Origin of the sequence: Streptosporangium sp. CA-135522, assembly GCF_050949235.1 — a bacterium.
Classification (GTDB): Bacteria; Actinomycetota; Actinomycetes; order Streptosporangiales; family Streptosporangiaceae; genus Streptosporangium.
Genome location: NZ_CP192026.1, coordinates 4998758 through 5897027, shown reverse-complemented (window position 1 = coordinate 5897027; position 898270 = coordinate 4998758). Strand labels below are relative to the sequence as shown.

The following is an 898270-nucleotide window of genomic DNA, read 5'->3' as shown; positions in this document are numbered from 1 at the left end:
CCAGCACCAGGTCGTCCCAGTAGGGGTAGAGCGCCGCGTTGGGCGCCGTGGTGGAGGGCAGGGCCGCGTTGCCCGCCGTGGTGGTGCTCGCGGTGAAGCTCAGGAACCCGTTGCTGCTGATCCAGCCACCGGTGTAGCCGTTGCCGTAGAAGGGGAAGGTGAACGGCAGGGTGACCGGCTGGGCCGCGTCGTCGCCGGTGAGCGGGTGCTTGTCGGTGCCCGCGACGTAGGCCTCGGCCGCGGCGGCGCAGGTGTAGCCGAAGGCGTCGGTACGGCGTGGCAGGTCGATGTCCTTGGCCAGGTCGCCGTTGACCGTGACCGGCACGCTGAGGCCGCTCGCGCATCGGGAGAGCGGAGTGGTCCTCAGCTCGTGGTCGCCGTTCGGCAGCGTGAGCCGGTATCGTCCCGCGGCGTCGGTGATCACGCTGACCGGGGTGCCCACCGCGGTCACCGTGGCGCCCGCCTCGGGCGCGCCGCCGGCGGTGACCGTGCCCGACACGACGCCGGAGGGCTGCGGCGTCAGGGTCACGTCCTCGATGGCCGTCTGGTCGGCCACGACGGTGACGGTCGCGGTGGCGTCGGCGTAGCCGAACTTCCGGACGGTGAGCCGGTAGTCGCCCTCCAGCAGGCGGGGCAGCGTGTAGGTCCCGTCCTGAGCGGTGGTGACCGTACGGCCCAGCGGCCCGGTGACGGTGAGGGTCGCCGCGGCCACCGGCGAGCCGCCGGCGGTGACGGTGCCCTTCAGCGCGCCGAGCGCCCCTACGGGAGCGGCCTGGACCGCCGCGAACGCGTCGAGCCGGCCCTCGCCCCAGACGTTGTTGTCGGCGGCGGTGCCGCCGCAGCGCGTGTCGTCGACGTCGATCGCGGTCCGGTCGAGCAGCTGCCGGGTGGCGGCGATGTCGCCCTGCAGGGCGGGGGAGGCCGACCACATCAGCGCCACGGTGGCGGCCAGGTGCGGGGTGGCCATCGACGTGCCGGAGAAGGAGTCGTAGCCGCCGGGCACGGACGAGCGCACGTTGACGCCGGGTGCCGCGAGGTTGGGCTTGATCTCGCCGTTCTCGCCGGCGCCGCGGGTGGAGAAGCTCGCGATCGCGTTGTTGACGTCGAAGGCGCCGGCGCTGTAGCTGGAGACGTACTGGCCGGGCGAGCCGCTGGAGTTGCATCCCGCGCCCGTGACGTTGCCGTTGGCGAAGGCGGGGAAGATGCCCGCCGCCACCCAGGCCTCGACGGTCTCCTTGTACCAGGGGTCGAAGCCGCTGCCGCCCCAGGAGTTGTTGACTATGTCCGGCGCCAGGTCGGGGCGCGGGTTGCGGCCGTTCAGGTCGGTGGGCGCGAGCACCCACTGCCCGGCGGCGAGCAGGGAGGCGTCGGAGCAGCTGTTGGTCTCGCAGCCCTTGGCGGCGATCCATTTCGCACCGGGGGCGACCCCGATGGTGTTGGCGTCACCGTCCCCGCCCACCATGGTGCCCATGGTGTGGGTGCCGTGGTCGTTGTTGTCGCACGGCGCGGCGCTCGGGCACACCCCCGCCGGATCGAACCAGTTGTAGTTGTGGTCGACGCTGCCGTCGGCCTTCTTGCCGCGGTACTGGGCGGCCAGCGCGGGGTGGTCGAACTGCACGCCGCTGTCGATGTTGGCCACGACGACGCCCTCGCCGCGGGTGCCGAGCTCGCTCCAGACCCGGGGGGCGTTGACGCGGTCGATGTTCCACTCGATCGCGCTGACCTTCGCCACCGCCTTGCCCGGCAGCGGGTCGGGCAGCTTGGTGACACGGCCGGGCTCGATCCGCTCCACCTCGGGCAGCTTCGCGATCTCCGTGGCCAGCTTGGCGCCGCCGGTCACCTGCACGGCGTTGGTGATCCAGAACGGGGTGAAGTCGGCGTGTTCGGCGGTGAGGAGTTTGCGTAGGTTCGCCTGCGAGGAGGCGGCGAGCTCGGTCTTGGCGCGGAAGACCTGCTCGGCCTTTTCGGTCTTGGTCTTCGCCCGGTGTGCCGCACTGAGGTCGGCGTCGCTCTTCAGGCGCACCCAGAAGGTGGCTTTGTCGTCCGCGGACAGCTCCGCCAGGACGGTCTTGTCGATCTTTTCGGGCTCGGGCGCGGCCTGGGCCACACCGTGGGGGAGCGCGAACGCGAGGGCGGCGACGGTCCCGATCAGGACCGCCCGCCAATGTCGGGGGGCGTTGGACACACGATCTCCTTCACGCCGGGCGGGAACGACCCGCCGGGGAAAACGGCGCGGGCTGCATGATCTTTACAGCCTACGTGGAGAATCGTGAATCGATCTTGTCGACTTTTCAAGCGTTTTGATCGCTAAAAAAATGGCCTGTCAAAAAGTGACATCTCATGAAATGTGATGGGCAACGCTTCTTGGTCGGGAATCGGAAATTTTATTTGGCCGCTCTGCCTGTGACGGTGACGCGGTCACATGGTGCCGACGACGCGTTCATCCACGCCATGCACATCAGCGCGGTCTGGATCATGCTGATCGCACTCTCCGGAGCGGTCCTGCTGATGATCGCCTTGCGTCCTGCTCGAAAGCCCACGGAGCCGGTACCGGAGCCGGCTGACGTCCTGGAGTCAACCGCTCCCGTGACCATGACCGCCCCCCACTCGGCCCAGGACTCCGGAAAGCTCCGGCGAGGGGCAAGGTAGGGATCGCTGAGGTCAGCTCACCGCACGGCCGATCCCGGCGACCGCGGCTCCTTCACTTGTTCCGGCGGCGAGCGTCGGCCATGAACCCGTCCAGCGCGCCCCGTGTGGCCCGCAGCGCCGCGTCCGAGGTCTCGAACGTGCGCTGGGCGATACCGACGAAGATGCAGTCCACGATCAGGAGCTGACTGATCCTGCTGGCCAGCGCGCCGGGACGGAACGCGGTCTCCCTGCCGGCCGAGACCAGCACGTGGTCGGCGAGCTCGGCCAGTGAGGAGCGCGGGTTGTTGGTGATCGCCACCGTGGTCGCGCCCGCCTTGCGTGCCACGTGCATCGGCGCGAGCACGTCCGGGGTCTCACCGGTGCAGCTCACCCCCACCGTCACGTCGCCCTCGCGAACCAGCGCCGCGCTGGTCAGCGCGAGGTGGGCGTCGGTGAAGGCGTGGCTGGAGCGGTCGATCCGCATCAGCTTCTGCGCCATGTCGACCGCCACGAGGCCGGAGGCGCCGACCCCGTAGACGTCCACCCGGCGGGCGGTGGCCATGGCGTCGACAACCGCGCCCAGCCGGTCGGGGTTGAGCTGGGCCGCGGTGTCGGCCAGCGCCTCCGACTCGGCCCGGGTCACCTTCGCGATCACGTCGGTGAGCGGGTCGTCGGGCCCCAGGTCGCCGGGGACGAGCCTTTCGGGCTCCTCCCTGGCCACCGCGGCGGCCAGGGCGAAGCGCAGTTGCGAGTAACCGGCGAAGCCGAGGGCTCGGGCGGTGCGCACGATCGTGGCCTCGCTCGTCCCTGAGATCGCGCTGAACTCGGTGATGGTACTGCGGGCCACCATGCCCGGATCGTCGAGGATGAGCCGGGCGATGGCCTGAGCCGCGGGGGTGAGTGAGGGCAGAACCGCCCTCACGGTGGCCACCAGGTTCACCGGGGTGGGGCCTTCTTGGTCGTTCATGCGGGCACCTCTTCTGTCGGGATCAAGCCTATTGGCCCCCGGTCAGCCATAGGGCGGCGGCGCGGGCCGAAACCCGGGAAATACCGTGCGTGGCGATGTAGATCGCCCCGATGGGTTCGCCGGGCAGGCCGGTCTCGACGACGACCGCGTCGGGACGCAGCCGTACGGCCCGCGCCACCAGCTCCCGGACCCACGCGTGGCGGGAGGCGTCGTGCACCACCAGGATGAGGGGGCGCCCGTGATCGGAGAGGTCGGGCAGCTCGGCGGTCTCGGCGGTGAGGGTGTGCCCGAGGGTGCTCGGCAGCAGCTCGGACATGGCGCCGATGAGGCCGATGGGAGTGGAGGGGTCGACCGCGAGGTTCAGGCGCGAGGCGATGTCGACGACCAGCGGCGGGCGCGAGATGACCGGCCGGGCCGGTGAGCCGCCTGAGCCTTCTGAGCCGTTCGTGGTGCCGGCGGCGTCAGCGGCGGGGACGTCCGCGATCGGTGCGACGCCGGTGAAGTCCGCGGTGCCGGCGGCCAGCGGGCGCGCCGCGCGGGCGTCCGCGACGACCACGCGCATCGCCGCGCGGGCGGCCCGCAGGCCGAGCGCTTCGCCCTCCCCGAGCGCCTCGCCTTCCCCGCCTTCCTCGCGCCCCTCCCGCGCGTTCTTCGCCCGCGTCGCGGCGTTGCCCGCGTGCCAGTCTGCCAGGGCCAGCACCCGGGCCGCGGCCTCGGCCAGGCGATCCTCGGGCAGCCTGCCCTCTCGCACGGCCTCCACGATCGCCTCGCGCAACGCGTGAACGCTCTCCCCCGCAGGGGAGGATGTGCCGACGCAGATCGCGTCCGCCCCCGCGGCCAGCGCGCGGACCGCGATCTCGCCCGGGGAGTGCAGCGCGGCGACGGCGCCCATCTCGATCGCGTCGGTGACCAGCAGCCCGTCGAAGCCCAGCTCCTCGCGTAACAGCCCGGTCATGATCCGCCTGCTCAGCGTGGCCGGGTTGTCGGGGTCGAGCGAGGGCACCAGCAGATGACCGCACATCACGGCCCGGACGCCGGCCTTCACGGCCGCCTGGAAAGGGGGTAGGTCGCGTTCGCGCAGGAGTTCGAGGGAGGCGTGCACGGTCGGCAGCGCGTGGTGGGAGTCGGTGACGGTGTCGCCGTGGCCGGGGAAGTGCTTGGCGCAGGCGGCCACCCCGGCGCCCTGCAATCCCGCGATCCAGGCGGTGGCCTGCCGTGCCACGAGCTCGGGGTCCGGGCCGAAGGAGCGGATGCCGATCACCGGGTTGGCGGGGTTGGCGTTGACGTCCACCACGGGGGCGTAGTCCAGAGTGATGTCGGCGGCGGCGAGCAGACGGCCGATCTCGCGTGCGACCTGCTCGGTGCGTTCGACGTCGCCGGCCACGCCGAGCGCCCGGTTGCCCGGCCAGGAGCTGCCGGTCCTGGCCTCCAGCCGGGTGACCGCCCCGCCCTCCTCGTCCACCGCGACCACCACGGCCGGATTCTCCCGCCGCAGTTCGGCGACGAGTCCGGCGGTCTGCGCCGGGTCGGTGAGGTTGCGGGCGAACAGCACCGCGCCGCCGAGCCCCTCGGCGAGTGCCCGGCGCAGCCAGTCGGGCGGCGCGGTGCCGTCGAAGCCGGGCTGGAGCACGGTCATGGCCAGCCGGGCCAGCCCGGGGCTGTGGTGAGGCATGGGGCACCCTCTCGCTGCAGACGTCTTGATGCAGATTACACATCAATGACACTTTCTTTCATCGTCATTGCTTTGAAAGTAGATTTCTGCCATTCTCGCCGTCGAGACCCCCGTGATCCTCCCTGACCGGCTCCGTGTCCGTTCGACGGCAACCGGCTCTGTGGCCCCTCGGGCCCCGCGGTCGCACGGCCGGCGCGGTCGAAGGCGGTCAGGGGCGCAACGCCCCCCTTGGAGTCCGCATGAGCTCACCCACCCGACGCACCGTCTTACGCGGCCTCGCCCTCGCCGCCGCGGCGACCGCCGTGCCCCTGCCCGCCTTCGCCTCCGCCCCGGCCGAGTACGTGCCTGCACTGCGCCAGATGCGCGGCATGTGGATCGCCTCGGTCGTCAACATCAACTGGCCGTCGAAGGCCGGGCTGACCGCCGAGCAGCAAAAGGCCGAGTATCTCGCCTGGCTGAATCTGGCGCAGGCCCGCAAGCTGAACGCGGTGTTCGTGCAGATCCGGCCGACCGCCGACGCCTTCTGGCCCTCACCGTTCGAGCCCTGGTCGCAGTATCTGACCGGCACCCAGGGGCAGGACCCCGGCTACGACCCGCTGGCCTTCCTGGTCGAGGAGACGCACAAGCGGGGTCTGGCCTTCCACGCGTGGTTCAACCCCTACCGCGTGTCGATGCAGTCCGACCGCTCAAAGCTGCACCCGGACCACCCGGGCAGCAAGCACCCCGACTGGATCGTCCCCTACGGCGGCAAGCTCTACTACAACCCGGGCATGCCGGAGGTCCGCGCGTTCGTGCAGGACGCGATGATGGACGCGGTCAGCAGGTACGACATCGACGGCCTGCACTTCGACGACTACTTCTACCCGGTCAACACCACCGCCTTCGACGACAGCGCGGCCTTCGCGGAATACGGTCAGGGCTTCCCCGACCTCGCGGCCTGGCGGCGCAACAACGTGGACCTGCTCGTGCGGGAGATGCAGCAGCGGGTACGGCAGGCCAAACCGGAGATCGCCTGGGGCATCAGCCCCTCGGGCATCTGGCGCAACAGCACCACCGACCCCCTCGGCTCGGAGACGAGCGGCAGCCAGTCCTACGACAGCCTGCACGCCGACACCCGCGGCTGGGTCAAGAAGGGCTGGCTGGACTACATCGCGCCCCAGCTCTACTGGTACATCGGCCAGTCGAACGCCGACTACGCCAAGCTGGTCCCCTGGTGGTCGGGAGTGGCGGCGGGCACCGACACCCAGCTCTGGATCGGCCAGGCCGCCTACAAGGCCGGGACGGCAGGGCAGCCCGCCCAGTGGTTCCAGCCGGACGAGCTCACCAGGCATCTGACCCTCAACCGGAACCATCCCCAGGTCGGTGGCGACATCTGGTACAACTCAGGCGACGTGCGCGACGACCGGCTCGGCTCGGTGACCACCGTCGTGACCGACCACTACACCCGGCCCGCCCTCGGTCCGCTGCTGCCCAGGCTCGCCGGCGACCGGGCTCCGCGCCGCCCGGTGCTCGTCTGGGCCCGCAGGGTGGACGGCGGCGCCGAGCTGCGCATTCTCGCCACGGGCAAGGACGTCCCGTTCCAGTACGCGATCTTCCGGCTCGACCGGCACGCCAGGCCCGAGGACTTCACCGACGCCCGCAACCTGATCGCCGTCGTTCCCGCAGACCGGCACCTTCGCTGGGTCGACCCGGCGGGCGCCAAGGGCGCCCACTACTACGTGACCGCCGTGGACCGGGCCAACCGGCAGAGCGAGCCGAGCCAGGGCCGCAGTGTGCAGTGGTGACGGTGATCCGCTCCCGGCGTCCGCGGGCGTGGTGAACGCGAGACCGCCGGTGTGGTGAGTGCGAGACCGCGGGTGTGGTGAGCGCCCGGGAGGGCGGGAAGGGGTGACCCCGTCCTCCCGGGCGGGAACCGTCGTCGGCGATGACGGCCGGGAGCAGCAGGGGCGGCGCCACGATCAGCGTGGGTCTCGGAGCTCCGCCGTGATCAGCCCGCCGTGATCAGCCTGCGGTGGGCCTCGATCGACGAGCCGGGGCTGACGCCGTACAGTGCCAGAGCCGCGGCCCCGGCGGCGCTGTCGCGGGCGCCGGCCGCGACGCCGCCCAACTCGGCGCGTACCTTCGCCGCCAGCAGGGTGGGTTCGGTGAGCAGGGAGCCCGCCAGTACCAGCGGCCCCGAGCCGGGACCCAGGGAGCGGACGGTGCCGACGAGCCGTCGCGCCGCCTCCTCCAGGATCGCCAGGGCCGCCGCGTCGCCCGCCCTCGCGACCGACTCCACCTCCGGTGCCAGCCGTGCGAGCCAGGCGGGCCCGGACTCGGCGATCCCCCGGTGGACCATGCTCACGATCTGCTGAGCCGACGCGCCGCCGAGGATCCCGCCGCGCAGCGCGGTCGGTGCGGCCCGCCCGTCGAGCGAGGCCAGTGCGGCCTGTACGGCCCGGCGGCCGATCCACGTCCCCGACCCCTCGTCGCCGAGCAGCCAGCCGTACCCGTCTGCCCGCCGGACGACCCGCCGGTCGCCGATCCGGGCCGCCACCGCGCCGGTGCCGGCGATCAGGACCTTTCCCGAGGGCTCCTCTGTCGCTCCGGCGAAGGCCGCGAGCATGTCGGGCACCACCGCGGGCCGCCCGGCCAGACCGGCCGCCCGCCAGGCCTCGGTGGCGAGGGACTCGGCCCGCTCGGGCGCCGAGTCCGCGCCGGCCAGCCCGAACACGCCGCCCGCCACCCGCCGCGGGTCGAGGTTCCCCAGCGCGGCCCGGAGCGCCGCGCGCAGGCTGCCCCCGGGATCGGCGGCCGAGAGGGTGTTCGCCCCCTTCCCGTATCCGCGCCCCGCCACCTCGCCGGACTCGGTCGCTACCACGCACCGGGTGCTCGTCCCGCCTCCGTCAACGCCGATGACCAGTGTCGTCACTCGCACTCCATGTGTAGATAATCTCCCGATGACTATATTCATATGAAGAATTCCTGCAAGGAGAAGACGTGCGTGTGCTCGGACTGATCTCGGGGACGTCCCATGACGGGATCGACAGCGCGATCGTGAACTGGTCGATCGAGGACGGCGTGCTCCTGGGAGAAGTCGAGCACACCGGCGAGCGGCCGTACGACCGTGGACTCCGGGCGCGGATCGTCGCCGCGCTGCCGCCGAACCCGATCGACATGGCCGAGGTATGCCGTCTGGACACCCTGATCGGACAGGCGTTCGCCGAGGCGGCGGGGGCGTGCGCCCCCGTCGAGCTCGTCTGTTCGCACGGGCAGACGCTGTACCACTGGGTGGAGGGCGGCCAGGTGCGGGGCACCCTGCAGCTGGGCCAGCCCGCCTGGATCGCCGAGCGGACCGGCGTCCCGGTGGTCTCCGATCTCCGCGTGCGGGACGTGAGCGCGGGCGGGCAGGGCGCCCCGTTGGTCTCCTCCTTCGATCTGCTGCTCATGGCCGGTCTGCCGGGCCGTAGCGGCGCGCTCAACCTCGGCGGCATCGCCAACCTGACCGTGCGGGAGCGCGGCATCGCCTATGACACCGGCCCGGCCTCGGCGCTGATCGACGCTGCGGTGTCGGCCGCCACCGGCAGGCCGTACGACGAGGACGGCCGGCTCGCCGCGGCGGGGCGGGTCCACGAGGAGCTGCTTCGGGACCTGCTGGCCGAGCCGTACTACCGGGCCGCCCCGCCGAAGAGCACGGGCAAGGAGTTGTTCCACCCGGGCTACCTGGCCAGGGCGGCCGCGCCGTACGGGCCGGCCCTCGCCGATCTGGTGGCCACCCTGACCATGCTGACCGCCGAGACCGTGGCCGCGGAGATCCGGCGGCACCGGCTCGACACGGTGATCGTTTCCGGTGGCGGGGTGCGGAACCCGACCCTGATGGAGATGCTGCGCGAGCGGGCCGGTCAGGTGCGCGTCCTGCCGAGTGACGATCTCGGCGTCCCCGCCGACGCCAAGGAGGCGATCGCCTTCTCCTTCCTCGGCTGGATGACGGCGCACGGCCTGCCCGCGACGGTCCCCGGCTGCACGGGGGCCGCAGGGCCCCGGGTGCTCGGCACGATCACGCCCGGGCGGGGGCCGTTGACCCTGCCCGCCCCACTCGGGGAGGCGCCGGAGCGCGTCCGCCTCACCGTCGCGCCGGCCCGGTAGCGAGACCGTATCCGGGGGCATTGCCGCGTTATGCGCGATATACGGCGATATTTGGCAGTTAAAGAACTAAATCATGCGCGATAAGTGATCAGGATCACGTTCGTCGCGCTTTCCCCGGGGCAGGTCCTCGATGTGATGGAGCGTGGAGCCCGGCGGCGTCATCGTCGCGGCGGTGACCGGCGAGAACATGTCCGGCGTCCCGCGCTCCCACAGGGACATGATGACTTCGGCGATGCCGCGAACGGATCCTCGGCGGTGGGCCGCCGCAGCTCCGTCCGGCGGTCGTGCCGGTCGCAAGGGGGATCCGACGTCGCCGGCCGCGTTCGCGCGACCGGATCGACGGAGTTCCTCTCGCTCGTAGCGTCGCGAGATCGTGACAGGGATGGGGTCGGGGATGAAGATCATTGGAATCGCGGGCAGCCTCCGCCCGGCGGCGTACGTCCAGAAGCTGCTGGGGGCGGCGGTACGGGAGCTGCCGGCGCGGGTGGACTTCGAGGCCTGGGACGGCCTGGAGCAGGTGCCCTCCTTCCAGAGCGGGCCGCTCCCCCTTCAGGACGGGCCGCTTCCGCGCAGGGTGGACGAGATGTGCCACACGCTCTCCAGGGCGGACGGCCTGCTGATCACGGCGCCGGCGCACAGCGCGCTGCCGGTCCAGCTCACCCATGCGCTGGAGTGGGCGTCGTCCCAGCGCGGTGGGGCGGTCCTGGTGGGCAAGCCGGTCGCGGTGGTGACCGCCTGCCTGCGCGCCCACGAGGCGATGTGGACGCAGACCGAACTGCGTCGCGCGCTCGCCGCCGCGGGCGCGATCGTGTACGGCGTCGACCTGGTCGTCTCCCCGGCCGTGAGCCAGTTCGACTCCGACGGCAGGCTCGTCGACTCGGAGTTCCGTGACCGGCTCTGCAAGGTGCTGGAGGAGCTGTGCTCGACGCCCCTGGCGAAGTCCACGGTGTAATTCGGTCAGGCCCCGGCGCGACCACCGCGTGATCTTCGGCTCCAGCCCATCTGGACGATCACGGCGGTGGCCGCTTCGCGTTCCTGGACGATGCGCCCTCGCACGGGTCCGGCGCGCCGCCGCTCGGCCCCGGCCTCTCGCCGGCTTCGAGCCCATCCGGGGTGCGGGGCCGCGCCCGGCGAGACTCGTCGCCCTTCGTGATCCTCTCGCTCCGTAGAGTGGACACGACTGCTGGAGTGTGAGCGAATGTAGCTCGGACGCGCACAGTGTTCGACGAAATACGAACACTTGTGTAGTGTTCGACTTTGATCGAACAATTCGTGAGCTGATCGGAGGCGACGATGGGTATCGGCAGGATCGGCGTGTGGCACCCTCTGTTCGGGCGGGCTCCCGCCCCCGCCGTACGGCAGGCCGCGACGGAGATCGAGGAGCTCGGCTACGGCACGCTGTGGGCCGGCGAGGCGCCGGGGACCCGGGAGGCGTTCACCACCGCGGGCATCCTGCTCGCCGCCACCGGGCGCATCTCGGTCGGCACCGGCATCGCCAACATCTGGGTGCGGGACGCGACCGCCATGGCGGCCGGGGGTGTGGCGCTCGGGGAGGCCTACCCGGGACGGTTCGCCCTGGGAATGGGGGTCAGCCACGCACCCCTCGTCGACTCGCGCGGCCACGACTACGCGCGTCCCCTGGCCGCGATGAGCGCCTATCTCGACGCGATGGACAAGGCGGCGCGGGAGCTGCCGTTCGCCGACAACCCGCCCATGCCCCGGCTGCTGGCGGCGCTGCGGCCCCGGATGCTGGAGCTCGCCCGGGACAAGGCCGACGGCGCCCACTCCTACTTCGTGCCGCCGGAGCACACCGTCCTCGCCCGCGAGATCCTCGGTCCGGCGCCGATCCTCGCCCCCGAGCAGGCCGTGGTCGTGGAAAGCGACCCCGCCAGGGCCAGGGAGATCGCCCGAGGGCACATGGCCCTCTATCTGACGTTGCCGAACTACGTCAACAACCTGCGCCACCTCGGCTACGTGGAGGAGGACTTCGCCGGCGGCGGCAGCGACCGGCTGGTGGACGCGATCGTCGCGTGGGGAGATGCGGAGACCGTCGCCCGGCGAATCGACGCCCATCTCGACGCCGGCGCCGACCACGTCGCCATCCAGCCGCTCCCCGCCGACCTGAGCGCAGGCGTCGCTCAGCTCGCGGAGCTGGCGCCCGCCCTCGGCGTCCGGCCGGGGGAGTAGGGCACCACGTCCGGAGGCGGTCCACGGCCGATCACCATCGGCCCGCTCGGACACGCCCCGGCTCGTACGGACACCCCGGCCCGCTCGGACGTCGTACCGGCCCGTACGGGCGACGGGCCGGTGACCCCGGCGCAACCGCCGTGCCGTGCTGTACGAACATAAAGGGGAGGGGAGGCCGTCGTGGGTGACCTGAAGGACGAGCGGGCGCTGCGGGCCCTGAGCGCGGCGCTCGACGCGCACATCCCGGCCGTCCGCCACGGCCTCGGGGAGTTTCCCGAGGGCACTCCCTTCCTCTGGCTGAGCTTCCCGGGCTCGGGCAAGGCGGCCGTCTTCCTCGACGGCGGCCAGTGGATCTACCTGGGCGAGCCGGGCCGGGGAAGGGCGGCGACCCAGCTCGCCGCCGGCCGGGTCGACGACGATCCCGCGCTGGTCGCCGAGCGGATGGTGTCCGTCCTACTTCCCGCCCGCAGGCGTTCCACGGGGTTGCCTCGCCTGCTGAGAGCGTCCGGGGTCGGTCTCGCCGCTGGCGTGGGCATGGGCCTGCTGGGCATGGTGATCATGGCGGTGCTCGTCGGGGGCAACGGTTACCTCAACGACACGACGATCGCCGCGGTGCACCTCCTGGCCGTCGTGCTCGGCACCGTGGCCGGGCTCTGGGCGGGCATCCGCTGGTGGCGGCTGGGCTGATCCGGCGTGATCGCCGCTCTCGTGGGCAGGGGCCGAGAAGGCGATCAGATGGAGGGACGCAATGGCCGAGTTGCTGGCTGTCTACAACGAGGGGGCGGGCGGCGCGGACGGCGCGGCCAGGGCGGCGGCCCTGGAGACACTCCGCGGCGGCGCCGACGTGGTGGAGGCGCCCGTCGGCCAGAAGGACCTGGGCGAGATGCTCGACGCCCACCCGGACAGGGACGTGGTCGTGCTGGGCGGTGACGGGTCGCTGCACGTGGCGGTCGCCGCCCTGCACCGGCGCGGCGAGCTGGGCACCCGTACCGTGGGGCTCGTCCCGATGGGCACCGGCAACGACTTCGCCCGCGGCCTCGGTATTCCGCTGGACCCCGAGGTGGCGGCCCGCATCGTGCTGGCCGGGCGGCCCAAGCCGCTGGACCTGCTGACCGACGACGAGGGCGAGGTCGTTGTCAACGCGGTGCACCTCGGCGTCGGAGCGGAGGCCTCCGAACGGGCCAGGCCGCTCAAGCCCGGCCTCGGACGGCTCGCCTACGCGGCCGGCGCGCTGCTGGCGGGCGTGCGCAGCCCCGGCTGGCGGCTGCGCGTGACCGTGGACGGCCGGCCGCTGGCCGAGGGACGTCCGGTGCTCATGGCCGGGATCGGCAACGGCGTCACCATCGGCGGCGGCACCCCGCTGGCCCCGCGGGCCAGGCCCGACGACGGCATGGTGGACGTCGTCGTCGCACTGACGACGGGGCCGGTGGACCGGCTCGTCTACGCGTTGCGGCTGCGCCGGGGAACCCACCCGGAGCTGGAGGACGTCGTCACCTGCCGCGGTCGCGAGGTGACGGTGACGGGCGAGCCCGTGCCGGTGAACGCCGACGGCGAGCTGACCGGACCGGCGGCCCGGCGCCGCTGGACGGTCATGCCCGCCGCCTGGCGGATGTTCACCTGACCGAGTCGCCGTTCAGCGAGGCCCGCCGCTCACTTGAGCGACTCCGACACCAGGTTCCTGGCGGCCTCCTGCACCTTCGCGAGGTGCTCGGGGCCCTTGAAGGACTCGGCGTAGATCTTGTACACGTCTTCGGTGCCGGAGGGCCGGGCGGCGAACCAGGCGCTGTCCGTGGTGACCTTGACCCCGCCCAGGGCGGCGCCGTTGCCGGGCGCCGAGGTGAGCACCTGCCTGATCGGCTCACCGGCGAGCGTCTCGGCGGTGACCTGCTCGGCCGAGAGCTTGGCGAGCACCGCCTTCTCCTCACGGGTGGCGGGGGCGTCGACCCGGGCGTAGGCCGGATCGCCGAAGCGGGACGTCAGGTCGGCGTAGTGCTCGCTCGGTGAGCGGCCGGTGGTCGCGATGATCTCCGAGGCCAGCAGCGCCAGGATGACGCCGTCCTTGTCGGTGGTCCACACCGAGCCGTCGCGGCGCAGGAACGACGCTCCCGCGCTCTCCTCGCCGCCGAAGCCGAGGGAGCCGTCGAGCAGCCCGGGAACGAACCACTTGAACCCGACGGGCACCTCCATCAGCCGCCTGCCCAGGTCGGCGGCCACCCGGTCGATCATGCTGCTGCTCACCAGCGTCTTGCCGACCCCGGCGTCCGCAGGCCAGTCCGGCCGGTGGGAGTAGAGGTAGGAGATCGCCACGGCGAGATAGTGGTTGGGGTTCATCAGGCCCCCGTCGGGGGTGACGATGCCGTGCCGGTCGGCGTCGGCGTCGTTGCCGGTGGAGACGTCGAACGCGTCGCGGTTGGCGATGAGGGAGGCCATGGCGTAAGGAGACGAGCAGTCCATCCGGATCTTGCCGTCCCAGTCCAGGGTCATGAACCGCCACGTCGGATCGGTCAGCGGGTTCACCACCGTCAGGTCCAGGCGGTGCCGCTCGGCGATCTCTCCCCAGTAGGCCACGCTCGCCCCGCCCAGCGGGTCGGCGCCGATGCGCACCCCCGCCTCCCGGATGGCGTCGATGTCCAGCACCGACGGCAGATCGTCCACGTAGGAGCCGAGGAAGTCGTGGCGGCCGGTCGTGTCGGCGGCCAGGGCCCTGGCGTAGGGGATCCGCCGGACCTCCTTGAGCCCGCCGGCGATCAGCGCGTTGGCCCGGTCCTGGATCCACGAGGTGGCGTCGGTGTCGGCCGGACCGCCGTTGGGCGGGTTGTACTTGAAACCGCCGTCGCCGGGCGGGTTGTGCGAGGGGGTCACCACCACGCCGTCGGCCCGGCCCGCCGTACGCCCGCGGTTGTGGGCGAGGATCGCGTGGGAGACCGCCGGCGTCGGGGTGTAGCCGTCGCGGCTGTCGATCAGCACCCGCACCCCGTTGGCGGCGAACACCTCCAGTGCCGACACCCGCGCGGGCTCCGAGAGCGCGTGGCTGTCGGCACCCAGGAACAGCGGGCCGTCCACCCCTTGCGCCGCACGGTATTCCACGATGGCCTGGCTGGTCGCGAGGATGTGCTCCTCGTTGAAGGCGGTGTTCAGCGACGAGCCGCGATGCCCCGAGGTCCCGAAGGCCACCCGCTGACCGACCTCCCCGGGATCGGGGCGCAGGGCGTAGTAGGCGGTCACCAGGCGGGCCACGTCAACCAGGTCGGAGGGCTGGGCGACCTGCCCCGCGCGCTCGTGCGTCATTGCGATCTCCTTATGTCATCACGGCCAACGTTACCCACCCGCAAACAGGCGGAACTTTATGGAAAGCCGTTGTTTTCCCCTTGATCCTCCCGTTTCACCGGAACCCGGGAAAGGGGCCGTCGGGACGGCGCGCCGACTCCGTGCCGACTCCGTGCCGGTTTCGTGTCTGCTTCGTGCCGTGCCGGGTGCGGATGTGGTCTACGCCGGCGGGGGGCCGGTGCTGCCGCGGGTGGTCAGGCGCGCGGCCTGATCCTCGAAGGAGCTCACGGGCCCCCCGTCGATCAGGGCGAGGAGTCGCTGGGCGGCGTGCGCGCCGTAGGCGGAGACGTCGCGGCTCAGCGCGGTCAGCGCGGGGCGGACGACCTGGGAGAGGGGGGAGTCGTCCCAGGCGACGATCGACAGGTCACGCGGGACGTCGAGCCGCATCTCCTGAGCGACGGAGAGGCCGGCCACGGCGGTGATGTCGTTGTCGTAGACGATGGCGGTCGGCCGGTCGGGGGAGCTGAGCAGCCGCCGGGTGGCCCGGGCGCCCTCCTCGCCGGTGTAGTCGGTGTGCACGGTGACGTGGCCGCTCAGCCCGAGGCCGTCGCAGGAGGCGGCGAAGGCCTGGTCGCGCAGGGCGGTGTGCACGAGCTTGGGCAGCCCGGCGACGCGGGCGATGCGGCGGTGACCCAGCGCGGCGAGGTATTCGACCGTCTCACGCACGGCGGCACCGTCGTCGGACCACACCGAGGCCAGCGCGCCGGCCTCCGACGGGTGCCCGATCACCACGACGGGCATGTTCGAGGCCGCCAGATCCCGCACCCGGAGGTCGTCGAAGTGCAGGTCGAGCAGGAAGGCGCCGTCGACGCGGCCCTCGCCCCACCAGCGCTGGTAGAGGGCCGTCTCCTGGTCGTGGTCGGCGACGATCTGGAGCATCAGCGCGTAGGAGCGGACGGACAGCTCGCTTTCGATGCCGCTGATCAGCTCCATGAAGAACGCCTCCATCCCCAGGACACGCGCGGGGCGGCACAGCGCGAGGCCGATGGTGCGCGCCCGCGCGTCGTTCAGGGCCCGGGCGGCGCTGTTGGGGCGCCAGCCGATCTCGGCGGCGATGGCGAGGATGGTGGCCCGCGTCGCCTCGGAGACCCCGGCCTGCCCGTTCAGCGCGTAGGAGACAGCCACCTTGGAGACGCCCGCGTGGCGAGCGATGTCGGCAATCGTCGGTCGTTTCATTCCGTTCCTCGGCTGAACCGGTTAGCTGCGCTCCCGCTTCCGCGCACCCTACTACGCCGCGGTATGACGGGCGCCTCCTCCCCTTCCCTAAAAGATTTGCCGAATCTCCGGCCTAGAAAAAGGAGAATAATGTGATTAATGTGGTTTTGGCGCCTTTTGCGATAAGCATGGTTTCGCTTTAATTATCCGGTTAAGTGGCTGTCCCCGGAGCGCAGGAGAACCCCGTGAGCACCGGTTTTCCCACCCCCTGCCGTCATCTTCCCCGCCTTCCCACCGCGCCGGCCCTCACCGCGGCCACAGCAGACCCCGAACGTCGGAAAGGACTACCGGGATGAGCCCACTCGCCGTCCAGCTGTATTCCGTGCGCGAGCAGGCGGCAGCCGACCGCCGTGCGGTGCTCCGCCGTATCGCCGAGATCGGTTACGGCGCCGTCGAGCCGTACGACGCGCACGTCGATCCCGGCGGACTCGCCGCCGACCTGGAGGAGGTCGGGCTGCGGGTGTGCAGCGTGCACGCCCCGCTGCTCGGCGACCTCCGCGGGACGGCGCTCGCCGCGGCCACGCGGATCGGGGCGGACACGGTCATCGTGCCGGCCGCTCCCGCCGAGTGGTTCGCCACCCGCGACGGCCTGGAACGGGCGGCCCTGGCCCTCAACGAGGCGGCCCGGGAGGCGGCCGACCACGGCCTGCGGCTGGGATACCACAACCACTGGTGGGAGCTGGAGCAACGGGTGGAGGGCCGGCCGGCCCTGGAGGTGCTGGCCGACCTGCTGGAGCCCGAGGTGCTCCTGGAGGTGGACGTGTACTGGGCGGCGACCGGCGGGACCGACCCGGCGGGGCTGCTGGCCCGGCTGGGCGGGCGGGTGCGCCATCTGCACGTCAAGGACGGCCCGGCGACGAAGGAGGGACCGATGACCGCGGTGGGCTCGGGCGAGGTGCCGATCGTGGAGGCCCTGGCCGCCGCGCCGGAGGCGGTGCGGATCGTGGAGCTGGACCACTGCGCCGGTGACATGCTCGAGGCGCTGGCCGACAGCCACGCCTACCTGACCGGCCTCGCCGAGACCGGGCCGGTGAGCCGGTGACGCGCCCGGTCGGCGTGGCCGTCGTCGGCTGCGGCACCATCAGCCACCAGTACCTGCGCAACCTCACCGCCTTCCCCGACCTGCGGGTGGTGGCGTGCGCGGACCTCGACACCGACCGCGCCCGTGAGGTCGCCAAGCGGTACGGCGTGCCGGTGGCCGGCGCCACCGAGGAAGCGATCACTCACCCCGACGTCGAACTCGTCGTCAACCTCACGATCCCGTCCGCGCACGCGGCGGTGGCCGGTGCGGCGATCGAGGCCGGCCGCCACGTCTACAACGAAAAGCCGTTCGCGCTGGATCGGGAGTCCGGGACTAAGGTGATCGAGGCCGCCGCCGCGGCGGGGGTGCGCGTCGGCTGCGCCCCCGACACCTTCCTCGGCGCCGGACTGCAGACCGCGGCCCGGCTCGTCGCCAAAGGCGCCATCGGCACCCCGCTGACCGCCCTGACGCTGCTGCAGGGCCCCGGCCCCGAGTCATGGCATCCCAGCCCGGAGTTCCTGTTCCAGCGGGGCGCGGGTCCGCTGTTCGACATGGGTCCCTACTACCTGACCGCTCTGGTGGCGCTGTTCGGGCCGGCCGTGCGGGTGGCCGCGGTCGCCCGTAAGGCTCGCGAGGAACGCATCATCGGATTGGGACCCCGAGCGGGCGTCCGTTTTCCGGTGGAGGTCCCCACCCACACCACCACGCTCCTGGAGTTCGCCGCCGGGCAGGCCGCCACGATGGTGTTCAGCTTCGATTCGCCGATGCACCGCTCGGGTTTCATCGAGATCACCGGGACGGAGGCGACCATGGTGGTGCCCGACCCCAACACCTTCGACGGCGCGGTGCGCCTTCGCCGGACCCTGGCCGACGACTGGGTCACGATCCCGGCCCAGGGCACCACCGCCGGCCGCGGCCTGGGCGTGCTCGACATGGCCCAGGCCATCCGCGCGGACCGGCCGCACCGCGCCACCGGAGAATTGGGCCTGCACGTCCTGGACGTGATGCTGGCCGTCACCGCGTCCGCGGAGCGCGGAGAGTTCCTGCCGGTCGGCAGCACCTGCCCGATTCCCGGACCGCTGCCCGCCGGCTGGAATCCGGCGGACGGACAGCCGGGACGGACACCGCCGGAGCCGGAGAGCCCGATGCCCGGTGCGGCGGTGGGCTGACGGCCGGACCGGGCGGTCCGCCGTATCGGCCCCGGGCACCAGGTCTGGCCGGCGACGCATCCGGGGCGAGCGTCACGCTCGGCGGACCCGGCTCAGGAAGCCCGGCCGGTCGCCTCGCGGTCGTCCCGAGAGGCCTCCTCCAGGCGGGCACGGAGCCGGACCCTGATCTCGTCGGGGGTATAGGCCTGGCGGCGGCGCTCCGCCCGGGCGATCACCACTCCGGTCGCCGCCACGCCCGCGACGCCCGCCAGACCGAGTATCTTCCACCACCGCATGTGCTTAGGCTACAGAAATGTCCGGCAAGAGCATCAGCCTCGACGAGGCAGTCAACCTCACCCGCACCGGCGACGTGTGGCTGTTCCGCGGTCGCACCGTGCCCGACCGGGCCATCCAGACCGTGACCAACAGCCCCGTCAACCATGTCGGCATGTCCGTGGTCATCGACGACATGCCCCCGCTGATGTGGCACGCCGAACTCGGCCGGTCGCTGCCCGACCTGTGGTCCGGCACGCATCAGCGCGGGGTCCAGCTGCACGACCTGCGCGAGGCGGTCTGCGTGTGGGCCACCAAGTACGGCCAGCGCGGTTGGCTGCGCCAGCTCGAACCCCAGGTCACCAGGGAGATGGAGGACGCCGTCCTGCGCACCGTCGCCCGCCTGGACGGCACCCCGTTCCCGTCCACGGCCCGGCTCGCCGGGCGCTGGGCCCGCGGGCGCGTGCCGAAGGTCTTCCGGCGGGGCGCCGGGGAGAGCGCGCTGGAGAGCGCTTACTGCGCGGAGGTCGTCGCCGTCACCTACGAGGCGATGGGCCTGCTCCCCGGTGGCCGCCGGCCGAACTGGTACGACCCGGGCCGCTTCTGGAGCGGGGACGACCTCGAGCTGTCCGGCGGGTTCCAACTCGGCGGAGAGATCACCGTGAAGCTGACATAGGTCGTGCGCACTCCGCCGGGGTGCCGGTCCGGGCCGTCGAGGCGGCCGGGGAGGCCTGCGGCCGGCCGTCACGCCGTGCCATGATGACGATCGCGCGGTGCCGCTCGCGCAGGAACTCCAGCAGCCGATCACGGGAGACGACCTCGTTGGTCGCGATCTTCGGGCTCATGCCGTCCACCGTACGGCCTGGTTTACAGGCGGTTCAGTAACTCACCACACAGGGAGATATGTAGTCAAGAGTCACTCTCTGGGGCATTTATCATGAAATTGGAGGGCATTGATCTACGGAAAGATCGATGAGCGACTCAGGGCCCGGCTGAGGGATCCAGGGGGACTCATCCGTCCATCCAAGGAGATCATTGTGAAGAAGAAGTCTCTTCTCGCCTCGGCTCTGACCGTGCTGGCGCTGACCGCGGTCCCGGTCGCCGCCCAGGCGACCGCCACGAGCCCCGTCCTTCGGGTATCTCCCACGCCCATGCCCACGGACATGACCTCCGAGTCGCCCACGGACATGATGTCGGAGTCCCCGGGGGCGATGACCAAACCGTTCGGTCCCGGTTGCTCCTCCCTGCCGACCACCGGCGAGGGAAGCCCCGAGAACATGGCCAAGGAACCGGTCGCCACCGCGGCGACCTACAACCCGCAGCTGTCCGTTCTGGTCGAGGCCATCAAGAAGGCCGGGCTGGTCGACACACTGAACTCCGCCAAGGCGCTGACGGTGTTCGCCCCGACCAACGAGGCGTTCAGCAAGATCTCCAAGGACATGCTCGGCAAGGTCCTGGCCGACAAGAGCCAGCTCACCAAGCTCCTCACCTACCACGTCGTGGAGGGGAGGAAGACTCCCATGGAGCTCAGCGAGGGATCGCTGACCACGCTCTCGGGCGGCACTCTGACCGTCAAGGGCTCCGGTGAGGACTACATGGTCAACGGCGAGGCCAAGGTCCTGTGCGGCAACATCCAGACCGCCAACGCCACCGTCTACCTCATCGACTCGGTGCTCATGCCCCAGGAGGAAGGGGCGTCGCCGAGCGTCGAGCCGTCACCGAGCTGAACGGCGGGAGGGGCGCCGCCGCGGGCGCCCCTCACCCGCCCCTCCGGCGGATGACGACTACCGCGCCCGTCCACGGGTAACCGGTGCGGCAGGCGAAAGACAAAGGGGGGCGGCATGGGTGTGAAGGACGGCTTCGGGCTGCGGGCGCGACGGCTGCGGGCGGTGGCGCGCAAGGTCTTCGGGTGGCGAGACCTGCGACCGGGACAACTGGAGGCCATGCGTCACCTGCTGGCCGGCGGCGACGCGCTCGTGGTCATGCCGACCGGGGCCGGAAAGTCGGCCGTCTACCAGGTGCCGGCCCTGCTGCTCGACGGTCCGACGGTGGTCGTCTCGCCGCTGATCGCGCTCCAGCGTGACCAGGTCGCCGGGCTGCAGGAGACCGACGCCGGCGGGGCGGTCGCGGTCAACTCCGCGCAGCCGGGTGCCGAGGCGTCTTTGGAGGCGGTGCGGGCGGGCAGGACCGAGTTCGTCTTCCTGTCTCCCGAGCAGCTCGCCAAACCCGAGACGGTCGACCGGCTGCGCGCCGCGCGCCCGTCGCTGATCGCCATCGACGAAGCCCACTGCGTGTCCGCGTGGGGCCATGACTTCCGGCCGGACTACCTGCGCCTGGGACAGGTCATCGAGCGGCTCGGCCATCCCCCGGTGGTGGCGCTGACCGCCACGGCGACCCCGTCGGTCCGCGAGGAGATCGTCACCGCGCTGGGCCTGTCGGACGTCCGCCAGATCGTGCGAGGCTTCGACCGGCCCAACCTCGACCTGGAGGTTCGCCGCTTCATCGGCCAGGAGGACCTGCGGCGGGCGCTCGTGGAGGAGGTCGCCTCCCGCTCCGGGCTGGGGCTGGTCTACGTCGCCACCCGCCGCGCCGCCGAGGAGTACGCCGAGGCGCTGCGGGAGGCCGGCCGGCGGGTCGAGCCGTACCACGCGGGCATGAAGGCCGCCGACCGCCACCGCGTTCACGAGATGTTCCGTGATGACGAGCTCGACGTCGTCGTGGCGACCTCGGCGTTCGGGATGGGCATCGACAAGCCGGAGGTGCGGTTCGTGCTGCACGCCGCCCCGCCGGAGTCGCCGGACTCCTATTACCAGGAGATCGGCCGCGCCGGGCGGGACGGGAAGCCGGCTTCGGCGGTGCTGTTCTACCGTCCCGAGGACCTCGGGCTGCGCAGGTTCTTCGCCGGGGGGCGGGCCGACGAGGAGCTCCTGCTGCGGAGCGCCACGCTGATCCACGAGCACGGAGGCACGGTTCCGGCCGCCGAGCTGCGCGCCGTACTGGATGTCAGCGCCACCCGGCTGACCCGGGTGGTGAACCTGCTGGAGCGGGCCGGCGCGGTCGAGGTCACCGCGAGGGGAGATCTGCGCCGCGCCCCCGGCGGCCCTGCGCCGCAGGAGGCCGCGGCCCGCGCCGTCGAGCTCGACGACACCCGCCGCCGCATCGACGAGTCGCGTATCGACATGATGCGCGGCTACGCCGAGACCACCGGCTGCCGCCGCCGGTTCCTGCTGGAGTACTTCGGCGAGCCGTACGAGCGCACCTGCGGCGACTGCGACACCTGCCGGGCCGGGCTGTCGGCTACGCCGGAGGTGGAGGGCCCCTACTCGATGCACGCCAGGGTACGGCACAGCGCCTGGGGCGCCGGGATGGTGATGAGCAGGGAGGCCGATCGGATCACCGTCCTGTTCGACGACGTCGGCTACAAGACGCTCTCTTTGGAGGCCGTCGAGCGGGACGGCCTCCTGGCGGCCTGCTAGGGACCGCCGGAGATATGGGGAGCCTGACATGGTCGCGGATGACGGCGGAGCCAGAAGTGATCTTCTAGCTGTTCTTGGTCACGCTGCCGTCCTTGGCATCGACCTTGATCTCGTACCAGGTGCCGTCCGGGGCGAGGACATCGGCATCCCAGACGAGGAGGTTGTCGCTGTACCTGTCCAGGCTCAGGTGGGTGATCTTGCTCTGCGGCACCGCGGAGAATATCTTCTCCACCGCGTCCCTGAAGCCGAGTTTGGCGTCCTTGACCATGGCCGCGACCCTGGCCTTCTCCTCTTCGCGGGTATCTTTCACCCGGGGCTCTGAGACCACGTTTCCTGACGCGTCCACTTCCAGCAACTGCTCTGTGCCGCCGGGCCCGGCCAGCTGAACCTCCCAGAACTTGCCGTGGTTCTCCGACTGGAGTGAGAGGAGCGTGGAGCCCTTGACGGCCTTCGTGGCCGCGGTGACCGCCTTTTCGAGGCTTGCCATGCCGCCGGGTTCCTGGCCGGGGCCGCCCGGTGGCCCCGACGGTGACATGAGGCCGGCGACGGCGCCCCCCGCGGGCGCCACCTTGACGGCACCGGACTGAGTGTGGGTGCTCCCGCAGGCCGCGGCCGCGAGCAGGGTCGAGCCGGCGAAGATGGTGCCGATGATGGCCTTTGTCTGTTTTCCACCATTCATACTGATAACGCTGCCCGGAACTCTATAAAGGCACGCCCAGAGGGCGGGCAATACGGTCCAGACCCGTTCGATCACAACTGGTCGACCGTCCGCTTCGCTCAGGGTCTCCCGCCGGCGTGGGCGGGGCGGGGCTCCCCTCACGCACCGGTCCAGGACGAAGCCGGTACGCCGGCAGAGGAAACAGGACTGCGAAGGCCCCCTCCCGACCTGGTCCCTCCACACGTCAGCGGCGGTCGGTCGAGCGTGGCACTTGGTCGCGCAGGCCAATGTCCAGGCCATCTACTTTGCGTGTTCCGACAAACTCGGGCGCTTCACCCCCTGCGACCATGTCGGGCATGGATATCGCGGAGAGGTTGTCTGACCTGGTGCACTCGTCGGTGCGGCCAGGGGGTCCCGGGCTCGCGATCGGGGTCTACTCCGACGGAAGGCTGATCCACCACGCCGCTGCCGGAATGGCCAGCGTGGAGTTCGAGGTGCCGATCGACACCGGGACGCGGTTCGACATCGCGTCGATGAGCAAGCAGTTCACGGCCGCGGCAGCCCTACTGCTGTGCCGCGACGGGCGGCTCTCGCTGGACGACGACATTCGCAAGCACCTGCCGGAGCTCAAGCTGTCCGTGCCGGTGTCCGTCGCCCAGTGCCTGCGTCACACCGGTGGCCTGCGGGAGTGGCTGTCCCTGTCCATGCTGGCCGGCCGGTCGCTGACCCGGATAACGCAAGCCCAGGCGCTGGCCTTCGTCGCCGGGCTGGCCGAGGTCAACTTCGAGCCGGGCACCGACTTCTCCTACTCCAACACCGGCTACATCCTCGTGACGTCCGCCATCGAACGGATCACCGGGCAGTCGTTGCGCGCGTTCACGGCCGAACGCATGTTCGCCCCGCTGGGCATGACCGACACCCACTTCCGTGACGACAGCCAGGAGCCGCTGGCGAGGTACGCCTACGGCTACGGCGTCTCGGAGCAGGGGGTGCGCCGCGCGGACACCGAGGAGTGCGCCGTCGGCGACGGCATGATCGTGACCAGCGTCGCCGACCTGGGGCCGTGGTTCGGCTTCCTGCACGACGGCCGGGTCCTCGGCGCTGACGTACGCGACGCGCTGCTCGAGCGGGACGACACGGATGCTCCCTATGCCCTCGGCATCTACCACACGACGGTCAGCGGGCAGCCCGCGTTCGGCCACGCGGGCGGCGCGCCTGGCTACCGCTCTCAGCTGCTCTTCCTGCCCGAGCGGGGCATCGGCATCGCGGTGCTGACCAACAACACCTCGGTCGACCCCGGCCGGGTCGGCTACCAGGCGCTGCGCCTGGCCGCCGGGCTGCCCGACGAGGCCGAGCCCGCCCTCATCGCAGACCACGCGGCGGCCGAGGCGCTGAGCGGGTTCTGGTGCGACTCGGGCACCGGGACGACGTTCCAGATCGAGCAGGCGGACGACGGCAGGATCACGCTGACCGGCGGCGGCCATCTCTCGGGCACGTTCGCGCTCACGAGCGACGGGACCTGGCACGGTGAGGACAACCGGCTGCACGTGGTCGACGGCAGGATCATGGCGGGGTCGATCTACGCCCCGGGACGGGCCCGCGCATTCCTGCCCTGTGCGGCGCCGGTCGAAGGCGCCAGGCCGCCCGCGGCTGTCTACCTCAGCCCCGAGGTCGGCACCCTGGCCACGATCACCGACGAAGGTGTCCTGGAGCTCGGGCTGAGCCTGGTGGCGCCGATCGAGCCGGCCCCTGACGGCTGTTTCGCCGCCGGCCCTGTCACCCTTCGCCCGGACGGCGACGACCTCCTGATCAGTCTCCACGGCCTGCACCGGCTGCGGTTCGTCCGCCAGCCCGACGGCACCCGCCCGGTCGGCGTGCCGCCAGGGCTCAACCTCACGACCTGAGCACGGAAGAACTGACGCCACGGGGGCCGAAGTAGCACCACTCCAGATCCCAACCCATACGAGGCGGTATTCGATGTCTGCCAAGCTCGGCACCCTGATGGCCGGCGCGATGACCAGTGCTCTGCTCCTGTCCGGCTGCGCCACCAACGGCGGCGGTGGCGGGGGCAGGACGAACGCCGACACGCTCACCCTGGCCACCGCGGTCCCGCCGAACGTGCTCGACATCGCCCACGGCTTCAACAGCCCCTCCACCATGGTGCAGTTCGCCATCCTGGACACGGTGGTGACGCTCGGCGAGGACGGTTCGATCCAGCCGTCGCTGGCCGAGTCGTGGACCGAGCCGAAGCCGGGCACCTACGTCTTCAAACTCCGCCCCGGCGTGGTGTTCTCCGATGGCTCCCCGGTGACCGCCGACGACGTCGCCTACTCCCTGCGACGCCACACCGACCCCAAGATCGCCTCACAGGCGGCCAGCACGGTGACCATGGTGAAGAAGGTCGAGGCCACCGGTGAGAACGAGGTGACGGTCGAACTGAAGAGCCCGAGCCCGACCTTCCTCCCCAACGCGGCGCTCGTCTGGCAGGTGGTGCCCAGGAAGCTGGCCGAGGCCCACCCCGACGACCTCGGTACGCCGGAGGCGCCCACGCTGGGCACCGGCCCGTACAAGGTGGCCTCCTTCAGCGTCGACGGGGTCACCCTCGAACGCAACGACAAGTGGTGGCGCGGCCGAGCCCCCATGGCCAAGGTCAAGGTCGCCGCCATCAGCGAGCCGGAGGCTCTGCGGCTGGCGATCGCGTCGGGCTCGGTGGACGGCACCGTCGACGTCCCGCCGCAGGACGCACGCAAGTGGGAGGGCATGAAGCAGGTCAAGGTCCGCTACTACCCCGGCATGTCGATCGCCTTCCTGGCGCTCAACGTCAAGGACAAGTACCTGTCCGACGTCCACGTCAGGCGGGCCATCGCGCACGCGGTCGACCGCGAGGCCGTCCAGCGGACCGCCGTCGGCGACAAGGCGTCGGCGGCCTCGGTCATCCTGCCGCTGCCGCAGCTCCAGGCCCTGTACGGCGAGGCGCACGAGCAGGTGACCGCCTCGCTGCCTGCGTACCCGCACGATCTGGCTGCGGCCAAGGCCGAGATGGCGCAGTCGGCCTATCCGGACGGCTTCACGATCAAGGTCTCCTACGCCTCTGACGATCAGCGCGTCGACGCGCTCCAGTCGGTCGCGGCCGACCTCGCCAAGATCGGCATCCGGGTGGAGCTCAAGGCGATGCCGCGCGACGCCGAGCGGGCCAAGCGTTTCCGTCACGAGGACCTCACCCTGAGCCTGACGGAGCTCGGCTACGGCACCCCCGACCCCGGTGAGACGCTACCCGACCTGCTCGGCAGCACGGCGGCCAAGCCGCAGGGCTTCAACTTCGCCCAGTACTCCACCCCTGAGCTGGATGCCAGGCTGGATCGGATGCTCGGACTGAAGGGCGAGAAGCGCAAGGAGGCGGTGACGGAGATCCTCACCGAAGCCGCGAGGCAGATGCCCTACCTCCCGCTCTACTACGTCCATTACGGCATCGCGCTGAACGAGAAGTTCTCCGAGAAGATCGGTCCCTGGACGATCCAGCAGATCGCCTCCATCAAGCCCGTAGGCAAGTAGATGGACTTCGCCAGGGTGGCGGGCAAGCGGCTGGGCGCGGTGGTGGCGCTGCTGCTGGTGCTGTCCGTGCTCACCTACGCGCTGCTCTCCCTCGCGCCGGGCGGACCGGAGGTGGCGCTGCTGGGCGATCGGGCCTCCACGCCCGAGACGAGGGCGGCGATCCGCGCGCTGTACCACCTCGACGAGCCCTTCCCGGTGCGTTACTGGGAGTGGCTGACCGGGGCGCTGTCGGGAGACTTCGGCAGTTCCATCTACTTCCGGCAACCGGTGTTGTCGGTGATCGGCGAACGGCTGCCGGTCACCACGACGCTGGCCGGTTTCGCGATCCTGCTGACCCTGGCCGTCGGTATCCCGGCGGGGCTGGCTGCGGGACTGCGCCGAGGCGGCGTCATGGACCAGGGCATCACCTTCGGCACCCTGGTCGCGCTGGCCTTCCCGCCGTTCGGGATCGCGCTGGTCCTGCTGTACACCTTCGGGGTGACGCTGCAGTGGGTGCCGATCTACGGCTCCGACCAGATCAGCAACTACGTCCTGCCCGCGGCCGCGCTCGCCATGGGCCAGGCGGCCATCGTGATCCGGCAGACCAGGGCAGCGGCGCTGGACGTCGGCGGCCAGGACTACGTCACCTTCGCCAGGGCCAGAGGGCTGTCGCGGCTGCGGCTCTGGGGCAGCTACTCGCTGCGCAACGCCGCCCTGCCGGTGCTCACCGTCGCGGGGCTGCTCGCCGCGGGGAACCTGACCGGAGCGGTCTTCGTGGAGCAGGCCTTCAGCCTGCCCGGCCTCGGCAGCCTGCTGATCCAGGCCGTCAACCAGAAGGACATCCCCTTGGTACAGGCACTGGTCCTGCTCGGCGGCACCGTGGTGATCGCGGTGAACCTGCTGGTCGACCTCGCCTACATGGTGGTCGACCCGCGCGTCAGGCACGGAGTCTCCACGAGGGCGGACGCGTGAGCGCCGTCGCGGCGCCGGCCGCCGGCAACAGGTTCGCCGCCCGCCGGATGCTGGGCCTGATCTCCCTGGTCGTGCTGGTGGTCATCGCGCTGGCGACGCTGCTCGGCCCATGGCTGGCGCCCTACGACCCCGGCGCGCAGAACGCCGCCCTGGGTGCCGTGGGACCTGGTGCCGACCATCTGCTCGGCACCGACAACCTCGGCCGCGACGTGTTCTCGCGGCTGCTGGCCGGGGCACGCACCGCGCTGATCGGCCCGATCTTCATCGCCGCCGGGACAACGGCGCTGGGCACCACGCTGGGCCTGCTCGCCGGGTTCCGCCGGGGCCGGCTGGACGCGATCATGATGCGGCTGACCGACCTGATGTTCGCGCTGCCGGGGCTGCTCATCCTCATCGTGGTGGTCGGGGTCGCGGGCGGGTCGTACGTCACGGCGGTGGTCGCGCTCATCGTGCTCGGCGCCCCCGTCGACATCAGGGTGATCCGCAGCCTCGCGCTCAGCCAGCGGGAACTGGCCTACGTCGACGCCGCGCGCACGATGGGCCTGTCCGATCGGCGGATCATGTTCCGCCACGTGCTGCCCAACTTGGCGCCGACGGTGACCTCCAACCTGCTGCTCAGCTTCGTCTTCGCGCTGATCGCCCTGTCAGGCCTGTCCTTCCTGGGCATCGGGCTGCCGGCAGGCACCCCCGACTGGGGGCTGATGATCCAGGAGAATCGGACGATCCTCGACCTCAACCCATGGGCCGCGGTGGCGCCCACCCTGCTGATCACGATCACGGCGGTGGCGGCCACGATCCTGGGCGACAAGATCTTCGAGCGCCTCAGCGCCGGGAAGGAGCTCACCGCATGAGCGACGAGCTGCTCAGGGTCAGCGGGCTCACCGTCAGCCTCGCGGGCCGCCGGATCGTCGACGACGTCGACCTGGAGGTCGGCTCCGGGGAGACCGTGGGCCTGGTCGGCGAGTCAGGCAGCGGGAAGTCGCTGACCGCGCGGGCGGTCGCCGGTCTCCTGCCGCCGACGCTGGTCGCAGGCGGGTCGGTACGGATCTCCGGGACCGAGCTGATCGGCGCCTCGGAACGGGCGCTGCGCAGAATCCGCGGCCGGCGCATCGGGCTGCTCATGCAGGACCCGTTCGCGATGCTCAACCCGCTGCTGACCGCCGGTGCCCACATCGCGGAGTCGCTGCCACACGGAGCCAGGCGCGACAGGCAGGAGGTCGTCCGCCGCCTCGCCGAGGTCGGCATCACCGACCCCGACGTGGCGCGCCGCTACCCCTTCCAGCTTTCCGGCGGCATGCGGCAGCGGGTCGCCATCGCCGCCGCTCTCGCGGGCGACCCGGAGCTGCTCATCGCCGACGAGCCCACCACGGCGCTCGACGCGACCATCCAGCACGAGATCATGCAACTCATGGCCCGCATCCAGGAGTCCCGCGGCATGGCGGTCCTCCTGATCACCCACGACCTGCGGGTGGCCTTCCAGCTCTGCGACCGGGTGCAGGTCATGTACGCCGGCCGAGTCCTCGAATCAGGGGCGAGCAAGGCTCTGGCCACCGGTCCTGGACATCCCTACACCCTCGGCCTGATCAGCGCCCTGCCGGCCGTGGAACGCACCGCCGCCCGGCTGGAGGGCATCCCGGGCTCGGTCCCCAGAGCCGCGGACGTCGCCGGCCGGTGCGCCTTCGCCGACCGATGCCGGCAACGGCAGGACGGCTGCCTCACCGAGCGGCCGCCGCTGCGGCTGCTGGCCTCCGGCCGGCTGACGGCCTGCCGGTACGACGTGACCCCTGCCGGGTCCGTCTCCGCGCCCGTGGCCGTGCCGTCCGCGCGGAAGGCCTCCCCGGGCGGCCCGCTGCTGCTGGTCGAGGGCCTGCGCAAACGGTACGGCCAGGCCGTCGCGCTGGACGGCGTGGACCTGCGCATCGAACCGGGAGAGCGTCTCGGACTGGTCGGCGAGTCAGGCTCGGGCAAGACGACGCTGGCCCGCTGCCTGCTCGGCCTGGTCGACCCCAGCGGCGGCAGCATCCAGCTCGGCGGCATGGACACCACGCGGCTGCGGCGCCTGCCCGCCGCGCGGCAGCGAGAGGTGCGGCCCCTAGTGCAGTGCGTCTTCCAGGACCCGTCCACCTCGCTCAACCCGGCCATGACGGTCGGCGCGACCCTGGCCGAGGCCGCCGCCCTGGCCAAGGAGCAGGACCGGCGCCCGGTCGGCGAGCTGCTGGAGCTGGTCGGCCTGCCGAGCGGTTACGCCAAGCTGCGGCCGCATCGGCTGTCGGGCGGGGAGAAGCAGCGGGTGGCCATCGCCCGGGCTCTCGCGGTTCGCCCGGCGCTGCTGATCTGCGACGAGCCGACCGCCTCGCTGGACGTGTCGGTGCAGGCCCACATCCTCGAGCTGCTGCGTACCGTCAACTCGGAACTGGGGACGGCGCTGCTGTTCGTCACACACGACCTGGCCGTTGTCCGGCAGGTCACCGACCGCATCGTGGTGCTGCTGCACGGCAAAGTGGTCGAGACCGGGGTCACCGCGTCCGTTCTGGACTCGCCCGGTCACGACTACACCCGCCGGCTTGTCGCCTCGGTGCCGACATTCACGGGAAGTGACACATGCACGACCTGATCCTGACCGGCGGCCAGGTCCACGACGGATTCGCGAACCCGCCCATCACCGCCGACGTCGCCGTCTCGGCAGGCCGGGTGACCGCCATCGGCACCGGGCTCGGACCGGCCAGGCGAACGGTCGACGTGGACGGGCTCGTCGTGGCGCCCGGTTTCGTGGACCCGCACAGCCACTCGGACAGCGTGCCGTTCCTGCCGGACGCCCAGCCGTTCAAGCTGTTCCAGGGAGTGACCACGGAGATCGTCGGCAACTGCGGCTTCTCCATGGGGCCTGCCGATCCGGTCACCGCGGGGCTGGCCCCGGTCAGTCTCGGGGGGCAGACGTTCGCGACGTTCGCCGAGTACCTGGATGCCGCTGAGGCGGCCGGGCCGAGCAACCACCTGGCCGCGATGGTCGGGCACAACACGGTGCGGCTGATGGTCGCGGGCATGGATCGGGAGCTGCCACCCGGCGGGCTGGACGCGATGTGCGCCCATGTGGAAGAGGCGTTCAGGGCAGGAGCCTGCGGGTTCTCCAGCGGGCTGGAGTACGTGCCTGGCGCCTACGGCGACAGGGCGGAGCTGGTCGCCCTCGCGCTGGTCGCCCACCGGTACGGCGGGGTCTACGCCACCCACAGCCGAAGCGAGAGCGAGGGTCTGGCCGACGCGCTCGACGAGGCGATCGAGGTGGCCAGGTTCGCCGGCATCAGGTTGCAGGTATCGCACTGCAAGGCGTCCGGGCGTGCCGTACACGGGTCGGCAAAGATGATCCTGGACAAGCTGGCCCAGGCCAGGCGCCAGGGCGTGGACGTCCGCGGCGACCAGTACCCCTATCAGGCGTTCGCCACCGGCCTGGCCGCGATGCTGCCTCCCGAGGCCTGCGCGGGCGGGATCGACGCGATGCGGGCCAGGCTGGCCGACCCCGCCACCAGGGCCGCGCTGCTGGCCACGGCCGAGGGGCCGTCAGGGGCCGGTGTCGGGCTGTGGCGCGAGCTCCACCCCGAGGACCTGCAGATCCTGGAGCACACCGACCCGGCGGTGGCCGGCCGGACCCTGGCGCAGGTGCTGAACGGGCGCGAGCCCTGGGACGCGCTGTGCGACCTGCTGATCGCCGACCCGCACGCGGCCACCGTGTGCCACACCATGCACGAGGACGACGTGCTCGCGATCATGGCGGACCCGCTGGTGGCGATCGGGTCGGACAGCGGCCTGCCGTTCGGGCCGAACCACCCGCGCACCTTCGGCACCTTCCCCCGCTTCCTCGGCGACTACGTCCGCGACCAGAGCGTGGTGGGGTCGGCCGAGGCCGTTCGCAAGGTCACCTCCGCCACCGCCACCCAGTTCGGCCTGGCCGACCGGGGCTGGCTCGGGCCGGGGGCCGCAGCCGACCTGGTGGTCTTCGACGCGGCCGCGATCGGCCATGCCGGTACCTACGAGCAGCCGGCCGTCCGTCCGACCGGGATCGTGCACGTCCTCCTTGAGGGCGAGCCCGTGATCGTCGACGGCGAGTTCACCGGGGTACGGCGTGGCCGGATGCTCCGGTCAGGGCGCCGATGAGCATCCCGGCCGGCATCACGCTGGGTGTGCTCCTGGACAGTCTGGGAGCCGACCTGGTGCGCCCGCTGACGTTGCCGCGTGGCAGGGACGTGCCGATCGGCTCGCCCAGTATCCACGACCCGGATCAGACAGGGGCGGGGCTGGTCGACGGGGTGTTGCTGGTCCCCGGCAGGCCCACGGTCAAGCTGCTGGACTGGGCGGCCGAGCACCGGGTCGCGGCCGTGGTGCTGCGGGCGGGGGCGGCCGAGCCGAAGCCGCTGGTGGCGGCGGCTGTGCGCGCCGGCGTGGCCCTGCTGCGCTGTTCTGAAGAGGTCGGCTGGGGACAGCTGTACACCCTGATCAGCACCCTCCAGGCGATCACCGGCTCGGTGTCGGAGCCCGAGGCGCGGTGCCCGGCCGATCTGTTCGCGCTGGCCAACGACATCGCCGTGCGTGCCGGTGGAGCGGTGGCCATCGAGGACCTGTCGATGCGGGTGCTCGCCTACTCCACCATCCCCGGACAGGAGGTGGACGACATGCGGCGCGACGGGATTCTCGGACGCCGGGTGCCTGACCATCCCGCGCACGTGGAGGAGTACACCATCGTGCTCCGCTCAGAGACCGCGGTCTGGAGCTACGAGCCGCGTGAGTATCGGCCGAGGCTGGCCATCGCGGTGCGTGACCGAGGTGAGGCGCTCGGCAGCATCTGGGTGCTGCTGGGAGACCAGCCGCTCGCCCCGGACGCCGAGAAGGTGCTGGCCGAGGGCGCCCGCCTGGCCGCGCCGCATCTGGCACGCTTCAACCTGGCGACGGACAACGAGCGGCGGCTGCGGGCGGAACGGCTGAGCCGTCTGCTCAAGGGCGTGGGCTCCACCAAGGAACTGGCCGACTCCCTAGGCCTGGTGGCCGACGCCCCCGCGACCGTGGTGGTGGTCGGCAGGGCGGGCGACCCGCCCGCCGACCGGCCGCGCGGGGTGTCGGCCGAGTCGGCCGCCGCATACGTCGGCGACCTGCTGCGGGCAGGGCTGGCGGCCTACCGGCTACGGGCGGCAGCGGGTTCGCAGGACGCGCACGCGGTGGCTGTGGTCGGCGCCGCGGGGGACACCCCGGTACTGGAGTCGATCATCGCGACCGTCCTGGCCCGTGCCGGAGACCAGCTCGGTGGCGAGTGGCGTGCCGGGTTCAGCCGGCTCCTGTACGACCTGTCCGATGCGCCCGCCGGGCTGAACCAGGCGCGACAGGCCCTCGACGTGGTCTGCGGCCCCTTCGGGAAGGGGCTCATCGGCCGGCACGAGACGGTGGCCGCGCCCCTGTTCCTCCTCGACGTGTTCCGTGCCATGCGGTTCCTGCCGGCGCTGGAGGCGGAGCCGCTGTCGGCGGTGCTCGACCACGATGCCAAATACGGCACCGACTACGTCAGAACGCTGCGCTGCTGGATGGCCGCCAACTACGACGTCCCGCGCGCCGCCGAAGCGCTGGTGCTGCACTCCAACACCCTTCGCCACCGGCTGCGACGGCTGACCGAGGTGATCGACCTCGACGACCCCGACCTGCGGCTGGCGCTCGCCTTGCAACTGCGGCTTCAGGAGATCAGCACAAAGCCGGCCGAGTAACTTGGGGGGCACGGCCAACGGGGAACGGGCTGGCCGGCGCGAGACTTCTCGGCATGGTCGAGCGTTCGCCGGTAGAGATCCGGCTGTTGCGTACGGTACCCGAGCTGCAACGAGCGGATGCGTTGTTGCGCACGGTCTGGGGGAGCGAGCACGGCGATGCGCCGTTCTCGCTGGACATGATGCGCGCGCTGGCGCACACCGGCGGCTACGTGGCGGGTGCGTTCACCGGCGACACGATGGCGGGGGTCACGGCCGGGTTCCGCACGGTGGACGGTTCGCTGCACTCGCACGTGACCGGGGTGCTGCCGGGGCGGCAAGGTCGCGGCATCGGGCTGGCACTCAAGCTGCACCAGCGTCAGTGGGCCACCGAGCTCGGCCTGCCGTCGATCTCGTGGACGTACGACCCGCTGATCCGGCGCAACGCCTACTTCAACCTGAACCGGCTGGGCGCCATGGCCGAGGAGTATCTGCCGGACTTCTACGGCCCGATCAACGACGAGATCAACGGAGGGGACCTGACCGACCGGCTGTTCGTGAGCTGGGAGGTCCCCGCGCCCGCCGACCGGGAGCCTCCGCCGGACCTGGAATCCGCCGAGCCGCTCCTCGACATCGGCCCGCGGGAGCAACCGGTGCCGCGCGAGGCCTCCGGCTCCGTTCTGCGGTGTGCCACGCCCGCCGACATCGAGACGTTGCGACGGCAGGACCCCAAGGCCGCACGGCGCTGGCGGCTGGCGATGCGTGAGGCGCTCGGTGGCGCCCTCGCCCGCGGATACCGCATCGCGGGCTTCCACCGTTCCGGCTGGTATCTCCTGTGCGCGAAGGACGGATCCGTCTGAAATTCGAGCAGGTGAATCGGCACCCCTTCATGCCTCCGCCGTCCTCGGCGCGTCAAGTGATTGGCAATCGGTTGGTGAGCGGGCGGACGCATGGTGGGGTCTCCAGCCGGACGTGAAGCCGACAACGGCGAGCACGTGGACGGGCTGGAGGCAGGGAGACCGTCATGCGACACAAAGCCATCGTGCCCGCTGAGCCGATCACCATCGCGGCCGACAGGAGGAGGCCCTGATGACCGAGCAGCCACTGGCCACCACGCAGGGGCCCGGCGCCGACAAGCTGATCACCCCGTCGATGTTCCTCGAACTGCTGATCACCTGGACCGACGCGAACCTCAGCGAGATCGCATCACTGTGGTCCATGCCGGGAGAAGGCTGGGAAGATCCCTTCAGGACCGGCCTCACCAAGTACATCCTCAGCCAGTATGTCTGGGCGGACCTGGGGGCTCCGGACACGCGCAAGGTGTATGAATCAGACAAGAAGCAGGCCGACTTCGTGCTCAACGGCACCGTCGCCACCCGAAGCGCGGACAAGGTCGTCGTCGAGGTGAAGTGCCAGTCGCTCGGACGGCTCGCGGACTTCATGAACGACTTCGGCAAAGACATCACGAAGCTCGACGAGGTCGCGGACGCCTACGCCGACTGCCCTCGCCTGGCCTTCGGCGTCTTCTTCACCAGGGACTTCGCCAAGGGAGCCAAGGGGGCCGACGATCCCGCTGAAACGGCCATGGTGGCGTGCAACTTCACGAAGCGGCTCAACGACTACGATCACGTCTACTTCTCCGACACCTACCAGCCGATCAGGCGCAAGGCGGGGAAGGTGACCGCCGAAGCCGTGAAGAAGTCGGGCGCGATCCATCGTGCGGAGGGCGGCACGAACATCAATGTGAAGGGGATACCGCTCGAGGAATGGGACGTCCACGAGCTCGGCATCGTCTACAGCCTGCTCCCCTCGAAGAACGAGGTGGCCCGGCAGGCCGCGATCGAGCAGGAGAAGAGGGAGAGGCAGGCCGCACAGAAAAGATCCCTTGAGGTCTCCAACAACGACAGTGACGAAGACTTCCAGACCTCGCCGTCCAAGCGGTCCCGCGTCACGAAGAACAAGAAGCCCTAGAAGACCTCAAGCCGTCACGCGGCGCTACGCGCCCGTTCGCCGTAGCCGTACGAGAACAGAACCTGGTGCAGCGTTCCTCAAAGGGCTGTGGGAGAGCTGACGGCGTAGATGCCTGGAGACCGGTGGTGGCCGTTCCGGATCCATGGCCGGACTCGTTGGTCGAGCTGGGCGGTGGCGATGCGGGTGGTGTGGTCGATACGGCCGGGCCTGGGCCACGTCCGGGAGAAGATCGCCATGACCACCCGCACGGAGGCCACTACCGTCGCTCAACAGGCGGAGCTCACCGCTTCCTCCACAGGGTCGCGGTCTCGCTGGTCGACTTGACCGTGACGGGCTTGTTCCGCGGGGCGGGCCACACCTGGATCAGGTACCCCTCTACGGGGTCGCCGTCCTCGCGGGGGTCGCCATCGTCACGGTTGTGCCCGTGGACGCGCAGCCGGTAATCGCCGGGGTCGGGAAGCTCCACTCGCTTGGCCGGGTCCTCGCCGCTGTCCGTCGTCCCGAAGTCCATGAACGCAGATTGCCAGGCAACGGACACCTCGGCGACGTCCTGCCAGCCGTCGGCGGTCAGCGGTGGGGCGTCGTCCCACAGCTCGGCGGTGACGACGATGGCGCCGATCTCCTGTCCGCACAGGATGCGGGCGCCGTCGCCGTCGGGGTCGGCGTCGACCAGGCCCGTCGCGGTCCAGTCCGCCTCGAACTCCGTCACCAGGGATTCGCCGGTCAGATCGACCGTGGACGCATCCACCCTCACCTCGGCGGAAGTACGGCGTATCAAAGTCGGCATGGGACCAGATCCTTTCGTCATACGAGGGGGCCGCCCCCTGCGGCGGCAGCAGGAAGGCCACCAGGCCCTCCACCCGGGTCGGCTCCACCTGGGGCAAAGTAGCCGTGAGTGATCGGCTCCCTCATCTGGCAGAGAGCCTGGACCACATCGTGGCTGTTCATCGGCCCCGAGAAGACCGGCGTCCCGGACAGCTGCGGATCGCCATGGCTGCACATCCTGATCAAGGATGCTACCGGGGGCTTCGACCTGGTCTTCCTTGCTACTTCACCCCTGGTGACGCCGACCCGAGTGGCCGAGCACGACATCGACTACGACGATGCTCATCGGCACGCCCGGCGGGTGGCCCCTGATGGCGGCCGCGCGCAGCGCGTGGGAAAGCCGCGGCCTGGTGGTGGCCGGCGCCGCGACCGCCGCGGTGGCGGCCGCGAACCTGACAGTCGAGTCCGGCATCGCCTCCCGCACGATCGCCGCCTGGGTGGCCCGCACCAACGACCCCGGCCGGCACGGCCTGGACGGCATCGACGTCCTGGTCATCGACGAGGCCGCGACGGTCGACGACCGCGACCTGGCCGTGCTGCCGGCCGACTGGCAGCGGGCCCGCACGCCGTATCGCGCCGATGTGCATGACGAGCTCGCCGCCGTGCGTCAGACCCCAGACGGCGCCGATGAACCGCTCGGCGCTGATCATCGTCCCGGCGTGCAGCAGGAGGTAGGCCAGGACGGCGCGATGCCGTGGCGCGGTGGCCGGCACCTGGCGCCCGGACGCGGAAATCATCGTCGGCCCAAGCGTCGAGAACCGCGCGCTCATCATTCCTCCGCAGGTCAAGGCCGCTATGTGGTCATCCATAGCGATCGAATAGGGAACCTATCAGCGGCCCCCCACATGCTCTGACTCGCCACCGGTTTCAGCCGAGTGGAATAACTTCTAACGCTTAGATATTTATCTAACCATTAGATTTGAGGAGTTGAGCATGTCCAGGCTTCCCCTGATCCAGCCAGAGAACGCCACAGGCGCCGCCGCCGACCTGCTGGCCACCGTGCAGAAGGCACTCGGCGTCACCCCCAACATGGCCAAGGCCATGGCCAACAGCCCCGCCGTCCTGGCCGCTTACCTGGAGTTCAGCGGTGCGCTGGCCGGCGGCGAGCTGCCCGCCGCCGTGCGCGAGCGCATCGCCTTGCTGGTCGCCCAGGAAAACGAGTGTGACTACTGCCTGTCCGCGCACTCCTACATCGCCACCAACCTGGCCGGACTGACCGCGGCAGAAGCCCACAGCGCCCGCCACGGGCAAGCCGCCGACCCCCACGTCGAGGCCGCCCTCACCTTCGCCGCCACCGTCGTCCGCACCCGCGGCGACATCGACGACGCCGGCCTGGAGGCGGCCCGCGAGGCCGGGCTCTCCGACGGCGAGATCGCCGAGGTGGTCGGCCACGTCGCCCTCAACGTCTTCACCAACTACTTCAACAAGACCGCGGAAACCGACATCGACTGGCCCCTCGTCTCCCACAACCGCTAAGGACCGCACCAATGACCACCTTCAAGGTCCTCGCCATCTCCGGCAGCCTCCGCGCCGACTCGCACAACACCGCCCTGCTGCGCGCGGCGCAGAAGCACAACCCAGGCGGCCTGGACATCGAGATCTACCAGGGCCTGCGCGACATCCCGCCGTACGACATGGACCTGGACACCCCGCAGGACCGCCCGGAGATCGTCCAGGACCTGCGCCGTCGCGTCACCGAGGCCGACGGCCTGCTGATCGCGACCCCTGAGTTCAACTACTCCATCCCCGGCACGCTGAAGAACGCACTGGACTGGGTCAGCACCGACTGGACCAAGACCGAGGGCTTCCCCCTGCTGCACAAGCCGATCGCGATCATGGGTGCCGCGCCCACCAATTTCGGCTCGGTGCGTGCCCAGCTCGCCCTGCGCCAGGTGTTCGTGTGGACCCACTCCGACGTCGTGGTCAAGCCCGAGGTCATCGCCTTCCGCTCCGGCGAGCGCTTCGACGCCGCGGGCGACCTCACCGACGAGGCCACCATCGACCTGATCCGGCAGCTCCTGAGCGCGCTGAAGGAGAAGATCCGATGAACCGCACCGCGAACGCCGCACTGGCGGCGATGACGGTCTCCTTCGGCCTCAACTTCTCCATGGGTGTCTTCTTCGCACCGACCGCCTCCGCCTATGGCATCAACGCCGCCGTTCTGTCGGTGGCCGCGGCGCTCAGCACCGCGCTGACCGGCCTGGTCCAGGTGCGCATCGGAGGCTTACTGGACCGGATCGGCGCCAGGGCGGTGCTGGCCGTGGGACTGATCCTGAGCTCGGGCAGCTACCTGGTCCTGTCGGTCGTCCAGAGCACCTGGGAGTTCGTGGTCGCCTACATGGTGCTGGGCGGGCTGGGTTTCGCCGCCTCCTCCAGTCTGACGATCACCACGCTGATCTCCCGCTCCTACGGCAGCCAGACGGGTCCGGCCCTGGCCAGGGCGTCCATCGGCATCAACCTGGGCCAGGTGCTGGCCCCGTGGGCCGCGACCGCCATGTTCGAACCGGCCGGCGTCCGCGCCACCTACGCGATCCTGGGCGCGGCCGGTCTGGTGGTCACCGCGGTCCTGTGGTTCGTGCTCCCGTCCGACCGTGTCGAGGTCGCGACCCAGGCGCGCGGGGAGTCACTGGCCGGGCGGATGCGGGTGCTGGTGTCGTTCGGCCTGCACGCGGCGACCATGTACGTCGTCGTCCTCATGCTCCCCAAGCACGCCCTGGAGAGCGGCTGGTCGGTCATCGACGCGGGCCGGCTGGTCGCCGTCGTGGCCATCGCCGCCGGGATCACTTCCGCGCTGGTGGCCCGCCTGCTGCGCCGCCACCGTCCCGAGCTGCTGCTGCGGATCCTGTACGGCGTGCGCGCGGCGGCACTGCTGCTGGCCGTCGCGGTCCCTGGCCCGTGGGTGCTGGTGGCGGTCGCGGTGCTGTTCGGCGCCGCCTCCTTCCCGATGATCCCGCTGACCATGGCCGTGCTGTCGCGTGGACTCGACCCGAAACGGATCGGCCGCACGCTGGCCCCCGCCTGGGTCACCCACCAGCTCGCCGCGGCCGCCGGGCTCGGCCTGGCCGCCGCGATCCACGCGCTGACCGACAGCTACCGCGGCTACTTCCTGCTCGGCCTGGTCTTCAGCCTGGCCGCAGCCCTCTTGCTCACCCCCAGCAGAACAACCGTCCACGCCTGAAAGGCCAACCATCATGACCACAGTTGTGAAGCACGCCACCCTTGACGTTCAGGGCCAGCGGATCTTCTACCGGGAAGCCGGGGACCCGGCCAAGCCCACGATCGTCCTGCTGCACGGCTTCCCGTCCAGCTCGTCGATGTTCCGCAACCTGATCCCGGCGCTGGCCGACTCCTACCACGTGATCGCCCCCGACCACCTGGGTTTCGGGCAGTCTGGCATGCCGTCGGTCACGGAGTTCGACTACACCTTCGACGCCTTGACCGAGCTGACCGTGGCGCTGCTCGACAAGCTGGGCGTGGAGCGGTTCGCGCTCTACATCCAGGACTACGGCGCCCCGATCGGCCTGCGCATCGCCTCCCGCAACCCGGAGCGGGTGACCGCACTGATCACCCAGAGCGGGAACGCGTACATGGAAGGGTTCACCCCCTTCTGGGAGGTGCTCTTCGCCCACGCCACCGACCGGGTCACCCACGAGCCCGCCGTACGGGAGCTGCTCACCGCGCAGGCGACCCGCTGGCAGTACACGCACGGTGTCCCGGCTGACAAGCTGGAGCTGGTCAGCCCCGACGCATGGACGCTCGACCAGGCGTACCTGGACCGGCCGGGGAACAAGGAGATCCAGCTCCAGCTCTTCTACGACTACAAGAACAATCTGGACGGGTACCCGGCCTTCCAGGAGTACTTCCGCACCCACCAGCCGCCGACGCTGATCGCGTGGGGGGCCGGGGACGAGATCTTCGCCGCCGACGGGGCCCGCGCCTACCTGCGCGACCTGCCCGAGGCCGAACTCCACCTGCTGGACGCCGGTCACTTCGCCCTGGAGACCCACGGCGAGCAGATCGCGGCCCTGATCCGCGACTTCCTGGCCAGGAAGCTCACTTGATGCACATTCTGCTGATCTGCGGCAGCCTGCGGGCCGGCTCGGTCAACGAGGCCACACTCAAGACCGCGATGGACCTCGCCCCCGAGGGCGTGACCATGAGCTACTACACCGGTCTGGACGCGCTGCCGCACTTCAACCCCGACCACGACCACGACCCGCCGCACCCGGCCGTGGCCGACCTGCGTACGCGGATCGACGAGGCGGACGCGCTACTGATCTGTACCCCGGAGTACGCGGGCGACCTGCCGGGCTCGTTCAAGAACCTGCTCGACTGGACGGTCGGCGGGGTGGAGACCAGCGGCAAACCTGCCGCCTGGATCAACGTCTCCACCGCCTCCACCGGGGCCAGGCCCACCCACGACTCGCTGCGACGGGTGCTCGGCTACACCGACGCCCGCATCGTCGAGGAAGCCTGCGCCCACCTCCCGCTTCCACGCCACCTCATCGGCACCGACGGGCTGGTCGGCGACCCCGCCTTCCGCGCCGACCTGCTGGCCAGGGTCCGCGCACTGATCAACAGCGTTCAGGAATGACCATCATGCGCATCGACGTGCACGCCCACCTGTGGACAGACGCCTACCTCGACCTGCTCGACTCCTACGGCCGTACCGACACCGCCACCCAGCGGGGAACAGGAGCGGGCGACAGCGACCGGGAGCTGGAGGCCCGCTTCGAGGTCAACGACTCGGTCGGCATCGCCCACCAGATCCTGTCGGTCTCGCCGCAGGTTCCGCACTTCGCCCGGCTCCAGGACGCGGTGCACGCGGCCACGTTCGCCAACGACCTGTACGCCGACGTGGTCACCCGCTGGCCGCAGCGCTTCTCCGCCTTCGCCGCTCTCCCGCTGCCGCACATCGACGCCGCGCTGGCCGAACTGGCGCGCGCCCTGGACACGCTGGGCATGGCCGGCGTGGCGGTCACCACCGACGTGCTCGGCCGCAGCCTCGCCGACCCGATCTTCGCGCCGCTGTTCGAGGAACTGGACCGGCGCGGCGCCATCCTGTACGTCCACCCCTCTGGCCATGACGCGGAGACCCCGCTGATCGCCGAGCACCGGATGCGCTGGATGGTCGGCGCGCCGATGGAGGACACCATCGCCGCCATGCATCTGATCCTCGCGGGGATCCCGTCCCGCTACCCCAACGTGAAGATCATCAACTCGCACCTCGGCGGCGCGCTGCCAATGCTGCTGCGGCGGGCCGACAACCAGTACCGGTGGGAGTCACCCGGCACGCCGGAAAAGCCGAGCGTCGCGGCCCGCCGCATGTGGTACGACACGGTCAGCCACGGGCACATCCCCGCGATCAGGGCGGCGGCCGAATCGTTCGGCGCCGACCGGCTGGTGCTGGGCACCGACTTCCCCTACCAGAGCGGCGACCTGCTCAAGCGCGCCGTCACCTCGATCGAGGAGGCCCTGCCCGCCGCGGAGGCGACCGCGGTCCTGGACGGCAACACCGATTTCCTGCTGTCCGAGCTCGCCGACCACCTCTGAGACTCCGGTACGGCAGGCGCGCTCGCCTGCCGTACCGGCACCACCTCTTCGTAAGGAGCACCTCCATGTCCCGTCCGCCGCTTCCCCCCTTCACCGCCGAGACGGCCGCGCAGAAGGTCCAGCTGGCCGAGCACGCCTGGAACAGCCGCGACCCCGAGCGGGTCGCCCTGGCCTACACCCCCGACTCGGTCTGGCGCAACCGTGACGAGTTCCTCCCCGGCCGCGAGGAGATCAAGGCCTTCCTGACCCGTAAGTGGGCCGAGGAGAACGGCTACGCCCTGCGCAAGCAGCTGTGGGCCTTCACCGACAACCGCATCGCGGTCCGCTTCCAGTACGAGTGGCACGACGAGGCCGGCCAATGGTGGCGCTCGCATGGCAACGAGTTGTGGGAGTTCACCCCCGACGGGCTGATGGCCCGCCGTGAGGCCAGCATCAACGACGTCCCCATCGACGAGAAGGACCGCGTCATCTTCGGATCACGGTCATGAGCAGGTTCGCCCAGCTCGCCTTCACCGAGAGTGTCCAGGCCCACCAGAAGGCGCACGGCAGCGACCGCGCCTACCGCCGCATGCTCAACGGCTCCGTCGAGGCCGACCTGCGCGCCTGCCACGCGCCCGGCTGCGTGCTCTTCTTCGTCAAGGATCACCACCGCCGTGAATGGTGCTCGGCCGCCTGCGGCAACCGCGCCCGCGCCGCCCGCCACTACAGCCAGACGCACACCCGCTGACCGGCACCACGGATCTAGTCAGCGGGCCCGGGCACGCCGAGGGCCGTGTAGAGCTCGTGTGCCCGTGCCGCCTCGTTCGGATCGTTCGTGGCCTCGGCCAGGCCCGCGTGCGCGCGGGCCTGCTGCGGCACGTCGCCGATCTCCGTCGCGATCCGCAGGGCTTCGGTGTGATGGTGTACGGCTTGCGCCGGTTCGGCCATGGCTCGCGCGGCCCGGCCCAGGCTGTTGAGCACATCGGCCTGGCCCGCCGGGTGCGCCTCGTCGCGATAGATCGTCAAGGCCACCTCAAGGTGGTCGAGCGCCCGATCGAACTGCCCCTGCTCGATGGAGGCCAGGCCCAAGTTGTTGAGTGCCTCCGCTTCGCCGACACGGTAGCCTTCCTCCCGGAAGATCTCCAAGGCCCGCAGGTGGTAGCCGACGGCGTCGTCGAAGAGCCGTAGCCGGCCGCTGATGTCGCCGAGGTTGGTCAGGCTGGACGCCTCGCCGAGCCGTACGCCGATCTCCCTGCAGAGATGCAGTGCGGCCTCGAAGTGCAGGCGCGCGGTGGTGTAGTCCTGCCTGCGGGTGTCCAGCGCGCCCAGGAAGGTCCGAGCCCGCGCTTGGTGCCTCTTATGTCCGAGTTCGCGGCCCAGTTCCAAGGCCTCCCGGGCGTGCTCGCGCGCCTCGTCGTAGCGGCCGAGCGGGAACTGCGCCTCGGCCAGGTTGTTGAGCGCGTTGGCGGTCCGGTCACGGTCTCCCAGCCGCCGCCCGGCGGCCACGGCGTCGGAGTGTACGGCTGCCGCCTCGTGATAGCGGCCGTTCACATCGAGGTAGAGGTAGAGGATCGACGCCAGGTCCAGCGTGACCTCGTCCAGGCCTTCGGCGGCAACCGCCAGCAGGTTGGCGGCCTCGTCGGTCAGCCAGGCGCCGGCCGTACCTTTGTCGGCGAAGGAGGTGGCGGGCGTCGATGGCGCGAGGAGGACTGGCCGCCCAGGCGCGCCACCTTCGAACAGCACGTCGACCGCGGTGTTGGCGGTGTAGCGATAGTGGTCGGCCAGCCGGGTCAGGGCGTCCTGTCGCGTCTGGGCGTCTTCGTCCTCGGCGGCGATGCCGCGAGCGTACTCGCGCAGCAGGTCGTGGAAGGTGTAACGGCCCGGCTCTGTCTGGATGAGCATATGGGCGTCCAAGAGGTCCTCCAGCAATTCCTCGGCGTCCTCGGCGGGCAGGTCGGCCAGCGCCGCGGCGGCGTGGGGGTCGAGATCGACACCCGGGTGCAGGCCCAGCAGCCGGAACAGGCGCTGCTGGTCGGCCTCCAACTGCTCGTAGGACAAGGTGAAGGCGGCGGCCACGCCCCGGTCGGCCGTGGTCAGCTCTCTGAGCCTGCGCCGTTGGACGCGCAGCCGGTCGGCCAGGTAGGCCACGCTCCAGCGGGGCCGGTGGCGCAGCCGGGCGGCGGCGATGCGCACCGCCAGCGGCAGGAACCCGCACAGCTGCAGCACGTCCAGCACAGCGACCGGTTCCGCCTGCGCTCGCTCCCCAACGATCGAGGTGAACAGCGCGAGCGCGTCCTCGGCGGGCAGCACCTCCAGCGACACCAGGTCGGCGCCGTCCAGGTCGATCAGCCGCCGCCTGCTGGTGATCAGCATGAGGCTGTGGGTGGCGCCAGGCAGCAGCGGGCGCACGTGGTCGGTGTCGCTGGCGTTGTCGAGGATGATGAGGGTGCGCCGGTTGACCAGCTCGGAGCGCCACAGCGCGGCTCGCTCGGTGAGGGAGAGCGGGATGCGTTCTGCGGGCAGGCCGAGCTGGCGCAGCAGGGTCTCCAACGCGGCGCCCGGCTCAATGGAGGGCTGCCCCGGGGTGTGAGCGTGCAGGTCGACGAAGAGCTGCCCGTCGGGGAAGCGGTCGGCCAGCCGGTGCGCGGCGTGCACGGCCAGCGTGGTCTTGCCGACCCCTGCCATACCGTCGATCGCCGAGATCGTCACCACCGCGCCGCCCTTGGCCCAAGAATCGGCCAGCCGGTCGAGCTCACCGGCGCGCCCGGTGAAATCGGGAATGTCGAAAGGCAGGAACGACAGCGGCTGAGCCGGACCGGATTCGGGCTCGGGGGTACGGACATCGGCAGGCGGAGCCAGAGACGGGTCATCGCGCAGGATCGACTGTTCCAGTTGCTGGAAGTCGCGGCTGGGGTCCAGGCCTTGAGCATCAGCCAGCGTGGTGCGGAAGGTTCGGGCGATGGAGAGGGCGTCGGGCTGGCGGCCGGAGCGGTGCAAGGCCAGCATGAGGTGCCTGGCCAGTCGCTCGCGCAACGGGTGCGCGGCCAGGTGCGCGGTCAGCTCGTCGACCAGAGCCTTGTGTCCGCCCAGTTGCAGTTCGAGCTCTGCCATCTGCTCGAGCGCGCTCAGTCGGCGTTCCTCCAGCCTGCTCCGCGCCTGGGCGACGAAGTCGGCGCTCACATCGGCCAGCGCCTCGCCCTGCCACAACGCCAGCGCCCGCCGGATCTGCTGGGCCGCATGCGTCGGGTCGAGGTCGGCGACAGTGGTGAGCAGGCCGGTGAACTCCTGCAGGTCCAGTTGGTCCGGCCCAGGCTGGATCACGTACCCGGCGCTGCGGGTGGCCAGGACCTCGTCGGTGCCGACCGCGCGCAGGACCTTGCGGATCGCCGCGATCGAGGCCTGCAGTTGCGCGCGGGCCGTGTCCGGCGGGGTCATGCCCCATATCGCGCCGATCAGCCGTTCAGCGCTGATCACCGTCCCTGCGTGCAACAGCAGGTAGGCCAGGACAGCCCGCTGCCGGGGCGCCAGCGCCGCCGACTGCCCTCCTGCCTGCGACACCGCCACCGGGCCAAGCACCACAAACCGCACGTCGATCCCCCTATCGATCCATCCATGGCGGATGAATGGCGAATCTAGCAATCCCCGACCGCACGCTTCCTCTCAATTCCACCGAATGAGAAAGAGGCATGACATGTGCTGACTTACCTTGATCCAGTCCGACGCCGCCACCGGCAAGGCCGCCGACCTGCTCGCCGGCGTCCAGAAGGCCCTGGGCGTCACCCCGAACATGACCAAGGCGATGGCCAACGCCCGCTGTGCTCAAGGCCTACCTCGACTTCTCCGGCGCCCTGACCGGCGGCGCGCTGCCCGCCTCCACCCGCGAGAGCATCGCGCAGCCTGATCTCGGTCGATCAGCAGGTTGGGCCGGTTGATGTCGCCGTGCAGCAAGGTGTCGCCGCCGGCCACCTGGTTTCGAGATCGGCGAGGTCGTGAACGTGACGGCGGCTCCAGTCGTCCAGGTCGGACGGAAGGCCGGCGGTGAGTTCGCACCAGCCGTGCACCAAGCTGGCGAGCTCCGTCACCGCAGGCGGGGCGTCGAGGGCCGCCGGGCGGGGGGTGAGCACGTCTTCGAGTCATCGGCCCCGAGAAGACCGGCATCCCGGACAGCCGCGGATCGCCATGGCTGCACATCCTGATCAAGGATGCTACCGGGGGCTTCGACCTGGTCTTCCTTGCCACTTCACCCCTGGTGACGCCGACCCGAGTGGAGGGGCTGGTCGCCCGAGCCTTGCCGACACCCCGTGATCGAGCCTCGGCACCGAGACGCCGCCGGGCGTCAGCCCGGCGGCGCCCATCCAGCGGCGGACTACGTCAGATCAGCCCTGGCGAAGTCGGCGTGAACCGGCTCACGACACGGCCGCCCAGGGAACATCCGGTGCCCGGTAGTAGCCGATGCCCTGCACGTCCCACCGCTGGCCGTGGGTCACGACCCGGCGCTGGAACTCGTCGTACGAGCGCGCCTCGGCCGACGACCAGCCGACCTCCGCGATCGCCGGCAGGCGAGGGTAGGTCATGAAGTCGGTGTAGACCGACGGCGGCACGAACTGGTTCAGAGACGTGGGCAGCGAATTCGACCCACGGTACGCTCGGTCGGTCCACAGGGGAGCCTCGACGCCCGCGACCTGTTCCTCACTCACGATCCGGTGGGTGCCGTCGGTGCTCGATGTCGCGCTGACCGGGTCCCACTCGTAGGCTCGGCGCAGATTGACCAACCCGGCCCAGCTGAGACCGTAGGGGTTGGTGGAGTCGTATTTCATGTCGAGGTAAGCGCGGTCGGCCGGCGAAGCGATGACGCGCGCCCCTTGGGCGACGCCGGCGCGCAGGTCCCGTACTGCGCCGGTCTCCTGGCCGGTGCCGATCGAGGCCTGGTCACCACGGTCGCCCCACCACTGCAGCAGACTTCCCGGCGGCAGGGTGCCGGCACCGATTTGGTGCCATCCCATGACCCGCTTGTGCTGAGCGGTGACGACCTCGCCGGCGGTCCGTACGTACCAGTCCATCTGCTCGGTCGTGGTCGAGGGCACCTCGTCGCCGCCGATGTGCACGATGTCGGCCGAGCTCTGCTGCGCCGCCTCCCGGAGCACATCGGTCAGGTAGGCCTTGACCGCCGGGCGTGCTTCGGGGGAGAGGCAGACGGGCGGCAGCCCGACGTCGAAACCGAAGTAGGGCGGGGGAGCCTGGCCACCGCAGTTGACCTCGGGCAACGACGCCTTGGCGGCCGTGGCGTGCCCGGGACCGTCGATCTCGGGGATGACGTCGACGAACCTGGCGGCGGCGTACTCGACGATCTCGCGGTACTGCGCCTTCGTGTAGTACCACGGGCCGCCGGTGCCGGGCTTCCAGCCGCTTTGCGTCGAGGCTCCGACCTGTGTCAGCGCGGGTCGCCCGTCAACGGTGAGCCGCCACCCCTGGTCATCGGTCAGATGCATGTGCAGGGCGTTGAGCTTGTACATCGCCATGTAGTCGATGAAGCGCTTGACGTCGGCCACCTCGAAGAACCGCCGGGCGACGTCGAGCATCGCGCCGCGGTACTCGTAGCGGGGCGCATCGCTGATACGCACCGCCGGGATCGTCCATGGTCCCTCGGCCCGCTTCGCCGACTCGATCTGCCGCGGTAGGAGCTGACGCAGGGTGGTCACGCCCCGGAACAGTCCTTCCGCGGTGTGCGCCTTGATCAAGATGCGGTTCTTCTTGACGTTCAGGGTGTAGCCCTCCTCGCCGAGCGCATCGCCGCCTCGGGTGGACAACTCCACGATCGCGCCCTTGGCGCCGCCGCTCTCGAGGGATTCGTGATCATCGCCCTCGCTCGCGACGCCCACCGGTATCCGGTAGCCGGTGGCGGTGCGCAGGAACTCGGCGAACTGTGATCCGACCCTGCGGGCTTCGTCGTCGAGGGGGTGGGTCTTGATGATGGTGCGGGGGCCGAGCGTGGCGGCTTCGCCTGCACGGACCTGGAGATGGGCCGGTGCCGGGATGATCGCGACCGCGGTGCCGGCGACAGGGGTGACGGGGTCGGCGTCGGCTTTGAGCGGTGCCACGCCGATGACGGTGAAAGCGCAGATCGCTGCCGCGACAGCCGCTCGGAGAGGTCGAGGACGTTGCCCGAAGGCAGGAGACATTACGGCACTCCTTCGTCGAGGGGGTGGCCGCAACCTAGCAATTCATGATCAAAAGTGTCAATATTTGCGCTATTTCAATCAACAATAATCATCTATAGGCGCTATAACTGCTCATGGAACGTTCCAATGATCCTGCGGCGTCTCCGGGACCGACAACGGCGGGCGGTACGGACGGAAGCGATCCGGGTTCGGTGGAGGCTCCAGGGGCTGACCTCGGCCGCCGGTTCGGGCCGGTGCCGGGCGTAGGAGACGGCTTCATGTTCGACAGGCGAGATACCGCTCGGCCCGACCCCGGACGCACGCTTGAACTCGTCGATGAACGCCACGGGGGAGACGGGCCGGGTAAGCCGGGAGGCGGGACGCGCTACCGAGCATCACGTGGTGCGAAGCCGGCCCTATCCGTCGTATAGAGAAATCCTATACGGCTGGTACGGACCAGTATTGACCGCGTTGATCGCGGAGTGATCTCATGTGAGCGATTCACCCACTTTGCGAGTAGATCACTCATAGAAGGATGCGCATGCCCCCGAAACATCCAGGTCCAGCGGTCCTCGCGGCTGTGTTATCCGCCTCTTCCCTGTTCGTCGCCGCACCGGCCGACGCTGAGCCGGCCGCCTCCGTCAACCGGCTCTATCCCACTCCCCAGCAGATCACGCCCACTCACGGCGGCTTTCCCCTGAGCCCTGTCGTCGGACTGGTCCGTACCACTCGGAGCGACCCCCAGGCCGAAGCCGTCGTACGGAAGGCGTTGAAGGACGCGGGCGTCGAACGGATCGAGACCACCGACGGCGAGGATCCGAAGACACCCGTCACCGTCTGGTTGGGCGGCGAGGCCGAGATTTTGGGCGCGCAGGGGTCCGAAGGACTACCCGCCGAGGGCTACGTGCTCGCGGCGGGCAAGGACGGACGCGGTGGCAGGCACATCGCGCTCGACGGCGTCGACGCCGACGGCACCTACTACGCCGCACTCACCTTCGCCCAGCTCATCCAGAAGCGCGGCGGCGCCGACCGGGTGCCCGGCGTGGTCGTGCGCGACTGGCCGTCCATGGCCTATCGGGGCTCGATCGAGGGCTTCTACGGCACGCCATGGTCGCACCAGGACAGACTCGACCATCTCGACTACCTCGGCGCGCACCGGATGAACACCTACGAGTACGCGCCCAAGGACGATCCCTACCACCGCGACAAGTGGCGGGAGCCGTACCCGCAGGACAAGCTGGCGCAGCTGGGCGAGCTGATCACGCGCGCCCGCGCGAACCGGGTGGACTTCACGTTCGCGCTCTCGCCCGGCCTGTCGATCTGCTACACCTCGGCCGACGACGTGAACAAGCTGCTGGCCAAGTTCGAGGCCGTGTACGCGCTCGGCGGCAGGTCGTTCAACGTCGCGCTGGACGACATCGACGCCGGCAGGTGGAACTGCGACGGCGACCGCGAGAAGTACGGCACCAAGGGGTCGGGCTGGGCGCAGACCGACCTGCTCAACACCGTGCAGGGCTGGGTGCGGGGCAAGGGCGACGTGGCGCCGCTGCAGACCGTGCCGACCGAGTACGACAACACCACCGAGACCGCTTACAAGAAGTCGTTCAGGGACAACCTCGACCCCGACGTGATCGTTCACTGGACGGGCGTGGGCGTCATCCCGACCGCGATACTCAAGCGGGAGGCCGCCCAGGCGCGGGCGGTGTTCGGGCACAAGATCCTGGTCTGGGACAACTACCCGGTCAACGACTACAACGCGGGCCGGCTGTCGATCGCCGCCTACACGGGGCGCGAGAACGGCCTGTCGGAGAGCCTGGTCGGCATCATCTCCAACCCGATGAACCAGGCCGCCGTCAGCAAGATCCCGCTCTACTCCTTCGGCGACTTCGGCTGGAACGACACCGCCTACGACGCCGAGCGGTCATGGCAACGCGCGCTGGCCGAGGTGGCGGGCGGCGACCAGACCACCGTCCAGGCGCTGCGCGACTTCGCCGACCTCAACACCCTCGACGGCACGCTGCACAAGAAGCAGGCGCCCCTCCTGGCCGCCGCCATCGCCAGGGGCGAGGGACTGCGCGCGGTCGCCGAACGGTACGCCAAGGCTCCCGACCTCATCGCCAGGGGGGTGGCCGACCGCGCTTTCCTCGACGAGGCCAAGGCCTGGCTCGAAGCGACCAGGCTGTGGACGAAGGCCCTGGTCAAGGCCATCGATCTGACCGACGCCGTTCGGGCCGACGACGGGGGGAGGGCGCTGCAGCTGCGCGATGAGATCACCAAGCTGGTCGCCGACGCCAAGGCCATCAGGGACGTACGGCTGCCGCACGCCACCACCTTTCCCAAGATCGGCGACCGCGTCATCGACACGTTCATCGCCGACGCCTTCAAGGCCTATGACGCGTGGGTGGGCGCCGACCCCGACCGCCTGATCGCCACCAGCACACTCGGGACCTACTCCGAGTACGGCCCCGAGCTGATGGCCGACCGCGACCCCGCCACCTTCTACTGGAGCAACAGCGCACCGGGCGCGGGCGACGCGGTGACCGTGGACCTCGGCTCGGCTCGGACCATCGGCGACATCGCCGTGCTGATGGGCAAGAGCTCCAGCCCCGGCGACTACATTCACGCGGGCGTCCTGGAACACTCTCTTGACGGCGCGACCTGGACGGCGCTGACCAGCGGCACGACCGCCGAAGTCAGGCACAAGGCACCCGAGGGCACGCGGGCCCGCTACGTCCGCTACCGATCGACCGGCGGGCAGAGCAACTGGCTGGTCGTCCGCGAGTTCCAGGTGGACACCCTCGACGGCGGCAAGACCAAGCTCACCGCGAGCGGCACGCCCGCGGGTGACCTCGCGTCCGCCGTCGACGGCGACCTCGACACGATCTACACGGCCGCGTCCGCGCCCGGCGACGGCGACGCCCTGCAGGTGACGCTGTCCCAGGCGCGCCTGATCGACAAGGTGATCGTCGTCGGCACGGGGTCGGCCGAGGTGCAGGTCAAGGTGGACGGCCAGTGGCGGGCGATCGGCGCGTTGTCAGGGCCGTACACCGAGCTCGACGCTCCTGAGGTGAAGAGCGACGCCGTACGGCTGGCATGGGCGGCAGGCGGCGGCGCGCCGCGGATCGCCGAGATCGTGCCGCGCTACGCCGACGTGCCGCCCGCCGATCTCCAGATCGTTCCCGGCACTCTGGAGGCCACGGCGGAGGAGAAGTCGACCGCGACGGCGGTGCTGACGACGCGGCTCGCCAGGGCGGTCAAGGGAACGCTCACGGTGAGCGCGCCCCACGGATGGAACGTCGCTCCCCATCACAGGCAGCTCACCGTGCCGCGCGGCGGGCAGCTCACGGTCCCGCTGAAGATCACCCCTCCGGCGGGGGCGGCCGGCCGTACCGAGACGGTGACGGTGAGCTTCGGTGAGGTGAAGGCCGAGGTGAAGGTGACCGTTCGCCAGTCGTGACGCGGGTGTCCCGGGTGCGGTGGCCGTCGCGCCGGTTGGCGTGCTCGTCACCGCGGGTGCCGTACCCGGCGCCGCACCGGCCGCCGGCTTCAGCGTGGCCAGTTCGCCTGCTCTTCCAACAGCCTCAGGAAAGCGGATTCGGCGGGTGAGAGCAGCCGGTCGCGGCGGTGGGCGACGACGATCGGACGGGCCGGCGGCGCCGGTCGCACGTCGATGAGCGCGAGCGCGCCGAGGGCGACGTCGCGCGTCACGGCGTGCTCGGAGATCAGGGACAGGCCCATTCCGGCGCCGACGGCCTGCTTGAGCGTCTCGGTCCCCCAAATGTCACCCGTCGCGACTTCGCCGAGGCCCCACCGGGCGAGTTCCGCCTCCTGCAGCTGACGGGTGGCGGAGCCGGCCTCCCGCAGGAGGAAACGCTCCCCGGCCAGCTCGGCAGGGTCGACCGGGCGGCCGGCCAACGGGTGGTCCGGGGCTGCGATCAGCACCAGCAGGTCCTCGAACATCGCCGCGACCTCGAGCTGCGGTGCCGGAGGCCGACCGGCGAGCACGGCGAGCCCGACCTTGCCGTCGAGCAGCCAGCGCTGCACCTGCTCACCGTTGCCGACCTGCAGGCTGTGCTCGATGCCCGGATACTTGTGCACGAACCGGGCGAGCAGCGTCGGCAGCAGGTAGGTGCCGACGGTGCTCGTTCCGGCGACGGCGATCCGTCCTGTCGCCAGTCCCTGCACCCGCTCGATCGCGGTCACCGCCTCGTCGGCGAGCAGGAAGATGCGCCGCGCGTACTCGGCCAGCACCTCGCCCTCGGCGGTGGCCCGCACCCGCGCCCCGGACCGGTCGACCAACGTGGCGTGCAGCGACTTCTCCAGCTGTTGCACCTGCCCCGATACCGACGGCTGGCTCATGTAGAGCTTCTGAGCCGCCGCGGAGAAGCCACCGTACTCGAGCACCTGCAGAAAGATCCACAGGCGATGGAGGTTGAGCTGCATGATTCAACGCTAACGCCACGGCATTCTGTGGGTATCAGTAGGTGATGCAGGCCGACCGCCACTCGGTGTAGAAGTCCCAGACCTGCGGGGAGCACTCCGGCGGCCCGAACTGCGACGCCTTCGACCCGGAGTGCGGCAGGTGCGCGTACGCCCCCACACCCGGCCGGTTGACGTGCAGCATGCCGGCCTCGAACCGGCCGAGCGCCTCGAAGATCCGGGCCGGGTCCTGGGTGAACAGCGTGCCGGACATGCCGTAGCGCACGGAGTTGGAGATGCGCATGCCGTCGTCGAAACCATCGCACGGGATCACGGACAGGACCGGCCCGAAGACCTCCTCCTGGGCGATGGTGGCGTTCGGGGCGACGTCGCGCAGGATCGTCGGCTCCATGAAATAGCCGGGACCCGGTACCGCCCGTCCGCCGCACGCCAGCTTCGCGCCCTGCGCCTGCGCCCCCTCTACCGCGGCGACGCAAGCGGCCAGGCGTGCGGCGTCCACCACGGGGCACACGTCGGTGTCCGGTGCGGCGCCGGGCCCGACGCGCATCGCTGAGACCCGTTTGACGAGCCGTTCCAGGAGTGGCTGCTCGACCTCGCGGTCCACCACCACCCGGCTGGTCGCGCTGCAGCGCTGCCCTGCCTGCCCGAACGCGCCGTGCACGATCGCGTCGGTGGCGCGGTCCAGATCGGCGTCGGCGAGGACGATCACGGCGTTCTTCCCGCCGAGTTCGAGCTGGGTGCGCAGGAGCCGGTGTGCTCCGGCCTCCTGGATCGCCACTCCGACAGGCAGGGATCCGGTGAAGGAGACGCCGGCGACGTCCGGGTGCGCGACCAGTGCCTCGCCGGCCGGCTGGTCGCCCTGTACGAGGTTGAGCACTCCGCTGGGCAGGCCCGCGTCCTGGAACAGCTGGACGAGCAGCGCCGCGGTGTGCGGTGTGAGAGGGCTCGGCTTCAGTACGGCGGTGCAGCCGGAAAGCAGCGCGGGGGCGACCTTCCACATCGGGATCGCCAGCGGGAAATTCCACGGCGTGATCAGGCCGACGACCCCGATCGGCACGCGGAACGTGCACGCGAACGTGCGCGGTTCCTCCGCAGGTGTCGTGACGCCGTTGAGCCTGCGGGCCTCGCCGGCGGTGAAGTCCAGGACGGCCAGTGCCCGCTCCACCTCGCCGCGGGCCTCCGACGTGCGCTTGCCCTGCTCTCGGGTGATCGCGGCGGCGAAGTCCTCGCGATGTTCGGTGAGCAACTGCCACGCCCGGCGCAGGTAGGCGGCCCTGGCGATGGGCCCGAGGTCGCGCCACGCGGGCCCGGCCCGATGTGCCGCGGCGACCGCGGAATCGATGTCGACGCCGCCGGACTCGGCGAACTCCCCGATCACGTCGGCGGTGTCGGCGGGGTTGACGTTGCGCCGCCTGCGGCCGGTCTCGGGTACCACCCAGCGCCCGTCGACGTGGTTGCGCAGGTGATGGGCGGAAACAAGCGCGAAAGTGGGATTCGCCATGGGAATGCCTTTCAGGTGTGGGCTCACCGGTCGGCGAGCAGGTCCTCGGCGAGCCCGAACGACAGAGTCATGCCGGCACCCCCCAACCCGTTCACGACGGTGACGCCCGGCTCGGGGTACGCCACCAGGTCGACCCCGCCGTCGGGCAACGATGGGTAGACGCCGTGCCAGCGCTCGGCGATCTCGGGGCGGGGCAGCACGGCGAACGTCGCGAAGTAGTCGAGGATCGCCCGGTTCACGCTCTCGTGCTCGAACGGGTCGTGCGTCATGCGGTAGCTGTGGCTGTCGCCGATCGTGACCTGGCCGTCGGCCGTCTGCGAGACGAGGACGTGGACGCCCTGGGCGAGGTGCTCGGGCAGTTGGGCGGCGAACCTCTCGCGCAGCGGCGCCAGGCTCGCGCAGTGGGCGAACGACTTGTAGTGCAGCAGGGTCAGCCCGGCGCACAACGCGGGACCGAGCGCCCAACCGGCGGGTTGCCGCACCGTGCGCAGCATCTGCAGCTTGCAGCGCCGGATGCCGCTGGCGGCGTAGACCTCCGGGTAGAGGGTCTGGAACTCGTTGCCGCTGCAGACCACCACGCGCTCGGCCGACCAGTCCCCGGCGGTGGTCGACACGGTGGGCGGCGTGATGCCGCGGACCGCGGCCCCGTAGACCACCTCGACGCGGAACTCTCGGGCCAGCAGATCGGTGACGGCCGGGATCGCCTGCCGAGGGTCCACGTTGACCTCGGTCGGGCTCCACAACGCGCCGCGCAGCCCGTCGGTCCGCGCGGTGCCGCTGCGCTCGGCGACCTCGGCCGAGGTGATCATCCGGACGCCGTTCTCGACCGCGGCCGGGGTGGTGGCGAGGAACTCCTCGAGCACATCCTGCTCGTCGGCGTGCCGGGCCAGATGGAGCGAACCGCTCTCCGCGTACCAGGCATCGGTGCGCTTGAGCAGGTCCAGCCAGATCTCGCGGCCGCGCAGAGCCCGCGAATACACCTCGGCGGCCTGGCCGACCGGCCAGATCAGCCCGAAGTTACGGATCGAGGCGCCGACGGCGCGCTCGTCGCGTTCGAAGAGGGTGACGCGGTGGCCGCGGCGTGCCGCGGCGTAGGCGGAGGCGATCCCGACAATGCCGCCGCCGACCACCGCGACGTCCGTCCGTCGTGTCGTCATGCTTCGTTCCTTTCCGGGCGTGCGGGGTGGGACCAGTTCGGATCAGGCGGCGGCCGGGCGCGAGTTCCAGCGCGGCGCGAGGAGCACGGCGGCCACGAACGCGGCGCCGGCGAAGCCGTAGAACAGGGAGCCGGTGCCGAGGTAGCCCGGCAGCAGGCCGCCGAGGATCGCGCCGACCGAGCCGCAGCCGTTGACGAAGCCGGCCGAGGCCCCGGCGTGCTCGGACGTCCCGAAGTCGACGGCGCAGACGCAGGAGATCATCGCGTCGGCGGCGTACACGGTGAGCCCGATGAGTGCCAGCAGCACCACCATGAGCACGACATTGCCGGAGGCGGTCAGCGGCTCGAACAGCACGAGCACTGCGACCAGGCCGAGCAGGCTCAGCACCGCAGGCGGCACCCGGCGGGCGGAGAAGAGCTTGTCCGAGACCAGCCCGACGAGGATGGGAGCGGCCAGCCCCGCGGCCCCGAACGCGACCGGGATGACGACCGCCTCCAGCGGTCCTGCTTCGGGGATGTGCTCGACGACGATCACCGGCCCCCACAGCAGGATCGCGTAGCGGGCGGGCTTGAGCAGGAAGTACGCCACGCCGAGCGTGAGTACCATGCGGTCACGCGCGGCGGCCAGGAACGCCTCGCGGACCGATCGTGGAGCGTGCGGCCGCGCGTCGACGGCACCGGCGGTGGGCTCGCCGACGAACTCGTCGACGGGCGGCAGCCCGACGTCGGCGGGCCGGTTGCGCTGCAGCATCGCGACCAGCGCGAACACGACGACCACCACGGCGGCCCCGGCGAAGAACGCGGCCCGCCATGTCCCGAAGATCCCGTAGGCCACCCAGCCGACGAACGGTCCCGCGGCGAGAGCGCCGAAGGCGTAGTTGGTGCTCCACAGCCCCAGCACCCGGCCGCGCTCGCGCACGGCGAAGAACTGCGCCACGTTCTTGCAGAGCGAGGACCATCCCGTGGACTGGGCGAGACCCTGCACGATCATCAGCGGGGCGAAGAGCACCAGGGCGGTCACCACTCCGAGCAGCGCGGCGGCGACGGCCGACATGGCGAGTCCGCCGAGCACCACCACCCGCGGCCCGAAGCGATCGGCGAGCGTGCCCCACATGAACTGCCCGACGGCGTACGCCGCGAGATAGAGCGCGTCGAGGTTGCCGAGCATGGCCTTGGTCAGTGTCAGGTTGACCGCCGGGTCGTCGAGGATGCCGACCTTGGCCACCGAGAACGCCTGGCGGGTGAAGTAGAAACCCGCGTAGGCGATCCAGGTCACCACGAAGATCCGGACACGCCACCGCCGGTACAGCGGCGCGACGGCACTGTTCATGAGCCGCACCGACCTCTGAGCGTCCGCCCTGGTCATGGCGTCCCCCTCTCCGATCGACCGGCCAGGACCGGCGCCGGCGCGAGGTGGTTCAGCGCCACCCAGTAGGCGTCGAAATTCCGCAGCCGGTGCCCCTCGGGAAGTCCGTCGAGCGCGCGGTTGACCAGGAACGGCACCCGCTGCTCGGTGAGGCCGCCGTGTGAGCGCAGCGGCTCGTCGAGCTGGGAGACATCGTGGCGCGCGGGCTCGGTGCCCAGCGCCGTGTGGCGTTCGGCGATGAGGATCAGATCACCGACCCGGTCGGCGGGCAGTTCGAAGGCGGCGCAGGCGCTCTCGCGATCGAGGACCGTCTCGATCCCCTGCAACCGGGCGAACCGCGCCGCGACGGCGTCCCGATCGGCGCCCGCGGGCAGGTACACCGTGGCGAAGGAGCCAAGCGCGCCGTGGTGGGCGGTGTAGGGGTCGGTGATCGGCAGAATCACCCGGGCCGCATCGGCGCCGAGCCACCCGTCCAGGTGCGGCTGCAGGAAGACCACCCGCGGTTCGCCGTGCTCGTCGGACTTCGCGTTCATCCCATGGTCGGCCGTGATCACCAGGACGGCGCCCAGTGCGTCGATCTGCGCGAAGTAGCCGTCCATCATCGCGTAGAACGCGTTGGCGACCGGCGACCCCGGAGCGTGCTTGTGCTGGATGTAGTCGGTCAGCGACAGGTACATCAGGTCGGGCAGGTCACGCTCCAGGATGCGCACCCCGGCCGCGAGCACGAACTCGCTGAGCTCGGCGCTGTATACCGAGGGCTGGGATCGGCCGACGAGATCGAGCAGGCCGGTGATCCGGTTCTCGGCGAGCGTGGCGCTCTCGGCCAGCTCGGCGGAGAAGCAGATGCTCTGCCGCAACCCCGCCCCCAGCAGCCTGCGGAGTTTGTCCTTCGCGGTGATGACCGCGATCCAGTGGCCGGCCTCCTCGAACGCGGAGAAGATCGTCGGCGCCCGCAGGAACCGCGGGTCGTTCATCAACACTTCGGCATCGGTGGTGCTGTCGTAGAAGTAGTTGCCACAGATTCCGTGCACCGCGGGCGGTACCCCGGTGGCGATCGACATGTTGTTCGGATTGGTGAACGACGGCATCGCGCATTCCGCGTCGAGGCTGCCACCGCGCTCGATGAGCGAGGCCAGGTAGGGCATCCGACCTGCGGCGATGGCTTTCTCGTGATACTCGGGTTCGCTGCCGTCGATGCAGACCACGACGACCGGAGCAGCCGGTTGCCGGTACTGCCGTCCGTTGATCCGCAGGGCTTCCTGATCGTTGTGCACCGTTTTTTCATGACTGCTTGACATGCCTCCTGTCTAACCCTGAACGGCCCGTCCCGGAACGCCTCACCTCACGATGCCGGCCATAGCCGATCAGCAATAGATCCGTGGATCGGGTCCCGGACTCGTCGGCGGCACGGTGCGCCGGCTGGTCGGCAGGGCGAAGCGGCAGGAGCGCGGAACCCGCCGGCGGGCCAAGCGCGGACGGCTGTGGCGTGCGGTTCGACGCCGCCGACCCCGCCGGAATCTCCCTCCCGGCCGAACTGCTCACACGCCACGACGGCCGAACTCGCCGAGGCGGCAGGCACGATCAACGCCTACTCGCCACTGATCGGCTCCGTTCCCGGACGGCCGAGATGCTGCCGCTGAGCGCGGCCGCCGAAGCGCGCAAGCGGGTGGAGCGGGGGCAGCTGCACGGCGAGCGAGCGATCCTCGGTCCGCGGTGGCCTGTGGAGCACCGATGACAGCTGCCACGCACTCATTTCTTGATCGGCGCCTGCAGGCTCCAGACGCGTCCGTCAGGGTCGCGTACCTTCATCTCCTGCGTTCCGTAGTGGGTCTCCTCAAATGGCGTGACCACATCGATGGACGGGTCGGCACTGAACGCGTCGGCGTCCGTCACCCGCAGCACGACCTGGACCTCAGTCTTCTGGTCCTCGGGGATTTCGGCGAGCAGGAGGTAGGGGCCGTCGCCGTTGCGGAGCATCCCCGAGCCTTCCTCGGTCGCGAACTCGACGTTGTAGCCCAACGCCTGCAAGAACTTGGCCGCCTTTCCCCAGTTGTGGGTCTCGAGGTACACGCCTTCGATGCCCTCGGTGGTCATATCGGCCTTCCTTTCTGAGATTCCTGCTCGTGAACGGCGAGATACGTGCGCAACGCCTCGGCGACCAGGGCCGAGAGCGATGACTCGTTCTCGATGGCATGGTGCTTGACCTGCCGGATGAGGTCCACCGGCAAGTAGACGTTGAACTGCTTGACTTCTGCGCCCATGCATTCATGCTAGCATGCTAGCATTAATCGGATCAAGAGCGAAGCACCGAGAGCCGCGAGCCGAGGAAGGCGCCGGACGATGAAACGCCAATGGTGGACGCTGCTGGTGGTATGCGCCGCCACGTTCATGCTGCTGCTCGATGTCACGATCGTCGCGGTCGCGCTGCCGGACATCCAGCACTCGCTGGACGCGAGCTTCAGCGGCCTGCAATGGACGACGGACGCTTACGCGTTGAGCCTGGCGGCGCTCTTGCTCACTTCAGGCTCCCTGGCCGACCAGTACGGCAGGCGGCTTCTGTTCGTCATCGGACTGGCGATCTTCACGGTGGGATCGCTGCTGTGCGGCATCGCACAGGATCAGGTGATGCTGGTCGTGTCACGCGCGGCGCAGGGAGTCGGCGGCGCGATCCTGTTCGCCACCTCCCTGGCGCTGCTCGCCGGCACATTCCAAGGCAGACAGCGGGGCGTGGCCTTCGGCGTCTGGGGTTCCGTCGCGGGTGTCGCCACCGCGCTCGGCCCGGTGCTCGGCGGCGTGATCACCAGCGGGATCAGCTGGCGCGGTATCTTCCTGGTGAACCTGCCGATCGGCATCGCCGCGATCGCCATCACGCTTCGCCTGGTGGACGAGTCTCGTCCGCCGCGTGCCTCCCGGATCGACTGGCTGGGCGTCGTGCCGCTCACCGCTGGATTGTTCAGCCTGGTGTACGCCTTGATCAGGGCGAGCGAGACGGCATGGGGCGAGCAGGGTGTGCTGATCTGTTTCGGCCTGGCGGCGGTGTTCCTCGCGGCGTTCGTGGTGGTCGAGTCGCGGGTGTCCGAGCCGATGTTCGACCTGTCGCTGTTGCGGACCCCGACATTCCTCGGCGGCTCGATCGCGGCGTTCGCGATGAACGCCTCGTTATTCGCGATGTTCATCTACCTCGTGTTCTACCTACAGAACGATCTCGGTAACAGCGCGATGGGCACCGGTGTCCGACTTCTGGTCAGCTCCGGCTGCACGCTCATCGCCGCCATGGCGGCAGGCCGGTTGCTGAGCCGTGTCCCGACCCGGTGGCTGATCGGCCCGGGCCTGGTCGTGGTGGGCATCGGCCTCTTGCTCATGACGGGCGTGACCGCCGAGTCGGACTGGACCCATCTCATCCCAGGATTCATCGTCACGGGCATCGGCGCCGGAATGGTCAATCCGCCGCTGGCCTCGACCGCGGTCGGTGTCGTTCCGGTGCATCGCGCCGGAATGGCCTCCGGCGTGAACCAGACCTTCCGCCAGGTCGGCATCGCCGTGGGCATCGCCCTGTACGGCTCGATCTTCACCGCATCACTGCACGACGCACTGCGGGAGCGGCTCGCGAGCATCCCCGCGCTACGAGGACACACCGACCAGATCGCGGACGCCATCCGCATGGGTGTTCCCGGGCAAGCCATCGCCGCGGCCCCACCGGAGTTCCGCGGACAGGTGGACAGCGCGGTCCACGCCGGTTTCGCGACGGCACTGAACGACCTGCTGGTCGCCAGCGGCATCCTGGCGCTGGTAGGCGGCGTCTTGGCTTTCGTCCTCATCCGCAGCAAGGATTTCGTGGCACCCCAGGCCCCTGGCCGACCGGCCCGATCACAACCGCGGAACACCGAGGCATCACAATCGCGGTGACCGCGCGGCGGGCGCCCGGACTGCCCGTGCCGGGGAGGCGTCGCCTCCATCGAGGACGAGCGCTCGGTACCCCGGCTCGGCGGCCCGGCTCAGTGCTCCGGCCCGGGGCCCGGCCGCCGACCGCCGACCGCCGGCCGCCGGTCGGCGGCCGGCGGTGCCGGTCAGCGTTGAGCCGACCTCTTCCGGCGGCCTGTTCCGAGCCCGCCGTACGGCGACGGAAGGTCCACCGAGCCGGATGTTCCACCAGGGCGCCGGGTGCTTCACCAGGACACGGGCCCCGCGCCGAGCGTCAGTCCGGCGCCCAGTACTTCTCCATGAGCTTCTCCAACTGCCGCACCACCGGGTTCCAGCTGCCGGGCAGCGTGTAGCGGCTGACCCGGTGACCTCGATAGGCGATGGTGTACTTGAGGAAGTCGGCTCCCTGCGGCGGCGCCTCGGAGTGTCCCAGGCGCAGGTGCTTCAGGTTGCCGCGCAGCGCGCTCGTCTCCCTCTTGGTCAGGCACTTGTCCACGGTCGGGCCCGTCCGGCGGCTCAGCCGGACGCATCCGTTGGTGTAGGCGATCACGCGGTCGTCGAGCCCCGCGAAACCGCCCTGTTTGCGGAGCTCGACCAGGACCTTCTTCTTTACGGCTATCGCCTGCTTCTTCACGGCCACCGCCTGCGCCGGCTGTACCAAGGTCGCGCTCGGAACCAGCAGGAGCACTGACAGCAGGAGGATCCGCCAGATTCTCTTCATGTCCTCTTGACGTAACGGATCGGCGAACGGCTCACTTTCCCGCCGAATTCCCGGTGCGAGTGCTCAAGGGGCGGGGGGTCGAAACCCGATGGTCGGCGCGGTGCAGGATCTCTGCGGCGTCGTGGACCGGCGCGCAGAAAAAACGAAACCGTTTAGTTTATAGTGGCCTGACCCGCCCTCCTAGCGAAGAGCGCCCATGACCGACCCATCCGCCGGCGACCGTGACGAGTTCGGCATTCCGATCATCGTCACCCCGATGAGCGCCTCCGAGCGCAAGCACAAGGCGATCAGCGACGCCGCCATCGCCGAGTTCGTGACCGAGGGCTACGCCGGTGCGTCGGTGGACGCGATCGCCTCCCGGGCGGGAGTGTCCAAGCCCACGATCTATAGTCACTTCGGCAACAAGGAACGGCTCTTCCTGGCCGTGATCGGCCGATACCTGCGCAGCTCCCACACCGATCTCGGCCCGATCGCCGCACGCATCACCGAGGCGTCGGACCTCCGCGCCGCGCTGATCGACTACACCGGGACATGGGCGCGTATCGTGCTGCGCGACGACATCATGACGCTGCGTCGCCTGGTGATCGGCGAGGTCCACCGCTTTCCCCAGCTCGGAGAGGTGTGGGCGCAGACCGACGCCGTCAACGACGAGGCTCTCACGGCGGCGCTCGGCGAGCTGCACGCGCGGGGCGCGGTGCGGGTGCCCCAGCCGCGGCACGCGGTCCGGCAGCTGATCGCGATGACGATCGGTGCGGCGCAGCTCGTCAGGACCTTTCGGCCCGCCTACGAGTTCGCCGAAGGCGAGCTGGACGACATGATCTCTTCTGGTGTGGACGTCTTCCTCTCCCACTACGCCACACGGGCATAGGGTGCCGCCTCGCGGCGTAGCCGTGACGCGGCGATGGGGGAGGAATCGGATGCCTGGGATGGTCTCGTGACCGAGACGCCGGCCACCGGCTATGACGGCCTGTCCTCCCGCCTCGTCCCGGAGGCCGAGCTGCGGAGGTTCCTGCTGGACTGCTTCGGGATCGCCGGGCGCGAGCTGTTCCTCGGCCATGCCGACCGGGTCGCCGAGGATCTGCTGGACGTCCCGCAGGACACGGTGTTCGCCGCGTTCTGCACCTACCGGCAGGCCGGTGGCCACTTCGCGATGAGCTTCGAGGTCGGCGTCGAAGGACGTCTCGCCGCCCGGGTGGGCCGCCGGGAGTTCGCCGAGCGGTTCGCCGCGCGCTTCGACGCGTACGTGTTGTACGGCGAGGCCGGACCGCCGGGACTGTGGACGGTGATTCTGGCCGATGGCAGCCGTCTCCGTGCGGCGATGGAAGAGGAAGACGACCGGTCCGTGCTCTACGCGACCACGGCGCCGGTGCCGGGCCTGCCCGAGGTCCGTGTGGACGGGGGCCTCTGGCGGATCCGGTGAGTTCCGGGACATCGGAGGCCGTTTCGCCCGTCGGGCAGGTGGGGTCGTGGACGAGCCGCCGAGTGTCGTATGGGCGCCGGTGGGTCCTCGAAGGCGGGTGGCCACCCGGCGGTCGAAGGACGCCGGGTGGCCGCGTTCACCTGGTGGGCGAGGCCGGGTCAGGACTACCGGCCGGAGCCGTCGGCGCCCATGTGGCCGCCTCGCGGTCCGCCCCCGAGCAGTCCCGCACGCTGTGCCTTGAGAACGGCGTCGGCCTCGGCCTGGGTGAGGAGGCCGGCGGAGACGGCCGCCGTGAGCCGCTGGCTCACGGCGGTCTCGACTTCGGCGGCACGTTGTTGACGCAGCGTGTTCAGGGCCGCCGCCCGGCCCTGCGCCATCGGCAGCCGCATCGCCGTGCTCAGGGGTAGGTTTGGCGGTCGTGGACGGGATAATCGGAACAATCGCCACCGCGGCCGGGATGTTCGCCGGCACCAACATCGACGACATCATCGTGCTCACGGTGCTGTTCCTGTCGTCGCGGGCCAGTGGTGCTCCCAGGGCGTGGCAGATCTGGGCCGGCCAGTACGCCGGGATCGGAGTGCTGGTGGCGGCGTCGGTGGTCGCGGCGCTCGGCCTGAGGATCGTCCCCGATGACCGGGTCGGCCTGCTCGGTCTGGTCCCGTTCGCGCTCGGGGTCCGCGGTCTGGTCTCGGCGATCCGCGCTCGCGGCAGTGGCCAGGACGCCTCACCGGCCGTCGCCTCCGGTCCGATCGCCGTGGCCGGTGTGACGATCGCCAACGGGGCCGACAATATTTCGGTCTACACGCCGGTGTTGCGCACGATCGGTACCGGGGCCACCGCGGTGACGATCGCGGTGTTCGTCGCCGGGGTGGCCCTGTGGTGTCTGGCCGGCTCCTGGCTCGGCTCCCACAGGAGGATCATCGAGATCGTCGAGCGTTACGGACAGTGGATCGTCCCGGCGGTGTTCATGGCGATCGGCGGGCTCATCGTCATCGGGTCCGGTGTCCTCGTCAAGATCTTCTGACCTGGGGCGTCGCCGGGAGGAGACATGTCACCGGCCCCGAACGCCGGTGCTCATGCGCCGTTCGCCCGCCCATGCCTGACAGGCCCAGCGTCCTGTCCGCGTCCACGATGCCGTCTACTCTGTCCGCGTCCACGATGCCGGACGCTCCCGGACGGCCGCCGACCGACCGGCCCGCCCACCTGGCCGGCGACCGCGTCGAGCAGGGCGGCGAGCTTGACGGCGGGATGTCCCGGCCGCAGCGGCTAGCCCTCGGTCTTACGGGCTATCCCCGCCACGGTCCACATCTTCTCCGGGCGTTGCGCGGCGAACGCGTTGTCAGGACGCCACTGGCGGATGTAGACCAGGCCGGGGTCGACGAGTTCCATCCCGTCGAAGAAGCGCAGCACCTGGTTGCGCGTGCGCGAGGCGTCCTCGCTGCGGCCCAGGACCTCGCGGTAGATGTCGACGAGGGGTCCCGCCGCCTCGGGGCGCGTGTCGAAGACGGCGTGGGCGATGACGAGGTGGCTGCCGGCCGCCACCGAGTCGCGCAGCAGGGACACGCTCTTGAACGGGTCGTCCTCGTCGGGGATGAACTGCAGGGCAGAGGCGATCAGGATGGCCACCGGTCGCTCGAGGTCGATGAGCCGCCGCAGTCCGGGGTCGGCGAGCAGCTCGTCGGGGTGGAGCAGGTCGCCCCTGACGGCGCCTGTGCGGGGGTCGGTGGCGAGCAGGGCCAGGGCGTGGGAGAAGACGAGCGGATCGTCGGTGACGTAGACCACGCGAGCGGCGGGATCGAGGGACTGGGCGACCTGGTGGACGTTGTGCCGGCTGGGAAGTCCCGTGCCGATGGCGATGAACTGGGTGACGCCCCGCTCGATGAGATGGCGCACCGCCCGGCCGAGGAAGGCCTGCACCTCCCTCGCCATCGTCCTGATCTCCGGGGCGATGGCGAGCACCGCCTCGGCGGCCCTGCGGTCGGCCGCGAAGTTGTCCTTGCCGCCGAGGAAATAGTCGTTCATCCGGGCGACGTTCGGCACGCTCGTGTCCAGGCCTGCCGGTGGCCGCCGGGCCGCGTCGCTCATGCGTCATCTCCTTGGTTGCCTGTGACACTAAAGAACCGTGGCGACCATGGGTAGATGTCAAACCGCGGACAATGCGGGAAATGCGGCGATTCTTTCGTGTGCCGGACTACTCCTTGCGGCCGACTCCACCGACGACCCACACCGAATCGGGCCGGTGGAGCACGGCCCCGTCGGGTCGCCACTGGGGGACGTAGACGACTCCGGGCTCGACGAGTGTGAGCCCGTCGAAGAAACGCCCGACCTCGGCGCGGGTGCGCAGGTTCTCGCGGCGGGGACCGGTGACCGAGCCCCCGTCCTGGTAGAGGGCGGTGAGTTTCGCGGTCGTCTCCGGTCGCAGGTCGGAGACCGCATGGGAGACGGCCATGTAGCTGCCCGGAGCGATGGCCTTGTGGAGCTCGGTGGTGATCTGCGTGGCCAGGACGTCATCGGTGACGTCCTGCAGCATCGAGAAGAGAAGGATCGCCACGGGCTGGTCGAGGTCGATCATGCCGGTGCGGCGGAGGCGGGAGAGCAACCCTTCCGGGTCGCGCGCGTCCGCCTCGACGACCGTGGTCAGGCGGTCGTCCTGGAGTAGAGCCTGAGCGTGGACGACGACCATCGGATCGTTGTCGACGTACACCACCCGCGCGTCGGGCGCGACGGCGTGAGCGATCTCGTGCACGTTACCCTGGGTCGGCAGGCCGCAGCCGATGTCGACGAACTGCCGGATGCCGGCGTCGGCGAGGAATCGGACCGCCCGGCCCAGGAATCGGCGGCCCTCCCTGGACATCGCGGGCAGTTCCGGCGCGATGGCGATCGCCGCCTGAGCGGCCGCGCGGTCGGCCGCGAAGTTGTTCTTGCCGCCGAGGAAGTAGTCGGCTATCCGTCCCGCGTTGGGGACGGTGGGGTCGAACGTGAGACGTTCGGTCTTCGACGGCACCATGACGTCCTCCATCCGGCCGGTGCAGGCTTTAGCGGACAATATCCATCCTCTGTGGAGCATGAGACATATTCGCGCGAAACACCGATTTAGTGCCGGTTGAGGGATCCGTCAGAGGCATGCCTCCAGATGGCGCGCCGCCCTGGAGGGGCCGGGAGGAAGGATGAAGGCCGCCCACACGGCCTTGCCGTGGCTTTCCAGGGGCGCCCAGCCCCACATCTCGCTGATCCCTTGGACGAGGTGCAGCCCCCGGCCGCTCTCCGCCTCGTAGTCGGGCTCGCGCAGGCTCGGACCCTGGTCGCTGGGATCGGTGACCGCGCACAGCACCGAGCGGCCGGTGTGACAGAGGATGACCCTGACATCCTGCGCGGGCCGGACGTCGCCTCCACCCCGCATGCCATGGCGTACGGCGTTGGTCACCAGTTCGGAGACGACCAGGCCGGTGTCGTCGACCAGCGGGGCCAACTCCCAGGCGCATAGCGAGGCGGTGACGAAGCGGCGGGCGGTCCTTGCCGCGCAGGGGTCGTGGCGCAGGCTCCGCACCGCCATCTGGAGGTGGTCGACGTGGGTTTCGCCGTCCGCCCACGGTGGCAGCCCACTCGGCGGCAGCACGTGATCGAGCATTGACAACCATCGTTCCCACCCGCCGATCTCCGTTCGGAGGGGGGTGGCTCGGGCTTGATGTCCTTGATGACCAGTCATCGGTGACCTTGGGGAGGCGGGTGATCGTGTGGCGAGGGCGATCCGTCTAAATATCTTGCCCGTGGCGATGTGCATAAGCAAGTACAGATGCACGTGCATCTGCACAAAGCTCTATGCTGGGATGATGTTCCCTCCCTGATTCGGTGAGAGGCGAGGATGAATCAGCTGCATAACGGCATGTCGGCGGCACTGCTGGACGGGATCGTCTGGCGCAAGAGTCACTTCAGTAATCCCAGCGGCAACTGCGTCGAACTGGCCGCCCTGCCGGGCGGGGAGGTCGCGATCCGCAACTCGCGGGACCCGGAGGGGCCCGCTCTGATCTACACCCGCCGCGAGCTCGACGCCTTCGTCCGGGGCGTGAAGGGCGGCGACTTCGACGATTTGATCATTTAATGATCACGATTGATTGAAGAATAAAGTTCTATGTGGCCGGGAAGATATGACCGGAGTACCGTGAAGGCTCGCGACAGCCACAAAGGGTGGACGGGGGCTCGCGTTCCGCGCTCGAAGGAATGTAGATGATCACACCTCACGCCGAAGGTGAGCCGGTCCGCCCGATCCCCATGGCTCTGCCGCGCGGAAGTTCGACGGTGTTGAGGATCGTTCTGGGTGCCCAACTCCGCCGGCTTCGCGAGCAGCGCCACATCACCCTTGAGGAGGCGGGGCACGCCATCCGTGCCTCGCACTCGAAGATCAGCCGTATGGAGCTCGGCAGGGTCAGCTTCCGGGTCCGGGACGTGGCCGACCTGCTCACGTTGTACGGCGTGACGGACGAGGGCGACCGGCAGGCGACGCTGGCTCTCGTCGAGCGGGCCAATGTCACCGGGTGGTGGCACAACTACAACGACATCCTGCCCAGCTGGTTCGAGACGTATGTCGGCCTGGAGGAGTCGGCCACCGGCATCCGCAACTACGAGGTCCAGTTCGTGCCCGGCCTGCTGCAGAGTGAGGGCTACGCGCGAGCCGTCATCCGGCTGGGATTCCCGGCCGCCTCGGAGGAGGAGCTGGAGCGGCGCGTAAGGCTGCGCATGGCGCGCCAGCGGCTCCTGCACGGGCAGGAGCCGCCCCACCTGTGGGCGGTGCTGGACGAGGCGGTGCTGCGCCGCCCACTCGGCGGGGCCGAGGTGATGCGCGACCAGATCGACCACATCCTCCGGGCGCTCGAACTCCCCAACGTGACCGTCCAGATCGTGCCCTTCAGCGTCGGCGGTCACGCCGCGGCCGGCGGCCCCTTCAGCATCCTGCGTTTCTCCCAGCCGGACCTGCCCGACGTGGTCTACATGGAGCAGCTCACCAGCGCGGTGTATCTCGAGAAGCGCGACGACGTGGACCGCTACCTCGAGGTGATGGAACGCCTGTGCATCGAGGCCGAGCCCGCCTCGCGCACCCGGGAGATCCTCACGCGGATCCGCGAGGAGCTGCGAGACAGGCCGTGACACGGCCGGGAACACCTCCGGGGCCCCGGGAACCCCGGGAACCCCGGGAACCCCGGGAACACGGCCGGACCGGCAACCGTCCGGGCCTGCCGTACGAAGACAAGTGAATGAGATGTCTCGTAACCGGAGCGACGGGATACATCGGGGGGCGGCTCGTGCCCGAGTTGCTCGCCGCCGGACACGACGTGCGGTGCATGGCGCGTTCGGCGGGTCGTCTGCGCGACCAGCCGTGGGCGGCCGGTGTGGAGATCGCCGAGGCCGACGCGGCCGACGCCGTCCAGACGGAGAAGGCCCTCGACGGCGTCGAGGTGGCCTATTACCTCATTCACACGATGGGCGGGGGAGCCGACTTCGCCGAGGCCGATCGCCGTGCGGCCACCACGTTCGCCGCCGCGGCCGAGCGGGCGGGGGTGCGTCGCATCGTCTATCTCGGCGGCCTCGCGCCCGACGACGAGCTCTCGCCCCACATGCGCTCCCGCGTCGAGGTGGGGGAGATCTTCCTGGGGTCCCGGGTGCCGGCCGTGGCGCTGCGGGCGGCCGTCATCATCGGGTCGGGCTCGGTCTCCTTCGAGATGCTGCGCTACCTCACCGAGCGGTTGCCGGTGATGACGACGCCGCGCTGGGTGCGCACCAGGACGCAGCCCATCGCGATCCGCGACGTCCTGCGCTACCTCGTGGACTGGGCGGTCATCGAGGGGGAGGTCAACCGCTCCTTCGACATCGGCGGCCCGGACGTGCTGACCTACGCCGACATGATGGGCGTCTACGCCGAGGTCGCCGGGCTGCCCCGCCGCGTGATCATTCCGGTTCCGATGCTCAGCCCGGGCCTGTCGAGCCACTGGGTGGGGCTGGTCACCCCCGTTCCCGCCGGCATCGCCCGCCCGCTGGTGGAGTCGCTGCGCAACGAGGCCGTCTGCCGCGAGCATGACATAGCCGACCACGTGCCCGACCCGGCCGAGGGCCTGATCGGGTTCCGGGAGGCCGTCGCGCTGGCCCTGCAACGGATCAAGGAGGCGAAGGTCGTCACGCGCTGGTCCTCGGCCTCGACGCCGGGCGCGCCGAGCGACCCGCTGCCCACCGACCCCGACTGGGCCGGCGGCAGCCTCTACGTCGACAGGCGTACCTATCGCGTCGGGGCGTCCCCGCAGGCCCTCTGGGCGGTGATCGAGTCGATCGGCGGGGAGAGGGGCTGGTATTCCCTGCCGGTCGCCTGGCGCGCCCGGGGCTTCCTCGACCGTCTCGTCGGAGGTGTGGGGCTGCGGCGCGGCCGGCGCGACCCGCTGCGGCTGCGGGTGGGCGACTCGGTCGACTTCTGGCGGGTCGAGGAGGTCGAGCCGGGTCACCTGCTCCGGCTGCGGGCGGAGATGCGCCTACCCGGCCTGGCGTGGCTGGAGCTGACCGTGCGCCGCCACCGGGGGCGCACGATCTACGACCAGCGTGCCATCTTCCATCCTCGGGGGCTGGCCGGTCACCTCTACTGGTGGTCGATCTCGCCCTTCCACCGCCTGATCTTCGGACGGATGCCGCGCAACGTGGCGACGGCCGCCATACGCGCGGACGTGCCTCTTCCCTCTCCCTCCGGCATCTCCCCGGCACGCGAGGCCTTCGATGTCGTTGACCCGTCCGCCCCGCATGGGCACGATCCAAGGGACAGCGTTTCCACCTGATCACGGAGGTGTCGCACGATGACCAAGGTGCTGATCGTCACCGGTGACGCGGCCGAGGACCTTGAGGTCCTCTACCCCTACCAGCGCCTGCTGGAGGAGGGCTACGAGGCGCACATCGCCGCGCCGAGCGCCAAGAAGCTCCAGTTCGTCGTGCACGACTTCGTCGAGGGCTTCGACACCTACACCGAGAAGCCCGGCCACGCCTGGCCGGCCGACGTGGCCTTCGCCGAGGTGAACCCGCAGGAGTACGCGGCGCTGGTGGTCCCCGGCGGGCGGGCGCCCGAGTACATCCGCGCCGACGCCGACCTCAAGCGGATCGTCAGGCACTTCGCCGACGCGGGCAAGCCGATCGCCGCTCTCTGCCACGGCCCGCTCGTGCTGGCCGCCGCCGGAGTGCTGCGGGGCCGCTCCAGCAGCGCCTACCCCGCCTGCGCGCCCGACGTCGAGGCAGCCGGAGGCACCTGGGTGGACAGCCCGGCGCACATCGACCAGAACCTCGTGACCGGCCGGGCGTGGCCGGACCATCCGGCGTGGATGCGCGAGTTCCTGAAGATCCTCAAGGTGGAGGCCCCGCTCTGAGCACGGCCGAGGCCCGCCGCTGAGAGGGACGGCCCGAGCTCGCCCGCCCCGGTGCCCGGGACGCGCTCACCGGCCGGAGTCCACACGCTCCTCGTAGGCGTCGCGGGCGTCCAGGAGCTGGGACAGATGCCTGTCCCCCCAGGTCCGGCAGGCGTCGACCAGGTCGAGCAGGCTGCGGCCGAGGGGGGTCAGCTCATACTCGACGCGCGGCGGGATCTCCGGGTAGGCGGTACGGGTGATCATCCCGTCCCGCTCGAGGGCCCGGAGGGTCTCGGTGAGCACCTTCGGTGTGACGTGGCGCAGCGGCACGAGGAGCTCCGAGAAGCGCCGGGGGCCGTCTTCGAGACAGAGGACGACCAGGGCGGTCCACTTGTCGCCGATCCGGATGGGCGTGACGTTGGACGGGCATGCCGGGTCGAACATCTCGGGATCGAGTGGCTTCCTCATTGTCCGAACGGTAGTCAGGCACCGGTGGGCGGGCAAGTCTCCCGGGACGCCGGCTTCTCGGCGCCCGTCTCCTCGCGCGGAGATCCGGCCCTCACGACGGTACGAGGGCGTTGATGACGTCCTCGTGGCTGACCCCCTTGTGGGCCAGATGGCCGGCCGTGGCGAGCTCGGCGAGGCCGTGGGCGGTGGACAGCAGGGCCATCACCCCGGCCTTGGGCACGGCCTGGCCGGCGGTCTCCAGATCGAGTGCGGCCACCACCTCGTCGATCGCCTTCTCCAGCTCCGGATGGTGGCCGATGTGGAACTCCGAGGCGAACACGAGCCGGTATTCGTTGCGGTGCTCCATGGCGTAGCCGACATAGCTGGTGTAGAAGGCCCGCAGCCGCTCCCGGCGGCCGCTCTTCTCCAGGACCGCTCCGGCGACGTGCGCGCTGAGGTCGACGATGATCCGGACGGCGAGGGCGGCGAGCAATGCGGTCTTGTCGGCGAAATGGCGGTAGGGGGCCATCCGCGACAGGCCTGTCAGATCGCCGACCGCCCGCAGCGTCACGGCGTCGAGGCCCTCTTCGCGCAGCAGGCTCAGCGCGCTGTCGAGCAGCCGGGTCCTGGTGTCGTCCACCATGTCGCTCACCTTCTCACACCCCATGATGTTGACAACGTCAACAGGAAGCGCTGACACTGTCAACGTGATGTCGGCGACGTCAGCGGGAGGGTTATGAAGATCATGCTGAACGGCGTCCCCGTAGAGGTGGACGCCGATCGGGACGATGCGACCGTGGACGTCCTGCGTGACCGGCTCGGCCTCACCGGGGCCAAGGCGGCCTGCCGTACCGGGGCCTGCGGCGCGTGCACGGTCATGGTGGACCGGACGCCGCAGGTGAGCTGCCTGCTGCCGGCCGTGGCGGCGGAGGGGCGGGAGATCACCACCGCCGAAGGCCTGGACCATCCCGTCCAGCGGGCCTTCGCGGTCCACGACGGCCTGCAGTGCGGTTACTGCACGCCGGGATTCGTGGTGGAGGCCGCCGCGTTCGTGGACCTGTGGCGCGGCGAGCACGGCGACGTCACGCCGCCGCGCGAGCAGATCGCCGCGGCCATGGCCGGTCACCTGTGCCGCTGCGGGGCCTACGAAGGGATATACGCGGCGATCGAGGCCGCCTGCCGGGGAGAGCACGACGCCGGCGCAGGGACGCCCGCGCGGGTGGAGGCGATGGACAAGGTCACCGGCCGTGCCCGATACACCACCGACGTCCACCTGGACGGCCAGCTCGAAGGCGTGATCATCCGTTCCGCGAAAGCGCACGCCCGGGTCGTCGAGGTGAAGGTGGACGGCGCGCACGTGGTCGACCTCCTCCCGCCCGACCGGGTCGTCCGCTACGCCGGCCAGCCCGTCGCCGCCGTCGCCGCGCCCACCCGCCGTCAGGCGCTGGCCATCGCGGAAGGCGCGCGGATCGGCTACGACCCGTTGCCCGCCGCGCTCGACGACACGCCCGACGCCCCGCCCGTCTACGACGAGCGGAGCAGGAAGCACGCCCCCACCTCCAGCGAGGGAATGGACCTGCCCGGCGGCTGGAACGGCAACGTCAAAGGCCCCTTCACCATGGCCGGCTGGCGCAGCCGTACCGCGCTGAACCGCATCGAGGCCGCGCGGCGCCGCGCCGACCCCTACCTGGTGACCGGGACCTTCACCACCGCGGTGCAGGTCCACACGCCACTGGAGCCGCACGCGTGCGTGGCTCGCTGGGACGGCCCGGACGAACTCCACCTGCACCTGTCCACCCAGACGGTGGGCCTGGTCGCCGAGCAGGTCGCCAAGCGCTGGAACCTCGCCGTCGACCGGGTCCACGTGATCACCGAGCACGTCGGCGGCGGGTTCGGGGCCAAGGCCGGGGTCACCGTGGAGACGATCGCCGCGGTCGAGCTCGCGCGGGTCTGCGGCGCACCGGTTCGCGTGGTGCTGAGCCGCGCCGAGGAGCTCACCGCCGCGGGCAACCGGCCCGGGACCCGGATCGGGCTCGCGCTGCTCACCGACGGCGGGGGCGACCTCACCGCCCTCGCCGTGGACGCCCGGGGCCGCGGAGGGGTGGCCGTCGGATCGGCCGTCGCGGTGTTCGCCCGCCTCATGTACGGCACGGCGCCCCGGATGCTGCGGGACTTCGACGTCGTCACCAACGAGCCGCCCGGCACACCGTTCCGCGGGCCGGGAGCGCCCCCCATGCTCTGGGCCCTGGAACAGGCCGTGGACGAGGCGGCCCACCGCCTGGGCGAGGACCCGATCGCGCTGCGCCGCCGATGGGACGGCAACCGCAAGCGCCGCGCGCTCTACGACCGGGCGGCCGGCCTGCCGACATGGCTCGGCAGACCGTCGACCGGCTCGCAGACCGGCAGGTTCCGCCGGGGCGTCGGGGTGGCCGCCGCCAACTGGGCCTACATGCTCGACCCGGCCACCGAGGTGGAGCTCGAAGTCCAGGGGGACGTGGTCGTCGCCCGCACGACGGCTCAGGACATCGGGACCGGCACCCGCAGCGTCATCGCCGAGGTCCTGGGCGAGGAGCTGAACCTGCCCGCCGAGCGGATCCGCGTGGAGATCGGCAGGACCGGCACCGTGCACGGCCCGCCCTCCATCGGCAGCCGCACCACGACCTCGGTCGCGCCCGCCGCCCGGGACGCCGCACGGCGCCTGCGGGAGCGGGGGATCGCCGACGGCCGCAAAGTCGTCGGCAGGCGCCGCGGCGACCGGCGCGGCTATCTCACCCCCGTCGCGGTGGCCGGCATGGCGCTGGGCCGCGGGTTCAGCGGTGCCGTGCACGTCACCGAGGTCGAGGTCGACACCCGCTTGGGCGTGATCAGGCCGCTTCGGGTGTGGGCCGGGATCGCGGTCGGCCATATCTACACCGAGCGGCTGGCACGCAGCCAGTGCGAGGGAGGCATCGTCCAGGGCGTCGGCTACGCGCTGTACGAGGAACGCCACGTCGACCCGGTGACGGGGACGGTGCTGACCGCGAACCTGGAGGACTACCGGATTCCCGGGATCGGGGACACCCCGGAGATGACCGTCCACTTCCATCAGGACGGCTGGGACCACGTCAACGGCGGCGGCGTCGGACTGGGCGAGGTCTCCACGATCGGGGTGGCGGCCTCGCTGGGCAACGCCGTCCACAACGCCACCGGCTGGCGCCCCCGCGACCTGCCCATCCGGCCGGACCGGCTTCTCGAAGGGATGCGACGTTGACCGTTCTCACCGCCACCGGCGGGTGCCACCGCGATCCGGTCACCCGGCTTCTCGAAGGGACCGGACGTTGACCGCACTCACCGACATCGGCGAGGCCGTCCGGCGCGCGGGCGAACTCCGCGCCGGCGGCACCGACCTGATGACCCGCCGCGCGGCCGGGCCGTACGTGGACCTGCACGGGCTCCCCGGCATGTCCGGCCTCACCTGGCGGCCGGACGGCTCCGCCCGGATCGGCGCGCTGACCACGGTCGCGGAGCTGGCCGGCGACGCGCGGCTGCGCGCCGCCCACCCCTCCCTCGCACTGACGGCGGCGGCTCTGGCCACCCCCCAGATCCGGGCGGTGGCCACCGTCGGAGGAAACCTGCTCCAGCGCAACCGCTGCTGGTACTACCGGAACCCGTCCTTCTCCTGTCATCAGGACGGCGGCGACTCCTGTCCGGCCCGCGCGGGGCTCACCCTCTACTCAGCGGTGATCGAGACCGGTCCGTGCGTGGCCCCGCACCCGTCGTCGCTGGCGATGGCCCTGCTCGGCTGCCAGGCATCCGTCGAGGTGCACGGCCGGAGCCCGTTGCCGGTCGGTGAGCTGTACGGCGACGGCTCCGATCCGACCCGTGACCACCTGCTGGGGCCCGGCGAGATCCTCGTCGGGATCGACCTGCCGCCACCCGTGCCCGGTGAGCGGGCCGCCTACCACCGCGCCACCGGCAGGTCCGAGGCCGAATGGCCCCTGGTGGAGGCGGTGGCGCGGCTGGTCTCGGAGAACGGCGGCATCACCTTCGCCAGGGTGGCCGTGGGCGGCGTCGCCCGTACCCCGTTGCGCCTGCCCGAGGTCGAGGAGGCGCTCCTCGCCGGTGAGCCCCTCGACCGCGCGGCCGCTCTGGCCGCCGCCCGGTGCGCTCCGGCCGCCGGGAACGGCTACAAGGTCACGCTGCTCACCGGGACGGTCCTGGAAGTGCTGGAGCGCGCCGCGGAGGTCGCCGGGAGCGTGCCGGCAGGCTGAGACGATCACCGATGCGGACGGCGCGGGGTCGCCGAGACCAGGCCGGTCTCGTAGGCGGCGATGACGAGCTGGGCGCGGTCACGGGCGCCGAGCTTGCCGAGCAACCGGCCGACGTGCGTCTTCACCGTCGCGAGGCTGAGATGCAGGTGATCGGCGATCTCGGAGTTGGACAGCCCGCGGGCGATGAGGACGAGCACGTCACGCTCCCGGCCGGTGACACCGCCGAGGTCGCCCACGAGCGGCCGGACCGGTTCGGGGCGTCGGGCGAACTCGGTGATGAGGCGGCGCGTCACCGTGGGAGCGAGCAGTCCCTCACCGGCGGCGATGACGCGGATCGCCGCCAGCAGTTCGACCGGTGGGGTGTCCTTGAGCAGGAAACCGCCGGCTCCCGCGCGCAGCGCCGCGTACACGTACTCATCCAGGTCGAACGTGGTGAGCATGAGGACACGCACGTCCGCGATGCCGTCCGGGCCGCAGATGCGCCGCGTCGCCTCGATGCCGTCCATCTCCGGCATGCGCACGTCCATGAGCACCACGTCCGGGCGCTCGCTGCGGGCCAGGTCGACGGCCTCGACGCCGGTTCCGGCCTCGCCGACCGCCGTCAGGTCGGGCGCGGTGTCCACCAGGATGCGGAAGCTGCCGCGCAGCAGGGCCTGGTCGTCGGCGACCAGCACGCGGATCACGCCGGCCTCCCCGTTCCGCCGTACGGCAGCCGCGCCGACACCCCGAACCCGCCCTCCGGCCGCCGCCCGGCCGAGAAGGTCCCGCCGTACATGACGGCCCTCTCCCGCATACCGAGCAGACCGTGTCCCGGCTGTCCCGGCAGGACCCGGTGGCCCGGCCCGTCGTCGGTCACCTCGACCCGCACCTCCTCGCCGTCCGCCTCCACCACCACCCGGCACCGCGCCGGGGCGGCGTGCCTGACCACGTTGGTCAGCGCCTCCTGGACGATTCGGTAGACCGACAGCTCGACGCCCTCCGGCAGCGTGGCCGCGGTGATGTCCAGGTCGGTCCGGACTCCGGCCATCGCCGCCCGGTCGGCGAGGACGGGCAGATCGGCGAGTCCGGGCGCGGGGCGAAGTCCGCCGGTCGTGTCCGAGGCGGTGCCGGCGTCGGTGCCGGTGCCGGTGCGCATCACTCCCAGCAGGTGGCGCATCTCGGTGAGCGTCCCCCGGCTGGTGGCCTCGATGACGCGCAGTGCGTCCCTGGCCTCCTCCGGCCGGGCCTCGGCGACGTGATTGGCGATCCCCGCCTTGACCGCGATGAGGCTCATGCTGTGGGCGACGACGTCGTGGAGCTCGCGTGCGATGCGCAGACGCTCCTCGGTGACCGCCCGGCCGGCGAGCTGTTCCGCCGAGCGCGCCGCGTATGCGCGCCGCTCCCGCACGGCGCGGCCGACCGTCCAGGTGAGGCCCAGCAGGGCCGCGCCGCCCAGGAGGAGACCGAGAAGGCGGGTCCACCAGACAGGGGTGGGACCGCCCGCCATCGACAGCACCAGGAGGGCGGACGCGCTGCACACGCCGAGCGCGACCGTGGGCTCCCAGCGCCGCCTGGGCTGGGTGAGTGCCACGAGGTAGAGCACGAAGGCCGCGCCGACGAACCCGTCGTACACCAGGTCGAGGAGCACCGACAGCAGCGACGCCCCGAGGGCGACGGCGAAGGAGAGCAGCGGCCACAGGCGCCGTACGGCGAGCGCGACCCCGGTTGCGGCCGACAGCAGGAGCGCCGCCCACAGCGGCGCTCCCATTGCGGGCCGCGGGACCGACGCCAACAGGAGCACGACCGCGTACGCCACTCCTGCCAGGGCATCGAGCGCGATGAGCTGACCGCGGCTCCAGCGTCGCAGGAACAGCGAGACGCCCATGTTGAGATCATCCACCTTGAGACGGTATCCGTCGGCTTGCGATCCGGCCTCCACCGGGGGAACGTCATCCTGGAGGAGGACTTTCCGGCGTGGCGGGCGCCGCCGTCCGTCCGAAGGCCGACGGCGAAGTACCGGCCACGGTCCGACGCGTCGTCCGCCGGCCGTGCGAAATCCTCGACGGCATGATCGAAGTCAAGGAGCTGACCAAACGCTACGGCCCGACCGTCGCGGTGGACGGACTGTCGTTCAAGGTGAAGCCGGGGCTGGTGACGGGCTTCCTCGGACCCAACGGCGCGGGAAAATCCACGACCATGCGGGTCCTGCTCGGCCTGGACGCGCCGACCTCGGGTGCGGCGCTCGTCAACGGCCACCGCTACGCCACCATCCGGCATCCGATGCGCGAGGTCGGCGCGCTGCTCGACGCGAACGCCGTGCACGCCGGCCGTAGCGCCTTCGACCACCTGCGCTCCCTGGCGCGCAGCAACCACATCGGGACGCGGCGGGTGGCACAGGCGCTGGAGGAGGTGGGCCTTGCGGGGGTCGCCCGCAAGCGGGTGGGTGAGTTCTCCCTCGGCATGCGGCAACGCCTGGGGATCGCCGCGGCGCTGCTCGGCGACCCAGGCGTGCTGATGTTCGACGAGCCGGTCAACGGCCTGGACCCGGAAGGCGTGCGCTGGATCCGCCATCTGATGCGCTCACTGGCCGCCGAAGGCCGCGCGGTCCTGCTCTCCAGCCATCTGATGAGCGAGATGGCGCTCACCGCCGACCGGCTCGTCGTCATCGGGCGTGGCCGGCTGATCGCCGATACCTCGGTGGAGGACCTCGCCGGCCGCTTCGAGCGGGGCGTGCTGGTGCGCTCCCCGCGCGCGGCGGAGCTGACCGCCGTGCTCAGGGCGGCCGGGGCGACGGTTCTGGTGGAGCCGGACGGGGGATTGGCCGTGAAAGGCCTGGAGGTGACGAAGATCGGCGACCTGGCCGCCGGGAATGGGCTCGCGGTGCACGAGGTGACACCGCGCAGTACCCCCCTGGAGGAGGCGTACATGAAGCTCACCGGTGACAGCACCGAGTATCGGACGGTGGGCCGGTCCGATGACGACGGCGAGCGTCGGGCGGCGAGGCGATGACGGGCGTGCTGGCCTCGGAGTGGCTGAAACTCCGTTCCGTCCGCTCCACCTGGTACCTCCTCGGTGTCGCCGTGCTCTTCGTCGCGCTGCTGGCCGGGTTCGCCTTCTACGTGGTGAGCCTGTGGGAGAGCCTGCCGGGAGAGCGTCAGGCGGCGTTCCGCGCCGCGCCGCCGGAGCGGATCGTCCTGCTGCCGGTGCAGATCTGCGCGGCGGTGCTGGGCGTTCTCGCCATCACCTCCGAGTACGCCACGGGCACGATCCGCACCAGCTTCGCAGTGGTGCCGCGACGGGGTGCGGTGCTGGCGGGCAAGGCCGCGGTCGTCGTCGCCGCCGCGCTCGCCGCCGGGCAGGCAAGCGTGTTCGCGACGTTCTTCGCCGGCCGGGCGATCGTCGGCGACCGGCCGATGAGCCCCGGCCACCTCACGGCGGTGACGGAGGAGATCCCCATGCTGCTCGCCTCCGGACTGTCGACGGTCGTGGTCGCGCTCGTCGGTCTGGGGCTGGGCACGGCCACACGGTCGGCGGCCGGGGCGGTCGTCGCCCTCAGCGGGCTGCTGTTCGTGCTTCCCACCGTCGCGGGCGTGCTCCCCGCGCCCTGGTCCGGCCGGATCGGCTCGGTGCTGCTGCCCAACCTCGCCGGGCAACTGGCGGGCCACCCGTCCGCCGTGGGGAGCCTGTCGCCGGTCGGGGCGCTGGGGGTGATGACGGCCTACGCGGTGACCGCGCTCGGGGCGGGAGCCCTCGGGCTCACCCGCCGGGACGCGTGAGCCCGGATCCGGCCCGCTCCCGGCCATGAGCACACCGTTTCGTCCGCTTCGAAGGCCCCGCTCCAGGAGGTGAGCGGTGACGCGCCGGCGCAGGGCCTGGCTTTCCCCTTGAACTACGACTGACTTGAGCTACAACTGACGCAGCACCTGCATGGCGTCCTTCTCGATGCGCGAAAGATCGTGCAGGATGACGCCGGCCTGCTCGAGGCACCCCGCGTCGCCGCTCTCCCCAGCCTTCGCGATCAAGGTGGACACGTCCGTCCAGAGGACGGCTGCCTCGGCGTACAGCCTGTGACCGGTGCGAAGGTCGTCATCGTCGATCAGCCGGGTGCACTCTTCGAGGAAGTCGCGATAGAGGGCACGAAACAGGGCACCGCCGGTGCCGCCTTTCTCCATGAGGAGGGCGGCCTGCGGTAGGTCCTGCTGCGGGTCGCCGGTGCGCAGCAGCCATTTGGGCACCTGTTCGGCGGTTTTCTCGATGCCGCGGTGGCCCATGTTCGCGATGGGAGCGGCGAGGAAGGCGTCGGCGCAGTCCCTGATGGCGGGAATGATCTGGTCCTGCCAGCAAGGCGAGTGCTCCGGCAGGGTGATGGTGAAGGATCGGTTCCTGGCGGTCATCGGGCCGCGTTCGGCCCGCGCCATGGCGAGGCCGGCCCGGCTGGTGCGTACCGCTCCTCCCTGCTGGTCGGTGTCCACGAGGTAGACCTCATGCTCGTCGTAGCCGTACATGGCGACGACATGACCGCCGAAGTGCACCTTGGAGCGGAAGTAGTCCAGGTGGTAGCAGTCGAGCTGGAGGCCGACCGGCCGGCCGGCGTCGATGGGGGCGGCCACGTTCTCCCACGCCTTGCGCAGTGAGGTGGTCTCCTCGGCCGTTAATGTCAGCCCGAGCCTGGCGGCCAGGTTCCTGGTGAGGTCGAAAGGCTTGACGCGGCCTCCGAGAAAGGGGAACGCCATGCCCTTGCTGTCCCAATAGATGAAGGACAGGCCGGAGCCCAGCCCGAACAGCATGGGCTCGGACAGATCAAGTCCCTCATGCCGCAACAGCACCCCCAGCGCCGTCGTCTCGCAGTGGTGCATGCCACGGGCCTCGATGTCCTTCACGATGGTCATGCGTCACTCTCCTCATGCCGTCCCCCTCCCTGACACCTTCATGATCAACCATTGGGGACCGCTGGGAGTAGCTTGAGGCCTCCCATAGGGGGAGAGTCCAGCCGCACGACAGGGCAGCGGTGGCTTCGGGAGCTGATTCGAACGGAAAGAGTCGTCAATAAGGCGTTCCGTTCTCGGGGAGGGAAGCGAGCCGGACGGGGGCCTGGCGGAGACCTGACTCGCCCTCGACAGGGTCGGTGCGTCGGTGAACTGTGATGTCCTCCTCGCGATCACAGGGTGCGTTCAGAATCTGAATGCGCTAGTTTGTGGCTATGTCTCGCGCTTCTTTCGCAGAATTCCACTGCTCGCTTTCACGCGCCCTGGACGTCATGGGCGACTGGTGGTCGCCACTGGTCCTACGCGACGTCTATCTCGGTATCGACACCTTCGACGAGCTGGTACGCGACCTCGGTGTGTCGCGCCCGCTGCTGAAGGATCGGCTCGACAGGCTCGTGGACGGCGATGTGCTCGAACGGGTCGTGTACTCCACGCGGCCGCAGCGGTTCCGTTACGCGCTCACCGCATCGGGACGGGAACTCGTGTCAGTGCTCATCGCGCTCACCCAGTGGGGCGATCGCTGGCACGCCCCGGATGGACCGCCGATCGTGTTGCGGCACGATTGCGGCGAGATCCTGGAGGTGTCTGTCACGTGTCGCGCGTGCGGTGGAGCGGTCCGCCCGGATGAGACCTCGGCCCAGCCCGGCCCAGGCGGGCGCGCAGCGCCGGGCACCCTCGTCGTCGCCGAGCGCCTTGCGAGGATCTCATGACTGATCACGTCGCAGCATGGCGGACGGCCGGCGAGGCAGGGGACGCCGGCGCGGCCGTGGCCGCACTGTCCGAGGACGTCGAACTGGTCTCGCCGCTGACCGATCGGTTCACCTTCCGGGGGCACCATGAGCTCCAGGAGCTCTTGACGAGCGTATTCGAGGTGTTCACCGGAATCCGCTACGAGGCCGAGTTCCGGGAAGGACGGCACGTGGTGCTCCGCGCGGCGGGCCACGTCGGTGTCCTGAGGTTGGAGGAGACGCAGTATCTCGAACTCGATGATGAGGGCCGCATCCGGCGTCTCACGCTCATGATGCGCCCGCTCGCGGCCGTCACCCGCTTCGTGCGCGTGCTCGGGCCTCGGGTCGCGAGCCGGCAGGGACGACCGGGCACGGCCGGTGTGCTCACGCTCGCGGGCGCGTTCCTCGACTCGGTCGCGGCCGGCGGGGATCGGGTTTTTCTGCCGATGGCGAGCCCTGGCCGGTCACGTCGACCAGTCCGGCCCGATCTGCCACAGGGATGATCGGCCGGGGGCGTGATCTGCCGTCTGGATGGAGCGCCCCCTTTCGGCCGTCGGCGGCATGCTGGTGAGCGCGCACAATGGTGGAGTCCACCGAGATCAGCCAGTCAGAGCCGCGCCTCGGAGGTGTCACGCAGTTCCCGCTTGAGGATCTTCCCGGTGGCGTTGGTGGGCAGGGTGTCCAGGAACTCGACCAGACGAGGATACTTGTAGGTCGCCATGGTCTCCTTGCACCAGTCGATCAACTGGTCCTCGGTGAGGGCGGCACCGGGATTAAGGACGACGCAGGCCTTGACCTCCTCGCCGTGGCGCTCGTGCGGCACGCCGATGACCGCGGCCATGCTCACCGCGGGGTGGGTGAGCAGCACTTCCTCGATCTCGCGCGGGTAGACGTTGAAGCCGCCACGGATGATCATGTCCTTGGCGCGGTCGACGATATAGAGCCAGCCGTCCTTGTCGCGGCGGGCTAGATCACCCGTGCGGAACCAGCCGTCCCGCATGACCTCGGCGGTGGCCTCCGGCCGGTTGAGGTAACCCTTCATGACGTTGTGCCCCCGGATGGCGATCTCGCCGACCTCGTCGGGGCCCTCGACCCGGTTCCAGTCATTGGTGATCAGGTCCGCCTCCACGCCCCAGACCGGCAGGCCGATGGAGCCCGGGTGCACCGGCTGCCCGACCGGGGTGAGGGTGGCCAGCGGGCTGGTCTCGGAGAGTCCGTACCCTTCCCGGATGGTGACCCCGAAGCGCTCCTCGAAGCGCCGGTGGATTTCCACCGGCAGTGGGGCTCCGCCGGCCAGGGCCCTCCGCAGGTTCCCGGCGATCAGCGGCAGGTCGATCTCCGAGGCGCCCGAGGCCGCCTCGCCGAGGAGTGCCCAGTACATGGTGGGAACGCCGGCGAAGTAGGTGACCTGGTGGCGCTGCATGAGCGCCAGAGCCGACGCGGCGTCGAAGCGGGGCAGCAGGATCAGGGTGGACCGGCTGGCCAGCCCGGCGTTCATCTGCACGGTCTGGCCGAAGGAGTGGAACAGCGGCAGGGCGATGAGGTGGACGTCGTGCTCGACCTCGCCGAGCATCTTGTGGCAGGTGAGGGCGTTCAGCGCCATGTTGGCGTGGGTGAGCTCCGCGCCCTTGGGGCGGCCGGTGGTGCCGGAGGTGTAGAGGACGACCGCGGTATCGCCTGCCTCGGTGGGGGCGGTATCGGACCGCGTCCCGTGGCCGGCCAGCGCGGCGGCCAGGGTCTGCGTACCCGGGATCGGGGAGTCGGCGGCGGGATCGGCCGTCATCAGGAAGAAGTGCTCGCAGCCGTCGGTGTCGCCGAACCCGGCCCAGCCCTCCTGCCCGAGCGGGAGTTCGGCGGTGCCCTCGAAGCAGAAGTAGGCCTTCGCCCCGGAGTCGGCCAGGTGGTAGGCGATCTCGCGGCCCTTGAGCAGCACGTTGAGCGGCACGACGACCGCGCCCGCCTTGAGGATGCCGTAGTAGACGACGGGGAACCAGGGCAGGTTCGGGCAGGACAGCGCGACCTTGTCGCGGGGCTCGATACCGCGAGCGTGCAGCAGGTTCGCCACCTGGCAGGCGGCCGCGTCGAGCTCCGCGTAGGTCAGCTGCTGATCGCCGAGGACGACGGCGGTGCGGTCCGGCACGGCGCGTGCGCTGTCCTCGAGCAAGGCAACGAGGTTGAGCATCGGGTCTCCTGGAGAGGGGGCGGTGGGCGGGTCTACAGGGCGTCGCTCGGCGGCGTGTCGCGCCGGGCCTGTACACGCAGGTCCTGCTCGTAGGTCCGGGAGGCGCGCCAGAGGGCGGCGGCCGCGCCGACGCAAAACAGGGGCATGACGGTGAGGGCGGCGGGCAGGCCGTAGGCGTCCGAGAGCCATCCGGTGAGCAGCGGGCCCACGGCCAGGCCGAACAGGTTCTGGACCAGCACCATCATGCCGAGGGCGGTGGCTCGGACGGAGGGGCGCACGACATCCATCACCACGGCCGGGACCGGCCCGACGGCGGAGGCCACAGCGAAGGTCCCAGCGACGATCAGGCACAGCTGCAGCGGGCCGGGGGGCACCGACCCGAAGGCGGTGGTCAGCAGGGCCAGGGCGACCAGGGCGAGCGCGGCGGGGAGGACCAGCTTGTTCCGGGCGCGGACGGCGCCCGCGCGGTCCGCCAGGTTGCCGAGCGCGACGGTGCCGACGGCGCTGGCGAGGATCGCCACGGCGGACACCGCTCCGGCCCGGGTGTCGGTGTAGCCGTAGGCCCGGGTGAGGTAGCTGGGCAGCCAGGCGAAGAGGGTGGAGAGCACCACCAGTTGCAGCGCGCCGGCCAGGTAGGCCGGGACGGCGGTGCGGGCGCGGAAGAGTTCCGCCAGGATGGCGCGCAGGCTCGCAGGGGGTACCGGGACGTGCCGAGTGGCAGTGGCCGTGGCCGGGCCCGTGACGGCGGCGTGGTGCTCGCGCACCTTCAGGAACAGCAGCGCGAACAGCAGGCCGGGCACAGCGAACACGCCGAGCGTGACCCGCCATCCCAGCTGACCTACCATCAATCCACCCAGGAAGACGCCGAACACGGCGCCGATCGGCCCCGCGGACAGGAAGGCGCCCGCCACCGTCGAGCGCAGCCGCTGCGGGAACAGACCGGCGAGCAGGGCGCCGCCCGCCGGGCCGTAGCCCGCCTCACCGGCTCCGACGGCCGCTCGGGCGGCGACCATCTGGGCGTAGTTGCCGCTGATGGCGCAGCCGAATGCCGCAAGGCTCCAGACGGCCCCCATCAGAGCGATGGACTTCGTCCGGCTCCAGCGGTCCGCCAGGCGTGCCAGAGGCAGCGCGCCGAGGCCCACGGTCACCGAGACGACGGAGACCAGGGCACCCAGCTGGGTGTCCGAGAGCCCCCACTCGTCCTTCAGGAACGGGAAGGTGGAGACGATGATCTGACGGTCGATGAAGTCCGTGAGGGCCAGCGCGAACGCGAGGGCGAACACACCCCACGCATAGCGCCTGGGGGCAAGGGGCGCCGACGGACCGGATGAGCCCAGGTCCGGATGCCGCTCGCGGCCGAGCGATGGCGTGCTCATGGGGGCCTCCGTAGGGTGTTCCGTGGCCCAGGCGGGCCGAATGTGGCCAGGGGAAACCTCACTGAGGCCTGCCGCAGTCGCGGTTTCGCTGAAGTGGGTGGGGACGGACGGCCGAGGCGCGGCGGCCGCGCCCCGGCCTCCTCGGTTCAGCCGACCCGGCGGACACCGGGCATGCGCCAGGTGCCGTCGAGGAGCTCCGGCCGGGGCAGGTACAGGCGCATCATGAGGTTGAAGGAACCCTCCGGCGCGGGCAGCCAGTTGGGCCGGCGGCCCTCGCCCGGCGACTCGTGCTGGATCAGCAGGGTCAGAGAGCCGTCGGCGTTGTACTCCAGGGCGTCGCGGTCGCCGATGGCGTATCGGTTAAGCGGATTTTCCACGAAGAACTGCCGGTCGTTGTACATGGTCAGCGACCAGAACGCGTCGACCGGGGGCAGGATGTCGGCCCCGAAGTGCAGCGTGTAGGAGTTGCTGCCGTGGAACGCCTCACCGTCGACATCCGCCCGGCTCAGCGGGTAGACGGCGTCCTCGGGGAGGTTGGCGCCCAGACCGACCCAGGCGACCGACGCGCGGTGCAGGTAGTCGGTGCCGTACTCGCCGAGGTCATAGGCGGTCAGCCAGCCGTCGCGGAACTCGGCGCGCGGCCGGCGGCCGGTCGCCTCGGTCAGGGCCAGCCCGTCGGCCACGCCGCGGGTCATCTCCTTCTGCAGCTCGGGCGTCAGCGTGTCCCAGTCGAAGGGCTGGCCGGCGACCACGCCGAGCTGCGCGAGCCGTTCCACCATCGGGGCGTCGGCGGGCCGCGGCGGGTTGGCCGCCATCAGGTGGGCCGTCATGGCGAAGAAGGTGGCCGGGTCGAGCGCGGCGACCTGGTCGACCGGCGCGGTCACCGGGTCCATAGGACCGGGCCCGGGGGTCGCGGCGTGGGTGGCGCCGAGCGGAGTCAGCCGGTAGCCGGTCTGGACGGCGTGCACGGCAGGGTAGTCGGCCACACCGTTGGTGTAGGTTCGGCCGATGCACCAGACCGTGGCGGTCGGGGCGTCGATGCGCCGCACACCGTCCGGCAGTTCGCCCTGCCAGCGCGGGCCGACCAGGGCGAACTCCCCCGCACCGTTGCCGGTGGTCCGGGTACCCGGGCACGCGAATACATTGGTCCACGCGTCGAGCAGCTCCAGCATGTAGTAGCGGCCGTCCGTGTCGGGCACGGAGAGCATCACCGGGCCGGCGGACAGGTCCAGCCAGGAAACCGAGTACAGCGTGTCGACGTTGGGGCTGACCACCGACTCGAAGGACGCATCCGGGAACGCCGGGACGTGCGCGAAGGTGTTGATCGGTGCGCGCCCCGCCTCGGGTGCGCAAGACGATGTCATCTGCCGCTTGGTCAGCTCCATGAGGACCAGCGGGTAGGCGAAGACGAACGCCTCCGCGGCCAGAGCGGCGTGCTCGCCGGCGACCTCGTTCTTGATGTCGGTCATGGGGTTCCTCCGGTTGGTGAACAGGTGGGACGGGCGTTCAGACAGCACAGCCGTGCTGCGGCCGGTGGCTATCCCGCCCGGTGCTGCTGCCAGTAGCGCGTGTGCGGCAGGTCGTCGTCGAGCCAGTAGGCGCCGTCCTCGGTGACGACCAGCAACTCCTCCCACTTCACGCCGATCTCGCCCTTGCCGATGTGCGGCTCGACCGCCCACAGGCCGGGCTCGCAGGAGCGGGAGGAGGCCTCGTTCCACAGCGGCGTGTGGTTCAGGCGCGGCCGGATCGCGGAGGAGAGGAGGTGTCCGCTCAGGTAGGCGAGAGCCTGCGGGCTGAAACCGTTGATCCGGAAGGTGGGTAGGCGGGTACCGGGGACCTTGCCGACCTTGTGGGCGATGACCGAGCCGGGGTAGTAGCTGTGGATGTTCTCGTAGCCCTGGTCGGTGATCAGTTCGTCGACCTGCTTGTAGATCTCGGCTTGGACCGCCCCACGCTGGACGAGCTCCAGGATCAGGGCGCGGTAGGGCTCGAGTGCCATCCGGGCCTGGTGGAACTCCTCGCTGTCCTCGCCGCCGAGGCTGCACGAGTAGCCCATGTCGCAGGCGAATCCGCCGACCACGGGCCCGACGTCGAGGATGACGGCCTCACCCCGGCGCAGCCGGCGGTCACTGGGCAGGAACTGCTTGCCGAAGTGGGCGATCTTGGGGTTGAAGAAGGTGGCGAGTGCGCTGGACGGGGGCCGGTCGAAGTTCCGGAACCGGGTCCGGTCGCCGAACCAGGCGAAGCCGTAGTGGAAGAAGCGGTTCACGCCGTGGTCACGAAGCCAGTCCTCGATGGCGCGTGCCGCCTGCTTCTCGGTGATTCCCTCGTACAGTTGCGCCTCGACGGCGGCCACCGCGTCGTAGGCCAGTCGCTGGGCCGTCTTGATGTCGGCCAGTTCCTGCTCGCTGAAGGTTTCCTTGGACATGCGGCGACCTCTCGGGACATGCGTCGCGGGCGGAGTGGGGGTTGACGGAGGGGGCCGGCGCCGAGCTCACTCGGCCAGCGCGGCAAGGCGGGCGGACAGCCAGCGGCCCGCCGGGGGAACCATCCGGGACAGCCAGTAGCTGAGGTGGGCCTCGGCGGCGATCGGGGCGACCGGCTTGTTCCGGTCGACGGCGCGCAGGATGTTGCGGGCCACGCGGTCGGCGGTGTAGCCGCGCTTCTGGTACAGGGCGGCCACGTGCTCGCGGCGCTTGTCGGCGTCGGCGGCACCACGGATCGGCGTGGACCGGGTGATGTTGGTGTTGATCACGCCGGGGCAGACCGCGGTCACCCCGATGCCGTACGGCCGCATCTCGATGCGCAGCGTCTCCGACAGGCCGAACACGGCGAACTTCGTCGTGCTGTACGCCGACAGCCCTGGGTTCGCCAGCAGGCCCGCGGTGGAGGAGAGATTGACGACATGGCCGCCCCTGCCTCGTTCGATCATGACGGGCAGAAACTCCTGGCAGCCGTGGACGACCCCCATGAGGTTGATCGACACCAGCCAGTCCCAGTCCTTGCGGCTGGTGTCGAGGAACCCACCGAGCAGTCCCACGCCGGCGTTGTTGACCAGCAGGTCCACACCGCCGAAGCGGTCGAGGGTGCCCGTGGCGAAGCCGGCCATGTCCTCGGCCCCGGCCACGTCGACACGCCGGGTGAACACGTCGCAGCCCATGGCCCGGGCGGTCTCGGCGGTCTCGGCCAGCCCCTGCTCGTCGAGATCGCACAGCGCGAGGTTCGCCCCACGACGGGCGGAGAGCAGCGCCAGCTCCCGGCCGATGCCGCTGCCGGCTCCCGTAACGACCACTGTACGCTCGGTCAAGTCTGACGCCTTGATACGCGGTTTGGGCATGCACGGGACCGTAAGCCGCGCCGAGCCCGGCGGTCCTGTGCTGGGACACCAACGTTGCCGGACTGATTGGCGCCCGACCACAAGCGGCTCCTCGCCCGTGACCGGACCCGCAGTAGACTCGCCGCCGTGGAGATCGAGTGGGCGCCCGCGCGGAAACCCTCTGCTCAGAAGGCATGGCGAAACGCGCTGCACCCGATCGCCGTCGAGATGGCCGCGGAAGCCCGGGCACTGGCGGAACAGTCCACCGCAGCCCTGAAGGCCGAGGCTCCGCAGTGGTTCCCGGACGCCGAGTCGACGGTCGAGAGCATCAGGAGCACGGAGGCCAGCATCCGGCTGCTCGCCCAGGTGATCGCGCAGGGCGGAGACCCGCGTCTGGCCCCCCTGCCGGCCGCGACCGTGATGGCGGCCCGATCAGGGGTGCAGCGGCAGGTCGCACTCGCTGCGGTCCTACGGTCCTACCGGATCGGCCACGAGATGGTGTGGCGGTGGCTGTTCGACCGGATCACGGCGCGTGCCGCCGACGCGACGGAGCAGGCCGTGGCCCTCGATCTGGCGTCGGGCTGGCTCTTCGCCTACATCGACGCCGCGGTCACCCAGGCCGAGCGCTTCTATGAGGCCGAACGTGAGGCGTGGATGCGCAGCGCCGCCGCGGCCCGCGCGGATGCGATCGACGCGATCCTGGCCGAGCGCGAGCGCAACCAGCGCCGGGCCGCCACCCGACTGCGTTACGAACTGAACCGCCACCATCTCGGCTTCCGGATCGCGCTGGGCGACCCCGCGCAGGGTCTGGACGGCTTCCGCCGCACCCACATCGAGGCCACCCACGCCCGCCGAGTGGTCACCCTGGCAGAGCCGCACGCCGCACCGGTCACCCGTTACCAGGACGTGGCCGTCGCCGCTCTCAGCACCGTCGACGCCGAGCAGGCCCACGCCTTCGTCACCCGCGTACTCGGACGCCTCACCGCAGACGACGAGACCACCTTCCGGGTGGCGATGACGCTGGCGCGGTATCTCGCCGAGAACCGCAGCCGCACCCGGACGGCCGAACGGCTGATGATCCATCCCAACACCGTCGCCTACCGGGTCAACCAGGCCGAGCAGATCCTCGGCCGCAGCATCGACCGCGACACCCTGGACCTGCGGGTGGCCCTTGCACTGCTCCCCACCCTGCGCGGCCTGACTCAGGCGTAGTGCAGGCCCTTGCGCTCGGCCTGCTGCTTGTCGGGTTCGCCGGCCAGATCAGGCCGGACGGCATGCAGCGGCTGGTGCGCACCGTGGACTGGGATGCCGATGCGGTCCGTGACGACCTGCGCAACTATGTGATGGATCATCTCGCCGACCGCGACGGTGTTCTGATCATTGACGACACCGAGTTCTTGAAGAAGGGCGTGCGCTCGGCCAGTGTGCAACGGCAATACTCCGGTACGGCGGGCCGGACCGAGAACTGGCAGATCGGCGTGTTCCTGGCCTACGCCTCCGCGCACGGCCGGGTGTTGATCGACTGGGAGCCGTACCTGCCGACCTCTTGGACCGACGATCGGCCGCGCTGCCGGCAGGCCGCGGTACCCGATCATGTTCCATTCGCCACCAGGCACCACCTGGCCAAGATCATGCTCACCCGGGCTCTTGAGGCGCAGGTGCCCTTCACGTGGTTCACCGCCGATGAAGCCTACGGCCAGGCCAAGAGCCTTCGGTTCTGGACGGAGCCACGCCGGCGCCGACATCCCACCAGAGGATCATGACCTCATCCCGCTGACCGTTAACGAACCCCGTCGCCTGCTGGTCCACCTTCTCCTGCAGCCCATGCATACACCTGGCCATGTTCTCGGATGGTCACGCTGGCGGCGCCGACGACAAGCCTAAGCCCAACGCTCTCACTACCGAAGACGCGGTCACCTCATCACTTAAGCGCCGTTGCACTAGTAGTACTTCGTTAGGTTGGTTCGGGTGGGTGGTGTTCTGGCCGTATCCGGCGTCGGCGACAATCACCTGCGGGACAAGGCCCCAGTCGATCGCCTCGTCGATCAGGTCCAGGGCCAGCCGCCACTTCTCCCGGTGCTCCACCCTCTCGGGCACCCCCGCTTTGGCCCGGCGCCCGGCATCGCCGGCCCACTCCCGCGGCAGAAACAGCCGCCAGGAGATCGGCACGGACGCGGTGTCGGATGCGGCGTGCAGGCTGACCGCGACCTGGCAGTTGGCCTGTTTGCCCAGCGCCCCGCACCATTGGCGGGCCACTGCCACCGACATCTTCCCGTCCTTGGGAAACGACACGTCGTCGATCACCCACACCTGTGGACCGACGATCGGGACCGTCTTGCGGGCCACCGCGCGCAACACCGCGGCGTGCTCCCACGGCGACTGGTTGACGAACTGCTGCAAGGCCTGCATGTCGCCGTCCGGTAGCCGCTCGGCCATCGGCTGAATCGACTTGCGTCGGCCATCCAGCATCAGCCCCCGCAGATAGCAGTCGCCCTTGGCTCGCTGATCCCTGCGCGGCACCGACGCGAACACCTCGGCCACGAACGCGGCCAGTTCACCCCGGAGTCGCTCGATCTCTTCCACGTTCACGCGGGCAGCATGCCGAACCCACCACCGAAGATCAAATCAACCTAACGAAGTACTACTAGTAGCCGGCCACCCGGGGCCAGCGCAGCTCGACACCGTCTCGGGTGAGCCTTCGCTGGAAGTCCGCGAGCAGCTCCTCCTTCTCCCGTACGGCGTGCGGCGCGATCTCGTTGTCCAGGCAGAAGGCCGCCAGCGCGCCGGCGGCCTCGCCCACGTTCCACTCGACCGGATGCAGCCGGTAGGCGCCGTTGGTGATGTGGGTGGTGCCGATGTTCTTGGCGGCGGGCAGGAGGTTGGTCACGCGCCGCGGGATCAGCGCGCCGAGCGGGATCTCGAACGGCGAGCAGCCCACGTCGATGTAGTTGTCACCCCCGGTGGAGGGATGCAGGTCGATGCGGTACATCCCGATGCCGACCGAGTCGTCGTAGCCGACGGCGCCCCTGTCGCCGCGGACGGCCAGCGACAGGTCCTGCTCGGTCACGGTGTACAGGGCGCGGATGCGCCGTGACTCCCGGATGTAGGGGGCCTGGGCCAGGCCGTCGGCCGAGCCGGTCACGTCGCCGCGCAGCCGCAGGCCGGGGAACCCTGTGCCGCCGTCCGGGCGGGGCGCCTCGGTCTGCAGCCAGTACAGGGCCGAGCGGGACAGCTCGCGCGCCGCGGCCAGGTGCCGGTCGGCGTCCGGCACGTCGATGACCGGCCCCTCCATGTAGTCGATCATCGGCCAGTTGACCAGGGTGATGTCGCTGGCGTAGGCGCCGGCGGCGAAGTTGCGGCGCGCGGCGATCCGGCGGAAGGTCCACAGGTTGAGATCACCCTCGCCGTGCCGTTGGTCGGCGTCCATCAGCAGGGGATCGTCGTCGGGGTTGGGGGTGAAGGAACGTTCCACGATCTCCAGCGTCTGGGGCTTGGGGCACCGCCAGGACAGCAGCCGGTCCCCCCAGAAAGGGGGCTGGTAGTCCCGCCAGAAGTCGTAGGAGGCGGGCCTGTCGATCGTGTGGTCCCCGTCGACGTGGTCGATCGCGAAGCACACCGAGACGGCCTGCATGTTCAGCGGCTGCGCCACCGCCGGCGCGCTCGGCTCGCCGGTCTCGGCCCGCGACTCGAACCCCGTGACGTACTCGGTGCCGGTCAGCGGCAGCAGCTCGCCGGTCTCGGTGGCGTCCAGGACGTACGGCGCGCACACGGTGATCCGGCCGCCTCCGTGCCGGTGCTCCAGCTCCACGGCGGTCACCGTGTCGCCGTCGACCTGGGCGCCCGTGGGGCGGTAGGGCTGCAGGACGCGCAGCCGTCCCGACCCCCGGTGGGGCGCCAGCATCGCATCGATCACGGCGACCGCGACCCTGGGCTCGTGGCAGAGCCGGCTCACGTGTCCCGCGCCCGGATTGAGGTGCCGCCAGGCTCGGGACCGTTCGGTCAGGGGATAGTGCTCCCGGTAGTAGCGCCGGATGCCGTCGCGCAGCGCCCGGTAGCTCGCGGTGACGCCGAAGCGCTCCGCCCAGGGGTGCTCGTCCGGCGGCACGGCCTGGCTGGTCAGCTGGCCGCCCAGCCAGTCGTGTTCCTCGGTGAGGACCACCGTACGGCCGGCCCGCAGCAGGGCCAGCGCGGCCGCGACGCCGCCCAGCCCGCCGCCGACGACCACCGCGTCCGCAGATATCTCAACCACCTGGGGGATCTCTCCTGTCATCTCGTTCGGCATCCGGCCGGAGCCAGCGTGACCCCGTCGACCGGCTCGCAGGGCAGCAGTTCCTGTGGTGTCCCGCCGCTTTCCAGCACCTCGGTCAGCAACTCGACGGCTCTGCGGCCCATCTCGCGCCGGGGGATGCGAAATCCCGTGAAGCCGACGCGGACGGGACGTGTGGGGACACCGAGCGCGAGGATCGACAGGTCGCCGGGGACGGTGACGCCCCGCCTGCGGGCCGCCCGCACGATGGCGACGCCGTCGGCCCACGCTTCGACGAAGACCGCCGTCGTCCCGGCCCCGATCAGCTCGTCGAGAAGGTCGTCCGGGGTACGGCCGGCCGTCGGCGTCCGGATTCCGCCGGAGCCGGTGGCGGCCACCGCCTCGCGGAACCCGCGCAGGCGGTCGGCAGAGGACTCGGCGCCCGCTCCGGGGCCGAGATAGGCCAGCCGCCGGTGACCGAGGTCCACGGCGCGCTCGACGAGTGCCCGCACCGCCGGGAGATAGTCGGCGCCCACGTACGGCACCGGCGCGCCCGCGTCGTCACGACGGCCGACGGACACGAACGGGACGCCCTCGCGCAACAGCCGGGCCAGATCGTCACGGTCGACGGTGCGGCCCAGGAGCACGCACCCGTCGGCCAGCCGTACCCGGCTCTCGGCGCTGAAGATCCGCCGCGGGCCCGACACCCCGGCGCCGGTGAAGAGCAGCAGGTCGCAGCCCGCCTCCTCGGCACGTTCCTCGATGCCGAGCAGGAACGGGTGGTAGAAGTCGGCGCCGCCGGGCGGGAAGACCGCCTCGTAGGTGAACACGCCCAGGATGCGGTTGCGCCGGTCGGCGAGTCGTCGCGCGACGGGATCGGCGACGTATGCGGTCTCCCTGATCACCCGCAGTACGCGCTCGCGCGTCTCCGGGGGGATCCGCGTGCCGGCGTCCGCCCGGTTGTTGAGGACCAGCGACACCGTGGTCTGGCTCACCCCGGCCATCCTGGCGATGTCCTGTTGGGTGAGGCGACGGCTGGAGGCGGTCACGGTTCGAGCGTCCCATCGGGTGGTAATGCGTATTAGCAAATATGCCCTCCACCTTGGACGGAAGGCAAGCGCCTCGTCAAGTCCCCGCAAAGACCAGGCGCGGGAACTTCCCCGGGTCGAGCCGCGTCGCCGGCTCGCCCCGGCCCCGCCGGGAGCCGATCCGGACGGTCGCGAACATCGCGACCCTCGTCCGCTCCACCCCGATCCATCGGGTTGTGGCCGAATGTGAACACGTTTGTCGGTGGAGATCGCTAGCGTTCCGCGCATCACGGCGGCAGGGGTCGAAAACCCTTGCAGAATTGACAGATCTTGAACCGCGAGGGGTGGAACCGTTGGGTTGGCTGGCGGCGGGCGACGGGTACGAAGTCGCCCTCATAGAGGGCAGGGTCGCGGCGAGAGCGACCTCCGGCAGGGCGGCGGGGCGGCGGCTGAAGTCGCTGCCGAAGGCGGTGCGGGAGCATCCCGAGGTGGACCGGCTGCGCCGTTTCGCCGAGTGGCTCGACCGGCACGCCGCCGCGTGCGTGGCGCAGGTGGACATCTGGATGGTGTCGTCCCTGCCCGTCCCCACCGAGCTGCTGGCCCGTGTGTGGCCGGACGAGGTGTGGCAGTCGGCCCTGCGTGACCTGGCCGTGGTCGGTGACGACCCGGACGAGGTCGGCTTCCTGCGGGACGCCACCGACTCCGGGGAACTGCGGGTGGTCAACCTGGACGGCGAGACCGTCCGGCTGTCTCCGCGCACGGTGACCCTGCCGCACCCCGTGCTGCTGCCCGATCTGGACGACCTGCGGGAGTTCGCCGCGGAGCTCGGCGTGGTCCAGAAGGTCGAGCAGATCCATCGCGCCACCTGGCGCAAGCCCACCGACCCCGCGGAGCTCGCGGAGAAGGCGACCGACGTGACGGAGTTCGCGGGGGGCAAGTACGACTCCCGGTTCGGTCTGGCGGCCCGGGCCACCTCGCTCGGCTACCGGGTGTCCGGAGGCTACGCCACCTGCCGGGTCCGTGATGGCGGACGGATCGCCGAGGCGGCCGTGTGGATCGGCGAGCCGTACTGGGAGGACGAGGTGACGACGGGCGGCCTCACCTGGCACGACCAGGACGGCAGGTCGCTTCCGCTGCGCGAGGTCGGCCCGGTGGCCTGGTCGGAGGGTATGCGGATGGCCGCGGCGCTCCACGCCGGGCGGAAGATCGAAGAGGGGAAGGACGCGTGAGCGGGGACATGTCTGCGGCGGAGGCCACGGCCGGGGAACTCCTCAAGGCGGGAGCGGTGCTGCCGCCGGACACCGAGGGGAGCGGTGAGCGGGCGGTGCCGCTGACCGCCCGGCGCTACCGTCACCCCGGGCTGGACGACCGGGTGGTCGTACGCCTGGTCGCCGGGGAGCTCGGCGCGGCCGAGGACCTGGCGGCGGGCTTTCTGGGCCTGGAGCCGGACGGAGAGCCCGTCGTTGTCGGGCTGGGGGCGCGACGCTCCCTCGGCTTCCCGGAATGGGTGCTGGTCAACCACCCCGAAGACGGGCATCACGCGCTCGCCGTCGTACCCGAGCTGGAGCGCACGGCCCGGCAGGCGAAGTCCAAGCCGAAGGCCGCGCTGGACGCCTACCGGCAGCTGGCCGGCCGGCTGGCCGCGTCCGTCCCGCACTTCCTGCCCACGTTCTACGAGCAGGCCGGCCGGGTGTTCCTGAGCGTGGAGAACTCCACCTACGCCGCGCAGATGTTCGCCCACGCCCGCAAGGCCGAGGCGGAGCACGGGCTCGCGGTGGACGAGGACCGGCTCGACGTGGTCTTCCTGGAGTTCGCGCTCGCGGGGGCACTACCGGTCAAGGTGCTGTCCGGATACGCCAAGGAGCTGGCCGGCCGGCTGCCCGCGGACGAGGCGCTGCGCCGGTTCTCGCGCCTGTGCGTGCGGCGCACCGCGGGAGGACTGCCGCCGTCGGCGCAGATGGCCAGCGACCTGCGCCGGCTCGCCCAGGCCGCCGGGGCCGACGCGGACGAGGAGGAACAGTCCTACCTGGCCGAGCTGCTCGGCCTGCCCGCCACCCAGCGGGCCGCGACGGGCTGGTGGAAGGCTCACCTCCCGGCGATCGTGGCACTGGGCCGGCGGGAGCCCGAGGTCCGCGGGACGCTGCTGAACGTCATGCCGCAGGCCAGGGATCATGAGCTGGCGAGCCTGTGGCTGGAGATACTCGAGAGGTCCGGCGCCACCGCAGGCCTGGCCGACGGCGAGGTGCCGGAGCGGGAGCGTCCGAGTGACGGCACCTCGGGCTGGCTCGAAAGGTTCCTGCGGGCCCGCAACCACGCCTGGGGACTCCCGCCGCGGCTGCCCGGCCTGTACGCGCTGGTGGAGCGGGTGGCCGACCGGCTGCGGACCGAACTCGCCGAGCCGGGCCGCAAGGCGCCGACGATCGAGTACGACACCGACCTGCTGGACCTGCTGCTCGCCCTGAACGTCCCGGTGGCCGACCCCGGGGAGAACGGCACGCTGTGGCTGGAACACTGGGCGAAGGACGAAGGACAGCGTGATCTGCTCGCCCTGGCCGCCGACGCCCGTTTCGAGCCCGCCTTCCACTGCGCGGCCGACGGGTTCAACGACGACACCCACGGCCGGCGGGCCGTCCGCCTCCTGGCGGAATCCCCCGGGGGACGGCCGATGCTGGCCGAGTGGATGCGAAAGGTGGCCCTGCGCTCGTCGGCCGCGGGGCTGCCGGAGCTGCCCGCCGCCATGCGGCGGCTGGCCTGGCTGCCCGGCGAGGCGCTGGTCCTGGCCGAGGAGGAGGTGCGCCGGGCGGCCGGGGCGGACGTCGCGTCGGTGCTCGCCCGGGCCCTCCAGGCCGGGCTCCTCGACGAGCTGGGCTGGCCGGCCTGGGAGGAGGCGGCCGCGACCCTCGTGCCGAAGAAGGACGTCGACGACCTCGTCGTCGCCGACGCCTGGCCGCATCTGATCGTCGCGGGGTCCTCGCAGGCGCGGGTGCTCGACGCCGAGGGCGCCGTGCTCACCCACGACCTGCGCATCCCGAACGGGGACCTTTGGGGCGGCGATCCCGGCTTCCACCACGTGGACGGCGAACTGCTCGTCTACTGGCACTCCCGGCACCTGGACAACGGGCTGCGCGGCTACTGGCACACCTCCGCCGGACGGCTTCAGCAGCTGGGAGGCGACGGCGACGTCCGCGGGACCCGGATGGACTGGTACCGGGGCGACGACCCGGTCACCCTGCCGCTGCCCGGCGGCGGGCGGGCGACCGGCTTCGAGGCGCTGCACCGAGGGGACACGGCCGTACCCGGCGAGCGGTCGGTGATCACCGACGGCACCTCGTTCTGGGTGTGGACGTGGGACGAGTCGAACTACGCCGGCACCGACTGGTACGAGTACGACCCGGTCAGCGGGCAGCGGGGCAGGAAGGGCATGCCCGGCTTCCTCGCCGACGCGCTCCGCGCCGCCCCGGCGGGAAGCGTGTTCCACTCGGGCTGGCTGCTTCCCGCCTCCTCGGAAGAGGCCACCCCCGTCGGCACTCCGGTGGGCGGCCTGTTCGGCTGGCGGGTGGTGCGGCTGCCCGACGGGTCGACGCGCGGTGAGGACCTCTCCGGCCGCACCGTCACCGTGCCGCTCGGCAGCGCGCCGGTACGCGCCCTGACGTTTCCCGGGGACGACCGGCCCCTGGCCGTCGTGAAGAGAGGCAGCTACGCGGTCGCCCTGGTCGACCAGGACGGGGTCGTCACGGCCGAGGCCAAGACGGACGGCGCTCCCGGCTCCTTCGCCGCGGGCACCCTCATCCTGCCGCCGCTGCGCTTTTGGCACCACCTCCGGCCGAGGGACCCCGAGGGCTCGGCGGCCCTGCGCCGCATGGACCGGGACACCTCGGCGGCCCTGCTGGAAGCGGCCGGCGTCACCGGCGAAGCCGAGGAGGAAGGGCTGCGGGCCCGGATCCGGACGCTGCTGCCGCAGGTGAGCCACGAGGCGCTGGTGGCCGGCATCGCCGGGGTCACGCGCTTCGCCGCCGCCCAGCAGGCCGCGTTGCGCGCCGTCGCGACCAGGCTCTCCGAGGCACTCGCCGGAGGTCACCGGGAGGAGGCGCTCGCCGGCCCCACCGACCAGCTGCTCGGTCAGGCGCTCAGCGGCCTCGGAGGGCTCACCTCCTACTCCTACTCGCGCCACTGGCTGGAGACCGACGGCGTCTTCCGGCAGATACAGCAGATCGGCCAGGCGCTGGCCGAGGACTCCCCGGACCCCTTCCCGGGCCTCCACCTCGACCTGCCGCAGTCGCCGTACGCGGACCGATGGGATCCCCTGCTCGACCACCTCGCCGCCCTGGCGTTCCGGACCGCGGCGGTGACGATCGAGGAGGAACACCGCACCACACTGCACCGGCTGCTGAGCGAGCTGCGCGACCGGGGGCTGCCCACCGCGGCCGACCCCTCCCGGTGGCGCCGGCTGTCGCTGCATCTCGACCGTGGTCACCTGACCACGGCCGACGGGGGCATGCGCGACGGCACGTGGCTCGGGGTGCTGCCGCTGGGCGGCGGCGCGTTCGCCGCCTTCGTGAACCGGGTGTCCGTGGACGACTCCGGTTGCGAGCTGACGGCGCTGTTCCACGACCCGGCCGGCCGGTTCACCGTCCCGTCCCCCTACACCGTCCGCTCCTCCTGCCCGGTCGGTGACGTCCGGCAGGCGGGCTGGCTCGAGGCGTTCCTCGCGGAGCTGGCCGCGCGAGGCCCGGCGCCCTGGCGGCCCGAGGCCGCGGAGGAGTTCGCCCGGCTCACCGGCGTCTCTCCGACGTCCGCCCGGCTGATCGTGGCCGGCATGCCGAACGTGGACGTGTACGAGCGGGGTTTCATCACCAAGGACGTGCGGGCCGTGATCGGGGTGAAGGTCACCGAAGCCGCCGTCGCCAAGGACGAACTGCGCAAGGTGGACGCCGGCGTCCGGCGCGCGGTCGTCGCGGTGCTGCTGCCCGCCGATCCGGCCCGACTCTGGACGGACGGCCCGGACGTGGCCGCCGCGGCGGAGGTGTGGAACGGCAAGGTGGGACGGCGGACGGCGATTCCCGAATGGCTTCTCGGGGAGGCGGCCCGCACGGTGAAGACGGGATGGGACGCGAACCGGGCGCTGGGCGCCCTCGTCGACCCGGCCGCCACGCCGGAGCTGAGCCGGGACCTGGCCTGGCAGGTCCGCGGCGACCGGGTCCATCCCGTCGACGACGGAGCCGCCGGGTTCACCGCGAGCACGCTCGTCATGGCCGTCGCCACGGCCGGCTGGCTCGCCCACCGGCTCCCCGCCGGAGACCCGATCCGCGCCGCGCTGCCGAGGGCGCTGGCCGCGCTCCGCGACCGGCTGGCCGGCCCGGGGCTGATGCTCGACCTCGGCCGCTATGTCGACCTTCCCGAGTTCCGCAAGGCCGCGGGAGCACCGACCGAGACCGGCGAGGGGTACGAAAGATACGGCGCCCTCATCATGGCCACCCACGACGACCGCCCCGCCCCGGCCATCCGCACGGCCCTGCTGGACGCGGCCGGCGACGACCCCTACCTGCGCGCCCTGATCGGGTCCGAAGGGTCGTTCCCCGCCGAGGTCGCCCTGTGTACCGCCCACGACCCGCGGTTCGAGGCGCTCCTGGCCGATCCGGGCGATCCGGCGGCGGGGGAGCGGGCCGCGGACGGAACGTGGTGGCCGCAGGATCCCACCCGGTCGGTGCCCGAACTGGTCGTCGAAGCGGCGAAGGAGCACGGCCTCGGCGAGGACGCCGCGGCCGTGTACCTGATGCTGCTGGCCATGCCGGACCCGGCCGACCGCAATGTCGCCCGCTGGACGGGCTGGAAGCCCGCCCGGCTCAAGGCGGCCCGCGCCGAACTGGCCACCACCGGCCTCGTCGTCGAAGCCAGCCGGGCACGGGCCGGACGCTCGCTGTTCCTGCCCGGAGGCTGGACGGAGCTGAAGACGCCGCACCTTCCGCTGGAGCAGTGGAAGCTCCCCCTGTTCGACCTGAGCGCGGGCCGGAGCACGCCGCTCGTGCCGGGCGAACCCGCCGCCGACCTGTACCGCAGGGCCTGGCAGCGGGTCGGGGACGGCGACGCCCCCCGGTTCGAGGAGCTCACGGTCAAGCGCGGAAGGCGCCGCTGAGCCCGCACTCTTGCGCAGGCGCGGCCCCCGGTCCGTCCGGGGGCCGTGCCTGCGCCGCCGGATCGGACCGGCCCTCGCCGCCGTGCGAAGGGACACCCGGAACCGTCAGGCCGCCCGTCACGGGCGGCATCTCCCAGATCCACCATCTCAAGCACAAGGACTTCTCTTCATGACCCTGACCGACGACCAGGCGACGGTCCCTCCGGCCCGGCAGGTGCTCGCGGCCGAGGAAAGGTACGCCACCGAGCTCGCCTTCCTCGCCGCCCACGACGACGGACCCCGCCCGCCGGGCTGGGCGCTGACGCCACGCGCGGTGGTGACCTTCATCTGCGGCAGCGGCGACGAGACGCTGGAGCTGCCGAAGAACCGGCGCGTGAGGGCCGGTGACGGCATTCCGGCCCGGTTGAAGGTGGCCGCCAAGTTCGTCGGCGAACGCGCCCTGGTCGAACGGTGCGTGGTGACCCTCGCCGGGGAACGCGGCCTGCTGCTGGTCGGCGAGCCCGGAACCGCCAAGTCGATGCTGTCGGAGCTGCTGGCCGCCGCCGTGTGCGGCACCAGCGCCCTCACCGTGCAGGGCACCGCCGGGACGACCGAGGACGCCTTCCGCTACGGCTGGAACTACGCCCTGCTGCTCGCCCAGGGTCCGAGCCGGAACGCGCTGGTCGACTCCCCGGTGCTCACGGCCATGCGCGCGGGACGCGTCGCCCGGATCGAGGAGATCACCCGCTGCCTGCCGGAGGTGCAGGACGCCCTGGTGTCGATCCTGTCCGACCGGCGGCTCAGCGTGCCGGAACTCGCCGGCACCGCCGACGCCCAGGTGGCGGCCTCCCCCGGGTTCACCGTGATCGCCACGGCCAACCTGCGCGACCGCGGCGTCTCGGAGATGTCGGCCGCGCTGAAACGCCGTTTCAACTTCGAGACCGTCGACCCCATCTCGGACGCCGAGGCGGAGACCTCCCTGGTGCGCCACCAGGCCACTGCGGTCGTGCAGCGGGCGGGAGCCGCCTTCGGCGTGGACGACGCCGTACTCGACGCGCTGGTCACGGTCTTCCGCGACCTGCGCTCCGGCCGATCGGGCGAGGGCTGGGACGTGGAGCGGCCCGGAACGGTGATGTCCACCGCCGAAGCCGTGCAGGTCGCCGCCTCGCTGGGGGTCGCCGCGGCGTATCTGCCGAGCGGCGACGTCCTCGACCTGTTGCCGGGGCACCTGCTCGGCGTCGTCCGCAAGGACGACCCCGCCGACCACGGGCGGCTGCTCGGATACTGGGACGGTCCGGTGCGACGCCGTGCCGAGGACGGCTCCGCGATGTGGCGCCGGCTCTGGGACCTGCGGGAGAACCTCCGTTGACCGGCCACAGCGAGCCGGAGTCCGGCCGGGACGCTCCTCGATCCGGCCACGACGTCCGAGACGCCGACCCCAGGCGGGCGGTCGCCGCGCTGGCCTCCTGCGCCCGGCCGTACCTGCTGGGGGTGCGCCACCACAGTCCCGCGCTGGCCGTGGCCCTGCCCGCGCTGCTGGACGCCGCCGACGCCGAAGTGGTCTGCGTCGAGTTGCCGGTGGACTTCCAGCAGTGGCTGGCGCATCTGGCCGATCCGGGGACCGTCGCGCCGGTCGCCCTGGCCGGGGCCGACGGAGAGGGCCGGCTCGGCTTCTACCCGTTCGCGGACTTCTCACCGGAGTTGGTGGCGATCCGCTGGGCCCGGGAGCGCGGGGCGGAGGTGCTCTGCTGCGACCTCCCGCTGTCCGATCCGGGCTGGCAGGCGACCGGCACGGAACAGGCGGTCGGCGCGGCCCCGACCCCCGGCCCGGCGCGGCCGGCGGGAACGGACGCGGCTCCGGCGCCGGCGGGTGCGGCGCCCCCGCGGGCGGTGTCCTTCGCCGACGCGCTGGCCGCCGCGGGCACCGGCCGAGAGGGGGACGACATGTGGGATCGGGCCGTGGAGGTCCTCGCTCCCGGATGCGAGCCCGAGGCGGTGCGCCGCGCCGCCCTCGGCGTCGGCTGGGCGCTGCGCCGGGACGCCGAGGGCGCAGGCGGGGTATCGACCAGGGACCTGGCGCGCGAGGCGCACATGCGCCGTGTCCTTCAGGACGCCGTGGCCGGCGGGCGGCGCGTCGCGGCCGTGGTCGGAGCCTTCCACGCTTCCGCGTTGATCGTCGCCGACACCGTGGAGCCAGGACCGGCCGACGCCGCCGCGCCCCCTGATACGGCGGGCGGCCACGCGACACCAGGACCGCCGCCCACCGGCGACGCCATCGCCTCGCGCCCACCCGCCCCGCCCGCGCACGCCGGGCCGCCGCCCGCCACCTCGCTCGTTCCGTACGCTTTCGACCTGCTCGACTCGCGGTCCGGTTACCCGGCGGGCATTCGTGACCCTCGATGGCAGCAGGCGGTCTTCACCGCGGGCGGCGACCCGGACCGCGTCAGGGACGGCGCCGCCCGCGCGATCACCGGCCTGTGCCGGGAACTGCGCTCCGCCGGGCACACCGCGGGGACCGGAGAGGCCGTCGAGACGCTGCGGCTCGCCTGCGACCTGGCGCGGCTGCGCGGGCTGCCCTCCCCGGGACGGGGCGAGCTGCTGGAAGCGGTGACGACCGTGCTCGGCCAGGGGGAGCCCCTGGGCCGGGGACGGGCCCTCGCCCGGGCCCTCGACACGGTGTTCGTCGGCACCGACCGCGGCCGGATCGCGCCCGGCACGCCGCGTTCGGGACTCGGTCCCGCCGTCGAGGCCGAACTCGCCGGGCTTCGGCTCCCGTGCCCGCAGGACCCCGAACGGCGTGAGGTGCGCCTGGACCCGCTCCGTTCCGAGCTGGACGCGCGCCGGGAGGTCGCGCTGCAACGCCTGCTGGTCTGCGGCGTCGGCTACGGCGAGCCGATCGAGGTGACCGGAACCGGTGACTCCACCGCGCTCACCACCAGGTGGCGGCTCTCCTGGACCCCCGCGGTCCCGGCCCTGCTCGACCTGGCGGGCGTTCGCGGGGTGACCCTCGCTCAGGCCACGGCCGGCACGCTGCGGGAGACCTTCCGCCGCGCGTCCGCCGAAGGAGGGCCCACCTGCGACCTGGTCCTCGACGGCCTGCGCGCCGCGGCCCGCTGCGACCTGCCCGAGCTGGTCGCGGACCGTCTGGCCGCCGTCGCGCTTCCCGCCACCGCCACGCTCGCCGAACTGGTCGAGGCCCTCGACCTGCTCGAGGCGCTGCGCCGCCGGCATCTTCCGGGCACCACGCCGCAGGGCCGCCGGGACGCCGCCGAGCTGGCCGGCACCCTGATGGAGGCCGCGATCCGCGCCCTGCCGGGCCTGGCCGGCAGCGACCAGCCGCAGGACGCGGTCGCCCTGGTCGCCCTCGCCACCCGAGCCGGCGAGGACCGCCTCGGGCTGCGGATGGACGCCACCCTGGCCGAGCTCGCGCGCACCGCCTCCCCCCTCGTGCGGGGAGCGGCCCTGGCCGTCCGGGTCCTGCTCGACCTGGACGGTCCCGGCGCCCTCGGTGCCCGGGCCGCCGGATGGGTCGGCGCCGCCACCGGGCCGGACGGCCGCCACCGCCTGAGCCGCCTGCTGACCGGCGTGCTCACGGCCGCGGGACCGCTGCTCCAGTCGGCGCCCGCGGCCCTAGACCCGCTCATGGACCGCATCGACGACCTCGCCGACAAGGAGTTCCTCGACCGGCTGCCGGCGCTGCGCGGCGGGTTCGACACCCTCACCCCCGCCGGCCGTACCCGGCTGCTGGGGGCCGTGTCCGAGCGCCTCGGAGACCGGCTCGACCTGGCGCTGAGCGCCCCGCCCGCGCTGCTCGCCCTCTGGAGCCGCGCCGACTCCGCCGGGCTGGCCGCCCTGCACGCGCTCCGGCTTCCCGTCCCCCAGCTCATCCCCCCAGCCGTCCCCGCCCTGGCCGGCGCATCAACCGAGGCCCCCGCCCTGGCCGGCGCGTCTACCGAGGGGCCGCGACCACCCGCGCCGAACCGCCGGGCCGTACGGGACGGTGAGGAGACGAACGACCTGCAGGCGCCGTCGGCGCGATCGGAACCCGGCGCGGCGCCGGGCGCGGAACCCGTCGCCCGGCGAAGGCTCGCGCCGGCCGACCGCTGGCGGCTGCTGCTCGGCCGGGAGATCGAGCGGCTCCCGGCCGGCGCCCGCTCCTACGCGCGGGCGTTGGACGAGCTGTACGGAGCGGGACGGGGCGAAGGCGCCGACGACTTCGGGCAGGGCGCCGGGGGAGGGGGCGACTCCGGCGGCAGGGAAGATCCCTTCCCCACCGCCCGGGAGTGGGCCGAGGAACTGGAGGTCCTTTTCGGAGCCGAGGTGCGCGAGGAGGTGCTGGCCCGGGCCGCCGACGCCGGCCGGACCGATGTGCTCACCGAGCTCGATCCGGCCGCGGTGCGGCCGTCGATCGAGCTGCTGACCTCCGTGCTGTCGCTGGCGGGCGGTCTGCCCGAGCAGCAGCTCGCCAAGCTCCGGCCACTGGTCCGCCGCCTGGTCGCCGAGCTCACCCGGGAGCTCGCGACCCGGCTGCGGCCCGCTCTGACCGGGCTGGCGACGCCGCGTCCGACCCACCGTCCGGGCGGCCGGCTCGACATGCCGCGCACCCTGCGGGCCAACCTGCCGCACACGCGCCGCATGGACGACGGCCGGCTCGTGGTCGTCCCGGAGCGGCCGGTGTTCAGCACCCGGGCCCGCCGGGAGGCCGACTGGCGGTTGATCCTCGTGGTCGACGTGTCCGGCTCGATGGAGGCGTCGGTGGTCTGGTCCGCGCTGACCGCCGCGGTCCTGGCGGGTGTGCCCACGCTCTCCACCCACTTCCTGTCGTTCTCCACGGAGGTGATCGATCTGACCGGGCAGGTCGCCGACCCGCTCTCTCTGCTGCTGGAAGTGCGGGTCGGCGGTGGCACGCACATCGCCGCGGGGCTCGCCCATGCCCGCTCGCTGGTCACCGTGCCGAGCCGCACGCTCGTCGTGGTCGTCAGCGACTTCGAGGAGGGTTACCCGATCGGAGGCCTGCTCGGCGAGGTCCGCTCTCTGGCCGGTTCCGGCGTCCATCTGCTGGGCTGTGCCGCCCTGGACGACAGCGGCGTTCCCCGCTACTCCCTTCCCGTCGCCCAGCAGCTCGTCACGGCCGGCATGCCCGTCGCCGCCCTCAGCCCGCTCGCCCTCGCCCGATGGGTGGGCGACCGTCTCCGCGGAGAACCCCGGTGAATTCCCCCATTTCAGCCGTTTCCTCGGCCGGACAGCTTCCGCCGGCGGCACCGCACGTGGTCGCCGCCGCCGTCGAGAGCCTCACTTCCAGACTCCGCAAGAAGCTGGACGCGGCGATCGGGCAGTACGCCGCCGTGTTCGCCGCAACGTCCGCCGCCATGCCCGCCGTCGCCGACGGCGAGGACGTGCGGATCAGTTGCGGCGAAGACGCGGTGGTCACCCTCTCGCCGGGACCGTCGGGCGCGATCCTCGACGAGGACCAGGCGCGGTGCACCTGCCTCCTGGCGCCGCGCTGCCTGCATCGCGCGGCCGTGCTCAGCGCCTGCCCGGTGGCGGACGCAGACGCAGGCGTGGACGCGGCGCCCGAACCACCCGGCGAGGGGGATCCCGGAACGGAGGACCCCGTCGTACGCGACGATCCGCCCCCGGACGGGACGGCGGCCGACACGACCGCGGGACCCACCGCCGCGCAGGTGGCGGCCGCCTCGGGGCTGTGGGCCGCCGCTGCCGCCGTGCTGTCGTCCGGGGTGCCCGCGGCGGGCGCGGTGCCCCAGGCGGAACTGCTCCGCGCCGCGCACACCGCCCGCCTGGCCGGGCTGCCCAAGGCCGAGGCCGCCGCCCTGCGCGTCGTCCGCGGCCTGCGGGCGGCGCGCGACCGCCACGACGGCCACCGCCTGGCGGACCTGGCGTCCGCGCTTCGCGAACTCCTGCTCACCGCGGGCAGGCTGGCCGCGGCCGACCCCGACCCGGCGCTGATCGGCAGCGTCCGCCGAAGCTACCAGCAGGGTGGGAGCCTGCGTGTCTACGGCGTCTTCCGGGAGCCGGTGATCAGCAGCACCGGTTACGGCGGTGTGGTCACCCATCTCCTCACGGAGGACGGCCGCTGGTTCTCGGTGGCCGACGTCAAACCGGGTGGGCCGGCTCGCGCCCGTGGCGCCGCCACCGCGACCGTCGCCATCGGCGCGGCCACGCTGAACCACGCGCAACTGGCGCGGGCGGGACTGCTGATCGCCGGAGCGACGGTCTCGCCGGAGGGCCGTCTCGGGGCGGGCGCCGGCGTGCGCGCCACGCCGATCACCGGCATGCCGTGGACGGCGGGGCCGCTGGCCGCCCTGTTCGCCCGCCCGCTGGCCGAGGCGGCCGGCGCGCGGCTCTCCGGGCAGGCCTGGAGCGAGTCGGAAGCGGAGAAGGTTCGCGAACCGGTCGGATGCGATCTGGTGATCATCGGTGCCGCGGGTGACCACGTGCTCGCTCGCGAGCTGTCGCCGGCCGGAACGCCGCCGGAAGGACCTGATCCGGCCGACGACGGATCGGCAGGGCGGCCACCGGCGATCACGCGCCCTGACGGCCCGCTGATCCGGCTCGTTCCGGCCGGCTCCCATCCGGACCTGGCGCACGTCGCCAACCTGCGGCAGCTCGCGTCCCGGCCCGGCATGCTCGTACGGGTGGTCGGTAGGCTGGACCCCGACCGGGCGGCCACCCTGCGTCCGCTCGCGGTCGGAGCGGTACCCGGGGCCGAGGCGACGCTGCGCCTTCCCGCCGAATGGCAGGGCCGTGCGGACCTCGGGTACGACCGCCTGCAGGGCTCCCATCTCCCGCCGCGCGAGGTCTGCCCGCCGTGGCCGGCGGGTTCCGAGGCGGAGGCGGATCCGGTGGCCGGCGCCCCGCTGTGGCGCGTTCGCCGGCTGGTCGAGCTCGCTGTCGCCGGAGGCCGGCGGGCGGTCGCCGAAGCCGCGCGCAGCGGTGACTCCCACGCTCAGGGAGCCCCGCTGCGCCGGGCGGGGTTCGCGGCCGCCGCCGAGCTGGCCGCCGCGCTCACCGCCGAGGCCGATCGTCGCGGCCGCGACGTGTTCGGACGGCTGACGGATTCCGGCCCCGACGGGTACGCGTGGGCCTGGCTGGCGGCCGCGATTCATCTCGCCGCCACCGATCAGGCGTTGGTCCAGGCCTCCTGGCACGCCGACCAGGCCTGATCGGCCGCTTCACCGGATCCGGAAGGCGCTTCGCGGCGGCCGGGCCGCCTGCCACGGCTGTTCAGGATCGCTGTGAAACGTCCTTAGGGAGGTGATGCGGCCGGCCGGTGACCTCCCCCGTCGCCGGTCGGTCGGCGACGGGGCGGCCCGCCGTGCCCGCCGTGTGGTGTCCGCTCCGCCGGCCCGGGTCAGGTCATCCCGGTGACCCGCATGGTGATGTTCAGCCGCCCGCCGGTCAGCCCGAGGGCGGGGTCGGCGGTGCCCGGATACACCTTGGGCACGCCGTGATAGGCGAACCGGGAGGGGCCGCCGAAGACGAACAGGTCACCCGAGGCCAGCTCGATGTCGGTGTAGGGCCGGCCGCGGCCGGCGGTGTTGCCGAAGCGGAACAGGCAGCTGTCGCCGATGCTGATCGAGACGACCGGGGCGTCGGACCTCTCGTCCTTGTCCTGGTGCATGCCCATCCGAGCCGTGGCGTCGTAGAAGTTGATCAGTGCCGCGTCGGGGGTGTAGTCGTCCCCGGCGGCGGGGTCGGCGTAGGCGTCGGCCAGGGCCGCGCGGCCCATCCGCACCATCCATCCGGGGAGGTCGGCGACCCGGCCGCCGCCGGCGTCGTCGGCGGTGCGGCTGTAGCGGTAGGGCTGCCAGTGCCAGCCCAGGCATACCGTCCGCACGGACATCACCTGTCCGCCGGGCAACCGCGCCGCGCGCATCGCAACCGGACCGGCCGCCCAGGCCCGGCACGCCTGGACGAGCTCTCGCTGCCGATCCGGGGACAGCCAGCCGGGAACGTGGACCGCGCCGGGCGCGACCTGCAGCCGGGGGCGGGGGAACAGCGCGCTCATGGGAGGTCCTCGCCGGGGTCCGGGCTGCCGAGGGGCGGGTAGTAGATGATCAGGCCGCGGCCGACCCGCCAGGTGCCGCCGTCCGCCGCGACCCCGCTCATGTCCTCCATCGTGGCAGGCCCGGCCAGCTCCACCACCCGCACATCGCCCAGGCCCGCGAAGCCGTAGGTGCGCCGCGGGTCCCAGCCGGTGCTGTGCCGCAACCGGCGGCTCATCTGCGCCCACCCGAGCGGGCCGCCGGCGACCACCCACGCGTCGGGGTCGCCGGCGGCGAACCGCCGCGCCGGGCGCAGCCAGGACGCGGCCTCCTCGGGCCAGTCGACGACCGCCAGCACGGTCGCGCCCCTGTTCTCCCAGCTTCGGGCGAACGCCTGCGCCGCGGCCCGGGAGGCGGCGTCACGGCCATGGCCGACGGTGACGGTCTCGATCCTGGGCCGGGCCGCGGTCAGCAGGTCCACCAGCGCCGACACCTCGGCGGGGGTGTGCCGGACGGGCTGCTCCGAGGCGGCCGCCCTCGCGGTGTCACTCGGGCGGACCAGCGGTGAAGGTGATCGGATGACCCTTCGGGCGATCGTCATGTCATGTGCTTTCTGCCGGTCTTCCAGGGGATGTCCGCGTCGGGCGGGCGCACCGCGCACGGCCGGTGTCCGGTGGCGGTGGCCCCGTCCATGGTCCGCCCGCCGGCGGGCGGACCATGGACGGGGCCGTCCCGAAGGGGATGTCGTCTCACACGTGGTAAACGTCCGGGCCCGGTGAGATGTGAGCCGTGATTCCGAAAACCCTTTCCCGACGTCCTTCCGGGCCGGGAAGCCGCCCACGACGAGACCTCCGGTGCCCGTACGGCGCCGGCCGACCGGCGGTGGTCACCGGGCCGACCGGCGACGCCGCTGATGGAAGATGGTGATTTTTTACGAAACTTCCGAGCTTTGTTTTCTATCGAGCAGGCCGTCCAGTCGTACGGTCGAGAGACAGATGAGGCTCAACATGAGGAAGTGGTCCGCGATGGGCCAGACGGCCTTGGTCTCCGCTCAGGAAGTCTTCGCACGTCGTGTTGAGCCTGCTCGCGGCCTGGCGGGGGAGGCCGAGCAGGTGGCGCGGGCCTGTCACGCCATGGCGACGCGATTCCACGGCGGTGGCCGGCTCATCGTCTTCGGCAACGGAGAAGCCGCCACCGACGCCCAGCACATCGCGGTGGAGTTCGTCCACCCGGTGATCGTGGGCAAGCGCGCACTGCCCTCGTTCTCGCTGACCAACGACGTCGCGACGATCACCGGCATCACCGGAAGCTCCGGGTTCGACGAGATCTTCGCCCACCAGCTCCGCCTCTTGGCCGTCCGGGACGACATCGCGCTGGGCATCTCGCCGTACGGCGACTGCCCGAACGTGCTGCGCGCCCTGCAGACCGCCAAAGACCTCGGCCTGCTGACGCTGGCGCTCGTCGGCGGGGACGGCGGCGAGATCGCGCGGAGTGCCTCGGTCGACCACGTGCTGATCGCCCGTTCCGGCGACCCCCGCGTCGTCAAGGAAGTGCACGTCACCACCTATCACATCCTGTGGGAGCTGGTGCACGTGTTCTTCGAGCAGCCCGGAGTGCTCGACCCGCAGGTGATCGCATGAACGCCCGGGAGCCGCTCGGTGCGGGCGAGGTCCCGCCCGCCGATCAATGCCACGGCGACGCGTGTGTCACCTGCTCCGACGAAGCGATGCCGGTGACGGTGGTGCGGTTGCTGGAGGCCGGTCTCGCCGTGGTCGACACCGGACGGGGTGCGGAGGAGGTGAGTGTCGCCCTGGTGGACGCCCAGGTGGGTGACACCGTCCTGGTGCACGCCAAGGAGGCCATCGCGGTGGTCAAGGGGGTGAACAGATGAGCACACCGGACGCCTCGGTGGAGTCGCTGTATCCGTTCCTCTACGCCGGATCGACGGACCTGGAGGCCGTCCTGGCGGCGGTGCGCGAATCCACGGTCGAGAAGGCGGAGGAGATCGTCGCCCTGCGGCAGACCGTGCTCGATCGGGACGGTGACCGGATGGCGGCCTGTGCCGAGGCCATGGCGGAGGCCTTCGCCGGGGGAGCCCGGCTGTTCGCCTTCGGCAACGGCGGCAGCTCCACCGACGCGCAGGACGTGGCCACCCTGTTCCTGAATCCGGGAGACGAGGCCCGGCCGCTGCCGGCGTTCTCCCTCACCGCGGACATCGCGGTGGTGACGGCGCTGTCGAACGACATCGGGTTCGAGGTGGTGTTCGCCCGCCAGCTCGCCGCGTCCGGCCGCGCGGGGGACATCGCGTTCGGCCTGTCGACGAGCGGCAATTCGCGCAACCTCATCGCCGCCTTCGAGGAGGCGGACCGGCGAGGAATGATCACGGTCGGACTGGCCGGTTACGACGGCGGCCAGATGGCCGAACTGGGCACCATCGACCACCTGTTCGTGGTGCCGTCGTCGTCGGTGCACCGGATCCAGGAAGCCCAGACCAGCGTCTACCACGCGCTGTGGGAGCTCACCCAGCACGCGCTCGTACGGCGCGGCGCGACCCGGGAGCCCCCGTCGCGCCCCAACTGAACCACGCGCCCGGACGACCGGGTGGATCGAAGCCCGCGAAGGTGGTGAGACGGCATGACAGCACCGACCGACTCCAAAGAGACCACACCGCAAGCACAGGACGAGCCGGTGGTTCACATTCTGTGGATCAACGCGGGGTTGAGCTGTGACGGGGACTCGGTCGCGCTGACCGCGGCGACGCAGCCGAGCATCGAGGAGATCGTGCTGGGGGCGCTGCCGGGGTTGCCGAAGGTGGCGGTGCACTGGCCGCTGATCGATTTCGAGTCCGGGCCGATGCAGGGCGCGGATGTGTTCATCGAGTGGTTCTTCAAGGCCGAGCGGGGCGAGCTGGAGCCGTTCGTGCTGGTGGTGGAGGGGTCGATTCCGAATGAGTCGATCAAGCAGGAGGGGTACTGGTGCGGGTTCGGCAATGATCCGGCGACCGGGCAGCCGATGACGACCAGCGCGTGGCTGGACCGGCTGGCGCCCAAGGCGACGGCGGTGCTGGCGGCGGGCACATGCGCCACCTACGGCGGGATTCACGCGATGGCGGGCAATCCGACCGGGGCGATGGGGGTGGCCGACTACCTGGGCTGGGACTGGCGGTCGAAGGCGGGGCTGCCGATCGTGAACGTGCCGGGTTGTCCGATTCAGCCGGACAACCTGTCGGAGACGATTCTGTACCTGCTGTACCAGGTGGCAGGGCAGGCGCCGATGATCCCGCTGGACGAGGCGCTGCGGCCGACCTGGCTGTTCGGCCAGACGGTGCACGAGGGGTGCGACCGGGCGGGGTATTACGAGCAGGGACAGTTCGCGACCGAGTACGGCTCGCCCAAGTGCCTGGTGAAGATCGGCTGCTGGGGGCCGGTGGTCAAGTGCAACGTGCCCAAACGGGGATGGCTGAACGGGGTGGGGGGCTGCCCGAACGTGGGCGGGATCTGCATCGCGTGCACGATGCCGGGCTTCCCCGACAAGTTCATGCCGTTCATGGACGAGCCGCCGGGAGCGCGGATCTCCTCGACCGTCAGCGGCGCCTACGGCGGGATGGTGCGCACGCTACGCCACATCACGCTCAAGACGGTCGACAAGGAGCCGAAGTGGCGGGCCAAGGGCCGCGCGTTGCTCACCGGCTACAAGGCGCCCTGGTGATGACCCGGCAACCGGATCGGTGAGGCTGACATGACGACGACACCACGACAGAGCACCGGCGACGACCTGATGGAGATGTCCTGGGATCCGATCACGCGGATCGTGGGGAGCCTGGGCATCTACTGCAAGATCGACTTCGCCAACCGGCAGGTCGCGGAGTGCTACAGCACCTCGTCGATCTTCCGGGGCTACAGCATCTTCATGAAGGGCAAGGACCCGCGGGACGCGCATTTCATCACCAGCCGCATCTGCGGGATCTGCGGCGACAACCACGCGACCTGCTCGGTGTACGCGCAGAACATGGCCTACGGGGTGCGGCCGCCGGCGTTGGGGGAGTGGATCCTCAACCTGGGCGAGGCAGCCGAGTACATGTTCGATCACAACATCTACCAGGAGAACCTGGTCGGGGTGGACTACTGCGAGAAGATGGTGCGCGAGACCAACCCGGGGGTGCTGGCGCTGGCCGAGCGCACCGAGGCGCCGCACGCGGCCGAGCACGGCCGGGCCACGATCGCCGACATCATGCGCTCGCTCAACCCGCTGGAGGGCGACTTCTACCGCGAGGCTCTGCAGATGAGCCGGTTGACGCGGGAGATGTTCTGCCTGATGGAGGGCCGGCACGTGCATCCGTCCACGCTGTATCCGGGTGGGGTGGGCACGGTGGCGTCGGTGCAGCTGTTCACCGACTACCTGGCGCGGTTGATGCGGTACGTGGAGTTCATGAAGCGGGTCGTGCCGATGCATGACGACCTGTTCGACTTCTTCTACACCGCGCTGCCGGGCTATGAGGAGGTGGGCCGGCGCCGGGTGCTGCTGGGCTGCTGGGGCAGCTTCCAGGACCCGGCGCACTGCGACTTCACCTACGCCAACATGGGCGGCTGGGGCAAGCAGATGTTCGTCACCCCCGGCGTGATCGTCGACGGCCGGCTGCTGACCAACGACCTGGTCGACATCAACCTGGGCATCCGGATCCTGCTGGGCAGTTCCTACTACGACGACTGGGAGGGGCAGGAGCCGTTCGTCACGCATGATCCGCTGGGGAATCCGGTGGACATGCGGCATCCGTGGAACCAGCACACCATTCCGCATCCGCAAAAGCGGGACTTCACCGACAAGTACAGCTGGGTGATGTCGCCGCGCTGGTTCGACGGCGCCGACATGCTGGCGCTGGACACCGGGGGTGGGCCGATCGCCCGGCTGTGGTCGACGGCGCTGTCGGGGCTGGTCGACATCGGCTACGTCAGGTCGACCGGGCACAGCGTGCAGATTCATCTGCCCAAGAGCGCGACCAAGCCGGAGACCATGTTCGAGTGGACGATTCCGATGCATGACGGGCAGCCGTTGTCGAACGCGCTGGAGCGTAACCGGGCGCGCACGTATTTCCAGGCTTACGCCGCGGCGTGCGCGGTGTATTTCGTGGAGCAGGCGCTGGCGGAGGTGCGGGCGGGACACACCCAGACCTGGACGCCGTTCACGGTGCCGGAGGAGGCGATCAGCTGCGGGTTCACCGAGGCGGTGCGGGGGGTGCTGTCGCATCACATGGTGATCCGGGACGGGAAGATCGCCAATTACCATCCGTATCCGCCGACGCCGTGGAACGCCAGCGTGCGGGACTCGTACGGGACACCGGGTCCGTACGAGGACGCGGTGCAGAACACGCCGATCTTCGAGGAGAATCCGCCGGAGTCGTTCAAGGGGATCGACATCATGCGGGCGGTGCGGAGTTTCGATCCGTGCCTGCCGTGTGGGGTGCACATGTATCTGGGCGGTGGCGCGGAGTTGCGCAAACTGCACACCCCGCACGCGTTCGGCGTCTGACGGGAGCGGGGGCGTATGCCAGCGAGCACCGACGTCAGGGCGGCCGGCGACCGGGTGGAGGTGCTGCTCGCCGAGTTGGCCGCGCTCAGCGATCCGGCGACCCGGGCCAAGGCCGAGGAGCTGGTGCGGGTGCTGGTCGAGCTGTACGGCGCGGGCCTGGAGCGGGTCATGGAGATCGTCACCGAGGCGGAGGCGGCGTCGGTGCTGCGCGGCCTGGTCGCCGACGATCTCGTCTCGGGCCTGCTCGTCGTGCACGATCTGCACCCGCTGGGCACCGAGGAGCGCGTGCGCGAGGCACTCGACGGCGTCCGTCCCTACCTCGGCACCCACGCCGGAGACGTGGAACTGGTGGGAGTCGAGGACACCGGCGTGGTACGGCTGCGCCTGCGCGGCTCCTGCCATGGATGTCCCTCCTCACAGGTCACGGTGAAGCTGGCGATCGAGCGGGCGGTGCTTCGGGCGGCTCCCGAAGTCGCCCGCGTGGAGGTGGAGGGCATGGCCGACCCGGACACCCCGCTGCTGCAGATCGAGACGCGGCCCCCTCCCGGACCGTGCCCGGTTCCCGAGGGGACGGTGATCAGATGAGCACGGGCCTGCGGCGGTTCCGCGAGCCCCGGCCCGCTCCGCTCCAAGCCGTCGAGGAGCGTTGTGAGATGTGCGCCGAGCCGATCGGCGCCGAGCACGACCACGTGGTCAACGTCGAGACGCGCGCGCTGACCTGCGCCTGCCGCAACTGCTATCTGCTGTTCACGGTCGAGGGCGCGGCGATGGGCAGGTTCCTGGCGGTGCCGGACCGTTACTTGTACGCGCCTTCCCTCGCCCTGTCGCCGGCCGAGTGGGAGGAGCTGCAGATTCCGGTGCGGATGGCGTTCTTCTTCCGCAACTCCGCGCTCGGCCGTACGGTCGCCTTCTACCCGAGCCCGGGCGGGGCCACCGAGTCCGAGCTGCCGCTGGAGACCTGGGAGCGGGTCATGGCGGCCAATCCCGCGCTGGCCGACGTTCTGCCGGACGTCGAGGCGCTGCTCGTCGACCGCCGTGAGGACGGCTTCGTCTGCCATCTGGTGCCGATCGCCGCCTGCTACGAGCTCGTCGGCCTGGTCCGGCTGCGCTGGAAGGGCTTCGACGGCGGCCGGGAGGTCTGGCAGGCCATCGACGCCTTCTTCGCCGACCTGCGCGAACGCAGCCGCATCGTGGACGGCGACCATGGGTGAGCTCGATTTCGCCTGCCTCGGCGCCTGCGCCGATCCCTTCGCGGCCTCCCCGACGCTACAGTTCCGGCTGCGCCTCACCGAGCCGGGCGGCGGTGCCGTACAGGCCGTCGTGCTGCGCTGCCAGATCCGCATCGAGCCGCAGCGGCGCCGTTACACGCCGGAGGAGGCCGTCCTGCTCGGCGACCTGTTCGGCGAGTCCTCCCGCTGGGGGAACACTCTCAAACCCGTGCAGTTCGCCAATGTCTCGATCATGGTCCCCGGCTTCACCGGGGCGACGGAGCTCGACCTGCCGGTGCCGGTCACCTACGACCTGGAAGTGGCGGCGGGCAAGTATTTCGCGGCGCTCGACGAGGGCGAGATCCCGCTGCTCCTGCTCTTCAGCGGCACCGTCTTCACCAGGACGGCGGCCGGATTCACGGTCCAGCAGGTGCCGTGGGACCGCGAGGCGCGTCATCGGCTGCCGGTGGCCGTCTGGCGGGAGCTGATGGACCGTTACTTCCCCGGTGAGGGGTGGCTGCGGCTGAGCCGCGACACGCTGCGCGCCCTGCACCGCTTCAAGTCCGCCCGGGCCCTGGCGACGTGGGAGGACGCCGTGGAGGCGCTGCTGGCCCAGGCGGGGGAGGCGGCCCGGTGAACACCCCGATGGACGCCGCGCGCAAGGTGGCCGACGCCGTGCTGTACGAGGGCTACCTGCTCTACCCCTACCGCGCCTCGGCGGCCAAGAACCGGGTGCGCTGGCAGTTCGGGGTGCTCGTGCCGCCCGGCTACACGGCGACCGCGGAGCCGGCGGCCTGCCAGACCGAATGCCTGCTCGAAGCGGCGGGCGACACGACACTCCACATCCGGCTGCGGTTCCTGCAGATCGTGGCCAGATCCGTCGAACACGTCGCCGGCGGCGCCTACCGGCGGGTTCCCGCGCTGGAGGTCGACGGCGAGACCCACCTGACCTTCGACGAGGCCGTCGAAAGAGAGCGCGAGGCCGTGCTCCCGCTGGCGGCCCTGCTGGAGGGGGAGCGGTCCTTCGACGTCGGGTTCTCCGCGACGCGCACGGTCGAACCGCTGGAGGCGTCCTCGGGGGAGCCGGTCGGCCGCGTCGTCCGCGAGCACCGGCCGATCGAGGCGATGATGCGCGTCCGGGCCGACCGGCTCGCCGGGCCGTACGATCTGGTGAAGCTGCGCGTGCGGGTGGAGAACACCGCCGGATGGCTCCCGGGCCCCGGCGCATCACGCGACGACGCGCTGCGCCGGTCCCTGATCGCGGCCCACACGTTGCTCGCGACCACGCATGGGGCGTTCCTGTCCCTGCTCGACCCGCCCGAATGGGCGGACGCGGCGGTGAAGTCCTGCCGCAACCTGCACACCTGGCCGGTGCTCGTCGGCGAGGAAGGACAGCGCGACGTTCTGCTGTCGGCTCCGATCATCCTGTACGACCACCCCTCCATCGCGCCGGAGAGCCCGGGGGACCTCTTCGACGCCACCGAGATCGACGAGCTGCTCAGTCTCAGAACGCTCACCCTGACCGAGGAGGAGAAGCGGGAGGCCAGAGCGACCGATCCGCGCGCCGCCGAGATCATCGAACGGACCGGGGACATGCCACCCGAGCTGCTGGAACGGTTGCACGGCGCCGTCCGCTACCTGCGCTCTGCCGGTACGGCGCAGGCCGCAGACCAGGAAGCTGATCAGGAAGCAGGGCCGGAAGCAGGGCCGGAAACGGGGCCGGAAACGGGGCGGCGGGAGGACGTCACGCCCTGGTGGGATCCCGGCGCCGACGCCTCGGTCTCCCCGGCGTCCGACGGCGTCGCCGTCGCCGGGGTGACCGTCGCCAGGGGCAGCAGGGTGCGGCTGCTGCCCGGCCGCACCGCCCTTCCCGGCTCCCCTGGCCGATCCCCGGCGCACGGACGGCGCGCCGACGCCCACGACATGTTCCTGGCGGGGCGGATCGCCATCGTCGAGGCCGTGCTGCTCGACGTGGACGGCGTCCGGCATCTGGCCGTCACGCTGGAGGACGATCCCGGCGCCGATCTCCAGCGTGAGCAGGGTCGCTTCCTCTACTTCTCGCCCGACGAGGTCGAGCCGCTCGACGGGGGAGAGACGGCGGGCAAGGAGGGGGAGTCGCTTGATGGGAGAGAGGCGGCGGGCAGGGCGGGGGAGACGACCGGCGAACGAGGCGGGAGGGGAACGGTGAGCGACCGATGAAACCGGCGATCCTGGTCGCGGGCGTCGGCAACGTGTTCTTCGGCGACGACGGCTTCGGAGTGGAGGTCGCCCGGCGGCTGAGCGCCGCGGGCCTGCCCGAGGGGGCCGTGGTCGCCGACTTCGGTATCCGCGGCATCCACCTGGCCTACGAACTGCTGGCCGGTTACGACAGCCTCATCCTCGTCGACGCCGTCCCCGGTGACGACGAGCCCGGGACGTTGCGGGTCGTCGAACCGCGGCTCGACGAGGATCGCCGGGTGAGCGACCCCCTCGTGGGGAGCGCGCTCGCCGACGCCCACGGCATGACCCCGGACGCCGTCCTCGCCCTGATCGGCGCGCTGGGGGTCCGGACCGGCCGGATCCTGCTCGTCGGCTGCCAGCCCGCCGACACCTCGCCGGGCATGGAACTCAGCGAACCGGTCGCGTCCGCCGTCCCCCGGGCCGCCGAGCTGGTCCGCGAACTGGTCGAAGAACAGCTCGCGGCGTCTTCCGCCGCGGGCGCGGAGAGGAGTGAGCCGTGATGAGACGCCTGCTGATCGCGGCGGTCGTCGTCGGGACGGTGGCCGTGATCGTGCAGTCCCTGCCGGACATCATCCGTTACAAGAAGATCAGAGACATGTGATCGGCGGATCGATGACGACTTTCCAGATCTTCACGGAAGGCGGTGGTGCGCCGTGCACGAGTTCGGGATCGCCGAGGCGGTTCTCGACGCGGTCGAGCGTCGGGCGGAGGGACGGCGGGTGAAACGCGTCCGGGTGCGGGCCGGAGCGCTGTTGCGCATCACCGGTCCCGCGCTCGACCAGGCGTTCGCCCTGGTCTCGCCGGGAACGGTCGCCGACGGAGCCACGGTCGACCTGGTCGTCGTGCCCGCACAACTCATCTGCCGCTCCTGCGGAAGGCGCGAGGAGACCTCCGACGCGCTGGCCGTGTGCGGGGGTTGCGGGAGCACCGACATCGATCTGCAGGGCGGGGACGGGCTGGTCCTCGAATCCATCCGTATGGCGGAAGGAAGCCAAGGGGGAACTCATGTGCCTGGGAATTCCCGGCGAGATCGTGGAGATCCTGCCGGACCATCCTGACCTCGCGAAGGTCGATGTCAGTGGGGTGCGCCGCGCGATCAACGTCGGCCTGCTCGAGAACGAACGGCTCCAGCCCGGTGACTGGATTCTCATCCATGTCGGGTTCGCTCTGTCGAAGATCGACGAGGCGGAGGCCAGGGCCGCTCTGGACTTCCTGGAGGGGATCGGCCAGGCCTATGACGACGAGATCGCGGCGCTTCGCGAGTCCATGATCGACCGGGGGTGAGACGGAATGCGTTTCGTCGATGAGTACCGCGACGCGGACAAGGCGCGGGCGCTGGCCGCGAAGATCGCCGAGCTGTGCGAGCCGGGCCGCGCCTACAAGTTCATGGAGGTGTGCGGCGGCCATACGCACACCATCTACAAACACGGGCTGGAGGACTACCTGCCCGAGGCCATCACGCTGGTGCACGGTCCGGGCTGCCCGGTGTGCGTCATCCCGATGGGCCGTGTCGACGACGCCATCCACATCGCCGAACAGCCCGATGTGATCATGACGTCGTTCGGGGACATGATGCGGGTGCCCGGCGGGCGCGGCTCGTTTCTGGAGGCCAAGGCGCGAGGGGCCGACATCCGCATGGTCTACTCGCCGCTGGACGCGCTGAAGATCGCCCGCAGTAATCCGGACCGGCCGGTGGTGTTCATGGCGATCGGGTTCGAGACCACCGCGCCGTCGACCGCGATGACGTTGCGGCGCGCGGCGGCCGAGGGGATCGGCAACTTCTCGGTGTTCTGCAACCACGTGACGATCATCCCGGCGATCAAGGCGATCTTGGACTCGCCGGACCTGCGGCTGGACGGCTTCATCGGTCCGGGGCATGTCTCGACGGTGATCGGCTGCCGGCCCTATGGCTTCATCGCCGCCGAGTACGGCAAGCCGTTGGTGGTGGCCGGGTTCGAGCCGCTGGACATCCTGCAGTCGATCTACATGCTGTTGGTGCAGCTGGCCCAGGGGCGGGCGGAGGTGGAAAACCAGTATGCGCGGGTGGTGCCGTGGGCGGGGAACCCGACGGCGCTGGGGGTGATCAACGAGGTGATGGCGTTGCGGCCGTATTTCGAGTGGCGGGGGCTGGGCTTCATCTCGCATTCGGCGTTGCGGTTGCGGGAGGCCTACGCCGGCTTCGACGCCGAGCAGGCCTTCGCTGTTCCCGGGGGGCGGGTGGCCGATCCGAAGGCGTGTCAGTGCGGGGAGGTGCTCAAGGGAGTGCTCAAGCCGTGGGAGTGCAAGGTGTTCGGGACCGCCTGTACGCCGGAGACGCCGATCGGCACGTGCATGGTCTCTTCGGAGGGGGCGTGCGCGGCGTATTACAACTTCGGTCGTTTCTCTCGGGAGCGGGTCAGGCAGGCGACGCGGTGAGCGGGGTCGGAGGGGTCGAAGGGACCGGTATCGAGAGGGGCGAGGGGGCCGGTGTCGACAGGGCCGAGAGGACCGCCGGGTGGGCCGAGGCCGCTTTACGGGAACACGCCACCGAAACCGAGCACCCAACCCGCGAGGAGCAGGTGCTGGAGCGGATCGACCGGGCCCGCCGCCGCAAGGCCAGGGTGAAGGAAGAGCACATCACCATGGCCCACGGCGCCGGCGGCAAGGCGACGCAGGCCCTGGTCGAGGCCGTCTTCCTGGAGGCCTTCCGCAACCCGCTGCTCGAACCGCTGGAGGACGGCGCCGTGCTCGGCGTCGGCTCCAGCAGGCTCGTCTTCACCACCGACTCCTACGTGGTCTCCCCGCTGTTCTTCCCCGGCGGGGACATCGGGGACCTGGCGGTCAACGGGACCGTCAACGACCTGGCGGTGTGCGGCTCCCGGCCGCTCTACCTCTCGGCCGGCTTCATCCTCGAGGAGGGCTTCCCCGTCGAGGATCTCAGGCGCGTCACCGCGTCGATGACCGAGGCGGCGCGGGCGGCGGGCGTGCAGATCGTCACCGGCGACACCAAGGTGGTGCAGCGCGGCAGGGCCGACGGCTGCTACGTCAACACCGCCGGCGTCGGGCTGCTGGAGCGGCCGATCAGCCTCGGCGCGGCCGGCGCCCGGCCCGGCGACGCCGTCATCGTGTCCGGCCCGGTCGGCGAGCACGGCGTCACGATCATGCTCGCCCGGGGCGAGCTGGACATCGAAGCCGACCTGGTGTCGGACACCGCGCCGCTGAACGGGCTGGTCTGCGCGCTCCTCGACGCCTGCCCGGACACGGTGCGCTGCCTGCGCGACGCCACCCGCGGCGGGGTCGCGACGATCCTGAACGAGGTCGCGCGCGCCTCCGGCGTCGCCGTCGTGGTCGAGGAGGACGCGATCCCGGTACGGCCCGGCGTGCGGGGCGCGTGCGAGCTGCTCGGCATCGACCCGCTCTACGTCGCGTGCGAGGGGCGCATGATCGTGGTCGTGGACGGCTCGGCGGCGGGCACCGCGCTCGCCGCGCTGCACGCGCATCCCCTCGGCGAGGGGGCCGCGCTCATCGGCCACGTCAAGGACGACCCACCCGGGTTGGTCCTGCTGAAGACCGCCTTCGGCGGCACCCGCATCGTCGACATGCTGGTCGGCGACCCGCTGCCACGGATCTGCTGAGCTGCTGAGCCGGCCGGTGCCCATGGCCGGTCCGCCGACCCGTCGCCTTCCGGGTGCGATCCGTCGCCTTCCGGCGGCCGGGGCCGGTGGTCAGCCCCGCCGGTCCCGGGCGCCGGCCACGGCGGCCTGGCCCAGGCTGATCCCGCCGTCGTTCGGCGGCACGCGCCTGTGCAGCAGCACGTGGAAGCCGCGCTCCTCCAGCAGGGCGGTGGCCCGCTCCAGCAGCAGGACGTTCTGGAACACCCCGCCCGACAACGCCACCGTGGACAGGCCGCTCGTCTCCCGGAGGCGGGCGCAGCCCTCGGCGACGACGCGGGCGATCGCGTTGTGGAAGCGTGCGGAGACCGTCGCCGGCTCCGTGCCCGCCCGCAGATCGTCGGCCGCCGCCCGGACCAGGTCGGCGCCGGGCACGGTGAACGGCGCCTCGCCCGACAGGCGGCAGCCGTACGCGCCCGCCTCCCGCGGATCGGCGAGCTGCTCCCACTCGACCGCCGCCTGCCCCTCGTAGTTGATCTCGTCGCGGACGCCGGCGATCGTCGCCACCGCGTCGAACAGCCGGCCCATGCTCGAGGTGCGGGGCGCGTTCACACCGCGGCGGCCGAGCGCGGTGACGTTCTCCCAGGCCGCCGCGTTGCGCCGCACCACGTCCAGGTCGCCGGGGACGTCGCCGTCGTAGGCGAGGTCGAGATAGGCCGCTGCCATGCGCCACGGCTGCCTGATCGCCGCCGCGCCTCCCGGCATCGGCACCGTGGCCAGGTGACCGGCCCGCTCGAACCCGGCCAGATCGGCGAGCAGGAACTCGCCGCCCCACAGCGTCGCGTCCGGGCCGTACCCGAGCCCGTCGAAGGCCACCCCGATCACCGGCCCCGCCGCCCCGTTGTCGGCCAGGCACGAGGCGATGTGCGCGTGGTGGTGCTGTACCGCGACCAGATCGACCCCCTCCTGCGCGAGCGCGTACTTGGTGGACAGGTATTCCGGATGCAGATCGTGGGCGACGACCTCGGGAGTGATGTCGAACAGCCGCCGGAAGTGGCCGACACCCTCGGTGAAGGACCGGTACGTCTCGTAGTTCTCCAGGTCGCCGATGTGGTGGGACACGAACGCGTGCCGGCCCCTGGCGACGCAGAAGGTGTGCTTCAATTCGGCGCCGCAGGCGAGGACGGGGCGGGGGAAGTCCCAGGCGAGCGGGAGCGGATGCGGGACATGACCCCGGGATCGCCGGATCGGCAGATCGCCGCCGCGGAAGACGCGGACGACCGAGTCGTCGGTGCGCATGTGGATCGGCCGCTCATGGGTGAGGAAGGCGTCGGCGATGCCGCCCAGCCGCGTCACGGCGTCGTCGTCGAGGTAGGCGATCGGTTCGTCGGAGACGTTGCCACTGGTCAGCACGGCCGGCACGCCCAGCCGCCGCAGCAGCAGGTGATGCAGCGGGGTGTAGGCGAGCATCACACCGAGCCACCGGCTGCCCGGCGCCACCGACGGCGCCACCCGCGCCCGCGGGTGGCGCCGCAGCAGCACGATCGGGCGGGACCGGTCGGTGAGCAGCCGCTCGGCGGCCTCGTCGACCTCGCACAGCCGCCGCGCCCCGGCCAGATCGGACACCATGACCGCGAAGGGCTTGTCCTCGCGGTGCTTGCGGGAACGCAGCGCCGCCACCGCCGGCTCGCAGGCGGCGACCGCGGCCAGGTGGTACCCGCCGAGTCCCTTGACCGCCACCACCTTCCCCTCCCGCAGCAGCCGCGCGGTCTCCGCCAGGGGATCCCCGGCGACCTGCCCGCCGCCGCGGTCGAGCAGCCGCAGCCGCGGCCCGCAGGCCGGACAGCACACCGGCTGGGCGTGGAAGCGCCGGTCGGCCGGATCGTGGTATTCCCGCGCGCAGTCCTCACACATGGTGAAGACCGCCATCGTGGTGTTCGGTCTGTCGTAGGGCACCTCCTTGACGATCGTGAACCGGGGCCCGCAGTTGGTGCAGTTGATAAAGGCGTAGCCGTGGCGGCGATCGGCCGGGTCGTCCATCTCGCGCAGGCAGTCCGCGCAGGTGGCCATGTCCGGCGAGATGAGCGTCCGCCGCCGCCCGCCCGTGGCGCTGCGCGCGATGGCGAACCCCGTCTCGCCCGTGGCGGGAACCGGGCGCGAACTGATCCGCTCGACCACCGCCAGCGGCGGGGCGTCCGCGCCGAGCGTCGCGGTGAACTCCTCGACCAGCGCGGGCGCCCCCTCGATCTCGATGAACACGCCGCGCTCGTCGTTTCCGACCAGCCCGGCGAGGCCCAGCCTCGTGGCGAGGCCGTACACGAAGGGGCGGAACCCGACCCCCTGCACGACGCCCTCGACTCTGATCACGGAGCGCACACGTCTGCTCACCTGCGAATTGTCCATCGGAGGCGGGAGACGCCGCAACGAGGCCGCGCGGGCGGGCGCCGTGTCCCCGCCCGGGCCGGCCGGGCGCGGACACGGCGAGGAGGGCCTACCGGGCGTCCTTCCCGATCGAGGCGAACAGCTCGCCGGCGGCGGGCTGGGCCCATTCGAGCCGGTGGCGGTCGAGCCTGAACGGGCGGACGGGGACGGTGACGAACGTCACGGCGTCCGGCCCGGTGCCATCCAGGCTCAGCGCGATCGCCCGCATCGTGCGCAGGTCCAGCGTCGCGTCGGTCTTGATCCACTTGGCGGCCTCGCCGAGAAAGGCCGACAGCCGTACGGGATCGGCCGGCAGCGTCGCCGCCTTCTTCACCAGCACGCTCATCAACTGCTGCTGGCGCCTGATCCGTGCCAGGTCGGAGCCGTCGCCGAGCGAGTAGCGGACTCTCGCATAGGCCAGCGCCTGGGCGCCGCCGAGCAGATGTCTTCCCGCGGGAAGCCGCAGCTTCGCGTGGCGGTCGTCCACGGGCTTCGGCAGGGTGACCTCCACCCCGCCGAGCGCGTCGACCATGCCCTTGAAGCCGGAGAAGTCGATCTCCACCGCGTGGTCGACGCGAACCCTCGTCGTGGACTCGACCGCCTTCCAGGCGCAGGACAGGCCGCCCGACAGGAACGCCGAGTTGATCATCCCCGTCCGGGCGGGGACGGTCCCCCCCTTGGGGGATGTGCAGGGGGGGAGCTCGACCATCGAGTCCCGGGGGATGTTGACGACGGTGATCCTCCCGCGGTCGGCGGGCAGGTGCAGCAGGATCATGGTGTCGCTGCGCGCTCCGGGGAAGCGGTGGCGGGGCACGCCGGCCTCGCCGTCGGTCCCGACGACGAGCACGTTGAGCGCCTCGTTCTGCTTGTCCGGGCGCTCTCCCTGCGGGCTCGGCACGGGCTCGCGCCCGCTCAGGAGCGGCAGGGAGCCGCCCCCGCTCAGGAGCACGGTGGGAACGACCACGGTGACGGCGGTGACCCCGGCGGCCAGCCCGAGCATCGCCCAGCCGCGCGCCGCGCGGGGCGGTCGCCGCCAGGGGCGGGCGGAGGCGTCCAGCAGGCGTCCCCGCTGCCGCGCGAGCGTGACCGGTGGCTCGTGTTCCAGTTCGCGGCCGAGGTCGCGGAGCATCGTCAGATCGTCCATGGTCACTCCTCCTCGTGCATCGGGTTGGTGTCGCCGAGCGCCGCGCGGACCTTGCGACGGGCTCTGTTCAGCCGGGACCGCACGGTGCCGACCGGGATGTCGAGGGCTCGCGCGACCTCCTCGTACGACAGGTCGCCCCAGGCGATCAGTAGCAGGACGTCGCGGTCTTTGGCCGGCAGCCCGGCCAGCGCGCTGGTGAGCGCCGGGCGGGACGCCTGGGCGGTGACCCCGGCGGACACCTGGTCGGCCGGGCCTTCCACGGTGTCTTCCGCGGTGCTGCGCTGCAGCGCCCGGTAGCGGGCGCCCTCGGTGCGATGGTGCCGGGAGACGAGCTTGGTGGCGATGCCGAACAGCCAGGGGCGCGCGTCGGCGTAGGCCGGGTCGTAGCGCGACCGGCGGGCGAAGGCGATCAGGAACGTCTCGCCGACCAGGTCCTCGGCGGCTTCGGGGCCCAGCCGGCGGGAGAGATATCGGTAGAGCATTTCGGAATAGCGGTCGAACAGGGCGGCGAACGCCTCCGGATCGGTCAGGGACGCGCCGATGAGATCGCGGTCATCGGTGCGGACGGTGGGCGGTGCGGTCATCGTGTGCACCATGGCATGAAGGTCGGCCTTTCCGCGGGAGAAGTGGTCAGCGATGTCTCGCCACAACCCTCCGTTCCGGTTCACGCTCACGCCCGCCGGCCGCGACCGGCGCGGATCGGCCGGCGGCGCTCTTCCGCTTGGAGTCGCGGGCCGTCTCCGGCGCCGCGGCAGGCCCGACCGCTTTCGGAACGGGCGACCGGATGATAGAACGATGGGTGACCGATCATCAACAGTGAGTAATATTTCCTGTATGTGGCGAATGTCCATTCCGTGTCGGCCGGAAAGCTGACCGGAGCGTCGCAGGTCCGTTACTCTCCGTTGTATTCTTGTGACCTTCTGTATCGCCCCTTGTCGGGGCCGTGCAGTCGAGCTGTGTGCGCTGGTCAGCGGAGGCGAGGAGACACGATGACACCTGGTCCCGATCCCGGCTGGTCCGGGACGGATCCCCTCCGGCAGATCCACGCCGCGGCGGCCGAGCTCGCGTGGACGGCGGACGAGATCAGGGAGATCTGCGCGCGCACGACGGCCACGCTGACCGCCGCCGCCACGCGCTCCCCCGGCTTCCCGGCCGGGATCCACTGGAGCCTGCTGCGCGCGCTGACCAACCGCGCCGGGCTCGGCTACGCCTTCGAGGGCGGGCGGTTCGGCGGTTCGGCGGCGCGCCTGGGCGCGCTCGCCGGGCGCAGCAGCCTCGCCACGCTGGTCGCCGGCACCTCCGTGCGGCTGCGGATCGCCGCCGTGCTGCACCAGCATCCGGAACTGGCCGCCGACCCCGTCATACGCCGCCTGCTCGACGCGGTCGGCGCCGATCGCGACGTCGAGGCCATCCGGGCTGTCAGGGCCCTGTTCAGGGAGAAGGGCGCCACACGGGCGATCGGCGCCATCGCGCCGCTGCTCGGCGAGGTGCTCGCGATGCGGGCGCTGCTCGGTGAGAACTCCTTCGGTGACCGGACCACCCGGCCCGCGGCGACGGGCCTGGCCTCCCGCGCCGGGTCGCCGTCCGGCGTCCTCGGCAGGGCGGCCCGGAGACGGTACGGCGGCGGGGACGGGGGCGCCGCCGCGCCGGCCGAGCAGGGTCCCGGAACGGCCGCTTGGGGGAGACCTCTCCCGGGCGCGGTGCTCGCCGGGCTCGTGCTCGCCGGGCTCGTGGCCGTCGTCGTGTGGCGCCGGCGCGCCGGCCGGGCCTCACGCGGATGACGGGGACGTCAGGGACGTCAGGGACGCCGGGGACGCCGGCGACCCCCGGATACGGCGCGCTCGCCGAGCAACTGGCCGCCGACGCCGCGCGCCTGGCCGACCACGCGGTCAGGCTGAGCGACCTCGCCGCGCGCGTCCGCGGCAATCCGATCGTGCCCGCGTGGTTCGGCGATCTGATCGAGGGCCAGATCGCCCGCTGCGCCGCCGCCTCGGCGGACCTCACCCGAGCCGCCGAGGCCACCCGCGACCGCGCGGTCAGGGAATGCGACCGCGCCGGGGAGGGGTGAGGCGGCCGGTGCCGACGAAACCGTTTCCAAGGAGGTTCCATGTCCGCTGACCCGCACACCCCCCGCCTCGACCCGGCCTCCCCCGATCGCGGCCTCGACCACGCCTCCCTCGATCCCGGTCACGAGCGGGTTCCCCCGCACCTGGTCAGAACGGCGCGGGACGGCCTGCCGGCCCGGCAGGACACGCCGAAGCGGGTCCTGGTCATCGGGGCGGGGATGGCGGGCCTGGTCACGGCCTACGAGCTGATGCGCCAGGGGCACGACCCCGTCGTGCTGGAGGCGCAGCAGCGCGTGGGCGGCCGCGTCCACACCCTGCGTGATTTCGCGGAGGGACTGTACGCCGAGGCCGGAGCCATGCGCGTTCCCCGCGTCCACGAGCTGACCCTGGCTTACTGCCGTGAGTTCGGGCTGACCCTGCGGCCCTTCGTCATGGGCAATCCCAAGGCCCTCGCCTTCGTCCAGGGCAGGCGCATGACGATGGAGAGCCTCAACGCCGATCCGGGCCTGGTGGACTTCGAACTGGCCGAGCACGAACGCGGCAGGACCTACGAGGAGCTGTGGAACGCCGCCACCGCTGAGATCCGGGAGCGCTACGCCAGCGAGGGAGACGCCGCGCTCGACCGTCTCTGCGCCGACTACGACCATCACTCGATCCGCAGCTTCCTGCACGAGCGGGGCTTCTCCCAGGGCGCCGTCGAGCTCTACGGGATCATGAGCTTTCGCGAGTCGAATCTCAACGCCGCGGTGATCGAGCAGTTCCGGGAGATCATTGGCCGGGCGTTCGAAGACATGCAGGAGATCGTCGGGGGGACCGACCGGCTGCCCCTCGCCTTCTACAGGCGCCTCAAGGACCGCGTGCGCTTCGGCCACGAGGTGCACGCGATCGAGCAGGACGACCGTTCGGTCACCGTGCACGTCAGGACCGCCGCGGGCCGCACCGTGATGACGGGCGACTACGCCGTGTGCACCGTGCCCTTCTCCGTGCTGCGTGACATCGAGGTGCGACCCGCGTTCACCCGGCGCAAGCAGCGGGCGATCAGGGAGCTCAACTACAACGCCTCGACCAAGATCCTGTTTCAGGTGCGCGAGCGATTCTGGGAGCGCACCGACGGGATCGTCGGCGGGACCACCGTGACCGACCTGCCCGTCCGCAGGATCTGCTATCCCTCCCACTCCGACCCCGACGAGCGCAGGGGCGTCCTGCTGGCCAGCTACACCTGGGGCCAGGACGCGCTGCGGTGGGGGGCCATGAGCGCGGACAAACGGATCCAGCAGGCCGTGGAGGACGTCGCGAAGGTCCATCCGGAGATCATCGACACCTTCGAGTTCGGGATCAGTCACGCCTGGTACGAGGATCCCTTCGCGGCCGGCGCCTTCGCCCTCTTCGAGCCGCACCAGCAGACGACCCTGCACGAGGCGATCGTCCAGCCGGAAGGCCGCGTCCACTTCGCCGGCGAGCACTGCTCGCTCTGGCACGCCTGGATCGAGGGCGCCCTGGAATCGGGTCTCCGCGCCGCGGCGGTCGTCCACGACAGCCCGTCCTGAGCGCTTCGCCCGGGGGCGGTGGAATTGATCGGCCGGAGGTGCTGTTCGATTGATCCGTAGGCACACCGCTGATCGTGGAGGTCCTCATGGGAAAGCTGAACGACGACGCCAAAGAGCTGCTCAGCCAGCCGATCCACGCCTGGGTGACGACCGTCCGGCCTGACGGCTCGCTGCACGGCACCGTCGTGTGGGTGGACGTCGACGGAGACGACGTCGTCTTCAACACCGCCGTCGGCCGGGCCAAGGAGCGCCACCTGCGCAACGATCCCCGGGTCTCGGTGAGCGTCCTGGACCCCAAGGACGCCTTCCACCTGGTCAGCGTCTCGGGCACCGCGGAGCTGGAGCTCGAGGGCGCGGACACGGTCATCGACGGTCTGGCGAAGAAATACCTCGGGGTGGACAGCTACCCCTACCGGCAGCCGGGCGAGCAGCGCATCACGGTCCGGGTGAAGCCCGACCAGGTGATCTACAGCGCCGGGAGCTGAACGGCGTTCTCCAGGGCGGCCGGGGGCGCCGGTAGGCTGCTGCGACCGACACGCGACGACCTTGGAGGCGTTCCACATGGAGACAAGCGGCGAGGGCACGGCCAGGCCGATCACGTTCGTCGGCCGGCCGGTGCTGCACCGCCCGTGTGAGACCGTGACCCGCTTCGACGACGACCTCGCCACGCTGGTGGCGGACATGTTCGCCAGCATGTACGCCGCCGAGGGTGTGGGTCTCGCGGCCAACCAGATCGGGGTCGGTCTGCGCGTGTTCGTCTACGACTGCCCGGACGAGACCGAGACGTACCGCAAGGGAGTCGTGGTCAACCCCACCCTGGTCATGCCCGCGCCACACGAGCAGCACCTCGACGACTACGACGAGGGCTGCCTTTCGGTGCCGGGACAACGGGCGTCGCTGGCCAGGCCGGACCGTGCCGTGGTGCACGGGTTCGACGTGACCGGCGCCCCCGTTACGGTGGAGGGAACCGGGTTGCTGGCCCGTTGCCTGCAGCACGAGACCGACCACCTTGAGGGTCGCCTCTACATCGACCGGCTCCCCGCCGAGCGGCGCGAGCAGGTCCTGGCGGCCTACGAGCAGGAGCGCGACCGGGCGAGCCTGGCAGGCTGAGCGGTTCCGGATCCGGTGGAGGCGATCCTCCGCCGGATCCGTCGTCCGGCTACCATGTCGCCCGGTAACAGGACATCGGGGAAGGGCTGGGCGTTGAAGGATCTCGGAGACGGCTTCCGCGCCTTCTGGCGGGAGCGTCACCTGTGCACGCTGACCACGGTGCGGGCCGACGGCACGCCGCACGTCGTCCCGGTGGGAGCGACGCTGGACATCGACTCCGGGATCGCCCGGGTGATCACGTCGGGCGGCTCGCACAAGGTCCGTCACGTGCGCGCCGCCGGAGAAGAGGGTGCGGCGGTCGCGATCTGCCAGGTGGACGGGCGCCGCTGGTCCACCCTGGAGGGACGCGCGGTGATCCGCGACGACCCCGGGGCGGTCGCCGACGCCGAGCGCCGTTACGCCGAGCGCTACCGCGAACCCCGCGCGAACCCGGCCCGGGTCGTGATCGAGATCCGCGTCACCCGAGTGCTGGGCAATGTCTGACCTCGTCACGGTCGTCGGCATCGGAGCCGACGGATGGGCGGGCCTGTCCACGGCGGCGCGGCGCGAGCTGCACGCGGCGGAGGTCCTGATGGGCAGCGCCCGCCAGCTCGTGCTGATCCCCGAGCCGACCGCCGAACGCGTCGTCTGGCCCTCGCCGATGCTTCCGGCCCTGCCCGCGCTGATCGCCTCCCACCAGGGCCGCCGGGTGTGCGTGCTGGCCAGCGGCGACCCCATGTTCCACGGCGTCGGCACGACGCTGGTGCGGTTGCTCGGCGCGGACCGGGTCAGGGTGCTGCCGCATCCGTCGTCGGTCTCCCTGGCCTGCGCCAGGCTCGGCTGGGCCGCCGACCAGGTCGAGGTGGTCAGCGTCGTGTCGCGGCCGGTCGAGTCGGTGCACGCCGCCGTCCACGACGGCCGCCGGGTGCTGGTCCTCAGCGCCGACGGCCGCACCCCGGCTCAGGTCGCCGCGCTGCTCGCCACGCGCGGGTACGGCCAGAGCCCGATGACGGTGCTGGAGCGGCTCGGCGCCGCCGAGGAGCGGGTGATCTCCGCTACGGCGGGCGGCTGGTCCCTGCCGGTGGCCCACGACCTCAACGTCGTCGCCGTGGAGTGCCGGGCCGCCGCCGGGACCGTTCCCCTGCCCCGTGTGCCGGGCCTGCCGGATGAGGCGTTCGAGCACGACGGGCAGCTGACCAAGAGCGAGGTGCGCGCGGTGACCCTGTCCCGGCTCGCGCCCGTCCCCGGTGAGCTGCTGTGGGACGTCGGCGCCGGGGCGGGCAGCATCGCGATCGAGTGGATGCGCGGCCACCCGGCCAACCGCGCGGTGGCGGTGGAGAGCCACCCCGAGCGGGTCGCCCGCATCTCCCGCAACGCCGCGGGTCTGGGCGTACCCGGCCTGAACGTGGTGGCCGGGGCCGCCCCCGCGGCACTGGCCGGGCTGCAACCGCCCGACGCCGCCTTCATCGGCGGCGGGGTGACCGTTCCCGGGGTGGTGGAGAGCTGCTGGGCGGCGCTGCGACCCGGCGGCAGGCTGGTCGCCAACGCGGTGACCGTGGAGTCGGAGGCCGTACTCGCCTCCTGGCACGGCGAGCTCGGCGGCGACCTGGTCCGGCTGGCGGTCAGCAGGGCGGCCCCGGTCGGCGGTTTCACCGGCTGGCGGCCCATGATGCCGGTGACGATCTGGACGGTGACCAAACCGGTCGCCGCGGACGCCGGGCAGTGACGACGCGTGACGGGCGATCGCCCGTTCCGATGGAGGACGAACGATGACGGTGCGCTTCATCGGGGCGGGGCCCGGCGCCGCCGACCTGATCACCTTGCGGGGGCAGCGGGCGGTCGCGTCCTCCCCGGTGTGCCTGTACGCCGGGTCCCTGGTCCCGGCCGAAGTGCTGGAATGCTGCCCGCCGGGGGCACGGCTGGTGGACACGGCGAGGATGGCGCTGGAGGAGATCGTGGCGGAGATGCTCGCCGCCCACCAGGCAGGTCACGACGTGGCCCGGCTGCACTCCGGCGACCCGTCGGTGTTCAGCGCGATGGCCGAGCAGATGCGGCGGCTGGACGCGGCGGGGGTGCCCTACGAGGTGGTTCCCGGCGTGCCGGCGTTCGCGGCGGCGGCGGCGTCGCTGAAGCGGGAGCTCACCGTGCCCGGTGTGGGCCAGACGATCGTGCTGACCAGGACCTCGGTGCGCGCCACGCCCATGCCGGAGGGGGAGGATCTGGACACACTCGGCCGTAGCCGGGCCACGATGGTGCTCCACCTGGCCGTGCAGCGCATCGAGGCGGTCGCCGAGGAGCTGACGCCCAACTACGGCGCCGACTGCCCCGTGGCCGTGGTGGCCCGGGCCAGCCGGGACGACGAGGTGATCCTGCGGGGCACCCTGGCCGACATCGCCGACAAGGTCCGCGCCGCCGGGGTCGTCCGCACCGCGGTGATCGTGGTCGGCCGCGTGCTGACCGCCTCGGAGTTCCCCGACAGCCACCTGTACTCCGCGGCCCGCTGTCGTGACTGAACCCGGCGCCTGCCGCGCCGGGTCAGCCCGCGCGGCCGACGATCACGCCGGCGCGGTCGATGACCACCACGTCCACCGCCACGGGCGCCTCGCGCAGCACGCCGACCGCCGTCAGCCGGGCGCGTTCGGCGACCAGGTCGCCCAGCGGCAGGCCCGACTCCTGGCAGAGCCGCAGCGCGTGCAGGGCCGTGTTGGCGGCCCGCACCCGACCGGCCAGCTCCTCGTCCCCGCCCGCCGAACGGACGATCTCGGCGAGCATGTCCGGATTGACCTGCGAGCGACCCGAGTGAAGGTCCAGATGACCGTCGGCGAGCTTGGACAGCTTGCCGATGCCTCCGGCGACGGTCAGCCGCGGCACGGGATGCCTGCGCAGATACTTCAGCACGGCTCCCGCGAAGTCGCCCATGTCGAGCAGCGCGTCCTCCGGCAGCCCGTACAGCTCGGCCGCGACCTTCTCCGAGGTGCTTCCGGTGCATCCGGCGACGTGCCGGCGCCCCGCCGCCCTGGCCACGTCGATGCCGCGCCGGATGCTGTCGATCCAGGCCGAACAGGAGTAGGGCACCACGATCCCGGTCGTGCCCAGGATGGACAGCCCGCCCAGGATCCCCAGCCGGGGATTCCAGGTCCTCCTGGCCAGTTCCTCGCCGTGCTCCACCGAGATCTCCACGATCACGTCGCCGCTGCCGCCGTACCGGGCGGCCACGTCGGCGACGTGCTCGCGCATCATCCGCCGGGGGACCGGGTTGATGGCCGGCTCACCCACCTCCAGCGGGAGCCCCGGCTTGGTGACGGTGCCGACCCCGGGGCCGGCGGCGAACACCACGCCGGTGCCGGGGGCGCCGTGCCGTACCGTCGAGGAGATCAGCGCGCCGTGCGTCACGTCGGGGTCGTCGCCGGCGTCCTTGACCACCGCGGCCATGGCGACGCCGCCCAGCAGCTCCTCCCCGGCCAGCGCGAACGCCGGACGCTGCCCTTTGGGCAGCAGGATCTCCACCGGGTCGGGGAAGTCGCCGGTCAGCAACGCGGTGTAGGCGGCCGTGGTGGCCGCGGTCGCGCACGCGCCGGTGGTCCATCCGTGGCGTAGGGGTGTGCTCATGGTTCGAGCGTCGATCGGTGCGGCAGGGCGCTGCCCTGCGCCGGAGGAAAGGTGACGGTGTGCTGAACATCCTGGTGCTGGGCGGCACGGACGAGGCCAGGCGGCTGGCCGCCGCGCTCGCCGGTCGTGCCGGGACGCACGTGGTGTCCTCGCTGGCGGGGCGGGTGCGCGATCCCAAGCTGCCGGTGGGGGAGGTGCACGAGGGCGGTTTCGGCGGTCCGGGCGGGCTTGAGGCGTGGATCGGCGAGCGCCGGATCGACGTCGTCGTGGACGCCACACACCCCTTCGCCGCCCGGATGACCGCCTCGGCGGTCGAGGCGACCGGCCGGGCCGGGGTGCCGCTGCTGGTCCTGCGGCGGCCGGGCTGGCAGGAGGCCCCCGGTGACGACTGGCGCTGGGTGCCGTCGCTCGCGGCGGCCGCCGAACTCCTCCCGGCGCTGGGGGAACGGGTCTTCCTGACCACCGGGCGCCGGAGCCTGCCGGTCTTCGCCGGCCTCGACGACCTGTGGTTCCTCGCCCGCTCGGTGGATCCGCCGGAGCCGCCCGCGCCGCGCCGCCTGGAGGTGCTGCTCAGCCGCGGCCCCTTCACCGTGGCGGGGGAGCTGGCGCTCATGCGTCACTACCGCGTGGACATGCTGGTCACCAAGGACAGCGGAGGCGAGATGACCACGGCCAAGCTGCTCGCGGCCCGCGAACTCGGGCTTCCGGTCGTGATCGTACGGCGGCCGCCGCACCCCGACGGCGTCCCCGCCGCGGGGACGGTCGAGGAGGCCCTCGCCTGGCTGGAGGCGGCCATCGCCTAGGGGGCGGCGACGCGCCCGGCCGGGCACGCCGCGCGGGGCGGAGCCGTCCGGCCGGGGGCGCGCGAGACCGTTCACGCCGGGTAGCGGCGGGGAGTGAACACCACCTGGCCGCCGTCGCCCCGTTCGACCACCCGGGTGGTGGAGGATCCCACCAGCAGCAGGCAGCGCATGTCCACCGTCGCCGGATCGAGCTCGGCGAGGGTGGTGACGGTCATGCTCTCCCCGGCTCCGCCGACGTCGCGGCCGATGACCACGGGCGTCTGCGGCGCGCGGTGCTCCAGCAGCAGGTCCCGGGCGGCGGCCACCTGCCACGTGCGGCTCTTGGAGGCGGGGTTGTAGATCGCCAGGACCAGGTCGGCCTTCGCCGCGGCGGTGATCCTGCCGGCGACGACCTCCCACGGCTTGAGCAGGTCCGACAGCGACAGCACGCAGTAGTCGTGGCCGAGCGGCGCGCCGGCACGGCTGGCCACCGCGTGCGCGGCGGTCAGGCCCGGCAGCACCCGCACCGGGACGTCGGCGAAGCGGGGTTCGCAGGCCACCTCGAGCACCGCGCTGGCCATCGCGAACACCCCCGGATCGCCCGAGGAGACCACGGCCACCCGCGACCCGGCGACGGCCAGTTCCAGCGCGTGCGCGGCCCGCTCGGCCTCCACCCGGTTGTCCGTGGGGTGACGGCGCTGGCGCGGGTTCGGCGGGACCCGGTCGAGGTAGGGGCCGTACCCGACGAGCTCGTCGGCGCCCGCCAGGGCGTCCTGCGCCTCCGGGGTCAGCCATGGCCGTCCGGCGGGACCGAGGCCGACCACGACCACCTCGCCGGGGCCACCGGCAGAGGCCGCGGGTTCCGCCTCCCGCGCGGGTTCGGCCCGCGCGGCGTTGACCGGGCTCGGGATCAGCGCCAGCGAGAAGTACGGCACGCTGTCGGGATCCACCTCGGCGAGCGGAGCCAGGCGCTGGCTGCCGGTGGTGGCGCGCTCCACGTACCAGGCCTCGTCGAGGCGGCCGGCCTGGACCAGCGCGTCGCGCACCTTGGTGAACGTCCGGCCGAGTTTGAGGACCGCCGCCGAGTCGGTGGCGGCCAGGCGCTCGGCCAGGACCTCGGCAGGAAGCGTTCCCGGCAGCACGGTGAGCATCTCGTCCCGTTCGACCAGCGGCCGTCCGAGGACCGCCGCGGCGCCGCTCACGGAGGTCACGCCGGGCACCACCTCGGTGACGTAGCGGTGGGACAGGCGCTTGTGCATGTGCATGTACGAGCCGTAGAAGAGCGGGTCGCCCTCGCACAGCACCACCACGTCCCGGCCCGCGTCCAGATGGGCGGCCAGCCGTACCGCGCAGTCGGCGTAGAAGTCGTCGATGGCGCCCTGATAGCCGCCCGGGTGGTCGGTGGTCTCCGTGGTGAGCGGGTAGATCAGGGCTTCCTCGATCTGGCCGTCCCGCAGGTACGGCGCGGCCACCGAACGGGCGATGCTCCGGCCGTGGCGGGCGCTGTGGAAGGCGATCACGCCCGCCTCGCCGAGGAGGCGGGCGGTCTTGACGGTCACCAGCTCCGGATCGCCGGGCCCGAGTCCCACTCCCCACAGACGTCCAGTCACGATGTCCCTCACTCTTCCTCGCTCGCGATCGCGTTGACCGCGGCGGCGGTCATCGCGCTGCCGCCCCGGCGGCCGTGCACGACCAGGTACTCCAGGCCTGCCGGATGCTCGGCGAGGGCTTGTTTGGACTCGGCGGCGCCGATGAAGCCGACCGGGATCCCGAGCACGGCGGCCGGTCGGCCGGCACCCTCCTCGATCATCTCCAGCAGCCGGAACAGCGCGGTCGGGGCGTTGCCGACGGCGACCACGGAGCCCTCCAGCCGCTCGCGCCACAGCTCCAGCGCGGCGGCGCTGCGGGTGGTGCCCAGCCGCTCGGCGAGCTCGGGCACGCCCGGCTCTCCCAGCGTGCAGATCACCTCGTTACCGGCCGGCAGGCGGCGGCGGGTCACCCCGGAGGCGACCATCATCGCGTCGCACAGCACCGGGGCGCCCGCGCGCAGGGCCGCGCGCGCCGACGCCACGACGCCGGGCGACCACCCGACATCGGTGACGAGATCGACCATCCCGCAGGCGTGGATCATGCGGACCGTCACCTGGGCGACGTCCGCGGGCATGCCGCTCAGATCGGCTTCCGCGCGTATGGTGGCGAAGGAACGGCGGTAGATCTCCGCGCCGTCACGGACGTAGTCGATCACGTTTCCCCTCTGACGGCCGCCAGCGCGGCCGTGGTCTGCTCGATGTCGGCACAGGTCAGGCTCCGGCCGTCCAGGTCCAGGCGGTATCCGGCGCCGGTGGCGACCACGTCCGCGACCCGTCCTCTGGGACGGCCGCAGCGTCTGTCGCAGCCCGCCCAGTGCACGGGGAGCGTACCGGTGCGCGGTGAATCCGCCACACGGGGGGCGATCGTCCCCGGTGTCCCGGCTGTCGGTTCGGCGCCGGGCGCGGTGGCGCGGGCCGCGTCGGCCTGCACGTCGGCCAGGGACTTGGCGCAGCCCGGACGCCCGGTGCAGGCCGTCACGCCGATCCACGGCGATTCGGGGTCGGTGACCAGGCCGGCGTCCGCCAGCCGGGCGACCGCCCGGGGAAGTCCGGCGCGGTCCAGGCCGGGCAGGACCACCCCTCGCCACGGCGTCAGCCGTACCTCCCCGCCGGCGGCCAGTTCGGCCAGGAGCTCCGCCTGGGCGGAGGTCAGCCGCCCCAGCGGTACCGCGACGCCCAGGGCCACCCCGCCGCCGGGTCGCCCGACGGCTCCCACCGGGCCCCCCGCGGCCGGCGGCGGCTCGGCCCGCATCCGCTCCGCGGGCGGGACGAGCCGTGGCGGGCCGGCGGAGCCGGTCTCCAGAGCGATGCGCACCCGGGTCGCGACCGGCTCCACACCGCCGGGCAACTCGCCGATCCGCCAGGCGTGCACGTCCCGGACGGCCAGCTCCGCCAGGAACGCCTCGGCGGCGGCGAGCAGGGCGGCGACCGCCGAGGCGAGCGGCACGCGCAGACCGCTGTCGGCGCCCGCGAGGATCAGCGCGGTCTCCTGCGCGCCGGTCGGCAGGATCGCGGCGTCGGGGTCGAGCCAGGCCACGTCGCCCCGGCCGTCGTCGAGCGCGAACAGGAAACGTCCGGGCAGTTCGGCGAGGGCGGGCCGGGCGCACAGCCGCCGGTCCAGGTCGGCGACCAGCGGGCCGACGTCCAGCGTCCCCGCCGCGTCGCAGCCGGTGAGCGGGGAGGCCAGGATGTTGCGGATGCGCTCATGGGTGAGCGACGGCAGCAGCCCGGCCGCCGCCATGCGCGCGGCGAATCCGCTCTCCTCGCCGAGTCCGCGCACCTGCACGTTCGCCCGGGAGGTCAGCTCGATGACACCGGTCCCGCAGGCGGTGGCGGCGTCGGCGAGTTCGCGCAGCTGGGAGGCCGTCAGCCGGCCGCCGGGGACTCTGATCCGCGCCAGGCCGCCGTCGGCGGCGGCGTGCACCTGAAGCGCCCCGGGACATGCGTCGAGTCGCGATCGTCCAGAAAAGTCGCCAATGACCACGCTGAGGATGTTAACGCCAGTTTCTTGCAATGAACGGGACTGCCGTAGTCTCATCGATGGCGACGGCAAAGGGAGGAAGCCGGTGTGAATCCGGCGCGGTCCCGCCACTGTAACCGGGGAGCGAACCCCACCCAGGCCACTGTCCGGCGACGGACGGGAAGGCCGGGGGGAGCACCGATCCGGGAGCCAGGAGACTCCAGCCGTCGTAGCCGACGACGACCCGGGGCGAGGACCCCGAGGGAGGAAGCCCCGTGCGTTTTCCGCCGTTCCCGTGCCACCCCATGGCGCCGCCGAGCCCCGCCGCCCCGCTTCCGGCGGAGCGTGGCGCATGATCCTCCTGCTCTCGACCTCCGACACCGACCTGCTCAGCGCCCGCGCCGGCGGCGCCGACTACCGGCTGGGCAACCCCGCCCGGCTCACCGCCGAGGACCTGCCCCCCCTTCTGGAGGGTGCCGACCTGGTCGTGGTCCGGCTGCTCGGTGGGCGCCGCGCCTGGGAGGAGGGCCTGGACGCCCTGCTCGCCGGCCCCCGTCCCGTCGTCGTGCTCGGCGGGGAGCAGGCGCCCGACGCCGAGCTGATGGAGCTGTCCACCGTGCCGGGCGGGGTCTGCGCCGAGGCGCACGCCTATCTCGCCCACGGCGGCCCGGCCAACCTCGCCGAGCTGTACCGGTTCCTGTCCGACACCCTGCTGCTGACCGGGCACGGCTTCGCCGCCCCCGCGCCCACCCCCGGCTGGGGTGTCCTGGAGCGCCGGGCGCGTCGCGAGGACGGGCCGGCCGTCGGGGTGCTCTACTACCGGGCCCACCACGTCGCAGGCAACACCGCCTTCGTCGAGACCCTCTGCTCGGCGGTCGAGGACGCGGGCGGCCGGGCGCTGCCCGTCTACTGCGCCTCGCTGCGCACCGCGGAACCCGGCCTGCTGGAGGTCCTCCGTACGGTGGACGCCCTGGTGGTGACCGTGCTCGCGGCCGGCGGCACCCGCCCGGCCACCGCCTCGGCCGGCGGGGACGACGAAGCCTGGGACGTCGGCGCGCTCGCCGAGCTGGACGTGCCGATCCTGCAGGGCCTGTGCCTGACGAGCAGCCGGGCGTCCTGGGAGGACAACGACGACGGCCTGTCTCCGCTCGACGCGGCCACCCAGGTCGCGATCCCCGAGTTCGACGGCCGGATCATCACGGTGCCGTTCTCCTTCAAGGAGATCGACCAGGACGGGCTGACCGTCTACGTGGCCGATCCGGAGCGGGCCTCGCGGGTGGCCGGCATCGCGGTACGGCACGCCGTGCTCCGGCACGTCCCACCCGGCGAGCGGCGAATCGTGCTGATGCTGTCGGCCTACCCCACCAAGCACTCGCGGATCGGCAACGCCGTGGGCCTGGACACCCCCGCGAGCCTGGTGCGGCTGCTGGCCGCGATGCGCGAGCGCGGCTACGACATCGGTGCCGAGGGCGAGCTGCCGGGCGTGGCCGAGCAGGACGGCGACGCGCTGATCCACGCGCTGATCGCGGCCGGCGGGCAGGACCAGGAGTGGCTCACCGAGGAGCGGCTTGCCGGCAACCCGGTGCGCATCGCGGCGAGCCGGTACGCCCGGTGGTACGGCACGCTGCCGGCGGACCTGCGGGCCGGGATGGAGGAGCACTGGGGCCCCGCGCCGGGCGAGCTGTTCGTGGACAGGACGCACGACCCGGACGGCGAGATCGTGCTGGCCGCGCTGCGCGCCGGGAACGTCGTGGTCATGGTGCAGCCGCCGCGCGGCTTCGGGGAGAACCCCATCGCGATCTACCACGACCCCGACCTGCCGCCCAGCCACCACTACCTGGCGGCCTACCGCTGGCTGGCCGACGGCTTCGGCGCGCACGCCGTGGTGCACGTGGGCAAGCACGGCAATCTGGAGTGGCTGCCCGGCAAGTCCGCCGGGCTGTCGGCCTCCTGCGGTCCCGACGCCGCGCTCGGCGACCTGCCGTTGATCTACCCGTTCCTGGTCAACGACCCCGGCGAGGGCACCCAGGCCAAGCGCCGCGCCCACGCGACCCTGGTCGACCACCTCGTCCCGCCGATGGCCCGCGCCGACACCTACGGCGACATGGCGCGGCTGGAGCAGCTGCTCGACGAGCACGCGTCCATCGCCGCGATGGATCCGGCGAAGCTCCCGGCGATCCGCGCCCAGATCTGGACCCTGATCCAGGCGGCCAGGCTCGATCACGATCTGGGCATCGACGACCGTCCCCACGACGCCGAGTTCGACGACTTCCTGCTGCACGTCGACGGCTGGCTGTGCGAGGTCAAGGACGTCCAGATCCGCGACGGCCTCCACGTGCTGGGCGCCGCCCCCGAGGGCGGGACCCGCGTCGACCTGGTGCTCGCCATGCTGCGCGCCCGCCAGATGTGGGCGGGCGGCGAGGCCTTCCCCGGGCTCCGCGAGGCCCTGGGCCTGGCCGAGGACGGCACGGCGGGCCGGATCGGCACGGACGAGGCCGAATCCCTCGCCCGCGCGCTGGTCGAGGCCATGGAGGAGCGGGCCTGGGATCCGGCCGCCGCCGCCGAGGCGACCTCCACCGTCCTGGCCGCCACCTCGGCGGACCTCGGGCTGGTGGAGCGGATCCTGCGCTTCGCGGCCACCGAGGTCGTGCCCCGGCTGGCGCGGACCACGGACGAGATCGAGGCGATCCTGCACGCCCTCGACGGCGGCTACGTGCCGGCGGGGCCGAGCGGGTCGCCGCTGCGCGGGCTGATCAACGTGCTTCCCACCGGCCGTAACTTCTACTCGGTCGACCCCAAGGCGGTGCCGAGCAGGCTGGCCTGGGAGACCGGGCAGGCGATGGCCGACTCCCTGCTGGAGCGCTACCGGGCCGACACCGGCCACTGGCCTCGCTCGGTCGGGCTGTCGGTCTGGGGGACCAGCGCCATGCGCACCGCCGGGGACGACGTGGCCGAGGTGCTCGCGCTGCTCGGCGTGCGGCCGGTGTGGGACGAGGCGTCACGGCGGGTCACCGGGCTGGAGCCGATCTCCGCCGAGGAACTCGGGCGCCCGCGTGTGGACGTGACGGTCCGGATCAGCGGATTCTTCCGGGACGCGTTCCCGCACGTCGTGGCCATGCTGGACGACGCGGTACGGCTGGCCGCCGGGCTGGAGGAGCCGGCGGAGCTCAACTACGTCCGGGCGCACGTCCTGGCCGACAGGGAGATCCACGGCGACGAGCGCCGGGCCACCATGCGGATCTTCGGCTCCCGGCCGGGGGCCTACGGCGCCGGGCTGCTGCCGCTCATCGACAGCCGCAACTGGCGCGACGACGCCGACCTCGCCGAGGTCTACGCGGTGTGGGGCGGTTTCGCCTACGGCCGCGGGGTCGACGGGGTCCCGGCCAGGCAGGACATGGAGACGGCCTACCGGCGGATCGCGGTGGCGGCCAAGAACGTCGACACCCGCGAGCACGACATCGCCGACTCCGACGACTACTTCCAGTACCACGGCGGCATGATCGCCACCGTCCGCGCCCTCACCGGGAAGGCACCGGCCGCCTACATCGGCGACAGCACCCGCCCGGACGCGGTCCGCACCCGGACACTCTCGGAGGAGACCTCCAGGATCTTCCGTGCCCGGGTGGTCAACCCCCGCTGGCTGGCCGCCATGCGCAGGCACGGCTACAAGGGCGCCTTCGAGCTCGCCGCCACCGTCGACTACCTGTTCGGCTACGACGCCACCACCGGCGTGGTCGCCGACTGGATGTACGACAAGCTGGCCGCGACCTACGTCCTGGACCAGGAGAACCAGGACTTCCTGGCCCGCTCCAACCCGTGGGCGCTGCACGGCATCGCCGAGCGGCTGCTGGAGGCGGCGAACCGGGGCATGTGGGAGCACCCCGACCCCGACATCCTGCGCGATCTCCAGGAGGTCTACCTCAAGTCGGAGGGAGACCTGGAGGACGGCGCCTGACCTCGCCGGCCCGTCCGGGCCGGGCATCTCCGGCGCGCTCGCGCGTGATGCCCGGCCTGCCGGGCTTCCCCGCCGCGGCTGCCGCTCCGGCCATGTCCTTGACGTCTTTGGCGCCCTTGGCCGTGCCTTCGGCCGCGGCCCTGGCTCGGATGACAGCCGCCTGCTCCGTCACCTCGTCGTCGGGTCCGCCCGTCCCGGCGGGTGCGCACTTCCTGCCATGGGATCGCCTGCGATTCGCAACATCTCCGAGGTTTCGCGCGTCGAAGTCATCGTGAACTCACATACCGAGCGCATGAGCAGCCCGAGGGCCCGCCGATTCCGAGTCTGGGCGAGCACCGCCGCCCTCGCCACCTCACTGGCGACGATTCCGGGTGCAGGCGTCGCCGGCGCGGCCACCGTGGAGAGTGCGGCGGCACAGGCCACCGCCGCCACCGCGAGGAAGACCGGCCAGGCCGCCGACCGGCTGGACCGGATCGACTGGGCGGCCGTGGTGGAGCCGTCGCTGAACTGCCCTGAGCCGGGGCCGAATGCCACCTGGTACGTCGTGCGCGCCCGCGTCGCGGCCGTCGGCGACCTTACCCGTGACGGACGGCGCGAGACCGTCGTCGTGTCGTCGTGCCCGAGCCCGACGTCGAGCAATCCTCTGATCGCTTTCGTCTACGACGGCGCCTCCGGGAGCCAGACCCCCCACCTGCTCGGGAAACTCGGCAAGAACCGCTACTTCAAGTCCCTGAAGACCACGATTCGCCACGGGCGGGTGCACCTGCGAGGCAAGGCGGTCAGCCGCCAGGCCCCCAACTGCTGTCCGGATCTGATCGTCAGCCAGACCTACGCGTGGAACGGCACGAAGTTCCGCAGGACGACCGAGAAGGCGACCCGCATCTCCTGAGCCCCTGCCCCCACATCTCGCCGGCGCGAGGGCGGCGACGACCGATCGTCCACCGCGTCCTCACCGAGAACGACGCCACGGAGCCCACGGCCGGGGTCGCCGTCAGAGCCTGGTCAGCCGGTGGCGATCGCGTCGAAGCGGGGCGCGTCGGTGGAGTGTCCCCAGCGGCGGCACTCCCAGGCCAGGCGCCGGGCGCGGAGCCGTAGCGCGATGGGGGCGCGGTCGGCGGGAGACGAGTGGCTCACCGATCCGAGTCCTCTCCCGATCGGGGCGTCGGCGCGCAGGACCTCCTCGGCGGACGAGGGGTCGCCGGTCAGCACCCGCAGGAGGGCGCGGCGTACGTAGCCGAAGTCGTCGTCGGGACAGTGCGCGATGTGCTCCTCGGTCGCCGCGCACGCGTCGTCCAGTCGGCTCTGCGTCACAAGCAGCTCGACCCGCAGGCGGCGCAGCCACGCGCCCTCGAACGGCCGGCCGCACCGCGGGATCGTGTGTTCCACGATGGTCAGGGCGTCGGTGATCCCGCCTTCCTCGCGCAGGAGCACGGCCTCCGCGAGCGCGATGGGCACCTCGTAGTCCGCCGCGGCGCCGACCGCGCGGGCCTGGGCGAGGAGGTCGCGGGCGTCGCCGTGGCGGTGTTCGTAAAGGGCCAGGTAGACCCGCCTGAGCAGCCGTAGGACCTTTACCTCCGGCCGTTCGTCACCGCCGGCGAGCGGCGGCGGGAGAAGGAGGAGCAACCGGCGGTCAACGCTCCAGCCGGTCTCGTCGCGCACGGTGACCTCGATCCGTTCACCCAGCACCTCGCGCAGCGAACTCTCCAGCCAGCCGTGGTACCACGCGCCGAACGACTCGGCCTCGGGGGCCAGCACCTCGCCGACGCACGTCCAGTCGCCCCAGACCTGGCCCGCGGCGGGGCCGTTGACGACGAGGTGAGAGCGGTAGCCGCAGCCGTGCTCGGCGACCGCCAGCAGCCCCTCGAACGCGGCCTCCATGGCGTCGTCGTAGTCCTCGTCGTCCGAGTCGGGCGGCTCCCACTCCTTCGTGAACGGGAACGGGCGGAACCGCGCCCAGGCGCCGTCCGGCCGCAACCCGTGGACCCCGTAGTACGGGCCGGCGCCGCCGTTGCCGAGCCGAGTCAGGAACGCGCGGTAGTCGGCCGGAAAGCGCACCCCGATCCGCGCCTCGACGGCCTCCAACATGGCCTCGTCGAGCGGCGGCTCGAACCGGTAGCGGTGCTCGCGGGCGCCGAAGAGGCCGAAATCAGTGTCGTACTCACTGAGCGCGTCGATGCCGCGCCGGATGACGTCCAGATCCACAGCGGCACCTTAGGGCATCGACGCACGGGGACCGTACAGCCGTGCTCGTCTGCGTCAGACGTAGAGACCGAGCAGGTCTTCCTCGGTCTCCCGGCGCACGATCACCCTGGCCGCCCCGTCGCGGACGGCGACCACCGGGGGCCGCGTCACGTGGTTGTAGTTGCTCGCCATCGACCGCTGGTAGGCACCCGAGGCGGGGATCGCCAGCAGGTCGCCGGGCCGTACATCGGCCGGCAGCGGCAGGTCGCGGACGAGCACGTCGCCGCTCTCGCAGTGCCTGCCGACCACGGTGACCTCGCGTGGCGGGGCCTGTGAGGCGCGGGAGGCCAGGAGCGCGGTGTAGGCGGCGCCGTACATGGCGGGACGCGGGTTGTCGCTCATCCCCCCGTCGACGCTGACATAGGTGTTGACGCCGGGGATCTCCTTGACCGTGCCCACCTCGTAGAGGGCGACGGCGGTGGGCCCGGCGATCGAGCGGCCCGGCTCCACGGCGAGCCGCAGGTGGGCCGGCACGACCTCGCGCAGCGCCGCGACCACCTCGGCCGGGCGTGGCGGGACCGGGTCGCCGGGCCGGTAGACGATGCCCAGCCCGCCGCCGAGATCGAGCTTGGGGATCGTCACGCCGTGTTCGCGCTCGACGGCCCGCAGGAAACCGGCCATCCGGCGGGCGGCCAGGGTGAAGCCGCCCAGGTCGGTGATCTGCGAGCCGATGTGGGAGTGCAGCCCGGTCAGCTCCAGTGAGGAGGCGGCCAGAACCCGCCGGACCGCCTCGGCCGCCAGGCCGGCGCCGAGCGAGAATCCGAACTTCGAGTCGTCGCCGCCGGTGGCGATGAACTCGTGGGTGTGCGCCTCCACCCCGGGGGTGACCCGGATCATCACGCTCTGCCGTACTCCGGCCTCGGCGGCGATGACGGTCAGGCGCTCGATCTCGGCGAAGGAGTCCACGACCACGCAGCCGACGCCCCAGGCGACGGCGCGGCGCAGCTCGGCCACCGACTTGTTGTTGCCGTGGAAGACCGCCCGCGCGGGATCCATGCCCCCGGCCACGGCCACGGCCAGCTCGCCTCCGGTGCACACGTCGAGGCAGAGCCCGTCGGCGTCCAGCCAGCGCACCACCTCCGGACACAGGAAGGCCTTGCCGCCGTAGTGCACCTCCCCGTCGGGAAGCGCCTCGCGCCATTCGGCGCAGCGGCTCCGGAACTCCTCCTCGTCCAGGAGGTAGGCGGGTGTGCCGAACTCGGCGGCGAGTTCCCGCACGCCGACCCCGCCGATGCGCAGTTCCCCGCCGGTCCATGCCGCCGTGCGCGGCCAGCCGTTCTCGATCGCCAAGTTCATGGGGACGAAGGTAGAGGTTCAGGGCTTTTGTCCGGTCTAAGCATTGAATTTTTCGATGCTGAGGCTCGCAAGCATTCATCTGTGTTGGGGCTGTTATCTCCGATCGGGAGCATGAGCTCACCTATCCGCAAACCGGGAGCTTCTATGACAAAGCGCCTTTATTCGGTCATGGCTGTCGCACTGGCCGTCTCGGCATTCGCCGGCGGGTGCGGGCGCTCGTCGTCGGGGACCGACGCCGGCGCCGGCGCCGCCTCGGCGGCGGGCAAGGCCGCCAAAGACCTGGTGCCCGAGGCCGTGCGGAAGTCCGGTGAGCTTCGCATGGCGACCTCGGAGGGTTACCCGCCGATGGAGATGTACAAGCCGGGCACCCAGGACCTCACCGGCGTCGATCCGGACCTCGCCGCCGCGATCGCGGCCAAGCTCGGCCTGAAGGCCAAGGTGACCAACGCCGCCTTCGACGGCCTGATCCCGGGCCTGCAGGCGGGCCGCTGGGACGTGGTGATGTCCTCCATGAGCGACACCGAGGAACGCCGCGCGGCCGTCGACTTCGTCGACTACTTCAACGCCGGCGGGGCCATCATGGTCAAGAAGGGCAACCCCGAGGGCATCAAGACCCTCGAAGACCTGTGCGGCCGCGCCGTGGTGCTGGCCAAGGGCAGCTCGAACCTCGCGATCGGGCAGCGGCAGGACGACAAGTGCGCCGAGAAGATGAAGATCATGCAGAGCGAGGACGCGCCGACCGGCCTGCTGAGCATCGACTCCGGGCGGGCGGTCGCCACCATCGTCGACTCGCCCGTCGCGGCGATGTACGCCAAGGACACCGGCAAGTACGACGTGCTGCCCGAGCAGTACGACGCCGGCCCCTGGGGCATCGCGATCGACCGGCGCAACACCGCGCTGCGCGACGCCGTGGCCATGGCCATGCGGGAGCTGGCGGCCGACGGCGGCTACAAGACGGTCCTGGAGAAGTACGGCGTGGCGAGCAACGCCGTGCCCGAGGTCATGGTCAACACCAGGCCATGGAAGTGACCGCTTCCCCCGAGGCCGCCGAGGCCGCGCACCTGCCGATCGACGCGATCCGCCCGCCGAGGCCCGGCCGGTGGATCGCGGCGGCGGTCGCCGGACTCGCCCTCGTCTGGCTGGCCTACACGATCATCGTCAACGAGAACCTGCACTGGGACGTCATCGCCGCCTACCTGACCGACGGCAGGATCCTCGGCGGCCTGTGGGTCACCATCCAGCTCACCGTGCTGTCGATGGCGATCGGCCTGGCACTGGGCATTCTCGCCGCGGTGATGCAGCTGTCCGACAGTCCCGTGCTGCGGGGCGCCTCCGGGCTCTACACCTGGTTCTTCCGCGGCACCCCGCTGCTGGTCCAGCTCATCTTCTGGTTCAACATCGGGCTGGTCTTCCCCTCCTTCGGCATAGGTGTGCCGTTCGACGGTCCCAAGCTGGTCGAGTGGCAGGCCAACGAGCTGATCACGCCCTTCACCGCGGCCCTGCTCGGGCTGGCGATCAATGAGGGCGCCTACATGGCGGAGATCGTCCGGGCGGGTATCCGGTCGGTGGACCCCGGCCAGCGCGAGGCGGCCGAGGCACTGGGCATGTCGCATCGGCAGGTGCTCCGCCGGGTGGTGCTCCCCCAGGCGATGCGGGTGATCGTCCCGCCCACCGGCAACCAGTTCATCTCGATGCTCAAGACCACCTCGATGGTCTCGGTCATCGCCGGAGCCGAGCTGCTGACCGTGTCCCAGCGCATCTACCTCGGCAACTTCGAAGTGATCGCGATGCTCGTCGTCGCCTCCGTCTGGTACATCGTGCTCACCACCATCGCGAGCGTCGGCCAGCACTTCATCGAGAAGCGGTTCGAGCGCGGCCACCACGCGCTCCAGGTCAGGGTCCGCCGCAACCTGCGGCCGTTCGGCAAGGGGAACGCGTGATGACCGAACCCATGGTCAGGATCCGCTCGGTGCGCAAGTGCTTCGGCGCCGTCGAGGTGCTCAAGGGAATCAGCCTGGACGTGCCCGAGGGCGGTGTGGTCTGCGTCGTCGGACCGTCCGGGTCGGGCAAATCGACGCTGCTGCGCTGTGTCAACCGGTTGGAGACCATCGACTCCGGCCGCATCTGGGTGGACGGCGACCTGATCGGCTATGCCGAACACGGCGACCGGCTCCACCACCTGCGGCCCGCCCGGCTCTGCCGGCAACGGCAGGACATCGGCATGGTGTTCCAGCGCTTCCATCTGTTCCCGCACCGTACCGCGCTGGAGAACGTCATGGAGGGCCTGGTCGTCGTCAAAGGCGTCACCAAGGGCGACGCCCGCGTCAGGGCGCTGCACCTGCTGGAGCGGGTGGGCCTGGCCGGCCGGGCGGATCACTACCCCGCCCAGCTCTCCGGAGGCCAGCAGCAGCGCGTGGCGATCGCCCGCAGCCTGGCCATGGACCCCAAGCTCATGCTCTTCGACGAGCCGACCAGCGCGCTCGACCCCGAACTGGTCCAGGAGGTGCTGGCGGTCATGCGCGATCTGGCCGCCAGCGGCATGACGATGATGGTGGTGACCCACGAGATGGGCTTCGCGCGCGAAGTCGGCGACGACCTCGTCTTCATCGACGGTGGGGTGATCGTCGAGCGGGGACACCCTCGCGACGTGCTCGCCGACCCGAGCCACGAACGCTTCCGCGCCTTCCTGGGGCAGGTCCTTTGATCCACTTCGACCTGCTGCTGCGAGGCGGCCTGGTGATCGACGGCACAGCGGGGCGCGACGCCTCCCGGCGCGCCGACGTCGGCGTCCTCGACGGCCGTCTCACCCTACTGCCCCCGGGGGCCCCGGCCGGCGCGCGCGAGAGCGCGGACCTGACCGGCCTCGTCCTCGCCCCCGGCTTCATCGACGTGCACACCCACTCCGACGGCGTCACCCTGATCGACGGGGAGCTGGGCGGTGACATGGTCCGGGCCGCGGTCCTTCAGGGAGTGACCACGGAGATCTGCGGCAACTGCGGCTCCAGCCTCTTTCCCGCACTGCCGGAACGGTTGGCCGCGATGCGCGCGGAGACCCGGGTCTACTTCGGCGGCGACGTCGGGATGTACGAGGGGTTCGCCGAGTTCGCCGCCGCGCACGCGGCCGTGCCCCGGGCCAATCACCTCGCCTCCCTGGTCGGGCACGGCACGCTCCGCGCCGGAGTGATCGGCCCCGTCGACCGGGCCGCCACCCCGCGGGAGCTGCGGACCATGTGCGCCCTTCTCGACCGGGCGCTGTCGGCGGGCGCCGCCGGGCTCTCGACCGGCCTCATCTACACCCCCGGCACCTACGCGAGCACCGACGAGGTCGTCGCCCTGGCCGCCGTCGCGGCCGGGCACGGCAAGCCGTACGTCACCCACCTGCGCGATGAGATGTCGCGGGTGGAGGAGGCGCTGGAGGAGGCCGTCGAGATCGGGCGCAGGAGCGGCGCCCCGCTGCACGTCTCCCACCACAAGACGGCGGGCAAGTACGCCTGGGGGCGCACCGAGCGCACCCTGCCGAGGATCGCCGCCCTGCGCGCCGAGGGCATGGACGTGACCTGCGACGTCTACCCCTACACCGCGGGGAGCACCGCGCTGGGCGCGATGCTTCCGCCCTGGGCCTCGGACGGCGGCGTCGCCGCGCTGACGGCACGGCTGGCCGATCCCGCCCAGCGTGACCGGATGCGCCGTGCCATCGCCGAGGGCGTCCCCGGCTGGGAGAACACCGTCGGCAACGGCGGCTGGGACCGTATCTCGATCGCCTGCGCACCACGCCACCCCGAGACGGAGGGACGCACGATCGCCGAGCTGGCCGCCGCGCAGGGCCAGGATCCCGTGGACCTGGTCGCCGCACTGCTCCGCACCGAGCAGGGCGAGGTCACGATCATCAGCCATTCCATGGTCGAGGAAGACGTGCGGCGGGTGCTGGCCGCGCCGTACTCCATGATCGGCTCCGACGGCGTGCCCAAGCCCGGTGGCCGGCCCCACCCGCGCTGGGCGGGGACGTTCCCGCGCGTGCTCGGGCGCTACGTCCGCGAACTGGGGCTGCTGAGCCTGGAGACGGCGGTGCACAAGATGACGGGCATGGCCGCGGCCAGGTTCGGGCTGGCGGGACGCGGTGTGATCAGGGACGGCGCGCACGCCGACCTCGTCGCCTTCGACCCGGCCTCGATCATCGACGGCGCCACCTTCGCCGCCCCGCTGGTCGCGCCGGCGGGAATCCACTCGGTGATCGTCGCCGGCGAGACCGTGGTCCGGGACGGGGCCGAGACCGGCGCCCGGCCGGGGCAGGTGTTGCGCGCATGAACGGTGATCCCGTGACCGGCCGTGATCGCGGCCTCTGGAAGGATGAGGCGATGACAGAGCTCGACGCGCCGGGTGACAACGGCGCGCGTACGGTGGCCGTCTCGGTTCCGGGACTGATCTCCATCGACGAGGACACCGAGCTGGCCCTCGCGAGCACCGGCAAGCTGCTGCTGCTCGCCGTGGTGGCACGGGGCATCGCCGAAGGCGGCCTCGACCCCGGCGAGGTGGTGGAGCTTCGCGACGACGACCGCTGCGGCGGCTCCGGCCTTCTCGGTGTCCTGTCCGGCCGCCGCTGGACGATCGGCGACCTCGCCGTGCTCACCGCGTCGGTGAGCGACAACACCGCCACCAACGCGCTGCTGCGGCGGATCGGCCTGGACCGGGTGGCCGAGGGCGCCGCCGGACTGGGCTTCGCGCGCACCCGCGTCCTCGACCGGATCCGGGAGCCACGGCTGCCGTCGCACCCGCCGGCCTTCGCGGTGGGTACGGCGGGCGAGCTCGCCCGGTTCGCCGCCGGGCTCGACGGGCGACGGGAGTGGACCCGGCTCCTGCTCGGCTGGATGGCGCACAACACCGACCGGAGCCTGGTGCCGGCCCTGCTGCCGCACGAGCCGGAGGATCGGCAACCGCCCGTCTCCGTCCCGCCCGGGAGGGTCTGGGTGGCCAACAAGACCGGCACCGACGTCGGCGTGCGGGCCGACGTCGGCGTGATGGTCGGCTCCGGCCGCCGGATCGGCTACGCCGTGCTGGCCAACGGTCCCGCCGGAGACGAGCACGCCCTGGTGGAGAGCGTCCGCCGGGCCGGCCTGGACATCGGCCGCCTGGCCGGGCTCCGCGGGCTGCCCGAGGACCGCTGAGCCCGCGCCGTCCCGGGTCTCAGCGCAGGGCGTTGCGGATCTGGGCCGAGGCGTCGCGCAGGTAGTCGATGAAGGAACGCAGCGCCGGATTGGGGTTGGTCGGGCGGGTGGCGGCACCGATCCTGCGGTAGAGGCGGGGGCCGTCCAGCCTGCACACCTGGATGCCGGAGGCGCCCTGCGCGCCGAGGCTGGGCACCAGCGCCACTCCCAGCCCTGCTCGGACCAGCCCGAGCGTGACCTCATAGTGGTCACTGCGGCAGCGGATCATCGGGCTGAACCCCTCCAGCGCGCTGGCCCGCTCCAGTACCGAGACCGGGGTGTCGGTGCCGTACGTGGTGATCCACGGCTCGCCGGCCAGGTCGGCGAGCCGTACCCGCCGCCGCTGTCCCGCCGGATGTCCGGGCGGCACGACCAGGAGCTGCGGTTCGTCGAACAGGTGGGTGATCTCGACCCCCTCCGGCGGCTTCCAGGGGTCGAGCGCGTGCTCGAAGACCACCAGAACGTCGAGCGCGCCGCGTTCCAGGTCGGGCAGGAGCTCGTGCGGCTGGCCGAGTACCAGGTCGAGCTCCACGGCGGGGTGGCGGGCGGTGAAGGTCGATAGCGCCAGAGGCAGCAGCCGGTATCCCGCGGAGGCGAAGAACCCGATCCGCAACTGCCCGGCATCGGCCCTGGCCTGTGCCAGCAGGTCCTTCTCCGCGGCCTCGATGATGTCGAGCACCTCCTGCGCCCGGGTCGCCAGCCGCCGCCCGGCCGCGGTCAGCCGCAGGCTCTGCGCGCCCCGCTCGACCAAGCCCACGCCGGCCTCCTCCTCCAGCTTGGACAGCTGGTGGGACACGGCGGACGGCGAGAGCCGCAGGGTGCGCGCGGCTCCCGCGATGCTTCCCGTCCGGAAGACCTCGACAAGCACCCGCAGGCGGTGACTGCTCAGCATCGTTCCAGTATCGGGACGGCGCGAATGGTCGGACCGGCGGGGGTCGGCGAGCCGTCCCGGCCTGTACCGGGACGGCTCGGGTGGTCGGGCGGGCGGGGGTCAGCGAGCCGTCCCGGCCTGTCGCGGTGCCCGTGTCCGCCGCAGGCGGCGCAGCGCTTTCGCGGTGAAACCGGTGCGCGCCGGAGGAGAGGACGCCGGGGAAGGGCGACGGGAGACGTCGGGAGAGGCGGCAGAGATGGCGGCCGGGGCGGCGGCAGGGGCGGCGGGGCGGCGTACGGCCAGGTCGACGATGTCGCCGGTGGTGCTGGTGGCGGTGAGCGCGGCGGCGAACAGGATGAGCTGGTTGAGCATCTTGAGGAAGGCGAGCAACGCGACGGCACCGGCCACGACCTGGTAGGCGGGATTGGCCGCGGTGAGCCCCAGATAGAGCTGTCCGATGGTCTTCAGGATCTCCAGGCCGAGGCTGATGAACAGCGCGGGCCCGAGCACCCGGCGCAGCGGCAGCCGCAGCCGCGGCGGCGCGGTGAGCAGGGCGACCGCCAGGAGGGTGTTCACCCCGAGGCCGAGCACGAAGGCGACCGCGCCGAGCAACCACTGCGTCGGGGCGTCGTCGACGCCCACGGTGTGCACCAGCAGCCAGTTCAGCAGCGTCTCGGTGGCGAAGGCCACCGCGAGGCAGGCCGACAGCAGCACGCCGAGCCCGGCCAGCACGGCCAGGTCGATGAGCTGGCGGATGAGAAAGCGGCCCGGATACTCCTCGATCCGCCAGATCGCCCTGATCGCCGACCGCAGGGTGTCCATCCAGAACAGGCCGGTGACCGGCAGGCCGATGAGGGCGATCGCCCCGGCCGTGCTCCTGGCGTCGCGCAGCGCCTGCACGTCGAGGCGGGGGAAGTTGTCGGTGAGGTAGCGCTGAACCGTCCGGATCACCTGCGGATCGTCCAGGACGTGTCCGATGATCGCGAAGCTCAGCAGCCCCAGGGCGAACAGGGCGAAGAACGCGTAGTAGGTGAGCGCGGCCGACAACCGTCCGCCGTCCGTCTGGTCATAACGCGCGCCGGCGCGGATCAGATGATCCAACCAGCCGTGGCGGCGGGCACGCGTCCAGAACGTCGCGATCCGCCCGGTGAATCCCCTGACCGTCATGCACCATCACTACCCCACGCCCACCGGACTACCGCCCGCGGGCCGGCACGTGATCGTTCGCCGTGTTCTCCGGCCGCGACCTCTTTCAGCCGGTCTCCGACCGTCCCAGCCGCCAGTAGCCCATGAACGCCACCGATGAGCGGTCGATCCCGGCCTCCTGCACGAGGTGGCGGCGCAACAGCTTCACCATCCCGGCCTCACCGGCCAGCCAGGCGTAGAGGCCGCCGTCCGGGGCGTGCGGGACCTCCCACAGGATCTCCCCGTCGATGTCGACGTCCTCCAGGAGGGCTGTGGACTCCGGGGAAGCCGGGCAGCGGCCGCCCGCCGCGGTGATCTCGCCGAGGGCGTCGCGGACGGCCGGAATGAGCAGGTCGCCGTGGCGGCCCGCCTCGCGGGGCAGCCAGGTGACCCGCACGTCCGGCCGTACGTTCAGGGGGAGCGCGTCGGCGGCCCGCGGTACTTCCAACAGGACCGTGGCCCGTACGTCGCCGGGCAGGCTCTCGGCGATGCAGGAGATGGCCGGAACGGCGGTCTCGTCACCGGCGAGCAGCAGGTGCGCCGCCCTGGCGGGGGGCGCCCATTCCTGTCCGCCGGTGGGTCCGGGGCAGGCCGTGTTGGGCCCGACGACGATGATCCGGTGGCCGGGGGCGGCGTGGATCGCCCAGCGGGAGGCGGGGCCGGTGTCGCCGTGGAGCACGAAGTCGACGTCGAGCTCACCCTGCCCCGGCCGGACTGCGCGCACGGTGTAGGTGCGGATCGGGTTGCGCAGTTCCACCGGCAGCGCCCGCCATTGCTGATACCAGTCGGCCCCGTCGCCAAGCGGGGTGAAGCGGTCGCCGGGCAGCGGAAGGATCAGCTTGATGCGCTGGTCGAACCCGTTGTCGGCGAAGCCGGACAGTTCCTCGCCGCCGAAGGTGATCCGGACGAAGCTCGGGCTGAGCCGCGCCGTCCGCAGGACCCGCACGTGGAAGGCACGGTAGGCGGGGATCTCCGCGGCGCGCTCCGGCGCCTGCTCACTGACGACTGTCATCGTGCCGCCTTCGCTCGGGAACATGTCGCGAGCAACTTAGCTTTGCCTAACCTTATTAATCAAGTCGGTCGTGGCGCGCCTTCCCGTTCCGGCGCCCGTTCGGCCGGCGGGGAGGAGTACGGCCGGCGGCCCGCCCGGGCGCCCGCCGCACGTCGCGGAACGGCCTCGCTCGCCGGCACGCCGTCATCTGCTGGAGCGGGGGACCGCAGGAGCCGTGTCCGTGCTGCGGGGCCACCGAGGGCGGCCTGCGGTTCGGTGTCTCGGCGCGGCTGTTCGATGGTCGTCTGCCGGGATACATGCCGGGTCGCCTGCCTGGGCGCCTGTCTCCCGACGGGAACGCCCGTCCGATCGCCACCCGGTCCGGTGGCCGCCGCGGCCCACCTGCCCTGCCTGCGGTGCCGCCCGCCCGTGAGGACGCGAGCCCGTTCGCCCACCGGGTCGGCGACTCGGCCGTCGGCGAGGCCGTGAGATCGCCCCTCCGCCGGGCCGGGGGAGGGCGCCCCGACCCCGGCGCGTGACCGTCGCGCCACCGTGGCGCTCGGCCGGCGCCGGGCCAGGATGAGTGCGGCGCCCAGGACGAGGAGGAGCACTCCCGCGAGCGGCGCGGTCTCCGGAGGGAACGGAGGCGTCCCGGCACGGCCGACCGCGGGGGCCGCGGGGGAGGCGAGGGCGAGACCCGGGTGGGCCCCGGCCCGCCCCGCGGCCGGCAGGACGGTCGTGTCATTTCCGGAGGAGACACCCGCCAGCTTCTCCCTGACCTTGCGCGGCAGTCCGTAGCCGACGACCTTGTCCTCGTCGCGCGTTTTGCGTTTCAGCCAGACCCCGTCGACGTTGCCCTCGATGGTGTGGAGCGTTCCACCATCGACGCTCTCGACGATCCCGACGTGGTCGATGCCTTTGATGTCCTTGCCGCCGGACCAGTCGAAGAAGACCAGCGCCCCCGGCTCCGGCCGTGTGGACCACGCGCCCCGCGTCTCGAACCAGCGGGCGTGGGAGGGCGTCCAGGCGAACTGGCCGACGAAGTCCGCGATGCCCGCCTTCTCGGCGGCCCAGGCGATGACCATGTCGCACCAGGGCGCCGTCTTGTACTGGGGATCACGGGCGACACTGGTGGAGTACCACTCGCCGAACGTGGTGTGCTGGCCGGCCCGCTCCCGGTAGCCGAGCTCCGGCTCCATGACTTTGAGCAGATCGTCACCGATCGGGTCCATGGCCGCCCGCCACCCCGTCCACTCTCCCCCTTCCGCGAAGGGGTCACCGTCCGATAACGCTGGACTGTATTCAGCGGAAAGTTGAAAAGTCGGGCTTTTCGGTTAATTGGCCATTTTGAATGGTCGTCGCATACCGGATGCGACGACCGTGCCGCATCGAGGTGCTCGAACCTCTATCATTATCGGCCGCCTTCCCGCCGGGAGCCCCTGGGTGAGGCACCACGTGCCCGCGGCCCGTGGCCCGGGGCCGGACGCCGGCCGGGTGGTGGAGTCTCCACCCGCACCCGCACCCGCACCCGCACCCACGGACCGGGCAAGGGCGCAAACCAGGCATCGCCTGGTCGAATAGCATGTGCTCGCACGGTTACGGCATGCGCGAGGGGCGGGATGGGTTTTCCATGTTCGACGACAGGACACAGGAGACCCTCCGCCGCCTTCTTGACCTCGCGGAGCACCCCTCGACCCCGCAGACCGAGAGGGCCTTGGCCGTCACGCGGATCCGAGCGCTCATCATGGTGCCCGAGGGAGACGCGCGCCGTGCCCCCGTCACCCCGGCCATGGACGCCGACATCCTCAAGAAGGTCAGGCCGCTGACCCGGCGGGTCGACGAGGACCTGGTCAACGAGGTGCACGGTGACCTCTACGCCTTCAGCACCCGCTACCGGGTGATCGGCGAGGTCGCCGACGAGATGGCCCGTCTGCTCGAACGCTGGAGCGCCGTCGTTCCCGAGAAACGGCACCGCCACGAGGAACCGGTCCGCGTCGCGGCTTCGAAGCTGGCCTACCTCCTGGAGCGCCGTGACCTCTTCCGCAAGCCGAAGTGGAGCAATCGCCCGAGGCCGAAGTAGGAGCGTACGCCGGATCCGAGCCTCACGGGCTTCGTGAGGGGAGACGCCGAGTGCGTTCGCGCCGCGGCGGTCCTTCGGCGCGGGTGGTGCGGTCGGCGGCCGTGCGTTCGCCGACGGCCGTGCGCCGATCAGGACGAGGTGCCGCCGGTGGGAAGTTCGTCGGGGCCGACGGCCACGGTGTCGCAGGTGGCCAGTTCCCAGTGACTGACCTCCGGGGCGCTGAGGGCCGCGGTCACCTTCACGCGGATCTGCGCGGTGGTCGTGTCGTCGTCGGTGTGCACGCGGATGACGATGTCTCCGTTGGCCGCGGTGAGCTCTTTACGCCATTGCCCGGGCAGAAGGGAGAGTATCCGCACTCCGTCGATCGGCGAATTATGCGATGGCTCTGACGTGATTCGCCGTATTCTCAGCTCGACCAGCATTATTTGATTTCCTCACGTACTCCGGAGTCGTTCTCCGGAGTAATTTACAGCGTCGCGGCGGTGCCCGTGGCGGAGTCCCAGGTGGTGCCGTCGGTGCCGGCGGAGTCCCACGTGGTGCCGTCGGTGGAGTCCCAGGTGGTGCCGTCGGATCCCGCGGAGTCCCAGGTGGTCCCCGCCGCGAGCGGTGATGCGGAGTCCCAGGTGGTGCCGGTGGCCGTCGTGGCGAAGTGGCCGCCGATCCCGACGGTGAGGGCGACGGCACCGGTGACGATCGCGGCCGAAAGCTTGGCGACGAAATTGAATTCGACCGGGGAGACGGTGGAGTTCTTCATTTCTTAATCTCTTTTCTTGAGTGGTTGTTCTGTCCTCGCACAACCAACTCTGCGCCTTCCGCCGGCCCCGGACCAGGTGAAACGAAGGCAGCAAGTTCCCCGCCCGTGACAGCTTCCTGCCACCGGGCGCCGAAGGGCTCCACGGGTTCCGCCCGCCGGCCGGCGGCACGACATCCGGGCCGGGACCGGCCCCGCCGGGGATGACCAAAGGCACGTGGATCGGACACATGCGATCATGAGGCGGATGAGCGACTGTATTTTCTGCGAGATCGTCGCCGGACGGGCACCCGCCCATCGTGTCCTCGAAGACGAGAACACGATGGCCTTCCTCGACATCGCACCGGCCACCGCAGGTCACACACTGGTCGTGCCGCGCGGACACGCGCGAAACCTCTGGGAGATCTCCGAAGACTCCCACGCGCACGTCGCCCGGATGGTGCATCGAGTCGGCGCCCTGCTCAGGGCGGCGCTCGCCCCCGACGGCATGAGCGTCACGCACGCCACCGGCGAGGCCGCAGGGCAGGAGGTCTTCCACTTCCACGCCCATGTCGTTCCACGATGGAAGGGGGATGAGCTGCGCGTCATGTGGAACCCCCGGCGGGCTTCGCACCAGGAGCTCGAGAAGGTCGTGGAGCGGATCGCCGCAGTTCGGTGAGTTCGGAGAGCTCCCTGAGCTCAGGGAAACAGGTTTCCGCCGGATGCCGATCGATGGGCCGACGTCCCGGGAGTCTCGCCGCCGCCCGTGCGAAGCGGCCCTGGCCCGCCGGGTCAACGGACGGCGGACGCCACGGCGGCGACGATCGTCTGGGGGCTCGCCGGTACGGCCGTGCCGCCGACGAGGACGGTCGGCGTGCCGCTCACCCCTCGCCCGATGGCCCGATCCGTCACGTAGGCCGTCCAGTCGAGGTAGGTGCCGTTGCGCACGCACGCGCCGAAGTCCGGGTCGGTGAGCCCGACCAGCGCGCCGATCTCCACCAGATCGTCGCCGGAGAGCCCCGGCCCTCCCTCGGGGGGCTGGTTGGTGAAGAGCGCGGAGGCGTACGCGACGAATTTCCCGCCGTCGGAGGCGCATCCCGAGGACGCGGACGCGCGGGAGGAGTAGCGGTCGGTGGACAACCCGTCCAGGAAACCCATCGGGTGGTAGACGAGGCTGATCACGCCGTCCTCCACCAGCTTGTGCAACGTCGGCCTGGACGCCTGCTCGAACATCTTGCAGTAAGGGCACAGGAAGTCGATGTAGGCGTCCACGGTGACCGGGCCGGAGCCGACGACGATGCCGTCCTTGTCGGCGGAGGCCCCCGCCGGCACGTGGGGTGGCGCCGCTGTCCGGTGTGATGGCGTGCTCATGAACTCCTCCTCGCGACACGGGCGGAGGGGTGCGTGGCAATGCGCCCGAAAAATGCTTTTTCAGCCGGTGCTATCCGGGCCCTACCCAGGGTCGGAACGGCGCAGCGTAAAGACGGCCCAAAACCGGATCGCGAAGCGGTCCCGTCCTGCCCGATCCCCCTCCTGCCGGTCCTGTCCGGTCCCGCCCGGTCCTGCCCGATCCCCCTCCTGCCGGTCCTGTCCGGTCCCGCCCGGTCCTGCTCGGCGCCCTCTTGCCCGGCCTCGGCCGTCGCGGATGTACGGCCCAGGCCCGGGCCGGGGAGCGGCCACTCGGGCCGCTTCGCGGCGCCTCGGCGCCGAGCGATCAGGCGGAGGGATAGCGGGAGGTCAGATCGTAGGCGGCGACGAAGTCGTCGGCGACCCGCAGGATGGTGTCCCGGCCCTCGACGACCGACGTCCAGTCGGCGGGCAGAGCGGCTTCGCCGTGCCAGGCGCCGAGGATGTTGCCGCAGATGGCGCCGGTGGAGTCGGAGTCGCCGGAGTGGTTGACCGACAGAAGCAGCGCCCTGCGCGGATCGGGCTCGACGAGGGCGCAGTACAGGGCGATGGCCAGCGCCTCTTCGGCGACCCAGCCCTGGCCGAGGCTCTCCACCTTCTGCGCGGTGGGGCCGCCCTTCGCCGCGAGGTCCCGGGCCGCCTCGACGGCTTCGGCCGTCTCTCCGTGCGTGACGGTCTCCGCGACGGCCTCGAACAGCGACCTGCCTCGCACCAGCCCCTCGATGAGATCGGCCAGGGCGCCGGAGGCGACGGCGGCGGTCGGGTGGCCGTGGGTGATCCGGGCGGCCGCCCGGGCCGAACCGGCCTGACCGGGGACCAGGCCGAACGGGGCGGAGCGCATCACCGTGCCACAGCCCTTGGAATCGGGGTTGACGGGTCCGTGTCCCGGCGGGAACTCCGGAGGGGGCGGCAGGATGCCCGAGCGCAGCCCTGACAGGCAGGCGTTGCCCGGCGCGCGCCGGGCGTAGAGCCACGGCTGCCGCCGGAGCCAGCCCGTGCGGAGACGGTCGTCCGGGGCTGCGGGCGTGGCCCGGTTCTGGGTGTCGAGCCAGCGCAGATAGGCCTCGTGCAGGCTCTCCAGCACGCCGCCGCCGTGCAGGCGCGAGCGGATCAGCCCCTCCGCGGTGAACAGTGTCATCTGCGTGTCGTCGGTGACGACGGTCTCCACCATGGTGGTCAGCCCGGCGGGGCCGAACTCGGCACGGATCTGGGCCAGGGTCATGAACTCGACGGGATTGCCGAGAGCGTCGCCGACCGCGCCGCCCAGCAGGCAACCTCGCACGCGGGAGCCGTACGGGAGCATGACTGAACCCTAGTGCCGCGTTCCTCGAAGGGCATCTCCGAAGGGCGGCCAGGTCGTCCAGACTCCTGGAACTCGACGTGATCGCGGCCGTGGTGGCCGTGGTCATCGGCGGGCCCCTGCTCACCGGCGGCTCGGGGCCCTCGGCGGCACGATCGCGGGGGCGCTGCTCCCGGGCGTGATCCAGAATCCGATCAACCGGGTCGGCACCCTCAACGCCTCGTTCCAGCCGGTGGTGAGCGGGCTCTTCCTCGCTCTGGTGGTGGTCGTGCACCGCTTCCTGGGCGGGACCCGCCGGGTGGAGTGACCGGGTGGAGTGACCGGCGGACCGGAACGCCGACGGGACCCCGGACATCGTCCGGGGTCCCGTCATTTATCAGCATATAAAATAATGTCTCGATATTTTCCGGATCAGGGTATGCGGGTTTCACGGTCCGGGTCTGCGTTATTTTCCAGGCATGCCGAACAAAGACTGAAATAAGCGGTAGGGCATCTTATCGAATATTTACTTCCGGCCGAACATGGAAATCCGTGTTCGGTCGCCGCTTTTTCCGTGATCTATTTACCTGACCCTTTACGCGCCTTGGCTATTACTGTAAATTCCTGCTCAGTCACTCAACGCGTTCAAAGAATGGAGTTGAGCCACATGCCGGACAACGGCACCGAACGTCTGCCCGATCCACGGGTGGCGTTCGCGGACGCGATTCAGGCCAATACGGGCGAGCTGAACGCCCGGGTGGGGACGGCGGATCGGATCGCCGCCGCCGCGGGGGCCGACGACCACCTGCCGCCCCTGGCCGACCAGCCGATCGACGCCCGGCCGCTGACCCAGCGGTTCACGGAATCGGAGGAGTAGGCGATGGAGCTGCACTTCCGTAACCGCTACACCTCCAAGGTGTGGGTCGCGATCATGTTCTACAGCCCCGACGGCTGCCGGGACTACGGTCAGTGGGGCACCCGAGGATGGTGGGCCATCGACCCGGGTGGCGAGGCGCACGTCCTCAACACCAACAACCGCTATGCCGCTTTCTACGCCGAGGCCGCCAACGGAGCCATCTGGACCGGGCCCTACGGGCCGATCTACGTCTATCCGTACGCCTTCGACTCCTGCCTCAACATCGGCAGCACCGGCGGCAGGGTCGTCGGCACACGCCTGGTCGATCTGAACGGCTATTCCCGCTACTACGTCAATCTCGTCGCCTGACCGAAAGACCCTCGCGCGGTTCCCCCGCCGCCTGATGTGAGAATTCCCGGTGCGGTCCCCCTCTCCGCCCGACCGAATTCCCCCGCACGGTTCCCCTCGCCGCCCGGATCGAAATGTCCTCATGCGCGTTTCCCGCCGCCTGACACGAGCATTCCGCACGCGGTTCCCTCGCCGCCCGATCGGAACGTCCCTGCGCGCGTTTCCCTGAACGCAGCCCTCAAGGCTGCGTGGAGGGGCCTCCACCGGCCCCTCCACCCCTCACGTTTCCACCCAGGAGACGCGAAGGGGTACTCAGCCCCATTCGTGCAGTGCGAAGGGCCGGCCGTCCATGACGGCGCGCAGAGCCGCCGCCGGGTAGTCGACAATGTCCTCGGGGAGTGCTTCCTGGGGGTACCACGCTATCTCGCTGCACTTGTCGGGCTCGGCGTTGTACGGCTCGCTGCTCCAGCGTTCGGCGACGAAGAAGAGCCCGATCCGCTCCGGCGCCCGGTGCATGGCGTGGACGAAGGTGAGGTCGTCCGGCTCGATGACGACGCCCACCTCCTCGCGGGCCTCGCGGACCACGGCGCCGACCGCCGACTCGCCCTCCTCCAGATGACCGCTGGGCAGGTGCCACAGGCCGTCGGCGTATCCGGTGCCGGCCCGGCGGGCGAGGAGCACGGTACCGTCGCGGACCAGCAGGACGTGGACGTCGACGATGGCCCGAAAGCGCGCCTTCTTCACCCGGTGGGGAAGGGGATCCCGGCGCCGGTCGAGCGCCTGGGCCCACTTGACGGCGACGGCAGCCACCTGGACCAGCTCGGTCCGCAGGGCGTCCGAGCCCTCCTCGGCGAAGGCTTCGAGCACCTCCTCCTGCAGGATGTGCCGCCAGGTCAGCCGCCCCTCCTCGGCCGCCTCGGAGACCGCCCTCTTCGCCTCCTCCGCAGCCGCCGCACGGTCCTGGCCGGTGCCGTCGCGAAGATCCTGGATGCCCCACATGGCGTCCTGGGCCACCCGTTCGGCGGCGACGTCGGCGAGCACCTTCGCCAGCGAGCCGGGCACCCCGTAATCACCGTCGGACGTCATGGAAGAGCTCCCCTCGTCGGTCGCGCTGCTCCCGCGCGGCGGTCCGCGCAGTGACTCGCGCGGCGGTCCGCGCCGTAGCCGGCGCGGTAGTTCGGACGACGCCGTAGCCGGCACAGTAGCTCGGACGACCCGCGCGCGGCGGCCGTTCAGGGGCGCAGGACGACCTTGCCCGCCGTCCGCGAGCTGATCGGCGAGCTCCGAGCCCGCTGCGCCAAGCGGTTCGCCACCGTGGGCTGACGCCTCCAGAGTGCTCAGCGTCCAGGTGACGGCCAGGGGTTGGGGCGGCAGCCGTACAGGGACTTGGTCTGCTGGAGCATCACCGGGGCGCGCCTGCCGGGGCCCGGGCACGGCTCGTGACCATGGCCGAGGCCGTGACCGACCTCGTGGTTGATGACGTACTCGTGGTAGGAGGCGACGTCGCGGCCGTATCCGCGGGTGCCGATGTTCCACCGTGTCGCGTTGATGACCGCCCGTCCGCCGTTCCAGCACGACAGCGCGCCAAAAGTGATCATCGGCCGGCAGCGCCGGTCCGTCATCGCCGGGCTGGACAACGACACACGGATCTTCACCGGGCCGCGTGCCACCCGCTGGAACCGGAACCCCCAGCTGCGCCGGTCGTTGAGGATCCGGTGCACCTCGTCGGCGAACGCGCGCGCGTCGAACGGCAGACCGCGCTCCACCTCGACCAGATACCGGATCACCTTGCCCTTGCCGCCTGCCGGTGGCCGGGCCCCGCCGGGGACGACGGCGTAGCGGCCGCTCGCCGATCTCGGCACCGTCACCTTCAGCGGTTGCCGCCGCCCATTGGCCAGGAGGAACGTCTGCTCCGGCGTCGGCTTGCCCGTCGGCTCGGGCGGGGGAGTGGGTACCACGGTGACCTGGGGCAGAGCGGCCTGAGTCGGTGCGAGCCCGTCGGAGGCGGGCCCGGGCCCATCGGGAACCGGCGCGAAGTGACCGCTCAGCAAGGCGCTGACGCCGACCACGAGCGAAGCTGAAATACTCAAGGCAAGGACCCATATAACGGGTTTAAGGTCACGACGCTTTACGTTCCTGGACATAGGCCGTAAACCTTATTACCTCCATCGCTGTTGTCGATCAGGCCAGGGAGGCCTCGAACGGACGGGGGCGTGCCGGCGGACGGACCGCCGATCTCCGCGTCGCCGCTCCCGGGCAGCGGCGACGAAACGGAGACACGATGACGACGCAGACGACGCAGATGTCGCAGGCGACCGAAGAGTTCGCCGACCGCCTGCTGCGATCCGCGCTGGGCACCTTCGAGGTGCTCTCGGTGCATCTGGGAGACCGGCTCGGCTGGTATCGGGCGCTCGCCGGGCACGGCCCGGCCACCGCCGCCGAGCTCACCGCCCGCGCGGGGGGCCACGAGCGATACGCCCGGGAGTGGCTGGAGCAGCAGGCCGCCTGCGGCATTCTCACCGTCGGCCGGGACGGCCGCTTCGCCCTGCCGCAGGGCGCGGCGGAAGTGCTGACCGACGGGTCCAGCCTCGCCTACCTCGCGCCGCTGGCCCGGGCGCTCGCCGGTGCCGCCACGCAGATGCCCGCCCTGGTGGAGGCCTACCGCGACGGCGGCGGCGTCGGCTGGGCGGCCTTCGGCGCGGACATGCGAGAGGCTCAGGCCGACATGAACCGCCCCTGGTACGAGCATGTGCTCCCCGACGCCCTCGCCGGGGTCGCCGACCTCGACGCGGTGCTGCGCCGGCCCGGCGCCCGCATCGCCGACGTCGGCTGCGGCGGCGGCTGGTCCACCATCGCTCTGGCCAAGGCCTACCCGCGGGCGGTCGTCGAAGGGGTCGACGTCGACGCCCCGTCGGTGGAACTGGCCGTGCGCAACGCCCGGGAGGCCGGGGCCGAGGTCGCCTTCCACCACGGCGACGCCCGCGCGCTCGCCGAGAACGCCTACGACGCGGTCTTCGCCTTCGAGTGCATCCACGACATGCCACGACCGGTGGAGACGCTCGCCGAGGTGCGGCGGGCGCTGCGGCCCGACGGGACGGTCATCGTGATGGACGAGGCCACCGCCGGATCCTTCACCGCGCCGGCCGACGAGACGGAGCGGCTGCTGTACGGCTTCAGCCTGCTCATCTGTCTGCCCGACGGCATGTCCCACCAGCCTTCCGCAGGCACCGGGACCGTGATGCGTCCCGCCACCCTGCGCCGCTACGCCGTCGACGCGGGCTTCCGCGACATCGAGATCCTGCCGATCAGCGACTTCGGATTCTGGCGGTTCTACCGGCTGCTGCCATGAGCGGTCACGGCCGCCGCCGCGCTCACCGGGCGGGGCGGCGGCCGAAGAAGTTCCACGGACGGCGGCCCTGGAGGCTAGCCGTCGTCATCGCGGCCAAGATGTGGCCTAACGGCGGTCGCCGAATTGATCGTTCTCCGAGAATGGAGAGCTGTTCTGCGTCACCAGATCAACCCGCGCCCTCATCATGATCGTTCCGTGGTACCGATCGGGTTGGCAGATTCTTGTCGGATCATTCGGCAGGGCAGGTGGTACCCGGCTTGGGCAGCCTCAGGTCGGTCAGGTACGTGGTGGCGTGTTGGATGGGGCACTTCTTGCCCGACAGGTACATGGCATGGCCGGGCCCGTCGTAGCCGACCGTCACCGACCCCGGGATCATCCTGGTGAAGCTCTCGGTCCATGCGTAGTCGCCCCACGTGCTGCCTACTCCCAGGAACGGCGGCAGGCCGCGAGTCGGCAGTGGGCGGGACGGGTTGGAGACCGGTAGCGGCCAACCGGTGCATCCGAGCGCGTCGAACGACGCTCCCCCGAAGTTCGGCGAGATCTTCTGTGCCTGACGGCGGAGCTTCTGCAACTGGGCATAGCTACTGTAGCCACGGTCATCTGCGCAGGTCATCGCCAGCGCTCCGGGCGCGGCCCAGATCCGCGCGTTGCCGAGGGCGAAATCGGCGAAACCGGAGCCGTCCCCGCCTCGGGCCTTGTCGACCGCCTCGGCGAAGGCCAACCACCGCGAGTTCTTCGGTCCGGGGTCGTTGAAGAAGCCGAAACTCCTCAGATGCCATCCGGTCAGCTTGCCCTTGCCGAACTCGGACGACATGACCGGGATCGGCGTGCGGTCGGCGTCTCGAATGAGCTTGCGCCAGACCGCCCCGGCGTCCTCTCCGTGCAACGCGCAGGCCGGGGTGGCCGCACACCAGGTGGTGAACCTGGTGAATACCCGTTCAAGGACGGGCAGGGTCCGCAGCGTCTGGTCGCGCCAGCCGTCGACCTGGTTGAGCGCCCCGTCAAGGTACATGGCTCGGATGCGCTGCGGGAACAGCCGGGCATATGCGGCGGCGGGCACCCCTCCGTAAGAGTTGGCCATGAAGCTGAGCCGTTCCTCTCCCAGAGCTTCGCGAACCGCGTCCATGTCTCTGGCCACCGACAGGGAGTCCATGCGGGCGAACAGGCCGGTTTTCTCCGCTTTCTGGCACTCTTTGAAGGCCTTGGTCATCGCCGCGGCCAGTGCCCTGTACTCCTTCCGGCTCTGGGGTTCGAACAGCGACGTTCCGGGCTGCATGCAGGATGGTGGCAGCTGATCACGCCAGGCGCTGGTGCGCGAGTTGTAGGCGACGAGGTCGAACCTGCGCCGCAGTTCGGTGAGGTCGGTCGCGGCGTGCTTCAGGTCCTCGATCCCGTTGGTCCCGGGACCGCCGGGGACACCCAGCACGCTGCCGATCCGGCGCGCCGACTCGGTGGCGGGCAGCCGGGCCAGGTCCAGTTTGACCTTCGGCCCGTCTGGCTTGGCCCAGTCCACCGGCACCTCGATCGCAGCGCACTGCATCCCGGCGGGCATGCCCTGGTCCGCGCAGTCCCGCCAGGTCGGCTGCGTATCTCGAGCGGCGGACGCCGCCGGGGTCATTCCTGCCAGCGCCGCCACCGCTACACCGATGACCAGCCCCCTGGTCCTGCCACGCCTGCGCCGCTGCTTGGTTGTCGTCATGGTGATCACTCTGGCGACGCCGGCCGAGTGGCCACCACCGGGACATCCTCCGTATTGGTATCGGGATGTCCCCCACAGGCTGTCCGGCTGTTCTTGAGGGGTGGGTGTCCATCAGGCTGTACGGCGTGTGGTTGTGATCACCGGCAGGATGCCGTCAGGCGAGGAGGGGCGTGGGCAAGCAAGCAGAGGGCGGCTTCGGCCGGTGGCGTGTGCTGATCACTGCTCCTGCGCAGGCGCGGGCGCGGCGTGAGGTCGCTTACGCGCTGATGTTGCCATTGATGACGGGAATCGGCCTGGCGCATCTTGTTCTCGTGTCGCTGAGCGTTCTCCTGACGGTCAACCTGATCGGATTGCCGATGTTGGCCCTGTGCGTGCGGGCGGCCAGGGGCCTGGGCGCGATCAACCGGCGGCTGGCGCGGGTGCTGGCCGGGGTGCGGGTACCCGATCCTGTCCCGTTCCGCACCGGGCCGGGTCTGCTGAACCGGCTCACAGCGGCGCTCGGCGATGTGACGGGATGGCGTGCCGTCATCCACGGGCTGGTCAGGCTGCCGGCGGCCATTGTCGCCGTCACCGCCGCTGCCGGATTGTGGGGAGGTGGCCTGATGCTGCTCAGCTGTCCCCTGTGGTGGCAGTCCTCCGCCTTGGCACGCCTGTCTCCCAACGGCTGGCCGGATGCGGTACTGATGAGCGCGGCCGGGCTGGCGCTGCTGCTCCTCGCCCCCTGGGGCGTCCACCTCGCCCTGGCCCCCGAGCGCATGCTCGCCCGGACACTGCTCGGGCCAGGGCCGGGCGACGTGCGGATCCGTGGGCTGGAGCAGGCGCGGGCGCTGGCCGTGGACGATGCGGCCGCCAGACTCCGCCAGATCGAGCGGGATCTGCACGACGGGACGGCGGCACGGCTGGTGACGCTGGCCATGAGCCTGGGCATGGCCCAGGAAGAGCTCGAGCACGCCCACGATCCCGACCGGCTGGATCGTGCCCGCGCTCTCGTCGACGGCGCGCACCGTGGCGCCAAGGAGACGGTGGCCGAACTGCGCGACCTCATCCGCGGCATTCACCCGCCCGCGCTCGACCAAGGGCTGGAAATCGCCCTGGCCACACTCACCGCCCGGAGCCCGATCCCCGTCCACCTCGACGCCGACCTGCCCGAGCGGCCGCCTCCGGCCATCGAGGCCATCGCCTACTTCTGCACGACGGAACTGCTCGCCAACGTGGCCAAGCACAGCGGTGCCAGGCACACCACGGTCGACGCGCGGCTGACAGACGGCCTATTGTCCCTGCTGGTGCGGGATGACGGCGTCGGCGGCGCGGCGATGAAGGCCGGGTCGGGGCTGCACGGCCTGGCCGCCCGGGTCCAGACGGTGGACGGCACGATCAACATTCACAGTCCGGCCGGAGGGCCTACAGTGATCACTGTCGAACTTCCCCTGCGCCTGCGAACGGACAACTGAACGGACGGCCCATGCGTATCGTGATCGCCGAAGACGCCGTGATGCTCCGCGAGGGCCTGTGCATGCTGCTCACCTCCCGCAGTCAGGAAGTGGTCGCCGCCGTGGGCGACGGCGACGGGCTGCGGGCGGCTGTGGCGGAACACCGTCCCGACATCGCCGTGGTCGACATACGCATGCCGCCTTCCCACACCGACGAGGGCCTGCGCGCCGCGATCCAGATCCGCCGTGATCACCCAGAGGTGGGCGTGCTCGTGTTCTCCCAGTACATCGAGACACGCTACGCGATCCAACTGCTCGCCGACGGCGCCCAGGGGGTGGGATACCTGCTGAAGGAGCGCGTCGCCGATGTCAAGGACTTCCTGGCCGCACTCGACCGGGTCGCAGCCGGACAAACCGTCCTCGACCCCGAGGTCGTCACCCAGATCATGGGGGCCAGCAGGCGGGCGGAAGCCCTGGGCACGCTCACCCCCAGGGAACGCGAGGTGCTGGCCATGATGGCGGAAGGGCGGTCCAACACCTCCATCGCCGGCGCCCTGTTCCTCTCGTACGGCTCGGTGGAGAAGCACGTGACGCAGATTTTCACCAAGCTCGGCCTGTCTCCGTCGGACAACGACCACCGCCGGGTACTCGCCGTCCTGCGCTACCTGCAGGCCTGACCATCGCCATATACGTTCCCGCAGCCTTGCCCCTCAAGCGCCAAGAGGCATCCTTCGGCCCCCAGTTCCAGCAGGCAGAGCGATCATCCGCCTACGGGTCTACGTGACGCTTAACACGTCACGGACACGCAACCGACGTTCCGTCGCAGGTCAGGAGCGACGCGGACACTTTCAAGATAGCTAAAGCCGAGATGTTCCCTGGCCGCGCCGGAACGCCGGTTGCGACGTAACGCGCTGCCGAACAGCAGCTGGGTGCGTGCCGTCTCGAACTCGCACAGACCACGGTGGTGGAGGTCCAGCGCGTCGCGGAAGCGCTCTTCGGCCTCACCCGGCGCCGCCAGGAGCGCATGGCAACGCGTCGCCAGTGCGAGACGGTCGGGGCTGCGGGTGCTGCCCACCCAGCGGTCGAGCACCCGCAAAGCCGTTCGCGACCTCCTCGGAGATCGTCAGGGAGCGCAGCCGGGCGAGCAGTGATCTGGCCCGCCGCGGAAGGCCGGCGTGCCATGCCCGGTTGGCGGCGGCTCCGTCCGTCGCGGGTCCGGGAGCCTGTGGAGGCGCCGGAAGCCTGTGAAGACGCCGTGCACGTCAGCCCGTCAGCCCGGAAAGGACCCGTCAGGCAGGGAAGGACCCGTCAGGCAGGGGATCCCTCAGGCCGGAAAGGATATGTAGCCGGGTGGGACGTGGGAGACGAGCCAGACCCCGTTGGCGCTGATCCGGAACTCGTGACCGGCACGGCACATGTCTCCTGACCGCACCACCAGGACGACCGGCCTGCCACGCCGCGCTCCCACGCGGATCGCCGTCTCACGGTCGGGGGACAGGTGGACGGCGTGCCGGTTCATCGGCCGCAGTCCCTCCTCCCGGATGGCCGCGACGCTGCGGCTCACGGTGCCGTGAAAGAGGAACGCAGGAGGCTCGGCCACCGGAAGGTCCAGGTCGACGGCGACGGAGTGTCCCTGGTTGGCGCGGATCCGGTCGCCGTCGACGGCGAAGCGCTGCTTGTCGTCGCGAGCGACCACCTGCGCGAGCTCGTCCCGAGTGATCGCGAAGCCGTGCCGAGCCGCGGCCACCAGAAGGGCGTCGATCCCCGTCCACCCTTGTGAGCCGAGGACCAACCCGATGCGCCCGGGCTCGTGACGCAGATGCCTGGAGAGGAACTTGGAGACCCGGATGCGCCGTCTATCGTCCATGAACCTCCAGCATGCTGGCTTGACCAGCCGATTTCCAGCTGATTTAGGAGCGGCGCGGGCGACCGTGACTGACGCCCCGGCTGGCGGGCATCCCTCCTGGGAGAAGGCTCACGACCGGCGGCCGGCGACGAACGGCCGGTCGTGGACGGTCGGCCGGCAGCGGAAGGAGACCTCCATGCAGCATTTCGATGTGGCGATCATCGGTGGGGGGCCGGCCGGGCTGACGGCGGCCATGACGCTCAGCCGATCCCTGCGCCGGGTGGCGGTCCTGGACGCCAGGCGGCCGCCGCGTAACATCTTCGCCGATGAGATGCACGGCATCGTCGGCCTCGACGGGGTGAGTCCCGGCGAATACCGCCGCCGCGCCTGGGCCGATCTGGAGAAGTACGGCATGGCCGAGTTGCACGAGGTCACCGGCACCGACGTGACCCCCGATCCGGAGGGCGGATTCACCGTCACCGCCGAGGAGGGCCCGCCGGTGTGGGCCCGGCAGGTACTGCTGGCGACCGGCATGGTCGACGCCCATCCCAAGGTCGAGGGGTTCGGCGAGTGCTGGGGCAGGACGGTCATCCACTGCCCGTTCTGCCTGGGCTGGGAGAACCGGGACCGTAGGTGGGCGGTGGTCACGGACGATCCGGAGTTCGCCGCGACGGCCGCCGCCGTGTTCTCCGCCTGGAGCGACGACGTGATCGTCTTGGCCAACGGCGCGATGCCGCCGGGCGAGCGGGACGGGGAGATCATCGATGGGGAGATCCGCAGGCTGCATCACGACGGCGGAGATCTACGGGCGATCGAACTGGCCGACGGCACGATCATCGAGCGGCAGACCATGCTGTGGCAGCTCGATCAGCGGCCCGTGCCGCTGATCTCCCATCTCGCCGAGCAGCTGGGCCTCGCGGTGGGCAGGGGCGGCTATGTGGAGACCGACTCCTCCTTCCGTACCAACGTCTCCGGCCTCTACGCCACCGGAGACCTCATCACCGCGTCGCAGGCCGTGGTCGAGTCGGCCGCCGCCGGCTCCGGTGCGGCCTTTCAGATCATCGCCGACGCCAGGTGGCCCCTCCGGGACGTTCCTTCCGGCCTCTCGCGGTGACATCCGCTGCGAGAGCCGGCTGACCGTACGGTGAGAACCGGCTGACCATGCTGCGAGAGCCGGCTGACCGTGCTGTGAGAGCCGGCTGACCGTGCTGCCGAGGGAGCGTTGGCCAGGCCCGGTTCGGCGTCGACCACCGAGCCGATGTGGGACAGGCCGAGGGAGGTCGAACGGTTCGGCCCCTGCTCGGCGACCTGCCCGGCGAGGGCGACGAACGCCTCCGTCTCCGCCACGACTCGCGCGGCGTCCCGGCGGCTCTCACCCATGTATTCGACCGAGGCGGCCCGTCCACCGGCGTTGATCTCCCGGACCCGCTCAAGCGCCTCCCGTGGGGTCTCCCCGCCGATGTAGCGCTCGGCGAAGAGCTCGGCGGCGGCCGTCACCGGCGGCCGGCGGCTCTCCTCGGTCCGCTGGATACGTCGCGTGGCCATGCGGGTCGTCAAACCAGGCATGCCGGATGGCATAGCAAATACTGATAGCTATAGCCTATGTCAGGCAACATAGAAATTCGAGGAGGTTCTCATGCGTTGGGTGACCTACGCGACGGGCATCGGAGACCGCGTGGGGGTGATCGGCGGGGACCGGATCCACCCCCTCGCGCCGGGCGTCAGCCTGATCGAGCTCATCGGCCGCGGCGCGGAGGAGCTGCGGGCGGCGGGGGAGGCGGTCCTGTCCTCGGCGGCGCAGACGGTCTCGCTGACCGAGGCCAGGCTGCGCGCGCCGGTTCCGCGCCCGCCCTCGGTCCGCGACTGCCTGTGCTTCCTGGACCACATCCGCAACTGTCAGCAGGCCGCCGGTCAGCCGCGCACGCTCAAGGACGCCTGGTACCAGATCCCGGCCTTCTACTTCGCCTGCCCCTCGACGATCGCCGGCCCGTACGACGATGTGACGATCTCGCCCGGCAGCGCCTGGTTCGACTTCGAACTGGAGATCGCCGCGGTCATCGGACCGGGCGGCCGGGACCTCACGCCGGAACAGGCCGAGGAGCACATCATCGGCTACACCATCTACAACGACTGGTCGGCACGCGACCTGCAACTGCGCGAGACGCCACTGGCGATCGGCCAGGCCAAAGGCAAGGACGGCGCGACCACGCTCGGCCCGTTCCTGGTCACCCCCGACGAGCTCGCCCCCTACCGCCGCGACGGCAGGCTCGACGTGCGGGTCGAGGCCACCGTCAACGGCAAGACCATCGGCTCGGGCCATACCGGCGCCATGGACTGGAGCTTCGGCGAGGTCATCTCCTACGCCTCGCGTGGCGTGGACCTGGCGCCCGGTGACGTGTTCGGCTCGGGCACGGTGCCCGGCTGCTGCCTCATCGAGCACCTGTCCCTCACCGATCCGGCCGCCTTCCCCGGCTGGTTGCGGGACGGCGACGTCGTCGAGCTGACGGTCGAGGGGCTGGGCGGCACCCGCCAGACCGTCCGCGCGTCCGCCGTTCCGTACCCGCTGACAGCCCGGCACAACCCCGACAGGCGGCCTCCGCGCCCGCGCGTCAACCGCGCCCCGTCGAAGCTGCCCTACACCCGCGGGCTGCACGAGGTCGGCGCGGGCGTGCGGGCCTGGCTGCTGCCCGACGGCGGGTACGGCTGGAGCAACGCGGGACTGATCACGGGCGAGGGCGCCTCCCTCCTGGTCGACACCCTGTTCGACCTGCCGCTGACGGCCGAGATGCTCGACGCCATGCGCCCGATCACCGATCGGCACCCGCTCACCCACGCCGTCATCACCCACTCCAACGGCGACCACACCCACGGCAACCAGCTGCTGGGCGAGCACGTCCAGATCATCGCCGCGGAGGCCACCTGCGCGGAGATGCGGCATGAGATGCCCCCTGAGATGCTGACCGCCGCCCAGGTCGTGGACATCGGCCCGGCGACCCCCTACTTCCGTGAGCGCTTCGCCGCCTTCGACTTCAGCGGCATCCGCCCGCGGCTGCCCGGCCTGACCTATGACAGGGAGCTCACCCTGGACATCGGCGGCCGCGAGGTGCGCGTGATGAACCTCGGCCCCGCCCACACCGCCGCCGACTCCGTCGTGCACATACCCGACGCGGGCGTGCTCTTCGCGGGCGACCTGCTGTTCGTCGGCTGCACCCCGATCGTGTGGAACGGCCCGATCGCCAACTGGATCGCCGCCTGCGACAAGATGATCGCCACCGGCGCCGGCACGATCGTCCCCGGCCACGGCCCGGTCACCGACCCCGACGGAATCCGTGCGGTACGCGGCTACCTCACCCACGTGGTCGAGCAGGCCGACGCCGCCCACGCCCGCGGCCTGCCCTTCGCCGAGGCGGCCAAGACGATCGACCTGGACGAGTACGCCACCTGGCTGGACGCCGAGCGGATCGTGGTCAACCTCCACCGCCGCTACCGCGAACTCGACCCCACCACCACACCCGAGCCGGACCAGATGACACTGATGACCATGATGGCCGAATGGGACACCGAGAGGCACCGCGCATGAAGCTTCCGAAGACCACGTACACCTCCCAGCCGTGGCGCATCCACGAACTCACGAGTGACTTCTCGGTCGAGGATGTGTGGTCGTTCCGCACTCCCGGAGCCGGGCCTGACGACTTCCCGACGATGCTCGCGGCGTTGCGAGCCGGCGGCGGACTCGCGAAGCAACCCTGGCCGGCGAGGTTCTTGTTCGCCGTTCGGTGGAAACTCGGCGCACTCCTCGGCTGGGACAGACCATCAGCGGGCGTCGGTGAGCGGGTCGCCTCACTCCGCGACCGCCTGCCCGGCGACGTCCGCGACGCTCCCCGCGGCCCGGACGACGAGAGCATGCCCCTCAAAGCGGTTTACGAGCTCGACATGGAGGCCGCACGCGAGCTGGCGAACAAGACCGTGCACACCGTGATGCATCTCGGCTGGGTTCAAGGAGCGAACGGCGACCATGAGCTGCGGATGGCCGTCCTCGTCAAGCCCAACGGATGGTTCGGGCGGCTCTACATGGCCGCCATCGCGCCTTTCCGACACCTCATCGTCTACCCGGCCCTGACCCGGCAATGGGAACGAGCCTGGCGCGACCGCGACCGTGCGGAGGCGCGGTACGAAGAAGGGACGTCACGATGAACTCCGGAAAGCGGCTGCTCCGCTGGGCGAGCGGAATACCGGTCGGGAGCAGCCGGAGACCGGGAGATGGACCTGGCGTGATCCGCACCCGTCGGCGGCTGTGGGGAGCTCGGTGGAGTGAGGGACCGGCCTGTCCGAACCGGCTGGTCCCTCTGGGACTACGGCTCCCTCTGGGGCTACGGCGGGCTGCTCGTCGGTGTCGCCCACCGGCGAATGATCCTGTGGGCGACCCGCGACGTCGTCAGTGCCGGGCGACCGAGACCGTCCCCGCTGAGGCCGGTCAGTCGGTGCCGAACTCCATCGCGGCGTGATCGAGCAGTTCGTCGTCGCCAGGAGCCTCTCCGCGGGAGGCGATCGTCTCGGCCCCGCCCTCCGGCATCGCGCCGATCAGCCCGGTCGAGGCCGCCTGCGCGGTACCGATCAAGGTCGGGTGCCGGCTGCCGACCATGCCGAGCGCGGCGTACTGCTCGAGCTTGGCGCGGGAGTCGGCGATGTCGAGGTTGCGCATGGTCAGTTGGCCGATGCGGTCGACCGGCCCGAAGGCGGAGTCCTCGGTCCGCTCCATGGAGAGCTTGTCCGGGTGGTAGCTGAACGCCGGTCCGGAGGTGTCCAGGATGGAGTAGTCCTCACCGCGCCGCAGTCGCAGGGTCACCTCGCCGGTGACCGCCGTCCCGACCCAGCGCTGCAGTGACTCGCGCAGCATCAGCGCCTGCGGGTCCAGCCAGCGGCCTTCGTACAGCAGCCTGCCCAGCCGCCGTCCCTCGTTGTGGTAGCTGACAAGGGTGTCCTCGTTGTGGATCGCGTTGACCAGCCGCTCGTACGCGGCGTGCAGCAACGCCATGCCCGGCGCCTCGTAGATGCCCCGGCTCTTGGCCTCGATGACCCGGTTCTCGATCTGGTCGGACATGCCCATGCCGTGCCGGCCGCCGATGGTGTTGGCCTCCAGCACCAGGTCGACGGCGGAGGCGAACTCCTTGCCGTTGATCGTCACCGGCCGGCCCTGCGCGAAGCCGATCGTGACGTCCTCGGAGGCGATCTCGACGGCGGAGTCCCAGAACCGCACGCCCATGATCGGCTCGACGATCTCGATGCCCGCGTCGAGGTGCTCGAGCGCCTTGGCCTCGTGGGTCGCGCCCCAGATGTTCGCGTCGGTGGAGTAGGCCTTCTCCGTGCTGTCGCGATAGGGCAGGCCGTGGGCGAGCAGCCACTCGGACATCTCCTTGCGTCCACCGAGCTCGCTGACGAAGTCGGCGTCCAGCCACGGCTTGTAGATCCGCAAGGACGGGTTGGCCAGCAGCCCGTAACGGTAGAACCGCTCGATGTCGTTGCCCTTGAAGGTGGAGCCGTCCCCCCAGATCTGCACGTCGTCCTCGAGCATCGCGCGCACCAGCAGGGTGCCCGTGACGGCCCGCGCGAGCGGCGTGGTGTTGAAGTAGGTGCGGCCACCGGAGCGGATATGGAACGCCCCGCAGGCCAGGGCCGCGAGCCCCTCCTCCACCAGAGCCACCCGGCAGTCGACCACTCGGGCGACCTCCGCGCCGTACGCCGTGGCGCGCCCGGGTACCGAGGCGACGTCGGGCTCGTCGTACTGGCCGAGGTCGGCGGTGTAGGTGCACGGCACCGCACCCTTCTCGCGCATCCATGCGACCGCCACCGAGGTGTCCAGACCGCCGGAGAAGGCGATCCCGATGCGTTCGCCGACGGGGAGAGAGGTAAGCACCTTAGACATGCGTAGAAGTATGCACCCTCCCGCATGGCCATGCAAAGCGATCGGGGATCGCGGTGTCGGCGGTGGCAGGGTTTTCGGTGTCCGGGCCGACTGACCGGCGCTACGCCATGCGTGTTTGACGTAGGCGCGCCGGGCTCGCTCGGCGACGGGGCCGAGGGTGCAGGCCGCGCCTGCCGGGAGGGGGCGCGGCAGAGAAGCGGAGCGTTATCCGTCGGCCGCCCAGCCGTGTGCGCTCCTCAGCACGGCGGCGACGCGGGCGAACCGGTCGCGCTCCAGCACCGCCCCCTCGCGCCGGATCTCGCCCTCAGCGAGCTCGAAGACCCGGTCCAGACGCAGGTGGGAGACCCGGTCGTCCCGGTCCCAGACGCCGGAGCCGACCTCCAGCCATTCGCGGGGATCGCCGTCGCCGCCACGGCTGGAGAGCATCATCGCGAGCAGCCGCCGCCCGTGACGGCCGATGACCAGCAACGGCCGGTCCTTGCCCCGGATCGGGTCCTCCTCGTAGGGGACCCAGGCCCAGACGATCTCACCTGGGTCGGCGAGTCCGTCCAGGTCGGGGGAGTAGTCGAGGGTCGCCGCCCGGTCCACATCGTGAACCTCCCGGACCGCGCCGCGGGCCGGCCGCGGGTCTTCACCAAGATCGCGCATGGGAGCATTTTAGGCGGGTGGACACGGCAGGTCCGGTTCGTACGGGCTGCGACCGGCCCGGATGGCCGCGGCCATCCGGGCGGTGTAGGACTCCACGGCCCGGTGCAGGCCGGGGCCGTAGCTCACGCGGGCCACGCCGAGCGCGGCCAGCTCCTCCAACGAGGGCGTGCCGGGGCGGAACATGACATTGATCGGACCGCCGATCTCCCCGGCCAGTGTCCCGATCTCGGCGGCCCCGAAAGCGAGGATCGGGTAGACGCAGTCGGCGCCGGCCCGCAGGTAGTCGCGCCCCCGCCGGACCGATTCGGCGAGCCTGTCGGCCGGAGTCCCGACATCGCGCAGGTAGGTGTCGACGCGGGCGTTGATCACCAGGTCGGTGCCCGCGTCGGAGGCCGCCGCGCGGACGGCGGACAGGAAGGCGGCCTGCTCGCCGGCGTCGACCATCTCGCCCGTGCGAGGATCGGAGTCCTCCAGGTTGCAGCCGGCCGCGCCGGTGGCGACGAGCCGCTCCACCAGCTCCGCCGGCTCCATCCCGTAGCCGCGCTCCAGATCGGCGGTGACGGGAACGCCGACCGCCCGGACGATGCGGGCGATCGCGGCCAGCATCTCCTCGACCGGCGTCGCCTGCCCGTCGTCGTATCCGAGGGCCGAGGCGACCGCGGCGCTGCCGGTGGCGACCACCGGGAATCCCGCGGCCTCGACGGCGCGGGCCGACGCGGCGTCCCAGACATTGGGCAGCACCAGCGGGTTGCCCGGTACGTGCAGCGCACGGATCGTCGCGGCTCTCTCGGCGGCCGTCGCGCGCGCCGCGTCCACGGCGGGAGTGTCGATGCTCATGAGGCGACCGTAGATGAGCGGTGAGCCGACCCCGAGATCCAATACCGGGCCGGTCGGCTGGTCCACTTACGGTCCACTCATGAGGGCGGTCCGGCCCGCCGGCCCCGGGCGGCAGGGCGTGAAAACGGAGAAGACCCCGGCTCCCCTCGCGGGGCCGGGGTCTTCCGAGCCGGTCAGGCGCTCTTGCGGCGCTGGGCGCGTAGAATCGCCAGGCGCTCGTTGAGCACTTCCTCCAGGTCCTCGATCGTGCGGCGCTCCAGCAGCATGTCCCAGTGTGTCCGCGGGGGCTTGGCCTTCTTGGCCTCCGGCAGCTCGCCGTCCACCCGGATGGCGGTCGCACCGCACATGCGGCACTCCCAGGTCGCCGGGATCTCGGCCTCGGCGGCGAGCGGAACGTCGAATCGATGGCCCTTCGGGCAGGTGTAGGACACCTCCTGGCGCGGAGCCAGATCGGTGTTGCGGTCGTTCTCGTAGCTGGTCGCCCCGAGTCGGGTACCGCGTAGCGCACGCTCGCCCATGTCTCAATGCCTCCTGAGGGCCCCGTCGTGAGGGGTTCGTCTCCCACGGCGTACAACGCTTGATACCGTGTGTGGATTCCCACACACGGGGTGATCCAATCGCGCGTTCTTGACCCGGTCTGCGATGAGGCTCTTTCGGAGGGGTCGTCAGATGCGTTCCGGCACCGTGTTCCCGGCCTCCCGGATGGCCTTGGGCAGGTTGACGGCGGCCAGCAGGACGAAGCCGAGCACGAAGAAGATGATCAGTGAGACGATGCCGAGGCGATAGCTGTCGGTCAGCTGGAGCGCCAGACCGAGGGTGAACGAGCCGAGAAACGTCGATCCCTTGTCGCTGATCTCGTACAGGCTGTAGTACTCCGCCTCCTTGCCCGCCGGGATCACATGTGAGAACAGCGACCGCGACAGGGCCTGGGTGCCGCCCATCACGATCGCGATGGCGAACCCGAGGGCGAAGAACGGCAGCGCCGAGCCCCTGGGAAGGAAGTAGGCCACCCCCACCACGATCGTCCAGCCGACCAGAGCGCCCAGCACGACGCGCTTGGCCCCGTAGGAGGCGGCGAGCCGGCCCAGCAGCAGGGCGCCGCCGAAGGCGACGAACTGCACCATCAGGATCGCCGCGATCCGCACGGTCTGGCTCAGTCCCAGCTCCTTGTCGGCGTAGGTGGCCGAGAAGGAGATGACGGTCTGCACGCCGTCGTTGTAGATCAGGTAGGCGACCAGGAACCCCAGTGTCAGCGGATAGCGACGCAGTTCCGCGATCGTGCGGCCGAGCTGCCGGAAGGAACCGGCCACGGCCTGTCCGACGCTCTCGGCGCCCGAGGCGAGCGCGCGCCGGTTGCGCAGCCGCAGCATGGGGATGACCGTGAACCCTGCCCACCACAGACCGGCCGAGGACAGGCAGATGCGCACGGCCTCGCCCTCGGAGACGCCGAGGGACTCGTGCCCGAGGAAGAGGGCGAGGTTGACGGCCAGCAGCAGGCCGCCGCCGAGGTAGCCGAAACCCCAGCCCTGGGCGGAGACCCTGTCGCGCTCGTCCGCGGTGGAGATCTCCGGCAGGAACGAGTTGTAGATGACGAACGCCGCGGCGAAGCCCAGGTTGGCGATCACGAACAGCGCCCCGCCGAGGAGGTAGCGTCCACCGGACAGGAACCAGAAGCAGATCGTGGCTCCGGCGCCGATGTAGGCGAACAGGCCCATGAGCTCCTTCTTGCGGCCGGTGTGGTCGGCCAGGGCTCCCGCGACGGGCATCAGGACGATCTGCAGGATGGCCGCCGCGCCCACCACGAAGGAGTAATAGGCGCTGGGCCGCACGTCGAACCCGAGCACGTCCACGTACGGGCGGCCCTGGGCGGCGGTCTCGGCGATCGTCGTCAGATACGGGCCGAGGAAGACCGTCAGGACCGTGGAGTTGAAGGCGGAGTTCGCCCAGTCGTAGAAGTACCAGCCGCGCTGCTCGCGACGGCGGGCCTGGGGGGAGTCCTCGACGACCTGTTCGGCGGTCATGGGCAGTCCTCGGTTCGCTGGGGGGACATCCGGGATATCCCGGATGTCACGGGGGTGCGGTGCACGATGTCTCGCAGGTACGGTTCACGAAATCCCGGTGGCGCGGCTCACGCGGCGAGCCGGCCGGGGTGCCACTGGCCGCGCGCCTCCAGGACCTCACGCAGGCCGGAGATGTTGTCGGTCATCACGCCGTCCACGCCGAGATCGAGCAGACGGCCCATCACCCGGGTGTCGTTGATGGTCCACACGTGGATCTGCATGCCGAGGGCGTGCGCCGTGCGGACCAGGGAGGCCGTGGCGACGCGCAGGCCGTGAAAGCCCAGCGGCACCTGGGCGCAGGGCACCCCGGCGCGGGCCAGGCGGGCGAGCAGGCGGCCGTAGCCGGAGGTGGCCGCGGCCGCCCGCAGGGCCGCGACGCCGCGCGGCCCGAGCGAGGAGCACACCTCGCGGCCGACCGCGGCGCGGGCGCGAGACAGCCGCTCGTCGGAGAAGGAGGTCAGGCAGACCCTGTCGTAGGCGTTGACCCGCTTGATCGCCTCGGCCAGCGGAGCGATGGCCGCGGCCTCCTTGACGTCGATGTTGAAGCGCGCCTGCGGCCAGGAGCCCAGCAGGTCGTCCATGCGGGGGATCTCGTCCACGCCACCGATCCGCGCCTCACGCACCAGGCGGTAGGGCAGGTCGGCGATGCGGCCGCGCCGATCGGTCACCCGGTCCAGGGTGTGGTCGTGGAAGGCCAGCAGCACCCCGTCGGCGGTGGCGTGCGCATCGGTCTCCAGATAGGTGTAGCCGAGCTCCACGGCACGCGCGAACGCGGCATGGGTGTTCTCCCGGCCCTCGGCGGCTCCGCCCCGGTGGGCGAAGGCGAGCGGACCGGGATGGTCGAGGAAGGGGTATCGGCGCTGCACGTGCAGGAGTATGCCCGGTATGAGCGTAGCTCGTCATCGCGGGCGGGTGAACGTTTAGGTCACGGGCCCGGCCACCCTCACTCCCCGGCGGGCGTCTCCCTGCCGGACCACTCCCGGCGGCGGACCTCGGCCAGCGTGATCGCGGTGGCGACCGCGACGTTGAACGAGCCCACCCGGCCGACCTGCGGGATGTAGCAGACGCCGTCGGCGGCCTCCAGCAGCGCCGGAGAGCAGCCGTGGTCCTCGCTGCCCACCACCAGGCACACGTCGCCGCCGAGCCTCGCCTCGTGCAGCGGCGCGGCGTCTCCGGTCAGCTCCACCGCCACGACGGTGAACCCGTCGTCCTTGGCGGCTCGTACGGCCTCCACCGCCGGCACCGGTTCCTCCCAGGCCACCAGGCGGTCGGTGCCCAGGGCGGTCTTCTGCGCCTTCGGGTTGGTCGGGGGAGTGGCGTTGCCGGCCAGCCAGATCCGCTCCACCCCGAAGGCGGCGGCCGTACGGAAGATGGAACCGATGTTGAACGGACCGGTCACCGACTCCACGATCAGGGCGAGCCGCCCCTCGGTGTTCCTGCGCCAGGTGCGGTTGAGCCGCTTGACGTCGGTCGGCCGCAGCTGCCTGCGCGGGTTTGCAGTCATCGTTCGTTCACCGTTTCTCGTTCGTTCCGCGGGGGGCTCGTGCCTCGCCCGCCGTGCCACTTCCCGCGCGGGGCTCGCCGCGCGGGGCTCATCGAACCGGACTCACCGGGCCGAGATCAAGCCGGACCCGTCAAGCCGGACTCGCCGGGCCGGACTCGCCCGGCCGGGCTCGCACCTGGAGGATCCGGTAGGAGGAGCGGGAGGCCACGCGGGTGGTGGGCCAGCCCTGCTCGTTCAGCCAGCGCTGCAGGGAGTCGGATCCCAGATGCTTTTGCACCACCAGATGGGCGGCGCCGTCCGGGGTGAGTCGCGACAGCCACCGGGTCAGCATCTCGTGCATCGCGGCCTTGCCGATGCGGATCGCCGGGTTGGACCAGATGGCCGAGAAGCGCACCTCCGGCGGCACCTCGTCGACGTGCACTGACCTTACTTTGTCAAGGCCGGCGGCTCGGGCGTTCCTGGCGCACAACTCCACCGACCGGCGGTTGACGTCCACCGCCCAGACCGTCGCCCCGGGCGCGCGCGTGGCCATCGTCAGCGCGATCGGCCCGTATCCGCAGCCCAGGTCGAGCAGGTCGCCTCCGGCCGGGGGAGGAGGCACCGTCTCCAGCAGGATCCGGGTGCCCTGGTCGACCCGCTCGGGAGAGAAGACCCCGCTGTCGGTCTCCAGCTTCAGATGGAGGTCGGGGAGCACGAGCGTGACCGAGCCGGGACGGCTGGCGGTCTCGGGACGCTCCTCGAAGTAATGTGCCACGTCGTAGAACGTTACCAATGGTCGGGAGCCGGTCAGGGCAGCCGCGACCCCGTCAGCAGCGCCGAGACGGCGACCAGCAGGCCGGTCAGCAGCGCCGCCACGACGAATCGCTGGCTGATCTCCTGGTGGACCGTCCGGTAGCCCAGCGAGGTGCCGATCTGCTCGTAGACCTCGCGGAGCTGGGTGCCGGACTCCGCCTCGTAGGCCCGGCCGGAGGTGCCTTCCGACAGGGTCTGCAGCGTGGCCTTGTTCACCGGCACGTTCACGTCGCGGCCGTCGATCGAGACGGTGCCCTCCTGCGTGCCGTAGGCGATCGTGGAGATCGGCACGCGTGCGCTCGTCGCCGCGTCGATCGCCTCGGCCACCGACCTGCCGGAGGTGTTGTCCCCGTCGGACAGCAAGACGATGGCCGCGGGCGGCGGATCGGTGATCGCCTGCTGGTCGAAGGAGCGGATCGAGTCGAGGGAGTTGAACACCGCCTCGCCGATGGCGGTGCCGGCCCGGGTGGTCAGGCTGCCGAGCGAGGTCGACACCGCCTGGTGGTCGGTGGTGGGGGAGACCACGACCGAGGCGGAGCGGGCGAAGGCCACCAGCCCGACGTTGAAGCGTTCCGGCAGGTCCTTGACGAACTTCTGGGCGGCCTCCTTGGCCGCGGTGATCCGGTTGGGCCGGACGTCGGAGGCCTCCATCGACAGCGAGACGTCCAGCGCGATGATGATGGTCGCGCGGTCGCGAGGAACCCGCACCGAGTCCGCCGGCCGGGCCGCGCCGATGATGAGCAGGCTCATCATCAGCAGGAACAGCGCGGGGACGACGTGCCGGCGCCAGCCGGGCCCCGAGGGGGCCACCAGCGCCAGCAACGGCAGGTTGGTGAAGCGCACCGCGTAGCGCCGCCGGGCGAACTGGGCGGCCACGTAGCCCGCCACGACCAGGGCGAGCGCGGCGAACAACCACAGCAGGGCCGGAGAGAGGAAGGTCACCGCGTCGCTCCTGGAGTCGGGCGCCGGTGCGTCAGGTGCGCCATGCGCCGTTGCCGCAGCACGAACTGGGCGAGGTCGAGGATCCAGTCACGGTCGGTGCGCAGCACCAGGTGCGCCACCCCGCAACGGCGCAGCGCCATCCCCGTCGTCGCCCGTTGCGCGGCGGCCGCCTCGGCGTAGGCCGCGCGGACCCTGGAGGTGAGCTGTATCCGGCGGCTCCGCCCGGACTCCGGGTCGATCAGGTCGATCAGTCCCACCGCGGGCAGTTCCAGCTCGCGCGGGTCGATCACCTCGATGGCCAGCACCTGGTGGCGGGCGGCCAGGCGGCGGATCGGCCGCTCCCAGGGCAGCTCCAGGCGGGGGTCGAGGGTGGGCTCGGCGTCCAGGAAGTCGGAGACGATCACCCGCAGGCCGTGCCGCCGGCGGGCCGAGGCCAGCACCCCGATCGCCTCGGCCAGGTCGGGCGCGTCGGCGACGGGGCGGCCCCGGGGCGCCTCCATCAGCGAGTGCAGCAGGCCGTACAGGGCGGGCCGGCCGCCCCTGGCGGGCATCCGGTGGACGTACTCGTCATGCAGGACGTAGGTGCCGAAGCGGTTGCCGATCCGCCCCGTCAGGAAACCGATCGCGCCGATCGCGGCCACCACCAGATCCCGCTTCTCCATCCGGGCGGTGCCGAAATCCATGCTGGGTGACAGGTCGGCCAGCGCCCAGGTCTCCAGCTCCCTGTCGGCGATCAGATCGCGCACGTGCGGGACGGTCGTGCGGGCGGTCACCGCCCAGTCCATCCGCCGGATGTCGTCCTCGCCGGGGACGTAGACCCGGCTGTCGCCGTACTCGCTGCCCGGGCCCGGCAGGAGCCCCTGGTAGGAGCCGTGCAGCAGCCCGTCCAGCCGGCGGACGATGGTCAGTTCGAGCCGGCGCAGCGCCTGCTCGGCGGTGTCGGCGGCCGTGGTCACCGGGAACCCTGGTTCCACACCACCAGGGGCGGCGGCACGACGGCCAGGATCTGCCTGACCACGTCCTCGGGGTCGACCCCGTCGGCCAGCGCGTCGAAGGTGAGCATCAGCCGGTGGGACATCACGTCCACGGCCACGTCGCGGATGTCGTCGGGAAGCAGGTAGTCGCGGCCCCGCAGCAGGGCCAGTCCGCGCCCGGCGGCGACCAGGCCGAGCGTGGCGCGGGGGCTGACCCCGATCTCGATGTTCTCCGCCAGTTCGGTCAGGCCGTACTCGCCGGGGGAGCGGGTGGCCATCACCAGCCGGACCACGTAGTCGGCGACGAGCTGGTGCACCGAGACCTGGTCGGTCATCGCCTGCAGCGCGATCAGCCGCGCCGGATCGAGCACCGCTCTGGGAGTGGGAGGGGCCACGCTCATCCGGTGCAGGATCTCCAGCTCCTCATGGGCGTTGGGATGGGTGACGCGTATCTTGAACAGGAACCGGTCGCGCTGGACCTCCGGGAGCGGGTAGACGCCCTCGGACTCGATCGGGTTCTGGGTGGCCAGCACGATGAACGGCCTGGGCAGCGGATGGGTCTGCCCGGCCAGGGACACCTGCCGCTCGGCCATGACCTCCAGCAGCGCGGACTGTACCTTGGCCGGGGCCCGGTTGATCTCGTCGGCGAGCAGGAAGTTGACGAACACCGGGCCCAGTTCGATGTCGAACGACTCACGGGAAGGGTGGTAGACGCGGGTCCCCACGATGTCACTGGGGACCAGGTCGGGGGTGAACTGGATGCGGGCGAAGTCACCGCCCACCACGGTGGCCAACGTGGAGGCGGCCAGGGTCTTGGCGACGCCCGGCACCCCCTCCAGCAAGCAGTGCCCGCGGGCGAGGAGCGCCACCAGGAGCCGTTCCACCATGTGCTCCTGGCCCACGATGACCCGCCGGACCTCGGCCAGGGCCTCGCGCAGCAGTCCGGTGTCGGTCTCGCTCGGCAGTTCTTCGGCGACGGTCATGTTGATATTCCACCAAACGAAATGCGGGGCCGCACAGCCGGCCGGTCGTGTGTTTCCTGTTAGTACCCACCGGAGTTTCATGTCAGCACCCGCACGGGCGGCGGCGTGATCGCCGTCGTGTGCTTTCATGGCAGCGTGGCCAGTCCGCTCCAGTACGGTGACCCGCCCCAGCTCGGGCCCTTCATCCTGCAGGCCCGCCTGCGGGTGGGCCCCGCGGGGCTGGTCTACCTCGGGCAGGGCGCCGACGGCCGGGCGGTCTCGGTCGCGGTGCTGACCCGAGGCGCCGCGCTCGACCCGGCGGCGCGCGACCGGTTCGTCACCGGGATCCGCGAGGCGGCGGCCAGCCGTTCGGGGGTGCGGGGCTGGGTGGCAAGGGCGACGCGGGGCCGTACCGCGGTGGCCGACGTGACTCCGCAGGTGCTGGCCATGGACGGCGGCAGCGCGCCGTGGGTGGCCACGCCGTACGAGCCGGATCGGGCGGGGGCCGAGCGCTTCCTGGAGCCGGTGCTGGTGCGCGGCACGCTCATCGGGGAACGACACGGCCCGGACTTCGCGCCGCACTGGGTGAGCGACCGTTCGCCCGCGCTGCCCCCGCCGCCGAAGGGCGCGCCGCCGCCCGTCGAGACCCGCCGGTCGGTGATCGTCGCAGGTGTCGTGCTGACCGTGCTACTGGTGCTGCTGGCCGTGATGGCCTGGCTGCTGCTGCGCAGGGACGAGGAGGTCCAGCCGCCGCCGAAGCCGCTGCCGGCGACGAGCTTCGTGCCGACCCCGCCGCCCGTCCCGGCGTCGCCGGAGCCGGGTCAGCCCACCACGTCGCCCTCCCCCTCCTCCTCGCGGAGCGGGACGGGGTCTCCGGGGCCGCGGCCGGGCGACGAGGACGACGGCCCGCCCATCTAGGGCGGCCGGTCCCGTGCCTCGGCCTCGTCGGCCTCGCCGGCATGCGCGACGCCCCGGCCCACGTCCTGGGCGCCGGGGTGGCCGCCTCAGCGCGGGGAGACGAAGCCTGACTCGTAGGCGGTGATGACGGCCTGGGTGCGGTCGCGGGCCTCCAGCTTGGCCAGCACGTTGCCCACGTGGGTCTTCACCGTCTCCATGCTGACGACCAGTTCGGCGGCGATCTCCCCGTTGGACAGACCGAGGGTCATCAGGCGCAGCACGTCGCCCTCCCGCGAGGTCAGCCGGTCGATGCCGGGGACGGCCCGGCTGCCCCGGTGCCGGGTGGCGAGGTCGCGAATGGCGGCGGGGAACAGCAGGGAGTCGCCGGCGGCCACCGTCCGGATGGCCTGGACCAGCTCGGCGGGGCGGGTGCGCTTGAGCAGGAAGCCGCTCGCACCGGCCTGCAACGCCTCGTAGACGTAGTCGTCGTTTTCGAAGGTGGTGACCACGACGACCTTGGGCGGCTCGGGCAGCGAGGCCAGCCGGCGGGTGGCCTGGATGCCGTCCACGGCGGGCATCCGCACATCCATCAGCACCACGTCCGGCCGCTGCCGGCGCACCACCGGCACGACGGCGGCGCCGTCGGCCGCCTCGCCGACCACGGTGAGGTCGGCCTCGGAGTCGATGATGATCTTCAGACCCGCACGGATCAGGTCCTCGTCGTCGGCGATCACCACGCGCAGTGTCATGGCTCGACCCTAGAGGGTGCCCTGCCGCGTCCGGAAACCGCTTCCGGCGCTCCCGTGCCGCCTCGCGGGGCGAGCTGCGCCGCGGCGTCCTCGAAGCCCGGGACGTGCTCGCCGGAGTTCCGGCTCCGTCGCGTTCATCGCGACGGCGAACGGCACCTGACGGGCGGGACGCCCCGCATCCTCCTGTGCACCGGGGGCACGGCCCGGGTGGACCGCCTTCGGCTGAAGCGAGGACAGTCGGTCTTCGTCCCGGCCGCTCACCCGCCGATCACCGTGAGCGTCGACGGCGAGCTCTTCTGCGCGGAGCCGGGAACCCGCGGCGTCCGGCGGTCAGGGAAAAGCGGTGACATGAACGCCGACGGCGAGGGCATGGGGCCATCGAGAAGCGAGAAGCGAGAGAGGTGAACCGAAGATGCCGGCACGAGAAGAACTGCCGTCGACCCTGCAGCGCTCCTCCAAGAAAGCGCGGGACACCTGGATCAAGGCCCACGACTCGGCGGTGGAGACCTACGGCGAGGGGGAGCGGGCCCACCGTACGGCCTTCGCCGCGTTGAAGCACTCCTTCGAGAAGGTCGGCGACCACTGGGAGCCGAAGGCGAAGAAGGGCCCCTCCGACGCGCAGGCGGCCAAGAGCACTCCGAAGCGGGGCAGGACCGCCGAGGGGGTCGACGCCAACGCGTCCAAGCAGCACCTGTACGACGTGGCCAGGCGCCTGGGCGTCGAGGGACGGTCCACGATGACCAAGGAGCAGCTCGTCGACGCCATCATGAAGGCCAATCGGAAGTCCACGGCGAAGGCCCGCTGACCCGCCGTCCTCCCGGCCGCGGAGACGGGACGCCGTTCAAGCACCCTTCCTTCTTGCGGAGATTCTTTTCTTTTAATGCTATAAGCCGACTTTTGTCGGATATGGAACCCCCCGTGTGCCGACAGAATTCGGTACGCCGGAAATGGTCGCCGCAAGGAGGGAAACGTCATCATGACGGACGTGTCGAGAATGGGGCCGCAGCCGGGAGACGAGCGCCCGGTGCTGACCAACCGGCAGGGGCACCAGGTCTATGACAACCAGAACCAGCGCACGGTCGGCGCGCGAGGCCCGGCCACGCTGGAGAACTATCAGTTCCTGGAGAAGATCAGTCATTTTGACCGGGAGCGGATCCCCGAGCGCGTGGTGCACGCCCGCGGGGTGACCGCCTACGGCTACTTCGAGGCCTACGGCAAGCTGGGCGAGGAGCCCATCGGCCGCTACACCAGGGCGAAGCTGTTCCAGGAGGCGGGCAAGCGGACCGACCTGGCCGTGCGGTTCTCCACCGTGATCGGCGGCAGGGACTCCTCCGAGGCGGCCCGTGACCCGCGCGGGTTCGCGGTGAAGTTCTACACCGAGGACGGCAACTGGGACCTCGTCGGCAACAACCTGGCCGTCTTCTTCATCCGGGACGCCATCAAGTTCCCCGACGTGATCCACGCGCTCAAGCCCGACCCGGTGACCTTCCGGCAGGAGCCCAACCGGATCTTCGACTTCATGTCGCAGACGCCGGAGAGCATGCACATGCTGGTGAACCTGTTCAGCCCGCGCGGCATCCCGGCCGACTACCGGCACATGCAGGGATTCGGCGTCAACACCTACAGGTGGGTCAACCAGGAGGGACAGACCCACCTGGTGAAGTACCACTGGATGCCCAAGCAGGGCGTGCGGAGCATGACCGCCGCCGACGCGGCCGCCGTACAGGCGGAGGAACTGGGGCACGCCACCAAGGACCTGCACGAGGCGATCGACCGGGGCGAGTTCCCCGAGTGGGAGCTCCTGGTGCAGATCATGAGCGACGATGAGCACGCCGAGCTGGACTTCGACCCGCTGGACGACACCAAGGTGTGGCCGGAGAACGACTTCCCCGCCCTGCCGGTCGGCCGGATGGTCCTCGATCGCAACGTGGCCAACAACTTCGCCGAGAACGAGCAGATCTCCTTCGGCACCGGCGTCCTGGTCGACGGGCTCGACTTCTCCGACGACAAGATGCTGGTGGGCCGGACGTTCTCCTACAGCGACACCCAGCGCTACCGGGTGGGGCCGAACTACCTTCAACTGCCGGTCAACCAGGCCAAGAACGCCGAGGTGCGCACCAACCAGCGTGACGGCCTGATGACCTATCACGTCGACGGGGCGGGGGAGAACCCGCACGTCAACTACGAGCCGTCCATCACCGGGGGGCTGCGCGAGGGACGGTATCCCACCCATGACGAGCAGGGCCCGGTCGTCTCCGGCCGCCTGACCCGCAAGCGCATTCCCCGGACCAACGACTACGCCCAGGCCGGGCAGCGCTATCTGCTGATGGAGCAGTGGGAGCGCGACGACCTCGTGCTGAACTTCGTCACCCTGCTGTCGCAGGCCGTGCGCCCGATCCAGGAGCGCATGGTCTGGCACTTCCTGATGGTCGAGGACGATCTCGGACTGCGCGTCGGCGAGGGGCTCGGGATCGGTCCGGAGGATGTCGCCCACCTCGAACCGCTGGCGAGCCAGGACCTGAGCGGCGAGGAGCGCGAGCGGCTGTCCAAGCTGGGCAAGAACGGACCGCGCGATGTGAGCGGGCTGAAGATGACCCACTGCGTCCCCGACGAGCGGGCGCGGATGGCCGGATAACGATCGCCGATCGCCGGGCGGGAGCGGGCCGGGGAAGGTCGAGGAGAGCCGGGGAAGGGCAAGGAGAGGGGCCTTCCCCGGCGGGCGGCCGACGCCGCCCGCCCGTATCGTGACGACCGTGCGCTTGCTTGCTCCGGCGCGAGCCGACCGTTAGTTCCGCGGAGCTGAGGGTAATGGCGTTCGGTGTCCGAAATATCCGATCTTCAGCGTCTTGTGCCCACCCAACAGGACCTCCGCGTCCGCTGGCGGTTGTCCGCGGCGGAGTTCCTGCTCACACCGTTGCTCATGGTGCTCGGATTCGTGGCGCTGGCGGTGGGAGCCGTCTTCGTGGACGTCTCCTCGTCGGAATGGCCCGGCGGCGTCAGGGTGATCTTCCTGCGACTGTTCCCGCACGACAACCTGATCAAGATGCTGAGCGTGATCGCGACGGGCCTGGTGACGGTGACCACGCTCACCCTGTCCGCGCTGCTGGTGGCGATCTCGCACACCGCGACGTCGGTGGCGCCGGTGGTGTTCGACCAGTTTCTCCGGCGCAGGGCCAACCAGGCCTATTTCGGCTACGTCGCCGGCTGCGCCACCTACACCTATCTCGTGATGGCCGTCTCACGGCCCGAATGGGCCGGGGTGGGCGCTCTCCTGGCGGTCGTGCTGGCCGCCGGAGCACTCATCCTGCTGGTGTTCATGGGATATCTCATGATCGACCAGATGCGTCCCACCTCCGTGGTGCGCTCGATCCAGGAGCAGGCCTACCAGGCGCGGCTGCGTCAGATCCCCCTGCTCGCCCGCTCCCGCACGAGGTCGCTGGTGAGGGGCGAGGAACCGACCGTGGTGACCACCCGCGCCACGGGATACGTGATCGACATCAGCACGGCCCGTCTGGAGTCACTGCTGGCCGTCACGGGAGACGCGGTCGAGGTCTCCTTCCAGGTGCGGCTCGGCGACCTGCTCGCCTACGGCGACACCGTCGCCCGGATCCGAGGCGGCAGCCCCGAGCAGCGTGACCGGATCGCCGACAGCGTCTTGACCTGTGTCACGATCGACCGGGCCCGCAACGCCGACATCGATCCCGACCACGCGATCGAGCAACTCGGCAACGTGGCCTGGGCCGCCACCTCGACCCGGCAGAACCCCGACGTGGCCCTGGCCGCGGTCGGCGCCCTGCGGGACCTGTCCGCCCGCTGGGCGGCCGCCGGCGTGCCCGACGCCGGCGCGTACGGCGGGCCGCTGCCGGTGGTCTACGACGACGTCGTGCAGCGGCGTATCGTGGCCGCGCTGATCGACCTGGTGGTCGTCAGCGCCTCCTCGCGGCAGCACCAGACGTGCGCGGTGGCCCTGTCCACCCTGGCGGACATCCTGCCCCTGCTGGCCGAGCGCGACAAGGACGTCGCGGTGAAGAGCCTGCGGCGGGCGCTGCCCGCGACGCTCTCCCACGTGGCGAGCGTGGAGATGGGACGGGCCCTGGCCAAGCTGCGCGCCGCGCTCGACACGATCGGCAAGGAGGACATGGCCGACCGCGTCCGGGACATGGGCCCGCGGCTGGTGAGGGAGAGCGGTCTGGGCGAGGACGACGACCTGATCGACCCCCTCGACGACACCGAGATCACCGGCCCCCGGTCCTTTCGGTTCCGCTGATGCCCGCTCCGCCGTGAAAACCGAGGTCAAAGCCATGTGATTTTTCATCCGAAAAGGTATGAATGCGTTTTCTGCGGGCACCCGATCCACAAGCCGAGCCGCCAACCGCCGAGACCTCTCCACTTCATTGGATCGCGCATATGCCTATCCCGGACAACGTCATCCCGATCATCCACTGGTCCCGCCGCTCCTCCTGCCTCGACGAGGACCCCGAGCTCTTCTTCCCCGTGTCCTCCGAGGGCCCCGGGCGGGAACAGTACGAACAGGCCAAATCCGTCTGCCGTCGCTGTCCGGTACGGCTGCGCTGTCTGGACTACGCCTTGAACACCCACCAGATGTACGGGGTGTGGGGAGGAACCACCCCCGACGAGCGCAGGGCCGCCATGTCGGAGGCGAAGCGCCGGGTGAGGTGACCGGCCGAGCCGCCGTGTCCCGACCTGGTGCCCACCGTGTCCCCATATGTCCCCGCGTGTCCCCGTCGTGTCTCGGCCGGGCGCCCGCCGAGGCGCCGACGCGTCAGCCCACCGTCCGGTCCGCCCGTGGGGCGGCGAGGAGGGCGATGAGCCGAGCCGCGTTGCGCTGCGAGTTGTCCGCGCAGCAGTTGTTCAGTAGCACGTGGGTGGTCGAGGCCTCGGCGGCGAGCTCATGGATCCTGCCCGCCCACCGTCCGAGCTCGGTTTCGGAGTACAGGTAGGCGAAGCGCTCCTCGACCTTCTTGCTCGTCCACTTGTCGGAGTGCCCGTGCAGACGGACCACGGCGAGGTCGGAGGTGGCGGCCAGGATCGGCGGTATCGACGACGAATGTCCCTGCGGCATGTCGACGCAGACGTAGGGGATGTCGTGAGAGGCGAGGAAGTCGAGGGTCTCGGCGCGGTTGTCCTCCTCCATCCAGGTGCGATTGCGGAATTCGACGCAGACGCGTATGGGCGCGCAGCGCCGCGCGCACTCGAGGATGTAACGTCTGCCGGCCTGCCCGATCGGGAACCAGGGCGGAAACTGGAAGAGCACCGCCCCCAGCTTGCCCGCCTCGTGCAACGGCCTGAGCGCGCTGAGGAAGCGCTGCCACACCTCCTCGATGATCTCCGGCCCGAGATCGCGCAGATAGAGGGCCCGTTTCGGTGTGCCGAGCCTGTCGCGCAGGTCCTTGTAGAGGGAGTCGGGCCGGGTGGGGTGGTCGGTCAGCAGGGAGAAGGCCTTGATGTTGAAGACGAACCCCTGCGGCGTGCGATCCCGCCAGGCCTCCACGGTGCGCTGCGCCGGCGGATGGTAGTAGGTGGCGTCCACCTCGACGATCGGGAACCGCGACGCGTAGTAGGCCAGGCGCGCGGCCGGGGTGGACGCCTCGTTCGGATACCAGCCCGACTCGAGCAGTGACCGATCCGTCCACGAGGCCGTGCCGACGAGGATCCCCTCCGCGCCGGACCGGTCCGCGGCGGCCGGCGCGGGCCAGGTGATCCCGTCCAGGAAGAGCTGCGTTGCCATGCCCATCCCCTGCCCGGTCGAAGGCGTCTGTCACATTCGCAGACTCGTGTCAGGCGGGGACCCGCCGGGTGTCGCGCGTGGGGTGGCGATGCGCGGCGACCGCCTCGGCGACCAGGACGGCCAGGTCGTGGTCGACGTGGTCGAGGTCGTGGATCACGCCCTCGCGGACGTGGGCGTGGGCCGCCTTGCCGAGCTCGAAGCGGAAGGCCGCGACGACGTGCTCCTTCTCCCAGCCGGACATGCTGTTCCCGAACAGGGTGGCCCGGCTGTAGATGCCCTGGTCGGTCGTCAGAACGGTGTCCTGGAAGTCGACCCGGGCCTCGTCCAGCTGTCGATCCTTATCCGTACGGCTGTCGCCGGTCATGAGTCCTCCTGCCGGTCCCCGGACCGATCCCCGTCCGGGTACGGCTGCATCCGATCCTCGCTGATGAAAAGATCGAACCGTCGTCCTCGACGCTGGTTTCGTCCTTCACGGTTCCCGCGGGAACCGCGACCCCTACGGTCGTCTGCCGATCCCGCTGGCCAGCTCGCCGATCCGCGCGGGACCGCCGGCACTGGGCGACAGGGGCGGGGTGTCCATGCCCGCCGAGGTGCGCAGGCCCTCCAGCAGCTCCCGCAGGGCGTCGACCGCCGTGTGGCGCGGCTGCCAGCCGAGCTCCGTCCGGGCACGGGTGAGGTCCATGATCGGCATTCTCAGCACCAGATCGACCAGTCCGGGCGCGGCGGGGACCAGGCGCATGTGCCAGGCGAGGGCGGCGGTGTTCCTGAGCACCCAGCCGGGAACGGGCACCAGACGGGCGCCGAGCAGTTCGGCCAGCACCGAAGGTTCGATCACCGGGTCGGCGGCGATGTTGAAGGCACCCGACACCGGCCGGGTGACCGCCAGGCGATAGGCCTCGCCGACGTCCTCGGCATGGACCGCCTGGAATTTGAGCCCGGGCGTGTCCGGAACGAAGGGGATGCGGCCGGCCCGCACCAGCCGCTGGGGCACGAACGGACCTCCGAACAATCGACGCTGCTCGGTGGCCGCCTCCCGTTTGAAGATGAAGCCCGGCCGCATCCGCACCACCCTGGTGTCCGGGTGGTCCCGCTCGAACACGTCGAGCAGCCGCTCCACATACGCCTTCTCCCGGCCGTAGGCGGCGCCCGGCCAGCCGTGGGTGGGCCAGTCCTCGGTGACCGGCCGTTCCTTCGGGCCGGGGGAGTAGGCGCCCACCGACGACGCGTTGACCACGACGGGCACGTTCTGCCGCGCGGCGGCCTCGAAGACCCTCGAACTGCCCAGGACGTTGACCCGCCAGGTCGCCACCGGATCGCGGGTGGGCTGGAACAGCCAGGCCAGATGAACCACCGCGTCAGCACCGGCGAAGTGCGGTGACAGGTCTCCGGTGGAGACGTCCACGGCGTGCCAGGTGGTCTTGTCGGGCCGCCAGTCCGGCAGCCGGCGGGCCAGGCCCACGACGGATGTGACGCTCTGGTCGGCGACAAGGGCGGACACCACGCTCGTGCCCACGTTGCCGCTCGCTCCTACGACTACTACGCGCATGTGTACCGCCTGCCCCGGATGGAACGGTCGAACCACCGTCGGTCACGGCTTTGCCGTACGGTGCCCTCGCAGGTCGGCAGGCGCGCCGGCCCGCCCGGTCCGAGGCGGGGCCGGACGAGCACCGGGCGGTCCCACGCCACCGGGGATCCTCCGGGACTCGTCGAAGAGCCGCCCCCCGCCCCGGGCCGGGGCGGGGGGCGGCGTCGTCCGGGACCTTCAGCGGTCGAAGGGCGAACGGTTCGGATCGGCCACCTGCTGGGCCTGGTCGCGGGCATGCTCCCCGGTGGCCCTCGCCGCCTCCGTGGCGGTCTCCCTGACCTGCTGGACGGCCTCCTGCGCGGCACCCTTGGCATCCTGGCCGAGCCGCTGGGCCGATTCCTGCACCGCCGTCTTGACCGGCTCGATCACGTCGCCGGCCTGTTCCCTGAGCTGCTGGGCGGCCTGCTGTTCGGTCTCGGTGCCGGGAATGAGGGCGGCCGCCAGAAGCCCGGCGCCGAAGGCGATCAGCCCGGCCGCCAGCGGGTTGCCCTGCGTGCTCCGCATCGCCTGGTCCGGGGCCTCCCGGACCGCCCCCGCGGCCTGCTGCGCGCCGTGCTTGACGGTGCCGGCGGCCTCCGAGGCGGTGTCCCGCACGGTGCCGGCGGTCTCCGAGGCGGTGTCCCGCACGGTGCCGGCGACGTCCGAGGCGGTGTCGCGGACGGCGCCGGCGACCTGCCCGGCCTGGTGACGGGCTTGGTGGGCGGCGTGGACCGGAGTCCCCATCACCCGCGCCCGCACCGAGTCGATCTTCCGGCGCATCCGGCTGGTCCGGCGTTGCACGATCCGCGAGGGGACGGTGCGGTCGGCCAGCCGGTCGACGTCGGCGGCCAGTTCGGCCCTGGTCGCGGCGATCTCGTCTCTTATTTCCTCAGGTCCCGAGCCCATTGCGCATCCTCCTTGAGCGTTTCCACGGTCCGTTCCGGCTTGGGGGAGACCTGCTTCAGCCGGTTGCGCCCGTTCACGTACAAAACCGCGCCGATCACCGCCCATATCACCGCGACGATGACGGCCGCCCACACCAGGTCCATGACATGCCCCAGGGCGAACATGACGGCCAGGGTCACCAGCAGGGCGACCATGTAACCGGCCAGTCCCGCTCCGCCGAGCATTCCGGCCGCCTTACCGGCCTTGGACGCCTCCTGCCGCATCTCGGCCTTGGCCAAGGCCATCTCCTGCCGGACCAGCCGGGACAGGTCTTCGCCGATGTCACCGACCAGCTGCCCCAGGGACGGCTGGACCGGTTCGGGTCTGGGCGAGCTCATCGTGTTTCACCCCCCCAGCCCGTGGGCGGAGGCGGCTCGGTCATGGGCGGGTACACCGCCGACGGCCGCCCCGGACCGGGCAGGCCCGGCTCGACGGTCTCGATGGGCTCGACCGGCTGGGGCGGACCCGCCGGCGTCGGACCGGCCAGCGGGGTCGCCGGGACGGACGGGGTCGTGGCGCCCTGCCCGCCGCCCTGCCCGCCGCTCGCAGTGGCCTTGGCCAGCCGTCCCATCAGGAAGCCCGCCGCCGCCGCTCCCGCCAGGAACACTCCGGGACGGCGGCGCGCGAAGCTCTGGACCTCCTCCACGATCCCGGACAGCCCGCGCTGCTCCAGGTAGTCGGCGGCCCGCCGTCCCGTGTCGGCGATCTGCTGCACCGCCTCGCTCATCGGTGAGTCGGGTTTGCTGGACTCGCCCATGGAGGCCAGCTCGTCGGCCCACTGGCGGATCCCCTGGGCGGCGCGCCGGCTCTGCTGCTGCGCCTGCTCGCCCGCGCGTTCACGCAGCCGCCCCGCCACCCGGCGGGCCTGGTCCTTGGCCTGGCCGGCCACCACTCGCGTCTGTTCCTTGGCGGTCTCGGCGACCTCTCCGGCGGCGGCCTTCGCCTGCTGTCCGGTTCCCGGGGCGCCCGGCCGCTCGTCCTGCTGCCGCGGATGCGCCCCCACTCCGGTAGGAAATTCACTCATCCATGCCTCCAAGGGTCCCCGTCCCCGGATCCCGAGGACGAAATTGGCGCTACCCGCACCAAACCGCCGCATCCTCTAAAACACGAAAAGATGCCCATCTATAGCGATAAATGAACGTATTCATGCCTAAGGCACAGAAATTCGCCAATTAATTGGACATCAGGATGAGGTCAGTCATATTTGAGGGGGCATATTCCCTGGTCGCCGCCGCTGAGGCGGGAGAATGGCTTTCGTGGGTGTGCCCGACCTGCGTCACTCTTGTCGGCGCCTCTCCAGGGCTCCGCGCACCGAGGCGAACAGGGCCGCTCCCGCGATTTCCAGGGGCTGCGTGCTTCGCACGGCCCGGCCGAGGGCGAAAGCGCTCTCAAGGGCGGCCGGCAGGGTGACGGCGAGCTCCCGGGCCTTGGGAGCGGGAACGCCGGCCCGGCCTGGCAGCGGCCGTTCCGCCGAGCCCGGCCGTTCCGCCGTCGGGTCGAGACCGTCCGTGCTCGGGTCCTCGTGCGCGCCGGGCCCGCGGATGTGCCAGCCTTCAGGCATGGCAACTGCGCGCTGGAACGGCGAGATCATCGCGAAGAGCGACGACACCCAGGTCGTCGAGGGCAACCACTACTTCCCCGTCGAATCGGTGTTCCCGCAATACCTGAGGTCATCGGAGACCACCACGGTCTGTCCCTGGAAGGGAACGGCGAACTACTACACGCTGCACGTCAGCGGCGCCGACAACCCCGACGCCGCCTGGTATTACGCGGACCCCAAGCCGGAGGCCGCCCAGATCAAGGGCCACGTGGCCTTCTGGAGGGGTGTGGAGGTCACCGGCTGAGTTCTCTTCCCCCGCCCCGCCTGCCCGGCTCTCCCGCGCTCCGGCGGGGCCGGCCGGCTCAGCCGACCGGCTCCGTGTCAGGGTCGTGGCCGTAGATCCAGGCGTTCTGCCGGAGCGGGTCGCCATCGGCGAAGGCCGCGTCACGCTCGCGCTGGGCGGGGCCGTCGGGAAGGTGGTTGTGCACCTCGCGGCCGCGGCTCATGAGCTGGACCTGGGACGCCCGGGGCCTGCGGATCCCCTCGTAGCGCAGCAGCGCCTGCGCGGCCGTCTCGGGAGCGGCCGTCCGCAGACACGCCGCGAGGACCGCGGCGTCCTCGACCGCCTGGCAGGCTCCCTGACCGAAGAAGGGCAGCATCGCGTGGGCCGCGTCCCCCAGGAGAGTGACCCGCCCGTCGGTCCAGCGCTCCAGCGGGCTGCGGTCGTACAGGGCCCAGCGTTTGGTGCCGGTCGCGGAGGCGATGAGCTGCCCGAGCCGCGGATCCCAGGTCTCGAACTCCCGTGCCAGGTCCTCGATCCGGCCGTCGGCGGTCCAGGACTCGATCCGCCAGTCGCCGGCGGGAACGATCGCGACGACGTTGACCAGCCGCCCCCCGCTGATCGGATAGTGGACGAAATGCCTGCCCGGTCCCAGCCACAGCGACTGCACCGGCCGCAGTGCCAGGTCGGGGGCCTCGTGAGCCGGCACCAGGCATCGGTAGGCGCACAGTCCGGAGAAGCGCGCCGGAGCCTCGGCCGCGATCGAGGGCCGGACGGTGGAATGGATCCCGTCGGCGCCGACGACCGCGTCGGCGAGCACCGTCGTGCTCTCTCCCCGCGCGCCGGCGAAGGTGAGCTCGACCTGCCGATCGTCCTGCCGCAGGCCGGTCAGCCGCCGGTCGAGCCGTACCGCGTCCTCCGGCAGCGCCTCCAGCAGCATGGCGAGCAGATCGGCGCGGTGCGCGACGTAGCAGTCGGCGCCGTACAGCCGGCGGCACTCCTGCCCCATCGGCTGGGAGAACAGCACCCGGCCGTCCTCCCAACGCCGAAACTCCCAGGCCGCCTCAAGCGTCACGGCGAACTCGGCCAGCCGCTCGCCGAGCCCGGCTCGCACCAGCGGGCGAACCATGTTGGGGGCCACGACGATGCCCGCCCCGACCTCCCGCAGCACGGCGGCCTGCTCGTACACGGTGGCCTCGATGCCCGCCTGTCTCAGCAGCAGGGCGGCGGCCAGCCCGCCGAGGCCTCCCCCGACGATAGCGATCTTCACTTTCGGAGTCCTCTTCTGGGGAATCGAGCGGCCGAGCGCGAAGACCTTCGTGCGTTCCGTCCCCCTCAGACGGGAGCGGGGGCGTTCGACCCGGCGGCGACGGGGCGAGGAGACTATCTCAGGCGGCCCAGGGCTCCGTCGATCCTGAGCATGGGCAGCTCGTCGCGCGGCAGCAGCGGGAGGTCGTCGCTGTTGCGCCAGTCGTGCACGGGAACCAGACCCGGCTCCAGCAGCTCGAACCCGTCGAGCAGGGCCAGCACCTGATCGTGGGAGCGGAAGGTCGCCTGGATGGGTGAGCTCGCCGTGGCGGTGGTCAGCTGGGCCACCGCCTCCGGCGAGCTTTCGGCCATCGCATGGGAGAGCGTCAGATAGCTGCCCGGGGCCATGCGGTCGCGGAAGGCGGCGATGATGCCGGCCGGGTCCTCGGCGTCGGTGATGAAATGCAGCACCCCCACCAGCAGCACGCCGATGGGCTGGGAGAAGTCGATGAGTTCGGCGACCTCGGGGGCGTCGAGGACGGCGCCGGGCTCGCGCACGTCCGCCTGGACGCTCACCACGTTCTTGTCGAGGGCGAGCAACACCTCGGTGTGCAGGCGCACGACGGGGTCGTAGTCGACGTAGACCACCGAGGCCGAGGGGGCGATCTTGTGCGCGACCTCGTGGACGCTGGGAGAGGTCGGTATGCCGGTGCCGAGGTCGATGAACTGCCGGACACCCTGCTCGGCCATGAGACGCACGGCCCGGACGAGGAAATCCCGGTTGGCCCGGGCCACGAGACGGGTGTCGGGAGCCACCGACAGCAGGCGCTCGGCGAAGGCCCGGTCGATCGCGAGGTTGTCCTTGCCGCCCAGGAGATAGTCGTAGACACGGGCGGAGCTAGGCACGTTCGGGTCGATGCCTGGAGGGACGCGTTCCAACTCCGTCACCGTGAGATCTCCTTCGTCGGTGAAGCCGGAAAGTGATCATACTGGAACAGTCTCTCCTTCCGGTCGGGTGGTCGCGCGGGATCGGCGGCCGCCGACGGGGTTTGAATCCCGCACCGGAGGAACTGTCGAAGGTATGGATGCACTCGCGCACGTCGATGCCTACTGGCGGGCGGCCAACTATCTGTCGGTCGGTCAGATCTACCTGCTGGACAACCCGCTGCTGGCCGAGCCGCTGGCTCCCGAGCACATCAAGCCCCGGCTGCTGGGTCACTGGGGGACCACGCCGGGGCTGAACTTCTGCTTCGCGCACCTCAACCGGATCATCACCGGACGCGACCAGGACATGATCTACATCGCCGGGCCCGGGCACGGCGGTCCGGCCGCGGTCGCCCACGCCTGGCTGGAGGGCTCCTACACCGAGAGGTATCCGGACATCGGCCAGGACGCCGAGGGGATGCGGCGGCTGTTTCGGCAGTTCTCCTTCCCCGGTGGCATCCCCAGCCATGTCGCGCCGGAGGTCCCGGGCTCCATCCATGAGGGCGGCGAGCTGGGTTACTCGCTGGCCCACGCCTACGGCGCGGCCTTCGACAACCCGAACCTGGTCGTGGCGTGCGTGATCGGCGACGGTGAGGCCGAGACCGGGCCGCTGGCCGCGTCCTGGCATTCGGGCAAGTTCCTCAACCCCTCCCGGGACGGCGTCGTCCTGCCGATCCTGCACCTGAACGGCTACAAGATCGCCAACCCGACGGTGCTGGCCCGTATCCCCGAAGACGAGCTGGTCAAGCTCATGGAGGGCTACGGCTACCGCCCGCACATCGTCTCCGGCGACGACCCCGCGGCCATGCACGAGCTGATGGCCGCCACTTTCGACACGGTCTTCGACGAGATCGCCGAGTTCCGGGCCGGCGGCACCGGCCGGCCGCCGATGATCGTGCTGCGCACGCCCAAGGGCTGGACCGGCCCCCACGAGGTGGACGGCCTGCCGGTCGAGGGCACCTGGCGGGCCCATCAGGTGCCGCTGTCGGAGGTCCGCGACAACGCCGAGCACCGGGCGATGCTGGAGGAGTGGATGCGCTCCTACCGGCCCGGGGAGCTCTTCGACGCCCAGGGGCGCCCGGTCGCGGAGATCGTGCGGACCGTGCCGGAAGGGCCGCGCCGGATGAGCGCCAACCCGCACACCAACGGCGGCGAGCTGCTGCGGCCGCTCGCGCTGCCCGACTTCCGCGACTACGCCGTCGAGGTCAAAGCCCCGGCGACCCAGGCCAGCGAGCCGACCCGGGTGCTGGGCCGGCTGCTGCGCGACGTCATCGCGGCCAACCCGGACACCTTCCGGCTGATGGGACCCGATGAGACCGCCTCCAACCGGCTGTCGGCGGTGTTCGAGGCGACCGACCGGGCGTGGGACGCGGAGACGTTGCCGACCGACGAACATCTGGGCCCGGACGGGCGGGTCATGGAGGTGCTCAGCGAGCACCTGTGCCAGGGCTGGCTGGAGGGCTACCTGCTGACCGGCCGGCACGGCCTGTTCAACTGCTACGAGGCGTTCATCCATATCGTGGATGCGATGTTCAACCAGCACGCCAAGTGGCTGGAGTCGTCCCACAAGATCACCTGGCGGCGGCCGGTGGCCTCGCTGAACTACCTGCTGTCGTCGCACGTGTGGCGCCAGGACCACAACGGCTTCAGCCACCAGGATCCCGGCTTCATCGACGTGGTGATGAACAAGAAGGCCTCGGTGGTGCGGATCTACCTGCCGCCGGACGCCAACACCCTGCTGTCGGTCGCCGACCACTGCCTGCGCTCGCGCGACTACGTCAACCTGGTGGTGGCGGGCAAGCAGCCGGTGCTGGACCTGATGCCGATGGAGGAGGCGATCGCGCACTGCACCCGGGGCCTGGGCATCCTGGAGTGGGCCTGCACCGATGCCGGAGCCGAGCCCGACGTGGTGCTGGCCTGCGCCGGTGATGTGCCCACCCTGGAGACCCTGGCCGCCGCCGCGCTGCTGCGCGAGCACCTGCCCGAGCTGCGCGTGCGGGTGGTCAACGTCGTCGACCTGATGCGGCTGCAGCCGCCGTCGGAGCATCCGCACGGCATGCCGGACGCCGAGTTCGACACGGTGTTCACCGCCGACCGGCCGATCATCTTCAACTTCCACGGCTATCCCTGGACGATCCACCGCCTGACCTACCGGCGGCGCGGCCACCACAACATCCACGTGCGCGGCTACAAGGAGGAGGGCACCACCACGACGCCGTTCGACATGGTGATGCTCAACGACATCGACCGCTTCCACCTGGTGATGGACGTCATCGACCGGGTGCCGGGTCTGGGCGGCAGGGCCGCGCACCTGCGCCAGCAGATGGTCGACGAGCGGCTGCGGGCCCGCGCCCACACCCGTGAGCACGGTGAGGACCCGGCCGAGATCCGCGAGTGGACCTGGCCCTACTGAGCAAGAGGACGCCCCGGCCGAGCTCGCCGCCGAGCCGCGTCGCTTTCTCCGGGAGGCCGAGGACTGACGGATCGGCCAGTGGGTAGCGGGAACTCGTGACAGATGAGGGACTGGTGTTGCTGGCGGCCTGGGGGCAGTTCGCCGTGATCCTGGGTGTGCTGGCCTACTTCCTGCTGCGCCGGCGCGGCACATGAGACGCGCGGAGCCGATACGGCCTGCGGCGGGGCGGCCCGCGAGAGCGGCGCTGAGCCTCGCCCTGGCCGGGATGCTGGCCGGATGCGTCAGCCCGGCCTGGGACGACCACGACTACGGGCTCAAAGCCGGGGCGAGCGCCGAGGCCGTCGCCTCGACCGTGGCGATCGCCGGTGACGCCGTCGCCGGGCAGGACCGGCTGACCACCCCGTACCTGAAGGTCCTGCTCACCGAGGCCGTCACCGACGTGCGGAGCGTGGACGGGCAGTTCGCGGGGGTGCAGCCGCCCAGCGATGCCGCAGAACAGATCAAGAAGGACCTTCTCGACATGACAGGCAAGGCGGAGGACGAGCTGGACGAGCTGCTGACCCAGCTCCGCCGGGACGGTATCCGGGATCCGGCGGGAGCCGTACGGGATCTGCGGGCGCTGGGAGAGGATCTCCAGCGATTCGGAGAGGCGCACAAATGAAAAAGGTGCTCGGGGTCACTCTCGGCATCCTCACCGCGTTCGGCGGCTTCGTCGACATCGGCGACCTGGTGGCCAACGCCCTCGTCGGCTCACGGTTCGGGATGTCGCTGGCGTGGGTGGTGGTGGTCGGGGTCGTGGGCATCTGCGTCTTCGCCGAGATGTCCGGGCGGATCGCCGCCGTCTCGGGACGGCCGGTCTTCGACCTGGTCCGCGAGCGGCTGGGACCTCGGGCCGGCCTGGTGAACCTGATCGCCTCGCTGTTCGTGAACGTGCTCACCCTCGCCGCGGAGATCGGCGGCGCCTCCCTGGCGCTGGAGCTGGCCACCGGGGTGAACTACCTGCTGTGGGTGCCCGCCGTCGCGCTGGTCGCCTGGCTGGTGATGTGGCGGGTCAAGTTCGAGACCATGGAGCGCGTCTTCGGCCTGATGGGCCTGGCCCTGGTGGTGTTCGTCGTCGCCCTGTGGCAGCTCGGTCCCGACTGGGGCGGCCTGGTGGAGCAGGCGACCCGGCCTCGGGTGCCCGCCGACGAGGGCGTGCCCACCTACTTCTACTACGCCGTCGCCCTGCTCGGCGGGGCGATGACGCCCTACGAGGTGTTCTTCTTCTCCTCCGGCGGCGTTGAGGAGCGCTGGACGCGCAAGGATCTGGTGATGTCGCGGGCGAACGTCTTCGCCGGGTTCCCGCTGGGCGGCCTGCTGTCACTGGCCATCGCCGCCTGCGCCGCCACGGTCTTCCTGCCCGACATGGCCCAGGTGGACAGTCTCGGCCAGATGGTGCTGCCGGTCGGCCTCGGCCTGGGGCAGATCGGACTGGCCCTGGTGATCGTGGGCGTCTTCGCCGCGACCTTCGGCGCCACCCTGGAGACCGCCCTGTCCTCGGCGTACTCGGTCAGCCAGTACTTCGGCTGGCAGTGGGGCAAATATGTCCGCCCCCTACGGGCCGCCCGCTTCCACGCCACCCTGCTCGTGTCCATGGTCGTCGCGACGGCGCTGATCCTCACCACCGTCGACCCGATCAAGGTGACCGAGTACTCGCTGGTGTTCTCGGCGGCCGCCCTGCCGCTCACCTACCTGCCGGTGCTGATGGTCGCCAACGACTCCGACTACATGGGCGGCAAGGTCAACGGCCGCTTCAGCAACTTCCTGGGGACCGTCTACATGGTGCTGCTCGTCGTGGTGGCGGTGGCGGCGATCCCGTTGATGCTCGCGACGAAGGCGGGGCAATGAAGGCAAGAGTGATCCACGCCCTGCTGCACCTGCTCGACCGGCAGGTCATGCGGGAGGACGACGAGCACCTGCTGTGCAAGGTGGACGATCTGGAACTGGCGCTCGACGCCGACGGCAGGCCGTACGTCACGGCCGTCCTCGCCGGGCCGCTCGCGCTGGGGCCGCGCGTCGGAGGGGTGGCCGGCCGGTTGATGGTCGCGGTGACGAGGCTGCTGCGGTCCGAGCAGGACCCCCGGCCCTACCGGATCGACATGGTCGACGTCTCCGCGATCGGCGGCGCCGTGAAGGTGACCCGCGGCCACGAGCCGCTCTCGCTGGAACGCTGGACGGCCGAGCACGTCATCTCCAGGATCCCGGGGGCCGGCCATGCGGATGAGTGAGCTGATCGGCCGCGTCGTGCACGACGCGTCAGGCGAGGTGGTCGGGCAGGTGGCCGACGTGCGGCTGACGCAGAACGGCCCGATGCTCGGCCAGGTCCAGCACGCCTTCGCGGTGGACGGGTTCGTCGTCGTGCCCCGGCACACCGGGCAGCTTTTCGGCTACGAGCGCGCGGTGGCCGACCACGGCCCGTGGCTGGTCCGCGCGGTCATCCGCAGGCTCCACCGGCACAGCGTCTTCGCCTCCTGGGAGCAGGTCGCCGACCTGTCCGACGGACGGGTACGGCTGAGCGTCCCGCGGCGGGAGCTCCTCCCGCTGCGGGAGCTGGCTCACCGGGAATGATCCGTTTGAGCTCGTCAGAGTGGGTAGGAGGACATCGCCGCAGCTCAAGCGTCAAGGAGTACGTCGAGACGGGCTTCACCGAGGTCTACGTCAGCCAGATCGGTGAGGAGCAGGACGCCTTTTTCGACTTTTACGCCAAGGAGGTCCTGCCGCGCGTGCGCTGAGCGACCCGGCCCCGCCAACGGCACATCTCGCACCTTCGGAGGATAGGAGGAGGGCATGAAGGCTCTCACCTGGCACGGCAAGCGTGACGTACGGGTCGAGGAGGTTCCGGATCCGGCGATCAAGGAACCGACCGACGCGATCGTCAAACTCACCACCACCGCGATCTGCGGCTCCGACCTGCACCTGTACGAGGTCCTCGGGCCCTTCCTGGCGGAGGGCGACATCCTGGGCCACGAGCCGATGGGCATCGTCGAGGAGGTCGGCGCGGAGGTCACGCACATCAAGCCCGGTGACCGGGTCGTCATCCCGTTCAACATCGCCTGCGGCCACTGCCGCATGTGTGAGATGAAACTGTTCGCCCAGTGCGAGACCACCCAGGTCCGCGACCACGGCATGGGCGCGGCCCTGTTCGGCTACACCAAGCTGTACGGCGAGGTGCCGGGAGCGCAGGCGGAATACCTGCGGGTCCCGCAGGCCCAGTTCGGCCCGATCAAGGTTCCCCAGGGGCCGCCGGATGAGCGGTTCGTCTACCTGTCCGATGTGCTTCCCACTTCCTGGCAGGCGGTCGCTTACGCCGAGATCCCCGACGGCGGCACCGTCGCGGTCTTCGGCCTGGGGCCCATCGGGCAGATGTGCGCCCGGATCGCCAAGCACCTGGGCCACCGGGTCGTCGGCGTCGACGGGGTCCAGGAACGGCTGGAGATGGCACGCAGGCACGGCGTGGAAGTGCTGGACGCCTCGGTGACCGGTGACGTCCCGGAGGCGATCCGCGAGCTGACCGGCGGGCGGGGCCCCGACTCGGTCATCGACGCGGTCGGCATGGAGGCCCACGGCTCCCCGGTCGCCAAGCTCGCCCAGACCGTCACCGGGTTCCTGCCCGGCGCGATCGCCGCCCCGCTGATGTCCACTGCGGGCGTGGACCGGCTCGCCGCGCTCAGCCAGTCGATCGACACGGTACGGCGCGGCGGCACGGTCTCGATCATCGGCGTCTACGGAGGCATGGCCGATCCGATGCCGATGCTGAAGATGTTCGACAAGGGCATCACCCTGCGGATGGGCCAGGCCCATGTCAAGCGCTGGATCGACGATCTGATGCCGCTGGTGACCGACGACTCCGACCCGCTCGGAGTCATGGACCTGGCGACCCACCGGCTCCCGCTGGACCAGGCCCCGCACGGCTACGAGATCTTCCAGAAGAAGCAGGACGGGGCCATCAAGATCTTGCTGACCCCGTAGCGGGATCCGCGGGTCCCCGTGACCCGCGGACGATCACGGACTCACGAGAGGAAACCATGGACGCCATCGTGCTCCTGAAGGACGACCACAAGACCGTCGAGAAGCTGTTCAAGGAGTTCGAGAAGGCCGGAGACCGGGCCTACCAGAAGAAGCGGGACATCGTCGACAAGATCATCCAGGAGCTCACCACTCACGCCTACATCGAGGAGCAGATCTTCTACCCGGCGGCCCGCGAAGGCGCTCCCGACACCACCGACCACGTCCTGGAGAGCGTGGAGGAGCACCACGTGGTGGTCTGGATGCTCTCCGAGCTGAAGGGGATGGACCCCGCCGACGAGCGCTTCGACGCCAAGGTCACCGTTCTCATCGAGAACGTGCGCCATCACGTGGAGGAGGAGGAAGAGGAGTGGTTCCCCAAGGTGCGGGAGGCCATGGGCCGTAAGCGGCTCCAGGAGCTCGGCGAGCAGATGGAAAAGGCCAGGGCCGAGGCGCCCAGCGACCCGCTGGCGGTGAGCAGCGCCGCGAAGTAGCCGTCCTCATGCCGCGGTTTCCGTGCGGCCCGCACGAAGCGTGTCCGTGACGGTTTCCGTGCGGCTCGCGCGAAACGCGTCCGTGCGGTTCGCGCGAAACGCGTCCGCGAAGCTTTTCGGCACCGGAAGGCGCAGGCGCCTTCCGGTGCCGGGGACGGGGATGCCCTCGGCGCCGGGAGGCGGCGATGACAGGGCCCCGGCCGCTGGGTGGCCGGGGCCCTGTCGCGGTCTCCGCCGCTGCCGGGGACCTCGTGTCAGGGGCGTTGCTCGGTGACGAGGAAGGCCACCGATCCTCCCTCGTCGATATCCGCGTCCAGGGATTTGTCGTCGAGCATGTCCGCGGCGGTGGCGTCCAGGAAGATTCTCGCGCCTTCCGTCTCGACCACCTTGTCGTCGGATTCCGGGCCGTCCACGATGGACAGCAGTAGGGATCCCGTGCCATCGGCCTGGGAGGAGATGCGGACGCCGGTGTCGGCGGAGTCCGCTACCTGAGAGCTGAGATCCCGGATCACCTGAGCCGCGGTGTCCGTCAATGTGAGCATTGTGACTCCTTGTCGGGATCGGGTGGGAACCCTTCGCCCTTTCCCGCTCTGAACTCGCCCAACCATCTCCCGCGGCATTTCCACCGTCGGGCGTGAACACCGTTGGGCATGAACACGGTACGTCCGTGAAGCGAGGTCAGCCCTGCCCGCCGAGCCGCTCGACGCGCTCGGCCGTCTTGCGCGCGGCGATCAGGACCGGGTCCCACACCGGGGCGAACGGGGGAGCGTACGACAGGTCGAGACCGGTCATCTCCTCCACGGTCATCTCGTGCCAGACGGCGACGGCCAGGGTGTCGATGCGCTTGGCGGCACCCTCCTGCCCGATGATCTGCGCGCCCAGCAGGCGACCGGTCCGGCGGTCGGCGATCATCTTGGTCCGCATCTCGCGTGCCCCGGGGTAGTAGCCGGCGCGGGTGCTGGACTTCACGGTCTCCTCGACCGTCTCGAACCCGGCCTCGGCCGCCTCGGCCGTGGTCAGTCCGGTGCGCGCCACCTCGTACTCGCAGATCTTCGACACCGCCGTCCCGACGACGCCGGGGAATCCGGCGTACCCGCCGCCGATGTTGATGCCCACGACTCGTCCCTGCTTGTTGGCGTGGGTGCCGAGCGCGATCGCGACCGGTCGCCGGGAGACCAGATGGAAGGTCTCCACGCAGTCGCCGGCCGCCCAGATCCCCTCGATCGCGGTGCGCATCCGCCGGTCGGTCCGGATTCCGGAGGTGTCGCCGACGGGAACACCGGCGGCTTCGGCCAACGCCGTGTTCGGGCTGGTGCCGAGGCCGAGGACGACCAGGTCCGCCTGCATGCTCCGGCTGCCGGTGTGGACCGCGGTGACCCGTCCCCCGGATTCGGAGAAGCCCTCGACGGACTCGCCGAGAACCACCTTGACCCCCAGGGCGCGCAGGGCGTCGGAGATCAGGGAGCCCATGTCCGGGTCGAGCGTGCCCATCGGCTGCTCGCCCGCGTCGACGAGCGACACCTCCAGACCTCGCCGGAGCAGGGCCTCGGCCATCTCCAAACCGATGTAGCCGGCGCCGACCACCACGGCGCTGCGCGGGCGGCCGGTTTCCAGGGCGCGCAGCAGCGCGACACCGTCGTCGAGGGTCTGCACGCCGTACACGCCTCCGGCCTTCGCGCCGGGCAGGTCGGGACGGTGCGGCAGGCCGCCGGTCGCGATGACGAGCTGGTCGAACGGCTCCCGGTATCGGCGACCGTCCCGGTGGTCGCACACGGCCACCGTGCGACGGTCGAGATCGATCTCGGTGACCTCACTGCGCAGCCGCAGGTCGATGTCCAGCTCGTCCCGGAAGACCTCGGGCCGGCGGGCGATCAGCGCCTGGGCGTCGGGAACCTGCCCGCCCACGAGATAGGGGATGCCGCACGCGGAGTAGGAGGCGTGCTCGCCCTTTTCGAAGGCGACTATCCGCAGGTCGTCCGAGTCGCGTCTGTTCCGTGCCTGCGAGGCCGCGCTCATGCCCGCGGCGTCGCCGCCGATCACCACCAGTCGTTCTGTCACGGTCCGTCCATTTCCCGAGAGCCTATGGTGATAAGGACTTCCTCACCTGGCTGCTCCCAAACAGCGGGCCGCCGCTCTCCTCGTCCGGACCGAAGTCTCCGAGGCCTGATCCGCATGAGCGGCCTGCACCGCCGGGCGGCGGCGAAGGCTCCGTGCACGGCGAAGGCGATCGTGTTCCGCGCCGGTGTCAGTGGTCCACGGTGACCACGATCTTGCCGAACCGGGCGCCGGACTCCATGTACCGGTGCGCCTGCACGATCTCCTCCAGCGGGAACAGGCGGTCCACCGTCGGACGGAAGATCCCGGTGCGCAGGCCCGAGGAGATGAACGCCACGGCGCGGCGTATCCGCTGCGGGTCCCTGGTGATCTCCAGCATCGTGAACGTGCGCATGTTCAGCGCGGGCATGCCGAGATCGAATCCCGGATAGGGCGTCGGCTGCCCGCTCAGCGCGCCGTACAGGAACAGCGTTCCGTCGGCGGCCACGGCCCTGGCCAGGTCGATCACGCCCGGTCCCGCGACGGCGTCGAAAACGTACTCGGCGCCTTTGCCCCCGGTGAGCGCCAGCACTCGACCGGTGACGTCTTCCTCGTCCGAAACGATCACCTCGGCGGCTCCCTCCTCGAGCAGCCGCTCCTTCTTGTCGCTGGTGCGGGTGATCGCGATGGGGGTCGCGCCCACGCGGTTGGCCGTGTGGATCGCGGCCAGGCCGACGCTGCTGGAGGCCGCGTTCAGCACCACCGTGTCACCCGCCCGCATCCCGCCCACCTCCACCAACGCGCCGTAGGCCGTGAGATAGGGCATCCACACCGCCGCGCCGGACACCGCGTCCACCCCGTCGGGGCGGGGCAGGAGCGCGGTCGCCGGCACGATCGCCCGCTCGGCGTACACGCTGTAGTCGTTCTGCGAGAAGGACGGCAGGACGCTGACCGCCTGCCCCTTCTCGAAGCCGGCCACCTCCGGGCCGACCGCCTCGATCACGCCGGCGGCCTCGGCGCCGAGGCCGCTGGGCAGTTGCTTGACCGTCTCGATGTACTGGCCGCTCCGGAACAGCATCTCGGCCCTGTTGATCCCGATCGCGTCCACTCGGATCCGCACCTCGCCCGGTCCCGGCTCGCCTGTCTCCAGGTCCTCCAGGCGCATCACCTCGGGGCCGCCGACCTCGTGGAACCGCACAGTCCTCGCCATGTCCTCATCCTTCGCTCGCGGTGAACGCGGCCCACTGTAGTCGCAGAAGTACGATTGCTGTCAAACTTTGATGAGTGTCGTATTATTGGGCCCATGGGACGTACGCCGCCGCACCCAGAGGTGTCGCAGTTCGATCTCCAGCAGGTGCTGGAGGCTCTCGTCGATCCGGTACGCCGGAGCGTCGTCATGCAGCTCGACGCAGCCGGAGAGGACTTCGCCTGCGGCACGTTCGACCTGCCGGTCAGCAAGTCCACCGCCACCCACCATTTCAAGGTGCTGCGCGAGGCGGGCCTGATCCGGCAGTACTACGTCGGGACCTCGCGGATGAACGCCCTTCGCCGCGCCGAGATGGACGAGGCGTTCCCCGGCCTGCTCGACGCCCTCGCGGCGCGCCGGGCCAAAGGAGGCTGACCCCGTCGACCGGCCGTGCCCGGCGTGCTCCGTCGGGCCGGAGCGCTCCACGACGCTCAGGCTTGCCGAGATGGCCAAGAAGGCAGGGGCGAGCGAGGCGACCCCGTGATGGCCTGACACGCGCCCGCGCTACCGGCCGTGATCAGCGGGCGGGGCCGAACCAGGTGGTCAGGGCCGTGCGGAGGGAGACGGCGTCGGCCCCCGCACCGGCGGGTGCGGTCCAGGCGACGTGGCCGTCGGGTCGGATGAGGAGGGCGGCGGGGGCGGGGACCTCGCCGATGACCGGGATGGCCCAGCGGTTGTCGTGGCATCTGGCCTCGACGAGGTCGACGCGATCGGCCCAGCCTCTGATGGCCTCCGGCAGCCCGGGGTCGCCGCCGAGGTCGAGCAGGACGGGCCGGGCGGCGTGCAGCAGGCTGAAGAGGCGGGCGTCGCCGGCGGAGGTCTTGAGGTCGAGGTCGGGGACCCGGCGGCCGAGCAGAGGGTGCCCGTCGCCCATCGGGTAGCGGATGTCCAGCGCGGCGATCATGCCGCCCAGTCGCCGGTTGACCTCGTCGAGCTCGATGAGGCCGCCGAACACCTCGCGCAGCGCGGTCACGTGCTCGCCTGGCTGCCCCAGGACCGTCTGGGCCCGCGTGTTCTGCAGCACCCGTGCGGCGACCGGGTGCCGTTCGGTGTGGTAAGTGTCCAGAAGGTCCTGCGGCGCCTGGCCGTGCAGCACCGAGGCGAGCTTCCAGCCGAGGTTGACGGCGTCCTGCACCCCCGTGTTCAGTCCCTGGCCGCCGGCGGGGAAATGGACGTGCGCCGCGTCACCCGCCAGCAGGACCCGGCCCCGCCGGTAGTTCGCGGCCTGCCGCGCGGCGTCGCTGAACCGGGAGATCCAGCGGGGGCTGTGCATGCCGTAGTCGGTTCCGGCGATCCTGACCAGCGCCTCCCGCAGGTCCTCGAAGGTCGCCGGAGCGTCCCGGTCGGCGACACGGTCGAACTCGTTGGTCATCACCCGGTACCAGCCCGGCTCGAACACCAGCACCGAGAAGGAACCGTGCTCCCGGCGCTCCTGGAAGACCTGCTCGGCCGGCGGCTCGGCGAGCTCGACGTCGCCGAGCATCGCGGTCATCGTCGCGGGAGTGCCGGGGAAGTCGATGCCGGTGAGTTTGCGCACCGCGCTGCGCCCGCCGTCGCAGCCCACGAGGTAGTCGGCGCGCAGCCGCCCGGAGCCCTCGGCCCCCCGCACCTCGACGTCGACGCCGGCGTCGTCCTGCGCGACGCCGACCACCTCCGACGACCAGCGCACCCGCACGCCGAGCTCGGCGGCGCGCTCTTCCAGCAGTCGCTCGATGGTGACCTGCAGGATGGCGAGCATGTAGGGATGGCGGGTCTCGAACCGGCTGAAGTCCATCCACAACGCGGAGAAGTGCCCCGCCTGGAGCCGGCGCCCGACGTCGAGGAACCGGCCGGCCAGTCCCCGCTGGTCCAGCACCTCCATGGTCCGGGCGTGGATGCCGCCCGCCCTCGACTCCCCGGTCCGTCCGGCGAGGCGGTCCAGCACCGTCACCTCGACGCCCGCCAGCCGCAGCTCGCAGGCGAGCATCAGGCCGGTCGGTCCGCCACCGGCGATGACCACGTTCGACTTGCTCACGAGCTTCTCCTTAACGACGTTAAATTTAACGTCGTTAAGGATCCATTGAACGATGTTAAGCTGTCAAGCGTTCCAGGTGGGAGGCCGAAATGAAGATCAACTATGAAGTGATCGCGCGGACCTCCCTGCGGCTGCTCAACGAGGTGGGCCTCGACGGGCTCACCATGCGGCTGGTGGCCAAGGAGCTCGACGTGCAGGCTCCCGCCCTCTACTGGCACGTCAGGAACAAGCAGGAGCTGCTCGACGCCATGGCCGGGATCATGCTCGCCGAGGTCGTCGAGGGACTGGAGCCGCCCGCGCCCGGCTTCTCCTGGCCGGACTGGCTCGGTGGATCGGTCCGGAGGCTGCGTCGGGTGATGCTCGGCTACCGCGACGGCGCCCGGGTGCTCGCCGGCACCAACGTGACCCATCCGGCGGTGTTCCAGATGATGGAGCTGACGCTGCGCGCCATGCTGGACGCCGGGTTCCCGCCGGACGAGACCGCGCGGGACTTTCCCGTGCTTCTGCACTACACCGTGGGCTACACCATCGAGGAGCAGGCGCGCGGCGGCGCGTCCTACGACGGGGACAACCCCTACCGCCCGGAGCGGCTCGCCGAGCGACTCGACCCCCGGCGATTCCCGCTCGTAGCGGGGGTGTTGGACGACCTGTTCGACCCGGACGCCGACGCGGGCTTCGAGCGCGGCCTGCACATCATCCTCTCCGGCATGCGGGTGACCCGCTCCGGGCACTGACCGCTCTTCAGGGCCCCCTCCTCCGATCTTCCCTCTCCGCTCTTCCGTACTTCCTTCTCCGCCCGCCCGGCTCCACCGCCCGCCGGAGCCCTGCCGGTTTCCTGGCAACCTCACGCCCGCTCGCCATCCCCGGCGGGCGACGACCCGTGGTGTCTCTGCCGCACGCGGCGTTAAAAAACATGACAAAAGAGAGACTCCATCGCGCATCCCTACGCAAGCAGTCGACTTCTTTCCCTGAAGTGACCGTATTGCCGCAGGTCTGTCCCGTGCCCGTCGCGCTGCAGGGGTGTTGTGCTCGAGTGGCGGCTAGCTAGCTGTCATTTTTTTGCACTATGCATGACGGCCTCTTGCTAGGTCCTGCACGTCTCTATATGTTTCTCGCAACCGACCCGCCAAGGAGTCCCCTATGAAACCCCGCAACCTCTCGATGCTGCTCGCCGCGAGCATCGTCCTCACCGCCGCAGGTTGCGGCAGTGACAACGGCGGCGAAAAGGTCGCCGCGACCAAGCCGGGCACCACGGCCGCCGACGCCCCGGTCACGATCACCGTCGGTTGCCAGCCACCCAAGAGCAACCCACTGGAGCGCACGGCATGGGACGAGGACGTCGCCGCGTTCCAGAAACTGCACCCGAACATCACGATCGAGAGCAAGGACGCCTTCCCCTGCATCAACCCGGACACCTTCCAGGCGAAGCTGGCCGGCGGGACGATGGAGGACGTCTTCTACGTCTACTTCACCGACGCCCAGAAGATCATCGCGGCTGGTCAGGCGGCCGACATCAGCCCCTACGTCAGCGGCGTCACCAGGCTGGGCGACCTGAGGCCCGACGTCATGAGCGTCTTCAAGAACGGTGACAAGACCTACGGGCTGCCCAGGACCAACTACTCGACGGGCCTGGTCTACAACCGCAAGCTGTTCACCCAGGCCGGTCTGAACCCCGACACCCCGCCCAAGACCTGGGCCGAGGTGCAGGAGGCGGCCAAGAAGATCACCGCGCTCGGCCCCGGCCACGTCGGATTCGGCGAGTACAGCGCGGGCAACACCGGCGGCTGGCACTTCGCCGCCTCCCTGTACGGCCGCGGCGGCGAGATGGTCGGACCCGACGGCAAATCGGCCGCCTTCAACAGCCCGGAGGGCAAGGCCGTTCTGGAGAACCTCAAGAAGATGCGCTGGACCGACAACAGCATGGGCGCCAAGCAACTCCTGCAGTGGGAGGACCTGATGCGCATGATGGGCGGCGGGAAGCTCGGCATGATGATCGGCGCTCCCGATGTCGTCCAGTCGGTCAACAACGATTTCAAGGGCAAGTTCGACGACTACGGCGTGGCGGCGCTGCCGGAGGCCAAGGCCTCGCTCAGCGGCGGCGACGGCTACCTGTTCAACCCCAAGGCGACACCGGAGCAGATCAGGGCCGGTCTCCTCTGGCTGGAATACCACGAGCTGACCCCGGACCAGGGACAGTTCAACTACGAACGCAACAAGGGCCAGGGCCGTCCCGTCGGCCTGCCCACCCCGGACCTGTACGGCGACACCGCCCCCGGCAAGCAGATCGTCGAAACCCGCAAGAAGTTCGCCACCATCCCGGTGGAGCACTTCACCCCCTACGCGGACGCCTCCGTGACGATCCAGAACAAGCTCGAACCGCCGAAGGCACAGGAGCTGTACGCCATCCTCGACGTGGCCATGTCCGCGGTGCTGACCCGGCAGGACGCCGACATCGACAAGCTGCTCGCCGACGCCGAGGCGAAGGCCGACAAGGTGCTCGCCAAGTCCAGCTGATCCTGTGATATCCGGGGTGCCGGCCGGCCGGCACCCCGCCAGACGTCGAGATCGGAAGTCAACCGATGACCACAATGACCGTGAAGGGATCACGGCGGCGAGACCCGGGGGCGTTTCGGCGCGGCGTGCGACGTAACCTTACGGCGTACGGCTTCCTCTGCGGAGCGCTGATCTGCTTCGCGTTCTTCTCCTGGTACCCGATGGTGCGGGAGATCCTGCTCAGCTTTCAGCAGACGAACTTCGTCGACCCGCCCACCTGGGTGGGACTGGACAACTTCCGCACGGTGGCCGAGGACGCGGCGTTCGCCGACGCCTGGATCAACACCGCCGCCTTCACGGGCCTGGCGCTAGCCTTCGGATACGTCGTGCCCTTCCTGGCGGCGATCATCCTCAACGAGCTGCGGCACGCCAGGGCGTATCTCCGGTTCGTGGTGTACCTGCCGGTGATGCTGCCACCGGCCGTCGGGGTGCTGCTGTTCAAGTGGTTCTACGACCCGGGCCCCGGCCTGTTCAACCAGATCCTGGACCTGGCGCACCTGCCGGCGCTGAGCTGGCTGGACTCCACCGACACCGCGCTGATCTCCCTGGTCATCGTCTCCACCTGGATGAACCTGGGAACCGGGACCCTGATCTACCTCGCGGCGCTGCAGAGCATCCCGGGCGAGCTGTACGAGGCGGCCGAGCTGGACGGAGCCGGTCTCTTCAAGAGGGTCTGGCACGTCACGATCCCGCAGACCAAGCTCATCCTGCTGGTGATGCTGTTGCTGCAGATCGTCGCGACCATGCAGGTCTTCATCGAGCCGTACCTGATGACCGGCGGCGGCCCGGAGAACGCGACGCTCACCGTCGCCTATCTGATGTACCAGTACGCCTTCAACTTCGGAGACTTCGGCGCCGGCGGCGCGCTGGGACTGATGCTCATGGTCGTGCTGATGGTGTTCTCCGCCTTCTACCTGCGCATCTCGCGGGACAACCAGAGCTAGGGAGGCCGTGGCACCCATGTCGAACCTCACCGTTCAACCGAGCCGCCCGGCTTCGGCCCCGCGGCCGGAGCCCGCCGCCGCCAAGGCCCGGCGCGGCGCCCGCAGGCGGTCCAGGGAGGTCACCCCGCAGTTTCGCGGAGTGGTCTCCCCGCACACGCTGAAATCCCCCCGCGGACGAGTGATCTACTGGATCGTGCTGGTCGCGGTGGTGGTGAGCTTCACCGCGGCCTTCGTGTTCCCCCTCTACTGGATGGTCACCGGCGCGCTGAGGTCGCCCGAGGAACTGGCTCAGATGCCGCCCGGCTTCTTCCCGGAGTCGCTCGACTTCGAGGTCTACGCCGAGGCGTGGGACCAGCTCAACCTGGGCCGCTTCCTCGGCAACACACTCCTGTACGCCGGCGGCTCCCTGCTGTTCACACTGGCCGTCGACGTCACGGCCGCCTACGCCCTGTCCAAGCTGCGGCCGGTGCTGGGCAATCTGATCCTGGGCCTGATGCTGGCCACGCTGATGATCCCGCCGATGGTGATCCTGCTGCCCGCCTACCTGACGGTCAAGGACCTGCCGATCTTCGGCTGGGACCTGCTGAACACACCGTGGGCGATCTGGCTTCCCGCGGCGGCCAACGGGTTCTACATCTTCCTGCTCAAGCGCTTCTTCGACTCGATCCCCAGGGAACTGCTGGAGGCGGCCCGGATCGACGGCGCCTCCCCGGCGCGGATCCTGTGGTCGATCGTCCTGCCGGTGTCCCGGCCGATCATCGGCGTGGTGTCCATCCTCTCGGTGGTCACCTGCTGGAAGGACTTCGTCTGGCCACTGCTCGTGCTGCCGGACAGCGAGAACATGTCCATCAGTGTGGGCATCGCCTCACTGTCGGCCCAGATGCCGCAGAACGTTCTCATCGCCGCACTGGTGATCGCCAGTTTGCCCGCCATCATCGTCTTCTTCGTCTTCCAGCGCAGCATCATGGCCGGCCTGACCGCCGGCAGCCTCAAGGGCTGAGCTCGTCACCTACCTTCAACCGCAAGGAGTTGTCCCAGCATGTCCGAAACGTGGTGGCGGGGAGCCGCGATCTACCAGGTCTATCTGCGGAGCTTCGCCGACGGCAACGGCGACGGGGTCGGTGACCTCGCGGGTCTGCGGGCGCGCCTGCCGTACCTCTCCGGCCTGGGAGTCGACGCGATCTGGCTCAACCCCTGGTACCCCTCGCCGATGGCCGACGGCGGCTACGACGTGGCCGACTACCGCGACATCGAACCGTCCTTCGGCACGCTCACCGAGGCGGAGGAGTTCATCAAGGAGGCCCACGAGCGGGGCATTCGCGTCATCATCGACGTGGTGCCCAACCACGGCTCCGACCAGAGCGTCTGGTTCCAGGAGGCGCTGGCCGCCGGACCGGGGTCGACGGCCAGGGAACGGTTCTGGTTCAAGGACGAGCCGAACGACTGGAAGTCGATCTTCGGCGGCCCGGCCTGGACGCAGGTTCCCGACGGGCAGTGGTACCTGCACCTGTTCGCGCCCGAGCAGCCCGACTTCAACTGGACCGATCCGGAGGTCCACCGGGAGTTCCACGACGTGCTGCGGTTCTGGTTCGACCGCGGCGTCGACGGCATCCGGATCGACTCGGCCGCCGTACTGGTCAAGGACTTCGACGGCGGTGACCCCGAGGGCTACACCGACCTCGCCGAGGTGCACGACATCTACCGGAGCTGGCGCCGGCTGTCCGACGAATACGACGAGAGGCTCCTGGTCGGCGAGGTCTGGTTCCCCGACCAGGAGCGCTTCGCCCGCTACCTGCGCCCCGACGAGCTGCACACCGCCTTCAACTTCGATCTCCTGGGCTGCGCATGGGAGCCGGCGGCGCTGCGCGCGTCGATCCGGCAGACCCTGGCCACGCACGGACCGCTGGGCGCGCCGCCGACCTGGGTGCTGTCCAACCACGACGTCGCCCGCCCGGTCACGCGGTACGGCAGGGCCGACACCTCCTGGGACCACGGCGACCGCAGGGACGGAGTGCCGTCCGACCTGGAGCTCGGCCACCGGCGGGCCAGGGCGGCGGCGCTGCTCGCCATGGCCCTGCCCGGCAGCGTCTACGTCTACCAGGGGGAGGAGTTGGGCCTGCCCGAGGTCGAGGACATCCCCGGCGAGCTCCGCCAGGACCCCATATGGCACCGTTCCGGGCACACCGTCCCCGGTCGCGACGGCTGCCGCGTGCCGCTGCCCTGGTCGGGGGATGAGGCGCCGTTCGGCTTCGGCACGGGCAAGCCGTGGCTGCCACAGCCTGAGGCATGGAAGAAGGTCACCGTCGAGGCCCAGGACGCGGATCTGGGTTCGATGCTCAACCTCTACCGCAGCGCGCTGCGCCTGCGCCGGGAGGAGCTCGGCGACGGCGCCCTGAACTGGCTCGACACCGGGGACGACGTGCTGGCCTTCACCCGCGAGTCGGGCCTCGCCTGCGTGGTCAACCTCGGTCCCGAACCGGTGGGACTGCCGCCCCACGACACCGTGTTGCTGGCCAGCGGTCCGCTCGACGCCGAGGGAGAGCTTCCCTCCGACACCGCCGTCTGGCTCCGCATGCTTTGATCGGCTCCGCCCCCGGCCCGCGCGGGGGCGCACGGGCCGGGGGCGGCGGACCCTCCTCCCGTGGGCGGCTCTGAGGTGCCGGTTCGCCATCGCCCGCCGGGGATTGTCGGAGGTCTCTGGAATCTTGACGACATGACCGTCTTTGTCTACCGCAGTCACTACGAAGGCCCGTTCAGCAAGCGGGTTCGCCGCCTTCCCGACGCCACGGTGCTCACCTGGTTCCGGCGGAGCTGGGTGGCCGTGGTGGAAGAGGGCCACGACGCCGACGCCTGGATCGTCGACGAGCTCGGCGGGCCCGTCTACGGGTTCCGCTCGATCTTCGATGCCGCCCGCCGCGACGCCATCGAGGCCCCCGGCACGTGGCAGGAGCTGCGCGACCTCCTGCAGCGGCATCTCTACGTCGAGGGCGAGGTGCGGGCGGACGAGCTGAGCGTGCGGGTGCTGACCGACGACGACGAGGTCGAGCTCGCCTACTTCTTCCTCGACGACTCCCTCGTGGCCGACCGCGCGGACCGCCTGGCCTACCTGGTCCACGACGGCTGGCCGCTGCCCGAGACCATCGGCGGGGCGCGGTCCGGCGTGTTCGTCCCGCCGGTTCCGGTCGAGGAGCTCGCCGCCGCCCCGCCCGGGGGAGAGGGCGCCACCTACGCGGTCCTGCTGACGTTCTGCGACAGCGAGAGCATCGGCTGGCTGGTGCCGTGGTCCTTCCCCGGGGTCCGGCTGCCGGAACTCGCGGCGCACCTGCGGGTACTCGAACCCCCGGCGGCCGGCTGGCCGAGGGAGCTGCTGGCGTTGCGTGCGCTGACGGCGTCCGACGACGACGGGATCGGCCCGGCGCTGGACCGCTGTAACCGGTGGCCGGAGGCCGAGCACCCTCTCGTCGGCGACCACCGGTCCGTCCACGACCTCTCCATGCGGGTGCTGGAGACGGCCGAGCTGGAGCGGGGCCGCGATCCGCGGAGCACCCTGCTGCGCGACTCCTCCCATCTGGCCCAGATGTCGATCCACATGAACGACTTCTTCGGCCACCAGCAGTGGTTCCTGTTCGACGACGTGTGGGCCGCCGGCAACGAGGACCTGGCGCGATCCCTGCTGCGCTACGCCCACGGCTGGGACCCGCTCGACGCCGGGTGAGCCCGGCGGTCGGCGCCGGATCCGGGCGGCGCCGGCGAGGCGTTCCCCCTTCGATCCCCTTGACGCGGTCGCCGGCCCCCGGCCCGTCACCCGCCTGATCGGCCGGAGGCGTGACATGGCAAACTCGAGCCGCCCGTTTCCCAACTGCCTTGGATGGTCACGTTGCGTCGTGTCGAACCCGAGATCCGTCTCATCGCCCGCCCCCAGCTGGACTACGACGAGGTCGCCGGCTACCTCGCCGAGGTCGGCGGGGAGAGCTGGTTGGAGCGAGTGGACCGCGGCGAGCTGGACGACGCGCAGAACCTGGCGGAGTTCGCCGGCCGCATCTGCTACCGATCCTGGGAGCCCGGGCTGAACCCGAACGTCACCCGGATCCGTACCGACCAGGAGGAGTACCTGCGCAACATCCTGGCCAGCGCGCACGGTTCGGTGCTGGAGCATCTCAACTTCTCCTTCGCGCTGCACAACGTCAGCAGGGTGGCCACCCACGAGCTGGTCCGGCATCGCGCCGGCGCCGCGGTCTCCCAAGAGTCACTGCGCTTCGTACGCCTTGACGACCTGCCGTTCTGGTTCCCGCGGTGGGCCGAAGGGGACGCCGAGCTGATGGGGCGCGCCACGGCCTTGCTGGAGCAGATGGAGGCGTTCCAGCGCTGGATGGCCGAGCACTTCGACCTGGACCGTGAGGGCGTGCCCTTCGCCGAGAAGAAGGCGAAGACGTCTTTCATGCGTAGATTCGCCCCGGAAGGGCTGGGGACGGGGTTGGTGTGGACGGCCAACGTCCGCACGCTGCGCCATGTCATAGAGAACCGGACGGCGCCGGGGGCGGAGGAGGAGATCCGCCTGATCTTCGGCCGGGTCGGGGAGCTGATGGTCAAGGAGGCTCCCGCCCTGTTCGGCGACTACACCGTTCAGGACGGTGCCTGGATCCCCGGGTGGCGCAAGGTCTGAGGCGCCGCGCTCGCGCCGCCGGGCCGGCCGCGCCGGGGGCACCCACCACCGTGCGACGAGGGGGCGTCGTAGACGGAGGTGGCGTGCGTCGCGGCCGGCCCGGCGGCGCTCCGGTTCGCCCTGGTTTCTGCCTTGTAGACGTATACATGCCATTAGCCGAGCTTTTCGTGGTCGGGGCACGGGTACGCGGCGGGGCAGGGGTGATTCGGGGGGTGCCGTCACGTGGTCGGCATGGGCTGCCGTGGGCAGCCCGTCTTTTCGTGATCACGCGGACTCCGCCGTGCACCCGAGACAGGGACTTCCCATAGACGGGGCATCATGGTCACGAAATACGGGGTTCATTCGGAGGTCGGCAGACTCCATCAGGTGATCGTCCATCGCCCGGATCTGAGCCTGAAACGACTGACGCCTTCGAACAAGGACGACCTGCTCTACGACGACGTGCTGTGGGTCAGCCGCGCGCAGATCGAGCATGACGCGTTCGTCGCGGTGATGCGCGAGCGCGGGATCGAGGTGTTCCACCACCAGGAGTTGCTCGCCCAGGCGCTGGATACCAGCCCCGAGGCCAAGCGGCACGCCGTCGAACGCACGGTCACCCACTTGTCGGTGGGTCCGGTGCTGGTCGATGAGATCCGCAGCGAGCTGGCGAGCTGGGACGGGGAGAAGCTGGCCCGGCACCTGATCGGCGGGCTGACCAAAGACGAGTTCTTCGCCGAGGCCCAGGCGGGCAGGGAAGGGTTCGACGAGCGCTGCCTGGTCGCGGCGATGGGCGACCCGAACGCGTTCATCCTGCCGCCGTTGCCCAACACGCTGTATCAGCGCGACCCGTCGGCATGGCTGTACGGCGGGGTGTCGCTGAACCCGCTGTTCTTCCACGCCAGGCGGCTGGAGACGATCAACCAGAGCCTCGTCTACCACTACCATCCGATGTTCGCCGGGGACGGCTTCGCCTACTGGTATCCGCCGATGGGCGATGACGGCAGCTTCGACGAGGAGGACTTCGGCCAGGCGTCGCTCGAAGGCGGCGACATGATGCCGATCGGCAACGGAGCGGTCGCGATCGGGGTGAGCGAGCGCACCACCACGCGGATGATCGAGCACATCGCGCTGGCGCTGTTCGCCCAGCAGGCCGCCACGCGCGTGATCGCGGTGAACATCCCGCCGCATCGCTCCTACATGCACCTGGACACCGTCTTCACCCTGCTGGACGTCGACAAGGCCACCGGTTACCCGCCGGTGGTGGACAACGCGGCGGTGTACTCGCTGCGCCCCGGCGACAAGGACGGAACCTTGGAGGTCCACCGCGATCCCGGCCTGGCCGCCGCGATCGCCGACGCCCTGGACATCGGCAAGCTGGAGGTGATCCCCACGGGCGGGGACGACTACCAGCGGGCACGGGAGCAGTGGGACAGCGGCAGCAACTTCGTCGCCCTGGAGCCCGGGGTCGTCGTGGGTTACCACAAGAACGAGTTCACCAACCACAAGCTCCGCGACCACGGCGTCGACGTCTTGGAGATCGAAGGGTTCGAACTGGGCAAGGGCCGCGGCGGCGGGCACTGCATGACCTGCCCGATCCTGCGAGACGGCCTGTGACCGTCCGTCGCCTCCGAACGGGAGGAACGCGGTGAGCAGCCACCCCGCGCTGATTTTGTTCCTGGCCCTGTTCGGCCTCTACAGCCCGGTCGCGGCTCTCGCCTCCTACCTGCCGATCGTGCGCCCCTTCGGCGACGCGCAGGTCACGCGACTGTCCCTGGGGCTCGCCCTCAACGTCGCGGTGTTCGTGCTGGCCGCCATCTGGGTCGGCGAACCGCTGCTGAAACTCCTGGGGATCAGCACCGCCGCGCTCACCGCCACCGGAGGCATCGCCCTGGCCTATGCCTCCATTCCCCTCATGCGCGGCAAGGCGGGCGCAGTCGAGGAGCTGGAAAAGCAGCAGCGAGAGGAGCTGGAAGAGCAGCGGCACGCCGTATCGGGCTCCGGCCCCGGCCCCGTGTCGAATCCTGTGCCGGATCCTGTGCCGGTGACCGGGTCAGGACAGTCGGTGCTGTTCACACCGGTGACATTCCCGCTGACCGTAGGCGGGACCACCTTCGCCTTCGGCGTGGCGGCCTCCGCGGAAGCCTCCGGCCTCCAGGACAAGGTGCTGCTGTCGGTCGCCGCGATCGCCTTCGCGATTGTCACCGGCCTGACTCTCTACATGGCCGGCCATGTAGAGCGCCGCATCTCCCTGCAGGGCGCGATGATCCTCGACCGGGTCGCCGGCATCCTGCTGACCGCCATCGCCGTCATCCTGCTGGCCAACGGGTTCACCGACCTGGTCGTCGCACGCCTGAATCGGTGACGGCCAATGAACCGCCCTCCGGGACGCCTCGTGGTGGTGGGGCGCCCGGTGTGACAAGGTCGTCACATGCTCAAGGACAGCCATGTCGCCACCCGGCTCCCGGCCCAGGATCTGGAGCGGGCAAGGGCGTTCTACGCGGACAAGCTCGGTCTCGAACCCGTCGAGGAGCGACCCGGCGGTCTGCTCTACCAATGCGGCAGCGGGCGGTTCGAGCTGTTCGCCTCGACGGGCGCGGCCTCGGGCGACCACACACAGATGGCCTGGGTGGTCGACGACATCGAGGCCGTGGTCGAGCAGTTGCGAAGCCGGGGCGTGGTGTTCGAGGAGGTCGACGTCCCGGGCCTGCGGACGGTCGGCGGCATCGCCCGCGTCGAGGGAAACTACCCGTCGGCCGGTGTCGGCGAGCGGGCCGCCTGGTTCCGGGACAGCGAGGGCAATCTTCTCGGCATCGGCCAGCCCGTGCGCTGAGGGCGCCGTCCCGAGACCGGGCGCTCCACCGGCCGAAGCCGGCGACCGGATCCCGGTCCTTCCTGGAAACCCGCCCCGGAGCGGTGCCTTCGGCGATGGGCGAGCGGGACGGCGCGAGGCCGCGCTCATTCGCAGAGCGCGGCCTCCCTCAAGGCCGGGGCGGTCATCGCGGCGCCCTCCCGCGAAGATCGCCGGTGCAGCGCGGCGCCGACGGCCACGGCGCCGAGAGCCGCCAGGCCCAGCGCGGCACCGGTCCAGGCGACGGACGGGTAACCGAGTCCCGCGCCGAGGGCCAGCCCACCGAGCCACGGAGCCACCGTGATACCGATGTTGAACGCCGAGGTGACCGTGGCGCCGGCCAGCGTCCGGGCCTCTCCGGCGAGGGAGAAGACACGGACGTTCAGCGCGGGGTTGATGGCGAAGCCGAAGCCGCCCAGCAGGAAGACCAGCACCACGACGGCGGCCGCGTTGGTGGTGGCCAAGGCCAGTGCGACGGAGACGATCACGATGCCCGTCACGGCCGCGTAGAGGGTGGCGAAGGGGTGCGCGTCGGCGACCCGGCCGCCGATCGTGATGCCGATCAGGGATCCCACGCCGAACAGCGCCAGTACGGCGGGGACCCAGGCCTCGGGCAGGCCCGTGGTGCCGGTCAGCAGCGCCCCGAGATAGCTGAACGTGACGATCACGGCGCCGAACGCCAGGGAGATCGTGCCGTAGGCGAGCCAGAGCCGGGGATCGGCCATGACCCGCAGCTCCTGCCGCAGGCGGGGCATGGCGTCCTGGGCGGGCCGGCCGCCGGGAACGGTGGCCGGCACACCGATCGCCATGAGGGCGGACAGGGCGGCCACGGCCCAGAAGGCGGCTCGCCAGCTGGAATGCTGACCGATGAACGTGCCGGCGGGGACACCGACGATGGTGGCGACGGTGAGGCCGCCGGTGACGATCGCCAGGGCCTTGCCGCGGGCGTTCGACGGGACCATGCCCACCGCTGCGACGGACGCCACCGCCCAGAACCCCGCGTAGGCGAAGGCCCCGACGACTCTCGTCGTCAGCAGCAGGCCGTAGCTCGACGTCAGCGCGCCGACCACGTGGGTGAGGACGAATACGGCAAGGAAGGCCAGCAGCGCTGTACGGCGCGGCCATCGGAGGGTGACGACCGCGAGCAGGGGAGCGCCCACGACCATCCCGAGGGCGAAGGCGGAGATCAGCAGCCCGGCATCGGGAATGGACACCCCGAGGTCGCCGGCGATCTCGGGCAGCAGCCCGGAGAGCATGAACTCCGAGGTTCCCTGGGCGAAGATCGCCAAGCCGAGGATGTAGACGGCTAGGGGCATGAAACTTCTCCAAGATTGCAGAATATTCAGTTCAGAATTAGAGATGAGACGTCAATGATTCCGGAGGGGGTGTGGCGAGATCGCCCGATGTGTACGGTGACGGCTTGCCGGTGCGACTACACGGCGACCGTAACATATTTAAGAATGATAGGTCTAATATTGAGAATGGGGTAAGCCGCGGGAAGCCTTGACCATCGAGGTCGCGCCCGCGCCTGCCTGCCCGGCTCGGCGGATGTTCGGCCGTGCCGGCGTCATCGGCGTCCACGGCCGCCCCGCCCTATCCGCGGATACGGCGTCCGGAGATCTGTTCGGTCCGCATGAGGATGAAGTGATCCAGATTCCCGGGAGCCCATGCCGTCAGCGGCAACGTCGACAGCCGGACGATCTCCGCCGGGTCGCACACGGCGCGCGCGTGTCCCACGGCGGTGACCGACCAGCCGGTGCGCGCCCGCAGGTCGAAGTCGTCGGCCTCGAACGCCACCACGGCATGGCGGGTGGCGGCGGCGAGCTTGGACTCCCCGCCGGTGCGGATGACGATGTCCTCGCCGTCGAGGCAGAAGACGACCGGCTGTACCGCGGGAAGGGCGCGGTCGGTGAAGACGATCCGCCCGATGGGCGTCGAGGACAGCAGTTCGATGCACTCCTCCCGGGAGAGCACGTCCAGACCGGCTGAATCGACTTTCATACCTTCAAGGTTCACCGGCCGCTCATGTTCGCGATAAGGGTCGAAGGTCCTCTCATTCGGGGCGATCGGCCTCCATCGTCGCCGCCGGGGTCATCGTCCGGGCGTGGTGGCGTGTGCCCGGCCTGGACGGTCCCCGAGTGGCCGAACGATGGGCGAGAACGCCTGCACGTGCGACAATGCCGCGAGGAACCTCACTCACGGGCGTGCCGCGGAGCGTCGGGCCGCGCGTATGACCGCACCGCCGTACGGTGTCGCGCGGAAAGGCCGGGGAAGGAATTGTGGAAGGAGTTCGGGGAAGGAACCGAACGTGCCGGCCGGCGGTCGGTGAGGCCGAAAGTCCCGGTCGGCCACGTCCAAAGACTCTGGCCGTGCCGCGTGCACGTGCTGGACTGTGAAAATGTGTACATCGGCGGCAGGAGGTGGCCCGATGCGCTCCTTTACTCGTTGGGCGATGCGCTGCCTGTATCTTCACCGCTTTGACGGCAACCCGTTGCGCAGACGCTCGGACCGGATCGACACGGTGATCGTGCTGGCGAGCCTGATGATCTTCATCGGCTGCCTGTGGCCGGCGGTCGCGCTCGGACGGCAGGTCTACGCGAACGGCCTCAAGGCCGAGCTCGTCGGTCCGGGACACCGGCAGTCGGTCGTCGCCGAGGTCGTGGACCCGGTGCAGGGCACGGGCTGGCGGCCGCGAACGGTGCGCTGGACGACCCCGCAGGGGAGCCAGCGCACAAGCCAGGTGGTGCTCTCGCCGAGCACGCCCGCAGGTTCCCGCACCGAGGTCTGGATCGACGGGGCCGGCAAACCCACGACGGCCCCGCAACGGCATGTCAAGACGGTCACCGACGCCGCGGTCACCATGATCACGGTGACCGGCGGGGCGGGGGCGGCCCTGCTGCTCTGTCTCGCCGGCGCGCGAGGGCTGCTGAACCGGCACCGCGACGCCGAATGGGAGAGAGCGTGGGCTCTCGCCGACCAGCGGTGGCGCCGGCCGCGGCAGACCTGACGGCGGTGGGAACATCCGGCCGAAGCCGTACGGGGACCGTGCCGTCCGCGCCGGCTCCCCGACACGGTGACGGGGAGCAGGAACGGGCCCGCGGTATGCGGCTCTCCCCGGGGAGAGCCGCGGCGATGGTCGCAGACGAAAGGAGACCGCGATGAAGGCAGCGGTAGGAGACAAGCTGATCGTTGAGGGCACCCGCCACGGCGAGACCCGCCGGGTCGGGGTGATCGTGGAGTTGCGTCACCCGGACGGCTCCCCGCCCTACATGGTGCGGTGGACGGGCGCCGATCAGGTGAGCCTCGTGTTTCCCGGACCGGACGCGCACGTGTTGTCGGAGGGGCACGTACCGGCCGGATAGCGGGCTCGATTCCCGATCACGGCGTCATGCCCGATCACGGCGTCATGCCCGGTCCGGCGTGAGCGTCGTGGCGTCCTCATGCGTCATGCCCGGTCCGGCGTGAGCGTCGCGGTGCCCTCACCGGGTCACGACGAGCTCGGCAGGAGTACGGCGGCGCCCTCGACGCGGCCGGCGGCCAGGTCGCCCAGCGCCTGATCCGCCGCGTCGAAGGGATAGGGCACGGTCGTGACCCGCGGGGGATGGGTCGTGGCGAGCTTCAGGTAGGCCCGGCCGTCGGCGCGGGTGTTGGCGGTGACGCTACGCAGCGTTCGCTCCTGGAACAGGTGGCGCTGGTAGTTCAGCACCGGGATGTCGCTGAGATGGATTCCCGCCACGGCGAGGGTGCCGCCCCGGTCCAGGGCGGCCAGCGCGACGGGCACCAACTCCCCGGCCGGTGCGAACAGGATCGCGGCGTCCAGCGGTTCGGGCGGGCTGTCGGCGGCGTCACCGGCGGAGGCCGCTCCCAGCGCCAAGGACAGTTCGCGGGCCCTGGCCGATCGGGTGAGAACGTGCACGGTCGCGCCCTGGGCGATGGCGACCTGCGCGGTCAGGTGGGCCGAGGCGCCGAAACCGTAGACGCCCAGACGGCCGCCGGCGGGCAGATCACAGCGGAGCAGGGCGCGATAGCCGACGATCCCGGCGCACAGCAGCGGCGCCAGCCGTTCGGCCGGCGCGTCCTCCGGGAGCGGGTAGACGTAGTCCTCGGGAGCGGTGAGATAACGGGCGTAGCCGCCGTCGGCGTCCCAGCCGGTGTAGGTGGACGCCGGGCAGAGATTCTCCGCTCCCCGCAGACAGTAACGGCAGCGCCCGCAGGTCGAGCGGAGCCAGGCCACGCCGACGCGAGTGCCGGACGCGAGCCGTACCGCGTCCGGACCGTGCGCCGCCACCCGCCCCACGACCTCGTGACCGGGCACGGTTCGGGGGCGTCGCGGGAGCAGGTCGCCCTCGGCGAGGTGGAGATCGGTACGGCAGACCGCACATGCCTCGACCTCGACGAGCACCTCGCCCGGGCCCGGCACGGGAACCGGGATCCGGGCGCGCTCCAGCGGCTGGGAGGCGATCGGCCCGGGGCGGGCGACCACCCATGCGTCCATCTCGGCAGGGATCATGAGGCGTGCCGGATCCGGCGGCCGGTGATCTCGACGGGGGAGATCCTGATGTACAGGTCGCGCTCACCGCCCGCCCACGGCTTGACGTCCGGGGCGTCGGCCCCGGTCCGCTCCCGGGCGGAGAGGGCGCCGGTGGGCTCGCCGGCGGACTCGTCAGTGGGCTCGTTGGCAGGTTCGTCGGTGGGGACAAGGCGGGCGCCGCCCCGCAGCAGCACGCTCCAGCCGCCGCGGTCGGCGTCATCGATCCGATCGACCTCGAAGGCGACCTTGAAGTCGACTCCGCGGGTCCCGGTGCGCAGGGCGTCGTCGAGCGGACCGCCGAACGCGGTGCGGAAGATCACCGAACCGTCGTGCAGGACGTAGTTGACCGGAAGGATCGCCGGCCCGCCGAGGTCGTTGAAGGCGATCCGGCCGACGCCGCCGGGGGCGATCAACCGCAGGCACTCGTCCGGCTCCAGCTTCTCCAGCCAGGCGTGGGCCGCGGCGTCCCCGCGGCCGGGAGGAGAACCGGCGGTTCGGCCGAGCAGATCATCGGTGCTGGTCTCCAGGGCGACGGCCAGACGATGGACGGTCTCGGACGCCGGCGACGCGGCGCTTTCCTCCAGGTAGGCGAGGTATCCGGCGTCGATCCTGGCTCGACTGGCCAGCTGCTCGCGGCTCAGCCCCAGCTCCTTACGCCGCCATGCCACTCGGCGTCCCAGGTCGCCGGGGGCCGTCATGTGTCCGGTCATCGAAGTCTCCCAACGAGAGAAGAACATGATCATGAAATATGGTCTCCGCCGCGGCGCCGGCGCCCGGTGACCCACCGGCGTCCTCATCTCCCGGTCTGCCCCGCCGGAGTTCTCCCACGTCTGCATCCCACTACGGAGTGGACCTGTGAGACAGCGGCCGGAAGTCCCCGATGGCAGGGTCTTTCGTCCGGTACGGCCGGCGGACGAGGCGGCCGGGTGACGCTCATCCTCCCCGCACACCGTTCAGGAGCCAGCGGCGGATCACCGCGCACGCGAGCGGAAGCGGTACGGTGCCCGCGCCGAGACCCACGTCGACGAGCAGGTCGAACACCTCCTTGCGCCGGGCGGCGGTGTCGATCGCGGCGTCGATGAAGCCGGGGGACTGGGCGGCGCGGGCCAGCACGTCGGTGGTACGCAGGTGCCGTCCCAGGGCCTTTCTCAGCCCGCGCCGGTAGGCGGCCAGCGGGTCGCCGGGCGCCTGGACGGCCGCTTCCCCGGCGAGCCGGCCGGACACCAGCGCGTAGTAGATCCCCTCGCCCGTGAGCGGATTGATGAGGCTGGCGGCGTCACCGGCGAGCATCACCCGGCCCGCGCCGGGTACCGGCCGGCCGGGGGACAGGGGCAGGTGGTGGGCGCGCAGGTCGCGGGTGGGCCGGCCGGGCAGCAATTCGGCGAGCCGGCCGTGGAGCACCTCGCGGCCGGGCAGGCCGGTGGCGTGCAGCCGGGGCAGCAGCATCCCGAAACCGACGTTGGCGCTGCCGTCACCGATCGGGAACGACCACACGTAGGCGGGCCACCCCTCCTTCTGCATGGCGATGAACTGGACGTCGTCGTCGGCGGGCACGTCGGCGTAGCCGCGCACGGCGATCGCGGTGTGCCTGCCGGTGGTCGCCGGGACGCCGAGGAGACGCCGCACGGTCGAGTTGGCCCCGTCGGCGGCGACGACGGCCCGAGCGGTGACGGTTCCGTCGACGACGACATGGCCGCCGTGAGCGGCGAGCGAGCGGACGCGGTGGCGGCGGACCTCGACGCCGCGGGCTCGGGCGGCGTCGACGAGCCGGGCGTCGAAGACCGTGCGGGGCACGACGTGGTTGGGCCGGGCGACGGTGGCGCAGACGAGCACCCCACCGGGGGAGAGCACCGACAGGCGCCGCGTCGGCCGGTAGTCGGCCACGAGGTCGGGGACGCCGAGCAGGGCGAGCTCGTCGCGGCCGTGGGCGGCGATGCCGTCACCGCAGGCCTTGTCGCGGGGGAAGTCCGCCCTGTCGAGCAGGAGCACCCGCGCGTGCGGCCGTAGCTGCTTGGCGCGCAGAGCCGCCGCGGAGCCCGCGGGGCCGCCCCCGACGATCACCAGATCCCACACGTCGTCCATGCCGGAGCCTCTCCCACGGTATGTCCCGATGAAACCGTCCCGCGGCCCCGTCCGTCCGCCGCGGTCCCGTCCGGCCGGCCGGACGGGACCCGGGACCGGGCGCCGGCCGCAGACGGTTACCTGCGGCAATGCCCCGCCGCACGGCCGGTGACACCGATTCGGGGAAGGGCGTCTCCCTCCCCGGCCTCGCCGGGCGCGGGGCCGGGGATTCAGCGCTTCATCGGGTTCCGGGCCTCGCCGGGCGCGGGCCGGGGATTCAACGGCTCATCGGTGCGCGCGGAGTGCCGCGATGAGCCACTCGAACGCCGCGGCGCCGGGGGAGAACGGCGGCAGGCCGTTGACGACGCCCATCAGCTGCCAGTAGCGCTCCACCCGCCGGTCGGTGAACGTCTCCAGCTCGCCGGCCAGCCGGACGCGCTCATCGACGGGCGTCCGGGCATCGATGATCCGGCCCAGAGCGGCCTGACCTTCGGCGGAGTCCGGGGTGATCCCCGCGGCCACCGCGTCGCCGCCGTGCTCAAGCACCGCCTCGTGGTCGTACGGCCTCGGCTGGTCGACGGGCTCTGCCCCCGCCACCGCCATCTGGCGTACCCGCTGCCGGAACGCCTCGTCGGCGACGAGTTCGGCGAGTTCCACCCAGGCGTCCACCTGGTCGGCGGTGGGGTCCTGCGGAAGTTCGGCCGGCATCAGCCGCATCTTCCGCGCGATGTGGGCTCCCGGCGCGTCCGGATCGAGGCCGGCGAAAGTGTGGTCGACGAAGTCGTCGATGATGTGCTGACGCTCCTGTGCGGACAGTTGAGCCAGTTTGTGCATGAGTCTCATCTCCTCGGTCGTGCTTGCCCGTCGAGCGACCGACCGCAGCACCGCGCGCCGCAGTTGCAGGACGCGGATCTCCGCGTCCAGGGCTTCCGCATGGGCTCGGGCGACGTCGGCGACGGTGTCCTGCCGGTCGAGGACCCGCCGGACCGTCTCGAGGTTCAGCCCCAGCTCGCGCAGCGTCCTGATCAGGTCCAGGCGGGCCACCGCCGCGACGTCGTAGAGCCGGTAACCACCGGCCGAGCGACGTGCAGGGAGGATGATCTCCTCATCAGACCAGAAGCGGATGGTACGTACCGGCAGACCGGTACGGCGGGAGAGCTGTCCGATGGTGAACAGCTCGGTGCGGTCGTTCACGAGATCAACCTCAACCTTCCAGCCGCTGGAGACTCAAGGGCATTTTCGCGTGTGATCGCCGTTCATCGATGAAACGTCCGCCGCCACGTCGTTACGTGATCGTTACGACGGGCGGCCACCGTAATGCGGCTTTCGGTTGTCTCACATATGGAACGCGCCAGGGCGGAAACCGGCGCGAAAGTCATATATGAGGAGCAGACCGTGAACACGCTCAAGCGGACGGCTCACGCCTCGCTTGCCCTCGTCGCCCTTGCCGCCGCGGCGGCCTGCTCGACGGAAAGCGGTCCCGCCGCGCAGCCCGCGCCTGTCAGGGGCACAGTCAAGACGGAGACCAGGTCCCCGGCCGGTGGCGCCGCCATCAAGGTCAAACTGCGCAAGCCACAGCTCGGCATCGCCGACATCACCCCGATGGGCGAGGACGTCGAAACGGTGGGCGTCGGCCTGCCGATCATCGTCACCTTCGACAAACCCGTCACCGACCGGGCGGCGGCCGAGACGGTGCTGCAGGTCCAGGCCGACCGGCCGGTCGAGGGCGCCTGGCGCTGGGTCTCCGACCGTAAGGTCGTCTACCGCACCAAGACCTACTGGCGTCCGCACCAGAAGGTCACCCTCACCGCACGTCTCAGCCAGATCCCCGGCAACGAGGCGGCCAAGGACGTCACCCGCCGCTTCGCGATCGGCGCGGCCAACATCGCCGTGGTCAACACCGGCAAGCACGTGATGAAGGTCTACCGCGACGCCAAGCTCGCCAAGACCATCCCGATCAGTGCGGGCCGCGGTGGCCTGGTCCGCAACGGGGTGGACGTCTACCTCACCACCAGCGGTGTCCATCTGGCGATGGGCAAGAAGGCGGTGGAGACCATGACCTCGTCCTGGCTGGGCGTCACCGACCCCAAGGACCCGCGTTACTACAAGGAGGAGATCCCCTGGGCGGTGCGGATCTCCGACAGCGGCGAGTACGTTCACCAGAGCGGGGGCTACTACCAGTTCCTCGGCAGGTCCAACCAGAGCCACGGCTGCGTGCGCGCCACGCCCGCCGGGGCCAAATGGTTCTACGGCATCGCTCAGCGCGGCGACGTCGTGAAGATCGCCGGCACGAAGCGGAAGCTCGACTGGCGCAACGGCTGGGGCTTCTGGCAGCTCAGCTGGACCCAGTGGAAGCAGGGCAGCGCCCTGCCGGCCACGGGCACCAGGCAGAACACCGACCAGAACACCGACCAGAACACCGAGCAGGGCGGACAGCAGGGCTGAGCCCTCGCCCGGCGTATCCGGGGAGGGGGCCGCGCTCTGGTCGCCTGTTCGGTGTTCAGGTCGGCGTTCAGACCGGTGAGCGGGTGCCGGAAGCGTCGCGGGGGCCGGGGCGCCGGGCCTCCGCCCCCGGCGGCCGGTCCGTAGCCGGACGGGGCCGATCGACGGACACCGCGGCGTCCGCTCGGAGTTCGGCCAGGCGGGCGCGTGCGCCGGCCAGCGCGGCGAGCACGTCCGGGTCGCCCGGGGCCTCGGCCGCCAGGTCCTCATAGAGTTCGATCTCGCGGTGGCACAGGCCGGCCTCCAGTTCCCGGCGCTCCCGGCCCTCGGTGGACGGATCGCCGGCGCCCGGGGCGAGCAGGGAGACGGCCTGGGCGATCAGCGCGGAGCGTTCGGCGATGCTCATCGGCCGCAGGCCGGCGGCGATCGGCTGGTCGCCGGGTTCGCCGTCATCGAGTTCGGCGGCGCGGGGCTCGCCGTGGGCGGTCGTCCAGGTGCTCAACCGGGTGATGAGCCGGGCGAGGTCGTCGGCGGTGGTCAGTATCTCGCCGGCCCGCTCAGGTCGCAGCCAGGCGTGCAGGCCCGCAGCTGGAAGTCCTTGGCGGCGGTGGCGTAGCGCTCGTGGGCGGCCTGGCGGCTGACCCCGTCCAGCGCGACGCCGATGCGCTCCCAGCCGGTGCCTTTGATCCGTTCGTAGACCACGGCGAACTCCAGCAGCCGGTGGGCCGTCTCGACCAGGCGGGCGGCGTCCCTGACGAACTCGCCGTCGGCGGCGTGGCCGTCGGATGTGGTGGGAACCAGGTCGCGGGCGGCGTCGGCCAGTTCGCAGGCCTGACCCGACAGGGCCAGGCGGGCGATGCTCGCCTGGGAGTAGGCCGCCGACCGGTAGCCGCTCGGCCGCTCGTGGCGGTCACGCGGTTCCCCGGCCGACGGAGGAATCGGGGCGGTGTCATTCATAAGCCGAGAGAAACCGGCGCCGGGACGCGTGTCAAGGTTTTCTTGACACGCGTCCCGGCGCGAGCGACCACGGCCCGCGCCGGCGTCGTCATGACCGCGGGTAAGGCGAACGGCGGTTTCCCGGCACCGCCCGCCGTGACGGTGCCGCCCGGTGCCGCCCGCCGTCGATGACGCCTGCACCGCCGTGCGGGGGTGGACCGGTCTATTGCGGGACGTCGGGGCCGTCCCAGGCGAGGGCCTGCAGCGGCGGGTCGAGGGGAGCGCCGGTCATCCGGTTGGCGAAGGTCGAGATCGTGTAGGTGCCGATGCCGAGGACGACTTCGAGAGCGTTCTGGGGGGTGTAGCCGGCGTCGAGGAACGCCTGCATCTGTCCGTCGTCGACCGCGCCGCGGCGGTCCATGACGGCGAGGGTGAACACCCGCAACGCCTCAAGCCGCTCCTCCTTCAGCGGCGCTTGGGCGCGTAGCCCCTCGATGAGTTCGGGCAGGGCCTCCTGCCGGATCAGCGCGGCGGTGTGCATGGCCACGCAGAGGTGGCACTCGTTGCGGGTGGCGATCGTCAGAACGATGACCTCGCGCTCAAGGGGGGTGAGAGTGGTCTGTTCGAAGGCGAGGTTGGCCGTCAGGAATCCTTTGAGTGTCTGCGGGGAGGTGGCCATCAGGCCGACCGCCGCGGGGAGGTGGCCGAGCTTCTTCGTGACGCCTTCGATGGTGGGACGGGCGGCGGCCGGTGCGCTCTCGGCGGTGTGGATGACGAAGACGTCCTGCAACGGTGGAACCTTTCTGGAAGGGGTGATGGCCCCACGCCGCGGTAAAACCGACAACGTGGTTGCCCAAATAATAAACATGGTTGTCTAGTTTGGCAACCGCCGAGGGGCGTTCCGGTTCCGGAGACCGGGCTCCGTGCCGCCTTCGCCGCTACAGCGCGTTCAGCGCCGAGACGAGCTGCGCCTCCTCGCGGTCGAAGTGCGCCCTCGGCTCGGCCGCCGTACGCCGCGGCTCGGCCGCCGTACGCCGCGGCTCGGCGAGGACCTCGTCCGCGCCGGTCACGTGGCGCGCCGCTGTGGCCGTACGGCATAGCACCTGCTCAGGGCCGTTTCGTTACACTGGAACCAGCTGTAACGCGCTCGCGCGTGAGGCGCCGTGTCGCGGTGAGGAGCCGAAGGAGGGTGTCACATGGACAAGCGCGTGGAACGGGTCGGTGACGTTCTGCACGAGGCGGCCGAGACGCATCACCGGGTCTACCGGATCGTCGACGGCGCCGACGACGACTGGGCGTCGTGGTACGCCGACTGGCTGATCAACCTTTCGGAGCTGCCGAACCTGCTGGAGACCACGCCGGTGCGCAGCGAGCTCGTCTGCGAACTGGTGGGGCTGCACCGGGAGTACACCGCGAAGACGCCGGCCGAACCCTGGGAGTCCTTCTACGCCCAGCGCCTGCTCGCCGCCTTCGGCCCGGACGGCGGCCGGTCCGCGTAGCCGACCGGCCGGTGTCCGTGACCGCGCCTCGCCCCCGCCTCAGTCGGCCGGGCGCACCGCCGGAACGATTCCCTCGATCTCCACCAGGAGGTCGTCCCGGCATATGTCCACGTTGACGTAGGCCACTTCGGCGTGTTCGGAGAGGGCGCCGGAACAGATCTGCCGTACGAGCGTGACGTCCACACCGTGTTTGACGTACACCTTCACGGAGTCCAGGTCTTTGAGCGACAGATCCGCGTCTATGCCGTACTGTGCGAGATTTTCCTGGCCGATGAGCACGGAGATATTCTCAAGTGTCGTGATGCACTGCCTCTCGACGTCGCCTCCGTGAACGGTCTCGGACCCGATTATGCTGGCTGTTCCGGAAACGAACAGATGGTCGGATCGATGAGGCCGCCCCGGTGAAAGGTAGGTCGCCCGGGCGAAACTGGGCGCTTTGATTCCGTATTTCGGAGGATAACGGTAGGCGGGAACCTGGCGAGGGTTCTCGATGTTCGTCACCTCTGCCGAGCGGCTCGCGATGAAGTAGAACGCTATCCCGCCGCCGTGATTTCCCACGCAGGTGGCGGCCGGTATGAGGTTCTCCGAGACGGCGCGCCGTTCGAACGCCTGCGCCCGGCCCCGGCAGAACTGGGTGTACACATTGTGGCCGAGACCGTCGGTGTCGTTGATCTGTTCGACCATGTTCCACATGCGGACGACATTCGGATAATCGAGCAGGTCGATGAGTTCGAACGCCGCCAGATAGGTGGCCTCTGTCGCCGTGACGTAGTCCGGGTCCTCCTGAATCCGTCCGCAGCAGAACAGGTATTCCCCGTCATATGAGTATGCAAGTCCCTTGTGCCGGCCGTTCGTGACGTCCGCGGTCGTCCGCCACACTTCTGCGAATGCCTCGCCCGTTTCTCCGGACATCGGCACCGCCAGGTGGGGGTAACCGTCCCGGATGAGCGGACCGCCGACACGGTTCGAGTATTCGATAACTCCCAATACGTTACCGTCCGGCCTGACCTCGGCGGCAGCGTCGTCGAAACTGCAGTCGAGGCCGGCCAGAGAAGTCGTACTGTTCATTATTGTCCTGTCCATCGGAGATAGGGCACAACCAAGCATGGTCGTCCCGGCCCCTGCGGCTCATCTTCCGTATTGCGCCATGATCGCCGGCTTCACCGTACAGAGCTTTTTCGAAGAAGACGGCCCGCCGCGGCGCCTGGAATCCTCGGTGAGGCGGGGCCGTGTTTCGTCGTTGCCGTTGCGGAAGTCGGGGAAGAGGCACCGTATTTATATCCGCTCTCACTTCTGCTCCGTCCAGGATCGTGAGCGACGCTCTCCCAGGAAGCCCCTCTGACCCGAAGGTCTCAGTGATGACGCAGCAAATCGTTGAGCGTTACGGTGATGGCGTTTTCAATCACGCCGTCCTGACCGAGGACGAGCGCCTGAGCGCGCTGACGCAGGAGTTGGATCCGGCGTCGTTCGGACGGCTGGGTTCCCTGCCTTTCCGGTCCGACTGGCGCTGTCTGGAACTCGGGGCCGGCACCGGCACCGTGGCGCGCTGGCTCGCCGACCGCTGCCCCCAGGGCAGCGTGATCGCCACCGATCTCGACCTGCAACTCGTCCAAAGCCGGCATGAGGAGCAGGCCAACCTGTCGTGGCTGCACCACGACCTGACGCGTGACGATTTCCCGCCCGGATCATTCGACCTCATTCACGCCCGCTACCTTTTCTGTCACCTGCGCAGCCGCGAGCACGACCTCTCCCGGGTTCTCGGCTGGCTGGCCCCCGGCGGCTGGCTGCTGCTGGAGGAGCCGGCCAGTTTCCCCATCGAGTCCTCCCTGCACGATGCCTACCGCCAGACCAGCATGGGGGTCTTCACGACCCTGGCCGAGCGCATCGGCACCGACTGCCGCTGGCCCCGTACCCTGCACGAGCACCTGAACCGGGCGGGGTTCACCGAGGTCGAGGTGGACGTCACCTACTCGGTCGTCGGCGGAGGCCGGCCGATGAGCCGCTTCTGGGAGCTGACCGTCGACCAGCTCGCCCCCGATCTGCGTGAGGTCGAGGGCATCACCTCCCCGATGATCACCGAGACCCTGGCCCGGCTGCGCGATCCGGAATTTCGCGACCTCGGCATGGCCACGATCGCCGCCTGGGGCCGCCGGCCCGGCAGCACCGCGTAGGAGCATGTAGGAGCGCGTGCGAACCGCCGAGCACGGGCGTTCCCATCTTCCTCTCCGGGTTTCCCGACACCGCGCCCCGGCGGGAAGAGACGTCAGCCGCGCAGGTAGGCCAGGACGGCGAGGACGCGGCGGTGGCCGTCGGCGGCGGGTGGCAGGTCGAGTTTGGTGAAGATGCTCGCGATGTGCTTGGCGACCGCCGCGTCGGTGACGAAGAGCTCACGCGCGATCGAGGAGTTGGACCGGCCCTCCGCGATGAGCGCCAGCACCTCGCGCTCCCGGGGAGTGAGCCGTTCCAACGGGTCGCGACGTCGGCTGAGCAGCTGGAGCACCACCTCGGGGTCGACGACCATGCCGCCCCCGGCGACCCGCGTGAGCGCCTCGACGAACTCGACGACGTCCCCGACCCGGTCCTTGAGCAGGTATCCGATGCCCACGCCGCGACCCGAGTCCAGCAACTCGGTGGCGTAGGTCTGCTCCACGTACTGGCTGAGCACGAGTATGGCGAGGCCGGGATGTTCCTTGCGCAGAGTTAGCGCGGCACGCAGTCCCTCGTCGGTGAAATCGGGTGGCATCCGCACATCGGTCACCACGATGTCGGGCAGATGCTCTTCCACCGCGGTGACGAGGGCGACGGCGTCGCTCACAGCGGCGACGACCGTGTGCCCGAACCGTTCGATCACGCCGACGAGCCCTTCCCGGAAGAGGGCGGCGTCCTCGGCGACCACTACGCGCACGGGATCTCCACTCGCATCAACGTCGGCCCGCCTGCCGGGCTGGACAGCGACATTCTGCCGTCCACCACGGCGAGCCGATCGGCCAGCCCGGTCAGGCCCGTGCCCTTCGACGGATCGGCGCCGCCCGCGCCGTCGTCGCGGATTTCCAGCAGTAGCATCCGGCCGGTGACCTGGCCGCGCACCAGAGCCCGGCTGGCCCGGCTGTGCTTGGCGATGTTCGCCAGGGCCTCGGAGACGACGTAGAAGGCGGCCACTTCCACAGCCATGGGCAATCGGTCGTCCAGTGGGATGTCGATGTCAACGGGGATCGGAGAACGGCTCGCGACGTCGCGCACGGCCGCGGGCAGGCCTCGGTCGGTGAGCACCTGCGGGTGCATGCCGCGAATCAGCTCCCGCAGTTTGGCCATCGCCCGCTTGGCCTCCTGATGAGCCTGCGCCAGTTGCTCGCCGAGAGGAGAGCCGGGCGGCAGGTCAAGCCTGGCCAGCCCCAGTTTCATGGACAGGGCGGCGAGCCGTTGCTGGGCCCCGTCGTGCAGGTCTCGCTCGATCCTGCGCCGTTCCATCTCGAAGGCGTCCACGAGCCTGGCCCGCGATCGCAGGACCTCGTTCAGCTCCGTCTCGCGCGAGGTGAGCAGGCCCCTGGCCATCGCCCCCCGCGCGCCGGCCCAGGCGGTGAAGGTGTAGACGGCCGCCGGGAGCAGCAGCACGCCCGCCATGGAGACGACCAGCGTCTGGGCGAGTGTCAGTTCGCCTTCCGGCGCCAGGGGCTGGACGAGGGGCGACAGGATCAACAGGACGGGACCGCCTACGGTGAAGCCGACCATCACCAGGTCGATCCACCACAGCGCCAGGAGCGAGACGAGGGCCAGGCCGATTCCGCGCCACCGTCCGCCGGGCGTCTTGGGCACCGCGACGGTGTCCACCAGGCGCAACCTCCGCCGCTCGAACCCGGCCACCGGCGCAAGCACCGCGACCACGGCCGCCAGCCCGGCGACCACCCGGCCCGGCACCGATTCCAGGAGGGAGACGGCCATGGCGGTCAGCCCGAGGAGAGCGCCGGGCAGGGCGCTCGACACCAGGTACGCCAGCGACCTCCACGGCCAGCGTGACCGCAGAAAGGCCGGCGGGCGCAGGGAGAGGGCCTCCAGCGCCGTCCGCTTGTTCACCTATGAGACGGTATCGGCCCCCGGCTTTCCCTCGGACCCGTGATCCCGTGATGGCGGTCAGTGGCCGATGGGACGAGTTCGCCCGGAGAGGACCCCGTCATGCTCGGTCATGCTGCTCCCTCGTGACGGCGGGGATGATCCGGTAGTCGCGCTGGAAGACGAGATTGTGCAGGTCCGCGGTGGCGATGGCGCGCAGGGTGGGAAGTTCGGCCGCGGCCTGTTCGGGGGTGAAGACGTTGAGCGGCCATTCGCCCACGGTGCCGCCCTGCAGGTGCGGGTGGTGGAAGCCGGCCCCGTAGAAGGCCCGGATGACGATGGGGGCGACGGCGGCGGCGCGCTGCTCGGGCCAGGACAGCGCCCAGAGGGCGTCCACTCCGCCGTCGGGTGAACGCCGCGGCCCGGTGGCCTCGATCTCACCGGTGCCGAGCAGCAGATGGGTGTCGATCTCCTCCAGGGCCTGTCGGGCGTAGGGGGCCAGGAGCGTCGCGGCTTGGGCGAAGATGCGCTCCTTGTCCCCACGAGAGACGGCGTCGCCGTGGGTTCCGTCGCGCAGGTCGGTGAAGTGGCGCAGCAGCGCCGCCGTGTGCTCCGGCGCGGTGGGCGTGTTCATGAGGTACTCCGGGAGTAGGTGGCGCCCAGCCAGTGACGCAGGGCGGGATCGGTGAGAAAGGTGCCGTGCTGCATGCCGTCGAACTCCCGTAGTTCGACGGCGTTCCCGGCGGCTCGTAGCCGCCGGGCGTAGCCGCGAACGTCGTCGGCGACCGGGTCGGCGGAGCCGACGGCGAGGATCGCGGGAGCCAGGCCGGTGAGGTCCTCAGCCTCGTCAGGAGTGCTGTAGAGGGCGGTGCCGTCGGTCGCCGACGGACGTTCGGTGTCTCCACGGTAGGCCCGCCAGGCCGCCATCAGCCTGGCGCGGCTGGGAAACGCCTCGGGGCGGAGACCGTAAGAGGCGGCCCGGCACCACGGGTCGAGCGGAGGGTAGGCCAGGATCTGCGCGGCGAGCGGTTGCCGCCGGTCGCGCCAGGACAGGGCGGCGCACGCGGCGATCGTGCCGCCGGCGCTGTCCCCGCCCACGGCGATCGGTCCGTCGGCCTGGTCCTGAGCCCAGGTCATGGCGGTGAGGACGTCGAGGAGGGCGGCCGGGTGGGGGTGCTCGGGGGCCAGCCGGTAGTCGACGCTGACCACGGTGGCCGCGGCGGCCCGCGCCAGATCGGCGCAGGCCGGATGCCAGCCGTCGACCGACCCCGCCGACCAGCTGCCGCCGTGCGCCCACACCAGCCACCCGCGTGGGGCCGGTCCGCCGCGGAAGACCCGTACGCGCACCTCGTGGTCGGAGCCGGGCAAGGCGATCGATTCCCATCGGACGGTGCCGAGGTCGCGGGCGGTCGGCGTGGGCATGGTGTTATTCCTCATCTCGTTCCTCTGGAAGTTCGGAGGCGTTCGCCGGCGGTCCGGGCGTGATGGCGGACGAGCCGGGCCGCGCGGTGGCCGATGGGATCGGATCAAGAGTGGGCATCGGGTTCCTCTCGCAAGTCACAACTAACGGTGCTTTGGTTCCGTTAAGATAAGATGACGGTAGCAGAAAGAGGCAAGTTAATGGAACTGGAGAACCGTTATGGCCGCTGATGGTGCGGAGCCCGGGACGACCCGACCCGGCGGGCGCACGGCCCGAGTGCGCGCGGCAGTGCTCCAGGCCGCGGGGGACGCACTGGTGGAGAAGGGGTTCGCCGCCCTGGACCTCGCCGACGTCGCGCGGCGCGCGGACGTCGGAAAGACGACGGTCTATCGCCGCTGGGGGACCACGGCCGCCCTGGTGGCAGATCTACTGATCGACATGGCGGAGCAGTCCTTGCCACGCACGGAGACCGGCTCGCTGCTCGGCGACCTGCAGGCCAACGCCCGCCTGGTGCGGCGCACGCTGACCGACCCCCGCCAGGGGAAGCTGTTCAAGGCGATGATCACAGCCGCCACCTGCGACGAGCGGACGGCCGCCGCGCTGCACCGCTTCTATGAGACCCGCATCGGGGAATGGGCTCCCTGTGTCGAGCAGGCCGTCCAGCGCGGTGAACTCCCTGCGGGAACGGACGCGCACGAGGTGATCCGCGCGGTTTCGGCTCCGCTCTACTACCGACTGCTGGCCAGCGGCGACCCTCTGGACGAGGCGGCCGCAGACCGGGCCGCGGCGGCCGCCGCGGCAGCCGCCCGGGCCGGTGCTTACGCGAGCCGATCCGAGGCGCCGGCGTGAGTCTCCGCCGTCCCCGCCACCGGTCGGAGGCCCGCCACTGATCTCCCGCGGGCCGAACGTGATCCCGTACCGGAGGTCCGGCTCCCCTCCGGTCGGGGTGAAGCCGGATCCCGGGCTCACGCTCGACGGCGCGGCAGCCGTACGGTGAGGAGCCTGGCGCGGGGGGCGACCCGACCGGCGAGCGCGAAGAGCGCCTCGGTGCGGGAACGGTCCGCGTCGAGATGGGTGAACAGGTTGACCCCGAGATAGAAGGTGATGGACGCGTAGGCCAGGTCGCGCGGCGGCATGAGCTTGGCCAGCGGAGATCCGCCGATGACTCGCTCAAGTGTCTGCTCGATGAAGGCGATCCACGGCTCGGCTCTCTTGACGATCTCCTCGCGTAGCTCGGGGCGGGCGATGCTGGCGCCGACCAGTTCGGAGAAGAGCGTGATGTGGCCGCCTTCGAGGTCGGCGCGGTAGATCCCGGTCGCCACCTCCACCAGTTCCTCGAGCGTGCGCGCCTCGTCCACGGCCGCCTGGTAGGCCGTCATCCGCTGCTCCGACGAGCGGTCGAGTGCGGCGAGAAGCAGCGGATCGACGCCGCCGAAGTGGTAGAAGACCAGCGCCGAGTTGACCTCCGCGGCCTTGGCGATGGTGCGGGCGCTGGTCCCGGCATATCCCTCCGAGCGCAACGTGCGTGCCGCCGCCTCGATGAGCCTTTCCCGTGTCTCCGCGCCCGTTTGTTTCGTCATGAGTCCCTCTCTTGCGCCGCCCTGCCTGCTGATCATACGGTTTAATCAACTGATTAAATCGATCGATGAAGGAGGTCCGGTGGAACCGGACGAGACGCACGCGAAACGAGCGGGGCGGGTCCTGGCGGGCGTGCTCGCGGCGCTGTTCGCCGCGATCCTGCTCTACAAGCTGCTGCACGCCGGGCACCTGGAGCAGACGGCGGTGTTCTACGTGGGCCTCCCCGCCGTCATCGCGATCACCGTCGCGCTCACCGTGCGGCCCAGGACGGCCACCGGTCTGATCATGGCCACCATCACGGTCGGACTCGCCCTCGCCGGCCCGTTCCTGGGCGAGGGGATCGTCTGCCTGCTGTTCGCCGCGCCGATCTTCTATCTCGTCGGCCTGGCCATCGGGGTGTCCGTCGACTGGATCCGTGAGCGCCGCCGCGGCATGAACATGAACGTGATCGTCGTGCCGCTGCTGCTGCTCTCGATGGCCGAGGGCGCCACCGGCGCCACCTCCCTTCCGCGCGGGGAGGAGGTGACCGTGACCCGTGCGGCCGGCGCGGTGGACGTCGAGCGGGCACTGGCCGCGCCGCCCGTGTTCGGCGCGTTCGACTCGCCCTTCCTGCGGATGGGCTTTCCCCGGCCCCTGGTGGCACGCGGGGAGGGGCTGGAACTCGGCGCCATCCGTGAGATCACGTTCAACTCGCGCCGGTCTCTCGGCATAGGCGCCGTGGCCGAGCCGCGATCGATGACCCTCAGGGTGAAGGAGCGGTCGCCGGGCCGGGTCGTGTTCCAGGTGGTGCGGGACACCACCTTGGCGCGCTGGCTCGATCTGCGGGAGGCCGAGTTCACCTGGACACGCGCACGGCTGAGCGTCTGCCTGCGCTACCGCAGGACCTTCGATCCCGCCTGGTACTTCGGCCCGCTTCAGCGGTTCGCGGTCGGCCAGGCCGCCGGCTATCTCGCGGGGACGTTCGTCCGATGAGCCCGGCGCTGATCCGTGGTGTGGCGCTGATGGGACCGGCGATCGTCCTGGTGGTGGCGGCGCACGTGCGGCGGCCGGGTGACTCCCGCATCGCCGCCGCCATCCTGGCCACCGCCTGGAATCTGGCGGCCCTTTGCGTGATCAACTCGGTGGCCGCCCGGATGGGCTGGTGGGACTTCCACGCGCGGGGGGCGATCGTCGCAGGTGTACCGGCCGACCTGATGCTCGGCTGGGCGCTGCTGTGGGGGGCGGGCCCCGCGCTGGCCGCTCCACGCGTGCCGGTGCCGCTCAGCGCGGCCCTGCTGGCCTGGCTCGACCTGGCGCTCATGCCGCTGGGCGAGCCCGTGGTGGTGCTCGGCCCGCGATGGTTGACCGGGGAGGCCGCGGCGATCGCCCTCGGCCTGGTTCCCGGGCTGTTGCTGGCCCGCTGGACCGAGGAACGGCGCAGGCTGCCGGCCAGAGCCCTGTTCCAGGTCGCGCTGGCGGGCGGGCTGGGCCTGCTGGCACCGATGATCACGACGGGGGTGTGGCGGCAGCCCGCCTGGGCGCTCGCGCTCGTGGCGCAGGCGCTGGCCGCTCCGACGGTGCTCGGGCTGGCCGCCGTGCGGGAGTTCGCCACCGTGGGCGCAGGCACGCCGCTGCCGTACGATCCGCCGGCGCGGCTGGTGACGGGCGGGCCCTACGCCTACGTGCGCAACCCGATGCAGGTCGCGATGACGGCGGGGTATCTCGTGCTGGCCCTGCTGGATGTGGCCTTCCTCGCGGTGGCCGCCGTCTCCTTCGCCTACGGAGCGGGGCTGGCGGCCTGGCACGAGGGCGAGCAACTCGGGCGGCGTTTCGGCGGCGCGTGGCACGACTACCGGCGTGAAGTGCGGCCCTGGCTGCCGCGGGTACGGCCCGTCATGCCGCCCGCGTCGGTCTACGTGGCCGCGACCTGCGGGCAGTGCAGCCAGGTGGGGGAGTGGATCGCCCGGCGCGCCCCCGTGGCGCTGCGCATGGTCGCCGCCGAGAGCCATCCCCGGGGCCTGCGGCGGATGACCTACGAGCGCGACGACGGTGTTCGCGCCGAAGGGGTGGCCGCGTTCGCGCACGTGCTGACCCACATCCACTTCGGCTGGGCGCTGGCCGGCTGGCTGCTCCTGCTGCCAGGCCTCGGCTGGTTCGCCCAGCTCTGTGTGGACGCCTTCGGCGGCGGGCCGCGGGATCTCCGCCCGGAGGGCGCTCCCGGCCACGGCGCGACCTTCGAGTGATCGCGCGGTCAGCGCGCTCCCGCGCTCTCAGCCGGTCCTCACCGGACTACCGGGCGTCGTACCTGTCGTGATGGCGGAACTCGTTGATGTACTTCTGCCGGCCGAGCGGCGTCAGGTCGAGGTAGTTGTAGGTGCCGACCAGCAGGTCGGGGCCACGTCCGTACGTCGAGTAGGTGTGGAAGACACTGTCACCGTCGCGCAGGAAGACGCTCACCCCGTGCCCGTCGCCCTTCAGGAAGAAGGCCAGGCCCTCCAGGGTGAGCGTGGCCTTGTCCTTGTAGTTGTACTCGACGGGGGCGACGGACTCGTCCATCGTGGCGTTGAAGTCGTAGTTGAAATCGCTCTTGTACGACGAGTACCACGGCAACGTCCAGCCCATGCGCGCCCTGAACCGCTCGATGCCGGCCAGCGGTGCCCGGGAGACGACGGCCAGCGAGGTGTCGCACGAGTGCAGGTGCGACAGGTGGCCGATGTTGTCGACCAGCAGCGAGCAGCTCGAGCAGCCCTCGTCGGTCTCCCAGAGCCACATGAAGTGGTAGACGATGAGCTGGCGGCGTCCCTCGAACAGGTCGAGCAGGCCCGCCTTGCCGTCCGGACCTTCGAAGACGTAGTCCTTGTCCACCTTGACCATGGGGAGGCTGCGGCGTTCCTCGTTGATCACATCCCGCATGCGGGTGAACTCCTTCTCCCTCGCGAGAAGCTCCTTACGGGCGGCCAGCCATTCGTCTCGGGAGACGACCTGCGGAAGACTCATCCTGCTCTCCTTGTTCCCGCGCGTTTTCCCCGCGCGAGGCAGAGCGTCTCGGCGAAACGCTCAGCCGTTTCCCGGAGAGAGGTACGTGTCGCCTGCCACTGACCGTGCGTGACTTTCACAGCCGCGACTCCCTCCAGGAGGTCCGGGACGCGGCCAGGCTAGCAAGCGGCTGCCCGGGCGCCGTTCTTTCAAAATGCGCTGTTTCCTCTTCCTCCGCGAACAGGCGTTCCGGTCACCGAACTGAATTGACCGATCGTGCTAAAATATGGCCATGCGGCCAGAAAGTGAGCCAAGTGGTCAGAAGCAGCGGTCATTCATCGAGCTGGCCCGGCGAGCCCAGATCATCGACTCCGCCATCCAGGTCATCGCCGAGATGGGATTCGCGAAGGCGTCGCTGGCGCTGATCGCCAAGCACGCCGGCATCAGCAAGGGCGTGATCTCCTACCATTTCGCCGGCAAGGACGAGCTGATGGAGGAGGTCGTCAACCACGTCTACTCCGGCATCATCGAGTTCGTCATGGCCAGGATGGAGAAGGAGGAGAGCGCGACGGGCCTGCTGCGCACGCACATCCTTACCATCGCCGAACACATGCGCGACAACAGGGCCCAGCTCAGGGCGCTCGGCGAGATCTTCTACAACCTGCGCCAGCCCGACGGCTCGCCCCGCTTCGGCATCGCCGCCAGCGAGCCGATCTTCGCGGCGCTGGAGGAGATCTACCGTCACGGCCAGGCGAGGGGGGAGTTTCGCGCCTTCGACGTCCGCGTGATGGCGGTGGCCCACTCCGGCTCCATCGACAACATGTTCGCCTACTGGATCGCGCACCCCGGACATGACCTCGACGCCCACGCGCGCGAGCTCGCCGATCTCTTCGAACACGCCACCAGGGCGGAGAAGCCCTCTTAAAAATCTACAATGTAAAGGCGGTCGGTCGCCCCGAACCGGTCCAGCTGTCGGCCTCGGCGATGATGGCGGTGGCGAGTTGCGCGAACCGGGCGGCGATCTGTCGCGGGGGTGACGGCCGATCGTGTTCCAGCCACCAGGCGATGGCCCGAACGAACATGGCGGACAGGATCGTGGGCACCGGCCCGGTGGCCGGGGCGTGGGTGGACGAGGGGGACACGGCGTACGGCGATGGCGTGGTGGGACAATTCGGTGATGATCAGTTCGCGTCAGCTCGAATACGTCCGGGCCGTCGCCCGGGAGTTGCACTTCACCCGGGCGGCCGAGGCGCTGCGGATCGCACAGCCGGCGTTGTCGCAGCAGATCCGCAAGCTGGAACGGCAGTTGGGGGTGGCGTTGTTCGAGCGGAACAACCACCGGGTGGAGATCACCCCGGCCGGGGCGGCGCTGTCGGATCACGCCGAGCGGATTCTGTCCGATCTGGTGGCGGTCGAGGAGGAGATGGCCGGCTGGGGAACCGGTGCCCGAGGCAGGATCCGTCTGGGCAGCGCTCGCGGCCTGACCGTACGGCTTGCCCGCATGCTGACCGAGTTCGGCGAGACCTGTCCGGCGGTCGAGGTGGAACTGCGGGAGATGACCGGTGAAGAGAAGGTGGACGGCCTGCACGCCGGCCGGCTCGACGCGGCGACCGTGGCCATCTCCCCCCACTTGGACGACACCCGCCTGGCGTCCCATCCGCTCGGCGTGGAGCCGCTGGTGCTCATCACCGCGGCCGAGGGGCCGTGGACCGGTGAGCGTCGCGTGCCCGTCGCCGCCCTCGACGGGCTTGATCTGGTCTCCTACCCCGCTGGGGCGGTCGTCTGGGAGATCATTGTGTCGGCCCTGGCGGCGGCCGGGTCCACCCCTCGGTTCCGCTTCGAAACCCGCGACTACACCACGGCTCGGGCCCTGGCCAGCGTCGGTGCGGCAGTCGCCATCGTCCCCCGTTCCATCGCCGAGGAAGCGGGACAACCGGTACGGATCGTCAGGCTCGACCCCGAACCGGTCTGGGCGCCGGCGCTGGTGTGGTCGGCCCTTCGCCGGCCGGGACCGGCGCTGGCCGCGTTCATCGACTTCGTGATCCGGCATCCACCGCTTGTCTCGGCCGATCCGTGATATTTCTGATGTATCGCTGTCAGTCCAGTTATGTTTTGGACATATGGTGTGCCGTTCCCCGATGATCGCCGTATCAGCCATACCGGATACGGGAGCACATGATGAACCGCCGCGACGAGGGCCGCCACGAACAGGAAGGGTCGGTCCAAGGCAGCCTGACCGGGGTGAGGCTGCGCAGGGTGACCTTGACCGATCACGAGACGGTGGTGGCGCAGCGGGGTGACAGCGGTCCGGCCGTGGTGCTGATCCACTCCCTCGGCGTGGACTGGCGCATGTGGAGGCCGGTCATGGACCGGCTCTCGGCCGGCCGGCGAGTGTTCGCCTACGACATCCGCGCGCACGGGTCGGCGGCCGGGGCGCCGGCGCCGTTCACCATGGCCGACACCGCCCGTGACGTGGTGGGCGTGCTCGATGCCCTCGACCTGGAGCGGGTGCATCTCGTCGGGCTGTCCCTGGGGGGAGCGATCGCGCAGGTCGTCGCGGTAAGTCGTCCTGACCGGCTGGAGTCGCTGGCCCTGCTGGCCACCACCGACCGGCCCTTTCCCGACGCCTTCGAGGCCAGGGCCCGTCTGGCCGAGACCGACGGCATGCAGGCACTGGTCACGCCCACGCTGTCTCGATGGTTCACCCCCGGTGCGCTCGCCGACGACGGCTGGGGTGTGCGCTACGCGCGCGAATGCGTCCGCGATTTCGACCCTGCCGACTGGGCCGCCGTCTGGCGGGCTTACAAGAGCCTGGACGTGTACGACCGGCTCGGAGCCTTTCCCGCTCCGGCACTGGTCCTCGCGGGTGAGCTCGACGCGTCCGCCACGCTCGAGTTCCAGTCCGCCCTCGCCGCACGCATCCCCACGGCCGACTTCGAGCAGCTGCCGGGCACGCCCCACATGCAGACCCTCGAACAGCCCGAGCTGGTGGCCGACGCCCTCGACCGGTTCCTTCCCGCCCAGCGGTAACGAGCTCACCGGCATCCCGGTGGACGGTCTCCCTCACCTGCCTCGCGCGGAGCATCCCGATGCTCTGCGTCTGCCTGTCGGCAGGGAAGAGCTCGGTGGGTCCGGGCCGTCGGACCGCAACAATGACACCTGCTTCCCGCCGATCCGGCGGCATCTCGTGGATAAGGCATGGGCGGGGGAGACGGCGGCCTTGGGCGCGTGGCGTTCCGCACGCCGTGCCATGGCACGCAGAAGCCGGCGGGCGTCGTGGAAGTCACCACGCCACGACAGCGCGGTACCCTCGCAGGCCAGGCGGTGGGAGCGACATGATCAACCTCCTCGCGGAATCTGGAAACATCTCACGGCAGGACCTGCCGTCGGCTCACATGGCCGCCCGGACACGGCCGAGCAGGTCGAGCTGGGCGCCGCGGGACCGTTCGACGGCGGCGGCCAGGGCGCGGGTGTCGTCGTCGGCGCCGGCGGTCTGCTCGGAGCGGGAGACCATGGCCGACTGCTGGAGATGCTCACGCAGACGGTCGAGGAAGAGCCGGTCGAACGCGGCGCCGCCGGTCGCTCTCAGGGCCGTCAGGTCGGCGGCGGTGACCATGCCGGGCATGTCGTGTCCAGCGTGCACGTTCGTCGGCGGCAGGCCGGTCCGGGTCAGCATCACGCGGAGCCGTTCGAGCTCGGTCAGGTGATCGTTCCTGGCCCGGGCGGCCAGCCGCCGGACGGCAGGGTCGTGCCCGCGCTCGGCGCCGAGGTCGAGGAGAGGCAGGACCCGCTCGTTCATGGGGATCATCAGCTGGAGCCAGGCCGTGTCGGTGGTGTTGAAGCCACCCGAGGCCGTGGCGGCGGCGCGGACCGGCGATCCGTGACGGTGATCCGGTACGGCTGCCGTGGTATGAGTGACACAGCCGGTCACCAGGCCGATTGTCAGGGTGGACACGACGAGCGGGGTGAACATCCCGCCGGCACGTCTCATGCGGACCTTCCTCGCGTCGGGGACACCCGCCCGGCCCCGGGGGGGCCGTGTCGATCGGGGCCGGGCGGGTGCGGTCAGGGGAGCTCGAAGTTCTCGGTGAGAGCGGCGCCGCGGTGCGGCTTGTACAGGTCGTAACCGCGCGGGTTGCACTGGAGGCCACCGTTGATGCAGTGGGTGACCAGGGCGTCGAGGATGGCGGGGTCGTCCCACGCGTTGAAGAAGTCGTAGTGCCAGGAATAGCCGCGGCCGCTGGCCAGCCGTGCCTGGGACAGGTCGCCGGATGCCGGGAAAGCGATCTTGAACTCGAGCATCGGCACCGGCACCGGATAGGTGGCGGGGCAGTAGCCGTCGGCGGGGTAGGCCATGTGGCCCTTGTGGTCGGCGCTGTCGAGGTGAACCCCGTCCCAGCAGCTTGGCGCCTGGTAGCGGACGTTGACCTGGCTGCCCGCCGGGCAGGACGTCGGGATGTCCCAGCTGTGGGAGATGTCGCCGCACTCGAAGCCCTCGACCGCGCCGGGCGAGTCGCGGAACTGCTCCAGCGTCGCGGTCGGACTGCCCACGACGAACCGTAGCCCCTGCGGGAAGGAACGCACCCGCCAGTATTCGAGGATGCCCGACTTGTAGTAGACGACCTGGTTGCCGGTCGGCTGGATCAGCTGGTCACCCTTGTAGAAGCTCGGGAACCAGTAGGCCGACCTGTCGTGCGGATTGGTGCACGATGTGCCGCCTCCGAGGAGCGACGACGACGTGCTGTCGGCGTTGGTCGTGGTGTTGCCGACGAAGGTGTGCATGTGCGAGGCGCCGGGCAGGCCGGGGAAGACGATCGGGTCGTCGGGCCGGTTCGTCGTCCACGAGCAGTTGGCCTGGAACTCATGGTGCGTCACCTGGTCGGTGAACGTGGGGCTCGGGACCGGGGTGGAGCCGCCGCCCGTGCCGTACACCTTGAACTCCCACAGCGAGTAGCCGTAGCCGCCGGCCCGGGCGGTGCCGTACATGCGGACGTAGCGGCCGTTGCCGGACACATTGAGGGTCTGGCCGCCTCCGCTGCCGGTCGTGGTCGAGTAGAGGTCGGTCCACGACGTGCCGTTGGCGGAGGTCTGGATCTTGAAGGCCTTGGCGTAGGCGCCTTCCCAGTTCAGGATGACCTGGGAGATCGTCGCCGTGGCGCCGAGATCGACCTGGATCCACTGCGGATCGCTGAACGCGCTGGCCCAGCGGGTGCCGCCGTTGCCGTCGAAGGCGGCCCCGGCGCCGTACCCGCTTCCCTCGACGGAGGAGGCCGTCGCGGGCATGCTCTGCGAAAGGAGGGTGTCCGCCGCGGTGGCGGGACTGATGATCGCCAGAGTGGTCGCGACCAGCGCGGCCAGCATGGCGGCGACCAGTCCCAGGCGGAACCGGCCGGGGCTTCGGAGTGGGTGCATGGCCTCTCCTTGGGGTGGGGGGTCACCGTTGGAAACGGCGAATGGGAGAGCGCTCTCCCAGAGAGAGTGACCGGGGATGTCAATGGTTGTCAATACAAAAGGATTCTTAAATTGAAATATCCGGTTCATCCGGTGGAAATGGGATAGCCCCATGCGCCGCGCGCCGATCGAAGATCGCTGGATCCGGCACTCCCTCCCGACACCGCCGGTCGCGGCCGTCGATCCGGCGGGCGGGCACGCGCCCTTCGCCGGCGGTTCCCGGCTGCCTCGTCCGACCTCGCCGGCGGTCCCGGGCCGCCTCGTTCAACTTCGCCGGCGGTCCCAGGGCGCCCTATCCGACGACGGCCTGGGCGATCGTGAGGCCGATGAACACCGCGCCGAGACCGGCGACGATCGATGCGATGACGTTGGCGGCGGCGAAGAAGACCGCACCGGTCTCGGCCAGCCGCAACGTCTCGTACGAAAACGTCGAGTACGTGGTCAGCGCCCCGCACAGCCCGGTGCCCAGCAGCAACTGCGCGTCGGTGCCCACCGCCCCGGCCAGCGCCGCCCCGGCCAGCACGCCCAAAACCAGCGAACCGACCACGTTCGCGGTGAAGGTGCCCCACGGGAAGACCGTGTCGTGGCGGGCCTGCACGGCCCGGTCGGTCAGATAGCGCAACGGCGCGCCGACCGCGCCGCCGAACAGCACCAGCAACCAGTTCACGCCCTCACCTGCCGTCCGCGGTAGTGAACGACCTCGACCTCGTCCAGGACGGCCAGGCCTTCGATGAGGAGGTCGTCCAATCGGGGCAGGAAGGCGCGGATCCGCTCTTCGGCGTCGACGATGACGATCGCCACCGGAAGGTCGTCGGCCATCGACAGCAGCCGGGTGGTGTGCACGACCTGGCCGGCGCCGAAGCCTTCCACGCCGCGAAAGACCGACGCGCCGGCCAGTCCGGCGGCGTGCGCCCGATGCACGATCTCGGTGTACATGGGGCGGTGGTGCCAGGTGTCGGTGTCATCGACGAAGATCGTCAGGCGCAGGGCCCGCCCGGACAGACTCATCGCATCCTCCTCGTCGCCTTGATCGCCGGCAGCCGGCGGGCGGCCCACGCGCCGGCGGCCACCGCGGCCAACGCCGCGGCGGGCGTCGCCACCAGGTAGGCCAGCGCGAGGCCGGCCCGGCCACCGATCACCAGACGCTCGACGTCCACGCAGTAGGTGGAGAAGGTGGTGAACCCGCCCAGCACGCCGGTGGCGAAGAACGGTCGCACCCAGGCCGGCGCCGTCCACACCTCGGTCAAGATCACCATGAAGATCCCGATGACCAGGCAGCCGGAGGCGTTGACGCCCAGCGTGGTCCACGGAAAGGAGCCGGCGGCGGTCGGCCACAGCAGAGCCGCCCCGTAGCGGGCACCCGTGCCGATCGCGCCACCGGCGGCGATCACCGCCAGCACGCCGTAGCGCGTGCGGCGCGGTTCGCGGCGCCGGCGCGCATCGGCGAGATCGACATCGGGGTCGACGGGCTCGGTCACTGCCGCGAACCTCACCTGATCCGGACGCATGCCTCTCCCCACACGTGGCGTGGCCCCGCCGATGCGGGTGCGAGCCGTCACGAGCAGGGACCGCTGGCGGCGGCGGAGCGTCACGGTTCGGTACGGCGAGCCCCACCGCTGCGGCATCCACGCCACCGGCGCGGTGCCCTCACACCTCTCAGCTTAACGGGAGGAGGGCCCGCCGATCGTTCGTCCACGCGGGGGCCGGCCGTACCGGACCAGATCGATCCGTTACGGCGGGGCCCGCCGCCGATTGGGACGACGACGGAGTCCGACTCCGCCGCCCACTCCGCAGTCGGCGTCGAAGTCGCTGTGCTGCGAGGAGTAGCAGGGGACGGTCCAGCCCATGCGCTTCTTGAACGGCTCGATCTCGGCGAGCGGGCCGATGCGACGCTCACCACCGACGCCGGCACCCTCCGGGCCGTGTACGCCGGCCGGCGCTCCCTGCAGGAGGCCGTTCGGTCAGGTGATCTGCGCCTCGACGGCGACGAGCGGGCGGCCGAGCGCATGATCGATCTGCTGCTGGCGGCGGTCGCGCCCACCCCCGTGTGAACGGTCGCGCCGTACGGGTCCTGCGCCTCAGATGTGCTCCATGACGACCACCGCGGTGGTGTCCGGTTCGAGGGCCTCGAAGATGTGCGGCGCGTCGCCGGGATAGGTGATGTAGTCGCCCGGACCGAGCTCGACCGGCTCTGCGACCGGGCCCACCAGCGCCCGGCCGGTGGCGAGCACCACGTGTTCCGTCGTGCCGGGCATGTGTGGTTCGGAGATTCGGGGATCGCCCGGCCGTGCCCCGACGCGGTAGATGTCCCGACGGGCGCTGGGAGGGCAGGAGGCCAGCAGCGTGGCGGTGTGGTCGGCCTGTTCGGAGTGGGTGAGCGGGCCCTCGCCGGCGCGGATCACCCGCACATCCGGCCACGGCGGCTCGACCAGCCGGCTGAACGGCACGCCGAGCGCGACGCCGAGTGCCCACAGGGTCTCCACGCTCGGGTTGCCGCCACCCGACTCCAGCTGGGACAGCGTGGACTTGGCGATGCCCGCCCGCCTCGCCAGCTCGCTCAGAGACAGGCCGGCGCGGTCACGCTCCCGGCGGATCAAGGCCGCGATCAGTGCGATCGGACCGAGGGGCGGCCTCTCGCCCGTGAGCGGTGAACCGTTTCCCATGTGCTCGCTCCAGAGGTCGGCTCGGCCGGCGGGGCGGACGCCGATCAACGTGTTCACGTTAATGGACATGCATTCGCTATGACGAACATCCGGTCGCGACACGCTCGCGATCGTGATCGAGCGCGGGCCGTGGGACGCGCACCTGCCGCGGATCGAAGCGCCGTCAAAGGCAGCGCCGTCAAAGGCGCGGTCCGAGCGCGGGAGTCCGCGTCCTCGCGTGCATCGGGCTGCGATGCCGTGCACGGCCGGAAGGCCGGCGGTGAGGCCGGATGAGAAGGCCGGCGGCTCGCCCACGCCCTCCTGTCCAGCGAGAACCTCCTGCGGACCGACAGATCGCAATTCTTTACGCCATAAGCTATTGTATTGCGAGTCATTACTTTACAGCCTACGGAGATCCTGACGGATCGAAGCTGGAGATGATCTCAATGCTCGAAGCGACATTGCATGACGGAAGCACCATCGATGTGGAGGTCCACGGCGCCGGGCCCGCCTTGCTGCTGCCGGTCAATCCTCGGCCGGTGGAAGGGCCGCAGGCCGACCAGATGCGGAAATGGGGCGCCGACCCGGCCCTGGGCCGCTCCCTCATCGAAGGCCTCGGCGACACGTTCCGGGTGATCGCCTTCGACTACGAGGGACACGTCCTGAGCACCCCCAAACCGGACACGCTCACACCCGCCGCCGTCGCCGGCGACCTGCTCGCCGTGGCCGATGCGGCGGGGGCCGACCGGTTCGCCTATTACGGCTACTCCTGGCTCGCGCTGAGCGGGCTCCAGCTCGCGATCCGGACCGATCGCCTCTCGGCGCTCGTCATGGGCGGCTTCCCGCCGCTCGGCGGGCCGTACGCCGAGATGCTGCGCGTGACCGCGGCGACCCACGAGATGTCCGTCTCGGCGCAGGACGCTCCCCGGATCTCGCAGTCGTCGAGCGAACCCGGTGACTGGTCGTCGGTGGAGGTGACCATGACGAGAGCGCAGACCCAGCAGTTCCTCACGCTGTATCAGGCGTTGCAGGGGTTCGACGACCGAGCCGCCCAGGCGCGTGTCGACTGCCCCCGCCTGTGCTTCGTGGGTTCGGAGGACGAGATCAAGTACGGCGAGCGCTGGGGCGACGTGCACGTGAGCATGGCGGGCCCGATCGTCGACCGGCGCGGGGAGCTCGAAGACCTGGGCTGGGACGTACGGGTTCTGGACGGGCTCGACCACACGGGGGCCATGCAGGCCGCTCATGTCGTGCCGGTGCTGCGTCCGTGGCTCGCCTCGAAGCTGGGAGTCCGCCTCCCGGAATGAGTTCGCGCCGCCTTGGCGGCCCGGTGGAGAGCTTCGGCTCCGTCGGGCCGCCATCGAAGGCGTCCGCGCCGCGCCCTCGGCCGGCGTGACCTCTTCCTGTACGGCGGAGGCGTGGACGGAGCGTTCACGATTCCTGTGCGGCGGAGGCGTGGACGGGGCGTTCACGACACCGGCGTGAGAGCCGGAGGAGTCAGCGTGATCGCGGGGCGTCCACCTGAGCCATCAGGGTCTGGTCGTCCTCGATGTGCCAGTCCTCGGTGATGCGGTCGCCTTCGACGTGCTGGATGTCGATGGCGTTGAACTCCACCTTCTGGCCCTGTCCCCGGCGGCCGTCGAGGGTGCCGGTGAAGTGGCCGCGGAAGACCAGCCGTGCGGTGATCTTGTCGCCGGTCACCAACAGGTCCGACAGCTCGCAGGTCAGATCGGGTACGGCGGCGCGGAAGTTCTTCGAGGCGAAGAGCGGACCGGCCGGACCTTGGGGGCGCCCGGTGGGCAGGGTGTTGTCGCGGAAGTCCCGGCTGATGGCGGCGTCCAGATACGTGCTCCGACCGGTGTTCCAGAAGGTGTAGAGCCGCTGGGCCAGGCGCACGGCGGTACGGGCTCGCCCGGTGCCGATGGAGCGGTCCACGGTGAGCCGCTTGGGCTGGACCAGCCGGGGGGAGCGGTCGACGAGGCTCCAGGCCCACTGGTCATGACTCGCGGACGGGGAACCGCCGGCCTGGGCCGCGGCGGAGGCTCCGACGACCCCCATGGTTGCGGCGGCTCCGATGGCGAGGCAGGCCGCGGCGAGAGCAGGGGGGCGCAGAGATATGGACATGATGCAATACGCCTTTCGCGTTTTGAGGTGGATATCGGGATCAGATCTGGCGCAGGGCTCCGCCGTCGACGGCCCACTCGACGCCGGTGACCTGCGGTCAGCGGCGACACCGTCTCCTTGGTCTGCGAAGAGGGGGTGGGCAGGGATACGCCGTCTGGACGGCTACCCCACCGACTCTGCTCGGCCCCTTTCGATAAGTCCAAGGCTTACTTTTCATGCAAGCAATAACTTTTGTTCATGGCGGTGCCCGTGCAACAGCCGGAACGTGAGCGTTCCCCACCGAGAACGCTCACCTCGCCCGAGGCGCCGGCAGGTCGCTTACCGGTCGGCCCCCGCGGTGTCGGGCGCGGTCCGGCCGAGGGCGCGGGCGTCGTCCGGGAAGTAGTGGCCGGTGGGCGCCGGCAGGTCGGGCGCCGGCAGGTCTGCCGACAGCATCGGCGGGGAGTCCGCGGTGGCCGGATCCGTGGTGGCCGGCTCGGCGGTCCGGCCGTTCTCCGGGGGTGTCGACCGTTCCAGGAAGCGGAGCAGTTCGACGGGGAAGGGCAGCACGAGGGTGGAGTTCTTCTCCGCCGCGACCTCGACGACGGTCTGGAGCAGGCGCAGCTGCAGGGCGGCGGGGTGCGCGGTCATCGTCTCGGCGGCTTGCGCCAGCTTCTTCGAAGCCTGCAGCTCGCCTTCGGCGGTGATGATGCGGGAGCGCCGTTCGCGTTCCGCTTCGGCCTGCCGCGACATGGACCGCTTCATCGACTCCGGCAGGGCCACATCCTTGATCTCGACACGGTCGATGTGCACGCCCCAGCCCACCGCCGGACTGTCGATCATCAGTTCCAGGCCCTGGTTGAGCCGCTCCCGGTTGGACAACAGATCGTCCAGGTCGCTCTTGCCGATGATCGAGCGCAGCGACGCCAGCGCGACCTGGCGAATGGCGGATTCGTAATCCTGGACGTCGACGACCACACGCACCGGGTCGACGACTCGGAAGTAGATCACGGCGTCCACGTGAACCGTCACGTTGTCGCGGGTTATGCCGTCCTGAGCGGGCACGGGCATGGTGACGATCTGCATGTTGACCTTCTGCAGACGGTCGGCGACCGGCACGATCAGGGCGAGGCCGGGCCCGCGGACCCCGGCGCGGACCTGCCCGAACCGGAAGACGACGCCACGCTCGAACTGCTTGACGATCCGAACGCCCGACATGAGCCACATCGCGCCCAGCGCCAGAACCGCGATCAGTGCGGAGAGGCCGGTAGTGATCATTTCATCCTCCCGTGTCCGCCCTCGGCTCCGCCGATCCGACTTTCCCGGCGGCCCGCGGGCCTCTCAGACGGATGACCGGTCCGCCGGTCCCGCTCTTGACGGGAGGGGCCGGCCGATCACAGGGCGACGGGGGCGGGCGCTGTGGTGCGCGGCCCCGTCACAGCGCGGACCGTCACGGCCGCCGATCGCCGGTGTCGTCGCGGTGAGGCCGTGCCTCCCCGATCGACGCGGACGACGCGGCGAGCGCCGGTGCGCTGGTCGGTGATCCCGCCATCGGCCGGATCACCCCGAACGCCGAACCAAACTTTTGTCTCGCCTGTCCGGATATTTCTATCGTAACGCGATATAAAGCGTCCGGCATGTGTCTTGTTCGCCGGGGTCTGAGTGGAGTTGCGGCACGAATATGTCGTATCCCGATACATTCGCGCTGTGACGAAGCAAGAGCCCGACCGGCCACGGCGCCCCGGTGCGGTGGGGTGGGAGGGAGCGGCGTTCGAACCCCTGATGAAGCGGGATTTCGAATCGTTGGCCCGGTTTCGTTTCGGCATTCGCCGTCACCTGCGTTTCAGCGAGGAGACGGTGCGCGGAAACGGCCTGACCCCGCAGCGGGATCACCTGATGCCGGCGCTGAAGGGGTCTCCCGACAGGCAGTGGGCGACCGTGCGAGAGCCGGCCGATCGGCTTCAGTCGCGCCGCCACAGCGTGGCCGAACCGGTCGACCGGGCGCAGGAGCAGGGACTCGTTGAGCGGGGCGCGCACCCGGGCGACGGTAGGGCGGTGCGGGTGTCGCTGACCCCTGAGGGGGAGCGGATGGCGTGGAAGGCGCACCGGGCTCCGTTCGGCCCCGGACCTGCCGGGCCGATAGTATCCACGTGAAAAGCGAAGTCCCACCCAGAGCATGTCGAAAAGCGATGTTCCCGATCCAGCAGGAGACCCCGCACATTGTCCGAGAGAAGCGAACACGCCGAACCTCTTCCGGACGGAGGTCGCCTCGGCCTGCGGGCTGACTGCGAGCGTTGCTTCGCGCTGTGCTGCGTCGTCCCGACCTTCTCGGCCTCGACGGATTTCGCGATCGACAAAGCCGCCGGGCAGCCCTGCCCCAACCTGCGGGAGGACTTCCGCTGCGGCATTCACCAGCGCCTCAGGCCGCAGGGCTTCGCCGGCTGCACCGTCTACGACTGTTTCGGCGCGGGACAGAAGGTCTCCCAGGTCACCTTCGGTGGACAGGACTGGCGCAGGGCCCCGCGGACCGCGAAGCAGATGTTCGAAGTGTTCCCGATCATGCGGCACCTGCACGAGCTGCTCTGGTATCTGTCGCAGGCGCTGACGCTGCAACCGGCCCGCCCGCTCCACGGTGAGCTGACCCGCGCGTTCGACGAGATCGAGCTTCTCACGCACGACGGCCCCGAATCCCTCACGGAAGTGGATGTGGCGGCACGCCGGCAGGAGGTCAACGCCCTGCTGCTGCGCGCCGGCGAACTCGCGCGAGCCGAGGTCCCGGGCCGCAAGAAGGATCACAGAGGGGCCGATCTGATCGGTGCCGACCTCAAGGGCGCCGACCTGAGAGGCGCCAACCTGAGAGGGGCGTACCTCATCGGAGCCGATCTCAGGGGTGCCGACCTGAAAGCGGCCGACCTCACCGGGGCCGACCTCAGGGACGCCGACCTCGGCGGCGCCGACCTCTCCGGGAGCATCTTCCTCATCCAGTCGCAGCTCGACGCGGCACGGGGGAGCGCCGACACGAAGGTGCCGCCGTCGCTCACCCGCCCGGCGCACTGGTCGCTTTCGGGTACCCCGGGGGTGGCCGCCTCGCCTCGGCCACGGAAGAAGGCCTCGCGCCGGAGATGACATCGGCGCCGGTGGAACCCCGCGACCGCGCCGTCCGCCGTACCCGGTAGGGCGGCGTTCCACCTCGGTCCACGCAAATCGAACAGCTTCGTCTTCCCGGGACAGCTATGCATGTCCGAGACGTCGCTCGATCCGCACGACGTCCCCACTGACCTCGACGCGCACCCCCGCCGACCGATCGGTGAAGATCTCGCCGGGGCCGTAGGCGCCGTCGTCGAGAGGGTGGCACCCCGCCGGCGCGACGGCGTCGGGCTTGGCGTCCATCATGCGGATGGGGCCCTCTCCCGTCGCCACCGCCGAGTCGACCTTGTAGATCACCACGCCACCCGAGCACGCGCTTCCCTTCCGCGCCTCGATCGCGTAGGCGCTCGTCTCGCTGACTTTGATCACGACGAGCTTGCGTCCGCCGGGCAGCTCCACGGGGGTGAGCCGGTAGGTCCCGCCGGAGGTGGGCACGCATGCCACCTGGCCGTCGGAGATCCAGCCGAGCTTCCACGCGTGCCACGCGAACGGACGCGGTGACGGGCCGCTGATCAGCCCCATGACGTCCCAGCCGCCGACGAAGCGGTGGTAGTCGGGCCCGGTGAAGGAGTAGAGGTCGGGCAGGCCGAAGATGTGGCCGGTCTCGTGCGCGAGAACTTTGTAGCCCCAGCGCCACATGTCCTGGCCGAAAGTGACGCCCCACTTCACTTCGGCGCCGTCGGCGACCACGCCGCTCTGGGCCGGATCCCACAGGTAGGTGGGTGAGAACGTCACCGCCGCCGCGTTCCTCGAAGGGACGATGTAGACGATGTCGTAGGCGGAGAAGTCCACCTCGGCGTCGGCCGCGGACACCGCCTGCCGGACGTAGAGCCGGTGCTGCTCGTAGCTGATACCTCTGTCGAAGCCGTAGGCGGTGTTGTCCTGCGGCATCCTGAACCACTTGTGCACCGGGGTGATGCTCAGCCGCGCCCTGCCGTACGACGCGGCGGCGAGCCACTGCCGGGCGGGCGCGAAGTGATCGGCGTACTGCGCGGTGTCGTCCTCCGCGACCGCGTCGGGGAAGTCAACGAACAGCATGACGGCTCTGATCCGGCCGGTCGCGACGTGAAACTGCCGGTGGTCGGTGTCGTGACCCTCGTCGGTCCAGCCGGTACGGCCGGGCAGCGCGCACTCGGCGGCGCGGGCCCCGGTCGCGTGGGCGGCCGTGGGGACGGCGAGGACGGACACGGCGAGTACGGTCGCCAGCACTACCGGAACTAATCGACGCAACATCAGTGGTCCTCATCGGTTCTGGGAGTAAGCCGTCCGGCAGACTCCTGGTGGTGGCCGCCGGCAGGTGAGAACTCTGGGTTCCTGGACGTTGAGTCCTGACGAGAGACCGTGCCCTGCCGGTCGGCCGGGAGAGTTGATCGCTGATGGGATGCCTTTCAGGTCGCCAGTTCCATGAGACGGGCGAACACGCGCTCGCCCGAGGCGGTGACCCCGTCGTGCTCCCACTCGTTGGTGACCCAGGCGCGCACGTTGCCGACGGCCTGAGCGGTCTCCAGTGACAGGCCCGCATCGACGTACATGTCGTCGTGGTAGATCACGGCCGCGACCGGCACCCGGTTGGCGGCCAGGCGGTCGAGGTCGTAAAGCACGGGCCAGTCCTCCACAAGGGCGAGCTGGTCGGCGGCCTCGGCGTAGGGGCGTAGCGCCGCGACCTCCTCGAACATCCAGGGATAGATCATCTCCCCGGTGAACAGCGGGGAGCCGGCGTGACGGCCGAAGCCGGGGAAGTCGGCGAGGGCCCGCTCGGCCGCCCAGGCGGTGGGCCTGGCGCCCTGGCCGTAGATGCTCTCCTGCAGTACGGCGAAGAGCGGGTTGCCAGTGAAGCCGGTGAGCTGCATGACCTGGTAGAGGAAGTCACGCGAGAGCTCGTCACCGTCGAAGGCGTCCTCGACCAGCCAGTGCACCCGCTCGAACCCGTTCCCCATGCCGAAGGCCAGGCCGAGTGTTCTGAACCTGTGCGGGGTGAGCAGGTCGCCGTCGGGCAGCCGGACCCCGCCCTCGTGCAGCCGGTCGAGGATGCGTCCGACCCTGCCGATGTCGGCGGGATAGCGGGAGTAGTATCGCTCGACCTTGGCCGCGACCCTCGGGTAGGTGCGGGCGTAGACCTCGTCGGCGGTGGCGGTCAGGCCGGGCAGCCCGCCTGTGACGTAGCAGGCTTTCAGCGCCTCAGGCGCCGTCGACAGGTACGTCATCGTCAGGAAGCCCCCGTAGCTCTGGCCCAGCGTCTCCCACCGCTCGACGCCGAGTCGCCCGCGGACCAGCTCGCAGTCGGCCACGATCGAGTCGGCCCTGAAGTGCCGCAGGTACCCGGCCAGGTCGCCGACCCGCTCGGGGGTGCGCGGGGTGACAGGGGTGCTGCGGCCCGTGCCGCGCTGGTCGAGCAGCAACACCCGGTGCGTCCTGAGCGCGTGACCGAGCCAGCCGTCCGCCCCCAGCGGCCTGGGGGAGCGACCACCGGGGCCGCCCTGCAGGTAGAGCAGCCACGGCAGGTTCTCACCTGCCCGCGCGACGTCGGCCACCTCGCGGGCGAACACCTCGATCGAGGGGCCGTCGGGGTCGGCGTGGTCGAGCGGCACGGGGAAGACATGGTCGGCCAGGTGGAGCCGGGTCACGGAGGTCCTTTCGCCGATGGCGGTCCTGCTCATCGGGTTGCGCCGTGGGGGAGATCGAGGGGGAAATGGCAGGCGACCCGATGGCCGGGCGCGCCTTCCACCAGCCTGGGCCGCTCCACCGCGCATCGCTCGGCCGCCTTCGGGCACCGGGTGCGGAAAGGGCAGCCGCTGGGCGGGTTCGCCGGGCTGGGCAGGTCGCCGGAGAGCACGACGCGGGGCCTGGCCCGCTCGATCCTCGGGTCGGGAATCGGCACCGCGGACAGCAGCGCGGCCGTGTACGGGTGGGCCGGGCGGGCGAACAACTCGTCACGGTCGGCGATCTCCACGATCGTGCCGAGATACATCACCGCGATCCTGCCGCACACCTGGCGCACGGCGCCGAGATCGTGGGCGATGAACACGTAGCCGAGCCCGAATTCCTCCCGCAGGTCGCCCAGCAGGTTGAGGATCTGCGCCTGCACCGAGACGTCGAGCGCGGACACCGGCTCGTCGCAGACGACCAGCTTCGGGCGCAGGGCCAGCGCGCGGGCGATGCCGATCCGCTGGGCCTGGCCGCCGGAGAACTGGTGGGGCAGCCGCTCGGCGTGCTCGGGGCGCAGCCCCACCCGCCGCAGCAGCTCGGCGACCTGACCCGGTTCGGGCTTCAGACCCTGGTAGCGGAAGGGCGCCGAAAGGATCGCCTCGACGGTCATGCGGGGGTTCAGCGAGGAGAACGGATCCTGGAAGATCATCTGCAGATCGCGGCGGATCGGACGCAGGGCGTCCTCGCCGATCGCGGTGATGTCGCGTCCGTCGAAGCGGACCGTGCCCTCGGTCGGCTCGGCCAGCCTGGTGATCAGCCTGGCCGTGCTCGACTTGCCGCAGCCCGACTCACCGACCAGGCCGAGCGCCTCGCCCTGCCTCACGGTCAGCGAGACGTCGTTGACCGCGGTCAGATGGCCGGTGACGCGACGGGTCAGCGCGTGGCGCACGGGGAAGCGCTTGACCAGGCCTTCGACTTCCAGGAGGGCTGTCACGAGATCTCCAGACGGTCAGGCACGGGCCGGTCGATCCGGGGGACGGCGGCCAGCAGGCTGCGGGTGTACGGCTCGCGCGGGTCCTCGAACAGCGTGTGCACCTCGCCGCGTTCGACGGCCCGCCCGCCGTACATGACGACGACCTCGTCGGCCGTCCCCGCCACCACGCCGAGATCGTGTGTGATCAGCAGGATGGCGGTGCCGTACTCCTCGCGCAGCGTGTCGAGCAGGCCGAGGATCTGCGCCTGCACGGTCACGTCCAGCGCGGTGGTCGGCTCGTCGGCGATGATCAGCTCGGGCTCCAGGCAGAGCGCCATCGCGATCATCACGCGCTGCCGCATGCCGCCGGAGAACTGGTGAGGGTAGTCGCGGGCGCGCCGCTCGGGCTCGGGGATCCCGACGCGTTCCAGCATCCGGACCACGAGTGCGCGCGCCTGTTTCCTGCTGGTACGGCGGTGCGCCCGGTATGACTCGGCGACCTGGAAGCCGACCGGGTAGTAGGGGTTGAGCGACGACAGCGGATCCTGGAAGATCATCGCCAGCCGGTCACCACGCAGCCTGCGGACGGTCCGCCGGTCGCTTCCGAGCAGTTCCCGGCCGCCGAACCAGATCTCGCCGCTGGTCCGGGCGTCATTGAGCAGGCCCATCACGGCGAGGCTGGTCACCGACTTACCGCAGCCTGACTCGCCGACGAGGCCGAGCACGCGGCCGCGCTCCAGGCTGAAGGACAGGCCGTCGACGGCCCTGGTGTCGCCGAAGGAGACCGTGAGGTTCCTGACATCGAGCAGTGTCATGCGGCGCCCAGCCTGATCCGCGGGTCGAGCACCGCGTAGAGAAGGTCCACGATCACGTTCGCGCAGACGATGAAGGTCGCGGCGAACAGCGTCACGCCGAGGATCACCGGCTGGTCCGAGCTGTTGATCGCGTCGGCGGCCAGCTTGCCTACGCCGGGCAGGCCGAACACCGACTCGGTGATCAACGCGCCGCCGAGCAACGCGCCGAGATCCATGCCGAAGACGGTCACGATCGGGGTGAGCGCGGGACGCAGCGCGTGCCGCCGCACCACGGTGTGTTCGGACAGGCCCTTGGCCCGGGCGGTGCGGACGAAGTTCTGGTTCAGCGCGCCGATCAGCTCGGTGCGCGTCAGTCTGGCGTACATGCCCGCGTAGAGCGCGGCCAGCGCGATCCACGGCATCAGCATCGAGGCGAACCAGCCGGCCGGGTCTTCCAGCAGGCCGACCGCCCTCGGGTACGGCAGGACCTTGAGCACGACGACGAGGACGTACTGCAGGACGAGCGCGGTGAGGTAGATCGGCAGCGAGACGCCGCCGAGCGCCGCTCCCATCGCGGTCCTGTCCCACCATGAGCCCCTGCGCAGCGCCGCGACCGTCCCGGCGCCGACCCCGACGAGCAACCACAGCACGGCGGCACCGATCGCGATGGACGCGCTCACCGGCAACCTGCTGACCAGCAGTTCCCGCACGGGCACGTTGGTCTGGAAGCTGAAACCGAGGCAGGGGAACGGGCACTCGACCGCGGTCGGCCCCGTACCGTAGGTGCGCCCGGTGAAGATGCCCCGCACGTAGGCGGCGAACTGCTCTGGGATCGGCCTGTCGAGGCCGAGCTGGCCGCGGATCTGCTCGATCCGCTCAGGCGTGCAGGCCTTGCCGCACGCCTTCTGCGCGGGGTCGTCCGGCGCGACATAGAAGATCGCGAAGGTGAGCGCGCAGATGACCACCAGGATCGCGACGGCCGCGCCAAGTCGTTTGAGGAGATAGATGATCATCGGGCGTCTCCGAGCGCGTCGCCGACCATGTTGAACGCCAGCACGGTGACCAGGAGGAACAGGCCGGGGATGAGGAAGTAGACGGGGTCGGCCGCGTACCAGGGCACGGCCGAGGCGATCATCTGCCCCCATGACGGGGTCGGCGGGCGCACCCCGACGCCCAGGAACGACAGGCCCGCCTCGGTGGCGATGTAACCGGGAATCGACAGCGTCGCCACGACCAGGATCGGCGCGGTCAGGTTGGGCAGGATCTCCCTGAACAGGATCGCCCCGCGGGGCGCGCCCAGCACCCTGGCCGCCTCGACGAACTCCCTGCCCGCCAGCGCCATGGCCTGACCGCGGACGATCCTGCCGATGTACGGCCAGCCGAACAGGCCGAGTACGGCGACGAGCATCAGTTCGCGGTCGCCGTCGGGGACGACGGACATGAACGCGATCATGAAGATCAGGCTCGGGAAGGACATCAGCAGGTCCATCAGGCGGCCGATCACCATGTCGGCCCAGCCGCCCCTGAACCCGGCGACGAGGCCGAGCACGGTGCCGAGCGCGGTGCCGAGCGCGGTGGAGAGCAGGGTGGCCAGCAACGAGATCAGCAGCGAGACCCGGGAGCCCCAGGCGACGCGGGCGAGCACGTCGCGGCCGGTGACGGGTTCGACGCCGAGTGGATGCCCGGCGCTGATGCCGCCCCACGAGCCCTTCGGCAGACCGCCCAGGGCGGGGTCGATCGCCTCGGGGCGGAACTCGGTGGGCGACTGACCGGTGAGGGCGGTGATCAGGGGGGCGCCGAGGGCCATGAGCACGAGAAGTGCGATGACCGTGACGGCGACGGTGGCGGTGCGGTCGGACAGGACACGCCGGGCGAGCCGGCGCGCCGGTGAGGCGACGGGCTCGGCCGCCGTTGCGCCGGCCGCCTGGGCGAGCGTCACTGGGCGCTCTTAAGACCGACCGTGGCGAGATCGACTCGTCCGACGTAGGCGACGTGCCCGTAGGCGCCGATCACGTTCGACCCGGTCAGGAAGGCGGACTTGTCCCAGAGGAAGGGCACGAGCGGCGCGTCCCGCATGATCCGCGTGGCCAGTTCGCCGTAGGCGGTCGCGGCGGCGGCGGCGTCCGTCATCACGCCGATCTCGTCGAAGCGTTTGTTGACCTCGGCCGAGTCGTATCGTGCCCGGTTCTGGTTGCCCTGCTTGACGATGAACCGTCCGTCAAGGACGTTCGGCAGGTACGTCGAGGCCCCCGTCCAGTCCGGGGTCCAGCCGTCGATGACCAGGTCGTGCTGCTGGTCGGTGTTGCCGACCGTGCTCCAGAACGCCGACGAGCTGATCTCGTTGATCTTCACCCGGATGCCGACCCGGCCGAGCGACGCCTGGACCGCCTCGCCCTGTGCCTTGCCGCTCGGCGTGGCCGGGGTGTCGAGTGTGAGGTCGACGCCGGAGGCGAACCCCGCCTCGGCGAGCAGCGCCTTGGCCTTGGCCAGGTCAGAGGGGTACGGATCCTCCTCGCGGTGACCCGGTATCGACGGAGGCAGGATCGTGGTGGCGATGTCGCCCGCGACGGGCCCACCGCGCACGGTCCGCAGCGCCTCCTTGTCCAGTGCGTAGGCGACCGCCTGACGTACCTTCACCTGGTCGAGCGGTTTCCTGGCGGTGTTGAGCGACAGGAACCTCGTGTTGGTCGACTCGCCGACGACCAGGCGCTCCTTGAGCGTGGGGTCGGTGAGCACCTGGGCGACGGAGGCGGCGCCGATCGGCTCGAACTGCACGGCGTCGGCGTCCTCGCCCTGCCCCGCGATCATCCGCTGGTCGACCACGGCGGGATCGAGGTTGAGGTCGATGACGATGCGGTCCGGCAACCCCTTGCGCACGGTGTCGGTGGAGCGGTCCCAGTGCTCGTTGCGGACGAGTTCGATCCGCTTCTTCGGCTCGAACTTCTCGATCTTGTAGGGTCCGGAGGAGAACGGCCGATTGTCGTAGGCGACCCCGGCCTCCCTGTCCTTGGGCACGGGTGCGAAGAACGGCATCGAGACGGTCGAGCCGAAGTCGGCGACCGGCCTGTTGAGCCGGAACACGATCGTCCGGTCGTCGGGCGTCTCGATCGACCTCAGGTCCTCCCCGCCGAGCGGGCCCCTGTACCCGCCGCCGCCTCGCAGCCACATCCGGGCGTACGGCGGGCCTTCGGGAAGCTCGGGGGCGAATGTACGCTCGACACCGTATTTGACGTCCTTGCTGGTGATCGGGCGGCCGTCCTCGAACTTCACGCCCTCCTTGAGGGTGAAGGTCCAGGTTCTGGCCCCGTCGGTGGGAGTGCCGAGATCGGTGGCCAGGTCGGGGACGACCGCGCCGCCCGGGGCGCCGGGCGCCGCGGCGTTGGTGGTGAGCGTGCGGTAGATCAGCCTGCCGACGTCCATCGATGAGGTGACGTAGTTGCGGGCCGGGTCCAGATGCTCAAGGTCGATGCTGGACAAGACGTGCAGCACGCCGCCTTCGACGCTCGCCGTCCCTCGTGGAGTCGAAGCCGTACCGTCACCCTGACCGCAACCGCTCGCGACACCGGCGAGACCGACCGCGAGGGCGATCAGGGCACGCTTTCCTGACATGTCGCTCCACCTTCCGTTAGTACCATTGCCATGTGAAATTGCACATATCGTTATGGGGTCGTTGGGGTGGGTAGATAGTCATCCATCCGTTTGCCAGGACAAAAGCTCCTATTTACCCATAACGTTGGGTTATGGAGTTGGAGATCCGGCACCTGCGCGTCATCTGCGCCGTCGCCGAGTCGGGCAGTCTGACCCGAGCCGCCAAGAGCCTGCGCCTGTCCCAGCCCGGCCTCACCGCCCAGCTTCGCCGCATCGAGACCATGCTCGGCGGTGCGCTGTTCGAGCGAGTCCCGCAGGGCGTGCGGCCCACCGCGTTCGGCGAGCTCGTGCTGGCCAGGGCGCGAGCCGTGCTGCCCGCCGTCGACGATCTCGTCTTCGGACTCCGCGCGCCGGCCCAGCACAGGACGCTGCGGATCGGCACGGTCAACGCGCCGTTGCTGGCCGGGCTTGTGTCCTGGCTCGACGCGGCCCATCCCGATGCCAGGGTGACCACCGTCACCCGTGGAGCCTCGACCCGGCTCGTCGAGCTGGTCGAGGCCGCCCAGCTCGAGCTCGCGGTGGTAGGGGACTGCCCGGGTTTCGAGCTCGCGGCCCGCCCCGGCGTCGTGCTGCGGCCGGTGGTGATCGAGCCCGTCTTCGCGATGATGGCCGTCGGCCACCCGCTCGCGGCCAAGCCCGAGGTCACCCTCGGGGACCTGGCCGCCGAGGACTGGATCGTACCGCCGCCCGACGATGACAGGATTCGGGAGTACTGGGCGACGGTTCTCCGTGACGCGGGGCTGGCCATGCGGGTGCGGCACGAGGTGGAGGGACCGGTCCTGGTCGATCTCGTGCTCGCCGGGCTGGGGGTCAGCCTGTGCCAGGCGACCTCCCGGCAGTCGCCCGGTCTTGCGATCAGACCGATCGTCGGAACCCCACTCTGGTACCGGCACCTGCTGGCCTGGCATCGCGACGGCCCGTTCGCCGCCGGGGGCGCCGAGGTCGTCGAGAACGCCCGGCGTGCCCATGGCGAGGCGAGCAGGCGCAACGACGCCTATCCCGCGTGGCTGGCCCGTGGCGCGGACCGGCCTCTGGAGGGGAACGGGCCATGAGTGAACATGCTCTGTCCATGAGTGAACATGCTCAATTGCGTCTATCTATTCTCACAAATGAGCGCTAACCTCCTCTCCAGCTCACATCGTCCGGAGGTGGGGCGTGGTGCCGTCCACTGCGCCCCGGTGGCAAGGCCGCGCAGAGGAGGCGGTCCGCCGGGGTCCTGTGGTGCCGGAACCCGCGGCACGGGCCGGACGGGATCGTGAGGCGTCCGCGACCGGCTTCGCGATCCGGGCGCCACGCTCGCGGAGCCGTCGGAGAGCGGGTCGCCGGATGGTCGGACCCCGTTAGCCGGCCGGTCAAAAAATTTAGGGAGTAGTAAAATGTCACGTGTTACATTAACTTCAGCTGTCCTGTCCGCCTTTCTCGTCGTCGCCGCGGCCCCGTCCGCGCACGCCGCGCCCAAGGCCGACGACGTCAGGGTGCTCGCGTGGAACATCTGGCACGGAGGCAAGGACCCGGCCGTGGGCGGCGCGGCGAACCTGCCGCTGGTGATCGACCAGCTCGTCGACATCGCGCCCGACGTCTTCCTGTCCGTCGAGACGTACGGCTCCGCCGAGGACATCCGCGCCGGGCTGAGCGCCAGGGCGGGGAAGGGCGACTACACCGCGACCCGGATCACCTCCCGGTCGGCCGACAACCTGTGGATCTTCACCCACTACCCGATCACGAAGGTGTACCCCAAGCCGGTCGGTGGCATCGTCAACGACTTCTACTTCGGCGGTATCCGGGTCAAGCTGCCGAGCGGGCGGGAGGCCAACTTCTTCGACACCTGGCTCAACTACTCCGACCCGTGGGTCGGTGACATGATCGATGCCAACGCGACGGCGATCCAGAAGGGTGAGGCGCAGCCGTACACCGCCCAGCAGGTCACCGAGGGCGACACCCAGGTTCAGCTGCCCCAGATCACCGACATCATCCACAACCACCTGCCGGCCATGCTCTCGGGCAACACCGACCCGGTGATCCTCGGCGGTGACTTCAACACCCTGCCCGCCGCCGACTGGACTCAGGGCGGCGCGCACTGTCACTACGGTCTCTCCTATGACCTGCGAGCGACCGGCGTGGTCACCGACGCGGGTTTCGTCGACACCTACCGCGCCGTCAACCGCAACGTGTGCAAGTCGCCGGGCAAGTCCTGGAGCCCCCAGCCGGACTACGACTACATGATCACCAAGGACCGGATCGACTTCATCTTCGCCAAGGGGGCGGGCGTGAAAGCGCGTGACTCCTTCACCGTCGACCGGCGGCTGGCGAGTCACGAGCCCGGCAGGTTCTACTCCGACCACGCGGCCGTGGTCACCGACCTGCGCATCTCGCGCTAGCCGGAAGGATCCCGCGTCGGCTTCTTCCCGCACCGTCTGTCGGCGGCCACCTCGCGGGCCGTGCTTCTCCCGGGCGCTGTCGGTGTGATGAGCGATGGCCGGGCTGTCGGTGTGATGAGCGATGGCCGGGGTGGGGTGGGGCGTCGGTTCACGAGGGCCGGCCTCTGGAGCGATGGGAGCCGCGGTCACCTCACGCGGATCCGTACGAGGAGCCCGTCGTCACCGGCGTGTGCGGACGGTGAGGTCTCCATCGGCCGCTATGGGCCTTTGCGCCATTTTTCGAGAAGAAAGGATGTCTCTGGGATCTGTCGGCCGGTGATTTGTTCGGCGGCTCGACGTGGCGCATCGTTTCCCATTCGATCCGGCATTGTTTGAATTAATCGGAATTGTTTTCCGGGTGGTTCACAGCGTCGTGTCGCTGCTCGCGGAGTCCCACGTGGTGCCGTCGGTGTTCGCGGAGTCCCAGGTCGTGCCGCTGGTGGAGTCCCACGTGGTGCCGTTGGCGCCGGCTGAGTCCCAGGTGGTGCCCGCGGTGACCGCCGAGGCGGAGTCCCAGGTGGTGCCGGCTGCGCTCGCGGTGGAGTAGCCGCCGATGGCCGCGGTGGCGGCCAGGGCGCCACCGACGATCGCGACGGAAAGCTTGGCGGTGAGGTTGAAACCGATCGAGGAGGCGGTGGAGTTCTTCATTTCTTCGTCTCTTTTCTTGAGCGGTTGTTTTGTTCTTGTACAACCAACTCTGCGCCTCCCGCGCCCTGCGAACCAGGCGAAACGGAGTCAGCAAGTTCCCGCCCGGTGGCAGCTTCCTGCCACCGGGCGCCGGCGGGCCCGGAAGCCGTCCGCCCGTCCAGCGGGGGACGGGTCTGCGGCACGCGCGGCGGCGGCCGGTGCCGGCGGGCCTCGACGGCAACGCCGCGAAAGGTTGGAGCATGCCACGAAAACCCGCGGCAAAGCCCGGCTCGTCTTCGGACTTCTCGCCGCTGGACCGCGGAGGGCGGTGGTGTGTGTACTGCTTGCATGCCGAACGTGAGATCCGTGGCACCGGTGACGGGCGGGGTACGACCGAAGGGAAACGATCTGACGCGCGCCGGGCTCGTCGTCAACGGCCGCGTACGGATCGTCACAACCCGTAAGGCGGCAGCCGCATGAGCACGACGATCATCGAGAACGTCTTCATCTCCCCGGTCGTGGGCTCGGAGATCCCTTCCGGGCACATCCACATCGAGGGCGACAGGATCGTGGGGCTCGGTCCCGGCGCCGCCCCCGTCCTACCGGGCGCCACCAGGATCGACGGCACCGGCTGCCTGGCCACTCCCGGCCTGGTCAACACCCACCATCACCTCTACCAGTGGGCCTCCCAGGGCCTCGCCCAGGACGCCACGCTGTTCGAGTGGCTGGTGGCGCTCTACCAGGTGTGGGCCGCCATGGACGCCGAGGTCGTCAAGGGCGCGGCGGGCGCGGGCCTGGGATACCTGGCCCTGTCCGGCTGCACCACCTCCAGCGACCACCACTACGTCTTCCCCAAGGGCCGCGGCGACCTGTTCGCCGCGGAGATCGAGGCGGCCCGCGATCTGGGCATCCGTTTCCACCCCGCCAGGGGGTCGATGGACCGGGGCGCCTCACAGGGCGGCCTGCCGCCGGACGTCGTGGTCGAAGGGCTCGACGAGATCCTCGCCGCGACGGCCGAGGCCGTCGACGCCTACCACGACCCGTCCTTCTCCTCGAAGCTGCGCATCGCGGTCGCCCCGTGCTCGCCGTTCTCCGTCAGCGCCGAACTGATGACGGCGGCCGCCTCCCTGGCCAGGTCCAAGGGCGTACGCTTGCACACCCACCTCGCCGAGACCCTCGACGAGGAGGAACACTGCCTGGCCCAGGTCGGCCTTCGCCCGGTCGACTACATGGAAAAGCTCGGCTGGCTCGGTCCGGACGTGTGGTTCGCCCATGCGATCCACCTGAGCGACTCCGACATCGACATCTTCGCCCAGACCGGCACAGGCTCGGCGCACTGCCCCAGCTCCAACGGCCGTCTCGGCGCCGGCATCGCACGGGTGTCGCGGATGCTCCAGCGCGGCGCGAACGTCGGTCTCGGCGTGGACGGCAGCGCCTCCTCCGAATTGACCACGCTGTGCGGCGAGATGCGCCAAGCCCTGCTGTTCCAGCGGGCCAAATACGGTCCCACGGCGCTCACCGCCCGCCAGGCCCTGGAGATGGCGACCCTGGGCGGTGCGAAGAACCTCGGCCGCCAAGAGGAGATCGGCTCCCTGGAAACCGGCAAGCTCGCCGACATCGCCCTGTGGCGGACCGACGGCGCCTTCGCCTCGGCCGTCACCGACCCGGTCGCCGTCCTCGTCTTCGGCAGCAGACAGCCGCCGCTGACCCGCCTGCTGGTGGGCGGGGAGACGATCGTGGAGGACGACGAGCTGCGCACCGTCGCCCAGGACACGCTCGGCCATGCCGGCGGCCGGGCCCACCGCCGCCTCATGCGCCTGGCCGAGGAAGGGGGGTTCAGCGCTCGCAAGGAGATTCATCCATGATCGCCACATCGGTGCGCGGGCCGCCGGCCCATACCGGCGGTGGTGAGGCGTCGCGGGTGCTCGCGCCGGACTCACCGAGATCCTGAGCGACGACCGGCCGTCGGCCTCACCCGGTCAGGTCGTCAGGCGGCGGCCGAGCAGCGTCAGCAGGCCGATCATGACGAGTCCGAGCACGGCCAACCCGGCGCGGTCGGAGGGGATTTCGGCGTTGGCGATCAGTCCGAACGCGGTGTGGGCCGTCAGGGCGCCGCCGGCCAGGGCGAGGCTGTGCCGGTCGGTCCAGCCGCCGCCGGTCCCCCAGCGGCGCACCAGCCATCCGGCGGCCCCCGCGAGGACCGCCGCGACCAGCATCGGCACCACCACCCAGCCGCCTTGGGTGAAGGCGGGCCGGGTGGCCCCGCCGAACGGGTACAGCAGGGCGAGGTACCCGAAGGCGGCGGCGCCGCAGAAGGCGCCCACGACCCACGGGCGAGGCGCGGGGAGCGGCCGCGGGGCGGACGACCGGCCGGGGGCGGACGGCGACCGGGGGAGCACCCCCAGGGCCGTTACCGCGAGCAGCGCGATGGCCGCCAGGCAACCCGCCACGACCGCGGCAGGCGCCTGGTAGCCGGGGTCGATGAAGGCCGTCACACTCCACCGCAGCAGGACTCCGCCCAGCACGAACACCACCGCGGCCACCGCCAGGCCCGCCTTCCCCAGATAGGGCCGGTGGCGCAGGGCGGGAAACAGCAGATCGGTCAGCAGGATCGGCAGCGTCACGCTGAAGACCGCGTGGTAGGGGATGTTGAGCTCCGCGTAGGCGCTGTTCAGACCGAGGATCCGGGGAGCCCAGTCGGCCACGCCGTACAGGGTCGGGCTGCTGAGCGCCTGTAGCGCCAGGCCCTCCTCGACGATGCCGTAGGCCGCCCCCAGCAGCAGGATCGGCAGGATCGCGGGCCGGCCGCCGCCGCTCCGCCGCACCAGCTCGCGGATCAGCACGGTGCCCGCGCCGTAGATCGGCACCCACAGGAGCAGCAGCCAGGCCTGGCTGAGCGGCGGATTGCCCAGCGTGAGCTCGGCGATGACCGGGGTGATCATCGCGAGCAGCAGCGCGGCCCACCGGCCGCCCGCCTTTGAACCAGATGTGATCATGCGATCAGGGTGTCCCGCCGCCGGGAGCCGCCGCCGCTGCCGGGAGGCCGCATCATGGCCACTTAGGTCACCTTCGATCGGCGACTTTGGTTGCTGTCGGACGGACTCGGCGGCCGGTTACGATCTGTGGCTATGTTCCTGACCAGCGCGGAAGACGTGCGGCCCGGCTGGATACGGTCGCGGCGGGACTGGGCGGTCGCTACCGGCGGCTTCGTGCTCGCGCTCGCCGGGGCGGTCGCGGTGATCTGGGATGATCTGACCGCCGGCGCGCCGGCACCGCGCTGGCACCTGGTCGCCGACCTGGTGGCCGGCATGTCGGCGTGCGCGGTGTTGTGGCTGTGCCGCCGGTGGCCGGTGGCCGCGGGGCTGGCCGTCGTCGCGCTGTCGGTGCCGGCGGCGGCCGCCTCGGTGGCGGCCGGGATCGCCACGTTGATCGCGGCCCTGTACCGGCGGCCGCTCGCCGCGATCGCGGTGGGAGCCGCGGGCGTGGGCGCCATGCTGGTCCGGTTCGCCTGGCGGCCGCCAGGCTTGGCGCCCTACCCGGTCTGGGCGCTGGTGGGCGTGCTGTTCGGCGGGGCGCTGACCGGCTGGGGCATGCTGGCGCGCACCCGGCGGGAGCTGGTGCTGTCGCTGGCCGAACGCGCCCGCAGGGCCGAGGCCGACCAGCGGCTCCGTGCCGAGCAGGCCCGCCGCGCCGAGCGTGTCGGCATCGCGCGCGAGATGCACGACGTGCTCGCGCACCGGCTGTCGCTGCTGGCGCTGCACGCCGGAGCGCTGGAGTTCAACGCGGAGGCGGCGCCCGGCGACGTCGCCGCGGCCGCCGGGGTGATCCGGTCGAGCGCCCACCTGGCACTACAGGAGCTGCGCACGGTCATCTCGGTGCTTCGCGACGCCCCGGACCCGGAGGATCACCCGCTGCCGCGCGGCGACCGGGCGAACCACGCCGCCCTCGCACCCCTCATCGAGGAGTCCCGGCAGGCCGGGATGCGGGTCGATCTGCTCGATCACGGCATAGGGTTCTCCGACCTGCCGGCCGCCACCGGCCGCGCCGCCTTCCGCATCGTCCAGGAAGGGCTCACCAACGCGCGCAAGCACGCCCCCGGCCAGCCGGTCACGGTGGTCGTCTCCGGTACGGCGGGCACCGGGCTGACGATCGAAGTGAGCAACCCGCTGCCCGCCGCGACCGCCACGCCACGCACGCCCGGCGAGTTCGACCCGCCGCGCGCGCTCGATGCGGATCTCGGCCTGACCGGGGCGGGTGCGGGGCTGGCCGGGCTGGCCGAGCGGGCCTCACTGGCCGGTGGGCGGCTGGAGCACGGGTCCACCGCGAACGACGGATTCCGGCTGGAAGCGTGGCTGCCATGGCCGGTGTGAGCGAGCCGCGTGCGCCGATCCGCGTGCTGATCGCCGACGATGACGCGCTCGTCCGCGCCGGCCTGACCCTGATGCTCGCGGGCGCGGCCGACCTCCAGGTGGTGGCCGGGGTGGCCGACGGCCGCGAGGTCCAGGCGGCGGTCGAGGCCCATGCCCCCGACGTGGTGCTGATGGACATCCGGATGCCCGGCATGGACGGCATCGACGCCACCCGGCGCCTGCGCCGCCGCCGCGATCCGCCCGAGGTCATCATCCTCACCACCTTCGACGCCGACGACCATGTCTTTCGCGCGCTACGAGGAGGGGCGAGCGGGTTCCTGCTCAAGGACACCCCGCCGGCGGGGATCGTGGAGGCCGTCCGCCGGGTCGTCGGCGGCGAGCCCATCCTGTCTCCCAGCGTCACCCGGCGGCTGATCGCCCACCTGATGCCGGAGGAGGACGACCGCCGCCGCGCCGACGCCCGCCGGGTGCTCGCCCGGCTCAGCGAGCGGGAGCGCGAGGTGGCGCTGGCGGTAGGTCAGGGCAAGCCCAACGCGCTCATCGCCGCGGAGCTGCACATGAGCGTGGGCACGGTCAAGGGCTACATCTCGCGCATCCTGACCAAGGCGTCCCTGGACAACCGTGTCCAACTCGCCCTCGTCGTCCACGACGCCGAGGCTCCGTAAGGCCCCGTCGGTCAGGCGATCACCCGCCGGCTGGAGCGATCGCCCGACCGTCCGGGTCAGCCCATCCTGAAGTCGTAGTGAGCCGGTAGCCCGCTCGTGTCGCCGTGGTGGGCGGACCAGAGCTCGTCGAGCGCGTCCTCGCCCTCTCGGAGGTCGGGCACGACCAATCCCTCGTCGAGGATGCGCCCGGCTCTTTCCCGATCGCCGGCGCCCAGGGCGGCCTGGGCCTCGAGCAGCAGGATCCGCCCGTGCGCACGGCCGGTACGGCCGGCGAGGTCGTCGATCAGCGCCAGCGCCCGTTCGGGCCGACCGGCGTCGATCAGGGCCTTGAGGGTCTCCACGGTCAGCGCGAGCAGTGCGGGCGCCAGGGCGTGCGCCTCCAGCAGCAGTACGGCCGCCGCCGCGTCGTCCCCGGCGATGCGGTGGGCTTCGGCGAGCGCCCTCAGCGCGAGGGGTGATCGCCGCTCGCCCAGCGACTCCTTCCACGCCCGGCGGGCTCCGGCGACGTCGCCGGTCGCCCAGCGGGCGAGCCCCAGGTGGTAGCGGCCCTGCCAGCCCGAGGCCCGTTCCAGCAGGCGCAGCCAGTGCGGTCCGATGACGCACACGGCTGATTCGGCGAGCTCGCCGGTCTCCAGCAGCGCCAGCCAGGCGTGCTGCTCGTCGCCGAGCGTTTCGTCGGGGAACGGCGTCGCGGGGATGGCGGGCAGTGCTCCGGCGCGGCGTTCCAGCGCACCCCACCCCGATCCCGAGTGCAGGGTCTCGGCCACCGGATGGTCGGCCCACCGTCCGGGCTCGGCCGGCGTCGCGAGCGCGCCCGCGACGGCCGTACGAGCCTCATCGTGGGAACCGTGCGCGTTGTCGAGGGAGAGGGGGCCGTAGGCCTCGGTCCACGACCAGCGCGTTCCGGCCGGCATGGAAAGGTGCTGGAACTGCGTGCGGGCCAGACCCGCCTGGATCTCCAGATAGCGGTGACCGGGCCGGGCGAGCCACTCCTGCCAGCGGGATCCGCCGGGCCCCGTGCCCCAGCCGAAGAGCTTGCGCCCCGCCAACCGGCCGGTGGACGCCTGGAGCAGGCCGTATCCGTCGCCGTCGACGGCCGCTATCCACGGCGTCCCCGACAGGTGCAGGAAGTAGTCGGCCGCGTGGTGCCATCTCGCGGGATAGCTCACGTCGGGAGACCCCGGGTAGGGGACGGTCGTCAGCTTCCCGGTGTAGTCGAAGTGCTCCGCCCGCGACGCGGGAGCCAGGACCCGCGTCGACGGGGTCTGCGGCACGGCGATGTTCGACCACCAGTAGACGGGGACCTCGTGGGGCTGCGGGTTGCGCAGCGTGACGTCGATGAGCAGGACCCGTGAACCGGGAGGCAGCCAGGCGTCGATCTGGAGGATCAGGCCGCGCATCCGTTCGTACTCGTACATCCGCAGGACCGGCACAGGCGCCTCGACCCGGGCGGCGTGCAGCGGGTCGCAGGTGAGCGCCCAGTGCCCGGTGGTGCCGAGGTTCCACTCGACGCCGCCGGCGAACCAGGCGTCCCGGAGGGCGAGGTTGGCCGGTTGGATCACCGGGTTGCGGTAGAGCAGCTCGCGCTCCCGCGCCTTGTCGATCAAGGACCAGAGCCTGCCTCCCAGCGACGGCAGGAAGGAGGCGCGCAGGTGCTCGTTCTCCAGGACGATCACCGGGATGTCCCGCTCGACCGGGTCGCGACCGTAGCGGTCGCGCTTGCCGTACGGAAGGAGCGAGAACGGGCGGCCGTACTCTTCCGCGACGTCGGGCACGGGCGCCGGTCGAAGGATCGGAAGCGGGCTGACGGGTCCCGGATCGGCCATCAGGACCCGTGTCGTCTCCAGTCTCACTTGCCCGCCCCCAGGGTCATACCGGTGATGATCCGCCGCGCCAGCAGAAGATAGAGCACCAGCATGGGCAGTACGACGATCGCGACGCCCGCGATCAGCCCGCCGTACTCCGACTGGTAGGTCGCCGCGCCGTAGAAGGTGAACAGCGCGCGGGCCAGCGTGAAGCCGGCGTTCTCCTGGATGAACACGATGGCCAGCAGGGTCTCGTTCCACAGCCCGATCGCGTTGAGGATCAGGGCGGTGATCATCCCGCCGCGGGCCAGCGGCAGCGTGATGGACAGGAACGTGCGCAGCGGGGACGCGCCGTCGATGGCGGCGGCCTCCTCGGTCTCCTCGGGAAGGTTCCTGAAGAACCCGGTCAGCAGGAACACCGTGAACGGGACCGACAGCGCCACGTACAGGAGATAGAGGCCGAACAGGCTGTTGGTGAGCTTGAGCTGGGCCATCCCGATGAACAGCGGGATGATCACGGTCTGCATGGGCACGCCCATGCCGATCGCGATGAAGCCGGTCAGCGGGCCCGAGCCGCGCACGCCCAGGCGGCTCAGCGCGTAGGCGGCGGGCGCGGAGACCAGGACGATCGACACGGCGGCCGCGGCCACCAGGACGACCGTGACCATGAAGGCGTGGCCGAACTCCGCCTGGTTCCAGGCGTAGAGGAAGTTGCGCAGCGGGTTGCCCCGTGCGAACCAGGTGTGCGGCAACCCGAACGGGTCCCTGAAGATCTCGATCGGGGTCTTGAACGACGCCGCGACCAGCCAGTAGAGCAGCAGCACGTTGACACCGGTGAACAGCCATACGGCGGCCGTCCCGGCCAGTTTGACAGGGCTCAGCCTGATGGGGCCCAGTCTGACGGGACCCGGCTTGACAGGACCGCGCATCAGTATTCGAGCCTCTCTCTGCGCATCACCCTGCGCAGCGCCAGCACCAGGACGGTCACCAGAACGATCATCACCACCGCGCAGGCACAGGCGACGCCGTACTCCGCGGTGCCCTGGGCGCCGAAGGAGCGGTCATAGACGTAGATGGCCAGCGTCCAGGCCCGGTTGGGGGGCAGGTAGGTGCCCGGGCCCGCGAGGACGAAGACCATTTCGAAGATCTTGATGGCGCCGATCGTCCAGAGCACCCCGGCGATGCCCACCACATCCCAGGTCAGCGGCAGCGTGACCGCCCGGAACTGCTGCCACGGTGAGGCCCCGCACAGCTCGGCGTCCTCGTACAGGTAGGGCGGGATGCGGTCGACGGCGGCCATCAGGATCGTGATGTAGAAACCGGCGCTCGCCCAGATCAACGCGCCGATCACCACCCAGGTGACGTTCTCCGGCTGGAGGAACTTGGCCGCCGGCAGCCCGAGCGCCTGCGCGACGAAGTTGGCCAGCCCCTGCTTGGACGGGTTGTACTTGAACACGAAGCCGAAGAACATGCCGAGCGCGACCGGGGCCACGATGTTCGGGAAGAACAGGATCGCCCGGATCGTCTTGCCGGCGCGCATGTTCCGCAGCACCATCGTGAACAGGAAGGCGAACAGGAACGTGCCGACCCCGCCGACCACGATGTACACGAGCGTGTTGCCGAAGGCGTAGCCGAACGACTCGCTGGCGAACATCTGCCGATACTGGTCGAACCCGGTGAACTCGGGGGCCGCACCCGCCCCCGACCACCGGGTGAAGCTGAGCACGAGCGTGGCGATCGCCGGGCCGACGAGGAAGACGACGTAGAGCGCGAGCGCCGGCAGTACGAACGGCCAGAACAGCCGCCGCCTGCGGAGCAGGTGAGGGGCGGGCGCACCCGCGGTGGACGGGACCTTCCGGCCCGGCGCGGATCCGGCCCGCACGGCATCGGCCCGCGGGGCGCGCGGCGAAACGGTCTGCGCCATCAACCCTGGCTCTTCCAGAAGGTGGCCGTCGCCTCGGCCATCTTGTCCACGAACTGCTGTGGGGTGAGCCTGCCCTTCAGCAGGTCGTTGTCGTTCGGGAAGAAGACCTGGTCGGCGAACTTGCCGCCGGCGACGCCGTCCACCCCGTCCATCATGGCGGTGTGCGTCTTGGCCGGGTCGTCCAGCGCCTTCTTGAGGTCGGCCAGGTCGCCGGGCACCGGCAGGTCCTTGCGCGGCGTCAGGCTGTCGGCGACCACGGGGATTCCGGCGAGCATGCTCCGGTTCAGGAGGTAGGCGATGAACGCCTTGGCCGCCTGCGGGTGCTCGGCCTTGGCCGTCACGCCGAAGCCGATCTGCTGGACCTCGATGACGTCGTGGGTCGCGCCTTCGGGCATGGGGAATTGGAAGGAGCCGTAGTCGATGGCCTGCCCGTCGCCCTGCTTGACCAGATATTGCCTGGTCTCGGCCGGGCCCCAGCTGCCCATGAACAGGTAGTCGGCGTCACCGTCCGCCCAGCGCTGCTGGACCTGCGGAAACTTCGAGGCGTCCCAGCCGTCGATCAGATAGGAGCCGATCTTCGCGGTGTGCTCGGCGGCCTTGAGGAAGCCCGGCTCGCTCTTCCAGAGCCGCCCGGTCCTGTCCTGCGCGGCCTTCGCCAAGCCGCCCGGCCCGACGTGGCGGGATGCGATCTGGTCGAAGAACCAGGCGGCGTAGTAGCTGATGTCGCCGTCCAGCGCGAGCGCCGGGCGGCCGGCCTTCTTCGAGGCCTCGAAGAGCGCGAACAACTCGTCCATGGTCTTCGGCGCCTTGAAGTCCGTGACCTGGCGTTTGTTGTACCACCAGGCGTCGCTCAGCACGATGTAGGGCACCGCGAACAGCTTTCCGTCGTTCTTGGCCGCCGGGGTGTCGTGATAGGCGGCGGGCAGCACGTCGCGGACCGTGCCGTCGCCGGTCTTCATGTCCAGGACGTCGTCCACCGGCTGGGTGCCACCGGCCGAGACGACGGCCGCCTTGATGTTGGTGAGGTCCTGGTCGAACAGGTCGGGCACGGTGTCGGTGCTCAGCGCGGGGACCAGGTTCTGCCGCAGGTAGGCGCGGCCCAGCCACTGGATGGACACCTTGACGCCGGTCTTCTTAGTGAAGCAGTCGGCGATGTACCGCACGACCTTGCCCTGGGGTTCGTCCTTGGTCCACATCGACCAGTAGACGAGCTCCTTGTCGGTGACGGGTTTGGTCCCGGCCTCCGGACACGGGGTCGTGAAGTAAGCGGCCGCGCTGGGCAGCGCGAACTCTCCGGTGTCGGCCCTCTGCTCCGCCGGCGCGGTGCCCGCGTCCTCCCTCGCGCCACCGCAGGCGGTCAGGCCGAGGGACGCGGTGAGGCCGATCACGGCCAGTAACCGGTGGTTGGACATTGCTTCTCCTGCTTCGGTGGGGGGTGGCTACCGGGCCTCGGCGGTTGATGGCATCGACGGAGCGGGAAGACGCACCGATTGATAAGAACGTTTTAACAAGATTGAGGAGGACCGTAAGCCGGAAAGTGAGGGCTGTCAAGAGTGGTCGACGGGGTGGCCCGGCCGTACGCCGGTAGCCTCCGGCCAGGAAAAACGCGGCGTGGAGAGGGGAAGGAGGCGTGATGGCCGGTCGTTCCCGATTCGCGACGAGGATCGGCGAACAATTTTTCTCATGTCATGACATTTCATGTCCAAACCGTAATGAAGATCGAGGGGCCGGCTCCCTTGACGCTCCGTAGGTATCGGCCTACTGTCACCGGCATATATCTTAAAACGTTTTTGCTATCTGGCCGTACGACGCGTCCCCCTTCGCTCATGGTGCGGATCGCCTCGGGGAGGGCGCGGAGCCCGGGCCTCCGCGTTTCGACAAGGCGCTTTCGTCTCGCCCGGTCGAGGGCCCGGTCGAGGAGCTGGTCGAGGGCCCGGTCGAATCCGGGGAGCGGCACCTGTTGTGATCCCCTCCGGTCCCACGGTGACTCCGGCGCCCGCCGGGTATCGAGATGAGGTTCCGATGAGAAGAGCATCGCTCTTAACGGTGTTGACCCTGTTACTGGCGTTCGTCGCCTCTCCCGCGCATGCCGCCGCCCCCTCGGTCTGGATCCAGGACGCCTCCGACCGGGCGTTCAGCTCGACGGCGAAGCCGTCGGGAGCCGCTTCGGCCATCACCCTGCGAGCCGCCAGGGGAGAGACCGAGGCCGCGCAGATCCTGGTCCGCACGCCGACGGCGCTGAGCGGGGTGCACATCACGGCCGGAGCGCTCACCGGCCCCGGCGGGGCGACCATCCCCGTCACGGTGCGCAGGGAGTACAACCACCCGCACATCTCCAAGATCGGCGTCTACCAGAACCCGCCCGACGGCGGCACCGCCTACTACGACGCCCTGGTCGAGAACACACCGCAGACGCTCGCGGCGAACCTCACCCAGCCCTACCACTACAGCGTCCGCGTCGCGGCGAACCAGACGCCGGGCACCTACACCGGCACGGCGACGGTAAGGAGCGACGGCGGTGACGTCCCGGTCGACGTCACCGTGACGGTCTACGACGTCACGATCCCCCCGGCCAACCGGTCGACCTTCAAGATGAACAACTGGTTCACCTCCGCCGGCTGGGACTACAACGGCACGATCAGATCCATTCCCGCCCAGTACGGCGTGCAGATGTTCGACGCCAACTGGTGGAAGGTCATCGAGAACATCGCGGCCAACCACGCCCGGCACCGCAACAACGTCATCTTCGCCGACTTCCAGGGGCTGCTGATCCCGGACACGACCATCGACGCCGCGGGCAACTACGTCTTCGGCTGGGCCACGTTCGACCGCTTCGTGCAGACCTTCGTGGACGCCGGGGCGATGCAGTACATCTACACCCCTCACCTGCTGGAGGGACAGTCCGACGGCAGTATCAAGCTGGACATGATCAAAAAGGTCGGTGGCGTGGTGCAGCGGGTGCTCGCCACCCCGGACACCGCCGAGACCAACGCCTACCTGAACACGATCTTCCCTGCGCTCAAGGCCCACCTCGACGCCAAGGGCTGGACGGACCTCTTCTACATGAGCGCGCTGGACGAGCCGTCCACCGCGCCCCAGGTGACCGCCGCGCAGTGGCTCTACACCAAGTACCGGCAGTACTTCCCGCACCCGCTGACCAATGAGGCGCACCTGGCGGTGCTGCCCGGGATGGAAGGCGACCTCACCACCGCCACGCCGTACACCGGGCTCTACAACAACAACGTCGCCTACTACCAGCGGCGCAGGCTCAGCGGCGCCGACCTGTGGCTCTACAACTGCATCGTCCCGCAGGACGAGAACATGAACCGCTTCATCAGCTACCACCTGGCCTCGACCCGGCTGACCCCCTGGCTGGTCTGGAAGGTCGGCGGCACCGGTTACCTGCACTGGGGCTGGAACTTCTGGTGGGACTTCAGCGACCTCAACGCTCCGCCGAACACCTTCGACGACTGGCAGACCGGCGACAACTGGATGGTCCGCCCGAACAAGGCCGCCTACGACATCTACGACAGCGTGCGCAGCGAGGCGCAACTCGACGGGCTTGAGGACGTCGAACTGCTGAACCTCCTCGCGCAGACCAAGCCGGTCACCGCCCGCGCCATCGCGGACACGGTCATCACCGACCCGGTCGCCTACGAACGATCCGGTGCCGAGGTGAGCGCCCGGCACCGGCAGATCCTCGACGCGCTGGTGTCACCCGCGCCCGACCTGAGCTTCCCCTACACCGACGGCTTCGCCGCGGGCGAGACGAACTGGCGGCACACCAAGGGTTCCTGGTCGGTCGGCTCGGGGGAGTACGTCCAGTCCGACGCCTCCGCGAACTGGGGGATCGCCGCCGGGCTGGAGGGACGCGCCTACCGCGACGTCGCGGCGAGCGTGGACGTGAAGATCACCGGGGTGAACGCCGCCGGCGGCGACACCAACTGGGCCGGCCTCATGGTGCGCAGCCTGAACGGCACGGACATGGACACCGGCTACCTGGTCGCGTTGCGCAACAACGGGCAGGTCTTCGTCTACCGCAGCGGAACCTCCCTCGGTTCCGCGACGGTCCCCGGCTACCAGGCCGGCCAGTGGACCCGATTGCGGGTGATCGCCCGAGGCGGGGCCATCTCCGTCTACGCGGGCTCCGGCCAGAGCCCGCTGCTCACCGTCAACGACAGCGCCTATCCCGCCGGCGACCTCGCCCTCGTGACCGGCGGCGCCAGTGCCAGGTTCGACAATGTGCGGGTCAACCCCGAGACCAACCCGGCCGAGGGCCGTGTCGTGACCGCGTCCAGTTCCTATGACGGGGACGGCTGGGGCACCAGGGCGGCCGTGGACGGGGTCCGCACCGGCGTCGGCTGGAGCAGCTCCACCGCGAACATGAACGGTGACCACACCGAGTGGGTCCAGGTCGATCTCGGAGCCGTCCGGCAGCTCGGCAGGATCGACCTCCATCCCCGCGGTGACGGTGCCAACACCGGACTCGGTTTCCCCGTCGACTTCACCGTCCAGGTCTCGGCCAACGGCTCCACCTGGACGACCGTCGCGACCAGGACCGGCCAGTCCCGGCCGGGCGCGGGCGCCCAGTCCTTCCCGTTCGAGACGACCGGCGTGCGCTACGTCAAGGTGACGGGAACCCATCTGAGCACCGACTCGTTCGGCCACTACCACATGCAACTCGCCGAGATCGAGGTCGCGGGCGGCAACCTCGCCGCGGGACGGCCGGTGAGCACCTCCAGCTCGGTGGAGTACACCAATGAGGGCTGGCTGCGGACCGGTGTCACCGACGGAACCCGGCTGTCCAGCCTCTGGTATTCCATGGGCTGGAGCAGCCTGCCCGGCCCGGCCGCGCGCACCGAGTGGGCCACGGTCGACCTCGGCGGCCCGAGCCGGGTGAGCAAGGTCGACCTGTACGCCCGCAGCGACGGCGCCAACACCGGCCTGGGCTTCCCCGTCGACTTCACCGTCCAGGTCTCGCCGGACAACTCCACCTGGACGACCGTCGCCACCCGGACCGGTTACCCCCGGCCTGACGCGACGGCGCAGTCCTTCGCCTTCGGCGCCACCACGGCACGCTATGTCAGGGTCGTCGGTACGAACCTTCGCGCCGACCCCTTCGGGAACGCCATGATGCAACTGGCCGAGGTGGAGGTCCGGTAGCACTCCGCCAGCACTCTGCGGCAAGGGCCACCCGTGATCGGTGGTCCTTGCCGCGCCGATCATCTCTTTCCGGCAGGGTCCGATGACCGGTCGAAGGCGGCCGGCTCCTCCGCCGACCAGGTGAGCCGGCCGGTGCGCAGGTCGTCGATGACCGAGCGCACCCAGCGCTCCTCGGCCGCGGGGGCGGGAGCCGCCCCGATCCTGCCTCCGCCGCGAACGCGCCTACGCGGCCGATCGCAGACCGTGTTCGTCCGCCCAGGCGGCGACGGCCGCGGCGATCGCCTCAGGCTGGTCCTCAGGGGTGTGATGGCCGGCGGGTCCGTGCCTTTCGACTTCGAGAGCGGCGATGTTGGCGATGCACCAGTCGATGATCTCCGGGCCCATCATCGCCCCGGGGCCGGGCTCGAAGGCGAGCAGTAGTTTGGGCACGTCGAAGCTGGTCGCCAGCCACTCGTCGTAGGCCTTGACCCTGGACACGACTTCGGCCGGCTCTCCGCCCAGCGGCATCGCCCGCGGCCACTGCAGCAGTGGCCGGCGGCTGTCCCGGGTGGGATACGGCCTGAGGTAGGCGTCGAGGTCTTCCTCGCTGAGGCGGGTGGCGACGGTGCTCGGCAGTCCCTGCTTGAGGAACGCGTTGTCGTCCAAGATCATGGTCTCGCCGACACCGCTCGTCTTGATGGCCTGGAACAGCGGACGGCCGCCTTCGGGGAACTCCTCCCAGGTCATCGGCTTCACGATCGTTTCGGTGAACACGACGCCCCGTACCCGTCCGGGATGGCGGGCGGCCCAGTCGAAGGCGAGGGCCCCGCCCCAGTCATGACCGATCAGCACGACACCGTCGAGGTCGAGCGCGTCGAACCAGGCGTCCAGATATCGAGAGTGATCGTCGAAGGTGTATTCGATGTCCGGCTTGCCGGAGTCGCCCATTCCGATCAAGTCCGGTGCCAGGCGCCGGCCGGGGTCGCCAACGGCTGGCAGGATATGGCGCCACAAATAAGACGATGTCGGGTTTCCGTGTAAAAAGACCATCGGCACTCCCGTACCGATCTCTCGGTAGAAGATCGTCGAGTCGAGAACACGCTGGGTGGGCATGGCGAACCTTTCTGAGGTGAATGTACGGCGGGCGGGATGGGAGGAATCAGTTGTTGGGCCTCATCACACGGTCCACGGTGATCTCGACCACCACCCGTCCGGGCGGGTTGGGCGGCGGGGAGCCGTCTCGTCCCCGCGCCGGGCTCCGGAGAGAGGAACCCGGCCGCCGTCCAGTGAGTCAGCCGAAGGCCGCGATGTTGCGCGCGGCCCATTCGGCGAAGGTGCGAGGTTCGCGACCGAGGATCTGCTCGACATCGGGGCTCACCCGCTGTTCGGCGGCCGTCGGCTCGCCCAGGATGGCGAGGGTGCCCTCCACGACCGGCTCGGGCATGAACCGCAGCATCTGGGCCCGGGCCTCCTCGCGGGTCTGCTCGACGAACCGGACCGGGACCCCCAGCACGTCACCGATCACCTGAGCCCGCTGCCGCGGACTGGTCAGCGCCGGTCCGGTGAGTTCATACGTACGGCCCGCGTGACTCTCGTCGCGCAGAACGGCGGCCGCGACCTCGGCGATGTCGGCCGGGTCGATGGTCGGCAGCCCGACGTCACCGAACGGCGCGGCGGCCGTCCGCTGCGAGCGGATCGTCTGCGCCCAGGCGAAGGCGTTGGAGTCGAAGCCGCTGGGGCGCAGGATGGTCCAGTCCAGCCCCGACCGCCGGACGGCCTCCTCGAACACCGCCGGATGGCGGTAGGTCTGCGGCCGCGTCCCGGCGCCCTGGGAGGACAGCAGGACGATCCGCCGGACCCCGCCGGTCTTCGCGGCATCGAGGATGTCGTCGGGGCTCTCACCGGCGACGAGGAGGAACAGCGCGCCGGCTCCGTCGAGGGCGGGCCGAAGGCTTTCGGGTTCGGCCAGGTCGGCTTGCCGGTACTGCACGCCCTGCGGCATCTCGGCCTCCGAGGGTCGCCGCGCGAGCGCGGTCACCTGTTCGCCGGCCGCGGCGAGTTCCTGCACCAGCATCCGGCCGACGTTCCCGGTCGCTCCGGTGATTGCGATCATGAAAAGCTCCTGTCCGATATTCGCCGCGGCCGCTCGCCTCGGGTGGATCCCTCGGCGGCCACCGAATGAGTTAGTTGGCTAACTAAGAAAGGACTTTAGCCAGTCCATCCCCGGTTGTCCACACTGATTAGTGAGATGACTAACTTGTGCAAAGACAACTCCGGTGGCCCGGCCGGAACGAAGCCGGGCAAATCGACTGGGTCGAGCAGCAGTTCCGGTCGATGGGCCGAGGCGACTCCCGCGACCTCGCGATCGCCCTGATCGCCGCCTACCAGGGGATCTCTCTGCTCACCAACACCTTTCGAGACCCCGATCTCATGACCGGGGAGGGCCATCGCCTGGAACGCTAGATCGACTCACTGGCATGAGGGGCCACGCCCGGCAGGGCTTTCCCCGGCCGGGCGGCACGCGCCGCCTCCGTAACGCCTCGGGCCGGTGCCGGCCCCTCCTCTGAATCGGTGGGGGTGCGGGGCGCGCGATGGGCCGGACAGGGCGCCGGCGGGCCGACACGTCGAACGACCGTGCCGGCGCCGACGTCATGGGAGAGCGGGCGCCCTTGTCGGCCTCCGGCGTCGGTGGAACATTGCTCGTATATCTGTTTCGCAGTTTCCGATCGAAATGGTAGGGATCATGCGGGTCATCGGGGCGGGCTTCGGCCGTACCGGAACGCTTTCGCTCAAGACGGCTCTTGAGCGTCTCGGCTTCGGACCGTGCCATCACATGACGGAAGTGATCGAACACCCGGGCCAGATCCGTCAATGGCTCGCCCTGGCCGAGGGGCGGCCGGTGAACTGGGATGATCTTCTGGGTGGCTACGACTCCTGCGTGGACTGGCCGTCCGCCGCCTACTGGAACGAGCTCGCCGAGCACTATCCCGAGGCCAAGGTCATCCTCACCGTGCGCGACCCCGAGCGGTGGCTGGCCAGTATGAATGCCACCATCTTCAAGCAGCGCGAGCGCGGTGCCAGGGTGTCGGGCAGGGTGATGTCCGGGTTTTCATCCCTGTTGGGCACGGATTTCGCCTTGTTCACGAAGATGACCAGGCTGACCGTTGAGGAGCGGGTCTTCGGCGGCCACGGGGATGACCCGGAAGAGGCGCTGAAGACGTTCCGGGCGCACGTCGAGAAGGTCGTGGCGACGATCCCGCCCCAACGGCTCCTCCGGTTCGAAGTCCGCCAGGGGTGGAAGCCGCTGTGTGAGTTCCTCGAAGTCCCGGTGCCCGACGAACCCTTCCCCCGGGTCAACGACACCGCGGACTTCGGCAGGAAGGCCCGGGCGAGTCTCGGCTCCATGCTGCTACGGCGCAGCCGGTAGGCGCGGCGGGCGGATGGGCCCGTCGCCCGCACCGAATTTTCTGCCGGGTCGGATGACCGCGGTGAACTGGTGAAAGGCGGCCGCGCACAGTGCTCGGTCGTCAGGCGGCCGCATGGGACGTGTGGAAGCGGGCAGTCTCCGGATGCCCGTTGGAAGATCGTTACGGCGGATTCGTCGTAATCGTCATCCGCACGGGGCGAGTGAACGATGACCTCACATCGCCTTGGGCCGGCGGGCGTTCAATCAGGACACCGTAGACGGGAGGACATGGTGACACCAACCAACCGTGACAAACCGACCGAACAGGAATCGATCGAGGCGGGCGGACCACGCCGGGGCGTTCCGCGGCCGTTGATCGCCGCCGCGGCCGCAGTGCTGCTGACGTCGGGCGGCATCGGGGTGGCGGCGGCATCGGCGGCGACGCCCGTGCCGCCGGCGACGGAGACCCCCATCCCGACGGAGACCCCCACCCCGACGGGAACGACGGGCGAGACGCCCACGGCGATCCCCACCGAGACGCCGTCCCAGACCCCAGCTCCCACTCCCACCGTGACGGCGTTGCCCACCGTGCACCCGCTGGAGTTCGCCGGCGCCGTGCACGGCGAGTTCCTGGTGGGGACGAAGGACCCCTGCGTGTTCGTCACGGTGTTCGCCCAGACCGGTGAGGCGACCGCCGTGGCCGAAGGGACGATCACCGTACGGAGTCGTGACGGCTTCGAGCAGGCGTACACGATCGCCGACGACACCCGTGTCGTCGCGGGCAGGCGCGGCAGCGGCGAGGTCGAGCAGGGTGATTGGGTGGCCCTGACCGCTACGCGTGAGGGGTCGGCGGCCACGGCCGCCTACGTCTACGACCTGTCGCAGCCGGACAGGAAGAACCGTCGCGGCAACGCCTGGTGGTATCACCGGCAATGGTGGCCCGGCACGGTCAAGTGGCGGACCCCCGCCGCCTGCCCCACACCGCCGCAGACCCCGACCCCGACCCCGACGGTGACCGACACGCCCACCGTGCCGCCCACTCCGACCCCGACGGCAACGGAGACGCCCGCCCCGACCCCTCCGGAGACGCCCACCCCGACCCCGACCCCGACCCCGACTCCGACGGCGACCCCGGCTTCCTGACCCTGAGCATCCGCTCCGGCTCTCGACCGAGTGCGCGGGCGAGACGGCTCCGGCATGGCATCCCGTGCTCGGGCCGTTTCGCCCCACCACTTCCACCGGGCCCGCATGACCCGCCCGATCGCGAAACTCGACGGTGAGGTCTTCATCCCGCCAGCCTCGTGGCCGTGATGACTGCTGGACTGGGCGGGTGCCCACAACCACCACCTCTCCCTCCGTCCCCGCTGCGTCGATACGATCGCCGCTGATCGGCTGGCTGGCCGTTATCGCGGTGATGATGGGGATCTTCTCGATCGTCACGGCCGAGATCCTGCCGATCGGCCTGCTGACGTCCATCGGGTCCGATTTCGACGTCTCCGACGGCGCGGCGGGCCTGATGATGACGACGCCCGGCGTGCTGGCCGCGATCGCCGCCCCGGCCGTCACCGTCGCGACCGGGCGGCTCGACCGGCGTTGGATGCTCTGCGTCCTCATGCTTCTGCTGGCCATCGCGGACTTTCTCGCGGCCGCCGCACCGGCCTACTGGGTCATGGCGATCTCCCGGGTCCTGGTCGGGCTGGTCATCGGCGGTTTCTGGTCGATCGGCGCCGGTCTTGCCGCCCGGCTGGTGCGGCCGGAGCGGGTCGGTACGGCAACCGCGGTGATCTTCTCCGCCGTCCCGCTGGGATCCGTACTCGGCGTACCCGCGGGCACCCTCATCGGACAGCTCGCGGGCTGGCGGACGGCCTTCGTCGTCATGGGGGTGATGACGATGGGGGTGTTCCTCTTGCTGGCCGTGTCGGTGCCACCGCTGCCCGCCGTCCAGGTGACGCGGCTGAGCGTCCTGGGCGACCTGTTTCGCAGGTCGGGTGTCCGGACCGGACTGGTTCTGACCTTTCTTATAGTCATGGCTCATTTCGGCACCTACACATATGTGACGCCTTTCCTGCAGCAGGTCACCGGGGCGAGCCCTGGCCTGATCACCATGTTTCTGCTCGTGTACGGCGTCGCCGGCATCGTCGGCAACTTCGTCGCGGGCATGACGGTGACACGCGGCCTGCGGGCTACGTTCATCGTCAGCGGCTGCATGCTCACCGGCGCGACCTCGCTCCTTCCGGCCCTCGGCAGCACAGAGGCCGGCGCGGTCGCGCTGCTCATCGTGTGGGGATTGGCCTATGGCGCCGTCCCCGTCTGCTCGCAGACGTGGTTCTCCACCGCGGCCCCCCACGCGACAGAGGCGGCCTCCATCCTCTTCACCTCCTCCTTCCAGGCCACCATCGCCATCGGAGCCCTGCTCGGGGGTGCTGTGGTGGACGCCGCCTCTCCATCGGCCGTCATGGTGCTCGGTGGTGTGGCCGCGGCCCTCATGGTGCTGACGGTCGTCGTCGGCCGAGCCGTACCGGAGACAGCGTCATCGTCTCCGGACACGAGGTGATCGAAGGTCCTCGGCCGGCACGGGCGGGTGCCGCAGCCCATCGCATCATCACGCCCGGCCTCGTCCGGATCGGATAGGGCGGTGGTCACGAGTCCAAGAGCCTGCGCCACGACTCCTCCTCAGCGTCAGAGCCCTCCCGCAAGAGATCAACTCATCGAGTAATCATCGGCAAGCCCTTAGGCGGGGGCGGTCGCCTTTCTGCGGGCCTCCGGCACGATCAGCGGCGTGCCCGTCTGCGGGTCGGCGATGATCTCGCACCGCACCTCGAAAACCTCTTCGACCAGCGAGGAGGTGACGATACGGCGAGGATCGCCCTCGGCCACGATCGCTCCGTCACGCATGACGATCAGATGGGTGGCATAACGGCAGGCCTGGTTCAGGTCGTGCAGCACCGCGACCAAGGTGCGGCCTGCTTCGTTCAGTTCGGCGCACAGGTCGAGCACCTCGATCTGGTGAGAGATGTCCAGGAACGTGGTCGGCTCATCCAGCAGCAGGATCGGGGTCTCCTGCGCCAGCGCCATCGCCAGCCACACCCGCTGCCGCTGACCGCCCGACAGCTCATCCACGATCCGCTCGGCCAGCCCGGTGACGTCGGTGGCGCGCATCGCCTCGGCCACCGCCGCCTCATCGGCCCGCGACCACTGCCGCATGAACCTCTGGTGCGGGTAACGCCCCCTGGCCACCAGATCGGCGACGGTGATCCCGTCGGGCACGATGGAACTCTGCGGCAGCAACCCGAGCCGCCGCGCGACCTCCTTCGACGGCAGCGAAGTGATCACGCTACCGTCGAGGTGCACCGCGCCCGCGCGCGGCTTGAGCATGCGGGCCAGCGCACGCAGCAGCGTGGACTTGCCGCAGGCGTTCGGGCCGATGATCACGGTGAACGCCCCGTCGGGAACCGTCACCTCCAAGGAAGAGGCGATCACCCGCCGGTCGTAGGCGAGCGTGAGATCAGTACCGGTCAGACGCGCCATCAGCGACGTTCCTTTCGCAGAAGCAGAGCCAGGTAGACGCCGCCGATCGCGGCCGTCAGCACACCGACCGGCAGCTGGGCGGGGGCCAGCAGCCGCTGCGCGGCCAGATCGGCGCCGGTCAGCAGCACGGCGCCCGTCAACGCGGAGGTCACCAGTGTGACCCCGGGCGAGCTCGCCAGGCGTCTGGCGAGCTGCGGGGCGGCCATCGCGACGAACATCACGGGTCCCGCGGCGGCGGTGGCGACCCCGCACAGCAACACACCCACCGTGACGGCGACCGCGCGCACCGCCTCGACCCTGATGCCCACCTGCCTGGCCACGTCCTCACCCATCTCCAGCCGCCGCAGCGGCCTGGACAGGAACGCGCACAGGGGCAGCAGCACGGCCAGCGCGCACGCGACCGGGACCGCGTGCTCCCACCCGCGCCCGCTCAGGCTGCCGCTGAGCCAGGCACCGGCGGTGGCGGCGTCGTTGATGTTCGCGCGGGTGAGCAGGTAATTGTCGGCGGCGAGCAGCAACGCGTTGGCTCCGATCCCGACCAGGATCAGCCGGTACCCCTGCACCCCGCGCCGGTAGGCCAGGACATAGATCAGCGCCGCGCAGACGACGGATCCCAACAGGGAGCCGCCGGCGATCTGCGGGGCGGACCCGCCGGCGATGACCGCCAGGACGCCACCGGTCGATCCGCCGGCGGTGATCCCGATGAAATCAGGGCTGCCCAGCGGATTGCGGGTGAGGCTCTGAAAGATCGCCCCGCTCAGTCCGAAAGCCGCGCCGACCAGCAGGCCGGTGACGACTCTCGGCGCGCGCAGCCTGCCGACGATGAGCTCGGCGGCCGGGCTTCCCTGGCCGAACAGCGCGGTCACGACGTCGCGCACCGGCACGGTGAACTCGCCGGTCGACAGGGCCGCCACGCTCACCGCCGCGGCCACGAGCAGGAGCACCGCGCCGACGGCGGCGGACCTCGGCGCGAGCCGCAGCGACCACGGGCCGAGCCGTACGGCCCGCACGCCCGGTGTCCGGCGCCGCGCCACGGCGCCCGCCTCCTGGCCCGGGAATGTCACATCCTCGGGTCCGTACGGCACGCCCGCAGGCGTCGCGGGCGGGCGCGCCTCGGACGAAAGCGTCATCGGCTCATGGGTTTCGGGCGAGGGCGTCATAGCGCGGCCAACCTCCTGCGCCTGGCGAGCAAGATGAAGACGGGAGCGCCGATCAGCGCGCACATGATGCCGACCTGCACCTCGCCGGGCGGGGCGACGATCCGTCCGGCGACGTCGGCGCTCAGCAGTAGCACCGGTGCGAGCACCGTGCTGTAGGGGAGCACCCACCGCTGGTCCGGTCCCACCACCGCGCGCACCGCGTGCGGCACCGCGAGGCCGACGAACCACAACGGCCCCGCCGCCGCCGTGGCCGAACCGCACAGCAGGGTCACCGCCACCGCGGTGAGGATCCTGGTCCGGCCGACCGCCGCGCCCAGCGCCCGTCCGGCCTCCTCACCCAGGGCCAACGCGTTCAGCGGCTTGGCCAGCAGCAATCCGAGGACCAGCCCGCCGGTCACGAACGGCGCGAGCCGTACCAGGACATCCGAGGTCTGGCCGGCCAGCGAACCGGTCAGCCAGAAGCGCATGCGGTCGAACGTCGTGGAATCCGCGCGCAGGATCATCGAGGAGAGGGCCGTGAAGACCATGCCCGTCGCCGCCCCGGCCAGCGCCAGCCGTACCGGGCTCGCGCCGGCGCGCCCCGCCGAACCCAGCGAGTAGGCCAGCACCGAGCCCAGCGCCGCGCCGCCGAAGGCGAACCACACATAGATGGCGGGATCGGCGAATCCGAGCAGGCCCAGCGCGATCGTCACGCCGAGCGCGGCCCCCTGGTTGACGCCCAGCAGGCCCGGATCGGCCAGCGGGTTGCGAGTCAGGCTCTGCATCAACGCCCCGGCGAGGCCCAGCGCCGCTCCCACGGCCAGGCCGAGCAATGTCCGCGGCACCCGCAACTCGCGGATCACCGTATGGTCGTTGGACCCGGTCGGCGCGGTCAGCGCGTCCAGCACCGTGGACAGCGGCACCGAGCGGGCGCCCAGCGCGACGCTGAGCGCCGACACCAGCACCAGCACTCCGACCGCGACGAGCAGACCGGCGGCCAGGACAGCCGTGCGACCTGCCGGCCGCGCCCGCGAACCGGTTCCTGAGACTGCCGGAGCAGCTGCGCCTGCCGGACTCACCACCCCTCCTTTCGACGAAAAATTTAGGTAAGGCTAATCTAAAGTCCCTGCATTTAGGGAAGCCTAACCTAAGGAGATGAGATGCCCGTATCCAGGAGGAGTTTCCTCGCCGCGGCCGGCGGTTTCGGGGCCCTGCTGACCCTGGCGGCCTGCGGAGCGTCGACGCCCTCGGCCGTCGTGACCACCGAGCGGACGCCGACGGCCTCCGCCGGTCCCTGGACCTTCACCGACGACCGCGGCAAGAAGGTCGAGCTTCCCCGGCGACCGACCCGGATCGTCGCTCAGGTCGGCTCGGCCGCCGCACTGTGGGACTTCGGGATCCGGCCGGTCGCCGTCTTCGGCCCGCACAAGCTGAAAGACGGCGGCAGGGACCCCCAGGTGGGCAACGTCGACATCACCAAGGTCGCCGGCCTCGGCAATGTCTGGGACGAGTTCAACGTGGAGCAGTACATTGCGCTGCAGCCCCAGCTCCTGGTCAGCAGCATGTACGTCAAGGGCACGCTCTGGTACGTTCCGGAGAAGTCGAAGGACACGATCGAGCAGGTGGCGCCCACCGCCGGAATCATGCTGACCGGTCAGAGCGCGAGTCAGGTGATCGGAAAGTACGCCGAACTGGCCCGGTCGCTGGGCGCGGACCTCGACGCCCCCGAAGTGAGCTCGGCCAAGGCCCGATTCGAAGCGGCGACCGCGGAATTGACGAAAATCGCCGCGACCGGCCTGAAAGTTCTCATGATGTCCGGCGGCCCCGACACCATGTGGGTGGTCAACCCCCCGGAATACCCCGACATCATGCACCTGACTCAGAGCGGCCTCGACGTCGTCACGCCCGACAAAGTGGATGAGGGAGGCTTTTTCCAGAGTCTGAGTTGGGAGAACGCCGACAGGTACGACGCCGACGTCATACTTTACGACTCCAGAAGCCAGGCACTGAAGCTCGATGAGATGCTGAAGAAGCCGACCTTCGCCAAACTCCCCGCCGTCAAGGCGGGTCAGGTCTACCCCTGGAAAGCAGAGGCGCCCTTCAGCTATCAGGGCTACGCCGACTATCTTGAGGAACTCGTCGCTGATTTGAAGAAGGCCCACGCCCTTCCCTGATCGGAGCCGATGGGGAACTCGGCCGGGCCAGGGCGGCGGGGTGTTCCGGCCGATGGCTCGACCCTGGAAACGGCGATCGCCTCCCGGATCGGTCGTGAGCGTGGACCTGAGGTCCGCCCTAAGGAGGGTCGATCCGACGTCCGGGCAACTTCGGATGCGTTCCGCCGGAAGGCGTCCGGGGCTGCTTCACCCTCTCCACCGGTGCTCACGGTCGCCGAGTTCTCATCCGTGGCCGGGCCCGGCGACCGGGCCGCTCTCACGCCGGGCGTATGAGCCGGTTCTCGTAGGCGAAGACCACGGCCTGCACCCGGTCGCGCAGCTCCAGCTTCAGCAGGATCCGGGTCAGATGCGTCTTCACGGTCGCTTCGGCCAGGTGCAGGCCCGCGGCGATCTCGGTGTTGGACAGGCCGCGGGCCACCTCGACGAGCACCTCCCGCTCGCGGGGGGTGAGGCGTTGCAGCCGTTCGTCGCTCGCCGGGCCGCCGCCGGTGGGCAGTTGGGCGGCGAAGTTCTCCAGCAGCCGGCGGGTGACCCGCGGGGAGAGCACCGCGTCGCCCGCGGCGACGTTCCTGATCGCCGCGAGCAGTTCCTCGGGCAGGGCGTTCTTGAGGAGGAAGCCGGACGCCCCGGCCTTCAGCCCGGCGAAGGCGTACTCGTCGAGGTCGAAGGTGGTGAGGATGAGAACCCGGGTCTGCCGGCGGTCCCGGATGATCCGGCCGGTCGCCTCGATTCCGTCGGTACCGGGCATGCGTACGTCCATCAGGACGACGTCGGGGCGTAGCCGTCGTGCGAGCCGTACGGCTTCGGCGCCGTCTCCCGCCTCGCCGACCACTTCCATGTCCGGCTGGGCTTCGAAGACCATGGTGAAGGCCATGCGGAGCAGCGGCTCGTCGTCGACGAGCAGGATGCGGATCGTCACGCGGCATCGTCTCCGGCCACGCCGAGGTCGAGAGCGGCCGAGACCTGCCAGCCGCCGCTCGGCAGAGGGCCGGCCTCCAGGGTTCCCCCGTACGCGGCGGCGCGTTCGCGCATGCCGAGGATGCCGTGTCCGGACGGCGGACCGGGAGCCCGTGTGGCGCGGCCGTCGTCGATGACGTCGATGGCGACGGCGCCGGGCGAGCAGCGCACCCGCACCTCGGCGTGAGTGCCGGGTGATGTGTGCTTGAGGCTGTTGGTCAAGGCTTCCTGTACCAGGCGGTAGACGGTGAGTTGTGCGGCGGCGGGCAGGAACGCGGGATCGCCCTGCAGGTCGAGACGGGTCGGCAGGCCGGCCGTGCGCATCTGGTCGGCGAGGATCTCCAGATGGGCGATGCCGGGCATCGGGTGGCGCAGCGCGTCCGGTTCGTCGGCCCGCAGGACGCCGAGGGAGCGTCGCATGTCGGTGAGCGCCTGCCGCCCGGTGCCGGAAATCTGGCGCATGGCGGCGGTCGCCCGATCGGGTGCGCGATGCTGTGCGAAGACCGCGCCGTCGGCGAGCGCGACCATGACGGACAGGTTATGGGTGACGATGTCGTGCATCTCCCGGGCGATGCGTGCCCTCTCGTCGGCCACCGCGAGCCGGGCCCGCTGGTCGCGTTCGCGCTCCAGGCGAACCGCGCGATCCTCCAGGGACGCGAGGTAGGCCCGCCTGATCCGCGTGTTCACCCCGGTGACGGCGACGGCGGCGGCCACGGCGGTCAGGAAGACGGCCGAGCTGAAGAACCTGCCCTCGGGTGCCGCCCAGCGTGCGGAGGCCAGCAGGATGCCGACCTCGAGGACGGCTCCGGCCGCGAGCGTGTGGCGCCGGCCGGAGCGCGCGGCCACCGTGTACAGCGCGACCAGCAGCGCCACATCGGTCAGCAGCTGGGTGTCGGTGAGCCACTGGACGAAGGCCGCGGCGGCCACCGCGTAGAACACCGTCCGGGGTGCGCGGCGCCGCCACACCAGGGGCGACACCAGGGCCACCTGGAGGAGCAGCGGTCCAGGGGGACCCTGGTAGACCGCGCTGTCGACGCCGACGGCCGCGAAGAAGAGCAGGACCGCCAGCGACGCGTCGAACACCGTCGGCGAGAGCCGGGCACCCGTCCGAAGCAGGGCCCGTACCGGCCGCGCCACCTCGGTCATCACACGCCCCGCCGCCTCAGTGCTCCCGTGGCGGCCCCGGCCGGGGCCGCCGCTTCATGGCGCCAACATAGTCGGCTCCCGTCGGGGAACGGCAAACGACCATCCGGCATCGCCCGGCGGGCACGGGCCGCCTTTCGCTCCCGCGAACGGGAGTATCCGGGCGAGGGCCGCTCGACCGGGGTGCCGGCGGCAGGCCGGTCAAGCGGACCCTGTCAGCCTGAAGTCGTACACGGGTCTCCCCGGCGAGGCGCCCGGCGCGCTCACGCCCGGAAGAAGCCGCCGGTCAGGACCGAGATGGCAGGCAGGCACCCGAGGCGGCGCGGGGAGCACGCCGGGGCCCGGAAAATCCGACCGGGAGCTGACGCGCCGGGCCGGCCGTGCGGCCTAGCTTCGTACCCCGGTGAAGGTACGGCCCGCGATTCCCGCGGGTCGTTCAGGGCGCAGGGAAACCGCCCGCGCGCCGCGACCGGTCGTGTACGAGACAGCGCGCGATAAGTGTGCAAGAGGAGAATCCAATGCGTGGACGAAGGATGGCCGTCACCGGGGCCGCGGTGGCGGCCCTTGCGGGCACCACCCTGATCGGTGTGCAGCCGGCCGCCGGTGCGACCCGGGCGAACGTGGGCGGCCGCGCCCCGGACGACGGGCCGGCCCGGTTCCAAGAGCAGAAGATCGACTGGCACGGCTGCCGGACCGGCCCGGACGACGCGATCGGCAAGGAACTGGACGATGCGAAGGCCCAGTGCGCCGAAGTCACCGTGCCGCTGGACTACGCCCGCCCGGACGGGCGGACCATCAAGGTCGCGATGTCCCGACTGAAGGCCACCGACCCCGGGCGCCGGCGAGGGGCGCTGCTGTACAATCCCGGCGGTCCCGGCGTTCCCGCGATGTATCTCGCGCTCAAGGTCAAGCAGGCCGAGCCCGCGGTCGCGGCCCGCTATGACCTGATCGGGATGGATCCCCGGTTCGTCGGGCGCAGCACCCCCCTGAACTGCAAGTGGCCCGCCGTCGGCATCGGCTCCGCCGGACCGGACCGGCGCACCTTCGACCAGAGCGCGGCGCTGGCCAAGGACCTGGCGTCCCGCTGTGCCGGTCACCGAGCCGTGCTGCCCCACGCCTCCACCCGAAACACCGCCCGGGACATGGACGTGATCCGGGCCGCTCTCGGCGAGCCGAAGCTGTCCTACCTCGGCTCCTCGTACGGCACTTACCTGGGCGAGGTCTACCTGCAGCTGTTCCCCCGCCGCGCCGACCGGGTCGTGCTCGACAGCGCCTTGAACCCCGATCTCTTCGGCCCCGACCTGACGAGCACGACGGGATCGGCCGTGACCGCGGTCCTGGAGAACTGGGCGGCCTGGGCGGCCCGTCACCATGGCCGCTACCGTCTGGGCGCCACCACCGCCGAGGTCCTGGCCACGGTGAACCGGATCGACCAAGCCGCCGAACGGGGCCCGCTGCGGGTCGGCGACCACCGGGTCGACAGTCGCGTGCTGCCCCAGCTCCTGTGGAACGTCACCGCCGGGGACAGCGACGAGATGTACGCCGGCTTCGCCGCCGACGTCCGTGTCCTGAGCGACGCCGCCCGCGGCGTCAAGGTCACCCCCACCCCGCTCCTGGAGCAAGTCCTGACCGGCCTGTCCTCTCCGGACGCGGACGGAACCGCGAGCGTCCAGACCGCGATCCAGTGCGCGGACCGGGCGGCCTCCCGCGACCCTGATACCTACTACCGCGACATCCAGGCCCACCGTGTCGACGAGCCGCTGTTCGGCCCGCTGATCCGCAATCTCACCCCTTGCTCGTTCTGGCCGGTCGCCCCCGCCGAACCGCCCACCCGGGTCCGCAACGACGTTCCGGTCCTGCTGGTGGGCGCCACCGGCGACCCGGCGGCCACTTACCCGGGCCAGCAGGCCGCGCATCGGGCCTTGACCGGCTCTCGGCTGGTCACCCTGCGCGACGCCTTCCGCCACACCGTGTACGCGGGACTCTTCGCCCCTCGGAACACCTGCGTCGACAACGCCGTCAACCGCTATCTGATCGACGGCGTCCTGCCCGCCAGGGACGCCACCTGCCTCAACACCCCATCCGCCGGTAAGGGCCGATCCTCCTAGCCGATCGCGGTCGACAGCCCTTCCCGATCGGGCGGTGGTCGCCTGCGCGGGCGTACGGGCCGGACCTCACCCGGCGGCGGCGAGCTTTTCCACCTCGGCGTGCAGGATCTCCACCCAGGCCTCGCTCTCCGGCTTCATCAGGACGCTGCGCAGGATGCGCCCGGTCTCGACGTCGGCCATGATGCGGTGTCCCCGGGCGGCGAGAGCCGATGCGCTGACGCCGTAGGTGGCGAGGAACACCGCCTGCGACGGAACGGCGGACATGCCGGCCTCCATCATCCGGACGGACAGGGCGTCGATCTCGGACAGCCGCCGCGCGCGGGGGAGATAGGTGACGATGTCCAGTTCGGGAGGCTGGTAGGGCATGAGCGCCGCGGAGTCGGCCAGCAGCCCGGCCCAGCGCAGAGCGGCCCGCCGGCCGGGCCGCAGGACCGCGCCGAGCCCGTCGGGCGTGAGCGGCAACAGGCGGAAGGTCAGCCACAGAGCCGCCGCGGAGGCCCCGGCCCGGGAGCACTCCAAGGAGATCTCTCCCAGGTGCAACTGGTCCGAGGTGAAGTAGGTGTAGGGCGAGTCGTGCTTGTAGAAGCGCCCGACCGCGGGGTCCTTGAACAGGACGGCGCCGCATCCGTAGGGCTGCAGCCCGTGCTTGTGCGGGTCCACGACGACGGAGTCGCAGGAGGCGACGGCCCGGAACGGTGCGGCGGTGACGCCGTCGGCGGAGTCGTCCGCGATCAGGGAGAAGAATCCCCCGTAGGCGGCGTCCACATGGATGCGCACGCCGTAGCGCTCCCGAAGCTCAAGGGCCTGATCGATGGGGTCGAGGGCGCCCAGCCCCGTGGTGCCCGCGGTCATCACGACCGTGCCCACCTGTCCGGTGCGCAGCAGCGCCTCCAAAGCGTCGAGGTCCATCCTCCCGGCGCCGTCGGCGGCCACGGGGAAGGAGGGCATCCCGAGCAGGTGGCACATCCGGCCATGGGTGTAGTGGGCGTCCTGGCTGTAGGCGACGCCGCGGCCCGGGTGCGTTTCGCGGGAGACGAACAGGGCTTCGAGGTTGGCCATGGTGCCGCTGGTCGTCAGGTGCCCCAGGTGCTGGGCGTATCCGAACATCGACGCCAGGGCGGCGATCACCTCGCGTTCCATCTGCGCGGTGGCCGGCCCTCCGTCGAGGGCGTGGTTGTTGGGGTTGATCAGCATCGCCGCCACATATCCGACGACGGCGGCGGGGTGCGGGGGCTTGAGCATCTGGGCCGCGTAACGCGGATGGAAGAAGGGGTAGTTGGCGCGCAGCCGTTCGGCCAGCTCGGCGAACGCCTGCGAGAAGTCCTCCTCGGGCACGGTCAGCGCCGGGTGCTGTTCGAAGGCGCCGAACTCGCGTTGCCACCTGCCGATCTCGTCGGCGGCCGAGCCCAGCCAGTGATGCAGGTCCATGCTCGCTCTCCTCGGGCGGGGACGGGCGCCGTGGCGGGCGGTGAGGGCCGAACGGCGCCCCGTTCGGTTCCCTCCGTCATCCTGCTGCTTTTTCGCTCGTGCCCACAGGGGTCCCGTTCACCCGTTCACCCGACCTCACCGGATCGGACCGGGTGGCTCCGGACGATGGTCAGTACGCGGCGGTGAACCTGGTGCGGTGGTGTTTGGGCCGCTCGGCCTCGTCCAGCAGCACCACCGCGAGGTCCTCCATGGAGATCGCCGAGTTCCCCTCGCCGTCGACCAGCAGTTCGTCGGTGCCCAGCCGGTAGGCGCCGGTGCGCTCTCCCGGCTCCAGCAGCGCGGCCGGGCTCAGGTAGGCCCAGTTCGCCCCGGTCTCGGCGCGGCAGGCGGCGAGCTGGTCGTTGCACGCCAACGCGATCGCCCGCCAGTCGGCGGGGAAACCCGGGTCGTCGATCACGGTGGCGCCACCGGCGCCGGGCACGGTCAGGCTGCCGGCACCGCCGACGACCAGCAGCCGGACGCCGGTCCGGGCGACTCCGGCCAGCAGCGCCCTGGCGGTCTCGGCGAGCCGGCCCTCGCTGCCGGGCACCGGGCGGGTCGCGCTGATCACGACGTCCTGGCCGGCGCTCAGCTCGACCACGTCCTCGACGTTTTCGGCGTCGCCGGCACGGACCTCCGCACCGGCGTGCAGTCCGGGTGAGCGGGCCGGGTCGCGCACGACGGCGGTGACCCGGTGGCCGCGGGCCAGCGCCTCGGCGACCACTCGGCTCCCCACGTTTCCTGCTGCTCCGAACACGGTGATGCGCATGGTTTCCAGCTCCTTGTGATGGATCGGTCGGTCGAGGTGGATCGGGCGGACCCCTGGGACCACCGGACGATCCGACGCAGTTGCTTAGTGCTAAGCAAATATATCTCAACGCTAAGGCATTCTTGTGGTGATGTATCTCACCACTAAGACATCGGTTAGGCTGGGGCGGTGGCAGATCATGTCGACCGGGTGTTGGAGCAGTGGGGCGCCCAGCGCCCCGATCTGGACGTGTCGCCGATGGCGGTGATCGGGCGCCTGTCGAGGCTGTCGCGGTTGATCGACGCGGAGCTGCGGGGCACGTTCGGGGCGCACGGGCTCGATGCCGCGTCGTTCGACGTGCTCGCCACCCTGCGTCGCAGCGAACCGCCGCACCGGCTGACCCCGGCCGAGCTGATGCGGGCATCCATGATCACTTCAGGGGCCGTCACCCAGCGTCTCGACCGCCTCGAAGCCCGCGGCCTGGTGACGCGCACCCCCAGCGAGACCGACGGCCGTGTCGTGCACGTCACCCTCACCGACGAGGGCCGCGCGCTCATCGACAGGGCCTTGCCCGACCACGTGGCCACCGAGAACCGGCTGCTCGCCGCGCTTGCGAGCGGCCAGCGTGACGCCCTCGCCGGCGGGCTCCGCGACCTCTTGGAGTCGCTCGGCGACACCGTGGACTGACCCGCCGAGCCGGCCCGGCGGGTGTCGCGGCGCGGATCCGGAGATGCGGAGCCGCATCCCAGGACCTGTTCGACGTGCTGCGTCTCGATCAGAGGACCGAAGGCATCCTGCCCGACGGCCGGTGTCTCCTGTCACCTCACCAGGTCCGCGCCAAGGGCAACGCCTGCTTGACCTGCGACAAGTTCGTCACCGAAGAGACGCACCGCGACGAACTCCAGCGGCGACTCGACCGACCCGAGGCGCTCATCGCGACACGGCAGGCCCAGCTCGCCGCCCGCCACGGGGAGTCGATGACGCAGGACAACGTCTCAAGCCGTCGCGGGTGGGGATACGAGATGATCACCGTTCGCGGTGTGGACGTGCGCGTCGGCGCCCGTCTGCCGCTGTCCGACATCTCCTTCCACATCTCCGCCGACGACCGGATCGGTCTGGTCGGCCCTAACGGCGCGGGCAAGACCACCCTGACGCGGGTTCTGCCCGGGCACGAACATCCCGACGCCGGCCGGGTGGTGCACGGTCCCGGGCTGCTCCTGGGCTACTTCGCCCAGGAGCACGACACGCTCGACCCCGCGCTCACCGTGCGGCAGAACCTGGCCGCGGTCGCGACCTGGCCGCGGTCGCGCCGCACCTGAGTGACGGTGAGGCCCGGCAGGTGCTGGGCTCGTTCCTGTTCACCGGGGAAGCCACCTCGGCGGCCTGCTCACAACGCGCGGCGTCGGCCGTCACGATGTGGCGCGGACGCGCCTTCGTCGCCGGCGCCCGGCTCCTCGCCTTGGAGACGACCCGGCTCCTCGTCTCGGAGGTAATGGTGGAGATGGCTGGCGCCTTCGAGCATGGCTGTCGCCCGTTGCGTCAGTTCCGCCTGGCGTTGTGCGATGGCTGCGCGAAGAGCGTCGCTGCTGCCCGTCCGGCGGAGGCCGTCGAGGACGAGCCGGATCTGAGGCAGGGGGTAGCGGCTCCGCCGCAGCATGTCGATCATCCGCGCGTCCCGGACGTCGGCCGAGCCGAAGCGGCGGTAGGCGGTGGCCGGATCACGCCCCGGCGTCAGCAGCCCGGCGGACTCCCACACGCGTAGGGCGGATGTGCGCACGCCGAGGTGGGCGGCCACCTCTCCGATGCGCATGCCCAGGCGCGGCGACGCCGAGGCGTCCGGAGTCTGCTCCGCGACCGCTTCGAGCGCTTCGCCCGCCGCCCGGAGGGAGAGCCGTTGCTCGTGCAGCGCGGCATGGCCGGCGTCCACGAGCGTGAGCGCCGAAGGAAGATCCCCGTCATGAACGGCCTGCATGATCGCCCGAGCGGTGTCCCACCCGTATCCCCTCGCGAGAGCCCGGTAGGTGATCAGGGCCCTGCGGTGTCCGGTGTCGAACCTGCGGTAACCGGCGGGGGTCCGTGGGGCCGGAGGCAGGATGCCGGTGTCGGCGTAGTTACGGACCTGCTGGGTCGATATGCCGGCCATCCGTGCCAGATCGATGGGGCGAAGCCCCCTTCTCTCCCGTCCCATCGGTCCTCCTTTCCCGTGACGGGGTTCACCGTGCAGTTGAAGGTTACTCGTACGCATCTCCAGGAGCAGCCGCGAACTGTGCGGGAAAGTCTTCACGGGAAGTTCAATGAGAAACTTGAAAGCAGGGAAACCGGGGGCGACGGGCCGGGGATCCCCGCCGGTCGCGTCGGATGGCATGCCGCGAACCCGGTTCGAGGGCGGCCGCCCGGCGCAGGGAAGTCACGCGACGGTCGACGCCGGTCTTCTCGTCACCTCCGTACAGCACGAATCACCGTTTGAAGATGGAAGGGTTCCGTGGTCTTCAGCCATCAGGAAAACAACGTCCGGCACCATGGCGATCCTCGAGGATCGGACCACACCGCCGCGGACGGCCACGACCTCATCCAGGTCCGTGGCGCCAGGGAGAACAATCTGGCCGGCGTCTCCATCGACATCCCCAAGCGACGGCTCACCGTCTTCACCGGGGTCTCCGGCTCCGGCAAGTCCTCTCTGGTCTTCGACACGATCGCCGCGGAGTCGCGGCGGCTGATCGACGAGACCTACACGGCGTTCGTCCAGAACTTCATGCCGAGCCTCGGCCGCCCGGACGTCGACGCGCTGCGCAACCTGAGCGCGGCGATCATCGTCGACCAGGAACGGATGGGCGTCAACGTCCGTTCCACCGTGGGCACCGCCACTGACGCCCACACCATGTTGCGGATCATGTTCAGCCGGATCGGCACCCCTCACGTCGGTCCCCCTTTCGCATTCAGCTTCAACAGGGCCGAGGGCATGTGCCCGCGGTGTGAGGGGCTAGGCAAGGTCTCCGAGATCGACATCGGCCGGCTGGTCGACACGGAGCTGTCGTTGAACGAGGGGGCGATCAGGGTTCCCGGATTCGGGGTGGACACCTGGTACTGGCAGCTGATGGCGCGCTCCGGCCTCTTCGATCCCGACCTGAAGCTGAAGGACTACACCCCCTCCCAGTGGGAGGACTTCCTCCACAAGCCCGCCACCAAACTCAAAATCGGGTCGAACAACCTCACCTACGAAGGACTCGTCACCAAGGTCCGGCGGCTCTACCTCGCCAAGGACCGGGAGTCGATGCAGCCGCAGGCGCGCGCGTTCGCCGATCAGGCGGTCCAGCTCGCCGGCTGCCCCTCCTGCGACGGTTCCCGGCTGAACGAGGCCGCCAGGTCTTCCATGATCGACGGCTACAACATCGCGCAGTGTTCGGCCATGCAGATCAACGACCTGGCCGAGTTCGTGCGGAGCGTCCGCAACCCCTCCGTCGGGCCGGTGCTGGAGACCCTCCGCGAAACACTGGAATCGCTGGTCGAGATCGGCCTCGGTTATCTGAGCCTCGACCGGGAGTCCTCCACGTTGTCCGGTGGTGAGGCGCAACGCGTGAAAATGGTCCGGCACCTCACCTCGAGCCTGACCGACGTCACCTACGTCTTCGACGAACCCACGGCCGGGCTTCACCCGCACGACATCCAACGGATGAACGGCCTGCTGCTGCGGCTGCGCGACAAGGGCAACACGGTGCTCGTCGTGGAGCACAAGCCGGAGACGATCGAGATCGCCGACCACGTGGTCGATCTCGGCCCCGGTGCCGGCCCGGCGGGCGGCCGGATCTGCTTCGCCGGCGACCTGGCCGGACTGCGCGGGTCAGGCACCCTGACGGGGCGCTACCTCGACCACCGCGTGAGCCTGCGCGAGAAGGTGCGCCGCCCCGACGGGCAGCTGCCGATCAAGGACGCCTCCCTGCACAACCTGCGGGATGTGAGCGTCGACATCCCCCTCGGCGTGCTCACCGTCGTCACCGGTGTCGCCGGATCGGGAAAGAGTTCCCTCATCCACGGGTACGTCTCCGGGCAGGACGGCGTGATCGTCGCCGACCAGTCGGCGATCCGTGGCTCCCGCCGGAGCAATCCGGCCACCTACACCGGACTGCTCGACCCGATCCGGTCGGCGTTCGCCAAGGCCAACGGGGTCAAGCCCGGCCTGTTCAGCGCCAACTCCGAGGGAGCCTGCCCCACCTGCAAAGGGATCGGCCTGATCTACACCGACCTCGCCATGATGGCCGAGGTGGCGTCGGTGTGCGAGGAGTGCGAGGGGAAACGGTTCATGCCGGAGGTGCTGTCGTACCGACTGCGCGGCAAGGACATCAGCGAGGTTCTCGGCATGTCGGTGGCCGAGGCCCACGAATTCTTCACCACCGGTCAGGCTCGGACGATCCTCGACCGGCTCGTGGCGGTGGGCCTGGGCTATCTCGGCCTCGGCCAGCCGCTCACCACGCTGTCCGGTGGTGAGCGGCAACGGCTCAAGCTCGCCATCAACATGGCGAAGAACGGCACGACCTATGTCCTGGACGAGCCGACCACCGGCCTGCACCTCGCCGATGTGGACAAGTTGCTCGCCCTGCTGGACCGTCTCGTCGACGACGGCAACACGGTCGTCGTCATCGAGCACCACCAGGCCGTGATGGCCCACGCGGACTGGATCATCGACCTCGGCCCGGGAGCCGGTCATGACGGCGGCCGGGTCGTCTTCGCCGGCACCCCCGCCGACCTGGTCGACACCGGCACGTCCCTTACCGCCGACCACCTCCGCAGCTACATCGGCCGATCCGCCCCCCTGTCCTCATCATGATCCGGACACTGATAGACATACCCCTGTGATTCGTGTGCTTCTAGCCGAGGACCAGCACGTCATCAGAGGCGCGCTGGTCGCACTGCTCGGCCTCGAACCGGACCTGGAGATCGTGGCCGCGGTCGAGTCGGGTGACGCGGCCGTCCCCGCGGCCCTGGTCCACCACCCGGACGTCGCGGTGCTCGACATCGACATGCCCGGCGCCCTGGACGGCCTGGCCGCCGCCGCCGAACTACGCGTGAAGCTGCCGGCGTGCCGCACGCTCATGCTGACCGGGCACGGCAAGCCGGGCCACCTGCGTCGCGCGCTCGGGGCGCAGGTGGACGGGTTCCTGCTGAAGACCGCGCCGCCCGAGGAACTGGTCGCGGCGATCCGCAAGGTCGCCTCGGGGGAGCGGGTGCTCGACCCCTCGCTCGCGGTCACCGCCTGGGACCTGGCCGACAATCCGCTGACCTCCCGGGAGGCCGACGTGCTGCGCCTGGCGGCCGGCGGCGCCGACGCGGCGGAGATCGGGGCACGGCTCTTCCTCGGCGCGGGAACGGTGCGCAACTACCTGACCGCCATCGTCGCCAAGCTCAACGCCCGTAACCGCACCGACGCCGTCCGCATCGCCACCGAGGCGGGCTGGATCTAGTGGGCGGCGGGCGCCGTCTCCGCGTCGTCTCCATGCCGTCGCGGCCCCTCGGGTGATCGGCGCTAGGCGATCGGCCGATACGCGCGACCGGCCGCCTCGATATGCGTCTTGGCGGCGTGCCGGGCGGACTCCGGGTCTCCGGCGCGGATCCCGGCGACGATGGCACGGTGCTGGTCGGTGATCGCACCGGCCCAGTGAGGATCGTCCAGGTTCGCCACGGTCGTGACCGCGATTCGATCCCACACGCGGTGCAGGGCGTCTTCGAGGAAGGGGTTGCCCGCCGCCACCCCGATGGCACGGTGCAGGGCCAGGTTCGCCCGCGCGGAGGCGCGGGCGTCCCGCGCCTCCACCGCGACCTCGACCTCGTCCACGGCCCGGTCGAGCGCATCGACCTCGGCCGGGGCGAGCTGCCCCTGTGCCTGTCGCGCGGCGGCCAGCTCCGCGGCCAGTGCCTCCAGATCGGCGCGCAGCACGAACAGGTGCTCCGCCTCTTTCGGAGTCAGTGCCGCGACGGCGACTCCCCGGGCGGCCGGGACGACCAGCCCTTCGGTCAGCAGCCTTCCGATCGCCTCGCGCACCGGCGTCCGGCTGACCCCCAGGTCAGTGGCCAAAGCCGTCTCGGTCAGTCGTTGGCCGGGTGCGTATTCGCCATCCGAGAACCGGTGACGCAGCGCCACGTACACTGCGTGGGCGCTGCCGGGCTGAGAGTCGGAAGAGATGGCCATTCGCTCAGTATACGCTGTATGCAGTCGGCCGGGAATGAGTGTGGAGATCTTGCGAGGGCTGATCCGGCGAGCCGAGATCGGCCCCGTCGTGCGCCGTCCGGTCCGATGGCCGCCCGAAGTCTCCGCTGTCGGCCGGGGTGAGGCCGTACTCCGGGAAGACCGCCTTCGGCGGTGACGGCCGGTGTCCGCTCCCTTGTTCGAGTGAACGGTTCGATCCGGACCGCGGCCGGCGCCTCATCGGTCGTTGCGGCCGGTTAAGCGCTTGCGAACGATGGATTAATCCTTGACATGCATTGCATGCAATGCATACTTAAAGCATTCAGATCTGTGAGCGAGAGACTCAGATCCGTGATCAAGGAAGGGGAGTCATGCCGAACTCCCTGCAGACGACCGCCTCCGCCGTGACAGGCCTCCCGGCCGGTGTCGCGAACGGGACCGCCGGTGACCGAAGCGGTGATCTCACCCCGCGCGTGCCACCCCCACGCCTTCGCCGGCGCGCCGTCGGGCTCGGTCCCGTCCCGTCCACCGCATTCTTCACGAGGTGACCATGCGCCAACGACACGACCTACTCATCGTGGGCACGCACTTGATTTCGATGGACCCCGCCATCGGGGACATCCCACGCGCCGACATCCTCATCCGTTCCGGTCAGATCATCGACGTCGGCCCGCACACCGCGGACCGTGAGACCGGCGATGTGCAGACCATCGACGGGGCCGGAACGGTGACCCTTCCAGGTTTCGTGGACACGCACTGGCACCTGTGGAACTCGCTCCTGCGCGGCACCGTCGGTGATCGGCCCGGAACCGACTACTTCACCGTCAAACGCGCGCTCGCGCCGCACTTCGAACTGGAAGACTTCTACTGGGCGGCCCGCCTCGGGCTGGCCGAGGCGGCCGGCGGCGGCATCACCACGGTGCACAACTTCGACCACAACGTCCGCGGGCCTCAGGACGCCGACGCCAACATCCAGGCACACCTGGACTCCGGCCTGCGCGGACGCTTTTCCTACGGTCCCCCCGACTCGTCCGCGCCCGAGAGCACCAACGACCTCGACGATCTGGCGAGGCTGCGGGACCGCTGGCCCGGTGATCGCCTCGACGGTCGCCTGGACTTCGGCGTCGCCCTGCGCGGGCCCTACAGGACTCCTCCGGAGGTGTACGAACGCGAGTGGGCGACGGCACGGTCGCTCGGCCTGCCGATCACCATGCACTGCGACCGATGCCTGCGTGAGGAGGGCTGCCGCAGCTGTGGGCTGGTCCGCCTCGAAGAGCTCGGCCTGCTGGGCGAGGACGTGCAGGTCGTCCACGCCGTACACGCCGGAGAGGAGGACATCCGGGCGCTGGCCCGCACCCGCACCCGGGTGTCGCTGAGCCCGATGACGGAAATGAGGACGATGGGGTTCCCGTTGCTCACGGAACTCCTCGAAGCCGGCGTGCAGGTGTCACTCTCCCTGGACACGCTCGCCATGCCGACCAGCGCGGACATACTCGGGCACCTGCGCACGATCATCTCGGTCGAGATCGCCCGTACCGGCTCCGGCACGGTCACACCTCGCAGGCTGCTCCAACTGGCGACGATCGACGGCGCCAGGGACCTCGGGCTCCACGACAGCATAGGTTCGATCACTCCCGGCAAGCGCGCGGACATCGTGATCCTGCGCTCGTCCGACATCAACCTGGTCCCCTCCGGCGACCCGGTCGAGGCGCTGGTCTACACGGGCCAGATAGACAACATCGACACCGTCATCGCCGACGGCCGAATTCTCAAGCGGCACGGACGACTCACGCTTGCCGATGACGAGGAGAACCCCGTCGCCGTGGCCGCGGCACGCCGCGACGCGCTGCTGGGCAGAGCCACAGCGGCCGGCGACTGGCACTGGCCGGCCTGTACCACCGCCAACCCGTCCCAGACCATCTCGGGTCCGGCGACCGCAGATGAAGGGAGCCCGCGATGAGCGCCGCTCCGATCTCCAAGACCTCACCCCCGCCGGGGGAGACCCTGACCCTCAGCGCCGCGGTCGCGATGTTCGGCCTGCTGCTGCTGGCCTACGCCGTCAACGCCATGGACCGCATGGTCTTTCCGATGCTGCTCGTCGAAGTGCGTGGTGAGTACGGCTTCAGCCTCGAGGCGGCCGGACTGCAGGCCACGGTGTTCGCCCTCGGGATGGGTCTGACGGGCCTGCCCGCCGGGTGGCTCCAGCGAACGCTCGGCCGCAAGCGGACGATCGTCGCCGGCACCGTGATGTTCTCGGTCGCGACCGCCCTGACCACCGCCTCGACCGGATTCACGGACATGCTGCTGTGGCGCGTGCTGTCCGGAGTCGGTGAGGCGCTCCAACTCGCGGCGATCATCACCGTGGCTTCGAGCGCGTTCCCGGCCCGTCGCGGAGTGGCGATCGGCAGCATCAACGTGGCCTTCGCCGTCGGATCGGTCGTCGGCCCTTCGCTCGGCAGCAGCCTGCTCGAGGGCTACGGCACCTGGCGGGCGCCGATGCTCGTGTACGGCGCCATCGGCCTCGCCCTCGCGATGGCCATCGTGGTACTGGTGTCGCCACGGCTCACCGAGATCAACTCGTCGGCGAGCTCGGCCCTGCACATCGGCGGCGCCGGCACGCTGCTGTCCCGTAACCCTCTCGTGCTCGCCGTCATCACCGCGCTCTTCGGCCTCACCGACTTCGCCTTCATCGGCCTGTACGCCAGCTACCTGCGTGAGCAGCTGAGCTTCACCCCCGGAGGAGCGGGGTTCGTCATCGGGCTGTCCGGACTGGCGGCGTTCGCCTCTCCGCTCGGCGGTCATCTGGCCGACCGGATGAGTCCCCGGATCGTGCTGCCGGTGCTCAACCTCGGCGTCGCGGCGTGCGGATGCGCCCTGTTCCTCGGACCCGGCTCGACGGCCTGGCAGGCGACTTTCTCGTTCCTGTTCGGGCTTTTCGCCAGCAGTGGCGTGTATGTGGCCGCGGCCAGCTATCTCGTCAAATCCGTCAACGGCGGGCTGGTAAGCCGCGCGGCAGGGCTGTTCGTCACCTGCATCTACGTCGCCGCCGGCGTCGCCGGGCTGCTGTTCAGCAGCCTGATTACCGTCACCGGCTGGATCACGGCGGGCATGGTGCAGGTCGTCGGCTTCTCGATACTCGGTGCCGCTTTGGCCCTCATCCTGCGTCCGCAACTGTTCAGCACGACCAACACACCTCAGGATCACTGACTCATGACCGCACCCGTACTCTGGCAGCTGCCTCAGATCGCCCTTCCCGTCGCCGGAAGGCCCGAGTCCTTCCCCGTTCGCCGGGTCTACTGCGTCGGGCGCAACTACCTCGACCACATCCGGGAGATGCAGGAGGGCAGCGAACGCGACGACCCGTTCTTCTTCCAGAAGCCGGCAGACGCCGTCGTTCCCGACGGCTCCGCCATTCCTTATCCGCCCCAGACCGACGACCTTCAATTCGAGGGCGAACTGGTCGTCGCCATCGGCGCGGCCGGGTCGGACATCAGCCCGCAGGACGCGCCGGGACACGTCTTCGGGCTGGCCGCCGGCATCGACCTGACCCGGCGCGACCGGCAGCGTGACTGCCGCGACATGGCGCGTCCCTGGGAGGCCGGCAAATCCTTCGACCACTCGGCGCCCTGCGGCCCCATCCTCCCCGTCGGGGAAGCCGCCTCGACCCTGTCCGGAGAACTGTGGCTGAGCGTCAACGGCCGGCAGCGGCAGCACACGAGCCTGGGGCTGATGATCTGGAACGTTCCGGAGATCGTCAGCCATCTGTCCCACTCCTATCGCCTGATGCCCGGTGACCTGATCTACACCGGAACTCCGGCAGGGGTCGCCGCCGTGCACCCCGGTGACCGGATTCGCGTCGAGATCACCGGCCTGCCCGCCCTGACCGTGACCATCAGTGAAGGAGACACCCATGCGTCCGAGTGAGCGGCTTGAGTACGACCCCATCGAAGGCCGCGCCGGACTCACCCTGCCCGGCGGCAGGCGGATGGTGGTGTGGGTCATCGTCAACGTGGAGACCTGGTCCGACACCGACCCCATGCCCCGGACCGTCCTCACCCCCCCGGCGGGTGGCATCCCCGCCCCGGACGTCCCCAACTGGGCCTGGCACGAGTACGGCAACCGTGTCGGCTTCTGGCGCATGCTCCAGTCTCTGGACCGCCAAGGGGTGCGAGCCTCGCTGGCGATCAACGGCCAGGCGGTCGAGCACTATCCGCAGATCGCGCAGGCGGCGCGAGATCGCGGATGGGAGTTCGTCGGCCACGGGTTCACCCAGAAGAACATGCAGAAGGTCGAGGACGAGCGGGTCGACATCCGGGCCACCGCCCTGGCGATCGAGTCGGCGGCCGGTGTCCGGCCCCGGGGCTGGCTGGGACCCGGACTGACCGAGACCTGGGAGACGCCGGACGTCCTCGTCGAAGAGGGATACGAGTACGTGTGCGACTGGGTCCTCGACGACCAGCCGGTGGAGCTGGCCACCCGGACGTCGCCCATCGTGAACATTCCCTACACCCAGGAGTGCAACGACGTCGCGATGATGCTGATTCAGCACCATCCGGCCCGCGAGTACTTCCAACGGGCGGCCGACCAGTTCGACCAGCTCTACAAGGACTCCGCCGAATCCGCCCGGGTCATGGCCCTGGTCGTGCACCCCTACATCATGGGCGCGCCGCACCGTCTGAAGTACTTCGAGCAGGCCCTGCAGCACATCCGCGCCCATCGGGACGTCGAGTTCTGGACCGGTGAGCAGATCCTCGACTGGTATCGCGACGCCCGTCCCGCACCGCTGTCAGCCCCGGAGCACGGCTCCCTGGCCGTGCGTTAGCCCCGGCGTTTCGTACGCCCGGGCGCGGTTCACGGCCTCACCCTCGACAGGATCACGCCGCCATCGAGGGTGAGGCCCACGGACGCCGTACGGCCGCCGGCCCGATCGGACGCCTGCCGCCCTACGACGGCGGGCCGCTCGCCCGGCCGTCACCGGCGGTGTCGGCTGCAGAGCCCGGCCGCGCCCCGTCCGATGCCGTCCCCGGTGGATCGACGGGCTCCGGTCACTGCCCGCCCGTTCCCGGCCCGCTCGCCTCGGTCTCGTCGCGGGAGCGCCGAGACCCGCTGCCTACCCGTTCGGATCCGGGCGCCGCGACAGGGGAAGAGCGAGATCGGCGCGGCAGGCAGAGCTGGGCGGACACTACGCCGCCGACCGCGCAGACCACCCACAGGGCCCACTCACGGTAGGCGTAAACCGCGCCGCCGATGAGCGGGCCGACGCCCGTGCCCAGCGTTATGGCGGCGCCGTACAGGCCCTGGTAGCGGCCTCCCATGGCGGGCGGGACCAGGCCGCCCAGGTACGCGTTCGCCATCGAGGCGTACAGCATCTCGCCGAGCGTCCACAACAGAACGGTGGCGGCCAGCCAGAGCATGTCGTTCGCCACGACGGTCAGCGCCAGACCGACGCCGGTGAGCAGGTTCCCCACCGCCAGGACGGGCTCTGGCCGGCGCCGGGAGACGGCACTGGTGATCGGCAGTTCGAGCAGCATGACCAGCAGACCGTTGAGCCCCATCAGCAGCCCGAAGCTGGCCGGCGACAGGCCGATGGCGCTGACGTGCAGCGGCAGGCCGACAGTGGACTGGATGTAGATGAACTCGGCGATCAACGTCATGACGAGGAACCGCCGCAGCCGGCGGTCGGCGAGCGCCTGGCGGTAACTCGGCTCCGGCTCCGCCGATCCCGGACCGTGCCCCTGGCCCGCGTCGGATCCGGCGTGCACCACATCCCGCAGCAGCCCCGCCGCGATCGCGGCGAGGAGCAGGCAGGCGACGGCGTTGCCGAGGAACAACCCGACGTACGAGACGGTCGCGAGCACCCCGCCCAGAACCCCGCCGATCGCGGCTCCGATGTTCATCGCGAAACGGTGGACCGCGAAGGCCGCCAGCCGCTGCTGCGTGGTCGTCGTGGCGTCCACCAGCAGCGCCGAGGCCGCCGGGCGGTAGACCTGTGCCGCCGTCCCGGCCAGGCCGGCCAGCGCGATGAGCACGGGCAGGGTGTCGAACAGGGGGATACCCGCCGTCAGCCCGGCGGTGGCGACCATGGACAGCACAATGGTCCAGCGCCGGCCGAGCCGGTCGGCAAGGTATCCGCCGAGCGCGTTGCCGAGCACGTTGCCCAGCCCGGCGGCACCGAGCACCAGACCGGCCGCCGCCGGCGAGAAGTTCTGGCTGGTGAGGTAGAGGACCATGAAGACCGGCAGGAAGTTGCCGATCCGATTGACGAGAATGCCGAGGCTGATTATCCAGACCGTCGACGGCAGTTGCCGCAGGGAGTCCCGGAACCGCGGCTCGCCGTCACCCGCTCGCTGTGCCGACGTGCTCACCGGATCGCCTCGGTGCGGATGCGCACCGCCGCCAGCAGCCTCTCGCAGTGGGCGATCGCCTCGTCGGCGGTTTCCCCCCGCGCCATGATGTGACCGACTCGATCCTCGCTCCAGGTGAGCGGGGACACCTCGTCCCCGGGCTTGACCGAGATCTCCAGTTCGACCAGCGCGGGGTCGGCGGTGACGGTGTCGGCGCCGGTCACCTCGACCACCCGTCCGGGGGGCGGGGTGAGGAAGCGGATCGCCGCGCCGGCCCGTGGCCGGGGCGATCGCCGGAGCGGCTCGACCATCCCGAGCCGCGAACCGAGCGCGTAGCGGTCCATGTCGACGCCGTAGGCGACGTCGGTCAACTCGTTGATCCGATCACCGCCGATGCGGTTGTGCGACTCGATGATCACCGGACCGCGGCCGGTCAGCATGACTTCGGTGTGCGCCGGGCCGTGCCGCAGGCCCACCGCGTCGAGGAACGTCGCGACCAACTGCTCGACCTGGTGCAGGAGGGGGCTCGGCTGACGGCTCGGCGTGGAGTGGCCGACCTCGACGAAACCCGGTCCGCCGAGGAGCTTGTCGGTCACCGCGATGACGACATGGCGGCCGTCGAAGCTCAGCGTCTCCACGCTGATCTCCAGCCCTTCCAGGTACTCCTCCATGAGGAACCGATCAAGGTCGCCTGCCAGTTCGTCGGCGAACCGGGCGCCGAGCGCGCGAAAGCGCGCCGGGATCGAATCCAGTTCCGCGACGTCGCGGACGGCGAACACACCGAGGCTGCCCGCCTCGCTGGTCGGTTTCACGATCATCGGCAGCCCGTGGGCCCGGACGAAGTCCCGCAGGTCCTGCTCGGTCTCGCCCACGGCGGCGGCGGCGGGGCTGACACCCAGCGCATTGAGGTGCTGTCTCATCCGCCACTTGTCCAGCAGCAGATCCACGGTCGCCGGCGAGTTGCCGCCCAGCCCGAGCATCTGATCGATCTGCGCCGCGGGCCGGACTCCGAGCTCGGTCAGCGACACGACGTCGTCGAACGGGTAGGCCTGGTACAGCGACCGCACCAGCGGCAGCAGCCGTGCGGTGTCGGTGTAGTCGACGAGCAGCGCCTGGTCGACGTACGGCCAGTGGGCGCGGTCGTACTGGTCGGGGTGCTGGATGTAGACAACGTCCATCCCGAGTTCGCGGGCCTTGCGGACGATCTTGAGCTTGCCGCCGACCACGGCGATCGTCGGCCGCGCGGTGACCGGGGCCGCGCTCTGGAGTCCAGCGCGCGTCGCGTCACGTGACATCGTGGATCCTCCCTCGATCCAGGTGGGCGCGCTCACACGCGGTCACCACGACGGGCGATGTCCGGGATCTCGGCAAGCGCCGCACGGTCGACCTTCCCCGGACGGTTGAGGGGCATGGCGTCCAACCAGACGTAGAAACGCGGCCTCATATGGCCCGGCAGCCGATCGCGAAGCCGGTCGGTGATCTCGTCGTCGGCCGACGGCGTGCCGACCAGGAAGGCGACGATGGCGGCACCGCCCGGAGCGTCCTCGCGGAGCAGCACCGCGGCGTCGACCACTCCGGGGCACTCGCGCAGGGCGTGTTCCACCTCCCCGATCTCGACGCGGAACCCGCTGATCTTGACCTGGTCGTCGATGCGGCCGAGGAAGACGAGGTTCCCGTCCGGTTGCAACCGCACGCGGTCTCCGGTGGCGTACATGCGCTGCCCCGGGACGTCGGCGAACGGATCCGGCAGGAACACGGCGGCCGTGCGGGCGGGCAGGCCGATGTACCCCCGGGCCAGGCCGGTTCCGGCGATGTACAGCTGCCCGTCCACGCCGACCGGGACGGGAGCCAGATCCTCGTCGAGGACATGGGTTCGGACGCCGCGGATCGGCCGGCCGATCGGCACCCAGCGGGGCGTCGGCTTGACGCACCTGTACCAGGTGGGGGCGACCGAGGCCTCGGTGGGGCCGTAGCCGTTGTACACGACCGGCGAATCGGCGTCCGTGAGGCCGGGACCGTCGAGCTGGGAGCCGCCCGTGATCACCAGCCGCACCCCGGCCTCCGCCAGACGCGGGAGCAGCGATCGCCCGTACGGCCCGAGCACGGCCGCCGGAATCTCCAGCACGGTCACGCCCATGGTGCGGGCGGCGAGCAGCATCCTGCCCGCGGGTAGATCACCGCCCTCGGGAATCGCGACGCAGGCGCCGCAGCACAGCGGCATCAGACAGTCGTGCATCGTGCTGTCCACCGTGACCGCGGTCGTCCACAGCATGACGTCGTCTGCTCTGATCAGGTCGAGATCTTCGATCGAGGCCACCACCAGGTTGAATATCCCCTCGTGCGGCACGCCGACGACCTTGGGGCGCCCGGTCGAGCCCGATGTCGTGATCGCGTACGCCAGGTCGAGCGGCCTCGGCGAGCGCAGCGACGCGGTGTCATCGTCCTCCTCGCCCAGGCCGGGATCATCGATGAGCTGTGCGCCGGGCAGCCACGCGGTGGGCGCGGCGACGAGAACCTGATCGCATCCGGCGTCGTCGAGGACCTCCCGGTTGCGCCGCGGCGGATCGTCGGGGTCCAGCGGCAGGCACGCCGCGCCACAGCGCAGGATGGCGACAACGCCGGCCAGGGCCGCCGGACCGCGAGGCGCGATCAGCCCGACGACGGCCCCGGGGCCGGCTCCACGGCGTCGTAGCCGATGGGCCAGCCGGGCCGTCACCCGGCCGAACTCGGCGTACGTCCATGATCGGTGAGCCGTCCGGACGGCCGTGGCGTGTGGTCGAACGCGTACCTGGTGCTCGAACAGGTCGCACACCGTCCGCGCCCACGGCGCGACCCGCTCGTTCGGCGGGGGATCCTGCATCACGCCTCCTCGTCTGGTTTCACACCGCGTCCAGGCCGACCTGGTCGGCCTCCATCTGCCGTCGCAGGCTCAACGGCCGCATGTCGGTCCAGGCCTGATCGATGTAGGCGAGGCACTGCGCCTTCGGGCCGGTGGGTCCCACCGCGCGCCAGCCCGCCGGAATGCCACGGCCGGCCGGCCAGATCGAATGCTGTTCCTCGTCGTTGACCACGACGTGGAACTCGCGGTGCTCGTCGTCGAACATGTCGCGCTCGCTCCTTTCCGGTCTATTCGCGCTGGTCGCCCAGCACCCATGAGATCGCCTCCGGAAGCATCGCCTCCCAGGCGGCGTAGGTGTGGCCGCCGTCTCCGTGCGCGCACCGCACGGTGTGACCCCGGGCGGTCAGCTCCTGCGCCGTGCGCTCGGTCGCGTCCACCAGGCTGAGGCCGTCATCGAGCATGATGTCCGCCTCCTCACGGCTCGCGGACAGAAAGAGCCGGGCCGGGCCGGGCGCGGGGACGGCCGCCGGCGCGCCGAGCCGATGCTCGCTCAGCGGGCCCGAGAGGGCGACGGCGCCCTCGAAACGGTCCGGGCGACGGAGCGCGGCGCGTACGGCCGCGACCGCTCCCAGGCTCGCGCCGATCGCGGTCACCCGGCCCGGCCGCCATCGGTCTCCCAGCCAGGCCCGCAGGTGGGGAACCAGCTCGTCGGCGAGCACGTCGACATACGTGTCCTCGAGCAGTTCCCGCCTGCGAGCCGACCAGTCGGCGGGGCTCACGAACACCGCCGCGGTCATGGGTATGCGTTCCTCGGCGACGAGCCGGTCCAGGATGACCGGGAGCCGCATGATGTCCACGAACTCGGAGCCGTCGAGCACGAGCAGGGTCCGTGCGTCCGAGGCGCTGCGACCCGGATCCGCGGCCGAGACGAACAGGTCCACCCGCCGGTCACCGGAGAGCATCCGGCTGTGCCACGTCTGCTGCTTCAGGCGGTGCTCACGGGAAGCGGCGCCGAGGTCGGGGATGCTCTCCCGCAGGAGAGCCGCCGCGTACGAGGCCGGGGTCCGGTGTCGCATCATGAGCCGAAGCGGCACCTCCCGGCCGAGCAACTGCCGGATCGCCGAGGTCGCCCGGGGCACCAGCAGGGAATGGCCGCCATGCTCGAAGAAGTCATCCGTGACCGCCACCGTCCGGCCCAGCACCGCTGACCACGCTTCCGCGACGCGCGCCTGCAGCCCGGTCGCCGGCGGCGCACCGCGCGCTGCGCCCGATCGCACCGCGGTGACCGGCGGCAGCGCCGCCCGGTTCACCTTGTTGTTCGCCGTCAGCGGGATGCGGGACACTTCGACGATGTGGTCGGGGACCATGTAGGCCGGTAGCGTCGCGCGGAGTTCGCCTCGCAGCGCGGTGCCGTCCACGGGAGCATCCGCCACGATGTAGGCGACCAGGGCGGGACCGGTTTCCAGTTCGGCCCGCACCACGACAGCCGAGGTGATGCCGGAGCGGCGCAGCAGGGTGTGCTCGATCTCGCTCGTCTCGATCCGGTAGCCGCGGACCTTCACCTGGCGGTCGGCGCGACCGAGGAAATCGATCGCACCGGTGGCCAGATACCGTCCCACGTCTCCGGTGCGGTACATGCGGGCGCCGGGCGGTCCGTAAGGATCGGGGAGGAACGACTGCGCGGTCAGCCCCGGACGGCCGTGATAGCCACGGGCCAGACCGTCACCCGCCAGGTATATCTCGCCGCGCATGCCGACCGAGGCGGGCCTGAGATCCCGGTCCAGGATGTATACGCGCGTGCGGGGAACGGCACGGCCGATGGGCACCCGACCGGCCCAGGACCGGTCGTCGAACACGGTGGCCAGCACGGTGCACTCGGTGGGTCCGTACGAGGCCATGACCTGGCAGCCGGGAAGGAGGTCGCGGGCCGTCTCGAAGCTCTTCGGGTTGACCACGTCACCGCCGACGACGAGCTGGCGCAGACCGGACAGGACCCGGATGTCCCGCTCGACGAGGAGATCGAGCTGGGGGGAGACCAGTTTGAGCGTCGACACGTCGTGTTCACGGAGAACGGAGTCCAGGTCCTCGAGGAGGGTTCCGAGGTCCGTCACCACCACGCGGCCGCCGTGGGCCAGAGGTGTCCACTCCAATACGGCGACGTCGAATGTCAGCGGTCCGGCCTGCAGGAAAGTCGAGCCGGGGCCGACGTCGAGATAACGCGGGGCGCCCGCGACGAGCCGGTTCAGTGCTCGATGCGAGATGGCGACCGATTTGGGAGTCCCGGTCGAACCCGATGTGGAGATCAGGTACGCCAGGTTGCCGGGCCCCGCGGCCGGTGGCAGGTTCTCGGTCGCGTAGCCGGTCAGATCGGGCCCACCGGGGCCGGACACCAGCACCGGCGTCGTGTCCGCCGGAAGCCGATCACGCAGCGCCGGGCTGACGATCGTGAGGGTCGCGCCGGCGTCCGACAGCAGGAACCGGAGCCGATCCACGGGAAAGTCGGGGTCCAGCGGGAAATAGGCCGCACCGCACTTCGCGATGGCGAGCAAGATCACGAATCTGTCGACCGTGTGCTCCAGGCAGACCCCGACCACTTGCTCGGGGCCGACGCCGTAGGTCAGCAGGTGCCGCGCCAGCCGGTTCGCGCGGTCGTTCAGCTGCTGGTACGACAGCGCGCCGTCGGCGCCGACCACAGCCTGGGCCCGCGGACGGCGGGCGGCCTGCGCCTCGACGCGTTCCACGATCGTGACTTCCGGAGCCGGAGTCGTGTCGTCGCCGTTGTGCAGCAGCTTGCGTTCGGACTCATCGAGCAGGTCGAACTCGTACAACGGCCGGTCGGGAGTCGCCGCTCCCTGTTCGAGCAGCCGGATGTAGCGTGACGCCAGGGCGGCGATCGACGCCTCGTCGAACAACGCCGGCCGGTACACGAACGTGACGTGCAGACGTCCGTCCACCGTCTGCGTGGTGAGCGAGAGATCGAAGCGAGCGGTCACCGGGATCTCGGGATACCACCAGGTGGGCGCGTCCGGGGCTTCGGCCAGGGCGATCCGGTCACCGGCGTGGTTGACCGTGATGTCGAAGATCGGGTTGCGCCGATCCTCGGACCCGGCCTTCAACGCACCGACGATCTGCTCGAAGGGGGCGTCCTGGTGGGCGTCCGCCGCCATCCACGCGTCGCGCGTGCGGGCGACGACTTCGCGAAAGGTCAACGCCGTACCGGACAGGTCGACTCTCAAAACCACGGTGTTGATGAAGAAGCCGATCAGGTCCTGCAGTTCGGGGCGTGGACGATCGGACACGATCGCCCCGATGACGACGTCGGACTGGCCGGTGAACGCGCTCAGCGCCGCGACCAGAGCCGCCGTCACCACCACGCCCGGGCTCGCGCGGGCACGCCAGGCCATCGCCGTGATCGCCGCGGTGACCTCGGCGGACATCTCGACGACGACGGTCTTCCCCGCCGCGTCGGTCGCCGTGGACCGCGGGCGGTCCAGCGGCAGTTCCAGCCGTTCGCAGCCCGCCAGCGCCCGCGTCCAGTAGTCCAGTTGCGGCTTGAGCGTGTCGGCTGTCAGGAGGCGCCGCTGCCAGCGGGCGTAGTCGCCGTACTGGACCGCCAGATCCGGAAGGCGTGGGGCCCGGTTCGCCAGCGCGGCCTCGTACAGTTCGAACAGGTCCCGGGCCAGCACGTCCATCGACCAGCGGTCGGTGATGATGTGGTGCAGCGCCATGAACAAGCCGTGTCCGTCGTCCAGTTCCGCGGCGACCACCCGCAACAGCGGTGGACGCGACAGATCGAACGGCTCGGACGCGGCTTGTTCAACGGCCGCCCGCCAGTTGCCCCCGGCCCAGACGACGGGGATCTCCCCGACGTCGACGATCTCCTGGGCGGTCGTCCCGTCCGGCCGCAGGACGAATCTCGTCCGCAGGATTTCGTGGCGACGTACCAGGCCGGTGAGTGCGGTGGAGATCGCCACGCGATCCGGCTCCGCCGGGAACCGCCAGCCTCCGGTGATGTGGTACTGGTCGTAGGACGAATCCAGCTGGCGCAGCCACCACAGGCGCTCCTGCCCCGCCGACAACGGGAAGTCGCCGGCTGCAGGGTCGCGGATCAACGGGAACGGATTCGTCGGGCGCGGCTCGAATCTCGGCATGTCTACCTGCGCATTCGTTCAGGTTCCTGATGGTTCGCCTGAATCGGCGGGCTTCTGGCCAGGGAGTGACGGTCTCGCGGGTGAGCCGGCGGCTCAGGTCTGCCGCGAGAGGCCCTCTGCGGCCAGCGACCTGTGCCCGCGGTGCCGGGCGTCCTCGACGGCTGCCGTGATCGTGTTGACGCTGCGAAAGGTGGACCCCGTGAGCGACTCCTCGGGCAGCTCGATCTCGAAGGTGTCCTCGATGGACAACATGAGTCCCAGGCAGGTCAGCGACGTCATGCCCAGGCTCCAGAGGTCGTCGTCAGAACCCAGCTCGTGGCCGTGGACGGAGAAGTTGAGCTGCTGGTCGATGATCCGGCGGACGGTGTCCACGACGGACTCCTGGGAAGTGGTCATCGCTGCGCCTCCCCCATGCCGGTTCCCGTCGGCTGTGAGCCGTTGCGGCCTTTCTGCCGCTGGAAGTAGCGCGCGACCCGGCGCGCGCCGGGCAGGCTCGCCTGCGCGTACCAGAGCACGTCCGGCCCGAGGGCGTAGTCGATGCCTATCTTGTCGTAGAACTGCGTGGCCATGACCCGGTAGTAGTCGGCGATCTGCGCCGTCGTCATCTGCGGCGCGGCCTCCGCGCCGGTCTCGAACCAGGCGGCGAGGTTGTGCTGGACATATTCGTCGATCGACCACTCTATTGTCCTGGTCGCGATCGGCTGCCGCATCGGGTCGAACATCGGATCGATGATCCCGGGCTTTCCCTGCAGCTCGTTCGCGACGTGTGCGGCCAGCAGCGGCGCGCAGTGGAACCCGTCGCGATAGGTCCCGGTCATGAGGTAGAGACCGGACAGCGGCAGCCACCCGATCAGCGGGAAGCCGTCGAGGGTCACCGGGCGGTTTCCGGCGAGCCACTTCTCGACCTCGTGCCGGGCGACCTGCTCGTCGAGCTGCTGCATCGAGTACTGGGCGAGGAAACGGACATCGGCCATCCACGTGACGCTGGACACGTGGTCCACCAGGCGGTTGGTGGCACCGTAGTACTCCCGCCCGTCGGGCGCGGGCACGACGTGCAGGCCGCAGGCGAAACCGCGGTTCGGGGTCCGGACCACGCTGCGGAACGGTTCCCCTGCGGTACGCCGGGCGATCATCGCGAACCCGAGTCCCGGGAACGTCGGCATCATCTCGAACTCGTCGAACGCGGTCCGCACCAGTGCCTCGCTGCGGGCACCGACGGCAACGACCACGTTGCCCGCCTCGATGCGATGACCGTCCTCCAGCTCGACCCCGGTCACGGTGCCGTTGTCGTTCACCAGCCTGCGCACGGTCTGGTCGACGATGGTCGCCCCGCCCGCCTGCACCCGCGCCTCCAGCGCGGCCAGCACTCCCCGCGCGTCGACAGCGCCTTCGGTGGGCAGGTGGACGGCTCGCAGGGCCCGCGACTCCGTCCTCGGCCTGTAGCCGGGGATGTCCTTCGGGTCGATCTCCTCCCACGGCTTGCCGTACTCGTCGAGAGCCTCGAGCATCGCGGCGAAGTTCACCGAGTCCAGGTCCGCGCCGATGGCGTTGAGCACCACGTGCGAGTCGGTGGCGACCTGCAGCGGCGAACCCGTCGAGGAGAACTCCTCGAGCCGGCGCAGCGCGTCGGGCCACCGGTCGTGAGCGGCGACTCCGAGCTCGAACCTGGTGCGCGAGGCGTCGGTCCGAATCGACTCGGTGGTCACCTCGCCGAAACAGCCGAGCATGGCGCCGGCGGCCTGGCTGCCGCCTGCCTCACGAGAGCTGGGACCGACCACGACGACGGAGCCGATCCGGCGCTCGATCAGTTCGTCGGCAAGGAACATGCCGAGAGCGCCATTGCCGACGATTACCACGTCGGCCCGGTTCGGTCGTTCGCTGCCGGTAGTACCCCGCTGTTCCATAGGAACCTCCGTACTGGAAGTGGGCATGGACCAATACCGCTGTCAACCGTGTGACTTCATGGCGACGACTTTCTCGCCGTCGACTCCCCTTGATAATTCGATAAGCGGCCATGATGAGCCGCAGGGCGAGTCGCAGATTCTTCCGTGAGACCGCGCGAAATACGCGCGACGCGTCTCCGTGGTTTTGTCGTATCCTGGAACGGACCCGTTGGCGGTATCGCGAATTCCGCGCGCCGATCAGCCGCCGAAGGCACTGACTTTTCGTGCCCCTTGACGCGGCGAACAGGTCGATGAGCCTTACCGGACCCGGTGGAACAACTGTCCAGCAACGTAGAAAAGATCGTCACGCACGCCTGATCCACATCTGGAAGATGTGATTCACGACGAGAATGGTCCCGTCGTTGTCGATCGAGCTGTCGCTACGACTTGATCTCCGTTATCCCCGGCCGGACCATGGGTTCACCGCTTCAACCCCTCCCCTTGGCTCAACGAGCGTCGCCTGGTACCCGCTGCCCGACCTTAGCTTCCGTATCTGTCATCCGCAACCACTGAAGTGTGATTGCACAATGGCTGATTTGTGGAATGTAATTTATGTGGAATCGGGCCGGAATCCATGGCCGTATTTATGTCCGGGGCCATGGCCGGATTCATCATGACCATTTCATGGTCAACTTTCCTTACCAGATCATGTTTCTCCAGATGGAGGGCCTGTTCCGGGGCGTGACAGGGCCCGCCGCGTTCGGGTCGCGGCCTGTCCGCAGGCGGATCCGGGCCCACTCCGGTGCCATCGTGATGGCGACGACTGGGTGGCCGTAAACGCGTCACGCTGGGTAGCGGAATCCCGGAGATCGATCCAGAGCCTATTTCCGTACCGGGCTTTTAGGTACCGTCTACGAAGTGAGCTCTCCAGTTACCGGCGTGCATGACATTTGCAACTCCTATGTGGACGACTACGCTCGGCTGAACCCGATCGCCGCCACCGAGTTCGGCATCGGGGGACACGACGATCGGCTTCCCGATCTTTCCCCGGACGGTCACCAGGCCCGCGCGGAACTCGCCAGGGGCGCACTGGCCGAAATCGCGGCCGCACGACCGGCCGACGAGAGCGAGCGCATCGCCAAGGCGGTCTTCTCCGAGCGGATCGGCCTCGAAGTCGAGATGCACGAGGCCGGCCTGCCGGCGTCGTCGCTGAACGTGGTGGCAAGCCCCGTGCAGGGCGTCCGGCAGGTCTTCGACCTGATGCCCACCGCGACCGCCGAGGACTGGGCGGTGATCGCCCGGCGGCTGGCCGGGGTGCCGCAGGCGCTTGCCGGGTATCGGGCAGCGCTGTCGGCATCGGCGGACAAGGGCGTCGTGTCGGCGTCACGTCAGGTGCGGCGGGCGATCGAGCAGTGCCGGACCTGGTCCGGCGCCGACGGCGGCGGCTCCTTCTTCGCCACGTTCGCCCGGACGGCCGACGCGGTGCCCGGTGTCGAGGGCGCCGTACGGGCCGATCTCGACGCCGGCGTGCGCGCGGCCACCGACGCCTACGCCGGGTTGGCCGCCTTCCTGCGCGACGATCTCGCGCCGAGGGCGGGGAGTGGGGACGCCGTCGGCGAGGATCTCTACGGGCTGTGGTCGCGGACGTTCATCGGCGCGAAGCTCGACCTGCGCGAGGCCTACGCATGGGGCTGGGACGAGTTCGGCCGGATCGAGGCCGAGATGGCGGAGATCGCCGGACGGATCAAGCCGGGGGCGGGTCCGGCCGAGGCGGCCGTCGCGCTGGACGCCGACGTCCGGTATCGCGTCAACGGCCAGGCCGCGTTCCGGGCCTGGATGCAGGAGCTGTCCGACCGCGCGCTGGCCGAGCTTCGCGGGAAGCATTTCGACATACCGCAGGAGCTGATGCGGCTGGAATGCCGAATCGCTCCGCCAGGGGGCGGGACGGGCGCCTACTACACCAACCCCGCCGAGGACTTCAGCAGGCCAGGCCAGATGTGGTGGGCGCTGCCCCCGGGAAAGGAGGAGTTCTCGACGTGGCGCGACGCCAGCACCGTTTATCACGAGGGCGTGCCGGGCCACCACCTGCAGATCGGCGTGGCAGTGGGTACGCCGGGCCTCAACCGGTTCCAGCGGCTGCTGTGCTTCGTCGACGGCCACGGTGAGGGTTGGGCGCTCTACGCCGAGCGGCTGATGCGTGAGTTCGGCTACCTCGACGACGGCAACCTGCTCGGCATGCTCGACAAGAGCCTGTTCCGGGCCGCTCGGGTGGTCCTCGACATCGGCATGCACCTGAAGCTGGAGATCCCGGCGGGCACCGGCTTCCACGAGGGGGAGCGGTGGACGCCGCAACTGGGCCTGGAGTTCATGCGCACGAGAACGCTTACCGAACCGGCCCGTGCGGTGGACGAGATCGACCGGTACCTCGGCTGGCCGGGCCAGGCGCCCGCCTACAAACTCGGCGAGCGACTGTGGCTGTCCATGCGTGATGAGATCAAGGCCGAACGGGGCAATGCGTTCGATCTCAGGGAGTTCCATATGCGTGCCCTGCGAAGCGGCCCCGCCGGCCTCGACACCATGCGCGACCTTCTCGCCGCCCTGTAAGCCGAAAGGCGCTGAACGCCGCTAATGGCATGCCACAGGTGGTGGGCGCCGCGTTCACACGTATATTCATCCTGTCGCTTTTTCGGCTGATCCCATTGAACGGGCCGACCGAAATCACGCCGGTGGACGTCGTTCGTGCTCAGCGGGCCGGCGGGGCCGTGACGGCCCCGGACGGCCCGGTCGGCGACGAAAGCGTCCTCGCCGACCAGCGCCGGGGACTCGGCAGTCCGATCCGATAAACAAATCAACCAAAGAATTTACGGCGCTGACAGTAAGCTGTGCCAATGGCGCGCTACGGAGCACAGTATGGTCCGGACATCACATTCCTTGGTGTCCCTCGCTGCGATTTGACTGACTCTTCGTCCTATGCGGATGCCGATGTGGTGATAGTCGGCGCTCCGTTCGACGGCGGTACCTCCTACCGGCCGGGAACCCGGTTCGGGCCGCAGGCCATCCGATCGACGGACTACGTGGGGCACTACGGCTCGAGGCCCAGCCTGGCGCTGCGCACCGACGGCCTGAAAGACCTCAAGGTGTACGACGCCGGCGATGTCGAGATGTTCTCCGGGGACGTGGTGAAGTCCCTCGCCGGCCTGCGGGCCGAGGTCGCCAAGGTGGTCGAGGCCGGAGCGATCCCGGTGATCCTCGGCGGTGACCACGCGATCGTCTTCGCGAACGCCTCCGGCGTGGCGAGCGTGCTCGGCGACGGCCGGATCTCGATGGTCCATTTCGACGCGCACGCGGACACCGGCGACATCGATTTCGGCTCACTATGGGGTCACGGGCAGCCGATGCGCCGGCTGATCGAATCCGGCGCGGTGCGTGGAGACAGATTCCTGCAGCTCGGCCTGCGCGGCTACTGGCCGGGGCCGGAGGTCCTGAAATGGATGGCCGAGCAGCGCATGCGCTCCTACGAGATGACCGAGATCGTCGAGCGTGGCCTGACCGAGTGCCTGACCGAAGCGTTCACCATCGCCACCGACGACTGCGACGGCGTGTTCCTCTCGGTCGACATCGACGTTTGCGACCCCGGCCACGCCCCCGGCACGGGCACACCCGAACCGGGTGGGCTGAGCGCCCGTCAACTGCTCGACGCCGTCCGCCGGACCTGTCTGGAGCTGCCGGTCGTAGGCGTGGACGTGGTCGAAGTCAGCCCACCCTACGACCACGCGGACATAACCGCCGCGCTGGCGAACCGGGTGGTGCTGGAAGCCTTGTCGGCGATCGCTCGCAGACGCCAGGACGAGAGGGACGGCACGACCTGGGACCCCCGGCAGCCGCTGCTGGACGGCCGGCTCTGAAACTCATCTGACGCCCCGCTGTCCCGGGAAGACCAGTCGAGGAGGATACGGTGAACGACCAGCCGATCTGCGTGACCTGCGGGGTCCAGTACGCCGATCCACGCGGTGACTGCCCGATCTGTGACGACGAACGGCAGTACGTCGGCTGGGAGGGGCAGCGCTGGACCTCACTGAACGAGCTGCGAAAGGCGGGCCACCGGTCCGCGCTCGCGGAGGAGGGCGCCGGGGTGATGGGCGTGGGCACCGATCCCGCCACGGCGATCGGGCAGCGGGCCCTGCTGGTCCGCACCCCGGACGGGAACGTGCTGTGGGACATGGTCACCTACCTCGACGACGATCTGATCCAGCAGATCGAGGAGCTCGGCGGGATCAGCGCCATCGCGATCAGCCATCCTCACTACTACGGCACGATGGTGGAGTGGGCGCACACCTTCGACGCGCCTGTCTACATCCATGCCGCCGATCGCCGATGGGTGGCGCGCCCGGACGAGTCGGTCGTCTTCTGGGACGGCGACACCCGCGAGATCGCCGAAGGGCTCACGCTCATCAACGCGGGCGTGCACTTCGAAGGTGGCCAGGTCATGCACTGGCGGCACGGTGAGGACGGCAAAGGCGCCCTGTTCTCCGGCGATATCCTGCAGGTCGTGCAGGACCGGCGCTGGGTCGGTTTCATGTACAGCTATCCCAACCTGATCCCGGAGCGTCCGAAGACCGTCCGGCGCGCGCTGTCACTGCTCGAACCCTACGACTTCGACCGCGTCTACGGCGCATGGTGGAAGCGGATCGTGTTCACCGACGGGGCCGAAGCGGTGCGCCGCTCGGCCGAGCGTTACCTCGACTTCGCCCTGGACGACGGGGCCCGGGAAGTCTGAAGCGGCCGGCCGTACGGCCTGCGGCCCCTGCCCGGTGAGGCGGCGATCTCCCGGAAGGAGGAGGTCGAGGTGGCGGTCGGTTCCGGCATCTGCGGACGATGTCGGCCGGCACCGGCAGGAACAGGTGCCGGCCGGCTCTCACCGTCGGCTCGGGGAAGCCCCCGTCCGCAGCTCGGGGAAGCCCCGACCGATCCGATCGGGCCGGGCGCCGGGTGCCGGGTTCAGTGAACGGAGAACCCGCCGTCAACGAAGATCGACTGTCCGGTGACATAGGCGGAGGCGCGGCCGGCGAGGAACACCGCCGCGCCCGCGAAGTCCTCGGCAAGCCCGTTGCGTCCGACCATCGTGCGCGCGGCCAGCGCCGCCACCTTCTCGGGGTCGGAGGACAGCCGCGTGTTGAGCGGCGTCATCACGAACCCCGGCACCAGCGTGTTGCAGGTGACGCCGTACGGCGACCACGCCTCGGCCTGCGAACGGGCCAGCGACTCCAACGCCCCCTTGGAGACTCCGTAGGCGCCGCTCTGGACGAACGCCCGGTGCGCCTGCTGGGAGGTTATGTGGATGATCCGCCCGAAGCCCCGTTCGGCCATACCGGGTCCGAACCGCTGCCCCAGCAGGTAGGGCGCCTCCAGGTTCACCGCCATCGTGGTGTCCCATACCTCCTGGCCCAGCTCGCCCATGGGCGGCCGCAGGTTGATCCCGGCGGAGTTGACGAGGATGTCGGGCTCCCCGAATGCCCCGGCTGCCTCCTCGGCCGCCGCCCGCACGCCGTCGCGGGTGCTCAGGTCGGCGCTCACCCAGGCCGCCCGGCAGCCGTGGGCCGCCAGCTCGTCGACCGTGGCGGCCAGCTCCGCCTCCTTGCGCGCCACGATCACGACGCTCGCCCCCGCACGCGCGAGGGCGCCGGCGATGGCTCGGCCGATGCCGGAACTGCCACCGGTCACCACGGCGACCCGGCCATCAAGCGAGAACAGTTCGGAAAGGTAAGCCTGCGAAATCATGGCCGCATCCTAGACGGCGTGCCCGCGACGGCAGCGCCCGAGACTGCGGGCCGAACGGCGGCAGGGCCCGTTCCACGCCGTCCCGCCTGCGAAATCCGAGCGTGAGCGGGCCTTATCGGCCGTGGTCCCGCCAGGCGCCGGCGAGTCCCGTAACGGCCTGGTCGAGCAGCGCGGGCGGGAGGGCGAAGCTGAGGCGCAGGCGGTCGCGGTGGCGGCCGTCGGCGGAGAAGAGAGAGCCGGGGGCGACGGCCACCCCGTGCCGGCGGGTGAGGGCGGCGAAACGGTCGGTGTCGACGCCGGGCAGGCGGGCCCACAGCGACAGGCCGCCACGCGGCGCTTCCCAGGTCCATTCGGGGAGCGCGGCGGCGAGCGCGGTGGCGAGATGGTCACGGCGGACGGCAAGCTCGGTGCGCCAGGGAGCGACGGGATTGCGTTCGAGCAGCTCGGTCGCCAGGCGCTGGGAGACGACGCTGGTGGCCAGATCGGTGTCCTGCTTGGCCTCGGCCAGCCGGACGAGCAGCGACTCGGGCGCGCGCAGCCAGCCGACCCGCAGGCCGCCCCACAGCACCTTGGACAGCGAGCCCACGGTGACCGTTCCGTGCGGATGGCCGTCCGCGAGCGGCGCCGGGGGATCACCCTCGTACACCAGTTCGGCGAGGGTTCTGTCCTCGACGATCATGACATCCTTGGCGCGGGCGAGCCTGGCCACGTGCCGCAGGTCGTGGACCGCGCCGGTGGGATTGTTGACGCTGACAACGTAGACGAGCTTGGGCCCGTGCAGGTCGATCGCCGCGCGGACCGCCCGTGAATCCGTCAGGTCGACGGGTACGGCGTGCACTCCCACCCGTTTGAAGACCGTGAGCGCACCGCCGTATGTCGGATCCTCGACCAGCACCCTGTCTCCCGGGCGCAGCAGGACCCTGGCGGCCAGGTCGATGCCCTGCTGGGCACCACCGGTGATCAGGACGTCCCCGCCCAGCAGTGCGCGCAGGCGGGGGTCGCCTTTGGCGTCATAGCCGTGGCCGCTGGAGGTGCGCAGAAGCTCGGCCACCTCGATCGGGGGCAGGATCAGGTGTGAGGGGTCGGGCACGACGGAGGCTGACAGGTCGGCGAGGACGGCGCCCGCGCGCAGTAGTCCCGAGAAGGTGGGCGCGCCCATCGGGGCCGTCTCGCGCAGGTAGGTCCCGCTACCGTGACGGCGCTCGCACAAGCCCTCCTCGCACAGGGCGTTGAGGGCCGCGGCGACCGTGCCGCGGCTGAGGCCGACGATCCGGGCGAGGTCGCGTTCGGACGGCAGCCTGCCGCCGGGGGCCAGCGCGCCTGTCTCGGCGAGATCGCTCAGCGCCCCGGCGAGCCTGCGGCTGGGCGACTCCCTGCCCTCGCGCAACCGCAGCCGCTCGCGAACGAGAACGGCGAACCTGTTCAGATCCTCACTGCCCACCGGGCTATTGTGCACCCCTTGCGTGGCCTGTACAGCCATCGATAGCTTTGCCACTTCATGATGAAGTGGCTCAATCATTCCAACGCAAGCAAGCCATTTGAGGAGACGTGATGAAACTGCCCGAGGCGGAGACGATCTGGATGGACGGTGCGCTGGTCCCCTGGGGACAAGCGCGCGTCCACGTGCTGTCACACGCCCTGCACTACGGCACGGCCGTGCTGGAGGGCACCAAGGTCCACGACACACCGCAGGGACCCGCCGTCTTCCGGCTCGACGCCCACCTGGCCAGGCTCTACCGGAGCGCGAAGATCATCGGCCTCGCCCTGCCGTACTCCCATGGCGAGCTGCACGCCGCGACCCTTGAGACGGTCGCGGCCAACGGCCATTCCTCCTGCTACATCCGTCACCTCGCGCACCGTGGTTACGGCGAGATGGGCATATCGGCCAGGAACTGCCCGGTCACGGTATCGATCGCCACCTGGGAGTGGGGCACCTACCTGGATGAGGGGGTGCGGCTCATGACCAGCTCCTGGCGGCGCAACGATCCCGCCGTCGTTCCCACTGTCGCCAAGGCGACCGGACCCTACCTGAACTCGGTTCTCGCCAAGACCGAGGCGCTGGAGGCGGGCTTCGACGAGGCCGTGCTGCTCAACGCCGCCGGGAACGTGAGTGAGTGCACGGGCGCCAACCTGTTCCTCGTCGGTGACGGCGTGCTCGTGACCCCGCCGGCCGGCGCGGGGGCCCTGGAGGGCATCACCCAGGACACCGTCGAGCGGCTCGCCGCCGACCTCGGCCTGCCCGTTCGGCGGCGCGACATCCTGCGCGCCGAGCTCTACACGGCCGACGAACTGTTCCTGTGCGGGACGGCCGCCGGGATCGTGTCGGTCGCCTCGGTCGACCACCGCGAGATCGGCGTGGAGGGGCCGGTGACCGCCAAGCTCAAACACGCCTACGACGCGGCCGTGCACGGTCGCGACGACCGCCACCGTGACTGGCTCACTCCGGTCGGCTGATCGCGCGTTCCCACTGATCCCGCGTTCCCACTGATCCCGCGTCATCCCCGCCGGACGCACTGTCCGCGGGCCGGGAACGCCTGCTCGGAACCGGCCGAGCACTCCCGGGCACGGTGGAGGCTCAACGGCGATCACGGGGAGTCCGGCACGGAGTGGCGGTAGTCCTTGGGGGCATCCCGTACGCCCGGCGAAAGGCGCGGCTGAAGTCGGTGGCGTGCGTGAACCCCCATCGGGCTGCGATGTCCTGTATGGAGTGCGCTCGCAGACGGGGGTCGGCGAGGTCGGCGCGGCAGTTCTCCAGCCTGCGTCGCCGAATCCTCCGCTACCTGATGCAGACGGCCCTGATAATCCGGGAGCGCGGGCCGGGCGCGCGCCATGATCACTACCGGATGCACGACAACGTGTGGTACCAGAGCATCGCCCATAAGGAAATGCTGCTCAGGCAGTGGGAACGGACCCTGCTCGACGGAATCGAGGCAACGGGTACGGGCAGCCGGGCGGCGGCACGGTTGGCGGAGGGACAGGAGTTCCTGGAGTTCCTCCGGCTGGAGATGCCGGCGCTCCTGGAGAAGTGGCGGCAGCGGGCCGACGCCGGAGGGGGATCTAGTGGCCCCTCACGCAGCCTTGGTCGGATGACTGGTCCGACTTCGGACGGGTGAACCGGCGGCGAAACGGGTGGACCTGGCGGCGCAGCAGATCGTGCGGCACGTGAGAACGGCGCAAGGGGCCTTCGCTTGCCGTACGGAACTTGCGGTGATATCCGATTTGGTATCGATGTCCAACTGATATCGATATTGGACATCGTTTGATCCGGTCTGGTTTGCTCCGTCTATCTGCTGATCGAGAGCAAGGACATGGAATGCGACACCTTGACGTCGGCCGCCTCCCCGTGACGCTGAAAGCGACCGGACTGGCGATCTCCATCCTGGTGGTGGGCGCCGCCTACGGTGCGGGTGCCTCGGCCGACAGCCGGCCGATCTCGCAGACCGCGGTGGCCCGGGCCGGAGTGGGAAGCGGGCAGGCCGCCCTCGATGACCTACGGGTGTCCCGAGAGGCCGACGCGCGCGGGCGGCTGCGCGCGCTGGAGGCGTCCTCCCGCAGCCGCATCGGTGCGTACGCCCTCGACACGGCCACGGGCAAGACGATCACCTACCGGTCCGGCGAGCGCTTCCCGATGCTTTCCACCTTCAAGGCGCTGGCGGCCGCCGCCGTACTGCACAGGGCCCGCACATCCGATCCGGGGCTGATGGAGCGGGTCGTCCGCTGGGAGCCCGGCGAGGTGAAGGAGAACTCACCGGTGACCGAAAAGCACGTGGACGACGGGATGACCGTCGCCCAACTGTGCGAGGCGGCCATCACCCTAAGCGACAACACCGCGGGCAACATGCTGCTGAAGCAGATCGGCGGCCCGGCGGGACTGACGAGGTACATCCGCACGCTGAAGGACTCGATCTCCCGCCTGGACCGCTGGGAGACCGAGCTCAACGACTGGAATCCCAAGGAGAAGCGGGACACCACCACTCCCGCCTCCATGGCCAACGATCTGCAGAAGGTCACGCTCGGTGACGCGCTCGACGCCAAGGACCGGGCGCAACTGAACGAGTGGCTGCGCGCGAACAAGACCGGCGACACGCGCATTCGCGCCGGCCTCCCCAAGACCTGGATCATCGGCGACAAGACCGGCTCCTCCTCGTCCTACGGATCCACCAACGACATCGCCGTCATCCGGACCTCCACGGCGGCGGCACCGCTGATCATGACCATCTACACCACTCACCGAGCGGCCGACGCCCCCAACGACAACAAGGTCATCGCCGACACCGCCGCCATCCTCGCCCGGGCCCTGGGCAAGCTTGGCTAGAAGTCCGGTGACATTTGAGATCACGGCTGGGATCTGCGCTGGTAGTGGTATCGTCGCGGCCGGGCTTGGCGGCATCGTCGCCACCGTGACCAGCGCAGAACCTCCTGAACGCACCGGGCCCTGAACGCACCGGGCCCTGAACGCACCGGGCCCTGAACGCACCGGGCCCTGAACGCACCGGGCCGGATCGTCGATCACCGGCATCGCTCCGTGCTACGCCACCGTGCCGTCGACGAGCTCCTGGACCCGTTGCGGGGTGTAGATCCCGTCCACGAGGAGCTGCGCGAGCCCGAGGATTCCCGCGTAAGGGTCGAGGTCGCTGCGGACGATCTGCAGGTTGCGGGTGGCCAGGGGCAGAGACCGCCGGTAGACGATCTCGCGGATGCCGGCGAAGAGTTGCTCGTCGGTGTGGGCGAGCTGGCCGCCGATCGCGATGACTCGGGGGTTGAACAGGTTGACGGTGTCGGCGATGGCGCCGCCGAGGATGCGGGCCGCGCGCCGGGCGAGCCGCACCGCGACGGGGTCGCCGCCGCGGATGAGCCGTACGGCGTCGTCGACGGTCGCGACGTCGCGGTTCGCCTCCCGCAGGTCACGGACGAGGGCCCATCCGCCGGCGTAGGCCTCCACGCAGCCGGCGTTGCCGCACCTGCACAGGGGCGGCTCGTTCACGTCGTCGACGGTCACCTGGATGTGGCCGACGTCGCCGGCCGCGCCGTCGGCGCCGCGGTGCACCTGGCCGCCGGCGATGAGGCCGGTCCCGACCCCGGTGCCGATCTTGACCATGAGCAGGTGCGGGACATCGGGGTATCGCAGGCGCTGCTCGCCGAAGGCCATGGCGTTGACGTCCTTGTCGACCAGGATCGGGCAGTCGTAGTGGGAGCTGAACCACCCGGGGATGTCGAAGCGATCCCAGCCGGTCATGATCGGCGGGCTGACCACCCGCCCGGTCGCGAAGTCGACGGGGCCGGGGACGTCGATGCCCACGCCGAGCACGGCGCCGGGCTCGTGGCGGCCGTCCTTGAGAATCTCGGTGAACAGCTTGTCGACGATTCCGAGGATGGCCTGCGGGCCCGCCGTGACGTCGGCGCGCGTCTCGCGCTCGACCCGTACCTTCCCGCCCAGGTCGCACAAGGCGGTGCGCAAGGCGGTGGCGCCGATGTCGGCCACTAAGAGGACCCCGCGGTCGCGGTTGACGACGAACCGGCCGGCGGGCCGGCCGCGGGTGCGCGCGTCCTGGGACGCGGCTATCAACAGCCCGGCGGCGAGCAGCCCGTCGAGGCGTTGGTTGACCGTGGTGCGCGACAGACCGGTGCGGCGCATGACGTCGGCTTTCGTGAGGCCGTCGGAGACGTCGCGAAACAGGCTGAGGATTTCGCCCGAGCTGACTCCCATCCGCGGAGCGAAGAGGGCCGTTGTGTCCATTCGACTACTTTAGCTATGTCGGATGCCATGCGTAAGTCAAGAATCTTTCGACTTAAAAAGTCGGAAGAAGGGTTGTTGTGTCCCATAAGTGGCCATACCGTCATCTCACCGAGGCCGAAAGGGGCATCCGATGCACGTGAACACCAGAGGCCGTCGCACGGTGATGGTCAGCGCAGTCATGGCCGCGGGGGGACTCGTGCTGGGAGCCTGTGGCTCCAGTGGGTTCGCCAGCTTGGGACTTCGGGTCGACGCGGCCGCGGACAGCGATATGGCGGGCGACGCTCCGAAGATCGCAGCGGTGATCAAGGGGTTGGACAACCCGTTCTTCCAGACGATGAAGCAGGGCATCGACGATCAGGCTCGTACGGGCGGTGCGTCCGTCACGGTCCAGGCGGCCAACTCCATCACCGACACCACGGGCCAAGCGGACAAGCTCAACGGCCTCGCCGGGCAGGCCTTCTCCTGTTACGTGGTCAATCCGATCTCCGGTACCAACCTCATCCAGGGCCTCGCCAAGCTCTCCGCGATGAACAAGAGCATCGTCAACATCGACAGCCCGGTCGACGCCACCGCGGCCAAGAGCGCCAACGTCAAGCTGGCCACCTACATCGGCACCGACAACGTCGAGGCGGGCAAGATGGCCGGGCGGCGGATGACCGAACTGCTGGCCTCGGGCGGTGACGTCGCGGTCGTCGGCGGCATCGCCGGAGATGTCACCAGCGGTGCCAGGGTCCAAGGATTCCAACAGGGGATCGGCCCCAACCTCAAGGTCGTCCAGACCGTCGCCGCCAACTGGGAGCGCCAGACCGCGCTCACCGCTGCGACCGACGTCATGCGGGCGAACCCGAACCTGGTGGGCTTCTTCGTCGCCAACGACGACATGGGGCTGGGGGTGGCACGCGCCGTGGCCAACGTCGGCAAGAGCGGCAAGGTGAAGGTCATCAGCGTCGATGGGATCAAGGACGCGCTCGAGGCGGTCAAGGCCGGCACGTTGGACGGCACCGTCGCCCAGTACCCGTACGCGATGGGCCTGATGGGCATCGAGGCGTGCCAAGCCGCCGCGGGGGGCAAGACGCTCCCGGCCAATGTGAAGGCACCGGTCGAGATGGTCACCAAGGACAACGCCGACAAGGCGCTGTCATCGGCGCCCAAGCCGTTCGGCACCTACGACGACCCGTTCAAGACCCTCATCCGGTAGCGGCCACCACCGTCGCCGACGGACAGCCGGATGTGCTGGAGCCACCGCGACGAAGGGAACGGACATGGCAAACGCAACGCTCGCGGCACGCGACCACGAGGCATGGTCGGCCCGGCTGAAGGATGTGGGCTTCTGGGCCGAGTGGGCGGCCCTCGTCGGGCTGGTCGTCCTCGTGATCGTCTTCCAGGTGTTGAACTCGACGTTCCTGAGTCCCGGGAACATCGCATCGATGCTGGTCGCCGCCGCGATCCTCATCATCTTGGCGGTGGGCCAGACTTTCGTCATCGCCACGGCCGGCATCGATCTGTCGATCGCCTCCACCATGACCCTGGGCGCGGTCGTCCTCGGCCAGACCTACTCGGCGGGGCGAGGACTGCTACTGTCGTGCCTGCTGGGGGTCATTGCGGCGGCCCTGGCCGGCGCGGTCAACGGCATGATCATCGCCTGGGGCAGGATCACGGACTTCATCGTGACGCTCGGGATGCTGTCGGCGGCCTCGGGGCTCGCGCTGATCCTGTCCGACGGCAAACCCGTGACGATCATCGACCCGGCCCTGCTGAGCCTGTCGACCGGCGGCATCGGGATCTTCGGCTGGTCGTTCGTCATCGCGGTCGTGGTCGCGCTGGTGGCGCACGTGACGCTCTTCTACACCCGGTTCGGCACCCACGTGCTGGCCACCGGCGGAGCACCGGAGTCCGCGACGGCCATGGGGATCAGTACCCAGCGCATCAAGATCGCCGTATACACGATCAGCGGCACGCTCGCCGGGCTCGGAGCGATCCTGCTGGTCGCGCGCATCGGTGCCGCCGAGCCCGCTTCCAACACCTCTTTCCTGCTCAACTCCGTGGCCGCGGTCGTGCTCGGCGGCGTCAGCCTCTTCGGCGGGCGGGGGACCATCATCGGCCCGGTCATCGGCGCCCTGCTGCTGGTCGCGCTGGTCAACGGCCTCACCCTGCTCGGCGTCTCGCAGTTCTATCAGCCACTGGCCGTCGGCATCGTCGTGGTGCTGGCCGCACTTCTGACGAGGTTCCAGCGATGACCGCCCATCCCGAGCCCGGCGTCCTGCCCGGCGACACACTGCTCCGCTGCGAGAACGTCTCCCTGTCCTTCGGCAACGTCCGCGCTCTCGTCGAGGTCTCCCTGGCGTTGCGCCGGGGCGAGATCACCGCCCTCGTCGGTGACAACGGCGCGGGCAAGTCCACGCTGGTGCGCTGCATCTCCGGGATCCACCGGCCGCAGAGCGGGCGCATCGTCTTCGACGGCGACGAGATCAACTTCCACTCGCCCGAGGACGCTCGCGAGGCCGGTATCGAGACCGTCCACCAGAATCTCGCGCTTGTCGAGGACCTCACGGTCTGGCAGAACCTCTTTCTCAACCGCGAGATCGTCCATCGGCTGGGCCCCGTCGCCGTCCTCGACCGGCGCGCCATGCAGTCCCGTGCAAGGGAGATGGTCTCCACGCTCGCGGTCAACGTCCCCGCGGTGCGGTCACGCGTCCGGCGGCTTTCCGGCGGTCAGCGCCAGGCCGTCGCCATCTGCCGCGCGACGGGCTTCAGCTCCAAACTCGTCATCATGGACGAGCCCACCGCGGCCCTGGGTGTCCAGGAGACCGCCCGTGTCGAGGAGCTCATCCTCAGGCTGCGCGAGGAGGGACACGCGGTCCTGCTCATCAGCCACAACTTCGCGCAGGTCATACGGCTTGGCGACCAGGTATGGGTGATGCGCGCCGGCCGCTGTGTCGGCGGCCGCCGTACGGCCGAGACGACCGGTGAGGAGATCGTCGCCCTCGTCACCGGCGCCATCAGCCGGTGAACACGACTTCACGGCGCCATCGGCCGGTGAACACGACTTCAGGAACACGAGAAAGCGTCCTCCTCATGACCACTGACACCAAGATCAACCCGATCGGCGTGCACGCTCTGGTGTGGGTCGGCGACACGAGCCCGTCCTCGCTGGCCTACGCGATCGAGAAGACGAAGGCCACCGGGTTCGACCTGCTCGAGATCTCTCTGCACGACTCCGCGAACCTCGACGTCGGCGCCGCACGCGACACCCTGCGCGCGGCGGACCTGGATGTGGCGTGTTCGCGTGGCCTCGCCTTCGACGCCGACGTCTCCAGCGACGACCCCTCCGTGGTGGAGCGTGGTGAGAAGCTGCTGCATGACTCCCTGGCCGTCACCGGCGCGCTCGGTGGCACGCATTTCACCGGCGCTCTCTACAGCGCCCTGGGCAAGTACGATCACCCGCTCACCGCCGCCGGACGCCGCAACGTGGTCTCGGTGCTACGACGGCTGGCCCAGGAAGCCGGACGGCGCGACATGACGCTCGGCCTTGAGATCTGCAACCGCTACGAGACCAACGTCATCAACACCGCACGCGACGCGCTCGTCCTCGCCGATGACATCGGCGAGGACAACGTGCTCATCCACCTCGACACTTACCATATGAACATCGAAGAGGACGATCTCGTACGCCCCGTGCACGAAGTCGGTGACCGGCTCGGCTACGTTCACATAGGCGAGAACCACCGCGGTTACCCCGGCTCGGGGCACCTGGACTTCACCTCGTTCTTCCACGCGCTGGGAGACGTCGGATACCAGGGGCCGATCACCTTCGAGTCCTTCTCCTCGGCGGTCGTGATGCGAGGCCTCTCCAACGACCTGGCCATATGGCGCAACCTCTGGTCGGACGGTGAGGACCTGGCGCGTCACGCTCACGCCTTCATCACCAGCCAGCTCCACGCGAGCCGATCCCGATGACGACCCTCGACGACCTGGCAGACCGGGCCCGCTCCCTCGTACGGGGCGGGCGCCGCGCGTTGCTGGGCATCACGGGAAGCCCCGGGGCGGGCAAGACCACGCTCACCGAGAACCTGGTCGCCCTGCTGCGGCGGACGCCTCCGGCGGGTCTGCCGCCGCTGGAATGGGTGGCACACGTGCCGATGGACGGCTTCCACCTGGCGGACGTCGAGCTCGACCGGCTCGGGCGACGCGACCGCAAGGGGGCCCCGGACACCTTCGACGCCGCCGGATACGCGGCCCTGCTCCGCCGCCTTCGGGAGGACGAAGACGACGTGATCTACGCGCCCGCGTTCGAGCGTGACCTGGAACAGCCGATCGCCGGGAGCATTCCGGTCCCGCGGGTCGCCCGGCTCGTCGTCACCGAAGGGAACTACCTGCTGCTCGATCGAGGCGACTGGGCACACGTGCGGCCCCGGCTCCACGAGGTCTGGTACTGCGACCTCGGCTCGGACGAGCGCGTCCGTCGCCTCGTCTCCCGCCACGAGCGGTTCGGCAAGGACCGTGACGCGGCCGTGGCCTGGGTGCTGGGAACCGACCAGCGCAACGCCGACCTCGTCGCCACGACCCGCGCTCACGCAGACCTCGTCGTCCCCGACGATGTCCTTCGGTCGATCGGCCGCCCCAAGGGGACCGGCGGAGATCAGCGGCCGGACTGAACCGTGGCCAGGGCGCGGACGCGCTCGTCCGAGGCGTCGCCGGTGAAGTCGCGGGTTCGCGCCGGCAAGCACCTCGTCATTCGAACAACCCCGAGCGAAGTGACGCCGTCTCACGGCCTGCTGATCGTCGCGGAAGGGCGCCACGTACTCCAACACGTAGGCGACGCCCGGTAGCGCGTTTCCGGGACAGGGGAGATCGAAGTCCAGCAGCCCGACGCTGGCCATATCGCAAAGGAATATTTGCAAAATTACCTTTGCATACTTAGGCTGCCGTGTACGCCTGCGAAGGAGGACGCGATGAGTGAGATCTTCCGGGTCACGGATCCGCGTATTTTGAAGGCCGTGGCCCACCCGCTGCGCGGACACCTGCTCGGCCTGCTCCGCATCGAGGGGCCCGCGACGGCCACCGAGCTGGCCAGAAAGGTCGGCGAGAGCTCCGGTTCGACCAGCTATCACCTACGTGAGCTGGCCAGATACGGGCTCATCGAGGAGGATCCCGAGCGGCGCGACGCTCGCGAGCGACGCTGGCGGGCCCGCTACCGCTACACCGCGTGGAGCAACTCCGAGCTGGCCGGCACGCCGCAGGGGCGGGAGGCGGCCGCCGCGATGCGCCGCCGCCAGCTCCACATCCTCGCCCGCGACCACGAGGCCTTCGAGCGGGAGATGGACGACTGGGGCGCCGAGTGGATCGACGCCGCCGGGATGAGCGACGAGACCGTACGGCTCGCACCGGCCGCCGTCGTAGAGTTCCGCCGTCGCGCCATGGAGGTGGCCAGAGAGCTGGCCGAACGCGACGCGGGCGATCCCACGGCCGAGGAGGTCAACGTCCATCTCGCGGTCTTCCCGTACCGCCCCTCCAGCAGACCGGCGGAAGCCGGATGACCGCCGGCGGACCCCGGCCGCCGCACATGACACCGGCACCCCTTGCCGCGAGACGTCACGAAACAGGCGAACGCCGATGACCCTTCCGTCCCCCCGGTCGGCGCGACGTCGTTACGCTCTGATCAGCTTCCTGACCTGGCTGCCGCCCGGTCTCACGCTGGCCCCGATGATCCTGCTCATGACCGAGCGTGGACTCGGCCTCGCCGCGATCGGTCTGGTGACCGCCTCCTACTCGGCCACCTGCATCGCGCTGGAGTTGCCCACCGGTGGGCTCGCCGACGTGCTGGGCCGCCGGGCGGTGCTCGCCGCCTCCGCCGCGTTCGGCCTGGCCGGCCTGGCCATGCTGGCCTTCGCCACCACGGTGTGGCAGTTCCTGGCCGCCTTGAGCCTCAAAGGCGTGGCGCGGGCGCTGGCCAGCGGCCCCGCCCAGGCCTGGTACGTCGACGCACTGCACGTCGCCGAAGGCCCGGACGCCGATCTCAAACCCGGCCTGGCGCGCGGTGAGGCCATGGGGGCGGTCGCGCTCTGTGCCGGCACGCTGGTGGGCGGCCTCGTCCCGCCGGCCGTACCGGAGCAGGTGATCACGCCGCTGGCGGTGCCTGTGCTGGCAGGCGCGGTGGCGTCCGCCGTCCTCCTGGTGGCCGTGCTCGTCGCGATGCCCGAGCCGCCGCGTCCGCGTCCCACGCTCACGGGAGTGCTGCGGGACGTGCCGGCCACGATCGGCACGGGCCTGCGGCTCGCCCTCCGCGATCGTGGCCTGGGCAGGCTGCTGCTCGTCGCCTTCGCGATCGGCGTCGCGGTCAACTCCGTCGAGCTGCTGACCCCCGGTCGGCTGGCCACCCTGAGCGGGCGGCCCGAAAGCGGCGGCACGGTATACGCGATCGTGGCGGCCCTCGGCTTCGCCGCCAACGCGCTGGGCCACACGCTCGCCCCCGCGGCCGCCCGGCTGCTGGGCACCTCGGCCCGTGCCGCGGCGGCCGCGACCGTGGTCACCGCCGCCGCGCTGGGCGCGCTCGCCGCTTCCGTGGCGTTGTCCGGCGTGCCCGGCATCGTCGCCGCCGCGGTGACCTACGTCGTGCTGTTCGCCGGGCTCTCGGTGACCGGGCTGCTGCGAGCGGAGATGATGCACCGGCGCGTCGTCTCCACCCGGCGGGCGACGCTCATGTCGGTGGACTCGCTCCAGCTCCAGCTCGGAGCGCTGGTCTCCTCGCTGGCCATCGGCCGGCTGGCCGCCCCGGCCGGCACCGCCGCCGTCTGGACGATCGCGGCCGTCGTCCTGCTGGTCTCGGCACTGCTGTATCCGCACAGACCACGCGGGCGGGTCCCCGCCGAGGATCCGCAGCCGGTGCGGTAGCCGCGCCGGAGCCGGCGCACTGTCGTCGCACTGTCGCCGTGGTGTCGCCCCGGCGACACCACGGCGCCGCTGCCCGGCAGGTCCGGGCAGCGGGGATCCGCACGTTCGATCCGTCTAGGGACTCGGTGTGCCGGTGAGGCCGAACTCGGCGGCGCTGGTCCATGGTCCGCGGCCGCCGGCCTCGGACAGCGCCCGGATCCGCACGTAGCGTCCGGTCCGGGAGGTGAAAGCGGTGGACTGTTCGGCGGCGGTGTCGGTGAAGGCGCCGGTGGCGACGGCCGCGCCCCAGTCGGTGGCGGAGTCGGAGACGTGGATCTCGTACTGGCCGATGCGGCCGTTGACGCCGCCGTCCTGGCGGGGCAGATAGCGCAGGCCGTCCACCGCGTACCGGGCGCCCAGGTCGATGACGATCTGGTGGGGCAGCGGGTCGGTGCCGTTCGACCATCGGGTGTGCCAGATGGTCGAGGAGTCACCGTCGAAGGCGTTGGCCGCCGCGCCGTTCTCGGCGCCGGTCTCCTGGCTGTCGGCGGAGACCAGCGACCAGCCGGCCTTGGCGATCGGGGCCGATCCGCCGACCGGAGAGGCGGCCGGCAACGCGGTGGCGGTCGCGGTGAGGGTGAAGGCGGCGGACTTCGATCCGGTCTTGGCCCACAGCACGCCCGCCGGGTCGAAGTACCAGCCGGTGGCGGCGCCGTCGTAGGCGCTCTTGGAGGACAGCGCCGCCAGCGTCGTTGCGTCGACCGTGACCGAGGACGGCGCCTTGGCCACGTGCAGGCTGAACTCGTAACCCCGAGACGCGGGTTTGCCGCTGTAGCCACCGGTGCTGGCGCCCACGTTCACGACGACGTCGCCCGAACCGGTGTTCGGCGCGCTCACCGCCACCGATTGCTTCGCGTACGCGCCGCCCTGGTAGGCGCGGGTGACACCGTCGTCCTCGTACAGGGTGAAGCTGGACGATCCCCTCGGGTGGATGTCATAGGTGAGGGTGGAGACCTGTTTTTCCCCGGTGTAGTTCATCTGCGGCCACATCGGTACGATCCCACCGCCTTTGACGAACAACGGCAGCCGGTCCAGGGGAGCGCTGTAGCCGTTGAGCGTGCCCGGTCCCCGGTAGACCTTGCCGGTCCAGTAGTCGGTCCACGTCCCGGCGGGCAGGTAGATGCCATCGCGCACGGTGGTGTCGGAGACCACCGGCGCGACCAGGAAGGCGTCGCCGGCCATGAACTGGCCGGCGGTGGCGTTGCCACGCGCCACCGGGTCGTCGGGAAACTCCAGGACCATGGCCCGGGTGGACGGCACGCCGGTCTCGGTGGCCACCCGGCTCATCGAGTACAGGTAGGGCATCAGCCGCATCTTCAGCTTCAGGTACTTGCGGTTGATCGACAGGTACGGCTCGGCGTAGCGCCACGGCTGCTTGTCGTTGTATCCGGCCGTCGGATTGGTCGCGCCCCAGCCGGACATCGTCATGAACACCGGCAGGAACGACTTCCACTGCAGGTCGCGGACGTAGGTCTTGGGCGAGCCGGCGAAGATGCCGTCGACGTCGCCGGAGGCGTAGTTCAGCCCGGACAGGCCCGCGCCGGTGATGGCGGGAACATGCCAGCGCATGTCCGACCACTGCCCGTAGGTGTCACCGGTCCACACGACCGCGTTGCGCTGGGTGCCGGCCCAGCCGTCCACGGTCCACACATACCGGCGGGCGTCGGAGTTGTCCTCGATGCCGGCCACCGCCTGCTTCACGCCGTTGAAGGCGTACTGATAGCCGCCGCCGATCCAGGCCACGTCGGTCTTGATGCCGCGGGTGCCCGCCGTACCGACCTCTTGCTTGACGTTGGCGAGGCCGGTCGAGGTCCACAGACCGGTCTGGAAACCACGTGACTTCAAAGCCGCCACCGTCGCGGGCAGGTCCTCGTAGCCGCAGCCGTAACCGTCGTTGGGCAGCAACCACCCGGACGGCATGTCCTTGTCGCGGGCCTGCTGGGCGTAGGGGACGACGTCGGGAGTCTTCAGGTGGCCGGCCCGGTTGACCGGCCCCTGATCGGGGTCGGTGTCGTAGGTCGACCAGCAGTCGGCGTTGCCGAGCTCGAAGCCCCACAGGGGGGCCAGGAAAGGCTTGCCGGTGACGTCGGTGTAGGCGTTGAGCACGTCCTTGAGAGAACCGCCGGCGAAGTACCACGCGTCGAAGCGGTTCTCGTTGTGCGTGAACGTGCCCGGTGCGCCGAAGGCGTAGGAACCGGGCGCCCAGGTGTTGCGCAGCACGCCGTAGCCGTTGGTGGACATGTAGAAGGGGGCGGGGCTGGCGTTGTTGTTCTCCCGCCATCTGTTGTCGACGGCGATCGGCACGGTCTTGCCGCGCAGGGCCCACTCGCCCAGCCGCAGGCCGGTGCCGTAGAACTGCTCGTCGGCGCCACGGGACAGGTACTGGGAGGTCTGGGTGCCGGTCCAGGTCAGACCCTGCGCCTCGGCCCACAGCAGGGTGGTGTCGTCGGCGCGGTACAGCGCGAACCTCAGCGGTGACTTGTAGACCCGCAGGCTGACCGCCGGCGTGCTGATCCGGTAGTAGCCGCCGGCATCGGTCGAGGCGGTGGTCACCGGACCGAAGTCGGTTTTGACGGTGATGTCGGAGCCGGCCGGGTCGGTGAAGGTGCCCGAGGGCGCCAGCCACAGCCGGAAGACGTCGGAGCGGGCGAACCGGATGCGGACGACGGCGCTGCCCGCCGTGACCGTGTAGGCGTTCCCGCTGCCGGAGAACGCGGTGACGTTGCCGATCGTGGCGGCGTTCGCCGCCGTCGCCGGTAACGCCACGAGCCCGGCGATCAGCAGGATGGCGGCTATCAGGGGGCTGGTCCGGTGCTTCATCACACCACCTGGAGGGGGAGGGGGTTAGCCGACATTTCAAGCCAGCCGCCTCCACCTGTCAATAGTTGAGCGAAATACGGTTCGAGCGAAAGAGAATAAGCAAATGACTTTTTCGCGATGATGCGACGCTCGGAGCCGGGCCGTCGGCGGTCGAGGATCAACGGGTCGAGCTCGCCCAGGCGCTCGGGGTCGGCGATCATTCTGTCCGGTCGCGTTCGTCGGCGATCCGGTCGCGTTCTGAGATCGAGCCCCGCTCCGGGCCCTCATGGGAAACCGGCGGTCACCGGTCCGGCCGTTCCTCGGGGAGCGTGGGGATGTTCGCCCGGTACAGGCTGATCGGCATGCCGTACGGCTCCCGGCCGTCGGTCGGGTTCGTGCCCGGCTCGACCTGCCGTATCCGCTTGGCCGGCGCTTCCGCCTCGCCCGCGGTGAGCCAGACGTGGTGGAGCCTGGTGAACTCGGCTCCTTCCCGTGAGGGTGTGAGCATCTCGGCCATGGCCGCCTTGATGAGGAAGTCGGCCTCGGCGTCCTCGTGAAGCGTGAAGCTCTTGCTGACGAGCTCGTAGTACTGCTCGGTGCCGCCCCTCACCTGACGTCTGTCTCCCGGCCTGACCGGTCCGGCGTCCTGGAGCATCTTGATGTGATAGCCGACCGTTCCCTTGGTCGAACCGAGCGCCGTCGCCAACTGGGCCATCGTGGCGCGTCGCTGGCGAAGCGCATTGACCGGGCGATGGCGCAGCGGATGCCCGAGCGCCTTGAACTGAGCTGCCTCGCGCAGCACCAGGTGATCCTCCATGCGGCAAGTGTCGACTGATCTCAACGCTTCTGACAAGCCGGTTCCGGAGCGGCGAAGTCGTCGCGGGTGACGGTCGGTGAGCGCTCAGCCCGAATGCCGGTCGGGACGGTGTTCGCGTCCCGACCGGGGTGCGGGCGTGGCCCGGCCGGCCTCTACCCGTCGATCTTCTGGAAGTTTCCCAGGAAGGTGGGCTCGCCGCCCACCCCCGCCGGAACGGGTCCCAGTTCCACCGGTTCCCCAGGCGCGGTCAGGCTGGCGCGATATATCTTCGTCTTGCTCCCCTGGCCGTCCTCACTGGCCGCGATGATCAAAGAGTCGCGGTCGTGGGAGACGGCGACCGACACGATCCTGCTCTCGGTCTGCGGGGCGATCTCGGCCTTCACCCTGACCTCGACCGTGCGCACGTATTCGATGTCGCCTCGTGCCGCGGCGGGATCGACCCGCACGGTGTAGAAGTCATTGTTCGGTCCCGAGCAGAGAAGGTCGTCGGAGTTGACCCACGCCACAGGCCTGCAGCCCCGCGGCCGGCCGTGATCGCGCACGATGACATGGTTGCTCAGCGGGCTGCGGACGGGGGCGTCGGAGAACCGGTCGGCCTTGGGCGCCAGAACGTCCAGATCGAATCCGTCGACCAAGGAGAAGCCCACGCCCGCATGGGTGGCCGAGGCCGCGAACTTCCCGGACGGGTGGACGGTCTGCGGGCACAGGACGGCGACCGACTTCACGGGGCGGTAGAAAACCTCCCCCTCCTGCCGTCTGAAGCAGGCGAGGCTGAACTGGTGCGGGGAGAGGCGGCCGTTCTCGTCCGCGGAGAGGAACTCCTGAGAGTCCCGCAGGAACCAGAACCCTCCGTCCGGGGCGAACCCCGGGGTTTCATCGGAGAACGTCTCCGAGCTGTAACCCTTCTTCTCCGAGCTCTTGGTGATGTTCGTGAACTTCCCGGTACGGAGGTCGACCCAGCCCACCTGCTTTTGCGTGCCGCCCTCCGAGAGGTTCACCTGCACCGCGACGCGTTGCCCGTCCGGTGAGACCGGGCTGACCCCGGCCTCTCCTTTCTCGCCGCACAGGCTGGGGACGAATGCCCTCTCTCCTTCCGCCTCCCGGGCGATCTCGGCCAGCCGGGGTTCGAGAGCCCTCTGGGAGAAGGTGGCGATTCTCGTACGGAGCGTGTCGTCGAAGGCCGCCGCCTCCCAGTCGTCGTCGCTCGTCGAGCAGATGACCGGTCCTGTTGACGAGGCCATGAGGGAGAGGCTCTTCACCGCCTCGGTGAATCCGGCTTCCGCCGTGTTCGCGGTGGCCCCTTGTTCTTTCCCCTCCGAGGTGACGGCGCGCCCGACGTCCTCTCCGACGTCCTCTCCGACGCCGGACGGGGAGCAGGCGGTGGTGCCTCCTGCGACGAGGAGGATCGCGGCGATCGCGAGCCGGCCGTGCTCGCCGGAACGGAACGTCTTCCTCGGGCGGCCGGCGTTCCTTCGCGCGAAGGCGGCTCGCCCGCCCATGGTGGGGGTGCTCGGACCGCGGATGTCCGACCGATGGCTGCGGGGAGCGGCTGTCTCCGCCTCCCGCACGAGCGCGGTCGGCTCGCGGCCGAGCATCTCGTCCACGCGCTTCGACAACGCACCGCCCGACCGGGCCACGTGGCCACCGACAAGTGTCGTCGCAGCTTTCACTAACGGCACCATTCCCGTCGACCTCTTCCTCGTCAGCGTGTCCGGCATGTGCCGGGGCTCTGGGCCTTGAACTCACGCACAGGCTCGGCGGCGCGGCCGTCATGAATCGCAGGACGCGCGCACTTCGTCCATCCGTTAAGGCCATTCACGGAGTGAATGGCCTTAACTATGTACCATGCCTTCACTGAAAGCGAGTTGCCCGGTTCCCAGTGAGAGGGTGAAGCAGGGCTCGACCACGTCCACCAGCGCAAGGAGACGACGGTGTCCGACACCAACGAAGACGAGCACGTGACAGGGGTGACGCGACGGCAACGGCTGCGGGCGGAGCTCGAGCGAGACGCCAAGGTCGCCGCGCGAAAGCTCACCGCCGTCGAAGGTGTCGAAGGGCTCACCGTCGCCGCCGTGGCCCGAAGCGTAGGAGTGACGCCCCCGGCCCTCTACCGCTACTTCAACGGCAGGGAAGGCCTCGTCCGTGCCCTCTACGACGACATCACCGCGGAGTTCATCGAGATCGTCGCTCAGGCCGTGCAACGCCAGGATCCCGACGACATCAGCGCCCGGCTGCATGCCGCCACCCGTGCCGTGCTGGACTGGTCTCTCGCCAACAAAGCCGAGTTCAATCTGCTCATGGGCGCCGGCTATCCCAAGGTCGCCGCGTCAGGAGACGGCATCCCCCAGGTCATCGCACGTGAGCTTGGTGGCCTCTTCGGGCAGCTCTTCGCGAGACTGTGGCATGAAGGGCGCCTGGTCTACCTTGCGGACGAGCAGATCGCTCCGTCCCTGACACCGCAGCTGAAGACCTACCGCGAGGTCATCGGCCTCGATCTTCCCCTCGGCGTGGCTCTTCTGATGATCACTTGCTGGCGTCAGATCTACGGCCTGATCTGCATGGCCGTCTACGACCACCTTTCCTTCGCCTTCGATGACCATCTACCGCTGTTCGAGCACATGATGGACCAGCTCCTCGGCCTCCTCGGACTCGGCCGCAGCCCTCGTCTACGTTGAGGGCCGTTTCCCGGATGCCATGGGCGGCACCCTTCTCACCTGCTCCCAGGCGGGATGGGCCGCGGCAGGGCCGTGATGTCGGGCGCAGGTGTCATGAGGACGTGCTCACGCGCTTGGCGGGGAAACCGTGCGCACGGGCGGCGATCACGACGGCCAGCACCGGCACCAGGAGCGCCAGGACGCTCCAGGGGAAGGAGGTGGGGCCGAGGAGGTCGAGGAGGACGCCGCCGGCCACCCCGCCCGCGGCCATGGCGGCGTTCCACAGCGTGACGAGCATGGCTTGGGCGGCATCTGCCGACTCGCCCCCCGCGTCGCTCGCGGCGGTCTGCAGCAGGGTGGGAGCGCCTCCCCATCCGAGGCCCCACAGCGTCACCGCGAGGTAGACCATGGCCGGGCTGTCGGCCAGCACTGCCAGGATGGCGGCCGCGACGGCGACCAGGAGGGCGCTGGCGATGGTGAGGATCCGCAGCCGGCGGTTGATGTGGGCGCCCACGATCCAGATGCTCACCAGGGAGGCGGCGCCGAAGACCAGCAGCACGAGATCGATGGAGCCGCCCATGCCGAGCCGGTCGAGGAACGTGGCGATGTAGGTGTAGAGAACGGTATGGCCCAGGACGAAGACCAGGGTGACGAACAAGACCGCTGCCACGCCGGGGACGCGGAGGGCCTGCAGCATCGGGGTTCGGCCGTCGCGCCGCTGTCCGGGGTAGTCCGGGACCGCCGCGGTGATCCAGGCGAGCAAGATGACGGCGAGCACTGTCATGATCAGGAAGGCCGCCTGCCAGCCGAGCACGCCGCCGAGGAAGGTTCCGGCGGGGACTCCCAGCGACAGGGCGACCGGAATGCCGGCCATCGCGATCGCTATCGCCTTACCCTGCAGGTGAACGGGTGCCATACGGCGGGCGTATCCGGCCAGTAGCGCCCAGGCCAGGCCCGCGGCCACCCCCGCGACGAACCGCGCCACCATGGTCAGGGGAAAGTACGCCGAGACCGCCGTGATGGTGTTGGCGACGGCGAATCCCGCCACCGCCGTCAACAGCAGCCGCTTGCGTCGCCACCCCGCGGTGGCCGCGGTCAGGGGAATCGCGGTGAGGGCGGTGCCGATCGCGTAGATCGTCACTGTCTGCCCCATCGCGGACTCGCTGACATCGAGGTCGGCACTCATCGCGGGCAGCAGGCCTGCGGGCAGCGTCTCGGTCAGGCTGGTGATGAAAACGGCCGTGGCCAGCGCCAGCAGCGCCGGTAGAGGGAGTCCCTTTCCCCGGGTCTCGTGGGGAGAGTCAACTGGTTGTGTACGGTTACGCATGGTACGTATGCTCAAACCCTCACATTGATGTGAAGGTCAATGCGGTGAGATGTGAGCTCTGTCACATGTACGCCGGAGGGCGTCGAAGCGTCCTGCGCACCCCGGCGACGACGGGCCCCAGGCGGTCGATCAGCGGTTCCTTCGGGCGTGATCTGCTCGGCGCCGCACGCCCGGCTCGACGATCCGGGCGCTGAGGGGGCGTCTCCTACGCGCCCGAAGCGGCGTCTGACGTGACCTTGAGCGCGACCGGGCGCGGGTTGACTGATCGTTGCAACAGTGATGGAGTCCTGTACCAGCGTCGCGGTGCACCCGGCAAAGAGATCGCCGAGGGCATGGAGGCGCCGGAACACAGGACGACCATGGAAACGCCCGACGAACGCCTGGCGGCGTTCGGCAACCAGTTGATCGAAGTGCATCTGTGGCTCCGCGAGGAGCTCGCCACGCTTCGCGAGGACATCGACGCCTATCTCGCCGACGGCGTGCGCCCCCGCGAGCTGCGGGCCCACTGCCTGACCTTCTGCTCCGCCCTGAACCGGCACCACACCGGCGAGGACGACAGCGCCTTCCCCAGGCTCGCCGAGCGGTTTCCCGAACTACGTCCGGTGCTGGACGAACTGCGTCGTGACCACCGGCTGGTGGAGGACTCCCTCCAACGGCTGCAGACGCTCCTCGACGGCCTGGGCCAGGGGGTGAACCCCATCGAAGTGCGAAGCGAGCTGGACAGCCTCGCCGCGCTGATGGAGACGCATTTCGTCTACGAGGAGAAACGAGTCGTCTCGGCGCTCAACGCGCTGAACGTGCCGGGCTGGGATCGCTCCCGGCCCGGCTTCCTCCTCATCGACGACGCGAAATCCTGACCGGCTCGCCGATCTTCGTGAAGACCTCCCGGCCGATCCGAGGCCTGCCGCGGGATGCCCCGGCACCGGCGGAGGACCGAGGCCGCCGCGTTCCTCGGTCGAAGATCGCGGAGCTGCCGTCCTTTCCCGCCGGCCGGAGAGCGTGATCCGTATCCGGCCGGCGAGCCGGCGGGATCATCTCGAAGAGGTGAGGGCGTCCGCCATGGCGGTGTCCGGGCGGTTGTCGTCGCGCACCGCGTCGAGATAGTCGGACAGGGCGTCCCTGTTACGGCTCAGAAACCGGATGCGTTCGGTCATGCGGTCACGTTCGTGCTCCAGTGTGGCGATCATCTCCGGCGTCGCGTCGGCGAAGTGGATGATCCGGGGCTTGTCGAGGCAGGGGAGGATCTGCTTGATGATCCGGGTCGGCAGTCCGGCATCGAGCAGGCCTCTGATCTGCACCACCCGATCCACGAAGCGCTCGTCGTAGTCGCGATAGCCGTTCGAACGGCGGTTGGAGACGATCAGCTCCTGCTCTTCGTAGTAGCGCAGCAGTCGGCGGGACGTGCCGGTGCGCTCTGACAGCTCTCCAATACGCATATGACCGACCTCGCATCTTGTCGCGTTGACCATCACACATGTGTGAAGGTTCGAGCGTATCTGCCATGGCTGCACGGGTGCCACCGCCGGTGTGAGCCTGATGAGACGTCCCTCGGCGGGCGCCCCGACGGTTGAAGCGTCCGACACCTTCCACCAGCGTCACGGATCGGAAACCCGCCGGCGTCACGGACCCGGAAGTGAAACTCACCGGCGTCACGGACCCGGAAGTGAGAGGAGTAGCCTCGAAAGGAACACTAGCGAGGCTAGAATCGCAGTCATGTCGATCCAGACGCGCCGGGAGCGCGAGCGGGCGGAGCGAGAGCGGCTGATCGTCACGGCCGCGCGGGAGCTGGCCGAATCAGAAGGCTGGGACGCGGTGACCACGCGGCGGCTCGCGGAGGAGATCGAGTACAGCCAGCCGGTCCTCTATAGTCACTTCAAAGGCAAGGGCGCCATCATGGCCGCGGTCGCGGTGGAGGGCTTCGCCGAGCTCGCCGCCGAGCTGCGCGCGGCCCGCACGTCGGCCGCCGATCCGCAGCAGGCCCTTACCAACGTCGGTGCCGCGTACGCCGCGTACGCCGAGCGGCGACCCGCGCTGTACGACGCGATGTTCACCCACGCCATCGACCTGCCGTTCGCCAGCCCTCAGGCGCCGGCCGCTCTGCACGAGGCCTTCGCCGAGCTACGTGAGACCGTGCGGCCACTTGCGGGAGACGACGATCTGGAGACGCTCACCGAGACTTTCTGGAGTGGGCTGCACGGGCTTCTCACGCTCATGCGCAACGGCCGGCTCCGGTATGAGGAGCACGATCGACGGCTGTCGATACTGATCAGCCGCTTCGTGGGCTGACTTCCCGGTGTAGATCACCGCGAGCGTGGAGAACAACTGCGAGTACTGCGGGGCCGCTGGACTCCGCCTGGCAGGATCAGCGGGACGCGCCTCGCAAGAGGCCCGCACGGGCCTGGATCGCGGCCGTGGCCGTGTCCAGCTCGTCCTCGTCGGCGAGGGTGGTGTTGCCCTCGTAGATGACACCCGTGGGTATGGCGTCGCTGCCCACAGGGTCGGCGTCCCAGAAGTTGCCCCGGTAGACGACGTGTTCCAGCGGTGGGCTGACCAACAGGATGGCGGTGTTGTCCGCGCGGATGACCACGTTCTCCTCGACCGTCACCCAGGTGGCCCCGTAGTCGGTGTAAAGGGCGAAGTTGTACGGCGTCCGCGTGTCCTTGATGACGTTTCCGCAGATCACCGCACCGTTCTGGTGGGAGTCTCCCTGCGGTCCGGACAGGTAGACGCCTCCGCCGTCGGCCAGCACGCCCATGGTGGCGGTGGTGAGATTGCGCAGGATGCGGGTGCCCTGCCCGGGGCCCGCCACGATGCCGCAGTGGGGGACGTCGGAGACATGGTTGTGCGCGACGGTGCAGTCCACGGTGCGCAGGAGCGCGATGCCGGGAGAGCCGGAGTAGTCGAGGCCGATGCGTTCGATCAGGTTGTCCTCGATCAGCACGTCACGACCGCCGGTGACCGCGATGGCGGAGGCGGCGAGGGTGTCGAAGTCGCAGCCGCGCACCGTGAGGTCCGCACCACCGGCCGCGCCCAGTCCCGTGGCCCCCAGCCGGGTGAAGCGGCAGTCCTCGAACCGCACCCCGGTGGTCCCGTCGAGCGTCACGCAGGCGGGAATCGTCTTCGACTCGGTGGGCACCGTAACCCACGCCTGCTCTTCGACCAGGACCACTTTGTCGATGGCGCCGCCGTCGTAGTAGCCGCTCCCGTGGTAATGCAGCAAGCCCCGGTTCCCGCTGGGCCGTAGCCACGTGGCGTCGGCGAAGACCAAGCCCCTGAAAGAGACATCGCGGGCACCGATGGCGTGCAGCAGCGTCTCCAGGGCGGGGGCCACCACGCGAGTGCGCAGCGGGTGCTCACCGGGACGGGGAAGGTAGTGGAGGAGGTGGTCGCCCGGACGCGAGCGATCCAGGACGAACGTGCCGGGCTCGGTGAGGAAGGCCGGGTCGTTCTCCACCCGGGTCGGCAGGCCGGGGCCCGACATCACCTGCCCGTCCCAGGCGGAGTTGTAAAGGTCCGTGGCCCAGGAGAAGGCGGGTTGCGTCATGGTGATCGTGGTGGAGTCGCCGTCGCGGGCGACGGTGGCGACGGCGCAGCGGGCCTCGGTCCAGGGGTAGACGCCTCGGTAGACGAATTCGACCCCGGACGGGGCCTGCCAGTCCAGTGGAGCCGTGCTGTCGGTGACGTAGCCCGTCCCGGTTCTGCTCGCGGCGCCGGGGAGCCCGTCGATGCCGGCGCGCTCGACCCTGCGGTCGTCCACGTAGAGCTGGCGGGTGTCGAGGCCGCCGACCTCGGCCAGCCACGCGCCGTTCCGCTCCTGCCAGCCGGTGATCTCGCGGCCGCCGCTGATGACGACCCGCTCCTGCTCGCCGCTGCCGTAACCGTATGCCTGGTAGACGATCCGGTGACCGTCGCGACCGGAGTCGTCCTCGGTGAGTTCGAGGGGCTCGGCGAGCACATGCGTACCCGCTCTGAGATGCACGACGACCTCGCCGGTCACCTCCCTGACCGCACGCCGCGCGCGGTGCAGCGTGGCGAACGGACGCTCCGGGGTGCCCGGCGCGGAGTCGTCCCCGGTCGGGGAGACGTAGAAGTCGGCCATGAAAACATCATCCTTTTCTGTTTATGGTGTACACATATAGATATCATAAACAGAGAGGTGGGGATGGTGAGAGGCAGAACGGGGGATCCCGACCACGGGGTCGAGCTCCTGTGGCGGGAGGGCGACGGCGGGCCGAGGTCCAGGCTGAGCCTGGGCCGGATCGTGCGCGCCGCCGTCGAGGTGGCCGCCGCCGAGGGCTTGGCGGGACTGTCGATGCGCAAGGTCGCCGAGCGGCTGGGCTTCACCACGATGTCGCTTTACCGCCACGTGCCCGGCCGAGATCATCTCGTCGACCTCATGCGCGACGCCGTGCTGGGGGAGCCGCCGGAGCCGGCGGCCGAAAGCGGGTGGCGTCCGCGGCTGGAAGCGTGCGCGCGGCAGGGCTGGGAGCTGCGCAAGCGGCATCCGTGGCTGGCCGAGGTGCGGGGAACCCGCCATGTGCCGGGGCCCAACGCGGTGGCCCACTACGAGTGCATGTTGAGCATCCTCGCGGGCACCGGCCTCGCTCCGTCCGAGGTCATCGCGGCGGTAGGGCTGGTCGGCCGCTTCGTCGACGCCGAGACGCTGGCTCTGGTGGAGGCCGCGCAGGCCGAGCGGAGCAGTGGGGTGAGCGAAGAGGAGTGGTGGGGTGCCCGCGACTCGCTCTTCGCCCGGCTCGACCGCTATCCGACTCTCTCCTTCCTGTGGGAGGCGGGGGGTTATGACCGGCCGGAGGAGCCCTTCGAGTTCGGGCTGGCGCGCGTGCTCGACGGCATCGAGCTTCTCATCCAATCTCGTGATGAAAGGCGTGATGAAATATCGACATGCCATGTGTGCGGTAACCCCGTTGAGCAGCCGTCCTCGGGGCGGCCCCGGGCGTACTGCTCGCGCGCCTGCCAGCAGCGCGCCTACAGGAAACGCAGATCCGGCTGAGGCCTGCCCGGCCGCGCGGCCCGCAGGGCCCGGAGCTTCGCGGCACGCCCTCGATGATCGGCCTCGGCGCGAGCCCTCGGTCGCGTCGGTGGCCGGCCGCGCTGGTCAGGCGCCACCAGGTCAGGTAGGTCAGAGGCGGCTGGCCGGCCAGGGCGGTGAAGCGGCGGCAGATGCTCGCCCGCGGCCGGCCGCTCGAGGCCGTGGACGACATCCTGCGCGCCCAGGCCGAGATGACCCCCGGCCCGGCACCGGTCACCGCCGCCGTGGAGAAGGTCCCCGCAGGCGCGGCGCGCACGTTCCACTCGTCACCCTCGTCGATGCCGGTGACCTGGCCCTCGACATCGCCGAATCCCGCCCGCTGGCAGAGCCGGCCTCGATCCACCGCAGGAGCGAGGCCGGCCAGACCCGCGGCAAGATCATCCTCGTTCCCTGAAGGGCGACGAACCGCTTTCGTTCGGTGGAATCGGCCGCCCGGCGCTCGGGCGGGTTCGCATGTTCGCCCGCCCAGGTGCTACCATGGGTCTTGTTGCAGTTGTGGTACCCATGAAACTCTGTGTGCGCCTGACGGATGCGATCCTCAGGCGCATTTTTGTTTTTCCGGTCATCTCCGGACGGGCTCATTGCGGCGACGCGGAATTCGTGCAGTGCGGATTTCAGCTCTGCCCCTATCGAAGGAGATTGATATGGCTACCGGAACCGTGAAGTGGTTCAACGCGGAAAAGGGCTTCGGCTTCATCGAGCAGGACGGCGGCGGCGCCGACGTCTTCGCCCACTACTCGAACATCGCCGCCCAGGGCTACCGTGAGCTGCAGGAGGGCCAGAAGGTGTCCTTCGACGTCACGCAGGGCCAGAAGGGCCCGCAGGCCGAGAACATCGTGCCCGTCTGACGCAGCGCACCCACGAGCCGGGACCCGCATCCGAAAGATGCGGGCCCGGCTCGTGTCGTAACAGGCACTCCCTGCTCGGAGTGCCGTCGAGCCTGCCGTCCTAAGCCCTGATCCTCACCCGCGGCTTCTTGCCGGACATTCGCGCGGTGGCCATGGCGCCGTCCACGAGGGCGAGGTCAGCCGGCCGGCGTACTGCTCAGGCGGGCTCCCGCGCGCCGTGCAGCGGTAGCCGTACCGCCACCCGCCACTCCCCGTCCGCCGCCCCGGCGTCCATGCGGCCGCCCAGCAGCGTCACCCGTTCCCGCATGCCCGCCACTCCGCGCCCGCCGATCCGTGCCGCTCGCTCCCCGATCCGGTTGCACACCTCCAGCGCGAGGTGGTCATCGTGCACGGCCGCCGCCAGCCGGACCTTTCCGGAGCCGTGCCGGATCGCGTTGGTCAGCGCCTCCTGGACGATGCGATACGCCTCCCGCGACACCAGGGCGGGCAATACGGACAGGTCACCGCTGACCTCGGCGGCGGCTCCGGTCGAGCGAACCAGCTCGGGCAGGTCGGTCAGATTCCTGGCCGGGGCGCGGTCGCCGCGCTCCTCCTCGCGTAGCACGCCGAGCACGTGATCCAGATCCTCCAGGGCCGACCGCGCCGACTCCTCGATCGCCGCCAGCGCGGTCCGCGCCGCCTCCGGATCCCGGTCGAGCACCCGCCCGGCCGCGCCCGCCTGGACGGTCACCACGCTGAGCGCGTGCCCCACCGAATCGTGCAGCTCGCGGGCGAGGCGATTGCGCGTGGCCAACCGCCGGGCCCGCTCCTCCAGCACCGCCAGCCGGTCGGCCGGCGCGGGTCCGAGCAGCACCGGGGCCAGTCGCGCCAGAAGCGCCCCCGCACCCGCCGCGGTGTAGACGAGCAGCACCAGCGTCGCCATCGCGGCCACCGGCGCCCACGCGCTGCTCCATCCGGCCGCCAGCCTGGTGCCGAAGAACCCCAGCCGATCGCCCAGCAGGGGTAGCAGGGACAGCCAGATGATGAACGGCACCAGCGCGAGCGTCGCCCCCGCCAGTGGCCCGCCGATCCCCAGGTGCAGGGTGAACCAGGCCGCGGTACGGCGTCGCTCGGCCCAGGTCCGTGTCGGCCGGGCCGGGGAGGGGTCGATCCGTACGCCCAGCAGGCCTCGCGCGGCGGTTGACTCCAGCGCGCGTATCGGTAGGAACAGCCCTGTCAGGGCGATCAGGGGGAGCACTGCCACGAAGACGGCAGGCTCGGTGGACACCAGCGCGTAAGCCTTCGCCTCCGAGCGCTTCAGCAGCTCGGAGGCCACCGTGCCGACCATGACGTACGGCGTGGCCAGCGCGCCGCCCAGAATCAGGCTCGTCCACCTGAGGTAGGTGGAGGAGCTGGTCAGCGGGGTCAGAATGCGTCTCACGCCCCCGATGCTCCCAGCTTTCGCGGGCGGGTGTCCTCCCGGGGGAGAGGGACCGTCTCCCCCGGGCGGGGGAGATGTCGGTACGCTCTGCCAGGCGGATGCGTGATTCGGGGGATTGGCGTGGATATAGCGGAGATTGTCCTGTTGCTCGTCGCCGCGGCCGGAGCGGGATGGATCGACGCCGTGGTCGGCGGGGGAGGGCTGCTGCAGCTGCCCGTGCTCCTCATGGCAGGGCTTTCGCCGGTGCAGGCGCTGGCCACCAACAAGTTCGCCGCCATCTTCGGCACGGCCTCGGCGGCCGTGACCTACGCCAGGACCACCAAGATCGACAGGCGGGTGGCGGTGCCCGCCGGGCTCGGCGCGGTGGCCTTCTCCGGGCTCGGCGCGGCGTCGGCGGCGGCGATCTCCAAGGACGTGCTCACCCCGTTGGTCATGATCGCCCTGGTGGGCGTGGCGCTGTTCGTCACCTTCCGCCCGGCCTTCGGCACCCATCCCCAGTCGCACCTGCGCACCCGCGCCAGGACCATGGCCGCGATCGTGGCCACCGGCGCCGGGATCGCCTTCTATGACGGCATCCTGGGGCCGGGCACCGGCACCTTCCTGATCATCGCCTTCACCACGATCCTCGGCATGGACTTCGTGAACGGCTCGGCCCACTCCAAAATCATCAACTCCTGCACCAACCTGGGCGCCCTGCTGGTCTTCGCCTATCAGGGGCATGTGCTGTGGCTGCTGGGGTTGGCCATGGCCGTGTGCAACATCGCCGGGGCCCAGCTGGGCGCCCGGATGGCTCTGCGCAGAGGAGCCGGATTCGTGCGCGTCGTCTTGTTGTGCGTAGTGGTCGTGATGGTGGCCAAGCTCGGCTACGAGCGGTTCGCCCAGTGACCGCGCGTCGCTCCTTCCGCATTACTTGATCTCCTTTGTAAAGGACGGGTGTGGAGCGCTGACGCCGTCAGCGCCACGAAGGCCGCCAGCATGACGGGAATGGCCAGAGCGCGCGGCAGGCCCACCAGTTCGGCCACGCTGCCGATCAGCACCGGGCCGGAGAGAAAACCGACGTAGGACAGGCTCGCCACCCGGGCCAGGGCCTGCCCGGCGCGAGCCGGATCGCGGCGGCCGGCGGCGGAGAAGACCTGCGGGACGATGCAGGAAAGGCCCGCGCCGAAGCAGCCGAAGCCGATGACCGCGGCCACCGGATGGCCGATCAGCAGGGCGAGTCCGAACCCCGAGGCGGCCAGCAGCCCGCAACCGCGCACCAGCGCCACCGGGCCCAGCCGGGCGGTCAGCCGATCTCCGGCGAGGCGGCCGGCGGTCATCATGATCGAGAAGGCGGCGTAGGCCGCCGCGGCGAACCCGGCCGAGCTGCCGAGGTCGTCACGCAGGTAGACCGAGCTCCAGTCCGCCGCCGCGCCCTCTCCGATCATGCAGCAGATCCCCAGCACGCCCAGGAACATCAATCCGCGGCTCCTGCCCGCCGCCGTGCCGGCGGCGGCTTCCTGGACGGGCTCCCGCACAGGGGTGAACGCCCAGCGGGAGGCGCACAGCGCCAGGACGGCGATGACCACCGCCGTGACGGTGAAGGTGGTCGCGGGGGTGAGGGAGGCATGGGCGAGCAGGCCGCCGACGGCCGCGCCGAGGAACCCCCCGATGCTGAACACCGCGTGGAAGGAGGACATGACGGGCCGGCCCATGGCCTGCTCGACCTCGACGGCGTTGGCGTTCATCGCCACGTCGAGCGTGCCGTGCACCACGCCGAAGGCGAACAGCGAGATCGCCAGAGTGACCAGGTTCGGCATGTAAGCCGGAAGGATCAGCACGACGCTCTGCGCGAAGGCCATCGGCAACATCACCTTGACGCTGCCGTGGCGGTCGACCAGGCGGCCCACCGCCTGCATGCCCGCGATCGCCCCGGCGGCGATGCCGAGCAGGCCGATGCTGAGCCGGCCGTCGCTCAGCTCCAGCGCCTGCTTGATCGAGGGGATCCGCGCCGTCCAGGTGCCGATGGCCATGCCGGAGAGCAGGAAGAGCAGGCAGACCGCGATCCGGCCGCGCAGGAGCGCGCCGCGATCGGCAGTGGTGAGGTGCATGAGGGGAGAGCTCCAGTCAGACGGTGCGGACGATGACGCCCGCGGCGGTGAGGGCGTCGTCCTCGGCAGGGGGGAGCGCGGTGTCGGTGACCACCATGTCGAGGCGATCCAGGGAGCAGACGGCGCCGAAGGCGGTGCGGGTGAACTTGCCGGAGTCGGTGGCGACGATGACGCGGCGGGCCGAGGCGATCGCCGCCTGCTTGACGGCGACGTCGGCCAGGTCGTGGGCGGTCAGGCCGTGCTGGGCGGTCAGGCCGCAGCAGCCGATGACCGCGGTGTCGAAGCGCAGGGAGCGGATGGAGTTTTGGGTCAGGGGGCCGACGAAGTTGAGCTCGCCGGGGCGCACCTCGCCGCCGGGGAGCACCAGGCGGATCCGCGGGGCCGTGCTGAGCTCGTGGGCGGACTGCAGGGAGAGCGGCAGGACCGTCAGGCGGCGGTCCCGGATCGCCCTGGCGACCTCCAGGTTGGTGGTGCCGCCGTCCAGCAGCACCGCCTCCCCATCGGTGAGCAGTGCGGCGACCGCGGCCGCGATGCGCCGTTTGGTCTCCACCGCCTCACGCTCACGGACCCCGAACGGTGGCTCCTCACCGCGCAGCAACAGGCTCACCGCGCCGCCGCGCACCCGCCGCACCACACCCTGCTGGGCGAGCTCGTCGAGGTCGCGGCGGATGGTCATCTCCGACACCGCGTGCTCGACGGCCAGCTCCGCCACCGACACGGTGTCGCTGGTGCGGAGCGCGGACATGATCGATCGCATCCGATCAGCACTTTCCATGTGTTCATTTGAACATGGTGGATGTGGATTTGGCAATCGTGCGGGACAATGGCTTCCATGCGCGCGAGTCGTCTGTTGTCACTCCTGCTGCTCCTGCAGACCCGGGGGCGCGTGACGGCCACCGAGCTGGCCAAGGAGTTGGAGGTGTCGATCCGGACGGTTTACCGGGACGTGGAGGCCCTGTCGTCGGCGGGCGTCCCGGTCTACGCCGATCGCGGCCCCGCCGGGGGATACCGGCTGCTGGACGGCTACCGCACCCGCCTCAACGGCCTGACCACCGAGGAGGCGTCATCGCTGTTCCTGGCCGGGCTGCCCGGTCCCGCCGCCGAGCTCGGGCTGGCGGACGTGGCCGCCGCCGCGGAGCTGAAACTGCTCGCCGCGCTGCCTCCCGAGCCGCGCGCTCACGCGGCCCGGATGCGTGAGCGTTTCCACCTGGACGTCCCGGGCTGGTATCGGGGGACGGACGAGGCGCCCTTCCTGGGAGAGGCGGCCGACGCGGTGTGGAACCAGCGACCGCTGCGCATGACCTACCGCCGTTGGGGTCCGCGCGACGTCGAGCGCCTGGCCCACCCCTACGGTCTCGTCCTCAAGGGCGGATCCTGGTACATGGTGGCCGCCGCCGACGGGGGAGCGCCGCGCACCTACCGGGTCGCGCGCATCGTGGCCGCCGAGCTCCTCGACGACCGCTTCGAACGGCCCGCCGACTTCGACCTGGCCGCCTACTGGGAGACCTACGCGGCGGACTTCCGGGCACGGATGTACACCGAGGAGGCCCTGGTGCGGATGGCCCCCGAAGTCAAGGACCTGTTTCGCTACACGGTCGGCGCCGAGATCGGCGACGCCGCGCTGGCCGAGGCCGGGCCGCCCGACGAGCGCGGCTGGATCGTCGTGCGCCTGCCGATCGAGTCGATCAAGCACGGCCCCTGGGTGCTGCTGCGCCTGGGCGCCGACATCGAGGTCCTCGAGCCTCCCGAACTGCGCGCCCGGATGGCCGCCACGGTCGCCGAGCTCGCCGAGTTGTACGGCGAGCGCCGAGACTAATCGATTGCCGATCATGGTGGGTGCTGGCGATGATGAATCACATGTTCCTCATCGCCTTCATCGGCTCGTGCTTCCTGCTCGCCATGATCCCCGGTGCGAGCACCGCGGTGATCCTGCGCCAGACCCTGCGGTCGGGGCGGGGTCCGGGCCTGGCGGCCACGCTGGGCAACGAGACCGGCATCCTGATGTGGGGGCTGGCCGCCGCGTTCGGCCTGTCGGCGCTGGTGCTCGCCTCGGAGGTGGCCTACGACGTCATGCGGGTCGCCGGTGCGCTGTTCCTCGTCGCCATGGGCGCCCAGTCGCTCTGGAACGCCCGGCGTGGAAGGGGGCGCGAGGGCGGGGCCGTACCGCCGGAACCGGAGCCGCAGGCCCGGCCGGAGTCGAAGCCGGAGCCGGAGGCCGCGGGTGGCCGGCGGCGCTCCTATCTGCTCGGACTCACCACCTGCCTGGCCAATCCGAAGGCGGCGGTGTTCGCGATGTCGTTCCTGCCGCAGTTCGTTCCCGAGGGAGCGAACGTGCCGCTCACGCTGACGATGCTCGCGGTGCTGTGGGTGCTGGTGGACATCGTCTGGTACGGCCTGTTCATCTGGGCGGTGGCACGGGCTGAGGTGATCTTCAATCGGCCGGCCGTGCGCCGCCGCCTGGAAGTGATCTCCGGCGTGGTGCTGATCGGCTTCGGCCTGCGGCTGGTGGGGGAGGCGCGATGACGCCGTCGTTTTCCTGACGCGCCGGTCGAGGCGACACGAAGGGCGCTCGGCGGGCTGCTGGACATCGTGCAGGCGGCGCAGGGGTGGGGCACGCGGCGTCTGGGCGTGTCCAGCACGATCGGGGTCTACTTCGGCGCCAAGAGCGACGGACCACTATGCGAGGACGCTCCGCTGTCGATGAGCGCGGCCCCGACCACGGCCCCGCCTGTGGTCGTTGACCTCCTTACCTGATCTACTTTGTAAAGGGCATGGGTCGTTGTCGCCATCGGCTCTCACGCACGACCCCGAGCCCGATCAGCAGCAGGCTCAGGCGGTGGGCGCCGCCTCCGGCAGCGGCGCGAACAGGTCGACGGCGTTGCCGTCCGGATCGCGTATCAGCGCGTAACGCTGCCCCCAGAACGCGTCCCAGGGCTGCTTGTGCCCCTCGTAGCCGGCCTCGACGAGATCGGCGTAGACCCGGTCCACCTCCTCGGGGCTGTCGCAGGCGAAGGCCAGGCCGATCCGGGCGCTCCCGTGGGGTGGGATCCATTCCGGGTCGAAGGAGCGGATGACGTCGATGCCGTCCCACACGAGTCGCAGCCCGCCGGCGAGGGTCACCTCGACATGCGGTTCGGTGTCCGCCGTCTGCGGGATGTCCAGCCCGAGCCGGCGGTAGAAGGTCAATGACTTGCCCATGTCGGCCACGACGAGGCCGACCACGTTGAACGAAGGTGCCATGCCCGCCACGGTACGGACCCGGATGGCCCCTCGTCTTGAAGGAATCGGACGTGTCCGCACCATGGCTCGCACGGGTGCCGCCCGATGAGGCGCGCCGGCGCGCACCTGGCCGTTGAGCCGGCGCAGAGCGCCGCTCGCCTCGTCGGGCACCTCGCGGTAGGCCACCGGGACGCCGGAGACCTCGGCGAGGGTCTGGGCGAGCTGAGGTAGGTCCACAGCGGGCCGGTGAAGTCGTAGGCGCGGCCCAGATGCCCGTCACCGGTCAGCACGATGGCGGCGGCCTCGGCGAGGTCGGCACGGAGGGCGGTGTCGAGGCCACGTCCGCCGGTGCTGGTCAGTTCTCCGGCGGCGACGCGAACGCCTCGCGCAGGCCGGCCGGGTCGTCGTAGTCGCCGCGGCGCGCGGAAGACCTCCGGCCCCCGGTGAGAAGAGGCCGTGGCGATACGCCGCACAGGGCCCATCTGAGGTTTGTGATCCGTCACAGGTTTGACCGCTCGGATTTACCGTCTCCTCCAGTTCCCAGAAGACCGCCGCCAGCCCATGGTTTGAGGGGGAGAAATGTAGGCGATCACTGGAGCCCCTATGCAGCGCCGTACCTTCATCGTGTCCCTCTCCGCCGTCGCTCTGTCCGGCACCCTGTGGCAGGACGCCGCGCTCGCCTCCTCGGTGGCCGCGGGCGAGAGCCCGTACGGTCCGCTCGGCGCGCCCGACGCCAACGGCGTCGCACTGCCGGCCGGATTCAGCAGCAGGGTGGTTGCCAGGTCGGGCCACTCCGTCGGCGGCACCCTGTGGCATCCGGCTCCGGACGGCGGTGCCTGCTTCGCCGACGGCGCCGGCTGGATCTATGTGTCCAACTCCGAGGTCCCGCTGGTCGGAGGCGCTTCGGCGATCAAGTTCAGGGCCGGCGGTTCGATCGAGCGGGCCTACCGGATCCTGTCGGGCACCAACCTCAACTGCGCGGGCGGGCGCACGCCGTGGAACACCTGGCTGTCGTGTGAGGAGATCTCCCGCGGCAAGGTCTACGAGACCGATCCGTACGGCGCGCGCGACGCCCTGCAGCGTCCGGCGATGGGCAGGTTCAAGCACGAGGCCGCCGCCTGCGACCCCGACCACGGGGTCGTCTACCTGACCGAGGACGAGGGGGACGGCTGCTTCTACCGCTTCGTCCCGAAGGTCTGGGGTGAGCTGTCCAGCGGTCGTCTTGAGGTCTTCTGCACCGACGACCTCTGGCGCCAGGTGCCCGAACCGGCGCCCGGCGTCTTCCACAGGCAGACCAGGCATCAGGTGAGCGAGGCCAGGCGCTTCGACGGCGGCGAGGGCTGCCACTACACGAATGGGATCTGCTACTTCAGCGCCAAGGGCGATCGGAAGGTGTGGGCCTACGACGCCGTCCGCCAGACGGTGAGCGCGATCTACGACGGCACCGGCACGCTCGACGGCGTCGACAACATCACCGGCACCCAGGGTGGTGACCTCTACGTCGCCGAGGACGGCGGCAACATGGAGATCAACATCATCACTCCGGACCGGGTGGTCGCGCCGATCATGCGGCTCGACGGTCAGAACGAGTCCGAGATCACCGGTCCCGCCTTCTCTCCCGACGGAACCCGCCTGTACTTCTCCTCCCAGCGCGGCACCAGCGGCGAACGGGCGGGGACGGGTGGCATCACCTATGAGATCAGCGGGCCTTTCCGCCGCTGATCCCCGGGAGCATCCCCTTGCGTTCCCGGCCGGAGCCCTCCCGCCCATCGCGCCGGCGATCACCACGTTCGGTCTCGGGCCGAGCACGGCGATCTTCGGCTTTCCCGCGCCGCGGCAGCCGGGTTCCTGCTCCGATCTCGTACGGCAGAGCCGATGTTCTTCGAAGGGAGCTCAGCGTGATCCGATCAGTGATCGCCGCGATCGTCCTGCTGGTCGCCGCCGTCCAGCCCGCCCACGCCTCGGCCGGTGAGGTGTATGTGGCCTTGGGCGACTCGGCCGCCTCCGGGCCGCTGGTGCCCGATCAGGTGGTGCCCGACCTCGGGTGCTGGCGCTCCGACCACAACTACGCCCACCTCACCGCGCAGGCCGTCGGAGCCGCCGAGTTCCGTGACGTCACCTGTTCGGGCGCCGACACCAGGGACATGTACAACGCGCAGGGCACCGACCTCGGCTCGGTGCCGCCGCAGCTGGACGCGCTCAGCCCGGACACCACGCTGGTCACCGTACAGATCGGCGCCAACGACGTGGGGCTGACCGGGTTCATCGAGGACTGCCTGAACCTGCTGCCGCCGCCCGTGGGCGATGCCTGCAACGACGACTACATCGACAACGGCCAGGACACCTGGCGGGTCAAGACCGATGCGCTGCGTCCGAAGCTGACCGCTTTGGTCGCCGACATCCGTGCCCGCTCGCCACAGGCCAAGATCTTCGTGGTGGGCTACGGGACCTATGCCCCGCTCAACGGCTGCTACCCGCGGGTGCCGATCATCAAGCAGGACGCCAACTACATCCGCGCCACCTTGCAGTACTTCAACCAGGCGCTGGCGGAGCAGGCGGCGGCGGCGGGCGTCGCCTTCGTCGACCTGCAGACGCCGAGCACGGGCCACGACCCGTGCGCCTCGACGGGGACGCGGTGGATCGAGCCCTACGTCCCCGCTTCGCCGGCGGCGCCTTTCCACCCCAACGCGCGTGGCATGCGCGGCTTCGCGGACGCGGTGATCGCCGCCGTCAGCGGGGCGTGAGCCTCCTGGCCGCCAGCGCGGCTCCGATCTGCTGGAGTTGCGCCGGGTCGGCCGGGTCGAGCCCGGTCAGGCTCACCGCCCGCCGCAACCGGTAGTCGACGGTATTGGGGTGCACGTGCAGCAGTTCGGCCGTGCGGCGGCGGTCGAGCCCGGTCTCCAGGTAGACCTTGAGCGTCCTGAGCAGGTCGGGGTTGCCCACCAGAGGGTCGAGGAGACCCGCGAGCCTGGCGGTGGCCCGGCTCGGCCGGGTGAGTTGATACTCCAGAAGTACGTCGGCCAGCCGGTAGGCGCCCGGCGGGCGCCCGAAGACCCGCGCCACCTCCAGCACCTCCTCTGCCACCCGTGCGGCGGCCGGGACGTCGGCGGGCGCCGCCTGCTCGGTCGCCGCCCAGATCGGCACCCCCGCCGCCCTGGACATCGCCTCGACGGCCTCGCTCGCACTCGGCGCCTCGCCGCCGTAGGGCAGCAGCACGAGCCCGCCCGTCGCGTCGAGCACGAACAGGACCTGTTCGGTGGCGTAACGCTGCACGGCGTCTCTGAGCCTGGCCAGTTTGCGGCGGGCGGCGATCGATCCGCCGGGCTCGTCCTGCTTCTCGTCGGGGTGTGCGCCCACCGTGATCGCCATGACCAGGTAGCCGGGTGCCGGCCGTACCGCTGCCAGGGCCGTGTGATCGCCGCCGAGCAGTGCGGAGACGGCGGCGTGCATGGCGTGTTGTTCCTGGCTGAGCATGCCCTCGCGCTCCCTCAGGTAGGCGGTGCACACAGCGGAGGTCACCGCTTCGGTGTAGACGAGGATGAGGCGGTTCATATGGAGCACCGCCGTGAAGTCGGCCGGTGTGGCGGTGGCGATCAGGCGATCCCAGACCCAGCGGGCGCCCAGATGGTAGGCGGCCAGTACGGCTTCGAGCGGTACTCGTTCCTGGGCGCGACGTGCGGCCGAGGCGCGTAGCGGAGCCAGCTCGGCGGAGGTGGGCGGGCGCCCATGGCGGAACATCTCAGAGATCATCCGCAGGTTGTGCTCGGTGATCCCGGTGATGTCGCCGTCGAGCTCCTCCCTGGGCAGTCGCCGGTAGATGGGGATCTGTTCGACGAAGACGTGCACGAGTTGCCTGGCCAGGCTGGTCGCCTGGCGTTCCAGCAGTTCGTGCACGGGACATCCGGCCAGGATGAGCACGTCTGCCACTTTCTCACATCAGGTCGTGATATCGACCCTCTGAACCGTGCCGGGTATGAACGTGAACGACCAGAGGCCCGGCCGGCGGGCCGAGCCACACCGTGCCGGTCACCTCGACCGGTCCGGCGTGAGCCGCGAGGACGATCGATCGCGCCGGTCAGGCCGTCCTCGCCGTCGCGGCGGGCGCCCTCCTGCGGGCGTGACCCAGCCACGTGTCGAGCACCCATGCCCCGGGACCGGCCACCGCGATCAGCAGGAACGACCAGCAGTAGAGAACGGCCGGCTCGCCGCCGTTCTCCAGCGGCCACAGGGCCTTGGGCTGATGGACGACGAAGTAGGCGTAGGCCATCTCGCCCGAGCAGATCAGCGCCGCGATCCGTGTGCCCAGGCCGAGCACGAGCAAGCCGCCTCCGACGAGCTCGATGACGCCCGCGTACCACTGTGGCCAGGCGCCGGTGCGGGCCGTCTCGCCGCCGAGCACGCCGAAAATCTTGGCCGCGCCGTGGCAGGTGAACAACAGCGCGACGACGATGCGGAACGCCGACAGCATGTACGGCCGGGCCGTCTCGACGAATTTCATGATGGATCTCCTCTCCTGCTGTGCTCTGCCTCCGGAAGGGAGGGTGCAGGGCGGAATGGGAGACGGCGGCTCCGGCCGGAGGTGTCCGCGCCCGGAGACGGCGGACGGCGGCCGGTGCCGATCGAAGCGGCCTCGGCGGGGAACGCCGATCACCCGACGGTGGTCATGATGCCGTTGCAGGTGATGGAGGTGCGGCCGAGAGGGGCGTCATCTCATGCGGCACCGTACTGGCAGGTCAAGGGCGTTTCTCAGGCGGCTTCGACTCGCCGGAACCATCATGGCTCCCAGCGGCGAGCCGAGGGCCTGCACTTTGTCACTTGTTGAGGGCTGATGGCACGTTTCTTAACGACACTCCCTGTGATTCACCCGAGCGCTCCGTGCCGTGCCGATGCGAGAACCGGTACGGGGGGCGTCATTCCGTCGTTCGCGAACGGCTGAGATACGGCGGAAAGGATCGTACGGCGTGGTCAGCGCGATGCCGCTGACCATGATGAACGGTGTGGCTGTTGCGGGCCGGGCTACGGGTGCAGGAGCACCTTGATGGCGCGGCGCTCGTCCATCGCCTTGTAGCCTTCGGCGGCCTGGTCCAGGGACAGCTCGAGGTCGAAGACCCTGCCGGGGTCGATCGTCCGGTTCCAGATCAGGCCGATCAGCTCGGGCAGGAAGCGGCGCACCGGGGCGGGGCCGCCGTGCAGGTGCACGCCGGAGAAGAACAGCTCCTCGCCGGGCAGCGCGACGCCGTGGGAGACGCCGACGTAGCCGACGTGCCCGCCGGGGCGAGTGGAGCGGATCGCCTGCATCATCGACTCCTGGGTGCCGACGGCCTCGATGACCGAGTGCGCGCCGAGCCCGCCGGTCAGCTCTTTGATCTTGGCTACGCCGGCGTCGCCGCGCTCTTCGACGACGTCGGTGGCGCCGAACTCGACGGCGAGCTTCTGCCGGGACGGATGACGGCTGCCGATGATGATCCGTTCGGCGCCGAGCTGTTTGGCGGCCAGGACCGCGAGCAGGCCGACCGCGCCGTCGCCGACGACGGCGGCCGTCTTGCCGGGGCCGACCTCGGCCGCGACCGCACCGAACCATCCGGTGCCCAGGACGTCGGAGGCGGCCAGCAGGCTCGGGATGAGACCCGCATCCGGCATGGCGGGGGTGGCGACCAGGGTGCCGTCGGCCAGCGGCACGCGCAGCAGCTCGGCCTGTGCCCCCTCGGCCCCCATGAGTTGCGCCTGCACGCAGCGGCTCTGGTAGCCGGCCCGGCAGATCTCGCAGGTGTTGTCGGAGGCGAAGAAGGAGCCGACCACGAAGTCGCCGGCCTTGATCGTGGTGACCTGGCCGCCTACCCGTTCCACCACCCCGACGTACTCGTGCCCTATGGGGGCCGGCTCATCGACCGGGTCGAGCCCGCGCCAGGGCCACAGGTCCGACCCGCAGACACACGTGGCCGACAGCCGGATGACCGCGTCGGTCGGCTCGATGATCTCCGGGTCTTCGCGCTCCATGACGCGCACGTCACCCGGGGCGTACAGAACTGCTCCACGCATGAGTGAATCCTTCAGAAGGTTGACCGGTCCGGGAGGACCAGGTGTGGTGATGAGTGGTCTCTACGGCCATGCGATGTCAGGTCATACGGCCACGCGATGTCAGGCCGGTGGACCGGCTCGATCATCGGCTCGGAATCCCCGCCGGCACGACGGCCGCGACCGGCAGCACCGGCGCCATGAGCGCGGGCCGGGGCCCATCCGGCCGAGCGGTCTCGAAGGCGCCGCAGCGGTGAGGCTCGCATGACCAGTTCTCCTACATCGCGTGACCAGTTCTCCGGCAGATGTCTTCGACAAGGGTTGAATTCCCCGTCGCGCAACGGCGGAACGCCATCGCTGTTTGTGACGACAACCAGGAAACCGGCTTCATCTCGCGCGTGAGGTCGGGTTCATGGGGGGCATAACCCCAACGCCCCTCCTGCCGCATCCATCACCTACAGTGACGGATGCGGGCGATCGAGATGGCATCCGCGACTTCCTCCCCGGCCGACGCGCCGAGATCACGGGAACAGGTCGGGCTTCCCCCGGCGGAGGCCGCCACCCCGGCCCACACCGACGGCCACTCGCCCCGGCACGACGACCGACCGCCGAAGCGGGCCCCGTGCACCTGGATCATCCGGGATGATCAGGAAACGGTGTACCTCAGGTTGTAGGCCCATGAGTAGACGCCGACGTGTGCTCCTCCGTTCGGGCACCTGCTCGGCGGCGCTCCCGGACCCGCGAAATACAGCGCCGAGCAGTTGTCGCAGGATTTCCAGCCGGCCTGGCGCAACAGGCCATCGGACGGAACGGTGCCGTATTCCACCAGGTAGTACCTTGATTTGGGCCGGGTCCTGCTGGAGATGCGATGGCCGTTGGGGTCGCCGGAACAGGCCTTCGCCAAGGTGCCCGACCACCACAGGCACTCGCAGGCGGCGCAGATGCGCCAATCGGTCTGACCGGCCCCGCCGTCGGGCTGCTCCTTGACGGAGTAGTTCCAGCTGCCGTACTCCTCGTGGGTGCCGCCGGCCGGGCAGTTGCCGTACGGCGGGGCCGCCGACCACAGCGTCTGGCACTTGGGACATGACCGGAAACCTGCCACCACGGCGAACGCGTCACTCGGCTGGGCCACTTCGGCGACGGTTCCGGCCAGCGCGATCAGTCCGCTCAGGGCGCTCGCCCGGCCGAGAAACCCCCGCCGTGTCGAACGGCCGGGTGACTCGTTTTCCTCGGTCATGTCTCGCCTTCCGCCCGCAGTCGCAGTGATCTGTCATCAGAATGGACGGGCGTTGCCCTCCGGGCCATCTCCCCGCGGTCACACTGGGATCGCCCTGAGCATCGAACAGCGGATCAGTCGGACGTCCGGCGCAGGACCAAGCTGACGAACCCCCAGCTGTCCCGGTAGGTGCGCAGCCACTCGGAGCGGTGAGCGGTGGCCGCCGCCAGCGCTTCGGGGCTGTCAGGGTCGGCCGGGTTGTCCAGGGCCCATGAGGCCAGCGACCCCGTCCAGGCCCATTCGTAGCCATCCAGCTCTTGGCGTGTGCTGACGTGCCCGTAGACGGGCGTCCATCCGTCGGCGACGACGCGGTCCACGGTGGTCGCCAGGTCGTCGAAATCTCCGAGCATCTCGACCGCCTCCGGGGAGGGCTCACGCTCCCAGAACCCGTCACCGATCAGGACGTGCCCTCCGGGAGCCAGGTGCCTGCCGGCCGCCTCCAACGTGGGAAGCAGGCCATCGAAGACGTGTGCGGCCCCGACGTTGAGCACCAGGTCGAAGGAGTGCGGCGAGGCGAAGCCCGCGGCGTCCTGCTCGTGCAGCACCAGGCGTTCTTGGACGCCGAGGTCGCGCGCGGCCCGCCGGGCGTGCGCCAGGGCCTCTTCGGAGACGTCGACGCCCTCGGCCCGCAGGCGCGGATGCGTCGCCAGGGCGCGCAGGATCCATTCTCCGCCGCCGCAGCCGAGATCGAGTACACGCTCATCGCCACGCGGGATGGCGCGCTCCAGCAGCCGGCGCACCGAGTCGTCGCCGAGCGGGGCCGCTATCGGATGATCAGCATGGGCGATTCTAGATATCTTGTTGCGATTCATCGGGGCATAGTGGCAGATCCGGGGCGTCGCACGCACCTTTTTCCCGGTCGGCCCCGGGGGCCGTCAGTCGTCCAGGCCGCGGGCGCTGAGCGCCTCACCCAGTGCGTCCGCGTGCCGCAGCGCGCTCACCACCAGCGGAACGGCGAAGGCCCGCACGCTCCACTCGGTCCCCCTGGCACGCTGCGCCTCCCGGACCCGGGTGGCCAACTCGGCGATGACCGGCACGCTGCGCAAGGTGAGGGACAACAGCAGCGACAGGCGGAACGGGTCCAGGCCCACGAACCTGACGGGGGTCAGGCAGCGCTCCAGGCAGGCCATCATGGCGACGGTGCGCGTGGTGAGGGTGACCAGTCCGGCCAGGGCGACGGAGAGCACCACGCGAAGCGTCGAGGACGCCGCGCCGAGCAGGTCCACCAGGAGGAACTGCATGCCGAACAAGGCCACGGCGAACCAGCGGATGGGCCTGACCTGCGCCCAGGCCGCCGCGGCGCCCACGCCGGATACGGCGTACAGCAGCATCACGGCGGCCGTGGCGCCCGCCAGCGCCACGGGTGAGCGCAGCAGCAAGAGCACCGTGCACGAGACGGCCAGTGCCAGGAGCTTGGCGCCGGCGGGCAGGCGGTGCAGGAGCGAGTCGCCGGGAACATAGGCTCCGGTGAACCCGTTCACGACATGATCTTCCGGTAGTGGCCGATCGCCGTTTCCGGGTCGGCGTCGGCGACGATCCGCCCGTGGTCCAGGACCAGCACGCGGTCGAAGTCCTCCAGCAGCGCGAGATCGTGGCTGACCACCACCACCTGCTGCGGCAGGCTCCGCAGCAGGCCGGCGACCTGGCGGGAGTGACGCAGGTCCAGCAGCGTCGTCGGCTCGTCCATGATCAGGACGGCGGGATCGAGCACCAGCACCGAGCACAGGGCGAGCAGCTGCTTTTGACCTCCGGACAGGTGGTGCGCGGGGTGGTCGGCGTGCCCCTGCAGGTCGTAGCGGGCCAGGACCTCGCGCACGCGGCGTTCGCTCTCCTCGCGGGAGAGCTTCTTGCCCCGCAGGGAGAAGGCCACGTCCTCGGCCACCGTCGGCATCACGATCTGCGCGTCGGGATCGCTGAACAGGAACCCGACGCTGCGCCTGATCCGGGCGGCGTGGCGGCGGGTGTCGAGCCCGAGGACGGTGACGCTGCCCGAGGACGGCAGGACCAGGCCGTTGATCAGGCGGGCGAGCGTGCTCTTGCCGGAGCCGTTGGCCCCGATCACCCCGATGCGCCGTTGCGGCAACGAGAGCGTGATGCCGCACAATACGTCGCGCTGTCCGAGCCGCACATGGACGTCGGCCAACTCGATCACTCACACCACCTCGAACAGGGCGGCGACTCCCAGGCCGCCGCCGACCGCGGCCGTCGCCAGGCCCAGCGTCCCCGACGGCGCGCCCGCCCGCACAAGCCTGCTGAACAACCTGGTCACCACCACGGCGCCGGTGGCGCCCCACGGGTGGCCGAGCGCGAGCGCGCCGCCGTCGGCGCAGACGCGGTCCGCGTCGCGGCCAAGGGGGTCCAGGTCGAGTGCGTCGGTCACCGCGAGCACCTGCGCCGCGAACGCCTCCACGATCTCCACCGCCGCCACGTGCTCCAACTCCACGCCCGCGCGCCGCAGCACGCGCCGTACGGCGGGCACCGGCCCCCAGCCGGGAAGCCCGGGGTCGCAGCCGACGACGGCGCCGGCCCGCAGCCGCAGCCCGGGCAGGCCCGCGGCCGCACGCACCCGTTCCGACACGACGGCCACGGCCGCCGCGCCGTCGCTGACGGGGGAGGAGTTGCCGGCGGTCACCGTGCCTTCGGGCACGAACGCCGCGGGCAGCCGTGACAGGGACTCCATTCGCAGGGCGCGTGGCCACTGGTCGGCCACCCGGCCGTCGATCGCGACGATCTCCTGATCGAAGCGGCCCGCCTGCCGCGCGGCCAGCGCCTTGGCGTGACTTCGGCACGCGTAGGCGTCTTGGCGCTCCCGGCTCACGCCGCGGGCCGCGGCGAGCGTTTCCGCGGCGGGGCCCATGTCCGGGTCCGGCTGCCCGGCGGGGACGAACGGCGCCCGCTCGTACGGCAGCGCCGCCTCGCCCGCGAGCCCGCGGTGGGCTCGCAGGGGTGCGGTCGAGGCGCTCTCGGCCCCTCCGGCGACGACGAGGTCCATTTCCCCGCCGCGGACGGCCTGGCCCGCCAGCAGGATCGCGGCGAGCCCGCTGGCGCACTGCCGGTCCACCGTGAGACCTGGAACGCCGTGGCCCATCCCTGCGGCCAGCGCCGAGACACGCGCGAGATTGCCTCCGGGGCCCGTGCAGTTGCCGAGCACCACGTCTTCGACCGGGAGGCCGAGGTGCGCGACCTCATGGGCGACCGACGCGATGACGGGCGCGGCGAGGCGGTCGACCGTCAACGACTTGAACGCGTGCGCGGCGGTGCCGATGGGGGTTCGGCGGGCGGCCACGACGACAGGTTCCTCCCGCATCTCAGGCGAGCCGCCGGATGCCGGGGTCGCCGACGGCCAGGCGGGCGGCGACCAGGCCGCGAGCCGGCTTTCCCGCGGGAGTGCGGGGCAGGCTCTGGACGGCATACCAGCGCCGCGGCCGCTGGGCGGCGTCCAGCCCGCCGCGCGCGGCGGCCTCCAGCGCCGCCCGCGGTGGCGGCGAGGCGCCCTCCGCCTCCAGGATCGCCGTGACCACGGCGCCCAGATGCGGGTGCGGCGAGCCGACCACCACGATGTCGCCCACCCCCGGAATCCTCCGCAGGACCTCTTCGACGTCCTCGGGCACGACGGTGGCGCCACCGGTCTGGATCGCGCCGTCGCCTCGGCCGCGCAGCCGCAGGACCTCGCCGGGCCGGTACGGCTCCGCCACGTCGCCGACCGTCATCCAGCCGTCGGCGTCCCTGCGCAACGGGCCCGTCGCGTCGGCCAGGTAGCCCTCGGCCAGCCAGGGCGAACGCGCCCACACCTCACCCAGCGGCTGCCCCGCGGCCGCCCTGACCTCGACCTCGACACCGGGAAACGGCCGCAACCCGGAGCCGTCGGCGTCCACGGCGACGAACGACAGCTCACTGGCGCCGTAGTAGGAGACCACGTTCACACCGGCGTCCACCGCCAGGGCACGCCGGTCCGCGTCCAGTGCGGCCCCGCCGACCACGGCGGTCCGCAGCGGGCCCGCGCTCTGACCCAGGGCCTCCAGCACGGCGGGCAGGCGGTGCGGCACCAGATGGACCACGGTGGAGCGTCGCAGGTCGGCGGCGAGCGACGCGGCCGGCCAACGCCCCGGAACGACGGCCGTCGCGCCGGTCGCCAGGGCGTGCACGGCCGCGAAGCCGTACAGGGAGGAGACCAGCGGACCGGGGACCAGCACGACGTCGTCCGGCCCGATCCCGGCGAGGTCGCTCAGATGGGGGAACGACGCGGTCCAGGACGCGCGGGTGCGCACCACGGCGCGGGGCCTGCCGGTGCTGCCGGAGCTGAAGCAGGCCCACGCCCGATCCGTCGGCAAGGCGCCGGATCTCGGCGGCGCGCCCGCGGCGGCGGGCAGCGGCGCGTCGACGCGGGCGTCCACCGCGACCGCGTCCATGATCCGTGCGCGTTGGTCGCGGTCCCAGGTGTGATCGCACACCAGCGGCGTGGCGCCCACCAGGTCGACGGCGAGCACGGCGGTGAGCAGATCCACCGGTTCGGCCAGGCTGATCGCGGTCAGCGCCCCGCGGCCCAGCCCCCGATCGGACAGGTGTCGTGCGGCCCCGTCGACCTTCCGCGCGAGCTCGGCGTAACTCAGGTCGCCTCCGGGGCCGCGCACCGCGAGCCGGTGCGGGCGCTCGGAGGCGTGTTGCATGACCTGCGCGGCTACCGGCATGGGCGTGTCAACGCTTTCCGGCGGCCCGGAGCCGTTCGTGGTGCACGGCGGGAACCGCGTCGGGGTAGGCCCGCTGCGTGCCCCGCACCACCAGGGAGGCGAGCACCGCCTTGGCCACGTCGCCGGGCAGGAAGGCGGCGCTGAGCAGCGCGGCCTTGCCCAGGGAGAGCCCGGTGAGCGCCGCCTGGACGGGGACGCCGAAGAGGTAGATCATCCCGATGCCGCCGGCCAGGCAGGCGGCCAGCAGCCGGACGATGCCCGGCGTCCGGCCGCCGCGCTCGACGATCCAGCCGGTCACGGCCGCGCCGGGCAGCCAGCCGATCAGGAAGCCGACCGAGGGACCCGCGAATACGCCCAGGCCACCGCGGCCGCCGGCCAGCAGGGGCAGGCCCGCGGCGACGAGCACGAGCAGGACCGCGACGGCCAGGGCGGCCCGCCACGTGCCCAGGATCGCGCCGGCGAGCATGACGCCGAATGTCTGTAGTGTGATCGGCACCGCGTTGCCGAAGACGTTCAGCGCGCCCGGCAGGCCGAGCACGGCGATCAGCGCGGCGAACACGCTGATCCGGGCCAGATCCCCGGTGGGGAATCTACGACCTGCGGAGGATCCGACTGCCTGTCCTGGCTGTGGCACTGCCTTCCCTTCATCTGTCATGGGGACGATCCCACACCAGAACGTTCCGGTTCACGCATGGAGAAATCCCACAACATTCTGTGTGATCGTCTGAGAGAACGGATACGTGGCCACGAACACAGTACGTGGTCACGCGCGGGTGCGTAACCGACGGCGAACAGAAGGATCTTGCGCTGCAGGCCCACCTCTCCCGCGGTCGCGGGCCGGGGCGGCCCCGTCGGGCGCGGCGCCGGCCGACGGGGCCGCGCCCGACGGGGCCGCGCCGTACGGTTAGCTGTCCGGCCCGCCTCGGAGGCCGGGCCTGGTCGCGATGACGACGGTGGCGTTCAGCTCGTCGCAGGTGGCCACGCGCGGGATCAGCCCGTCACGGGCGACGATCTCGACGGCCCGCGACACCTGGCGTTCGCTCGTCTCGAACAGCAGGTGGCCGCCCGGCGCCAGCCACAGCGGCGCCGCGACGCTCACCCGCCGCAGGACGTCGAGCCCGTCGGCGCCACCGTCGAGCGCCACCCGCGCTTCGTACAGGCGGGCCTCCGGCGGGAGCAGCCCGATCTCTTCGGTAGGTACGTAGGGCACGTTGGCGAGCAGGACGTCGACGCGGCCCCGCAGCGTGGCGGGCAGCGGGTGGTAAAGATCGCCTTCGTACACCCGGCCGCCGACGGCGACGACGTTACGGCGGGCGCAGTCCACCGCCGCGGGGTCGACGTCGGCGGCGTGCAACTCGATCCGGGCCTGGGCCTGGGCCTGGGCCGCGGCCAGCGCGGCGCCCAGCGCACCCGAGCCGCAGCACAGGTCGACCACGACGGACCGTGGACGGATGAGGGCGACGGCCTGGTCGATGAGGAACTCGGTACGGCGGCGGGGGACGAAGACCCCCGGTTCCACGGCTATCCGCAGCCCGCGGAACTCCGCCCAGCCCAGGAGGTGTTCCAGGGGAAGACCGGCGACGCGCCGCTCCACCATGGCGGCGAGGTCGGCCGATGTCCGTGCCGTGGAGATGAGCAACTCAGCCTCGTCCTCGGCGAAGACACAGCCGGCTGAGCGAAGCGTGGTGACGATGACGGCTCGATCGACGGACGACGGGGAAACGGATCGAGCGAGAGGTGACGGCGAAGCCGACATGAAGAGCCCTTCGAGATACCGATGGGTGCTCTCGGTCACCTACGCCGGGTGGACCGCACGGCCGTGAGAGGAGAGCACCCGGCCTGATCTGGCGTTGATGGGTCTCACCTCCTTGGATACCGTCCACTGCTGGGACGGCAACGCTATCCGAACCGCCCATGGGGGGCAAACCCCGAGCTCGCCTCGTGCTCGCACGTGCCCGCTGCCGGGTGAGGCGGATCGACCGGACGGCCGGCGGTGGCCGGCGGCCGATGGGAAAATTAAATTTCGTCTTTACCGGATTATTCCAGTGTGAGGCGGCGAGAAGCGGCCTATGGACGCGAATACCGTGCTACTCGCCGTCGTCATCGCCACCGCCCTTTCCTTCGACTTCACCAACGGCTTCCACGACACCGCCAACGCCATGGCGACCTCGATAGCCACCGGGGCGTTGCGCCCCAAAGTCGCGGTCGGCCTGTCCGCGCTGCTCAACTTCGCGGGCGCCTTCCTGTCGCTGAAGGTCGCGGCGACCATCGCGACCGGCATCGTCGACACCGGGGCCATCACCCTCACCGTGGTCTTCGCCGGCCTGATCGGTGGCCTGGCCTGGAACCTGCTGACGTGGTATTTCGGCATCCCCTCCAGCTCGTCTCACGCGTTGATCGGGGGTGTGGCCGGGGCCACGCTGATCGCGGCGGGCGCCTCGGCGGTCAAGGGCGCGGCGATCGTGTCCAAGGTGCTCATCCCGGCGGTGCTGGCGCCGCTGGCGGCGATCCTGGTCGCCACCGTCGGCACCTACCTGGTCTACGTCCTGACCCGCAACGTTTCCGAGGGCGTGCGCACCCGGGGTTTCCGCTACGGTCAGATCGGCTCGGCCTCGCTGGTGTCGTTGGCGCACGGCACCAACGACGCGCAGAAGACGATGGGCGTCATCACGCTCGCGATGATCGCCAACGGCACGATCACCAAGGACGCCGGGACCCCGATGTGGGTGATCGCCGCCAGTGCGACCGCGATCGCCCTGGGCACCTATCTCGGCGGTTGGCGGGTCATCCGTACCCTCGGCAAGGGCCTGACCGAGATCGAGACCCCGCAGGGTTTCGCGGCCGAGAGCTCCTCTGCGGCGGTCATCTTCGCCTCCTCCCACTTCGGCCTGCCGCTGTCCACCACGCACGTCTGCACCGGTTCGGTGGTCGGTGCGGGTGTCGGCAAGAGGCTGGCCGAGGTCCGCTGGAGCGTCGCCGCCAAGATGGCCGCCGCCTGGCTGGTCACCCTTCCCGCAGCCGCCATGGTCGGCGCGCTGGCCTGGGCCGGAGCCACGCTGATCGGCGGCGCGCTGGGCGTGACGGTCGTCTTCGCACTCGCTCTTCTCCTGGCAGGGGCGCTCTACCTGGCTTCCCGTCGCCGGCCGGTGCACGCGGGCAACGTCAACGACGACTGGACCGGACGGGTCGCTCCCACCCCGGCCGTTCGGGAGGGAGCCGCGTAGAGGCTCTCGCTGAGTCGTCGCGTGGGCGCCGGCTCGCCGGAACCGGGGCTCGGCTGCGTGCGCGCAGGGTCATCGTCGAGCGGGGCGCGGCGGCAGCTCCCGCACATCCGTGAACCGGCAGCTCGGCCTGCCGTGACCGATTGCGGAGGGCCTTCAACTCCATGAGCGGAAGGCCATATAGGGTCAAACACGCACGAAAATGATCAGGGGAATCATCGTGACCGCACGTTCCATCCCCTGATCGGCCAGTCGCATGACAGGAGAGACGATGACCTATCCCCCGCCTGATCCCGGGCCGGGGCTGTATCCCCCGCAAGGGCCCGGACACCTCCCTCCGCAGGGGCCTTACCAGCAGCCTCCCCAATACCCCGGGGCCGGGCCGTACCCGCAGCCGCCCCAGCACCCCGCGACTGGACACCTTCCCCCGCAACCCCCCGGGCCCTACCAGCAGCCTCCTCCGCTCGCCGGGGGCGGGCCGTACGCGCAGCCGCCTCAGCCCTACGCCCCCGGGTCCTACCAGCAGCCTCCCCAGGGACCCCAGGGACCCCAGGGACCCCAGGGACCCCAGGGACCCCAGGGACCGCAGGCACCCCAGGCGCCCAAGCGCGGGGCCGGTCGCGTCATCCTCGGCGTCGTCGTCGTGGGCGTCGGCCTGCTGGCCATGCTGGGCGGCGGCGGGATCATCGCCAAGGCGGTCTCCAACAGCAAACAGGTCATCCAGAACAAGCAGTACTCCAAGGACCTGTGGCGCAACGTGCCGGTGGAGAAGCTGTTCCCCGCCTCACTCGGCCTGAACTCCTCTCCGGACAGCCCGGACGAGCACGGGTGGACCAGGGTCGCGATCTCCCCCCAGGTCTCGTGTAAGACGGCGCTGTCGGGCGAGGTGGCCAAGGTGGCGGCCGAGCGCGGCTGTGTGGCGGCGCTGCGGGCCACCTATCTCGACGACACCGGAGGGACGGCCGCCACCGTCGCCATCGTCGCCTTCGGCGATGACGACGCCAGGAAGGGCCTCGAAGAGGTCATCGACAAGGCCCAGGACAAGCCGGATCACGTGGTGCACGCCCTCGCGGCCCCCGGCGTCCGGTGGAACGACTCCGCACGCGCCGGGGACGGGGGCCAGCCGATCATGGACTACTACACCCCCTACTTCGTGATCGTCACCGCGGGCCCGGTGGACGGCCGGCGGCCGGGCCGGCTGCCCCGGCCCTGGGGAGACGGGGCAGTGAAGCAGGAACGAGACCGCTCACCGTGGGCGGAGGCCTCCAGGGGACTGGCCTACAGCCTGGCCGACCGGCTGGGAGCGGAGAGCAGGAAGGGAAACAAATGATCCGCAAGACGGCCTGCGCGGCGCTGCTCGCCGCCGGACTGGTCGTGGGCACGGCCACCCCGGGCCTGACCGACGCACCCCACGGCTGGGAGCAGAGAGCCATGAAGGTGCCCTCGGCCCAGCAGCTCACGCAGGGAAAGGGCGTCACGGTCGCGGTCCTCGACACCGGGGTCATAAAGGACCACCCGGAGTTCAAGGGAAGGGTCAGCTCCGGCCCGGACTTCATCGGCGGCGGCGCCCGTCCCGGACAGTCGTACTGGGGAGCACACGGCACCGCCATGACCTCCAGCGTCCTGCACGTCGCGCCGCAGGCCCGGGTGCTGTCGGTCCGGGTCCTGTGGGACCGCGAGGACCCCGCCCGCAAGCGGGCGGAGCAGGCCGCCAAGACCGGTGACATCGAGGCCGCCAAACAGAGCCAGAAGGCAGGCGACGCGATCGCCAAGGGCATCCGCTACGCCGTCGACAAGGGGGCCAAGGTCATCTCCATGTCCCTGGGCACCGACGAATGGTCGTGGGGCGGGTACGAGGGGGAGACGGCCGCAGCCGTCGGCTACGCCCTCGGCAAGGGAGTCGTGCTGCTGGCCAGCGCGGGCAACGGAGGAGGGGAGGACCGCTACGACCCCGAGGCCAACAACGTCGTCTCCTACCCGGCCGCCTACCCCGGGGTGATCGGGGTCGCGGCGCTGGGCACCGACGGCTTCAGGGCCGGGTTCTCCCAGGTGCACACCTACAACACGATCGCCGCACCGGGCGTGGACATCTACGCCGCCAGGAACACCGGCGGCTACAAGGCGGGTGACGGCACGTCGCCGGCGTGCGCCCTGGCCGCAGGGGCGGTGGCGCTGATGCTGTCGGTCAATCCGGACCTGACGCCCGGGCAGGTGCGCGACATCCTGGTCAAGACCGCCCAGCAGCCGCCGGCGGGCTACACCGTCTTCCTCGGCTTCGGGGTGGTCGACGCCGCGGCGGCGGTGAAGGCCGCGATGGCGGCGAAACCCGCCAAGATCACGGCTGTGCCGTACAAGGGGAAGCAGTACTTCGGCAACGGGCCGGTCGACTCGGCCAGCACCAACGCGCCGATCGACTCCACCTACCTGACGGTGGGCGGCGCCGGCCTCGGCGTCGGCCTGCTGTGCCTGGTGGGGGCGTTCTTCCTGCTGCGCCGGCCACGCGTGCGGCGGCGGGCCGCCCACGGCTGATCGTCGCCCCCGCCGGGGCGAGGTGGAGCCTTCCCGCTTCGCGGAGCCGGCCGGGAAGGCTCCGTGAGGTGGGGGAGCGGAGCGGCCGACGATACCCCTTAGGGTGTAAAGAGATAGCTCGGTCGGGTCGGCTCGCGCCAGAGGGAGTCACGGATGGTCGTCTTTGCCGGACAGGGCGACGCGCGCCGTTCGATGGACCTGCTGTGGGGCGACGCGGGGTCCGGGGAAACGCGGACCGGTCCGGGACCCAAGCCCGGGCTGAGCGTGGACATGATCGTGGAGGCGGGGATCGCCGTCGCCGACGCGCAGGGGATGGCGGCGCTGTCCATGCGCGCGGTGGGCGAAAAACTGGGACGTACGGCCATGGCCCTCTACACCTACGTTCCCGGCAAGAGCGAGCTGGTCGACCTGATGTACGACCGGGCCCTGGCCGAGCTGCCCACCGCCTACCGGCGGGCGACGGGCTGGCGGGCGGCTCTGACGTCCTGGGCGCAGGACCACTGGGCGTTCTACCTGCGGCATCCGTGGGTTCTGCAGGTCTCGCAGGTGCGGCCGGTGCTGGGGCCCAACGAGTATGTGGTGCTCGACACGGTGGTGCGGATTCTGCGCACCACCGGGCTGGAGGCCGGAGTGCTGCGGCGCATCGTCGGAGCGCTGTTCCATTTCGTACGCGGGTCGGCGCAGACGATCACCGAGGCACGGCAGGCCGCGACGGCGACCGGGGTGTCGGACGAGGAGTGGTGGTTCGCCCGTTCGGCACTGCTGACGGAGGTCGCACCAGACTTCGCCGAGCGGTTTCCGATGGTGACCTGGCTTGAGAGCGCCGGGGCGCCCCCGCCCGCCGAGCAGGGCGTGCCCTACCTGGAGCGGGAGGCGAGGGAGACCTTCAAAGCCGGGCTCGCGGTCCTGCTGGACGGGATCGAGGCGGCGATGAGCAGGGCCGGGGCCTCGGGGGCCTGACCGCAGGCCGGTTTCGGCCCGGCTTCGTGGACCGGGCCGACACCATCTCGCCCGGCGCCGTCTCCGACCTCGGTCCGTCAGCGGGCGAGGAGCTCTCGAAGAGCCTTGGCGACGTCGGCGGGGGCTTCTTCGGCCATGAAGTGGCCGCAGGTGACGGTGGCGTGCCGCAGGTCCGGCGCCCAGGCGCTCCACAAGGCGGCCGCGTCGAAGCCGAGGGCGGCGCCCCAGTCCTGCTGGAGAACGGTGACCGGCACCGGCAGCCGGTTGCCGGCCTCCCGGTCGGCCCGGTCGTGGTCGACGTCGATGCCGGCGGAGGCGCGGTAGTCGGCCACGATCGAGGGCACCGCGTCGCGGCAGGCATCCAGGTAGGCGGTGCGGACATCGTCGGGGAAGGCGTCCGGGTCGTTGGTCCAGATGTCGAGGAAGTGACCGAAGAAGGCGTCCGAACTGGCGGCGATCATCCGCTCGGGCAGGCCGGGGGACTGGGCCATCAGGTAGAGGTGGAAGCCGACGGCGGCGGTGACGCCGTGCATCACCTCCCACATGTCCAGGGTCGGCAGCACGTCGAGGCAGGCCAGATGGGTGATCGTCTCGGGGTGGTCGAGCGCGGCGCGGAAGGCGACCAGGGCGCCGCGGTCGTGTCCGGCCAGCGCGAAGCGCTCGTGTCCCAGCGCGCGGGCGAGGGTGAGGACGTCGGCGGCCATGGTGCGCTTGGCGTAGGTGGCGCCGTCGGTCGCGGCGGGTTTGTCGCTGGCACCGTAGCCGCGCAGGTCGGGGCAGATCACGGTGTGGTCGGCCGCAAGGTCGGCGGCGACGTGGCGCCACATCAGGTGGGTCTGCGGGAAGCCGTGCAGCAGCATGATCGGACTGCCGGAGCCTGCGACGGCCGCGTTCAGGGACACACCGTCCGCGACGGGGACGCGATGGTAGGTGAAGCCGGGGATGGCGGGTGCCATGATTTCTTCCTTCTCCGTGGGTGAGCAGATGCCTTGAAGCCTGCCGGGCGCGGATGAGCATCGAATGAGCGCGGAACGAGCGCGGAACGAGCGCGCTAACGTGACCGGGGACGATGTCCCCGAAAAGGTCGAAAAGGTCGGAAAGGATGGTCAGGGGTGCGGGTCGGGTTCGGGGTGCTGGGGCCGGTGGCGGCCTGGGACGGCGCCGGGGACGCGATCGCGTTGAAGGGGCCGCGGCACCGCGCGGTGCTGGCCCGGCTGATCGCCGCCCGCCGCCGCGTCGTCCCGGTCACCCTCCTGGTCGAGGACCTGTGGGTGGATCCTGCGCCGGGCGCGGTGGGCGCGGTGCGCACCTTCGTGGCCGCGCTGCGCCGCGCGCTGGAACCGCAGCGCCCGCCCCGTCATCCGGCCCGGCTGCTGGTCACCGAGGGGCCGGGGTATGCGCTGCGCGCGGAACCGGACGCGGTGGACGCCTGGCGGTTCGAGCGGGCGGTGGCCGCCGCCGCGACGCTGCCGCCGGCAGATGCGCTCGCGAGACTGCAGGAGGCGCTGGGGTGGTGGCGCGGGCCCGCCTATGCCGAGTTCGCCGAGGAGGCCTGGGCGCGTGCGGAACGCTCCCGGCTGGGCGAGCTGCGGCTGCACGCCGTCGAGCGCCGAGCCGAGGCCCGGCTGTCTCTGGGACTCGCCGCCGAGGCGGTGCCGGATCTGGACGCGCACGTGGTCGAGCACCCCTGGCGCGAGGACGCCTGGCGGCTGCTGGCCCTCGCGCTGTATCGCGCCGGCCGCCAGGGCGACGCGCTGGCGGTGCTACGCCGGGCACGAACGCTCCTCATCGAACAGCTGGGGGTGGATCCGGGACCGGGACTGCGCCGCCTGGAGGCGGACATCCTCGACCACGCCCGCCACCTCGACCCCGCATCCGGGGCGCCCGGGGCGGCGGAGCGGGTGTGGGCGCAGGCCACCGCCGCCTATGACCGCACCGTGGCATCCGGTGCCCGGGCCCGGCTGGAGTCGACGGTGGGCCTGCTGCGCAACCTCGCGGTGACCGGAGGCGGCGGCCTGCAGGCCGCCCGAGAGCACCGCGTGGCGGCCATTACGGCGGCCGAAGAATCGGGCGACGCGGAGCTGACCGCCCGCGTGTCGGCGCCTACGACGTCCCGGCGATCTGGACCCGTGCCGACGACCCGCGGCAGGCCGCGCATGTCGTCGCGGCGGCCGAGCGCACCCTGGCCGCCCTGCCGCCGGGTGCGCACCCGGCGGCGCGGGCCCGCCTGCTGGCCACGATCGCCCTGGAGTCACGCGGCACCCGCTCGGCGCGCGGACCCCAGGCCGCTCGGCAGGCGGAGCGGATCGCCCGCCGCCTGGACGACCCCACCCTGCTGGCGTTCGCCCTCAACAGCGTGTTCATGCAGACCTTCCACCGCGCGGGTCTGGCTCCGCGCCGGGACGCGATCGGCGCCGAGCTGGTCGCCCTGTCCGCCCGGCACGGCCTGGCCACCTACGAGGTGCTCGGACACCTCATCCGGCTCCAGGCCCGCGGCGCGCTCACGGACTTCCCCGGAGCCGACGGGCACGCCTCCGCAGCCGACCGCCTGGCCGAGCGCCACGAGCTGCCACTGGTGGGTGTCTTCACCCGGTGGTACCGGGCGCTGCGGCTCGCCGCGGCCGGCCGGGCGCCGGTGGCCGAGGTGGAGGCCGCCTACCGGGACGCCGCGGCCCGATCGGACGGTGCCGGCATGCCCGGACTGGAGCACGGGCTGCTGCCGCTCGCCCTGCTGTGCCTGCGCCTGCGGCACGCGCAGCCCGTCGAGGCCGACGAGCGCACCGACTGGGGACCCTACGAGCCATGGGCCCGCCCCTTGGTGCTGCTGGCCCGAGATCGCCGCGACGAGGTCACGGACGAGGTCACGGCGGCGCTGCGCCGGTTGCCGGACCCGCCCCGCGACCTGCTGCTGGAGGCCCTGTGGTGTCTCGCCGCGCGAGCGGCGATCGCCGTCGGCGACCGGGAGACGATGGAACGCGCCCGCAAGGAGCTCCTCCCTGCGGCGGCGGAGCTGGCCGGGGCGGGCAGCGGCCTGCTCACCCTGGGCCCGGTCTCCGAGCACCTCGACGACCTCGCCGCCGCCCTGCGGCATCCTCGCTGAGCAGGTCCACGCCTTCTGCCCGGGACGCTCGGTGCAGGGGTGCCCTGGATCTGCTGCACGCGCTGATGGCCACGAGACGCCGGCGAAAGCCGAGCGGCTGGGCAACGAGATGAAGCCGGCCTGCCAGTGGGACCGGCGGAGGTCCCAGCGGCGATCAGGTCTGATGCGGTGTCGTGTCAGCGGCCGTGTCAGCACGGCAACGGCCCGGTATCAGAGCGGTCGGCGACGGTGGATGCCATGAACGGTTCAGCGATTGCGGCCTCAAGGCTGGGTGAGATCCACTCGGGCGACCCGACCTGAGCGATCCAGACCCCTGTCATCAACAGGACCGCATTCCACCAGCCGTCCGTTCACTTGATCCGTTCACTTGAATTTCGGATTTGAAGGAGCACACAACCATGTCCATCACCCTGACCGACCAGGACAAGCGCACCCTGCGCATCGCCGCGTGGGGCGCCGTCTCACTGATGTCCGCCGCTGGTGCCGCCGACTCGGCCCACAAGGTCGCCACCCACGGCTCCATCGCCCTGACCTCCGCGACCGGTCTGGTCGGGCACGTGCTCACCAAGGCGCCCAAGGGCGTGAAGTACGGCAAGTCCGTAGCCGAACTCGCCGATCACGTGCTGCCGGCCCTGACGGCGGCCATGAGCCTGCTCAAGACGCAGGCTCCGGCCGAGGCCGACAACTTCCGCAGCACCGTCGTCGTCGCCATCGAAGCAGCCGCCCGGACCCACCAGGGCGAGCCCAGCCCCACCCTGGCCGACATGATCCGCAAGATCACCGCAGCCCTCGATGCCGCTTGATGAGATGTCACGGAGGCCTCTCCGGACCCCCGTGATGCGGCGGCGTGCAGGGTCAGGGGTCGAGCCCTTCCAAGGCGGCCAAGCCGGCTCGCTCACCTGACCGGACACGTCGTCGGCAGCATGATCCAGACGTTGGTCAGCGTCGGGCTGGTCACCGGCGTGGCGCTGCTGATCGGGTTCCGGCCCAACGCCACGGTCCTCGAGTGATTCGCCGCGGTCGGCGTCCTGGCCATGGTCGCCTTCGCGCTGATCCGGCTGCCGGTCGGCGTTCCTGCGCGCTGATGTTGATCGTTTTTGCCGGGAGATCGCTGACTTGGCGCCTGCGGTACGGCTGCGCCGGTTGGCGGAGCTGCGCGCGATGCTGGACGAGGTGACCGGCGCGGCGCTGATCGCGGCGATGGCGGACGCGCGAGGTGAGGGATGGGGCCTGCGCAAGATCGGCACGAGCGCCGGGATCTCGCATGAGCAGGCGCGCCGGCTGCTGGCCGAGGACCGTCCAGCCCGGGAGCAACCGGCGCGCTGAACAAGAGGGGGCTACTCGGCGGGCGGGGGCGTGCGCAACGGCCGCAGCTGCCCGTCGCGGACCAGTTCCGGCAGGGAGAAACTGTAGCGGCCCAGCATATTGAAATGCTCAAAGCCCAGAGGTGAGAGTCGGGCGATGTCGGCGGCAGAAATTCTCTTACCCTCGGCTCGCATTTCTTCCCGAGCACGAGCCGTATAGATCGTGTTCCGCATAATGCAGATGTTGGTCATAAATCCCAAAGCGCCGAGTTGATCCTCCTGACCTTCTTTGTACTTCTGCCGGAGTTCGCCTTTTTGGCCGTGGAAGATTTTGCGGGCCAGGGTGTGGCGGGATTCTTGCCGGTTAAGTTGGGTGTTGACCCGGCGGCGCAGCAGCTCGTCGTCGTAGTAGCTGACCAGCCACCCGCAGCAGATCGTCCCAGGAGTCGTTGATCAGCTTGATGTTGACCCGGCTGCGGACCAGGGCGTCGATGGATCCGTAGTGGGCGGCCGGGTCGGTGCGGAACAGGGTGGCGCTGCCGACGTCGGCCAGGCGCGGGGAGAACTGCCAGCCCAGCAGCCGGAAGATGCCGAACGCGATTTCGGAGGCGCCCGCGGTGTCGGAGGTGATCTCGGTGGGCTTCAGCGACGTTTCCTGATCCAGGAGCCCTTCCAGAATGTAGTACCAATCTTTGGGGGTGCCGGGAATGACGATGCCGTGAAAGCCGGTGAACTGATCTGAGGTGAAATTATAGTAAGTGACGCCCTTGGCTCCCTTTCCCTTTCCAAAATATTTGGTGTTGGGGCCGGCGTTGATGGTTTTGATCGGGACGACGAACCGCAGACCGTCGGCGGAGGCGAGAAAACGCGCTCGGCGACCTTCACCCGCCGGCTCGCCTGCAACACGGCGCGCAGCCTGTCGGCCGGCAGTGGCGCGGCGGGGGGCTGGAGGATGCGCTCGACCGGCACGTCGGGGTCGGCGAGGTAGATCTGGGTGTAGGCAGAACGTCTCCTCGCGACCCACGCCGTCCTCCTGAACGGGTGCGATGCGATGTTCAGCCCGCGTAGCAGGTGAGGTTGGCGGCGGGCAGGGTGCCGTCGCGGAAATAGGTGTTCACCGCGTTCTGCACGCAGGCGTTCGGCAGGCGGCCGAAGATGCCATGCATGCGCACGTCCTGAAGGGTGACCAGGCGGGAGGCGGACATCGCCCGGTTCAGGTTCACGCCTTCCTGGTAGACGGTACGGGTGTCGCGGGTGGCCTGGACGATCAGGGCGGGAACGTCGTTGCGCACGATGGTCCTGGGTTCGCGGGGCGGCGCCCAGAACGCGCACGCCGTGATGTTGTTCGCGTACGGCCCGAACACCGGCTGGTCGGCCCGGCTGCGCTGGATGTCGCGCCAGTACGCTTCCGGATCGCGGGGTACGGCGGCGTCGCCGCAGATGACGGCCGCCTGGCCGGACAGGTCCCGCGGCCGGCCCGTCAGCGTGAAGCGCAGTTCGTCGTCGAGGTCCTTGCTCGGCTGGACCGGTTTGCCCTCGGCCGCGTCGGCGATCTGCCGTACCCGTGCGGCCAGGTGGGCGTTGTAGCGGGCATCGGGCAGCAGCGTGAACAGCGTCATGGGCAGGAAACGTTCGTCGAGGTGGTGTTCACCGATGCGGATCGGCGTCGTGGCCGCCTGCCTGATCAGGCCCTCGACGCGGGCTCGCACCTGCCGCCCGGTCGCGCCGAGGTGGTATTCGGCGTCGCGGGTGGCGGTCCAGGTCGCCCACTCGTCAAGCGCGGCTTCGTTGAGCGGCGCGCTGTTCCTGATCGAGCCGGCCATGTAGGCGTCCGGATCGATCGCACTGTCCAGGACGATCCGGTCGCTGCGATGCGGGAACATCTGGGTGAAGACCGCGCCGAGGTAGGTGCCGTAGGACATGCCGAAATAGGAGACCTTCCTCTCGCCCAGGGTGGCGCGGATGACGTCCATGTCCCGCGCGGTGTTGCGGGTGGTGATGTGGCTGATTCTGTCGCCTTCCTCCCGTGCGCAACGGCGCGCGAGATCGGCTTGAGTTCGTACGGCGTCGCGGAAGTCCGCCCTGTTCAGGCCGGCTGACCAGAGCATGTGGCCGATGGGCCACGCGCAGTCGATCGCCGCGCTGCGCCCGACGCCTCGTGGGTCCATGCCGATCAGGTCATAACGGGAGGAGACCTCGGGGGTCATCGCCCCTTTGATGTAGAGCATGAAGTGCAGGCCCGCGCCGCCGGGCCCGCCGGGGTTGGACAGCATGATCCCGCGCCGGTGCTCGGTGTCAGCGGCCTTGAGCCGGGAGATCGCCACCTTGATCGTGCGGCCCTGCGGCTTGGAGTAGTCCAGCGGCACCGTGACCTCGGCGCATTGGGCGCCCGCCTGGTCCAGCATGGCGTCCCCGCAGGCCGTCCACTCGACGTCCTGCTCGTAAAAGCGGCTTGGGGTGGCCTCGGCGCCGGCGACCCCGGTCCCGGCCAGCCCCCCGGCTCCCACCGCCAGCGCGGCGAGCACAGCAGATACCCGTTTCATTCATCGTCCTCAGATAGGGGTTATTCCGGGCACGCCTCCGCTCCGGTTCGATCGGCGGGCGCACCACAGAGGGAATGCAAGCAACCGTAGTTGACTAATTTGATTGCAGTCAACCTCGGTTGCTTATCCCGAAAGGGTGCCGGCGGGCCGCCGCAGGCACATCTGGGCGAGGGGCGCCCGGGCGAGATGACCTCCCTCGCCGGGGCCTGGAACGCCGACAGGGGAGAGTTCCGAGGATCACGGGCTTCGACTCGCCGGTGCAGCGTCTTGATTCGAGGGGCTGGATGCTTGCGATCGCCCCCATTAAGCAACTCATGTTGACCAATTCCATATTAGTCAACTAGAGTTGCTTGCATGTCCAGTGCTGAGACTCCCGTTCCTCAAGAGCCCGCTGATGCGCTGGCGGCTGTGGCGGCGTTGAGGCGCCTGGCCGACCAGATAGAGGACTCCGCCGTCGAGCAGGCCATGCGCGGGGGCTGGAGCTGGCCGCAGGTCGCCGAGGCGCTCGGCGTGACGCGCCAAGCGGTCCACAAGAAGCACGCCAAGCGGCTCATCGCCGCCGGCGTCACGCTCAGGAGGCGTTGACGATGCCCGCCATCGACCACTACATCAACACGATCATCGACCAGGGGGCACACGAAGCCCACACCGACGGATCGGCGACGATCGAGGCACACCATCTCCTGCTGGCGATCGCCGCCGAGCGGGAAACCACCACTCATCAGGCCCTTGCATCGGCCGGGCTCGATCATCGAGCGATCCGCGACGCGCTGGACCGGGAGTTCGAGCACAGCCTGAACGCGGCCGGCGTCTCTCGTGCCGCCTTCGACCTCCCGCGGCCGAGCAGCGCCCCTGAGCTTCCTTCGCAACTGGGGGCGTCGGCCAAACTCGCGCTCGAACGAGGCTTCGCCTCCATCGCCCGCAAGAAAGATCTGCGGCCTGCGCATCTGCTGCTCGGGATCCTGCAGGCTCAGGTCGGCACCGTGCCGCGCGCGCTCGCCCTGGCAGGTATCGACCAAGCCGATCTGCAGGCGCGCGTCCAGCGAACGCTCACCAACGCGGGCGAGTAACCCGGCAGGCGCGGCTGAGGCCGTTCTCTTCCCCGCGGCCAGGCCTCGCAATGGCCGCCTGCACAGCGATGCGCGGCGAGTCCTTCGAACGCGGGCCGCGATGCGTCGCGCGTTCGGCCGGTTCCAGCTGCGCCGAGCCGGACAGCGCAAATCCGCCCCGGCAAGGCTTCGCGAGAACCCTCCCGGGCCCTTTCACCACTACTTTCAGGCGCCCACAAACGCAAGGCGTGAACCACAGGAAAGGCGAGACGATGACGACGAGCGAAGTCGTGCTCGATGTCGACGGCCTGCGCATGCGCTACGGCACGACCGACGTCCTGCATGACGTGAACTTCCAGGCGCGGCAAGGAGAAGTGCTGTGCCTGCTCGGGCCGAACGGCGCGGGAAAGACCACCACGATCGAGATCATGGAGGGTTTCCGGATGCGGTCGGCCGGCCGGGTCGAGGTGCTCGGCACCGATCCGGCCCACGGTGATGAGCATTGGCGGGCACGGGTGGGGATTGTCCTGCAGTCCTGGCGTGACCATGGCAGGTGGCGGGTGCGTGAACTACTGGAGCATCTCGGTTTGTATTACGCCGCCTACTCCACCAAGTCGATCGAACGACCGTGGAAGGCGAAGCAGCTCGTCGCGGCTGTCGGCCTGACCGATCAAGCGGACAAGAAAGTCAGGATGCTCTCCGGCGGGCAGCGGCGCCGGCTGGATGTGGCGATCGGCTTGGTGGGCCGCCCGGAGCTGGTGTTCCTTGACGAGCCCACCGCCGGGCTGGATCCGGTGGCCCGGCGTGGTTTTCACGAACTCATCGAAGGGCTCGCCGACGCGGGCGAGACCACGATTCTGCTCACCACTCACGATCTGGCCGAAGCCGAGAAGCTCGCCGACCGCATCCTGGTCCTCGACGGAGGGCAGATCATCGCGGACGGCACAGCGGTGGAACTCGCGCGGCAGATCGCCGGCGAGGACGAGGTGCGCTGGACTCGTGACGGACAGAGCTTCCGGCAGTCGACCACCGAGTCGACCCGGCTGGTTTTCGAATTGTTCAAGCAGCACGGCGAGACGATCGAGAACCTCGAGGTCCGCCGGGCTTCGCTGGAGGACACCTATCTTTCCCTGGTGCACCAGGCGGAATCCGGCACGAGCAAGGCAGCCGAGACGAACAAGGCGAAAGAAGCGGCCCGATGAATCCGACAGCGATGGCATGGCGCGCGGGCTGGTCCCGCGGCCTGATCGAGCTGCGGCAGTCGCTCACCAACGGCGGGGATCTGTTCAACCACTTCTTCTGGCCCGGCCTCATGTTGATCACCACGTTCTTCCTGCGAGAGGTGTCCTTCGGGCAGAGCGGATTCTCCCTCGGCACCCTGGCACTGCCGAGCATTCTCGGGATGAACGCCGCGATGTCCATGGTCAGCATGAGCCAGCAGCTCACCGCCGACCGGGAAGATGGGACCCTGCTGCGGGCGAAGGCGACGCCGAACGGAATGGTCGGCTACCTGCTCGGCAAGATCGTCTCGGTGTCCGGTGGTCTGCTCGTCGACCTTGCGATCTTTCTGATTCCCGGCATGTTCATCATTTCCGGCCTGGCGATCGGCGACCCGGGCTCCTGGCTGACCCTGAGCTGGGTGCTGGCGCTGGGGCTGGTGGCGACCCTGCCGATCGGCGCGGTGCTGGGCTCGGTGTTCGTCAGCGTACGCAGCCAAGGGCTGCTCACGCTGCCGATCCTCGGCATGATCGCGATCTCCGGAATCTTCTACCCGATCACGGTGCTGCCGGAGTGGGTGCAAGGGATCGCTCAGGCCTTCCCGATCTACTGGCTCGGCCTCGGCATGCGCTCGGCCCTGCTGCCCGACAGCGCGGTCGCCGTCGAGATCGGCGAATCCTGGCGGCACCTGGAGACCATCGGGGTGCTCGGGGTCTGGGCCGTGCTCGGCCTGCTCCTTGCGCCGATCGTCCTGCGCCGGATGGCGCGCCGGGAGTCCGGTTCCAGCGTGGCCGAGCGCCGCGAGAAGGCCCTGCAGCGGATCGGGTAAGGCGAACGGACCCGTCCTGCGAAACACCCTCAATTCGGAATGAGTAGACAGCAGTGCTGACGCTGCCGTTTCACGCCTGGAAGGAATCCCTATGGTTAACCCCCCTCCTACCGTGACGGGGCTGCCCATGACACGCGCCCTGCCGGCTGCCCCTTCGATCCCCCCGAAGAGCTGACAGCGCTGCGCGAGCGGCAGCCGATCAGCCGGATGGCCTACCCTGACGGGCACATGGGCTGGCTGGCAACCAGCCATGCGCTGATCCGCACGATACTGGCCGACCCCCGTTTCAGCTCACGGCATGAGCTCATGCACAACCCCGCTTCCCGGACCGGTCATCCCCGAGATACCTCCGGCGCCACCCGGTATGTTCATCGGGCTCGACCCGCCCGAGCACACCCGCTACCGCAAGCTCCTCACCGGCACGTTCACCGCGCGCCGGATACGCCTGCTCACCGAGCGCGTTGAGCAGATCACCGCCGAGCATCTGGACGCAATGGAACGGCACGGGCCGCCGGTGGACTTGGTGACGGCGTTCGCGCTGCCCATTCCCACGCTGCTCATCTGCGAGCTGCTCGGCGTGCCCTACGCTGAGCGCGAGTCCTTCCAGCAGTACGCGATCGCGGTGAACGACAACGACACCGCGCCCGAGGAGCGATACGGCGCCATGATGGGGCTGGGGGAGTTATCTGCACGAACTGGTTCTGGCCAGACGTGCCGAGCCCACCGGCGATCTGCTCAGCGACCTGACCACCGGCGGCCTGACCGAAGCGGCGCTCGCCCTGGCCCGCCAGATCAAGGCGCACGCCCCGCACTGCCGGGTCATCCTGACCGTGTATGAGATGAAACGCCTGGGCCGCGATGCCGCCGAACTCACCGCGCTGGCCGACCACCTCACCACGCACGGCTTGGTGCTGGAGATGCTCGCCGGGCCGCTGGCCGGGATCTACGATCCGTCGGGGCCGGGCCGGATGCTGTTCGCCTTCTTCGCCGCGATGGCCGAGACCGAACGCGAAGCCATCCGCGAGTCCACCCTGGAGGGCCTGGACGCCGCCGCCCGCAAGGGTAAGCACGGCGGCCGCCCCCCGGTGATCCTCGACGACATGCTGCACACCCTGCTGCGCCGCAAGGCCGCCGGGAACGCGTCAAGGACATCCGCCGAGACCTGATCATCCCCACCGGGAAGCGCAAAGGCGAGAACCCGTCCCTGGCCAGCATCTACCGGGCCCTCGCCGAACATGAGAAGACCCAGGCCTATCCCGAAGCCGTCGAGGCGGCCCACGCCGACTTCGCCCTCCTGCAAGGCGAAGACATCCCCCGCCCGGCCCGCATCCAACGCCCGGGCCAGGCGCTGACGGCGGAGGAGACCGAACTTCGCCAGCGCCTGCAGAGCCGACCTCACCCGAAGGCAGAGCTCCGGTAGCGCACACGATCAGTCCTGGCGCTGTCAGCTGATCAAGGCCCGCAGAAGTCGCTCGCGCTGCTGCTCCGGTCAGCGTGCCAACACGCCGCTTCTCCGCCACCCCGCAGGTGGCCATCAACGCCGCGACCCTGGCCGGCCCGCAAGACCTGAACCACCCGTGTCCTGCCCGCTGCGCCCGAACCCCTCCGCCACACTCACCGCACCGGAGGCCACCTCCGCCAACAGCGCACGACGCGCCGTACGCGCCTCGGCCGCCTTCACCAACGCCATCGCACGCTGCTCCACCGTCATCACCGGCAGGACCATCAGGCACCTCTGCTGTAGAGATCGGCTGGTCAGTGACTTCCGTCAGAGATCACGACAGAGCCGCCGCCGATCATCATCCCGCACAGCGTCAACAAATGTGATGCCAAACCCGGTTCATCGTTCCGCTCCTACTGGCGGGCCGGTACCAGCCGTCCACGCCGATCATCGAGACCCTGCGGGCCTGCTGATGGGCACCCCAATCGGCAACAGCGCGTGGATCGTCGCCGCCTGGTGCGCAGGGATCGCCCTGGTCGGCTACCTCTGGTCACGGACCCTGTACCGCCGGGCCCCGTCGAGGTAACCGCATCGCCCCATCAAGCCCTTCCGTGCCGATCATCGAGCCTCGCTCGGCAAACGGGCCGGCTCCCCGGCTGGAGCCGAGCGGCACGACGGCCTGCCCCACCACACCCGGATGGCAACGTTGACGTCGGAGACGCCATGATGGCGTCACACACCCTCATGAGGTGCATCTACGGCCACCACGGAAGGCACTCGACCGAACCGGATAGTTGAGCGGCTGCTGGGTGACCGCCACTCCCCGCCGCTGTCCATCGCGCTGCATCTTGTCCTCTCGGGCTTCGGCGGCGTCGACGTCGTACTCGTCTGTCAGGAGCCGGACCGCGGCGGCGGCCTTGGTGCCCGGGGGTACGGGCGGCCTTGGCGTCGGCTTCGTTCACATTCGGCTTCGGGCAGGCCCGCCCCTCGGTCCGGCTTGGCGCCGAGCCGGATAGTCACACTTCACCGGCGTGTTCCAGGAAGGCACGGACCTCCTCGGCCTCCGGAACATCGAGCTCCCGGTAAAGGCCGAGAGCCAGCCGCCCATGCTCACAAGCCTGCTCCGAGTGCCCGAGTGCGAGGTGGGCGCGCGCCAGCCCATCGTGAGCACGCGCCTGCTCCGGCCGGTTGCGCGTCAGGTCGGCGAGCGCGAGCGCGGCCGTGTGCTCTTCGACGGCCCGAGCCGGGTCGCCCGCCGCCTCGGCCAGCCCGTTGAGTGCGGCCGCCTCGTCGGTGGTGTTGCCGAGCCTGCGGTAGAGAGCCGCGGCCTGCTCGTGACGGGTGCGTGCCTGAGCGAGCTCGCCTTGATGCCGGAGGACGACGCCGAGGTGGTTGAGGATCACCGCCTCTCCGGCCGGGTTTCCGACCTTGCGGTGGAGCACCAGTGCCAGGTCGAGATGGCGCCGGGCCTCCTCCGGACGGTCGGCACGGTCGAGGACGAGGGCGAGGATGCCGAGCACGTGGGCCTCGCCCCAGGTGTCGGCGCCGATCCGGGTGAGGTCGAGCGCCTGCTTGAGGTACTGCTCCGCCTGCGTGTCCTGCCGGCGGCGCAGGGCCACGTTGCCCAGGGTGAGCAGGGCCCGAGCCCGTTCGTAGGCGACCTCGCACGCGTCGAGCGCCTGGTGAGCGTGCTCCTGTGCTCGCTCGTACTCCCCGAGCCGCCAGTAGGTCCACGCCAGGTCGGTGAGCGCTCGCGCCTCGAACTCGCGGTGGCCGAGCTTGCGGCTGCGCTGGAGCGACAGGGTGTGCAGGGTGATCGCGTCGTCGTGGTGCGCCTGCCGGTCGAGGTAGGTGCGCATCGCCAGGGCCAGCATGCCCAGGCAGATCTCGGGGCCGTGGACGGCGGTCGCGATGATGTTGGAGCGTTCGGCGTCGAGCCAGGTGATCGCCTCCGCGGCGTGGCGGATGGACGCGATCGGGACGGCCGGCTGGGGGATGCCCTCCCGCTGGCCGAGGCTGTCCGGGAAGAGCCGGTCCATCGCCGCGCGGGAACGGTGCAGGTAGTAGGTGAGCAGCCGCAGGAGGGCGCCGTCGTCCTCGGCGATCGAGCGCGCGTGCTCGCGGAGCAGGTCGTGGAAGGTGTATCGGCCCGGTTCGAGCTGCAGGAGCATGTGGGCGTCGAGGAGGCCTTCGAGGAGATCGTCCGCCTCCTCCTGTGAGATCCCCGCCAGCGCGGCCGCGCCGTACGGGTCGATGTCGCGTCCGGGCACCAGCCCGAGCAGGCGGAACATGCGCTGCTCGGCCTCATGGAGTTGCTCGTAGGAGAGGGCGAAGGCCGCCGACACCCCGTCCAGGAGCCGGCGATGGTCCCGCAGCCGGCCCGCCAGGTAGGACACGCTCCAGCGCGGGCGGTGCTGGAGGCGGGCGGCCGAGATCCGGATGGCGAGCGGGAGGTGCCCGCACAGCTGCAGCACTTCGCGTACGGCGTCCCGCTCGTGGTGAGCGCGTTCGCCCACGATCCGCTCGAACAACTCGGCGGCGTCCTGTTCGCCCAGCACGTCGACCGACAGCGCGTGGGTGCCGTCCAGGCCGACGAGCCGCCGCCTGCTGGTGATCAGGACGAGGGCGTCGGAGTGCCCCGGCAGCAGGGGGCGCACGTGCTCGGCGTCGAAGGCATTGTCCAGTACGGCGAGCACGCGGCGATCGGCCAGCTCGGCGCGCCAGAGGGCGCTCCGCTCGACCAGCGTGACCGGGATACGCTCGGCGGGCACCCCGAGCTGGCGGAGGAGGGCCTCCAGCGCGGCAGCGGCGTCGATCGGCTCCCGGCCTGCGGTGTGGGCCTGCAGGTCGATGAAGAGCCGGCCGTCCGGATAGCGGGCGGCCAGCCGGTGGGCCACGTGGACGGCGAGCGTGGTCTTGCCGATCCCGGCCATGCCGTCGATCGTGACGACCGCCGACCCGTGGTGCTCGCCCACGAGCCGCTCCAACTCGGCGGTCCGTCCGGAGAAATCGGGGATGTCGTAGGGCAGGAAGCTGGAGCGACGCGGCGGGCCGGAAACGACCGGCGCCGCGTCGGCCAGGCGCAACGCCGGATCATCCGCCAGGACCGCCCGCTCAAGCTCGGTGAAGGCGCGCCCGGGATCCAGCCCCTGCTCGTCCGCGAGAGCCGTACGGTAGGAACGCGCCGCGGCGAGGGCGTCGGCCTGCCGCCCCGCCCGGTGCAGGGCCAGGACGAGGTGGCCGTTGAGCTTCTCGCGGAGCGGGTCGGCGGTCACCTGGGCGGCGAGCTCGTCGAGCAGATCGCCGTGCCGTCCGGCGGCGAGCTCGTCCTCCACCAGGCGCTCGTATGCCGACAGCCGCCGGTCGTTCCAGAGCTCCCGGACGCCGGTGACGTAATGCGCGTGCACGTCCTCCAGAGCCTCGCCGCTCCACAGATCCAGGGCCTTGCGCAGCTCACCTGCGGCTGCCAGCTCGGTGAACTCCTGCGTGTCGACCTGCCCGGGCTCCGGCTGCGCGACGTAACCGCCGGCACGCGTCTGGAGGAGCCGTACGGCTCCCGCACCACGCAGCACCTTGCGGATCGCGGTGATCGAGGCATGGATCTGCGATCGGGCGGTGTCGGGCCGGTCGTAGCCCCACATCGCGTCGATCAGCCGCTCGATGCTGATCACCCGGCCGGCGTTGAGCAAGAGGTAGGCCAGCACAGCCCGGTGACGTGGGGCGATGCCCGTCAGCGGCGCACCGTCGACGATCATCTGGACGGAGCCGAGAAGGGTGAAGCGCAGCATCGTCCCCCCATCACCATCGCATCGTGCGCGCATAGCGAATGTATCAATCCGGGCAGCCATTCTGATCTCACACGAACCGAGACGAAGGAAACACGATGGAAGCCCGGATGAAGAACCCCGCCACGGTCATCCCCACCGCGATGAAGCCGATCATGGAGCTGATGAAGGCGGCTCAGTCGCAGGGTCTCCCTCAGGAGCTCATGGAGATGATCCACCTGCGGGTCAGCCAGATCAACGGCTGTAGCTTCTGCGTGGACGCCGGCCTGAAGAACCTGCGCAAGCTCGGTGAGAGCGACGAGCGCGTCGGCCTGGTCGCCGCCTGGCGCGAGGCCCCGTACTACACCGACACCGAGCGGGCCGCGCTGGAGCTGGCCGAGGCCTCGACCCGGCTGGCCGACCGCGCCGACGCCGTCTCCGACGAGGTCTGGAACAACGCCGCCGACCACTTCGACGAGCAGCAGCTGGCCTCGATCCTGCTGATGACCGCCGTCACCAACCTCTTCAACCGCCTGAACGCCCCGATCCGGCAGGTCGCCGGCAGCTGGTAAGCCCCGGCCCCCACGCACAGAAACAGAAACAGAAGGAGACACCGACATGTCCGTCATCCGCTCGCACCGCTACTCCGTCGCTGACGCCGACCTGGAGGAGTTCCTGGCCCGCCGGAGCTCGCTGATCGCGACCGTCCGGAAGGGGCACCCCGGGCTCACCCACGTCGTGCTGATCCAGCTCGAGGACGGCACCTACACCGACACCTGGCACTGGGAGACCGCCGAGCAGCTGGGCGCCGCGCTCGCCGCCCTCCCCACCTTCCCGGAGGCGCCGCTGACCATGGCCCTCACCAAGGACGCCACCGCCCTGAACGGTCAGGTCGTCGACGAGCACTGATCACGCCGGGTGACAGCCGCCGGTGACCGGGTTCTCACCGCCAGAGACATCGGCAGAGACCAAGAAGATCGGGGGAGCCCCCGATCGCCGGCCCCACAGTCCTTTGCCCAGCGTGGTGAGCCCGCCGGCCGGCGCGAGCGACAGCACTGTCAGCCGGGCCGGCTTTTCCGGCACCCGCTGCGCGCGTGCTTTGCCGATCACGGAGCCTGCCGCGATCCCGGCCGCGACCAGCAGGCAGACCGGCGCGGTGAGCCGGGGCAGGCCCTGGCCGTTCGGTTGTTCAGTAGGTGGAGTGAGACGGGCCGTCGAACCGGACCTTCGTGATCATCGGGTTGTCTCACTTGGTCTGAGTGCAGCCGGCGGCATTCGTCTTGCTGATTCTGCTTCACGAGGGCTGTCGCGTCCCGAACATAGCTTGTCAGGTATGCCCTGACAACCTAGAGTGGCGATCACCCTGTCAGGAGAATCCTGACGGTCGTCGGTTTGGGAGGATCACATGCCCGCCCCATCTCTGAACGACCAGGCAATCCACTGCTCCTTCTGCACGAAATCGAAGACCGACGTGGACAAGGTGATCGCCGGCCCTGGCGTCTACATCTGCAACGAGTGCGTGCAGTTGTGCATCGCCATCCTCGACACGGCGGCCGAATCCCCGACGGACACCGAGATCCCCTGGCCGGACAGCATGACCGACGAGCAGATCCTCGAGTTCCTGCCTCGTATCGCCACCGTGAGTGCCCAGGTCGACGCCAACCTCCAGGTCTGGGTGGACCGGCTGCGCGATCGGGGCGTCACCTGGGCCAGGATCGGCGCCGCCCTGGGCATGGCCCGGCAGTCGGCCTGGGAAAGGTTCTCCGGCGAGGAATGAGGGCCCCGACCTGGCCGGGCTCTACCGAACTGCACTCGGCAGATCGGCTGAGACGATCGGCCGGGCCGGAGCAGATTCACTGAGACACGACACCGGACTCTGGACTTACTCGTCTAGTAGTACTTCGTTAGGTTTGTTCGGGCGGGTGATTTTCTGGCCGGGTCGGGCCGGGAATATCGCAGCTGAGCAACGTCAGCGCGGGTGGCACCCCGTCCCAGCCGGCCGCCCCTGCGGCCCGGGCCATCGCGTGCGTGCGGGCCGCGACCCCGGCCGGACGCACGGCCTGGACCCGAAACCGAGAGCGCATCGCACCCTTGGAGCCTCTGCGCCAGGTCACCCGCCGGTAGCTCTTGCGCCCCGTCTGGGCGGTCAGGTCCCTCCCCGTGATCATCAACGCGCTCCGGGCCGTGGACGTGTTCGCCCCCAACACGGCCGAGGCCCGTCGGCTCACCAGATGCGACGAGCTCGACGACGCCCTGTCCCGTCTCGCCGAGCTCACCCCGACCGTAGTGATCAAAAACGGATCGCGGGGAGCGCTCGCCGCCGCCTCCGCCCGACGCGAGGCCGCCACTGCACCTCCCGTGACGCCTCCGCCATACGGCGGTTCGCCCGGGTCGAGATCGAGGGAGTACTGGAGTCCACACTGTCGATCGTGGTCACCTATGACCCGGATCGGGGCGGCCCCGCCGTTCTCGGCCGCCACGCCATCGCCGACGCGGGCCTGTACTCGGTGTGCCTGGCCATCCAGAATCTCTGGCTGGCCGCCACCGCCGAGAATCTCGGTGTCGGTTGGGTGTCGTTCTACCGCGAGCCGTTCCTGAACGACCTTCTCGCCATCCCCGCGCCAATCCGCCCCGTCGCGTGGCTGTGCGTGGGACCGGTGACCCACCTGGAGACCGTCCCCGACGCGGATGACCGGCGATCCGGCCGTCCGGAAACGCGTCGCGTCACGCCGGTGTGATCACGGTTGAGATGGCTCGCCCACCTCGACGGCCGGCTGTGAGACGGTGACGCGACGCGTTCTCAGCATGCGCCGGTGGCGGACGTGTCCGGGCCCGTGTCGCCAAGGGAGACGAGCAGGCGGCGCAGGAGCACGGTGATCTGGTCGCGGTCGGCGGAGCTCAGGCCGTCCAGGAGCCGCCGCTCGCTGGCGACGTGATGCTCGACGAGCCTGTTGACCAGGCTCAGCCCTTGATCGGTGAGGGAGATCAGGACGCGGCGCCGGTGGGCCGGATCGACGGCGCGGTCGACCAGGCCCCTTTTCTCGAGCCGGTCGATGCGGTTGGTCAGGGCGGCCGAGCTGACCATCGCCGCCGTGCTGAGTTCGCCGGCGTTGAGGACGTGGGGCGGCCCGGAGCGCAGCAGGGTGGCCAGCACATCGAACTCCCAGGGCTCGATGCCGTACACGGAGAAGTGGTCCCTGATGGCACGTTCGAGGAGGCGGGAGACCCGGGACAGCCGACCGATGATCTCCATCGGTGAGCAGTCCAGATCGGGACGCGCCGTCTGCCACTGGCTGATGATCACGTCCACTCCGTCGTGGGGTTCGTCGGTCGTCATCGTGAGTCCTGTCCTGAGCTGTCCTGAGCGTGGGCTTCGCACAGAGGCTAACACTTAGACATCGAAGGATTTGACTCTTGCAAACACCATGGTTTAAATTTTCGACATCGAAATTTTCGAGGGAGACTTTGATGAAGATCTTGCTTATCGGTGCCGGCGGTTACCTCGGCTCGGCGGTTGCGGACCACCTGGACGAGGCCGGACACCAGATCGTCGAACTGACCCGCGCCACCGACGACCGCCCGGAGAACGGGCGTGAACAGCGTGTCGGCGACCTGACCGATCCGCGTTCGCTCACCCAGGCGGTGACCCCCGACATAGACGCTGTGATCAACATGGCGACGCCCACCGGAGACGCCGAGACTGACGCCGCTGCGATCGCCGCGCTGACGGATCCGCTGCGCGGCACCGGGCGGGCTTTCGTCTACACCAGCGGTGTCTGGGTGCTGGGAGCCACCGGGCCCGGCCCCGTTGACGAGAACACCCCTGCCAACCCCATCCCGATCGTGGGATACCGGCCGACGATCGAGCGCCAGGTGCTCGACACCGCCGAGAGCGGTGTGCGCGCCCTGGTGATCCGCCCGGGCATCGTGCACGGCCGGGGTGGCGGCATTCCCGCTCTCCTGGTGAACCTGGCCCGCGAACACGCGGCGCCGAGGTTCGTCGGGGAAGAGGCGGTGCGCTGGCCCATGGTGCACGTCGACGACCTCGCCGACCTGTTCGTCGCCGCAGTGGAGCGGGCGCCCGCCGGGTCGCTCTGGCACGGTGTGACCGAGACCGCGGTCGCCGTCCACGACCTCGCTTCCGCGGCCGGACGCGCCGCCGGTGTCCAGGCGGAACCGCAGGGCTGGCCGCTCGACCAGGCGCGTGAGGCGCTCGGCGCCCTGTTCGCCGACGCCCTCGCCCTCGACCAGAGCGTCAGCGGCGACGCCGCACGCGACAAGCTCGGCTGGCGTCCCCAGCGCGACGGCGCGATCGCCGACCTCGTCGAAGGCTCCTACCGGTAGGACGACGGCACCACCCCCGGATCAGCACCACGACAACGCTTGACCATGAGGAGAAGGCAATGAGCATCCAGGTTTTCGGCACCACCGACGCGTAGCAGGCCGAGGTCGACGCGATCGTCCAGTTCGTCGCCGACGTCGAGCACGCCCAGCAGAACGAACTGCCCGCTGCGTTCATGAGCCTGTTCCGCACCCAGGACCCCGTCTGGACCACCGGCCACGGCAAGCGTCTGTCGGGCTGGGGGAGTGGAAGATCGCCGCCGCGCAGAACACCCAGGTCGTGAACCTGTAAGCGAAGAAGGCCAGACCCGCCGGGCATGGGCGGCGAGACGGGAAGGTCCAAAGCCGGGGTCGAGATCTCGGAAGTACAGCCTGGAGACGACTTCCGAGATCGGCTGATCTCGGAAGTCGGGGCGGTGCTCAACCCTATGTGCGAGCTGCCGTCTGCCCAGGCCGGCGTCTTCAAGACCCACCCATGGCCGGTATCACCCGTATCTCGGCTGGACCCGACAGGTCGGCGAGCTCGGCCGGGTGGGCCCGGATGGACGCGGCGGTCAGCGCGTCGATCTCCTCGCCGTGGTGGGCGGCGAAGGCGACCAGGTTTCCGCGGTAGGCGCGCCGGGTGTGGGGGGAGGCGCCGGTATCGGCCAGGTCGGTGAGAAAGTCGGTTGCCAGTCTCACCGCCCCGTGGCGGAGTTCGTATGGCGGGCGGTATCTGCGGGAAGGAACCACGGCGGTGCCGTGCTGCCCCGTGAAGCCGTGGCGAGCTGCTGGTGCTCTCGCGTTTGGCAGTCAGGATGGCTGAACCTCGTCGAAGAGGGCGAGGGCGTCGGCGGGGTCCGGGCTCACGAGGCGTTCCAGACCGGCCATCGTGATCTTCGCCCACTTGCCGGCCCGTGCCCACATCTGTTCCTCGAAGGCGCGGACGGCCTCGTCCAGATCGCCAGGGCCGGGGGCGGCGGTGACGGACTCGGCGAGTTCGGCGCCTTCCAGCATCGCTAGGTTCGCGCCCACCCCCAATGGGGGCATCAGGTGGGCGGCGTCGCCCAGTAACGTCACCCCGGGGACATGGGCCCAGGTGTGGGACACGGGCAGGACGTGGAGGGGGCGGTGGACGAAAGCGGTGCCGTGGCGGAGGAGGTCGAGGACGGGAGCGGCCCAGCCGTCGAACAGAGCCAGCAGGCTTGATCGCACGGCCTCGACGTCGGCCACGTCCAGGCCCGCGTCCATGCCTGCGCGCCGTTCCAGGTTCGTGTGCCAGTCCAGCGGCGCGCGGAACTGGGCGTACACCTTGACGTGGCCGCCGCTGTTGCGCTGGGCGACGAGGCCGCGGTTCACGCCGTACACAGCCATGGAGCCGTCGCCGATCAGGCGGGCGAGGTCGGGGTGGCGGATGTCGACGTCGTCCAGGGACGTCTCGACCATGGTGACCCCGGTGTAGTGCGGCGTCGCGGACGAGACCGCCGGGCGGACCCGGGACCAGGCGCCGTCCGCGCCGACCACGAGGTCGAACGTCTCCTCTCGCCCGTCCGCGAAACGGACCAGCACGTCCTCCCGGGTCCCCGGCACCACCTCCGTCACGCCCCGCCCCCACTGAACGTCCAAGGGGCCGAGCAGCAGGTCACGGAGTTGCCCGCGGTCGATCTCGGGATTGGCCCGGTCACCCGGACGGGGTCGCCAGTCGCGGAGGACGGTCCCGTCCGCGTCCAGGATGCGCATGGCCTGCCCCTCGGGACGGGACAGCGCCTGGAACTCCGCCAGCAGCCCCGCCTTGCCCAGCGCGAGCTGGCCCATCCCTTCGTGCAGGTCCAGCGTGCCGCCCGGGGGACGGGCGTCGGGGGCGGGATCGCGTTCGAAGACGGTGACGGGGTGATCGTGGCGGTGCAGGACGCGGGCGAAGGCGAGGCCGGCCGGGCCGCCTCCGACTACAGCGATACGCTGTATCATACGGTGTATCATAGCGACGCACTGTACTTGACGATTGCGACATATCGCAACAGTACGATGGAGCCCATGACTGTATGGGACCGGCCGGAGCCGCAGTTTCGCGCCGCGCCGCTCGGCCGGGAGCGGATCATCGCCGCCGCCATCGCTCTGGCCGACGAGGGCGGGCTGGAGGCCGTGTCGTTGCGCAAGGTCGCCGCCCAGCTGGACGCCCGTCCGATGCGACTGTACGGATACATCTCCACCAAGGAGGAGCTGTTCGACCTCATGGTGGACGAGGTCCACGCCGAGATCCTCCCCGAGGAGCGGCCCGGGGACTGGCGGGAGGTGCTGCGCGTCCGCGCCCACCGCACCAGGCAGGCCACCCTCCGTCACGAATGGCTGGCCGACCTGCTCGGCGGCCGTCCGACCCTGGGCCCGAACGCCCTCGCCGTGACCGAGGCCACGCTGGCCGCCTTCGACGGCCTCGCCGACCTCGAGACCGTCATGCGCGCCGTGGAGACCGTCAGCGCCTACTTCACTGGCGCGATCAGGCGCGAGATCGCGAACCTGCGGGCCGAGCGCGCCACGGGCCTGTCCAAGCGCGACTGGCAGCGCGCCTCCGGCCCGCATGTGATGAGGATGCTGGCCACGGGCCGCTTCCCGGCGCTGGCCAAGGTCGTGCACGACGGCACGGAGGTGGACGCCGAGGCGTCCTTCGCGACCGGCCTGGACTGGGTTCTCGACGCTGTGGCCGCCAAACTCGCCCGGCCGCCGGCGTGACGCTCAGGATGTCCAGGTGACATCTGTGGCACCGCATGACGCCGCCGGACTGCGCACCCACCTGCTCGACTGGTTCAAAGGCAAGCTCCGACGCCGGACGACCGGGCGGCGCTGGAAGGGCTGCGCCATCCGCAGCTTCGCAGCCGCTCAGCGTACTTCTTGACCTGCGACGCGTCACTGATCCCCAGCTGTTCGGCCAGATAGTCCACCAGCGGTTCATGATCGTTCTCGGAGCCAACGGCTGTCCGCCGGTTCCTCGCCCCCGGGCGTGATCGGCGCGCACTTCACGCTGCTGACCTGACCCCGGTCCGGGCCATGGTCCAGACGGGTGCGGCAGGACGGACAGAAGTCTCACCGCCGGGACTCATGACCGCTTCCGCCCAGCGCTCGGATACTTCACTGGAATCTCGCGACGATGCAGGGGGCTGAAATGACCTCACTCGAGCGTCACTGGGCAAGGTACAGGCTCGGCGTGGTCGGGGTCGTCATGCTTCTGCTGACCGGCCTGCTCGTGGCACCGGCCCGAGCGGTGGCGGGCGTCATGATCGTGGCCAGGCATTCGGGCAAGTGCCTCGACGTCGCCGGGTACGGCACCGCCAACGGGACCAACGTCTGGCAGTGGACCTGCCATGGGGGCGCGAACCAGCGATGGCTCTTCGGCCAGGTCTATGGCGACCAGCCGTACTACTTCATCAAGAACGTCCACAGCAACAAATGCCTGGCCGTCAGTGCTCAGGGCACCGCCAATGGGAGCAACGTCCTCATCTGGGACTGTGTCGGCTCCTCCGACCAGAGATGGTTCCTGTCCACCACCAGTGGCGGCTACGACAAGTACGAGCCCAAGCACGCCTCGCTGAGCAAGTGCCTGGATGTGGAGGGGGGTGGGGTCAACGACCCCACCGAGGTCTGGATCTGGGACTGCCTGTGGCCGTACCTTCCCAGCCAGGAGTGGAAGACCGTCGCCTGACTGGCGACTGGTCTTCGCGGGGCACGAGACGGCCGCGACGGCGAGCGTGACGACGCCACCGCCCTGGTTTGATTGACGTCGGCGTCAAGGTTACATACTGGCCGCATGGTCTTCACACAGGCAGAACTCGACTATCTGGCCGGACAGCGTCTCGGCCGTCTGGCCACCGTCTCTCCCGCCGGCCAGGTGCAGAACAACCCCGTGGGGTTCTTCGTGGACGCCGCCTCGGGCACGATCACCATCGGCGGGCACGCGCTGGGGGTGTCCAAGAAGTTCAGGAACGTCCAGCAGGGCAGCACCGTGTCGTTCGTCGTGGACGACCTGGCCTCGGTGGACCCGTGGGTGGTGCGCGGCATCGAGATCCGGGGTTCGGCGGTGGCTCTGACGGACCACGAGCCGCCGGTTCCGTACTTCTCGCGGGAGATCATCACGATCACGCCCAGCAAGATCATCTCTTGGGGGTTGGACGGGGCTCGGTCGAGCCGCAAGGTGTGAAAGCCCGTGGACTCTCACTGAGAAGATCGCGCGAGTTTCAACGCCCCGCCGGCGCTCGCGTCAGCCCGGCGGCCGGTCGAGCGGCTGAACGAATCGGTCGGCGCCCGGATCGGCTGTACCTGGCCGGCATCGCCCGCCCCGGCTCCGCGTACCGGGAGAACCGGGCCGTGCACGCCCTTGGCCCGGCTGCTGCTGCACGGCCGGATCCCGAACATCCAGACGAGCTGGGTGAAGCCGGGCCCGGCGGGGGTGCTCGACGTGCTCCGCGGCGGCGTGAACGACCTGGGCGGCACACTGATGGGGGAGGGAGACCATCAGCCGCATGGCGGGCTCTGAGAACGACAAGATGATCGCCGACCTCTAGGCCCTGGCGCACGCCGCCGGTCGCCCCGCTCGCCAACGAACGACCACCTACGGCGAGGTCGACGAGGAGCGCCTGGCGACAGGCCGTGAGCACGACGGCGTATGGCGGCCGAACCTGCTACCGCTGATCAGCGGCCAACAACGTGTTGGCACAAGTTATTAATCTACATTGTAAAGGCGGTTGGCGGTTACAAGATCATTTACAAAGGTCTAAAGACAGTATCCCCGAAAAACAAAGCCGTGCGACGCCCGCGTACGGGGGCGTGGGCGTCGCACGGCCTGGGTTCCGGTGAGAGCCCGCCGCGCAACCCCGCCGCTTCAGCGCGGACTCCGCCGATGCGGGTGCCGTGTTCTCGGAAGTTGTTTGCGGGGGTCGTGATCCGTCCAGCAACGGATCCTCGGAAGCTCGCCGGATCCGGTCGGTTCTCGATGTCCTCCTGGCTTTCCGGGTTCAGGTGCGGGTCGTACCGGCAGATGCCGGCGGCCATGACTGACGTACCGGCCCTCATCCTGAGTTCGGCCCCTTGGGCATTGGCCCCACGGCCGGGTCAGGGCCGGGCCCGCCACGGTCGACCGGAGCGGCCGGCGGCCACCTACCGCCGCACTGTTGAGGGGTCGTCCCGCGCTGGTCCCTGCGGGACGATCACGTGGTGGCATAGGGAGCCGGGTGCGGGACATACTCGGCGGCTGGGACGGGCAGGGGCGGACTGCTGGTGCGCCCCTGCCGGCCACGACGCGACTGCCGTCGAGGACGGCACTGATGGTCATGCGCGGCCGAACGGTCCGTGGTAGGCCAGGTTCATGGCCAGGGCGGCTACCGCCAGGGAGAAGAACATGGCCCACGGGCCGAAGCGGTGGTCGCGGACTCGCAGGTGGGCGCCGAACGCGCCGAGGAAGTACAGCACGAGGCCGGCGGCGGCGAGCATCCCCAGCATCGGTACGGCGATCCCGGTCAGCAGCCCCAGCGCGCCCGCCCCCAGCAGCGTGCCCAACGGGCGCATCCAGGAGCGGGGCACGCGCAGCATGTCCGCCTGGCTCTTGGGGTGGTCGTGGCCGATGAGGTTGGCGATGGCGGCCAGGCCGTTGACGGCCGAGGCGAGGAGGGTGACCGCGAGGTAGGCAGTGAACACGAAGGTCTCCTTGTACGTGAGAACGGTCGTCTCACGGACGAGGCGGCGTCCTATGGAGTGACGTGCCCTCGTGTGACATGGGTCACGGTGCGATGCCGGTCAGCTTCTCCGGGTTGCTGACCGCGTGTACCGTCTCGATCGCTCCGTTCAGCAGGTGCAAGGTGATCGCCAGCATCGGCGTGCGTCCTGAGTAGATGACGATCCCCGGGCCGCCGTTGACCTGGAGCACCTGAGCATGCGAGTCGTCAGGCCTGCGCTTGGAGAGGATGGTGATCGCGCGGGCCACGTACTCGGGTCCGTGGATCGGCTTGCGGGGCGCGCCGGTGAGGCCGCCGCCGTCGCTCACCAGCTTCACGTCCGGCGCCAGGATCTCCATCAGAGCCTTCAGGTCGCCGCCGAGGCAGGCGGCCAGGAACCGTTCGGTGGCCTGCTGCCTGGTCGCCTGGTCGGTGTCGTAGCGGCGGCGGCGTGCCTCGATCGCTTTCTTGGCGCGGTGCGCGGTCTGCCGTACCGTCGCGTGGCTGCGCCCGACGAACCGCGCTATTTCGACGTGGCTGTAGCCGAAAGCCTCGCTCAGTACGAACACCGTACGCTCCATCGGGGACAGGGTCTCCAGCACGAACAGCATCGCGGTCGACACCGAGTCGGCGAGCACCGCGTTCTCGGCGACGTCCGGGCTGGTGAGGATCGGCTCGGGCAGCCATGGCCCGACGTATGACTCTCGCCGCACGCGCGCACTGCGGAGCCGGTCGATCGCCAGCCTGGTGGTCACCCGAACCAGGTAGCCTTCCGTGTCCGCGACGGTGGCCACGTCGACGCGGCTCCAGCGTAGCCAGGCGTCCTGCACGACGTCCTCGGCCTCGGTGACGCTGCCCAGTACCCGGTATGCGACAGCGTGCAGCAGAGCGCGGTGCTCAGTGAACGTCCGCTCGGCCGCGGAGCGGCGCACCGCCGTGTCGCTGGGCATCGTGGCCCCTCTCGTCGGTAGCACGCCGACGGCGAGGTTCGGAGGCGGCTCCCGGGAAGCAGCCTGGTGACCCGCTCTCCCGGAGCAGACATCGGCCTTTGCCGCTTCGAGTCTGGAAGCCGCCCGGGCGCTGCCGGGGCGGGTCTTGTCTCAGGCGGGGTTTTCGGTGTGGCAGGTGGTGACGGCCTGGATCTTTTTCATGATGGCGGACAGGTCGCGCAGGGTGGGGGTGTCGAGGTGTTGCAGGAGGAGGCGGAAGTCGGCGAGGCCGGCGTCGGTGATCTGCTCGGTGAGGGTGCGTCCGGCGGGGGTGAGTTCGACGCGGCGGATGCGGCGGTCGTGGGGGTCTTCGCGGCGGGTGACGAGGCCGTGGCCGACGAGGCGGTCGACGATGCCGGTGACGGTGCCGAGGCCGACGCCGAGGTGGTGGGCGAGGTCTTGGCCGGAGGCGGAGTCCTGGAAGGACAGCAGCATGACGACTTTGAGTTGGCGCATGGTGAGGTTGGAGTCGAAGAGGGGGGATCGGGGACGGTTCTGGGCCAGGAGTCGTCCCAGGTCGCGTTGCATTTCGCCGATCTGATGGATCAGCTGGTCGCGTTCGTCGTTCACACTCACCTCTCGCTTCCTGAGAAGGTTATCAGGATTGCAAGGCGTCGTTAAATATTCGTGCGAGGCGAAGTGTTAGTGTGGGCAAAACTTATCGTGACATCCCCTAGGAGTCCGCCCCCATGACCGCCTTGGCCAGGTTGAGCCTTGCCAACCGCAGCCTCGTCATAATGATCGCGGTCGTGTTGAGCGCGTTCGGCGCCTTCGCGATCCCATCGCTGAAACAACAGTTGCTGCCCTCGCTTTCGTTTCCGGGCGCGTCCGTGGTCGCCCCCTACCTGGGGGCCTCTCCCGAGATCGTGGAGGACCAGGTCACCAAGCCGATCGAAGACAGCTTCCAGGGCATCGACGGCGTCACCGAGGTGACCTCCACCTCCCGGGAGGGGATGTCGCAGATCCAGGTGGCGTTCGAGTACGGCACCGACATCGATGAAGCGGTCGGGAAGATGCAGCAGGCGCTGTCTCGCATCGACGCCCAGCTGCCCGATGGGGTGGATCCGCAGGTGCTGGCCGGCAGCACCGACGACATCCCGGTGATGGTGCTGGCGGTGGACGCCGGTGATGACGAGCGGGCCATGGCCGACCGGCTGGAGCGGATCATGGTGCCGCAGTTGCAGGGCGTCGACGGTGTCCGTGAGGCCACGGTGACCGGCACCCGCGACGAGAACGTGGTGATCACTCCGGATGTCAAGAAGCTCGCCGCGCGCGGGCTGGCGCCGAGCGCGGTGTCGGATGCGCTGCGCGCCAATGGCCAGCCTGTTCCGGCCGGCAGTCTGGTGGAGGACGACAAGTCGTTGACGGTTCAGATCGGCAGCCGGATCTCCTCGGTTGAGGATCTGGAGAATCTGTACCTGCCGCCGGCCGTTGCCGCCCAGCAGCCGCAGCAGATGCAGCAGGGCCGTCAGGTGCCGGGTGCGACGTCGGCGCAGAATGCCGCTCAGGTCCGGCCGGCGCAGCCTGTCCGGGCGCCCAGGCCGGTGAAGCTGGGTGATGTCGCGAAGGTGGAGGTGTCGCCGGCCGATCGTGCCTCGCTGACGCGCACCAACGGTAAGCCGAGCTTGGGTGTGTCGGTGACGATGACGCCTGACGGCAACGCGGTGGCGATCTCCCACGCGGTGCGCGAGAAGATTCCCGGCATCGTCAAGGCGATCGGTGATTCCTCTACGGTGACTGTGATCTTCGACCAGGCGCCGTATGTGGAGAACTCGATCGAGGACCTGACCACTGAGGGTCTGCTGGGCCTGGCCTTCGCGGTGCTGGTCATCTTGATCTTCTTGTTGTCGGTGCGTTCGACGTTGGTGACGGCGGTGTCCATCCCGCTGTCGGTGGTCATCGCGTTGCTGGCGCTGTGGTTGGGCGATTACTCGCTGAACCTGCTGACGCTGGGGGCGTTGACCATCGCGGTCGGGCGTGTGGTGGACGACTCGATCGTGGTCTTGGAGAACATCAAGCGGCATCTGGGCTACGGCGAGGCCAAGCGGGATGCGGTGGTCGCGGGCGTGCGTGAGGTGAGCGGCGCGGTGACCGCCTCGACCCTGACCACGGTGGCGGTGTTCTTGCCGATCGCGGTGGTCGGCGGCATGGTGGGGCAGTTGTTCGCGCCGTTCGCGATCACGGTGACGGTGGCGTTGCTGGCTTCGCTGCTGGTGTCGTTGACGGTGGTGCCGGTGCTGGCCCTGTGGTTTTTGAAGGCGCCGGTGCTGAGCCCGGAGCGGGCGCGTGTGGTGCGTGAGGAGGCCGAGGCCAAGGAGTTGCGCAGCCCGTTGCAGCGTCTCTATCTGCCGGTGTTGCGTTTCGCGACCAGGCGGCGGTTGATCACCGTGCTGGTCGGGGTCGTGGTCTTCGTGGCGACGATGGGTCTGGCGGGGAGGCTGGAGACGAACTTTCTGGACTCCTCCGGTCAGAACACGATCTCTGTGAGTCAGAAGATGCCGGCCGGCACCGATCTGGCCACTACGGACGCTGCGGCCAAGAAGGTGGAGGGGGTGCTGGGCTCCATCAAGGATGTGGAGTCCTACCAGGTCAACGTGGGTTCCGGGGGCGGGTTCATGGGGGCCGGGGGTGGCGGTGGCGATCGCGCCTCCTACTCGGTGACGGTGGCCGAGGGTGCCGACAGCGCCGCGGTGCAGGACGCGGTGCGCCGGCGTGTCAAGGAGTTGGCCGATGTCGGTGAGATCACCGTCGGCGGGGGTCAGGGGGGTCCGGGGGGATCGACCAACCAGCTTCAGGTGATCGTGCAGGCGCCCGATGCCGCGGCGCTGCGTAGCGCGGCCGAGGCGGTGCGGGGGGTGATGGCCGAGTTGGGCGGGTTGCGTGATGTCTCCTCCAACTTGGAGGCCAGCGCTCAGCGTGTCGAGGTTCAGGTCGATCGGGAGAAGGCGGCGGCCAAGGGGCTGACCGAGGCGCAGATCGGGCAGGTGGTGGCGCAGCGCTTCCGCGGTGCGCCGTTGGGTCAGGTCACCGTCGAGGGCCGGGCCAGTGATCTGGTCCTGCGTAGTGGTGAGGCGCCGGAGGATGTGAAGGCGGTGCGTGCGCTGAAGCTGCCGACGGCCACCGGGCAGGTCAGGCTGTCGGAGGTGGCCAAGGTGGCCAAGGTCGATGGACCTACCCAGGTGACTCGGGTGGACGGGGAGCGCAGCGCGACGGTTTCGGGTACGGCCACCGGCAGCGATCTGGGCAGTGTCACCACCGCGTTGACGGCGAAGCTGAAGGATTTGTCGTTGCCGGCGGGGGCGAGTTTCACCGTGGGCGGTGTCAGCGCCGATCAGGCTGAGGCGTTCGGTCAGTTGGGGCTGGCGATGCTGGCGGCCATCGCCATCGTTTTCATGATCATGGTGGCGACGTTCCGGAGCTTCGTGCAGCCGCTGGTGTTGCTGGTGTCGGTGCCGTTCGCCGCCACCGGCGCGATCGGCCTGCTGCTGGCCACGGGTACTCCGCTGGGAGTGCCGGCGCTGATCGGCATGCTGATGCTGATCGGCATCGTGGTGACCAACGCCATCGTGCTGATCGATCTGATCAACCAGTACCGTGAGCAGGGGCTGGGCGTGGTGGAAGCGGTGGTCGAGGGCGGCCGGCGTCGTCTGCGGCCGATTCTGATGACCGCGGTGGCGACGATTTTCGCGTTGATCCCGATGGCGTTGGGCCTGACGGGGTCGGGCGGGTTCATCTCCCAGCCGCTGGCGATCGTGGTGATCGGCGGTCTGCTGTCGTCGACGCTGCTGACGCTGGTGCTGGTGCCGACCTTGTATGTGATGGTGGAGCGGACCAAGGAACGCTTTCGCCGTACGCCCAGGGGCGGCAGGCACGAGGCCGAGGTGAAGGTCTACGAAACCGACGAGTTGGCCCCTGCCCGGTAGGGGTCGCTCGCCAGGGGCCGAGGTGGATTCGTGCCGAGCGCCGCACGGTGGCAGCTGCCACCGTGCGGCGCTCGGCCGTTACGGGTCAGTGTGAGGGCGGCGTGAGGGCGGCGCCGTACGGTGTGACGGCGTGAAGCGGCGGCCGGGCGGCGGTGATGACCGCAAGGGGTGACCCTAGGGGAGAGGTGACCCTGCGGAGGTCGCGGTGGTGGTGGCGCAATAGACTGAGGCAACGTGACTGACAAGCCGCGTATCCCCAATGTTCTGGCCGCCCGCTACGCCTCTGCGGAGCTGGCCCGCCTGTGGTCTCCCGAGTACAAAGTGGTGGCCGAGCGTCGCCTGTGGCTGGCGGTGCTGGCCGCGCAGGCGAAGCTGGGGATCGCGGTTTCGGCGCAGGCGGTGGCCGACTACGAAAAGGTCGTCGAGCAGGTCGATCTGGCCTCCATCGCCGCGCGGGAGCGGATCACCCGCCATGACGTCAAGGCCCGCATCGAGGAGTTCAACGCTCTGGCCGGGCATGAGCATGTGCACAAGGGGATGACGTCGCGGGATCTGACGGAAAACGTCGAGCAGTTGCAGATCCGCGACAGTCTGCTGGTGGTCCGTGATCGGTGTGTGGCGCTGCTGGCGCGGCTGGGGTCTTTGGCCGCCGAGCATTCGGACACGGTGATGGCGGGGCGTTCGCACAACGTGGCCGCGCAGTCGACCACGCTGGGTAAGCGTTTCGCCTCGGCGGCCGATGAGCTGCTGGTGGCCTTCATCCGGCTGGAGGAGTTGATCGCCCGCTACCCGCTGCGCGGCATCAAGGGTCCGGTCGGCACCGCTCAGGACATGCTGGATCTGCTGGGCGGTGATCGGGCCGCGCTGGCGGAGTTGGAAGACCGGGTCGCGGCGCATCTGGGGTTCGCCCACCGCCTGACCAGTGTGGGGCAGGTCTATCCGCGTTCGCTGGACTACGAGGTGCTCACGGCGCTGGTGCAGCTGGCGGCCGCTCCCTCCTCGTTGGCCAAGACGATTCGGTTGATGGCCGGGCATGAGCTGGTCACCGAGGGGTTCGCCGAGGGGCAGGTGGGATCTTCGGCGATGCCGCACAAGATGAACACTCGTTCGTGTGAGCGGGTCAACGGCCTGACGGTGGTCTTGCGGGGGTATGCCTCCATGACCGGCGAGTTGGCGGGTGACCAGTGGAACGAAGGGGATGTCTCCTGTTCGGTGGTGCGGCGGGTGGCGCTGCCGGATGCGTTCTTCGCCTTTGACGGGCTGGTGGAGACGATGTTGACGGTCCTTTCGGAGTTCGGCGCGTTCCCGGCGGTCATCGCGGCCGAACTGGACCGGTACCTGCCGTTCCTGGCGACCACGAAGATGTTGATGGCCGCGGTGCGGGCCGGGGTGGGCCGGGAGAGCGCGCATGAGCTGATCAAGGAGCACGCGGTCGCCTCGGCGCTGGCGATGCGCGAGCGGGGTGTCGGCAACGAGCTGCTGGAGCGGTTGGCGGCCGATGAGCGCTTCCCTCTGGACGCCGCGGCGTTGGAGGGTCTGTTGCGGCAGCGGATCGCTTTCACCGGCGCGGCGGCCGAGCAGGTGGAGGCGGTCGTGGCGCGTATCGGTGAGGTCGCCGCCCGTTACCCGGCTGCTGCCGCCTACGCGCCTGGGGCGATCCTCTGAGCGCTGTACGGCTGAGCGGGGCCGCTGAGGTGGCGGCGGCTTGTGCTGACGACACGCTGGTGGTGTGGGCGGCGCAGGGTATGCGTGCGGGGGTGCGCGCGTGGGCGCTGGGGCAGGCGGTCGCGGTGGCGAGCCCGGATCTCAACCGTCGCGACAGGTTGACGGTGCGTGGTGACGCCGATGAGGTCAGTGCCCTGGTCAGGCTGTTGTTGCCGCGGTTGGGGCCTTCCTACCGGCTGATGGGGGAGCAGGCGCTGGTGGCGGAGGTGGCCGCACGGTTGCCGCAGGTCGGGCCGCCGCACGCGTTCGAGTGGATGGAGACCGGTGGGCCGCCCGCCTCGGGCGAGGTGGGCGAGGTGGGCGGGGTGGATCAGGTCGGCGGGAGCGGTGGCCGGTCGGTGCCGGCCGGTTGGCTGGTCGGCGCCGAGCAGGAGGTGGGTGCTCTGCTGGCGCAGGCCTCACCGTCGTCGTGGGCGGTTCCCGGCCTGCCGGGGGTGCGCCGTTGGGCGGGGTTGCGCGTGCCCGGCGGCGCGTTGGTGGCCACCGCCGCCGACGCCTGGTCTTGCCCGCAGGTGGGGTTCGTCGCCGGGGTGGCCACTGCCGTGGCCCACCGCGGCAGGGGATATGGGCAGGCGGTGTGTGCTTTCGTCTTCGCTGCCCTGGCCGCCGAGCACGGGCGGGTGGCGTTGGTGGTCGACACCGTCAACCTCGGGGCGATCGCGTTGTATGAGCGCCTGGGCATGCGCGGCCGGCGGGTGGCGGCGGCGGTCCTGGACCAGTGAGGCGGGCGGGTTTCTGGATCGGGGCGGCGGGCGGCGAGTGACCAGGGCGGGTCACCAGGGCGGTGGCCGCGGCGCGTCCGGCGGGGAAAATCGGGTGCGCGCCACGGCCACGCCCGGCAAAGTGGACGAAATGATGTCCAGTTTTGTGCCTGGTCTAGAGCTTTCGCGTAACTTCTATGCGCAGATCGTGCGGCCGATGGTCGCCGACGTGCCGCACAGCGCGGCGCTGATCGGCTCCGGTTCGGAAGTGCTGGCTTTCGACACCGAACGCTCCACCGACCACGACTGGGGCCCGCGGGTGGTGGTGTTCGTCGCGCCCCGGGCGGCGGGGCCGCTACGCGATTCGATCATCGCCGCTCTGCCGGCGACCTTCGGTGGCTATCGGACGGACTTCGGCGCCGGTTGCGGCGTCGAAGTCGCCGACGCCGGCGCCTGGCTGCATGGGCGGCTCGGATTCGACCCGCTGTCAGGGGTCGGCGCGCTGGACTGGCTGGCCACCCCCTGGCAGCGGTTGGCCGAGGTGACCTGCGGGGAGGTCTTCCACGACGGGCTGGGCGTGCTGCAGCGCGCCCGCGCCGCGCTGCGCTGGTATCCCGATGATCTGTGGCGTTACGTATTGGCCTGCCAGTGGAGACGCCTGGCCCAGCAGGAGGCTTTCCCCGGCCGGTGCGGGGAGGTCGGCGATGATCTCGGCTCGGCCGTGCTGACCGCGGCGTTGGCCCGCGACCTGATGCGCCTGGTATTGCTGATGCGCCGCCGCTACCCGCCGTACGCCAAATGGGTCGGTAGCGCCTTCGCCCGTCTGACGGGTACGGCCGAGCTGGGCGAGGCCCTGTCCGAAGCGGTGGCCGCGGGCGAGTGGCGTACCCGCCAGCAGCATCTGAGCCGTGCTTATGAGCGTGTCGCCGCGCTGCACAACCGGCTCGGCCTGAGCCGGTCGCTGGACACCGGCACACGCGGCTTCCACGACCGGCCGTTCCAAGTGATCGACGCCCAGCGTTTCGCCGACGCCCTCGGCGAGGCCGTCACCGACCCGTGGGTGCGGGCCTTGGCGCCGGTCGGCTCGATCGACCAGTTCGCCGACTCCACCGACCTGTTGATCGACCCGCGGCGGTGCCGGATGGTGACGCAAGCCCTGCTGCGGGAACCTTCGACCGGCTGCCCGCCCGAGCGGTAGGGGCGGGCAGCCGGTCGAAGAAGGGCCGGTGGGGGCGGGGGTCGCCGCGGGGTGCTCAGGCGGCCACCAGCTCACGCTCATGTTCGCGGGCCAGCATGCGTCGCTCGAACCACAGCGAGGTGAACGGGGGCACCGCGCACGCCAGGCCCAGCACGATCGTGCCCACGCGCCAGTGTGCCACCCGCGCCGCGGCCAGCACCCCGGCCACGTACAGGACGAACAGCAGGCCATGGATCGGGCCGAAGATCTTCACACCGAGGTCGCCCGATTCGACGATGTATTTGAAGAACATGCCCACGAGCAACCCCGCCCACGAACACGCCTCGGCGATCGCCACATAACGGAACAGACGCAGTGCGGTCGGCACAGCGGACACCTCTCCTCGGGATTCGTTCGGGGGAACGGCCCCACCCTATGGGGCGTATGGGCAGGTCCCGACCCGGGGGCGGCTTCGAAAAGATCACAGAGAAGATCACTGAAAAGATCACCGCTGCCGGGCCGTGGCCGCTCGGTTCGGCCGACGGCCATGTCGCCGAGCACGTGATCCACTCGGGTGGTCGCCCACGGCATCGGCATCATCGGCATCATCGCCATCCAGGCGGGCGCGGGCAGCCGAATCATCGACACCCTGGCGTCGAAACCCGGCCGGAGCCGGCGCGCAACGCGCTGAGCGCCATCGAAACCACCGGCCGCCAGTGGCCCACCCATGCATATTCAGGCAAGATTTCGCGTATCGACCGGCACATCCGCTGAAGGGGTGGCGATGAGCGAACGCGTCGGCGCCGCACACGAACGCCGCGTCCTGCTGTGGCAAGAGCGCGCGGCCGCGTTACGGGCGGCGGTACGGTCAGGGCCGCCGCCCCTGGGCCCCGGGGCCCGGCCCGCCGAGCGGATCGTGACCTTTTTACAGGCTCTGTCCCAGCTGGGCGATGGGCGCCCACCGGTCGCACGCGAGTGCGAAGACGAGCACGAAGCCGGTGACCGCCACGCCGACCCGGAATATGCGCTCTGGCACGACCACCTGAGCGGCCTGATCGCCCTGGCCCGCCCGGACCTGGACGCCGGTTTCGCCGCCCACGCGCTGTTGGCGGTGTTCGACGCCGACACCGCCGGCCTGCCGGCGGACGCCGATCCCGGCCGCAGGGCCCGTTCGCTACGAGAGCTGGTGGGGGAGCTGCTGTCTTGACCGGGGCGCCGCCGCGACACACCCTGCACTTGTACCGGTATTGTTATCACGGTTACTAGGGTGTCGTGCATGGTGCGACCTCCACTGACCCAGCTCGATCACGAACGCGGCCATCGCCTGGGCGCACTCCTGCGCCAGGCGCGCGGCACCCGCAGCATGGCCGAGGTGGCCGCCGCCGCCGGGTTGTCGGCCGAGACTCTCCGCAAGATCGAAACCGGCCGGATCCCGACCCCGGCGTTCTTCACCATCGCCGCCCTCGCCCAGGCCCTGGGCATCTCCCTGGACGTCCTGGCCGAGGTGGCCGCCGCCGAGCACGCCGCCTGACCCGCGATCGGCCCGGCGCCCGCTCACCACCGGGCCGCCTGAGCTCACCACCGGGCTGGGTCATCGGCCGTGTCGTCGGCCGTGTCGTCACCTCACCGATCGCCCGACGGTCGGCGCAGCAGCGGATGGGCCCGCATCGCCACCTCAAGCTCACCGGGCAGCTCGTCGCGATAACGGCCCAGCGTCGCCAGGTCGCTGTGGCCCAGCACCCGCCGCACCGCGTCCATGTCCACCGCATCGGCCAGCAGATGGGTGGCGGTGGTATGCCGCAGACCATGCGGCGTCACCGAACGCCGCCGATCGGGATCCACCTGCCGCTGCACCCGGTCGATCACCGCCTGCACATCCCCCCGCGCCAGGCGCTTGCCCCGCCACGACAACAGCAGCGCCTTGTCCGGCGACTGATCCCGCCCCCGCGCCAGATAGACCTCCAGCACCCGGGCGACATCGTCGGGCAGCGGCACATCACGCGTCTTGCCGCCCTTGCCGAAGATCCGCCAGTAACGCACCCCGTCGTTGGTGTAGAAATCCTCGACATTGGCCCGCACCAGCTCCGAGACCCGCGGCCCCATCGTCGACAGCAGCAGCACGATCAGCGCATCGCGCACCTCGGTGCGCTGATCACGCCGCCGGCTGCGCCCCGCGCCCGAAACCGAGACAGAGCCCGAGACAGAGCCCGAGGCCGGGTCGGCCTCGGCCGGCGCGCCCCGGATGGCACCCTGCCCCTGGCCGTCGCTGAGATCGCGGGCCGCACCGATCAACCCCTGGGCCTGCTCACGGGTCAACGCCCGACGCTCCGGACGCAGCCCTCCTCGCTCCTTGGCCGTCACCGTCGCCAGCGCCATCGGATTGATCTGCACCCAACCCGTCAACGTCGCATGCTTGAACAACGCCGAGATCGACCGGCGAAAACGCGCCTGAGAGGAGGCCGACTGCAGCCCGCCGTCGGGCTCGGCCCGCCGCCCGTCGGGCTTACGGGCGAAGGCCAACAGGATCGCATCCACATCCTCACCCGTCAGGTCGTCAAGGACCTTCTCCTCACCCGCCAGCAGTACGAAGGTGGCCACATCCCGCGCGTAGACCTCCGCGGTCGCCGTCGACAACGCGCCCGTCAGCGTCTTGGCGCGGATCAGCTCCACATACCGATCGGCCGACTCCTGCACGGTGAGGCGATTCAGATCCGCTGGCCGCATGGCTGCAAAGACACCCTTCCTCAAACGTCCCGATCATCGGTGCCGACCGTAGCGGCCCGCACCGACAACAAACCACCCGCACCCGGGGGCGCGCTCACCCGCCTGCCCGCAACGTGCCCGGGCTCACCCCGCGCACCCGCTTGAACGCCGCACTGAAGCCGAACGCGTCGGCGTAGCCCACCCGGCGGGCCGCCTGCGCCACCGTCGTACCCGGCCGCGCCAGCAACTCGGCCGCCAGCGCCATCCGCCACTCCGTCAGGTACGCCAGCGGAGGCCGGCCCACCAACTCGGTGAACCGGCGCGCGAACGCCGCCCGCGACATCCCCGCCGCAGCGGCCAACCCCACCACCGTCCACCCCGCCTCCGGGGCACGGTGGATCTCCCGTAACGCCCGCCCGATCCGCGGATCCTCCAAAGCGGTGTACCAGCCCGGTGCGTGCGCCTCCTCACGTGCGAACCACGCCCGCAGCGCCACCACCACCAGCACGTCCAGCAAACGATCCAGCACCACCCGCCGGCCCGGCGCCGAGCCGACGACCTCCGCACCGATCAGCTCCAAAACCGCCCCCAGCCGCGCGTCACCCCCCGGCACCACCAGCAGGTCGGGAAGCATGCCCAGCAACCGCCGGCACAGCCGCCCGCCCGGCCGGCAGGCCCCGGTCACCAACAGCACACCCGCCCGCACCGGCTCACCCTCGCCGTCCTCACCGCCCAGGCCACCCCCGCCCCACTCGGCGGCCCCGTCAACCCTGTAGGCGGCTCCGCCGGCGATGCCGACAGGCTCCACGGGATCAGGCTCCACAGGATGCTCGACGCCGTGGACGAGCACCTGATGCGGGGGACCGGGCGCAACCGGCGAACCGGCGATCGTGAACGGCCGCCCGCCGTAGGCCAGCGCCACATCACCCGGCCGCAGCGCCCGAGCCCCGCCCGCCTGCGGCGCCACCCACACCTGACCGCCGACCACGGTCACCAGCGACAGCGGGCCCGGCGCCACGAACCGCAACGACCACACCGGACAGGCCGGCGACCTGCGAAACACCGCCCCCCGCGTCCGGACCCCATCCAGTAGATCACCGATCACGTCCACCCACCCACCGTAGACGATCACACATGTACGCCCGCGTAGGACATGTACGAAAGTCTCATCACGAAGAAGTCGCCGCTCGGCATGCCCCGCGTCACGCAAGGAGAACCGGATGCGAACCAGGATGGGAAACCCCCGGCCGGGAACCGTACGATCGCTCCCATGCCGTCTGCCGGGCCCACCGAGGTGCTGCTCCTGCTGACGATCTTCGTCGCCGTACCCGCATCGCTGATCACCATGATCGCCGCCGCCGTACGGACACATCGCCGCGCCCGCACCCCGCACCGACCACCGATGCCCCGACACCACCTCAGCCCCTCACAACTGCAACAGCACGTGAGGACCCTGATCGCCGCCGACAGGCGCATCCTCGCCATCAAAATCGTCCGCGACCAGACCGGCCTCGACCTCAAAAGCGCCAACAGATACGTCGACGACCTGCATACCGCAAGAACCCCCCACCCGTCCGGGCCCTTCTACGGCGACGCAACGCCCCCCACACACCCGTCGCCCACCGCACCCGGCCACGACACCGACGGCGCCGACCTGGCCACCCGGGTCCGCCGGCTCAAAGCGGCCGGCCGCAACGAGCAGGCCGTCCTGCTCGTAGGCGGCGAGACCGGCATGAGCGAACCCGACGCCCGGCGCTTCGTCGAATCCCTACAGGACTGACAGGACTGAATCCCACACGGCTCAGCCCCGCAAAAGCCCGCACCCCGGCCGCCCCTCGCCCCCTACACCCCCATGACCGGCAGGACGAGCGAGAGCGCACCGCGTGCCCGCACACGGTGCGCCCACCGCTCCCACGCGCGCCTACATGTAAGGGCGGGTGACCGCGACCAGCTCGGCGACGGCGTCAGCGGTCCTGACCGGCAGCGCCGACGGGGGAGTGCGCTCACGCACGTCCTCGGCCCTGATCGCCATCACCGCCGGGGGACTGCCCAGATCGCCGTATCGCGCCGCGACGGCCTCGGTGATCGCCTCACCCGCGTCGGCGACCATCTCCTTGGACGACCTCTGCGAACCCGAGGCGGACAGATAGCCGATCAACGCGGCGAAACGCAGCTCATCGACCATCGACGGAGCCGAAACACCGTCACACGAAGCAGCGCGCGGCCGATCCAGCCAGAACACCCCACCGTGCAAGAACCCCGCATACGACGCCTGACCACCCTGCAGCGTCCGCACCGCATCGGTCAGCAACCGCCCGAACTCCGCCAAATCCGTATCCGGCGGCAGATCGGTGGTGACCAGCAGCGGCACTATCAGCGAATCCAGCATCGGCAGCATCCCTCCACGAGTCGGCTCATCGTAGGATGCCCCACCGACAATCTCAGCGAGTTTCCCGTGTTCGGCGCGCCGCTCGCCTGCCGCCGCCCGGCTGTCACCACCCTCACCGCCGCCACCGGTCCCACTGCCGGTCCCACTGCCGCCACCCGCCACCCGGCACCCGCCCGGACGAACCCGGCGACGAACACCCACACCCCGCCGACCTCACATCCGCCCACCCCCGCACGTCTACCACACGAGGGCACACCCCCCGGCCCGCACCCGAGCCGACAAGACCACCGCAAGGACACCACCATGAGAACGCACACGATGATCGACTCCCCGCTGGGAGTGCTCACCCTCGTCGCCACCGACGGCATCCTGAGCGGCCTCTACATGGAAAACCACCTGCACATGCCCGACCGCGACACCTTCGGCCCGCAAACCGCCTCCGGATTCCACGAAGCCACCGAACAGCTCACCGAATACCTCACCGGCCGGCGCGACACCTTCACCCTCCGCACACATCTGGACGGCAGCCACTTCCAGCGCCGCATCTGGCAGGAACTCACCACCATTCCCTACGGCCAGACCCGCACCTACGCCCAACTGGCCGAAGCGATCGGCAAACCCGAAGCGATCCGCGCCGTCGGCGCCGCCAACGGCAAAAACCCCATCGCGATCGTGGTGCCCTGCCACCGCGTCATCGGCAGCGACGGCACCCTCACCGGATTCTCCGGAGGCCTGACCCGCAAGAAACACCTGCTCGACCTCGAACAACCCGCCCACGCCCACCAGCAACACCTCTTTTGAGGAAACCCTTTCGCAACGACACCTCACATCAAAGCCACCCACGACGTTTACCCAACGTGAGACAGCATCCCTTCGAAACGATCGTGGCCGACCACGGGCCAACGGTGCTGCGGGTATGCCGCGCCGTACTCGGCGCCACCGCCGCCGCCGAAGACGCCTGGTCGGAGACGTTCCTGGCGGCGATGCGGGCCTACCCGACCCTGCGAGCCGACAGCAACGTCGAAGCCTGGCTGGTCACCATCGCCCACCGAAAAGCCATCGACCAACTCCGCGCCGAAGCCCGACGCGCCGTCCCCACCGACCGGCTGCCCGACATACCCACCCAAGACGAAGGACCCGGCGATGGCGAACCGGAGCTGTGGAGCGCACTGCGCGCCCTGCCGCTCAAACAACGCCAGACCATCGCCTACCACTACCTGGCCGGCCTGCCGTACGCGGAGGTGGCCCACCTCCTGGGCGGCAGCGCACAGGCCGCCAGAAGAGCAGCCGCCGACGGCATCGCCACGCTGCGAAAGACCTACCCGAAAGGAGAAGACCGATGACGAGCACCCCCGAGACCCCCAACGGCAGCGACGAGCTGTTCACCCCGCTACCCGCGACCGACCAGGCCACCTACGACCGGCTCCACGCCCGCCTGGTCACCGCCGCCGACCACGCCGGCATCCTCGACCTCACCTACCGCACCCTCGACACCCCCGTCGGCACGCTCCTGCTGGCCGCCACCGAACGCGGCCTGGTCCGCGTCGCCTACCCCCGCGAGGACCACGACAAAGTCCTCGACCAACTCGCCGCCAGCATCAGCCCCCGGCTACTGCGCGCCCCGACCCGCCTGGAAGCCGCCGCCCGGCAGATGGACGAATACTTCACCGGCCGGCGCGACCTGTTCGACCTCCCGCTGGACCTGCGACTGTCCAACGGCTTCCGCCGTACCGTGCTGACCCACCTCAGACAGATCGGCTACGGCACGACCGCCAGCTACGCCGCCGTCGCCACCGCCGCCGGCAGCCCGAAAGCGGTGCGCGCCGTCGGAACGGCATGCGCCACCAACCCCCTGCCGGTCGTCATTCCCTGCCACCGCGTCGTACGCAGCGACGGCACCATCGGCCAGTACGTCGGCGGCACCGACGCCAAGAAAACCCTGCTGACACTGGAGGCCACCCCATGAGCACCCCACCCCGGCAAGCGCAGCCCACCACCACCCACCCGGCCGACCTCGCCACCCGCATCGACCGCATCGACTGGACGGCGGTGACACAAGAGATCAACACCCACGGCTGCGCCCTCACCCCCCAGATCCTCACCCCCGCCGAATGCCGCGCCATCTCCCGGATGTACCAGCACAGCGGCCACTTCCGCTCCACCATCGACATGGCCCGCCACCGGTTCGGATCCGGCCAATACCGCTACTTCGACCATCCCATCGCCGAACCCGTGGCGACGCTGCGCGAAACGTTCTACCCCCACCTGCTGCCAATCGCCCGAGACTGGGCTGAGAAACTCCGACGAGCGACACCATGGCCCGACACCCTGCCGCAGTGGCTGGACATGTGCCACGCGGCAGGACAGACCAAACCGACACCCATCCTGCTGCGCTACCGGCAGGGCGACTGGAACGCACTCCACCGCGACCTGTACGGCGACCTCGTCTTCCCCCTCCAGGTCGTCATCGGCCTTGACGAACCGGGAATCGACCACACCGGGGGAGAGTTCCTGATGGTCGAACAGCGACCCCGCGCCCAATCCCGCGGCACCTCCACACTCCTACGCCAAGGCCACGGCCTGATCTTCACCACCCGCGAGCGCCCCGTACAGTCCAAACGCGGCTGGTCGGCCGCCCCGGTCCGCCACGGCGTCAGCACCATCCACTCAGGCACCCGCCACACCCTGGGCCTGGTCTTCCACGACGCCGCCTGACACCCCGGCCCGAGCCCCTGCCCTCCACCCGGAAACACCCCGTCAAACCACCGCTTCCGCTTCACCGAAAGCCACCTCGGAGACCGAAGCCACGACCTCGACCTCATCGCCCAGAGCATGCTCGGCAACCCGCGCCACGACGGCCGCGGGAATGTCATCAAGGTCATAGGTGGCATGAGCGTCACGAGGCAGCACGACGTCGAACCCCCGCACCAGCGCCGTCCGCGCCGTGGCACTGACACACATCTCCGACAACAACCCGCCGATCACCACCCGGCGAACTCCCCGGCTGTCGAGCAACTCGCCGAGCCCCGTCCCTTCGAACCCGTCATCGTCGCTTTTGCGAATCACCGTCTCCCGCGCGCCGGAGACGATCCGCGGGTGCAGAGCCCAACCCGGCCGCCCCGGCTCGTCGAGGGCCCCCACCGGCCCGTCGTTTTGCAGATGAACCACCAGGGCACCCGCCCCGCGCGCCCGAACCGCCAGCTCACAAAGCCTGTCGACCAATCCGGACGCGCCGACGACGGCCTGCTCTCCCTCAAGGAAACCCCGCTGCGCATCAACAATGACGAACGCCTGCACGGGAGCCGATCCCACCCTCATCGCCTCATCCATAAATCCATGATCCCAAAACTGGTCACCGAAGCCAAAAGAGCCGAATCCCACCCGACGCCGGGGGAGCGGGGGAGCGGGGGAGGACCGGCCAGGACACCCGCACCACGATGCCTCAACGATCAAGACCTACTCGCCGCAAGAAGCCCCAGCACACCCTGTAAGACACCTCGAAACCGCGCGAGGCGAGCGGCGAACGCCGCGCTGCCCGCACCAGCCTGATCACGCATGTGACGGACCAGGCGCTCCAACCGGGCCCGCACGATATCGAAGTCGATGAACGCCGGCAGCGTGCGAACGGCCGGCCATCCCAAGTGACTTCTGGTAGTCGACCATGTGCGGTAAGTAAGGTGACCGCGTACCTGCCCCACCAGCATTCAGGGGCCTTCAAGCATGTCAGACATGTCAGGTGCACTCGATCATCAGTACTCATGAAGGAACACGGGATCTACAACCGCATCTCGAGTGTCACCTGGTGGCCTCGTGGCCGGTTCGATCTCCAGCGGTGTAGCGGCGTCGCCGGTGATCTGGCGCAGCTGAGTGAGGGTGTAGTCAAGTTGCCTCGCCAAACGGGGGATGGTCGCCGGCGGCAGATACGCCTCCGCGCCGGCGTCGAGCAGGCGCCGGACCGGGCCGTGGTAATTGACTCCGAGCTCGTTGTCCTCGATCTCAGTGATGACGACACGAGCTTTCGGGAACATCGACCGCAGGCTTGCGATCAACTGGGGGCTGATCGGCGGCGTCAGCAGGACGTCGGCTGTCGTGGGAGCGGCGTGCATGTCGAGCACGACGTAGTCCGAGCCGAGCTGGTTGGACAGCGAGACTCGAGCCGACGTCGACAGCTTCATCGCGGTGGCCACGACCGTCACGTTGGCGTAGTCGATCGGAGGTTGTTCGTCGGCCTCCTCTGAAGCGCCGGGATCGACGATGGCGCCGTGGAGCACGCGAAGGGTGCTGGAGATCGCCGCGATCGACTCGCCGCCCCGCGTGATGACCAGTTCCTCCCCGGGCCCGAGGGCGTCGATGAGCGCCAAGACATCCTCGGGAAGTCGGGTCACGTCGATCGACCGGGCGGCCCGCGCGGCGCGCTTGCCCGCCATCAAGGCCGGAACGCGCTCAGGGCGGCGACGGCATCTTCTGGCCGCGCGTCGTGCGCCCAGAAGATGCCGGCCGCGGTGAAGCCCAAGCGGCCGGCCGGCCTGCGCGCGTGGTCGTCGGCTGTGAACACCTCAGCGAGCTCTTCGCGGTCGGCGTCCCGCGCCTTGCGCGGGCACCAGCGGACACGATTCGATGACAGCGGCAGACAGGGGGGCAGCGTTGTCATAACGCTCAACCCTCCCACACCAGCCGGAACACTTGTCAATGGCCGCGGTTCCGGCTCTGGCACTGTGTCGGATGCTGAGATCAGACTTTGAACAAGGACAGGGGAGCAGTGTAGAGGGTCTGCTCGGCGCCGAACTCCTCGAAGGTGCTGATGGGGCGAAAACCAAGGCGGGCGGCGAGTTTCAGAGATCGCTTGTTCGCGCTCTGGGTCACGACCAAGACCGGCTGGTCGGGGAGTTCGTCAGCCGCAGCGCGCAACGCGGCCGTTGCGGCCTCGAATGCGAACCCCGCGCCCCATGCACTGCGCCGCAGTACATAACCCAGTTCCAATTCCTCGCCATCCTCGGTGACGTGCCCGGGGCGATCGGCCGGCCGGCGGGCGAGCATCAATGTTCCGACAAGCCGGTTCGTCGTGTTGTCCGCGATGACATAGTTGCCAGGCCTGGATGTCGCGTTGGCGGTCATGGCTGCATCGAAGTGCTGCTCGACGTCACTCCGAGGCCGGGGACCACCGATGTATGCCTGAACCTCGGGATCGGTCAAGAGCTCGATGAATCCTTCACGGTCGGCATCGCGCGTTTTGCGAAGCAGGAGTCGTTCCGAAGGGACTTCCGCGGCAGACAGCGTGCGCAATTGGCTCATAGGCCCATGATCATAGAACGCGGGACCCTTGTCTGAGGCTGCCGCACTCGCCCGCACCCGTGGCGTTGACGCGCACCTGATTCCGGCTCCTTCGTTGATCATCGTTTCGGAGGAAGGCTCCGGTGGGTCGGATCGAGCCGAGGATGAGGGGACGCGTCCAGGCGGTTCGCGTGCGACGGGCCGGGTGGACGGTGCGGATGCGAACGGTCAATCCGGGGCCGGTGGAAGGCAAATCCTTAACCATACAGAATTCACCTTCTGTATGGTTAAGGTAATTTCCGTCCATGGAACCCGTCGGGCGCAGCCTCCGGCGATGTCCGGGCAGCTCGTCCGTCGTTCGCAGCGGCGCATCCTGATCGGTGTCCGCCGCACTTGAGCCGATCCGCTTTGCCGGACGACCACTCGTTCGATGATCGTTAAGGGCGTCGATGTTCATGATCAAGATTTTCTTGATCATGAACATCGGGCTCGAGGTGCCGGGTCGTCCGGTGACGTTTTTCGCCGTCTTCGAGTGCCTGTTCGAGATCGTTGTCGAACGGACGTGATGGCGTCGAAGGGTGACGTCGAAGCCGGAAGCCGCCGGTGGGACGAGGGGCTCGAACGGCGAGACGGACGGGCGCCTCTCCCCCGCCCGCGATGTGATTGTCAGTTATTTGGTTGATTGTCGGTATTGGTGGTTTTTCTGGACGAGGGCTGGGGCGTCAGATGGTGTCGTGCGCGGGGCCTCGCGACTGGGTGGTGGCCGAAGGCGCGTGCCGGCTGTTTGCGGGACGGCGTTTCATGTCGAGGGAAAGAGCGTGCCAGGTTATGGTGGGGGCATGAGTGATCAGGCACAGGCGCGGGTCCCCGGTCTTGATGAGCTCAAGGCCAGGTTGTACGGCACCTTCGTCTCCCCCGTCCGTATCGCCACTCCCGGTCAGGTCGCCGAGGCGGGCCGGGTGGTTGAGGATGTGCGCAGGCAGGATGCTTCGCTTGTGGCTCGTATGGAGCGGTTCTGGCGTGGTGATGAGGATCCGGCGCGGGTCAGTGCGTGAACGGTAAGGTCTTCGATCATTCTGCGTTGTCGCAGTTCGCGGCGGCGCCCGAGGTCTACCGGCAGACGTTGTTGAATGTCGCCATGCGTGATGGTGCGACGCTGGCCGTTCCCGCCTCGGCCTATCAGGTGACCATCGCGTTGCGTCCGCTGGTGCAGTCGGTGCTGTTCGACCTGGTGACTTCTCCCGGGGTCGCGCTGCACGTGTTCGGGGATCGGGTCGATCTGGAGAATGCGGCGTATCTGGTCGCGCCTCATCCTGAGCTGCGTCGTGATGTGTGTGCCGCGCATTGTTGTCTGATCGCTGTGCAGACGGGGTGGCCGATCGTTACCGGTGAGCCGCAGTTGTATGTGCCGTTGGGGCTTGAGGTGGAGAAGATGCCCTGAGGTGGTGCCGGTTCGGGTGGTGTGGCCCGGTCGGTGCTTCGCCGGGTCTTTGTGTGTTGGCGGGGCTGTTGGGGTGGTGGTCCTCCCCCGGCTCGGGTGTTCTGTCGGCGTATATCCGTTTGTTCCGATAGGAAAGAGGCGGATGTGTTCGTGCGGTCGGCGGGACATGTGTCTCGCCCGGTGAGGTTTTCACCGCTATGAAGGACTGCACGCGCGAACCGCCCCCATGCCTGCCCGCGCTGCCGGCCGTAGTGCCCGTGGCGCTCGCCGCGTGCGGCGGCCTGGCCGCTGAGGACTCCCCCGTCGCCGACTCTACGGTCGCGTCGGTCATTTCGATCACGCCCAATCCCGTGGGCACCGTTCGGCATGGGCGCCGCCTCCGGCTTCACCGTGATCGGCTTCTTCCATGACGACGGCTGGATCGGTGACTTCGCCGGTGACCCGATCGCCGAGCGGATCCCCGACTTCGACACGATCGTGGCCGACCGCCCGGGGGGCCTGCGGCCGTGCGGGGTGTCAGCCGGCCGCATCGAGGGTGAGGACGACCTTGACGTCGTCGGGGCGGGAGGCGAACGCCTCGTAGAAGCGCTCCAGCGGGACACGCCGGGAGATCAGCCGGTCGAGCCAGTCCAGGTCGGCCTTGGCCAGGGCGTCGGCCGCCATGTCGTAGTGGCCGAGGTTGGAATTGACCGATCCGACGATCGCGTCGTTTTCCAAGACGATCTCCCGGTTCAGGCTGCCGGCGTCGATCGTGATCCGGCGCCCGGCCGGGGAGACGCCGGTCAGGCAGACGATGCCGTAGGGCGCCGTGGCGGCGATCGCGTCGAAGACGACCCGGCCGGCGCCGGTCGCCTCGATCACCACGTCGGGTTTGACCGCGGCCACCGCGTCGGCGACGCTGCAGCAGTGGTAGGCGGCGCCGAGATCGGCGACGAGGCCGGGCTTGGGGCCGTCGGAGACGCGGTCCAGGACGTGCACCTCCAAGCCGCGCTGGACGCCTAAAAGGGCTGCCAGCAGCCCGATCGGGCCGGCGCCGGTGATCAGGGCGCTGCGGGGCTCGAACCAGGCCCGCGCTCCGATCCTCTCCACCTGCTCCCACGCCTTGGCCACCACCGAGGTGGGTTCCATCAGTGTGCCGACGCCGGCCAGGGTCGGATCGATCTTGACCGCGTAACCGATCCCGGCGCACCAGGACTGGCTGGCGTAGCCGTCGATCTCCTTGATGCCCCGTTCGGTGTAGAGGCCGTTGCGGCACATGTCGGACTGGCCGTGCGCGCATGCTCCGCAGGGCACCGGGTCGGGATGGCGCACGACGCCCACCACGAGGTCGCCGGGGGAAAAGCCGCTGCCGGCCGGTGCTCGGCGCACGCGGCCCAGCGATTCGTGCCCGAGCACGAGCCGCTCCCGGCCCGGCGGGGCCCAGCCGTACTCGCCGGCGGCGATCTCCTTGTCGGTCCCGCACACGCCGACGGCGAGACCGTCGGCGAGCAATTCATCCTCACCGGGTTGAGGGTCCGGGACATCGGTGACCGCGAGGGAGTCTGCTCGCAGCGGGATGACGGTCAGTGCGCGCATGGCTGGTCTTCTTTCCCCGTGGTGGGCGCCCGTCCGGGATCGCCGCAGGGCGAGGCGGCGTGTGGGCTCGCCCGTCCCGCCGGCGTGATGGCGGGCGAAATCGTACGGAGCCTGCACTGCGCCGTGTGCCGCGCGCTGTGCCCTGGTTCCTCTCCTGGGCTGCGCCGGCGTGGCCGGTGCGAGCCTGTCCCCTAGGTTGGCCTTACCCGGGTTCGGGGCGTGTATGTATCGCTGGTGTGACGGGCGGGCGGCGGCTCAACCGGCCGCGCTGTCGGTGCGCAGCCGTACCTCTTCGGCCAGGCGCTGGAGACTGTCTTCAAGGGTGGTGTCGATGTCGTCACCGCCGGGGGCGTGGGCGTCGTCGAAGAAAGACAGGTGGATCGTCACCTCGCTGGCTCCGCTGCCGCTGTCGGCGACCTGCAGCCAGCCCGCGTAGCGGTCGTCGTCGCGGGTCCCCCATTCGATCCGCAGCTGGTCGGGGTCGGCCCGCATGAGCGCGTGGGCGTCCTGGCCGGTGCTGTCTTCGTGGACGGTCACGGCGGGCAGCACCTCCGGCCGCACGTGCAGGTCCTGCGGCAACCAGTGATCGAGCCGGTCCAGATCGCGAGCCTGGTCGAAGACCACTTCCGGCGGTGCGGGCATGGTGCGGGAACGTTCGTGTTCGCTCACAGGTGATCACTCCCTTGTTCTGGTCACGTTGAGTGATCACCTACCCCCGACGGGGCGGTCCATCCGTGAAAGCGCAGGCCGGCCCGGTGGCGCCGGGCCGGCCGCGTCGGGCGGGGCGCTGCGGTTCAGACGTCCGGCGGGAGCGTCGGGCGGACTTTCCTGACGAAGCGTGAGGCGGCTCGGTGGCTCATCCCGGTCTCGCCGCGCACCAGGAAGACGGCCTGGTCGAACTGGTCGGTGGCCTTCAGCTCCAGGACCTGTTCGACGAGCTCGGGGCCGATGCCGCCGCCGACGAGGGTGTTGCGGGGGCGTTGCGCCAGTCGTACGGCGAACACGATCAGGCCGATGATCGCTGCTGCGAGGACCGCCGTCAGCAGGAGGATGACGATCAGGTTCGACATGGGCTGAGCGTACCTCCGCGAGGTCGTCATGCGCGGGACGGATCGAAGATGATGGGATCGGCTGGCTGACCTGATTCGGTGACCATGGAGCTGATCTCGCTGTCTCGGGTGGCCTACCGGGGCCGGGAGATCACCGGCCCTCGGCTGTGCGGCCTCATCGCGCTTCCTGGCCGGTGACCTGCGCATGGGCTGCAGCGCCGGGCGGCTGGTGGAGGGGTTGTGGCCGGGTGAGCAGCCCGGCGGCCCTGCCAAGGCGCTGCAGATCCTCATCTCCCGCGCTCGAGCATGACTGGGCTCTAACGACGGCCGCTCTCATCAGGGGATGAGCTCGGCCTCGGGGTGAGGCGCGGCGGGGCCGTCGAAAAGATGGGTGGGTCGTCCCTTCAGGTGCAGGTCGAAGAAAGCGGTGACGTAGGCGCGTTGGGCCGCCACCGACCGACCGGGGTTGATCGTTCCGATGAGCTCGGCGGCGGGCACGTTCTTCAAGGTCGCCGCGAGCTGGGGGAACATCGCTTGCAGGTCGGTGAATGAGCCGTGCTGCGCACCTGCCAGCCGCACCTCGCGCTTCCAGCCGCTGGAGCCGGCCCAGAAGGACTGCCAGGTGGGGTCGCCGGCCCGGGTGTGCGACTGCGCGGCCATCTGAAGGAACGGCTTGGCGACCCCGGTCCGGGCGACCGGACCGACGTACCCGCCGTCGAGGTTGACCGCCGCATCCACCCGGCGGTCGTCATGGGCGAGCTGCGCGGCCACCGACCCGCCCAGGGACTGGCCGAGCAGCCCGATCCGGGACAGGTCCAGGGAGGCGGGCAGTCCAGCCGGCAACGGGGTGGCCTGCGCGTCGGGGTTGCGCTCCCGGTTGAGGCCGGTGAGCCGGTCGAGAACGAACCTCATGTCCGCCAGGCGCGCCCGGGAATGTTTGCCGAGTAGCTTCGCGATGATCCGCGGGGTCAGCTTCCGGGGCAGGGGGAGGGCCCGTTCGACCCGTCCGCCGGGGAACTCGACCTGGTCCGCCTCATAGGTGTGATCGACGCTGACCACCAGATAGCCGCGGCTGGCCAGCTCCTCGACCAGCACGGTGCCGAGCGTGCGCGGGCCACCGTCCCCCGAGGCGAACAGAACGACCGGCAGCCCCCTGGCCTGCCGGTCGACCGGCAGGCCGATGCGGGCATGCGTCTGGGTGGCGGCCCAGTTCACCATGCCCGGCTTAATGCCCATCGGGGGCGCCGAGTGCTTGTCCCAGTCGGCCGCGGCCAGGCGTGACATCTGCGGCGCCACGGGAGGGTCGGAGTCCTTCCCGTTCGCCGGATACCACAGGCTCACCATGAGCTCGCGGTAGGGCCGTGACCTCGCCAGGGGATCTCGACGCGACCGGTCCACCAGGTGCAGGGCGACCGTGCCGATCGGGTGTCGCCCGGTGGGCGCCGGTAGGGAAAGCGTGATGGGCGCCGTCGCGACGGAGACAGAGGCAGAGGGCGTGAGAGTGGCAGAGACAGAGGCAGAGGGCGTGAGAGTGGCAGAGGCAGAGGTGATGGTGGCGGCGAGTCCCAGCCCGATGACGGCCCGGCCGCGACGTCCGCGACGACGGTGGCGGGGATCAGGTGCCGTGCTCGGCATGTGGTCAGCTCCTCATGGGTTCGTGGCGTGCGCTTGAGGAGCCTGCCAGCGCTCTTCCGGTCCGGGCTAGCGGCCAGGGGATGATCCGATCGTAAGACCGCAGGCTGATATGCCGCGATCGTCATCCTGAAGGATGACGGGGGGTGACGGAGCGTCGGGTCCACTAGGGTGGGCGGCATGAACCGGGCTGATCGTCTCCTGGCTCTGTTCGGCGAGCGACCCCTGATACTCGACGCGCTGCTGGCGGCCGTGCTCTTCCTCGCCACCCTCGGCCCCGGCCAGGTCCTACAGGGCCGCCCGGAGCTCGTCGTCTTCCAGACGGCCCTGGTGTTGCCCTTGGTGTGGCGGCGATACGCGCCGTCGGCGGTGTTCGGGCTGATCGCCGCGGTGGCCGGGGTCCAGTGGCTCGTCGGCGTGCAGTTGCCCGCCGACGCGGCGCTGTTGGTCGCCCTGTACACCCTGGGCGCGCACTCCACCTGGCAGCGCACGCTCGCGGCCGGGGTGGTGCTCGAAGGTGGCGTCCTGCTGGCCTCCGCGCGCTGGGCGCCCGAGGGGCGGTTTCTCCTTTCGGGCGTCGCGTTGACCGCCATGGCCGTCGCAGCCGCCGCCATTGGGACGAGCATGCGCATCCGGCGCGCGTATGTCGCCTCGCTGGAGCGTGACCGTGACCGACGGGCGCGGCTCGCGGTCGCCGAGGAGAGGGCTCGCATGGCGCGCGACATGCATGACATCGTCACCCACAACCTGTCTGTCATGGTCGCGCTCGCCGACAGCGCGCTCTACGTGCGGCACCGCCCGTCCGATCGGGCGGCCGCCGTCATGGAGCAGATCTCCGGCACCGGGCGCCAGGCCCTGGCCGACATGCGGCGCTGCCTCGGCCTCCTGCGGCCTGACGAACCGGACGCGCTGCGGCACCCGGTGCCCGGCATCGCCCAGCTCGCGCCCCTTGTCGACCAGATGCGCACAGCCGGGCTGCCGACCCGCCTGGAGCTGGACGGCGACCCCACCCCGGTTCCCGCCGCCGCCCAGCTCACCGTCTACCGCCTGGCGCAGGAGGCCCTGACGAACACGCTCAAGCACACCTCGCCCGGCACCCGGGCCGAGGTACGGGTCCGGCTGTCGCCCGAGGCCGTCACCGTGCGGGTCACCGACGACGGCGGCGTCGTGCGAGATCCCGAAAGCGCGGCCGGGTACGGTATCGCGGGCATGCGCGAGCGGGTGGCGGCCCACGGCGGGGCACTGCAGGCCGGTCCGTTGCCGGGCGGTGGCTGGCAGGTGTCGGCCCGGCTCGACCTCGGCGTGGCACGGGAGGGCGCCGCGTGAGGATCCGCATCCTGCTCGCCGATGATGAGTCGCTGCTGCGCATGGCGTTCACCACGATCTTCGAGGCCCAGCCGGACATGGAGGTGGTCGGCGGGGCCACGGACGGCGCCGAGGCCGTACGGCTCGCGCGGGAGCTGTGTCCCGATGTCGTCCTGATGGACGTGCGCATGCCCGGCACCGACGGCATCGAGGCGACCCGCCGGATCGTCAGGGATTCCCCGTCTTCGCGCGTGCTCATCCTGACCACCTTCGACCTCGACGAATACGCCTTCGCCGGGCTGAAGGCCGGGGCGTCCGGGTTCCTGCTCAAAAATTCGCGGCCCGAGGAGTTGCTGGGGGCGATCCGAAGTGTGGCGGCGGGCGAGGCGGTGCTCTCCCCGCGGGTCACCCGCCGCCTGTTGGAGAATTTCGCGCCCCAGCTCCTCAACGGCAGCGGCCCCGGCGACGACGAGCGGTTGCGACGGCTCACCGCCCGCGAGCGCGAGGTGCTCATCCAGGTGGCCCGTGGCCTGTCCAACACCGAGGTCGCCGCCGCTCTGCATCTGGCCGAGGCCACCGTGAAGACGCATCTGAGCCGGATCCTGCGCAAACTCGAGCTGCACGACCGCGTGCAGGCCGTGGTGTTCGCCTACGAAACCCGGCTCATCCGCCCGGCCTGAACATCGTCGGCCGCCGAGGCCCTCGCAGGCGTTTTATAAGCAGCGCAGCAGCCGCCGGCGCTCGGATTCAGCGTCGCCGCCAACAGCGCGGGATGAGCCAGGTCGAGCCGGCCAGGTGCACCGGGCTGAGCACCGGGCATCTGCCGTCGACAGCCGCCGGTCGGCTCGAAGCCGGGCCGATCGGCTTTTCGCCGTCGTCAGGTCATGCCAGCCCGAGCAGTACCGCACGTTCGACGGGCGAGTGCGCGCCGTCGTGGTCGAGATCGAGGGGGCCGGTCGGCAGCAGCGGGGGCTGGGCGATGAACCGGGGCACGGTGCCGTGGTGGGGTTGTGCGCTGTGGATGAGGAACGGGTGGCACAGGTAGACGTCGCCTGCCCGGCCTGTGGCCAGCGTCGTCGGTCGATCCGGTGAGTCGAGCTTGCCCGCGGCGTCCATGCTCTTGCACAGGTCGAACATGTTCATGCCGCGCTCGCCGGCGGGCGCCAGGAAGGGCGGGACGTCCAGATGTGAGCCGACTTTGATGCGGGTGGGTGCGTTGTCGGCGTCGATGTCGGAGAACAGGAACAGCATCAACAGCGCCCGGCCCCGGGAACGCAGGTTGAGCCAGAATCCCTGCTCGCCTTCGGGCGTGTAGCTGGCGTCCATGTGCCATCCGGCGTCGCCGGGGTCGTCTGCGTGCGGGAAGCGGATGGGAAAGGTGCCCATGCCCTTGCGGGGAATCCACCGGCCTGCGCCGACGAGCTGGTCGAAGGCGCTGTGCAGACGCGGTGTGTTGGCCGCCTGCTGGAATGGCTTGTCCCCATATCCGAGGAGCCGGATGACGGGTTGTGTCCATGTGGTGGGGTCGTCGGGGTCGAGCCCGGTTTCCCGCCACAGGAAGGCCCGGCACTCATCGGCCACCGAGCGAGGGAAGGCCTCGGGGAGATGGACGAAGCCTTCGGTGACGAATCGCTCGATCTGGTCCGTTGTCAGCGCCGCTGTCATGCCCACGATTATCGAAAGCTCCCTGAAGACCCACAAATGGTTTTCTTGCGCGCAGGCAGGCCTGGCCGATCAGCCCGAACGAGCGGGGATCTTCACCCGCGGTTTCTTTCCGCGCATAGTCGGCCATGCCCCAACGGGGCTTCGGACGGATGCGCCGGCCCTGTTTCCGACTCGCGGCCGTGGGAGGCCCATGCCATGCTGTCCGCCATGGAAGATCACAAAAGTCATGACTCCGTCCGCCGGAGTTACGACACCGTCGCCGACACTTACGCGGTCACCTTCCGTGATGAGCTTGCCGGTAAGCCGCTCGATCGAGCGCTGCTCACGTGCCTCCTGGAGCAGACGGAGCCGGGCACGCCGATCGCCGACCTCGGCTGCGGCCCGGGGCATGTCGCGGCCTGGCTCGCCGAACACGGTGCCGGTACGGTCGGCATCGACCTGTCCCCCGCCATGGTCGCCGTCGGTCGCCGGGAGCATCCGGCGGCGGAGTTTCGCGAAGGGGACCTGCTGGCGCTGCCCGCCATGGACGGTGAGTTCGGATCGGCCGTCGCGTTCTACTCCGTCATCCACCTCGACCCTTCCGAACTGCGTCCCGCCTTCGAGGAAGTCCGCCGGACGCTGCGCCCCCGCGGCTTGCTCCTGCTCGCCTTCCATATCGGCTCGGAGGTCAGACACCTGGATGAGTGGTGGGGCCACAAGGTGGACGTCGACTTCCGTTTCTTCGAACCCTCCTTCGTCGCCGGGGTGCTGGAAGAGGTGGGATTCGCCGTGGAGATGCGGATGGAGCGCACGCACCACGCGGGCGAGGTCGAGACGCGCCGGGCCTATCTGCTGGCCCGGCGCCCCTGAACCGGCCTGGTGAATGGCTCTGGGTGCTGGAGGAGGTTGGGTGTCGCTGGTCGTGGTGAGGGGCACGGCCCTGGTCGGCGGGGGGCCGCAGGCGTACCGGGCTCGGCTGCCCGGATGACCCTTTGCGTAACTGTCGCAGGCCTCTGTTACGGTCCAGGGCGTGTCTGAACAACCTCTCATCCATGCGCGTGGCCTGATCAAACGTTTCGGTGACTTCACCGCGGTCGACGGGATCGATCTGGAGGTGGCGCCGGGCGAGGCGTTCGGGTTCCTCGGGCCCAACGGGGCGGGGAAGTCCTCGACGATGCGCATGATCAGTTGTGTGTCGATGCCGACCTCCGGTGAGCTGCGCATTCTGGGCATGGATCCGGTGCGTGACGGGTCGAAGATCCGCGCACGGCTGGGAGTGTGCCCGCAGCTGGACAATCTGGATCCCGATCTGAGCGTCCGGGAGAACCTGACGACCTATGCCCGGTATTTCGGGTTGTCGAAGGCGGAGTCGCGGCGACGGGCCGAGGAGCTGCTGGAGTTCGCGCAGCTGCAGGAGAAGGCCACCAGCCAGGTCGAGCCGCTGTCGGGGGGCATGAAGCGGCGGCTGACGATCGCGCGGGCGCTGGTGAACGAACCGGACCTGGTGCTGTTGGATGAGCCGACGACGGGGTTGGACCCGCAGGCCCGGCACCTGTTGTGGGAGCGGTTGTTCCGGCTCAAGCAGCGGGGCACGACGCTGGTTTTGACGACACATTACATGGACGAGGCCGAGCAGCTGTGCGATCGGCTGGTGGTGATGGACGGCGGGCGGATCGTGGCGGAGGGGTCGCCGCGGTCGCTGATCACGACCTATTCCACGCCCGAGGTGGTGGAGTTGCGCTTCGCCGACGAAGTCGACTACACCGGCAAGCTGGAGGGCATCGGGCGGGTCGACCCGCTGCCGGACCGGATCCTGCTGTACGCCGACGACGGGGACGCGGCGGTGGCGGAGGTGCATCGGCGGGGGCTGACCCCCTCGAGCGTGCTGGTGCGCCGTTCCTCGCTGGAGGATGTGTTCTTGCAGCTGACCGGCCGGACGTTGGTGGACTGAGATGGCTCATCCGACGATGGCGGTGCTCGAGCGCCACCTCATCCTGTACCGGCGGCTGTGGCGGGCGTCGGTGTTCTCCTCCTTCGTCCTGCCGGTACTGTTTCTGATCAGCATCGGGATCGGGGTCGGCGGTTACGTCGGCGAGGTCGGCGGGGTGGACTACCTCGCGTGGATCGTGCCGGGGGTGATGGCCTCCACCGCTTTCCAGATGGCGATCGGCGAATCGACATACTCGGTGCTGGGCGACTTCAAGTGGGTGCGCTCCTATCACGCCATGCGCGCCGCCCCGGTCGAGATCCGCGACATGGTCGTGGGCCGGATGCTCTACATCCTGTTTCGGGTGGAGATCGCCGCGATCGTGTTCCTGGGGGTCACTGGGCTGTTCGGCGCGCTGCACTCCCCCTGGGCACTGCTGACTCCCCTGGTTGCGGCGCTGGTGGGACTGGCGGCGGCGGCTCCGGTGACGGCGTTCGCGGCCAGCATCGAGCACGACAGCTACTTCGCCCTGCTGTTTCGGTTCGTGATGATCCCCTCGACGTTGTTCGCGGGAGTGTTCTTCCCGGTGGAGCAGCTGCCGGCGCTGGTTCGTCCGCTGGCCTACCTGTCGCCGCTGTGGCACGGGGTCGAGCTGAGCCGCGCCGCGACGCTGGGGACGGCTCCCCCGTGGCCGGTGTGGGTGCACGCGGCCTACCTGCTGGCGTGTGCCGCAGCGGGGACGGCATGGGCGGTTTCTGCCTTCCGTAAGCGACTTCAGGATTAGGGGTCATGGTTTCTGCGATGTTGGTCGCCCGGATCTCCCCCTCCCGGGTGGGCGCGGTGGTCAACCGCAATCTGGGGGCGTTGCGTTCGGGTCCGTCATACTGGCTGGTTCTGGTTTCGGGTTTCTTCGAGCCGGTGCTCTACCTCCTGTCGATCGGTGTCGGGGTGGGGAAGCTCGTCGGGGACCTGACGTTGCCGGGCGGGCGGGTGGTGGACTACGCCGTGTTCGTCGCCCCGGCGATGCTGGCGGTCTCGGCGATGTCGGGAGCGTTGTCGGAGACGACGTTCAACTTCTTCTTCAAGATGAAGTACGCCAAGACCTTCGACGCGATCCTGGCGACGCCGGTCAAGCCGTTCGAGATCGCGCTGGGTGAGCTGTCGTGGGCGATGGCGCGTAGTTCCCTTTACACGGGGGCGTTCCTGGTGGTGATGGTGGCGCTCGGCCTGACGAGCCCGGGGTGGGCGCTGGCCGCCTTCCCGGCGACGCTGCTGGTGGGGCTGGCCTTCGGTGGGGTCGGGATGGCGATCAGCACCCTGATGCGGGGCTGGCAGGATTTCGACATGATGACCACGGGGCAGTTCGCGCTGTTCCTGCTCTCCGGGACGTTCTCTCCCGTGCAGGATTACCCGCCGGTGATGGAGATCCTGGTGGCGCTGACCCCGCTGTATCACGCGGTGGAGCTGGTGCGGGGGTTGGCGATCGGTGAGCTGAGCTGGGGCCTGCTGGGGAATGCGGCCTATCTGCTGGTCATGATGGCCGCCGGGCTGGCGTTCGCCGCGCGGCGCATCCAGCGGACGCTGTGCCCGTAGCGATCGTCTCCGGGTCCGGTCACCTCCGTGGCCGGGCCCGGCGCCGGCGAGGCTCGGACGGCGAGGCTCAGACGAGCGTGAAGGGGGCCGCGGAGATCACCGAGGTGACCGGCAGCGGTTCGTAGATGTGCGGGAAGGCCTGCGGCGAGTCGGCGGGGACCTCCAGACGTACGTCCAGGCCGGCGGGGTCGATGGTCAGCAGCACGAGCGGGTCGGTGACGTCGCGGTAGAAACGCTCTACGACCCCGCGCAGCTGGTCATGGTCGGCGCAGGCGTGGATGAAGCCCTCCTGTTCGAGGGTGCGGCCGAGGGTGGAGACGCGATACTCCCCCTCCGCCCGGGCGGCCTCCCAGTCGGCGGCCAGGGCCAGGTGCAGGATGGTCATACGGTGAGGGCCTCCACGGCGCGGTCGACGTCGTCGACGGTGGTGGACGGACGGAAGGACGCGCGGACCTTTGCCGTCGGTACGGCTGGCGCGCCGGTCGCCCGGGACGCGTCGCGGATCGTCGAAGGCGGAACGCGGGTCGGGCCGTGGCCGGCGGTGTCGAGCCGGCCGGGTTGGGGCTCCCACAGCGTCCGCGCCTGCGAAAGATCCATGACCGTAACCTTACGGCGTGCCGGTCGGCGGTGGCGCCCCATGTCGCGCGGGTTCCCGCCGTCCGCCACGATCAGGGAGTCAGCGACGGGCTCGCCACTCCCGCTGCAAGATCGCGTAGATCACTTCGTCGGTCCACTCGCCCTTGACCATCTCGTTTTCCACCAGATGAGCCTCGCGGCGCATCCCCAGGCGCTCCAGCACCCGGGCCGAGGCGTCATTGCGGCCGTCCAGACGGCCGGTGATCCGGTGCAGGTCCAGGCCGTTGAAGCCCAGCTCCAGCAAGACCTCACCTACTTCGGTGGCATAGCCCTTGCCGTGGTGGCCGGGGTGGAAGATGTAGCCGATCTCTCCGCTGCGGTGCAGGCTGCTGTGCCACAGCAGCACCCCGTCGCCGATCAGCTCGCCAGTGGCGGCCAGCTCCACCGCCAAGCCCAGTGCCTGCCCCTCTTCCCGCAACGTCGATTGACTGATCTTCTTTTCCAGCGCCTGCCTGGCCTGCTCGATGTCGCGAGGCTCCCAGTACAGGTAGCGGGCCACCTCGGGCAGTGAGTGGATGGCGTGCAGGGCCTGCGCATCGTCGGGGGTGAAGGGGCGCAGGATCAGACGGTCGGTGCGAATGGGATACGAGGGCGTGAGCATCGGGTCAGCCTAAGACAGCCCGAAGACGGCGGGCCACGCGTTTTCCCGGGCCTGCCGGAGCGTGTTCGGTCCCGTGTGATCTGCCCCGATGCGTGACCCGCTCCATCACAGGTCGCGTGTCTCGGCCGGTGGTTCTTCCCGCGGGTAATGAACGGATCGAAGCGAGATAAAAACCCCGCCAGGCCACGCGAAAAGCGTTTTCTGGCATGGGTGACGGGCAGACGGGATGCACCACCACATCCCGTGGCGATCGTCAGCCGTGATCGCCTTCGACCGATCGATCACACTCCGGTCGTGTTCCCGTTCCATCACATGGGTGAAAGGGCCGTTTCGTCGCGCCGGAATCGATTCCGGCATCCGGCGGCCAGACCCGTCAAATGGAGTGCGGAACGCCGGTGTCGCGGTCGCCGATCGGGCGGCGGCTAACTCATCCACCGGCGAGGAGGACACCGTGTGCGAAGCCATTGCGACGATCCCGCTCATGATCGTTCGCCGGGGCGGGGTCCGTGCGGCCGGACCACGGCGATGAAAGCCGTGCCCGCGCGCAGGCGGACGGCATCCGCTGAGCTCACCATAGGGATGGAGGAGGAGTTCATCCTCATCGATCCCCGCAGCGGGCAGGGGCTTCCCCTCGCCGAGGAGATACTGCGGCGCATCGATGGGCCGATCGCCGACCGAGTGGTGCCGGAGCTGGCGAAATTTCAGATCGAGACCAACAGCACCGTCCACACCGATCTGCGTCACCTGGCCCACGACCTGCTGCGGTTGCGCGAGGCCGTGGCCGTCGCGGCCACCGACGCCGGACTGGGGCTGGCCGCCTGCGGCGTCTGCCTGACCGGTGTCGGCACGCCGCCGTTGACCTCCTGCCCTCGCTACCTGGCCATGCATCGGCACTTCCGGGCGCTGCTGGACGGCCAGGGAGTGTGCGGCTGCCATGTCCACATCGGCATCGCCGATCGCGAGGAGGCGATCCAGGTCAGCAATCACGTGCGGCCCTGGCTTCCGCTGTTGCAGTCTCTGACCTGCAACTCCCCCATCTGCGATGGAAGGGACACCGGATACGCCAGCTGGCGGGCGATCCTGTGGGCCCGCTGGCCCAGCGCCGGCCCGCCGCCCTTCTTCTCCTCGGCCGCGCATTACGACGCCCTGGTCGAGGCCCTGCAGACCAGCGGGATCATCCTGGACCGCGGCATGGTCTACTGGCTGATCCGCCTGTCCGGTCACCTGCCGACTCTGGAGTTTCGCACCGCCGACACCTGCGCCACGGTGGAGGAGGCCACGGTGCTGGCCGGGCTGATCCGGGCCCTGGCCGCCACCGCCTTGGCGGATGTGCGCGAAGGCGTCCCCGCGCCCCAGGTCGATCAGACGCTGCTGTGCGCCGCTTACTGGAGGGCGGCGCGCGACGGCATGGAAGGCGACTGCTTCGACCCGCTGTCCGGGCGCCGGATGCCGGCCTGGGAGCTGGCCGGACGGCTGTTGAGGCACGTGCGCCGCGCTCTGGAAGACAGCGGCGACCTGGCCCTGGTGAGCGCCGGGCTGAGCCGTCTACACCAGCGCGGCACCGGGGCCGCGCGCCAGCGCGCCGCCTATCACCGCCGCCGTCAACTGTCCGACGTGGCTCAACTGCTCATCGGCCAGACCCGGGAAGCCGTCCCCGACTTCTTCCACGGTCACCGTGCCCCGCTGCGGCTGGTGCCCGCCCGCCGCCTTCCCGATCGATGACGCGGTCGCACGCCCGATGACCGGCGGCACCCGTCCCGTCCTCCCCCGGGGGGCCGGTCGGGGTTCGCCTCCGATCGAAGACGGCGTGCCGGCATTCGCTCGGGGCATGAGCGCCCGACATTCATTTCCTTGACTGCGGTAATCGTTCATGGCAGCCTGACGTCCGCCTTTCCGGGTCGCGGGAATTTCGCGGGCGGCATTCCCGCGGCCCGGCGGGGCTGTTTCGGGGGCAATGGGCCGAAATTTCGCGGGCGGTAAAACTCCTAGGGGTGCGAATGAGGAAAGTAGTCCTGAAAATGGACGTCTCTCTCGACGGGTTCGTCGGAGCGCCGGGTGGAGAGGTGGACTGGATCTTTCGTGACTTCGACGACGAGCTGAGGGCCTGGATCGTCGAGGTGCTGTGGCAGGCGGGCACGCACATCATGGGACGGGTCACCTATCACGACATGGCGGCCTATTGGCCATCTTCGACAGAGGAGTTCGCTCCCCCGATGAACGAGCTGCCCAAAGTGGTCTTCTCCACGACCCTCAAGGAGGCCGCCTGGAACGATTCGCGGGTGGCCGACGGCGACCTCGCCGAGGAGATCTCCCGGCTGAGGCGACAGCCCGGCAACGACATCCTGGCGCACGGAGGCGCGCAGTTCGCACAGTCGCTGTCGAAGCTCGGTCTCATCGACGAATACCGGCTGATCGTCCACCCGGTCGCGCTGGGAAGCGGGCTGCCGCTGTTCGCCCAGGCGATCGACCTGAAACTCGTCGGCTCCCGGACGTTCGGTTCCGGAGCCGTCGCGCTGACCTACGAACGCGCCTGACCCTCCGCCGTCTCGGGCTCACCCGAGCCGGCGATCGACAGGACCCGGGCGAGCAGGGCGTGCCCCTCCCGGGTCGAGCGCGGGCGCTGCTCCACCAGCCGTTCCAGCCACCAGCCGTTCAACAGCACCGTGACCAGGCGCACGTCGGCCGGAGCCAGGCCGTACCCGGCCGATTGCAGCGCGCCGGTGAGGATCTCGTCGCAGCCGTCGGTCCAGGCGCGTGCCACCCGCTGCAGCGCGGGGTCACGACCGGCCTGCAAGTACAGCTCCCACAGGCCGAGCTGGCGCGGACGGTCGGCCTCCACCGCGCCCAGCAGCGCGCCGAGCGGATCGGGACCGCCGGCCGCCTCGCGCAGCGCCGCCAGTTCCCCGTCCACCAGCAGCGCGAAGGCCTCGGCCACGAGTTCCTCACGCGAGGTGAAGTAGTAGGTCGTGGCGGCCAGCGGAAGCCGGGCGCGCCGGGCGACCGACCGGTGGGTGACCGCGACGAAGCCGCCCTCGTGCAGCAGCTCCACCGCGGCCGCCAGCAGCGCTTCGCGGCGCAGCCTCCCCCGCTCCTGGGCCGGAGACCGTCCCGGCCGCCGGGCGCTTTCCGCGGTGGCATCCGCGGCGCTGTCCGCGGCGCTGTCCGGGACGCTGTTCGAGGCAGTGGTCGAGGCAGTGCCCGAAGCGGTGCCCGAAGCGGTGCTCAATGAGTGCCACCCGCGAGGTTGAGCACCAGCACCCCGCCGATGATGAGCACGATGCCGGCGACCTTGGCCAGGGTGAGCGTCTCGCCGAGGAACAGCACGCCGATCGCGGCGATCGCGGCGGTGCCCGCCCCGGCCCATACGGCGTAGGCCGTCCCCATCTCCATCTGCAGCTTCAGAGCCTGGGCCAGCAGGATGAACGCCGCGCCGTAGCCGGCCACGACGGCAAGAGCCCAGCCCTTGTGGGCGAAGCCGTCACTGAGTTTCAACGCGGTGGTCGCCACCACCTCGGCGAGGATCGCCCCTGCCAGAACCAGCCACGCCATGACACGCCCTCCAAAAACCGGTACGGACGTACCAGTTTACCGGGTGAGGCGTTCCAGCATTCGCGGGTGGTCGGCCAGCGCGGTGGCGAGCGTGTCGGTCACCAGCGGTCCGTAGGCGTCACGATCCACGCTCGACCAGTCGATGGGACCGTACGGCGGCTGCGGGTCGTACTCGATCATCAGCTGGACGGTCCGGGCCGCCTGCTCTCCCGCCAGCCGCCCGACCAACCGCAGCGCCATGTCGATGCCCGCCGACACCCCCGCCGCGGTGATGAACGGGCCGTCTTCCACGACGCGCTCACTGACCGGGTCGGCGCCGAGCCTCCCCAGCAGTTGCAAGGTCGCCCAGTGGGTGGTGGCGCGGCGGCCCTCCAGCAGGCCGGCGGCGCCCAGCAGCAGCGAGCCGGTGCACACCGAACCGATGACCTGGGCGCCGGCGGCGGCGGTGCGGATGCGCTCCAGCAGGCGCTCGTCGGTCATCACGAGGTACGTCGGCTCGGTACCGCCCGGCACGATCACCGCATACGGTTCGGCGACCTGGTCGAAGGTGTGGCTGGCGACCAACTGCAGCGGGGTGTCGGTGTCGAACGCCCCGAGGGTCTCGGCGGCCACCACCACTCGGTAGTCGGGGTTGAACGCGGCGAACACCGACATCACCTGGAGCGGGCCGACCAGGTCCAGCGGGGTGATCCCGGGATAGAGCACGAACGCGATGGTCTTCATATCTCTCCTTCGAGCTTTCGAGCTTTCGAGCTTTCGAACCTTCGGGTTTGAGTCTTCAGGTCTTCGACCCCGGGCCTTCGGGCCCCGAGCTCTCGGAACCGGGGTGGCGAGCCCTCGGTCGCGCTGCTCTCACCGTCGCCTAGACGGCGCGCGTGCGCCAAGCAGCCCACCCAGGCATGTCCGATTTCCTGCCCTCCCTGTCTTCCGGACAGGGAGGGCCGGCCTTCTCCCGGCGAGTAGGGTCGGTGCCGTGGACGCGCGCCTGTTCGTGATCGTTTCCTACCCCGACGCCGAACTGCTGGACATCTCCTGCGTCTCCGGCGCCCTGAACGCGGCCAACCAGCTGCGGGCCGGCCCGCCGTACCGGATCCGGCTGGCCAGCGCGGCCGGCCGGGACGTCACCTGCCGCTCCGGGCTGGTGTTGCGCGGACAGGAGAGGCTGGAGCGGCTCAGGGGTCCACTGGACACGCTGCTGGTCGCCGGCGGCCACGGCTACGAGGCGGCCTCCGCCGACCCCCGTCTGGTGGGTCACGTGCGGCGGCTGGCCCTGGAAAGCCGCCGGGTGGCGTCGGTGTGCACCGGGGCCGGCGTGCTGGCCGCGACCGGATTGCTGGACGGCCGCCGCGTCACCACCCACTGGGCCTACGCCGAGACGATCGCCGAGCGGTATCCGAAGGTGACGGTGGACCCGGCGCCGATCTACATCCGCGACGGGCGCTTTTGCACCGCGGCCGGGGTGACCAGCGCGCTGGACATGACGCTGGCGCTGATCGAGGACGACCACGGCGCGGAGTTGGCCCGGCAGGTGGCGCGCGGGCTGGTGACCTACCTGCAGCGGCCCGGCGACCAGCGGCAGATGAGCATGTTCGTGGCCGGGCCTGCGCCCGAGCACGATCTGGTGCGCGCCCTGACCGGCTACGTCTGCGGCAACCTGGACGCCGACCTGTCGGCGGCGGCGCTGGCGCGGCGGGCAGGGGTCAGCGACCGTCACCTGGCCCGGCTGTTCGCCGAGCATCTGGGCCAGAGCCCCGCGCGCTTCGTGCGCGGTGCGCGGGCCGAGGCCGCGGCGCAACTGCTCGCCTCGACCTCCCTGCCGGTGGCGGTGGTGGCCCGCCGCTGCGGCTTCGGCTCGGCCGAGACGCTACGGCAGGCCTTCACCGACCGCTACGGCGTGCCGCCCGCCCGTTACCGCCAGAGCGCCGGTGCGGGCCGCTGACGTCCGGACGCGTCGTGTTCGACGACGCGTCCTCGTCCCGAATCGAGTGCTACCGGTTTGAATCGACCCGGCATTCGCGCAAGCGGTTCGAGGACGCTCTGGAGCACAGTCGGGAAGACGAATCACTGGCCGGCATAGCCGAAGACGACGCAGCCGGAGGACGGCGGCGCCTCGCCGCGAAGGGGCTCAAGCTCAACGTTGAGAGGTCAAACTAGCTGAATCGTAAATTCTCCGGGGCTCTGGAGGGGATGTGCCGGCCCTTAACACCACCTTGCCGGGGCGCCGCCCTCCGCATAGATAAATTAGGTCGAAAATGGATTATCAAGGATTACCCGGTGGTTTCAGGGCCGGGCGTGTACTCGGACGCCGACTCCTACCAAGGATCTTGCCTATCTCGCACCGGCGAGGCTGTGAAACCGTGACTCTTAGGCGACCTTTCTCTTGCACCGAAGACCATAGGCGCCGCTTAAGATGAAGGCTCGGATTTCCTTACCCTGGGAGGTGTCGGCAGACGGCAACGGATTTCGTCATCGTCATCAATGCAGGACAGGGGCTTGGCGATGAGTCCAGGGGCTGGCGAGGATGGAACCCGGCGTTCGGTGCGTGGGGTCGACAAAAGAATATGACTTCGACCTTCTCGACGTGAATGCGAGCGAAGGCGCCGTGCCTGACCCGCTGATTCATTCTCGGTTCCGTGGCCGGGTTCCCGGCGGTGGTCGCCGAAAATTCAACAGATATTCCCCTGAACTGCTCTGATGTGAGAGCGTCGCGGAGCAGGTGTGCCGGTTGGTGGACGCGACGCGCCGGACCGAGGATGTCACTGCCCTTGCCCGGGCGTTCCACATCGACTCTGGTCGGCGATATCCGTTGAATTTTCGGCGACTATCACCGGGTCCCCATTCAGACAGCAGTCCGGATCGTAGTCCTAGGTATCTGGTGAGGACTGTTCTTAAACAACCGAACCATCTGCTGTTTCGGAGGCAGTCATGAGAAACAAGGCCGTACTCGCATGCGCGCTGACCGCGTTCGCATCCATCGCCTTTTCTGCCGAGCAGTCTACGGAACCCGCCGCGATATCCGCAGGTATGCGAACCGACATGCGCCCGGCTTCATGGCCTCTGCCGGCTTCACCTCCTCCCCCGAAGACTCCAGAACCTTCGGAGAGGGAACACGAGGATACACACTCGCCGACCATGCCAACTCCGACCATAACAGACTCAATAATAACGGACTCACCCATAACGGACCCGCCCACAATAGAGCCACCTATAAAGGAAAAGCCCTACGTACCCCCGCCCAGAGATACGGAGCAACAGGAAGCTCCTGCCAGGCCACGGCCGATCACATCTCATCCGCGAGATTCCGAGCCGTTCGGCCCCGCGTGCTCCGCTCTGTCCAACACCGGCGATGGCCGCTTCGCCGCTATGGCCAAAGAGCCCTTGGTAACCGCCATCTCCAGCAATCCCAACCTGATGAGCATGGTGTCGGCCATTTCGAGGGCTCAGATGGCCGACAGACTGGACATGGCCAGAGATGTCACTCTGTTCGCGCCCGTGAACGACGCGTTCAAAAAGATCCCAGCAGGCCAGCTAAACCAGGACTTCGCCGATCGAGACAAACTGACCGGGATCGTCTCCTACCACGTCGCGCTGGGACGCCGTTCTCCGTCCGACCTCTCCGACGCCGTGCTCCCCACGGTCCAGGGCGACAAACTCACGGTCAAGGGCTCGGGTGACACCTACACGGTGAACGAGGCCAAGGTGCTGTGCGGAAACATCCAGACCGCCAACGCCACGGTCTACTTCATCGACACCGTCCTGGAACCGAAGTAGTCACAAGGCATGCCTCTGACGGCTAAGGCGTCCTCCTGATAGGAAATAAACTCAGGGTTCCCGAGCGCCTCCTCGGCGAGTTCCCCGATCTGCCCGACGGCGAGGGCGCGGTGCAGGAGGAAGGCGTGTAGACCGGGGTGGACCTGCCAGTAGGCGCGCCCCGCCTGGCGTACTCGCGCGCAGGTCCGCGCCCTTAAGGATCTTTGGCGTACGGGGAGCGAGGTCGCCCAGGTGGGCGTTGACCGATCTACTTCGCATCGCGCTCGGCTGGGCTGGTCAGCACCGCCGTACGAAGGAGGCCAGATCGGCGAGCAACCGGTCGGCCCCGTCGTGGTGCCCGAGCTCGGACAGTACGCCGTGGAAGAGGTCGTCGTAGTGGTGTTCCTCGGTCGGGACGCCGTCCTGCCGCAGGCGCGCGGCGTAGCGGCGGCCGTCGTCGCGCAGTGGGTCGTGCTCGACGGTGATCACGGTCGCGGGCGCGAGTCCCGCCAGCGAGGGTGCATGCAGCGGCGAGAGGTAGGGGTCGTCGGGCGAAGCGCCGGTGCACAGCTGGGTATCGTAGAAGGCGCGCAGCGTCGCGGTGCTGAGCAGCGGAGTGACGGGGCGCTCCCGTAGGGACGGTGAGCCCTGCAGAGCGTCGAGGCTGGGGTGGATCAGTAACTGCCCGGCTAGTAGCGGCCAGCGCTGGTTCCTGGTGTGCAGGGCCACGGCCGCGGCCAGGTTCCCGCCCGCGCCCTCTCCGCCGACCAGGATCCGCGCGGGATCGGCGCCGAGCTCGGCCGCGTGGTCGATGACCCATTCCAGGACCGCCACCGCGTCGTGGAAGCCTGCGGGGTGGGGATGCTCGGGCACGGTCCGGTACGCCACCGCCAGTACCAGCAGATCAGCCATGGCGGACAGCTGGCGGCACAGGAGGCCGGCCTGATCGATGCCGCCGGACATGTACCCGCTGGCGGGAAAGTACACGAGCAGCGCTGTGCCTGCTCTGGGCCGGTGAAGGCGCGCGTGCAGGAACCCGGCCGCGCCACGCAACCGCATGTCGGCGAAAGAGACCATGCAGCAGAGGTCGGCATCAGGTCGGTGGTGAAGAGAAAGGCCGAGCACGCATCACCGTCGTGCGTCCGCCGCATCAACAGAACCTGAGCGCAGAGAACCCGAGCGGATGAAGGAGCCCACCTGCTCGATGGCGTCGGCCGCTTCCGGGAGGAAGGACCAGTACAGGTGGAAGATGTGGGACGAGGCCGGGTAGAGCTGGAGCTTGGCGTCGACGCCGTGGCTCTGGGCGCGGGCGACCAGGCGCTGAGCGCCGCAGGTCAATGGGTCGCCAACTCCTGCCTGAACAAGAATTGGCGGCAGGCCGGTCAGGTCTGCGGCCATCGGGTTGAGCGCGGGGTCGTCGCCCGGGTGCCTGTTGAGATAGGCCTCGATGAACCGGCGGAGCTGCGCGAACGGCAGATCGGTGGATGACTCGGCGTCCGGTTCCGCCGCGAACGGCGCCTCGGTGTCCGGGGTTGAGGAACCTGCGGACAGTACTTATCGCTGAGATTGATCTTGATGGCGATGTGGTCTTGATCGTTCCTGCTTAGGGCCTGGACTTCTGGCGTATTTGCGTCTGTTACCTGGAGATAAGTGGCGGGGTTTACGGTCTTGGCCCATGCCTGCGGAGTTCTTGTCTGATGAGCAGCGGACCGCGTACGGGAGCTTCGAGGAGTTGCCGTCGTTGTCGGATCTGGAGAAGTTCTTCTTCCTGGATGCGTTCGATCGGAACGTGATCGCTCAGTCGCGTCAGGATGCGCATCGTCTGGGGGTGGCGATCCAGATCGGGACGGTCCGTTACAAGGGGTTGTTCCTGACCGATCCCCTCGCCGTGCCGTGGCCGGTGGTCGACTACTTGGCCGAGCAGCTGGGGATCGCGGATCCGTCGCAGGTGAAGCGGTTCGGTATTCTCGATCCGATCGACGACACCTACCACCGGAAGCTGAACAAGCAGCTCACCGTGCAGGAATCCCGCCACCGCCTCGCCCGGAAGATCTGCCACGGAGGAGGCGGCCAGATCCGCCAGCCCTACCGCGAAGGCCAGGAGGACCGGCTCGCCGCGCTCGGCCTGGTCGTCAACGCTGTCGCGCTGTGGAACAGCCGCTATCTATCTGCCGCCGTCGACCAGCTCCGCGCCCAGGGCGTGCCCATCAAGGACGAGGATGTCGCCCGACTCAGCCCTCTGGGCCACGCCCACATCAACTTCCTGGGCCGCTACGCCATCACCGCCTCCGCCCCGCCCGAGGGCCTCCGCGCCCTCGGGCAGATCCCCGACCTTCCCGACGGTGAGGGCGCAGTGGAGGAGGGAGGCGTGTAGCCCTCCGGCTTTGCGGCGCGGGCGGCTTTGGTCCTGCCCGGAACCGGCTACCTGACCCTGACATCGCATCCGGTGAAATTGCCGCCGGTTCTTGGAGCGGTACGGCGAGCCGGGCTTGCTGTCACATGTGGTGACGCCGGCATCTGAGCGGACAGCTCTGGGCTGATGGCGGAACGAGGGCAACGACTCTCGCCTTGAGGCTGGCGCGCGTGGTCAGGTCGTAGCGGTCGAAGGAGTCGCCGTCGCTACCAGCGGAGCGCGCGGCAGGTGCTCGGTGCAGAAGCAGCTCTCCGACCAGACCAGCAGGGCGATCCCCAGATGGGGCACTCATATCTGCGAGCCGAGCCAGACGGTCAGATGCAGGTTGGCGAACTCGGCACCCGGATCGCCAGCCAGGAGTGCACCATCCAGTTGATCTCGAGGCCGGAGTAGGCCTCGCTCCGGCCGCCCGGTCCCTCCGGATCGTTGCCGTAGTGGTCGCGGGCCAGCTCGAACCTCGCGTCGATCTTCGAGCGTTCCTTCATGTCGTTGCCTCCGACTCTCGTTCCCGATAGAGAAACAGCGTTTCTAGAGTTCGGATCTCGCGACAGTAGAGGAAATGTCTAGGGACACCCCTGACTGCCTATCCCGTGATCGTCCGGTGGCAGGAGGGGGATGTCGGCTCGATAGAGGCTGAGGAGCAATCCGTAGGCCTCGGTTCCGCGCTCTGGGGTCTCGCGTTGTTCGTGGTCGAAGGTTTCGAGCCGTTCGGCCAGTGCGCGGGCCTCGTCAGGGGCGAGCCAGAGATGATACAGCACAGTGTGGCCGGGGTCGCCGGGACGGACGGGCGCCATCTCCGCCAGGGCCGCGTCGTAGAGGAACCTGGCCCCGGTCTCTTCATCCAGCCGGAATCCCCTGTTGATCAGTTCGAAGCGCTGTTCGGTGCCGCCCCGCACCCGCCGGGTGCTCGCGAGCCGGACGAGCCCGGCCTCGCGCAGGATACGGACGTGATAGCCGACCGTCCCCTTAGTGGACCCCAGCGCCGCCGTCAGTTCGCCCAAGGTGGCGGGACGCTGGCGCAGCAAGTTCACCATGCTGTGGCGGATCGGGTGCCCGAGCGCCTTGTGCTGCGCGGATGAGCGCAGTGCGAGGAGCGGCTCATCTGTCATGACGTAAGTGTCTACGATATTCGAGGCTTTTGACAAATCGCCCACGCCGTTGGCAAACTGCCCGGCATCAAAGCGTCAAATAATCTAGATACTTGGACCTTCATGCCTCTGTCAACGGCATTCATCGCAACCGAGCGCCCCGAGCGCTACGTCAAACAGCTGATCTCCCACATGGGCCACAAGGCCGACGCCAAGCACACTGGCGTCGGTAGAGGAACGATCGCCTTCCGCTCCGGCACCTGCTCGCTGGTCTCCTCCGCGCAAAAGCTCATCCTGATCGCCGCCGCCGCCGACCTTGACTCGCTGAACGGCGTGCAGGACGTCATCGCCCGACACCTCCTGCGCTTCGCCACCCAGGAGGAGCTCCACCTCACTTGGAGCGATCCAAAACCCGGCGATGCCGTCGAGATCGTCGCTCCGGTCGTCGACGACTACCTGCGGGCGCACTGCACCCCGCCCGGCGAGCTGCTGGACAAGCTGGCGGAGACCACGCGGGAAGCCACGGGGCGCGCCGCCGGAATGCAGGTCGCGGCCGACGAGGGGGCGCTGCTGCAGATGCTGGTCCGCCTCTCGGGCGCACGCCGGGCCATCGAGGTCGGCGTGTTCACCGGGTACTCGTCGTTGTGCATCGCTCGGGCGCTGCCCGCCGACGGCTACCTGCTCGCCTGTGACGTGAGCAGCGAATGGACCGCCATCGCCAGACCGTACTGGGAGCGCGCCGGCGTCGACGACCGCATCGACCTCAAGATCGGCCCGGCCCTGGACACGCTCCGGGCGCTGCCCGAGGAGCCGGCCTTCGACTTCGCCTTCATCGACGCCGACAAGGGCAACTACCCCGGCTATTACCAGGAGATCGTGCCGAGGCTCGTGCCCGGCGGGCTGCTCGTGCTCGACAACGTGTTACTGGGTGGCAGGGTGCTCGACCCGGCCTTCCAGGGCGACGACCATCGGGCGATGCGGCGTGTGAACGAGACTCTGGCCCATGACGAGCGGCTGGACGTGGTCATGCTGCCCGTCCGCGACGGCGTCACCCTGGCCAGGAAGCGCTAACCCGATTTCAGAACGAAGCATTCCGTTCTGCCGGGCTTTTCCCTGTTGGCAACCTCTAAGAGGAGTTCTCATGTACCTGGTTACCGGTGCCACCGCCCACTTCGGGCGTCAGGCCGTCGAAGCACTGCACACCGCGGGCCACCCGGTCCGGGCATTGACCCGCAACCCGGAGCGGGCCGGTCTGCCGCAGGGCGTCGAGCTGGCCCAGGCCGACCTCACCAAGCCGGAAACCCTTCCCGCTGCCCTCGAAGGCGTGCGGGCGATCCTGCTGGTCCTGCAGTACGGCATGGACCCGGCGCCGCTCCTGACCGCAGCCCGCGAGGCCGGGGTCGGGCGGATCGTCTTCCTGTCCTCGGGCGCGGTGGTGGACGGCGTCGACGTCCAGCCGGACGTGATCGCCCAGTATCACCATGACGTGGAGCGGGCCGTGCGCGAGTCCGGCCTGGAGTGGACGATCCTGCGGCTGCTCTTCCCTGCGATCAACTCGCTGACCTTCGCCATGCAGTTGGCCGGCGGCCACGTGATCCGCGCGCCGTACATCAAGGCGTCCTTCAGTGCGATCCACGAGCTGGACGTCGCGGACGTGGCGGTCGCGACGCTGACCGCCGGCGGCCACGCCGGCCAGACCTACACCCTGACCGGGCCCGAGTCGCTCACGCAGGACGACCAGGTCCGCATCCTCGGCGAGGCGCTCAGCCGCCCGCTCACCACCGAGGATCTCGACCCGGAGCCAGTGCTCCAGCAGATGAGCGCCTTCATGGACCCCGCCTTCCTGGGTGCGCTGTTCGGCCTCATGGCGGCCACCGTCGGCAAGCCCGCCGAGGTCAACGACACCGTCGAGCGCATCACCGGCCACCGCCCCCGCACGTATGCGCAGTGGGCCGCCGACCATGCCGACGACTTCTAACCAAAGGACCTCCCCTCTCATGCGTCTCACCAAGACTCTCGCCGCGCTGGCCACCGCTGCGGCGCTCATCGCTCCCGCCGTCCCGGCCCACGCCGGTACGACGGGTCCCCGCTGGTCGGGCGCCTGGTCGGCAGCCGTTCAGCAGCCCTCGCCCGGTGGGCTGCCCGGCTCGTCCAACTGGTCGCAGGCGGGCTTCCAGCGGCAGTCGGTGCGTCAGGTGGTCCGGGTCACCGGAGCCGGAGTCGCCGTCCGCATCAAGATCTCCAACCTGTACGGCACGGCGCCCCTCACGGTGAGTGGAGCGACGGTGGCCAAGGCGGCTGCCGAGGCCGCGATCCGCCCGGCGACCCTGCGCCCCGTGACCTTCTCCCTGCGCACCTCCACGGTGGTCCCGGCAGGCCGGGAACTGCTCAGCGACCCGATCCCGCTGCCCGTCCAGGCGCTGGACCGCCTCGCCGTCACCCTTTACTTCAAAGGGGCGACAGGACCTGCCACCTTCCACGACATCTCCTCGGCCACCAGCTACCGCGCGTCCGGCGACCACCGGTTCGACCCGCGCGCCACGGCCTTCACCGACACCTCGCAGTCCTGGTACTTCCTCAGCGGGGTGGACGTCCTGAACCCCGCCACCCGCGGCACGGTGGTGACCTTCGGCGACTCGGTCACCGACGGCACCGGTTCCACCCCGGACGCCGACAACCGCTACCCCGACCAGCTCGCCGAGCGGCTCATCGCGGCCGGCAAGCCGCTGACCGTGCTCAACAGCGGCATCTCCGGCAACCGGATCCTCACCGATGACCCGCTCTTCGGCGAGCGCGCCCTGGCCCGCTTCCAGCGGGACGTGCTCGACAAGCCAGGAGTGCGGACGGTGATCGTGATGGAAGGCATCAACGACATCACCTACCCCGCCCCGCCGGTCACCGCCCAGCAGATCATCGCGGGCCACCGCGAGCTGATCCGGCTCGCCCACGCCCGAGGGATCCGAGCCGTGGGCGGAACGATCATGCCGTTCAAGGGCAACCCCTGGCTCTACCCCGACGGGACCGCCGAGCCGTTCGCGCTGGAGCAGATCCGCGATCAGGTCAACGCCTGGATCCGGACCAGCGGGGAGTACGACGCGGTGGCCGACTTCGAACGAGCTCTGCTCTCGCCGACCGACCCGGATCGGCTGCGGCCCGAGTTCAACGTCCGTGACGGTCAGGAGGGGGACTGGCTCCACCCCAACGACGCGGGCCTGAACGCCATGGCCGAGGCGATCGATCTGAACGCCCTGTAGGACAACGTCTTTCCCGACCGGGCCGCCAATCGGCTGCCTGGCCGGGAACGCGGCCGAACCGAAGACCACGGCCCGCGCTCATTCTGGCCGCGTCATCATCCACCTCCAGGTGTCGAGAGGCCAGAGGTCCCGAAGGTCCGCGCCTCCAGCCAGACGATCCGCGCCTACCGCGGCGAAGGGCGGCAGCGTGCGCACCGTGCTGCTTGACGACCGCGGCTACGTCGCCCTGCTCAAGCTCTACCTGGCCCGGCTGGTGCGGGTGGTCGAACGAGGGCTGATCTTCCCGTACGCGATGGTCATGTTCGCCTTCGGCCTGAAGATCACCGGAGCCCCGGCGGCGCGATCACGCACGGATGGCAGAGCGTCGTCTTCTGGATCGCGTACGCGCCACTGGCCGCCTTGGGGCCGCTGCTCGGCATCCTGACCGTGCACTGGCCTCAACAGGCAATCCGCCATGGAGACCGGCCCGGTCAGCGACGAAGCCGACCCGGTGTCCAGCAGAGTGGAGTCGAAGGGTGGGCTCGCTCGCCCTCAGGAGCCGAGTGCGTGCCCTGTCGTCACGTCGATATGGTCGGGAATCTCCGCGTGGCGGTCGCCGACCGTCGGTGTCCCGGTGGGCTCGAACATGAGGATCGCGGCGCCGGTGGGGGCGTACGGCCTGTGCTCCACGCCCCGGGGGACGGTGAATACCGCACCCTGGGGAAGCCGGACCGTACGCTCCCCGTCGGGCTCGCGCAAGGAGATGTGCAACTCCCCGTCGAGCACCAGGAAGAACTCGTCGGTGTCGTCGTGGACATGCCAAATGTGCTCGCCCTCGACCTTGGCGACGCGTACGTCGTAGTCGTTGACGCGCGTGACGATGCGGGGGCTCCACAGGGCGTCGAAGGAGGCCAAGGACTTGCTGAGGGCGAGGGGTTCGTTGCTCATGAGTGAATCCTTGCCCATTGGACATGGTCGGCGTGAGTGCTAGAAATAGCACATGGCGCAAGAATCCTCGCACATCGTTCATGCGGCGTACCCGCACCGGGTCGTCGTGATCGTGGACGAGAACTCCAACCCCTTCGAGCTCGGCTGCGCAACCGAGATCTTCGGCCTGCGCCGGCCCGAGATCGGGCGCGATCTCTACGACTTCCATCTCTGTTCACCCGAACCGCGCACGCTGATGCGGGACGGGTTCTTCACGCTCACGGGAGTCGCCGACCTGGAGGCGGCCGACTCGGCGGACACGTTGATCGTCCCCAACCGTCCCGACGTCGAGGTGCCCCGTCGCCCCGCCGTACTCGATGCCATACGGCGGGCGCACGCGCGCGGCACCCGCCTGGTCGGCTTCTGCAGCGGCGCCTTCACCCTGGCCGAGGCCGGGGTCCTCGACGGGCGCCGGGCCACCGCACACTGGCAGTGGGCGGATTCCTTCCGGGCCCGTTTCCCTTCCGTGCGGCTCGAAACAGACGTGTTGTTCGTGGACGACGGTGACATCCTCACGGCCGCGGGGAGCGCGGCCGCGCTGGACCTCGGCCTGTACATCGTCCGCCGCGACCACGGCGCCGAGGTCGCCAACTCCGTAAGCCGACGGCTCGTCTTCGCCGCGCACCGTGACGGTGGGCAGCGGCAGTTCGTGGAGCGGCCCGTGCCCGATGTGCCGGACGAGTCCCTGGCGCCCATCCTGGCCTGGGCCCAGGAGCGGCTGGACGCACCGCTCACGGTGTCCGGCCTCGCGGCGCGCGCCTCGGTCAGTCCGGCAACCCTGCATCGCCGCTTCCAGACGCAGATGGGCACGACGCCGCTGGCGTGGCTCACAGGGGAGCGGCTTGCCCTGGCGTGCCGGCTGATCGAGCGGGGCGAGTCGCGCTTCGAGACGGTCGCACGGCGTAGCGGGCTGGGCACCGCCGCCAATTTGCGTGCGCTGATGCGTCGCGAGATCGGGCTCACTCCGCTGGCGTACCGGCGCCGGTTCGGCCCCGGGATGGTCCAGGGGGCGGCCTCGTCTTCCTAGCAGGCCTACGGTTTCCCAGCAGGCCTACGGTCGCGAGCCGCGATCAGCCGGCCGCCCGCTGGAGCTGGTGCGGCATGTTCCAGCCCTCGGCCAGCCTCGACGGGTGCACGTTCTGCCCGCCGCCGAAGAACTCGCAGAACTTCATGATGAGCGGATCCCACCCCAGCGGGTCCACGTAGTGCGTCCCCGGGATGATCAACTCCTCCTCGACATGGGCTCGCACCACCCTGACCTGGAATGCGGTCGCATTCGTATCCGGGCCGCCGAACGGATGCGCCTCATCCACCACGCACTCCAACTGGATGGGGCACTCCTTGACGCGCGGCGCTCGCACCAGCTCCGCCGACTGCTCGGTCAGCCTCGCCACCCCGAACTTATCCCGCTCATGCCGGTAGCCCTGCTGCACTCTGCGATCGGACACCACCGTTTTCGCGGTCAGGAGCGCGAGCCGGTCGACGGCGTCGACCATCGACGAGGACGCGAGATTCAGCACGCACTCGCGTTCGCGCAGCAGGTTCGCCGTGGTCTGACTGTTGTTGCCGAGACCCAGCATGCAGGAGTCGTCCAGCCACCAAGCGGAAGACATCGGCGCGAGGTTGGCGGAGCCGTCCTCGTTTCGCGAACCGATCAAGACCACCGGGGTCCCGAAGTAGAGCACTTTCAGCTCGGAGATCTTGTGCATGCTTCCTCGCCTTTTGTCCCTTGTGACGTTGAGATGGGACGACTCTCCCAGCTCCCCCGCGAAAACCGCTGGTGGGAATCGGACGTCGAGTTCCACTTCGATGGGACGAGCGCCACTCGCGCGCCGGCTTCGGTGAGACTTCGAGCCATCGGCATGCCTGCTCATGTCCGAGACGGAAGGCAGGGAGAGTACGGCATGCCGACTCCAGCGGGATCGCTGCCACCTTCGCCGAGGCCGGACAAGGCTCGCCGGAATCCGCTGTCGGGTAACTTGCCGAACCGCCGGGTTCAAGGCCGCCGGACAGCCGGAGATGAGCGGCGTCGACGCGGTTCCACTTGCGAGCGGTGTCGAAAACGTGTTCCACTGATCGGCATGCGATGGGACGCGCCTGCCCTGCTCGCCGGACCGCCCGAGGTCCGGCCGCGGATCGAGCGTACCGCGGTGACCCGCGTTCACGGCGCGCTGACCTGCTACGAGGTGCAGGCGCGCAGCGCGCTGGAGCGCACCGCCGAAGGCTGGGCCATCAGCCCCTACCGAGGGTGCGCCCAGGCCTGCCGCTACTGCGCGGTGCGGCGCGGCCACCGCTATCTGGGGCTGGGGCCGGGCGCCGACTTCGACTCGCGGATCGTGGTGCGCACCAACATCGTGCGGCGGCTGCGCGCCGAGCTGGCGGCCAAGTGGGACGGCGAGCCCATCATCGTGGGCATGGCAGGCGACTGCTACCAGGGCGCCGAAGACATCTACCGGCTGATGCCCGGCATCGTGGCCGCCCTGCGCGAGGCCGGGGCGCCGTTCACCGTGCACACCAAGAGCACACTGATCCTGCGCGACGCAGGACTGCTGGCCGGCGCCCCCGGCGCGGGCGCGGTGGTCTCCATCGCCTTCGTCGACGACCGGGTTCGCCGTACCGTGGAGCCCGGCGCGCCCAGCGCGCAAAAACGCCTGGAGTTGGTGGCCGAGCTCAACGAGCGTGGTGTGCCGTGCGGGGTGGCGATGGCGCCCATCCTGCCGCTGCTGACCGACTCCCCCGAGCAACTGGCCGCCACGGTGCGCCGTGCCGCCGACGCCGGGGCGGTGAGCCTCACCCCGCACGTGCTGCGTCTGCCTCCCGGCGCCCGGGAGTGGTACCTGGCGTGGATCGGCGACCACCACCCTGCACTGGCCGCCCGCTACGGCGAGCTGTACGGCAAGGGCCCCGACGCCGATCCCGCCTACGTGCGCCGCATCACCGGCCAGGTCCTGCAGCTGGCCGCCCGCTACGGCATGAGCCCGACCCGGCCCGAGCAGCCCCTGCCGCTGGCCCTGCCCGCCCACCGGCAGCTCACCCTGCTGTGAGCCGGTGGGCCGCCTTCGGCATCGGCAGGCCGGTCGCTCTGGGCTGCGCGGCGCAAACCCGTTTCGCGTGTCGCAGGCCGATTTCTGGACTGCGACACGCGAAGAAGACACTCGGACGTTTCGGTGCCGACCGGCCCCGGAGGATCATCCGGCGAGGGCGCTGCCCTTCTTCCACTGCTTGAACGGCATCTGCCAAAAGCCCCAGCCGTTGTTCCACTCCATCTCCCGGTTGGTGCCGGTGATGGTGATGACGTCACCGCGCTGGACCTGGTTGTAGAACCATCTGGCCTGGTCGGGCCGGGAGTTGACGCAGCCGTGGCTGACGTTCTGGCGACCCTGGGCCCACACGTTGTCCTTGGCGTGGACGTACTCGCCGCTGTTGGAGAAGCGCACCGCGTGGTTGATCATCACGTCGTAGTAGCCCGGGTCGCCCTTCTTGCGGCCGGGAGAGATCATCCGCTCGGGGTTGGACTTGCCCATCGTCAGGTGCACGCCGCTGGTGGTGGTGTACTCGCGGGTGCTGGCGTTGCCCGCGCTGATCAGCATGGTCTGCACGACCTTGCCGTCCCGCTTGACGATCATCTTGTGCTTGCGGGTGTCGACGGTGGCGATCTGGGCCGCACCGATCTGGATCTTCTTGGTGAAGTCCTCGACCCCGTACATGTCCTTGCCGCCCTGCACGCCGTTGAGGCGGGCGGTGAAGGTCACCTTCTGATGGGGCTGCCAGAATTTGGCGGTCCGGTAGATCACCGTCGTGTCGTTGATCCACCGCCACGCGCCCTGGGCCGGCTTCTCCGACTTCACCTCCAGCGCCTGCTCCACCGCGGCCTTCTGGCTGACCGGCTTGTTGAAGGTGACGATGATCGGCGCCCCCACGCCGACCTTCTCGCCCTTCAACGCCGGGGTCACATCGGCCACCGCCAGCTCGACCTTCGGCTTGAGCGTCTTGAACGAGCTGCTGGCGGTCGTGCCGCCCACCGCTCGCGCCGAAACGGTGTAGCTGCTGGAAGGCTTCAGCGGCGTCTTGGACACCCACTTGGTACGGCCGGCGTCGAAGGAGCCCGCCAGCGGCTTGCCGCCGCTTTCCACGGTGACCTGCTCGAGCGAGCCGTTGGCCGCGGTGACGACGACCTTCTTGTCCGGGCGCACGGTCGCGCTGCCCTGCGCCGGGCTGATCTTGATCACCGGCGCCGGGGCGTTCTCAGTGCCGGTGCCGGTGCCACCACCGTCGGCGGCGGGGGCCGTCGGGGCCGACCCGCCGGAGCAGGAGGTGGCCAGCACGGCCGCCGTCGCCACCGCCAGTCCTGCCAGCGGTGTTCTCATGCCACGACGCTCCACGTTTAGCACAACTTTCTCCCCCACTACAGCAAACTGCGTCTAAAAACCCTAATAGGAGATGAGTGTGGAGTACACCTGGTTCAGGAGAGTTGAGTCACATTTCGGTCACTTCATGGAGTCAAAAACATGCCAACCGGGAGTTGCGGGAGGGTGTCGCCGCCCGGTGTGAGGGGCGGCGCGGGCGCGGCGTCTCCACCTGGGCCGATGGCCGTCCCCGGCGAAAACCGGTGACCCCCGCCCGCCGAAGGCGTCACGGGACGGACAGGGGGCAGGGGCGCCTCGTCGCCGCCCCGAGCCGGTCGCGACCGGCCTGCCCGGCACCTGAGGGGAAAGCTAGGCTGGCGTGATCTCCTCGAGACGGAAGGCCCGGGTGATGACCGCAGTACGGCCCGCCGGCGATACCGACAGCGTCGGAGCCGCGCACTTCGACGACGCCCCGCAGGCGCCGAGCGAGGGGCTGTTGCGCGCCGTCACGGCCGAATCGGCCAGGACCGACGCGCTGCGGGCCGAGCGCCGGCGCACCGAGTTCCTGGTCGAGGCCGGCCGCCGGCTGTCGGCCTCGCTCAACATGCGCCGCTGTGCCCGTGCCACGGTCGAGCTCGCGGTCTCCTTCCTGGCCGACGCCGCCATGGTCGTGCTGCCCCCCACCGGGCGCCGCCAGGCGAGCTGGCTGCGCTCGGTCACCGGACGGCAGCCCCTGGAAGAGGGCACGGCCGGCATGGCCGCCACCGCGCAGGTGCCCGGCCTCACCGAGGCGCTGGCGGGTTTCCCGCCCGTGCCCAGCCGCTGGCTGGACCCCGGCCAGGTGCCCGAGTGGCTGCTGCCCGACGGCTTCGGCCGGGCCGGACACCTGCTCGTCACTCCGCTGCCCGGCAACGGGGTGCCGGCCGGGGCGCTGGTGCTCGCCCGTCGTCAGGGCGGTCCGGCCTTCGACGAGGAGGCCGAGATCCTGGTACGGGTGTTCGCCGCCCGCGCGGGCGCGGCGATCTCGGCCGCCGCCCTGTACCAGGAGCAGAGCGCCACCAACGCGATCCTGACCCGCGATCTGCTCCCGCCCGCCCTGCCCACGTTGCCCGGGCTGGAGTTGGCGGGCTCGCTGCGCGCCGCCCAGCAGGCCGCGCTGATCGGCGGCGACTTCTACGACGTCTACCTTCCCGGCCCCGGCGAGCCCGGCGAGCCGCTGGTCGTCCTGGGAGACGTCTGCGGCAAGGGCGCGCGCGCCGCCGTCCTGGCCGGGCAGGTCCGTCACAGCCTGCGCACGTTGCTGCTGCTGGAGGAGCGCCCCGAGCGGCTGGTGCCACTGCTCAACCGTTCACTGCTGGCCTCCCCCGCCCCCAACCCCTATGTCACCCTCGTGCTGAGCACACTGCGCGCGGGCCGGGACGGCTACCTGCGCATGGACCTGGCCGTCGCCGGGCATCCCCCACCGCTGATCCTGCGCCGGGACGGCACCGTGCAGGAGGCCGTCACCCGCGGCTCCCTGCTCGGCGCGCTACCGGAGATCGTCTTGACCGTGGTCACCGTCGAGCTGGCCCCCGGCGAGGTGTGCCTGCTCTACAGCGACGGCATCACCGAGGCGTTCGGCGGTCCCACCGGCCACGAGATGTACGGCGGGCAACGACTCAAGAACGCCCTGTCCACCTGCGTGGGCATGCCCGCCGCGGCGGTGGTGGAGCGGCTGGAGCAGATCAGCACCGAGTGGCTGGCCGGCGACACCCAGGACGACCGGGCCCTGCTCGCCGTACAGTCGAGGCCCGTCCGATGAGCACCGCCGGTCTCGTCACCACCGACCTGCGGGCCGCCGGCGAACACTACCTGGAGCACATCGGCCAGGCCGACGAGTTCGGCGCGGTCGATCTGGTGCTCGACCTGCTCCAGCAGGGCGTGGGCGCCGAAAGCCTGCTGCTGGACCTCATCGCGCCCGCCCAGCGACGCATCGGCGAGCTGTGGGCGGCCAACCAGTGGTCGGTCGCCCGCGAACACGGGGCGACGGCCGTCAGCGAGCGCGCCGTCGCCGCGATCGTCGCCCGGGTCCGGCCCGCGCCCGTCCTCGGCCGAATCACCGTCGCCTGCGCCGACGGCGAATACCACGCGCTGCCCACCCGGCTGCTGGCCGAGGTGCTGCGCCTGCGCGGTTGGCGGGTCGACTTTCTCGGCGCCAACGTGCCCGGCCCGCATCTGATCACCCACCTGCACCAGACCGGGCCCGACGCGGTCGCGCTGGGCTGCGCCCTGGCCATCCGCCTGCCCCGGGCGCACGCCACGATCACCGCCTGCCAGGCCGTCGGCGTGCCGGTCCTGGCCGGTGGATCCGGCTTCGGCGCCGACGGCCGCCTCGCCCGGCTGCTGGGCGCCGACGCCTGGGCCCCGACCGCCGACGCCGCCGCCGACCATCTGTCGAGCGGCGCGCTGCCCGCCTTCCCCGCCGCACCGCACGGGCCGGCCCACCTGTCGGATGAGGAGTACACCCATCTGACGCGCCGGCGTGGTGAGCTGCTCACCGGCGCGATGGCCGCTCTCACCGCCGCCTGGCCGCCGATGGCCGCCTACACCGCCCACCAGCTCGACTCCACCGCCGAGGACCTCGGCCACATCCTCGACTTCCTCACCGCGGCCGTCTACGTCGACGACGCCCAGGTGTTCACCGATTTCATCACCTGGACCGCCGGCGTGCTACGGGCACGCGGCGTGCCGGCAGGGGCGGTGAAGGTGGGATTGCGCGTTTTCTACGATGAGCTGCGAGACTTCCCCCGTGCCCGCCATCTGTTGGCTCAGGGGATCGAGGCGGCGCACGACGCCGATTTGGAGATCTGACGATAGATGCTCGACAAGACCCCGCTCCGTGCCGAGTTTCAGAGCACCGTCGCCGGCACCACCCTGCTGGTGCTCACCGGTGACCTGGACTACGACACGGCCGCTGAGCTCTTCACGCTGGCCGAGGAGCTGTTCTCCGAAGAGCTGCGGCACTTGGAGCTGGATCTGTCCGGGCTCGACTTCATCGACTCCTCCGGCGTGGCGGCCCTGATCAACCTCTACAACGCCACCCGTGACCACGACGCCACCATGCGGATCATCGCGCTGACCTCCTACCTGCGCCACCTGTTCAAGGTGACCGCCCTGGACCAGGTCTTCGATCTGCCGCCCGCCTCGTAGGGGGCGGCAGGCCGGTAGGTCGGCCGGGTCAGCGAACGGCCAGTCGAGGGTCTGCGGGTTTGCCTTCCCGGCGGTTTCGGCCGGTGAGGAGGGAGCGCAGGATCTCTCCTGCTCGGATCGCCGAGTTGGACAGCAACGAGGAAGAGAGCCCGTGGCTGTGTTCGGTGCCTCCCTGGAGGTAGATGCCGCAGCGCAGAGCCGGGTCGGTGCGGACTCGGTAGTCGCGGGTGAGCTGCAGGCGGCCCTGGTCGTCGGTGACGCACAAGCCCGCCAGGTCGCCGAGGATCGGGGTCAGGTCGGCGGGACGGTAGCCGGTGGCGAAGATCAGCGCGTCGCAGTGCAGGAACTCGGGCTCACCGGCGCCCGGCCCGTCCACCCGGGCTCGGACGCCGTCGGGAAGGCGCTGGACCTCGACGACCCGGGACATGTTCATGATGCGCAGTCGTCCTCGGCCGGAGACCCGCTCGGCGTAGACGCGGCGGTAGAGCTCGTCGATCAGGTCGATGTCGACGACGGCGTAGTTGGTGTTGCCGTGGTAGGCGAGCAGTGTCTGTTTGACGCTGTCGGGGGCGTCGTAGAAATGGTCGACCGCGCCGGGATCGAAGATCCGGTTGGCGAACGGGCTGTCGTCTGCGGGGCTGTAGCCGTACCGGGAGTGCACGGCGCAGATCTCGGCGTGGGGGTGGGTACGGTGCAGGTACTCCACCACCTCGGCGGCGCTCTGCCCGGCGCCCACCACGAGGAAGCGGTCGTGTCGCGTCCGGGAGAGGGTGCCCAGCCGAGACAGCAGGTCGTTGCTGTGCCAGACCCGCTCGGAGACGTGCACCCCCTCGGGCAGGTGGGGCTGCAGGCCGACCCCGAGGACGACGTTGCGGGTCCGCCCGAGGATCCGCCCGTCGGTGGCCACGACCTCGACCGCCGCGATGGTGCCGTCGCGGCCTACCAGCGGGCGCAGGGCGCGCACGGCGGTGCCGTAGTGCACGTCGTGCCGCACCTGGGCGGCGGCCCATTCCAGGTAGTCGTGAAACTCCAGCCGGGTGGGGAACATCGTCTTGTGGTTGATGAAGTCGACCAGCCGGCCGCGTTCGTGCAGATAGGGCAGGAAACCGAAGGCGCTGGTGGGGTTGCGCATGGTGGCCAGATCCTTGAGGAAGGAGACCTGCATGGTCGCGCCGTCCAGGAGCATCCCCCGGTGCCAGCCGAAGCGCGGCTGACGTTCGGCGAAAGCGGCTCGCACCGTCTCCTGCCCCGCGGTGTGGTTGTGCTCGTGGACGGCGATGGCCAAGGCCAGATTGGCAGGGCCGAAACCGACGCCTATCAGATCATGGTCGGCCACATCGGAGCTGGTCACAACATTCCTTTCATCAGATGGCGGGCGGCCGGGGGGACGTTCACGTCGTCCGGCCGGCGAAGCGGCGGACCAGAGCCTGCTTGTCGATCTTGCCGACCGCGGTGACCGGTAGATCCTGGACGGCTTCGATCCGGTCGGGCACCTTGAAGGCGGCCAGTCCGCGGCCCATCAGGTGCAGGCGCAGCTGCGGCAGGGTGGGCGGCTGGGACCAGGGCACCACGACCGCGCACAGCTGTTCGCCGTGACCGGTGTCGGGCAGGCCGATGGCGACCGCGCGGCGGACGGCGGGGTGGGTGAGCAGGTGGGCTTCGACCTCTTCGGCGGAGATGCTCTCGCCGCCTCTGTCGATGGTGTCCTTGACCCGGCCTTCGACGACGAGGTGTCCGCTGGGCAGCGCGCGGACCAGGTCGCCGGAGCGGTAGTAGCCGTCGGAGGTGAAGGCGGTGGCGTTGTGCCCGGCGGCCCGGTAGTAGCCGCGCAGCGTGTACGGCCCGCGCACCAGCAGCTCGCCGACCTCGCCGGGGGCGACGTCGCGGTCGTCGGCGTCCACGACGCGCAACTCGTCTTCGGCGCTGAGCGGACGGCCCTGGGTGTGCTCCACCAGGTCGGCGTCATCGTCGGCGCGGGTGTAGTTGAGCAGGCCTTCGGCCATGCCGAACACCTGCTGGACGGCGCAGCCCAGGGCGGCCGGGATGAGGCGGGCGGTCTCGGCCGGCAGTTTGGATCCGCCGGCCTGCAGGAGCTTGAGGGTGGTCAGATCCGCCGGGTCCCACTCTGCGGTCTCCAACCACAGGGGAACCAGCGGCGGGACCAGGGCGGTGATGGTGATCTGTTCGGCTTCGATCAGGGGAAAGGCGTCGGAGGGAGCCGGCGAGGGTGACAGGACGACCTTCCCGCCGACGCCCAGCGTGCCCAGGACACCGGGGCAGGCCAGCGTGAAGTTGTGCGCCACCGGCAGGCAGGCCAGGTAGGCCGAGCGTGCGTCCAGAGCGCAGATCTCCGCGCTGGCCCGGGCGTTGAAGCCGTAGTCCTGGTGGGTGCGCGGGATGAGTTTGGGCACGCCGGTGGTCCCGCCGGACACCAGCAGCAGGGCCAGGTCGGCGGGGTCGGGGTCGGGGTGCGGCACCGGGTCGGCGTCGATCCGTGCCAGCGCGGTGAACGGGCCGGGCTCGCCGGCCACCAGGACGTGGCGCAGGTCCGGAGCCTCGGCCAGGACGGCGGCGGCCAGGTCGCGGTAGTCGAATCCACCGCTCTGGTCGGGGATGACATAGGCGACGGCGCTCGACAGCCGGGCCAGGTGGCCGATCTCGGTGATCCGGTGGGCGGGCAGGGTGAGGACCGGCACCGCTCCCAGGCGTACCAGGGCGAAGAACAGGATCACGAACGCGCCGATGTTGGGCAGCTGGACCAGGACCCGGTCGCCGGGGCGGATGCCCAGCGCGGCCAGCCCGGCGGCCATCCGGTCGGCGCGCCGGTCGAGGTCGCGGTAGGTGAGGCGGTCCTCGCCTGCCACCAGCGCGGTGTTCTCGCCGTAGGCGCGGGTCCATTCGGTGAGCAGGGCTCCGAGCGTGCGGCCGTCCCAGATGCCCTGCTCGCGGTAGCGGGCGGCCAGGCCGGGGGGCCAGGGGGTCAGGCCGGAGGGCAGCGGGGAGGGAGCGGCTGAGGGCATCGAAGCTCCAGCGGAGTCGGGGTTTGGAGGGGGATTCGCGTCGGGCGCCATTGCGCGACACGATCTACAAGATTAGCTTAGGTGAGGCTAACCAAACTTTTTTTAGGTTAGCCTACCCAAATAATGATCTACCCCATGTTCGACCGGAGGTCTAGATGTCCCAGCGTCCTTTCACCCTCACCCCGATGGACCGGCGAAGGTTCCTTCGGGGAGGGGCGGTCCTCGGCGCGGGCCTCTTCCTCACCGCCTGCGGAGCGACCACCGTCGACGCCGCGCCTTCCGCGGCTCCCGCCGGCCCGGCGGCGGGCACAGCCGGCGCGGGAGGGTTCCCGCGCACGATCACCACCAAGCTCGGCCAGGTCACCATCCCCAAGCGGCCCGAGCGGATCGTCACCGTCGGTTTCCCCACCGGCACGGCCGACGCCGCGCTGGCATGCGGCGTCGTCCCGGTCGGCATGCCCAAGGCGGCAGGGCACCCCGGGGAGATCGAACCCTGGGTCTCCCGCAGGATGCAGGGGAGGACACCCACCCTGATCGAGGCCAACACCGTCGACGTCGAGCAGGTCCTCGCGCTCAAGCCCGACCTGATCCTGGCCGGGATGCACCGCACCATCCCCGACGACTTCGCCAAGCTGTCCCCGATCGCTCCCGTGATCAGCTACGAGAGCGAGGCGCCTTTCCAGGACACCTGGCAGCAGCAGACCACCTTGATCGGCAAGGCACTGGGCGCCGAGGACAGGGCGGCCGCTGCGATCAAGGAGGTCGAGGACCGATTCGCCGGGATCCGCGCCGATCACCCGGGCTGGCGGGGCAGGACGTTCACCTTCACCCAGGGCGCCACCCTGGCGCAGATCCCCACCGTGACCGATCCGAACGAGGCCTCGGCCCGGATGTTCGCCTCCCTCGGCTTCGAACTGTCGCCCAAGGTGCGGGAGCTGGGCGCCAAGCGTGAGGTGAGCGCCGAGCGGCTGGACCTCATCGACGCCGATCTGGTCATCGTCTTCTACCCCTCCCCCGGCGCGCGGAAGACCTTCGAGGACAACGCGGTCTTCTCCAAGATCCCGGCGGTCAGGGAGGGCCGCTACATCACGGTCGACACCTCGCTGGCCTTCCCGCTGATCGCCCCCGGCGTGCTGAACGTGGCCTGGGCCGTCGACCAGATCCTGCCCAAGATCGAAAAGGCGATGGCATGACGGCCCAGGACACCCCGACCAGGGACGAACGGCTCCGCGCACTGCTGCGCCGCAAGCTCGACCAGCGCGGCCTGGCCGCCCCCGGCGCCGACCGGGCCCGCATTCCGCGCCGCCCGGCCGGTGAACCGGCCCCGCTGTCCTACGCCCAACAGCGGATGTGGTTCATCCACCAGGTCGATCCGAGCGGCGCGGCGTTCAACGTGTGCATCATGCTGCGCCTGACCGGGGCGCTCGACCCCGACCTGCTGCGCGCCGCCTTCGGGCGGGTCGCAGACCGGCAGGAGGTGCTGCGCACCGTCTACCGGGCCGGCCCGGACGGCGCGCCGTACCAGCTCGTGCTGGACCGGCTCGCGCCCGAGTGGCACGAGCGAGACCTGAGCGGCCTGCCCGCCGCCGAACGCGAGCCGGCGCTGGCCGCACTGGCCCGCCAAGCCGGGCGTGACCCGTTCGACCTGGCCACCGGCAGTCCCCTGCGCCTGGTCCTGGTACGGCTGGCAGACGATCGGCACGCGCTGGTCATGGTGGTGCAGCACATCGCCTGGGACGGGATGACGTTCGGCGTGCTGTCGGCGGAGCTGAGCACCGCCTACCGCGACCTGACATCCGGCCGGCCGGATGGCCGGCCGGAGCTGCCGGTGCAGTACGCCGACTTCGCCGCCTGGCATCGTGACCGCTGGCAGCGCGACCCCGATCGCCGCCAGATCGAGGCCTGGCGGTCCAGACTCACCCCGCCGCCGGCCAGGATCGACCTGCCCACCGACTTCGAACGCACCGCCACGGTCAGCGGCGAGGGCGGCCGCCACACCCACCACCTGCCCGCCGACCTCACCGGCAAGCTCACCGCGTTGGCCGCCGGCGCCGGAGCGACGCCGTTCATGGCGCTGGTGGCGGGGCTGGCGGCGCTGCTGGGCCGCTACACCCAGTCCGAGGAGGTCACGATCGGCACCCCCACCCTCAACCGTGACCACACGGAGCTGACCCGGCTGATCGGCAACCTGGGCAACACGCTCGCCTTACGCGTCGACCTGACCGGCCGGCCCTCGTTCCGGAAACTGCTGGATCGGGTCCGGGAGGTCTGCGCCGAGGCCTACGCCAACCAGGACGTCCCCTTCGACCTGCTGCTGGACGAGCTCGGAGTGGAGCGGCGGCTGGATCGCGGGCCGCTGTTCGACGTCACGATCGTCTTCCTCACCCAGGGCATGACCGGCCCCGAACTGCCCGGCCTGGAGGTGACCTGGGAGACCTTCCACAACGGCACCGCCCAGCTCGACCTGTCCTTCGAGGCGTTCCTGCTCGGCACCCGCCTGTCGATCGAGGCGACCTACCGCCGCGCGCTGTTCGAAGAGGCCACCGTGGTCAAGCTGATGCGGCGCCTGGAGCAGATCCTGGCACGGGCCGTGGCCGACCCCGAGGTTCCGGTGGCCGAGCTGGACCTGCTGCTCGCCGAAGAACATCCACTGGTCCTGGACAGGTGGGCGCGCAGGCCACACCCCCGGCCGGTGCCGGCGGTCACCGTGACCGATCTGTTCGAACAGCAGGCGGCGGCCTCGGCCGGTCGACCGGCGCTGGCCACAGACGGCGCAGGCCTGTCGTTCGAGCATCTCAACGAGCGGGCCAACCGGCTGGCCCGGCTGCTGGCCGCCGAAGGGGCGGCGCCGGGCCGGCTGGTCGCACTGGCGCTGCCGCGCTCGCCGGAGACGATGGTGGCGATCCTGGCGGTGCTCAAGTCCGGCGCCGCCTACGTCCCGCTGGACACCGGATACCCGGCCGACCATCTGGCCCACGTCCTGGGCGACGCGCGCCCGGCGATCCTGCTGACCGCGAAAGGAGTCGAGCTGCCGGCACCGCCGGACGGGACACACCTGATCGACCTGGACTCACCCGAAGTGGCGGCCCGCCTGTCCGGCCTGCCGGGACACAACCTGGCCGTGCCGATCGAACCCGGCCACCCGGCGTATGTGATCTACACCTCGGGTTCGACCGGGCGGCCCAAGGGCGTCGTCGTCCCCCACCGGGGCCTGGTCAACCTGTTCCACAGCCACCGCGAGGATCTGTTCACGACCGCCCGCGAGCGCACCGGCCGAGACCGGCTGCGGGTCGGGCACGCCTGGTCCTTCTCCTTCGACGCCTCCTGGCAGCCCCAGCTGTGGCTGCTGGACGGGCACGAACTGCACGTCCTGAGCCAGGAAACCTACTCCGACCCGCGCGCCCTCGCCGCCGCCATCGCCGAGCGGAAGCTGGACTTCATCGAGCTCACGCCGTCACTGCTGGAGGAGACGCTGCGCTGGCTGGAGTTCGACCACGACGGGCGGCTGCCGGCGGTCCTCGGCTTCGGCGGCGAGGCGGTCTCCCCCGCGCTGTGGCGACGGCTGGCCGAACTGCCCGAGACGGCGGCCTTCAACCTGTACGGCCCGACCGAGGCCACCGTGGACTCGCTGATCGCCCGGGTGCTGCCCGGCCGCGGCCCGGCGGTCGGACGGCCGGTGCACGGCGCGACGGTGGCGCTCCTGGACGGCGCGGGCCATCCCGTACCGCCCGGCGTTCCCGGTGAGCTGTACGTCGGCGGTGACGGGCTGGCCGAGGGCTATCTGGGCCGTCCCGACCTGACCTCCGAACGTTTCGTCACCGGCCCGGGAGGCGAGCGCCTCTACCGCACGGGCGACCTGATGCGCTGGCGGGACGACGGCGAGCTGCAGTTCCTCGGCCGCGCCGACGACCAGGTCAAAATCCGCGGCTTCCGGGTGGAGCCGGCCGAGGTCGAAGCGGCGCTGCGCCGCGCGGCCGGTGACCGCCCGGTGGCGGTGACCGTCCGGGAGGAACGCCCCGGCCTGCGCCGGCTCATCGGTTACGTGGTCGACACCGACGGCACCTTGGATCCGGCGGCGGTCCGGCACGCGGTCGCCGCCGAGCTGCCCGACCACATGGTCCCCTCGGCCGTCGTGCCGCTGTCGGTGCTGCCGCTGCTGCCCAACGGCAAGCTGAACCGGGCCGCGCTACCCGTCCCGACGCCGGCCGCCGGCTCCGGCCGGGCACCGCGGACCCCGGCCGAGGAAGCGCTGTGCGCCGCCTTCGCCCAGGTTCTCGGCCTGGAGACGGTCGGAGCCGAAGACGACTTCTTCGAGCTGGGCGGCGACAGCCTGGCCTCCGTCCGGCTCGTGCGGGCCGCCCGCGAGCAGGGCGCCGAACTCGGCGTGCGTGACCTGTTCACGCACAAGACCCCGGCCGCGCTCGCCGCCGCCCTGACCTCCTCCTAGAACACCCCGGACTCCTAGAACACCCCGGAACCCCGTGGAACACAACCCTCCCCCGTCCCCTCCGCACCGCCAAGGAAGCAAAGGAGATCCTCACTCCATGCTGACGATCGACGACCTCCGGCAGATGGCCACCGAGCAACTCGGTCCGGGCGCCGACCCGCCGGACGACCACGACGATCTGATCGCCCTCGGACTGGACTCGATCCGGTTCATGCGAATCGCCGACCGCTGCCGGCGGGCCGGCTTCCCCGTCGGCTTCGGCGACCTGGCCCGTATCCCCACCCTGGCCCAGTGGTCACGCCTGATCGCCCCCTCACCCGAGCTCGAACCGGCCCCGACGCCGATACCGCCGGTGGACGCGGGCGGCCCGTTCCCGCTGGCCTCGATGCAGCACGCCTACTGGGTCGGCCGGGGCGGATCGGCCGAACTCGGCGCGGTCGCCGCCCACCTCTACACCGAGTTCGACGGCCACGGCGTCGACCCGGCCAGGCTCGGCGCGGCGGTCGCCGCGCTGGCCGACCGGCATCCGATGCTGCGCGCCCGCGTCACCGACGACGGCCGGCAAGTGATCGAGGCGTGGGCCCGGGGTCAGGAGCTGGAGGTCGTGGACCTGCGCGCGGCCACGCCGCAGGAGGTCGACCACCGCCTGGCGGAGCTGCGCGACCGGCTCTCCCACCAGCTCCTCGACGTGACCGCGGGCCACATGTTCGACATCAGAGTCACCCTGCTGCCCGGCGGCCGCACCCGGGTGCACGTGGACGTCGACATGCTCGCCGCCGACGCCCGCAGCTACCGGGTGCTGCTGGCCGACCTGGTCGGCCTGTACCGGGACCCGGCCGCACCGCTTCCCGAGATCGGCTGCACCTTCGCCGGCTACCAGGCCGCCCGTAGCGCACAGCGCCCGGCCGAGCGCGACGTCATCTGGTGGCGCGAACGGGTGCCGAACCTGCCCGGCGCGCCCGCCCTGCCCCTGCGCGCCGACCCCGAAGATCCCGACCGTGTCACCCGGCTGCACCACTGGCTCTCTCCGGCCGAACGCGACCGCCTCACCACCCTGGCGCGGGCCCGCGGCCTCACCCCGGCGGTCACCGTGGCCACCGTGTTCGCCGAAGTCGTCGGAGCCTGGAGCGGCGAGCCGCGCTTCCTGCTCAACGTGCCGCTGTTCGACCGCCGCCCTCTGCACCCGGACGTGGACGACCTGGTCGGCGACTTCACCAGCTCGATCATGCTGGAGGTGGACCTGACCGAGCGGCGCACCTTCGCCCAGCGAGCCGTCCAGATCCAGGAACGCATGCACGAGGCCGCGGCACACTCCTCCTACGCCGGTCTGGACGTCCTGCGTGATCTGGCCCGCGAGCAGGGCGCGCCGGTGCTGGCCCCCGTGGTGTTCACCAGCGCCCTGGACCTGGGCGAGCTGTTCGGTCCCGAGGTCGAGTCCTGCCTGGGCGAGCCGGTGTGGATCGTCTCCCAAGGGCCGCAGGTGCTGCTCGACGCGCAGATCACCGAGTTCCACGGTGGGCTGCTGGCCAACTGGGACGTGCGCACCGGGGCGTTTCCCGACGGCCTGCCCGACGAGATGTTCGCCGCCTTCCGCACGCTGCTGGCCAGGATCGGCGACGCCGCCGCCTGGGAGGAGCCGGTCGGGCCGCTGCTGCCCGCCGCCGCGTCGAAGGTCCGGGCCGAGGTCAACGACACCGGCGGCCGGCTGCCCGTCCTACCGCTGCATCGGCTCTTCTTCGACCAGGCCGCCCGTACTCCACAGGCGCCCGCCCTGCTCGGCGCCGGCGGCTCGGTCGGTTACGGCGAGCTGGCGGCACGGGCCCTGCGGGTGGCGGGAGCGCTGCGCGCGCACGGCGTAGGTGACGGAGACCCGGTCGCGATCAGCCTGCCCAAGGGCCCCGAACAGGTGGTGGCCGTCCTCGGCGTGCTCGCAGCCGGAGGCCACTACGTGCCGGTCGGCGTCGAGCAGCCGCGGGCCAGAGCCGAACGGATCATCACCCGGGCGGGGGCCGGCGTGGTGCTCGGCCGGAACCTGCCCTACCAGGAGGCGGTGAGCTGGCCGGAGCCGCTGGCCGAGCCGGCCGAGACCGCACCCGAGGCGGTCGCCTATGTGTTGTTCACCTCGGGCTCGACCGGCGAGCCGAAGGGTGTGGAAGTCTCCCACCTCGCCGCCGCCAACACCATCGCCGATCTCGTCGACAGATTCGCCCTCGGCCCGGCCGATCGGACGCTCGCGCTGTCGGCACTCGACTTCGATCTGTCGGTCTTCGACATCTTCGCGCCGCTGTCGACCGGCGGCGCCGTGGTCACCGTCGAGGAGGAGGCGCGCCGGGACGCCGCGTCCTGGGCACGGCAGGTGCGCACGCACCGGGTGAGCGTGCTCAACTGCGTGCCGAGCCTGCTCGACATGTTGCTGACGGCCGCCGAGCACGATCCGCTCGGCCCGAGCCTGCGCGCGGTCCTGCTCGGCGGTGACCGGGTCGGCGTCGACCTGCCGGTCCGGCTCGCCGCCCAGGTTCCCGGCTGCCGCTTCGCCGGTCTGGGCGGCACCACCGAGACCGCGATCCACTCCACCTTCCAAGAGGTCACCGCCGGTCGCGTCCCTGCCGGATGGGCCGGCGTCCCGTACGGCACGCCGCTGCGGAACGTGCGCTGCCGGGTGGTGGACGTCCAAGACCGCGACTGCCCCGACTGGGTGCCCGGCGAGCTGTGGATCGGCGGCGCGGGCGTGGCGGACGGCTACCGCGGCGATCCCGGGCGCACCGCCGACCGGTTCGTCTCCCTGGAGGGCGTGCGCTGGTATCGCACCGGCGACCGGGCCAGGTACTGGCCGGACGGCACGATCGAGTTTCTCGGCCGCGCCGACCACCAGGTGAAGATCCGCGGTTTCCGGATCGAGCTCGGCGAGATCGAGGCGGCCCTGCTCACCCACCCCGCCGTGCGCCAGGCCACCGCGCTGGTCCTGCGGACCGGCGCGCCACGGCTGCACGCCGTCGTGGCCGGCGAACTCGCCGAAGAGGAGCTCACCGCCTACCTGGCCGAACGGCTGCCCGCACACATGATCCCGGACCGGGTGGTCGTCGTCGATGCGCTGCCGCTGACCGGCAACGGCAAGGTCGACCACCGCGCGCTGACCGCCCTGGCCGCCGCCCGGGCACAGACGTCCCGGCGGAGCGAGCCGGTCACCGCGCTGCAACAGGTGATCGCCCTCGTCTGGTGCCGGGCGCTCGGGCTGGAGGAAGTGGGCATGGACGACGACTACTTCCTGCTCGGTGGCGACTCGGTGCTGGCCACCGTGATCGTCGGCAGGCTGCGGGACGCGCTGGACACCGACGCGGTCTCGGTTCACGACATCCTGCGACACCCGACGGTGGCGCGGCTGGCCGCCCGGATCGGCGACGACCGCACCGATCAGGTCGCCGAACTCTACCTGGAGATCGAGGCCATGACCGACGACGAGTTGGACGGCGCGTTCGACGACGAGGAGACGGGGACGAGCCGTGGCTGAGCTGGACCGGTCCTGGACCCGCAGCTGGCAGAACCACCCGAATCCTGCGGGACGGATCGTCTGCTTCGGCCCCGCCGGAGCCTCGGCCAACTTCTTCCGCGGCTGGAGCAGGCGCGTGCCCGCCGACCTGGAGGTCCTCGGCCTGGCCTACCCCGGCAGGGAACGCCGATTCGAAGAGGCGCCGATCGAGGACATGGCCACCCTGGCCGACGCCGTGGCCCGGGTCCTGGCCCCCCACATGACCGTCCCGACCGTCTTGTTCGGACACAGCATGGGCGCCTCCGTCGCCTTCGAGGTGGCCCGGCGGCTGGAGGAGCACGACCATGGCCCGCTGGGACTGGCCCTGTCGGGCCGCCAGAGCCCACGCCGGCAGCGCGAGCTGCCGTCCGGCGTTGCCGGATTCGACGACGAACAGATCATCGGGCACTTGCACGAGCTGGGCGGCACCCCACCGGAGATGCTGGTCGACCCCGACTTCCGCGACCTGGTCCTGCCCGCCTTCCGGACCGACTTCACACTGATCGGCACCTACCTGCCCGACCTCCAGCCGGTGCTGGACACCCCGGTGACCGTACTTCTGGGCAACCGCGACCGGGAGGTGTTCGAAGGCGACGCGGATCGCTGGCGCGAGACCACCCGCCGCTTCACCGGCCTGGCGGTCTTCCCCGGCGGCCACTTCTATCTGATCGAGAAAGAGGCCGAAGTGGTCGCGCACGTGGTGCGTTTCCTCAGCGCCCAGCGCACCCGCGCCCTGCCGTGGCCACCGGCGTGAGCGGTCCGGCCCGGCCGCTGGTGCTGGTGTGCGCGGCCGGGACACTGCTGCTGGTCGCCTCGCTGAGCATCAGCGTAGGCGCCCGGTCCATCCCGCTCGGCGAGGTGTGGGCGCTGCTGCTGCAGCCCGACGGTTCGGACGCCGCCGCCGTCGTGCACGACCTGCGGCTGCCGCGCACGCTGCTCGGCGTCCTGGCCGGAGCCGCCCTCGGGGTGGCCGGAGCGCTGATGCAGGCCCTCACCCGCAACCCGCTGGCCGACCCCGGCCTGCTCGGCGTCAACGCCGGAGCCGCGCTGGCGATGGTGATCGCCTTTCTCACCCTCGGGATCGACGGTGCGGGTGGACAGCTCTGGTTCGCCTTCGCCGGCGCGGCCCTGGCCGCGACCGCGGTGTACGCGATCGGCGGCGCCGCCCGTGGCGGCCCCACCCCGATCCGGATGGTGCTGGCCGGGGCGGCGGTGTCGGCCGCGCTGCTGGCCCTGGTACAGGGTGCCGTCCTGCTGAATCCGGTCGCGCTGGACCGGTTCCGCTTCTGGGCCGTCGGCGCGCTGGCGGGGCGGGAGTCCGGTGTGGTGTCCGCGGTCGCCATACCGATCCTGGCCGGGCTCGCACTGGCGCTCCCGCTCGGCCGGGTCCTCAATGTGATCGCGCTGGGCGAAGGGGTGAGTGCCGCGCTCGGCGCCGGCCTGGCCAGGGCCAGGATCGCCACCGTCGTCGCCGTCACCCTTCTGTGCGGTGCCGCGACGGCGGCCGCCGGGCCGATCGCCTTCCTCGGGCTGGCCGTGCCGCACCTGGCGCGCGCCCTGCTCGGCCCCGACCAGCGCTGGGTGCTGCCCGCGTCGATGCTGCTCGCTCCGACCCTGCTGTTGGCCGCCGACGTCGTGGGCCGGTTGGTGGACCGGCCGGCCGAGATCCAGGTCGCGGTCGTGTGCGCCTTCTTCGGCGCGCCCGTCCTGATCGCGGTGGCCCGCCGGCCCCGGGCCGTGGCCGCATGACCGCACCGGTCCCCGTGCCGCGTCCGCCCAGCCGGGTGGTGCGGCTGCCGGGCGGTCTGTCCGCGCGGGTGCGGTCGCGTGCGCTGGTGGTGGGAACGGTCCTCACGGTCGTGGTGACGGCGCTGGCCCTGACCGGGCTCCTGGTCGGCGGCATGGCGCTGAGCCCCGTCGAGGTCTGGGCCGCCCTGTCCGGCGGCGGGGAGCGGGCCACCGGCTATCTGGTCTGGTCGGTACGGCTGCCGCGGATGCTGGTGGCGACGCTGGCCGGCCTGGCGCTCGGCGCGGCCGGGGCGGTGTTCCAGAGCGTCGGCCGTAACCCCCTGGCCAGCCCCGACGTGATCGGCTTCACCGCGGGGGCCTCGGCCGGGGCCGTCCTGCAGATCCTGGTGTTCGACGCGGGGGCGTCGGCGGTGGCCGGCGGCGCCGTAGGGGGCGGCCTGATCACCGGGGTCGCGGTGTTCCTGCTGGCCTACCGGTCCGGCCTGCACGGCCGGCGCACGGTGGTCGTCGGCGTCGGACTGGCCGCGATGCTGACCGCGTTCACCTCCTACCTGCTGTCCCGGGCCGAGCAGACCGACCTGCGCGCGGCCGCCGAGTGGCTGACCGGGTCGCTGAACGGCCGAAGCTGGGAGCAGGTCGTGCCGGTCGCGGTGTTGACCGTCGTGCCGCTTGCCGCGCTGGTCCCGCTGCTGCCCGGGCTGCGGGCGCTGGAGCTGGGCGAAGACGGCGCCCGGGCGTTGGGAGTCCGGCCCGGCCTGACCCGCCTGCTGGCGATGCTCGCCGGTGTCGGGCTGACCGCGGGAGCGGTCGCCGCCGCCGGTCCCATCCCGTTCATCGCGCTGGCCGCGCCACAGCTCGCGGCCCGAATGAACGGGGGCGGGCCCACCGCGCCGTGGTCACCGGCGCTGTGCGGAGCGACGTTGCTGCTGGCCGCCGACGCCCTCACCCAGTGGCTGTTTCCCGGCGCCCGGCTGCCCGTCGGAGTGGTCACCGCTGCGGTCGGCGGCCTCTACCTGGCGACCCTGCTGCGCTGGGGGCGCGATGTCCGCTGATCTGCCCGCTGATCTGCCCCCTGACATGCCCGCCGGGATGCCCCGCGTGCCCGCCCGCCCAGCCGCAGGCGGGTGGGCACGTCCGCCCCGGTCAGTCCCGTCGGGTGGCCGAGCGCGGATGGTTCCAGTAACCCAGGGCGCTGACCTGGTCACGGGCCAGACCGCGTTCCTCCAGCAGGTGACGGCGCAGCGACTGGATGCTCAAAGACTCTCCCGCCGCCCAGATCTGCCCACGGCCCGCCGGCAGGACCAGCGCGCGAACCGCGTCCTCGACCGCGTTGGAGCGGCCGGGAGGGCGATCGCCGCGATACAGCCAGGTGACCTGAACGCCGGGAGCGGCCAGGGCGGGCCGCTCGGCCGCGTCCCGGACCTCCACCACGGCGAAGACCGGCTGCCCGGCCGGCCTGGTTTCGGCGATGGCGTCGATGGCGGGCAGCGCGGTCTCGTCGCCGGCCAGCAGCGTCCATTCGGCGGCCGGGTCGCTCACCCAGTGCACCCGCGTGCCGCCGTAGCCGATGCGGTCCCCGGGAACGGCGTCGCAGGCCCAGTGGGACGCCGGGCCGTGGTCACCGTGCAGGAAGAAGTCGATCGTGACCAGGCGGCGATCCGGATCGTAGGCGCGCACGGTGTAGTTGCGGGTGAGCTGGCGGCCGGCGTGGTCGGGAAAGCGCCATCGGCCGATTTCGGGCGGGACCGCCTCCGAGGCGCCCGGCGCCGGCCAGATCAAAGTGATGATCTCACCCGGCTCCTCCACCGGCAGTCCGGCCGGACCCTCCACGGTGAAGACGAAGCGTCGCATCAGCGGTGTCAGATCCTCGATCCGGCCGACCCGCAGCAGCCCGGCCGACAGCGGGAAGGCCCGCGAGCGTGCGGCGGGCGCCGGAGTGCCGTCCGGGCGGCGGGCGATCACCCGGGTGTTGTGCACGTTCGTCTGCCCGGCCTCGAACAGCGCGCGCAACGCCTCGTCGATGAACGCATCCGCGTCCTGGCCCAGGACGTCGGCCTGCGTCGAGAACGCGGTCGTCCGGGTGACCCGGCGCAGCGATCGGGGGTCCTTGGGGCCCGGCACGTCCACGTCCGGCTGGAGCAGCTCGATGTCCAGACCCTCGGCGCGCAGCAGCGCGCACACGACCTCTGCCGGGTGGTGGAACATGGCCAGCGGCGTCGCCGCCAGCCGTTGACGCCAGGCCGGCCGACCGACCACGCCCTCCAGGACCTCCCGCATCGGGAAGCCGTCCGCGGCGGGCTGGCCGAAGCTCCACTGCAGGACGAGCTGCCCGCCCGGGCGCAGCGCGCGGGCCATGGTCCGGACGGCGTGCTCGGGGTCGCTCAGCCAGTGCAGCATCCACGAGGAGTGGACCACGTCGAAGGATTCCCGCGGCAGGTCGAGCCGGTGCGCGTCCTGCACCTCGGCACTCACCTTCAGCCCGGCGCAGCGCGCCTGGGTGGCCGCCACCATGGACGGCGACGCGTCGCTGGCCGTGACGTCGAACTGGCGCTCGGCCATCGCGGCGGCGATCTCGCCGGTGCCGCATCCCACGTCGGCGAACCGTCCGCCGGCGTGCAGATGGGCGGCCGCGAGTGCGAGCGCCTCCATCGCCGACTGGGTCTGACCGGAGTTCTCCGCGACGTACGTCTCGGCCTTCCAGGTCGTGTCCTGCATCGCGACCCCTTCTTTAAGTTAGGTAACCCTAATTTATATTAGGATTGCCTAACCTAAACTACAAGATCGTCGAAGTGAGAGGAAGCAGATGCCCCAGCTCGCCTACCGAGAGCGGGAGGTCGCCTTCACCGCCGACCCCGTCGCCACTGCGGCCCACCTGGCCCGCAACTCCCCCGGCGCCCACCTGGTGTACGAGGGGCGTGGTGAGATGGCCTGGGCCGACGGCGACCACCTCACACTCAGCGTCACGGCAACGGGCACCACCATCAGCGGGCCGGGCGCGGTCCCTCCGTCGACGACCGCAGGGACCCCCCTGGAATCGCTGGCCGAAGCCTTACAGCGGATCCCCCTACGCGGCTGGCGCGCCTACGGCTGGGCCGTCTTCGAGCTCGGATACCACCTGCACGACCTGCACGACCTGCCCGCCGACCCCGGCGGAGAGGCCCTGGCCCACCTGTTCGTTCCCGCCCGCGAGATCAGGCTGCGCCCCGGCACGGCCCTGCTGCGCGCCCTGGACCCCGCCGACCTGGACCGCCTGGAACGCCTGATCGGCCAGGGCGCCGAGCAGTCCCGCCACGACCGCCTGACCCTGGACGTGGACGCCCACGACGGCCCGGCCTACCGGCGAGCCGTCACCACGGCCGTGGCCGAGATCGGCCTGCGCCGGCTCGACAAGGTCATCCTGTCGCGGGTCGTACCGGTACCGGACGAGATCGACCTGCCCGCCACCTACCTCGCCGGCCGTCGCGGCAACCAGCCGGCCCGTTCCTTCCTGCTGCGCCTGGGCGGCTGGGAGGCCGCCGGATTCAGCCCCGAGATCGTCGCCAGAATCGACGCCGACGGCGTCGTGCTGACCCAGCCGCTGGCCGGCACCCGCGCCCTCGACGGCCGGCGCGACCTGGACGACGCCCGCCGCCAGGAGCTCTACCGCGACGCCAAGGAGGTCTACGAGCACGCCATCTCCGTACGGCTGGCCGCCGAAGAACTGGCGCGCGTCTGCACACCCGACAGCGTTCAGGTCGACGACTTCATGTCGATCAAGGAACGTGGCAGCGTCCAGCACCTGGCCTCCCAGGTGTCCGGACGCCTGACGCCCGGCCGTACCGGCTGGCACGCCCTCGCCGCACTGTTCCCGGCGGTCACCGCCTCCGGTATCCCCAAAGCCCCCGCCTGCGACCTGATCCGCCGCACCGAGAGCGAGACCCGCGGCCTGTACAGCGGCGCGGTCCTGACCGCCGACGCCGACGGCACCATCGACGCGGCCCTCGTCCTGCGCAGCGTCTTCCGCCGCGACGGCCGCACCTGGCTACGCGCCGGCGCCGGCGTGGTCCAGCAGTCCACCCCCGACCGCGAATTCGAGGAAACCTGCGAGAAGCTACGCAGTGTGTCCCTCTTCCTCGTCCCCGCGACCGCGGTACCCGTGCGGGACACGGCCCGGCACACCCTCAACCCCGCCTGAGATCGCCTGTCCCGGGCCTGCGCCGGACGGTCGCCGAACCGCCCAGGCCGGGGATGAGCACCGCGGCGACGAGCAGGTGCATGCCGGCCAGCACCACCATGCTCGGGGTGCCGGCGGCGCTGCCGATCGGCCCGGCCAGCGACAGTACGAGGACGATGACCGCGATGATCGTCCAGGTTCGCCTCGGCCGGGCGGATCTCCGCTCCAGCGCCGCGAGCAGCGCCCAGCCGGCCAGCCCGGCGATCAGGCTCGCCGCCGCGACGGAGACGAGCCCGACGAGCTGGAGTTCGCCGCCGATCCGGACGGCCAGGTTCAATTCGGCCAGCGGGCCGGCCAGCGCCCAGAGAGCCAGTGCGGCGGCCATCGCCCCGGCGACGACCAGGGCACGTCGGCCGGCGGCCCGGGTGAGCATGGTTTTGTCGGACACGCAGATCCCCTCCTGGGTGATTGACGGTGCTTCACCGATCAGCAACATCGCCGCCGCGACGGGGACGCCGCCTCGGGCGCACGGCCGCGGCGAGTCCGACCGCCGGAGGAGCGGACTCCTCCTTTGGTCGGTGCCGGCCCCGCCGTACCCGGAGCTACCCTTGGCCCGTGAACGACCAGCCGAAGTGGGACGCGGAGCCGGATGCGGAGCCGGATGCCGAGTGCCGGCGCATCCCCCGGACCGCCACCCTCGTCGGCGCCGTCATCGGGCTGGGCGCCCTGGTCGCGCTGACGATCTGGGGCCGTCTCACCGCCCACCCGGCCGACGGGCTCCTGAAGCTCGACATCGTGGTCGGGATCTTGGGGTGCGCGCTGTCCCCCGTGCTGCTGTGGCGGCCGGTCGCCGGAGTGCTGGTGCTCACCGCGCTCGCGGCGCTGTCGCCGGCGGCCACCCCGCCGGCCACGCTGGGCACGCTGTACGTGGCGCAGCGGCGTCGCTTTCCCGTCGCCGTCGCCACGGCGGTGGCCGGAGTCGCCGCGCACGCGGCGCAGAGCCTGTGGCGGCCCAACGGCGGGATCTCCTTCGGCTGGTGGCTGGTCCTGATCACCCTCGGATACGGCGCGCTGATCGGCTGGGGAGCGCTGGTCCGGGCGCACCGCGCGCTCGTCGGCTCCCTGCGCGAACGCGCCCGCCGCGCCGAGGCCGAGCAGAGCCGCCGGGTGGCGGAGGCCAGGATGCTCGAACGCACCAAGATCGCACGGGAGATGCACGACGTGCTGGCTCACCGGCTGTCGCTGCTGGCCACCTACGCGGGCGCGCTGGAGTACCGCCCGGACTCCCCGCCCGAGCAACTCTCCCGCGCCGCCGGAGTGGTCCGCGCCGGAGTGCACCAGGCACTCGACGAACTGCGCGAAGTGGTCAGCCTGCTGCGCGACGAGGACCATGACTTCGACCACGGGCCCCAGCCCGTGCTGGCCGACCTTCCCCGGCTGGTGGAGGAGTCCCACGAGGCAGGGGCGCGGGTACGGCTGCGCGACGAGGTGATCGACCCGTCCGCACTGCCCGCGGCGGCCGGCCGTACCGCCTACCGGGTCGTTCAGGAGGCACTGACCAACGCGCGCAAGCACGCCGCCGGCCGGCCGGTCCAGGTCGTGCTGGAAGGCAGGCCCGGCACCCGGCTCGTGATCGACGTCCGCAACTCGCTGCCGGAAGGCGGAGCCGCCCGGCCGATCACACCGGGCAGCGGCACCGGGCTGATCGGGCTGACCGAGCGGGTGCACCTGGCGGGAGGGCGGCTCGATCACGAGGTGACCGCCGGGGAGTTCCGGCTGCGCGCCTGGTTACCATGGCCGGCGTGAACCCTCCGCTGCGCGTCCTCCTGGTCGACGACGACGCCCTCGTCCGCGCCGGGTTGTCGATGATGCTCGACGGGATCCACGGCATCTCCGTAGTGGCCGAGGCCGCCGACGGCGACGAGGTGCCCGCCGCCGCCGACGCCCATGCCCTCGATGTCGTCCTGATGGACCTGCGCATGCCCCGGGTGGACGGCATCACCGCCACCCGCAGGCTACGAAGCCGCCCCAACCCGCCCGAAGTCATCGTGCTGACCACCTTCGACACCGACGAGAACATCCTGTACGCGCTGCGCGCGGGCGCCAGCGGTTTCCTGCTCAAAGACACCCCGCCCGCGCAGATCGTCCAGGCGATCCGCCAGGTCGCCGCCGGAGAGCCGATCCTGTCACCGCGGATCACCCGCCGCCTGATGGACCGCGTGGCCACCCAGGCCGGCTCCTACCAGCGGGCCCGTGCCGCACTGGCCGTCCTCAGCCCGCGCGAGAACGAGGTGGTGCTCGCCATCGCCCAGGGTCACACCAACGCCGAGATCGGCGCCCGGCTCTTCATGGGCGTGACCACGGTCAAGAGCCACGTTTCCAACATCCTCGACAAACTCGGCCTCGACAACCGCACCCAGATCGCCCTGCTCGCCCACGACGCCGGCCTCGCCTGACGGAGGTCAAGCCAGAGAACCAGAGAAGGGGCATGACCGAATGTCCTGGTCGTATCGCTCCTCGAACTCGGCGACCCCGGTGGCGAGGTCGCCGCTGTATCAGCGCAAGGCTGCTACTGGTGCGCTGAGGCGAGGCGAAGTGCGAGGCCGACCAGAATCAGACCGGTGACCCCCTCGATTCCAGCTTTGACCCTGGGGCGCCGCAAGAGCCGGGCGAGGCGATCGATCACCAGGACATAGAAGCTGAACCATCCCAGGTAGAGGACCGCGAAAACCGCCGACAGAAGGAGGGCCTGGGCCCATGGGGCCGAAGCGTCAGCCGGGAGGAACTGCGGCAAGAACGTCACGAAGAACAACGCGATCTTGGGGTTGAGCGCATTGGACAACAGTCCTTGACGAAAATAGGCCAGCCGGCGCGTCGGCGCCTGAGCCGTGAAGACCGCGGTTTCGTCTTTCCTGGACCGGTAAGCGGAGCGCAGGGTCATCAGCCCAAGCCATAGCAGATATACCGCCCCAACGATCTTCAAGACCATGAACGCCATAGTCGAGGCGAGCAGCAGCGCCGACAGCCCGAAAGCGGCGGCTGTGGCGTGCACTGTCAGGCCCAGCACGCCGCCCAACATGGTCAGCAGGCCGCCGGCACGGCCACCTACCAACGCGCTGCGGGTGATGAGAGCCTGATCCGGCCCCGGGATCATGATGAGGACCAGGGCCGCAAGCACGAAGGTCACCATGACCTCTCCTCAGGCTCGACCGCTGATGCGCGGGGAGCCCCGTTGAGCGCGTGGGTGAAATCCATGGTGCTCACTCCTAAGATCGGCCACTGGGCTGACGCGGCCAAGGACATGGCGCGGCCGGCAACGGCCCGCGCTCACCCGCCGGAGCCACTAGCATGATGCAAGTAACCTAGAGGCTCTATTTGCATGATGCAAGTGAGTGGTGGATGGAGTCAGGTCGGGACACGGCCCGGCTCAGGTGCGCGTACCGTCTCTGACCAGCCGGCCGACCTCCGATCACAGCCGTCCCTGGACCGGCCGTCCTCAACCGCCGGGCCGGCTCATGCGTTCCCCCGTAATCCAGATCGCCCGGCCATCGGGCTTCAGGGCAGCAGCCGCTGGATCTCCTCGTAGGAGGGCACGTCGCCGGCCACGGGGGCGCCGTCGGCCACCGCCAGCGCGGTGTCGACGACCGCCTGCAGCGCGACCCGGAACAACAGGGAGCCGTAGCTGATCCGCCGCACACCCAGGTCCGCCAGCTTGGCGGGCGGCACTCCGGGCTGGATGAGCACGTTCAGCGGCACCCCGGCCGCGGCGACCAGCGTCCGCACATCCCGCTCCTCGGCCGCCCCCGGCACGAACACCCCATCGGCCCCCGCGGCGGCATAGGCCTCCACCCGCCGCGTGGCCGTGGCCAGGGCGTCGGGCGCGCCCAGCCAGAACGGGTCGGTGCGCGCGTTGACGAACAACTCCGGCACGCGGTGCTTGATCGCGGCGATCAACTCGACCTGCTCGGCCACCTCCGCCAGCCCCTGGCCCCGCCCGTCTTCGATGTTGACCCCCGCGACCCCCGCGGCGGCCAGCTCCGCGGCCAGCTCGGCCACCTGCTCGGGCGAGCCGCCGAAACCCCCCTCGATGTCGACCGTGACCGGGACGTCCAGCCCCGCGATCCCGCGTGCCAACGCCAGGGTCTCGGCCCGCGTGGCCTGCTCGGCATCCGGTTTGCCCGCGGCCGCCGCCACCCCCAGGCTGGTGGTCCCCACCGCCGCGAACCCGGCCGCCGCCAGCGCCGCCGCCGAGGCGTGGTCCCACGCGTTCGGCAGCAGCAGTGGCCGCTCTCCATGGTGCAGCGCCCTGAACCGTTCGAACATCACCGTCATCGTCCCTTCACCGCCTCGACCACTCCGGCCGCCAGGGCCAGCGCGACCTCCCGCCCCGGGCAGGGACGCGAACCCGCCCCGAAGGTCAGGTGCTCCTGGGCACGGCCGGGCCGGAACAGCTCGGGCTCGTCGAACACCTCCGGGTCCCGGTTGGCCGCCGCGACGTCCAGCAGCACGAGCGTACCGGGCTCGCCACTCGCGCCCCCTCCCGGCCGCGTCACGGTACGACGCAGGACCCGGACCGGCGGGTCATGGCGCAGCGTCTCGGCCAGCAGATCCTCCACCGGGCACGCGGCGGCGCCGGCCGCCAGCGCGTTGCGGATCAGCCCGGCCGTCGAGTCGCAGGCCTGGGCCAGTAGTCCGGCCACTACGGCCAGCCGCTCCGGCTCGGGATCGCCCAGCAGCCGCGCCAGCCGCGCCAGACCCGCGTCCGCCACCGCTGTCTCCCCCGTGTCCCCGGCTTTCCCCGCGCCCCCTGTATCTCCGGCGTTCCCGGCGTTCCCGATCTTCTCGGGGTTCCCGGCGGCAGAGGGTACGGGCAGGTAGGCCGCCGCGAAATCCGCGACCGCCCGCGCGGCCTGCGCGCCCTCCTGCGCCCGCACTCCGAGCGCGACGGCCAGCACCTCGACCGGGACCAGCTCGATCGGCACCGTCCCGCTCTCCCCGGCAGATGACGACGCCCGCCGAAACGCCTCGGCGCGCAGCGCCCGCGGGTCCAGGCCGGCGAGCACCTCCATCGCCGCGGCCCGGCGCCGAGTGTGCAGGGCGCCGTCGGCGAAGCGGCCGACCGCGCCGCGCAGCCAGGCCACGGTCAGCGCGAAGGGCGGACGGGGCGCGGGGACGACCGAAAGAGCCGGGTCGGACAGGAGCGCACGCACCTCGCCGTAGCGGCTGACGACCATCTGTCGTGAAGTCATGTCTCCTACGCTAGAGGTGCAATATTTCGGTACCTGCCGAAAGATCCCCAGCCCAGGATGGACAGATGACATCCACGACATCGATCCCGCTGGCCACCCTGGCCGGCCTGCTCGCCGACAGCACCCGGGCGCGCTTTTGCCTGGCACTGCTGGACGGGCGCGCCTGGACCGCCGGGGAGCTGGCCCGGCACGCCGGGGTCGCGGCCTCCACGGCCAGCGACCACCTGTCGCAGCTGGTGGAGGGGGGCCTGCTGGCCGAGGAGCGCCAGGGGCGCCATCGCTATCTGCGCCTCGCCGGACCGCATGTGGCCCAGCTCATCGAGGACCTGACGGCCCATGCCGAGGCCGCCGCCCAGCCGCCGACGCTGCGCGCGGCCAGCGTGGCCAAGGCGATGGCCGTCGCGCGGACCTGCTACGACCACCTGGCCGGCAGGCTCGGCGTGACCATCACCGACGCGCTCACCGCGCGAGGCCTGCTGCGGCAGGACGCCGGCTTCGCGCTCAGCGACGAAGGGCTGGCCTGGTTCGAGGCGGAGCTGCGGGTGCCACTGCCGCCGCCCAGCGGTAGGCGCCCCCTGGCCCGGCCCTGCCTGGACTGGACCGAACGCCGCCATCACCTGGCCGGCACCGCAGGAGCCGTGCTCTGCACGACCGCGCTGGAACGGGGATGGGTGAGCCGGATCGGCTCCGGGCGCGCGCTGCGCGTCACCGAGGCCGGCCGCGAGGCCATGGCCGGACTGGGGCTCGGCGACCCCACCCGGGTGAGGTGATGCCGCACGACCTGCCGGCAGGCCGCCTCAGCGCGAGCGCAGCCGGTGGGTGAGGCTGGTGTGGCGCCGTCCGGCGCCCCGGGTGCGCACCGCCTGCGCCAGCGCCCGGCGTGAGCCGACGATGACGACGAGCTTCTTGGCCCGGGTGATCGCGGTGTAGAGGAGGTTGCGCTGCAGCATCATCCACGCGCTGGTGGCCAGCGGGATGACCACCGCCGGATACTCGCTGCCCTGGGAGCGGTGGATGGACACCGCGTAGGCGTGGGCCAGCTCGTCGAGCTCGTCGAAGGCGTACTCGACGTTCTCGTCCTCGTCGGTCAGCACGGTCAGTTTGTGGTCGTCGGGCTTGATGTCGACCACCACGCCCACGGTTCCGTTGAACACTCCCGCCGCGCCCTTGTCGTAGTTGTTGCGCAGCTGGGTGACCTTGTCGCCGACCCGGAAGACCCGGCCGCCGTAGCGGCGCTCGGGCATGCCCTCCCGCGAGGGGGTCAGCACCTCCTGCAAGGAGGTGTTGAGATTGCCCGCCCCCGCCGCCCCCCGGTGCATCGGCGCCAGCACCTGCACGTCCCGGCGCGGGTTGAGGCCGAATTTGCGCGGGATCCGGTTGGCCACCACGTCCACGGTCAGCGCCGCGATCTCCTCCGGCTCCTCGCAGGGGAACAGGAAGAAGTCGGTCATACCCTCCAGCGCCGGAGACAGGCCGGTGTTGACCCGGTGGGCGTTGACGACGACACCCGACTCCTGCGCCTGGCGGAAGATGTGGGTCAGCCGCACCCGGGGGATCTCCTCCTCGGCGGCCAGCAGGTCGCGCAGCACCTCCCCCGCACCGACCGAGGGCAGCTGGTCCACATCCCCCACGAACAGCAGGTGGGTGCCCGGCGCGACGGCCTTGACCAGCTTGTTGGCCAGCAGCAGGTCCAGCATCGACGCCTCGTCGACCACCACCAGGTCTGCGTCCAGGGGATTGTCGCGGTCGAAGGTGGCGTCCCCGCCCGGGCGCAGCTGCAGCAACCGATGCACGGTGGTGGCCTCGTGGCCGGTCAGCTCCGCCAACCTCTTGGCGGCCCGGCCGGTGGGTGCGGCCAGGATCACCTTGGCCTTCTTGGCGCGCGCCAGGGTGACGATGGAGCGCACGGTGAAGCTCTTGCCGCAGCCGGGGCCGCCGGTCAGCACCGCGACCTTCTCGCACAGGGCCAGCTGTACGGCGTGGGCCTGCTCGGGGGCCAGCTCGGCGCCGGTCCGCTGCTGCAGCCACTGCAGGGCCACCTCCCAGTCCACCGACCCGAAGACGCCCAGCCGGTCGTGCTCGGAGGCCAGCAGCCCGCGCAGCGAGCCGGCCAGCGACAGCTCGGCACGGTGGAAGGGAACCAGATAGACCGCCGGTACGGTGCTGTCACCGGCGGGGACCTCCTCGCGGACCACGCCCTCCTCGGCGACCAGCTCGTCCAGGCATCGGACGGTCAGCTCGGCGGGAACCTCCAGGATCTTCACCGCGTCACCGACGAGGTTGGGCGCCGGCAGGTAGCAGTGGCCGTCGTCGGCGGCCTGGGAAAGGGTGTAGCGCAGACCCGCCTTGACCCGCTCGGGGCTGTCGTGCGGAATGCCGACGGCCTGGGCGATGGTGTCGGCGGTCTTGAAGCCGATGCCCCACACGTCGTCGGCCAGCCGGTACGGCTCGCTCTTGACGACCGTGATGGAGGCGTCGCCGTACTGCTTGAAGATCCGCACCGCGATGGAGGTGGACACGCCGACCCCCTGAAGGAAGATCATCACTTCCTTGATGACCTTCTGCTCCTCCCAGGCGACGCCGATCATCTTGGTCCGCTTGGGGCCCAGCCCCGGAACCTCGACCAGCCGTTCGGGAGCGGTCTCGATGATCTCCAGGGTGTCGACGCCGAAGTGGTCGACGATCCGCTCGGCCATCTTCGGCCCGATGCCCTTGATCAGTCCGGAACCCAGGTAGCGCTGGATGCCCTGGACGGTGGCGGGCAGCACGGTGGCATAGGACCACACCTCGAACTGCTTGCCGTACTTGGGATGGGAGGTCCACCGTCCGGTCAGCCGCAGCGACTCACCCGGCTGGGCGCCGAGCAGCGGCCCGACCACGGTGAGCAGGTCGCTGCCCGAGCGCTCCGTGGCCACCCTGGCGATGGTGTAGCCGGTCTCCTCGTTGGCATAGGTGATGCGCTCAAGTACTGCGCTCAAATTAGTAGCGACATCTTTGGAACCCGCGTCCGGGCTCCCCTCGGGCCTTCCCACACCGACGAGACTAGGGCAGACCTTCATCACCGCGACACCTTCCGCGAGCCGCTGAGCCAGCGATCTATCATCAATACGTGACCACTTCTCCCCTCTCCGGACCCAACCCGTCTCGCATCACGCAAGCAAAAGCGCTAGCGTCAGCTGGCCAGCTCTTGGCCCGAGCTCGCGCCGAACGCGACGCCCTCTCCCCTGCCGAAGCGGCCAGGCTCGCACACCGGCCGGGACGCACCTCCCTGACGGACTTGGAGGCTTTGATTCGCGCCCAGCGCGAGCGAGCACGGGCCATCAGGGCTGCCTCTGCAGCTTAAAGCTGGCTATTTGGCTTGCATTAGTTGCGCCGAGCCACCCCTGCAGGAACTGCCTCGCAGGGGTGGCGCCACAGTGACGCGCCTCAGCGCGTATCCAGTGTCAGCAGAACTTCGCATCACCTACCGCCGAACCGCCGGGTCCGGTCCCTCTGCTCTTGCACCGTCCGCTTCGCCTCCTGCTGCCGCTGCGGCGACGCCCGCTTCTTGCCCGAGGACACATGCTTCGCGTCGACCTGCCACGTCTCGGCTGAGCTGACCGGGTACCGGGTCGTCTCCGTCCACGATGGGCACTTCCTGCAGTAGCACCGCGCCGGAGCGCAATACCCCGTGGGCGGCTCAGCGTGACTCGCTACTTTCGCGGGCGTGTGCTCCGAGCAGCGCCACCCCGGCAAGTACAAACGAGCCACGATGGCGCCACACCGACTCCGCTCAGCGGCGACCCAGAACCTGCACGGCTTCATCACGTGAGCCTATGGCGCAAGCGAAATTGCTAGCGACTATGGCAGCCGTGTCCGCACCACTCGTGCTTGCAGCCAGAGCAACGCTCCGCTGCACACGGCACCGACAGCTCCTTCTCCGCAGGCGTTAATTCGTCGTGTACCAGCCTTTTGGTGATCATCCGGATCAGTCCTCTCCGAGGGTTGGGTTGGTTGGAACGATGGGTAAAGGAAGCAGACGCAAAGCCGCGAGAGTCGACGCGAGCAGGACCAGCCCGGCCACCTCGCCCCACGTGGCCAGCGTGAGCAGCCCCATGTGGAACAGCACCAGGACCGCCCCGACCGGACGGCCAATCAGCATCACGACCGCCGACACCACAACGACGACAACCGGCACCACCAGCTCGGTGCCCGGCGCGGGCCGACACACCACCGCTGTCACCAGCACAGTCGCCAGCCACAGCGACGGCACCACAGCCCACCGCGCCTCACGGATGGCCTGCCGAGCTGCGCGAGCCGAAACGGTCGTCATCTGCCCCCCTACGCGTTGATGAGGTAGAAGGTGTCGTTCTTCTGCCGGACGACTCCCTCCTTCGTGAGCGCCCGCGCGGCTGCGGGGATCTCGCCGAGCTTCACGCCGTTGAGCTGCTTCGTCACGGCCTGGCACAGCGCGCCGAGGTCTTTCGGCCCGCCGCGAAGCGTCCGCTCGACGGCCGCCTCCACGTCGGCCGACGTCCAGCCCACGTTCGTCGCGATCGGGCGTGGCGCCGCCGTCTCGACCTCACGGCCGCGGCGGTGCAGCTCCTGGTACTCCTCACGGAAGCCGAGCGTCATCTGATCGATCACGCCTACCGCTGGCCGTTGGGCGACCTCGTACAGGTCGTGGAACGTCAACGACCGCCACTTCGCGCCGGGCCGGGCGTCGATGCCCTTGATGTAGCCCAGCCCGTGAGTCTTGTCCTTGGTGCCCTGGAAGAACTCCGGCAGCTTCGACGGGTCGGCCTTGAGCCCGACCATGCCGTGATCCACCGACGAGCCGGTGCGGAACGCGGCGACGCTGCCGCCGGCCACGAGGTTCGACCGCAACGCGTTCGACGCCTTGGTGCCGCCGAACTCCTCCAGGCCCAAGTTCTGCAGGAACACGTCCACCGCGCCGCCCGGCTTGCGCCAGGTCTTCACGGCGTTCGCCAGGACATCGGTGGCGCGCTTGCCGTACTCGGGGTGCTTGAGCAGCATCGGCAACTCCTCGATCGCGAAGTACAGCAAGCTCATGTAGTTCAGGTCGGGGTCACCTGGGATGAGGAACGACTTGCCGGTGCGCTCGCGGCCCTTGTCGTCGCCCCACTTGGCGTGGGCGATGTAGTGCGCGCGGCGACCCATCACGTAGTCGTACGCCTGGATCTCCTCCCACACCGCGTCCACGCCCTCACGGGTGACGTGTGTGCGGTTGTTCCATTCGGGCTGCGAGCTGCCGTCCTGGTTGTCCAGCAGGATCACGCCCATGTGCTCCGTCTGGTGCGCCACGGCGATCTTCAACGCGCCGAACGCCGACTTGCCCGCGCCGGTCCCGCCAGCGTTGATGCCCATCTGCGCGCCGCCCGTGGTGGTCCAGAACGACCAGTGGACGGGCTTGACGTCGAAGAACGTGCCGACGCGGAACATGCCGGTCTCCCAGTCGATGACGGGTACCTCGTCCTCGAAGTAGCGCGGCTGCAGCAGGTTGTCGCCCCGGTCGATCACCGTCAGGCGTGCCCCGGAGTAGTCGCCGTCGCGGGCGTCCTCCACGGCGATCTGGTCGAGCGCCTTCTTCCGCGCCGACGCGATGACGCCCCTCTGCTGCATCAGCAGATTCGTCTGCGTCTTGCCCGGCACGCCGACGATGTCAGCGGCGAACCCGGCCGGGACCGGCTCGACCGCCTCCAATCGGGTTCCGGCGTAAACGGCGTGGTTCGACTCGACGGTCTCGGCCCACCAGCGCTGTATCTCCTCGGTCAGCGTCTCTTCCAACTGCACAAGCTTCTCCTCGGGTTGGTTGACCGGCTCCTGGGTGGGAGTCGGCGCGGGCTTGTCGGTGCGGTGCAGCTCGGCCCACCGCGCCCACCAGTACGGCACTGAGCAGGCCAGGCCCGGCAGCCACAGCAGCAGCGCGGGCCAGCCGTACGGGCCGGCCACGGTGGTGAGCAGTAGCCACGCCGTCCCGGCCGTCAGCGGGATCAGCGGGGCCTTCTCGCCGCGGCGGGTGGAGCGCACCACGACCACGGTGAAGACCCCGGCGGCCAGGACGACGGCGAGCTTCCAGCCCAGCCGAGACTGGTGGCAGGCCACGGCGGCGAGCTGGGCGGCGGCCAGCCACACCACCGGCCAGATGAACACGACCTTCGCCTGCTCGCGGTGCCTGGCGCGCCGCCAGACGCGGCGCGTGACACTCGGGGTCGGACGGGGGGCGGCGGTGTCGTCGCTGGTGGTGCGGCTGGCCACGAGGGGGCTCCTTCCGTGAGGGACGGTCGGGGGTTAGCTGGACGCGACGGCGGCCGCGCGGTCAGCGATCTGCTGGGCGACGCTCTGGGCCTGGGCGAGCAGGTCCTGCAGGGTGGCCGTGTCCCCGATCAGGTCGGAGTGGTCGGCCAGGACGTCGCTCATCGACCCAGCGAGCGACTGTGAGGCGGTGATCATGTCCTGGAGCTCGTTCGCCAGCTCGGCGTGAGCCTGGGCGTAGCTGGTAAGGCCGCTGGCCTCGGTCTGTGCCATGGGGGTGGTTCCTTCCGTTGTCGTGTCCGGCGTCGCGCCGGGATCGGGGTTGGCGCTGGGGGGTTGAGGGGCGGCCGGCGCCTGCGCGGGCTCGGCCGGGTCAGACGCTTGCGGTTCCGCTAGCGTCTCGGGTTTGGGCTGCTCCGCTGGTGCGGGAGCCGGGCCAGGGGCGGGCTTCTTCGGAGTGGCCGGGACGACCTCTTCGGCCTCCACCACCTCGACCTCGATGGCGTCCCGATACGACCGGTACTCGCGGCGGCCGCCGCGCGTGGCCTCCCGGACCACACGACCGGTCGCGCCGATCGTCACGGCCGCGCCATACACGGCGCCGCCAGCGGTCACGAGCGTCACGCCGAGCGCTCCCAGCAGGAACGACGCGACGCGGGCGCGGCGGGTGCGGCGCTTGCGGAGCTGCTTCTGCGTCCGGTCGTACACCGCGCGAGTCCGGGCGTACCCGGCGCGGAACTCCTTGCGCGTCTGCTTGACGCCGGCATTCCAGGCCCCGCGGGCGGCCGCGCGGTAGGCCGGCCGCCGCCGCAGCGTGATGGTCGCGCCCGTGATGAGACCAGCGACGATCAAGGCGAGGATGATGGCGCTCATTGGATCTTCGCCTTGATCGTGTCGGTGCTGTTGTTGAACTGGTCGCCGATGTACTTCATGGTCTCGCCGCCGTTCATCCCTAAGGCGACGACAAGGGCGGCCAGCACGAACATGGCCCACTGCTCAGGCTCGTCCATCTTGCCGTCCCACATGCCGAGCAGGACGATGATGACCGCCACAACCAGGCCGATCAGCGCGAACACGCCGATCGCTTCCTTCGGCGTGCCGAACCCTGTGAGCAGGTCCACCACCCACACGGTCAGCGGGACCAAGCCCAGCCCGGCCAGGAGCTTGGCCCCGCCCGCGACGAAGCCGGGCCACTTCTTCTTGCGGGCTTTCTTGTTGCGAGACACCCGCACGGCGGGCCACAAGAACAGCACGACGAGCACCAGCCCGCCGAGGATCTCCCAGAGCATGAGGGGTTCCGCCTTTCAGGCGAGGATGAAGCCGACCAGGACGACCACGCCAGCTACCAGCGCGGTCGCGGCCAGCAGGCTCGGATAGCGAATGATCAGAAACAGGGTTTGACCGGCGAGGTTGATCGCGATCACCGGGATGCCGTACAGGGCGTAGGGCACACGCAGGATCAGGGCGTCCCGGATGTAGGGCGGCGGCTCGGTCCAGTACTGCCGGGCCAGCGTCAGGATCGACGCGGGCTGCTTGGCCAGCAGCGTTTCGCCCACCACGGCGTCGCTGAATCCCTGCTTGACGCGGGGCACCAGCTCGCGCCGGGCCAGGACCATGAGCTGCTTGCCGGGCGGCACCTGGTCGGCTGCTACGTCGTCGGACGGCTCGGCCGGTGGGTTCTCGCCGCCGAACTGGCCGACAACGACGTTGTCCGGCTCGTCATCGTCCTTGGGCAGCGTGATCTCATACACGGCCGCGGCCTCCCTTCTGGTCGTTCAGGTGGTCCAGGTGCTTGCGGTTCAGGTCAGCGGCGATGCCACGCATCTGCTTGGCCAGGTCCAGCCCGACCGCGTGAGCCTTGGCCGGGTCGCGCTTGGCGAGGTGCTTCAACTCGGCTGCGGTCCAGCACACGGCCAGCCAGAACCGGCGCACGCCGTTCCGCTCGCCGTCGATCCGGCCGGTGTGGAAGATCTTCCGTTCCTCCGGGCCAGTGCGGTCCCTCGCCACGTGAACTCCCTCTAGTTACAGGCTGTGATATTTGGTAGGCTCCGCCTCGCGCGCGTGCATGCGCGGGCGTGCGCGCTGCGCAGCGCGGGCGCGCGTAGGGCCGTCCACGGCGCCCCAGGTCCGGGCCTCATGTGCGGCGGACCGGCCCTGCAGCCAGGTCACGGAACGTCACCTTCCGGGGCTTCCTCCAACAGCAACTCGACCTCGGCGTCCCAGTCGACGCGGGACTCCTCAGCGCCGAGCGGCACGAGCTTGACCGTCTCGTTCAGGAAGGCCCGGACGTTCTCGCGCGGCACCCGGAACGTCAACGGGTCCTCCGGGTTCCACCGCAGGCTCCACATCGTCCACATCGGGTCGCCGGACGGCTGGATCTTCAGGTCCTCGCAAGTGGCCGGCTGCTCCAGGCCCCGCAGGAGGACGTCACGGGGCACGTCCAGCGAGACGACCCCGCCGGAGACGACGATCCGGACGAACCACGGGTCGGCCGGGATGTAGTGCAGCCACACGGTGAGGAAGTTGTCGGGGTTATCGGCCTGCCAGATCGGCATGCACGTGCTGAGCTTGATGAGGTCCATGGCGTGTCCTTCGCGGTGTCGTGTCGGGGTGTCGTGTCGTGTCATGTCGCGTCTGGCGCGGCACCGGATGTCGTGTCGCCTGTCGTGTCGGCAGGCGACAGCAGGCCCTGCTTCCTCGCCTGCTCGATGTCGCGCTGAACGGTTCGGACGGCGACGCCGATTCGCTTAGCAATGTCGCTCTGCTTCGGCGGTGGCTCCTGGCCGAGCAGCTCCACCACCTTCACGACACGCTGGGCGTTGTCGCCTGTCGTGTCGCCCTGTCGTGTCCGGACTGTCGTGCTGTCATGTCGCCTTCCGGTGGCGGCGACAGAGCGCGCTGTTCGGCGTGACTGTCGCCTGTCGTGTCGCCTCCGGTTGTCGCCTTCCTGCGTCGTGTTGTCCTGCGGCTTGTCGCCCTGCGATGTCGTGTTCGCAGGCGGTGCGGGCGGCGTCGTGTCGCCCCCGTTTGTCGTGTCGCGTGTCGCGTTCGGAGGCGACACCTGAACCGGAGGAGGAGCCCCGGTGTCGCCTCCAGTCCGGCGGCCATTCATGCCAGCAAAAGCGCTAGCACGAAGCGGCGCGAGGATCGCTTCGCGGCGGATGGGGAAGTTGACCAGGTGCGCCATCGCCTCCTCGCCGAGCCGGTCCCGCTCCTCTTGCGCCGCGGTGTCGTCGGCGAGCCGCTGCCAGAACGAGGGCGGCTGCAGCGTGGTCAGTGCGGCCGTGTTGTAGAGCGCACCGATCTGGGCGAGCAGCCTCTCCTGCTTTGCCTTGTCCTGCACCAGGCCGGTGTGCTCGACCGCGCGGTCCATCGCCTTGTCGAGCCGGACCAGAGCGGCGCGCTGCTTGCGGTCGGACGCGCCAACCTCCCGCAGCGCCCGGGCGCGCTTGGCGGCCAGGGCCACGCGGGTGAGACGTCGGTGAGTGTCGACCTCGGACGCGGTGCGGTCGGACGACTCGGCCAAGCCGACCCGGACGAGCGCCCGCTCAGGGGTCAGACGCCAGTTGATCCGGGTGCGGCCCGTGAGCCGCTGCCGCTCGATCGCCATGCCGCGCTCCCATAGCCACGCCGCGACCAGCGGAGCAGCCATGCGGAAGATCGATTCGGCGAAACTCGCGGCGTCCATGCTCGACAGCACCGCCGACAGGCCGGTGAGCGCCCACACGGCCAGGCCGTCGACACCGGCCTTGAAGTTCTCCCTCATGTTCCGGCGAGCCCGCACTGCGCTGGTCACCATGGCGACCTCGATGAACGCGAACAGGCCGACCTGCAGCGGACCATCGAAGCCGAGCACGTCGCCGGAGAAGCGCCACATGCCCTGCGCCGAGACGCCGGTTGCGATGCTCGCAGCCACGATGGTCAAGATGTCCTCAGCGGGCCGAGGGACGACCCAGCGGCGCACCGCGCGGGAGATCCCGCCGAGGAGCTTGCGGCCGATCAGGTATGCCAGCCACAGCACCAGCGCCGCGACGGCGGCGATGACGCCCGCACTGATCGGGTTGGTAGTGACGTAGTCGAACAGCGTGGAGAGGTTCACGCGGCTTCCTCAATATTTGTGCTAGCAGTTTTGCTAGCGGGATTGCGAATCATGTTGGCGCGGGCCCAGGGCGCGAGTCCGAACCGGATACCGTGCGGCTCGAAGCCCAGCTTCAGGAGGTCGCCCTCCTCTGTCAGGGCCGCCTCTTGGCACTGCTCGCGGACCGGGCAGCCCCAGCAGCGGGCAGCGGCGGCCTGCTCGTAGAAACGGCGCTGCTTCTTGGCGTTGCCGCTGGGCTCGAACTCGGGGAACCACAGGTCGGGGTCGACGCCGGGCCTGGTGCACCGACCTTTCTCGGTGATCTGGTCGTTCAGGAAGCGCAGCCGGGAGGGGAGGTTCAGCGCGGGAGGCTCGTTGCGTGTCATACTTTCCATCACGAGGACCTTCCATGGTCGGTTCTTCTTCTCAGCTAATTTGGGTTGGTTGGGAGTGCGCGGCCTCCGGTGCGGGATGGGTACCCGCAGTAGTCCGGAGGTCGCTTTTTCTGTCTTCGTCGCACTCTGTTATCTAGATAACAGGGCGCACTGAGAGCATGATGAACGAGAGTTCGATCATTTGTCAATCAGCTTGTGGCAACATCCAGTGATCGAGGCGAAACACCAGCAGGAGAGGGCGCACAGTGACACCTCGGCGCTACGAGATCGCGGACCACCTCCGCGAACTCATCGGGAACGGCACCTACACGCCTGGGGAAGTGCTGCCCAGCCAAGCCGACATGAAAGACACCTACGACACCTCAGCGAACACCATCAGCGCCGCCGTGAAGATCCTCCGCGACGAGGGCCTAGTGTGGCGCGTCGCCAACCGCGGCCTCGTAGTCCAAGACACCCAGCCCGTCTACGTCGACCTCGCCCTAGCCGTCCCGCCCGGCAACGGCCTGGGCCCGTGGGAGACCGCGTGCCAGCGCGCCGGCCACGTCGGCAACATGCAGCCGGTCTCCGTCGCCCGCGTCCCGGCCGAAGCCGACGTCGCCCAAGCCCTGCAGCTCAGTGTCGGCGCGACCGTCGTCCGCCGTGACCGACACGCGCTCCTCAACGGCCAGGCGGTCATGCTCGACAGGGCGTACTACTCCCTCGCCGTCGTCGAGGACACTCCCGTGGTCGGCACCGGCAAGGTCATCGGCGGTATCTGGGCTGCGCTCATCGCCGCTGGCGTGCTCGACGCTGCGACGGCCCGGGTCCGTGAATTGATCGGTTCCCGCACCGCGACGAAGGATGAAGCCGAGGCGCTGCGGCTCCGGCCGGGCACGTCGGTCCTGACCGCCGAGCGCGTCACCCGAGATGGGGAGGCTCGGCCGGTGGAGTTGCTGCGCCGGGTGGCGAACGAGCGGCGGGTGCGGTTTCAGGTGGACGACATGCGGTTCACCCAACCCTGAGGAGCCACCGAAAAGGCCCGACCCTGTAGTGGCGCGGCCTCGGTCAGCGCAGTAACAACACGGAGGTCTTGCAGTCACCCATAGACATAACAGCGTCAGTGCCAGGCCCCGTCTACGAGATTCGCGTCCTTGAAGCTGCCGTCGGCCACACGGCGGGACACTTCCTCCCATTCGCGAATCACTCGACGCCTGCCATCGGGGATAAGCGGCCAATCAGTACGGGTGACAGGTCTTCCGGCATAAACGGGATCCCATGTGATGACGTGAAAAGCACCGATATCGGGCACGAGGGTTTTCAGGGCGTGGATCGTCCGGCGGTGATACCACTTGCAGACAGCCGTGATGGCCAATCCGCGTTCCAATGCTTCGCGGAGCAACGGCAGAGAGAATTCAACGTTTTGCCAGGTATTGACGGATTGATCCTCATATCGGATCGCTTCATCGGGGACATGGCGCTCAACGAGAAGGCGATGGAACATCCGGCCTTCAACGATGCCGTTGTGTCGGTTGACTCCACCTGTCCCGATAATCAGCGGGGCAAGCCCGCTGTGGTATCGCTCGGCCACGACCTCGACCGGCTGAACCTGGTTGGTTCCGAAGATGAAATGAGCAGTTGGTTCATCGGGTGGAGGAGCCGCGGTATCTACAAATGCAGTGATGGCGGGGATCTGTTCGTTGTCGATGTCGTCGGTCATCCACGATCCTCAGCAGGGGCAGGTAGTTGTGGCCGGTGCCCGGCCGGGCCGTTAGTCACCTCTAGGTAGCGGGCATGATAGTCCGCAGTCTGGCGAGCGTGCCCGAAGTCGCTCCCCAGGGTCTTGTCGAGCTTGCCTGCCAGCACCATCGTCGGCCATGCCGGGCGACTGCCGGCTAGGGCGGTGTGACCAGCGGCAACAGCCTCGTCCAGGCGGCCAAGCCCGGCTTGAGCGAGTCCCAGGATGAGCAAGGAACGCGCGTAGCTGGAAGGATGCTCGCCACGTTGGCGCGCCTCTGGTTGATAGACGGTCTGGATCACCCGGTTGGTCGCCGATACGGCCTCGCGGAAGCGGCCCACCAAAAGCAACGACGTCGCGGTGTAAGGAGGATCCTCGGCCAAGGCGATAGAGAAGACGCCAGTCACCGGAGCGTCAGAAGGCAGCGCTGCTATCGCCTTAGCGCTGTGATGTCGAGCGCGTGCCATATGGTCTGCGTCGCCAACCATCGCCGCCGCACGCATCTCCTGCGAGGCGAGCTTCGCATGAATGACGGTGCCCATTGGCGCGACCTCTTGGCCCTGCTCGGCAAGCCTCACCGATTGACGCGGCTGTCCCTGATAGAACGCGATCATAGCTTTCGTCAAGAGAGCCCACGCCGCCAGCTCCGGATGTCCTGCCTCCAGGCTGCGGCGCTCAGCGTCGGAGCACCACACACGGGCAGCGGCATGCTCGCCCATGTCGCATGCTGCCACAGCTAGCAGGTGAGATAGCCATCCCGTGGCAAGTGCGAGGCCTGCGCGCCTGGACGCGGCCCCGGTGCGATCGAGGATGCTGCTTGCATATGACCGAACCGAGAGTAACTCGTCATATACGCCGACCGGAGAGAGGGAGTAAAGCGTCACGGCGTAGTGGTCGATGAGGTCGCCAAGGGTATCGACGGCACCGCCAAGGTGATCACCAGCAACCAGGTCGAGCGCCTGGATGACACGACTCTGCTGATCCGAGTGCAATGTAGGCAGGGCGGAAACCGCCATCCCTCGTTTCAGGAAGGTTCTGCGCAGCAATTCGTTCTCCTGCTTCAATCCCGTACCGGAATCAGCATACGGAGCGCTTGGAGGCTGCTTGCGCGGCGCTCTTTGAAGGATCTCCAGATCAATGTCGAAAAGGTCTGCGATGGCCGGAAGCCACGCGTCCGGGCGGACTCGGCCTCGCTCCCATCTACTGACCTCATGTCGGGTGAGCGTCCACGTCCCGGTCATGCCACACAGTCTTTCCGCTTCCTGCGCCTGCGTCATTCCGGCGGCTTCCCGTAGGTATTTCAGCAGTTCCGAAAGTGAGAGGTCGCATGCTTCCATCTGAGAATCCTTTTCGGTCAGCGTGTGGGCACGCTGTGGGCACGCACGAGATGCCCCTCCATGGTGCCCATGAACGGCAGATGCTGCACAGGTATGACAGGAAGCTGAACAACGGGAGCCGCAGGGCGATGAGACGCCGTACAGATGCCCTGTAACGCGCAAAGTTGGAGCAGCTTCGCACTGCGGACGTCCTTTTAGGATGCCGCATTCCGAACATTTTCCCACTAAACAGGCGGACCCGCCCGGCGCTTACGACGACCGGGCGGGTCCTTGATCGGATGGAGGTCCGATCCATGGAGGATGTTAGATCCGCGATGCCCGACTCCGCGAGTCTCACTATCCCGGGCTGGCGACTGATCCGCAGCGACCGAGGCCGCTTCTGGGCCTTCCGCGAAAAGGCGTTCCCCCAGGGCGCGCTGCACGCTGGGGCCAAAGCCGACCTGGACGCCGACACCTTCGACGACCTGCTGGCCGAGGTCGCCCGGCAGGAGGAGATCGCCGGGCAGGTGGTCGCGTGACCGGGCACCCCCGCACGCCTGGACGGCACCGCGCCGGCCTGCCACCCGCTACCGTGCACCGCCGCCTGTGGGACGGTCCAGCCCGCGCCGAGGCCGAACTGCTGGCCGCCGCCTGGCCGGGCTGGAGCGTCTTCTACGGCCTGGGCAGCCGTCGCTTCTACGCCGTCGCGGCTTGGCCGACAACTCAACCGTTGATCGTCGAAGACGACACCCCCGAGGGGCTGGAGGAGCAGATGCACCAGGCAGAAATGGCCTGCGCCTGGCACGCGCTCCCCGTACCTCCCCAGAGCAAACACGACGACACCGTTTTCCAGTCGTATGCCGCCGTGCCGCGGTTACCGCACAACGCAGCGCGAAGGGGTGCCGGCGTTGTGCGTGACGCGGGCGGGCGGAGTCCTTACCCGTCCCGCCCGCGTCATCCACACGGGAGCACGCAGTGACCGATCCCGAGACCGGCGCCCTGGAAGGAACGCTCATCACGTGGGAGCAACGCCGGCTCGCCGCGCTGGAGCAGACCTACCCCGGCTGGCACATCACCCATGATCCGGTCCTCGGCCGGTGGGCGGCCATCCGTCGTGCGCCTTTGACCAAGCGGGAGCAGAGGGGCGGCGTCAAGTACACGGTCGCCTATCCCTCGCCCGAGGCGCTCGGCTCCGCGCTGGCCGACCAGGTCGAGCTGGCGCACACCTACGGGCGACGAACCCCATGAGCTGGCGCGGCGGCACGGAGCGCCCCCGTCCCGTGTTGCCGCGCCGTCCCATCCTCGGGCGGCCCTCATCCCCAGGGCCGCCCGAGGCAGACGTAACCGCACGCCCACTGTCCAGTCCCGTACTCAAATCCCACGGAGACATCGTTGAACCTCAGACCCATTGGAAATGTGGCCTTCATCCTTGGCACCCTGGCTTTCTCCGTGTGGCTGGTGAGTGCACCGGCCATGGTGCCGACGCCCGTCCTCGCAGTGATGATCGTGCTGTGCACGGCGGGCTTGATCGCGACGCTCCGGCCCCTCCTGCGCAAGCGATCCCGGTAGCACACTCAAAACCCCCGGGTGCTCCTGTGACAGAGCGCCTGAAGGTTAACCGGAACGCCTGAGCATCCCGCTCCCACCGCTCCTCGCCGAACCGCACTCAGCTCCACAGGCGAGGAGCGAGCCATGAGCGACAGCCAGGGTTCTCCGCTCGCAGTTACTCCTCACACTCGACGCGCGCTCTGCGGAGCAAGCCAGAAAAAGGAGAAGCGCCAGTGACGACCATCTCCGGCGAGACCATCGCCGACCTGTTCACCAGCGCGGTAACGATGACCATGAAGGGGCAGAAGGTCAGCCCACGCGGCATGGCCACCCGTGAGCTGCTGGATGTGCGGCTGCTGCTCGCCCAGCCTCGTGCGCGGCTGCTGCTGGCCCCGCATGCCCGCGTGCTGAACACCGCCTTCGCCGTCGCCGAAAGCGTGTGGATTCTGTCGGGGTCTGACGACCCATGGATCTACGGCTTCAACAGCCGGCTACGCCAGTACGCCGAGGACGACGGCATCCTGCGCGGCGCGTACGGGCCGCGGATGCGCCGCTGGGACGGCCACGTCGACCAGCTCGCCCAGGCGCTGGCCACCTTGCGGGGCGACCCAGACTCCCGCCGCGCCGTCATCCAGCTCTACGACCCGGCTCGCGACGCGGGCGGGCACCGGGACGTGCCATGCACACTCGGCTACCGCTTCCACCTGCGCCATGGGCGGCTGGACATGGTGACGACGATGCGCAGCAACGACCTGTGGACTGGGTTTCCCTACGACGTGTTCGCCGCCACGATCTTGCATGAGCTGATGGCTGGCTGGCTGGGTGCCGAACTCGGCACCTACCGCCACCACGTCGACTCGCTGCACCTGTACGAGCGCGACCTAGAACAGGCCGCCGCCGTAGGGCAGAGCGCCCCGAGCGCGGCGCTGAGCTCCCTGGACACTCCCTGGGAGGGCTTCGACGAGCTGCTGGCTGCCGTCCAATCGGGCCGGCCTGTTGGCCACGCTGGCTGGGATGCGATGGCTGCGGTGCTGGCCAGCTACCAGCAATGGAAGCACGACGAGCGCGACCAGGCCGTCAAGGCCGCCCGCGACATCAAGGGCCCGCTCGGTGAGGGGCTACGCGCCTGGTACGCCACCTTGCAGAACCGTTCCAACGCCACGGTGGTGCACCAGTGAGCCCGGTTCTGCGCGGCGTCGGCCGCGCCTCGACCATCGTGCTGGGCCTGTGCTCCTACACCCATGACTCGGCCGCCGCCCTCCTGATCGACGGCGACCTCGTCGGGTTCGTCGAAGAAGAACGACTGTCGCAGGTCAAGCACACATCCGCCTACCCCGAGCGGGCCATCGAGTGGCTGCTGCAGGAGGCCGCGATCACCGCCGAGCAGGTGAGCGCGGTCGCCTACAACTTCCACGGATTGCGCTACCTACCAGCGGTCGCGGATGCCCTGCCTCTGCTGGCTCATCCCGCGACCAGCGAACGGGCGCTTCCGCGAGCGGCCAGCTTCGCCAAGGTCGGCCTGCGCACCGTCCGCCGCACCCAGGGACTCGGCCAGCACTTCCCGCGCGCCCGCGTTCGACCGCTGCTGCATCACCGCACCCACCAGATGTACGCCTTCGCTGCCTCTGGTTGGCAGAGCGCAGCCGTCCTGGTCGTCGACAGCCTCGGCGAGACCCAGACCACGACCATCGCGGTCGGACGTCTGCTGCAGCCTGGCCGGCCGGATCTCCAGCCGGTGCTCGCGCTGCGCGATCCGGCCTCGCTCGGCTACGCCTACGGCGCGATCACCGAACATCTGGGCTGGCGGCGCGGCGACGAAGAAGGCACCGTGATGGCGCTGGCCGCCCTGGGCGACCCGGCCCGTTTCCGCGCCCTATTCACCCGCGTGATTCCGATCACCGCATCCGGGTTCGCGCTACACCCGGCCTTCTTCGCCACCCGGGTCCTGTCGTCAGGCTTCGCCCGGCTGACGCCGCGCTTCACCGCACACACCTGCCCGCGCCGCGCACCCCACGAGCCGATCACCCAGGTCCACCAGGACCTGGCCGCTGCCCTCCAAGAGCGCACCGAGCAGGTGATGGTGCACCTGGCCAAGCTCGCCAAGATCCGCACCGGGGAGCGGCGGCTGTGCGTCGGCGGGGGCGTGGCCACCAACTGCGTTGCCATCGGAAAGATCATCGGAGAGGGAATCTTCGAGGAGGTGTTCGTGCCGCCCGCTCCGGGCGATGCCGGAACGGCGATCGGCGCCGCCGCGGCCGTCCACATTCAGGCAAGCCCGCGCCCGCTGTCGGGCATCACCGGCGCCTGCTATCTCGGCCCCGCCTTCGGCGACCACCCGCTGAACCTGGCGCGCTGGCCGCAGCTCACCGAGCAGCCGGTAGACGGCGACGCTGCGGAGTTCCTGGCCGACCAGATCGCCGAGGGCCGCATCGTCGGCCTGTTCCACGGCCGCATCGAGGCCGGCCCGCGCGCGCTGGGCAACCGCTCCATCCTCGCCTCCCCGCTGAGCGCAGGGGTGGTGGCCCGGCTGAACGACACGGTGAAGTTCCGCGAGCCGTTTCGCCCGTTCGCGCCCATGGTGATAGCCGAGCGCGCCACCGACTACTTCACCCTCGGCCAGCAGGCCCCCTTCATGTCGATGGCCTCGGGCGTGACCGACCTGGCCCGGGAGCAGATCCCCGCGGTCGTACACGCCAACGACACCGCCCGCCTGCAAACCGTCACCAAGGATGGCAACCCGTTCATGCACGCGGTGCTGACCGCGTTCGCCCGCCGTACCGGCATCCCCGTTCTGATCAACACCTCCCTCAACGTCAAGGGCAAACCGATCTGCGGTACTCCAGCTATGGCGCTGGACTGCCTGGCCTCCTCGGGGCTGGACGCGCTGCTGCTGGAAGGCAGGTGGATAACCAAATGATCATCGGATACAGCTTCTGGGGCTTCCTCGGCTCAGGGATCACCGACACCCCCGATGGCGGGCGCAGCCACCGGCGTCCCCTGATCGACGCGCTGACCGCCGCCGGACACCAGGTGATCTTTCTCCAGGCCGACCGGGACCGGCTGGAGGCCAGTGACGACCTCGGCGGCCACTACGCCTTCGACGACGGATTCCCCGCGGTCGACGTGCTGTTCCTGGAATGGCGCTGGCCCATCCCCGGCCGCAACACCACCCCATGCGGAACACCGCTGCACACCTGCGATTTGCACCGCCAGCACGAGCTCATGGACCGCTACACGATCGTCCGGGCGACACCGACGGTGATCTGGGACAAGGACCGGCAACTCCCCGGCAACAGCCCATGGCGGAACCGGCCCGGCGTCACCGTGTGCGAAGCCGCGCTCGCTCCGACCGCAGGCGCCCGCTCGCTGCTGTTCCCGCTGGACGATGCCCTGCTGGACGCGGCCGACCCGGTAGCGCTGGCAGCGCGGACGCGGCCCTACCCGCTGTGCTACGTCGGCAACCAGTACGACCGCGACGAGGCCTTCCACACCTACTTCGCCCCGGCCGCAGCCCGTCTGCCGCATCAGGTGGCCGGCAAATGGCGCGACACCCGACGCTGGCCCGAGGTGAACTTCGTCGGCCGGATGCCGTTCGCTGAGGTCGGCCGGATGTACGGCGAGAGCCTGGCCACGGTGCTGCTGCTGCCGGACCGGTACGCCGCCGCCGGGCAGATGACGCAGCGGATCTTCGAGGCGGCATTGGCCGGATGCGTGCCGCTGGCGCCCGCCACGGTCACCCGCGCGGAGGAGTTCGTCCCGAACGAACTGATCATCAGCGATGGGGACGACGCTATCGCCGCGGTGCACCGGCTGCATGCCGTCGCGGGCACCGGCCAGCACGCCGACCTGATCGCGGCGTGCCTGGCCAAGCTGGAGGTATTCCGGCTCAGCCGCCAACTCCGGACGTTGGAGGCGATCTTGACCGAACTCGTCGTCAACCGCTCCGGCTTCTCTCGATCGGCTGGGGCGCGCTCATGACGGCCGTCCCGCGCTCCCTTCTCCTGCAGTGGATGCGCGGTTGTGCCGTTGCCCCATCCGCGCTTCCCGTCCCGACTATCGTGGAGCACTATGCAGATGAACCGGGTCGCCATCGTCGGGTCAGGGGGCAGCGGGAAATCCCACGTGGCCCGCGAACTCGGCCGCCTGCTGGATGCGCCGGTCACCCATCTGGACGCCGTCTTCTACGACGACGAGTGGAACGCGCTGCCGCCGGAGAAGTTCGAGGCCGCCCAGCGCGAACTGGTCTCGGCACCGCGCTGGGTCATCGACGGCAACTACAACTCCTCACTGCACGTACGGCTGGCGGCGTGCGACACCGTGGTGATGATGGACGTGCCCACCTGGGCCGCGCTGTGGGGGATCTTCTCCCGCCAAGCCCGGCACGGCGCCGGCCAGCACACCGCAGGCGTCTACAATCGCATCCACTGGGGCGTGATCACCTACGTAGCCACCTATCGGCGCAGGATGCGGCCCAAGGTGCTGGCGAAGATCAGCGAGTTCGCCGCAGACAAGCAGGTGATCCTCCTAACCAGCCGCACCCAGACGCGCCGCTGGCTGGAGCAAGTAGCCGCCAGCCGCTGAACCGCCGCGGCGGCGCGGGCCGGAGGCGGCCATGATGCCGCCCGGAAGCGCCTTCACTGAGCCGGCCACCACCGCCAGCCTCTACCGTGACAGCGACCGGCTGGCCACACGCACCTCCGCACTGCACCGTGCCAAGACGCATGGCCGAGCCGTCGCCGACGTCATCGCCGACCTCGCCCACCGCGAACTCGGCGATGCTCGCCGGTCGGTCGTCGCCGACATCGGCTGCGGACGCGGCACCAGCAGCCACGTGCTGGCCGAGCGACTGCGCCCGTGCAGGCTGCTGGCGATCGACGCCTCGGCGGCGATGCTCGCCGCCGCCCGCGCCCGCCTGTCCACTGCCGACACGGCATCGCACACGACCGTGGAGTTCGTGCAGGCCGACTTCCACCACCTACCGCTGCCCGACGCGGGCTGTGATCTGGCCGTGGCCGCGTTCTGCCTGTACCACGCGCCGGACCCCCGCGCGGTCATCGCCGAGATCGCCCGCATCCTCGCCCCCGGTGGCGCCGCCATCTTGGTGACCAAGTCCGCCGACAGCTACCGCGAGCTGGACCAACTCGTGGCCGATGCAGGACTCGACCCACACGCCGTCGAACGTCCGAGCCTGTACGAGAGCGCCCACAGTGGCAATCTCGCCGCGCTTACCACGCCGATCCTGCCGGTTAGGCATGTGGAACACGAGGAGCACCGGTTCGTCTTCACGGGCCTGGACCACGTCGCCGCCTACCTGGCCACCACCCCCAAGTACGCGCTGCCACCCGCCGTGGCCGCCGACCCGGACGCGATCACCGCGGCGTTGCGCGCGGCGGTACCGGACCGACCGGTGGTGGCCACCTCCATCATCACCTACCTGACCGCCACACGAGGTGACCTCTCATGAGCCCCGTCACCTTCACCAAGCCCTACGCCACGCGCGAGGGCCTTGAGCAGGCCGTCACCCACCACGCCTGGCTCACTGAACATGCCCACCCGCTACGGCTGCCGCCCATCATGGGTGTCCGCGCCGGGCACATCGACTTCGCCCTCATCAAGGGCCGCCATGCCGAGCTCGTCGACGTGCCCACCGTGGCCGCCGCCCTCGGCCAAGCCCACGCCGCCGCCTGGGCGAGCGACCTGCACCGGGCCCGACTCACTGCCGCGCACCCGCTGCCCGGCGGGCGGGAACTGGCCGACTTCGTCTCCCCGCGGGTCGCAGCGCTGCGCCGCCGCCACGAAGCCGGCCTGGCCACCCGGGACGAGCTGGCCGCCCTCCAGCCGCTCCTGGAGCCCGCCCCCGCCGCCCCGGTCGCCTTTTACAAGGACACCAACCCGCGCAACGTCCTCATCACTGCCAGCGGCGAGCCAGTCATGGTGGACTTCGATGACCTCACGCTGGCGCCCTTCGGCTACGACCTGGCCAAGCTGCTAGTCACCCTGGCCATGACGCACGGCCTCATCCCGCCCGAGGCCCTCACCACCGCCTTGGCCGGCTACAACCAGCCGCTCGCCGACGCTGGCCTAATGCCCGTCTCGCTCACCCAGTTCCTCGGCCACGCCGACCTGCACCACCTGCTCACCCTGCCCTACCTCGGCAGGGGCGGCTACCGGCATCCGTGGCCAACCGTCCGCCCCACCTTGGACACCCTGGAGGACTTGCGATGATCGTCACCGAGCTGATCTTCGTCCGGCACGGCCAGGCTCAATGCAACGCTGACGGCGTCGTCGGTGGACCCCACACCTGCACCGGCCTGACCGACCTCGGCCGCCAGCAGATGACCCTGACCGCTGCACGGCTGGCCACCGAACACGAAACCGCCCCCTTCACCCACGTCTACGCCGGGCCCCGACTCCGGCTACGCGAGAGCGGACGTATTCTCGCTGACGCCCTTGATCTGCCGCTGATCATCAGCACCCCCCTGGACGGGCCGGTGCACGGAGAGGCCGATGGCAAACCCTGGCACGAGGTCAAGACGGCCTTCCGCGGCGGCCCGCACGCCCACCCCGATCAGCCATGGGCAGCTGGATCCGATACCTGGAACGGTTACCTCCAGCGCGCCGGCGCGGTGCTCGCCGACCTGATTTGCCACCATCAGGGCGCTCGCGTGCTGTTCGCCGCCCACGGCGAAACCGTGCTGGCCGCCCACACCCTCCTGCTAGACCTCCAGCCGGGCCTGGTGGCCGGTTTCACCGTCGACCACAGCTCCATCACCCGCTGGCAGCTGCACCGCAACCGATTTGACGACGAGCGGTGGATGCTCCAGCACCACAACGACATCACACACCTGGCCGCGCTAGGAACCTGGTGACTACCGCCGAGGATGGCCTGCTGGCCTTCGCCCACCGCCAGCTCGGCCCCGTCACGTCCCTGCCCGGCAGCGGCCTGCCGCCCCACCTACGACTCCTGGCCGCCACCGATGACCAGCGCTACATCCTCAAGCGCCACAAGGACCCGAACCGCTTCCGCGCCGAGGCCCGCGCCTACACCGCCTGGGTGCCGCACCTGGGCGAACACGCGCCCCGCCTGATCAGCGCCGATCCCGAAACCCTGTCCCTGTTGCTGACCGTCCTACCGGGACAGCCCGTCACGCAGCTCCCCGAGCGCTCGGCCGCCGAACGACACGCCCACTACGCCGCCGGCCACACCCTTCGTCTGCTCCACCAAGCCCCGCCCGGACCGCACCCCAACACTGACATCGCCGCCTACCTGGCCGAACGCATGCGTTGGTGGGCCGCCCGCGCACACCTGGCCACCCTCATCTCCCCCGCCGAACTCCGCACCCTGCACACCTGGGCCGACACGCTGACCGCCACTGCCGCCGCCCTCGACAGCGCCATCTGCCACCTGGACTACCAACCGCGCAACTGGATCCTCACCCCCAGCGGCACCGTGGCTGTCCTGGACTTCGAGCACACCCGCCTCGACGCCCGCATCCGCGACTTCGCCCGGCTGGAACACCGCCATTGGAAGGACGCCCCACGCCTGCGCGCAGCCTTCTTCGACGGCTACGGCCACCATCCCAACCCCGCCGAACAGGGCCAGCTTGAGCGCTTCGGCGTCCTGGAGGCCATCACCGCGCTGGTGCGCGGCTACCAAAGCGGCGACCCGCAGCTCCTGGCCCACGGCCGCACCCTGCTCACCCACCTACGCTGACCGGAGAACTCATGCACACGCCGGCACCCGCTGCCACCCCCCACGACCCGCTCAGGCGGGCCGTCGTCACCGGCGCCGCCGGATTCATCGGCTCCCATCTGTGCCAGACCTTGCTCGGCCTTGGCGTCAGCGTCGTCGGCGTCGATCGGCGTGACCCCGACCAGCACCAGGGCGCAGCGGTCAACCTCGCCGCCATCCGCCACGAGCCCGACTTCATCTTCGTCACCGGTGACCTGCGCACCTGCGCCATCGAGCCACTCTTGCCGGACGCCGACGCCGTCTTCCACCTGGCAGGCATTCCCGGCGTTCACCCCTCCTGGGGCGCCGATTTCGACGACTACGTGGCGTCCAACATCAGCGCCACCCAGCGCCTCATGCACGCCGCCACCAGACTGCGCGTTCCCCGCCTGGTCGTCGCCTCCTCCTCCAGCGTCTACGGAGCCACCGACGGTAACCCCAGCGCCGAAACCGACCACCCGCGTCCCGCATCCCCCTACGCAGTCACCAAACTCGCCGAAGAGCAGCTATGCCTGGCCCACGCCGCCCGCCCTGACTGCGACACCACCGTGGTGGCCTTGCGATATTTCACCGTCTACGGCCCCCGCCAGCGCGAGGACATGTTTATCCAGCGGCTCCTGACCGCCGCCGTGACCGGCCAGAAGGTGTCCATCTACGGTGACGGCAACCAGCGTCGCGACTTCACCTACATCGACGACGCAGTCAGCGCCACCATCGCCGCCGCAACCACCTGTCTGCCCAGCTCCATCATCAACGTCGGCGGCGGCACCAACGCCAGCCTCAACGACATCCTCCACCACGCTCAGGAGGTCACTGGGCAGACCATCCGCGTCCACATCGCCAGCCCTCGCAGCGGTGATGTCCCCGCTACATGCGCAAACCCGTCCGTCGCACGGCGGCTCCTCGGCTGGAACCCGAACACCGACCTGCACGCAGGCATCGGTGCCCAAGCCGAATGGCTCCTCACCCGACGCGGAGCCTCCACCATCGCTGTGTAACAAAACCGAAGCAACGCAAAAAGCCCCCGCTCGTCTCCGAAGAGACGAGCAGGGGCTTCTCAAGGTACTGGTACGGCCGATAATCGGATTGCAGCGACGGTCTACCGCTGGTCGTCCGGCAAGTCCGGCCGCGGCGTATGCCTGGCCTTGAAGCCGGCCAGCGCCGCCAGGCCGGTCGGCACCAGCGGCAGAACAAGGGCCTCGACCCAGTCGGGCATGAGGGCAATCATCGATGGGTTGTCGGCGACCGCCTGCAGGACGGCCATACCGGCGACACCGGCCAGGTAGGACGCCAGGCCCATGGCCTTGACCTTGGCCTCGACGGGCGGCTTGGAGTACGTGGGCTGGGGATCAGAGTGCATGTGCCCCTCCTCAAGGGACGGCCCGCCACCATGGCGGGGAGATTTGATGAGCCGCTAGCATTACTGCTTGCGTCAGGTGAGAGCGGCCTCCCAGCACGCGCTGTCCCAGATCAGGTCGTCCGCGCCTGAGGGGATCTTCTTGGCGTCCTTGAAGGCTCGGATCTTCTCGATCAGGTCCGTCTCGTCCTTGCCGTACACGGTTGCGTGCAGGTTCGCCGGCTCGTATCCGCGGGCGAACAGCAGCCCACGCATGGTCTTGACGTGCCGGTGCTCGTCACCGGGCTTGATGACAGGCAGGTTCTTCACCAGGGCCTCCGTGGTCAGGATCTTGGTCGGGACAGGCGGAACAGGCGTCGGAGCCGGAGAATGCGGGCGAGGTGCGCCCTTCTTGACCCAGGCGTACAGCGGGCCACCGGGACAGCTCGTCGAGTAGCCGTCTCGGTGCCCCTTGATCTCGTTGCCTGCGTTGCCATGCTCACGCAGGTACTCGATCGCGTCCCTGATGCCGTGCAGCAGGTCGTCGTTCGGCTCCGTGAAACCCAGCGACCCGACGAGCGCGAGCACCGCGTAGTGACCGGTGTTCAAGCCGGGGCCGTTCGCGGCTGGCAAGTTGAACGGGCCGCGGCCCATGAACACTCGCCTGTGCGGACAAACGGCGAGGCTGTAGCCCAGATCGATGTACGGCTGCTCCCTCGCCCCAGCCATGTGCATGTGCTGGATCTGCCGGACGAGCTTGCCGCACTCCTCGTGATCCTTCAGGATCGCCGGAGGCACGTGGCCACCCGTGTAGTGGATCTTCACACCCTCGGTGCCGGGGATGCGCGTGTAGGCCGCCGTGGGGGTCTTCGCGCCCCAGGTGCGGCGACTGACGAGCCTGATGCTCATTCGGGTATCCGCCCTTCCATGTTGATGTCTGGCCGCTCAGCTCTGATCGCTGGCATCGCCACCTCCCCGTCGCCCTGGATCACGGTCGTGTTGTTGACGATCGGCACGGTCCCGGTGAGCTGGTGCTGCTTCAGGTGCTCGGACAGGCCGTCCTCCACCCGGCGCACCGCCCTCTCCAGCCGATCACCCAGGTCTCGGAAGGTCTTGCCGCCGTTGGTCCCGAACTGCTCCTCGATCCGCGCAAGCCGCTCGGGGATTCCCGGCCGCGCCGGAACCCCCGGCCGGCTCGCTTCGCCCCGCCAGTCGTCGAGGAAGTTCTTCAACGCGGAGATGACCGCCCACAGCCAGGCTGCGGCCCGACTGAACACCGCCACCAGACCCAGACCGCCTGCCACGATCCCCGCGACCACGAAGACGTCCAGCGCCGTGTTACCAGTCATGCGACACCGCCCCACGGTTTCCGCCCGACGAACGCCCCTGCGGGCTTGCTGTCCCACATTGGCCGGGCCGGTTTCTGCAGGTTGTCGCGATACCAGTTCAGCGCCAGGCGGCGGCTTTCCACCCGCACGGGATCCAGCCTGGTCAGGCTCTTGATCGGCTCCAGTGGATCAGCGGGCGCGACCTTGTCCACACCGACGTATGCCAGCACGCCTTGGCGTACCTGCTGGGTCTCCGGCTCCATCCGCACCCGGTGCCGTTTGACCGCCTCCACCCGGGCTAGCTGAGCTTGCAGCCGGACGGTGTCGCTGACGGCCGGCGTCCAGCAGGTCGGCAGGCCGTGCGTATCCTCCAGCACCGCCGCGGCGGCTGGATCGGCCAGCGACAGCACATCGTTCGGATCCGGGATCCACGGCTCGTGCAACACGATGTCCAGGAGCGTGTCCATGTCGTTGGGGTCAACGCCGTACTCCGCGCACCGCCACTCCCACGTCGAGTGGGGAATGATGTGCATGTGGGCTACACCATCTGGCCTCACCCGCGACACCCCCCACAACGGCTCCGCACCGTCGTGAGCGCCGCGCTGCTCGGGTCGCTCCCCGCCTGACTGAGTCAGGCTGCTTGGGGTATGGGCCAGCTCCGCGTCCCATACCGTCCAGATTTCCGCCACAGTGGGCGCCCCCTATCCATTGATCAGTGGCGGTGCGACCACCAGTAGAAGCCTTTGCCGGACCACACTCCGCCGCCCTGTGACCAGGCGAGCGAGAAGCTGCTCTGGTTGGACAGGTCCTCGCACCAGTAGAAGTTCGCGGTGGTTGCGCCATCGCGGACCACAGCGACCGGCCCCATGTTGGAGGCCATGCTGGGCCCGTAGTTAATCGTCACGCCGCCGTAGTCGGGCGGGACCGTGCCCGACCCCGCGTGCACGGCGTCATAGGAGTTGGCTGTGTTGGTATCCCAGACCCGTCCGCGCAGGTAGAACCGGCCGGTGCCGTTGGTGTAGATGTACGTCTCGGTCGAGGCGAACCCATCGGTGTAGCCGTACTGGCCGTAGGACTGGGCGATGTCCAGACCTCCGCCGTAGCTTCCGGAGCCGGAGGCGCTCCGGATCCGTAGCCGGATCAGTCCGGCCGCGACCTGCAGTTCAGCACGGGCCGTACCTCCGGAGTCGGTGCCGCTGGTGATGAACGTCGTGGTCTCCCCGGGGTACAGACCATCGACCGCGTACAGGCGGGCGAAGTTCGTGCTGCTGCCGCCCGGATAAAAACGCAGGTCCAGCGTGCTGCTGTCCAGGATGAAGCGGCGGCCAGTCGCCGAGCTGCGCACGATGCTGCCGGTGATGGTCTTGCCGTTGATTGCGTTCGCGTCGATCTTCTCCGCTGTGATTGACCCAGCGGCGATCTTGTCAGCGGTGATCGCGTTCGCCGCGATGTGTGCCGCCTGGATCGCACCCGCCACGATCTTGTCGGCGGTGATGGCGTTGGCCTGGATGTGCCCGGCCTGGATCGCCAGCGCTTGGATCAGGCTGGCCGTAACCGTCCCAGCGGTGATCTTCGCGCTGGCGGGGATCGTGCCGTCGATGATGTGCTCGGCCCCGTTGATCACCTGCCCGATCACGTCGGTGTCGACCAGCGGCTTGGTCTGCGCGACCACCCGCGCCGACTCCCCCGAGATGTTCCCGGACCGGTCGATCGCGATCAACCAGAATTCTCGGTCCGTGCTGTATGGCAGGCCCGCCACCACGGCGGTGCCCGCCCGCTCCAGCCACTCCACCGCAGCGCCCTCGTCGGCGGAGACGAGCGGGTCACGCATCATCACCAGGATCCGCGCGAAGTCCTTCGGCATGCCGGTGCCCGCGGACGTGAGGCCATCCCACGCCACCCGCACCACACCGAGGCGGGAGTCCACGACCGGAGTCGACGGCTCCGGCGGCGGCGTCTCATCGTCGGGGATGATGATCTCCGCCGACGCCGTGACCACGCCCCGGACTCCGCCGTTGGTGGCGCGCACCCCGAACTGCCAGCGACTCTTGGGCTCCAGCGGGCTGTAGGTGACGGTCATGCTCTGCGTGGTCGCCAGGACCCGCGTTGCGCCGGTCCCCGGCGGGGAGATGCCGATCAGCTCATACCCGTCCACGCTCAGCGCGGTGCCGTTGATGTCGGTCGTCACCGCTGACCAGGAGACGGTGATCTGCCCGTGTGCGTACCCCTCCTCATCCAGGTACGCGGCAGGCGCCACCAGGAGCCCGGTCGGGGCGGCCGGTACCCGGTCGCTGCCCTCCGGCGCCGGATCACTGCCCGACCCACCGGAGGAGACGCCGCCGGCCAGGATGCCCGCCGCCTGCCGGGCCAGCTTGATATCTCTTTCCAAGAACCGGTCGTTCAGCGTCAGGTTGCCGCTGATCAGCCCGGAGGAGTCGACGGTCAGGGTGATCTGCCGCACCCGCAGCGGCTGCATCACGCTCTGGTCGCCCGGCGCGCGAACGTAGTCGCCTGGGGCATAGTCGGCCAGCGGCAGCCACCGCGCCACGTACGGCTTGATCGCCCGGGTCAACTGTACCCGCTCCCCGGCCGCGCGTTCCAGAGCGTTCTGCCCGAGGAGCTGCGCCGTGCCGGTGTCGGACACGCCGCCTTGGCTCTGGTGGGTTTCCCACCGGCCCCACGGCATCGTCGCGGCGGGGTTGGTCACCTCGACGCGTAGGCCCTCCTCGCCCATGATCAGGATCGCTGAGGCGGCGTCCTCCAGCGTGGCGTCGTCGGGCGCGCTGTCGATGTCACGGCCGAGCCGGAGCTCTACCGGCGCGGATCCATCGGCGCGGTTGGTGGCCAGCTCGGTGTCTGCGTTGTAGACGTGCAGTGTGCGGCCCTGCATGCACCAGTCGACGACGCCCTGCTCCGCGAAGTTGATCAGCAAGGCGAGCAGGTCGGTGCCCGGCTCGACGCCGAGCGACAGCGTCGTGGCCCACGGCTGGCCGGCCGAATCGTGCGTCTGGGTGAAGTTCACGGCCAGGCCCGCCGCCGCGCCGCGCCCCTTGCCCTCGTCGACCAGCGTCCGCAGGATCACGCCCGGCGTCACCGAGATGAACGGCCGCTTGCCGTCCACCATGCCCAGGCCGGGGTACAAGATCAACTTGCGCAGTATCCAGGCGTAGCCAGGCATGTCGTACGAACGGGTCCCAGCGCGGTCGGTGTCGTCACCGGACCTCTTGATCCGCAGAAAACGGCCGTTCTCCGGCTCGATCCAGGCCCCGCCGTTCACGGAATACTCCACGGCGATCTCGCACGGCTGCGCGAGCCGGGTCGCGCCCAGCGCCGACGAGCTGTAGGTCAACCGCAGCGATGAGACGTCGTTCAGCGGCAAACCGGCGTCCCAGCCCGAAGGAGCGGGCAGCACGCCGAGGCGCGGCCCGTTCGGGGAATGGACAACCAGCCGCAGCCCGTACCGCTGCGGGGTCCCGGGAATGATGATGTCAGGCACCAAGCCCCCTCGCCTCGGCGAGCCGCTGCTCAAGCTGGGCCACCTGCTCTTGGAGCTGCTCCACGGCGGCCGCCAGGACCGCGTTCTCGTAGGTCACCTGGTCGAGCTGCGCGATGTGCTTCTGACGGAGCGTCGCCACGATCTTCTGCAGGTCCACCGTCATGTCGCTGGCCACGTTCACTCCCTGTTGCTGAGCCGATGTCGGTCGATTTCCAGCCGTATCGACGCCGTCCGGATCGGGTCGATGCGCGTGCTGTCACGGATCTTCTGCAGCGGGTGCGCAGGCGGCTTGGCTCGTGCCGCGCTCTGCCTGGCATCCGGCATGATCACCCGGCCGTGGCGCTGCCGGCACGCCGCGATCTGCTCCGTCACCTGCGCGTGAGCCGTGCCAGCATCGACCGTCCCCGGGATGAGCATCGGCAGGTCCCCCGCGGCCTGGGCCGCGCCGAGCATCGGCTCATGCACGATGACGTCCAGGACGTCGTCCACGGTCGACAGGCCGTACTCGGCGGCCCGTATCTCCAGCAGGTCGTGAGGCACGATGTAGCGGTGCCGCCGGTCGGCCGACACCTCCTCAGGCACCTCGTACACGATGACCCACATCGGGATGCGGCCGGTGCCGTCCGTGGTCTCCTCCAGGCCGATCACGGTCCATTCCTGCACCGCCGCCCCCCTTTCTGTTGTTCACGCCCGCCAGGCCCACACCATCACCGTGGTGGACGTGTTCGTGGCCGCGTAGACCTGCACGCCGAAGTTGGATGTCGTGCGGTTCCTCACGGAGACGCGGACGTCGCCGTTGTAGTCGGACATGGCGACGAGGAACGGCGTCGACTGCAGGATCACCCCGAACGGGAAGGTGTAGCCGGTGTTGGTGTTGGCCACCGCCGACATCATGATCAGCCCGGCCTCGGTGCCTGAGTACGTCCACTTACCTGCGTACTGCGCGGCCGCCGACGTGAAGCGGAACCTGTTCAAGTTCGCGGAGGCGTCGTTGTAGCCCATCTCCAACTCGTTCGGCTTGGCGAACATGTAGCCGCCGCCGGCCGTCCCGGTGCCCGGGTTGAAGATGTGCACCCGTAGGTCCGTCGCGGACACCACGATCTGCGCGCGGGATGTGCCGGGCCCGTTGGTGCCCGACGACATGACCATCGTCGCCTCACCCGCGTACATCGACCCGTCCGAGTACAGCCGGGAGTAGTTCGTCCCGGCGCCCGGGTGGAAGCGGATCTCCGGTTGCGTCGCGCCGGTTGGGTTGATGACGAGCCGGTTGCCGGTCACCCCGGAGGCGAGCTGCCCGACGATGCTCACGCTGCCGGTCGACGAGACCAGTACGGTCTGCGTGCCGCCCGCGTCGTACGCGGCCAGACCGGTCGAGTTGAGCTCCACCCGCGCCGCGGCCGGATTCCCGGCGACGATCCGAGTTGCCAGGGCCAGGACCGCTTCCAGCTTCGCGGCGGTCACAGCTTCTGCTGCGATATGGCTGGCTTCGATTTGCCCGGCAGCGATCTTGTTTGCGGTCACGCTATTGGCGGCCAGGTGCCCAGTCTGGATCGCGAGCGCTTGGATCAGCCCGCCCGTGATCGTGTTCGCTGTGACCTTGTCGGCCGCCACCACCGTGCCGTCGATGATGTGCGCGCCGTCCAGGACCTCACCGATGACGTCGGTGTCCACCAGCGGCGCCGTAGCGATCACCGCTGTGGCGCTCGCCGCGGACTCATTCCCGGCGTGATCGATCGCGGTCAGCCAAAACTCGCGGTCCGCGCCGTACGGCTGGCCGATGACGACGATCGACCCGGCCGCCTGCAGGTGGCCGACCTCGGCCGCGCCGGGCGCAAGCGGATCCTGCATCCACACGCGAACCCTGTGCAGGTCGGACGGCATCGGCGCCGCGCCGGCCCCGAGACCGTCCCAGTGGACATGGATGACTCCGAGCCTCGTGGACAGGATCGGCGTCGTCGGCACAGGCGGCGGCGTGTCGTCGACCGGGATGAGCACGGCGTACTGGTCGGAGAACAGGCCCTTGACGCCCTGCGACGTGGCTCGGACCTTGAAGGCGTACTCCTCGCCGACGAGCAGCGGCGAGTAGGTGGCGTTCGTGTCGTCGGGCTCGGTCGTCGCGACGAGGAACCACGGCGCGCCGATGATGTTGCGGCGCATGAACAGCTCGTAGGAGTCGATGTCGACGGCTTCGCCGTTCACGTCCAGGAGGACCGGGCCCCATGTCGCGGTGATCTGCCCCTGCGCGTGCCCCGACGCATCGACGTACGCGATTGGGTTAACGATCAGTCCCGTGGGTGCGGCCGCGGTACGGCCCCGCGGAGTCTGCGGCGCGGGCTGCGCACCCGACCCGCCCGACGCGGTCGACCCGCCGACGATCCCGGCGGTACGGCGCGCGAGCCGGATCGACTGCTCCAAGAAGCGGTCGTTGAGCACGACGTTCCCGCCGACCATGCCCTTGGCGTCTTTGGTGAGGGTGATCTGCCGGACCCGCAGCGGAGCCAGCGTGCCGCTGCTCGCGGGCGCGATGACCTTGTCTCCTGGCTGGTAGTCCTTCCACGGCAGCCACCGCGCCGAGTACGGTGTGATCTCCCGGGTGTGCTGCACCCGCTCCTGGGCGGCGCGCAGCAGCGACGACTCAGCGAGCAGGAACGCGGTCCCGGTGTCGCTCACACCGCCTTGGCCGATGTAGTTCTCCCACCGGCCCCAGGGCAGCACTGCGCTGGAGCTGTACGACTGGCGGAACCCGTCGCCGACGACGAGCACAGCAGACGCGGCGTCCTCCAGGGTGCCCATGTCGGGAGCGTTGAGGACGTCACGGCCGAGCAGCAGGTCCACGCGGGGCGGGCCTGTCGTCAGGTCGTTGGCCAGCTCGGTGTCTGCGTTGTAGACGTGCAGGGTCCGGCCCTGCATGCGGAAGTCGATGACGGACTGCTCAGCGAGGTTGATCAGCGTCGTGAGGGCGTCCAGGCCGGGCTGGTAGTAGATCGTCATGATCTTCGCCCACGGCTGGCCTGCGCTGTCGTGGGTGGTGTTGAACGTCCAATCGAGGGCGGGCAGCGCGCCGCGCGCCTGCGCCTCAGTGAGGAACGTCTGCAGGATGCTGCCGGGCGTCGCCGAGGTGAACGCTCGCTTGCCGTCCACGAGCGGAGCAGGCCCCGCGTAGAGCACGATCTTGCGGAGCTGCCAGCCGTAGCCGGGCATCTCGAACGTCTCCATCCCGTTCTCGTCGGTGACGTCTGTTCCGCGTTTGATTCGCAGGAACCGCGAGTCAGGCGCTTCGGTCCACGTCTGTCCGTCTCCTGACCATTCGACGGCGACTTCGCACGGCGAGGCGAGCAGGCCGGCGCCGAGGGCGTGGCGGCTGTAGCGCAGGGTCAGCGCGGGCACGTCGTTCAGCGGTTGCCCGGTCTGGAACGCGAGCGGCTGCGGCAGCAGGCCCAGCTTGTCGCTGTTGGGGGCGTAGACGACGAGGCGGAGATCGAACACACCCGCCTCCCTCACAGGTAGGAGCGGCGAGCCCGGATCTTGAGCGCGGACGCGCCCGTCGTGCTTGACGCGGCCGCGCTCACCAGGACGGCCCGCGAGTGCGGGTCACCCAGCGCCATGGCCGGCGTCAGGTGCAGCCAGCGGAACGCTGAACCGGGACCGGTGGCGTTGACTTTGCCGGTCACGTCGGACCCGGTGGACAGGTCCCACGTGTCGGTCGTGACCGTCGCGGCCTGGAGCCGGCCGCAGTCGATCAGCAGGTGCTGCCCAGCGGGCACGGTCCCCGCATACGCCACCGTCCCGCCGGTCGCGACGTCGGTCACCGAAGGGTTCACGGCCGGGCCGGTCACCCGGAGCAACGCATCCACGATCGGCCCCGTGGACCCGGCAAGAGGGGTGACGATCTGCTCGGCTCCCGGCAGCGTGCCGGTCCACGTCGAGTCGGCCTCGTCTCGCCAGTAGACGCCCGGGACTTTCACCACGGCGGTCAGCCGGGCCAGCGCCGCTCCGACATTCACCTCCGGCTCCGACACGGCCTCGATGGTCACCCCGGCGACGCGGATGATCGACCCGGCCACCCACTTGCAGGTGATCAGCCGGTGCCGCACGCCGAGCAGCGCGCCGAGGGCCTCCATGTTCGCTTCGAGTTGCTCGAACCCGCCGTTATGTCCGTCCGGTGTCCGCGAGTAGACGGTGAGCGCGAGCCCGAACGACGTCGCCTCGTGGTCAAGGCCCATGATCGGCAGGTCACCGGCTCGCCCAGGCACGGCCACGCTCACCGACCGCGCCCCCGGCAGCGGCCGACGCTTGGTGCCCTTCTTCAACCGCCAGCACCCGGACGGGTGATCCAGCGGGACACCGTCGAGGACGTACGTCGCCACTCACACCACCCCCATTGCGCCGGCCATTTGCAGGCCACGGTTGATCGTCTGTGATGACGGCTCGGCCTGCGGGTTGATCGTGGTCAGGTTGATGACCACGCCGCCGCTTCTGCCCGGCCCGGCGGCGCCGGCCACGGCCCCACCCGACCCCACCGGTACGGCCAGGTCTGGGGCGAACGCCGTGGTGAGCTGCCCAGCGATGCTCCGAGCCGTGCGCAGCACCTGTCCGGCTGAGCCCTGCATGCCCTGCGCCATGCCGAGCATCGTGAACCGGCCGATCTGCGCGAACACTCGGCTCGGCGAGGCGATGCCGAGGGCTTGGCGTACCCAATCCGGCATGATCGAGGAGAAGAAGTTGTACAGCACGTTGCGGAACCAGTCCCACATCGACTGGATGCCGTTCCACAGGCCGCTGATCATGGCCATGCCCAGGTTGCCCATCACCGCGGCGATGTCGCCGACTGCGGACACGATCTGCCCCGGCAGGGTGGTGAAGAAGTCAACCAGCGTCCCGCCGATCCACTGGCCGATCCCTTTCACCAGGTCAGGGATGATGCTGTGGCCGATCAGCACGTCGTACAGCCACCCGAACGCGCCCACGACCGTCTTCACCATCGCGTCCACGATCGTGACGATCACCTGCACCGCCGGGCCCAGCACGCTCGACAAGCCATGCGCAAGCAGGGTCACCAGGTTGATGACGTGCGGCAGCACCGTCATTGCGAGCTGCACCAGCGGCGGCAGGATCGGCATCACCGCGTAGAGGATCTGCGTGAACCCTGCCGCGAGCTGGACCAGCAGCGGAGCGAGCGCGAGGACAAGCTGCACGGTCGGCGGTAGCAGCGACACCCCGAGCTGCAGAAGCATCGGCAGGATCGGCATCACGGCGGGCAGCAGCGCCGCGAACGCCTGCACCACCTGAACCAGCGCGGGCGTCAACATGATCGTCGCCCGCATGATCTCCACGCCGAACAGGGCCGCGGCCTGCGTCAGCAGCGGCAGAATCGGTGTGATGGCCTGCCCGACCGCGCCCAGAACCTGAACCAGCGCTCCACCCAGGACAGCAGCGACCTGCCCGACGAGTGGCAGCAGCGGCAACAGGGCCGGCAGCAGCGCCGTGACGATCTGCGCGACCAGGTTGCCCAGCGGCCCGAGCAGCGGCAGCACAGCCAGGAGGAACTGTCCGAACGCGGTCGTGATCTGCCAGATGACCGGCTGGAGCCGTATCAGCACTGGCACCAGCGCGGCGGTGATCATCGCCGCAACTTGCACCAGCACTGGCATCAACGCTGTCGCGAACACCGCGACGAGCCGCACCAGCGGCGGCAGCAACGGCATCACCGCGGCGACGAGCTCGCCGACGCCCGTCAGCAGCACACCGATGGCAGGTGCGGCCTGCAGCAGCGCCGACACCAGCGCCCCACCGAGGGCCTGCACGAGCATGTTCAGCGCGGCCAAGACCGGCCCTATCAACTGCGCGCCGACCTGCACCAACCCAGCGATGATCGGCCCGAGAGTCTGCAGGAGCGACCCGACGCCGATGACGAACTGGGCCAGCAACTCGGAGTTCGCCGCGAACACCCCGATGATCGGCGTCAGGAACCCGACCAGTTGCGTGGCGAACAAACCCATCGAGCCCGCCACCTGCGACAGCATCGGCACGACGACCGCGATGATCTGCTGCACGACCGGAAGGATCGGCACCAGGACCTGCACCAATGCCGCCGTGAACTGGCTGAGCAGCGGCGCGATCTGCCCGAACATGGTCGCCAGATGCGGGGCGATCATCTGGGAAAAAATGGTGCGAAGGTTCGCGGCGAGCTGCTGAAGCGGTTCCTCGAACACTGCGGCCGCGCCCCGCAGTTCCTCCAGGACGCTGGCCCCCATGGAGGAGAACGCCGCTTGGACACCCTCAGCGGATGCGGCCGCGGCGATACCAATGCCGCCGATCGCGCTGATCACGCCGATGAAGCTCCCGGCGACGCCCACAGCGACGCCGGACGCGGCCACACCCAGCGCGCCGAGCGCCGCGCTGGCCAGCGACGCAGCCAGAGCGATAGCGGCGCCCGACCGCACTATGCGGTCCGCTCCCTCGTCGAACCGGCTCGCCATCGCGCGCAGCGTGACAACGGACTGGACCAGGCTGGGTGTGAGACGGTCTCGTAGGCTGATCGTGGCGAACAGATCGCCAACGTTGAGCGCCACGCCTCACCTCCTGAACGGTTTGCGCCAGCTGGGGTGTCAGGAGGTAAGGCCGACCGCGGCGGCGTACTGCAGGCCCCGGTTCACGGTGCGGCTGGTGGGTTCGGCCTGTGGGTAGTTGTTAGTGACATGTACTGTCACCTGGGCGGCCGATTGGGGTACGGCCGCGTGCTGCCCGGCGCTGAACCCTCCGCCACCGATGAACACGCCGGAGGATCCGCCGTTACCCGTAGCGCCCTCGATGGTGCGTTTTGTCTGTTTCGGTAGCGTGACCTTGCTCTTCTTCGCGGTCGCCGCTACGCGGCTCAGGCCGTTACGGGCCGCTGCGTCTACCTTGGCGACTACGCTCTTGGCCGCGCTCATCGCGACGCCTTCGTTGTCCTTGAAGCCCTTGGCCAGGCCCATCACCGAGTACATGCCGATCTCAGCGAAAACCTTCGACGGGGAGGCGATGCCCAGCATCTTCTTCACGGCGGTGACGAGATCCCCGACCATGCTGGTGACCCAATTCTTGAACGCCTCCCACCCGCGGATGAAGCCGTCCCGGATGCCGTTGACCAGGTCAGTGCCCAGCGTTTTCAGCTTGGTGAACGCGGTAGTGATGGTCGCGCCGAAGGTGGTGACGGCGTTCTTGATGAGGTCGAAAGCGCCCTTGAAGTCACCTTGAAACAATCGGACGACCGCCTGCACCACGCTCAGGATCAGCGGCAGCACGGCGGTGCCAAGCTGGACCAGCGGCGGCAAGAACGGCGTGACCGCTGCGACGAGCTTGGCAAAGATGCCCGCGAGCAGGGTAAGGATCGGCGTCAGCGCCTTGATCACAGTCATGATCGGCGGCAGAAGCGCCACCAGTAGCTGCGACAGCGGCGGCAGAATCGGCAACAAGGCAGTGATCACCTGGCCGAAAGCAGTGGCGATCAGCGCCAGGACCGGCCGCAGGGCCACCAGCACCGGTTGCAGCGCCGAAGCCAGCGCTTGGGCGATCTGCACCAGGACCGGCATCAGCGCGGACGCCAGCGTGGCCGCGAGCTGTAGGAACGGCGGCAGCAGCGGAACCAGCGCCACGAGGATCTGTCCGAACGCGCCCACGATCTGCCCGATGACCGGTGCGAGCTGCACCAGGACCGGCGCCAGGGATGTAGCCAGGGCCTGACCCACCCCAGTCAGCGCACCCATCAACGGCCCAGCGACCTGAGCGCCGACCTGGACCAGCGCTGCCAGCACCGGCCCGAGCGACTGCAGCACCCCGCCGATCCCCGTTACCAGGGTTGCGAGCAGGCCACTGTTCTGCGACAGGACCGCCGTGATCGGCGCCAGGAACCCGGCGATCTGCCCGCCGAACGTGCCGAGGCTTCCGGCGAGCTGGCCGAGCATCGGCGCGACCGCGCCCACGATCCCGGAGACCGCGGGCAGCATCGGCTCCAGGAACGACCCCAGCCCGGACGTGAAGTCCCCCACCAGCGGAGCCAGATCGGTGAACATGCCCCGCAAGGCAGGCGCGATCTGGGAGGAGAACATCGTCTTCAGCGACCCGGCCGCCTGGATCAGCGGCCCCTCGAAGACGGAAGCGGCGTCCGCCATGTCGGCCTTCACCGACGTCTTCAGATCACCGAAAGCGGCCTTCACCGCTGGCGCGGCCATCGCGGCCGAGATGCCGAGCTTCGCGATACCGGCGACTGCGCCCGCGAACGCGAGCGCCACCCCGGCGCCGGCCGCGACACCGGCCGCGCCCACCCCGGCCAGCAGCGCGCCGCTTTTCACGCCCGCCGAGGCGAGCTTGGCTGCGCCGTCCGCGCCCGCCGATCCCAGCCGGGTCGCGGCCATCCCGGCGCCGATCAGCGCCGCGTGGATCCCCGACGCGTGAACCTTGATTCCTGCGACTGCCCTGCCGAACGGCCCTGTCATCTGGTCCCGGAAGGACAGGGTGGCGTACAGGTCACCAATGTTGATCGCCATGCCCCGCCTCCTGGTCGTCAGTGCTGGTCAGTCGGAGGAGGGGATGCCGTGTCCACGGCCGGCCGCCTTACCGGGAGGCGGGGCGAGCTGGCGAGCCAGCCGGGTGTCTTCCGACAGCAGGCCGACAATCCGGAGCCGCAGCCACCGCCAGGACCGGCCCGTCAGCACACCAGGCGCGTCGAGGTCGATTCCGTAGTGGCTGTGCAGGTCCGCTTCGATCAGGTCCCAGTGGGTCAGGACGCTTTCCCACGTGAGGGAGCCGCCTTTCGGCGCGGGTTCGTACCACTCGTAGAGCCCCGTGACCAGGTCGAACTCGCCGCCGCCGAGGAGGTCGTCTGGTCCGGGGCCGGTGCTTCCGGGTTGCCGCCGGACTCCCAATACCGCGTCGCGGTGTCAAGATCAGCGGCGATCCATAAGAACGCCGTCACGCCGCAGAGCTTGATCACCGGCCAGGAGATCTTGTCGGCAAGCAGCTCCTCGTGGACGGGGCCGAGGCACCGCTTGTAGAGGTTGAACTCCTCGACGTCGTCGAGGTCGGCCAGGTCCGTCTCCTTGCCGTTCGCGGCGGCGACACCGGCGTGCATGAGCTTCTGGCACAGCAGGCCGGTCTCCGCGGACGGCGCGGGGACGGTGTACTCCTTGCCGCCGACCGGCAGGGTGAGAGTGGTGTCGAGAAATTCGTCGAGGGCTTTGAGCTTCGCCATGGGCTACGCCGCCGGGTTCGTGATCGGCTCGGGCTTGCCCTGGCCGAGCAGCTCGGCCTCGAACGGCTCCAGGTCGGTGGTTTCTCCGCCAGCGCCCTTGTAGTCCACGGCGGCGCGCCCCTGGTAGGCGTCCGGGGAGCCGTCGCGGCGGTACCAGCGGCACTGGATGTCCGCGCCCGGGCCGATGGTGTGGCCGGCCTGCCGCAGGAACTCCTGGCCCGGGTCGGGGATGAACGTCGCCGCGTCGGCGTCCCGCTTGCGGTTGCCGTTGAGGCCCAGCGTCCACCCGCGCTGGGTGACGACCTGGCTGGCCCAGCCGTCACCGTCGAAGTCCGAGTCGTCCTCGGTTTCGGTGTTGATCTCCTCGGTGAATTCGGTGAGACCCCTGACGGGGGTCCATGTCGGCGAGGCCGGGGTGCCGGTGTTCACCTCGACCACCCAGTCCTTAGCGAGCAGGCTACGCAGAGCCATGGCGTTCTCCTTGTGAGCGCATGGAAAAGCCGCTAGCGGATTCGCTAGCGGCAACGGTTCAAGAGCGGTCAGGGGCGGCGCGTGGACGGCCGGTGGCACCGCAGTTCGTAGCTGTCGGCCCGTTCGACCCGGCCGGAGCCGTCTCGCGTGTGCGGGGCAATGATTCGCCGCTGGGCCAGCAGCACGAACACCCCCGTCGACAGCCGGTGGCTGGCCAGGCCGTGCACGGCGTTGAACACGGCGTCCGCGAGGTCGTCGGCCACCCGCGGATCCGGGCCGCCTCGCATGCGGAACTGGACCAGCACCGACGAGTCGGTCTGGTCCACGTCGTCGCCGACCTGCCCAAGGCCATACGTGGCGATGGAGATGGCCAGGTCCGGCGACGACGGTAACCCGCCGAGCGTGATGGCGGTCTGCGTGGGCGCGTAGAACCCCTCGGGGTTCCAGTCGCCCGCGCCCTCGTCCTCCAGGAGCTGCCCCAGGCCCGCGAGCAGCAGCCGCGTCCACCCCTGCGGCGTCACCGGAACAGCTCCTTGAGCTGCTGCGCCAGGAGCGCAGCCACGGCAGATGCTTCCTCTTCCAGCGCCGTCTCCAGGTACTTCGCTTCGCGGCCGGGCGCGTGCTTCCAGTCGAGGTTTTCGTGTTGCGCCACCGCGTACGGCTGGTCGTAGCTGATGGAGGCCCGCATCTCCGAGCGGTCCACGGCCGTGGCGCCCGAGTTCTGCAGGTGGCCTTCCTGGATCGGTACCCGCGTGTTCGCCACCCCCAGGACGTGCTCAGCGGCGTCCTTGAGTGCCCGCGCGGCCACGGTCTTGGCCTGCTCGTCGAACACGGCCGGGTTGAGGTGGAGGTCCAGGTCGACGTTGACTTCGCCCTTCACTTCAGCGCCACCTCCACGTGATCAGGTGTGGGCAGGCCGCCACCGTCGCGGACCAGCGATGTGATGGCCGTGGTTGTCCGGCCGTTGACCGTGACCCGGCTGCCGGGCGGGCACACGGTGCCGGGCTTGAAGTAGAGCGTCGTGTCCGACACGACCTCCAGGCCGGTGGCGTCCCGCACGAGCTGCCGCTTGTCGTCAGCCAGGCACGGCTCCGTCGTCGGCGGGCCGTAGACGGGCCCGTACGCGCCCTCACCGATCAGCGGCTCCACCATCGCCGTGTGGCGGAACATGAAGTCCGGGATGGCAGTCACCAGGTCATCACCGCAATCAGGAAGCCGGCCCGCAGCAGGATCGACACCGCATCCTGCGCGTAGCGAGGCGCCAAGCCGTCTTTGCTGTCCACCCGCGCGAGGCGAACAGATCCCATCGACACGTCCTTGAAAGCCGATGATGTACCAAACTCATCGCCGACTGCGAGCGTCCAGGCGGCCTGCGCGCACGTCGCCCGAGTCATCGCGTCCCGCTCCCCCGCGTTCCGGGCGAACCCCTGCTCGTCGGTTTCGTAGATGGCGTTGGCCAGCAACTCGTCGACGCGTTCCGACGCCCGCGCGAGTCGCCGTTCGATGTCGGCCGGGCCGGACTGTCCGGTGTAGTCGAGATACTGCTCAGCCGTGGCATAGGTCGGCATGAGCTATCCTGCTGGCAGCTCAAGGACTTCGACCGACACGCCGGCCGGGTCCGAGTAGTCCAGGTAGACCTTGCCGTTGACCTGGTTGTAGATCGCGGGCAGTGGCGGGATCAGCACGTCCCCGGTGGTCGCCGGGACGACATACGGGCGGTCGGTGAGGGGCTGCCCCTCCACCTCGCCGGGGATCTGCACTGTGACCGTCCGCGCGGCGGCGTTGCTGTTCTTCACGCGGACCATGCGGCGGCCGTTGTTCACGAACATGTGGCCGTCAGCGATGGCCGGCGTGGGCAGCGCACCCGCCAGGTTGTGCCCAGCACGGGTCATCGACGTGACCGGCAGATCAGTTCTCGCCATAGTCGTCCTCCTCCTGGCCGAACTCCGTGACGAGAGCGGCTTTGCTGAGTGCTCGGGCGTCCTTCTCAGGCATGCCGCGAGTGACCGCGTAGGCGACCCATGCGGCCTTGTTGTCGGTGTCCAGCGGACGTCGGGGCAGCGGCGCGCTGCCCGCGTCGACCGGCGGGGCGGCCGGGTCCGCAGGCAGCGGTTCGAGGTTGGCGGCCTCACCGGGTGCGTCGATCAGCAACCAGTTCGGCAGGTGATCCAGCCGTACCGACCGCTGCGCCAGCTCGACGCAGTCGCCCGTGTTGTTGTTGCGGTAGACGATCACGCGCCCGGCCTACGGAATCACGCGGAAGTCGACCTGGACGATCACCTCGGTCGGCGTACCGGCCGGGGCCGCCGCGACGACTGACAGGGTGTCGCCCGCGGCGAACGTGGCGTTCTGCAGCGCAGTGGAGCCCGCCCAGGCGTCCGTGGCCGTGGCGAGGTTGGCCACGAGCAGGTCCGAGGTGTTCTTCTTCGCGTTCACGGTGCCGCCGGTGCCGCCCACGCGGTAGGCGCGTACAGCGACGGCCGTGACCCCGACCGGCAGCCGGGCCACCACGTACGTGCCGGCCGTTCCCGCCGCGACGCGGTACTCCTTGCTGAAGGTGCGGGTGTTCGACAGGTCGATGTCGCCCGACTTGCCGTCCACGGTGTGGACCTTGTAACCCATCGCTTTCCTCCGTGGGTTCGAGAAGCGGAGCCCGCCCGGAGCGGGCGGGCCTGAAGAACACGCCAGCAGTAATGCTGGCGTGATGGGCTACGGAACGTCGGGGCCCTTGATGAGGACGGCGCGGTCCTTGTCCAGCATCTTCGTGCCGTACAGGCAGTCGATCGAGACGACGTCCTGCTTCTTGTCGATGTCGTAGTCCATGACTACGCGCAGACCGAAACCCTTGTACGAGGCGACGGCGGCGTTGGCCGCGCCCTGCGGCAGAACCAGCGGGCGCGTGACCAGGGCGAACGCGGTGCGGTGGAAGGCGACGCCGACCTCGGTGGTGCTGTTGCCGCTTGTCTGCGCCGGGACCGAGATGTTCTGGGTCTGGTAGGGGTCGAAACCGAACACCCGCCGACCGAGAGACGCCTCACGCAGACCGTCCGTGTCACCACGGGCGTCCGCGCGGTTGAAGAGATCGTCGCCGAGCCACTTCGCCTCGATCTCCGGGCCGACCACAAGGTAGCGGTCCGCGGACGGGACGTTGCGCTGGTTGAGCACGCGCCGGGCGTCGATCGCGGTACGCGGGTTGTCGTACTTGAAGACGTTCGCGCCGGTCGGGTTGGCGGCGAACTGGCCGATGACGCCGACCTCCTGCAGGACGTCGTCACGCAGGGCCAAGATGTCCCTGTCGATCTTTTGCGCGATCGCCTCCATCGCGGGCGAAAGGAGCTGCACCCCGAAGTCCTCGATCTTGAGCGTGAGCTCCTCAGTCGTGACCGCAAAGCTGACGTCGGCGAAGTGGTTCAGGGTGACCGGGATGCTGGTCTCCTGCGCGTTCTGGATCGTGATGCCGTTCGCGCGGACGTACTCATTCGCGGTGAACACCGCCGGCTTGCGCACGTTGACCGTGTCGCCGATGCGGGCCGCGAACTCCTCCTCATAATCCCTGTGCACGAGCATCGCCATCACCGTGGTCTCGTACAGCGTCGCCAGCGCGGCGCGGGCGATCACCTGCGGGGTCAAGAACGTGTTAGCCATGGTGGGCTACTCCTTGGTGTTGGACTTCCGGCGCCGCTGCGCCCGGAAATCTTCGGTGGTCATCTGCTCGGGATCGGAGCTGCGGCCACCGGGCCCACCGGTGAACTCCCCTCCGGATCGCGCGGGCGGCCCGCTCAGCGAGGCCGCCTTGAACTTCGGGTTGTCCTCAATCGCCTGCTGAATGCGCTCGGCCAGGACGGTCGAGAAGTCATCCGCGTTGGGGTCGAGTTCCTTGATGGATCGCAGGAACGAGCGGGAGTCGAGCAGCGCGTCGCCGTCAGCGCCGTGCTTGAGCGCGGTGCGGTGGACGCCCAGCTCGCGCAGCGCGCGGCGGTGCAGCTCCCTTTCGGCGTCGCGCTCCTTGGCCGTACTGTCCCTCTCGGTGGTGAGGCGGTCGATCATGTCTTTCGGATCGACCGGCTTCTCCTCCTCGACGATGCCGAGAGCCTTACCGATCTGCTGCGCGAGCTCCGCTTTGGCCTGAGCGGCGATCTCCTCCGGGGACGGCCCAGCCGGGGCCAGTTGCTCGGCCTGCTTGTCAGCGTTTTGGAGCTGGGTCCGGTACTTCACTGCGTCGTTACGAGCACGACGCAGCTCGGCCTGCGCCCACGCGGGCAGGTCGTCGACCTTCCGCGCATCCGGCTTGGCCTTCTCCTCGTCCGCGGCCGGGGTCTGCTCGGGGGTGGTGTTCACCTCCGACGTGGGGGCGTCCTGCCCGGCCCGGTCTTCGGTGGAGGTGACCTCGATCGCCTCGTCAGCCATGGATGTCTCCTTGCGAATCGGTGATGTGCCGCCCGTCCTGCGGGCTGTCGCACACCGCCCGGCCTGCGGGCGGCATGAAAAAGGGCCCACTGTGAGGTGAGCCCTGATATGAGAAGGCCCGCACCTGGCGGGCCTGGCTGTGTGATCACTAAAGGACGTCAAGGTCGCTGTCTGCCTCGACCTGCGAGACAGGCGGCGGGTCGCCGGAGGTCGACTACCGCAGCAGCCCCGTCTTGTCCAGGTGCTCACGCATCTTCGCCTGATACGCCTTGAGGTGCTGATTCGCGGCCTTCTTCTCCGGGCTGCCCTCGGGAGCAGCCGCAGCGCGCCGCTTCCACCCGCGGATCTGCCGTTCCAGGCGCCGCTGCTCTTGACTGTCCTCGTACATGCCAGCCGTCTCCACCTTCGGCGGTGGCTTCGTCAGCCCCGGTAGATATACCGAGAAGGTGTGGCGGCAATTCGGATGCTGAAGTCCCGCCTGACGCGCGTCCTCAACCGTCGCCGTGACCTGCACCGTGACCAGCTCGCCCGTCAGGACGTTCGTTTCCTGCCGGTCCCCCGCCGAACCGGCCTGGGACAACACCTTGCCCTCCCACGGCACGCACACCGGGCACCGGTACGGAGCCCGCGACACAATCACCAGGTCACGGCCGTTGTCCCGCAGCGTCGACAGATGCCCCTCGTTCGCCGCCCGCGCCATCGCCGTCCGGGCCGCCATCTCCGCGTACGCCGAGATAGACCAGGTGCGGTTCTTCTTGTCGACGAACCCGCTGATGCCCTTCGCGGCGAACTTCTGCAACGCCGCGGTTGTCGCCTGCTGCCGGGTGATCGCGCCGGTCAACGCCAACGGCGTCGTCTCGGCGATCACCTGCCGGTAGATGTCGTTAACCATGCGCAGCGCCCCCGTGGTGAGGGGCGGCAGCAGACCCAGCGCCTCCTTCAGGAGTTGCGCCACCCCTTGGCCCGGGGTGATGCCTCGATCCTCCCCCAGACGCTCCAACTCCTGGCTCGCCTGCTCGAAGCCGTCCTCCCACGCCTGCGTGACGCCCTTGCTGAGCATCTGAGACGCGAGCTTCTCAAGGTCCTTGAGAATCTTCTCCGCCTGCTCGCTGAGCTCCTTGATCTCAGTGAGCCGGTTGGCGGCCTGCTGCGGCTGGGCGCCCTTCGCTGTGGCCTTGGCCAGAACCTTGAACAGATGCTCTTCGGCGTCGGCGTACATCTCGGAGATCGCGTACGCGAGCTCGATCCGCCCGTCCACCGCCTCCAGCGCATCAGCCATCGAGGTCGTCGGCCTGGTCAGGGATGATCTGGTCGGTGAACGTGGCCGGGTCCGGCACGTTCAGGCCCAGCTCGTCACGCAGCCGCTTTTTCTCTGCGCCCACCTGGTCCTCATCCCAATCCGGGTGGACCATGCGGATACGGGTGTCGATCGACGCGGACTGGGCCCGGTTCAGCAGGTCAACCGTCCTGGCGACGCTCTCGGTCTCCAGGAACACGCCGTCCGGCCACTGGACTTGCGGACGCTCAGCGGTGACCTTCGTCTTGTAGATGTAGTGGTCGACCGACAGTAGGCAGTCGCCCAGCCACGCCAACGCAGGCGTGTTGTAGCCGATCTTCCGGCCGCGCGTGGTGAGGGACTGCCGCTCACGGGAGTGGATCTCCGTCGCGGTCGCCTCGACACCTTCCCCGGCCTCACCGAACGACTGCACGCTGTACCCGGCGCCGCGGACGATCGCCGCGACGAGGGTCTTCGCCGTCTTCCAGTGCTCCTCGACGCGGATCTCGAACTGCGACAGGGTGATCATGTTGCCGCTGCCGTTCGCCGGCGGCAGCATGCCGATGCCGGAGTAAATCTCCCGGTCCGGATCCCAGTACGAGCCCCTGCCGCGGCCGGTGTTTTGCAGGTAGACCTCGGGCACGATGATTCTGCTCTTGCCGAGCCGCAGGTCCCGCATCCAGGACGTGTAGGTCTCATCCAGTGCGTCCATCAGCGGCTCGACCCCGGCGTAGTCGCTACGGCCCAGGTTGGTGCCGCGCAGCGTCCGATGTGGCCTCATGTTCGGCACGTAGTGGACGAGCAAGCCCTTTGGATAGCCGGAATCGAATCCGCCGGACGAGTCCACTATCTCGGCGAACCCTTCGGTTGCCGGGTGCTCCTGCAGCGGCACAGGGTGGCCAAGGCGGCTGTCGTCGCCCTGGTACAGGCCGTGGTAGACGCGCCCCTTCTCGTGCCGTTCCAGGTGCCGCCAAACGACCTTCTGGTCCTCTTCCACGACCCGCCAGAACGTCACCGCACGCAGCCGGCCCAAGTTGAACTCAGGCACCGCGCTGTCGGCGGGCAGCGAGTCGTACACCGGGTGGTCGGCCATCTCGGTGTCCCAGCCGACCCGCCAGTACGCCCCGCCGTACGCGGAGCACAGCTCACCAGCTTCCAGCAGCCCCGCGTAGACGCTGCCTTCGTTCATGATCTGGTCGAGTCGCTTCTGCGTCTTCTTTCCCGCCGCGAGCAGCGTCGGCGGCTCCGAAAACAGCAGGTCCGCGGATTTGGACGCGATGTCCGCCGCCAACGGCACATGCAGCTTCGTGGACCTCGACTGCCCAGCCGGGATCGGGGAGCCCCAGAACCATCGGGCGATACGGCCGACAGCGCCACCCGCGAACTGCAACGGCCTGTCCCACCCCTTGAGGTCCAGGCCCAGGCCCGGCGACACCGCGCCATTGCCGTACACCTCAGCAAGCCGGTCAGGGTCACCGGAATACCAGGCCCCATGCTGGCCGTACAGCCTCATCTCGGCCCGCATACGCGGAGGCGGCCACTCCTGGTCGTTCGTGGGGAGCGGCATCACACCACCTCTCGTTCGTTCAGCAAACGCCCAATTTCAATCCACCGGTCGGCGAGATCACCGAGTTGCTCCATCAACTGGAGATTCGTGATCTCCAGCTCGGCCTGCTGGAGAAGGCGCGCGGCGCTGGACACCGCTTCATCGACAGTCACGTGGATCTCCGTCAGGTGATGGGGACAAGCCCGGCCGGGAGCACAGGCCGCTCAACGGCACCGTTCACACGGACCCACGCCATGTAGGTGCCATCCGGCAGAGCGACCGCGCCGGGGCCGATGAGAATGCGCGCCCGCGCGCCCTCCGAGGTGGCGTTAGACCACCCCGCAGGGAGCCAGTCGCCCTCGGCCGGCTCGGCGCCCACATTCGTGAAAGCGATCTCCACATCCTCCGTGCCGGCCGCACCATCGACCTGGATATACAGGTACGGGCGACTGAGCGAGGAAATGGGTTCCACAGTGAGCCCCCTACGTTGTCGGCGGCCCAGCGGACCATTCAGTTTCAGGTGAGGATGCGTACCACTGCACGGCGGGTGGCTTGGCGTGCCACATCACGAACGGTGAGCCAGCACGAAGCGGCCCGGTACGGCGCAGCATCCGGGAAACGGCGCCGCTTTCGAGGACCTGGCCGACGACACCCACGATCGGCGGCAGCGGCTGAAGCAGGTGAACGGTGCCCGTTCCGATGACCGGCGTGACCGGCCACGCTTTGACACGCAGCAGCGGGAATTCCGTACCGGCCTCGACGAGCTGGGCCAGGAGGCCACCCCGCGCGAACCCGATCGACTCGGCGGTACCTGCTTCAGCGATCTGACCCAGCGGGTGAGCCTTGACCGGGGAGAACGGCAGCGCATCGCCAGTCTCAACGACCGAATGCATCTCAGGTTTGGCGCGGACGTTCACTGCGGTACCGGTCTCAACGACCTGGCTCACTGATTTGATCTTGACGCGGTTGAACGGCTGGACACTGCCGGTTCCGGCGACTTGCCCCATGGCTTGAGCCTTGGTTGCCAGCACCTGGAAAGCCGTGCCGGTCTCGACGACCGGCGGCAGCGCCCGCGTCTTGTTTGGTGTGCTCGACACCGCAGCGCTTGTCTCAACGACCTGACCGACGGTCCTGCTCTTGACACGATTGAACGGTCGAACACTGCCGGTCTCGCTGACCGGCGAGATCACCGTTGCTGCGGCTCGTGTCCATGCGCCCATCCGCCGCGCGCCCCAGGAGATCGGCGGCCCGTCTTCTTTCGTCGCGCCTGTGCCGCCGCTCAGCGTAGATGCGCGGCCGGAGTAGTCAGCCGTTTCGGGCCGGAGCAGCGGATACCAGGCCCGTAAGTTCTCCGTCCGTACCGGCATGTACTGCCTGCATTCGGCTTCCAACTCGGCCTGGGTCAACGCCACCGTCCAGAACTTGAATGCCGCTACCGCCCCGTTGATCCATTCGCCGCCGAAAGGGCTATCACCGATGCGCAGGGTCGCGGCGTTGAGGTTGGACGACTGGGCGGTCCAGCCGCCACTGTCGAATGCAGTGTCGTCTGCTGCCCGCGTGGTTGTGGTGCCATCTACGCCGTTCACGGCGATCGCGATGTAGTACCAGGTGCCGACCGTCATCTGACGGACAATCTGCGCAAGCCCAGCGTCGTCCCACACCGCCATGTCGACACCAGACTCACTGGTTTGCAAGACGAAATAGTCGCTGGCGCCGTTATCGATGGCCCATGGGGTGGTGAAACTCGCTCGGTTAGCTGCGATTTTGACCCAGCAGGCTACGGTGAACGCAGAAATGGTGCCGAGCGCGACCGCTCTGGTGTAGCTCTGCCCGGCCGCGCTGAACCTGACCGCCACCGTAGACCCCCTACGCGCCGGTGTAGGACAGTCGGACGCTAGTCACGATCGCGTCGCCCGCCATGGTGTCGCTGGCGTCGGCGGCGTCACGTCCGAGTCGTAGCCATACCTCGTCGCCGGCGGCCATGCTGTCCAGCGCTGACAGGATGAGCGTCGTCTTGTGTAGGCGTTTACCGGTTGTTCCGAGGTGGGAGGTCACTGCGGTCAACCCGACGTTCATCGTCTTGGCTTCGACGTTGTCGCTATCTACTCCCGGGGTGATCGCAGCGAGGAACACCTCCCAGCGAACCGCCCCGGAGGTAGCGGTGTCGGCGTACCACACGACGTCAACGGTGAGGTCCCCGCTTGTGTAGCTCATCGGCTCGAACTTCCACGAAGCTCGTTCAGCCGTGGCGGCGTCGTAGGCCAGACCGCTCACAGGGAAGGCGGACCCATTCGCTTTGGCGAACGCGGGGAAAGCGGTGGATCGGAACTGCGCCTCTTCGGGCGCGAGGTACAGCCGGTACGTCGCCATCAGACCGCCCGGAAGAAACCAGCCGGGTCGATCTGCACGACCACGTTGCTGCCGTCCGGCTGGATCGGGAAATCATGCGACGTCAGGGGGATGATCGCGCTGTCAGGCGAGGCGGTCGCTGGTCGGTAGCACACCAAGATTTTCGACCAGTTGCTTCCCACCTGGACGTTGGTCCAGGTCTGGTCAGGGATGTCGAGGTCAATGCGATCGTTGACGTCGTCAGGAGTCAAGGCGTTCAGATCGGCTGCAGCCAGCACCTTCCGCGTGTAACCGGTGTTGGTGGCTTCGTCGGTGGTGCCAGCCAGGACGTCGGCGAGCGTGTCCCGGTCTTTCAGCACCGCATCGGTCTCGATGTTCGCGGCGGCCAGAGCGACCAGGAGTAGCGTGCTGGTGGCCGGGTCGCCTGTCTTGACCCGGTTGTAGAGCTCGGCGGTTCTGCCCTTGGCAATGTTGAACTGGAAGTCAGCCATGACCCTCCTCATGTGAGGTCGGAAAAGAAGATGAGTGGTCCCGGCCTGCCGCTGCCCCTCAACAGAGGCAGGCCGGGGCCACCGGGGCTCGACGCGCTGCGGAAGGCCAGCGCGGAGCCGCCCGCACCCGGTGGGGTGCGGGGTTTGATATGCCAGCGGTAGCGCTAGCGTCAGTAGTTCGGCACGGCTTCCAGCAGCGGCATCCATGCCGCCTGCGTGGTGTGCAGGATGTATCGGCCGGCGTCGAGGCTGTGGTCGTCGAGTTTCACGGGGGCGTCGTCGCCTTTCTCAGCTTTCCGGTCGTCCCAGGAGTAGGAGCCGATCTCGGAGATCCAGCCGTGGCAGGAGCGATGCACTCGCAGGTGGTCGGCAGCGATCAAGTTGGACACGGTGCGGATGCCGTCGAGGACGGCGTTGTCGCCGAGCTGCGGCAGCAGCCCATCATGATGGAGCTGGGTGACGAACGACGCTGCGGACGGGTCGACGATGATCCAGTCCGGGCGGACGCCCATGGTGCCTGGGCCGTAGGTGTCGGGGATGTTGTCCAGCCATTCGCCGACTTTCGTGGAGTACTCGGCGTCGGTGAGCTGGCGGCGCTCCATGCGGGAGTCCCACCGCCACTCCGACACCAGGTAGATACGCCGCTGCCCATCCCGGTCCGGGGTGGACACCCCAGCGAGGAGCGCCGAGAACGGGTTGACGGTGCCGTAGTCGATGCCGACGCCGAGCCAGCGTTCCATCAGCGGCAGCGAATCGACGATGTGTCTGTCCGGGTCCCACATGTCGAAGATCGCGCCTTCGGCCATGCACCACTCGCCGAGGACGTACCTGCGGTACCACAAGCCCGTGTACTCGCTCTTGAGGTTCGCCACGTACACGGGGTCGAGGGCCGGGTTGTCGTCGAGGGTGAAGTGCCACCACTTCAGGTCCAGCTCGTGTGACCGGAGGAGGAACCGTTTCCGCAGCCAGTGGTTGGGCGCATCGGGGTTCGTGGTGCAGAAGATCTTGCTGCCGGTGACGGAGCAGCGGGCGAGGAGCTGATCCCAGAACGTCTCAGGGATCAGCGTCGCCTCGTCCACGTACGCGCCCGCGCAGGTGAGACCACGCAAGCGGGACTCGGCGCGCACGTCGTTCGCCGAGATAATCTCCACGCGGCGGCCGAGAACGTTCGCGGTCGGGGCGCCGCGCGTGAAGAAGATCCGCCTAGCGATCGGCCCCGTCAAGCTGGGGTCCATCAGCGGCTCGAACACGTTACGCGCGATGGTGTCCGCAGTCTTACCGACGATCACGAGGTGGCCACCGCGGGGCGCCTGCGCGACGTACATCAGCCACCGCAGAAGGGAGGCGATGGTCTTCCCGGATCGGACGCTGCCCGTCCAGATGTTGATACGGGCCGTGGATTCAGCAATGCTGCGTTCTTGCGCAGGTGACAGCGTGACAAGCGCCAGTTTGCTCACTCGTCGTTCTCGCTAGCCTCGATGGCGTCGACGATCTCCACCGTCGTCACCCCGGCTGGGACGTGCCGGGCCTGCATCTGCGCGAACAGCGACCCGAGCAGGCCGATGACATCAGCGCTCTCCGACCCGTTGCGGTTGATCAGGTCGAGGCCCAGCAGGTTGCAGCGGCGCGTGATCAGCTTCTCGGCCTGCTCGACCGCCTTGACGTCGCCCTGCAGGGCCTTGGCCCAGATGCCAGCCATGAGCCGGTCGAGCCGGTCAATCTCTATCTGCAGGAGCTGTTCGGACGCGAGGTGTTCGGCCTTGGCCGCCTTCTGCATCGCGCGTGTGATGTCCCTGACGGCTGCAGCGTTGGAGGCGTAGCCGAGGGTTTCCGCGATGATCGTGGGGCTGATGCCCGCGATGCGCATCTGGACGGCTTTGGCTCTACGCTCAGCGACGACGGTGGCCGACGCTCGTCGCCTGCTGGAGACCATGAGGGGACCCCCGTTTCTAGATCGACAGTTGGAGGGCGGAGCGATGCAAGCAGAGAGAGCGCAAGCGATACCGCTTGCATCACTCGCTTACGAGACAGCAAACGTCGACGAGCTCGGCGAGCGGCGACCTTGAGATCCGGCTCCTAGCTGATATCCCAGATGTGCAGGACGAGCTGGGAGCCCTTCACCACCTGGCCGATCCGCATGTCCGGGCCGATCAGGCGGGTGTGGTCGTCGTCGTCGAGCACGCCCGCGTCGACCAGGCCGTCAACGACGGCCTTTGCGGACGGATACCAGTTGCCCGGGTCGCGGCGGCGCCGGTCGACAGGCCGTAGCTCGCCGATCACGTACACCCGGTCGAAGTGGGGCACGCCGAGCGCTGCCGCGGCGTCGCGGCCGGCACCGCGCAGGGCCTTCGTCAGCTTCGCCTTCGCCATCGGGTGAAGGCGCTGATTGCTGTTCAGCAGGGTCATCCCGACCGGCAGCTCCACCGTCCAGTCCGGGGGCGGACGCTCGTCGAACCACACCGGGTGCCCCTCCCCTGGTCACTGTGCGGACGCGAACGCCCCGATAACGGCCCAGGAGTGCCACCGGAACAGCACCTCGGGCGAGTGCCACCCGGCCGCCGTGATGGTCTGCATCGTGGTCTGCTGCGGCGCCGGTCGAAGTACTCCACGGAGTGCCCGAGCCTTCGCCCTGATGGCCGAGTCGCTGATGCCGTGTGCGGCCTTGTAGTCGTGCGCGACGTCCTGGCCGATCTCGGCCCACCGGCCGTCAACTGGCCGGATCTTCTCCGCGACGATCAGCGCGCCCATCTCCTTCGAGTACGCGCGTGCCAGCCTTAGAGCGTCCAGACGTTCCTGCTGCGGGAGGAACTGCAGCGTGAACAGGGCGAGCGTCAGATCAGCATCTGCGTGCGCGAGCGGCGCCTCCTGAATGCGGGTCACGTTGAAGGTGACCTCGTGGCCGCCGAGCTCGTCGATAGCGAGGCGGGCCTGGTCGAGCATCGCGGGCTGCTCGTCGTACAGCGCGAATCGGATGCCGCGGCCCGGGTGCCGTTGCAGGATTCGCAGCGCGGACGCCCCCGTGGACGCGCCGAGGTCCGCGACCAGGCCGCCAGCCGGGACGAGCCAGTCCGTGGTCTCGGCGACTAGGTCCTGAATCGCGTCGTAGAACGGCACCGAGGCGCGCACGTGGTCGTCGAACACCTCAGCCACGTGGCTGGTGAACTCCCACCCGCCAGCGTCGAACTGGTGGGCGATGTCGCTGTCTTCGCTCATGATTCGCTCCGGACGATGCGCCGGTACTCGGCCCGGTAGAACCGCGCCGGGTCGTGCAGTACTTGGGTGATCGCGGTCTTCAACCCGAGGCCGTCTTGGAACGCAACCTTCGGCCGGCGGACAACCGAGTCGGGCAGCAGCCCGGCGTAGGCGTGCTGCAGGACGGCCTTCGGGTGTGCCTTGCCGTCCGCGACCGCGTGCCTGGGCAGCGACAGCGCGAGGTCGACAAGGTCGGGGTCGCAGAACGGCAGCCGCCCCTCCACGCTCGACGCCATGAACGTCTTGTTGACGCGGGGGAAGTTCTTCCTGCTCTGGGTGGCCATCAGGTCACGCCGGTAGACGTGCCAGTCGGTCGTCTGCAGGGCGTGGTAGGCGAAGCCGTACGACGCCCACAGCTCGTCGGACCCCTCACCGGAATAGGTGACCTTGAAGCCGTCGCCGCGCATCGCTTCGGCCAGGCGCAAGCACGCCCACCCGATCTCGATCTGCGCCTTGTACGGCATCTCGATCACCGACACCACCCGGGCCAGGTCCGACGCCGTGGGCACCGGAATGTCGACCTCCACCAGCTCGATGTCGAGCTGCTCGGCCACCTCGCGCGCGCACCGCAGGTCCCGTGACTTGGGGTCCATGCGGGCGGTGTACGCGACCAGGCCCGGCCGGTGCTGGACCAACTCATACGTGATCGCAGCCGAGTCGATCCCACCGGACAGCAGCGCACACACGGGCACGTCCGAGATCAGGCGCCGCCGTACGGCCCGCGCCAGGGACGACTTGAGCGCGACACTCCCCTTCGCGAGGCTCGACGCCACCGGGGCGCAGCTCTGCTTGTGGTAGCGCGTCCACGCGATGCCTGTACGGCTGATCGCCGCCCAGTGCCCCGCGGGGACGTCGGCCACGCTGTTCTCCGCCACCGGCCGGCCGATTGCGGTGAACGCTTTCAGCTCGGACGCCGCAGCGACGGGCTGCGCCAGGTGCAGGTGGAGCGGGATCTCCCCGTGCCGGTCACGCGCGACGTGAAGCACGCCCGGCTGCCGCTCGTCGGCCCACGCCACGGCGAACATGCCGTTGACCAAGGGGAGCGTCGTGTCGGGGCCGAGGATGTGCAGCGCGGCTGCGAAGACCTCCGTATCGCCGGTTGTCTTCCACGCCCGGCCCGGGTCGGCCCGCTCGACCGCGAGCCGCAGGTCAGCGGCGTTGTAGATCTCACCGTTGTATACGATCGTCACCGGCCCGTCGCGGAACGGCTGGTCGGACCGGCCGCCCGGGTCCTGGATCGCGAGCCGCGTATGCGCGAGCGTCACGCCCGCCACGGTGACGGTCGCCGCCGCGTCCGGCCCCCGGTGGGAGAGCCGGGCGGCGGCCGGCGCGAGATTCGCCGCGCCGAGGATCGCCGCTACTCCGCACATGACGGCTCCGCGTCCCGCAGCGGGATGAGGATCTCGTCTCGGACTGCCCCGGCGATCCTGGCCATCATCGGCGGCGGCACCGCCCGCCCGATCCGCTCCCAGCGGCGCGCGTAGTTGCCGGTGAGGACGAAGTCGTCGGGGAACCCGCCGATCCTGCGCAGCTCCGGGATCGTCAGGTAACGCGGGTGCGTCGGGTGGGTGAGCGCGGCCGTGCCCGCCGTCCCGGCCCTGGCCAGGATGGCTGGCGCGGCCTGGTCGAAACTGAGCCGCTTCAAATTCATCCGCTCCGGGTGGCCCTCGCCTGGCCTGAGCTGCCGCCACAGCGGCTCGATCGAGTAGCCGCGGATACTGATCGGGTAGCCCGTCTCCGGGTCATTGGCCAGGTCGTCGAATGCGCCCGGCAGGCCCCTGACAGCGTCCCGAATGGTGTAGTAGTGCGGCTCCGGAGCAGGGTGGACAGGCTGAGAGTTCAGGTCCTCGCGGACCCCGACGAAGATGATCCGCTGCCGCCTCTGCGGGACGCCGAGCCACTGCGCGTCGAGCAGCCGGGCCGTCACGTTGTAGCCCGCTTCGCCCAGAGCCTTGAGGATCCGTTTGAAGTAGCCCTTCGCCGTCCCCTGGACCAGGCCCGCGACGTTCTCCGCAATGAACGTACGCGGCTGCAGGTCCCGCAGCAGGCGGGCGAACTCGAAGAACAGGTCGTCTACCCGCTGCTGGGTGTCGGAGTAGGTCTTGACCGTGCCCCACCCGGCCTCGCGTTTGCCTGACGTGGAGAACGCGGCGCACGGCGGGGAGCCGTCGAGCAGGTCGAGCTCGCCGACGCTCAGGCCCGTCGCGGCCAGGATCTCAGCGGCCGTCACCTCGCGGATATCGCGCGTATCGAGAACTGTGTACGGCGCGGCGTTCGCCCGGTACGTTTCGGCGGCCGCGGGGATGAACTCTGATGCCCACAGCATCCGGAACCCAGCCATCCGGTAGCCGAGTGATGAGCCGCCGCAGCCGGAGAACGTCGATACCGCGTTGAAGCCGTTCCATGGGGTGGCGGCGATCTCCGCCATGGACGGGATCCGGTAGGGCGGCTTACTCACTTGGGCTTCCCGCTCCATTCGTAGCTGCACGAGGGGCAGCGGTAGTCCACGTCGATCGCCTCGTCGAACGAACGGAACTCCGAGGGCGGCTGCGCCTGCGGCATGGGCCGCTCGTCGTCATCATCGTCGACTATGCGCGGGCCGGGGGCCCCGCCCATGTCTCCGGCCAGCGCCGCGGCCATCGCCGCGTCCAGGTCCGCCAGGTCGTCCGCCGTGTAGCCGGTGACAACGAGTAACCCCGCGTCGGCCTGCTGAATGTTGAGCAGAGACTCAACCAGCAGCCCTTCGTCCCAGCCGCCCTTTTCGGTCGTCCTGTTGTTCGCGATGAGGTACGCCTCGGCGTCCGCGTCGGACCGCGACGACCAGCCACGCACGATCGGCACCAGCCACGTGCCGTCCTCGGCCAGGCGCACCCCCTCGGGAGGAGTTGAGCCGCTCGCGGCCATTGCCGTTAGGACTTCCTTGCGGCCGTGGCCGACAACAAGCCGGCCTGTGCGTTCGTCGATCTCTCCGGCGACGATGCAGCCGAACGTCTCGATCGAGGCGCGGATCGCGGGCAGGTCGTGGTCCTTGGCGTTCCGCGCCGCAGCCGGAATGCCCGGGAGCGGCATGTACTCGATGCGGCGCTGCATCACACCTCCGTCCGAGGGCTGTCGCTCGTCGACATGGCGCGGACGATCGCGTGGAACATGTGGTCCTTGACGCGCTGCTCGTCGGGCAGGTCCATGTACGGCACGAGGCACGGGTGCGTCTTGATGTGGGCGTTCTTGTCCGGGCCGTACATCCACCCGGCGGCCCGCTTCGTGTCGCACCACGTCTCGTGGAGCTCCTGCGGTGTGGCACCGTCGAGAGCGGCTTCGACACCTTCAGCCGTGGACTTACGCTGCCAGGCCGGGGCGTCGTCCCAGTGCGGCGACGGGGCGGGGTCGCCGTGCGCGATCTGCAGGACGCGGTTCGCCTCGTGGCACACGCGGGCGATCGTCTCCAGGTACGCCTTCATACGTCCCACCTCACGTAATGATCGGTTCGCAGGCGAGCAGGCGGCGGCCGCGCTGCTCGTACCAGGCGGTGAGTGCCGTGGCGACGACGTCGTGGATCTCGGCCGTCACGTCGTCGTAGCTCACGTCCTCCGGCAGGTGGTCGCTGTCGTTGACGGTCGCGGCCAAACTCCAGCGGGTGAGGGTGGCGCTCATCGGTCACTGCCTTCCTCGGCTGGGCGGTAGCCGTACCGGACGCGCTGCTCGGACAGGTCAGCGGTGATCCGCGCGCACGCCTCCTCAACCCACCTGTCGTGCGTCGCGGCGGCGTCGGTCAAGGTGACCGCGGCCGCCATGATGGTGCCGCGTTTGCCGTCGCTGCCCGATCGGGTGGGGATGCCCCGGTCGGATTCCCAGTCGACGGACCACGACATCGTCGGGCGGCGCGTCTTCGGCCTGCCGTACCGGACGTGCTGCAGGTTGAGCTGCACCTGGTAGGAGTCGCCTTCGGGCAGGTGCACCCATGCGAGCACTGGGCCGGCGGCGTCCTCGTAGGAGAACCGCTTCGGCCCGCGCAGCCGCTCGACCAGATCCAGGTTGATGGAGCCCTGCCACCACTTCGGCTCGTCGCGGGACCAGTGGCCTTGCCGCGCCCACAGCTTCCAGCGCAGAGTCCATCCGTCCAGGCTCAGGCCGATCTCCCGGCTGTCGTAGCCTTCCGGGATCAGGCGGCGCTGCAGCCAGGCGCCGAACTGTTCGGTGTGCAGGTAGAGGGCGCCCAGCGGGTTGATCCGCAGGTGCGCGGCCACAGTGTGGTCGCTACCGGCGGCGCCGATCTCCAGTTCGATGGAGAACACGCCGAACGTCCGGCCGATGAGCAGTTCGCCGCCGAGCGTGCCGGTTGGCTCTCCCGTGGTCAGGCCGGGCGGGTGGAAGCGGTCCGGTGAGCGCAGTTCCGGGATGGTGGAGCTCCAGATGGCTGAAATGGCGTCGCTGAGCGAGCGCGGCCCGGTGTACGGGTCGCCGATCGCGTACTGCTCGGGGTCGAGGTTGCCCTGCGGGTCGGGTCGGGCTCCGCACCGGTCGCACGCCACCCAGCGGCGCGCGGCCAGGCCTTGTTCGTGGGGGCCGTACCCGTCGACGACTGGCCGGTGGCCGCGGAGGCGACACCACAGCATGAGACGGGGCGCGTCGTGGAGCCAGAAGCCGCGGTGGGCCAGGACGCCGGGTTTGCGGCCGTCCCGCTTGGCGTAGTCGGAGGTGTGCCAGTACATGAGGGGACTCCGAGGGGTTGAGGGGTGGTGCCCGGTCCGGCACGTTTTCCGCGCTTCCCCCTAGCGCAGGGCCGCGCCGGACCGGGGGCATGGGGAAGGCCCCGGACCGTGTTGGGTCCGGGGCCTTCGGAGCGCTCTCGCGCGATACGCGTCTGAGAGCGTTTCTAAGAAGATCGTTCCGAGGGGGTCAGGGAGGTACGGGAGAGGCTCCGAACGTCAGCGAGTCGCAAACTCAGCAACGCGCACATGCACTGTTGCTAGCACTTTGACATGCGGGTTCCACGCTGAAGACCAGAGTATGCACTGTTGTCAAGTGCCGCAAGTCAGCGCGCCCGATGTTGGGGGCAAAGACGTGCAGCAGACCGGCGTATTGCTCCCGGCGTGGCCTCAGCCCAGCGCGATCATGGGGCGTGGAATCTAGACTTGGCCCATGTTCAGACATCCCGGGGCTGCACGAGATCCTGCGCTGGATCCCGTAACAGCCCTCAACGAGAAACCGCATCTGGAGTCCATCACGCTGGCGAACGGCATTCGCGCGCAGGTCATTCGCCCAAGCCTTAGTTACGACCTGGGCCCCTGGGAGAACCCCCGAGTGCATGGTCCCGAATTGCACGTTGTTGACGGGCAACACCGGGTGAGCGCGGCGCTCGCACTCCTCAATCGGCAACAACGCAGGAGCGCGCATGCGGTCTTAAAGAGATATGACCAGATCGGCAAGTTTGGCCTCGGCTTCAAGACAACTCTGAGCCTGGAAGCGACCCCCAGGCTTATCGTTGCTCAGGGAGCGCTGGCCACCCTCCGCCCCGACAGAGTCACCGATCCAGTCGACCGCCTCGCGGGTCAGGGCGTGGCAGCGCCGTGCGGGGTTTACACATACGCGGAGGAGTCGCCTATCCGGCTGCCGGGATCGCCCGTATCCCAGCGTCACCGCACTGATAGGTCCGCCGAACTCTTGTTCTGGGCAGTCGTGGAATGGGTCATCCGGCTGCTGCTGACCTTGGCTCGCGCGCGACGTGCCCCGGTGGTTCGCGCATTCACGCTGTTGACGCAGCGCTCCCGACGTCGCCGCCGACGTCGCCGCTTCGGAGGCGTCGTGTTGTCGAATCCGCTGCCTCCCACGGTGTCCGCTCGCCGCCCGAAGGTGGCGGCCGATGGTCGCCTTCATCATCGGGATCCTTATTGGGATGCTCGTCAACGAGCTGGGCGAGCTGTGCCCGTGGGCGTCGCGTAGCCTCGTTCTCCGTGCTTCCCGGGCGATTCACCGTGACCCTAAACGCGCCCAGCAGTGCACAGCCCGGCTAAATGAGGCTCTGGCCCGCGTACCCGGGAAAGCCACCCTCCTTCCCGCTGCCCTCCTTCTCGTGGGGTCGCTCCTCATCGGTGCCGCTTGGCGAAGCCGAACGAAGGCCAGGATCTTCACCTTATTGTCCGCGAAAGCGCGGATGCTTCGCCATGCCCTCGCTCACGTCAAGCGGGAGGTGATACGTCGCCGATCCCGACGGCACCTGCGTTGGTGAGTGCGGCGGCCTGGCTGGGGGCTGCATCGAGCCACCTTCGCCAGGCCGCTGCTCTGCCTAACGCGGTCAGCCCTTCACATCCCAATCCCTGCCGTGGCGTTGTCCGCCCACTGGTCCACGATCCGCAGGTACTCGTGCAACGCAGTGCTATTCGGCGCCCAACCGCCCTGCTCAGCGATCGTCTTGTAGTCGTGCTTGGCCTCCCGCGCCGCCGTGGCGAGGCCGGCGCGCATGCTGTGCCCGGTGATGCCCTCTAGGCCCACCGCCTTGGCCGCGTCCGCGATAGCGATCCCGATGCCCTGCCCGGTGATCGGGCCCAGCATCTTGTGCCGGTTGAAGCGCATGAACGCGGGCCCGTCAGGGGCGAGGTCCGCGGCCGCCGCCCACGCCACCCAGGCGCGCTGTGAGCACGTCCACTCGTTCTCGCCCTTCTTGATCGCAGGCGAGCGGGCGCCGGTCTTGCCGTACCGGCTGTACACCAGCAGGCCCTTCTCCGTCACGACCACGTCCCGGGCGAGGAGGTTCGCCAACTCCGACCGGCGCGCCGCCATGCCGAACCCGACCGTCAGGATGGCCCGGTCCCGCTTGCCCTTCAGGCTGTCCGGCAGTGCCTTCGACATCGCGCGGAGCTGCATCATCGTCAGCGGCGGGGCCTGGCCGCGGCCCCGCTGCTCCCCCGACTCGGCCAGCATCCGGGCCAGCGCATCGACCGCCTTCTTCGCCTTCTTCGGCCCATTCGGGTGCACCGGGACGCCGCGCTCCCGCAGGGACACCGCCGCGCCGTACAGGTTTCGCTCGATCGTCTTCGGTGCTTTGCCTTCCTTGCCGAGCCAGATCACGAACCCGAGGAACGCGCCCGGCGTGCCGGCCTCCAGCGGGATGCCCACCTCGGCGACGTACCGTTCCCACGCCCGCCAGTCGGAGGCGTAGGAGCGCAGCGTGTTCGCCGAGCGGGGCTCGAACTCCTCGGCCGCCTGGTCGAGCTCGGCGAGCCGGGCCCACAGTTCGCCGTCCCTGGCCGGCACCAGCTCGTCGCCGCCGTGCAGCTCCAGCTCGGTCACTCGTCCTCCCCCACGGCGGGCATCTTCGGGTGGACCAGGGTGTCGAACCGGTCAACGTCGATCGGGAAGCCAGTGCGGGCCGTCATCCAGTTCGCTTTCTCAGCGAAATCAGGGTCGCCTGGCAGGCCGTCAACGAACTTCGCCCGGTAGAACCACTCGGCCGCGCGCCAGATCACCTCGTCGTCCTGGCGGGCCTTCCACCACTCCTGCAGCAACGGCTGCGCGGGGACCGACGACCCAGACTGGAAGCACTGACCGCCCGGCACGAACGGGCACCGCTCAGGCCGAGGCCGGTGGCCGTCGTACAGGGGCTTCGGGGAGTGGTAGCCGACGTCTTTGCCCATCCAGCCGCCGGGGAAGAACTCGTCGTCGCGGACGTAGCTGGGCATGTCCGGCATCTTCATGAACGACACGTGGACTCCGCCGAGCGGGCCGGTCAGGATCCAGGCTCGGCCACCTCCGTCCGGCTGCTCGGCGCTGTCGTCGATCACCTGCCGCGTGAACTCGCTGGTGGGGGGAATCTCGCTCATCGGGTGTCTCCATGGGTCGGGTTGGGTGAGGAATGGCTCCCCGGCTGGGGGCCGGGGGCACTGCGGAGCGGATCAGGTGTTGTGACGCAACACCCGCTCCTCTACCTCGGCCGCGCTCGGCCCGATCGACGCCATGATCAGGGTGAGCAGAGCGTCCCGGTAGTCCTCCGGCAGCTGTCCCTCCGACACCAGGTAATCGATGTGTCCGTGTTCCTCCAGCCAGGCGAGCACCTGGCCGACATTCCAATCCAGGTGGATGGTGCTGCACTGCGCGGCGAGATCCCGCAGCGACATCGCGCCTTCACCGTACGGATCGAGGAGCTTCGCGTGGAACGTCGCGGCGATCTGGTCGTATCTCACGTGGTTCCTTTCATGGGGGTTGGTCAGGTGAGCGGCGCTCCCCAGCTGGGTGACTGGGGAGCGCGGGACGAATCAGGGCTTGCGGACGCGGTCCATCAGCTCGGCGATCTCAGCGACGTACGGCTCACGGCCGTTCATCCACTCGGCGTCGTCGAGCCGCTTGTTCAGGTACACCTGCAGCTCGTCGGCGGTGATCTCGGTCAGGTCTTCACGGGTGACGTCGGCGTGCGGCGCCGGCCAGGAGCCGACCCAGTCGTCGGCGTAGTAGAGCTGGCCGGTGGCGTCGTCACGCCAGACGCCGGTCACGTCGGCCTCGGCGGGGCCGTCGAAGAAGTCGATCTCACCCACAGCGGTCAGGCCGGGCAGCTCGGGCAGGAACGGGTAGGGCATGCGCTCGTCTTTCGGGTCGGGCTTGGCCGGTGCGTCCAGCTCGAACCGGGCGTCCTCCTCCCGCCACAGGGTGGCGTCGAGGCCGATTGGCCCGTCATAGGTGACGTCGATGCCCCACATGCCGGGCGCGCTGCCGCGGTGCGGCTCGCTGGTGACGGTGCCCTTCTGCGGCTGACCGCCGAGGGCCTTCGGGCGCGGGACAAGGATGCGGTCGTTCACCTTCAGCTCGGTGATGAGCTTGCCGGACGGGCGCTCGCTCCACAGCCCTCGGGTGATGCCCCTCTTGTGGAGCGCGCGGTCGTGTTCCTCCGCCGAGATGTTGAGCTCGTTCATGTTGCTTGCCTTTTTGCTAGCGGGTTGGTTGGAGCGGGTGAGTTGGGTGACTCACTCGCGATTTCGTGATCTTGGAAGCGTTGATCACTGCTCGAATCCTAACTCACGATAAGGGACATTATCGTGAGTTAAAGCGGAAGATCACGTGAATCCCGTGAGGTCTTTTCACAAGCACCGACGAACCCGCCGCCTCAGTCCCTACGCTCGAATCACACAGAGAGGACACACGATGACGCTGGACATGAGCCGCTGGACAGTCACCGTCGAGAAGCTCGACGAGGACACGGCGCACAAGTACAAGCGCCCGGACACCGTAGGGATGGAAGGCGTCGTCGTGCGCTACCACGACGGCCGGTTCGTGAGAGTCGATGCGGTCCGCGATGAGATCCCGCCCGCCATCTCCATGGAGCAGGCCGCGCAGACCATCGCCGAGGGGTACGGCGCGCGGTACGCCGGCATCGTGGAGTAGTCGAGCCCCCACTCAACCCTCGGCATCCACGAACGCAAGCACCTCCGCCGAAAGATGCCCACGCAACCGAGGCAGATCACACGACAACACACGCTCGACAACCACAGGATCCGCGGCCGACCAACCACCCGCCGCCTGCACCTGTTCCAGCCGGGCAACCACCGTCGCGAGATCCAGCTCCAGATCAGTCACCGACGCGTCCCCGCCCAACCCGCAACCTCCACCACCGTCCGCACCTCCAACGGCTGCAACAACATCACCGGCTCAACCTCGAACACCCGCGCCAACACCACCAGATCATCCACATCCACATGCCGGAAACGCGGCGCCCCCGCATCCGCGGCAGCCTCCAACTTGTTCACCGACACCTCAGACAACCGGCGCCCAGCACCAGCCATCCGCTCACCCAACTCCCGCTGCGACCACCCGCGGCCCAGCCGCAACAACCGCACATTCGCCGCAACCACCCGGCCCAACGGCCCAACACCATTCACCGCACGCTCACCCACCCTCACCAGACGCAAGCCCGAACGCTAGCGGCAACCGAGCACCCGGCCGGCCACGCGACCCACGACGCTCACGCTCCACCACCAACAACTCCCGCACATTCACCAACCCCCCCGCCTCCCCCGGCCGACGAGCACGAGGCAAACCCGTCCGCTCGTCGACCACCAGACACCGAAGACGACCCGACGCAACCCACCTCCCCACCGTCGTCCGATCCACCCCAACACGACCAGCCGCCACATCAAAATCCACCCACACACCACCATCATCACCCCCACAACCCCCCACCTGCGCACACACCGACACACACGCCAGGCAAAACGACACCAACACACACCCCCCGAACCAAACGGAACAGCAGCACACACCGGGGCCCGCCCGGGGGGCTGGAGGGGGGTGGGGGAGGGGCCGGAACGCGAAAGAGCCCGCTAGCCATGTGGCTAGCGGGCTCGTTTCCCTTGCTCGGACTATCCGAGAACGTCTCCAATGAACTCTCGGACGATCTCACGTCGCACCGTCTGCTCAGCTTTGGCGACGATCGCGCGTAGGCGCTTGATCTCGGCGCGGTTGACGGTCTCGGCCGCGCCGTTCGACTTGAGGTCAGAGAGGACCCTGTCATAGGTGCACTCGGAAAGCTTGTGAATCGCCTCGAAAGCTTCCACCAGCGGCGCGGCGATGGCCTCGCTGTAGAACATCAGGGCATGCTCAACACCGGCGCAGCAGACGTCATGATGGATGGTCAGGACCGGCTTACGGGCGGACGTCATGGTCACGTTGAGACCGATCGGGATGTGCAGAACGGCGAGAAGCAGCGCGTACAGCTCCACCGTCTCCATGATCAGTTCGTTGGTGGGGGTCGTGTTGCGGAACATGGGTAGATCTCCTGACTAGGTGGGTTGGCTGGGGTGAAGTCGGGCCGCGCGGGTACGCGGCCCGACGTGGTGTTACTGCTGGGCGGCCTGCTGAGCCTCGAAAGCGGCAAGCATCGCTTCCTGTGCGGTGACGTCCAGTTCGTGCGAGCGTGCGACCTCAATGGCTGCGCGCAAGTCCTTGATGGTCTTGTCCATCAAGTCGCTTGCCGCCTTGCGCTCCGCAGCCTTGCGGGCTTCCTCACGCTGGGCCTTGATCCGCTCCATGGCGTCCGGCAGAACGGCGGTGATCCACTTACCCAGGTCCGACACGCTGGCCCCAGCGGGCGCGGCAAGGGGGTGCTCCTCATCCGTGAGGGCCAGCATCTGCATGCCCTCGTATCTACGCGTGGTCCACCGGGTGACGGCCTTGCCGGTGCCCTGCGTGTAGATGTGCGAAGCAGGGAAGTCACTGCCCTCGGGCAGCGGGATCAGGTCCTCACCGATGAGAGCGTCACCGTGAAGCTGGTCCGCCTTGTGCAGGCTGGCTAGGGTGGCGATGCTCGGCCGGTTCCCGCCTACGAAAGACCAGAAGGACGCGGTCCCCCGGGCGCTACCCCCCTTAGGGGTTTCGGCCCTGGTCAACCACGCGTAGATGGGGAGAAGCGCGGTCGCCTGCTCAACACTGAGATTGATCTCCGTGGCGGTGGCGGTGGCGGTGTTCTCGGTCATGATCTTCCCTTTCGGGTAGGGGGCCGCCCGCCCTGTTGCGGGCGGCCCTGGGGGTGGTTAGGCGATGAGGGTTTCGTCGCCGCCGGTGTCCCGACTGGCAGGCTTTTGCTTGCGCTTTTGCTTGCGTGATGGGACGTGTCGGGCGTTGCGCTTGACGACCCAGATGGCGACGCCGACCGCGCTCACCGCGAGGATTCCCAACGCGCCGAGAGCGATACCCGTGGGGGTGCCGAACCCTGCGAGCTGGGCAGCCTGCCCGCTGACCTCGGTGCTGATCCCAGACCCGAGCTGTACAGCTTGCGGGATGCAAGCCAGACCGGGCACGGGAGGAGTCGCACACGCGGGGGTCGCCGGAGGAGCAACCACCGGGGTTTCCACCGGCGCGGGCATCGTGGGTAGCGGCTGCGCAGTGACGAAACTCACGGACACGGACGGCGCGGGGGTGGCCGTGACTGTGGTTGTCGCCGTGGCGGTCGCCGTCTTGGTCGCCGTGGCTGTGGCCGTGGCGGTCGCGGTGGCCGTCTTGGTTGCCGTGGCTGTGGCTGTGGCTGTGGCGGTCGCCGTGGCCGTGGTTGTTGCCATGGTGGTGACCGTCGCCGTCATGGTGGCAGTGGCGGTGATGGTCTCCGTCACGGTGGGCGCGGGGTTCTCCGGCTCCAAGGTGACGTCGGCGACTGCGGCGGCAGGCGCACTGTCCGCGACCGCTGCCGCGATCGGGAGGAGCGCCGCGCATGTGATGAGGATGGCGGCGACCGCCGCCACCGCCGCCCCCCTTGCTCTTCTCGTTTCGTTCATGAGGCAAGCCTAGGGGTTGTTTCGTTTTCGAGACGACCTTTTGCATCACGATCAAGTAACGCTATTTCCGCAGGTCGGACGGGGTCACGCCCGCACCGGGATCCTCGCGAGGCGCACCGCCGACGTTGTGTCTTGGCTAACCGTCGTTTTGCGTGTGGCGGTGTTGGTGGTGGTGGTGCGTTTGGCCTTGCGGATCGCTACGTGGCCCGTGGAGCGTTTTTGATCATGGACTCCGCCCTCTTGGTCGGATCGTGCGCGCTAGCGCTTCAGCTTGCGTCTGAGAGCGTTCTAGACGGGTTTCTGATCCGTTCTCCGTGTCGCGTCGTTCGTGGGGAAGTTCTCAGCGACGAGAGGGTGAGTGTCCGGGGTTCGTTGGGTGGTGCAGGTCCGGCAGTGGTCGAGGCCGGCGGTGTGGGTCCAGCCGTAGCGGTTGTGGGCGCGGCGGCGGGCTTGTTCGGGGGTGGTGGCTGTGATGTGGCCGACGGCGCCGCAGCTGGGGGTGTCGCAGTGGATGTCGATGCCGCCGATGGTCATTGATCGTCTCCGGTGTGGCGTCGGTCGAGGATGCGTTGGGCGTGGGCGCGGTAGGCGGCGACTTGTTCGGGGGTGGCGGGTTGGGCTTGGGAGGGGATTTTCACGATGGCGTCGCGGACGTGGAGGCGTGAGCCTTGTTCGTCTCGTGCGGCGAGAACGGATTCGACGACGAGGCGGTGGGACCAGGGGCAGCCGATGAGTTCGCGGATGACCTGGTCGAGGTCCCAGTCGGGGCGCATCTCGGCGAGGAGGGCGGCGAGGGGGCCGTAGGCCGGGTGGAGAGTGGGCTGGGTCATGGGGTGGTCCTTCTTGCTTGCGTGAGTGCTTGCGTCATTTCTCGTGATCTTGGGGCGATGATCTTCCCCCTTCCACCTAAGCCACGTACGGAGAGAACTATGTGTATAGGGATAGATAGGGAGTCTTTTATAGGGATGGGCCCGGATCCTCGTCCGGGCATTCCGAGCGATTGCCCGGATCCTCGTCCGTGATTGCCCGTCCGCTCGTCCGGGCTTTCTTCGGAGATTGGGGGGCCCGTGGACGAGTTATCCACAGCCCCCCGGCCCCCTTATTGCCCGTCCGCTCGTCCGGGCTTTCTGGGCGGTGGCAGCTCCACCGACGCCGGTAGGTCGGGCAGGATGTAGTCGCTCGCCCTCCCCCGCACGGCGAACACCGGCTGACCCCGGCTGTTCGTCGCGATCGGCACCCGTACCTCCAGGCCCCGGCCCGCGAGACGCCGGAACACCTTCGTCAGCGAGTCGACCTCAAGGCCAGCCCGGGCGGCGATGACTTCCGTCAGCGTCTTGCCGTCGCCCTTGTACGCCCACATCTGTCGAGTCGTCTTGTTGCACCGTTCCGCGATGATGAGCAGCACCAGGCGCTCCGCTGTCGTCACCCCCTGCGCTGCTGGCGTCTCCAGCCAGGCGCACACCTCCCCGAGCAGGCTCTCGGCCACCACTCCCCCCGTCGTCGTACGTAGATCCCTTGAGGGAAGGGAGGTCAGATCAGGACTTGCCGGACAAACTCGGCCAGCACACCGTAGTGCCGACCGAGGCGGAGGGGTTCGTTATCTGCCATGTGATCTCCTCCTGATATGCGTTAACGACCTGGGCGTGGCGCCCGGCCGGTCAGGTCGTACGTCTTGCGTTTGCCGGGGTCCGACAGTGTCGCGTACGCCTCGGTCACCGCTTTGAATCGTTCGGCCGCCGCCGCGTCGCCGGGGTTGGCGTCCGGGTGGAGTTGGCGAGCGAGCTGCCGGTATGCCCGTTTGATGTCGTCCTGGGTCGCGGCGGCTGGAACGCCGAGCCGCGCGTAGAACTCGCCCGACGTCGACGCGGCCCGCGGCGGCCTGGGCGGCGGTGGGGTCTTCTTCTGCGGTGGTTTGCACGTCGCGACGTGCGGCATCATCCGCCGCTCGTACGGCAGCAGGGGCCATTCGGTGGTGACGCGACGCGACCGGAGAACCCCCGCCACGTCACGCCACACCGCCGTGTTCCCCTTCGGGTCCGGGTCGGGATTGACGCCGAGCAGGCTGCCCGCCTCCGTCTTCGTCCACCGAACCGGCTTGCCGCACCCGGGCGCGTGACCGCGACCCCCGCCGCACGGCTTCAGATCAGCCTTGGAGAACACGGATCTCCCCCGACTCCGTCACCTCACCCACCGCCTGAAGACGGCAGGTCTGCTCACCCGCCGCGTGGCATTCTGGGCACAGCAGCTCCCCGTCCGCCGCGCCCTGGACGTGGGACTGGCAGACGGGGGTGTCGCCCATGTGCTCGTGAACGCACGCCATGAGCAGCACAATCACAGCCGCCCGGGTGCAACGCTCATCCGGCAGGTCGATGATGACGCACGCCTGTTCGAGGAAGACGCCGCTCATACCGCTGACGGCTTCCACGCGTCCAGGCCCCGCCACTTTGCGTATGCAGCGGCGCCGGCCGCGCCCCGCGATGACGGGTGCAGGTGTGCCAGCATCATGCCCTTGCGGGTGGTGATTTCGGTGCACGTCATGAGGCCTCCTGCGGCATCCGGAACGGTTCGTCGACGATGACCGGGCTCGGCCGCACGCCTGTGAGCTGCCGGCGGCGCTTCTGAGCCACCATGAGCGGCCCGTAGTGCCAGTAGTTTCCGCACCGGTACGCGCGCAGGTTCCTACCGGGGTGGATCTGCCTGGCCGCGAGCTTCGCGATCTTCTTGCTGGCGTACCGGTAGCTGCCGCAGGTGCAGGCACCGAAGTGCTGCGCCGCCTCGATCGGATTGGTCCGCGGGTGTCCTTTCACATCACTGCTCCTACCGCTAGCGGTTCTGCTTGCGTTTCCTTGTCCTGCTTGGCGTGCCGTTCGAGGGCTCGTATCAGCGCGGCCGGGGTGACGCCGAGTCGTTCCGCGATCAGCGTCCTCCCGGCCTCCTCGTTCAGGGGCCAGCCCTCGGCGCGCGAAACGAACCGGGCGTTCTCCACGAGCGCCGCCGTGTTCCTCGCCGGGGAGTAGTCGTCGAGTGTGCCGTGGTTCTGTAGCCATGTCCCGCACTGTCTGCAGTGGCCCCGCCCTGGTTTCACCGGGCGGCCACACTCGACGTACCCGCACAGCACCGCTTCCCAGTCCGGTCGGGCGGCCGGGTCGTCGATGTCCGCGCTATCCCACGCGGGCGGCGGCGCCCACTTGTGCCGCTGCGCTCGCGCCTTGGCGCGGCGGTTGGCGGGGCCGGGTGGAGGCGTCTGCTTGGCCATCTCTTCATAGACCACGCTGATCTCATGCGCGAGCATCGCCGTGACCTGCTTGCTCTGCGTGACGCGGGTGATGTTCGCCCAGGCGTGTCCCCGCCGCTCACCGACCCGCCGGCCGATCTCCTCGCCTGTCCATCCCATCGCGTTGAGCGCGTGAACGCGGCGCTGCGACCCGACCGAGCTGACCCCCATACGCCCGTTGGTAGGTGTCACCGCCCTAAGCTTCTCCGCTGTCGCGCGCAGGACGGTTTGCCGCCTGCCATGCGCGATCTCCCAGACGGACTTGTAGTCCACGCTGGATGCCTCGGCAATGCCCCTGAAACTCATCGTGCGGTGCAGGACCAGCAGATGCCTTTTGATCGGAGTGGCGTCCACCCTCAGTTTCAGGCCGATGGAGTGCAGCTTATGGGCTCTGGTTCCGGCCGCTCGGCACCGGTCGCAGCCGCACAGGTCCTTGGTGTAGCCGGTCAGTGTCCCATGTCGGGCGCCGGGCACGAAGGATCGGCGCTTCCGCGGACTGGTGGTGTCACCTGCCATCGACATCACCCTCCGGAGTGGACCTGGTGTCGATGTCCTCGATCCATGCCATCAGGACGGCGGCAGCCTTGACCAGCTCGATGCGCATCGCGGACAGCTCGTCGGCGGCCATGGCCCCGTAGACCTGCTCCAGCAGGATCGACTGCCAGGTCTTCTTCTTGGGGTCGGAGTTGATCTGCCGTTCGGCCTCGGCGAGCATTGCCGGGAGCTCGAACTCGACCGCCTCGCCTTCGAGGCGGTCGCGGTGCCGCTGCGGGCCGTACTTGGTGTGCTGGCGCATCCGCTCTAGCAGCAACTCGCGGGTGATTCCGGTCCGCACCCTGGCGTTGGCCATGAACTCCTCGCCCAGCATCACATGCCTCCCGTGTGGGTCAGGCCGACGCCGAGAGCGATCGCGCGGGCGCTGGCCAGGTCCTGCTCGGTGACGCCGTAGCCCTCGACGACGCAAACGACGTCGCCGTTCCACATGACGGAGTGCCTTGGGAACGGGTGCTCCTGCTTGCGCTTCTGCTTACGGATCCGCTTGCCGTTGATCTTCCGGGGCTTCTTCTTCTTACGCCGGTCGTTGAACGGGCCGGGGGTGTCGATCGAGTCGTTGTTCACCGTGTTCCTCTCAAAATGTCAAAACCGGGGAGTGCGTCCTGCTGGCCGCCGGGGACAGCGACGGGAGGCACGCGTTTGGGCAGCCGCCGGCATGCCCGGTCGGCCAGCCATACGGCGATGGGCGAGAGGAGCTGGCAGCGTTGGTCGAAGATGATCCCGCCGTTGAGCCAACCGTCCGGGAGACTGTGGCTGCGCTGGTCGGGGCAGTCGGTGTCCTCCTGACATGGGCACCGGTCGTATAGGTCGCCGTACTGGCGGGCGTGCCGTTCAGCGAAACTCTTCGACCAGGCGTTTCGCCGGATCCAGCCTGCGTTGATCGGCGACATGGGGAGCGTGCCTGCGCAGTCGCATCGGCAGGCCCATCGGCAGATCCGGTCAGCCAGCCACACCTGGGCAACGACCGTCGGTCGTGGCGCCCCGTCAACCGTGACGTGCTTGTACGGCTCCTTGAAGCACGCCGGGTGCGTGCCCGTCTTGTCGGCGATCATCCCCTCGTGACTCTGGCGCGGAATGGCGTTGCACCGCTCATGCACGCCACAGCGGCACTGGTGGCAGACGTCGCGCTGGCACCCGCACCGGGTGTAGAAACCCGGCCGGACCTCGTACTCGACGCGGCGCATGCCGTCCGTCCAGACGTGCTGGCGGATCCAAGCCGCAGCCTCCTCGGTCATGGGCGTCATGACGCCGCTGTTTTCCGCGCCGCGTACGCAGCCCTGTTCTGCGCGTTCACGCAGTTCTTACACAGCAGGCTGCGGCCGCCGGGCTTGCCCTTGACCTTCGGGAACTGCACCAGCAGCTTCACCTCGCTGCAGCCTTCGCAGTCGCGTTCCCCGTCGACCAGGTCGCCGTTGAGGACCTGCCCCTTCGTCAGCCCGGCCATGACGAGGTCGGGGACTTCGCCTTTCTCCATAGCTGCAGCGCGCTCCGCGCAGTTGGCCCGCACGGGGCAGCCTGAGCAGACTTTCCGCTGCTCGTCGATGTCCTCAGGCTCCTTGGACGCGAACAGCCGCCCGAGGTCGCCGCACGCGGCCTCCCAATGCCATGCCGGCACCGACCCGATCACGGTGAGGAGAGTCACTCGCGAGTCGCCTCCTCCCCCTCCGAGGGGGTGCGCTGCGCGAGGAACGCCGCCCATTCCCGGTCCATGCGCCGCTCGTACAGGCGCATCCGGATGGTGCCGTGCACGTCACGGATGACGCCCTCACCGATGAACAGCGCGGTGAACGCCACGCCGACCGCGCCGACGGGGACAAGCACGTGACCTACCAGCGGCCACACGTAACTCGACACCCACAGGGCAACCGCGAGGGCGAACCACACGACCAGGCCTAACTGTGTTTTCAACGTCTCTCCGATCTCACTACGTGGTGGTGAGGGGCGCGCTGATCAGGCCCCTGCCTGGATCAGCGCACCCCCCGGCTTCTCTAGGCGCGGAATACGCGGACGTGCTCCGCGACGGTGGCGGCGAAGTAGTCGATGCTCTTGTTGTGGAGGGCCAGGTCGTGCAGGTCGTCGACGAAGCCGCGGTGCCGGTTGAGGTCAGCGCGGACGAGGTCGAGTTCCGCGCGGGTGCGGCGGGCGTCCGAGGTATGGGCCAGCGCCCACACGATGACGGCGGCTGCGGTGGCGATCAGCACCCCGACGAGAACGGAGATCACCACCTTCACCGGGTCGTCTCCTTCGAGGCCGGCGCCGCCTCGGCCTCGAGGGGGGTGGTGAGCTGCTCGACCGTCCACTGTCCGAGCAGCGTCGTCGTCTCGATGCTGTCGCACTTTCTGCAGCGCTTGAGCACGATGGTCTCGACTGGGGAGAACGGCAGCGCCCGCACCGCGCCCGGGTATGAGACCGCCACCGTCACCCACCGGCACTGATGGCGGCGGGCGACGGGGAGACAAAGGTAGCCGCGCATAAGAGCCCCAGCGCAGATGAGCGCACCGCCGATGATGATGGCCGTGTTGGCTGCCGTGCTCACTGCGCGGCTCCTACCTTCCGGTGATCGGCGCCGCTGGCGAGGACGGCGGGGCCGCCCTCCTGGTCTCCCAGGAGAGCAGCCACCACCTCGACCGTGAGGAACGCCCGGCGCGCCTGGAGCGCGAGTCGCAGGTCCCCGATCGTCGGCAGGTCGCTCTCCTGGCCGACCTGCCACACGATCGTGTCGTTGATGTCCTTGGCGTAGGCGGTGAAGGTACGCCTCCCGACATGCCAGGAGGCGAACACCCGCACCATCCCGGTGCCCCGGAACACTCGTTCTTGCATCAGGGCTTGGTTGCCTTCTGCGTCTGCCTGGCCAGGCCCTCGAACCCCGCAGCGGCCTTGAAGCGGACTTTCCACGCCTCGTCGACCTCCACTGGCTCCCCGGTGCGGGGGTTACGGGCGGTGCGGGCGGGCTTGTGGGCCAGTGCCCACGACCCGAACCCGGTGAGCCGCACCTTGCGGCCCTTGGCGACGCTGTCCTGGATGGCGGCCGTGATCGCTTCGTAGGCCTTGTCCAGGAGTTTCGGGTCGGCCTTCAACGCTTCCTCTTTGATGGAGGAGAGCTCGGCGGCCCTGGCGATGATGTCGTCCTTGTAAAAGGTGCCCTTGTCGTCAGACATGTGTCTTCCTTTCCTGTCCTGGTATCAGTTGGCCGGTGCCTGAGTGGGCGCCGGAGTGGGCGGGCCCTGCAGGATGTCGAACGACGTCTGCGGGAACTGGTAGACCTGGGCCGATGCAGGCTGGGAGGTGTTCACGGCGGCCAGGCCCGAGTGGATGCAGTCCGCGCAGCCGTTCCCCTTGCACGTCGGGCACGGCTGGCTGTCCTGCGCAGTCGGGTAGCACGGCCCGTCGAGGCGGTGCACCAAGCGCGCGTCGTTGGACGCGCCGCACGAGCAGGGCCGCCGGAACATGCTGCCCGGCTCGGGGGTGGTCTGCGTGACAGCGGGGGCCATCGCGCGGTGCTTCTCCTGCTGCTCCAGGAACGCGATACGGGCCAGCACGTCCCGGTGGGCTCGGTCCCCCTCCTCCCGGACCTTGCGGAACAGGTCGGCCGCTTCGCGGAGCTGAGACAGATCGTTCGACGACGAGGGGAGCCGGTATGAGCCGATGGTGAGCACCGCCTCGTCCTCGGTGCGGCTGTAGCCGATGTCCTCGGTGTGGAGCTGGTCGTGCTGCACGTAGATGGGTCGCACTGCGGTTCTCCTTGGGTTGGTGCCCCGGCCCTGGGTACGGGCCGGGGCAAGGGGGGTCAGTTGCCGGTGGCCTCGGCGTGGGCTTCCTGAATCTGGGAGACCATCGCGTCGTAGGTGGCGACGTCACCGCCCGAGGCTTCCAGCACGTCGATCGCCGCTTCGACCTGCTCCGGGGTCGGCGGGGCCGCCTCGGTAAGGGCGTCGCCGGTGATGATGCTGATGTCCCGCAGGACGTCTTCCCGGTCGACGATGCCGAGCTGGCCGAACAAGGTCAGCATGTGGTTGCGGCGCTCGGCCGGGTCCTGCTGCCGTGCCTGCTGGGTGGCCTTCCTCGGGTTGGCCGGGTGAGTGACCGGCATCGCGCGGAGGATGGCCATGACGTCGTCGGCCTCCCGCTCCGTCAACTCCTTGGTGGAGGTGATCGGGCGGCGGACCTTCTCCGTCAGCCACGCCGCCTTCGCGGCCTTGTTCGCTGCGGTGCTGCCCCTGCCGGTGTGCGGGGTGATGCCCCGCTCGCCGATCGCGATGTTGAGCGGCGTCAGCCGCTCCTCAGCCACCGGGGTGTCGTCGATGACCTCGGCGTCCTCGATCTCGTCGTCTGGCGGCACCGCTATGTCCGCCACGCTGCGGCCGGCGGGGGCCTGCACGGTCGGGGCCGGCTCGGGGGTTTGGATCGACGTGAGGAACACCTCCAGCTCCTCGGCTGTCGCCTCCTCGATGCGTCGGCCGCGGGTGAAGTCGGTGAACGTGCGGTGCAGCGCGTCCATGTCGCCGCCTGCCCAGGCGGTGACGACGTTCTTCCACGCCTCAGCGATCCGCTCGATCTCCTTGACCCGCTTGCCTGCCGCCGCCTCAATGACCGCGCCGCTGCTCATCCATACGTCGCGGTTGGCCTTGGCCTGCCGCCACAGCTCAATCACCGCGTCGCGGGTCTGCGCGATATCGATCATCGCGACGTAGTCCGGCTGGCCGGGCTTGGCCGACTCGATCGCGAGCCGATCCTCTGCGGCTGCGGCGCCCAGCTCCGCGTGCTCGGGCGCGGCGGCCATGATGCGTGAAGCCGCCTGCATGGCGGTCATGCCCCGGATCTCAATCTCGACCTTGGTGTAGTGCTTGAGCTTGCCCTTCTCACGGCCCGTGCGGGGGACGAGCCAGATGCGGACCGGTAGCGCGACCTTGTCGCTGAACATGCCGCGCATCATGTCGATGAAGCCGGGCAGTTCCGCCCCGGCGTTCGCGCCCTTGGTCTCCAGCAGCCACGTCCCGATGTCCTGGATCTCGGGCAGCCAGAGGTTGGTGCGGGTGTAGAGCTTGCACGTCTGGTCCTTCGGGGCGTTCTCCCAGAACCTCGGCCCCCACTGTTGCTTGCACACGCACAGCCGGCTCAGGTTCTCCACGGTCTCGCCGTTGCAGCGGGCCTGTTTGCCGCCCCGGGACCACTTCTCGTACGCCTGGTCGATGGGGTCGCGGCCGGGGGGGATGATCGCGTCCAGGGAGGTGAGGTCGGGGTTCATCAGCCGCCACTGCATTCCGCCATCGCCCTGAGGTTTCCACTGCTCGACGTCGCCGCCGAATAGGTCAGCGGCCGACCGGATGTAGTGCTCGAACTCCGAGGTCGGGATGAAGAACTCCGAAGCCTTCGGCCTGCCCTCGTAGGTGCCGAGGCGAATCCGGCCGATCGTGCGGAGCCGGTGCTGCATGCCAATGATGCGGCCGCCCATCAGGCTGCGTCCTCTCTGGTCTCGTCGTCGAGAGTGAGGGCCTCGCCGATGACGTTCTTGGCGAGGCCGGTGCTGAACTCCGCGATGCGGCGGATCGTCTGGAACACCTCGTACATGTCGTCGCCGCACCGGGCCGGGTAGAGGTTGTAGCCCTCGGGGCGCAGGTGCAGGATCACGCCCATGTCGTGCCGGGGCGGCAGAGGGATGCGCTCGCCGTCGCGCAACCACCCCCACGGGGCCTTGCGGTACGCCGCCATCTGCAGGCCGGCCTCCGGGTAGACGCCGTGCACATTGCCGTCGTACGTCCGGCCGTCCAGCTCGCCGCCCGTCTTGGTGTCGCCCGCGAAGATGGTGTCCGAGGAGACGCCGAACTTCTTGGCCACCTTCCGGGACCGGAACAGGTAGTCCAGCGTCCCTGCGTACTCGTCTTCGTAGTGGGCGACGACCATCTCCGACGCCTCGAAGTCGATCTCCCACTCGGCGACCCACCGGTTGAAGTGGTCGATGTACGGGCGCAACTCCGGGTTGGCCAGCAGCCGGATCGGAGCGGGCTCACCGAGGATCTTGCATTCGACCAGCTTGTGGACCGCTGAGCCGACGTCGGCTCGTTCGTCCTTGCGGCGGTTGGGCTCCTGCTTGAGCCACTTGACGAACTCGGCCCGTCCCTCCTCGGTGCGGGAGGCGGCGACCATCTCCACGACGTTGTCCATCGCGGTCTCAGCAGTGACCTTGGCCGCCCAGAAGACCAGCGCCTCATGCGCCGAGCCCTGGTTGAGGATCGTCGTCACCGACCGCAGCAGCACCCCGGAGACATGGTCCTTGTAGAACCCGGCCTTGCTGCGGCGCGGGATCCGGGCGGTGAGGATCGGGGCGCCGGAGCCGGTGCACGGCAGCACGTCGCCCTTGTTCGCCTTGTGCTTGCGGATCGTGCCGCCCTTGTTGACCTTCTGGTCGGCCTTGCACTCTCCGGGGCAGAGGTAGACGTCGGGGAACGCCACGGCCTCGGCTTCGGGCCACTCGTCGGCGGCCTCGACCAGGTCCTCGACGGCGGGGGTCGCGAGTCGGCTCACAACGCACGCTCCAGGTCGTACATGGCTTCGGCGTAGACGCCGATGTCCGGACCGCCCCGCCAGGGGACCTTCCGGGGCTCGTCGGCCTCGATGCTGGCCATCACGCCGCACGCGGCGGCGATCAGGTTGTCGGCTTGCTCGTCCGCGTGGACGGGCGTGTGACCGTCTTCCTGCAGGAGAGCGACGAGGAGTTGCCGCAGCGGGGCGAACGCCGAGCACGTCAGGTTCCGGGCGGCGTGCATGGCGATGATGGCCAGCTTCCGGTCATAGGGGAGCTTGTTGCTAGCGATGGTGCTAGCAGCATTGGTCACGGCGGCTGGTCTCCTTATCTGTGGTTGCGGTGGGTTGGTCACGAGACGGTTTGGGTGGACCGTCCACGTCGGGTGGGCGTGTCGGCTTCGACGAGCTCGGTCTTCGCCGTGGCGATGCGTGCGGCGAGGTCGGCGAGCTCGGCCTTGCTGTCCTGGATGGCCTGCCGCACGTTGGCGAGCATCTGCTCAGCCTCGGTGAGCTGCCGGGGCACGAAGCTTTCCAGCAGGTATTCAGCGAGGAGCACCCGTGGGATGCGGTAACCCCGCTTACCGGTGGTGATGTAGCTGAGCCTGTTGTCTTGCAGGAGGTATAGGACGGTGCGGTCGGTCACTTTAAGTACCTTCGCGACCTGGCCGACCTTGAGCATGTGCTCGCCGGTCGGCTCGCCCGCGTCGATGAGGTCGGCGACGATGCGCTCCGGCATCGTCGCCGTGTTTGCGCTGGTCATTGCCACCTCCTGATTGCTTCGTGATCTTCGTTTGAAGATCAACGCAACTTCAAGGACGACGCTACACGGTCGTTCGCGAAATTCAACTCTTTTCGCGAAATTTCGCGAAATTCGCGAGGATAGCGCGCTTTTCGCGCATGCTCGGACGCAGGCTGCTACTGTTCGCTGTATGGGCAAAAACCGAAGGTAGCCCCAAAAACCGAAGGAGGCGCCCCGGTGGCCCCATCACCCCGCAGCACCGCCGCCGTACCACCTGAGGCCCTCGTCATCCTGCGACGACGAACTGAGAGGGGACTCGAAGGCCCCCTCCCGATCGCTAGCTGCATCAAGACGTTGAAAGGCCTCACGGAAAAGTCATTCACCGACCGCACCTGGGCCAACTATGAGCAGGGCAAGTCACACATCCCCGACCGGGAACTTGTCCTCATGGCCCTCGTCGTCGGCGCCTCACCCGAGGAGATACGGGAAGCCGGCCGGGCCAACGCCGCCGCGATCCTGCGCCAGGAGACCGAGCAGCGCCACTCGCTCTCCATGTCCAGAGCGTCAAGGCGAACGGCCCAACGTCTGGAAAAGGCGATCGACCAGATCAACGCCTTATCGCTACCTGATGAGCAGCGTAAGGCCCTGGTTGATCTGCTTCTCGAAAAAGTCGACACCTTGCTGGACCAGCACAGCCGACAGGTCGACATTCTGCAGCCCCCGCGAGGATCGTAACCTTTTCGGCACCAGCTGGTGACAACCGAAAACGAGAGCCACATCGCGCCTTGGAGCGCCCCGTAAGCCGACCTCCTCGCCGAGGACTGGGCCGTCGCCGAATGACGAAGGCCACGGTCGGCTGCGCACGCCGTGTACTGTCCGGCGATGCTCGGCCGACGCTACGCCCACACCACCTAGGCCCACGAAATCCACCTCATCCCGGCCTCATGGCCGATGTGGATATGCGCCCGCTGTGACCAGTACAAGCCGTGACTCACTTTCTGGAAGTTTGCGTATGCAAATCACGAGTCAGGCTCAGAAATTTAGGAAGTGCTGGTATGCAGGGGCAATGTGTCGTACTCTCACCTCTTCAACCACTTGACGGCATTGCTTATGCAAGTCATGATCTTCTCCGGCAGGATGATCTCTACGGGTGAAACGATCAGGAGGAGCGCATTTCCGATAGCCCTGGACAGGAGACGGGTATCGACGAGCTCCCCACGCGGAAACTCGTGGGCGCCCGCCTACGTCAACTACGCCAAAATGTAGGCATCACCGCCCGCGCCGCCGGCCGACACATCGGCGCGTCGGACTCGAAGATGAGCCGTTTGGAAAACGGCCTCCTGCCGTTCCGCCGAGACGACCTCACCGCCCTGCTCACCCTCTACGGCGTCACGGACCCCTACCAGCAGGAAGCGCTGATCTCCGTTGCCGTGGGGGAGCGCCAGCCCAGTTGGTGGGACGAGCAGCAGGTCCCGCTCGAAGCAACCGCCCTGTGGGGGCTAGAGCAGACCGCAGGCTACATTCGCACCTACCAGCCGCACTTCGTGCCGCCCCTCCTCCAAACCGAGGAGTACGCCGCCGAGTTCTACCGCATCACTCAACACCAGCCGCCCGCGTCCGTGATCGAGACCAGCGTCAGGCGGCTCGCCCGCCGCCAGCAGATCCTTACCGAGCACGGCTCCCGCTTTTGGGTGATCATCGAGGAGCCCGTGCTCTGGCGGCCGATCGCTGGCCTGGACACCCACATCGAGCAGCTCGACACGCTGATCCGAGTCTGCCAGGTCCCGAGAATCACGATCCAGGTGAACCGGATGACCTCCGACTTCGTGCCTGGGTGCGGCCCCTTCAGTGTGTTCCGTTTCGACGACAAACCCCAGATGATCGCCCTCCATGGGCAGGGCAAAGACGTGATCATCCCACGGCGCGACGACGAACAGCACGTGGTCACGTTCGACCGGGTCGCGGTCGCCGCAGCTCGCGCTCATGAAACACCGAAGATCCTCACGGAAATCCGCGCCCGCGTACCCATCGTCGTGGACTTCTGACTCCCGCCTCAATGACGAAAGGCTCTCACCCGATGATCACGCCGACCGACGCGTCGAAGCCGTCCTCCGCCCGCATCTACGACTACATGCTCGGCGGCGAGGAATGGTTCGGGGCCGATGAAGCAGCCGCCAAAATCCTTATGGCGGACGACACATGGGTGCGAGACGCCTGCCGAGCCAACCGCGGCTTCCTCCTGCGCGCGGCCCGAGAGGTCGCCACCCTGGGCGTCACCCAGTTCCTGGAGATCGGGTGCGGCCTGCCGACCCGGCCGAACGTCCACGAAACCGTTCGCTCCGTTCAGCCCGCCGCCCGAGTGGCCTACGTGGACAACGACCCCACGGTTGTCACCCACAACCAGGCGAACGTCGACGAGCCCGGCGCGGTCGTCACCATCGAGGCCGACCTGAACCAGCCGCACGACATCCTGAACAACCCGGAAATCCGGGGGCTTCTCGACTTCACCCGGCCCATCGCGCTGATCTTGGTCGGCGTGTGGCACTTCCTGCCCGGCCCCGACACCCGGAAAATCATGGATGTCCTGTGCGATGCCCTCGCCCCCGGCTCTTACGTCGTGCTGACGCACGCCTGCTCCGACGCGATGACCGAGGCGAAAAAAGCCGCTGGGCAGGCTGTCTACCGGCAGACCAGCAACCCCGCGCACCCGCGCACCACGGCGGAGATCAGCCTCCTAATTGACGGCCTGGAGCTTCTGTCGCCCGGTCTCGTACCGGTCGCGAAGTGGAATTCCATCGACAACGACCCCTACCCGCAAGACGCCCCCGCCGTCATCGGCGCTGTCGGCATGATCTCCCAGTACTGACCCGGCCGAGAGGGGGCGGCCACCTGATCGACTTACCCCTGCCGCCTCCTCAACCTCTATATCCACAACAACCAAACCGCCAAACGGCATCTAAGGGGTCTGTTCTTTCGCACCAAACGTCACGGCAACAGGCCACTCGGCATGCCACCGTCGCAGGTGACCCGCATTTTGTCGGACGTCAGTCTTATGATCGGCATTAAGTAGATGCGTTTTAGGACGAAACAATACTAGACTTAAAGCATTTACCGGGCCTAAAATCTACTCCACGCCTGAGCGCTCCCCTGAGCGGTGGAGCGTTCCACTGAGCAAAATTCCACCAGCAAAGCGCCGATTAACGAGTGCCGCAGGGGCACTTCATTTACTCACTGCGCGACGAAAGAGCAGCTATGACCATCGCTCGTCACCAGGGAATTTCCATACTGCGCGCCGACCAGGCTCTACAGGTATCCGTGACCGTCACCGTGCTCGCCTGGCTAGGTGCGGGGATCACTACGTGGATCGCCATTGATCCAGACGTCACCTTTCGCTTTCTGGTCACTCTGCTGTGGGCGCACAGCCTCGCTATCGTTGCGACCTTTATCACCATGGCCCTTATCATGCTGAGGGCCTTCAACCGCATGACCACCGACTCCCAAGAGGTATACGCACTCGGCCTGGAGCACGGCGTCGAACTGGCCGACTCAATAAACCACTAAGAACGACACCACGCGGCATTCGAAAACGCCCCTGACCCCCCGTTAGGGCGTTTTCATGCCGTCCGGCTACCCTCGCGCCCGATCCACTACTCCCCCGCAGGCTCCGTGCTGTAACCCCTCAAGACTGACACCGAGGCGTTACGGTGCGCGGAGCGTCTCGGGGCCGCACAACCCTAGAAAACCAAGAAGCCCCGGCCGCTGGACGGGACTTCTTTGGCAGTCGCGAGTGGGCCGTTACGCTTTCTGCTCCTCCTGTTCGAGCTCCGCCACGATTTTCAAGACGGAGTAGAGGGAGAAACCTTGCCCTTGAGGATCGGCGTCTTTGGTGATCTCCACCATGCGGCGGCGCGTCACCAGAGACTTCTGGTCGCTGCCAGGTACCCCTTCGGGCGGGCCGGCCGCAGCAACGAGGGCCTCGTGGAACAGCCTGGTCGGCTCCGAGATCGCCTCGTAGTAGTCGCGGGCCGCCTTCCGGAGCGCTTTCTCCGCGGCGGCACGTTGCTCGGCGGGGGGAAGCCGTCCGGGGTTCGGGTTCTTCATGAACATCATGATGCCATACCTCGTTCTGTTTTCGCTTTGACCTTTCCGTGTTTGCCTCGCTTGTCCACCTTCACCAAGGCGGCGACATGATCCTCATACGCCTCATACGTCCACAAGCCAGCGCAGCCGCCGACCTCCTCACGGCCGTCACACTCGATGTACCGCTCCCCCGCGACCCGGATGAGAGTCCGCTTGTCGCAGTACGGGCACGGCCCGACAAGCTCCTGCACATGCACCGCCCACGGCGCGAGCGAGTGTGCCCACCTGCGCAACGCGCCGATCTCACCGAGCATGTCGTCGATCCATGGTCTTGAGGTGGCCCAGTCGACATGGCGCAACAGCCAGTCGGCCAGCTCGGCAACGTCGGCCCGCTCCGGGTAGATCAGGCCGCGCTGCTCAGCGATGAGCCACGCCCAGTTCTTGAGCGTCGACGGGATGGACGGCGGGCCCACTTGGTCGTCGTCGTCGCCGTGGATCGGCGTCGCACCTTCATACAGCATCGACAGCACGTCCAACCGGGTCGGCGTGCTGGCCTCCCTGGATCCGGCCACTTTGTCTCCGCCGCCCTGGCCCGGCGTCTTGTGCTGTTCGAGCCATCGCATGAGCAGCGGAGTGACGCCCAGGTCGCGCCGGAGTCTGGTTACGCAGGACGCGCAGATGAGGCGGCCGTTCTCCGCTTGGCGACGGCCGCAGCGGGGGCCGATGCACAGCGGGTTCGAGTTCTCGGTGTCGGGCAACGCCGTCCTTCCCGATCGGAGCATGAGGGGGACGCTATCCATATCGCTAGCAATATGGATAGCGTCAACCGACTACGATAGGCCCTCCCTCTTCATGGCCCCGTTAGCTTCGGCCATCGCCTCATACGACGGGTACAGCTCCGGCCAGTTGTGGCCCGGCTGCAGCGCGGACGCCGGGATCCGGCCATCGGCCAGGGCAAGCCGCACCCCGATGTGCTCGAACCCTTCGACGGCGAGCCACCCAGCGCACGCCAGGTCCTCGCCCGTCTTCGGGTCACCGACATGGCACCCGAACATCGGGGTGCCTGGCAGCGGCGGAACACCGGCTGCGTTCGGCTGGCACGTGGCGCGCAGTTCCTCGTACCGTTCGGCGGGGAATTTGCCCAACTCGGCCGACACCTGCCATGGGCATTCTCCGCAGGGGAACTTCCGGCGCGGCATCTCAGTCGTGCTCATTCTTCGTCCTCTCGCATGACCTGGATGATGCCGCTGATCTCTTCGCACTGGTGCTCCAGCGCTCGCCGCTCCCCAGGTTTCATCTCGGCCAGGAGCGCGCGGACGTGGTCGACGTCCCGCTCGGCCATGGCCAGCAGGATCTCCGTCTCGGCGAACGGCGTGCCGTACTTCCTACCTTTGGTGCTCACGCTGCCGCCTTCCCGCCTGTATGCGCCAGACACGTGCCCTTCGAGCAGGTGGGAAGCGGCTCCTTCCCGAGAGCCTTACGGACAGCAGAATTGAACGGCTTGATGTACCAGACCATCGCCTTCAGAACCACCATCAGCGTCGACCCGAACACCCCCATAACCTCGAACTGGTCGGCGTCGTACATAACCTTCCTGCGCTCGTCCCAGCACGGGTCGCACAGGTTCACCGGGTCGCAGCTCGTGATGAGCGACCAGCGCTTGAGGATCCGCGGCGCGTTGTAGGCGATGCCCGCCGCGTACACCAACGCGATGACGTCCCACGGCGTGATCATCGCACCCTCCTCTTGGCCGGGCGCGGCCTGGCCACGGTCACCCGGCCTTCCACGGCGAAGCACGCCAGAAGGCCGCCGTCGTACTCCTCCACGAGGCAAAGCGTGTAGCGGACCCGGTCGTACTGACACACCAAGTCCACCTCGAGGTCGGAGTCCGCGGGGAAGGTCATGCGACGGCCGCAGCACGGCAGCTTGGTGTCCACGTGGTCGGAGCCTTCCTCCTGCTCCGTCCATCGCTGCACGATGATCCCGGGGTCGAGCTGGTCCAGGGCCACGGGCCTGCTCGCCGGGATGACCGTGGGCGGCGCCGGCCGGGCCTCCTGGGTCCGCTTCACCACGTGCAGATCCCTGGCATCCAGCGCCATGAGTAGCCGGTCGGCGGCGGCCAGGTGGTCGTCCTCGGTGGCGAACGGCCCCAGCAGCTCGCCACGGTCCAGCTCTGCCGCCAGGACGTACCCCGCCTCGGGCCGGCTGGTCTCGCGCAGAGTCTCAGCGGCCTGCCTATCGATGCGACGGACGAACCAATCAAGGTCCGCGGCGTTGCCGAAGATGGCGAACGTCTCGATGTTGTCGTCGGTGATGACGAGGGCGTGGCTGCCGAGCCTACCTTCGGCGAGGTTCTTCACCAGGTCGTCGTCGCGGGGCACGATCGACACGTGCAGGCCGGTGAGGCTGGTCGCGTGCTGGAACGCCATCACACCGCCCCGTGCTTGTCGTCGATCTGGTCGGCGGCGCCGCCCGTCAGCTTGGCGTAGAGTGCCTGGCAGGCAGCGATCTCCGCCTTCAGCTCCGCGGTACGCTCCCGGCCGTACTTGTCCTCCCGGTGCTCGTACATCGCCAGGGACTCGACCCTTCGCGCCAACTGCCCGGCGACCGCCCCTCTCACAGCATCCCGAGCCGCCCACACGTCGTCGAAGATCGGCCGGACCTTCTCGTCCAGGCAGTGGCCAACGTAGCTGTACACCGTGTTGATCGACAGGCTCGCGCGCCTGTCGTAGAACGCGGCCTTGTAGAAGACCGAGACTCGGCGGCGGCCCAGGCCGTCGATGATGTACGACCACATGGAGTGGTCAGAGGCTTCCCGCTTCCACCCGTCCGGCAGGGTGACGCGGCGGAACAGGGGGTCGCCCTCGACCTGGTCGCCGAGGTGGAAGCCGAGCGCGGTCAGGTCGTCCTCGCCTCCGCTCATGATCTCGGTGGGGATGACCTCGGAGTTGACGAGCTCGCGCTGCCCATCAGCCTCCATGCGGAGGATGGCTCCCTCCGTACCGCCGGAGCCCATTGCGTCGGCCAGGAGCAGCAGGGCGTCGATCTTGCTGGTGTCGCGGGGGCTGGTCATTACTTGATATCTCCGGTGATGGTGGTGGTGGCCTGTACGTAGATCGTCTCGGCTGGTTCGCCGGGCCGGGCCAGCAGCAGGCCGGCCACCGCGGCGATCTCGCCGCGGGTGATGTATCCGCTGGTGTTCATCAGCTGCGCTCTCATACGAATCGGGCGTTGTCCGGGTAGCGGTCCCGCCACCGGGCCGGGATGGTGCCCTGATGCCAGAGGTTCCACGTGGTGGCCGTCCGACCGTCGAAGAACTCGATGTCGAAACGGCGGCCGCCGAACCCACGGAACCCACTGCAGGTCTCGTCGACGATCAGGTAGTGCTCGCCCTCGACGACGACCCGCTTGACCGGGTCGTCGTCGTCTCGTTCCCCGCCGGGGCCCCAGAACCAGGACTTGTCATCCTCGGGCGCCTCGCCAGCCATCTCTGCCTCCGCTGCGGCACCACGGAGAGACGCGACGACGTCGGCTTGAATGCGGCCAGGAGCGCGCAACCAATCGCCGATCCCCGCCGACGACGACGCGACGTGGCACCGCAGAGCCTCGAACGCGGCGTCCTGGAGCTCTCTGCGAATCGAGTCGTCCACGGGTGCGTCGCGCACCTCAACAGCGATCGCATCGCTGAGCAGCACGCCCCGCTGCTGGGGATGCGATGCCCAGCCGTCACGCTCGATGCGGTCGGCTGCAGCGGACAGGACTCTACTTACGGTGCTGGTGCTCATCGCTTGGTGCCTCCGGTGACGGCGTTGAGCACGTCCCGCACCAGGCGGGCGTCACCGAGCGCGGTGTGCGCCTCATACAGGTCGGAATTGACGTTGAGCATCCGCCAGTCGATCGACGTACTGGGCCAGTCGCTCAACCAGGAGGCGGCGAGGGTCTCCGCGGCCGGGTCGCCGTTGAACTCCTCGGCGACGGTGCGGTTGCGCAGGCGACCGTGCATGTAGCCCATCGCGAGTGCCCGCACGTCGATCATGCGGTGCGACGCGGTGAGTGTCTGCCCGTTCTCCCGAAGGAACTTGACGAGGAACCTATGGTCGAACGCCGGGTTGTTCGCCACGATCGTCGCGCCGTCGAGCTGCTCGGCGAGGGCCAGGGCGATCCTCTCGCCCGACATTTCGAGGATCACCTCGCCCTCCTTGGCTGTCTTGCCGTAGACGTTCTCCACGAGGGCGTCGTCGGGGCCACAGTCGGTCGCGGCCAGCTCGACGCCGTCGCCGATCTCGCAGCCAAGCATCTTGGCCCGCTCGTAGTAGCGGCCGACGCGGAGAGAGTTGGGGTCGGCGTGCAGCAGGTCCGGCCGCACCTGCCACCAGAACTCCTGGACGCGGTTCTTGGGCTCGTCGGTGTCGCGGACGATTATGGCGACCTCCCACAGAGCGCCGTTCCGCGTGTCGAGGCTGGTCGTCTCCGTGTCCAGCACCACGTACTTCGGCATGAGATTCCTTCCGGTGTTAGGCGAACAGGTCGAGCTGCTTGGGCTTGGCGGCTTCCTCGGCCTGCCTGGCGAGATCGCGCGGGTGCGGTTCGGGCCTCCGGCCGACGTCGCGGCAGATAGTCGGGCACGTCCGCCAGTGGATGTCGGAGCAGTCAGCGCGGCGGAAGCCCAGGCAAATTCTGTGCTCGCAGTAGGAAGCGGGCACGATGCGCAGCGGTCTGTCCTCCTCGCCGCACTCGACGCAGAGGGTCATCAGCCGATCCGGTCTTCCCGGTCGGGGTATAGCCACGCCGAGATGAATGGGTTGAGCTGGGCGGCCACGATGTCATCGACTACGCGCAGGTCCAGCTCGTTCTTGCCGTCGTCCTTCGCGGCGGCCCACTGCTGCAGGATCTGCGCGAGCGTCGCCGTCAGCGTCGCGGTGAGGCTGCTCGCCGGGTAGTCCCGCTCGATCGTCTCCATGAGCTTGGCGTAGTTGGCCAGGTCCATCAGTTCGCGGTACTGCACGGCGCCGGCCTTGAGGGGGAACCGCTGCCAGTTCTTCTGCTTGGTCCAGAGGGTGACGTGGTTCTTGTCGTGGAAGTCGCCGCCCTGGATGACGAAGCCGTAGCCGAAGCGGCCCATGTATGGGGTGAGGAACTTGCGGTGGATGTTGTGCTCGCGGCACTCGACGAGGAGTTCGTACCGGTAGCCGCGCAGCACGTCGCTGGTGTCGCCGTCCACGTAGTCCATCGGCACCGTATGGTGCGGCGGGGTCCATGGGGGCTGGGTGGGGCCTGGCATGTGGATCTCCGAAGGGATGAGAGGCGGATGGCCCGGCGCGCAGCCGGGCCATCCTGGGGTCAGTCGGGCATCTGGGTGTCGCGCACGAGCCGCGCCGCCGAGCTGACGGAGATCGGCTGCCGGGCGGGGTCGCGGTGGTCGCTGCGGTGGATGCGGGCCAGCTCCTCCGCGGCGGCCTTGACCACGTTGGGGTGACTGGCCCACGGTGCGCCGTCGACGCCGAGCGCGCAGCCGGGGGTGTAGCAGACGGCCTGGAGCCGGGGCTTGCCGTCGACCTCGACCGGCTCAATCTTCACGACGATCCGGGGGGCCATCAGTTGCTAGCCTTTCCGCTTGCGTCATTGGTCATCATGGTCATCCAATCCGTCCAGCCGGTGCCGTCCATGCCGATCCAGCCGGGGTGCACGACGCGCCTGCCGTTGCAGGCGATCCCGACGAACCAGCCGACGTTCTGGTGCGCGGTGTCGTCCTCGGTGGGCCGGCTGCCGCAGACCGGGCAGGTGATGGTCAACCACGTCACGATCGACTCGGGCCACTCCTCGATGCCGACGGCCAGGTTGGCGAGGTAGCCAGCGTCGTCGGCGAAGAACGTGTGGTCGTCGAGGACTTCCCGCTCGCAGGCGTCGAGGAAGTGCTCTTCAATATCGTCGGTCCACTCCTCGTCGTGGGAGGAGAGGTAGGCGGCCAGCTCCTGCGGGGTCACGCCGACGTTGACCGTGACCTCCTTCTCCACCTCGTAGGTGACCAGCTCTTGGACCCGGATCCGGACCTTCCGAGTCTCGCGAGGCAGGCCCTCCTCGACCTCGTAGGGCGGGGTCGGGGCAAAACAGCGGCTGGCGGCGGTGGTGTGGTCCCACAGGTCGGGGCGGCCCTCCTTGGCAAGGTTGCGGATGGGGTCGCTGCAACTGGTGCAGGTCGATTCCGTGTTCTCCACGGTTCTCTCCTTCGGGGTTGGTTGGGAACGGAGGGCGGGCACCGGGTAGCGCCCGCCGCTGGGAGGTTAGGCGTCGAGGGCGCGCTGGCCGCTGGAGCCGACACGGTTGCGGCTGCTTGCGCCGAGGTCGGCGCGGTCGCCTGCTTCGCGGCCCGCGAAGTAGGCGTCGCGGTCGTTGACCTTCCTCGTCTTGACCGCGCCGACGTTGGGCGTCATCTTCTCGAAGTAGGCGTCCACGGCGGCTTGCCGGTCGCGCAGGACCAGGTCGGTGGAGCGGCTACCAGCGGCCGGCGTGGGGGCGGCGTCCACGGCCTGCTTCTCGGCGTCGCGGAGCTTCTCCCGGACGCGGGAGGAGAACCCGGCCATGAAGTCCTTGCGCGCGGTGCTGAGGCTCTTGCGGCCGGTGGGGGTGACGGCGGCGACTTCCTTGCTCATCTGCAGGGCCAGGGAGGCGTAGAGCATCTGGACGGCGTCGAGGTCGCTTCGGTATCCGGAGACCATCAGGTACGTCTTGCCGTCGAGCTGCCACTGCAGGACGCGGCAGCGCTTGGCGCTGGCGATGCCGCCGAGGAGGGCGCATCGTTCGGCCTGGTGGGTCTTGTCGATGATGAGGGGGATGCTGGCGAGCTCGTCGGTGATCTGTCCGGCGGCGGCTAGGTGTGCCCGTTCGATGCCGTACTTGGCCATGAGGGTGTAAGCGCGCTCACGGTAGGTCTCGGCTTCGAGTTCCGGGGTTCCGGGGTGTTCGGCGACGGCGAGGAGCTTGCGGATGAGGTCGAGTTTCGCTTCGGGGGCGGTGGTCATTGGGTGCCTTCTGGTGGGTTGAGGTTAGCGCTTTTGCTAGCGAGATTTGGGTGTCTCTCACGTTCGCGCGTTGTTTGATCTTTCCCCATCTTCCCATGGTCGTTGCGTTTTCGCAACAACCATGGGGCGTGCTGAAACGCTCCCCAAGCGCTTGGAATCACGCGATAGTTCTTTATTGCGCTTCATGATCAAAAGTGCTCACGCTAGCGCTCAGACTCGCGCGTAAGCCATCAGCGGCCACGTCGAGCGTTCCGCCCCCTGTAGGCGACGCGACCAAGCCGCAAGCACTGTTACTTGCAGAAATAACCGAAGCGCGGAAAGGTAGGTGGCGACACCACGCCCGCCCGTCAAGGAGACATCGCCGCCCATGGCCCGCTCAACCCAAGCCACCGCCGCCCGCAAGGCACTGGTCAAGCAAGCGGAACAGCAAGCGGTATCGCGCGTGCGCATCAAGAGCCGCCAGGACAAACCCACTCTCGCCGTCCGCATCAGCTACCACACCAACGAACGCCTCACCTACGCCAACGACAAGACCGGCCTCGGCATCTCCGGCATCGTTGAAGCCGCCCTCGTCGATTACCTCGATTTCCTCGGCATCCCCGCCGACGCCGAGCCGCCCCGCAGCCCAGACGGCAGCCGCCCCAAGCGGGAACGTAGTGTCAAGAAGCGCACTCGCCGGTCCAAGGACGAGGTCGACGAGGTAACCATCGGTCCACGCATCACCCGCCGAACGGACGACCGGCTCACCATCGCCTGCCTGGACACCGCCACCGGCCCGCAGGACATCGTGGAGACCGCCCTCAAGGCATGGCTGCGCAAGCGAGGCGTCCCGCTCTACCCGCAGACACCCGGCGCCTGACAACCTCAGACGCCACTCCCGCCCGAGCGCTGAAACGTGGGGCCCGGCCGCCCATCGATCACCACGTCTCCCGGCTGCCACTCCCCCGGTGTCAGAACGACGTGCCCGCAGGCGACGTCCTCCAGCTTGTTCACACGCCACCGCCGACGCTGCTGGGCCGGGCGATGGTGGCCAGCGCGTCGCGAAGCGGCTCGACGGCGTTGTAGTTGAGCTCAATCGAGTTGTACGGCCAGGTGTCGTCAGCGGAACTGTAGAGGGCGGCAGGTCCGGACAAGGTGACGAACTGCGCGCCTCCCGGAGCAGGACCGCGACCGACGTCGGAAGGTGAAACCCAGCCTCCTTCATGCGCTGCGCCTCGCGCCGGCCTCCGGCGATCGTCGTGCAGTGCTCCTGACACAGGCCCTTGCAGCCCGCATCAGGCACCTTCGCGTACAGCTCCTCTAGCATCTCGTCTTGCCGGTCGGTCCACTCGCTCATGCAGGGAACTCCAGATCAAGGGTCGGTTGAACATGATCGTTGCGGATTTTCTTGGCCCGGAAGTAGGTGGCGGCCAGGTCGTAGCCGCCGCCGGGCGCCTTGCCCGGCTCATGCCGGGACAGGGCCGAGTCCTTCCGAACGGTGATGATCGGGCCGCCGGCCTCCAGCCAGCCAGGCGGATACGCCTTGTCGACCTTGACCCGCCAGCGGGCAAGCACCTTCGGGTCGAAGCCGGCCGCGCCCGGCGGCGGCAGTACCGCGGGCAGGTCCCGCCATCCGGGCCAGGCGTGATCGTGGGCGTCCTCGACCGCTTCCCTCTCCTGGCGGCGGTCCTCGCCCTCATCCCATTCGCAGCCCAGGCACGCGCCCCGCTTGAGTGAGTGGCTGCGAAACCCGAGGTACAGCACAGTGGGCCGGTGCAACGGGGCGGTCGACACGACCGGCCCGCCATGGCCGTTAAAGCCGGGATGGTTGATGTAGATGCACCACAGGCCGCTCCGCACACCCATCGGGGTCTGCACCCATAGGGTGTGCCGCGCGACCGCGCCGCGCGGCTCCCCGCTCATCCGGCCTTCACCTGCCCCTGCGTGACCTGCCACCTGGTGACAAGCTGGCGCAGCGTGCTGGGATCGCGGGGTTCTACAACGGCCTGCACCAGCCCTTCCTGGTGTAGGTCCTGGAGTGCCCTTTTGACCAAGCCATCGCCGCGCAGGCCCAGGAACCTGGCGAGGTCCCACGCGGAGAATCTGCTGTTCGGCCATGCCTGCAAGTGCGCGAGGACTTTCGGCTTGCACTCGTGGTAGCGGACAACCCGCCGGTCTTTGCCACCGGCGAGTCGGTTCCCGTACCGGTAGATGGTCCGCTCGTGCACGCGGAGCCGATGCGCCAGCACGACGGGATCCGTGATGCCTTCCCTGAGGAGCTTCTGATACAGCTCCATCCGCTCGACTCTCTGCCTGCTCACCAGCCCGCCCCCATCTCCAGCTCGGCGTCGGAGTGGACGTCGCCGAAACCGTCAACGACGCCCGCGCAGCCGTCCTCCTCGCCCTCGTCGTCCCCTGCGTCCCCCATGAGGGCTTCGACTGCGCCCTTGGCGGGCTGTAGCTGGGCCGCGGGCGGCTCCCAGTCCGGGCGGGTGGCGATCATGGCCAAGAACAGCCAGTCCGGCAGCGTGGCCCACGTCTCCGGGTGGAATCCGAGCCTGCGTTCGGTGACGGTCATCAGGCCGACCGAGCCGTCGACTTTCCGGTTGGGTCCGCTCAGTTCGTACCTCTCCAGATCCCAGCCGCGTTCGGGCGTCCACACCCACCGGTAGATGGCCTCGCGGGGGAAGAAGTCGCGCTGGCCCGCCCGGATGATGGGCGGAGCGGCAGCGAACTCGTCTTCGATGATGAAGGTCACCTTCCGGCGAGTGACGGTCGTCCAGCTTTGCGTGGTCCCGGCCGTGTCGGCGGCCGGTTCGGGGTCGAACAGGGCGTAGCTGTCCACGTTTCGTGTCCTTTCAGAACAGGGTGATCTGGTCTACGACGGGGGCCGTCTTGGCGAGTCGGGGCGAGGTGAGGATGTAGTTGCCGTCCAGCCAGTCGAGTTCGCGCGGCAACATGTCGATCAGCGGTTCGGCGAGCAGCGCATCGCGCCACCCGAGGACGGTCGGCAATGCCTGGTCGGGGCCTGCCCACTGCAGGTAGGTGCCGTCGACGGAGTCGGCCCAGGCGACGAGCCGATACCGCAGGAACGAGTTGACGCGGCCGACATGGATCCACTTGCCAAGGGAGGAGGCAACGCGGGAGAGGTTCGCCGCGGCGTCCGACAGCTTCCACTCGGTGGACCCGCCGATGAACAGGCAGTCCGCCTCGTCCCAGAAGTCCCAGGTGCTGGCGAACTCCATGTGGTCCTGCGCGACCAGGGCGACCGGCAGGCCCATGGCGCGGATCTCCGCGAGCATGGGCCGCGACCGCGCCTCCGTGGCGAGCGCGTTGCCCACCACGTCGGGCGCAGTCACGAACAGGCACCGGTCAGCGTGCGGCACGAACCGCTCCAGGTACTTCAGGTACGGCCCGTCACCGGGATAGTTGCCGCCGTACACCGCGTTGTCCACGCCGAACAGCCCCTGCTCGGGCACCCGGTTGCCGCTGGCCGGGTTGAGGAGCGCCCCCAGCCGGCCAGCAGCGATCTCCGCTCGGATCCGCAGGGTGGACGGCGGGGCGAGATACAGCGGCGCGCGCATCAGCCATCCACCGTCGTGGTGTCGAAATGCTTCTTCGCCAGCCAGTAGAGGTACGTCTTGAGGGTGGCGAGGGAACCCGCGCCGAAGTTCCGGAGGTCGAGCAGGTCGCTCTCCTGGCAGCGGGCGAGATCACCGAGGGTGTAGACGCCATGGCGACGCATCGCGTTGAGGGCGCGGCCCTTCAAGTCGTGTGCCGCATGACGGATGTCGGTGTCTTCGGGCAGGCCGGTCCGCGTCACCAACTCGGTCAGAGTCGAGCTCGCGGCGCCGAGCTGGTCCACGATCTGGTCGCGCCAGCGGCGTACCTGCGCGCCGTACTCGGCTTCGCGCTGGTGCTTGGGGCACATTCCGGGGTCGGCTCTGTCGCAGGCGATGCAGTCGCCCAGCATGCCCCGTTCCTCGGTCTGGTCGGCGTAGTCGCCGAGCCTGTCGCAGAGGTGGTCCCAGATTCCGCTGGGCAGGGTGACGGTCATCATGCGGTCCGGGTCGGTGGTCATGGTTCTCCTTCGAGGGGGTGACGCTAGCTGTACCGCTAGCAGTACAGCTAGCGCCAGAGGGATCAGCAGGGGATGACGACGATTACCGTGCTCATGGTCGTCCCGGACGTCTTGAAGGCATCCTGCGGAAGCGGAATGATGTCGCCTCCCCGGTCCTCAATGAGCTGCCGGAACTCGACGGCGACCTTCACCTTGTGGAAGGTCACCCCCGCGCCCATGACGGCGACGAGCCGCCCGCCCGGCTTCACGAACTCCAGGGCGTGGGTGACGTGCGCGATGTCCTTGCCCTCGGAGAACGGCGGGTTCATCACCACCCGGTCGTAGGCGTCCTGCTCGACCCGTTCCAGTTCCAGGAAGTCCTGACGGCGGACGCAGTTGACGCCGGGGACGCGGGACACGAGGACGTTCGCCAAGCCGTTGTCGATCTCGACGCAGTCCACGACCGCGCCCGTTTCGACGGCGGCCGCCGCGATGTTCCCGGTACCAGCGGACGGTTCCAGGACGGCCATGCCGGGGCGGATGTCAGCGAGTTCCATCAGCCGTTCCACCACCGCAGGCGGCGACACGAACGCTTCCCGCTCGTGGGACACAACGACGTTGGAGGCCATCTGCATAGCCGCCGCGAGCTCCTCGCGATCGATCGTGGGGACCTCGACCTTCGGCGCCGCCGGCTTCTTGCGGGCGGGCCGCTTCGGTGCGATGACGGCGGGCCCGTCTTCGCCGTGGGGACATTCGACTTGCTTGATGTCGGTGAACGCCACCTTGGGCTGCCAGTTGTCGCGGAAGTCCACCCGGACGGTCGCCGTGTTGACTTTGCTCGCCACCCCCCTGTAGCCCCACGCTGTCACGGTGTCGCCGACGTGGACGTTGGCGCGGCTGTACTCAACGAACACGCCTTCCTCAGTCGCGGCGGCGAGCTGCTTCTGGTCGTAGGCGATCTGGTTGTCGAGCTGCGCCTTGCGGGAGAGAAGCTGCTCGCGGTGGTCGCCGGTCGCGGGCTCGTGCGTCTCGACGTAATAGATCGTGCCGTCGTGGCGGCGAAACACCCGCTCGTACCCGTCGAGGCTCCGCTGGATCTTCCTCAGCTTAGCTTCGGCCGTCTTGAGGCGCCGGGCCGTCACCGTTGGCCGGGCCGAGTAGGCGGCGTTGCTGCCGGTCGCGTTCGCGCGGCGGGCCACCTCCTGCGCGGTGTTGTCCTCCTCAATGCTGCGCCGCATCGCGGCGTCCATCCGCTGCTGGTCGCGCCGCGCCCCACGCTCGGAGTGGTGGCCGACGAGGATGGGCTGACCGCCTGAGAACCGCTCAGACAGGTCGTTGGCCCGGTCGGCGGCGGCTGATGCCCGGCCGGCATGCTTGGACGCCTTCGCGGCGAGTGCGTCGCGCCGGTCGTCGAGCCGGTCGGCCTGGTCGGCGAGCACCTGGGCGCGGTCGCGGTGCTCGTCGTCGATCTCGACGGTCACCTCGAACCCGGCCGCGCGCAGCGCCTCGGCCGCCATGTTGATGCGATACCGGTCGGCCACCCGGTCCCGGGAGCTCTGGATGCCGATCATGCCGATCGAGTAGAAGTAGCGGAACCGGTGAGGCCACGGCTTGAGGATTTCGTACACGCCGTCGCCCTTGACGGTGCCCTCCACGAGAGTGCCATCCTCGTGGGTGTGCCTGATGGTGATCAACTTGTCTCTTTCCTGGGTTGGTCGGGCGGGGCGGCGGTGGGTGGCCGCCGCCCCTTCAGACGGTGTTGGTCAGATGCCAGCCGGGTCGTCCGCAGTGCGGCACAGGTCGCGGTGCACGTAGCTGAGCTGGAACTGGTCCGCTCGGCCCTCGATCGCCGCGGCCCCGGCCTTCACTTCGAGCCAAGGGGCCGGGTCGTGGCGGCCGATGGTGCCGAGCTCCAGGTCTTCCGGCAGCGGGTCACCGGGCCGGACAACCTGCAGGAACCACGCCTGCGCCTGGGCGCCGTGCTCGCACACCGGGACACCGGTTAAGGCGTCCCAGCCAGCCGGGGCCGGCTGGAACGGCACGGTCAACCATGCGTCGTCCCACGGCAGGCCCATCTCAGCCGCAAGGTCACCGATCGCGCCGTCGTAGGACTCGGCGAGCTGCTGCAGCGTGTAGCCGTTGCTGGTGAGGCGCTTGGTGACTTTCCGCACGATGGTCTGCGGCGTGATCTCCACGAGCAGCACGGCGTCGTCCGCGCACCAGTGCTTGGTCAGCTCGTCGAGCGGACCGGCCGCGTAGTGGCGGCCGTGCATCCATTCGCCGTACCAGGTGGGGTTGCCGATGAGCGGGCGGGGCGCGTTGGCGACGGCCAGGCCCTGCGTGCGGATCGTGTGGTCGTGCTCACCCCAGCCTGGGGTTCCGGCGAGGACGTAACGCTTCGGCAGGATCTCGGTGGTCATTGCTGTGGTCCCTTCGGGCAGTAGTGGCCGGTCTTGGCGTTCGGGTTCACTCGTCGCTGTCCTCGTCGGCGTCCTCGCCCTCGTTGGCGGACTCGGCGTCGAGGAAGTCCAGGCAGAAACCGCCTTCGTCGCGGAGGATCCTGTCGAGCAGCTCGGCGACTTCGTCCCGCGTCGGCACGGGCCCCAGCACCGGCACGTACACCTGGCACGAGTCGGGGCAGGTGTCGCCCGGCGCGGTGCCGCAGTGCGGGCAGGTCTTCTTCGGCACGGTGTCGCGGACGTCGAACACCCTTTCGGATGTCCAGCCGGACCATTTGCCCTCGATGGTCTGCTCGGTCTCGCCGGTGTCCGCGTTCTCAGACTCCACGATCTTGTTGCCCTTACGGCGAGCCAGGAGCCGCATCGACTCAGCTTCCGGCCGGACCTTCCGCCCCTCCTTGCCCCAGAAGAACGCCGAGTTGACGCGGGTCGCCTGCGGGTTCTGCACGAGCATGCCAAGCGCGTTACCGAGGGTGCGGTGACCCATGACGCGGCCCGCGTACACCCGGAAGCCGTCGATCAGCGTGGAACTCTGCGCCAGGGCCGCGGCGCCGCTCTCCCTCGAGTGGATCGCGATCTGCTTGTCGGCCTGCTTCCGCGCGCCGTACTCGGCGCGCTCCTCGGGGGTGTAGTCAGCGCGGGGCCGCTTTTTCGTGTACTTGGTGGCCATGGGTTGGTTGCCCTTTCTTGCTATCAGTTGTGCTTGCGGGTGTGCTGGCCCGGCTGGGTGGGCCGGGCCAGCAGAGGGTTGCGTCAGGCGGCGGGGCGAGCACCGAACAGGATGCGGCCGATCCACTCCAGGTCCTCGTAGTCGTTGCCGCCAGAGAACAGCCACCCGGAATCGGTGTCGACGCTGTCCACGCCGAGCAGGGTCAGCGCCCGGTCCGCAGCGGAGATCACTCGCACGTCGTCGTGCCCGTCCATCTTGATGACGTGCTGGCCGCCCTTCTCGTCGAAGTGCTCGACGAGGAGGTACTCCTCATACGCCTCCAAGGGCTTGTCGCACGGCTTGCCGTTCAGGAATCGCTTGCCGCTGGTGTCGTAGGTGACGAGCCACCGGCCGCCGGTGACGTGGCACATCCAGCCGGCCAGGCACATCGCGGTGCCGCACCGGTCGTCGGACTGGCGGATCCTCCGCCACTGGTCCTGGTCCCACCCGGTCCCGCACGCGCCGGGGGCGACGGGCGGGAGCCCCTTGAGGATGTCCATCACATGCCAGAACAAGGCGGAGCCGCGCAGGTCAGTGATCTCGGGGATGGTCGTGCTCATGATGTCGTGCCTTTCGTGAGGGGTTGCTTGGCCCGGCACCTGCCGGGCCAGGAGATTGAGAGCTACGGCTTTTGATAGCCGTAGGGCGTGCCGGTCTTGCGCAGGGTGTCGACGGCCCGGGCCGCACACGCCCGATAGGCGACCTCGCGGGCAGCCCTACGCCTGTCCCGCTCGTCGAAGTCGATGACGCGGGCCGTCAGCTCGGCCTCGTCCAGCCAGTACATGGCGAAGAACAGGTCCGGCTCGTAGGTGTCGGCGTACTCCCGGCAGCCGCGAGCCTGCCGGATGCCGTCGTCGATGCCGCGGATGTAGTTGTCGCCGAACTTGGTGTGCGGCCGCAGGGCCTCGATGCGCCGCTGGAACTCGTCGTCGTCGAAGACGATCGTGTCGAGTTCGCCGCCCGGCTCGCCCTTCCAGACGACGGTGATGCAGCCGATCCGCTCGGCGCGGCCGTGGGTGGTGTCTATGGTGGTTCTCCTGCGAGGGGTCGGGGTGAATGCCTGTCGCTAGCAATGTTGCTAGCGACAGGCATACGGGTTACAGGTAGTGGTTGATCCAGGCGAGGCCAGCGTTGTCCAGCTCGTACTGGGCGCGGGTAACGGTGACGTACGCAAGCATCGCGGCGGTGCGGGGAATCCGGCCGGGCTTACCGTCGCCGGTGGGCTTCGGCTCGGGGAAGTCGTCGGCGACCGTCACGCGGTGCCACTCGCGGCCCTTGGCCTTGTGCCCGGTGGACACGGTCACGTCGGCACGGTCCTCCGGGACGAGACGGGACACGGTCTCCAGCACGATGTCCGCGCCGTGAGAGTCGATGAGGTTGACGAACGACCGCAGGTCGGAGCCCTCCTCCTCGTCGACGTAGTCCTGCAGCTCGGCCCACGTCTTGAAGGCGTACAGCTCGGGGTGGCTGCAGCCGTACCCGTTCTTGAGCTGGATCGCCGCCTCGGCGAGCTTGCGGATCTGGTCACCGCCGCCGACGAGAGCGACGCGGCGGCCGTTCTCCAGCTCCTCCATCACGTGGGTGATCGTCGTGCCGTTGGTGCGGCACAGGATCGCGTCGGGCTCGGCCAGAGTGGTGATGCGGGAGTTGATCTGGTCGAATCCGATGAGGCGCAGCGGCGCGTCCAGGTAGTGCAGCCACTTGTTCGCCTCCTCGGCCACAGCGGGGCCGAACCGGAAGCTCTGCGACAGGGTGAGGCGCACGCCGTCGAACTTCGCCATGGCGTCCTGCGCGCCGCGCCACCCGTAGATCGACTGGGAGGAGTCACCGACGAGGACAAGCTGGGCGTGGCGCTGGTTCTCGACCATCTTCGCGACCGGCGGGTTGGAGTCCTGCGCCTCGTCGAGCAGGATGTAGTCGTACTGGGAGAGCTGCGGGTCGGACAGCGTCCACATCTTGAGGTAGCAGTCATGGGAGAAGGGCAACCGGCCGCCCGTGTTGCAGATGTCCTCCCACGCCTTGAGGGCGAGCAGCGGAATCTCAGCGCCCAGGGCCGCCATCGCCTCTGGGTCGTCGAAGCCGGGGATGCGCGGGACCGGCTGCCGAAGGATGTTGGTGTGGGCGCTGCGGGTGAAGTTGCCGACCGTGGACATGACGATCCGGGCGATCTGCGCGGGCCGGATGATGTTGTCTGACGTGTAGATCGGGCTGTTGATCCCGAGCAGCCGGGCCACGTCCTCACTCTTCATGCGCGGCGCCTTCAGCTTGTGGGCGTAGAGGCGGCCGATCGCGCCGAAGGCCAGGCCGTGCGCGGTCTTGCAGGTGACGGAGGTGGGGAACGACTTGGCCGCCTCCACCTGGATCGCCTTGTTGTAAGCGATGTACAGACCCCTACGGTTGGGGGCCGCCGCGGCGGCCATCTTGAGGACCGATGTCTTGCCGCATCCGGCGCCGGCCTCGACGACGAGGTTCTTGTCGGCGGGAACGAAGGCGTCGACGATGTTGGACTGCTCAAGGGTGGGCTTCGGCGCCATGGGGGCTCCTTCAGGGGGGCATGTTGCTAGCTGTAGTGCTAGCAACATGGCGAGTGGGTTGGTTGGAGGGGTGGGTGCCGGTCAGCGATGGGTGGCGCGCCGGGCGTAGTGATCGATCCACATGGCTTCGACCTCAGCGACGGCCAGGCGGTACGCGCGGGGGTCGCCCTGGCGGGCGGCGGCGTCGGCGGCCTGTTCGTGTCGCCATGCGTCGGTGTTGGCCTGCGAGGCTTTGTCGTAGGAGCGTTCGCAGTGCTGGCGCTGCTCGGCGGTGCCGTGGAACCCGCCGTGCTTGCGGTCGTTTTCCTGCGCCCGGGTCAGTGAGGCTTCGGCCTCTTCCAGGGTGCGCTGCGGGACGAGCATGGTGGCGGCGACGCGTAGGTAGTTGTTCACGGCCTGGTCTGGGGTGGAGACGAGCCTTGCGCGGGTCCGGTCGACCATCGGTAGCTCCTTCCTGCCGGGGTGGGTTGGTCAGCCGGTCTGGGTGGCGAGCATCGCCTCGCGGAGGGTGACATGCTTGGTTATCGCGTGGTGGATCGCGTCGATGGCCATGCCGCGACCCCAGTCCTGGGTGCCGAGGAGCTTGATCAGGGCCTCCCGGGTGTCGCCGTATGCGCCGTGCCAGCGGGCGAGTTCCTGGTCTTCGGCCATGTTGAGGGCGCGCAGCAGGTTGAGGAGCTGCTCTCCGAGTTCGGCGGTGGTGGGCCGGGCCTCGGCGGCGGTGTCGGTCATGTCGCGCCTTCCTGCTAGCAATTCTGCTAGCGTCTTGTGGACGTTTCCGCAGCTCATGAGTGCTTTGGAACGTCTTGATCCTCTCATAGGTTCATTGCGTTTGCAAAACGACCCTTTGGCGTGCTGGAACGCGTACCCCAGAGCGCTTGAGAGCGTCCGAGAGCACTCGGAAGCGCGACGCGAACAACGTCACGCAACCCATGATCAAAAGCGCTCACACGTGATTCTGGCCACGCGTACGGGCAAGCAAAAGCGCAAGCCCGAACGGGACAAGGGAGCTGGATTCTCGGCGGTTACTACCGGGACCCCGTCAGGCAGAACCAGCCCGCCCGGCTCGCTCCCGCCGCGCCCGCCGCAACGCCAAAGCACGCGACACCCGCTGCGCTACCTCAGCAGGATCCTCCTCCGGCTCCGGCGCCCACACCTCAGACACCGCGCCAGTAACCACCGCAGTCGCCGCAGCCTCATCCGCCCGAGCCCACCGCTCCGGGTCGGCACGCGTCACCACCTTCGTCGCCCGGCTGGCCATCACCTTCGCCGCGGCCGGCGACGCCTCCGCGAGGACCTGGCGGGCACGCGCAACCGCGGCCGCCAGGTCACCCGTCCGTCGCCGCTCAGCCTCGGCCCGCTTCTCTCGCGCTTGCGTTTGCGCTCGCGTCTTCGCCGAGTTGGCGCGAGCCCGCCGCTGCGACGCCGACAAGACCGGCTGCAGCGACTCATCCATCCACAGCACCAGCCGGGCCCTGGCGACCTCCCACCGCATCGGATCACCCAGCGCCCGAGTGACACCGTCCGGCGGGTTGTTCAGCGCATGCACCACGTCAGCGTGACTCCACCCGGCGTCGAAGAACCGCTGAGCCAAGCTCAGCAGATGCTCCGGCACCCTCGACGACGACTCCTTGCTCATGCGCCCTCCCCCAGTCGAGCCCGCATCGCAACCCGCGCAGCCAGGTACTCCGCGGGAGGTGTGCGCCGCTCCCCCAAGTCGACCACCGTGGCGGCCGGCGCGGGCTCGGAGTCGGGCGTGCCCCAAACCAGACTCATCCGCCGCTCCTGCGCCGGCCACATCGCAGCCTCGTTGTCAGCGACCTGCTGTGACGCCGATCGCACCAGCGGCGCGCCATCCGCGGCGACCCACAGGCTCATGCGGTGGCGGATCCGTGACCGCATGCCCCGCTTCCGCTCGACGGCGGCCGCCAGGTGGCCCGGGTCGATGTCGCCCCAGTGCTGCCCGTCCGGTCGCCGGTTCAGGGCGTGCTCCACGTCGGCCACAGTCCAACCCGCAGCGAAGGCAGAGCGGAGCAGCGACCGCAGGTCCTTCGCCGACAGGGCGCCGAGGGTGAGCCAGTTGTCCACGCGGAGCCGTTCGCACGCTGCGAGCTGGTCTCTCCTGGTGCCAGGCGTTACGTGGCGTGGCCACGAGGGCGTCGGTTCCGTGGAATCGGACATTTCCCGCGCGCCCGCGTAAGGGAGAGTTCTTGCAAGAGAGAAACCACTAACGGCGGGGGTGCAAAGATTATCCACACCCCCGCTGACGTGGGAAAACATGGGGCGCTCAGTGACGGTCTCGACTGGCCATGGCACGTCGTCCGTGTCATCGAGCGCGTCAGCCTCGAGGTCGTTGTTCTCTTCGGGGAGCAGTTCGTCCGGGACGGTCAGGGCGTACTCGGTGGCGAGGTTGCCGAGACCGTCGTCGACCAGGCCCCACAGGTTTCCGGGCCGAGTGCGAGGGGTCGAGCCGGGCGTGATGATGACGAGCAGCTTGTGCTCGCGGAGCCACTTGATCAGGTAGGCGATGGTGCGGCGGGAAACGCCGACGAGCTCGGCGAGTGCTTCCCAGGTGGCGCCGCGCTTGGGCGCGGTGACCATGTCGCGGTCGGAGCGTCCGGCGAGTTCCCACGCCAGGCGCATGAGGTTGCGGTGCCGCTGGCGGTTGCACTTCTCGCGGGCGAGGTAGTCCACGGCGTCCAGGAACAGGGCGCGGGTGGGTGCAATTTTCTGCCCATCCATGGGGATGGGCAGAACCGAGGACGTGATGGGGCTGTGCGCCGACGTGCGACGAAGCGCCCCTATTTCGGTTTTTTCGCAAACCGAGGGCAGGCGTGTTATCTTAAACTCCGAGAGTAAGGCCCCCACGGGGGCAACGCGAAAGCACCCTGCTCGGAATCGCCGCCAAGCAAGCGAGCAGGGATAGCAATCGCGTGAAGTGGTTACTTCAGGGAGCGGCCCGCACTGCGGGCCGTTTCTGTTTCAGCCGATAGTTCTCCTTCGTAGTGATCGCCGGATCATCCCACAGTCTCCCGGCTTTGCCATTTGCTGAAACGGGCAGGCAACTTGCGGTGCCTCGTCTCCCCCCATGCCGAGTGGACGACGATCCACGCCGTCGTGGGATCCTGCCGGTACACGTCCACGTGGTCGATGACCTCGGCCAAGATGTTCCGCAGCCGATCAGCGGGCAGGCTGCCCCACTCCTGGATGAGTCCTTCGATCACCGGCACGCAGTCCATTGGGTCGATCGGGTCTGGCAAGTCCTCGAATTCGGCGAGCCCGTCCAGGACCCCTTCGCGTTCGCGGAGCAGCCTGTCACGCACCGGCTCGTAGGACGATTGCGGGATCACCTCGTTGATCAGCAGCTCGGTCTGTCGTTCTAGGGCCTTGTTGATCCGCTCCAGCTCACGGCGAAGCACCTCCAGCTTGGAGTCCTCAACTTCTGCGACCACCTGTAGGCCGGCCGCCGCTTGAGCGGCCGCGGCTTCGATATCTGGCAGCCACTCGACGAGCACCCACTGAACCGCTTCCTCGACGGCCTCCATCGTCACAAACCGGGTGCCGCAGGTTGGGACGTCGTGGCGCTTGTGGTAGATGGACCCGCATACCCACGCCATGCGGCCACTGTGGTGGACCTTCTGCGGGTACATAGTGTGGGTGCAGTAGCCGCACTTCAGTAGCTTGGAGAACGGCCAGGTGGCTCTTCTGGCGCGCGGCGGCAGAGCCGAGGTGATCTTTCGGTACCTCTTGTAGGTTTCCCACGTCTCCGGCTTGATCACGGCGTCGTGCGCGCCGAGGTGATACTCCTTGTTGCGGCAGCTCGACGGCTTGGCGCACCGGCAGTCGCGATGGTGGACACAGATCAGGCCGGCCGCGAAGCCCCGGTCCATCACCCTCATCAGCTCGCCCGGCATGAACTTTGCACCGGTAGTCGTCCGGGCGCCGCGAGCGTTCGCCCAGTCGGCCAGGCGAGAGAAGTTCCGGTCAGCGATCCACCGGTCGTAGCACTCCGCGAAGATGCCAGCCATACCGCTTGCGTCATCCGGCTCGTAGCGCTCCGGGCCGTCCTCAGGCGCAGCGAGGGTCCTGTCGTGATAGAGCGGGTGACGAACCCGGCCGCGCCTGATGTACCCGAACTGGGCATTGCCGAGCGGAGGAAGTCCACGGGCAAGGCGGTTCTGAAATGCCTCTCCCCACTGCTCACCGGCCCGGTCGGACTCGAACGCGGCCAACTCGAACAGCACGCCGCGGGTGAGCTTGCCGACCGCTGTACGGGCGTCGATCTCTTCGGTCGCGGAGACCAGCTCACCGCCGGCCTTCTCGACGCGGGCGAGGTTGAGCTGATTGCCGGTCCGGTTGCGTCCGAAGCGGCTGTACTTCCAGACGAGGATCGCCCTGGCCCTGGCTTCTTCGACATCAGCGATGACCTTCATGATCTTCCGCTGGAATGTCCTGCCGGAGACGTCGAGGTCCTCGACCCACTCGATGATCCGATAGCCACGGCGGCGGGCCAGCTCCTTGACCGCGGCCCGCTGGATGTCCGGGGAGATCTTCTCCTCCAGCATCATCGAGACGCGGATGTAGCCGATGGCAGGGATCAAGTCCTGACTTGGGGGGATACGCACGAACACACGTTACTCATTTGCGGTCAATGCGCTCGAGCACGGCCTCCAGCACGGTGCCGGGAGGACGCTCTGCCGGAAGGGTGGTCATTGGGGTATTGTGCCGCAGCCGGGTGACAGCTTCTCGTCGCCTCCCCCACCCGCCCGCCGTTCGCCCGAGCGGCTCAGAGCGTGCGGATCGTCATGCCGATCCGGTCGAACAGCTTCTGCTTGCCGTCCTGGTCGGTGCTGAGCGTGACGGTGCAGATCTTGCCCGAGGCGGGCACGTAGAACTGTGTCCCCTTGACCTCCATGCCGCCGGCCGGGAACGTGTAGACCAGCCGCGCCGCCTCGACCCCGCCGATCTGCAGCTTGGCCGACTGGGTGACCTTGGCCCTGATCTGCTCCAGTTCCCTGGTGGCCGCGCTGATCAGCTCGTCGGCCGAGGCGATCGCGCTGGGCTGGCAGTAGCCGTTGAGGTTGGTGGTGAAACCGTTTCGCGAGGCCCGCCTCGACTCGGGGTCGAAAGCCCAAACCGCCTTGTTGACCACCAGCGCCTGCAGGTCCTGATCGGCCTGCCGCAATGCCTCGCCCGACAGGCCGCTGCGTTTGAGTCCCTGCTCAAGATCGTCCTTGGTCAGGTCGAGCGCCTCCCAGGAGTCGGGAACCGCGACGGTGAGCCCGTTGGCGGGGCTGCCGACCCGTTTGAAGCCCTCGGGCGCGGCGGTCGCCTCGCCGTCCGCCGTCTTCGTGCTCTGCGCCGGGGTGTCCGGCCCGCCCGTGGGGTTTTTGGCCAGGTTGACCGAACTTCCACCTCCGCAGGCGGTGGCCAGCGCCAGGCACAGCACGCCCGTGGTCGTCATGATGGGATAGCGCTTGCGCACCAGACTGCCCTCCTTGCGGACCTTCGCAAGGCCCGTGCCGATCGACCTGAGAAAACCGCCGGGTGAATCGCCACAGGGGGGCGTCCCGCGCCGGAATCGCCTTCTTCCCGGGCGGTGCATGGCAGACCAACCGTGGCGGCGACGCGAGAGCGTCGCCCGCCGCTGTTCGACCGTTGAGAAGACGGCGAACGGCATGCCGACCGTTTCCCCACCTGGTCCTGTTTCTGCAGGTTAAGCGGTGAGTGTCTGAGGCGCCGGGTTCTGCTGCGGTGTGTCGCTGGAGAATGCCGCCGGACGGCGGTCACCGCCGATCGGCCGTCGCCGACGCCGGGGTCGAGGCTCCGGCGCTGTCGGGCACCGGCCGTTCGATGTACTGCGCCTGGCCGCCACTGCGGCTGCGCTCCCGGCCGCCCCGGGCCGGTGACATGCCGGGGACCGACGCGCCTCCCGCCCGGTCAGGGCGAAACGGACGACGAGTGGGAGTCGACCGGCAGGTGATGCAGGGCCTGGACCAGCGGGGCGAGCTCCGGGGTCCGCTCGGCCTCGGCCAGGGCCCTGGCGAGGACGTCGTCGTGGGTCGGGCGGGCCTTGGTCAGCAGTGTCCACCCCTGATCGGTGAGCTCGGTGTAGATGCCGCGCCGGTCGTCCTGGCACAGGACCCGGGTCAGCAACCGGCGGTCCTCGAGCCGGTTGACCAGGCGGGTGGTGGCGCTGCCGGACAGCGCCGCCGCGCGGGCCAGCTGCTGCATGCGCATGTGCCAGCCGTCCTGGCGCGACAGCGCGTCCAGAACGGTGTATTCGACCACGGAGAGATCATGCTCGGCCTGCAGGGCCTTCTCCAACGCGGTGTCGATCAGCCCGTGCAGTGCGGCCAACGTCCGCCACCCCTGCGCACGGACCTGCACCGCATCGTCTCCGATGCCCATGACCGGCTCCTTTCATGATCCCCTGCTCAGTCTACCAACGCTTTGAAATAAAGCGCGCGTGCAAATACCGAGCGAATGCGGTCGATCCGCGTCCGGCTCCCCTGGCGGCCGCTCCGGGGGCCGGCCGCCAGGGAGCGTTCTAGCGGGTGACCGATGCCTGCTCGTTCTGGGAGGCCAGGCCGTTCCGGGCCGAGACGAGGCTGCCGGCCAGCAGGGTCGCCCCGGACAGCACACCGCTGACGAACGGCACCCAGTCCAGCGCGGCGGTGGCCGCCATGACGAAGCCGGCGATGCCGAGCACGGTGAGAACGGCACCGGGTACGGCGATGGCGCGACTCTTCCACACGGGGGCGAGGGCGACGAAGTGTACGCCGACGACGAAGGCGACCCAGGCGACGTTGACCTGTTCTGGCTGCTGCCAGGCACCCAGGACCGCGATGCCGCCGAACAGGGCGACGGCCTCGATGACGGCGACCAGGAGGAATCCGCGACCGAACATGGTGGCGCCTTGGGCCGCTCCGGGAAGAGCCGGTTCGACACCGGTGGCCCGAGCCTGGCGGATGGCCTGAAGCCACATGGCGATGACGCCTGCCAGGGCGAGGGCGGCGGCCACCCGCAGGAGGATGCCGAGGGCCGCATTGAGGGGGGCGGAGGCATTGATGAACACAAAGATCGCGCCAAAAGTCGCGCCGATTAGCATACCGGTCATTCGTTGCATGATGCGAAACCCTAGCGACCTTCCCCCGCCGAGCAAGCTGAAGGAATCACGCCTGGCTGACGATCCGCTCGTCGGCGATGGAGGGGACGATCTCGGGAACGGGTGCCGGGCGGACCAGGATGAGCGCGGTGCAGGTCAGAGCGGTCAGGGCGATCAGGGCGTACATGATGCGGTAGTCGACGAGGCCGACCAGTGCCGCCCCGGCGGTGATGGACGCCGACTGGGCCGTACTGGAGAGCATGTCGATGGCTGCGCCCACGCGGCCTTGCAGCCGGGCGGGGACGTACAACTGCTGCGCGGTGCCCAGGGCGATGTCGAAGATGGGGATGGCCAGGCCGTAGAGCGCCGCTCCGGCGAGGAAGGAGCCGAGCGAGGGGACCAGGAAGATCCCCGCCCCCAGGGCGAAGATCGCGTAGCCGATGCTCGCACTGGACGCCTCGCCCAGGCGTCGCACCAGCATTCCCGCCAGCAGCCCGCCGATGACGGAGCCCGCGCCCTGAACGGTGGTGAGAACGCCGAAGAAGGCGGCGGGCTGCTCCAGGCCACGATCGATGGCGGCGAACACGGCCGTGTCCATCAGCCCCGCGGTCGCCATGAGGAGCGTCAGAGCGAGAGTCAGCCTGCTCAGGAGCGGTACACGCCGCAGGTGCCGGAATCCGGCGGTGACGGCCGGCAGGAAGGGCTGCCCGGCGGGTTCCGGTTCGGATTCGACGACCTTGAGCGAGGCGAGGACGACAAGCGCGACCACGAATGTCACGGCGTCGACGACGGCGAGCGCCCCACCGTCGAAGGCCAGGTAGATGCCGGCTCCGGCGACGGGTGAGGCGATCCGCACGCCCTGCCGTACCGTGATCAGGGCCGCTCGGGCGCTCGTCGCCTCCGCCGACGGCAGGATGTCCTTCAGCAGCGCGCCGTGCGCGGGAACGGAGAAGGTGACTCCGTAGGCGAGGGCGACGGCGTAGAGGATCCAGACCTGGTCGGCGGAGTCGACCAGGGTCAGGGACAGCACGACGAGGGCCATCGTGCCGTACATCGCGATGAGCAGCGGCCTGCGGCGCACGCGGTCCACGAGGTGGCCGTAGAGCGGGGCGACCAGCCCGGGCAGGGCGAGGAAGAGGAAGACCAGCCCCGCGGCGGAGTCGGAACCGGTGAGGTCTTTGGCCCAGATGCCGAGGGAGAGGTACAACGCGCTGTCTCCGAAGCTGGAGACGGCCTCGCCGGCCAGGAGGCGGCGAAAGAGGGGGTGGCGCAGAGCGGTCACGTTCGACCTTTCGCGGGCGGGAAGCCGGGGGAAGGGGCGGAGCGAGTGAGGGGTGTGATCACTACGAGGTGACGGCGCGCCGGGAGCGGACGGCCGGGGCGGTGGCCGGAGGGCGGTCAGTCCGGTGGGGGCGGGGAGTCGGAAAGGGGGGTTCCGGTGAGCAGGATCCGGACGAATTTCGCGTCCTCCGGCGCGGGGGCGCGGCCGTTGGCTCGTTCGATGTAGGGGGCCAGCACCTCAAGGAGCTGGTGGCCGAGCTTGTCGAGCTCCTGCGCGGTCATCGGCGCGGTGATGCCGCTGAGGAAGGCGGCCGTGCGCCACTCCGCGGGGGCGTTCGGGCGGGCCTGGGTCCAGTCGAGGAGTCTGGTGGCCTCGCGTTCGATGAAGACCCGTTCCAGCTCGACCGCCGCGAGTCCGCCTGTGCTCGATGACAGGCTCTGCTCGGGATCGGTGACCCGCCAGGGCCGTTCTCGCTGGTCCTCGCTCACGGCCTCCACGACGTAGCCGTATTTGGCGAGCTGGCGCAGGTGGAAGGAGCACGAGGCCTGGGTCGTGCCCAGATGCCGGGCGCAGACCGCCGCCGTGGCGGGGCCGATCCGGCTCAGTAGGTCTATCAGATCCAGTCGCAGCGGGTGGGCCAGCGCGCGTATGGCACGTGGATCAGTGATCTTCATGTGTCAAAGATATCTTTGGTAAATCCAAAACGTCAAACAAATCTTTGGCTTTTACGGCTGGACTCAGGCCGGAAACCGGCTCACGAGAGCACGTCGTGGATCACGTCCAGCGAAGTGGTGCATGAGTTGACCTTCGCGCGATCCTGTTTCTGCGGGACCCTCTGCGTGGGGCAGGCGAACACCACGGCGATCCTCCATCGTGTGAGTCCGAACTCGACGATGTGCCCGAAGCCGACCTCGCCGGCGAGCGGGCCGCAGGGGGTCCGGCCGCGACCGGGCTTCCGGTGGATTTCGGCGCTTCACGATCGCCGGAGCGAGCGTTCCGTTCGCTCCGGTCCTGACCGTCCTGGCCTCCAAAGGACTGGAGTTCGACGCCGTGATGGTCGTCGAACCCGGCGAGATCCCGGCCCGGACCCCGATGGGCGGCCACGGCCTGTACGTGGCGATCACCCGTGCCACGCGGCGGCTGACCGTGACATCCCGGAGGGATCCGCCGGGGATGCCGGCGAGAGTGGAGCGGCACTAGCCTTGAGGCCACGCATCGTGTCACGGGGAGGGGTCATCTGATGTCGCCGGTTCTGGAGGGTACGGCTCGCGCACTGCTGCGCAGGATCGCAGTGGAACAGGCGGAGTCGCGGCTGCCGTCCCTGACGGCGGCCGTGGTGCGCGACGGGCGGCTCGCCTGGTTCGGCTCGCGCGGCCGGGTGGAGGGGGCCGCTCCCGCCGAGACCACCCAGTACCGGATCGGTTCCATCACCAAGAGCATGGTCGCCACGGTGGTCATGCGGCTGCGCGACGAGGATCGCGTGGACCTGCTCGATCCGATCGGCAAGCACGTCCCCGGTACACCGGTCGGTGAGGTGACCGTCGCCCAGCTGCTGTCGCACACCGCCGGGCTGACCGCCGAGCCGCCCGGCCAGTGGTGGGAGCGCACCCCGGGCATGCCGGTGGAGCGCCTCATCGGACTGCTCGGCCCGGAGACCGCCCGGCATCGGCCCGGCCGCCGTTTCCACTACTCCAACCTGGGCTTCGCCCTGCTGGGCGAGCTGGTCGCCCGGCACCGGGGCGTGAGCTGGGCGCAGGCCGTGCGGTCGGAGGTCCTCGACCCCCTGGGCATGCGCGAGACGACCTCACGGCCGCGCGCCCCGCACGCCACCGGCTACGCCGTGCACCCGTGGGCGGACGTGCTGCTGCCCGAGCCCGAGCACGACGCGCTCGCCATGGCCCCGGCCGGGCAGCTGTGGTCCACCCCCGCCGACCTCGCCCGCTGGGCGGCCTTCCTGGCCGGTGACACCGCGGGCGTCCTCGACCCGGCCACGCTGGCCGAGATGCGCGAGCCGGCGATCGTGGACGACGGCGATGCCTGGACCGGCGGCTTCGGCCTCGGCCTGCAGCTCGCCCGAGTGGGCGGTCGCCGCCTGGCCGGTCACTCCGGTTCCATGCCGGGCTTCCTTGCCATGGTGTGGGCCGACCCGTCCGACAAGGTGGGCGTGCTGTTCATGGCCAACGCCACTTCGGGGGTGAGCCGCACCCTGCTGACCGAGCTGCTGGCCATCCTCGACGAGCACGAGCCGCGCCTGCCCGCCGAGTGGGAGCCCGTCGCGGCCGACGCCGACCTGCTGGAGCTGGCCGGCCCGTGGTACTGGGGGCCGAGCGCGTACGCGCTGCGCCTGCTGCCGGAGCGGGGGCTGTCCCTCCACCCGATCGGCGGCGCCGGCAGGGCCTCCCGGTTCACCGCGCAGGCCGACGGGACCTGGCTCGGCCTGGACGGCTACTACGCCGGTGAGACGCTGCGCCTGGTCCGCCGGGCCGACGGAACGCCCGATCATCTCGACCTCAACACCTTCGTCTTCACCCGCACTCCCTACGATCCCGCGGCGGAGGTGCCGGGCGGGGTGGACGGAGACGGCTGGCGCGGCTGAGCGTTCAGTGCCCGGGCCGTTCTCACCACGTCGGCCACCTCCTGCGCGACGGCCCGCGTCTGGCGCCGGCGCACCAGTCACGTGGTCGTCGCAGCCTGGGGCAGCCCTTCCCGGGTAAGGGCGGACGAGATCATGCGTGGGGGTTCGGTGACGGGGCCGTGGGCCGGATGGCCGTTCCCGGGCCCCCGCCGAACCTTCGCCTTCGGCGGGGCAGCCGTTCCTTCAGCCGCCGGCGGTCAGCAGCTTGCCCAGCAGGACGGCCAGTTGGTCGCGCTCGGCGGAGGTGAGGGCCTGGAAGGTGTGGTCGAGGAACCCGGGAACCGACGCCTCGGCCTCGGTGAGAAGCCGCCGGCCGGAGTCGGTGACGGTGACGGCGTAGGCTCGCCGGTCGTCGGGATTGCGCTCGCGGCGCACGTGGCCGGCCCGCTCCAGGTCGTCGCAGATGTTGACCATGACGCTGCGGTCGATGCGTAGCTCCTCGCTGAGCGTCTGCTGCGAGCACGGACCGACGGCCACGAGCATCTTCAGCACCAGGTGCTGGCCGACGCCGAGACCGTTCTCGCCCGACCGGCTCTCGGCGGCACGGGCGACGGCGGCCGAGGCCCGGCACAGGGCGATGTCCAGGCGCTCGGCCGCGAGCAGGGGAAAGTAGGTCGTCCGTGGGCGGCCGGCGGTCTTGGGCGGCATTCGACGCCTCCTCTCAACGCTGATGATCGTAACACCAATCATCTTATCTTCAATTGTTTGACAACAGATCAATGCAGCCGTATGGTCACAAATCATCTGCAAACAGATTGTCTGCGACCAGATGGTGGTGTGATGTGGCCGGTATCGACGGCCGCGAACGCGCGGCGCTGGTGCCGCTGTGCGCCCAGCCCCACCATCGCCGCCGTCGGCGGGCAGCCCGAAGGCGGGCAGGGCCTGGCCCCCGGGCTCATCACCTTCTCTGTCCAGATTCGAGGAGAACCTCATGTCCCTGGAACTGTCCCCCGACGAACTGCTGTCCACCACCCGCGCGGTGCGCAAGCGCCTCGACTTCACCCGTCCGGTGCCCCGCCACCTGATCGAGGAATGCGTGGACCTCGCCACGCAGGCTCCGACCGGGCGCAACCGGCAACGCTGGCACTTCCTGGTCGTCACCGACGACGCGCAGCGCAAGGCCGTGGCCGAGCACTTCCGCCGGGCGGCCGCGGTCGGCGGCGGCGAACAGCCCAACCAGCGGGACCTGCGCCGCATGTACGCCCACCCGGACTCCATGGAGAAGATCTTCGACGGCTTCCAGTACCTGTACGACAACATCCACCGGGTTCCCGCCTTCGTCATCCCCGCGGTGGAGGGCCGGACCGACCGGGCTTCGGTGCTGGACCAGTCCATGACCTGGGGCTCGATCCTGCCTGCGGTATGGAGTTTCATGCTCGCCGCCCGCGCGCGCGGCCTCGGCACGGTCTGGACGACCGCGCAGGGCCCGCTGGAACGCGAACTGGCCGCGGTGCTCGGTGTGCCTTACGGCGAGGTCATGCTCGCGGCCCTCATTCCGATGGCCTTCACCATCGGCACCGACTTCCGGCCCGCCCGGCGCGTCCCCCGGGAGGAAGTCCTGCACTGGAATCGCTGGTAGGAGGACACGCCTGTCTCGTATTCGCCGGAAAACGGGCGGATATTGTTGAGCGACAGGAGAGTGTCAGTGGGCCGCGACATTAACGTCAGTAGCAGAGTGTGATCAGGCAGGTGGACGGAGAGTCTCGATGAAGAGCGATACCGAGGGCATCACTCTTGGCTGACTGGGCGGCCAAGGTGGGCCGCTCGGAGAAGTACATCCGCAACTTCTGGCACTGGGCCCGGATCCCGGGCTTACGAGGCCGCCCTGGACGCGTGGCGGGCCCGGGCGCTGACGCAGCCGGCGCCGTACCCGATGCCCGCCGAGGCCGATCAGATGCGCACCCTGGGCGGCATCGCGCGACTGCTGGGTGTGGACGGTAAGACGATCAGCCAGTACCGGGATGCGATCGAGGCCCGCGTGCAGGACCGCGAGCAGAGGCATAGCCGCACCCTGTACCGGGTGCGCGCGGTCATCGAGGCGCTGAACGAGATTCGCCGTGGTTCCGGGGTCGCGGCCGAACCGGAGGAGGACCGCCGCAGAAGATCCTCAAGCCAAAGGCCCGGTTCGGCTGGCCGGGTCGAGCCCCGACCGGACGGTGGCGGGCACCACGGCCTTGGAAGCGGAGGCGACTTCATCGCCCCCGCTTCCCGAGCAGCTCACGCCGACCGGCGGTTCTTTGTGATCATCTCCAGGGAGGGCGAGCGGATGGCGTCAGGTCGACTCCCGGTTGCGAGGCTGGTGGGCTCTGTACTCCTGGGCACGGACGGCGAGTTCCCGGAAGAACACCGGTGGTGGTGTGACCTGGCCTTCGCGCCCGATCGGAGAGGGTGCCAGCGGTATGAGCAGGTCGGTGTTGGGTGAGTGCAACCACAGGGCGGTCTGGTAGAGCTCGGGGATTTGCAGGAGCCGGAGGTCGAACCCGGCCTTTTCGAGCTGCGGCAGGGCTTTTGCGGCTCTGACCGCGGTCGCGGTGGCTCCGACGGATGAGCTTCTGTAGAACGTTGGCGGGAAGGTTCGGTCCGGCGTTTCGGCGACTTCGGCGCCGGCGAGCACATTGCCGCCGGACTCCAGCAGGAATCGCCAGCCCACCGGCTGCGCCACTTCCAGGCCGCCGCCGGCCTCGATGTTTTTGACGAGCAGGGCGAACACCCGGTGGGGGGTGGACACCTCCACGTCATCCGGGGAGACCTCGCCCAGCAGTTTCGGGCCCTCTCCGCCGGCTCTGGCGATTAGGCCGAGCTGAGAGCGTGTTTCCTCCCGAATCCGTCCCGGCGGTTCAGGCATGTTCAACGGCATCGCATGCTCCCTGAGGCTAGTTTCGCCGAGTCTTGAAGGTCCTGTTCCAGGTGCCGTTCGGGCCGCCCGGGTAGCCGCCGAAGAGCGTCTCCCACGCGACCCACATGATGGGATCGTTCTCCTGGCCCGCGTATGTCCCGTGAGTGCCCTGCCACGGGTCATGCACCCAGACGTGCACCAGTTCACCGGTCTCCGGGCGGTAGCTGTACCCCCAGATGTTGACGATGTGGCCGGAGAGGCCGCCACCCCAGCCGATGTTCATCATGATCGGGCGTCCGGCGTCTATCTCCGCCTTGACCTCGTTCTTCGTCAACGCCGGGAACCTTCTGACCTGCACCCACCCGGGTGCCTCCACCCAGTCGACGTAATTCCTGGCATCTTCGGGGGCCGGGACGTAAACCCCGGCTTGCTGCAGCGGCCCGGCATCCGGCCACCAGCCCTGGTTGCAGTCCCCGCGTAACGCGCCATCCGGGCAGCACTGGAACGGTTGCTGGGCGGCGAGCCGGGAGTCTTTCCTGTTGAGGACCGCGGTGGCGAACCCGCACTGGGTCCATGCTCGCGCGCTGGCGTAGAAGTTCGCGATGCTGACCGTTGTCGCGTTCCAACACCAGTATGTCTTTTCCTGGTATTGACGCCAGCTCCAGTAGGTTGAGCCGAGACTCTTGATCATTACGCTCTCGTCTGGTTGTGACATGCGATGTCATCCCTTCGCTAGGCGGGGGTTACGTCGTCGCCGTCTTGCTCCTCCTGGCCGGCCCGGGAGGGCCCATGCCGCTGACGTTAAGAGAGCCGCAACTGGCTCACAATGATCACAATCTGTCAGGTTGGACCGAAACAACAGAGTGGGGCTCACATTTTCATTTGCGGCTGACCCTTACGTCTCGGCCTTCCGCTCAGCCACGACCAGCAGCGCCCCGCACGGACTCGTCTCCTCGGCGCAAGCCGCGAGGTCCGAGTTGAAAGCACCTAAGCCTCGGCCTGGTCGCATGGGGCAGATCGCTTCGGCTCTGCCACTCCCGTCCCATCAGCCTCCGAAGTGGACTGCCGTAATCGTCACCACCCTCGTGGCCTCATCCGGCCACTGGCGCGGCAGCTTGGCCAGGCGAGGGCATCGGATTCAGTTCTTAGATAACCTTCGTTATCTGGCAAGACAGCGATCACCGAGGTAGTGCGAGCTGGGCGGCCGCCATCCGGCGCGGACGCTTCGTTTCCCGGTTATCTGGCAACATCGCGGATGGTGGAGGTCGGCACGGTGGATCCGGTCATCGCCGAGCAGCTCGGCCGCGCTCATCCGCTCGCGGCACACCTGGACGACTTCCTCACCGACCTGGCCAACGCCGGGAAGTCGGCGCACACCCGGCGCGCCTACCGCGGCGACCTGATCGCCTTCGCCGCCCACCACGGCGAAGAACTCGGTGAGCTGACCGCCGCGCCGGTTCGCGCGTTCCTGGCCGGGCTCGCCGAGCTGTCGCCGGCCAGCCGCAAGCGCAAGCGCGCCGCGATCGCCTCCTTCGCCAAGTGGGCGGTCCGCCACGACCTGCTGGACGCCAACCCGATGGACCGCATCGACACCGTCAAAGTGCCCAAGAACCTGCCCCGCCCCGCCAGCGCGGCCGACGTGGCCAAGGTGCTGGCGGTGATCTGCTCGCGGCGGCCGCGCAAACAGACGCCGCTGGACCGGCTGCGCGACCGGGTGCTGTTCGAGACCGCCTACGTGTGCGGCGCCCGCGCCGCCGAGGTGTGCGGCCTGTACGTCGAGGATCTCGACCTGCGCCTGGACGACGAACACGTCCGCGTCCACGGCAAGGGCGGCAGCGTCCGCACCGTGCTGCTGGACGACCGCGGCTACGTCGCCCTGCTCAAGCTCTACCTGACCCGCGCCGGCTACACCGCCGGCCCGTTGTTCCGCGCCTCCATCAACGGCCGCGGAGGACCGCTGTCCTACGACGCCGCCCACCACCGCTGGCAGACCTACTGCACCGCCGCGAAAGTCGAGATCGACATCCACCAGCTGCGCCACGCCCACGCCACCGAACTCATCAACGCCGGCGTCTCCATCGAGGCCGTGCGCCGCCGCCTCGGGCACGCCTCCACCGAGACCACGCAGCTGTACGCGCTGCTGGACGACAAGGTCGCCGACGCTGAAATCCGCACCGCGCGACGCCGTCGCGACCGCGCCACCTGATCGACCGTCGTTCGTCGCCACCGGTGCCTACGCCCGCGCGGCACTCGGCTGGCCTCTCGCGCTGACGATCGTCATTCGCCGGACTCGCGGGCACCTGACTTGTTACGTTCCGGTTCGAGCAGCTTGTGAAGCCACCCTCGCAGCGGGAGGTCGATCGTGCCGGAATCCGACCGGGAAGCGAGACAAGCCGCCGTTGAGCGGCTGTGCCAGTTGCGCGCCGCCGGCGACCTCACCGCCGAGCACGTACGGCTGGCGGCCACTGGCCTGGGCCTGAGTGAGCGCAGCATGTGGCGTCTGTTAAGCACCGGCGATGGTGCGGCACGCCCCCGCGGCCCCACCCCCTACGAACTGTCGGAGACTGACCGGGAGGCCTACGCCCACTACGGCGCGAACATCGCCGCGGTGCACCGGGCGCGCACCGCCGTCTTGAACGGACACGCCAGCGCGGCCGGCCTGCCGATCCCCGCGTTCCTGCGCCAGGGCTGGGCCGGAGCCGAGTCGGTCACGCTGCGCACCCTGCAGCGGGCCTTTACCCGGGCACTGTCGCCCGCCGAGCGGGTCAGCTGGAGTTCCGGCGAGCAGGCTCGGCGCGAGGCCGATGTCTACCTGGTGCGTCCTGCCGCGCACCGTAACCAGGTCTGGGAGGCCGATCATAAGAAGCTGCCGATCTTGGTGCTACCGCCGCGCGGCCCGGCGGTGTGCCCGTGGCTGACGACGATCGTCGACGACGGTACCCGCGCCCTGCTCGGGTGGGCGCTCGCGCTGACGCCGCACGCCGGCACGGTGCTGACCGCGCTGCGGATGGCGCTGGTGTGCGACGCCGAGCGCGGCCCGCTCGGCGCGGTCCCAGCCCTGGTGCGCATCGACCGCGGCCTGGAGTTCGCCGCCGCCCCGGTGCGCGAGGCGCTGGCCGCCTTGTGCGTGCAGGTGCTGCGGCTGCCGGCCCGCCAGCCGCACCGCAAGGGCAAGATCGAACGACTGCACCGCACCATCGACCAGACGCTGCTGTCCGGGCTGCCCGGCTTCACCGAAGGCCCGCGCGATGCCGCCGGCAAGCTGTACGGGCCGCTCGACGATCGGGTCGCAGCCCGCGCCGCCGCGCCCGGACAGCAGGTGCAGCCGATGCGCATCGAACGCTTCGCCGTCCACTTCGCCTCCTGGGCGGCCTGGTACAACACCGAACGGCCGCACACCGCGCTGGACGGGCGCACCCCGTTGCAGGCATGGAACGACGATCCGTCCGTGCTGGCTCGCATCGGCGCCGAACGGCTACGGCACCTGCTGCTGGCCGGCATCGAACGCACCATCGGCAAGGACGGCGTGCGCCTGCACGGCCTGGCCTACGTCGCCCCCGAACTGCAGGGCCGCCGCGGCCAGCCGGTGCAGGTGCGCTACATGCCGCACGACGACCGCTTCATCGAGGTCTACCTCGACGGCGAACACCTGTGCACCGCGCACCCTCAAGGCCAGCTCACCGACGAACAAGTCGAGGCCTTCCGCGAGCACGCCCGCCAGGAGACCAAACGCCTGACCCGGCAACGCCGCAAGGCCAGCGCCCGCACCCACGCCGAGCTGGCGCCCCTGACCGACGCGGACAACGAGCCGGCGCAGGCGCGCCTGGCTGACCGCCACCGGCATCACCGACCTGCTCATCGACCGCGCCAACACCCTGCCCACCGACCGCATCGCCGACCTGATCGCCCTGGCCGACGAGCTCGGCCTGTGGCTGTGGCTGATCTGGAGCGGCGACGAGCACCTCGGCCCGACGATGAAACTGATCGTCGAGACCGGTCACCCCGATCACGTGATCCGCCCGCAGGACTTGCCCGACGTGCTGCCGCTCCCCGTACCCACCCGGCCCGACCATCGCGAGCCGTGGCCCGCCTTGCCGGCCGCCGACTTCACCACCTTCCGCGCCGCCTGCCGCCGCCACCTGTCCCCGCGCGCCTTCGCCCGCGCCGACGAGCTCTACCGAGCAGCCGTTGGACGCGTCCACGCCTGGATGGCCGACCGCGATCCGCGCCTGTACGACTGGCTCGCCCTGCCGTCACCGCCGCTGACCGACATCGGCGTCGACCTGATCGGCTGGTTACGCGACACCCACCTCGGGCCGACAGCCGAACCAGCTGCGGCGCTCATCGTGTTACGCGCCACCCAGGCCGCGCTGTTCCGGCACGCCATCCTGCTGCGCTGGACCCCGGCCACCCTCGGCCCTGCCCTCGCCGCCCGGCTGCCCGGCGACCTCACCCCGGCCCGGGCCCGCGACCTGGCCGCGCTGGCCCCGACCGATCACGTCGCGGCCACCGCCCTGTCCCTGCATCTGAACCTGCCGCCCACCCACTTCGGCTGCTTCCGCTGCGGCGACCTCGCCGCCGACTCCTCCCGCCTGGCCGCCCCGCCACCGCAGCCACCCGCCACCACCGCAGAGCAAACTCTTCTACGCCCCCAACGGCGCACCCACCACGCTCACCGTCGCCGAGGGCGAGCTGGCCTGCCAAGGCCCCATCCTCATCCCGCCGCACGCCCGGCACCTGCTCGCCGCCCATCAGGCTTTGCGCCGCCGCCAGAACGCCGGCGACGACGAGCCGCTCTTCCTCAACGACCACGACCCTGCCCGCAGCCCCGCCGCCGTCCTGCACGAGCGGACCGTCCGCACCTGCGGTCGGCTCAACCTCAACCCGCTCTGGCTCCACCGCGACCCCTGCAAGTACGGCGCCGACGTCGGGCTCACCCCACGCTCCCACGGCTGGCCGAACGAACGCGCTCTGGTGTTGCGCCAGCTCGACCGCGACCTCATCGCCCGGCTGACCTCCCCACCCGTGGGACGACCCGCATGAACCGTCAGGCGTTCCAGCAACGCGTCGAGCAAGCCGCCCTGTCGCTCTGGGAACTGGGCGACCTTCTCGGAATCCACCCGCACCATCTGCACACCGGCGACGTCCCCGGCCTGACCGCCCTCCCCGCCCAGGTCATCATCGACCTTGCCCGCCGTCTCGATCTGCACCCCGCCGACCTCATCGAGGCGCTCGATCCACCCACACCCGCCCGGAGCAACACCGCCGCCGACAGTACGGCCGACACCGCGCAGCCGGACCTCAACACCGACGCGCTGACCGTGCTCACCGCACTGGCCACCACCAGCATCCCGCTCACCGCAGACGAACTCGCCACGGTGCTGCGGTGGACGCTCGATCGCATCACCACGGCGCTGAGCCACGCGCACGCACATCCTGCACTTGCCGGCCCCGTCGCACTCCGCCGGGTCCCTCCGGATGGCTGGGCCGTCTCCGCCCGACTGGACGTGCTCACCGACGACCAGCGCCGCGCCCTGGCCGACAACGTCCGCTACCGCGCCCCGCTCACCGACGACGAAGCCAACACCCTGCTGGCCGCCTACGTCCTCCACGGCCACGGTGAATATGACAGCTGGCGGCAGGACCACCTCGACGCCGAACAAGCATTCAAGGACGGCGGCCTGCTCCACAGCCAGAACGGGCCGCACCGCGTCAGCCTGGACGACGATGTCCGCTTCAGCCTCGACCACCGTCCCAGCGCACCGGCCGACACCCACGCACCGCAAGATGGCTTCCGGGCAGCACGCCACCCGGCTTCGCCTCCAGAGCGCAGTGACTGACTGTCACCCTCACTGACATCAACTTGTCGCGAGCCGCTGCCAAGAACCTGTCGTTTCCACTGACAGAAACTCGTCGCTCAACAGATATGGCTGAGACGCCGTTTCTTTTGAGGTGCCGGAAGAAGGCCACCTCGGAGAATGAGACAAATGATGCTAAAGTGACTGTTGAGGTGAGTTCCTCCCAAACGGTCACCGGATTACGGGTGGCCTTCTCAAACGCCACTCTCTGGGCGCGACCGCCCGCCCAGGCGGCGGCCAAGACGGTGATGATTGCATAGATCGGGACATAGGTGGAACTCCGCGACATTGAGATCTTTCTGACCCTGGCCGAGGAGCTCCACTTCGGCCGGACCGCGGCCCGCCTCCACATCTCGCAGGCACGGGTCAGCCAGGCGATCAGCCAGCAGGAACGCCGTATCGGCGGCCCGTTGTTCGACCGCTCCAATCGCCGTCAGATCCGCCTCACCCAGGTCGGCCGGCAGCTGCGCGACGACCTGCGACCGGTCTATGTCGGCCTGCGCGAAAGCCTCGAACGCGCCCGCATGGCCTCCCGTGGCATCACCGCCCGGCTGCGCGTCGGCATGCTCCCTGTGAACACCCATGACCTGCGTCCCTATTGGGAGACTTTCCGCACCCGCCACCCGTACTGCGAGCTTCAGCTGCGCCATGCCTCTTTCGTCGATCCCTTCGCCGGGCTACGGAGCGGCGAGGTCGACATCCTGGTCACCTGGCTGCCCGTCGAGGAACCGGACCTCACCGTGGGCCCGACCCTGTTCACCGACCCCCGACTGCTCGCCGTGGCCTCCGACCACGAACTAGCCGCAAGATCGTCAGTCTCTGTGGAAGACATCGCCCACTTCAAGCACTCCGGGGCCAATCCCATTCCTGACTACTGGGAGAACAGCTTCGTTCCCTTCCGCACCCCGCGTGGCCACATCATCGAACGCGGACCCATCGTGGTGAACATGGACGAACTGCTCTCCCTTGTCAGCATCGGTGAGATCGTCAACCTTCTGCCTGCCCACTCCGCCCGCTACTGGCCGCGTCCCGACATCGCCTGGCTGCCGATCGCAGACATGGAACCTCTCGTCTTCGGCATCGTGTGGCGCACCGAGACCGAAAACGACCTCATCCGCGCCTTCGCCCAAACCGTCCGCGACCTCGGCGCCCGTACCTTCTGAACAACCCGCCTGCTCGCGGACGAGAACGTGCCGAACCTCGTGCCCGACTCGGCGGGGTCAACCGCGATGGCGTATCGTCCCGAGCGCTTCGACGTGTGTCTCCTCGCCCCGGCCGACCAGGGCGAGGAGTCCGGGGATCTTTCCGGACTCGACATGCCGTGCCAGCACCTCGTGCAGTCGGTGCAGCCCGGTTTCGGAGAAGCCGCCGTTGCTGTGTTCCATTGTGAATCTCTTTGCGCACGGTGTTCGATCTGCGGGCCCTGCTCCGGTGGGGCTCTGATGGCCTCGGCGAGTTGGGGCTCGGTCGTGGGGGCTTCCTCTGTGGCGCCAGCGGCGCCGCAGGTGTTCGGGGATCTCTGAACAGTCGCAAAACTACATTGCGTTTATAAATCGGTCAACATGCAACGAAAGCCAGTTTCGCCTATTTTTTCTAGATAAATGAGCAAGTGTTGCAATGAGTGCGATGCTGAATGCAATGAGTGATCAGACTTGCATTGCAATGGGCTTCGAGTGAATGCATACTGTGCAGCGGAGTGTGCGGGCGCCGAGCTCCGCGCATGTCGACAGGTAGGAGACGAGCGCCGATGCCCGGAGGCAGACTCACCGATGAGGACCGTCAGCGCATCGCTGCGGGGCTGGCCGAGGGACTCGGATACGCAGAGATCGGCCGGCGTCTAGGGCGGCCCGCCTCGACCATCATGCGGGAGGTCACCCGCAACGGTGGACCCGACGATTACGGGGCGGACCGGGCGCACGAGGCCACACGGCATCGTGCGCGCCGGCACAAGCAGGCTCAGCCTCCGGCGCCGCCGATCCCCGACAGCGGCCATGGGCGTGATCCCCAAACGGTGCGGGACTTCACGGAGTCCTTCACCGCTCTCCTCGTTCAGCAGGGGCTGCCCCGGATGGAGGCCAGGGTGCTGGCCTGCCTGTACATCACCGACTCCGGCGCTCTCACCGCCGCTGACCTGGTCCAGCGGCTTCGCGTCAGCCCGGCGTCGGTCTCGCACGCCGTCGCCTTCCTCGAACAGCAGGGAATGCTCGGGCGGGAACGGGCTCCCGGTGCGCGGCGCGAACGCTATGTCATCGACGATGAGATCTGGCTCCGGTCTCTCCTCGCATCTCAGCAGATGAACGATGCCCTGGCGGCCGCATCGCAGCGCGGAGCCGAGATTCTCGGGGTCGAGACCCCGGCGGGCGCCCGCTTCGAGTCATCCGCCGAACTTCTTCTCCTGGTGAGCGAGGCCTTCCGGCAGGTCATTGAGCAGTGGCGGCAGAGCATGGCCGCCCGGAGCGCCCGGCACCCGGACACGCTGACCACACGGGACGAACTCGCGTACTGGACCGAGAAGACAAGCGGGCAGCCGACGGCTGATTGACAACGCTCCGACAGGCCCGCCTCGGGGCGGAGGGTGTTTCGTAAGCGGTCGCCTGGTGGACGGCCGGAGCCGGGTCCGAGCCGCAGGTTCGGTGTTTCGTCGGCCGGTACGAACGCCTGGTGATTGAAACACGCTTCGACTGAGGGGCCGACCCGCGCAGATGTACGTGATAACGATCGACTATCACGTACATGAGCGATCACCGGCGCGTGTCGACCTGGCCGCGGCCGCCGAAGTGTTCCTGGCTAGAGCCTGTCCCGTAGATCATCCGTCCCGCGCTGGCATGATGGCCCGATGCGTTTGTGGACGGTCCAGCATCGAGCGGTTCTCGAGGCGCTGAACGATACCGGTGAATTGGTCGGGGACTGGGCCAGGGTGATGAGCCCTTCGTTCCGTCCTGCCTACGAGGAAATGGTGGCCGAGATGGCGCGGCGCGGCCTCGACTGCGCGGGCCACCCACCGCTGTGGGCATGGCATGGGCCGGATACCCGCGATGACCGGGTGGCGTTGACGGCGGAATTGCTGCTCAACCCTGGTGATCCGGAGGAGTACGACCGCTATGTCGTCCTGGACCTGGATGTGCCCGACGAGTTCGTAGTAGTCAGCTCGTACGGGCGCTGGAACGACTTCCTGGAAGCGATCTTCATGGGCCAGAGTGCGCCGAACATGGACTGGTCAATCGATCGGGACGAGTTCGACGAACCGGTCGGTTGTCGTGTCCAGGCATGCCTCCCGCGTATAGCAGGCCCGTGGGTACTGAGCGTCCGCCCATTGGAGCCGTCGTCGTCGGATGAGCCGGAAGAAACGCCGTGCGCGGTTGAAGCCGGTGAATAGGCGATGCTCCGTCGTTGTGCGACTGGCTCACGGAGCCAGATCCTGATCGAGGCGACGTCGACGGTGCCCTGATAGACGATCCGCTCGTCTTCGGCCGCCCTGCTCTGACGGGCGGGTTCCCGCTCACGCAAGGCGTAGAAGGTGCTGCGGCCCACGTTCGGCACCCTGCACAGCCGCGCGATGCCGTTGTCGGGAGTGTCCTCACCTCGGGGGGAACCTCACTCCACCTACCGCGCGCCTGCCCCATGCAACGGGCTCGATTCGTGGAGAGTTGTAGATCCTCGGGCCTTGGCGCCCCGATCGTAGGCGGTGTCCGCCTGATCGAACTCTCGGGAGGTAGTCGATGCGCCGAATCCGGATCCGTGCGCTCCCCGTACCACTGGCCGCGGCGTTGGGCCTCGCCGCGTTCGCCCAGTCGCTGCCGTCCAGGCCGGACGGAGCGTACGGCTCCGCGCACGCCCCCGTCGCCGGCCGATCCCCCGCAACCGGCCGGCCGGCGGTGACCTACCCCGCATGGACGTACGGCATGAAGGTCTGGCCTTTCGACACCCTCAACCCGGGCGACACCAGAGCGTCGATCCGCGAGCGCCTCGACAGCGCGAAGGACAAGGGCGCGAACACCGTCATCTTCTCCATCGAGGAGGAACAGATGTACGACTCCTTCGTGGACGAGACCGGTTTCCAGAACATGCTGACGAAGATCGGCTACCTCCTGGCCCAGGCGCATTCACGCGCTCTCAAAGCGGTCTGCTATCTGAACGGCGCCGAGGTCATCACCCGCGACGCGGTGGACTCGAACGGTCGGCCGACCGGCAGGCCCACCTTGGCCAGCACGCATCCGGACTGGCTGCAGCAGGACATCTCGGGCCGGAAGATGGCGTTCACCACGACGACCAAGGTCGACTGGGTTCCCGCGAGGGCCGCCGACGACTGGGCCTCGCCGTACAGCGGCTGGCGGAACTTCTTCGCCGACCGTCTCACCACGCTCGGGCAGGCCGGTCTGGACGGCGTCTATATCGACGCGACCAGCCTGCCGGGCACGGCGTTCGGGACCTTCTGGGCATCGTCCGATCCGGGCTTCGCCCAGGGGTTCAAGCAGGCGTATGGCCTGGACGTCCCGCGCAACGTCGACTGGAACTCCGCCACGTGGCGGAAGTTCGTCTACTTCCGCCACGAAGCCGTCCGCGACTATCTGGTCGATCTCGCCGGCACCGCACGGGCCAACGGCGTCACGCCGTTCTTCGAGATGTCCTCGCTCGACAACAAGACCGGCACCGAGCTGGGCAACGACAACCAGTTCACCGTCGGCGGCGGCATAGCCGTCTCCCCGGAGGTCGAACCGGCCTATCTCGACGGCAAGTTCGAGGAGGCCTTCCGCGCCGCCAAGGCGAGCCGGGACGCCGATCAGACCTTCCCCATGTGGTTCCTCGGCTGGCCGGAGGGGAACGCCATCCAGGCCCGACGGGAGTACGCGATCACCCTGGCACTGTCCGGCAACTACTATCCGACGGCCGACAGCGCCTACCCGCCGAACGCGTTTCCGTTCCTCGACGCCCTCCGGCCGATCCTCGACCGGAGGGTACCGTACGCCAGGGCGGCGCTCCTTTATCCGATGCGCAGCAAGGACTTCACCTACACCAGCTCCGCGGCGCTCAGGGCCTACAACGACGCCTTCATCGCGCTGGCGCACCGGCACGTGCCCTTCCGGATCGTCCCCCAAGACGGGCTGACCGCCGCCGACTTGGCCCCCGCCGACACCGTGGTTCTCGGCGGCGCCCAGTCGATGAGCGACCAGGAGTACGCCCTGATAGCCCCGAAGGCCGTGGCCCTCGTTGGTTCGGGCAACGCGACCAAGGATCGCTGGTTCGAGCCGAAGGTCCGATCGTTCCCGAACACCGTGCCCGTCACGGGCATCGATCAGGGACTGCCCTTCTCCGTGTCGGCCCCGGCCGGCTCCTCCATCGAGTACTACATCGACCGGAACGACCCGAACCACTTCTATCTGTTCTGCTACAACGACACCCCGTCCGGCACGATCAAACTCACCCGTACCCAGGGGGTGAGCGCGAAGATCTACAAACTTGACCGGCCGGCCGCCACTCAAACCGGACCGACGGTGACCTCGAGTATCGCCGCGAACGAGTACCTCACCGTCCTTGACGTGACGCTGAGTTGAGTGGGTGTTTTGAGAGCGTATGAGGGGTTGATGCCGCATGTCTTTGGGACTTTCCCGGAACGGTTTGACGTTCGGAGTAGATGCGCTCAACTGACGGTCATGAGTGAGCGCATGTCATACCCCAGCGATGTCGGCCGCGGCATCCTCGGCGAACCCGAACCCGAACCCGAACCCGAACCCGGGCTCTTCACGCGACCCCGAGCGAATCGCCTCACGTGGTCACCCGTCACTCCGGCTCAGAGGTTCTTAGCCAGCCAGGTCAGCCGGAGCTCGCGAGCCGTCCCTGCCGCCAGCTCCTTCAGCCGCTCGGTCTCGGGGCCCGCAGGGAGCCTCGCACAACATCGTCGTGGTCACGGCAGGCCGTTGCGCTTTTTGTAGTCGTTCCACACCCTGACGCAGTAGTCGTAGCGCCAGTCGCTCTGCTGGAGGTGGCGGCAGGCATAGGCGGCGCTGAGCCGGTCGCCGGGGTTGTCGGGCACGACGGAGGTGTCGGGCACGGCAGAGGCCCCGGGGGGTTCGGGCGCGGGGGTGCGCGGAGTGGCGGAAACGTCGGTGTTCCTGCGGTCGCCGACCCCGTTTCCGCGGTCGCCGGCCTCGCCGCGCGGCGTCCGCGGTCGCGGCTTCGGAGCCAGCGGCCCCGGCGTTTTCGACCTGGCGCTCCTGGATGCGGGTTTCCTGGCGGTCTTCGGCGCGTCGACCTCGTGACGCCGCTCGCCCCGCCCGTCCCTGGCGTCGTGGGCGCCACGGCCGTGCGGCCGGTCCGACGCGTGCGAGGACGCCGCCTTCCGGTCGTGGGCGGCCTTCGCCGGGACGGCCGCCGGGGGTGTGGCCGCGGGAGCGTCGGCGGTGGCGGTCTCCCCCGGCGGACGTCCGATGGCCGGCGCGGCCGTCCTCGTCGGCGCGCTCACCGGGGCATGGCCGGCCGCCCGTGACGGAGTCGGCATCGCGGCGACCTCGACGGCGGACGACCGGGATGTCGGTGACCAGCCGGACGACCAGAGACCGATCCCGGCCGCGGCGAGGAACCCGCAGACCAGGGCGGGCCCCAGGAGTTGGTCACGCGAGACGCGCGGCCCGGGCCAGGGCCGGTGCGGCCGGATCGGCGGGGGCGCGGGCGGAGCCTGCCAGGTGGGCCGGATGTCGACGCTGACCCGTGATCCGTAGATGAACGGGTCACCGGCGGCGCCGTGCGTTCGCTCCCGGGCGTCGGCCGACGCCTCGTCCGAAGCCGTCACAGGCTCGGGCGGCGATTCCGACGGTTCGGTGTACGGTCTGCGACCGCGTGGACCTGTGCGCGGGCCGTGCCTGTGAGCCGAGTCGTGATCATTGTGCATCTCGCCTCCCATGTCACGTCTGATCTGCCCCAGCTTGCCGAAACTCACGCACTGTATGGAGCATGTAACAGGATGCTCTTACAGACCTGTTATCAGAGCCGCGGGACGAATCCATAAGAATGCGAACAAAGACTCAGTGGTCGGATGCGAGCCGAGTCCGGCGGACGTCGGGTGGCCGCGGTCTTCGATTCGTCCAGGTGGCGCGAGAATCAACAGAGCCGCGACTTCACTCGGAACAAGCCGACAAATTTATGCATATTGACAAATTAGATTGTCGGTGACACGGTGAAGGCATGTTTGATGTGGCGGTGATCGAGGACCCGGCGGCGGCCGAGGTCTCGCTGGACCCGATGCGGACCCGGCTGCTGGCCGAGCTGGTCGAGCCCGCTTCGGCGACGATGCTGGCCGCGAAGGTCGGCCTGCCGCGGCAGAAGGTGAACTATCACCTCAAGGCGCTGGAACGGCACGGCCTGGTCGAGCTGGTCGAGGAGCGGCGCAAGGGCAACGTCACCGAGCGGGTGATGCGGGCCACGGCCTCCTCCTACGTGATCTCGCCGATCGCGCTGGCCGCCGTGCAGCCCGATCCGGCCCGCTCGCCGGACCAGCTGTCGTCGCGCTGGCTGCTGGCCGTGGCGGCCCGGCTGGTGCGCGAGGTGGGCGAGCTGATCACCGGTGCGTCGCGGGCCCGGCGCAAGCTGGCCACCTTCGCGATGGACGGCGAGGTGCGGTTCGCCTCGGCGGCCGACCGCGCCGCCTTCGCCGAGGAGCTGGCCGGTGCGGTCGCCGCGCTGGTCGCCAAGTACCACGACGAGGGCGCCGAGGGCGGGCGCGATCACCGGGTGATCGTCGCCGTCCATCCCGGCGTGTCCACTCCGCCGCCCCCGGCCGAGTCGAGCCGGGGATGAAGACGTCCGGTGGCGGCGCCCGTGGAGGCCGCCCCGCCGGTGACCGATGTGGTACGGCTCGCGCCTTGCGGGAGGACGCGAGCCGTACTCACTTCAGACTCGGGTGATCCGGACGGCGTCGGCGATGACGTAGCCGGTGCCGGAGGTCCACCGGCTCACGCCGACGACGTTGTGGTCTCCGGCGTTGAGTGAGAAGTTGCCGATGCTGTGCCAGCCGCCGCCCCCGGAGCGTTGGTCGACGTACACCGTCTGGTTTCCGCCCGAGGTGGCGACGATGTAGGGGGCGGAGCTGTTGTACCCGGGGTCGGCCGGATACCAGACCTCGACGCGGTAGCTGCCCGAGCTGGGAATGGACGCCCGGTACCAGGCCGGGTCACTGGCGGACACCGGACCGGCGAACCGGTAGTCGGCGCCGTAGCGCTGGCCGGAGTAGGCGGAGGTGCCCCAGTTCGCGCTGGCGGCGAACTTCCCGGCGGTGGCGTTGTCGACGGTGGTGGTCCAGGAGGGGGTGCCGCCTCCGGTGACGTACTGCATGTACTTGTTCCAGTCCCAGTACGGGCCGGGGTCGGTGTGGTCGGCGCCGGGAACCTCGACGTGCCCGAGGATGTGGCTGCGGTCTTTGGGGATGCCGTAGCGGTCGCAGATGTTACGGGTGAGTGCTGCCGAGGCGCGGTACATCGCGTCGGTGAACCAGGAGGCGTCGCTGACGTAGCCCTCGTGCTCGATGCCGACGGAGCGGGTGTTGTAGCTCCAGTTGCCGGCGTGCCAGGCGATGTCCTTCTCGCGGACCATCTGGGTGATGGCGCCGTCGGAGGAGCGTACGACGTAGTGGGCGGAGACCTGGGCGCTGGGGTTCTGGAACCAGGAGATGGTGCCGGCGTAGGAGCCCTGGGTGACGTGGATGATCACCCGGTCGACGGCGTAGCTGGAGGGGCGGCTGGAGGCGGTGTAGTTGCTGGAGCTGGCGGCCACCCATGCGGCGTCGGGGTAGTCGGCGCTGGCGACCTGGGCGTTGAGTTCGCGGGCCTGGGCGTAGGCGCCGCGGTCGGCGTGGACCTCCTGTGCGGTGATCTTCACCTTGGCGGCCTGGAGGCCGGTGCCGAGCAGGTCGTAGACGGTGTCGGCGTACAGGCGGGCGACCTCGGGGGTGGAGGCGTTGCCGTACTTGGCCACGGCCGGGTACCAGCGGCCGATGTCCTTTCGGGCGACGTCGTCGAGCCCGAGCTCGTCGGCGTAGGCGCGCAGTACCGCGGCGCCGCCGGCGATGTTGGCGGCGTCACTGGTCCGCAGGGTTCTGGCGGGCTGCCCGGTGAGCTCGGCGGCTTTTTCGAGGGTGTGGTTGGTGGGGTTGCTGACCAGGTGCATCACGCCGTAGCCGCCGCTGGCGCTGGGCTGGCCGTTGTGGCCGTCGAGGTGGGTTTCGGCGTAGGCGAGTGCGACGAGCAGGTCGCGTGGCACGTCGCGGGCGGCCGCGGCATCGGCGAACGCGCCGGCCAGGGGATCGGCCGGAGCGGCATTGGCCGGGCGGCCCGCGAGGACCAGGAGGGCGGTGAGGAGGCAGGTGGCGATGGCGGCTAATCGGGTTCGGGCGAACGTCATGATCGCTCCTCGATGGGGGGTACCGCCGGCTGCACAGTGCCGACGGCTGCACAGTAAGGGGTTTTCATGACATATGTCGATAATTGACATTACCAACATGTTGGAAGAAGATTTTCGCCCTCAATGTCCCGTGGGGGTCATGTCGTGACTCATGAAGACATGAAGACTATTGCACTTTTGTCAGAAAGAGCTGAAACTTTTCTTCTGTGACGACGTATCGAGCGGGCCGGAAGCGGCGGCTCGCCACCATCGGTCGCATTGCCGCAACAGTTCTCACCCTCGTTCTCACCTGCATCGTCGCTCCCGCACCGGCGGGCGCGGCCGACGCCCTCGCCGTCTGCCCCACCGACCCGGCCACGCCCAAACGCCAGCTCCGCGCGATGTGGGTGGCCAGCGTGGCCAACATCGACTGGCCGAGCAAGACCGGCCTGAGCGTCTCGGCGCAGCAGGCGGAGTTCCGCGCCTGGCTGGACCTCGCCGTGCAGAAGAACATGAACGCCGTCGTCGTGCAGGTCAGGCCGACGGCTGACGCGTTCTGGCCGTCGTCCTACGAGCCGTGGTCGCAGTGGCTGAGCGGCACCCAGGGGGTCGACCCCGGCTACGATCCGCTGGCGTTCATGGTCGGCGAGGCGCATGCCCGCAACCTGGAGTTCCACGCGTGGTTCAACCCCTACCGGGTCGCCAACCACGACGACCCCACCCGGCTGGTGCCGAGCCACCCGGCCCGGCAGAACCCCGGCTGGCGGTTCGCCTACGGAGGCAAGCTCTACTACAACCCGGGAATCCCGGCGGTCCGCGACTTCATCGAGAACGCCGTCATGGACGCCGTCACCCGTTACGACCTCGACGGCGTGCACCTCGACGACTACTTCTACCCGTATCCGGTCAGCGGTGAGACGATCCCGGACGCGTCCACCTACGCCCAGTACGGCGCCGGCTTCGACAACGTCGGCGACTGGCGGCGCAACAACGTCAACCTGCTGGTGCAGGAGCTGGACCAGCGGATTCACACGGCCAAATCCTGGGTCGCGTTCGGCGTCAGCCCGTTCGGCATCTGGCGCAACGCCGCCACCGACCCGCTCGGCTCGCGGACCTCCGGCATGCAGTCCTACGACGCGATCTACGCCGATACCCGGCTCTGGGTGAAGCAGGGCTGGGTCGACTACATCGCGCCGCAGATCTACTGGCACATCGGCTATCCCGTCGCCGACTACGCGGTGCTGACCGCCTGGTGGTCCGCGGCGGTCAAGGACACCGGCGTCCAACTGCTCGTCGGGCAGGCCGCCTACCGTGCCGGAGCGTCGGGCCAGGACGCGGCCTGGCAGCAGCCCGGCGAGCTCACCAGCCACCTCTACGACAACCGGCAGCATCCGGAGGTGCTCGGCGACATCTTCTTCAGCGCCAAGGACGTGCGGGCCGACCGGATCGGCGGCATCTCCCGCCTGGTGGCCGATCACTACTCCAAGCCCGCTCTGCCGCCGGCCCGCGGCACCGCGGCCGCGCCGGCCAGGCCATCGATCACCTCGGCGACCCGGGTCTCCGGCGGGGTCTCGCTGTCGTGGCAACGCGACGGTTCGAGCACCCCGGCCGCATACGCGGTCTACCGGGTCGACGGTTCTCCGACGACGACGGACCCATGCTCGTTCGCCGACGCCCGCAACCTGCTCAGGACGACCCGCGGGACGTCCTTCACCGACACCACCGCCTCGGTCTCCGGCACCTACACCTACTACGTGACGGCCCTGGACCGGGTGCACCACGAGAGCGCGCCGAGCGCCGGCCAGGCGGTCGCGGGCACCGGGCCGTTCAGCGTCGTCGTCGACAACCGCGACGCCGGTTTCACCGCCGGGTCGAACTGGGGCACCTCGAGCTTCTCGTCGCAGCTCTACGGCTCCGACTACCGGTTCGCCAACCCCGTCGCGGCGAGTGACCCCGCGTGGTTCAGGGCCCAGATCCCCGCGGCCGGCAGCTACCGGATCGAGATCTGGTATCCGGCGAACTCCGGTTACAACGGCTCGACGCCGTTCATCGTGGCGGCCGGAGGCGGCAACCAGGTGGTCAACGTCGATCAGCGCGTCAACGGCGGTCAGTGGCGCGGCCTCGGCACGTTCACCCTCGCCGCCGGCATCTACAACGTCGTCGGGGTGAGCCGCTGGACCTCCACCGGCGGGTACGTCATCGCCGACGCCGTCCGCATCACGAAGACCTAGCGGCGCGGATCGTCGTGGTGTCCGCCGCGAATCCGACACGTCTTCCCGACCGGCGCATCCGGCGAGGGCGACGATCTCTTCGGGTTGGATGGGAGATCGCGATTGCTCGACCCACGACGATGCCCGCCCGCGGCCTTATACGCGCAGCCTTGTCAGCCGGTCGGTGGCCTCGTGGGGTGTCATGTCGGCGCCCCGCTGGTAGGCGGTGTCGTAGCCGGTACGGCCGAGCCGTTCCGCGAGCACCTCCGCAAGGGAGCGCAGTTCGGTGTCGCCGTGGTCGAAGGTGCCGCGGATGGCCCGGCTCAGGCCGAGCGCGGTGGCCGCGCCTGCCGGATCGTCCTCCAGGAACAGCAGCCGGGCCAGGAGCTGGGCGGCCCGAGGGGTGTCCATGTGCGCCTGCGCCGCCTGCACGGCACGGGGCAGCAGCTCGCGCGCGGGTGCGGCGTTCCCGGCGGTGAGGAGGTTCGCCATCCTGGCGGGCACCAGTAGGTTCTCGATCGTCTCCGCCGTAAGGCGCAGCCTGCGGGCGAGTGTCTCCATCCGGTCGAGTTCTCGGTCGGCCCGTTCGATCTCGCCGGAGCGGCGATACAGCTCGGCCAGGCTGCCCAGGACCTCGATCTCCAGTACGGGCTGACCGCGCTCCCAGACCGCTCGTTCGGCGGTTTCGATGTCGTGCCGGGCGCCGGTCAGGTCGCCGGCGCGCATGCGTTCGGTGGCGAGCCCGAGCCGGGTCGAGACCTCGTCCTGCGAGCCGAGGGCGGTGGCGATCGCGATGCTGTGCTCGTAGGCGGCGATCGCCTCGTCGTGTTCACCGCCGATGGCGTGGATCTGCGCCAGGCCGTACAGCGCCTTCGCCGCCCACCAGCGATCGCCCACCTCCTCGAACGCGTGCAGCGCCGCCGCCATCGCGGTCGCGGAGCTTTCCCGGTCGCCCCGTTCGCGATACCGCATGGCTTCGATCACGAAGGTGCAGGCGATCGCCCAGCGGTCCGAGCCGCCGCGCACCCAGGCGATCTCCTGGTCGACCAGCTCGTCCAGCCCGAGCAGCGGCGCCATCACCAGCACGATCGTCAGCAGCATCGGATAACGCCGCAGCGCGCCCGTGCGCGCGCAGTCGTCGATGAGCGCGCGCAGCCGCTCGGGGTCGGTGACCGGCCCACCCTCGCCGGCTACCAGGTGGATCGCGGTGAACGCGGCCTGGGCGTCCGCGGGCAGCGCGTCACCGAACTCGGCGACCTTGGCGACGTAGGCATCGGCCCGAGCGTCGTAGCGGAGCATGACCCAGTACCAGTACAGCGGGCCGAGGAGGCGGGCCGCCGCAGTGGCGTCGCCGGTGTCGATGGCCGTTTGCAGGGCGAACATCAGGTTGTCGTACTCGGCCTGGAACAGCCGCAGCGACTCCACCTGCTTGTCAGAGCGCAGCAGCGGCTCGTGTTCCTCGGCCAGGTCGGCGAAATGCCGCGCGAGCCCGCGCAGGACGGCTTCGGTCTCCCCCCCGAGCCGGAGCTTTCCCGCCGCATGGGCCCGGATGGTCTCCAGCATCCGGTAGCCGTCGCCGGCCCGCTCCACGATGGACTTGTCGACCAGGGAGTCCAGCAGGTAGACGACCTCGTCCGCGGGAAGCGCCCCATCCGAATCAGCACAGACAGCCTCGATAACGGCGATACCGGTACGAGCCGGAAATATCGACATTCGGCGGGCCAGTGTGCGCTCTTGTGAGGTGAGCAGGTCCCAGCTCCATTCGATGACCGCATGGAGTGTCTGCTGGCGGGGCTGGGCGGTCCGGTTGCCGGTGCTGAGCAGCCGGAAGCGGTCATCCAGCCGCCGGGCGACCTGCTCGGCGCTCATGGTCCGCAGTCGCGCCGCGGCCAGCTCCAGTGCCAGCGGCAACCCGTCCAGCCGGCGCACGATGTCCACGATCGGGGCCGCGGTGGTCGCGTCCAGGACAAAGCTGGGCTGTACGGCTGCCGCCCGGTCGAGGAACAGCCGCACCGCGGCCGATGCGGAGGCATGATCGGGATCCGCGTGCGCCGGGGGGAGGTCGAGCGGGCCGAGGCGGCACAGCGTCTCCCCCATGACCTCGAGCGGCTCTCGGCTCGTGGCCAGGATGGTCAGGTACGGCTGGCGCTCCAGCAGCTGCCCGGCGAACTCCGCGACGGGTTCGGAGATCTGTTCGCAGTTGTCCAGCACCAGCACGCCCTCACCACCGGCGAGCAGGTTGACCACCCGCTCCAGCGGCGTACCGGACGGCTGGGCATCGGCGACGCTGAGCGAGCCCAGCACCGCCTCCAGCAACCCGTCCGCCGTGGTCACCGCGGCCAGGGAGACGAGCCAGACCCGGCCACGCCGATGGGCCCGATGCCGGCTCACCGCCTCCACGGCCAGCCGGGTCTTGCCCACTCCTCCGGGCCCCACGACGGTGACCAGCCGGGAGGTCTCCAGCAACCCGGCCAGCAACCTCAACTCATCCTCCCGGCCGACGAAGCTGGTCAGCTGGGCCGGCAGACGGCCTCGCACCGCCTCCGGCCGGACCTGTTCCGCCTCGGGGATCTCCAGCTCGCCCCGCAACACGGCCAGGTGCGTCTTGCGCAACTCCTCGGACGGGTCGACGCCCAGCTCCTCGGCGAGCGTGCCGCGGACCTGTTCGAACACGGCCAGCGCATCGGACTGGCGGCCCGCCGCGTGCAAGGCTCGCATCCGCAGCCCGGCCAGCCGTTCCCGCAGCGGATGGCCGGCGGCCGCCGCCTCCACGTCGGCCAGGATCTCGCCATGGCGGCCCAGCCGCAGCTCCGCCTCGAAGCGGTCTTCGGTGGCCCCGACACGCAATTCGTCCAGGCGCGCGCCGGCCGTACCGGCGAAGGGGACATCGCGCACGTCGGCCAGCGCGTCTCCCCGCCACAGCGCCAGCGCCTCGCCCAGCAGCGAGGCCGCCCGCTGCACAGCGCCCGCGGCCAGTTCGCGACCGCCCCGCTTGGCCAGCTCCTCGAAGCGGACCGCGTCGACCTGCTCGCTGCGCAGGCGCAGGCGATACCCGCCGGCCACCGTCTCCACGACCCCGGCCCCGGCCCCGGCCTTGCGCAGCCGATGCACCAGCGCGTGCAACGCGTTGACGGTGCCCCCTCGAGGATGCTCCCCCCACAGGCCGTCAACGAGTGCATCGACCGACACCATCTCGCCCTCGGCCAGTGCCAGCCGGGCCAGCAGCGCGCGAACCATGACGCCGCCGACATCGATCGGCGCGCCGTCGTCGGCATAGGCCCGGACCGGTCCCAGCACCTCAATCCGCATGCTCACCAGGCTACCGATCAAGCACTGCCTTACAGCCCGGGCCGGTGTGGCTGGAAGCGGGATATAAGCCGCCTGTCAGAGCTACCGGACATCGTTGCGGACATCGGAAGAACCACACGGAAGGCAGTGCGATGGCAGCGAACGAGAACGTGCAGCAGGTGCTCGACTGGTCGGTGGCGGAGGTCGGCGTCCCCGGCATCGTCGCCGAGGTCAAGGACGGTGACCGGACCTGGTTCGGCACCGCCGGTGTGGCCGACATCGAGACCGGTGCCCCGCGCGTGCCGGGCGAGTACTTCCACACCGGCAGCAGCGGCAAGGCCTTCACCGCCGCGACCATCCTGACCCTGGAGGCCGAGGGCGGCCTCAGCCTCGACGACACGATCAACGCCCACCTGCCCGGCGTGCTGGACGTCAACGGCTACGACGGCGACACGATCACCATCAGGCACCTGCTCAGCAACACCAGCGGCCTGTTCGCCACCGGCCTGGCCCCGGAGGTCAGCCACCGCTACGCCACCCGCTCCGGGTTCGACCGGCATCGCTTCGACACCTTCAGCACCGAGGAACTGCTGCGGCTGGCGCTCTCCCAACCGCCGGTCGGCGCGCCCGGCGAACGCTTCGAGTACGCCAACGGCGGCTTCTACATCGCCGGCGCGATCATCGAGAAGATCACCGGTAACAGCTACGCCGACGAGGTCGACCGCCGGGTCGTCCAGCCCCTCGGCCTGACCCACACCCGGGTGCGCCCCACCACCGAGACCGGATACCCCACTCCGCACCCGCGCGGCTACTCCCACCTGTTCTTCAAGGACGGCGTCGACCCGTCGACGGCCACCCCGGAGAACTGGGAATCGCTGATGGAAGAGCCCGGCCTGCCGCCCCTGGACGTCACCGAGCTCAACTCCTCCCTGGGCTACGCGGCCGGCAACGTCGTCTCCACCACCGGCGACATGATCCGCTTCTTCAACGCGATGACCACCGGCGGCCTGCTGCCGCCCGCCCAGCACCGGCAGATGTGGACCACGGTCTCCACCGAGGGTGGTTACTGGATGCCGCACACCCGCTATGGCCTGGGCCTGTTCGAGTTCGACGAGCAGGCGACCGGCGGCCGGACGCTGCGCGGCATCGGCGGCAGCCTCTGGGGATCCTGGTTCTTCGCGGTCGGCACCCCCGACGGGCGGCACACCATCGCCGTCCACACCAACACCGAATGGAAGACCTGGGACCCCATGTTCAAGATCATCGAAGCGGAGTTCGGCATCGCCATCGGTGCCTAAGCGTGCGACCCGCCACCGGCTCGCGATGTCCACCAGGGGCCGGCGCGAGCCGGTGGCCACCTCACTCCCTGAAAAAAGAGGAACATCAATGACATGCCGCCGGGACTGCACACCGCCCCCGACGGCTTGACCTGGCTCGGGAGACGAGGACGACGTCGCCGTCCAGGTCGTGGAAGGGGCTCACTCCCCTGGCGCGGCCTCACCCGCCGCCTTCGGGTCCGCCGGTCCGGGATCGGCGTCTCCGCCGATCTCGGCTTCGACCCACTCGGCCCACTCGCGCTGCATCGCGCTGAAGCGCAGTCCCCACTCCAGGGCGAGCCGGCCGTAGACCGACAGATCATCCTCCTCCCGCTCCACGACCTCCTTGAGTGCGATCAGCCTCTCACTCCGTCTCGCCGCGCTCTCCGTCTGCCGTCGCAGGTAGGCGCGTCTCTCCTCGGGGCTGATCTGACCGAGGAAGAAGACGCGCAGGAGCATCTCGCTGCGCTTGGAGAGAGGGGCGGGCTGCACCTCGGTCAGCCAGTGGTGCAGCTCGGCGAGCCCGGCGGGAGTGACGGCGTATTCCTTACGGCCACGCGGCCCCTCCGCGGTCACCTCGACCAGCCCGGCGTCCGCCAGGCGGCCCAACTCGGCGTAGACCTGGCTCTGCGTGGCGGGCCACACGTTGGCCAGGGAGATCTCGAAGATCTTCAGCAGGTCGTAGCCGCTCGCGGCTCCCTGGCTGAGCAGGCCCAGCAGTGCGTGTCGAAGGCTCATGACGGAATCCTACCCTCCTATGTTGACATGTCACCACAGGAAGTTCTAAGTTCGACATGTCTACATAGGAATGTCGAAAAGAGCCAGCAATGATCCGCACTCTCCTCGGGTTTCTCCCGTGGATCGTCTACGCCGTCATCGCCACGGGCGACGAATGGCGCTACGGCGCGCTGGCCGGTCTGGTGATAGCCGTCGGAGTGGTCGCCGTCGATCGCCGGGCAGGCCGGAAATGGGATGAGATGGTGATCGAGTCCAGCGCCGTCGTGTTCTTCGTCGTGACCGCGCTGATCTCCTTCATGGCCCCCGACTCCCCCCTCATTCCGTACGGCCCCGCCCTCGTCAACGCCTGGCTCGCCCTGACCACCTGGGGATCGCTGGCCATCCGCAAGCCCTTCACCCTGGGCATCGCCCGAAGCATGACCGCGCCGGAGGTCTGGCAGACCCCGCGGTTCTACCGGGCCAACGCCGTCATCACCTCGGTGTGGGGCGCGGCCTTCACCGCCGCCGCCGTGTGCCTGGCCCTGCTGCTGCACGAGGCCCCGCACGCGACCGGCCTCGTGATCGCCGTCAAGGTCGTCACGTTCGTGGCGCCCGCGGTCTTCACCGTCCGCTACCCCAAGGTTCTCGCCGCCCGCTACGCGGCCTGACCCTCTTTCCCGGAACCGTCTGGAGCCATCATGGCCATCACCGCACCCGCCTACCTCACCGGCGATCTCGCTCCCGTTCCCGACGAGATCGGCGCCCTCGACCTGCCGGTCACCGGCGCCCTGCCGACCGAGCTCACCGGCCGTTACTTCCGCAACGGGCCCAACCCGCTGCCCGGCCAGGACCCGGGCCACTGGTTCGCCGGCCACGGGATGATCCACGGCCTGCGACTGCGCGACGGCCGAGCCGAGTGGTACCGCAACCGGTGGGTGCGCACCCGCGCCTTCGTCGAAGGCGCCTCCTTCGTCGGTCCGGAAGGCTTCGACCTGACCGCCGTCAAGGCCAACACCCACGTCATCCGGCACGCGGACAGGATTCTCGCCCTGGTCGAGAACGGCCTGCCGTACGAGATGACGCCCGAGCTGGAGACGGCCGGCCCGTACGACTTCGGCGGGCGGTTGACCACCGCGATGACGGCGCATCCCAAACTGGACCCGGCCACCGGGGAGCTGCACTTCTTCGGGTACGGCTTCGTCGCCCCTTACCTGACCTATCACCGCCTGTCCCCCGAAGGGGTGCTGGTGGAAAGCCGCGTCGTGGACGTCCCGGGGCCGACCATGGTCCACGACTTCGCGATCACGGAGAACCACGTCGTCTGGCTGGATCTGCCCGTCGTCTTCGACATGGACGGGATCGGACGCGGCATGGCGTTCCGGTGGAGCGATTCCTACGGCGCCAGGATCGGCGTGATGGACCGTGGCGGCCGGACGACCTGGCTCGACGTCGATCCGTGTTACGTCTTCCACGTCGGAAACGCCCGTGAGGACGCCTCCGGCCGGGTGGTGCTGGACGCGGTCCGCTATTCGCCGGGTGCGTTCGCCGAGATCTGGTCGCGCGTCGGCGACAGCGCCAACCCCGCCGCCGAGACGGACGGCGCCGCGCTGCACCGGTGGGTGCTCGACCCCGCGCGCGGCACGGTAAGAGAAGAACAGCTCGACGACCGCAAGGTGGAGTTCCCGACGCTCAACGAGGACCGGCTCGGCCGGGCCAGCCGGTTCCTGTACACGGTGACCGACGACGCGGTGGTGAAATACGACACCGAGACCGGCGCCAGCCAGGTCAAGGACCTCGGCGCGCGGCCCGGTGAGGCGGTCTTCGTGCCCGCCTCCGGCGCCACGGCCGAGGACGGCGGCTGGCTGCTGTCCATCGTCACCGACCACACGGAGGACAACTCCGAACTGCTCGTCCTCGACGCGGCCGGCCTGGACTTCGTCGCCTCCGTACGGCTCCCGCGCCGCGTCCCGGCCGGCTTCCACGGCTCCTGGCTCCCCGACCTCTGAGCCTTCGGGAGAAGAGGGCGACGTCATCCGTATGAGCGACCGGGCCGGGAAACGGTCACTTTGGGCCGCGTGCACCCGGTCGCCGGCTCGCCCCCCTCCCGAGCCCCGATCGAGGCGGGCCGATCGTCGCCGTCCGTGGCCGCTGTCCGTCCCGGGGCGGCAGAGCGGGACGAGGACACCGACCCCGACAGGGCTCCTCATCCACCGGTCATCCACCGGCCGTGGCCGGCCGCCACCTACCGAAGTAGGAGTCCGGCTCTACCACGGTCGGACTCGCCGTGCCCGCGTGCACGATGTGGCGACCGCACCGCGACGGCGACGCTGTCGAGTGTGAACCTGACCGGGACGGCCGTGGCCGGCTCGCTCCTTCCGCCGTGGAGTCGGAACGGCGTCGCACAGCGCATTGGAGTAGACCCATGCCCATCGGCTATCTGGTGCCCGTCGCGCTCGTCGCGTGGTGCACGGTGTTCGCCCTGGCGCCGCTACGCAGGCCGCGGTTCCTCGGGGCCATGAGCTTCCGTTCCGGCCTCGTGCTCAACGAGTTGCCGTTCCTCGCCTTCGGCTGGCTCCTCGTCTCCACATTGTCGACCCTCGGCCAGGGCGACATCGACGCCCCGGGCGGATGGGCGACAGTCGGGCTGGCCGTCCTGACGACGGCCGGGCTCGTGGTCGTCGCCCGGCGCGGGCTGCTGGCGGGCCCGGTCGTCGACCGTGCCCTGGCCGAGGGCCTGGGCAACGGGTGGCGCGCCGCCGTCGACCCCGATATGGCCGTACGGCTGCGCCGTCGCCTTCCGCTCGCCCGCATCCTGTTCAGACCCTTCTTCGTTCGCCGTCGCGACGTCGAGCGGCTGGCGAACATCGGCTACGGCGACGCGGGCAAGCGGAATCTGCTCGATGTCTACCGCCGTCGCTCCCGTCCCTCAGACGGTCCCACGCTGATCCACCTGCACGGCGGAGAGTACGTCAGCGGCAGGAAGAACAGCCAGGCGCTTCCCCTCATCTACCGGCTCGCGAGCCAAGGATGGGTGTGCGTCAGCGCGAACTACCGGTTGAGGCCGGCGGCGCAGTTCCCCGATCATCTGATCGACCTCAAGAAAGTGATCGCCTGGGTACGGGAACACGGCCACGACTACGGCGCCGACCCATCGGTGATCTTCGTGGCGGGCAGCTCCTCTGGCGGCCATCTGGCCTCGATCGCCGCCCTCACCCCCAATGACCCCGCGTTCCAGCCCGGGTTCGAGCACGCCGACACCACGGTCACCGCCGCCATCTCCCTCAACGGCTACTACGGCAACTACTACGGCCAGGGCTCGGCCTCCTCTCCCCTGGCCTACAGCAGGCCGGACGCGCCGCCGTTCTTCATCGCGCACGGCGATCGGGATACGATGGTGCTCGTAGAGAATGCCCGGCTCTTCGCCGAGAAGCTGCGGAGCACCTCGTCCAACCCGGTCGTCTATGCTGAGCTGCCCGGGGCGCAGCATTCGTTCGACCTGTTCCACTCCCTCCGCTTCGAGGCGGTCGTCGATGCGGTCGAGGCCTTCGCCGCCTGGGTGAGGACGCGCGAGAAGGCACGGAAGACGTAGCCGATCGCCGACCATGACCGCACCCCTACCCTTACGGCCTCCTACAGTTCCGGGTAGAAGCCCGGAGAGCCCAGCCGCTCGAACCAGCTCGGTGGCTCAGGCGCGGTGAACGCGTCGGCCATCGCGTCCAGCCAGGCGGCCAACGTGGGGAAGTCCGGGGTGGAGTTGGCCAGGTCCTCCCAGCCCCCGCCCTCAACGTAGCGTGCGCGCCCTTCCTGATCGTCGTAGTGGTGGTAGTAGACCGGGTATTCGCCGTCTGCGTCCGGCTGGGTGACATCGAAGCACCAGACCGCCTCGTTGTCTGCGTCGGCGAGGGCGAAGCCGACCAGGTGGTTGGTGGACAACCACCGGCCGTCGCCGCGGTCCACCTGCTCGGGCATGTGCACGAGATCGGAGTTCAGCTCGACGATGGCATCGTCACCGACGACGACGAACTCGATGTACCCGTTGGATGAGACGTCCCAGCGCTTACAGGCAAAGGTGTTGTGCTCGGCGAGGAAAGCCCGGTAGCTGGGCGGAGCCGTCCAGTCGACGGTTCCGAAATGGGGCTTCAGCCCTGTCTCGCGGTCGCGGACGGCTTCGGCGGAGGCGGGCTCCGACGCCGTGATGATGACCGTTCCGGATTCGGCGGCGCGGCGAAGGATCGCCAGACTCTCGTGTATCGACATCGCGGTCCTAGATCGGGTGATCGTACGGCTATGTGGGCGTGGCCCAACAACTGTAGGTGCCTGATCGTGGCCGATGACAGCGATCGGCGGGATCCGTGAAACTACACAAAGCGATGATGTATCCAATTACGCAGCGTCACGTTCGAGAACCCCGGCAGCCCGAGCGGGCAAGTCCTGGCCCAGCCCGCAGACAGCCTCCGTCCGCACCAACCCGCGTGGCCTCTAAATCGCCGGAAGCGCGGAAAGCGGATGGCTCGGCGGTCCCTGGAAACAAGTTTCTGGTATCGCCATTGCCTTTCAGGTATCTTCGATTTCTAGGTCGAGAGGCGCTGCAACGGACCCAGGTCCGCCACGCTCGGCCGTAACTGTTCACAAGGGCGCCTCCCACAAACGGGAGGTGGTCTGGTGAACGCGTTCTCGAACCGCGGCGACGATCAGGAACACGGCACCGTCCGATCCGCATCCGGCGTCGACGGCCTCGAAAGATCCGAAGCACCGAGGGCGGGTTCGGCGGTGGCACCGGGTGACCGGGTGCAGGCTTTGCGAGAGCTTCTGGACCAGCGGGTCGTGGTGCTCGACGGGGCCTGGGGAACGATGCTGCAGGGCGCCGCGCTCACCGCGGCCGACTACCGCGGGGAACGGTTCCTGGACCATCCGCGTGACGTGACCGGCGACCCCGACCTGCTGAACCTGACGCGGCCCGACGTCGTCCTCGACGTGCACCGGCAGTATTTGGCGGCGGGTGCGGACATCACCACCACGAACACGTTCACCGCGACGAGCATCGGCCAGTCGGACTACCTGCTGCAGCCGTTCGTGCGGGAGATGAATTTGCGGGGCGCCCAACTGGCGCGCCAGGCCGCCGACGAGGTGGGCGGCCGTTTCGTCGCCGGTTCGATCGGGCCGCTGAACGTCACGCTTTCGCTGTCCCCGCGAGTGGAGGACCCCGCCTACCGGGCGGTGTCGTTCGACGAGGTCCGCGCCGCGTACGCCGAGCAGATCCAGGCGCTGGCCGATGGCGGGGTCGACCTGCTGCTGATCGAAACGATCTTCGACACGCTCAACGCGAAAGCCGCGCTCGCCGCCGCACGCGACGTCGCGCCGCACCTGCCCCTGTGGATCTCGGTGACGATCGTCGACCTGAGCGGGCGCACGCTGTCGGGGCAGACCGTCGAGGCGTTCTGGAACTCGATCGAGCACGCCGATCCGCTGGTGGTCGGTGTGAACTGCTCGCTGGGTGCCGAGGAGATGCGCCCGCACGTCGCCGAGTTGTCGCGGCTCGCCGGCGTTTACACGGCATGCCATCCCAATGCCGGCCTGCCGAACGCGTTCGGCGGCTACGACCAGACCCCGGGGCAGACCGCAGGGCTGCTCGGCGAGTTCGCGACATCGGGAATGGTCAACATCGTCGGCGGGTGTTGCGGGACGACACCCGCGCACACCGCGCAGATCGCAGCCGCCGTGTCCGGTCTTGCGCCGCGCCCGGTTCCGGCGCCGCCGGCGCGCACCCGCTTCAGCGGCCTGGAGCCTTTCGGGATCGGTGCCGACACCGGGTTCGTCATGATCGGCGAGCGCACCAACGTCACGGGCTCGGCGCGGTTCCGGCGCCTGATCGAGGCGGACGACCACCAGGCCGCCGTCGACGTCGCGCTGGAGCAGGTGCGCGGCGGGGCCAACCTGCTCGATGTCAACATGGACGCCGACCTGCTCGACAGCGAGCGGGCCATGACCACCTTCCTGAACCTGATCGCGACCGAGCCCGAGGTCGCCCGCATCCCGGTCATGATCGACAGCTCGCGGTGGAGTGTGCTGGAGGCCGGGCTCAAGTGCGTGCAGGGCAAGGGCGTCGTCAACTCGATCAGCCTGAAGGAGGGCGAGGAGCCGTTCCTGGAGCAGGCTCGTCGCATCCGGGACTACGGCGCCGGCGTGGTCGTGATGGCCTTCGACGAGCAGGGGCAGGCCGACACCGTCGAGCGCAAGGTGTCGATCTGCGCCCGCGCCTACGACCTGCTCACGCAGCGAGCCGGATTCCCGGCCGAAGACATCGTGTTCGACCCCAACGTGCTCGCGGTCGCCACCGGCATCGCCGAGCACAACGGCTACGCGAAGGCGTTCATCGACGCGCTGCCGCTCATCAAGCAGCGGTGCCCGGGGGCACGGACCAGCGGCGGCATCTCCAACCTGTCATTCTCCTTCCGCGGCAACGACGTCGTGCGCGAGGCGATGCACTCGGCGTTCCTCTTCCACGCGGTGCGCGCGGGGCTGGACATGGGCATCGTCAACGCGGGGCAGCTCGCGGTCTACCAGGACATCCCCGCCGACCTGCTCGAGCTCGTCGAGGACGTGATCTTCGACAGACGCGCCGACGCCACCGACCGACTGGTCTCGTTCGCCGAGACGGTGAGCGGGTCCGGCACCCGCCGCACGGTGGACCTGTCCTGGCGCGACGCGCCGGTCGAGAAGCGTCTGGCGTACGCGCTCGTGCACGGCATCGTCGACTTCATCGACGACGACACCGAGGAGGCCCGGCAGCGGGCGGCGCGTCCCCTCGACGTGATCGAGGGACCGCTCATGGACGGCATGAAGACCGTGGGCGATCTGTTCGGCGCGGGGAAGATGTTCCTGCCGCAGGTGGTCAAGAGCGCACGGGTGATGAAGCGTTCGGTCGCCTACCTCGAGCCCTACATGGAGGCGGAGAAGGAGAAGGCGCGGCTGGAGGGGCGCGCCGACACCGGCCGCGGCCAGGGGAAAGTGGTGCTCGCGACCGTCAAGGGCGACGTGCACGACATCGGCAAGAACATCGTGGGCGTGGTGCTCGGCTGCAACAACTACGAGGTCGTCGACCTCGGTGTCATGGTCCCCGCCGCGCGCATCCTCGACACCGCGGTCGCCGAAGGCGCCGACGCCGTGGGCCTGTCGGGGCTGATCACCCCGTCGCTGGACGAGATGGTCACCGTCGCGGCGGAGATGCAACGCCGCGGGCTGAAGATCCCCCTGCTGATCGGCGGCGCCACGACCTCACGCCAGCACACCGCGGTTCGCATCGCCCCCGCCTACGACGGCACCACCGTCCACGTGCTCGACGCGTCCCGTGTCGTCGGCGTGGTCTCGGACCTGCTGGACGACGACCGGGCCAGGGACCTGGCCGTGAGCAACCGCGCCGAGCAGGAGCGCCTGCGCGAGCAGCACGCGACGAGGGAACGACGCCCCCTGCTGAGCCTCGCGCAAGCTCGCGCGAACCCCGAACGCGTCCCGTTCGACGATCTGTCCGTCCCCGCCTTCACCGGCGTCCGCACCGTCCAGCCGGACCTGACCGCCCTCCGCGAGATGATCGACTGGCAGTTCCTCTTCCTCGCCTGGGAACTGAAGGGCAAATACCCGGCGATCCTCGACCAGCCGGTGGCCCGGGAGCTCTACGACGAGGCGAACACCCTGCTCGACCAGATCATCGCCGAGGGCCGTTTCCAGGTTCAGGGCGCCTACGGCTTCTGGCCCGCCCACGCGGAGGGCGACGACATCGTGATCGACGCCGACCCGTCGGGCGCGGGTGATCGCGTCGGTCTTCGCCTGCCGATGCTGCGCCAGCAGACGGCCAAGCCCGAAGGTCGCTCCAACCGGTGCCTGGCGGACTACGTGGCCCCGGCCGGGGACCACATCGGCGGGTTCGCCGTGGCCGTCCACGGCGCCGAACGCCTCGCCGCCGACTTCGAGGCCCGGCACGACGACTATCGGGCGATCATGGTGAAGGCTCTGGCCGACCGTCTCGCCGAAGCGTTCGCCGAGCACATCCATCTCCAGGCGCGGCGCGACTGGTACGAGCTGGACGCCGACCCTCTGATCGAAGACCTGCACGCCGAGCGTTTCCGCGGTATCCGCCCCGCGCTGGGTTATCCCGCGAGCCCGGATCACAGCCAGAAGCAGGACCTTTTCGCCCTGCTCGACGCCGGACGGCTCGGCATGGCCCTGACCGAGTCCTTCGCGATGACCCCCGCCGCCAGCGTCAGCGGGCTGCTCTTCGCGCACCCGTCGTCGCGGTACTTCACCGTGGGACGCATCGGCAAGGACCAGGTCGAGGACTACGCCCTCCGGCGAGGCCTCGCCATTTCCGAAGTCGAGCGCTGGCTGCGTCCCAATCTCGCCTACGACCCGGCGTGAACATCGTGACCAGGCCGGCCGGTCCGGGTCCCGTCGGGGCGTCCCTCACCCCGGGCGCGGAGCCCGGGGTTGAGGAACCGGCGGACAGCCGTTATCGATGCTGGAGCTCCTTCGACAGCTCGATGAGGTTTTCCAGGGAGCGGCCGAGCCGGTCGAGTTCGGTGACCACGAGCTGGTCACCTTCGCGCGCGACGAGGAGTGCCTTGTCGAGCTCGGGCCGGCGGGCGAGTTTCCCGCTGGCCTTGTCGGTGAAGACCTGCTCGCAGCCGGCCGCGCGGAGCGCGTCCTGCTGGGCTTCCGGGTGCTGGTCCCGGGTCGATACGCGTGCTACCCCGATTCTCATGATCGAAATGTAACGCGAAGGGGATTTTACGTTACATAGGTGCGTACATGGCATGCGTTACAGGGGCGACCTACGGGAACATCATGTTGATCTTTGTGTAAAGCGTACGATCGTTTACGTTACGCAATCGCATATGGGCGGCCATCGGAGGAAGGACTGCCGGAAGCGATCTCCAGGGCCGGAGTGCTCCGTTGACATGACAGATGCCACACGCGAGCATGCGACGGCTGGCTTCGAAAGCGAGGAAGGGGCCAGCGGCCGCTGGCCCCTTCCTCGCTTCTTGATCCCACTCGCTTCGCCATTGGTCCGAAACTCCACCGTGTGGTCAGCCCGCAGCCCGCAGCTTCAGGGGTCCCGGTAGTAATCGCGGAATATCCAACGGATATGCCCCTGACCTGCTCTGATGTGAGGGCGCCGCAGGACTGGTGTGTCCGTTGGTAGATGCGGGGGGCCGGGCCGAGGATGCCGCTGACCTTGCCCGAGGGCTCCACGTCGACGCTGGTCAGCGATATCCGCTGGATATTCGCCGATTACTCGCGTGCCACCTGCTCAGCCGCTGAGAGGCTTGTCAAAAGGCGGCTGGGACCCCGGGGATGACCAGGTGCATCACGTTCTGGGGATGGTAGACGGCGAGCTGCCTCACTTGGCCGGTCTCCACGTTCACCGCGTAGGTAATCTGACGGCTCTCATTCCAACGGTCTGACGGGAGGGCGGCGAGCGTGACCTCGGCCGCGCTCAGCCAGACGCCGGGGGTGAGCGTGGTGCTGCCCTTCGGCAGGCCGCGCATGGTCACCGTCTTCTTGACTTTGCCGGTCCTGGCATCGAGCACGGTGATCGTGTCGTCATGCGAGTCCAGGGATTGGCCACGCCGCAGCGCGGCTACTGCGGCGCCGTTGGGGGCAAGCGCGCTGAAGCGTGTGTAGGTCTCGTCCACCGGGATGGGTGAACCGCCCCCTGCCAGAGGCATCACCCAGATCCCTGGCTTCTCCCCGTACCTCCCGTACCGGGCCAAGGTCACGGTCGTGCCGTCGATGCTCCTGAGATCCCACCCGACGGGCAGGGGCGTCGTGGTTCTCGCTCGCATATCGATGAGCAGGCCGTCCTCCTTTCTCGACGGATAGCCGGTGAAAGCGAGGTACCGTCCGTCGTCGGAGAGCTCCAGGTGCGCGTTGCCGCCCAGTTCCGCTTCGGCTATGGCGACGGGGGCGGTTTGCTCGGTGCCGCTCGCCAGGTCTCGTACTTTGAACGTCTTGGCAGACCGGCTGTAGTAGGCGATGATGCGCCCGTCGCGGCTGATCGCCAGGGGGTAGAACTTCGGTCCGCTTTTCGTGCCCAGTGTGCCCAGTGCCTGCGGCAGGTGGTACGTCTCGCCGGAGAGGGCAACCACCCGCCACTCGCCGTTCCTGCAGTCGGGCGGGATGGGGCCACTGATGAGGCAGAAGGTCCGGTAGGCGTGGCTGAGCGGCCCGACACCCCGGCTGGGCAGATCGGCGATCTTACCGGTCTGCACCGCGACCACGGCTTTGTCGGCCATCAACAGCCCGGTGCCGGGAAATACGCCCAGCACGACGCCGGCGAGCACCGCCAGCCCGATCATGGCAGCCGACCCGGCGGCCATACGGGTCTTCCGCCTGCGCCGGCTGCTCGTGATCGCCCAGTCGGCCAGGTTGAGTGCCGGGGCGTCGGCCGCCGCATTGTCCAACGCCTCGCGCAGCCTGCTCATCGGCGCACCTCCTCGATCTCGGCGAACAACTGGGACAGCTCGGGCGCGAGCGTGCGCAGGCGGCCGAGCGCGTGGTGGCTCTGGCTCTTGACCGTGCCGAGCGAACAGCCGAGGATCTCAGCGGTCTCCCGCTCGCTGAGATCCTCGTAGAAGCGCAGGACGATCACAGCGCGCTGCCGGGGCGTCAACCTGGCAAGCGCCTGACGCAAGATGATGCGATCGATCGTGGCGTCGTCGTGAGCGTGCCCGCGCTCTGGCGGGTCGGTGTTGGGCAACTCCAACTGTTTGCGCCGCCGCCAGGAGATGTACTGGTTGATCATGGCCTTGCGTGTGTACGCCTCGGGGGTGCCGTGCCGCACCAGTCTGGGCCAATGGTTAGCGACCTTGAGCAGGACGCTCTGCAACAGGTCCTCGGCTAGGTGTGCGTCTCCCGTGAGCAGGTACGCGCTCCGTGTCAGCGCCTGCTGACGGGCGAGCACGAACTCGCGAAAGCCGTCATAACGATTCAAGGTAGATGATCCCCTCTCACCGGTTCTCACGCCCGCGAGAGGCAGAAAGGTTGGAACTTTGGCCCAGAGAGAAGCGCTGGCGACTCCTGAAGCGTTCCCGCGCGGCCGACTGCCCCCACGTCGGGGTCTGGTAGTAATCGGCGAATATCCAGCGGATATCGCTGACCAGCGTCGACGTGGAGCCCTCGGGCAAGGTCAGCGGCATCCTCGGCCCGGCCCCCCGCATCTACCAACGGACACACCAGTCCTGCGGCGCCCTCACATCAGAGCAGGTCAGGGGCATATCCGTTGGATATTCCGCGATTACTACCGGGACCCCCTTCAAGATCTTGATCGTGTAGAGGTCCGGGTTCAGCCGCCGATTCCGCCCTCGGGACCGGTTTCCATCCTGAGACCGCCGGAGACGATCTGACAGGGTGCCACCGGGCCGGTCGCGACCTGGATTCTGCCGCCGGTCATGTGGCCGCGCTCGTCGTCCTGGTACCACAGGCTGTAGACCAGGGTCTGGCCGGGTTTGATCTGCTCCGGATGCAGCCTCCAGAATGCGTGCTCGCCCTCGGTGGGCGGTTCGCTGGTCAACAGCTTCGGGTTGTCGGGCGCGTATTCGGCGCGGGGTTCCTTGCACTCCTTGCCGATCGGCAGGAAGAGCACCACGGATTCCACGCCGAAGTCACGCAACTTCTGCTCGATGACCTCCGGGTGTCTGTAATCCCTGACGTAGATCTTGATCGAGCCGTCGGGCTCGCGTACGACCGCGTTCGCCGCGCCGCCGCCCTGCCCCGACAGCACCGGGATGCCCACCGCCAGCAACAGAGCGCCCCCCGTGGCTGCGACGGCCAGGCTTAACCACCGGCGCTCACGGAGGAAGCGCACGAACGGGTGCGATTCGTCCCTGTTGACTTCCATGATCAGGTGAGTCCTTCGGAGCGAGTGATGGGCAGCGGGAAGATCACGCTCTGGCGGGATTCTGTGATCGGTCACAGTTCCTCCCTCTTCCGGAGCGCCATGTGGCGCTCACTCCGTCTGTGTCCTGACTCGGACTCGAGTTCCGCTCCTGAGAGCTTTTTCATTCGGGCTCGCGCGCGAGAAAGTCGGGATCGTACGGTTCCCACGGGAATGTTCAGTGCCACGGCCGCATCCTCATAACTCAGCCCGGACCAGACGCACAACGTCAGAACTTCCCGGTCGGCGGACGGTAGCCGATTCACTACGGTCAGGATGTCGTGCATCTGCCGTTCGTCGTCGATCCGCCCTGCGACTTCCTCCGCCGGATCGAGGACCGAGTTCATGGACGGCAGCCGCCCGATGGCCGCCTGGTGACGGCGCAGCGACCGAGACCGGTTACGCAAGGCGTTGTTGGCCACCCCGAGCAGCCAGGGCAGCAGGGAGTCGCTGCTGATCCGCACCTGGCGGCGGCGTCGCCACGCCTCCAGAAACACCACCGAGGTCAGATCCTCGGCGGCCGACCAGTCCGCGGTGCGCCGGAAGCAATGGTTATAGACGCTACGGGCATGCCGATCGAATAAGGCCCCGAAGGCCTCACCGTCGCCAGCGGTCGCGCGCGACCACAACTCGAGATCTGTATCCACACCCGGTCTGTGTCCGTACGTCCAAGAGAGTTCCCGAGGGATTCTTCACCATCGTGTGACTTACAGAGGAGCTCGGCAGTGTTTGCAGGTCAACGGCCACAGCGTGCCTACCCGGCCTTGGCCATAGAGGATCGCGCCGCCCGCTCTGCCGCCGGTCACTCAAGCTCAAGTGCTTATCGGCCTTAAGGCCCATCCCGTTGCGGGTTCCAGATGGCAGCGGCCTGCCGATAGCGTCCGGTCAGCCTCACGCGGCCTGCTCGGTGTCGGCTTCGCCGAGCTTGGTGAAGTCGACGTCCAGGTGCGGCTCATACGCCTCGGGCTCCGCATCGAGCTCGTGCGTGGCGTACTGGCCGAATCGGTTGATCGACTCCGTCAGATACGGGGAGACCTGGGCCAGGTCCTCGGGCTCGACGATCCAGCCCTCGACCTGCAGCTGGCGTACCACCTCGGCGATGTCCAGGGTGTTGTGGAAGATCACCGCGTTGGTGAGCAGGGCGTTGAACTTCAGTGTCTTCTCCTGCTCGACGGGGTCGTTGTCGGCGATCACCCCGCGGTTGCCGAAGCGCAGCCATTCGGAAAAGCCGTTGTAGGCCTCGACTTTGTCGGTGGCCGCGGTGACCCGGCGGCGCATCGCCGGATCCGACAGGTAGCGCAGTAGTTGCACGGTGCGGATCACCCGGCCCACCTCGCGGAAGGCGGTGTAGTGGGCGTTGCGCTTGGAGCCGGAGCGAAGCCGGCGCAGCAGCAGCGTGGAGGAGATCGCGCCCTCGCGCACCGAGACCGCCACCCGCATCAGGTCCTCGAAGTGGTTTTCGATCAGATCCCAGTCGATGACGTTGGCGCCCGGCTCGCCGAACAGCGCGTCGATGTGGACGTAGCCGCTCTGCTTGCCGGGCCGGTAGAAGTTCAGGTCCTTCCAGTTGCGGATCCGGGGCATCAGCTCAAAGCCCAGCAGATGGGCCAAGCTGAAAACGGGCAGGCTCTGGCCTTGGGCATCGGCGTGGATGGTGGTGGGCTGCACCTCGGAGGCGTTCTTCAACAACCCTTCGATGATGTAGACCGCCTCCCACACCCCGCACGGAATGAAGTGCGTGAACAGCGCGATGTAGGTGTCGGCGATGTGGTGGTAGGCGATGCCGCCGGGCTTGCCGTATCGAACACTTGTCTCAGCAAGGAGGTTGTTCAGATAGGTGTCCATGTGGGTGCCGTCGGCCGCCACGGTCGTCCCATCACCCACGCCCGCGACAGATCGAGCTTGGCGTGCGCGTTGACGATGTCGGTGATGGCCTCGTTCAGCTTGGCGAGGGAAAAGTGCCGGTTGGCCGTCATCGACAACTCATGGCCACTCACCCCGGCGATGTGACGGGCCGCCTCGTAGGAACCCATGTTGGTGCCATTGACGAAGGTGGTGATGACGTAGCGGCCGAAGGGATCCTTCAGCTTCGGGTCGTTGCCGGACGCCGGGCCGAAGCGGCGCCACCACTCGATCCAGTACGCGGTGCGGGCCAAAATCCCCAGCAGGGACCGCTCCGGCATCCGGGACCTGATCTCTTGCTCCAGCTTCTTGGCTGAGGGCCGCTGAACGCCGGCTTTGCGCCGGTTCAAGGTCGGCGCGCCCGTCTCGGGGTCGATCAACAGGTCCTCGTTGTCGGGATAGCCCGCGTCGGCCTCCGCGGTGGCGGCGGTGAGCTTGTCGTGCAGCTGAGCGCGGAAGGCCGCCGCGTCGAACGGGCGATCGTCTGTCGCCTCGCGCAGGCCGACATCCACCAAGTAGGCCGGCAGCTTGGCCTGCACCACCTCCCACGACAGCAGCTGGGCGCTCCAGTCGGCATACTCCTCCGAGCCGACCACCGCCACATCGCCCGTCCGCAGCTCATCGGCCAGGCCCGCGAACACCATCGCCTCGAAGTGGCGCCGCACGAACATCCCGGGCCGGGTGCGCTCCCGGATGACCTTCTGCCAGTTCTGGGTGGCGAAGGAGACATCCACCGGGCGGCCGTCCTCATCAACGTCCGGGATGAAATCCTGGGCCGTCTTGTGCCGGCGGGCGTGCTCCAGGGCCTCCAACACCCGGCGGTCGGTGCTGGTCGCGGTCAGCTCCAGCACCGAGGTGAGGTCGAACATCACCGCGCGGTCCTTGCGCAGCTGCTCATACAACAGCACATCCCAGTTGTCGCCGTGGTGCGCGGCAACCTTCTCGATCTGCTCGTACTGCTGGGTGAACCCGCCAAAGCCACCCACCGCGTCCTGCACCGCGCCCAAAGCACCCGCCTGTACCCGTAAACCCCCGGCCAGCGCGAGGAATGCCGGCGACAGACGGCCATCGAATCGCCGCAGCACCTCGCTCATATCCCCCCTCGACCAGCTTCTCCAACGCGACGTTGATCAGGTTCGCCGGGTTGTTCTTCGATGCGGCCTCGTCCCGGATCGTCTCCTCGGCCAGGGCCCGGGCCCGCACGTCGTCGTAGACCACACCGGTGCGCCGCCGCACCTGCGTACGGTGCTGCTGAGCCGTGCGCTCCGAGGCGTACACCGGCAGCGTCCCCTCCGGCAGATCCACCACCCGCCGCACGAAGTCCACCACCACGTCCGGGACCTCCTCCCGCCTGGGGAAGCAGCCCATCCGCTGATACGACTTCAGCGCCACCAGCAGCGCGAGCTGGTGCTCGTAGGAGTCGGTGCCCTCAGCCGCCCAGGCCACCTCCTGGCTGGTCGGGGAGAAGAACAGATGCAGCTCCCGTGCGCTGATCAGCCGCTTGAACCGCGGATACGCGGTCCGCTCGATCGAGTCATCGCTGACGTCCCACTCCACCCGATACCCGCGCCAACGTGCCCACGTGATCTATGCGCCCGCGCGACATCGTCTCCGGTCGGAGCCAAAAGGGCAAAAAGTGCATCAGGGAACGAAGCGGTATCGGATGATTGCCGCACCGGGCCGCTCGCCGCCTCAGTAGCTCCGACGGGTCCTCGGCAGGCCGCTGACCAGCCCCCGAAAGCCGCTTAACGATCATGTATTGCGGCTTTTGGGCTCACCTTGGCTGGACCCCTTCTGGACGCTGCTGAGGTAGCCGGTGACAGTTTGGGCGTACGCACGGGTCTCGACGCGTGATCAGAACCCGCAGCTCCAGCTCGACGCCCTGGCGGCCAGCGGCTACGACGAACTGGTCATGGAGAAGGAGTCGGGCAAGCGCGGTGTCGCGCGGCCGGCCTGGGAGGCGCTCATGGCGCGGCCCAAGGTGGGCGACACGCTGAAGTTCTGGAAGTCCGATCGGTGGGGCCGCTCAGCGGGACACGTGCTGGCCATGGTCAACGAGCTGCGCGACCGCGGCATCACCGTGGTGTCGCTGACGGAGAACTTTGATCTGGGCACCAAGGAGGGCCGGTTCATGTTCGCGGTCCTGGCCGCGGCCGCGGAGTACGAGTTGGAGCTGCGCGCCGAGCGCCAGGCCGAGGGAATCGCCGCCGCCAGGCGCCGTGAAGCCACCGGCGCCATGCTGTCTGGCAAGAAGGAGACCGGCCGGCCGCGCGTTATCGGTCCCGCCGAGCCGGCCACACTACGCCGCCTGGTCGATGACGGTGTCTCGGTCACCGAGGCCGCCCGCACCCTCAAAATCGGCCGCTCCACCGCCTACGCGGCACTCGCGGGACACTGACCGGCAACTATTCCACCCGTTTCCCACTTCTTCCCTGGGACGCCCCAGCAAGATCGTTCTCATCGATAACGGCTGTCCGTCGGTTCCTCAACCCCGGAGCCGGGCCGGCTGCCTCGCCTTCGCCTTCTCACCTCCACGGGCACGACGACTAGCCTGGGCCGGAGTGTGGTCGCTTGGTGGGTGCCGGGCGTCCCCGGCGAGTGAGGGAGGCGATGTCGGGCACAGGCGCGCGAGTGGGCCGACCGCCGCTCGGGACTCCCCCGCCGCACCGCCCTCATCTAGGGGTGCCGTTAAGAACCATGAGATTAGCCGCCGACCCGTCCCTAAGCTGGCATTTCGGCCGTGGGTGCTTTCCGGGACCCCGTTTGGTCGATGAGGAGCGATCGGATGATGCTCGAGCGCGGGATGCACGTCCCGGCCACGGTGATCGGCACTCCGACGTTCAGGTGCCGGTTTTCGAGCTCAGCGGGGATAGGCGCTCGTCTGCTCGCCGAGGCGTGGCGAGCAGACGAGCATCGGGTTGCCCGGTGGCGCGGGTTACATGGTCGTCCCGCCTGAGACATCGAGACGGTGTCCGGTGATATAGCGGCTGTCGCCGGAGGCTAGGAAAGCGACGGTGTCGGCCACGTCCTCCGGCGTGCCCAGCCGGCCGAGGGGCGTCTGCGACGACAGCCATGCCAGGGCCTCGCCGACCAGGCGTCCTTGGTGCATGTCGGTGTCGATGACGCCCGGGGCCACGATGTTGACCGTGATGCCGCGCGGCCCGAGCTGCTTGGCCAGGGCGGTGGTGAGGACGTCGAGGGCGGCCTTGGACATGGCGTAGTCGATCGCCCTGGGCATGGCCGCTCCCCGGGTCAGCATGGTGCCCACGGTGATGATCCGTCCGCCGTCGCACAACCGTGGCAGGGCGAGCTGGGTGATGAAGAACGGGGCGGTGGCGTTGACCGCGAACAGGCGCTCGAAGCCTTCTCGGGTGACGCCGTCGATCTCGGTCTGGCCGCCGAGGACGCCCGCGTTGTTGACCAGGATGTCCAGCCTGTCGGCGTGGGCGTCGAAGCCGGCCCACAGGGCGTCGGCGTCACCTGGCGCGCCCAGCTCGGCTTGGACGGCGAAAGCCTGCCCGCCGGCCGCCTCAATGGTGGCGACGGTGTCCTTGGCGGCCGCGTGGTTGGAGCCGTAGTGCACGGCGACCCGCGCGCCTTCGCGGGCCAGCCGGGTGGCGATCGCGCGGCCGATGCCCCGGCTCGCGCCGGTCACCAACGCCGTCTTTTCGGTCAATCTCATCATGATCATGCCTTCCGCTCATGGGGTGCAGGGGGTGGTGGTCTTGGTGTCGCGCAGGACCCGCGCCCACCGGCTCACCTGGTCCAGGAGGCTTTTGACGGCCGCGGCCGGGGTCACCACCATGAACACGTCGGCGGCCGCCAGCCGCGGGGTCAGCCCGATCAGGATCAAGGCGAGGGTCGGAGCCGAACCCCAGGCGTACTGGGTGCCGCCCCAGCTGGCGACCAGGCTCAGCGCCACCAGCGCCACCGTCAACGGCAGCGCCCCCAGGAAGTCGATCCGCGCCCTGAGCCGGCGCGGCTCCAGCCGTACGGCGGTGCCGATGAGCAGCAGGGCGGTCGCGCCCAGCCCCTGCACCATCCGGAAGCCGACGAGCTGGATCATGTCCTGCGCGGCTCCCGACAGCCCGGACCCCAGCAGGAAGACCACGATCGAGGCCATGTAGACCGCCTTGCGGCCGTACAGGTCGCCGAGTTTCCCCCAGATCGGCGTCGAGGCGGCCGTGCAGATCAGGTAGGCCGTCGCCACCCAGGAGAAGTACTCCAAACCGCCGAGATCTTTCACGATCGCCGGCAGCGCGGGCCCGAGCATCATGCCGTCCAACGGGGCTGTGATCATGCCCAGCATCACGCCGATCACGCCCCTGCGAAGAGGTCGATCCACGCGTCCTCCATTTCGCGTACTTCGTACGTGAAATGGACCTTAACCATTCAGGTACCATGTACGCAAATGGAGGGAAGGGGCGCACATGGCCGACGAGGAACCGACCAGCATCTGGATGCAGCCGGAGCGGCACGAGCGCTCCGGGCCGGGACGGCGCCCCGGCTACAGCCGCGAGCAGATCACCCGAACGGCCGTCCAGATCGCCGACGCGGAAGGAGCGGAGGCCGCGACCATGCGGCGGATCGCGTGCGAGCTGGGCACCGGCGCCATGTCGCTCTACCGCTACGTTCCCCGGCGCGACGACCTGTTCGACCTCATGATCGACCTGGTGATGAGCGAGATCGAACTTCCCGACGGCGCATCCGGTGACTGGCGATCCGACCTGACGCTGCTGGCCCAGCAGATCCGTGCCACGGGCCTACGTCACCCCTGGCTGATCGCGCTACTCACCAGCCGGCCGACGCTGGGCCCCAACCTGCTGCGCGTGCACGAGTTCGCACTCGGCGCCCTCGACGGGACCGGGCTCGATATCGACGACATCGCCGGCGTCGTCGGCATGTTCAACGACTACATGCACAGCGCGATCCGCCGCGAGATCGGCTGGCTGGAGGAGGCCCGCCGCACCGGCCTGGACCCCGAGCGCTGGAAGCGGGACTACATGGGACCGTACGTGAGCCAGGTCGTCAAGTCCGGCGATTTCCCCCTGTTCAACCGATCGGTTCTCGACTCCCGCACCGCCCACCTCACCCCCGAGGAGCGTTTCCGGCATGGGCTCGACCGCATCCTCGACGCCATCGCCGCGCTGATCCCATCGCTCTGTCCCCGTTGAACGGGAAAGTAGTGACGCTCCTGCGAAGGAGCAGCAGGATGTGCACGAGCGGACCGAAACATCGCGCCAACGGCGGTGCGCCGACAGAAGTTTCATGGCGCAGGAGCGTTCCTGGGCCTGATGCGAGCCGAAGACCTCTGATACTGCTCGGGCTGATGGGTGGTGTTGTTGGAGCGAAACTCCAGCACCTCCAGCAGCTCGATCAGGCCCCGCCGGTAGTGGTCGGTGTAGGAGGCCTTCAGCGTGGTCTGCACGGTGCGCCGATACACCGGGCCCTTGGTCTTGAACTCGTGCACGGCGCTCGCCTCCGGCGAGGGACGGAAGTAGGGGCGCCGTCAAGACACGCGTCGCCAGCCCCAAACGGCAACGTCTCCGCAGGTCGGACGAAGTGTCTTCCGTAAAGGCATCGACTCACAGGGATTGCCATGGCTCTCAGATGCAAGCCGCAGACCTGCGCCTTCTCGCCCACTCGGGGCGGATGATGCGTTTCTTAACGGCACCCCTATTCCGTGGATCGCGTCCGGGATCCCATGATCCGCAAGGCACGGCCTAAAGGCCGTGCCCGTTGCCTATGGCCGAAGTCGGGGCGAGGCGGCTGGTTGCAGTGCCGCACATGTGTTCTCCATCGTCGCCGCGGCAGGCCCGCTCGCCCTCGTCCAGAGGTGGGGACGGGTCTTCCCCAGATGGCTGGTGCTCATCCCCGCGTGACTGATGTCAGCGGCACCATCAACTCATAGCAGTCGTCTTTGCACGACATCGGCGATGACGGCGTTCACGACCTTGCTGACTTCCTCAGACTCCGGCGCGACCCCCTCCTGGCCGGCGAACAGCATGTGCCCGGCCCCGATCAGGGAGAGCGCCAGCGCATCCACGTCGGCATCCGCCGCAATGCGGCCCAGCTCGCACTCCTCGTTCAGGTAAGCGGCGATCATGACCGCGGCATCCGTCAGGACCGGGATACCGGGAGCCGGCCGGGCCTGACGCAGCCGGGCACGCAACTCGTCCCGGAAGATGACGAGACCGACTATCGCCACGGCCACCGAGTCGAACAGGTCGATCAGCGCCCCGGCCAGCTTGCCGGCGACGTCGCCGGTCCCGGCGGAGCCGCGAAGGGCGGCGGTCTGGCCCTCGAGCCGGACGATGCGGTCCTGCACGAGCTCGGCGAGGAAGGCGTCGAAGTCCTCGAAGTGCCGATGCAGGACACCCTTGGCGACGCCCGCCTCCGCCGTGACCGCCCGGCTGGTCAGGCCGTTCGCCCCGTCCCGGAGCAGGACGCGCGCGGCGGCGTCGAACAACTGCTGCCGCACATCCCGGAGAGCCACTCCAGTCGGCATCGCCCGTTCCTCCTTCTTCACACGCCTTCGCCCGCCCTTCGCTCACCGCGAACCGCTGCTCGATTGCAGAGTGGGCGCATGCCCACTATGGTGGGCGCATGCCCACTATATCGCAGGAGCAACCAGAGTCTCCGCGGAATGAGCCCCATAAGGCCAGGCAGATGGCGGAGTCGTTCGGGGCCCACGCCGAACGCTACGACCGGGCCCGGCCCGACTATCCCGACGCCCTGGTGCAGCAGATCATCGCCGCCAGCCCCGGCCCCGACATCGTCGACGTCGGTTGCGGCACCGGCATAGAAGCCCGTCAGTTCCTGGCGGCCGGGTGCAACGTGCTGGGTGTCGAGCCGGACGTCCGGATGGCCGAGTTCGCCCGTCGTACCGGGGTCGAGGTCGAGGTGGTGACGTTCGAGGACTGGGACGCCGCCGGTCGTACCTTCGACGCGGTCGTCGCCGGGCAGTCCTGGCATTGGGTGGACCCCGTCGCGGGTGCGGCCAAGGCGGCACAGGTGCTGCGTCCCGGCGGCCTGCTGGCGGTGTTCGCGCACGTGTACGACCCGCCGCCCTTCGTCGCGGAGGCGTTCGCCACCGTCTTCCGGAAGGTGGCGCCCGACTCGCCGCTCAGCGCCGGACCGCCGAGGCCGGCCCAGGACATCTACCAGGCGATGTTCGCGACGTTCACCGACGGCATCCGGAAGGCGACCGGGTTCGGCGAGCCGGAACAGTGGCGATTCGACTGGGAGCAGTACTACAGCCGCGACGATTGGCTCGACCTGCTGCCCACCACCGGTGCGCTCACCCAACTCCCACCGGACGAGCTGGCCGAGGTGCTGGAGGGCGTCGGGGCCGCCATCGACGCGATCGGAGGCGGCTTCACCATGGCCTACACCACGATGGCGATCACCGCGTCACTGAACACCTGAGTCGTCCACCACTTCGAGGGCGTGTGGGCCGGGCGCGGCCACGGCCCACGCGCCCTCGGGCGCGGCCGGTGAAGTAGGTGATCATGTGGGCGCTCTTCGCGCAGCTCGCGGGTGCTATCGCTGCTGTAAAGCAGCAGATCAGGTTCACCACCGATCGCGCCCAGGCCATCGCTGGGTTCCTCGAAAGAAGTCCGGGAGGCGGTGTCGGATTAAGGCGGAGGTGTTCGTAGTAGGGGTGAGAGGCCGCCCACGAGGGGTACCCCAAAAAAGCACAGGAGATGATCCGAGATGCAGTACTTGGTTTCCGTGATCTTTGACAAGGCTGACTTGGCCACCCCGGAGGAGCAGGCCGCGATCGACGTGTTCAACGACCGGCTTGTGGCCGAGGGCTACTGGGTCTTCGCCGGTGGCCTCGGGGCGCCCAGCTCGGCCACCGATCAACGCGATGCCGTCTTCGGACCGGGCGTAGCCGCTCCGCGCGGCCGTGAGGAACGGGAGACTATGCGCGCGGGGTGGCGGCGGCAGCGGTCTGGTAGACCGCTCGTTCTTGGTCGGCGAAGTGGGTACCGGCCATATAGGGCCGGGCGGGGTTCCAGATCTGGTCGAAGCCGAAGCCACCGGAGCTGTGAGAAACGAAGTGGGACATGACGCCGATGAGGGCGCCTGTGCCGGTGGCCGGGTCGAAGGCGTCGAACCAGGGTCCGCCGCTGGAGCCCTGGGCCTGGGCCATGGGCATGATGTCGTCGAAGTTGCCGCCGGTGTCGGAGGTGGTGGCGCCGCGGGAGGCGAACAGGGTCCGGCCGTCGTAGGTGCGCACCTGGCCGGCGGGGACGCCGTTGGCTCCGGGCTTGCCGGGCAGCGGCAGGTTGTCGCTGTCGTACTGCGGGGCGTACCACTGCGCCGACCCGGAGGATACGACCCGGTTGAAGGTGGGGTAGCCGAACGCGGTCACGAACTGGCCGCGTGGGCGCTCGAACGCGATTGCCGGCCCGCCGGTGACATCCTGGATCGGGGCGGTGGCATCGGGGTTGTCGACCAGGAACGCGGCCATGTCGTTGCCGCTGAAGTTGTTCTTGTTCCATGACCAGGTGTTCGTGAGCCACACCCGGGTGACGCCCCACACGCCGTAGGGGGCGATGTCCGGGCCGGGCGGCGGCGTGTTCTGGACGTAGTCGTTGACGGCTCGTGCATCGGTGAGGTCGGCGGGGATGCGGGTCAGGCGTGTGCCGTCGAAGCCGGGGATGAACACGGCGTTGACCGCGACTTGGTTCGGCCCGCCCAAGTTGCTGGCCAGTTGCTCCCGAAAGCAGTGCCCGGCGGTGACCACGACGCTGCGGTTGGCGCTTTGCACCACCGTGGCGGTGCAGGCTGCCAGATGGTCGAACTGGCCGGTGGCGGCGCTGTTGACCCGCAGCAGCAGTTTCCCGGCGGTCCTGGTGATCAAGCCCTGCCCTTTCCAAGGCGCGGCCCGCAGGCCCCGGACGTGAAGCACTGCTGCGCGCGGGACTCCACGTCGCCCAGGAACGCGGGTTGACCGGGATGTCGGTCAACGCCGTGGTCGAGGCGGCCGGAATGTCCAAAGGGAACTTCTACCAGCACTTCGCCGACCGCAGAGATTTCCTCCGCGCGTTGCACCGCCTCTATCATGACCAGGCCGAACAGCGACTGATCGCCGCAGTGGGCCACCTGCCCCCCGGACGGCAGCGGCTGATCCAGGGCATCACCTTCCACCTCGACATGTGCCTGGAGACCCGTGCCACCCGGGCCATGCTGGTGCAGGCCCGCACCGACGCCGACCTGTTCGACGAAATGCGCGCCCGCAACGACCACATCGCCGCCCTGGTCGTTCAGGACCTTGCCGCCCTCGGCTGGGACCCACCCGAACCGGTCGCCCGGATGATGGTCACCATGGTCGGCGACGTCAGCCTCGAAGAGCTCTTCGACTGCCGCCGCCGTGACGACCTGCGCGACGCCTTCTTCCGGCTCCTGCTACGAGAACCCACCCGTTCGGCCCCGTGACCGTCACCATCCATCCGGCTGAGGCGTGAGCCACGACCCGGAGGACTCCGCCCTGCCGTCCGCGACAACCTCGACCAACCGCAGGAGTTCCCCGTGGCCTTCGACGGCGAGGGGGCACCGAACGCCGGGCCGTCGACGTCGGCTACAAGGGCAACCGGCCCGACGAGACACCCGGACCCGTCGAACCTCTCGGCCGACGTCGAATGCGGCTGGACATGTGCGGAATCGGCTGGATCGAACTCGACGACGAAGAGGCCGACGACGTGACAGGCGCCTTCGTCACCTGCTCCTTTGAGCTCGGCCGCTCGGCGGTGCCGTGCTGGCGCGGACCACCAGGCGCGTGGGGACGAGGTCGGTGCCGGGACGAGAGGCGCCGCCTTCGCGGATTTGCCGGAGGGTGCCTTGGACGCAGCGGCGGCCGACCTCGTCGAAATCTTGATGGACGGTCGTCAGCGGTGGGATGAAGCAGGCGGCGTCGGGGATGTCGTCGAAACCGACGACACTGATGTCGGCCGGAACCGCTCGCCCCCGCTCGGAGAAGGCCCGGAGCAGACCAAGGGCCATCTGGTCGTTGGAGGCGAACACCGCGGTGCAGTCGGGTTCGTCGGCGAGGGCCAGTCCGGCGGCGTAGCCCGACTCGGCGGACCAGTCGCCGTGCAGCGGCGGAGGGACCGGTCGTCCGGCTTCCTCCAAGGCGCGGCGCCAGGCCTGGGCGCGATGTTGGCTGGCGAAGGACGTCTGCGGACCGGTGACATGCCAGACCGTCTGGTGGCCGAGATCGAGGAGGTGGCGGACGGCGAGGCGGGCGCCTTCGGCCTGATCGGTGTCGACGACGCTGTAGCGGTCTCCGGCGTCGGAGTCCACGACGACGACGTGGACTCCGGGGGGCAGTGTCACCGTGCCGGTGTCGAGGAGGTGGATCTCCATGATGACGATGACGGCATCGACGGCCAGCTCGCCCATCCGGGTGAAGGCGCCCAGCACGTTGTCCTGGGTGGGGACGTCGATGGGTATCAGGGTGATCGCATACCCTTCGGCCGCGGCGTAGGTGGAGATCGCCTCCACGGTGCGGCTGTTGCCGGTCGAGGCCAGGTTGAAGAGGATCACGCCGATCGTGTTGAACTGCCCGTACCGCAGCGCGCGGGCGGCGCTGTTGGGCCGGTAGCCCAGCTCCCGCATAGCCGCGAGCACCTGCTCGCGGGTCGCGCCGATCACGCCGGGATGCCCGTTGGCGACCCTGGAGACCGTCTGGGAGGAGACGCCCGCGAGCCTGGCCACATCCGCCATGGACACCCGCTGTTTACGGCGTCCGCCTGGAATGCCCGAGCCACCCCGCTGTGCACCGCCAACCGGCAGCGGGGCCTGCCGGGCCGGGTCGTCCAGGTCCATCGCCGTGTCGCTCCTGCCTGCTTCGTTCCCCATTCGCCGCATGTCCTCCGTAGGGATCCGCCGGACGACCAAGGAGAGGGACCCTTGACCTCCGGTGTGACGGGTGCCACCATACCGCAACAGAAGTTTACGTAAACATTTCTTCCATGTTTCGGGGTAGCCTCCGTCTGACGCCTGAGCAGGGCGCTCGTCCGGTCGTAATGTTTACGTAAACAAACAGCTGGTCGCTGACATGCGGCTGAGAGGAGCGAGCCGGTGGTCTCGGAAGGTCATATACGTGCGCAGGGCCTGCGGAGGCCATCGGCCTCCAGACGCCGGTCATGGATCGGCTGGCAGTTCGTCGGGCCGTTCATGGCGGTGTTCGCGCTCATCTTCCTGGCTCCGATCGCCTACTCGATCTACCTGAGCCTGTTTCGGACCCGGCTGATCGGCGGTACGGCCTTCGTCGGCGCCGACAACTACGCCAAGGTCCTGCAGGATCCCCAGTTCTGGTCGTCGTTCGGCCGGGTGGCGCTCTTCCTCGCCGTTCAGGTGCCGGTCATGTTGTTCCTCGCGCTGCTGGTCGCGCTCGTGATCGACAGCGGACGACTGTACGGGACGGCGTTCTTCCGGATCTCGGTCTTCCTGCCCTACGCGGTGCCCGCGGTCGTCGCGACCCTGATGTGGGGCTTCATGTACGGCACCCGGTTCGGCCTCATCGGGAACATCAACGAGACGTTCGGCCTCTCGCTGCCCGACCCGCTGTCCCCCGATCTGATCCTCGCCTCCATCGGCAACATCGTCACCTGGGAGTTCGTGGGATACAACATGCTGATCCTCTACTCCGCGCTACGGGTGGTGAACCCCTCGCTGTACGAGGCCGCCGAGATCGACGGGGCCGGCCAGTTGCGGATCATCTGGGCGATCAAGATTCCCGCGCTGCGCGGAGCGCTGGTGATCGCGACGATCTTCTCGATCATCGGCAGTTTCCAGTTGTTCAATGAGCCCAGCATCCTCAAGACACTGGCGCCGAACTCGGTGACCACCTACTTCACACCGAACCTCTACGCCTACTCGCTGTCCTTCTCGGGACAGCAGTTCAACTACTCCGCGACCGTCGCCATCGTCATGGGCGTCATCACGATGATCATCGCCTATCTGGTCCAGCTTCGCGGCATGCGGAAGGCGGTCTGACCATGGCCACGACGACACACACGGCCGATCGAATGCCTGGCCCGAAACACGAGCGCGCCTCCCGGGGCGGCCCCTTGGTGATCAAGCAACGCCGGCCGGCGCGCACCCGGCGCAGCGCGACGCTGACCTCCTTGACCGCGCTCATGCTGGTGTACACGCTGCTTCCCCTGGTGTGGCTGGCGATCAATGCCACCAAGACCCAGGAAGGGCTGATGGACTCCTTCGGCCTGTGGTTCGCCGACGACTTCGCTCTGCTCGACAACATCAGGTCGACCTTCACCTACAACGAGGGAATCTTCACCCGCTGGCTGCTGAACACCCTGATGTATGTGGTCATCGGCGCGGGCGGCGCGACCATGCTGGCGACGCTCGGCGGTTACGGGCTGGCGAAGTTCGACTTCCCCGGCAAGAAGGCGGTTTTCGCCGTCGTGATCGGCGCGGTGGCGGTGCCCGGCACCGCGCTGGCCGTCCCCACCTTCCTGATGTTCTCCAACCTGGGCCTGACCAATACCCCGTGGGCGATCATCATCCCCTCGCTGGTCTCCCCGTTCGGCCTCTATCTGATGTGGACCTTCGCCGCCGACGCCGTCCCCAAGGAGATCCTGGAGTCGGCGCGCGTGGACGGCGCGGGCGAGTTCCGGACGTTCTTCGGGATCAGCCTGCCGCTGCTGGCGCCCGGCATTGTCACGGTCCTGCTGTTCAACGTGGTCGTCACCTGGAACAACTACTTCCTGCCGCTGATCATGCTGAAGGACCCCGATTGGTATCCGCTCACCATCGGACTCAACACCTGGAACCAGCAGGCCGGCACCGCGGGCGGCGAGGCCGTGTTCAACCTCGTGATCACCGGATCACTGCTCACCATCGTCCCGCTGATCGCTGCGTTCTTGCTGCTCCAGCGGTACTGGCAGTCGGGCCTGGCCGCCGGAAGCGTCAAGGAATGACCGGCGCCCGGCCCGACGCGTCGTCTCCCTCTCCAAGGAACCCGTCCAAGGACCTCAGAAAGGCAACACCCATGACGATAACCCGTCGTCACGCCCTCGTACTGGGCGCGGCCCTGACCGTATCGCTCACCGCCGCCGCATGCGGCTCCTCCGGCAGCGACGGCTCCTCCGGTACCGGCGACCCCGGCGCCGCCAAGCCGGCGGCCGTCTCCGACGCCGACCTCCAAAAAGCCCTGAACACCGGCGGCACCCTCACCGTCTGGGCCTGGGAGCCGACCCTCAAGCAGGTCGTCGCCGACTTCCAGGCCAAGTACCCGAAGGTCGAGATCAAACTCGTCAACGCCGGTACCGGCAACGACCAGTACACCGCCCTGCAGAACGCCGTCAAGGCCGGGTCCGGGGTCCCGGACGTCGCCCAGGTGGAGTACTACGCTCTGCCGCAGTTCGCCCTCGCCAAGTCGATCACCGACCTGAACGCCTTCGGCGCCGACAAGCTGAAGACGACCTTCACACCCGGCCCGTGGAACTCCGTCCACGCCGGCGACGGCATCTACGGGCTGCCCATGGACTCCGGTCCGATGGCCCTGTTCTACAACAAGGAGGTCTTCGACAAGTACGACCTCAAGGTCCCGGCCACCTGGGAGGACTACCTCGCCGCCGCCGAGAAGCTCCACAAGGCCAACCCGAAGGCCTACATCACCAGCGACACCGGCGACGCGGGCTTCACCACCAGCATGATCTGGCAGGCGGGCGGCAAGCCCTACACCGTCAAGGGCACCGACGTCGGCATCAACTTCGACGACCCGGGCACGCAGAAGTTCACCGCGACCTGGCAGAAGCTCATCGACGGCAAGCTGCTGTCGCCTGTCGCCGGCTGGAGCGACGCCTGGTACAAGGGTTTGGGCGACGGCACCATCGCGACCCTGCCCATCGGCGCGTGGATGCCCGCCAACCTCGAATCCGGGGTCAAGGCAGCAGCAGGCAAGTGGCGGGTCGCCCCCATGCCGCAGTGGGAGGCGGGCGGCAAGGCCAACTCCGAGAACGGCGGCAGCTCCCTGGTGGTCCCCGAGGGCGGCACCAACAAGAACCTCGCCTACGCCTTCATCAAGTACGCCAACGTCGATGAAGGAGCTCAGATTCGGATCGACAACGGCGCCTTCCCCGCCACCACCGCCCACCTGCAGGATCCGGCGTTCCAGAACAAGGAGTTCCCCTACTTCGGCGGGCAGAAGGTCAACCAGGTACTCGCCGAGTCGGCCGGCCAGGTCGTCAGCGGCTGGTCCTACCTGCCCTTCCAGGTCTACGCCAACAGCATCTTCAACGACACCGTCGGCAAGGCCTACACCTCCTCCACCCTGCAGGAAGGCCTGAAGGCATGGCAGGAGGCCTCCATCAAGTACGGCCAGGAGCAGGGCTTCACCGTCCAGCAGTAGAGGCCCGGCATGCGCTGCCGCCGTCCGCGGCTCGCGGCGGCGGCAGGATGTCGCGGTCGCCGGTTCTCCCCTGTGACGGCAAATCGGCTCGCGCCTGCAGGCATCGGCGGCGTTTGGTTCCGGCATCGTGAGACCGGACCTCGAGAGAAACTTCTGACACGTTCTTTCGAAGATCATCGCATGCCGGCCTCTCGGCGTGTTCACGTAACCATCGCTAAGTTGAGAGCAGGAATCGTTGTGGAAGCTGATCACGGTCACCGGTGGCTGCGCTGGCCGTCGGACCCCGCACGAGCGCGGCTGGCGTTCGGCGCCGACTACAACCCCGAACAATGGCCTCGCGAGGTCTGGGACGAGGACATGCGCGCGATGCGGGCGGCCGGAGTGAACATCGTCTCTTTGGCGATCTTCTCGTGGGCGCGAATCCAGCCCAGTGAGGATATCTGGGAGTTCGGCTGGCTCGACGAGGCGATGGACCTGCTGCATGCCCACGGCATCGCGGTCGATCTGGCCACCGCGACGGCCTCGCCACCGCCGTGGCTGACGGCCGAGCATCCGGAGATCCTCCCCGTCGACCAACACGGCCACACGGTGTGGCCCGGTGCGCGGCAGCATTGGCGGCCCACCTCGCCGGTGTTCCGCGAGCACGCGCTACGCCTGGTTCGAACTCTGGCCGAGCGCTACGCCCGCCACCCCGCCCTCACCGCCTGGCACGTCTCCAACGAGCTCGGCTGCCACAACATCTACGACTTCTCCGACGACGCCGCGGCCGCCTTTCGCGAATGGCTGCGATCCCGGTACGGCACGCTGGAGGAGCTGAACCGCGCCTGGGCGACCACGTTCTGGTCACAGCACTACAGCGACTGGGCCCAGATCCTGCCGCCGCGCCTGGCGGCCTCCCACCCCAACCCGACCCAGCAACTGGACTTCAAGCGTTTCTCCTCCGACGCCCTCAAAGACTATCTGCGGGCCGAGCGAGACATCCTGCGCGAGCTGACGCCCGACGTCCCCATCACCACCAACTTCATGGTCATGGGCGAGACCAAAGGCATGAACTACGCCGACTGGGCCGGCGAGGTCGACTTCGTCTCCAACGACCACTACCTCCTGACCGGCCCCCAGGCCCAGGACGAGCTGTCGTTCTCGGCGAACCTCACCGGTTCCCTGGCCGGAGGCCGGCCGTGGTACCTGATGGAGCACTCCACCAGCGCCGTCAACTGGCAACCGATCAATCTGGCCAAGAGGCCCGGCGGCATGGTTCGCGACTCCCTCACCCACGTCGCCTACGGTGCGGACGCGGTCTGCTTCTTCCAGTGGCGGCAGTCCACCGGCGGGGCCGAGAAGTACCACTCGGCGATGGTCCCGCACGCGGGCGAAGACAGCGAGGTGTTCCGGTCGGTGGCCGACCTGGGCGCCACCCTGGCCACCCTGTCGCCGATTGCGGGCACTCGGCGGCTCCGCGCCGCCGCCGCGATCGTGTTCGACTGGGAGTCATGGTGGGCCAGCGAACTCGACTCCCACCCCACCTCCCGCCTGCGCTACCGGCAAGAAGCCCTCGACTGGTACTCGGCTTTCCTGGCCTCGGGAATTCGCGTCGACGTCATCGGCCAGGCCGATGACTTCACCGGCTACGACCTGCTCGTGGCGCCGATCCTGCATGTCGTGCCCGATGCACTCACCCGGCGGCTGGAGGACTACGTCGTCTCGGGAGGTCACCTCGTCACCACCTACTTCTCGGGAATCGTCGACGAGAACGACCACGTGCGGCTCGGCGGCTACCCGGGAGCCCTGCGCGACCTGCTCGGCATCCGCATCCAGGAGTTCGGTCCCCTGCTGGACGGCGACACCGTCGACCTGGACCTCGACGTCACCGGCACCCTGTGGACCGATCGGATCGACCTCACCGACCCCGCGACCGACGTCTTGGCCATCTACAAGACCGGAGACCACGCGGGCCGCCCGGCCATCACGCTGCGCCGTACGGAAACGGGATCGGCGTCCTACGTCTCCACCCGGCTCGGCCCCGATGGCCTGGCCGTCGTCCTTCCCCACCTGCTGGACGTCAGTGGCGTCCGCTCCGAGCTGCCCCCTGAGAGCCGGGGCCTGGTCGACCTGGCCATCCGCACCGACGGGACGAATGACTACGTGTTCCTGATCAACCGCACCGATCGGCACGTCGACCTCTCCGCACTGGCGGGAGACCCCCTGACCGGTCCTTCCCTGGCCTCGGACGCGACATTGGCCCCCCAGCAGGTCCGCATTCTCCGGCGCTCCCGCGCCTAGAGGCCACGACCGACTCTGCACAAGGTCGTCAGCACTCCACTCAGGCCGGCGTCACCGGGGGCGAAGTAGCGGTGAGTGATCGGCTCCGTCATCCGATGGAGAGCCTGGACCGCAACGTGGCCGTTCACCGGCCCCGCGGGAAGAGCGGCGTCCCAGACGACCGTGGAGCGCCGGCGGGTTCGTCGGCGGGATAGGGACCCGCGCCGTGTCGGTCGATCACGGCGCGGGTCGCTTTGACGACGTCGAGGTCGCGGATCTACAGCCGTCCGCCAGACGCCCGCACCGTGCGGGCGCGTTCCGCGCCGCACGCCGCGCGACTGGCGGACGAGCAGACTTGCTTGAAATGCCACCGCGAGGCCCTCAACGTAAACGCCGGGCTGGGCTCAGGGCTCAACGCTGGCCGGACTCGATGGCCTCGATGATCCGTGGGCGCAGTTCCGCGGCGCGGATGACGGCGTCGACGGAGCCGACCTTGACCGCGCGCTGGATGTTGTGCACGCGGTCGAACTCCGTGGCCACCTCGCCGAGCTTCTCCGCACGGACCGACGAGCGGAGCTCGTCGAGCTCTGCGGTCAACGCGGCGCGGTCGGCGCCGGAGGCGGCCGCGACGCGGGCCTCCAGGTCCCGCACACGCGGGTCGGCCGCGGTGCGGGCGTTGACATCGCCGGAGAACACCACCGCGGCGGCGGGGGCGCCGCCGAGCACCGAGGCGAACGAGCCTTCCAGCGCGAGCACGGTCATGTTCGGGTTCAGCGCCTTCGAGAACACTACGAACGCGCCGCCGTGATACCGCGAGATCACGCAGAACACAATGGGCCCACGGAAGTTCACGATCGCGCGGCCGATCTCGGCGCCGTACTCCAGCTGCAGCTTCCGCATCGACTCCGGCGAGCCGTCGAAGCCCGACAGGTTCGCCAGCACCACCAGCGGCCGGTTGCCGCTGGCCGCGTTGATCGCTCGCGCGGCCTTCTTCGACGACCGTGGGAACAGCGTGCCCGCGGTGTAGGTGTCCGGTCCGTCGGTGGGCGGGAAGCCGCGCCGCGGCACCGCCCGTGACTCGATGCCGAGCAGGCACACCGGCATGCCGCCGAGATGCACGTCCTGCACCACTGCGGTCTCCGCATCGGCCATGCCCGCCCAGCGTTCCAGCACCGGGTGGTCCTGGTCGGAGAGCGCCCGCATCACGGTCCGGATGTCGAATGGCTTCTTGCGGTCCGGGTTGGCCTCGGCGGAGAAGATCTCGCCCACGGTGGTGAAGTCGCTGCCCGCCATGGCGTGCGGGAAGTTGGAGATGTCGCGGTCGACGGGGTCGGTCGTCTTCGCACGCCGCGGCGCCTCCTCGCCGGGTGCGACGTACGTGTGGTCGTAGTACGACATCAGCACGTCCCGCGCGGCGGCCAGATTCGGCGCCCAGTACTGCGCCTGCCCGTTCGGGCCCATCACCCGGTCATAGCCGCCGATACCGAAGTTGTCCTCGGCCGACACGCCACCGGAGAAGTCGAGCGACTGCTTGCCGGTGAGCACCATCGCCGAGTCCGGCGTCATCACCAGGATGCCCTTGGTGTGCATGAGCATCGTCGCCTCGGCGTTCCAGTACGGCTGCGCGCCGACGTTGATGCCCGCGACCACGATGTTGATCTCGCCGCCGTCCTGGGTGAACTCGACGATCCGCTTGAGCGCCGCGGCCACCCAGTCCATGTTCTCCGTGCCCGACTCCATGGAGATCCGGGCGCCGGCGGACAGCGCGTACCACTCCAGCGGTACCCGCATCCGCTCGGCCAGGTCCAGCGCGGCGATCACGCGGCGGCACTCCGGCTCCGACAGCGCGCCGAGCGACTTCGTCGGGTCGCCGAGCAGTACGACCCTGATGACGCCCTGCGGATGCCGCGGGGTCCGCGTGGTGACCACGCCCGCGACGATCGCCGCGGTGTTGCGCCCCTTCGGCCGGTCGACCGGTACCAGCGCGTGGTCGTCGTCGAGGTCGTGCTCGACGAAGTCGCCGAGCAGACCGGTCAGCTCGTACGGGTACACCGTGTTGCGGCTGCTCGCGCGCAGCACCTTCTGCCGGTAGTCGTCGAGCGGCTCGACCGGCTCCTCCGACGGCTCGCCGACGGACAGCTCGGTGCCGCCGGTGGCGTCGAAGGAGATGCGCACGGCGATCTTGGCCAGCTCGCCGGTCTTCCGGTCGCGCTGCCGCGCGATGAACAGGATCTCCTCCAGCCCGGCGCCCGCGGTCGTCGGCAGCACACGCCCGGCGATCATCTCCAGCTCAGCGCGGGTGAGATCGCTCGGCGGCCAGACGTAGACCACGATCCGGTTGGTGGTGAAGCGTTTGTTCGACGGCCGCCGCGACTGCGCGCGGCGGATCGAGTCGAGGCAGGAGGCGATGGTGTCCTCGGCCGTCGGCAGCGCGACCAGCCTGCCGTCGTGCTCGCGCAGCTCGGTCAGGTCGCGCACCTGTGCGAACGCGACGAGGCGGTCGTCCGACGGGTTCTCCCGCGCCACGCACTGAAAGAGGTAGACCTCCTCGTCCGACGACGGCAGCCGGGTGAGATCGAACTTGCTCAGCCGCTCCAGCTGCATCCGCTGCGCGATGTAGGGGTGCAGACCGCGGATCAGCCGCTCCTCGGCCATCCCGGTGGTCGACGGGCGGAACGTGAAGTGGTGGTGCATCACCGCGCCGCCGCTGCCCGCGACGGTGACGGTGAGTCTGCGGACCTGTTTCGGCAGCGGGTGCGCGCTGACGACCTCGTGCAGCGCGACCGCCATCGCGTCGGAGCCCTCCGGCTGCTTCTCCCAGGCGAGATAGATGTCGGCGTCGATGGCGTCCTCGCCGCCGGCCGGCCCCGCGAGCCCGCGCAGCGCGCTGCCCAGCGCTTCGAAGCTCACCGCGCAGGAGACCACACACGAGCCCGCCCGCTCGGCGACCACGAACGTGCAGCCCACGACCTCGCTGATGCGGACGCCGGTGAGACCCTTGTTGCCGTAGTACCGCCGGGTCAGCACTTCCAGCATGATCGCGTTGTCCAGGTCACCGCGGACAAGCCGCTGGCCGAGCAGCCGTACCAGCGGCTCGGTGCTGCGCACCATCTCGGCGATGCGCTCGGCACGGTCCGGCGCGTCCGGGTGGGCGTCCAGATGGCGCAGATGCCTGCGGACGTCGGCGTAGACACGGGCGCGGTTGCGCCGCAGCAGCGGCTGGCCGAACCAGGCGAACACCACGCCGCGCGCGAGGTCGGAGATCACGGGGAAGCGGACCTGCGTCGCGGCCACCAGCCGCTCCAGTGCAAGACCGGCGGGCTCGCGCAGCGCCTCGTCCGGCGGCGGCTCTCGCAGCCACGCGCGCAGCAATGCCGTGACGACCGCGGCGTCGGCGGACGCTCGTTGCTGGGCGAGGAAGATCCGGAACACCGCGGCTTCGAGCTCCGGGGAACGCTCCAGCTCGGTGACCCCGTAGTGCCCGAGCGCCTTGGCGAGCTTGGCCTGGAACGCCTCCGGCAGCCCGGCCCGCTCGACGTCGAGGCTCTGCAGGTAGGTGTGGAAGTACTCGCGAGCGCTGTACACGTGGCCGTCACCGCCGTCGTCCTCACCCGCCGGCCGGTTGCGGCTCAGCTCGGCGAGGTCGGCGAACACGTCGACGAGTTGGAGTTCCTCGGCCAGCGGCCGGTGGCCGTCCTCGGTGACCGCCAGGCGCGCGGCGAGGTAGTCATCGAGCACCCGGCGTTCGTCGTGCGGGTCGACGTCGAAGCCCAGCAGCAGGCTGCGCAGGTCCTCCTGGCCGCGTGTGGCGCGCTCCCGCATCGGGATCTCTCCGGGTACGGCGGGCAGGTCCAGCTCGACGAACTCGGCGGCCGAGATGTCCTTGGCTTCGGCGTCGTCGTCAGCGAGCGGCTCCAGCCGCATCAGCGGTGCACCGGTCTCCACCTGGCTGCCCACGGACACGACGCATTCCTTCAGCCGCGCCCTGAACGGCGCCCGCAGCACCGTCTCCATCTTCATGCTCTCCAGCACCAGCACCGGCGCGCCCGCCTCGACCTCGGCGCCGACCTCCAGCGGCGTGGCGACGACCAGCGCGGGCGCGGGCGAGCGGACGACGCCGCCCTCGTCGCGGCTGACCCGGTGCGTCACGCCGTCCACCTCGACCAAGTGGATCGGCCCGTGCGTGTCGGCGAGCAGGCGGTATCGGGTGCCGTTGACGACGATCTGCCCGGTGTGCCGGTCGAAGCGGTCGAGCTCGACGTCGGCGGTGCGGACATCGTCGCCCGCTTCGACGCCGATGCGGAACCGATGCGCGCCGACCCGCGCGACGCGCACGCGGTAGCCGACGCCGCGCAGCTTGAGGTCCAGCGGTCGGCCGCTCTCGTGCTGCACCTGCGGGCGTCCGCCGAACGCCGTCGACAGCAGCCGCTGCCGCTCGACGCGTTCCTCCTCCTCGTACGCCTCGATGGCGGCGGCCGCCAGCGCGACGGCGGAGTGCCGGTGCGAGACGAGCCTGCCCTCGCCGCGGACGCGGTCGATCCAGCCGGTGTCCGCGCTGGCGTCGATCACCTCGGGCTGGTCGAGGAGGTCGAGCACGAAGCTCTTGTTCGTCGCGCCGCCCTCGATGATCACCGTGGTCTGCGCCATCGCCCGGCGCAGCCTGCCGAGCGCCTCGTCCCGGTCGCGGCCGTAGGCGATGATCTTCGCGATCATCGAGTCGAAGTCGGCGGGGATGGTGTCGCCCTCACTGACGCCGGTGTCCACGCGGATGCCCGGCCCGGCGGGCAGGTCCAGCCGCGCGATGCGGCCCGGAGAGGGCGCGAAGTCGCGGTCGGGGTCTTCGGCGTTCAACCGAGCCTCGATGGCGTGCCCGCGCTCCACCGGCGGCTCGCCTTCGAGCCTGCCGCCGGATGCCACCCGCAGCTGCGCCTTGACCAGGTCGAACCCGGTGGTGACCTCGGTGATCGGGTGCTCGACCTGCAAGCGGGTGTTGACCTCAAGGAACGCGAACAGCTTGTCGCCGGGGTGGTAGAGGAACTCGACGGTCGCCGCGCCGCGGTAACCGACCGCGACGGCCAGCCGTTCGGCCGACTCCTTGAGCTCGGCCGTCTGCACAGGGCTGAGCACCGGCGACGCCGACTCCTCGATGACCTTCTGGTTGCGCCGCTGCACCGAGCAGTCGCGGACGCCGAGCGCCCACGCGGTTCCCTCACCGTCAGCGATCACCTGGACCTCGACGTGCCGGGCACCGGTGACCAGGCGCTCCAGGAACACGATGCCGCTGCCGAACGCCCGCGCGGCCTCCTGGCTGGTGCGCTCGTAGGCGTCGGCGAGCTCGGCCGCGTTCGTGATCACGCGGATGCCGCGTCCGCCGCCGCCCGCGGTCGCCTTCAGCATCAGCGGGTAGCCGATCTCGGCCGCCGCCGCCAGGGCGGCGTCCAGGGTCTCGACCGCACCGCGGCTCCACGGCGCGACCGGCACGCCGACCTCCTCGGCGATCAGCTTCGAGCCGATCTTGTCGCCGAGCTTGCGCATGGCCTCCGCGCTCGGTCCGACGAAGGTGACTCCGACCTTCTCGCACAGCTCCGCGAACGCCGGGTCCTCCGCGACGAAGCCCCAGCCGACCCACGCGGCGTCGGCCCCGGTCTCCACCAGCGCGCGCTCCAGCGCCTTCAGGTCGAGGTACGGGCGCGCGGACGCGGGACCGAGATCGTAGGACATGTCCGCTTCGCGGACGAAAGCGGCCGTGCGGTCGACGTCGGTGTGCAGGGCGACGGTCTCGATCCGTGTCCCGGTCTCCGCGGCGATGTCCCGTACGGCGTGGATGAGCCGCATAGCGGCCTCACCACGGTTGACGATGGCGACACGACTGAACACCCGACCAAGCCCTCCTGTAGATCAATGATGCGCGCCGCGACACGGCGGCCTCCGACAATGCCACCCTTCCGTCTATCGGCCGGCAACGGCATGTCGCAGACAACGCACGCTACGCGGCTCCAGTTGTAGAAACCGACCAAAAGCCGTCGGCCGCCCGCGTCTGACCAGGCATGTGCGAACGCTGTAGCGGCGCGCTTTCCCACACCTCGACTGTGACACGAAGCAGGCTCGACGCGGACACCGGTACACGCCGGGGCCGCTGAGGGCGCGGCCGAGCAGTGAGTCAGCGCGCGGCCCGGCCCCGATGTCTCCCCGGCCCCGACTCCAGACCGGCCACGATCAGATCGATGGCGGTCTCGAAGGTCCGGTCGGCGTCCGCCGTACCTCCGAGTTCGGCGAGCAGTCCGCTGGTCTCGGCGGAGAGCAACCCGGAGACGAAGGTGTACAGCACCTTACGGGTGGCGTCCAGTTTCTCGGCGGGGATCGCGGCGGAGAGGAGGATCCGGTCGAACACCGCCCACAGGACGCCTTCGCCGGTCAGGTTCGGATTGCTGTTGACGTAGGACCAGAGCGACGGGTGTGACCGCGCGATGGAGCGGTAGGCGTGGGCCAGCGCGCGCAGCTGCTCCTGCCACGGGGCGCCGTCGTCGGGGGGCAGCCGCAGCCGGGAGGCGACGAGACCGCAGATCCCGTGCACCAGCGTTTTCTTGTTCTCCACGTGGTGGTAGAGCGACATCGGGTTGACGTCGAGCTCGGCCGCCAGCTTGCGCATGGACAACCCGTCCACGCCGCCGGCGTCGACCAGGCGCAACGCGGTCGCGTAGATCTCCTCGGATGTCAGGGGCTGTCCCCTGCGCGCACTCACTGCCATACACCGTATGGTAGCGTCCGTCATACGGTGTATGGCCGGTGATACAGGGAGATTGCCGGTAAAGGAGGAGTTTCCATGTCGGTGACCCGTTCCATCCCCTCTCCTCAGGGGCTGCCCCTGCTCGGCAACACACTGCAGATACCGGCCGACGCGCCCGCCGCGTTCCTGGACAAGCTCGCGGCGGAGCACGACGGGGGTCTCTACCAGCTCGACCTGCTCGGCCGCAGGGTCCTGTTCGTGTACGACCCCGACCTCGTCGCCGAGGTCTGCGACGAGACACGCTTCTACAAGGGCATCGACCCGCCGCTGTCCATCGTCCGCGACTTCGCCGGCGACGGGCTGTTCACCGCCCGCCACGACGAGCCGGTCTGGGGGCAGGCGCACCGCATCCTGATGCCGGCCTTCGGCCAGCGGTCGATGAAGGCGTACTTCCCGCAGATGCTGGAGGTGGTGCAGGCGCTCGCCGCCAAATGGGCGGTCTCGGACGAGGTCAACGTGCCCGACGACATGACCAGGCTCACCCTCGACGTGATCTCCCTCACCGGGTTCGACTACCGGTTCAACTCCTTCGACTCCCCCGAGCTGCACCCGTTCCTGCAGGCGATGGGTCGCTCCCTGACCGAGGCGATGCACCGCAACCGGCAGCTCCCCCTGGTCACCAAGCTCAAGAAGAAGCAGGAGGGGGCCTACCGAGCCGACATCCGCATCATGCAGGAGCTGGTGGACGAGGTCATCCGGCAACGTCGGGCCGCGGGCGGGAGCGGCGCCAAGGACCTGCTCGGCCTGATGCTGGAGGCCGCCGATCCGCGAAGTGGCGAACGGCTCTCGGACGAGAACATCCGCAACCAGGTCCTGACCTTCCTCATCGCCGGGCACGAGACCACCAGCGGGCTGCTCTCCTTCGCCCTGTACAACCTGCTGCGCAACCCGCACGCGCTCGCCCAGGCCTACGCCGAGGTGGACAGGCTGCTGCCGGGCGACACCGTCCCCACATATGACACGATCATGAAGCTGGACGTCATCCCGCGAATTTTGGAGGAGACGCTGCGGATCTGGTCCCCGATCCCGGCGTTCGCCGTCAAAGCCTTCGAGGACACCACGATCGGCGGCTACCCCGTGCGCAAGGGGCAGACGGCCGTCGTCCTCCTGCCGTCACTGCACCGGCATCCGAAGGCGTGGGACCGGCCGGAGGAGTTCGACATCGACCGCTGGCTGCCCGCCGACAAGGCAGGCCACCATCCCGCCGCCTACAAGCCGTTCGGCAACGGCGAGCGGGCCTGCATCGGGCGCCAGTTCGCGTTGACCGAGGCGCGGCTGGCCCTTGCCGTGGTCCTGCAGCGGTTCGCCATCTCCGACCCGGACGCCTACCGGATGCAGATCAAGCAGATGCTCACCCTCAAACCCGACGACTTCACGATCCGGGTCAGGGAGCGCCGGCCGTACGAGAGAGGCTCGGCCGAGACGGTCGAGGTCGTCGAGGAGCAGCCGATGGAGGTGGCCGTCACCGGAGTGGGGCTCACCGTCGCCTACGGTTCCAACCTCGGCACCTGCGCCGACGTCGCCGAAAGGCTGGCCGAGCGCGCCGGGCGTTCCGGATTCGCGACCACGCTGACCCCCCTTGACGAGCTCGACCCGCCCCGCGACGGGCTGCTCGTAGTGATCACCTCCACCTACAACGGCAAGGCTCCTGACAACGCCCAGCGGTTCGACGCCCTGGAGAGCCTTCCTCCGATGGACGGGGTACGGCTGGCGCTGCTCGGCTGTGGCAACACCCAGTGGCCGACCTACCAGGACTTCCCCCGGCGCGCCTTCGACAAGCTCACCCGGGCGGGAGCCGTACCGCTCATCGACCGCGGCGAGGCCGACGCCGACGGCGACTTCGACGGAGACGTCTCGGCGTGGACCGCCGCACTCTGGGCAGCGCTGGCGGCCGAGTACGGCACGGCCACCGCCGCCGGCGGACCCCGCTATGAGATGGACGTCCTCACCGAGGCCGACGTGCGCCCCGCGGTCGTCTCCCCGCAGGCGGTCGCGCTGACCGTGCTGTCGAACGAGGAGCTGACCGGCGATCCGGCCGGACTGTGGGACTTCTCGCTGGAAGCCCCGCGTCCCGGAGTGCGCTCGATCGTGGCCGAGCTGCCTTCGGAGATGACGTACGCGGCCGGTGACCACCTGGCCGTCTTCGCCAAGAACGACCCCGAGCTGGTCGAGTGGGCGCTGCGCTGCCTTCGCCTCCCCCGTGACCAGGTGGTGCGGCTGCGTGCCCGAAGCGCCACCCATCTGCCGGTGGACACCCCGGTGACGGCCGGGTTGCTGTTGACCGAGTTCGCCGAGCTCCAGGAGGTGGCCACCCGCTCCGACCTCTCGATGCTGGCCGAGCAGACGCAGTGCCCGTGGACCCGTGGCAGGCTCGCCGAGCTGGAGGCCGCCTACGCCGACGAGATTCTCGCCAAGCGCGTGTCGGTGCTCACGCTGCTGGAGCGGTTCCCCTCGATCGCCCTCCCCTTGCCGATCTTCCTGGAGATGGCCGGACCGATCCGGCCGCGCTACTACTCGATCTCCTCCTCGCCGCTGGCCGCCCCCGGCCGGGTCCGGATCACCGTCGGCCTGGTGGAGGGGCCCTCATGGTCGGGCAGCGGCGAGTACCGTGGCATGTGCTCGGCCTACCTGGCGGGCCTGGAGCCCGGCGATGTCTTCTACGGATACGTGCGGGTCCCGACCCCTCCGTTCCGGCTCCCCGCCGAGCCGACGACCCCGGTGATCCTCGTCGGCCCGGGCACCGGGTTCGCCCCGCTGCGCGGCTTCCTGGAGGAGCGGGCCCTGACCGGGGCGACCGGTTCCACCGAGGTCTTCTACGGCTGCCGTCATCCTTCGCACGACTGGTTGTACCGCTCGGAGCTGGAGGACTGGCAGGCGGCCGGCGTCGCCCGCGTGCACACCGCCTTCTCCGCCGTCGCAGGCCATCCCTTCCGGTTCGTCCAGGAGGCGATCGCCGCCGAGGCCGACACGCTGTGGGAGCTGCTGGAGCGGGGTGCCCACGTCTACGTCTGCGGCGACGGGCTCCGCATGGCGCCCGCCGTACGGCAGGCCCTCACGACGATCTACCGGGACAGGACCGGCGGCGACGGCGAGGAGTGGCTGCGCGCACTGGAGGCCGAGGGCCGCTACCAGCAGGACGTCTTCGCCTGACCTCGCAGGACCTCGCCGAGGGCGTCGCCGAGGATGGCCACCCCTTCGCCGATGTCGGCCGGCGTGCTCGCGGCGTAGCCCAGGACGAGTCCCGGCCGGTTCGGGCGCTGGCTGTGCCACGACAACGGCTGCACCTTCACGCCCCGCGCGAGCGACGCGGCGGCGAGATCGACGTCGGCGAACTCCGCCTCGAAAGTGACCGTCAGGTGCAGGCCGGCCGCGGCGCCGTGCACGACCGCGCCCGGAAGGCGTGTTCCGATCGCGTCGATCATCGCGTCCCGGCGGCGGCGGTGGCGTCTGCGAAGGAAACGGAGCTGGCGTTCGGTCTCGCCCGACTCCATCAGCCGGGCCAGGACCAGCTGCGGCAGTACGGCGTTGCCGAGGTCGGCGTATCGCTTGGCGGTCACCAGGGCGTCGCGGTATTTCGGCGGCGCGAGAAGCCATCCCACTCTCAGGGCCGGAGCGAGGAGCTTGGACACGCTTCCGGCGTAGCAGACGTGCTCGGCCAGCACCGACCGCAGGGCCGGAACCGGCGGCCGGTCGTAACGGTGCTCGGCGTCGTAGTCGTCCTCGATGATCACCCCTCCTTCACCGGCCCATCGCATCAGCTCCCGGCGCCGCTCACCGCCGAGCACCACCCCGGTCGGAAACTGATGCGCCGGGGTCAGCAGGACGGCCCGGGCGCCCGTGGCGCGCAGCTCGTCGACACGGACGCCTTCGGAGTCGACCGGGACCGGCGGGGTGTCCAGTCGCCAGTGGCGCAGATGCTGACGGGCCCCGAGCGAGCCGGGATCTTCCACCGCCACCGCGCCGATCCCGTCACGACGCAGCACCTGCGCGAGCAGCCCGAGCGCCTGGGCGACGCCGGCGACGATGAGCACCTCATCCGGATTCACCCTGATCCCCCGATTGCGGGCCAGCCAGTTCGCGACGGCGAGACGCAGCGCCGGTGTCCCGCGAGGATCTCCGTACCCGAAGTCGGCCGGGGAGAGGCCGCCGAGCACGGAGCGTTCCGCGCGCAGCCACGCCGTCCGCGGAAACGCGGCCAGGTCGGGCAGGCCGGGCGACAGATCGATCCGGGCCGGAGCGGCCCGTAGCGCGTCGAAGACGTCCGCGCCGGGCGCGGCGAACAGCGCGCCCGGCGGCGCGGCGCCGACGAGGGCGGGCGGGCGCGTCGTCGACGGCGGCGCGGACGCCGGAGCGGACGCCGGAGCGGCGACGACGATCGTCCCGCCCCGCCCGCGCCCGGCGACGTGGCCGTCTTCGATCAGGCGCCGGTAGGCCTCGGTGACGACGCCCCGGGACACACACAGCTCCCCGGCCAGCACCCGCGTGGCCGGCAGCCTGCCGCCCACCGGCAGGCGGCCGTCCGATATCGCGAGCCGAAGCCGCCCGGCCAGCCACTCCGACAGCCCGCCCACCGGTGCGTCGTCGACGTTCAGCTGGAGGAAGTCGGAACCAGATGTTATGGACCGGTCAGATGAGCACTCATTGGACCTGTTCATCAGACCATTGTGGCGGCAGGGTGAACGCATGAACACAACGAGAACCCCTCTCACCGTCGGCGGTCCGCTCGGCGACACGGGTTCGCACGTGGGGCCGGGCCCACGCCTGCGGGCCCACGTCCACGGGGCGGCTCCCGCGGCCGGGGCGGTAGCGGCGCGAGCGGCATCACGCCGCCCCGCTCCCCCCGCTCTGCCGGGAGGTCCATCATGAGCATCGCGTTCCTGGTGACCACGCTCGTCATCGTCGCCACACCCGGCACCGGGGTCGTCTACACGCTGTCGGCCGGCCTCTCCCGCGGACACCGCGCAAGCGTCGTCGCCGCGATCGGATGCACGCTCGGCGTCGTTCCGCACATGGTGGCGACGATCACCGGTCTCGCGGCGCTGCTGCACACGAGCGCGCCGGCGTTCCAGGTCCTGAAATATCTGGGGGTGGCCTATCTCCTCTTCATGGCGTGGACCGCGCTGAAGAACAAGGAGGCGATCGTCGTGGAGGACAGGAGCGCCTCTCGCCCGGCGACCAGGGTGATCCTCTCCGGCATCCTCATCAACATTCTCAACCCGAAGCTGACCATGTTCTTCTTCGCGTTCCTGCCGCAGTTCGTGAACACCGGCGAGCCCGACTCCCTTGTGCAGATGGTGGAGCTGAGCGCCGTCTTCATGCTGCTCACGTTCGTCGTCTTCGCCGTCTACGGCATCTTCGCCGCCTCGGTGCGCGACCATGTGATCTCACGACCCCGAGTGATGACCTGGATGAGCCGCGTCTTCGCCGGCTCCTTCGTCGCGCTCGGCGTCAAACTCGCTCTCGTCGACCAATAGCTTCCAGTCCGTGATAGGGACCTGCCCCATGTACTTCCAGCACTCGCCTGAAATCTGGTCGGGCCATCCGGAGCTCGTCGCCGGCGTGGTCTTCGCCGCGGGGATCACCGAGGACGCCTTCGTCGGCCCTCGGCTCGCGCGGTTCGAGGCCCTCGCCGAAGCCCGCCTCGCGACGGGTCCGGAGGCCGAGTTCCCCGAGATCCAGGCTTGGCGGCGCACGTTCTCGAAGATGGGACTCAAACCCACGCAGTATCGATGCGCTTCGGAGTCGTTGTTGCGGCGTTTCAGGAAGGAGCGGACCCTCCCCCGGATCCATCCCCTGATCGATCTGTGCAACGCGATCTCGCTCGCGTTCGCGATCCCGGTGGGCGTGTTCGACGCCGCCAGGATCTCCGAGAGCCTCGAAGTCCGCCACGCGGGTGGTGACGAGAGCTATCTGACCTTCTCCGGTGAGACGGAGAACCCTGACACGCACGAGGTGATCTTCGCCGACGCCGCCGGACGGGCGCACGCCCGTCGGTGGACGAATCGGCAGAGCGGCTACTCGGCCGTCCGGGACGCGACGACCACGGTGCTGATCGTCGCGGAGGCGATGCACGGTTCGGCGTCCGCGGACGTCTCGGAACTCACCGCCACGATCGCCGACGAGCTGAAAGGCGCCTGGTCCGTCGCGCCGGAAACCGCGATCCTGAGCCGGTCCTCGCCGCGTTTCGCCCTCCCCGCCTGACCGGACGGCCGAGGCGCCATCACACGGTCGCTCGCTCGCCCGGACGACGACCTCGGCGATCGCCGTGGCGCAGGCCTCGTCGGTCGGCCCGTGCCCGAAGGTCAACCGGTACCACATGGGCGCGAAGGCGAGGTCGATGAGAAATCGGCCACCGGCGCCCGGCCGAGCGTTCCCGCCTTTCCCGGCAGCACCTGAAAGGTGCCCACGAGCAGTCGGGCGGCCCGGGGGTCTCGAGGCCGGCCCAGGTTTCGACGTGGGCCGGCTCGTCAGTCGTCCAGGACCGCCAGGTCGAGCCGGCGAAGGCGGTCGGGGTCGGGGTCGGGGTCGGCGAGAATGTCGATGGTCGTGATCCTCCCGTTCGTGATCGTGAAGCTCAGGACCGACATGATCCGGTCGTCCGCCGTGCTGACGACTCCGGCGGCCCCGTTCACCAGCGCCGATCGCGAGGAGTGGGAGGTGGCGAACCGCTGGAAGGTGAGCGCCTGTCCGGCCACCGCCGCCGCGCCTCGGACCACCTTCAATCCACCGGCGGGCATGGCGCCGGTGTCGGCGCGCAGCACCACGTCGGGGTCGAGGACGGCGACCAACGCCTCGAAGTCGCGGACCTTTCCGCGCCTCCCTCGTCATGAGCGAAAAGGCGCGGACCGGCGGGGAGGTCGCACTTCCGGCCCGCGGACTCCTTCTGGTGAGCCGGAAACCCCGCGAGCAGGCCCGGCGGCCAGCCCGCGCATCGTCCAGCGCGCCTCCCCCGGAGAACCTGCGCGAGGCATCCCGCAGGAGATGGCGTACGGGGTCAACTGGTCTCGCGAGGGAAGCCGCGGACGGCGTTGCCCACCCGCTCGGCGATCGACGCCAGGTGCTCGGCCAGGAGCGGCGGGTCGAGCAGGGTGTAGTCCATGGGCAGCAGGGTCAGGCGGTAGGCCAGGTAGTGGGGCGCGTCGGGGTGGGTGCGCAGCCGGCAGGTGTGCTCGTCGACGGCTTCCAGCTCGCCCTGCCAGGCCGGGACCTGCTCGGCGGCCCGCTCGATCGGCGCGTGCAGGAGCACCGTGGCTCGGATGGAACCCGCCGCGATCGCCTGCTTCACCCAGGTGAGAGCGTCGACGCCGCCGGGTAGGTCGCGGGCGGGCATGTGGACACCGGTGCGCTGGAGGTCGGTGAGGCGGTCCAGGCGGAAGGAGCGCCAGGCGGAGCGCTCGGTGTCGAAGGCGATCAGATACCACAGCCGCCCCGAGGCCACCAGCCGGTGCGGCTCCACCAGGCGGTGGCTGCTCTGACCGTTGGCCCTGGTGTAGGTGAAACGGACTCTCTCGTGGATGACGCAGGCGGCCGCGAGCGCGGCCAGGGCATCGGCGTCGGTGGTGGGTCCCGGGGTGGGCGGCAGGATGACAGTCGCGCGTGAGAGCGAGGCCACCCGGCGACGCAGCCGTTGCGGCAGGACCTGTTCCAGCTTGGCCAGAGCGCGCAGCGAGGTCTCCTCTACCCCCGCGAGGGCCGCGGTGGCGGCGGTGCGCAACCCGATGGCGATGGCGACGGCCTCCTCGTCGTCCAGCAGCAGCGGTGGCATGGCCGTACCGGCGGTGAGGCGGTAGCCGCCGATGTTGCCCTGGGTGGCGTGCACGGGATAGCCGAGCTCGCGAAGCCGGTCGATGTCGCGGCGGATGGTGCGGGTGGTGACGCCGAGCCGGTCCGCCAGCTCGGTGCCGGGCCACTCTTTCGGGGTCTGCAGCAGGGACAGCAGTTGCAGCAGTCGTCCAGATGGATCACGCATGTCTTCACTCTGCCGCACTGCTAGGACATTTACTGACCTATTAAGAGTCTACTCTTCAGTTATCAAGCGAACGGCAAGGGAGAGCACCATGTTGCGCGGAATGACCACCATCAGCTACTGGGCCGACGACCACGCCGAGGCCGTCCGTTGGTACACCGAGCTGCTGGGTATGAGCCCCTACTTCGAGCGGCCCGGATACGCCGAGTTCCGCGTCGGTGACTTCCAGCATGAGCTGGGCCTGATCGACAGCCGCTACGCCCCCGAGGGCGCGGCGAGCGGCCCGGCAGGCGTGATCGTGTACTGGCACGTCGACGACGTGGCGGCCACGATGGAGCGGCTCCTCTCGATGGGCGCGAAGATGTATGACCCGCTCACCGAGCGCGGCCCCGGGTTCGTGACCGCCTCGGTGGTCGATCCCTTCGGCAACATCCTGGGCGTCATGTACAACGCTCACTACCTGAAGGTCGTGGAGTCGGCCCGATGAGCGCGGAGGAGGCGGTCCTCACCTTCGAGGACGCCGCTCAGTGGGAATCCTGGCTGGCCGAGCACCACGACGGAGGGACGGGCGTCTGGCTGAAGATCGCCAAGAAAGGGTCGGGCGCGACCTCGGTGACGCAGCCGCAGGCACTGGCCACCTGCCTGTGTTACGGCTGGATCGACAGCCACCGCCGTTCCTTCGATGAGAAGTCCTACCTGCAGCGGTACTCGCGGCGCCGTACCGGCAGCCCGTGGTCGCAGGTGAACGTCGAGCAGGCGGAGGCGCTGATCGACGAGGGGCGGATGCGCCCCCCGGGGTTCGCGGAGATCGCCTCCGCTCAAGTGGACGGACGGTGGAGCGCCGCCTACCCTTCCCAGCGCAATGCCACCGCCCCGCCCGACCTGGTAGCGGCGCTGGAGGAGCACCCCAGGGCCAAAGCCGCCTACGACTGCCTGGGCAGGACGGGCCGGTACGCCGTGATCCTGCGCCTGGCCAAGACCCGCACTCCCCGGAGCAGGGCCACCTCCCTGGCCACGGTGATCGCAGGGCTGGAGGCCTGACCCGTGGCGGGCGGCAGGTCGAAGTCGTAGTCGGTCGGCATCAGGAACAGGTTCCGGGAGAGCGCCGTCGGCCTGCCCTGAACCCGAGCCGGCCGGCAGGCCGGGTGGGAGTGTCCGGCCCTGGCCGTATCGACTCGCAGGAAGCGATGCCGGTTACAGATGCGGGCCTTTGCCGGGAGAGATCGGATTCTTTCGCTCACATTCCACGCCGGTGGAGGGAGTCCAGGACGGCCAGTTCGTCCTCGGAGAGGCGCAGGGCGCCGGCGGCCACGTTCTGGGCCAGGTGGTCGGGATTGCCGGTGCCGGGGATGGCCAGCACGTGCGGCCCTCGGTGCAGCGTCCACGCCAGCCGGACCTGCGCCGGGCTCGCCCCGTGCGCCCGCGCGACGGCCAGCACCTCGTCACTGTCGTCGCCGCTCGCGCCCGCCTCGCGCCCGGCGCCGGCGATCGCGTAGAACGGCACGAACGCGACGCCCTGCTCACCACAGGTGCGCAGGAACTCGTCGTGCTCGGGCCGCGTGCCGATGCCGTACAGATTCTGCACGCAGACCACCGGCGCGATGGCCTGAGCCTCGGCGAGGTGTTCGGGACGGACGTTGGAGACGCCCAGGTGGCGGATGAGCCCGGCGTCGCGCAGTTCGGCCAGCGCGCCGAAGCGCTCGGCGATCGAATCGGTTCCGACGATGCGCAGGTTCACCACGTCGAGGTGGTCACGGCCGAGCTGGCGCAGGTTCTCCTCGACCTGGCCGCGCAGTTGCTCGGGGGCGGCATGGGGCAGCCACTCACCCGAGGGGTCTCGGCCCGGCCCGACCTTGGTGGTGATGACGAGATCGTCCGGATAGGGGGCCAGTGCTTGGTTGATCAGTTCGTTGGCGGAGCGCAGCGGCGAGAAGTAGAACGCGGCGGTGTCGATGTGGTTCACACCGAGCTCGACCGCGCGGCGTAGCACTCTGATCGCCTGGCCGCGATCGCTCGGAGCGGCGTCGGGCGTGAACGCCGCGCCGTTCTGTGTCAGGCGCATCGCGCCGAAACCGATCCGGTTGACCACCAGGTCGCCGAGCTTCCAGGTGCCCGATGCCGCCGCGGTGATCGTCTTTGAGGTCATGCCGGAATGATCCCCGCGATGTAAGGTGGTCGCCAATAATTAAGACATGTCTGAATCCGTGGAGTGGTCGTCCTGGAGGAGCTGGCGTTCTCGGCGAGCGATCTGGCGCAGATGCGGTTCGCGGTCTCTCCGATGTGGGAGGTCGGGACCAGCTTCCGGCTGCTGAGCTCTGGGTCCGCACATCCCGTGCACCGGCCCTGGCTCGAACAGGTACGGCCGCGGGTGGCGGCCGCAGGGCTGGACCGGGGCTGGCTCGCCGGGCTGATTCCGCCCTCGGGTTACGTCCCCGACTTCCTCAACCCGGCACCCGCCGGGCCGGCCCCCACGCTGGCGGAGGAGCTGGCCGGGATCCTGGCCGCTCCCGTCGGCCGGGTACACCAGGACCTCGACCGCCTGGAGCGCTGTCAGGGGCGCCTCGGCTCTCGCTCGCAGACCCTGTACGCCGAGCCGCAGATCCGCATGGTCCGGGTCGCCGAGGAGATCGAGACCTACTGGGAGCTGGCGCTCGCCCCCTACTGGGCGCGTATCCGGGCCGTGCTCGACGCCGACGTCTTCTACCGGGCACGGCAGGTCGCCGAGCACGGCGCCGCGCGTCTCCTCAACGATCTGCACACTTCGGTGAGCTGGGACGACGACACGCTACGGCTCGTCCGCCGACGGCGGGCCCTGTCCCGCGAGACGGCGGGCGCGGGACTGCTGCTGATTCCCTCGGCCTTCACCGGACCGGGCCTGCTCACCCGGGTGACACCGCCGGAGCCGCCGCAGCTCGCCTATCCGGCGCGCGGCATCGGCTCACTGTGGGAACCCCGGCCCGCCCTCGGCTCCGGCGCCCTCGTTCCTGTACTCGGCCGCTCACGCACCCTGCTGCTGACCGAGCTGGACGCCCCGGCCTCCACCACCGAGCTGGCCCACCGCACCGGGCTCTCCCCTGCCGGGGTGTCCCAGTACCTGAGGGCGCTGCACGACGCGGGCCTGGTCAGCGCCCACCGCGCCGGCCGCTCAGTTCTCTACGCCCGCACCTCTGCCGCCGAATCCCTCCTCGCCGCCGCATCCCCGCAGGTGACGTGAGATCGGCGATCGCCGCCCCCGCCGTTCACCTCCACCGGTAGACCGGCGTGGTCGGCCTGCCGCCCTGCTGCCCGGGTGGCGCAGAAGATTCGGCCGCCACCTCGACCGATTCCTTTCGGCAGGTCGCCGAGTCGATAGGTATGACGGCATTTCAATGGCGACCGAGAAGGACCGATCATGGGGGAGACGACGGGGATTCGGCTGGGCGGCCTGGTACTGGGCAGCGACGATCCGGAACGGCTCAGCGCCTGGTATCGCACGGCCTTCGCGCCGTCGGCAGAGCCGAGCACCGTCCTGATGGTGGGCGGCGGGCGGTTGACCTTCGACCGCCGTGACGATCTCGAGCAGAGCACACGGGAGCCGGGCAGGATCCTGATCAACTTCTACGTCGAGGACATCGAGGCGGTCGCGGCCCACCTGAAGTCGCTGGGCATCACGCGGTGGATCCGCCCGGTGGAGGACTTCGGCCCGGGCCTCATCGCGACAGTGGAGGATCCGGCCGGAGCTCCTGGCCTACTGCTACCGCATGCTCGGTTCGGTCCACGACGCCGAAGACCTCGTCCAGGAGACCTATCTGCGCGCGTGGCGCTCGTACGAGGCGTTCGAAGGCCGGGCGTCACTGCGCACCTGGCTCTACCGGATCGCGACCAACGTCTGCCTCACCGCGCTCGAGCACCGCAAGCGCCGGCCGCTGCCGTCGGGCCTCGGCGGTCCCACCGACGACCCCGAAGGCCCTCTGGCACCGCCACCGGAAGTGACCTGGCTAGAGCCCTTCCCCGACCGCCTGCTCCGCGCAGGCTCGGACGATCCCGACACCATCCGCCGGCATGCCACCGAGCTCATCGGCACCGGCGCCGATGAGCTCGGTGGCACTCACCGTCGTGCACGACCACGCCGAACGTGTGCACTCCCATTACATGCTCGCCGAAATGCTCCGCTCACGGTGTCCACGAGGGCCTCGCTCAGGTGCCGATGTAGGCCGCGAGGTGCTCGCCGGTGAGGGTGGCGCGGGCGGCGACGAGGTCGGCGGGTGTGCCCTCGAAGACGATCCGGCCGCCGTCGTGGCCGGCGCCGGGGCCGAGGTCGATGATCCAGTCGGCGTGCGCCATGACCGCCTGATGGTGCTCGATGACGATGACCGACGTGCCGGAGTCGACGAGCCGGTCGAGCAGGCCGAGCAGCTGCTCGACGTCGGCGAGGTGCAGGCCGGTGGTGGGTTCGTCGAGAACGTAGACGCCGCCCTTGCCGGCCATGTGGGTGGCCAGCTTGAGCCGCTGGCGTTCGCCGCCCGACAGGGTGGTGAGGGGCCGGCCGATGGCGAGGTAGCCGAGACCCACGTCGGAGAGGCGTTCGAGGACGCGGTGGGCGGCGGGAACGCGCGCCTGGTCGGCGCCGAAGAACTCCTTGGCCTCGTCGACCGGCATGGCGAGCACTTCGCTGATGTCCCGGCCGCCGAGGCGATACTCGAGGACCGACGGCTGGAACCGCTTGCCCTCGCAGTCCTCGCAGGTGGTGGCGACGCCCGCCATCACCGCCAGGTCGGTGTAGATGACGCCCGCGCCGTTGCAGGTGGGGCAGGCGCCCTCGGAGTTGGCGCTGAACAACGCGGGCTTCACGCCGTTGGCCTTGGCAAAGGCGTTGCGGATCGGGTCGAGCAGGCCGGTGTAGGTCGCCGGGTTGCTGCGGCGTGAACCCCTGATCGGCGACTGGTCGACGGCCACCACGCCGTCCCTGCGCGCCACCGAGCCGTGGATCAGCGAGCTCTTGCCGGAGCCCGCCACCCCGGTGACGACGCACAGCACGCCGAGCGGGATGTCGACGTCGACGTCCTGAAGGTTGTGCGTCGAAGCGCCGCGGATCTCGAGGTGTCCCTTCGGCTTCCGTACCGCCTCCTTGAGGGCGGCCCGGTCGTCGAGGTGGCGGCCGGTGAGCGTGCCGCTGTCCCGCAGCCCCTCAAGGGTGCCCTCGAACACCACCTCGCCGCCGGCGGCGCCCGCGCGCGGACCGAGGTCGACGACATGGTCGGCGATCGCGATCGCCTCCGGCTTGTGCTCCACGACGAGCACCGTGTTGCCCTTGTCCCGCAGCCGCAGCAGCAGCTCGTTCATCCGCTGGATGTCATGGGGGTGCAGACCCGTCGTGGGCTCGTCGAAGACATAGGTGGTGTCGGTCAGCGCGGAGCCGAGATGGCGGATCATCTTGACGCGCTGCCCCTCACCGCCGGACAGCGTGCCCGACGGCCGGTCGAGCGAGAGATAGCCGAGCCCGATCTCCACGAACGAGTCCAGGGACTCCCCCAGCGACTTCAGCAGCGGCGCGACCGACGGCTCGTCGAGGCCGCGGATCCACGCGGCCAGGTCCCTGATCTCCATCGCGCAGGCGTCGGCGATGCTGATCCCCTCGATCTTCGACGCCCTGGCCTCCGCGCTGAGCCGGGAACCGCCGCATTCGGGGCAGGAGGTGAACGTCACCGCCCGCTCCACGAACGCCCGGATATGCGGCTGCAGCGACTCCTTGTCCTTGGACAACATCGACTTCTGGATCTTCGGGATCAGACCCTCGTAGGTCAGGTTGACACCGTCGACCTTCACCTTGGTCGGCTCACCGTAGAGGAAGTCCCGCATCTCCTTCTCGGTGAACTCGCGGATCGGCTTGGTCGGGTCGAGGATGCCCGAATCGGCGTAGACCCGCGTGGTCCAGAAGCTTTCCTGCTTCCAGCCGGGGATCGTGAACGCGCCGTCACCGATCGCCCTGGAGTCGTCGTAGAGCTGTGCGAGGTCGATGTCGGAGACCGTGCCGCGGCCTTCGCAACGCGCGCACATGCCGCCGTGGTAGACGGCCTTGCGTACGACGATCCGCTCGCCCTTGCCCTTGTCGATGTTCATGGCCCCGCTCGCCGTACGCTTCGGGACGTTGAACGCGAAGGCGGTGGGCGGGCCGATGTAGGGCTGTCCGAGGCGGCTGAACAGGATGCGCAGCATCGCGTTGGCGTCGGTGGCGGTACCGACGGTGGAGCGGGGATCGGCGCCCATCCGTCGCTGGTCGATGAGGATCGCGGTCGTCAGCCCTTCGAGGACGTCGACCTCGGGCCGCGCCAGCGTCGGCATGAAGCCCTGCACGAAGGCGCTGTAGGTCTCGTTGATCAGCCGCTGCGACTCCGCGGCGATCGTGCCGAACACCAGCGAGCTCTTGCCCGAGCCGGAAACGCCGGTGAACACCGTCAGCCGGCGCTTGGGGATCTCGACGCTGACGTCCTTGAGGTTGTTCACGCGCGCGCCGTGCACGCGGATCAAATCGTGGCGGTCGGCAACGTACAGCGCAGGCGACTGCGTATCGGTCTTCGTGGTCATGCTCATCGTGTCTCATCTCTGTTAGGCGGAGTCGCCTTCGCGGTCTCCGCCGGCGCCCGCTCGGCCCGACCACGCGGCGTCCTCGATCAGGCTCTGGCCGGGCCGACCTCGGCGTACCGGGTCGACTGGCCGTCACCCTAGCCTTAGGGGCGCTGGTTGAAGCGGACCTGGTTGCCCGAGGGGTCGCGGAACGCGCAGTCCCGCGTGCCGTACGCCTGGTCTATCGGCTCTTGCAGCACCTCCGCGCCGGACGCGCGGACCTTCTCGAACGTCGCGTCGACGTCGTCGGTCTCGAAGACCAGCCCGGCCAGCGAGCCCTTGGCCAGCAGGGCCTTGATGGTCTGCCCGTCCTCGGCCGGGCGGCCCACGCCCGCGGTCTGCAGCACGATGCCGAGCTCGGGCTGTGCCGCGGGCCCCACGGTCAGCCAGCGGGCGCCCTCCATGGCCACGTCCTGGCGTATCTCAAGGCCCAGGGTGTCGCAGTAGAAGGCCAGTGCGGCCTCGTGGTCGTCGACTTCCAAAGACGTGTACTTGACTGAGAGATCCATGACCCGAACGCTACGAGGTCGGGCTGAGCTGCGCTTCTCCGTTTCTGCTCGGCCTCGTCACGAGTTCGGCCCGACATCCCGGGGTGGTCGCGAGCTCCGCGTGGTCTCGGACCCGGTAGGCGCTCGGGCTCTCCCCGACCAGCTCGGTGAAGGGGTCGCTGAAAGAGCCCAGGGAGGTACGGCCGACGGCCGTGCACGCGTCGGTGACGCTCAGGTCGACGCGGCGCGACAGGGCCTCGGCGCGGGTGGGGGTGCCGGGGCGGCCGGCTGCGTCCGTCCCACAGCTGGAGCCGCCGCCAGATGGCGCCGGCCGTGGATTCGGCCTGGTCGGCTCTCAGCTCGCCGCTTGCTTCACGAGCGCGCCGATCCGGGCCTCGTCTGCGGCGGTCAGCTTCGTCAGCGCGAAGGCGGTCGGCCACATGGCGCCGTCGTCGAGGTTCGCCTGGTCGTTGAAGCCGAGCGTCGCGTACCTGGCCTTGAACTTCTCCGCGCTCTGGAAGAAGCAGACGACCTTGCCGTCCTTGGCATACGAGGGCATCCCGTACCAGAGCTTCGGCGAGAGCTCCGGTGCGTTGGCCTTGATGACGGCGTGAATCCGTTCGGCCAGGGCGCGATCGGGGGCCGACATCTCGGCGATCTTCGCGAGCACGTCGCTTTCCCCGTCATCCTTGGCCGCGCGCGGGCTGCGGCGCGCGACCGTCTTCAGCTCCTTCGCGCGCTCCTTCATCGCGGCCCGCTCCTCGTCCGAGAACCTCTCGGCCGTCTTGCCTGCCGCGGTGGTGCTCTCGGTGGCGTTCTGCGGGTCGTTCATGGCAGGTCTCCTTGCCTTCGAGTCTTGATAGGAACGATCGTCTTGTCAGTCGTTGATCAGCAGTGTGATGTCGCCGCATCGCTCGGCGGCTGCCGCTGTGGAGATCGGATCGGTGATGTCGAGCTCTACCGGGACGAGGCCCTGGTCGGTGACGGAGCCGGGGTCGCGGGCGCCGGCGTGGACCGCGCTCGCGCCCCGTTCCGGTAGCGCCGGCGCGAAAGCTCTGCCGGGCCCGCGGTCGGCGCCCGTCACCAAGGCGGTACGACCCCGAAGGTCGATACCCTGATCTTCATATCTTGCCCGAATAATAGTGGGTTTGGATTTCAAACTTACCATGGAGCAGGCAAGTCCGAGGCGGGCGGTTCCGGGCCGCGGGTTCGCGTACGTGGCCCAGGACCGGCGCAGCTCATCCCCATGCGCCGGCGATCTGCCGGGTGGTGGCGTTGAGCCGGTTGAACATGTTGGTGACGCCGATCATCAACACGAGCGCGGCGAGCTGCTTCTCGTTGAAGTGGGTGGCGGCGGCGTCCCAGATCTCGTCGTTCACCGCGTCGGCACGGTCGGCCAGCCGCGTCGCGGCCTCGGCCAGCTCCAGCGCCGCCCGCTCGGGGCCGGTGAAGTACGGGGTCTCCCTCCAGGCGGCGACCGTGGCCAGGCGCTCGTCGCTCACTCCGGCCTTGCGGGCCGTCTTCGCACCGCCATCGACACAGGCGCTGCAGCCGTTGATCTGGCTGACCCGCAGGTGTACCAGCTCCAGCGTCTGCCCGTCCACCCCTGCGGAGTGCACGGCCTTGAAGATCTCCTGGATGGGCTGCATCGCGCCGGAAAGGACCATGGCGGGGTTCTGCATACGAGGCTGCATTTCGGCTTTCCTCCGTCTTTCGTTCGGTGTGTGACTTAATGACACCCGAGCGGGCTTGTCCTGAGCGATGGCGATGGGACACCCTGGGACAGTTGATGCGGTCTTGAACAGGAACGACGCGCCCCGGGGAATCGCCGGCGGGGCGGGACAGAAAGGCGGGGCACGCACAGATGGTCAAGGCCGATCCGCAGGATGAACTGGCCGTACGGCTGCGCCTGCTCCAGGAGCTGTCCGGGCTCGGTGTACGGGCCCTCGCGCGGGACACCGGCCTCAGCTCCTCGTCACTGTCGCGCTATCTCAGTGGCCAGACGTTGCCGCCCTGGCCCGCGGTGATCGCGCTCTGCCGCCTCACCAAGCGTGACCCCCGCCCGCTGCGCCCTTTGTGGGAACGGGCCTCGAACCCCCTGCCGGCGCCCCCGAAGACCAGCCGCCAGGTTCAGCCTCCGTCGGCGCCCGCCGGAGCCCCCCGTCCACCCCGCAACGATCTGCCGCGCGACGTGCCCGACTTCACCGGTCGCCAGGCCCAGCTCGCGGCCGTACTCGCCGCGGTGGACAGCAACCGGGTGGTCGCCGTCGACGGCATGGCGGGCGTCGGCAAGACCTGTCTGGCGGTGCACGCCGCGCACCAGCTCACCGCCGCCTACCCGGACGCCCAGCTCTATCTGGACCTCCACGGGTTCACCGAGGGGCGGGAACCGCTCGACCACGACCGGGCACTGCGGACATTGCTCGCCGCCCTCGACGTCCCCTCCGAAAAGATCCCGCAGGAGGGCGGCCTCGAGCCACTGGCCGCCTGCTGGCGATCGGAACTGGCCCACCGGCGGGCCGTCGTGGTCCTCGACAACGCCGCCGACGCCGATCAGGTACGCCCGCTGCTGCCCGGCGCCGGTCCCTCCGTCGCCCTGATCACCAGCCGTAACCGGCTGCTCGGCCTGGACGAGGTGCCCCCGGTATCGCTGGACGTGCTGACCCCGCAGGAGAGCGCGGAGCTGCTGGCCCGCGCCAGCGGCGACCCCGCCGGCCCCGACGGCAGGCTCGCCCGCGACCCGCAGTCCACTGCCGAGGTGCTGCGGCTGTGCGGCCATCTGCCGCTGGCCCTGCGGCTGGCCGCGGCCCGGCTGCGGCACCGGCCGGGCTGGACCGTGGGCATCCTCGTCGAGCGGATGGCGGAGGGCGCGAGCGAGTTCGACACCGCGTTCGCCATGTCCGTCCGGCAGCTGGGCCCGGCCGAGCGTCGCATGTTCCGGTTGCTGGGCCTGATGCTGGGGTCCTCCTTCGACGAGTACGTGGCGGCGGCACTGGCGGACGTGCCGCTGCGCAGGGCCCAGGCGATGCTGGAGGATCTGCTCGACGCGCACCTGGTCCAGCAGCCGGCGGCCGGCCGCTACCGGCTGCACGACCTCGTCCACCAGCACGCCCGCCAGGCCGCCGCGCAGCAGCACTCACCGGCGGAGCTGGAGCAGGCGCTGGGCAGGGTGCTCGACTACTACGTGCACGCGGCGGCCGCCGCCAATGCCGCGATGCCCCTCGGGTCGCCCAGCCGTACGGCTACCGCGGGCCGGCCCCCGGCCGAGCTGCCGCGGTTCACCAACAGGCACGCGGCCCTGTTCTGGTTCGTCACCGAGTACACCAACCTGCTGGCCGCCTTCGACGCGGCGGTCGCCGCCGGAGCCGACACGCACGTGTGCGAGCTGCCGCGCTTCATGCGGGCCTTCTTCGCCCGGCGTTGCGGCACGACGCAGCTCAACGCCCTCTTCGAGCGGTCACTGGCCGCCGCGCAGCGCCTGGGCGACCCGCTGCAGCTGGCCGAGGCGCACAGCGACCTGGGCTTCGCACGCTACAACGCGGGCCGAATGGCGGAGGCCGGCGCCGCGTACGAGGCGGCGGCACCGCTGGTGTCCCAGGCCGGGGACGTCCGGTCCGAGGCCGAGCTGACCATGCGCCGCGGCTACCTCAGATGGGACCAGGGGCATGTCGAGGAGCCGCTCGGTCTGTTCCGGCTGGCGGGCAAGCTCTACGCGGCCGCCGGTTGCCCGGCGGGCACGGCCCACGCGGTCGCGTACGAGGCGTGGGCGATGCTGCAGTTGGGACACCGCGAGCAGGCGGCGCGGCTTGCCCGGGAGGCGATGGACGTCCCGCACGCCGACCCCGCCTGGCCGCCCACGCTGACCGCCCGGATCACCCTCGGCGTGGCCATCGCCCACGAGCAACCCGACGAGGCCGCACAGCACCTGCACCAAGCCCTGGAACTGGCCCGCGAGGACGGCCACAAACACAACGAGGCGTGGTGCCTCAACTGCCTGGGCGTCGCGCTGCGCCAGATGGGCCGCTACGAGGAGGCGCTGGCCAGCCACCGGCAGGCGTTCGCACTCCTGGACGAGCTGTTCGAGGAGCACTGGAAGATTCACTTCCTCAACAGCTACGGCGAGACCTGCCGGCTGGCCGGCCTGCCCGAGCAGGCCCTGCGCCTGCACCGTCAGGCACTCGAGCTGGCCCCGAAGGTGGGCTACCGGCACAAGGAGGCGCTGGCCCACGAGGGGATCGCCGCCGTGCTCGACGAAAGCGACCCGGTCGCCGCCGCCGAGCACCGCGCGGCTGGGCAGGCCATCCTGCAGGAGCTCACACCAGTGGGCTGACGTGACCGTTCGATCCCGCGGATCACTTCTGGTCCGATGTCCTGTCCCGCTACCCGGCCGATCTGATCAACGTGGCGCTGGAGGAGCTGGCCAAGAACAGCTGCGAGTTCCCGGCCTTCTCCACCCTGGACGACCTGGCCGCGCAGCGCCAGCGTAACGAGCGGATGCCAGCGGTGCTGGGCGACCTGCTGAGCGCGGCCAAAGAGGCCGACCTGGCGGCCCGGACCGCGCCGAACCCGTGGACGGCGGTGCGGCGGCGACACGAGACCGGCCGGGCGGTGCTGGAGACGATCAACGTAGTGGTCGAGGACCGCGCGTACTCCCGAGCAGGACAACGGTCGCATGGATCCGAATGGTGCGCCGCCCTCGCGGCTTGGGCGGACGGCAGTGCAAGGAGCGGCTACGTCGGGAGGCCGACCGCGTTGGACGCGTCGGCCTCGAAGTATTCCGTCGTGGCGAAGGGGCCGGTGTGATCCTCGAAGAAGCTCCTGACGCCGTCGATCGACTCATGGACGATGACGTTCACCGCCTTGGTCCCGTCGGCGCTCGCCACCGCCAGCGTCCACTTGGCACCCTTGGGAAGCTGGCCGTACGCCTTCTTCAGGGAATCCCAGAAACCGTCGTTTTCAGAAATCGTGGAAACAGCAATGACGTGCACTGCGGCACTCTCCTCATTGACTCTCGGATGCACTCGGCAATTGATGTGAAGATACTGTGCGGCACCATTCTTGAAGTCGTAGATCGCGACGGTCTGAGGGTCCTCGAGCGGATCGTCCGAAGGCATCAAGAAGTGGGTCTCGCTGATCGGGAGCAGCTCGTAATCGAGCTGGTCCGGTTTATTGAGGAGTTGCGCCTCCATGGGGTTCAGGGTGAATTTGAGGCGGAGCTTCCCGCGTTCGGCCACCACTTCGTAGCGGGTGCCGGGGCGCTCATAGGAGCCTTCGTACCTGGACAGATCGAGGGCCAGGGTCGGGTCGGGCTCCGGCAGGTCGGGGATCGTGACCGCACCGAGGTCGGCCAGGATTTCGTTGAACACCTTCCGGTAGAAGCTGTCGCGCGGCCCGGCGTTCGCCAGCATCGAGACGGCGATGTTCGATTCCGGCAGGATCCGCAGGCGGGCGCTCTGGCTGACTGCACTGCCGTCGTGGGCGTAGACGGTTTGGCCGTGCCAATCGCACACGATGAGGCCGAGTGCCCATTCCGGCCCGAACATGTACGGGTCAGGTATGGGGACCCGTGACTCCGTCATCTCGCGGATGATGCCGGGTGAGACGATTCTGGTCCCGTTCGGCGCCTTTCCTTCGTTAAGGAAGACGTACGCCATCGTGAGCAATTCCCGGGCTGTCGTGTTGACGTTGCCTCCGGGGCCGAAGGAACGCGGCAGGTGACCCAGCGGTGAGAGGATGGGTCCCTCTTCGAGGGATCGGATCAGGTATCCGGTCGCGGCCTGGTTCTGGTCCACGTGCTCACGCCGGCTGCTCGTCGAGGTCAGTCCCAAGGGGTCGAACAGGCGATCCTTCATGATGTCGTCCCACCGCTTGCCGTCGATCACCTCCATGATGCGGGCGAGGATCGCGTAGCCCAGGGCCGCGCTGTAGCCGTGAGTGTGGCCCAAGGGGTGGACCTGGCATGCGCCGGCGATGTTCTCCACCATGCGCTTGTACACGTCGTCCTCCTCGCCCGGATCTCCGTAGTTCTCCTCGATGCCGTTGGTGTGGTTGAGGAGATGGCGGGGTGTGACCTTGGCGCTGACATCGGGGTCAGCGACCCGGAAATCCGGAAGGTAGGTCCGCACCGGCTCGTCCAGGGCGACTTTCCCCTCGTCGACGAGCTGCATGAAGGCGAGGGCGGTCCATGTCTTGGATACGGAGCCGCACTGGTAGATGGTGTCGGTCCTCGTGGGCTCCCGCGTGGAGATGTTCTTGACGCCGACCGCGAAGTCGGTGATCTCCCCGTCGCTGAGGACGCCGATCACGGCACTCGGAATCCGGTACTCCGCGAGCAGCTCGGAGACGCGAGCTCGCATCCGGGTTACATCCAACGCTCTTGCCATAAGGGGTTCCTCGTCCTGTCCGATTCTTTCCAAGTGAGAAAAAGCTACGTTGCATTTCAAGTCTCGTCAACGAAAAATCTCCAATGATGTGCTCAAATTCTGGGCTTTCATGCCGATCGTTGCAACAGCCTTGTTGATAAATGCAATTCATATCGACAGCCGTTGCAATGTACTGTTGGTGAACGCACCCGTGAACCCGAACCGACAGGAGGGCGAGCCGATGCCTGGAGGCAGGCTGACCCACGAGGATCGGCGGCAGATCGCGATCTGGCTGGCCGAAGGGCTGGGATACGCCGAGATCGCCCGGCGGCTGGGCAGACCCACATCCACGATCAGCCGCGAAGTGGCACGCAACAGCGCGCCCAGCGGTTACCTGGCCGACCGCGCCCAGCAGGTCGCCGGGCAGCGCGCCCGCCGCCGCAGACCGGTTCAGGCCACGGAGCCACCGGCCGACGGGCGGCCGACCGAGTCCGTGCGCGGTTTCGTGGAGCAGTTCGCGACGCTGCTGGTCGGGACCGGCCTTCCCCGGATGCCCGCTCGCGTGTTCGTCTGCCTGCTCACCTCCGACTCCGGGAGCCTGACGTCCGCCAAACTCGTACGCCAGCTACAAGTGAGCCCGGCTTCGGTGTCCAAGGCCATCGGCTACCTCGAATCGATCGAAGTGGTCGGACGCAGTCAGGATCCAGGCGGGCGCCGCGAGCGGTACGTGATCGACGACGACGTCTGGCTCCGCGCCTGGAGGGCCGACACTGGGGCGCACGCCGAGGTCGCGGCGGCCGCGCGGCGCGGAACGCACATCTTCGGCTCCGACACTCCCGCCGGGACCCGGCTGCGCGAGATGGGCCGGTTCTTCGCCCGCATCAGCGACCACATGGACGACAGCGGAATCACCCACGCCGCCGTGGCCGACGCGATGACGATGATCGCCGCGCTCGTGCACGCCGCCCGGCCGCTCACCGCGGACGACCTCGCCACGGCACTGGACTGGCCCATTAAGCGGACGGCCGATGCCCTGGACGCGATCAGCCGTCGTCCGATCCTCTCCGACCCCCTCACCGTGGAGCGGCTCGGGCGCGGCACATACACCATCGCCCCGAGGCCGGACCGTCTGAGCTCCGTGCAACGCGACGCACTGATCGTCAGTCCGCGCTCGACCCGAGGGACTCGAAAATGACGAAGCCGGATGGACGTCGCAACCGCGATCCCTCCGGCCACACCGACGACCCCACCACCGAGCACGTCCTGCGCCACACGCTCGCCACCACACTGGTCCGCGGCAAGACCGACCTCGTCCTGGTCGCCGAGATCCTCGGCCACGCCCGCCTGAAAACCACCCGCCGGTACGGCCTGCCCTCCGACAAGGACAAGGAAGACGCCCTCAAACTGATCACGATCGACCGCTGATCGCGGGTTCTACCTGCGAAAACCGCACTCAAGATCGACCCATGGCCGGTTTTCCCCGTATCTCGGCTGGACCCGCTTACGCGGCCGCCGACATGGCGGGTCACCTGCCCTCGCCGGAGCCGGCGAGCAGCTCCGGCCGGAGCCTTTCGGCCTGCTGCCGCAGGTGAGCGAGCATGGACTTGCCCGCCGGGGTGAGCGCGCGGGTCTCGGGCAGCGTGACGCCGACCGAGCGCCGCACGGACGGGAGCGACACCGGCAACTCCACCAGCCGGCTGTCGGTGCTGACGAACAGCGCCGGAAGAGCGGCGACCATATCGGTTTCGAGGAGCAGGGAGCGGATCGTCAGAATGGACGTGCATTCGACCCGGTCGTCGGGCAGTGACAGCCCCTGGCGATGAAACACCTGCTCCAGCTCCTGCCTCAGCGAGGTCTGCTCGAGCGGGAGGATCCACGGATAGCCGAGCAGTTCCGGCAGCGTGCGCACCTGCTCGGCGGGATGGCCGGCGCGGGCCACCAGCAGGACGGGCTCGTTGTAGAGGGGGATCTGGCGCAGGCCCGGCCGATCCTCGATCGGGTTGAGCCGGCCCAGGATCAGGTCGGTCTCCCCGTCGACCAGCCGGGGGACGAGCGAGTCGAAGGTGCCTTCCCGAACGATCACGGTGATGCCCGGGCGGTCGGCCTTGAGCGAGGCGATGGACCGGGGCAGCAGCACGTTGGTGGCGGTCAGCAGGGTGCCGACGGTGACGGTGCCGGCCTCGCCGTCGGCGAGGCCGGCGATCCGGTCGCCGGCCCTGCGTAGTTCCGCCTGCACGGCCCGCGCGTGCTCGATGAAGGCCTCACCGAAGAGGGTGGGAGTGACGCCGCGAGGCCCGCGCGAGAAAAGTTCCACCCCGAGGATCCGCTCCACCTCTCGCAGCCCCCGCGTCGCGGCCGGCTGCGCCAGATGGAGATGCTCGGCGGCACGCAGGACGCTGCCCTGCTCGGCGATGGTCGTCACGAGTACCAGGTGCCTGAGCTTGAGCCGGCCGCTCAGCAGATCCAGAGGGCGAGACATCACAGAAGTAGTATATGAACGGAGATTTATAGCTTATTTCGCTATATCAACCGGGGTGGAGGGGAGATCCCCCAGGCGCTCGGCGTCGTTACGCGGAATCACCAGGGCCGCGACCAGGCTGATGACGGCCACGGCGGTCAGGTACCCGGTGATGGACAGCGAGGTCCCGGTCGCGGCATAAAGTGCCGCCGCGACCAGCGGTGTGATGCCGCCGCCCAGCATCGCGGCCAGCTGGTAGGCGACGGAGGTGCCGGAATACCTGATGGCCACGGGGAAGAAGCTCGCCGTGAGCGTGCCCTGGGGCGCATGGGTCATCGACAGCACGGCGCCCATCACCACCATGAACACCGCGACGAGGACCGGGTCGCCCGTGTCGACGACAGGGAAGATCGCCACGGCTCCCGCCAGCAGGACCACCGAACCCCACACGAAGACCGCCCGCAGGCCCAGCCGGTCGCCGAGGTGCGCCCACAGCGGTGCGGTGATCAGCCACATGGCGGCGCCGCCGATCACGCAGGTCAGCAGGAAGGTGCGCGACAAGCCCGCGGCCACCGCGCCGTAGCTGAGGATGTAGACCATGAAGACGTAGGCGAGCGCGCTGTTGGCGATGATCACTGTGATCGTGTGGAGGACCTGCCGCCAGTGGTCGCGCAGCACCACCGCGATCGGCAGTTTCACCGGCCGGCGGCGCTCGACGAGGTTCTCGTAGTCCGGGCTCTCCTCGATGCGCAGCCGCAGGTACAGCCCGACCGCCACCAGCACGATGCTGAGCAGGAACGGCACCCGCCAGCCCCAGGACATGAAACTCTCCTCGCCGAGCAGCGAGGAGGTGCCGAGAAAGACGAGGTTGGCGCAGAGCATGCCCGCCGGCGTGCCCATCATGGGGAAGGCGCCGAAGAGGGCGCGGCGGCCCTTCGGCGCGTGCTCCATGGTCAGCACCACGGCCCCGCCCAGCTCGCCGCCGAGACCGATGCCCTGGGCGATGCGCATCACGATGAGCAGGACGGCGGCCCACACGCCGATGCTCGAGTGGCTCGGGAGCAGTCCGATCAGCGTGGTTCCGATTCCCATGATCAGCAGGGAGACCACGAGAGTGTTCCGGCGCCCGATGCGGTCGCCGAAATGGCCGAAGACGATGCCGCCGAGCGGGCGGGCGAGGAATCCCACGGCCATGGTGCCGAACGCCGCGATGGAGCCCGCGACCGGATCCATCGCCGGGAAGAACTGCTTGTTGAAGACGAGCGCGGCGGCCGTGCCGTACAGGAAGAAGTCGTACCACTCAATGGTCGTGCCGATGAAGGCGGCCCATGAGACGCGGCGTGCGGCTTGGCGGGTGTCTGTGCTCATCACCTGTACCTTCCGATCGGGGGGTACAGGTGAGGATGCACGCTGATGATATGCCAAGACGAATACCGATCCGTGCCTGAGATATACCGGAATCGACATATGACAGAAAACACATACCAGGGATGCAAGACGGCATTGGACTGTTATCCCTGCGCCTCCGCACAATTACGGCCATGAAACCCGCCCGCTACGAGGAACGGCCGGAGCACCTGCGGCCGACGATCAGATGACGGTGATCGAATGACGGTGATCGACGTCCACGCGCACGTCTTCCCGCGCATCTCCCGTGAGGAGAGCCGGATCCTCGCCGGCGCGGGCGAGCCCTGGTTGCGCGACGGCATGATGATGAGCGGCGATGACGACTACCGCCCGGTCACCCCCGAACTGTGGGACGCCGAGGCCCGCCTTTCGGCGATGGATCGCACCGGGGTGGACGTGCAGGCGATCTCCTCCACGCCGCTGCTGTTCGGCTACTCGGCGGACGCGGAACGCGCAGCCGACTGGTGCGAGATGATCAACGATCGCATCCTCGCCCACTGCGCCCACGACCCCGCCCGCCTGCTGCCTCTGTGCCAGGTCCCGCTGCAGGACCTCGCTCTGGCCACCGCCACGGTCACCAAGGCGAAGGCCGCGGGCCACCGGGGAGTGCACATCGGCAACCACGTCGGTCAGCGCAACCTCGACGACCCGCACATCATCGAGTTCCTGGCTCACTGCGCCCGCGAGGACATGCCGGTGCTGGTGCATCCGTGGGACATGCTCGCCGCCGACCGCATGGCCGGGTACATGCTGCCGTGGCTGGTCGGCATGGCGGCGGAGACCCAGCTGGGCATCCTGTCGCTGATGCTCTCCGGCGCGTTCGAGAAGCTGCCCGCGTCCCTGCGCCTCTGCTTCTGTCACGGAGGGGGCAGCTTCGCCTTCCTCCTCGGCCGCGCGGACAACGCCTGGCACAACCGTGACATCGTCCGGAAGGACTCGCCCAAACCCCCCTCGGCCTACACCGACCGTTTCTACGTCGACTCGGCGGTGTTCGACCCGCGGGCGCTGCGCCTGCTCGTCGAGGTGATGGGCGTCGAGCGGGTCATGCTCGGCACCGACTTCCCCTTCCCGCTGGGTGAGCAGGAACCGGGCGCGGTCGTCCGCGACCACCCGGACCTCGGAGAGGCCGGCCGGGCCGCCGTTCTCGGCGGCAACGCGGCCCGATTCCTGGGGCTGGGCACGTGACCCTCACGCGCACGAGCCTGGGAACGCTGCGCGGCGTCCGCTCAGCTGGGGTCTCCGCGTTCAAAGGAGTGCGATACGCCGCTCCCGCCGGCCGGTTCACCGCCCCCTCCCCCGCTCTCTCATGGCAGGGCGTCGAGGACGCGGTCGCGGCGGGCGCCCCGGCCCCGCAACGGCCGGGGCGGATGAGATGGGTGCCCGGGCTCGAGATCGACCCCGTGACGGGACGGGAGGACTGCCTGTTCCTCAACATCTGGACACCGTCGTGCGAAGGACGGCATCCGGTGCTGGTGTTCCTGCACGGCGGCGCGTTCGTGTTCGGCTCCGGCGCGCAGCAGATGTACGACGGAGCCGCACTCGCCCGCGATCACGGGCTCGTCGTCGTGACCGTGAACTACCGGTTCGGCCTGTTCGGATTCTGGTACGGCGACGCCGTACCGGCCAATATCGCCCTGCGTGATCAGATCGCCGCGCTGGAGTGGGTGCGCGACCACATCACGGCGTTCGGTGGAGATCCCGCCGAAGTGACTCTGGGCGGCCATTCGGCGGGCGGCACCAGCGTCCTTGCCCTGCTCCCCCGTGCACCCGACCTGTTCGCGCGGGCCGTGGCGATGAGCCCGGTGCCGTACGGCTTCGCCACTCACGACGAGGCGAGCGCCTGGACCGCGGCGGCACGCGGCGCGCTCGGCGCGGATCCGTTCGAGGCCCCGCTCACAGATCTGCTGGCCGCCGAGGACGCGGCGGTCCGGTCCACGCCATCGGTGGGCGGGCTGCTGCCGGTCGCCCCCGTCGTCGACGGTGACCTGCTGGCCGCCCATCCCCTGGACGCGATCCGCTCGGGAGCCGTCACACCGGTACCGCTCCTGGTGACGACGACGGCCGAGGAGACGCGGTTGTTCGCCGCGATCGGTGCGGGAGACCTCGACACGTCAGAGATCTTCCAGCGCCCGGCGAAGGAGATCGTCCGGACCCACCGCGGTCCCGCACGACACCTGGTCTGCTCCCATCGCTCGCCCATGAGCCACGGTGGGATCGCGCTCGGCGCCTGCCATCTCGTGGATGTGCCCCTCTACTTCGGCAACCACGGCGGCCGCCTGACCGGTTCGGGACCCGAGGTCGCGGCGTTGGCGGGCTCGATGACCGAGGAGTTCGCCCGGTTCTGCCGCGGTGGGGAGACGGCGGAACGAGCAGGACCGGGATCGCGATCGTCGGCTCGGGAAACCTCGGCGCGGGCTTGACGGTCGAAGCGATCGGGTCGTCGCAGCGCGCCGGTCACCGGTGAGACCCGGCGTACCCCTCCGCGGGTGGAGGACGGGATCGTAGTAGATTGGCCGATTGTGCCGCTTGGGCGTTCGACCCCGCCATCAGCGGTGCGGAAGAAAAGTCGAAGAAGCTCGTCGCCGGATGTCGATGCCGTGCCTCCCGCCCCGACCAATGGGTGACGACGCGCCGACGGGGCACGTGGAACCGGGAGGACACCCGAGATGAAGTACGTAGCGATGATCTACGGCAACCAGGCCAAGTGGGACTCCTTCCCGGCCGAGGCGTGGCCCGAGGCCATCGCCAAGCAGGAGGCGTTCAACAGGAAGTACCGCGAGAGCGGAGAGCTTCTGGGCGCCTACGGCCTGGCGGACGCGGCCAGCGCCCAGCTCGTGCGCCGCAAGGACGGCGCTCCGGCGGTCACCGACGGCCCCTACCTGGAGACCAAGGAATACCTCGCCAGCTTCTACCTGCTCGACTGCGAGAGCGAGGAACGCGCGCAGCAGATCGCGGCGGACATGCCCTTCGCCGACGTGGAGCCGGTCGAGCTGTGGCCGGTTCTGCACGAGTCCGTGGCGGACGTGTGAGCGTGGACCGCGAAGTCGAGGACCTGCTGCGCGAACTGGCGCCGCAGGTCCTCGGCACCCTGGTCCGCCGGTACGGCGTCTTCGACGCGTGTGAGGACGCCGTTCAGGAGGCACTGCTCGCCGCCGCGCTGCAGTGGCCGGCCGAGGGACTGCCGGACAACCCGAGGGGCTGGCTGGTCACCGTCGCCTCCCGCAAGCTGGTGGATCAGGTGCGCAGCGAGCAGGCACGCCGGCGTCGCGAGGACCGTATCGCCCTGGCCACTCCGCAGGCGGCACTGCTCAGCCATGCCGCCGACGTCGAACCGGGCACGGATCGCGACGACTCCCTCGCGCTGCTGTTCCTGTGCTGCCATCCCGCGCTCTCCGAACCCAGCCGGATCGCGCTGACGTTGCGCGCGGTCGGCGGACTGACCACCGCCCAGATCGCCGCGGCCTTCCTGGTTCCGGAGGCGACCATGGCCCAGCGCATCAGCCGGGCCAAGCAGGCCGTCAAGGCCTCCGGCGCGCCGCTGCGCATGCCGGAGGCGGCCGATCACGCCAAGCGACTGGGCGCGGTACTGCACGTGCTGTACCTGATCTTCAACGAGGGGTACACCACCACCGACGGCGCCGACCTGACCGCGCCGACGCTGTCGGGTGAGGCGATCCGGCTCACCCGTCTGCTGCACCGGCTGTTGCCGGACGACGGCGAGGTGGCGGGGCTGCTGGCGTTGATGCTGCTCACCGACGCGCGCCGACCCGCACGCACCGGGGACGAGGGCAGCCTGGTGCCGCTGGCCGAGCAGGACCGCGGCCGGTGGGAGCGCCGGCTCATCATCGAGGGAATCGACCTGATCAGCCGGACCCTGCCCCGGGGAGAGGTCGGCCCCTACCAACTGCAGGCGGCCATCGCCGCGATCCACGACGAGGCCGAGCACGTCGACGCCACGGACTGGCCGCAGATCCTCGCGCTGTACGAGCTGCTGGAACTGCTCGCGCCGAACCCGATGGTCACCCTCAACCGGGCGGTCGCCGTCGCCATGGTGCACGGTCCCGCAGCCGGACTCGACCTGGTCTCGACGCTGGAATCCGACAGGCGCATGGCGCGCCACCACCGTCTGCTCGCCACCCGAGCCCATCTTCTGGAGATGCTCGGGGAGCTCGACGCCGCGGCGGACGCCTACCGCGAGGCCGCTCGCCGCACCGCCAGCGCACCGGAGCGGCGCCACCTCACCTCCCGAGGAGCGCGACTCGCCTCCAGGCGGAACTGAACAGCGACCACTCACGGGAGCAGACCGCGTACGCCGGAAGGGGCAGCGGGGCGCGCTGGTGCTGCGGTATCACCGGGCGGCTTGAAAACGGCTTTCGGTTGGTGAGCACCTTGAACTGGACGGCCATCAGCCCGTCCAGGACGGTCAGGGTCAGATACGGAATGTCCCTCAGCGCGATCCACCGTGGCCCGTTGCCCGCCGGTACCGGCGGGGTGGGCGCGAGGAAGGCGGTGATCGCCGCCGCGCCGAGGATGAGCGCCGTGTAGGCGGGACGGGTGCCGACCTGGATCGCCCATCCCGCCGGAAGAGTTCCGAGAGAGATGCCGAGGTTGCTCACCGAGCGCAGGTAGCCGCGGAATTCCTGCGGGCGGTCCGGGCTGTGGTGGGCGATCAGCGGCCCCCGCGCGGCCAGGCCCGTGGTGGAGGCGCACGCGCTCGCACACGCCGCGACGAGGAACCCCCAGAACTCGGTGGTCATGGCGAACGCGGCCGTCGCCAGTGCCCCGCACAGCAGGGCGGCGAGATAGAGGCCGCGTCCCCCGATCCGATCCGCCAGGTGGCCGCTGGGTGGACCGGCCGCCAGCGATAGCAGCCCCGCGATGCTGAGGGCGACGCCGACCTGCCCGGCGGGCAGGTGGACGACCTGCGTGAAATACAGCACCCCGGCGGTCAGGTAGGCGCCTCTGCCGACGGCGTTGACGAACGTGGCTGCGGCGAGGACGCGCTGGGGCCCGGTTCGCGGAATCCAGGAGCTCGGCCTCATACGCGAGGTCGGTGCCCGAGGAGGTGGCGCGCGACGCCATCGAAAGGGCCGCGGGCGCGCGACATCCGCCAGTTGTCGGGGTGCCGGCTCTTCCATCGCAAACGGCGGAGTCTCGCCAGGTGGGGACGGTGGTACGCCTGCCGGTGCACGGCGCCGATCCGATCGACTCCGACGGGCAGGGCGGATCCGGTGGCGAGTAAGTCGACATGCGAACATTATTGCATCTAGTTTGCAACTGCGAAAAATATGCAACAAAATCCGTGATCGACCCGTTGCGCGATGGCATAAGCCCGTTCCTCGACGTCTCCACAGTTCAGCGAGTTAGAGCTACAGTCGAGCCGCACAGTGCGCGCATGCTGGGGCAAGGGCCGTTTCGGCGGTGCCCGACCTGAGCGCGGTGGTGTACTCGACCATCTGGTCGTGCCGCCGGGTGATCTCGTCCTGGCGGGGCGGGAAACGGATCGTCTCCCGCCCCGGGGGGAAACCGTACGGACTCCTCAGAAGACCGGGATCAGGTCAGGACCGACGATGTGTCCCTGGTGGGGCTCGGGGCTGTTCTGGTCGTGCCGGAAGTGCCCGGCGTACCAGACGACGACGTTGACGCCGCTGACGCTCTCTCCGTTGACGAAACGGTTCAGCATCGCCCGATTGTCAGTGCCGGGGTTACCGTCGTACAGCTCGGCCGGGTGGTGGCGCAGGAACCACAGGTCGCCGATGCCGTAGGGGTCGGCGGTGTTGTCGTGCTCGCCGGGATGGATCTGGTAGCCCCGGCCGCTGGTCTTGTCGGTTACCCGCCAGAAGCGGGCAGGGTGACGCCGCTTGCGCATGACCTCCTGCACGATGGGCACCGGCTCGGGGATGGTCGAGCCGGTGTCGTCGAACTGCTCGATGACGTCGTTGGCCGCGCCTTCGACGTCGAAGTCGAAACGCCAGTAGACGTGGTGGCGGTGTCGCATGCAGGTGCGCGGGTTGCGCACCCCGGCGAAGCCGAAGCGCGGCTTGATCGTGCCGTCGTCGGTCAGGCGCCACTCCGATACGTAGCGGTACCAGCCGGCGGCCAGCTCGCTGACGATCCGCAGTTCGCCGTCGGCGTAGTGGAAGGCCACCCCCTGGAAGTCGCCCGCGTCGTTGTCGGGCCGTTCCAGGATGGTCCTGGGGGGACCGGTGCAGATCCGCCAGCCCCAGCCCACCGGGTCGGTGCCGGTGGCCGAGAAGCGGGTCTCCTGGTTCTGCCAGTCGCGGAAGGTGACGCCGTCCTCCTCGTACTGGACGTTGAGAATCGGCACATGTGCCTGGCGCAGCACGATCCTGCCGCGGTAGCGCACCTGTCGCAGCTCCACTCCCGAGCCGTCACCCGGGTTGCCGGGCGCCGACGCGCGGGGCCGTACGACGATCATGTTCCACAACTCGGTGTCGCCGTCGAGCACGCGCAGCCGCACCTGGTCCGGGCCGCCCCGGTCGCGCAGGCTCTCCACCCCCTCGGGCAGGTGCGCCTCGCAGTCGCCCGGGTGCATCGCGACGGAGACACCGGACGGTGACCAGTCCACGCTGCCCGCGGCCACGTCGACGGCGACGATCCGATGCCTGACCTGGCCGGAAGGGTCGTAGACGCCGAGGGTGGGACGGCGGGTGGTGGTGCCGTCGGGGTTCTCCAGATCGGCCAGCGGCGGCATCGGCTGGTAGATCAGCACATCGTCCCTGGCGGGGAAGCGCTCGTCGGCCCGCAGAACCGCCGCCGCCTCACGAAGCTCCTGCGCCCGCGGGGTGGGGCGGTAGGAGCTGGGCAGGACCCGCGCCTCCTCGGGCCGGTCCAGGGTGCCACGCAGCTCGACCCCCCGGTTGGAGAGCGGGTCGAAGACGTTCGCCCGGAACTGCGCCTGCCCGTCCGGGTCGTGCCCGAGTGCCGTCGCGGCCCCCAGGATCAGCCCCTGGGCGTCGGCGACCTCCAGGTGCGTGAGCACGGCGGGGTGTGCCCCCGCCACCTCCCGCACTCGTTCGGCCGAGAGTCCCGGCCGCTCTACCGCCTCGATGATCACACGTACGGTCATGTGTCTCCCCGTCACAGCTCCGCTGTCCGACGCCGCCCCCGACGTCTTTCCGGCGCACCTTTGTCCTACCGCCCTGTTTCGACGCCGGGAAGAGCCGGAATGTTCGAGCTTGGCTGCGGTAGGGCGAGGTGGCCTTCGCGATGACGCGGCCTGCGCGGCGGTACGGCGATGACGTGACCCGACGCGTATCAGGGAAACCGGCCAGGTTACCTATTCATGGCAGATGCCCCGCCCTCCAGCTTTCCGTAACGTCATGATCGGCGGCGGGATCCCGAACACCCGCGGCTTCCGGCAGCGTTTCGGCGCCGCCGGACGACATCGGCCAACCATTCCGTACGGCTCCCACCAGCGGCCGGAAACACCTGTGAAGGACGACATGACCACCCGTGCCACCGTTGAAGAACTCCTCCGCCGGATCGGCGAAGGCGATCCCGACAAGATCGCCGAACTGTACGCGGAGCAGGTCGACTGGTAGGTCGACTGGCCGGTCGTCCCCTTCGAGGGGGTGCCCTGGATTCGCCCCCGGTCGACCCGTGCCGACGTCGTGGACCACCACCGCACGCTGTCGGCGCACTGCGTGCCCGGACAGGGGTCGGCGTCGGTGACGGCCATCGTCGCCGAGGGGGCGGACGCCGTGGTGATGGGAGAGACCTCGCAGACGGTGAAGTCCACCGGCAAGAGGTTCGCCATATGGTTCGCGCTACACCTCACCGTGGAGGACGGCTTGATCACCCGGCCCTGGTCCGCAAGCCATCCGGCGCGGCCGCGGCGATCGAACAGGCCAAGCAGGAGCTCCACCAGGCGCTGGCGGATCTGGAGGCGACGCTGGCCGACAGCTCGCCCGGCGATGTCGGGGCGGTGCGGCTGGATGAGGAGGGCCGCCTGGTCATCCCGCCGCTGTCAGCCGAAGATGTTCCGGCCGAGGCCAAGGAGCTGCGCGGCGAGCTGGCGAACATGCTGCCATTCGTGCCGATCTCGGCTCTGCTGATCGAGTTGGACGGCCGCACCGGCTTCCTGGACGCCTTCACCCCCGCCGGTGGGCACAAGACCAGCCGCTCCACCGACCTCAAACGCAACCTCCTGGCAGTGCTGCTGGCGGGCGGCACGAACCTCGGGCTCACCCGGATGGCCGAGGCCTGCGGCGTCTCCTACGACGTCCTGGCTTGGATCCAGGAGTGGTACTTGCGCGAGGACACCCTCCGGGAGGCCAACAACCGGATCGTCAACCACCACCACGGACTGGACCTGTCGCAGGTGTTCGGCGGCGGCACCATGTCCTCCTCCGATGGTCAGCGCATCCGCGACCTGGGGAAGATCACCCTGGTGCGGGACGACACCCCGACCGCCACCTGCGCCCGTTACCCGCGCGCCGGTCCGCTGCTGGGCGCGCGGTGGAACGAGGACCTGGTCGCCGGCTGCTGGGACGACCTGCTGCGCGTGGCTGGCTCCCTGAAGTACGGGCAGACCACCGCCTCCCTGATCGTCGGGAAATGGTCGGCCGCCTCCCGCCAGAACATTCCGGCTGCGGCGTTGAAGGAGTGGGGGACGCTGCGCCGCACCATCCACGCCGTCCGCTACCTGTCCGATCCGGTCTACCGTCGCAAGATCTCCCGCCAGCTCAACAAGGGCGAGAGCCTCCACGCTCTACGCCGCGACCTGCACTACGCCCAGCAGGGGACCATCACCCGCCGCCCCCATCACCAAGACCAGACCGAACAGGCATGGTGCCTCACCCTGCTCACCAATGCCGTCGTCGCCTGGACTACCGAGTACTACTCCCGCGCCGTCCTCGAACTCCGCGCCCAAGGCCGCGACGTCCCCGACGAACTCCTCTCGCACGTGTCGCCTGCTGGATTCAGGTAACCGTGAAGCCGCGAGCCACTGCGGCCAAGCGGCGACCACCCCGGACAGTCGAAGCCCCGAACCGGGTGACCGGGAAGCGACACCGGGGCCCAGCTATGCTCCCTCGACTGTCGCCCACAGCGGGATGGTGCTGCGCTGGTTCTACGACCTGCACCGCAATGCCGGATCAGGGCCGCTGCTCAACCCGTTCCCGCTGGACCAGCGGACAGACCGCCCCCTGCCCATGGCTCCGCGCTCGATCCCGGAGATGTGGTCAACACGCTGTTCGCGGCGCTTCCGTCGAACCGCGATCGAGCATTGATCGCGTTCAGGGGACGCCGAAGACGCCCTTCAGGACACCATGCTGGCCGCCTGGTAAGGGCTGGCCGGGTTTCCAGGGCCGCGCCTCGATCCGCACCTGGCTCTACCGGATCGCCACCAACCGGTGCCTCAGCACGCTTCGCTCAGCCGGCCGACGTCCCGCCAAGGAGTGGGACAGCTCCAGGCTCGAGCTGCCCGAGCCGACCCGACTCGGCGAAGCCGTCTAGCTCGAGTCCTTCCCAGACGCCCTCCTCAAGGGGTCATCGATGTGCCGCTCGGCCCTGAGGCCTGCTACGAGCAGTTCGAATCCATCTCCCTGGTGACCGACGATTCCTTCAGCTCCATGCCGCCACTCTCTCTCGAATACCACGGCCGCGACGCCGTGGCCGCCCTGTGCGCCTGCATCTTCCGTGCCGGCCCGGGCTTCGACCTCGTCCCCACCCGAGCCGACGGACAGCCGGCGTTCGGCGCCTATCTGCGCATGTCCACCGGCATCCGCCGCGGGACGGGCCTGCTCCTGCTCACCTCAGAGGTGACCACATCTGCGGCATCACCCGCCTCAACAGCTACGTCCGGCACATCGTGGCTTGGTTGGAACACGCCAGCGATCGCGATACCTGACCTCGCCCACCACTGTCGGCAGGTTTCTCTACCCCAGGCACTCCGGGCCCGCGGCGATGCCGCGGGCCCGGAGCACCCTAGTCGCCGCTGATCAGGCCGGCTGGTAGGTCAGGTCGAGCACGCCGGTGTCGAAGGTGACCGATCGGGTGAGGACGAGCGGCACCTGGGTGGGGCCGTCCGGGAACAGGCGGCGGCCGGTGCCCACCACGATGGGGTGGACCAGCAGCCGCATCTCGTCGACGAGTCCTGCCCGCAGCAGCGTCTGGGTCAGGGTGATGCTGCCGGTGACGGTGATGTTCTTGCCGGGCTGCTCCTTCAGCTCCTTCACCGCGGTGACGACATCGCCGTCGATCACGGCCGAATTCTGCCAACCGGCCTCCTTGAGGGTGGTGGAGGCCACCAGCTTGCGGATGCCGTTGAGCTGATCGGCCATCTCGTCGTTCTGCTCCGGCCAGACGGCGGCGAAGGACTCGTACGTCACCCGGCCCAGCAGCAGGGTGTCAGCCTCGGCCATCATCTCGCCGTACGCGGCGCCCATCTCGTCGTTGAAGTAGGGGAAGTTCCACTCCTCGGGCGCCTCCACGACGCCGTTGAGCGAGATGAACTGCCCAACCGTAAGTTTGCGGCTCATGTGTGTCTCCTTGAGAGGTTTCTTCTGGTGATGCCGCGCCGGCTGGGAGCCCGCGCGGCGCCCTGCCGTGGGAGGTGCTTGGCACGTTCCCATCGCAGGGACGTCTGGTAGGCGGTGCCGCGGTTAGCTAGCTTCCGCTGGACGTACCGGCGACCAGCGGCAGCGACACCGAGGTGCCGGCCAGGTCGACGGTGACCTTGGTCCCGGTGCCGGTTTCGGCGTTGCCGAGGTCGGCGTTGGTGCCGGTCAGCACCAGGCCCAGCCGGTGTCCGGCCTTGAACTCGTAGTCCTGCGGCAGCATCGACCAGGTGAGCTGGTACGGCCTGCCCGGCCGCAGCGGCGTCTGGCGGCTCAGTGACGTGCGGTTCTGCGCGTCCATGATTCCGCGGGTGACCACGTGAAAGCCGGAGGTCATCGTGTTGTCGACGGCCTTGCGGTAGCAGCCGTCGTCGTCGGCCGTGCCCTGGCCGATGCAGTCCTTGGCGTCGAGGAACTTGAAGCCGTACGCGCGGTCCGGATTCGCGCCGATCTCGCTGTAGTTGATGCGGGTGTCGGTGCCGTAGTCGACGAGCAGGACGCCCAGGTTGGCGGTCGGCTTGTCCAGCTTGAGGCGCAGGCTCACCGACGGGGTACCCGACAGCCGTGTCGCGCTCTTCAGCGGCGCCGTCAGGAAGGCCAGCCGGTCGGAGTTGACGGTGCCCGGGTTGTCGGCCACGGCGTTCTCGCTCTGGGCGGTGTCGAGGTAGCCGCCGGTCCCGGTCGAGGGCGTGCGGCCCAGCGAGCCGTCCTGCCGCGGCCGCAGGGTCGTCGTCCGCGTGCGTGCCGGCCAGTCGGCCTGGGTGATCCAGCGGTCCGGGCCGAGCTGCACGTCGGCGCGCGGCCGGCGCATGATGTCGTTGTCCACGCCCATCAGTTCGTGGTCGAACCACTGGTGCAGGGTGTTGACCCATACCTCGCGGCGGGCCCAGAACGGGTCGAGGTGCCCGTACTGGGTCACCCACGCCTTGCGCTGCACCCCGCGGGGCAGCTTGGCCCACCACTCGGAGAACTGGTTGCCCATCACGTTGCGGTCCTGCATCCCCATCACCGAGAAGACGCTGGCGTGGACGTTACGCACGTTCGAGATCGGTCCGGTCCGGTAGTCGAGGTCGTGCCAGTAGGCGTTGTAGTTGCCGGTGGCGTCGTCGGAGCCCTCGGTCATGCGCTGGTGCGCCGCCGCGCATTTGGCGTCCGGGTCCTCATCGATCCACTTGGCCATGTACTCCTGGCCGCCCGTGAAGTCGGTCAGGGTGCCGTTGGCGCGCCACATGTCGTACCAGCTGCTGGGGCCCGCGAGCGGCACGATCGTCTCCAGCCCTTGCACCCCGGTGCCGGCCACGCCGATGGCCAGCCCTCCCTCATAGGAGTGGCCGATCATCCCGGTACGGCCGGTGCTCCAGGTGGCCTTGACCGGGGCGCCGTTGTCGTCGTAGGCGTTCGCCCGGCCGTTCAGCCAGTCGATGACCGCCTTGCCTCCCAGCACATCGGAGGGGCCGCCGGTGGTCGGGCAGCCGTCGGACAACCTCGTGCCGATCATGTCGACGGACACGTACGCGTACCCGCGCGGCACGAAGTAGTTGTCGTAGAACAGCGGGAACTTCGTCAGGTTCCCCTGCGCGTCGTACGTCTTGTGCTCCACCTCGAAGCCGGCGCCGGGCTGGTCGAAATACGGGCTCTGATGCATGATCACCGGGACCTTGAGCCCGGAGTCGCTCTCCTTCGGCCGGATGATGTCCACCCGGACCAGGTCCTTCTTGCCGTCGCCGTCGCTGTCGACCGGCGACTGCACCCGGACGTGCTCGCGGACGGCGTCGGCATAGGAGAAGACGGGCTGGGTGACCCCGCCGGAGACGTCGATCTTCGGCTCCGCCGTCGCGGAGGCGGCGGGAGTAGCGGTGAGCAGGAGCGGGGTCGCGAGTGCGGCTACGGCGAGGAGCCCTAGCCGTCGTGATCTGGACAACTTCGTTCCTTTTATGTCGTTGTGGGAGATCGTTGCCGTCAGGCGGCGTCGAGGGCTGCGGTGATCTTGCGGGTCATCTCGGCCAGAGCGGGGCTGGACGGGCCCTGGTGGGTCCGGGCGGCTGCATCGATGGCGAGGATGACAGCGGCGCGGAAGTTGTCGGCCTCTTCCGGGGCCTGGTGCTTGAGCAGGCTCATGGCCGCGGTCAGGGCGGGCAGTGTCTGGTCGGCGAGTGCGGCCGCTGACTTGGCGTCCAGCTTGATGTCCTTGGTCTTGTCGGCCAGGACGTGCCCGATCGGGCCGGTGGCCGAGGCCAGGGTGATGGAGCCGGTGGTGGCGATCTTGGTGGGGGAACCGGCGGCGCCGGCGGCGGCCATCAATGAGACGGCGCCGTAGGCGGCGGTCCGCAGGGTGGCCTTGTCCTGGTCGGTCAGGGTGATGGACATGGTTATGTGCTCCCTGGGGATCTGTTGTCGCAATGCGGTGTTGCTTGTGCTCAGAGCATCGCCAGCCGCTCTGATACGGGGTCGTCGCCGGGCTGACGCGGCGCCTAGGCGTTGACGAGAGTCAATGGCTCGCCGGCGGCGTGCGCGCCCGCCTTGCGACCGCGGCCGCGTAGCAGGAGCAGAGCCAGTACGGCGGCGCCGAGCACACCCGCCATGGCGCCGGTGAAGGCGGTGGACATGGCCGCGTCGTAGGCCTGGCGGGCGGCGGCGGCCAGGGACGGGTCGGTGACGGCTGCGGCGACCGAGCGGCGGGCCTCAGGCGATGCGGTGGTCGGCATGGCGGAGGTGTAGCTGCTGGTGGCCAGGCTGCCCAGGATGGCCACACCGAGCGCGGCGCCGGCCTGCTGGATGGTGTCGTTCAGCGCCGAGCCGACCCCGGCTTGTTCGGTGGGGACGGCGCTCATCAGCGCGGCGATCGCCGAGGGCCCGGCCAGACCACTACCGGCGCCCAGCACAACCTGGGCGATGGCCAGCATCGTGAAGCTGCCGGAGGTGGAGAAGGCGAGTACGGCGAAGCCGGCGGCCATCACGATCATGCCGAGGACCGCGGTGGTGCGGTTGCCGAGCTTGGCGCCCAGCCCGGCGCCGATGCCGTTGAAGACGATCGAGGCGATGAACATGGGGATGAAGGCGAGCCCGGCCTGGGTGGGGGTGTAGCCGAGGACGAACTGCATGTACTGGGTCAGCACCAGCAGCATGCCGCCGCTGCCGATCTGGACCAGGGTCAGCGAGAGGCTGCCACCGGCGAAGTCGCGGTCGCGGAAGAGGCGGAGCGGAACCATCGGGTGCTCGGTGCGCAATTCCCACCAGACGAAGGCAGCCAGGGCGACGACGGCGACGATCAGCGGGGTCCAGGCGATGCCGTGCGCGAGCTCGTTGATCGTCCACACCAGCGCAGCCATGCCGATCATGGACAGGACGGCGCCGACCGGGTCGGGCCTGCTCGCGGTGCCCTTGGACTCGGGCATGAGCGTCAGGGCGGCCACGATGGCCAGGGCGGCGATCGGGACGTTGATCCAGAAGACCGCTTCCCAGCCGAAGGAGGCGATCAGCGCGCCACCGGCGACGGGGCCGCCGATCAGGCCGAGCACGGCGAAGGCGGCTCCGGCGGCCATCGCCTTGCGTCGTTCCGCCTCGTCGGGGAAGACGACCATCAGGATCGACAGGGTGTTGGGCATGATCATCGCGCCGCTGACGCCCATCGCGAAGCGAGCGGCGATCAACTGGCCGGGGTCGGTGGCGAAGGTGGCCAGCGCCGAGGCGGCGCCGAACAGCGCCAGGCCGATGACCATGAGCCTGCGCCTGCCGTACCGGTCGGACAGGGATCCGGCGGTGAGCACCAGGCCCGCGAAGACCAGCATGTAGGACTCCAGGATCCACTGGATGTCCTGCGCGGTCGTGCCCAGATCGGCGGCCAGCGAGGGGACGGCGACCGTGAGCGCCATATTGTCGATGACCAGCACCATCGTGCTCAGGCACAGCACGATCAGGATCAGCCATCGGCGGGGATTGCGGGCTCCCATCGGTTTTCCTTTCAGCGCGCACGGTGTATGCACCGGGTGTTCTTGAAAAAGAGGGGTTCAGTGATGCGTGGCCCGGACGACCGTTGGGTCACCCGTGGGACGGCCGAGGCGGTCGCCGATGACGTGCAGCACCCGCTCGAGCCCACTCCACAGCCGCGGTTCCATGTCTCCGGGCGTGGGGAATCGATCGTGGCCGGGCAGCACGGTGTGCACGCGGTGCGAGACCCTGGTGATGCCGTCCGCGGCCGGTGCCACCGTGTGCACGCCGCCGTACCAGCTCTGGACGGCGATGGCTCGAAGATCTGGATCAACCGCGATGTCCATGTGACCGTCCGTCCCGGCGACCACGGCCAGGTAGGAGCCCGTGAGGTCACCGGCGAGCACGCTCATCGCCCCGCGTCGTGCGGCGGACATGCCCGCCAGGACGAGCAGGTTGTCGTCTCCCACCCGGCCGGGCCGGACGCTCAGCAGCAGGTCGGTGACCGCGTCGGCAGGCGCGTTGACCGTGCCGGCCACCTCCCATCGGATGGGAAGCGCGGTCAGCGCGGAGAGCAGGGATTTCATCGGTGTCGCCTTCCGGAGGGGTGTGGATGCCGGTCACGTTGTCGAGACTGGCACTCACACCGTCACCCCCGGGTGGGCGACGGCCTCCCGATGGGACAGAAGTTCCTCGCGCAACCCGCTGACCTGCGGCTATGCGACGGCTTTCCGCTGTCCCAGATGCGTCCCAGGCGGGACATCGCCCCTTACCCGTCCGCCGGATCCGCTCCCGGTTCGAGATCCATGGCGGTGAGCACGCGGCGGGCCTGGGCCTCCAGATGCCGAAGCCCGAGAGCCGTGGTCAGGTCGAAGGCGTGGCGCAGATGGCGCGCGGCCTCACCGCGATCCCCGGCCGCCAGACAGGTCTCGCCGTACGGGAGGAGAATCGGGGCGGCGCGCAGCCGTTCACCGGTCTCGTCGATGATCCGCAGGGCTTGCGCGTGATGATCCAGTGCCTCCACGACCCGGCCCAGCGCGCGGGCGGCCGTCGCGACGTCGGTCAGGCTCAGCGCCTCCGCGATCCGGTGACCCGTCGCCCTGGTGGAGGCAAGGGCCGTACGGAAGAGCTCCATGGCGGCCGCGGCGTCACCCACGCCGAGGGCCGCCGCGCCGAGCACGCGCAACCCCATCGTCTCCAGATGCAGGTCGCCGATGTCACGAGCGATCCTGACCGCCTTGGTGGCGGCCTCGCGCGCTGCGGCGAACCGGCCGAGTTCCGCCAGTGCGTGACCGATCCGCGCGTGCGTCACCACATGGCTCTGCGTGGAGGTTCCTGCTGGTAGAAGATCGGCGGCCTGCCGTAGAAGGTCGATGGCATCCTGGAAGGATCCGTCGTCCATCTGCCGTTCGGCGAGCCGCTGCAGCGCCATCACCTCCCCGACGTCGTCTCCGGCCTGCGCCATGAGCACCCGAGACACCCGGTAGTCTGCGCTCGCCTCGACGGCGCGGCCCGAGAACTGCCGGGCGATGCCGCGCCGGTAGGTCAGCCAGGCCGCCGCCCGCCGGTCGCCCAGGCGTTCGGCGGCGGGGATCGCGGCGTCCAGCACGCGGCCCCATCGCTCCATGCCGCCGCGTCTGCTGAAGTAGACGCCCATGACCTGAGCCAGCCCGGCCGTCGCCGTGTCGAGGCCGAGCTCCACCGCCAGCTCGAACGCCATGGCGATGTCGGGCACCTCCGCATCCAGCCAGGCCAGAGCCTCGTCGTGACCGACCAAGACCGGAAGAGCCGTAGGCGGATGCGACACCGTGATCGGCGACCCGGCCGTCTCCTGGGACATCGCGGCGTCCGCGGCGAGCAGGCCGCTCAGGTAGTAGTCGAGCAGCCGCGCGATCGCCGGACCCCGGTCCGGCGATGCCTCGGCCACAGCCACCTGCCGCAGCAGGTCGTGCATCCGATAGCGGCCGGCCGTGTACTCCTGCAGCAGGTGCACGTCCACCAGATCCTCCAGCAGGGACCGCGCGTTGCCCAGCGGGATGTCGGCCAGCGCCGCCGCGGCCCAGGCGTCCACACCCTCGCCCGGCACCAGTCCCAGCAGTTGGAACATGCGCCGCTGCGCGGCGTCGAGCTGCCTGAGGGACATCGCGAGGACGTTCGAGACGTCCAGTTCCCCGCTGCACAGGCGCTCGGCGAGAGCGGCGACCGTCCAAGCGGGCCGGTGCCGCAGCCGGGCCGCCGCGACCTGGATGGCCAGCGGCAGGTAGCCGCACAACCGGAGCACCTCCGCCGCCGCCTCGGAGTCACCCGGCGATCTCGCACCGCCCGAGGCGGTCACGAACAGCTCGGCCGCGTCCGCTGCCGGTAGAACGTCGAGCGAGATCGGAAGGACGGTGTCCAACTCCACCATCCGCCGGCGGCTCGTCACCACGGCCAGGCTCGTCCCCGCGCCAGGAAGGAGCGGCCGGACCTGGTCCGCGTCTGTGGCGTTGTCGAGGACGATCACGGCCCGGCGTCGCGCCAGCTCCGATCTCCACAGCGCGGCCCGTTCCGCCATGGTCGTGGGGATGCGAGCCGGAGCCACGCCGAGCGCGGACAGCAGCACCCGCAGCGCCTCGGCAGGCTCGACCGGCTCACGACCGGGGGTGAATCCGTGCAGGTCGACGTAATGCTGTCCATCGGGAAAGTCGGCGGCCAGCCGATGGGCGGCACGCACGGCCAGAGCGGTCTTGCCCACACCCGCCATGCCGTCGATCGCCACCATCCGATGCGTGCGGGCGGCCTCCAGAAGCGCCGCCAGCTCGTCCGTCCGGCCGGTGAAATCACTGACGTCGTACGGCAGGTCGTTGCGTCCCGCCAGGACCGCCGGAACCGCCGGGGGCGGGGCGGACTCCCGAGACTTCGCGGGCGCGCGCTTGGCACGTTCCCACAACGGCCGCAGCGGCCGGGGGTCACGGCCCGCCACCTGGCACAGCCCGACCACCACCGGCCACGGCGGTACCGACTGTCCCGACAGATACCGGGACAGCGAAGAGCTGCTCACATGGATGGCACGTTCGAGCTCGCGCAGACTACGCCCGGACGCCTCCCGCACCTGCCGCAGATGCTCCGCCAGCTCGTCGCTCACCAGTTCCGACTCTCTTCAGAAGTGCACTTCGAACGACAAAGCTACACATAGCGGAATATCGGGTCCAATTCCGCAACGCCCGCCCAGTGGCGGTTGCGCCGCCGAGAGAGCAAGGAGGCCCGCGCATGAAGGCGATCATCATCGGCTGCGTGCGGGTCGGCGCAGCGCTGGCCGACCGGCTGAGCGTCGACGGGCACGACATCAGCGTCGTGGACCGCAACCCGAAAGCGCGCCGGCTCCTGCCCCGTTCCTACTTGGGGGGCAGACCAAGTACGCCGGAAAGACATCCCAGGAGTTTTGATGTCAAGCAGCAAGTTCCGCTTGATGTGACCAGGCGGTCACCTCGTCGTAGAGGGTGCCGGTCTTGAGACAGCCGTGCAGGATGCCGACGAGCCGGTTGGCGACCTGGCGAAGGGCGGCGTTGTAGTCGGCGTCGCGGGCGCGTTGCTTGTCGTAGTAGGCGCGTGCGCCGGGCGAGACGCTGATCGCTGTGGACGCCTGGGCGATGAGCGCGTCGATGAGCCGATCATTATGGACAAACCGGGCGATGACGACCTTCTTCTTGCCGGAGGCCCGGGTAATGGGGCTGGTGCCGGCGTAGTTCTTGCGAGCCTTGGCGCAGGCATAGCGGTTGGGGTCGTCGCCGAACTCCGCGAGCACCCGGGCACCGAGGATCGCTCCCAGGCCGGGCTGGGAGAGGATGATCTCAGCGGCCGGGTGCCGGCCAAAATGGGCCTCGACCTCCTTGCGCATGGCCGTGATCTGCTCGTTCAGTGTCAGCAAGACAGCGGTCAGGGCACGTATCGAGGCCGCGTAGGCAGCGGTGAGCGCAGGAGGCTGACCCAGGTGCCGGGTTCGCAGGGCGGCCTGGATCTGTACGGCTTTGTCGGCCACGTTATGGCGGCGAGCCCGCTTGAGCACCGCGCTGATCTGCCCGATGGTCAGCTTCGCCGCCGATGCCGGATCCGGTGCCTTGGCCAGCAGCTCCAGCGTGTCCGGCGCGTCCAGGTCCCCGAACGCCGTCAGAGCGGCGGGGAAGTAGTCCCGCAGCGCGTGCCGCAGCCGCTGGGTTTGCCGGACGCGTTCCCAGATCAGCGTCTTGTGCATCCGGGTCACGACCTTGACCGCCTCGGCCTGGTCGCTGTCTCCCGCGATGGGGCGCAGCTGGTGGGAGTCGGTGCGGACCATGTCGGCGAGCATGTGCGCGTCCGCGGCATCGCTCTTGGCGCCCGACACGCCCAGCCGTTCCCGATAGCGGGCCGCTTGCAGCGGGTTCACCGCCAGCACCGTGTATCCGGCGGCCACCAGCGCCCGCACCCACGGACCCCGGTCGGTCTCGATCCCGACCACGACCTCGACATCCTCCTCAGCGAGGTCACCCACCTGCTCGGCGATCATCGCGTGCAGCCGGGCCATCCCCGCCACGCCCTCCGGCAGCCGCGCCTTGGCCAACCGCCGCCCCGAAGCGTCCATCACCTCGACATCATGATGCGCCTCGGCCCAGTCATCTCCCACGAACAGTCGCAACGTCTCTCCCGTCCCCGATACCGCTGGTCAGCAGCCTGCGGGAGAACCATCAGCGACCTAATGAAGCAGTGCTCACGCCTTGATCAGGCGGGCACGACATCCCAGCAGTGATCAACTCTCCCGGCCGACCGGCAGGGGCACGATCTTTCCGCAGGACTCGAAGTCCAGGGGCAATAAGTGCTCACCTGCCGGCGGCTACCAGGCACCGAGTCTGCCGGACGGCGACTCGCTAACACTCATTAGGGGCAACGGGCTGGTCGGAGCCTGTACTGAAGCCTGATGTGTGACCGTCTGCGCTGGTTTGGTTGCGGTTTGGTGAACGGCGGGCGGGTGTTGATCATCTGCCGTTACGGTGGGCGGGTTTTGGAGGTGTTCAGCCGGAAAGGGCTCGCGTGACGTCGATCGAGCGGACCGCCTACCCGCAGTTCAAGCGCCTGACCTCGGCGCGGGTGTTGCACGTGTTTTTCACCCCGACCGCCGAGGAGAGCGCCTGGGCCCAGGAGCGGACAAGCAGTCCGCAGGCGCTGTTCGCACTGGTGCTGGCGCTGAAGTGCTTTCAGAAGATGGCACGCTTCCCTAACGCCTTGGACCTGATGGACGTGGTGCGCACCCTGGTGGCCGAGGGCTGGCCCATCACCGCCGAAGAGCTCGGCGCGCTGTCGTCCTACCTGCGCGCCCACATCAGCCGGTTCGGCGCGTACGCCACCGACGAGATCGGTGTGCAGCCTGCGGCGTTCAACCCTGAGCTCAAGGAGGTCGACTTCACAGTTCTTAATTTGGCCGCCTGAATCGGGGTGCCGTTAAGAAGTGCGTTGTGAGCCGCCACACTTGGCCTGACCTGGATTTTCGGCGGCGGCGGAAGGTAGCCACTAGGAAGCCTACGGTAGACCGTCGATAGAGGTTACGTCTGGACGGCCCGCTCGGGCAGGACCTCCTTCGGTGACTGGCTCAGGGACGTGGTTGTGGGCTGTAGCCGTCGGTGCGGGCATGGTCGTCTTGAGCGTGTGGCAATCGGCGCACGGCGGCGGAGGCCAGAGGGAGAACGGCCGCCGCGGCGTAGATGATGCCGGCGGTCGCGGCCACCTGGAAGTCGCCGAACCTGTGGGCGAGCAGTCCCACGCCGAGTTGGCCGATGGGGATCGCGATATAGGACAGCAGGTCGTCGTAGGACGAGACGCGCGAGAGTATGTGTGCGGGAATATGCTCCTGCAGTGACGTTTCCCAGCTGACGGCGGCGACTGAGGAGCCCAGTCCGGCGACGAAGGCGACCGCGATCAGCCAGGGGGCGTGCAGGTGCGCACCGAGTGCGAGCAGGGGGAGCGCGCCGAGCGCGCTCATCAGCTGGCCCAGCCGCAGTAGGTGCCTGACCACCAGCCGGTACATCAGCGCGCTCATAACCAGCATGCCGACGCCGCGGGCGCTGAGCACGAACCCCCAGGCCGCCTCGCCGCTGAGCTGCTTGGTCAGTACAGGTCCCAGGATCTGCCAGGTGCCGACCTGAACCAGGTTGACCACGCAGAAGCACAGGGACACCGTCCACACCCAGCGGATGCGGCGGAACTCGGTCCAGCCGTCGCGGATGTCGGCCAGCATCCTGGAGGAGGGCCGCGGCGAGGTCGGAGCCGCGGTGAGGGACAGGCGGGCAAGGCACCCCACGGCGAGGAGGTAGGTCAGTGCGTCGAAGGCGATGGCGGGGCCGCCGCCGGCGGCGGCAACCGCGATCCCAGACAGGCTCGGTCCGAGGATCTTCGTGGAGTTTCTCACCGATCCCAGCAGGGCGTTCGCCTGCCGTATCCGGTCCCCGGAGACAAGCTGAGGCACGATGCCGCGCAGGGCCGGCGTGGTGAACGCGGCGAGAACGCCGTTGAGGAACCCCAGGGCGGCCACCGGCAGCAGCGCGTACCTCCCGGTGAGCAGCAAAGCGGCGACGCTGCCCTGGGTGAGGGCTGAGCCCAGGTTGGCGGCCACTAGGACCGTCCTGCGCGGGAGACGGTCGGCCGTGGCCCCGCCCACCAGGAGAAAGGCAAGCAGCGGCACCATGTAGGCGGTCAGGACGACACCGAGGTCGCTGGTGCTGCCCGAGGCGTCCAAGACCCCGAACGCCAGCGCGACCGGCGCCATCGAACTGCCCAGCAGCGACACCGCCTGCGCGGCGAGGAACCAGCGGAAGTCGGTCTGTCGCAGGAGGGCTGAGAGCATGGGCAGGGAGTCTGCAGGAGCACCGGAGCGGACGCTATCGTTTCGGCAGGAGGCGAAAGATGATGCTGCTGCGGTTGAGCACTCTGGCCCTTTCGCGGTCCCGGTTCGCGCTGTCCCCACTCGCCGAGACGCTGGGATCGATGATGGTGCTCGGCAAGCCCTGCACCGATCCGTGGCTGGCCTCCTGGCATGCCCTCCAGGACGGCGCGTTCCGCGCCGTCCTGGAGGCGGACCCCTTCGCCGAGGGCCTGGTCAGGTTGCTGAGCTCGACCAAGTGGCTGCCGAGCTACGTTGTGATCCCGCCGACAGGTGGCATGCGCACCACTCTGGAAAGCGAGCTCGCGTCGGTCGCCCGGGCGTCCGACGAAGAGGTGCGCGCTGAGTTGGAGAAGTCGGTGGCGCACAGCTGGAAGCAGCACGACCTGGGCTGGCTGACCGGCCACGGCTGGGCGGCCCGGACCACCGACCTGCTCAAGTACGTATGGGAGGCCCATGTGGCCCCCGACTGGCCGCGCCGCCGGGCACTACTGGAACGCGACGTCACCCACCGGGCGGGGCTGCTAGCCGCCTACGGCTGGCCCCGTGCCCTGCAGCACATGAGCCGCCGCAGCGCCTGGGTCGGCGCCGACGCCATCCGCTTCAGCGACCAAGCCTTCCCGGACCGCGTCGTCGGCGACGAGGGCATGCTGTTCGTCCCGATCAGCGTGCTGAGCAGCGGCACGTGGCTGTGCGAGGCGCCCCCAGCGTCGTACGCACTGGTCTACCCGGCCCGCGGATCCGCCGACGATGCGGCGCGCATCCGGCCCGCCCGGTCGCTGGAGCGGCTGATAGGCACCGGTCGCGCGGCCATCCTCCATGAACTCGAACACCCCGCAACCAGCAGTGAACTCGCCGCACACCTCGGCCTGTCCCTCGGCACCGTCGGCGACCACCTGGCCATCCTGCGCGATGCGGACTTCGTCGTCGGCACGCGGGTCGGCCGACGCGTGGTCTACCGACGCACCGAGACCGGTCACCTGATCGCCAGCCGAAAGGAGGACTGAACAGCTCCGGCAGAAAGCAACCGGTATCACTTCCTGCTCGTGACTGCTCTTCGACGCCCACTCTCCGCCTGAGTCAACTTCAAAAAACCATGGCACCCTCAATGGGCCAACGCACCACCCGTGGATGATCATGTAGCCGTGGAGGTGTGTGTGCGTGACTACGGGTTTTCACCCGCTCAGCAAGACGAGATCTGGCGGCGCTGGCGCGACGGGGAATCCTTCAGCTTAATGGGCCGGGCACTGGGCGCCCCGATGCATCACGTCCGGCGCTTTCTCTACCAGAGCGGCGGCGTGCACCAGGCTCCGCAGCGACGGTCCGTGCGCCATCTGACGGCTGCTGATCGCGAAGAGATATCCCGGGGCATCGCCGCTGGACAGTCCGCCCGGCTGCTGGCCCAGCGGCTGGGAAGGGCATCTTCGACGGTCTCGCGGGAGATCGCCCGCAACGGCGGCCGTGAGCGCTATCGGGCCGCCTTGGCCGAGGTTGAGGCCTATCGGCGGGCGCGTCGGCCGAAACCGGCCAAGCTGGCCCGGCAACCTGCGCTTCGAGTGATGGTCGAAGCCAAGCTCGCGCTGTGCTGGTCGCCGGAGCAGATCTCCGGCTGGCTGCGGCGACATTACTCGCAGGAGGCCGACATGCAGCTCTCCCACGAGGCGATCTACCTGTCGCTTTATGATCCGCGCCGCCGGCAGGCCATCGACCGAGCGCTCACTCAACGTCTGCGCACCGCGCGCCCGATGCGCCGCCCTCGAGGCGCCCACCGGGCCACCGGCCGCGGGGTCCTGCGGGACATGGTCCCGATCACCGCCCGTCCCGCCGAGGCCGAGGACCGGGCGGTTGCCGGGCACTGGGAAGGTGATCTCATCATGGGCACGCGCCCGTCTGCCATCGGCACACTGGTCGAGCGCACCAACCGCTACACGACCTTGGTCAAGTTACCGGACGGCATCAAAGCCGAGCAGGTCAGGCCCCATCTCACGCGCAGTGTCTTGGCCATCCCGGTCCGGCTACGGCGCTCGTTGGCCTGGGATCGCGGCCGGGAGATGGCCGAGCATCGCGCCTTCACCAGCGCGACCGGAATGCCGGTCTACTTCTGCAAACCGCGCAGCCCCTGGCAGCGGGGCAGCAACGAAAACACCAATCGACTCCTGCGCCAGTACCTGCCCAAAGGGGCAGATCTGCGCACCTTTAGTCAAGACGACCTGGACGCCATCGCCGACGAGCTCAACAACCGCCCCCGCAAGATCCACGGCTATCGCACTCCGGCAGAGATCTACGCTGAGATCCTGAACAGCGGTGATGCATTGATCCTTTGAGCGCGCCATCGTTTCTTGACGATCATGACAGAAGGGTCTCCGGGCCCCGGAAACCCTTCAAAAACCCCTTCAACAACCTCGATGCTTCAACAACCCCTGAAGACCGTTTGTTGAGAAAATGGCGGCCGTGACGACCATTTCCGATCCGCCCACCGACTTGCTCGCCGCCTTCCCGACCCGTCCCAGCGACATCCGCATCGGCTATGCCCGCGTCTCCATCAGCGGCCAAAAGCTCGAACGCCAACTCGACGCCCTGACCTACGCCGGATGCCGCCGCATCTTCGCCGACACCAAGTCCGGCAAGAACGTCGACCGGCCCGAACTGAAGGCCTGCCACGCCTTCCTGACCGCCGGCGACACGCTCACCGTTCCCTCGCTGGACCGCTACGGCCGCTCCCTGACCGATCTGATCACCATGATCGGCGAACTACGCCGCCGCGAGATCGGCTTCACCTCGCTGCACGAGAACCTCGACACCACCACCCCGGGCGGGCGGCTAATCTTCCACGTCTTTGCCGCGCTGGCCGAGTTCATCCGCGAACTCATCGTCACCGGCACCCGCGAGGGCCTGGCTGCGGCCAAGGCGCGCGGCCGGGTCGGCGGCCGCCCCACCGTGGTCACCCCCGACCTGCTGCGCGCCGCCCGGGACATGCTGCCCAACCCCGAACACTCGGTGACCTCGATCGCCAAACTCCTCGGCGTGAGCCCGGGCACGCTCTACAACCACATCCCCAACCTGCGCGAGCTGCGCGTCGCTCGCCACCCGGCCGAGTTGGAAACAGGCAGCCGATGATCCGCACTCCCGATCAGCGCGGTCTCTGACCAGCCCGTTGCCCCTAATGAGTGTTAGCGAGTCGCCGTCCGGCAGACTCGGTGCCTGGTAGCCGCCGGCAGGTGAGCACTTATTGCCCCTGGACTTCGAGTCCTGCGGAAAGATCGTGCCCCTGCCGGTCGGCCGGGAGAGTTGATCACTGCTGGGATGTCGTGCCCGCCTGATCAAGGCGTGAGCACTGCTTCATTAGGTCGCTGATGGTTCTCCCGCAGGCTGCTGACCAGCGGTATCGGGGACGGGAGAGACGTTGCGACTGTTCGTGGGAGATGACTGGGCCGAGGCGCATCATGATGTCGAGGTGATGGACGCTTCGGGGCGGCGGTTGGCCAAGGCGCGGCTGCCGGAGGGCGTGGCGGGGATGGCCCGGCTGCACGCGATGATCGCCGAGCAGGTGGGTGACCTCGCTGAGGAGGATGTCGAGGTCGTGGTCGGGATCGAGACCGACCGGGGTCCGTGGGTGCGGGCGCTGGTGGCCGCCGGATACACGGTGCTGGCGGTGAACCCGCTGCAAGCGGCCCGCTATCGGGAACGGCTGGGCGTGTCGGGCGCCAAGAGCGATGCCGCGGACGCGCACATGCTCGCCGACATGGTCCGCACCGACTCCCACCAGCTGCGCCCCATCGCGGGAGACAGCGACCAGGCCGAGGCGGTCAAGGTCGTGACCCGGATGCACAAGACGCTGATCTGGGAACGCGTCCGGCAAACCCAGCGGCTGCGGCACGCGCTGCGGGACTACTTCCCCGCCGCTCTGACGGCGTTCGGGGACCTGGACGCGCCGGACACGCTGGAGCTGCTGGCCAAGGCACCGGATCCGGCATCGGCGGCGAAGCTGACCATCGGGCAGATCAGCGCGGTGCTCAAGCGGGCTCGCCGCCATAACGTGGCCGACAAAGCCGTACAGATCCAGGCCGCCCTGCGAACCCGGCACCTGGGTCAGCCTCCTGCGCTCACCGCTGCCTACGCGGCCTCGATACGTGCCCTGACCGCTGTCTTGCTGACACTGAACGAGCAGATCACGGCCATGCGCAAGGAGGTCGAGGCCCATTTTGGCCGGCACCCGGCCGCTGAGATCATCCTCTCCCAGCCCGGCCTGGGAGCGATCCTCGGTGCCCGGGTGCTCGCGGAGTTCGGCGACGACCCCAACCGCTATGCCTGCGCCAAGGCTCGCAAGAACTACGCCGGCACCAGCCCCATTACCCGGGCCTCCGGCAAGAAGAAGGTCGTCATCGCCCGGTTTGTCCATAATGATCGGCTCATCGACGCGCTCATCGCCCAGGCGTCCACAGCGATCAGCGTCTCGCCCGGCGCACGCGCCTACTACGACAAGCAACGCGCCCGCGACGCCGACTACAACGCCGCCCTTCGCCAGGTCGCCAACCGGCTCGTCGGCATCCTGCACGGCTGTCTCAAGACCGGCACCCTCTACGACGAGGTGACCGCCTGGTCACATCAAGCGGAACTTGCTGCTTGACATCAAAACTCCTGGGATGTCTTTCCGGCGTACTTGGTCTGCCTCCCTACTTCGGCCGCTTCCTGGTCGGCAACGGCTACAGCCGCGACGTCCTGGCCGCAGCCGGCATCGACGACAGCGACGCGTTCATCGCGGTCACCTCCGGCGACAACAGCAACATCGTCTCGGCCCGCACCGCCCGAGAGGTCTTCAAGGTCCCGATCGTCATCGCCCGCATCTATGACCCCCGCCGCGCCGACATCTACCGCGACCTCGGCATCCCCACCGTCTCCAGCGTCCGCTGGACGGTCGAGCGGATCTCGCAGATGCTGCTGCACCGCTACCTCACCCCCGAGCAGACCTTCGGCAACGGCGAGACCCTGCTCCTACGCTCGCAACTGCCGCCCTACTTCACCGGCCGCCGCCTATGCGAACTCGAAATAGACGGCGACATCCGCCTGGTCGAGGTCACCCGGGGCGGCCGCTCGCTCCTCCCCGCTCAGGCCACCGTGGCCGGGCCCGACGACCTGGCGGCCACCGGCGACGACGAGGACAATCTCGTCATCGGCCTGCTGGCCAAGCGCCAGTTCGCGGTCCCCCGGGTGGCCGCCCGCTACAACGACCCCGACAACGCCTGGCTGTTCGACCAGCGCTGGGGCGTGGACGTGGCGCTCCCTGCCAGCGCTCCGCTCGTCTCGCTCGTCCAGGAAGCGACCGGCGCCGAGGACACCGTCGCCCTGCTGTGCCTGACCAAGGCCGGGGTGACCGTGATCGAGACGGCCATCGGCCCCGACTCGCCGACGGCCGGGCGGCTGCTGGTGGAGTGCGGCCGCTCCCGCGACACTGCCCGGCGCAGTGAGCTGGCCGGGTGGGCCGAGTACGGCTACTGCGCCAGTCACTCCCGGTATTTCTGGGGGCTGCGGTTACATCTGCTGTGCACCCTGGGCGGGCTGCCGGTGATGTTCGCCCTCACCGGCGCCAAGGCCGATGAGCGCCACACCCTGCTCGGGATGCTGGATGCCGCTCCCGAGATGGTGGCCGGTCATCCGGGCCAGTCGATCATCGCTGACCGGCAGTACTACGGGCGAGACTTCGAGTACGCGCTGACCGAACGTGATCTGCGCCTGCTGCGACCGGCCCGCCAGGGCGAACCCGAGCGGGCCGGAGCGCGGCTGTTCAAGCCGCTACGCCAGACCATCGAATCGATCAACCAGACCTTCAAAGGCCAGCTCGACCTGGAACGTCACGGGGGCCGGACCCCGGCCGGAGTCATCACCCGGGTGCTGTCCAGGATCCTCGCGCTGACCACCGCGATCTGGCACAACGACAAGACCGGCCAGCCGATCAAACGATCCCTGATCGCCTACGACCACTGAACGTAACCAGACCCCTTGGACTCATTCATCTAGCCGGGCCCGGGTCCAGGCGAGCGCGGCCAGCGCGGCGTGCGCCTGGTAGGCGCGCAAGTGCGGGACACCCGGTGGCGGAGGCAGTTTGCTCGCCCGCGTCCAGTACCCGGCGTACGCGGCGGCGTAGCTGGTGACCACGAGGCCGGGCAGGGCGTGCCACGCGGGCACACCGACGAGTGTTTTCTCCGCATCGAGCGGCGCGTGCCCGGCCATGATCATGTGCGGGATCAGGTCCACGACGTCCTGCCACGCGGCGCCGATCGACGGCTGCGCCCAGTCAACGACCATCAGCGCGTCATCGCTGTTGCGGATGAGCAGGTTGTCCGGCCGAATGTCGCCGTGGACCAGCGAGGTGCCGGTCGCGTAGGCGACCCATACGCGTTCGAGGTCGGCTAGCATGCCCAGCCGATCCCGTTCCCACGGCCAAGGCCGGCGGCGGGATCGTCCGCGGTGCCGCAGCGCAGCAACTCCTCCCAGCCGTGCAGCAGTCCGCCACGCGCCTGTGTCGCGGCCGGCACGTCAGCGGGGCTCGGTGTCAGCGTCGCGGCCAGGACGGCGACCCCGGCGACCGCGATGGGCACCTCTGCCGAGCCCGGTGACAGGTCGGGGTGACGGCCGTCCACGTCATCAAAGATCAGCACCACCCAGCCGTCCAGGTCGCCGCTCCAGCGCAGCCGCGGCGCGGGCGTGGCCGCGGGCAGCTGCCCGGCGATGGCGGCCTCCGCCCGGTACTTCGGTGCGAGGACATGATCGGCGGGGACCGCCTTGACGAATGCGCGGCTGGTGCGGCAGTCGCGCTCGATGCTCACGCGGGCGGCGACGCCGGGAGTGAATCCCCCGGACTGGACGTGCGCGTGACGGATGGGGCCGAGCCGGTGGGCCAGCGCGTCGCGCAGAGCCGCAGGCAGCTCGGTCCAGGACGGGCGCACAGCAGGGGACATGGGACGAGCCTTCATGATCGGCGGCGGATGGTCACAGGGACATGGCCAGGCGCCGGACGGGATCAGACTGCGGCCCGTTCCCGTCCGGCGCTGGTAGCTCGCCGATCACGGGTCATACCCGGACGCTACCGCAAGCCCCGCGCGGCACGGGACGAAACACGGTCAGGTCACATGGTGCAGGTAGGCGTCGAGGTCGAGAGCCAGGTCGCCCACGACGTCGAGGGTGAGGGACTCGGGTCGGCACCGGCGGCGCGTCCATCAGCGTGGCGAGATCGTTCAGGTAGGCCCGGCCGAGGTTCGACGCGCCGATCTCGCTCTCCAGGTGGTACCCACCGTAGGCGGCGTGGTGTCCCCGTACCGTCCGCCCCGTCCCGCACGGTCGTTGGCGCCTTGGGCCTCGCCCCAGATCCGGTGTACCGCGAGAGCCCGGCCCTCTGCCAGGAGGTGCCGGGCTTTCGTTGTTACGGGATGCAATCGTATCCGCAAATCCGGTGCTGTGTGGCATTGATAATTATGCTCCACAAACGAGTTTCGGCGGCGACTCGCGTGGGCGCCCATCGTAGGCGCTCAGGTCGCCCCACCGAGGTCACCAGCCTTAGCGAAGGTAACGCATTATGCTAACTAACTCACCGCCCCATCCTCGTGACCTGCGGATATCCCTTACCAATAAGAGGGGTTGGCGATATGGGCAAGTCAGAAGTAATCGAAAATGTCTCTAAATTAGCTTCCGAGAAAGATTGAATATCGTCCCCACGGCGTCCAGGCTTGCTCGGACTCACCACTATTGCCTGCACTAACGCAGTGTGAATATTCTCCTGATTAACCATCGCCGGTCTGCCGGGGCCTACTTACGGCGGATTCGCATAGGCGGACCTCCGCTCCGCAGGATGAGCTTTCACCGTGCTCCTCCTGGCAACAACTATGCCCTACTACGGCTGGTGCCCCTGGTACGGCAGCGAGCTGCAATGACCGTGCAGCGCGTAGCCCGTCCCTCCGCCCCTGAAGCGGGCCTGCCCTGCGGAGCTGGTCTTCACCCGGAAGCGAAAAAGAGAGGCGATCCGGAGCGCCCCGGTGTCCACCGACGCCATCGAACATCGACTGCGAACCCACCAGATCGCCACCCTCAATAGCCGGGCCGCCGCACTGCGGCACCTGGTTCTTCAGGCACCGGCACCGGTCATCGCCCGGATGCTCGGCTACACCGACCAGCAGACCAGCCGCATCGCTACTGCCGCCGGCCAGCGCGGCAACGTCGGCGGTCGCGGAGGAGGCCCCGGAGTCCAGCACCGCGCGGAGTCGCGAGGAGGTCACGTCCTCCACGTACGACTCACCGACGGTGAGCCGCTTGATACGGTGCAGGTCCACGTCGTAGCTGACGACGCGATGGCCCACCTCGGCGGCGCGCACGGCCAGAGGCAGTCCCACGTAGCCCTGACCAGCGACGACAACATCCATGACGACTCCAATCTGGGTAAGGAACACCGCTGTGCCCCTGGTTTCCGTGGTGATGCCGGTACACAATGCGGCGGCCGCGCTGGGGCCCTCAGTTCGGTCGGTGCTGGCGCAGACCCACACCGATCTCGAACTGCTGATCACCGACGACGCCTCCTCGGACGACTCGATGGATCTGCTGACAGAGTTGGCCCGGCAGGACGAGCGGGTCCTGCCGGAGGCCGCGGCCCGGCAGGGGGGGGCGCGGCCCGGGCCCGGAACCTGGCCATCGAGCGGGCCCAGGGTGACTTCATCGCCCTTCTCGACAGCGACGACCTGTGGCTCCCGACGAAGCTGGAGAAGCAGCTCGCCTTCGCCGCGACAGCCGGGACGCCCCTCACGTTCACCTCCTACTACAAGGTCGACGCCCTGCACGAGGGCGAGGCCGCCGACTTCGTCCCGAACGGGCGCGTCGTGTGGGCGCCGGAGCACGTGGACTACAGCGCGATGCTGGTCCAGGACCACATCGGCGCCCTGACCGCCATGTACGACCGCAGGGTGCTCGGGACGAAGCTGATGCCGGACATGCCGAAGAGGCAGGACTACGCGCTCTGGCTATCGATCATGCGGGACGGGACCCCCGCCCGGGCTCTGAGGGAACCCTTGGCCGTGTACCGGTCTCAGCGGGCCGGGTCGCTCTCGTCGAACAAGTTGTCGCCGGTCCAGTACAACTGGAATGTGTACCGTCGGCAGGAACAGCTCTCAGTGGTCCGGTCGACGCGGGCTCTGGTCGGGGCGATATGGCACTCGGTGCGGAAGTCGCGCATCTAGCGTCCGTTCACGAGCCCGGTGCGCGACCGTTTCCGGGGTCCCGGTAGCAATGGCGGAAAATCCAACGAAGCTGGCTCTGACCTGTGGTTCCTTCACAGCAGGCCAGACAGTCCAGGCTGAATCATCTTCTTGTGCGCGCAGGTCAGGCCATACTTCGTTGGATTCACGGCCGAAACTACGAGACCCCCGTGTACGAGGACAGCCTCGGGGTCGCCGAGGCGTTCGTAGCCTCCTGAGGTCACGTTCCCGGCCCGTGGCGCCAGGCACTACGTGGCTGTGGATGATCGGCTCCCGTTGTCGGACGGCGGACCGGCCGCGTCGCGGCTGTTCGCCGGGCACACGAGGAGACCGCCGCCCCCGGCGACCCTGGCGGGCCGAGGCCTGCATCCTGCCGGTCCGCCCGGATGGGCGGGTCGGCCGTAACCTCTGTGGCCCGTCGGGCGGGTCCGCGGCGTGCGACGTCCCGCTCGCCGGCCGGGAACGCCCGGCAGGGCTTCACAATCCGCACATACCGCGCAACACTGCTCGATATTGGGCAACTCTGGGCACATATCTCCACGTTCGCCGTAGGGCATGCCTTGTTCGATATTCGCACCGTCCTGTGCATGCGCGTCGCAGCCCACTCCCCCTGGAGGACACCTGTGCGGACCACCCCCCAGACCCCCCGTCCACGGCCGCGTCCCCGGTCCTGGCGCCGGCTCGCCGGCCGGCTCGCGCTCATCCTGACCGCCGCCATCTTCGGCCTGTCGGGAACGGCATGGACCCCGGCGGGCGCGCTGGCCGCCGATCCGCCCGGCATGGCCGCCACCGTGGTGCCGGTGCCGGCTCACGTCGAATCCTCCGCCGCCACCTTCACCCTCGGCGGCCAGGCCAGGATCTACGTTCAGAACGACTCGCCGGAGGCCACGAAGATCGGCGAATACCTCCGCGGCCTGCTGCGGCCGGCCACCGGTTACGCGCTGCCCATCGCCGCGCACTCGGCCGGGGTCTCGGGCGGCATCTCGCTCCTGCTGTCCGGCGCCGGCGCCGACCTCGGGGATCAGGGCTACCGGCTGGAGGTGACCGGCACCGGCGTGACGCTGCGGGCGAATGCGCCCGCGGGCCTTTTCGCCGGGGTGCAGACACTACGGCAGCTGCTGCCCGCCGCGATCGAGCGCCGGACCGTCCAGCCCGGACCGTGGACGGTGCCGGGCGGCCTCATCACCGACAGGCCGCGCTTCCAGTACCGCGGCGCGATGCTCGACGTCGCCAGGCACTTCTTCGACGTCGACGCCGTCAAGCGGTACATCGACGACCTCGCCCTCTACAAGATCAATGCACTGCACCTGCACCTCAGCGACGACCAGGGCTGGCGCGTTCAGATCGACTCCTGGCCCCGGCTGGCCGAGTACGGAGGCTCGACCCAGGTGGGCGGCGGTCCCGGCGGCTACTACACCAAGGCCCAGTACCGGGAGATCGTCGCCCACGCCCAGAGCCGCCACATCACGATCGTGCCGGAGATCGACCTGCCCGGCCACACCAACGCGGCCCTGGCCTCCTACGCCGAGCTGAACTGCGACGGCACGGCCCCGCCTCTCTACACCGGCACGGGGGTCGGGTTCAGCTCGCTGTGCATCTCAAAGGAGATCACCTACCGGTTCGTCGAGGACGTCGTCCGCGAACTGGCCGAACTCACCCCCGGCCCCTACCTGCACATCGGTGGCGACGAGGCGCACGCCACCACCGACGCCGACTACGCCGCCTTCATGAACCGGGTGCTGCCGATCGTCGCCAAGTACGGCAAGCGCGCCGTCGGCTGGAACGAGGTGACGAAGGTCGGCCCGCCGGCCTCCACGGTGCCGCAGTACTGGGGCACCGGCACGACCAACGCCTCGCTCGCCCAAGCGGTCCAGCGGGGGAACAAGGTCGTGATGTCACCGGCGAACAAGACCTACATGGACATGAAGTACAACGCCTCCACCCCCATCGGGCTCACCTGGGCCGGATACATCGAGGTCCGCACCGCCTACGACTGGGACCCCGCCACATACATGACCGGCGTCCCGGAGGCGGCGGTCCTGGGAGTCGAGGCCCCGCTGTGGAGCGAGACGGTCAAGACGCTGAAGGACATCGAGTTCATGGCACTCCCCCGCATGGCCGCGATCGCGGAGACCGGCTGGTCCCCGCAGTCCGCCCGTGACTGGACCGGGTTCCGCGGCCGGCTCGCCACCCAGGGGCCGCGCTGGGACATCCTGGGCGTGAACTACTACGCCTCGCAGCAGATCCCCTGGCCGGGCCGGGGCAACCTCGCCGCCTTCCGGCCGGTCACCGTCTCCAGCACCGAGGTCGACCGGCTCGGCGCGGCCAACGCCAACGACGGCGACACCTCCACCCGCTGGTCCTCCGCCTACAGCGATCCGCAGTGGATCCGGATCGACCTCGGCTCGGTCCAGCGGATCGACCGCGCCGTCCTGAGATGGGAGACCGCCTACGCCAGGGCCTACCGGTTGCAGATCTCCGACGACGGCGCCGGCTGGCGTGACCTCTACGCCACCACCACCGGCGACGGCGGGGTGGACGAGCTCACCGGGCTCAACGGCACCGGACGCTACCTGCGCGTCAACACCACGGTCCGGGCGACCGGATGGGGCGTCTCGCTCTACGAGATCGAGGTCTACGCGCCGAGCCCGTGATCCGCTCTGCCGGCGGAAAGGGCGCCGCGGTCCCCGTGGCGCCCCTCGGCCGGGGGCGCGGATGGGGTGCAGGCCCGGCAGGTGTGAGCCGTACGGGTCCCGGCGGAGGAGGCCGGATCGGCCGGCCGATGGGTACGGCTCCGAAATCCAGCCTCGGGTTCGTGGTGCGGCGTGACACCGGCGACGTTATGAGGTGGCCGGTCACGAGCCCGCCGAGCCGGCTCCACCGCCGAACATCACTGCGGCCTGCCGGCCTTTGACCTGGTTCTCCGCGACATAGGGCCGCAGTTCCGCCTCGTACGCCGCGAACGCGGTCGTGTGGTCTCCGCCCGCCGAGGCCAGGTTGCGGGCGAGCGTCCATGCGCCGATCAGCGCCTGTGAGGTGCCCATGCCGCTGGTCGGCGCGGCACAGTACCCCGAGTCGCCGACCAGCGCGATCCGGCCGCATGACCAGCGATCCATGTGGACCTGGCAGGTCGAGGAGAAGTAGAAGTCGTCCGCTTCGCTCATCGCCTCCAGCAGCCGGGGCGCCTGCCAGCCGTGCCCGGCGAAGGCGGCTCGCACCGCCTTCTCCTGCTCGTCTCGGCCGCATCGGTCCAGTGCGGGTGAGGCGGTGCCGAAGGAGAGACTGACCGTGAGGCGCTCCGCCGCGTCGAGGCTGAACAGGTAAATCGCCGTGCCCGTGGCGTGCTGTAGCAGTCCGTTGCGGTCGAGGCCGAGGTAGTTGGCGGTGCTGAAGCCGGCCCCGGAAAGGCCCAGGTGTCGCAGCATGTCGGCGTGCGGGCCGAAGGTCAGCTGCCGGACCTTCGAGTACACGCCGTCGGCTCCGAACACCAGATCGAACTCGCGGGCGGCGCTGCGCTCGAACTCGACCGTGACGCCGGACTCGTGCCGGGTCAGCGCGCTGATCGAGTCGTCGAACACGTACGCCACGCCGTCGGCGGTGATTCGGTGCAGGATCCGGGTCAGCTCCCGCTTCGGCACCTCCAGTTCGCCGGCGAACACCTCGGCGGGCAGCCGCCCGGTCTCGACGCCCCTCTCGTCCACCAGGACGGTGCCGCGCATCTTCGTGTCGTGCTCGCGGATCTCGGCCAGGATGCCCATCTCCTCCAGCACGTCGAACGCCCGGCCGCGGAAGTCCACCGCGTAGCCGCTGTCGCGAAGCTCAGGCGCACGCTCGACCACGGTCACGTCGTACCCGTCGCGGTGCAGGAAGTAGGCAAGGGCGGGTCCGGCCACGCTCGCACCCGAGATCAGAACCTTCGTCTTGGTCATGGCAAGACCGTAGCCATTTTTTGTCCATTTGGTCAAACCATATGGATAGACCATCTGGTCAAGCACTCCGGTATGCTGCACGGCATGGGAAACCGAGAGGATCTGCTGGCCGGAGCCAAGCGGTGCCTGATCGAACGCGGCTGGGCTCATACGACCGTCCGGGACATCGCCTCGGCCGCCGGAGTCAGCCACGCCGCCATCGGCTACCACTTCGGCTCCAAGGACGCCCTGCTCACCCAAGCCCTGGTGGAAGCGGTCGACGAGCTCGGCGACGAACTCGCCCTTCGTGCCCCATCCGACGAGCCTGAGCGGCGTTGGCAGGCGTTGATCGACAGCTTCACCACCCATCGGGCGTTGTGGGTGGCCCAACTCGAGGCCGCGGTGCAGGCCGAGCGGTCACCGGAGGTGCGCGAACACCTCGCCAGGGGGCAGCGCGAGGGACGGGAGGGACTCGGCGGCTCGGTGCCGCTCGCATTGCTGGCCGGCCTCATGCTGCAGTGGCTGGTGGATCCGGACCACGCGCCCACCGGCGCGGATGTGATCGCCGAGCTTCGATCGCTCGCCGCCGGACTCTGACATGGCGACAGGCGGCGCCAGTGGGCAACCGAGGCCGTGGAAGGGCGCCGCGTTGGCATGGCCGCAGGCCCCGGCCCGGCAGCCCCGACTGCAACCTGCTCGCCGAAGCCGCCGAACCGGCTTCGATCGCAGGTTGGTCTCTCTGCTCAGGCGGTGCTTCGGCGTCGCCGGCGGGAACGGCGGCGATGGCGGCTTCGGCGGTGGATCGGGGTACCGGGCGGATGGCGTCGCCTGGTCGGTGGACGGTCAGCGAGTGGCGGCCGTGGTGAAGTCCCGGTGTGTTGGTGCCGTAACGGGTAGCTCGTGCGCGACGGCTTCTGGCCGTAGTCCGTCGAAGATGAGGTGCAGGTAGCGCCGCCACAGGTCGGGCCGTGCGGCGGCGAGGGGGGCCGCGATCCGGGTAGGGGCGCCGAGCAGCAGCACGATGTCGTGGCCGGTCACGTCGGCCCGGATGGCGCCGGCCTGTCGTGCGCGCGAGGTCAGCTTCTCGGCCACCTGCGCCAGCCGGTCGCTGGCGGCTCGGATCGCTGGGTGGTCGCGTGAGGTTGCGATGGCCGCCTCACAGAATGACCGGTCATCGGCCTGGAGTTCGGCGCCGGCGGTCACGAACCGCAGCAGGGCGTCTCGCGGATCGGGATGCTCCAGCAGGGCTTCACCGGTTGCGGCGAGGGCGCCGAGTTGCTCGCAGAAGATCGCCGAGACCAGTTCTTCCTTGCTGGAGAAGTGGTTGAACACCGTCCCCTTGGCGACACCGGCGCGCGCCGCGATCCGCGCGACAGAGACGTCGAGGCCGTGCTCGGACAGTTCCGCGGAAGCCGCGTCGATGAGGAGTTCGCGGTTTCGGGCGGCGTCAGCGCGGGACATGCGCGCAGTCTAGTCCAAGTTGACCAGTCGGTCATGTTGTGTGCTACGGTCGCCAAAATGACCACTCGGTCAACTTATTTCTCTGCTCAGGGCAGGTCGATGATGAGAGCAGTTGTCGCCAAGCAGTACGGTCCACCAGAGGTCCTGACCGTCGAGGACGTTCCCGTTCCGTGGCCAGGCCCCGGCCAGATCCAGGTCCGTATCCGCGCCGCCGCGATCAATCCCGCCGACCTGCGAACCCTCAGCGGGGTGTTGCGCGAGCCGGCCCCATTGACGTTCCCCCATGTGCCGGGCAGCGACTTCGCCGGCACGGTCACTCAGGTCGGCCCGGACGTGACCCGGTTCACCCAGGGCGAGGAGGTGTTCGGAGTCGGGCTGCCGCGCGCCACGGCGACGATGGCCACGATGCTGTCCACCCCGCCGTCCCTGACCACCGGCGCCATGGCCGAGTATGCGGTCTTCGAGGCCGACACCCCCGCCATCACCCGACGCCCGGACGGCTTGGCCGCCGACCACGCGGCCAGCCTGCCGATACCCGGGCTGACAGCGCTGGCCGTACTCCGCGAGGGCCGGTTTCAGGCCGGCGAACGGATTTTGGTGACCGGCGCCGCGGGCGGGGTCGGCGGCGCGGTGGTCCCGTTGCTGGCCGCTGCCAAGGTACACGTGATCGCCGCCGCGCTCGCCGAGGACGACCACTACGTCCGCGACCTGGGCGCGGCCGAGGTGATCGACTACCGGACGGCCGACACCGTTGCAGAGACGCTGCGGCGGCATCCGGGTGGCGTCGACGCCATGGTCAACCTCGCCCTGCCCGGCCCCGCCCTGATCGAGATGAGTCATGTCATCAAACCAGGAGGCCGCCTGCTCAACGTCGCTTTTCCCAGCCCCGAGCCCTCCGCGTTCGACCGCGCCGACCTGATGGTGCGCACCGTCTACAGCAATGCGCGTCCCGGAGACCTGGACCAGCTCGCAGCGCAGGCCATGGCCGGAACCCTGCCGTCCACCATCAGCCGGCGATACCCACTCCAAGAGGCTGCGCGAGCCTATGTCGATCTGGTGCACACCCACGTGCGCGGAAAGCTTCTCGTCACCGCCCACGACACGGACTGATCTTGGTGGTTCCTGGTCGATCACGAGGCGGAAACGTACTTCTGCCTGTGGTTCTGCCTCGTCTTCTCCCGGCGCGGCTTGCTTGGATGTGCGGTGGACGGGAGCCCCCTTCGTACCGGAGCCCCTTGTACCGGAGTCCCGCCTTTCCACCCCTTCTTGGAGCGATCATGAGCAAGCCTGTCCTGGAACCCGCCGCGCAAGCCTTCGCCGAGGCCACCGCCCAGCCGCCCTACCTCTTCCAGCTCGCGCCGGAGGAGGGTCGCAAGGCCGTGGACGAGGTCCAGTCCGGCCCGGTCGACAAGCCCGCCGTGGACGAGGAATGGGTCACGATCCCCGGTGGTCCCACCGGTGAGGTCAGGGCCCGCATCGTCAGACCGGCGGGCGCCGCAGGCGATCTTCCCGTGATCATCTACATCCACGGCGCCGGCTGGGTCTTCGGCAACGCCCACACCCACGACCGGCTGGTACGCGAGCTGGCGGTGGGCGCCGGCGCCGCCGTCGTCTTCCCCGAATACGACCTGTCGCCCGAGCACCGTTACCCGGTGGCGATCGAGCAGAACTGGACGGTGGCCCGGTGGATCGTCGCCGAGGGCTCGTCCAAGGGCCTGGACGCCACGCGCGTCGCGGTGGCCGGCGACTCCGTCGGCGGCAACATGACCGCCGCGCTGACGATCATGGCCAAGCAGCGCGGCGGGGTACCGCTGCGGCAGCAGGTGCTGTTCTACCCGGTGACCGACGCGTCCTTCGACACCGGCTCCTACCACCGGTTCGCCGAGGGCTACTTCCTGCGCCGGGACGGCATGCAGTGGTTCTGGGACCAGTACACCACCGACGAGGCCCAGCGGGCCGAGATCACCGCCTCCCCGCTGCGCGCCACCACCGCGGACCTGACCGGCCTGCCCCCGGCGCTGGTCATCACCGGCGAGGCCGATGTGCTGCGGGACGAGGGCGAGGCGTACGCGAACAAGCTCCGCACGGCCGGGGTGCCGGTGACCGCCGTGCGCTACCTGGGGATCATCCACGACTTCGTCATGCTCGACGCGATGCGCGAGACGCACGCGGCCGAGTCGGCGATCGAGCTGGCCGTCGGCACGCTCCGCCGGGCCCTCGCCAAGAGCTGAGGCGGTCCCCGGCCTGATCGGCGGGTTGGAGCGCAAGCCCGTCGTCGCCCGCGCCTCCTACAAGAACCAGGTCCGCAACGAGCGCCATCTGACCGAGATCATCGAGATGCCCGGCCGCGGGCACTCGCTGACCGTCGACAGCGGCTGGCGCGAAGTCTGCGGCACCGCCCTGACGTTCATCCAGCGCTTCGTGGATCCGTGACGGGCATCTGGTCGAGCTCCTTGAGCACCCGGGCCGCCCGGGCGGTGTCACCAGAGCCCTCGTACAGCTCCACGGCCTCCCAGAACGCCTCACGGGCCTGCTCTGCCTGCTCCAACCGGACCAGTGCCTTGCCCATATTGGTCAGCGACAGCGCCATGGCCCGGACGATCGGGCGCCTGCGCAACTCGGGCAGCGCCTGGCGGTAGTGGTCGGCGGCCTCCTGCCAACGTCCGAGTTCGAGGTAGCCCTCACCCACCAGGTCCAGCGCCGCGCCGACGGCGTGGTTGACGATGGCCGACGAGCCTCCGAAGGCGGGATCGCGCAGCCGGTCCACCAGCGCCAGGTTGTGCCGCACGGATTCCTCCACCCGGCCGATCCGGCGCAGGCAGTTGCCCACGCTGACCATGGCCTGGGCGTAGCCCTCCGTGTCCCCGGCCTGCTGGAAGCACTCCGCCGCCTGCCGAGTGTGGCTCAGGGCGGTCTCCCTGCTCGGCTGGTCGTCGCGTCCCCACAGCGCCCAGGTGGCGTAGGTCAGAGCCCAGCCCTGCTGGCGTACGTCGCCGACGTCGCGGGCCAGCTCCAGGGCGCGCAGGGCGGTCGCCTCCGCCTCGCCGTAGCGGGCCTGGCAGTAGGTCCGCGCCCAGGACAGGTAATTGAGATGCACCGCTTCCTGCGTGCGGTCGCCCATGGCGCGGGCGGCCGTGGCGGACAGGTCGAACACCTCGGGCCAGTGTCCCCAGTGCATCCACAGGTCCGAGAACCAGTGCATCGCCTCGGCCACCTCGACGACGCGCACGTGCTCGCCGACGCGGGCCGCCTGCCTCAGCGCCGCCAGCCACGCCTCACTCTCCGATTGGAGCCACTCCTGCGCCTCCTGCGAGCTGTTCAGCTCGACGAGAGAGCTCCAGTCCTGCGGCGGCGCGCCGTAGTCCGGCTCGAACCAGCGCCCGGCGACTGTGGCGACCTCCAGCAGCCAGTCGTCCATACGCCGCCGCGCCTGCCGCTGGGCCACGACGGGCTCCTCCTCCGACAGCCGGGCGCGGGCGAACAGCCGCACCAGGTCGTGAAAGCGGTAGCGGCCAGGGTACGGCGACTGCAGCAGGCCGAGATCGACCAGCTCCTCCAGGGCGTCCTCGGCCTCGGCCGGGCCGATCTCGGCCAGGACCGCCGTCATCGGCACTCCGAAGTCCGGCGCCGCGGTCAGCGCCAGGCGCCGGAAGCTCTGCCGGGCCGGCAGGGAGAGCTGCCGGTACGACAGCGCGAAGGCGGCGGCCACGGACAGGTCTCCCGCGGCCAGGGACTCCACCCGCCGCCCTTCGTCGCCGAGACGCGCGGCCAGTTGCCCGACCGTCCAGCCCGGCCTGCTCTGCAACCGGTTCCCGGCGATGCGCAGCGCCAGCGGCAGGTTCCCACACAGGCTCGCCACCTGCGCCACCCCGTCCGGGTCGGCCTCGGCACGCTCGGCTCCCACGATCGCGCGCAGGAGCGCGGCCGCCTCCTCGGCGGCCAGATGCGCCAGTGGGACCTGGTGCACGCCTTCCAGCCCGGCCAGCGGCCGTCGGCCGGTGACCAGCGTCATCACCGGACCGCCGGAAGGGAGCAGCGGACGCACCTGGCCTTCGTGTGCCGCGTTGTCCAGGATGATCAGGCACCGCCGTTCGCGCAGCAGGGCGCGGTAGTGGCCCGCACGGTCCTCCTCGTCGGCGGGGATGCGCCGCTCGGCCACGCCCAGAGCCTTGAGCAGCCGGGACAACGCGGTCCCCCAGTCCAGCGGGACCGGGTCCATGCCGCGCAGGTCCAAGTAGAAGCGCCCGTCGGGGAACAGATCGGCCAGGTGTCCGGCGGCTCGCACGGCCAGCGCCGTCTTGCCGATGCCGGCCGCTCCCGAGACGGCGGCCACGACGGCGGCCTTCCCGTCCCCCGCCAGCCCCGCCAGCTCGCGCAGCGTGCCCAGCTCCCGTGCCCGCCCGGTGAAGTCGCCCACTTCGCGCGGCAGCTCACACGCGCCCGGCGCGGGAGCCTCCTGGCGCGGCCGTCCGGCACGTGCCGCCTCCGACAGCATCACCCGTTGTGCGTCGTCGAGCCGCAGCGCCTCGGCCAGCGCCTCCACGGTGCGTCGTTGCGGGCCCCTGCTGGCGCCGCGCTCCATGTCGCCGATGGCCCGTACGCTGACGCCGGACGTGTGGGAGAGCTCCTCGATCGTCAGGTTGGCCGCGTGACGCAGGCTCCGCAGCAACCGGCCGAACGACTCCGCCACCCGTCCCCCTCCTCATTGCCTTCACCCACCGTCGGCAAAACCACCACAAACGCCGCACGTTACCCTATCCGCCCTGCTGGGAGCCGATGCTCAGCCATGTGGTGGCTGGGGCCAGGTCCGGGACGCATTCGGGGGTGCCCGTAGTCTCGGCCGAAAATCCAACGGACCCTGCCGTGACCTGCGGATACGCGTAGATGGCAGTCAGCGGGTGTGGCGGGGTGGGGGAGGATGTCGGTGATCTCTGCGATGGCTTCGCTGCCGGACCTGGTGTAGCGCAGGGCGGTTCGGGGGTTCGTGCCGCGTCTTGGCCATGATGCGGCGAAGCGGCATCCTCGCTTCGCCGAGGCCCGGCGCAGGCCAAGTAAGCGTTAAAAAACCCATCCCGCTGTCTTGTTACCGGCCCACGTGGCGAGACAGTTCCAGCGCCAGGACGCGGTCCAGCAGGAGCGCCGACTCAAACCGTGCGCCGTCGGGTAGGTTCGTGTCCTCCATCAGCTGATCCAGCACGCCTACGACACGGGGGGTGTCCAGGCAGTCACCCAGCGCCTGGCCGAATCGATTAACGTACTCCGCCGATACGGGGCTACTGGGACAGTTGGCCCACATGGCGACCTGCTTTCGCCATCGGGCCAGCTTGTGCACCGATGATGTGATCCGCTCGTCATCGACCACGACCGGCTCGTCTCGCTGTGCGCCGAGCAGGCACAGCCGTACCGCCGACCAGTCCTGTCCCGCCTTCACTTCGCCTATCTGCGCATCCGGGCAGGTCATCCAGTGACGTGCCCGGTGCGGGCCCGGATCCGGATGACCAATGGCAAGATCGCAGGCAGCGTTCGGGATGCCGGTCGGCGGCCGCAGGGTGAGTTCAGGCGGCGAAGGGCGGGCTGGGCTGGGCCCATTCGGTGAACACCGTCATGGCCCGTGTCTCGGCCAGGCGGATCAGCACGTCCAGAAGCACGTACGCCGGCGGCGATCCGTCGGCGCAGGCCAGCAGTACGCCACGGTAGGCCGGGACAAGGGGCACCTGCCGGCCGACCGGCTCGGCACCCTCGTGCAGCTTGTCGGAGACGATGTGTTCGTCACCAACACGGCCATCATCGCCAGGGCGATCCAGCGTGGCCTGGCCAACAAAATCAACCAGATCGGCACGGTCACCGAGACACTGGACGCCATGGCCTTGTGCCGCCGCCACCACTACGCCCAGAGGGTCTCCCACCGCTCCGGCGAGACGGCGGACGACTTCATCGCCGACCTGGCCGTGGCCGCCGGGTGCGGCCAGATCAAGGCGGGCGCACCCGCGCGCGGCGAGCGGGTCTGCAAGTACAACCGGCTGCTGCGGATCGCCGCCGAGCACCCGCAGCTGCCCTACGGATTGCCGCCCAAGAACTGAACGGATCGGCGCCCCGGTGAGACAAGGCGCCGGGCCGCCGCAGCCGTGACGGCAGGGTCGGCCTTCGAAACGACCACGGTGGTCGCCTATCCTGAAAGGCAGGGGTAACACCCGGTGGTGGATCTCACCGGGGCCGCAGTTGCGGCCGCTTCTTGGCCACCGCGCGGGTCTCGTCGGCGCTCTCCTTGCGGCGTTCGGCCTCAGCCGGGACCGACGGCACGGCCCAGTGCTTCTTGGCCTGGCACCAGATGAGCCAGGAGGTGACGGCGGCGCGGTTGCGGTTCCAGGTCGCCGGCGCGCATCGGCCCCACAGCTCGGTGAGCGCGGCGCCGAGCTCGGCGTCGCCGACCTCGGCGAGCGGCCGGTCGCGGCCGAGCAGGTGGATGACGCGGTCGATCGCGGAGGCGTAGGCGCGGTGGGTGTTGGGGTTGGCGGTGCGCGGGGTGGCCAGGAAGGCGTCGGCGGCCGCGGCGAGGGTCACGTATCCGCCGCGCAGGGCGGCGACCTTCGGCGCGGCGCTCATACCGGCCGCCGGGCGACGGGCGCGGTACCAGTCCGAGTGATGTACCGGATAACGTGCGCGAGTCGCGCACCGTCCCGGCGAGGGATTCTCCTGGTCGCCGCGCCGCCATGATCACGTACATGACTGAGAGCACGCGCGGAAGTGGGCTCTACGGCCTAGATTGCGCTGCCGGAGTCTGGTCGCCTGGCAGGGTGTCGAGATCGGCGATGAGCTGGCGGATGTCATCGGCTTCAGGAACGCCCAGGTCGGTGTACAGCTCAAGAGCCTGGCTGGCGTGTGCGCGTGCCGTACCGAGGTCTGCGAGATCGGCGTGGGCGCGAGCCAGGCCGTCGTGGGCGCGGGCTTGCTGGAGGCGGCTGCCGACCTCGGTGGCCAGGGTCAGGGCGGCGTTGTGGTGGGTGAGGGCCTGGGCGGGTTCGCCCATGGCACGGGCGGCTTCGCCGAGGCCGTTGGAGGCGTCGGCTTGCCCGTCCTGGTGGCCGATGTCGCGGTAGAGGTCGAGTGCCTGGCGGTGGTGGTCCAGGGCTTGGGTGTAATGGCCTTGGTGGCGGTGGACCAGGCCGAGGTTGTCCAGCGCAGTGGCTTGTAGTCGGCGGTCGCCGAGTTCGCGGTGCAGGGTCAGTGCCTGGCTGAGGTGCTGGTGCGCTTGCTCGTAGTGGCCCTGGCGGTCGTAGACGATGCCGAGGTTGGCGAGTCCTGCGGCTTCGCCGACCCGGATGCCGAGCTCCCGGCACAGCGCCAGCGAGGCTTGGTAGTACTCCAGGGCCTGGGTGTAGTCGCGCTGCTGCCAGGCCAAGCCGCCCAGGTTGTTCAGGAGCCGGGCCTGGCCCGCCCGGTTGCCGAGGTCGCGGTGCAGGCGCAGGGATTGCAGGTAGCAGTCCTGGGCTTGCTCGTAGTCTCCTCGCGCCCAGTGGGCTTCGCCGAGGTTGGCGTGGGCGCCGGCCTGGTCGGCCTGCTCTCCGCTTGTGAGCGCGGCGGTCAGGGCGTGGGTGTGCAGGGTGATCGCGTCGGAGTAGAGGCAACGGTCCATGAGGTAGCGGTGAAGGGTCGTGGCGAAGCTCGCGGTCAGGTCGGGCCGGCCATGCTCGGCGGTGTGGGCGGCGACGGCCAGCAGGTTGGGACGTTCGGTTTCCAGCCAGGCCGCCGCATCCGAGGCGTCGGTGAGCGGGAGCGGGGGTGTGCCGGGGTCGGGGATGGCCGGGCGCAGGCCGCGGTGGCTGGGGGTGAGGAGGTCGACGGCCGTGTCCGCGGTGTGCAGGTAGTGGCCGAACATGCGGGTCAGTGCCTGGCGGCCGGAGTCGGCGGGGTCGTGGAGATCTCGGGCGTATTGGCGGACCAGGTCGTGCATGGTGTAGCGGCCGGGCTGGTGCTGCAGCAGCATGTGGGCGTCCAGGAGGTCTTCCAGGATCGTCTCCGCTTCCTCCAGCGGCAGATCGGCCAGGGCGGCGGCGGTGTGGGCATCGAGGTCGGTACCCGGGTGCAGGCCGAGCAGGCGGAACACGCGCTGCTGTTCGGGGTCGAGCTGCTGGTAGGACAGGGCGAAGGCGGCGGCGACGCCGCGTTCGGCGGTGGCCAGTTCGGTCAGGCGGCGGCGCTGGTCGCGTAGCCGGTCGGCGAGGTAGCGGACGCTCCAGCGGGGCCGGTGACGCAGGCGGGCGGCGGCGATGCGGACGGCCAGCGGCAGGAACCCGCACAGGTGAAGGACGTCCAGGACGGCTACGGGGTCGGCGCTGGCGCGTTCGCCGACGATACCGGTGAACAGCTCGCTGGCTTCTTGGGCGGCGGGCAGGTCCATGGACAGGGGCTGGACCCCGTCCAGGTCGATGAGCCGCCGGCGGCTGGTGATCAGCATGAGGCTGGCAGTGGTGCCGGGCAGCAGCGGGCGGACCTGCTCGGTGCCTGCGGCGTTGTCCACGACGATCAGCGCGCGTCTGCCGGTCAGCTCGGCTCGCCAGCGTGCGGCACGGTCGGCGAGCTCGGCGGGAATCTGCTCGGCGGCCAGGCCGAGCTGGCGCATCAGGGTCTCCAGGGCGGCGGTGGGCTCGACGGGGGCCTGGCCCGGGGTGTGGGCGTGCAGGTCGACGAAGAGCTGTCCGTCGGGGAAGCCGTCGGCCAGCAGGTGAGCGGCGTGGATGGCCAGGGTGGTCTTGCCGACGCCGGGCATGCCGTCGATCGCGGAGATCGCGACGACGCCGCTGCCGGGGGACCAGGAGTGGATGAGGGTGTCGACCTCGTCTGCCCGGCCGGTGAAGTCGGGAATGTCATAGGGCAGATAGGAGACCCGCTGGGCTGGTGGCGGAGAGGCGGAGGGTCCGGGTGGCGGGGCGAGTTCGGGCTCGTCGCGCAGGATGGCCTGCTCCAGCGCCGTGAAGGCCCGGCCGGGGTCCAGCCCCTGCTGCTCGGCCAGCAGGCTGCGGTAGGCGCGGCCTGCGGCCAGCGCCTCGGCCTGGCGTCCGGCTCGGTGCAGGGCGAGCATGAGCTGGCCGGTCAGCCGTTCGCGCAGCGGGTTCGCCACGACCTCGGCGGCCAGTTCGTCGAGGATCTCGGCGTGCCGCCCGGCCGCCAGGTCCAGCTCGGCCAGCCGCTCCACTACGCGCAGCCGTCGCTCGTGCAGTCTCCTGCGGGCCTCTTCGGCGTAGTCGGCACGGATGTCGGCCAGCGGCTCTCCGCGCCACAGCGCGAGCGCTTGGCGTAGCTGCCCGGCGTCGTCGGCCTCGGCCTGCTGGGTGAAGTCGGCCACGTCCAGCTGACCGGGCTCGACATGGATCACATAGCCGGCAATATGCGACTGCAGGGCCTGCTCGGCCCCGGCCTGCCGCAGTCCCTGCCGCACAGCGGCGACCAGGGAATGGATCTGCGCGCGGGCGGTATCAGGGGGCGTGCTGCCCCACAGGGCGCCGATCAGCCGCTCGGTGCTGACAGCGGTGCCGGCATGCAGCAACAGGTAGGCCAGAAGCGCCCGATGCCGAGGTGCCCAGGAAGGCGGCTGGCCGTTGCCGACCCGCACCTCCACTGGCCCGAGCAGCGCGAACCTGACGCCCATCCGTGTGCCCCCACGATCGGTAGAAAAAGTATGGGGAACCTATCAAGACGGCATTCCATGATGACCTCAGCCCCGGCAAGCGGGGGCGAAACACCAGATAAATGACGAGGTCACATCATGTCGAGACTTCCGCCGATCCAGCCGGAATCCGCGACCGGAGCTGCCGCCGACCTGCTGGCGACCATGCAGAAGGCGCTGGGCGTCACGCCGAACATGACCAAGGCGATGGCCAACAGCCCCGCCGTGCTCAAGGCCTACCTGGACTTCTCCGGCGCGCTCAACAGCGGAAGCCTGCCCGCCTCCACCCGTGAGCGGATCGCGCTGATGGTCGCACAGGAGAACGGCTGCGACTACTGCCTGTCGGCTCACACCTACATCGGCACTCTCCGCTACCACGCGCCGCAGCAAGCGCGCACGAAATCGCCCGGCATCTACCGAACGTGCCCGTGACCGAGGCCGCCGAACTCGTCGACCATGTGCCCTACGTTCCCAGTGCGGCCGAAACACCCCCGTCCTGGGCCGGCTTCTTCGACGGCTACGACGACACTGAGGCAGCCTCGGGCCAAAGGCTCGCCGAGGCCCTGGTCGCCCGGTTCGCGAAGGTCCCCGGCACGACCACGAAAGGGACCCAGCCCGACACACACGAGGTCCTGGTGACGCACGCCTATCAGATCGCGTGGCTGGTGCGGCACGCACTGGACGCGCCGCCATCCCGGTGGCTCGGCCTGAACAGCGCCAACACCGCATTGACGGTCATCGAGTACCGCAACGGCCTGCCGCCCACGATCGTGATGTTCAACGACATGAGTCACCTCCCGACCGACCTGCGCTGGACCGGGTTCCCCGAAGGCATGAGGCCGTAAGGTGGCTCCTACTGTCCGTACGCGCTCCTCGGCTACGTGACGCTGACCGGGTACCACATGCTCGGCGTGGGGCTCCCGCCGAGCAGTGATCTTGGTCGACACGGTGGAATCAGCCCGTCCGGGGCCTGGGGCAGGTGCTTGGCGGTCATGTCGGCGGTGATGCCGGTGGGGATGCGCTCCAGCCACAACCGCCCCTCCTCGTCCCGGCTCACCGCGGTCTCACACGTGCTCGAAATGTAGGTGCCGACGTACCGAGACGCGTCCAGCGCAGGCGCAGCCGGATCGGGCATCGCCTGCCCGGGCAGCTCGACACCGCCGAGCTCGTGAAGCACGCGGCCCGCGATCTCGGTGTACACATGCTTCGGCAAACCGCCGTTGGTGACGATCGCCACCGCCACATCGCGCCCCGGCACCGCGCGCAGGAACGCCGACTGGCCGATGGTGTTGCCGTCGTGGCCGAAGACGGTGCCGCCCGGGAGATCGAAGAGCTCCCACCCCAGGCCCCAGGCCGTGCCCTGGTCGATGTCGGGCAGCGTGACCTGTGGCTGCTGCATGGCCCGGACGCTCGCCGGGCTCAGCACGGAGCCGCCGTCCGGACCCAGGCCGCCGGCAAGGTGCATACGAGCGAAGACCAGCAGATCGCGAGCGCGCATCGCCAGCATCGACCCTGCTGGCGCGTTCGAGCGTGCCAACGCCCAGACGCGGGTCGGCTCGAGCTGGGCACCCGGCGTCTGCTCGATGTGTCCCACCGCCGTACGGTGGATGATCGCCTCGTACGGATCGTTCGCGGCGTGGGTCAGGCCCAGGGGCGTGAACAGGTGCGTCCTCATGCAGGCGTCGAACGGCTTCCCTCGCACGACCTCGACGATCCGGCCCAGTACGCAGTAGCCGGCGTTGTTGTACGAGAACATCTCGCCGGGCTCGAACAATTGCGGCACCTGACGCAGGACGCCCAGGTACTTCTCGATGCAGTCGTCGCCCTTGCCCGTGTCGGTGAAGATGTCTCCCTCGAAATCTGCGACATGACACATCAGCTGCCGCGCGGTGATCCGCTCGGCCGCCCGCTCGTCGGCGATCCGGAACTCGGGGAGATAGGTCCGCACCGGAGCGTCGAGGTCCAGCTTCCCCTCGTCGACCAGCTGCATGGCCAGCGTCGCGGTCAACACCTTGGTGATCGAGCCGATTTGGAAGAGGGAGTCGACCGTGGCCTCGACGCCCGTGACCGTGTTCAGCGTCCCAGCCGCGGCGTCGACCATCTCGTCGCCGGCGCAGACCGCCACCACTGCCCCAGGCACCCGGTTTTCGGCGAGCAGGTCCGGCAGCCGATGTTCCAGCCACGCACAGATCTCATCCAGCTTCGACACCGGCATCCCTCCTGGCTCCATGCCGGACGAGCATAGGGCTGGCGGGAACGGCGGCGTTCGTTCGTCCCCACCATGAGCGGCACGTCGGTTCGTGGGTCGGCCAAGGCCGCCGGTTCCGGGCCGCGGCAGAGCCGCTTGTGTTCGTGGACGACGAGGGTGACCGCGGCCCCGGAGGCCCGCAGCTCTCGGACACCGGGGTGGGGTGTCAATGGGTTGAGAGGTCACGGCCGAGGAAGGCCAGCAGTCGCCGGTGTGCCGGGGCGTCGGCGGGGGCGGGGGTCGCAGGGCCGAACATGCCGGGGCGGCGGAAGGCGCCGAAGTTCATGCCCTGCATGATCGTGAGTAGTTCGCCGCACGACCGCTCGTCGACGAGGTGCTCCTGGTCGGTGGCGAGCGCCAGGTCGACGCCGTGGACGAGGATCTCGGTGAGGTGGATGAGGGCGGCCATCGGCCCCGGGACGGCGCCGAACCCCAGGCGCACGGTGGTGTCGAGGGCGCCGGGGTGGTGCCATGCGGCGCGGTCGAGGCCGGCTGCGGCGGTGAAGGCGGTGTGTGGGTCGGTGCCGAGCCAGTCATCCTCGTGGTCGCCGCCGGCGTCGGTCGCGGTGAGTTCGGCGGCGAAGATCCGCATGCCGCCGACCAGGTGGTTGAGCTCCGTGCGCACGTCCCACCCGGCGCATGGGGTGGGGACGTGGAGTTGGCCGTCGGTGATGCCCCTGACGATGGCGGCGGTCATGTCGAGGGCGCGGTCGATCCTGTCGATCACGTTCGTATCAGAACTGGGACTGTCGGGAAAGAACAGAGGCTGCATGGTCACTCCTAAAGCAGTACTTGGCTGCGTTAAGGGACTGTAGGGCGCCGCCTCCCGCAAACGCAAGTCATGACTGCGTTAAGCTGTCGGACATGGTGGAGCAGCAACCGACTCGCCGGCCCGGCGGACGCAGCACCCGCGTCCGCGCCGCGGTGCACCAGGCGGTCACCGACCTGATCGCGGAACGCGGCTACGGCAACTTCACAGTCGGGGACGTCGCCGCACGCGCCGGTGTGGCCGACACGAGCATCTATCGCCGCTGGGGCGCCCTGGAGGCCCTGCTCGCGGACGTGGCGATCACCTGGCTCACCACCACCTCCCCCATCCCCGACACCGGCAGCCTGGAAGGCGATCTGCGCGCCTATGCCGCCGGCGTCGCGCGCGACGTGACCGGGCCCGACGGACTGGCGGTGCTGCGCCTGATCATCGCCCTGTCCACGGCGGGAGAGACCGGTGCGCGGACACGAGACGGGTTTCTGGCCGAACGCGGACGCCAGCTGCAGGGCATGCTGGATCGCGCCCGAGATCGCGGCGAACACCCACCGGAGGGCCTGGACATCCTCGACCACCTCCTGGCCCCGATGTACATCCGCATCCTGTTCGGCGCCGGACCGCTCACCCCCGCCTACGTCGACACCCTGGTCGACCGACTCCTGGTCGTCCCGGTCCGGTTCGTCGGGGTCGCGGAGCCGTCGGACTCCGGTCGGTCCGAGGCCGGGTTGGGTGAAGGTGCAGGCCTCCACCCGCCAGGGCTCTGACCTGGCCTTTCTTCGGTCCGAGATCATCCCGATGTGGGCTTTACCGGTTAAACGACTGTTTCAGTAGGCAGGTGGTAGCGTCGTCCCGTGACCCCGGAAGACCTCGCCAATCTCGCGTACCTGCGCCGAGCGCGGGATCTGATCGACCGGGAGTACGCACAGCCGCTCGATGTGCCGACGATGGCCCGCCACGCGCTCATGTCGCCGGCGCACTTCTCGCGACGGTTCCGGACGGCCTATGGCGAGACGCCGTACAGCTATCTCATGACCCGCCGGATCGAGCGGGCGATGGCGCTGCTGCGCGGGGGTATGAGCGTGACCGACGCGTGCATGGCGGTCGGCTGTACCTCGCTCGGCTCGTTCAGCTCGAGGTTCACCGAGATCGTGGGAGAGACGCCGAGCGCGTACCGCGACCGGGAGCACCGTGCCGTGGCGGCGATGCCCGCGTGTGTGGCGAAGGTACGCACCCGCCCGACGAGAAATCCGCCGAGCAGAATTCGAGGAGCAGGCCGCGCCGCCTAACGTTGGCGACATGACCATCGCACTCCAGTACTGCCACATCACCGTCAACGACCTGGACGAGTCGCTCGCCTTTTACCGCGACGCGCTCGGCCTTGAAGTGCGCAATGACGTCGCTTCCGGCGGATTCCGCTGGGTCACCCTCGGCGGCGCGACTCAGCCGGACCTCGAAATCGTGCTCTCAGAACCGCACGCCGGCCGTTCCCAGGCCGACGGCGACACCCTGCAAGAACTGCTCACCAAGGGCGTCCTGCCGATGATCGTCTTTAGCACCGACGATCTCGACGCCACCTTCGAGCGGGTACGGGCATCCGGCGCCGAGGTACTGCAGGAGCCCATCGATCAGCCCTGGGGACCGCGCGACTGTGCATTCCGCGACCCTTCGGGCAACATGGTGCGGATCCAGCAGGGAGCCAAGGCGTGATGCTCGGCCGTTCGAGCGCCTCTCGACGGCGTTCTTCGCGGAGTTGGAACGCGGATTTTTAAGCACCCACCTACCGGGCCATCGCCCGCGCGGGACGATGGCAGCGGTTCCGGCCGCCGGCCTGATCTCTTCCTCCGGTTGTCCCGGCCACTCCATCGACCCGCGGTCATCTCCTCCACGGCGGCGGTGATGGTGATGTGGAACAGCCGTGTGGCGTCGCGGGCGATCGCGAGGCACGGTCACGCGACCAGGCGCAGCCAGGCCGCCGCGAGTGCGGCGTGACCGGCCGGCGTCGGATGCACGCCGTCCGCAGCCCAGTACTCCGGCCCGGTCGTCGCGGCGAGCTCGGCGAACATGCCGTCGGCGGCGAGCAGGTGCGCGCCGTACTTGCGGGCGAGCTCGCGCACGACCTGGATCTTCGGGTCCAGATCGGCGCGCCACTTCTTCCGGTCCTCCACGCCGAAGTACGCGTCGCCGACCTCGACACGGCCGCGAACCGGCAGGAGGAACGGCTCGATAAGGATCAGCTCGACGCCGGCCTCGGCCAGCGGCGCGAGCAGGCGGTCGTAACCCGCCGCGTAGTCCTCCGCGGGGATCACGTAGCCGTCCGGGTCGTACGTGTGCCAGCCGACGTCGTTGACGCCGACGAGGATCGACACCACGTCCGGGCGCGCGTCGAGCACGTCCGCCTGCCATCGGGCTTCCAGATCCATCACCTTATGGCCCCCGATCCCGGTGTTCAGCCAGGTCACGGCCCGCTCCGGGTGCCGGAGTCCCCACTCGCCCGCGACGCGCAGCGGGTAGCCGAACCCGAGCCCCTCTTCGCTCTCCAGCCGTTGGCCGTCGGTGATCGAATCGCCGGTGAACATCACGGTGCTTCCCGGTCGGAGGGTGATCGTCATGTGTGCTCCTTGAACTTGGTTGAGGAGAGGAAAAGTCCACATCGGTCAGGTGATGTCAACGTTGACATTCAGCCGGCTTTTGATCCGGCCACCCCGTCTCGGGCGGGGCTTGGAAAGCCGGCACCGGCTGCGCCGACACTGCGAAAATGGCAGCGTCATGACTCCCTTTCGCGCCCTTGTAGCGCCCGCAGCAGCGATAAGGGAGTTTTAGATTGCCGGACTACCGAACCAATGGCCGACGGCCCGTTCAAACGCTTCACGATCAGGGTCGCGATCACCTGCCCAGGCGACTATGCCGTCGGGTCGGACAAGCACAGCACCCAGTCCGAGGTCGTTTGTCGCCGGCCCGGCCGCGTACCGCATCCGACTCGCCCAGCCCATCGCTGAGCTGTGGAGGCATCGGTCGACGCTGAAATCGAGCGCGACGCCTCGTCCGTCCTGCATCAGGTCGCCGAGGCGGGTGCCGTCCTCAAGACGAAGGTCCGGGGCGTTGCGGCCGACCAGCGGCCGCTCGCTGCCAAGGTCGTAGCGGATCGACGATCCCGATGTCCTGTCGAACACGTAGGTCGTTCCGTCACCGGTCCCGATCAGGTCGCGAATCAGTCCTTGGATCGCCTGGGCATGCGGGTCCGGCCTCATGACCGCCGCCTGGGCGCGCGTCCAGGCGAGCACTCGTGCGCCGATCGGATGGCGCTCGCGGGTGTAGGTGTCGAGAAGCCCGTCCGGTGCGTACCCATGCACGGTCGCCGCGAGCTTCCATCCCAGGTTCATGGCGTCGCCGATGCCGAGGTTGAGTCCCTGCGCGCCGAGGGGAGAGTGGATGTGAGCGGCGTCGCCCGCGAGCAGGACGCGCCCCTGCCGGTAGGTCGTCGTCTGCATCGCCCGATCGGTGAAGCTCGAGGCGAGCTGGACATCACTCAGCGTCACGTCGGTGCCGGATACGCGGCGCAGAACCGCCTGGAGATGTTCGCGAGTCGGCCGCTGCGAGCGATCGAAGGCGCCGCCGTCGAAGTCCAGCATGCCGATGTGCCCTTCCGTGGGCGTCCGGAGGTACATGCCCGTCGGCGTCAGAGTGAACCCGGGGCGCAGCTTCCCGGGATCGGCGATGGTGGCGAGCACGACATAGCCGGTGAACTGCGGCTCGGTGCCGACGAAGTCGAAGCCCGCGAGCCTGCGCACCGCGCTGCGCCCGCCATCGCAGCCGACGACCCAGCGCGCCATGTACTCGTGCTCGCCGGCTTGCAGGACCACGCTCTCGGCGCCCTGCGCGATGTCGGAGACCGTGACGCCGCGCCGTACCTCCACGCCGAGCTCGGATGCCCGCTCGGACAGCACCGTCTCGACCGCTTCGAGGGTCGTCATCACGCCCTCCATCGCCGGGCTGGGAAGCCGGAACGGCAGGGCGGCGACGTCGACCTTGGCCGGATCGAGCATCATGCCGGCGAAGTGGCCCACGCCACGAGGGGGTGCCGGTTCGTCCGCGCCGGGATAGTCGTCAACGCCCGACGCCTTCAGCAGCGGGTGCAGCATCCCGCGCCGGTAGAACGCCTCGACCGACGCGGCGGACAGGCCCCGCATTCCAAGCGGGTTCGCCTTCCACGGGGAGCGGGGCTCCGGCTCCCGCTCAAGCACCAGAACAGAGCAACCCGCGAGGCCAAGCTCGCAGGCAAGGACCAGACCAACCGGGCCACCGCCCACGATCACCACATCATGCACGAGAACTCCCCTTCCGAAGCTCGCCATCCTGTTCTCTCAGGCATGCCAAGACTGAAGCGGTCCGCTCACACGGGGCGCACACGGCACTGACGTGGGCGCACATGGCGCTGACGCGCCCGTCCTGCGACGCGTCAGCGCTGCGCAATAGGGAAATACCGTGATTTGGGTACTCGAGGGTACGTACGCGAGGATCGGGAGATGGACGGGGATGCGCGGCTTCGCGTCACGCTGCTCGGCACCTTTCAGGCGTCTCGCGGTGACGCCGCCCTGCCCGTTCGGGGTGCGCGGTTGCAGGGTCTGGCCGTACGGCTGGCGCTCGCCGGCGGGCGCGCGGTCGAGCAGGGCGTCCTGGTCGACGCGATCTGGGCCGAGGATCCGCCGGCCGGCGCCGCCCACGCCCTACAGGCCCTCGTCTCGCGGCTGCGCCGTACCCTCGGCTCGGCCGGCGACGTCGCACAGGTCGCGGGCGGCTACCGGCTGGATGTGGACGCGGCCGACGTGGACGCTCTGCGGTTCGAGCAACTCGCCGCCGCCGGACGTGACCGCCTGCGCGCCGGCGACCCGGATGCCGCGGCGTCCATGCTCGGCGAGCACCCCGTCCACGAGCGGGCGGCCGCGCTGCTCATGGACACGCTCGCCGCCCAGGGCCGCCAGGCCGACGCCCTGGCCCTGTACGAGCGGATCCGCGAAACCCTGGCCGACACCCTCGGTACCGACCCGGGTGCCGCCCTTCGCGAGCGCCACCTGAGCCTGCTGCGCGCCGAACCGCCCGCCCCGGCCGCCAACGCCGCGCAGACCAGGCCGAGCAACCTGCCCGCGCCGCTGACCAGCTTCATCGGACGTGATGACGATCTCACCCGGATCGGCACGCTGCTCGCCGCCGGGCGCCTGGTCACCGTGCTCGGTCCCGGCGGCGCCGGCAAGACGCGCCTGGCCGTCGAGGCTGCCCGCCGCCACCGCCACGAGTACCGCGACGGCGTCTGGATGATCGACCTCGCCTCCGTCACCGAGCCGGCCAAGGCCGGCGCGGCCGTACTCGCCGGGGTCGGAATGCGCGGCGCGATGTTCGAGACCCGGATGCGAACCGAAGGCGACGAACTGGACGTACTCGTCGACCAGCTCGGCGGCCGGGAGAGCCTGCTGCTGGTCGACAACTGCGAGCATTTGATCGACGCCGTGGCCCACCTGGTCACGGCACTGCTGTCCCGCTGCTCCGGGCTGCGCGTGCTCGCCACCAGCCGCGAACCCCTCGCGGTCGACGGCGAGGCGCTGGTGCCACTCGGCCCGCTCGCGCTGCCCGGGCCGGACGACGGCGTCGAGCAGGCCCGGCGGGCGGCGTCGGTACGCCTGTTCACCGAGCGGGCCGCGGCCGTGCGTCCGGGCTTCGACGTGGACGACACGACGCTGCCCGAGGTCCGGCGGGTGGTCCGCAGCCTGGACGGGATGCCGCTTGCGCTGGAGCTGGGAGCTGCTGAGCGAGCACGAGCGTACGGTCGCCGAACGTGTCTCGATCCTGCCCGGCGGCGTCACGCCGACCTCGGCCACCGCGGTCTGCGCCGGCACCGCAGTGCCGGCTGCCGAGATCCCCGAACTGCTCGCGGCCCTGGTCGACCGGTCGCTGCTGCAGCTCGCGCCCGACCCGGGCCGCTACCACATGCTGGAGACGCTGCGCGAGTACGGCACCGGCCGCCTAGCCGAGACGGGCGACCTCGGCACCGTCCGCGACCTGGCCGCCGGCTACTTCGCCGAGCTGGTGGCTCGGTACGACCCGCAGCTGCGCGGGGCCGGCCAGCTGGCGGCCGTGCGCGTCATCAGCGCCGAGCACGACAACGCGCTGGCCGCCCTGCGCCGGCGGTGCGACACCGGCGACGCCCCCGGCGCGGTGGCTCTCGCCCTGAACCTGACCTGGTACTGGCACATGTTCGGCAGGCACCCCGACACAACCTACTGGCTGGGCGAGGCACTGGCGGTGCCCGGCGGCGAGCCGACGCCCGACCGCGACTGCACCCACGCGATCTATCTGATCAACCGGGTCGACACCCGGCCAGGGATGACCGCCGAGGAGGCCACGGACGACCAGGCGCAGATGCGCGAACTGGCCGACCGGCTGCTGGCGTACCCGGAGCTGCCGGGTCCATACGGCGCGCTCGCCGCGATCACGCTCGCGTTTCGACAGGAGGAGGCCGCGTTCGTCATCATCGAACGCCTGGCCGACGGCGACGACGTCTGGCTGTCCGGGCTGGCCCGCATGTTCCGGGCCCAGTTCGCCGAGAACGCGGGCGAGCTCGACAGTATGCGCACCGACGTGGAGGCGGCCCTGGCCTGCTTCCGGCAGGCCGGCGACCGCTGGGGCCAGGCCACCGTACTGCCGATGCGCGCCCAGCAGCGACAGTACGACGACGACCTCGACGGCGCGCTGGCCGACCTGTGCGAGGCCCGGTCGCTGGCCGGCGAGTTCGGCTCGCTCAACCTCAGCGACGAGGTGTTCCTCGACCTGCGCTGGATCGACCTACACATGCGGCGCGGCGACACCGACCTGACGATCGCGATGATCGACTCGGCCCGGGAGCGGGCGCTGCGCGCGAACTCGCCGGAGATACTGGCCCTGGTCGACGCGTGGGAGGCCGTCTTCCGGGTGCGGCTCGGTGACCTGGACCGGGCGAGGGAACTGCTCGACGACGCCGAACGGGGTCTGCGTGGCGACACCACATTCCCCGGTGACCACGCGCGGACGCTGGTCGGCAACGTACGGACCTCGCTCTGCCTGGAGCTGGGTGACCTGGCCGGCGCGGAGAAGATGCTGGAGAGGGCGTACGCTGCGGCGCTGGAGACCCGGGACCTGCCGATCCTGTCGCTGGTGGCGGTGAACGCGGCCGCGCTCGCCGAGGCGCACGGGCGGCATCACGGGTCGGCCGTCCTGCTCGGCGCCGCCTCCCGGCTGCGCGGCACTCACGACCGCACCGATCGGCAGGTTCGCGAGCTCACCCGCCGAGGGCGGGCCGCGCTGGGCGAGCAAGCCTTCGCCGCGGCGTACGGGAAGGGTTGGGAGCTGGACGGGAAGACGGCCGTGACCGAAGTCGACCCGGCCCGACTGCGCCTGGAAATCAGGACGGCTCACCCAGATCCCGAGTGATCCAGCCGGGCGTGTCGAAGCGCGGGCAGCACGCCCACCAGCTTCTCGAACGTCACCCGCTCGGCCACGCCGCGTTACTGGTCGCGCAGCTCGTCAAGGATCCGCTCGGCCGGTTCCCGCCAGATCTGCTGGGCCTGGTATGACGCCGGCCGTAATGATGGACCGAACCATCAAGATCATTCTCAGCGCCAACGGCTGTACCGATGTTCCTCAACCCCGAGGTAGCGCCCCATGGCCGGCTTGCGTGGCTCCGGATGGCGTTTCAGCAGGGAGGGCTTGGCGCCCGTCCCATGGCGGGCCGGCTCCGCCGGCCGCCGACGCGGCAGGTGGGTGCCGTTTTCTGCTGGGTTTGAGATAGCGCCGGAGGGTGCGGCGGTCCTCATGGCCGGACAGGCTCATCAGGTCGGCCTCGGTGGCGCCGTCCTCACCGGCGTGCGTCAGCCGTGAGTGACGCAGGTCGTGCAGGTCCCATCCCCCGGTGGCGGCATCGAGGTGTCGTTCGGCGGTGCGGTAGCTCATCCGTCGTCGCCGGCTGACCGGGTCGATGTCTCGGGCCGGAACGGTGCCGTCGTCGGGGGCGATGCGGCGTGATAGGAAGATCGGCCCTCGTGCGCGGCCGGCGAGGAGTCGGCCGAGCAGGCGGGCGGTACGGATGTCGTAGAGCAGTTCGTCTTGCTTGCCGCCCTTGCGGCGGCAGCGGGCGCGGAGGTTGGGCCGGTCCAGGTCTGCGATGTCCAGGCACAGCACTTCGTCGGCGCGGGCGGCGGTGGCGTAGAGCATCGACCACAGGGTGCGGTCCTCAAGCGGCCGGCGCTTGTCAGTGACGAGCCGGTCGATGGCCTCCCGCGGCCGGATCCGGTCGGCTTCTGGTCTGGGCTGGTGCTCGCGGCCGAGGCCGTGCAGCACCGTGGCGGCATCACCGATCCACTCTTGCTGCTGGAAGTAGGCCAGGGCGCTGGCGACGGCGGCGCGTTTGGCGTTGAACGTGGCCGGGGCGCGGTGGCCCCAGGCGGTGCGGATGTTGCGGTGCAGCCGGTCGCGGCCCGGGCCGTCTTCGAGTTCGGTGAGGCTCATGATCCCGGCGAACGCGGTGGGCAGCGCGCAGGCGTAGGCGCGCACGGTTTCCGGAGAGGTGACCCGCCCCGACTTGCCGCGGTAGCCGGCAAACCAGCGTAGGTAGTCGGCCAGCGCCGCTGCGGTCGGTGGCCCCGTTGGTCCGATGATCGGGGTCAGGTGCCGGGTGGTCATGGGCGGCCGACTCCATGGTTGTCAGATAACACGAGGGAAGGGATTGTGCCGTCCGGGGCGTTTCCCCAGGGGCTCGAACCTTGGTTGTCAGATAATACGTCGTTATCTGACAGACTGCTGGCCGTGGCGAATGCGATCGAGTCGTGTGGCGATAGTGGACAGGTGCGCGTCGGCATCCTCGGCTCCCTGGTGCTGGACACCGCTACCGGCCCGACGCGGGTCGGGGGCGCGCGACTGCGGGCGTTGCTGGCCCGGCTGGTGCTGGACGCCGGGCGTGCCGTCAGGCCGGCGACCTTGGTCGAGTCGCTGTGGGGCGAGGCGGCACCGGCCGACCACCTGCGCGCGCTGCAATCGCTGGTGTCCCGGTTGCGGCACGTCCTGGGCGACCCCGGGCTGCTCACCTCGGGCCCGGCCGGGTACCGGCTGGCCGTCGAGCCGGACACGGTCGACGCCGTCCGGTTCGAGCGGCTGGCCCGCGCGGGCCGGCGCTCACACGCGCAGTCCCGGCCCGCCGAGGCCGCCGCCACCTTGCGCGAGGCCCTGAGCCTGTGGCGCGGCCCCGCCTTGGCGGACGTGCGCGCGGCGCCGTTCGCCGCCGCCGAGGCCGAACGGCTCGAGCGGGCCCGGTTGGCCGCCCTGGAGGACCGGATCGAAGCCGAGCTCGCGCTGGGTACCGACCTCGACCTGGTCGCCGAGCTCGAATCGCTGACCGCCACGCACCCGTTGCGCGAACGGCTGCACGCCCAGCTGATCCGAGCCCTGGCGCTGAACGGCCGAGGCGCCGAGGCGCTGGCCGCCTACCAGCGGATCCGAGGCCTGCTGGCGGACAGTTTCGGCAGCGATCCCGGACCGCGGCTCCAGGAGGCCCACCTGGCGGTATTGCGCGGTGAACTCCCCCGGTCCCGCCGATCGCACGGCAACCTGGACGTCCCGCTCACCAGCTTCGTGGGCCGCGACGACGACGTCCGCCGCGTGGTCGAACTGCTCGGTCGAGTTCGGCTGGTCACCCTGGTCGGCCCCGGAGGAGCGGGCAAAACCCGGCTGGCCAACACCATCGGCCGGCAGCTCACGCCGTCCGGCGGGGTGTGGTTCGTCCCGCTGGCCCCGGTCGGCGCGGACGACGTGCCCCGCGTGGTGCTCGACCTGTTGCGGGTGCGCGAAGAAGGCGCGCCGCCGCGGCCTGTCACTCCGGAGGCGGTTCTGGACCACCTGGTCGAGACACTCGCGGACGACGACCTGGTGCTGGTGCTGGACAACTGCGAGCACGTGATCGAGGCCGCCGCGACGCTCGCCGGGTCCCTGCTCGGCCGGTGCCCGAGGCTGCGGGTGCTGGCCACCAGTCGGGAACCCCTGCGGATCGACGGCGAGACCTTGCACCCGGTGCTCCCGCTGGAGCTGCCCGAACCGGGGTCGACGGTGGAGCGGGCCCGTGCCTGCGCAGCGGTCCGGCTGTTCCACGACCGGGGCGCCGCGGTGCGGCCGGGCTTCACTCTGGAAGGCGGCGCGCTGACGGCGGCGGTCGAGATCTGTCGCCGCCTGGACGGCCTGCCGCTGGCGATCGAGCTGGCCGCGGCACGGTTGCGCGCCCTGCCGGCCGAGGTGGTCGCGGCGCGACTGGACGACCGGTTCCGGCTGCTCACCGGGGGCAGCCGCACCGCATTGCCGCGGCACCGGACCTTGAGCGCCGCGGTGGCCTGGAGCTGGGACCTCCTCGACATCGACGAGCGAGCGCTGCTGGAACGGCTGTCGGTCGTGCCCGGCACCTTCACTGAGGACGCGGCGGAGGCGATCGGCCGGTCGGGCGACGTCCGGGAGCTGCTGACGGCGTTGGTCGACAAGTCCCTGCTGCACCCGGTGGAGCCTGCCGACCCGGTCGAGCCGCGCTACCGCGTGCTGGAGACCATCCGGGAGTACGGCCTCGAGCAACTGGCCCGGCGTGACGAGGTCGACGTCGTACGTGGGCGGCACGCCGGGTTCTTCCTTCAGCTGGCCGAGACCGCGGACCCGTACCTGCGCACGTCCGACCAACTGCGCTGGCTGGTCCGCCTGTCCGCAGAACGGGACAACCTGTCGGCCGCGATCCGCTGGGCGGTCGAGTCCGGCGACGCCGACCTGGCGGTCCGGCTCGGCGTCGCGCTGTGCTGGTTCTGGTTCCTGCGGGATCACCCGCCGGAGTCGCTGGACCTGCTCGGCCGGGTGCTCCAGGCTCGCGGCTCGACCGAGCCGCAGGCACGCGCCCTGGTGGTCGCCGCGCACGCACTCGCCACCACCGAGGCCATCAGCCGACCGGACGAGGCGGAAGCGGCCTTCGACCGGATCAGAAAGGCGCTGGAGCGTGTCGCCCCCGGCACTCACCCCATTCTGGAGATGGCCCGGTTGGCGCTCGCCATAGGCTCGGGACGCGATCGGACCGCACCGGACATGCTCGGTCCCCCGGACGAGCGGACGGATCCCTGGGGCCGGTCGTTGGCTCTGCTGGTTCGAGGCGTGCTGGCCATGAACACCGGACACGCCGCCGAGGCGACGCACTTGCTGTCGCGCGCGCTGACCGGCTTCGAGGAACTCGGCGAGCGGTGGGGCCTGGCGATCACGCTGAGCACCCTGAATTCGGCGTTGCAGCGGGCCGGCGAACCGGCAGGTGCGCCCGCGCTGGCCGAGCGGGCCACCCGGTACTTCCGGGAACTCGGCATGCCCGAGCACACGATGGAGAACGAGGTGGCGGCCGCACTGCACCGGGCTCAAGCCGGCGACGTGGATGGCGGGCGGCGGCAGCTGACGGACTTGCTCGACCAGGTCGAGCGGACCGGGTCGGCGGAGTCGCAAGCTCAGGTGTGCCTGGGCCTGGCGCGACTGGAGTGGCGAGCCGGGCGGCCGGGGCCGGCCCGCGAACATGCCCGGGCCGGTTTGGCCGAGGCGCCACCCGGCCGGTCGACCCCGCACCTGGCCGCGTTGCTGCTGGGCGTGCTCGCCCAGGTGGACGTCGCGGAGGGTTTCCCGGACAGGGCGGTAAGCCGGCTCGACCACCCGGCGGTGCACCTGACGCTGACCTGGCATACGCCGGTCGCGGCCTCGATCGCGGTCGTGGTCGCCGCGATCGAGCTGTGCCGCGATCGGCCTGAGCGGGCGGGACGGCTGCTCGGGGTCGCCACCGTACTGCGGGGTTGGGACGATCTCGGCGACGTCGACGTGCGGATGATCACACAGCGGGCCACGGCTGCCCTGGGCGCTGACGGGTTCGCGGCCGCGCACGCCGCGGGTGCGGCGATGTCGCGGGCCGAGGCGGAAGGCCTGGTGTCCGCGATCATCACCGCACCCGCGGCCGGCCGCGCCGGTCAGCCGGCGTGAGCCGCGGTCGGCACGGGTTTGCCGAACATCGTGCAGGTCACGGCGGTCTGGAGCGCCTGGGCAGCCTTGGCGATCTTCGGGTCGGCCTCGAACTCGGCCCAGAACTCCGTCGAGATGAGGACGGTCGCCGTGCGGCTGCCGGTGCGGTCGGTGAGGTTGGTGGTCAGGTAGCCGGGCATGCCGCCGTCGTGACCCCAGAACGTGCCGCACGGGGTGGCACCGGTCTGGATGCCCAGCCCGTAGCCGGGCCCGTCCGGCTGCCGTGAGTCCACCGGCACCGTGGTGCGCATCTGTGCCAGCTGGGCGGCGGGCAGCAGCTTGCCGGACGTCAACGCGATGGAGAACCGGGACCAGTCCTGCGTGGTGGACACCACCGCCCCGGCCGCCCCGCCCCACCCGGGGTCGTTGTCGGAGACGTTCACGTGACCGTGGTGGCGCGGCCCGGCGAAGTGCCTGAACTCGGCCGGCACACTCGGTGACATGTGGGCGGCATCCAGTTCGTAGCCGTGGGCATGGGGGCCACGCCAGGTGGGGTCCGTGGCGTAGTAGGTGTGTTCGAGGCGGAGCGGCCGGGCGATCCGGTCCCGGACCAGATCGGCCAGGCTCGCCCCGGTGACCCGCTCCAGGACGGCGCCGATGGCAACGTAGCCGGTGTTGCTGTACGACCATTTCGTGCCCGGCGCGAACAGTGGATCGTGCTTCACCCCCACAGCGAGCAGCTTCGCCGAGGTCCACCGCCGCCGATCTCTGCCGAGCATCGAGGGCCGGACCGCGGCGTCATTGGTGTAGTCGAACAGGCCGCCGGTGTGGTTCAGCAGCATGCGCAACGTGATCGCCTTGCCGTTGGGCACCTTGCCCGGCAGCCACTTCTCCACCGGGTCGGTCAGGGCGAGCTTGCCCTCGGCGACCAGTTGCAGCACGAGCGTGGCCATCATGGTCTTGGTGTTGGACCCCATCCGGAACTCGTCCCCCACCTTGAGCAGGTGATCCCGTCTGGTCCAGGTGGCCTGCTCGGCGATCTCGACCGGCCGGCCGCGGCCGTCGTCGACCCGCACGATCACGCCGGGCGCCCCGGCGTTCACCAGCTTCCGCGCCAGCTGCTGTAGCTGAGCGCGCTGCGCCTTGGTGCCGCTCCAGGCCGCGGACGGCGTGGCCGCGGCGGCAGCCGGGAACGCCGCGGCCACGGCCAGACCCGCTGCCAGCACCGAAGCGGTGACCGTGCGCAGCCGACGTGGCCGCACCGCACGATCCAGCGAAAAAATACGTTGGGACATTGACCCGTTCCTCCGAGTGATGGGTGACGCGGACGACCTCACCCTCCAGCCCGCCGCTCGCAAACCGCACTCAGCATGCTGTCAGCCGCCCGACCGGTTCGGCATCGCGTACGGCCGGGTCGCGAGGTGAGGACGGCATCCGCGGGCCGGGGGAAGCGGCCTGCGGCGCAACGTCCTGGACCGGCGACGTTGGACGACCCGCCACCGACTCCGGCTGGCTGTCATCGCCCGGATCGAACGGATCCACCACCGCCGACGCAGGCAACGTCGACTCGGCCTCGGCAGGGTTCTACGAGCGAGTCGCCTCGTAGTCGGGGAGCGCGGCCAGGATGGTCCGGGCGAGGCGACGGCGAAAAACTCGTGCGAAATTTCTGGCTGGGGATGTCAAGACGACGGCGGCGGCTCCGACCAACCACTCGAAGGGCCCAGCCGGGGCTCGCGAACCACGAGGAGTACGGGATGAAGTTCCTGATCAGCATGCATATCAATCCGTCCGTGCTGGACGCGCTGACCGACGAGGAGAAGGCGGCGATCGGCGAGGGCCACGGCAGGTTCATCGAGGCGCTGAAGGAGTCCGGCGAGCTGATCACCACGCAGGCGCTGGTCGACCCGTCACAGGCCGCTGTGGTGTCCGTGCGCAACGGACAGCCGGTGGTGACCGACGGCCCTTTCCTGGAGTCGAAGGAGTATCTGGGCGGCTTCTATCTGATCGACTGCGAGAACAAGGAGCGGGCGATCGAGCTGGCATCGCAGATCCCGGACACCGCGATCGAGGGTCTGGGGGTCGAGGTGCGGCAGGTGATGTTCGCTGACGGACAATTGGAGGCATGACGGCACCAGCCATCGAGGATCTGCTGCGTGAGCTCACGCCGCAGGTCCTCGGCGCGTTGGTACGTCGGCACGGTCAGTTCGAAGGGTGCGAGGACGCCGTACAGGAGGCCGTCCTCGCCGCCGCCGTGCAGTGGCCGGCCGAGGGAGTGCCGGACAACCCGCGCGGCTGGCTGGTGGCTGTCGCGTTCCGGCGGCTCATCGACCAGATGCGCAGTGACCACGCGCGCCGCGAGCGGGAGTCGGCGACGGCCATCGAGGTGGTGCCCGAGGACGTACCGGACACCGACGACACGCTCGTCCTGCTGTTCCTGTGCTGCCATCCGACGCTGACCGCGGCCTCCCAGACCGCCCTGACGCTGCGGGCGGTCGGCGGCCTGACCACTGCGGAGATCGCCCGCGCGTTCCTGGTGCCGGAGGGCACGATGGCGGTCAGGATCAGCCGGGCCAAGCAGCGCATCAAGGCCGCCGGCAGCTCGTTCAGCCTGCCGGACGGCGCGGATCGCGAGGAGCGGCTACGGGTCGTCTTACACGTGCTCTACCTGATCTTCAACGAGGGCTACACCGCCTCCTCGGGCAGTGAGTTGCACCGCGCCGACCTCGCGCACGAGGCGATCCGGCTGGCCAGGATGGTGCACGCGCAGCTGCCCGAGGACGGCGAGGTGACCGGGCTGCTCGCGCTGATGTTGCTGACCCACGCTCGCCGGGAGGCTCGTACGACGGCGGCCGGCGATCTGGTGCCGCTGGACGAGCAGGACCGTACGAAGTGGGACCGCGGGCTGATCGACGAGGGCATCGAGCTGGTCAAGGCGTCGCTGGCCGGCCCGGCGCTGGGGCCTTACCGGCTGCAGGCCGCCATCGCGGCCACGCACGCCGACGCGGCCACGGCCGAGGAGACCGACTGGCCGCAGGTGCACGCGCTTTACCTGATCCTGGAACGGATCGCGCCCAACCCGATGGTCACCCTGAACCGGGCGATCGCGCTCGCCGAGACCGAGGGCCCGTCAGCCGGGCTGGCCCTGCTGTCCACATTGGACAGTGACGAGCGGATGGCCGGGCATCACCGGCTGCTGTCGGTGCGGGCGCATCTGCTGGAGAAGACCGGCGACACGGCCGGGGCGTACGAGCTCTACCGGCGCGCCGCGAAGTCCACCGCCAGCATCGCCGAGCAACGCCATCTGGAGTCCCGAGCCAGCCGGGTGAGAACATAGATCCTGCCCCAACCCCTCTACCAGGCCCAGAAATCCCGAGGCTCCGGCGAGCCGCAAGGTAGGCCGTCTGATTCACGCGCCCGCGCGTTTGGGATGCCGTGCACCAAGCCGCCAAGCCTGTCTGAAGGGTCACCAGGGATTTCCGACAGCTGAGCCACAGCGTGAGCTGATCGTGGCCAACACCGCCCTCGAGTAGGGATCGGTCAGTGGTCTTGCCAGACTTCTTGTCGGTGAAGACGCGCCGGCAGCCGACGGCCTTGAGCGCGTCGAGTGGGCGTCCGAGGGTTGTTGAAGGAGTTTTTGAAGGCTTTCAGGGGCTCGAGAACATCGTTTTCAAGATCTTCAAGAAACGATCGTTTGCTGAAGATCGCCGTTCACCTTGGGGACGCCGCGACTGTCCATTGCTGGCGAAATCGGCTCCGTGGAACTTCCCTGGTTGCCTCATCGAGGCAGGACGGGGACAACTCGGAAATGATCGATTCATGCCGAGTCAACGCCGTTCGGGCTGACGTCGGAGTTCTTGCCGGCCAGTCCATGGCCGAGCCGGCGGACGGCGTAAGCGCGGATCGCGGTGGCGAGCCAGAGAGGAAGGAGCGGGTCTATCTCTTCGATCATCGCGCGCTGGTCGGGGTGTTCGGTCACGATGTCCGCGAAGGCGTGGTAGGCGGCTGCGTCGGCGGGCCACAATAGCCTGAGTCCTTGATAGTGCTCAGTCATGAGGTCCAGGACTGGGACGCTGTCCGGGGTCATGCCGCTGGAGCGCGCGTCGGACAGTCGCCGCAGGAGCCGGCGGCCCTGCGCTGCGGCCTGCTCGTAGTCTTGGCGGGTCCACTGGCCGGTGACCGTGTCCGCGTTGGCGAATTGCTCCCTGACGCCGGTTCCGTATCGGGCCTCAAGGTCTCGTCGCAGGTCTTCCCGCCGGGATACAAGGCCGGTGAAGAACTCCTCCTCGCTGAGGTGCGCCTGGCCGGTGAGATCGGCGATGGTCCGATCGACGGTCGCGATGACCTCGCCCAGGCGGTCGTGGTGGGCGATGAGGTCCTCACGGTGCCGCCGCAGCGCGGCGACGTCATCCTGTTCTCCGTCGAGGATCTGATTGATCTGAACCAAGGGGACGTCCAGTTCCTTGAGGAACAGGATCCGCTGCAGACGGAGCAGTTCTCGGCGCCCGTACCAGCGGTAGCCGTTGTCAGCAGTGCGGACGGGGCGCAGCAGCCCGATTTCGTCGTAGTGCCTGAGCGTGCGGGAGGTAAGGCCGGACATGCGGGCGACCTCGCCGATGGAGTACTCCACATTTCGTATCCTAAATCGCTGGACCTTCTCGTTACGTCAACTTCTAGCGTCGTCGACGTGAGCACCCATCAACCCTTCACGATCACAGGTGTCCGCGTCTTCAGCGGCGGCGGCCTGCTTCCTGGCGCAACGCATGTCCGTGTCCAGTCCGGCCGTATCGCCGGGGTCGGGGACGCCTCCGTGACGCAGCCTGGCGATGCCGTCGTCGACGGCTCCGGCGCGACCCTCCTGCCCGGCCTCATCGACGCGCACGTCCACCTGCTTCCCGGCTGCACCCAGCTGGCGGCCACGTTCGGCGTGACCACGGTCATCGACATGTTCAGCAAACCCGAGACCATCACCCCCGAGCGATCCGCCATTGCCGCCTCGACGTCCGGCCAAGGACCGGTTTGCGCCGATATGCGGACCTCTGGCATAGGGGCGACCGCTCCGGGTGGACATCCCACGATCGCCTACGCGCCCTTTCCCTACATCACCGGACGGCAGGACGCGGCGCCCTTCGTCGCCGGCAGGGTCGCCGAAGGCGCGACGCATCTCAAAGTGATCTACGACGACGGCTCGGGCGCGATGCTCGACATTCCTGCCCTCGACATCCCCACGATCGAAGCGCTCGTGACCGCCGCCCACGACAGCGGCCTGCCGGTCGTGGCGCACGCGTCGTCCGCAGCCGGAGCCGTGACGGTCGCTCGGTGTGGTGTCGACGTCCTGGCCCATGCGCCGTTTGACCGCATGACAGACGGGCAGATCAGCGAAGTGGCCCGGTGTGGGGTGGCCGTCATCACGACGCTGAGTGTCATTGACGGCTTTCCCGGCAACGACGGCGTCATGCCCTTGCTAGCCCAGCCGCAGTTGGCCGGGCGATTGAGCGCCCGGTGGCGGCGCGTGATCGAGCGTCAAGCCGCTCGCTGGATGCCACCCCAGCCGCCGGACGGCGCCGCCCAGCGCTACAACACCGTGGCGATGCTGGAGTCGGGCCTGCGTGTGCTGGCGGGAACTGACGTGCCCAACCCCGGACTCATCTTCGGCGCCAGCCTGCACCGGGAACTGCAGCACCTGGTCAACGCGGGGTTCACCCCGGGTGAGGCACTGACAGCAGCGACCTCGACGCCGGCCGAGGTCTTCGGCATGGCCGACCGTGGCCGGATCGCCGTGGGACACCGGGCCGACATCGTGCTCGTCGACGGTGACCCGACGGCCGACATCGCCTCGACCCAGCAGATCCGTGGCGTGTGGGTGCTCGGCCAGCGCGCACAGCCACGTGCCTACACCGGCAGCGAGACCGAGCACGAAGGCGTGCGCTGGCAGCGCGACTCGGTACAGAAGATCGTCAAGGCCATCGAGGACATGTGGCCAGAGTTTCCCACGCCGCACGAGGTACGACGCGACGACGGGGAACTGCTGGGCAGGGCCGTGCCGACGTCCGGAGGTTGGCAAGCCACGACGATCTTCGGTGCGCCGCTCGGCGTCCCCGGCGATCACGATGAGGCCCTCAGCATCCTGCACAGCCGGGGGTTGGCCTGCCTGTCCGATCCGTGGTGGGTCCGCATCGGCGATGACCCCACCTGGCGGCAGTCCCAGATCATCGAAGCCGCCCCCGACCGTGTCCGGCTGCGTTGGACCGACCCCATGGTCGATCAATCGCCTTCCGGTCAGTGGTTCGGCCTCGATGACGTGGACCTGTCCCTCGACCGGCCCGCCAGATGAGCGATCCGTGCAGGGCCGGGCACGACTCCGCGTGATCACGGTTGGCGATGTTGTCCCCAGGGCCGCAGGGAACATCACTCTGTGAGACAAGGATGGCCCGGCACACCCCGAGGCCGCCGCCGTCGACGTCGCCCGCCTCAGCCCCCTGGGGTTCGACCACCTGAACTTCCTGGGCCGCTACAGCTTCTCCCTGCCCGACACCGTACGCGACGGCAAGCTTCGGCCGTTGCGCACTCCTCAGCTTGGCCAGTAACCCGCCTGCTCTGCCAAACCGCAAAGACCTCACCGGCCTGGCGGAGCAGCCCGCCTCACCTTTCAGCGGGCGTATCCACCAACATCCGCCGGACCTGCTCATGCGACAGTCCCACGTGCTGCCCGATCCGGCGCAACCCCCAGCCCTCATTCCGCGCGTCCGCCATCGCCGTTGTCGAGGCCTCTACGACGACCTCGTCCAACATCGCCCTCAGCTCACAGAGCCTCCGCAGCCTGATCGCCGGAGCCATGCCCACCAGCTCATGACAGAACCGCTCAACATCCGACCGGATGAACGCCACGCCCTCGAACTCAGCCATCCCGTAAGAATCACCTGATCACACCACCCTGTCAACAGATGTGACAGTAAACGGGGTTCACCGTTCCGTTCCTACTCGAGGGCCAACACCGACGACGGACTGGCCGCAGCCCGGGCGCGCGGTCGCGTCGGCGGGCGCCGCCCCCGGCTCACCTACGAGCAGGCTGCGCTCGCCCAGCAGCTGTATGACGCCCGAACCAAGACCGTCCAGCAGATCCGCCGACCTGTTCGGAGTTCCGCGCAGCACGGGTTACGGGCACTTGACCGAAGACAGCGTCGGCGTTCGGCCGATACGTGCCGGATCACCGGCCCCGGCAGCGGTATGGCGTCCGAACGACAGGGCCAGTAGCGCGAACCGCTCATAGCGATCTGCCACATTCCGAAGGGTGCCGGACACTAACCAAGGTGTCCGGCACTTTTCGGCAAGGAGACTCTGTGACACACCGAGATCGCTTCGAGGCGGTCTATGACATGCACTATCCGGCGATACACCAGTACGCCGCCCGCCGTACCGGTTCCCCCGACGACACCGCCGACGTCATCTCCGAGACGTTCCTCACCGCCTGGCGGCGCATCGGCGACGTGCCCGAGGGCGAGCGGGCACTGCTCTGGTTGTACGGCGTGGCCCGCCGCGTGCTGGCCAACCAGCAGCGCGGCGCTTCCCGCAGAGCCGTGCTCGCCGACCGGCTCCGTGACGAGCTGGCCGCCGACCGGCCGGTCGGACCGGTCGATCTGGAACATGTTCGCGCCGCCTTCGACGAGCTGCCCGAACGGGACCGCGAGGTGCTGGCGCTGGCCTGCTGGGAGGGCCTGACCAGCGAGCAGATCGCCAAAGTTGTGGGATGTACGGCCATTGCCGCCCGGACCCGGCTGCATCGGGCGCGCAAGCGGCTGGCGGCGACGCTGGAGCGGCAGGCGTCCTTGACCATCGCGATGGGGGAAGCATGAGCGACATCGACAACCTGGTGAAGGCCATCGACCTGGCACCGCACGCGCCGGATCAGGGGCCCGGCGCGCGCGAGCTGCGTGCGGCGATCATGGCGACCCAGACGCAGACGCGCCCGCGCCGGACGGCCCGGCGGCGCCTGCCGTGGCGGGCCGGCGCTATCGGGCTGGCCGCGGCAACGGCCGGGGCGGTGCTCTTCCTCAGCCAGGTCGCCCCCACTGCAGTGCCCTCCCCCACGGCCACACCCGGCGGCACCTCCCTGTCGGGCGCCTCGATCCTGCTGGCCGCCGCCGCCAAGGCCGAAGCCGCCCCCGAAGGGGCCTACTGGCACCTCAAAGAGCTGTACTCGGGGATGCGGTCCGGGCCGTACGGCAAGAACGGCAACACCTACCACCTGGAAACCTCCAGTCTCTCGGAGAAGTGGGTGGCCAAGGACGGCCGAACCTGGATCGGCCACAGGGAGCTGGCCGCACGCCCCCTGGACTTGGAGGCATGGCGCCGGGACGGCTCGCCGGCCGAATGGGTAAAGGGGCCGGACGGCGGCGTCTACTCCACCTCGCCCGGCGAGAGCTTGTTCTTCCAGAACAAGAGAAAGCAGAGACTCTACTGGAGTGCCATGCCCATGACCTTGAAGGAGATCGAGACGCTGCCCGCCGACCCTGAAGCGCTGAAGAAACGGGCCCTTGAGGCGATCCGTAGAGACAACGGCGTCGATCCGGCGGAGGACAGCCTGCCGCGCACCTTGGCCTCGCTCCTGTACGAACTGCCCACCTCCCCACCGGTGCGCAGCGCCGCCTACCAGGCGCTGGCGACGCTGCCCGCGGTGCGGGTCGAAGGCCCGACCACCGACCCGCGGGGGCGGCCGGGCATCGCCGTGACCTTCCTGGTCCAGGGAGACCGAACCCCCCCGAGCAGGCTGATCGTCGACCCCGACACCTCCAAGGTGCTGGCCGTAGCCATCGATGACGTGGTCGAAGTGGTGCTGGAGTCCGGCTGGACCGATACCAAGCCATCCCCGCCCTCGACCGAGTGAAGCCCACCGGGCCGGCCGGGCGCGGACACCCGGCCGGCCCCGCCTCGGGTGCATACAGCCGGATGGAGCCGATGTTCTTCAACCGGGACAGCAGCTTGAAGCCGAGCAGTTCGGCGAAGGCGAATCCGACCACGGAGGCGCCGTGGATGTCGGTGTAGCCGGCCTCGATCCGCCCGGTCTCAACGTCAGCGATGGATTCGATCCACGCCTTCGGGACGCCGCCCTCAATCGGTACGTTGTCCTCCAGCGCGTAGAACCGGTCTGCCGGGTCGATCCCCGGCAGTTCCTGCTGCCCGACGACGCCGCGACCCGAGCGTCACGCGGGAGCCGGCCGCGGTTCCTCCTGCACCCCGGCGACCTTCCGTGCCATCTCCGCGACGCGCGGTGGCAGGGAGTGATCCAGGAAGTCGAGGTCCTCGCTCAGCCGGGTCCGCAGCTCATGGGGGCACGCCGTCGGAGGGCGCGAGCTCCTCACCCACAGATGGGTGGGCCTGCGCGGAGAGTCAATCGACGATGGCGGTGGCTTCGACCTCGACGAGGACGTCGGGTTCGAAGAGGTAGTCCACTCCGATGAGCGACGACGGGGGTATGGGCAGCGTCAGCCCGATCTCCTCTGCGACGCTTTCGAGGCCCGCCATGAGGGCACCGATCTTCTCCGGCTCCCACTGTGTGACGTAGAACGTCAGCCGCAGTACGTCGTCAAGCGTCGCACCGGCGCCAGCGAGACCGCGTGCGGTGTTCCGCAGCGCCTGGGCAACCTGCCCGGCGAGATCTCCTACCGCGACGGGCGTCCCGTCTGCGAGCCGGGAGACCTGTCCACTGACATGAACATGCCTGCTGCCTGTGCCGACGGCGACGTGATGGTAGGGCGTGGGCTGCAGCAAGCCCTCGGGTGTGAAACGCTGAACGGACATGGTGGTCTCCTTCCGGCGACGGACCCGGTATAGCTTTGATACCTAAGAGACGCAGGACACTTCAACGAGACCAGGTTTCATGACCGATACCGCCGCTTCCCGCGACAGCGAGCTGCGCATCTCGGCGCCGCACCGTGAACTACTCGACCAGGTGCTGGACAAGTGGTCGTTGAGCGTGCTCAACGAGCTGTGCGAGAGGCCATGCCGGTTCAACGATCTGCGCCGCGCGATCCCCACGGTCACGCAGAAGTCGCTGACTGCCACTTTGCGCAGGTTGGAGCGCAATGGCATCGTCGAGCGCGAAGTCGTGAACTCCAGGCCTGTCGCGGTTGAGTACCGGATCACTCCGCTGGGGAAGACCATGCGCCGCCCCGTCGATGTCCTCCTGGAATGGGCCCGGACGAACATGCCTCAGATCGAACGAGCGCGAGACGCCTTCGACGCCATGTGAGACGCGGCCGGGGAAGCCGCTCGCTCTCCGCAACACGCATGGACTTCGGCCGTCATCGACAAGACGATCCTTCTCGGGGTCTTCGTTGGATTTTCCGCGATTGCTACCGGGACCCCACTTAGCGATCTTGGGCCTGGCTTCGGGGAACGAGTTCTGGCCACACCCAGCCGGGGTCGGTCCCGGCGGAAACCATTTCCGTTGGCTTGGGCTCTTGCGCCAGCATGTCGGAGTGACCTTTGCTGTGGAGGCGTCTGATGGATGATGCGACCCCTGAACCCAAGCTGATCTTGCTTTGCGGGCTGCCTGGCTCCGGGAAGACGACGCTGGCCAAGCGCTTGGCGAGAGAAACTCCAGCGGTGCGTCTGTGCCCGGACGAATGGATGGCTGATCTCGGCATCGACCTGTTCGATGAGCACACGCGCGACCGGCTTGAGAGGCGGTTTTGGGAGCATGCTCAGGATCTGTTGAGGCTGGGTCAGAGTGTGATCTTGGAGTTCGGCTTCTGGGCGCGTGCTGAGCGCGATGAGAAGCGTTTGGGCGCGCGTGCACTCGGCCTTCCCGTCGAGCTGCGCTATCTTGCTTCGCCGATCGACGAGCTGTGGCGCCGCCTCGAGGCCCGCAACGGGAAGGAGGCGATGGGGACGGTCCCGGTCAGCCGCGAGTTGCTTGAGGGGTATGTGAAGCTCTTTCAGGCCCCCGACGATGATGAGCTTGCTCTTTTCGACGAACCGCCTGCGGGCCGACGTGGATGACCGGGTGTGTTCATCATGACCAGCACGGCGGGGACGCCCAGGACCGCCAAGGCGATCCACTCCCGGGCTCCGGCTTTGGCAGGGGGCTTGGGGACATGCGGGTTCTGATCTCAGCCACGCACATCGCCGGCGGGGAGGAGCAGGGTCTTGCCGGTGGTGGTCCGCGACTCGATCGCTCGATGCGCGGCGGCTGCCTCTTCTAGCGGGAAGGTCTGGCCGATGACCGGCCGCAACTTCCCGTCGGCCGCGAGATTCAGCGCGTCGAGGATGAGAGCGCGGGTCTGGGCGGGGCTCGGCGCGGCAGTGAGGCCAATGACGCCGATGGAGCGTGCCCGGAGCTCCCCTTCATCGAGTTCGGCGTCGGCGCCGCTGGCCATTCCGTAGATGCTCACGCGTCCGCCTTCAGATAGCGCCCCGATCGCTTCGGTGCCGATCCGGCCGCCGACCCCGTCGAAGACGAGATCGAGTCCGACGCCACCGGTCGCCTCCATCACCCGATCCAGCCAGTCAGGCCGGGAGTAGTCGACATAGGAGGCCGCGCCCAGCGAGGTGACCAGTCCGGCCTTGCCGACGCCTCGAGCGGCGCCGATCACATGGGCATCGGCCGCGGCGGCGAGTTGCACCAGCAGGCTGCCGACACCCCCTCCCGCGGCCTCCACGAGGACTCGCTCGGCCGGCTTGATCTCCGCCTGTCGGTACAGCAGCAGCGCCGTACGTCCATCGGCCAGCAGCGCGACCGCGTCCTTGAGCTCCAGACCTGCGGGAACCGGAACCGCATCCTGTGCCCGAGCCAGCGCCAGCTCGGCGTAACCGCCCTCGCCGCCGGTGGTGGTGACCACGACCGTCCCCACCAAGGTCGGGTCCACATCCGGCCCGACGGCGACGATGCGACCGCCCACACCATTGCCGGGTATGCGGGGTAGCGTGGGCCTGCCGAACGGCCCGTTGCCCGAGCGCACCTGCGTCTCGACGAACGTGATACTCGCATACGCCACCGCGACGAGCACCTGCCCTCGCCCTGGCACGGGATCTTCGACCTGCTGTATCCGCAGGACCTCCGGCCCTCCGAATCCTTCCATCACCACGGCCTGCATGGCGCTCCTCCAAACGGATAAATTTGCTTCGTTTGGGAAAACTATAACGGAGTGAATCGCTTCGCAAGGCGACTACAGTGAGCGCATGGCCCGCAAAGCTCCCCGACATGCAGAAGCCGAACGCAACGACCACGCCCTCCTGGAGGCCGCCAAGAAGGTCCTGGCCGTGGACGGAACGCATGCATCGGTGGCGACGATCGCCGCCCACGCCGGAGTCGGCATCGCCAGCCTCTATCGCCGCTACCGTTCCAAGGACGAGCTCTTCCAACACCTGTGCGCGCTGTCCCTCGACCAGTGGATTCGGGCCGCCGAACGCGGCCTGCAGCATGACGACCCGTGGAAAGGGCTCGCTCACTACATCGGCGCCTGCGTCGAGTTCAGCGGCGGCTCCCTCGGGCCGCTGGCCGGCACGATCGCCGTCACCGACGAGATGGCGGCCAAGTTCACCAGGTCCGACGAGCTGATGGGGGAACTGGTGGCCCGGGCGCACACGGCGGGAGTGCTCAGATCGGACGCCACGGCCATGGACATCTCGCTACTGATAGAACAACTCGGCAAGTCCCCCCTGATCGAACAACTCGACCGGCAGGGCCGCACCGACCTGATCGACGCGGCCCACAACGCCCGGAAGCGTACGATCGCCATCGCTCTCGACGGCCTGCGCCCCCGCCACCCCCAACTGCCCGGGACCGCACCCTCTCCCGCCCTCCTCGCCGAACGCTGGGAGTACGCTCCAGCGGGCTCAACGAGGTCGCCAGAACGGTCGTAGGTCAAGGCCGGCCAGCGCAAAGGCACCGCAGCGTCGGCGTGGGATCACGTGCTCGTCAACAAACGCTCGTTTTTGAAGGCTTTGGCCCGGAAGGTTCGGCCAGGGGTGGAGATCTTCAAAAACTTACTTCAAATACCGTTTTTGACAGAATGGAGGCGTGACGACCTCCCTCGGACCCGTCGACGGCGACCTGCTCGCAGCCTTCCCACCGCGCCAACCGAGATCCGCATCGGTTACGCCCGAGTCTCCACCCGCGGCCGGAACATCGACCGCCAGATCGACATGCTGACCGCCGCAGGCCGCCGCCGCGTCTTCGCCGACAAGAAGTCCGGCAAGAACGCTCAATGACCCGAACTGGAGGCCTGCCACACCTTCCTAGCCGCCGGCGACACCCTGGTGGTTCCTGAGCTCGCCCGCTACGGCCGCCCCCTTGAAGATCTCGTCACCATGGTCGGCGAACTACGCCGCCGCGAGATCGGCTTCACGTCCCTGCACGAGCGCCTCGACCCGAGGAGCCGTCGCACGACCCGCAGATGAAGAGACTCCGCGTCAGAGCGGGGTGAGGACGCAGAACTCGTTGCCCTCCGGGTCGGCGAGAACCGTCCACGACACGTCGCCTTGGCCGAGGTCGATGTCGGTGGCGCCGAGAGCCCGCAGCCGGGCCGCCTCCGCCGCTTGATCGTCACCGGGGTACGGCCGGAGGTCGAGATGGACGCGGTTCTTCACGGTCTTCGCGTCGGGCGTGCGGAGGAACTCGAGATACGGCCCGACACCCTTGGCGGAGCGCAGCACCGCATGATCGTCGGTCACCTCGTGCAGGGTCCAGTCCATCGCCTCGCCCCAGAACCGGGCCACGGCCCGCGGATCCGCGCAGTCGACCACCACCGCGGCCACCGGCCCGGTGTCCCGGTAGGTCGATCGAGGCTCCAGCACGCAGAACTCGTTGCCCTCCGGATCGGCGAGGACCGTCCAGGGGACGTCGCCCTGGCCCACGTCGGCGGGCGTCGCGCCGAGATCCTGGAGGCGCGTGACCAGGTCCGCCTGATGGGCCGCAGAGGTGGTGGCGAGGTCGATGTGCACGCGGTTCTTCACCGTTTTGGGTTCCGGGACGGCAAGGACGTCGATGCAGACCGCGACGGGGTCGGGATAGGCGAAGCCCACGGGTTCGACGTTGGTCACGCCGGGTTCTTCGCTGGCGACACTCCAGCCGAGCGCCTCCGCCCAGAACCGGCCGACTACGGAGTCATCCCGAGCATTCATCGCAATCTGCACAAGTCGCATCGCCATGCCGCCGATCCTATGCCCAGGTGGATGAGGGCCCGGGCGGCGTGGGTGAAGAACCATTCGCCGGATCTGCTCAATGTGGCGTTGGAGCGGCTGGCGCAGGCACGGTTGGAGCTACCGGCGTTTTCGACACTGGATGCCATGGAGTCGACGATCCGCGGTCAGGCCAAGCGGGTTGCACCGCTGGTATGCCTGGTGCACACAGCCCAGGCGCGGGGGCGTGATGATCTCGCCGAGATGTTGTGCAAGCGGATGGCGGCCACCGCCAAGAAGGCCAAGGCCAAACTGGAGGAGATCCACCTGCAGCAGCGGCAGCGGCGCCGGCGGCCCTTGAGCTCGTGGAAGACCTCGATCCGGTCCATCACGTTCTTGACGGTGCGCACCTGGGCGGCGGCCAGCGCGGGCGGCTGCGGGGCGGGCAGCGGCAACGGGGCGACCTGCGTGGTCGGGTCGCCGTGGCGCAGCAGGCTGGCCGGGGCGTGTTGCCGCTCCGCGCGTACACAGTGGTGGCACTTCTCACCAACGGTCGGTGATGGCGCCAAAACTCGGTCCGATCCTACCCTGAGGTTCACTTGATGCACATCTTTTGCTGTTGCGATTTTAGTGCAACAGTACATACTGCTGATCGCGGCTCACGGAGGTGGGCACGCAGGACCGGAGGTATTGATGTCGAACCAAGAAGTGAGCCGGTTCGCGACCGCGCGTACGGCCTCGCACGACCCGGACTTCCCGCAGAAGCTGCTGGAGTTCATGCGGGCCGGGTGGCTGGACCATCCGATCGAGGTACGACCCCAGCCGGCAGTGACCCATTACGCGCGACGCCGCGCGGCGCTGTCTTGCGCCTTCCCCGGAGAAACGCTCATCATCCCCACCGGGCCGACCAAGGTGCGCGCCAACGGCACGCTCTACCCCTTTCGCCCGGGAAGCGACTTCGCCTACCTCACCGGCGACCACGATCCGGACGGCGTACTGATCCTGCGACCGAGCGGTGACGGCCACGACGCCCTCCTGTACACCAGGCAGCGCTCCTCGCGGGAGACTGATGAGTTCTTCCGTGACAGGGACGGCGAACTGTGGGCCGGCCGCCGTCGTACTCTGGCGGAGAAAACGGCCGAACTGGGCACCGACACGGCCCCGCTCGCCGACCTCGACACCGTCCTGGCCCGCTGCGCGCCCGGCCGCACCCGCGTGCTGCGCGGCCTGGACCCCCGGGTCGACGCGGCCGTGCCCACCACCGGCACCCGCGACCGCGAGCTCGCAGCGGCGATTTCCGAACTGAAACTCGTCAAAGACGAATGGGAGCTCGCCCAACTGCAGGACGCGATCGACGCCACCGTCCGCGGCTTCGAAGACGTCGCCCGCGTGGTGCCGGCCGACCGCGGCGTGTCCGAGCGCCTCATCGAAGGCGTCTTCGGCCTGCGCGCCCGCCACGACGGCAACGGCGTCGGATTCGGCTCGATCGTCTGCGCCGGCCCGCACGCCACGATCTTGTGCTGGAAGCGCAACGACGGCCTCACCGTGCCCGGCCAGTTGCTGCTGATGGACATGGGCGTGGAGAACAACCACCTCTACACCGCCGACGTGACCCGCACCCTGCCCATCTCGGGAACCTTCTCCCCGCTCCAGCGCGAGGTCTACGACATCGTCTACGCCTCCCAGCAGGCCGGTATGGAGGCCATCAAACCAGGCGTGAAGTTCGCCGACGTCCACCTCGCCTGCATGCGTGTGCTCGCCGAGGGCCTGGCGGAGCTGGGCGTGCTGCGGGTAAGCGCCGACGAGGCGATGGATCCCGCCTCCATGCTCTACCGGCGCTGGACGCTGCACACCTTCGGCCACATGCTCGGCATCGACGTGCACGACTGCGCCGCAGCCCGCCCAGACCGCTACCGCGAGGGCGAACTCAGCGAGGGCAACGTGCTGACCGTCGAACCGGGGTTGTACTTCCAGCCCGAGGACGACCTGGTTCCAGCCGAGCTCCGCGGAGTCGGCATCCGGCTGGAGGACGACATCCTGGTCACTGCCGAGGGCGCGGTCAACCTCTCTGCCGGCCTGCCACGGCGGGCCGAGGAGGTGGAGGCCTGGCTCGCCGCCCAGCGGGACGCCGGCCCGCGACTGCCTTGAACCCCGCCGCCACCTCACCATGACGAACGCGAACAGGAATGCCATGCCGATACCGGTGGACGTGGCCCGCGCCCGCCACGACACCCCCGGGTGCGCCGAGGTCGTGCATCTCAACAACGCCGGCGCGGCACTTGCTCCGGCTCCGGTGCTCGACGCCGTCATCGATCACCTGCAGATGGAGGCGCGGCTTGGCGGCTACGAGGCCGCCGCGGCCGCGGCCCCCAAGGTGAACGCCGTCTATGAGTCGATCGCCCGCTTGATCGGTTGCCGGCCGCACGAGGTCGCCGTGGTCGAAAACGCCACCCGCGCCTGGGACATGGCCTTCTACGCGATGCGCTTCGGGCCCGGCGACCGTATCCTGACCTCCCGCGCCGAGTACGCCAGCAACGTCATCGCCTTCCTCCAGGTCGCCCGCCGCACCGGCGCCCACATCGAGGTGGTCGACGACGACGAGCACGGCCAACTGTCGGTCAAAGACCTGCAGCGGCGCCTGGACGACGACGTCAAGCTCGTCGCCGTCACCCACGTCCCCACCCAGAGCGGCCTGGTCAACCCCGCGGCCGAGATCGGCCGGCTGACCCGCGCCGCCGGCGTCCCGTTCCTGCTCGATGCCTGCCAGTCCGTCGGGCAACTGCCTGTCAACGTGCAGGACATCGGCTGCGACATGCTGTCAGCCACCGGCCGCAAGTTCCTGCGCGGGCCGCGCGGCACCGGCTTCCTCTACGTCTCCGGCCGGCTCATCGAAACGATGGAGCCGCCCTTCCTCGACCTGCACGCCGCCACCTGGACCGACGCACAGACCTACGACATCCGCCCCGACGCGCGCCGGTTCGAAAACTGGGAGACCAACTACGCGGCCAAGATCGGCCTCGGCGTCGCGGTGGGCTACGCCCTGGACTGGGGAATCGAAGCGATCGAGGAACGGGTCACCGCTCTGGCCACACGGCTCCGGCTCCAGCTCGCCCAGCTGCCCGGAGTGACCGTCCAGGATCGAGGCCGGCGCCTGTGCGGAATCGTCACCTTCACCGTCGATGGCGTGCCCGCCGCCGACGTCCACCGCCGTCTCACCGCGGCAGGCATCAACACCAGCGTCTCAGCGATCACCTCTGCCCGCTACGACCTGGGCGCACGCAACCTCCCCGCGGTGGTGCGGGCATCGGTGCACTACTACAACACCGACGAGGAGATCGACACGCTGTGCGCAACGCTGAGCTCGCGCCAAGCCTGACCACGACCGAACCTACCTCACCTCCTCAAGCTGTACCTGACCCCCGCCGGCCACACCCTCGGACCGCTGTTCCGGGCTCACTGCTCGGGTCGGCGCAACCGGGACGCAATGCCTGGCGCTGGTGAGACCTGACCGACCTGCGCATCGCCAGGCAGACCGTCTACCGCTCGGTCTCACCACCGTGATCGAGCGCTGCCTGCGGCACAGGCCCCTTGCCTTGAACAGGGTTCGCGCTAGACCGCTCGCGGGCCCGGAAATGCGATCAACACAGGGCCTGGGGCCGGCCCGGAGTCCGCAAAGCCGCCGACGGTGATGTCCGCACACCGGCACCTCCCGCTCAGCTACGGCCACAACGGGCCCGGCTCGCTCCTGAAGGATTAGCTCGGCCGATGACCACCAAGGGGCACCTGAACCGCCGGCGACCATCGACATCCCCGGCCTGCTCGTCGAGCACCTGGGGGTCCCCGTAGCTCGGCCGAAAATCCAACGGATATGCCTCTGGCCTGCATGGGTAGAAGGGCCCAGGTCTGGTCCACCAACCCGATACCTCTGCATAAGCGCAGGTCAGCGGCACATCCGTTGGATACTGCGCCATTACTACCGGGACTCCCCTAACGGCACACGACAGCGTGCCCGGTCGGCGAGAGGCGCCGACCGGGCACGCGAGGACGTCTGGTCTCAGGCGTCCTTCTTCCACTCGATGATCTGGAGGTAGTTCCCGTCGGGGTCGGCGAACGTGCCGAACTTGCCCTTCGCCCGGTCCTCGACCGAGATCCACTCCACGTCGGCCGCGTTCAGCTGGGCCTCCACGGCGTCGAAGTCGTCGACGTGGAAGTTGATGATCGTGCGACCCGGTTCGTTGTTCTTCGCCTCGACGTCGTCGCGCCCGTCGAGGACCAGCAGGAAGCCGCCCAGGTCGATCGGGCCCTCACCGGTGAACTCCGGTGCCAGCGCCTTGATGTACCAGGCCCGCAGCTCGGCGGGACGGGTCGTGCCGAGCAGCATGCTGCCGGGCTTCAGTGTCGTCATGTCGAATCTCCACGTTATGTGATCACAGGTCGCGGCAGAGGTTGTCGCCGCACCCCGCGTCCCGGTGCTATTTGAAATCGCGTTCCGCTGCCTCGGCGGCGCGCTTGATGGCCGCCAGCCGACGGTCCCGGTCGGCCGCGAGCGAGGACATCGACCGCGTGGGGGCGTCCAAGCCGGCAGCGGGACGGCGGCCGCGGGCGAGGAGGCGGGGACGTGCTGATCTCGCGGGGGCGTGCTCATGGCGCAACTCCGCTGGACGAGGGATTGGGATTGCCCTCGACGGTACGGAGGTTGGGGTCCAAGTGGGCGAAATCCGGCGCTAAGAGTGCGGAGTGGTGACCAGGGGTTATCTCGCCTCGGTCTCCACCGTCTACTGCACAGTACAGCGAGCCAGCCCCGAGGTCCCCGCAGAGCCCGGTAGCCCCACAGAGCTCTTATTCTCCGACGTTTGCCGACTTGACCTCAACGAGAACCACGTTTACTTCGCCCGCCAGCAACTCCCAGGCGTGATCGAAAGCGGTTTCTTGCCAGACGACCGCACCGGGGTTCAGATCCACGATCTGCGTCGTCCCATCCGCCAAGGTCACTTTCTGTCGCCCGGAGCCGAGGTTGATCACGACCATCGGCGGGTGCGAGTGCATCGCACTTTCCCAACCGTGAGAGGCGCGCGCCTGAATCACCCGAACGTGTTCATTCTCGAACAAGACTTGGTGCGCATCGGGATCCACGATCGCTGCATGCTGGGGCTTCTGAGCTGAGGCCGGGGTCTGTGTCGAAAGCGAAACACTCATCGCAGGCTCCTATCTGTTGGGTTGTTGCGCGACCTTGGCGCCGGCTCCGCCACCGGATCGGTCCGGCGATCTCGGAGTGGGTCGCTGACTGTCGCATGGATCTGGCCTTCCGAGCGCCATCGTGGCCACCCGAACCTCGCTGGTTCCGCCAGGCCGTGCTCCTACGATAACCGCAAAGAGTTGTGAAAAGCAACCAAAATTAGTAGTGATTTAGGATCAAGATAGATGCAAGTAGGATCAGGGTGGATACAAGGAGGAAGTAGTCATGCCGACCAGCCGTAGTTATCGGGACTCATGTGGGATGGCTCGGGCTCTCGACGTCGTCGGGGAGCGGTGGGCACTGCTGGTCGTCCGTGAGCTGCTCTTGGTGCCTCAACGCTTCTCCGAGCTGCGGCACGCTCTGCCTAACGCCAGCTCGAACCTGCTTGCCGATCGACTTCGAGAACTCGAACATCACGGGGTGATCCGTCGCCGCAAACTGGCGTCGACGGCAGGCCCGCAGGTCTACGAACTGACAGAGTGGGGCCGGAAGCTAGAACCGATCGTCCTAGCCCTGAGCGATTGGGGGATCGATGCCCCGAACCCCCCAGAGCCCACCTCGCTCAGCGCCACCTCGGTGCTGATCTTCCTGCGAGTTGGCGCTCGTCCCGACCCGGCGGCGCCACCGATCGTTTGTCGCCTCGATCTCGACGGCTCAGTCTGGACGGTCTGCGTAGACTCCGGAAAGGTTCAGGTGCAGAGCGGTGAACCTGCCACGGCCGACATCTCGCTTCGCACGGACCCTAAGACGCTCGGCGGCCTGCTGGCCAACCCAGCCTCGCTCGACTCTGCGCTCGCCGAAGGGAGCGTGGCCCTTGTGGGCGACCTTCTGGCCCTCAACCGGCTGCTGCTGCTGTACGGAGTCGCCGACTCGCACCGGTTGTGATCTCTGTGCCCGTGGTTCGGGAGGTCCGCGCCTAAGGTAAGCCCAAAACCCACGATCGGCTGCATGACGGGCCGGCCGAGACGGCGTAATCGTCAGCCGGCGCTCACCACTTGGTCGGCCTCGGCGGTCTGTGCGTTGCCGCGAAGCGGCTCCCGATCAGGCCGTGGCTCGCGGATCACGTTCCGCGGCAGGCCGCCGATCGGCCCTCTGGCGGGAGGCGGAGACGGTGTTCAGAGCACGCCGCCACCCTTGTCGAGGTTGTGGAGTCCGGCCGCGCTCTCCGCCATCCGCCGGTAGTCAGGGCATTGCGTGAAGTCGTCCGCGGTGCACTGCATAAGGTGCTCGATCAGCGCCTTGGAGGCCGATATCTCCTGTAGCCGGTGTTCCAGTTCCGCGTGGTGCCGCTGGAGGAGGGCCTGGCGCTCGACCTGGCCGGAGACGGTGAGGATATCCCGGATCTGCTCCAGGCTCATGCCCGCTGCCTTGGCGCGAACGATCGTCAGGACGCGTACGACGTGATCGCGGGTGTAGCGGCGGCGGCCATTGACTCTGGTGGCGGGGACCAACAGACCCATGGCCTCCCAGTGGCGCAGGACATGCGGGGCGAGGTCGAACTGCTCCGCGAGTTCCCCGATCTGCATCCAGTCACTTGACTTCATGTTGACATTAACTTGCAGACTTGCCTTCACGTCAAGCGATCACGCTTTATGGAGGCAAGAGATGTTCGACGTCGTCACCGTCGGAGGAGGCCCGGCCGGCATGGCCGCCGCGCTGGCCCTGGGACGGGTTCACCGGACGGTGCTGCTGATCGACGCCGGAGAAGGCCGCAACACCGCCGCCGAGAACGTGCACAACTTCCTCACCCGAGACGGCACACCACCCGCCGAGTTGCGCAAGCTCGGCCGCGAGGAACTGGCCGGGTACCCGGCGATACAGACAAGGACTGGGACAATCACCGACGTCCGCGTGCTGGACGGGGACGGCTTCCAGCTGGACCTGTCCGGCGGTGGGACGGTGGAGGGGCGGCGGCTGCTGTTGGCGACCGGGCTGACCGACGAGCTTCCCGGCCCGCGCGGGGTACAAGCGTTGTGGGGCCGTTCCGCCTTCCACTGCCCCTACTGCCACGGCTACGAATGCACCGACAAGCAGGTCGCCGTGCTCGGCACGGATACGGCCCGAGTACGGCTGGCGCTGCAGCTGAGCCAGTTCGCCGCCAACGTCACACTCTGCACCGGCGGCCAGTCGCTCGACCCCGCGGCGCAGGCCACGCTGGAAACGCACGGCATCGGCGTGCGCTGCGAGGCCATCACCCGCCTGGAGGGTACGGACGGACGGCTGGAACAGATCGCGTTCGAGACCGGCCCATCCCTGGCCAGAGACGCGGTGTTCGTCGTCAACGTGCCACGCCAGCGCTCCGACCTCGCCGCCCGCCTCGGCTGCGCGGCCTTCGCCGACGGGTGCGTGGAGGTGAACGAGTTCGGCCAGACCAGCATGCCCGGCGTGTATGCCCCAGGTGACATGGCGCGTCGGGCCAGCATGCCGGTGCCGATGGCCGCGGTCATCGCCGCAGCGGCCAGCGGCACCGTCGCCGCAGCGGTCATCGACCAGGACCTGCTGAGCGCCGACTTCGACCTGCCCAACCCGTTCGCGCAGGCAAGGGGTTGATCATGGTGTCCGCGGATCTCACGCAGACCGCCTCCGGCGTCCCGTCGAAGGGCAGCAGCAATGTGCCGCTCGCCACGGCTGGCCTGCTGATCGGCATGCTGCTGTCGGTGCTGGACCAGACGGTGGTGGCCATCGCCCTGCCCGACATCGCCGCCGACTTGGGCGGCATGGACGCGATCGGCTGGGTCGTCACCTCCTACGTGCTGGCCTCGACCGCGACCGGCGCGCTGTATGGCCGCCTCAGCGACCGGTTCGGCCGACGTACGATGTTCCTCACCGCGATCGCCGTCTTCGTCGCGGGCTCCGCACTGTGTGGCCTGGCCCAGACGATGCCCCAGTTGATCGCCACCAGGACCATGCAGGGCATCGGCGCAGGCGCGCTGTTCGTGCTGCCCACGATCGCGCTGTCCGAGCTGTACCCACCCCGTCTGCGTAGCCGGATCCAGGGTTTCACCGGTGGCGTCTTCGCCCTCGCCAGCGTGGGCGGCCCGCTCGCCGGCGGCGCGATCACCGACGCCTGGGGCTGGCGCTGGATCTTCTACATCAACCTGCCGCTCGGCCTGCTCGCCATGGCGCTAGTCGCGCTCGCGCTGCGGCTGCCCAAGACCGGCGGGGACGGCAGGGTCGACCTCGCCGGGGCCGTGCTGCTCGCCGCCGCGACCGTGAGCCTGCTGCTGGTGGCCGAATGGGGCGGCCGCACGTACGCGTGGAACTCCGGCGTGATCCTCACGCTGATCGCTGCCCTGGTAGTCCTGGGAGCGCTGTTCGTGTGGCGGGAACGACGCGCGGCCAACCCGCTGCTGCCGCTGCGGCTGTTCGCCGACCCCACGCTGCGCGTCGCGCTGCCCGCCATCGCGCTGCTCGGCGCGCTGCTCGGCGGATCGATCGTCTACCTGCCCACCTACCTGCAGGCCACCTACGGCATGGGAGCCACCCAGGCGGGGCTGGCGCTCAACCCATACGTCCTGACGTTCATGGCGGTCTCCTCGCTGGCTGGTGCCCGCATCGGCGCCAGCGGCCGGTTCAAGCCCTACCTGCTCGCCGGCTCGCTGATCGCGGTACTGGGGTTCGTCCTGCTGAGCCTGCTTCAGCCCGACACTCCCTACGCCCTGCTCGCCGTAGAGATCGGCGTGCTGGGCGTGGGCTTCGGGCTGCTGATGCAGAACCTCGTGGTCGTCGCGCAGAACGCCGTCTCCCCCGCGGACCTGGCCACCACCACCTCCGCCGCGGTGTCCGTCCGCGGCCTGGGCCTCTCGCTCGGCGTGGCCCTCTTCGGCAGCCTCCTCACCCGCGAACTCCAAGGGCAGGCCCCGGACCCGCAGACGACCGCCGCCGCCATCCCGGACGTGTTGTTCTGGGGCGCGCCGGCCGCCCTCGTCATGGCGGCGTTGCTGGCGCTGCTGCCTCGAACCGTCAACCACCCCAAATCAGGAGAGGCAACGGCATGAGCACCGACAGACAGACCATCCTCATCGAGGGATACGAGACCATACGCACTCTGCTGGCCGATGCCAGGCTATCCAGCGCACCCCCTGACGGCCAGGCAGGTTTCGGCGGTCGGCACATGCTCAACACCGATCCTCCTGACCACACCAGACTCCGCAAACTCGCGCAAAAGGCCTTCACCGCACGGCGGGTGGCCGCACTCCGGCCGCGCATCCAGCAGATCACCGACGCGCTGATCGCCGGCATCTGCCCACAGGGAAAGGCGGATCTGGTCGGCGACGTGGCCTTCCCCCTGGCCACCACCGTCATCTGCGAGCTTCTCGGCGTCCCGGCAGCTGACCGCACCACGTTCAGCGACTGGTTCACCGCCGCCCTCACCCCGGCCGACACCCCCGACGCGGACGTCATCGTGGGCCGGGCACTCAAAACGCTCAATGACTACATCCAGACGTTGGTCGACGCCAAACGAGGCTCAGGCGAGCGCGCCGGCGGCGGATGGGTCGACTTCGCCGAGGTCGAACCGGAGCTGGCGCGGTGGATCGCGGCGCGGGCGTTCACCACGGGCGAGGGCCCCAAGGCGCTGTTCGACGCGGCGGTGGCCGAGTTGCGTACCCGCCCGGTGGTGAAGGCCTCGGGTCCGCAGATGGACAAGGTGCTGAAGCGGGTGGCCGAGATCACCACGCTCGGGGTCGGTGAGGTGGATGTATCGGTGATCCCGCCGCAGCGAACGCCGATAGCGAGGCGGTGCTGCGGCGCACCCGTCGGCTGTTCATCAACCGCGACAACCTGCGGGTGGCCGTGCACACGGTGGTCAACGCGACGCTGGAGGCTCGGGATGTGCAGCTGTGGGGGCCGGGCACCTCGTGCGGGCCGACATGGCACCCAAGGAGCCCCGGCGATGCAGGCCCGCGAAGTGCCGCCGGTGGTCAATCTGCGGACCGATCTGGACGCGCGCGATCTGGCTGCGCCCCGGTGACCTGGCCTGACGCCTCCCGGAGCGCCCTTCCCGTGAAGTCCGTTTTGCGATGGATGATGCGCCCATGTCACTCTTCTCCTCCGATTGACGAGAGGGGGACACCGTGGAGCTGCGTGATATCGAGATCTTCCTGACCCTGGCCGAGGAACTCCACTTCGGCCGCACAGCGGCACGGCTGCACGTGACCCAGGCCCGGGTGAGCCAGGCGATCAAGACACAAGAGCGGCGCATCGGCGGCCTGCTGTTCGACCGCGCCAGACGCACCGTTGTACTGAGCCCGCTCGGCCACCAGCTGCGCGCCGACCTGCTCCCGGTCTACGCCGGTCTCCGCGCCAGCCTAGAACGTGCCAAGATGGCGGCGCGGGGCATCACCGCCGAGCTCCGCGTCGGTACCATCTCCGCCAACAGCTACGACCTGCGCCGCTACTGGGAGACCTTCCGCAGCAGGCACCCGCAGTGGGACCTGCGCCTGCGGACTGCCCCCTTCGTTGACCCCTTCGGCGGGCTGCGCCGCGGCGAGATGGACATACTGGTCACCTGGCTACCCGTGCTGGAGCCCGATCTCATCATGGGGCCGACGATGTTCTCCGACGGCCGAGTGCTGACGATCTCCGTCGACCACGAACTGGCCGGCCGCACCAGTGCCACGATCGAGATGCTCGGCGACTTCCCGGTCGGGTACGCCCAGTCGATCCCCGACTACTGGTTCGATGCCTACACGCCCGGGCAGACCCCCAGGGGCAACCTCATCGTGCGTGGCCCGGGGCTCGAGAACAACGACGACCTCTACTCCCGCATCAGCACGGGTGAGATCATCAACCCCTCCCCCGCGCACGTGGCTCGTTACTTCAACCGCCCGGACCTCACCCATATCCCTATTCCCGACATGCCCGCACTGGACTTCGGCCTGGTCTGGCGTGGTGATGCGGAGAACGACATGATCCGTGCCTTCGCCCAGGTCGTCCGTGATCTCGGCCCCCTCTGACACGCGAAAACGGCCGGGCTCCCATCGGAGCTCGGCCGCCTTTTCTCTCAGAGGTACGGCGCCACCTACGCGTCAACCGAAGCGCGCACCAGGGCCCAGGCCACGGCCCGCCACACCAGTCCCAGCCTCCTCCGGCCGTGAAGGCCCCCCGCTCGGGTCGGTGTCACCAGGGGCAAAGTAGAGCTTTCGCGCAGGTCGTGAACATCTCAGAACCGTCTCTCAGAACGTTCCGGTTATGAGAGGAGTTCTGCGAACGATGACCTGGGTGAACGCCTCGTCGAACAAGGGCAACCCTGATCTCGCACAATCGGTCATTTCCGCGAATCACCCACCGTTACCATCGTCACGCAGGGCTACCTTGCCCCTGGTGACACCGACCCGAGCGGGGCTTCTTATTGGTGAGGATGTCCGTACACATATACGGGGCAGGCTCTGGCCGATCGGCTGGCGCTCTCCGCGCAGAGTCTGACTCCCCGGTGGGGATGACCATCCGCTGCGCTCCAGCCGGCCGAGTATGAGGGAGACGGTCCCCGGGGCGCGACCTGTCGCCTTGATGATCTCCAGCCCCCAGCGTGCGTGTCATTCGGCCATCAGGCCTCGATCACGTCCACGGCAGCGGGGGCGATCCGCAGCCTCTGCGTCTCAAGTGCGATGGGTTCCCTCTGTGATCTGCCGGAGTATGGACGTGTAGTCCTGGAAGGCGCTGCGCCCTTCGTCGGTCAGGGCCAGCCAGGTCCGGGGGCGTTTGCCGACGAAGCCTTTCGTCGCCCGTACGTAGCCAGCCTTCTCCAGCGTGTTGATGTGCTTGGACAGCAGCGAGTCACTGACCTCGATCGTGTCCCTCAAAAAACCGAACTCGACCGTTTCCGCCGCCGCGAGCATGGCCATGATGGACAGCCGCACCGGAGCGTGAATGATCTCGTCGAGCGCGTGCCGTGGATGGCTCACCGGTCCTCCGCGGAGCGGAACATGCGTACCGCGCCATACAGCAGAGGGGCGCTTGCGATCAGCGCGACCAGTACATCGGCCACCGCCCACAGCGGGCCTGACTCCTGCGGGTGCAGGAACATGTTGTAGACCGCCCCGATCACGGTCGTCCCCACGAACGCATAGGCGACGGGAAACGAGAGCCGGGATTGCAACCGGCCGTAGACCCGCTGGCGGGAGATGTAGATGAACCCGGCCACGGTAAGGACGCCGAGTGTCAGAGTGGCGTAATTCGTGACCGTTACGGGGCCGAGCAGCGTGGCCAGCCAGTAGCCGGTGGCTCCGAGCCACATCGCCACGAAGAAGTACGCGCCCCGGCGGTGGGACTTCCGTACGGTGCCCTGCGCGCGGTCCACTTCACGAAGGGCGGCCTCCGCTGACAAGTCGTCATGTTCCGACATGTTTCCTCCTGCTCATCTACTTTACTCACAGAAGAGTACTCAACTACTGTTCAAGTATCTAGAGGTGAATGGATAAGCCCAAATGGACCGGCCGATCTATTAGCGGGCCTGGCCGGCGCGGGGAGCGAGGTATGCACCCGTCCACGTTCAACGCCTCGGGAGCCGGAGCGCGTACGCCTGGGGTGAGTACGGCTGCTGCGTGAACTCGTGGAAGGGGCAAAGCCCGGCGGCGACATCGGCCCGGGTGAAGGGCCGTGTTTTCGGGCCAGACGCCCCTAGGAACACAGCTTTCCTAGGCAGCCTCGGCCAAGTCGGCGAAGTCGATCTGGGGTAGGTCGGGGTCGAAGTCGTCGGGGCGTAGGCGCAGCACGTCGGTGGCGTACAGGCCGAACCGGCTGATGTGCGCGGTCAGGGGCGACAGCTGCGCGATGTCAGCGGCGGTGATGTCCTTGCCCTGCTCGGGCTGCCAACCCTCGGCCAGCAGCCGGCGCATCACCTCCATCATGTCCAGCGCCGTGTGGAAGATCACGCAATTGGCCGGCAACGAGTTGAATTTGATCATCTTCTCCTGCTCGGCCGGGTCGTTGCCGGCGATGACGCCGTCGTTGCCGAAGCGCAGCCAGCCGGAGAACCCGTTGAATCCCTCGACCTTGTTGGTGACCGCGGTGATGCGCCGCCGCCGCAGCGCGGGATCGGCCAGGAAACGCAGCAGTGCCACGGTGCGCACGCTACGCCCGATAGATCTCGTCCTTACAGGAGTGGGAGCCCAGCCGGCGCAGCAGGGTGACGGAGTTGAGCCGGCCCTCGCGGATGGAGATCGCCACCCGCATCAGGTCGGGCCATATCTTCTCCACCAGGTCTCAGTTGATGACGTTTGTGGGTGATGTAGGGGGAGATGGTGGCCAGGTCGTCGAGGTCGACGGGTGGCCTTCGGCGGCGATGGCGTTGGCGGCGTCGGTGATGTCGCAGGCGGTGGAGTAGATGACGCAGTTGGCGAGCAGCTCGTTGAACTTGATGATCTCCTCTTGGTGGTCGGGATCGTTATGGGGGATGAGCTTGCCGCCGAACATCAGCCAGTCGGCGAATCCGTGGAAGGCCCCGTTGCGGTTGGTGATCTGAGTGATCTGCTCGCGCAGGTCCGGATCGGATAGGTAGCGCAGCAGCGTGATGGTGCGGACGGCGCGGCCAAGCTCGCGGAAGGCCCGGTAGAGGCGGTTCTTGCGCGAATGGTTGCCCATCCGGCGCAGCAGGGTGACCGAGGAGATCCGGTTCTCGCGGATGGAGATCGCGGTACGGAGCAGGTCGCTCCAGTGGGTCTCGATCAGCCGCCAGTCGATCGCCTCGTCGCCGAACAGCGCGTCGATGTGCTGGTAGCAGGTACCGGCGTCAGGCCGGTAGAAGATCAGGTCGTGCCAGTTGCGGATGCGCGGCAGCAGGTCGAAGCCCAGCAGCGCCGCGAGGCCGAAGACCGGTAGCGACTGGCCTTGGGTGTCGGCATGGATGGTGTCCGGCTGGATCTCCGAGGCGTTGCACGGCAGACCTTCGATGATGTAGACCGCCTCCCACACCCCGCACGGGATGAAGTGGGAGAACAGTGCCACGTAGGTGTTGGAGATGTGCCGGTAGGCCAGCCCGCCGTAGCCTCCGTATCGGATGTGGGACTCAGCGAGCAGGTTGTTCTCCCCCGTCTCGACCTGCGAGCCGTCGGCGGCCACGGTCTTGCCATCGCCCCACATCAAGGTGATGTCGAGCTGATTGAACCCGTTGATCACGGTCGTCGAGGCTTCGCCGACTTTCTCGCTGGTGGCGTGCTTGTTGGTGGCCAGGGCGAGTTCGGCGGCGCTGATCTGGCCCCGCATGTGCGCGGCGACCTGAGCCGGGCCGAGCGGGGTGCCGTAGGTGAACACCATCAGCACGTACCGGCCGAGTGTGTCCTTGATCTTCGGGTCGGAGCCGGAAGCGGGCCCGAAGTGGTGGTGCCAGCCGAGCTGGTAGGCGGTGCGGGTGAGGATGTCCAGCAGGTCGCGCTGCGGGAGCCGGTCGTGCACGGCCTCCTAGGTGATGTCCATGTCACATCCGGATGGTCAGGTCGCCGTTGATGACGTCGGCCTGGCAGCCGACCTTGGCCTTACCCGTGACGATGTTCGTCACGGTCGTGACCGTAGGCGTACCGTCGCTGTCCTTGCCGTTGTCCGTGCTGGTCTTGCCCGCCCGGCGCCGGCGTCACAAAGCATATGTCCCCCCTTCTTCTCAGCGGGCCTCCTGCCGCCTTCTTCGGGTGGCGGCTATCACGGCCGGAAACAAACCACCATGACCGCAAAGTAGAAGAAGCATCGGTCCGCGAACGATGTCAGTATTTCCAGCGCGCCTGAGCCTTTCACACCCCCGAATATCCAGAAGTGGAGCGACCCATGTCTCGATCACTCATCTCCAGGATCGGCCCGCGCAAGAGCATCGCCGTCCTTGCATCGGCCGGCGCCCTGGCCACCGCGGGTATCCTCACGTTCGTCGGCCCCACCAACGCCGACGCCGCCGCGCCCAGCAAGTCGACGATCCAGTGCAGCAACGCCACGCTGAAGGGGCACTACATCTTCGGCGCCAACGGCACGTCGGTGCCCCCGAGCGGCGAGAGCATCCCGATCTCCACAGGCGGCCTCGACTACTTCGACGGCAAGGGCGGCGGCACCGGCATCGCCACCTTCGTGGTGAAGGACGCCCTGGTGAACGACCACACCCCGATCACGCTCTCCTACAACATCAAGAGCGACTGCAGCGGGAAGGCGTCGTTCCACCTGGGCGACAGCTCGGCGAACTTCAACGTGTACGCCGACCCCTCCGGGGCGTCGTTCGTCCTGGTCGCCACCGACCCGGGCAACGTGCTGGCGGGCACCGAAACCCGAGTGAGCCGGTAACCTCCCCCGCCCTTTCGTCCCGCCCGCGGGGATCCGGCCGTCACGGCCGGTCCCCGCGGTTCTTTGTGCGCCGCTGTGTCGTCCTTCCGCCCGCCGCCGCGCAGAGCGAACCCGGCGACTAGTCCCGCAAGTGTGCTTACCCGGGTCGCTCCAGCGCCGAATCCGCGTCGGCTATTGAGGGTTTTCCAATCTCCTCAGTTACTGGAGTTCGTGAGGCGTGGCGGTGCCGGGGAAATGGTGAAGCTCCTGGCTGCTCCGGGCACCCCGCCCGCACGGGTCGGGCGGGACCCGCAACGATCAGCCGAGTAGCTCGGTGAGCATGGCCCGGTGCGCGGCGAACGCCCGCCCGGGGTAGACCGCCGCGAGGTGGGCGGCCAAGTCGGTGTAGGTGTCCGCTCTTCCTGCGCGGCCGTGGAGTCATCCCTCGCATTGCCCGCCGGGGGGGGTGAGTCCAGCCGGCGTCTGGGACGTCACCGCTGGGTGGTCGAGCGGACCGTCTCCTGGCCGGCCGGCTGCCAACGCCTTCACCGGCGCTAGGAACGCCGCGCTGACCACTTCGCGTCCTTCGTTGCCATCGCCGCTGCCCTTATTCGCTGTGGGCGGCCACGATCTTGTGGCTCTGTCTCACTCTGCGGGGTCGGGTTACAGAGTGTGAGGTGTGGGGCTGTTGGTGTTGGTCGCGGTCTTGTAACACGGTGCGCATGGGTGCGGCCGTTCCGTCACGATTTGGATCACTCGAAGATCAAACGTGAAGAACGGCCGCGTAGGGGTCATTGTGCTGCACGAGGTGTCGTCCGAGCAGGCCCGTCTGCTGGGGATGTTGTTCCCGCATCTGGACGGTCTGGAGTTCGTCGGGGTCGGGAGCGGGGATGCCGGGTTGGTCGTCGTGGCCAGGACCGCGCCGGAGCCGGTGGCCTGCCGGGAGTGCGGGACACCGTCGTCACGGCTGCATGAGCGGTATCGGCGCAGGCTGGAGGATGTGTCGTGCGCGGGTCGGCCAGTGCGGGTGGAGTTGGAGGTCCGCCGGTTGTGCTGCTTGAACGCCGACTGCGCCGTGGTGACGTTCGCCGAGCAGGTCGAGGGAGTGACCCAGTGGCGGCAGCGGCGGACTCCGGGCCTGCGCTATGTGCTGGAGCGGGTCGGCCTGGCACTGGCCGGGCGGGCCGGAGCGCGCCTAGCGGCGGTGTTGGGCGCGGTGGTGTCGCGGTGCACGATGCTGCGGCTGATTCGTGCCCTGCCCGATCCCGAGGTCGGCACGGTGAGAGTGCTGGGCGTCGACGAATTCGCCAAACGCCGTGGTCAAAGCTATGCCACCATCCTGATCGACCTGGACACCCACCGTCCGGTCGACGTGCTGGACGGCCGTGAGGCCCAACCTCTGGCCGACTGGCTGGCTGCCCACCCCGGGGTTGGCGTCGTGTGCCGCGACCGGGCGGGAGGGTTCGCCGAAGGCGCACGGCTGGGAGCGCCTGACGCTCGGCAATGTGCCGACCGCTGGCATCTCTACAACAACCTGTGCGTAGCGGTCGACAAGACGATCCGAGCAAACCGCGCCGACCTGCGCGAACCCATCCCCGTCGGGGACGGCCAGGAGGCGCCGGAGGCCTCGGGTGCCAGCACCACCGCCGCCGCCCAGAACAATGCCGACACTCAGATCTCCGAGCCTCCTGAGGAGGCCAGCCGCACCGGCGCCGAAGATTTACTTCCCAGCGCCGAGGCATCCGCCCAGTTGCACAACTTCATCCCCTACCTGTGCAAACGCATCCTCGATGATCGGTGCGCCAACGCCGCCCTCCTCTTCCAGGAATTGCGTGAACACGGCTATCAGGGCAGCGCCCGCACCCTTCGCCGTTACCTGGTCCCGTTCCGGGACGAGCTGGCCGCGCGGAAGTTGCCGTCGGTGCCCCTGTCCGGCCCCAGCACTGTGTCAGTCGCCGATCGGACCCGCCAGCGTCACGCCGAGATCCACGCCCTGCTCGCCCAGGGTTTCAATCAGACCCAGATCTGCCAGATCACCGGCCTGTCCGAGCAGACCGTCAAGAAGTTCCGCCGAGCCGCCACCGCCGACGAGCTGCTGGGGGACCCCGGCAACCAGTACCGCCTCTTCGAGAGGTTCGTCCCCTACCTGCGCAAACGCGTCATCGAAGACGGCTGCGACAACGCCGCGCTGCTGTGCCGGGAACTACGTGATCAGGGCTACCGCGGCAGCACCCGAACCATCCGCCGCTACCTGGTCCCGCTCCGCGCCGGACTGCACGACCCCGACCTCCCACCCAAGCCACCGCCCGTCCGCGACGTGCGCCGATGGATCACCAGCGACCCCGACCACCTCACCGACGACGACAAAGACCACCTCGCCGCCATCCTGGACCGCAGCCAGCCCCTGGCCGCCCTCGACCAGCACGTCACCACCTTCGCCAAAATGCTCATCCACCGCACCGGCGAACGCGACCTCGACGACTGGCTCACCGCCGTCGACACCGAGACCACAGACCTGCCCCACCTGCGGTCCTTCGCCCAAGGCCTCCGCCGCGACCACACCGCCGTCCTCAACGGACTGTCCTTGCCCTACTCATCCGGCGCTGTCGAGGGCGAAAACTGCAAGATCAAGCACCTCAAGAGAATCATGTTCGGCCGCGCCAACCTCGACCTCCTCCGAACCATGATCCTTTACAACTGAGCGTCACCACCGACGGCCCGCCCCAGAGTGAGACAGAGCCGCTTCTGGATGGCCACCAGCAACGCCCGCCACCACTGGTCCGCACTGGCGCGCTTGAGGAAGTGGAGCGCGGTCGCCGCGACACTGTCGTGCTGTCGGATCGCTGACGACCGGCGTTCCGAAAGGTTTTTTTGAAGAAGTCCGGGAGGCGGTGTCGGATCGGGGCGGTGGTGTTCGTAGCAGGGGTGAGGCCGCCAGCAAGGGGCGGCGCCAAGGCGAAGGAATCGCGATCATGAAGCTGACGACCATGACTCAGGTCACCATCGATGGAGTGATGCAGGGAAACGGCGCCGTGTCGGATGACCGCAGGAACGGATTCGAGCGCGGCGGATGGGCCCGGGGGAAGGGCGACGACGAGACCAGGACGTTCATCACGCAGACCTACCAGCGTGCAGAGGCGTTCTTGTTCGGCCGGCGCACCTACGAGCTGTTCGCCGGCTCCTGGGGATCAATCGACCAGATGCGCGCACATCCCATCGGCGTGGCCTTGAACGAGGCCTCCAAGTACGTTGCCTCGACCACGCTCACCGCGCCGCGTTGGCAGGACACGACCGTTCTCCGTGGTGACCTCGCGGCGGCCATCAGTGAGCTGAAGGCCAAGCCGGGGGGTGAGTTGCAGGTGCACGGCAGTGGCATCCTGACCCGGTGGCTGCTGGAGAACGATCTGGTCGACGAGATGACTCTGCTCATCGTCCCGGTGGTCGTCGGCCAGGGCGCGCGGTTGTTCCCGGACGCGGGCCCGGATCTTGCGCTCGACCTGGTCGAGTCGCGCGTCGACGCCAAGGGCGTGACGATCCAGGTCTACCGGCCGGCCGGGCGCCCGCAGTATTTGACGGCCTGAAGTCCCTACCACCGAACCACGCTGTCTTGACACCACAGGAGATGATCTTCGGATGCAGTACCTGGTTTCCGTGATCGATGACAAGAGCGATCCCGGCAGCACGGACAGGCGGCCTGCCATCGGCGCGTTCAACGAACGACTGATCGCCGAGGGCTACTGGGTTTTCGCGGGCGGACTCGCGGACACCGACGCGGCCACGGTCATCGACAACCGGGGCGAGCAGGCGGTGTTCAGCGACGGGCCTTTCGTGGAGTCGAAGGAGTACCTCGCCGGCGTCTGGGTGTGGGAGGTCCCCGATCTGGATGTGGCGCTCAAGCTCGCCGCCGAGGCGTCGAAGGTCTGCGATCGGAAGATCGAGGTGCGGCCGTTCCTGTGAGCGATGTCGAGGAGGCGATCACCCGGGCTCACCACGACGAGTGGGCGCGGGTAGTGGCCGCCCTGACCAGGCGCTTCGGTGACCTCGACATTGCCGAGGAGGCAGCGGCCGAGGCGTTCACGACCGCCGTCGAGCGGTGGCCGGCCGACGGCGTACCGCCCAACCCCGGCGCCTGGCTGACCATCACCGCCAACCGCAAGGCCATCGACCGGATCCGGCGCGAGAACAAGCGCGACGATAAGCAGAAGGAGGCGCAGATGTTGTACGACCAGGCCCCGCCTGAGCCGCTGGGCGCCATCGACGACGACCGGCTCCGGCTGATCTTCACCTGCTGTCACCCGGCGCTGGCGGTGGAAGCGCGCGTGGCGTTGACGCTGCGTATGGTCGGCGGTCTGACCGTGCCCGAGATCGCCCGCGCCTTCCTGGTCCAGGAGACCGCCTTGGAGCGGCGGATCACCCGCGCGAAGGCCAAGATCAAGGCGGCTCGCATCCCGTATCGGGTGCCGTCCGCCGAGGATCTCCCGGCACGCATCACCGGCGTACTCGCCGTGCTGTATCTGGTGTTCAACGAGGGCTACCTGACGACCGGCCCCGGCACCGACCCGGTGCGGCACGACCTGACCGCCGAGGCGATCCGGCTCACCCGCCTGATCCGTGCCCTCCTGCCCGACGACGGCGAGGTGGCCGGGCTGCTGGCGCTGATGCTCCTCACCGAGGCCCGCCGCACCGCCCGGGTCTCGGCCAGCGGCGAACTGGTCGCCCTCGACGAGCAGGACCGTGGGGCCTGGGACACGGCGCTGATCGCCGAAGGCCACCACCTGGTGCGCGAGCGCCTCGCCGCTGCCGCCGCCGGGGTGGCTCCAGGCCGCTACCAGATCCTCGCCGCGATCAACGCCGTGCACACCTCCGCCCGCGACGTCCGTGACACCGACTGGTCGCAGGTCCTCGCCCTCTACGACCAACTCGTCCGCCTCGACCCCTCACCGATCATCGCCCTCAACCGGGCCATCGCGGCCGCCGAACTCGACGGCCCGCAGGTGGCACTGGCAGCCATCGACCGTCTCGAGGACAAGCTGGCCGGCTATCACGCCTACCACGCCGCCCGCGCCGACCTGCTGCGCCGGCTGGGCCACAGTCAGCAGTCGCGCGCGGCCTACGACAAAGCCATCGAGCTGGCGGGCAACACCGCCGAGACCGCCTACCTGACCCGCCGCCGCGGCCAACTCCGGTAGCACCCACCGATCCCGATCGACACCCCTCGCGCAGCGGCGGCCGACCCCGAGGCGCCCTGCCGATGCATTCCGCAACATGTCGCCCCAGCGACGGGTCTCGCTTCGTCCGAGCTTTGAATGCCAGGTCGCGAATACGCATTTCGCGACGCCGAGCGCGCAACTGAACGTCACCACCGACAGCCCGACCCCGCAGAGCGAGACAGAGCCACTTTTACATGGCCGCACACATTCGCTACCGCCGCATGACCAAATGAGTCACGGTCTTAGGATCTTCCGCCACATCACCGAGGCGAACGGTTTTGGGCTTACCTTGGCTGGGACCCCTCACGGCTCAGGGGGATCCGCCGGCCCGCAACTCCGCCGCCACCGCGCGCTCGCGGAGCTGAGCGGCTTCGGCACGAAGTGCCTCCACCTGTTCGCGTAGGTCGGACAGTCTCATCTGCTCCATGGCCAGCTGCATTCGCACCTCGTCTCGTTCGGCGCGCGCTTTGCTCACATTGGCGGCAGCGCCTTCCTGCGCTTCGGAGACCTTCTTGGCCGTGCGTTTGTCGAGCTCGGCCAGCTGCCGCACCGTCCGCTTCTCCACCTCGGCGGCACGTTTCTCCGCGCGAGCCGCCTGGGCACGAGCCTCGGCCGTCTCGGCGGCCGCCTCGCCACGTGCTCGGGCCTCGGCGTCGGCACGTGCCATCGCCCGGTCCCGTTCAGCCTCGATGGCCTGAGCCCGAGCGGTAGCGGCCACGGCGCTCCGTTCGGCCTCGGCCCTCGTCTCCTCGGCGAGTTCTGCCGCCTTGCGCGCCCGATCCCGCTCCGCCCTCGCCTGCTCGGCATGCCGCTGATCCTGTACGGCCTGCGCCCGAGCCTGCTGTGCCTCGGCTTCGGCCGCCTCCACTCGTTCAGCCATCTCCCGCACCGCCGTGTCCCTGGTGATCTCGGCCTGTTCGGCTCTCCGCCTGGCCTCCTGCTCGGCGTGTTTGGCCTGGCGTTCGGTGGCGGCGGCCTCGTGCAGGGCGGCCAGTGCCTGCTCCCGTGCCCTCTCCGCGTCGGCCAGTGCGGTGTCCCGTTCGGCGTTGGCCTCCTCCACCTGCCGCGCCATCGCATCACGCTCCCGGCGTGCATGACCGGTGGCTTCGCGTGCCAGCCGTACCTGCTCGAAGGCCTGTTCCCGTTCGGTGCGCGCTATCGCCACCCGAGTGTGGGCCTCGGCTTGAACAGCGCTGAGCTTGGCCTCCACCCCAGCCGGGCTCAGCTCGTCGGCCAGAACCTGCGCCAGCGGTGCGATCACCGCCGTCATTCCCTTCTCCATCCGTTCGTAGAACTCTTCCGCCCGAGCCAGCACGCCTTCCAGGCCCGGCGTCGCCCGTTTCAGCTCCCGTTCTCGCTTCGCGGCCGCCTGGCAGTCTCTCTGGGGGCAATATGCCCGCGGACGCCCTCGTCCTGGCCGCTGCTCGATCGGCGCCCCGCAGTACTTACACGGCGTCACCACGCTCGACTCTTCCGTCACCGCTTCAGGGTAGCATTTTTTATTTTCTGGAAATTAAAAATCAATAAATCTGATCTGTTGCGTCGAGGGTGCTCGCAAGCAACTACCGGGAATGTAAATTCCCGCAAGTTAGGTGAAGTCGGATCAGTTCACGGGAGTGGGGACGGGTGCGGAACGGTCGGTGGTGTACGCGCGTGCCGTGGGGCTGGAGGCGCTGGGCGGGGCTCTGGGCTGTTGTCCCTGGGGCAGGGGGCTCATCCACGGGTGTGAGTAGTCGGCGCACAGGAAATCCTGGTGAGATTGATCTTGGTCGGCTAGCACACCGTCCTGGGGCTTCGCTGAGATTCACGGAAAGATCGTCGAGCGGGTGTCGGGACCCCCCCGCTCGGGTCCGTGCCACCAGCCGCAAAGTAACGCTGTGTAACTGATCACGTGTGCCTTTAGTATGGATTCCTTCGCGAGCCCGCCCGCAAGGTAGCAAAGCGTTATGTCTCCGGCGCGTTGCGTCGCCATCACAGGTGTGACATACCAGTCGGTAGTCGGGTGGTTACAAAACATGTTTCTCCTGACCCTTGTTGAAAATCCGGGAGAAAGGTGCGGGATGCGACGCGAATGGGAGTTAGAGGACCTGATCGAGTGCTGGACGCTGGATGCGGAGGAGTTCGCGCTGCTGGCGAACAAATCCGGCGCGACGCGGCTCGGCTTCGTTATCTTGAGCCCTCAAGGCTCCGTCTATGACGTGTATGACCTGCGCTAACTCCTTCCCGATCAACGTGGTGGATGCGATTACCTTCCGCTGTCCAGCACGGAAGCGGGAGATGCGATGCGCGTACAGCGAGTACTCATGCCGGACTCGGAGGCGGAGTCCTGGACTCTGCTCGGCAACGAACACGTCCCGGTCGAGCCGGTCGAGCAGTTCCTGGCCTACCTGACCTCGATCGAGAAGTCGCCGAACACCGTCAAGGCCTACGCTCACGATCTGAAGGACTGGTTCGTCTACCTGACCGGCCACGACCTCGACTGGAAGACCGCCACGCTGGAAGACGTGGCAGGGTTCGTGGCCTGGCTGCGGCTGTCGCCCGAGGCCCGCCATGGCAAGGTCACCGTGCTGCCCACGGTTGACCACCACTGCTCGGCGGCGAGCGTGAACCGCAAGCTGGCGGCCCTGACCTCCTTCTGCGAGTTCCACGCCCGGCACGGCGTCGAGCTGGCCGGTCTTCTGATCACCAACCTCCCCTCAGGGCATCGCCGCGGATCGGCAGCGACCTCCTACAAGCCGTTCCTGCACCACGTCACCAAGCACATGGCCCAGCGGAGGCGAACCATCAAGCTGAGGTCCTCGCGGCCGCGGCCGCACGTGCTGGCCGCTGCCGAGGCCCAGGCCATCCTGGATGCCTGCGATCATCTGCGGGATCGCCTGGTCTTCGGGGTTCTGCTGGACTGCGGCGTTCGTATCGGCGAGGCCCTGGGCCTGCGGCACGAGGACATGGACATCGCCGGCCGCGCCGTGACCGTCACACCGCGCTTCAACGACAATCGTGCCCGCGCCAAGGGTGATCGTGCTCGAACGATCCCGGCCAGCGCCGAGCTGATGCGGCTCTATGCCGGCTATCTCAACGATGAGTACGGCGCCTTGGACTCCGACTACGTCTTCGTTAACCTCTGGGCCGAACCGCATGGGCGGCCGCTCACCTACGCGGCCGTCTATGACCTGGTCATACGGCTGCGCCGCCGGACCGGCATCGACTTCGAGCCCCACCAATTCCGGCACACCTACGCCACCTGGCTCCTGCGTCGGGGCGCCGGCATGGAGAGCGTGAAGGAACTGCTCGGACACGCCTCGATCACCACGACGATCGACACATATGGCCACCTCACCGTCGAGGACGCCCGTCGGACCTTGGAGAGCGCGGGCTGGTTCACCGGGCGGGAGGTTCAGCTGTGACTCTCGCCGAGATGGATCCGGCTAGGCGCGGATTGCTGGAGAAGCTGATGGCCGCGGTTCGGCCCGAGTTCCGCGTCGACATCCTGTTCCCGGCCCCCGACGACCCGGTCCTGGGCTGGAAGTTCTGCGCCGTGCCCGGTTGCGACCGCCCCGCGAGTGATTACGAGTTGTGCAAGGGCCACGGCAATCGCTGGCGGAAGCTGTCCGACCGGCCCGACCGGGCCAGCTTCGTCACCAACCCCGGGCCGCCCCTACGAGGCCGCAGCGAGCCCGGCCGGTGCACCGTTGCCGGCTGTCGCTACTGCGGCGCGGGCAAGGGCTTGTGCACCCGGCACCGCGACCGATGGCAGCGCTCCGGCCATCCCGACCCCGCCGCCTGGGCGGCCGCCGCCCCCGCCGTTGAACCGGCAGGGCAGGCGGAATGCCGGTTGTCGTTCTGCTCGCTCTGGTCGGAAAGCAGCCTGGGGCTATGCAAGTCGCACCGCACCCGCCGCAAGGACCTCGCGTCGCTCGACATTGAGGAGTTCATCGCCGAGTGCGAACGCCACGGCAAGGCCTTCATCGACTTCCGCGGGCTGTCTCCTCAGCTGAAGCTCGAACTGCAATACGCCGTCCAGACCCGGCACGACGAGCAGACGGTCACCCTGCCCCTCCACGTCGCGAGCTGGACGATCAACCGCGCCCGCGAGTGCGGTGTCGCCTCACTGCTGGAACGCACCGAACAGGAGTGGCGGCAAATGGGCCTCGCTCGCCGCCGGAAGCCGGGCTGGGAGAAGTTGCGGAACCGGAGCGAAACGTTCTTGATCTATGCCCGCGACGCCGTCGAGACGCTCCATGACGGCAGCGGCTGGGAAGTGGAGTATCCCCGCGATGTCTGGCACGTGGCCAAGCTGAGCGGGCTCAAGCAGAGCGCGGGCGGCGCGCGTTCCGGAATCCGGCTGCGCTTCGACCGCATCACCCAGCCGTGGTTGCGCGAGCTCGGGAAACGGTGGGTCCGCTACCGGCTGATCTCCGGGCTCTCCATTCCGACCGCGGTGTCCGATGTTCAGGCGCTGACCCGCTTCAGCGAGTTCCTCACCGCCGCAGCCTCCACAGCCAACGGGCTGGCCGACATCGACCGTCCGCTGCTGGAGCGGTATCTCGCCTGGCTGACCGACCTGCCCGGCGGCGTCAGCGCCAACGAGAGCCGTGTGGGCGGACTCCACCTGTTCTTCCAGGCCATCCGGCAACACCGCTGGGATGACACCCTGCCCACCACCGCGGCGTTCTTCACCGGCGACGTCTCCCGGCGCCGCCTGCCCATCACCCGCCATCTGGCCGAGCACGTGATGGCCCAGGTGGAACAGCCTGCCAACCTGGATCGCTGGCCCTACCCGGAAGGCCGCTTGGCCACCATCATCCTCATCCGGTGCGGGCTGCGCCTGGCCGCCGCGTGCACCCTGCCCTTCGACTGCCTGCTTCACGACGGGCAAGGCGCCCCCTACCTGCGCTACGTCAACACCAAGATGGAGCGTGAGGCCGCCGTCCCCATCGACGAGGAACTCGAGACGGAGATCCGCGCTCAGCAGCGGCGAGTCCTGGAACGCTGGCCCGGCGGAAACCCGCACCTGTTCCCCCGTCTCACAGGCAACGCCAGCGGACAGCGACCGATGAGCTCTGACGCCTACCGCGGCCAGCTCAACCGCTGGCTGGAAAGCTGCAACGTCCGCGACGAGCACGGCAGACCGGTTCACCTGACTCCGCACCAGTGGCGGCACACCTTCGCCACCCGGCTGATCAACTGCGACGTTCCGCAGGAAGTCATCCGGGTGCTCCTCGACCACGATTCCATGCAGATGACGGCCCACTACGCCAAGATCACCGACCAGACCGTCCGGCGCCGCTGGGAGCAGGCGACCAAGGTCAACATCAGGGGTGAGCGAGTGGCACTCGATCCCGACGGGCCACTCGCCCAGGCGCAATGGGCCAAGACCCGGTTCGCCATGGCGACCCAGACCCTGCCCAACGGCTACTGCGGGCTGCCCGTTCAAAAGAGCTGTCCGCACGCCAATGCGTGCCTGACCTGCCCGGTCTTCATCACCGGCCCAGAGTTCATGCCCGAACTCCGCGAGCAACGCCACCGCACGCTCACGCTCATCGAGGTGTCCAACGGCAAAGGCCAGACCCGGGTCGCGGAGATGAACCAGCAAGTGCTCACCAACCTGGACCGCATGATCGGCGAGATCGAGAAGGACGAGGCCAAAGAAGCCGATGCGAGCTGATAACACCCATCACGTCGTCGCCGCGGCCCGGCGCCGAGCCGATCAGACCCGTCAGCGGGCCATCGCCGCTCTGCGCCGCATGGACGCCGCCGGTCAGCGCGTCACTTTCGATGCCGTCGCCCGGCAGGCCAACGTGTCTCGATCATGGCTCTACACCCAAGATGACCTGCGCGCCGAGATCGAGCATCTCCGCCAGCGGCACCCGAGCCCGTCCTCGCCGCCTCCGCCGCAGCGTCAGCGCGCCTCCGATCCGTCATTGCTACGCCGGCTCGAAGCCTCCACAGCTCGTATTCGCCACTTGGAAGCCGATAACCAGCAACTCCGTGACGCGCTCGCCAGAGCCCTTGGCGAGCGCCGCGCCGCCGAGATCCTCGGGCAGGTCACTGATCGCGACACGCCGAAGCGTGTTTCCTCCAAACTCACCGGACCCTGCTGACAGCCAACTCCATGAGCTCGTCGACGACACTGTCCACACCGGATTGCCCCAGGTCAGAAGCATGATCGAAAAGCGGGCTCAAGATAAGGTTCGCGCTGCTGCTGAAGTTCTACGAACTGGAAGGCAGGTTCCCGCGCCGGGAGGACCTGCCTCGCCCAGCGGTGGAGTTCATGGCGGGACAGGTCAAGGTGGACGCGAAGCTGTTCGCCGCCTACGACTGGTCCGGGCGCACGATCGAGTACCACCGGGCGCAAATCCGGGAGTTCCACGGCTTCCGTGAGCCGACGGTGGGCGATGAGGACAAGCTCGCCGACTGGCTGGCCACCAAGATCTGTCCGGTGGAGATGTCGCGGGATCGGCTGCGCGGCGCGCTGCTGGCGCGCTGCCGCGAAGACCGGATCGAGCCGCCGAAGACGACCCGGATCGAACGCGTGCTGGGCGCGGCCGAGGCGATGTTCGAGCGGAACTTCACCGCCACGACCATGGAGCGCTTGTCGTTCGAGTCGGTCGGCAAGCTGGAAGAGCTGATCGTCGCCGATGTTCCCTCGGCCGGTGCCCCGGTCGCCGGAGAGGACGTTCCGGAAGGGGACGGGCAGACTCAAGTCGCCGGTGGCGCCAGTGGCGGCCGGCGCGCGTTCTTGCAGGAGCTGAAGGAGGACCCGGGGCCGCTGCAGTTGGAGACACGCTGCTGGCCGAGATCGTCAAGCTGGAGCGGGTGAAGGCAGTCGGTCTGCCGGCCGCGTTGTTCGAGGGGGTCTCGGAGAAGGTCGTGGCGGGCTGGCGGGCCCGGGCGATGAAGATGTACCCGTCCGATTTCGAGGCGGCGGCACCGCCGGTGCGCCTCACCCTGCTGGCCGCGTTGTGCCAGGTGCGGCAGGCGGAGCTGATCGACGGGCTGGTGGAGCTGCTGATCCAGCTCGTGCACAAGATCAGCGTGCGGGCGGAGAAGAAGGTCGAGGGCGAGCTCAACGCCGAGTTCCGGCGGGTGCAGGGCAAGAACGGGATCTCGGTGAAGCTCGCCACAGCGGCGCTGGAGCTGCCGGAGGAGATCGTCCGCAAGGCCCTGTATCCGGTGGTCGGCGAGCGGACGCTGGAAGACATCATCGCCGAGGCCAAGGCGAACGAGAAGGAGCTGCGTACCCGGGTGCGGACCAAGCTGCGCGGCTCCTACTCCCACCACTACCGGCGCGGCCTGCCCAAGCTGCTCAAGGCGGTGATCTTCCGCTCCAGCAACGACACCTTCAAACCGGTGATGGACGCGCTGGACCTGCTCAAGCGCTACGACGGCTCCGACGCCGACTTCTATGCGGCCGCCGAGGCGGTGCCGCTGGAGCACGTGGTGCCCGAGGACTGGCGTGACGCGGTCCTGGACCCCGACAGCGGCCTGGTGGAGCGGATCCCGTACGAGCTGTGCGTGCTGGTGGCGCTGCGTAAGGCGATTCGGCGCCGCGAGGTCTGGGTGGAGGGCGCCAACACCTGGCGCAACCCCGATGAGGATCTGCCCGCCGACTTCGAGGACAACCGGGACGTGCATTACGAGGCGCTGGCCAAGCCCCGCGACCTGGCCGACTTCATCGCCGACCTGCAGAAGCGGCACGTGGCGGCGCTGGGCCGGCTGAACAAGGGGCTGAAGAAGGCCACGACGGGCGGGGTGAGCATCACCAGGAGGAAGGGCGAGCCGTGGATCAGCGTCCCGCCGCTGGGCAAGCAGAGCGAGCCGGAGAACCTGGAGGCGCTGAAGGAGGAGATCACCCGCCGGTGGGGCGTGATCGACCTGCTGGACCTGATCAAGAACATCGACCACGCCACGAAGTTCACCGGCGAGTTCACCTCGGTGGCCTCGCGCACGGTGACGGATGCGAAGGTGCTGCGCCGCCGGTTGCTGTTGTGCACGTTCGGGCTGGGCACGAACATGGGGATCAAACGGGTCGCCGACGGCACCGCGGCGATCGAGGGGATGGAGGCCGACACCGAGGCGGCGCTGCGCCGGACCCGCCGACTGTTCGTCAACCGCGACAACCTGCGCGCCGCGATCCGCACGGTGGTCAACAAGACGCTGGAGGTGCGCGATGTCTCGCTGTGGGGGCCGGGCACGGCGTGCGCGTCGGACTCGCGCAAGTTCGGTTCCTGGTCGGCGAACTTCATGACCGAGTGGCACCAGCGCTACGGCGGCGCCGGGATCATGGTGTATTGGCACGTAGAACGCAAGAACGTGTGCATCTACAGCCAGGTGCGCTCCACCACCGACTCCGAGGTGGCCTCGATGATCGAGGGCCTGCTGCGCCATCTGACCAGCGCGGAGATCGACCGCCAGTACACCGATACCCACGGAGCTTCAATCGTGGGCTTTGCGTTCTCGCACTTGCTGGACTTCAAGCTGCTGCCCCGGCTGAAGAACATCGGCTCGGCCCGCCTGTACCGGCCGGGCCTGACCGAGGGCGAGGCCTGGCCGCAACTGGAGGGCGTCCTGTCGGGCAAGAGCATCGACTGGGAATTGATCGCCAACCAGTACGACCAGATGATCAAGTACGCGACCGCGCTACGGCTGGGCACCGCCGAGGCCCATCAGATGCTGCGCCGCTTCACCCGCGGCGGCCCCAAGCACCCCACCTACCGGGCCATCGAGGAACTCGGCCGGGTGATCCGCACCGTTTTCATCTGCGACTACCTGGCCGAGGAGGAACTGCGCCGCGAGATCCATGAGGGCTTGAACGTGGTGGAGAACTGGAATTCGGCCAACAAGGACATCTTCTACGGCAAGGCCGGTGATCTGACCGGCGACGACCGTGAGCATGTCGAGGTCTCGGCGCTGGCGTTGCACCTGGTCCAGGCCGCGATCGTCTACCTGAACACCAGGATGGTCCAGCTCGTCCTGGCCGAGCCGAAGTGGCAGAAGAAGCTCACCGATGCCGACCGGCGCGCCCTGTCGGCTCTGTTCTGGTCCCATCTGAACCTGTACGGCAAGTTCGAGCTCGACATGAGCAAACAGCTCGACCTCGGGCCAGGGCCAGCGGGTCAACAGTCAGGTGATCCTCTCTGAGTGACGAACGACCTTGGCGCCAATGGCAGGTCTCAGTCAAGGGGAGTCTGGTCCGCGATGTCGATGCCGGCCGAACGCAGACGCGCTTCGATCAACGCGGTCAGCCGGGTCCAGCCCGGCTTCTGCTCGTGTCCGTGGTGGGTGAGCAGGCTGTACCGGATCGCACTGTCGGTGCGGTCCTGGAGTCCGGCCGGGATGGGCAGCAGTGCGGGATGAGCGATGAAGTGGTCGGCGATGGCCGTGGCAAGCTCGTCGATGCGAGGGTCGTCCGGCTCCCACTCGGCGGCATGCCACATGCGCTTGATCAACGACATGTACCGAGGATCGTCCAGGGCGCGCTCGATCCGGCGGAGGTAGTCATCGAAACCCTCCGGCACCAGGGCTTTGATCAACACCAGGCCCTCCCGGGCCATCGTCACATCGTCCGCGGTGAAGCCGAGATCGGGTGCCCGGTTCAGGAGAGCGAGAGCGCGTTCGGGCAGCAGGGCCCGGTCGCCGGTGGCGAGCCGGCGCAGCGTCTCACGCCGCGCGATCAGATCGTCGATCCGGTCGGTGAGGTGCCGTTCGGCGTCGACGAGTGCGGTGGCGAACCGGTCGGGATCGGCGTCGAGGATCGCCCCGATTTCGGCCAGCGGCACGCCGGCGCCGGCCAGTGTCCGGATCTGGACCAGCCGCAGCAGGTCGGCCGATCCGTAGCGTCGATAGCCGGAGCTGTCGCGCCGGGGTTCGTCGATCAACCTGTGCTGGTGGTAGTGCCGGATGGCCTTCACCGTGACGCCGGCGAATGCCGCCGCCTGGCCGATCGTGACGCCGTCCGTCATCTGCTCCGCCGGCCCCGTGATCGTGGGGCGCCGGCGAGCTCACGAACCGCGTCCGCGACCGCGCGGAAGTCCTTCCTCAGGATCTTGCTGTGGTTGCTGACGACCTTCGCGCTCACCTTGATGTTGGGGTTGCGGGCAAGCACCGGGGCGAGGGTGGCGCGCGCGCTCTCCATTTCATCATGGCCGCCTCCGAGGTTGGCGCCCGTGGCTACCACGTACCGGACCGGGAAGGTCGCACCGTCCAGGATCGGGCCGAGGGCGGCGGAGATCTCGATGAGCTCGATGTTGCTCTGGGCATGCTGCTCGGCGGACATCTTCGCGGCCATGCCCAGCGTGGAGAGCATCGGCAGCAGCCATCGCGACCGGCGCCACAGCCGCCGGATCCGTTCCGGGGGTGCGTCGGGGTAGTCGTGCGGGTAGGCGCCATCCACGGACACCACCCCGAGGGCGCGGTCCGGATGCCGGCTGACCCAGTGCAGCGCGACCGGCGCACCGTAGGACCAGCCGACCAGCAGCGGCTGGTCCACGCCCCTGGCCGCAAGGACGGCGTCGATGTCACGGACGTGCGTCTCGAACGAAGCGGCCGCGGCCGAACGCTTCGATCGGCCGCGGGCCCGCATGTCGTAGGTGATGTGCCGGTAGTCGCTGCCGAGTTCGGCGATGACCTGCCGCCAGTACGCCTGACTGGCGAACTGGCCGTTGAGGTAGATCACGGGGCGGCCGGGCCCACCGGTGTCGGTCACGGCCAGCGCGGTGTCGTCGATCGACACCATGCCTGTCCACGCGGAGTTGAAATTGCTCACCCGTTCAGCGTGCACCCTGACCTAGGGTCAAGGTCAAACCCAGGGCGCAGGCATCGCGCGCATTCGCCAAAGGGGCATGCGACCAAGCGCCTGACTTCGCCTGAACGCAAGGCGGGCAGTCACTCGGGACCGGTGGGCCAGTCACGACAAGGGGTCCCGGTAGTAATCGGCGAAAATCCAACGGATATCGCTGGCCAGCGTCGACGTGGAGCCCTCGGCAAGGTCAGCGGCATCCTCGGCCCGGCCCACCGCATCTACCAGCGGACACACCAGTCCTGCGGCGCCCTCACATCAGAGCAGGTCAGGGGCATATTCGTTGGATTTTCGTCGATTACTACCGGGACCCCTGAAACTCCGTACGGCGGCCGCGATCGCCTCGGCGGCTGAACACGTTCACAGATGGGCTCGTGCCTAGGAGCCCTGGTCGCCGACCAGGGCCGCGAATCCGTCCAGATGGCGGGCCAGGCCGTACTCGAACAAGACGTCCAGATCGGGCGCCGCATCGCCCGAGATCGTCGCCAGGAGGGGGAATCTTCCGTCGGCGAGGAGCTCCTGCCGGCGCGAGCGCTCGGCTTCCGACCAGCGCTGCAAGGTCATGCCCGTGTTCCGCTCGGCCTCGGCCTCGGCTGCCTTGGACAGCCCGACGGTGACGACGAGCGCGTGCAGGGTGAGCGTCTCCTGGAACCGGACGTCCATGGGGAGATGGAGCTCCTCGAGCGCCCGCAGGGTCCACTCGGTGTGGGCCATCATGTTGGGGGCCAGAACGGGCCGGGTGAACGAGACGACATGGGGCAGCCACACGTGCCGCCGACAGAGCCGCCATTGCTGACGGGCGACTAGTTCGAGCTTGGCGCGCCACCCCTGCGGTCCGCGCTCGGGCAGATCGAGGTCGCCGAACACGATGTCGGCCATCTGGACCAGCAGTTCCTCCTTCCCGGTGACATGCCGGTACAGGGACATCGGCCCGAGCTCCAGCTTGGCCGCGAGCCGGCGCATCGACAGCGCGTGCAGCCCCTCGGTGTCGGCGAGGTCGACGGCGGCGCGGAGGATGCGCGTCCGGAGCATCTCCTGGTCGGCCGATTCGGCCTGTCGCGCGGCCGTGGTGTCGCGGTGCTGCGGGCGAGCGGGCCGACGGCCGGCCCGGGGGCTGACCACTGTGCCCGAACCGCCCTTCGTCTCGACGAGGCCCTCCTCGCGCAGAGCGGCCGTCACCTTGGTCGCGGTCGCGATCGCGACGCCCCACCGCTGCGCGATGGCCCGGATGGACGGCACTCGGTCGCCGGGGCGGAGATCGCCGCCGTCGATCCAGGAGCGGATCTCCGCGACGATCGCCCGGTAGGGCGGCTCCGGGCGCTGCGTCGATGGCACGTGATCCTCCGGTCCGACGGGGACATGACAGGTATAGCGTACTAGTTCACTTTGTCGCTTGCACTAGTTCACTTTTGCTCGCGAACGTGCTTACACGCCCTCACAGCGCCCATATGGTGTACGCACAAGGCGAAGATACGCCGTAGTCACGAACGTGGGGGAAGGGCGAATGAAGAACAGGGACATCCTCGTGTCAGGGGGCGGCATCGCCGGGGCGGCTCTGGCGTACTGGCTACGCCGGTACGGATTCCGGCCGACGGTGGTGGAGCGTGCGCCGGCGCCTCGCACGGGCGGTCACGCCGTCGACATCCGGGGCACCGCGCGGCAGGTGATCGAACGCATGGGCCTCGTTCCGCAGATCCGCCACGCTCGCATCGGAGCCCGCGGCATGGCCTTCATCGACGAAAGCGGCAAGCGGGTGGCGAGCCTGGGCACCGACGTGTTCGGGCCGTCCGGCGGGCCGGTCGCCGAGTGGGCGCTCCTGCGCACCGACCTGGCCCGGATCCTCCACGACGCGATCCGCGACGACGTCGAGTACGTCTTCGACGACGCGATCACCGACGTGCTGCAGGACGAGGACGGCATCACAGTGGCATTCGAGAAGGGGGCCTCCAGGCGGTTCGATCTGCTCGTCGGTGCGGACGGCGTCCATTCCAGCGTGCGCCGGCTGACGTTCGGCCCCGAGGACCGTTACGTCCGCCTCGGCTCCTTCATCGCGCTCTTCTCCGTCACGTCCGAGGTGGATCTGGACGGCTGGCAACTCATGTACACCATGCCCGGTGGTGACGGCCGTGCCGGCAGAACAGCGGGCCTGCGTCCGCTGACCGAGCCGGGCAGGGCCCTCGCGGGGTTCTTCTTCCGTGCCCCCGGGCTCGAGTTCGACCGGCGAGACGTCGCCGCGCAGAAGCAAGTCGTCGCGCGCACCTTCGAGCACGCGGGATGGGAGGTCCCCGCTTTCCTGCCGCAGATCTGGGACGCGTCCGACTTCTACTTCGACCGGGTCGAGCAGGTGCAGGTCGGCACCTGGTCGACCCGCCGGACCGTGCTGGTGGGGGACTCCGCCTTCTGCGCCTCTCCCATGTCCGGGATCGGCACCAGCCTCGCCCTGGTCGGCGCCTACGTGCTCGCCGGTGAACTGTTCAAGGCCGGGGGCAACCAGCGGGTGGCCTATGCCGCGTACGAGAGGGGCATGCGCGAGTTCGTCGACCGGGCCCAGCACTTCGCCCGGACCGCCGGCGACGGTGGCCTGATGCCGGACGCGCGGGCACAGATGTGGCTGCGGAACCAGTCCGTACGACTCGTGCGCTACCTGCCCAAACGCCTGGTCAGCCGAGGTCTGGAGTCGGTGGCCGACACCGTCGCGCTCGACGACTACGCCGATCCGGCACCTCACCGGTCCATCAAGCACTGAAGGAGGCCGTTCAGTCGATCAAGGACAAGGTGAAGGCGAAGACCCACAGGTCAACCCTCTATCAGGACCTGGACGAGCTGGTTCTCAGCCTCAACCGGATGCTGCGGGGGTGGGCGAACTACTTCCGGCACGGAGTGTCCAAGGACATGTTCAACGCGATCGACAGCTTCACATGGCGCTGTGTTGCGAACTGGATCTTCCGAAAACACTCTCGGCTCAGCAGACAGGAGATGCGACGCAGATTCTGCCTGCCGGGCACATGGAAGATCGCCTATGACGGTCGCGAGCTCACCGGCGCTGCCAGCGTCAAAGTGGTCCGCTACCGCTATCGCGGTCACACGATTCCGAACGCGTGGACCGTCCCGGAACCGGCAGCCGCCACAACCGGCGGCTGACCAAAGAGACAAGACACGTAGAGAGCCCGGTGCCTTGAAAGAGGCACGCCGGGTTCGGCGGGCGGATCGGGGAAACGGACTGACCGCAAGGCCAGCACCGCGCCCCGATCCGACCCAACAAGTAGCTCCGCGTGAGATCTGACCGAACAGAACGTTAACTCTGTCCGGTCTCTCGAATCACATCCGCCCAGGTCAGCGCCCTAGGACGCCTGAACGCCATGATTCGGCCACTGCCCCGCCCCGGTTGTCCACAGCCGTAATCGCTCCGGCGGCCATCCGCCGTCCGGGCCCTCTGACCAGCGCGGGCGCTCTACTTTGCGGCTGGTGACACCGACCAGAGCGCCGGGCCTTGTCCGGGCGCCGGGGCGCAACCAAGCTCGGGTTCGCGCTGCTGCTTCGGTTTTGTGCCGTGCACGGTCGGTTCCCAACCGGCCCCAGTGAGATTCCCGACCAGGCGGCCGCCTACGTCGCGCGCTTGGTGGACGTGCCCGGGTCCGAGCTGGGGTTGTATGAGTGGGACGGCCGCACGATCAAGGCGCACCGGGTCGACATCCGCAAGTACTTCGGCTTCCGCGAATGCTCCGTTGCTGATGCCGAGAAGGCCGCACAGTGGCTGGCCGTCCAGGTGTGTGAGAACGGGGTTGAGGAATCCAGGAACAGTACTTATCGCTGAGAACGATCTTGAGTGAGACACGAAGGTTGGAGCGTTCCCCCTGTAACGCGTTGGTCACTCGAACGTGATTACCGGCTGGTTGCTCCTACTTTGCAGTGCTATGCCTGTGAGGTTCTTATCTGACGAGCAGGTCAAGGCGTACTCGGAGTTCGCGGAGCTGCCGTCGCTGTCGGATCTGGAGAAGTTCTTCTTCCTGGATGCGTTCGATCGCGACGTGATCGCCGGTCGAGGCAGGATGCGCATCGTCTGGGGGTGGCGATCCAGATCGGGACGGTCCGGCACAAGGGCCTGTTCTTGACCGATCCCCTGGCTGTGCCGTGGCCGGTGGTCGACTACTTGGCCGAGCAGCTGGGGATCGCGGATCCGTCGCAGGTGAAGCGGTACGGAGTACGTCCACAGACGGCCTACGACCACGCGTGGATGATCCGTGACGCCTATGGCTATCACGTGTTCGAGGATCGGGACTCGTGGGAGGGGCGGGTCCTGGCGAAGGGGTTCTTGACGTTCCTGCACGGCCGGGCGTGGACGCACGCAGAAGGGCCGACCGCCTTGTTCGAGCAGTCGGTGGCGTGGTTGCGGCGTCATCGGGTGCTGTTGCCCGGAGTGACGGTGCTGGAGCGGCTGGTCGCCAGTGTCCGGGAGCAGGTGGATGAGCGTCTGTACGCGACGGTGGCGAGGCAGGCGTGGCGTGTCGATCCGGGGCTGCCGCAGGCATTGCGGGGGCTGTTGGAGGAGGTGCCGGAGGGGTCACGATTCTCGGAGCTGGAGCGGTTGCGGCGGGCGCCGAAGCGGCAGTCGGGCACGGAGCTGGCCCGGGCATTGAAGCGGGTCGACGATCTCGCCCGGTTCGATGTGGGGCGGGTTGAGGTTTCCAAGGTTCCGGTGCGGCGGATGAAGACCCTGGCCCGGTATGGGGCGGGCAGCAAGGCGCCGCTGCTGGCCAATCTGCTGGAGCCACGGCGGACGGCGACGCCGGTGGCGCTGACCCGATCGTTGGAGGCTGAGGCGATCGACGACGCCCTCGATCTGTCGCCCTGCTGATGGCCACAAAGCTGATCGGCCCGGCGCGACGCAAGTCCAGCGGGGAACGGCTGGCGATGCTGCCGAAGTTGGAGAAGGCCTCCCGGCTGCTGTCGCGGGCGGGGCGGGTGCTGGTGGAGCAGCTCGACTTGGTCGCCGAGGTGAATGCCGACCTGGATCCGGCGGCGTTGTGGGCGGCGGTGGCCGAACAGGCCGGGGCGACCCGTGAGCAGGTGGTGGCCGCGCTGGAGTCGGTGGAGGAGTTGGTCCCGGATGATGACGGCGCCGCGGAGGTCGCGCTTCGGGCGGCGCTGGTCGACAAGTACAACACCGTTCGCCCGTTCCTGAAGCTGCTGGGCGAGTCGAAGGCGCTTCGGGCGGCGGCGGGCGGCCGGAAGATCCTGGCGGAGGTGCGGCGCCTGCCGGAGCTGGCGCGCCGCCAGGTGGCCCGCAAGCCGCTGCTGCCGAAGGAGATCGACACTTCGCTGGTGACGCCCGCGTGGAAGCGGGCGGTGTTCGCCGATCCTGCTCTTCCTCAGGGCTCGGTGGATCGCGACGCTTACGTGGTGTGCGTGCTGGAGGCGCTGCATCGCGCCCTGGCGGTGCGGGACGTGTTCGCGGCGCCGTCGTTGCGGTGGGGCGATCCCCGCGCTCACCTGCTGGATGGTCGTGCGTGGGAGGCGATCAGCGAGGACGTCCTGGCGTCGCTGTCGCTGACCGACCCGGTCGAGCGCCATCTGGACGGCAAGCTGCTGGCCTTGGACGCGGCATGGAGGCAGATGGCCGCCCGGCTGGAGGAGGCCGGCGAAGACGCACGGGTCAGGGTGGTCTCACCGGCTGACGGGCGAGCCCGCCTCTCGGTGGACAAGCTCGGCGCGCTCGGTGAGAGTCCGTCGCTAGCGTGGCTGCGATCGGCGTGCCAGGCGATGCTGCCGCGGATCGACCTGCCAGAACTGCTGCTGGAGGTCCACTCCTGGACCGGCTTTCTGAATGCCTACGTCCACCTGGCCGACATCTCCACGCGGATGCACGACCTGCCCCGCTCGCTGGTGGCGCTGCTGGTCGCCGATGCCTGCAACGTCGGCCTCACCCCGGTGGTCAAGGACGGGGATGGTGCCCTGACCCGTGGGCGGCTGTCGCATGTGGACCAGAACTACGTGCGGGCTGAGACTCACGCGGGAGCCAACGCGGTGCTCATCGAGGCTCAGCGGTCGATCTCGATCGTGGCGCAGTGGGGTGGTGGGCTGCTGGCCTCGGTCGACGGGCTGCGGTTCGTCGTCCCGGTGCAGACGGTCAACGCCGGGCCGTCCCCGAAGTACTTCGGCTACAAGCGCGGCATCACCCTGCTCAACGCCGTCAACGACCAGGTGATGGGCATCGGGCAGATGGTCGTGCCCGGCACCCCGCGCGACTCGCTGTACATCCTGGACTGCCTGATCAACATCGACGTCGGTCCCAAACCGGAGGTCGTCACCACCGACCAGGCCTCCGACTCCCACATGGTGTTCGGGATCTTCTCCATGCTCGGCTACCGGTTCGCGCCCCGCTTCGCCGACCTCGGCGACCAGCGGTTCTGGTGAGCCGACGTCCCCGGCAGCGAGACCCCGAGCGACTACGGCCCGCTGGAGGCGATCGCCCGCAACAAGATCAACAGGAGGAAGGTCCATACGCAGTGGTCGGACATGGTCCGGGTTGCCGGGTCACTGGTGACCAATCAGGTCCGCGCCTACGACCTGCTGCGCATGTTCGCCCGCGGCGGCAGTCCGACCCCGCTCGGGCAGGCCTTCGCCGAGTACGGCCGGATCGATAAGACGATGCACCTGCTGTCCATCCTCGATCCGATCGACGACACCTACCACCGGCGTCTGAACAAGCAGCTCACCGTGCAAGAATCCCGGCACCGGCTTGCCCGCAAGATCTGCCACGGCGGCAACGGGCAGATCCGCCAGCCCTACCGTGAAGGCCAGGAGGACCAGCTCGCCGCTCTCGGCCTGGTCGTCAACGCCGTCGCGCTGTGGAACACCCGCTACTTGTCGGCCGCCGTCGACCAACTGCGCGCCCAGGGCGTCCTGGTCACCAACGAGGACGTCGCTCGCCTCAGCCCTCTCGGCCACGCCCACCTCAACTGCCTCGGCCGCTACGCCATCACCTCCTCCACCCCCGCCGTAGGACTCCGCCGGCTCGGAGAGGTCCCCGCGCCGCCCGACGGGATCTGACGTTCGACCTGTAATCTGCAGGGCGGCGAACTCGGCCTTGGCCTGCACCACCGCGTCGGGGTGGCGCTGGGCCCTTTCGCACTCGGCGAGTGCGCGGTAGACCGAGGCGAGGGAGGGGTTGTCTCCCTTGCGTTTGCCGGTGGGGATGATCAGATCCTTGCGGATGGCGTCGACGGACTCGCCGGCGGCCTTGCGCCGCAGCACGGTATGGATCATGTCGTCGGTGATGACGGCGGGCCGCCCGCCGTGCTTGCCCTTGCGGGCGGCGGCATCCAGGCCCTCCAGGGTCGCCTCGCGGATCGCCTCGCGCTCGGTCTCGGCCATGGCGGCGAAGAACGCGAACAGTATCTTCCCCGCTCCGGACGGGTCGTAGATCCCGGTGAGGGGCCCGGCGAGCATCTCCAGCAGCAGGCCGTGCGCGGTGAGCTGGGCGGCGAGGGCGGAAGCGTCACGGCCGAGGCGCTTCATCTCATACACCGTCAGGATGACCCGGCAGTGCGGAGCGTGGGCTTTGATCTGCCGGGCGGTCTCCAGGGCTTTCTCAAATTCGGGGCGGAGCCTCACCCTGGTGGAGATCTTCTCGCTGAAGATTCACCCTGGCCGTCTTCGGCCTGGCGAGCCACTTCCGCAGCCAGGCACGCCACCTCGTGTACCGATCGGCCGCCATATCATCCCCAACACATAGAGCCACACAATGGCTACAGATGGCTACGTCTGGTGCGCGCCCGCCACGGGGGCGTGCTGAATTCTGCGCGGCGGCCCCGCCGGTCGGCGGGGTTACGGTGGTCGTTCGGCGGGGCTGCAACCGAAGCTTGCCGGATGGTCCGCCACCGGTCGGCACCGCGACATTCTCTCCATGACACAAATGCAGCCACCGCGGGAGTCCTCGTCCGCTCACTCCCCATCCCCACCAGAGCCCGCCGCTGTGCCGGCTGGGCCGGTGTCCTCGATAGGACGCCTGGTCGGAGTGGACCTAGCCCGCGCGCTGGCCGTGTTCGGGATGTACACCGTGCACGTCGGCCCCTCGCTGGAAGCCGTGGACGGCATCGACGGCTGGCTGCGGTATCTCGCAGACGGCCGTTCGTCGATCCTTTTCGCCACCCTCGCCGGGTTCTCGCTGATGCTGATCACTGGCCGAAGGGAGCCGAAGACCGGCCTGGCCGGCCGGCAGGCGAAGGCCCATATCGCGATCCGCGCCGTGATCCTTCTGACGCTGGGCATCGCGATGACGCTGGTCTGGGGCGATGTGGTGATCCTCGCCTTCTACGGGCTCTGGTTCCTGCTTGCCCTGCCCCTGGTGCGGCTGCGCGCCAAGACTCTCGCGATCATCGCGGCCGTGCTCGCGCTCGTCCTGCCGCAGCTGGCGTTCGGCCTCAGGCTGCTGCTGAACGAGTCGATCACGACAGCGATCAACGCCTACGACCCTCTCGAACGGTTCAGCGGGGTGGGAGTCCTGGACCTCCTGCTCGACGGCTTCTACCCGACGATCCCCTGGATGACCTTCGTGATCGCCGGAATGGCGCTGGGCCGGCTCGATCTGGCCGCCGTCACGGTGCAGCGACGGCTGGCCGCGCTCGGTCCCGCGCTCATGGTGCTCGGGTACGGCACGGCGTGGCTGTTGGGCAGGATGTTCGACGGCGTTCTGGCGGCCGGGATGGCGTACATGCCCTCGGCGTCGGATTCGGGGCCGAAGTCTTCCGGCGCCGGCCCTGTGCCGGACGGCATGGCCGACGCGGCCTGGTCGCTGTTGATGGCCGAGCCGCACAGCGGTACGACGTTCGACATCATCGGCAGCGTGGGGTTCGTGATCACTGTGCTCGTATGCACGACGGTGGCGATGGAACGGCTGCCACGCGTGCGAAAGTTGATGAGTCCGATCATCGCGGTGGGCACGATGTCCTTGACGGCCTACGTTGGCCACTTCGTGGTCATGTCTGTGGCGTCCCTACACGACGACACGTCCAGTCAGACCTCCTGGCTGCCGCTGCTCGTGCTCATCGCGGGGGTGATCCTCTTCGCTGGGATCTGGTCTCGGTTCTTCCGTCGAGGGCCGCTGGAGTATCTGCTGAACGGCGCCACGAAGGTGGCGAAGTTCGTCCGCTGAGTCCTGGGTGAAGGACCTCAGCCGCCCGGCGGGGTGGTGTCGGCGAGGTGGCGGGGGTGCCTCTGACCCCTGCCGGATACTGGCCGGCGGGCCGTTTCCGCAGGCTGAAGGCATGAGACAGCACCCGGCAGCGGAACTCAAGATCGCCTTTCTGCTGGACAACGCGTACGGTATCGGCGGCACCATCCGTGCCACCGCCACTCTCTCCGGCGCGATGACCGCCCCTGGACACCGGGTGGAGGTGGTGTCGTTGCGCCGTACCCGCGACACCACCGAACTGCCGTTCGCTCCCGAGGTCACCTTCACCTCGCTGATCGATCTGCGCCCGGATACGCCGGCCTACGGACGGCTACGACCCCCTCTACCACCAGCCCAGCGAGCGGTACGCCGAGGGGAACGACCATGTCGAGCGCGGCATCGCCACTCTTCTGGGTGACATCCGGGTTCAGGCCTGGCTGCAGAGCACCGACGCCGATGTGGTCATCGGCACCCGCCCCAAGATCAATGACTACCTGGCGGCCTACGACACCGACCGCTACCTGCGCATCGGGCAGGAACACCTGACCCGCGCCCTGCACGGGGAGCGCAATCGCACGCATCAGGACGCTGCGATCCCAGGCCTGGACGCCTTCGTCACCGTCTCCCACGCCGACGCCCGCCACTACCGTGCGGCCCTGCCGTACGCGCTGGCCGCAGGCACGGTGATCACGGCGATCCCCAACCCCGTCGCCGTCCCCGAGGTGGCTCCCTCCGACGGCGGCAGCCGGCGCCAAGCCGCCCTCCCTGCCCCGGCGGCGGGCACCTCCTTCTCGTCCCGCGACACAAGCGGAGCGCGGAGCCGGCGAGGGTATGACCCCCGGCTGGGGGGACGTTACGGACTTCAGGCGGATGTCCCCCTGATCTGCCTGTTTCTCAATCTTGAGGCATGGCGCAGCGCTCGGGGCACTGCGACCAATCGGAGTTTTAAGATCGGAAAGCAAGGCTGGCCAGAGTGGGCGAGAGTAAGGCGGAGCACGTGATCCGGGTAGTGGTGGTGGACGACGAGGCTCTGGTGCGGTCGGGATTCAGCCTCATTCTGGGTGCGGCGGACGACATCGAGGTCGTCGCGACCGCGAGCGGGGGCGACGCCGTCGAGACCGTCCGCCGGGAGCTGCCCGACGTGGTGCTGCTGGACATCCGGATGCCGGACGTCGACGGACTCACCGTCCTGCGCCAATTGCGGATGATGCCGAACGCCCCGGCGGTGGCGATGCTGACGACGTTCGACACCGATGAGTACGTTCTGACCGCGCTGCACTCCGGCGCGGCCGGTTTCCTGCTCAAGGACACCGAACCCGACCAACTGGCCCACTTGGTGCGCACCCTCGCAGCGGGCGGCGTGGTGCTGTCGCCCAAGGCGTCCCGGGCCCTGCTGCACAGACACCCCGGCGCCGAGGCGGCTGTCGACGAGGAGGCGGCTCGCGTCGGGCTGCTCACCCCTCGCGAGCGTGACGTCCTCGTCCTGGTGGCGGAGGGGTTGTCGAACGCGGACATCGGGGCGCGTATCCTCCTGGGCGCCGGCACGGTCAAAGACCATGTCAGCGCGATCCTCACGAAACTGCGGGTGACGAGCCGGGTGCAGGCCGCACTGCTGGCACAGCGGGCCGGGCTGCTCGACGAACGCAAGCAGTCGCAGGCGGGATGATGAACCGCGCAGGCGCCCTGTGGGGGCGCGTGCCCGCGCCGGTCGTCGACCTCGTCCTGGTGGCGGTGGCGGCCCTGGACGTGTGGGTGAACACCTGGGAGGAAACCCGTCACGGCGTCGCGTTCGCTGTGCTCGGCTGCGGTGCGCTGGTCTTCCGGCGCAGGTTCCCGTTCGCCGTCTTCCTGCTCACCCTGCCGATCATGGTGATGACCGAGGTGGCCGTCGCTCCGCTCGTGGCGCTGTTCACCGTGGCCGAACGCTCCCGCGACCGCCGCTTTCTCGCGGTATGTGTCGCCTTGACCGCCATCGCGGACAGCATTCCGTGGCCTCCGTCCGACTTCTCCGAAGTCGGCCAAACCTTTACGCTGCTCTTCTTCGTCTACAACCTGGCGATCGCCGTCGCCCCGGTCCTGTTCGGCCAGCTCGTCCAGGCGCGACGGGACCTGGCCCGGCGGCTGGAGGAGATCGAGGAGGCCAGGGAGCACGAACGTGCCCTGCACGCCCAGGCCGTGGTCGCCAGGGAACGTGCCCAGCTGTCTCGGGAGATGCACGACGTGGTCTCCCACCAGGTGAGCCTGATCGCGGTGCAGGCCGGAGCCCTGCAGGTCGCCACCAAGGACCCGGAGGCCCGGCAGGCTGCCCGTACCATCCGCTCGTTGAGCGTGGCCACGCTCGACGAACTGCGCACCATGGTCACGTTGCTGCGCGTCTCCGGCGGTCACGCCACCGAGCTCACCCCTCAGCCGGCCCTGACCGACCTGCGCAAGCTGGTGGAATCGAGCTGCACCGAGGTGCTGCTGGCAGGGGAACTCCCGCCCAGCCTGAGCGCACCCGCCCAACGAGGCCTCTACCGTACGGTTCAGGAAGCCTTGACCAACGTCCGCAAGCACGCCCCCGGCGCGAGGGCCACTGTCGAGCTGTGGCAAGAGGACAACGACGTCGGAGTGACCATCACCAACACCCCGCCCACGCGCTCCTCCCTGCCCCTCCCCGGTTCGCAACAAGGCTTGGTGGGCCTGCGGGAACGCGCCGAACTCCTGCACGGGACCCTGGAGGCAGGGCCGACTGCGGAAGGTGGCTACCGGCTGCAGCTCCGTATTCCCCTCAGCAAAGACTGAGATCCGGCATCGCGGGAGTGGTGCTGCCGGTCGGAGGAGTGACATCCGGAAGAGCTGCGATGGCATGGAGATACGAATTCCAACGCGAGGAGCAGCTGGAGGAACAGAGCTGCCGAGCCTGGGGAACGGCTTGTCCCGGTTCATTGAGCCTGCGGCATCTTGAAGTCCCAGGTGGGAGGCCTTGTGTGATCTCGGTTGGGGGCACTGCCGGTCCGAGGCCGGGAATCATGAGGGAAGATCATCGGTCAGCGGGGAACGGTGTGATTGGGCAGCACGAGCAGGGCGCAGGAGTTCAGTTGCGCCGGCGGGGTCCAGGCGGAGTTTGGTGAGGATCCGCAGGCCTTTCAGCTTGGCCCGCACGCCTGCTACCTCCCCCGACTCGACTGTCAGTCCGAGCTGCTCACAGTCCTGTTTGCAGATGACTGGTTCGGCTGCGGCGCGGACCGCCAGCACTGAGGCGTTCCTAGCTCACACGGCAGCACCTTGCTGGAACTACGCCACGCCGAACCGGAATTTGATCCAAGGAACCGGCATCGCCTGAACCCCAATACCCAGCACGATTCCGCCGTGTGCTGCCTTGGACCTGGACAGCCTGCTCCTATAGGTCCTCACCAGAGCCGATCCTCATAGGAGGGAGCAGCGCGGGCCGAAGCCAGAGCGATCTGCGGTAAGCAGACCGCGATGGTCTACATCCCCGCGGCGCTTGCCGCCTTGGTCAACCGGGGCGAGATCACGCACAAGATCGTTCTCAGCGATAAGTACTGTTCCTGGATTCCTCAACCCCGGAGAAGGAGCGGCAGGTCGACCGCGTGCGCGAGCAGCTGCTGGCGCATTTGAAGGACGAGCGGATCGAGCCGCCCACCCGGGACCGGTTACGGCGGATCATTGGATCGGGGTTGCGGCAGGCCGAGCAGGCGCTGACCGCGCGAATCTGCAGCCGGATTCCTGCAGAGGCCGTCGCGCGGATGCTCGTCATGATCGCGAAAACGGCCGATCCAGGAGATGAGGTGAAGCCCGCACGGCAGGACGACGGCGCACTGTTCGACGCCGCCGAGGTGGCCGGGGTGGACGTGTTCGCGGCGATCCGGGAGGAGCACCGACAGCCCCGACGACGAGATGCTCCCGCATTCGCTGGACTAGCGATTTGAAGGTCACGGGCCAGATTCAGTGAGACACGGCAGACCAACCTGACCCGTGGTGCCAACTTCGATGAGACATCACCGACGGCCTGTCTCATCGAAGTTGGCATCTTCGCACTTCAGAGCTTCTCTTAGGGTTAATTTGATCTTCGATGTCGCTGCTTGGTGTTTTCGCTGGTAGGAAGACCTTCTTTGTCCGTCATAGTGAGCGACAGTTGTTGGGTACCCGGGCCTGGGAGGACAGATCAGTGGATGGGAATCTCGCCCTTGGCGTTGCATTCGGTAATGGTGATCGCGAGCAGGGGTAGCATCCGCCCGGGGATGGAGTCTGATGGGGTTGCACCGATGTGTGTGGCGCCCATGGCCAGGTAGAACGTCTCGGCGTTCGGATCTGCGTCGATGGTGAGCCGCGCGAAGCCGAGGCTTGCTGCGGCAGCGGTGGCATGCTCGAACAGGCATCGGCCGACGCCCTGGCCAATGGCATCCGGTTCGACGAAGAGCATGCCCAAGGCCCCTTCTGGCGGGTTTCCTTCCAACGTGGCGAAACCCAGGATGCGACCGTCGTGTTCAGCCACTGTGGTTCGCAGCTTCTCAACCTCCGATGCCGGAATGATCAGTTCGTCTCGGCAGGCTGCCATGAACGCCTCGTCGTAGCCCCAGTAAGCCTTGGAGCGAATCGCCAGCTCGCTCAGGAGCTCGGCTTCGTCCGCCCGCGCTGCCCTAATCATCATGATCACCTTTCGTCATCCGTGACGCTGTCATCAGTTGATCTTCACATGGCTTCGTCATTCAAGCGCGCCGCGTCTGGCTGGGCGGGATGCCGGTTGGCCGGGGTCGTGAGGTCGCGATTGGCAGCTCGGGCTGCATCGAGTTCGTCGATTCGCTCGTCGAGTTCTTGGCGAAGGTCGAGGACCTGCTGTTCGAACTCGACGATTCGAGTGCGTAGTTGCTCGGTTTCGCCGGTGCGGCCGATGCCGCTGGCGTGGAAGACCTCTTCACCGAGGACTCCCGACAGCCGGGCGGTGAGGTCGCTGCTTGACATGCTGACGGACCACGACCAGCTGGCCGTGGGTGGTGGCGCTGCCCTGGGTGCGGCGGCGTAGCCGGCGCAGCAGGTGCCAGATGGCGTAGCGGTGCAGTAGATGCTGCTGGTCGGGGTCGATGCGGTCGGCGATGGTGGTGGTGATCCACTGTTCTAGCCGGGCCATCTGCTCATCACGGTGGGGCAGCGTGCCGATGGCGACCAGGGCGCTGCGCAGGTGCTCGACGGGCTTGCCGGGGGGCAGCGCATCGAGGCTGGCGTGGGTGAGTTCGATCTCGGCGTCCAGACGCTGCAAGATCGCGGGGGCGGCGCCCTGGTCGAGCCAGGCCGTGACCGCGCTGGGCCGCTCGGCACTGGTCAGCGCCTGGTAGAGAGCGGCAAGGTGCGGGCGGATCTGGCCGCCGTGGTCACCCAGCAGTTCGCGCAGGCGCCGGTCGAGGGCGCATCGGGCGCACCGGCCGGCGTGCGAGCGCTTGGCCTCGCCGCAGGTGGGGCAGTTGGTCCAGAACCCGGGATCGGGGCGGGTGCAGGTGGCGCAGAGCGGTTCGCTCGTGGTGCCGCCGCGGATGCGGCCGAACTGGCCGCAGCGTGAGCATCGTGCACGGCGTTGCTTGCAGGCCACGCACCAGGGCTGGCCAGTGGCTTGGGAGATCACGCAGGGAGCCTCGCGGCCGCAGATGCCGCAGATCGCGGCCTGCCAGGGACGGCAGCTGGGACAGAGCGGCCCGTCAGGGGTGCGGACGCTGACCGGTCGCCGACGATCGCACCCGGTGCAGATCTCCTGGTTGGATGGGTCGATGCTCAGGCAATGAGGGCAGAGCACTCTGCCGTCCGCATCGCGAGCCGCGGCCTCGCGGACGCTCCCGCAGCGCGAGCAGGGCTCGGCTCGGGACTTGGCCACGCAGTTGCGGCAAAGCCGGACCCCGTAGGACGCGCAGGGCTCCCGGCGAGGCCCGCAGACGCCGCAGTACCAGTCCTGCTCCCGGCGCTGGAGCGTCCGTAACTGCTTGCCGCACTCAGCACAGACCGGCAGCGAGATTGCCGCGGCGCCTGCCTTGCGCAGGGCGATGAGCAGCTCCGCGATGGCCCGGGGCGCGGGCGAGCGCCCGTCGGTCAGGACGCCTGGACGCTCCAGCAGCGCCTGGGCAACCTTCCGGCGTTTCACCCGCCCGCCGACGACACTCGTGACCACCTCTTCCAACACGGTTCGGTCTGTGTTCGGCTCGGTGTCGATGATCAAGCCGGTGATGACGCCGATCGGGTCGGCGAGCACCTCGGGCGCATAGACGGTCATCGTTCACTCGCCTGGCCCGAGGATCCGGGCCCGCCTCGGGCGCAGCTCACCGACCCCGGCCTCTTCTCCAGAGGCCGTTAGACTTGGCTGGAGGATAGATGGATACCGCGTTCGGCCAGCGGCGGGGCCAGGTCCGTGGTTTGGAACGTGCCGCGGGTGGCCATCACCTGCCGCAAATTCCACCGGTAGTCGAGTTTGCGCGTCATGGCGCCTTTCCCTCCTCAGTCCGTCCGGCCGTCGAGGGCGGGTGCCAATGCCTTGCGCAGCGCCATGTTCATGAAATCTCCGCTGATGTGCGTGTAGATCGCCGTGGAGATATCACAGCGATGTCCGACAGCTTCCTGGATGAACCGGCGGTCCACGCCGTCCTCGGGCAGGTGCGTGACGTAGGAGTGCCTGGCCGAGTGCGGCGACAGCTCCTTGGGCAGGCCCAGCGCATCCCGGTAGGCGACGAACCGGGTGTTGATCTCCGCCGGCCTCACCCGTCCGCCGCGTTCGGTCACCCACAACGCCGGATGATCCACGCAGCCGAACCGAGGCCGGATGTTCTCCACGTAGTCGGCCACGGCCTCGACCGCCCAGCCCATCACCGAGGGCACGTTCCGCCGCCAGGGCGGCTGTCCGCGCACCGCCTTGCCGTAGCGGACGTGCAGCATGCCGTACCGGCCGAACTCCGGAGCAGCCGGGTTTCGGCCCCAGTCAGCCAGATCCAGCTTCGAGGTCTCGGTACGGCGCAGTCCCCACCCATACATGACCTTGAACAGCGTCGCGTCCCGGTAGGCGGCCAGCGCACCTTTCCGCTTCGCCTTCACTGCCCGCTCCACCTGCTCATCGGCGTAATCCAAGAACCGCTGCAGCTCCTCACGCGTGAACGGCCGGGCTTCAGGCCTGCCCTCGTAGTCGTTCAGGTGGGCGATCGTGTTCCACTCATGGCAGATCGGAACCGGGTGGACACCCAATCCCAACTGCGCCTCACACTCAGCCGCCCAGCCGTAACGGGCATCGGTGAGGTACTCGCTGAACAGCCGCAAGTCGGTCTGGTAGCCCCGGACCGTGGATGGCGCCAGGTGATGCTCACTGGTCAGTGACAACGTCCACTCGTCCACATGCCCGGGCTGCCACCGCCACGGGTAGTCGTTGCAGAACGCCAGAAACCCACGGACCAGGCGTTCGCGCGGCGCGATAGTGTCCTCCTGCAGACCGCATGCGGTCTGCTGCGCCCGCCAGCCTCCACAACCGCGACCTTCTGAGGGTTGGATCGTGCATCTGATGGGAGCATCGCGCAAGCGGTTCAGATCTAACGGCATGAACGACCGCTCAGCCGCACCTATTCCGACAGCCCGCTCAGCAGGCGACCTGCATCTTTTCGCCCATCTGATGCAATTCCTGAGAGTTGTAGTAGCCCTGCGTTGTGTTCATGGACCGGTAGCCCATGAGGTCTTTAAGCACATCAACTGATGTTCCTGCATCGGCGTGGCGCTGGGCGAAGCTGTGCCGGTAGGCGTAGAGGAACACGGAGGTCTTGTCGAACTCGCGTCCGTCCTCCAGCTGTAACGCGGGCAGCGATCCGGTCCATGGCCCGCCGCAAGCGATCATGGGATGGGTGCAGGTAGACCTGGGTGCTGGCTGGCGTGGCATGCCCGAGTAACGCCTGTGCCTCGTCTAACGCGCCACCTGCCTCCAGCACGTTGCTGCCGAAGCATATGCGGATGGACTTCACGGGCCAGCCCGGCCCGCCGCGACAACGCCGCCAGCAGTTCGTTCAGCGCACCGGGGCGCATAGGTGCTCCCAGCGGATCCCGGAAGAGGTTCACCAGCACGAAGTCACTCTGACGCGCGGGACGGCACGCCTCCCGCTCGAACCAGTAGGTGTCATAGGCCAAAACCAGCAGCTCGTCGACCGGAACGGCACGACTACGGCGTGATTTCGCCCAAGCCTCGTTGGAGTTGTCGCGGCGTTGAACATGCAGGTGAGCGCCGGGAACACTATAACCGAGCATGCTGGCGTCAGCGATGAAGTGCATGTCCTGCCGCCGCAGCCCGGCCACCTCGCCCCGGCGCAGGCCTGCTCGGGCCATCGCCATCACGATGAACCGGTCGCGGGCCGACCGGCACGCCCTCAGCAACTCCAGCACCTCGGCATCGGTCGCCCGGTCGACCACGGTCTCGGTTTCCGATAGCCGATGGCGTGGACGGGCGACATAGCGCAGGCCCGAGCATTCGCCCCGCACGTCGACCAGCAGGAAGGATCTGCTGCGCACCGCGAACCTGTTCGGCCCGTCGCCACAGTCCACAACAGCTACAGAACCCATAGAGAACAGGGTCTTGCCGTACCTCAAGTTCAACGAGACAGGACAGCGGGAGTGCGCCGACCGGGTTTCCCTGTAGTTCCACGGGTGTCCGGCGCCACGAGATCTTCCTCGATTGTCAGTGAATCTTGCTCATCCCTGTGACCTGGCCACTGATGCGGCGGCTGTTGCGAGAGGTCCCGATGGACGGTCGCCGCTCAAGATTCCTCACCGCACGTCAGCCCCGAGGTCGTGATGACCATGTTCTGGCACAGGACGACGGGCGGCCGGTCACTCGGCCACCGGATCGACGTGATGCCTGGCCGCATACGCGTATTCGTCGGCGTAGAGGCGACGGCCACCGGGCCGGTGGCGCCCGAGCGCGGGCGTGGCCCTGGGGATGGAGGCTGTCGGGTGTCCGGCTTGGCCTCAGGGCCGGTGCGTCCGGTCGGTGAGCCAGCCTCCCCAGCCGTGTTCCAGCAGGTCGAACAGCCGCCGGAGGTCTTGGCCGCCACCAGCCATGGAAGAGCATTCCAGGGCGAACCGGGCCAGGGCGGTGGCGGCGGGATCGTTCCCGGAAACGCTAGCGGCTTCGGCGATGGCCGCGGCCAGGGCGTCCTCGTGGCGTAACCACATGTCACGCGCGTACTGGCGCAGCCTGGGGCTGGAGTCCACCAGGGCGGCGTGGGCGGCACGGACCGGGTCGTCGTCATCGCCGCGCCACTGCTCTCTGGTGGTGAGGTGGTCGCGCAGGGCGTGCAGGATGCTCTGTCCAGCGGGCCGGTCGCGTACGGCGGCGACCAGGTCAGCCTCCAAATCGGCGTCCAGGTCGAAGACGAGCGCTTCCTTGCTGGGGAAGTGCTGGAACAGCGTGCTCAGGGCGACGTCGGCGGCCTGGGCGATCTCCCGGACGCCGACGTTGTCGAAGCCCTTCTCGGTGAACAGCGCCAGCGCGGTGTCGGACAGGGTCCGGCGGGTCTGGGCCTTCTTGCGTTCGCGGCGCCCCGTGGTCTCCGTCATCCACCCATCCTACCGACTTTCCGGAGCTGATATAAAGTCGAATCAGTTTCGATTTTGAGTCCGATTCGACTATGTTGATGAGGCGTGCCGAGGGCGCCCCGGCGCCCTCGCCGACCGACTGAGAGGAAATCCGCTGATGGAAGCGACGCAGCAGCCCGCGATGACCGGCGCACCGCCGCAGGGTGGCGACCGGCGGCTCACCTTCACGATCGTCGCCCTGGGAGTCGGCGCGATCGCGAGCATCCTGGACTCCACGATCGTCAACGTCGCGGTCGGCCACCTCGCCCAGGTGTTCGGTGCGAGCCTGACCGCCACCCAGTGGGTGATCACCGGGTTTCTGCTCGCGATGACGGCGGTCGTGCCGCTGTCCGGGTGGATGATCGACCGCCTGGGCGGCCGGGCCACGTGGATGGCCGCGCTCGGGGTCTTCTTCGCCGGCTCGGTGCTGTCCGGCCTGGCCTGGGACCTGTCCTCGCTGATCGGCTTCCGTGCCCTGCAGGGCCTGGGCGCCGGGTTGATCCTGCCCGCGATGATGACCCTGATGGCCCAGGCGGCCGGCCAGAAGCGCCTGATGGCCGCCATGGGCAGCCTGTCGTTGATGGTGCAGGTCGGCCCGATCCTGGGCCCCGTCGTCGGCGGCACCCTCGTCCAGGGCGCGAACTGGCGCTGGCTGTTCCTGGTGAACATCCCCTTCTGCGTCGCCGGGCTGATCCTCGCCCGCATGGTCCTGCCGTCCAGGCAGGACAACGGCCACAAGCGCTCCCTGGACGCCGTCGGCCTGGCCCTGCTTACCCCCGCCCTGGTTGCTGTGATCTATGGCCTGAGCAACGCCGACGCCGGCAGCGGCCTGGCCTCCACCAGCGTGTGGGCCCCCCTCGCTACCGGTTTCGCCCTGCTCACCGCCTTCGTCCTGTGGTCCCTGCGCGACGAACCCAGGGCCCTGATCGACGTCCGGCTGTTCAAGGACCGCACCTTCACCATCGCCAGCGGCCTCACCGTCCTGTCCGGCTTCACCATGTTCGGCGGCCTCCTACTGCTCCCCCTGTACTTCCAGCAGGTACGCGGCACCTCCATCATCGAAGCCGGCCTGTTCCTGGCGCCCCAGGGCCTGGGGGCGGCCGTCCTGATCATCTTCGCCAAGAAGCTCCTGGCGAATGTCCCGGCCCAGTGGCGGATCATCGGCGGCTTCATCCTGATGGCAGCGGGCACCGTCCCGTTCGCCTTCCCCGGCACCCGTGACATGACCTGGCTGCTGATCGTGTCCCTGCTCGTGCGGGGCATGGGGATCGGCGCCAGCACCCCCTCCATCAGCGCACTGGCCGTCGCCGGGCTGCCCCAGGCCGAGATCGCCCGTGGCACCACCGCGTTCAACATCGTCCAGCGCATCGGCGCACCGTTCGGGACCACCGTCATCGCCATCGTCCTGACCCGTGCCATCGCCCTCGCCCCGCACACCGCCGCCGGCCTGGCCGAGGCGTTCGGGGCCGCCTTCTGGTGGACCGTCGCCTTCACCGCCGTACCCATCGCCCTCGCCTGTCTCCTGCCCAAGGCCAAGAAGCAGCAGGGCTGACCCCCTCTATCCCTCGATCACTCCCTTCTGGAACGGAGCACCGTCCGCATGACCAGCACTTCCCGTATCGCGATCGTCGGCGCAGGCCCCGGCGGGCTCGTCTGCGCCCGCATTCTGCAAAACCATGGCATCGGCGTCACCGTCCTGGAGCGCGAGGTCGGCCCCGCCGCCCGCTCCCAGGGTGGCACCCTCGACATCCAGGCCCCTACCGGCCAGGTCGCCCTGCGCGTCGCCGGGCTGTTCGACCAGTTCCTCGCCCTGTCCCGTCCCGAAGGCCAAGAGGTACGCATGATGGACCGCAATGCCGCCATGGTGCGGCACTTCATCCCCGACCCGAAGGACACCGCCGCGCCCGAGATCGACCGGGGGCAGCTACGCGCCTTGCTGATGGACTCCCTCATCCCCGGCACCGTCCGCTGGAACCACTGCGTGGAAACCACCACCGCCCTGCCTGACGGCGCGGTGCGCCTGGACTTCACCAACGGCAGCAGCGAGCTGTTCGACCTAGTGGTGGGAGCCGACGGCGCCTGGTCCCGGGTCCGCCCCGCCCTCACCCACGCCGAACCCGCCTACAGCGGCGTCACCTTCGTGGAGATCCACTTCGACCACATCGACCACCGCCACCCCGACCTCGCCCAACTGATCGGCCAGGGCACCCTCACCGCCAAGGCCGGCCGCCTCAGCCTAATCGCGCAGCGCAACAGCAACGCCCACGTCCGCGTCTACATCGCCTTCCGCGGCCCCCTCGACTGGAACACCGGCCTCGACCCCGACGACACCGAAGCCCTCCGCGCCCGCCTACTGAAGATGTACCAGGGCTGGGACGAGAGCCTGCTCGCCATGATCCGCCTCAACGAGGGCCCGTACATCAACCGGCCGATCTTCGTGCTGCCCATCCCGCAAACCTGGCAGCGCGTACCCGGTATCACTCTGCTCGGCGACGCCGCGCACCTGATGCCACCGGCCGGCGTCGGCGCCAACCTCGCCCTGCTCGACGGCGCCGAACTCGCCCAGGCCGTCATCGACCACCCCACCATCGAAGACGCCCTGGCCGCCTATGAGGCCGTGATGCTGGCCCGCTCGCTGAGCGAAGCGCAGCGGACCGCGGAGATGCTCGCCGTCCTCATGCCCGACACCGACTCCACCGAGCCGCTCTTCCCCACCATCCGCGGCACCTGACCCGGCTTCACCGCCGTGCCCCGGCTCCTCACTCGCTTTCGAGGGCGCCGGGACACCGCGCTTCCCCGGCCGCGGACTCACCTCTCCTCGGCCGTCGGCCGTAACAGGGGACATCGCCACAAGCGTCGAATGATCACTATGGGTGGATGGCGATAGATAAGATCAGTTATCAACATTTACGGAATGAGGATCATGTCCACCCCACGGGGCGGCGTGGTTGCGGACGTTGCGCCGGGCGGGCGTGAGTCAGCTCAGGGACTTTCGACGATCCACCGCCTGGGCAGCACACGAGACCTGGTCTGACCGGCTGCTTGAAGGAACGCTTCAGCAACCCGATTTTCACCAGCGCAGCCGAATCGGCCATCATGCCCAAGCCCTCCCGCGGCTCACCCATCGGCCTCATTCCTCCTCGTCGGCGGCGGCCGCATCACGCAGCTCGCGCAGGCGGCCGCCCAGCTCGGGGCGGTTGAACGGATAGAACCCGTGGAAGTTGATGTGCTCGAACAGCGGGGCGAGAGGCGAGCACGGATCTCTGGCGCAACTTAGCCACCCTCGGCCCGCTTGCCGTCCCGGTCTCCATCTTCGCCGGATCCGCCGGATTCGCCGGCTTGGGGGATTTGCCCCTTTGACGCAGCCCCTTTTTCTATTCAGCGGCCTCTTCCAGCGCCTTGACCAACTCGTTGTCCAGGACCATGCCAGCGGCGTGGTGGTGGGCGCGGGCCGTGGTGGAGTCCATGCTGACCAGATCGAGATCGGCCTGATCGCGGGCCGCAGCCTCGGCAATCACGGCCTGCATCAGCTGCTCAAAAACGCCCGTTGTCGCCCAGGACCGAAACCGGTCGCAAACGGTGGATCATGGCCCGTACTCCGCGGGCAGGTCCCGCCACGGACTGCCGGTGAGAAACCGCCACATCACCGCCGCCGAAGATCAGGGATCGGGCCTTGCTCACCCAAGGGCAAGCAAGGCTCGATCAGGGACCATTCCTCGTCGGTGAGGTCTCCACGCGCCATAGCGATGGCCTACCAGGACCGGAAACCAAAGCGCAGGCGAACCCCCTGATCTCAACTCCGTACAGGCCCTATCCCCACAGGCCCTACTAGTAGTACCTCCCCGCGCAGGGCGACGGGGGGCGAAGTGCAGCGGAACGAAAACGTACGATAAGCCCGTTCTCGCAGGTCAGCCATGACATCTGAACGTCGGCATCCGGAGAGGCCTGACGTACGTTCCGAGCCTTGAGCGGCAACGGGGCTTGAGCAGCAACCGAACGGCCAGTAACGATTAGGAGCCCGCGGGGCCGGAGGTCCCGATTCACGCCATGATGACGGCGATCCCGGCGACAAGGAAGATCAGGCTCGCGATGCCGGACAGGACGATAGGCAGGACGCGATAGCGCGTGGTGAAGACCCGGGCCGCCTGCGGCTGTCCGTCGAGGTAGGCAATCAGGACTTCCTGGCCGACGGTCAACCACAGGTCGATCCCGGCCACTTGCGGAGTGAACTCGATGTGGTGACCGGCGTTGTCGGTGAAGGCGATGACGGGATGCTGGGATGAGTCATCCACGACCGCCCCAATCACCCTGCCCCGCCCGTGCACGCCGTACCGCTGCAACCGGGAGATCAGGCGCTTCTCCCTGACCGCGAAGGCCAGACACGCGAGCGCGGTGGCGAGGGCGACGAAGCCGATCAGCATAGTCGTCATGCCGGGAATACTAAGGAAACCCACGAACTGGGGATGAGCCCGGCGTTGATCGCCGACTCCAGGTAGTTGCGGGCGTCGGGCAGGCTGTCCTCGCGCTCCTTGTCGGTCAGCTCGTCCCACGTCGGGCAGAGGGCTCCTTCCTGGGCGAGCTGCTGGCGTGCCTTGGCCAGGGCCAGGACGCGCGGGTCGCCGAGCGGGATCTGGGGCAACGGCACGGTGCCCTCCAAGTGGTTGGGCTGGTCAGCGGGGGTTGCCCTCGGCAGCCGCGACGATCGCGGCGGGCTTGGTCTCGGACCGGGCCGCTGTCAGGGTCTTGTGGACGACGCCGACGGAGACTTTCACCCCGGCGGCGATGGTGCGGATGGATTCGCCGCGCCGGTGGCGGTCGAAGATGGCGGCGCGTTTGTCGTCGTCGACCACGGGGCGGCGGCCGCCGACCTTCCGGGACCGGTGGGGCGTCGTGCCGTTGATGGACATGCTGACCGAGACCGCGCTGCGGACGGGCTGCCTGAACGTCTTCACCCCGGCCGGGACGCAGAACCACCTGGACGCCGCCGTGCTGTTCGAACGGCTCCTGCTGCTGATCTACGCTTAGGGGACGGGGACCGGGATCCGCGCGGTGGCCGCCGGCGACCACCCGCACACCGAGGACGACCTGCGGTATGCGCGCCGCCGCTACCTGACCGTCGAGGCCTGCCGCGAGGTCCCCGGATCATCGCCAACGCCACCTTCGCCGTCCGGCAGGCCGCCCTGTGGGGCGAGGGCACGACCGCGGTCGCCTCGGACTCCACCCACTTCTCGGCGTTCGATCGGAACATCTTCACCGAGTGGCACTCCCGCTACCGCAGGGCCGAGCGCGGCGTGCTGATCTACTGGACGGTCGAGACCGGCGGATCCATGGCCGTGCACTCCCAGCTGATCAGCTGTTCGGCGTCCGAGGTGCACGCCATGGTCGAGGGCGCGATGCGGCGCGGCACCGGCATGGAGATCGAGACCAACTTCGTCGCCTCCCACGGCGCCTCGTTCGTCGGGTTCGGGATCACCCGGCTGCTGGACTTCGACCTGGTCGCCCGGTTCAAGCAGATCAACAAGATGAAGCTGTAGGTGCCCGGCCGGGGCGAGGACTTCTCCTACTCGTTGCTCGGCCCGGCGCTGACCCGGCCGATCCGGTGGGACATCATCGCCAACAACTACGACCTGATGATGAAGTACGCCACCGCGATCCGGCTGCGGACCGCGTCCACCGAGGCCCTGCTGCGCCGGTTCACCAGGGAGACCACTCACCCGGCTTATGCCGCGATGCTGGAGGTCGGCCGCGCCCAGCGCACCGTCTTCCTGGCCCGCGGGCTGCGCGGCCGCGATCTGCAGCGGGAGACCGAGTCCGGGTTGAACGTGGTGGAGACCTACAACGGCACAGGCGGCTACATCAAGTTCGGCAAGCGCGGCGAACTCGCCACACTCGGCATCGCGATCGCACCGTCCACGGTCTGGGAGATCCTCAAACAGGAAGGCCTCGGCCCGGCACTCGAGCGGGCATCCACCACCTGGGCCGACTTACTGCGCTCGCAGGCCGACGCCCTGCTGGCCTGCGATTTTCCGGCCTGTGCCTGGACGGCGCAGTAGGCCCGCCACCCGGTGATGCCACACAGTCACATCAGCGAGCATCGACCCACCCCGTCACGCCACATGCGATGGAAATCGCTAACCCTCGATGAACGTGATCGTCTCGTCGAGCGGTGCCCGGCCTGTACGGACGTAATCCACCATGACGTCCTCGAACCCGATCGACATGCCGCAGAAGAGAATGAGCTCGTCCGGGGGTGACAGGATCTCCGCGACGGTCTTGCGATACACCGACCACGCCATCTGCGGGCAACTGTGCAGCCCTTCGGCGCGCAGCAGCAGCATGACGGTCTGCAGATACATGCCGAGGTCGGACCATTGGGGCAGGCCCAGATCGCGGTCGATGTAGCAGAACAGGGCGGCGGGCGCGCCGAAAAACTGCCAGTTCGCGGAAGCGGCCCTCTGGCGCGCCTCCCAGTCCTCGCTCGCAATACCGAGTGCGCTGTAGCGCTCGTGGCCGAAGGCGGATCGGCGCTCGCGGTACGGGGACTTCAGTACGGGCGGGTACATCTCGTACTCCCGCTCGTCCCAGGGGTCGCCTGCGGCCACGCGCTCGCCGGCGCGCTTCTTGAGATCGGCCAGCGGCCCGCCGGTCAGCACGTAGGCACACCACGACTGGAGGTTCGATCCGGATGGCGCCCAAGCCGCGGCGGACAGCACGCGCTCCAGCACCTCTCTCGGGACAGGCCGGTCGGTGAACCCGCGCACCGCCCGCCGGCTCGTGACCGCCTCATAAACATCCATGTTCGCTACCTCCCCATCTGCTCAATGTGGCTACTCCCTTGACGGTAGTGGAGCGGAAAGTGTGTGTGACAGGACGCCGACACCTCACATGAACGACAGTCGCACCGGGACGTGCCCCGCACGGGTGACCACGCGGTGGGCACCGCGCCCGGAAAGCCCCGTCAGCCCACCGGCATCAGCGCGTCCAGCACCGTGCAGGTTCCTGGCCCGAAAACACGACCCTCGCCGACGCGGGGCAACACCTCAGCGGAGTTCACGCCGCTGAGGTCGGTTTGAATCTTCGGTTGGGAGTGCTGTCGGTGTCAGGCGGGCTCCCCACGGGTGTCGACGGGTTCGAGGGTGAGGCGATAGCCCAGGCGTGCAGCCCGCGGCGCCATCCTGGCCTACATGGGCTACCTGGACTTCCTGGATCTGCTGCTCGAAGAGGAACTCGCCGTTCGTGAGGAACGGCGGCTGCGCCACGCGTCGCACTTCGAAGATGCCGCACCACAAGACCTTGGACGAGTATGACTTCTCCTACCGACCCGAGCTCGACCTGCGTAGGGTCCGTGACCCGGCGAGCTTGGCCTTCGTCGAGGCCAGGGCCAACGCAGCGCTTCTGGGATCGCCCGGAGTCGGCAAGATACACATCGCCCTGGCCCTGGCCGTCGCCGCCTGCCGAGCAGGGTTCACCATCTACTTCACCACCCTGGACGGCATGGTCCGCCAGCTCAAAGCCGCTGACGCGATCGGCCGCCTGGGCAGCGAACTGAGAAGGGATCGATCATTTTGACGAGTGACAAACGCTGGATCACCCGCTGGAAGGCCGCCCTCAACGCCTTTGCCATCACCTTCGAAGACCGCCTCACGCCGACCACCCGATAGCCAATCAAGATCGAGTTACACCGTTGGCTGGACAGACCCGGCTACACGACCTGCGGCACGGCGCCAGGTAGGGACGTTGGCGACGGTTGCTGAAAGTTTGCCGCCCGGTTTGTGGAAGTAGAGACAGGACGAGGGACGCTGGAGGCGAGGCTCAAAGAAATTCTCCTGGGGACTGTCACAGGTCGGGGGACTGTCCTGTCCTGTCTTAGCGGGCGACCGGTTGGTAACAGGCGCCCCGGCGAGCAGGAAGGTCTGTCATGAAGATCGTGGTAGTCGGCGGGACCGGCCTGATCGGGTCGAAGCTCGTGACCAAGCTCAGTGAGCACGGTCACGAGGCGGTGGCGGCGGCGCCGAGCACCGGCGTCAACACCCTCACCGGCGAAGGGCTGGCCGAGGCGCTGGCGGGCACGCCCGTGGTGATCGACGTGTCGAACTCCCCCTCCTTCGAGGAGGCCGCCGTGCTGGAGTTCTTCGAGACCTCCACCCGCAACCTGCTCGCCGCGGAGGCGGCGGCCGGCGTCGGCCACCACATCGCGCTGTCGGTGGTGGGAACGGAGCGGCCGCCCGGCAACGCCTACTTCCGAGCGAAGATTGCCCAGGAGAAGCTGATCGAGAAGTCGTCGATCCCGTTCTCTCTCGTGCACGCCACCCAGTTCTTCGAGTTCGTCCGGAGAATCGCCGACGACGCCACGGACGGCGACAAGGTGCGGATGCCGCCCGTGCTCTTCCAGCCCATGGCGGGCGACGACGTCGCCGCGGCGGTCGGCCGGACCGCAGTCGGGCCGCCACTGAACGGCATGATGGAGGTGGCCGGGCCCGAACAGTTCAGGATGGACGAGTTCTTCCGCGACGCCCTGGCCTCCTGGGGCGACCCGCGCGAGGTGGTCACCGACCCGCACGCCCAATACTTCGGAGCCGAACTGCTCGAGCGGTCGCTGGTGCCCGATGACGGCGCCACCCTCGGCCAGATCCGCTACCGCGACTGGCCCGGCCGGAACGCGGCCGGGAAGTAGCGCCTCCTCGTCCGAGCTCCACCACCCTCAGATCACGAAAGGTACCTTCCATGCCCGATATCGACCCGGCGACCACCGGGCCCAAACCGAGATCGACCACGTGGCAGACGGCGCTGACCGTGCTGCAGGAGGCCGAACCGCCGTTCATTCCACAGGGCGCGCACGCGATGACGGTGGTGATCGAGTGGCCGCCGGGCGACCCCGGCACGCCACCGCACCGGCACTCCGGGCCGGCGTTCGGCTACGTGCTGGAAGGCGAGATGCTGTTCGAGCTGGAAGGCGAACCGGAGCGGGTCGTACGCGCCGGTGAGGCGTTCTGGGAGCAGGGCGGCGACGTCATCCACTACCAGGACGGCAACAACCGCGAGGACATCCCGCTCCGCTTCACCGTCACCATGCTGTGCGAGCCCGGCCAGCCGATGCTCACCCTGGTGGACGAGGAAGAACTCGCCCAGCGCAGGGACCGCCGTACCCCTCGCCCGTCCTGAGCGCGGATGGATCTCTCCCCACATGACGACGACGGGCGGCCGGCGGGCGAGGCGAACGCCCGCGACTACACAGGAGATGCGCCGTGACCGCACCGGCGATGGTCGCCGAGTTCGATGATGTCGCCGGCTGGACCGCCGATGCCGTCGAGCACCTCGGGGAGCGGTATGCCGTACCGGCCACCTGGCGCGGCGGTGCGAGTCCGGCCGCACTGGCCTGGCCGGCCGAGGCGCGCGAGCTGTCGGACGGCACCAGGGCCGCCGGCGCCTCGCTGGGGCTTTCGGTGGTCGTCGCCCGAAGCCCGCAGATCCTTCCGGCTCCGCGCGGCAACCACCTTCCCACCCGGCGAGAACTCCGCGCGCCTGTCCATCTCTGAAGGGAAGTTGTCGCTTGCTGAAACCCCAGGCTGAGGCGGAAGGAACTATGAACCCGGTCCAGGTAGACCTCTCGGCGGCCTCCTGAGCCCTGAACCGGCGCCGCCGGGCATTCGCGCCACGCTGCATCGTCCGCCGCCGGAATCTTTCCGGGGCCGGGCGTAGCGGTCCCGAAATGACAGATTGATAATCTGAACTCAGAGTAGTGCCGCGGCGAGCGGTCCTGATCACGGACCTCAGTAGGCCGCACGAACCCAGCGCGCTTACATGATCATACTGAGCGAGTCGGTGAAGGCTTGGAGGGGCCCGACGTCGATGACACTCTGCGCACGGGTCGGTTCCATTGAGAAGGAGGGGTCCGGAGCCTGGGCGCCGCCGAGGACGCCGGCACCAGCATCGTTCTTGTCCAGAACGCCCGCCGAGTTCGTCGGGCACTGAGAGACGAAAGGTCACTCATGCCTCAATTCATGCGCGCGCTCGTAGCCGGAAAGGTCGGCGAGCCGGCCGATGTCCTGCGGCTGGAATCCCGGCCTGTTCCCATGCCAAAAGCTGGCCAGGCGTTGATCCGTGTGAAGGCGACTCCGATTCACGCCAGTGATCTGCACGTGCTGCGTGACCGCTACGGTTTCTCCCCCGAGTTTCCCACTGTCGGGGGTCACATGGAATGCGTGGGCCGTATTGAGGCCCTGGGCCCGGATACCGAGGGACTGAAGATCGGCGAGCGCGTGGTGGCCGTTGCAGTGCCGGCGGTACCCGGGCCCCATGTGGCCGGCACGTGGCAGGAATACCTTGTTGCCGATACACGAAGGCTCCTGCCGGTCCCCGGCCATCTGAGCGACTCCAGCGCCTGTCAACTCGCCGTCAACCCGTTGACCGCGCTGCTGCTCGTGACTCGCGAACTCGACGTACAGCCGGGCGAATGGTTGTTGCAGACGGCCGCGGGCTCTACCGTCGGCCGGCTCGTCATTCAGCTGTCCAGGCATCTGGATATTCGCACGATCAATGTCGTGCGGCGGCGCGATGCCGTCGAAGAGATCAAAGCGCTTGGTGGTGACGAGGTCATTTGCACTGAGGGCGAGGACCTGTTGCAGCGGGTTGCCGAGATTGCAGGATCGGCCGGCGTGCGCAAAGCCATCGACTGTGTCGCGGGCCATGTGGGTGCCCAGGTATCCCAGGCATTGGCTCCGGGAGGAGAGGTCGTGGTCTACGGCGCGCTCTCTACCCATCGGCAGACTGACCCGGCAGCGCTGACGATCCCGCTGCAGGCACGCTCGGTTATCTACGAGACCAAGGCAGTCCGTGGCTTCTGGCTGAACCGCTGGTTCGGCACTACCTCACCTACGGATGCGCTGCGCGTGCTGTCCGAGGTTCGCGGTCTCGTCGCTGATGACGTGCTGAGCATCCCCCAAGGCCAGCCGTTCCCGCTCGAACGCTTCACGGAAGCCATCTCGCTCGCCGAAACACCCGCACATGGCGCCAAACCGCTCTTCGTCTTCGAGGAGGGCCGGGATGAAGACGGTAGGTAGGACGCGGTACCGTAGTGATATCGAGTCACCTTCACGCCAGCAGCGCCGATGAGCTTGATGCCGTCATGAACGGTTTTCCAGGTGCCCGGTCGGTAGAATCTGCGGCGCATCTCTTGGCGGCTGAGCAGCGAGTGTTTATGGAAGCTCCAGTTCGCGACGCGACGCCAAGTGAAGGAGTCGATCGCATTGAACACATCTTTCGCCACCGCCTGCCGGGAGTGTTTCGCCCACCCTCGCGAGAGCCAGTTGAGACTGGCTATCAGCTCGGCCAGGCTCATATGGTGGGTTGACCTGTAGGGCTTCGCTTTCATCTTGCCCTTGATCGACTGGATCGCCTCCTTGGACACCTGAGCTTCCCCCGCTTTTCCGGAGGCTTTGGATCATGGTCCCCGGATCATGGGAAGGTCTCGATCACGGGGAAGCGGAAATACCCGCTGGAACTGCGCGAGCGAGCGCTGAGGCTGTACCGGCAGGCTGAGCCCAGGCCGGTCATCGCGCACCTGGCCGACCAGCTGGGCATCCACCGGGAAGCGCTGCGGAACTGGATCCGGCAGGACCAGGCCGACCACGGCGAGCACGACGACCTGCCGACGACTGCGATGCTGGAGGAGAACCGGCGGCCGGCCCGGGAAAACGCCGAGCTGCGGCGGGCCAACGAGATCCTGCGGGCGGCCAGCGCTTATTTCGCCCAGGAGTTCGACCCGACCCGGCGGCGGTCATGAGGTTCATCCACGAACACCCTGGCCTTGCCGCGGTCGAACTCATTCTGCGAGTCCTGGGCATCCCCGTCTCCACCTACTACGACTGGCGAACCCGTGCCACCCGACCCAGCACGCGAGCGATGTCCGACGCCCTGCTGCTGGAGGAGCTCAAGAAGATCCGGGCCGGCCACGAGTTCGCCGACACCTATGGATCGCCACGGATCCACAAGGTTGAGCTGGTCTACCGCAACACCTGGGCCACCCGCGAGGAAGTCGGTACGGCTCTGTTCCGCTACATCGACGGGTGGGACAACCCTCGCCGCATCCAGAAAGGCCTGGGCGGACTCTCACCGGACGAGTACGAAGCCGCCTGGTACGCCCAACAACACGATCTACCCAAGACAGTCAGCAGCCACACCGAGCTGACCGAAACCAGGCAGGAAACACTCCGGGAAACCAGGGGAACCTCAACCAAGCTGTAGACGTAGTGCTTAGTCGTCCCTCGCTTCTCTTCGGCTCATGATCATTATCAGCGCCAACGGCTGTCCACCTGATCCTCAACCCTGGCTCCTCGCCCCCGGTCCGCCGGGCTGCGCGGCATCGCCGGGCGGCTCAACCGGATTGCCGAGCGGATCGAAAGCGACGTCCTTGTCTTCGTCTCCGAGGACCGCCCGCTCCACGGCGACCTGACCGCAGAGATCAAGCTCATGCTCGCCCAGGCCAAGAACCTGGTCGACCTCGCCGACCCCGTGGAAGAAGCCGCCTCCTGAGGCCCCCGCGCGGGTCATCGACGGCCCCATCGGCCATCACGAGGAACAATCCCACCCACTACCGCTAAAATCTGGACCGATCCTCCTCGCAGGCTACTTGGGGCCACGCTGTCCGGACAGGCCGGTCCGGTCAGTGTCCGCCCCGAACCAACGCCGGAGCCCACCGCACCAGGGGATGACACCGAGCTCTCGCTACCGGAAGACCAGCACTGAGATCAGCTCACAACCACCGGAACAGTCCCTGAACTGCAGCTTGCCCCTTTCTGGCTTACTTGGTCTGCCCCCTACCTTGGCTACATCCCCTTCTGGATCGGGACGGACGACGAGGCCGCCGCTCGTGTCGGGGCCAGGGCGGGTGTCAGAGTGCTCCCTTCTGGCTGTCTCCGGCTGGGTGCGGCACCAGGACCTGCGCTTCGAGAGGTCTGCTGAGCCTGCCGTCCAGCGCGGCCTTGAGGTCGGCGAGCGCCGGGCCTTTGAGGTGTACGGTTCGTAGCGGCCCCGACTCGTACTTCTCGATCATGACCAGCCGGTCGTGTCCTTCATGCAGGGCATACAGCTCGACGCCTGGCTCCTCGTGCACACGCGTGATCGCGGACTTGAAGGTCCCGATCACCTCGGCGCGGTGCTCGGGGATCGGGAAGACGACGACGCTCACGGCGATGCTCCTTTCCTGTCGCTCACGGACTTCATCAGCTATGCAGTGGCTGGAATTCGGTGCCGGGGGTTCACGGGTGCCGGCGCCCGTACCCGTTCCAGAGGCAGGGGCCTCGTTCGAGTCGGGTTCAGGTCGGCAGCTCGGTGCCAGCCTGTTCGGCGAGCATGTACGTTGCGTACCAGGTGGGCCAGTCCGCGTCCCGTCCGCCGGTTCGTTTCTCGTGTTCACCGTGGGCGGCCTCGGCCCTCCACAGCGCGCCCGCGAGTTCGCTCACCGAGGTGTAGGAGGCTGGCGCCGGATCAACGCGTCCGGGCAGCCGGGACGTGATCTCCTGCAACCACCACCTGTTGCCGTCGGGATCTCTGAAGGTGGCACGCGAGCGATAGGTGCCGCGTTCGGGATCGAGTCCGGGGACCGGGCCGTCTTCGGTGACGTGGTAAGTTTCCTCCACCTCGATCCGGGCCGCGACCAGCGCGTTTCTGATGGCCTCGATGTCGGAGACGATCACGTACGACGTGGCCGAGCCGGGGGGTGCCGAAGTGAGGTTCTCCCCGAACTGCACCGAGCAGCCCGAGCCGGGCGGCGTGAGCTGCACCACCCACGGGGGCGTGACATCCAACCGCCAGCCGAGGCTGGTGTAGAACTTCGTGGCCCGCTCGACGTCCGAGACGGGGATGATCACTACTTCGATCTTCTGATCGAAGCCGCCGAGTTGCGCTTGTGACGGGCTCATCGCGGCCCTCCCTTGGTGGTTGATCTTGGTGGTGGTTGATGAGGACGAGGTGCGTCAGAGTTCTCGCCGCAGCTTGCCGATCGCGCTGCCGTCGAAGGCGTCGGTACGGCCGGCCGAGGCGTGCCATGTGACCGCTGCCGGGCTTCACCACACGAACTGCTGGCCGCCGTCGATGTCGTACGTCGCGCCGGTCAGCGCCGTGTTGCTCATGATGTGCACGGCCAACGCGGCGACGTCGGCGGGGGTGACGACACGGCCGATCGGCAGCCTTTCGCGCAGCTCGGCGCGGCGCTCCTCCAACCGGTCGCCGAGCAGCGACGCCGACAGCGGCGTGTCGACGAAGCCCGCGGCGATCAGGTTTACCCGGATCGGCGCGAGCTCCAGCGCGAGGGCAGCGGTGAACGCGGGAAGCGCGGCGGTGGCGGCGGAGACGATGCCGAGGCTGTGCCCGACGCGGCGTCCTCCGGTGCCGCCCATGAGCAGCAGCGTGCCACCGGGCCGCATCCGTCGCCGGGCGTGGCGGGCCACCTCCAGCGCTAGCACCACGTGCCCGCTGATCGCCTCACGCACCTGGCCGGCGTCCATGTCGAGCAGCGGCCCGTAGTGCGGCTGGCCTGCCGTGACCATGACGTGGTCGATCGGCGCCGGCAGGCCGGAGAAGAACCTGTCCAGGGCTGTCGTGTCGCCGGCGTCGAAGGCCTCCTGGTACTGCGCGCCGATCTCCTGCGCCGCCTGTCTGAGCCGGTCGGGGTCGCGACCGGTGATGACGACCTCGGCGCCCTCCGCGCGGGCGCGCCGGGCCGTCTCCAGCCCGATGCCCGCGCTGCCGCCGATCACGACGACAGTCTGTCCGGGGATGCTTCCCACAGTGGTCCTCCTCAAGGTCGGGCTTCGGCGGTCGCCTTGCCGAGCGCCTTCAGCGCCGCCTGGTAGATACCCGAAAAGCCGGGGAAGGGCTGGATCGTGTCGGTCAGCACGTCGAGCGGGACATGGGCGCGGATGGCCAGCGTCGCCTGCTGCATCCACTCCCCCGCCTCGGGCCCCAGTGCGTACGCCCCGGCGAGCCGCTCCCCGTCGCTGAGCAGCGTCAGGAAGCCGGTGGACTCGGCGTAGGCGTGGCCGTAGGTCGCCGTCTTCGGCACCTGCGACAAGGGCGCGGTGCCGCTGTGGCGCGCTTCGGCCGCGCCGGTCGCCGCCGCCTGCGGATCGGTGTACGTGACCCGCGGGACGGCCTCGTAATTCGCTGGGCGCGACCGGCCGAGGATGTTCGCCGCGACGACGTCGCCCTGGTACTCGCCGACGTGCGTGAGCGGCCAGGTTCCGGTGACGTCCCCGATCGCCCACAGCCGCCCGCCCGCCCGCAGGTACGCGTCCACCGGGATCCCGTGCGGGTCCGGCTCGACGCCGACGGTCTCCAGGCCGATCCCGGCCACGCGGGAGCGGCGGCCGGTCGCCACGAGCAGCCGGTCGCCGCGTGTTTCCGCGCCGCCGGCGAAGCTCAGCACGTACTCGTCGTCCTCGCGCCGGGCAGCGGTCGCGTGCGTGCCGAGTATCAGCTCGATCCCGTCCCGGCGCAAAGCCTCGCCGAGTGCCTCGCCCAGCGGTGCGGGCTCGCGGGGCAGCACCCGTCCAGCGCCCTCGACGAGCACCGCCTCACCGCCCAGACGCCGTACGGCCTGCGCCAGCTCCACCCCCGCCGGGCCGCCGCCCAGCACGAGCAGGCGGCGTGGGACGGCCGTCATGCTGGTCGCCTCGCGGGTGCCCCAGACCCCGGTGAGCTCGCGCAGCGCCGGGATCGGGGGCACGATCGGATCGGCGCCGGTCGCCACCACGACGTGGCCTGCGGTGTGGCGGGCGCCGTCGACCTCGACCACGCCGGTCCCGGCCAGCCGTCCGGTGCCCCGCAGCAGGTCGATGCCGTGATCGGCCAGCCAGCGCACCTGCCCGGCGTCGGAGTGGCCCGACACCATGAAGTCCCGCCAGTCCAGCGCCGCCTTGACGGCCACCTGCGCGTACCCGCCAGCCTCGCGCGCCCTGGACCGCCTCGCCCGGCCGTAGGAGCGACTTCGAGGGGATGCACGCCCAGTAGGAGCACTCGCCGCCGACCAGGTCCCGTTCGACGACGGCGACCCTCAGCCCGCCTTCCGCCAGGGCTGCCGCGCAGTGCTCGCCGGGCGCACCCGCAACGAGAATGATCACATCGTAGTCGCTCATCGCGGCCTTCCTGGGGTTGGGGCCCGCGCACCGTACCGCTCGACGCCGTCAGTGTGGGGCCGTCAGTGTGGGTTCGTCGGCGGCCTCTGGCAACTGGGCCGGTCAAGGACTATCTCTACCTGTAGGCGTCAACCGATCGCCTGCCGCCATGCCGGGGCGAGGGCGATCTGGAGTTGCCGGCGGGCGAGGACGGGTTAGCCGCGGCTGACGGGCAGGCGGTAGGCGTCCGCGTTCAGCGCCGAGATGACGACCCGCAGGCCGTCCACGCGCATGATGTCGACGGTCCGTTCGATCACGCCAGGGCCGCCACGGGGTGCGGGCCCCTGCCGAGAGCTGACGCGGGTGTCGTCGGAAAGCGCGGTGACGCACCCGAGCTGAGCCGGCTGACGGCCAATGCGATCGGCTACACCACCAGCGCCGAACCGACGAAGGCGACGCCTCCGGCCTCCCACCGCAACGGCTCCGGGTGACCGTGGACAGGTGTTGAGGCTGGTGAGAGTGTGGCGATCCGGTCTGCCGTAACGAAGCCGCCATCAGATATACGCGATCGCATCGAGCCGGTGATCAGCTCGTCGTGGGCGGCGATGTCGGCGGGTGCGTAGCGGCGGCTCTTGGCCATCGCCACCGCGGTGCGCACCATCGCCAACACCGGCATGCCCGCCTCCACCGCCCGCAAGCCGAGTGGCCAGCAGCGGCCCGATGAAGCCCTGCACCGTGCGGTAGCGCTTGACCAGCTCGGCCCGCCACTCAGCCGCGGCGTCATCGTCAGTGACCGGCACGAACTCGGCCACCGTCTCCACCGCGGCCGCCAGCCTCTCCCGCGGCACCACCTCCTCGATCGCCTTCCACACCTCCACCAGCGACACCAGCCGGTCCTCCGGCGCGGCGATCAGCGCCTCCATCGCCGAGGCCATCGTGCGGGCCGCCTTGCGCAGCTTGGGGAAGGTGCGCAGCTGCTCGGCCTTGCCCGCCCGCTCCGCCCGAGCCAGCAGGTTGGAGGTGATCAGCAGATCCAGCACATCCAGCGCGTCATCGACCGATGAGGTCTCCAGCTGCCGCACCGTGGCAAGCAGCGTCGCGCCCTTGCGTGGCTCGTCCAGTCCCCGCAGTGCGGGCGCTTTTGCGACCAGCCCGTAGCGAGCCAGTGCCCCGAGCTTGACCGCCGGGACCGGATCGGTGGACACCCGGCTGGCTCCGAGCGCGGCGATCTCGCTCACTCACTTGAGCTCCTCGGCCAGCACTCGACCCGAGGCCTTGGCCGGCGCGATGCGCAGCCGTTCCAGCTCCGCGAGCGCCTCTTGCCGTCCGGCACGGCCAGCAGCTTCTCCAGCGCCTGCTGCATGTCCTGCGACAGCCAGCCCGACAGCAGCGCGTGCACCCGCTCGTTTTCCGCCCGCCGTACCTCACCGACCAGCCGCACCAGCACGCCGATGCCCGGCAGCAGGATGCGCTCCTTCAGTAAGTGCACCCGCGCCCGGTCGAACAACGCCCGCGGCCCTTCCACCAGGCCCACACCCGCGCCGCCACGTACTGGTGCACCTCAGCCTCACATGCACCGAAGTCGCGGTAGCCCAGCAGCTCACGGATCTCCCACGCATGACCGTAGGCGGTCTGCTGCCGACGGGCCGTACCCGGACAGCTCCGCCGTATCCAGCCCGAGCTGCTCGGCGACGAAGGCCACCGCTCCCGGCGGGACGGTGCGGATCCTCGGTCAGGAACGCCCCGAGCATCCGCACCGTCCCCCACTGCACCGCCCATCCCAGTTTGGTCGCCGGACGGCGCTCGGCCGGCAAACGCCTCCGGCAGATCAGGCATCGCCTACCTCAACACTCACCGGGCGACCACCCGGCCAGGTGCTCCCCCATGACTACCTCAGCCTCCGTACCTCCGACCGGATGATCCGGTCGCGACGCTTGTCTTGTAGGGGATGAGTCTTTAGTCCATAAGGCCGTGCGTCGCCCGCCCGCACTCTCCCGGCGCCGGGTCAAGGACCGGCCGCTGCTGCCCCGCGAGGTCAATGCCGAGCTGGTGCCGGCGATGGGGCTGGACGCGGCATGGCGGCAGATGGCCGACCGCCTGGAGGAGGCTGGCAAGGACGCGAAGGTGGAGATCTTCGTCCCCGAGGGCGGCGGACGCGCCCGTCTGTCGGTGGACAAGCTCGGCGCCGTGGGTGAACCGGAGTCGCTGACCTGGCTCAAGGCCACCACGGAGGCAATGCTTCCCCGGATCGACCTGCCCGACCTGCTGTTCGAGGTCCACTCCTGGACCGGGTTCCTCGACGCCTTCGGCCACACTTCCGAGCGGCGCACCCGCATGGAGGGCCTGCTCGTTTCCCTCGTCGCGCTGCTGGTGGCGGAGAGCTGCAACATCGGCCTGACCCCGGTCATCGACCCGGAGAACAAGGCGCTGACTCGCTCGCGCCTGTCGCACGTCGACCAGAACTACCTGCGCGCCGACACCATCGCTGCGGCGAACGCCGCGCTCATCACCGCGCAGTCCCGCATTGAGCTCGCTCAGATGTGGGGCGGCGGCCTGTTCGCCTCCGTCGACGGCCTGCGCTTCGTCGTCCCCGTCAAGAGCATCAACACCGGCCCCTCGCCCAAGTACCACGGCTACAAACGTGGCGTGACCTGGCTGAATGCAGTCAATGACCAGGTCGCGGGGATCTGCGCGATGGTCGTACGCGGCGCCCCGCGCGACAGCCTCTACACGCTGGACACCCTGCTGAACCTCGACGGCGGGGTGAAGCCGGAGATGGTCGCGACCGACAACGCCTCGTACTCCGACATGGCCTCGGCCTGTACAAGATGCTCGGCTTCCGCTTCGCCCCGCGCTTCCGCGATCTTCAGGACCAGAGGTTCTGGTGGGCCGACCTGCCCGACGGCGAGGCGCCGGCCGCCGGGTACGGGCCGCTGGAGGCCGTCGCCTGCAACAAGGTGAACCTCAAGCGGATCGCCACGCACTGGCCGGACATGCTCCGCGTTGCCGGGTCGCTCATCACGAACCAGATCCGTGCCTACGACCTGCTGCGGATGTTCGGCCGCGAGGGCCCCCCACCCCGCTGGGGCAGGCGCTCGCCGAGTACGGGCGGATCGACAAGACCATGCACCTGCTCGCGCTGGTCGACCCGGTCGACGACATCTACCGTCGCCTGATGAACCGGCAGCTCACCGTGCAGGAGTCCCGCCACCGCCTGGCCCGCGCGATCTGCCACGGCGGCCGGGGCCAGATCCGCCAGGCGTACCGCGAAGGCCAGGAGGACCGGCTCGCTGCCCTCGGCCTGGTCCCCAACGCCGTCGTCCTGTGGAACACCCGCTACCTCGACGCCGCCGTCGCCCAACTCCGCGCCGAGGGCCATGACATCAAGGACGAGGACGTCGCCCGCCTCTCCCCGCTCAAGGACCGGCACATCAACTTCCTGGGCCGCTACCTGTTCGACATCAAGGCCAGCGGCCCCGGCCAGGGCCTGCGCCCCCTCCGGTACCCGGAGGCTATCGAGGACGACGAGGATTGACGGCGGCGCACCCGGCCCGCTGGGCCACTCGTTGCATCCCGTGGAGGCCAGGCGCCCGACGCTCCGGCGCCGAGGCGAGGAACGCCGAGCTGGGCTTAGCACTGGCTCAACGATCTCGCGGAGCCCTAAATGGCACCCGCCTGAACGGGATCCCAGGATTCCGGGTGATCTGGATCATCGGCTGGGGCGGCGGCACGCAGCGCCGCCTCAACCCGGTGGTTGCTGGTCATGGTCGCCGTGACGGCGGTCATGGTGAGGAGGAGGCCAGCGGCGGTGTAGAGCGGGGTGCGTACGTCGTAGGTGGTGGCCAGCCAGCCGCCGAGGAAGGCGCCGAACGGGGCGGCGCACATGGCGAGCATGCGGGAGGTGGAGGCGACCCGGCCCATCAGGTGGGCGGGGACGATCGCCTGTCGGAGGGAGGGGCCGAGCACCATCGTGGCGCCCATGCCCGCTCCACAGACGGCGAGCGCGAGGCCGGCGACGTACGGGTTCGGGGCGACGGCAAGGCCCAGGATGGCGAGTCCCTCGACTGCGGCCGTGCAGGTCAGTGCGGTGCCGGTGCCGAGTCGTCGGCCGAGGAGGGAGGCGATGCCCGCGCCGAGCAGACCGCCGGTGGCCTCCGCCGTGAGGAGCAGGCCGAAGCCGAAGGTGTCGATGCCGAGACGATCGTGCGCGAAGAGGGCGAGTATGGTCTCCACGGCGAGGAAGGCGATGTTCCCGACCGCCGGACGCAGCGCGAGCCCGAGCAGCAACTGATCCTGGAATACGTACGAAGCGCCGGCCCGCGCCTGCCGCAGCAGCGACTCACGGGCCTGCGGTACGGGCCGGGGTGCGGCAGGCAGCGACCGTACGAGCAGTGCGGAGAGCGCGAACGACACCGCGTCGGCGAGCAGCGGAAACGCCCGCCCGAGCGCGAGCAGGGCACTGCCCGCAGGCGGCCCCGCGAAGCCGGACGCGGCGGTCTGGGTGCCGCGCAGGCGGGAGTTGGCGCGCTCCAGGAGCGCGGGGTCGCGGCCGAGCAGATCCGGCAGATAGGCCGTGGCGGCCGTGTCAAAGAAGAGCCCGCCGAGGCCGAGCAGGAAGGCGACGGCCGCGAGCAGTGGAATGCTCAGCACGTCGAGCGCGGCCGCTGCCGCCGGTATGGCGAGCAGCACCGCACGCGCCGCGTCCGTGACCCACATCGTGCGCCGACGGTCCCAGCGATCTACCAGCGCACCGCCGAGCACCCCGAAGAGCAGCCACGGCAGCGTTCCAGCGGCCGTGACGACGGCGAGCGCCATCGGATCCCGCGTCAACGTCAACGCGAGCAGCGGCAGCGCGGCATGCGACACCCCGTCACCGAGCGAGGACACCGTCTGCGCAGACCACAGCCGTCCGAACCCGGTCGGCAACTTCCGAACGTCTGAGGTCACTTGGCGTCCCCTTCGACCTGCTCGCGCGGTGCCGGGTGGAACAGTGCGAAGACGAGTGACGCGTCCGGCAGCGACGGATCGGACAGCTCCCGGTACTCGTCCGCCAGTGCCTGCAGCCGCGCCCCCAGCTCCGCGAACTGCTCCTCGGTGAGCCGCAGATGCGCCATCCGTACGTGCCGCTCGCCTTCCACCGGCGCCGCCTCCAGGTCCGCCACCGCATGCCGCATCAGCACATCCGGCCCTCCCTCGCCCGGATCCGGCAGCACGATCGCCCGCGCGGCCATTGCGTAGTACCGCTCGGTGACCCCTCGGACCTTCCGCGTTCGTACCACCTTCACCAGGCCGGCCCGTTCGAGCAGTCGTACGTGGTAGCTGGAACTCCCCTTCGCAAGGCCCACTCGCTCGGCGATCTGCGTAATCGTCGCGGGCTCGAAGCGGAGCACGGCCATGATCCGGTGACGCGTGAGATTGGAGACGGCGCGTAGCTGCTCGTCAGTGGTGACGTGGAATGTCTCGGGAAGATCATCGGTAGGCATGGCTCTAATGGTCAACATTTCTTGACCATTAGGCAAGGGGGTTTTGTTCGGGCTTCCGGAATCGGCTGTCCAACACGTGAGGCCTTCGCTCCTGCGCCCTCCTTCTCGGCCTCGCTCAACCCGCACCCGGGCGACCTCGCTCCGGCCGTCGCGGAAGCTCACCCGCACCGCCCCAGCTCTTGAGTCGTCAAGAAACCTTCGTTTTCTGAAGATCGCTCCCAGGTCCGCCCAGGACCCGCAGAGCATTCAAAAACCCCTTCAAAAACCTAGGTCGTGCAACAACCTCAGACCACCGTTTTCTGAGATGATCCGGAGCCATGACCGCCCTCGAACCAGCCGACGGGCCGGATCTCCTCGTCGCCGAGCCGCTCGTCCGCACCGAAATCAAGATCGGATACGCCCGGGTCTCGACCGGCGGGCAGAAGCTCGAACGGCAGCTCGACGCGCTCACCGCCGCCGGATGCCGGAAGATCTTCGCGGACAAGAAGTCCGGCAAGAACGCGCTCCGCCCGGAGCTGAAGGCGTGCCACGCCTTCCTCGACCCGGGCGACACCCTCGTGGTGCCCTCACTCGACCGCTACGGCCGCAGCCTCCAGGACCTCATCAACATGGTCGCCGAGTTGCGCGACCGCGGGATCGGCTTCACCTCGCTCCACGAGAACCTGGACACCACCACCCCCGGCGGCCGACTCGTCTTCCACGTCTTCGCCGCCCTGGCGGAGTTCATTCGCGAGCTCATCGTCATCGGCACCAACGAGGGCCTGGCCGCCGCCCGCGCCCGCGGCCGGGTCGGTGGGCGCCCAAGCGTCGCCACCGAGGAAGTCATCAAGGCCGCCCGCGACCTGCTACCCGACCCCGGCCGCTCCATCACCTCGATCGCCAAGCTCCTCGGCGTCTCCCCGGGCACCCTCTACAACCACATCCCCGACCTGCGCGAACTGCGCGCCGGCGCCGTCCCCCGTCAGCTCGAGGCTCGTACGAGGTAGGGGGCAGACCAAGTAAGCCGGAAAGGGCTGATAGGGCTGGGCCTTCTCGTGTTCCGCGAGGGCGCGGTAGACGCTGGCGAGGGGGCGTGACCCTTGCGCTTGCCGATGGGGATGATCAGGTCCTTGCGGATCTTCTCGACGGGTTCGCCGGCCGCGCGGCGCCCGGACTCCACCCGGTTGTCGGTGAAGATCTACACCCACCCCGAGCGGATCACCGAACTCATCGCCGAGCACCTGCCCACGGTGCCGGCCGCGCTCGACCCCGCGCCCAGCCTGCTGGTGGGCGCTAAGCGTAAATTGGTGCTATGACCGTGGCGCCAATGATGTCCGTGGTTTTGGGCGCCGTCCTCGCACTCGTCGGCGGCATAGCCACCGAGTTGTGGAAGCAGCGTAAGGCTGCGCGAGCCGCAGCACGGCTCGTGTGGCTGGAACTCATCCTCGCCCGCAGCGCACTGCTCGGGGCGGTGGCCCTAGGCCAGTGGCCAGACGACTTCCCCTTCTCGGACGACGTATGGATGGCGCAACGCGACCGGCTGGCTCTCGGCTGGGACACGAAGGCCTTCCGCGACGTGCAGACGGCCTACCTGCAGCTCCACGCGATCGCGACCACGCCACCCGCGGAACGGGGTGACACCGCGCTCTTCTGGCCGGCACTCGTCACGGTCGACGGGGCTGCCGAGGCGGTCGGCAAGGAAGCGCGGGTGGGCAAGAGGGAGCTCGATCAGTTCCGGCGGCCGCTCGCCGAACGTCTCGAAGAGACCCGCACCTTCGTCGAGCAGGTGCTGGCAGCGGGCCCCGAGGGCATGTCGGACACCTTTAACGAAGAGGCCTTCCAGCGGGACGCGGCCGGAATCCTGTTCCACAGCAAGGAGCTGGTCGCCTGGCTCTGGCCGCGCTCGAAGGCGTTGGACCAGTTCCCACCGGAGCTCCGGGCCCGAGCTGCCGAGGCGATCGCCCATCAGCAACACACCGCGCCGCCCTGGACAAAAGGCGGCGCCGCTCAGTTCGGCGCCGTACCGCCAGGACAGGCTGGCCCGTTCGGCATCCGCCCCGAGCCAACGCCGGAGAAGGATCAGGAGCATCCGCCGTCGGCAGAGCAACGCTGAAGGTCGCACATCAGGTGCTGATAGGGCTGGTCAGAGGCCCTACCAGCCCTTTCCGGCTTACTTGGTCTGCCCCCCAGGTAGGCGAACCCCAGCAAGATCGTTCTCACCGGGATTTCCTGTACCTCAACTACTCACACCCGGACTACTGGCAGTCACCTAAGATGATCGGCCACCTCAGGGAGACATGCTCGGCCCAGGTCAAGCGCTGCGGTCGAAACCGCTCCCCACTCGGGTCGGCCCTCCGCTCCTGAACGTGACTCCAGCCGCCAGGTAGCCGATCCGTCGGCTTCGGGGGCGCACTAAGAGTCGTGTAGCCAGGTACACGCGATTGAGTCCGCCCAGTTCAGCGGCGCCCTACTGATCGGTGGGGAGGTGGCTGACGGCGTCTTCGAGGTCGGCGTGGGTGGGCAGGGTGTACCGGCGCGTGGTGTCGAGTCGGGCGTGGCCGAGGAGTTCGGCGACGACGACGATGTCGACGCCCGCGCGCAGCAGGTTGGTCGCCAAGGTGTGCCGCAGGATGTGGGCGGACAGGGCGAGGGCGCCCGCGTCGTCGACGATGTCGGCGTCGGCGGCGAGTTCGTCCATGAGCTGGTCGACCGCCCGAGTCGACAGACGCCCGCCGCGGCGGTTGAGGAACAGCGCCGGGGTGTCGGCGCCGGGCCAGGAGGCGCGGTCGGTGCGGCACTCGGTGACGGAGGTCCTGGCGGTGCCGTCCAGGAGCGGGATCTCGCGGGAGGTCTCGCCCTTGCCGGAGCGGACGATGACCTTGCCCTTGCGCGCCGAGAGCGGGACGTCGTCGTCCAGGGCGACGAGCTCGGCGATCCTGACTCCGGAGTAGAACAGCAGCCGGCCGATGGCGCGGTCACGGGCGAGCGGGCGGCGTTCGACGGCGCGCAGGTAGCGCTTCTGCTGGCGGGTGTCCGGGGCGCGGGGCGCGAGCTTGGGCGCGTCGTCGCGGCGGACCACGGCGGGGCCGAGACCGGGCTGGGCGAAGAAGTGGTCCAGCGCGGCGAGGTGGGCGTTGACGGTGTTCGACGCGCGGTGCAGCACGGTCTTCATGTGGGTTTTGTAGTCGCGGATAGCGAAGTCGCGGTCGTGGGCGTCGGTGAGCGGATCGCCGTCCAGGCCGCTGGTGTTGAGCCAGGCGAGGAAGGTCCGAACCCGGAAGTCGTAGGCGCGGCGGGTGTCGCCGTCCAGCGGGGCCCGCTTCAGCGCCGCGGCGTAGGCGGCGTGGACGGTGGCGACGCCGCGGGTACCGCTTGGCGCTGACGCCCCACATGACCCTCGCAGTATCAGAAGTGGATTCGCCGGGCTAAACGTAGCCCAGGACCGCGATATCAGAAGCTGAGCCGCTGGCCGGCTTCTGATACTGAGAGATATCAGAAGCGGAATGATCCTCGGTTCGCCATACAGGTAGGACGGTCGGCTCACGCTACCAAGGTGGGTCACTGTAGAGGTTACGACGGGCAAGGTGATCGTGGTATTCCGCGTGCCGGAACTGGTAGATCGGGCCGACGGTGCGCAGCAGGCCGAGCCGGTGAGCGTCGTCGAGGAAGCCGATGAGGTCACGGGGGAACCCCTGACCCTTGGCCAGCCGCCGGGCCGCGGCGGAGTACCTGCCCCACGCGGCCTGCTCCCGCCAGTAGGACCAGCCGACCACCCAGCCCGTCAGCGCGCCCACGGGGGCCGCGATCAGCAGTCCCGGGAGCCAGCCCCAGACCGGACCGAAGGAGAGCCCGGCCGCCAGGGCTCCGACGAGGGTGGTCGTGCACGTGTGGAAACGGCCGACGGCCCGGGCGCCGCGCCAGCTCGTCATCGGGGTCGTGGGGTCCGCGGTGGAGACGGGGACCTCCGCCCAGTCCTGGAGCGCGATCGGGAGTGCCATGATGACGGCGAAGGAGAACCCGAACGGGACCGCGAAGACCCGCCAGTCCGTCATGGCGTAGTACACGAAGCTCGCGAGGAGAGCACCGCCGACCAGCCCGATCGTGAGGGCGAGGGCCAGCTTCCGGCCGAGCGCGCCGACTCTGCCGGACAGCGTCAGGTTCAGCGTGGCCAGCCTCGCGTCCGCCCAGCTCGGCGGGGGCGTGTAGGAGTCGTAATATCCCGGTATGTAGTTCTGGGTGCCCATGCTGAACGGCGCCGCCGGTGGGTTGTAGACGGCGCTGGTGAGGAGCCACCAGGCCAGATCACGGGTCCGGGCCTTACGCGTGAGGAAGTCGGCGAGGAAGCCGAGCCAGCGCTCGACGTCCGCGGGATCGTAGCGGCGGCGGGGCAGCAGCTGCTCCTCGGGATGGCCGGCGGGCGGCCTGTCGCCGGAGGGCCGGGTGGCGATGACGGCGGCGGCGAGCCGGTCGAACAGGTGAGTGCGCAGCGCCTCCGAGCTGGGGAACCCCGCGAGTTCGGCGGGGTCGCTGCCGGGCACGTCGTAGACGGTGCGCAGCAGCCACAGGCCGAGCGGGACCGTGGTGACCGCGGCCAGAGCGTCCCACGGCCCGGTGCCGCCGCCGGCATCGGCGGTGCGGAGGCCGTCGAGGACCGGTCTCCACGCCTTGGCCTTGATCGGGGACAGGGACCCCAGGTAGTCCGCTGCCACGGTGGGCGGAAGCGGGCGGGCCTGCAGTGTCGCCGAAGAGGTGATCACGTCGCCAACCGTGCGGACAGCCGTCCGGAACTCCTTCGTCCGGCTGGTGAGGATGAGCTGGTCGTCGTCGCCCAGCGAACGGTTCAGGGCGGCGATCACCTTGCCCTGGGTGCCTTCGGGCAGCTCGTCCAGGCCGTCGAGCACCGGCAGGACGTGGTGTCCGGCGACCAGGGCGTGAACGGTCGGCGCGTGCTCCTTCGAGCGCAGCATGGGGTAGTCGCGGGTGAGCCGGTCCTCCAGCCAGGAATGCAGCTTCGGGAACCGGTCGGTGTTCCAGCCGGAAACCGGAAGGAGCACCGGGACGGCTTCCCCCGGCAGGCGCGTGCGCAGCAGTCGCAGCAGCAGTTGCACCGCGAGGGTGGTCTTGCCGCTGCCGGGGCCACCGACGAGCACCAGGCGGCGGCGCCGGGTCTGCCGGAACCGTTCGGTGAGGCCGCCGATGTCACCACTGGACGCGTCCTCCCACCGCGACGCCGCCTCGCCGGTCTCCGGCGGGTCGATGGCACCGGGCTGGTCGGACAGCGACGGCCGGAACCGCCACCCCACCGGGATCGGATCAGGGTAGGCCAGTGACCGCCGCCGGGCCTCGTTCTCCCACTGCTCCCGGACCTGCTCCGCCAGTTTCCGCGCCGTGAACTCCACCTCTCCCGGCCCGAGGGCGGGCTGCCGCACGTGCAGCTGCCCGATGTGGGTCTGAGGATTGACGATGTCGCCGCCCGCGGCCATCGAGGCGGGCCCGCTGGCCTGGATCCCGGAACCGCCTCGCCGCCGCCGAGCGCGTCGCCACTTCATGGGGCCGTCGGCTCCTCGCCTGTCACCTCGGTCCGCGCGCCGTCGATGTCCCCGCCCGCGGCGATCGCCCCCGCTCCGGACGCGGTCACTCCGTCCGCAGGCGCAGGCTCGCCCCGTTCCCGCGGCGTTGACCACAGAAGCCGCACCTTGGTCCTGGCGTCACGCACCGACCCCGATGCCGCGACGGACCCGGGCCCGGACGCCGATACCCGGGACGGCGGCGCGGGCCGCTCGGCGACCGTCAGCCACCAGGCCAGCCCACCGCCGACCACCACGAGCGCCGCGACCGCGGCCCACCAGGCCGCTGCCCACTCCTGGGTCAGCATCCCCGTCGCCACATTCACCGCCGCCGCCACCAGCACGGTCCCGGCCGCAGCGAGCCCCCGCTTGGCCCCTGCACCCATATCAGCCTCCCGGACAGCGCTTCCTGGCACACCTGGGATATCCCCGACCACCACAAAATCGTTCCACCCACCTCACAGCCGCCAAGGCTCCCGGAGCATGATCAACCTCGCGGAGAACCAGCCGATCGGCTGACCAAGAGCCTGCTTCCTGCCTCTCACCAGCCCATCTCAGCCCGTTTGGGGCTCATGACATCGTTCTTACCGGCACCCCTACGTGCAGGCGCGCGAGCGTGGACGCGGCGTCAGGTTCGGCAGCTGATCTCCATGCCGTCCTCCACGGGAAACGCGATGGTGACGTATCCGTGTGCGGGGTCGCGGACGTAGGCGAGATAGTCGGCCATGCTCGCGAAGGTGGTGTCGTCGGCGACGATGAGGGCGGCCGGTGCGAGGCGGTCTTCGAGCAGCCGCAACACCGGCAGGCAAAGGTCCTTCCAGCCGTCGAGTAGCAGCAGGCCGATAGGTCCGCGAACCTCGGCCAGAGTCAGCAGAGCGTCGCCCGCCAGGATCGTCACGTGCTCGGCGACGCCGGCCTGCGCCAGGTTGCCGCGCGCGGCGTCGACCTTGGTCTGGCTGAGCTCGGTCGTCCATACGTGGCCAACGCCGTTGTCGGCGACCGCGGCGGCCAGGTGGATCGTGGAGGTGACGATGACCGTCGCGTGCACCTCGGACGCCGAACAGCTGATCAGCTGGGAGTGCACGGCCATGGATCCGCCGGTCTCGACCGTCCAGTAGATCAGCACGCCGCGCTCGGCCCTGCGGTAGCGAGAGTGCCACTCGGTGAAGATGTTCCGATCGAACGCCGAGAAGTGGGTGGAGTCCGAGGCGACCGCGGTCGTGCCCTCGCCCCACGGCGGCCCGCCGGACGGCGAAGGTGGCGTTGGCGATGATCCGGGGACCTCGCGGCAGGCCTCGACGGTCAGGTAGCGGCGGCGCGCATACCGCAGGTCGTCCTCGGTGTGCGGGTGGTCGCCGGCGGCCACCGCGCGGATCCCGGTCCCCGTCCCCTAAGCGTAGATCAGCAGCAGGAGCCGTTCGAACAGCACGGCGGCGTCCAGGTGGTTCTGCGTCCCGGCCGGGGTGAAGACGTTCAGGCAGCCCGTCCGCAGCGCGGTCTCGGTCAGCATGTCCATCAACGGCACGACGCCCCACCGGTCCCGGATCGCCGCCTTCAGCCGGCGCAGGTTCCGCGGCTCCGGGACGGCGTCCAGCGGGGTGAGATGGATCGCCCCGGCGTTGCACCGTTCGGCGATCTTCAACCAGGCCAGGCCCTTACCGCCCAGGGCGTCGTTCAGCGCCGACAGCCCGGCGTCCATCTCCTGCCGGAGCTGGTCGACGAACACCTGCGGATCCAGCGGTTTGCGAAGCGTGGCGCAGTTCTCCGCCCGGTCGGCCTCGAAGTCTTTCGGCAGCTCGTCGTCGGGGTTGCGCCACCGGTCCGCGCCGACCACCCAGATCTCCTTGCAGCGCAGCTTCTCCCGTAGCGTCTTCCAGACGCCGCACTCGTACACGGTGCGCAAGATCCGCACTGGCTGCCAGCGCTCATCATTCACAGTCCACTCTGGCCGCCGCCCAGGTGATCGGGGAGATCGGCGCCACCCCGCAGGAGTTCTTCGCCACCGCCGCCAACCTCGCCTCCTGAGCGGGCATGTGCCCAGGCAACCACGAGTCCGCCGGCAAGCGCCGCTTCGGAGGGCGCTGCCACGACAACCAGCACCTGCAACCGGTCTTGGTGGAGGCGGCCTGGTCAGCGGTGCGACATCCCGGCTACCTGCGCTCCCTCTACCACCGGCACGTGATGAAGAACGGCGGCTACCGCAGTCCGGTGGCCAAGAAGAAGGCGATCGTCACCGTCGCCCACGCCATGATCGTCATCATTTGGCACGTCCTGGCCACCGGCAAGCCCTACCACGAGCTCGGCGAGGACTACTTCACCACCCGCAAAGACCCCGAGAAGGAGGCACAGCGGCTCATCGCCAAGCTCCAGGTCCTCGGCCACAAGGTCACCGTGGAACTCGCGCCAGCCTGACCAGCCTCCATCGAGACCCTGACCGACGATCATCAGCCAGGGTCCGCTGCCGCCTACTTCACCGAGGTCGATTCACGTGTCAGTCATGCGCTGCCGGTGTCAGGGAGACATTCCAGAAGTCGGCGTAGTGGCCGCCGCGGCGGAGCAGCTCGTCGTGGCTGCCTTCCTCCACGATCCGACCACCATCGAGAAAGGCGATGCGATCGGCGCGTCGGACGGTCCGCATCCGATGCGCGACCATCACCACCGTCCGGCCCGCCATCAGGCGCTCGATACCCTCGTGGACGGCCGCCTCGTTCACCGGATCCAGCGCGGAGGTCACCTCGTCCAGCAGCACGATGGGCGCATCCTTCAACAGCGCCCGCGCGATCGCGACACGCTGACGCTCACCACCCGACAGCAGTACGCCGCCCTCGCCGACATTCGCCGCCCATCCCCCGGGCAGCCGCTCGATCACCTCATCCAACCGCGCCGCGGTCGCCGCCGCCCGCATCTCGGTTTCGTCGGCGTCGGGACGGCCGAGACGCACGTTCTCCTCGATCGTGCCGTCGAAGAGATAAACGTCCTGGAAGACGATCGAGATCTGTGCCATCAACACCTCGGTGTCGATCGCACGCACGTCGGCGCCTCCCACGCGTACCGCGCCCGCGTCCACGTCGTAGAAGCGCGCGAGCAGCTGCAGCAATGTGCTCTTGCCCGCACCCGACGGCCCGGCGACGGCGAGCCGCTGCCCCTCCGGCACGGACGACGACACGCCGTCGATCACCGTGGGGTCGCCGTGCCGGAAGGTGACGGAGTCGAACTCCAGGTGATGGTGTTGCGGCTGGATCGGTTCGGGTGCTTGCGGCAGCGGCGCGGTGCGCAACACCGCGTCGAGTCTGGCCAGTTCGGAGCGCGCGGCGCGGAGTTTGCCGCCGATGTCGGCCAGCGACAGGACTGGATCGGCGCAGCGGGCGGCCAGTACCAGGATGGCCAGCACCTCTGCCGCGCCGATGTTCCCGCCGAGCGCGAGGTAGGCGCCCAGAACCAGCGACACGGTGAACATCGCCTGCACCACGAGCGTCAAGCCGATCATGCCGGGCAACACCGACAACACGGTACGGCGGGACGCGGCCTGGACTTCCCGCAGCGCGTCGTCGAGCAGCCGGAAGCGTTCGCCGGTCCGGCCGCCGGCGCGCAGCACCGGCTGGGCCTGGAGGAACTCGATGACCCGCCCGGTGGCCTCGTGGTCGCGTTCGTGGCGGTCAGCATCGCCTGCGGCCATCGAGCGGCCGGTCCAGATCTGGATCGCCGCCACGAGCGGTGCGGCGACCAGCGCGGCCAGCCCTAGCTGCCAGTTGAAGGCGAGCATCACGGCGACGATCGTCAGGGGAGTCACGCAGGCGGAGATGAACGGTGCCAGCAGATGCGCGATCACGCCCATCGTCTCCAGCACGCCCTGGCTGGCCAGGACGGACACCTCCCCGACGCGGCCGGTGCTGTACCAGCCGAGGGGCAGCCGGGCCAGATGATCGCCGAGGCGGTGATACATGCCACGCAACAGCGTGGTCCCGACACGGAAACCGGACAGATCGCTGACATAGCGCAGCACCGCGTAGACCGCGGCCGCGGCCCCGAACGCGATCAGCCAGGGCCGGGCGTCCCCCGGCGTGCTGCCGAGCAGTGCCCGCAGCACCGGAACCAGCAGTGCGTAGGACAGACCCTCGACGATCGCGGTCATCGTCATCAGGGCCACGGTGCGACGCACCGGCTGGGCGTAATCATGGCCCAGCACGCGCAGCAGCATGCGAATCATCGGTGCTCGTCTCCTTGCAGTACGCCATCGTGGGTTCCGAGCTCGTCGGCGACCGCCGATCGGTGGGCTCGCCAGAACGTGGCGAACTTCCCGTTCCGATCCAGCAACTCGGCGGGCCTGCCGCGCTCGACGATCGACCCGTTGTCCAGCATCACGACGGTGTCGGCGTCGGCGACCGTCTCCAGGCGATGGGCGATGACCAGGATCGTCCGATCGCCCTCCAGCACCGCCAATGCCTGCCGTACCGCCTGCTCGGTCTGCGGGTCGGCGAATGCGGTCGCCTCGTCCAGCACCAGAACGGGCGCGTCGGCGAGCAGCGCGCGGGCGAGCGCGATCCGCTGCGCCTCGCCACCCGACAGCCCGGCCTCCTGCCCGAGCACCGTGTCGTAGCCGCGTGGCAGCTCAAGAATTCGATCATGGATGTTCGCCGTCCGGGCGGCGTGCATCACCTCATCGAGGTCGGCATGCGGTACGGCAAGCGCGATGTTGTCGGCGACCGAGGCACGCAGCAGGCGCACGTCCTGGAAGACGAAGGAGACCATCCGGTAGAGGTCATGGCTGCTGAGCTCGCGCAGATCGACGCCGCCCAGGGTGATCGAACCGTGGGTCGGGTCGAAGAAGCGCGGCAGCAACTGGACCAGCGTGGACTTGCCGCTGCCCGAGGGCCCGACGATCGCGGTGACCGTGCCCGGTTTGAGGACCAGGTCGATCCCGCGCAGCACCTCGCGATCGTCTTCGTAGCCGAAGCGGACGTCACGCAGTTCCACCCGGTGTCCCTGCGGCGCGATCGGGTGGGCGGGCTCCGGCAGCGGCGCCACCTCGAGCACGTCCCGGATCCGACCGACCGCGCGCCGGGCGGCCTGCAGAGCGTCGAAGCCGTGGCCGAGAGCCGCCACCGGAGCGGTCAGGCCCAGTCCGAGCAGCAGGAAGGGCAGCAGGTCGGCCGGGGGCAGGCCACCGGTCGTGATCAGGGCGGTGCCGCCGATCAGGACGACCAGCAGCACGAACGGCGGTGACAGTACCAGTTGCATCCCCGCGGCGATCGCCGAGAGGCCGCGCACGAAGCGGTAGTAGATGCCGACGAAATCGTCGGTGGCCGTGCGGAACCTGCGGTGGGCGCGCCCTGGATCGCCGAACGACTTGACCACTGAGATGCCCTGGACGAACTCGACGACGGAACTGGCGATCTGCCCCATGGCCGCATCGAACTGCTTCTCCTCGCGCAGCCGGGTCGGGGTCATCATCAGCGGGACCAGCGCCACTGCCAGCACCACCGGGATCAGCGTGATCAACGTGAGCCGCCAGTCAATGGTGAACAGGTAGACCAGCGAGAGCAGTGGCACCACGAATGCGGAGACGAGCTCGCCGGGGGCGTGGGCGATGAACGGGTGCACGGCACTGACGTCCTCCCCCACCACCTTCGCCAGCTCGCCGGTCCGGCGCCGGGACAACCAGCCGATCAGCACGCCGCCCAGCCGCGCGGCCAGGTGCCGGCGAAGGGCCAGTTGCACCCGGCCGTCGAGCAGGTGCCCGATTCCGGATGATGCGGCCGTGAACAGCAGTCGGACGAACAAGCCGACCGCACCCGCGATCACGATGAACCAGACATGACCGTGATCGATCGGGCCAGGCGCTAGCAGGCTGCGCCCCAGTTCGACGACCGCCAGCAGCGGCGCCAGACCCGCCACAGCACCGATCACCTGCAAGATGACAACGGTGGCGAAGCTCCACCGGTAAGGGCGCAGCAACCCTGCCACGGACTGTCCCCCGCGTCATCGGCGTCCAGTGAGGGTGGGGACTGCTCCCTCGTCGGCGCAAAGTCGGTCGTGGTCATCGCTCTCCTGTCTTCGTGGCGGGGCCCCTGTCAGCCAACGAGGGCCCTCCGGAGGAACTCGAGGATCTCTACCTGCGCGGCCTTCGCTCGTCTCGCGGAGCAAGGCAGGCATGCTGACGAAGGCTCATCCTGACCGCCGTCTCCACGACCCGGCGCAGGTCGGGGCTGGCGAGGTAGTCGCACGCCTTCGTCAGCATCACCGTTTCGTCAGCATCACCGCCAAGAGCCTGCGGCGTCACCGTGCAGAACGTGCTGCGGTGAAAGCGACTTTCTCCGGCCCGGTCAGCCGTCCATCGCCAAGCCGTACAGGGCCGCGAGCGCGTCGTCGATGGGGTGGGGCTGCGGCTTGCCCGAGGAGTCGAGCCTGCTCCACCTCTGCAGGTTCACCGCGACGGACATCTGCCGCTCGGCGTCGGCGCTGGTCATGGAGATCGCTCCGGCGCCCCAGACCGTGCCGCCATTGCCCCAGAAGGTGGCGCCGCCGGGGACCTCCATCGGATACATCCCGAGGCCGTACTCGATCATCTTGCCCTCCTGGGAAATGACCGTGACGGTGCGTTGCATCTGCGCCAGCGACGACTGGCTGACGATCTTGCCGGCGAACAGCAGGCCGAAGAAGCGGTTGAGGTCGGCCCCGGTCGATACCAGCGAACCCGCCACACCCGCATACGACATGTCAAAGACGCTGAAGTCCCGCGGTGGGTCGATCATGCCGAACCATGCCTCGTACATCTGCGAGTGCGGCCCGCTGAGATGCGGCCCATCGGGAAACTCGGTGTCTTGGAGCCCGGCGCGCTCGATGACGTTCTGAGTGATGTACTTCTCGGCCGTAGTACCGGTCACCTGTTCCAGGAGTTGACCGAGGAGCAGGTAGTTGGTGTTGGAGTACAGCCCCGGCGTGCCGCCCGGGGCGCTGAAGGCGGGTGCGGTGACCCCCATCTCGATCAGTTCAGCGGGATCGAACCGGGTGAACCGGTGGTCGTCCAAGCTCTGGGGCCTGGTGTCCGCGAGGGCGGGGAACGGCTTGAGGGAGGGGTAGGCGTAGGGGAGGTATTCGGCGAGGCCGCTGGTGTGGTTGATCAGCATCCGGACCGTGATCGCATCACCTCGTTCGCCCGGGACCAGTTTCGGCAGGTAGTGCCCGATCGGTGTGTCGAGCCCGATCTGACCGCTCTCGACCTGCTGCAGGACCGCGGCGGCGGTGAAGGTCTTGGTGATGCTGCCGACACGGTGCCGCATGTCGGCGGTGACAGGGCGGCCAGTGGCGAGGTCGGCGACCCCGGCGGCGCCGCGCCAGACCTGATCCTCGGCGCGCACCTCGGCGAACAAGCCCGGAATCCCGGCGCGGTGGACGTTCTCGATGGCGGTGTTCAGCTCTGCGGGATCCAGCAGGTTCCTCACGACATGCGCCCTTTCGTCTTCCTCGGATGAGCTCCGCATTGGCCTGGCGGCTCGCGGAACACGGCACGTCGGCCGACCGCTGCCCGGTCGGCCGGTACGCTCATGCCCTCATTATGCACGCGGTGCGTGCAACACCAAGTGCATGGGTTAAGCTGAGGCCGGTGAGAGGAGCAAAATGGCAGGCCGAAGGCGCTGGTCGACCGAGGAGATCCTGGATGCGGCGGCGGAATTGCTGCGCACGAGCGACGCCGAGTCGTTCAGCGTGCGCAAGCTCGCCGCGGTGCTCGGGACCGATTCCTCCAGCCTCTACCGGCACTTCCGCAGCAAGACCGAACTGCTGCGCGCGGTCGCCGACCGGATCCTCCTGGCCGCCATGGACGGCTACCACCCCGAGGGCGACTGGAAACAGCGCATCACCGCCCTGGCCCTGCGCGTGAGAGAGGCCTTCGGTCAGCAGCCCCAGCTCGCCGCGGTCTGGGGACGTTACGCCTCAGGCGGCGCCGGCTCCCGGCTGGTCATGGAAGAGATGCTGCAGGCTCTGCGCGCGTCTGGGCTGCCCGACGCGGAGGTCCCGGCGCACTACCACCGGATCGCGGTCCTGATCGTGGCGTTGATCGCCTCCGAGGCAGGGGTCAGCGCCCTCACCCCCGAAGAGTATGAACAGGGCATGGAGCTGTTCCGCGTCGCGGTGCTCGGCGCCGATCCCGAACGCTTCCCGGCCCTGGCCCACTTCGCCCGCAACGTCCGCCCTCTCGGGGCTGACCGCCGCGCCGCGTTCGAAGATATCCTCGCCGCGCACCTTACCCACATCGAGGCCGCAATCCGCCCGAGCTAGCCGACCGGCCCGTCGCCGGCAGCCGCCGTTCTCCTGCATGGCCGGTTCGACGACCACGGCGAAGGCCAGGTCGCCCTTGAAGCCCATGAACCAGGCGTGGGGGTCGAGTTTGGGGCCGGTGCCGTACTCGGCGGTGCCGGTCTTGCCTCGGGTGCCCGACGGGGGGCCGGGCGGCCTTGGCGGAAGATGGCCGGAGCGGCGCGCAACGCTGTGGGGGCGTTGACATCGGAGAAGGTCGATCATTTGTTGACCGGGCCGATGCAGGCTGACTTGGATCGGCTGCTGATGTTCGACGAGGAACTGGGAATGACTCGGCTGGCGTGGTTGACGAGGCCGGCGGTAGAGGCGACAGCCACGACCGTGAAGGGCGCGATCGACAAGCTACGGTATCTGCGCGGGATGGACGCCCACCGTCTGGATCTGTCGATGCTGCCGACCGAGCGGCGCCGGTTCCTGGCGACGTTGGATGGAGGCTGTGGAGATCCTGAAGGAGCTGAACCGGGTCGGCGGCCGGAAGGTCCCGGCTGGGGCGCCGACGTCGTTCGTTGCGGCTCGGTACGCCGACTACCTGGCCAAGGCCCGCAAAACCGGTGACGACACCGCGTTCCGGCACTACTGGAAGATCTGCACCATCCTCGCGTTACGCGACGGCCTGCGGTCGGGGGACGTGTTCATGCCAGGGTCGCGCCGCTACGCCGCCCCCGGCACCTATCTGTTCACCCCGGAACAGTGGGAGGGCCGGCGGGCGGAGTTCTGCCACCTGGTCCGCGAAGCCGCCGAGGCGGCCGAGCAGGTCAAGGACGAGCTGCACCAGGCGCTGGAGGATCTGGAGGACACCCTTGCGAGCAACGCGCCAGGCGACGTCGGCGCGGTCTCAATCCGTGAAACCGCTGAGGAACGAGAACGAGACGATCATGGCTGTCGCTCTGCCCCGCTGGCCGGCCAACCCCCTCTCCCGCGTCCTGAAGGTGCTGGTCGGGATCGTAACCAGCACGGCCGATGCCTGCCCGGGCTGCCCGCTGTGCATCTGGCGCCGACCGCAACCACGGTCGGCGCCGTCGGGCAGCAGGCGGTCGGGGCCGAACCGCCCTGGCCACCGCCAACGGCGGGACGCAGCCCCGACTTGGCGCTGCTACAGGTGGTCTCGCGCTCCCGTCGCTTACTCGTGAGTGAGCCGGCCGCTAGCTCAAGAACTCTGCCACCTCGGCCTGGCCGGCGAACTGTGCCCACTCCAGCGGCGTGGCGTCGTAATCGGACTCCCGTAGCGACCGGTCAGCTCCCAGCTCCAAGAGCGCTCGCACCATCGGCAGGTCTCCTGCCCGCGCCGCCTTGTGCCACGCCGTCGACGGGAGGCGTGCGTTCACGTCGAAGCCCAGCCCGCAGGCCAGCTGTACGGCCGGCACGCGACCGTACTCCGCGGCCTTGATGAGCAGGTCCCGCCGTTTTTGTCGCAGGCGCCGGAGCAGTGCGCGGTCGCCGCTCACCAGGCGTTCAAGCTCCCTGCGATCCCCTCGCATGATCGCCGCTTCCACAGCGTCCAATCCGCGTAGCGTGTCGGAGGTGCCGGTATCGGTAAGGAGCCGCGCAACATGCGAATGCCCGCCGAGCAGAACCAGCTCCAGCGCCGTGTGCCCGCCAAAGAAGGAATGCCCGTCGTCGCCCTTGGCGTCGGCGGGCGCGCCGTGCGCCAGCAGGCATCGCATCCGGCGTGCCTGGCCACGCAACGCAGCTGTCAGCACCGTATTCGCCAACATGCGGGCCGGCGAGTCCTGCACGCGTCCCAGCCTGGCCTTCCACGGCCCGCCGTCCCCGCGGCCGAGGCCGAACTCCAGCAGCAACTCCAGGTAGCCGGTGTCGTCACCTCCGGCTCCGCGGTTGTACAAGGCCTGGCCGTCGTTGGCGTCCGCCCCGACCTCCAAGAACACTCGGGCCAGTTCCAGGCCCAGCGGGTGCGGCGGTTGTTTCAGCTCTCCCCCGCCCAGTGCCCCGGTCAATGCGGTAAATGGCGGTCCCAGCCCCTCAGGCAGGTAGCCGGCATTCGGTTCGGCTCCCGCCGCCAGCAGCACCCGCGCCGCTCCCACCGCGTCGGCCTGCGCCACTCGTGAAAAGGCCAGATACACCAGCGGCTCCCAGCCGAAGGGACCACCGTACGCCGGGGCCAACGCGGGATCGACCGCGACCATGCGAGCTATCCCGCGGCGTCGCCTACTGCCGCCATCGTACAGACCGACGCGTCGGCTATCTCGGGATGGGCGGCCAGCAGCCGCACCGCAGCCTCGGCGCTCGGGGGTCCCTCGTAGGTCAGGCAGGCCAGCCGCAGGAACTCGGTTGCGGGATCGGCCGAGGGGCCCACCGTGAGTGGCCGGCGCGCGAACGTGCCCACCATCTTCAGGTGGGCCCGCAGCTGGGACCAGCTCGTGAAGCCGTACTTGCGGGCCACGATCAGTTGCGCATCGGCCAACCGCAGGTCCGACGGCGATTCCGGCAGTGGCACCGGACGCAGCCACCCTCCGGCCGTCGCGAGCGCGCGGGCCTCGCCCGCACGCACACCGCGCAACAGTTGCTTAGCCTCGTTCTTCAGGTGGTCAAGGCTGGGGTTTTCGGGCAGGCGGTTCACCACGGAGACCTCCCTTTCGGATACTGCCCGACGTCCGCATCTCCGGGCCGAAAAGGAGGAATAGCACTATGACCAGCATGCTGAGGCTCGGGTGGGCTGAGCCCTTTCCGCGGACCGGCTGCGTCCCGAGACGCTGATCCGGATCGTACATCCTGTTCCGGGGTGTCCGCCATTGTTCCCCAGTCCCTTCCCCGAGTGCGTCAGCGGCTGCAAGGAAGCGGTGCGTGACGATCAGGAGGGCGGGTTTTCTCATAAATGAGCCCGACTCCGAGAGAAGATCACCAACACACCTCAAGTCCGGCCCGAGTTCGAAAAGGCCCTCGCCACCGCCCGGCAGATCAAGGCCCCTGCCCCACACTGCCGCGTCATCCTCACCGTGTACGAGATGAAGCGGCTCGGCCGCGACGCCGGCGAGCTCACCGTCCTGGCCCGACCACCTCACCGCGCACGGCCTGGTCCTGGAGATGCTCGCCGGGCCACTCGCCGGGATCTACGATCCGGCAGGGCCCGGCCGGATGCTGTTCGCGTTCTTCGCCGCCATGGCCGAAACCGAGCGGGAAGCAATTCGTGAGGCCACGCTGGAAGGATCGGCGGGCTCCAGCTCGGCTGTGCGGAGGAAGTCGGTGACCTTGCCGGGCATGTCGAGGGTGACCGCCGGCTCCGGGGCGGGGGCGTCCTCCTCGGTGGCGGTGCGGTTGGGCAGGAGGTCGGCGACGGCGGTGCGGATGGCGCCGCGGCTGACTGTGTGGTCGCGGGTGAGGGCGGCGATGGTGCGGTTCTCCAGGTACGCGGCGCGCACGTCGCCGAGCTTGTCGGCCGGGGCGGCGTCCACACTTGCTGCCCTTGGCCTCGGCGGCGCGCAGTCCGTCGTAGGTGAGCTCGCGCTGGAGGTCTCGTTGGAGTTCGCCGGCGGTGGCGAGGGTCTGGACCATGAACTTCACAATGGACAGCAGCTCGCCGGTGCGGGGGTGGCGGGCGGTGAGGTCCATGGCGGAGAACGCGCCGTCGTGGATGCGCAGGGCGAGCCGGTCGCGGTGGAGGACGTCGAGGATGTGTCCGGTGCCGCGTACGAGGCGGAACATCTCGGAGATGTGGATGGTGTCGCCCGGCCGGGCGTGGCCGAGGAGCGCGCGGAACTTCGGCCGCTGGAGGGAGTGGAGGCGGCTGGAGGTGCCGGGGTCCTCCTCGAAGACGACCGGGTCCTCGATGCCGGCCTCGTGAAGGACGAGGTTCTGCCGGGCGGTCGACTGCTGGTCGGTCGAGACCCGCTTGTAGACCAGGTTCGCCACCGAGGGGCCCCTTCCGTACGGAGGAATGGACCCCATCTGTCGTCAAACCCTGTCATCAATCACCATCGGATCTGATTGGATTCGGGCCGCCGCGAACCCCGGGATCGCACGGGTTCAGCCGCGAACCCCGGGATCGCACGGGTTCATTGGACGTGTCGCCTGCCTGTCGTCAAACGATCGTTTGCGGACAGGGAGGCCGCCCACATTGCGGTGCGGTGCACCAGACCGTCCAAGATAAGGGTCAGGCCGGCCTCGAACGCCGACTCGTGGTCGATCACAGGCATGTTCGCCGGTGGATCCGAGCCGTCGCCGGAGTCGGCGTCCGCCTGTTCCTCCAGGACGCTGCCGACCGTGAAACGGCCGGCAGCCAGCATCGCCATCTGCGCGCCCCGCTCAGGCACTCCGGAGGTGACCAGGAAGTCCATCTTGCGGCGGATCCGGTCGAGGTCGTTGGCAGGGGTGCTTCCTGCGTGGAGGCGTGCGCCGTCCCGGCGCATCAGCAGGGTGCGCCGGAAGCTTCGCGTGTTGTCCAGGAACCAGTCGCGCCAGTCGTCGTCGGGCGTCGGCAGCGGGGCGGCCGCATGCGGCGCCATCGCCGCCTCCGCCATGGCGGCGAGGAGTTCCTTCTTGGTGCGGAAGTACCAGTAGAGCGAGGGCTGTTCGACGCCCAGCCGCTTCGCCAGCCGCCGCGTACTGACCGTGTCCAGCCCGACTTCGTCGAGCAGGTCGAGCGCTTCGGAGACGACGATCTCACGGTTCACCTTGGTCACGTTGACAAATCTATCACCGATAGATGACTCTGGAGAGGAATCATTCACTGATAGATTTTTTGGGGTGATGGGCATGGCCAACGGATTGGGAGTGCACCCCCTGCGGGTCCTTGTTGCCGGCGGCGGGATAGCGGGCCAGGCGCTGGCTTTCTGGCTCACGCGGGGCGGCCATACGGTGACCGTCGTCGAACGCTTTCCGGCGTTGCGGGCCACCGGGGCGCAGGTCGACCTCCGGGGACAGGGCATTGAGGCCGTCGAGCGGATGGGGCTTCTTGACGCCGTCCGCGGCAAGTTGGTGGACGAGGCGGGTGTCGCCTTCGTCGATGCGCGCGGCAGGTCCAAGGCGACGATCATGGCCAACACCTCCGGCCAGGGCCGGCAGACCCTCACCTCCGAGTACGAGATCATGCGCGGTGACCTGGTACGCATCCTGCACGACGCGTCGAAGGACGACACCGAGTACGTCTTCGGCGTGAGCGTGGACGGCTTCGAACAGGACGAACAGAAGGTCATCGCGCACTTCTCCGACGGGTCCTCCGGCGAGTTCGACCTCCTGGTCGGCGCGGACGGGCAGGGATCGCACATCCGGCGGGCGATTCTTCCTGCGGGCTGCGACCCGTACTGGCGGGTCGGCATCCACATGGCCTACTGGTTCATCCCGCGCATCGCGTCCGACAGCAACATCCGGGACACCTACATGGTCCCGGGTGGCCGCCAGATCATGCGCCGCAGCCACAACCCGACCGAAACGCAGGTGTACTTCGTGATGCGGGAGGAATCCGAGGAAGCCTCGGCGATCCACCGGGAACCCGTCGAGCACCAGCAGAAGTTCTGGGCGAGCAGGTTCCGCGACGCAGGCTGGCAGACCGAGCGCTTCATCAATGGCATGCAGACGAGCCCCTTCTTCTACTCCCAGGAGATCGTCCAGGTCCGAACCGACACCTGGTCCAAGGGCCGCGCGGTCCTTGCCGGCGACGCCGCCCACTGTGCCTCCCCTTACAGCGGCATGGGCATCTCCGGCGGTCTGGTGGGCGCCTACGTCCTGGCCGGCGAGATCAACCGGCACCCGGGCGACCTGCCGACCGCACTGGCGAACTACGACAGCGTGCTGCGGCCCTTCATCGACGAGATCCAGGGCGAAGTGAATCCGCGTCTCCTGCGCCTGGGCATGCCGATGACCCAGCGTGCGATCGACGCCTTCCAGGCCGCCACCGCACTGGCCTGCTTCCTGCACGTTCCCGATCTCGCCGCGCGCTTTTCGAAGGAGGACCGCGGCGGCAGCTGGCAGCTCCCCGAGAACCCGGCGCCGATCAGCGCCGCCTGAAAGCGGCCGGACATCGGGGACCGATGGCCGTCGCGAGTAGCACCGCAAGAATGAAGGCGCCGGCCCGCAGAGTGATCAGCGCCCTGTCGCCTAATCCCGGCACCCTTGATCGGCTACTTGGCGGCTAATCGCATGTTGTGAGCAGGCGTCAGCTTCAGAGCCTGGCTTGGCGAGGGCCCGCAAGCTCATCACCGCCCTGGTCGGCTACCCGTAAGCCTTGTCCGGCAAAGGATCTCGGACAAGCTCACCGAACCGGCCGATGAGGGAAGCGAGCCGGAGCCCGGATAGGTCTTCGTCCGCCGCGCAGGCCATACGCGTGCTCATTGGTCCGTGCGGGTCTACGCGTCTTGCCGTGCGGATGCGGATGCGGGCGCGGGTGTGGCGGCTTGGGGCTTGGGGGTGGTGGGTTCGGGCAGGGCGCGGAAGAGGAGCCAGCTCAGGGCGGGCATGGCGATCAGGGGGGTGAGGGCGGTCTTGAGGGCGGTGGAGTCGGCGAGGTGTCCCAGCAGGGGGCTGATGAGGCCGCCGATGCTGACGGTGAGGCCGAGGGTGACGCCGCTGGCGGTGCCGACGCGGGAGGGCAGGTAGTCCTGGCCGAGGGTGACCTGGAGGGAGAAGGGGACGTACAGGCCGGCAGAGGTGAGGGCCACGAAGAGGAACATGGCCGGGCCGGGTGTGTAGATCACTCCGGTGACGGCGGCGATGGAGAGCAGGTAGGACCAGCGGGAGACGCGGACGCGGTCGTAGCGGTTGGCCAGGGCCCCGCCCAGGACCGAGCCGACCGCACCGCCCAGGAACAGCAGGAAGAGGGCGACGGTCCCCGCAGTGGTGCTGCCCTGCATGCGCTGCTGGGCGTAGAGGGAGATGAAGGTGCTCAGGCCGGTGAAGACGATGGAGCGGAAGACGACCGCCAGGGACAGCTTCACGAACGAGGCCACATCATCGGCGTCCCGCGGGATCTGTGTCTTGGTCGTGCCGGTCTGGGGTCGGGCGAGCATCCGAAGGACGGGTACGCACAGGGCGGCGCCGGCGAGTGCGGGCAGGACGAGGACGGGTGTCCAGCGCAGGGAGCCGTGTCCGATCGCGGCCGACACCATGAGCGGGGCGAGCGCGAAGCCGATGTTGCCGCCGAGGGAGAACCAGCTCATCGCGCTGTGGCTGCCTTCGCTGGCCAGCCGGGCCACGCGGGCGGACTCCGGGTGATAGGCGGCCACGCCGATCCCGGAGACGGCGACGAAGAACAGGGTGAGCCCGTAGGAGCCGCTCAGGCCGCTCAGGGCGATGCCCACGCCGCCCAGCAGGGTGCTGACGGGCAGCAGCCACGGCATCGCCCACCGGTCGGTGAGCGCCCCGAACACCGGCTGGGCCACCGAGGACAGCAGGGACGCGGCCAGCACGATGCCGGAGGCCACCGCGTAGGTGTAGTCCCGTTCGGCCACGAAGAACGGGATCAGCGCCGCGACGGCGCCCTGGTAGATGTCGACACAGGCGTGCCCCACGGCCAGCAGGGAGATCGATGTATTCCTTCGCACCCCTCCCATGCTGGGAGAACCACCCGGTGTCGCGCTTTCGATAGATTGACAGGCAATGCAGAAAATCCGCCACGAATCCGTTGCACCGACCCGGACCCAGCGTCTGGCGTCCGGTGGTGAGATCGACGCGCACCGGCACGACGACCACCAGATCGCCTACGCCAGCAAGGGCACCATCGCGGTGACCACCGACGCCGGTTCCTGGGCCGCCCCCGCCACCCGCGCGATCTGGATCCCCGCCGGCACCGTCCACCAGCACCAGGCCCACGGCGAACTCGACCTCCACCTCGTCGGCCTGCCCGCCACCGAGAACCCCCTCCGCCTGGACAAACCCGCTGTCCTCGCCGTCAGCCCCCTCCTGCGCGAACTCATCGTCGCCTACACCCGCGACCCCGACGACGACAGCCCACCCCATCTACGCCTGCGAGCCGTCACGCTCGACCAGCTCGCCCTCTCCCCCGAACAGCCCCTGCACCTGCCGGTCCCCACCGACCCCCTGCTCCGACAACTGCACGACGTCCTGCGCGCGGACCCGGCCGACAACCGTTCCCTCGACGACCTCGGACGCCAGATCGGCGCCAGCGCCCGCACGCTGTCTCGCCGCCTCCGCGACGACCTCGGCCTCACCTACCCCCAGTGGCGCACCCAGATCAGGCTCCACCACGCCCTGATCCTCCTTGCCGACGACATCCCCGTCACCGTTGTCGCCCACCGCTGCGGCTGGTCATCCGCCAGCACCTTCATCGACGTCTTCCGCCGAACCTTCGGCCATACCCCCGGCGCCCGCCCCGCCACCTGACCGCAGGACCCGGTGGGCAGACAGGTCCTAGTCCTGCCCGCCTCCGTCGTCGTCCTCGTCCAGCTCCGGCGCGTCTGGATCACGCAGGGGGTGCAGGGCGACGGCGACGGCGATGTACTTCGTCGTCCACCGCACGATGGCGTTGAGGACCAGGCCGAGCGCGCCGAGCTGGTCCTCCATGCCGTCGCGGTACGCCTGGTGGATGGTGCCGCGCTTGCCGTGGCACACGTCGCGGGCGAGCTTGTGGCGGGATTCCTGCACGGTGAGCTGCCGGTTCATCTGCCGGCGGTAGGTGTCGTCGACCGGGTCGACCACCATCGTGGCGTGCAGCCGCTTCTCCGCGACCTTCCGCGCCTCCGACACCTGCCGGGCCAGCACCGACACCCCCTGCAGCAGAACCCGGTGACGGCGCAGCCACCCCACCGCATGGTCGAACAACGCCTTCGGCCCCTCCGCGTGCGTCCACGCCCGCCCGTGCAGGAACGTACGGAACCACCGGCCCCACCCCGCGTCCTCGTATGGGTGGTAGCCGTAGGCATCCCGGATCTCCCACGCGTGGTCGTACAGCGTCTGACGCCGCTCCGTGTACCGCTTGACCACCGACGGGTCCTCGACATCGAGCTGTGCGGCCAGGTGCTCGACCACCGACCACGGCACCGCGAGCTGGTCCTCCGGAAACAGGCCGACGTACCGCACCGTGCACATCTGGAGCGCGAACCCTAGCCGGTGATGCTCCGTCCGCCGCAGCGCGATCAGATCCCGGTCCACGTCGTCCAGGAAGAAGAACCGCTCCAACTCGGGCCTGGTCGGCTCCTCGGCGAACGTCCCGTACGCCTCGGCCTGCTCATCACTCAGAAATTCCACCGGCACGAGCCGGACCGTAGCCAGCCCTGGAGCAGGCCCGGAGGCGTTTCACCGAACCCCAGCCGCGAAGTGGATCACTGTGCTAGCCGACCATGATCGTTCTCACCGATAACCGCTGTACCGATGTTCCCCGAGGCCGAAGAACAACCCGCCAGACCTGATCAACGTGGCGCTGGAGCGTCTGATCGAGACGTCGCTGGAGCTGCCGGGGCTCACGGGGCTTGAGCAGTAACCGAACGGCCAGTGGAGTTAGCGAGCCGTGGGGCTCTGGGTTATCGCCACCGGCCGTTCTGATGCGGGTGTGGGGACGTCGGCCGGACGGTCAGTGGGCTGGAGCGGGCCGGGCGCGGAACAGGCCGACGGTTCGGGCGCCGATCCGGAACGAGGCGTCGGCGCGGGGACCGTCGCCCAGCTGCCAGCGCCGCGGGGTCGATGTCGGTGCCCAGCGCGGCGATGATCTGGCGGCGGTGCAGCAAACCCAGCACGGTCAGCAGGTAGCCGCTGTGGCTTTGACGGTGAGCTCCGGTCTGGCGCACATTTCGTGAAGGACTCTGACGGTCCCGCAGGCGGATCACCATGTCCTGCGCCGACAGACCAGGCAGACAGCCTTCGGTCGCCCGGATCCACTGGTTTCACGGACTTTGAGCCAGAACCTGAACTCTGACGTCGAATGTCGGTTAATCCCGACGTCGTTCAGGTGTTCGGGTAGGGGCATGTCGGCGAATGTTGGCGTCACTGAGTCTGAGCAGGTGGCCCGCTCATCGTGGAGCTGGCCTATCTGCTGGCAACCACGATCTGCCGGCAACCACGAACGGTAGTTGCAGAGTCAATTACCGTTCGCAGGTGCCTGCTTGCTTGCTGTGCTGGTCTGTGCAGCGGTGAGCAGGCTCAGCGCGGAGGCGCGGCGTGGGGGGTCGGGTAGTGCGAGTGCGGCGGGGACGCGGATCGGTGGGTTGGGCTGGATGAGGGCGACGGCGGTGAAGTCTTGCGAGACGACGCCGGCGGGGAGCAGGGTCCAGCACCCTCCGGAGGCAACGGGTCCGGCAAGGAGGTCTTGGAGTCGGGTCAGAGTCGGCCCCACGCGGGGGGTGAACCCGGCCGCTTGGCAGGCGTCCGTAATCAGGTCGTAGATGCCGGGGTTATCTGCGCGGGCGGATCGGGCCAGGGGGAGCTCAGCGAGCGTGGCGAGGTTGCCGGCGGTGCGGGCGTATACGGCGGGGACGGCCAGGAGTAGCGGCTCGTCCCAGAGGTGATGAACCCGCACGCCCGGGGTGGCCGGTGGCGCCGCCACGAACGCGGCATCGAGGTCGTTAGCGACGAGGGCGGCGAGCTGGCCGGTCGTTGAGGCGGAGCTTGTCATCTGGAGCGTGATGCCGGGGTGGGCATCGCGGACAGCGGCAAGAGCAGCTTCGATACGAGGGCCGAATACGATGCTGCTGCCGATGCGCAGTAACCCGGTGTTACCGGCGGCGATGTCGACGGCCGCAGCGGCGGCACGGTCGATGCCGCGTAGCGCGCGGCGCGCGTGGACAAGGAATGCTTGGCCGTCCGGGGTGAGCCGGGCCCGACGGTGGGACCGGTCGAACAAGGTCAGTCCGAGTTCGCGTTCCAGCCGCGCGACCTGCTTGCTTACCGCAGGTTGAACGATGTGCAGGGCCTCCGCGGCCTGGCCGAAGTGTTCACACTCGGCGACGGTGACGAAATAGCGCAGCTGCCGGACCTCTATCGCCACTGCCCTCCTCGCCTCGATCGATTCCTCTTGGTGATTGTTTCATGGCTGGGTCGGTCGTTGATCGGCCTTGGCGAGACCGACTGGAATAGAGCGTGCGAGGTCGAGGACCTCCGGGGGGACCCTCACATTGGGTGAACCTCTTCTGTCCAGGTTGTTCAGGATCCCTTGGGGGGACGTCGTGGCCGCGGCAACAACGATCGTGAACGCGAAGGTATTCGACGGGACGAAGTCGCAGGACTGGACTTCGGTCCGGTTCGCTGACGGGCTGATCACCAAATGCTCGGCCGCCTCGGCCGCCCAAGAAGGCGACGAAGTGATCGACGCGGGTGGCGGGACCGTGCTTCCCGGTCTGATCGACGCGCACGTGCACCTCGTTCCCGGCGCCCTCGCACAATCGTTGACCTTCGGCGTTACCACCGTTCTCGACATGTTCAGCAAACCCGACCTGGTGGCCAGGGCCAAGGAGCAGGCCAGCTCCCGTCCAAACGTGGCCGATGTGCGTTCCTCGGGTGTCGGTGCCACCGCGCCCGGCGGTCACCCGTCGATGATGTACGCCCCGTTCCCGACGTTGACCGCCGCCGGCCAGGCCGAGCAGTTCGTCGCGGAACGGATCGCGGAGGGCTCGGACTATCTGAAGATCATCTCCGGCCCCGGGGGTCTATGGCCGTCGCTGGACTCCGAAACCATCAAGGCACTGGTCACTGCCGCGCACGCCCGCGGCTTAGTCGTCGTCGCTCACGTGAGCTCGACGGCCGGTGTCGAGGAGGTCGTGTCCGCCGGTGTCGACGTGGTGGCCCACGTCCCCGCGGACGCCGAGCTGGACAAGGCCCTGGTCGAACGCATGGCCGAGGCCGGAATCGTGGTCGGTCCGACGCTGGCCACCATCGAGAACACCCTCGGTGAACCGGGTGGCGCAGCAGTGGTAGGGGATCCGCGGCTCGCTGAGGCGCTCGGGGACGCCTGGGCACGCCGGTTGACCTCGGGTGCCTCGGGATGGCATGGCCGGGAAATGCCGCCCTACTCGCGGGCCGAGGACAACGTGCGGCGACTGGCCGATGCGGGGGTCACTCTGCTGGCGGGCACCGACGCCCCGAACCCGGGGACCGTGTTCGGGGCAAGCCTGCACCGGGAGCTGGAACTCCTTGTCCGGTGCGGCATTAGCCCGGCGCAGGCCCTGGCCGCTGCCACAACCGAACCGGCACGAGTGTTCGGCCTCGCCGACCGAGGACGTGTCGCGGCCGGGCAACGCGCGGACCTGGTCCTCGTGTCCGGTAACCCGTTGACGGACATCACCGCAACACGCGCGATCGAGCGGATATGGCGCGCGGGCACAGCCTGCGATCGACGCGCCTTCGTCGCGAGCGCTGCCGAAGCTGAGCAGCTTGACGCCTTCGACGCCCAGGTCGCCAAGGTCGTGGCAGCCGTGCGCGAACGCCGGTCCAACTTCGACCCGAGGAAGGTCTCCTGAACGCGGGTCCCGTAGCTCATGGACCGCCCAGATGCGGCCGGCGGCGGCGCCGTCGGAGGCAACGCCTTGGCGTACCCGCCGGCGCCCCGAGACCGCGGCCCGCGGTCGGGGACGACGATGCCGGTTGCGCGTGGCCCATGCCCGTACTTGGGGTGCCGTTAAGGATCACCGCACCAGGGGCGAAGTAGGCATGAGGTGCGCTGGCAGCCGTCTGGGCCGTGGCCGGGCTCGGCGGTGGGGTGGGTCAGCGCGTAGTGCTGGGCGACGAACCCGCCGTGGGAGTGGCCGATCAGGAACGGGTGCGGCGTCTGCAGGTGCGTGGCGAGCTCGTGCAGGAACTGGGCGTAGGTGTCGATGCGGTAGTCCCGCGGCCGGGGCAGGTGACCGGATCCGCCGGTGCCGATCGGCTCCAGGTAGACCAGCGTCAGGTGTCGTTTCAGGTGCGGCATGCGCAGGTACTCCCCGCCGAGGCCGGGGCCGCCGGGGTGGACCAGGCACACGGGTCCGGTGCCGGCGACGGGGTAGCGCCGCAGGACGCCTCGGATGCTGATGGTGTGGGTGCCGGGCCGTAGCGCGCCGGACGGGGCTGTCTCCAGAGCCGGCGGGACGGCCTTGTCCTGGGTGGCCACCGGCGCCCAGGAAGGGATGGTGTGCCAGGCGGCGCCGGTGGTGGTGTCGGTGAAGGAGGAGGCGGCGAACGGACGCTGGGTGGCCTGCATCAGGCGGGTGGTGGAGACCGGCAGGTCGGCGGCGAACGCGGCGCGGAACGCGTCGGGGCGCAGGTACAGGTCGACGCCGCCCGGATAGGGCACTTCCTTGACGGCGGTGGGGATCTGGGTTCCGGGGTACTTGTTGATCAGGACGCCGAGCTGCTCGCTCTTGTCGGAGGCGAACGCGGCGATGTAGACCAGCGCCTTGACGTTGTCGAGTCCCGCGGCGGCGTTGGTGATGACGGCACCGCCGTAGGAGTGGCCGACCAGCACGACCGGGCCGTCGATCGACTTCAGCACGCTCTTGATGTACGGCGCGTCGGCGGGCGGCCCGCGCAGCGGGTTGGCGGGGGCGATCGTGGTGTAGCCGTCGTGCTGGAGCCGTTCGATGACGGCGTTCCAGCCGGAGGCGTCGGCGAAGCCGCCGTGTACCAAGACGATAGTGGGCTCGGCGCCGTGGTCGGCGGCATGATCGGCGGCGGTCGCGGACGCTGACGGCACGGTGAGCAGGGCGGCGGCCAGGCCACCACGCGTACGGCGGACACGGTCAGGCGCCTGGTCAGAGCATTCCGCTGAAGCCTCGTTCGAGGGCCTCGAGCGCTTGTCCGGCGACATCTCTGATCCGCCGTTCCACCTCCGCCGGCTCCGCCTCGCCGAGGAGTCCTTGCTGAAGGAGGTCATGGCGGAGTATCAGAGCGCCGACCATCAGAGCCGCCCACGGCGCCGATCCGCTGGCGGCCGCCAGCGGATCCAGCCACGACTGGAGGATCGCGGCGCGGCCGGTTCTCAGCGTCGGAGAGTCGTCTTCGCATCGGGCCCAGACCCGCATCGCGTTCCACGTGTCGGCGTCGACTCCGCTCCACGGGCACGGAGCGGCCAGCAGCGGCCCGTCGAGGATCAGGGGCCGAAGTGTGGCCGTCACCGACGCAGACGCACGGTGCCGAAGGGCGTCGACAAGGGCCTGGAGGATCGCGGGCTCAGCGTCGAAGAACAGGTCTTCCTTCGCCCGGAAGTAGTTGGTCACGGTCTTCACTGAGACGTCCGCCGCCTCCGCGACCTGCGCCAATGTGACGTTCTCGAAGCCGTCGCGCTCGAACAGCCGCGTTGCGCGATCTGAGATGCGGTGCCGGGTCTCCGCCCGCTTGCGTGCCCTGAGACCATCATTTACCATGATGGAAATTTTATCATCATGGAAGTTTTTGAGCCATCCCAATGCCTGCAGCGAGAAGGACTCACACGCATGCGCCTCACCAAAGACCTGTTCGCTTCGACATCAGCCGGTAGCGATGTCGACTATCAGGTTCTTCTCCCGGCCGACTGGAAGGAGGGCGAACAGCTCCCGCTCGTCCTCCACCTCCACGGCGCGATGTCGTCATCGGCGTCACTGGAACTCGCCAGGCCGTTCTACGAAGACCTCTTCCAGCGAGGCGAGTTCCCCCGTGCGGTGATCGCATGCCCCAGCACCCCCACGGCCGGAGGTTTCTACATCGACTGGCCGGAGGGAAGCTCGTGGGAGACCTTGATCACCGATGAGTTCCCCGAGCATCTTGCGGTGACGTACGGTCCCTCCACCGGAACGGCCCTGATCGGCGCGTCGATGGGCGGCTATGGCGCGCTCAAGGCGGCCTTCGCCGATCCGGAACGTTTCGCGGCGGTCGCGGCGATCTCGCCTGCCGTGTTCCCGGGCGAGACCCCGGACGACGTTCCCCAGGCGAGCATCCCCTCCGTGCTGGGCGATCTCCACCGGGCCATGGCGAACGGATCGGGCTACGCCGACAACTCCGTCTACGGGAGGGCGCGCGCCAACGCCGAGAGGATTCGCGGCGCCGCGCTTCCGATCCTGGTGGACTGCGGTGCCGCCGACGAGTTCCTCCTGCACGAGGGGGCGGCGTATCTGCATGGAGTCCTCATCGAACTCGGCATCGCCCACGAGTTCCGGCTCGTCGAAGGCGCTGGACACCTGGGACCGGAGGCCGACGCCCGGACGCGGGACGCGATCCGGTTCGTCGGGACTGCGGTGGAGTCCGTACGGCACGCGTAACCCCCGGCGTTACCTCTCGCGTTATCGCGGACCCACACCACGCCTTGGCAGCATGAAGGACCTAACGCATGAAAGAGCCGAACCGGACAGAACCAACGTCACTGTCCAGTGTAGGGCTCGGGGTCGCCTCCGGCCTGCGGTCAGTCCTCCCCTGCCGGGACGCCGTCTGCTTCCTCGCGGATCAGGTGGCCGCCCTTCGGCGTCATCTTCACTCGCCACCCGTCCGGCCATGCATGAGGCTTCGCAGGGTTGATCACCATAGCCCCGCCGAACCCGGCGCCCTCGGTGAAGGTCGCCCCGCGGAAGCGGGCGGTCCCGGTGAAGGTCACCGCGTGGAAGCGGGCGGTCCCGGTGAAGGCCGCCCCGTCGAACTGGGCGGTCCTGGTGAAGGCCACCCCGTCGAACCAGGCGTCCCCGGTGAAGGCCGCCTTGTGGAACCGGGCGCCCCTGGTGAAGGCCGCCCCGTGGAAGCGGGCGGTCCCGGTGAAGGTCGCCTTGTCGAACCAGACGGTCCCGGTGAAGATCGCCCCGTCGAACCAGGCGTCCCCGGTGAAGGCCGCCCCGTCGAACCGGGCGCCCCCGGTGAAGGTCACCCTGCGGAACCAGGCGTCCCCGGTGAAGGTCGCCTTGATGAAGACGGCCTCGGTGACGTGGCCGCCGATCAGGTCGAAGTCGATGAGGGTGGCGCCGGTCAGGTCCAGGCGCATCCCCTCCCAGAAGGCCGGGGTGGAGCGCTGGTCCGCGGGGCGGTCGTCGCGCAGGCGGGTGGCCAGGATGCGTTGGGCGGTCAGCCGCACCTGCAACTCGCCCTCCCGGTCGCCGGCCTCCTGCCGCGGTGCGGGTTCGGCAGGCAGGGGGAAGCCGGCGCGGGCGGCCTGGTAGCGGCGCCGGGCCGCCCGCAGCGCGGCCGTGCGCTCCTGCTCGGGATCGGGGGCGGGTGCGGGCTCGGGCGGGGTGTACGGCATGCGTAGGTAGGCGCAGATCACGTTGACGATGGTCTGGCGGTGGCCGGGGTTGTCCTGGGCCAGGCGCTCCAGCGCGTACAGGCCGCCCAGGCGGACGGCGGCGCCTGCGTGCCCGAGTTGCTCGACCGCCTTGGTGTACAGGTCGGTCACCCGGCGTTCGGTGGCGTCGTGCTTGGCGTGCTCGGCCACCTGCTCGGCCAGCGCGGCGTTGCGCTCGGCCAGGTAGGCGGTGACGTGCGCGGCGTGCTCCTGGTGACGCTGACGGCGGAAGGCCAGCATCAGCGTGACCGCCGCGCCGACCCCGGCACCGGCCGCCAGCGCGGTCTGGATCGCGCCCTGGCGGGCGGTGGCCTCGGCCACGCTCCATCCGGCTCCCAGCAACAGCCAGGCCAGCCCACCGACCACGCCGCCCACCAGCAGCGTGACCGGCACGATCCACCACGCGGCCGGCCGGGGAGTACGCAACTGCGGCGGGACCACCTTCGCGGTAGCGACAGGCGCATCGGCTCGGGAGGAAGGGCGGCGCGGCAGTAACGGCATGTCCTCCATTCCAACCGCCCGCGGCCCGCGTTCGGCCGGACGCTACATGATCGTTATCGGGCGGGTCGGACAGGGGTCCTCCTCCCGAGCATGTCCCCAGCCCAAGGTAGGCAGGTCTGCCCAGGTCAGCGGGTTTCCAGGAAGATCGTGTTCTCGGAAGCGGAGACGGCCAAGGCTTCCGAGAACACATGCGACGCAGGGGTGAAATCCCAGCTCGACCCTTCCGAGAACAGAACCGCACCGCTACTTGGCGGCCGGGGACACGTTCGGGAGAAGGAGGCCGACACGGCGGAAGCACGTCGAAGCCGCTGGCGTCACCCCGGCCAGCCTGGAAACCCACCTGGTCGTCGTAGTGACCATCGGGCACCGCCGCCTCGATGCCGACAACCCCGATCACGGCCTGGACCTGCGGACCACCTCCACGGCAACTACTCCTGGGCCGACCAGGTGACGAGCGCCTCCCGCGTCGCAGCGCTCCTCGAGGAGGGCGTCGAGCTCCAGGCTCTCACCGAGGTGCTCACCGGCGCCGGGTACGAGGTGACCTCCGACTCTGAGCACGAGGTTGGCGTCTTCGCGCGCCTAGCCACTGGCTCATGAAGGGGCAGACCAAGTACGGGAGAAAGGGACAGTGGGCTGCTGAACTGCTGGTCAGAGGGGTTTTCCTCGGATGATGTGACCCTCTGCTTGGGTTTGATCGCGGTTTGGTGAACAAGGCATCCGTTGGAGTTGGGGGCTGAGGAACATCTACGGAGGGTGTTGTCACGGTCGAGTTCCTGACCGATGAGCAGGCAGCGGGTACGGGGCGTTCGCGGGGGCGCCGTCGCGGGCGGAGTTGGAGCGGTACTTCTTCTTGGACGACACCGACCGGGAGCTGATCCAGGACAAGCGCCGGGATCACAACCGGCTGGGGTTCGCGGTCCGGTTGACCGGCGTGCGGTTCTTGGGCCGGTTCATGGCCGACCCCCGGCAGGTGCCGACGGGGGTGGCCGAGTACCTGGCGGAGCAGTTGGACATCACCGATGCGTCGTGCCTGAAGCCCGAGCCAGGTCTGGTTGCTTTTGGGCGGAGGGGAAAGCGGAGGGAATCGGCTCGCGGTGGGTGGTCAAGTCCTCACCGCGTGCCGTACCTCTGCTAGGGGGCCTCGCCAGGCCGACGGTGTGTGGCCGCGGGCGCGTTTGAAGGCGACGCTGAACGCGAACGGATCACGGTAGCCGACCTGGTGGGCCACGGTGGCCACGGTCTGCTGGGTGTCGCGGAGCGGGTCGGCGGCGATGGTCATGCGCCAGTCGGTGAGGTAGCCCAGCGGCGGCTGCCCCACCAGGGCGGTGAAGCGCTGGGCGAAGGCGGCCCGGGACAGGCCGACCTTGGTGGCCAGGGAGGCGACCGTCCACCGGTGGGCGGGGTTGTCGTGCAGCAGGCGTAGCGCCTCGCCGATCGACGGGTCGGTCAGCGCCTGGTACCAGGCGGGCGGTGACGCCTGCGGCCCGGTGCACCAGGCCCGCAATGTGATCACCAGGAGCAGATCCAGGAGCCGGGCTAGGACGGCTTCCTGGCCCGGCTCGTCGCGGGCGGTTTCGGTGGCGAGGAGGTCGAGGGCCGGCTGGGTGCGGGGGCCCGAGGGGACGACTGCCAGGGGTGGGAGGAGGGCCAGCAGCCTGGAGGCCGAGGAGCCGTGCAGGTCGTAGGCGCCGCGGAGCATGACGGTGGCGCCGGCGAGGCCGTCGCCGTAGGTGCGGGGTGAGAGCGTGGGATGGAGGTCGGCGGGGGTGCCGGTGTGAAGGTACTTGCGGCCGTCGCGGATCAGAAACTGAGGCGCGGTACCGGGCTCGTCGGTGATCGTGTAGCCGCCGGGAGCCGTGATGAGGGCGATGTCACCCGCAGCGAGGAGGACGGGGGTGGTGTCGCCGAGCCGGATCCAGGCGTGACCGCCGAGGGCGGCGGCGACGGGGAGCGGCGGGGAGTCGGCGAAGGTCATGCCCCACGGCGGCCGCTGGATCAGCTGCCGGACCAGGGCGTTGTGAACGCGGGCCCGGTGCAGGAGGTCGGCCAGCACGTCCACCTCCCCCATCCTGGACGTTCGCAAAGGCAATCAAGCTCTTCACCCATGGATCGTCCAGGCTGCATGCGGTTGGCTCGATGTCATGACGAAATCCATCGCAGTGTTCGGCACCGGTCCGAGAGTCGGTCAGGCCATCGCCCGACGATACGGGAAGGAGGGGTACGAGGTCGTCCTGGTCGCCCGGCGTCCGGAGCCGTTGGAGGCGCTGGCCCGGGAACTGGCCGTCGAGGGAGTCACCGCCCACGCAGTCACCGGCGATCTGGACCAGGCCGACGCCGTCCCGGCGCTGGCCGGGCGGATCCGCGAGCGGATCGGTGACCCCGCGGTCTTGTACTACGGCCCGGCGCCCGCCGACCTGGCGTTCGTGCCCGCAGCCGCGCTCACCCCGCAGTTGCTGCAAGAGCGCTTGCCGATCACGTTGTACACGCTCATGGCGCTGGTCAGCCAGTTCCTGCCCACCATGGTCGAGCGGGGTGACGGTGCTGTCCTCACCGCTCAGGGGGCCGCTGCCGTGGAGGGGCGGCCGTACATGAGCGGGTGGCCGCCGCTGCTGGCCGCGCAGCGCAACTACCTGCAGTCGCTCGCAGGCGAGGTCGCCGGCCAGGGCGTCTACGTCGGAATGCTCTACATCGGCGCGCGCATCCTGGGCACTCCGTTCGAGGCCGGCTACCAGCGGCGCCTGGCTGAGGGCGACCCCATGCCCGATCTGCCCGCCGCCGACCCGGCCGAGCTGGCCGACGTCCTTTGGGACATGCACTCAGCGCGCAACCGGCAGGAAACTCTCCACGGGTAGCCAGGCGCATGCCCGATGCGGGCCCCGGTCCCGGTGAACTCCGCGTGATGGATCTTCACCCGCTTGGCGGTGAGTGCCTGCGCCATCTGCGGCGACAACCGCGCCGAGCTCGTCACTCTGCAGATGGCGTAGGACCTATCCATCACCGCGAACGGCGTGCTGACCAGCTGACGGCGACGGCCAGTGGGCGAGACATGTGGTCGTCAGGCGGCACGCGGCGCGGACGTCGGCTTTCGGGTCCACGCCAGCGGCCTTTTCCCAGTCAGCCGCCGCCTCATGAGTGTGAGGCGATCCGCCTGGGGCAGGCCTTCATGACCACCGCGGCACGGCCGTGCGCACGGGTACTGATCCCGGTCTGGGAGACCGTCGACGGCGCTCCACTGGGTTGGCCGGCCACCTACAAGACGCCGGTCAAGGCCACCCACCTGGCGGGCAACCCGCACCTGGCCCCCACGAGACAGCACCGAGAGCTGACCTGACGGCTCATGTCCTCGACCCCCAAACGGTGATCTACTGACGGCACCGTCCAGGAAAGGAGCTGCCGTGATTCACCGTACTCACCGTGGGGTCGATGTCGATGTCGACGTCGATGCCGGAGTCATCGTCCGAAGATAGAACAACCGGACGAGACCCCGAGATCCAATGAGGCTTTTCTGCACGGGTTCAAAGGCACCCGCCCGGCGGGCGCCGGCGGATGACGAAACCCGGCACCAAAGCCAGGCCGCCAGCAATTGCCGAATTGTTCTTATAGGGATCAAATGGGCGCCGCACGCGGTGCTGCCCGAGGACCCTGCCTTCCGGGGCCGCCCCGGCCCCGGGGCGGTGTGGCAGCTGCTGCGCGCCACCCGGGCGCTGTGAGCCGGCCTGGGCCACGGCCGGATGGTCGTCCCAGGGGAAGCGGGAGAGAACATGCGTTTTCTGGAGCGGGAACGCGCCACTGTGGCGAAGCTGCTGCCCGGGCTGGACGAGAGCCTGCGGGCGGTACCCCTCATGGAGCTGGAGGACCCGAATAGCCCCGGCATCGGGCTCTTCCGCGACAGCGGCGGCCCCGGGCTGCTGGCGCCGACCGACTACCAGGGGCGGGGAGCCACCGCCCTGGACGCCCTACGGGTGCAGCGCGCACTGGGCAGCAGGACACCGTCGCTGGCCGTGGCCACCACCCTGCACCACTTCTCGATGGCCACCCTGGCCGGTCTGATCACCGACGAGGGCCTGAAGTTCATGCTTGTCGAGGGTGTGGCCTCCGGCAACAACCTCGTGGCGTTCGGCTTCGCCGAGGAGCGCTCCGACGGCGGAGTCCTCTCCCCCTCGATGACCGCCACGGAGGGGCCCGACGGGGTGCGGATCAGCGGGGTGACGCGCCCGCCCAGTCTGGCCCGGTCGATGGACCTGCTCATCGCCGGTGTCATGGTTCCCCGCTCGGACGGCCCGGGCGAGGAACTGGCGGTGGCGCTGGTGCCCGCGGAAAGCGAGGGTGTGAGCGTCGGCGAGACGGGGGCGGACAGTGAGCAGGTCACCCTCGACGACGTACTGTTTCCGCCGGAGCTGCTGGTGCGCACCTCGGACCTCGACGGGCGGCTGGACGTACTGCTGAGTGCGGGCTTCTCCTGGTACCAGCTGCTGATGACCGGCAGCCACCTCGGGGCCGCCGGCGCACTGGTCGAGCGGGTACTGCTCGATGACCGGGTGCCCGAGTCCGAGCGGGTCCGGCTGCTGGTGGAGGCCGAGGGCGCGATGTCGGCTGCGGAGGGCCTCGCCCGCCGGATCGACGACGACGGCCCGGACGAGTCGACGCTCGCCCACTCGCTGTACGTCCGGTACTGCGTGCAGGACGCCCTCTCCCGGGTGGTCCCGCGCGCGGTCGAACTGCTCGGCGACCTCGACTCCACGGCCTCCGACGAGGTCGGCCACCTCGCCACCTGCGCCAACGAGCTGGCCCTGCACCCGCCGGCACGGTCCCGGATGACCGGTCCGCTGGCGGCGTACCTGGTCGACGGACCGTTCACCATCGCCTGATCCCAGGCGTCCTCGCCCGGACCACGACCCGCCGTCCTGCTCAACCAAGATCGCAATTGTGGGTTTTGGGCTTACCTTGGCTGCACCCCTTCGCGGGCCGGGCTACGGCTCTCCGGCCGGTCCCGGCCCGCACCACCCACCACGCCTACAGCTACGGCCGCCACTACCAGGAACTGGGGCCCAAGCAGCTCAGCATCGCGATGTTCTTCTACCGGCTGGCCGCCGACCACGGGCACGCCGATGCCACCTACCGGCTCGCGTTGATCCACCAGGCCAAGGAGGAGGACTGGGCGGCTGCCAGCCTGTTCGGCCGCGCCGCCGCCTACGGCCGTCCCGATGCCGCGGCCGAGTTCAACGACCTCTCCCAACGGCTCGTTCAGCCCCCGTGGAACGCCGGCGGGGTGCTGCCCCTGCACCTGATCACAGAGAATGAGGAGCCGCCGAAGGAGCCGCCCTCGCCGGCCGGTGATCCGCCCGCGGAGCTTTCCTGAGGCCGCCGCCATGCCGCCGCCGCCGGCGGTCTCGGCACCCAGACGCGGACCGCCTCCGGGAGCGACGTCGACGCCGGTTCCCGTCGCGGGGAGATGGGTGGGCGTGGATCGGCATCCGCCGACGACCATGATCCCGTCCCTCCCCTCGGGCGAGCCGGGCTCCCCCCTCCGGTAGCCAGGCTCACAACAAGTCGTCCATCGGTGATCGCCTTGTTACCTCGGGTGAATCGTCAACTTCTGCGGTTCCTCAAAGTGTCTTTCGTGGCGGGCCCACTGGTCGATCAACGGCGGTGGCGCCGTATGACCGGTGGAGTCTGAACCCGAGGGGCGGATAGCCCTTCTACGGCTGGATCCAGCCACCCGACCGACAGGGGAGCTTCCTCCGCTGTCGCCTGGCCGCCGCTACGGAGGCTCCGTACGGTCCGGGCATGGGTACTGTGCCCGAACCCACCCCAGGTGATCGACACCGATCCGCTCACCCCCGCCATGATGCTGGAGCAGGTCGGCGGCTGGCTCACCCGGGCAGGGGTGGCCAAGGTCGCTCACCTGGTCGCCGGTGACGCCCCGGCCGCTTCGCCGTCCGCAGCGTCGATGTTCACGGCCACCTACACCGCGCTGGGCGGCCCCCTTACAACGGCCGGTGCCGGCTGGAAGAGCGTTCTAAGACGCCTGTAAGCGCCGCCGGACATCGTAGAGGACGTCCGGAAGAAACGAACGCAACGCAGCTTTCTGCGAAAGCCAAACGCGTACTATCGCGACCTGAAAGGGCGATCGACCCATGATGACTAGAACCCTCCGAGCCGCCGCCTGCCTGCTCGCCGCCGGACTGGCGGTGACCGTGAGCGCGTCGGCGGCGGTGGCCGGCGACCACACCGAGGTCCAGCGGGTGCTTGACCAGGCCGTAACCGGCGGCGGCATGCCCGGCATCCTCGCTGACGTCCGCGACACCGGCGGGGCGTGGTTCGGCACGGCGGGCGTGGCCGACACCGAGACAGGACGCGAGCGCCGGCAGCAGGACCGTTTCCGTGTCGGCAGCATCACCAAGGCGTTCACCTCGACCCTGGTGCTGAAGCTCGCGGCCGACGGCCGGTTGAGTCTCGACGACACCGTGGACAAGTGGCTGCCCGGCGTGGTCCACGGCAACGGCCACGACGGCAGCAAGATCACCATCAGGCGGCTGCTCAACCAGACCAGCGGCGTCTTCGCCTACACCCTGGACAAGACCATGGTCACCAACTACGTCGGGCCCGGCTTCCTCGAGCACCGCTTCGACACCATGAGTCCCGAGGAACTGGTGAAGGTCGCCATGACCCACCCGCCGTCCTTCGCCCCCGGCACGGCCTGGGGCTACTCCAACACCAACTACGTGCTCGCCGGGATGATCATCGAGAAGGTCACCGGCAGGTCGTATGCCGAGGAGGTCGCGCGGCGGATCACCCGTCCACTCGGCATGACCGCGACATACGTGCCGGGCGGCGAGGCGAAGCTGCGCGGACCGCACGCACGGCACTACTCGAAGCTCCTGCTGACCGAGCCCGACGCCAAGGTCTACGACGTCGCCGACATGAACGCCTCCTGGGCCTGGGCGGGCGGCGGCATGGTCTCGACCGCCGGGGACCTGCACACGTTCTACCGGGCGCTGCTGGGTGGCCGGTTGCTGCCGCCCGCGCAGCAGAAGGAGATGTTCACCAGTGTCTCGACCGAGGGCGGGCAGTGGATCCCGAACACCACATACGGGCTCGGCGTCTTCTCCCAGAAGCTGTCCTGCGGAGTGACGGCCTGGGGTGGAGGCGGCATGATCCACGGCTCCTGGACGTACGCGATGGGCAGCCGAGACGGCAAGCGCATGGTCGTGAGCAACGTCAACGGCGACTGGGGCAACCCGATCGGCATCTTCACCGAGGTGCTGGAGGCGGAGCTGTGCCCGCCGGGCTCCCGGTGACCGGTCCACGACCTTCCGAGGCAAAATGAGACACCCCGAACGGCTAAGCGCCTATCCAGAAGTTCTGCGCGTAACCGGACGTGAGATCGCCGGGGCGTGAGGGCGTTGACACGGGCCTCGCCGGGGGTTGGATCGAGGTTGCCACAGCGTCCACCCGGCGAGGTCGCGGTCGGTATGCGCCCGCCCATCCTGTTCGCCAAAGCCCCCGCCACCTCGATCGAGCAATTACACGCCCAGCTGCGAGGCCACCGGCGGCCGGCGATCCGCGCGGTGATGGTCCTGCTGTCCCTGCACGGCCTGCCGGCGGCGCAGATCGCCGACCTCCTGAACTACGACGCCACCACCGTGCGCCGATGGATCGGCCGGTTCAACCGCCACGGTCTGGCGGGACTGGCCGACCTGCCCCGCCCCGGCCGCCCCCGCCTGGGCGGCCGGCACCTGATGGGCCGGATCGCCGCCCTGCTGGCCCGGCCAGGACCGTGGACCGTTGCACGGCTGTGGCGCTATCTGAACCGGCCCCATCTGAGCAGGCATACGCTGTATCGGCGGGTGCGCCTGGTGGCCCTCTGGCGGCGTCCCAAACCGGTGGCCCGGGGCGATCCGGACCGGTGGCGGGTGGTGGCCGCCCTCGCTGAGCGGCTGCGCGCCCTGCCGCGCGGGGCGGTGGTCTGGGCCGCGCTCAAGGCGTTCATCGCCAACACCGCCCCACGGGCGGTATAGGACACGTGGAACGTCTCAGCGAAACGTGGCGACCCGCGGAGCCGTCCATCGCTGATCACTCCACCCATAGGCGGCGGCTCCCTGTTCCAGGGCCGTCTCCAGGTGCATCAGCTGCCCATCGGTCAGTTTGCAGCCGGTGCCGGTGGCTCCCTTGGACGCCAGCGCGGCCTCTCCACCCACCTCCTTCAGCGCCGGCCCCGAGTCAGCAAACCACCGGCTAACCGATGAAGACGTAGTCGGCCTGGTACGGCACCTCCGCTGTCGGGGTGGCCTGCGGGTCACAGGTGCCCGCGGGTGCGATGCCGCCGACGGTGTTGAGCCGCATTATCTCGACGACGTCCGCCAGCCGCCCCCGATCCGCCCCCGTCTGTGTGGCCCGCAGGTCAAGCTCGGGGATGTTGCCGGCCCCGTTGGGCGTCCTGAGCACGACGCTGCCGGTGACCGCGCTGCCGTCCGGCGCGACCCACTGCGGCGGCCCCGCGACCGGCTGCACGAACGAGTGCCGGATATCGCCCCTGAGCAGTGCGGAGACATCGTGCTGGGTGAAGGCGAACGTGCCGTCGGCCTGCCCGGTGCAGGCGTAGATCTGCACGCCCCTGACAACGGGGGCGACATCGACGTCCGGACGGTTTCCGCCGATCGGCTGGCTCACCTTGTGCAGTTGGCCTCGTACGGCACCGCCGCGGAACTCATTGGTGTGGAGGTTGGTATAGAAGGAGAGCGGGTTGGAGACGAGCGCGGCCAGCAACGCGCGGTCCTTGACCCTCACCGAGCCTTTCGCCGTGTGGCCGTGCCGCCTCGACGTGAACAGTGGAATCTTCACGTCTCCGTTGGTTCCCGCTCCGCCCGCGTGGATATGGGCCGCGGTCGGCGGGGAGATGCCCTCCCACCGCAGGGTGTAGGTGACGGTCGAGCCCTTGATCTTGAGCACCTCGACCGCCCGCCCGTCCGGGTCGCCCACGGCACCGCCGGTACCAGGTACCTCGTTGCGCCCCAGCAGACTCGACACCAGATACACCCCCTCACCACCGGACGAGGTGCCGGCAGAGGACGCCGCAGAGGCGGACGCATCAACGGCCGCGACCGAGGCGACCGCCAGCATGGCACTGGCGAAGATCAGTCTCTTGCTCGACATCGAACCACCTTTGAAATCTGGAGATCGACTTCCCATCATGATGGGGTCTTCAGATGTTCGTAAGGCATCCCTCGGTCTTCTCTTCTTTTCTTTTCTCCAAATCGAAGCGGGATATCTGCTTGGAAAGAAGAAAGCGCCTTATGCACCTATAAACAGCAGACCCTTCATCTTTAAGTCATTCCATTGCGTTCTATTTCGTTCCGCCCCGATGGTCACCTTCCGGCCAAGCTCCGAGTCGATGCTTCCTCTCACCATTGAGCCCGCCCTGATCATCGCCGGATGGCTGACCGCCGGCCTTCCGCTGCCGCTCGCGGGTGGCTTCGTCCCGCCCGCCCAGTTAGTGATCACCGTGCTCGTGCTGGTCGTACAGCGCGGCGCGGGTGGCCGTGAACGAAGCTTTGAGGCCGGCTGTGGGGCGTGGCGGACCGTCGCACTCATCGCGATCGCCACCGTTGTGGCGATCTTCATGGGCTGCTGCACAGCGAGCAGATCATCGTGCGGCGCGACCCAGCGTCCTACATGCAGTTCGGTGCCTGGTTGGCCGACCACGGTTCGCTGCCGATCCCGGCCCGGGTCACCGGTTTCCCCGGCAGGTGATCATTGTTGCCTGCCAGGTCGTCAGCGGCCTCACCCCGGCGGCCGCCGTCGTGATCCTCACCCGCACGGCCGACACCGAGATGCTCGCCGGGCCGGCATTGCCGACCGGGGCCACGGGCGCCTTCTTCCAACCCGCAATGAAGGGGATGTCGCCTCAGCTCGTCGACGGGTTTCAGTACCGCTGACGTCGAAAGCGCGGGCAGGGGTGCTGTTTCTCTGTCCATGGGCTGTTGCTGCCTTGCCGATATCGCTCGTAGAAGCCCTTGGCATGCGAGTACTGGCCGGTGGTGTACCGGGTCAGGCTTGGGTGGCGGACCTCCATCTCACGCAGGGCAACGGTGCCGAGCCCATAGAACTGACACTCAACCGAGAAACTGATCTTCTTGAGAAGGCCGACGCCGTAGGACTCGCAGATCACGTAGTGGACACGCCCGAGCCGATGCTCATCACCGGCGGCGATCCAAAACTCATAAGACGCGGTCCGCGAGTCGGCGACCCGTTCAGGGCCGCTGGGAGTGGCGCCGGCACGCGTGATCGCCTCCGACCTGGCGTAGCTTGCCGCGGCATACGGACTCCAGCCCAGGTCGGCATCAAGGTCGGCGATGGTGATCTTCGACCAGCCCGATACCTCGACGGTCCCTCTCGCCAGGAGATCAACCAGACGCATCTTCCACGCATCGGCGAACTCGGCCGGCCTGCGATGCTCGCGGTCTTGCTCGGCCAGCGTCTGCTGGTAGGCCTCACGGACGATCACCTGCATCGCTGCCCGCCGGATCCGCCGCTCGATGTCGTCGTAGTGCCGCACGGCGGTGGCCGGCCCAGGAGTGGGTCCAGCCCCACCCGCTCGTACAGACAGACCCATTTCGGGCCAACCGAATGATCAGTACTGTCGCTAGCGCAAAGGCACTAGCGCAAAGGCACTAAGGAGAAGAAATATGACGAACACCGGCGCTGTCACCACCGCGACGACGCAGCTCAGCGACTCCCGCACCCAGGAGGCCTTCACCACGGTGAAGAAGTGCATCACGCTGTTCGGTGCCGTCGGCGCCATCGTTCTTGGCATCATCGCCGTGATGGCGTTCACCGGCCACGAGGCGAGCCCGTTCATGTGGGTCAGGGGGGCGATCCTGTTCCTGGTGGCCTTCCTGCTCCACCGGTTGGCCGTCCGTGCCTCCCAGGGGTCGTACAAGGCCTTCGACCGGCTGCGCACCATCTCCACCATCTTGCCGATCGCGATCATCGGTGTGGACCTGATCCCCGGCCTCTGCCCGGCGTGGTACGCCGTGATCCAGGGCTTGTCCGCTCTCGCCCTGATCGGCGTCGCCGTCATCACCCGCGGTTCCGCGTTGAAGGCCGCCTTGCCCACCCCCGGCAAGAAGTGACGTCGGCGTGCTCAAAGACCTCGCCGTCCACGACCTCGATGCGACGTCCCGGGCAACGGGACGACGAAGAACCGCATTTACTGGCTGGGACGCGGTTTCGACGCTCAGTCCCCCGGCGCCTGCACCACCTTCACGGCGCCGGCTTCCCGGGTGGCCTGACCCGCCGTCCCCCGCCGGGGAGATCGCTCCGACCTTCCCTCACCCCGGCGAGTTCGGGAGAAGGAAAGACCCGGCGAGTCCCCGCCTTAACCCCGGCCGCCGCCCCGGTCGCTCGGCTCGCGCTTCCCCATGTTCGCCACCTCCCTCGCCGCAGGCGCCTTGACGCTCACCCGACTGCCCCAGCCGGTGTAATGGGTCTCCACGCTGAGCCGCCTATCCTCCCTCCCCGGTTCCGTCCCGCCGTGGGTCCTCGGCGGATAAACGGTGACCAATCGCCGAGGGAGCCGATCGGAGCCCAAAGTGAGCGTGAAGCGCAGCACCGCGGTTTTCTCCTCCCGGGACAGTCTGATCACCTGGGCGTTCCGCAACCAGGGAGAGACCTTTTCCAGCGCGCCGAAGCTGATCGCGCCCGTGTAGGTGCGTCCCGTTCGCTTCCCCTTCGTGATCAGGGCTTTCAGGGTCGCCGGCTCGGCCGCGTTCACCAGCTGGCTGCACCAGCCGCTCCAACCGGCGGTCATGCCGTGCGGGTGCTTGAGCCAGGTTTTGCCCTTCGGCGGCTCCCAAAGACCGCCGGAGTAGTAGCTGGTGGCGCCGATCCTGATCGTCCGGTCCGAACTCGTCAGCATCCACATGAGGCTTTTGGGCACCCGCGAGGTGTCGTCGGTGGTGACCTTCGTGGTGACGTCGGAGGCGACGATCCCGGCCTTTCCGAACTGGAAGGAACCGGTGCGCTTGAGGAAGGTCGTGTTCCCGGCGAACTCGACCAAAGTGGTGACGTCGGTGAACTTCACCCCGTTGCCCGCGACGAACTGGCTCTTCAACGCCGTGATCGGATCCGCGGAGGCGGCTTGGACGGGTGCCGCGGCCACGGACGTGGTGACCGTCATGGTGACCGTGGCCGCGGCGATGCCTGCGATCACTCGCTTCACGGTGATTTCCTCTCGGCCTGGTACGGGGAGGGAAATCCTGCCCGACCTTGATCACGAACACGTCTCAGAACGCGCCGCCCATGGCCGATAGGGGAACGGCACCAGCCACGCCGACTTCAGCGTGATTTGATCGTTTCAGCGGTGGCTCGTTAGGGTTGGGCGCCTTTGTTTGGATCTTCAGATCCTGTCCGCTCGTGCCCGAGGGTGTTTCCGTGCGCCGTTACCGTTTCGGCAAAATCGCCACGCTGTTCGCCGCCATCTATGTGGCCGTGGTCATCGTCTCCGGCGTCCGCGCGTTGGCCACCGGCGACCCCGCGCTGCTGCGCGAGATCGTCGCCGGGGGATGGGACACCGACTTCGTGCCCTACGCCTGGTGGGTGGAGCTCCTCATGGTCGCGGGCGGCGTCCTGCAGGGCTGGGCCTACTGGCAGATACTGCGCGGGCGGCCGACCGGCGCGGCGGCGGTCAACGGCAGGTCGGTCCGGCTACTACGAGCGGCCCTGTACCTCAGCGTCGCCTGCATGCTGCTGTACCGGCTTCCCCTCCCATATCAGTGGTGGCTCGGCCTGCCCTTCGACCTGCTCCAGATCGCCGTCGTCGGGCTGTTCTTCGTGGTCCTGGCCGACGTTCTGCCGCGATGGCTGCGGCTGCTCGGGCTCGTGGCGGGGCTGGCGAACGCCGCCATGGGCATGGCCTCCACCTTCGCCTATGGTCTCGGCCAGTACTCCGTCCTGCAGTTCGTCTCTCCATACCAGCTCGGCAACGCCGTCTACCTGCTGTGGCTGGTGCCTGTCCTGGCCGGCCAGGCCAGGCACGCGCGCTGGACCCGGGGCACCGTACGGATGGGCGCGGCCTCGGCGCTGCTGTCGCTGCTGTCGTCGGGAAGCCGTTCGTTCATCTCGTTCGGTGGTGGGGGCGTTGACTACGATCTTCTGCTCGTCATGGTCCTGGGCATCCTGGGCGTATTCGGGACGATGTGGCAGGCCCGCTCCGCCCACGACCTGGGCGTCCTGACACCTGTACCGTCTGCGGCGCCTGCGGTCCAGGTCGCACCCGCGCGAGCGTGGCCCCTCGCCGCCGTGGCCGTGGTGCTCCCGCTGATTCCAGCGGCCGTCAACCTCGCGGACGGCATGCCCGCGTGGATCGGCCCCCGCGGCGCGGTCGACGACCTCTTCCACGGGCACGTGAGCTACCCGGCGACCGTACTCTGGGTCGCCCTGGACATGCTCATCGGGGTCGGAGCCCCGGCCGTACTGATCCTGATCGCGGTCATGCGCAGAACCAGGCGGCTGCTGCGTGTCACGATGCTGACCCTGACCCTCGCCGCGGCGGCAGGAATCATCACCGCCCTCACGACGAAGTCCGAAGCGGACTGGCAGCTCATCCCCGAGATGACCGAGCAGCGGCTGACCCTGTACCCGGACGGACTGTTCGACCAGAACGACAAGGGCGAAATCCTCTTCGGGCTCTCCCCGCTGTGGTACAGCACCGCGCTCACCGCCTCCGCCCTCGTTCTGTTCCTGCTCTACCGTTTCCCACCTGCCGTCCGATCGCGCCACCACGTACTCGTGGCGGCACTGGCCATCTCCATGGCCCTGTGCTTCCTACCAGCGGCCGACCAGCCACGCGGTCGGGTCACCACGGCCGAGGACTGCTCACCTCCCGAAGCATGGGAGACGAACGGCGAGCTCGCGGAGCCCTCGCCACCGGCCGGCCCGCGCGCCTTCATCTGCGCCGTACGCCAGCAGCACACGCTCCCGTTCGCCGCCACCGCCCCCGACCAGGTACTGCTTGACCATGGCCATCGACTGTGCGCCGCCTACACCCGCAACGATCCGCGCGAGCTGGCCCGCCTGCGGGAGGTCGAAGGGGTGAACATCCGCAGCCTCAGTGGGGTACTCAGCGAGATCTGCCCGGCCGCGAAAGCGGAGATCGCGGCGGCCGCGGTCGCCGAGAATCGCGAATTCAACGAGTTCATGGCCGAGGAACAGCGCAAATGCGACGCCACCCCGCGTCACCGCCCCCTCATCGAGCCCGCCAAGGTGATCCGCCTCAAGGAACCGCAGTGGCCCGAGGCGGGACTGGAGCTGTACGACGAATTCCCCGGTGAGGGCAAGAGCACGACCTCCGGTCCGGTCACCGCCGGGCCCGGCCACGTGATGGTGAGCACGCATTCCGACTTCCATGTCTGCGTCACTCTGGAGACCTACACGCGCCGCCCACCGGTCGAGACCAAAGGCTGGGACAACGTCGTCGAGGTCGGCTATGCCAACCAGAGCGGCAAGATGAGCTTCATGGACGGCCTGAGCGGCACCGAACTGCCGGACCTGTCGCTCAACGGCCGCAAGGGGCACTACCGCATCCGCCTGCACCTGGCCTGGTTTCCCTGGAAGGGCGAGGAGGACGGCACCCAGCGGCTGCTGATCATGGTGTACCCCGGACCGGGCGACAAGGTCGTCACCTACCGCAGACCGCCGAAGCGACGTTGACGAAGCCGATGCCCTTCGAACCCCCAGATTCCGGCGCTGAGGCGCTAGCCGGGTGACAGCGCAGCGGACGTGCCGTCGATGAAAACCCGCAGACCGTGTTCGAAGGCCTCCTCGCCGATCGGCCCGCCGCCCTCACGCAGGGCAGCCACCAGCACGGCCGGTGCGCGGTCCAGGGACCCCGGCGACGGCGCTGCCGCCTGCTCCTGCAGGACGAATCCGTTTACGTAGTAGGTCAGGGAAGCGATCGTGTGCAGCGCCAGCGCCGGTGTGAAGCCCCGTTCGACCATGGCTGTCAGCTCCTGCTCGAACAGGGCTACGGTCTCGGGACTCAGTGAACGGGCGTGGGCGACCACGCGTGCGCCGTCGCGCTGGGCCAGAAGCGTGGTGCGGTAGGCCCGGGCGCGGCGCAGGAGCCAGTCCTGCCAGGACTCGTCGTCACGGGGCGGCCCCATCCCCGGAGCCCGGCAGATCGCGTCGGCCATCCCGTCGAGCAGTTCCTGTTTGGTGCGGATATGCCAGTACAACGCGGGGGACTGAACGCCGAGTTCCGCGGCGAGTCGGCGCACCGTGAGTCCCTCCAGCCCCACCTCGTCGAGCAGGCGAAGCGCGGTGTCGATCAGCACCTGCTTGGTCAGGCCGGGCCTCTTGTCGATGGGCATGTGAGTAGCTTAGCGTCGCTAAGTGAAACCCTTAGCGGTGCTAAGTGAGGAGGCGCAGTGCGTGCTTACGACGAGGGGCAGGGGCCGCCGATCGTGATGGTCCATCCGGGGCTGTCCGACGGGAGGCGATGCGGGAAAGTGGCCGCGATCCTGTCCGGCCGTTACCGGGTGCTGCGACTGGACCGCCGGCAGTACCGGCTGGATCGCGGCGCGCCCGTCCAGGTCGAGCAGGAGGTCGAAGACGTGCTGGCGCTCATACGCTCCGTCGGAAAGCCGGTGGTTCTCTACGGTCACTCCTCCGGAGGGGTGGTCGCGCTGGAGGCCCTGGTGGCCTCGCCGTCCTCGTTCGCCGGCGCCGTGATCTTCGAGCCGTCCGCGGTGATCGGGCCGCCGCTGTCGGGGGAAGGCGGCGAGGTGCTTCAGCGGGCTCGCGCGGCGATGGCGTCGGGCAAGCCGGGCAAGGCATTGACGATCTTCATGCGGGACACCGTCGGACTGCCGGACTGGCAGGCTTGGCTCGGCGGCGCGATCACCGCCCTCATCCCGCACTACCGCCGCCTCGTTCCCAGGCAACTCGACGACCTCGAGGCGATGGACCGGCTCGGTGTACGCCTCGACGCCTACGCCGCGATCGAGGTCCCCACGGTCCTGCTCGGCGGCGAGCGCAGCCCGGCGAACCTGGCCGAGCGGCTGGACGCTGTCCAGCGCGTGATGCCGCGCGCCGAGCGGGTGGTGCTCTCCGGATGTGACCACGGGGCCGACCTGAAGAAGCCGGCCGAGGTCGCCCGCGTCATCCGGGAGCTGGCCGAGAAGGTGATCGTCGACTGAGACGATCGACATCACTCCCCCGCCACGCAGCGCTATCTGCACCACCTCGGCACGCTCCAGAAAACGGACACGCCCCGCCGGCGCTTGCTGCTCCGCCCCACGCCAGGCAGCGGCGACAAGGTCACCCTGGGACTGGGCCTTCTGGCCGCTCGGCAAGAACCCCGAAGGGCTCCGCTACGACAAGATCGGCGGCGCCGGATGGGACCCGGCCCGCGCCTGGTCAGCCGCCGCCGGCATCACCGATCTGCTCATCGACCGCGCCAACACCCTGCCCCTCGACCGTATCGCCGACCTGATCGCCGCTCCCTGTCCGTTCGCAGGGACGGCTATGCGGACAGTCGATCCAGCCATTCCGTCAGTGGTCGCTGTTCAGCGTGGCTGAGAACGTTCTGGTCGGGCAGTGCGGCGCGCAGGGCTCGGGCGGCGCCGGCCGGGCCCTGTTCCTGCACGGCCGGTTCCCGGGTGGTGAGGGTGGAGATCATCGCTTCGCGCAGCGCGAGGAGGAGGGCGGGGTCGCGCTGGGGCTCGGGCAGGGACAGCCAGGTCAGGACGGCGCCGCGTGCGGTGGCGTGGATGATCTGGGCCGCGAGGTCCTCCTCGAGACTGCGCCACCAACGCCAGCAGAATCAAATCCCGGCGCTCCGGATCTCGGTGTTCCAGCGCCTGGCCTTCATCGCGGTGCTGGCCGGGCCGGTTACTCACCATGCGCTTGACGTGCGGCCTGCGCGGTGACGCGTTCGATGGCTTGGACGGCGACCTCGGGCTGGTCGGCGAAGATGTAGTGGCCGCTGTTCGTGGCCGTGCTCAGCTTGCCGCCGCGGGCCAGTGCGAGCCATTTGCGCTGGCCCGCGGCCCACGCCTGCTCCAAGCGCGGCCCGTACTCAGGGACGGCCGCGAGGTACGGCTTCCCGTGCTGGATCACCTCCACCGGGATGTTCCCGGCGGAACGGACCTTCCCGTCGGTGATGACGAGCTTCTCCGGGTTCTGGCCCTGGAAGATCGCCAGGTTCTGTGCGCGCAACTCGGCCGCCGGGCCGGTGTCGGACTCCGGGATCGCCTTCGTGATGTCGTCCACCATGGTGGGTGGGGTGGCGTCCATCAGGACCAGCCCCTTGACCCTGTCCTGGTGGTCGGGGGCGTACCTGGCGGCGATCAGCCCGCCCAGCGAGTGCCCGGCCAGCACGACCGGGTTGTCACCGGCGACGCGGTCGAGCACCCCGGTCAGGATCTTGCCGGTGCTGGAGAAGTCCTGAGGGCCGTCCGGCTGGTCGCTCGCGCCCGCGCCGAGCCGGTCGTAGGAACAGACCCGGTTCTGCTTGCTCAGCGTCTTTTGGATGGCGGCCAGCTTGTCCAGCCCATCGCCTCCCCCGTGCATCAGGACGATGACCGGCCTACCTTTCTCCGGGTCGCCGGAACAGGAAACGTTCACCGACCGGCCCGCGACCTCGATTTTCTCGGTCCCGGAGATCGGGGCGGCATCGGCTGTCCGCGGGGCCGGGGCCAACGGGTCCCAATTCTCCATCGCGTCGCCGTCGCAGCCGGCGACCCCCGCGCCGAGCGCGGTGCAGCACAGCGCGGCCACAACGGATGCCTTGATCTTGCGGAGCATGAGGTCCTCCAGTGAGGGAGCGAATGCCGGGGTGAGGCGCACGGCGGTGCAGCGGGGAAGGCGGACGGAGCGCCGTGGCTGCGTCGTAACGCTACGGATCGGGCGGTCTGGAATCGTCCCCGCACGGTGGACATTCGCGGGTAGCTCGTGCGAGGGACAGGTTCGGCCGGTCGGAGAGGGGGCGCGATCGCCGTGCTCCGTCGTGCGGTACGGACGCCGCCGGAGATGTACGCGATCCGCGGCAACGTCGAATGCCGTGACGTCGAACGCAGCGGCGTTGTACGACGAATCGCATGTGCACCTGTCCCCCGTGCGAGCTACCCGCGAATGTCCACCGTGCGGGGACGATTCCAGACCGCCCGATCCGTAGCGTTTCCCGGCGTAGCGGCGGCGCCCCGTCGCGGAGTCCCCCACGTAAGGGAGTCATCATGCGGTTGTTGAAACAGCTCGTGCCCGTCGCGATGGTCGCCTTCGCCGGCGGCGCGATCGTGGGCACGGTGCAAGGGAGCCCGCTCCTCACCCTGTTCTTCGGCGTCGCGACGGCCGTGCTCGCCGTACTCGTGTACGCCCGCGTGGTGCGGTGGTCTGAGCGCCGCGCACCGGTGGAGGTGGCGGCGCAAGGCGCCGCCCGCACCATCGCACGAGGAACGCTGATCGGGGTCGCGTTGTTCGCGGCCGTCATCGTGAACATCGCTCTCGTGGGCGGCTACCGGATCGACGGCCAGGGCTCACCGGCGGGCGCGATCGGGCTGCTCGGCTTCATGGCCGCCGCCGCGGTGACGGAGGAACTGCTGTTTCGCGGCATCCTGTTCAGGATCGTCGAGGAACGCACGGGGACGTGGATGGCACTGGTACTGACGGCGGTGCTGTTCGGCCTGTCGCACTTGTTCAACCCGCACGCCAGCCTGTGGGGCGCGATCGCCATCGCGATCGAGGCGGGCGGCATGCTCGCCGCCGCCTATGCCGCCACCCGGACCCTGTGGCTGCCGATCGGTGTGCACTTCGGCTGGAACTTCGCGGCGGCCGGCATCTTCGGTACCGAGGTCTCGGGCAACGGCGCGACGCAGGGGCTGGTGCACGGCGTGACGTCGGGCCCGGCCCTGCTCACGGGCGGCGAGTTCGGGCCGGAGGCGAGCCCGTACGCGGTGGTGTTCGGCCTGCTGCTGACGGTCGTCTTCATGTGGCTGGCCCGCCGTCGCGGCAACGTGGTCCCGCTCCGGCGCGGCGCGACCGCTACGCTCGCCCAATGACCGATCTACGGCGGGTCACGGACCTGTGGCGGCGGTGCGACGTCGTGGTCCGGGATTTACCGTTCGGGCTGCTGCTGGCCGTCGCATCGCTCCTGCCGGCGCTCCACGGTAAGGGGACGCAGGTCGGCGACCTGCCGGCCCGCCCCTTCGACGCGGCGGCGCTCGTGGTGATCGCCCTGGAGTGCCTTCCCCTCGCCGTGCGCCGGCGGTGGCCGGCCGTGTGCCTGGCTCTGGTGTCGCTCGGTTTCGTCCTCGACCAGCTCCGCGCCTACCACGTGTTCGCGAGCAGCGCGATGCCCATCGCGCTCATCAGCGCAGGCGCCCACCTGGAGCGTGGCCGGCGCGTCACCGTGATCCTCCTCTCCATGGCGTACGTGCCGCTGGCGCTCGCGCTCGGCCGGCTCGGCGCAGCCGAGAGGGTGGAAGGTTACGTGGTGTTCTACCTGGCGCTGGCCCTCGCGTGGGGCATCGGAGCCTGGCTGCGCTCCACCCGCGCCGCCGAGGCCGAACGCCGCCGCCACCTCGCCGAGTCCACCCGCGCCGCCGAACGCACCCGCATCGCCCGCGAGCTCCACGACGTCGTGACCCACCACGTGACGGCGATGGTCGTGCAGGCCGAGGCCGCCCGCTACCTGACCGCCGCCCCCGACCGCCTCGACGCGACCCTGAGCGCCGTCACCGACACCGGCCGGCGCGCCATCACCGACCTGCGGTACATGCTCGACCTGCTCAAAGCCGACCACGATACCGACGTCAGCATGCCCTCCGCCGGCGAGTTGCACACGCTCGTGGAGCAGATCCGCCAGGCCGGGCAGCCGGTGGAGTTCACCGAGGAGGGCAGTCCGGCGGAATCGGCGGGCAGCGCCGAGTTCGTGACCTATAGGGTCGTCCAGGAGGCCCTGACGAACGCCCTCAAACACGCCCACGGCAGCCCCACCGTGGTCCACGTGCGCTACGGCGAGAAGGAGATCAGCGTGGCGGTCAGCACCGACGGCTCCGGCTCCCGGGCCGCCTCTCCCGGCGGGAGCGGGCGGGGCCTGGCCGGGCTCCGCGAGCGGGTCGACACCCTGGGCGGCGAGTTCAGCGCCGACCGGCGGGCGGGCGGCGGCTTCGTCGTACGGGCCCGCATCCCCGGGGGGAGCCGGTCGTGACCGCGCCGCTCCGGGTCCTGGTCTGCGACGACCAAGCGCTGATCCGCACCGGCTTCGCCACCATCATCGACGCGCAGCCCGACCTGGGGGTGGTGGGAGAGTGCGGCGACGGCCGCGCCGCGGTGGAGCTGGCCCGCCGGCTGAGCCCCGACATCGTGGTGATGGACGTGCGGATGCCGGTGCTCGACGGCATCGAGGCGACCCGCCAGCTGGCCGGCGCCGGGGTCGAGAACCCGATCAAGGTGCTCGTGGTGACCACGTTCAACCTGGACGAGTACGTCTACGAGGCGCTGCGGGCCGGCGCGAGCGGGTTCCTGCTCAAGGATGCCCCGCCGGCGCAACTCCTGCACGGCATCCGCACCGTCGCGACCGGCGCCGCGCTGCTGGCACCCGAGGTGACCCGGCAACTCGTCGGCAGGTACGCCTCCCGCATCCGCCCCACCCAGGCCACGCCGGACGGCACCGCGCTGACCCCGCGCGAGCTGGAGGTGTTGCGCCTCATCGCCGACGGCCGGTCCAACAGCGAGATCGCCGCCACCCTGGTGATCAGCCAGGAGACCGTCAAGACGTACGTGTCGCGCATCCTCACCAAACTCGACCTGCGCGACCGCGTGCAGGCGGTGGTCTACGCCTACCGCAGAGGCCTGGTGACCTGAGGCACACCGCCCGGGAACCTCGATGGGGCGAACGCCGCAGACGTCAAGAACTGTCCGTGGCCCTGTTCGACCATCAGCGCGCGGCCGTCGGCCCCGCTACGGGGTGTGTACGCGACTAGCGGGCCGAGACGACGTCGAGCAGGTTGACGAGTCGATCGAGCTGTTCCGGGTCCAGGCGCCCGGTCGCGGGCGCCAGGGCACGCCGGATGTCGTCCTCCACTCGCTTGGCCAGTTCGAGCCCGGCCGGGGTCATGTACACCTCGACGACCCGGCCGTCTTCGGGGTTCTTGCCGCGTGTCAGCAGCCCCCGGCGCTGGGCGCGGTCGATGAGGCCGGACAGCGTGGACTTGTCCAGGCCGAGGTAGGCGGACAGTTCGGTGACGCGGGCGCGGCGGTCGCGGAGGATGCCGAGCACCCGTAGCTGGGTGAGCGACAAATCGTGCTCGCCGCCGATGCGGGTCAGCACGCCTGCCACCTCGAAGGTGGCCCGGACGAGGGCGTCCACGACATCGTCGGCGGTGGTCATGCCCTCATGCTAGTTCGGCATGGTTGGCAATACCAACCATGCCGGAGCGAGGAAGGCCGGCACCGCCGCCGCCCGGGGACGCCTCGCGACCCCATCCCGCGCCAGGTGATCGACGGATACGGCATCGATCGCGCCGCCCCGTTGACATGGTTTGTATTACCAACCATCATGGAGGTAGTTTGTAATACAAACCATCTTCTGGAGGTCACCATGCACGCTGCCGTCATCCAGGCAGCCGACGCCCCGCCGGTCTATCGCAACCACCCCGACCCCGCGCCACGCCACGGCGACGAGGTGGTCGTCGAGGTCCTCGCGGCCGGTCTGCACCATCTGACCAGGGCCAAGGCGAACGGCTCGCACTACTCCAGCAACGGCGTGTACCCGCTGGTCCCCGGCGTCGACGGCGTGGTACGCGACGAGGAGGGCAACGTCCGCTACGTGGCCTTGGAGGACGCCGCTCTGGGGACCTTCGCCGACCGCACCCTCATCGACCCTCGCCGCAGCGTGATCCTGCCCGACGGCATCGACCCCGTGCAGATCGCCGCCGCGATGAATCCGGCCATGTCGTCCTGGGTCGCGCTGCGCCGACGCGTCGACTTCCACGCCGGCCAGCGCGTCCTCGTCCTCGGCGCCACCGGCAACGCCGGACGGATGGCGGTCCAGATCGCCAAACTGTTCGGCGCCGCCCAGGTCATCGCCGCCGGCCGCGACACCACCCGCCTGAGGGCGCTGACCGCGCTCGGCGCCGACGAGACGATCACCTTCGACCAGATCGGCCAGGCGGCCGACGTCGACGTGGTCATCGACTACGTATGGGGCGAAGCCACCGCCCGCGCCATGATCCCGATGCTCACCGCCCGCGCCGACCGCACCGCCCCGCTGAGCTGGATCCAGATCGGGTCCATCGCCGGCCAGAGCGCGCCGATCCCCTCCACGGCACTGCGCTCCGCCCACCTGCAGATCGTCGGCAGCGGCATCGGCTCGGTCCCCGCTCGCGACTTCCTCGCCGAACTGCCGGAACTGGCCTCAGCGGTGACCGCGGGCGCGATCGACGTACGGGCCTGCGCCGTACCCCTCGCCCAGGTCGCGCAGGCGTGGACCGCCGAGACCGGCGACCGCATCGTTGTCGTCCCCTAGCCGTCACATCTGAGGAGGAAGCCATGACTTCGTTGAGCGGCGGCAGGAAACGGGCCCTGGTCGTGGGTCTCGGCGTCAGCGGCATCGCCACGGCGATCAGCCTGCGGCGTATCGGCTGGGATCCGGTGATCGTGGAGAGAGCGTCGGGCCGTCGATCGGGTGGTTACTTCGTCGTGTTGTTCGGCGCCGGCCAGGCCGCCGCGCGGCGACTCGGCATCCTCGATGCCATCCCCGACCGATCGCCGCGCGGCGGCATCACCTACACGGTGGATCGCGCCGGCGTCCGCAAGCCCGGCCTGGGGTTCGGGGATCTGCCGCTCTCGCCTCGCATGACGCTGCGCGGCGACGTGGAACGTGCCGCCTTCGCCGCTCTCCCGCACGACGTGGAGATCCGCTACGCGACGACCCCCACTCGCATTGAGCAGGACGCCTCCGGCGCCGAGGTGACGCTCGAACACGACGGTGGATCCGTGACCGAGCGCTTCGATCTCGTCGTGGGCGCCGACGGGCTGCGGTCCACGGTCCGGCGTCTCGTCTTCGGCCCGCACGACAGACATCTGCACCGGCTCGGCTACATGATCGCGGCGACGATGCTGCCGGGCCCGGTCGGCGGGCTCTCCCCGCACGAGGGGGCGAGTCTCCTCGAGCCCGGCCGGGCCATGTGGATCTTTCCGTTCGCCGACCACCCGCCCACCGTGCTCTTCTCGTACCGCACCGACGACGTCGACGCCGAGTTCACCGGCCGGCCCGCTGAACGCGTCCGCGCCGCATACGGGCCTCAGCCCATGGGCTGGTTGCTCGGCGAGGTGCTTGACGCGCTCGACGCCGCCGACGAGTTCCTGTTCGACTCAGTGGAGCAACCCCGCATGGACGCCTGGTCGCACGGCCGGGTCGTGCTGGTCGGCGACTCCGCGTGGTGCCCCAGCCTGTACGCCGCCATGGGGATCTCCGCCGGGCTCGCCGGAGCCGACCTGCTCGGCAGCATGCTGCACCGTCACCCCGGCGACATCCGCGGCGCCCTGCGCGCCTGGGAGGCACAGCTCCGCCCGCACATGTCCTACTACCAGGCCAACGGGGTCGAACAGCGGCATTTCGTCACCCCCGACAACCAGCGGCAGATCGCCCTCCGGCCGTTCATGGCGCGCAGCCTCCGGCTCCCGGTGATCGGCAACGCCTTGCGCTCCCTGCGAAGCAACACCAGGTCCATCCGGGAACGGGAACGGGACATCGCCCACGCCGGCTAACGACCACCCGGTCCGCATGCACGCACTCAGACGGTGATGCCCGCCCGGACAGCGTTCGCGAGTTGCGCTCGTAGCCATGGGTGGCACCGTTCCGACCGGAAGCGGATCATCGCCTGCGGCTGGGACCCGGCAGCCTGATGACACCGTAGGGCCGCAGCGAAGAGGACGGCATCGGCACCGCCCGCGGCCTGTGCCGACAACTGATCCCAGCGCCACGCGGCGGTGCTCCAGCCCTCCGCCCAGCTCGTCCAGATGTGGAGGGCGTAGCGCGGGAAGCAGACACCGGTCTCCTCCTGCCACCACTCCGGTTCGGCGGCCAGCGCGGGGCCGAGCCCGGCGGGCTGCGGCCCCTGCGCGACCCGGACGGGCCGGGGAGTGAACGTCGCCGACTGGCCGGGTTCCGGGCGGGTGTGGTGGGGGCCCGCAGGCGGGAATGGCCGGGTCGGCCGGCTTTCCGGCGGGCGCGGGTTCAGGAAGGGCGGCTGATGGCGGTGATGCCGGCGAGGATGAGGTCGATGCCCGTGAGGAACTGCTCCCGGTCGTCGTGCCGGCGCATCTGGTCGGCGATGTCGTGGAGGAACGGGTAGTCGCCGGCGTCGAGGCTCTTCCACGCCTTGGACGTGGAGTCGAGGAATTCGGCGCGCTGCGCACCGGCCCGCGGGGCCGCGATGTCGTCCGCAGTGTCGGGGGGCTGGGCGTTCTGGCTGGTGGCGCCGAGGATGTAGTGCACCAGCGTCGAGGTCGTGGCGAACCAGTCGCTCCGTGGAATGCCCAGCGTGCGCACGCGCCCGCCGATGCTCTCGAAGACCCGTGGTGTCACCGCTCCCCAGGGGCTGCGGGTGACCTGCACGGCGAGCTGGGTGGCGAGCCAGGGGTGTTCGGCGACCGCGTCGTACAGGCCGAGGGCGGCGGCGCGGATCTGGTCGCGGCCGGTGTCCTCGGCCCCGGGAGCCGTTGCGGGCTCCTGCGGGGCGGGGAAGGCGGGAAGGGCGGCGGCGACGACGCTCTCGGTCGCGGCCTGCAGTAGCTCGCCCATGTTTCCGACGTGGTGGTAGATGGCCCCGGACCCGGTGGACAGGCGGTCCGACAGCGCGCGGACCGTCAGAGCTTCCACCCCCGCCGTGTCCAGCAGCCCGACCGCCGCCTCGATGATGCGCTCGCGCGAGAGCACCTGCCTGCGCCTTCGTGACTGGGGTGTCGGTGTGGTCATGCCCTCATCCTGCCAGGTTTGGTGCACCGCTCCAACATGGAGTACGGTTCCAATATTGGAGCAATGCTCCAAGACTATGGCTTCGAGCTTCACGGAGCACGGCCCCGACCCGACGAGCCCCGGCCGTCCCGGGGACTCGCGACTGGAGGAGAAGCGACATGCACGACGTGGTGATCGTGGGAGCCGGGCCGGTGGGCCTGTTCCTCGCCGGCGAACTCGCCCTGGCCAACTGCTCGGTCCTGGTACTGGAGAGGAACCCGCAGGCGGCCTCGCCGTTCTGGGCGCTCCCGCTGGGGATGCGGGGCCTGAACGCCGGGTCCGTCGAGGCGTTCTACCGCCGCGGGATGCTCACCGCCCTCCTGGACGCCTCACGCGCCGACGCGCAGCAGGTCGGCGCGCACCCCGACGCGCACGAGGCGCCCGCCCCGCGCGACGTGAGCCACTTCGCGGGCCTGCGCCTGGACGCCGCCGACATCGATACCGGCGCCCTCCCGCCCCGGCTGCCCGGCCTGGCGATGGAAGGGATCATGACCAGCCTCGAAGCGGTCACCGGCGTCCTGGAGGAGCGGGCGGTCGCGCTCGGCGCGCGGATCGTGCGCGACGCCCCGCTCGAAGCCGTCGACCAGGACGGCGACGGCGTCCTGGCCCGGGCCGGCGGGCGCGAGTACCGGGCGCGCTGGCTCGTGGGATGCGACGGCGGACGCAGCACGGTGCGCCGCCTGGCGGGCTTCGACTTCGTCGGCACCGAGCCGCTGTTCACCGGTTACGTCGCCCGCGTCGCCTTCGAGGACCCGGACAAGCTGCACCTGGGCTTCAACTCGACGCCGACCGGCATGTACCTGCGCACGCCCTTCGAAGGGCACCTCGGCATGATGGACTTCGACGGCGGCGCCTTCGACCGCTCCCAGCCGCTGACTCGCGACCACCTCCAGACGGTCCTACGCCGCATCTCCGGCACCGACGTGACGATCAATGAGGTCCACCTCGCCTCCAGCTTCACCGACCGCGCCATGCAGACCAGCACCTACCGCAACGGCCGCGTCCTGCTCGCCGGCGACGCCGCCCACATCCACTCCCCGCTCGGCGGCCAAGGGCTCAACCTCGGCATCGGCGACGCCATGAACCTCGGCTGGAAGCTCGCCGCCACCCTCCACGGCACCTCCCCCGCGAACCTGCTCGACACCTACACCACCGAACGCCACCCCGTCGGCGCCGCCATCCTCGACTGGTCGCGCGCCCAGGTCGCCACGATGAACCCCGGCCCAAACACCCCAGCCCTGCGCCAGCTCGTCCACGACCTGCTGCGCACCATCGACGGCACCACCCACGTCTTTCGCATCACCTCCGGGCTCGCCCACCACTACGACCTGGGCGACAACCAGCCGACCGTCGGCTTCACCGCCCCGGACTTCCGCTTCGGCGACGGCACCCGCCTCGGAGACCTGCTGCGCGAAGGACAGGGCGTCGCCCTCGACCTCACCGCCGCACAGAGCCTGCGGGAGACCACGACCCACTGGCAGGACCGCATCCGCTACGCCCCCGGCCCGGTCGCCAACGACCTCGGACTCGGACTCGGCGCCCTGCTGATCCGGCCCGACGGCGTCGTGGCCTGGGCCGAGGGTCCCGACCCCGACCCCCAGGCGTTCCTGCGCGCCGCCACCCGCTGGTTCGGCGCCCCCGCCGCCTGAACGGGCGCGCACCGACACCCGGCTTCCGGGACGGACCCGGACATCCGTACACGACAAGGACACCCACGATGCCCACCGCACACCCCACCCAGGCCGAGGCGAACAAGGACGTGGTCCGCCGCTTCTACGACGCCGCCCTGCGAGAAGGTGGCCCGGACTTCGCCACCCTCAAGGAACTCTCCGACGAACAGGAAGTGGAACTCAACTGGGGCCACCCCGACAGCGGCGTCCACCACGGAGCCGCCATCGCCCCCGCCCGCCACAGGATGCACCGGCTGACCGGCCTGGACGTCGCGGCCATCCGCATCGACGAGCTCATCGCCGAAGGCCCCACCCGCGTGGTCGTCGCCGCCACCAACAGCGGCACCGACATCCACGGCACCCCGTGGACAATGACCGTCCTCGAACTGGTGGACGTCATAGACGGCAAGATCACCAAGAAGCGGTCGTTCTACCAGGACACCGCGCTCCTGCGGGACATCTCACTCGAACGCGAAGCCGCGCTTGCCCGGAACCCAAACCAGCACTGACCTGCCGGCACACGCCCCCGCCCGCCGCCGGACCACGGCGGGAAGAACGTCATCTCCGTGCAATACGCCCTGCCCGACGGCGGCCGCCAGTGGCGGTCCAGCGTGCCGACCGGAGACGTCTTCGACCGGCCCGGGGGGCACAGCGGTTCAGCTCCGGACGTCGCCCGGAGCAAGCAGGCTGGTCACCTCGGAGATGGCCTCCGCCGAGGGTTTGAAGTACCGGCGGACGTTCTCGGCCTTCCTGTGCCGGGACTTGGCCGTCAGCATCAGCTCGGAGGCGCCCCGCTCGCCGAGGTGGGTGAGGCCGGAGTGCCGGTACTCGTGCAGGTCCCAGCCGGTGCCCGGCCCCGCCAGCGCGGTGTGCCGGTCGAGCAGCGCGCGGGCCTGGCCGTAGGAGAGGCGGCCCAGGCCGGTGTCCGGGCAGACGTCCCGGGCCGAGACGACCTTCCCCGGCCCGGGGCGGCGGTGGGTGACGAACACCGGCCCACGGGTGCGACCCCGGATCAGCCTCGGCAGCAGCCGGGCGGTGCCGGCGTCCCAGAACACCGTCTCCAGCACGAAGTCGGCGCGGGCGGCGCCGCGGCGGCGGACTTCGGGCCGGGCGCCCTTGGACTTCACCGAGCAACGGCGCAAGGAGCGTAAGTTCCCGATCCTGCTGGCGTTCGTGACTCAGGCCGCGGTCGACCAGATGGATGAGGTGGTGGCCCTGTTCGATCAGGCGGTGTCGGCGCGGGAGTCGCGGGCGAAATCCAGGACGGATGAGGCGCTGGTCGAGCGGGCCAAGAAGGGTGAGGCCCGGCAGCTGGTGATGGATGTGATCCTGTGTTCCTCAACCCCCGCCTCGGGGGTGGACCTGCCCGGCCCGGCTTAACGTGCGAAACGGTTCCGTTGCAGGTCCACCCCCGATTCGGAGCCGATACCGGCCGGGCTTGTTCAGGGCGCAGTGGTCCCGTGATGCGTCCGACTCGCCGCCGACCGCCGGTCAGATCATCAGGCCACCGGAGACACGCAGGTTCTGACCCGTGATCCATTGCGAGTCGGGCCCGGCCAGGAAGGCAACGACGTTGGCAATGTCCTCCGGGCGTCCCAGCCGTTGCAGTGGCGTCAGGGCCACAACGTGCTCGATGGCCTGCTCCAGATTCTCCCCGGCTGCGGCGCGCATCATGTCTGTGTCGGTGGCACCAGGGGACACGCTGTTGACCGTGATGCCCCTGGGACCGAACTCACGGGCGGCGACCGCGGTGATCGACTCCAGCGCCGCCTTGCTGGCGAAGTACAAGGCCAGACCCGGCACCGCGCCGGCAGAGGAGATGTTGACGATCCGCCCACCCTCGCCGAGCCTTTCGGCAGCGGCTTGGATAACGAAGAACGGCCCCTTGGTGTTGACGGTCATCACCTCGTCGAAGTCGCTCTCAGTGGCGTCGCAGATGTTCCCCATCGGATTGATCGCCGCGTTGTTGACCACCACGTCCAAACCGGCCAGGCTCCGGTCGACCTCACCGAAGAGGTACTGCAGGTCCTCCAAGCACCCCTGGTCCGCTCGTACCGCGATCGCCTGCCCGCCAAAGGCCGCCACTTCAGCCACCACGTCCTCAGCCGCCGCCTGGTCGCGGTTGAAGCTGAACATCACTGCCGCGCCCTCACGAGCCAGCCTCACCACGATCGCTCGCCCGATCCCCCGCGACCCGCCGGTCACCAGTGCCGTCTTCTTCTCCAACGTTCCCATGTCAACTCCTTGCCATCGGCCGCTCCCCTGATGGGAGCGCCTCACAGCAGAGTCGTAACAACAGGGGCAGTCTTGACATCCGCACCGAAGAAAACCCAGAAAAGGGGGCAGCGGCACCGGGCCCTGCCGCAACCGAGGGCGACTGGGCATCGGTCGCGACAGGAAGACTCCGGGGCTGAGCAGCAACCGTACGGCCAGTGGCGGCAAGGTCGGCTGAGCGCGTTGTACCCGGTGACGGCCCAGTTTACGGTCGAGTCCCTCGCGTCCAGCGAGCCCGGACGCCGTCCGGTGGCCGGGAGCCTGATGGGCGGCATGCGGCGAACGCGGGTTGATGTACCAGATAAGGGATGGCTATCCGGTACATGGCCGTCCCAGAACCAGGGCGTTCTCCGTATAGAGCACGTCGCTCTAGCTCGGCGGACGCAGGCGGGTGCGGTAGTCGCGGGGCGGCATGCCGTACTCCTGCCTGAAAGCCCGGCTGAAGTGGAACGGGCTGACGAAGCCGGACGCTGCGGCGACCTGCCCGATATCGAGGTCGGTCACCTCGAGCAGCCGGGCCGCGTGCCGGATCCTGGCCTCGCGTACGGCCCGCATCGGCGTGCGTCGGGTCTGTTCGGCGAAGAGGTGAGCCAGCCGAGAGGGTGACAGCGCGACGGAACGCGCCAGCGACGCGACCGAGTGCCGTGCGCCCGGCTCGGCGGCGATGAGCGCGAGCACCCGCTCCACCCTCGGGTCGCCGCCCTGCTCCGCCTGGCGCGCGGAGGCGGTCGCCAGCACCAGCACCTCCTCGACCGCGCCCAGCACCAGCTCCCGCGCCGCCGTCGTCACTGCCACGGCGGGCCCGGCGCCCGGCTGAGGCGGCTCGTCGGGGCCCGGCGGAATCCAGCGGGTGTCCTGGAACGCGCGGCCGAAGGCCCGGTCGATCCGGTCGTGAACGGTCGTGGGCACGCCCTCGACCAGATGGCACCCCGCCGCCAGCGTGTACGGCCCGAGCCAGGTCAGCCAGGACGGGCGCGGCTGGAAGTGCACCCACCAGAACCGCCACCGGTCGCCGCCAGGCGCCACGCGGTAGTGGTGCGCGGCATGGGAGCCCAGCATGACCAGGTCCCCAGGCCCGGTGGTGAACGAAGCCCCCGCCTGCTCGACGAGCCCGGCGCCCGCCTGGGTCCACATCAGCAGCCAGCTGGGCGATCCCGAAGCGCGGCGGGTGGCGTAGCCAGACCCCTTGTCATAGTGGCCCACGATCGTCAGGTCGGCAGCAGGAACAGACAGGTTCTCAGCGGTCACGGGCATACCCTTCGCCGGTCGCACTTCCTACCGTGAAGGGTATGGGACTCCACGACTTCCACGATCAGGGCTACGTCCTCGTGCCCGCACTGCTCTCCCCCGCCGAGGTCGCCGAACTGCGGGAGGAGTTCATGGCCCTGCACGCCAGGGGCGCCGTGCCGGGCCATTTCACGCCGACGCCGCAAGAGCCCGGCCGGCCGTACGACATCCTGCGCGACTATCCGCGGGTCATGCACCCGCACCAGATCAACGATGTGGTGTTGCGCTATCTGCTCGACACCAGGATCGCGACGATCCTGCGCGACCTGCTCGGGGAGGAGCCGATAGCAGCCCAGAGCATGTTCTACTTCAAGCCGCCCGGGGCGCGGGGGCAGGCGCTGCACCAGGACAACTTCTATCTGCGGGTCGAACCGGGCACCTGCGTGGCGGCGTGGATCGCGCTCGACCGGGTCGACCGGGCCAACGGCGGCCTGGAGGTGGTGCCCGGCACGCACAGGATGGACCTGTTCTGCCCGGAGGACGCCGACCCGGACATCTCCTTCACCAGGGAATACGTCCCGCCGCCGCCGGGCCTGGAACGGGTGCCCGTCGACATGGACCCGGGTGACGTGCTGTTCTTCAACGGCAGCCTGGTGCACGGCTCGGAGCCCAACAGCACGGCCGACCGGTTCAGGCGCAGCTTCATCTGCCACTACGTGGGGCGCTCCGCCGAGCGGATCTCCGGCTTCTATTCCACGCTTACCATGTCGGGCGAGCCGGTCCACCTCGAGCCCGCCACCGGTGGCGGGCCATGCGGGACGGAGGCCGCAGGCCCGCACTAGTGTGCGGGACGGAGGCCGCGGACCTGACGGCGGCGTCAGCCGCCGGAGATGTCCGACTCGGCGTCCTGCGGCACGACGCAGTCCCGCGGGTCGTCGAGCCGGCCGGCGCAGTTGGTCCAGGCCGCCCAGCGCGTCGACCAGATCACTCCCAGCTGCCGGCTGTCCGTGCGTACCGCCGGTTCACGACTGGCATCTCATGGACACTGCCCTTTCGGTGGCAGCAGTCCGATCTTGAGATCCACCACGGTTCCCGGGGCGGCCAACGTGCCGGCGTCCGGGGTCTGACCGGAGACGGTCTTGTCGTGCCGGCATGTCCGGTCGACGACTCTGGTCACCGTACCGACGGCGAAGCCCGCGGAGTTCAGGATCGACGTGGCTGCGGCCTGGGTTTCATCGCTCACGTTCGGCACCCGCGCCAGGGTGAGCTTCTGCCAGGTCGAACCGTTGGACCACCTGATGGTGTTCGGCGCCTGCAGCTTGGCGGTGTACGTGGTGTCGTCGGGGAAGGTGACCAGGATGGTGTCGCTGTTGATCACGACACCGGTGGCGGTCGGACGGTGCTGGGAGGACATGTCCACCGTCAGGATGTCGTTGACGTCCGAAATCACCGGCCGCGCAGACCCCCCGTCGGTGAACACGCCGTTGACGTCGAACACCAGCGGTGTGGCTGCTGCGACGGCGGCGCGTATCGGCACCGAGGCCGTGTGCTCGCTCGCTCCGACGGGCGTGACGGGCATGGGTGTGAGCTGGGCAGCATTGGCGGCTCCTGCTCCTGCCACGTTCAGGAGGGTGGCTAAGGCCGCCGTCAGCAACCCTCCGAAGACCTTGTTGTGGACTCGCACGACTGCCTTCCCTCTTGGGCCCGGTCCAGATGTGAGCGGGTATGGGCCCTGATTCGCCGCGTCACGGTCGGTCACGTTCAATATGGGCGGCTCCGTGGCCCGGCCACCATACGAGGGTCTGCGTATGCCCGAGGTCCCCGGCAGCCGCATATTCTGAGTTCGACCTGCGGGAGGAACCTGATGGGGAGCTCGTTATCGGTCAGCGATCTGGATCTGCGCACCTTGGCGGGGATCGTCACCGAGAACCGCACCGATGTGCCCGCACAGGGGCTGCCGCCGTCTTTGCTCAGTGACCTGATGGGCCAGATCCGCTGTGACGAACTGACCGTCGCAGGCTTCGACAGTCACCGGCAGGCGTGGTGGCTGGCGCAGGTCGGCCCTGGTGGCGACGAGACACCCGATGAGGGCGCCGATTTGACGCATTGGGAACACTACTGGGACTGCCGGCCCTGCAGTTACCCCGACCGTAGCGGCGACCTGCGCAGTGTCGTGACGATCGCAGACTTTTACTCCACCAGGCAATGGCATAGCACCGGCATGTACGGCGACTATTTCCGGCCTCTGGGGGTCGAGCACGAGCTCATGCTCTGCCTGCCCGCCGGGACACCGGGGACCAGCGGCCTCGGCCGGACCTTGCGGATAATCCTGTTCCGTGGGCCTGGCCTGGACTTCTCTGAGCGCGACCGCGCGCTGCTCACGTTGCTGCGGCCCCACCTGCACGAGGCATACCTGGACGCCGAACGGCGCCGGCACCCTGCTCCCCAGCTCACGCCCCGGCAGTGGCAACTGCTGCACCTGCTCGCCGCGGGACACACCAACCTCCAGATCGCCCGCCGGCTGGGCGTGTCCGAAGGAACCGTGCGCAAGCACTTGGAGAATGCTTACCGACGGCTGCAGGTCTCCAACCGCATGGCGGCGGTCACCCGCGCGTTCCCAGAGGGAGTCTCTGGTCCGTGCCCGCGCTCCGCAGTACCGCACGGGCAGGGTTGATTGCACTCAGCCGGCTGGGGTCCCGGTAGTTTCGGCGAAAATTTTCAACGGACATGCGGGTCAGGGCCTCGGTGAGGACCTTCAACCACAGCTTGGAAGAGGTTCGCTGACCTGCATTGACGTTGTTTCCTGCGCCGTTACCACCGGGATCCCTGCTGCGCAAGGCGGCTGCGCCGGCGTGACGCCGCTGACCGTTCGGTTGCTGCTCAAGCCCCGAGTCGCTGGAGGGTCCGGTCGAACTCGCCGAACGAGAGCGAGGACGGAAACCACCACCCCGCACACCTTCGACGTGGACCTCGTCGCCGCCCAGGCGACTCGCCGGGCCGGCTCGTAGCGGCCCGGGGTAGGGCCCGCCCTACCCCGGGCACACCAGCCCACCTCATCCGAAAGACGCTGGTCAGCGTCATCGGAGGCGCGCTCGCGTGGCCATACTCTCGTCGGCGTATGGATCTCACCGTGAGGTCTGATCCTTCTCACGTGGCAATACGCAAGTTAAGGGGTAAACAGCATGGCTAGGGACCAGAAGCGCGTCAGCCGACGGCGGCTGCTGGCGACGGCGGTGATCGCGATGGGAGCGGTCCTCGCCCCCGTGGCGGCCCAGGCGGCCCTGGCCGACACGGCCGGCGGGAAGCAGAACCCGGTCCACGCACTGGAGCAGGCGGCACACCCGCTGCGCTCAACCGAGCCCGGGAGGAACACGGCCGACCTGCGAGCCCTGGGCGTGATGATCGGCGACGCCAAGGTGGTCGGCCTCGGCGAGGCCACCCACGGCTCGCACGAGTTTTTCACGATGAAGGGGCGGGTCTTCCGCTACCTCGTCGAGGAGAAGGGCTTCACCACCTTTGCCCTGGAGCTGAGCTGGTCCGCGGGACTCCAGATCGACGACTACCTCCAGACCGGCAGGGGGGACACACGCAAGATCGCGAAGGAGGTGCTGGCCAAGTCGTCCCCATCGGCTTCACCTTCAACCAGGGCTCCTTCCTGTCGAAGGACGCCGCTCTCGGCGGCGACTGGAAGAAGTTCACCGTGGACGCGGCCAAGCCCGGCATGAACGAGTACACCCTCGACAAGGTCCGTCACCAGAACTACTACCTCGACATCCGCAACGCTCCGGCCGCGGCGCGCGCCTGGCTGGATGTCGCCCGCCCCACGCGCAACATCGGCACGCAGTACCCCTACCCGTTCGCCGACCTCGCGGCCGCCCGCTCCTTCGACGTCCTCATCCACCTCCACGACATCCGGGAGGCCGACAAGCTGAAGCCGTGACGGCCCGGCCCCGGCATGAGCCGCCCGACCTCTCCTGACCTGCGGGGAAGACCTTCCCGCTTCGGGAGCAGCTCTCCTCCAGCCGCTCAATCTCGGCGACGGTGAACACGGGATCCCGGTGGTAACGGCGCAGGAAACAACGGATATGCAGGTCAGCGGCCCGTCTTCCAAGCTGTGCTCGAAGGCCCCTATGGGGGCTCCGACCTGCATATCCGCTGGACATTTTCATTGTTACTGGGACCCTTATCGAGGAGAGGAACTGCGAGACAATCTTGGTCTCTGAGATCATGACTTCGCCTGCGCGGCAGACCGATCCGTTGGCCCTCTACCCCCTAGGAAAATGAACTCTTTCATATACGTCGAACCATCCGAGTCTCACCCCGAGATCCCGCTCGTCGGCGGTGACGTCACCGAGGGCATTGTGCGGGTCGGCGACACCGTGCGCCGGTCGCTCGGCCCCAACGCCCCGCTCGTCCACGCGCTGCTACGCCACCTGGAGGAGGCCGGATTCCCGGGCGCTCCGCGGTTTCTCGGCGTCGACGCGGTCGGGCGCGAGGTGCTGACCTTCGTTCCCGGTGAGGTTGCCGGGCGGCCGAGGCCGCCATGGATCCCCGACGAGGAGCGGCTGGCTTCCGTCGGGCACCTCGTACGCGACTACCACGCCGCCGTCGCGGGTTTCATGGTGCCCGAAGGGGTAAAGCCCGGCCTCGGGGTTTCGGTGCCGCCAGACATGCCGCCGGCGCCGCCGTACCCGGTCGAGTTGGTCGGGCACATGGACTACACGCCGGACAACATCGTGTTCCGGGACGGTAAGGCAGCCGCGTTAATCGACTTCGACCTCGCCAAGCCGACCACCCGGGTGGATGAGGTGGCCAACGCGATGATGTACTGGGCACCGCTGTGCGACCCCGTCGACGCCGACCCGCTATTGCGGGAGGTCGACGTGCCACGCCGCTGCCGGATCCTGGCCGACGCCTACGGGATGCCGGACGTCGACCGTGCCCGGCTCGTCGAGGTGTTCGCGCTGCGGACGCGGCGGGCGTGGTTCTCGATGAGACAGAACGCTCTGGAGCGGGGTGGTGGCTGGGCAAGGATGTGGGATGAGGGCGTCGGCGACCGGATCAAGCGGCGCGAGGCATGGCTGGATCGCCATGGCGCGGTCATCGACGCGGCGCTGAACGCACCGTAATCTCCGACGGGGCCACGGTTGTCCGCCTCCCTGGAGGAGGCGGTCCGGCTGGCGCTCAAGCGGATCGTCGGCGCCTACGGCATCGCGGTGATCGACGCCCAGCGGCCCGGCGAGGTCGTGGTGGCCCGCAACGGCAGCCCGATCGTGCCGGGCATCGGCGAAGGTGAATGTCCGACCGAAGGGGCCGTCGATCGGCGCGGAGACGATGGTGTGACCGTCGGCGACGAGAGCATCGTGAATGGCCTGGACGTCTGTGGCGTGGAGCCAGATCGCGGCACCGATGCCGGGCTGAGCAACGGATGCGAGATCGGTGCCGGGAACGACGTCGCGGAGTGCGAACGCGATCGGCTTCGTCTCGAAGACGACGGCGTGCGGAGGTCCGGCCTGCGAGCGGACGAGGCCGAGGTACCGCTCGTAGAACGCCTGCGAAGCGTCCAGGTCACATGCTTGCAGCGAGATGAAGTCGGGGCCGGTGACGGGCATGATGATGCTCCTTCTCTTCGTGTCAGCTTCCTGACACCGATCAGCCAGACCATGCCCCGGGCGACCGTACCGGAATCGATTCCGGTACGGTCTGAGGGATCAGCGGGTAGAGGTTTACTTCGTATGCGCTGACCTCACTCGCCCATCGTTCGCCGACGGTTTTGGGCCTCTTTATCTTCACGCGCGACCATGTGTGCGGTGATCGTCGAAAAATCCCGCCGCGGAATGTGAAACAATCCACGGCGAAATGGCAAACCCCAATGAGCGGGGTCCGTGATGAAAGACAGCTGATCGACAAGTGGCTTCGCATCCACTCGCTCGCAAGCGTGAAATGTAACCGCAAGCCGCCATGGCCGAAAGTCGTCGCCGACATGGACCTGGTAAGGCTTGTCGCCGGTGATTGTGGCCCACGCGGTGAACTGCCTGACGGGTTTACCTCCCCATAAGTTCGTGCGTGGCGAGTAGAAAACCATCTCATCGCCAGGACGTGGCTGGCGAAGACGCGTGCCAGCACCGTGGTCCGCTTGCGTGAAGCCTCCCTGGATGGCGGCTTCAACGTGATCCAGACTGACGGTGTTGATCCAGAATCGCTGATCGGGAGAAGGGACGGCGCGAGCCGAGCTTGCCGACTCGCCCGCGCCGGCCCCACTGTTCACTCTCCCGCCAGTCCCTCAACAAGGCCGGTCGTTGGCCTGCCGAGGAGTCGAGAAAGATCGTCACCGACCCGAGCAAAAACCCCGGCAGCGATGGTTTCATCGAGACTTACCAAGAAGCTGGCCAGCTCGCCGTCCATCCCCGAATTGATGAGCGCCACCTGCAACTCTTCGGGATTGACGGGCTGGTAAGTGACCTCTCGCTCCAGCACGACCGACATCGCTTCGGCAATGTCGGCGTAGGTGAAGTTCGTGTCGCCCGAGAGGCTGTAAATGACATTGCCGTGCCCATCTGTGGTGACAACGATGGCCAATGCCTCAGCCAGATCCTTCCGGCCGGCTGCTGCAACGACGGCGTCGCCGGTCGCCGCGGCGAGAACGCCGGTGAAGCGGGGGCCTGCCAGTGCCTGAATGTAGTTCTCGATGTACCAGGTGTTCCGCAGGATCGTGTACGTCACACCGGAAGCGGTGAGAGCATCCTCTGTCGCCCTGTGGTCCGCATTGATCTCGAACCGGTCATCGTCGGCTCGAACTCCGCTGGTGTAGTAGACGTGTCGGACATTCGCGTTCTTCGCAGCTTCGATGACCGACTCGTGCTGAGCAAGGCGATTCGGGTCTCTGCCCGAGATCAACACAATGTCAGAGTGCCTGGCGACCAGTTCTGCGACGGCGACTGAATCCGACAGATCGACGGCAGCAGTGCCGAACCCGGCGGAAGCAAGTTCCCCGAGGCGCAATCGATTCCGACCGACCGCGGTGATCGTTTCGGGACTGATTCCCCGGGCGACCAGCGCGTCCAGGACGTGGCGACCGAGTGCCCCGGTAGCCCCAAAAACCAGGGTGCTCGCCTCAGGCACGGTCATGGAGAGTGACCTGGTAGCCGTCGGGGTCGGCGAAGGTGAATGTCCGACCGAAGGGGCCGTCGATCGGCGCGGAGACGATGGTGTGACCGTCGGCGACGAGAGCATCGTGAATGGCCTGGACGTCTGTGGCGTGGAGCCAGATCGCGGCACCGATGCCGGGCTGAGCAACGGATGCGAGATCGGTGCCGGGAACGACGTCGCGGAGTGCGAACGCGATCGGCTTCGTCTCGAAGACGACGGCGTGCGGAGGTCCGGCCTGCGAGCGGACGAGGCCGAGGTACCGCTCGTAGAACGCCTGCGAAGCGTCCAGGTCACGCGCTTGCAGCGAGATGAAGTCGGGGCCGGTGACGGGCATGATGATGCTCCTTCTCTTCGTGTCAGTCTTCTGACACGGATCAATCTATGTCAGAATGCTGACATGAATCAAGACGATCTCGGCGTCGACCTGGATAAATCACTGGGCTACCTGCTGAAGGAGGCGTCGAGCGCCCTCCGCGCAGCCATGGAGGAGGTGCTGCGGCCGCTCGGGATGAGCGTGACGCGCTACGCCTGCCTCGAACTGCTGGCTCAACGGCCGGGCTTGTCGAACTCCGAGCTCGCGCGGGGCGCGTTCGTGACACGGCAGTCGATGAACGTGCTGCTCCAGGCCCTGGAACGAGAGGGCTACGTGACCAGGCCTGCGGAGGCACCCGTCGGGAAGATTCTTCCCACGCGGCTCACGTCTCACGGCCGACGAAGCCTCGAGAAGGCGACCGTAGCGGTCCGGTCCGTCGAGGTCAGAATGCTGGCCGGCATGACCGAGACCGAGCAGTCAGGCGCGTTCCGGATCCTGCAGAGCATGATCCATTCCCTGCGCGATGGCAACGACGGTTCATAGCTCCTTCCCCGGCGCACGTCTCGTCGCGCGCATAGGAGTGCGCCCGAGCGTGAAAAACCGTGCGGACGGACCTCGGAAACCGACAGACCTCGACTACACCCTCATCTGCGAAGAGCCTGTTTAAGCAGGTCAGAGGGCGCTTCCCCCGAAGGGGCCGACCTGTCGGAGGTTTCGTGACGCAAATTTTCGGCGCGAGACTGTCGCCCACTCGGACGGTTGTCCTGACTTAGTGGAAGTGATGTCGGCGCGAGGCATCTCCTGCGATGCGTCAGATGCGCTGAGCCGGTTGGCAGGACGGTGGCCCGGCGGTGGCGCTGGGCCGCATACCCGACAGTGCGTCAAACCTTTCCGGTCACCGCGCTATGGACAGATGGGCCGGCGCGGCTCGTCCTTCAGGTGCAGATTCCACTCGGCGTCGGTGAGAGTACGGCCCGCCGTCGCGCAGAGCAGCGCCACCGGGTCGACCGCCGTCGCGATCCCCCACAACCGCGCGGCGCCGTCCTCGCCCGCGGTCGCGAGGGTACGGCCGTCGGGGCTGAACGCCACCCCCAGGGACGAGCCGCCGGAGCCGGTCATCGGCCGGCCGATCTGCCGGTACGCCTCGGGGTCCCAGAACCTGATCGTCCCGTCGATCCCGGTGCTGGCGAGCAGCCGTCCGTCCCGGCTGAACGCCACCCGCAACACCGTGCCCGTGTGCCCGGTGAGCGGTTGGCCCAGCGGCCGGCGCGTCCGCACGTCCCACAGCCTGACCGCCCCGTCGGCGCCGACGCTTGCCAGGACCCGCCCGCCGGAACCGAACGCCACGTCGTACACCGGGCCAGAGTGCCCGGTGAGCGGCGCCCCGATCCGCCGGCCGGTGGCGGCGTCCCAGAACCTGATCGTGGTGTCGAGGCCGCCGGTGGCGAGGGTCCTGCCGTCAGGACTGAAGGTCACCGTCCAGATCGTGTCGGTGTGCCCGGTGAGCGGCCGGCCCAGCGGCCGGCGCGTCCGCACGTCCCACAGCCTGACCGCCCCGTCGGCGCCGACGCTTGCCAGGACCCGCCCGCCGGAACCGAACGCCACGTCGTACACCGGGCCAGAGTGCCCGGTGAGCGGCGCCCCGATCCGCCGGCCGGTGGCGGTGTCCCAGAGCAGTACGGTCCGATCCCCTCCGGCGCCGGCGAGCACACGGCCGTCCGGGCTGAACGCCACTCCCAGGACGGCGTCGGTGTGACCCGTGAGCGGCGCGGCGGTCTCCTCACGGGTGACGGGGTCCCACAACCTGACCGTCTTGTCGTCCCCGGCGGTGGCGAGGGTCCTGCCGTCGGGGCTGAACGTCAACGCCCTGATCGGGCCGGTATGACCGGTGAGGGGCCGCCCGAGCTGGCGATGGACGGCGGGATTCCACAACCTGATCATGCCGTCGTTACCCGCGCTGGCCAAGGTCCCGCCGTCGGGGCTGAACGCCATGGCCTTGGCCTGGTCGGTGTGGCCGGTGAGGGCCTTCCCGAGTTGCCGATGGGTGGCCGGATCCCACAGCCTGACCGTGCCGTCGCCTCCCACGCTGGCGAGGGATCGGCCGTCGGGGCTGAATCTCACCTCCCAGATGACGTTGTCGGTGTGCCCGGTGAGGGCCTTCCCGAGTTGCCGATGGGTGACGGGATCCCACAGCCTGACCGTGCCGTCGTCCCCCGCGCTGGCCAGCGTCTTCCCATCGGGACTGAACGCCACCCGCAGCACCGTCTCGGTGTGCCCGGAGAGCGGGCGGCCGAGTCGGCGGCGGGTGACCGCGTCCCACAGCCAGACGACCTTGTCGTTGCCTCCCGTCGCGAGGGTGCGGCCGTCGGAGCCGAACGCCACGTCGTACACCGGACCGGGGTTGCCGAGCGGACGCCCGAGCCCGCGGCGGGTGGCGGGGTCCCACAACCTGACGGAACCGTCGACCCCGGCGCTGGCGAGCGTCCGCCCGTCGGGGCTGAACGCCACCCCGTAGACCGCGCCACTGTGACCGGTGAGGGGCTGCCCGAGCTGCCGATGGGTGACGGGATCCCACAACCTGACCGTGCCGTCCTCCCCCGTCGTGGCAAGAGACCGGCCGTCGGGACTGAACGCCACGTCCTCGGCCGGGCCGTCGTGGCCGATAAGGGGCTGCCCGAGCTGCCGGCGGGTGACGGGATCCCACAACCTGACCGTGCCGTCCTCCCCCGTCGTGGCGAGGGACCGGCCGTCGGGACTGAACGTGGCTCCGTTGAGCTTCCCGCTGTGGCCGGGAAAACCGCCCACCGAGGGGTTGGCGAGCGCGTTCAGCAAACCGGCATGGGCGTCCGGTGTCTGCATGATCCGCCATCCGGCCACGGCGAGCAGCCGGGACAGAACGGGGTCGGTGTCGTCGAGGTTCTCGCTCCGCGCCGCCAGCTGGCGTGACAGGGCGTCCTGGCGCCTGACCTCCGCCAGGTCACGCTGCTGGACCGCGATCAGGCCTGCCACGACGGACAGGACGAGCAGCACCGCCATCGCCAACACCGAGCCGGTGATCACCTGGACCCTCCGGCGCTGCGCCCGGACGTCCTCGCCTTCGAGCTCGTCCTTGGCGAGGCCGTGCATGGGCGCGGCCAGTTCCGCGATCGCGCCGCGGAAGGACGCGTTCCGCAGGGTCAGATGGACGTCCTCGTGGGCCCACCTCATGTCCAGATAGCGGGGTTCGACGCCGAAGGCGCCGTGCAGCGCCGGATGGACGGCGGTGGAGGCCGCGCGGTCGAAGTCTCCGGCCGCCTCGTCCCAGACGCAGCCCCCGTCGGTCACCACGATCATGATCGTCTGTGGTCCCTTGACCTCGATCCACCGGCCGATCTCCTTGCCGACCCACCTGGACCGGGCGGACTCCGGTGAAGCCAGAAGGACGAACCAGGCGGACCTGTCGAGGTTCGAGCGGATGCTGGGCCACAGCTCCGCGGTGACCGCCAGGCCGGTCGTGTCCCGGAAGACCTCCAGCGCCCGTCGGCGATGCCAGGGCCTGGCCAGCTGTTGCAGCCCCCGCTGGACGGCGGGGGCGAACGCCCCCCGGGCGCTCCGCGAATAGGAGATGAAGGCCGCGTACCGCTTACCGGCGACGGCGAGGGGCTCGGCGGCCACGTGCCGCTCACCAGCCACGGCCTCGGCGTTCGCGCCCGCCGAGGCGAGATCGTCCCGTTCGGCCAGAACCGTCACCTCCAGCACGCTCTCCGGTGTCCTCTCGCCCTCTCCCCCGGCACCCCCGTGCCGGGGAAGGGCACACTCGATGGGGTCATCGGTCGCCGGCTCCGACTCGTTTCCAGGGGGCGATCCCGCTCACCGGCCCGCAAGCCCTGACCCGCTCCGAGCAGGTGGCGATCATCGGCGAGGCCCTGGGACGGGAAATCCCGCTAGTGGAGATCACGCCCGAGGAGTTCCGCACCGAGACCGCACAGTTCATTCCCGAGCCCGTGATGATGCTGCTCGACTACTGGTACGACACTCTCACCGTCCCCGACGTCCCACGTCCCGTTGCCGCAGTGACCGGGCGGCCGGGCCGCGCTCTGGCAGAGTGCGCCGCCGACCACCGAGCCGACTTCGAGGCCGCCTGACGGGACCGGGCAGACGCGATGGTCGGCAGGAGCCGCCGAAACCGAATCCGCCCGACCATCGTGAGCCGCCAGAACTGAGCGGACAGGGAGAGGGCACCTGGACCGCGCCGCCGGCCAGGTGCTGCCGGCTGATGAGCTCTGCTGGATCCGCGCCTACCTGCGAATGTGGCCCTCCGCTCTCGAACGTGTCCCCTGCCGCCAGGTAGCTGATCTGTAGGTCGTCTTCGATCTCGAGGGGTATCGGGATTAGACGGTTTCCCGACACCATGCCGACCCGACCTCCGACGGCCCAGGAAACTGAATATCGGGTGATGAAGCACCGCGCCGGGCGGCCTCGCGTTCGGCCTCGGCCGCGGTGGACTTGAGCTCACCGATCTGCTCGGCGGCCTCGACCGGGCCGATCCCGGTGTCCGCCGCGCACGCCGCCGACGACCCGCACGCCTGCTCTGCGTCATCGCAGGCGGCCAGGTGCGCTGAAGATCAGCTTGCGCGATGTGCACCCGCCGGTGTGGCGGCCTCAGAAGGCGGCGACGGTGGCCGGGGCGCGTTCGGCGCGGCTGAGCGCCCGCAGGACGCCGGTCGGGCCGTGGCGGCGTACGGCCAGGCGTGCCAGCAGGCCGATCACCGTGTCGACGGCACCGGGTGGGAGGGTGGGCGTCGCGACGCCCACGCTGACCGCCAGGTCGTCGGAGTGGACGGCGAGTTCCATCATCCGGGTGATCAGCATGTCGTCGAGCGTCAGTGACCACGGTCCCCACAGCGAGATGCGCACCGGCCGGTTCGTCGCCGAGACGAGGGAGCCGTCCAGTTCTTCGAGGGCCAGGTCCACGCACGTCACCAGTGCAGCGGGTCCTTCGGCCGAGACCTCTTGGCCGCCCTGCCGGATGCGGACGTTGATGTCGTCGTCGAGGCTCGCGCCGATCCAGCGCACCCGGCTGTAGTGCTCCAGCAGGGCGACGGTCTCCTCCTGCGGCACCGGGCTGGTCAAAAGCGGCGGAATGGCCAGGATCTGGTAGGCCAGGTGGCCCGCCAGACCGGCCACGCTGAACTCCGGCAGCGCGCTCGGCCGGCTCCAGGCGGCGGCGACCGCCGGATCGCGCAGCAGATCCGCGGCCGAGCGGGCGGTGAACAGGAAATCGGCTTTGGCGTCGGTCATTTCCCTACCCTTTCCAGTGAATTCCAGCTGTGCGGGCCATGCGGTGTCCGCCACCGGCGACGATTATGCACAGTGCGGCCGGGGCACCGTGCGATCGGGCACGCCCGCGACCATCCGGTGCCCGCCGGGCAGTGAGCTCGAAGCCGCCGATGCCCGCGAAGCGGCCCACTGCGATCGCCGCGACCCCGGTATGGTGCCCGCGAGCCGCCGCGACGAGGCGACACGTCCGATCAGGTATCAGGCTTCCATCCAAGAATCGGGGCTGTGAACCGCAAAGTCATCGGATTCGGTGTCAGCCGGGCGGCAAGAACACGGATTCCGGCCATAGGCGGTGTGCTCGATCGAGCTGCCGGCAGGGTTGTTCGCCGATGTGGCGCCCAAGGTGCTGGCGAGCTCGGGCGGCGGTGGAGGCGCCCTCGCACATGCGTACGCACCCGCGCGAGCTCATGGCGCTGCTGCTGGCGGCGCTGGTCCACGAGCGGGAGCGGGAGATCACCGACACCGCCCTCGGCCATCCCGACGATTCGGTTCGCGCGGTCATCTTCCCTGCCGTCACCGGCGGCGAGCAGACGCTGAGGGACCTGGTGCACGAGTTCAAGACCAAGGGCCCCCGCCTACCGGACCACGGTGCAGACCACTCTGCGCGCCTCCTACACCAACCACTACCGCCGCGGTCTGATCGCGCTGCTGGACACCTTGGAGTTCAAGAGCACCAACACCGCCTACCAGCCGGTGATCCGCGCGCTGGAGTTGATCCGCCGCTACGCCAAGGCAGGCAACACCACCTACTACCCGCGCGGTGAGATGGTGCCCGAGCACCGTGGAACGGCCGGCGCGTGGGAGGACCTGGTGTTCAAGAACGACAAGCGCGGGCGCCGGCGTGTGGTGCGGATGGTGTATGAGATCGTCACCTTCCAGGCGCTGCGCGACGCGCTGCGGTGCAAGGAGATCTGGGTGGTCGGCGCCCACTCCTTTCGCGACCCGGAGGAGGACCTGCCCGAGGACTTCGCCGCCCGCCGCGCAGAGAACTACGCCGAGCTGCGCGAACCGCTGGACCCAAAGGACTTCATCGCCGAGTTGGAGACCGAGATGCGCGCCGAGCTGGAGGCGTTGAACACCGCGCTGCCCAAGCTGGACTGGGTGGAGATCAAGGATCGCAAGTCCGGCGCGATCAAACTGTCGAAGATCGAGGCCGCCGAGGAGCCACGGAACCCTGGCTCGACCGCGATGGCGCCGCCGCCTTCACGACGGCCCGCGCCTGACGGCCGCAGGCCGCACAACCACGCGGAACCTGGCGTCGCCCCAGCCCTGCGCGTCGCTGATCGGGTCCAGCCCGAGCGGGTAGTTGCTGTGCCGGACGTATCGGTCGGGGAAGTCGTAGGACTGGGACGACGTCCACGAGCTGCTGGCCAGCACGGCGACCTGCCGGAACGTCGCGGTCCCGTCTCGGCCGCCAGAGGGCTGGGGTTTCGCTGTTGCTGCCGTCCGACGCCCTTCCGGGGCTCAGGCGTGGAGGTTCCGGTAGATGGTTGCGCGGCCGACGCCGAGATCAGCCCGCTACCGCTTATTCCTGTACCGATCCTCCTCGCGGGCCAACCGCCGTCGCCGAACCTTTCAGGCATCGCGGCGTCTGTTCGGCCCCCAGGCAATGACCTGGCGCTTTCGACGGCTCCCTGCCGGTCTCAGCGCTACCGGCCAAAAAATGCGGTCCGATCCTCCTCGCGGGCCGGAAGAGGTCTGAACGCGGATCAGTGCGGGTTCCCGCGGCCGGGGTCTGGCTCGGCTGGCCGAGGTGTGCCGTCCAGGTAGGTGAGTACTGCGCGTACGCGGCGGTGGCCGGAGTCGTCCGGTGCCAGGCCGAGCTTGACGAATATGTTGCCGATGTGCTTGTGGACGGCGTTGTCGGGGCGGTGCTCGGCGACGGCGTCGAGGAACGCCTCGCCGTCGCCGACGACCGCCACGACTTCGCAGCCCTTCGCCGCCAGCAGCAGCTCCAGGCCGCTGGACAGCAGGACGTTGTCCTCGACGATCACGACCCGCACGGGACCTGCTGAACGATCACTACGCACACGGCATCTGGACGGCGAGCGCGGTGGGGCCGCCCGGCGGGCTGTCGAGGCGGACCGCGCCGTCCAGGGCGGCGACCCGCCGGCATATTCCGGCGATCCCGGTGCCGCGCGCCTCGTCGGCGCCGCCCCTTCCGTCGTCGATGACCTCGATGGACAGCACGTCGTCGGCGCGCTCGATCCGGAGGGCCACCCGCGTGGCGGCGGCGTGCTTGGTCACGTTCGTCAGCGCCTCGGCGATCACGTAGTAGGCCACCGCCTCCACGGTCGCCGGGAGCGCGCCCAGATCGGCGAGCTCGATGTGGACCGGCACGCTCGACCGGGCGGCCAGCGCCGTCAGCGCCCCGTCGAGCCCGCGGTCGGCGAGGATCGGCGGGTAGATCGTCTGGAGCACCGCGCGGAGCTCGACCATCGCCTCCTCCGCCGTCTCGTGCGCCTGCGCGAGCAGCGTCGCCACCGTGTCCGGATCGTCGGCGAGCGACTCCCGGGCCATGCCCAGCTGCATGGCGATGGCCACCAGGCGCGCCTGCGTCCCGTCGTGCAGATCGCGTTCGATCCGCTGGAGCTCCGCGCCATGGGCGTCGACCACGCCGACCCGGCTCCTGGTCAGCACGTCGACCCGCTCGGTGAGCCGCTCGGTGAGCCGCTCGCGGGCCGACGGCGCGAGCACCGCCAGGCACACCCGCGCGTGGAGTCGCGCCAGTGTCGGGAGCACCCACCAGGCCGCCGCACCGAGGACGGCGATCTGAACAGAGCCCCCGACCAGTGCGGTCTCCCAATCGCCCACATGGACATCGAGGAACGAGAACAGGGTGGGGCGCGCGTCGGCGGGAAACGCCCACCACAATGGCAACGCCACCGCGGCGACCAGGATGTTGCCCAGGCACATCAGGGCGGCCAGCCCGAGCGGGAACCCGACGGCGACGTGCGCGAGCGCCCAGGCGAGATTCCGCAGCCCGTCCGGTCGCCCGTCGGCCGGAACACCGAGCAGCCTGCCGGCCCGCTGACGGTGCCGGTCCGCCCAGCCCCGCGCCGCCGGCGGCGCGAGCAGCACCGGCAACGCGAGCGCCGTGATCACGGTGGTGGCCAACGTGCCCAGCAGGTAGACCGAGCCGGAGAACGCACGGTCACGCATGCCCACCTCCTCACGACGCCGTACGGAGATCATTATCCGCCATCGGTCCCCGCCGGGCACTACAGCGGGCTGTACCAACGCGCGTGCGGCCAGCTGTATCGTGCCGGACGTCCGGCCGAAATAGCGTTCCCGACCATGAAACCGACATGTGCGCGGACCCGCAGACGCCTGGTCCCGGCCCTCGCCCTGATCGCCCTGTCCGCCGCCGTCGCGCTCCCGGCCAGAGCCGACGGCGGCCCGCCCCCACCGCTCGACTGGAAGCCCTGCGCCCAGGGCTCCGACGACGCCCTCGGCAGGGAGCTCGACCGGGCAGGCGCACGGTGCGCGGAGCTCAGCGTCCCGCTCGACCACTCCAGGACCGGCGGCCGCACGATCAAACTCGCGCTGTCCCGCCTCCCCGCCACCGACCGCGCCCATCGCATCGGCACCATGGTCCTCAACAGCGGCGGCCCCGGCGAGAGCACGCTGGGCATGCCTCTGCAGACGCGCGCGGCCATGAAGGACGTCGCCGCCCGTTACGACCTCGTCGGCCTGGACCCGCGCTTCGTCGGGCGCAGCACGCCGCTCGACTGCGGCTGGCCCATCGGCCTGTGGCTCCGCTCGGCTGGTCCGACCCGCGCCCGGTTCGATCACCAGGTGGCGGTGCAGCACGACCTGGCCGAGCGCTGCGCCCGGCGCCACGCCGACGTGCTCCCGTACGCCAACACGCGCGACACGGCCCGCGACATCGACCTCGTACGCCGCGTCCTCGGGGAGCGCCGGATCTCCTTCCTCGGCTACTCCTACGGCAGCTACCTGGGCGCGGTCTACACCCAGATGTTCCCCGGCCGCACCGACCGCGTGGTCCTGGACAGCGCGGGCGACCCGAACAAGTGGGGCCCCAGGGCGACGCAGGGCACCGAAGATGAGGCGGAACGCGCGCTGCGCGGCTGGGCGGCCTGGGCCGCCGAACGTCACGGCACCTATGGCCTCGGCGCCACCCCGACCCGCGTGCTCGCCACCGTGAACGCAATCGTCGCCGCCGCGCAGGACCGCCCGCTGCGCGTCGGACCGTACGAGGTGGACGACCAGGCGGTCCCGTACATCCTCTCCGTTGGCTCCGGCGACGACCGCCCCGCAGCCCGCGCGGAGTTCACCTCCACCGTTCGGACCCTGAACGAGGCCGCGCACGGCCGCCCGGCCGACCCCGGCTCCGAACTCGACGGATTCCTCACGTTCATCCTGACCAGCGCCGGCTCCCCGCTCGCCAGCCCGGCCGCCGCGATCATCTGCGGCGACCGCGCCGCGCCGCGCGACCCCGACGCCTACTGGAACGACGTCCAGCGCAGCCGTGCGCGCCATCCCCTCTTCGGCCCCCTCAAGAACAACATCTGGCCCTGCGCCTTCTGGCCGAACCACCCGCGCGAGCGCCTCACGCACGTCGCCAACCCCACCCCCGCGCTGATCGTGTCCGCCACCGGCGACACCGCCACCACCTACGAGGGCAGCAAGGCCATGCACCGGGCACTGACCGGCTCCCGCCTGCTCACCCTGCGCGGCACCACCGCCCATGGGATCTACGGCGAATACGGCAACGCCTGCGTGGACGCCAAGGTCAACGCCTACCTGGCCACCGGCACCCTCCCCGCCGCCGACCCGATCTGCCGTCCCTGACCCGCCACCCCGAGGCCGCGATACTCCCATCGCGGCCTCACGCATTAAGGGGTCCCGGTAGTAATCGCCGCAAAAGCAACGGAAATGCTGGTCAGAGCCTCAGCGAAGGGTCCTTTGGAACGAACCTTGGAAGAGCCCCTGACCTGCATATCCGTTGGAAATTTCGCCGATACCGCTGGACCTCAAAACCGCATTACCAGGCGTCGCGACCTGCGGAAATACGGTCGTCATCGTTATCACGATGTCAGGTGCCCGACTCATTCCTGACTGTCCGGACCGAAACCTAGGAGCGGAGCGGGCAACCGTCTCCGCCGGTCACCTGCGGAAACGCTCTACTCTGCTCCTGGTGACGGCGATCCGAGTGCCGGGCCAACACACACGATTCGATGCCCAGGGTGACCATCGCCGCGAAGACTCAAGACGTGCTGTCGCGAATGGCTCAAGACGCGACTACCCGGAAGGCTCCGGGCGCGACTGCTCGGGAGGCTCTGGACGCGGCCAGGTGACCGCGGCGAACAGCACCGAGCACGCCAGGAACCCGGAGCACACTCCCGCGAACCCGGCCCAGAACGAGCTGAGCGTGGTCCCCATGTCGATGCCGATCAGTAGCGCCGTGACCACGCCGGCCACCAGGCCCCCCGCCAGGGCGGAGACGTAGCGGGGCGGCCTGTGCGCCATGGCGCCGGTCAGCGGCACCAGCAGCGGGAACAACGTGGTGGCCCACCCCGACCTGGGCTCGCCGAACAGGGCGAGCTTGACCGCGGAGACCACGGCCGCCACGGCGATCGCCACGAGCGTCCAGATGACGAGCTTGACCGGGTGGTAGCGGAGGTTGTGCTGGGAGGTGGAGCCGATCGAACCGAACACCCAGAACGAGAGAAGGTCGTCGATCACGCCGCCGATGTCCGGCTTGTCGTCGTCGGGTCTGTTCTTCGGGGTCATGCGGTCCTTCCTCCTACGGCGCCGGGCTCGACCGTAACAGCACCTCACCGCACGCCGGCATACGCGGACCACGGCCAAAGGTCGATAGAGCCGATACTTTCGACCAATGGACCGCGGACGGCAGGGACTTCGGCCTGCTCAACGGGTGGTTCGAGCGAGAGACGGGTCCAGCTCACATAAGGTCAAAACCCACTCCCGGCCCTCCTCGATGGCGGTGGCCGGCAGATGCACAACCGCCCCGATCGCGGCGGTACCGGCCGGTCGGGGCGGCGCTCGGCCACCAGCGCCTCCATCAGCTGGGCCCACGCCGTGATGCACTCGGCCCGTACCTTGCGGATCGCCGGGCAGGCGACCGACTCGACCACCAGCGCCTGGGCCGGGCCGGGGTTGGCGGCCGGCAGCCGGCAGTAGGTACGCATCGCGGCGTTCAGCATCCCGCGGGGGTCGTCGCTGGGCTCGGTGGTCTCGGTGGTCCGGCTGACCTCGGTGAACAGGACCTCGGTGATGTCCTCCGAGGAGCAGCTGGAGCAGCTGCGCTCGTTTCCGGAGATCGCCGGTGATGAGTCGATCCGATATTTCACGCCGACGGCGGCCGATGTGGCGTTTGTCGATCCGGGGCGCGGGCGGGGTCCGGTGGACCAGCCGGGCATGCCGGTCCAGCTCTGTACGCTGCCCTGGCTCGGGTTCGTGCCCGACGATGTGGCCGCGGCTCCGCCCGCGGCGGTGGCCCGCCTGGCCGAGCGGCTCGCGGTGGCCTCGGCCGCGCTGCGGCTGTACGGCGAGCGCGAGCAGACCCGATCCGACCAACTGGGCCAGGTCGCCAAGTATCTGGAGTGGAAGACCGCCCCGACCGGCAGCCAGGCGATGAAGGAACTGGAGCAGTTCCTGCTGGACCAGGAAGTTCACGGCCACGGAGACGGAGGCCGGGCTGGCCTTCAGTCTGTGGGCCGGCTCGGCGGCGGTGCGCCTGCCGTCCTTGGACAGCAACAGGCCCGCAGCGGCGTGGCGGCCGTCTTCACCATCGACCCCGGCGGCGGGCAGGACAACGCCACGGCGGACACGGGCCGCGCACCCTGCTGACCTGCTGCTTTGCGGACTTGGCGGCCCTTCGTCCAGAGACGTGCACGTTCTCGGGCGGCCAGGTCACCTGCGGAAACACCGTCCAGCAACCCATGTCCGAGAAGTCTCCCCGGTGGTTAGGGCCTCTGGCGGCCCGTGTCCGCCGTATTCCGGTGGCACCCCTTCCAGAAGTGGCAGCAGGGGCAGGCGTTCCAGCGCGGCCATGCCCAGGCCTCGGCCGCCGCCCAGGGGCACGGCCACGGCGGACCTGCCGCGACCGGGTCGGAGATCTGGTCGTTCGAGGTGGTGCAGAGCGCGGCCCCCAAGGACTGACGCCCGTCAGGCCGGCACCGGTCCCGGCGGTGACGACGAGGGCCTCCCCGGGCGGGAGGCCCTCGCGGTGCCGGCGCCACTCCGGCGAGGCCTCACCTCATCCGGTGCGGGCCCGGCGTCCGGACATCAAGGTCACTGGAAGCGCCACAGCTGGGCGTCGTTGGGCGAGGCGCAGGTGAAGACCTTGGCCAGCGTCCCGAAGGTGTCCAGGCACAGGCTGGGGTCCAGGGCCGACTTCAGCTGGCCGAAGCCCACGCCCGTGGACGTGATCTCCCCCTTGTGCAGCCAGCGCTCACCGGCCAGGCGGCTGGGGTCGCAGGTGTGCTGCACCACCTGCGCGCCGAACGCGGCGACCTCGTTCCTGACCTCGACGCATTTGCCGCTGCCCCGGTTGGACAACTGGTAGACGAAGGTGCCGGAGCCGTCGACCGACAGCAGGGTCGGCAGCCACAGCTGGGCGTCGTTGCCCTTGCAGGTGATGCGCTGGAGCAGGGCGTTCTCGGCGGTGGAGGCGTCCTTGACGTCCAGGCACCTGCCCAGCTCGGCCTCCTGGACCTCGAAGAAGCCACCGAGGGCCAGCGGCCCCGGTCCCGGCGGAGGCGCCACCGGCCCTCCCGTCGGCTGCACCGGCCCCGGCACCGACAGCGGCTCCGGCTGGTCGGAG

General features: G+C 69.6%; 885 protein-coding genes, 33 pseudogenes and 2 riboswitches (1 of these 920 only partly in view). Of the genes and pseudogenes, 429 read left to right on the top strand and 489 right to left on the bottom strand.

The features are described 5' to 3' along the window. Positions 1 to 340 precede the first annotated feature (340 nt). From ACQPYK_RS28020 to ACQPYK_RS28010, 3 genes and pseudogenes are all read right to left on the bottom strand, one after another. Positions 341 to 1618: pseudogene (locus ACQPYK_RS28020) on the bottom strand (S8 family serine peptidase); the annotation flags it as partial. 1083 nt (positions 1619 to 2701) lie between these two features. Next, positions 2702 to 3595 (bottom strand): MurR/RpiR family transcriptional regulator, encoded by an 894-nt coding sequence (locus ACQPYK_RS28015; protein WP_433236983.1) that lies wholly within the window; start codon positions 3593 to 3595, stop codon positions 2702 to 2704. Between the two features lie 28 nt (positions 3596 to 3623). After that, positions 3624 to 5267, bottom strand: a complete 1644-nt coding sequence (locus tag ACQPYK_RS28010) for a glycoside hydrolase family 3 protein (RefSeq protein WP_433236980.1) — start codon at positions 5265 to 5267, stop codon at positions 3624 to 3626. A 239-nt stretch (positions 5268 to 5506) separates the two neighbouring features. Here ACQPYK_RS28010 and ACQPYK_RS28005 point away from each other — a divergent pair, with 239 nt between their 5' ends. Next, positions 5507 to 7051: a glycoside hydrolase family 10 protein gene (locus ACQPYK_RS28005; RefSeq protein ID WP_433236977.1), complete on the top strand. Its 1545-nt coding sequence runs from the start codon at positions 5507 to 5509 to the stop codon at positions 7049 to 7051. A 203-nt stretch (positions 7052 to 7254) separates the two neighbouring features. Here ACQPYK_RS28005 and ACQPYK_RS28000 read toward each other — a convergent pair whose 3' ends face one another. After that, on the bottom strand, positions 7255 to 8178 hold the full coding sequence (locus ACQPYK_RS28000; protein ID WP_433236974.1) for an N-acetylglucosamine kinase: 924 nt from the start codon (positions 8176 to 8178) through the stop codon (positions 7255 to 7257). Between the two features lie 68 nt (positions 8179 to 8246). Here ACQPYK_RS28000 and ACQPYK_RS27995 point away from each other — a divergent pair, with 68 nt between their 5' ends. Then, the gene (locus ACQPYK_RS27995; RefSeq protein ID WP_433236971.1) at positions 8247 to 9392 is read left to right on the top strand and encodes an anhydro-N-acetylmuramic acid kinase; all 1146 of its coding nucleotides are present in this window, start codon (positions 8247 to 8249) and stop codon (positions 9390 to 9392) included. Positions 9393 to 9458: 66 nt separating this feature from the next. Here the strand turns inward: ACQPYK_RS27995 and ACQPYK_RS27990 are convergent, their stop codons facing one another. Beyond that, positions 9459 to 9797 (bottom strand): hypothetical protein, encoded by a 339-nt coding sequence (locus ACQPYK_RS27990; protein WP_433236968.1) that lies wholly within the window; start codon positions 9795 to 9797, stop codon positions 9459 to 9461. Between ACQPYK_RS27990 and ACQPYK_RS27985 the strand changes: the two genes are divergently transcribed. The 4 genes from ACQPYK_RS27985 (at position 9787) to ACQPYK_RS27970 (ending at position 13200) form a co-directional block, all read left to right on the top strand. Next, the gene (locus ACQPYK_RS27985; protein WP_433236965.1) at positions 9787 to 10344 is read left to right on the top strand and encodes an NADPH-dependent FMN reductase; all 558 of its coding nucleotides are present in this window, start codon (positions 9787 to 9789) and stop codon (positions 10342 to 10344) included. The genes ACQPYK_RS27990 and ACQPYK_RS27985 overlap by 11 nt on opposite strands. A 341-nt stretch (positions 10345 to 10685) precedes the next feature. After that, positions 10686 to 11579, top strand: a complete 894-nt coding sequence (locus ACQPYK_RS27980; protein ID WP_433236962.1) for an LLM class F420-dependent oxidoreductase — start codon at positions 10686 to 10688, stop codon at positions 11577 to 11579. 180 nt (positions 11580 to 11759) lie between these two features. Further along, positions 11760 to 12266, top strand: a complete 507-nt coding sequence (locus tag ACQPYK_RS27975; protein WP_433236959.1) for a hypothetical protein — start codon at positions 11760 to 11762, stop codon at positions 12264 to 12266. A 61-nt stretch (positions 12267 to 12327) separates the two neighbouring features. Next, on the top strand, positions 12328 to 13200 hold the full coding sequence (locus ACQPYK_RS27970; protein WP_433236956.1) for a diacylglycerol/lipid kinase family protein: 873 nt from the start codon (positions 12328 to 12330) through the stop codon (positions 13198 to 13200). A gap of 29 nt (positions 13201 to 13229) precedes the next feature. On the opposite strand, the gene pgm is transcribed toward ACQPYK_RS27970, so the two are convergent. Together pgm and ACQPYK_RS27960 are read right to left on the bottom strand one after the other, a co-directional pair. Continuing rightward, positions 13230 to 14867, bottom strand: a complete 1638-nt coding sequence (gene pgm / locus ACQPYK_RS27965; protein WP_433236953.1) for a phosphoglucomutase (alpha-D-glucose-1,6-bisphosphate-dependent) — start codon at positions 14865 to 14867, stop codon at positions 13230 to 13232. A gap of 198 nt (positions 14868 to 15065) precedes the next feature. Then, the gene (locus ACQPYK_RS27960; protein WP_433236950.1) at positions 15066 to 16082 is read right to left on the bottom strand and encodes a LacI family DNA-binding transcriptional regulator; all 1017 of its coding nucleotides are present in this window, start codon (positions 16080 to 16082) and stop codon (positions 15066 to 15068) included. Between the two features lie 331 nt (positions 16083 to 16413). Here ACQPYK_RS27960 and ACQPYK_RS27955 point away from each other — a divergent pair, with 331 nt between their 5' ends. Further along, positions 16414 to 17163 carry a sugar phosphate isomerase/epimerase family protein gene (locus ACQPYK_RS27955; RefSeq protein WP_433236947.1) on the top strand — a complete coding sequence of 250 codons (750 nt, stop codon included), beginning with the start codon at positions 16414 to 16416 and terminating at the stop codon, positions 17161 to 17163. After that, complete coding sequence (locus ACQPYK_RS27950; RefSeq protein WP_433236944.1) at positions 17160 to 18311, top strand: Gfo/Idh/MocA family protein; 1152 nt, start codon at positions 17160 to 17162, stop codon at positions 18309 to 18311. Before ACQPYK_RS27955 ends, ACQPYK_RS27950 begins: the two co-directional genes overlap by 4 nt. Before the next feature lie 92 nt (positions 18312 to 18403). On the opposite strand, the gene ACQPYK_RS27945 is transcribed toward ACQPYK_RS27950, so the two are convergent. Next, on the bottom strand, positions 18404 to 18586 hold the full coding sequence (locus tag ACQPYK_RS27945) for a hypothetical protein (RefSeq protein WP_433236941.1): 183 nt from the start codon (positions 18584 to 18586) through the stop codon (positions 18404 to 18406). 17 nt (positions 18587 to 18603) lie between these two features. On the opposite strand from ACQPYK_RS27945, the gene ACQPYK_RS27940 reads away from it, so the two are divergent. Next, positions 18604 to 19239: a hypothetical protein gene (locus ACQPYK_RS27940; protein ID WP_433236938.1), complete on the top strand. Its 636-nt coding sequence runs from the start codon at positions 18604 to 18606 to the stop codon at positions 19237 to 19239. Here ACQPYK_RS27940 and ACQPYK_RS27935 read toward each other — a convergent pair. Next, positions 19220 to 19408 (bottom strand): hypothetical protein, encoded by a 189-nt coding sequence (locus ACQPYK_RS27935; RefSeq protein ID WP_433236935.1) that lies wholly within the window; start codon positions 19406 to 19408, stop codon positions 19220 to 19222. The two genes, ACQPYK_RS27940 and ACQPYK_RS27935, sit on opposite strands and share 20 nt — an antisense overlap. A 192-nt stretch (positions 19409 to 19600) precedes the next feature. On the opposite strand from ACQPYK_RS27935, the gene ACQPYK_RS27930 reads away from it, so the two are divergent. Together ACQPYK_RS27930 and ACQPYK_RS27925 are read left to right on the top strand one after the other, a co-directional pair. Beyond that, on the top strand, positions 19601 to 20290 hold the full coding sequence (locus ACQPYK_RS27930) for a fasciclin domain-containing protein (protein WP_433236932.1): 690 nt from the start codon (positions 19601 to 19603) through the stop codon (positions 20288 to 20290). A gap of 114 nt (positions 20291 to 20404) precedes the next feature. After that, positions 20405 to 22039, top strand: coding sequence for a RecQ family ATP-dependent DNA helicase (locus tag ACQPYK_RS27925; RefSeq protein ID WP_433236929.1), 1635 nt, complete (start codon positions 20405 to 20407; stop codon positions 22037 to 22039). Between the two features lie 64 nt (positions 22040 to 22103). Here the strand turns inward: ACQPYK_RS27925 and ACQPYK_RS27920 are convergent, their stop codons facing one another. After that, on the bottom strand, positions 22104 to 22793 hold the full coding sequence (locus ACQPYK_RS27920) for a PepSY domain-containing protein (RefSeq protein WP_433236926.1): 690 nt from the start codon (positions 22791 to 22793) through the stop codon (positions 22104 to 22106). Between the two features lie 260 nt (positions 22794 to 23053). On the opposite strand from ACQPYK_RS27920, the gene ACQPYK_RS27915 reads away from it, so the two are divergent. From ACQPYK_RS27915 to ACQPYK_RS27875, 9 genes are all read left to right on the top strand, one after another. Next, positions 23054 to 24601, top strand: coding sequence for a serine hydrolase domain-containing protein (locus ACQPYK_RS27915; protein ID WP_433236923.1), 1548 nt, complete (start codon positions 23054 to 23056; stop codon positions 24599 to 24601). Positions 24602 to 24674: 73 nt separating this feature from the next. After that, complete coding sequence (locus ACQPYK_RS27910; protein ID WP_433236920.1) at positions 24675 to 26249, top strand: ABC transporter substrate-binding protein; 1575 nt, start codon at positions 24675 to 24677, stop codon at positions 26247 to 26249. Next, positions 26250 to 27200, top strand: a complete 951-nt coding sequence (locus ACQPYK_RS27905; RefSeq protein ID WP_433236917.1) for an ABC transporter permease — start codon at positions 26250 to 26252, stop codon at positions 27198 to 27200. Then, positions 27197 to 28051, top strand: coding sequence for an ABC transporter permease (locus tag ACQPYK_RS27900; protein ID WP_433236914.1), 855 nt, complete (start codon positions 27197 to 27199; stop codon positions 28049 to 28051). The genes ACQPYK_RS27905 and ACQPYK_RS27900 overlap by 4 nt, the downstream gene beginning before the upstream one ends. Then, entirely contained in the window at positions 28048 to 29814 is a 1767-nt protein-coding gene (locus ACQPYK_RS27895; protein ID WP_433236911.1) for a dipeptide ABC transporter ATP-binding protein, read from the top strand. The genes ACQPYK_RS27900 and ACQPYK_RS27895 overlap by 4 nt, the downstream gene beginning before the upstream one ends. Beyond that, a complete protein-coding gene (locus ACQPYK_RS27890; protein WP_433236908.1) occupies positions 29802 to 31349 on the top strand; it encodes an N-acyl-D-amino-acid deacylase family protein in 1548 nt (515 codons plus the stop codon). Before ACQPYK_RS27895 ends, ACQPYK_RS27890 begins: the two co-directional genes overlap by 13 nt. Continuing rightward, positions 31346 to 32941 (top strand): PucR family transcriptional regulator, encoded by a 1596-nt coding sequence (locus ACQPYK_RS27885; RefSeq protein ID WP_433236905.1) that lies wholly within the window; start codon positions 31346 to 31348, stop codon positions 32939 to 32941. The genes ACQPYK_RS27890 and ACQPYK_RS27885 overlap by 4 nt, the downstream gene beginning before the upstream one ends. A gap of 53 nt (positions 32942 to 32994) precedes the next feature. Next, entirely contained in the window at positions 32995 to 33777 is a 783-nt protein-coding gene (locus ACQPYK_RS27880) for a GNAT family N-acetyltransferase (RefSeq protein WP_433236902.1), read from the top strand. 229 nt (positions 33778 to 34006) lie between these two features. Continuing rightward, the gene (locus ACQPYK_RS27875) at positions 34007 to 34888 is read left to right on the top strand and encodes a hypothetical protein (RefSeq protein WP_433236899.1); all 882 of its coding nucleotides are present in this window, start codon (positions 34007 to 34009) and stop codon (positions 34886 to 34888) included. 280 nt (positions 34889 to 35168) lie between these two features. Here the strand turns inward: ACQPYK_RS27875 and ACQPYK_RS27870 are convergent, their stop codons facing one another. Then, complete coding sequence (locus ACQPYK_RS27870) at positions 35169 to 35675, bottom strand: hypothetical protein (RefSeq protein WP_433236896.1); 507 nt, start codon at positions 35673 to 35675, stop codon at positions 35169 to 35171. A gap of 316 nt (positions 35676 to 35991) precedes the next feature. On the opposite strand from ACQPYK_RS27870, the gene ACQPYK_RS27865 reads away from it, so the two are divergent. The 9 genes from ACQPYK_RS27865 to ACQPYK_RS27825 all read left to right on the top strand — a co-directional run bounded on the left by ACQPYK_RS27865 (position 35992) and on the right by ACQPYK_RS27825 (position 41993). Further along, complete coding sequence (locus ACQPYK_RS27865) at positions 35992 to 36567, top strand: AAA family ATPase (RefSeq protein ID WP_433236893.1); 576 nt, start codon at positions 35992 to 35994, stop codon at positions 36565 to 36567. Positions 36568 to 36646: 79 nt separating this feature from the next. Further along, positions 36647 to 37189 (top strand): carboxymuconolactone decarboxylase family protein, encoded by a 543-nt coding sequence (locus tag ACQPYK_RS27860; protein WP_433236890.1) that lies wholly within the window; start codon positions 36647 to 36649, stop codon positions 37187 to 37189. Between the two features lie 11 nt (positions 37190 to 37200). Next, positions 37201 to 37761, top strand: a complete 561-nt coding sequence (locus ACQPYK_RS27855) for an NADPH-dependent FMN reductase (RefSeq protein ID WP_433236887.1) — start codon at positions 37201 to 37203, stop codon at positions 37759 to 37761. After that, positions 37758 to 38891, top strand: a complete 1134-nt coding sequence (locus ACQPYK_RS27850) for an MFS transporter (protein ID WP_433236884.1) — start codon at positions 37758 to 37760, stop codon at positions 38889 to 38891. The genes ACQPYK_RS27855 and ACQPYK_RS27850 overlap by 4 nt, the downstream gene beginning before the upstream one ends. Positions 38892 to 38904: 13 nt before the next feature. Beyond that, positions 38905 to 39774, top strand: coding sequence for an alpha/beta fold hydrolase (locus ACQPYK_RS27845; protein WP_433236881.1), 870 nt, complete (start codon positions 38905 to 38907; stop codon positions 39772 to 39774). Beyond that, positions 39774 to 40307, top strand: coding sequence for an NADPH-dependent FMN reductase (locus ACQPYK_RS27840; RefSeq protein ID WP_433236878.1), 534 nt, complete (start codon positions 39774 to 39776; stop codon positions 40305 to 40307). Before ACQPYK_RS27845 ends, ACQPYK_RS27840 begins: the two co-directional genes overlap by 1 nt. After that, positions 40304 to 41266: an amidohydrolase family protein gene (locus ACQPYK_RS27835; protein WP_433236875.1), complete on the top strand. Its 963-nt coding sequence runs from the start codon at positions 40304 to 40306 to the stop codon at positions 41264 to 41266. The genes ACQPYK_RS27840 and ACQPYK_RS27835 overlap by 4 nt, the downstream gene beginning before the upstream one ends. A 65-nt stretch (positions 41267 to 41331) precedes the next feature. Further along, complete coding sequence (locus tag ACQPYK_RS27830) at positions 41332 to 41754, top strand: nuclear transport factor 2 family protein (protein WP_433236872.1); 423 nt, start codon at positions 41332 to 41334, stop codon at positions 41752 to 41754. Continuing rightward, positions 41751 to 41993 carry a CGNR zinc finger domain-containing protein gene (locus tag ACQPYK_RS27825; protein WP_433236869.1) on the top strand — a complete coding sequence of 81 codons (243 nt, stop codon included), beginning with the start codon at positions 41751 to 41753 and terminating at the stop codon, positions 41991 to 41993. The genes ACQPYK_RS27830 and ACQPYK_RS27825 overlap by 4 nt, the downstream gene beginning before the upstream one ends. Before the next feature lie 14 nt (positions 41994 to 42007). Here ACQPYK_RS27825 and ACQPYK_RS27820 read toward each other — a convergent pair whose 3' ends face one another. Further along, positions 42008 to 44833, bottom strand: a complete 2826-nt coding sequence (locus ACQPYK_RS27820; protein ID WP_433236866.1) for a tetratricopeptide repeat protein — start codon at positions 44831 to 44833, stop codon at positions 42008 to 42010. Positions 44834 to 44951: 118 nt separating this feature from the next. Between ACQPYK_RS27820 and ACQPYK_RS27815 the strand changes: the two genes are divergently transcribed. Next, entirely contained in the window at positions 44952 to 45146 is a 195-nt protein-coding gene (locus ACQPYK_RS27815; RefSeq protein WP_433236863.1) for a hypothetical protein, read from the top strand. Positions 45147 to 45651: 505 nt separating this feature from the next. On the opposite strand, the gene ACQPYK_RS27810 is transcribed toward ACQPYK_RS27815, so the two are convergent. Continuing rightward, complete coding sequence (locus ACQPYK_RS27810) at positions 45652 to 47343, bottom strand: beta-N-acetylhexosaminidase (protein WP_433236860.1); 1692 nt, start codon at positions 47341 to 47343, stop codon at positions 45652 to 45654. Between the two features lie 640 nt (positions 47344 to 47983). On the opposite strand from ACQPYK_RS27810, the gene ACQPYK_RS27805 reads away from it, so the two are divergent. Next, a complete protein-coding gene (locus tag ACQPYK_RS27805) occupies positions 47984 to 50860 on the top strand; it encodes a beta-N-acetylglucosaminidase domain-containing protein (RefSeq protein ID WP_433236857.1) in 2877 nt (958 codons plus the stop codon). 89 nt (positions 50861 to 50949) lie between these two features. On the opposite strand, the gene ACQPYK_RS27800 is transcribed toward ACQPYK_RS27805, so the two are convergent. Genes ACQPYK_RS27800 through phnA form a run of 5 tightly spaced genes read right to left on the bottom strand, consistent with a single transcriptional unit; the run spans position 50950 to position 57140 of the window. Beyond that, positions 50950 to 51846: a LysR substrate-binding domain-containing protein gene (locus tag ACQPYK_RS27800; RefSeq protein ID WP_433236854.1), complete on the bottom strand. Its 897-nt coding sequence runs from the start codon at positions 51844 to 51846 to the stop codon at positions 50950 to 50952. A 34-nt stretch (positions 51847 to 51880) separates the two neighbouring features. Further along, a complete protein-coding gene (locus ACQPYK_RS27795) occupies positions 51881 to 53344 on the bottom strand; it encodes an aldehyde dehydrogenase family protein (protein ID WP_433236851.1) in 1464 nt (487 codons plus the stop codon). A gap of 23 nt (positions 53345 to 53367) precedes the next feature. Next, entirely contained in the window at positions 53368 to 54501 is a 1134-nt protein-coding gene (locus tag ACQPYK_RS27790; RefSeq protein WP_433236848.1) for a TIGR03364 family FAD-dependent oxidoreductase, read from the bottom strand. 42 nt (positions 54502 to 54543) lie between these two features. Then, on the bottom strand, positions 54544 to 55866 hold the full coding sequence (locus ACQPYK_RS27785) for an MFS transporter (RefSeq protein ID WP_433236845.1): 1323 nt from the start codon (positions 55864 to 55866) through the stop codon (positions 54544 to 54546). Then, positions 55863 to 57140, bottom strand: a complete 1278-nt coding sequence (gene phnA / locus ACQPYK_RS27780; protein WP_433236842.1) for a phosphonoacetate hydrolase — start codon at positions 57138 to 57140, stop codon at positions 55863 to 55865. Before phnA ends, ACQPYK_RS27785 begins: the two co-directional genes overlap by 4 nt. Positions 57141 to 57352: 212 nt before the next feature. Between phnA and ACQPYK_RS27775 the strand changes: the two genes are divergently transcribed. After that, on the top strand, positions 57353 to 57601 hold the full coding sequence (locus tag ACQPYK_RS27775) for a hypothetical protein (protein WP_433236839.1): 249 nt from the start codon (positions 57353 to 57355) through the stop codon (positions 57599 to 57601). A gap of 14 nt (positions 57602 to 57615) precedes the next feature. Here ACQPYK_RS27775 and ACQPYK_RS27770 read toward each other — a convergent pair whose 3' ends face one another. Then, complete coding sequence (locus ACQPYK_RS27770) at positions 57616 to 57960, bottom strand: VOC family protein (protein ID WP_433236836.1); 345 nt, start codon at positions 57958 to 57960, stop codon at positions 57616 to 57618. Continuing rightward, positions 57957 to 58127, bottom strand: coding sequence for a CopG family transcriptional regulator (locus tag ACQPYK_RS27765; protein ID WP_433236829.1), 171 nt, complete (start codon positions 58125 to 58127; stop codon positions 57957 to 57959). Before ACQPYK_RS27765 ends, ACQPYK_RS27770 begins: the two co-directional genes overlap by 4 nt. A 79-nt stretch (positions 58128 to 58206) precedes the next feature. On the opposite strand from ACQPYK_RS27765, the gene ACQPYK_RS27760 reads away from it, so the two are divergent. After that, complete coding sequence (locus ACQPYK_RS27760) at positions 58207 to 59772, top strand: MFS transporter (RefSeq protein ID WP_433236826.1); 1566 nt, start codon at positions 58207 to 58209, stop codon at positions 59770 to 59772. Between the two features lie 289 nt (positions 59773 to 60061). Here the strand turns inward: ACQPYK_RS27760 and ACQPYK_RS27755 are convergent, their stop codons facing one another. Continuing rightward, positions 60062 to 60508 (bottom strand): hypothetical protein, encoded by a 447-nt coding sequence (locus ACQPYK_RS27755; RefSeq protein WP_433236823.1) that lies wholly within the window; start codon positions 60506 to 60508, stop codon positions 60062 to 60064. A 196-nt stretch (positions 60509 to 60704) separates the two neighbouring features. Between ACQPYK_RS27755 and ACQPYK_RS27750 the strand changes: the two genes are divergently transcribed. Further along, entirely contained in the window at positions 60705 to 61376 is a 672-nt protein-coding gene (locus tag ACQPYK_RS27750; protein ID WP_433236820.1) for a TetR/AcrR family transcriptional regulator, read from the top strand. Positions 61377 to 61442: 66 nt separating this feature from the next. Next, complete coding sequence (locus ACQPYK_RS27745; protein ID WP_433236817.1) at positions 61443 to 61928, top strand: hypothetical protein; 486 nt, start codon at positions 61443 to 61445, stop codon at positions 61926 to 61928. 164 nt (positions 61929 to 62092) lie between these two features. Here the strand turns inward: ACQPYK_RS27745 and ACQPYK_RS27740 are convergent, their stop codons facing one another. Then, positions 62093 to 62317, bottom strand: a complete 225-nt coding sequence (locus tag ACQPYK_RS27740) for a hypothetical protein (RefSeq protein ID WP_433236814.1) — start codon at positions 62315 to 62317, stop codon at positions 62093 to 62095. Positions 62318 to 62346: 29 nt separating this feature from the next. Between ACQPYK_RS27740 and ACQPYK_RS27735 the strand changes: the two genes are divergently transcribed. Next, the gene (locus tag ACQPYK_RS27735; protein WP_433236811.1) at positions 62347 to 62952 is read left to right on the top strand and encodes a cadmium resistance transporter; all 606 of its coding nucleotides are present in this window, start codon (positions 62347 to 62349) and stop codon (positions 62950 to 62952) included. 242 nt (positions 62953 to 63194) lie between these two features. Here ACQPYK_RS27735 and ACQPYK_RS27730 read toward each other — a convergent pair whose 3' ends face one another. The 3 genes from ACQPYK_RS27730 to ACQPYK_RS27720 form a co-directional block, all read right to left on the bottom strand. Next, complete coding sequence (locus ACQPYK_RS27730; protein WP_433236808.1) at positions 63195 to 64013, bottom strand: SAM-dependent methyltransferase; 819 nt, start codon at positions 64011 to 64013, stop codon at positions 63195 to 63197. Between the two features lie 106 nt (positions 64014 to 64119). Next, entirely contained in the window at positions 64120 to 64974 is an 855-nt protein-coding gene (locus ACQPYK_RS27725) for an SAM-dependent methyltransferase (RefSeq protein ID WP_433236805.1), read from the bottom strand. Positions 64975 to 65043: 69 nt separating this feature from the next. Continuing rightward, positions 65044 to 65556: an ATP-binding protein gene (locus tag ACQPYK_RS27720; RefSeq protein WP_433258920.1), complete on the bottom strand. Its 513-nt coding sequence runs from the start codon at positions 65554 to 65556 to the stop codon at positions 65044 to 65046. A 234-nt stretch (positions 65557 to 65790) separates the two neighbouring features. Here ACQPYK_RS27720 and ACQPYK_RS27715 point away from each other — a divergent pair, with 234 nt between their 5' ends. The 4 genes from ACQPYK_RS27715 to ACQPYK_RS27700 all read left to right on the top strand — a co-directional run bounded on the left by ACQPYK_RS27715 (position 65791) and on the right by ACQPYK_RS27700 (position 69316). Next, on the top strand, positions 65791 to 66027 hold the full coding sequence (locus ACQPYK_RS27715) for a DUF397 domain-containing protein (RefSeq protein WP_433236802.1): 237 nt from the start codon (positions 65791 to 65793) through the stop codon (positions 66025 to 66027). Positions 66028 to 66152: 125 nt separating this feature from the next. After that, positions 66153 to 67070 carry a helix-turn-helix domain-containing protein gene (locus ACQPYK_RS27710; protein WP_433236799.1) on the top strand — a complete coding sequence of 306 codons (918 nt, stop codon included), beginning with the start codon at positions 66153 to 66155 and terminating at the stop codon, positions 67068 to 67070. Between the two features lie 107 nt (positions 67071 to 67177). Beyond that, on the top strand, positions 67178 to 68737 hold the full coding sequence (locus ACQPYK_RS27705; RefSeq protein ID WP_433236796.1) for an SDR family oxidoreductase: 1560 nt from the start codon (positions 67178 to 67180) through the stop codon (positions 68735 to 68737). A gap of 18 nt (positions 68738 to 68755) precedes the next feature. Next, positions 68756 to 69316: a DJ-1/PfpI family protein gene (locus ACQPYK_RS27700; RefSeq protein ID WP_433236793.1), complete on the top strand. Its 561-nt coding sequence runs from the start codon at positions 68756 to 68758 to the stop codon at positions 69314 to 69316. 66 nt (positions 69317 to 69382) lie between these two features. On the opposite strand, the gene ACQPYK_RS27695 is transcribed toward ACQPYK_RS27700, so the two are convergent. Continuing rightward, entirely contained in the window at positions 69383 to 69763 is a 381-nt protein-coding gene (locus ACQPYK_RS27695) for a winged helix-turn-helix transcriptional regulator (RefSeq protein WP_433236790.1), read from the bottom strand. 91 nt (positions 69764 to 69854) lie between these two features. Next, the gene (locus ACQPYK_RS27690; RefSeq protein WP_433236787.1) at positions 69855 to 70385 is read right to left on the bottom strand and encodes a TetR/AcrR family transcriptional regulator; all 531 of its coding nucleotides are present in this window, start codon (positions 70383 to 70385) and stop codon (positions 69855 to 69857) included. A 93-nt stretch (positions 70386 to 70478) separates the two neighbouring features. On the opposite strand from ACQPYK_RS27690, the gene ACQPYK_RS27685 reads away from it, so the two are divergent. Then, entirely contained in the window at positions 70479 to 72992 is a 2514-nt protein-coding gene (locus ACQPYK_RS27685; protein WP_433236784.1) for a molybdopterin-dependent oxidoreductase, read from the top strand. 67 nt (positions 72993 to 73059) lie between these two features. Next, the gene (locus tag ACQPYK_RS27680) at positions 73060 to 73992 is read left to right on the top strand and encodes an FAD binding domain-containing protein (protein ID WP_433236781.1); all 933 of its coding nucleotides are present in this window, start codon (positions 73060 to 73062) and stop codon (positions 73990 to 73992) included. A 5-nt stretch (positions 73993 to 73997) separates the two neighbouring features. Here the strand turns inward: ACQPYK_RS27680 and ACQPYK_RS27675 are convergent, their stop codons facing one another. Both ACQPYK_RS27675 and ACQPYK_RS27670 read right to left on the bottom strand, forming a co-directional pair. Further along, positions 73998 to 74675, bottom strand: coding sequence for a response regulator (locus tag ACQPYK_RS27675; protein WP_433236778.1), 678 nt, complete (start codon positions 74673 to 74675; stop codon positions 73998 to 74000). After that, positions 74672 to 75871: a sensor histidine kinase gene (locus ACQPYK_RS27670; protein ID WP_433236775.1), complete on the bottom strand. Its 1200-nt coding sequence runs from the start codon at positions 75869 to 75871 to the stop codon at positions 74672 to 74674. Before ACQPYK_RS27670 ends, ACQPYK_RS27675 begins: the two co-directional genes overlap by 4 nt. A 167-nt stretch (positions 75872 to 76038) precedes the next feature. Here ACQPYK_RS27670 and ACQPYK_RS27665 point away from each other — a divergent pair, with 167 nt between their 5' ends. Both ACQPYK_RS27665 and ACQPYK_RS27660 read left to right on the top strand, forming a co-directional pair. Then, a complete protein-coding gene (locus ACQPYK_RS27665; RefSeq protein ID WP_433236772.1) occupies positions 76039 to 76980 on the top strand; it encodes an ABC transporter ATP-binding protein in 942 nt (313 codons plus the stop codon). Beyond that, a complete protein-coding gene (locus ACQPYK_RS27660) occupies positions 76977 to 77747 on the top strand; it encodes an ABC transporter permease (protein WP_433236769.1) in 771 nt (256 codons plus the stop codon). The genes ACQPYK_RS27665 and ACQPYK_RS27660 overlap by 4 nt, the downstream gene beginning before the upstream one ends. A 129-nt stretch (positions 77748 to 77876) precedes the next feature. On the opposite strand, the gene ACQPYK_RS27655 is transcribed toward ACQPYK_RS27660, so the two are convergent. Beyond that, complete coding sequence (locus tag ACQPYK_RS27655; RefSeq protein WP_433236766.1) at positions 77877 to 78860, bottom strand: BtrH N-terminal domain-containing protein; 984 nt, start codon at positions 78858 to 78860, stop codon at positions 77877 to 77879. 311 nt (positions 78861 to 79171) lie between these two features. On the opposite strand from ACQPYK_RS27655, the gene ACQPYK_RS27650 reads away from it, so the two are divergent. Both ACQPYK_RS27650 and ACQPYK_RS27645 read left to right on the top strand, forming a co-directional pair. Then, a complete protein-coding gene (locus ACQPYK_RS27650) occupies positions 79172 to 79666 on the top strand; it encodes a winged helix-turn-helix transcriptional regulator (protein WP_433236763.1) in 495 nt (164 codons plus the stop codon). Next, on the top strand, positions 79663 to 80187 hold the full coding sequence (locus tag ACQPYK_RS27645) for a hypothetical protein (RefSeq protein WP_433236760.1): 525 nt from the start codon (positions 79663 to 79665) through the stop codon (positions 80185 to 80187). Before ACQPYK_RS27650 ends, ACQPYK_RS27645 begins: the two co-directional genes overlap by 4 nt. 104 nt (positions 80188 to 80291) lie before the next feature. Here the strand turns inward: ACQPYK_RS27645 and ACQPYK_RS27640 are convergent, their stop codons facing one another. The 5 genes from ACQPYK_RS27640 to ACQPYK_RS27620 form a co-directional block, all read right to left on the bottom strand. Next, positions 80292 to 81866: a long-chain-fatty-acid--CoA ligase gene (locus ACQPYK_RS27640; RefSeq protein ID WP_433236757.1), complete on the bottom strand. Its 1575-nt coding sequence runs from the start codon at positions 81864 to 81866 to the stop codon at positions 80292 to 80294. 32 nt (positions 81867 to 81898) lie between these two features. Beyond that, positions 81899 to 83242: an MFS transporter gene (locus ACQPYK_RS27635; RefSeq protein WP_433236754.1), complete on the bottom strand. Its 1344-nt coding sequence runs from the start codon at positions 83240 to 83242 to the stop codon at positions 81899 to 81901. A gap of 146 nt (positions 83243 to 83388) precedes the next feature. Further along, complete coding sequence (locus tag ACQPYK_RS27630) at positions 83389 to 84711, bottom strand: DUF1254 domain-containing protein (protein ID WP_433236751.1); 1323 nt, start codon at positions 84709 to 84711, stop codon at positions 83389 to 83391. A gap of 68 nt (positions 84712 to 84779) precedes the next feature. Then, on the bottom strand, positions 84780 to 85670 hold the full coding sequence (locus ACQPYK_RS27625; RefSeq protein WP_433236748.1) for a M24 family metallopeptidase: 891 nt from the start codon (positions 85668 to 85670) through the stop codon (positions 84780 to 84782). Between the two features lie 66 nt (positions 85671 to 85736). Continuing rightward, positions 85737 to 86549: an SDR family NAD(P)-dependent oxidoreductase gene (locus tag ACQPYK_RS27620; protein ID WP_433236745.1), complete on the bottom strand. Its 813-nt coding sequence runs from the start codon at positions 86547 to 86549 to the stop codon at positions 85737 to 85739. 156 nt (positions 86550 to 86705) lie between these two features. Between ACQPYK_RS27620 and ACQPYK_RS27615 the strand changes: the two genes are divergently transcribed. Together ACQPYK_RS27615 and ACQPYK_RS27610 are read left to right on the top strand one after the other, a co-directional pair. After that, complete coding sequence (locus tag ACQPYK_RS27615; protein WP_433236742.1) at positions 86706 to 87770, top strand: PucR family transcriptional regulator; 1065 nt, start codon at positions 86706 to 86708, stop codon at positions 87768 to 87770. Positions 87771 to 87808: 38 nt separating this feature from the next. Then, positions 87809 to 88291, top strand: a pseudogene (locus tag ACQPYK_RS27610) (IS701 family transposase); the annotation flags it as partial. A 244-nt stretch (positions 88292 to 88535) separates the two neighbouring features. On the opposite strand, the pseudogene ACQPYK_RS27605 reads toward ACQPYK_RS27610, so the two are convergent. From ACQPYK_RS27605 to ACQPYK_RS27595, 3 genes and pseudogenes are all read right to left on the bottom strand, one after another. Further along, a pseudogene (locus ACQPYK_RS27605) lies at positions 88536 to 89147 on the bottom strand (IS701 family transposase); the annotation flags it as partial. A 55-nt stretch (positions 89148 to 89202) separates the two neighbouring features. Further along, on the bottom strand, positions 89203 to 90807 hold the full coding sequence (locus tag ACQPYK_RS27600) for an FAD-dependent oxidoreductase (RefSeq protein ID WP_433236739.1): 1605 nt from the start codon (positions 90805 to 90807) through the stop codon (positions 89203 to 89205). A 17-nt stretch (positions 90808 to 90824) separates the two neighbouring features. Next, positions 90825 to 91853, bottom strand: coding sequence for a LacI family DNA-binding transcriptional regulator (locus ACQPYK_RS27595; protein ID WP_433236736.1), 1029 nt, complete (start codon positions 91851 to 91853; stop codon positions 90825 to 90827). A 299-nt stretch (positions 91854 to 92152) separates the two neighbouring features. Between ACQPYK_RS27595 and ACQPYK_RS27590 the strand changes: the two genes are divergently transcribed. The 5 genes from ACQPYK_RS27590 to ACQPYK_RS27570 all read left to right on the top strand — a co-directional run bounded on the left by ACQPYK_RS27590 (position 92153) and on the right by ACQPYK_RS27570 (position 105128). Further along, entirely contained in the window at positions 92153 to 93061 is a 909-nt protein-coding gene (locus tag ACQPYK_RS27590) for a DUF4132 domain-containing protein (protein ID WP_433236734.1), read from the top strand. Positions 93062 to 93069: 8 nt separating this feature from the next. Continuing rightward, positions 93070 to 97965 carry a DNA-binding protein gene (locus ACQPYK_RS27585; RefSeq protein WP_433236731.1) on the top strand — a complete coding sequence of 1632 codons (4896 nt, stop codon included), beginning with the start codon at positions 93070 to 93072 and terminating at the stop codon, positions 97963 to 97965. A 169-nt stretch (positions 97966 to 98134) separates the two neighbouring features. Continuing rightward, positions 98135 to 99313, top strand: a complete 1179-nt coding sequence (locus tag ACQPYK_RS27580) for an AAA family ATPase (RefSeq protein ID WP_433236728.1) — start codon at positions 98135 to 98137, stop codon at positions 99311 to 99313. Further along, complete coding sequence (locus ACQPYK_RS27575; protein ID WP_433236725.1) at positions 99310 to 103155, top strand: DUF5682 family protein; 3846 nt, start codon at positions 99310 to 99312, stop codon at positions 103153 to 103155. Before ACQPYK_RS27580 ends, ACQPYK_RS27575 begins: the two co-directional genes overlap by 4 nt. Further along, entirely contained in the window at positions 103152 to 105128 is a 1977-nt protein-coding gene (locus tag ACQPYK_RS27570) for an SWIM zinc finger family protein (RefSeq protein WP_433236722.1), read from the top strand. Before ACQPYK_RS27575 ends, ACQPYK_RS27570 begins: the two co-directional genes overlap by 4 nt. Positions 105129 to 105316: 188 nt before the next feature. Here the strand turns inward: ACQPYK_RS27570 and ACQPYK_RS27565 are convergent, their stop codons facing one another. Further along, positions 105317 to 105973, bottom strand: coding sequence for an alpha-ketoglutarate-dependent dioxygenase AlkB family protein (locus ACQPYK_RS27565; protein ID WP_433236719.1), 657 nt, complete (start codon positions 105971 to 105973; stop codon positions 105317 to 105319). Then, positions 105970 to 106551 carry a hypothetical protein gene (locus ACQPYK_RS27560; RefSeq protein WP_433236716.1) on the bottom strand — a complete coding sequence of 194 codons (582 nt, stop codon included), beginning with the start codon at positions 106549 to 106551 and terminating at the stop codon, positions 105970 to 105972. The genes ACQPYK_RS27565 and ACQPYK_RS27560 overlap by 4 nt, the downstream gene beginning before the upstream one ends. Before the next feature lie 406 nt (positions 106552 to 106957). On the opposite strand from ACQPYK_RS27560, the gene ACQPYK_RS27555 reads away from it, so the two are divergent. The 15 genes from ACQPYK_RS27555 to hypE are packed head-to-tail and all read left to right on the top strand — an operon-like array spanning position 106958 to position 118518. Beyond that, positions 106958 to 107590 carry a D-sedoheptulose-7-phosphate isomerase gene (locus ACQPYK_RS27555; protein ID WP_433236713.1) on the top strand — a complete coding sequence of 211 codons (633 nt, stop codon included), beginning with the start codon at positions 106958 to 106960 and terminating at the stop codon, positions 107588 to 107590. After that, positions 107587 to 107841, top strand: a complete 255-nt coding sequence (locus ACQPYK_RS27550) for a HypC/HybG/HupF family hydrogenase formation chaperone (RefSeq protein ID WP_433236710.1) — start codon at positions 107587 to 107589, stop codon at positions 107839 to 107841. The genes ACQPYK_RS27555 and ACQPYK_RS27550 overlap by 4 nt, the downstream gene beginning before the upstream one ends. After that, positions 107838 to 108530, top strand: coding sequence for a D-sedoheptulose-7-phosphate isomerase (locus ACQPYK_RS27545; RefSeq protein ID WP_433236707.1), 693 nt, complete (start codon positions 107838 to 107840; stop codon positions 108528 to 108530). Before ACQPYK_RS27550 ends, ACQPYK_RS27545 begins: the two co-directional genes overlap by 4 nt. 54 nt (positions 108531 to 108584) lie before the next feature. Continuing rightward, a complete protein-coding gene (locus ACQPYK_RS27540; protein WP_433236704.1) occupies positions 108585 to 109658 on the top strand; it encodes a hydrogenase expression protein HypE in 1074 nt (357 codons plus the stop codon). A 30-nt stretch (positions 109659 to 109688) separates the two neighbouring features. Further along, positions 109689 to 111476, top strand: a complete 1788-nt coding sequence (locus tag ACQPYK_RS27535) for a nickel-dependent hydrogenase large subunit (protein WP_433236701.1) — start codon at positions 109689 to 109691, stop codon at positions 111474 to 111476. A gap of 15 nt (positions 111477 to 111491) precedes the next feature. Continuing rightward, on the top strand, positions 111492 to 112061 hold the full coding sequence (locus ACQPYK_RS27530) for a NifU family protein (RefSeq protein WP_433236698.1): 570 nt from the start codon (positions 111492 to 111494) through the stop codon (positions 112059 to 112061). Next, the gene (locus tag ACQPYK_RS27525; protein ID WP_433236695.1) at positions 112058 to 112687 is read left to right on the top strand and encodes a DUF5947 family protein; all 630 of its coding nucleotides are present in this window, start codon (positions 112058 to 112060) and stop codon (positions 112685 to 112687) included. Before ACQPYK_RS27530 ends, ACQPYK_RS27525 begins: the two co-directional genes overlap by 4 nt. Further along, complete coding sequence (locus ACQPYK_RS27520; protein WP_433236692.1) at positions 112680 to 113321, top strand: DUF6084 family protein; 642 nt, start codon at positions 112680 to 112682, stop codon at positions 113319 to 113321. Before ACQPYK_RS27525 ends, ACQPYK_RS27520 begins: the two co-directional genes overlap by 8 nt. Next, complete coding sequence (locus tag ACQPYK_RS27515) at positions 113318 to 114883, top strand: hypothetical protein (protein WP_433236689.1); 1566 nt, start codon at positions 113318 to 113320, stop codon at positions 114881 to 114883. Before ACQPYK_RS27520 ends, ACQPYK_RS27515 begins: the two co-directional genes overlap by 4 nt. Further along, positions 114880 to 115404, top strand: a complete 525-nt coding sequence (locus ACQPYK_RS27510) for a hydrogenase maturation protease (RefSeq protein WP_433236686.1) — start codon at positions 114880 to 114882, stop codon at positions 115402 to 115404. Before ACQPYK_RS27515 ends, ACQPYK_RS27510 begins: the two co-directional genes overlap by 4 nt. Then, on the top strand, positions 115404 to 115505 hold the full coding sequence (locus ACQPYK_RS27505) for a DUF6893 family small protein (RefSeq protein WP_433236683.1): 102 nt from the start codon (positions 115404 to 115406) through the stop codon (positions 115503 to 115505). The genes ACQPYK_RS27510 and ACQPYK_RS27505 overlap by 1 nt, the downstream gene beginning before the upstream one ends. A 52-nt stretch (positions 115506 to 115557) precedes the next feature. Then, positions 115558 to 115962: a hydrogenase maturation nickel metallochaperone HypA gene (locus tag ACQPYK_RS27500; RefSeq protein ID WP_433236680.1), complete on the top strand. Its 405-nt coding sequence runs from the start codon at positions 115558 to 115560 to the stop codon at positions 115960 to 115962. Beyond that, positions 115910 to 116188, top strand: coding sequence for a HypC/HybG/HupF family hydrogenase formation chaperone (locus tag ACQPYK_RS27495; protein WP_433236678.1), 279 nt, complete (start codon positions 115910 to 115912; stop codon positions 116186 to 116188). The genes ACQPYK_RS27500 and ACQPYK_RS27495 overlap by 53 nt, the downstream gene beginning before the upstream one ends. 6 nt (positions 116189 to 116194) lie before the next feature. Further along, on the top strand, positions 116195 to 117319 hold the full coding sequence (gene hypD, locus ACQPYK_RS27490; RefSeq protein WP_433236675.1) for a hydrogenase formation protein HypD: 1125 nt from the start codon (positions 116195 to 116197) through the stop codon (positions 117317 to 117319). Further along, positions 117316 to 118518, top strand: coding sequence for a hydrogenase expression/formation protein HypE (gene hypE, locus ACQPYK_RS27485; protein ID WP_433236672.1), 1203 nt, complete (start codon positions 117316 to 117318; stop codon positions 118516 to 118518). Before hypD ends, hypE begins: the two co-directional genes overlap by 4 nt. A 90-nt stretch (positions 118519 to 118608) precedes the next feature. On the opposite strand, the gene hypF is transcribed toward hypE, so the two are convergent. The 3 genes from hypF to ACQPYK_RS27470 all read right to left on the bottom strand — a co-directional run bounded on the left by hypF (position 118609) and on the right by ACQPYK_RS27470 (position 122643). Then, complete coding sequence (hypF, locus tag ACQPYK_RS27480; protein ID WP_433236670.1) at positions 118609 to 120882, bottom strand: carbamoyltransferase HypF; 2274 nt, start codon at positions 120880 to 120882, stop codon at positions 118609 to 118611. Between the two features lie 103 nt (positions 120883 to 120985). After that, positions 120986 to 122059, bottom strand: coding sequence for an LCP family protein (locus ACQPYK_RS27475; protein ID WP_433236668.1), 1074 nt, complete (start codon positions 122057 to 122059; stop codon positions 120986 to 120988). A 2-nt stretch (positions 122060 to 122061) separates the two neighbouring features. Further along, positions 122062 to 122643, bottom strand: coding sequence for an RNA polymerase sigma factor (locus ACQPYK_RS27470; RefSeq protein WP_433236666.1), 582 nt, complete (start codon positions 122641 to 122643; stop codon positions 122062 to 122064). 405 nt (positions 122644 to 123048) lie between these two features. Between ACQPYK_RS27470 and ACQPYK_RS27465 the strand changes: the two genes are divergently transcribed. The 8 genes from ACQPYK_RS27465 to cobM all read left to right on the top strand — a co-directional run bounded on the left by ACQPYK_RS27465 (position 123049) and on the right by cobM (position 129274). Beyond that, positions 123049 to 123840, top strand: a complete 792-nt coding sequence (locus ACQPYK_RS27465; protein ID WP_433236663.1) for a hypothetical protein — start codon at positions 123049 to 123051, stop codon at positions 123838 to 123840. Further along, a complete protein-coding gene (locus tag ACQPYK_RS27460; RefSeq protein ID WP_433236660.1) occupies positions 123837 to 124127 on the top strand; it encodes a hypothetical protein in 291 nt (96 codons plus the stop codon). The genes ACQPYK_RS27465 and ACQPYK_RS27460 overlap by 4 nt, the downstream gene beginning before the upstream one ends. Positions 124128 to 124166: 39 nt before the next feature. After that, entirely contained in the window at positions 124167 to 125672 is a 1506-nt protein-coding gene (locus ACQPYK_RS27455) for a flavin monoamine oxidase family protein (RefSeq protein ID WP_433236657.1), read from the top strand. A gap of 86 nt (positions 125673 to 125758) precedes the next feature. Beyond that, positions 125759 to 126157 (top strand): TIGR03618 family F420-dependent PPOX class oxidoreductase, encoded by a 399-nt coding sequence (locus ACQPYK_RS27450; protein WP_433236654.1) that lies wholly within the window; start codon positions 125759 to 125761, stop codon positions 126155 to 126157. A gap of 76 nt (positions 126158 to 126233) precedes the next feature. Beyond that, positions 126234 to 126782 carry a peptide deformylase gene (def, locus tag ACQPYK_RS27445; RefSeq protein WP_433236651.1) on the top strand — a complete coding sequence of 183 codons (549 nt, stop codon included), beginning with the start codon at positions 126234 to 126236 and terminating at the stop codon, positions 126780 to 126782. A 54-nt stretch (positions 126783 to 126836) separates the two neighbouring features. Then, positions 126837 to 127265, top strand: coding sequence for a TIGR03618 family F420-dependent PPOX class oxidoreductase (locus ACQPYK_RS27440; RefSeq protein WP_433236648.1), 429 nt, complete (start codon positions 126837 to 126839; stop codon positions 127263 to 127265). Next, positions 127258 to 128487, top strand: coding sequence for a precorrin-6y C5,15-methyltransferase (decarboxylating) subunit CbiE (gene cbiE / locus ACQPYK_RS27435; protein ID WP_433236645.1), 1230 nt, complete (start codon positions 127258 to 127260; stop codon positions 128485 to 128487). The genes ACQPYK_RS27440 and cbiE overlap by 8 nt, the downstream gene beginning before the upstream one ends. A 43-nt stretch (positions 128488 to 128530) precedes the next feature. Continuing rightward, entirely contained in the window at positions 128531 to 129274 is a 744-nt protein-coding gene (gene cobM / locus ACQPYK_RS27430; RefSeq protein ID WP_433236642.1) for a precorrin-4 C(11)-methyltransferase, read from the top strand. 22 nt (positions 129275 to 129296) lie between these two features. Here cobM and ACQPYK_RS27425 read toward each other — a convergent pair whose 3' ends face one another. After that, positions 129297 to 130370, bottom strand: a complete 1074-nt coding sequence (locus ACQPYK_RS27425; protein WP_433236639.1) for a cobalt-precorrin-5B (C(1))-methyltransferase — start codon at positions 130368 to 130370, stop codon at positions 129297 to 129299. Between the two features lie 59 nt (positions 130371 to 130429). Between ACQPYK_RS27425 and ACQPYK_RS27420 the strand changes: the two genes are divergently transcribed. Continuing rightward, positions 130430 to 131173, top strand: a complete 744-nt coding sequence (locus tag ACQPYK_RS27420; protein WP_433236636.1) for a cobalt-precorrin-6A reductase — start codon at positions 130430 to 130432, stop codon at positions 131171 to 131173. Positions 131174 to 131244: 71 nt separating this feature from the next. On the opposite strand, the gene ACQPYK_RS27415 is transcribed toward ACQPYK_RS27420, so the two are convergent. Genes ACQPYK_RS27415 through ACQPYK_RS27405 form a run of 3 tightly spaced genes read right to left on the bottom strand, consistent with a single transcriptional unit; the run spans position 131245 to position 134665 of the window. Continuing rightward, positions 131245 to 132762 carry a precorrin-2 C(20)-methyltransferase gene (locus ACQPYK_RS27415; RefSeq protein WP_433236633.1) on the bottom strand — a complete coding sequence of 506 codons (1518 nt, stop codon included), beginning with the start codon at positions 132760 to 132762 and terminating at the stop codon, positions 131245 to 131247. Between the two features lie 8 nt (positions 132763 to 132770). Further along, a complete protein-coding gene (locus ACQPYK_RS27410; protein WP_433236630.1) occupies positions 132771 to 133397 on the bottom strand; it encodes a precorrin-8X methylmutase in 627 nt (208 codons plus the stop codon). Then, on the bottom strand, positions 133394 to 134665 hold the full coding sequence (locus ACQPYK_RS27405; RefSeq protein ID WP_433236627.1) for a precorrin-3B synthase: 1272 nt from the start codon (positions 134663 to 134665) through the stop codon (positions 133394 to 133396). Before ACQPYK_RS27405 ends, ACQPYK_RS27410 begins: the two co-directional genes overlap by 4 nt. A gap of 84 nt (positions 134666 to 134749) precedes the next feature. Continuing rightward, a riboswitch (cobalamin riboswitch) is annotated at positions 134750 to 134939 on the top strand. A gap of 114 nt (positions 134940 to 135053) precedes the next feature. Between ACQPYK_RS27405 and cobN the strand changes: the two genes are divergently transcribed. Next, the gene (cobN, locus tag ACQPYK_RS27400) at positions 135054 to 138656 is read left to right on the top strand and encodes a cobaltochelatase subunit CobN (RefSeq protein WP_433236624.1); all 3603 of its coding nucleotides are present in this window, start codon (positions 135054 to 135056) and stop codon (positions 138654 to 138656) included. Between the two features lie 292 nt (positions 138657 to 138948). Then, positions 138949 to 139545, top strand: a complete 597-nt coding sequence (locus ACQPYK_RS27395) for a hypothetical protein (protein WP_433236621.1) — start codon at positions 138949 to 138951, stop codon at positions 139543 to 139545. A 113-nt stretch (positions 139546 to 139658) separates the two neighbouring features. Here ACQPYK_RS27395 and ACQPYK_RS27390 read toward each other — a convergent pair whose 3' ends face one another. Both ACQPYK_RS27390 and lysA read right to left on the bottom strand, forming a co-directional pair. Continuing rightward, a complete protein-coding gene (locus tag ACQPYK_RS27390; RefSeq protein WP_433236618.1) occupies positions 139659 to 140858 on the bottom strand; it encodes an SMI1/KNR4 family protein in 1200 nt (399 codons plus the stop codon). 54 nt (positions 140859 to 140912) lie between these two features. Further along, positions 140913 to 142193 carry a diaminopimelate decarboxylase gene (lysA, locus tag ACQPYK_RS27385; protein ID WP_433236615.1) on the bottom strand — a complete coding sequence of 427 codons (1281 nt, stop codon included), beginning with the start codon at positions 142191 to 142193 and terminating at the stop codon, positions 140913 to 140915. A gap of 168 nt (positions 142194 to 142361) precedes the next feature. Here lysA and ACQPYK_RS27380 point away from each other — a divergent pair, with 168 nt between their 5' ends. The 5 genes from ACQPYK_RS27380 to ACQPYK_RS27360 are packed head-to-tail and all read left to right on the top strand — an operon-like array spanning position 142362 to position 147355. Next, the gene (locus ACQPYK_RS27380) at positions 142362 to 143222 is read left to right on the top strand and encodes an ABC transporter substrate-binding protein (protein WP_433236612.1); all 861 of its coding nucleotides are present in this window, start codon (positions 142362 to 142364) and stop codon (positions 143220 to 143222) included. Next, complete coding sequence (locus tag ACQPYK_RS27375; RefSeq protein ID WP_433236609.1) at positions 143213 to 144133, top strand: amino acid ABC transporter permease; 921 nt, start codon at positions 143213 to 143215, stop codon at positions 144131 to 144133. The genes ACQPYK_RS27380 and ACQPYK_RS27375 overlap by 10 nt, the downstream gene beginning before the upstream one ends. Next, a complete protein-coding gene (locus ACQPYK_RS27370) occupies positions 144133 to 144897 on the top strand; it encodes an amino acid ABC transporter ATP-binding protein (RefSeq protein ID WP_433236606.1) in 765 nt (254 codons plus the stop codon). The genes ACQPYK_RS27375 and ACQPYK_RS27370 overlap by 1 nt, the downstream gene beginning before the upstream one ends. After that, on the top strand, positions 144894 to 146498 hold the full coding sequence (locus ACQPYK_RS27365) for an N-acyl-D-amino-acid deacylase family protein (RefSeq protein ID WP_433236603.1): 1605 nt from the start codon (positions 144894 to 144896) through the stop codon (positions 146496 to 146498). The genes ACQPYK_RS27370 and ACQPYK_RS27365 overlap by 4 nt, the downstream gene beginning before the upstream one ends. Positions 146499 to 146548: 50 nt before the next feature. Further along, on the top strand, positions 146549 to 147355 hold the full coding sequence (locus tag ACQPYK_RS27360) for a serine hydrolase (protein WP_433236600.1): 807 nt from the start codon (positions 146549 to 146551) through the stop codon (positions 147353 to 147355). A 19-nt stretch (positions 147356 to 147374) separates the two neighbouring features. Here the strand turns inward: ACQPYK_RS27360 and ACQPYK_RS27355 are convergent, their stop codons facing one another. The 4 genes from ACQPYK_RS27355 to ACQPYK_RS27340 all read right to left on the bottom strand — a co-directional run bounded on the left by ACQPYK_RS27355 (position 147375) and on the right by ACQPYK_RS27340 (position 151673). Beyond that, complete coding sequence (locus ACQPYK_RS27355) at positions 147375 to 148286, bottom strand: LysR family transcriptional regulator (protein ID WP_433236597.1); 912 nt, start codon at positions 148284 to 148286, stop codon at positions 147375 to 147377. 99 nt (positions 148287 to 148385) lie between these two features. Further along, entirely contained in the window at positions 148386 to 149432 is a 1047-nt protein-coding gene (locus ACQPYK_RS27350; RefSeq protein ID WP_433236594.1) for a YihY/virulence factor BrkB family protein, read from the bottom strand. An 85-nt stretch (positions 149433 to 149517) separates the two neighbouring features. Beyond that, entirely contained in the window at positions 149518 to 150462 is a 945-nt protein-coding gene (locus ACQPYK_RS27345) for a siderophore-interacting protein (protein WP_433236591.1), read from the bottom strand. 59 nt (positions 150463 to 150521) lie between these two features. After that, a complete protein-coding gene (locus tag ACQPYK_RS27340) occupies positions 150522 to 151673 on the bottom strand; it encodes a CHAP domain-containing protein (protein ID WP_433236588.1) in 1152 nt (383 codons plus the stop codon). A gap of 398 nt (positions 151674 to 152071) precedes the next feature. Here ACQPYK_RS27340 and ACQPYK_RS27335 point away from each other — a divergent pair, with 398 nt between their 5' ends. After that, entirely contained in the window at positions 152072 to 152521 is a 450-nt protein-coding gene (locus ACQPYK_RS27335; RefSeq protein WP_433236585.1) for a hypothetical protein, read from the top strand. Positions 152522 to 152649: 128 nt separating this feature from the next. On the opposite strand, the gene ACQPYK_RS27330 is transcribed toward ACQPYK_RS27335, so the two are convergent. Together ACQPYK_RS27330 and ACQPYK_RS27325 are read right to left on the bottom strand one after the other, a co-directional pair. Beyond that, positions 152650 to 152943, bottom strand: a complete 294-nt coding sequence (locus ACQPYK_RS27330; protein WP_433236582.1) for a hypothetical protein — start codon at positions 152941 to 152943, stop codon at positions 152650 to 152652. 44 nt (positions 152944 to 152987) lie between these two features. Further along, entirely contained in the window at positions 152988 to 153275 is a 288-nt protein-coding gene (locus tag ACQPYK_RS27325; protein ID WP_433236579.1) for a hypothetical protein, read from the bottom strand. Between the two features lie 244 nt (positions 153276 to 153519). On the opposite strand from ACQPYK_RS27325, the gene ACQPYK_RS27320 reads away from it, so the two are divergent. Continuing rightward, positions 153520 to 153930 (top strand): HIT family protein, encoded by a 411-nt coding sequence (locus ACQPYK_RS27320; protein WP_433236576.1) that lies wholly within the window; start codon positions 153520 to 153522, stop codon positions 153928 to 153930. Positions 153931 to 154043: 113 nt separating this feature from the next. Here the strand turns inward: ACQPYK_RS27320 and ACQPYK_RS27315 are convergent, their stop codons facing one another. Further along, complete coding sequence (locus ACQPYK_RS27315) at positions 154044 to 154622, bottom strand: thioredoxin domain-containing protein (protein WP_433236573.1); 579 nt, start codon at positions 154620 to 154622, stop codon at positions 154044 to 154046. 343 nt (positions 154623 to 154965) lie between these two features. After that, positions 154966 to 155961, bottom strand: coding sequence for an ADP-ribosylglycohydrolase family protein (locus ACQPYK_RS27310; protein ID WP_433236570.1), 996 nt, complete (start codon positions 155959 to 155961; stop codon positions 154966 to 154968). A gap of 175 nt (positions 155962 to 156136) precedes the next feature. On the opposite strand from ACQPYK_RS27310, the gene ACQPYK_RS27305 reads away from it, so the two are divergent. The 3 genes from ACQPYK_RS27305 to ACQPYK_RS27295 all read left to right on the top strand — a co-directional run bounded on the left by ACQPYK_RS27305 (position 156137) and on the right by ACQPYK_RS27295 (position 157162). Next, on the top strand, positions 156137 to 156265 hold the full coding sequence (locus ACQPYK_RS27305) for a hypothetical protein (protein WP_433236567.1): 129 nt from the start codon (positions 156137 to 156139) through the stop codon (positions 156263 to 156265). A 339-nt stretch (positions 156266 to 156604) separates the two neighbouring features. Then, entirely contained in the window at positions 156605 to 156814 is a 210-nt protein-coding gene (locus ACQPYK_RS27300) for a hypothetical protein (protein WP_433236564.1), read from the top strand. A 3-nt stretch (positions 156815 to 156817) separates the two neighbouring features. After that, a complete protein-coding gene (locus ACQPYK_RS27295; RefSeq protein ID WP_433236561.1) occupies positions 156818 to 157162 on the top strand; it encodes a DUF1036 domain-containing protein in 345 nt (114 codons plus the stop codon). Positions 157163 to 157453: 291 nt separating this feature from the next. Here ACQPYK_RS27295 and ACQPYK_RS27290 read toward each other — a convergent pair whose 3' ends face one another. Then, positions 157454 to 158227, bottom strand: coding sequence for an NUDIX hydrolase (locus tag ACQPYK_RS27290; RefSeq protein ID WP_433236558.1), 774 nt, complete (start codon positions 158225 to 158227; stop codon positions 157454 to 157456). 251 nt (positions 158228 to 158478) lie between these two features. Further along, on the bottom strand, positions 158479 to 159231 hold the full coding sequence (locus ACQPYK_RS27285) for a DUF3152 domain-containing protein (RefSeq protein WP_433236555.1): 753 nt from the start codon (positions 159229 to 159231) through the stop codon (positions 158479 to 158481). A 191-nt stretch (positions 159232 to 159422) separates the two neighbouring features. Between ACQPYK_RS27285 and ACQPYK_RS27280 the strand changes: the two genes are divergently transcribed. Further along, a complete protein-coding gene (locus ACQPYK_RS27280; protein ID WP_433236552.1) occupies positions 159423 to 160490 on the top strand; it encodes a class I SAM-dependent methyltransferase in 1068 nt (355 codons plus the stop codon). Positions 160491 to 160719: 229 nt separating this feature from the next. On the opposite strand, the gene ACQPYK_RS27275 is transcribed toward ACQPYK_RS27280, so the two are convergent. Further along, positions 160720 to 162189, bottom strand: a complete 1470-nt coding sequence (locus tag ACQPYK_RS27275; RefSeq protein WP_433236549.1) for an alpha/beta fold hydrolase — start codon at positions 162187 to 162189, stop codon at positions 160720 to 160722. 170 nt (positions 162190 to 162359) lie between these two features. On the opposite strand from ACQPYK_RS27275, the gene ACQPYK_RS27270 reads away from it, so the two are divergent. Next, complete coding sequence (locus tag ACQPYK_RS27270) at positions 162360 to 163640, top strand: sensor histidine kinase (RefSeq protein ID WP_433236546.1); 1281 nt, start codon at positions 162360 to 162362, stop codon at positions 163638 to 163640. An 11-nt stretch (positions 163641 to 163651) separates the two neighbouring features. Then, complete coding sequence (locus ACQPYK_RS27265; protein WP_433236543.1) at positions 163652 to 164296, top strand: LuxR C-terminal-related transcriptional regulator; 645 nt, start codon at positions 163652 to 163654, stop codon at positions 164294 to 164296. Between the two features lie 110 nt (positions 164297 to 164406). On the opposite strand, the gene ACQPYK_RS27260 is transcribed toward ACQPYK_RS27265, so the two are convergent. Together ACQPYK_RS27260 and ACQPYK_RS27255 are read right to left on the bottom strand one after the other, a co-directional pair. After that, the gene (locus ACQPYK_RS27260) at positions 164407 to 164715 is read right to left on the bottom strand and encodes a hypothetical protein (RefSeq protein WP_433236540.1); all 309 of its coding nucleotides are present in this window, start codon (positions 164713 to 164715) and stop codon (positions 164407 to 164409) included. A gap of 228 nt (positions 164716 to 164943) precedes the next feature. Beyond that, a complete protein-coding gene (locus ACQPYK_RS27255; RefSeq protein ID WP_433236537.1) occupies positions 164944 to 165486 on the bottom strand; it encodes an RNA 2'-phosphotransferase in 543 nt (180 codons plus the stop codon). A 175-nt stretch (positions 165487 to 165661) separates the two neighbouring features. On the opposite strand from ACQPYK_RS27255, the gene ACQPYK_RS27250 reads away from it, so the two are divergent. Next, the gene (locus ACQPYK_RS27250; protein ID WP_433236534.1) at positions 165662 to 166579 is read left to right on the top strand and encodes an NAD(P)/FAD-dependent oxidoreductase; all 918 of its coding nucleotides are present in this window, start codon (positions 165662 to 165664) and stop codon (positions 166577 to 166579) included. On the opposite strand, the gene ACQPYK_RS27245 is transcribed toward ACQPYK_RS27250, so the two are convergent. Then, on the bottom strand, positions 166519 to 167031 hold the full coding sequence (locus tag ACQPYK_RS27245) for a hypothetical protein (RefSeq protein WP_433236531.1): 513 nt from the start codon (positions 167029 to 167031) through the stop codon (positions 166519 to 166521). The genes ACQPYK_RS27250 and ACQPYK_RS27245 overlap by 61 nt on opposite strands. Before the next feature lie 70 nt (positions 167032 to 167101). Here ACQPYK_RS27245 and ACQPYK_RS27240 point away from each other — a divergent pair, with 70 nt between their 5' ends. Beyond that, positions 167102 to 169045 (top strand): fumarylacetoacetate hydrolase family protein, encoded by a 1944-nt coding sequence (locus ACQPYK_RS27240; protein WP_433236528.1) that lies wholly within the window; start codon positions 167102 to 167104, stop codon positions 169043 to 169045. Beyond that, entirely contained in the window at positions 169042 to 169659 is a 618-nt protein-coding gene (locus ACQPYK_RS27235) for a DUF2867 domain-containing protein (RefSeq protein ID WP_433236525.1), read from the top strand. Before ACQPYK_RS27240 ends, ACQPYK_RS27235 begins: the two co-directional genes overlap by 4 nt. A 280-nt stretch (positions 169660 to 169939) precedes the next feature. Here the strand turns inward: ACQPYK_RS27235 and argG are convergent, their stop codons facing one another. From argG to ACQPYK_RS27180, 11 genes are all read right to left on the bottom strand, one after another. Then, positions 169940 to 171388 (bottom strand): argininosuccinate synthase, encoded by a 1449-nt coding sequence (gene argG / locus ACQPYK_RS27230; RefSeq protein WP_433236522.1) that lies wholly within the window; start codon positions 171386 to 171388, stop codon positions 169940 to 169942. Positions 171389 to 171592: 204 nt separating this feature from the next. Then, positions 171593 to 172036, bottom strand: coding sequence for a type II toxin-antitoxin system PemK/MazF family toxin (locus tag ACQPYK_RS27225; protein WP_433236519.1), 444 nt, complete (start codon positions 172034 to 172036; stop codon positions 171593 to 171595). A gap of 9 nt (positions 172037 to 172045) precedes the next feature. Then, positions 172046 to 172873, bottom strand: coding sequence for an isocitrate lyase/PEP mutase family protein (locus tag ACQPYK_RS27220; RefSeq protein WP_433236516.1), 828 nt, complete (start codon positions 172871 to 172873; stop codon positions 172046 to 172048). A gap of 173 nt (positions 172874 to 173046) precedes the next feature. Beyond that, a complete protein-coding gene (locus tag ACQPYK_RS27215) occupies positions 173047 to 173391 on the bottom strand; it encodes an RNA polymerase-binding protein RbpA (protein WP_012892001.1) in 345 nt (114 codons plus the stop codon). Between the two features lie 147 nt (positions 173392 to 173538). Beyond that, complete coding sequence (locus ACQPYK_RS27210; RefSeq protein WP_433236511.1) at positions 173539 to 174894, bottom strand: MFS transporter; 1356 nt, start codon at positions 174892 to 174894, stop codon at positions 173539 to 173541. Positions 174895 to 175001: 107 nt separating this feature from the next. Beyond that, a complete protein-coding gene (locus tag ACQPYK_RS27205) occupies positions 175002 to 175799 on the bottom strand; it encodes a glycerophosphodiester phosphodiesterase family protein (protein WP_433236508.1) in 798 nt (265 codons plus the stop codon). 77 nt (positions 175800 to 175876) lie between these two features. Then, positions 175877 to 176437: an RNA methyltransferase gene (locus ACQPYK_RS27200; protein WP_433236505.1), complete on the bottom strand. Its 561-nt coding sequence runs from the start codon at positions 176435 to 176437 to the stop codon at positions 175877 to 175879. Between the two features lie 130 nt (positions 176438 to 176567). After that, positions 176568 to 177191 carry a class I SAM-dependent methyltransferase gene (locus ACQPYK_RS27195; RefSeq protein WP_433236502.1) on the bottom strand — a complete coding sequence of 208 codons (624 nt, stop codon included), beginning with the start codon at positions 177189 to 177191 and terminating at the stop codon, positions 176568 to 176570. Between the two features lie 32 nt (positions 177192 to 177223). Further along, positions 177224 to 178171, bottom strand: a complete 948-nt coding sequence (locus ACQPYK_RS27190) for a VWA domain-containing protein (RefSeq protein WP_433236499.1) — start codon at positions 178169 to 178171, stop codon at positions 177224 to 177226. Further along, positions 178168 to 179127 carry a DUF58 domain-containing protein gene (locus ACQPYK_RS27185; protein WP_433236495.1) on the bottom strand — a complete coding sequence of 320 codons (960 nt, stop codon included), beginning with the start codon at positions 179125 to 179127 and terminating at the stop codon, positions 178168 to 178170. Before ACQPYK_RS27185 ends, ACQPYK_RS27190 begins: the two co-directional genes overlap by 4 nt. Further along, positions 179124 to 180128, bottom strand: coding sequence for an AAA family ATPase (locus ACQPYK_RS27180; protein ID WP_433236492.1), 1005 nt, complete (start codon positions 180126 to 180128; stop codon positions 179124 to 179126). Before ACQPYK_RS27180 ends, ACQPYK_RS27185 begins: the two co-directional genes overlap by 4 nt. A gap of 135 nt (positions 180129 to 180263) precedes the next feature. On the opposite strand from ACQPYK_RS27180, the gene ACQPYK_RS27175 reads away from it, so the two are divergent. Further along, the gene (locus ACQPYK_RS27175) at positions 180264 to 181025 is read left to right on the top strand and encodes a hypothetical protein (RefSeq protein ID WP_433236489.1); all 762 of its coding nucleotides are present in this window, start codon (positions 180264 to 180266) and stop codon (positions 181023 to 181025) included. 86 nt (positions 181026 to 181111) lie between these two features. Here the strand turns inward: ACQPYK_RS27175 and ACQPYK_RS27170 are convergent, their stop codons facing one another. Beyond that, entirely contained in the window at positions 181112 to 181753 is a 642-nt protein-coding gene (locus ACQPYK_RS27170; protein ID WP_433236487.1) for a response regulator, read from the bottom strand. 412 nt (positions 181754 to 182165) lie between these two features. Between ACQPYK_RS27170 and ACQPYK_RS27165 the strand changes: the two genes are divergently transcribed. From ACQPYK_RS27165 to ACQPYK_RS27150, 4 genes are all read left to right on the top strand, one after another. After that, entirely contained in the window at positions 182166 to 182558 is a 393-nt protein-coding gene (locus ACQPYK_RS27165; RefSeq protein WP_433236484.1) for a ChaB family protein, read from the top strand. Between the two features lie 171 nt (positions 182559 to 182729). Further along, the gene (locus ACQPYK_RS27160) at positions 182730 to 184388 is read left to right on the top strand and encodes a catalase (RefSeq protein ID WP_433236481.1); all 1659 of its coding nucleotides are present in this window, start codon (positions 182730 to 182732) and stop codon (positions 184386 to 184388) included. A 213-nt stretch (positions 184389 to 184601) separates the two neighbouring features. After that, positions 184602 to 186020, top strand: coding sequence for a DUF2254 family protein (locus ACQPYK_RS27155; protein ID WP_433236478.1), 1419 nt, complete (start codon positions 184602 to 184604; stop codon positions 186018 to 186020). A 140-nt stretch (positions 186021 to 186160) separates the two neighbouring features. Beyond that, positions 186161 to 186433, top strand: coding sequence for a WhiB family transcriptional regulator (locus ACQPYK_RS27150; protein WP_433236475.1), 273 nt, complete (start codon positions 186161 to 186163; stop codon positions 186431 to 186433). 103 nt (positions 186434 to 186536) lie between these two features. Here ACQPYK_RS27150 and ACQPYK_RS27145 read toward each other — a convergent pair whose 3' ends face one another. The 7 genes from ACQPYK_RS27145 to ACQPYK_RS27115 form a co-directional block, all read right to left on the bottom strand. Further along, a complete protein-coding gene (locus ACQPYK_RS27145) occupies positions 186537 to 187502 on the bottom strand; it encodes a DUF72 domain-containing protein (protein WP_433236472.1) in 966 nt (321 codons plus the stop codon). A 49-nt stretch (positions 187503 to 187551) separates the two neighbouring features. Further along, complete coding sequence (locus ACQPYK_RS27140) at positions 187552 to 187866, bottom strand: catalase-related domain-containing protein (RefSeq protein ID WP_433236469.1); 315 nt, start codon at positions 187864 to 187866, stop codon at positions 187552 to 187554. A gap of 132 nt (positions 187867 to 187998) precedes the next feature. After that, entirely contained in the window at positions 187999 to 189048 is a 1050-nt protein-coding gene (locus ACQPYK_RS27135; protein ID WP_433236466.1) for an NAD-dependent epimerase/dehydratase family protein, read from the bottom strand. A 216-nt stretch (positions 189049 to 189264) separates the two neighbouring features. Next, entirely contained in the window at positions 189265 to 189972 is a 708-nt protein-coding gene (locus ACQPYK_RS27130; protein WP_433236463.1) for a DUF3618 domain-containing protein, read from the bottom strand. Beyond that, positions 189948 to 190349 carry a phage holin family protein gene (locus tag ACQPYK_RS27125; RefSeq protein ID WP_433236460.1) on the bottom strand — a complete coding sequence of 134 codons (402 nt, stop codon included), beginning with the start codon at positions 190347 to 190349 and terminating at the stop codon, positions 189948 to 189950. The genes ACQPYK_RS27130 and ACQPYK_RS27125 overlap by 25 nt, the downstream gene beginning before the upstream one ends. Further along, positions 190346 to 191035 (bottom strand): hypothetical protein, encoded by a 690-nt coding sequence (locus ACQPYK_RS27120; RefSeq protein ID WP_433236457.1) that lies wholly within the window; start codon positions 191033 to 191035, stop codon positions 190346 to 190348. The genes ACQPYK_RS27125 and ACQPYK_RS27120 overlap by 4 nt, the downstream gene beginning before the upstream one ends. Before the next feature lie 252 nt (positions 191036 to 191287). Beyond that, complete coding sequence (locus ACQPYK_RS27115; protein ID WP_433236454.1) at positions 191288 to 191572, bottom strand: hypothetical protein; 285 nt, start codon at positions 191570 to 191572, stop codon at positions 191288 to 191290. Here ACQPYK_RS27115 and ACQPYK_RS27110 point away from each other — a divergent pair. Then, on the top strand, positions 191571 to 191855 hold the full coding sequence (locus ACQPYK_RS27110) for a DUF427 domain-containing protein (protein ID WP_433236451.1): 285 nt from the start codon (positions 191571 to 191573) through the stop codon (positions 191853 to 191855). The two genes, ACQPYK_RS27115 and ACQPYK_RS27110, sit on opposite strands and share 2 nt — an antisense overlap. A gap of 58 nt (positions 191856 to 191913) precedes the next feature. Here the strand turns inward: ACQPYK_RS27110 and ACQPYK_RS27105 are convergent, their stop codons facing one another. Beyond that, entirely contained in the window at positions 191914 to 193101 is a 1188-nt protein-coding gene (locus tag ACQPYK_RS27105) for an FAD-dependent monooxygenase (RefSeq protein WP_433236448.1), read from the bottom strand. Between the two features lie 113 nt (positions 193102 to 193214). Further along, complete coding sequence (locus ACQPYK_RS27100; RefSeq protein WP_433236445.1) at positions 193215 to 194027, bottom strand: SAM-dependent methyltransferase; 813 nt, start codon at positions 194025 to 194027, stop codon at positions 193215 to 193217. 133 nt (positions 194028 to 194160) lie between these two features. Here ACQPYK_RS27100 and ACQPYK_RS27095 point away from each other — a divergent pair, with 133 nt between their 5' ends. The 8 genes from ACQPYK_RS27095 to ACQPYK_RS27060 all read left to right on the top strand — a co-directional run bounded on the left by ACQPYK_RS27095 (position 194161) and on the right by ACQPYK_RS27060 (position 201014). Then, a complete protein-coding gene (locus ACQPYK_RS27095; RefSeq protein WP_433236442.1) occupies positions 194161 to 196476 on the top strand; it encodes a phosphoketolase family protein in 2316 nt (771 codons plus the stop codon). A gap of 190 nt (positions 196477 to 196666) precedes the next feature. Continuing rightward, the gene (locus ACQPYK_RS27090; RefSeq protein ID WP_433236439.1) at positions 196667 to 197137 is read left to right on the top strand and encodes a hypothetical protein; all 471 of its coding nucleotides are present in this window, start codon (positions 196667 to 196669) and stop codon (positions 197135 to 197137) included. Then, entirely contained in the window at positions 197134 to 198363 is a 1230-nt protein-coding gene (locus tag ACQPYK_RS27085; RefSeq protein WP_433236436.1) for an Nramp family divalent metal transporter, read from the top strand. The genes ACQPYK_RS27090 and ACQPYK_RS27085 overlap by 4 nt, the downstream gene beginning before the upstream one ends. Next, the gene (locus ACQPYK_RS27080; RefSeq protein WP_433236433.1) at positions 198360 to 198743 is read left to right on the top strand and encodes a hypothetical protein; all 384 of its coding nucleotides are present in this window, start codon (positions 198360 to 198362) and stop codon (positions 198741 to 198743) included. The genes ACQPYK_RS27085 and ACQPYK_RS27080 overlap by 4 nt, the downstream gene beginning before the upstream one ends. Further along, positions 198736 to 199083 (top strand): hypothetical protein, encoded by a 348-nt coding sequence (locus ACQPYK_RS27075; RefSeq protein WP_433236430.1) that lies wholly within the window; start codon positions 198736 to 198738, stop codon positions 199081 to 199083. Before ACQPYK_RS27080 ends, ACQPYK_RS27075 begins: the two co-directional genes overlap by 8 nt. A 5-nt stretch (positions 199084 to 199088) precedes the next feature. After that, positions 199089 to 199247 (top strand): hypothetical protein, encoded by a 159-nt coding sequence (locus ACQPYK_RS27070; RefSeq protein ID WP_433236427.1) that lies wholly within the window; start codon positions 199089 to 199091, stop codon positions 199245 to 199247. Positions 199248 to 199302: 55 nt separating this feature from the next. Next, positions 199303 to 200484, top strand: coding sequence for a zinc-dependent alcohol dehydrogenase (locus tag ACQPYK_RS27065; RefSeq protein WP_433236424.1), 1182 nt, complete (start codon positions 199303 to 199305; stop codon positions 200482 to 200484). A 56-nt stretch (positions 200485 to 200540) separates the two neighbouring features. Next, entirely contained in the window at positions 200541 to 201014 is a 474-nt protein-coding gene (locus ACQPYK_RS27060; RefSeq protein ID WP_433236421.1) for a hemerythrin domain-containing protein, read from the top strand. A gap of 254 nt (positions 201015 to 201268) precedes the next feature. Here ACQPYK_RS27060 and ACQPYK_RS27055 read toward each other — a convergent pair whose 3' ends face one another. From ACQPYK_RS27055 to ACQPYK_RS27045, 3 genes are all read right to left on the bottom strand, one after another. Continuing rightward, a complete protein-coding gene (locus ACQPYK_RS27055) occupies positions 201269 to 201556 on the bottom strand; it encodes a Fe-S cluster assembly protein HesB (protein ID WP_433236418.1) in 288 nt (95 codons plus the stop codon). 136 nt (positions 201557 to 201692) lie between these two features. Beyond that, positions 201693 to 203072: an FAD-dependent oxidoreductase gene (locus ACQPYK_RS27050; protein ID WP_433236415.1), complete on the bottom strand. Its 1380-nt coding sequence runs from the start codon at positions 203070 to 203072 to the stop codon at positions 201693 to 201695. Positions 203073 to 203259: 187 nt separating this feature from the next. Further along, the gene (locus ACQPYK_RS27045) at positions 203260 to 204258 is read right to left on the bottom strand and encodes a zinc-dependent alcohol dehydrogenase family protein (protein WP_433236412.1); all 999 of its coding nucleotides are present in this window, start codon (positions 204256 to 204258) and stop codon (positions 203260 to 203262) included. Between the two features lie 93 nt (positions 204259 to 204351). Between ACQPYK_RS27045 and ACQPYK_RS27040 the strand changes: the two genes are divergently transcribed. Beyond that, positions 204352 to 204669 (top strand): ArsR/SmtB family transcription factor, encoded by a 318-nt coding sequence (locus ACQPYK_RS27040; protein WP_433236409.1) that lies wholly within the window; start codon positions 204352 to 204354, stop codon positions 204667 to 204669. A gap of 142 nt (positions 204670 to 204811) precedes the next feature. Here ACQPYK_RS27040 and ACQPYK_RS27035 read toward each other — a convergent pair whose 3' ends face one another. Beyond that, positions 204812 to 206308, bottom strand: a complete 1497-nt coding sequence (locus ACQPYK_RS27035) for an FAD-dependent monooxygenase (RefSeq protein ID WP_433236406.1) — start codon at positions 206306 to 206308, stop codon at positions 204812 to 204814. Between the two features lie 89 nt (positions 206309 to 206397). On the opposite strand from ACQPYK_RS27035, the gene ACQPYK_RS27030 reads away from it, so the two are divergent. The 10 genes from ACQPYK_RS27030 (at position 206398) to ACQPYK_RS26985 (ending at position 217277) form a co-directional block, all read left to right on the top strand. After that, positions 206398 to 207042 (top strand): TetR/AcrR family transcriptional regulator C-terminal domain-containing protein, encoded by a 645-nt coding sequence (locus ACQPYK_RS27030; RefSeq protein ID WP_433236403.1) that lies wholly within the window; start codon positions 206398 to 206400, stop codon positions 207040 to 207042. 406 nt (positions 207043 to 207448) lie between these two features. Then, a complete protein-coding gene (locus ACQPYK_RS27025; protein ID WP_433236400.1) occupies positions 207449 to 208822 on the top strand; it encodes an ABC transporter substrate-binding protein in 1374 nt (457 codons plus the stop codon). 125 nt (positions 208823 to 208947) lie between these two features. Further along, the gene (locus ACQPYK_RS27020; RefSeq protein WP_433236397.1) at positions 208948 to 209805 is read left to right on the top strand and encodes a carbohydrate ABC transporter permease; all 858 of its coding nucleotides are present in this window, start codon (positions 208948 to 208950) and stop codon (positions 209803 to 209805) included. Between the two features lie 16 nt (positions 209806 to 209821). Next, positions 209822 to 210805: a carbohydrate ABC transporter permease gene (locus ACQPYK_RS27015; protein ID WP_433236394.1), complete on the top strand. Its 984-nt coding sequence runs from the start codon at positions 209822 to 209824 to the stop codon at positions 210803 to 210805. Positions 210806 to 210844: 39 nt separating this feature from the next. Next, complete coding sequence (locus ACQPYK_RS27010; protein WP_433236391.1) at positions 210845 to 212386, top strand: glycoside hydrolase family 13 protein; 1542 nt, start codon at positions 210845 to 210847, stop codon at positions 212384 to 212386. Between the two features lie 132 nt (positions 212387 to 212518). Further along, positions 212519 to 213520: a hypothetical protein gene (locus ACQPYK_RS27005; RefSeq protein ID WP_433236388.1), complete on the top strand. Its 1002-nt coding sequence runs from the start codon at positions 212519 to 212521 to the stop codon at positions 213518 to 213520. 162 nt (positions 213521 to 213682) lie between these two features. Further along, positions 213683 to 214468 (top strand): FAD-dependent thymidylate synthase, encoded by a 786-nt coding sequence (thyX, locus tag ACQPYK_RS27000; protein ID WP_433236385.1) that lies wholly within the window; start codon positions 213683 to 213685, stop codon positions 214466 to 214468. Between the two features lie 318 nt (positions 214469 to 214786). Further along, positions 214787 to 216061, top strand: coding sequence for an arginine deiminase (locus tag ACQPYK_RS26995; RefSeq protein ID WP_433236382.1), 1275 nt, complete (start codon positions 214787 to 214789; stop codon positions 216059 to 216061). A 31-nt stretch (positions 216062 to 216092) separates the two neighbouring features. Continuing rightward, the gene (locus ACQPYK_RS26990; protein WP_433236379.1) at positions 216093 to 216809 is read left to right on the top strand and encodes a MarC family protein; all 717 of its coding nucleotides are present in this window, start codon (positions 216093 to 216095) and stop codon (positions 216807 to 216809) included. 66 nt (positions 216810 to 216875) lie between these two features. Next, positions 216876 to 217277: a VOC family protein gene (locus tag ACQPYK_RS26985; RefSeq protein ID WP_433236376.1), complete on the top strand. Its 402-nt coding sequence runs from the start codon at positions 216876 to 216878 to the stop codon at positions 217275 to 217277. Positions 217278 to 217402: 125 nt separating this feature from the next. Here the strand turns inward: ACQPYK_RS26985 and ACQPYK_RS26980 are convergent, their stop codons facing one another. Both ACQPYK_RS26980 and ACQPYK_RS26975 read right to left on the bottom strand, forming a co-directional pair. Beyond that, positions 217403 to 218611 (bottom strand): Cmx/CmrA family chloramphenicol efflux MFS transporter, encoded by a 1209-nt coding sequence (locus tag ACQPYK_RS26980; protein WP_433236373.1) that lies wholly within the window; start codon positions 218609 to 218611, stop codon positions 217403 to 217405. 277 nt (positions 218612 to 218888) lie between these two features. After that, positions 218889 to 219296 carry a pyridoxamine 5'-phosphate oxidase family protein gene (locus tag ACQPYK_RS26975; RefSeq protein ID WP_433236370.1) on the bottom strand — a complete coding sequence of 136 codons (408 nt, stop codon included), beginning with the start codon at positions 219294 to 219296 and terminating at the stop codon, positions 218889 to 218891. A gap of 427 nt (positions 219297 to 219723) precedes the next feature. On the opposite strand from ACQPYK_RS26975, the gene ACQPYK_RS26970 reads away from it, so the two are divergent. Next, entirely contained in the window at positions 219724 to 220302 is a 579-nt protein-coding gene (locus ACQPYK_RS26970; RefSeq protein WP_433236367.1) for an Rv1733c family protein, read from the top strand. 151 nt (positions 220303 to 220453) lie between these two features. Further along, a complete protein-coding gene (locus tag ACQPYK_RS26965; RefSeq protein ID WP_433236364.1) occupies positions 220454 to 220657 on the top strand; it encodes a DUF1918 domain-containing protein in 204 nt (67 codons plus the stop codon). A 125-nt stretch (positions 220658 to 220782) separates the two neighbouring features. Here ACQPYK_RS26965 and ACQPYK_RS26960 read toward each other — a convergent pair whose 3' ends face one another. From ACQPYK_RS26960 to ACQPYK_RS26945, 4 genes are all read right to left on the bottom strand, one after another. Then, entirely contained in the window at positions 220783 to 221805 is a 1023-nt protein-coding gene (locus ACQPYK_RS26960) for a zinc-binding alcohol dehydrogenase family protein (protein WP_433236361.1), read from the bottom strand. Beyond that, positions 221802 to 222536, bottom strand: a complete 735-nt coding sequence (locus tag ACQPYK_RS26955) for a helix-turn-helix domain-containing protein (RefSeq protein WP_433236358.1) — start codon at positions 222534 to 222536, stop codon at positions 221802 to 221804. Before ACQPYK_RS26955 ends, ACQPYK_RS26960 begins: the two co-directional genes overlap by 4 nt. A 223-nt stretch (positions 222537 to 222759) precedes the next feature. Next, positions 222760 to 223908: an NAD(P)/FAD-dependent oxidoreductase gene (locus ACQPYK_RS26950; protein ID WP_433236355.1), complete on the bottom strand. Its 1149-nt coding sequence runs from the start codon at positions 223906 to 223908 to the stop codon at positions 222760 to 222762. A 264-nt stretch (positions 223909 to 224172) separates the two neighbouring features. After that, positions 224173 to 225081 (bottom strand): MerR family transcriptional regulator, encoded by a 909-nt coding sequence (locus ACQPYK_RS26945; RefSeq protein ID WP_433236352.1) that lies wholly within the window; start codon positions 225079 to 225081, stop codon positions 224173 to 224175. A gap of 201 nt (positions 225082 to 225282) precedes the next feature. Here ACQPYK_RS26945 and ACQPYK_RS26940 point away from each other — a divergent pair, with 201 nt between their 5' ends. Further along, positions 225283 to 226332, top strand: coding sequence for a L,D-transpeptidase (locus ACQPYK_RS26940; protein WP_433236349.1), 1050 nt, complete (start codon positions 225283 to 225285; stop codon positions 226330 to 226332). A 67-nt stretch (positions 226333 to 226399) separates the two neighbouring features. Here the strand turns inward: ACQPYK_RS26940 and ACQPYK_RS26935 are convergent, their stop codons facing one another. From ACQPYK_RS26935 to ACQPYK_RS26920, 4 genes are all read right to left on the bottom strand, one after another. Then, on the bottom strand, positions 226400 to 226831 hold the full coding sequence (locus ACQPYK_RS26935) for a hypothetical protein (RefSeq protein ID WP_433236346.1): 432 nt from the start codon (positions 226829 to 226831) through the stop codon (positions 226400 to 226402). 35 nt (positions 226832 to 226866) lie between these two features. After that, positions 226867 to 227286 (bottom strand): hypothetical protein, encoded by a 420-nt coding sequence (locus ACQPYK_RS26930; RefSeq protein WP_433236343.1) that lies wholly within the window; start codon positions 227284 to 227286, stop codon positions 226867 to 226869. Between the two features lie 202 nt (positions 227287 to 227488). Further along, positions 227489 to 228055 (bottom strand): carboxymuconolactone decarboxylase family protein, encoded by a 567-nt coding sequence (locus ACQPYK_RS26925; protein ID WP_433236340.1) that lies wholly within the window; start codon positions 228053 to 228055, stop codon positions 227489 to 227491. A gap of 148 nt (positions 228056 to 228203) precedes the next feature. Beyond that, positions 228204 to 228335 carry a hypothetical protein gene (locus tag ACQPYK_RS26920; protein WP_433236337.1) on the bottom strand — a complete coding sequence of 44 codons (132 nt, stop codon included), beginning with the start codon at positions 228333 to 228335 and terminating at the stop codon, positions 228204 to 228206. 126 nt (positions 228336 to 228461) lie between these two features. Between ACQPYK_RS26920 and ACQPYK_RS26915 the strand changes: the two genes are divergently transcribed. Continuing rightward, positions 228462 to 228764, top strand: a complete 303-nt coding sequence (locus ACQPYK_RS26915; protein WP_433236334.1) for a hypothetical protein — start codon at positions 228462 to 228464, stop codon at positions 228762 to 228764. Positions 228765 to 228803: 39 nt separating this feature from the next. On the opposite strand, the gene ACQPYK_RS26910 is transcribed toward ACQPYK_RS26915, so the two are convergent. Further along, positions 228804 to 229847, bottom strand: a complete 1044-nt coding sequence (locus tag ACQPYK_RS26910) for an FkbO/Hyg5 family chorismatase (RefSeq protein WP_433236331.1) — start codon at positions 229845 to 229847, stop codon at positions 228804 to 228806. A gap of 275 nt (positions 229848 to 230122) precedes the next feature. On the opposite strand from ACQPYK_RS26910, the gene ACQPYK_RS26905 reads away from it, so the two are divergent. Further along, complete coding sequence (locus ACQPYK_RS26905; RefSeq protein ID WP_433236328.1) at positions 230123 to 230935, top strand: class I SAM-dependent methyltransferase; 813 nt, start codon at positions 230123 to 230125, stop codon at positions 230933 to 230935. A 92-nt stretch (positions 230936 to 231027) separates the two neighbouring features. Here the strand turns inward: ACQPYK_RS26905 and ACQPYK_RS26900 are convergent, their stop codons facing one another. From ACQPYK_RS26900 to ACQPYK_RS26885, 4 genes are all read right to left on the bottom strand, one after another. Then, positions 231028 to 231669 (bottom strand): response regulator, encoded by a 642-nt coding sequence (locus ACQPYK_RS26900; protein ID WP_433236325.1) that lies wholly within the window; start codon positions 231667 to 231669, stop codon positions 231028 to 231030. Then, positions 231660 to 232835, bottom strand: coding sequence for a histidine kinase (locus ACQPYK_RS26895; protein WP_433236322.1), 1176 nt, complete (start codon positions 232833 to 232835; stop codon positions 231660 to 231662). Before ACQPYK_RS26895 ends, ACQPYK_RS26900 begins: the two co-directional genes overlap by 10 nt. 97 nt (positions 232836 to 232932) lie before the next feature. Next, a complete protein-coding gene (locus ACQPYK_RS26890; protein ID WP_433236319.1) occupies positions 232933 to 233445 on the bottom strand; it encodes a hypothetical protein in 513 nt (170 codons plus the stop codon). After that, positions 233442 to 234233 carry an alpha/beta hydrolase gene (locus ACQPYK_RS26885; RefSeq protein WP_433236316.1) on the bottom strand — a complete coding sequence of 264 codons (792 nt, stop codon included), beginning with the start codon at positions 234231 to 234233 and terminating at the stop codon, positions 233442 to 233444. The genes ACQPYK_RS26890 and ACQPYK_RS26885 overlap by 4 nt, the downstream gene beginning before the upstream one ends. A gap of 217 nt (positions 234234 to 234450) precedes the next feature. Between ACQPYK_RS26885 and ACQPYK_RS26880 the strand changes: the two genes are divergently transcribed. Then, positions 234451 to 235080 carry a TetR/AcrR family transcriptional regulator gene (locus tag ACQPYK_RS26880; protein ID WP_433236313.1) on the top strand — a complete coding sequence of 210 codons (630 nt, stop codon included), beginning with the start codon at positions 234451 to 234453 and terminating at the stop codon, positions 235078 to 235080. Between the two features lie 116 nt (positions 235081 to 235196). Here the strand turns inward: ACQPYK_RS26880 and ACQPYK_RS26875 are convergent, their stop codons facing one another. Next, positions 235197 to 235811, bottom strand: coding sequence for a TetR/AcrR family transcriptional regulator (locus ACQPYK_RS26875; protein WP_433236310.1), 615 nt, complete (start codon positions 235809 to 235811; stop codon positions 235197 to 235199). Between the two features lie 79 nt (positions 235812 to 235890). On the opposite strand from ACQPYK_RS26875, the gene ACQPYK_RS26870 reads away from it, so the two are divergent. Both ACQPYK_RS26870 and ACQPYK_RS26865 read left to right on the top strand, forming a co-directional pair. After that, on the top strand, positions 235891 to 236781 hold the full coding sequence (locus ACQPYK_RS26870) for a hypothetical protein (protein WP_433236307.1): 891 nt from the start codon (positions 235891 to 235893) through the stop codon (positions 236779 to 236781). Then, positions 236778 to 238031 (top strand): methyltransferase family protein, encoded by a 1254-nt coding sequence (locus ACQPYK_RS26865; RefSeq protein ID WP_433236304.1) that lies wholly within the window; start codon positions 236778 to 236780, stop codon positions 238029 to 238031. Before ACQPYK_RS26870 ends, ACQPYK_RS26865 begins: the two co-directional genes overlap by 4 nt. A 46-nt stretch (positions 238032 to 238077) precedes the next feature. On the opposite strand, the gene ACQPYK_RS26860 is transcribed toward ACQPYK_RS26865, so the two are convergent. Continuing rightward, positions 238078 to 238785 (bottom strand): DUF899 domain-containing protein, encoded by a 708-nt coding sequence (locus ACQPYK_RS26860; protein WP_433236301.1) that lies wholly within the window; start codon positions 238783 to 238785, stop codon positions 238078 to 238080. Positions 238786 to 239056: 271 nt separating this feature from the next. Here ACQPYK_RS26860 and ACQPYK_RS26855 point away from each other — a divergent pair, with 271 nt between their 5' ends. Beyond that, positions 239057 to 239689 carry a TetR/AcrR family transcriptional regulator gene (locus ACQPYK_RS26855; RefSeq protein ID WP_433236298.1) on the top strand — a complete coding sequence of 211 codons (633 nt, stop codon included), beginning with the start codon at positions 239057 to 239059 and terminating at the stop codon, positions 239687 to 239689. A gap of 4 nt (positions 239690 to 239693) precedes the next feature. Here the strand turns inward: ACQPYK_RS26855 and ACQPYK_RS26850 are convergent, their stop codons facing one another. Then, positions 239694 to 239906, bottom strand: coding sequence for a hypothetical protein (locus ACQPYK_RS26850; RefSeq protein ID WP_433236295.1), 213 nt, complete (start codon positions 239904 to 239906; stop codon positions 239694 to 239696). A 35-nt stretch (positions 239907 to 239941) separates the two neighbouring features. Between ACQPYK_RS26850 and ACQPYK_RS26845 the strand changes: the two genes are divergently transcribed. Both ACQPYK_RS26845 and ACQPYK_RS26840 read left to right on the top strand, forming a co-directional pair. Beyond that, positions 239942 to 240841: a LysR family transcriptional regulator gene (locus tag ACQPYK_RS26845; RefSeq protein WP_433236292.1), complete on the top strand. Its 900-nt coding sequence runs from the start codon at positions 239942 to 239944 to the stop codon at positions 240839 to 240841. A 98-nt stretch (positions 240842 to 240939) separates the two neighbouring features. Continuing rightward, the gene (locus tag ACQPYK_RS26840) at positions 240940 to 241794 is read left to right on the top strand and encodes an alpha/beta fold hydrolase (protein ID WP_433236289.1); all 855 of its coding nucleotides are present in this window, start codon (positions 240940 to 240942) and stop codon (positions 241792 to 241794) included. Between the two features lie 361 nt (positions 241795 to 242155). On the opposite strand, the gene ACQPYK_RS26835 is transcribed toward ACQPYK_RS26840, so the two are convergent. The 6 genes from ACQPYK_RS26835 to ACQPYK_RS26810 form a co-directional block, all read right to left on the bottom strand. Continuing rightward, complete coding sequence (locus ACQPYK_RS26835; protein WP_433236286.1) at positions 242156 to 242755, bottom strand: DUF305 domain-containing protein; 600 nt, start codon at positions 242753 to 242755, stop codon at positions 242156 to 242158. Between the two features lie 74 nt (positions 242756 to 242829). Next, positions 242830 to 244176, bottom strand: a complete 1347-nt coding sequence (locus ACQPYK_RS26830) for a DUF1996 domain-containing protein (protein ID WP_433236283.1) — start codon at positions 244174 to 244176, stop codon at positions 242830 to 242832. A 331-nt stretch (positions 244177 to 244507) separates the two neighbouring features. Further along, positions 244508 to 244882 (bottom strand): fluoride efflux transporter CrcB, encoded by a 375-nt coding sequence (crcB, locus tag ACQPYK_RS26825; protein WP_433236280.1) that lies wholly within the window; start codon positions 244880 to 244882, stop codon positions 244508 to 244510. After that, positions 244879 to 245223, bottom strand: a complete 345-nt coding sequence (locus ACQPYK_RS26820; protein ID WP_433236277.1) for a DUF190 domain-containing protein — start codon at positions 245221 to 245223, stop codon at positions 244879 to 244881. Before ACQPYK_RS26820 ends, crcB begins: the two co-directional genes overlap by 4 nt. After that, entirely contained in the window at positions 245220 to 245693 is a 474-nt protein-coding gene (locus tag ACQPYK_RS26815; RefSeq protein ID WP_433236274.1) for a FluC/FEX family fluoride channel, read from the bottom strand. The genes ACQPYK_RS26820 and ACQPYK_RS26815 overlap by 4 nt, the downstream gene beginning before the upstream one ends. A 252-nt stretch (positions 245694 to 245945) precedes the next feature. Then, entirely contained in the window at positions 245946 to 246062 is a 117-nt protein-coding gene (locus ACQPYK_RS26810) for a hypothetical protein (RefSeq protein ID WP_433236271.1), read from the bottom strand. Here ACQPYK_RS26810 and ACQPYK_RS26805 point away from each other — a divergent pair. Continuing rightward, complete coding sequence (locus ACQPYK_RS26805; RefSeq protein WP_433259136.1) at positions 246027 to 246266, top strand: alkyl sulfatase C-terminal domain-containing protein; 240 nt, start codon at positions 246027 to 246029, stop codon at positions 246264 to 246266. The two genes, ACQPYK_RS26810 and ACQPYK_RS26805, sit on opposite strands and share 36 nt — an antisense overlap. 27 nt (positions 246267 to 246293) lie before the next feature. Here the strand turns inward: ACQPYK_RS26805 and ACQPYK_RS26800 are convergent, their stop codons facing one another. Then, on the bottom strand, positions 246294 to 246947 hold the full coding sequence (locus ACQPYK_RS26800; RefSeq protein WP_433236268.1) for a helix-turn-helix domain-containing protein: 654 nt from the start codon (positions 246945 to 246947) through the stop codon (positions 246294 to 246296). A gap of 356 nt (positions 246948 to 247303) precedes the next feature. On the opposite strand from ACQPYK_RS26800, the gene ACQPYK_RS26795 reads away from it, so the two are divergent. After that, a complete protein-coding gene (locus ACQPYK_RS26795) occupies positions 247304 to 248164 on the top strand; it encodes an alpha/beta fold hydrolase (protein ID WP_433236265.1) in 861 nt (286 codons plus the stop codon). Positions 248165 to 248354: 190 nt separating this feature from the next. On the opposite strand, the gene ACQPYK_RS26790 is transcribed toward ACQPYK_RS26795, so the two are convergent. Both ACQPYK_RS26790 and ACQPYK_RS26785 read right to left on the bottom strand, forming a co-directional pair. Further along, positions 248355 to 248981 carry an ester cyclase gene (locus ACQPYK_RS26790; RefSeq protein WP_433236262.1) on the bottom strand — a complete coding sequence of 209 codons (627 nt, stop codon included), beginning with the start codon at positions 248979 to 248981 and terminating at the stop codon, positions 248355 to 248357. A gap of 318 nt (positions 248982 to 249299) precedes the next feature. Next, positions 249300 to 250238, bottom strand: a complete 939-nt coding sequence (locus ACQPYK_RS26785; RefSeq protein WP_433236259.1) for a slipin family protein — start codon at positions 250236 to 250238, stop codon at positions 249300 to 249302. Between the two features lie 429 nt (positions 250239 to 250667). Here ACQPYK_RS26785 and ACQPYK_RS26780 point away from each other — a divergent pair, with 429 nt between their 5' ends. Both ACQPYK_RS26780 and ACQPYK_RS26775 read left to right on the top strand, forming a co-directional pair. Continuing rightward, entirely contained in the window at positions 250668 to 251114 is a 447-nt protein-coding gene (locus ACQPYK_RS26780) for a MarR family winged helix-turn-helix transcriptional regulator (protein WP_433236256.1), read from the top strand. A gap of 66 nt (positions 251115 to 251180) precedes the next feature. Beyond that, the gene (locus tag ACQPYK_RS26775; RefSeq protein WP_433236253.1) at positions 251181 to 252086 is read left to right on the top strand and encodes a pentapeptide repeat-containing protein; all 906 of its coding nucleotides are present in this window, start codon (positions 251181 to 251183) and stop codon (positions 252084 to 252086) included. A gap of 105 nt (positions 252087 to 252191) precedes the next feature. Here ACQPYK_RS26775 and ACQPYK_RS26770 read toward each other — a convergent pair whose 3' ends face one another. The 7 genes from ACQPYK_RS26770 to ACQPYK_RS26740 all read right to left on the bottom strand — a co-directional run bounded on the left by ACQPYK_RS26770 (position 252192) and on the right by ACQPYK_RS26740 (position 260129). After that, positions 252192 to 253340, bottom strand: coding sequence for a M6 family metalloprotease domain-containing protein (locus ACQPYK_RS26770; RefSeq protein WP_433236250.1), 1149 nt, complete (start codon positions 253338 to 253340; stop codon positions 252192 to 252194). A gap of 155 nt (positions 253341 to 253495) precedes the next feature. After that, complete coding sequence (locus tag ACQPYK_RS26765) at positions 253496 to 254731, bottom strand: alpha/beta fold hydrolase (RefSeq protein ID WP_433236247.1); 1236 nt, start codon at positions 254729 to 254731, stop codon at positions 253496 to 253498. Between the two features lie 29 nt (positions 254732 to 254760). Continuing rightward, positions 254761 to 255747, bottom strand: coding sequence for an ABC transporter ATP-binding protein (locus tag ACQPYK_RS26760; RefSeq protein ID WP_433236244.1), 987 nt, complete (start codon positions 255745 to 255747; stop codon positions 254761 to 254763). Continuing rightward, positions 255744 to 256541 (bottom strand): ABC transporter ATP-binding protein, encoded by a 798-nt coding sequence (locus ACQPYK_RS26755; protein ID WP_433236241.1) that lies wholly within the window; start codon positions 256539 to 256541, stop codon positions 255744 to 255746. The genes ACQPYK_RS26760 and ACQPYK_RS26755 overlap by 4 nt, the downstream gene beginning before the upstream one ends. Next, complete coding sequence (locus ACQPYK_RS26750) at positions 256538 to 257533, bottom strand: ABC transporter permease (RefSeq protein WP_433236238.1); 996 nt, start codon at positions 257531 to 257533, stop codon at positions 256538 to 256540. Before ACQPYK_RS26750 ends, ACQPYK_RS26755 begins: the two co-directional genes overlap by 4 nt. After that, positions 257530 to 258459 carry an ABC transporter permease gene (locus ACQPYK_RS26745; RefSeq protein WP_433236235.1) on the bottom strand — a complete coding sequence of 310 codons (930 nt, stop codon included), beginning with the start codon at positions 258457 to 258459 and terminating at the stop codon, positions 257530 to 257532. The genes ACQPYK_RS26750 and ACQPYK_RS26745 overlap by 4 nt, the downstream gene beginning before the upstream one ends. Beyond that, positions 258456 to 260129: an ABC transporter substrate-binding protein gene (locus tag ACQPYK_RS26740; RefSeq protein WP_433236232.1), complete on the bottom strand. Its 1674-nt coding sequence runs from the start codon at positions 260127 to 260129 to the stop codon at positions 258456 to 258458. The genes ACQPYK_RS26745 and ACQPYK_RS26740 overlap by 4 nt, the downstream gene beginning before the upstream one ends. Before the next feature lie 131 nt (positions 260130 to 260260). Between ACQPYK_RS26740 and ACQPYK_RS26735 the strand changes: the two genes are divergently transcribed. Together ACQPYK_RS26735 and ACQPYK_RS26730 are read left to right on the top strand one after the other, a co-directional pair. Beyond that, the gene (locus ACQPYK_RS26735) at positions 260261 to 261220 is read left to right on the top strand and encodes a LysR family transcriptional regulator (protein WP_433236229.1); all 960 of its coding nucleotides are present in this window, start codon (positions 260261 to 260263) and stop codon (positions 261218 to 261220) included. A gap of 324 nt (positions 261221 to 261544) precedes the next feature. Beyond that, positions 261545 to 262546 carry an endonuclease/exonuclease/phosphatase family protein gene (locus ACQPYK_RS26730; protein ID WP_433236226.1) on the top strand — a complete coding sequence of 334 codons (1002 nt, stop codon included), beginning with the start codon at positions 261545 to 261547 and terminating at the stop codon, positions 262544 to 262546. A 402-nt stretch (positions 262547 to 262948) separates the two neighbouring features. Here the strand turns inward: ACQPYK_RS26730 and ACQPYK_RS26725 are convergent, their stop codons facing one another. Continuing rightward, the gene (locus ACQPYK_RS26725; protein WP_433236223.1) at positions 262949 to 263233 is read right to left on the bottom strand and encodes a hypothetical protein; all 285 of its coding nucleotides are present in this window, start codon (positions 263231 to 263233) and stop codon (positions 262949 to 262951) included. A gap of 455 nt (positions 263234 to 263688) precedes the next feature. Here ACQPYK_RS26725 and ACQPYK_RS26720 point away from each other — a divergent pair, with 455 nt between their 5' ends. Continuing rightward, complete coding sequence (locus tag ACQPYK_RS26720; RefSeq protein WP_433236220.1) at positions 263689 to 265077, top strand: 8-oxoguanine deaminase; 1389 nt, start codon at positions 263689 to 263691, stop codon at positions 265075 to 265077. A 114-nt stretch (positions 265078 to 265191) separates the two neighbouring features. Here the strand turns inward: ACQPYK_RS26720 and ACQPYK_RS26715 are convergent, their stop codons facing one another. After that, on the bottom strand, positions 265192 to 266208 hold the full coding sequence (locus tag ACQPYK_RS26715) for a hypothetical protein (RefSeq protein ID WP_433236217.1): 1017 nt from the start codon (positions 266206 to 266208) through the stop codon (positions 265192 to 265194). A gap of 132 nt (positions 266209 to 266340) precedes the next feature. Between ACQPYK_RS26715 and ACQPYK_RS26710 the strand changes: the two genes are divergently transcribed. Both ACQPYK_RS26710 and ACQPYK_RS26705 read left to right on the top strand, forming a co-directional pair. Next, positions 266341 to 267582: a sensor histidine kinase gene (locus ACQPYK_RS26710; protein WP_433236214.1), complete on the top strand. Its 1242-nt coding sequence runs from the start codon at positions 266341 to 266343 to the stop codon at positions 267580 to 267582. Continuing rightward, a complete protein-coding gene (locus tag ACQPYK_RS26705; RefSeq protein WP_433236211.1) occupies positions 267570 to 268247 on the top strand; it encodes a response regulator transcription factor in 678 nt (225 codons plus the stop codon). Before ACQPYK_RS26710 ends, ACQPYK_RS26705 begins: the two co-directional genes overlap by 13 nt. 56 nt (positions 268248 to 268303) lie before the next feature. On the opposite strand, the gene ACQPYK_RS26700 is transcribed toward ACQPYK_RS26705, so the two are convergent. The 4 genes from ACQPYK_RS26700 to ACQPYK_RS26685 all read right to left on the bottom strand — a co-directional run bounded on the left by ACQPYK_RS26700 (position 268304) and on the right by ACQPYK_RS26685 (position 273388). Next, on the bottom strand, positions 268304 to 270022 hold the full coding sequence (locus tag ACQPYK_RS26700; protein WP_433236208.1) for a DUF5107 domain-containing protein: 1719 nt from the start codon (positions 270020 to 270022) through the stop codon (positions 268304 to 268306). A 74-nt stretch (positions 270023 to 270096) separates the two neighbouring features. Then, a complete protein-coding gene (locus ACQPYK_RS26695) occupies positions 270097 to 270981 on the bottom strand; it encodes a carbohydrate ABC transporter permease (RefSeq protein ID WP_433236205.1) in 885 nt (294 codons plus the stop codon). Further along, positions 270981 to 271976, bottom strand: coding sequence for a carbohydrate ABC transporter permease (locus ACQPYK_RS26690; protein ID WP_433236202.1), 996 nt, complete (start codon positions 271974 to 271976; stop codon positions 270981 to 270983). Before ACQPYK_RS26690 ends, ACQPYK_RS26695 begins: the two co-directional genes overlap by 1 nt. Beyond that, positions 271976 to 273388, bottom strand: coding sequence for an ABC transporter substrate-binding protein (locus ACQPYK_RS26685; protein ID WP_433236199.1), 1413 nt, complete (start codon positions 273386 to 273388; stop codon positions 271976 to 271978). The genes ACQPYK_RS26690 and ACQPYK_RS26685 overlap by 1 nt, the downstream gene beginning before the upstream one ends. Positions 273389 to 274022: 634 nt before the next feature. Between ACQPYK_RS26685 and ACQPYK_RS26680 the strand changes: the two genes are divergently transcribed. After that, complete coding sequence (locus ACQPYK_RS26680) at positions 274023 to 277139, top strand: discoidin domain-containing protein (protein ID WP_433236196.1); 3117 nt, start codon at positions 274023 to 274025, stop codon at positions 277137 to 277139. A gap of 222 nt (positions 277140 to 277361) precedes the next feature. On the opposite strand, the pseudogene ACQPYK_RS26675 reads toward ACQPYK_RS26680, so the two are convergent. Both ACQPYK_RS26675 and ACQPYK_RS26670 read right to left on the bottom strand, forming a co-directional pair. Next, positions 277362 to 278237, bottom strand: a pseudogene (locus ACQPYK_RS26675) (haloalkane dehalogenase); the annotation flags it as partial. A 172-nt stretch (positions 278238 to 278409) separates the two neighbouring features. Beyond that, complete coding sequence (locus ACQPYK_RS26670) at positions 278410 to 279231, bottom strand: NAD(P)H-binding protein (RefSeq protein ID WP_433236193.1); 822 nt, start codon at positions 279229 to 279231, stop codon at positions 278410 to 278412. Between the two features lie 146 nt (positions 279232 to 279377). On the opposite strand from ACQPYK_RS26670, the gene ACQPYK_RS26665 reads away from it, so the two are divergent. From ACQPYK_RS26665 to ACQPYK_RS26650, 4 genes are all read left to right on the top strand, one after another. After that, positions 279378 to 279581 (top strand): hypothetical protein, encoded by a 204-nt coding sequence (locus ACQPYK_RS26665; RefSeq protein WP_433236190.1) that lies wholly within the window; start codon positions 279378 to 279380, stop codon positions 279579 to 279581. A gap of 280 nt (positions 279582 to 279861) precedes the next feature. Further along, positions 279862 to 280545 carry a sulfotransferase family protein gene (locus ACQPYK_RS26660; protein ID WP_433236187.1) on the top strand — a complete coding sequence of 228 codons (684 nt, stop codon included), beginning with the start codon at positions 279862 to 279864 and terminating at the stop codon, positions 280543 to 280545. 267 nt (positions 280546 to 280812) lie between these two features. Beyond that, positions 280813 to 281667: a hypothetical protein gene (locus ACQPYK_RS26655; RefSeq protein WP_433236184.1), complete on the top strand. Its 855-nt coding sequence runs from the start codon at positions 280813 to 280815 to the stop codon at positions 281665 to 281667. A 187-nt stretch (positions 281668 to 281854) separates the two neighbouring features. Continuing rightward, positions 281855 to 283078: an MFS transporter gene (locus ACQPYK_RS26650; protein ID WP_433236181.1), complete on the top strand. Its 1224-nt coding sequence runs from the start codon at positions 281855 to 281857 to the stop codon at positions 283076 to 283078. A gap of 176 nt (positions 283079 to 283254) precedes the next feature. Here ACQPYK_RS26650 and ACQPYK_RS26645 read toward each other — a convergent pair whose 3' ends face one another. The 3 genes from ACQPYK_RS26645 to ACQPYK_RS26635 are packed head-to-tail and all read right to left on the bottom strand — an operon-like array spanning position 283255 to position 286270. Beyond that, positions 283255 to 284052, bottom strand: a complete 798-nt coding sequence (locus ACQPYK_RS26645; RefSeq protein ID WP_433236178.1) for an ABC transporter ATP-binding protein — start codon at positions 284050 to 284052, stop codon at positions 283255 to 283257. Further along, positions 284052 to 285182 carry a FecCD family ABC transporter permease gene (locus ACQPYK_RS26640; RefSeq protein ID WP_433236175.1) on the bottom strand — a complete coding sequence of 377 codons (1131 nt, stop codon included), beginning with the start codon at positions 285180 to 285182 and terminating at the stop codon, positions 284052 to 284054. The genes ACQPYK_RS26645 and ACQPYK_RS26640 overlap by 1 nt, the downstream gene beginning before the upstream one ends. A 26-nt stretch (positions 285183 to 285208) precedes the next feature. After that, the gene (locus tag ACQPYK_RS26635; RefSeq protein ID WP_433236172.1) at positions 285209 to 286270 is read right to left on the bottom strand and encodes a FecCD family ABC transporter permease; all 1062 of its coding nucleotides are present in this window, start codon (positions 286268 to 286270) and stop codon (positions 285209 to 285211) included. An 81-nt stretch (positions 286271 to 286351) separates the two neighbouring features. Between ACQPYK_RS26635 and ACQPYK_RS26630 the strand changes: the two genes are divergently transcribed. Beyond that, entirely contained in the window at positions 286352 to 287365 is a 1014-nt protein-coding gene (locus tag ACQPYK_RS26630) for an ABC transporter substrate-binding protein (protein WP_433236169.1), read from the top strand. A 256-nt stretch (positions 287366 to 287621) separates the two neighbouring features. Here the strand turns inward: ACQPYK_RS26630 and ACQPYK_RS26625 are convergent, their stop codons facing one another. Then, the gene (locus tag ACQPYK_RS26625) at positions 287622 to 288284 is read right to left on the bottom strand and encodes a response regulator (RefSeq protein WP_433236166.1); all 663 of its coding nucleotides are present in this window, start codon (positions 288282 to 288284) and stop codon (positions 287622 to 287624) included. Then, complete coding sequence (locus tag ACQPYK_RS26620; protein ID WP_433236163.1) at positions 288281 to 289468, bottom strand: sensor histidine kinase; 1188 nt, start codon at positions 289466 to 289468, stop codon at positions 288281 to 288283. The genes ACQPYK_RS26625 and ACQPYK_RS26620 overlap by 4 nt, the downstream gene beginning before the upstream one ends. A 515-nt stretch (positions 289469 to 289983) precedes the next feature. On the opposite strand from ACQPYK_RS26620, the gene ACQPYK_RS26615 reads away from it, so the two are divergent. Beyond that, positions 289984 to 291573, top strand: a complete 1590-nt coding sequence (locus tag ACQPYK_RS26615) for an alpha/beta hydrolase (RefSeq protein WP_433236160.1) — start codon at positions 289984 to 289986, stop codon at positions 291571 to 291573. A gap of 66 nt (positions 291574 to 291639) precedes the next feature. Here the strand turns inward: ACQPYK_RS26615 and ACQPYK_RS26610 are convergent, their stop codons facing one another. Beyond that, entirely contained in the window at positions 291640 to 293001 is a 1362-nt protein-coding gene (locus ACQPYK_RS26610; protein ID WP_433236157.1) for a pyridoxal phosphate-dependent decarboxylase family protein, read from the bottom strand. 169 nt (positions 293002 to 293170) lie between these two features. Further along, positions 293171 to 293809, bottom strand: a complete 639-nt coding sequence (locus ACQPYK_RS26605; protein ID WP_433236154.1) for an NAD(P)-dependent oxidoreductase — start codon at positions 293807 to 293809, stop codon at positions 293171 to 293173. A gap of 168 nt (positions 293810 to 293977) precedes the next feature. Here ACQPYK_RS26605 and ACQPYK_RS26600 point away from each other — a divergent pair, with 168 nt between their 5' ends. Further along, positions 293978 to 294475, top strand: a complete 498-nt coding sequence (locus ACQPYK_RS26600) for a MarR family winged helix-turn-helix transcriptional regulator (RefSeq protein WP_433236151.1) — start codon at positions 293978 to 293980, stop codon at positions 294473 to 294475. Positions 294476 to 294549: 74 nt separating this feature from the next. Then, entirely contained in the window at positions 294550 to 295107 is a 558-nt protein-coding gene (locus ACQPYK_RS26595) for an ATP-binding cassette domain-containing protein (RefSeq protein WP_433236148.1), read from the top strand. 68 nt (positions 295108 to 295175) lie between these two features. On the opposite strand, the gene ACQPYK_RS26590 is transcribed toward ACQPYK_RS26595, so the two are convergent. Continuing rightward, on the bottom strand, positions 295176 to 295976 hold the full coding sequence (locus ACQPYK_RS26590) for a MerR family transcriptional regulator (RefSeq protein ID WP_433236145.1): 801 nt from the start codon (positions 295974 to 295976) through the stop codon (positions 295176 to 295178). A gap of 294 nt (positions 295977 to 296270) precedes the next feature. On the opposite strand from ACQPYK_RS26590, the gene ACQPYK_RS26585 reads away from it, so the two are divergent. Beyond that, a complete protein-coding gene (locus tag ACQPYK_RS26585) occupies positions 296271 to 298610 on the top strand; it encodes an ATP-binding cassette domain-containing protein (RefSeq protein WP_433236142.1) in 2340 nt (779 codons plus the stop codon). 25 nt (positions 298611 to 298635) lie between these two features. Next, complete coding sequence (locus ACQPYK_RS26580) at positions 298636 to 299244, top strand: response regulator transcription factor (protein WP_433236139.1); 609 nt, start codon at positions 298636 to 298638, stop codon at positions 299242 to 299244. Between the two features lie 62 nt (positions 299245 to 299306). Here ACQPYK_RS26580 and ACQPYK_RS26575 read toward each other — a convergent pair whose 3' ends face one another. Further along, complete coding sequence (locus tag ACQPYK_RS26575) at positions 299307 to 299969, bottom strand: GntR family transcriptional regulator (protein WP_433236136.1); 663 nt, start codon at positions 299967 to 299969, stop codon at positions 299307 to 299309. Between the two features lie 595 nt (positions 299970 to 300564). On the opposite strand from ACQPYK_RS26575, the gene ACQPYK_RS26570 reads away from it, so the two are divergent. Genes ACQPYK_RS26570 through ACQPYK_RS26555 form a run of 4 tightly spaced genes read left to right on the top strand, consistent with a single transcriptional unit; the run spans position 300565 to position 304788 of the window. Next, complete coding sequence (locus tag ACQPYK_RS26570) at positions 300565 to 301926, top strand: amidohydrolase family protein (protein ID WP_433236133.1); 1362 nt, start codon at positions 300565 to 300567, stop codon at positions 301924 to 301926. Then, positions 301923 to 303173, top strand: a complete 1251-nt coding sequence (locus ACQPYK_RS26565; protein WP_433236130.1) for an MFS transporter — start codon at positions 301923 to 301925, stop codon at positions 303171 to 303173. Before ACQPYK_RS26570 ends, ACQPYK_RS26565 begins: the two co-directional genes overlap by 4 nt. A 3-nt stretch (positions 303174 to 303176) precedes the next feature. Continuing rightward, entirely contained in the window at positions 303177 to 303890 is a 714-nt protein-coding gene (locus tag ACQPYK_RS26560; RefSeq protein ID WP_433236127.1) for a fumarylacetoacetate hydrolase family protein, read from the top strand. Next, a complete protein-coding gene (locus ACQPYK_RS26555; RefSeq protein ID WP_433236124.1) occupies positions 303877 to 304788 on the top strand; it encodes a polysaccharide deacetylase family protein in 912 nt (303 codons plus the stop codon). The genes ACQPYK_RS26560 and ACQPYK_RS26555 overlap by 14 nt, the downstream gene beginning before the upstream one ends. Positions 304789 to 305011: 223 nt before the next feature. Here the strand turns inward: ACQPYK_RS26555 and ACQPYK_RS26550 are convergent, their stop codons facing one another. The 7 genes from ACQPYK_RS26550 to ACQPYK_RS26520 form a co-directional block, all read right to left on the bottom strand. Next, complete coding sequence (locus tag ACQPYK_RS26550) at positions 305012 to 306331, bottom strand: MFS transporter (RefSeq protein WP_433236121.1); 1320 nt, start codon at positions 306329 to 306331, stop codon at positions 305012 to 305014. After that, positions 306328 to 307605 (bottom strand): ATP-grasp domain-containing protein, encoded by a 1278-nt coding sequence (locus ACQPYK_RS26545; RefSeq protein ID WP_433236118.1) that lies wholly within the window; start codon positions 307603 to 307605, stop codon positions 306328 to 306330. Before ACQPYK_RS26545 ends, ACQPYK_RS26550 begins: the two co-directional genes overlap by 4 nt. Before the next feature lie 32 nt (positions 307606 to 307637). Next, a complete protein-coding gene (locus ACQPYK_RS26540) occupies positions 307638 to 309170 on the bottom strand; it encodes an amino acid adenylation domain-containing protein (RefSeq protein ID WP_433236115.1) in 1533 nt (510 codons plus the stop codon). Positions 309171 to 309189: 19 nt separating this feature from the next. Further along, entirely contained in the window at positions 309190 to 309414 is a 225-nt protein-coding gene (locus tag ACQPYK_RS26535) for an MbtH family protein (RefSeq protein ID WP_433236112.1), read from the bottom strand. A 22-nt stretch (positions 309415 to 309436) separates the two neighbouring features. Further along, a complete protein-coding gene (locus ACQPYK_RS26530) occupies positions 309437 to 313300 on the bottom strand; it encodes an amino acid adenylation domain-containing protein (protein WP_433236109.1) in 3864 nt (1287 codons plus the stop codon). A 93-nt stretch (positions 313301 to 313393) separates the two neighbouring features. After that, positions 313394 to 313696, bottom strand: a complete 303-nt coding sequence (locus ACQPYK_RS26525) for an acyl carrier protein (protein WP_433236106.1) — start codon at positions 313694 to 313696, stop codon at positions 313394 to 313396. Beyond that, positions 313693 to 315204 (bottom strand): NAD(P)/FAD-dependent oxidoreductase, encoded by a 1512-nt coding sequence (locus ACQPYK_RS26520; protein ID WP_433236103.1) that lies wholly within the window; start codon positions 315202 to 315204, stop codon positions 313693 to 313695. The genes ACQPYK_RS26525 and ACQPYK_RS26520 overlap by 4 nt, the downstream gene beginning before the upstream one ends. An 897-nt stretch (positions 315205 to 316101) precedes the next feature. Here ACQPYK_RS26520 and ACQPYK_RS26515 point away from each other — a divergent pair. The 4 genes from ACQPYK_RS26515 to ACQPYK_RS26500 are packed head-to-tail and all read left to right on the top strand — an operon-like array spanning position 316102 to position 319960. After that, positions 316102 to 317787 carry a DUF885 domain-containing protein gene (locus tag ACQPYK_RS26515; RefSeq protein WP_433236100.1) on the top strand — a complete coding sequence of 562 codons (1686 nt, stop codon included), beginning with the start codon at positions 316102 to 316104 and terminating at the stop codon, positions 317785 to 317787. Between the two features lie 29 nt (positions 317788 to 317816). Continuing rightward, positions 317817 to 318026, top strand: a complete 210-nt coding sequence (locus ACQPYK_RS26510; protein ID WP_433236097.1) for a hypothetical protein — start codon at positions 317817 to 317819, stop codon at positions 318024 to 318026. Between the two features lie 45 nt (positions 318027 to 318071). Continuing rightward, positions 318072 to 319088 (top strand): agmatinase, encoded by a 1017-nt coding sequence (gene speB / locus ACQPYK_RS26505; protein WP_433236094.1) that lies wholly within the window; start codon positions 318072 to 318074, stop codon positions 319086 to 319088. 50 nt (positions 319089 to 319138) lie between these two features. Continuing rightward, positions 319139 to 319960: an MBL fold metallo-hydrolase gene (locus ACQPYK_RS26500; RefSeq protein WP_433236091.1), complete on the top strand. Its 822-nt coding sequence runs from the start codon at positions 319139 to 319141 to the stop codon at positions 319958 to 319960. A 221-nt stretch (positions 319961 to 320181) separates the two neighbouring features. Here the strand turns inward: ACQPYK_RS26500 and ACQPYK_RS26495 are convergent, their stop codons facing one another. Together ACQPYK_RS26495 and ACQPYK_RS26490 are read right to left on the bottom strand one after the other, a co-directional pair. Beyond that, positions 320182 to 320961: an SDR family NAD(P)-dependent oxidoreductase gene (locus tag ACQPYK_RS26495; protein WP_433236088.1), complete on the bottom strand. Its 780-nt coding sequence runs from the start codon at positions 320959 to 320961 to the stop codon at positions 320182 to 320184. A 112-nt stretch (positions 320962 to 321073) separates the two neighbouring features. Beyond that, positions 321074 to 322402: a PLP-dependent aminotransferase family protein gene (locus ACQPYK_RS26490; protein ID WP_433236085.1), complete on the bottom strand. Its 1329-nt coding sequence runs from the start codon at positions 322400 to 322402 to the stop codon at positions 321074 to 321076. 110 nt (positions 322403 to 322512) lie between these two features. On the opposite strand from ACQPYK_RS26490, the gene ACQPYK_RS26485 reads away from it, so the two are divergent. Beyond that, positions 322513 to 323415 (top strand): branched-chain amino acid transaminase, encoded by a 903-nt coding sequence (locus ACQPYK_RS26485; RefSeq protein WP_433236082.1) that lies wholly within the window; start codon positions 322513 to 322515, stop codon positions 323413 to 323415. Between the two features lie 121 nt (positions 323416 to 323536). Here ACQPYK_RS26485 and ACQPYK_RS26480 read toward each other — a convergent pair whose 3' ends face one another. Beyond that, positions 323537 to 323731 carry a helix-turn-helix domain-containing protein gene (locus tag ACQPYK_RS26480; protein WP_433258918.1) on the bottom strand — a complete coding sequence of 65 codons (195 nt, stop codon included), beginning with the start codon at positions 323729 to 323731 and terminating at the stop codon, positions 323537 to 323539. 73 nt (positions 323732 to 323804) lie between these two features. Here ACQPYK_RS26480 and ACQPYK_RS26475 point away from each other — a divergent pair, with 73 nt between their 5' ends. After that, positions 323805 to 324074 (top strand): hypothetical protein, encoded by a 270-nt coding sequence (locus tag ACQPYK_RS26475; RefSeq protein WP_433236079.1) that lies wholly within the window; start codon positions 323805 to 323807, stop codon positions 324072 to 324074. A 200-nt stretch (positions 324075 to 324274) separates the two neighbouring features. Then, on the top strand, positions 324275 to 325276 hold the full coding sequence (bla, locus tag ACQPYK_RS26470; protein WP_433236076.1) for a class A beta-lactamase: 1002 nt from the start codon (positions 324275 to 324277) through the stop codon (positions 325274 to 325276). 213 nt (positions 325277 to 325489) lie between these two features. On the opposite strand, the gene ACQPYK_RS26465 is transcribed toward bla, so the two are convergent. Next, positions 325490 to 326698, bottom strand: coding sequence for an ROK family protein (locus tag ACQPYK_RS26465; RefSeq protein WP_433236073.1), 1209 nt, complete (start codon positions 326696 to 326698; stop codon positions 325490 to 325492). 130 nt (positions 326699 to 326828) lie between these two features. Here ACQPYK_RS26465 and ACQPYK_RS26460 point away from each other — a divergent pair, with 130 nt between their 5' ends. The 7 genes from ACQPYK_RS26460 (at position 326829) to ACQPYK_RS26430 (ending at position 333589) form a co-directional block, all read left to right on the top strand. Next, the gene (locus ACQPYK_RS26460; protein WP_433236070.1) at positions 326829 to 327896 is read left to right on the top strand and encodes a sugar ABC transporter substrate-binding protein; all 1068 of its coding nucleotides are present in this window, start codon (positions 326829 to 326831) and stop codon (positions 327894 to 327896) included. A 64-nt stretch (positions 327897 to 327960) separates the two neighbouring features. Continuing rightward, entirely contained in the window at positions 327961 to 328935 is a 975-nt protein-coding gene (locus tag ACQPYK_RS26455; protein ID WP_433236067.1) for an ABC transporter permease, read from the top strand. Further along, the gene (locus tag ACQPYK_RS26450) at positions 328932 to 329708 is read left to right on the top strand and encodes an ATP-binding cassette domain-containing protein (protein WP_433236064.1); all 777 of its coding nucleotides are present in this window, start codon (positions 328932 to 328934) and stop codon (positions 329706 to 329708) included. Before ACQPYK_RS26455 ends, ACQPYK_RS26450 begins: the two co-directional genes overlap by 4 nt. Before the next feature lie 65 nt (positions 329709 to 329773). Further along, complete coding sequence (locus ACQPYK_RS26445) at positions 329774 to 330655, top strand: sugar phosphate isomerase/epimerase family protein (RefSeq protein ID WP_433236061.1); 882 nt, start codon at positions 329774 to 329776, stop codon at positions 330653 to 330655. Continuing rightward, complete coding sequence (locus ACQPYK_RS26440) at positions 330652 to 331353, top strand: nucleoside/nucleotide kinase family protein (protein ID WP_433236058.1); 702 nt, start codon at positions 330652 to 330654, stop codon at positions 331351 to 331353. The genes ACQPYK_RS26445 and ACQPYK_RS26440 overlap by 4 nt, the downstream gene beginning before the upstream one ends. Positions 331354 to 331650: 297 nt before the next feature. Further along, positions 331651 to 332235 carry a winged helix-turn-helix domain-containing protein gene (locus tag ACQPYK_RS26435; RefSeq protein WP_433236055.1) on the top strand — a complete coding sequence of 195 codons (585 nt, stop codon included), beginning with the start codon at positions 331651 to 331653 and terminating at the stop codon, positions 332233 to 332235. Positions 332236 to 332311: 76 nt separating this feature from the next. Then, complete coding sequence (locus ACQPYK_RS26430) at positions 332312 to 333589, top strand: MFS transporter (protein ID WP_433236052.1); 1278 nt, start codon at positions 332312 to 332314, stop codon at positions 333587 to 333589. 114 nt (positions 333590 to 333703) lie between these two features. On the opposite strand, the gene ACQPYK_RS26425 is transcribed toward ACQPYK_RS26430, so the two are convergent. From ACQPYK_RS26425 to ACQPYK_RS26410, 4 genes are all read right to left on the bottom strand, one after another. Then, complete coding sequence (locus ACQPYK_RS26425; protein WP_433236049.1) at positions 333704 to 336448, bottom strand: TIM-barrel domain-containing protein; 2745 nt, start codon at positions 336446 to 336448, stop codon at positions 333704 to 333706. Continuing rightward, positions 336448 to 336648, bottom strand: coding sequence for a hypothetical protein (locus ACQPYK_RS26420; protein WP_433236046.1), 201 nt, complete (start codon positions 336646 to 336648; stop codon positions 336448 to 336450). Before ACQPYK_RS26420 ends, ACQPYK_RS26425 begins: the two co-directional genes overlap by 1 nt. Before the next feature lie 80 nt (positions 336649 to 336728). Then, positions 336729 to 337244 (bottom strand): ArsR/SmtB family transcription factor, encoded by a 516-nt coding sequence (locus ACQPYK_RS26415; protein WP_433236043.1) that lies wholly within the window; start codon positions 337242 to 337244, stop codon positions 336729 to 336731. Positions 337245 to 337396: 152 nt separating this feature from the next. Next, positions 337397 to 338914 carry a hypothetical protein gene (locus ACQPYK_RS26410; RefSeq protein ID WP_433236040.1) on the bottom strand — a complete coding sequence of 506 codons (1518 nt, stop codon included), beginning with the start codon at positions 338912 to 338914 and terminating at the stop codon, positions 337397 to 337399. A gap of 261 nt (positions 338915 to 339175) precedes the next feature. Between ACQPYK_RS26410 and ACQPYK_RS26405 the strand changes: the two genes are divergently transcribed. After that, a complete protein-coding gene (locus ACQPYK_RS26405) occupies positions 339176 to 339919 on the top strand; it encodes a TetR/AcrR family transcriptional regulator (RefSeq protein ID WP_433236037.1) in 744 nt (247 codons plus the stop codon). 91 nt (positions 339920 to 340010) lie between these two features. Here ACQPYK_RS26405 and ACQPYK_RS26400 read toward each other — a convergent pair whose 3' ends face one another. After that, positions 340011 to 341225, bottom strand: a complete 1215-nt coding sequence (locus ACQPYK_RS26400; RefSeq protein ID WP_433236034.1) for an MFS transporter — start codon at positions 341223 to 341225, stop codon at positions 340011 to 340013. Between the two features lie 359 nt (positions 341226 to 341584). Here ACQPYK_RS26400 and ACQPYK_RS26395 point away from each other — a divergent pair, with 359 nt between their 5' ends. Next, positions 341585 to 342082 (top strand): hemerythrin domain-containing protein, encoded by a 498-nt coding sequence (locus tag ACQPYK_RS26395; RefSeq protein ID WP_433236031.1) that lies wholly within the window; start codon positions 341585 to 341587, stop codon positions 342080 to 342082. Positions 342083 to 342256: 174 nt separating this feature from the next. Here the strand turns inward: ACQPYK_RS26395 and ACQPYK_RS26390 are convergent, their stop codons facing one another. Further along, positions 342257 to 342661, bottom strand: a complete 405-nt coding sequence (locus tag ACQPYK_RS26390) for a MerR family transcriptional regulator (RefSeq protein WP_433236028.1) — start codon at positions 342659 to 342661, stop codon at positions 342257 to 342259. Between the two features lie 277 nt (positions 342662 to 342938). Between ACQPYK_RS26390 and ACQPYK_RS26385 the strand changes: the two genes are divergently transcribed. After that, positions 342939 to 343511 (top strand): TetR/AcrR family transcriptional regulator, encoded by a 573-nt coding sequence (locus ACQPYK_RS26385; protein WP_433236025.1) that lies wholly within the window; start codon positions 342939 to 342941, stop codon positions 343509 to 343511. 76 nt (positions 343512 to 343587) lie between these two features. Here ACQPYK_RS26385 and ACQPYK_RS26380 read toward each other — a convergent pair whose 3' ends face one another. Beyond that, positions 343588 to 345324 (bottom strand): right-handed parallel beta-helix repeat-containing protein, encoded by a 1737-nt coding sequence (locus tag ACQPYK_RS26380; protein ID WP_433236022.1) that lies wholly within the window; start codon positions 345322 to 345324, stop codon positions 343588 to 343590. A gap of 63 nt (positions 345325 to 345387) precedes the next feature. On the opposite strand from ACQPYK_RS26380, the gene ACQPYK_RS26375 reads away from it, so the two are divergent. Further along, on the top strand, positions 345388 to 346236 hold the full coding sequence (locus ACQPYK_RS26375; protein ID WP_433236019.1) for a TetR/AcrR family transcriptional regulator C-terminal domain-containing protein: 849 nt from the start codon (positions 345388 to 345390) through the stop codon (positions 346234 to 346236). A gap of 683 nt (positions 346237 to 346919) precedes the next feature. Continuing rightward, the gene (locus ACQPYK_RS26370) at positions 346920 to 347123 is read left to right on the top strand and encodes a cold-shock protein (protein WP_203954033.1); all 204 of its coding nucleotides are present in this window, start codon (positions 346920 to 346922) and stop codon (positions 347121 to 347123) included. A gap of 196 nt (positions 347124 to 347319) precedes the next feature. On the opposite strand, the gene ACQPYK_RS26365 is transcribed toward ACQPYK_RS26370, so the two are convergent. Then, entirely contained in the window at positions 347320 to 348543 is a 1224-nt protein-coding gene (locus ACQPYK_RS26365; RefSeq protein ID WP_433236016.1) for a sensor histidine kinase, read from the bottom strand. A 120-nt stretch (positions 348544 to 348663) separates the two neighbouring features. Here ACQPYK_RS26365 and ACQPYK_RS26360 point away from each other — a divergent pair, with 120 nt between their 5' ends. Then, positions 348664 to 349428, top strand: coding sequence for a TSUP family transporter (locus ACQPYK_RS26360; protein WP_433236013.1), 765 nt, complete (start codon positions 348664 to 348666; stop codon positions 349426 to 349428). Here ACQPYK_RS26360 and ACQPYK_RS26355 read toward each other — a convergent pair. Continuing rightward, positions 349407 to 350699, bottom strand: a complete 1293-nt coding sequence (locus tag ACQPYK_RS26355) for an MFS transporter (RefSeq protein WP_433258917.1) — start codon at positions 350697 to 350699, stop codon at positions 349407 to 349409. The two genes, ACQPYK_RS26360 and ACQPYK_RS26355, sit on opposite strands and share 22 nt — an antisense overlap. Then, complete coding sequence (locus ACQPYK_RS26350; protein ID WP_433236010.1) at positions 350647 to 351405, bottom strand: DeoR/GlpR family DNA-binding transcription regulator; 759 nt, start codon at positions 351403 to 351405, stop codon at positions 350647 to 350649. Before ACQPYK_RS26350 ends, ACQPYK_RS26355 begins: the two co-directional genes overlap by 53 nt. Before the next feature lie 57 nt (positions 351406 to 351462). Between ACQPYK_RS26350 and ACQPYK_RS26345 the strand changes: the two genes are divergently transcribed. Continuing rightward, positions 351463 to 352446, top strand: a complete 984-nt coding sequence (locus ACQPYK_RS26345) for a helix-turn-helix transcriptional regulator (RefSeq protein WP_433236007.1) — start codon at positions 351463 to 351465, stop codon at positions 352444 to 352446. A gap of 41 nt (positions 352447 to 352487) precedes the next feature. Continuing rightward, on the top strand, positions 352488 to 353153 hold the full coding sequence (locus ACQPYK_RS26340) for a LysE family translocator (RefSeq protein WP_433236004.1): 666 nt from the start codon (positions 352488 to 352490) through the stop codon (positions 353151 to 353153). Positions 353154 to 353459: 306 nt separating this feature from the next. Here the strand turns inward: ACQPYK_RS26340 and ACQPYK_RS26335 are convergent, their stop codons facing one another. After that, positions 353460 to 354086, bottom strand: coding sequence for a VOC family protein (locus ACQPYK_RS26335; RefSeq protein ID WP_433236001.1), 627 nt, complete (start codon positions 354084 to 354086; stop codon positions 353460 to 353462). Positions 354087 to 354452: 366 nt separating this feature from the next. On the opposite strand from ACQPYK_RS26335, the gene ACQPYK_RS26330 reads away from it, so the two are divergent. Then, on the top strand, positions 354453 to 355571 hold the full coding sequence (locus tag ACQPYK_RS26330) for an alkaline phosphatase PhoX (RefSeq protein ID WP_433235998.1): 1119 nt from the start codon (positions 354453 to 354455) through the stop codon (positions 355569 to 355571). A 176-nt stretch (positions 355572 to 355747) separates the two neighbouring features. After that, the gene (locus tag ACQPYK_RS26325; RefSeq protein WP_433235995.1) at positions 355748 to 356593 is read left to right on the top strand and encodes an SGNH/GDSL hydrolase family protein; all 846 of its coding nucleotides are present in this window, start codon (positions 355748 to 355750) and stop codon (positions 356591 to 356593) included. On the opposite strand, the gene ACQPYK_RS26320 is transcribed toward ACQPYK_RS26325, so the two are convergent. The 11 genes from ACQPYK_RS26320 to ACQPYK_RS26270 all read right to left on the bottom strand — a co-directional run bounded on the left by ACQPYK_RS26320 (position 356580) and on the right by ACQPYK_RS26270 (position 367584). Next, positions 356580 to 357776, bottom strand: a complete 1197-nt coding sequence (locus ACQPYK_RS26320) for a PucR family transcriptional regulator (RefSeq protein ID WP_433235992.1) — start codon at positions 357774 to 357776, stop codon at positions 356580 to 356582. The two genes, ACQPYK_RS26325 and ACQPYK_RS26320, sit on opposite strands and share 14 nt — an antisense overlap. 148 nt (positions 357777 to 357924) lie before the next feature. Then, positions 357925 to 358347 carry a DoxX family protein gene (locus tag ACQPYK_RS26315; RefSeq protein ID WP_433235989.1) on the bottom strand — a complete coding sequence of 141 codons (423 nt, stop codon included), beginning with the start codon at positions 358345 to 358347 and terminating at the stop codon, positions 357925 to 357927. Positions 358348 to 358865: 518 nt separating this feature from the next. Beyond that, positions 358866 to 359888, bottom strand: a complete 1023-nt coding sequence (locus ACQPYK_RS26310) for a zinc-dependent alcohol dehydrogenase family protein (protein WP_433235986.1) — start codon at positions 359886 to 359888, stop codon at positions 358866 to 358868. A gap of 622 nt (positions 359889 to 360510) precedes the next feature. Continuing rightward, the gene (locus ACQPYK_RS26305) at positions 360511 to 361101 is read right to left on the bottom strand and encodes a hypothetical protein (RefSeq protein ID WP_433235983.1); all 591 of its coding nucleotides are present in this window, start codon (positions 361099 to 361101) and stop codon (positions 360511 to 360513) included. Positions 361102 to 361214: 113 nt separating this feature from the next. Next, positions 361215 to 361952 carry an SAM-dependent methyltransferase gene (locus tag ACQPYK_RS26300; RefSeq protein ID WP_433235980.1) on the bottom strand — a complete coding sequence of 246 codons (738 nt, stop codon included), beginning with the start codon at positions 361950 to 361952 and terminating at the stop codon, positions 361215 to 361217. 63 nt (positions 361953 to 362015) lie between these two features. Next, on the bottom strand, positions 362016 to 362621 hold the full coding sequence (locus tag ACQPYK_RS26295) for an energy-coupling factor transporter transmembrane component T family protein (RefSeq protein WP_433235977.1): 606 nt from the start codon (positions 362619 to 362621) through the stop codon (positions 362016 to 362018). Next, positions 362618 to 363292, bottom strand: coding sequence for an energy-coupling factor ABC transporter ATP-binding protein (locus ACQPYK_RS26290; RefSeq protein ID WP_433235974.1), 675 nt, complete (start codon positions 363290 to 363292; stop codon positions 362618 to 362620). The genes ACQPYK_RS26295 and ACQPYK_RS26290 overlap by 4 nt, the downstream gene beginning before the upstream one ends. Next, a complete protein-coding gene (locus tag ACQPYK_RS26285) occupies positions 363293 to 364426 on the bottom strand; it encodes a thiolase family protein (RefSeq protein WP_433235971.1) in 1134 nt (377 codons plus the stop codon). Between the two features lie 22 nt (positions 364427 to 364448). Further along, a complete protein-coding gene (locus tag ACQPYK_RS26280) occupies positions 364449 to 365828 on the bottom strand; it encodes a class I adenylate-forming enzyme family protein (protein ID WP_433235968.1) in 1380 nt (459 codons plus the stop codon). A 7-nt stretch (positions 365829 to 365835) separates the two neighbouring features. Further along, complete coding sequence (locus ACQPYK_RS26275; protein ID WP_433235965.1) at positions 365836 to 366483, bottom strand: biotin transporter BioY; 648 nt, start codon at positions 366481 to 366483, stop codon at positions 365836 to 365838. A gap of 249 nt (positions 366484 to 366732) precedes the next feature. After that, positions 366733 to 367584 carry a putative protein N(5)-glutamine methyltransferase gene (locus ACQPYK_RS26270; RefSeq protein WP_433258915.1) on the bottom strand — a complete coding sequence of 284 codons (852 nt, stop codon included), beginning with the start codon at positions 367582 to 367584 and terminating at the stop codon, positions 366733 to 366735. A 313-nt stretch (positions 367585 to 367897) separates the two neighbouring features. Here ACQPYK_RS26270 and ACQPYK_RS26265 point away from each other — a divergent pair, with 313 nt between their 5' ends. The 4 genes from ACQPYK_RS26265 to ACQPYK_RS26250 all read left to right on the top strand — a co-directional run bounded on the left by ACQPYK_RS26265 (position 367898) and on the right by ACQPYK_RS26250 (position 372538). Next, the gene (locus tag ACQPYK_RS26265; RefSeq protein WP_433235962.1) at positions 367898 to 369052 is read left to right on the top strand and encodes an anion permease; all 1155 of its coding nucleotides are present in this window, start codon (positions 367898 to 367900) and stop codon (positions 369050 to 369052) included. A gap of 268 nt (positions 369053 to 369320) precedes the next feature. After that, on the top strand, positions 369321 to 370379 hold the full coding sequence (locus ACQPYK_RS26260) for a hypothetical protein (RefSeq protein WP_433235959.1): 1059 nt from the start codon (positions 369321 to 369323) through the stop codon (positions 370377 to 370379). Further along, entirely contained in the window at positions 370376 to 371578 is a 1203-nt protein-coding gene (locus ACQPYK_RS26255; RefSeq protein WP_433235956.1) for a S8 family peptidase, read from the top strand. Before ACQPYK_RS26260 ends, ACQPYK_RS26255 begins: the two co-directional genes overlap by 4 nt. 153 nt (positions 371579 to 371731) lie before the next feature. Continuing rightward, a complete protein-coding gene (locus ACQPYK_RS26250) occupies positions 371732 to 372538 on the top strand; it encodes a TetR/AcrR family transcriptional regulator C-terminal domain-containing protein (protein ID WP_433235953.1) in 807 nt (268 codons plus the stop codon). Positions 372539 to 372615: 77 nt separating this feature from the next. Here ACQPYK_RS26250 and ACQPYK_RS26245 read toward each other — a convergent pair whose 3' ends face one another. Then, positions 372616 to 373494, bottom strand: a complete 879-nt coding sequence (locus tag ACQPYK_RS26245) for an alpha/beta fold hydrolase (protein ID WP_433235950.1) — start codon at positions 373492 to 373494, stop codon at positions 372616 to 372618. Between the two features lie 156 nt (positions 373495 to 373650). Here ACQPYK_RS26245 and ACQPYK_RS26240 point away from each other — a divergent pair. From ACQPYK_RS26240 to ACQPYK_RS26230, 3 genes and pseudogenes are all read left to right on the top strand, one after another. Next, positions 373651 to 375638, top strand: a pseudogene (locus ACQPYK_RS26240) (BTAD domain-containing putative transcriptional regulator). Between the two features lie 398 nt (positions 375639 to 376036). Further along, positions 376037 to 376441, top strand: coding sequence for a hypothetical protein (locus ACQPYK_RS26235; RefSeq protein ID WP_433235947.1), 405 nt, complete (start codon positions 376037 to 376039; stop codon positions 376439 to 376441). A 313-nt stretch (positions 376442 to 376754) separates the two neighbouring features. Then, on the top strand, positions 376755 to 376964 hold the full coding sequence (locus tag ACQPYK_RS26230) for a hypothetical protein (RefSeq protein WP_433235944.1): 210 nt from the start codon (positions 376755 to 376757) through the stop codon (positions 376962 to 376964). Positions 376965 to 376975: 11 nt separating this feature from the next. Here the strand turns inward: ACQPYK_RS26230 and ACQPYK_RS26225 are convergent. Continuing rightward, a pseudogene (locus tag ACQPYK_RS26225) lies at positions 376976 to 377966 on the bottom strand (Tn3 family transposase). Positions 377967 to 377997: 31 nt separating this feature from the next. Further along, entirely contained in the window at positions 377998 to 379485 is a 1488-nt protein-coding gene (locus tag ACQPYK_RS26220; RefSeq protein WP_433235941.1) for an alpha/beta fold hydrolase, read from the bottom strand. 354 nt (positions 379486 to 379839) lie between these two features. Here ACQPYK_RS26220 and ACQPYK_RS26215 point away from each other — a divergent pair, with 354 nt between their 5' ends. The 6 genes from ACQPYK_RS26215 to ACQPYK_RS26190 all read left to right on the top strand — a co-directional run bounded on the left by ACQPYK_RS26215 (position 379840) and on the right by ACQPYK_RS26190 (position 383747). Continuing rightward, positions 379840 to 380070, top strand: a complete 231-nt coding sequence (locus tag ACQPYK_RS26215; RefSeq protein ID WP_433235938.1) for a hypothetical protein — start codon at positions 379840 to 379842, stop codon at positions 380068 to 380070. Positions 380071 to 380072: 2 nt separating this feature from the next. Beyond that, a complete protein-coding gene (locus tag ACQPYK_RS26210; RefSeq protein WP_433235935.1) occupies positions 380073 to 380555 on the top strand; it encodes a Clp protease N-terminal domain-containing protein in 483 nt (160 codons plus the stop codon). A 251-nt stretch (positions 380556 to 380806) separates the two neighbouring features. Then, positions 380807 to 381736 (top strand): ABC transporter ATP-binding protein, encoded by a 930-nt coding sequence (locus ACQPYK_RS26205; RefSeq protein ID WP_433258914.1) that lies wholly within the window; start codon positions 380807 to 380809, stop codon positions 381734 to 381736. Beyond that, complete coding sequence (locus ACQPYK_RS26200) at positions 381733 to 382581, top strand: ABC transporter permease (RefSeq protein ID WP_433235932.1); 849 nt, start codon at positions 381733 to 381735, stop codon at positions 382579 to 382581. Before ACQPYK_RS26205 ends, ACQPYK_RS26200 begins: the two co-directional genes overlap by 4 nt. 298 nt (positions 382582 to 382879) lie before the next feature. Then, positions 382880 to 383419, top strand: a complete 540-nt coding sequence (locus ACQPYK_RS26195; protein ID WP_433235929.1) for a hypothetical protein — start codon at positions 382880 to 382882, stop codon at positions 383417 to 383419. Next, complete coding sequence (locus ACQPYK_RS26190; RefSeq protein ID WP_433258913.1) at positions 383313 to 383747, top strand: recombinase family protein; 435 nt, start codon at positions 383313 to 383315, stop codon at positions 383745 to 383747. The genes ACQPYK_RS26195 and ACQPYK_RS26190 overlap by 107 nt, the downstream gene beginning before the upstream one ends. 1291 nt (positions 383748 to 385038) lie before the next feature. Here ACQPYK_RS26190 and ACQPYK_RS26185 read toward each other — a convergent pair. Further along, complete coding sequence (locus ACQPYK_RS26185; protein ID WP_433235926.1) at positions 385039 to 387810, bottom strand: BTAD domain-containing putative transcriptional regulator; 2772 nt, start codon at positions 387808 to 387810, stop codon at positions 385039 to 385041. A gap of 95 nt (positions 387811 to 387905) precedes the next feature. Here ACQPYK_RS26185 and ACQPYK_RS26180 point away from each other — a divergent pair, with 95 nt between their 5' ends. Both ACQPYK_RS26180 and ACQPYK_RS26175 read left to right on the top strand, forming a co-directional pair. Continuing rightward, a complete protein-coding gene (locus ACQPYK_RS26180) occupies positions 387906 to 388358 on the top strand; it encodes a carboxymuconolactone decarboxylase family protein (RefSeq protein ID WP_433235923.1) in 453 nt (150 codons plus the stop codon). A 46-nt stretch (positions 388359 to 388404) separates the two neighbouring features. Continuing rightward, positions 388405 to 388695 carry a hypothetical protein gene (locus tag ACQPYK_RS26175; protein WP_433235920.1) on the top strand — a complete coding sequence of 97 codons (291 nt, stop codon included), beginning with the start codon at positions 388405 to 388407 and terminating at the stop codon, positions 388693 to 388695. Here the strand turns inward: ACQPYK_RS26175 and ACQPYK_RS26170 are convergent, their stop codons facing one another. After that, positions 388696 to 388896: a hypothetical protein gene (locus tag ACQPYK_RS26170; protein ID WP_433235917.1), complete on the bottom strand. Its 201-nt coding sequence runs from the start codon at positions 388894 to 388896 to the stop codon at positions 388696 to 388698. A 295-nt stretch (positions 388897 to 389191) separates the two neighbouring features. Between ACQPYK_RS26170 and ACQPYK_RS26165 the strand changes: the two genes are divergently transcribed. After that, positions 389192 to 389563: a ClpX C4-type zinc finger protein gene (locus ACQPYK_RS26165; protein ID WP_433235914.1), complete on the top strand. Its 372-nt coding sequence runs from the start codon at positions 389192 to 389194 to the stop codon at positions 389561 to 389563. 127 nt (positions 389564 to 389690) lie between these two features. On the opposite strand, the gene ACQPYK_RS26160 is transcribed toward ACQPYK_RS26165, so the two are convergent. Continuing rightward, positions 389691 to 389954, bottom strand: a complete 264-nt coding sequence (locus ACQPYK_RS26160) for a hypothetical protein (protein ID WP_433235911.1) — start codon at positions 389952 to 389954, stop codon at positions 389691 to 389693. A gap of 261 nt (positions 389955 to 390215) precedes the next feature. On the opposite strand from ACQPYK_RS26160, the gene ACQPYK_RS26155 reads away from it, so the two are divergent. Further along, a complete protein-coding gene (locus ACQPYK_RS26155) occupies positions 390216 to 390524 on the top strand; it encodes a nitroreductase family protein (RefSeq protein WP_433235908.1) in 309 nt (102 codons plus the stop codon). 62 nt (positions 390525 to 390586) lie between these two features. On the opposite strand, the gene ACQPYK_RS26150 is transcribed toward ACQPYK_RS26155, so the two are convergent. Beyond that, entirely contained in the window at positions 390587 to 391123 is a 537-nt protein-coding gene (locus tag ACQPYK_RS26150; RefSeq protein WP_433235905.1) for a MarR family winged helix-turn-helix transcriptional regulator, read from the bottom strand. A 131-nt stretch (positions 391124 to 391254) separates the two neighbouring features. Here ACQPYK_RS26150 and ACQPYK_RS26145 point away from each other — a divergent pair, with 131 nt between their 5' ends. Beyond that, on the top strand, positions 391255 to 392130 hold the full coding sequence (locus tag ACQPYK_RS26145; protein ID WP_433235902.1) for an NAD-dependent epimerase/dehydratase family protein: 876 nt from the start codon (positions 391255 to 391257) through the stop codon (positions 392128 to 392130). On the opposite strand, the gene ACQPYK_RS26140 is transcribed toward ACQPYK_RS26145, so the two are convergent. From ACQPYK_RS26140 to ACQPYK_RS26130, 3 genes are all read right to left on the bottom strand, one after another. Further along, complete coding sequence (locus tag ACQPYK_RS26140) at positions 392121 to 392348, bottom strand: hypothetical protein (RefSeq protein WP_433235900.1); 228 nt, start codon at positions 392346 to 392348, stop codon at positions 392121 to 392123. The two genes, ACQPYK_RS26145 and ACQPYK_RS26140, sit on opposite strands and share 10 nt — an antisense overlap. Before the next feature lie 241 nt (positions 392349 to 392589). Then, positions 392590 to 392808 carry a site-specific integrase gene (locus ACQPYK_RS26135; RefSeq protein WP_433235897.1) on the bottom strand — a complete coding sequence of 73 codons (219 nt, stop codon included), beginning with the start codon at positions 392806 to 392808 and terminating at the stop codon, positions 392590 to 392592. A 111-nt stretch (positions 392809 to 392919) separates the two neighbouring features. Continuing rightward, positions 392920 to 394074, bottom strand: a complete 1155-nt coding sequence (locus tag ACQPYK_RS26130; protein WP_433235894.1) for an FAD-dependent oxidoreductase — start codon at positions 394072 to 394074, stop codon at positions 392920 to 392922. A gap of 66 nt (positions 394075 to 394140) precedes the next feature. Here ACQPYK_RS26130 and ACQPYK_RS26125 point away from each other — a divergent pair, with 66 nt between their 5' ends. The 5 genes and pseudogenes from ACQPYK_RS26125 to fbiC all read left to right on the top strand — a co-directional run. Then, the gene (locus ACQPYK_RS26125; protein ID WP_433235891.1) at positions 394141 to 394833 is read left to right on the top strand and encodes a TetR/AcrR family transcriptional regulator C-terminal domain-containing protein; all 693 of its coding nucleotides are present in this window, start codon (positions 394141 to 394143) and stop codon (positions 394831 to 394833) included. A 25-nt stretch (positions 394834 to 394858) separates the two neighbouring features. Further along, entirely contained in the window at positions 394859 to 394996 is a 138-nt protein-coding gene (locus ACQPYK_RS26120) for a hypothetical protein (protein WP_433235888.1), read from the top strand. Between the two features lie 267 nt (positions 394997 to 395263). Further along, positions 395264 to 395800, top strand: a complete 537-nt coding sequence (locus ACQPYK_RS26115) for an RICIN domain-containing protein (RefSeq protein WP_433235885.1) — start codon at positions 395264 to 395266, stop codon at positions 395798 to 395800. A gap of 105 nt (positions 395801 to 395905) precedes the next feature. Continuing rightward, positions 395906 to 396295 (top strand): PPOX class F420-dependent oxidoreductase, encoded by a 390-nt coding sequence (locus tag ACQPYK_RS26110; RefSeq protein ID WP_433235882.1) that lies wholly within the window; start codon positions 395906 to 395908, stop codon positions 396293 to 396295. Positions 396296 to 396408: 113 nt separating this feature from the next. After that, positions 396409 to 396821, top strand: a pseudogene (gene fbiC, locus ACQPYK_RS26105) (7,8-didemethyl-8-hydroxy-5-deazariboflavin synthase); the annotation flags it as partial. A 601-nt stretch (positions 396822 to 397422) separates the two neighbouring features. Here fbiC and ACQPYK_RS26100 read toward each other — a convergent pair. The 3 genes from ACQPYK_RS26100 to ACQPYK_RS26090 all read right to left on the bottom strand — a co-directional run bounded on the left by ACQPYK_RS26100 (position 397423) and on the right by ACQPYK_RS26090 (position 399370). Continuing rightward, entirely contained in the window at positions 397423 to 397788 is a 366-nt protein-coding gene (locus ACQPYK_RS26100) for a DoxX family protein (RefSeq protein ID WP_433235880.1), read from the bottom strand. An 82-nt stretch (positions 397789 to 397870) separates the two neighbouring features. After that, complete coding sequence (locus ACQPYK_RS26095) at positions 397871 to 398755, bottom strand: RNA polymerase sigma-70 factor (RefSeq protein WP_433235877.1); 885 nt, start codon at positions 398753 to 398755, stop codon at positions 397871 to 397873. 150 nt (positions 398756 to 398905) lie between these two features. Next, positions 398906 to 399370: a MarR family winged helix-turn-helix transcriptional regulator gene (locus tag ACQPYK_RS26090; RefSeq protein ID WP_433235874.1), complete on the bottom strand. Its 465-nt coding sequence runs from the start codon at positions 399368 to 399370 to the stop codon at positions 398906 to 398908. Between the two features lie 113 nt (positions 399371 to 399483). Between ACQPYK_RS26090 and ACQPYK_RS26085 the strand changes: the two genes are divergently transcribed. The 4 genes from ACQPYK_RS26085 to ACQPYK_RS26070 all read left to right on the top strand — a co-directional run bounded on the left by ACQPYK_RS26085 (position 399484) and on the right by ACQPYK_RS26070 (position 406341). Beyond that, positions 399484 to 402717 carry an efflux RND transporter permease subunit gene (locus tag ACQPYK_RS26085; RefSeq protein WP_433235871.1) on the top strand — a complete coding sequence of 1078 codons (3234 nt, stop codon included), beginning with the start codon at positions 399484 to 399486 and terminating at the stop codon, positions 402715 to 402717. A 234-nt stretch (positions 402718 to 402951) separates the two neighbouring features. After that, positions 402952 to 404382 carry an adenylosuccinate lyase gene (purB, locus tag ACQPYK_RS26080; RefSeq protein WP_433235868.1) on the top strand — a complete coding sequence of 477 codons (1431 nt, stop codon included), beginning with the start codon at positions 402952 to 402954 and terminating at the stop codon, positions 404380 to 404382. An 80-nt stretch (positions 404383 to 404462) separates the two neighbouring features. Then, the gene (locus ACQPYK_RS26075; RefSeq protein ID WP_433235865.1) at positions 404463 to 405164 is read left to right on the top strand and encodes a GNAT family N-acetyltransferase; all 702 of its coding nucleotides are present in this window, start codon (positions 404463 to 404465) and stop codon (positions 405162 to 405164) included. 196 nt (positions 405165 to 405360) lie between these two features. Then, the gene (locus ACQPYK_RS26070; protein ID WP_433235862.1) at positions 405361 to 406341 is read left to right on the top strand and encodes a DUF4037 domain-containing protein; all 981 of its coding nucleotides are present in this window, start codon (positions 405361 to 405363) and stop codon (positions 406339 to 406341) included. 55 nt (positions 406342 to 406396) lie between these two features. Here ACQPYK_RS26070 and ACQPYK_RS26065 read toward each other — a convergent pair whose 3' ends face one another. Continuing rightward, entirely contained in the window at positions 406397 to 406708 is a 312-nt protein-coding gene (locus ACQPYK_RS26065) for a DUF3817 domain-containing protein (RefSeq protein WP_433235859.1), read from the bottom strand. A gap of 56 nt (positions 406709 to 406764) precedes the next feature. Between ACQPYK_RS26065 and ACQPYK_RS26060 the strand changes: the two genes are divergently transcribed. The 3 genes from ACQPYK_RS26060 to ACQPYK_RS26050 all read left to right on the top strand — a co-directional run bounded on the left by ACQPYK_RS26060 (position 406765) and on the right by ACQPYK_RS26050 (position 407851). Next, entirely contained in the window at positions 406765 to 407094 is a 330-nt protein-coding gene (locus ACQPYK_RS26060; RefSeq protein WP_433235856.1) for a hypothetical protein, read from the top strand. Positions 407095 to 407104: 10 nt separating this feature from the next. Next, entirely contained in the window at positions 407105 to 407527 is a 423-nt protein-coding gene (locus ACQPYK_RS26055; RefSeq protein ID WP_433235853.1) for a hypothetical protein, read from the top strand. 69 nt (positions 407528 to 407596) lie between these two features. Further along, positions 407597 to 407851 (top strand): helix-turn-helix domain-containing protein, encoded by a 255-nt coding sequence (locus ACQPYK_RS26050; RefSeq protein ID WP_433235850.1) that lies wholly within the window; start codon positions 407597 to 407599, stop codon positions 407849 to 407851. Between the two features lie 92 nt (positions 407852 to 407943). Here ACQPYK_RS26050 and ACQPYK_RS26045 read toward each other — a convergent pair whose 3' ends face one another. Beyond that, on the bottom strand, positions 407944 to 409044 hold the full coding sequence (locus ACQPYK_RS26045; RefSeq protein WP_433258912.1) for a tyrosine-type recombinase/integrase: 1101 nt from the start codon (positions 409042 to 409044) through the stop codon (positions 407944 to 407946). Between the two features lie 94 nt (positions 409045 to 409138). Then, entirely contained in the window at positions 409139 to 410134 is a 996-nt protein-coding gene (locus tag ACQPYK_RS26040; protein WP_433235847.1) for an AraC family transcriptional regulator, read from the bottom strand. 159 nt (positions 410135 to 410293) lie between these two features. Here ACQPYK_RS26040 and ACQPYK_RS26035 point away from each other — a divergent pair, with 159 nt between their 5' ends. Beyond that, the gene (locus tag ACQPYK_RS26035; protein ID WP_433235844.1) at positions 410294 to 410803 is read left to right on the top strand and encodes a hypothetical protein; all 510 of its coding nucleotides are present in this window, start codon (positions 410294 to 410296) and stop codon (positions 410801 to 410803) included. 141 nt (positions 410804 to 410944) lie between these two features. On the opposite strand, the gene ACQPYK_RS26030 is transcribed toward ACQPYK_RS26035, so the two are convergent. Continuing rightward, positions 410945 to 411412, bottom strand: a complete 468-nt coding sequence (locus tag ACQPYK_RS26030; protein ID WP_433235841.1) for a hypothetical protein — start codon at positions 411410 to 411412, stop codon at positions 410945 to 410947. A gap of 303 nt (positions 411413 to 411715) precedes the next feature. On the opposite strand from ACQPYK_RS26030, the gene ACQPYK_RS26025 reads away from it, so the two are divergent. The 4 genes from ACQPYK_RS26025 to ACQPYK_RS26010 are packed head-to-tail and all read left to right on the top strand — an operon-like array spanning position 411716 to position 414127. Then, entirely contained in the window at positions 411716 to 412213 is a 498-nt protein-coding gene (locus tag ACQPYK_RS26025; RefSeq protein ID WP_433235838.1) for a methylated-DNA--[protein]-cysteine S-methyltransferase, read from the top strand. A gap of 56 nt (positions 412214 to 412269) precedes the next feature. Continuing rightward, positions 412270 to 412755 carry an RNA polymerase sigma factor gene (locus ACQPYK_RS26020; RefSeq protein ID WP_433235835.1) on the top strand — a complete coding sequence of 162 codons (486 nt, stop codon included), beginning with the start codon at positions 412270 to 412272 and terminating at the stop codon, positions 412753 to 412755. Further along, the gene (locus tag ACQPYK_RS26015) at positions 412752 to 413378 is read left to right on the top strand and encodes a methylated-DNA--[protein]-cysteine S-methyltransferase (RefSeq protein WP_433235832.1); all 627 of its coding nucleotides are present in this window, start codon (positions 412752 to 412754) and stop codon (positions 413376 to 413378) included. Before ACQPYK_RS26020 ends, ACQPYK_RS26015 begins: the two co-directional genes overlap by 4 nt. After that, on the top strand, positions 413375 to 414127 hold the full coding sequence (locus tag ACQPYK_RS26010) for a 2OG-Fe(II) oxygenase (protein ID WP_433235829.1): 753 nt from the start codon (positions 413375 to 413377) through the stop codon (positions 414125 to 414127). Before ACQPYK_RS26015 ends, ACQPYK_RS26010 begins: the two co-directional genes overlap by 4 nt. A 42-nt stretch (positions 414128 to 414169) precedes the next feature. Here the strand turns inward: ACQPYK_RS26010 and ACQPYK_RS26005 are convergent, their stop codons facing one another. From ACQPYK_RS26005 to ACQPYK_RS25985, 5 genes are all read right to left on the bottom strand, one after another. Continuing rightward, entirely contained in the window at positions 414170 to 414742 is a 573-nt protein-coding gene (locus ACQPYK_RS26005) for an isochorismatase family protein (RefSeq protein ID WP_433235826.1), read from the bottom strand. Positions 414743 to 415161: 419 nt separating this feature from the next. Then, positions 415162 to 415839: a hypothetical protein gene (locus tag ACQPYK_RS26000; RefSeq protein ID WP_433235823.1), complete on the bottom strand. Its 678-nt coding sequence runs from the start codon at positions 415837 to 415839 to the stop codon at positions 415162 to 415164. Then, on the bottom strand, positions 415839 to 416063 hold the full coding sequence (locus tag ACQPYK_RS25995; RefSeq protein WP_433235820.1) for a hypothetical protein: 225 nt from the start codon (positions 416061 to 416063) through the stop codon (positions 415839 to 415841). Before ACQPYK_RS25995 ends, ACQPYK_RS26000 begins: the two co-directional genes overlap by 1 nt. Positions 416064 to 416143: 80 nt before the next feature. Beyond that, the gene (locus ACQPYK_RS25990) at positions 416144 to 416704 is read right to left on the bottom strand and encodes a GNAT family N-acetyltransferase (protein WP_433235817.1); all 561 of its coding nucleotides are present in this window, start codon (positions 416702 to 416704) and stop codon (positions 416144 to 416146) included. A 10-nt stretch (positions 416705 to 416714) separates the two neighbouring features. Then, positions 416715 to 417161 carry a hypothetical protein gene (locus ACQPYK_RS25985; RefSeq protein ID WP_433235814.1) on the bottom strand — a complete coding sequence of 149 codons (447 nt, stop codon included), beginning with the start codon at positions 417159 to 417161 and terminating at the stop codon, positions 416715 to 416717. A 361-nt stretch (positions 417162 to 417522) separates the two neighbouring features. Between ACQPYK_RS25985 and ACQPYK_RS25980 the strand changes: the two genes are divergently transcribed. Together ACQPYK_RS25980 and ACQPYK_RS25975 are read left to right on the top strand one after the other, a co-directional pair. Then, entirely contained in the window at positions 417523 to 417738 is a 216-nt protein-coding gene (locus ACQPYK_RS25980; RefSeq protein ID WP_433235811.1) for a hypothetical protein, read from the top strand. Then, on the top strand, positions 417735 to 418124 hold the full coding sequence (locus ACQPYK_RS25975) for a hypothetical protein (RefSeq protein WP_433235808.1): 390 nt from the start codon (positions 417735 to 417737) through the stop codon (positions 418122 to 418124). Before ACQPYK_RS25980 ends, ACQPYK_RS25975 begins: the two co-directional genes overlap by 4 nt. A gap of 516 nt (positions 418125 to 418640) precedes the next feature. On the opposite strand, the gene ACQPYK_RS25970 is transcribed toward ACQPYK_RS25975, so the two are convergent. The 4 genes from ACQPYK_RS25970 to ACQPYK_RS25955 form a co-directional block, all read right to left on the bottom strand. Continuing rightward, complete coding sequence (locus ACQPYK_RS25970) at positions 418641 to 419699, bottom strand: glucose 1-dehydrogenase (RefSeq protein WP_433235805.1); 1059 nt, start codon at positions 419697 to 419699, stop codon at positions 418641 to 418643. Positions 419700 to 419954: 255 nt separating this feature from the next. After that, on the bottom strand, positions 419955 to 420368 hold the full coding sequence (locus tag ACQPYK_RS25965) for an SRPBCC family protein (protein ID WP_433235802.1): 414 nt from the start codon (positions 420366 to 420368) through the stop codon (positions 419955 to 419957). Between the two features lie 125 nt (positions 420369 to 420493). Continuing rightward, the gene (locus ACQPYK_RS25960) at positions 420494 to 420769 is read right to left on the bottom strand and encodes a hypothetical protein (RefSeq protein WP_433235799.1); all 276 of its coding nucleotides are present in this window, start codon (positions 420767 to 420769) and stop codon (positions 420494 to 420496) included. 315 nt (positions 420770 to 421084) lie between these two features. Continuing rightward, a complete protein-coding gene (locus tag ACQPYK_RS25955; RefSeq protein ID WP_433235796.1) occupies positions 421085 to 422092 on the bottom strand; it encodes an alpha/beta hydrolase family protein in 1008 nt (335 codons plus the stop codon). Between the two features lie 468 nt (positions 422093 to 422560). Here ACQPYK_RS25955 and ACQPYK_RS25950 point away from each other — a divergent pair, with 468 nt between their 5' ends. Continuing rightward, positions 422561 to 423706, top strand: a complete 1146-nt coding sequence (locus tag ACQPYK_RS25950; protein WP_433235793.1) for a sensor histidine kinase — start codon at positions 422561 to 422563, stop codon at positions 423704 to 423706. Beyond that, on the top strand, positions 423703 to 424365 hold the full coding sequence (locus ACQPYK_RS25945) for a response regulator (RefSeq protein WP_433235790.1): 663 nt from the start codon (positions 423703 to 423705) through the stop codon (positions 424363 to 424365). The genes ACQPYK_RS25950 and ACQPYK_RS25945 overlap by 4 nt, the downstream gene beginning before the upstream one ends. Before the next feature lie 202 nt (positions 424366 to 424567). Here ACQPYK_RS25945 and ACQPYK_RS25940 read toward each other — a convergent pair whose 3' ends face one another. Further along, entirely contained in the window at positions 424568 to 425350 is a 783-nt protein-coding gene (locus tag ACQPYK_RS25940; RefSeq protein ID WP_433235787.1) for a phytanoyl-CoA dioxygenase family protein, read from the bottom strand. 207 nt (positions 425351 to 425557) lie between these two features. Here ACQPYK_RS25940 and ACQPYK_RS25935 point away from each other — a divergent pair, with 207 nt between their 5' ends. The 4 genes from ACQPYK_RS25935 (at position 425558) to ACQPYK_RS25920 (ending at position 428849) form a co-directional block, all read left to right on the top strand. Beyond that, positions 425558 to 426199 carry a class I SAM-dependent methyltransferase gene (locus tag ACQPYK_RS25935; RefSeq protein ID WP_433235784.1) on the top strand — a complete coding sequence of 214 codons (642 nt, stop codon included), beginning with the start codon at positions 425558 to 425560 and terminating at the stop codon, positions 426197 to 426199. Between the two features lie 160 nt (positions 426200 to 426359). Beyond that, positions 426360 to 427280, top strand: a complete 921-nt coding sequence (locus tag ACQPYK_RS25930; RefSeq protein WP_433235781.1) for an ABC transporter ATP-binding protein — start codon at positions 426360 to 426362, stop codon at positions 427278 to 427280. 16 nt (positions 427281 to 427296) lie between these two features. Next, a complete protein-coding gene (locus tag ACQPYK_RS25925; protein ID WP_433235778.1) occupies positions 427297 to 428040 on the top strand; it encodes an ABC transporter permease in 744 nt (247 codons plus the stop codon). Positions 428041 to 428057: 17 nt separating this feature from the next. After that, entirely contained in the window at positions 428058 to 428849 is a 792-nt protein-coding gene (locus tag ACQPYK_RS25920) for an ABC transporter permease (protein WP_433235775.1), read from the top strand. 67 nt (positions 428850 to 428916) lie between these two features. On the opposite strand, the gene ACQPYK_RS25915 is transcribed toward ACQPYK_RS25920, so the two are convergent. The 3 genes from ACQPYK_RS25915 to ACQPYK_RS25905 all read right to left on the bottom strand — a co-directional run bounded on the left by ACQPYK_RS25915 (position 428917) and on the right by ACQPYK_RS25905 (position 430086). After that, positions 428917 to 429234, bottom strand: coding sequence for a DUF952 domain-containing protein (locus tag ACQPYK_RS25915; RefSeq protein WP_433235772.1), 318 nt, complete (start codon positions 429232 to 429234; stop codon positions 428917 to 428919). Beyond that, positions 429231 to 429446, bottom strand: a complete 216-nt coding sequence (locus ACQPYK_RS25910; RefSeq protein ID WP_433235769.1) for a hypothetical protein — start codon at positions 429444 to 429446, stop codon at positions 429231 to 429233. Before ACQPYK_RS25910 ends, ACQPYK_RS25915 begins: the two co-directional genes overlap by 4 nt. A 79-nt stretch (positions 429447 to 429525) precedes the next feature. Beyond that, a complete protein-coding gene (locus tag ACQPYK_RS25905; protein ID WP_433235766.1) occupies positions 429526 to 430086 on the bottom strand; it encodes a GNAT family N-acetyltransferase in 561 nt (186 codons plus the stop codon). 525 nt (positions 430087 to 430611) lie between these two features. Here ACQPYK_RS25905 and ACQPYK_RS25900 point away from each other — a divergent pair. After that, entirely contained in the window at positions 430612 to 431808 is a 1197-nt protein-coding gene (locus ACQPYK_RS25900) for a carboxylate-amine ligase (RefSeq protein WP_433235763.1), read from the top strand. 275 nt (positions 431809 to 432083) lie between these two features. Further along, on the top strand, positions 432084 to 432620 hold the full coding sequence (locus ACQPYK_RS25895) for a dihydrofolate reductase family protein (RefSeq protein ID WP_433235760.1): 537 nt from the start codon (positions 432084 to 432086) through the stop codon (positions 432618 to 432620). Here ACQPYK_RS25895 and ACQPYK_RS25890 read toward each other — a convergent pair. Genes ACQPYK_RS25890 through ACQPYK_RS25880 form a run of 3 tightly spaced genes read right to left on the bottom strand, consistent with a single transcriptional unit; the run spans position 432605 to position 434358 of the window. Beyond that, positions 432605 to 433312 (bottom strand): TetR/AcrR family transcriptional regulator, encoded by a 708-nt coding sequence (locus tag ACQPYK_RS25890; protein ID WP_433235757.1) that lies wholly within the window; start codon positions 433310 to 433312, stop codon positions 432605 to 432607. The genes ACQPYK_RS25895 and ACQPYK_RS25890 overlap by 16 nt on opposite strands. Then, complete coding sequence (locus ACQPYK_RS25885; RefSeq protein ID WP_433235754.1) at positions 433309 to 433635, bottom strand: DMT family transporter; 327 nt, start codon at positions 433633 to 433635, stop codon at positions 433309 to 433311. Before ACQPYK_RS25885 ends, ACQPYK_RS25890 begins: the two co-directional genes overlap by 4 nt. Positions 433636 to 433671: 36 nt before the next feature. Next, positions 433672 to 434358, bottom strand: coding sequence for a DJ-1/PfpI family protein (locus tag ACQPYK_RS25880; RefSeq protein ID WP_433235750.1), 687 nt, complete (start codon positions 434356 to 434358; stop codon positions 433672 to 433674). A gap of 250 nt (positions 434359 to 434608) precedes the next feature. Here ACQPYK_RS25880 and ACQPYK_RS25875 point away from each other — a divergent pair, with 250 nt between their 5' ends. Together ACQPYK_RS25875 and ACQPYK_RS25870 are read left to right on the top strand one after the other, a co-directional pair. Further along, a complete protein-coding gene (locus tag ACQPYK_RS25875) occupies positions 434609 to 435574 on the top strand; it encodes a GlxA family transcriptional regulator (RefSeq protein WP_433235747.1) in 966 nt (321 codons plus the stop codon). A 986-nt stretch (positions 435575 to 436560) separates the two neighbouring features. Continuing rightward, positions 436561 to 437406: a fasciclin domain-containing protein gene (locus ACQPYK_RS25870; RefSeq protein ID WP_433235744.1), complete on the top strand. Its 846-nt coding sequence runs from the start codon at positions 436561 to 436563 to the stop codon at positions 437404 to 437406. A 276-nt stretch (positions 437407 to 437682) separates the two neighbouring features. Here ACQPYK_RS25870 and ACQPYK_RS25865 read toward each other — a convergent pair whose 3' ends face one another. Next, positions 437683 to 438462 carry an alpha/beta hydrolase gene (locus tag ACQPYK_RS25865; protein WP_433235740.1) on the bottom strand — a complete coding sequence of 260 codons (780 nt, stop codon included), beginning with the start codon at positions 438460 to 438462 and terminating at the stop codon, positions 437683 to 437685. A 51-nt stretch (positions 438463 to 438513) separates the two neighbouring features. After that, positions 438514 to 438861, bottom strand: coding sequence for an alpha/beta hydrolase (locus tag ACQPYK_RS25860; RefSeq protein ID WP_433258911.1), 348 nt, complete (start codon positions 438859 to 438861; stop codon positions 438514 to 438516). Positions 438862 to 439060: 199 nt separating this feature from the next. Here ACQPYK_RS25860 and ACQPYK_RS25855 point away from each other — a divergent pair, with 199 nt between their 5' ends. Continuing rightward, entirely contained in the window at positions 439061 to 439759 is a 699-nt protein-coding gene (locus tag ACQPYK_RS25855; RefSeq protein ID WP_433235737.1) for a Tn3 family transposase, read from the top strand. Between the two features lie 353 nt (positions 439760 to 440112). Here the strand turns inward: ACQPYK_RS25855 and ACQPYK_RS25850 are convergent, their stop codons facing one another. Continuing rightward, positions 440113 to 440283: a hypothetical protein gene (locus tag ACQPYK_RS25850; RefSeq protein ID WP_433235734.1), complete on the bottom strand. Its 171-nt coding sequence runs from the start codon at positions 440281 to 440283 to the stop codon at positions 440113 to 440115. A 78-nt stretch (positions 440284 to 440361) separates the two neighbouring features. Beyond that, complete coding sequence (locus ACQPYK_RS25845; RefSeq protein WP_433235731.1) at positions 440362 to 440907, bottom strand: ArsR/SmtB family transcription factor; 546 nt, start codon at positions 440905 to 440907, stop codon at positions 440362 to 440364. A gap of 102 nt (positions 440908 to 441009) precedes the next feature. Here ACQPYK_RS25845 and ACQPYK_RS25840 point away from each other — a divergent pair, with 102 nt between their 5' ends. The 4 genes from ACQPYK_RS25840 (at position 441010) to ACQPYK_RS25825 (ending at position 444564) form a co-directional block, all read left to right on the top strand. Then, entirely contained in the window at positions 441010 to 441957 is a 948-nt protein-coding gene (locus ACQPYK_RS25840) for a DUF2218 domain-containing protein (RefSeq protein ID WP_433235728.1), read from the top strand. Between the two features lie 70 nt (positions 441958 to 442027). Beyond that, on the top strand, positions 442028 to 442864 hold the full coding sequence (locus ACQPYK_RS25835; protein ID WP_433235725.1) for an NAD(P)H-binding protein: 837 nt from the start codon (positions 442028 to 442030) through the stop codon (positions 442862 to 442864). 19 nt (positions 442865 to 442883) lie between these two features. Beyond that, positions 442884 to 444140: an SGNH/GDSL hydrolase family protein gene (locus ACQPYK_RS25830; RefSeq protein WP_433235722.1), complete on the top strand. Its 1257-nt coding sequence runs from the start codon at positions 442884 to 442886 to the stop codon at positions 444138 to 444140. A gap of 196 nt (positions 444141 to 444336) precedes the next feature. Next, positions 444337 to 444564 carry a hypothetical protein gene (locus ACQPYK_RS25825; RefSeq protein ID WP_433235719.1) on the top strand — a complete coding sequence of 76 codons (228 nt, stop codon included), beginning with the start codon at positions 444337 to 444339 and terminating at the stop codon, positions 444562 to 444564. Between the two features lie 107 nt (positions 444565 to 444671). Here ACQPYK_RS25825 and ACQPYK_RS25820 read toward each other — a convergent pair whose 3' ends face one another. Further along, positions 444672 to 445067, bottom strand: coding sequence for a cupin domain-containing protein (locus ACQPYK_RS25820; protein WP_433235716.1), 396 nt, complete (start codon positions 445065 to 445067; stop codon positions 444672 to 444674). Between the two features lie 52 nt (positions 445068 to 445119). On the opposite strand from ACQPYK_RS25820, the gene ACQPYK_RS25815 reads away from it, so the two are divergent. After that, positions 445120 to 446133 carry a GlxA family transcriptional regulator gene (locus ACQPYK_RS25815; protein WP_433235713.1) on the top strand — a complete coding sequence of 338 codons (1014 nt, stop codon included), beginning with the start codon at positions 445120 to 445122 and terminating at the stop codon, positions 446131 to 446133. Positions 446134 to 446176: 43 nt separating this feature from the next. Here the strand turns inward: ACQPYK_RS25815 and ACQPYK_RS25810 are convergent, their stop codons facing one another. Further along, positions 446177 to 446815 (bottom strand): flavin reductase family protein, encoded by a 639-nt coding sequence (locus ACQPYK_RS25810; RefSeq protein WP_433235710.1) that lies wholly within the window; start codon positions 446813 to 446815, stop codon positions 446177 to 446179. Between the two features lie 372 nt (positions 446816 to 447187). Between ACQPYK_RS25810 and ACQPYK_RS25805 the strand changes: the two genes are divergently transcribed. After that, positions 447188 to 448150: a radical SAM protein gene (locus ACQPYK_RS25805; protein ID WP_433235707.1), complete on the top strand. Its 963-nt coding sequence runs from the start codon at positions 447188 to 447190 to the stop codon at positions 448148 to 448150. Between the two features lie 144 nt (positions 448151 to 448294). Here ACQPYK_RS25805 and ACQPYK_RS25800 read toward each other — a convergent pair whose 3' ends face one another. Next, positions 448295 to 449473: an Ig-like domain-containing protein gene (locus ACQPYK_RS25800; protein WP_433235704.1), complete on the bottom strand. Its 1179-nt coding sequence runs from the start codon at positions 449471 to 449473 to the stop codon at positions 448295 to 448297. Between the two features lie 388 nt (positions 449474 to 449861). Here ACQPYK_RS25800 and ACQPYK_RS25795 point away from each other — a divergent pair, with 388 nt between their 5' ends. From ACQPYK_RS25795 to ACQPYK_RS25785, 3 genes are read left to right on the top strand one after another with little or no spacing between them, the layout of a single operon-like run. Beyond that, complete coding sequence (locus ACQPYK_RS25795; protein ID WP_433235701.1) at positions 449862 to 451253, top strand: PP2C family protein-serine/threonine phosphatase; 1392 nt, start codon at positions 449862 to 449864, stop codon at positions 451251 to 451253. Further along, on the top strand, positions 451250 to 452302 hold the full coding sequence (locus tag ACQPYK_RS25790; protein ID WP_433235698.1) for a cobalamin B12-binding domain-containing protein: 1053 nt from the start codon (positions 451250 to 451252) through the stop codon (positions 452300 to 452302). The genes ACQPYK_RS25795 and ACQPYK_RS25790 overlap by 4 nt, the downstream gene beginning before the upstream one ends. 6 nt (positions 452303 to 452308) lie before the next feature. Then, the gene (locus ACQPYK_RS25785) at positions 452309 to 452641 is read left to right on the top strand and encodes an STAS domain-containing protein (RefSeq protein ID WP_433235695.1); all 333 of its coding nucleotides are present in this window, start codon (positions 452309 to 452311) and stop codon (positions 452639 to 452641) included. 28 nt (positions 452642 to 452669) lie between these two features. On the opposite strand, the gene ACQPYK_RS25780 is transcribed toward ACQPYK_RS25785, so the two are convergent. Both ACQPYK_RS25780 and ACQPYK_RS25775 read right to left on the bottom strand, forming a co-directional pair. Continuing rightward, positions 452670 to 453992, bottom strand: a complete 1323-nt coding sequence (locus ACQPYK_RS25780) for a lysine N(6)-hydroxylase/L-ornithine N(5)-oxygenase family protein (RefSeq protein WP_433235692.1) — start codon at positions 453990 to 453992, stop codon at positions 452670 to 452672. Between the two features lie 40 nt (positions 453993 to 454032). Continuing rightward, the gene (locus ACQPYK_RS25775; protein ID WP_433235689.1) at positions 454033 to 455661 is read right to left on the bottom strand and encodes a (2,3-dihydroxybenzoyl)adenylate synthase; all 1629 of its coding nucleotides are present in this window, start codon (positions 455659 to 455661) and stop codon (positions 454033 to 454035) included. 155 nt (positions 455662 to 455816) lie between these two features. Between ACQPYK_RS25775 and ACQPYK_RS25770 the strand changes: the two genes are divergently transcribed. The 6 genes from ACQPYK_RS25770 to ACQPYK_RS25745 all read left to right on the top strand — a co-directional run bounded on the left by ACQPYK_RS25770 (position 455817) and on the right by ACQPYK_RS25745 (position 466435). After that, positions 455817 to 456854, top strand: coding sequence for an ABC transporter substrate-binding protein (locus tag ACQPYK_RS25770; protein WP_433235684.1), 1038 nt, complete (start codon positions 455817 to 455819; stop codon positions 456852 to 456854). After that, on the top strand, positions 456851 to 460108 hold the full coding sequence (locus ACQPYK_RS25765) for a non-ribosomal peptide synthetase (RefSeq protein ID WP_433235681.1): 3258 nt from the start codon (positions 456851 to 456853) through the stop codon (positions 460106 to 460108). Before ACQPYK_RS25770 ends, ACQPYK_RS25765 begins: the two co-directional genes overlap by 4 nt. 97 nt (positions 460109 to 460205) lie before the next feature. Next, the gene (locus tag ACQPYK_RS25760; protein ID WP_433235678.1) at positions 460206 to 463616 is read left to right on the top strand and encodes an amino acid adenylation domain-containing protein; all 3411 of its coding nucleotides are present in this window, start codon (positions 460206 to 460208) and stop codon (positions 463614 to 463616) included. After that, complete coding sequence (locus tag ACQPYK_RS25755) at positions 463609 to 464388, top strand: thioesterase II family protein (protein WP_433235675.1); 780 nt, start codon at positions 463609 to 463611, stop codon at positions 464386 to 464388. The genes ACQPYK_RS25760 and ACQPYK_RS25755 overlap by 8 nt, the downstream gene beginning before the upstream one ends. Continuing rightward, positions 464373 to 465383 carry an iron chelate uptake ABC transporter family permease subunit gene (locus tag ACQPYK_RS25750; RefSeq protein ID WP_433235672.1) on the top strand — a complete coding sequence of 337 codons (1011 nt, stop codon included), beginning with the start codon at positions 464373 to 464375 and terminating at the stop codon, positions 465381 to 465383. The genes ACQPYK_RS25755 and ACQPYK_RS25750 overlap by 16 nt, the downstream gene beginning before the upstream one ends. After that, positions 465380 to 466435, top strand: a complete 1056-nt coding sequence (locus ACQPYK_RS25745) for a FecCD family ABC transporter permease (protein ID WP_433235669.1) — start codon at positions 465380 to 465382, stop codon at positions 466433 to 466435. Before ACQPYK_RS25750 ends, ACQPYK_RS25745 begins: the two co-directional genes overlap by 4 nt. A 91-nt stretch (positions 466436 to 466526) precedes the next feature. Here the strand turns inward: ACQPYK_RS25745 and ACQPYK_RS25740 are convergent, their stop codons facing one another. Beyond that, positions 466527 to 468098 carry an SIP domain-containing protein gene (locus tag ACQPYK_RS25740; RefSeq protein ID WP_433235666.1) on the bottom strand — a complete coding sequence of 524 codons (1572 nt, stop codon included), beginning with the start codon at positions 468096 to 468098 and terminating at the stop codon, positions 466527 to 466529. An 88-nt stretch (positions 468099 to 468186) separates the two neighbouring features. Between ACQPYK_RS25740 and ACQPYK_RS25735 the strand changes: the two genes are divergently transcribed. Continuing rightward, positions 468187 to 469557, top strand: coding sequence for a salicylate synthase (locus tag ACQPYK_RS25735; RefSeq protein ID WP_433235663.1), 1371 nt, complete (start codon positions 468187 to 468189; stop codon positions 469555 to 469557). Here the strand turns inward: ACQPYK_RS25735 and ACQPYK_RS25730 are convergent. Next, a complete protein-coding gene (locus ACQPYK_RS25730; RefSeq protein WP_433235660.1) occupies positions 469544 to 469984 on the bottom strand; it encodes a DUF6069 family protein in 441 nt (146 codons plus the stop codon). The genes ACQPYK_RS25735 and ACQPYK_RS25730 overlap by 14 nt on opposite strands. Positions 469985 to 470151: 167 nt before the next feature. On the opposite strand from ACQPYK_RS25730, the gene ACQPYK_RS25725 reads away from it, so the two are divergent. Continuing rightward, on the top strand, positions 470152 to 471342 hold the full coding sequence (locus ACQPYK_RS25725) for a sensor histidine kinase (RefSeq protein ID WP_433235657.1): 1191 nt from the start codon (positions 470152 to 470154) through the stop codon (positions 471340 to 471342). Further along, on the top strand, positions 471330 to 471992 hold the full coding sequence (locus tag ACQPYK_RS25720; protein ID WP_433235654.1) for a response regulator: 663 nt from the start codon (positions 471330 to 471332) through the stop codon (positions 471990 to 471992). The genes ACQPYK_RS25725 and ACQPYK_RS25720 overlap by 13 nt, the downstream gene beginning before the upstream one ends. Before the next feature lie 113 nt (positions 471993 to 472105). Here ACQPYK_RS25720 and ACQPYK_RS25715 read toward each other — a convergent pair whose 3' ends face one another. The 3 genes from ACQPYK_RS25715 to ACQPYK_RS25705 all read right to left on the bottom strand — a co-directional run bounded on the left by ACQPYK_RS25715 (position 472106) and on the right by ACQPYK_RS25705 (position 474785). Further along, positions 472106 to 472726 (bottom strand): LysE family translocator, encoded by a 621-nt coding sequence (locus ACQPYK_RS25715; protein ID WP_433235651.1) that lies wholly within the window; start codon positions 472724 to 472726, stop codon positions 472106 to 472108. Between the two features lie 365 nt (positions 472727 to 473091). Beyond that, on the bottom strand, positions 473092 to 473859 hold the full coding sequence (locus ACQPYK_RS25710) for an isocitrate lyase/PEP mutase family protein (protein WP_433235648.1): 768 nt from the start codon (positions 473857 to 473859) through the stop codon (positions 473092 to 473094). A gap of 5 nt (positions 473860 to 473864) precedes the next feature. After that, positions 473865 to 474785 carry a cytochrome P450 gene (locus ACQPYK_RS25705; protein ID WP_433235645.1) on the bottom strand — a complete coding sequence of 307 codons (921 nt, stop codon included), beginning with the start codon at positions 474783 to 474785 and terminating at the stop codon, positions 473865 to 473867. Between the two features lie 65 nt (positions 474786 to 474850). On the opposite strand from ACQPYK_RS25705, the gene ACQPYK_RS25700 reads away from it, so the two are divergent. Then, positions 474851 to 475555: an ArsR/SmtB family transcription factor gene (locus ACQPYK_RS25700; protein ID WP_433235642.1), complete on the top strand. Its 705-nt coding sequence runs from the start codon at positions 474851 to 474853 to the stop codon at positions 475553 to 475555. Between the two features lie 27 nt (positions 475556 to 475582). Here the strand turns inward: ACQPYK_RS25700 and recD2 are convergent, their stop codons facing one another. The 10 genes from recD2 to ACQPYK_RS25650 all read right to left on the bottom strand — a co-directional run bounded on the left by recD2 (position 475583) and on the right by ACQPYK_RS25650 (position 485513). Then, on the bottom strand, positions 475583 to 477844 hold the full coding sequence (gene recD2, locus ACQPYK_RS25695) for an SF1B family DNA helicase RecD2 (protein ID WP_433235639.1): 2262 nt from the start codon (positions 477842 to 477844) through the stop codon (positions 475583 to 475585). A gap of 908 nt (positions 477845 to 478752) precedes the next feature. After that, the gene (locus tag ACQPYK_RS25690) at positions 478753 to 479097 is read right to left on the bottom strand and encodes a hypothetical protein (RefSeq protein ID WP_433235636.1); all 345 of its coding nucleotides are present in this window, start codon (positions 479095 to 479097) and stop codon (positions 478753 to 478755) included. A gap of 8 nt (positions 479098 to 479105) precedes the next feature. Then, positions 479106 to 481043, bottom strand: coding sequence for a hypothetical protein (locus ACQPYK_RS25685; protein ID WP_433235633.1), 1938 nt, complete (start codon positions 481041 to 481043; stop codon positions 479106 to 479108). 33 nt (positions 481044 to 481076) lie between these two features. Next, complete coding sequence (locus ACQPYK_RS25680) at positions 481077 to 481913, bottom strand: hypothetical protein (protein ID WP_433235630.1); 837 nt, start codon at positions 481911 to 481913, stop codon at positions 481077 to 481079. Beyond that, positions 481910 to 482329, bottom strand: coding sequence for a hypothetical protein (locus tag ACQPYK_RS25675; protein ID WP_433235627.1), 420 nt, complete (start codon positions 482327 to 482329; stop codon positions 481910 to 481912). The genes ACQPYK_RS25680 and ACQPYK_RS25675 overlap by 4 nt, the downstream gene beginning before the upstream one ends. A 15-nt stretch (positions 482330 to 482344) precedes the next feature. Beyond that, positions 482345 to 482791 (bottom strand): hypothetical protein, encoded by a 447-nt coding sequence (locus ACQPYK_RS25670; RefSeq protein WP_433235624.1) that lies wholly within the window; start codon positions 482789 to 482791, stop codon positions 482345 to 482347. Further along, complete coding sequence (locus tag ACQPYK_RS25665; protein WP_433235621.1) at positions 482784 to 483047, bottom strand: hypothetical protein; 264 nt, start codon at positions 483045 to 483047, stop codon at positions 482784 to 482786. The genes ACQPYK_RS25670 and ACQPYK_RS25665 overlap by 8 nt, the downstream gene beginning before the upstream one ends. A gap of 158 nt (positions 483048 to 483205) precedes the next feature. Beyond that, positions 483206 to 483622: an SsgA family sporulation/cell division regulator gene (locus ACQPYK_RS25660; RefSeq protein ID WP_433235618.1), complete on the bottom strand. Its 417-nt coding sequence runs from the start codon at positions 483620 to 483622 to the stop codon at positions 483206 to 483208. Between the two features lie 41 nt (positions 483623 to 483663). After that, on the bottom strand, positions 483664 to 485139 hold the full coding sequence (locus ACQPYK_RS25655; protein WP_433235615.1) for a hypothetical protein: 1476 nt from the start codon (positions 485137 to 485139) through the stop codon (positions 483664 to 483666). After that, positions 485136 to 485513 carry a WhiB family transcriptional regulator gene (locus ACQPYK_RS25650; RefSeq protein ID WP_433235612.1) on the bottom strand — a complete coding sequence of 126 codons (378 nt, stop codon included), beginning with the start codon at positions 485511 to 485513 and terminating at the stop codon, positions 485136 to 485138. Before ACQPYK_RS25650 ends, ACQPYK_RS25655 begins: the two co-directional genes overlap by 4 nt. Positions 485514 to 485758: 245 nt before the next feature. Between ACQPYK_RS25650 and ACQPYK_RS25645 the strand changes: the two genes are divergently transcribed. Further along, entirely contained in the window at positions 485759 to 486514 is a 756-nt protein-coding gene (locus ACQPYK_RS25645) for a GntR family transcriptional regulator (protein WP_433235610.1), read from the top strand. 95 nt (positions 486515 to 486609) lie between these two features. On the opposite strand, the gene ACQPYK_RS25640 is transcribed toward ACQPYK_RS25645, so the two are convergent. Next, on the bottom strand, positions 486610 to 487209 hold the full coding sequence (locus ACQPYK_RS25640; RefSeq protein WP_433235607.1) for a YdcF family protein: 600 nt from the start codon (positions 487207 to 487209) through the stop codon (positions 486610 to 486612). Continuing rightward, complete coding sequence (locus tag ACQPYK_RS25635; protein ID WP_433235605.1) at positions 487206 to 488564, bottom strand: helix-turn-helix domain-containing protein; 1359 nt, start codon at positions 488562 to 488564, stop codon at positions 487206 to 487208. The genes ACQPYK_RS25640 and ACQPYK_RS25635 overlap by 4 nt, the downstream gene beginning before the upstream one ends. Positions 488565 to 488857: 293 nt before the next feature. On the opposite strand from ACQPYK_RS25635, the gene ACQPYK_RS25630 reads away from it, so the two are divergent. The 12 genes from ACQPYK_RS25630 (at position 488858) to ACQPYK_RS25575 (ending at position 498821) form a co-directional block, all read left to right on the top strand. Continuing rightward, positions 488858 to 489082, top strand: coding sequence for a hypothetical protein (locus ACQPYK_RS25630; RefSeq protein WP_433235602.1), 225 nt, complete (start codon positions 488858 to 488860; stop codon positions 489080 to 489082). Beyond that, on the top strand, positions 489079 to 489522 hold the full coding sequence (locus tag ACQPYK_RS25625) for a hypothetical protein (RefSeq protein WP_433235600.1): 444 nt from the start codon (positions 489079 to 489081) through the stop codon (positions 489520 to 489522). The genes ACQPYK_RS25630 and ACQPYK_RS25625 overlap by 4 nt, the downstream gene beginning before the upstream one ends. Next, a complete protein-coding gene (locus ACQPYK_RS25620; protein WP_433235597.1) occupies positions 489519 to 489791 on the top strand; it encodes a hypothetical protein in 273 nt (90 codons plus the stop codon). Before ACQPYK_RS25625 ends, ACQPYK_RS25620 begins: the two co-directional genes overlap by 4 nt. A gap of 533 nt (positions 489792 to 490324) precedes the next feature. Beyond that, a complete protein-coding gene (locus ACQPYK_RS25615; RefSeq protein WP_433235594.1) occupies positions 490325 to 491269 on the top strand; it encodes a thymidylate synthase in 945 nt (314 codons plus the stop codon). After that, positions 491266 to 493008 carry a carbamoyltransferase family protein gene (locus ACQPYK_RS25610; protein WP_433235591.1) on the top strand — a complete coding sequence of 581 codons (1743 nt, stop codon included), beginning with the start codon at positions 491266 to 491268 and terminating at the stop codon, positions 493006 to 493008. The genes ACQPYK_RS25615 and ACQPYK_RS25610 overlap by 4 nt, the downstream gene beginning before the upstream one ends. Further along, complete coding sequence (locus tag ACQPYK_RS25605; protein WP_433235589.1) at positions 493005 to 494069, top strand: glycosyltransferase family protein; 1065 nt, start codon at positions 493005 to 493007, stop codon at positions 494067 to 494069. The genes ACQPYK_RS25610 and ACQPYK_RS25605 overlap by 4 nt, the downstream gene beginning before the upstream one ends. Before the next feature lie 90 nt (positions 494070 to 494159). Continuing rightward, positions 494160 to 494672, top strand: coding sequence for a topology modulation protein (locus tag ACQPYK_RS25600; protein ID WP_433235586.1), 513 nt, complete (start codon positions 494160 to 494162; stop codon positions 494670 to 494672). A 31-nt stretch (positions 494673 to 494703) separates the two neighbouring features. Further along, positions 494704 to 495555 (top strand): class I SAM-dependent methyltransferase, encoded by an 852-nt coding sequence (locus ACQPYK_RS25595; RefSeq protein ID WP_433235584.1) that lies wholly within the window; start codon positions 494704 to 494706, stop codon positions 495553 to 495555. Continuing rightward, positions 495552 to 496316 (top strand): phosphotransferase, encoded by a 765-nt coding sequence (locus ACQPYK_RS25590; RefSeq protein ID WP_433235581.1) that lies wholly within the window; start codon positions 495552 to 495554, stop codon positions 496314 to 496316. Before ACQPYK_RS25595 ends, ACQPYK_RS25590 begins: the two co-directional genes overlap by 4 nt. After that, positions 496313 to 496960 (top strand): histidine phosphatase family protein, encoded by a 648-nt coding sequence (locus ACQPYK_RS25585; RefSeq protein ID WP_433235578.1) that lies wholly within the window; start codon positions 496313 to 496315, stop codon positions 496958 to 496960. Before ACQPYK_RS25590 ends, ACQPYK_RS25585 begins: the two co-directional genes overlap by 4 nt. Next, complete coding sequence (locus tag ACQPYK_RS25580) at positions 496957 to 497805, top strand: aminoglycoside phosphotransferase family protein (RefSeq protein ID WP_433235575.1); 849 nt, start codon at positions 496957 to 496959, stop codon at positions 497803 to 497805. The genes ACQPYK_RS25585 and ACQPYK_RS25580 overlap by 4 nt, the downstream gene beginning before the upstream one ends. Positions 497806 to 497816: 11 nt before the next feature. Beyond that, positions 497817 to 498821, top strand: coding sequence for an NAD-dependent epimerase/dehydratase family protein (locus ACQPYK_RS25575; RefSeq protein ID WP_433235572.1), 1005 nt, complete (start codon positions 497817 to 497819; stop codon positions 498819 to 498821). A gap of 101 nt (positions 498822 to 498922) precedes the next feature. Here ACQPYK_RS25575 and ACQPYK_RS25570 read toward each other — a convergent pair whose 3' ends face one another. The 43 genes from ACQPYK_RS25570 to ACQPYK_RS25360 form a co-directional block, all read right to left on the bottom strand. Further along, positions 498923 to 499183 (bottom strand): hypothetical protein, encoded by a 261-nt coding sequence (locus tag ACQPYK_RS25570; RefSeq protein WP_433235569.1) that lies wholly within the window; start codon positions 499181 to 499183, stop codon positions 498923 to 498925. Positions 499184 to 499255: 72 nt separating this feature from the next. After that, the gene (locus tag ACQPYK_RS25565) at positions 499256 to 500068 is read right to left on the bottom strand and encodes a peptidoglycan recognition protein family protein (protein WP_433235566.1); all 813 of its coding nucleotides are present in this window, start codon (positions 500066 to 500068) and stop codon (positions 499256 to 499258) included. After that, entirely contained in the window at positions 500065 to 500508 is a 444-nt protein-coding gene (locus tag ACQPYK_RS25560) for a hypothetical protein (RefSeq protein WP_433235563.1), read from the bottom strand. The genes ACQPYK_RS25565 and ACQPYK_RS25560 overlap by 4 nt, the downstream gene beginning before the upstream one ends. Further along, entirely contained in the window at positions 500505 to 501020 is a 516-nt protein-coding gene (locus ACQPYK_RS25555) for a hypothetical protein (protein ID WP_433235560.1), read from the bottom strand. The genes ACQPYK_RS25560 and ACQPYK_RS25555 overlap by 4 nt, the downstream gene beginning before the upstream one ends. A 179-nt stretch (positions 501021 to 501199) precedes the next feature. Further along, positions 501200 to 503983 carry a hypothetical protein gene (locus ACQPYK_RS25550; protein WP_433235557.1) on the bottom strand — a complete coding sequence of 928 codons (2784 nt, stop codon included), beginning with the start codon at positions 503981 to 503983 and terminating at the stop codon, positions 501200 to 501202. Next, positions 503976 to 504158 carry a hypothetical protein gene (locus ACQPYK_RS25545; RefSeq protein ID WP_433235555.1) on the bottom strand — a complete coding sequence of 61 codons (183 nt, stop codon included), beginning with the start codon at positions 504156 to 504158 and terminating at the stop codon, positions 503976 to 503978. Before ACQPYK_RS25545 ends, ACQPYK_RS25550 begins: the two co-directional genes overlap by 8 nt. Positions 504159 to 504160: 2 nt before the next feature. Further along, positions 504161 to 504646, bottom strand: coding sequence for a hypothetical protein (locus ACQPYK_RS25540; protein ID WP_433235552.1), 486 nt, complete (start codon positions 504644 to 504646; stop codon positions 504161 to 504163). A gap of 21 nt (positions 504647 to 504667) precedes the next feature. Next, entirely contained in the window at positions 504668 to 507469 is a 2802-nt protein-coding gene (locus ACQPYK_RS25535) for a hypothetical protein (protein ID WP_433235550.1), read from the bottom strand. 11 nt (positions 507470 to 507480) lie between these two features. Then, positions 507481 to 508350 carry a hypothetical protein gene (locus ACQPYK_RS25530; RefSeq protein ID WP_433235547.1) on the bottom strand — a complete coding sequence of 290 codons (870 nt, stop codon included), beginning with the start codon at positions 508348 to 508350 and terminating at the stop codon, positions 507481 to 507483. Next, positions 508351 to 510555 carry a phage tail protein gene (locus tag ACQPYK_RS25525; protein WP_433235544.1) on the bottom strand — a complete coding sequence of 735 codons (2205 nt, stop codon included), beginning with the start codon at positions 510553 to 510555 and terminating at the stop codon, positions 508351 to 508353. A 36-nt stretch (positions 510556 to 510591) separates the two neighbouring features. Next, on the bottom strand, positions 510592 to 512508 hold the full coding sequence (locus ACQPYK_RS25520; protein WP_433235541.1) for a phage tail protein: 1917 nt from the start codon (positions 512506 to 512508) through the stop codon (positions 510592 to 510594). Between the two features lie 233 nt (positions 512509 to 512741). After that, complete coding sequence (locus ACQPYK_RS25515) at positions 512742 to 513212, bottom strand: DUF7426 family protein (protein ID WP_433235539.1); 471 nt, start codon at positions 513210 to 513212, stop codon at positions 512742 to 512744. 3 nt (positions 513213 to 513215) lie between these two features. After that, on the bottom strand, positions 513216 to 513683 hold the full coding sequence (locus ACQPYK_RS25510; RefSeq protein ID WP_433235536.1) for a phage tail tube protein: 468 nt from the start codon (positions 513681 to 513683) through the stop codon (positions 513216 to 513218). 68 nt (positions 513684 to 513751) lie between these two features. After that, the gene (locus ACQPYK_RS25505; RefSeq protein WP_433235533.1) at positions 513752 to 514204 is read right to left on the bottom strand and encodes a minor capsid protein; all 453 of its coding nucleotides are present in this window, start codon (positions 514202 to 514204) and stop codon (positions 513752 to 513754) included. Then, positions 514201 to 514563 carry a hypothetical protein gene (locus tag ACQPYK_RS25500; RefSeq protein ID WP_433235531.1) on the bottom strand — a complete coding sequence of 121 codons (363 nt, stop codon included), beginning with the start codon at positions 514561 to 514563 and terminating at the stop codon, positions 514201 to 514203. Before ACQPYK_RS25500 ends, ACQPYK_RS25505 begins: the two co-directional genes overlap by 4 nt. Next, positions 514560 to 514874, bottom strand: coding sequence for a hypothetical protein (locus ACQPYK_RS25495; protein ID WP_433235529.1), 315 nt, complete (start codon positions 514872 to 514874; stop codon positions 514560 to 514562). The genes ACQPYK_RS25500 and ACQPYK_RS25495 overlap by 4 nt, the downstream gene beginning before the upstream one ends. Beyond that, on the bottom strand, positions 514871 to 515251 hold the full coding sequence (locus ACQPYK_RS25490; RefSeq protein ID WP_433235526.1) for a hypothetical protein: 381 nt from the start codon (positions 515249 to 515251) through the stop codon (positions 514871 to 514873). Before ACQPYK_RS25490 ends, ACQPYK_RS25495 begins: the two co-directional genes overlap by 4 nt. Before the next feature lie 3 nt (positions 515252 to 515254). Next, complete coding sequence (locus ACQPYK_RS25485) at positions 515255 to 515605, bottom strand: hypothetical protein (protein WP_433235523.1); 351 nt, start codon at positions 515603 to 515605, stop codon at positions 515255 to 515257. Further along, entirely contained in the window at positions 515592 to 515918 is a 327-nt protein-coding gene (locus tag ACQPYK_RS25480) for a hypothetical protein (RefSeq protein ID WP_433235520.1), read from the bottom strand. Before ACQPYK_RS25480 ends, ACQPYK_RS25485 begins: the two co-directional genes overlap by 14 nt. A 9-nt stretch (positions 515919 to 515927) precedes the next feature. After that, the gene (locus tag ACQPYK_RS25475) at positions 515928 to 516305 is read right to left on the bottom strand and encodes a hypothetical protein (RefSeq protein ID WP_433235517.1); all 378 of its coding nucleotides are present in this window, start codon (positions 516303 to 516305) and stop codon (positions 515928 to 515930) included. An 87-nt stretch (positions 516306 to 516392) separates the two neighbouring features. Beyond that, positions 516393 to 517328, bottom strand: coding sequence for a P22 phage major capsid protein family protein (locus ACQPYK_RS25470; protein ID WP_433235514.1), 936 nt, complete (start codon positions 517326 to 517328; stop codon positions 516393 to 516395). A gap of 6 nt (positions 517329 to 517334) precedes the next feature. Beyond that, complete coding sequence (locus tag ACQPYK_RS25465; protein WP_433235511.1) at positions 517335 to 518090, bottom strand: hypothetical protein; 756 nt, start codon at positions 518088 to 518090, stop codon at positions 517335 to 517337. Positions 518091 to 518304: 214 nt separating this feature from the next. Then, positions 518305 to 519369, bottom strand: a complete 1065-nt coding sequence (locus ACQPYK_RS25460; protein WP_433235508.1) for a phage minor capsid protein — start codon at positions 519367 to 519369, stop codon at positions 518305 to 518307. Continuing rightward, positions 519362 to 520933 carry a phage portal protein gene (locus ACQPYK_RS25455; protein WP_433235505.1) on the bottom strand — a complete coding sequence of 524 codons (1572 nt, stop codon included), beginning with the start codon at positions 520931 to 520933 and terminating at the stop codon, positions 519362 to 519364. Before ACQPYK_RS25455 ends, ACQPYK_RS25460 begins: the two co-directional genes overlap by 8 nt. Further along, positions 520933 to 521085: a hypothetical protein gene (locus ACQPYK_RS25450; RefSeq protein WP_433235502.1), complete on the bottom strand. Its 153-nt coding sequence runs from the start codon at positions 521083 to 521085 to the stop codon at positions 520933 to 520935. Before ACQPYK_RS25450 ends, ACQPYK_RS25455 begins: the two co-directional genes overlap by 1 nt. 11 nt (positions 521086 to 521096) lie before the next feature. Next, positions 521097 to 521384: a hypothetical protein gene (locus tag ACQPYK_RS25445; protein ID WP_433235499.1), complete on the bottom strand. Its 288-nt coding sequence runs from the start codon at positions 521382 to 521384 to the stop codon at positions 521097 to 521099. Positions 521385 to 521394: 10 nt separating this feature from the next. After that, complete coding sequence (locus ACQPYK_RS25440) at positions 521395 to 522768, bottom strand: LamG-like jellyroll fold domain-containing protein (RefSeq protein ID WP_433235496.1); 1374 nt, start codon at positions 522766 to 522768, stop codon at positions 521395 to 521397. Between the two features lie 10 nt (positions 522769 to 522778). Beyond that, positions 522779 to 523282, bottom strand: coding sequence for a hypothetical protein (locus ACQPYK_RS25435; RefSeq protein ID WP_433235493.1), 504 nt, complete (start codon positions 523280 to 523282; stop codon positions 522779 to 522781). Further along, complete coding sequence (locus ACQPYK_RS25430; protein ID WP_433235491.1) at positions 523282 to 523752, bottom strand: hypothetical protein; 471 nt, start codon at positions 523750 to 523752, stop codon at positions 523282 to 523284. Before ACQPYK_RS25430 ends, ACQPYK_RS25435 begins: the two co-directional genes overlap by 1 nt. Before the next feature lie 170 nt (positions 523753 to 523922). Beyond that, positions 523923 to 525209 (bottom strand): PBSX family phage terminase large subunit, encoded by a 1287-nt coding sequence (locus tag ACQPYK_RS25425; protein WP_433235488.1) that lies wholly within the window; start codon positions 525207 to 525209, stop codon positions 523923 to 523925. Further along, on the bottom strand, positions 525206 to 525619 hold the full coding sequence (locus tag ACQPYK_RS25420; protein ID WP_433235485.1) for a hypothetical protein: 414 nt from the start codon (positions 525617 to 525619) through the stop codon (positions 525206 to 525208). The genes ACQPYK_RS25425 and ACQPYK_RS25420 overlap by 4 nt, the downstream gene beginning before the upstream one ends. 209 nt (positions 525620 to 525828) lie before the next feature. Beyond that, positions 525829 to 526212, bottom strand: coding sequence for a hypothetical protein (locus ACQPYK_RS25415; RefSeq protein ID WP_433235482.1), 384 nt, complete (start codon positions 526210 to 526212; stop codon positions 525829 to 525831). Positions 526213 to 526230: 18 nt separating this feature from the next. Beyond that, the gene (locus ACQPYK_RS25410; RefSeq protein ID WP_433235479.1) at positions 526231 to 526965 is read right to left on the bottom strand and encodes a methyltransferase domain-containing protein; all 735 of its coding nucleotides are present in this window, start codon (positions 526963 to 526965) and stop codon (positions 526231 to 526233) included. After that, positions 526962 to 528374, bottom strand: a complete 1413-nt coding sequence (locus ACQPYK_RS25405; RefSeq protein ID WP_433235476.1) for an asparagine synthetase B family protein — start codon at positions 528372 to 528374, stop codon at positions 526962 to 526964. Before ACQPYK_RS25405 ends, ACQPYK_RS25410 begins: the two co-directional genes overlap by 4 nt. After that, a complete protein-coding gene (locus ACQPYK_RS25400) occupies positions 528362 to 529462 on the bottom strand; it encodes a DNA cytosine methyltransferase (protein WP_433235473.1) in 1101 nt (366 codons plus the stop codon). The genes ACQPYK_RS25405 and ACQPYK_RS25400 overlap by 13 nt, the downstream gene beginning before the upstream one ends. Beyond that, positions 529459 to 530094 carry a hypothetical protein gene (locus ACQPYK_RS25395; RefSeq protein ID WP_433235470.1) on the bottom strand — a complete coding sequence of 212 codons (636 nt, stop codon included), beginning with the start codon at positions 530092 to 530094 and terminating at the stop codon, positions 529459 to 529461. The genes ACQPYK_RS25400 and ACQPYK_RS25395 overlap by 4 nt, the downstream gene beginning before the upstream one ends. Next, a complete protein-coding gene (locus ACQPYK_RS25390; RefSeq protein WP_433235467.1) occupies positions 530094 to 530462 on the bottom strand; it encodes a RyR domain-containing protein in 369 nt (122 codons plus the stop codon). The genes ACQPYK_RS25395 and ACQPYK_RS25390 overlap by 1 nt, the downstream gene beginning before the upstream one ends. 10 nt (positions 530463 to 530472) lie before the next feature. Continuing rightward, a complete protein-coding gene (locus ACQPYK_RS25385; protein ID WP_433235464.1) occupies positions 530473 to 530655 on the bottom strand; it encodes a hypothetical protein in 183 nt (60 codons plus the stop codon). Beyond that, complete coding sequence (locus tag ACQPYK_RS25380) at positions 530652 to 531713, bottom strand: hypothetical protein (RefSeq protein WP_433235461.1); 1062 nt, start codon at positions 531711 to 531713, stop codon at positions 530652 to 530654. The genes ACQPYK_RS25385 and ACQPYK_RS25380 overlap by 4 nt, the downstream gene beginning before the upstream one ends. Positions 531714 to 533304: 1591 nt before the next feature. Beyond that, positions 533305 to 534291 carry a tyrosine-type recombinase/integrase gene (locus ACQPYK_RS25375; protein ID WP_433235458.1) on the bottom strand — a complete coding sequence of 329 codons (987 nt, stop codon included), beginning with the start codon at positions 534289 to 534291 and terminating at the stop codon, positions 533305 to 533307. Further along, on the bottom strand, positions 534288 to 534821 hold the full coding sequence (locus ACQPYK_RS25370) for a hypothetical protein (RefSeq protein ID WP_433235455.1): 534 nt from the start codon (positions 534819 to 534821) through the stop codon (positions 534288 to 534290). Before ACQPYK_RS25370 ends, ACQPYK_RS25375 begins: the two co-directional genes overlap by 4 nt. Before the next feature lie 72 nt (positions 534822 to 534893). Beyond that, positions 534894 to 535181, bottom strand: a complete 288-nt coding sequence (locus ACQPYK_RS25365; protein ID WP_433235452.1) for a hypothetical protein — start codon at positions 535179 to 535181, stop codon at positions 534894 to 534896. Between the two features lie 72 nt (positions 535182 to 535253). After that, positions 535254 to 535904, bottom strand: a complete 651-nt coding sequence (locus ACQPYK_RS25360; protein ID WP_433235449.1) for a hypothetical protein — start codon at positions 535902 to 535904, stop codon at positions 535254 to 535256. Positions 535905 to 536145: 241 nt separating this feature from the next. On the opposite strand from ACQPYK_RS25360, the gene ACQPYK_RS25355 reads away from it, so the two are divergent. Continuing rightward, on the top strand, positions 536146 to 536373 hold the full coding sequence (locus tag ACQPYK_RS25355) for a hypothetical protein (protein ID WP_433235446.1): 228 nt from the start codon (positions 536146 to 536148) through the stop codon (positions 536371 to 536373). 12 nt (positions 536374 to 536385) lie between these two features. Here the strand turns inward: ACQPYK_RS25355 and ACQPYK_RS25350 are convergent, their stop codons facing one another. The 5 genes from ACQPYK_RS25350 to ACQPYK_RS25330 all read right to left on the bottom strand — a co-directional run bounded on the left by ACQPYK_RS25350 (position 536386) and on the right by ACQPYK_RS25330 (position 538784). After that, entirely contained in the window at positions 536386 to 536565 is a 180-nt protein-coding gene (locus tag ACQPYK_RS25350; RefSeq protein WP_433235443.1) for a hypothetical protein, read from the bottom strand. Further along, positions 536562 to 536897: a hypothetical protein gene (locus tag ACQPYK_RS25345; RefSeq protein WP_433235440.1), complete on the bottom strand. Its 336-nt coding sequence runs from the start codon at positions 536895 to 536897 to the stop codon at positions 536562 to 536564. Before ACQPYK_RS25345 ends, ACQPYK_RS25350 begins: the two co-directional genes overlap by 4 nt. A 450-nt stretch (positions 536898 to 537347) precedes the next feature. Further along, positions 537348 to 537752, bottom strand: coding sequence for a hypothetical protein (locus ACQPYK_RS25340; RefSeq protein WP_433235437.1), 405 nt, complete (start codon positions 537750 to 537752; stop codon positions 537348 to 537350). A gap of 72 nt (positions 537753 to 537824) precedes the next feature. Next, positions 537825 to 538460: a hypothetical protein gene (locus ACQPYK_RS25335; RefSeq protein WP_433235435.1), complete on the bottom strand. Its 636-nt coding sequence runs from the start codon at positions 538458 to 538460 to the stop codon at positions 537825 to 537827. 57 nt (positions 538461 to 538517) lie between these two features. Further along, positions 538518 to 538784 (bottom strand): hypothetical protein, encoded by a 267-nt coding sequence (locus ACQPYK_RS25330; RefSeq protein ID WP_433235432.1) that lies wholly within the window; start codon positions 538782 to 538784, stop codon positions 538518 to 538520. Between the two features lie 85 nt (positions 538785 to 538869). Here ACQPYK_RS25330 and ACQPYK_RS25325 point away from each other — a divergent pair, with 85 nt between their 5' ends. Beyond that, positions 538870 to 539268 carry a hypothetical protein gene (locus tag ACQPYK_RS25325; protein ID WP_433235429.1) on the top strand — a complete coding sequence of 133 codons (399 nt, stop codon included), beginning with the start codon at positions 538870 to 538872 and terminating at the stop codon, positions 539266 to 539268. 275 nt (positions 539269 to 539543) lie between these two features. Here the strand turns inward: ACQPYK_RS25325 and ACQPYK_RS25320 are convergent, their stop codons facing one another. From ACQPYK_RS25320 to ACQPYK_RS25220, 21 genes are all read right to left on the bottom strand, one after another. After that, positions 539544 to 539789: a hypothetical protein gene (locus ACQPYK_RS25320; protein WP_433235426.1), complete on the bottom strand. Its 246-nt coding sequence runs from the start codon at positions 539787 to 539789 to the stop codon at positions 539544 to 539546. Then, positions 539786 to 540085, bottom strand: a complete 300-nt coding sequence (locus ACQPYK_RS25315; protein WP_433235423.1) for a hypothetical protein — start codon at positions 540083 to 540085, stop codon at positions 539786 to 539788. Before ACQPYK_RS25315 ends, ACQPYK_RS25320 begins: the two co-directional genes overlap by 4 nt. A 269-nt stretch (positions 540086 to 540354) precedes the next feature. Then, positions 540355 to 540741, bottom strand: coding sequence for a hypothetical protein (locus ACQPYK_RS25310; protein WP_433235420.1), 387 nt, complete (start codon positions 540739 to 540741; stop codon positions 540355 to 540357). 143 nt (positions 540742 to 540884) lie between these two features. Beyond that, positions 540885 to 541415, bottom strand: coding sequence for a J domain-containing protein (locus ACQPYK_RS25305; RefSeq protein WP_433235417.1), 531 nt, complete (start codon positions 541413 to 541415; stop codon positions 540885 to 540887). Then, entirely contained in the window at positions 541399 to 541680 is a 282-nt protein-coding gene (locus ACQPYK_RS25300; protein ID WP_433235414.1) for a hypothetical protein, read from the bottom strand. Before ACQPYK_RS25300 ends, ACQPYK_RS25305 begins: the two co-directional genes overlap by 17 nt. Positions 541681 to 541789: 109 nt before the next feature. After that, positions 541790 to 542062, bottom strand: a complete 273-nt coding sequence (locus ACQPYK_RS25295) for a hypothetical protein (protein ID WP_433235412.1) — start codon at positions 542060 to 542062, stop codon at positions 541790 to 541792. Beyond that, positions 542059 to 543045: a hypothetical protein gene (locus ACQPYK_RS25290; protein WP_433235409.1), complete on the bottom strand. Its 987-nt coding sequence runs from the start codon at positions 543043 to 543045 to the stop codon at positions 542059 to 542061. Before ACQPYK_RS25290 ends, ACQPYK_RS25295 begins: the two co-directional genes overlap by 4 nt. Continuing rightward, positions 543035 to 543397: a hypothetical protein gene (locus ACQPYK_RS25285; protein WP_433235406.1), complete on the bottom strand. Its 363-nt coding sequence runs from the start codon at positions 543395 to 543397 to the stop codon at positions 543035 to 543037. Before ACQPYK_RS25285 ends, ACQPYK_RS25290 begins: the two co-directional genes overlap by 11 nt. Then, positions 543397 to 543648, bottom strand: a complete 252-nt coding sequence (locus tag ACQPYK_RS25280) for a hypothetical protein (protein WP_433235403.1) — start codon at positions 543646 to 543648, stop codon at positions 543397 to 543399. Before ACQPYK_RS25280 ends, ACQPYK_RS25285 begins: the two co-directional genes overlap by 1 nt. Further along, positions 543645 to 544319: a DUF6248 family natural product biosynthesis protein gene (locus ACQPYK_RS25275; protein WP_433235400.1), complete on the bottom strand. Its 675-nt coding sequence runs from the start codon at positions 544317 to 544319 to the stop codon at positions 543645 to 543647. Before ACQPYK_RS25275 ends, ACQPYK_RS25280 begins: the two co-directional genes overlap by 4 nt. A gap of 5 nt (positions 544320 to 544324) precedes the next feature. Beyond that, a complete protein-coding gene (locus tag ACQPYK_RS25270; protein ID WP_433235397.1) occupies positions 544325 to 544726 on the bottom strand; it encodes a WhiB family transcriptional regulator in 402 nt (133 codons plus the stop codon). After that, positions 544723 to 544992: a hypothetical protein gene (locus ACQPYK_RS25265; protein WP_433235394.1), complete on the bottom strand. Its 270-nt coding sequence runs from the start codon at positions 544990 to 544992 to the stop codon at positions 544723 to 544725. Before ACQPYK_RS25265 ends, ACQPYK_RS25270 begins: the two co-directional genes overlap by 4 nt. Positions 544993 to 545072: 80 nt before the next feature. Next, on the bottom strand, positions 545073 to 545315 hold the full coding sequence (locus ACQPYK_RS25260) for a hypothetical protein (RefSeq protein WP_433235391.1): 243 nt from the start codon (positions 545313 to 545315) through the stop codon (positions 545073 to 545075). Then, positions 545312 to 545620, bottom strand: coding sequence for a hypothetical protein (locus ACQPYK_RS25255; RefSeq protein ID WP_433235388.1), 309 nt, complete (start codon positions 545618 to 545620; stop codon positions 545312 to 545314). Before ACQPYK_RS25255 ends, ACQPYK_RS25260 begins: the two co-directional genes overlap by 4 nt. Further along, positions 545617 to 545904 carry a hypothetical protein gene (locus tag ACQPYK_RS25250; RefSeq protein ID WP_433235385.1) on the bottom strand — a complete coding sequence of 96 codons (288 nt, stop codon included), beginning with the start codon at positions 545902 to 545904 and terminating at the stop codon, positions 545617 to 545619. Before ACQPYK_RS25250 ends, ACQPYK_RS25255 begins: the two co-directional genes overlap by 4 nt. Further along, positions 545904 to 546242: an HU family DNA-binding protein gene (locus ACQPYK_RS25245; RefSeq protein WP_433235382.1), complete on the bottom strand. Its 339-nt coding sequence runs from the start codon at positions 546240 to 546242 to the stop codon at positions 545904 to 545906. Before ACQPYK_RS25245 ends, ACQPYK_RS25250 begins: the two co-directional genes overlap by 1 nt. A gap of 24 nt (positions 546243 to 546266) precedes the next feature. Continuing rightward, positions 546267 to 546815 carry a hypothetical protein gene (locus ACQPYK_RS25240; protein ID WP_433235379.1) on the bottom strand — a complete coding sequence of 183 codons (549 nt, stop codon included), beginning with the start codon at positions 546813 to 546815 and terminating at the stop codon, positions 546267 to 546269. A 56-nt stretch (positions 546816 to 546871) separates the two neighbouring features. Next, positions 546872 to 548536 carry a hypothetical protein gene (locus tag ACQPYK_RS25235; RefSeq protein WP_433235376.1) on the bottom strand — a complete coding sequence of 555 codons (1665 nt, stop codon included), beginning with the start codon at positions 548534 to 548536 and terminating at the stop codon, positions 546872 to 546874. Then, positions 548536 to 549606, bottom strand: coding sequence for a hypothetical protein (locus tag ACQPYK_RS25230; RefSeq protein ID WP_433235373.1), 1071 nt, complete (start codon positions 549604 to 549606; stop codon positions 548536 to 548538). The genes ACQPYK_RS25235 and ACQPYK_RS25230 overlap by 1 nt, the downstream gene beginning before the upstream one ends. Next, positions 549603 to 549917, bottom strand: coding sequence for a hypothetical protein (locus ACQPYK_RS25225; RefSeq protein WP_433235370.1), 315 nt, complete (start codon positions 549915 to 549917; stop codon positions 549603 to 549605). The genes ACQPYK_RS25230 and ACQPYK_RS25225 overlap by 4 nt, the downstream gene beginning before the upstream one ends. 38 nt (positions 549918 to 549955) lie before the next feature. Beyond that, positions 549956 to 550366, bottom strand: coding sequence for an excisionase family DNA-binding protein (locus tag ACQPYK_RS25220; protein ID WP_433235367.1), 411 nt, complete (start codon positions 550364 to 550366; stop codon positions 549956 to 549958). A 333-nt stretch (positions 550367 to 550699) separates the two neighbouring features. Between ACQPYK_RS25220 and ACQPYK_RS25215 the strand changes: the two genes are divergently transcribed. From ACQPYK_RS25215 to ACQPYK_RS25200, 4 genes are all read left to right on the top strand, one after another. Next, positions 550700 to 551080 (top strand): hypothetical protein, encoded by a 381-nt coding sequence (locus ACQPYK_RS25215; protein ID WP_433235364.1) that lies wholly within the window; start codon positions 550700 to 550702, stop codon positions 551078 to 551080. A gap of 494 nt (positions 551081 to 551574) precedes the next feature. After that, positions 551575 to 552390: a helix-turn-helix domain-containing protein gene (locus ACQPYK_RS25210; RefSeq protein WP_433235362.1), complete on the top strand. Its 816-nt coding sequence runs from the start codon at positions 551575 to 551577 to the stop codon at positions 552388 to 552390. Positions 552391 to 552422: 32 nt separating this feature from the next. Further along, positions 552423 to 553211 (top strand): SAM-dependent methyltransferase, encoded by a 789-nt coding sequence (locus ACQPYK_RS25205; RefSeq protein ID WP_433235359.1) that lies wholly within the window; start codon positions 552423 to 552425, stop codon positions 553209 to 553211. Between the two features lie 386 nt (positions 553212 to 553597). Next, positions 553598 to 553906 (top strand): hypothetical protein, encoded by a 309-nt coding sequence (locus ACQPYK_RS25200; protein WP_433235356.1) that lies wholly within the window; start codon positions 553598 to 553600, stop codon positions 553904 to 553906. Positions 553907 to 554140: 234 nt separating this feature from the next. Here ACQPYK_RS25200 and ACQPYK_RS25195 read toward each other — a convergent pair whose 3' ends face one another. From ACQPYK_RS25195 to ACQPYK_RS25125, 15 genes are all read right to left on the bottom strand, one after another. After that, complete coding sequence (locus tag ACQPYK_RS25195; protein WP_433235353.1) at positions 554141 to 554455, bottom strand: hypothetical protein; 315 nt, start codon at positions 554453 to 554455, stop codon at positions 554141 to 554143. Continuing rightward, positions 554452 to 555183: a hypothetical protein gene (locus tag ACQPYK_RS25190; RefSeq protein ID WP_433235350.1), complete on the bottom strand. Its 732-nt coding sequence runs from the start codon at positions 555181 to 555183 to the stop codon at positions 554452 to 554454. Before ACQPYK_RS25190 ends, ACQPYK_RS25195 begins: the two co-directional genes overlap by 4 nt. Positions 555184 to 555255: 72 nt before the next feature. Next, on the bottom strand, positions 555256 to 555639 hold the full coding sequence (locus ACQPYK_RS25185; RefSeq protein WP_433235347.1) for a DUF6283 family protein: 384 nt from the start codon (positions 555637 to 555639) through the stop codon (positions 555256 to 555258). After that, positions 555636 to 555827 carry a hypothetical protein gene (locus tag ACQPYK_RS25180; protein ID WP_433235344.1) on the bottom strand — a complete coding sequence of 64 codons (192 nt, stop codon included), beginning with the start codon at positions 555825 to 555827 and terminating at the stop codon, positions 555636 to 555638. The genes ACQPYK_RS25185 and ACQPYK_RS25180 overlap by 4 nt, the downstream gene beginning before the upstream one ends. After that, complete coding sequence (locus tag ACQPYK_RS25175) at positions 555824 to 556159, bottom strand: hypothetical protein (protein ID WP_433235341.1); 336 nt, start codon at positions 556157 to 556159, stop codon at positions 555824 to 555826. The genes ACQPYK_RS25180 and ACQPYK_RS25175 overlap by 4 nt, the downstream gene beginning before the upstream one ends. Further along, positions 556156 to 556854: a hypothetical protein gene (locus ACQPYK_RS25170; protein ID WP_433235338.1), complete on the bottom strand. Its 699-nt coding sequence runs from the start codon at positions 556852 to 556854 to the stop codon at positions 556156 to 556158. Before ACQPYK_RS25170 ends, ACQPYK_RS25175 begins: the two co-directional genes overlap by 4 nt. Further along, positions 556854 to 557498, bottom strand: a complete 645-nt coding sequence (locus tag ACQPYK_RS25165) for a hypothetical protein (protein WP_433235335.1) — start codon at positions 557496 to 557498, stop codon at positions 556854 to 556856. The genes ACQPYK_RS25170 and ACQPYK_RS25165 overlap by 1 nt, the downstream gene beginning before the upstream one ends. Next, the gene (locus ACQPYK_RS25160) at positions 557498 to 557644 is read right to left on the bottom strand and encodes a hypothetical protein (RefSeq protein WP_433235332.1); all 147 of its coding nucleotides are present in this window, start codon (positions 557642 to 557644) and stop codon (positions 557498 to 557500) included. The genes ACQPYK_RS25165 and ACQPYK_RS25160 overlap by 1 nt, the downstream gene beginning before the upstream one ends. Then, positions 557641 to 558210, bottom strand: coding sequence for a DUF6197 family protein (locus tag ACQPYK_RS25155; protein WP_433235329.1), 570 nt, complete (start codon positions 558208 to 558210; stop codon positions 557641 to 557643). The genes ACQPYK_RS25160 and ACQPYK_RS25155 overlap by 4 nt, the downstream gene beginning before the upstream one ends. After that, on the bottom strand, positions 558207 to 558923 hold the full coding sequence (locus tag ACQPYK_RS25150; protein WP_433235326.1) for a 3'-5' exonuclease: 717 nt from the start codon (positions 558921 to 558923) through the stop codon (positions 558207 to 558209). The genes ACQPYK_RS25155 and ACQPYK_RS25150 overlap by 4 nt, the downstream gene beginning before the upstream one ends. A gap of 16 nt (positions 558924 to 558939) precedes the next feature. Beyond that, complete coding sequence (locus ACQPYK_RS25145) at positions 558940 to 559176, bottom strand: hypothetical protein (protein WP_433235323.1); 237 nt, start codon at positions 559174 to 559176, stop codon at positions 558940 to 558942. Then, on the bottom strand, positions 559176 to 559706 hold the full coding sequence (locus ACQPYK_RS25140; RefSeq protein ID WP_433235320.1) for a hypothetical protein: 531 nt from the start codon (positions 559704 to 559706) through the stop codon (positions 559176 to 559178). The genes ACQPYK_RS25145 and ACQPYK_RS25140 overlap by 1 nt, the downstream gene beginning before the upstream one ends. A gap of 59 nt (positions 559707 to 559765) precedes the next feature. Then, complete coding sequence (locus ACQPYK_RS25135; protein ID WP_433235317.1) at positions 559766 to 560002, bottom strand: hypothetical protein; 237 nt, start codon at positions 560000 to 560002, stop codon at positions 559766 to 559768. 17 nt (positions 560003 to 560019) lie between these two features. Next, positions 560020 to 560640, bottom strand: coding sequence for a hypothetical protein (locus tag ACQPYK_RS25130; RefSeq protein ID WP_433235314.1), 621 nt, complete (start codon positions 560638 to 560640; stop codon positions 560020 to 560022). Positions 560641 to 560706: 66 nt separating this feature from the next. Then, positions 560707 to 561444 carry a DUF2786 domain-containing protein gene (locus ACQPYK_RS25125; protein WP_433235311.1) on the bottom strand — a complete coding sequence of 246 codons (738 nt, stop codon included), beginning with the start codon at positions 561442 to 561444 and terminating at the stop codon, positions 560707 to 560709. Between the two features lie 367 nt (positions 561445 to 561811). On the opposite strand from ACQPYK_RS25125, the gene ACQPYK_RS25120 reads away from it, so the two are divergent. After that, positions 561812 to 562303, top strand: a complete 492-nt coding sequence (locus ACQPYK_RS25120; RefSeq protein ID WP_433235308.1) for a hypothetical protein — start codon at positions 561812 to 561814, stop codon at positions 562301 to 562303. A gap of 130 nt (positions 562304 to 562433) precedes the next feature. Here ACQPYK_RS25120 and ACQPYK_RS25115 read toward each other — a convergent pair whose 3' ends face one another. From ACQPYK_RS25115 to ACQPYK_RS25010, 22 genes are all read right to left on the bottom strand, one after another. After that, positions 562434 to 562577: a hypothetical protein gene (locus ACQPYK_RS25115; protein ID WP_433235305.1), complete on the bottom strand. Its 144-nt coding sequence runs from the start codon at positions 562575 to 562577 to the stop codon at positions 562434 to 562436. A 199-nt stretch (positions 562578 to 562776) separates the two neighbouring features. Beyond that, entirely contained in the window at positions 562777 to 563346 is a 570-nt protein-coding gene (locus ACQPYK_RS25110; RefSeq protein ID WP_433235303.1) for a DUF6349 family protein, read from the bottom strand. After that, the gene (locus tag ACQPYK_RS25105; protein WP_433235300.1) at positions 563343 to 563744 is read right to left on the bottom strand and encodes a hypothetical protein; all 402 of its coding nucleotides are present in this window, start codon (positions 563742 to 563744) and stop codon (positions 563343 to 563345) included. Before ACQPYK_RS25105 ends, ACQPYK_RS25110 begins: the two co-directional genes overlap by 4 nt. Then, positions 563741 to 564268 (bottom strand): hypothetical protein, encoded by a 528-nt coding sequence (locus ACQPYK_RS25100; protein ID WP_433235297.1) that lies wholly within the window; start codon positions 564266 to 564268, stop codon positions 563741 to 563743. Before ACQPYK_RS25100 ends, ACQPYK_RS25105 begins: the two co-directional genes overlap by 4 nt. A 13-nt stretch (positions 564269 to 564281) precedes the next feature. Beyond that, a complete protein-coding gene (locus ACQPYK_RS25095; RefSeq protein WP_433235294.1) occupies positions 564282 to 565007 on the bottom strand; it encodes a hypothetical protein in 726 nt (241 codons plus the stop codon). After that, complete coding sequence (locus ACQPYK_RS25090) at positions 565007 to 565504, bottom strand: DNA-directed RNA polymerase subunit alpha C-terminal domain-containing protein (RefSeq protein ID WP_433235291.1); 498 nt, start codon at positions 565502 to 565504, stop codon at positions 565007 to 565009. The genes ACQPYK_RS25095 and ACQPYK_RS25090 overlap by 1 nt, the downstream gene beginning before the upstream one ends. A 62-nt stretch (positions 565505 to 565566) precedes the next feature. Then, a complete protein-coding gene (locus ACQPYK_RS25085; protein ID WP_433235288.1) occupies positions 565567 to 567177 on the bottom strand; it encodes a DUF3560 domain-containing protein in 1611 nt (536 codons plus the stop codon). A gap of 69 nt (positions 567178 to 567246) precedes the next feature. Further along, on the bottom strand, positions 567247 to 567903 hold the full coding sequence (locus tag ACQPYK_RS25080; protein WP_433235285.1) for a hypothetical protein: 657 nt from the start codon (positions 567901 to 567903) through the stop codon (positions 567247 to 567249). Positions 567904 to 567949: 46 nt separating this feature from the next. After that, positions 567950 to 568612, bottom strand: a complete 663-nt coding sequence (locus tag ACQPYK_RS25075; protein ID WP_433235282.1) for a hypothetical protein — start codon at positions 568610 to 568612, stop codon at positions 567950 to 567952. Positions 568613 to 568695: 83 nt separating this feature from the next. After that, the gene (locus ACQPYK_RS25070; protein ID WP_433235279.1) at positions 568696 to 569211 is read right to left on the bottom strand and encodes a hypothetical protein; all 516 of its coding nucleotides are present in this window, start codon (positions 569209 to 569211) and stop codon (positions 568696 to 568698) included. Positions 569212 to 569273: 62 nt separating this feature from the next. Then, positions 569274 to 569435, bottom strand: a complete 162-nt coding sequence (locus ACQPYK_RS25065) for a hypothetical protein (RefSeq protein ID WP_433235276.1) — start codon at positions 569433 to 569435, stop codon at positions 569274 to 569276. A gap of 313 nt (positions 569436 to 569748) precedes the next feature. After that, positions 569749 to 571185, bottom strand: a complete 1437-nt coding sequence (locus ACQPYK_RS25060) for a UvrD-helicase domain-containing protein (protein WP_433235273.1) — start codon at positions 571183 to 571185, stop codon at positions 569749 to 569751. Positions 571186 to 571266: 81 nt separating this feature from the next. After that, a complete protein-coding gene (locus tag ACQPYK_RS25055; RefSeq protein ID WP_433235270.1) occupies positions 571267 to 571626 on the bottom strand; it encodes a hypothetical protein in 360 nt (119 codons plus the stop codon). Between the two features lie 30 nt (positions 571627 to 571656). Next, positions 571657 to 571917: a hypothetical protein gene (locus tag ACQPYK_RS25050; protein ID WP_433235267.1), complete on the bottom strand. Its 261-nt coding sequence runs from the start codon at positions 571915 to 571917 to the stop codon at positions 571657 to 571659. Between the two features lie 310 nt (positions 571918 to 572227). Next, positions 572228 to 572824 carry a hypothetical protein gene (locus ACQPYK_RS25045; RefSeq protein WP_433235264.1) on the bottom strand — a complete coding sequence of 199 codons (597 nt, stop codon included), beginning with the start codon at positions 572822 to 572824 and terminating at the stop codon, positions 572228 to 572230. Continuing rightward, positions 572821 to 573927, bottom strand: a complete 1107-nt coding sequence (locus ACQPYK_RS25040; RefSeq protein WP_433235261.1) for a hypothetical protein — start codon at positions 573925 to 573927, stop codon at positions 572821 to 572823. The genes ACQPYK_RS25045 and ACQPYK_RS25040 overlap by 4 nt, the downstream gene beginning before the upstream one ends. A gap of 275 nt (positions 573928 to 574202) precedes the next feature. Continuing rightward, entirely contained in the window at positions 574203 to 575816 is a 1614-nt protein-coding gene (locus ACQPYK_RS25035) for a recombinase family protein (protein ID WP_433235258.1), read from the bottom strand. Positions 575817 to 575971: 155 nt separating this feature from the next. Continuing rightward, positions 575972 to 576670 carry a hypothetical protein gene (locus tag ACQPYK_RS25030; RefSeq protein WP_433235255.1) on the bottom strand — a complete coding sequence of 233 codons (699 nt, stop codon included), beginning with the start codon at positions 576668 to 576670 and terminating at the stop codon, positions 575972 to 575974. 455 nt (positions 576671 to 577125) lie between these two features. Then, positions 577126 to 577596, bottom strand: coding sequence for a MarR family winged helix-turn-helix transcriptional regulator (locus tag ACQPYK_RS25025; RefSeq protein WP_433235252.1), 471 nt, complete (start codon positions 577594 to 577596; stop codon positions 577126 to 577128). Positions 577597 to 577735: 139 nt separating this feature from the next. Then, on the bottom strand, positions 577736 to 578305 hold the full coding sequence (locus tag ACQPYK_RS25020; protein WP_433235249.1) for a hypothetical protein: 570 nt from the start codon (positions 578303 to 578305) through the stop codon (positions 577736 to 577738). Positions 578306 to 578360: 55 nt separating this feature from the next. Then, the gene (locus tag ACQPYK_RS25015) at positions 578361 to 579575 is read right to left on the bottom strand and encodes an MFS transporter (RefSeq protein ID WP_433235247.1); all 1215 of its coding nucleotides are present in this window, start codon (positions 579573 to 579575) and stop codon (positions 578361 to 578363) included. 116 nt (positions 579576 to 579691) lie between these two features. Then, positions 579692 to 580249 carry an ArsR/SmtB family transcription factor gene (locus ACQPYK_RS25010; RefSeq protein WP_433235244.1) on the bottom strand — a complete coding sequence of 186 codons (558 nt, stop codon included), beginning with the start codon at positions 580247 to 580249 and terminating at the stop codon, positions 579692 to 579694. A 304-nt stretch (positions 580250 to 580553) separates the two neighbouring features. On the opposite strand from ACQPYK_RS25010, the gene ACQPYK_RS25005 reads away from it, so the two are divergent. Together ACQPYK_RS25005 and ACQPYK_RS25000 are read left to right on the top strand one after the other, a co-directional pair. After that, positions 580554 to 580775: an ATP-binding domain-containing protein gene (locus tag ACQPYK_RS25005; RefSeq protein ID WP_433258909.1), complete on the top strand. Its 222-nt coding sequence runs from the start codon at positions 580554 to 580556 to the stop codon at positions 580773 to 580775. Positions 580776 to 580815: 40 nt separating this feature from the next. Further along, positions 580816 to 582171, top strand: a complete 1356-nt coding sequence (locus tag ACQPYK_RS25000; RefSeq protein ID WP_433235241.1) for a serine hydrolase domain-containing protein — start codon at positions 580816 to 580818, stop codon at positions 582169 to 582171. Positions 582172 to 582393: 222 nt separating this feature from the next. Here ACQPYK_RS25000 and ACQPYK_RS24995 read toward each other — a convergent pair whose 3' ends face one another. Next, the gene (locus ACQPYK_RS24995) at positions 582394 to 582858 is read right to left on the bottom strand and encodes a MarR family winged helix-turn-helix transcriptional regulator (RefSeq protein WP_433235238.1); all 465 of its coding nucleotides are present in this window, start codon (positions 582856 to 582858) and stop codon (positions 582394 to 582396) included. A 283-nt stretch (positions 582859 to 583141) separates the two neighbouring features. Here ACQPYK_RS24995 and ACQPYK_RS24990 point away from each other — a divergent pair, with 283 nt between their 5' ends. Beyond that, positions 583142 to 583789, top strand: a complete 648-nt coding sequence (locus ACQPYK_RS24990; RefSeq protein ID WP_433235235.1) for a nitroreductase family protein — start codon at positions 583142 to 583144, stop codon at positions 583787 to 583789. A gap of 693 nt (positions 583790 to 584482) precedes the next feature. Here the strand turns inward: ACQPYK_RS24990 and ACQPYK_RS24985 are convergent. Next, the gene (locus tag ACQPYK_RS24985) at positions 584483 to 585067 is read right to left on the bottom strand and encodes a hypothetical protein (protein WP_433235232.1); all 585 of its coding nucleotides are present in this window, start codon (positions 585065 to 585067) and stop codon (positions 584483 to 584485) included. A 16-nt stretch (positions 585068 to 585083) separates the two neighbouring features. Then, complete coding sequence (locus tag ACQPYK_RS24980) at positions 585084 to 585761, bottom strand: C39 family peptidase (protein ID WP_433235229.1); 678 nt, start codon at positions 585759 to 585761, stop codon at positions 585084 to 585086. A 558-nt stretch (positions 585762 to 586319) separates the two neighbouring features. Between ACQPYK_RS24980 and ACQPYK_RS24975 the strand changes: the two genes are divergently transcribed. After that, entirely contained in the window at positions 586320 to 587252 is a 933-nt protein-coding gene (locus ACQPYK_RS24975) for a tyrosine-type recombinase/integrase (protein ID WP_433235226.1), read from the top strand. Positions 587253 to 587632: 380 nt separating this feature from the next. Here ACQPYK_RS24975 and ACQPYK_RS24970 read toward each other — a convergent pair whose 3' ends face one another. Then, positions 587633 to 587758: a hypothetical protein gene (locus ACQPYK_RS24970; protein ID WP_433259135.1), complete on the bottom strand. Its 126-nt coding sequence runs from the start codon at positions 587756 to 587758 to the stop codon at positions 587633 to 587635. A gap of 169 nt (positions 587759 to 587927) precedes the next feature. Continuing rightward, on the bottom strand, positions 587928 to 588401 hold the full coding sequence (locus ACQPYK_RS24965; RefSeq protein ID WP_433259133.1) for a hypothetical protein: 474 nt from the start codon (positions 588399 to 588401) through the stop codon (positions 587928 to 587930). On the opposite strand from ACQPYK_RS24965, the pseudogene ACQPYK_RS24960 reads away from it, so the two are divergent. The 4 genes and pseudogenes from ACQPYK_RS24960 to ACQPYK_RS24945 form a co-directional block, all read left to right on the top strand. Continuing rightward, positions 588375 to 588644: pseudogene (locus ACQPYK_RS24960) on the top strand (Mu transposase C-terminal domain-containing protein); the annotation flags it as partial. The gene ACQPYK_RS24965 and the pseudogene ACQPYK_RS24960 sit on opposite strands and share 27 nt — an antisense overlap. 1160 nt (positions 588645 to 589804) lie before the next feature. Next, positions 589805 to 590089 carry a hypothetical protein gene (locus ACQPYK_RS24955; protein WP_433259132.1) on the top strand — a complete coding sequence of 95 codons (285 nt, stop codon included), beginning with the start codon at positions 589805 to 589807 and terminating at the stop codon, positions 590087 to 590089. Further along, a complete protein-coding gene (locus ACQPYK_RS24950) occupies positions 590086 to 590886 on the top strand; it encodes a hypothetical protein (RefSeq protein WP_433235223.1) in 801 nt (266 codons plus the stop codon). Before ACQPYK_RS24955 ends, ACQPYK_RS24950 begins: the two co-directional genes overlap by 4 nt. 290 nt (positions 590887 to 591176) lie before the next feature. Continuing rightward, on the top strand, positions 591177 to 592067 hold the full coding sequence (locus tag ACQPYK_RS24945; RefSeq protein WP_433235220.1) for a LysR family transcriptional regulator: 891 nt from the start codon (positions 591177 to 591179) through the stop codon (positions 592065 to 592067). 57 nt (positions 592068 to 592124) lie between these two features. Here the strand turns inward: ACQPYK_RS24945 and ACQPYK_RS24940 are convergent, their stop codons facing one another. Then, entirely contained in the window at positions 592125 to 592289 is a 165-nt protein-coding gene (locus tag ACQPYK_RS24940) for a hypothetical protein (RefSeq protein WP_433235217.1), read from the bottom strand. 362 nt (positions 592290 to 592651) lie between these two features. Between ACQPYK_RS24940 and ACQPYK_RS24935 the strand changes: the two genes are divergently transcribed. From ACQPYK_RS24935 to ACQPYK_RS24925, 3 genes are all read left to right on the top strand, one after another. Continuing rightward, positions 592652 to 593446, top strand: coding sequence for a helix-turn-helix domain-containing protein (locus ACQPYK_RS24935; RefSeq protein ID WP_433235214.1), 795 nt, complete (start codon positions 592652 to 592654; stop codon positions 593444 to 593446). 294 nt (positions 593447 to 593740) lie between these two features. After that, positions 593741 to 594280 (top strand): DUF3841 domain-containing protein, encoded by a 540-nt coding sequence (locus ACQPYK_RS24930; RefSeq protein ID WP_433235211.1) that lies wholly within the window; start codon positions 593741 to 593743, stop codon positions 594278 to 594280. Positions 594281 to 594623: 343 nt separating this feature from the next. Then, positions 594624 to 596456 carry a hypothetical protein gene (locus ACQPYK_RS24925; RefSeq protein WP_433235208.1) on the top strand — a complete coding sequence of 611 codons (1833 nt, stop codon included), beginning with the start codon at positions 594624 to 594626 and terminating at the stop codon, positions 596454 to 596456. A gap of 350 nt (positions 596457 to 596806) precedes the next feature. On the opposite strand, the gene ACQPYK_RS24920 is transcribed toward ACQPYK_RS24925, so the two are convergent. Next, positions 596807 to 597691, bottom strand: coding sequence for a hypothetical protein (locus ACQPYK_RS24920; protein WP_433235205.1), 885 nt, complete (start codon positions 597689 to 597691; stop codon positions 596807 to 596809). A 392-nt stretch (positions 597692 to 598083) separates the two neighbouring features. On the opposite strand from ACQPYK_RS24920, the gene ACQPYK_RS24915 reads away from it, so the two are divergent. Further along, the gene (locus ACQPYK_RS24915) at positions 598084 to 598695 is read left to right on the top strand and encodes an ArsR/SmtB family transcription factor (RefSeq protein ID WP_433235202.1); all 612 of its coding nucleotides are present in this window, start codon (positions 598084 to 598086) and stop codon (positions 598693 to 598695) included. Between the two features lie 93 nt (positions 598696 to 598788). Here ACQPYK_RS24915 and ACQPYK_RS24910 read toward each other — a convergent pair whose 3' ends face one another. Then, on the bottom strand, positions 598789 to 600294 hold the full coding sequence (locus tag ACQPYK_RS24910) for an N-acetylmuramoyl-L-alanine amidase (protein WP_433235199.1): 1506 nt from the start codon (positions 600292 to 600294) through the stop codon (positions 598789 to 598791). 206 nt (positions 600295 to 600500) lie between these two features. Between ACQPYK_RS24910 and ACQPYK_RS24905 the strand changes: the two genes are divergently transcribed. Further along, positions 600501 to 602504, top strand: coding sequence for a family 10 glycosylhydrolase (locus ACQPYK_RS24905; protein WP_433235196.1), 2004 nt, complete (start codon positions 600501 to 600503; stop codon positions 602502 to 602504). A 135-nt stretch (positions 602505 to 602639) separates the two neighbouring features. Here ACQPYK_RS24905 and ACQPYK_RS24900 read toward each other — a convergent pair whose 3' ends face one another. Then, positions 602640 to 605792, bottom strand: a complete 3153-nt coding sequence (locus ACQPYK_RS24900; protein ID WP_433235193.1) for a BTAD domain-containing putative transcriptional regulator — start codon at positions 605790 to 605792, stop codon at positions 602640 to 602642. 131 nt (positions 605793 to 605923) lie between these two features. Between ACQPYK_RS24900 and ACQPYK_RS24895 the strand changes: the two genes are divergently transcribed. Then, a complete protein-coding gene (locus tag ACQPYK_RS24895) occupies positions 605924 to 607069 on the top strand; it encodes a serine hydrolase domain-containing protein (protein ID WP_433235190.1) in 1146 nt (381 codons plus the stop codon). A 180-nt stretch (positions 607070 to 607249) separates the two neighbouring features. On the opposite strand, the gene ACQPYK_RS24890 is transcribed toward ACQPYK_RS24895, so the two are convergent. Next, entirely contained in the window at positions 607250 to 607825 is a 576-nt protein-coding gene (locus tag ACQPYK_RS24890; RefSeq protein WP_433235187.1) for a PadR family transcriptional regulator, read from the bottom strand. An 89-nt stretch (positions 607826 to 607914) separates the two neighbouring features. Here ACQPYK_RS24890 and ACQPYK_RS24885 point away from each other — a divergent pair, with 89 nt between their 5' ends. The 3 genes from ACQPYK_RS24885 to ACQPYK_RS24875 all read left to right on the top strand — a co-directional run bounded on the left by ACQPYK_RS24885 (position 607915) and on the right by ACQPYK_RS24875 (position 611393). Next, positions 607915 to 608472, top strand: coding sequence for a hypothetical protein (locus tag ACQPYK_RS24885; RefSeq protein WP_433235184.1), 558 nt, complete (start codon positions 607915 to 607917; stop codon positions 608470 to 608472). 30 nt (positions 608473 to 608502) lie between these two features. Beyond that, positions 608503 to 609810 carry a carotenoid oxygenase family protein gene (locus ACQPYK_RS24880; RefSeq protein ID WP_433235181.1) on the top strand — a complete coding sequence of 436 codons (1308 nt, stop codon included), beginning with the start codon at positions 608503 to 608505 and terminating at the stop codon, positions 609808 to 609810. A 416-nt stretch (positions 609811 to 610226) separates the two neighbouring features. Then, the gene (locus tag ACQPYK_RS24875; protein ID WP_433235178.1) at positions 610227 to 611393 is read left to right on the top strand and encodes an alpha/beta hydrolase; all 1167 of its coding nucleotides are present in this window, start codon (positions 610227 to 610229) and stop codon (positions 611391 to 611393) included. Between the two features lie 41 nt (positions 611394 to 611434). On the opposite strand, the gene ACQPYK_RS24870 is transcribed toward ACQPYK_RS24875, so the two are convergent. After that, a complete protein-coding gene (locus ACQPYK_RS24870; protein WP_433235175.1) occupies positions 611435 to 612061 on the bottom strand; it encodes a hypothetical protein in 627 nt (208 codons plus the stop codon). Between the two features lie 315 nt (positions 612062 to 612376). Further along, positions 612377 to 612451, top strand: a riboswitch (S-adenosyl-L-homocysteine riboswitch). A gap of 15 nt (positions 612452 to 612466) precedes the next feature. On the opposite strand from ACQPYK_RS24870, the gene metH reads away from it, so the two are divergent. Further along, positions 612467 to 616216 carry a methionine synthase gene (gene metH / locus ACQPYK_RS24865; RefSeq protein WP_433235173.1) on the top strand — a complete coding sequence of 1250 codons (3750 nt, stop codon included), beginning with the start codon at positions 612467 to 612469 and terminating at the stop codon, positions 616214 to 616216. Positions 616217 to 616307: 91 nt separating this feature from the next. Here the strand turns inward: metH and ACQPYK_RS24860 are convergent, their stop codons facing one another. From ACQPYK_RS24860 to ACQPYK_RS24830, 7 genes and pseudogenes are all read right to left on the bottom strand, one after another. Next, the gene (locus ACQPYK_RS24860; RefSeq protein WP_433235170.1) at positions 616308 to 616559 is read right to left on the bottom strand and encodes a recombinase family protein; all 252 of its coding nucleotides are present in this window, start codon (positions 616557 to 616559) and stop codon (positions 616308 to 616310) included. Positions 616560 to 617127: 568 nt separating this feature from the next. Beyond that, positions 617128 to 618282 carry a hypothetical protein gene (locus ACQPYK_RS24855; RefSeq protein WP_433235167.1) on the bottom strand — a complete coding sequence of 385 codons (1155 nt, stop codon included), beginning with the start codon at positions 618280 to 618282 and terminating at the stop codon, positions 617128 to 617130. After that, entirely contained in the window at positions 618279 to 618791 is a 513-nt protein-coding gene (locus ACQPYK_RS24850) for a SigE family RNA polymerase sigma factor (RefSeq protein ID WP_433235164.1), read from the bottom strand. Before ACQPYK_RS24850 ends, ACQPYK_RS24855 begins: the two co-directional genes overlap by 4 nt. A gap of 351 nt (positions 618792 to 619142) precedes the next feature. Beyond that, the gene (locus ACQPYK_RS24845) at positions 619143 to 619697 is read right to left on the bottom strand and encodes a hypothetical protein (RefSeq protein ID WP_433235161.1); all 555 of its coding nucleotides are present in this window, start codon (positions 619695 to 619697) and stop codon (positions 619143 to 619145) included. Between the two features lie 71 nt (positions 619698 to 619768). Beyond that, positions 619769 to 620380 (bottom strand): RNA polymerase sigma factor, encoded by a 612-nt coding sequence (locus tag ACQPYK_RS24840; RefSeq protein ID WP_433235158.1) that lies wholly within the window; start codon positions 620378 to 620380, stop codon positions 619769 to 619771. Between the two features lie 244 nt (positions 620381 to 620624). Next, positions 620625 to 621916: pseudogene (locus ACQPYK_RS24835) on the bottom strand (transposase). Between the two features lie 613 nt (positions 621917 to 622529). Beyond that, positions 622530 to 623192, bottom strand: a complete 663-nt coding sequence (locus ACQPYK_RS24830) for a DUF4158 domain-containing protein (protein WP_433235156.1) — start codon at positions 623190 to 623192, stop codon at positions 622530 to 622532. A gap of 259 nt (positions 623193 to 623451) precedes the next feature. Between ACQPYK_RS24830 and ACQPYK_RS24825 the strand changes: the two genes are divergently transcribed. Next, on the top strand, positions 623452 to 624033 hold the full coding sequence (locus tag ACQPYK_RS24825; protein WP_433235153.1) for a recombinase family protein: 582 nt from the start codon (positions 623452 to 623454) through the stop codon (positions 624031 to 624033). Positions 624034 to 624570: 537 nt separating this feature from the next. On the opposite strand, the gene ACQPYK_RS24820 is transcribed toward ACQPYK_RS24825, so the two are convergent. Both ACQPYK_RS24820 and ACQPYK_RS24815 read right to left on the bottom strand, forming a co-directional pair. Beyond that, on the bottom strand, positions 624571 to 625317 hold the full coding sequence (locus ACQPYK_RS24820; RefSeq protein ID WP_433258908.1) for an SDR family NAD(P)-dependent oxidoreductase: 747 nt from the start codon (positions 625315 to 625317) through the stop codon (positions 624571 to 624573). 18 nt (positions 625318 to 625335) lie between these two features. Continuing rightward, positions 625336 to 625980 carry an MFS transporter gene (locus ACQPYK_RS24815; RefSeq protein WP_433235150.1) on the bottom strand — a complete coding sequence of 215 codons (645 nt, stop codon included), beginning with the start codon at positions 625978 to 625980 and terminating at the stop codon, positions 625336 to 625338. 85 nt (positions 625981 to 626065) lie between these two features. Between ACQPYK_RS24815 and ACQPYK_RS24810 the strand changes: the two genes are divergently transcribed. Then, complete coding sequence (locus ACQPYK_RS24810) at positions 626066 to 626809, top strand: TetR/AcrR family transcriptional regulator (RefSeq protein ID WP_433235147.1); 744 nt, start codon at positions 626066 to 626068, stop codon at positions 626807 to 626809. A 92-nt stretch (positions 626810 to 626901) separates the two neighbouring features. Here the strand turns inward: ACQPYK_RS24810 and ACQPYK_RS24805 are convergent, their stop codons facing one another. Together ACQPYK_RS24805 and ACQPYK_RS24800 are read right to left on the bottom strand one after the other, a co-directional pair. Further along, positions 626902 to 627105 carry a hypothetical protein gene (locus ACQPYK_RS24805; protein WP_433235144.1) on the bottom strand — a complete coding sequence of 68 codons (204 nt, stop codon included), beginning with the start codon at positions 627103 to 627105 and terminating at the stop codon, positions 626902 to 626904. Between the two features lie 435 nt (positions 627106 to 627540). Beyond that, entirely contained in the window at positions 627541 to 628143 is a 603-nt protein-coding gene (locus tag ACQPYK_RS24800) for a TetR/AcrR family transcriptional regulator (protein WP_433235141.1), read from the bottom strand. Between the two features lie 161 nt (positions 628144 to 628304). Here ACQPYK_RS24800 and ACQPYK_RS24795 point away from each other — a divergent pair, with 161 nt between their 5' ends. Continuing rightward, complete coding sequence (locus ACQPYK_RS24795) at positions 628305 to 629063, top strand: class I SAM-dependent methyltransferase (protein ID WP_433235138.1); 759 nt, start codon at positions 628305 to 628307, stop codon at positions 629061 to 629063. A gap of 499 nt (positions 629064 to 629562) precedes the next feature. Here ACQPYK_RS24795 and ACQPYK_RS24790 read toward each other — a convergent pair whose 3' ends face one another. Continuing rightward, the gene (locus ACQPYK_RS24790) at positions 629563 to 630507 is read right to left on the bottom strand and encodes a trypsin-like serine peptidase (protein WP_433235135.1); all 945 of its coding nucleotides are present in this window, start codon (positions 630505 to 630507) and stop codon (positions 629563 to 629565) included. 47 nt (positions 630508 to 630554) lie between these two features. On the opposite strand from ACQPYK_RS24790, the gene ACQPYK_RS24785 reads away from it, so the two are divergent. Further along, positions 630555 to 631082, top strand: coding sequence for a TetR/AcrR family transcriptional regulator (locus ACQPYK_RS24785; protein WP_433258906.1), 528 nt, complete (start codon positions 630555 to 630557; stop codon positions 631080 to 631082). A gap of 279 nt (positions 631083 to 631361) precedes the next feature. Here the strand turns inward: ACQPYK_RS24785 and ACQPYK_RS24780 are convergent, their stop codons facing one another. Next, positions 631362 to 632504 carry a LacI family DNA-binding transcriptional regulator gene (locus ACQPYK_RS24780; RefSeq protein WP_433235132.1) on the bottom strand — a complete coding sequence of 381 codons (1143 nt, stop codon included), beginning with the start codon at positions 632502 to 632504 and terminating at the stop codon, positions 631362 to 631364. 222 nt (positions 632505 to 632726) lie between these two features. Here ACQPYK_RS24780 and ACQPYK_RS24775 point away from each other — a divergent pair, with 222 nt between their 5' ends. The 4 genes from ACQPYK_RS24775 (at position 632727) to ACQPYK_RS24760 (ending at position 638301) form a co-directional block, all read left to right on the top strand. Beyond that, positions 632727 to 633644: a carbohydrate ABC transporter permease gene (locus tag ACQPYK_RS24775; protein WP_433235129.1), complete on the top strand. Its 918-nt coding sequence runs from the start codon at positions 632727 to 632729 to the stop codon at positions 633642 to 633644. A 32-nt stretch (positions 633645 to 633676) separates the two neighbouring features. Continuing rightward, positions 633677 to 634588, top strand: coding sequence for a carbohydrate ABC transporter permease (locus ACQPYK_RS24770; RefSeq protein ID WP_433235126.1), 912 nt, complete (start codon positions 633677 to 633679; stop codon positions 634586 to 634588). A gap of 71 nt (positions 634589 to 634659) precedes the next feature. After that, the gene (locus ACQPYK_RS24765; protein ID WP_433235123.1) at positions 634660 to 636021 is read left to right on the top strand and encodes an ABC transporter substrate-binding protein; all 1362 of its coding nucleotides are present in this window, start codon (positions 634660 to 634662) and stop codon (positions 636019 to 636021) included. 237 nt (positions 636022 to 636258) lie between these two features. Continuing rightward, positions 636259 to 638301, top strand: coding sequence for a beta-galactosidase (locus tag ACQPYK_RS24760; RefSeq protein ID WP_433235120.1), 2043 nt, complete (start codon positions 636259 to 636261; stop codon positions 638299 to 638301). 390 nt (positions 638302 to 638691) lie between these two features. Here the strand turns inward: ACQPYK_RS24760 and ACQPYK_RS24755 are convergent, their stop codons facing one another. After that, positions 638692 to 644157 carry a carboxyl transferase domain-containing protein gene (locus tag ACQPYK_RS24755; protein ID WP_433235117.1) on the bottom strand — a complete coding sequence of 1822 codons (5466 nt, stop codon included), beginning with the start codon at positions 644155 to 644157 and terminating at the stop codon, positions 638692 to 638694. Between the two features lie 283 nt (positions 644158 to 644440). Next, entirely contained in the window at positions 644441 to 645028 is a 588-nt protein-coding gene (locus ACQPYK_RS24750; RefSeq protein WP_433235114.1) for a TetR/AcrR family transcriptional regulator, read from the bottom strand. Between the two features lie 75 nt (positions 645029 to 645103). Between ACQPYK_RS24750 and ACQPYK_RS24745 the strand changes: the two genes are divergently transcribed. After that, on the top strand, positions 645104 to 648217 hold the full coding sequence (locus tag ACQPYK_RS24745) for a bifunctional cytochrome P450/NADPH--P450 reductase (RefSeq protein ID WP_433235111.1): 3114 nt from the start codon (positions 645104 to 645106) through the stop codon (positions 648215 to 648217). Here the strand turns inward: ACQPYK_RS24745 and ACQPYK_RS24740 are convergent. After that, entirely contained in the window at positions 648193 to 649722 is a 1530-nt protein-coding gene (locus tag ACQPYK_RS24740) for a PLP-dependent aminotransferase family protein (protein ID WP_433235108.1), read from the bottom strand. The two genes, ACQPYK_RS24745 and ACQPYK_RS24740, sit on opposite strands and share 25 nt — an antisense overlap. A gap of 207 nt (positions 649723 to 649929) precedes the next feature. Between ACQPYK_RS24740 and ACQPYK_RS24735 the strand changes: the two genes are divergently transcribed. Continuing rightward, entirely contained in the window at positions 649930 to 650541 is a 612-nt protein-coding gene (locus ACQPYK_RS24735; RefSeq protein WP_433235105.1) for a LysE family translocator, read from the top strand. Between the two features lie 28 nt (positions 650542 to 650569). Beyond that, on the top strand, positions 650570 to 651268 hold the full coding sequence (locus ACQPYK_RS24730) for a B3/B4 domain-containing protein (RefSeq protein WP_433235102.1): 699 nt from the start codon (positions 650570 to 650572) through the stop codon (positions 651266 to 651268). Between the two features lie 266 nt (positions 651269 to 651534). Here the strand turns inward: ACQPYK_RS24730 and ACQPYK_RS24725 are convergent, their stop codons facing one another. Together ACQPYK_RS24725 and ACQPYK_RS24720 are read right to left on the bottom strand one after the other, a co-directional pair. Beyond that, a complete protein-coding gene (locus ACQPYK_RS24725) occupies positions 651535 to 651855 on the bottom strand; it encodes a hypothetical protein (protein WP_433235099.1) in 321 nt (106 codons plus the stop codon). A gap of 206 nt (positions 651856 to 652061) precedes the next feature. Beyond that, positions 652062 to 653036 (bottom strand): helix-turn-helix transcriptional regulator, encoded by a 975-nt coding sequence (locus ACQPYK_RS24720; protein ID WP_433235096.1) that lies wholly within the window; start codon positions 653034 to 653036, stop codon positions 652062 to 652064. 88 nt (positions 653037 to 653124) lie between these two features. Between ACQPYK_RS24720 and ACQPYK_RS24715 the strand changes: the two genes are divergently transcribed. Together ACQPYK_RS24715 and ACQPYK_RS24710 are read left to right on the top strand one after the other, a co-directional pair. Continuing rightward, positions 653125 to 653520 (top strand): VOC family protein, encoded by a 396-nt coding sequence (locus ACQPYK_RS24715; protein ID WP_433235093.1) that lies wholly within the window; start codon positions 653125 to 653127, stop codon positions 653518 to 653520. Then, on the top strand, positions 653517 to 654074 hold the full coding sequence (locus ACQPYK_RS24710) for a YdeI/OmpD-associated family protein (protein WP_433235090.1): 558 nt from the start codon (positions 653517 to 653519) through the stop codon (positions 654072 to 654074). The genes ACQPYK_RS24715 and ACQPYK_RS24710 overlap by 4 nt, the downstream gene beginning before the upstream one ends. A gap of 196 nt (positions 654075 to 654270) precedes the next feature. On the opposite strand, the gene ACQPYK_RS24705 is transcribed toward ACQPYK_RS24710, so the two are convergent. Continuing rightward, a complete protein-coding gene (locus tag ACQPYK_RS24705) occupies positions 654271 to 655179 on the bottom strand; it encodes an oxidoreductase (protein WP_433235087.1) in 909 nt (302 codons plus the stop codon). A 63-nt stretch (positions 655180 to 655242) separates the two neighbouring features. Between ACQPYK_RS24705 and ACQPYK_RS24700 the strand changes: the two genes are divergently transcribed. The 3 genes and pseudogenes from ACQPYK_RS24700 to ACQPYK_RS24690 all read left to right on the top strand — a co-directional run. Next, the gene (locus ACQPYK_RS24700; protein WP_433235084.1) at positions 655243 to 656247 is read left to right on the top strand and encodes a DUF5937 family protein; all 1005 of its coding nucleotides are present in this window, start codon (positions 655243 to 655245) and stop codon (positions 656245 to 656247) included. A gap of 177 nt (positions 656248 to 656424) precedes the next feature. After that, a pseudogene (locus ACQPYK_RS24695) lies at positions 656425 to 656697 on the top strand (VOC family protein); the annotation flags it as partial. Between the two features lie 43 nt (positions 656698 to 656740). Then, positions 656741 to 657067: pseudogene (locus tag ACQPYK_RS24690) on the top strand (sigma-70 family RNA polymerase sigma factor); the annotation flags it as partial. Positions 657068 to 657209: 142 nt separating this feature from the next. On the opposite strand, the gene ACQPYK_RS24685 reads toward ACQPYK_RS24690, so the two are convergent. The 5 genes from ACQPYK_RS24685 to ACQPYK_RS24665 form a co-directional block, all read right to left on the bottom strand. Beyond that, on the bottom strand, positions 657210 to 659597 hold the full coding sequence (locus tag ACQPYK_RS24685) for an ATP-binding cassette domain-containing protein (protein ID WP_433258904.1): 2388 nt from the start codon (positions 659595 to 659597) through the stop codon (positions 657210 to 657212). Between the two features lie 143 nt (positions 659598 to 659740). Then, positions 659741 to 660145, bottom strand: coding sequence for a VOC family protein (locus ACQPYK_RS24680; protein WP_433235082.1), 405 nt, complete (start codon positions 660143 to 660145; stop codon positions 659741 to 659743). 334 nt (positions 660146 to 660479) lie between these two features. Further along, positions 660480 to 660956, bottom strand: coding sequence for an iron chaperone (locus ACQPYK_RS24675; protein ID WP_433235079.1), 477 nt, complete (start codon positions 660954 to 660956; stop codon positions 660480 to 660482). Between the two features lie 45 nt (positions 660957 to 661001). After that, positions 661002 to 661208: a hypothetical protein gene (locus tag ACQPYK_RS24670; RefSeq protein ID WP_433235077.1), complete on the bottom strand. Its 207-nt coding sequence runs from the start codon at positions 661206 to 661208 to the stop codon at positions 661002 to 661004. A 154-nt stretch (positions 661209 to 661362) separates the two neighbouring features. Next, on the bottom strand, positions 661363 to 661818 hold the full coding sequence (locus ACQPYK_RS24665; protein WP_433235074.1) for a carboxymuconolactone decarboxylase family protein: 456 nt from the start codon (positions 661816 to 661818) through the stop codon (positions 661363 to 661365). A 170-nt stretch (positions 661819 to 661988) separates the two neighbouring features. Between ACQPYK_RS24665 and ACQPYK_RS24660 the strand changes: the two genes are divergently transcribed. Then, positions 661989 to 664454 carry a tetratricopeptide repeat protein gene (locus ACQPYK_RS24660; protein WP_433235071.1) on the top strand — a complete coding sequence of 822 codons (2466 nt, stop codon included), beginning with the start codon at positions 661989 to 661991 and terminating at the stop codon, positions 664452 to 664454. A gap of 71 nt (positions 664455 to 664525) precedes the next feature. Then, positions 664526 to 664927, top strand: a complete 402-nt coding sequence (locus ACQPYK_RS24655; RefSeq protein ID WP_433235069.1) for a hypothetical protein — start codon at positions 664526 to 664528, stop codon at positions 664925 to 664927. Here the strand turns inward: ACQPYK_RS24655 and ACQPYK_RS24650 are convergent. Then, on the bottom strand, positions 664855 to 666567 hold the full coding sequence (locus ACQPYK_RS24650) for a serine hydrolase (protein WP_433235066.1): 1713 nt from the start codon (positions 666565 to 666567) through the stop codon (positions 664855 to 664857). The genes ACQPYK_RS24655 and ACQPYK_RS24650 overlap by 73 nt on opposite strands. Positions 666568 to 666727: 160 nt before the next feature. Between ACQPYK_RS24650 and ACQPYK_RS24645 the strand changes: the two genes are divergently transcribed. Both ACQPYK_RS24645 and ACQPYK_RS24640 read left to right on the top strand, forming a co-directional pair. After that, a complete protein-coding gene (locus tag ACQPYK_RS24645; protein ID WP_433235064.1) occupies positions 666728 to 667681 on the top strand; it encodes a helix-turn-helix domain-containing protein in 954 nt (317 codons plus the stop codon). After that, positions 667678 to 667911: a tyrosine-type recombinase/integrase gene (locus ACQPYK_RS24640; RefSeq protein WP_433235061.1), complete on the top strand. Its 234-nt coding sequence runs from the start codon at positions 667678 to 667680 to the stop codon at positions 667909 to 667911. Before ACQPYK_RS24645 ends, ACQPYK_RS24640 begins: the two co-directional genes overlap by 4 nt. Before the next feature lie 100 nt (positions 667912 to 668011). Here ACQPYK_RS24640 and ACQPYK_RS24635 read toward each other — a convergent pair whose 3' ends face one another. Beyond that, complete coding sequence (locus ACQPYK_RS24635; protein ID WP_433235059.1) at positions 668012 to 668965, bottom strand: LysR substrate-binding domain-containing protein; 954 nt, start codon at positions 668963 to 668965, stop codon at positions 668012 to 668014. Positions 668966 to 668998: 33 nt separating this feature from the next. Beyond that, the gene (locus ACQPYK_RS24630; RefSeq protein WP_433235056.1) at positions 668999 to 670312 is read right to left on the bottom strand and encodes an MFS transporter; all 1314 of its coding nucleotides are present in this window, start codon (positions 670310 to 670312) and stop codon (positions 668999 to 669001) included. Between the two features lie 240 nt (positions 670313 to 670552). Between ACQPYK_RS24630 and ACQPYK_RS24625 the strand changes: the two genes are divergently transcribed. From ACQPYK_RS24625 to ACQPYK_RS24610, 4 genes are all read left to right on the top strand, one after another. Further along, entirely contained in the window at positions 670553 to 671536 is a 984-nt protein-coding gene (locus ACQPYK_RS24625) for an amidohydrolase family protein (protein ID WP_433235054.1), read from the top strand. Next, positions 671533 to 672771 carry an alpha/beta fold hydrolase gene (locus ACQPYK_RS24620; protein ID WP_433235051.1) on the top strand — a complete coding sequence of 413 codons (1239 nt, stop codon included), beginning with the start codon at positions 671533 to 671535 and terminating at the stop codon, positions 672769 to 672771. The genes ACQPYK_RS24625 and ACQPYK_RS24620 overlap by 4 nt, the downstream gene beginning before the upstream one ends. A 246-nt stretch (positions 672772 to 673017) precedes the next feature. Further along, complete coding sequence (locus ACQPYK_RS24615) at positions 673018 to 673380, top strand: YciI family protein (RefSeq protein WP_433235049.1); 363 nt, start codon at positions 673018 to 673020, stop codon at positions 673378 to 673380. A gap of 2 nt (positions 673381 to 673382) precedes the next feature. Then, complete coding sequence (locus ACQPYK_RS24610; protein ID WP_433235046.1) at positions 673383 to 674630, top strand: RNA polymerase sigma factor; 1248 nt, start codon at positions 673383 to 673385, stop codon at positions 674628 to 674630. On the opposite strand, the gene ACQPYK_RS24605 is transcribed toward ACQPYK_RS24610, so the two are convergent. After that, positions 674590 to 675393 carry an MFS transporter gene (locus tag ACQPYK_RS24605; RefSeq protein WP_433235043.1) on the bottom strand — a complete coding sequence of 268 codons (804 nt, stop codon included), beginning with the start codon at positions 675391 to 675393 and terminating at the stop codon, positions 674590 to 674592. The two genes, ACQPYK_RS24610 and ACQPYK_RS24605, sit on opposite strands and share 41 nt — an antisense overlap. A gap of 497 nt (positions 675394 to 675890) precedes the next feature. Beyond that, on the bottom strand, positions 675891 to 677441 hold the full coding sequence (locus ACQPYK_RS24600) for a hypothetical protein (protein WP_433235040.1): 1551 nt from the start codon (positions 677439 to 677441) through the stop codon (positions 675891 to 675893). A 253-nt stretch (positions 677442 to 677694) separates the two neighbouring features. On the opposite strand from ACQPYK_RS24600, the gene ACQPYK_RS24595 reads away from it, so the two are divergent. The 3 genes and pseudogenes from ACQPYK_RS24595 (at position 677695) to ACQPYK_RS24585 (ending at position 679304) form a co-directional block, all read left to right on the top strand. Beyond that, on the top strand, positions 677695 to 677916 hold the full coding sequence (locus ACQPYK_RS24595; protein WP_433235037.1) for a hypothetical protein: 222 nt from the start codon (positions 677695 to 677697) through the stop codon (positions 677914 to 677916). Between the two features lie 30 nt (positions 677917 to 677946). After that, positions 677947 to 678117: pseudogene (locus tag ACQPYK_RS24590) on the top strand (nuclear transport factor 2 family protein); the annotation flags it as partial. A 14-nt stretch (positions 678118 to 678131) separates the two neighbouring features. After that, positions 678132 to 679304 carry a Tn3 family transposase gene (locus ACQPYK_RS24585; RefSeq protein WP_433235035.1) on the top strand — a complete coding sequence of 391 codons (1173 nt, stop codon included), beginning with the start codon at positions 678132 to 678134 and terminating at the stop codon, positions 679302 to 679304. A 1012-nt stretch (positions 679305 to 680316) separates the two neighbouring features. On the opposite strand, the gene ACQPYK_RS24580 is transcribed toward ACQPYK_RS24585, so the two are convergent. The 7 genes from ACQPYK_RS24580 to ACQPYK_RS24550 all read right to left on the bottom strand — a co-directional run bounded on the left by ACQPYK_RS24580 (position 680317) and on the right by ACQPYK_RS24550 (position 689512). Continuing rightward, positions 680317 to 680856: a dihydrofolate reductase family protein gene (locus tag ACQPYK_RS24580; RefSeq protein ID WP_433235033.1), complete on the bottom strand. Its 540-nt coding sequence runs from the start codon at positions 680854 to 680856 to the stop codon at positions 680317 to 680319. A 127-nt stretch (positions 680857 to 680983) separates the two neighbouring features. Then, the gene (locus tag ACQPYK_RS24575) at positions 680984 to 682855 is read right to left on the bottom strand and encodes a CocE/NonD family hydrolase (RefSeq protein ID WP_433235030.1); all 1872 of its coding nucleotides are present in this window, start codon (positions 682853 to 682855) and stop codon (positions 680984 to 680986) included. Positions 682856 to 682893: 38 nt separating this feature from the next. Further along, entirely contained in the window at positions 682894 to 683301 is a 408-nt protein-coding gene (locus tag ACQPYK_RS24570) for a hypothetical protein (protein WP_433235027.1), read from the bottom strand. 104 nt (positions 683302 to 683405) lie between these two features. Next, entirely contained in the window at positions 683406 to 684884 is a 1479-nt protein-coding gene (locus tag ACQPYK_RS24565) for an MFS transporter (protein ID WP_433235024.1), read from the bottom strand. Positions 684885 to 684941: 57 nt separating this feature from the next. Next, positions 684942 to 685448, bottom strand: coding sequence for a hypothetical protein (locus ACQPYK_RS24560; protein ID WP_433235021.1), 507 nt, complete (start codon positions 685446 to 685448; stop codon positions 684942 to 684944). A 182-nt stretch (positions 685449 to 685630) separates the two neighbouring features. Beyond that, positions 685631 to 687985, bottom strand: a complete 2355-nt coding sequence (locus tag ACQPYK_RS24555) for an ATP-binding protein (RefSeq protein ID WP_433235018.1) — start codon at positions 687983 to 687985, stop codon at positions 685631 to 685633. Between the two features lie 303 nt (positions 687986 to 688288). Beyond that, positions 688289 to 689512, bottom strand: a complete 1224-nt coding sequence (locus ACQPYK_RS24550; RefSeq protein WP_433235001.1) for an IS110 family transposase — start codon at positions 689510 to 689512, stop codon at positions 688289 to 688291. Positions 689513 to 689904: 392 nt separating this feature from the next. Between ACQPYK_RS24550 and ACQPYK_RS24545 the strand changes: the two genes are divergently transcribed. Beyond that, complete coding sequence (locus ACQPYK_RS24545; RefSeq protein ID WP_433235016.1) at positions 689905 to 690300, top strand: DUF4158 domain-containing protein; 396 nt, start codon at positions 689905 to 689907, stop codon at positions 690298 to 690300. Positions 690301 to 690460: 160 nt separating this feature from the next. On the opposite strand, the gene ACQPYK_RS24540 is transcribed toward ACQPYK_RS24545, so the two are convergent. Further along, positions 690461 to 691711: an MFS transporter gene (locus ACQPYK_RS24540; protein ID WP_433235013.1), complete on the bottom strand. Its 1251-nt coding sequence runs from the start codon at positions 691709 to 691711 to the stop codon at positions 690461 to 690463. Positions 691712 to 691770: 59 nt separating this feature from the next. Between ACQPYK_RS24540 and ACQPYK_RS24535 the strand changes: the two genes are divergently transcribed. The 6 genes and pseudogenes from ACQPYK_RS24535 to ACQPYK_RS24510 all read left to right on the top strand — a co-directional run. Further along, entirely contained in the window at positions 691771 to 692754 is a 984-nt protein-coding gene (locus ACQPYK_RS24535) for a helix-turn-helix domain-containing protein (RefSeq protein WP_433235010.1), read from the top strand. A gap of 138 nt (positions 692755 to 692892) precedes the next feature. Further along, a complete protein-coding gene (locus tag ACQPYK_RS24530; protein ID WP_433235007.1) occupies positions 692893 to 694071 on the top strand; it encodes an IS30 family transposase in 1179 nt (392 codons plus the stop codon). A gap of 127 nt (positions 694072 to 694198) precedes the next feature. Then, complete coding sequence (locus tag ACQPYK_RS24525) at positions 694199 to 694864, top strand: recombinase family protein (RefSeq protein WP_433235004.1); 666 nt, start codon at positions 694199 to 694201, stop codon at positions 694862 to 694864. A gap of 286 nt (positions 694865 to 695150) precedes the next feature. Then, on the top strand, positions 695151 to 696374 hold the full coding sequence (locus ACQPYK_RS24520; RefSeq protein WP_433235001.1) for an IS110 family transposase: 1224 nt from the start codon (positions 695151 to 695153) through the stop codon (positions 696372 to 696374). After that, positions 696371 to 697012 (top strand): annotated as a pseudogene (locus ACQPYK_RS24515) (NAD-binding protein); the annotation flags it as partial. The gene ACQPYK_RS24520 and the pseudogene ACQPYK_RS24515, both read left to right, overlap by 4 nt. Positions 697013 to 697171: 159 nt before the next feature. Beyond that, a pseudogene (locus ACQPYK_RS24510) lies at positions 697172 to 697729 on the top strand (transposase); the annotation flags it as partial. Between the two features lie 21 nt (positions 697730 to 697750). Here ACQPYK_RS24510 and ACQPYK_RS24505 read toward each other — a convergent pair. The 3 genes from ACQPYK_RS24505 to ACQPYK_RS24495 all read right to left on the bottom strand — a co-directional run bounded on the left by ACQPYK_RS24505 (position 697751) and on the right by ACQPYK_RS24495 (position 700158). Further along, complete coding sequence (locus ACQPYK_RS24505) at positions 697751 to 698161, bottom strand: phosphotransferase (protein WP_433234998.1); 411 nt, start codon at positions 698159 to 698161, stop codon at positions 697751 to 697753. Next, positions 698155 to 698703, bottom strand: a complete 549-nt coding sequence (locus ACQPYK_RS24500) for a hypothetical protein (protein ID WP_433234995.1) — start codon at positions 698701 to 698703, stop codon at positions 698155 to 698157. Before ACQPYK_RS24500 ends, ACQPYK_RS24505 begins: the two co-directional genes overlap by 7 nt. Positions 698704 to 699522: 819 nt before the next feature. Further along, the gene (locus ACQPYK_RS24495) at positions 699523 to 700158 is read right to left on the bottom strand and encodes a hypothetical protein (RefSeq protein WP_433234992.1); all 636 of its coding nucleotides are present in this window, start codon (positions 700156 to 700158) and stop codon (positions 699523 to 699525) included. On the opposite strand from ACQPYK_RS24495, the pseudogene ACQPYK_RS24490 reads away from it, so the two are divergent. The 3 genes and pseudogenes from ACQPYK_RS24490 to ACQPYK_RS24480 form a co-directional block, all read left to right on the top strand. After that, positions 700157 to 700306, top strand: a pseudogene (locus ACQPYK_RS24490) (glycosyltransferase); the annotation flags it as partial. The gene ACQPYK_RS24495 and the pseudogene ACQPYK_RS24490 sit on opposite strands and share 2 nt — an antisense overlap. 92 nt (positions 700307 to 700398) lie before the next feature. After that, a pseudogene (locus ACQPYK_RS24485) lies at positions 700399 to 700965 on the top strand (glycosyltransferase); the annotation flags it as partial. Between the two features lie 605 nt (positions 700966 to 701570). Continuing rightward, entirely contained in the window at positions 701571 to 703637 is a 2067-nt protein-coding gene (locus tag ACQPYK_RS24480; RefSeq protein ID WP_433234989.1) for a family 20 glycosylhydrolase, read from the top strand. Between the two features lie 201 nt (positions 703638 to 703838). On the opposite strand, the gene ACQPYK_RS24475 is transcribed toward ACQPYK_RS24480, so the two are convergent. Then, a complete protein-coding gene (locus ACQPYK_RS24475) occupies positions 703839 to 704912 on the bottom strand; it encodes an FAD-dependent monooxygenase (protein WP_433234986.1) in 1074 nt (357 codons plus the stop codon). Between the two features lie 84 nt (positions 704913 to 704996). On the opposite strand from ACQPYK_RS24475, the gene ACQPYK_RS24470 reads away from it, so the two are divergent. After that, the gene (locus tag ACQPYK_RS24470) at positions 704997 to 705488 is read left to right on the top strand and encodes a TetR/AcrR family transcriptional regulator (RefSeq protein ID WP_433234983.1); all 492 of its coding nucleotides are present in this window, start codon (positions 704997 to 704999) and stop codon (positions 705486 to 705488) included. Positions 705489 to 705734: 246 nt separating this feature from the next. Here the strand turns inward: ACQPYK_RS24470 and ACQPYK_RS24465 are convergent, their stop codons facing one another. Beyond that, positions 705735 to 706352 (bottom strand): TetR/AcrR family transcriptional regulator, encoded by a 618-nt coding sequence (locus tag ACQPYK_RS24465; RefSeq protein ID WP_433234980.1) that lies wholly within the window; start codon positions 706350 to 706352, stop codon positions 705735 to 705737. Positions 706353 to 706451: 99 nt separating this feature from the next. Between ACQPYK_RS24465 and ACQPYK_RS24460 the strand changes: the two genes are divergently transcribed. From ACQPYK_RS24460 to ACQPYK_RS24450, 3 genes are all read left to right on the top strand, one after another. Next, positions 706452 to 707462, top strand: a complete 1011-nt coding sequence (locus ACQPYK_RS24460; RefSeq protein ID WP_433234977.1) for an NADP-dependent oxidoreductase — start codon at positions 706452 to 706454, stop codon at positions 707460 to 707462. Between the two features lie 167 nt (positions 707463 to 707629). Continuing rightward, complete coding sequence (locus ACQPYK_RS24455; protein WP_433234974.1) at positions 707630 to 708583, top strand: alpha/beta hydrolase; 954 nt, start codon at positions 707630 to 707632, stop codon at positions 708581 to 708583. 25 nt (positions 708584 to 708608) lie between these two features. Beyond that, on the top strand, positions 708609 to 708785 hold the full coding sequence (locus ACQPYK_RS24450; RefSeq protein WP_433234971.1) for a hypothetical protein: 177 nt from the start codon (positions 708609 to 708611) through the stop codon (positions 708783 to 708785). Here ACQPYK_RS24450 and ACQPYK_RS24445 read toward each other — a convergent pair. The 3 genes from ACQPYK_RS24445 to ACQPYK_RS24435 all read right to left on the bottom strand — a co-directional run bounded on the left by ACQPYK_RS24445 (position 708760) and on the right by ACQPYK_RS24435 (position 712066). After that, positions 708760 to 711042, bottom strand: a complete 2283-nt coding sequence (locus ACQPYK_RS24445; RefSeq protein WP_433234968.1) for a helix-turn-helix domain-containing protein — start codon at positions 711040 to 711042, stop codon at positions 708760 to 708762. The genes ACQPYK_RS24450 and ACQPYK_RS24445 overlap by 26 nt on opposite strands. A 393-nt stretch (positions 711043 to 711435) precedes the next feature. Next, positions 711436 to 711813, bottom strand: coding sequence for a hypothetical protein (locus ACQPYK_RS24440; RefSeq protein WP_433234965.1), 378 nt, complete (start codon positions 711811 to 711813; stop codon positions 711436 to 711438). A gap of 94 nt (positions 711814 to 711907) precedes the next feature. Next, complete coding sequence (locus ACQPYK_RS24435) at positions 711908 to 712066, bottom strand: hypothetical protein (RefSeq protein ID WP_433259130.1); 159 nt, start codon at positions 712064 to 712066, stop codon at positions 711908 to 711910. Positions 712067 to 712075: 9 nt separating this feature from the next. Between ACQPYK_RS24435 and ACQPYK_RS24430 the strand changes: the two are divergent. Continuing rightward, positions 712076 to 712432, top strand: a pseudogene (locus tag ACQPYK_RS24430) (phosphopyruvate hydratase); the annotation flags it as partial. A gap of 124 nt (positions 712433 to 712556) precedes the next feature. Here ACQPYK_RS24430 and ACQPYK_RS24425 read toward each other — a convergent pair. Next, positions 712557 to 712955, bottom strand: coding sequence for a hypothetical protein (locus ACQPYK_RS24425; protein WP_433234962.1), 399 nt, complete (start codon positions 712953 to 712955; stop codon positions 712557 to 712559). Between the two features lie 148 nt (positions 712956 to 713103). Next, complete coding sequence (locus tag ACQPYK_RS24420) at positions 713104 to 715998, bottom strand: tetratricopeptide repeat protein (RefSeq protein WP_433234959.1); 2895 nt, start codon at positions 715996 to 715998, stop codon at positions 713104 to 713106. 117 nt (positions 715999 to 716115) lie between these two features. Between ACQPYK_RS24420 and ACQPYK_RS24415 the strand changes: the two genes are divergently transcribed. Both ACQPYK_RS24415 and ACQPYK_RS24410 read left to right on the top strand, forming a co-directional pair. Beyond that, positions 716116 to 716448 (top strand): carboxymuconolactone decarboxylase family protein, encoded by a 333-nt coding sequence (locus ACQPYK_RS24415; protein WP_433234956.1) that lies wholly within the window; start codon positions 716116 to 716118, stop codon positions 716446 to 716448. Continuing rightward, positions 716343 to 716861 carry a histidine phosphatase family protein gene (locus ACQPYK_RS24410; protein ID WP_433258902.1) on the top strand — a complete coding sequence of 173 codons (519 nt, stop codon included), beginning with the start codon at positions 716343 to 716345 and terminating at the stop codon, positions 716859 to 716861. The genes ACQPYK_RS24415 and ACQPYK_RS24410 overlap by 106 nt, the downstream gene beginning before the upstream one ends. 32 nt (positions 716862 to 716893) lie before the next feature. On the opposite strand, the gene ACQPYK_RS24405 is transcribed toward ACQPYK_RS24410, so the two are convergent. Both ACQPYK_RS24405 and ACQPYK_RS24400 read right to left on the bottom strand, forming a co-directional pair. Then, positions 716894 to 718225 (bottom strand): serine hydrolase domain-containing protein, encoded by a 1332-nt coding sequence (locus tag ACQPYK_RS24405; protein ID WP_433234953.1) that lies wholly within the window; start codon positions 718223 to 718225, stop codon positions 716894 to 716896. Between the two features lie 205 nt (positions 718226 to 718430). Then, on the bottom strand, positions 718431 to 719036 hold the full coding sequence (locus ACQPYK_RS24400) for a TIGR03086 family metal-binding protein (protein ID WP_433234950.1): 606 nt from the start codon (positions 719034 to 719036) through the stop codon (positions 718431 to 718433). 92 nt (positions 719037 to 719128) lie between these two features. Between ACQPYK_RS24400 and ACQPYK_RS24395 the strand changes: the two genes are divergently transcribed. From ACQPYK_RS24395 to ACQPYK_RS24385, 3 genes are all read left to right on the top strand, one after another. Then, complete coding sequence (locus ACQPYK_RS24395; RefSeq protein ID WP_433234946.1) at positions 719129 to 719794, top strand: TetR/AcrR family transcriptional regulator; 666 nt, start codon at positions 719129 to 719131, stop codon at positions 719792 to 719794. Positions 719795 to 719881: 87 nt separating this feature from the next. Further along, on the top strand, positions 719882 to 720316 hold the full coding sequence (locus ACQPYK_RS24390; RefSeq protein WP_433234943.1) for a helix-turn-helix transcriptional regulator: 435 nt from the start codon (positions 719882 to 719884) through the stop codon (positions 720314 to 720316). 10 nt (positions 720317 to 720326) lie between these two features. Continuing rightward, complete coding sequence (locus ACQPYK_RS24385) at positions 720327 to 720737, top strand: VOC family protein (RefSeq protein ID WP_433234940.1); 411 nt, start codon at positions 720327 to 720329, stop codon at positions 720735 to 720737. A 239-nt stretch (positions 720738 to 720976) separates the two neighbouring features. Here the strand turns inward: ACQPYK_RS24385 and ACQPYK_RS24380 are convergent, their stop codons facing one another. Together ACQPYK_RS24380 and ACQPYK_RS24375 are read right to left on the bottom strand one after the other, a co-directional pair. Next, positions 720977 to 721639: an SGNH/GDSL hydrolase family protein gene (locus ACQPYK_RS24380; protein ID WP_433234937.1), complete on the bottom strand. Its 663-nt coding sequence runs from the start codon at positions 721637 to 721639 to the stop codon at positions 720977 to 720979. Between the two features lie 207 nt (positions 721640 to 721846). Continuing rightward, the gene (locus ACQPYK_RS24375; protein WP_433234934.1) at positions 721847 to 723355 is read right to left on the bottom strand and encodes an FAD-dependent monooxygenase; all 1509 of its coding nucleotides are present in this window, start codon (positions 723353 to 723355) and stop codon (positions 721847 to 721849) included. A 198-nt stretch (positions 723356 to 723553) separates the two neighbouring features. On the opposite strand from ACQPYK_RS24375, the pseudogene ACQPYK_RS24370 reads away from it, so the two are divergent. The 3 genes and pseudogenes from ACQPYK_RS24370 to ACQPYK_RS24360 all read left to right on the top strand — a co-directional run. Then, positions 723554 to 724051, top strand: a pseudogene (locus tag ACQPYK_RS24370) (AfsR/SARP family transcriptional regulator); the annotation flags it as partial. 754 nt (positions 724052 to 724805) lie between these two features. Next, positions 724806 to 726488: an ATP-binding protein gene (locus ACQPYK_RS24365; RefSeq protein ID WP_433234931.1), complete on the top strand. Its 1683-nt coding sequence runs from the start codon at positions 724806 to 724808 to the stop codon at positions 726486 to 726488. Positions 726489 to 726499: 11 nt separating this feature from the next. Continuing rightward, on the top strand, positions 726500 to 726631 hold the full coding sequence (locus ACQPYK_RS24360; RefSeq protein ID WP_433234928.1) for a hypothetical protein: 132 nt from the start codon (positions 726500 to 726502) through the stop codon (positions 726629 to 726631). A gap of 67 nt (positions 726632 to 726698) precedes the next feature. Here the strand turns inward: ACQPYK_RS24360 and ACQPYK_RS24355 are convergent, their stop codons facing one another. Continuing rightward, positions 726699 to 727736 (bottom strand): tyrosine-type recombinase/integrase, encoded by a 1038-nt coding sequence (locus ACQPYK_RS24355; protein WP_433234925.1) that lies wholly within the window; start codon positions 727734 to 727736, stop codon positions 726699 to 726701. 162 nt (positions 727737 to 727898) lie between these two features. Here ACQPYK_RS24355 and ACQPYK_RS24350 point away from each other — a divergent pair, with 162 nt between their 5' ends. Continuing rightward, a complete protein-coding gene (locus ACQPYK_RS24350) occupies positions 727899 to 731081 on the top strand; it encodes a BTAD domain-containing putative transcriptional regulator (RefSeq protein ID WP_433234922.1) in 3183 nt (1060 codons plus the stop codon). Here ACQPYK_RS24350 and ACQPYK_RS24345 read toward each other — a convergent pair. Beyond that, on the bottom strand, positions 731069 to 732322 hold the full coding sequence (locus ACQPYK_RS24345; RefSeq protein WP_433234919.1) for a serine hydrolase domain-containing protein: 1254 nt from the start codon (positions 732320 to 732322) through the stop codon (positions 731069 to 731071). The genes ACQPYK_RS24350 and ACQPYK_RS24345 overlap by 13 nt on opposite strands. 193 nt (positions 732323 to 732515) lie before the next feature. Between ACQPYK_RS24345 and ACQPYK_RS24340 the strand changes: the two are divergent. The 3 genes and pseudogenes from ACQPYK_RS24340 to ACQPYK_RS24330 form a co-directional block, all read left to right on the top strand. Continuing rightward, positions 732516 to 732632, top strand: a pseudogene (locus tag ACQPYK_RS24340) (IS3 family transposase); the annotation flags it as partial. A 182-nt stretch (positions 732633 to 732814) separates the two neighbouring features. Further along, the gene (locus ACQPYK_RS24335; protein ID WP_433234916.1) at positions 732815 to 733186 is read left to right on the top strand and encodes a YciI family protein; all 372 of its coding nucleotides are present in this window, start codon (positions 732815 to 732817) and stop codon (positions 733184 to 733186) included. Next, positions 733183 to 734394, top strand: coding sequence for an RNA polymerase sigma factor (locus ACQPYK_RS24330; RefSeq protein WP_433234913.1), 1212 nt, complete (start codon positions 733183 to 733185; stop codon positions 734392 to 734394). Before ACQPYK_RS24335 ends, ACQPYK_RS24330 begins: the two co-directional genes overlap by 4 nt. Positions 734395 to 734874: 480 nt before the next feature. Here ACQPYK_RS24330 and ACQPYK_RS24325 read toward each other — a convergent pair whose 3' ends face one another. After that, complete coding sequence (locus ACQPYK_RS24325; RefSeq protein ID WP_433234910.1) at positions 734875 to 735687, bottom strand: MerR family transcriptional regulator; 813 nt, start codon at positions 735685 to 735687, stop codon at positions 734875 to 734877. 57 nt (positions 735688 to 735744) lie between these two features. Here ACQPYK_RS24325 and ACQPYK_RS24320 point away from each other — a divergent pair, with 57 nt between their 5' ends. Continuing rightward, positions 735745 to 737391: an amidohydrolase family protein gene (locus ACQPYK_RS24320; protein WP_433234907.1), complete on the top strand. Its 1647-nt coding sequence runs from the start codon at positions 735745 to 735747 to the stop codon at positions 737389 to 737391. A 308-nt stretch (positions 737392 to 737699) separates the two neighbouring features. On the opposite strand, the gene ACQPYK_RS24315 is transcribed toward ACQPYK_RS24320, so the two are convergent. Beyond that, positions 737700 to 737963 (bottom strand): hypothetical protein, encoded by a 264-nt coding sequence (locus ACQPYK_RS24315; RefSeq protein ID WP_433234904.1) that lies wholly within the window; start codon positions 737961 to 737963, stop codon positions 737700 to 737702. A 434-nt stretch (positions 737964 to 738397) separates the two neighbouring features. Here ACQPYK_RS24315 and ACQPYK_RS24310 point away from each other — a divergent pair, with 434 nt between their 5' ends. Both ACQPYK_RS24310 and ACQPYK_RS24305 read left to right on the top strand, forming a co-directional pair. Next, a complete protein-coding gene (locus tag ACQPYK_RS24310; protein WP_433234901.1) occupies positions 738398 to 738910 on the top strand; it encodes an RNA polymerase sigma factor in 513 nt (170 codons plus the stop codon). Next, on the top strand, positions 738907 to 739941 hold the full coding sequence (locus tag ACQPYK_RS24305) for a CU044_5270 family protein (protein ID WP_433234899.1): 1035 nt from the start codon (positions 738907 to 738909) through the stop codon (positions 739939 to 739941). Before ACQPYK_RS24310 ends, ACQPYK_RS24305 begins: the two co-directional genes overlap by 4 nt. 49 nt (positions 739942 to 739990) lie before the next feature. Here the strand turns inward: ACQPYK_RS24305 and ACQPYK_RS24300 are convergent. Together ACQPYK_RS24300 and ACQPYK_RS24295 are read right to left on the bottom strand one after the other, a co-directional pair. Beyond that, positions 739991 to 740110 (bottom strand): annotated as a pseudogene (locus tag ACQPYK_RS24300) (Tn3 family transposase); the annotation flags it as partial. Between the two features lie 334 nt (positions 740111 to 740444). Continuing rightward, complete coding sequence (locus ACQPYK_RS24295) at positions 740445 to 740855, bottom strand: RidA family protein (RefSeq protein ID WP_433234896.1); 411 nt, start codon at positions 740853 to 740855, stop codon at positions 740445 to 740447. A gap of 79 nt (positions 740856 to 740934) precedes the next feature. Between ACQPYK_RS24295 and ACQPYK_RS24290 the strand changes: the two genes are divergently transcribed. Both ACQPYK_RS24290 and ACQPYK_RS24285 read left to right on the top strand, forming a co-directional pair. Continuing rightward, complete coding sequence (locus ACQPYK_RS24290; protein ID WP_433234893.1) at positions 740935 to 741306, top strand: winged helix-turn-helix transcriptional regulator; 372 nt, start codon at positions 740935 to 740937, stop codon at positions 741304 to 741306. A gap of 254 nt (positions 741307 to 741560) precedes the next feature. Then, positions 741561 to 742058: an AAA family ATPase gene (locus tag ACQPYK_RS24285; protein ID WP_433234890.1), complete on the top strand. Its 498-nt coding sequence runs from the start codon at positions 741561 to 741563 to the stop codon at positions 742056 to 742058. 110 nt (positions 742059 to 742168) lie between these two features. Here the strand turns inward: ACQPYK_RS24285 and ACQPYK_RS24280 are convergent, their stop codons facing one another. Then, positions 742169 to 743152: a zinc-binding dehydrogenase gene (locus ACQPYK_RS24280; protein ID WP_433234887.1), complete on the bottom strand. Its 984-nt coding sequence runs from the start codon at positions 743150 to 743152 to the stop codon at positions 742169 to 742171. 85 nt (positions 743153 to 743237) lie between these two features. Between ACQPYK_RS24280 and ACQPYK_RS24275 the strand changes: the two genes are divergently transcribed. Together ACQPYK_RS24275 and ACQPYK_RS24270 are read left to right on the top strand one after the other, a co-directional pair. Next, positions 743238 to 743921 (top strand): TetR/AcrR family transcriptional regulator, encoded by a 684-nt coding sequence (locus tag ACQPYK_RS24275; RefSeq protein WP_433234884.1) that lies wholly within the window; start codon positions 743238 to 743240, stop codon positions 743919 to 743921. A 48-nt stretch (positions 743922 to 743969) separates the two neighbouring features. Continuing rightward, positions 743970 to 744458: pseudogene (locus tag ACQPYK_RS24270) on the top strand (recombinase family protein). A gap of 12 nt (positions 744459 to 744470) precedes the next feature. Here the strand turns inward: ACQPYK_RS24270 and ACQPYK_RS24265 are convergent. Continuing rightward, the gene (locus ACQPYK_RS24265) at positions 744471 to 745208 is read right to left on the bottom strand and encodes a VOC family protein (protein WP_433234881.1); all 738 of its coding nucleotides are present in this window, start codon (positions 745206 to 745208) and stop codon (positions 744471 to 744473) included. 45 nt (positions 745209 to 745253) lie between these two features. On the opposite strand from ACQPYK_RS24265, the gene ACQPYK_RS24260 reads away from it, so the two are divergent. The 3 genes from ACQPYK_RS24260 to ACQPYK_RS24250 all read left to right on the top strand — a co-directional run bounded on the left by ACQPYK_RS24260 (position 745254) and on the right by ACQPYK_RS24250 (position 748554). Beyond that, entirely contained in the window at positions 745254 to 745781 is a 528-nt protein-coding gene (locus ACQPYK_RS24260; protein WP_433234878.1) for a hypothetical protein, read from the top strand. Between the two features lie 90 nt (positions 745782 to 745871). After that, positions 745872 to 747326, top strand: coding sequence for an aminopeptidase P family protein (locus ACQPYK_RS24255; protein ID WP_433234875.1), 1455 nt, complete (start codon positions 745872 to 745874; stop codon positions 747324 to 747326). Positions 747327 to 747369: 43 nt separating this feature from the next. Continuing rightward, positions 747370 to 748554 carry an aminotransferase class V-fold PLP-dependent enzyme gene (locus ACQPYK_RS24250; protein WP_433234872.1) on the top strand — a complete coding sequence of 395 codons (1185 nt, stop codon included), beginning with the start codon at positions 747370 to 747372 and terminating at the stop codon, positions 748552 to 748554. A gap of 678 nt (positions 748555 to 749232) precedes the next feature. Here ACQPYK_RS24250 and ACQPYK_RS24245 read toward each other — a convergent pair. Further along, complete coding sequence (locus ACQPYK_RS24245) at positions 749233 to 749583, bottom strand: VOC family protein (protein ID WP_433258653.1); 351 nt, start codon at positions 749581 to 749583, stop codon at positions 749233 to 749235. Between the two features lie 434 nt (positions 749584 to 750017). Beyond that, positions 750018 to 750374, bottom strand: a complete 357-nt coding sequence (locus ACQPYK_RS24240) for a hypothetical protein (protein ID WP_433258652.1) — start codon at positions 750372 to 750374, stop codon at positions 750018 to 750020. A gap of 301 nt (positions 750375 to 750675) precedes the next feature. Here ACQPYK_RS24240 and ACQPYK_RS24235 point away from each other — a divergent pair, with 301 nt between their 5' ends. Then, positions 750676 to 751299 (top strand): winged helix-turn-helix transcriptional regulator, encoded by a 624-nt coding sequence (locus ACQPYK_RS24235; RefSeq protein WP_433258649.1) that lies wholly within the window; start codon positions 750676 to 750678, stop codon positions 751297 to 751299. 230 nt (positions 751300 to 751529) lie between these two features. Here ACQPYK_RS24235 and ACQPYK_RS24230 read toward each other — a convergent pair whose 3' ends face one another. Then, positions 751530 to 751958, bottom strand: coding sequence for a MerR family transcriptional regulator (locus ACQPYK_RS24230; RefSeq protein WP_433258647.1), 429 nt, complete (start codon positions 751956 to 751958; stop codon positions 751530 to 751532). A 61-nt stretch (positions 751959 to 752019) separates the two neighbouring features. Here ACQPYK_RS24230 and ACQPYK_RS24225 point away from each other — a divergent pair, with 61 nt between their 5' ends. The 4 genes from ACQPYK_RS24225 (at position 752020) to ACQPYK_RS24210 (ending at position 756371) form a co-directional block, all read left to right on the top strand. Continuing rightward, positions 752020 to 752964, top strand: a complete 945-nt coding sequence (locus ACQPYK_RS24225) for an NAD(P)/FAD-dependent oxidoreductase (RefSeq protein WP_433258645.1) — start codon at positions 752020 to 752022, stop codon at positions 752962 to 752964. Between the two features lie 2 nt (positions 752965 to 752966). Then, a complete protein-coding gene (locus tag ACQPYK_RS24220; protein ID WP_433258643.1) occupies positions 752967 to 754412 on the top strand; it encodes an MDR family MFS transporter in 1446 nt (481 codons plus the stop codon). After that, on the top strand, positions 754409 to 755386 hold the full coding sequence (locus ACQPYK_RS24215; RefSeq protein WP_433258641.1) for a hypothetical protein: 978 nt from the start codon (positions 754409 to 754411) through the stop codon (positions 755384 to 755386). The genes ACQPYK_RS24220 and ACQPYK_RS24215 overlap by 4 nt, the downstream gene beginning before the upstream one ends. 103 nt (positions 755387 to 755489) lie before the next feature. Further along, positions 755490 to 756371, top strand: coding sequence for a LysR substrate-binding domain-containing protein (locus ACQPYK_RS24210; RefSeq protein WP_433258638.1), 882 nt, complete (start codon positions 755490 to 755492; stop codon positions 756369 to 756371). 642 nt (positions 756372 to 757013) lie between these two features. Here ACQPYK_RS24210 and ACQPYK_RS24205 read toward each other — a convergent pair. The 4 genes and pseudogenes from ACQPYK_RS24205 to ACQPYK_RS24190 form a co-directional block, all read right to left on the bottom strand. Further along, positions 757014 to 757319, bottom strand: coding sequence for a winged helix-turn-helix domain-containing protein (locus ACQPYK_RS24205; RefSeq protein WP_433258636.1), 306 nt, complete (start codon positions 757317 to 757319; stop codon positions 757014 to 757016). Further along, positions 757316 to 757759, bottom strand: coding sequence for a hypothetical protein (locus tag ACQPYK_RS24200; protein WP_433258634.1), 444 nt, complete (start codon positions 757757 to 757759; stop codon positions 757316 to 757318). Before ACQPYK_RS24200 ends, ACQPYK_RS24205 begins: the two co-directional genes overlap by 4 nt. A gap of 292 nt (positions 757760 to 758051) precedes the next feature. After that, a pseudogene (locus tag ACQPYK_RS24195) lies at positions 758052 to 758619 on the bottom strand (Tn3 family transposase); the annotation flags it as partial. Beyond that, complete coding sequence (locus ACQPYK_RS24190; protein ID WP_433258632.1) at positions 758620 to 759807, bottom strand: transposase; 1188 nt, start codon at positions 759805 to 759807, stop codon at positions 758620 to 758622. It abuts the pseudogene before it with no gap. 363 nt (positions 759808 to 760170) lie between these two features. On the opposite strand from ACQPYK_RS24190, the gene ACQPYK_RS24185 reads away from it, so the two are divergent. The 6 genes and pseudogenes from ACQPYK_RS24185 (at position 760171) to ACQPYK_RS24160 (ending at position 765839) form a co-directional block, all read left to right on the top strand. Beyond that, a complete protein-coding gene (locus ACQPYK_RS24185) occupies positions 760171 to 760671 on the top strand; it encodes a hypothetical protein (RefSeq protein ID WP_433258631.1) in 501 nt (166 codons plus the stop codon). 389 nt (positions 760672 to 761060) lie between these two features. Further along, positions 761061 to 761205 (top strand): annotated as a pseudogene (locus ACQPYK_RS24180) (IS5/IS1182 family transposase); the annotation flags it as partial. 241 nt (positions 761206 to 761446) lie between these two features. Beyond that, positions 761447 to 763351, top strand: a complete 1905-nt coding sequence (locus ACQPYK_RS24175; RefSeq protein ID WP_433258630.1) for an ISL3 family transposase — start codon at positions 761447 to 761449, stop codon at positions 763349 to 763351. A gap of 271 nt (positions 763352 to 763622) precedes the next feature. After that, positions 763623 to 764231: a dihydrofolate reductase family protein gene (locus tag ACQPYK_RS24170; protein ID WP_433258628.1), complete on the top strand. Its 609-nt coding sequence runs from the start codon at positions 763623 to 763625 to the stop codon at positions 764229 to 764231. A gap of 52 nt (positions 764232 to 764283) precedes the next feature. Further along, entirely contained in the window at positions 764284 to 764607 is a 324-nt protein-coding gene (locus ACQPYK_RS24165) for a YciI family protein (protein WP_433258626.1), read from the top strand. Next, a complete protein-coding gene (locus ACQPYK_RS24160) occupies positions 764604 to 765839 on the top strand; it encodes an RNA polymerase sigma factor (protein WP_433258624.1) in 1236 nt (411 codons plus the stop codon). Before ACQPYK_RS24165 ends, ACQPYK_RS24160 begins: the two co-directional genes overlap by 4 nt. A gap of 331 nt (positions 765840 to 766170) precedes the next feature. Here the strand turns inward: ACQPYK_RS24160 and ACQPYK_RS24155 are convergent, their stop codons facing one another. Further along, positions 766171 to 767340 (bottom strand): hypothetical protein, encoded by a 1170-nt coding sequence (locus ACQPYK_RS24155; protein WP_433258622.1) that lies wholly within the window; start codon positions 767338 to 767340, stop codon positions 766171 to 766173. Positions 767341 to 767875: 535 nt separating this feature from the next. Between ACQPYK_RS24155 and ACQPYK_RS24150 the strand changes: the two genes are divergently transcribed. The 6 genes from ACQPYK_RS24150 to ACQPYK_RS24125 all read left to right on the top strand — a co-directional run bounded on the left by ACQPYK_RS24150 (position 767876) and on the right by ACQPYK_RS24125 (position 775001). After that, positions 767876 to 768076, top strand: a complete 201-nt coding sequence (locus ACQPYK_RS24150; RefSeq protein WP_433258619.1) for a hypothetical protein — start codon at positions 767876 to 767878, stop codon at positions 768074 to 768076. Positions 768077 to 768142: 66 nt separating this feature from the next. Further along, positions 768143 to 769264 carry a tyrosine-type recombinase/integrase gene (locus ACQPYK_RS24145; protein ID WP_433237430.1) on the top strand — a complete coding sequence of 374 codons (1122 nt, stop codon included), beginning with the start codon at positions 768143 to 768145 and terminating at the stop codon, positions 769262 to 769264. An 11-nt stretch (positions 769265 to 769275) separates the two neighbouring features. Next, on the top strand, positions 769276 to 771525 hold the full coding sequence (locus tag ACQPYK_RS24140) for a tyrosine-type recombinase/integrase (protein ID WP_433237427.1): 2250 nt from the start codon (positions 769276 to 769278) through the stop codon (positions 771523 to 771525). Then, entirely contained in the window at positions 771515 to 771961 is a 447-nt protein-coding gene (locus tag ACQPYK_RS24135; protein ID WP_433237424.1) for a DUF6262 family protein, read from the top strand. Before ACQPYK_RS24140 ends, ACQPYK_RS24135 begins: the two co-directional genes overlap by 11 nt. Positions 771962 to 772044: 83 nt before the next feature. Further along, positions 772045 to 772680, top strand: a complete 636-nt coding sequence (locus ACQPYK_RS24130) for a DUF4158 domain-containing protein (protein ID WP_433258901.1) — start codon at positions 772045 to 772047, stop codon at positions 772678 to 772680. Then, positions 772677 to 775001, top strand: coding sequence for a Tn3 family transposase (locus ACQPYK_RS24125; RefSeq protein ID WP_433258618.1), 2325 nt, complete (start codon positions 772677 to 772679; stop codon positions 774999 to 775001). The genes ACQPYK_RS24130 and ACQPYK_RS24125 overlap by 4 nt, the downstream gene beginning before the upstream one ends. A 32-nt stretch (positions 775002 to 775033) precedes the next feature. Here ACQPYK_RS24125 and ACQPYK_RS24120 read toward each other — a convergent pair whose 3' ends face one another. From ACQPYK_RS24120 to ACQPYK_RS24110, 3 genes are all read right to left on the bottom strand, one after another. After that, entirely contained in the window at positions 775034 to 775822 is a 789-nt protein-coding gene (locus tag ACQPYK_RS24120) for a MerR family transcriptional regulator (RefSeq protein WP_433258617.1), read from the bottom strand. Next, positions 775819 to 776625 (bottom strand): alpha/beta fold hydrolase, encoded by an 807-nt coding sequence (locus ACQPYK_RS24115; RefSeq protein ID WP_433258616.1) that lies wholly within the window; start codon positions 776623 to 776625, stop codon positions 775819 to 775821. Before ACQPYK_RS24115 ends, ACQPYK_RS24120 begins: the two co-directional genes overlap by 4 nt. 411 nt (positions 776626 to 777036) lie before the next feature. Continuing rightward, positions 777037 to 777993 carry a TetR/AcrR family transcriptional regulator C-terminal domain-containing protein gene (locus ACQPYK_RS24110; RefSeq protein ID WP_386485468.1) on the bottom strand — a complete coding sequence of 319 codons (957 nt, stop codon included), beginning with the start codon at positions 777991 to 777993 and terminating at the stop codon, positions 777037 to 777039. Positions 777994 to 778162: 169 nt separating this feature from the next. On the opposite strand from ACQPYK_RS24110, the gene ACQPYK_RS24105 reads away from it, so the two are divergent. The 4 genes and pseudogenes from ACQPYK_RS24105 (at position 778163) to ACQPYK_RS24090 (ending at position 783708) form a co-directional block, all read left to right on the top strand. Further along, a complete protein-coding gene (locus ACQPYK_RS24105) occupies positions 778163 to 779404 on the top strand; it encodes an FAD-dependent monooxygenase (RefSeq protein WP_433258615.1) in 1242 nt (413 codons plus the stop codon). Next, a complete protein-coding gene (locus ACQPYK_RS24100) occupies positions 779401 to 779799 on the top strand; it encodes a group II intron maturase-specific domain-containing protein (protein ID WP_433258899.1) in 399 nt (132 codons plus the stop codon). The genes ACQPYK_RS24105 and ACQPYK_RS24100 overlap by 4 nt, the downstream gene beginning before the upstream one ends. A gap of 349 nt (positions 779800 to 780148) precedes the next feature. Further along, complete coding sequence (locus tag ACQPYK_RS24095; RefSeq protein ID WP_433258614.1) at positions 780149 to 780472, top strand: DUF4158 domain-containing protein; 324 nt, start codon at positions 780149 to 780151, stop codon at positions 780470 to 780472. Between the two features lie 100 nt (positions 780473 to 780572). Further along, positions 780573 to 783708, top strand: a pseudogene (locus tag ACQPYK_RS24090) (Tn3 family transposase). Between the two features lie 258 nt (positions 783709 to 783966). On the opposite strand, the pseudogene ACQPYK_RS24085 reads toward ACQPYK_RS24090, so the two are convergent. After that, positions 783967 to 784284 (bottom strand): annotated as a pseudogene (locus ACQPYK_RS24085) (recombinase family protein); the annotation flags it as partial. A 364-nt stretch (positions 784285 to 784648) separates the two neighbouring features. Between ACQPYK_RS24085 and ACQPYK_RS24080 the strand changes: the two are divergent. The 6 genes from ACQPYK_RS24080 (at position 784649) to ACQPYK_RS24055 (ending at position 789762) form a co-directional block, all read left to right on the top strand. Then, entirely contained in the window at positions 784649 to 785812 is a 1164-nt protein-coding gene (locus ACQPYK_RS24080) for a DUF418 domain-containing protein (protein ID WP_433258612.1), read from the top strand. 112 nt (positions 785813 to 785924) lie between these two features. After that, complete coding sequence (locus ACQPYK_RS24075; RefSeq protein ID WP_433258610.1) at positions 785925 to 786248, top strand: hypothetical protein; 324 nt, start codon at positions 785925 to 785927, stop codon at positions 786246 to 786248. A 40-nt stretch (positions 786249 to 786288) separates the two neighbouring features. After that, positions 786289 to 786831, top strand: coding sequence for a hypothetical protein (locus tag ACQPYK_RS24070; RefSeq protein WP_433258609.1), 543 nt, complete (start codon positions 786289 to 786291; stop codon positions 786829 to 786831). After that, on the top strand, positions 786804 to 787496 hold the full coding sequence (locus ACQPYK_RS24065) for a response regulator (protein WP_433258607.1): 693 nt from the start codon (positions 786804 to 786806) through the stop codon (positions 787494 to 787496). Before ACQPYK_RS24070 ends, ACQPYK_RS24065 begins: the two co-directional genes overlap by 28 nt. Continuing rightward, positions 787493 to 788614, top strand: a complete 1122-nt coding sequence (locus tag ACQPYK_RS24060; protein ID WP_433258605.1) for a sensor histidine kinase — start codon at positions 787493 to 787495, stop codon at positions 788612 to 788614. The genes ACQPYK_RS24065 and ACQPYK_RS24060 overlap by 4 nt, the downstream gene beginning before the upstream one ends. An 809-nt stretch (positions 788615 to 789423) precedes the next feature. After that, positions 789424 to 789762 carry a hypothetical protein gene (locus ACQPYK_RS24055; protein ID WP_433258603.1) on the top strand — a complete coding sequence of 113 codons (339 nt, stop codon included), beginning with the start codon at positions 789424 to 789426 and terminating at the stop codon, positions 789760 to 789762. Positions 789763 to 789998: 236 nt separating this feature from the next. Here ACQPYK_RS24055 and ACQPYK_RS24050 read toward each other — a convergent pair whose 3' ends face one another. The 8 genes from ACQPYK_RS24050 to ACQPYK_RS24015 form a co-directional block, all read right to left on the bottom strand. Continuing rightward, positions 789999 to 790484, bottom strand: coding sequence for a GNAT family N-acetyltransferase (locus tag ACQPYK_RS24050; RefSeq protein WP_433258897.1), 486 nt, complete (start codon positions 790482 to 790484; stop codon positions 789999 to 790001). Between the two features lie 41 nt (positions 790485 to 790525). Beyond that, positions 790526 to 790795 carry a hypothetical protein gene (locus ACQPYK_RS24045; protein ID WP_433258601.1) on the bottom strand — a complete coding sequence of 90 codons (270 nt, stop codon included), beginning with the start codon at positions 790793 to 790795 and terminating at the stop codon, positions 790526 to 790528. Beyond that, positions 790749 to 792089, bottom strand: a complete 1341-nt coding sequence (locus ACQPYK_RS24040; RefSeq protein ID WP_433258599.1) for a hypothetical protein — start codon at positions 792087 to 792089, stop codon at positions 790749 to 790751. Before ACQPYK_RS24040 ends, ACQPYK_RS24045 begins: the two co-directional genes overlap by 47 nt. A gap of 77 nt (positions 792090 to 792166) precedes the next feature. Continuing rightward, positions 792167 to 792295, bottom strand: a complete 129-nt coding sequence (locus ACQPYK_RS24035; RefSeq protein ID WP_433258598.1) for a hypothetical protein — start codon at positions 792293 to 792295, stop codon at positions 792167 to 792169. A gap of 15 nt (positions 792296 to 792310) precedes the next feature. Further along, positions 792311 to 793180, bottom strand: coding sequence for a tyrosine-type recombinase/integrase (locus ACQPYK_RS24030; RefSeq protein WP_433258596.1), 870 nt, complete (start codon positions 793178 to 793180; stop codon positions 792311 to 792313). Positions 793181 to 793433: 253 nt separating this feature from the next. Next, positions 793434 to 793685, bottom strand: coding sequence for a hypothetical protein (locus ACQPYK_RS24025; protein ID WP_433258595.1), 252 nt, complete (start codon positions 793683 to 793685; stop codon positions 793434 to 793436). Next, complete coding sequence (locus ACQPYK_RS24020; protein ID WP_433258593.1) at positions 793682 to 794401, bottom strand: tyrosine-type recombinase/integrase; 720 nt, start codon at positions 794399 to 794401, stop codon at positions 793682 to 793684. Before ACQPYK_RS24020 ends, ACQPYK_RS24025 begins: the two co-directional genes overlap by 4 nt. 405 nt (positions 794402 to 794806) lie before the next feature. Continuing rightward, on the bottom strand, positions 794807 to 795397 hold the full coding sequence (locus ACQPYK_RS24015) for a TetR/AcrR family transcriptional regulator (RefSeq protein WP_433258591.1): 591 nt from the start codon (positions 795395 to 795397) through the stop codon (positions 794807 to 794809). A 136-nt stretch (positions 795398 to 795533) separates the two neighbouring features. Here ACQPYK_RS24015 and ACQPYK_RS24010 point away from each other — a divergent pair, with 136 nt between their 5' ends. Both ACQPYK_RS24010 and ACQPYK_RS24005 read left to right on the top strand, forming a co-directional pair. Further along, positions 795534 to 796967, top strand: coding sequence for an MDR family MFS transporter (locus tag ACQPYK_RS24010; protein ID WP_433258589.1), 1434 nt, complete (start codon positions 795534 to 795536; stop codon positions 796965 to 796967). A 48-nt stretch (positions 796968 to 797015) separates the two neighbouring features. Next, complete coding sequence (locus ACQPYK_RS24005) at positions 797016 to 798146, top strand: FAD-dependent oxidoreductase (RefSeq protein WP_433258588.1); 1131 nt, start codon at positions 797016 to 797018, stop codon at positions 798144 to 798146. Between the two features lie 643 nt (positions 798147 to 798789). Here ACQPYK_RS24005 and ACQPYK_RS24000 read toward each other — a convergent pair. The 4 genes from ACQPYK_RS24000 to ACQPYK_RS23985 form a co-directional block, all read right to left on the bottom strand. Beyond that, a complete protein-coding gene (locus tag ACQPYK_RS24000; RefSeq protein WP_433258586.1) occupies positions 798790 to 798942 on the bottom strand; it encodes a hypothetical protein in 153 nt (50 codons plus the stop codon). Between the two features lie 513 nt (positions 798943 to 799455). After that, positions 799456 to 799845 (bottom strand): hypothetical protein, encoded by a 390-nt coding sequence (locus ACQPYK_RS23995; RefSeq protein ID WP_433258584.1) that lies wholly within the window; start codon positions 799843 to 799845, stop codon positions 799456 to 799458. Further along, a complete protein-coding gene (locus ACQPYK_RS23990) occupies positions 799842 to 800060 on the bottom strand; it encodes a hypothetical protein (RefSeq protein ID WP_433258582.1) in 219 nt (72 codons plus the stop codon). The genes ACQPYK_RS23995 and ACQPYK_RS23990 overlap by 4 nt, the downstream gene beginning before the upstream one ends. A 25-nt stretch (positions 800061 to 800085) precedes the next feature. Next, positions 800086 to 800322 (bottom strand): hypothetical protein, encoded by a 237-nt coding sequence (locus ACQPYK_RS23985; protein ID WP_433259165.1) that lies wholly within the window; start codon positions 800320 to 800322, stop codon positions 800086 to 800088. Here ACQPYK_RS23985 and ACQPYK_RS23980 point away from each other — a divergent pair. Continuing rightward, positions 800285 to 801303 (top strand): annotated as a pseudogene (locus ACQPYK_RS23980) (Tn3 family transposase); the annotation flags it as partial. The gene ACQPYK_RS23985 and the pseudogene ACQPYK_RS23980 sit on opposite strands and share 38 nt — an antisense overlap. Positions 801304 to 801546: 243 nt before the next feature. On the opposite strand, the gene ACQPYK_RS23975 reads toward ACQPYK_RS23980, so the two are convergent. Next, the gene (locus tag ACQPYK_RS23975; protein WP_433258580.1) at positions 801547 to 802212 is read right to left on the bottom strand and encodes a nitroreductase; all 666 of its coding nucleotides are present in this window, start codon (positions 802210 to 802212) and stop codon (positions 801547 to 801549) included. Positions 802213 to 802599: 387 nt separating this feature from the next. Between ACQPYK_RS23975 and ACQPYK_RS23970 the strand changes: the two genes are divergently transcribed. The 6 genes from ACQPYK_RS23970 to ACQPYK_RS23945 all read left to right on the top strand — a co-directional run bounded on the left by ACQPYK_RS23970 (position 802600) and on the right by ACQPYK_RS23945 (position 806475). Next, entirely contained in the window at positions 802600 to 802722 is a 123-nt protein-coding gene (locus ACQPYK_RS23970) for a hypothetical protein (RefSeq protein ID WP_433258578.1), read from the top strand. After that, positions 802709 to 802984: an ATP-binding protein gene (locus ACQPYK_RS23965; RefSeq protein WP_433258576.1), complete on the top strand. Its 276-nt coding sequence runs from the start codon at positions 802709 to 802711 to the stop codon at positions 802982 to 802984. The genes ACQPYK_RS23970 and ACQPYK_RS23965 overlap by 14 nt, the downstream gene beginning before the upstream one ends. A gap of 349 nt (positions 802985 to 803333) precedes the next feature. After that, positions 803334 to 804089, top strand: a complete 756-nt coding sequence (locus ACQPYK_RS23960) for an SDR family oxidoreductase (protein WP_433258574.1) — start codon at positions 803334 to 803336, stop codon at positions 804087 to 804089. 50 nt (positions 804090 to 804139) lie between these two features. Then, positions 804140 to 804577, top strand: coding sequence for a cupin domain-containing protein (locus ACQPYK_RS23955; RefSeq protein ID WP_433258572.1), 438 nt, complete (start codon positions 804140 to 804142; stop codon positions 804575 to 804577). Between the two features lie 83 nt (positions 804578 to 804660). Further along, positions 804661 to 804951, top strand: coding sequence for a hypothetical protein (locus tag ACQPYK_RS23950; protein ID WP_433258570.1), 291 nt, complete (start codon positions 804661 to 804663; stop codon positions 804949 to 804951). Positions 804952 to 805404: 453 nt separating this feature from the next. Then, positions 805405 to 806475 carry a zinc-dependent alcohol dehydrogenase family protein gene (locus tag ACQPYK_RS23945; RefSeq protein WP_433258568.1) on the top strand — a complete coding sequence of 357 codons (1071 nt, stop codon included), beginning with the start codon at positions 805405 to 805407 and terminating at the stop codon, positions 806473 to 806475. 110 nt (positions 806476 to 806585) lie between these two features. Here the strand turns inward: ACQPYK_RS23945 and ACQPYK_RS23940 are convergent. Continuing rightward, positions 806586 to 806822, bottom strand: a pseudogene (locus tag ACQPYK_RS23940) (group II intron maturase-specific domain-containing protein); the annotation flags it as partial. Here ACQPYK_RS23940 and ACQPYK_RS23935 point away from each other — a divergent pair. Both ACQPYK_RS23935 and ACQPYK_RS23930 read left to right on the top strand, forming a co-directional pair. Continuing rightward, on the top strand, positions 806802 to 807197 hold the full coding sequence (locus tag ACQPYK_RS23935) for a transposase (protein ID WP_433258896.1): 396 nt from the start codon (positions 806802 to 806804) through the stop codon (positions 807195 to 807197). The pseudogene ACQPYK_RS23940 and the gene ACQPYK_RS23935 sit on opposite strands and share 21 nt — an antisense overlap. Beyond that, positions 807194 to 807658 (top strand): IS3 family transposase, encoded by a 465-nt coding sequence (locus ACQPYK_RS23930; protein ID WP_433258567.1) that lies wholly within the window; start codon positions 807194 to 807196, stop codon positions 807656 to 807658. Before ACQPYK_RS23935 ends, ACQPYK_RS23930 begins: the two co-directional genes overlap by 4 nt. Positions 807659 to 807733: 75 nt before the next feature. Here the strand turns inward: ACQPYK_RS23930 and ACQPYK_RS23925 are convergent, their stop codons facing one another. The 8 genes and pseudogenes from ACQPYK_RS23925 to ACQPYK_RS23890 all read right to left on the bottom strand — a co-directional run bounded on the left by ACQPYK_RS23925 (position 807734) and on the right by ACQPYK_RS23890 (position 813052). Then, positions 807734 to 807964 carry a hypothetical protein gene (locus ACQPYK_RS23925; protein WP_433258565.1) on the bottom strand — a complete coding sequence of 77 codons (231 nt, stop codon included), beginning with the start codon at positions 807962 to 807964 and terminating at the stop codon, positions 807734 to 807736. A 340-nt stretch (positions 807965 to 808304) separates the two neighbouring features. Then, positions 808305 to 808601 (bottom strand): putative quinol monooxygenase, encoded by a 297-nt coding sequence (locus tag ACQPYK_RS23920; RefSeq protein ID WP_433258563.1) that lies wholly within the window; start codon positions 808599 to 808601, stop codon positions 808305 to 808307. A gap of 127 nt (positions 808602 to 808728) precedes the next feature. Further along, positions 808729 to 809334 (bottom strand): VOC family protein, encoded by a 606-nt coding sequence (locus ACQPYK_RS23915; protein ID WP_433258561.1) that lies wholly within the window; start codon positions 809332 to 809334, stop codon positions 808729 to 808731. 144 nt (positions 809335 to 809478) lie between these two features. After that, positions 809479 to 810201, bottom strand: coding sequence for an SDR family oxidoreductase (locus tag ACQPYK_RS23910; RefSeq protein WP_433258559.1), 723 nt, complete (start codon positions 810199 to 810201; stop codon positions 809479 to 809481). Between the two features lie 11 nt (positions 810202 to 810212). Then, positions 810213 to 811340 (bottom strand): dihydrolipoyl dehydrogenase family protein, encoded by a 1128-nt coding sequence (locus ACQPYK_RS23905; RefSeq protein ID WP_433258557.1) that lies wholly within the window; start codon positions 811338 to 811340, stop codon positions 810213 to 810215. Positions 811341 to 811371: 31 nt separating this feature from the next. Continuing rightward, a pseudogene (locus ACQPYK_RS23900) lies at positions 811372 to 811548 on the bottom strand (FAD-dependent oxidoreductase); the annotation flags it as partial. A gap of 533 nt (positions 811549 to 812081) precedes the next feature. After that, complete coding sequence (locus ACQPYK_RS23895; RefSeq protein ID WP_433258555.1) at positions 812082 to 812765, bottom strand: hypothetical protein; 684 nt, start codon at positions 812763 to 812765, stop codon at positions 812082 to 812084. Further along, on the bottom strand, positions 812762 to 813052 hold the full coding sequence (locus ACQPYK_RS23890; protein WP_433258553.1) for a hypothetical protein: 291 nt from the start codon (positions 813050 to 813052) through the stop codon (positions 812762 to 812764). Before ACQPYK_RS23890 ends, ACQPYK_RS23895 begins: the two co-directional genes overlap by 4 nt. A 533-nt stretch (positions 813053 to 813585) precedes the next feature. Here ACQPYK_RS23890 and ACQPYK_RS23885 point away from each other — a divergent pair. Together ACQPYK_RS23885 and ACQPYK_RS23880 are read left to right on the top strand one after the other, a co-directional pair. Further along, positions 813586 to 814703: pseudogene (locus tag ACQPYK_RS23885) on the top strand (Tn3 family transposase). Beyond that, a complete protein-coding gene (locus tag ACQPYK_RS23880; RefSeq protein ID WP_433258551.1) occupies positions 814652 to 815062 on the top strand; it encodes a Tn3 family transposase in 411 nt (136 codons plus the stop codon). The pseudogene ACQPYK_RS23885 and the gene ACQPYK_RS23880 overlap by 52 nt, the downstream one beginning before the upstream one ends. 125 nt (positions 815063 to 815187) lie before the next feature. On the opposite strand, the gene ACQPYK_RS23875 is transcribed toward ACQPYK_RS23880, so the two are convergent. Both ACQPYK_RS23875 and ACQPYK_RS23870 read right to left on the bottom strand, forming a co-directional pair. Further along, positions 815188 to 816474, bottom strand: a complete 1287-nt coding sequence (locus ACQPYK_RS23875) for an MFS transporter (protein WP_433258549.1) — start codon at positions 816472 to 816474, stop codon at positions 815188 to 815190. Next, on the bottom strand, positions 816471 to 817010 hold the full coding sequence (locus ACQPYK_RS23870) for an ArsR/SmtB family transcription factor (protein WP_433258548.1): 540 nt from the start codon (positions 817008 to 817010) through the stop codon (positions 816471 to 816473). The genes ACQPYK_RS23875 and ACQPYK_RS23870 overlap by 4 nt, the downstream gene beginning before the upstream one ends. A gap of 317 nt (positions 817011 to 817327) precedes the next feature. Between ACQPYK_RS23870 and ACQPYK_RS23865 the strand changes: the two genes are divergently transcribed. The 3 genes from ACQPYK_RS23865 (at position 817328) to ACQPYK_RS23855 (ending at position 819102) form a co-directional block, all read left to right on the top strand. Beyond that, positions 817328 to 817996 (top strand): recombinase family protein, encoded by a 669-nt coding sequence (locus ACQPYK_RS23865; RefSeq protein ID WP_433258546.1) that lies wholly within the window; start codon positions 817328 to 817330, stop codon positions 817994 to 817996. 123 nt (positions 817997 to 818119) lie between these two features. Beyond that, positions 818120 to 818305, top strand: coding sequence for a hypothetical protein (locus ACQPYK_RS23860; RefSeq protein ID WP_433258544.1), 186 nt, complete (start codon positions 818120 to 818122; stop codon positions 818303 to 818305). Beyond that, the gene (locus ACQPYK_RS23855; protein ID WP_433258542.1) at positions 818302 to 819102 is read left to right on the top strand and encodes a hypothetical protein; all 801 of its coding nucleotides are present in this window, start codon (positions 818302 to 818304) and stop codon (positions 819100 to 819102) included. Before ACQPYK_RS23860 ends, ACQPYK_RS23855 begins: the two co-directional genes overlap by 4 nt. A 354-nt stretch (positions 819103 to 819456) precedes the next feature. On the opposite strand, the gene ACQPYK_RS23850 is transcribed toward ACQPYK_RS23855, so the two are convergent. From ACQPYK_RS23850 to ACQPYK_RS23825, 6 genes and pseudogenes are all read right to left on the bottom strand, one after another. Then, positions 819457 to 820161 (bottom strand): tyrosine-type recombinase/integrase, encoded by a 705-nt coding sequence (locus ACQPYK_RS23850; RefSeq protein WP_433258540.1) that lies wholly within the window; start codon positions 820159 to 820161, stop codon positions 819457 to 819459. 373 nt (positions 820162 to 820534) lie between these two features. Continuing rightward, positions 820535 to 822538 (bottom strand): NACHT domain-containing protein, encoded by a 2004-nt coding sequence (locus ACQPYK_RS23845; protein WP_433258539.1) that lies wholly within the window; start codon positions 822536 to 822538, stop codon positions 820535 to 820537. Beyond that, a complete protein-coding gene (locus tag ACQPYK_RS23840) occupies positions 822535 to 822942 on the bottom strand; it encodes a hypothetical protein (protein WP_433258537.1) in 408 nt (135 codons plus the stop codon). Before ACQPYK_RS23840 ends, ACQPYK_RS23845 begins: the two co-directional genes overlap by 4 nt. Before the next feature lie 242 nt (positions 822943 to 823184). Beyond that, on the bottom strand, positions 823185 to 823604 hold the full coding sequence (locus tag ACQPYK_RS23835) for an O-methyltransferase (RefSeq protein ID WP_433258894.1): 420 nt from the start codon (positions 823602 to 823604) through the stop codon (positions 823185 to 823187). Beyond that, positions 823605 to 823934, bottom strand: a pseudogene (locus tag ACQPYK_RS23830) (Tn3 family transposase); the annotation flags it as partial. Positions 823935 to 823946: 12 nt separating this feature from the next. Continuing rightward, positions 823947 to 824459 carry a hypothetical protein gene (locus ACQPYK_RS23825; protein ID WP_433258535.1) on the bottom strand — a complete coding sequence of 171 codons (513 nt, stop codon included), beginning with the start codon at positions 824457 to 824459 and terminating at the stop codon, positions 823947 to 823949. A gap of 128 nt (positions 824460 to 824587) precedes the next feature. Between ACQPYK_RS23825 and ACQPYK_RS23820 the strand changes: the two genes are divergently transcribed. Next, a complete protein-coding gene (locus ACQPYK_RS23820) occupies positions 824588 to 824968 on the top strand; it encodes a transposase (protein ID WP_433258533.1) in 381 nt (126 codons plus the stop codon). Between the two features lie 79 nt (positions 824969 to 825047). On the opposite strand, the gene ACQPYK_RS23815 is transcribed toward ACQPYK_RS23820, so the two are convergent. From ACQPYK_RS23815 to ACQPYK_RS23805, 3 genes are all read right to left on the bottom strand, one after another. Beyond that, a complete protein-coding gene (locus ACQPYK_RS23815; RefSeq protein ID WP_433258531.1) occupies positions 825048 to 826763 on the bottom strand; it encodes an ABC transporter ATP-binding protein in 1716 nt (571 codons plus the stop codon). Next, complete coding sequence (locus ACQPYK_RS23810; protein ID WP_433258529.1) at positions 826760 to 828520, bottom strand: ABC transporter ATP-binding protein; 1761 nt, start codon at positions 828518 to 828520, stop codon at positions 826760 to 826762. The genes ACQPYK_RS23815 and ACQPYK_RS23810 overlap by 4 nt, the downstream gene beginning before the upstream one ends. Positions 828521 to 828879: 359 nt before the next feature. Further along, a complete protein-coding gene (locus tag ACQPYK_RS23805) occupies positions 828880 to 829998 on the bottom strand; it encodes a serine hydrolase domain-containing protein (protein ID WP_433258528.1) in 1119 nt (372 codons plus the stop codon). Positions 829999 to 830173: 175 nt separating this feature from the next. Between ACQPYK_RS23805 and ACQPYK_RS23800 the strand changes: the two genes are divergently transcribed. Continuing rightward, complete coding sequence (locus ACQPYK_RS23800) at positions 830174 to 830833, top strand: TetR/AcrR family transcriptional regulator (protein WP_433258526.1); 660 nt, start codon at positions 830174 to 830176, stop codon at positions 830831 to 830833. A gap of 219 nt (positions 830834 to 831052) precedes the next feature. After that, positions 831053 to 831427, top strand: a complete 375-nt coding sequence (locus tag ACQPYK_RS23795) for a hypothetical protein (RefSeq protein WP_433258524.1) — start codon at positions 831053 to 831055, stop codon at positions 831425 to 831427. A 587-nt stretch (positions 831428 to 832014) separates the two neighbouring features. Here ACQPYK_RS23795 and ACQPYK_RS23790 read toward each other — a convergent pair. From ACQPYK_RS23790 to ACQPYK_RS23770, 5 genes and pseudogenes are all read right to left on the bottom strand, one after another. Continuing rightward, positions 832015 to 833016, bottom strand: coding sequence for an ankyrin repeat domain-containing protein (locus tag ACQPYK_RS23790; protein ID WP_433258523.1), 1002 nt, complete (start codon positions 833014 to 833016; stop codon positions 832015 to 832017). Between the two features lie 5 nt (positions 833017 to 833021). After that, positions 833022 to 833453: a hypothetical protein gene (locus ACQPYK_RS23785; protein ID WP_433258521.1), complete on the bottom strand. Its 432-nt coding sequence runs from the start codon at positions 833451 to 833453 to the stop codon at positions 833022 to 833024. A 487-nt stretch (positions 833454 to 833940) separates the two neighbouring features. After that, the gene (locus ACQPYK_RS23780; RefSeq protein ID WP_433259163.1) at positions 833941 to 834282 is read right to left on the bottom strand and encodes a hypothetical protein; all 342 of its coding nucleotides are present in this window, start codon (positions 834280 to 834282) and stop codon (positions 833941 to 833943) included. A 64-nt stretch (positions 834283 to 834346) separates the two neighbouring features. Continuing rightward, positions 834347 to 834775, bottom strand: a pseudogene (locus tag ACQPYK_RS23775) (recombinase family protein); the annotation flags it as partial. Between the two features lie 107 nt (positions 834776 to 834882). Beyond that, positions 834883 to 835509, bottom strand: a complete 627-nt coding sequence (locus ACQPYK_RS23770) for a TetR/AcrR family transcriptional regulator C-terminal domain-containing protein (protein WP_433258519.1) — start codon at positions 835507 to 835509, stop codon at positions 834883 to 834885. A gap of 73 nt (positions 835510 to 835582) precedes the next feature. On the opposite strand from ACQPYK_RS23770, the gene ACQPYK_RS23765 reads away from it, so the two are divergent. Next, positions 835583 to 836833 (top strand): FAD-dependent monooxygenase, encoded by a 1251-nt coding sequence (locus ACQPYK_RS23765; protein WP_433258517.1) that lies wholly within the window; start codon positions 835583 to 835585, stop codon positions 836831 to 836833. Positions 836834 to 837171: 338 nt separating this feature from the next. Here the strand turns inward: ACQPYK_RS23765 and ACQPYK_RS23760 are convergent, their stop codons facing one another. Continuing rightward, complete coding sequence (locus tag ACQPYK_RS23760) at positions 837172 to 838365, bottom strand: MFS transporter (protein ID WP_433258516.1); 1194 nt, start codon at positions 838363 to 838365, stop codon at positions 837172 to 837174. A gap of 55 nt (positions 838366 to 838420) precedes the next feature. Between ACQPYK_RS23760 and ACQPYK_RS23755 the strand changes: the two genes are divergently transcribed. After that, positions 838421 to 839164, top strand: a complete 744-nt coding sequence (locus tag ACQPYK_RS23755) for an AraC family transcriptional regulator (RefSeq protein WP_433258515.1) — start codon at positions 838421 to 838423, stop codon at positions 839162 to 839164. A gap of 27 nt (positions 839165 to 839191) precedes the next feature. On the opposite strand, the gene ACQPYK_RS23750 is transcribed toward ACQPYK_RS23755, so the two are convergent. Both ACQPYK_RS23750 and ACQPYK_RS23745 read right to left on the bottom strand, forming a co-directional pair. Beyond that, positions 839192 to 840034 carry a DUF4158 domain-containing protein gene (locus tag ACQPYK_RS23750; protein WP_433258513.1) on the bottom strand — a complete coding sequence of 281 codons (843 nt, stop codon included), beginning with the start codon at positions 840032 to 840034 and terminating at the stop codon, positions 839192 to 839194. Between the two features lie 820 nt (positions 840035 to 840854). Continuing rightward, the gene (locus ACQPYK_RS23745; RefSeq protein WP_433258511.1) at positions 840855 to 841760 is read right to left on the bottom strand and encodes a LysR family transcriptional regulator; all 906 of its coding nucleotides are present in this window, start codon (positions 841758 to 841760) and stop codon (positions 840855 to 840857) included. A 199-nt stretch (positions 841761 to 841959) separates the two neighbouring features. On the opposite strand from ACQPYK_RS23745, the gene ACQPYK_RS23740 reads away from it, so the two are divergent. Next, positions 841960 to 843228, top strand: coding sequence for an amidohydrolase family protein (locus ACQPYK_RS23740; RefSeq protein WP_433258509.1), 1269 nt, complete (start codon positions 841960 to 841962; stop codon positions 843226 to 843228). A 158-nt stretch (positions 843229 to 843386) separates the two neighbouring features. On the opposite strand, the gene ACQPYK_RS23735 is transcribed toward ACQPYK_RS23740, so the two are convergent. Continuing rightward, positions 843387 to 844439 (bottom strand): alpha/beta fold hydrolase, encoded by a 1053-nt coding sequence (locus ACQPYK_RS23735; protein ID WP_433258508.1) that lies wholly within the window; start codon positions 844437 to 844439, stop codon positions 843387 to 843389. Positions 844440 to 844497: 58 nt separating this feature from the next. Then, the gene (locus ACQPYK_RS23730; protein WP_433258506.1) at positions 844498 to 845151 is read right to left on the bottom strand and encodes a TetR/AcrR family transcriptional regulator; all 654 of its coding nucleotides are present in this window, start codon (positions 845149 to 845151) and stop codon (positions 844498 to 844500) included. Positions 845152 to 845178: 27 nt separating this feature from the next. Here ACQPYK_RS23730 and ACQPYK_RS23725 point away from each other — a divergent pair, with 27 nt between their 5' ends. Continuing rightward, positions 845179 to 845979 (top strand): alpha/beta hydrolase, encoded by an 801-nt coding sequence (locus ACQPYK_RS23725; protein WP_433258505.1) that lies wholly within the window; start codon positions 845179 to 845181, stop codon positions 845977 to 845979. Positions 845980 to 846119: 140 nt separating this feature from the next. Here the strand turns inward: ACQPYK_RS23725 and ACQPYK_RS23720 are convergent, their stop codons facing one another. Together ACQPYK_RS23720 and ACQPYK_RS23715 are read right to left on the bottom strand one after the other, a co-directional pair. Beyond that, the gene (locus ACQPYK_RS23720) at positions 846120 to 847409 is read right to left on the bottom strand and encodes a pentapeptide repeat-containing protein (RefSeq protein WP_433258503.1); all 1290 of its coding nucleotides are present in this window, start codon (positions 847407 to 847409) and stop codon (positions 846120 to 846122) included. A gap of 468 nt (positions 847410 to 847877) precedes the next feature. Continuing rightward, complete coding sequence (locus ACQPYK_RS23715; protein WP_433258501.1) at positions 847878 to 848042, bottom strand: hypothetical protein; 165 nt, start codon at positions 848040 to 848042, stop codon at positions 847878 to 847880. Between the two features lie 274 nt (positions 848043 to 848316). On the opposite strand from ACQPYK_RS23715, the gene ACQPYK_RS23710 reads away from it, so the two are divergent. After that, positions 848317 to 848619: a DUF4158 domain-containing protein gene (locus ACQPYK_RS23710; protein ID WP_433258499.1), complete on the top strand. Its 303-nt coding sequence runs from the start codon at positions 848317 to 848319 to the stop codon at positions 848617 to 848619. Here the strand turns inward: ACQPYK_RS23710 and ACQPYK_RS23705 are convergent. Beyond that, entirely contained in the window at positions 848587 to 849573 is a 987-nt protein-coding gene (locus ACQPYK_RS23705; RefSeq protein WP_433258497.1) for an AraC family transcriptional regulator, read from the bottom strand. The two genes, ACQPYK_RS23710 and ACQPYK_RS23705, sit on opposite strands and share 33 nt — an antisense overlap. A gap of 52 nt (positions 849574 to 849625) precedes the next feature. Here ACQPYK_RS23705 and ACQPYK_RS23700 point away from each other — a divergent pair, with 52 nt between their 5' ends. The 7 genes and pseudogenes from ACQPYK_RS23700 to ACQPYK_RS23670 all read left to right on the top strand — a co-directional run. Then, complete coding sequence (locus ACQPYK_RS23700; RefSeq protein ID WP_433258495.1) at positions 849626 to 850336, top strand: SDR family NAD(P)-dependent oxidoreductase; 711 nt, start codon at positions 849626 to 849628, stop codon at positions 850334 to 850336. Positions 850337 to 850647: 311 nt separating this feature from the next. Beyond that, positions 850648 to 850815 carry a hypothetical protein gene (locus tag ACQPYK_RS23695; RefSeq protein WP_433258493.1) on the top strand — a complete coding sequence of 56 codons (168 nt, stop codon included), beginning with the start codon at positions 850648 to 850650 and terminating at the stop codon, positions 850813 to 850815. A gap of 430 nt (positions 850816 to 851245) precedes the next feature. After that, positions 851246 to 852352 carry a hypothetical protein gene (locus ACQPYK_RS23690; protein ID WP_433258492.1) on the top strand — a complete coding sequence of 369 codons (1107 nt, stop codon included), beginning with the start codon at positions 851246 to 851248 and terminating at the stop codon, positions 852350 to 852352. A gap of 65 nt (positions 852353 to 852417) precedes the next feature. After that, positions 852418 to 852843 carry a hypothetical protein gene (locus tag ACQPYK_RS23685; protein WP_433258490.1) on the top strand — a complete coding sequence of 142 codons (426 nt, stop codon included), beginning with the start codon at positions 852418 to 852420 and terminating at the stop codon, positions 852841 to 852843. A gap of 456 nt (positions 852844 to 853299) precedes the next feature. Then, positions 853300 to 853518, top strand: a complete 219-nt coding sequence (locus ACQPYK_RS23680) for a hypothetical protein (protein WP_433258489.1) — start codon at positions 853300 to 853302, stop codon at positions 853516 to 853518. Between the two features lie 103 nt (positions 853519 to 853621). Then, on the top strand, positions 853622 to 854785 hold the full coding sequence (locus tag ACQPYK_RS23675) for a serine hydrolase domain-containing protein (protein WP_433258488.1): 1164 nt from the start codon (positions 853622 to 853624) through the stop codon (positions 854783 to 854785). 174 nt (positions 854786 to 854959) lie between these two features. Beyond that, positions 854960 to 855460 (top strand): annotated as a pseudogene (locus ACQPYK_RS23670) (helix-turn-helix domain-containing protein); the annotation flags it as partial. A gap of 60 nt (positions 855461 to 855520) precedes the next feature. Here ACQPYK_RS23670 and ACQPYK_RS23665 read toward each other — a convergent pair. Both ACQPYK_RS23665 and ACQPYK_RS23660 read right to left on the bottom strand, forming a co-directional pair. Further along, the gene (locus ACQPYK_RS23665; RefSeq protein WP_433258486.1) at positions 855521 to 855685 is read right to left on the bottom strand and encodes a hypothetical protein; all 165 of its coding nucleotides are present in this window, start codon (positions 855683 to 855685) and stop codon (positions 855521 to 855523) included. A 37-nt stretch (positions 855686 to 855722) separates the two neighbouring features. Further along, complete coding sequence (locus ACQPYK_RS23660) at positions 855723 to 856640, bottom strand: CHRD domain-containing protein (protein ID WP_433258484.1); 918 nt, start codon at positions 856638 to 856640, stop codon at positions 855723 to 855725. A 593-nt stretch (positions 856641 to 857233) separates the two neighbouring features. On the opposite strand from ACQPYK_RS23660, the gene ACQPYK_RS23655 reads away from it, so the two are divergent. Next, entirely contained in the window at positions 857234 to 857422 is a 189-nt protein-coding gene (locus tag ACQPYK_RS23655; protein WP_433258483.1) for a hypothetical protein, read from the top strand. Here the strand turns inward: ACQPYK_RS23655 and ACQPYK_RS23650 are convergent. Beyond that, positions 857410 to 858042 carry a hypothetical protein gene (locus ACQPYK_RS23650; protein WP_433258482.1) on the bottom strand — a complete coding sequence of 211 codons (633 nt, stop codon included), beginning with the start codon at positions 858040 to 858042 and terminating at the stop codon, positions 857410 to 857412. The two genes, ACQPYK_RS23655 and ACQPYK_RS23650, sit on opposite strands and share 13 nt — an antisense overlap. A gap of 130 nt (positions 858043 to 858172) precedes the next feature. Here ACQPYK_RS23650 and ACQPYK_RS23645 point away from each other — a divergent pair, with 130 nt between their 5' ends. Next, the gene (locus tag ACQPYK_RS23645) at positions 858173 to 858619 is read left to right on the top strand and encodes a hypothetical protein (RefSeq protein ID WP_433258481.1); all 447 of its coding nucleotides are present in this window, start codon (positions 858173 to 858175) and stop codon (positions 858617 to 858619) included. Between the two features lie 245 nt (positions 858620 to 858864). Here ACQPYK_RS23645 and ACQPYK_RS23640 read toward each other — a convergent pair whose 3' ends face one another. Then, positions 858865 to 859707 (bottom strand): hypothetical protein, encoded by an 843-nt coding sequence (locus ACQPYK_RS23640; RefSeq protein WP_433258479.1) that lies wholly within the window; start codon positions 859705 to 859707, stop codon positions 858865 to 858867. A 212-nt stretch (positions 859708 to 859919) separates the two neighbouring features. Between ACQPYK_RS23640 and ACQPYK_RS23635 the strand changes: the two genes are divergently transcribed. Then, positions 859920 to 862196 carry a hypothetical protein gene (locus ACQPYK_RS23635; protein ID WP_433258477.1) on the top strand — a complete coding sequence of 759 codons (2277 nt, stop codon included), beginning with the start codon at positions 859920 to 859922 and terminating at the stop codon, positions 862194 to 862196. A gap of 44 nt (positions 862197 to 862240) precedes the next feature. On the opposite strand, the gene ACQPYK_RS23630 is transcribed toward ACQPYK_RS23635, so the two are convergent. After that, positions 862241 to 862855, bottom strand: a complete 615-nt coding sequence (locus tag ACQPYK_RS23630) for a TetR/AcrR family transcriptional regulator C-terminal domain-containing protein (protein ID WP_433258475.1) — start codon at positions 862853 to 862855, stop codon at positions 862241 to 862243. Positions 862856 to 862912: 57 nt separating this feature from the next. On the opposite strand from ACQPYK_RS23630, the gene ACQPYK_RS23625 reads away from it, so the two are divergent. Continuing rightward, a complete protein-coding gene (locus ACQPYK_RS23625) occupies positions 862913 to 863683 on the top strand; it encodes an alpha/beta fold hydrolase (protein WP_433258474.1) in 771 nt (256 codons plus the stop codon). A 326-nt stretch (positions 863684 to 864009) separates the two neighbouring features. Here the strand turns inward: ACQPYK_RS23625 and ACQPYK_RS23620 are convergent, their stop codons facing one another. Both ACQPYK_RS23620 and ACQPYK_RS23615 read right to left on the bottom strand, forming a co-directional pair. Then, positions 864010 to 864165, bottom strand: a complete 156-nt coding sequence (locus tag ACQPYK_RS23620; protein WP_433258473.1) for a hypothetical protein — start codon at positions 864163 to 864165, stop codon at positions 864010 to 864012. A gap of 212 nt (positions 864166 to 864377) precedes the next feature. Continuing rightward, positions 864378 to 865292 carry an alpha/beta fold hydrolase gene (locus ACQPYK_RS23615; protein WP_433258471.1) on the bottom strand — a complete coding sequence of 305 codons (915 nt, stop codon included), beginning with the start codon at positions 865290 to 865292 and terminating at the stop codon, positions 864378 to 864380. 428 nt (positions 865293 to 865720) lie between these two features. On the opposite strand from ACQPYK_RS23615, the gene ACQPYK_RS23610 reads away from it, so the two are divergent. From ACQPYK_RS23610 to ACQPYK_RS23600, 3 genes are read left to right on the top strand one after another with little or no spacing between them, the layout of a single operon-like run. Beyond that, complete coding sequence (locus tag ACQPYK_RS23610; protein WP_433258469.1) at positions 865721 to 866542, top strand: lysostaphin resistance A-like protein; 822 nt, start codon at positions 865721 to 865723, stop codon at positions 866540 to 866542. Further along, complete coding sequence (locus ACQPYK_RS23605; protein WP_433258467.1) at positions 866539 to 867693, top strand: sensor histidine kinase; 1155 nt, start codon at positions 866539 to 866541, stop codon at positions 867691 to 867693. The genes ACQPYK_RS23610 and ACQPYK_RS23605 overlap by 4 nt, the downstream gene beginning before the upstream one ends. Further along, positions 867690 to 868349, top strand: coding sequence for a response regulator (locus tag ACQPYK_RS23600; RefSeq protein WP_433258465.1), 660 nt, complete (start codon positions 867690 to 867692; stop codon positions 868347 to 868349). Before ACQPYK_RS23605 ends, ACQPYK_RS23600 begins: the two co-directional genes overlap by 4 nt. 115 nt (positions 868350 to 868464) lie before the next feature. On the opposite strand, the gene ACQPYK_RS23595 is transcribed toward ACQPYK_RS23600, so the two are convergent. Next, complete coding sequence (locus ACQPYK_RS23595) at positions 868465 to 868875, bottom strand: MarR family winged helix-turn-helix transcriptional regulator (RefSeq protein ID WP_433258464.1); 411 nt, start codon at positions 868873 to 868875, stop codon at positions 868465 to 868467. A 210-nt stretch (positions 868876 to 869085) separates the two neighbouring features. Here ACQPYK_RS23595 and ACQPYK_RS23590 point away from each other — a divergent pair, with 210 nt between their 5' ends. Then, a complete protein-coding gene (locus ACQPYK_RS23590) occupies positions 869086 to 870012 on the top strand; it encodes a quinone oxidoreductase family protein (RefSeq protein ID WP_433258462.1) in 927 nt (308 codons plus the stop codon). A 23-nt stretch (positions 870013 to 870035) separates the two neighbouring features. After that, complete coding sequence (locus ACQPYK_RS23585) at positions 870036 to 871256, top strand: FAD-dependent monooxygenase (protein WP_433258460.1); 1221 nt, start codon at positions 870036 to 870038, stop codon at positions 871254 to 871256. A 469-nt stretch (positions 871257 to 871725) separates the two neighbouring features. On the opposite strand, the gene ACQPYK_RS23580 is transcribed toward ACQPYK_RS23585, so the two are convergent. Further along, entirely contained in the window at positions 871726 to 872466 is a 741-nt protein-coding gene (locus tag ACQPYK_RS23580; RefSeq protein ID WP_433258458.1) for a TetR/AcrR family transcriptional regulator, read from the bottom strand. Positions 872467 to 872624: 158 nt separating this feature from the next. On the opposite strand from ACQPYK_RS23580, the gene ACQPYK_RS23575 reads away from it, so the two are divergent. Both ACQPYK_RS23575 and ACQPYK_RS23570 read left to right on the top strand, forming a co-directional pair. Next, complete coding sequence (locus ACQPYK_RS23575; protein WP_433258456.1) at positions 872625 to 874154, top strand: FAD-dependent oxidoreductase; 1530 nt, start codon at positions 872625 to 872627, stop codon at positions 874152 to 874154. A gap of 68 nt (positions 874155 to 874222) precedes the next feature. Beyond that, positions 874223 to 874684, top strand: coding sequence for a nuclear transport factor 2 family protein (locus ACQPYK_RS23570; protein WP_433258455.1), 462 nt, complete (start codon positions 874223 to 874225; stop codon positions 874682 to 874684). A gap of 147 nt (positions 874685 to 874831) precedes the next feature. Here the strand turns inward: ACQPYK_RS23570 and ACQPYK_RS23565 are convergent, their stop codons facing one another. Next, positions 874832 to 875302, bottom strand: a complete 471-nt coding sequence (locus ACQPYK_RS23565) for a hypothetical protein (protein ID WP_433258454.1) — start codon at positions 875300 to 875302, stop codon at positions 874832 to 874834. On the opposite strand from ACQPYK_RS23565, the gene ACQPYK_RS23560 reads away from it, so the two are divergent. Next, on the top strand, positions 875292 to 875555 hold the full coding sequence (locus tag ACQPYK_RS23560) for a hypothetical protein (RefSeq protein ID WP_433258452.1): 264 nt from the start codon (positions 875292 to 875294) through the stop codon (positions 875553 to 875555). The two genes, ACQPYK_RS23565 and ACQPYK_RS23560, sit on opposite strands and share 11 nt — an antisense overlap. Positions 875556 to 875666: 111 nt before the next feature. Here the strand turns inward: ACQPYK_RS23560 and ACQPYK_RS23555 are convergent, their stop codons facing one another. Further along, entirely contained in the window at positions 875667 to 876410 is a 744-nt protein-coding gene (locus ACQPYK_RS23555) for an SDR family NAD(P)-dependent oxidoreductase (RefSeq protein ID WP_433258450.1), read from the bottom strand. 408 nt (positions 876411 to 876818) lie between these two features. After that, positions 876819 to 877697 (bottom strand): helix-turn-helix domain-containing protein, encoded by an 879-nt coding sequence (locus tag ACQPYK_RS23550; protein WP_433258449.1) that lies wholly within the window; start codon positions 877695 to 877697, stop codon positions 876819 to 876821. A 41-nt stretch (positions 877698 to 877738) separates the two neighbouring features. On the opposite strand from ACQPYK_RS23550, the gene ACQPYK_RS23545 reads away from it, so the two are divergent. Continuing rightward, the gene (locus ACQPYK_RS23545; RefSeq protein WP_433258448.1) at positions 877739 to 878518 is read left to right on the top strand and encodes a phytanoyl-CoA dioxygenase family protein; all 780 of its coding nucleotides are present in this window, start codon (positions 877739 to 877741) and stop codon (positions 878516 to 878518) included. A 194-nt stretch (positions 878519 to 878712) separates the two neighbouring features. Here the strand turns inward: ACQPYK_RS23545 and ACQPYK_RS23540 are convergent, their stop codons facing one another. Continuing rightward, on the bottom strand, positions 878713 to 879360 hold the full coding sequence (locus ACQPYK_RS23540) for a PASTA domain-containing protein (protein ID WP_433258446.1): 648 nt from the start codon (positions 879358 to 879360) through the stop codon (positions 878713 to 878715). Positions 879361 to 879540: 180 nt separating this feature from the next. Here ACQPYK_RS23540 and ACQPYK_RS23535 point away from each other — a divergent pair, with 180 nt between their 5' ends. The 4 genes from ACQPYK_RS23535 (at position 879541) to ACQPYK_RS23520 (ending at position 882805) form a co-directional block, all read left to right on the top strand. After that, positions 879541 to 880350 carry a helix-turn-helix domain-containing protein gene (locus ACQPYK_RS23535; protein ID WP_433258444.1) on the top strand — a complete coding sequence of 270 codons (810 nt, stop codon included), beginning with the start codon at positions 879541 to 879543 and terminating at the stop codon, positions 880348 to 880350. A gap of 508 nt (positions 880351 to 880858) precedes the next feature. Continuing rightward, complete coding sequence (locus ACQPYK_RS23530) at positions 880859 to 881401, top strand: erythromycin esterase family protein (protein WP_433258443.1); 543 nt, start codon at positions 880859 to 880861, stop codon at positions 881399 to 881401. Beyond that, positions 881302 to 881616, top strand: a complete 315-nt coding sequence (locus tag ACQPYK_RS23525) for an erythromycin esterase family protein (protein ID WP_433258892.1) — start codon at positions 881302 to 881304, stop codon at positions 881614 to 881616. Before ACQPYK_RS23530 ends, ACQPYK_RS23525 begins: the two co-directional genes overlap by 100 nt. Before the next feature lie 340 nt (positions 881617 to 881956). Further along, a complete protein-coding gene (locus ACQPYK_RS23520) occupies positions 881957 to 882805 on the top strand; it encodes a phosphotransferase (protein ID WP_433258441.1) in 849 nt (282 codons plus the stop codon). A 135-nt stretch (positions 882806 to 882940) separates the two neighbouring features. Here ACQPYK_RS23520 and ACQPYK_RS23515 read toward each other — a convergent pair. The 4 genes and pseudogenes from ACQPYK_RS23515 to ACQPYK_RS23500 form a co-directional block, all read right to left on the bottom strand. Then, a pseudogene (locus ACQPYK_RS23515) lies at positions 882941 to 883288 on the bottom strand (VOC family protein); the annotation flags it as partial. Positions 883289 to 883422: 134 nt separating this feature from the next. Further along, positions 883423 to 883944 (bottom strand): EVE domain-containing protein, encoded by a 522-nt coding sequence (locus ACQPYK_RS23510; RefSeq protein WP_433258439.1) that lies wholly within the window; start codon positions 883942 to 883944, stop codon positions 883423 to 883425. Beyond that, entirely contained in the window at positions 883941 to 884804 is an 864-nt protein-coding gene (locus tag ACQPYK_RS23505) for an NAD(P)H-binding protein (RefSeq protein WP_433258437.1), read from the bottom strand. Before ACQPYK_RS23505 ends, ACQPYK_RS23510 begins: the two co-directional genes overlap by 4 nt. Beyond that, positions 884791 to 885159, bottom strand: coding sequence for a VOC family protein (locus ACQPYK_RS23500; RefSeq protein WP_433258436.1), 369 nt, complete (start codon positions 885157 to 885159; stop codon positions 884791 to 884793). Before ACQPYK_RS23500 ends, ACQPYK_RS23505 begins: the two co-directional genes overlap by 14 nt. A gap of 63 nt (positions 885160 to 885222) precedes the next feature. Here ACQPYK_RS23500 and ACQPYK_RS23495 point away from each other — a divergent pair, with 63 nt between their 5' ends. Further along, complete coding sequence (locus ACQPYK_RS23495) at positions 885223 to 885681, top strand: MarR family winged helix-turn-helix transcriptional regulator (protein WP_433258434.1); 459 nt, start codon at positions 885223 to 885225, stop codon at positions 885679 to 885681. 360 nt (positions 885682 to 886041) lie between these two features. On the opposite strand, the gene ACQPYK_RS23490 is transcribed toward ACQPYK_RS23495, so the two are convergent. After that, positions 886042 to 888876 (bottom strand): hypothetical protein, encoded by a 2835-nt coding sequence (locus ACQPYK_RS23490; RefSeq protein ID WP_433258432.1) that lies wholly within the window; start codon positions 888874 to 888876, stop codon positions 886042 to 886044. A gap of 146 nt (positions 888877 to 889022) precedes the next feature. Between ACQPYK_RS23490 and ACQPYK_RS23485 the strand changes: the two genes are divergently transcribed. After that, the gene (locus tag ACQPYK_RS23485) at positions 889023 to 889262 is read left to right on the top strand and encodes a hypothetical protein (protein WP_433258430.1); all 240 of its coding nucleotides are present in this window, start codon (positions 889023 to 889025) and stop codon (positions 889260 to 889262) included. A gap of 517 nt (positions 889263 to 889779) precedes the next feature. Here the strand turns inward: ACQPYK_RS23485 and ACQPYK_RS23480 are convergent. Then, positions 889780 to 890418 carry a maleylpyruvate isomerase N-terminal domain-containing protein gene (locus ACQPYK_RS23480; protein ID WP_433258428.1) on the bottom strand — a complete coding sequence of 213 codons (639 nt, stop codon included), beginning with the start codon at positions 890416 to 890418 and terminating at the stop codon, positions 889780 to 889782. A gap of 627 nt (positions 890419 to 891045) precedes the next feature. Here ACQPYK_RS23480 and ACQPYK_RS23475 point away from each other — a divergent pair. Further along, complete coding sequence (locus ACQPYK_RS23475) at positions 891046 to 892227, top strand: hypothetical protein (RefSeq protein ID WP_433258426.1); 1182 nt, start codon at positions 891046 to 891048, stop codon at positions 892225 to 892227. Here the strand turns inward: ACQPYK_RS23475 and ACQPYK_RS23470 are convergent. Then, on the bottom strand, positions 892167 to 892460 hold the full coding sequence (locus ACQPYK_RS23470) for a hypothetical protein (RefSeq protein ID WP_433258425.1): 294 nt from the start codon (positions 892458 to 892460) through the stop codon (positions 892167 to 892169). The two genes, ACQPYK_RS23475 and ACQPYK_RS23470, sit on opposite strands and share 61 nt — an antisense overlap. Before the next feature lie 19 nt (positions 892461 to 892479). Then, positions 892480 to 893619 (bottom strand): histidine kinase, encoded by a 1140-nt coding sequence (locus tag ACQPYK_RS23465; protein WP_433258424.1) that lies wholly within the window; start codon positions 893617 to 893619, stop codon positions 892480 to 892482. Positions 893620 to 893754: 135 nt separating this feature from the next. On the opposite strand from ACQPYK_RS23465, the gene ACQPYK_RS23460 reads away from it, so the two are divergent. Further along, a complete protein-coding gene (locus ACQPYK_RS23460; protein WP_433258422.1) occupies positions 893755 to 895272 on the top strand; it encodes an alpha/beta hydrolase in 1518 nt (505 codons plus the stop codon). Between the two features lie 450 nt (positions 895273 to 895722). On the opposite strand, the gene ACQPYK_RS23455 is transcribed toward ACQPYK_RS23460, so the two are convergent. Both ACQPYK_RS23455 and ACQPYK_RS23450 read right to left on the bottom strand, forming a co-directional pair. Next, positions 895723 to 896214 carry a hypothetical protein gene (locus tag ACQPYK_RS23455; RefSeq protein ID WP_433258419.1) on the bottom strand — a complete coding sequence of 164 codons (492 nt, stop codon included), beginning with the start codon at positions 896212 to 896214 and terminating at the stop codon, positions 895723 to 895725. Positions 896215 to 896396: 182 nt separating this feature from the next. Then, positions 896397 to 896795, bottom strand: a complete 399-nt coding sequence (locus ACQPYK_RS23450; RefSeq protein WP_433259162.1) for a hypothetical protein — start codon at positions 896793 to 896795, stop codon at positions 896397 to 896399. On the opposite strand from ACQPYK_RS23450, the gene ACQPYK_RS23445 reads away from it, so the two are divergent. Together ACQPYK_RS23445 and ACQPYK_RS23440 are read left to right on the top strand one after the other, a co-directional pair. Next, entirely contained in the window at positions 896719 to 897294 is a 576-nt protein-coding gene (locus tag ACQPYK_RS23445) for a DUF4158 domain-containing protein (protein ID WP_433258891.1), read from the top strand. The two genes, ACQPYK_RS23450 and ACQPYK_RS23445, sit on opposite strands and share 77 nt — an antisense overlap. 135 nt (positions 897295 to 897429) lie before the next feature. Then, on the top strand, positions 897430 to 897606 hold the full coding sequence (locus ACQPYK_RS23440) for a hypothetical protein (RefSeq protein ID WP_433258417.1): 177 nt from the start codon (positions 897430 to 897432) through the stop codon (positions 897604 to 897606). A gap of 132 nt (positions 897607 to 897738) precedes the next feature. Here ACQPYK_RS23440 and ACQPYK_RS23435 read toward each other — a convergent pair whose 3' ends face one another. Beyond that, a protein-coding gene (locus ACQPYK_RS23435; RefSeq protein ID WP_433258416.1) for an RICIN domain-containing protein crosses the window boundary here: on the bottom strand, positions 897739 to 898270 show its 3' portion. Its footprint extends 131 nt past the window's final position; the window shows 532 of its 663 coding nt (coding positions 132-663); its start codon lies off the right edge, out of view; its stop codon occupies positions 897739 to 897741.

Excerpts from the sequence above, each read along its gene's own strand:
- ACQPYK_RS28015 (WP_433236983.1), bottom strand. The coding sequence starts at position 3,595 with ATGAACGACCAAGAAGGCCCCACCCCGGTGAACCTGGTGGCCACCGTG.
- ACQPYK_RS28010 (WP_433236980.1), bottom strand. The coding sequence starts at position 5,267 with ATGCCTCACCACAGCCCCGGGCTGGCCCGGCTGGCCATGACCGTGCTC.
- ACQPYK_RS28005 (WP_433236977.1), top strand. The coding sequence starts at position 5,507 with ATGAGCTCACCCACCCGACGCACCGTCTTACGCGGCCTCGCCCTCGCC.
- ACQPYK_RS27985 (WP_433236965.1), top strand. The coding sequence starts at position 9,787 with ATGAAGATCATTGGAATCGCGGGCAGCCTCCGCCCGGCGGCGTACGTC.
- ACQPYK_RS27990 (WP_433236968.1), bottom strand. The coding sequence starts at position 9,797 with ATGATCTTCATCCCCGACCCCATCCCTGTCACGATCTCGCGACGCTAC.
- ACQPYK_RS27980 (WP_433236962.1), top strand. The coding sequence starts at position 10,686 with ATGGGTATCGGCAGGATCGGCGTGTGGCACCCTCTGTTCGGGCGGGCT.
- ACQPYK_RS27970 (WP_433236956.1), top strand. The coding sequence starts at position 12,328 with ATGGCCGAGTTGCTGGCTGTCTACAACGAGGGGGCGGGCGGCGCGGAC.
- pgm (WP_433236953.1), bottom strand. The coding sequence starts at position 14,867 with ATGACGCACGAGCGCGCGGGGCAGGTCGCCCAGCCCTCCGACCTGGTT.
- ACQPYK_RS27960 (WP_433236950.1), bottom strand. The coding sequence starts at position 16,082 with ATGAAACGACCGACGATTGCCGACATCGCTCGCCACGCGGGCGTCTCC.
- ACQPYK_RS27955 (WP_433236947.1), top strand. The coding sequence starts at position 16,414 with ATGAGCCCACTCGCCGTCCAGCTGTATTCCGTGCGCGAGCAGGCGGCA.
- ACQPYK_RS27945 (WP_433236941.1), bottom strand. The coding sequence starts at position 18,586 with ATGCGGTGGTGGAAGATACTCGGTCTGGCGGGCGTCGCGGGCGTGGCG.
- ACQPYK_RS27940 (WP_433236938.1), top strand. The coding sequence starts at position 18,604 with ATGTCCGGCAAGAGCATCAGCCTCGACGAGGCAGTCAACCTCACCCGC.
- ACQPYK_RS27935 (WP_433236935.1), bottom strand. The coding sequence starts at position 19,408 with ATGAGCCCGAAGATCGCGACCAACGAGGTCGTCTCCCGTGATCGGCTG.
- ACQPYK_RS27925 (WP_433236929.1), top strand. The coding sequence starts at position 20,405 with ATGGGTGTGAAGGACGGCTTCGGGCTGCGGGCGCGACGGCTGCGGGCG.
- ACQPYK_RS27915 (WP_433236923.1), top strand. The coding sequence starts at position 23,054 with ATGGATATCGCGGAGAGGTTGTCTGACCTGGTGCACTCGTCGGTGCGG.
- ACQPYK_RS27910 (WP_433236920.1), top strand. The coding sequence starts at position 24,675 with ATGTCTGCCAAGCTCGGCACCCTGATGGCCGGCGCGATGACCAGTGCT.
- ACQPYK_RS27905 (WP_433236917.1), top strand. The coding sequence starts at position 26,250 with ATGGACTTCGCCAGGGTGGCGGGCAAGCGGCTGGGCGCGGTGGTGGCG.
- ACQPYK_RS27895 (WP_433236911.1), top strand. The coding sequence starts at position 28,048 with ATGAGCGACGAGCTGCTCAGGGTCAGCGGGCTCACCGTCAGCCTCGCG.
- ACQPYK_RS27890 (WP_433236908.1), top strand. The coding sequence starts at position 29,802 with ATGCACGACCTGATCCTGACCGGCGGCCAGGTCCACGACGGATTCGCG.
- ACQPYK_RS27885 (WP_433236905.1), top strand. The coding sequence starts at position 31,346 with ATGAGCATCCCGGCCGGCATCACGCTGGGTGTGCTCCTGGACAGTCTG.
- ACQPYK_RS27880 (WP_433236902.1), top strand. The coding sequence starts at position 32,995 with ATGGTCGAGCGTTCGCCGGTAGAGATCCGGCTGTTGCGTACGGTACCC.
- ACQPYK_RS27875 (WP_433236899.1), top strand. The coding sequence starts at position 34,007 with ATGACCGAGCAGCCACTGGCCACCACGCAGGGGCCCGGCGCCGACAAG.
- ACQPYK_RS27870 (WP_433236896.1), bottom strand. The coding sequence starts at position 35,675 with ATGCCGACTTTGATACGCCGTACTTCCGCCGAGGTGAGGGTGGATGCG.
- ACQPYK_RS27865 (WP_433236893.1), top strand. The coding sequence starts at position 35,992 with ATGCTCATCGGCACGCCCGGCGGGTGGCCCCTGATGGCGGCCGCGCGC.
- ACQPYK_RS27860 (WP_433236890.1), top strand. The coding sequence starts at position 36,647 with ATGTCCAGGCTTCCCCTGATCCAGCCAGAGAACGCCACAGGCGCCGCC.
- ACQPYK_RS27855 (WP_433236887.1), top strand. The coding sequence starts at position 37,201 with ATGACCACCTTCAAGGTCCTCGCCATCTCCGGCAGCCTCCGCGCCGAC.
- ACQPYK_RS27850 (WP_433236884.1), top strand. The coding sequence starts at position 37,758 with ATGAACCGCACCGCGAACGCCGCACTGGCGGCGATGACGGTCTCCTTC.
- ACQPYK_RS27845 (WP_433236881.1), top strand. The coding sequence starts at position 38,905 with ATGACCACAGTTGTGAAGCACGCCACCCTTGACGTTCAGGGCCAGCGG.
- ACQPYK_RS27840 (WP_433236878.1), top strand. The coding sequence starts at position 39,774 with ATGCACATTCTGCTGATCTGCGGCAGCCTGCGGGCCGGCTCGGTCAAC.
- ACQPYK_RS27835 (WP_433236875.1), top strand. The coding sequence starts at position 40,304 with ATGACCATCATGCGCATCGACGTGCACGCCCACCTGTGGACAGACGCC.
- ACQPYK_RS27830 (WP_433236872.1), top strand. The coding sequence starts at position 41,332 with ATGTCCCGTCCGCCGCTTCCCCCCTTCACCGCCGAGACGGCCGCGCAG.
- ACQPYK_RS27825 (WP_433236869.1), top strand. The coding sequence starts at position 41,751 with ATGAGCAGGTTCGCCCAGCTCGCCTTCACCGAGAGTGTCCAGGCCCAC.
- ACQPYK_RS27800 (WP_433236854.1), bottom strand. The coding sequence starts at position 51,846 with ATGCAGCTCAACCTCCATCGCCTGTGGATCTTTCTGCAGGTGCTCGAG.
- ACQPYK_RS27795 (WP_433236851.1), bottom strand. The coding sequence starts at position 53,344 with ATGGCGAATCCCACTTTCGCGCTTGTTTCCGCCCATCACCTGCGCAAC.
- ACQPYK_RS27790 (WP_433236848.1), bottom strand. The coding sequence starts at position 54,501 with ATGACGACACGACGGACGGACGTCGCGGTGGTCGGCGGCGGCATTGTC.
- ACQPYK_RS27785 (WP_433236845.1), bottom strand. The coding sequence starts at position 55,866 with ATGACCAGGGCGGACGCTCAGAGGTCGGTGCGGCTCATGAACAGTGCC.
- ACQPYK_RS27770 (WP_433236836.1), bottom strand. The coding sequence starts at position 57,960 with ATGACCACCGAGGGCATCGAAGGCGTGTACCTCGAGACCCACAACTGG.
- ACQPYK_RS27765 (WP_433236829.1), bottom strand. The coding sequence starts at position 58,127 with ATGGGCGCAGAAGTCAAGCAGTTCAACGTCTACTTGCCGGTGGACCTC.
- ACQPYK_RS27760 (WP_433236826.1), top strand. The coding sequence starts at position 58,207 with ATGAAACGCCAATGGTGGACGCTGCTGGTGGTATGCGCCGCCACGTTC.
- ACQPYK_RS27755 (WP_433236823.1), bottom strand. The coding sequence starts at position 60,508 with ATGAAGAGAATCTGGCGGATCCTCCTGCTGTCAGTGCTCCTGCTGGTT.
- ACQPYK_RS27750 (WP_433236820.1), top strand. The coding sequence starts at position 60,705 with ATGACCGACCCATCCGCCGGCGACCGTGACGAGTTCGGCATTCCGATC.
- ACQPYK_RS27740 (WP_433236814.1), bottom strand. The coding sequence starts at position 62,317 with ATGCGGCTGCCGATGGCGCAGGGCCGGGCGGCGGCCCTGAACACGCTG.
- ACQPYK_RS27730 (WP_433236808.1), bottom strand. The coding sequence starts at position 64,013 with ATGAGCGACGCGGCCCGGCGGCCACCGGCAGGCCTGGACACGAGCGTG.
- ACQPYK_RS27720 (WP_433258920.1), bottom strand. The coding sequence starts at position 65,556 with ATGCTCGATCACGTGCTGCCGCCGAGTGGGCTGCCACCGTGGGCGGAC.
- ACQPYK_RS27715 (WP_433236802.1), top strand. The coding sequence starts at position 65,791 with ATGAATCAGCTGCATAACGGCATGTCGGCGGCACTGCTGGACGGGATC.
- ACQPYK_RS27710 (WP_433236799.1), top strand. The coding sequence starts at position 66,153 with ATGATCACACCTCACGCCGAAGGTGAGCCGGTCCGCCCGATCCCCATG.
- ACQPYK_RS27705 (WP_433236796.1), top strand. The coding sequence starts at position 67,178 with ATGAGATGTCTCGTAACCGGAGCGACGGGATACATCGGGGGGCGGCTC.
- ACQPYK_RS27700 (WP_433236793.1), top strand. The coding sequence starts at position 68,756 with ATGACCAAGGTGCTGATCGTCACCGGTGACGCGGCCGAGGACCTTGAG.
- ACQPYK_RS27695 (WP_433236790.1), bottom strand. The coding sequence starts at position 69,763 with ATGAGGAAGCCACTCGATCCCGAGATGTTCGACCCGGCATGCCCGTCC.
- ACQPYK_RS27690 (WP_433236787.1), bottom strand. The coding sequence starts at position 70,385 with ATGGTGGACGACACCAGGACCCGGCTGCTCGACAGCGCGCTGAGCCTG.
- ACQPYK_RS27685 (WP_433236784.1), top strand. The coding sequence starts at position 70,479 with ATGAAGATCATGCTGAACGGCGTCCCCGTAGAGGTGGACGCCGATCGG.
- ACQPYK_RS27665 (WP_433236772.1), top strand. The coding sequence starts at position 76,039 with ATGATCGAAGTCAAGGAGCTGACCAAACGCTACGGCCCGACCGTCGCG.
- ACQPYK_RS27660 (WP_433236769.1), top strand. The coding sequence starts at position 76,977 with ATGACGGGCGTGCTGGCCTCGGAGTGGCTGAAACTCCGTTCCGTCCGC.
- ACQPYK_RS27655 (WP_433236766.1), bottom strand. The coding sequence starts at position 78,860 with ATGACCATCGTGAAGGACATCGAGGCCCGTGGCATGCACCACTGCGAG.
- ACQPYK_RS27650 (WP_433236763.1), top strand. The coding sequence starts at position 79,172 with ATGTCTCGCGCTTCTTTCGCAGAATTCCACTGCTCGCTTTCACGCGCC.
- ACQPYK_RS27645 (WP_433236760.1), top strand. The coding sequence starts at position 79,663 with ATGACTGATCACGTCGCAGCATGGCGGACGGCCGGCGAGGCAGGGGAC.
- ACQPYK_RS27640 (WP_433236757.1), bottom strand. The coding sequence starts at position 81,866 with ATGCTCAACCTCGTTGCCTTGCTCGAGGACAGCGCACGCGCCGTGCCG.
- ACQPYK_RS27635 (WP_433236754.1), bottom strand. The coding sequence starts at position 83,242 with ATGAGCACGCCATCGCTCGGCCGCGAGCGGCATCCGGACCTGGGCTCA.
- ACQPYK_RS27630 (WP_433236751.1), bottom strand. The coding sequence starts at position 84,711 with ATGACCGACATCAAGAACGAGGTCGCCGGCGAGCACGCCGCTCTGGCC.
- ACQPYK_RS27625 (WP_433236748.1), bottom strand. The coding sequence starts at position 85,670 with ATGTCCAAGGAAACCTTCAGCGAGCAGGAACTGGCCGACATCAAGACG.
- ACQPYK_RS27585 (WP_433236731.1), top strand. The coding sequence starts at position 93,070 with ATGTCTGCGGCGGAGGCCACGGCCGGGGAACTCCTCAAGGCGGGAGCG.
- ACQPYK_RS27580 (WP_433236728.1), top strand. The coding sequence starts at position 98,135 with ATGACCCTGACCGACGACCAGGCGACGGTCCCTCCGGCCCGGCAGGTG.
- ACQPYK_RS27565 (WP_433236719.1), bottom strand. The coding sequence starts at position 105,973 with ATGAGCGCGCTGTTCCCCCGCCCCCGGCTGCAGGTCGCGCCCGGCGCG.
- ACQPYK_RS27560 (WP_433236716.1), bottom strand. The coding sequence starts at position 106,551 with ATGACGATCGCCCGAAGGGTCATCCGATCACCTTCACCGCTGGTCCGC.
- ACQPYK_RS27555 (WP_433236713.1), top strand. The coding sequence starts at position 106,958 with ATGAGGAAGTGGTCCGCGATGGGCCAGACGGCCTTGGTCTCCGCTCAG.
- ACQPYK_RS27550 (WP_433236710.1), top strand. The coding sequence starts at position 107,587 with ATGAACGCCCGGGAGCCGCTCGGTGCGGGCGAGGTCCCGCCCGCCGAT.
- ACQPYK_RS27545 (WP_433236707.1), top strand. The coding sequence starts at position 107,838 with ATGAGCACACCGGACGCCTCGGTGGAGTCGCTGTATCCGTTCCTCTAC.
- ACQPYK_RS27540 (WP_433236704.1), top strand. The coding sequence starts at position 108,585 with ATGACAGCACCGACCGACTCCAAAGAGACCACACCGCAAGCACAGGAC.
- ACQPYK_RS27535 (WP_433236701.1), top strand. The coding sequence starts at position 109,689 with ATGACGACGACACCACGACAGAGCACCGGCGACGACCTGATGGAGATG.
- ACQPYK_RS27530 (WP_433236698.1), top strand. The coding sequence starts at position 111,492 with ATGCCAGCGAGCACCGACGTCAGGGCGGCCGGCGACCGGGTGGAGGTG.
- ACQPYK_RS27525 (WP_433236695.1), top strand. The coding sequence starts at position 112,058 with ATGAGCACGGGCCTGCGGCGGTTCCGCGAGCCCCGGCCCGCTCCGCTC.
- ACQPYK_RS27520 (WP_433236692.1), top strand. The coding sequence starts at position 112,680 with ATGGGTGAGCTCGATTTCGCCTGCCTCGGCGCCTGCGCCGATCCCTTC.
- ACQPYK_RS27510 (WP_433236686.1), top strand. The coding sequence starts at position 114,880 with ATGAAACCGGCGATCCTGGTCGCGGGCGTCGGCAACGTGTTCTTCGGC.
- ACQPYK_RS27505 (WP_433236683.1), top strand. The coding sequence starts at position 115,404 with ATGAGACGCCTGCTGATCGCGGCGGTCGTCGTCGGGACGGTGGCCGTG.
- ACQPYK_RS27495 (WP_433236678.1), top strand. The coding sequence starts at position 115,910 with ATGTGCCTGGGAATTCCCGGCGAGATCGTGGAGATCCTGCCGGACCAT.
- hypD (WP_433236675.1), top strand. The coding sequence starts at position 116,195 with ATGCGTTTCGTCGATGAGTACCGCGACGCGGACAAGGCGCGGGCGCTG.
- ACQPYK_RS27475 (WP_433236668.1), bottom strand. The coding sequence starts at position 122,059 with ATGGACGATCTGACGATGCTCCGCGACCTCGGCCGCGAACTGGAACAC.
- ACQPYK_RS27470 (WP_433236666.1), bottom strand. The coding sequence starts at position 122,643 with ATGACCGCACCGCCCACCGTCCGCACCGATGACCGCGATCTCATCGGC.
- ACQPYK_RS27465 (WP_433236663.1), top strand. The coding sequence starts at position 123,049 with ATGACACCTGGTCCCGATCCCGGCTGGTCCGGGACGGATCCCCTCCGG.
- ACQPYK_RS27460 (WP_433236660.1), top strand. The coding sequence starts at position 123,837 with ATGACGGGGACGTCAGGGACGTCAGGGACGCCGGGGACGCCGGCGACC.
- ACQPYK_RS27455 (WP_433236657.1), top strand. The coding sequence starts at position 124,167 with ATGTCCGCTGACCCGCACACCCCCCGCCTCGACCCGGCCTCCCCCGAT.
- ACQPYK_RS27450 (WP_433236654.1), top strand. The coding sequence starts at position 125,759 with ATGGGAAAGCTGAACGACGACGCCAAAGAGCTGCTCAGCCAGCCGATC.
- def (WP_433236651.1), top strand. The coding sequence starts at position 126,234 with ATGGAGACAAGCGGCGAGGGCACGGCCAGGCCGATCACGTTCGTCGGC.
- ACQPYK_RS27440 (WP_433236648.1), top strand. The coding sequence starts at position 126,837 with ATGTCGCCCGGTAACAGGACATCGGGGAAGGGCTGGGCGTTGAAGGAT.
- cbiE (WP_433236645.1), top strand. The coding sequence starts at position 127,258 with ATGTCTGACCTCGTCACGGTCGTCGGCATCGGAGCCGACGGATGGGCG.
- cobM (WP_433236642.1), top strand. The coding sequence starts at position 128,531 with ATGACGGTGCGCTTCATCGGGGCGGGGCCCGGCGCCGCCGACCTGATC.
- ACQPYK_RS27425 (WP_433236639.1), bottom strand. The coding sequence starts at position 130,370 with ATGAGCACACCCCTACGCCACGGATGGACCACCGGCGCGTGCGCGACC.
- cobN (WP_433236624.1), top strand. The coding sequence starts at position 135,054 with ATGATCCTCCTGCTCTCGACCTCCGACACCGACCTGCTCAGCGCCCGC.
- ACQPYK_RS27395 (WP_433236621.1), top strand. The coding sequence starts at position 138,949 with ATGAGCAGCCCGAGGGCCCGCCGATTCCGAGTCTGGGCGAGCACCGCC.
- lysA (WP_433236615.1), bottom strand. The coding sequence starts at position 142,193 with ATGAACTTGGCGATCGAGAACGGCTGGCCGCGCACGGCGGCATGGACC.
- ACQPYK_RS27380 (WP_433236612.1), top strand. The coding sequence starts at position 142,362 with ATGGCTGTCGCACTGGCCGTCTCGGCATTCGCCGGCGGGTGCGGGCGC.
- ACQPYK_RS27375 (WP_433236609.1), top strand. The coding sequence starts at position 143,213 with ATGGAAGTGACCGCTTCCCCCGAGGCCGCCGAGGCCGCGCACCTGCCG.
- ACQPYK_RS27370 (WP_433236606.1), top strand. The coding sequence starts at position 144,133 with ATGACCGAACCCATGGTCAGGATCCGCTCGGTGCGCAAGTGCTTCGGC.
- ACQPYK_RS27360 (WP_433236600.1), top strand. The coding sequence starts at position 146,549 with ATGACAGAGCTCGACGCGCCGGGTGACAACGGCGCGCGTACGGTGGCC.
- ACQPYK_RS27355 (WP_433236597.1), bottom strand. The coding sequence starts at position 148,286 with ATGCTGAGCAGTCACCGCCTGCGGGTGCTTGTCGAGGTCTTCCGGACG.
- ACQPYK_RS27350 (WP_433236594.1), bottom strand. The coding sequence starts at position 149,432 with ATGACGGTCAGGGGATTCACCGGGCGGATCGCGACGTTCTGGACGCGT.
- ACQPYK_RS27345 (WP_433236591.1), bottom strand. The coding sequence starts at position 150,462 with ATGACAGTCGTCAGTGAGCAGGCGCCGGAGCGCGCCGCGGAGATCCCC.
- ACQPYK_RS27340 (WP_433236588.1), bottom strand. The coding sequence starts at position 151,673 with ATGGACCCGATCGGTGACGATCTGCTCAAAGTCATGGAGCCGGAGCTC.
- ACQPYK_RS27335 (WP_433236585.1), top strand. The coding sequence starts at position 152,072 with ATGTTCGACGACAGGACACAGGAGACCCTCCGCCGCCTTCTTGACCTC.
- ACQPYK_RS27330 (WP_433236582.1), bottom strand. The coding sequence starts at position 152,943 with ATGCTGGTCGAGCTGAGAATACGGCGAATCACGTCAGAGCCATCGCAT.
- ACQPYK_RS27325 (WP_433236579.1), bottom strand. The coding sequence starts at position 153,275 with ATGAAGAACTCCACCGTCTCCCCGGTCGAATTCAATTTCGTCGCCAAG.
- ACQPYK_RS27320 (WP_433236576.1), top strand. The coding sequence starts at position 153,520 with ATGAGCGACTGTATTTTCTGCGAGATCGTCGCCGGACGGGCACCCGCC.
- ACQPYK_RS27315 (WP_433236573.1), bottom strand. The coding sequence starts at position 154,622 with ATGAGCACGCCATCACACCGGACAGCGGCGCCACCCCACGTGCCGGCG.
- ACQPYK_RS27310 (WP_433236570.1), bottom strand. The coding sequence starts at position 155,961 with ATGCTCCCGTACGGCTCCCGCGTGCGAGGTTGCCTGCTGGGCGGCGCG.
- ACQPYK_RS27300 (WP_433236564.1), top strand. The coding sequence starts at position 156,605 with ATGCCGGACAACGGCACCGAACGTCTGCCCGATCCACGGGTGGCGTTC.
- ACQPYK_RS27295 (WP_433236561.1), top strand. The coding sequence starts at position 156,818 with ATGGAGCTGCACTTCCGTAACCGCTACACCTCCAAGGTGTGGGTCGCG.
- ACQPYK_RS27290 (WP_433236558.1), bottom strand. The coding sequence starts at position 158,227 with ATGACGTCCGACGGTGATTACGGGGTGCCCGGCTCGCTGGCGAAGGTG.
- ACQPYK_RS27280 (WP_433236552.1), top strand. The coding sequence starts at position 159,423 with ATGACGACGCAGACGACGCAGATGTCGCAGGCGACCGAAGAGTTCGCC.
- ACQPYK_RS27275 (WP_433236549.1), bottom strand. The coding sequence starts at position 162,189 with ATGACGACAACCAAGCAGCGGCGCAGGCGTGGCAGGACCAGGGGGCTG.
- ACQPYK_RS27265 (WP_433236543.1), top strand. The coding sequence starts at position 163,652 with ATGCGTATCGTGATCGCCGAAGACGCCGTGATGCTCCGCGAGGGCCTG.
- ACQPYK_RS27255 (WP_433236537.1), bottom strand. The coding sequence starts at position 165,486 with ATGGACGATAGACGGCGCATCCGGGTCTCCAAGTTCCTCTCCAGGCAT.
- ACQPYK_RS27250 (WP_433236534.1), top strand. The coding sequence starts at position 165,662 with ATGCAGCATTTCGATGTGGCGATCATCGGTGGGGGGCCGGCCGGGCTG.
- ACQPYK_RS27245 (WP_433236531.1), bottom strand. The coding sequence starts at position 167,031 with ATGCCTGGTTTGACGACCCGCATGGCCACGCGACGTATCCAGCGGACC.
- ACQPYK_RS27240 (WP_433236528.1), top strand. The coding sequence starts at position 167,102 with ATGCGTTGGGTGACCTACGCGACGGGCATCGGAGACCGCGTGGGGGTG.
- ACQPYK_RS27235 (WP_433236525.1), top strand. The coding sequence starts at position 169,042 with ATGAAGCTTCCGAAGACCACGTACACCTCCCAGCCGTGGCGCATCCAC.
- argG (WP_433236522.1), bottom strand. The coding sequence starts at position 171,388 with ATGTCTAAGGTGCTTACCTCTCTCCCCGTCGGCGAACGCATCGGGATC.
- ACQPYK_RS27225 (WP_433236519.1), bottom strand. The coding sequence starts at position 172,036 with ATGCGCGATCTTGGTGAAGACCCGCGGCCGGCCCGCGGCGCGGTCCGG.
- ACQPYK_RS27220 (WP_433236516.1), bottom strand. The coding sequence starts at position 172,873 with ATGAGCATCGACACTCCCGCCGTGGACGCGGCGCGCGCGACGGCCGCC.
- ACQPYK_RS27215 (WP_012892001.1), bottom strand. The coding sequence starts at position 173,391 with ATGGGCGAGCGTGCGCTACGCGGTACCCGACTCGGGGCGACCAGCTAC.
- ACQPYK_RS27210 (WP_433236511.1), bottom strand. The coding sequence starts at position 174,894 with ATGACCGCCGAACAGGTCGTCGAGGACTCCCCCCAGGCCCGCCGTCGC.
- ACQPYK_RS27200 (WP_433236505.1), bottom strand. The coding sequence starts at position 176,437 with ATGACTGCAAACCCGCGCAGGCAGCTGCGGCCGACCGACGTCAAGCGG.
- ACQPYK_RS27180 (WP_433236492.1), bottom strand. The coding sequence starts at position 180,128 with ATGACCGTCGCCGAAGAACTGCCGAGCGAGACCGACACCGGACTGCTG.
- ACQPYK_RS27170 (WP_433236487.1), bottom strand. The coding sequence starts at position 181,753 with ATGACACTGCGCGTGGTGATCGCCGACGACGAGGACCTGATCCGTGCG.
- ACQPYK_RS27165 (WP_433236484.1), top strand. The coding sequence starts at position 182,166 with ATGCCGGCACGAGAAGAACTGCCGTCGACCCTGCAGCGCTCCTCCAAG.
- ACQPYK_RS27160 (WP_433236481.1), top strand. The coding sequence starts at position 182,730 with ATGACGGACGTGTCGAGAATGGGGCCGCAGCCGGGAGACGAGCGCCCG.
- ACQPYK_RS27150 (WP_433236475.1), top strand. The coding sequence starts at position 186,161 with ATGCCTATCCCGGACAACGTCATCCCGATCATCCACTGGTCCCGCCGC.
- ACQPYK_RS27145 (WP_433236472.1), bottom strand. The coding sequence starts at position 187,502 with ATGGCAACGCAGCTCTTCCTGGACGGGATCACCTGGCCCGCGCCGGCC.
- ACQPYK_RS27140 (WP_433236469.1), bottom strand. The coding sequence starts at position 187,866 with ATGACCGGCGACAGCCGTACGGATAAGGATCGACAGCTGGACGAGGCC.
- ACQPYK_RS27135 (WP_433236466.1), bottom strand. The coding sequence starts at position 189,048 with ATGCGCGTAGTAGTCGTAGGAGCGAGCGGCAACGTGGGCACGAGCGTG.
- ACQPYK_RS27130 (WP_433236463.1), bottom strand. The coding sequence starts at position 189,972 with ATGGGCTCGGGACCTGAGGAAATAAGAGACGAGATCGCCGCGACCAGG.
- ACQPYK_RS27125 (WP_433236460.1), bottom strand. The coding sequence starts at position 190,349 with ATGAGCTCGCCCAGACCCGAACCGGTCCAGCCGTCCCTGGGGCAGCTG.
- ACQPYK_RS27120 (WP_433236457.1), bottom strand. The coding sequence starts at position 191,035 with ATGAGTGAATTTCCTACCGGAGTGGGGGCGCATCCGCGGCAGCAGGAC.
- ACQPYK_RS27110 (WP_433236451.1), top strand. The coding sequence starts at position 191,571 with ATGGCAACTGCGCGCTGGAACGGCGAGATCATCGCGAAGAGCGACGAC.
- ACQPYK_RS27115 (WP_433236454.1), bottom strand. The coding sequence starts at position 191,572 with ATGCCTGAAGGCTGGCACATCCGCGGGCCCGGCGCGCACGAGGACCCG.
- ACQPYK_RS27095 (WP_433236442.1), top strand. The coding sequence starts at position 194,161 with ATGGATGCACTCGCGCACGTCGATGCCTACTGGCGGGCGGCCAACTAT.
- ACQPYK_RS27090 (WP_433236439.1), top strand. The coding sequence starts at position 196,667 with ATGAGACGCGCGGAGCCGATACGGCCTGCGGCGGGGCGGCCCGCGAGA.
- ACQPYK_RS27085 (WP_433236436.1), top strand. The coding sequence starts at position 197,134 with ATGAAAAAGGTGCTCGGGGTCACTCTCGGCATCCTCACCGCGTTCGGC.
- ACQPYK_RS27080 (WP_433236433.1), top strand. The coding sequence starts at position 198,360 with ATGAAGGCAAGAGTGATCCACGCCCTGCTGCACCTGCTCGACCGGCAG.
- ACQPYK_RS27075 (WP_433236430.1), top strand. The coding sequence starts at position 198,736 with ATGAGTGAGCTGATCGGCCGCGTCGTGCACGACGCGTCAGGCGAGGTG.
- ACQPYK_RS27065 (WP_433236424.1), top strand. The coding sequence starts at position 199,303 with ATGAAGGCTCTCACCTGGCACGGCAAGCGTGACGTACGGGTCGAGGAG.
- ACQPYK_RS27060 (WP_433236421.1), top strand. The coding sequence starts at position 200,541 with ATGGACGCCATCGTGCTCCTGAAGGACGACCACAAGACCGTCGAGAAG.
- ACQPYK_RS27055 (WP_433236418.1), bottom strand. The coding sequence starts at position 201,556 with ATGCTCACATTGACGGACACCGCGGCTCAGGTGATCCGGGATCTCAGC.
- ACQPYK_RS27045 (WP_433236412.1), bottom strand. The coding sequence starts at position 204,258 with ATGGCGAGGACTGTGCGGTTCCACGAGGTCGGCGGCCCCGAGGTGATG.
- ACQPYK_RS27040 (WP_433236409.1), top strand. The coding sequence starts at position 204,352 with ATGGGACGTACGCCGCCGCACCCAGAGGTGTCGCAGTTCGATCTCCAG.
- ACQPYK_RS27030 (WP_433236403.1), top strand. The coding sequence starts at position 206,398 with ATGAAGATCAACTATGAAGTGATCGCGCGGACCTCCCTGCGGCTGCTC.
- ACQPYK_RS27025 (WP_433236400.1), top strand. The coding sequence starts at position 207,449 with ATGAAACCCCGCAACCTCTCGATGCTGCTCGCCGCGAGCATCGTCCTC.
- ACQPYK_RS27015 (WP_433236394.1), top strand. The coding sequence starts at position 209,822 with ATGTCGAACCTCACCGTTCAACCGAGCCGCCCGGCTTCGGCCCCGCGG.
- ACQPYK_RS27010 (WP_433236391.1), top strand. The coding sequence starts at position 210,845 with ATGTCCGAAACGTGGTGGCGGGGAGCCGCGATCTACCAGGTCTATCTG.
- ACQPYK_RS27005 (WP_433236388.1), top strand. The coding sequence starts at position 212,519 with ATGACCGTCTTTGTCTACCGCAGTCACTACGAAGGCCCGTTCAGCAAG.
- ACQPYK_RS26995 (WP_433236382.1), top strand. The coding sequence starts at position 214,787 with ATGGTCACGAAATACGGGGTTCATTCGGAGGTCGGCAGACTCCATCAG.
- ACQPYK_RS26985 (WP_433236376.1), top strand. The coding sequence starts at position 216,876 with ATGCTCAAGGACAGCCATGTCGCCACCCGGCTCCCGGCCCAGGATCTG.
- ACQPYK_RS26980 (WP_433236373.1), bottom strand. The coding sequence starts at position 218,611 with ATGCCCCTAGCCGTCTACATCCTCGGCTTGGCGATCTTCGCCCAGGGA.
- ACQPYK_RS26975 (WP_433236370.1), bottom strand. The coding sequence starts at position 219,296 with ATGAAAGTCGATTCAGCCGGTCTGGACGTGCTCTCCCGGGAGGAGTGC.
- ACQPYK_RS26970 (WP_433236367.1), top strand. The coding sequence starts at position 219,724 with ATGCGCTCCTTTACTCGTTGGGCGATGCGCTGCCTGTATCTTCACCGC.
- ACQPYK_RS26965 (WP_433236364.1), top strand. The coding sequence starts at position 220,454 with ATGAAGGCAGCGGTAGGAGACAAGCTGATCGTTGAGGGCACCCGCCAC.
- ACQPYK_RS26960 (WP_433236361.1), bottom strand. The coding sequence starts at position 221,805 with ATGATCCCTGCCGAGATGGACGCATGGGTGGTCGCCCGCCCCGGGCCG.
- ACQPYK_RS26955 (WP_433236358.1), bottom strand. The coding sequence starts at position 222,536 with ATGACCGGACACATGACGGCCCCCGGCGACCTGGGACGCCGAGTGGCA.
- ACQPYK_RS26950 (WP_433236355.1), bottom strand. The coding sequence starts at position 223,908 with ATGGACGACGTGTGGGATCTGGTGATCGTCGGGGGCGGCCCCGCGGGC.
- ACQPYK_RS26930 (WP_433236343.1), bottom strand. The coding sequence starts at position 227,286 with ATGAATGACACCGCCCCGATTCCTCCGTCGGCCGGGGAACCGCGTGAC.
- ACQPYK_RS26915 (WP_433236334.1), top strand. The coding sequence starts at position 228,462 with ATGGACAAGCGCGTGGAACGGGTCGGTGACGTTCTGCACGAGGCGGCC.
- ACQPYK_RS26910 (WP_433236331.1), bottom strand. The coding sequence starts at position 229,847 with ATGGACAGGACAATAATGAACAGTACGACTTCTCTGGCCGGCCTCGAC.
- ACQPYK_RS26905 (WP_433236328.1), top strand. The coding sequence starts at position 230,123 with ATGACGCAGCAAATCGTTGAGCGTTACGGTGATGGCGTTTTCAATCAC.
- ACQPYK_RS26890 (WP_433236319.1), bottom strand. The coding sequence starts at position 233,445 with ATGAACACGCCCACCGCGCCGGAGCACACGGCGGCGCTGCTGCGCCAC.
- ACQPYK_RS26885 (WP_433236316.1), bottom strand. The coding sequence starts at position 234,233 with ATGCCCACGCCGACCGCCCGCGACCTCGGCACCGTCCGATGGGAATCG.
- ACQPYK_RS26880 (WP_433236313.1), top strand. The coding sequence starts at position 234,451 with ATGGCCGCTGATGGTGCGGAGCCCGGGACGACCCGACCCGGCGGGCGC.
- ACQPYK_RS26875 (WP_433236310.1), bottom strand. The coding sequence starts at position 235,811 with ATGACGAAACAAACGGGCGCGGAGACACGGGAAAGGCTCATCGAGGCG.
- ACQPYK_RS26865 (WP_433236304.1), top strand. The coding sequence starts at position 236,778 with ATGAGCCCGGCGCTGATCCGTGGTGTGGCGCTGATGGGACCGGCGATC.
- ACQPYK_RS26860 (WP_433236301.1), bottom strand. The coding sequence starts at position 238,785 with ATGAGTCTTCCGCAGGTCGTCTCCCGAGACGAATGGCTGGCCGCCCGT.
- ACQPYK_RS26855 (WP_433236298.1), top strand. The coding sequence starts at position 239,057 with ATGCGGCCAGAAAGTGAGCCAAGTGGTCAGAAGCAGCGGTCATTCATC.
- ACQPYK_RS26845 (WP_433236292.1), top strand. The coding sequence starts at position 239,942 with ATGATCAGTTCGCGTCAGCTCGAATACGTCCGGGCCGTCGCCCGGGAG.
- ACQPYK_RS26840 (WP_433236289.1), top strand. The coding sequence starts at position 240,940 with ATGATGAACCGCCGCGACGAGGGCCGCCACGAACAGGAAGGGTCGGTC.
- ACQPYK_RS26835 (WP_433236286.1), bottom strand. The coding sequence starts at position 242,755 with ATGAGACGTGCCGGCGGGATGTTCACCCCGCTCGTCGTGTCCACCCTG.
- ACQPYK_RS26830 (WP_433236283.1), bottom strand. The coding sequence starts at position 244,176 with ATGCACCCACTCCGAAGCCCCGGCCGGTTCCGCCTGGGACTGGTCGCC.
- ACQPYK_RS26820 (WP_433236277.1), bottom strand. The coding sequence starts at position 245,223 with ATGAGTCTGTCCGGGCGGGCCCTGCGCCTGACGATCTTCGTCGATGAC.
- ACQPYK_RS26810 (WP_433236271.1), bottom strand. The coding sequence starts at position 246,062 with ATGGGCTGGACCGTCCCCTGCTACTCCTCGCAGCACAGCGACTTCGAC.
- ACQPYK_RS26800 (WP_433236268.1), bottom strand. The coding sequence starts at position 246,947 with ATGTCCATTAACGTGAACACGTTGATCGGCGTCCGCCCCGCCGGCCGA.
- ACQPYK_RS26795 (WP_433236265.1), top strand. The coding sequence starts at position 247,304 with ATGCTCGAAGCGACATTGCATGACGGAAGCACCATCGATGTGGAGGTC.
- ACQPYK_RS26790 (WP_433236262.1), bottom strand. The coding sequence starts at position 248,981 with ATGTCCATATCTCTGCGCCCCCCTGCTCTCGCCGCGGCCTGCCTCGCC.
- ACQPYK_RS26785 (WP_433236259.1), bottom strand. The coding sequence starts at position 250,238 with ATGATCACTACCGGCCTCTCCGCACTGATCGCGGTTCTGGCGCTGGGC.
- ACQPYK_RS26770 (WP_433236250.1), bottom strand. The coding sequence starts at position 253,340 with ATGTTGCGTCGATTAGTTCCGGTAGTGCTGGCGACCGTACTCGCCGTG.
- ACQPYK_RS26755 (WP_433236241.1), bottom strand. The coding sequence starts at position 256,541 with ATGACACTGCTCGATGTCAGGAACCTCACGGTCTCCTTCGGCGACACC.
- ACQPYK_RS26750 (WP_433236238.1), bottom strand. The coding sequence starts at position 257,533 with ATGATCATCTATCTCCTCAAACGACTTGGCGCGGCCGTCGCGATCCTG.
- ACQPYK_RS26740 (WP_433236232.1), bottom strand. The coding sequence starts at position 260,129 with ATGTCAGGAAAGCGTGCCCTGATCGCCCTCGCGGTCGGTCTCGCCGGT.
- ACQPYK_RS26735 (WP_433236229.1), top strand. The coding sequence starts at position 260,261 with ATGGAGTTGGAGATCCGGCACCTGCGCGTCATCTGCGCCGTCGCCGAG.
- ACQPYK_RS26730 (WP_433236226.1), top strand. The coding sequence starts at position 261,545 with ATGTCACGTGTTACATTAACTTCAGCTGTCCTGTCCGCCTTTCTCGTC.
- ACQPYK_RS26725 (WP_433236223.1), bottom strand. The coding sequence starts at position 263,233 with ATGAAGAACTCCACCGCCTCCTCGATCGGTTTCAACCTCACCGCCAAG.
- ACQPYK_RS26720 (WP_433236220.1), top strand. The coding sequence starts at position 263,689 with ATGAGCACGACGATCATCGAGAACGTCTTCATCTCCCCGGTCGTGGGC.
- ACQPYK_RS26715 (WP_433236217.1), bottom strand. The coding sequence starts at position 266,208 with ATGATCACATCTGGTTCAAAGGCGGGCGGCCGGTGGGCCGCGCTGCTG.
- ACQPYK_RS26710 (WP_433236214.1), top strand. The coding sequence starts at position 266,341 with ATGTTCCTGACCAGCGCGGAAGACGTGCGGCCCGGCTGGATACGGTCG.
- ACQPYK_RS26705 (WP_433236211.1), top strand. The coding sequence starts at position 267,570 with ATGGCCGGTGTGAGCGAGCCGCGTGCGCCGATCCGCGTGCTGATCGCC.
- ACQPYK_RS26695 (WP_433236205.1), bottom strand. The coding sequence starts at position 270,981 with ATGCGCGGTCCTGTCAAGCCGGGTCCCGTCAGACTGGGCCCCATCAGG.
- ACQPYK_RS26690 (WP_433236202.1), bottom strand. The coding sequence starts at position 271,976 with ATGGCGCAGACCGTTTCGCCGCGCGCCCCGCGGGCCGATGCCGTGCGG.
- ACQPYK_RS26685 (WP_433236199.1), bottom strand. The coding sequence starts at position 273,388 with ATGTCCAACCACCGGTTACTGGCCGTGATCGGCCTCACCGCGTCCCTC.
- ACQPYK_RS26670 (WP_433236193.1), bottom strand. The coding sequence starts at position 279,231 with ATGATCGCAATCACCGGAGCGACCGGGAACGTCGGCCGGATGCTGGTG.
- ACQPYK_RS26660 (WP_433236187.1), top strand. The coding sequence starts at position 279,862 with ATGCGGGTCATCGGGGCGGGCTTCGGCCGTACCGGAACGCTTTCGCTC.
- ACQPYK_RS26655 (WP_433236184.1), top strand. The coding sequence starts at position 280,813 with ATGGTGACACCAACCAACCGTGACAAACCGACCGAACAGGAATCGATC.
- ACQPYK_RS26645 (WP_433236178.1), bottom strand. The coding sequence starts at position 284,052 with ATGGCGCGTCTGACCGGTACTGATCTCACGCTCGCCTACGACCGGCGG.
- ACQPYK_RS26640 (WP_433236175.1), bottom strand. The coding sequence starts at position 285,182 with ATGACGCTTTCGTCCGAGGCGCGCCCGCCCGCGACGCCTGCGGGCGTG.
- ACQPYK_RS26630 (WP_433236169.1), top strand. The coding sequence starts at position 286,352 with ATGCCCGTATCCAGGAGGAGTTTCCTCGCCGCGGCCGGCGGTTTCGGG.
- ACQPYK_RS26620 (WP_433236163.1), bottom strand. The coding sequence starts at position 289,468 with ATGACCGAGGTGGCGCGGCCGGTACGGGCCCTGCTTCGGACGGGTGCC.
- ACQPYK_RS26615 (WP_433236160.1), top strand. The coding sequence starts at position 289,984 with ATGCGTGGACGAAGGATGGCCGTCACCGGGGCCGCGGTGGCGGCCCTT.
- ACQPYK_RS26610 (WP_433236157.1), bottom strand. The coding sequence starts at position 293,001 with ATGGACCTGCATCACTGGCTGGGCTCGGCCGCCGACGAGATCGGCAGG.
- ACQPYK_RS26605 (WP_433236154.1), bottom strand. The coding sequence starts at position 293,809 with ATGCGCATCACCGTGTTCGGAGCAGCAGGAAACGTGGGGAGCCGAGTG.
- ACQPYK_RS26590 (WP_433236145.1), bottom strand. The coding sequence starts at position 295,976 with ATGGGACGGGAGAGAAGGGGGCTTCGCCCCATCGATCTGGCACGGATG.
- ACQPYK_RS26575 (WP_433236136.1), bottom strand. The coding sequence starts at position 299,969 with ATGGCCATCTCTTCCGACTCTCAGCCCGGCAGCGCCCACGCAGTGTAC.
- ACQPYK_RS26570 (WP_433236133.1), top strand. The coding sequence starts at position 300,565 with ATGGACCCCGCCATCGGGGACATCCCACGCGCCGACATCCTCATCCGT.
- ACQPYK_RS26565 (WP_433236130.1), top strand. The coding sequence starts at position 301,923 with ATGAGCGCCGCTCCGATCTCCAAGACCTCACCCCCGCCGGGGGAGACC.
- ACQPYK_RS26560 (WP_433236127.1), top strand. The coding sequence starts at position 303,177 with ATGACCGCACCCGTACTCTGGCAGCTGCCTCAGATCGCCCTTCCCGTC.
- ACQPYK_RS26555 (WP_433236124.1), top strand. The coding sequence starts at position 303,877 with ATGCGTCCGAGTGAGCGGCTTGAGTACGACCCCATCGAAGGCCGCGCC.
- ACQPYK_RS26545 (WP_433236118.1), bottom strand. The coding sequence starts at position 307,605 with ATGTCACGTGACGCGACGCGCGCTGGACTCCAGAGCGCGGCCCCGGTC.
- ACQPYK_RS26540 (WP_433236115.1), bottom strand. The coding sequence starts at position 309,170 with ATGCAGGATCCCCCGCCGAACGAGCGGGTCGCGCCGTGGGCGCGGACG.
- ACQPYK_RS26535 (WP_433236112.1), bottom strand. The coding sequence starts at position 309,414 with ATGTTCGACGACGAGCACCGCGAGTTCCACGTCGTGGTCAACGACGAG.
- ACQPYK_RS26530 (WP_433236109.1), bottom strand. The coding sequence starts at position 313,300 with ATGCCGAGATTCGAGCCGCGCCCGACGAATCCGTTCCCGTTGATCCGC.
- ACQPYK_RS26525 (WP_433236106.1), bottom strand. The coding sequence starts at position 313,696 with ATGACCACTTCCCAGGAGTCCGTCGTGGACACCGTCCGCCGGATCATC.
- ACQPYK_RS26520 (WP_433236103.1), bottom strand. The coding sequence starts at position 315,204 with ATGGAACAGCGGGGTACTACCGGCAGCGAACGACCGAACCGGGCCGAC.
- ACQPYK_RS26510 (WP_433236097.1), top strand. The coding sequence starts at position 317,817 with ATGCCACAGGTGGTGGGCGCCGCGTTCACACGTATATTCATCCTGTCG.
- speB (WP_433236094.1), top strand. The coding sequence starts at position 318,072 with ATGGCGCGCTACGGAGCACAGTATGGTCCGGACATCACATTCCTTGGT.
- ACQPYK_RS26495 (WP_433236088.1), bottom strand. The coding sequence starts at position 320,961 with ATGATTTCGCAGGCTTACCTTTCCGAACTGTTCTCGCTTGATGGCCGG.
- ACQPYK_RS26485 (WP_433236082.1), top strand. The coding sequence starts at position 322,513 with ATGAAACTGCCCGAGGCGGAGACGATCTGGATGGACGGTGCGCTGGTC.
- ACQPYK_RS26475 (WP_433236079.1), top strand. The coding sequence starts at position 323,805 with ATGCACGACAACGTGTGGTACCAGAGCATCGCCCATAAGGAAATGCTG.
- bla (WP_433236076.1), top strand. The coding sequence starts at position 324,275 with ATGCGACACCTTGACGTCGGCCGCCTCCCCGTGACGCTGAAAGCGACC.
- ACQPYK_RS26465 (WP_433236073.1), bottom strand. The coding sequence starts at position 326,698 with ATGGACACAACGGCCCTCTTCGCTCCGCGGATGGGAGTCAGCTCGGGC.
- ACQPYK_RS26460 (WP_433236070.1), top strand. The coding sequence starts at position 326,829 with ATGCACGTGAACACCAGAGGCCGTCGCACGGTGATGGTCAGCGCAGTC.
- ACQPYK_RS26455 (WP_433236067.1), top strand. The coding sequence starts at position 327,961 with ATGGCAAACGCAACGCTCGCGGCACGCGACCACGAGGCATGGTCGGCC.
- ACQPYK_RS26450 (WP_433236064.1), top strand. The coding sequence starts at position 328,932 with ATGACCGCCCATCCCGAGCCCGGCGTCCTGCCCGGCGACACACTGCTC.
- ACQPYK_RS26445 (WP_433236061.1), top strand. The coding sequence starts at position 329,774 with ATGACCACTGACACCAAGATCAACCCGATCGGCGTGCACGCTCTGGTG.
- ACQPYK_RS26440 (WP_433236058.1), top strand. The coding sequence starts at position 330,652 with ATGACGACCCTCGACGACCTGGCAGACCGGGCCCGCTCCCTCGTACGG.
- ACQPYK_RS26435 (WP_433236055.1), top strand. The coding sequence starts at position 331,651 with ATGAGTGAGATCTTCCGGGTCACGGATCCGCGTATTTTGAAGGCCGTG.
- ACQPYK_RS26430 (WP_433236052.1), top strand. The coding sequence starts at position 332,312 with ATGACCCTTCCGTCCCCCCGGTCGGCGCGACGTCGTTACGCTCTGATC.
- ACQPYK_RS26425 (WP_433236049.1), bottom strand. The coding sequence starts at position 336,448 with ATGAAGCACCGGACCAGCCCCCTGATAGCCGCCATCCTGCTGATCGCC.
- ACQPYK_RS26420 (WP_433236046.1), bottom strand. The coding sequence starts at position 336,648 with ATGATCGCCGACCCCGAGCGCCTGGGCGAGCTCGACCCGTTGATCCTC.
- ACQPYK_RS26415 (WP_433236043.1), bottom strand. The coding sequence starts at position 337,244 with ATGGAGGATCACCTGGTGCTGCGCGAGGCAGCTCAGTTCAAGGCGCTC.
- ACQPYK_RS26400 (WP_433236034.1), bottom strand. The coding sequence starts at position 341,225 with ATGCGTAACCGTACACAACCAGTTGACTCTCCCCACGAGACCCGGGGA.
- ACQPYK_RS26395 (WP_433236031.1), top strand. The coding sequence starts at position 341,585 with ATGGAAACGCCCGACGAACGCCTGGCGGCGTTCGGCAACCAGTTGATC.
- ACQPYK_RS26390 (WP_433236028.1), bottom strand. The coding sequence starts at position 342,661 with ATGCGTATTGGAGAGCTGTCAGAGCGCACCGGCACGTCCCGCCGACTG.
- ACQPYK_RS26385 (WP_433236025.1), top strand. The coding sequence starts at position 342,939 with ATGTCGATCCAGACGCGCCGGGAGCGCGAGCGGGCGGAGCGAGAGCGG.
- ACQPYK_RS26380 (WP_433236022.1), bottom strand. The coding sequence starts at position 345,324 with ATGGCCGACTTCTACGTCTCCCCGACCGGGGACGACTCCGCGCCGGGC.
- ACQPYK_RS26375 (WP_433236019.1), top strand. The coding sequence starts at position 345,388 with ATGGTGAGAGGCAGAACGGGGGATCCCGACCACGGGGTCGAGCTCCTG.
- ACQPYK_RS26370 (WP_203954033.1), top strand. The coding sequence starts at position 346,920 with ATGGCTACCGGAACCGTGAAGTGGTTCAACGCGGAAAAGGGCTTCGGC.
- ACQPYK_RS26350 (WP_433236010.1), bottom strand. The coding sequence starts at position 351,405 with ATGGAAAGTGCTGATCGGATGCGATCGATCATGTCCGCGCTCCGCACC.
- ACQPYK_RS26345 (WP_433236007.1), top strand. The coding sequence starts at position 351,463 with ATGCGCGCGAGTCGTCTGTTGTCACTCCTGCTGCTCCTGCAGACCCGG.
- ACQPYK_RS26340 (WP_433236004.1), top strand. The coding sequence starts at position 352,488 with ATGTTCCTCATCGCCTTCATCGGCTCGTGCTTCCTGCTCGCCATGATC.
- ACQPYK_RS26330 (WP_433235998.1), top strand. The coding sequence starts at position 354,453 with ATGCAGCGCCGTACCTTCATCGTGTCCCTCTCCGCCGTCGCTCTGTCC.
- ACQPYK_RS26315 (WP_433235989.1), bottom strand. The coding sequence starts at position 358,347 with ATGAAATTCGTCGAGACGGCCCGGCCGTACATGCTGTCGGCGTTCCGC.
- ACQPYK_RS26310 (WP_433235986.1), bottom strand. The coding sequence starts at position 359,888 with ATGCGTGGAGCAGTTCTGTACGCCCCGGGTGACGTGCGCGTCATGGAG.
- ACQPYK_RS26305 (WP_433235983.1), bottom strand. The coding sequence starts at position 361,101 with ATGACCGAGGAAAACGAGTCACCCGGCCGTTCGACACGGCGGGGGTTT.
- ACQPYK_RS26300 (WP_433235980.1), bottom strand. The coding sequence starts at position 361,952 with ATGAATCGCAACAAGATATCTAGAATCGCCCATGCTGATCATCCGATA.
- ACQPYK_RS26280 (WP_433235968.1), bottom strand. The coding sequence starts at position 365,828 with ATGCCGGTAGCCGCGCAGGTCATGCAACACGCCTCCGAGCGCCCGCAC.
- ACQPYK_RS26275 (WP_433235965.1), bottom strand. The coding sequence starts at position 366,483 with ATGACAGATGAAGGGAAGGCAGTGCCACAGCCAGGACAGGCAGTCGGA.
- ACQPYK_RS26270 (WP_433258915.1), bottom strand. The coding sequence starts at position 367,584 with ATGTCGGCTTCGCCGTCACCTCTCGCTCGATCCGTTTCCCCGTCGTCC.
- ACQPYK_RS26265 (WP_433235962.1), top strand. The coding sequence starts at position 367,898 with ATGGACGCGAATACCGTGCTACTCGCCGTCGTCATCGCCACCGCCCTT.
- ACQPYK_RS26260 (WP_433235959.1), top strand. The coding sequence starts at position 369,321 with ATGACCTATCCCCCGCCTGATCCCGGGCCGGGGCTGTATCCCCCGCAA.
- ACQPYK_RS26255 (WP_433235956.1), top strand. The coding sequence starts at position 370,376 with ATGATCCGCAAGACGGCCTGCGCGGCGCTGCTCGCCGCCGGACTGGTC.
- ACQPYK_RS26250 (WP_433235953.1), top strand. The coding sequence starts at position 371,732 with ATGGTCGTCTTTGCCGGACAGGGCGACGCGCGCCGTTCGATGGACCTG.
- ACQPYK_RS26245 (WP_433235950.1), bottom strand. The coding sequence starts at position 373,494 with ATGGCACCCGCCATCCCCGGCTTCACCTACCATCGCGTCCCCGTCGCG.
- ACQPYK_RS26235 (WP_433235947.1), top strand. The coding sequence starts at position 376,037 with ATGTCCATCACCCTGACCGACCAGGACAAGCGCACCCTGCGCATCGCC.
- ACQPYK_RS26220 (WP_433235941.1), bottom strand. The coding sequence starts at position 379,485 with ATGAAACGGGTATCTGCTGTGCTCGCCGCGCTGGCGGTGGGAGCCGGG.
- ACQPYK_RS26215 (WP_433235938.1), top strand. The coding sequence starts at position 379,840 with ATGTCCAGTGCTGAGACTCCCGTTCCTCAAGAGCCCGCTGATGCGCTG.
- ACQPYK_RS26210 (WP_433235935.1), top strand. The coding sequence starts at position 380,073 with ATGCCCGCCATCGACCACTACATCAACACGATCATCGACCAGGGGGCA.
- ACQPYK_RS26205 (WP_433258914.1), top strand. The coding sequence starts at position 380,807 with ATGACGACGAGCGAAGTCGTGCTCGATGTCGACGGCCTGCGCATGCGC.
- ACQPYK_RS26200 (WP_433235932.1), top strand. The coding sequence starts at position 381,733 with ATGAATCCGACAGCGATGGCATGGCGCGCGGGCTGGTCCCGCGGCCTG.
- ACQPYK_RS26195 (WP_433235929.1), top strand. The coding sequence starts at position 382,880 with ATGAGCTCATGCACAACCCCGCTTCCCGGACCGGTCATCCCCGAGATA.
- ACQPYK_RS26185 (WP_433235926.1), bottom strand. The coding sequence starts at position 387,810 with ATGCTGCGCTTCACCCTTCTCGGCTCCGTCCAGATGATCGTCGACGGT.
- ACQPYK_RS26180 (WP_433235923.1), top strand. The coding sequence starts at position 387,906 with ATGGAAGCCCGGATGAAGAACCCCGCCACGGTCATCCCCACCGCGATG.
- ACQPYK_RS26175 (WP_433235920.1), top strand. The coding sequence starts at position 388,405 with ATGTCCGTCATCCGCTCGCACCGCTACTCCGTCGCTGACGCCGACCTG.
- ACQPYK_RS26165 (WP_433235914.1), top strand. The coding sequence starts at position 389,192 with ATGCCCGCCCCATCTCTGAACGACCAGGCAATCCACTGCTCCTTCTGC.
- ACQPYK_RS26160 (WP_433235911.1), bottom strand. The coding sequence starts at position 389,954 with ATGATCACGGGGAGGGACCTGACCGCCCAGACGGGGCGCAAGAGCTAC.
- ACQPYK_RS26150 (WP_433235905.1), bottom strand. The coding sequence starts at position 391,123 with ATGACGACCGACGAACCCCACGACGGAGTGGACGTGATCATCAGCCAG.
- ACQPYK_RS26145 (WP_433235902.1), top strand. The coding sequence starts at position 391,255 with ATGAAGATCTTGCTTATCGGTGCCGGCGGTTACCTCGGCTCGGCGGTT.
- ACQPYK_RS26130 (WP_433235894.1), bottom strand. The coding sequence starts at position 394,074 with ATGATACAGCGTATCGCTGTAGTCGGAGGCGGCCCGGCCGGCCTCGCC.
- ACQPYK_RS26125 (WP_433235891.1), top strand. The coding sequence starts at position 394,141 with ATGACTGTATGGGACCGGCCGGAGCCGCAGTTTCGCGCCGCGCCGCTC.
- ACQPYK_RS26115 (WP_433235885.1), top strand. The coding sequence starts at position 395,264 with ATGACCTCACTCGAGCGTCACTGGGCAAGGTACAGGCTCGGCGTGGTC.
- ACQPYK_RS26110 (WP_433235882.1), top strand. The coding sequence starts at position 395,906 with ATGGTCTTCACACAGGCAGAACTCGACTATCTGGCCGGACAGCGTCTC.
- ACQPYK_RS26095 (WP_433235877.1), bottom strand. The coding sequence starts at position 398,755 with ATGCCCAGCGACACGGCGGTGCGCCGCTCCGCGGCCGAGCGGACGTTC.
- ACQPYK_RS26085 (WP_433235871.1), top strand. The coding sequence starts at position 399,484 with ATGACCGCCTTGGCCAGGTTGAGCCTTGCCAACCGCAGCCTCGTCATA.
- ACQPYK_RS26075 (WP_433235865.1), top strand. The coding sequence starts at position 404,463 with ATGCGTGCGGGGGTGCGCGCGTGGGCGCTGGGGCAGGCGGTCGCGGTG.
- ACQPYK_RS26070 (WP_433235862.1), top strand. The coding sequence starts at position 405,361 with ATGGTCGCCGACGTGCCGCACAGCGCGGCGCTGATCGGCTCCGGTTCG.
- ACQPYK_RS26060 (WP_433235856.1), top strand. The coding sequence starts at position 406,765 with ATGGGCAGGTCCCGACCCGGGGGCGGCTTCGAAAAGATCACAGAGAAG.
- ACQPYK_RS26055 (WP_433235853.1), top strand. The coding sequence starts at position 407,105 with ATGAGCGAACGCGTCGGCGCCGCACACGAACGCCGCGTCCTGCTGTGG.
- ACQPYK_RS26050 (WP_433235850.1), top strand. The coding sequence starts at position 407,597 with ATGGTGCGACCTCCACTGACCCAGCTCGATCACGAACGCGGCCATCGC.
- ACQPYK_RS26045 (WP_433258912.1), bottom strand. The coding sequence starts at position 409,044 with ATGCGGCCAGCGGATCTGAATCGCCTCACCGTGCAGGAGTCGGCCGAT.
- ACQPYK_RS26035 (WP_433235844.1), top strand. The coding sequence starts at position 410,294 with ATGCCGTCTGCCGGGCCCACCGAGGTGCTGCTCCTGCTGACGATCTTC.
- ACQPYK_RS26030 (WP_433235841.1), bottom strand. The coding sequence starts at position 411,412 with ATGCTGGATTCGCTGATAGTGCCGCTGCTGGTCACCACCGATCTGCCG.
- ACQPYK_RS26025 (WP_433235838.1), top strand. The coding sequence starts at position 411,716 with ATGAGAACGCACACGATGATCGACTCCCCGCTGGGAGTGCTCACCCTC.
- ACQPYK_RS26015 (WP_433235832.1), top strand. The coding sequence starts at position 412,752 with ATGACGAGCACCCCCGAGACCCCCAACGGCAGCGACGAGCTGTTCACC.
- ACQPYK_RS26010 (WP_433235829.1), top strand. The coding sequence starts at position 413,375 with ATGAGCACCCCACCCCGGCAAGCGCAGCCCACCACCACCCACCCGGCC.
- ACQPYK_RS26005 (WP_433235826.1), bottom strand. The coding sequence starts at position 414,742 with ATGGATGAGGCGATGAGGGTGGGATCGGCTCCCGTGCAGGCGTTCGTC.
- ACQPYK_RS26000 (WP_433235823.1), bottom strand. The coding sequence starts at position 415,839 with ATGGCGGGCAAGCGCGCCGCGCGGGCCGCCCGGTCGATCGACGTGACC.
- ACQPYK_RS25995 (WP_433235820.1), bottom strand. The coding sequence starts at position 416,063 with ATGACAACGCTGCCCCCCTGTCTGCCGCTGTCATCGAATCGTGTCCGC.
- ACQPYK_RS25990 (WP_433235817.1), bottom strand. The coding sequence starts at position 416,704 with ATGAGCCAATTGCGCACGCTGTCTGCCGCGGAAGTCCCTTCGGAACGA.
- ACQPYK_RS25985 (WP_433235814.1), bottom strand. The coding sequence starts at position 417,161 with ATGATCAAGAAAATCTTGATCATGAACATCGACGCCCTTAACGATCAT.
- ACQPYK_RS25980 (WP_433235811.1), top strand. The coding sequence starts at position 417,523 with ATGAGTGATCAGGCACAGGCGCGGGTCCCCGGTCTTGATGAGCTCAAG.
- ACQPYK_RS25970 (WP_433235805.1), bottom strand. The coding sequence starts at position 419,699 with ATGCGCGCACTGACCGTCATCCCGCTGCGAGCAGACTCCCTCGCGGTC.
- ACQPYK_RS25960 (WP_433235799.1), bottom strand. The coding sequence starts at position 420,769 with ATGTCGAACCTGATCGTCATCCTCCTGCTGACGGCGGTCCTCGCAGCA.
- ACQPYK_RS25955 (WP_433235796.1), bottom strand. The coding sequence starts at position 422,092 with ATGGTGAGCCTGTGGTATCCGGCGAACGGGAAGGACTCCGACCCTCCC.
- ACQPYK_RS25950 (WP_433235793.1), top strand. The coding sequence starts at position 422,561 with ATGAACCGGGCTGATCGTCTCCTGGCTCTGTTCGGCGAGCGACCCCTG.
- ACQPYK_RS25940 (WP_433235787.1), bottom strand. The coding sequence starts at position 425,350 with ATGACAGCGGCGCTGACAACGGACCAGATCGAGCGATTCGTCACCGAA.
- ACQPYK_RS25935 (WP_433235784.1), top strand. The coding sequence starts at position 425,558 with ATGGAAGATCACAAAAGTCATGACTCCGTCCGCCGGAGTTACGACACC.
- ACQPYK_RS25925 (WP_433235778.1), top strand. The coding sequence starts at position 427,297 with ATGGCGGTGCTCGAGCGCCACCTCATCCTGTACCGGCGGCTGTGGCGG.
- ACQPYK_RS25920 (WP_433235775.1), top strand. The coding sequence starts at position 428,058 with ATGTTGGTCGCCCGGATCTCCCCCTCCCGGGTGGGCGCGGTGGTCAAC.
- ACQPYK_RS25915 (WP_433235772.1), bottom strand. The coding sequence starts at position 429,234 with ATGACCATCCTGCACCTGGCCCTGGCCGCCGACTGGGAGGCCGCCCGG.
- ACQPYK_RS25910 (WP_433235769.1), bottom strand. The coding sequence starts at position 429,446 with ATGGATCTTTCGCAGGCGCGGACGCTGTGGGAGCCCCAACCCGGCCGG.
- ACQPYK_RS25905 (WP_433235766.1), bottom strand. The coding sequence starts at position 430,086 with ATGCTCACGCCCTCGTATCCCATTCGCACCGACCGTCTGATCCTGCGC.
- ACQPYK_RS25900 (WP_433235763.1), top strand. The coding sequence starts at position 430,612 with ATGAAAGCCGTGCCCGCGCGCAGGCGGACGGCATCCGCTGAGCTCACC.
- ACQPYK_RS25895 (WP_433235760.1), top strand. The coding sequence starts at position 432,084 with ATGAGGAAAGTAGTCCTGAAAATGGACGTCTCTCTCGACGGGTTCGTC.
- ACQPYK_RS25885 (WP_433235754.1), bottom strand. The coding sequence starts at position 433,635 with ATGGCGTGGCTGGTTCTGGCAGGGGCGATCCTCGCCGAGGTGGTGGCG.
- ACQPYK_RS25880 (WP_433235750.1), bottom strand. The coding sequence starts at position 434,358 with ATGAAGACCATCGCGTTCGTGCTCTATCCCGGGATCACCCCGCTGGAC.
- ACQPYK_RS25870 (WP_433235744.1), top strand. The coding sequence starts at position 436,561 with ATGAGAAACAAGGCCGTACTCGCATGCGCGCTGACCGCGTTCGCATCC.
- ACQPYK_RS25865 (WP_433235740.1), bottom strand. The coding sequence starts at position 438,462 with ATGGTCTCTTTCGCCGACATGCGGTTGCGTGGCGCGGCCGGGTTCCTG.
- ACQPYK_RS25855 (WP_433235737.1), top strand. The coding sequence starts at position 439,061 with ATGCCTGCGGAGTTCTTGTCTGATGAGCAGCGGACCGCGTACGGGAGC.
- ACQPYK_RS25850 (WP_433235734.1), bottom strand. The coding sequence starts at position 440,283 with ATGAAGGAACGCTCGAAGATCGACGCGAGGTTCGAGCTGGCCCGCGAC.
- ACQPYK_RS25845 (WP_433235731.1), bottom strand. The coding sequence starts at position 440,907 with ATGACAGATGAGCCGCTCCTCGCACTGCGCTCATCCGCGCAGCACAAG.
- ACQPYK_RS25840 (WP_433235728.1), top strand. The coding sequence starts at position 441,010 with ATGCCTCTGTCAACGGCATTCATCGCAACCGAGCGCCCCGAGCGCTAC.
- ACQPYK_RS25835 (WP_433235725.1), top strand. The coding sequence starts at position 442,028 with ATGTACCTGGTTACCGGTGCCACCGCCCACTTCGGGCGTCAGGCCGTC.
- ACQPYK_RS25830 (WP_433235722.1), top strand. The coding sequence starts at position 442,884 with ATGCGTCTCACCAAGACTCTCGCCGCGCTGGCCACCGCTGCGGCGCTC.
- ACQPYK_RS25820 (WP_433235716.1), bottom strand. The coding sequence starts at position 445,067 with ATGAGCAACGAACCCCTCGCCCTCAGCAAGTCCTTGGCCTCCTTCGAC.
- ACQPYK_RS25815 (WP_433235713.1), top strand. The coding sequence starts at position 445,120 with ATGGCGCAAGAATCCTCGCACATCGTTCATGCGGCGTACCCGCACCGG.
- ACQPYK_RS25810 (WP_433235710.1), bottom strand. The coding sequence starts at position 446,815 with ATGCACAAGATCTCCGAGCTGAAAGTGCTCTACTTCGGGACCCCGGTG.
- ACQPYK_RS25805 (WP_433235707.1), top strand. The coding sequence starts at position 447,188 with ATGCGATGGGACGCGCCTGCCCTGCTCGCCGGACCGCCCGAGGTCCGG.
- ACQPYK_RS25800 (WP_433235704.1), bottom strand. The coding sequence starts at position 449,473 with ATGAGAACACCGCTGGCAGGACTGGCGGTGGCGACGGCGGCCGTGCTG.
- ACQPYK_RS25795 (WP_433235701.1), top strand. The coding sequence starts at position 449,862 with ATGACCGCAGTACGGCCCGCCGGCGATACCGACAGCGTCGGAGCCGCG.
- ACQPYK_RS25790 (WP_433235698.1), top strand. The coding sequence starts at position 451,250 with ATGAGCACCGCCGGTCTCGTCACCACCGACCTGCGGGCCGCCGGCGAA.
- ACQPYK_RS25785 (WP_433235695.1), top strand. The coding sequence starts at position 452,309 with ATGCTCGACAAGACCCCGCTCCGTGCCGAGTTTCAGAGCACCGTCGCC.
- ACQPYK_RS25775 (WP_433235689.1), bottom strand. The coding sequence starts at position 455,661 with ATGCCCTCAGCCGCTCCCTCCCCGCTGCCCTCCGGCCTGACCCCCTGG.
- ACQPYK_RS25770 (WP_433235684.1), top strand. The coding sequence starts at position 455,817 with ATGTCCCAGCGTCCTTTCACCCTCACCCCGATGGACCGGCGAAGGTTC.
- ACQPYK_RS25765 (WP_433235681.1), top strand. The coding sequence starts at position 456,851 with ATGACGGCCCAGGACACCCCGACCAGGGACGAACGGCTCCGCGCACTG.
- ACQPYK_RS25760 (WP_433235678.1), top strand. The coding sequence starts at position 460,206 with ATGCTGACGATCGACGACCTCCGGCAGATGGCCACCGAGCAACTCGGT.
- ACQPYK_RS25745 (WP_433235669.1), top strand. The coding sequence starts at position 465,380 with ATGACCGCACCGGTCCCCGTGCCGCGTCCGCCCAGCCGGGTGGTGCGG.
- ACQPYK_RS25740 (WP_433235666.1), bottom strand. The coding sequence starts at position 468,098 with ATGCAGGACACGACCTGGAAGGCCGAGACGTACGTCGCGGAGAACTCC.
- ACQPYK_RS25735 (WP_433235663.1), top strand. The coding sequence starts at position 468,187 with ATGCCCCAGCTCGCCTACCGAGAGCGGGAGGTCGCCTTCACCGCCGAC.
- ACQPYK_RS25720 (WP_433235654.1), top strand. The coding sequence starts at position 471,330 with ATGGCCGGCGTGAACCCTCCGCTGCGCGTCCTCCTGGTCGACGACGAC.
- ACQPYK_RS25715 (WP_433235651.1), bottom strand. The coding sequence starts at position 472,726 with ATGGTGACCTTCGTGCTTGCGGCCCTGGTCCTCATCATGATCCCGGGG.
- ACQPYK_RS25710 (WP_433235648.1), bottom strand. The coding sequence starts at position 473,859 with ATGTTCGAACGGTTCAGGGCGCTGCACCATGGAGAGCGGCCACTGCTG.
- ACQPYK_RS25705 (WP_433235645.1), bottom strand. The coding sequence starts at position 474,785 with ATGACTTCACGACAGATGGTCGTCAGCCGCTACGGCGAGGTGCGTGCG.
- ACQPYK_RS25700 (WP_433235642.1), top strand. The coding sequence starts at position 474,851 with ATGACATCCACGACATCGATCCCGCTGGCCACCCTGGCCGGCCTGCTC.
- recD2 (WP_433235639.1), bottom strand. The coding sequence starts at position 477,844 with ATGAAGGTCTGCCCTAGTCTCGTCGGTGTGGGAAGGCCCGAGGGGAGC.
- ACQPYK_RS25690 (WP_433235636.1), bottom strand. The coding sequence starts at position 479,097 with ATGACGACCGTTTCGGCTCGCGCAGCTCGGCAGGCCATCCGTGAGGCG.
- ACQPYK_RS25680 (WP_433235630.1), bottom strand. The coding sequence starts at position 481,913 with ATGAGCGCCATCATCCTCGCCTTGATCGTCGCTGGTCTCATCACGGGC.
- ACQPYK_RS25675 (WP_433235627.1), bottom strand. The coding sequence starts at position 482,329 with ATGCTCTGGGAGATCCTCGGCGGGCTGGTGCTCGTCGTGCTGTTCTTG.
- ACQPYK_RS25660 (WP_433235618.1), bottom strand. The coding sequence starts at position 483,622 with ATGGACCTCATCAAGCTCAGCACGTGCATGCCGATCTGGCAGGCCGAT.
- ACQPYK_RS25650 (WP_433235612.1), bottom strand. The coding sequence starts at position 485,513 with ATGGAAAGTATGACACGCAACGAGCCTCCCGCGCTGAACCTCCCCTCC.
- ACQPYK_RS25640 (WP_433235607.1), bottom strand. The coding sequence starts at position 487,209 with ATGACCGACGACATCGACAACGAACAGATCCCCGCCATCACTGCATTT.
- ACQPYK_RS25635 (WP_433235605.1), bottom strand. The coding sequence starts at position 488,564 with ATGGAAGCATGCGACCTCTCACTTTCGGAACTGCTGAAATACCTACGG.
- ACQPYK_RS25630 (WP_433235602.1), top strand. The coding sequence starts at position 488,858 with ATGGAGGATGTTAGATCCGCGATGCCCGACTCCGCGAGTCTCACTATC.
- ACQPYK_RS25605 (WP_433235589.1), top strand. The coding sequence starts at position 493,005 with ATGATCATCGGATACAGCTTCTGGGGCTTCCTCGGCTCAGGGATCACC.
- ACQPYK_RS25600 (WP_433235586.1), top strand. The coding sequence starts at position 494,160 with ATGCAGATGAACCGGGTCGCCATCGTCGGGTCAGGGGGCAGCGGGAAA.
- ACQPYK_RS25595 (WP_433235584.1), top strand. The coding sequence starts at position 494,704 with ATGATGCCGCCCGGAAGCGCCTTCACTGAGCCGGCCACCACCGCCAGC.
- ACQPYK_RS25590 (WP_433235581.1), top strand. The coding sequence starts at position 495,552 with ATGAGCCCCGTCACCTTCACCAAGCCCTACGCCACGCGCGAGGGCCTT.
- ACQPYK_RS25585 (WP_433235578.1), top strand. The coding sequence starts at position 496,313 with ATGATCGTCACCGAGCTGATCTTCGTCCGGCACGGCCAGGCTCAATGC.
- ACQPYK_RS25575 (WP_433235572.1), top strand. The coding sequence starts at position 497,817 with ATGCACACGCCGGCACCCGCTGCCACCCCCCACGACCCGCTCAGGCGG.
- ACQPYK_RS25570 (WP_433235569.1), bottom strand. The coding sequence starts at position 499,183 with ATGCACTCTGATCCCCAGCCCACGTACTCCAAGCCGCCCGTCGAGGCC.
- ACQPYK_RS25565 (WP_433235566.1), bottom strand. The coding sequence starts at position 500,068 with ATGAGCATCAGGCTCGTCAGTCGCCGCACCTGGGGCGCGAAGACCCCC.
- ACQPYK_RS25560 (WP_433235563.1), bottom strand. The coding sequence starts at position 500,508 with ATGACTGGTAACACGGCGCTGGACGTCTTCGTGGTCGCGGGGATCGTG.
- ACQPYK_RS25555 (WP_433235560.1), bottom strand. The coding sequence starts at position 501,020 with ATGCACATCATTCCCCACTCGACGTGGGAGTGGCGGTGCGCGGAGTAC.
- ACQPYK_RS25520 (WP_433235541.1), bottom strand. The coding sequence starts at position 512,508 with ATGGCGATCAACATTGGTGACCTGTACGCCACCCTGTCCTTCCGGGAC.
- ACQPYK_RS25515 (WP_433235539.1), bottom strand. The coding sequence starts at position 513,212 with ATGGCGAAGCTCAAAGCCCTCGACGAATTTCTCGACACCACTCTCACC.
- ACQPYK_RS25510 (WP_433235536.1), bottom strand. The coding sequence starts at position 513,683 with ATGGCTCTGCGTAGCCTGCTCGCTAAGGACTGGGTGGTCGAGGTGAAC.
- ACQPYK_RS25490 (WP_433235526.1), bottom strand. The coding sequence starts at position 515,251 with ATGCCGACCTATGCCACGGCTGAGCAGTATCTCGACTACACCGGACAG.
- ACQPYK_RS25485 (WP_433235523.1), bottom strand. The coding sequence starts at position 515,605 with ATGGCGAGAACTGATCTGCCGGTCACGTCGATGACCCGTGCTGGGCAC.
- ACQPYK_RS25475 (WP_433235517.1), bottom strand. The coding sequence starts at position 516,305 with ATGGGTTACAAGGTCCACACCGTGGACGGCAAGTCGGGCGACATCGAC.
- ACQPYK_RS25470 (WP_433235514.1), bottom strand. The coding sequence starts at position 517,328 with ATGGCTAACACGTTCTTGACCCCGCAGGTGATCGCCCGCGCCGCGCTG.
- ACQPYK_RS25465 (WP_433235511.1), bottom strand. The coding sequence starts at position 518,090 with ATGGCTGACGAGGCGATCGAGGTCACCTCCACCGAAGACCGGGCCGGG.
- ACQPYK_RS25460 (WP_433235508.1), bottom strand. The coding sequence starts at position 519,369 with ATGGCTGATGCGCTGGAGGCGGTGGACGGGCGGATCGAGCTCGCGTAC.
- ACQPYK_RS25455 (WP_433235505.1), bottom strand. The coding sequence starts at position 520,933 with ATGCCGCTCCCCACGAACGACCAGGAGTGGCCGCCTCCGCGTATGCGG.
- ACQPYK_RS25435 (WP_433235493.1), bottom strand. The coding sequence starts at position 523,282 with ATGGCGACGTACCGGCTGTACCTCGCGCCCGAAGAGGCGCAGTTCCGA.
- ACQPYK_RS25430 (WP_433235491.1), bottom strand. The coding sequence starts at position 523,752 with ATGGCTGACTTCCAGTTCAACATTGCCAAGGGCAGAACCGCCGAGCTC.
- ACQPYK_RS25420 (WP_433235485.1), bottom strand. The coding sequence starts at position 525,619 with ATGCGCATCGCGGGCATCAGCCCCACGATCATCGCGGAAACCCTCGGC.
- ACQPYK_RS25410 (WP_433235479.1), bottom strand. The coding sequence starts at position 526,965 with ATGAGCGAAGACAGCGACATCGCCCACCAGTTCGACGCTGGCGGGTGG.
- ACQPYK_RS25405 (WP_433235476.1), bottom strand. The coding sequence starts at position 528,374 with ATGTGCGGAGTAGCGGCGATCCTCGGCGCGGCGAATCTCGCGCCGGCC.
- ACQPYK_RS25395 (WP_433235470.1), bottom strand. The coding sequence starts at position 530,094 with ATGCAGCGCCGCATCGAGTACATGCCGCTCCCGGGCATTCCGGCTGCG.
- ACQPYK_RS25390 (WP_433235467.1), bottom strand. The coding sequence starts at position 530,462 with ATGAAGGCGTACCTGGAGACGATCGCCCGCGTGTGCCACGAGGCGAAC.
- ACQPYK_RS25385 (WP_433235464.1), bottom strand. The coding sequence starts at position 530,655 with ATGAGCGCCACCCTCACCCGCTGGAGTTTGGCCGCGACCGTCAACGAC.
- ACQPYK_RS25380 (WP_433235461.1), bottom strand. The coding sequence starts at position 531,713 with ATGTACTGGCACACCTCCGACTACGCCAAGCGGGACGGCCGCAAACCC.
- ACQPYK_RS25370 (WP_433235455.1), bottom strand. The coding sequence starts at position 534,821 with ATGAGCGAGATTCCCCCCACCAGCGAGTTCACGCGGCAGGTGATCGAC.
- ACQPYK_RS25360 (WP_433235449.1), bottom strand. The coding sequence starts at position 535,904 with ATGAACGAGCTCAACATCTCGGCGGAGGAACACGACCGCGCGCTCCAC.
- ACQPYK_RS25355 (WP_433235446.1), top strand. The coding sequence starts at position 536,146 with ATGAGCCGCTGGACAGTCACCGTCGAGAAGCTCGACGAGGACACGGCG.
- ACQPYK_RS25340 (WP_433235437.1), bottom strand. The coding sequence starts at position 537,752 with ATGTTCCGCAACACGACCCCCACCAACGAACTGATCATGGAGACGGTG.
- ACQPYK_RS25335 (WP_433235435.1), bottom strand. The coding sequence starts at position 538,460 with ATGACCGAGAACACCGCCACCGCCACCGCCACGGAGATCAATCTCAGT.
- ACQPYK_RS25320 (WP_433235426.1), bottom strand. The coding sequence starts at position 539,789 with ATGACCATCGGCGGCATCGACATCCACTGCGACACCCCCAGCTGCGGC.
- ACQPYK_RS25315 (WP_433235423.1), bottom strand. The coding sequence starts at position 540,085 with ATGACCCAGCCCACTCTCCACCCGGCCTACGGCCCCCTCGCCGCCCTC.
- ACQPYK_RS25290 (WP_433235409.1), bottom strand. The coding sequence starts at position 543,045 with ATGGCAGGTGACACCACCAGTCCGCGGAAGCGCCGATCCTTCGTGCCC.
- ACQPYK_RS25285 (WP_433235406.1), bottom strand. The coding sequence starts at position 543,397 with ATGCTGGGCGAGGAGTTCATGGCCAACGCCAGGGTGCGGACCGGAATC.
- ACQPYK_RS25275 (WP_433235400.1), bottom strand. The coding sequence starts at position 544,319 with ATGACCGAGGAGGCTGCGGCTTGGATCCGCCAGCACGTCTGGACGGAC.
- ACQPYK_RS25250 (WP_433235385.1), bottom strand. The coding sequence starts at position 545,904 with ATGCAAGAACGAGTGTTCCGGGGCACCGGGATGGTGCGGGTGTTCGCC.
- ACQPYK_RS25245 (WP_433235382.1), bottom strand. The coding sequence starts at position 546,242 with ATGTCTGACGACAAGGGCACCTTTTACAAGGACGACATCATCGCCAGG.
- ACQPYK_RS25235 (WP_433235376.1), bottom strand. The coding sequence starts at position 548,536 with ATGGGCGGCCGCATCATTGGCATGCAGCACCGGCTCCGCACGATCGGC.
- ACQPYK_RS25220 (WP_433235367.1), bottom strand. The coding sequence starts at position 550,366 with ATGACCAGCGCAAACACGGCGACGATGCCGGAGCGCATCGTCGCCGAC.
- ACQPYK_RS25205 (WP_433235359.1), top strand. The coding sequence starts at position 552,423 with ATGATCACGCCGACCGACGCGTCGAAGCCGTCCTCCGCCCGCATCTAC.
- ACQPYK_RS25200 (WP_433235356.1), top strand. The coding sequence starts at position 553,598 with ATGACCATCGCTCGTCACCAGGGAATTTCCATACTGCGCGCCGACCAG.
- ACQPYK_RS25195 (WP_433235353.1), bottom strand. The coding sequence starts at position 554,455 with ATGATGTTCATGAAGAACCCGAACCCCGGACGGCTTCCCCCCGCCGAG.
- ACQPYK_RS25185 (WP_433235347.1), bottom strand. The coding sequence starts at position 555,639 with ATGAGCACGACTGAGATGCCGCGCCGGAAGTTCCCCTGCGGAGAATGC.
- ACQPYK_RS25175 (WP_433235341.1), bottom strand. The coding sequence starts at position 556,159 with ATGATCACGCCGTGGGACGTCATCGCGTTGGTGTACGCGGCGGGCATC.
- ACQPYK_RS25170 (WP_433235338.1), bottom strand. The coding sequence starts at position 556,854 with ATGGCGTTCCAGCACGCGACCAGCCTCACCGGCCTGCACGTGTCGATC.
- ACQPYK_RS25165 (WP_433235335.1), bottom strand. The coding sequence starts at position 557,498 with ATGACCAGCCCCCGCGACACCAGCAAGATCGACGCCCTGCTGCTCCTG.
- ACQPYK_RS25160 (WP_433235332.1), bottom strand. The coding sequence starts at position 557,644 with ATGAGAGCGCAGCTGATGAACACCAGCGGATACATCACCCGCGGCGAG.
- ACQPYK_RS25155 (WP_433235329.1), bottom strand. The coding sequence starts at position 558,210 with ATGAGCACCAGCACCGTAAGTAGAGTCCTGTCCGCTGCAGCCGACCGC.
- ACQPYK_RS25150 (WP_433235326.1), bottom strand. The coding sequence starts at position 558,923 with ATGCCGAAGTACGTGGTGCTGGACACGGAGACGACCAGCCTCGACACG.
- ACQPYK_RS25145 (WP_433235323.1), bottom strand. The coding sequence starts at position 559,176 with ATGACCCTCTGCGTCGAGTGCGGCGAGGAGGACAGACCGCTGCGCATC.
- ACQPYK_RS25140 (WP_433235320.1), bottom strand. The coding sequence starts at position 559,706 with ATGCCAGGCCCCACCCAGCCCCCATGGACCCCGCCGCACCATACGGTG.
- ACQPYK_RS25125 (WP_433235311.1), bottom strand. The coding sequence starts at position 561,444 with ATGACCACCGCCCCCGAAGCGAAACTCGACCTCATCCGCAAGCTCCTC.
- ACQPYK_RS25120 (WP_433235308.1), top strand. The coding sequence starts at position 561,812 with ATGGCCCGCTCAACCCAAGCCACCGCCGCCCGCAAGGCACTGGTCAAG.
- ACQPYK_RS25110 (WP_433235303.1), bottom strand. The coding sequence starts at position 563,346 with ATGAGCGGGGAGCCGCGCGGCGCGGTCGCGCGGCACACCCTATGGGTG.
- ACQPYK_RS25095 (WP_433235294.1), bottom strand. The coding sequence starts at position 565,007 with ATGCGCGCGCCGCTGTATCTCGCCCCGCCGTCCACCCTGCGGATCCGA.
- ACQPYK_RS25090 (WP_433235291.1), bottom strand. The coding sequence starts at position 565,504 with ATGACCACCGACCCGGACCGCATGATGACCGTCACCCTGCCCAGCGGA.
- ACQPYK_RS25080 (WP_433235285.1), bottom strand. The coding sequence starts at position 567,903 with ATGACCACCGAGATCCTGCCGAAGCGTTACGTCCTCGCCGGAACCCCA.
- ACQPYK_RS25075 (WP_433235282.1), bottom strand. The coding sequence starts at position 568,612 with ATGGCCACCAAGTACACGAAAAAGCGGCCCCGCGCTGACTACACCCCC.
- ACQPYK_RS25070 (WP_433235279.1), bottom strand. The coding sequence starts at position 569,211 with ATGAGCACGACCATCCCCGAGATCACTGACCTGCGCGGCTCCGCCTTG.
- ACQPYK_RS25065 (WP_433235276.1), bottom strand. The coding sequence starts at position 569,435 with ATGTACTGGCTGGACGAGGCCGAGCTGACGGCCCGCGTCATCGACTTC.
- ACQPYK_RS25060 (WP_433235273.1), bottom strand. The coding sequence starts at position 571,185 with ATGGCGCCGAAGCCCACCCTTGAGCAGTCCAACATCGTCGACGCCTTC.
- ACQPYK_RS25055 (WP_433235270.1), bottom strand. The coding sequence starts at position 571,626 with ATGGTCGACCGGACCCGCGCAAGGCTCGTCTCCACCCCAGACCAGGCC.
- ACQPYK_RS25050 (WP_433235267.1), bottom strand. The coding sequence starts at position 571,917 with ATGACCGACACCGCCGCCGAGGCCCGGCCCACCACCGCCGAACTCGGA.
- ACQPYK_RS25045 (WP_433235264.1), bottom strand. The coding sequence starts at position 572,824 with ATGAGCAAGGAGTCGTCGTCGAGGGTGCCGGAGCATCTGCTGAGCTTG.
- ACQPYK_RS25040 (WP_433235261.1), bottom strand. The coding sequence starts at position 573,927 with ATGGATGGGCAGAAAATTGCACCCACCCGCGCCCTGTTCCTGGACGCC.
- ACQPYK_RS25025 (WP_433235252.1), bottom strand. The coding sequence starts at position 577,596 with ATGGGCATCGGAGACGATGCGGTGCAGGTCCGTGCGCAGGGGTGGCGG.
- ACQPYK_RS25020 (WP_433235249.1), bottom strand. The coding sequence starts at position 578,305 with ATGACCGGTATGCTAATCGGCGCGACTTTTGGCGCGATCTTTGTGTTC.
- ACQPYK_RS25010 (WP_433235244.1), bottom strand. The coding sequence starts at position 580,249 with ATGAAGATCACTGATCCACGTGCCATACGCGCGCTGGCCCACCCGCTG.
- ACQPYK_RS25000 (WP_433235241.1), top strand. The coding sequence starts at position 580,816 with ATGTCGCCGGTTCTGGAGGGTACGGCTCGCGCACTGCTGCGCAGGATC.
- ACQPYK_RS24995 (WP_433235238.1), bottom strand. The coding sequence starts at position 582,858 with ATGCCGCCCAAGACCGCCGGCCGCCCACGGACGACCTACTTTCCCCTG.
- ACQPYK_RS24990 (WP_433235235.1), top strand. The coding sequence starts at position 583,142 with ATGTCCCTGGAACTGTCCCCCGACGAACTGCTGTCCACCACCCGCGCG.
- ACQPYK_RS24985 (WP_433235232.1), bottom strand. The coding sequence starts at position 585,067 with ATGCCGTTGAACATGCCTGAACCGCCGGGACGGATTCGGGAGGAAACA.
- ACQPYK_RS24980 (WP_433235229.1), bottom strand. The coding sequence starts at position 585,761 with ATGTCACAACCAGACGAGAGCGTAATGATCAAGAGTCTCGGCTCAACC.
- ACQPYK_RS24950 (WP_433235223.1), top strand. The coding sequence starts at position 590,086 with ATGAACCGTCAGGCGTTCCAGCAACGCGTCGAGCAAGCCGCCCTGTCG.
- ACQPYK_RS24940 (WP_433235217.1), bottom strand. The coding sequence starts at position 592,289 with ATGGAACACAGCAACGGCGGCTTCTCCGAAACCGGGCTGCACCGACTG.
- ACQPYK_RS24935 (WP_433235214.1), top strand. The coding sequence starts at position 592,652 with ATGCCCGGAGGCAGACTCACCGATGAGGACCGTCAGCGCATCGCTGCG.
- ACQPYK_RS24930 (WP_433235211.1), top strand. The coding sequence starts at position 593,741 with ATGCGTTTGTGGACGGTCCAGCATCGAGCGGTTCTCGAGGCGCTGAAC.
- ACQPYK_RS24925 (WP_433235208.1), top strand. The coding sequence starts at position 594,624 with ATGCGCCGAATCCGGATCCGTGCGCTCCCCGTACCACTGGCCGCGGCG.
- ACQPYK_RS24915 (WP_433235202.1), top strand. The coding sequence starts at position 598,084 with ATGTTTGATGTGGCGGTGATCGAGGACCCGGCGGCGGCCGAGGTCTCG.
- ACQPYK_RS24910 (WP_433235199.1), bottom strand. The coding sequence starts at position 600,294 with ATGACGTTCGCCCGAACCCGATTAGCCGCCATCGCCACCTGCCTCCTC.
- ACQPYK_RS24900 (WP_433235193.1), bottom strand. The coding sequence starts at position 605,792 with ATGCGGATTGAGGTGCTGGGACCGGTCCGGGCCTATGCCGACGACGGC.
- ACQPYK_RS24895 (WP_433235190.1), top strand. The coding sequence starts at position 605,924 with ATGGCAGCGAACGAGAACGTGCAGCAGGTGCTCGACTGGTCGGTGGCG.
- ACQPYK_RS24890 (WP_433235187.1), bottom strand. The coding sequence starts at position 607,825 with ATGAGCCTTCGACACGCACTGCTGGGCCTGCTCAGCCAGGGAGCCGCG.
- ACQPYK_RS24885 (WP_433235184.1), top strand. The coding sequence starts at position 607,915 with ATGATCCGCACTCTCCTCGGGTTTCTCCCGTGGATCGTCTACGCCGTC.
- ACQPYK_RS24880 (WP_433235181.1), top strand. The coding sequence starts at position 608,503 with ATGGCCATCACCGCACCCGCCTACCTCACCGGCGATCTCGCTCCCGTT.
- ACQPYK_RS24875 (WP_433235178.1), top strand. The coding sequence starts at position 610,227 with ATGCCCATCGGCTATCTGGTGCCCGTCGCGCTCGTCGCGTGGTGCACG.
- ACQPYK_RS24870 (WP_433235175.1), bottom strand. The coding sequence starts at position 612,061 with ATGTCGATACACGAGAGTCTGGCGATCCTTCGCCGCGCCGCCGAATCC.
- ACQPYK_RS24860 (WP_433235170.1), bottom strand. The coding sequence starts at position 616,559 with ATGAGAATCGGGGTAGCACGCGTATCGACCCGGGACCAGCACCCGGAA.
- ACQPYK_RS24855 (WP_433235167.1), bottom strand. The coding sequence starts at position 618,282 with ATGAGCAGGCTGCGCGAGGCGTTGGACAATGCGGCGGCCGACGCCCCG.
- ACQPYK_RS24845 (WP_433235161.1), bottom strand. The coding sequence starts at position 619,697 with ATGGAAGTCAACAGGGACGAATCGCACCCGTTCGTGCGCTTCCTCCGT.
- ACQPYK_RS24820 (WP_433258908.1), bottom strand. The coding sequence starts at position 625,317 with ATGAGATTGACCGAAAAGACGGCGTTGGTGACCGGCGCGAGCCGGGGC.
- ACQPYK_RS24810 (WP_433235147.1), top strand. The coding sequence starts at position 626,066 with ATGGCCGACGAGGAACCGACCAGCATCTGGATGCAGCCGGAGCGGCAC.
- ACQPYK_RS24800 (WP_433235141.1), bottom strand. The coding sequence starts at position 628,143 with ATGCCGACTGGAGTGGCTCTCCGGGATGTGCGGCAGCAGTTGTTCGAC.
- ACQPYK_RS24795 (WP_433235138.1), top strand. The coding sequence starts at position 628,305 with ATGGCGGAGTCGTTCGGGGCCCACGCCGAACGCTACGACCGGGCCCGG.
- ACQPYK_RS24780 (WP_433235132.1), bottom strand. The coding sequence starts at position 632,504 with ATGGGGAACGAAGCAGGCAGGAGCGACACGGCGATGGACCTGGACGAC.
- ACQPYK_RS24770 (WP_433235126.1), top strand. The coding sequence starts at position 633,677 with ATGCCTGGCCCGAAACACGAGCGCGCCTCCCGGGGCGGCCCCTTGGTG.
- ACQPYK_RS24765 (WP_433235123.1), top strand. The coding sequence starts at position 634,660 with ATGACGATAACCCGTCGTCACGCCCTCGTACTGGGCGCGGCCCTGACC.
- ACQPYK_RS24750 (WP_433235114.1), bottom strand. The coding sequence starts at position 645,028 with ATGGCAGTGAGTGCGCGCAGGGGACAGCCCCTGACATCCGAGGAGATC.
- ACQPYK_RS24745 (WP_433235111.1), top strand. The coding sequence starts at position 645,104 with ATGTCGGTGACCCGTTCCATCCCCTCTCCTCAGGGGCTGCCCCTGCTC.
- ACQPYK_RS24740 (WP_433235108.1), bottom strand. The coding sequence starts at position 649,722 with ATGAACAGGTCCAATGAGTGCTCATCTGACCGGTCCATAACATCTGGT.
- ACQPYK_RS24735 (WP_433235105.1), top strand. The coding sequence starts at position 649,930 with ATGAGCATCGCGTTCCTGGTGACCACGCTCGTCATCGTCGCCACACCC.
- ACQPYK_RS24730 (WP_433235102.1), top strand. The coding sequence starts at position 650,570 with ATGTACTTCCAGCACTCGCCTGAAATCTGGTCGGGCCATCCGGAGCTC.
- ACQPYK_RS24720 (WP_433235096.1), bottom strand. The coding sequence starts at position 653,036 with ATGCGTGATCCATCTGGACGACTGCTGCAACTGCTGTCCCTGCTGCAG.
- ACQPYK_RS24715 (WP_433235093.1), top strand. The coding sequence starts at position 653,125 with ATGTTGCGCGGAATGACCACCATCAGCTACTGGGCCGACGACCACGCC.
- ACQPYK_RS24710 (WP_433235090.1), top strand. The coding sequence starts at position 653,517 with ATGAGCGCGGAGGAGGCGGTCCTCACCTTCGAGGACGCCGCTCAGTGG.
- ACQPYK_RS24705 (WP_433235087.1), bottom strand. The coding sequence starts at position 655,179 with ATGACCTCAAAGACGATCACCGCGGCGGCATCGGGCACCTGGAAGCTC.
- ACQPYK_RS24685 (WP_433258904.1), bottom strand. The coding sequence starts at position 659,597 with ATGACCACGAAGACCGATACGCAGTCGCCTGCGCTGTACGTTGCCGAC.
- ACQPYK_RS24680 (WP_433235082.1), bottom strand. The coding sequence starts at position 660,145 with ATGGATCTCTCAGTCAAGTACACGTCTTTGGAAGTCGACGACCACGAG.
- ACQPYK_RS24675 (WP_433235079.1), bottom strand. The coding sequence starts at position 660,956 with ATGAACGACCCGCAGAACGCCACCGAGAGCACCACCGCGGCAGGCAAG.
- ACQPYK_RS24665 (WP_433235074.1), bottom strand. The coding sequence starts at position 661,818 with ATGCAGCCTCGTATGCAGAACCCCGCCATGGTCCTTTCCGGCGCGATG.
- ACQPYK_RS24660 (WP_433235071.1), top strand. The coding sequence starts at position 661,989 with ATGGTCAAGGCCGATCCGCAGGATGAACTGGCCGTACGGCTGCGCCTG.
- ACQPYK_RS24645 (WP_433235064.1), top strand. The coding sequence starts at position 666,728 with ATGCCTGGAGGCAGGCTGACCCACGAGGATCGGCGGCAGATCGCGATC.
- ACQPYK_RS24640 (WP_433235061.1), top strand. The coding sequence starts at position 667,678 with ATGACGAAGCCGGATGGACGTCGCAACCGCGATCCCTCCGGCCACACC.
- ACQPYK_RS24635 (WP_433235059.1), bottom strand. The coding sequence starts at position 668,965 with ATGTCTCGCCCTCTGGATCTGCTGAGCGGCCGGCTCAAGCTCAGGCAC.
- ACQPYK_RS24630 (WP_433235056.1), bottom strand. The coding sequence starts at position 670,312 with ATGAGCACAGACACCCGCCAAGCCGCACGCCGCGTCTCATGGGCCGCC.
- ACQPYK_RS24625 (WP_433235054.1), top strand. The coding sequence starts at position 670,553 with ATGACGGTGATCGACGTCCACGCGCACGTCTTCCCGCGCATCTCCCGT.
- ACQPYK_RS24615 (WP_433235049.1), top strand. The coding sequence starts at position 673,018 with ATGAAGTACGTAGCGATGATCTACGGCAACCAGGCCAAGTGGGACTCC.
- ACQPYK_RS24605 (WP_433235043.1), bottom strand. The coding sequence starts at position 675,393 with ATGAGGCCGAGCTCCTGGATTCCGCGAACCGGGCCCCAGCGCGTCCTC.
- ACQPYK_RS24600 (WP_433235040.1), bottom strand. The coding sequence starts at position 677,441 with ATGACCGTACGTGTGATCATCGAGGCGGTAGAGCGGCCGGGACTCTCG.
- ACQPYK_RS24595 (WP_433235037.1), top strand. The coding sequence starts at position 677,695 with ATGATCGGCGGCGGGATCCCGAACACCCGCGGCTTCCGGCAGCGTTTC.
- ACQPYK_RS24585 (WP_433235035.1), top strand. The coding sequence starts at position 678,132 with ATGGTTCGCGCTACACCTCACCGTGGAGGACGGCTTGATCACCCGGCC.
- ACQPYK_RS24580 (WP_433235033.1), bottom strand. The coding sequence starts at position 680,856 with ATGAGCCGCAAACTTACGGTTGGGCAGTTCATCTCGCTCAACGGCGTC.
- ACQPYK_RS24570 (WP_433235027.1), bottom strand. The coding sequence starts at position 683,301 with ATGTCCATCACCCTGACCGACCAGGACAAGGCCACCCTGCGGACCGCC.
- ACQPYK_RS24565 (WP_433235024.1), bottom strand. The coding sequence starts at position 684,884 with ATGGGAGCCCGCAATCCCCGCCGATGGCTGATCCTGATCGTGCTGTGC.
- ACQPYK_RS24560 (WP_433235021.1), bottom strand. The coding sequence starts at position 685,448 with ATGAAATCCCTGCTCTCCGCGCTGACCGCGCTTCCCATCCGATGGGAG.
- ACQPYK_RS24540 (WP_433235013.1), bottom strand. The coding sequence starts at position 691,711 with ATGCTCTCAGCCCTCCTGCGACAGACCGACTTCCGCTGGTTCCTCGCC.
- ACQPYK_RS24535 (WP_433235010.1), top strand. The coding sequence starts at position 691,771 with ATGATGCTGCTGCGGTTGAGCACTCTGGCCCTTTCGCGGTCCCGGTTC.
- ACQPYK_RS24505 (WP_433234998.1), bottom strand. The coding sequence starts at position 698,161 with ATGCTAGCCGACCTCGAACGCGTATGGGTCGCCTACGCGACCGGCACC.
- ACQPYK_RS24500 (WP_433234995.1), bottom strand. The coding sequence starts at position 698,703 with ATGTCCCCTGCTGTGCGCCCGTCCTGGACCGAGCTGCCTGCGGCTCTG.
- ACQPYK_RS24495 (WP_433234992.1), bottom strand. The coding sequence starts at position 700,158 with ATGGATGTTGTCGTCGCTGGTCAGGGCTACGTGGGACTGCCTCTGGCC.
- ACQPYK_RS24480 (WP_433234989.1), top strand. The coding sequence starts at position 701,571 with ATGCGCGTCGCAGCCCACTCCCCCTGGAGGACACCTGTGCGGACCACC.
- ACQPYK_RS24475 (WP_433234986.1), bottom strand. The coding sequence starts at position 704,912 with ATGACCAAGACGAAGGTTCTGATCTCGGGTGCGAGCGTGGCCGGACCC.
- ACQPYK_RS24470 (WP_433234983.1), top strand. The coding sequence starts at position 704,997 with ATGGGAAACCGAGAGGATCTGCTGGCCGGAGCCAAGCGGTGCCTGATC.
- ACQPYK_RS24465 (WP_433234980.1), bottom strand. The coding sequence starts at position 706,352 with ATGTCCCGCGCTGACGCCGCCCGAAACCGCGAACTCCTCATCGACGCG.
- ACQPYK_RS24460 (WP_433234977.1), top strand. The coding sequence starts at position 706,452 with ATGATGAGAGCAGTTGTCGCCAAGCAGTACGGTCCACCAGAGGTCCTG.
- ACQPYK_RS24455 (WP_433234974.1), top strand. The coding sequence starts at position 707,630 with ATGAGCAAGCCTGTCCTGGAACCCGCCGCGCAAGCCTTCGCCGAGGCC.
- ACQPYK_RS24440 (WP_433234965.1), bottom strand. The coding sequence starts at position 711,813 with ATGACCTGCCCGGATGCGCAGATAGGCGAAGTGAAGGCGGGACAGGAC.
- ACQPYK_RS24425 (WP_433234962.1), bottom strand. The coding sequence starts at position 712,955 with ATGAGCGCCGCGCCGAAGGTCGCCGCCCTGCGCGGCGGATACGTGACC.
- ACQPYK_RS24420 (WP_433234959.1), bottom strand. The coding sequence starts at position 715,998 with ATGGGCGTCAGGTTCGCGCTGCTCGGGCCAGTGGAGGTGCGGGTCGGC.
- ACQPYK_RS24415 (WP_433234956.1), top strand. The coding sequence starts at position 716,116 with ATGTCGAGACTTCCGCCGATCCAGCCGGAATCCGCGACCGGAGCTGCC.
- ACQPYK_RS24400 (WP_433234950.1), bottom strand. The coding sequence starts at position 719,036 with ATGCAGCCTCTGTTCTTTCCCGACAGTCCCAGTTCTGATACGAACGTG.
- ACQPYK_RS24395 (WP_433234946.1), top strand. The coding sequence starts at position 719,129 with ATGGTGGAGCAGCAACCGACTCGCCGGCCCGGCGGACGCAGCACCCGC.
- ACQPYK_RS24385 (WP_433234940.1), top strand. The coding sequence starts at position 720,327 with ATGACCATCGCACTCCAGTACTGCCACATCACCGTCAACGACCTGGAC.
- ACQPYK_RS24380 (WP_433234937.1), bottom strand. The coding sequence starts at position 721,639 with ATGACGATCACCCTCCGACCGGGAAGCACCGTGATGTTCACCGGCGAT.
- ACQPYK_RS24355 (WP_433234925.1), bottom strand. The coding sequence starts at position 727,736 with ATGACCACCCGGCACCTGACCCCGATCATCGGACCAACGGGGCCACCG.
- ACQPYK_RS24335 (WP_433234916.1), top strand. The coding sequence starts at position 732,815 with ATGAAGTTCCTGATCAGCATGCATATCAATCCGTCCGTGCTGGACGCG.
- ACQPYK_RS24330 (WP_433234913.1), top strand. The coding sequence starts at position 733,183 with ATGACGGCACCAGCCATCGAGGATCTGCTGCGTGAGCTCACGCCGCAG.
- ACQPYK_RS24315 (WP_433234904.1), bottom strand. The coding sequence starts at position 737,963 with ATGGCTGAGTTCGAGGGCGTGGCGTTCATCCGGTCGGATGTTGAGCGG.
- ACQPYK_RS24305 (WP_433234899.1), top strand. The coding sequence starts at position 738,907 with ATGAGCGACATCGACAACCTGGTGAAGGCCATCGACCTGGCACCGCAC.
- ACQPYK_RS24295 (WP_433234896.1), bottom strand. The coding sequence starts at position 740,855 with ATGTCCGTTCAGCGTTTCACACCCGAGGGCTTGCTGCAGCCCACGCCC.
- ACQPYK_RS24290 (WP_433234893.1), top strand. The coding sequence starts at position 740,935 with ATGACCGATACCGCCGCTTCCCGCGACAGCGAGCTGCGCATCTCGGCG.
- ACQPYK_RS24285 (WP_433234890.1), top strand. The coding sequence starts at position 741,561 with ATGGATGATGCGACCCCTGAACCCAAGCTGATCTTGCTTTGCGGGCTG.
- ACQPYK_RS24280 (WP_433234887.1), bottom strand. The coding sequence starts at position 743,152 with ATGCAGGCCGTGGTGATGGAAGGATTCGGAGGGCCGGAGGTCCTGCGG.
- ACQPYK_RS24275 (WP_433234884.1), top strand. The coding sequence starts at position 743,238 with ATGGCCCGCAAAGCTCCCCGACATGCAGAAGCCGAACGCAACGACCAC.
- ACQPYK_RS24265 (WP_433234881.1), bottom strand. The coding sequence starts at position 745,208 with ATGGCGATGCGACTTGTGCAGATTGCGATGAATGCTCGGGATGACTCC.
- ACQPYK_RS24255 (WP_433234875.1), top strand. The coding sequence starts at position 745,872 with ATGTCGAACCAAGAAGTGAGCCGGTTCGCGACCGCGCGTACGGCCTCG.
- ACQPYK_RS24250 (WP_433234872.1), top strand. The coding sequence starts at position 747,370 with ATGCCGATACCGGTGGACGTGGCCCGCGCCCGCCACGACACCCCCGGG.
- ACQPYK_RS24245 (WP_433258653.1), bottom strand. The coding sequence starts at position 749,583 with ATGACGACACTGAAGCCCGGCAGCATGCTGCTCGGCACGACCCGTCCC.
- ACQPYK_RS24240 (WP_433258652.1), bottom strand. The coding sequence starts at position 750,374 with ATGAGTGTTTCGCTTTCGACACAGACCCCGGCCTCAGCTCAGAAGCCC.
- ACQPYK_RS24235 (WP_433258649.1), top strand. The coding sequence starts at position 750,676 with ATGGCTCGGGCTCTCGACGTCGTCGGGGAGCGGTGGGCACTGCTGGTC.
- ACQPYK_RS24230 (WP_433258647.1), bottom strand. The coding sequence starts at position 751,958 with ATGAAGTCAAGTGACTGGATGCAGATCGGGGAACTCGCGGAGCAGTTC.
- ACQPYK_RS24225 (WP_433258645.1), top strand. The coding sequence starts at position 752,020 with ATGTTCGACGTCGTCACCGTCGGAGGAGGCCCGGCCGGCATGGCCGCC.
- ACQPYK_RS24220 (WP_433258643.1), top strand. The coding sequence starts at position 752,967 with ATGGTGTCCGCGGATCTCACGCAGACCGCCTCCGGCGTCCCGTCGAAG.
- ACQPYK_RS24215 (WP_433258641.1), top strand. The coding sequence starts at position 754,409 with ATGAGCACCGACAGACAGACCATCCTCATCGAGGGATACGAGACCATA.
- ACQPYK_RS24200 (WP_433258634.1), bottom strand. The coding sequence starts at position 757,759 with ATGTCGGAACATGACGACTTGTCAGCGGAGGCCGCCCTTCGTGAAGTG.
- ACQPYK_RS24185 (WP_433258631.1), top strand. The coding sequence starts at position 760,171 with ATGTCTCGATCACTCATCTCCAGGATCGGCCCGCGCAAGAGCATCGCC.
- ACQPYK_RS24170 (WP_433258628.1), top strand. The coding sequence starts at position 763,623 with ATGAAGCTGACGACCATGACTCAGGTCACCATCGATGGAGTGATGCAG.
- ACQPYK_RS24165 (WP_433258626.1), top strand. The coding sequence starts at position 764,284 with ATGCAGTACCTGGTTTCCGTGATCGATGACAAGAGCGATCCCGGCAGC.
- ACQPYK_RS24150 (WP_433258619.1), top strand. The coding sequence starts at position 767,876 with ATGTTTCTCCTGACCCTTGTTGAAAATCCGGGAGAAAGGTGCGGGATG.
- ACQPYK_RS24145 (WP_433237430.1), top strand. The coding sequence starts at position 768,143 with ATGCGCGTACAGCGAGTACTCATGCCGGACTCGGAGGCGGAGTCCTGG.
- ACQPYK_RS24140 (WP_433237427.1), top strand. The coding sequence starts at position 769,276 with ATGGATCCGGCTAGGCGCGGATTGCTGGAGAAGCTGATGGCCGCGGTT.
- ACQPYK_RS24135 (WP_433237424.1), top strand. The coding sequence starts at position 771,515 with ATGCGAGCTGATAACACCCATCACGTCGTCGCCGCGGCCCGGCGCCGA.
- ACQPYK_RS24120 (WP_433258617.1), bottom strand. The coding sequence starts at position 775,822 with ATGACGGACGGCGTCACGATCGGCCAGGCGGCGGCATTCGCCGGCGTC.
- ACQPYK_RS24105 (WP_433258615.1), top strand. The coding sequence starts at position 778,163 with ATGAAGAACAGGGACATCCTCGTGTCAGGGGGCGGCATCGCCGGGGCG.
- ACQPYK_RS24075 (WP_433258610.1), top strand. The coding sequence starts at position 785,925 with ATGAGACAGCACCCGGCAGCGGAACTCAAGATCGCCTTTCTGCTGGAC.
- ACQPYK_RS24060 (WP_433258605.1), top strand. The coding sequence starts at position 787,493 with ATGATGAACCGCGCAGGCGCCCTGTGGGGGCGCGTGCCCGCGCCGGTC.
- ACQPYK_RS24050 (WP_433258897.1), bottom strand. The coding sequence starts at position 790,484 with ATGATGATTAGGGCAGCGCGGGCGGACGAAGCCGAGCTCCTGAGCGAG.
- ACQPYK_RS24045 (WP_433258601.1), bottom strand. The coding sequence starts at position 790,795 with ATGTCAAGCAGCGACCTCACCGCCCGGCTGTCGGGAGTCCTCGGTGAA.
- ACQPYK_RS24040 (WP_433258599.1), bottom strand. The coding sequence starts at position 792,089 with ATGACCGTCTATGCGCCCGAGGTGCTCGCCGACCCGATCGGCGTCATC.
- ACQPYK_RS24035 (WP_433258598.1), bottom strand. The coding sequence starts at position 792,295 with ATGACGCGCAAACTCGACTACCGGTGGAATTTGCGGCAGGTGATGGCC.
- ACQPYK_RS24025 (WP_433258595.1), bottom strand. The coding sequence starts at position 793,685 with ATGATCGCTTGCGGCGGGCCATGGACCGGATCGCTGCCCGCGTTACAG.
- ACQPYK_RS24020 (WP_433258593.1), bottom strand. The coding sequence starts at position 794,401 with ATGGGTTCTGTAGCTGTTGTGGACTGTGGCGACGGGCCGAACAGGTTC.
- ACQPYK_RS24015 (WP_433258591.1), bottom strand. The coding sequence starts at position 795,397 with ATGACGGAGACCACGGGGCGCCGCGAACGCAAGAAGGCCCAGACCCGC.
- ACQPYK_RS24010 (WP_433258589.1), top strand. The coding sequence starts at position 795,534 with ATGGAAGCGACGCAGCAGCCCGCGATGACCGGCGCACCGCCGCAGGGT.
- ACQPYK_RS24005 (WP_433258588.1), top strand. The coding sequence starts at position 797,016 with ATGACCAGCACTTCCCGTATCGCGATCGTCGGCGCAGGCCCCGGCGGG.
- ACQPYK_RS24000 (WP_433258586.1), bottom strand. The coding sequence starts at position 798,942 with ATGCAGGCCGTGATTGCCGAGGCTGCGGCCCGCGATCAGGCCGATCTC.
- ACQPYK_RS23995 (WP_433258584.1), bottom strand. The coding sequence starts at position 799,845 with ATGACGACTATGCTGATCGGCTTCGTCGCCCTCGCCACCGCGCTCGCG.
- ACQPYK_RS23985 (WP_433259165.1), bottom strand. The coding sequence starts at position 800,322 with ATGTCCATCAACGGCACGACGCCCCACCGGTCCCGGAAGGTCGGCGGC.
- ACQPYK_RS23975 (WP_433258580.1), bottom strand. The coding sequence starts at position 802,212 with ATGGATGTTTATGAGGCGGTCACGAGCCGGCGGGCGGTGCGCGGGTTC.
- ACQPYK_RS23970 (WP_433258578.1), top strand. The coding sequence starts at position 802,600 with ATGGGCTACCTGGACTTCCTGGATCTGCTGCTCGAAGAGGAACTCGCC.
- ACQPYK_RS23960 (WP_433258574.1), top strand. The coding sequence starts at position 803,334 with ATGAAGATCGTGGTAGTCGGCGGGACCGGCCTGATCGGGTCGAAGCTC.
- ACQPYK_RS23955 (WP_433258572.1), top strand. The coding sequence starts at position 804,140 with ATGCCCGATATCGACCCGGCGACCACCGGGCCCAAACCGAGATCGACC.
- ACQPYK_RS23945 (WP_433258568.1), top strand. The coding sequence starts at position 805,405 with ATGCCTCAATTCATGCGCGCGCTCGTAGCCGGAAAGGTCGGCGAGCCG.
- ACQPYK_RS23930 (WP_433258567.1), top strand. The coding sequence starts at position 807,194 with ATGAGGTTCATCCACGAACACCCTGGCCTTGCCGCGGTCGAACTCATT.
- ACQPYK_RS23925 (WP_433258565.1), bottom strand. The coding sequence starts at position 807,964 with ATGACCCGCGCGGGGGCCTCAGGAGGCGGCTTCTTCCACGGGGTCGGC.
- ACQPYK_RS23915 (WP_433258561.1), bottom strand. The coding sequence starts at position 809,334 with ATGAGCCCGTCACAAGCGCAACTCGGCGGCTTCGATCAGAAGATCGAA.
- ACQPYK_RS23880 (WP_433258551.1), top strand. The coding sequence starts at position 814,652 with ATGCACCTGCTCGCGCTGGTCGACCCGGTCGACGACATCTACCGTCGC.
- ACQPYK_RS23870 (WP_433258548.1), bottom strand. The coding sequence starts at position 817,010 with ATGCCTACCGATGATCTTCCCGAGACATTCCACGTCACCACTGACGAG.
- ACQPYK_RS23865 (WP_433258546.1), top strand. The coding sequence starts at position 817,328 with ATGACCGCCCTCGAACCAGCCGACGGGCCGGATCTCCTCGTCGCCGAG.
- ACQPYK_RS23855 (WP_433258542.1), top strand. The coding sequence starts at position 818,302 with ATGACCGTGGCGCCAATGATGTCCGTGGTTTTGGGCGCCGTCCTCGCA.
- ACQPYK_RS23850 (WP_433258540.1), bottom strand. The coding sequence starts at position 820,161 with ATGAAGACCGTGCTGCACCGCGCGTCGAACACCGTCAACGCCCACCTC.
- ACQPYK_RS23845 (WP_433258539.1), bottom strand. The coding sequence starts at position 822,538 with ATGAAGTGGCGACGCGCTCGGCGGCGGCGAGGCGGTTCCGGGATCCAG.
- ACQPYK_RS23840 (WP_433258537.1), bottom strand. The coding sequence starts at position 822,942 with ATGGGTGCAGGGGCCAAGCGGGGGCTCGCTGCGGCCGGGACCGTGCTG.
- ACQPYK_RS23820 (WP_433258533.1), top strand. The coding sequence starts at position 824,588 with ATGTGCCCAGGCAACCACGAGTCCGCCGGCAAGCGCCGCTTCGGAGGG.
- ACQPYK_RS23815 (WP_433258531.1), bottom strand. The coding sequence starts at position 826,763 with ATGATTCGCATGCTGCTGCGCGTGCTGGGCCATGATTACGCCCAGCCG.
- ACQPYK_RS23800 (WP_433258526.1), top strand. The coding sequence starts at position 830,174 with ATGGCAGGCCGAAGGCGCTGGTCGACCGAGGAGATCCTGGATGCGGCG.
- ACQPYK_RS23790 (WP_433258523.1), bottom strand. The coding sequence starts at position 833,016 with ATGGTCGCGGTCGATCCCGCGTTGGCCCCGGCGTACGGTGGTCCCTTC.
- ACQPYK_RS23765 (WP_433258517.1), top strand. The coding sequence starts at position 835,583 with ATGGCCAACGGATTGGGAGTGCACCCCCTGCGGGTCCTTGTTGCCGGC.
- ACQPYK_RS23755 (WP_433258515.1), top strand. The coding sequence starts at position 838,421 with ATGCAGAAAATCCGCCACGAATCCGTTGCACCGACCCGGACCCAGCGT.
- ACQPYK_RS23725 (WP_433258505.1), top strand. The coding sequence starts at position 845,179 with ATGCGCCTCACCAAAGACCTGTTCGCTTCGACATCAGCCGGTAGCGAT.
- ACQPYK_RS23700 (WP_433258495.1), top strand. The coding sequence starts at position 849,626 with ATGACGAAATCCATCGCAGTGTTCGGCACCGGTCCGAGAGTCGGTCAG.
- ACQPYK_RS23695 (WP_433258493.1), top strand. The coding sequence starts at position 850,648 with ATGACCACCGCGGCACGGCCGTGCGCACGGGTACTGATCCCGGTCTGG.
- ACQPYK_RS23690 (WP_433258492.1), top strand. The coding sequence starts at position 851,246 with ATGCGTTTTCTGGAGCGGGAACGCGCCACTGTGGCGAAGCTGCTGCCC.
- ACQPYK_RS23675 (WP_433258488.1), top strand. The coding sequence starts at position 853,622 with ATGATGACTAGAACCCTCCGAGCCGCCGCCTGCCTGCTCGCCGCCGGA.
- ACQPYK_RS23660 (WP_433258484.1), bottom strand. The coding sequence starts at position 856,640 with ATGTCGAGCAAGAGACTGATCTTCGCCAGTGCCATGCTGGCGGTCGCC.
- ACQPYK_RS23645 (WP_433258481.1), top strand. The coding sequence starts at position 858,173 with ATGACGAACACCGGCGCTGTCACCACCGCGACGACGCAGCTCAGCGAC.
- ACQPYK_RS23630 (WP_433258475.1), bottom strand. The coding sequence starts at position 862,855 with ATGCCCATCGACAAGAGGCCCGGCCTGACCAAGCAGGTGCTGATCGAC.
- ACQPYK_RS23620 (WP_433258473.1), bottom strand. The coding sequence starts at position 864,165 with ATGATCTCCACCCTCACCACCCGGGAACCGGCCGTGCAGGAACAGGGC.
- ACQPYK_RS23615 (WP_433258471.1), bottom strand. The coding sequence starts at position 865,292 with ATGCTCCGCAAGATCAAGGCATCCGTTGTGGCCGCGCTGTGCTGCACC.
- ACQPYK_RS23610 (WP_433258469.1), top strand. The coding sequence starts at position 865,721 with ATGCGGTTGTTGAAACAGCTCGTGCCCGTCGCGATGGTCGCCTTCGCC.
- ACQPYK_RS23605 (WP_433258467.1), top strand. The coding sequence starts at position 866,539 with ATGACCGATCTACGGCGGGTCACGGACCTGTGGCGGCGGTGCGACGTC.
- ACQPYK_RS23595 (WP_433258464.1), bottom strand. The coding sequence starts at position 868,875 with ATGACCACCGCCGACGATGTCGTGGACGCCCTCGTCCGGGCCACCTTC.
- ACQPYK_RS23590 (WP_433258462.1), top strand. The coding sequence starts at position 869,086 with ATGCACGCTGCCGTCATCCAGGCAGCCGACGCCCCGCCGGTCTATCGC.
- ACQPYK_RS23585 (WP_433258460.1), top strand. The coding sequence starts at position 870,036 with ATGACTTCGTTGAGCGGCGGCAGGAAACGGGCCCTGGTCGTGGGTCTC.
- ACQPYK_RS23580 (WP_433258458.1), bottom strand. The coding sequence starts at position 872,466 with ATGACCACACCGACACCCCAGTCACGAAGGCGCAGGCAGGTGCTCTCG.
- ACQPYK_RS23575 (WP_433258456.1), top strand. The coding sequence starts at position 872,625 with ATGCACGACGTGGTGATCGTGGGAGCCGGGCCGGTGGGCCTGTTCCTC.
- ACQPYK_RS23570 (WP_433258455.1), top strand. The coding sequence starts at position 874,223 with ATGCCCACCGCACACCCCACCCAGGCCGAGGCGAACAAGGACGTGGTC.
- ACQPYK_RS23555 (WP_433258450.1), bottom strand. The coding sequence starts at position 876,410 with ATGGGAACGTTGGAGAAGAAGACGGCACTGGTGACCGGCGGGTCGCGG.
- ACQPYK_RS23545 (WP_433258448.1), top strand. The coding sequence starts at position 877,739 with ATGGGACTCCACGACTTCCACGATCAGGGCTACGTCCTCGTGCCCGCA.
- ACQPYK_RS23535 (WP_433258444.1), top strand. The coding sequence starts at position 879,541 with ATGGGGAGCTCGTTATCGGTCAGCGATCTGGATCTGCGCACCTTGGCG.
- ACQPYK_RS23530 (WP_433258443.1), top strand. The coding sequence starts at position 880,859 with ATGGCTAGGGACCAGAAGCGCGTCAGCCGACGGCGGCTGCTGGCGACG.
- ACQPYK_RS23520 (WP_433258441.1), top strand. The coding sequence starts at position 881,957 with ATGAACTCTTTCATATACGTCGAACCATCCGAGTCTCACCCCGAGATC.
- ACQPYK_RS23505 (WP_433258437.1), bottom strand. The coding sequence starts at position 884,804 with ATGACCGTGCCTGAGGCGAGCACCCTGGTTTTTGGGGCTACCGGGGCA.
- ACQPYK_RS23500 (WP_433258436.1), bottom strand. The coding sequence starts at position 885,159 with ATGCCCGTCACCGGCCCCGACTTCATCTCGCTGCAAGCGCGTGACCTG.
- ACQPYK_RS23495 (WP_433258434.1), top strand. The coding sequence starts at position 885,223 with ATGAATCAAGACGATCTCGGCGTCGACCTGGATAAATCACTGGGCTAC.
- ACQPYK_RS23480 (WP_433258428.1), bottom strand. The coding sequence starts at position 890,418 with ATGACCGACGCCAAAGCCGATTTCCTGTTCACCGCCCGCTCGGCCGCG.
- ACQPYK_RS23465 (WP_433258424.1), bottom strand. The coding sequence starts at position 893,619 with ATGCGTGACCGTGCGTTCTCCGGCTCGGTCTACCTGCTGGGCACGTTG.
- ACQPYK_RS23460 (WP_433258422.1), top strand. The coding sequence starts at position 893,755 with ATGAAACCGACATGTGCGCGGACCCGCAGACGCCTGGTCCCGGCCCTC.
- ACQPYK_RS23455 (WP_433258419.1), bottom strand. The coding sequence starts at position 896,214 with ATGACCCCGAAGAACAGACCCGACGACGACAAGCCGGACATCGGCGGC.
- ACQPYK_RS23445 (WP_433258891.1), top strand. The coding sequence starts at position 896,719 with ATGTCCTCCGAGGAGCAGCTGGAGCAGCTGCGCTCGTTTCCGGAGATC.